Source organism: Undibacterium sp. KW1, assembly GCF_009937955.1.
Classification (GTDB): Bacteria; Pseudomonadota; Gammaproteobacteria; order Burkholderiales; family Burkholderiaceae_D; genus Undibacterium.
The window spans coordinates 57,672-980,417 of record NZ_AP018439.1; the positions used below are offsets into that span (position 1 = coordinate 57,672).

801 protein-coding genes, 6 tRNA genes, 1 other RNA gene, 18 pseudogenes, 1 CRISPR repeat array and 2 riboswitches (2 of these 829 running past the window's edge) are annotated in these 922,746 nt (G+C 50.9%); of the genes and pseudogenes, 488 read left to right on the forward strand and 338 right to left on the reverse strand.

What is annotated here, in order from left to right; translation table 11 throughout:
- Positions 1–122 carry the final stretch of a hypothetical protein gene (locus tag UNDKW_RS00295; protein ID WP_162057104.1) on the forward strand. It extends 1,117 nt beyond the left edge of the window, so 122 of the gene's 1,239 nt are visible here — the last part of the coding sequence; its start codon lies off the left edge, out of view; the stop codon is at positions 120–122.
- Between the two features lie 168 nt (positions 123–290).
- On the opposite strand, the gene UNDKW_RS00300 is transcribed toward UNDKW_RS00295, so the two are convergent.
- Positions 291–1,292, reverse strand: coding sequence for an iron-containing redox enzyme family protein (locus UNDKW_RS00300; protein WP_162057105.1), 1,002 nt, complete (start codon positions 1,290–1,292; stop codon positions 291–293).
- A gap of 59 nt (positions 1,293–1,351) precedes the next feature.
- Positions 1,352–1,543 carry a hypothetical protein gene (locus UNDKW_RS00305; protein WP_162057106.1) on the reverse strand — a complete coding sequence of 64 codons (192 nt, stop codon included), beginning with the start codon at positions 1,541–1,543 and terminating at the stop codon, positions 1,352–1,354.
- 1,124 nt (positions 1,544–2,667) lie between these two features.
- On the opposite strand from UNDKW_RS00305, the gene UNDKW_RS00310 reads away from it, so the two are divergent.
- Complete coding sequence (locus tag UNDKW_RS00310) at positions 2,668–2,910, forward strand: hypothetical protein (protein WP_162057107.1); 243 nt, start codon at positions 2,668–2,670, stop codon at positions 2,908–2,910.
- A gap of 190 nt (positions 2,911–3,100) precedes the next feature.
- Positions 3,101–4,606 (forward strand): FRG domain-containing protein, encoded by a 1,506-nt coding sequence (locus tag UNDKW_RS00315; RefSeq protein ID WP_162057108.1) that lies wholly within the window; start codon positions 3,101–3,103, stop codon positions 4,604–4,606.
- Between the two features lie 249 nt (positions 4,607–4,855).
- Here the strand turns inward: UNDKW_RS00315 and UNDKW_RS00320 are convergent, their stop codons facing one another.
- The 5 genes from UNDKW_RS00320 to UNDKW_RS00340 all read right to left on the reverse strand — a co-directional run bounded on the left by UNDKW_RS00320 (position 4,856) and on the right by UNDKW_RS00340 (position 9,234).
- Positions 4,856–5,065, reverse strand: a complete 210-nt coding sequence (locus UNDKW_RS00320) for a hypothetical protein (protein WP_162057109.1) — start codon at positions 5,063–5,065, stop codon at positions 4,856–4,858.
- Between the two features lie 426 nt (positions 5,066–5,491).
- Positions 5,492–7,312, reverse strand: coding sequence for a DEAD/DEAH box helicase (locus UNDKW_RS00325; RefSeq protein WP_162057110.1), 1,821 nt, complete (start codon positions 7,310–7,312; stop codon positions 5,492–5,494).
- Between the two features lie 386 nt (positions 7,313–7,698).
- Positions 7,699–7,947, reverse strand: a complete 249-nt coding sequence (locus tag UNDKW_RS00330; RefSeq protein ID WP_162057111.1) for a hypothetical protein — start codon at positions 7,945–7,947, stop codon at positions 7,699–7,701.
- Positions 7,948–8,534: 587 nt separating this feature from the next.
- A complete protein-coding gene (locus UNDKW_RS00335; RefSeq protein WP_162057112.1) occupies positions 8,535–8,831 on the reverse strand; it encodes a hypothetical protein in 297 nt (98 codons plus the stop codon).
- Between the two features lie 151 nt (positions 8,832–8,982).
- Entirely contained in the window at positions 8,983–9,234 is a 252-nt protein-coding gene (locus tag UNDKW_RS00340) for a hypothetical protein (protein WP_162057113.1), read from the reverse strand.
- Between the two features lie 684 nt (positions 9,235–9,918).
- Between UNDKW_RS00340 and UNDKW_RS00345 the strand changes: the two genes are divergently transcribed.
- A complete protein-coding gene (locus UNDKW_RS00345) occupies positions 9,919–11,553 on the forward strand; it encodes an ATP-dependent endonuclease (protein WP_162057114.1) in 1,635 nt (544 codons plus the stop codon).
- A 159-nt stretch (positions 11,554–11,712) separates the two neighbouring features.
- A complete protein-coding gene (locus tag UNDKW_RS00350; RefSeq protein ID WP_162057115.1) occupies positions 11,713–11,937 on the forward strand; it encodes a hypothetical protein in 225 nt (74 codons plus the stop codon).
- An 86-nt stretch (positions 11,938–12,023) separates the two neighbouring features.
- Here UNDKW_RS00350 and UNDKW_RS00355 read toward each other — a convergent pair whose 3' ends face one another.
- The 3 genes and pseudogenes from UNDKW_RS00355 to UNDKW_RS00365 form a co-directional block, all read right to left on the reverse strand.
- Positions 12,024–13,862 carry a hypothetical protein gene (locus UNDKW_RS00355; RefSeq protein ID WP_162057116.1) on the reverse strand — a complete coding sequence of 613 codons (1,839 nt, stop codon included), beginning with the start codon at positions 13,860–13,862 and terminating at the stop codon, positions 12,024–12,026.
- 91 nt (positions 13,863–13,953) lie between these two features.
- Positions 13,954–14,823 (reverse strand): annotated as a pseudogene (locus UNDKW_RS00360) (YifB family Mg chelatase-like AAA ATPase); the annotation flags it as partial.
- A 26-nt stretch (positions 14,824–14,849) separates the two neighbouring features.
- The gene (locus UNDKW_RS00365) at positions 14,850–15,092 is read right to left on the reverse strand and encodes an accessory factor UbiK family protein (RefSeq protein WP_162057118.1); all 243 of its coding nucleotides are present in this window, start codon (positions 15,090–15,092) and stop codon (positions 14,850–14,852) included.
- A 447-nt stretch (positions 15,093–15,539) separates the two neighbouring features.
- Between UNDKW_RS00365 and UNDKW_RS00370 the strand changes: the two genes are divergently transcribed.
- The 3 genes from UNDKW_RS00370 to UNDKW_RS00380 are packed head-to-tail and all read left to right on the forward strand — an operon-like array spanning position 15,540 to position 18,255.
- Positions 15,540–16,298, forward strand: coding sequence for a TorF family putative porin (locus UNDKW_RS00370; protein ID WP_162057119.1), 759 nt, complete (start codon positions 15,540–15,542; stop codon positions 16,296–16,298).
- Positions 16,299–16,312: 14 nt separating this feature from the next.
- On the forward strand, positions 16,313–16,651 hold the full coding sequence (locus UNDKW_RS00375; RefSeq protein ID WP_110254759.1) for a P-II family nitrogen regulator: 339 nt from the start codon (positions 16,313–16,315) through the stop codon (positions 16,649–16,651).
- A gap of 20 nt (positions 16,652–16,671) precedes the next feature.
- Entirely contained in the window at positions 16,672–18,255 is a 1,584-nt protein-coding gene (locus tag UNDKW_RS00380) for an ammonium transporter (RefSeq protein ID WP_162057120.1), read from the forward strand.
- Positions 18,256–18,549: 294 nt separating this feature from the next.
- Here the strand turns inward: UNDKW_RS00380 and UNDKW_RS00385 are convergent, their stop codons facing one another.
- From UNDKW_RS00385 to UNDKW_RS00395, 3 genes are all read right to left on the reverse strand, one after another.
- Entirely contained in the window at positions 18,550–19,830 is a 1,281-nt protein-coding gene (locus UNDKW_RS00385; RefSeq protein WP_162057121.1) for a tol-pal system YbgF family protein, read from the reverse strand.
- A 193-nt stretch (positions 19,831–20,023) separates the two neighbouring features.
- Complete coding sequence (locus UNDKW_RS00390) at positions 20,024–20,662, reverse strand: hypothetical protein (protein WP_162057122.1); 639 nt, start codon at positions 20,660–20,662, stop codon at positions 20,024–20,026.
- Positions 20,663–20,753: 91 nt separating this feature from the next.
- Positions 20,754–21,053 carry a DUF2288 domain-containing protein gene (locus UNDKW_RS00395; RefSeq protein WP_162057123.1) on the reverse strand — a complete coding sequence of 100 codons (300 nt, stop codon included), beginning with the start codon at positions 21,051–21,053 and terminating at the stop codon, positions 20,754–20,756.
- Between the two features lie 213 nt (positions 21,054–21,266).
- Between UNDKW_RS00395 and UNDKW_RS00400 the strand changes: the two genes are divergently transcribed.
- Positions 21,267–23,225: an EAL domain-containing protein gene (locus UNDKW_RS00400; protein WP_162057124.1), complete on the forward strand. Its 1,959-nt coding sequence runs from the start codon at positions 21,267–21,269 to the stop codon at positions 23,223–23,225.
- 40 nt (positions 23,226–23,265) lie between these two features.
- Here UNDKW_RS00400 and UNDKW_RS00405 read toward each other — a convergent pair whose 3' ends face one another.
- Complete coding sequence (locus UNDKW_RS00405; protein WP_197893061.1) at positions 23,266–23,967, reverse strand: transglutaminase-like cysteine peptidase; 702 nt, start codon at positions 23,965–23,967, stop codon at positions 23,266–23,268.
- 136 nt (positions 23,968–24,103) lie between these two features.
- Between UNDKW_RS00405 and ltaE the strand changes: the two genes are divergently transcribed.
- Complete coding sequence (gene ltaE / locus UNDKW_RS00410; RefSeq protein WP_162057125.1) at positions 24,104–25,150, forward strand: low-specificity L-threonine aldolase; 1,047 nt, start codon at positions 24,104–24,106, stop codon at positions 25,148–25,150.
- Here ltaE and UNDKW_RS00415 read toward each other — a convergent pair.
- From UNDKW_RS00415 to UNDKW_RS00425, 3 genes are all read right to left on the reverse strand, one after another.
- Entirely contained in the window at positions 25,143–26,150 is a 1,008-nt protein-coding gene (locus UNDKW_RS00415; protein WP_162057126.1) for a hypothetical protein, read from the reverse strand. The two genes, ltaE and UNDKW_RS00415, sit on opposite strands and share 8 nt — an antisense overlap.
- A 70-nt stretch (positions 26,151–26,220) precedes the next feature.
- The gene (locus UNDKW_RS00420; RefSeq protein ID WP_162057127.1) at positions 26,221–26,514 is read right to left on the reverse strand and encodes a hypothetical protein; all 294 of its coding nucleotides are present in this window, start codon (positions 26,512–26,514) and stop codon (positions 26,221–26,223) included.
- Between the two features lie 43 nt (positions 26,515–26,557).
- Positions 26,558–27,100 carry a hypothetical protein gene (locus UNDKW_RS00425; RefSeq protein ID WP_162057128.1) on the reverse strand — a complete coding sequence of 181 codons (543 nt, stop codon included), beginning with the start codon at positions 27,098–27,100 and terminating at the stop codon, positions 26,558–26,560.
- 188 nt (positions 27,101–27,288) lie between these two features.
- Here UNDKW_RS00425 and UNDKW_RS00430 point away from each other — a divergent pair, with 188 nt between their 5' ends.
- Positions 27,289–27,585 (forward strand): hypothetical protein, encoded by a 297-nt coding sequence (locus tag UNDKW_RS00430; protein WP_162057129.1) that lies wholly within the window; start codon positions 27,289–27,291, stop codon positions 27,583–27,585.
- Positions 27,576–28,808, forward strand: coding sequence for a sigma 54-interacting transcriptional regulator (locus UNDKW_RS00435; RefSeq protein WP_162057130.1), 1,233 nt, complete (start codon positions 27,576–27,578; stop codon positions 28,806–28,808). Before UNDKW_RS00430 ends, UNDKW_RS00435 begins: the two co-directional genes overlap by 10 nt.
- 95 nt (positions 28,809–28,903) lie before the next feature.
- Here UNDKW_RS00435 and UNDKW_RS00440 read toward each other — a convergent pair whose 3' ends face one another.
- From UNDKW_RS00440 to UNDKW_RS00450, 3 genes are all read right to left on the reverse strand, one after another.
- A complete protein-coding gene (locus UNDKW_RS00440) occupies positions 28,904–29,368 on the reverse strand; it encodes a hypothetical protein (protein WP_162057131.1) in 465 nt (154 codons plus the stop codon).
- 138 nt (positions 29,369–29,506) lie between these two features.
- Complete coding sequence (locus UNDKW_RS00445; RefSeq protein ID WP_162057132.1) at positions 29,507–31,738, reverse strand: serine/threonine-protein kinase; 2,232 nt, start codon at positions 31,736–31,738, stop codon at positions 29,507–29,509.
- Between the two features lie 246 nt (positions 31,739–31,984).
- Entirely contained in the window at positions 31,985–32,476 is a 492-nt protein-coding gene (locus tag UNDKW_RS00450; protein ID WP_370529154.1) for a YigZ family protein, read from the reverse strand.
- A 281-nt stretch (positions 32,477–32,757) separates the two neighbouring features.
- Here UNDKW_RS00450 and deoC point away from each other — a divergent pair, with 281 nt between their 5' ends.
- Genes deoC through deoD form a run of 3 tightly spaced genes read left to right on the forward strand, consistent with a single transcriptional unit; the run spans position 32,758 to position 35,607 of the window.
- Complete coding sequence (gene deoC / locus UNDKW_RS00455; RefSeq protein ID WP_162057133.1) at positions 32,758–33,540, forward strand: deoxyribose-phosphate aldolase; 783 nt, start codon at positions 32,758–32,760, stop codon at positions 33,538–33,540.
- A 1-nt stretch (position 33,541) separates the two neighbouring features.
- Positions 33,542–34,897: a thymidine phosphorylase gene (gene deoA / locus UNDKW_RS00460; RefSeq protein ID WP_162057134.1), complete on the forward strand. Its 1,356-nt coding sequence runs from the start codon at positions 33,542–33,544 to the stop codon at positions 34,895–34,897.
- The gene (deoD, locus tag UNDKW_RS00465; protein WP_162057135.1) at positions 34,894–35,607 is read left to right on the forward strand and encodes a purine-nucleoside phosphorylase; all 714 of its coding nucleotides are present in this window, start codon (positions 34,894–34,896) and stop codon (positions 35,605–35,607) included. Before deoA ends, deoD begins: the two co-directional genes overlap by 4 nt.
- Before the next feature lie 13 nt (positions 35,608–35,620).
- Here the strand turns inward: deoD and UNDKW_RS00470 are convergent, their stop codons facing one another.
- Both UNDKW_RS00470 and ettA read right to left on the reverse strand, forming a co-directional pair.
- Positions 35,621–36,031: a flagellar basal body-associated FliL family protein gene (locus UNDKW_RS00470; RefSeq protein WP_162057136.1), complete on the reverse strand. Its 411-nt coding sequence runs from the start codon at positions 36,029–36,031 to the stop codon at positions 35,621–35,623.
- Between the two features lie 203 nt (positions 36,032–36,234).
- Positions 36,235–37,902, reverse strand: coding sequence for an energy-dependent translational throttle protein EttA (ettA, locus tag UNDKW_RS00475; protein ID WP_162057137.1), 1,668 nt, complete (start codon positions 37,900–37,902; stop codon positions 36,235–36,237).
- A gap of 269 nt (positions 37,903–38,171) precedes the next feature.
- Here ettA and UNDKW_RS00480 point away from each other — a divergent pair, with 269 nt between their 5' ends.
- From UNDKW_RS00480 to UNDKW_RS00520, 9 genes are all read left to right on the forward strand, one after another.
- Complete coding sequence (locus tag UNDKW_RS00480) at positions 38,172–38,786, forward strand: OmpW family protein (RefSeq protein ID WP_162057138.1); 615 nt, start codon at positions 38,172–38,174, stop codon at positions 38,784–38,786.
- A gap of 256 nt (positions 38,787–39,042) precedes the next feature.
- Positions 39,043–40,290 carry an efflux RND transporter periplasmic adaptor subunit gene (locus UNDKW_RS00485; RefSeq protein WP_162057139.1) on the forward strand — a complete coding sequence of 416 codons (1,248 nt, stop codon included), beginning with the start codon at positions 39,043–39,045 and terminating at the stop codon, positions 40,288–40,290.
- Between the two features lie 38 nt (positions 40,291–40,328).
- A complete protein-coding gene (locus UNDKW_RS00490) occupies positions 40,329–40,991 on the forward strand; it encodes an ABC transporter ATP-binding protein (RefSeq protein ID WP_162057140.1) in 663 nt (220 codons plus the stop codon).
- 9 nt (positions 40,992–41,000) lie between these two features.
- Positions 41,001–42,236 (forward strand): ABC transporter permease, encoded by a 1,236-nt coding sequence (locus tag UNDKW_RS00495; RefSeq protein ID WP_162057141.1) that lies wholly within the window; start codon positions 41,001–41,003, stop codon positions 42,234–42,236.
- On the forward strand, positions 42,236–43,438 hold the full coding sequence (locus UNDKW_RS00500; protein WP_162057142.1) for an ABC transporter permease: 1,203 nt from the start codon (positions 42,236–42,238) through the stop codon (positions 43,436–43,438). Before UNDKW_RS00495 ends, UNDKW_RS00500 begins: the two co-directional genes overlap by 1 nt.
- 69 nt (positions 43,439–43,507) lie before the next feature.
- Positions 43,508–44,923, forward strand: coding sequence for a sigma-54 dependent transcriptional regulator (locus UNDKW_RS00505; protein WP_162057143.1), 1,416 nt, complete (start codon positions 43,508–43,510; stop codon positions 44,921–44,923).
- Positions 44,920–46,287, forward strand: coding sequence for a PAS domain-containing sensor histidine kinase (locus UNDKW_RS00510; protein WP_162057144.1), 1,368 nt, complete (start codon positions 44,920–44,922; stop codon positions 46,285–46,287). The genes UNDKW_RS00505 and UNDKW_RS00510 overlap by 4 nt, the downstream gene beginning before the upstream one ends.
- Positions 46,288–46,391: 104 nt before the next feature.
- Positions 46,392–46,901, forward strand: a complete 510-nt coding sequence (locus UNDKW_RS00515; RefSeq protein WP_162057145.1) for a DUF1993 family protein — start codon at positions 46,392–46,394, stop codon at positions 46,899–46,901.
- Between the two features lie 148 nt (positions 46,902–47,049).
- Positions 47,050–47,361 carry a TonB-dependent receptor gene (locus tag UNDKW_RS00520; RefSeq protein ID WP_162061701.1) on the forward strand — a complete coding sequence of 104 codons (312 nt, stop codon included), beginning with the start codon at positions 47,050–47,052 and terminating at the stop codon, positions 47,359–47,361.
- 43 nt (positions 47,362–47,404) lie between these two features.
- Here UNDKW_RS00520 and UNDKW_RS00525 read toward each other — a convergent pair whose 3' ends face one another.
- Positions 47,405–47,911, reverse strand: a complete 507-nt coding sequence (locus UNDKW_RS00525) for a RodZ family helix-turn-helix domain-containing protein (RefSeq protein WP_162039258.1) — start codon at positions 47,909–47,911, stop codon at positions 47,405–47,407.
- A 428-nt stretch (positions 47,912–48,339) separates the two neighbouring features.
- Between UNDKW_RS00525 and tagH the strand changes: the two genes are divergently transcribed.
- The 4 genes from tagH (at position 48,340) to UNDKW_RS00545 (ending at position 52,750) form a co-directional block, all read left to right on the forward strand.
- On the forward strand, positions 48,340–49,626 hold the full coding sequence (gene tagH / locus UNDKW_RS00530; RefSeq protein WP_162057146.1) for a type VI secretion system-associated FHA domain protein TagH: 1,287 nt from the start codon (positions 48,340–48,342) through the stop codon (positions 49,624–49,626).
- Positions 49,627–49,632: 6 nt separating this feature from the next.
- A complete protein-coding gene (locus UNDKW_RS00535) occupies positions 49,633–50,424 on the forward strand; it encodes a PP2C family serine/threonine-protein phosphatase (protein ID WP_162057147.1) in 792 nt (263 codons plus the stop codon).
- A gap of 79 nt (positions 50,425–50,503) precedes the next feature.
- Positions 50,504–52,228: a serine/threonine-protein kinase gene (locus tag UNDKW_RS00540; protein ID WP_232063181.1), complete on the forward strand. Its 1,725-nt coding sequence runs from the start codon at positions 50,504–50,506 to the stop codon at positions 52,226–52,228.
- 12 nt (positions 52,229–52,240) lie between these two features.
- Positions 52,241–52,750, forward strand: coding sequence for a TssQ family T6SS-associated lipoprotein (locus tag UNDKW_RS00545; RefSeq protein WP_162057149.1), 510 nt, complete (start codon positions 52,241–52,243; stop codon positions 52,748–52,750).
- A 65-nt stretch (positions 52,751–52,815) separates the two neighbouring features.
- On the opposite strand, the gene UNDKW_RS00550 is transcribed toward UNDKW_RS00545, so the two are convergent.
- Positions 52,816–54,027, reverse strand: coding sequence for a Xaa-Pro peptidase family protein (locus UNDKW_RS00550; protein WP_162057150.1), 1,212 nt, complete (start codon positions 54,025–54,027; stop codon positions 52,816–52,818).
- A 729-nt stretch (positions 54,028–54,756) separates the two neighbouring features.
- The gene (locus UNDKW_RS00555; protein WP_162057151.1) at positions 54,757–57,528 is read right to left on the reverse strand and encodes a TonB-dependent siderophore receptor; all 2,772 of its coding nucleotides are present in this window, start codon (positions 57,526–57,528) and stop codon (positions 54,757–54,759) included.
- Positions 57,529–57,956: 428 nt separating this feature from the next.
- Here UNDKW_RS00555 and UNDKW_RS00560 point away from each other — a divergent pair, with 428 nt between their 5' ends.
- Positions 57,957–58,871: a collagenase gene (locus UNDKW_RS00560; RefSeq protein WP_197893062.1), complete on the forward strand. Its 915-nt coding sequence runs from the start codon at positions 57,957–57,959 to the stop codon at positions 58,869–58,871.
- Positions 58,872–58,925: 54 nt separating this feature from the next.
- Here the strand turns inward: UNDKW_RS00560 and UNDKW_RS00565 are convergent, their stop codons facing one another.
- The 6 genes from UNDKW_RS00565 to UNDKW_RS00590 all read right to left on the reverse strand — a co-directional run bounded on the left by UNDKW_RS00565 (position 58,926) and on the right by UNDKW_RS00590 (position 64,000).
- Entirely contained in the window at positions 58,926–59,597 is a 672-nt protein-coding gene (locus tag UNDKW_RS00565; RefSeq protein WP_162057152.1) for a methylamine utilization protein, read from the reverse strand.
- 287 nt (positions 59,598–59,884) lie between these two features.
- Positions 59,885–60,334, reverse strand: coding sequence for a group 1 truncated hemoglobin (locus UNDKW_RS00570; protein ID WP_162057153.1), 450 nt, complete (start codon positions 60,332–60,334; stop codon positions 59,885–59,887).
- A gap of 33 nt (positions 60,335–60,367) precedes the next feature.
- Positions 60,368–61,216, reverse strand: a complete 849-nt coding sequence (locus UNDKW_RS00575; RefSeq protein ID WP_232063469.1) for a DUF3034 family protein — start codon at positions 61,214–61,216, stop codon at positions 60,368–60,370.
- A 171-nt stretch (positions 61,217–61,387) separates the two neighbouring features.
- Entirely contained in the window at positions 61,388–61,852 is a 465-nt protein-coding gene (locus UNDKW_RS00580; protein ID WP_162057154.1) for a group 1 truncated hemoglobin, read from the reverse strand.
- Positions 61,853–61,862: 10 nt separating this feature from the next.
- The gene (locus tag UNDKW_RS00585) at positions 61,863–62,699 is read right to left on the reverse strand and encodes a DUF3034 family protein (protein WP_232063470.1); all 837 of its coding nucleotides are present in this window, start codon (positions 62,697–62,699) and stop codon (positions 61,863–61,865) included.
- Between the two features lie 149 nt (positions 62,700–62,848).
- The gene (locus UNDKW_RS00590) at positions 62,849–64,000 is read right to left on the reverse strand and encodes a lipopolysaccharide assembly protein LapB (RefSeq protein WP_162057156.1); all 1,152 of its coding nucleotides are present in this window, start codon (positions 63,998–64,000) and stop codon (positions 62,849–62,851) included.
- A 314-nt stretch (positions 64,001–64,314) separates the two neighbouring features.
- On the opposite strand from UNDKW_RS00590, the gene UNDKW_RS00595 reads away from it, so the two are divergent.
- On the forward strand, positions 64,315–66,027 hold the full coding sequence (locus UNDKW_RS00595; RefSeq protein WP_162057157.1) for a sensor domain-containing diguanylate cyclase: 1,713 nt from the start codon (positions 64,315–64,317) through the stop codon (positions 66,025–66,027).
- Between the two features lie 10 nt (positions 66,028–66,037).
- Here the strand turns inward: UNDKW_RS00595 and UNDKW_RS00600 are convergent, their stop codons facing one another.
- Positions 66,038–68,440: an EAL domain-containing protein gene (locus tag UNDKW_RS00600; protein ID WP_162057158.1), complete on the reverse strand. Its 2,403-nt coding sequence runs from the start codon at positions 68,438–68,440 to the stop codon at positions 66,038–66,040.
- 56 nt (positions 68,441–68,496) lie between these two features.
- The gene (locus UNDKW_RS00605) at positions 68,497–69,114 is read right to left on the reverse strand and encodes a methylamine utilization protein (RefSeq protein WP_232063182.1); all 618 of its coding nucleotides are present in this window, start codon (positions 69,112–69,114) and stop codon (positions 68,497–68,499) included.
- Positions 69,115–69,421: 307 nt separating this feature from the next.
- On the opposite strand from UNDKW_RS00605, the gene UNDKW_RS00610 reads away from it, so the two are divergent.
- The gene (locus UNDKW_RS00610; RefSeq protein ID WP_162057159.1) at positions 69,422–70,471 is read left to right on the forward strand and encodes a GGDEF domain-containing protein; all 1,050 of its coding nucleotides are present in this window, start codon (positions 69,422–69,424) and stop codon (positions 70,469–70,471) included.
- 146 nt (positions 70,472–70,617) lie between these two features.
- On the opposite strand, the gene yedA is transcribed toward UNDKW_RS00610, so the two are convergent.
- Positions 70,618–71,502: a drug/metabolite exporter YedA gene (yedA, locus tag UNDKW_RS00615; protein ID WP_162057160.1), complete on the reverse strand. Its 885-nt coding sequence runs from the start codon at positions 71,500–71,502 to the stop codon at positions 70,618–70,620.
- A 125-nt stretch (positions 71,503–71,627) separates the two neighbouring features.
- Between yedA and UNDKW_RS00620 the strand changes: the two genes are divergently transcribed.
- The 5 genes from UNDKW_RS00620 (at position 71,628) to UNDKW_RS00640 (ending at position 76,113) form a co-directional block, all read left to right on the forward strand.
- Positions 71,628–72,074, forward strand: a complete 447-nt coding sequence (locus UNDKW_RS00620; protein WP_232063183.1) for an Lrp/AsnC family transcriptional regulator — start codon at positions 71,628–71,630, stop codon at positions 72,072–72,074.
- Between the two features lie 3 nt (positions 72,075–72,077).
- Positions 72,078–73,016: a LysR substrate-binding domain-containing protein gene (locus UNDKW_RS00625; protein WP_162057161.1), complete on the forward strand. Its 939-nt coding sequence runs from the start codon at positions 72,078–72,080 to the stop codon at positions 73,014–73,016.
- A complete protein-coding gene (locus UNDKW_RS00630; protein WP_162057162.1) occupies positions 72,983–74,098 on the forward strand; it encodes a sensor histidine kinase in 1,116 nt (371 codons plus the stop codon). The genes UNDKW_RS00625 and UNDKW_RS00630 overlap by 34 nt, the downstream gene beginning before the upstream one ends.
- Complete coding sequence (locus UNDKW_RS00635) at positions 74,095–74,793, forward strand: LytTR family DNA-binding domain-containing protein (RefSeq protein ID WP_162057163.1); 699 nt, start codon at positions 74,095–74,097, stop codon at positions 74,791–74,793. Before UNDKW_RS00630 ends, UNDKW_RS00635 begins: the two co-directional genes overlap by 4 nt.
- Before the next feature lie 120 nt (positions 74,794–74,913).
- Entirely contained in the window at positions 74,914–76,113 is a 1,200-nt protein-coding gene (locus UNDKW_RS00640) for an acyltransferase family protein (RefSeq protein WP_162057164.1), read from the forward strand.
- Here UNDKW_RS00640 and UNDKW_RS00645 read toward each other — a convergent pair.
- Entirely contained in the window at positions 76,083–76,565 is a 483-nt protein-coding gene (locus tag UNDKW_RS00645; protein ID WP_162057165.1) for a nuclear transport factor 2 family protein, read from the reverse strand. The genes UNDKW_RS00640 and UNDKW_RS00645 overlap by 31 nt on opposite strands.
- Positions 76,566–76,696: 131 nt before the next feature.
- Here UNDKW_RS00645 and UNDKW_RS00650 point away from each other — a divergent pair, with 131 nt between their 5' ends.
- The 16 genes and pseudogenes from UNDKW_RS00650 (at position 76,697) to UNDKW_RS00725 (ending at position 102,805) form a co-directional block, all read left to right on the forward strand.
- Positions 76,697–77,596 carry a LysR substrate-binding domain-containing protein gene (locus UNDKW_RS00650; RefSeq protein WP_162057166.1) on the forward strand — a complete coding sequence of 300 codons (900 nt, stop codon included), beginning with the start codon at positions 76,697–76,699 and terminating at the stop codon, positions 77,594–77,596.
- Positions 77,597–77,875: 279 nt separating this feature from the next.
- Positions 77,876–79,126 carry an ABC transporter substrate-binding protein gene (locus UNDKW_RS00655; RefSeq protein ID WP_162057167.1) on the forward strand — a complete coding sequence of 417 codons (1,251 nt, stop codon included), beginning with the start codon at positions 77,876–77,878 and terminating at the stop codon, positions 79,124–79,126.
- A 113-nt stretch (positions 79,127–79,239) separates the two neighbouring features.
- Positions 79,240–80,064, forward strand: coding sequence for a carbohydrate ABC transporter permease (locus tag UNDKW_RS00660; RefSeq protein ID WP_232063472.1), 825 nt, complete (start codon positions 79,240–79,242; stop codon positions 80,062–80,064).
- On the forward strand, positions 80,061–80,930 hold the full coding sequence (locus UNDKW_RS00665; RefSeq protein ID WP_162057169.1) for a carbohydrate ABC transporter permease: 870 nt from the start codon (positions 80,061–80,063) through the stop codon (positions 80,928–80,930). The genes UNDKW_RS00660 and UNDKW_RS00665 overlap by 4 nt, the downstream gene beginning before the upstream one ends.
- 31 nt (positions 80,931–80,961) lie before the next feature.
- Positions 80,962–82,023 (forward strand): ABC transporter ATP-binding protein, encoded by a 1,062-nt coding sequence (locus UNDKW_RS00670; protein WP_162057170.1) that lies wholly within the window; start codon positions 80,962–80,964, stop codon positions 82,021–82,023.
- Between the two features lie 76 nt (positions 82,024–82,099).
- On the forward strand, positions 82,100–83,128 hold the full coding sequence (locus tag UNDKW_RS00675) for a LacI family DNA-binding transcriptional regulator (protein ID WP_162061705.1): 1,029 nt from the start codon (positions 82,100–82,102) through the stop codon (positions 83,126–83,128).
- 610 nt (positions 83,129–83,738) lie between these two features.
- Positions 83,739–85,193, forward strand: a complete 1,455-nt coding sequence (locus UNDKW_RS00680) for a GH1 family beta-glucosidase (RefSeq protein ID WP_162057171.1) — start codon at positions 83,739–83,741, stop codon at positions 85,191–85,193.
- 362 nt (positions 85,194–85,555) lie between these two features.
- Complete coding sequence (locus UNDKW_RS00685) at positions 85,556–88,255, forward strand: TonB-dependent receptor (protein ID WP_162057172.1); 2,700 nt, start codon at positions 85,556–85,558, stop codon at positions 88,253–88,255.
- A gap of 76 nt (positions 88,256–88,331) precedes the next feature.
- Complete coding sequence (locus tag UNDKW_RS00690) at positions 88,332–89,162, forward strand: family 16 glycosylhydrolase (protein ID WP_162057173.1); 831 nt, start codon at positions 88,332–88,334, stop codon at positions 89,160–89,162.
- Between the two features lie 87 nt (positions 89,163–89,249).
- Positions 89,250–91,823: an exo 1,3/1,4-beta-D-glucan glucohydrolase gene (locus tag UNDKW_RS00695; RefSeq protein WP_232063184.1), complete on the forward strand. Its 2,574-nt coding sequence runs from the start codon at positions 89,250–89,252 to the stop codon at positions 91,821–91,823.
- Positions 91,820–92,821, forward strand: coding sequence for a glucokinase (locus tag UNDKW_RS00700; protein ID WP_162057174.1), 1,002 nt, complete (start codon positions 91,820–91,822; stop codon positions 92,819–92,821). Before UNDKW_RS00695 ends, UNDKW_RS00700 begins: the two co-directional genes overlap by 4 nt.
- Before the next feature lie 14 nt (positions 92,822–92,835).
- The gene (locus tag UNDKW_RS00705; protein ID WP_370529067.1) at positions 92,836–94,134 is read left to right on the forward strand and encodes a sugar MFS transporter; all 1,299 of its coding nucleotides are present in this window, start codon (positions 92,836–92,838) and stop codon (positions 94,132–94,134) included.
- Between the two features lie 574 nt (positions 94,135–94,708).
- Positions 94,709–98,212, forward strand: a pseudogene (locus tag UNDKW_RS00710) (indolepyruvate ferredoxin oxidoreductase family protein); the annotation flags it as partial.
- A gap of 164 nt (positions 98,213–98,376) precedes the next feature.
- A complete protein-coding gene (locus UNDKW_RS00715) occupies positions 98,377–98,757 on the forward strand; it encodes a hypothetical protein (RefSeq protein ID WP_232063185.1) in 381 nt (126 codons plus the stop codon).
- 196 nt (positions 98,758–98,953) lie between these two features.
- Positions 98,954–102,232 (forward strand): fused isobutyryl-CoA mutase/GTPase IcmF, encoded by a 3,279-nt coding sequence (icmF, locus tag UNDKW_RS00720; protein ID WP_162057177.1) that lies wholly within the window; start codon positions 98,954–98,956, stop codon positions 102,230–102,232.
- 378 nt (positions 102,233–102,610) lie between these two features.
- Positions 102,611–102,805, forward strand: a complete 195-nt coding sequence (locus tag UNDKW_RS00725; RefSeq protein WP_162057178.1) for a hypothetical protein — start codon at positions 102,611–102,613, stop codon at positions 102,803–102,805.
- A gap of 59 nt (positions 102,806–102,864) precedes the next feature.
- Here the strand turns inward: UNDKW_RS00725 and UNDKW_RS00730 are convergent, their stop codons facing one another.
- The 4 genes from UNDKW_RS00730 to UNDKW_RS00745 form a co-directional block, all read right to left on the reverse strand.
- Entirely contained in the window at positions 102,865–103,008 is a 144-nt protein-coding gene (locus UNDKW_RS00730) for a hypothetical protein (protein WP_162057047.1), read from the reverse strand.
- A 74-nt stretch (positions 103,009–103,082) separates the two neighbouring features.
- Positions 103,083–104,132: an MFS transporter gene (locus UNDKW_RS00735; RefSeq protein ID WP_162057179.1), complete on the reverse strand. Its 1,050-nt coding sequence runs from the start codon at positions 104,130–104,132 to the stop codon at positions 103,083–103,085.
- 526 nt (positions 104,133–104,658) lie between these two features.
- Positions 104,659–105,150: a DUF1868 domain-containing protein gene (locus tag UNDKW_RS00740; protein WP_162057180.1), complete on the reverse strand. Its 492-nt coding sequence runs from the start codon at positions 105,148–105,150 to the stop codon at positions 104,659–104,661.
- A 53-nt stretch (positions 105,151–105,203) separates the two neighbouring features.
- Positions 105,204–107,888: a TonB-dependent receptor gene (locus UNDKW_RS00745; protein WP_162057181.1), complete on the reverse strand. Its 2,685-nt coding sequence runs from the start codon at positions 107,886–107,888 to the stop codon at positions 105,204–105,206.
- A gap of 296 nt (positions 107,889–108,184) precedes the next feature.
- Here UNDKW_RS00745 and UNDKW_RS00750 point away from each other — a divergent pair, with 296 nt between their 5' ends.
- The 13 genes from UNDKW_RS00750 (at position 108,185) to UNDKW_RS00810 (ending at position 117,114) form a co-directional block, all read left to right on the forward strand.
- A complete protein-coding gene (locus tag UNDKW_RS00750; protein WP_162057182.1) occupies positions 108,185–109,246 on the forward strand; it encodes a LacI family DNA-binding transcriptional regulator in 1,062 nt (353 codons plus the stop codon).
- A 136-nt stretch (positions 109,247–109,382) separates the two neighbouring features.
- Positions 109,383–109,754 (forward strand): hypothetical protein, encoded by a 372-nt coding sequence (locus tag UNDKW_RS00755; protein ID WP_232063186.1) that lies wholly within the window; start codon positions 109,383–109,385, stop codon positions 109,752–109,754.
- 43 nt (positions 109,755–109,797) lie between these two features.
- The gene (locus UNDKW_RS00760) at positions 109,798–110,169 is read left to right on the forward strand and encodes a hypothetical protein (RefSeq protein ID WP_162057184.1); all 372 of its coding nucleotides are present in this window, start codon (positions 109,798–109,800) and stop codon (positions 110,167–110,169) included.
- Positions 110,170–110,234: 65 nt separating this feature from the next.
- Positions 110,235–110,729, forward strand: coding sequence for a nuclear transport factor 2 family protein (locus tag UNDKW_RS00765; RefSeq protein WP_162057185.1), 495 nt, complete (start codon positions 110,235–110,237; stop codon positions 110,727–110,729).
- Positions 110,730–110,744: 15 nt separating this feature from the next.
- Complete coding sequence (locus tag UNDKW_RS00770; RefSeq protein WP_162057186.1) at positions 110,745–111,041, forward strand: cupin domain-containing protein; 297 nt, start codon at positions 110,745–110,747, stop codon at positions 111,039–111,041.
- A gap of 96 nt (positions 111,042–111,137) precedes the next feature.
- Positions 111,138–111,611, forward strand: coding sequence for a VOC family protein (locus tag UNDKW_RS00775; protein ID WP_162057187.1), 474 nt, complete (start codon positions 111,138–111,140; stop codon positions 111,609–111,611).
- A gap of 165 nt (positions 111,612–111,776) precedes the next feature.
- The gene (locus UNDKW_RS00780; RefSeq protein WP_162057188.1) at positions 111,777–112,214 is read left to right on the forward strand and encodes a hypothetical protein; all 438 of its coding nucleotides are present in this window, start codon (positions 111,777–111,779) and stop codon (positions 112,212–112,214) included.
- A gap of 223 nt (positions 112,215–112,437) precedes the next feature.
- Entirely contained in the window at positions 112,438–112,899 is a 462-nt protein-coding gene (locus UNDKW_RS00785; RefSeq protein WP_197893063.1) for a DinB family protein, read from the forward strand.
- 34 nt (positions 112,900–112,933) lie between these two features.
- Positions 112,934–113,356, forward strand: a complete 423-nt coding sequence (locus tag UNDKW_RS00790; RefSeq protein ID WP_162057189.1) for a GNAT family N-acetyltransferase — start codon at positions 112,934–112,936, stop codon at positions 113,354–113,356.
- A 185-nt stretch (positions 113,357–113,541) separates the two neighbouring features.
- Complete coding sequence (locus UNDKW_RS00795) at positions 113,542–115,575, forward strand: PAS-domain containing protein (RefSeq protein WP_162057190.1); 2,034 nt, start codon at positions 113,542–113,544, stop codon at positions 115,573–115,575.
- Between the two features lie 74 nt (positions 115,576–115,649).
- Entirely contained in the window at positions 115,650–115,991 is a 342-nt protein-coding gene (locus UNDKW_RS00800) for a zinc ribbon domain-containing protein YjdM (protein WP_162057191.1), read from the forward strand.
- A gap of 46 nt (positions 115,992–116,037) precedes the next feature.
- A complete protein-coding gene (locus UNDKW_RS00805) occupies positions 116,038–116,676 on the forward strand; it encodes an SGNH/GDSL hydrolase family protein (protein WP_162057192.1) in 639 nt (212 codons plus the stop codon).
- 6 nt (positions 116,677–116,682) lie between these two features.
- Positions 116,683–117,114, forward strand: a complete 432-nt coding sequence (locus UNDKW_RS00810; RefSeq protein ID WP_162057193.1) for a nuclear transport factor 2 family protein — start codon at positions 116,683–116,685, stop codon at positions 117,112–117,114.
- A 73-nt stretch (positions 117,115–117,187) separates the two neighbouring features.
- Here UNDKW_RS00810 and UNDKW_RS00815 read toward each other — a convergent pair whose 3' ends face one another.
- The 6 genes from UNDKW_RS00815 to UNDKW_RS00840 all read right to left on the reverse strand — a co-directional run bounded on the left by UNDKW_RS00815 (position 117,188) and on the right by UNDKW_RS00840 (position 124,132).
- The gene (locus UNDKW_RS00815; RefSeq protein WP_162057194.1) at positions 117,188–119,110 is read right to left on the reverse strand and encodes a M64 family metallopeptidase; all 1,923 of its coding nucleotides are present in this window, start codon (positions 119,108–119,110) and stop codon (positions 117,188–117,190) included.
- Between the two features lie 253 nt (positions 119,111–119,363).
- A complete protein-coding gene (locus UNDKW_RS00820; RefSeq protein WP_370529155.1) occupies positions 119,364–120,776 on the reverse strand; it encodes a sulfite reductase subunit alpha in 1,413 nt (470 codons plus the stop codon).
- An 81-nt stretch (positions 120,777–120,857) separates the two neighbouring features.
- Complete coding sequence (locus UNDKW_RS00825) at positions 120,858–121,874, reverse strand: FAD:protein FMN transferase (RefSeq protein ID WP_162057195.1); 1,017 nt, start codon at positions 121,872–121,874, stop codon at positions 120,858–120,860.
- Between the two features lie 35 nt (positions 121,875–121,909).
- Positions 121,910–122,719 carry a DUF4198 domain-containing protein gene (locus UNDKW_RS00830; RefSeq protein WP_162057196.1) on the reverse strand — a complete coding sequence of 270 codons (810 nt, stop codon included), beginning with the start codon at positions 122,717–122,719 and terminating at the stop codon, positions 121,910–121,912.
- A 19-nt stretch (positions 122,720–122,738) separates the two neighbouring features.
- Positions 122,739–123,257, reverse strand: a complete 519-nt coding sequence (locus tag UNDKW_RS00835) for a DUF2271 domain-containing protein (RefSeq protein ID WP_162057197.1) — start codon at positions 123,255–123,257, stop codon at positions 122,739–122,741.
- Between the two features lie 218 nt (positions 123,258–123,475).
- The gene (locus UNDKW_RS00840; protein ID WP_232063188.1) at positions 123,476–124,132 is read right to left on the reverse strand and encodes a PepSY-associated TM helix domain-containing protein; all 657 of its coding nucleotides are present in this window, start codon (positions 124,130–124,132) and stop codon (positions 123,476–123,478) included.
- 172 nt (positions 124,133–124,304) lie between these two features.
- Here UNDKW_RS00840 and glmU point away from each other — a divergent pair, with 172 nt between their 5' ends.
- A complete protein-coding gene (gene glmU, locus UNDKW_RS00845; protein WP_162057198.1) occupies positions 124,305–125,663 on the forward strand; it encodes a bifunctional UDP-N-acetylglucosamine diphosphorylase/glucosamine-1-phosphate N-acetyltransferase GlmU in 1,359 nt (452 codons plus the stop codon).
- A 72-nt stretch (positions 125,664–125,735) separates the two neighbouring features.
- On the opposite strand, the gene UNDKW_RS00850 is transcribed toward glmU, so the two are convergent.
- Positions 125,736–126,470 (reverse strand): hypothetical protein, encoded by a 735-nt coding sequence (locus UNDKW_RS00850; RefSeq protein WP_162057199.1) that lies wholly within the window; start codon positions 126,468–126,470, stop codon positions 125,736–125,738.
- Between the two features lie 374 nt (positions 126,471–126,844).
- Between UNDKW_RS00850 and UNDKW_RS00855 the strand changes: the two genes are divergently transcribed.
- A complete protein-coding gene (locus UNDKW_RS00855; protein ID WP_162057200.1) occupies positions 126,845–127,894 on the forward strand; it encodes a porin in 1,050 nt (349 codons plus the stop codon).
- Positions 127,895–127,974: 80 nt separating this feature from the next.
- Here UNDKW_RS00855 and UNDKW_RS00860 read toward each other — a convergent pair whose 3' ends face one another.
- From UNDKW_RS00860 to UNDKW_RS00870, 3 genes are all read right to left on the reverse strand, one after another.
- Positions 127,975–128,793, reverse strand: coding sequence for an SDR family oxidoreductase (locus UNDKW_RS00860; protein ID WP_162057201.1), 819 nt, complete (start codon positions 128,791–128,793; stop codon positions 127,975–127,977).
- The gene (locus UNDKW_RS00865; RefSeq protein ID WP_162057202.1) at positions 128,790–129,545 is read right to left on the reverse strand and encodes a class II aldolase/adducin family protein; all 756 of its coding nucleotides are present in this window, start codon (positions 129,543–129,545) and stop codon (positions 128,790–128,792) included. The genes UNDKW_RS00860 and UNDKW_RS00865 overlap by 4 nt, the downstream gene beginning before the upstream one ends.
- A gap of 87 nt (positions 129,546–129,632) precedes the next feature.
- A complete protein-coding gene (locus UNDKW_RS00870; protein WP_162057203.1) occupies positions 129,633–130,223 on the reverse strand; it encodes an HD domain-containing protein in 591 nt (196 codons plus the stop codon).
- A gap of 127 nt (positions 130,224–130,350) precedes the next feature.
- Between UNDKW_RS00870 and UNDKW_RS00875 the strand changes: the two genes are divergently transcribed.
- The 3 genes from UNDKW_RS00875 to UNDKW_RS00885 all read left to right on the forward strand — a co-directional run bounded on the left by UNDKW_RS00875 (position 130,351) and on the right by UNDKW_RS00885 (position 132,803).
- The gene (locus UNDKW_RS00875; RefSeq protein WP_232063189.1) at positions 130,351–131,040 is read left to right on the forward strand and encodes a Crp/Fnr family transcriptional regulator; all 690 of its coding nucleotides are present in this window, start codon (positions 130,351–130,353) and stop codon (positions 131,038–131,040) included.
- An 80-nt stretch (positions 131,041–131,120) separates the two neighbouring features.
- A complete protein-coding gene (locus tag UNDKW_RS00880; RefSeq protein ID WP_162057204.1) occupies positions 131,121–131,945 on the forward strand; it encodes an ABC transporter substrate-binding protein in 825 nt (274 codons plus the stop codon).
- A gap of 90 nt (positions 131,946–132,035) precedes the next feature.
- Positions 132,036–132,803, forward strand: a complete 768-nt coding sequence (locus tag UNDKW_RS00885; protein WP_232063190.1) for an ABC transporter substrate-binding protein — start codon at positions 132,036–132,038, stop codon at positions 132,801–132,803.
- Positions 132,804–132,843: 40 nt separating this feature from the next.
- Here UNDKW_RS00885 and UNDKW_RS00890 read toward each other — a convergent pair whose 3' ends face one another.
- Positions 132,844–133,314 (reverse strand): Lrp/AsnC family transcriptional regulator, encoded by a 471-nt coding sequence (locus UNDKW_RS00890; RefSeq protein WP_162057205.1) that lies wholly within the window; start codon positions 133,312–133,314, stop codon positions 132,844–132,846.
- Positions 133,315–133,469: 155 nt separating this feature from the next.
- On the opposite strand from UNDKW_RS00890, the gene glmS reads away from it, so the two are divergent.
- On the forward strand, positions 133,470–135,287 hold the full coding sequence (gene glmS / locus UNDKW_RS00895) for a glutamine--fructose-6-phosphate transaminase (isomerizing) (protein WP_162057206.1): 1,818 nt from the start codon (positions 133,470–133,472) through the stop codon (positions 135,285–135,287).
- Positions 135,288–135,529: 242 nt separating this feature from the next.
- On the opposite strand, the gene UNDKW_RS00900 is transcribed toward glmS, so the two are convergent.
- From UNDKW_RS00900 to UNDKW_RS00925, 6 genes are all read right to left on the reverse strand, one after another.
- Complete coding sequence (locus UNDKW_RS00900) at positions 135,530–136,288, reverse strand: hypothetical protein (RefSeq protein WP_197893064.1); 759 nt, start codon at positions 136,286–136,288, stop codon at positions 135,530–135,532.
- 86 nt (positions 136,289–136,374) lie between these two features.
- The gene (locus UNDKW_RS00905; protein ID WP_162057208.1) at positions 136,375–138,129 is read right to left on the reverse strand and encodes an AAA family ATPase; all 1,755 of its coding nucleotides are present in this window, start codon (positions 138,127–138,129) and stop codon (positions 136,375–136,377) included.
- A gap of 1 nt (position 138,130) precedes the next feature.
- The gene (locus UNDKW_RS00910) at positions 138,131–140,101 is read right to left on the reverse strand and encodes a restriction endonuclease subunit S (protein WP_162057209.1); all 1,971 of its coding nucleotides are present in this window, start codon (positions 140,099–140,101) and stop codon (positions 138,131–138,133) included.
- On the reverse strand, positions 140,101–141,879 hold the full coding sequence (locus UNDKW_RS00915) for a type I restriction-modification system subunit M (RefSeq protein WP_162057210.1): 1,779 nt from the start codon (positions 141,877–141,879) through the stop codon (positions 140,101–140,103). The genes UNDKW_RS00910 and UNDKW_RS00915 overlap by 1 nt, the downstream gene beginning before the upstream one ends.
- 392 nt (positions 141,880–142,271) lie before the next feature.
- The gene (locus UNDKW_RS00920; protein ID WP_162057211.1) at positions 142,272–142,466 is read right to left on the reverse strand and encodes a helix-turn-helix domain-containing protein; all 195 of its coding nucleotides are present in this window, start codon (positions 142,464–142,466) and stop codon (positions 142,272–142,274) included.
- A 188-nt stretch (positions 142,467–142,654) separates the two neighbouring features.
- A complete protein-coding gene (locus UNDKW_RS00925) occupies positions 142,655–143,497 on the reverse strand; it encodes a hypothetical protein (protein ID WP_162057212.1) in 843 nt (280 codons plus the stop codon).
- Positions 143,498–143,609: 112 nt separating this feature from the next.
- Here UNDKW_RS00925 and UNDKW_RS00930 point away from each other — a divergent pair, with 112 nt between their 5' ends.
- The 5 genes from UNDKW_RS00930 (at position 143,610) to UNDKW_RS00950 (ending at position 150,378) form a co-directional block, all read left to right on the forward strand.
- Positions 143,610–143,885 carry a hypothetical protein gene (locus tag UNDKW_RS00930; RefSeq protein ID WP_162057213.1) on the forward strand — a complete coding sequence of 92 codons (276 nt, stop codon included), beginning with the start codon at positions 143,610–143,612 and terminating at the stop codon, positions 143,883–143,885.
- Between the two features lie 244 nt (positions 143,886–144,129).
- Positions 144,130–145,116, forward strand: coding sequence for a hypothetical protein (locus UNDKW_RS00935; protein WP_162057214.1), 987 nt, complete (start codon positions 144,130–144,132; stop codon positions 145,114–145,116).
- 12 nt (positions 145,117–145,128) lie between these two features.
- A complete protein-coding gene (locus tag UNDKW_RS00940; RefSeq protein ID WP_162057215.1) occupies positions 145,129–147,213 on the forward strand; it encodes a hypothetical protein in 2,085 nt (694 codons plus the stop codon).
- The gene (locus UNDKW_RS00945; RefSeq protein ID WP_162057216.1) at positions 147,210–148,670 is read left to right on the forward strand and encodes a hypothetical protein; all 1,461 of its coding nucleotides are present in this window, start codon (positions 147,210–147,212) and stop codon (positions 148,668–148,670) included. The genes UNDKW_RS00940 and UNDKW_RS00945 overlap by 4 nt, the downstream gene beginning before the upstream one ends.
- Positions 148,645–150,378 (forward strand): TnsD family Tn7-like transposition protein, encoded by a 1,734-nt coding sequence (locus UNDKW_RS00950; RefSeq protein WP_162057217.1) that lies wholly within the window; start codon positions 148,645–148,647, stop codon positions 150,376–150,378. The genes UNDKW_RS00945 and UNDKW_RS00950 overlap by 26 nt, the downstream gene beginning before the upstream one ends.
- A 310-nt stretch (positions 150,379–150,688) precedes the next feature.
- Here UNDKW_RS00950 and UNDKW_RS00955 read toward each other — a convergent pair whose 3' ends face one another.
- The 4 genes from UNDKW_RS00955 to UNDKW_RS00970 form a co-directional block, all read right to left on the reverse strand.
- Positions 150,689–151,741 (reverse strand): TniQ family protein, encoded by a 1,053-nt coding sequence (locus UNDKW_RS00955; RefSeq protein ID WP_162057218.1) that lies wholly within the window; start codon positions 151,739–151,741, stop codon positions 150,689–150,691.
- A 1,357-nt stretch (positions 151,742–153,098) separates the two neighbouring features.
- Positions 153,099–154,175: a hypothetical protein gene (locus UNDKW_RS00960; protein WP_162057219.1), complete on the reverse strand. Its 1,077-nt coding sequence runs from the start codon at positions 154,173–154,175 to the stop codon at positions 153,099–153,101.
- Entirely contained in the window at positions 154,168–155,271 is a 1,104-nt protein-coding gene (locus UNDKW_RS00965) for a class I SAM-dependent methyltransferase (protein ID WP_162057220.1), read from the reverse strand. The genes UNDKW_RS00960 and UNDKW_RS00965 overlap by 8 nt, the downstream gene beginning before the upstream one ends.
- 1 nt (position 155,272) lies before the next feature.
- Positions 155,273–156,403, reverse strand: a complete 1,131-nt coding sequence (locus tag UNDKW_RS00970; protein ID WP_162057221.1) for a JmjC domain-containing protein — start codon at positions 156,401–156,403, stop codon at positions 155,273–155,275.
- A gap of 131 nt (positions 156,404–156,534) precedes the next feature.
- Between UNDKW_RS00970 and UNDKW_RS00975 the strand changes: the two genes are divergently transcribed.
- From UNDKW_RS00975 to UNDKW_RS00990, 4 genes are read left to right on the forward strand one after another with little or no spacing between them, the layout of a single operon-like run.
- The gene (locus UNDKW_RS00975) at positions 156,535–157,185 is read left to right on the forward strand and encodes an SRPBCC domain-containing protein (protein WP_162057222.1); all 651 of its coding nucleotides are present in this window, start codon (positions 156,535–156,537) and stop codon (positions 157,183–157,185) included.
- A gap of 17 nt (positions 157,186–157,202) precedes the next feature.
- A complete protein-coding gene (locus UNDKW_RS00980) occupies positions 157,203–158,954 on the forward strand; it encodes a carbamoyltransferase C-terminal domain-containing protein (RefSeq protein ID WP_232063191.1) in 1,752 nt (583 codons plus the stop codon).
- Positions 158,955–158,959: 5 nt separating this feature from the next.
- Complete coding sequence (locus tag UNDKW_RS00985) at positions 158,960–161,092, forward strand: hypothetical protein (RefSeq protein WP_162057224.1); 2,133 nt, start codon at positions 158,960–158,962, stop codon at positions 161,090–161,092.
- Positions 161,093–161,127: 35 nt separating this feature from the next.
- Positions 161,128–163,989 carry a thiopeptide-type bacteriocin biosynthesis protein gene (locus tag UNDKW_RS00990; RefSeq protein ID WP_162057225.1) on the forward strand — a complete coding sequence of 954 codons (2,862 nt, stop codon included), beginning with the start codon at positions 161,128–161,130 and terminating at the stop codon, positions 163,987–163,989.
- A 67-nt stretch (positions 163,990–164,056) separates the two neighbouring features.
- Here UNDKW_RS00990 and UNDKW_RS31020 read toward each other — a convergent pair.
- From UNDKW_RS31020 to UNDKW_RS01005, 3 genes and pseudogenes are all read right to left on the reverse strand, one after another.
- A pseudogene (locus UNDKW_RS31020) lies at positions 164,057–164,209 on the reverse strand (patatin-like phospholipase family protein); the annotation flags it as partial.
- Positions 164,210–164,693: 484 nt separating this feature from the next.
- A complete protein-coding gene (locus UNDKW_RS01000) occupies positions 164,694–165,239 on the reverse strand; it encodes an IS630 family transposase (RefSeq protein WP_162061711.1) in 546 nt (181 codons plus the stop codon).
- On the reverse strand, positions 165,217–165,732 hold the full coding sequence (locus UNDKW_RS01005; protein WP_162057227.1) for a helix-turn-helix domain-containing protein: 516 nt from the start codon (positions 165,730–165,732) through the stop codon (positions 165,217–165,219). Before UNDKW_RS01005 ends, UNDKW_RS01000 begins: the two co-directional genes overlap by 23 nt.
- Before the next feature lie 478 nt (positions 165,733–166,210).
- Between UNDKW_RS01005 and UNDKW_RS01010 the strand changes: the two genes are divergently transcribed.
- A complete protein-coding gene (locus UNDKW_RS01010) occupies positions 166,211–166,552 on the forward strand; it encodes a YciI family protein (protein WP_162057228.1) in 342 nt (113 codons plus the stop codon).
- 159 nt (positions 166,553–166,711) lie between these two features.
- On the opposite strand, the gene UNDKW_RS01015 is transcribed toward UNDKW_RS01010, so the two are convergent.
- The gene (locus tag UNDKW_RS01015) at positions 166,712–168,613 is read right to left on the reverse strand and encodes a hypothetical protein (RefSeq protein ID WP_162057229.1); all 1,902 of its coding nucleotides are present in this window, start codon (positions 168,611–168,613) and stop codon (positions 166,712–166,714) included.
- 7 nt (positions 168,614–168,620) lie between these two features.
- The gene (locus tag UNDKW_RS01020) at positions 168,621–171,494 is read right to left on the reverse strand and encodes a hypothetical protein (RefSeq protein ID WP_162057230.1); all 2,874 of its coding nucleotides are present in this window, start codon (positions 171,492–171,494) and stop codon (positions 168,621–168,623) included.
- Between the two features lie 669 nt (positions 171,495–172,163).
- On the opposite strand from UNDKW_RS01020, the gene UNDKW_RS01025 reads away from it, so the two are divergent.
- Both UNDKW_RS01025 and tnpA read left to right on the forward strand, forming a co-directional pair.
- Entirely contained in the window at positions 172,164–174,362 is a 2,199-nt protein-coding gene (locus UNDKW_RS01025) for an OsmC domain/YcaO domain-containing protein (RefSeq protein WP_162057231.1), read from the forward strand.
- 192 nt (positions 174,363–174,554) lie between these two features.
- Positions 174,555–174,983: an IS200/IS605 family transposase gene (gene tnpA, locus UNDKW_RS01030; RefSeq protein WP_162057232.1), complete on the forward strand. Its 429-nt coding sequence runs from the start codon at positions 174,555–174,557 to the stop codon at positions 174,981–174,983.
- Between the two features lie 188 nt (positions 174,984–175,171).
- On the opposite strand, the gene UNDKW_RS01035 is transcribed toward tnpA, so the two are convergent.
- On the reverse strand, positions 175,172–178,285 hold the full coding sequence (locus UNDKW_RS01035) for an NACHT domain-containing protein (protein WP_162057233.1): 3,114 nt from the start codon (positions 178,283–178,285) through the stop codon (positions 175,172–175,174).
- Positions 178,286–178,762: 477 nt separating this feature from the next.
- Positions 178,763–179,514, reverse strand: a protein-coding gene (locus UNDKW_RS01040; RefSeq protein WP_370529156.1) for an IS5 family transposase whose coding sequence is annotated in 2 segments (ribosomal slippage) — positions 178,763–179,184 and positions 179,184–179,514 — 753 coding nt in all. Because the reading frame shifts where the segments join, the coding sequence is not laid out codon by codon here.
- Positions 179,515–179,625: 111 nt separating this feature from the next.
- Here UNDKW_RS01040 and UNDKW_RS01045 point away from each other — a divergent pair.
- Positions 179,626–180,249, forward strand: coding sequence for a hypothetical protein (locus UNDKW_RS01045; protein WP_162057234.1), 624 nt, complete (start codon positions 179,626–179,628; stop codon positions 180,247–180,249).
- A gap of 21 nt (positions 180,250–180,270) precedes the next feature.
- Here the strand turns inward: UNDKW_RS01045 and UNDKW_RS01050 are convergent, their stop codons facing one another.
- The 5 genes from UNDKW_RS01050 to UNDKW_RS01070 all read right to left on the reverse strand — a co-directional run bounded on the left by UNDKW_RS01050 (position 180,271) and on the right by UNDKW_RS01070 (position 184,933).
- Positions 180,271–180,876, reverse strand: coding sequence for a response regulator transcription factor (locus tag UNDKW_RS01050; protein ID WP_162057235.1), 606 nt, complete (start codon positions 180,874–180,876; stop codon positions 180,271–180,273).
- Complete coding sequence (locus UNDKW_RS01055; protein ID WP_162057236.1) at positions 180,873–181,958, reverse strand: sensor histidine kinase; 1,086 nt, start codon at positions 181,956–181,958, stop codon at positions 180,873–180,875. Before UNDKW_RS01055 ends, UNDKW_RS01050 begins: the two co-directional genes overlap by 4 nt.
- A gap of 123 nt (positions 181,959–182,081) precedes the next feature.
- Positions 182,082–182,501 (reverse strand): globin family protein, encoded by a 420-nt coding sequence (locus UNDKW_RS01060; RefSeq protein ID WP_162057237.1) that lies wholly within the window; start codon positions 182,499–182,501, stop codon positions 182,082–182,084.
- A 47-nt stretch (positions 182,502–182,548) separates the two neighbouring features.
- Positions 182,549–183,205: a GGDEF domain-containing protein gene (locus UNDKW_RS01065; protein WP_162057238.1), complete on the reverse strand. Its 657-nt coding sequence runs from the start codon at positions 183,203–183,205 to the stop codon at positions 182,549–182,551.
- A 363-nt stretch (positions 183,206–183,568) separates the two neighbouring features.
- On the reverse strand, positions 183,569–184,933 hold the full coding sequence (locus UNDKW_RS01070; RefSeq protein ID WP_162057239.1) for a PLP-dependent aminotransferase family protein: 1,365 nt from the start codon (positions 184,931–184,933) through the stop codon (positions 183,569–183,571).
- Between the two features lie 470 nt (positions 184,934–185,403).
- On the opposite strand from UNDKW_RS01070, the gene UNDKW_RS01075 reads away from it, so the two are divergent.
- Positions 185,404–185,922 (forward strand): globin domain-containing protein, encoded by a 519-nt coding sequence (locus UNDKW_RS01075; protein WP_162057240.1) that lies wholly within the window; start codon positions 185,404–185,406, stop codon positions 185,920–185,922.
- A gap of 31 nt (positions 185,923–185,953) precedes the next feature.
- On the opposite strand, the gene UNDKW_RS01080 is transcribed toward UNDKW_RS01075, so the two are convergent.
- From UNDKW_RS01080 to UNDKW_RS01090, 3 genes are read right to left on the reverse strand one after another with little or no spacing between them, the layout of a single operon-like run.
- Entirely contained in the window at positions 185,954–186,889 is a 936-nt protein-coding gene (locus UNDKW_RS01080; RefSeq protein WP_162057241.1) for a DKNYY domain-containing protein, read from the reverse strand.
- A complete protein-coding gene (locus UNDKW_RS30050) occupies positions 186,883–187,431 on the reverse strand; it encodes a hypothetical protein (RefSeq protein ID WP_197893065.1) in 549 nt (182 codons plus the stop codon). The genes UNDKW_RS01080 and UNDKW_RS30050 overlap by 7 nt, the downstream gene beginning before the upstream one ends.
- A gap of 57 nt (positions 187,432–187,488) precedes the next feature.
- The gene (locus UNDKW_RS01090) at positions 187,489–187,791 is read right to left on the reverse strand and encodes a hypothetical protein (protein WP_162057242.1); all 303 of its coding nucleotides are present in this window, start codon (positions 187,789–187,791) and stop codon (positions 187,489–187,491) included.
- Positions 187,792–188,181: 390 nt separating this feature from the next.
- Between UNDKW_RS01090 and UNDKW_RS01095 the strand changes: the two genes are divergently transcribed.
- A complete protein-coding gene (locus UNDKW_RS01095; RefSeq protein WP_162057243.1) occupies positions 188,182–190,197 on the forward strand; it encodes a hypothetical protein in 2,016 nt (671 codons plus the stop codon).
- A gap of 100 nt (positions 190,198–190,297) precedes the next feature.
- On the opposite strand, the gene UNDKW_RS01100 is transcribed toward UNDKW_RS01095, so the two are convergent.
- Complete coding sequence (locus UNDKW_RS01100) at positions 190,298–190,768, reverse strand: SH3 domain-containing protein (RefSeq protein WP_162057244.1); 471 nt, start codon at positions 190,766–190,768, stop codon at positions 190,298–190,300.
- A gap of 285 nt (positions 190,769–191,053) precedes the next feature.
- Here UNDKW_RS01100 and UNDKW_RS01105 point away from each other — a divergent pair, with 285 nt between their 5' ends.
- The gene (locus UNDKW_RS01105) at positions 191,054–191,695 is read left to right on the forward strand and encodes an ATP-binding cassette domain-containing protein (RefSeq protein WP_162057245.1); all 642 of its coding nucleotides are present in this window, start codon (positions 191,054–191,056) and stop codon (positions 191,693–191,695) included.
- 2 nt (positions 191,696–191,697) lie between these two features.
- On the opposite strand, the gene UNDKW_RS01110 is transcribed toward UNDKW_RS01105, so the two are convergent.
- Together UNDKW_RS01110 and UNDKW_RS01115 are read right to left on the reverse strand one after the other, a co-directional pair.
- Positions 191,698–192,132, reverse strand: coding sequence for a cupin domain-containing protein (locus UNDKW_RS01110; RefSeq protein WP_197893067.1), 435 nt, complete (start codon positions 192,130–192,132; stop codon positions 191,698–191,700).
- A 12-nt stretch (positions 192,133–192,144) separates the two neighbouring features.
- Positions 192,145–193,056: a LysR family transcriptional regulator gene (locus tag UNDKW_RS01115; protein ID WP_162057246.1), complete on the reverse strand. Its 912-nt coding sequence runs from the start codon at positions 193,054–193,056 to the stop codon at positions 192,145–192,147.
- Positions 193,057–193,197: 141 nt separating this feature from the next.
- On the opposite strand from UNDKW_RS01115, the gene UNDKW_RS01120 reads away from it, so the two are divergent.
- Together UNDKW_RS01120 and UNDKW_RS01125 are read left to right on the forward strand one after the other, a co-directional pair.
- Positions 193,198–193,737, forward strand: a complete 540-nt coding sequence (locus tag UNDKW_RS01120) for an ester cyclase (RefSeq protein ID WP_174247558.1) — start codon at positions 193,198–193,200, stop codon at positions 193,735–193,737.
- Between the two features lie 15 nt (positions 193,738–193,752).
- Positions 193,753–194,619 carry a polysaccharide deacetylase family protein gene (locus tag UNDKW_RS01125; protein ID WP_162057248.1) on the forward strand — a complete coding sequence of 289 codons (867 nt, stop codon included), beginning with the start codon at positions 193,753–193,755 and terminating at the stop codon, positions 194,617–194,619.
- An 86-nt stretch (positions 194,620–194,705) separates the two neighbouring features.
- On the opposite strand, the gene UNDKW_RS01130 is transcribed toward UNDKW_RS01125, so the two are convergent.
- Genes UNDKW_RS01130 through UNDKW_RS01140 form a run of 3 tightly spaced genes read right to left on the reverse strand, consistent with a single transcriptional unit; the run spans position 194,706 to position 196,594 of the window.
- Positions 194,706–195,464 (reverse strand): hypothetical protein, encoded by a 759-nt coding sequence (locus UNDKW_RS01130; protein ID WP_162057249.1) that lies wholly within the window; start codon positions 195,462–195,464, stop codon positions 194,706–194,708.
- Between the two features lie 17 nt (positions 195,465–195,481).
- Positions 195,482–196,102: a hypothetical protein gene (locus UNDKW_RS01135; protein WP_162057250.1), complete on the reverse strand. Its 621-nt coding sequence runs from the start codon at positions 196,100–196,102 to the stop codon at positions 195,482–195,484.
- 15 nt (positions 196,103–196,117) lie between these two features.
- Positions 196,118–196,594, reverse strand: coding sequence for a glycine zipper 2TM domain-containing protein (locus UNDKW_RS01140; RefSeq protein ID WP_162057251.1), 477 nt, complete (start codon positions 196,592–196,594; stop codon positions 196,118–196,120).
- A gap of 342 nt (positions 196,595–196,936) precedes the next feature.
- Here UNDKW_RS01140 and UNDKW_RS01145 point away from each other — a divergent pair, with 342 nt between their 5' ends.
- The gene (locus tag UNDKW_RS01145; RefSeq protein WP_162057252.1) at positions 196,937–198,208 is read left to right on the forward strand and encodes an O-acetylhomoserine aminocarboxypropyltransferase/cysteine synthase family protein; all 1,272 of its coding nucleotides are present in this window, start codon (positions 196,937–196,939) and stop codon (positions 198,206–198,208) included.
- 16 nt (positions 198,209–198,224) lie between these two features.
- Here UNDKW_RS01145 and UNDKW_RS01150 read toward each other — a convergent pair whose 3' ends face one another.
- Complete coding sequence (locus UNDKW_RS01150; RefSeq protein ID WP_162057253.1) at positions 198,225–200,552, reverse strand: ATP-binding protein; 2,328 nt, start codon at positions 200,550–200,552, stop codon at positions 198,225–198,227.
- A gap of 209 nt (positions 200,553–200,761) precedes the next feature.
- Between UNDKW_RS01150 and UNDKW_RS01155 the strand changes: the two genes are divergently transcribed.
- From UNDKW_RS01155 to UNDKW_RS01170, 4 genes are all read left to right on the forward strand, one after another.
- The gene (locus UNDKW_RS01155) at positions 200,762–201,238 is read left to right on the forward strand and encodes a rhodanese-like domain-containing protein (protein ID WP_162057254.1); all 477 of its coding nucleotides are present in this window, start codon (positions 200,762–200,764) and stop codon (positions 201,236–201,238) included.
- A gap of 66 nt (positions 201,239–201,304) precedes the next feature.
- A complete protein-coding gene (gene epsC, locus UNDKW_RS01160; RefSeq protein ID WP_162057255.1) occupies positions 201,305–202,261 on the forward strand; it encodes a serine O-acetyltransferase EpsC in 957 nt (318 codons plus the stop codon).
- A gap of 102 nt (positions 202,262–202,363) precedes the next feature.
- On the forward strand, positions 202,364–203,305 hold the full coding sequence (locus UNDKW_RS01165) for a family 2A encapsulin nanocompartment shell protein (protein WP_162057256.1): 942 nt from the start codon (positions 202,364–202,366) through the stop codon (positions 203,303–203,305).
- Positions 203,280–205,094: a family 2A encapsulin nanocompartment cargo protein cysteine desulfurase gene (locus tag UNDKW_RS01170; protein WP_162057257.1), complete on the forward strand. Its 1,815-nt coding sequence runs from the start codon at positions 203,280–203,282 to the stop codon at positions 205,092–205,094. Before UNDKW_RS01165 ends, UNDKW_RS01170 begins: the two co-directional genes overlap by 26 nt.
- A 72-nt stretch (positions 205,095–205,166) precedes the next feature.
- Here UNDKW_RS01170 and UNDKW_RS01175 read toward each other — a convergent pair whose 3' ends face one another.
- Positions 205,167–205,748 (reverse strand): TetR/AcrR family transcriptional regulator, encoded by a 582-nt coding sequence (locus tag UNDKW_RS01175; RefSeq protein WP_162057258.1) that lies wholly within the window; start codon positions 205,746–205,748, stop codon positions 205,167–205,169.
- A 76-nt stretch (positions 205,749–205,824) separates the two neighbouring features.
- Positions 205,825–205,971: a hypothetical protein gene (locus UNDKW_RS01180; protein WP_162057259.1), complete on the reverse strand. Its 147-nt coding sequence runs from the start codon at positions 205,969–205,971 to the stop codon at positions 205,825–205,827.
- On the opposite strand from UNDKW_RS01180, the gene UNDKW_RS01185 reads away from it, so the two are divergent.
- Together UNDKW_RS01185 and UNDKW_RS01190 are read left to right on the forward strand one after the other, a co-directional pair.
- Complete coding sequence (locus UNDKW_RS01185; protein WP_162057260.1) at positions 205,970–206,776, forward strand: alpha/beta fold hydrolase; 807 nt, start codon at positions 205,970–205,972, stop codon at positions 206,774–206,776. The two genes, UNDKW_RS01180 and UNDKW_RS01185, sit on opposite strands and share 2 nt — an antisense overlap.
- A complete protein-coding gene (locus tag UNDKW_RS01190; protein WP_162057261.1) occupies positions 206,773–208,170 on the forward strand; it encodes an MFS transporter in 1,398 nt (465 codons plus the stop codon). The genes UNDKW_RS01185 and UNDKW_RS01190 overlap by 4 nt, the downstream gene beginning before the upstream one ends.
- Before the next feature lie 15 nt (positions 208,171–208,185).
- On the opposite strand, the gene UNDKW_RS01195 is transcribed toward UNDKW_RS01190, so the two are convergent.
- The 7 genes from UNDKW_RS01195 to UNDKW_RS01225 form a co-directional block, all read right to left on the reverse strand.
- Entirely contained in the window at positions 208,186–208,818 is a 633-nt protein-coding gene (locus UNDKW_RS01195; protein ID WP_162057262.1) for a 2-hydroxychromene-2-carboxylate isomerase, read from the reverse strand.
- Positions 208,819–208,831: 13 nt separating this feature from the next.
- Positions 208,832–209,665, reverse strand: coding sequence for a CmcJ/NvfI family oxidoreductase (locus tag UNDKW_RS01200; protein ID WP_162061713.1), 834 nt, complete (start codon positions 209,663–209,665; stop codon positions 208,832–208,834).
- Positions 209,666–209,849: 184 nt separating this feature from the next.
- Positions 209,850–210,443 carry a DUF4291 domain-containing protein gene (locus tag UNDKW_RS01205; protein ID WP_162057263.1) on the reverse strand — a complete coding sequence of 198 codons (594 nt, stop codon included), beginning with the start codon at positions 210,441–210,443 and terminating at the stop codon, positions 209,850–209,852.
- A 3-nt stretch (positions 210,444–210,446) separates the two neighbouring features.
- Positions 210,447–211,001, reverse strand: a complete 555-nt coding sequence (locus tag UNDKW_RS01210) for an NADAR family protein (protein ID WP_162057264.1) — start codon at positions 210,999–211,001, stop codon at positions 210,447–210,449.
- Entirely contained in the window at positions 210,998–211,552 is a 555-nt protein-coding gene (locus UNDKW_RS01215; protein WP_162057265.1) for a dual specificity protein phosphatase family protein, read from the reverse strand. Before UNDKW_RS01215 ends, UNDKW_RS01210 begins: the two co-directional genes overlap by 4 nt.
- Entirely contained in the window at positions 211,542–212,096 is a 555-nt protein-coding gene (locus tag UNDKW_RS01220; protein ID WP_162057266.1) for an RNA 2'-phosphotransferase, read from the reverse strand. Before UNDKW_RS01220 ends, UNDKW_RS01215 begins: the two co-directional genes overlap by 11 nt.
- Before the next feature lie 27 nt (positions 212,097–212,123).
- Positions 212,124–212,981: a TIGR02452 family protein gene (locus tag UNDKW_RS01225; RefSeq protein ID WP_197893069.1), complete on the reverse strand. Its 858-nt coding sequence runs from the start codon at positions 212,979–212,981 to the stop codon at positions 212,124–212,126.
- A gap of 447 nt (positions 212,982–213,428) precedes the next feature.
- Between UNDKW_RS01225 and UNDKW_RS01230 the strand changes: the two genes are divergently transcribed.
- From UNDKW_RS01230 to UNDKW_RS01250, 5 genes are all read left to right on the forward strand, one after another.
- A complete protein-coding gene (locus UNDKW_RS01230; protein ID WP_162057267.1) occupies positions 213,429–214,292 on the forward strand; it encodes a cysteine hydrolase in 864 nt (287 codons plus the stop codon).
- 144 nt (positions 214,293–214,436) lie between these two features.
- Positions 214,437–215,627 (forward strand): nicotinate phosphoribosyltransferase, encoded by a 1,191-nt coding sequence (gene pncB / locus UNDKW_RS01235; protein WP_162057268.1) that lies wholly within the window; start codon positions 214,437–214,439, stop codon positions 215,625–215,627.
- Between the two features lie 18 nt (positions 215,628–215,645).
- Complete coding sequence (locus UNDKW_RS01240) at positions 215,646–217,349, forward strand: NAD+ synthase (RefSeq protein ID WP_162057269.1); 1,704 nt, start codon at positions 215,646–215,648, stop codon at positions 217,347–217,349.
- Between the two features lie 90 nt (positions 217,350–217,439).
- Positions 217,440–218,191 (forward strand): IS5 family transposase gene (locus tag UNDKW_RS01245; protein ID WP_370529157.1). Its coding sequence is split into 2 segments (ribosomal slippage): positions 217,440–217,770 and positions 217,770–218,191, totalling 753 coding nucleotides; the frame shifts between segments, so codons are not numbered across the junction.
- Between the two features lie 45 nt (positions 218,192–218,236).
- Positions 218,237–219,274 (forward strand): bifunctional nicotinamide-nucleotide adenylyltransferase/Nudix hydroxylase, encoded by a 1,038-nt coding sequence (locus UNDKW_RS01250; protein ID WP_232063192.1) that lies wholly within the window; start codon positions 218,237–218,239, stop codon positions 219,272–219,274.
- A gap of 50 nt (positions 219,275–219,324) precedes the next feature.
- On the opposite strand, the gene UNDKW_RS01255 is transcribed toward UNDKW_RS01250, so the two are convergent.
- The 6 genes from UNDKW_RS01255 to garD form a co-directional block, all read right to left on the reverse strand.
- Complete coding sequence (locus tag UNDKW_RS01255; protein ID WP_162057271.1) at positions 219,325–219,702, reverse strand: PepSY domain-containing protein; 378 nt, start codon at positions 219,700–219,702, stop codon at positions 219,325–219,327.
- Positions 219,703–219,736: 34 nt separating this feature from the next.
- Positions 219,737–221,086 carry an ATP-binding protein gene (locus tag UNDKW_RS01260; RefSeq protein ID WP_232063193.1) on the reverse strand — a complete coding sequence of 450 codons (1,350 nt, stop codon included), beginning with the start codon at positions 221,084–221,086 and terminating at the stop codon, positions 219,737–219,739.
- Complete coding sequence (locus UNDKW_RS01265; protein ID WP_162057272.1) at positions 221,083–221,754, reverse strand: response regulator; 672 nt, start codon at positions 221,752–221,754, stop codon at positions 221,083–221,085. Before UNDKW_RS01265 ends, UNDKW_RS01260 begins: the two co-directional genes overlap by 4 nt.
- Positions 221,755–221,789: 35 nt before the next feature.
- A complete protein-coding gene (locus UNDKW_RS01270) occupies positions 221,790–222,521 on the reverse strand; it encodes a cytochrome b/b6 domain-containing protein (protein ID WP_162057273.1) in 732 nt (243 codons plus the stop codon).
- Between the two features lie 607 nt (positions 222,522–223,128).
- Positions 223,129–223,953 (reverse strand): NAD(P)-dependent oxidoreductase, encoded by an 825-nt coding sequence (locus UNDKW_RS01275; RefSeq protein WP_162039382.1) that lies wholly within the window; start codon positions 223,951–223,953, stop codon positions 223,129–223,131.
- Positions 223,954–224,008: 55 nt separating this feature from the next.
- On the reverse strand, positions 224,009–225,586 hold the full coding sequence (gene garD, locus UNDKW_RS01280; RefSeq protein WP_162057274.1) for a galactarate dehydratase: 1,578 nt from the start codon (positions 225,584–225,586) through the stop codon (positions 224,009–224,011).
- 406 nt (positions 225,587–225,992) lie between these two features.
- On the opposite strand from garD, the gene UNDKW_RS01285 reads away from it, so the two are divergent.
- The 5 genes from UNDKW_RS01285 (at position 225,993) to UNDKW_RS01305 (ending at position 235,172) form a co-directional block, all read left to right on the forward strand.
- The gene (locus UNDKW_RS01285) at positions 225,993–226,691 is read left to right on the forward strand and encodes a FadR/GntR family transcriptional regulator (protein ID WP_174247623.1); all 699 of its coding nucleotides are present in this window, start codon (positions 225,993–225,995) and stop codon (positions 226,689–226,691) included.
- 265 nt (positions 226,692–226,956) lie between these two features.
- The gene (locus UNDKW_RS01290; RefSeq protein WP_162057276.1) at positions 226,957–229,650 is read left to right on the forward strand and encodes a TonB-dependent siderophore receptor; all 2,694 of its coding nucleotides are present in this window, start codon (positions 226,957–226,959) and stop codon (positions 229,648–229,650) included.
- Positions 229,651–229,732: 82 nt separating this feature from the next.
- Positions 229,733–230,554, forward strand: coding sequence for a rhamnogalacturonan acetylesterase (locus UNDKW_RS01295; RefSeq protein ID WP_232063194.1), 822 nt, complete (start codon positions 229,733–229,735; stop codon positions 230,552–230,554).
- Positions 230,554–233,277: a pectinesterase family protein gene (locus UNDKW_RS01300; protein ID WP_162057277.1), complete on the forward strand. Its 2,724-nt coding sequence runs from the start codon at positions 230,554–230,556 to the stop codon at positions 233,275–233,277. Before UNDKW_RS01295 ends, UNDKW_RS01300 begins: the two co-directional genes overlap by 1 nt.
- A gap of 26 nt (positions 233,278–233,303) precedes the next feature.
- Positions 233,304–235,172 carry a glycoside hydrolase family 28 protein gene (locus tag UNDKW_RS01305; protein WP_162057278.1) on the forward strand — a complete coding sequence of 623 codons (1,869 nt, stop codon included), beginning with the start codon at positions 233,304–233,306 and terminating at the stop codon, positions 235,170–235,172.
- Positions 235,173–235,284: 112 nt separating this feature from the next.
- Here UNDKW_RS01305 and UNDKW_RS01310 read toward each other — a convergent pair whose 3' ends face one another.
- The 7 genes from UNDKW_RS01310 to UNDKW_RS01340 all read right to left on the reverse strand — a co-directional run bounded on the left by UNDKW_RS01310 (position 235,285) and on the right by UNDKW_RS01340 (position 243,688).
- Positions 235,285–236,187: an SMP-30/gluconolactonase/LRE family protein gene (locus UNDKW_RS01310; protein WP_174247559.1), complete on the reverse strand. Its 903-nt coding sequence runs from the start codon at positions 236,185–236,187 to the stop codon at positions 235,285–235,287.
- 1 nt (position 236,188) lies between these two features.
- Positions 236,189–237,559 (reverse strand): MFS transporter, encoded by a 1,371-nt coding sequence (locus UNDKW_RS01315; RefSeq protein WP_162057279.1) that lies wholly within the window; start codon positions 237,557–237,559, stop codon positions 236,189–236,191.
- 126 nt (positions 237,560–237,685) lie between these two features.
- Positions 237,686–239,263, reverse strand: a complete 1,578-nt coding sequence (locus UNDKW_RS01320) for an aldehyde dehydrogenase (NADP(+)) (RefSeq protein ID WP_162057280.1) — start codon at positions 239,261–239,263, stop codon at positions 237,686–237,688.
- 24 nt (positions 239,264–239,287) lie between these two features.
- A complete protein-coding gene (kdgD, locus tag UNDKW_RS01325) occupies positions 239,288–240,199 on the reverse strand; it encodes a 5-dehydro-4-deoxyglucarate dehydratase (protein ID WP_162039395.1) in 912 nt (303 codons plus the stop codon).
- A gap of 174 nt (positions 240,200–240,373) precedes the next feature.
- The gene (locus tag UNDKW_RS01330; RefSeq protein WP_162057281.1) at positions 240,374–241,162 is read right to left on the reverse strand and encodes a FadR/GntR family transcriptional regulator; all 789 of its coding nucleotides are present in this window, start codon (positions 241,160–241,162) and stop codon (positions 240,374–240,376) included.
- 103 nt (positions 241,163–241,265) lie between these two features.
- A complete protein-coding gene (locus UNDKW_RS01335; RefSeq protein ID WP_162057282.1) occupies positions 241,266–242,567 on the reverse strand; it encodes a hypothetical protein in 1,302 nt (433 codons plus the stop codon).
- A 129-nt stretch (positions 242,568–242,696) separates the two neighbouring features.
- A protein-coding gene (locus UNDKW_RS01340) for an IS630 family transposase (protein WP_162057283.1) occupies positions 242,697–243,688 on the reverse strand; the annotation gives its coding sequence in 2 pieces (ribosomal slippage) (positions 242,697–243,226 and positions 243,226–243,688; 993 coding nt in all).
- Between the two features lie 260 nt (positions 243,689–243,948).
- Between UNDKW_RS01340 and UNDKW_RS01345 the strand changes: the two genes are divergently transcribed.
- Positions 243,949–244,524, forward strand: a complete 576-nt coding sequence (locus UNDKW_RS01345; protein ID WP_162057284.1) for a hypothetical protein — start codon at positions 243,949–243,951, stop codon at positions 244,522–244,524.
- Positions 244,525–244,588: 64 nt separating this feature from the next.
- Positions 244,589–245,599, forward strand: coding sequence for a DUF2804 domain-containing protein (locus UNDKW_RS01350; RefSeq protein ID WP_162057285.1), 1,011 nt, complete (start codon positions 244,589–244,591; stop codon positions 245,597–245,599).
- A 49-nt stretch (positions 245,600–245,648) separates the two neighbouring features.
- Here the strand turns inward: UNDKW_RS01350 and UNDKW_RS01355 are convergent, their stop codons facing one another.
- From UNDKW_RS01355 to UNDKW_RS01365, 3 genes are all read right to left on the reverse strand, one after another.
- Positions 245,649–247,001 carry a trypsin-like peptidase domain-containing protein gene (locus UNDKW_RS01355; RefSeq protein ID WP_162057286.1) on the reverse strand — a complete coding sequence of 451 codons (1,353 nt, stop codon included), beginning with the start codon at positions 246,999–247,001 and terminating at the stop codon, positions 245,649–245,651.
- A gap of 138 nt (positions 247,002–247,139) precedes the next feature.
- Entirely contained in the window at positions 247,140–247,544 is a 405-nt protein-coding gene (locus UNDKW_RS01360) for a hypothetical protein (protein WP_162057287.1), read from the reverse strand.
- Positions 247,541–248,971, reverse strand: a complete 1,431-nt coding sequence (locus UNDKW_RS01365) for an ammonium transporter (RefSeq protein WP_162057288.1) — start codon at positions 248,969–248,971, stop codon at positions 247,541–247,543. The genes UNDKW_RS01360 and UNDKW_RS01365 overlap by 4 nt, the downstream gene beginning before the upstream one ends.
- On the opposite strand from UNDKW_RS01365, the gene UNDKW_RS01370 reads away from it, so the two are divergent.
- Complete coding sequence (locus tag UNDKW_RS01370; RefSeq protein WP_162057048.1) at positions 248,892–249,077, forward strand: hypothetical protein; 186 nt, start codon at positions 248,892–248,894, stop codon at positions 249,075–249,077. The genes UNDKW_RS01365 and UNDKW_RS01370 overlap by 80 nt on opposite strands.
- A gap of 259 nt (positions 249,078–249,336) precedes the next feature.
- The gene (locus UNDKW_RS01375) at positions 249,337–249,840 is read left to right on the forward strand and encodes a YHS domain-containing (seleno)protein (protein ID WP_232063195.1); all 504 of its coding nucleotides are present in this window, start codon (positions 249,337–249,339) and stop codon (positions 249,838–249,840) included.
- A gap of 69 nt (positions 249,841–249,909) precedes the next feature.
- Here UNDKW_RS01375 and UNDKW_RS01380 read toward each other — a convergent pair whose 3' ends face one another.
- Positions 249,910–251,154: a nitronate monooxygenase gene (locus UNDKW_RS01380; RefSeq protein WP_162057289.1), complete on the reverse strand. Its 1,245-nt coding sequence runs from the start codon at positions 251,152–251,154 to the stop codon at positions 249,910–249,912.
- Between the two features lie 226 nt (positions 251,155–251,380).
- Positions 251,381–252,376, reverse strand: coding sequence for a 23S rRNA (adenine(1618)-N(6))-methyltransferase RlmF (gene rlmF / locus UNDKW_RS01385; protein ID WP_162057290.1), 996 nt, complete (start codon positions 252,374–252,376; stop codon positions 251,381–251,383).
- 250 nt (positions 252,377–252,626) lie between these two features.
- On the opposite strand from rlmF, the gene UNDKW_RS01390 reads away from it, so the two are divergent.
- Both UNDKW_RS01390 and UNDKW_RS01395 read left to right on the forward strand, forming a co-directional pair.
- The gene (locus UNDKW_RS01390; RefSeq protein WP_162057291.1) at positions 252,627–253,202 is read left to right on the forward strand and encodes a DUF3455 domain-containing protein; all 576 of its coding nucleotides are present in this window, start codon (positions 252,627–252,629) and stop codon (positions 253,200–253,202) included.
- Between the two features lie 92 nt (positions 253,203–253,294).
- The gene (locus tag UNDKW_RS01395; RefSeq protein WP_162057292.1) at positions 253,295–253,753 is read left to right on the forward strand and encodes an Lrp/AsnC family transcriptional regulator; all 459 of its coding nucleotides are present in this window, start codon (positions 253,295–253,297) and stop codon (positions 253,751–253,753) included.
- On the opposite strand, the gene UNDKW_RS01400 is transcribed toward UNDKW_RS01395, so the two are convergent.
- From UNDKW_RS01400 to UNDKW_RS01420, 5 genes are all read right to left on the reverse strand, one after another.
- Entirely contained in the window at positions 253,750–254,154 is a 405-nt protein-coding gene (locus UNDKW_RS01400) for a carboxymuconolactone decarboxylase family protein (RefSeq protein WP_162057293.1), read from the reverse strand. The two genes, UNDKW_RS01395 and UNDKW_RS01400, sit on opposite strands and share 4 nt — an antisense overlap.
- A 2-nt stretch (positions 254,155–254,156) precedes the next feature.
- On the reverse strand, positions 254,157–254,555 hold the full coding sequence (locus tag UNDKW_RS01405; protein ID WP_232063196.1) for a MerR family transcriptional regulator: 399 nt from the start codon (positions 254,553–254,555) through the stop codon (positions 254,157–254,159).
- A 61-nt stretch (positions 254,556–254,616) separates the two neighbouring features.
- Positions 254,617–256,038, reverse strand: coding sequence for an ABC transporter substrate-binding protein (locus UNDKW_RS01410; protein WP_162057294.1), 1,422 nt, complete (start codon positions 256,036–256,038; stop codon positions 254,617–254,619).
- Positions 256,039–256,141: 103 nt separating this feature from the next.
- On the reverse strand, positions 256,142–256,843 hold the full coding sequence (locus UNDKW_RS01415) for a response regulator (RefSeq protein WP_162057295.1): 702 nt from the start codon (positions 256,841–256,843) through the stop codon (positions 256,142–256,144).
- Between the two features lie 8 nt (positions 256,844–256,851).
- Entirely contained in the window at positions 256,852–258,354 is a 1,503-nt protein-coding gene (locus UNDKW_RS01420) for an ATP-binding protein (RefSeq protein ID WP_162057296.1), read from the reverse strand.
- A 530-nt stretch (positions 258,355–258,884) separates the two neighbouring features.
- Between UNDKW_RS01420 and UNDKW_RS01425 the strand changes: the two genes are divergently transcribed.
- Positions 258,885–260,492, forward strand: coding sequence for a cytochrome C (locus tag UNDKW_RS01425; protein ID WP_232063197.1), 1,608 nt, complete (start codon positions 258,885–258,887; stop codon positions 260,490–260,492).
- Positions 260,493–260,564: 72 nt separating this feature from the next.
- On the opposite strand, the gene UNDKW_RS01430 is transcribed toward UNDKW_RS01425, so the two are convergent.
- Positions 260,565–261,116, reverse strand: a complete 552-nt coding sequence (locus UNDKW_RS01430) for a thymidine kinase (protein ID WP_162039412.1) — start codon at positions 261,114–261,116, stop codon at positions 260,565–260,567.
- Between the two features lie 351 nt (positions 261,117–261,467).
- On the opposite strand from UNDKW_RS01430, the pseudogene UNDKW_RS01435 reads away from it, so the two are divergent.
- Together UNDKW_RS01435 and UNDKW_RS01440 are read left to right on the forward strand one after the other, a co-directional pair.
- A pseudogene (locus UNDKW_RS01435) lies at positions 261,468–261,949 on the forward strand (Hsp20 family protein).
- A gap of 296 nt (positions 261,950–262,245) precedes the next feature.
- Positions 262,246–263,523: a carbohydrate porin gene (locus tag UNDKW_RS01440; RefSeq protein WP_162057297.1), complete on the forward strand. Its 1,278-nt coding sequence runs from the start codon at positions 262,246–262,248 to the stop codon at positions 263,521–263,523.
- 4 nt (positions 263,524–263,527) lie between these two features.
- Here UNDKW_RS01440 and UNDKW_RS01445 read toward each other — a convergent pair whose 3' ends face one another.
- Together UNDKW_RS01445 and UNDKW_RS01450 are read right to left on the reverse strand one after the other, a co-directional pair.
- Positions 263,528–264,664: an alpha-hydroxy acid oxidase gene (locus UNDKW_RS01445; protein ID WP_162057298.1), complete on the reverse strand. Its 1,137-nt coding sequence runs from the start codon at positions 264,662–264,664 to the stop codon at positions 263,528–263,530.
- Positions 264,665–264,781: 117 nt separating this feature from the next.
- A complete protein-coding gene (locus UNDKW_RS01450; RefSeq protein ID WP_162057299.1) occupies positions 264,782–265,687 on the reverse strand; it encodes a LysR family transcriptional regulator in 906 nt (301 codons plus the stop codon).
- Between the two features lie 179 nt (positions 265,688–265,866).
- Here UNDKW_RS01450 and hmgA point away from each other — a divergent pair, with 179 nt between their 5' ends.
- Together hmgA and fahA are read left to right on the forward strand one after the other, a co-directional pair.
- A complete protein-coding gene (gene hmgA, locus UNDKW_RS01455; RefSeq protein ID WP_162057300.1) occupies positions 265,867–267,186 on the forward strand; it encodes a homogentisate 1,2-dioxygenase in 1,320 nt (439 codons plus the stop codon).
- Complete coding sequence (fahA, locus tag UNDKW_RS01460; protein WP_162057301.1) at positions 267,187–268,518, forward strand: fumarylacetoacetase; 1,332 nt, start codon at positions 267,187–267,189, stop codon at positions 268,516–268,518.
- Between the two features lie 97 nt (positions 268,519–268,615).
- On the opposite strand, the gene UNDKW_RS01465 is transcribed toward fahA, so the two are convergent.
- The 3 genes from UNDKW_RS01465 to UNDKW_RS01475 all read right to left on the reverse strand — a co-directional run bounded on the left by UNDKW_RS01465 (position 268,616) and on the right by UNDKW_RS01475 (position 271,002).
- Positions 268,616–269,353 (reverse strand): anti-sigma factor domain-containing protein, encoded by a 738-nt coding sequence (locus UNDKW_RS01465; RefSeq protein ID WP_162057302.1) that lies wholly within the window; start codon positions 269,351–269,353, stop codon positions 268,616–268,618.
- Positions 269,353–269,934 (reverse strand): sigma-70 family RNA polymerase sigma factor, encoded by a 582-nt coding sequence (locus UNDKW_RS01470; RefSeq protein ID WP_162057303.1) that lies wholly within the window; start codon positions 269,932–269,934, stop codon positions 269,353–269,355. Before UNDKW_RS01470 ends, UNDKW_RS01465 begins: the two co-directional genes overlap by 1 nt.
- Positions 269,935–270,033: 99 nt before the next feature.
- Entirely contained in the window at positions 270,034–271,002 is a 969-nt protein-coding gene (locus UNDKW_RS01475) for a LysR family transcriptional regulator (RefSeq protein WP_232063198.1), read from the reverse strand.
- Between the two features lie 209 nt (positions 271,003–271,211).
- Here UNDKW_RS01475 and UNDKW_RS01480 point away from each other — a divergent pair, with 209 nt between their 5' ends.
- From UNDKW_RS01480 to UNDKW_RS01510, 7 genes are all read left to right on the forward strand, one after another.
- Positions 271,212–273,506 (forward strand): TonB-dependent receptor, encoded by a 2,295-nt coding sequence (locus UNDKW_RS01480; protein ID WP_162057304.1) that lies wholly within the window; start codon positions 271,212–271,214, stop codon positions 273,504–273,506.
- Positions 273,507–273,531: 25 nt separating this feature from the next.
- Positions 273,532–274,404 carry an alpha/beta fold hydrolase gene (locus UNDKW_RS01485; protein ID WP_162057305.1) on the forward strand — a complete coding sequence of 291 codons (873 nt, stop codon included), beginning with the start codon at positions 273,532–273,534 and terminating at the stop codon, positions 274,402–274,404.
- Between the two features lie 101 nt (positions 274,405–274,505).
- Positions 274,506–275,705: a substrate-binding domain-containing protein gene (locus tag UNDKW_RS01490; RefSeq protein WP_162057306.1), complete on the forward strand. Its 1,200-nt coding sequence runs from the start codon at positions 274,506–274,508 to the stop codon at positions 275,703–275,705.
- Between the two features lie 2 nt (positions 275,706–275,707).
- A complete protein-coding gene (locus UNDKW_RS01495; RefSeq protein WP_232063199.1) occupies positions 275,708–276,505 on the forward strand; it encodes an ABC transporter ATP-binding protein in 798 nt (265 codons plus the stop codon).
- Complete coding sequence (locus UNDKW_RS01500) at positions 276,498–277,223, forward strand: ABC transporter ATP-binding protein (protein WP_162057308.1); 726 nt, start codon at positions 276,498–276,500, stop codon at positions 277,221–277,223. The genes UNDKW_RS01495 and UNDKW_RS01500 overlap by 8 nt, the downstream gene beginning before the upstream one ends.
- A gap of 16 nt (positions 277,224–277,239) precedes the next feature.
- The gene (locus UNDKW_RS01505) at positions 277,240–278,271 is read left to right on the forward strand and encodes a branched-chain amino acid ABC transporter permease (RefSeq protein WP_162057309.1); all 1,032 of its coding nucleotides are present in this window, start codon (positions 277,240–277,242) and stop codon (positions 278,269–278,271) included.
- 12 nt (positions 278,272–278,283) lie between these two features.
- Positions 278,284–279,348 carry a branched-chain amino acid ABC transporter permease gene (locus UNDKW_RS01510; RefSeq protein WP_162061721.1) on the forward strand — a complete coding sequence of 355 codons (1,065 nt, stop codon included), beginning with the start codon at positions 278,284–278,286 and terminating at the stop codon, positions 279,346–279,348.
- Positions 279,349–279,860: 512 nt separating this feature from the next.
- On the opposite strand, the gene UNDKW_RS01515 is transcribed toward UNDKW_RS01510, so the two are convergent.
- Complete coding sequence (locus UNDKW_RS01515; RefSeq protein ID WP_162057310.1) at positions 279,861–280,430, reverse strand: GNAT family N-acetyltransferase; 570 nt, start codon at positions 280,428–280,430, stop codon at positions 279,861–279,863.
- A 153-nt stretch (positions 280,431–280,583) separates the two neighbouring features.
- Between UNDKW_RS01515 and UNDKW_RS01520 the strand changes: the two genes are divergently transcribed.
- On the forward strand, positions 280,584–281,231 hold the full coding sequence (locus UNDKW_RS01520; protein ID WP_162057311.1) for a DUF4272 domain-containing protein: 648 nt from the start codon (positions 280,584–280,586) through the stop codon (positions 281,229–281,231).
- 23 nt (positions 281,232–281,254) lie between these two features.
- Here the strand turns inward: UNDKW_RS01520 and UNDKW_RS01525 are convergent, their stop codons facing one another.
- The gene (locus tag UNDKW_RS01525; RefSeq protein WP_162057312.1) at positions 281,255–282,217 is read right to left on the reverse strand and encodes a LysR family transcriptional regulator; all 963 of its coding nucleotides are present in this window, start codon (positions 282,215–282,217) and stop codon (positions 281,255–281,257) included.
- Between the two features lie 129 nt (positions 282,218–282,346).
- Here UNDKW_RS01525 and UNDKW_RS01530 point away from each other — a divergent pair, with 129 nt between their 5' ends.
- The 7 genes from UNDKW_RS01530 (at position 282,347) to UNDKW_RS01560 (ending at position 288,169) form a co-directional block, all read left to right on the forward strand.
- The gene (locus UNDKW_RS01530; protein ID WP_162057313.1) at positions 282,347–282,949 is read left to right on the forward strand and encodes an FMN-dependent NADH-azoreductase; all 603 of its coding nucleotides are present in this window, start codon (positions 282,347–282,349) and stop codon (positions 282,947–282,949) included.
- 142 nt (positions 282,950–283,091) lie between these two features.
- Entirely contained in the window at positions 283,092–283,994 is a 903-nt protein-coding gene (locus UNDKW_RS01535; RefSeq protein ID WP_162057314.1) for a pirin family protein, read from the forward strand.
- 305 nt (positions 283,995–284,299) lie between these two features.
- A complete protein-coding gene (locus UNDKW_RS01540; protein ID WP_162057315.1) occupies positions 284,300–284,716 on the forward strand; it encodes a DoxX family protein in 417 nt (138 codons plus the stop codon).
- Positions 284,717–284,898: 182 nt separating this feature from the next.
- A complete protein-coding gene (gene phnC, locus UNDKW_RS01545; protein ID WP_162057316.1) occupies positions 284,899–285,744 on the forward strand; it encodes a phosphonate ABC transporter ATP-binding protein in 846 nt (281 codons plus the stop codon).
- A 27-nt stretch (positions 285,745–285,771) separates the two neighbouring features.
- A complete protein-coding gene (phnD, locus tag UNDKW_RS01550) occupies positions 285,772–286,752 on the forward strand; it encodes a phosphonate ABC transporter substrate-binding protein (RefSeq protein ID WP_162057317.1) in 981 nt (326 codons plus the stop codon).
- A 40-nt stretch (positions 286,753–286,792) separates the two neighbouring features.
- Positions 286,793–287,566, forward strand: a complete 774-nt coding sequence (phnE, locus tag UNDKW_RS01555; protein ID WP_174244976.1) for a phosphonate ABC transporter, permease protein PhnE — start codon at positions 286,793–286,795, stop codon at positions 287,564–287,566.
- Positions 287,567–287,587: 21 nt separating this feature from the next.
- Positions 287,588–288,169 carry an HD domain-containing protein gene (locus tag UNDKW_RS01560; RefSeq protein ID WP_162057319.1) on the forward strand — a complete coding sequence of 194 codons (582 nt, stop codon included), beginning with the start codon at positions 287,588–287,590 and terminating at the stop codon, positions 288,167–288,169.
- A gap of 42 nt (positions 288,170–288,211) precedes the next feature.
- Here the strand turns inward: UNDKW_RS01560 and phnN are convergent, their stop codons facing one another.
- Together phnN and UNDKW_RS01570 are read right to left on the reverse strand one after the other, a co-directional pair.
- Positions 288,212–289,477 carry a phosphonate metabolism protein/1,5-bisphosphokinase (PRPP-forming) PhnN gene (gene phnN, locus UNDKW_RS01565; RefSeq protein ID WP_162057320.1) on the reverse strand — a complete coding sequence of 422 codons (1,266 nt, stop codon included), beginning with the start codon at positions 289,475–289,477 and terminating at the stop codon, positions 288,212–288,214.
- Complete coding sequence (locus tag UNDKW_RS01570; RefSeq protein ID WP_162057321.1) at positions 289,477–290,685, reverse strand: alpha-D-ribose 1-methylphosphonate 5-triphosphate diphosphatase; 1,209 nt, start codon at positions 290,683–290,685, stop codon at positions 289,477–289,479. Before UNDKW_RS01570 ends, phnN begins: the two co-directional genes overlap by 1 nt.
- Positions 290,686–290,803: 118 nt before the next feature.
- Between UNDKW_RS01570 and phnG the strand changes: the two genes are divergently transcribed.
- Genes phnG through UNDKW_RS01605 form a run of 7 tightly spaced genes read left to right on the forward strand, consistent with a single transcriptional unit; the run spans position 290,804 to position 296,637 of the window.
- Complete coding sequence (phnG, locus tag UNDKW_RS01575) at positions 290,804–291,271, forward strand: phosphonate C-P lyase system protein PhnG (RefSeq protein ID WP_162057322.1); 468 nt, start codon at positions 290,804–290,806, stop codon at positions 291,269–291,271.
- Positions 291,268–291,924 carry a phosphonate C-P lyase system protein PhnH gene (phnH, locus tag UNDKW_RS01580; protein ID WP_162057323.1) on the forward strand — a complete coding sequence of 219 codons (657 nt, stop codon included), beginning with the start codon at positions 291,268–291,270 and terminating at the stop codon, positions 291,922–291,924. Before phnG ends, phnH begins: the two co-directional genes overlap by 4 nt.
- On the forward strand, positions 291,915–293,066 hold the full coding sequence (locus UNDKW_RS01585) for a carbon-phosphorus lyase complex subunit PhnI (protein WP_162057324.1): 1,152 nt from the start codon (positions 291,915–291,917) through the stop codon (positions 293,064–293,066). The genes phnH and UNDKW_RS01585 overlap by 10 nt, the downstream gene beginning before the upstream one ends.
- A gap of 17 nt (positions 293,067–293,083) precedes the next feature.
- The gene (locus tag UNDKW_RS01590) at positions 293,084–293,977 is read left to right on the forward strand and encodes an alpha-D-ribose 1-methylphosphonate 5-phosphate C-P-lyase PhnJ (RefSeq protein WP_162057325.1); all 894 of its coding nucleotides are present in this window, start codon (positions 293,084–293,086) and stop codon (positions 293,975–293,977) included.
- Positions 293,974–294,768: a phosphonate C-P lyase system protein PhnK gene (phnK, locus tag UNDKW_RS01595; protein ID WP_197893072.1), complete on the forward strand. Its 795-nt coding sequence runs from the start codon at positions 293,974–293,976 to the stop codon at positions 294,766–294,768. The genes UNDKW_RS01590 and phnK overlap by 4 nt, the downstream gene beginning before the upstream one ends.
- A gap of 7 nt (positions 294,769–294,775) precedes the next feature.
- Positions 294,776–295,495, forward strand: coding sequence for a phosphonate C-P lyase system protein PhnL (gene phnL, locus UNDKW_RS01600; protein ID WP_162057326.1), 720 nt, complete (start codon positions 294,776–294,778; stop codon positions 295,493–295,495).
- A complete protein-coding gene (locus UNDKW_RS01605) occupies positions 295,495–296,637 on the forward strand; it encodes an alpha-D-ribose 1-methylphosphonate 5-triphosphate diphosphatase (RefSeq protein ID WP_232063200.1) in 1,143 nt (380 codons plus the stop codon). The genes phnL and UNDKW_RS01605 overlap by 1 nt, the downstream gene beginning before the upstream one ends.
- A 189-nt stretch (positions 296,638–296,826) precedes the next feature.
- Here UNDKW_RS01605 and ttcA read toward each other — a convergent pair whose 3' ends face one another.
- Genes ttcA through UNDKW_RS01620 form a run of 3 tightly spaced genes read right to left on the reverse strand, consistent with a single transcriptional unit; the run spans position 296,827 to position 298,995 of the window.
- Positions 296,827–297,756, reverse strand: a complete 930-nt coding sequence (gene ttcA, locus UNDKW_RS01610) for a tRNA 2-thiocytidine(32) synthetase TtcA (RefSeq protein ID WP_162061723.1) — start codon at positions 297,754–297,756, stop codon at positions 296,827–296,829.
- Positions 297,757–297,788: 32 nt separating this feature from the next.
- Positions 297,789–298,187: a dihydroneopterin aldolase gene (locus UNDKW_RS01615; RefSeq protein WP_162057328.1), complete on the reverse strand. Its 399-nt coding sequence runs from the start codon at positions 298,185–298,187 to the stop codon at positions 297,789–297,791.
- A 13-nt stretch (positions 298,188–298,200) separates the two neighbouring features.
- On the reverse strand, positions 298,201–298,995 hold the full coding sequence (locus tag UNDKW_RS01620; RefSeq protein ID WP_162057329.1) for an SDR family oxidoreductase: 795 nt from the start codon (positions 298,993–298,995) through the stop codon (positions 298,201–298,203).
- Between the two features lie 56 nt (positions 298,996–299,051).
- Here UNDKW_RS01620 and UNDKW_RS01625 point away from each other — a divergent pair, with 56 nt between their 5' ends.
- The 5 genes from UNDKW_RS01625 (at position 299,052) to UNDKW_RS01645 (ending at position 304,685) form a co-directional block, all read left to right on the forward strand.
- Positions 299,052–300,221 (forward strand): class I SAM-dependent methyltransferase, encoded by a 1,170-nt coding sequence (locus UNDKW_RS01625; protein ID WP_162057330.1) that lies wholly within the window; start codon positions 299,052–299,054, stop codon positions 300,219–300,221.
- A 62-nt stretch (positions 300,222–300,283) separates the two neighbouring features.
- Entirely contained in the window at positions 300,284–300,481 is a 198-nt protein-coding gene (locus UNDKW_RS01630; RefSeq protein WP_110254951.1) for a DUF2905 domain-containing protein, read from the forward strand.
- A 193-nt stretch (positions 300,482–300,674) separates the two neighbouring features.
- Positions 300,675–302,303, forward strand: coding sequence for a tetratricopeptide repeat-containing response regulator (locus UNDKW_RS01635; protein WP_162057331.1), 1,629 nt, complete (start codon positions 300,675–300,677; stop codon positions 302,301–302,303).
- Between the two features lie 69 nt (positions 302,304–302,372).
- Complete coding sequence (locus UNDKW_RS01640) at positions 302,373–303,929, forward strand: HDOD domain-containing protein (RefSeq protein WP_162057332.1); 1,557 nt, start codon at positions 302,373–302,375, stop codon at positions 303,927–303,929.
- A 102-nt stretch (positions 303,930–304,031) separates the two neighbouring features.
- Positions 304,032–304,685, forward strand: coding sequence for a LysE family transporter (locus UNDKW_RS01645; protein WP_162057333.1), 654 nt, complete (start codon positions 304,032–304,034; stop codon positions 304,683–304,685).
- Between the two features lie 50 nt (positions 304,686–304,735).
- Here the strand turns inward: UNDKW_RS01645 and UNDKW_RS01650 are convergent, their stop codons facing one another.
- Genes UNDKW_RS01650 through UNDKW_RS01660 form a run of 3 tightly spaced genes read right to left on the reverse strand, consistent with a single transcriptional unit; the run spans position 304,736 to position 306,534 of the window.
- Positions 304,736–305,539: a hypothetical protein gene (locus UNDKW_RS01650; protein WP_162039450.1), complete on the reverse strand. Its 804-nt coding sequence runs from the start codon at positions 305,537–305,539 to the stop codon at positions 304,736–304,738.
- 6 nt (positions 305,540–305,545) lie between these two features.
- A complete protein-coding gene (locus UNDKW_RS01655; protein ID WP_162057334.1) occupies positions 305,546–305,908 on the reverse strand; it encodes an arsenate reductase family protein in 363 nt (120 codons plus the stop codon).
- Positions 305,909–305,964: 56 nt separating this feature from the next.
- Positions 305,965–306,534 (reverse strand): TMEM165/GDT1 family protein, encoded by a 570-nt coding sequence (locus UNDKW_RS01660; RefSeq protein ID WP_162057335.1) that lies wholly within the window; start codon positions 306,532–306,534, stop codon positions 305,965–305,967.
- Between the two features lie 92 nt (positions 306,535–306,626).
- A riboswitch (yybP-ykoY riboswitch) is annotated at positions 306,627–306,751 on the reverse strand.
- A 127-nt stretch (positions 306,752–306,878) separates the two neighbouring features.
- Here UNDKW_RS01660 and UNDKW_RS01665 point away from each other — a divergent pair.
- Positions 306,879–307,628, forward strand: coding sequence for an MgtC/SapB family protein (locus UNDKW_RS01665; protein ID WP_162057336.1), 750 nt, complete (start codon positions 306,879–306,881; stop codon positions 307,626–307,628).
- Positions 307,629–307,665: 37 nt separating this feature from the next.
- Here UNDKW_RS01665 and UNDKW_RS01670 read toward each other — a convergent pair whose 3' ends face one another.
- Entirely contained in the window at positions 307,666–308,280 is a 615-nt protein-coding gene (locus UNDKW_RS01670; protein ID WP_162057337.1) for a TetR/AcrR family transcriptional regulator, read from the reverse strand.
- A gap of 277 nt (positions 308,281–308,557) precedes the next feature.
- Here UNDKW_RS01670 and UNDKW_RS01675 point away from each other — a divergent pair.
- The 21 genes from UNDKW_RS01675 (at position 308,558) to UNDKW_RS01775 (ending at position 328,803) form a co-directional block, all read left to right on the forward strand.
- Positions 308,558–308,643: transfer RNA gene (locus UNDKW_RS01675), tRNA-Tyr, on the forward strand.
- Positions 308,644–308,690: 47 nt separating this feature from the next.
- Positions 308,691–308,764: transfer RNA gene (locus UNDKW_RS01680), tRNA-Gly, on the forward strand.
- Positions 308,765–308,797: 33 nt separating this feature from the next.
- Positions 308,798–308,872, forward strand: a tRNA-Thr gene (locus UNDKW_RS01685).
- A gap of 78 nt (positions 308,873–308,950) precedes the next feature.
- On the forward strand, positions 308,951–310,141 hold the full coding sequence (gene tuf, locus UNDKW_RS01690; RefSeq protein ID WP_162039455.1) for an elongation factor Tu: 1,191 nt from the start codon (positions 308,951–308,953) through the stop codon (positions 310,139–310,141).
- A 69-nt stretch (positions 310,142–310,210) separates the two neighbouring features.
- Positions 310,211–310,286: transfer RNA gene (locus UNDKW_RS01695), tRNA-Trp, on the forward strand.
- A gap of 36 nt (positions 310,287–310,322) precedes the next feature.
- Complete coding sequence (gene secE / locus UNDKW_RS01700; protein WP_162039456.1) at positions 310,323–310,706, forward strand: preprotein translocase subunit SecE; 384 nt, start codon at positions 310,323–310,325, stop codon at positions 310,704–310,706.
- Positions 310,706–311,299 (forward strand): transcription termination/antitermination protein NusG, encoded by a 594-nt coding sequence (nusG, locus tag UNDKW_RS01705; RefSeq protein WP_162039457.1) that lies wholly within the window; start codon positions 310,706–310,708, stop codon positions 311,297–311,299. Before secE ends, nusG begins: the two co-directional genes overlap by 1 nt.
- Positions 311,300–311,467: 168 nt before the next feature.
- The gene (rplK, locus tag UNDKW_RS01710) at positions 311,468–311,899 is read left to right on the forward strand and encodes a 50S ribosomal protein L11 (RefSeq protein WP_110258378.1); all 432 of its coding nucleotides are present in this window, start codon (positions 311,468–311,470) and stop codon (positions 311,897–311,899) included.
- A complete protein-coding gene (gene rplA, locus UNDKW_RS01715) occupies positions 311,899–312,591 on the forward strand; it encodes a 50S ribosomal protein L1 (protein WP_162039458.1) in 693 nt (230 codons plus the stop codon). Before rplK ends, rplA begins: the two co-directional genes overlap by 1 nt.
- Positions 312,592–312,891: 300 nt before the next feature.
- A complete protein-coding gene (gene rplJ / locus UNDKW_RS01720) occupies positions 312,892–313,428 on the forward strand; it encodes a 50S ribosomal protein L10 (protein WP_162039459.1) in 537 nt (178 codons plus the stop codon).
- A 52-nt stretch (positions 313,429–313,480) separates the two neighbouring features.
- Complete coding sequence (rplL, locus tag UNDKW_RS01725; RefSeq protein WP_162039460.1) at positions 313,481–313,849, forward strand: 50S ribosomal protein L7/L12; 369 nt, start codon at positions 313,481–313,483, stop codon at positions 313,847–313,849.
- A 222-nt stretch (positions 313,850–314,071) separates the two neighbouring features.
- Entirely contained in the window at positions 314,072–318,178 is a 4,107-nt protein-coding gene (gene rpoB, locus UNDKW_RS01730; RefSeq protein WP_162057338.1) for a DNA-directed RNA polymerase subunit beta, read from the forward strand.
- A 223-nt stretch (positions 318,179–318,401) separates the two neighbouring features.
- A complete protein-coding gene (gene rpoC / locus UNDKW_RS01735) occupies positions 318,402–322,634 on the forward strand; it encodes a DNA-directed RNA polymerase subunit beta' (RefSeq protein WP_162057339.1) in 4,233 nt (1,410 codons plus the stop codon).
- A 135-nt stretch (positions 322,635–322,769) separates the two neighbouring features.
- Positions 322,770–323,579: a biotin--[acetyl-CoA-carboxylase] ligase gene (locus tag UNDKW_RS01740; protein WP_162057340.1), complete on the forward strand. Its 810-nt coding sequence runs from the start codon at positions 322,770–322,772 to the stop codon at positions 323,577–323,579.
- A gap of 44 nt (positions 323,580–323,623) precedes the next feature.
- Positions 323,624–324,418 (forward strand): type III pantothenate kinase, encoded by a 795-nt coding sequence (locus UNDKW_RS01745; RefSeq protein WP_162057341.1) that lies wholly within the window; start codon positions 323,624–323,626, stop codon positions 324,416–324,418.
- Between the two features lie 16 nt (positions 324,419–324,434).
- A complete protein-coding gene (locus UNDKW_RS01750) occupies positions 324,435–325,115 on the forward strand; it encodes an SPOR domain-containing protein (RefSeq protein WP_162039465.1) in 681 nt (226 codons plus the stop codon).
- 3 nt (positions 325,116–325,118) lie between these two features.
- The gene (locus UNDKW_RS01755) at positions 325,119–325,379 is read left to right on the forward strand and encodes a hypothetical protein (protein WP_162057342.1); all 261 of its coding nucleotides are present in this window, start codon (positions 325,119–325,121) and stop codon (positions 325,377–325,379) included.
- Positions 325,380–325,419: 40 nt separating this feature from the next.
- On the forward strand, positions 325,420–325,710 hold the full coding sequence (locus tag UNDKW_RS30055) for a hypothetical protein (protein WP_197893074.1): 291 nt from the start codon (positions 325,420–325,422) through the stop codon (positions 325,708–325,710).
- Between the two features lie 140 nt (positions 325,711–325,850).
- Positions 325,851–326,615: an IclR family transcriptional regulator gene (locus tag UNDKW_RS01765; protein ID WP_162057343.1), complete on the forward strand. Its 765-nt coding sequence runs from the start codon at positions 325,851–325,853 to the stop codon at positions 326,613–326,615.
- Positions 326,616–326,629: 14 nt separating this feature from the next.
- A complete protein-coding gene (gene hutG / locus UNDKW_RS01770; protein WP_162057344.1) occupies positions 326,630–327,445 on the forward strand; it encodes an N-formylglutamate deformylase in 816 nt (271 codons plus the stop codon).
- Positions 327,442–328,803 carry a formimidoylglutamate deiminase gene (locus UNDKW_RS01775; protein WP_162057345.1) on the forward strand — a complete coding sequence of 454 codons (1,362 nt, stop codon included), beginning with the start codon at positions 327,442–327,444 and terminating at the stop codon, positions 328,801–328,803. Before hutG ends, UNDKW_RS01775 begins: the two co-directional genes overlap by 4 nt.
- A gap of 76 nt (positions 328,804–328,879) precedes the next feature.
- Here the strand turns inward: UNDKW_RS01775 and UNDKW_RS01780 are convergent, their stop codons facing one another.
- Together UNDKW_RS01780 and UNDKW_RS01785 are read right to left on the reverse strand one after the other, a co-directional pair.
- On the reverse strand, positions 328,880–329,338 hold the full coding sequence (locus UNDKW_RS01780) for a DUF805 domain-containing protein (protein WP_162057346.1): 459 nt from the start codon (positions 329,336–329,338) through the stop codon (positions 328,880–328,882).
- A 67-nt stretch (positions 329,339–329,405) separates the two neighbouring features.
- Positions 329,406–330,461 carry a 3-deoxy-7-phosphoheptulonate synthase gene (locus UNDKW_RS01785; protein ID WP_162057347.1) on the reverse strand — a complete coding sequence of 352 codons (1,056 nt, stop codon included), beginning with the start codon at positions 330,459–330,461 and terminating at the stop codon, positions 329,406–329,408.
- Between the two features lie 200 nt (positions 330,462–330,661).
- Between UNDKW_RS01785 and UNDKW_RS01790 the strand changes: the two genes are divergently transcribed.
- The 3 genes from UNDKW_RS01790 to UNDKW_RS01800 all read left to right on the forward strand — a co-directional run bounded on the left by UNDKW_RS01790 (position 330,662) and on the right by UNDKW_RS01800 (position 333,350).
- Complete coding sequence (locus tag UNDKW_RS01790; protein ID WP_232063201.1) at positions 330,662–331,423, forward strand: phytanoyl-CoA dioxygenase family protein; 762 nt, start codon at positions 330,662–330,664, stop codon at positions 331,421–331,423.
- Between the two features lie 67 nt (positions 331,424–331,490).
- Positions 331,491–332,033, forward strand: coding sequence for a TlpA disulfide reductase family protein (locus UNDKW_RS01795; protein WP_162057348.1), 543 nt, complete (start codon positions 331,491–331,493; stop codon positions 332,031–332,033).
- 528 nt (positions 332,034–332,561) lie between these two features.
- The gene (locus UNDKW_RS01800) at positions 332,562–333,350 is read left to right on the forward strand and encodes an ABC transporter substrate-binding protein (RefSeq protein WP_162057349.1); all 789 of its coding nucleotides are present in this window, start codon (positions 332,562–332,564) and stop codon (positions 333,348–333,350) included.
- 3 nt (positions 333,351–333,353) lie between these two features.
- Here the strand turns inward: UNDKW_RS01800 and lysA are convergent, their stop codons facing one another.
- Positions 333,354–334,601, reverse strand: a complete 1,248-nt coding sequence (lysA, locus tag UNDKW_RS01805; RefSeq protein ID WP_162057350.1) for a diaminopimelate decarboxylase — start codon at positions 334,599–334,601, stop codon at positions 333,354–333,356.
- 145 nt (positions 334,602–334,746) lie between these two features.
- Here lysA and UNDKW_RS01810 point away from each other — a divergent pair, with 145 nt between their 5' ends.
- The 3 genes from UNDKW_RS01810 (at position 334,747) to UNDKW_RS01820 (ending at position 336,640) form a co-directional block, all read left to right on the forward strand.
- On the forward strand, positions 334,747–335,205 hold the full coding sequence (locus tag UNDKW_RS01810; RefSeq protein WP_162057351.1) for an Lrp/AsnC family transcriptional regulator: 459 nt from the start codon (positions 334,747–334,749) through the stop codon (positions 335,203–335,205).
- Between the two features lie 10 nt (positions 335,206–335,215).
- Positions 335,216–336,007, forward strand: a complete 792-nt coding sequence (locus UNDKW_RS01815) for a transporter (RefSeq protein ID WP_232063202.1) — start codon at positions 335,216–335,218, stop codon at positions 336,005–336,007.
- A gap of 111 nt (positions 336,008–336,118) precedes the next feature.
- Positions 336,119–336,640, forward strand: coding sequence for a TlpA disulfide reductase family protein (locus UNDKW_RS01820; RefSeq protein WP_162057352.1), 522 nt, complete (start codon positions 336,119–336,121; stop codon positions 336,638–336,640).
- Positions 336,641–336,664: 24 nt separating this feature from the next.
- On the opposite strand, the gene UNDKW_RS01825 is transcribed toward UNDKW_RS01820, so the two are convergent.
- Positions 336,665–337,201: an NADPH-dependent FMN reductase gene (locus tag UNDKW_RS01825; protein WP_197893078.1), complete on the reverse strand. Its 537-nt coding sequence runs from the start codon at positions 337,199–337,201 to the stop codon at positions 336,665–336,667.
- A 182-nt stretch (positions 337,202–337,383) separates the two neighbouring features.
- Between UNDKW_RS01825 and UNDKW_RS01830 the strand changes: the two genes are divergently transcribed.
- Positions 337,384–338,115 (forward strand): flagellar brake protein, encoded by a 732-nt coding sequence (locus tag UNDKW_RS01830; RefSeq protein WP_162057353.1) that lies wholly within the window; start codon positions 337,384–337,386, stop codon positions 338,113–338,115.
- Positions 338,116–338,158: 43 nt separating this feature from the next.
- On the opposite strand, the gene UNDKW_RS01835 is transcribed toward UNDKW_RS01830, so the two are convergent.
- Entirely contained in the window at positions 338,159–340,741 is a 2,583-nt protein-coding gene (locus UNDKW_RS01835) for a cation-translocating P-type ATPase (protein WP_162057354.1), read from the reverse strand.
- Between the two features lie 261 nt (positions 340,742–341,002).
- Between UNDKW_RS01835 and UNDKW_RS01840 the strand changes: the two genes are divergently transcribed.
- The 7 genes and pseudogenes from UNDKW_RS01840 to ampC all read left to right on the forward strand — a co-directional run bounded on the left by UNDKW_RS01840 (position 341,003) and on the right by ampC (position 350,932).
- Positions 341,003–341,857: a helix-turn-helix transcriptional regulator gene (locus UNDKW_RS01840; protein ID WP_162057355.1), complete on the forward strand. Its 855-nt coding sequence runs from the start codon at positions 341,003–341,005 to the stop codon at positions 341,855–341,857.
- Between the two features lie 97 nt (positions 341,858–341,954).
- Positions 341,955–343,132, forward strand: a pseudogene (locus tag UNDKW_RS01845) (ABC transporter ATP-binding protein).
- Positions 343,133–343,181: 49 nt separating this feature from the next.
- The gene (locus UNDKW_RS01850) at positions 343,182–345,071 is read left to right on the forward strand and encodes a hypothetical protein (RefSeq protein WP_162057356.1); all 1,890 of its coding nucleotides are present in this window, start codon (positions 343,182–343,184) and stop codon (positions 345,069–345,071) included.
- A gap of 100 nt (positions 345,072–345,171) precedes the next feature.
- Positions 345,172–345,567, forward strand: coding sequence for a BlaI/MecI/CopY family transcriptional regulator (locus UNDKW_RS01855; protein WP_162057357.1), 396 nt, complete (start codon positions 345,172–345,174; stop codon positions 345,565–345,567).
- Positions 345,564–347,402, forward strand: a complete 1,839-nt coding sequence (locus UNDKW_RS01860) for a M56 family metallopeptidase (RefSeq protein WP_232063203.1) — start codon at positions 345,564–345,566, stop codon at positions 347,400–347,402. The genes UNDKW_RS01855 and UNDKW_RS01860 overlap by 4 nt, the downstream gene beginning before the upstream one ends.
- A gap of 107 nt (positions 347,403–347,509) precedes the next feature.
- On the forward strand, positions 347,510–349,693 hold the full coding sequence (locus UNDKW_RS01865) for a TonB-dependent siderophore receptor (RefSeq protein WP_162057359.1): 2,184 nt from the start codon (positions 347,510–347,512) through the stop codon (positions 349,691–349,693).
- 78 nt (positions 349,694–349,771) lie between these two features.
- Positions 349,772–350,932 (forward strand): class C beta-lactamase, encoded by a 1,161-nt coding sequence (gene ampC, locus UNDKW_RS01870; protein ID WP_162057360.1) that lies wholly within the window; start codon positions 349,772–349,774, stop codon positions 350,930–350,932.
- Positions 350,933–351,087: 155 nt separating this feature from the next.
- Positions 351,088–354,551: direct repeats of the CRISPR family, unit length 36 nt; unit sequence GTTCCGGTCAGAGCACATATCCCAATCTGTTAGACT.
- 70 nt (positions 354,552–354,621) lie between these two features.
- On the opposite strand, the gene cas2 is transcribed toward ampC, so the two are convergent.
- Genes cas2 through cas9 form a run of 3 tightly spaced genes read right to left on the reverse strand, consistent with a single transcriptional unit; the run spans position 354,622 to position 358,955 of the window.
- On the reverse strand, positions 354,622–354,948 hold the full coding sequence (gene cas2 / locus UNDKW_RS01875; RefSeq protein ID WP_174247560.1) for a CRISPR-associated endonuclease Cas2: 327 nt from the start codon (positions 354,946–354,948) through the stop codon (positions 354,622–354,624).
- A 6-nt stretch (positions 354,949–354,954) separates the two neighbouring features.
- A complete protein-coding gene (gene cas1 / locus UNDKW_RS01880; protein WP_162057362.1) occupies positions 354,955–355,884 on the reverse strand; it encodes a type II CRISPR-associated endonuclease Cas1 in 930 nt (309 codons plus the stop codon).
- 5 nt (positions 355,885–355,889) lie between these two features.
- The gene (gene cas9, locus UNDKW_RS01885) at positions 355,890–358,955 is read right to left on the reverse strand and encodes a type II CRISPR RNA-guided endonuclease Cas9 (protein ID WP_162057363.1); all 3,066 of its coding nucleotides are present in this window, start codon (positions 358,953–358,955) and stop codon (positions 355,890–355,892) included.
- Between the two features lie 428 nt (positions 358,956–359,383).
- Here cas9 and UNDKW_RS01890 point away from each other — a divergent pair, with 428 nt between their 5' ends.
- Positions 359,384–360,073: a DUF3334 family protein gene (locus UNDKW_RS01890; protein WP_162057364.1), complete on the forward strand. Its 690-nt coding sequence runs from the start codon at positions 359,384–359,386 to the stop codon at positions 360,071–360,073.
- A 102-nt stretch (positions 360,074–360,175) separates the two neighbouring features.
- On the opposite strand, the gene UNDKW_RS01895 is transcribed toward UNDKW_RS01890, so the two are convergent.
- The 3 genes from UNDKW_RS01895 to UNDKW_RS01905 all read right to left on the reverse strand — a co-directional run bounded on the left by UNDKW_RS01895 (position 360,176) and on the right by UNDKW_RS01905 (position 363,460).
- The gene (locus tag UNDKW_RS01895) at positions 360,176–361,300 is read right to left on the reverse strand and encodes a beta-ketoacyl-ACP synthase III (RefSeq protein WP_162057365.1); all 1,125 of its coding nucleotides are present in this window, start codon (positions 361,298–361,300) and stop codon (positions 360,176–360,178) included.
- Positions 361,301–361,469: 169 nt separating this feature from the next.
- Positions 361,470–362,354: an S-formylglutathione hydrolase gene (fghA, locus tag UNDKW_RS01900; RefSeq protein ID WP_162057366.1), complete on the reverse strand. Its 885-nt coding sequence runs from the start codon at positions 362,352–362,354 to the stop codon at positions 361,470–361,472.
- The gene (locus UNDKW_RS01905) at positions 362,354–363,460 is read right to left on the reverse strand and encodes an S-(hydroxymethyl)glutathione dehydrogenase/class III alcohol dehydrogenase (protein WP_162057367.1); all 1,107 of its coding nucleotides are present in this window, start codon (positions 363,458–363,460) and stop codon (positions 362,354–362,356) included. Before UNDKW_RS01905 ends, fghA begins: the two co-directional genes overlap by 1 nt.
- Before the next feature lie 491 nt (positions 363,461–363,951).
- Here UNDKW_RS01905 and UNDKW_RS01910 point away from each other — a divergent pair, with 491 nt between their 5' ends.
- Positions 363,952–364,974, forward strand: a complete 1,023-nt coding sequence (locus UNDKW_RS01910) for a GlxA family transcriptional regulator (protein WP_232063205.1) — start codon at positions 363,952–363,954, stop codon at positions 364,972–364,974.
- Positions 364,975–365,000: 26 nt separating this feature from the next.
- Here the strand turns inward: UNDKW_RS01910 and UNDKW_RS01915 are convergent.
- The 3 genes and pseudogenes from UNDKW_RS01915 to UNDKW_RS01925 form a co-directional block, all read right to left on the reverse strand.
- A pseudogene (locus UNDKW_RS01915) lies at positions 365,001–365,629 on the reverse strand (YitT family protein).
- Positions 365,630–365,843: 214 nt separating this feature from the next.
- Positions 365,844–366,824, reverse strand: a complete 981-nt coding sequence (locus UNDKW_RS01920) for a tetratricopeptide repeat protein (protein ID WP_162057368.1) — start codon at positions 366,822–366,824, stop codon at positions 365,844–365,846.
- 108 nt (positions 366,825–366,932) lie between these two features.
- On the reverse strand, positions 366,933–368,966 hold the full coding sequence (locus UNDKW_RS01925) for a site-specific recombinase (protein WP_232063206.1): 2,034 nt from the start codon (positions 368,964–368,966) through the stop codon (positions 366,933–366,935).
- 225 nt (positions 368,967–369,191) lie between these two features.
- Between UNDKW_RS01925 and UNDKW_RS01930 the strand changes: the two are divergent.
- Positions 369,192–370,486, forward strand: a pseudogene (locus UNDKW_RS01930) (hemolysin family protein).
- A gap of 194 nt (positions 370,487–370,680) precedes the next feature.
- Positions 370,681–374,319: an EAL domain-containing protein gene (locus UNDKW_RS01935; protein ID WP_162057370.1), complete on the forward strand. Its 3,639-nt coding sequence runs from the start codon at positions 370,681–370,683 to the stop codon at positions 374,317–374,319.
- Positions 374,320–374,361: 42 nt separating this feature from the next.
- Here the strand turns inward: UNDKW_RS01935 and UNDKW_RS01940 are convergent, their stop codons facing one another.
- The 4 genes from UNDKW_RS01940 to UNDKW_RS01955 all read right to left on the reverse strand — a co-directional run bounded on the left by UNDKW_RS01940 (position 374,362) and on the right by UNDKW_RS01955 (position 377,437).
- Positions 374,362–375,471 carry a 6-phosphofructokinase gene (locus UNDKW_RS01940; protein ID WP_162057371.1) on the reverse strand — a complete coding sequence of 370 codons (1,110 nt, stop codon included), beginning with the start codon at positions 375,469–375,471 and terminating at the stop codon, positions 374,362–374,364.
- Between the two features lie 32 nt (positions 375,472–375,503).
- The gene (locus UNDKW_RS31025) at positions 375,504–375,671 is read right to left on the reverse strand and encodes a DUF4214 domain-containing protein (RefSeq protein WP_370529068.1); all 168 of its coding nucleotides are present in this window, start codon (positions 375,669–375,671) and stop codon (positions 375,504–375,506) included.
- A gap of 17 nt (positions 375,672–375,688) precedes the next feature.
- Positions 375,689–376,444 carry a DUF4214 domain-containing protein gene (locus UNDKW_RS01950; RefSeq protein ID WP_162057372.1) on the reverse strand — a complete coding sequence of 252 codons (756 nt, stop codon included), beginning with the start codon at positions 376,442–376,444 and terminating at the stop codon, positions 375,689–375,691.
- Between the two features lie 132 nt (positions 376,445–376,576).
- Positions 376,577–377,437 carry an MBL fold metallo-hydrolase gene (locus UNDKW_RS01955; RefSeq protein ID WP_162061729.1) on the reverse strand — a complete coding sequence of 287 codons (861 nt, stop codon included), beginning with the start codon at positions 377,435–377,437 and terminating at the stop codon, positions 376,577–376,579.
- A 161-nt stretch (positions 377,438–377,598) separates the two neighbouring features.
- On the opposite strand from UNDKW_RS01955, the gene UNDKW_RS01960 reads away from it, so the two are divergent.
- A complete protein-coding gene (locus tag UNDKW_RS01960; RefSeq protein ID WP_162057373.1) occupies positions 377,599–378,411 on the forward strand; it encodes a sulfite exporter TauE/SafE family protein in 813 nt (270 codons plus the stop codon).
- On the opposite strand, the gene UNDKW_RS01965 is transcribed toward UNDKW_RS01960, so the two are convergent.
- Positions 378,408–378,764: a helix-turn-helix transcriptional regulator gene (locus UNDKW_RS01965; protein WP_162039498.1), complete on the reverse strand. Its 357-nt coding sequence runs from the start codon at positions 378,762–378,764 to the stop codon at positions 378,408–378,410. The two genes, UNDKW_RS01960 and UNDKW_RS01965, sit on opposite strands and share 4 nt — an antisense overlap.
- 166 nt (positions 378,765–378,930) lie before the next feature.
- On the opposite strand from UNDKW_RS01965, the gene UNDKW_RS01970 reads away from it, so the two are divergent.
- From UNDKW_RS01970 to UNDKW_RS01980, 3 genes are read left to right on the forward strand one after another with little or no spacing between them, the layout of a single operon-like run.
- Positions 378,931–379,998: an efflux RND transporter periplasmic adaptor subunit gene (locus UNDKW_RS01970; protein ID WP_162057374.1), complete on the forward strand. Its 1,068-nt coding sequence runs from the start codon at positions 378,931–378,933 to the stop codon at positions 379,996–379,998.
- A gap of 9 nt (positions 379,999–380,007) precedes the next feature.
- Complete coding sequence (locus tag UNDKW_RS01975) at positions 380,008–383,214, forward strand: efflux RND transporter permease subunit (protein WP_162057375.1); 3,207 nt, start codon at positions 380,008–380,010, stop codon at positions 383,212–383,214.
- Complete coding sequence (locus UNDKW_RS01980) at positions 383,211–383,420, forward strand: DUF2892 domain-containing protein (protein WP_162057376.1); 210 nt, start codon at positions 383,211–383,213, stop codon at positions 383,418–383,420. Before UNDKW_RS01975 ends, UNDKW_RS01980 begins: the two co-directional genes overlap by 4 nt.
- 12 nt (positions 383,421–383,432) lie before the next feature.
- Here the strand turns inward: UNDKW_RS01980 and UNDKW_RS01985 are convergent, their stop codons facing one another.
- Both UNDKW_RS01985 and UNDKW_RS01990 read right to left on the reverse strand, forming a co-directional pair.
- A complete protein-coding gene (locus UNDKW_RS01985; RefSeq protein ID WP_162057377.1) occupies positions 383,433–383,741 on the reverse strand; it encodes a hypothetical protein in 309 nt (102 codons plus the stop codon).
- 127 nt (positions 383,742–383,868) lie between these two features.
- Positions 383,869–384,579, reverse strand: a complete 711-nt coding sequence (locus UNDKW_RS01990) for a queuosine precursor transporter (RefSeq protein WP_162057378.1) — start codon at positions 384,577–384,579, stop codon at positions 383,869–383,871.
- 237 nt (positions 384,580–384,816) lie between these two features.
- Between UNDKW_RS01990 and UNDKW_RS01995 the strand changes: the two genes are divergently transcribed.
- Positions 384,817–386,109: an HD-GYP domain-containing protein gene (locus tag UNDKW_RS01995; RefSeq protein WP_162057379.1), complete on the forward strand. Its 1,293-nt coding sequence runs from the start codon at positions 384,817–384,819 to the stop codon at positions 386,107–386,109.
- Between the two features lie 11 nt (positions 386,110–386,120).
- Here UNDKW_RS01995 and UNDKW_RS02000 read toward each other — a convergent pair whose 3' ends face one another.
- The gene (locus tag UNDKW_RS02000; RefSeq protein WP_370529069.1) at positions 386,121–386,774 is read right to left on the reverse strand and encodes a GntR family transcriptional regulator; all 654 of its coding nucleotides are present in this window, start codon (positions 386,772–386,774) and stop codon (positions 386,121–386,123) included.
- Between the two features lie 196 nt (positions 386,775–386,970).
- Here UNDKW_RS02000 and dctP point away from each other — a divergent pair, with 196 nt between their 5' ends.
- The 11 genes from dctP to UNDKW_RS02055 are packed head-to-tail and all read left to right on the forward strand — an operon-like array spanning position 386,971 to position 396,713.
- Complete coding sequence (gene dctP, locus UNDKW_RS02005) at positions 386,971–387,999, forward strand: TRAP transporter substrate-binding protein DctP (RefSeq protein WP_162057380.1); 1,029 nt, start codon at positions 386,971–386,973, stop codon at positions 387,997–387,999.
- Positions 387,996–388,559 carry a TRAP transporter small permease gene (locus tag UNDKW_RS02010; protein ID WP_162057381.1) on the forward strand — a complete coding sequence of 188 codons (564 nt, stop codon included), beginning with the start codon at positions 387,996–387,998 and terminating at the stop codon, positions 388,557–388,559. The genes dctP and UNDKW_RS02010 overlap by 4 nt, the downstream gene beginning before the upstream one ends.
- Positions 388,556–389,905 (forward strand): TRAP transporter large permease, encoded by a 1,350-nt coding sequence (locus UNDKW_RS02015; RefSeq protein ID WP_162057382.1) that lies wholly within the window; start codon positions 388,556–388,558, stop codon positions 389,903–389,905. Before UNDKW_RS02010 ends, UNDKW_RS02015 begins: the two co-directional genes overlap by 4 nt.
- Positions 389,905–391,569 (forward strand): malonate decarboxylase subunit alpha, encoded by a 1,665-nt coding sequence (gene mdcA / locus UNDKW_RS02020; RefSeq protein ID WP_162057383.1) that lies wholly within the window; start codon positions 389,905–389,907, stop codon positions 391,567–391,569. The genes UNDKW_RS02015 and mdcA overlap by 1 nt, the downstream gene beginning before the upstream one ends.
- 11 nt (positions 391,570–391,580) lie before the next feature.
- Positions 391,581–391,895, forward strand: a complete 315-nt coding sequence (gene mdcC, locus UNDKW_RS02025) for a malonate decarboxylase acyl carrier protein (protein ID WP_162057384.1) — start codon at positions 391,581–391,583, stop codon at positions 391,893–391,895.
- Positions 391,892–392,791, forward strand: coding sequence for a biotin-independent malonate decarboxylase subunit beta (locus UNDKW_RS02030; RefSeq protein ID WP_162057385.1), 900 nt, complete (start codon positions 391,892–391,894; stop codon positions 392,789–392,791). Before mdcC ends, UNDKW_RS02030 begins: the two co-directional genes overlap by 4 nt.
- Complete coding sequence (gene mdcE, locus UNDKW_RS02035; protein ID WP_162057386.1) at positions 392,784–393,497, forward strand: biotin-independent malonate decarboxylase subunit gamma; 714 nt, start codon at positions 392,784–392,786, stop codon at positions 393,495–393,497. The genes UNDKW_RS02030 and mdcE overlap by 8 nt, the downstream gene beginning before the upstream one ends.
- Before the next feature lie 3 nt (positions 393,498–393,500).
- A complete protein-coding gene (mdcG, locus tag UNDKW_RS02040; RefSeq protein WP_162057387.1) occupies positions 393,501–394,193 on the forward strand; it encodes a malonate decarboxylase holo-[acyl-carrier-protein] synthase in 693 nt (230 codons plus the stop codon).
- Positions 394,187–395,110, forward strand: coding sequence for a triphosphoribosyl-dephospho-CoA synthase MdcB (gene mdcB / locus UNDKW_RS02045; RefSeq protein WP_162057388.1), 924 nt, complete (start codon positions 394,187–394,189; stop codon positions 395,108–395,110). Before mdcG ends, mdcB begins: the two co-directional genes overlap by 7 nt.
- A complete protein-coding gene (locus tag UNDKW_RS02050) occupies positions 395,103–396,038 on the forward strand; it encodes an ACP S-malonyltransferase (protein WP_162057389.1) in 936 nt (311 codons plus the stop codon). The genes mdcB and UNDKW_RS02050 overlap by 8 nt, the downstream gene beginning before the upstream one ends.
- A gap of 42 nt (positions 396,039–396,080) precedes the next feature.
- Positions 396,081–396,713: a carboxymuconolactone decarboxylase family protein gene (locus UNDKW_RS02055; protein ID WP_232063207.1), complete on the forward strand. Its 633-nt coding sequence runs from the start codon at positions 396,081–396,083 to the stop codon at positions 396,711–396,713.
- A gap of 92 nt (positions 396,714–396,805) precedes the next feature.
- On the opposite strand, the gene infA (UNDKW_RS02060) is transcribed toward UNDKW_RS02055, so the two are convergent.
- Entirely contained in the window at positions 396,806–397,069 is a 264-nt protein-coding gene (infA, locus tag UNDKW_RS02060; protein ID WP_162039515.1) for a translation initiation factor IF-1, read from the reverse strand.
- A 571-nt stretch (positions 397,070–397,640) separates the two neighbouring features.
- On the opposite strand from infA (UNDKW_RS02060), the gene UNDKW_RS02065 reads away from it, so the two are divergent.
- On the forward strand, positions 397,641–398,279 hold the full coding sequence (locus UNDKW_RS02065; protein WP_162057390.1) for a c-type cytochrome: 639 nt from the start codon (positions 397,641–397,643) through the stop codon (positions 398,277–398,279).
- A gap of 10 nt (positions 398,280–398,289) precedes the next feature.
- Here the strand turns inward: UNDKW_RS02065 and UNDKW_RS02070 are convergent, their stop codons facing one another.
- Complete coding sequence (locus UNDKW_RS02070; RefSeq protein WP_162057391.1) at positions 398,290–399,162, reverse strand: alpha/beta hydrolase; 873 nt, start codon at positions 399,160–399,162, stop codon at positions 398,290–398,292.
- Between the two features lie 259 nt (positions 399,163–399,421).
- Between UNDKW_RS02070 and UNDKW_RS02075 the strand changes: the two genes are divergently transcribed.
- Positions 399,422–400,396 carry an MBL fold metallo-hydrolase gene (locus UNDKW_RS02075; RefSeq protein ID WP_162057392.1) on the forward strand — a complete coding sequence of 325 codons (975 nt, stop codon included), beginning with the start codon at positions 399,422–399,424 and terminating at the stop codon, positions 400,394–400,396.
- Positions 400,397–400,583: 187 nt separating this feature from the next.
- Here UNDKW_RS02075 and UNDKW_RS02080 read toward each other — a convergent pair whose 3' ends face one another.
- A complete protein-coding gene (locus tag UNDKW_RS02080) occupies positions 400,584–400,907 on the reverse strand; it encodes a ferritin-like protein (protein ID WP_232063208.1) in 324 nt (107 codons plus the stop codon).
- 442 nt (positions 400,908–401,349) lie between these two features.
- Between UNDKW_RS02080 and UNDKW_RS02085 the strand changes: the two genes are divergently transcribed.
- The 16 genes and pseudogenes from UNDKW_RS02085 (at position 401,350) to UNDKW_RS02155 (ending at position 422,992) form a co-directional block, all read left to right on the forward strand.
- Positions 401,350–403,191, forward strand: coding sequence for a DUF4214 domain-containing protein (locus UNDKW_RS02085; protein WP_162057393.1), 1,842 nt, complete (start codon positions 401,350–401,352; stop codon positions 403,189–403,191).
- A gap of 203 nt (positions 403,192–403,394) precedes the next feature.
- The gene (locus UNDKW_RS02090) at positions 403,395–404,873 is read left to right on the forward strand and encodes a serine hydrolase domain-containing protein (RefSeq protein WP_162057394.1); all 1,479 of its coding nucleotides are present in this window, start codon (positions 403,395–403,397) and stop codon (positions 404,871–404,873) included.
- Positions 404,874–405,291: 418 nt separating this feature from the next.
- The gene (locus tag UNDKW_RS02095; protein ID WP_162057395.1) at positions 405,292–405,714 is read left to right on the forward strand and encodes a hypothetical protein; all 423 of its coding nucleotides are present in this window, start codon (positions 405,292–405,294) and stop codon (positions 405,712–405,714) included.
- Between the two features lie 125 nt (positions 405,715–405,839).
- Positions 405,840–407,150, forward strand: a complete 1,311-nt coding sequence (locus UNDKW_RS02100) for a recombinase family protein (protein ID WP_232063209.1) — start codon at positions 405,840–405,842, stop codon at positions 407,148–407,150.
- A gap of 44 nt (positions 407,151–407,194) precedes the next feature.
- Positions 407,195–408,186, forward strand: a protein-coding gene (locus UNDKW_RS02105; protein ID WP_162057396.1) for an IS630 family transposase whose coding sequence is annotated in 2 segments (ribosomal slippage) — positions 407,195–407,657 and positions 407,657–408,186 — 993 coding nt in all. Because the reading frame shifts where the segments join, the coding sequence is not laid out codon by codon here.
- 25 nt (positions 408,187–408,211) lie between these two features.
- Positions 408,212–408,508: pseudogene (locus UNDKW_RS30230) on the forward strand (recombinase family protein); the annotation flags it as partial.
- Complete coding sequence (locus UNDKW_RS02110) at positions 408,505–409,392, forward strand: ParB/RepB/Spo0J family partition protein (protein WP_162057397.1); 888 nt, start codon at positions 408,505–408,507, stop codon at positions 409,390–409,392. The pseudogene UNDKW_RS30230 and the gene UNDKW_RS02110, both read left to right, overlap by 4 nt.
- On the forward strand, positions 409,389–410,273 hold the full coding sequence (locus UNDKW_RS02115) for a plasmid partitioning protein RepB C-terminal domain-containing protein (protein WP_162057398.1): 885 nt from the start codon (positions 409,389–409,391) through the stop codon (positions 410,271–410,273). The genes UNDKW_RS02110 and UNDKW_RS02115 overlap by 4 nt, the downstream gene beginning before the upstream one ends.
- A gap of 130 nt (positions 410,274–410,403) precedes the next feature.
- Complete coding sequence (locus UNDKW_RS02120; protein ID WP_162057399.1) at positions 410,404–411,060, forward strand: TnsA endonuclease N-terminal domain-containing protein; 657 nt, start codon at positions 410,404–410,406, stop codon at positions 411,058–411,060.
- Entirely contained in the window at positions 411,060–412,967 is a 1,908-nt protein-coding gene (locus tag UNDKW_RS02125) for a Mu transposase C-terminal domain-containing protein (protein ID WP_162057400.1), read from the forward strand. The genes UNDKW_RS02120 and UNDKW_RS02125 overlap by 1 nt, the downstream gene beginning before the upstream one ends.
- Positions 412,967–413,875 (forward strand): TniB family NTP-binding protein, encoded by a 909-nt coding sequence (locus UNDKW_RS02130; protein ID WP_162057401.1) that lies wholly within the window; start codon positions 412,967–412,969, stop codon positions 413,873–413,875. The genes UNDKW_RS02125 and UNDKW_RS02130 overlap by 1 nt, the downstream gene beginning before the upstream one ends.
- Positions 413,872–414,894 (forward strand): TniQ family protein, encoded by a 1,023-nt coding sequence (locus UNDKW_RS02135; RefSeq protein WP_162057402.1) that lies wholly within the window; start codon positions 413,872–413,874, stop codon positions 414,892–414,894. The genes UNDKW_RS02130 and UNDKW_RS02135 overlap by 4 nt, the downstream gene beginning before the upstream one ends.
- 567 nt (positions 414,895–415,461) lie before the next feature.
- Positions 415,462–416,400, forward strand: a complete 939-nt coding sequence (locus UNDKW_RS02140; RefSeq protein ID WP_162057403.1) for a DUF4007 family protein — start codon at positions 415,462–415,464, stop codon at positions 416,398–416,400.
- Positions 416,390–419,722, forward strand: coding sequence for an ATP-binding protein (locus UNDKW_RS02145; protein ID WP_162057404.1), 3,333 nt, complete (start codon positions 416,390–416,392; stop codon positions 419,720–419,722). The genes UNDKW_RS02140 and UNDKW_RS02145 overlap by 11 nt, the downstream gene beginning before the upstream one ends.
- On the forward strand, positions 419,715–420,557 hold the full coding sequence (locus tag UNDKW_RS02150; protein ID WP_162057405.1) for a phosphoadenosine phosphosulfate reductase family protein: 843 nt from the start codon (positions 419,715–419,717) through the stop codon (positions 420,555–420,557). The genes UNDKW_RS02145 and UNDKW_RS02150 overlap by 8 nt, the downstream gene beginning before the upstream one ends.
- Positions 420,558–420,580: 23 nt before the next feature.
- Positions 420,581–422,992, forward strand: a complete 2,412-nt coding sequence (locus UNDKW_RS02155; protein ID WP_162057406.1) for a DUF262 domain-containing protein — start codon at positions 420,581–420,583, stop codon at positions 422,990–422,992.
- A 620-nt stretch (positions 422,993–423,612) separates the two neighbouring features.
- On the opposite strand, the gene UNDKW_RS02160 is transcribed toward UNDKW_RS02155, so the two are convergent.
- The gene (locus UNDKW_RS02160; RefSeq protein ID WP_162057407.1) at positions 423,613–424,242 is read right to left on the reverse strand and encodes an HAD family hydrolase; all 630 of its coding nucleotides are present in this window, start codon (positions 424,240–424,242) and stop codon (positions 423,613–423,615) included.
- Between the two features lie 388 nt (positions 424,243–424,630).
- Positions 424,631–425,245: a hypothetical protein gene (locus tag UNDKW_RS02165; protein WP_162057408.1), complete on the reverse strand. Its 615-nt coding sequence runs from the start codon at positions 425,243–425,245 to the stop codon at positions 424,631–424,633.
- Between the two features lie 176 nt (positions 425,246–425,421).
- On the opposite strand from UNDKW_RS02165, the gene UNDKW_RS02170 reads away from it, so the two are divergent.
- A complete protein-coding gene (locus UNDKW_RS02170) occupies positions 425,422–425,775 on the forward strand; it encodes a helix-turn-helix domain-containing protein (protein WP_162057409.1) in 354 nt (117 codons plus the stop codon).
- A gap of 259 nt (positions 425,776–426,034) precedes the next feature.
- Entirely contained in the window at positions 426,035–426,727 is a 693-nt protein-coding gene (locus UNDKW_RS02175) for a hypothetical protein (protein ID WP_162057410.1), read from the forward strand.
- Between the two features lie 107 nt (positions 426,728–426,834).
- Here the strand turns inward: UNDKW_RS02175 and UNDKW_RS02180 are convergent, their stop codons facing one another.
- The 6 genes and pseudogenes from UNDKW_RS02180 to UNDKW_RS02205 form a co-directional block, all read right to left on the reverse strand.
- Positions 426,835–428,247 carry a hypothetical protein gene (locus tag UNDKW_RS02180; RefSeq protein WP_162057411.1) on the reverse strand — a complete coding sequence of 471 codons (1,413 nt, stop codon included), beginning with the start codon at positions 428,245–428,247 and terminating at the stop codon, positions 426,835–426,837.
- Positions 428,248–428,552: 305 nt separating this feature from the next.
- Entirely contained in the window at positions 428,553–429,557 is a 1,005-nt protein-coding gene (gene lipA, locus UNDKW_RS30060) for a lipoyl synthase (RefSeq protein ID WP_162061733.1), read from the reverse strand.
- Positions 429,558–429,584: 27 nt separating this feature from the next.
- Positions 429,585–430,340, reverse strand: a pseudogene (gene lipB / locus UNDKW_RS30065) (lipoyl(octanoyl) transferase LipB); the annotation flags it as partial.
- Between the two features lie 155 nt (positions 430,341–430,495).
- Complete coding sequence (locus UNDKW_RS02195) at positions 430,496–431,401, reverse strand: PhzF family phenazine biosynthesis protein (RefSeq protein ID WP_197893080.1); 906 nt, start codon at positions 431,399–431,401, stop codon at positions 430,496–430,498.
- A 76-nt stretch (positions 431,402–431,477) separates the two neighbouring features.
- Positions 431,478–432,032: a cysteine hydrolase family protein gene (locus UNDKW_RS02200; protein WP_162057412.1), complete on the reverse strand. Its 555-nt coding sequence runs from the start codon at positions 432,030–432,032 to the stop codon at positions 431,478–431,480.
- Positions 432,033–432,058: 26 nt separating this feature from the next.
- The gene (locus tag UNDKW_RS02205; RefSeq protein ID WP_162039532.1) at positions 432,059–432,376 is read right to left on the reverse strand and encodes a DUF2917 domain-containing protein; all 318 of its coding nucleotides are present in this window, start codon (positions 432,374–432,376) and stop codon (positions 432,059–432,061) included.
- 215 nt (positions 432,377–432,591) lie between these two features.
- Between UNDKW_RS02205 and gcvA the strand changes: the two genes are divergently transcribed.
- Positions 432,592–433,509, forward strand: a complete 918-nt coding sequence (gcvA, locus tag UNDKW_RS02210; RefSeq protein WP_162057413.1) for a transcriptional regulator GcvA — start codon at positions 432,592–432,594, stop codon at positions 433,507–433,509.
- A 41-nt stretch (positions 433,510–433,550) separates the two neighbouring features.
- Here the strand turns inward: gcvA and UNDKW_RS02215 are convergent, their stop codons facing one another.
- Positions 433,551–433,844 (reverse strand): DUF493 family protein, encoded by a 294-nt coding sequence (locus tag UNDKW_RS02215; RefSeq protein ID WP_162044411.1) that lies wholly within the window; start codon positions 433,842–433,844, stop codon positions 433,551–433,553.
- A gap of 92 nt (positions 433,845–433,936) precedes the next feature.
- Positions 433,937–434,602 carry a substrate binding domain-containing protein gene (locus UNDKW_RS02220; RefSeq protein ID WP_162057414.1) on the reverse strand — a complete coding sequence of 222 codons (666 nt, stop codon included), beginning with the start codon at positions 434,600–434,602 and terminating at the stop codon, positions 433,937–433,939.
- Here UNDKW_RS02220 and UNDKW_RS02225 point away from each other — a divergent pair.
- On the forward strand, positions 434,567–435,187 hold the full coding sequence (locus tag UNDKW_RS02225; RefSeq protein WP_162057415.1) for an NADPH-dependent F420 reductase: 621 nt from the start codon (positions 434,567–434,569) through the stop codon (positions 435,185–435,187). The genes UNDKW_RS02220 and UNDKW_RS02225 overlap by 36 nt on opposite strands.
- 138 nt (positions 435,188–435,325) lie before the next feature.
- Here UNDKW_RS02225 and UNDKW_RS02230 read toward each other — a convergent pair whose 3' ends face one another.
- The 10 genes from UNDKW_RS02230 to UNDKW_RS02275 form a co-directional block, all read right to left on the reverse strand.
- A complete protein-coding gene (locus UNDKW_RS02230; RefSeq protein ID WP_162057416.1) occupies positions 435,326–436,174 on the reverse strand; it encodes a D-amino acid aminotransferase in 849 nt (282 codons plus the stop codon).
- A 133-nt stretch (positions 436,175–436,307) separates the two neighbouring features.
- A complete protein-coding gene (locus UNDKW_RS02235) occupies positions 436,308–437,456 on the reverse strand; it encodes a D-alanyl-D-alanine carboxypeptidase family protein (RefSeq protein WP_162057417.1) in 1,149 nt (382 codons plus the stop codon).
- Between the two features lie 100 nt (positions 437,457–437,556).
- On the reverse strand, positions 437,557–438,195 hold the full coding sequence (locus UNDKW_RS02240; RefSeq protein WP_162057418.1) for an alpha/beta hydrolase: 639 nt from the start codon (positions 438,193–438,195) through the stop codon (positions 437,557–437,559).
- Positions 438,196–438,208: 13 nt separating this feature from the next.
- Complete coding sequence (locus UNDKW_RS02245) at positions 438,209–438,526, reverse strand: ferredoxin (protein WP_162039539.1); 318 nt, start codon at positions 438,524–438,526, stop codon at positions 438,209–438,211.
- An 87-nt stretch (positions 438,527–438,613) separates the two neighbouring features.
- A complete protein-coding gene (locus tag UNDKW_RS02250; RefSeq protein ID WP_162057419.1) occupies positions 438,614–439,789 on the reverse strand; it encodes a VanZ family protein in 1,176 nt (391 codons plus the stop codon).
- Positions 439,790–439,828: 39 nt separating this feature from the next.
- Positions 439,829–440,482 carry an ABC-type transport auxiliary lipoprotein family protein gene (locus UNDKW_RS02255; RefSeq protein WP_162057420.1) on the reverse strand — a complete coding sequence of 218 codons (654 nt, stop codon included), beginning with the start codon at positions 440,480–440,482 and terminating at the stop codon, positions 439,829–439,831.
- A 10-nt stretch (positions 440,483–440,492) separates the two neighbouring features.
- The gene (locus UNDKW_RS02260) at positions 440,493–441,434 is read right to left on the reverse strand and encodes an MlaD family protein (RefSeq protein ID WP_162057421.1); all 942 of its coding nucleotides are present in this window, start codon (positions 441,432–441,434) and stop codon (positions 440,493–440,495) included.
- A 3-nt stretch (positions 441,435–441,437) separates the two neighbouring features.
- Positions 441,438–442,229, reverse strand: coding sequence for an ABC transporter ATP-binding protein (locus UNDKW_RS02265; protein WP_162057422.1), 792 nt, complete (start codon positions 442,227–442,229; stop codon positions 441,438–441,440).
- Positions 442,229–443,353 (reverse strand): ABC transporter permease, encoded by a 1,125-nt coding sequence (locus UNDKW_RS02270; RefSeq protein WP_162057423.1) that lies wholly within the window; start codon positions 443,351–443,353, stop codon positions 442,229–442,231. The genes UNDKW_RS02265 and UNDKW_RS02270 overlap by 1 nt, the downstream gene beginning before the upstream one ends.
- Before the next feature lie 85 nt (positions 443,354–443,438).
- Positions 443,439–445,382: a phosphoethanolamine transferase gene (locus UNDKW_RS02275; protein WP_162057424.1), complete on the reverse strand. Its 1,944-nt coding sequence runs from the start codon at positions 445,380–445,382 to the stop codon at positions 443,439–443,441.
- A 519-nt stretch (positions 445,383–445,901) separates the two neighbouring features.
- Between UNDKW_RS02275 and rpsL the strand changes: the two genes are divergently transcribed.
- The 36 genes from rpsL (at position 445,902) to UNDKW_RS02455 (ending at position 468,396) form a co-directional block, all read left to right on the forward strand.
- Positions 445,902–446,285, forward strand: coding sequence for a 30S ribosomal protein S12 (rpsL, locus tag UNDKW_RS02280; RefSeq protein WP_110258019.1), 384 nt, complete (start codon positions 445,902–445,904; stop codon positions 446,283–446,285).
- 145 nt (positions 446,286–446,430) lie between these two features.
- Positions 446,431–446,901, forward strand: a complete 471-nt coding sequence (gene rpsG, locus UNDKW_RS02285) for a 30S ribosomal protein S7 (protein WP_162039546.1) — start codon at positions 446,431–446,433, stop codon at positions 446,899–446,901.
- A gap of 128 nt (positions 446,902–447,029) precedes the next feature.
- Positions 447,030–449,135: an elongation factor G gene (gene fusA, locus UNDKW_RS02290; protein WP_162039547.1), complete on the forward strand. Its 2,106-nt coding sequence runs from the start codon at positions 447,030–447,032 to the stop codon at positions 449,133–449,135.
- 78 nt (positions 449,136–449,213) lie between these two features.
- Positions 449,214–450,404, forward strand: coding sequence for an elongation factor Tu (tuf, locus tag UNDKW_RS02295; protein WP_162039455.1), 1,191 nt, complete (start codon positions 449,214–449,216; stop codon positions 450,402–450,404).
- 132 nt (positions 450,405–450,536) lie between these two features.
- On the forward strand, positions 450,537–450,854 hold the full coding sequence (rpsJ, locus tag UNDKW_RS02300) for a 30S ribosomal protein S10 (protein WP_110255911.1): 318 nt from the start codon (positions 450,537–450,539) through the stop codon (positions 450,852–450,854).
- A 223-nt stretch (positions 450,855–451,077) separates the two neighbouring features.
- Complete coding sequence (rplC, locus tag UNDKW_RS02305) at positions 451,078–451,734, forward strand: 50S ribosomal protein L3 (protein WP_162039548.1); 657 nt, start codon at positions 451,078–451,080, stop codon at positions 451,732–451,734.
- A 3-nt stretch (positions 451,735–451,737) separates the two neighbouring features.
- Positions 451,738–452,361: a 50S ribosomal protein L4 gene (gene rplD / locus UNDKW_RS02310; protein ID WP_162039549.1), complete on the forward strand. Its 624-nt coding sequence runs from the start codon at positions 451,738–451,740 to the stop codon at positions 452,359–452,361.
- Positions 452,358–452,672 (forward strand): 50S ribosomal protein L23, encoded by a 315-nt coding sequence (gene rplW, locus UNDKW_RS02315; RefSeq protein WP_110255914.1) that lies wholly within the window; start codon positions 452,358–452,360, stop codon positions 452,670–452,672. The genes rplD and rplW overlap by 4 nt, the downstream gene beginning before the upstream one ends.
- A 2-nt stretch (positions 452,673–452,674) precedes the next feature.
- Positions 452,675–453,502 (forward strand): 50S ribosomal protein L2, encoded by an 828-nt coding sequence (gene rplB, locus UNDKW_RS02320; protein ID WP_162057425.1) that lies wholly within the window; start codon positions 452,675–452,677, stop codon positions 453,500–453,502.
- 10 nt (positions 453,503–453,512) lie between these two features.
- The gene (gene rpsS / locus UNDKW_RS02325) at positions 453,513–453,788 is read left to right on the forward strand and encodes a 30S ribosomal protein S19 (RefSeq protein WP_110255916.1); all 276 of its coding nucleotides are present in this window, start codon (positions 453,513–453,515) and stop codon (positions 453,786–453,788) included.
- Between the two features lie 6 nt (positions 453,789–453,794).
- Positions 453,795–454,127, forward strand: a complete 333-nt coding sequence (gene rplV / locus UNDKW_RS02330) for a 50S ribosomal protein L22 (protein ID WP_174244915.1) — start codon at positions 453,795–453,797, stop codon at positions 454,125–454,127.
- A gap of 9 nt (positions 454,128–454,136) precedes the next feature.
- Positions 454,137–454,970, forward strand: coding sequence for a 30S ribosomal protein S3 (gene rpsC, locus UNDKW_RS02335; protein ID WP_162039551.1), 834 nt, complete (start codon positions 454,137–454,139; stop codon positions 454,968–454,970).
- Positions 454,971–454,972: 2 nt separating this feature from the next.
- On the forward strand, positions 454,973–455,392 hold the full coding sequence (gene rplP, locus UNDKW_RS02340; protein WP_162039552.1) for a 50S ribosomal protein L16: 420 nt from the start codon (positions 454,973–454,975) through the stop codon (positions 455,390–455,392).
- A 12-nt stretch (positions 455,393–455,404) separates the two neighbouring features.
- On the forward strand, positions 455,405–455,596 hold the full coding sequence (rpmC, locus tag UNDKW_RS02345) for a 50S ribosomal protein L29 (RefSeq protein ID WP_110255919.1): 192 nt from the start codon (positions 455,405–455,407) through the stop codon (positions 455,594–455,596).
- The gene (gene rpsQ, locus UNDKW_RS02350; RefSeq protein WP_162039553.1) at positions 455,596–455,868 is read left to right on the forward strand and encodes a 30S ribosomal protein S17; all 273 of its coding nucleotides are present in this window, start codon (positions 455,596–455,598) and stop codon (positions 455,866–455,868) included. Before rpmC ends, rpsQ begins: the two co-directional genes overlap by 1 nt.
- 239 nt (positions 455,869–456,107) lie before the next feature.
- Complete coding sequence (gene rplN / locus UNDKW_RS02355; protein WP_006464924.1) at positions 456,108–456,476, forward strand: 50S ribosomal protein L14; 369 nt, start codon at positions 456,108–456,110, stop codon at positions 456,474–456,476.
- A gap of 9 nt (positions 456,477–456,485) precedes the next feature.
- Positions 456,486–456,800: a 50S ribosomal protein L24 gene (rplX, locus tag UNDKW_RS02360; protein WP_162039554.1), complete on the forward strand. Its 315-nt coding sequence runs from the start codon at positions 456,486–456,488 to the stop codon at positions 456,798–456,800.
- A gap of 4 nt (positions 456,801–456,804) precedes the next feature.
- Positions 456,805–457,344 carry a 50S ribosomal protein L5 gene (rplE, locus tag UNDKW_RS02365; RefSeq protein WP_162039555.1) on the forward strand — a complete coding sequence of 180 codons (540 nt, stop codon included), beginning with the start codon at positions 456,805–456,807 and terminating at the stop codon, positions 457,342–457,344.
- 7 nt (positions 457,345–457,351) lie between these two features.
- Entirely contained in the window at positions 457,352–457,657 is a 306-nt protein-coding gene (gene rpsN / locus UNDKW_RS02370) for a 30S ribosomal protein S14 (protein ID WP_162039556.1), read from the forward strand.
- A gap of 14 nt (positions 457,658–457,671) precedes the next feature.
- Positions 457,672–458,067, forward strand: coding sequence for a 30S ribosomal protein S8 (gene rpsH / locus UNDKW_RS02375; protein WP_162039557.1), 396 nt, complete (start codon positions 457,672–457,674; stop codon positions 458,065–458,067).
- A 10-nt stretch (positions 458,068–458,077) separates the two neighbouring features.
- Positions 458,078–458,611 (forward strand): 50S ribosomal protein L6, encoded by a 534-nt coding sequence (gene rplF, locus UNDKW_RS02380; protein ID WP_162039558.1) that lies wholly within the window; start codon positions 458,078–458,080, stop codon positions 458,609–458,611.
- 12 nt (positions 458,612–458,623) lie between these two features.
- Complete coding sequence (gene rplR, locus UNDKW_RS02385; RefSeq protein ID WP_162039559.1) at positions 458,624–458,986, forward strand: 50S ribosomal protein L18; 363 nt, start codon at positions 458,624–458,626, stop codon at positions 458,984–458,986.
- Between the two features lie 12 nt (positions 458,987–458,998).
- On the forward strand, positions 458,999–459,517 hold the full coding sequence (gene rpsE, locus UNDKW_RS02390; protein ID WP_110255927.1) for a 30S ribosomal protein S5: 519 nt from the start codon (positions 458,999–459,001) through the stop codon (positions 459,515–459,517).
- Positions 459,518–459,527: 10 nt separating this feature from the next.
- Positions 459,528–459,707: a 50S ribosomal protein L30 gene (rpmD, locus tag UNDKW_RS02395; protein WP_162039560.1), complete on the forward strand. Its 180-nt coding sequence runs from the start codon at positions 459,528–459,530 to the stop codon at positions 459,705–459,707.
- Positions 459,708–459,735: 28 nt separating this feature from the next.
- A complete protein-coding gene (gene rplO / locus UNDKW_RS02400) occupies positions 459,736–460,167 on the forward strand; it encodes a 50S ribosomal protein L15 (RefSeq protein ID WP_162057426.1) in 432 nt (143 codons plus the stop codon).
- Between the two features lie 25 nt (positions 460,168–460,192).
- The gene (gene secY, locus UNDKW_RS02405) at positions 460,193–461,530 is read left to right on the forward strand and encodes a preprotein translocase subunit SecY (RefSeq protein ID WP_162039561.1); all 1,338 of its coding nucleotides are present in this window, start codon (positions 460,193–460,195) and stop codon (positions 461,528–461,530) included.
- A gap of 23 nt (positions 461,531–461,553) precedes the next feature.
- Positions 461,554–461,772: a translation initiation factor IF-1 gene (gene infA / locus UNDKW_RS02410; RefSeq protein WP_005663428.1), complete on the forward strand. Its 219-nt coding sequence runs from the start codon at positions 461,554–461,556 to the stop codon at positions 461,770–461,772.
- 33 nt (positions 461,773–461,805) lie between these two features.
- Positions 461,806–461,919, forward strand: a complete 114-nt coding sequence (gene rpmJ / locus UNDKW_RS02415; protein ID WP_014004415.1) for a 50S ribosomal protein L36 — start codon at positions 461,806–461,808, stop codon at positions 461,917–461,919.
- A gap of 27 nt (positions 461,920–461,946) precedes the next feature.
- Positions 461,947–462,312 carry a 30S ribosomal protein S13 gene (rpsM, locus tag UNDKW_RS02420; RefSeq protein WP_162039562.1) on the forward strand — a complete coding sequence of 122 codons (366 nt, stop codon included), beginning with the start codon at positions 461,947–461,949 and terminating at the stop codon, positions 462,310–462,312.
- 31 nt (positions 462,313–462,343) lie between these two features.
- Positions 462,344–462,748 (forward strand): 30S ribosomal protein S11, encoded by a 405-nt coding sequence (gene rpsK, locus UNDKW_RS02425; protein ID WP_110255932.1) that lies wholly within the window; start codon positions 462,344–462,346, stop codon positions 462,746–462,748.
- 245 nt (positions 462,749–462,993) lie between these two features.
- Entirely contained in the window at positions 462,994–463,617 is a 624-nt protein-coding gene (gene rpsD, locus UNDKW_RS02430; protein WP_162039563.1) for a 30S ribosomal protein S4, read from the forward strand.
- Between the two features lie 104 nt (positions 463,618–463,721).
- A complete protein-coding gene (rpoA, locus tag UNDKW_RS02435) occupies positions 463,722–464,699 on the forward strand; it encodes a DNA-directed RNA polymerase subunit alpha (RefSeq protein WP_110255934.1) in 978 nt (325 codons plus the stop codon).
- A 124-nt stretch (positions 464,700–464,823) separates the two neighbouring features.
- Positions 464,824–465,219: a 50S ribosomal protein L17 gene (gene rplQ, locus UNDKW_RS02440; RefSeq protein WP_162039564.1), complete on the forward strand. Its 396-nt coding sequence runs from the start codon at positions 464,824–464,826 to the stop codon at positions 465,217–465,219.
- Between the two features lie 262 nt (positions 465,220–465,481).
- On the forward strand, positions 465,482–465,811 hold the full coding sequence (gene cutA / locus UNDKW_RS02445) for a divalent-cation tolerance protein CutA (RefSeq protein WP_162039565.1): 330 nt from the start codon (positions 465,482–465,484) through the stop codon (positions 465,809–465,811).
- The gene (dsbD, locus tag UNDKW_RS02450; protein WP_232063210.1) at positions 465,808–467,658 is read left to right on the forward strand and encodes a protein-disulfide reductase DsbD; all 1,851 of its coding nucleotides are present in this window, start codon (positions 465,808–465,810) and stop codon (positions 467,656–467,658) included. The genes cutA and dsbD overlap by 4 nt, the downstream gene beginning before the upstream one ends.
- A gap of 99 nt (positions 467,659–467,757) precedes the next feature.
- Positions 467,758–468,396: a peroxiredoxin gene (locus UNDKW_RS02455; protein ID WP_110255938.1), complete on the forward strand. Its 639-nt coding sequence runs from the start codon at positions 467,758–467,760 to the stop codon at positions 468,394–468,396.
- Between the two features lie 84 nt (positions 468,397–468,480).
- Here the strand turns inward: UNDKW_RS02455 and sbcB are convergent, their stop codons facing one another.
- The 6 genes from sbcB to yihA form a co-directional block, all read right to left on the reverse strand.
- Positions 468,481–469,917 carry an exodeoxyribonuclease I gene (gene sbcB, locus UNDKW_RS02460; RefSeq protein ID WP_162057427.1) on the reverse strand — a complete coding sequence of 479 codons (1,437 nt, stop codon included), beginning with the start codon at positions 469,915–469,917 and terminating at the stop codon, positions 468,481–468,483.
- Positions 469,918–469,975: 58 nt separating this feature from the next.
- Positions 469,976–471,070, reverse strand: a complete 1,095-nt coding sequence (locus UNDKW_RS02465) for a magnesium transporter CorA family protein (protein ID WP_162057428.1) — start codon at positions 471,068–471,070, stop codon at positions 469,976–469,978.
- Positions 471,051–472,301 carry a sterol desaturase family protein gene (locus tag UNDKW_RS02470; RefSeq protein ID WP_162057429.1) on the reverse strand — a complete coding sequence of 417 codons (1,251 nt, stop codon included), beginning with the start codon at positions 472,299–472,301 and terminating at the stop codon, positions 471,051–471,053. The genes UNDKW_RS02465 and UNDKW_RS02470 overlap by 20 nt, the downstream gene beginning before the upstream one ends.
- A 10-nt stretch (positions 472,302–472,311) precedes the next feature.
- On the reverse strand, positions 472,312–472,992 hold the full coding sequence (locus UNDKW_RS02475) for a lysoplasmalogenase (RefSeq protein WP_162057430.1): 681 nt from the start codon (positions 472,990–472,992) through the stop codon (positions 472,312–472,314).
- Between the two features lie 5 nt (positions 472,993–472,997).
- Positions 472,998–474,023, reverse strand: coding sequence for a porphobilinogen synthase (hemB, locus tag UNDKW_RS02480; RefSeq protein WP_162039571.1), 1,026 nt, complete (start codon positions 474,021–474,023; stop codon positions 472,998–473,000).
- A gap of 188 nt (positions 474,024–474,211) precedes the next feature.
- Positions 474,212–474,985 carry a ribosome biogenesis GTP-binding protein YihA/YsxC gene (gene yihA / locus UNDKW_RS02485; RefSeq protein ID WP_162057431.1) on the reverse strand — a complete coding sequence of 258 codons (774 nt, stop codon included), beginning with the start codon at positions 474,983–474,985 and terminating at the stop codon, positions 474,212–474,214.
- A 217-nt stretch (positions 474,986–475,202) separates the two neighbouring features.
- Here yihA and UNDKW_RS02490 point away from each other — a divergent pair, with 217 nt between their 5' ends.
- The 6 genes from UNDKW_RS02490 to UNDKW_RS02515 all read left to right on the forward strand — a co-directional run bounded on the left by UNDKW_RS02490 (position 475,203) and on the right by UNDKW_RS02515 (position 482,029).
- Positions 475,203–475,901: a cytochrome c gene (locus tag UNDKW_RS02490; RefSeq protein ID WP_162039573.1), complete on the forward strand. Its 699-nt coding sequence runs from the start codon at positions 475,203–475,205 to the stop codon at positions 475,899–475,901.
- 236 nt (positions 475,902–476,137) lie between these two features.
- On the forward strand, positions 476,138–478,342 hold the full coding sequence (locus tag UNDKW_RS02495) for a cytochrome c biogenesis protein ResB (protein WP_162057432.1): 2,205 nt from the start codon (positions 476,138–476,140) through the stop codon (positions 478,340–478,342).
- Between the two features lie 51 nt (positions 478,343–478,393).
- Positions 478,394–479,542, forward strand: coding sequence for a c-type cytochrome biogenesis protein CcsB (ccsB, locus tag UNDKW_RS02500; RefSeq protein ID WP_370529072.1), 1,149 nt, complete (start codon positions 478,394–478,396; stop codon positions 479,540–479,542).
- Between the two features lie 109 nt (positions 479,543–479,651).
- The gene (gene msrP / locus UNDKW_RS02505) at positions 479,652–480,632 is read left to right on the forward strand and encodes a protein-methionine-sulfoxide reductase catalytic subunit MsrP (RefSeq protein WP_162057434.1); all 981 of its coding nucleotides are present in this window, start codon (positions 479,652–479,654) and stop codon (positions 480,630–480,632) included.
- A gap of 13 nt (positions 480,633–480,645) precedes the next feature.
- On the forward strand, positions 480,646–481,272 hold the full coding sequence (locus tag UNDKW_RS02510) for a sulfite oxidase heme-binding subunit YedZ (protein WP_162057435.1): 627 nt from the start codon (positions 480,646–480,648) through the stop codon (positions 481,270–481,272).
- 127 nt (positions 481,273–481,399) lie between these two features.
- Positions 481,400–482,029, forward strand: a complete 630-nt coding sequence (locus tag UNDKW_RS02515) for a 1-acyl-sn-glycerol-3-phosphate acyltransferase (RefSeq protein ID WP_162057436.1) — start codon at positions 481,400–481,402, stop codon at positions 482,027–482,029.
- On the opposite strand, the gene UNDKW_RS02520 is transcribed toward UNDKW_RS02515, so the two are convergent.
- Positions 482,020–482,145: a lipoprotein gene (locus tag UNDKW_RS02520; protein ID WP_162057437.1), complete on the reverse strand. Its 126-nt coding sequence runs from the start codon at positions 482,143–482,145 to the stop codon at positions 482,020–482,022. The two genes, UNDKW_RS02515 and UNDKW_RS02520, sit on opposite strands and share 10 nt — an antisense overlap.
- Positions 482,146–482,206: 61 nt before the next feature.
- Between UNDKW_RS02520 and cyaY the strand changes: the two genes are divergently transcribed.
- Positions 482,207–482,518, forward strand: a complete 312-nt coding sequence (gene cyaY, locus UNDKW_RS02525; protein ID WP_162039580.1) for an iron donor protein CyaY — start codon at positions 482,207–482,209, stop codon at positions 482,516–482,518.
- Positions 482,519–482,530: 12 nt separating this feature from the next.
- Here the strand turns inward: cyaY and UNDKW_RS02530 are convergent, their stop codons facing one another.
- Positions 482,531–484,693: a penicillin-binding protein 1A gene (locus tag UNDKW_RS02530; protein WP_162057438.1), complete on the reverse strand. Its 2,163-nt coding sequence runs from the start codon at positions 484,691–484,693 to the stop codon at positions 482,531–482,533.
- Positions 484,694–485,156: 463 nt separating this feature from the next.
- On the opposite strand from UNDKW_RS02530, the gene UNDKW_RS02535 reads away from it, so the two are divergent.
- The 13 genes and pseudogenes from UNDKW_RS02535 to UNDKW_RS02595 all read left to right on the forward strand — a co-directional run bounded on the left by UNDKW_RS02535 (position 485,157) and on the right by UNDKW_RS02595 (position 501,863).
- Positions 485,157–486,236 carry a pilus assembly protein PilM gene (locus UNDKW_RS02535; RefSeq protein ID WP_162057439.1) on the forward strand — a complete coding sequence of 360 codons (1,080 nt, stop codon included), beginning with the start codon at positions 485,157–485,159 and terminating at the stop codon, positions 486,234–486,236.
- On the forward strand, positions 486,236–486,907 hold the full coding sequence (locus UNDKW_RS02540) for a PilN domain-containing protein (protein ID WP_162057440.1): 672 nt from the start codon (positions 486,236–486,238) through the stop codon (positions 486,905–486,907). The genes UNDKW_RS02535 and UNDKW_RS02540 overlap by 1 nt, the downstream gene beginning before the upstream one ends.
- A gap of 37 nt (positions 486,908–486,944) precedes the next feature.
- Positions 486,945–487,598, forward strand: a complete 654-nt coding sequence (locus UNDKW_RS02545) for a type 4a pilus biogenesis protein PilO (protein WP_162039584.1) — start codon at positions 486,945–486,947, stop codon at positions 487,596–487,598.
- On the forward strand, positions 487,595–488,134 hold the full coding sequence (locus UNDKW_RS02550; protein ID WP_162057441.1) for a pilus assembly protein PilP: 540 nt from the start codon (positions 487,595–487,597) through the stop codon (positions 488,132–488,134). The genes UNDKW_RS02545 and UNDKW_RS02550 overlap by 4 nt, the downstream gene beginning before the upstream one ends.
- Positions 488,131–490,281, forward strand: a complete 2,151-nt coding sequence (pilQ, locus tag UNDKW_RS02555; protein WP_162057442.1) for a type IV pilus secretin PilQ family protein — start codon at positions 488,131–488,133, stop codon at positions 490,279–490,281. Before UNDKW_RS02550 ends, pilQ begins: the two co-directional genes overlap by 4 nt.
- A 73-nt stretch (positions 490,282–490,354) precedes the next feature.
- Complete coding sequence (locus UNDKW_RS02560; RefSeq protein ID WP_162057443.1) at positions 490,355–492,730, forward strand: hypothetical protein; 2,376 nt, start codon at positions 490,355–490,357, stop codon at positions 492,728–492,730.
- A gap of 146 nt (positions 492,731–492,876) precedes the next feature.
- Entirely contained in the window at positions 492,877–494,529 is a 1,653-nt protein-coding gene (gene aroKB, locus UNDKW_RS02565) for a bifunctional shikimate kinase/3-dehydroquinate synthase AroKB (RefSeq protein ID WP_162061736.1), read from the forward strand.
- A gap of 19 nt (positions 494,530–494,548) precedes the next feature.
- A complete protein-coding gene (locus tag UNDKW_RS02570) occupies positions 494,549–495,700 on the forward strand; it encodes a deoxyguanosinetriphosphate triphosphohydrolase (protein ID WP_162057444.1) in 1,152 nt (383 codons plus the stop codon).
- Between the two features lie 190 nt (positions 495,701–495,890).
- Positions 495,891–496,543 (forward strand): annotated as a pseudogene (locus UNDKW_RS02575) (DUF4197 domain-containing protein).
- Positions 496,544–496,965: 422 nt separating this feature from the next.
- Complete coding sequence (locus tag UNDKW_RS02580) at positions 496,966–498,123, forward strand: ABC transporter substrate-binding protein (RefSeq protein ID WP_162039590.1); 1,158 nt, start codon at positions 496,966–496,968, stop codon at positions 498,121–498,123.
- Positions 498,124–498,274: 151 nt separating this feature from the next.
- On the forward strand, positions 498,275–499,165 hold the full coding sequence (locus UNDKW_RS02585; protein WP_110256242.1) for a branched-chain amino acid ABC transporter permease: 891 nt from the start codon (positions 498,275–498,277) through the stop codon (positions 499,163–499,165).
- 9 nt (positions 499,166–499,174) lie between these two features.
- Positions 499,175–501,124, forward strand: a complete 1,950-nt coding sequence (locus UNDKW_RS02590) for an ATP-binding cassette domain-containing protein (RefSeq protein ID WP_162057445.1) — start codon at positions 499,175–499,177, stop codon at positions 501,122–501,124.
- 10 nt (positions 501,125–501,134) lie between these two features.
- Positions 501,135–501,863 (forward strand): ABC transporter ATP-binding protein, encoded by a 729-nt coding sequence (locus UNDKW_RS02595; protein WP_162039592.1) that lies wholly within the window; start codon positions 501,135–501,137, stop codon positions 501,861–501,863.
- A 566-nt stretch (positions 501,864–502,429) separates the two neighbouring features.
- Here the strand turns inward: UNDKW_RS02595 and UNDKW_RS02600 are convergent.
- From UNDKW_RS02600 to UNDKW_RS02635, 8 genes and pseudogenes are all read right to left on the reverse strand, one after another.
- Entirely contained in the window at positions 502,430–503,524 is a 1,095-nt protein-coding gene (locus tag UNDKW_RS02600; protein ID WP_162057446.1) for an enoyl-CoA hydratase/isomerase family protein, read from the reverse strand.
- Between the two features lie 674 nt (positions 503,525–504,198).
- A complete protein-coding gene (gene hpf / locus UNDKW_RS02605) occupies positions 504,199–504,546 on the reverse strand; it encodes a ribosome hibernation-promoting factor, HPF/YfiA family (protein WP_162057447.1) in 348 nt (115 codons plus the stop codon).
- A gap of 107 nt (positions 504,547–504,653) precedes the next feature.
- A pseudogene (locus UNDKW_RS02610) lies at positions 504,654–506,143 on the reverse strand (RNA polymerase factor sigma-54).
- An 11-nt stretch (positions 506,144–506,154) separates the two neighbouring features.
- Complete coding sequence (gene lptB, locus UNDKW_RS02615; RefSeq protein ID WP_162039597.1) at positions 506,155–506,910, reverse strand: LPS export ABC transporter ATP-binding protein; 756 nt, start codon at positions 506,908–506,910, stop codon at positions 506,155–506,157.
- Position 506,911: 1 nt separating this feature from the next.
- Complete coding sequence (locus tag UNDKW_RS02620) at positions 506,912–507,475, reverse strand: LptA/OstA family protein (RefSeq protein WP_162057449.1); 564 nt, start codon at positions 507,473–507,475, stop codon at positions 506,912–506,914.
- A 20-nt stretch (positions 507,476–507,495) separates the two neighbouring features.
- Positions 507,496–508,140 carry an LPS export ABC transporter periplasmic protein LptC gene (gene lptC, locus UNDKW_RS02625; protein WP_162057450.1) on the reverse strand — a complete coding sequence of 215 codons (645 nt, stop codon included), beginning with the start codon at positions 508,138–508,140 and terminating at the stop codon, positions 507,496–507,498.
- A complete protein-coding gene (locus tag UNDKW_RS02630; RefSeq protein WP_162057451.1) occupies positions 508,137–508,670 on the reverse strand; it encodes an HAD family hydrolase in 534 nt (177 codons plus the stop codon). Before UNDKW_RS02630 ends, lptC begins: the two co-directional genes overlap by 4 nt.
- Complete coding sequence (locus tag UNDKW_RS02635) at positions 508,670–509,710, reverse strand: SIS domain-containing protein (RefSeq protein WP_162057452.1); 1,041 nt, start codon at positions 509,708–509,710, stop codon at positions 508,670–508,672. The genes UNDKW_RS02630 and UNDKW_RS02635 overlap by 1 nt, the downstream gene beginning before the upstream one ends.
- A 113-nt stretch (positions 509,711–509,823) precedes the next feature.
- Between UNDKW_RS02635 and UNDKW_RS02640 the strand changes: the two are divergent.
- The 7 genes and pseudogenes from UNDKW_RS02640 (at position 509,824) to UNDKW_RS02670 (ending at position 516,304) form a co-directional block, all read left to right on the forward strand.
- Positions 509,824–511,805 (forward strand): annotated as a pseudogene (locus tag UNDKW_RS02640) (monovalent cation:proton antiporter-2 (CPA2) family protein).
- 32 nt (positions 511,806–511,837) lie between these two features.
- On the forward strand, positions 511,838–512,380 hold the full coding sequence (locus UNDKW_RS02645; RefSeq protein WP_162039603.1) for an adenine phosphoribosyltransferase: 543 nt from the start codon (positions 511,838–511,840) through the stop codon (positions 512,378–512,380).
- Positions 512,381–512,403: 23 nt separating this feature from the next.
- Complete coding sequence (locus UNDKW_RS02650) at positions 512,404–512,856, forward strand: GNAT family N-acetyltransferase (protein WP_162057453.1); 453 nt, start codon at positions 512,404–512,406, stop codon at positions 512,854–512,856.
- A gap of 130 nt (positions 512,857–512,986) precedes the next feature.
- A riboswitch (S-adenosyl-L-homocysteine riboswitch) is annotated at positions 512,987–513,061 on the forward strand.
- Positions 513,062–513,086: 25 nt separating this feature from the next.
- Positions 513,087–514,517: an adenosylhomocysteinase gene (gene ahcY, locus UNDKW_RS02655; protein ID WP_162057454.1), complete on the forward strand. Its 1,431-nt coding sequence runs from the start codon at positions 513,087–513,089 to the stop codon at positions 514,515–514,517.
- 109 nt (positions 514,518–514,626) lie between these two features.
- Positions 514,627–514,986 carry a phage holin family protein gene (locus UNDKW_RS02660; protein ID WP_162057455.1) on the forward strand — a complete coding sequence of 120 codons (360 nt, stop codon included), beginning with the start codon at positions 514,627–514,629 and terminating at the stop codon, positions 514,984–514,986.
- Positions 514,973–515,800 carry a methylenetetrahydrofolate reductase [NAD(P)H] gene (metF, locus tag UNDKW_RS02665; RefSeq protein ID WP_162057456.1) on the forward strand — a complete coding sequence of 276 codons (828 nt, stop codon included), beginning with the start codon at positions 514,973–514,975 and terminating at the stop codon, positions 515,798–515,800. The genes UNDKW_RS02660 and metF overlap by 14 nt, the downstream gene beginning before the upstream one ends.
- Before the next feature lie 48 nt (positions 515,801–515,848).
- Positions 515,849–516,304 carry a DUF3592 domain-containing protein gene (locus UNDKW_RS02670; RefSeq protein WP_162057457.1) on the forward strand — a complete coding sequence of 152 codons (456 nt, stop codon included), beginning with the start codon at positions 515,849–515,851 and terminating at the stop codon, positions 516,302–516,304.
- 46 nt (positions 516,305–516,350) lie between these two features.
- On the opposite strand, the gene UNDKW_RS02675 is transcribed toward UNDKW_RS02670, so the two are convergent.
- A complete protein-coding gene (locus tag UNDKW_RS02675) occupies positions 516,351–517,253 on the reverse strand; it encodes an AEC family transporter (protein ID WP_162057458.1) in 903 nt (300 codons plus the stop codon).
- Positions 517,254–517,479: 226 nt separating this feature from the next.
- Between UNDKW_RS02675 and UNDKW_RS02680 the strand changes: the two genes are divergently transcribed.
- On the forward strand, positions 517,480–518,262 hold the full coding sequence (locus tag UNDKW_RS02680; RefSeq protein WP_162057459.1) for an MBL fold metallo-hydrolase: 783 nt from the start codon (positions 517,480–517,482) through the stop codon (positions 518,260–518,262).
- Positions 518,263–518,268: 6 nt separating this feature from the next.
- Here the strand turns inward: UNDKW_RS02680 and UNDKW_RS02685 are convergent, their stop codons facing one another.
- Entirely contained in the window at positions 518,269–518,748 is a 480-nt protein-coding gene (locus tag UNDKW_RS02685) for an Lrp/AsnC family transcriptional regulator (protein WP_162057460.1), read from the reverse strand.
- A gap of 179 nt (positions 518,749–518,927) precedes the next feature.
- Between UNDKW_RS02685 and metC the strand changes: the two genes are divergently transcribed.
- Complete coding sequence (gene metC / locus UNDKW_RS02690) at positions 518,928–520,154, forward strand: cystathionine beta-lyase (RefSeq protein ID WP_162057461.1); 1,227 nt, start codon at positions 518,928–518,930, stop codon at positions 520,152–520,154.
- Between the two features lie 71 nt (positions 520,155–520,225).
- Here the strand turns inward: metC and UNDKW_RS02695 are convergent, their stop codons facing one another.
- Positions 520,226–520,729, reverse strand: a complete 504-nt coding sequence (locus UNDKW_RS02695) for a GIY-YIG nuclease family protein (protein ID WP_162057462.1) — start codon at positions 520,727–520,729, stop codon at positions 520,226–520,228.
- Between the two features lie 122 nt (positions 520,730–520,851).
- On the opposite strand from UNDKW_RS02695, the gene UNDKW_RS02700 reads away from it, so the two are divergent.
- Positions 520,852–521,100 (forward strand): hypothetical protein, encoded by a 249-nt coding sequence (locus tag UNDKW_RS02700; protein WP_162057463.1) that lies wholly within the window; start codon positions 520,852–520,854, stop codon positions 521,098–521,100.
- A 10-nt stretch (positions 521,101–521,110) separates the two neighbouring features.
- Here the strand turns inward: UNDKW_RS02700 and UNDKW_RS02705 are convergent, their stop codons facing one another.
- From UNDKW_RS02705 to UNDKW_RS02715, 3 genes are read right to left on the reverse strand one after another with little or no spacing between them, the layout of a single operon-like run.
- Positions 521,111–523,369 (reverse strand): penicillin-binding protein 1A, encoded by a 2,259-nt coding sequence (locus tag UNDKW_RS02705; RefSeq protein ID WP_162057464.1) that lies wholly within the window; start codon positions 523,367–523,369, stop codon positions 521,111–521,113.
- An 8-nt stretch (positions 523,370–523,377) separates the two neighbouring features.
- Positions 523,378–525,144 carry an ABC transporter ATP-binding protein gene (locus tag UNDKW_RS02710; protein WP_370529120.1) on the reverse strand — a complete coding sequence of 589 codons (1,767 nt, stop codon included), beginning with the start codon at positions 525,142–525,144 and terminating at the stop codon, positions 523,378–523,380.
- The gene (locus UNDKW_RS02715) at positions 525,134–526,885 is read right to left on the reverse strand and encodes an ABC transporter ATP-binding protein (RefSeq protein ID WP_162057465.1); all 1,752 of its coding nucleotides are present in this window, start codon (positions 526,883–526,885) and stop codon (positions 525,134–525,136) included. Before UNDKW_RS02715 ends, UNDKW_RS02710 begins: the two co-directional genes overlap by 11 nt.
- A gap of 146 nt (positions 526,886–527,031) precedes the next feature.
- Between UNDKW_RS02715 and UNDKW_RS02720 the strand changes: the two genes are divergently transcribed.
- From UNDKW_RS02720 to UNDKW_RS02735, 4 genes are all read left to right on the forward strand, one after another.
- Positions 527,032–529,293 carry a SpoIIE family protein phosphatase gene (locus tag UNDKW_RS02720; protein ID WP_162057466.1) on the forward strand — a complete coding sequence of 754 codons (2,262 nt, stop codon included), beginning with the start codon at positions 527,032–527,034 and terminating at the stop codon, positions 529,291–529,293.
- Between the two features lie 32 nt (positions 529,294–529,325).
- Positions 529,326–529,694: an STAS domain-containing protein gene (locus tag UNDKW_RS02725; protein WP_162057467.1), complete on the forward strand. Its 369-nt coding sequence runs from the start codon at positions 529,326–529,328 to the stop codon at positions 529,692–529,694.
- A gap of 561 nt (positions 529,695–530,255) precedes the next feature.
- A complete protein-coding gene (locus UNDKW_RS02730) occupies positions 530,256–531,143 on the forward strand; it encodes an amino acid ABC transporter substrate-binding protein (protein WP_162057468.1) in 888 nt (295 codons plus the stop codon).
- A 430-nt stretch (positions 531,144–531,573) separates the two neighbouring features.
- Positions 531,574–532,416: an amino acid ABC transporter substrate-binding protein gene (locus UNDKW_RS02735; RefSeq protein WP_232063214.1), complete on the forward strand. Its 843-nt coding sequence runs from the start codon at positions 531,574–531,576 to the stop codon at positions 532,414–532,416.
- Positions 532,417–532,503: 87 nt separating this feature from the next.
- On the opposite strand, the gene UNDKW_RS02740 is transcribed toward UNDKW_RS02735, so the two are convergent.
- From UNDKW_RS02740 to UNDKW_RS02750, 3 genes and pseudogenes are all read right to left on the reverse strand, one after another.
- Complete coding sequence (locus UNDKW_RS02740) at positions 532,504–534,615, reverse strand: prolyl oligopeptidase family protein (protein ID WP_162057470.1); 2,112 nt, start codon at positions 534,613–534,615, stop codon at positions 532,504–532,506.
- A 362-nt stretch (positions 534,616–534,977) separates the two neighbouring features.
- Positions 534,978–537,080 carry a HAMP domain-containing sensor histidine kinase gene (locus tag UNDKW_RS02745; RefSeq protein WP_232063215.1) on the reverse strand — a complete coding sequence of 701 codons (2,103 nt, stop codon included), beginning with the start codon at positions 537,078–537,080 and terminating at the stop codon, positions 534,978–534,980.
- Positions 537,058–537,797 (reverse strand): annotated as a pseudogene (locus tag UNDKW_RS02750) (response regulator transcription factor). Before UNDKW_RS02750 ends, UNDKW_RS02745 begins: the two are co-directional and overlap by 23 nt.
- Before the next feature lie 257 nt (positions 537,798–538,054).
- Here UNDKW_RS02750 and UNDKW_RS02755 point away from each other — a divergent pair.
- From UNDKW_RS02755 to UNDKW_RS02815, 14 genes are all read left to right on the forward strand, one after another.
- Complete coding sequence (locus UNDKW_RS02755) at positions 538,055–539,359, forward strand: SPFH domain-containing protein (protein ID WP_162057471.1); 1,305 nt, start codon at positions 538,055–538,057, stop codon at positions 539,357–539,359.
- 157 nt (positions 539,360–539,516) lie between these two features.
- The gene (locus UNDKW_RS02760) at positions 539,517–540,773 is read left to right on the forward strand and encodes a hypothetical protein (RefSeq protein WP_370529073.1); all 1,257 of its coding nucleotides are present in this window, start codon (positions 539,517–539,519) and stop codon (positions 540,771–540,773) included.
- Positions 540,774–540,885: 112 nt separating this feature from the next.
- The gene (locus UNDKW_RS02765; protein ID WP_162057472.1) at positions 540,886–541,380 is read left to right on the forward strand and encodes a hypothetical protein; all 495 of its coding nucleotides are present in this window, start codon (positions 540,886–540,888) and stop codon (positions 541,378–541,380) included.
- 366 nt (positions 541,381–541,746) lie between these two features.
- Positions 541,747–543,069 (forward strand): HlyD family secretion protein, encoded by a 1,323-nt coding sequence (locus tag UNDKW_RS02770; RefSeq protein ID WP_162057473.1) that lies wholly within the window; start codon positions 541,747–541,749, stop codon positions 543,067–543,069.
- A gap of 159 nt (positions 543,070–543,228) precedes the next feature.
- Positions 543,229–543,615 (forward strand): hypothetical protein, encoded by a 387-nt coding sequence (locus UNDKW_RS02775; protein ID WP_162057474.1) that lies wholly within the window; start codon positions 543,229–543,231, stop codon positions 543,613–543,615.
- 303 nt (positions 543,616–543,918) lie between these two features.
- A complete protein-coding gene (locus tag UNDKW_RS02780) occupies positions 543,919–545,022 on the forward strand; it encodes a hypothetical protein (RefSeq protein WP_162057475.1) in 1,104 nt (367 codons plus the stop codon).
- 225 nt (positions 545,023–545,247) lie between these two features.
- On the forward strand, positions 545,248–547,365 hold the full coding sequence (locus UNDKW_RS02785) for a peptidase domain-containing ABC transporter (RefSeq protein WP_162057476.1): 2,118 nt from the start codon (positions 545,248–545,250) through the stop codon (positions 547,363–547,365).
- A gap of 143 nt (positions 547,366–547,508) precedes the next feature.
- Positions 547,509–547,871 carry a hypothetical protein gene (locus UNDKW_RS02790; protein WP_162057477.1) on the forward strand — a complete coding sequence of 121 codons (363 nt, stop codon included), beginning with the start codon at positions 547,509–547,511 and terminating at the stop codon, positions 547,869–547,871.
- Positions 547,872–548,092: 221 nt separating this feature from the next.
- Positions 548,093–549,295 (forward strand): putative Na+/H+ antiporter, encoded by a 1,203-nt coding sequence (locus UNDKW_RS02795; protein ID WP_232063216.1) that lies wholly within the window; start codon positions 548,093–548,095, stop codon positions 549,293–549,295.
- Positions 549,296–549,415: 120 nt separating this feature from the next.
- Complete coding sequence (locus UNDKW_RS02800; protein WP_197893084.1) at positions 549,416–549,979, forward strand: hypothetical protein; 564 nt, start codon at positions 549,416–549,418, stop codon at positions 549,977–549,979.
- A gap of 51 nt (positions 549,980–550,030) precedes the next feature.
- Positions 550,031–550,591, forward strand: a complete 561-nt coding sequence (locus tag UNDKW_RS02805; protein ID WP_162057479.1) for an HD domain-containing protein — start codon at positions 550,031–550,033, stop codon at positions 550,589–550,591.
- 11 nt (positions 550,592–550,602) lie between these two features.
- A complete protein-coding gene (locus UNDKW_RS30800; RefSeq protein ID WP_255431530.1) occupies positions 550,603–550,725 on the forward strand; it encodes a hypothetical protein in 123 nt (40 codons plus the stop codon).
- Positions 550,726–550,849: 124 nt separating this feature from the next.
- Positions 550,850–551,392 (forward strand): cysteine hydrolase family protein, encoded by a 543-nt coding sequence (locus tag UNDKW_RS02810; RefSeq protein WP_162057480.1) that lies wholly within the window; start codon positions 550,850–550,852, stop codon positions 551,390–551,392.
- 184 nt (positions 551,393–551,576) lie between these two features.
- Positions 551,577–552,044 (forward strand): hypothetical protein, encoded by a 468-nt coding sequence (locus UNDKW_RS02815; RefSeq protein ID WP_162057481.1) that lies wholly within the window; start codon positions 551,577–551,579, stop codon positions 552,042–552,044.
- Positions 552,045–552,118: 74 nt separating this feature from the next.
- On the opposite strand, the gene creD is transcribed toward UNDKW_RS02815, so the two are convergent.
- The 4 genes from creD to cdd form a co-directional block, all read right to left on the reverse strand.
- Entirely contained in the window at positions 552,119–553,546 is a 1,428-nt protein-coding gene (creD, locus tag UNDKW_RS02820) for a cell envelope integrity protein CreD (protein WP_162057482.1), read from the reverse strand.
- A 242-nt stretch (positions 553,547–553,788) separates the two neighbouring features.
- The gene (gene creC / locus UNDKW_RS02825; protein WP_162057483.1) at positions 553,789–555,228 is read right to left on the reverse strand and encodes a two-component system sensor histidine kinase CreC; all 1,440 of its coding nucleotides are present in this window, start codon (positions 555,226–555,228) and stop codon (positions 553,789–553,791) included.
- Positions 555,225–555,947 carry a two-component system response regulator CreB gene (gene creB, locus UNDKW_RS02830; protein WP_162057484.1) on the reverse strand — a complete coding sequence of 241 codons (723 nt, stop codon included), beginning with the start codon at positions 555,945–555,947 and terminating at the stop codon, positions 555,225–555,227. Before creB ends, creC begins: the two co-directional genes overlap by 4 nt.
- Positions 555,948–556,031: 84 nt before the next feature.
- Entirely contained in the window at positions 556,032–556,433 is a 402-nt protein-coding gene (cdd, locus tag UNDKW_RS02835) for a cytidine deaminase (protein ID WP_162039640.1), read from the reverse strand.
- A 51-nt stretch (positions 556,434–556,484) separates the two neighbouring features.
- Here cdd and UNDKW_RS02840 point away from each other — a divergent pair, with 51 nt between their 5' ends.
- Complete coding sequence (locus UNDKW_RS02840; RefSeq protein ID WP_232063217.1) at positions 556,485–557,852, forward strand: diguanylate cyclase; 1,368 nt, start codon at positions 556,485–556,487, stop codon at positions 557,850–557,852.
- Positions 557,853–558,095: 243 nt separating this feature from the next.
- Positions 558,096–558,743 carry a DUF5610 domain-containing protein gene (locus UNDKW_RS02845; protein WP_162057486.1) on the forward strand — a complete coding sequence of 216 codons (648 nt, stop codon included), beginning with the start codon at positions 558,096–558,098 and terminating at the stop codon, positions 558,741–558,743.
- Positions 558,744–559,228: 485 nt separating this feature from the next.
- On the opposite strand, the gene UNDKW_RS02850 is transcribed toward UNDKW_RS02845, so the two are convergent.
- The 6 genes from UNDKW_RS02850 to UNDKW_RS02875 form a co-directional block, all read right to left on the reverse strand.
- The gene (locus tag UNDKW_RS02850; RefSeq protein WP_162057487.1) at positions 559,229–560,071 is read right to left on the reverse strand and encodes an isopenicillin N synthase family oxygenase; all 843 of its coding nucleotides are present in this window, start codon (positions 560,069–560,071) and stop codon (positions 559,229–559,231) included.
- Between the two features lie 10 nt (positions 560,072–560,081).
- Positions 560,082–561,080, reverse strand: a complete 999-nt coding sequence (locus tag UNDKW_RS02855) for a nucleoside hydrolase (RefSeq protein WP_162057488.1) — start codon at positions 561,078–561,080, stop codon at positions 560,082–560,084.
- A 384-nt stretch (positions 561,081–561,464) separates the two neighbouring features.
- The gene (locus tag UNDKW_RS02860; RefSeq protein ID WP_162039645.1) at positions 561,465–562,436 is read right to left on the reverse strand and encodes an ABC transporter permease; all 972 of its coding nucleotides are present in this window, start codon (positions 562,434–562,436) and stop codon (positions 561,465–561,467) included.
- Positions 562,433–563,515: an ABC transporter permease gene (locus UNDKW_RS02865; RefSeq protein WP_162057489.1), complete on the reverse strand. Its 1,083-nt coding sequence runs from the start codon at positions 563,513–563,515 to the stop codon at positions 562,433–562,435. Before UNDKW_RS02865 ends, UNDKW_RS02860 begins: the two co-directional genes overlap by 4 nt.
- Before the next feature lie 87 nt (positions 563,516–563,602).
- Positions 563,603–565,132: an ABC transporter ATP-binding protein gene (locus UNDKW_RS02870; RefSeq protein WP_162057490.1), complete on the reverse strand. Its 1,530-nt coding sequence runs from the start codon at positions 565,130–565,132 to the stop codon at positions 563,603–563,605.
- 125 nt (positions 565,133–565,257) lie between these two features.
- Complete coding sequence (locus UNDKW_RS02875; protein ID WP_162057491.1) at positions 565,258–566,262, reverse strand: BMP family protein; 1,005 nt, start codon at positions 566,260–566,262, stop codon at positions 565,258–565,260.
- Here UNDKW_RS02875 and UNDKW_RS02880 point away from each other — a divergent pair.
- Positions 566,261–566,557 carry a hypothetical protein gene (locus UNDKW_RS02880; protein ID WP_162057492.1) on the forward strand — a complete coding sequence of 99 codons (297 nt, stop codon included), beginning with the start codon at positions 566,261–566,263 and terminating at the stop codon, positions 566,555–566,557. The two genes, UNDKW_RS02875 and UNDKW_RS02880, sit on opposite strands and share 2 nt — an antisense overlap.
- 17 nt (positions 566,558–566,574) lie before the next feature.
- On the opposite strand, the gene rbsK is transcribed toward UNDKW_RS02880, so the two are convergent.
- Complete coding sequence (rbsK, locus tag UNDKW_RS02885) at positions 566,575–567,504, reverse strand: ribokinase (protein WP_162039649.1); 930 nt, start codon at positions 567,502–567,504, stop codon at positions 566,575–566,577.
- Between the two features lie 447 nt (positions 567,505–567,951).
- Entirely contained in the window at positions 567,952–568,320 is a 369-nt protein-coding gene (locus UNDKW_RS02890; RefSeq protein WP_162057493.1) for a hypothetical protein, read from the reverse strand.
- 215 nt (positions 568,321–568,535) lie between these two features.
- Between UNDKW_RS02890 and UNDKW_RS02895 the strand changes: the two genes are divergently transcribed.
- Together UNDKW_RS02895 and UNDKW_RS02900 are read left to right on the forward strand one after the other, a co-directional pair.
- On the forward strand, positions 568,536–569,228 hold the full coding sequence (locus tag UNDKW_RS02895) for an aspartate/glutamate racemase family protein (protein WP_162057494.1): 693 nt from the start codon (positions 568,536–568,538) through the stop codon (positions 569,226–569,228).
- 102 nt (positions 569,229–569,330) lie between these two features.
- Positions 569,331–569,561: a hypothetical protein gene (locus UNDKW_RS02900; protein ID WP_162057495.1), complete on the forward strand. Its 231-nt coding sequence runs from the start codon at positions 569,331–569,333 to the stop codon at positions 569,559–569,561.
- 53 nt (positions 569,562–569,614) lie between these two features.
- On the opposite strand, the gene UNDKW_RS02905 is transcribed toward UNDKW_RS02900, so the two are convergent.
- From UNDKW_RS02905 to UNDKW_RS02915, 3 genes are all read right to left on the reverse strand, one after another.
- Entirely contained in the window at positions 569,615–569,806 is a 192-nt protein-coding gene (locus UNDKW_RS02905; protein ID WP_162057496.1) for a Thivi_2564 family membrane protein, read from the reverse strand.
- 99 nt (positions 569,807–569,905) lie between these two features.
- Positions 569,906–570,229, reverse strand: coding sequence for a collagen-like protein (locus UNDKW_RS02910; protein WP_162057497.1), 324 nt, complete (start codon positions 570,227–570,229; stop codon positions 569,906–569,908).
- Positions 570,230–570,631: 402 nt separating this feature from the next.
- Positions 570,632–572,518, reverse strand: a complete 1,887-nt coding sequence (locus UNDKW_RS02915) for a hypothetical protein (RefSeq protein WP_162057498.1) — start codon at positions 572,516–572,518, stop codon at positions 570,632–570,634.
- A gap of 327 nt (positions 572,519–572,845) precedes the next feature.
- Between UNDKW_RS02915 and UNDKW_RS02920 the strand changes: the two genes are divergently transcribed.
- Together UNDKW_RS02920 and UNDKW_RS02925 are read left to right on the forward strand one after the other, a co-directional pair.
- Positions 572,846–573,937: a PfkB family carbohydrate kinase gene (locus tag UNDKW_RS02920; RefSeq protein ID WP_162057499.1), complete on the forward strand. Its 1,092-nt coding sequence runs from the start codon at positions 572,846–572,848 to the stop codon at positions 573,935–573,937.
- 52 nt (positions 573,938–573,989) lie between these two features.
- Complete coding sequence (locus UNDKW_RS02925; RefSeq protein ID WP_162057500.1) at positions 573,990–574,916, forward strand: pseudouridine-5'-phosphate glycosidase; 927 nt, start codon at positions 573,990–573,992, stop codon at positions 574,914–574,916.
- A gap of 128 nt (positions 574,917–575,044) precedes the next feature.
- On the opposite strand, the gene UNDKW_RS02930 is transcribed toward UNDKW_RS02925, so the two are convergent.
- The 4 genes from UNDKW_RS02930 to UNDKW_RS02945 all read right to left on the reverse strand — a co-directional run bounded on the left by UNDKW_RS02930 (position 575,045) and on the right by UNDKW_RS02945 (position 577,972).
- On the reverse strand, positions 575,045–575,953 hold the full coding sequence (locus UNDKW_RS02930; protein ID WP_162057501.1) for an aspartyl protease family protein: 909 nt from the start codon (positions 575,951–575,953) through the stop codon (positions 575,045–575,047).
- Between the two features lie 101 nt (positions 575,954–576,054).
- Positions 576,055–576,573, reverse strand: coding sequence for a hypothetical protein (locus tag UNDKW_RS02935; RefSeq protein WP_162057502.1), 519 nt, complete (start codon positions 576,571–576,573; stop codon positions 576,055–576,057).
- 83 nt (positions 576,574–576,656) lie between these two features.
- The gene (locus tag UNDKW_RS02940; protein ID WP_162057503.1) at positions 576,657–577,766 is read right to left on the reverse strand and encodes a patatin-like phospholipase family protein; all 1,110 of its coding nucleotides are present in this window, start codon (positions 577,764–577,766) and stop codon (positions 576,657–576,659) included.
- Positions 577,767–577,774: 8 nt separating this feature from the next.
- Positions 577,775–577,972, reverse strand: coding sequence for a hypothetical protein (locus UNDKW_RS02945; RefSeq protein WP_162057504.1), 198 nt, complete (start codon positions 577,970–577,972; stop codon positions 577,775–577,777).
- 257 nt (positions 577,973–578,229) lie between these two features.
- Here UNDKW_RS02945 and UNDKW_RS02950 point away from each other — a divergent pair, with 257 nt between their 5' ends.
- From UNDKW_RS02950 to UNDKW_RS02960, 3 genes are all read left to right on the forward strand, one after another.
- The gene (locus UNDKW_RS02950) at positions 578,230–581,535 is read left to right on the forward strand and encodes a hypothetical protein (protein ID WP_162057505.1); all 3,306 of its coding nucleotides are present in this window, start codon (positions 578,230–578,232) and stop codon (positions 581,533–581,535) included.
- A complete protein-coding gene (locus tag UNDKW_RS02955; RefSeq protein WP_162057506.1) occupies positions 581,532–583,190 on the forward strand; it encodes an SWIM zinc finger family protein in 1,659 nt (552 codons plus the stop codon). Before UNDKW_RS02950 ends, UNDKW_RS02955 begins: the two co-directional genes overlap by 4 nt.
- A 407-nt stretch (positions 583,191–583,597) precedes the next feature.
- A complete protein-coding gene (locus tag UNDKW_RS02960; protein ID WP_162057507.1) occupies positions 583,598–585,541 on the forward strand; it encodes a reverse transcriptase family protein in 1,944 nt (647 codons plus the stop codon).
- A 95-nt stretch (positions 585,542–585,636) separates the two neighbouring features.
- On the opposite strand, the gene UNDKW_RS02965 is transcribed toward UNDKW_RS02960, so the two are convergent.
- From UNDKW_RS02965 to UNDKW_RS02980, 4 genes are all read right to left on the reverse strand, one after another.
- Entirely contained in the window at positions 585,637–586,182 is a 546-nt protein-coding gene (locus UNDKW_RS02965; protein WP_162057508.1) for a transposase, read from the reverse strand.
- Between the two features lie 274 nt (positions 586,183–586,456).
- Positions 586,457–587,206 carry a tetratricopeptide repeat protein gene (locus UNDKW_RS02970; protein WP_162057509.1) on the reverse strand — a complete coding sequence of 250 codons (750 nt, stop codon included), beginning with the start codon at positions 587,204–587,206 and terminating at the stop codon, positions 586,457–586,459.
- Positions 587,207–587,456: 250 nt separating this feature from the next.
- On the reverse strand, positions 587,457–587,927 hold the full coding sequence (locus UNDKW_RS02975) for a cache domain-containing protein (RefSeq protein WP_162057510.1): 471 nt from the start codon (positions 587,925–587,927) through the stop codon (positions 587,457–587,459).
- A 248-nt stretch (positions 587,928–588,175) separates the two neighbouring features.
- A complete protein-coding gene (locus UNDKW_RS02980) occupies positions 588,176–588,940 on the reverse strand; it encodes a creatininase family protein (RefSeq protein WP_162057511.1) in 765 nt (254 codons plus the stop codon).
- A 498-nt stretch (positions 588,941–589,438) separates the two neighbouring features.
- On the opposite strand from UNDKW_RS02980, the gene UNDKW_RS02985 reads away from it, so the two are divergent.
- Complete coding sequence (locus UNDKW_RS02985) at positions 589,439–589,792, forward strand: DUF1428 domain-containing protein (protein WP_162057512.1); 354 nt, start codon at positions 589,439–589,441, stop codon at positions 589,790–589,792.
- A gap of 209 nt (positions 589,793–590,001) precedes the next feature.
- Here the strand turns inward: UNDKW_RS02985 and UNDKW_RS02990 are convergent, their stop codons facing one another.
- Together UNDKW_RS02990 and UNDKW_RS02995 are read right to left on the reverse strand one after the other, a co-directional pair.
- Complete coding sequence (locus tag UNDKW_RS02990) at positions 590,002–590,292, reverse strand: hypothetical protein (protein WP_162057513.1); 291 nt, start codon at positions 590,290–590,292, stop codon at positions 590,002–590,004.
- Between the two features lie 167 nt (positions 590,293–590,459).
- Entirely contained in the window at positions 590,460–591,392 is a 933-nt protein-coding gene (locus UNDKW_RS02995; protein ID WP_162057514.1) for a LysR family transcriptional regulator, read from the reverse strand.
- Positions 591,393–591,513: 121 nt separating this feature from the next.
- Between UNDKW_RS02995 and UNDKW_RS03000 the strand changes: the two genes are divergently transcribed.
- The 3 genes from UNDKW_RS03000 (at position 591,514) to UNDKW_RS03010 (ending at position 593,524) form a co-directional block, all read left to right on the forward strand.
- On the forward strand, positions 591,514–592,254 hold the full coding sequence (locus UNDKW_RS03000) for an SDR family oxidoreductase (RefSeq protein WP_162057515.1): 741 nt from the start codon (positions 591,514–591,516) through the stop codon (positions 592,252–592,254).
- A gap of 21 nt (positions 592,255–592,275) precedes the next feature.
- Entirely contained in the window at positions 592,276–592,488 is a 213-nt protein-coding gene (locus UNDKW_RS03005) for a tautomerase family protein (protein ID WP_162057516.1), read from the forward strand.
- A gap of 331 nt (positions 592,489–592,819) precedes the next feature.
- Positions 592,820–593,524 carry a glutamine amidotransferase gene (locus tag UNDKW_RS03010; protein ID WP_162057517.1) on the forward strand — a complete coding sequence of 235 codons (705 nt, stop codon included), beginning with the start codon at positions 592,820–592,822 and terminating at the stop codon, positions 593,522–593,524.
- Positions 593,525–593,570: 46 nt separating this feature from the next.
- Here UNDKW_RS03010 and UNDKW_RS03015 read toward each other — a convergent pair whose 3' ends face one another.
- Complete coding sequence (locus UNDKW_RS03015) at positions 593,571–594,461, reverse strand: LysR family transcriptional regulator (protein WP_162057518.1); 891 nt, start codon at positions 594,459–594,461, stop codon at positions 593,571–593,573.
- A 134-nt stretch (positions 594,462–594,595) separates the two neighbouring features.
- On the opposite strand from UNDKW_RS03015, the gene UNDKW_RS03020 reads away from it, so the two are divergent.
- Positions 594,596–595,459, forward strand: coding sequence for an MBL fold metallo-hydrolase (locus UNDKW_RS03020; protein WP_162057519.1), 864 nt, complete (start codon positions 594,596–594,598; stop codon positions 595,457–595,459).
- 83 nt (positions 595,460–595,542) lie between these two features.
- A complete protein-coding gene (locus UNDKW_RS03025; RefSeq protein WP_162057520.1) occupies positions 595,543–595,932 on the forward strand; it encodes a nuclear transport factor 2 family protein in 390 nt (129 codons plus the stop codon).
- Between the two features lie 6 nt (positions 595,933–595,938).
- Here UNDKW_RS03025 and UNDKW_RS03030 read toward each other — a convergent pair whose 3' ends face one another.
- Complete coding sequence (locus UNDKW_RS03030) at positions 595,939–596,805, reverse strand: LysR family transcriptional regulator (protein ID WP_162057521.1); 867 nt, start codon at positions 596,803–596,805, stop codon at positions 595,939–595,941.
- Between the two features lie 96 nt (positions 596,806–596,901).
- Between UNDKW_RS03030 and UNDKW_RS03035 the strand changes: the two genes are divergently transcribed.
- A complete protein-coding gene (locus tag UNDKW_RS03035) occupies positions 596,902–597,831 on the forward strand; it encodes a DMT family transporter (RefSeq protein ID WP_162057522.1) in 930 nt (309 codons plus the stop codon).
- Positions 597,832–597,886: 55 nt separating this feature from the next.
- Here UNDKW_RS03035 and UNDKW_RS03040 read toward each other — a convergent pair whose 3' ends face one another.
- Positions 597,887–598,615 carry a metallophosphoesterase gene (locus UNDKW_RS03040; protein ID WP_162057523.1) on the reverse strand — a complete coding sequence of 243 codons (729 nt, stop codon included), beginning with the start codon at positions 598,613–598,615 and terminating at the stop codon, positions 597,887–597,889.
- A 145-nt stretch (positions 598,616–598,760) separates the two neighbouring features.
- Between UNDKW_RS03040 and UNDKW_RS03045 the strand changes: the two genes are divergently transcribed.
- Both UNDKW_RS03045 and UNDKW_RS03050 read left to right on the forward strand, forming a co-directional pair.
- The gene (locus UNDKW_RS03045; protein WP_162057524.1) at positions 598,761–599,351 is read left to right on the forward strand and encodes a hypothetical protein; all 591 of its coding nucleotides are present in this window, start codon (positions 598,761–598,763) and stop codon (positions 599,349–599,351) included.
- A 239-nt stretch (positions 599,352–599,590) separates the two neighbouring features.
- Entirely contained in the window at positions 599,591–600,415 is an 825-nt protein-coding gene (locus tag UNDKW_RS03050) for a hypothetical protein (RefSeq protein WP_162057525.1), read from the forward strand.
- A 19-nt stretch (positions 600,416–600,434) separates the two neighbouring features.
- Here the strand turns inward: UNDKW_RS03050 and UNDKW_RS03055 are convergent, their stop codons facing one another.
- A complete protein-coding gene (locus UNDKW_RS03055; protein ID WP_232063220.1) occupies positions 600,435–602,429 on the reverse strand; it encodes a DUF6585 family protein in 1,995 nt (664 codons plus the stop codon).
- 279 nt (positions 602,430–602,708) lie between these two features.
- Between UNDKW_RS03055 and UNDKW_RS03060 the strand changes: the two genes are divergently transcribed.
- The 4 genes from UNDKW_RS03060 (at position 602,709) to UNDKW_RS03075 (ending at position 608,756) form a co-directional block, all read left to right on the forward strand.
- Complete coding sequence (locus UNDKW_RS03060; RefSeq protein ID WP_162057527.1) at positions 602,709–604,403, forward strand: serine hydrolase; 1,695 nt, start codon at positions 602,709–602,711, stop codon at positions 604,401–604,403.
- 281 nt (positions 604,404–604,684) lie between these two features.
- Positions 604,685–605,269: a metal-dependent hydrolase gene (locus UNDKW_RS03065; RefSeq protein WP_162057528.1), complete on the forward strand. Its 585-nt coding sequence runs from the start codon at positions 604,685–604,687 to the stop codon at positions 605,267–605,269.
- 333 nt (positions 605,270–605,602) lie between these two features.
- Complete coding sequence (locus tag UNDKW_RS30240; RefSeq protein ID WP_304941454.1) at positions 605,603–607,615, forward strand: glycosyl hydrolase family 18 protein; 2,013 nt, start codon at positions 605,603–605,605, stop codon at positions 607,613–607,615.
- A 100-nt stretch (positions 607,616–607,715) separates the two neighbouring features.
- Complete coding sequence (locus UNDKW_RS03075; protein ID WP_174247561.1) at positions 607,716–608,756, forward strand: cupin-like domain-containing protein; 1,041 nt, start codon at positions 607,716–607,718, stop codon at positions 608,754–608,756.
- A 112-nt stretch (positions 608,757–608,868) separates the two neighbouring features.
- Here the strand turns inward: UNDKW_RS03075 and UNDKW_RS30245 are convergent, their stop codons facing one another.
- From UNDKW_RS30245 to UNDKW_RS03090, 3 genes are all read right to left on the reverse strand, one after another.
- Positions 608,869–610,560: a chitinase gene (locus UNDKW_RS30245; protein WP_232063221.1), complete on the reverse strand. Its 1,692-nt coding sequence runs from the start codon at positions 610,558–610,560 to the stop codon at positions 608,869–608,871.
- 479 nt (positions 610,561–611,039) lie between these two features.
- The gene (locus UNDKW_RS03085; protein WP_162057529.1) at positions 611,040–611,774 is read right to left on the reverse strand and encodes an ABC transporter substrate-binding protein; all 735 of its coding nucleotides are present in this window, start codon (positions 611,772–611,774) and stop codon (positions 611,040–611,042) included.
- 609 nt (positions 611,775–612,383) lie between these two features.
- Positions 612,384–617,471 (reverse strand): NACHT domain-containing protein, encoded by a 5,088-nt coding sequence (locus UNDKW_RS03090; protein ID WP_162057530.1) that lies wholly within the window; start codon positions 617,469–617,471, stop codon positions 612,384–612,386.
- A gap of 504 nt (positions 617,472–617,975) precedes the next feature.
- On the opposite strand from UNDKW_RS03090, the gene UNDKW_RS03095 reads away from it, so the two are divergent.
- The 10 genes from UNDKW_RS03095 (at position 617,976) to UNDKW_RS30255 (ending at position 629,108) form a co-directional block, all read left to right on the forward strand.
- Positions 617,976–620,018, forward strand: a complete 2,043-nt coding sequence (locus UNDKW_RS03095; protein ID WP_162057531.1) for a hypothetical protein — start codon at positions 617,976–617,978, stop codon at positions 620,016–620,018.
- A gap of 596 nt (positions 620,019–620,614) precedes the next feature.
- Positions 620,615–620,851, forward strand: a complete 237-nt coding sequence (locus tag UNDKW_RS03100) for a helix-turn-helix domain-containing protein (RefSeq protein WP_370529074.1) — start codon at positions 620,615–620,617, stop codon at positions 620,849–620,851.
- Positions 620,852–621,178: 327 nt separating this feature from the next.
- On the forward strand, positions 621,179–622,219 hold the full coding sequence (recA, locus tag UNDKW_RS03105) for a recombinase RecA (protein WP_162039694.1): 1,041 nt from the start codon (positions 621,179–621,181) through the stop codon (positions 622,217–622,219).
- A 116-nt stretch (positions 622,220–622,335) separates the two neighbouring features.
- Positions 622,336–622,794: a recombination regulator RecX gene (recX, locus tag UNDKW_RS03110; protein WP_162057532.1), complete on the forward strand. Its 459-nt coding sequence runs from the start codon at positions 622,336–622,338 to the stop codon at positions 622,792–622,794.
- Positions 622,795–623,593: 799 nt separating this feature from the next.
- Positions 623,594–624,178: a DUF2889 domain-containing protein gene (locus UNDKW_RS03115; RefSeq protein WP_162057533.1), complete on the forward strand. Its 585-nt coding sequence runs from the start codon at positions 623,594–623,596 to the stop codon at positions 624,176–624,178.
- A gap of 31 nt (positions 624,179–624,209) precedes the next feature.
- Entirely contained in the window at positions 624,210–625,394 is a 1,185-nt protein-coding gene (gene sucC, locus UNDKW_RS03120) for an ADP-forming succinate--CoA ligase subunit beta (protein WP_255431543.1), read from the forward strand.
- A gap of 18 nt (positions 625,395–625,412) precedes the next feature.
- Positions 625,413–626,294, forward strand: coding sequence for a succinate--CoA ligase subunit alpha (gene sucD / locus UNDKW_RS03125; protein ID WP_110255493.1), 882 nt, complete (start codon positions 625,413–625,415; stop codon positions 626,292–626,294).
- Between the two features lie 456 nt (positions 626,295–626,750).
- Complete coding sequence (locus tag UNDKW_RS03130) at positions 626,751–627,494, forward strand: protein phosphatase 2C domain-containing protein (protein ID WP_162057534.1); 744 nt, start codon at positions 626,751–626,753, stop codon at positions 627,492–627,494.
- Positions 627,495–627,585: 91 nt separating this feature from the next.
- The gene (locus tag UNDKW_RS03135; RefSeq protein WP_162057535.1) at positions 627,586–628,194 is read left to right on the forward strand and encodes an FHA domain-containing protein; all 609 of its coding nucleotides are present in this window, start codon (positions 627,586–627,588) and stop codon (positions 628,192–628,194) included.
- Between the two features lie 452 nt (positions 628,195–628,646).
- A complete protein-coding gene (locus tag UNDKW_RS30255; protein WP_162057536.1) occupies positions 628,647–629,108 on the forward strand; it encodes a prepilin-type N-terminal cleavage/methylation domain-containing protein in 462 nt (153 codons plus the stop codon).
- Positions 629,109–630,359: 1,251 nt separating this feature from the next.
- Here the strand turns inward: UNDKW_RS30255 and UNDKW_RS30925 are convergent.
- Positions 630,360–630,821, reverse strand: coding sequence for a prepilin-type N-terminal cleavage/methylation domain-containing protein (locus tag UNDKW_RS30925; RefSeq protein ID WP_162057537.1), 462 nt, complete (start codon positions 630,819–630,821; stop codon positions 630,360–630,362).
- A gap of 197 nt (positions 630,822–631,018) precedes the next feature.
- Between UNDKW_RS30925 and UNDKW_RS03150 the strand changes: the two genes are divergently transcribed.
- Positions 631,019–633,493 carry a tetratricopeptide repeat protein gene (locus tag UNDKW_RS03150; protein WP_162057538.1) on the forward strand — a complete coding sequence of 825 codons (2,475 nt, stop codon included), beginning with the start codon at positions 631,019–631,021 and terminating at the stop codon, positions 633,491–633,493.
- 48 nt (positions 633,494–633,541) lie between these two features.
- Here UNDKW_RS03150 and ggt read toward each other — a convergent pair whose 3' ends face one another.
- The 7 genes from ggt to UNDKW_RS03185 form a co-directional block, all read right to left on the reverse strand.
- A complete protein-coding gene (gene ggt / locus UNDKW_RS03155; protein ID WP_162057539.1) occupies positions 633,542–635,287 on the reverse strand; it encodes a gamma-glutamyltransferase in 1,746 nt (581 codons plus the stop codon).
- Between the two features lie 136 nt (positions 635,288–635,423).
- On the reverse strand, positions 635,424–636,011 hold the full coding sequence (locus UNDKW_RS03160; RefSeq protein WP_162057540.1) for a 50S ribosomal protein L25/general stress protein Ctc: 588 nt from the start codon (positions 636,009–636,011) through the stop codon (positions 635,424–635,426).
- Between the two features lie 115 nt (positions 636,012–636,126).
- Entirely contained in the window at positions 636,127–637,089 is a 963-nt protein-coding gene (locus UNDKW_RS03165; protein ID WP_162039708.1) for a ribose-phosphate pyrophosphokinase, read from the reverse strand.
- Between the two features lie 122 nt (positions 637,090–637,211).
- Positions 637,212–637,288, reverse strand: a tRNA-Gln gene (locus tag UNDKW_RS03170).
- A gap of 32 nt (positions 637,289–637,320) precedes the next feature.
- Complete coding sequence (gene ispE / locus UNDKW_RS03175; protein ID WP_370529075.1) at positions 637,321–638,205, reverse strand: 4-(cytidine 5'-diphospho)-2-C-methyl-D-erythritol kinase; 885 nt, start codon at positions 638,203–638,205, stop codon at positions 637,321–637,323.
- Positions 638,205–638,828, reverse strand: coding sequence for a lipoprotein insertase outer membrane protein LolB (gene lolB, locus UNDKW_RS03180; protein WP_162057542.1), 624 nt, complete (start codon positions 638,826–638,828; stop codon positions 638,205–638,207). Before lolB ends, ispE begins: the two co-directional genes overlap by 1 nt.
- Positions 638,829–638,960: 132 nt before the next feature.
- Positions 638,961–640,778, reverse strand: a complete 1,818-nt coding sequence (locus UNDKW_RS03185; RefSeq protein WP_162057543.1) for a lipopolysaccharide assembly protein LapB — start codon at positions 640,776–640,778, stop codon at positions 638,961–638,963.
- Between the two features lie 164 nt (positions 640,779–640,942).
- Between UNDKW_RS03185 and mutM the strand changes: the two genes are divergently transcribed.
- From mutM to UNDKW_RS03215, 6 genes are all read left to right on the forward strand, one after another.
- Complete coding sequence (mutM, locus tag UNDKW_RS03190; RefSeq protein ID WP_162057544.1) at positions 640,943–641,764, forward strand: bifunctional DNA-formamidopyrimidine glycosylase/DNA-(apurinic or apyrimidinic site) lyase; 822 nt, start codon at positions 640,943–640,945, stop codon at positions 641,762–641,764.
- 102 nt (positions 641,765–641,866) lie between these two features.
- Positions 641,867–643,804 (forward strand): dynamin family protein, encoded by a 1,938-nt coding sequence (locus UNDKW_RS03195; RefSeq protein ID WP_174247562.1) that lies wholly within the window; start codon positions 641,867–641,869, stop codon positions 643,802–643,804.
- A gap of 4 nt (positions 643,805–643,808) precedes the next feature.
- A complete protein-coding gene (gene mutY, locus UNDKW_RS03200; protein WP_162057545.1) occupies positions 643,809–644,990 on the forward strand; it encodes an A/G-specific adenine glycosylase in 1,182 nt (393 codons plus the stop codon).
- Between the two features lie 58 nt (positions 644,991–645,048).
- On the forward strand, positions 645,049–646,524 hold the full coding sequence (locus UNDKW_RS03205) for an alpha/beta hydrolase (protein ID WP_162057546.1): 1,476 nt from the start codon (positions 645,049–645,051) through the stop codon (positions 646,522–646,524).
- The gene (locus UNDKW_RS03210; protein ID WP_162057547.1) at positions 646,521–647,351 is read left to right on the forward strand and encodes an ATP-binding cassette domain-containing protein; all 831 of its coding nucleotides are present in this window, start codon (positions 646,521–646,523) and stop codon (positions 647,349–647,351) included. The genes UNDKW_RS03205 and UNDKW_RS03210 overlap by 4 nt, the downstream gene beginning before the upstream one ends.
- On the forward strand, positions 647,351–648,514 hold the full coding sequence (locus UNDKW_RS03215; RefSeq protein ID WP_162057548.1) for an ABC transporter permease: 1,164 nt from the start codon (positions 647,351–647,353) through the stop codon (positions 648,512–648,514). Before UNDKW_RS03210 ends, UNDKW_RS03215 begins: the two co-directional genes overlap by 1 nt.
- Positions 648,515–648,631: 117 nt before the next feature.
- Here the strand turns inward: UNDKW_RS03215 and UNDKW_RS03220 are convergent, their stop codons facing one another.
- A complete protein-coding gene (locus tag UNDKW_RS03220) occupies positions 648,632–650,833 on the reverse strand; it encodes a DUF4214 domain-containing protein (protein WP_162057549.1) in 2,202 nt (733 codons plus the stop codon).
- A gap of 130 nt (positions 650,834–650,963) precedes the next feature.
- Here UNDKW_RS03220 and UNDKW_RS03225 point away from each other — a divergent pair, with 130 nt between their 5' ends.
- Both UNDKW_RS03225 and UNDKW_RS03230 read left to right on the forward strand, forming a co-directional pair.
- Positions 650,964–651,524 carry a DNA-3-methyladenine glycosylase I gene (locus tag UNDKW_RS03225; protein WP_162057550.1) on the forward strand — a complete coding sequence of 187 codons (561 nt, stop codon included), beginning with the start codon at positions 650,964–650,966 and terminating at the stop codon, positions 651,522–651,524.
- A 107-nt stretch (positions 651,525–651,631) separates the two neighbouring features.
- Positions 651,632–652,084 (forward strand): DUF4124 domain-containing protein, encoded by a 453-nt coding sequence (locus tag UNDKW_RS03230; protein ID WP_162057551.1) that lies wholly within the window; start codon positions 651,632–651,634, stop codon positions 652,082–652,084.
- Positions 652,085–652,153: 69 nt separating this feature from the next.
- On the opposite strand, the gene UNDKW_RS03235 is transcribed toward UNDKW_RS03230, so the two are convergent.
- From UNDKW_RS03235 to UNDKW_RS03250, 4 genes are all read right to left on the reverse strand, one after another.
- Entirely contained in the window at positions 652,154–653,035 is an 882-nt protein-coding gene (locus UNDKW_RS03235) for a proteasome-type protease (RefSeq protein WP_162057552.1), read from the reverse strand.
- Between the two features lie 164 nt (positions 653,036–653,199).
- On the reverse strand, positions 653,200–654,006 hold the full coding sequence (locus tag UNDKW_RS03240) for a transglutaminase family protein (RefSeq protein WP_162057553.1): 807 nt from the start codon (positions 654,004–654,006) through the stop codon (positions 653,200–653,202).
- A gap of 10 nt (positions 654,007–654,016) precedes the next feature.
- Positions 654,017–654,967, reverse strand: coding sequence for an alpha-E domain-containing protein (locus UNDKW_RS03245; RefSeq protein ID WP_162057554.1), 951 nt, complete (start codon positions 654,965–654,967; stop codon positions 654,017–654,019).
- A gap of 15 nt (positions 654,968–654,982) precedes the next feature.
- Entirely contained in the window at positions 654,983–656,422 is a 1,440-nt protein-coding gene (locus tag UNDKW_RS03250) for a circularly permuted type 2 ATP-grasp protein (RefSeq protein ID WP_162057555.1), read from the reverse strand.
- A 208-nt stretch (positions 656,423–656,630) separates the two neighbouring features.
- Here UNDKW_RS03250 and UNDKW_RS03255 point away from each other — a divergent pair, with 208 nt between their 5' ends.
- Entirely contained in the window at positions 656,631–657,047 is a 417-nt protein-coding gene (locus UNDKW_RS03255) for a hypothetical protein (protein ID WP_162057556.1), read from the forward strand.
- A 131-nt stretch (positions 657,048–657,178) separates the two neighbouring features.
- Here the strand turns inward: UNDKW_RS03255 and UNDKW_RS03260 are convergent, their stop codons facing one another.
- Positions 657,179–658,132, reverse strand: a complete 954-nt coding sequence (locus tag UNDKW_RS03260; RefSeq protein WP_162057557.1) for an IS30 family transposase — start codon at positions 658,130–658,132, stop codon at positions 657,179–657,181.
- Between the two features lie 102 nt (positions 658,133–658,234).
- Here UNDKW_RS03260 and UNDKW_RS03265 point away from each other — a divergent pair, with 102 nt between their 5' ends.
- Entirely contained in the window at positions 658,235–658,534 is a 300-nt protein-coding gene (locus tag UNDKW_RS03265) for a hypothetical protein (RefSeq protein WP_162057558.1), read from the forward strand.
- Positions 658,535–658,657: 123 nt separating this feature from the next.
- Here UNDKW_RS03265 and panB read toward each other — a convergent pair whose 3' ends face one another.
- On the reverse strand, positions 658,658–659,470 hold the full coding sequence (gene panB, locus UNDKW_RS03270; protein WP_162057559.1) for a 3-methyl-2-oxobutanoate hydroxymethyltransferase: 813 nt from the start codon (positions 659,468–659,470) through the stop codon (positions 658,658–658,660).
- 116 nt (positions 659,471–659,586) lie between these two features.
- Here panB and UNDKW_RS03275 point away from each other — a divergent pair, with 116 nt between their 5' ends.
- Positions 659,587–659,925, forward strand: a complete 339-nt coding sequence (locus UNDKW_RS03275; RefSeq protein ID WP_162057560.1) for a hypothetical protein — start codon at positions 659,587–659,589, stop codon at positions 659,923–659,925.
- A 13-nt stretch (positions 659,926–659,938) separates the two neighbouring features.
- Here the strand turns inward: UNDKW_RS03275 and UNDKW_RS03280 are convergent, their stop codons facing one another.
- The 6 genes from UNDKW_RS03280 to UNDKW_RS03305 are packed head-to-tail and all read right to left on the reverse strand — an operon-like array spanning position 659,939 to position 664,630.
- Positions 659,939–660,286 (reverse strand): DMT family protein, encoded by a 348-nt coding sequence (locus UNDKW_RS03280; RefSeq protein WP_162057561.1) that lies wholly within the window; start codon positions 660,284–660,286, stop codon positions 659,939–659,941.
- A 29-nt stretch (positions 660,287–660,315) separates the two neighbouring features.
- The gene (gene folK, locus UNDKW_RS03285; protein ID WP_162057562.1) at positions 660,316–660,813 is read right to left on the reverse strand and encodes a 2-amino-4-hydroxy-6-hydroxymethyldihydropteridine diphosphokinase; all 498 of its coding nucleotides are present in this window, start codon (positions 660,811–660,813) and stop codon (positions 660,316–660,318) included.
- The gene (pcnB, locus tag UNDKW_RS03290; protein WP_162057563.1) at positions 660,810–662,165 is read right to left on the reverse strand and encodes a polynucleotide adenylyltransferase PcnB; all 1,356 of its coding nucleotides are present in this window, start codon (positions 662,163–662,165) and stop codon (positions 660,810–660,812) included. Before pcnB ends, folK begins: the two co-directional genes overlap by 4 nt.
- Positions 662,162–662,851 (reverse strand): HAD family phosphatase, encoded by a 690-nt coding sequence (locus tag UNDKW_RS03295; protein WP_162057564.1) that lies wholly within the window; start codon positions 662,849–662,851, stop codon positions 662,162–662,164. Before UNDKW_RS03295 ends, pcnB begins: the two co-directional genes overlap by 4 nt.
- A 1-nt stretch (position 662,852) precedes the next feature.
- A complete protein-coding gene (gene hda / locus UNDKW_RS03300; RefSeq protein ID WP_162057565.1) occupies positions 662,853–663,548 on the reverse strand; it encodes a DnaA regulatory inactivator Hda in 696 nt (231 codons plus the stop codon).
- Positions 663,545–664,630 (reverse strand): AI-2E family transporter, encoded by a 1,086-nt coding sequence (locus UNDKW_RS03305; protein WP_162057566.1) that lies wholly within the window; start codon positions 664,628–664,630, stop codon positions 663,545–663,547. The genes hda and UNDKW_RS03305 overlap by 4 nt, the downstream gene beginning before the upstream one ends.
- Before the next feature lie 178 nt (positions 664,631–664,808).
- On the opposite strand from UNDKW_RS03305, the gene purM reads away from it, so the two are divergent.
- Positions 664,809–665,852 (forward strand): phosphoribosylformylglycinamidine cyclo-ligase, encoded by a 1,044-nt coding sequence (gene purM / locus UNDKW_RS03310; RefSeq protein ID WP_162057567.1) that lies wholly within the window; start codon positions 664,809–664,811, stop codon positions 665,850–665,852.
- Positions 665,853–666,248: 396 nt separating this feature from the next.
- On the opposite strand, the gene UNDKW_RS03315 is transcribed toward purM, so the two are convergent.
- Entirely contained in the window at positions 666,249–667,013 is a 765-nt protein-coding gene (locus UNDKW_RS03315; RefSeq protein ID WP_162057568.1) for an ABC transporter substrate-binding protein, read from the reverse strand.
- 464 nt (positions 667,014–667,477) lie between these two features.
- Here UNDKW_RS03315 and UNDKW_RS03320 point away from each other — a divergent pair, with 464 nt between their 5' ends.
- The 4 genes from UNDKW_RS03320 (at position 667,478) to UNDKW_RS03335 (ending at position 670,393) form a co-directional block, all read left to right on the forward strand.
- Positions 667,478–668,590, forward strand: coding sequence for an HAF repeat-containing protein (locus UNDKW_RS03320; protein ID WP_162057569.1), 1,113 nt, complete (start codon positions 667,478–667,480; stop codon positions 668,588–668,590).
- Between the two features lie 118 nt (positions 668,591–668,708).
- Positions 668,709–669,143 (forward strand): hypothetical protein, encoded by a 435-nt coding sequence (locus tag UNDKW_RS03325; RefSeq protein ID WP_162057570.1) that lies wholly within the window; start codon positions 668,709–668,711, stop codon positions 669,141–669,143.
- A 14-nt stretch (positions 669,144–669,157) separates the two neighbouring features.
- A complete protein-coding gene (locus UNDKW_RS03330) occupies positions 669,158–669,664 on the forward strand; it encodes a tetratricopeptide repeat protein (RefSeq protein WP_162057571.1) in 507 nt (168 codons plus the stop codon).
- A 54-nt stretch (positions 669,665–669,718) separates the two neighbouring features.
- Positions 669,719–670,393, forward strand: coding sequence for a hypothetical protein (locus tag UNDKW_RS03335; RefSeq protein ID WP_162057572.1), 675 nt, complete (start codon positions 669,719–669,721; stop codon positions 670,391–670,393).
- A 7-nt stretch (positions 670,394–670,400) separates the two neighbouring features.
- On the opposite strand, the gene UNDKW_RS03340 is transcribed toward UNDKW_RS03335, so the two are convergent.
- From UNDKW_RS03340 to ilvA, 9 genes are all read right to left on the reverse strand, one after another.
- Positions 670,401–671,369, reverse strand: coding sequence for a phosphotransferase family protein (locus tag UNDKW_RS03340; RefSeq protein ID WP_162057573.1), 969 nt, complete (start codon positions 671,367–671,369; stop codon positions 670,401–670,403).
- 137 nt (positions 671,370–671,506) lie between these two features.
- Complete coding sequence (locus UNDKW_RS03345) at positions 671,507–671,677, reverse strand: hypothetical protein (protein ID WP_162057574.1); 171 nt, start codon at positions 671,675–671,677, stop codon at positions 671,507–671,509.
- A 59-nt stretch (positions 671,678–671,736) separates the two neighbouring features.
- Positions 671,737–672,600 (reverse strand): RNase adapter RapZ, encoded by an 864-nt coding sequence (gene rapZ, locus UNDKW_RS03350; protein WP_162057575.1) that lies wholly within the window; start codon positions 672,598–672,600, stop codon positions 671,737–671,739.
- A gap of 136 nt (positions 672,601–672,736) precedes the next feature.
- On the reverse strand, positions 672,737–673,678 hold the full coding sequence (hprK, locus tag UNDKW_RS03355) for an HPr(Ser) kinase/phosphatase (RefSeq protein WP_162039741.1): 942 nt from the start codon (positions 673,676–673,678) through the stop codon (positions 672,737–672,739).
- Positions 673,679–673,781: 103 nt separating this feature from the next.
- A complete protein-coding gene (locus UNDKW_RS03360) occupies positions 673,782–674,255 on the reverse strand; it encodes a PTS sugar transporter subunit IIA (protein ID WP_162057576.1) in 474 nt (157 codons plus the stop codon).
- Between the two features lie 102 nt (positions 674,256–674,357).
- A complete protein-coding gene (locus UNDKW_RS03365) occupies positions 674,358–677,036 on the reverse strand; it encodes an EAL domain-containing protein (protein WP_162057577.1) in 2,679 nt (892 codons plus the stop codon).
- A 179-nt stretch (positions 677,037–677,215) separates the two neighbouring features.
- On the reverse strand, positions 677,216–677,809 hold the full coding sequence (locus UNDKW_RS03370) for a hypothetical protein (RefSeq protein WP_232063222.1): 594 nt from the start codon (positions 677,807–677,809) through the stop codon (positions 677,216–677,218).
- Positions 677,810–677,875: 66 nt separating this feature from the next.
- The gene (gene queF / locus UNDKW_RS03375) at positions 677,876–678,721 is read right to left on the reverse strand and encodes an NADPH-dependent 7-cyano-7-deazaguanine reductase QueF (RefSeq protein WP_162057578.1); all 846 of its coding nucleotides are present in this window, start codon (positions 678,719–678,721) and stop codon (positions 677,876–677,878) included.
- A gap of 40 nt (positions 678,722–678,761) precedes the next feature.
- A complete protein-coding gene (gene ilvA / locus UNDKW_RS03380; RefSeq protein ID WP_255431544.1) occupies positions 678,762–680,351 on the reverse strand; it encodes a threonine ammonia-lyase, biosynthetic in 1,590 nt (529 codons plus the stop codon).
- Between the two features lie 103 nt (positions 680,352–680,454).
- Between ilvA and UNDKW_RS03385 the strand changes: the two genes are divergently transcribed.
- The 8 genes from UNDKW_RS03385 (at position 680,455) to UNDKW_RS03420 (ending at position 690,004) form a co-directional block, all read left to right on the forward strand.
- On the forward strand, positions 680,455–680,946 hold the full coding sequence (locus UNDKW_RS03385; RefSeq protein WP_162057580.1) for a YqaA family protein: 492 nt from the start codon (positions 680,455–680,457) through the stop codon (positions 680,944–680,946).
- 6 nt (positions 680,947–680,952) lie between these two features.
- Positions 680,953–681,858: a metallophosphoesterase gene (locus UNDKW_RS03390; RefSeq protein WP_162057581.1), complete on the forward strand. Its 906-nt coding sequence runs from the start codon at positions 680,953–680,955 to the stop codon at positions 681,856–681,858.
- 191 nt (positions 681,859–682,049) lie between these two features.
- A complete protein-coding gene (locus tag UNDKW_RS03395) occupies positions 682,050–683,351 on the forward strand; it encodes an HAD family hydrolase (RefSeq protein WP_162057582.1) in 1,302 nt (433 codons plus the stop codon).
- Positions 683,352–683,587: 236 nt separating this feature from the next.
- Positions 683,588–683,929 (forward strand): hypothetical protein, encoded by a 342-nt coding sequence (locus tag UNDKW_RS03400; RefSeq protein WP_162057583.1) that lies wholly within the window; start codon positions 683,588–683,590, stop codon positions 683,927–683,929.
- Between the two features lie 359 nt (positions 683,930–684,288).
- A complete protein-coding gene (locus tag UNDKW_RS03405; protein ID WP_162057584.1) occupies positions 684,289–688,260 on the forward strand; it encodes an FAD/FMN-binding oxidoreductase in 3,972 nt (1,323 codons plus the stop codon).
- Positions 688,260–688,688, forward strand: coding sequence for an HIT family protein (locus tag UNDKW_RS03410; protein WP_162057585.1), 429 nt, complete (start codon positions 688,260–688,262; stop codon positions 688,686–688,688). The genes UNDKW_RS03405 and UNDKW_RS03410 overlap by 1 nt, the downstream gene beginning before the upstream one ends.
- Positions 688,685–689,104, forward strand: coding sequence for a gamma-butyrobetaine hydroxylase-like domain-containing protein (locus UNDKW_RS03415; RefSeq protein WP_162057586.1), 420 nt, complete (start codon positions 688,685–688,687; stop codon positions 689,102–689,104). Before UNDKW_RS03410 ends, UNDKW_RS03415 begins: the two co-directional genes overlap by 4 nt.
- A gap of 183 nt (positions 689,105–689,287) precedes the next feature.
- On the forward strand, positions 689,288–690,004 hold the full coding sequence (locus UNDKW_RS03420) for a hypothetical protein (protein ID WP_162057587.1): 717 nt from the start codon (positions 689,288–689,290) through the stop codon (positions 690,002–690,004).
- Between the two features lie 554 nt (positions 690,005–690,558).
- Here UNDKW_RS03420 and UNDKW_RS03425 read toward each other — a convergent pair.
- Together UNDKW_RS03425 and UNDKW_RS03430 are read right to left on the reverse strand one after the other, a co-directional pair.
- Positions 690,559–691,254 carry a hypothetical protein gene (locus UNDKW_RS03425; protein ID WP_162057588.1) on the reverse strand — a complete coding sequence of 232 codons (696 nt, stop codon included), beginning with the start codon at positions 691,252–691,254 and terminating at the stop codon, positions 690,559–690,561.
- A gap of 4 nt (positions 691,255–691,258) precedes the next feature.
- Positions 691,259–692,326 carry an NADP-dependent oxidoreductase gene (locus UNDKW_RS03430; protein WP_232063223.1) on the reverse strand — a complete coding sequence of 356 codons (1,068 nt, stop codon included), beginning with the start codon at positions 692,324–692,326 and terminating at the stop codon, positions 691,259–691,261.
- A gap of 96 nt (positions 692,327–692,422) precedes the next feature.
- On the opposite strand from UNDKW_RS03430, the gene UNDKW_RS03435 reads away from it, so the two are divergent.
- The 11 genes from UNDKW_RS03435 to pcp all read left to right on the forward strand — a co-directional run bounded on the left by UNDKW_RS03435 (position 692,423) and on the right by pcp (position 703,517).
- Positions 692,423–693,334 (forward strand): LysR family transcriptional regulator, encoded by a 912-nt coding sequence (locus tag UNDKW_RS03435; RefSeq protein ID WP_162057589.1) that lies wholly within the window; start codon positions 692,423–692,425, stop codon positions 693,332–693,334.
- A 143-nt stretch (positions 693,335–693,477) separates the two neighbouring features.
- A complete protein-coding gene (ubiE, locus tag UNDKW_RS03440; protein ID WP_162039755.1) occupies positions 693,478–694,212 on the forward strand; it encodes a bifunctional demethylmenaquinone methyltransferase/2-methoxy-6-polyprenyl-1,4-benzoquinol methylase UbiE in 735 nt (244 codons plus the stop codon).
- Positions 694,213–694,287: 75 nt separating this feature from the next.
- A complete protein-coding gene (locus tag UNDKW_RS03445; RefSeq protein WP_162057590.1) occupies positions 694,288–695,196 on the forward strand; it encodes a Tim44 domain-containing protein in 909 nt (302 codons plus the stop codon).
- Positions 695,197–695,449: 253 nt separating this feature from the next.
- Positions 695,450–696,031, forward strand: a complete 582-nt coding sequence (locus tag UNDKW_RS03450) for an SCP2 domain-containing protein (protein ID WP_162057591.1) — start codon at positions 695,450–695,452, stop codon at positions 696,029–696,031.
- Entirely contained in the window at positions 696,028–697,593 is a 1,566-nt protein-coding gene (ubiB, locus tag UNDKW_RS03455) for a ubiquinone biosynthesis regulatory protein kinase UbiB (protein WP_162057592.1), read from the forward strand. The genes UNDKW_RS03450 and ubiB overlap by 4 nt, the downstream gene beginning before the upstream one ends.
- Positions 697,594–697,614: 21 nt before the next feature.
- Positions 697,615–698,223, forward strand: coding sequence for a methyltransferase (locus tag UNDKW_RS03460; RefSeq protein ID WP_162057593.1), 609 nt, complete (start codon positions 697,615–697,617; stop codon positions 698,221–698,223).
- 272 nt (positions 698,224–698,495) lie between these two features.
- Positions 698,496–699,518 (forward strand): patatin-like phospholipase family protein, encoded by a 1,023-nt coding sequence (locus tag UNDKW_RS03465; protein ID WP_162057594.1) that lies wholly within the window; start codon positions 698,496–698,498, stop codon positions 699,516–699,518.
- A gap of 103 nt (positions 699,519–699,621) precedes the next feature.
- A complete protein-coding gene (gene pssA / locus UNDKW_RS03470; RefSeq protein WP_162057595.1) occupies positions 699,622–700,971 on the forward strand; it encodes a CDP-diacylglycerol--serine O-phosphatidyltransferase in 1,350 nt (449 codons plus the stop codon).
- Positions 700,972–701,128: 157 nt separating this feature from the next.
- Positions 701,129–701,863 (forward strand): DUF969 domain-containing protein, encoded by a 735-nt coding sequence (locus UNDKW_RS03475; protein WP_162057596.1) that lies wholly within the window; start codon positions 701,129–701,131, stop codon positions 701,861–701,863.
- The gene (locus UNDKW_RS03480; RefSeq protein WP_162057597.1) at positions 701,860–702,846 is read left to right on the forward strand and encodes a DUF979 domain-containing protein; all 987 of its coding nucleotides are present in this window, start codon (positions 701,860–701,862) and stop codon (positions 702,844–702,846) included. Before UNDKW_RS03475 ends, UNDKW_RS03480 begins: the two co-directional genes overlap by 4 nt.
- A gap of 17 nt (positions 702,847–702,863) precedes the next feature.
- Entirely contained in the window at positions 702,864–703,517 is a 654-nt protein-coding gene (pcp, locus tag UNDKW_RS03485) for a pyroglutamyl-peptidase I (protein ID WP_162057598.1), read from the forward strand.
- Between the two features lie 127 nt (positions 703,518–703,644).
- Here pcp and UNDKW_RS03490 read toward each other — a convergent pair whose 3' ends face one another.
- The 5 genes from UNDKW_RS03490 to UNDKW_RS03510 form a co-directional block, all read right to left on the reverse strand.
- Positions 703,645–703,968 (reverse strand): hypothetical protein, encoded by a 324-nt coding sequence (locus UNDKW_RS03490; RefSeq protein ID WP_162057599.1) that lies wholly within the window; start codon positions 703,966–703,968, stop codon positions 703,645–703,647.
- 219 nt (positions 703,969–704,187) lie between these two features.
- Positions 704,188–705,231 carry a YCF48-related protein gene (locus UNDKW_RS03495; protein WP_162057600.1) on the reverse strand — a complete coding sequence of 348 codons (1,044 nt, stop codon included), beginning with the start codon at positions 705,229–705,231 and terminating at the stop codon, positions 704,188–704,190.
- Between the two features lie 50 nt (positions 705,232–705,281).
- Positions 705,282–706,688, reverse strand: a complete 1,407-nt coding sequence (locus tag UNDKW_RS03500; protein ID WP_162057601.1) for a DUF4407 domain-containing protein — start codon at positions 706,686–706,688, stop codon at positions 705,282–705,284.
- 3 nt (positions 706,689–706,691) lie between these two features.
- Positions 706,692–707,462, reverse strand: a complete 771-nt coding sequence (locus UNDKW_RS03505; protein WP_162057602.1) for a LytTR family DNA-binding domain-containing protein — start codon at positions 707,460–707,462, stop codon at positions 706,692–706,694.
- Positions 707,455–708,708, reverse strand: a complete 1,254-nt coding sequence (locus tag UNDKW_RS03510; RefSeq protein WP_162057603.1) for a sensor histidine kinase — start codon at positions 708,706–708,708, stop codon at positions 707,455–707,457. Before UNDKW_RS03510 ends, UNDKW_RS03505 begins: the two co-directional genes overlap by 8 nt.
- A 214-nt stretch (positions 708,709–708,922) precedes the next feature.
- On the opposite strand from UNDKW_RS03510, the gene UNDKW_RS03515 reads away from it, so the two are divergent.
- Both UNDKW_RS03515 and UNDKW_RS03520 read left to right on the forward strand, forming a co-directional pair.
- Complete coding sequence (locus tag UNDKW_RS03515) at positions 708,923–709,537, forward strand: DUF4337 domain-containing protein (RefSeq protein WP_162057604.1); 615 nt, start codon at positions 708,923–708,925, stop codon at positions 709,535–709,537.
- Positions 709,538–709,750: 213 nt separating this feature from the next.
- The gene (locus tag UNDKW_RS03520; protein WP_162057605.1) at positions 709,751–710,368 is read left to right on the forward strand and encodes a hypothetical protein; all 618 of its coding nucleotides are present in this window, start codon (positions 709,751–709,753) and stop codon (positions 710,366–710,368) included.
- A gap of 47 nt (positions 710,369–710,415) precedes the next feature.
- On the opposite strand, the gene UNDKW_RS03525 is transcribed toward UNDKW_RS03520, so the two are convergent.
- The 4 genes from UNDKW_RS03525 to UNDKW_RS03540 form a co-directional block, all read right to left on the reverse strand.
- Positions 710,416–711,237 (reverse strand): ABC transporter substrate-binding protein, encoded by an 822-nt coding sequence (locus tag UNDKW_RS03525; protein ID WP_197893086.1) that lies wholly within the window; start codon positions 711,235–711,237, stop codon positions 710,416–710,418.
- Between the two features lie 194 nt (positions 711,238–711,431).
- Positions 711,432–712,823, reverse strand: coding sequence for an MBL fold metallo-hydrolase (locus tag UNDKW_RS03530; protein ID WP_162057606.1), 1,392 nt, complete (start codon positions 712,821–712,823; stop codon positions 711,432–711,434).
- A gap of 311 nt (positions 712,824–713,134) precedes the next feature.
- Positions 713,135–715,492, reverse strand: coding sequence for a DUF6600 domain-containing protein (locus UNDKW_RS03535; RefSeq protein WP_162057607.1), 2,358 nt, complete (start codon positions 715,490–715,492; stop codon positions 713,135–713,137).
- 127 nt (positions 715,493–715,619) lie between these two features.
- Positions 715,620–716,612: an alpha/beta fold hydrolase gene (locus UNDKW_RS03540; RefSeq protein ID WP_162057608.1), complete on the reverse strand. Its 993-nt coding sequence runs from the start codon at positions 716,610–716,612 to the stop codon at positions 715,620–715,622.
- A gap of 87 nt (positions 716,613–716,699) precedes the next feature.
- Between UNDKW_RS03540 and UNDKW_RS03545 the strand changes: the two genes are divergently transcribed.
- Positions 716,700–717,371 (forward strand): TetR/AcrR family transcriptional regulator, encoded by a 672-nt coding sequence (locus tag UNDKW_RS03545; protein ID WP_162057609.1) that lies wholly within the window; start codon positions 716,700–716,702, stop codon positions 717,369–717,371.
- A gap of 161 nt (positions 717,372–717,532) precedes the next feature.
- On the opposite strand, the gene UNDKW_RS03550 is transcribed toward UNDKW_RS03545, so the two are convergent.
- Positions 717,533–719,521, reverse strand: coding sequence for an OPT family oligopeptide transporter (locus UNDKW_RS03550; RefSeq protein WP_162057610.1), 1,989 nt, complete (start codon positions 719,519–719,521; stop codon positions 717,533–717,535).
- Positions 719,522–719,838: 317 nt separating this feature from the next.
- Between UNDKW_RS03550 and UNDKW_RS03555 the strand changes: the two genes are divergently transcribed.
- Positions 719,839–721,050, forward strand: coding sequence for a hypothetical protein (locus UNDKW_RS03555; RefSeq protein ID WP_162057611.1), 1,212 nt, complete (start codon positions 719,839–719,841; stop codon positions 721,048–721,050).
- On the opposite strand, the gene UNDKW_RS03560 is transcribed toward UNDKW_RS03555, so the two are convergent.
- Together UNDKW_RS03560 and UNDKW_RS03565 are read right to left on the reverse strand one after the other, a co-directional pair.
- Positions 721,047–721,733, reverse strand: coding sequence for a flavin reductase family protein (locus tag UNDKW_RS03560; RefSeq protein ID WP_162057612.1), 687 nt, complete (start codon positions 721,731–721,733; stop codon positions 721,047–721,049). The two genes, UNDKW_RS03555 and UNDKW_RS03560, sit on opposite strands and share 4 nt — an antisense overlap.
- 609 nt (positions 721,734–722,342) lie before the next feature.
- On the reverse strand, positions 722,343–722,792 hold the full coding sequence (locus tag UNDKW_RS03565; RefSeq protein WP_162057613.1) for an Lrp/AsnC family transcriptional regulator: 450 nt from the start codon (positions 722,790–722,792) through the stop codon (positions 722,343–722,345).
- Between the two features lie 134 nt (positions 722,793–722,926).
- On the opposite strand from UNDKW_RS03565, the gene UNDKW_RS03570 reads away from it, so the two are divergent.
- Positions 722,927–723,544, forward strand: a complete 618-nt coding sequence (locus tag UNDKW_RS03570) for a LysE family translocator (protein ID WP_162057614.1) — start codon at positions 722,927–722,929, stop codon at positions 723,542–723,544.
- A 31-nt stretch (positions 723,545–723,575) separates the two neighbouring features.
- Here the strand turns inward: UNDKW_RS03570 and UNDKW_RS03575 are convergent, their stop codons facing one another.
- Genes UNDKW_RS03575 through UNDKW_RS03585 form a run of 3 tightly spaced genes read right to left on the reverse strand, consistent with a single transcriptional unit; the run spans position 723,576 to position 726,334 of the window.
- On the reverse strand, positions 723,576–723,881 hold the full coding sequence (locus UNDKW_RS03575) for a putative quinol monooxygenase (protein ID WP_162057615.1): 306 nt from the start codon (positions 723,879–723,881) through the stop codon (positions 723,576–723,578).
- Positions 723,882–723,918: 37 nt separating this feature from the next.
- Positions 723,919–724,740, reverse strand: coding sequence for an AraC family transcriptional regulator (locus tag UNDKW_RS03580; protein ID WP_162057616.1), 822 nt, complete (start codon positions 724,738–724,740; stop codon positions 723,919–723,921).
- A gap of 19 nt (positions 724,741–724,759) precedes the next feature.
- Positions 724,760–726,334, reverse strand: a complete 1,575-nt coding sequence (locus UNDKW_RS03585) for a DUF4139 domain-containing protein (RefSeq protein WP_162057617.1) — start codon at positions 726,332–726,334, stop codon at positions 724,760–724,762.
- 160 nt (positions 726,335–726,494) lie between these two features.
- On the opposite strand from UNDKW_RS03585, the gene UNDKW_RS03590 reads away from it, so the two are divergent.
- A complete protein-coding gene (locus UNDKW_RS03590; protein WP_162057618.1) occupies positions 726,495–727,085 on the forward strand; it encodes a DUF938 domain-containing protein in 591 nt (196 codons plus the stop codon).
- 108 nt (positions 727,086–727,193) lie between these two features.
- On the opposite strand, the gene UNDKW_RS03595 is transcribed toward UNDKW_RS03590, so the two are convergent.
- From UNDKW_RS03595 to UNDKW_RS03610, 4 genes are all read right to left on the reverse strand, one after another.
- Positions 727,194–727,502 carry a single-stranded DNA-binding protein gene (locus tag UNDKW_RS03595; RefSeq protein WP_162057619.1) on the reverse strand — a complete coding sequence of 103 codons (309 nt, stop codon included), beginning with the start codon at positions 727,500–727,502 and terminating at the stop codon, positions 727,194–727,196.
- Positions 727,503–727,548: 46 nt separating this feature from the next.
- Positions 727,549–731,358: an SbcC/MukB-like Walker B domain-containing protein gene (locus UNDKW_RS03600; protein WP_162057620.1), complete on the reverse strand. Its 3,810-nt coding sequence runs from the start codon at positions 731,356–731,358 to the stop codon at positions 727,549–727,551.
- Positions 731,355–732,602 carry an exonuclease SbcCD subunit D C-terminal domain-containing protein gene (locus tag UNDKW_RS03605; protein ID WP_162057621.1) on the reverse strand — a complete coding sequence of 416 codons (1,248 nt, stop codon included), beginning with the start codon at positions 732,600–732,602 and terminating at the stop codon, positions 731,355–731,357. The genes UNDKW_RS03600 and UNDKW_RS03605 overlap by 4 nt, the downstream gene beginning before the upstream one ends.
- Positions 732,603–732,692: 90 nt before the next feature.
- A complete protein-coding gene (locus tag UNDKW_RS03610; protein WP_162057622.1) occupies positions 732,693–733,808 on the reverse strand; it encodes a GNAT family N-acetyltransferase in 1,116 nt (371 codons plus the stop codon).
- Positions 733,809–734,092: 284 nt separating this feature from the next.
- Here UNDKW_RS03610 and UNDKW_RS03615 point away from each other — a divergent pair, with 284 nt between their 5' ends.
- Positions 734,093–735,109, forward strand: coding sequence for a M20/M25/M40 family metallo-hydrolase (locus tag UNDKW_RS03615; RefSeq protein WP_162057623.1), 1,017 nt, complete (start codon positions 734,093–734,095; stop codon positions 735,107–735,109).
- A gap of 107 nt (positions 735,110–735,216) precedes the next feature.
- On the opposite strand, the gene UNDKW_RS03620 is transcribed toward UNDKW_RS03615, so the two are convergent.
- The gene (locus UNDKW_RS03620) at positions 735,217–735,897 is read right to left on the reverse strand and encodes a Bax inhibitor-1 family protein (RefSeq protein ID WP_162057624.1); all 681 of its coding nucleotides are present in this window, start codon (positions 735,895–735,897) and stop codon (positions 735,217–735,219) included.
- 444 nt (positions 735,898–736,341) lie between these two features.
- Between UNDKW_RS03620 and UNDKW_RS03625 the strand changes: the two genes are divergently transcribed.
- From UNDKW_RS03625 to UNDKW_RS03670, 10 genes are all read left to right on the forward strand, one after another.
- Positions 736,342–737,766, forward strand: coding sequence for a sodium:solute symporter family protein (locus UNDKW_RS03625; protein ID WP_162057625.1), 1,425 nt, complete (start codon positions 736,342–736,344; stop codon positions 737,764–737,766).
- An 80-nt stretch (positions 737,767–737,846) separates the two neighbouring features.
- The gene (locus tag UNDKW_RS03630; protein ID WP_162057626.1) at positions 737,847–738,170 is read left to right on the forward strand and encodes an FmdB family zinc ribbon protein; all 324 of its coding nucleotides are present in this window, start codon (positions 737,847–737,849) and stop codon (positions 738,168–738,170) included.
- A gap of 53 nt (positions 738,171–738,223) precedes the next feature.
- On the forward strand, positions 738,224–738,826 hold the full coding sequence (locus UNDKW_RS03635) for a DUF502 domain-containing protein (RefSeq protein WP_162057627.1): 603 nt from the start codon (positions 738,224–738,226) through the stop codon (positions 738,824–738,826).
- A 61-nt stretch (positions 738,827–738,887) separates the two neighbouring features.
- Complete coding sequence (gene aspS / locus UNDKW_RS03640; RefSeq protein ID WP_162057628.1) at positions 738,888–740,690, forward strand: aspartate--tRNA ligase; 1,803 nt, start codon at positions 738,888–738,890, stop codon at positions 740,688–740,690.
- A gap of 59 nt (positions 740,691–740,749) precedes the next feature.
- A complete protein-coding gene (locus tag UNDKW_RS03645; protein WP_370529076.1) occupies positions 740,750–741,538 on the forward strand; it encodes a CsgG/HfaB family protein in 789 nt (262 codons plus the stop codon).
- Positions 741,539–741,824: 286 nt separating this feature from the next.
- Positions 741,825–742,307: a cache domain-containing protein gene (locus tag UNDKW_RS03650; RefSeq protein ID WP_232063224.1), complete on the forward strand. Its 483-nt coding sequence runs from the start codon at positions 741,825–741,827 to the stop codon at positions 742,305–742,307.
- Between the two features lie 188 nt (positions 742,308–742,495).
- The gene (gene nudB, locus UNDKW_RS03655) at positions 742,496–742,945 is read left to right on the forward strand and encodes a dihydroneopterin triphosphate diphosphatase (protein ID WP_162057630.1); all 450 of its coding nucleotides are present in this window, start codon (positions 742,496–742,498) and stop codon (positions 742,943–742,945) included.
- A 19-nt stretch (positions 742,946–742,964) separates the two neighbouring features.
- Positions 742,965–743,780 (forward strand): endonuclease/exonuclease/phosphatase family protein, encoded by an 816-nt coding sequence (locus UNDKW_RS03660; RefSeq protein WP_162057631.1) that lies wholly within the window; start codon positions 742,965–742,967, stop codon positions 743,778–743,780.
- Positions 743,777–744,940 carry a phosphatidylserine/phosphatidylglycerophosphate/cardiolipin synthase family protein gene (locus tag UNDKW_RS03665; protein ID WP_162057632.1) on the forward strand — a complete coding sequence of 388 codons (1,164 nt, stop codon included), beginning with the start codon at positions 743,777–743,779 and terminating at the stop codon, positions 744,938–744,940. Before UNDKW_RS03660 ends, UNDKW_RS03665 begins: the two co-directional genes overlap by 4 nt.
- The gene (locus UNDKW_RS03670) at positions 744,937–745,737 is read left to right on the forward strand and encodes a DUF429 domain-containing protein (protein WP_162057633.1); all 801 of its coding nucleotides are present in this window, start codon (positions 744,937–744,939) and stop codon (positions 745,735–745,737) included. Before UNDKW_RS03665 ends, UNDKW_RS03670 begins: the two co-directional genes overlap by 4 nt.
- An 8-nt stretch (positions 745,738–745,745) precedes the next feature.
- Here UNDKW_RS03670 and UNDKW_RS03675 read toward each other — a convergent pair whose 3' ends face one another.
- The 5 genes from UNDKW_RS03675 to UNDKW_RS03695 form a co-directional block, all read right to left on the reverse strand.
- Complete coding sequence (locus tag UNDKW_RS03675) at positions 745,746–746,624, reverse strand: hypothetical protein (protein WP_162057634.1); 879 nt, start codon at positions 746,622–746,624, stop codon at positions 745,746–745,748.
- Between the two features lie 222 nt (positions 746,625–746,846).
- The gene (locus tag UNDKW_RS03680) at positions 746,847–747,620 is read right to left on the reverse strand and encodes a hypothetical protein (protein ID WP_162057635.1); all 774 of its coding nucleotides are present in this window, start codon (positions 747,618–747,620) and stop codon (positions 746,847–746,849) included.
- A gap of 31 nt (positions 747,621–747,651) precedes the next feature.
- Positions 747,652–748,419, reverse strand: coding sequence for a tRNA(His) guanylyltransferase Thg1 family protein (locus UNDKW_RS03685; RefSeq protein WP_162057636.1), 768 nt, complete (start codon positions 748,417–748,419; stop codon positions 747,652–747,654).
- Positions 748,416–748,856: an ATP-binding protein gene (locus UNDKW_RS03690; protein ID WP_162057637.1), complete on the reverse strand. Its 441-nt coding sequence runs from the start codon at positions 748,854–748,856 to the stop codon at positions 748,416–748,418. Before UNDKW_RS03690 ends, UNDKW_RS03685 begins: the two co-directional genes overlap by 4 nt.
- Positions 748,857–748,906: 50 nt before the next feature.
- Positions 748,907–749,545: a TetR/AcrR family transcriptional regulator gene (locus UNDKW_RS03695; RefSeq protein ID WP_162057638.1), complete on the reverse strand. Its 639-nt coding sequence runs from the start codon at positions 749,543–749,545 to the stop codon at positions 748,907–748,909.
- A gap of 275 nt (positions 749,546–749,820) precedes the next feature.
- On the opposite strand from UNDKW_RS03695, the pseudogene UNDKW_RS03700 reads away from it, so the two are divergent.
- The 7 genes and pseudogenes from UNDKW_RS03700 to UNDKW_RS03730 form a co-directional block, all read left to right on the forward strand.
- A pseudogene (locus UNDKW_RS03700) lies at positions 749,821–750,186 on the forward strand (RNA-binding S4 domain-containing protein); the annotation flags it as partial.
- Between the two features lie 444 nt (positions 750,187–750,630).
- Positions 750,631–751,233: a TetR/AcrR family transcriptional regulator gene (locus UNDKW_RS03705; RefSeq protein WP_162061746.1), complete on the forward strand. Its 603-nt coding sequence runs from the start codon at positions 750,631–750,633 to the stop codon at positions 751,231–751,233.
- Between the two features lie 81 nt (positions 751,234–751,314).
- Entirely contained in the window at positions 751,315–753,105 is a 1,791-nt protein-coding gene (locus UNDKW_RS03710) for an acyl-CoA dehydrogenase C-terminal domain-containing protein (protein WP_162057640.1), read from the forward strand.
- Positions 753,106–753,162: 57 nt separating this feature from the next.
- On the forward strand, positions 753,163–755,550 hold the full coding sequence (locus tag UNDKW_RS03715) for a 3-hydroxyacyl-CoA dehydrogenase/enoyl-CoA hydratase family protein (protein WP_162057641.1): 2,388 nt from the start codon (positions 753,163–753,165) through the stop codon (positions 755,548–755,550).
- A 180-nt stretch (positions 755,551–755,730) separates the two neighbouring features.
- A complete protein-coding gene (locus tag UNDKW_RS03720) occupies positions 755,731–756,927 on the forward strand; it encodes an acetyl-CoA C-acyltransferase (RefSeq protein ID WP_162057642.1) in 1,197 nt (398 codons plus the stop codon).
- An 85-nt stretch (positions 756,928–757,012) separates the two neighbouring features.
- Positions 757,013–757,885, forward strand: a complete 873-nt coding sequence (locus UNDKW_RS03725) for an alpha/beta fold hydrolase (RefSeq protein WP_162057643.1) — start codon at positions 757,013–757,015, stop codon at positions 757,883–757,885.
- A 29-nt stretch (positions 757,886–757,914) separates the two neighbouring features.
- The gene (locus UNDKW_RS03730) at positions 757,915–758,691 is read left to right on the forward strand and encodes an enoyl-CoA hydratase (RefSeq protein ID WP_162057644.1); all 777 of its coding nucleotides are present in this window, start codon (positions 757,915–757,917) and stop codon (positions 758,689–758,691) included.
- Between the two features lie 130 nt (positions 758,692–758,821).
- Here UNDKW_RS03730 and UNDKW_RS03735 read toward each other — a convergent pair.
- Positions 758,822–759,573 (reverse strand): IS5 family transposase gene (locus UNDKW_RS03735; RefSeq protein WP_370529077.1). Its coding sequence is split into 2 segments (ribosomal slippage): positions 758,822–759,243 and positions 759,243–759,573, totalling 753 coding nucleotides; the frame shifts between segments, so codons are not numbered across the junction.
- A gap of 135 nt (positions 759,574–759,708) precedes the next feature.
- On the opposite strand from UNDKW_RS03735, the gene UNDKW_RS03740 reads away from it, so the two are divergent.
- Positions 759,709–760,434 carry an ABC transporter substrate-binding protein gene (locus tag UNDKW_RS03740; RefSeq protein ID WP_162057645.1) on the forward strand — a complete coding sequence of 242 codons (726 nt, stop codon included), beginning with the start codon at positions 759,709–759,711 and terminating at the stop codon, positions 760,432–760,434.
- Between the two features lie 78 nt (positions 760,435–760,512).
- On the opposite strand, the gene oxlT is transcribed toward UNDKW_RS03740, so the two are convergent.
- Positions 760,513–761,793, reverse strand: coding sequence for an oxalate/formate MFS antiporter (oxlT, locus tag UNDKW_RS03745; protein ID WP_162057646.1), 1,281 nt, complete (start codon positions 761,791–761,793; stop codon positions 760,513–760,515).
- Between the two features lie 206 nt (positions 761,794–761,999).
- Here oxlT and UNDKW_RS31030 point away from each other — a divergent pair, with 206 nt between their 5' ends.
- The 4 genes from UNDKW_RS31030 to UNDKW_RS03760 all read left to right on the forward strand — a co-directional run bounded on the left by UNDKW_RS31030 (position 762,000) and on the right by UNDKW_RS03760 (position 765,406).
- Positions 762,000–762,368, forward strand: coding sequence for an Rv2993c-like domain-containing protein (locus UNDKW_RS31030; protein ID WP_370529078.1), 369 nt, complete (start codon positions 762,000–762,002; stop codon positions 762,366–762,368).
- On the forward strand, positions 762,344–762,787 hold the full coding sequence (locus tag UNDKW_RS31035) for a fumarylacetoacetate hydrolase family protein (protein WP_370529121.1): 444 nt from the start codon (positions 762,344–762,346) through the stop codon (positions 762,785–762,787). Before UNDKW_RS31030 ends, UNDKW_RS31035 begins: the two co-directional genes overlap by 25 nt.
- Positions 762,784–763,782 carry a 2-dehydropantoate 2-reductase gene (locus tag UNDKW_RS03755; protein WP_162057647.1) on the forward strand — a complete coding sequence of 333 codons (999 nt, stop codon included), beginning with the start codon at positions 762,784–762,786 and terminating at the stop codon, positions 763,780–763,782. The genes UNDKW_RS31035 and UNDKW_RS03755 overlap by 4 nt, the downstream gene beginning before the upstream one ends.
- A 100-nt stretch (positions 763,783–763,882) precedes the next feature.
- Positions 763,883–765,406: an acyl--CoA ligase gene (locus UNDKW_RS03760; protein WP_162057648.1), complete on the forward strand. Its 1,524-nt coding sequence runs from the start codon at positions 763,883–763,885 to the stop codon at positions 765,404–765,406.
- A 71-nt stretch (positions 765,407–765,477) separates the two neighbouring features.
- Here the strand turns inward: UNDKW_RS03760 and UNDKW_RS03765 are convergent, their stop codons facing one another.
- Positions 765,478–766,290, reverse strand: a complete 813-nt coding sequence (locus UNDKW_RS03765) for a phosphate/phosphite/phosphonate ABC transporter substrate-binding protein (RefSeq protein WP_162057649.1) — start codon at positions 766,288–766,290, stop codon at positions 765,478–765,480.
- A gap of 445 nt (positions 766,291–766,735) precedes the next feature.
- On the opposite strand from UNDKW_RS03765, the gene UNDKW_RS03770 reads away from it, so the two are divergent.
- Positions 766,736–767,626 (forward strand): dienelactone hydrolase family protein, encoded by an 891-nt coding sequence (locus UNDKW_RS03770; RefSeq protein ID WP_162057650.1) that lies wholly within the window; start codon positions 766,736–766,738, stop codon positions 767,624–767,626.
- A 4-nt stretch (positions 767,627–767,630) separates the two neighbouring features.
- Here UNDKW_RS03770 and UNDKW_RS03775 read toward each other — a convergent pair whose 3' ends face one another.
- From UNDKW_RS03775 to UNDKW_RS03790, 4 genes are read right to left on the reverse strand one after another with little or no spacing between them, the layout of a single operon-like run.
- On the reverse strand, positions 767,631–769,076 hold the full coding sequence (locus UNDKW_RS03775) for an efflux transporter outer membrane subunit (RefSeq protein ID WP_162057651.1): 1,446 nt from the start codon (positions 769,074–769,076) through the stop codon (positions 767,631–767,633).
- 8 nt (positions 769,077–769,084) lie between these two features.
- Positions 769,085–772,198, reverse strand: a complete 3,114-nt coding sequence (locus UNDKW_RS03780) for a multidrug efflux RND transporter permease subunit (RefSeq protein WP_162057652.1) — start codon at positions 772,196–772,198, stop codon at positions 769,085–769,087.
- Between the two features lie 4 nt (positions 772,199–772,202).
- Entirely contained in the window at positions 772,203–775,307 is a 3,105-nt protein-coding gene (locus UNDKW_RS03785) for an MdtB/MuxB family multidrug efflux RND transporter permease subunit (protein WP_162061747.1), read from the reverse strand.
- A gap of 33 nt (positions 775,308–775,340) precedes the next feature.
- The gene (locus tag UNDKW_RS03790; protein ID WP_162057653.1) at positions 775,341–776,687 is read right to left on the reverse strand and encodes an MdtA/MuxA family multidrug efflux RND transporter periplasmic adaptor subunit; all 1,347 of its coding nucleotides are present in this window, start codon (positions 776,685–776,687) and stop codon (positions 775,341–775,343) included.
- A 461-nt stretch (positions 776,688–777,148) separates the two neighbouring features.
- Here UNDKW_RS03790 and UNDKW_RS03795 point away from each other — a divergent pair, with 461 nt between their 5' ends.
- Entirely contained in the window at positions 777,149–777,517 is a 369-nt protein-coding gene (locus UNDKW_RS03795; RefSeq protein WP_232063226.1) for a hypothetical protein, read from the forward strand.
- Positions 777,518–777,599: 82 nt separating this feature from the next.
- Here the strand turns inward: UNDKW_RS03795 and UNDKW_RS03800 are convergent, their stop codons facing one another.
- Both UNDKW_RS03800 and UNDKW_RS03805 read right to left on the reverse strand, forming a co-directional pair.
- Entirely contained in the window at positions 777,600–779,171 is a 1,572-nt protein-coding gene (locus UNDKW_RS03800; protein ID WP_162057654.1) for an oleate hydratase, read from the reverse strand.
- A 112-nt stretch (positions 779,172–779,283) separates the two neighbouring features.
- Positions 779,284–779,625, reverse strand: a complete 342-nt coding sequence (locus tag UNDKW_RS03805; protein WP_162057655.1) for a four-helix bundle copper-binding protein — start codon at positions 779,623–779,625, stop codon at positions 779,284–779,286.
- A 258-nt stretch (positions 779,626–779,883) separates the two neighbouring features.
- Between UNDKW_RS03805 and UNDKW_RS03810 the strand changes: the two genes are divergently transcribed.
- The gene (locus UNDKW_RS03810; RefSeq protein ID WP_162057656.1) at positions 779,884–780,687 is read left to right on the forward strand and encodes a beta/gamma crystallin-related protein; all 804 of its coding nucleotides are present in this window, start codon (positions 779,884–779,886) and stop codon (positions 780,685–780,687) included.
- A gap of 268 nt (positions 780,688–780,955) precedes the next feature.
- Here UNDKW_RS03810 and UNDKW_RS31040 read toward each other — a convergent pair.
- The 3 genes and pseudogenes from UNDKW_RS31040 to UNDKW_RS31050 all read right to left on the reverse strand — a co-directional run bounded on the left by UNDKW_RS31040 (position 780,956) and on the right by UNDKW_RS31050 (position 789,732).
- Positions 780,956–785,054 (reverse strand): annotated as a pseudogene (locus UNDKW_RS31040) (GH36-type glycosyl hydrolase domain-containing protein).
- A gap of 56 nt (positions 785,055–785,110) precedes the next feature.
- Positions 785,111–787,297: a glucoamylase family protein gene (locus tag UNDKW_RS31045; protein ID WP_370529079.1), complete on the reverse strand. Its 2,187-nt coding sequence runs from the start codon at positions 787,295–787,297 to the stop codon at positions 785,111–785,113.
- An 8-nt stretch (positions 787,298–787,305) separates the two neighbouring features.
- Positions 787,306–789,732, reverse strand: coding sequence for a hypothetical protein (locus UNDKW_RS31050; protein ID WP_370529080.1), 2,427 nt, complete (start codon positions 789,730–789,732; stop codon positions 787,306–787,308).
- Positions 789,733–790,098: 366 nt separating this feature from the next.
- Here UNDKW_RS31050 and UNDKW_RS03820 point away from each other — a divergent pair, with 366 nt between their 5' ends.
- The 4 genes from UNDKW_RS03820 (at position 790,099) to UNDKW_RS03835 (ending at position 792,690) form a co-directional block, all read left to right on the forward strand.
- Positions 790,099–790,485, forward strand: a complete 387-nt coding sequence (locus UNDKW_RS03820) for a DUF4398 domain-containing protein (RefSeq protein ID WP_162057657.1) — start codon at positions 790,099–790,101, stop codon at positions 790,483–790,485.
- A 94-nt stretch (positions 790,486–790,579) separates the two neighbouring features.
- Positions 790,580–791,512 carry an OmpA family protein gene (locus tag UNDKW_RS03825; protein WP_162057658.1) on the forward strand — a complete coding sequence of 311 codons (933 nt, stop codon included), beginning with the start codon at positions 790,580–790,582 and terminating at the stop codon, positions 791,510–791,512.
- Positions 791,513–791,542: 30 nt separating this feature from the next.
- Positions 791,543–792,127 (forward strand): BON domain-containing protein, encoded by a 585-nt coding sequence (locus tag UNDKW_RS03830; protein ID WP_232063227.1) that lies wholly within the window; start codon positions 791,543–791,545, stop codon positions 792,125–792,127.
- A 371-nt stretch (positions 792,128–792,498) separates the two neighbouring features.
- Complete coding sequence (locus UNDKW_RS03835; protein WP_162039835.1) at positions 792,499–792,690, forward strand: hypothetical protein; 192 nt, start codon at positions 792,499–792,501, stop codon at positions 792,688–792,690.
- A 122-nt stretch (positions 792,691–792,812) separates the two neighbouring features.
- On the opposite strand, the gene cls is transcribed toward UNDKW_RS03835, so the two are convergent.
- The 7 genes from cls to UNDKW_RS31055 all read right to left on the reverse strand — a co-directional run bounded on the left by cls (position 792,813) and on the right by UNDKW_RS31055 (position 797,288).
- The gene (gene cls / locus UNDKW_RS03840; protein WP_162057659.1) at positions 792,813–794,186 is read right to left on the reverse strand and encodes a cardiolipin synthase; all 1,374 of its coding nucleotides are present in this window, start codon (positions 794,184–794,186) and stop codon (positions 792,813–792,815) included.
- Between the two features lie 64 nt (positions 794,187–794,250).
- Positions 794,251–795,306: an NAD(P)-dependent alcohol dehydrogenase gene (locus tag UNDKW_RS03845; RefSeq protein WP_162057660.1), complete on the reverse strand. Its 1,056-nt coding sequence runs from the start codon at positions 795,304–795,306 to the stop codon at positions 794,251–794,253.
- A 54-nt stretch (positions 795,307–795,360) separates the two neighbouring features.
- The gene (locus tag UNDKW_RS03850) at positions 795,361–795,687 is read right to left on the reverse strand and encodes a hypothetical protein (RefSeq protein ID WP_162039837.1); all 327 of its coding nucleotides are present in this window, start codon (positions 795,685–795,687) and stop codon (positions 795,361–795,363) included.
- A gap of 39 nt (positions 795,688–795,726) precedes the next feature.
- On the reverse strand, positions 795,727–795,879 hold the full coding sequence (locus tag UNDKW_RS03855; protein ID WP_162039838.1) for a DUF3309 family protein: 153 nt from the start codon (positions 795,877–795,879) through the stop codon (positions 795,727–795,729).
- 97 nt (positions 795,880–795,976) lie between these two features.
- Positions 795,977–796,297, reverse strand: a complete 321-nt coding sequence (locus tag UNDKW_RS03860; protein WP_162057661.1) for a hypothetical protein — start codon at positions 796,295–796,297, stop codon at positions 795,977–795,979.
- A gap of 44 nt (positions 796,298–796,341) precedes the next feature.
- Positions 796,342–796,827: a hypothetical protein gene (locus UNDKW_RS03865; protein ID WP_162057662.1), complete on the reverse strand. Its 486-nt coding sequence runs from the start codon at positions 796,825–796,827 to the stop codon at positions 796,342–796,344.
- A 50-nt stretch (positions 796,828–796,877) separates the two neighbouring features.
- Positions 796,878–797,288 (reverse strand): CsbD family protein, encoded by a 411-nt coding sequence (locus UNDKW_RS31055; RefSeq protein WP_370529081.1) that lies wholly within the window; start codon positions 797,286–797,288, stop codon positions 796,878–796,880.
- A gap of 81 nt (positions 797,289–797,369) precedes the next feature.
- Here UNDKW_RS31055 and UNDKW_RS03875 point away from each other — a divergent pair, with 81 nt between their 5' ends.
- Positions 797,370–797,912, forward strand: coding sequence for a hypothetical protein (locus UNDKW_RS03875; protein ID WP_162039841.1), 543 nt, complete (start codon positions 797,370–797,372; stop codon positions 797,910–797,912).
- A gap of 87 nt (positions 797,913–797,999) precedes the next feature.
- Positions 798,000–798,311 carry a BON domain-containing protein gene (locus UNDKW_RS03880; RefSeq protein ID WP_162039842.1) on the forward strand — a complete coding sequence of 104 codons (312 nt, stop codon included), beginning with the start codon at positions 798,000–798,002 and terminating at the stop codon, positions 798,309–798,311.
- Between the two features lie 117 nt (positions 798,312–798,428).
- Here the strand turns inward: UNDKW_RS03880 and UNDKW_RS03885 are convergent, their stop codons facing one another.
- The gene (locus tag UNDKW_RS03885) at positions 798,429–799,463 is read right to left on the reverse strand and encodes an OmpA family protein (RefSeq protein ID WP_162057663.1); all 1,035 of its coding nucleotides are present in this window, start codon (positions 799,461–799,463) and stop codon (positions 798,429–798,431) included.
- A gap of 275 nt (positions 799,464–799,738) precedes the next feature.
- On the opposite strand from UNDKW_RS03885, the gene UNDKW_RS03890 reads away from it, so the two are divergent.
- Complete coding sequence (locus tag UNDKW_RS03890; RefSeq protein WP_162057664.1) at positions 799,739–800,290, forward strand: sterol desaturase family protein; 552 nt, start codon at positions 799,739–799,741, stop codon at positions 800,288–800,290.
- A gap of 192 nt (positions 800,291–800,482) precedes the next feature.
- Here the strand turns inward: UNDKW_RS03890 and UNDKW_RS03895 are convergent, their stop codons facing one another.
- Positions 800,483–801,712, reverse strand: coding sequence for a Yip1 family protein (locus UNDKW_RS03895; RefSeq protein ID WP_162057665.1), 1,230 nt, complete (start codon positions 801,710–801,712; stop codon positions 800,483–800,485).
- A gap of 174 nt (positions 801,713–801,886) precedes the next feature.
- Positions 801,887–802,678: a DNA/RNA non-specific endonuclease gene (locus tag UNDKW_RS03900; protein ID WP_162057666.1), complete on the reverse strand. Its 792-nt coding sequence runs from the start codon at positions 802,676–802,678 to the stop codon at positions 801,887–801,889.
- 266 nt (positions 802,679–802,944) lie between these two features.
- On the opposite strand from UNDKW_RS03900, the gene UNDKW_RS03905 reads away from it, so the two are divergent.
- Positions 802,945–803,865, forward strand: coding sequence for a GNAT family N-acetyltransferase (locus UNDKW_RS03905; RefSeq protein WP_162057667.1), 921 nt, complete (start codon positions 802,945–802,947; stop codon positions 803,863–803,865).
- Between the two features lie 12 nt (positions 803,866–803,877).
- Here the strand turns inward: UNDKW_RS03905 and rtcR are convergent, their stop codons facing one another.
- The gene (gene rtcR, locus UNDKW_RS03910) at positions 803,878–805,488 is read right to left on the reverse strand and encodes an RNA repair transcriptional activator RtcR (RefSeq protein ID WP_162061749.1); all 1,611 of its coding nucleotides are present in this window, start codon (positions 805,486–805,488) and stop codon (positions 803,878–803,880) included.
- Positions 805,489–805,716: 228 nt separating this feature from the next.
- Here rtcR and UNDKW_RS03915 point away from each other — a divergent pair, with 228 nt between their 5' ends.
- From UNDKW_RS03915 to UNDKW_RS03950, 9 genes and pseudogenes are all read left to right on the forward strand, one after another.
- The gene (locus UNDKW_RS03915) at positions 805,717–807,282 is read left to right on the forward strand and encodes an RNA-binding protein (RefSeq protein ID WP_162057668.1); all 1,566 of its coding nucleotides are present in this window, start codon (positions 805,717–805,719) and stop codon (positions 807,280–807,282) included.
- A 680-nt stretch (positions 807,283–807,962) separates the two neighbouring features.
- Positions 807,963–808,337 carry a zinc-ribbon domain containing protein gene (locus UNDKW_RS03920; protein ID WP_162057669.1) on the forward strand — a complete coding sequence of 125 codons (375 nt, stop codon included), beginning with the start codon at positions 807,963–807,965 and terminating at the stop codon, positions 808,335–808,337.
- 569 nt (positions 808,338–808,906) lie between these two features.
- A complete protein-coding gene (locus tag UNDKW_RS03925) occupies positions 808,907–810,142 on the forward strand; it encodes an RtcB family protein (RefSeq protein ID WP_162057670.1) in 1,236 nt (411 codons plus the stop codon).
- A gap of 65 nt (positions 810,143–810,207) precedes the next feature.
- Complete coding sequence (gene rtcA, locus UNDKW_RS03930) at positions 810,208–811,233, forward strand: RNA 3'-terminal phosphate cyclase (RefSeq protein WP_197893088.1); 1,026 nt, start codon at positions 810,208–810,210, stop codon at positions 811,231–811,233.
- Between the two features lie 79 nt (positions 811,234–811,312).
- Positions 811,313–811,384 (forward strand) — tRNA-OTHER (locus UNDKW_RS03935).
- A 50-nt stretch (positions 811,385–811,434) separates the two neighbouring features.
- Positions 811,435–813,894 (forward strand): hypothetical protein, encoded by a 2,460-nt coding sequence (locus UNDKW_RS03940; RefSeq protein WP_162057671.1) that lies wholly within the window; start codon positions 811,435–811,437, stop codon positions 813,892–813,894.
- A gap of 539 nt (positions 813,895–814,433) precedes the next feature.
- Positions 814,434–815,641 (forward strand): annotated as a pseudogene (locus UNDKW_RS03945) (RtcB family protein).
- A gap of 10 nt (positions 815,642–815,651) precedes the next feature.
- The gene (locus UNDKW_RS29995; protein WP_174247565.1) at positions 815,652–815,819 is read left to right on the forward strand and encodes a hypothetical protein; all 168 of its coding nucleotides are present in this window, start codon (positions 815,652–815,654) and stop codon (positions 815,817–815,819) included.
- Between the two features lie 154 nt (positions 815,820–815,973).
- Positions 815,974–817,104, forward strand: a complete 1,131-nt coding sequence (locus tag UNDKW_RS03950; RefSeq protein ID WP_162057672.1) for a DUF1624 domain-containing protein — start codon at positions 815,974–815,976, stop codon at positions 817,102–817,104.
- Here the strand turns inward: UNDKW_RS03950 and UNDKW_RS03955 are convergent.
- On the reverse strand, positions 817,101–818,288 hold the full coding sequence (locus tag UNDKW_RS03955) for an MFS transporter (RefSeq protein ID WP_162057673.1): 1,188 nt from the start codon (positions 818,286–818,288) through the stop codon (positions 817,101–817,103). The two genes, UNDKW_RS03950 and UNDKW_RS03955, sit on opposite strands and share 4 nt — an antisense overlap.
- Before the next feature lie 129 nt (positions 818,289–818,417).
- Positions 818,418–820,115, reverse strand: a complete 1,698-nt coding sequence (locus tag UNDKW_RS03960; protein WP_162057674.1) for a thiamine pyrophosphate-binding protein — start codon at positions 820,113–820,115, stop codon at positions 818,418–818,420.
- A 124-nt stretch (positions 820,116–820,239) separates the two neighbouring features.
- Here UNDKW_RS03960 and rnpB point away from each other — a divergent pair.
- The 18 genes and pseudogenes from rnpB to UNDKW_RS04050 all read left to right on the forward strand — a co-directional run bounded on the left by rnpB (position 820,240) and on the right by UNDKW_RS04050 (position 842,609).
- Positions 820,240–820,590: RNase P RNA component class A (rnpB, locus tag UNDKW_RS03965), an RNA gene on the forward strand.
- Positions 820,591–820,781: 191 nt separating this feature from the next.
- Entirely contained in the window at positions 820,782–823,949 is a 3,168-nt protein-coding gene (locus tag UNDKW_RS03970; RefSeq protein ID WP_162057675.1) for an EAL domain-containing protein, read from the forward strand.
- A gap of 537 nt (positions 823,950–824,486) precedes the next feature.
- Entirely contained in the window at positions 824,487–824,915 is a 429-nt protein-coding gene (mraZ, locus tag UNDKW_RS03975) for a division/cell wall cluster transcriptional repressor MraZ (RefSeq protein WP_162057676.1), read from the forward strand.
- 9 nt (positions 824,916–824,924) lie between these two features.
- The gene (gene rsmH / locus UNDKW_RS03980; RefSeq protein ID WP_162057677.1) at positions 824,925–825,884 is read left to right on the forward strand and encodes a 16S rRNA (cytosine(1402)-N(4))-methyltransferase RsmH; all 960 of its coding nucleotides are present in this window, start codon (positions 824,925–824,927) and stop codon (positions 825,882–825,884) included.
- A complete protein-coding gene (gene ftsL, locus UNDKW_RS03985) occupies positions 825,881–826,156 on the forward strand; it encodes a cell division protein FtsL (protein ID WP_162039859.1) in 276 nt (91 codons plus the stop codon). Before rsmH ends, ftsL begins: the two co-directional genes overlap by 4 nt.
- The gene (locus UNDKW_RS03990) at positions 826,153–827,916 is read left to right on the forward strand and encodes a penicillin-binding protein 2 (protein WP_162057678.1); all 1,764 of its coding nucleotides are present in this window, start codon (positions 826,153–826,155) and stop codon (positions 827,914–827,916) included. The genes ftsL and UNDKW_RS03990 overlap by 4 nt, the downstream gene beginning before the upstream one ends.
- Positions 827,917–827,933: 17 nt before the next feature.
- Positions 827,934–829,460 carry a UDP-N-acetylmuramoyl-L-alanyl-D-glutamate--2,6-diaminopimelate ligase gene (locus UNDKW_RS03995; RefSeq protein ID WP_232063228.1) on the forward strand — a complete coding sequence of 509 codons (1,527 nt, stop codon included), beginning with the start codon at positions 827,934–827,936 and terminating at the stop codon, positions 829,458–829,460.
- Positions 829,460–830,878 carry a UDP-N-acetylmuramoyl-tripeptide--D-alanyl-D-alanine ligase gene (gene murF / locus UNDKW_RS04000; RefSeq protein ID WP_162057680.1) on the forward strand — a complete coding sequence of 473 codons (1,419 nt, stop codon included), beginning with the start codon at positions 829,460–829,462 and terminating at the stop codon, positions 830,876–830,878. Before UNDKW_RS03995 ends, murF begins: the two co-directional genes overlap by 1 nt.
- A 1-nt stretch (position 830,879) precedes the next feature.
- Positions 830,880–832,049, forward strand: a complete 1,170-nt coding sequence (mraY, locus tag UNDKW_RS04005) for a phospho-N-acetylmuramoyl-pentapeptide-transferase (protein WP_162039863.1) — start codon at positions 830,880–830,882, stop codon at positions 832,047–832,049.
- Between the two features lie 32 nt (positions 832,050–832,081).
- Positions 832,082–833,587, forward strand: a complete 1,506-nt coding sequence (gene murD / locus UNDKW_RS04010) for a UDP-N-acetylmuramoyl-L-alanine--D-glutamate ligase (protein ID WP_162057681.1) — start codon at positions 832,082–832,084, stop codon at positions 833,585–833,587.
- A gap of 83 nt (positions 833,588–833,670) precedes the next feature.
- Positions 833,671–834,803, forward strand: a pseudogene (gene ftsW / locus UNDKW_RS04015) (putative lipid II flippase FtsW).
- Complete coding sequence (murG, locus tag UNDKW_RS04020) at positions 834,800–835,891, forward strand: undecaprenyldiphospho-muramoylpentapeptide beta-N-acetylglucosaminyltransferase (protein ID WP_232063229.1); 1,092 nt, start codon at positions 834,800–834,802, stop codon at positions 835,889–835,891. The pseudogene ftsW and the gene murG overlap by 4 nt, the downstream one beginning before the upstream one ends.
- Positions 835,888–837,273 carry a UDP-N-acetylmuramate--L-alanine ligase gene (gene murC, locus UNDKW_RS04025; protein ID WP_162057682.1) on the forward strand — a complete coding sequence of 462 codons (1,386 nt, stop codon included), beginning with the start codon at positions 835,888–835,890 and terminating at the stop codon, positions 837,271–837,273. Before murG ends, murC begins: the two co-directional genes overlap by 4 nt.
- A gap of 27 nt (positions 837,274–837,300) precedes the next feature.
- Complete coding sequence (locus UNDKW_RS04030) at positions 837,301–838,263, forward strand: D-alanine--D-alanine ligase (protein ID WP_174247566.1); 963 nt, start codon at positions 837,301–837,303, stop codon at positions 838,261–838,263.
- 17 nt (positions 838,264–838,280) lie between these two features.
- Complete coding sequence (locus UNDKW_RS04035) at positions 838,281–839,072, forward strand: cell division protein FtsQ/DivIB (RefSeq protein WP_162057683.1); 792 nt, start codon at positions 838,281–838,283, stop codon at positions 839,070–839,072.
- Positions 839,069–840,301 (forward strand): cell division protein FtsA, encoded by a 1,233-nt coding sequence (gene ftsA / locus UNDKW_RS04040; protein ID WP_110255262.1) that lies wholly within the window; start codon positions 839,069–839,071, stop codon positions 840,299–840,301. The genes UNDKW_RS04035 and ftsA overlap by 4 nt, the downstream gene beginning before the upstream one ends.
- A 124-nt stretch (positions 840,302–840,425) precedes the next feature.
- Positions 840,426–841,625, forward strand: coding sequence for a cell division protein FtsZ (gene ftsZ / locus UNDKW_RS04045; protein WP_162057684.1), 1,200 nt, complete (start codon positions 840,426–840,428; stop codon positions 841,623–841,625).
- 477 nt (positions 841,626–842,102) lie between these two features.
- Positions 842,103–842,609 carry a peroxiredoxin gene (locus tag UNDKW_RS04050; protein WP_110255260.1) on the forward strand — a complete coding sequence of 169 codons (507 nt, stop codon included), beginning with the start codon at positions 842,103–842,105 and terminating at the stop codon, positions 842,607–842,609.
- A gap of 84 nt (positions 842,610–842,693) precedes the next feature.
- Here the strand turns inward: UNDKW_RS04050 and UNDKW_RS04055 are convergent, their stop codons facing one another.
- Complete coding sequence (locus tag UNDKW_RS04055; RefSeq protein WP_162057685.1) at positions 842,694–843,185, reverse strand: GNAT family N-acetyltransferase; 492 nt, start codon at positions 843,183–843,185, stop codon at positions 842,694–842,696.
- 70 nt (positions 843,186–843,255) lie between these two features.
- Between UNDKW_RS04055 and lpxC the strand changes: the two genes are divergently transcribed.
- The gene (gene lpxC, locus UNDKW_RS04060) at positions 843,256–844,191 is read left to right on the forward strand and encodes a UDP-3-O-acyl-N-acetylglucosamine deacetylase (RefSeq protein ID WP_162039870.1); all 936 of its coding nucleotides are present in this window, start codon (positions 843,256–843,258) and stop codon (positions 844,189–844,191) included.
- 36 nt (positions 844,192–844,227) lie between these two features.
- Here lpxC and UNDKW_RS04065 read toward each other — a convergent pair whose 3' ends face one another.
- Positions 844,228–844,731: a DciA family protein gene (locus UNDKW_RS04065; protein ID WP_162039871.1), complete on the reverse strand. Its 504-nt coding sequence runs from the start codon at positions 844,729–844,731 to the stop codon at positions 844,228–844,230.
- Positions 844,732–844,813: 82 nt separating this feature from the next.
- Between UNDKW_RS04065 and UNDKW_RS04070 the strand changes: the two genes are divergently transcribed.
- The 10 genes from UNDKW_RS04070 to UNDKW_RS04115 all read left to right on the forward strand — a co-directional run bounded on the left by UNDKW_RS04070 (position 844,814) and on the right by UNDKW_RS04115 (position 857,983).
- Complete coding sequence (locus tag UNDKW_RS04070) at positions 844,814–845,764, forward strand: M23 family metallopeptidase (RefSeq protein ID WP_162039872.1); 951 nt, start codon at positions 844,814–844,816, stop codon at positions 845,762–845,764.
- 232 nt (positions 845,765–845,996) lie between these two features.
- Complete coding sequence (secA, locus tag UNDKW_RS04075) at positions 845,997–848,756, forward strand: preprotein translocase subunit SecA (RefSeq protein WP_162057686.1); 2,760 nt, start codon at positions 845,997–845,999, stop codon at positions 848,754–848,756.
- A 197-nt stretch (positions 848,757–848,953) separates the two neighbouring features.
- Entirely contained in the window at positions 848,954–850,135 is a 1,182-nt protein-coding gene (locus UNDKW_RS04080) for an acyl-CoA dehydrogenase family protein (protein ID WP_162057687.1), read from the forward strand.
- A gap of 102 nt (positions 850,136–850,237) precedes the next feature.
- Complete coding sequence (argJ, locus tag UNDKW_RS04085; RefSeq protein ID WP_162057688.1) at positions 850,238–851,476, forward strand: bifunctional glutamate N-acetyltransferase/amino-acid acetyltransferase ArgJ; 1,239 nt, start codon at positions 850,238–850,240, stop codon at positions 851,474–851,476.
- A gap of 12 nt (positions 851,477–851,488) precedes the next feature.
- On the forward strand, positions 851,489–852,358 hold the full coding sequence (locus tag UNDKW_RS04090) for an ATP-binding protein (protein ID WP_162057689.1): 870 nt from the start codon (positions 851,489–851,491) through the stop codon (positions 852,356–852,358).
- Position 852,359: 1 nt separating this feature from the next.
- A complete protein-coding gene (locus UNDKW_RS04095; protein WP_232063230.1) occupies positions 852,360–852,782 on the forward strand; it encodes an NUDIX domain-containing protein in 423 nt (140 codons plus the stop codon).
- A gap of 524 nt (positions 852,783–853,306) precedes the next feature.
- Positions 853,307–854,419: an alanine racemase gene (gene alr, locus UNDKW_RS04100; protein WP_162057691.1), complete on the forward strand. Its 1,113-nt coding sequence runs from the start codon at positions 853,307–853,309 to the stop codon at positions 854,417–854,419.
- Between the two features lie 12 nt (positions 854,420–854,431).
- Positions 854,432–855,823 carry a D-amino acid dehydrogenase gene (locus UNDKW_RS04105; RefSeq protein ID WP_162057692.1) on the forward strand — a complete coding sequence of 464 codons (1,392 nt, stop codon included), beginning with the start codon at positions 854,432–854,434 and terminating at the stop codon, positions 855,821–855,823.
- Positions 855,820–856,383, forward strand: coding sequence for a hypothetical protein (locus UNDKW_RS04110; RefSeq protein ID WP_162057693.1), 564 nt, complete (start codon positions 855,820–855,822; stop codon positions 856,381–856,383). The genes UNDKW_RS04105 and UNDKW_RS04110 overlap by 4 nt, the downstream gene beginning before the upstream one ends.
- A 43-nt stretch (positions 856,384–856,426) precedes the next feature.
- Complete coding sequence (locus tag UNDKW_RS04115) at positions 856,427–857,983, forward strand: sigma-54-dependent transcriptional regulator (RefSeq protein ID WP_162057694.1); 1,557 nt, start codon at positions 856,427–856,429, stop codon at positions 857,981–857,983.
- 30 nt (positions 857,984–858,013) lie between these two features.
- Here UNDKW_RS04115 and UNDKW_RS04120 read toward each other — a convergent pair whose 3' ends face one another.
- The 7 genes from UNDKW_RS04120 to ispB form a co-directional block, all read right to left on the reverse strand.
- Positions 858,014–858,193: a DNA gyrase inhibitor YacG gene (locus UNDKW_RS04120; protein WP_162039882.1), complete on the reverse strand. Its 180-nt coding sequence runs from the start codon at positions 858,191–858,193 to the stop codon at positions 858,014–858,016.
- 2 nt (positions 858,194–858,195) lie between these two features.
- Entirely contained in the window at positions 858,196–858,951 is a 756-nt protein-coding gene (gene zapD / locus UNDKW_RS04125; RefSeq protein WP_162039883.1) for a cell division protein ZapD, read from the reverse strand.
- A gap of 174 nt (positions 858,952–859,125) precedes the next feature.
- Positions 859,126–859,752 carry a dephospho-CoA kinase gene (gene coaE, locus UNDKW_RS04130; protein ID WP_162057695.1) on the reverse strand — a complete coding sequence of 209 codons (627 nt, stop codon included), beginning with the start codon at positions 859,750–859,752 and terminating at the stop codon, positions 859,126–859,128.
- An 8-nt stretch (positions 859,753–859,760) separates the two neighbouring features.
- The gene (locus tag UNDKW_RS04135) at positions 859,761–860,585 is read right to left on the reverse strand and encodes an A24 family peptidase (RefSeq protein WP_370529082.1); all 825 of its coding nucleotides are present in this window, start codon (positions 860,583–860,585) and stop codon (positions 859,761–859,763) included.
- A 35-nt stretch (positions 860,586–860,620) separates the two neighbouring features.
- Entirely contained in the window at positions 860,621–861,856 is a 1,236-nt protein-coding gene (locus UNDKW_RS04140) for a type II secretion system F family protein (protein WP_162057697.1), read from the reverse strand.
- Positions 861,857–861,871: 15 nt separating this feature from the next.
- Positions 861,872–863,599 (reverse strand): type IV-A pilus assembly ATPase PilB, encoded by a 1,728-nt coding sequence (pilB, locus tag UNDKW_RS04145; RefSeq protein ID WP_162057698.1) that lies wholly within the window; start codon positions 863,597–863,599, stop codon positions 861,872–861,874.
- A 324-nt stretch (positions 863,600–863,923) separates the two neighbouring features.
- Positions 863,924–864,853: an octaprenyl diphosphate synthase gene (gene ispB / locus UNDKW_RS04150; protein WP_162061753.1), complete on the reverse strand. Its 930-nt coding sequence runs from the start codon at positions 864,851–864,853 to the stop codon at positions 863,924–863,926.
- Between the two features lie 314 nt (positions 864,854–865,167).
- Here ispB and rplU point away from each other — a divergent pair, with 314 nt between their 5' ends.
- The 4 genes from rplU (at position 865,168) to proB (ending at position 868,588) form a co-directional block, all read left to right on the forward strand.
- Positions 865,168–865,479, forward strand: a complete 312-nt coding sequence (rplU, locus tag UNDKW_RS04155) for a 50S ribosomal protein L21 (protein WP_162020347.1) — start codon at positions 865,168–865,170, stop codon at positions 865,477–865,479.
- A gap of 49 nt (positions 865,480–865,528) precedes the next feature.
- Entirely contained in the window at positions 865,529–865,798 is a 270-nt protein-coding gene (gene rpmA, locus UNDKW_RS04160; RefSeq protein ID WP_162039887.1) for a 50S ribosomal protein L27, read from the forward strand.
- Between the two features lie 253 nt (positions 865,799–866,051).
- Positions 866,052–867,164 (forward strand): GTPase ObgE, encoded by a 1,113-nt coding sequence (gene obgE / locus UNDKW_RS04165; RefSeq protein ID WP_162057699.1) that lies wholly within the window; start codon positions 866,052–866,054, stop codon positions 867,162–867,164.
- Between the two features lie 305 nt (positions 867,165–867,469).
- The gene (proB, locus tag UNDKW_RS04170) at positions 867,470–868,588 is read left to right on the forward strand and encodes a glutamate 5-kinase (RefSeq protein ID WP_162039889.1); all 1,119 of its coding nucleotides are present in this window, start codon (positions 867,470–867,472) and stop codon (positions 868,586–868,588) included.
- Between the two features lie 84 nt (positions 868,589–868,672).
- Here the strand turns inward: proB and UNDKW_RS04175 are convergent, their stop codons facing one another.
- Entirely contained in the window at positions 868,673–869,188 is a 516-nt protein-coding gene (locus tag UNDKW_RS04175; RefSeq protein ID WP_162057700.1) for a CNP1-like family protein, read from the reverse strand.
- A 3-nt stretch (positions 869,189–869,191) separates the two neighbouring features.
- A pseudogene (locus UNDKW_RS04180) lies at positions 869,192–869,781 on the reverse strand (RNA pyrophosphohydrolase).
- Positions 869,782–870,005: 224 nt separating this feature from the next.
- Here UNDKW_RS04180 and UNDKW_RS04185 point away from each other — a divergent pair.
- From UNDKW_RS04185 to UNDKW_RS04200, 4 genes are all read left to right on the forward strand, one after another.
- Positions 870,006–871,742 (forward strand): proline--tRNA ligase, encoded by a 1,737-nt coding sequence (locus UNDKW_RS04185; protein ID WP_162057701.1) that lies wholly within the window; start codon positions 870,006–870,008, stop codon positions 871,740–871,742.
- Positions 871,743–871,833: 91 nt separating this feature from the next.
- Entirely contained in the window at positions 871,834–872,448 is a 615-nt protein-coding gene (locus UNDKW_RS04190) for a lytic transglycosylase domain-containing protein (RefSeq protein WP_370529122.1), read from the forward strand.
- Between the two features lie 152 nt (positions 872,449–872,600).
- Entirely contained in the window at positions 872,601–873,296 is a 696-nt protein-coding gene (locus UNDKW_RS04195; protein ID WP_162057702.1) for a hypothetical protein, read from the forward strand.
- A gap of 191 nt (positions 873,297–873,487) precedes the next feature.
- Entirely contained in the window at positions 873,488–873,979 is a 492-nt protein-coding gene (locus UNDKW_RS04200) for a hypothetical protein (protein ID WP_162057703.1), read from the forward strand.
- Between the two features lie 112 nt (positions 873,980–874,091).
- Here UNDKW_RS04200 and UNDKW_RS04205 read toward each other — a convergent pair whose 3' ends face one another.
- From UNDKW_RS04205 to ffh, 3 genes are all read right to left on the reverse strand, one after another.
- A complete protein-coding gene (locus tag UNDKW_RS04205) occupies positions 874,092–874,883 on the reverse strand; it encodes a PDZ domain-containing protein (protein ID WP_162057704.1) in 792 nt (263 codons plus the stop codon).
- A 378-nt stretch (positions 874,884–875,261) separates the two neighbouring features.
- A complete protein-coding gene (locus UNDKW_RS04210) occupies positions 875,262–875,669 on the reverse strand; it encodes an SWIB/MDM2 domain-containing protein (protein WP_162057705.1) in 408 nt (135 codons plus the stop codon).
- A 260-nt stretch (positions 875,670–875,929) separates the two neighbouring features.
- The gene (gene ffh / locus UNDKW_RS04215) at positions 875,930–877,297 is read right to left on the reverse strand and encodes a signal recognition particle protein (protein WP_162057706.1); all 1,368 of its coding nucleotides are present in this window, start codon (positions 877,295–877,297) and stop codon (positions 875,930–875,932) included.
- A gap of 422 nt (positions 877,298–877,719) precedes the next feature.
- Here ffh and UNDKW_RS04220 point away from each other — a divergent pair, with 422 nt between their 5' ends.
- The 13 genes from UNDKW_RS04220 to UNDKW_RS04280 all read left to right on the forward strand — a co-directional run bounded on the left by UNDKW_RS04220 (position 877,720) and on the right by UNDKW_RS04280 (position 894,842).
- Positions 877,720–878,868, forward strand: coding sequence for an ABC transporter substrate-binding protein (locus UNDKW_RS04220; RefSeq protein ID WP_162057707.1), 1,149 nt, complete (start codon positions 877,720–877,722; stop codon positions 878,866–878,868).
- A 183-nt stretch (positions 878,869–879,051) separates the two neighbouring features.
- Complete coding sequence (locus tag UNDKW_RS04225) at positions 879,052–880,023, forward strand: ABC transporter substrate-binding protein (RefSeq protein ID WP_162057708.1); 972 nt, start codon at positions 879,052–879,054, stop codon at positions 880,021–880,023.
- Between the two features lie 92 nt (positions 880,024–880,115).
- A complete protein-coding gene (locus UNDKW_RS04230; protein WP_162057709.1) occupies positions 880,116–880,934 on the forward strand; it encodes an ABC transporter permease in 819 nt (272 codons plus the stop codon).
- Between the two features lies 1 nt (position 880,935).
- A complete protein-coding gene (locus UNDKW_RS04235) occupies positions 880,936–881,733 on the forward strand; it encodes an ABC transporter ATP-binding protein (RefSeq protein WP_162057710.1) in 798 nt (265 codons plus the stop codon).
- 92 nt (positions 881,734–881,825) lie between these two features.
- Positions 881,826–882,284, forward strand: coding sequence for a cache domain-containing protein (locus UNDKW_RS04240; protein ID WP_162039903.1), 459 nt, complete (start codon positions 881,826–881,828; stop codon positions 882,282–882,284).
- A 6-nt stretch (positions 882,285–882,290) separates the two neighbouring features.
- On the forward strand, positions 882,291–884,120 hold the full coding sequence (locus UNDKW_RS04245) for an ATP-binding protein (protein ID WP_162057711.1): 1,830 nt from the start codon (positions 882,291–882,293) through the stop codon (positions 884,118–884,120).
- A gap of 45 nt (positions 884,121–884,165) precedes the next feature.
- Positions 884,166–885,524, forward strand: coding sequence for a sigma-54-dependent transcriptional regulator (locus tag UNDKW_RS04250; protein ID WP_370529083.1), 1,359 nt, complete (start codon positions 884,166–884,168; stop codon positions 885,522–885,524).
- Between the two features lie 69 nt (positions 885,525–885,593).
- On the forward strand, positions 885,594–886,403 hold the full coding sequence (locus tag UNDKW_RS04255; protein WP_162039905.1) for an inner membrane protein YpjD: 810 nt from the start codon (positions 885,594–885,596) through the stop codon (positions 886,401–886,403).
- On the forward strand, positions 886,400–886,651 hold the full coding sequence (locus UNDKW_RS04260) for a PP0621 family protein (RefSeq protein WP_162057712.1): 252 nt from the start codon (positions 886,400–886,402) through the stop codon (positions 886,649–886,651). The genes UNDKW_RS04255 and UNDKW_RS04260 overlap by 4 nt, the downstream gene beginning before the upstream one ends.
- Positions 886,652–886,674: 23 nt before the next feature.
- Positions 886,675–888,435 carry a PAS domain-containing sensor histidine kinase gene (locus UNDKW_RS04265; RefSeq protein WP_162057713.1) on the forward strand — a complete coding sequence of 587 codons (1,761 nt, stop codon included), beginning with the start codon at positions 886,675–886,677 and terminating at the stop codon, positions 888,433–888,435.
- Entirely contained in the window at positions 888,432–889,886 is a 1,455-nt protein-coding gene (locus UNDKW_RS04270) for a sigma-54 dependent transcriptional regulator (protein ID WP_304941456.1), read from the forward strand. Before UNDKW_RS04265 ends, UNDKW_RS04270 begins: the two co-directional genes overlap by 4 nt.
- Before the next feature lie 791 nt (positions 889,887–890,677).
- Positions 890,678–893,593: a ribonucleoside-diphosphate reductase subunit alpha gene (locus tag UNDKW_RS04275; RefSeq protein ID WP_162057714.1), complete on the forward strand. Its 2,916-nt coding sequence runs from the start codon at positions 890,678–890,680 to the stop codon at positions 893,591–893,593.
- A gap of 79 nt (positions 893,594–893,672) precedes the next feature.
- On the forward strand, positions 893,673–894,842 hold the full coding sequence (locus UNDKW_RS04280; protein WP_162057715.1) for a ribonucleotide-diphosphate reductase subunit beta: 1,170 nt from the start codon (positions 893,673–893,675) through the stop codon (positions 894,840–894,842).
- Positions 894,843–895,504: 662 nt separating this feature from the next.
- Here UNDKW_RS04280 and UNDKW_RS31060 read toward each other — a convergent pair.
- On the reverse strand, positions 895,505–896,275 hold the full coding sequence (locus tag UNDKW_RS31060) for a hypothetical protein (protein WP_197893091.1): 771 nt from the start codon (positions 896,273–896,275) through the stop codon (positions 895,505–895,507).
- A gap of 280 nt (positions 896,276–896,555) precedes the next feature.
- Here UNDKW_RS31060 and UNDKW_RS04290 point away from each other — a divergent pair, with 280 nt between their 5' ends.
- Positions 896,556–897,080, forward strand: coding sequence for a YggT family protein (locus tag UNDKW_RS04290; RefSeq protein WP_162057717.1), 525 nt, complete (start codon positions 896,556–896,558; stop codon positions 897,078–897,080).
- A 158-nt stretch (positions 897,081–897,238) separates the two neighbouring features.
- On the opposite strand, the gene UNDKW_RS04295 is transcribed toward UNDKW_RS04290, so the two are convergent.
- Positions 897,239–898,249, reverse strand: a complete 1,011-nt coding sequence (locus UNDKW_RS04295) for a LacI family DNA-binding transcriptional regulator (protein ID WP_232063232.1) — start codon at positions 898,247–898,249, stop codon at positions 897,239–897,241.
- A gap of 124 nt (positions 898,250–898,373) precedes the next feature.
- Between UNDKW_RS04295 and UNDKW_RS04300 the strand changes: the two genes are divergently transcribed.
- A complete protein-coding gene (locus UNDKW_RS04300; protein ID WP_162057718.1) occupies positions 898,374–899,651 on the forward strand; it encodes an amidohydrolase family protein in 1,278 nt (425 codons plus the stop codon).
- A 70-nt stretch (positions 899,652–899,721) separates the two neighbouring features.
- Here UNDKW_RS04300 and hemL read toward each other — a convergent pair whose 3' ends face one another.
- Both hemL and UNDKW_RS04310 read right to left on the reverse strand, forming a co-directional pair.
- The gene (gene hemL, locus UNDKW_RS04305) at positions 899,722–901,002 is read right to left on the reverse strand and encodes a glutamate-1-semialdehyde 2,1-aminomutase (RefSeq protein ID WP_162057719.1); all 1,281 of its coding nucleotides are present in this window, start codon (positions 901,000–901,002) and stop codon (positions 899,722–899,724) included.
- Positions 901,003–901,100: 98 nt separating this feature from the next.
- Positions 901,101–901,934 (reverse strand): hydroxymethylpyrimidine/phosphomethylpyrimidine kinase, encoded by an 834-nt coding sequence (locus UNDKW_RS04310; RefSeq protein ID WP_162039913.1) that lies wholly within the window; start codon positions 901,932–901,934, stop codon positions 901,101–901,103.
- A 168-nt stretch (positions 901,935–902,102) separates the two neighbouring features.
- Here UNDKW_RS04310 and UNDKW_RS04315 point away from each other — a divergent pair, with 168 nt between their 5' ends.
- From UNDKW_RS04315 to UNDKW_RS04340, 6 genes are all read left to right on the forward strand, one after another.
- The gene (locus UNDKW_RS04315; protein WP_110255217.1) at positions 902,103–902,255 is read left to right on the forward strand and encodes a rubredoxin; all 153 of its coding nucleotides are present in this window, start codon (positions 902,103–902,105) and stop codon (positions 902,253–902,255) included.
- A 116-nt stretch (positions 902,256–902,371) separates the two neighbouring features.
- Entirely contained in the window at positions 902,372–902,764 is a 393-nt protein-coding gene (locus UNDKW_RS04320; RefSeq protein ID WP_110255216.1) for a PleD family two-component system response regulator, read from the forward strand.
- A 39-nt stretch (positions 902,765–902,803) separates the two neighbouring features.
- Entirely contained in the window at positions 902,804–903,169 is a 366-nt protein-coding gene (locus tag UNDKW_RS04325) for a response regulator transcription factor (protein WP_162039914.1), read from the forward strand.
- A gap of 65 nt (positions 903,170–903,234) precedes the next feature.
- Complete coding sequence (locus UNDKW_RS04330; RefSeq protein WP_232063233.1) at positions 903,235–903,819, forward strand: chemotaxis protein CheW; 585 nt, start codon at positions 903,235–903,237, stop codon at positions 903,817–903,819.
- Positions 903,820–903,877: 58 nt separating this feature from the next.
- Positions 903,878–906,214 carry a methyl-accepting chemotaxis protein gene (locus tag UNDKW_RS04335; RefSeq protein ID WP_162057720.1) on the forward strand — a complete coding sequence of 779 codons (2,337 nt, stop codon included), beginning with the start codon at positions 903,878–903,880 and terminating at the stop codon, positions 906,212–906,214.
- A gap of 90 nt (positions 906,215–906,304) precedes the next feature.
- The gene (locus UNDKW_RS04340; RefSeq protein ID WP_162057721.1) at positions 906,305–913,198 is read left to right on the forward strand and encodes an Hpt domain-containing protein; all 6,894 of its coding nucleotides are present in this window, start codon (positions 906,305–906,307) and stop codon (positions 913,196–913,198) included.
- A gap of 558 nt (positions 913,199–913,756) precedes the next feature.
- On the opposite strand, the gene UNDKW_RS04345 is transcribed toward UNDKW_RS04340, so the two are convergent.
- Positions 913,757–915,256, reverse strand: coding sequence for a deoxyribodipyrimidine photo-lyase (locus tag UNDKW_RS04345; RefSeq protein ID WP_162057722.1), 1,500 nt, complete (start codon positions 915,254–915,256; stop codon positions 913,757–913,759).
- A gap of 146 nt (positions 915,257–915,402) precedes the next feature.
- On the opposite strand from UNDKW_RS04345, the gene UNDKW_RS04350 reads away from it, so the two are divergent.
- The 6 genes from UNDKW_RS04350 to UNDKW_RS04375 all read left to right on the forward strand — a co-directional run bounded on the left by UNDKW_RS04350 (position 915,403) and on the right by UNDKW_RS04375 (position 920,091).
- Positions 915,403–916,020 (forward strand): YqgE/AlgH family protein, encoded by a 618-nt coding sequence (locus UNDKW_RS04350; RefSeq protein WP_232063396.1) that lies wholly within the window; start codon positions 915,403–915,405, stop codon positions 916,018–916,020.
- Complete coding sequence (gene ruvX, locus UNDKW_RS04355; protein WP_162057723.1) at positions 916,020–916,415, forward strand: Holliday junction resolvase RuvX; 396 nt, start codon at positions 916,020–916,022, stop codon at positions 916,413–916,415. Before UNDKW_RS04350 ends, ruvX begins: the two co-directional genes overlap by 1 nt.
- Positions 916,412–916,933 (forward strand): bifunctional pyr operon transcriptional regulator/uracil phosphoribosyltransferase PyrR, encoded by a 522-nt coding sequence (pyrR, locus tag UNDKW_RS04360; RefSeq protein ID WP_162057724.1) that lies wholly within the window; start codon positions 916,412–916,414, stop codon positions 916,931–916,933. Before ruvX ends, pyrR begins: the two co-directional genes overlap by 4 nt.
- Positions 916,926–917,897: an aspartate carbamoyltransferase catalytic subunit gene (locus UNDKW_RS04365; RefSeq protein WP_162057725.1), complete on the forward strand. Its 972-nt coding sequence runs from the start codon at positions 916,926–916,928 to the stop codon at positions 917,895–917,897. The genes pyrR and UNDKW_RS04365 overlap by 8 nt, the downstream gene beginning before the upstream one ends.
- Positions 917,898–917,904: 7 nt before the next feature.
- Entirely contained in the window at positions 917,905–919,191 is a 1,287-nt protein-coding gene (locus UNDKW_RS04370; protein ID WP_162057726.1) for a dihydroorotase, read from the forward strand.
- Positions 919,192–919,356: 165 nt separating this feature from the next.
- On the forward strand, positions 919,357–920,091 hold the full coding sequence (locus tag UNDKW_RS04375; RefSeq protein ID WP_162057727.1) for a 1-acyl-sn-glycerol-3-phosphate acyltransferase: 735 nt from the start codon (positions 919,357–919,359) through the stop codon (positions 920,089–920,091).
- Between the two features lie 3 nt (positions 920,092–920,094).
- Here the strand turns inward: UNDKW_RS04375 and UNDKW_RS04380 are convergent, their stop codons facing one another.
- The 3 genes in view from UNDKW_RS04380 to recN are tightly spaced (at most 14 nt apart) and all read right to left on the reverse strand, a layout consistent with a single transcriptional unit that may run on beyond the window.
- Positions 920,095–920,919, reverse strand: coding sequence for a symmetrical bis(5'-nucleosyl)-tetraphosphatase (locus UNDKW_RS04380; RefSeq protein ID WP_162057728.1), 825 nt, complete (start codon positions 920,917–920,919; stop codon positions 920,095–920,097).
- A 7-nt stretch (positions 920,920–920,926) separates the two neighbouring features.
- Positions 920,927–922,033 (reverse strand): ferrochelatase, encoded by a 1,107-nt coding sequence (gene hemH / locus UNDKW_RS04385; protein ID WP_162057729.1) that lies wholly within the window; start codon positions 922,031–922,033, stop codon positions 920,927–920,929.
- Between the two features lie 14 nt (positions 922,034–922,047).
- Positions 922,048–922,746 carry the 3' portion of a DNA repair protein RecN gene (gene recN, locus UNDKW_RS04390; RefSeq protein ID WP_162057730.1) on the reverse strand. Its footprint extends 948 nt past the window's final position, so 699 of the gene's 1,647 nt are visible here — the last part of the coding sequence; its start codon lies beyond the right edge, outside the window — the gene reads right to left on this strand; its stop codon occupies positions 922,048–922,050.

The window sequence follows — 922,746 nt, forward strand, 5'->3', positions numbered from 1 at the left end:
AGCGTGATATGCCTGGTTCCACAGAAACAGTCTTCCGTTATGTCTTCGCCAATCGAGATGATCCGAACCGTGAGTTGTACCTCACAGTTATGGCATTTGATGTGCCTACCTCACAAATATAAAAAAGGCCCTATGAAGTGGGTTATCCATCCTTTTCATTGGGACTCTGCGGCCACGTTTGCTATTGGAAAAATGTTACCCGTACGAATGAGATATACGTGGCAGTTGGCAACCAAATGGCAAATTTGCGAGTGGCTTGAAAGAGTGCTCGAACCCTATATTTACTTTACTCACAAGCAAAAATAATCGACTTTAGGCCGAGGTATGTAATTGGATATATCTTCGTAATACGCCAGAATATGATCATGATATTGGTCAAAAGAATGCTTCAAATCATGCATATAGTTTACTGCTTCATGAGCTACAGTCGTTGGAATTTCGTCAGTGTCCCTAACATACTCACTTAAAAGTGAAGTATGCCCTGCACTAATATCTGCCCGGAAATGCGTAATGAAAAGGTCAGCACTTTCCTTTGGAATTTCGTACAGTTCACAAATGGCGCGAAATTCAGTTTCTGCTTGATCTGCGTCTGCAGCCCTTGCTTCGAAAAGACTTGTGCAAGCTATATATGCCAACGAACTGTGACGACCTATTTCACACAGCATATTTGTTAATGAAATAGTCCCGATAGTTGGGTGTGCTGTTGCTAAATGTTCGTTCGGAACACCTATTTTCATTAGGGCCTGTTTAAAGATATGAGAATGATCGTGCTCTTCAGAAAGGTATCTCGCAAGGATCTTTTGTGCACGAGGATCCGATGCGTGGGCAATTGCTGTCGAAATATGTCGAGCAGCCGAGCCAACATAGTGAAATGATTCGATGAAGAGCCCAATTGCCACCGCTCTCGTGGTGGTACCAGAACTCAGTTTAGTAAATAGACGATGATATCCAATTTGGCGAGCCCACATTGTTGAAGTCGCCGAAATTTGCTCGATGAAATCACGTCCAGAAATATAGTTAGAAGGTTGAGATGAATTACTCAAAAGCTTCATTTCTTTAAATTGAGTTACTACCTCAAGAACCTCATTTATAGTTAAATTCTGAATATTGGCAATTTCGCCAATTGTTCTTCGACCGTCAAACATCGACTTTAGAGCCAATAGCTTTTTATAATTTTCAGGTGTAGTTTCAACAGAGAAATAATCTGTTCCAACTACTATAGTTAACGAGTCAGAATTTTCCGTTTTAATAAGCGTGCAATGACGAAGGCGAGGTTTGAAGTCGAAATCCATAGATATCTTTCATGAAAAGAGCCGACAAATAATGCCGGCTCTATAAAAGTAAAACTAGTTCATCCACACATCACAACGTCAACAACCTTAGAAGAAATACCCGGATTTTTATCTATACGGGTAACTTGTACTTTCAGCTTCTTGTCATCGGCAGTTCGGATGGTCGCGTGATAATCGTTTTCGATATCATCGACCTCAACTAAATTAACTTTGGTTCCGCGTTTTACCTGAATCTCGATATCATTTGCCATTTCGTTTTCGCCTTAAAAAGTTTCGAAAAAGGGGCTGGAGTGAGAAAGGTTGCACAAGATTATCCCCAATTAAGCTTGCAACTTTATTATGCATTAACTTGTGAGGTTATGCACCTGATAATTTACATTTCGACATCGCCCGTCTTAGGTTGACCATCAGCAATGACAGAATTGAAGTTCTTCCGCAACAGGTAAAAAAATGGTTTTTTGGATTTTCATCACGCAGCAGCTATTGGGGACTTCGATGCTTTCTTTGCCGAACGTCCATGGAGCGCAATGATTAAAAGGCCAGACGTATCTTTACACAAAAGATACGGGCGCTATGTAGGGACAACAACTGAAGACGTTATTGAATACCTGGAATCAAGTTTTTAAGCTTGCGTATTCAGACTGCATGGTTACCTTGCGAGGGAGATTCACTTGTGTTCTGCATTTGGTTTTTAATTGGAATTAAACCTATACCTAAATTTCATAAATAAATAAAAAGCCCTGCTCCTTGTCTTCAGTTCACCCAGCAAATGCAACAAATCAACCTGTCGCATCGCAATCAGATGTTGCACATTATTCTGACTCTGCCACCGCACCCAAACAATTCAACCAGGGACGCACCATAAATTTCCCGCCGAAAAGCGCATTGCCAGACAGATCGCTGACACTAAATTGCTGGATCGCCCTGACTGCTTGGAAGTGCAAGACAACATCCTGTTTCATTCCACCAATGTTGTTAAGTCCTAGACCGACAACTGCTTGTTAGCTAGGTGTCCCTTCACAGGTCATGTCATAGGTGGCCGGGTTTTCGGCAGGGAGGTCAGACAGCTCAAAGGAAGATTTTTCGATATGCTAAGTAGTTAAGTTATTTAAGCAACTATTTGATAATTATTAAAAAATCTATTTGTATGTATAATTAATTTCAGTTGGAAACGAGTATATTTATGCAAAAAGATAAATAGTTGGAGTAAATGAGTCTGACCAAAACTCTTATTTCTCGAAGTTGAAACGATGGAGCTGGAGTGCTACATCAATAAATAAAACCTTCGATTTAATTTCCCTATCAGTATCAGATTCACCTCACCAAATTTTAGAACCTCGACCAGTTTAACGCTGGCAATAACTATGGAGTAAATATGGCAAACACCAATGATACGATTCCTTTTTCAAATATTCGTGATGCCCTTACCAGCATTGAATCATTTAGAAGTGTCTATGCTAGTTCAATCCCGTCTGTAGAACATGCTAAGACGGTCGTCGATCGGCTTCGTGCGTTAGCGACTTCCGTATCACAGACCAATCCACATGCTGCAGCGTTATACGACAGTACGGCCACAGGAATCGAGCTATATATAGGATTAAAACCGCTGCCAGAATGACTTACGATTGAGGCATTTGAATGCCAAAAAATGGAGAATTGCCTCGTAATGAAGATTGCGACTAATAGATTGTGGATTACTACGCTCGTTCTGTCTAAATCGGGCCTTGATTTGGCAGGGTAAGTTGTATTGTTACTCACACAAACTACTAAACATCGTAGTAATTGTTTTTTGAAGGGAAAAGGCAAGGATGGAACGATACATCGTCAATAATGTGGAAGAAGCTGTCGAGATGGCCCTTCAGTTCAAAAAAGACGGGCAGTACGACTGGTTCCGGGGGCAATTACAGGCCAACTGGATGCCAGCAACTTCGATGGAGCGTGCCGTTCAGCGAGGCGAGCCGCAGGAGGTTATAACACAAAGGATCAGGCGCTTTGTGGGGTGGGCACAATCCGAGCCATCAGTCAGATACCTAGCCGACCCTGCCAATTGCGATCAGTTGATGGCAATACTTCAACACTATGGATTCCCAACCTGTTACGTCGATTTCAGCACCGAACCTGGAATTGCGGGCTTCTTTGCTTCTGATTGCAAGGATCCACCGGCCCCGGGGACCGTCTCTGCAATCTTTTGTTTAGATACGGCAGATTTACGTAGCTTCTACGATAAGTACATAACACCGCACACTAAGCAGGGACAACAAAAGTTAGAAATCGATCTTATTTCGGTAAACGTAGATAATTTGTGGCGACTCCAAGCTCAGGCTGGGCACTTTGTGTATACCAACCACAATTGGTACCATTTCTATGACCTAGATCGGATAGAATTTCCTTGGTCAGGTTATCCATCGTTCCCGCCGAAAAATTCAATCTATCCTGAGCACCAGAGTGCTTTAGAGCAGCTTCTAAACAACTATTTCGAAGACGAACGTCGTGCCTTAAACCATAAGCTATTTATACAAGAGCAAATCGAGCGAGCGTCGCTCGGTCAATCGATGGTCAAGCACTTATTTGTCAGATCGGATGGATATGACGCCGGAAAGTATGATACTCCACCTGGAGAGCTGCCGAGTTGGAGTGAAGAGGCTCTGAAACCTTGGTTCGAAACGCCTGCAGAAATTTTCTACGAGGTGGTGGGCATTCAACAAACCATTACCTTGCGAGACGGCCCCAACGTTCCTCCACCAAGCGCACAACTTGCTTATGGCATTTCTACTGCGATGCGCCAAGACACTTCACTTCGTCTGCGTGCAGTCCAATGGAAGTTACAGGGCTTACCGGAGGCCGTGGATCATGAACGGATTGAGAGGTTAGTGCGTGAAGCATGGAATGGCATGCGCCGACTTCCCTACACAGATGATGACATAGCCGCAGCCTTCGGCGCTCTACTTGAACTGTGCGCGCAGCCTGGCTGCCTGTCGTCGAGCGGGGCCGAAGTTCATCAGGCTTTCAAAAATTGGTGTGGCGACGCTATGGAGGTTGAATTTGGGGCAAGTGACACCGGTTCGCGAGGGTACTGTTCCGCGATGCGCTTGTATGGAGCGATTGACCCGGCCTGGGCTAAAGGGCTATCTTCGGGAGTAGTATTCAGCAATGCGAGAGCTGCATTTATGCTTTGTCATGAACCTAAGCGGATGATGGATTTCCCAGCCTTTGCCAGCCTATTCGGACGAGAACTGATACCTTCGCAGTTGGCTCGTGGAAGATCTTTGATTCATTTCAATCCTGCTAGACTGGATGCTTTTGGACTGCCTTGAATCAAAAATTGGTGGAAACTACAACATCTTCAGGTTGCTATTCAAATTGTAGCTTGAAGACCTATCAAAGCACTTAATTTGTGAAATAGGAGGTGCTCATCGGCTGCGCATGAAACAATTTTTTTGACAAGATATTGTTTCAAAGCCGTAGCCGGTGAGTTACAGCCCTCAACGTGATCCAGGAATTCAATGAGCGTAAAGACTTGATAAAATCCACGTAGGTTACGCTATCCAATCTGGTTTTCTAAATTATCTTCCCTCTCGCAATTTTGCTAGCCTGGCTTTCTCATGCCTCTTAACACTTTGATCCTCGTAGACTACGGCAACTTCTTTGCAGTAGTTATCAGTAGCGGTTTTACCTGTTGATTTACAAGATTTGAAAGCAGTTTCAAGCTGTTCAAAAGTCAGCTTTTCAACAGGCCCTTTTGCCGCTTCGCAACCTACGGTCAACAAAAACATAGTGCTTGCCAATAGTTGTCTCGATTAATGTGGATTGGATATGAAACCATGATTTTTAATTGCGAAAAGACAACTAATCTCTGGCAGCTCAAGACACGTTAAATAATAGTTTTGTCGGGCGCTTTTGACTACGAAGCTAGTAGCAACAACATGGTTATTTGTGCCCATCCCCTCGAAAAGGTCAAATTGTTGCAATCGCGCTACCAATGATCCTATACAACTAAGGGCACCATCTTTTGGAGCTCTGTAAGCTTCTGAATATCCCGCCCAATGATATTTTTCGCGCACGTTAGGCAGTAGTGATCCCAGCTTCGGCCGTTCCGCACCTTCAGGCGCACATCCCCTTTCTCTATCCGGTGCTTGGCGCTGGCTTGGCAATTGTGGGCCTTGCCTGCGGTATCTACCGCGACTTGCGTGATTAGCGATTTAATTGCCATTGAATACCTCGGTTATGGCGTTCGCGACGATGGTAGCAAAGCCTTGGTCTATCTGGTCTAGCTCAGTTCGTGAGAACTCATGCCGCTGACCGGTACCGTGACCAACGGTTACGTTAATCTGGCGGTCGATGGCCGCTTTCATTACGATGAGGTTACTCCGTCCCAAGCGGTTCCTGTCGAGTTCGCTGGTTTGCGGGTTGACTCCTCTTTCATTGAGGATTCGTGCAGCTTCGGTGCGCACGCGCATGTCGAGCCCGCCTCGCATCGCCTGGCGCTCGCGCGCTCTGGTGGTCGGTATCGGCTGCAAGGTCTGATACGCGGCCGCAAACTCGGCCGCAACCTGTTCCGCTGTATAGCCGAGCTCCTGAAACCGGCGGAGGGCGGCTATAACAGCGTCGTCCTGCAACAGGGGAATTTCTTCGAGCAAAACCTCGGACTGGCCGCGCACTTCCACGCCAGACGGATCGTGCGGAATGGGCTCGATTTCACGCTCGCCAGGGTGGTCGTTCGGATCGACGCCCTCCACAGGCAAGAGCTGGTCGAAATAGTCGCGGTCGGCTTCGCTGTAGGTTTGAAAATCTGTCCACCGGCTTGCGATGTTCGCCCCGGCGTGGAAGACCACGACGCCCTGGTTCATCACATGGCCGGGGGCATTTTGTACTATAACTCGCATGATGCGACCGACGAATTGGACGAAGGGCGACAGATTGCTAAAAATGCTGAATACGGCCGCGACCGAAAGGAACGGATGGTCGAATCCCTCGCCAAGCTTGCGCACCTGGACGATCACATCGAGCTGGTGGTTTTCAAGCCGTTGCATGACAGCTAGGTTGGCGGGGGCATTCTCTCGCGAATGCACGTAACCAGCCCGCAGGCCGCGTGCGTGGTAGGCCTCGACCACTTGCCGACAGTGTTCGTAGTTGAGGGCCGACGCTATGATTTTCAGGCGATTGTCCCCGGTTTCTGTACGTAGCCTATTTATCTCGCGGATAGATGCGTCCACGATGGTATTAAGCGTTTCGGCGGACGTAACTATGCTGCGGCGGAAATCTGCCTCTTCCTCGCCAAGCCGCCGCACCTCGTCGAGCCCGACCTCGATTTCCTGGCCATCGTCTCGACGCACATAGCGAAGCGTGCGCGGGTTCAGTTGCACGGCTTTGAGGCGCTTAACGTAGCCTTCCTGGATGGCACGGAAGATAGGGTAGGAGTACAGGACGCGCCCTTCCATGACCTGCCCGTCGGCCCGTATCGGCGTGGCACTGAAATTGACGATGCTCGCGGCCGGGAACTGTGCCTTGAGAACCATCCAGCTTTCGGCGACCCCGTGGTGTCCCTCGTCGAACAAAATCACATCGAAAAAGTCGGCGGGGAGGTCTTGCAACCAACGGTTTTCCTCGCCACCCTGGAGCTGTTGAATGTTGGTGATGACGACGTGTGCCTCCTCGAGGTCTGCCCGGTTGGTTGTGTTGCCTCGGATTTCGACGGGCTCCGGGTAGGGCGCTCCGGCCAGTACCGCGCATTTTTGGTAGAACATCCCGGAATTGGATGGGTCGAAGTCCTTGGCGAGTTGCTGGGCGATGGAAACGCCAGGCGCGACAACCAGCGCACGGCGCGCACGGAACGCGAAGGGAGCTATGGTGATACAACCCGATTTTCCGCATCCGACTGGAAGGACGATGGCGACCTCGCGCTCGGCATTGTCCCGCACTGTGGCGTATTCGCTCAAAGCGAGGTAAGCTTCGCGCTGCGGCGTGCGGATAAGTGGGTTGTTTTCGATGTGTGGCTGCCGATTCTGGAACGGGTTTGTCATGGATGCCTTATAAGTGGTTGTGGACTTGAAGCCTCGTATTCAGGCACTCACGTTGAACATTGCAATTCTAACGGCCGCTGGACGGGCTGAATGTTTGTAAGATACGCCGAATTCCATTCAATGCAAGTGTCCGGCATGGCGCACAGCAACGAAAAAGTTATGGACGCTTCGCGATAACTTTTACCTTTTAGAGGGGATGGACATAAAAAAACCAACATCTGGCGCAACGTGAATTTTGATCGTTCAATCTTCCTTTTTGAGACTTGATTTACTGGCACACCAAGTTTTTCGGCGACTTGTATCATCAACGATTCCTCGCACCCTAGAGTATCTTCGCTTTGAAATGATCACTACAGCCTGTTGGTAATTCCATTGATGTTGTTTTCTTATTTAAAATCCTGGTGTATTCTTGCAACAATTGCATCAAGCGATTCATCGACATTTTTGCGTACCACTTTATCTTGGAGAGTTTTATTCACTGCTGTTCGAAGAATTCCATTCAACGACGGAGCGTTAACCAGAATTTCCCAAAGGCCTTCAATCTGAAGATTTTCAATAACTGAGATAAAGTCAGCGTAGTCTTGATATGAAGGTACCTGACCACCTAATAACGCAAAAAAACGATGTTCGTCCATTTAAATTTCTCCGATTAAATGTCATATATTGATTTTATATACACGATGTACGTCGCGTTGCTATAACGCCCCATGAAAGTGGAGTCACCAGAACATATTGTTGTTTCAAACATTTCCTATAGGTATGGTTCCTAAACATTTTCGTTCAGCAAATATGCCAAAGCAAAGACCTAAATGCTCTCAATGTCAAAGCGGCTTCTTACTACGGTTGCGAAGGTGCTGCGCGGGCTTATCTTTAGCCTAAACTAATGAACAGACGTTAATTGAGAACGAGCGACTTTCACCGAATCGTGTACTAAGGTCATGAGATAGACTATATGTGCGCCACCTTTTACTAATCTGAACTCGATCATGAGCATCACGTAACTCTGCCCGAACAAGCCATGCGCATTTTTCTGACTCATTATCCACCATAGGCATATCTATTCGCTCCTTAAACACAACAAGAACCGGACCTCTATCTGGATGCGATTCGGCCCATGCTTGAATTGGTGCAAAAGTAAGGTTTCTTTTTGTTGTGCCATGTTTATAGAAAGCATGTGCCGCATTAACTAGCAAATAAAGTCCTTGTGACATAGTTTCCTCAATCAATCGTGATCATTGAGATGGTCAACAGCTGCAGCTATACGGGCGTCCATACCGTCTGGTACAAAGCGTGAATGAATACGCTCAACAAATCCAATTTCAGCCTTTTTAGACACAAGTACCAACGCCAAATCTAAGCCATCGGCTGTTACGATTAGCTTGCCATTCGGCGCACGTTCCGCTTTGAAGCCTGAAAACTCACACACTTGCTCAACAGCTTCAACAAGACCAGCCACATTTGGAGCATCGCAGGGATCAGCAGCATCCAGCCACTCATCAAAATCAAACGTTTTTTCCATTATTTTTCCCTTCACTTTGTCACGAACTCTAATAATTTCATATTGAGCTTACCGATTGCATGGAAATCACTCGTCTTCCCAGCTAAGACGAGTTGGGATGCATAATAGAACTCTTGTAGTTATTGCGGATTTTCATCGTTGTATTGGGCATTTAATCATTCCAATCGAGGCGCATGTACCATCCCTTGCGTGCGGTGTGTTGCCAAAGCGAAGAGCTGTATCGGCCGTCTCCACTATAAAACTTCACCTCTGCATTAAAGCCTTCCTTACTTGCTTCGATATGATACGAAGGGTTAAAATCGCTTTTTGGTAGCTTGTCGATGAGTTCTCCGTAGAGAGCGACCACACGGACTCGCAAGTCCTCACTAATAATTTCTGGTATTGGTATAAATTTCTTAGCCATTTCTATTTGTCCTAGGAGGCATTTAGATTAATTAGATCCGCCACTACCTGCAGGCGCCCGAAAAGGACCACCTACAGATTTAAATCTGGCCCGTTCATTCTGGGTTTCACTAGTGACTTCCCTACCGTTCCTTTCCGACGCAGCTTCCTGTTTACGTGCAATTCCCGCTATCGCCTAAGGCAGAGGCTGCTATTATTCAAATTATTATATCGATAAGATATAGTTACTTTAGATGAATTTTTGAAAACAATTGTTAATGCATATTTGTCATGTTGACGTTGCATTTCTCACTGGATAAAGTGACTTGGCAATATCGAACGCATCCAAGATTGGCATGCCATCTTGATGGTAAGCCCGCGGCACTCTGCATCAATCCGGTCTTTGCCAAAGGGCCAACCTATGGGGTGGTAAACATACTGTAAGTAATGGTGGAACATATTCAAACGGAAAAGGATCGTCTCACAAAGGCGATATCTATAAGAATACGAAAACCGGAAATAAATATGGGACGCATAAGTAGTAGCTTGGAAAAGCTGCAAATCTCTAAGCGAGGTGAGTATTGAAGATTTCTGACCGTTATTACATTACTGACAGTAAACATTCGATCGGTGGTGTTAAATTTTCAGTAGCTTAATTTTTGCCAGATCAAGAGAATTCAAAAATTAACCAGCTAATGAGAGACATATGGCTACGTCAACTATCGGGTCTAGAAAATTAACTTTAAGAAATTTCCGCTGCTTCGATTGGAATCATCCCGCAGAACTAATTTTTGATAACGGCTTTACAGCAATAGTTGGGCCGAACAATTCCGGAAAATCATCTGCACTCCGTGCTGTATATGAGTTGCGACCGCAGTTAGCGAGCATTGAGCAACTCTTCTCTGCCAATGCAAACTTCAATCCAAGTCTGGGCTATCTCGGTGCGGTAGACGCTTTTGAGCTTGCAAATGATAAAAATCAAACTAAATTTGAGTACGAATTAGATATTTCGATCTATGGGAATATGTTTATCGACAGTAGGTATATTGTTAATAAGATTGTCGTTGAATGTGACTTGGTTAGATCGACAAGTAAAGCAACCAAAATAGTCGCCACAAATATTTCTGGAAGTTCGATTGCCTTAAACTATGCTGAAATCGTCCAAGGTGGCGTATTTCTCGAAGGTAGTCTAATTAAGTACCCGACGAGTACTGAACTTTTCAGTTTTGCAGAAATATTTAGCTTTGCACGTGATTTGGGAGGTTCCAGATATTTTCCTGCATTTCGTAATGCAATAAATGAAGGTGCCGGCAACTATTACGACATACCTGTGGGGAATGCAATGGTTCAAGCTTGGAATCATTGGAAAGCTGGCCCATCAAAAAAAAGCCAAAGAGCTATCATGCAAGCCGAAGGTGAGATAGCTAGGTTGCTGAACTTCAAATCTCTGCAGATAAATGCTGATAATTCAGTTAAATCATTGAATGTGACTATTGATGGTATGCCACATAAACTTCATGAGATTGGCGCAGGAGTAGCACAGCTAATTATTGTTCTTGCTGCTGCCGTAGTTGCAAGTCCGAAGTATATTTTGATTGACGAACCTGAACTAAGCCTTCATCCAAGTTTGCAGTTAAATTTTCTTGCTACTCTTGCTTCATACGCGGAATTTGGTATTCTATTTTCTACCCATTCAATCGGCTTGGCCAGGAGCGCTGCTGAGCGGATTATGGTTACGCAAAAACTGCCTGATGGCGGCGCAACAATGGAACCACTAGGGGAACAAAGAATTAATTACTCAGAATGGTTAGGGGAACTGAGTTATTCAAGCCGACTGGCTTTGGGATGTGAGGGTCTTCTATTAGTTGAAGGTTCTACTGATGTTTTGTTTTTTCAGGAATTTCTCAGGAAGACAAAAAAAGATCATAAATATGTGGTCATGCAGTTGGGCGGCTCATCGCTCATAAACAGCAAGATCGCCCCGCATTTGACCGAGATTACCAGGTTAATTGACGCATCTAAAATATACATTTTTATTGATAGCGAAAAGAAAAGTGCAGATGAAGCACTGGCTAATGATCGACAGTTGTTTATTGAAGAGTGTGAGAAGGTTGGCGTTGTCGCAAGGGCATCGGAACGGCGAGCTACTGAAAATTATTTTGAGAAAAAAGGAATAGCTGCCGCGTTGGGAGATGAATATCAACCTCTTAGTGAATATCAATTACTTAAAGAATCTGTGAAACCTTGGAAGAAAGCTGATAATTGGAAAATTGCGCGGCACACTCAATTTTCAGATATTGAAACTACTGATTTAGGCAGATTCATAGCAAGCCTTCCTTAATAACTTTGAAGGTTAAATAATTGGTAGTGAATATCCTGACGCTGGCGGGAAAAATAATGACTAACGATTCAATTTTTCATAAAAGACGGCGCTTAATCATTTCATGTCAATTATTATCGTACCTTGTGGAATGACACAATATTTAGGAAGTTATTGATTATGAAAGTTCGTAAGGCTGCCAAGCGCCGTCAAAAGAAACGCATATTTAAACAGCCGCAGGCCATCAACTCAGAAGATGTGGCCGTGCGATACGCTGAAAAAATAGCGAAAGCAGCTGCATATGTTCAGGAAAGACTGCGTCAAACTTCTACAGCTAATGTTGGCAAAAAACTCCTTGTCAATGAACCAGAAAATGGCATCCTTGCTGGCTTCCGCCCCAAATAAAATGATGAGAACTGTGGACTAAAATCCGAGTTTCAGGAATATCGATTGGTAAGAAATCTTTGTTACAAGTATTGCGATTGCCAAAATTATTTAACAGATTTTGCTAGACGAACTGATGCTGGATCTTCTGGAATATTTACCCTCATCATTGAAAGTGCTCGTTTGACAAATCGTTCCTGAGGTTGCTTTTCTCCAGCTGCAGGTTTGTGAGGAACGGCAAAGGTTGTACCTTGACCAGAAAATGCAAAATTTCCGAATACGCCAGATGTGTAACGGAGTTCATCAAGGAGACGATTTACCCGTTCAAAAATGCTTTCTTGTCTTGCAAGTGTGAAAACTAGTCCTTTGAATGACTCTTCACCCGCACGTTCTTTTTCACCCTCTTTTCGAATTGTTCGTTGTCTTCGTTGAATTTCAAAAAAGTACACATGGCCGACAGGCGTGAGAATACGAGCAACCAATATCCCTCTAACTTTCCCTTTTTTTCTGTCCAGATAAAGCCAGTTCGGGTCCTTGATGTCACGCGAATCTAGCTCCTCCTGCGTGAATAATGCAAAGCCTGGAAGAAACGTAGGCAAAGGAACTTCAGAAAAGTTGCCATTTGGCTCCAGGTACTCAACTTTCCGTATAATGTCTGGGTGGTGTTTGTTCAAAAACTTCAGCATTTTCCATACATCTATGAGAGTCCCAAAGGACTCCATTGCGGTATTTGAACTAAAAGAGCCGTAACCTACACCCTTTCCGGTACCAGATTTTTCGTCACCAGAATATTTATCTGGTTCTGGTGCATCCGTACGGTTTTTCGGACCGTTGATATTAGTTGTTGATCGATAAATATCTTTTATAAATCTTGGCGTTCCAAGTAGTTCATATTCTGGGTCTTCAATATCAATGCTTGCGGATCCATGGTCAGGCATTTCAGAACTAGTGACGTTTACAATTTCAGCAGTCGGCATGATTTTACGAGGGTGAACCCCATCCCACGCACCACCATTTTTCAGAGCACCTGGTAATGGGCCGGTCTTGTTGGTATTTTCACGGTCCCTGTATACCGGCACCCCATCAGGCTCGCTCCCGCCTAATACGTGGAGTCCCAAAAATTTTTTTCTCCCTTCAAGCCAGATTCCACGTACCTTTAACCTCGCAGGACCCTTAAACCATGGACCAGCTTTAGCAAACACTCGATCGCTCCCCATAGTGCCTTGCCCTACCTCCAATTCTGCCCAGATTTGCTGGGATTGTCGCCGTGCATAACGGTCGTACTCCAAGTGAGCTAGCAATACCGCGTCTCCATTGACAGTCCGCTTTGCCATATTTATGGTCCATGTTCCTGGAATTGCTGGCTCCACTAGGGGGAGCAGTAGCTCTGGTTTAGCTTTTTCCCAAGCGTAGGTAGCAAGAACGCGCTGCACGTGTTTTGATCGGCCATAGCAGCGAGAGAAGAATTCAAGACAAGGTAAGAGAAGTCCTGCTGGGTCGTTACTGAATTTGAATTGGAGTAACTGGGTCTTATCATGACCATAAATTCCATGCAGATCGTAAGCACCATCTGGAATTAATTTTGGACGACCCTCTGCGACGTTTTCGGCAAGGGAATTGTAGCGCCAGCCATCAACGTTAAAATCAAGTTGGAAAGTTTCGACATTAAGTCTAATTTGGTACTGACAGATTCTTTTATGCCAGATAGTGCCAATTTTAAATTGAGCCAGTTCCGTAAGAGCTATTTTTTTATGAACAAAGTCACCAAGTTCATCATTGGGACCAAGAATACGGAAACACACTAGCACTTTAGGTTGATGGTCACCTTGCTTGCCTTTGATTAAAGCCACATACCACCAAGTTAAAAGGTGCTTTTCACTATGGTCTTTAAAGTCTACTTCAGTGATATGAGGTACCAAGGGGGTACGAACGACTTTTAATTTCATGCCACGATTCCTCCTGGCAATAAATATAACTTCTTGCAAGGATTTTGTCGCAGCTATTTTGCTAATGTCGCATTAATTTATGTATTTCACAACCTCCACCTACTAATGCAACCGCAGATGCTGTGTGATGCGGTGCCCTGTAGGGTCTCGCCTTCCATTTCTCTATGGAAAAACCGGAAGTCAGGGACTGCACTGCTGCGGATTCCAGTGCTTCCTGATCGGTCATGGTTGGCAAAATACCGGGGAAGCGGGCTGCCAGCATCGATTTGCCGGTGCCAGGCGGCCCCATCAGAAGTACCGAATGGGAGCCTGCTGCAGCTACTTCAAGTGCGCGTTTTGCCTGTAACTGGCCTTTGACTTCCGCAAAGTCAGCATATGTGGGGCGACTGGGTCTGGAGGCTGGCCGGTGACGCGCCAGTCTTTGTTCACCATCGACACCAGCGAAGTGAGCGCATACCTGTAGCAGCGAATCAGCGGGATAAATCGCAGCATCGCTGACCAGCGCCGCTTCATCGGCGTTCGCGCGTGGCAAAATAAAGGCGGGTTCCTGTGCCGAGTGCCACTGGCTTTTGCAGATCGCAAACGTCATTGCCAGTGCGCCGCGTATCGGCCGCAGTTCGCCTGACAGTGATAACTCTCCGGCAAACTCATATTGTTCCAGTGCATCTCCAGGGATTTGCCCGGATGCCGCCAGAATACCCAGCGCGATAGGCAAATCGAAGCGGCCAGATTCCTTAGGCAAATCAGCGGGCGCCAAATTCACTGTGATGCGCTTGTTCGGGAACTCAAAGCGGGCATTTTGCAGGGCGGCCCTGACCCTGTCCTTGGATTCCTTGACTTCGGTTTCGGGCAGGCCAACGATAGTGAAGGCGGGCAGGCCATTGGCCAGATGCACTTCCACAGTCACCTGTGGCGCATCCATGCCATTCAGGGCGCGGCTTTTGAGTACGGCTAAGGACATGCGGTCTGCGGTTTAGTTGTCTTTTTTTAGTCGGCTTTTGGTGGTGCTTCGAGCGCGGCCACGCGTGCCTCCAGGGCTTCGAGCTTGGCGCGCGTCTTGGCCAGCACTTGTGCCTGGATATCAAATTCTTCGCGCGTCACCAGGTCTAGCTTGGAAAAACCCTGGCTCATCATGGCCTTGACATTCTTTTCTATGTCCTTGGCTGGCGAGTTTTCGATTGCCTGGCTGATCTTGGCCTGCATGTCATTAAAGAAATTTTGCTTGTCCATTTTTATCCTCTATCTTGTAAATGCACATCTTTGGTGCAAATCATGCGTTGCCACTTTTTTGTGCGAATTTGTTCTTGCCCGCAATTGGTGCGTAAAGCTGTTTTTTTGCTTGCAAATTTACCTATGTGACAATGATAGCGCATCTTGCCCAAGCTGCTACTGGTATTGCAGCGCAATATAAAAATCAGGCTGGGCTCAGGGTTTATCGGGCTGTACGCATATTAATACACTCTGGGCGCCGTGCCTTGTCTCCAATTCAATGATGGGTTGATCCTGGTTGGCACGACTCCTGCTAACAGAGAAGGGAAATAAGAATTTAAGAGTTTGCCTGATGCAAGTAGTGGGTACGCAAATGGTCATAAGTGTCAATGCGTGCCGCTATGAGCTGAGCACAGATTCTGTCCAGGGTTCAATCTAATCAAATCTTAATCAATAGGGGGAAGCGCAATGAAAAAACTAGTAATCGCCGCTGCTGTAGTCACAACATTCTTTGGTGGTTTTGCCCAGGCAGAAGATGCCAAGCCAGAAGCTAAGCCAGACAATGAGGTCAGCTTCAATATTGGTGTGGTCAGCGAATACCGCTATCGTGCAATTGCGCAATCGCGTCTTGATCCTGCTTTGCAGGGAGGTGCAGATTACGTGCACAACCCCAGTGGCTTTTATGCTGGCACATGGTTATCTACGATTAAATGGACCAAGGATGCAGGCGGTGGTGGCGATCTTGAATGGGATATCTATGCCGGTAAAAAAGGCGAAATCACCAAGGATGTATCTTATGACGTCGGCGTCCTGACTTACATATACCCTTCCAATGGTCTGAACAAGGTAGCCGGTTTTGCTGATGCCAACACGACAGAAATCTACGGCCAGGTAGGCATGGGCCCAGCTTATATCAAGTATTCACACTCCGTCACTAACCTGTTCGGCTTTGTCGACAGCAAGAACAGTGGTTACCTGGACCTGGGTGCAAACATTGAGTTGCCTGAGGGTTATACGCTGGCCCTGCATGCTGGCCACCAAACAGTCAAGAACAATGGTGCCTATTCTTATTCCGATTGGAAAATCGGCGTGAATAAAGAGTTTTTTGGTGTGAATTTTGGTATCGCAGCGCTGGGTACGAATGCTGAGAAAAAACTGTATGTCACACCAGCAGGCAAGTTCACAGGCAAAACGACACTGGTATTGTCTGCAGTTAAAACATTCTAATATTCGAGGCGAGCATGAAACTGATTACCGCAATTATCAAGCCTTTTAAGCTGGATGAGGTCCGCGAGGCTTTATCTACCATAGGCGTACAAGGGATTACCGTGACCGAGGTGAAGGGCTTTGGTCGTCAGAAAGGTCACACCGAACTGTACCGTGGTGCCGAGTATGTAGTTGATTTCCTGCCCAAGACAAAAATTGAAGCTGCCGTGGATGATGCGATAGTTGATCGCGCCATCGAAGCAATAGAAACCGCAGCCCGTACTGGCAAGATCGGTGACGGTAAGATTTTTGTCTATGACTTGCAACAAGTTGTGCGTATCCGTACCGGTGAAACCGGTAACGACGCACTCTGATAGCTAACCAGGGAGTTCACATGAAAAAACTGTTGAAGAACATGCTGGCGGGGGCTGCTTTGCTGGTCACTGTCGGTTTCACCTCTGTCGCGTCGGCGCAGGATGCCTCGGCCAAAGCAGAACCTGCGGCAGCTTCTGCTGCCTCAGTTACTGCGTCGGCCAGCGCTTCTGCACCTGCAGCGGCTCCGGCTTCTGCTGCTGTGGTGGCGCCTGCTTCTGCCCCGGCAGCGGCGGCTGAACCTGCGGCAGCCAGTGCTGCCGCCGCACCTGCACCAACGCCAAATAAAGGCGACACTGCCTGGATGATGGTTGCCACCTTGCTGGTCATCCTGATGACCATACCTGGCCTGGCACTGTTCTATGGTGGCCTGGTCCGTTCCAAGAATATGCTGTCTATCCTGATGCAGGTCTTCATGATCTTCGCCGTGATTATTGTTCTGTGGTGCATCTATGGCTATTCGCTGGCATTTACTGAAGGTGGCAGGTTCATCGGTTCGTTTGACCGCCTGTTCCTGAAAGGTATCTGGGACCCGGCCAAGGCGGCGTTTGGTACGGCCGCGACATTCAGCAAAGGCGTAGTGATTCCTGAGTTTGCGTATGTGGCCTTCCAGGCGACCTTTGCAGCGATCACTTGCGGCCTGATCATCGGTGCTTTTGCAGAACGTGCAAAATTCACTGCTGTGTTGTTGTTCGTGGTCTTGTGGTTCACGTTCAGCTACCTGCCGATCGCTCACATGGTCTGGTTCTGGACTGGCCCTGACGCGATCAAGGATGCTGCAACCCTGGCGACAGAAACTGCCAAAGCTGGTTTCCTGTTCCAAAAAGGCGCGCTGGACTTCGCAGGTGGTACCGTCGTGCATATCAATGCTGCGGTCGCTGGTCTGGTTGGTGCTTACCTGATAGGCAAACGTGTAGGTTATGGTAAAGAATCCATGGCACCTCACTCCCTGACAATGACGATGATAGGTGCGTCGCTGTTGTGGGTGGGCTGGTTTGGTTTCAATGCCGGTTCCGCACTGGAAGCAGGCGATGTCGCAGCACTGGCTTTCATCAATACTTTGCTGGCAACGGCTGCCGCAACTGTGTCATGGGTATTTGGTGAGTGGATGTCCAAAGGCAAGCCTTCCATGCTGGGCGGCGCATCTGGTGCGGTAGCCGGTCTCGTCGCGATTACGCCAGCTTGCGGCTTCGTCGGCCCTATGGGTGCCCTGGTCATCGGCTTGCTGGCAGGTATTGTTTGCCTGTGGGGTGTCAATGGCCTCAAACGCCTGCTGGGTGCAGATGACTCCCTTGACGTCTTCGGTGTGCATGGCGTGGGCGGTATCCTGGGTGCCTTGTTGACCGGTGTGTTTGCTGCACCATCCCTCGGCGGTCAAGGTATATTCGACTATGTCACCAACAAAATGTCGGCTGATCCTTACGACATCTTCGGTCAGGTCATGACACAGGCGACTGCAGTTGGCACGACCATCATCTGGTCAGGTGTCGTGTCCTTCGTCGCTTACAAACTGGTTGATCTGGTAGTTGGCCTGCGTGTACCGGAAGATGAAGAACGTGAAGGTCTGGACATCACCAGCCATGGTGAGTCTGCTTACCACTCTTGATTCAGTTGTTGATTTGAACAACGCGATCTGAGTAACAAGTTTTGCCCAGCCTGTATCTGATCCTTCGATCAGGCTGGGGCAGTAAAGAGTATCCAAAGGTGTACCGTCAGTACCGTAATCAGAGCTTGCTGTACTGAACTTGACAGGCTGTTTTGCATAACGCAAAACAGCCTTTTTTTATCTGGCGGTGAGCCTAGATCTGAATATCTGCACAGGCACGGGTCAAAAAAATACGCCACCCGCAGGTGGCGTATTTCTTAACACGGTTTGTCAACTGAGGAGAGATTCACCAGCTTATTTTGCTTCAGGAGCAAATTTATTGGCAGGTACCAGCAGCCACAAACGTGCAAAGTCAGCAGAACCATCACGGCCTTGTACCGACTTCAGTGTTTCAACAGCCTTGTCGCGTTTGCCTGCTCTCAGGTAAGCCATGCCCAGATGCAGTTTTGCTTCATCAGGAGACTTCAAGCCACCTTTGGCGATACCCTGTTCCATCAATCCCAGGCCTTTGTCGTACTGGCCGTTAATGACGTAGTTATAACCAATATTGACCAGGCCGATACCGGTCTTGGCGTTTTTGGCAGCGGCTTCACCAGCATCGAGGCTCTTGATGTCGTCAGCGGCCTGTTTGTTGACGCGGTCGCGCAATTGTTTGTGCTTGGTCGCTTCCTTGCCGGTGCCCAGCACGTTCGCTGCATAGCCTGCTTCAATCGCGGTTTTGGCTTCGGCTGGCAAACCTGCCAGCAAGGCCAACTCTGCCATATCGACAAAATCCGTGGCATCTTCTAATTTGCCGTTCAGGAATTGCAGACGATAGTAGTCGAGCAACAAGCGGTCAGAAAAACCAGGTTTTTTCATCACGCGGTAAATCAGGTCTGTCCAGAATTCTGGTGTTGGGTACAGTGCAACCAGGCGTTCCAGCGCGACGGCATAGTTATCCCATTCCTTGAGCTGCTGATAAGCAAGAGCCAGCAACTTGAGGTTGTCAGAACTGGTATTACGTTGTGCTTTTTCATCAAATGCTATCTGGGCATTCAAGACTTTGACGACATTGGCAAAGTCGTTTTCCAGATAGTAGGAACGGGCGATCAGATAGACCATGACTTCATTGCCAGGTGCTTTCACCAGGAAACGATTACCCCATACCCTGGAATTAGCATATTTCTTTTCACCAAACAGGGTACTTGCCATGGCTTCCATCAAACGCTGTTTTTCTGGATCTTTCAGAAAATCAGTCGAAATCATATAGTCGAAGGAGCTCGCCATCAGCGTAGAGTCATTGATACTGGATGCAACCACGGCACGCAAACGGCTGATCGTAAACAGCTCGAAAGGCGTTTTCTTTTCCAGAGAGGCATCCATGGCATTAATTTTTTCCAATGCCTGAGGATATTGCTTGGCGGTCAGCAAGTCCTGGATTTCATTAAGTGGCTTGGCCATTTCCTGGCGCACGGTCTGTTGCTTCGCAGGATCAGCCGCTTCTTGTGCCTGAACGGCATTCACAGTCACGGGAGAGAAGCCAGAACCAAGTGCTGCCAGCATCATGGCGGCGAACAGGTAAGAAGTTTTTTTCATGAATGATCCAGATAAAAAATGAAAACTATTGCAATAATGTAAAAACATTGCGCAATAATCAGTCAAAACACATCAATAATACAAATGACAACAGGCGTAGTACCGGCCTTCATCCCTGCTTATGCCCTGGCCGTTCCATGCAAGCCCGTTTCACAGTACGGAATCCGGCATTATAGCCGAGCTCTTGCCAGCATTACCATTTGCAGCCTGTGTCCACAACGGCGCTCACTGCCAGCGGGATGACAGCCAGTATGCCTATGCCCGAATATGCCTTCAGGCACTCTTTCTTTTCTGCCCGTCTGGTGCCTTCACCCAGCCGCTTTTCCAGGCTGTCGCCGCGCCTGTGACTGGCCTGTATCTGTTCAATTTCTGTGGGCTTCATGGCCAGGGCCGACTTGCGCACAGACTCCAGGTTCAGACCCAGTCCCGTTGGACTATCGGGGCTGATACTCGTTTGAGGTGAGGGCTGGCTGACGGCGTCAGTTGCGATTTCTGCCGCTGGCTGCTCTGGGCGGGTCAGTGATCTGGCAGGTTTGTTCGTCGTGATGGGCCTGCTGGCCTCTTTTTTAGCGGGCTTTTCAGGTTTGGCAGACTCCTCCACAGGCTCGCTTGCCTTCGGAGGGACAGGCTTGGGGGCTATCGTCAATAATTGCAGGTACTGCATCAAGGGATGGCGCTCACCCGCCCTCGTAGTGGCGTGTTGATGACGCAGTAATTGCCAGAAAAGCAGGTGGGCAAGAACGACCAGCAAGATGGTCATTGCCGGAAAGCCCGGTTTGCTGATCCCATGATTTGCTGGTGAATGTGTAGTTGCCAGAGAAAATTGCATCATGCCTTTCCCAAACTATTCTGTTACGGTATCTCGACTCAGACAGCCCCTGCTTGTTAGAAGTTCATGTCAACACGCAATCTTACCGGCAGTGTCATTTTTGTCTTTCCTGCACCAGTATCCAGGGCTTGACGACCACGGTCCAGTGCTGTGCGTCCTGCTCCAGCCATGCCTGGGCCTGCTCATCGCTGACCTTGCCTATCTGGCCATGCTCAAGCAGGGCAGAGATCACATCTGCATGGTCTTCTGCCATGTGGAAGGCAACTTCGACCAGGTCCAGGCCGGGCTGGACCACCAGTACTGTGCCACCTGCAAAATGACGTAATAACTCACTCCAGGGGTAAGCTGCAGTTTCGAGATTGATCTTGCTACGTAAAATATCAGTATTGGACATGAAATTTAATTAAAATATATTGAGCCGGGGTGGTAAACAATGATCAAACAATGCTCCACATCCATAATTTTATGCAAATCCTGAAATAAAGCGGAAGAAATAAGCGGGAAGGGCTATTTTCTTGTTAAAGTCGCCATAAGCATGACTTATTAATATTTAGAAAATTGCAGACAGAAATGAGTTCCAGGGAATGAAAACACTCAAAGAGACCTTATGACGCTGAGACGCCAACTCCTTCTTGCCATATCCATCATCTTTTTTGCCGTGTTTCTTGGATTGCAAATCCTGTCTGTGCTGACGATGCGGGATTATTTGCAGCAGCAACTGGCCTCGCATGCCCAGGATGCTGCCACAGCCTTGTCACGTCCGCTCGAAGAAGCACTGGCCAAGAATGACCAGACGCTGGCAAATATCCAGATATCCACCCTGTTTGACCGCGGTTATTATAAAAAAATCGTGGTCCTTGATCCCGCAGGCAAAGTGCTGTTGCACAAGGAACTCAACGGGGGCAAAGACAATGTGCCAGCCTGGCTACCTGCCTTGTTTGACTTGCAGACCCCGCCGGGCGAGGCTTTCATTTCTTCTGGCTGGCGTCAGCTGGGCAAGGTTGTCGTGGTCAGCCACCCGGCTTATGCTTACGATTACCTGTGGCGCTCCATGCGGGAAATGGCTTTGTGGATGTTTGCCATGTACCTGGTGGTCTGGGGCCTGACTGTGGTCTTGCTGAGAATTATCCTGGGGCCGCTGGAAAAAATCGAAGAAGTCGCGATTGCCATACAGGCCAAGAATTTCCGCCGTATTGAAGTCGTGCCTCAGACTCGCGAGCTGCAGCGTGTAGTGGTCGCCATGAACCACATGACAGAGCGCATATCGAGCCTGCTTGATGAAGAAATCGCCAGGGCAGAAAATTTCAGGCGCGAAGCTTTCATCGACAAAGTCAGTGGTCTGGAAAACCGTCATGGTTTTGACTTGCGCTTCAATCATTTGCTGTCAGAAGAAGGGCGCTTTGAAACTGCCGTCATCTTTGTGCTGGAATTTGATGGCCTTAAAGAATACAACCACCAGCACGGCTATCAGCAAGGCGATATCCTGCTGGCCGATGTGGCGACGGTGGTCACAGAAGTCTTCAGCAAATATAGCAATATCCTCGGTCGCATAGGCGGTGCCTCAATGGCAGCGGTGTGTATCGATGTCGATCAAAAGACCATGCAGTTGCTGGTAGATGCACTTCAGTACCGCCTGAACCAGGTATTGCTGCGTGCCTCGCGCCAGGTCAGCCTGGCTGCCGGTGCGCTGGTGTTTGGCCCGGCGCAAACACGCGGCGACATTTTCTCCCGGGCAGACCTGGCAATAGAAGTCATGCGCCAGGCTGGTAATGGACAGATCAGCCTGACCCTTATGGAAGACAGTGAAGCCGTCATCGCCGGTTCACATGGCTGGCGTACCCTGATCCACAATGCCCTCGCAGACCACCGCTGGGTCTTGTTTGCCCAACCCGTCATGCGTTTGCAATTGCGCCAGCTTGTCCATCATGAAGTATTTTCGCGTTTGCTTGATACCCAGGGCAATCTGGTTCCGGCCAACCAGTTTTTACCCATGGCCTTGCGTCACCAGCTCATGCCCGAGATAGACCAGGCGGTAGTGACCCTGGTGATGGAGATGCTGCAAAAAAATCGCGGCACCTATAAAAATATCGCCATCAATGTGTCCCTGCAATCGATGGAGAGCAAAGAGTTCTGTGAATGGATGCAGGCGCGCCTCAAATATTCGCCAGAGCTGACGGCCTTGTTGTCAGTGGAGATCAGTGAATTTGCCTGCGCCAAAGACCATGCCGTGACCAGGAAATTTGTCAGTGTCTTGCGCGAATTAGGCGTGCGTTTTGGTGTCGATCATTTTGGCCTGGACCCGCATGCCCTGAACTTTATCCGCGAAGTACCGCCAGACTATATCAAGCTTGATGGCGGCCTGGTGCAGGAAGTTGCCACGAATGACAACAGCCATGCCCACTTGCGCGCTATCGTCAAATTCGCGCAATCCCTGGGTATACCCCTGATAGCCCAGAATGTGGAAAGCGAAGCATCGCTGCAATTACTGATTGCAGATCAGGTCGAATGCGGGCAGGGTTTTTATTTTGGCGCACCAGAAAAAATCGTTGTGGCTGAGGCAGGGTAAGCGGAGAGTATCGTCAGTGCCTACTGAAACTGAAAGCCGCTCACATGCGTTTTTCTTTTTCCATTTTTTCTATCAACTCCTTCCACAGGCGCACAGTCGATGCGCCGCCCTTGCGGGTATTGCCGCTGGCCAGCCACAGGTCATCATCATTAAAGCTATACACAGGCACCAGGTCATTGCGGGCAGAGCCCGGCTGTATCTCATCGACGAGATTGTCTAGTATCCAGGGTTCGGCGGCAGGCGTTGGATAGTAGGCCAGCACCATGTGCGTCTCACCTATGCGGGTCGCCCTGACATAGGTAATGCGCAGGCGTTCTGCCGGTATCCCCAGGTCTTTCAGTGTCATGTATTTGGCAATCGCATAGTCTTCACAATCACCACCCCAGGATGCGATAAATTCTACCGGGGTCGCCCAATAATCATTGACGCCCCAGTGTTCCTGATCACTGAAGTAGGGAACGCGGTTATAAAAATCATTCACCTGCCGCAAGACCGGCATTTCATATAGTCCATCGCTAGAGCGAGCGGCATTTTTGGCAAAGTCCTTGCCTGCAGTGGCTTTGATCCTGTTGATGGCGATCTGCATTTGTGTCAGCCGACGCGGCCCTTCAGCGCCAAAGCGTTTGTGCACATGCTCGATCAGGCCCAGCGAAAAATCCACCAAACCAGATACCACTGCCGGGCTTATTAGGCCCAGCAGTAAAAACAGGCTTGCAGCGATTTTCGCATCCTTACTGCGCATGGGTGATTGATCTGGTAAGCATGGACAAGGGCAACAGTGTAGCTGTTTCTAGTGCCGCAATACCCGGATTTGTGGCTTTAAAAATTGTCAGATGAAAATTGTTAGAATAGATCATCTCCCTCCACAAGGAAAAACCATGTCAGAAAGCCAGCAAAACTGGATAGATTTACGCAGTGACACCGTCACCCGACCTACTCCTGCCATGCGTGAACTCATGCATACTGCCGAACTCGGTGATGATGTGTATGGGGATGATCCCACAGTCAACCGCCTGCAAGACTATGCCGCCGACCTGTTTGGCTATGAAGCTGCTCTGTTCGCCCCATCCGGCACACAAAGCAATTTGCTGGCCCTGCTCGCACATTGCGCCCGCGGTGATGAATACATCGTCGGGCAAGAGGCGCACACTTATAAATACGAGGGCGGTGGTGCTGCCGTGCTGGGCAGCATACAACCACAGCCCCTGACCAACCAGGCAGACGGCAGCATTGCCCTGGACGATATTGCCAATGCCATCAAGCCAGACGATTTTCACTTTGCCCGCAGCCGTTTGCTGGCGCTGGAAAATACCATAGGCGGCAAGGTCCTGCCACCTGACTACCTACAAGCTGCCACCAGCCTCGCCCATGAGCGCGGCCTGGCTACCCATCTGGATGGCGCACGCATCTGCAATGCCATCGTCAAGCTGGGCATCAGCCCCAGGCAGGCGGTACAGGGTTTTGACAGTGTCTCGGTCTGTTTGTCCAAGGGTCTGGGCGCACCCATAGGTTCTGTGCTGTGTGGTAGCCACGACTTGATCGCTCAGGCCAAACGCTGGCGCAAGATGCTCGGTGGCGGCATGCGCCAGGCCGGCATGCTTGCTGCTGCCGGTTTGTATGCGCTGGAACATCATATTCCGCGCCTGGCAGAAGACCATGCCAATGCAGAACGCCTGGCAAATGGCTTGCGCCAGATCAGCGCCTTGCAAGTGCAGACGCCGCAAACCAATATCGTCTATGCCGACCTGCCCGCTACAGCCTGTGCCGGGCTGGCAGAACTCTTGCGCGAAAATGGCATCCTGGCCAGGGTCACACCGCACATGCGCATGGTCACCCATCTCGATGTCCCGGCTGCCGATATCGATAAAGTGCTGTCTGTATTCCAGACCTACTTCAGCAAGCATCCCGGCGTATCGTCTATCTGACATCCTGCATGGGGCTGTACAGGATGATGCGGCTGACATGCAGGCTGGTCTGGTTTTCGCATAGTCTTGCATGATCCACATAGGGCAGGCTACTTAGCCCCAGCCCCAGGTTGCTTTGCGGGTATTTGGCCTTGATGATGACATTGAACAGGCTCAGGCACTGGTGCAAATCACGCTGCCTTGGCTGTGAGAGATTTTCCAGGCTGAAGCTGACAGAGTTTCTCTCATGCGCCTGTCCCGGTTTCTGCTTTATCGATACCGGGAAAGAGACGCTGTTATTGTTTGCGGCATTGGTGATGGTTTGCAGCCAGCTACGGGTGGCTGCGTCATACACAATACGGCAACTCAGAATGTCGCCAGGTTTGACTGGCATGCTGGGACCGCCAAAGCAGGTTTGCGCAGTTGTTTGTTTGCTGCCAGCATGCACATACTGACCGCACACCCACCAGCCCGCATGATGTCCTGTGCCAATTGTTGGGCTATAGCTGAGTACTGCCTGCAAGCCACCATCCATGTTTTCAACATTATTGTCCTGACCAGGCCGCAGGCAGGGCCACAGATACGCATGTGCCTGCTCACTGCTCAGAAAAGGTACTTGCAACTGCGCCTGTACTGAAACCCAGTTATTGCCAGGGGCTGCGGTAATGCTCAGTTTGCTGTCTGGTACTGCCGGTTTCTCAAAACAGTCAGCACCTGGTTCTGCATGTAGTGCAGGTGACCCTGAGAAGAAGACTGCATCGCCTGCATGCAAGACCTGATGGTGATACATGATGGCGTAATGTTTGACGTAAAAGAAAAAACTGATGCGGTCATCTGCTGCCGCAAATGCCTTGGCTTCTGCCAGCGTCATGCATGACATGCGGCAGACTTCGAGATGATGGCTGTCTTCATCAAGTACTGCCATGCCGCCTATTCTTTGCCATTGCAGGCCGGGTTCTTCTGGCGCAAAAATAACCAGAGGATCAATGTCATCAGCGACGAGTAGTTTTTTTTCTGTCATCATGTCTATCCTGATTTTGTCAGCAGCCTGCATAATTTTTTATCGTGCTTTACCGCACGCATACAAAGCATCAACCCGCATTGCCATCACTTTTGCGGCGGTGATAATTCGGTTTTATGTTGTTGACCGTTGGCACTGATTTGTCCCGTTTGCGGCGGTCGAAGCCAGTTTTGGCACCAGAAAAAAGACTGCGAAAATTCTCTATCGCCGCAGCTTCTTCAGCCTCACTAGGTGTGTGTTCGCCAAACAAATTAGCCTGCAATCTCAGCATGGGCGGCAGACAATCCTGAAAAAGCGCAAAGTCTGCAACAGGATCAAGTTTCAATAGCATCTCTGCATTCACGAATTGCTGTGCGGGCTTCATACGTGACTCCTGGAAGAATATAGGCATGACTCGTTGCTCCGGATTATTTGTAAAACAGGGCATGCTGCAACATCCCCATGTCCAGCAGGTCCTGTGCAGTCTTGCCAGGCTTGACGGCAGGTTTGCGGGTTGGTGCAGACGGGGCTACTGGCTGTTCTTCAGCCATGGTTTCCACCTTCTTCTCGGGCTTCAGGCTGACCGTGGTGGACCATGGCGTATCTTTTGAGGCCCAGGTAGTCGCCCACAGGGCGTACGGCACTTCGAGCACTGAAGGTGCCGGTTCTGGCAAGGGGCGCAAACGCAAGTGGGTAGAAGTGTGCACAGCGGCAGACCAGGCAGCCTGCGGGTCTTGTGGGCGGGTCACTGGCAACTGAGTGACCGTACCTATGCTGGACCAGCCCCAGCTAAGCCTGGCGCGTTCTACATTTTTTTGTATCAGTACACCACGGGTTTCATTGTAATAAACATCGTCTGTCAGCAAGCGCATGGCAATATTGCGCGCCAGCCTGGCCTTCAAGGCCATTTTGCTGAGCAGCATGAATAACAGCAGGTTAAGGGCAATTAATAAAATTTCAGTGGTAAGCATGATGATCTCCTTCAGGGGGCAAGTACGTTCACTTGCGCAATGCATGCCTCTTTGCAAACGCCGTGCCAGCACTGTTTCCCTAGGGAGAAGGCATTTTTTTAGCCCAATTGACATGTAAAGCATACAAATTTACATTGGCGCTTTACACTAACGGTTTACACCCAAGTACAGAATCCGCAGTAAACACAATGACCGATACCGACTACACCCTGACCTCACCCCTGGCCAAACTGGCCGACAATGCCTCGGCCCTGCTGGGCCTGACCATCATCTGGCATCCAGACAGCCAGCGCATAGGTGAGCAGTTCATGGCCAGCAACCCTGACGGCCTGGTCGAAATCAACCGTTTCCTCCCGCTATTCCGCCATCCTGGCAAAGATGGTCTCCCGCTGGGTTATGGTGGTATCTCGCGTGAACCTGTGCGCATCAGTCGCGATGCTGGTGACAACATTCTCATCACCCCCCCGCCAGCCGTATGGTGGTAGAAGTGAATGGAGTAGAGATCAACGCAGCCGTGGCGCTCAGCCGTGAACAGGTAGAAAGAGGCGTCATTCTTTGCCTGGGCCGCGCCATCATCATCTGCCTGCACTGGATGCGCTGCCTGCCCAAGCACAATCCCGCGCTGGGTTTCATCGGTGTAGGCAGCGCCGCCATCGTCGCCCGCGACCAGATACGCCAGGTCGCCGGCACCGAGCTGCCCGTCCTGCTATTGGGTGAAACCGGCACAGGCAAAGAAATCGCCGCCCGCGCTATCCACGCTTACAGCAAGCGTGCCAATGCAGAACTGGTCAGTGTCAACATGGCAGCCCTGAATGAAGCCCTGGCCGCAGCTGACTTGTTCGGTGCCGTCAAAGGCGCCTACACAGGTGCACAAAACGCCCGCAAAGGTCTGTTTGCCGAGGCAGAAGGTGCAACACTCTTCCTCGATGAGATAGGCAATACCCCAGCCAGCATACAACCCATGCTCTTGCGCGTACTGGAGAGCGGCGATTACCGCCCGCTGGGTGCCCAGCAAGACCAAAAGTCCAGCGCCCGCCTGATCGCCGCGACCGACCAGGATTTATATAGCGAAGGCTTCAACCAGGCCCTGCTGCGCCGCCTCGAGAGCTTCATCATCCATCTGCCACCCCTGCGCACCCGCCGTGAAGATATAGGCGTATTGTTGCTGCACCTGCTCAGCAATAGCAAACTGCCAAATGAAATAGGCACCAGCCTGCCGGTGGCACTGGTCAGCGAATTTGCCAATTACGACTGGCCCGGCAATATCCGCCAGTTGTCCCACGTACTGCGCCGCACCCTGCTAGCCCTGCAACTCGGCGAAGTGCCGCAACTCGCCAGCCTGGTCAAAACCACCCACCATGCCCCATCCAGCGTGACACAGGCCAGCATCAGCACAGACAGTAAATTCCCTCAGCCAGCCAGCCCTCGCAAGAAATTGGCCGAACTCAGTGACGAAGATGTTTTGCGCGCGATGGAAAACAACGACTGGTATATACAGGGAGCCGCGCAAGAGCTGGGTGTCTCACGGCCATCGATGTACAAGCTGCTCGACAACCACAGCCAGATACGCCGCGCTGAACAGATACCCACAGAAGAAATTCGCCAGTCACTGGAAACCAGTGCTGGCGATGTAGAAGCCTGCGCCGCCTTATTGAAAACGCCTAGTGAGGCTTTGAGGCGGTATTTGAGGATAACAATACTTAACTGAATTCACTTTAAAGCTATTTCTTGGCAATGAAGACAAATTAATAAAGAAGTATTTAAATTATGGAAGCAATGAAAATCACATTGCTTCCACGTGTTTTAACCCCCACTGCCCGATTCAACATCAACTTCGGGGTCTGGTAAATAGAAGAATTCTGAGCTTATAACGTTGCCTGAAGAGTCTTTGAAATCAGCTGAAAATGAGATAGTAAATCCCCAAAAACCAATACTATCTGCACTCATGGTCATGGTTGCACCGTCAACAGGGCAAGCTGTAACTGATGTTCCAACGACGTTGGATTCACCATTAGGTTGCTTACCTTTGCAAATCGCGATAAATGCACTAGCTGTAACGGTAACTGTATCTTGAGGATTCGTTGGAGTACCAACAAAATTGAAAGTGACGGTATCGCCAACGCATAGGTAAGGACGACCTGTAGTAGTGTCTGTGGGAAGTACGGGGGAAAATTTCCCATGCGCTGAAACTGTGGCCCGGCTTTGCGGGATACCCTGATTAAAGTAGGTCGTGAAAGTGTAATTTACCGGAGGTTTTGGATCACTCATATTCTATCTTTCAAGTTGTTGGATGAAATGAATTATCATATGTGTACATGATATTCATGCTTGTAGTTTCAATAATTAGAGATGTCATATTATTGAAATTATTACTTCCGAAATTTGGTTAGCAATAACTGTTCCAACTTATTTTGATTGATTTACAGTTATTTTTACGTATCGTGCGTCACGTCTTAAATTGAGTAAGTCGGGTTCGGACTCCAGAGATTTAATTGAGTAACCAAATTCGATTGCTTTACTAATTGCTGCGAGTGCTTCATCTCTTTGACCTAAAAGTTCATAAGCGAGGCCAACTCGAAAATGAACATTGGCATCTTTGGGACCTAACTTTAGAGCGCGTTGCATGTATTCGTTTGCTTTTTCTTTGTCACCAACTCGAGCAGAATACAAGCCAAAGCGCGAAACAAGTACCACATCATTTGGAGATATTTGTAATCTTGGTAATAGCAGTTCAATAGCTTTACCATATGCTTTCTTCGCTTCGTTGGCACGACCAGGTATCCAAAGTAGGCTATCCCCAAGATTTGCCCATCCTAGGTATTTTGCTGGATTGCCTTTATTCGGTGTAACGGCTAGTTCAAAAGCTTCAGAAGCACCTAGATAGTCTCTTTTTTTGAATAGTGCAACTCCTAAACTTGAATACAAGAGAGCACTTGGCCTGATCAAAAGTCCTTGTTGTAAGACTTGCATTCCTTCATCATCTCTATTTTGCTTTACTAACGTGTTATTCAAGTTTGCATAGGCGAAAACAGTGTCAGGCTGAATTTTAATACTTAGCCTGAAAAAATTTTCAGCAAGTGAATAATTGCTCTTCTCAAAGTAAATGATGCCAAGTTCTTCCGCAAACATTCGCTCTTGGGGGAATCTCTCCAACCCACTCTTTGCATATCGAATGGCATCCTCATACTGCTTCATTTTCCTCAATGCTATGATGCGTCCAAAAGAGGCAAAGATATTGTCAGGATCAAGCTTCAGTGCTTTTTCATACTCTTCCAGGGCTTTATCATTCTTTCCCATTTGAGAATTAACTCTCGCAACAGCAATATGACTGATTGCAAGTTTGTCGTTTAATTTTAAGGCCTGCTGTGCGCTAGCATCGGCTTTTTGAAGTATCACCTCATCTTGTTTGTCACTATCATAGCGAGAAGTGTAGATGATAGATAATCCAGCAACAGCGCCAGCATGTTGAGGATTGCGCTTTAATATTGCTTCAAAATTTGCTTCTGCAACATCAAGACTGCCTGGTCTATCAAATTGTTTCAACGCCTCCACCCCTTGTTTCATAGCCAACGACTCTGAAAACGGCTTCAACGACATCTTGTCCATCTCAAGATAAGGCACAGCCTGCCAGGCCCCATATCCCAGCGCGATGAGGAAAGCCCCTGCAATAGCAAAGCGCTTTGGCTTGCTCAGCGACTTCCCGCCTTTACCAGAGACACTGCTGATCTTGTCCGCATCGCTTGCTGCTACAAGCACCGGCACACTAATCAACCCACGTAATTGCTCATGCACCTGCTGCATACTGCTCAGGCGTTTCTCAGTCTGTCTGGCCGTCATCACCAGCACCAGCTTGATCAGTTCTGGTTTGCATCCGGTTGGGAATTCCCAGGTGTCTGAGTTCGATTGCATGAGGGCGGCGGCCAGGGCCAGGCCGCTGGCGTTGGCGAAGGGGCGTTGGCCGGTCAGGGTTTCGTAGAGGATGACGCCGAGGGCATAGATGTCGCTTTGGGCGCTGGCCGGGCTGCCCATCATGCGTTCTGGTGCCATGTAGGCTATCGTGCCTTGCGGGTCGAGCTGGCTCATGGACGTGGTGGCTTGTGCATCGGTTTTTGATGCGAGGCCAAAGTCGAGTATGCGGACTTTGCCGTCGGGTTCGACCATGAGGTTCGATGGTTTCAGGTCGCCATGGATAAGGCCGCTGGCGTGGGCCTCTTGCATGGCTTCAGCGACCTGGCTGATGATGTTGATGGCTTGCTGTTCTGGCAGCGGCTGCTGTGCTTGTTGTGAGTTTTGCTGCAGCAATTGCTTGAGGGTCAGGCCGGGTACGAGTTCCATGACGATGGAGTGGCTATTGTCTTCATCTTCAATGGCAAAGATTTTGACGAAGGCGGGGTGCTTGAGCGACGCGGCCAGGCGGGCTTCCTTGAGCAGGCTACTGGTCTGGATTGCGCTTCCTGCACCTTCTGTGGCTTTGAGTTGTTTGATGGCGACAGGGCGGCAGAGTTTGCTGTCCCAGGCTTCATGGACTTGCCCAAAGCCGCCCTCACCAAGACGTTTTTTGAATTCGTAATGTCTGAGGCTGACGCTTACTTCCTCTACTCCAGTATTGTCGTTGCTAGCCAGATTGGTATTTTGCATGGGTTTCTTGCATGGTTATTATTTTTTGCCGCAATTGTTCGATGTGCAGCTATCTATCCATGCAAGATAGTTGCTAGTCGTAACAAGATGTAACGGCAATAATATAGCGAACTTTATTCCAAAACTGTGTAATCACAGTGACAAGCAAAGCTATTTTATATGTAAATGACATGTGAATTGACAGTAATTTACATGTAAAAACCTCGCTTGCACAGTCACTACGGGGCGGGAACGATGGGGTGGAAACTAAATAGTTGGTTCTGGCTTGATGATGCTGACTTGCCCTTTGAGCATTTCTATCAATTCAGCTTCAAAGCTGGCAGCGAGTTTTTGTTTAAGGCTGATGCTGATGGTGGCTGATTCGGTATAGGCCAGCCCGGTGACGCTGGCGGTGAATTTGTCGCACAGGCGGCGTACGTGGGATTCATCTGCATAGGCGCAGACGATGTCCCATTCAAGCATGTATTCAACTTCTGTCAGTTCTGCGAGCTTGAAGGCGTCAGAGATGGCCTGGCCATAAGCGCGGGTCAGGCCGCCTGCGCCGAGCTTGATGCCGCCCCAGTAGCGCACGACCACGGCCAGCACATTAGTCACGTCCTTGTGTACCAACACGTTGTACATGGGCTTGGCGGCGGTGCCTGATGGTTCGCCATCGTCATCCAGGCCAGAGTCGCCGCTGCAGATCAGCGCCCAGCAGACATGGACGGCATCCGGGTGTTGCGCCCGTATCTGTGCCAGTTGCTGGCGTGCCTCGGCTCGGCTGTTGAGGGGTAGAGCTGGCCCAGGAAACGGCTTTTCTTGATTTCAATTTCGGCAAAAGCGGGGGCGGCGAGCTGGTACATGGGGTGCTGGATGGGGCAAAACCGCTATTTTGGCGGCTAATTGGGTTTGGGTATACATAAACTGTAGCGCCAGGATACTGAGCATAGCCTTGATGTCTGATGTACATCAAGCAGTGGCATCCACATGCGCCTTATCTTTGACCATTCTTTAAACTTTGTTTTTACCGGAGCAAGAAAATGTCTTCCACCCCAGATACGGCTTTGAAGCAGGCAGCCAGCCGCGCTCTGCGCCTGATGGATCTGACCAGCCTGAATGAGGACGACACCAGGGAAAAGATCACCGCCTTGTGCAATGCTGCCAGCAGTGAGCAGGGGCAGGTCGCGGCGCTATGTATTTACCCGCGCTTTATCCCGCATGCAAAAAAAATGCTGCGTGAATTTGGCACGCCAGCGATCAAACTGGCGACGGTGGTTAATTTTCCGCATGGTGAGGCCGACGTGGATGTTGCCGTGGCCGAGACCAGGGCGGCCATTGCCTATGGTGCAGACGAGGTCGATCTGGTTTTCCCTTATGCCGCGCTGATGGCGGGCGACACCAGCACCGGGGCAGAGATGGTCAGGGCTTGCAAGGCAGCTTGCGGCGACAAGGTCTTGAAGGTCATCATAGAAAGTGGCGAGCTAAAGACGGATACCTTTATCCGCGCCGCCAGCCTGATAGCCATCACGGCAGGAGCAGACTTTATCAAGACTTCTACCGGCAAGGTGGCAGTGAATGCCACGCTGGCAGCGGCAGAAGCCATGCTGACCGTGATCAAGGAAACCGGTGGACTTTGTGGCTTCAAGGCCGCAGGCGGGGTACGGACGGTGGAGGAGGCCGCTGCCTACCTGGCATTGGCAGATGAGCTCATGGGCAAGGACTGGGTGAGCCCCGCTCATTTTCGCTTTGGTGCTTCCAGCCTCTTGGGCAATTTGCAGGCTTACCTGCGCGATGTACCGCCCCAAATCAAGTCAGGATACTGAGATGTTGCTGGCGCAAGAGCTGATACGCAAGAAGCGCGCAGGCCTGGCCCTGGATCAGGCAGAGATACAGGCGCTGGTAACCGGCATGGTTGATGGCAGCATAACAGACGCGCAGCTCGGGGCATTTTGCATGGCGACCTGTTTCCAGGGCATGACAGCGGCAGAGGGTGCTGCGCTGACGCTGGCCATGCGTGATTCTGGCAATGTCTTGCGCTGGGATGAGATGGATTTGCCCGGCCCGGTCGTGGACAAGCATTCCACAGGTGGCGTGGGAGACCTGGTGTCGCTGGTGCTGGCCCCGATGGTGGTGGCTTGCGGCGGCATCGTCCCCATGATCAGCGGGCGTGGGCTGGCTCATACTGGTGGTACGCAAGACAAGCTCGAAGCCATACCCGGTTATTGCACGACGCCTGATCTGGCGCGCTTCCGTCGTGTGGTCAGGGATTGCGGCATGGCCATCATAGGCCAGACTGCTGATCTGGCCCCGGCAGACAAGCGCCTGTATGCGATACGCGACGTGACAGCAACGGTAGATAGCCTGCCTTTGATTACGGCATCCATCCTGTCCAAGAAATTTGCTGCCGGGCTGGATGCGTTGGTCATGGATATCAAATGTGGCAATGGTGCTCAGACACCAGAGCTGGCGCAGGCGCAGGCATTGGCAAAAAACATCATAGACACTGCCAATGCGGCGGGCATGGCTTGCTCAGCCCTGATTACCGACATGAGCCAACCGCTGGCACCCAGCATAGGCAATGCGCTGGAAGTGACTGCCGCACTCAGTTATCTGCGTACCGACACCTGCCCACAGCGCCTGCATCAGACCGTATTGGCACTGGGCACAGAGATGCTGGTAGTGGCTGGTCTGGCAGAAAATGCACTGGAAGCCCAGGTGCGGCTGCTGGACGCCCTGCACAGCGGCAAGGCTGCGCAAGTGTTTGAAAAGTCTTGCGCAGCACTGGGTGCCCCACCTGATTTGCTGGCCAACCATGCACGCTATTTGCCTCAGGCCAAGCTGCGACAGCCGGTCTTCGCACCTGCGGGCATGTATCTCAACAGCATGGACACGCGGGCCATAGGCATGCTGGCCCTGCAATTGAGTACGACAGCTCATGGCAAACAAGATGCCAGTACGGGCTTGAGCCAGTTGGCAGAACTGGGCCAACGCATGGAGGCTGATACTCCCTTGGCCATGATCCATGCTGTTGATGAAGACAGTCTGTCTATGGCCAGCAAGCGTCTGCTCGCAGCTTGCACATTTGGCGAAACTGCCGCGCCGCGACCACAACAGATACGGCAGAGCATGCGCGGCGGCTTGCGCCTGCCTGCATACGCATTGACCACGGAAGCAATATGACTACTCCCCATATCAATGCCGCTCCCGGTGACTTTGCCGACATCGTGCTGATGCCCGGCGACCCCCTGCGTGCCAAGATGATTGCCGACCATTGGCTCAGCGACGCGCTGCTGGTCAATACCGTGCGCAATATGCTGGGCTATACCGGCCGGTACCGCGACAAGAAAATTTCTGTACTCGCACATGGCATGGGCATACCCTCCATCAGCATTTATGCAACTGAGCTGATACGCCACTATGGCGTCAGGCAGCTCATACGCCTGGGATCATGCGGTGCGTTGCGGGCAGACATGCAACTTGGTGATGTCATCGTCGCCATGGGCGCCAGTACTGACAGCAAGGTCAACCGCATGCGCTTCATGGACCATGATTTTGCGGCGCTTGCTGATTATGGTTTGCTCGCCAAGGCCGTGCAGACTGCGCATTGCCTGCAAAAGCCTGTCAGGGTGGGCAATGTATTTTCTGCCGACCTGTTTTACAGCGTGCAGCCGCAGCTTTTTGACATCATGGAAAAAATGCAGATACTGGCGGTGGAGATGGAGCTGGCAGGTTTATATTCAGTCGCCGCCGAACATGGTGTACAGGCACTGGGTTTGCTGACGGTGGCAGATCATTTGCGCAGTGGTACTGGCATGACGCCGGAACAAAGGCAAAACAGCTTTGGCGATATGGTCGAAATTGCGCTCGAAAGCTGTTGCACCTGCGATTGATGGCTGGCAAGCTCTACTGGATGACGAAGTTTTCAAAAAACACGTCAGTCACTCCATCGCGTTCTTTGAGGTCCAGGGTCTTGTTGACACCATTCTTGATTTCTTCCATCAACTGGTGCTTGCCGTCCAGGCTTTGCAATTGTTCGCCGTCCTTGCTACTGAGCAGCAGGATCAGGGTATGCCTGACCTTGGGCATGAATAATTTAATTTTGTCGCTGACTTCTGCGCTGGCGATTTGCAAGGCCATGCTGAGTTGCAGATAACGTTCTGTACTCGACAGATTGACTGTGAACGCCTCTAGCTTGGCAGTTGAACCGCCACCAGATGCACTGGCACTGCCACCAGAATTGGCCAGGGCCATGCCAGAAGACAGGCTGAGTGCGAGGCAAAGCAGGAATGGGTATAAATGTTTTTTCAGCATCATGTCTTAACTTCTGCAAGTATTTGCTCAGGAAAAATCCCTATTTTTCAATAGCTTACCGCAATGCAATAAAACATACTGTTAAACAACTTGAAGCCGTCAGGCAGATAGCTGAAGTAGTGTTTTTGCAATAAGCCTGTCTGAATAACAAACAGGCTTATGCAAATTACATACCGGGTGTTGGCCGGCCTTGGCCGTTTGACGGTTTATACGCTCAAAGGTTTGTAACGGATGCGTTTTGGTTTGGCACCTTCTTCACCCAGGCGTTTTTTCTTGTCGGCTTCATATTCCTGATAGTTGCCATCAAAGAAAGTAACTTGGGAATTGCCTTCAAATGCCAGGATGTGGGTAGCGATACGGTCAAGGAACCAGCGGTCATGTGAGATCACCATGACGCTGCCGGCAAATTCCAGCAAGGCATCTTCCAGCGCACGCAGGGTTTCCACGTCCAGATCATTCGATGGTTCATCGAGCAGCAAGACATTGCCGCCTTGTAGCAGGGTTTTGGCCAGATGCAAACGGCCACGTTCACCACCAGACAGGTTGCCCACGATCTTTTGCTGGTCACCGCCCTTGAAGTTGAAGCGGCCCAGGTAGGCGCGCGAAGGCATTTCAAAACGGCCTACTGTCAGGATGTCGGCACCATTTGCCACGTCTTCAAACACGGTCTTGGTATTGCCCAGGTCTTCACGTGATTGATCTACCAGCGAGATTTTGGCTGTCTGGCCCAGCACGACTTCACCGCTATCCGGTGTTTCCAGACCCTTGATCATCTTGAACAGGGTAGATTTACCGGCACCGTTGGGACCGATGATACCGACAATCGCACCAGGAGGGATTTTGAAGCTCAGGTTATCGATGAGCAGGCGATCACCAAAGGCTTTTGTGACGTTCTTGAATTCGATGACTTCATTACCCAGACGCTCGGCCACAGGGATGAAAATCTCCTGGGTTTCATTGCGCTTCTGGTATTCATGTTCGCTCATTTCATTGAAGCGGGCCAGACGTGCCTTGCTCTTGGCCTGACGCGCTTTGGGGTTCTGGCGTGACCATTCCAGTTCTTTTTGCAGGGCTTTCTGGCGTGCAGATTCTGTCGCTTCTTCCTGCTTCAGGCGGGCTTGTTTCTGGTCCAGCCAGGAAGAGTAATTGCCTTTCCAGGGGATACCATGGCCACGATCCAGTTCCAGTATCCACTCAGCCGCATTGTCAAGGAAGTAGCGGTCATGGGTAATCGCCACGACGGTGCCAGGGAAGCGCAACAGGAATTGTTCCAGCCAATCGACAGATTCAGCATCCAGATGGTTGGTTGGTTCATCAAGCAAGAGCATGTCAGGCTTGGACAGCAGCAAACGGCACAGGGCGACACGGCGTTTTTCACCACCGGACAGGACAGCTATCTTGGCATCCCAGGCGGGCAGGCGCAGCGCATCGGCAGCCATTTCCAGTTGCAGTTCTACGTTGTCACCGGCAGAGGCCGAGATGATGGCTTCCAGGCGTGCCTGCTCATTCGCTAGTGCATCAAAGTCAGCGTCTTCTTCAGCATAAGCGGCATACACTTCTTCGAGCTTGGCTTTGGCTTCAAATACTTCACCCAGGGCAGATTCGACGGCCTGGCGCACGGTCTGTTCTGGATCGAGTTGCGGTTCCTGCGGCAGGTAACCGATGTTCAGGTTGGGCATGGGCACTGCTTCACCCTGTATGTCCTTGTCTATGCCTGCCATGATTTTGAGCAGGGAAGACTTGCCTGAACCATTCAGACCCAGCACGCCTATCTTGGCGCCAGGGAAAAAGGACAGGGAAATATCTTTGAGGATTTGACGCTTGGGCGGCACGATTTTGCCGACGCGATTCATGGTATAGACGTAATTGGCCATTTTTCTTGATTTTTCATAGGGAATAAGAATGTTTGTAAGGATACCTCATGCAGACACAGGACGGAATATTTCGGCCAGTTTATGTAAGGCTGGCGGCTTGCCGTCGGGCACGGCTATTTTTGTGACGCCTGCTGAGAGTTGAAATGCGGCACATTTCATCGGGAAACGCATTTTATGGTGCCCTGCACCAAAGTTGATGTAGCTCAATCCCCTGTAAATAGTGTGGATTTACACTTTGTTCATCACTGTTGAGAAAAGAGGAAATGAAAATGAAAAAGCTTGTTATCGCACTCTCCCTGGCAGCTATCGGCCTCACTGCAAACCAGGCAATGGCTCAAGAACAGAGCCCATGGCAAGTGCGTGCCCGTGTCGTCAATATCGATCCAGCAAATGGTTCTGATCCTGTAGGCGGCGTCGGTGCTGCCGACCGCATCACTGTCAGCAGCAAGGAAATTCCTGAAGTCGATATCACTTATTTTTTCACGCCAAACTGGGCGGCAGAACTGATACTGACTTACCCGCAAAAACATGACGTTATGCTCGACGGTGCCATCATCGGTACTTTCAAGCATTTGCCACCGACACTGACTGCGCAATACCATTTTGCACCTGGTTCAAAAGTCAGCCCGTATGTTGGTGCAGGTGTCAATTACACCCGCATCTCTGATGTGAACCTGCTCAAGGGTACTGGTGGCCTCGACAGCAACAGTTTTGGTCTGGCCATACAGGCTGGTGTCGATTTCAAACTCGACAAAAACTGGTCCTTGAACCTGGATGTCAAGAAAGTGCAAATACGCAGCGATGTGACGATCAGCGGTGCCAAAGTCAGCGCCGTCAAAGTTGATCCTTGGCTGGTAGGCGTAGGCTTAGGCTATCGCTTCTAAGGCAGAATATTTGCCGATAATGATGTGATCCCCTTCCATGAAGGGGATTTTTATTTGGGCAAAAGATTTTCCCCGCCATCACTGTGCTAATTCGCACACCAGCGTTCGATGACGAACGATGTCGCTGCACTATTCTTTCCTTTTCTTGCTGTTGAAATCTTCCAAGTAGTTGATTTTAAATAGTTAAATCAAAATCCAAGAGGCAGGCACGGCGCTTGCAAACCTGATCTGTTAGTTAATTACATCAGGTTTCAACATGGATCAGGCTATCAGCCACGACACGCTCAAAAATCGCAGGCGCAAGACTATCTTGCTGCTGGCTGCTGCCGCTATTTCTGTCACTGGTGCGGCATGGGCCGTGAACCGGCTCATCAGCCCCGGTGTCAGCCTCGGTGAGATACGCGTGGGCGAGGTGCGCGTAGGGGCTATCGACAATACCATCAACGCGGCGGGCGTCGTCATCCCTGTTCATGAAGAACAACTATCCAGCCCTAACCAGTCGCGTATCAGCAAAGTCATTGCCAAGGCTGGCCAACAAGTACGCGCCGGTGAATTGCTGATGCTGCTGGATGACCATAGCATACGCCTGGCAATCGACAATTTGCGCGAGCAGGTTTCCAAGCAAGATGTAAAGGGTCAATTGCTGGCGATGGAGATGGAATCCAATCTCAAAAAAATTGCCAGTGAAATTGAATTGCTGGAACTGGATTTGCAGAGTAATAAAGTCAAACTCGCACGCTATCAAAAACTGGGTGCTATAGGCATTACCTCAGCCGTTGATTTGCAAGCGGCAGAACTGGCCGTCAAACGCAATGAAGTGCAATTGCGCCAGCATAAAGAGAGTTTGAACGATACCCGCCGCACCACACAAAGCAATGTAGAGGCTGCACGTCTGCAAAAGTCCATTTACCAGAAACAGATGGAAGCGCAGCAAAGATTGCTGGAACAAACTCAGGTCAAAGCCCCCTTTGATGGTTTGCTGACCTGGATGCTGGCAGACGAAGGTGCCAGCCTGAATACCGGGCAACTGATCGCCAAGGTGTCTGAATTGAATAATTTCAAGGTAGAAGCCACGGTCTCTGATTTTTATGCACGTTACCTCAGTCCCGGTCAAAAAGTGCGGGTTGAATACAGTGGGCAAATCATGCCCGGTGAAGTACAAACCATTTTGCCTGAGATTCAAAACGGCACTGTGAAACTTATCGTCGTACTGGACCAGGCAAACCACCCTTCACTGCGGCATAAACTGCGGGTAGAAGTGAATATCATCACAGAGCAAAAAGCGCGCAGCCTGATTGTTGAAAATGGGCCAGCCATCAGTGGCAAGGGCAGGCAGGATGTGTATGTACTGGAAGATGGCAAGGCAGTAAAACGCAGCGTGGAGATAGGCCTGGGTGACAGCAAGATGGTGGAAGTCTTGCAGGGCGCAAAAGCAGGAGAAAGGCTGGTGATTTCTGATATCAGCAGCCTCAAACACTTAAGCAGTTTCAGGGTGTCGCAATAAACCTCAAGCATAAAAATTGAATAAAAAAGGAAACGATCATGATCAAGCTGGAAAACGTCAGCAAAACCTATCAGACCGATAAAGTCGAAACCCTGGCTTTGCGCGACATTAATCTGCATGTCAAAAAGGGCGAGTTTGTTTCCATCATGGGCCCTAGCGGCTGCGGTAAAAGTACGCTGTTGAATTTGATCGGTCTGCTCGACAGACCTGGCAAAGGCAAAATTGCCGTCGATGGGGCTGAGATGAAGTCCTGGCGCGACAAGGAGCTGGCCAGCATGCGCAACCGTACCTTTGGTTTTATTTTTCAGAGCTTTCACCTGATCAATGATTTGCGTGTCATCGATAATGTGGAGCTGCCCTTGCTGTACCGTTCCTGTAGCGCCAAAGAACGTCGCCGTCTGGCAGAGGAAGCGCTGGCCAGGGTCGGCTTGTCGGCTCGCATGGACCACTATCCGAATCAATTGTCTGGCGGCCAGCAGCAGAGGGTGGCGATTGCCCGCGCCATGGTCGGTCGCCCCAGCATCTTGCTGGCAGATGAACCTACCGGAAATCTCGATAGCCAGATGGGGGCCGAGGTCATGGATATCCTGCTCAAGCTCAGTCATGAAGGTACTACGGTCGTCATGGTCACCCATGATGAGCGTCAGGCCAAACAGGGTGGCCGCATCGTGCGGGTATTTGACGGCCAACTGGTGGCTTAGGGGAATACCATGTTAAAGAACTATTTCCAGATTGCCTGCAAGGTGTATCTGCGGCGTAAATTATTTACCGCTATCAACCTGCTCTGCATAGTCTTGACCATGGTGGTTTTGCTGGTGGTGACGGCAATTCTGCAAGCCACGTTTTTTCCTACCGGTGTGGAAGGCAAGAGCGAGCGGTTTTTACAGATCGGCACGATTACTCAGGTCAGCAAGAACAACACCAGGCGCAGCCCGCTGGGCTACAAAGTCATTGATCAATATTTGCGCAAAATGAAGACGGTGGAAAAGGTGGCTGCGGTCACTGGCCCGGAATCTGTGTCTGTTTATCAAAAAGACAGTGTCAATGAAATCATGATGCGCCGTGCCGATGCAGAGTACTGGCAGATACTGGATTTCAAAATACTTTCTGGTCATGTGCCTACAGCGGAGGATGTCAGGCTGGGGCGCTTCGTCGCAGTCGTCAACGAGAGTACCGCGAAAAAAATATTTGGGAGTACAGCTGTCGTCGGTCAAAAAATCAACGCCGGTGGGCAGCAGTTTGAAATCATCGGTGTGGTGGAAGACGTTATACACATGAATGCTTTTGCAGACATCTGGGTACCCGTCACGACTTTTCCCTCCTCACAGTATCGTGAGCAATATTCAGGTAATTTCAATGCCATGTTGATGGGCAAGAGTGCAGCAGACCTGCCTCTGATCAGGGATGAACTTTTGCAGGTCGTCAAGCAAATCAATGCCGATGAACCAACTCACTGGGAACACACCTACATGTGGGCAGACAGCAAACTGGACTTTTTCGCCAGAGGTATATTGAACCGTGATGAAGTACCTGATTCAGGAGCCGTAAAGTTACTGGTTGGCGTGGTATTTTTCATGTTGCTATTCATGCTTTTGCCCGCTTTGAACCTGGTCAACCTGAACTCTGGCCGCATCATGGAAAGAGCTGCCGAGATAGGCGTGCGCAAAGCCTTTGGTGCCAGTAACCGTGAACTGGTCAAACAATTCGTCATGGAAAATATACTGCTCTGCCTGTTCGGTGCCTTGGTGGGATTGATATTCACCAAGCTGACCCTGGTCTGGCTCAGCAATGCAGACCTGATCCCTTATCTGAAAGTGGATTTGAGCTTTGCCGTGTTTGCTTATGGTTTTGTGATTGCCGTCGTGTTTGGCGTTTTGTCTGGCGTCATCCCGGCATGGAAAATGTCGCGCCTTGATCCCGTGCTTGCCCTGAAAGGAGCTGCATAATGTTTTTTCATATACTCAAGCCTATCTGGAAACGCAAGTTCAAGAATTTATTGCTGAGTCTGGAAATACTGCTGGCTTTTTGTGTTGTCTTTGGCCTGGCCTTGATGAGTGCCCGTTACTACCAGCTATATCATCTACCTACAGGCTTTGTCTATCAGGATGTGTGGTCAGTCAGGATGCTGAGCTCGGGAGAATTTGATAAAAAAAATGATCCCAACGTGACCGAAAATTTCCAGCGCAGCCTGTCGGCCCTGCCCGAGGTGGAACAGGTTGGCTTCATCAATTATTCACCCTATAGCAATTCTACCTGGCGCTCAGACTTGTTTTTACCTGACAATAAATCAGGTTTCAAGGTCAACTTGACGGACATGGCTGATGAAACGCCTGGGTTGCTGGGAATGAAATTGCTGGAGGGCCGCTGGTTTTCCAGTGAAGATGAAGGCAGGGCAGAAAAAGCCATCGTCATCAATAAAAAACTGGCCGACAGCATGTTCCCTGGCAAGAGCGCAGTGGGACAACTGGTGACCGATACTGAACCGGGATCAAAAGAAACCAAGTTCTTGCGTATCACCGGGGTATTTGAAGACTTCCGTAATAAAGGCGAATTCATGGCCCCGACCAATTTTGTCATCATGCGGTTTTCCCGGGCGGTAGGAGACGAGCGCATGGAGGTAGCCATGATCAAGGTAAAACCAGGTACCTCACGCGCCTTTGAAGAAAAACTGAACCAGCAATTGAAACTCATACGCAGTGACTGGGGCTACAGGATTTCACCCCTGGCTGAGATGCGTAAATCAAAGATGACCGAAGACACCATTCCACTGATGGTCATGGCAGTTATTGCAGTTTTCCTCCTCATCATGGTTGGTTTTGGCCTGTTTGGCGTGCTCTGGCAAAATACTACGCAACGTATCCCCGAGATAGGTTTGCGGCGTGCCATTGGTGCCAGTAGCAGGCATATCTATCAGCAAATCGTCACCGAGCAATTGTTGTTGAGTTCGATTGCCATCCTGGCTGGCATGGTGTTGCTGATACAACTGCCACTGACCGGCGTTTTGGGGGACGCGATCAACTGGACTGTATTCATCACTGCTACGGTCATTTCCATGGCGCTGATCTATGCGATTTCCACATTGTGTTCCCTGTACCCTGCATGGCGTGCCAGCAGGCTCAGCCCGACCGAGGCCTTGCACTATGAATAATATATGCTTGCCAAAGCTTAAAGCGTATAAGATAGGCAGCCTGTTTTCACTCATTGGTAATTGAAGGCCATGCCAGCAGCATTAGCAAATCAACGTATCCTGATCATAGATGACGACAACTCGGTGCTGGTGTCGCTGGCCTTGCTGCTGAAGCAAGCTGGCTATACCAGCATCAGTTGTGACGATGCGCAGCAGGCAATGCAGATACTGGCAACGCAAGAGATCAACCTGGTCTTGCAGGACATGAATTTTTCCCTGCAAACTACGGGGGAAGAAGGCCTGGCTTTATTGGCTGACATCAAGCGTCTGTATCCAGCTTTGCCAGTGTTGCTGATGACGGCCTGGGGTTCAATTGCGCTGGCGGTGCGCGGCGTCAAACTCGGGGCCGCAGATTTTTTTACCAAGCCCTGGGATAATACCCAACTGCAGGAACTGATACGCAGCACGCTGGAGATGGCACAAGTTGCCATGCCCGCTAATGCAGATCGCCAGGCGCTGGACAGGCAGTTTGATTTCAGCGACATCATAGGCGAGCATGCTGAATTGCTGAAGGTATTGGCGACCATAGGCCGGGTTGCCAAAACCAATGCCTCAGTCCTGATACTAGGTGAGAGTGGTACTGGCAAGGAACTCATCGCCGACGCGATACACCGCAACAGCCCGCGCGCTGGCAAAGCCATCGTCAAAGTGAACATGGGGGCAGTGACGACGAGCCTGTTTGAGAGCGAAATGTTTGGTCATGTCAGAGGTGCGTTCACGGATGCCAAAAGCGACCGTAAGGGTCACTTCGCCATGGCCAGCCAGGGCAGTTTATTTCTCGATGAAATCGGTGAACTGAACCGCAACGACCAGGTCAAGCTTTTGCGGGTATTGCAAAATCAAAGCTATCAGGTAGTCGGTGCCAGCAAGACCGAGCAGGCTGACGTGCGCATTATCTCGGCCACCAACCGCGAACTCGCCGAACTGGTTGCCAGCAATGAATTTCGTGAAGACCTGTATTACCGCCTGAACCTCATCACCATACGCTTGCCACCCTTGCGTGAACGCCGCAGTGATATCCCACTGCTGGCAAACCGCATGATGGCAGGCCTGGTGCATAGCTATGGCATGCAGCCAGTCATCCTTGCACCATCCGCACTGAACTGGCTGAGTAGCAGGGCATGGCCGGGCAATATACGCCAGCTCAGGCAATGTCTGGAGCGAACCCTGCTACTGGTGGGCAAGCCTGTTCTCGAGCAACATGATTTTCTGTTTGCCGAACAGCATGAAGAAGCACAAGGCCAGGGCATGAGTATGAGCATGGCTGGCATGACACTCGATCAGGTAGAAAAACTGATGATAGAAAAAGCCATGGAACAGCATAATGGCAATATCACCCGCGTCGCCAAGGCTTTGGGCCTGAGCAGATTTTCACTGTACCGCAGGCTGGAAAAACATCAGATCACTGTTACTGAGGATGATGATGGTAATGAGGTAAAGCAATGAGCCTGAAGCGGCGCTTGCTGGCTTATCTATTCATTATCCATGGTATTTTCCTGGGTCTGGCTTTCAGCTTTTACCTGAGCCAGCCCTTGCTCATCGTCTTTCTGGAACTGGGCCTGGCTTGTAGCCTGGCGCTGGGCATTCACCTCGTCAACAAGGTCTTGCAGCCACTGGATTTTGCCCAGCAATTTCATGATCTTTTGCAAGATGAGAATTATGCCAGCCGCATCAAACCGGACAGCAACAAGGAAATCAATGAGCTGGTCATGCTGTTCAACCGCATGCTCGAAGCCCTGTATAAAGAAAGGCTGGAACTCGGCGAGCAACGTGGCTTTCTGGACCGCTTGCTGGAAGCGACACCAACTGCAGTCATTGTATTTGATTTTGACGACAAGATCAGCCTGATGAATGCCAGTGCCCAGGGCTTGCTGGGTAGCAGGGATCTGGCGGGATGGAGCTTGCCGCAGTTGATGCTGGACAGTGATATTTCCAGCAATAGCGGGTTGCTGCAACAACTGCAACAGTTGCAAAACCTGTTGCCTGGTGAAAGTACCGTGTATGGTGATACCGAGGGCAGGCGCTATCGCTGCCAGAGAAACCAATTCACAGACCGTGGCTTCAAGCGCGATTTTTTATTGATCGACGAGATCACGGCAGAACTGGCCAGTTCAGAAAAAGCCACTTATGAAAAACTCATAAGGGTGCTGGCACATGAAGTCAATAATACGGTGGCAGCAACCGGGTCGGTACTCGAATCATTGCTGTTCTATAGCGGACAATTGCAGTCTGAGGATGCGCATGATTTTATTACTGCCATCACCGCTGTCAGGAAGCGTAATGGCAATCTTGGTGAATTCATAGAACGCTTTACCCGCGTCGTCAAAATGCCGGAACCTGAATTGAAGTCGCATGACCTGGCCGCCATGCTGGATGGTATTGTTTATCTGTACCGTCAGCAATGCAGCGAGCTGGGCATCAGTTTCAACTGGGTGGCACGTGAAGAACTGCCATTGCAAATGCTGGATGGACATTTGATGGAACAGGCTTTATTGAATATCGTCAAGAATGCGATTGAAGCTGTCGAATCATCGATCAGGCAGGGGCGGTATGAGTCTGGCTATGTCAGTCTCGAACTCAGGCGTGACCCCAATACCCAGAGCATACTGTTATCCATCAGGGATTCTGCCAATCTTTTATCGGATGTGCCACACGGACAATTGTTTACACCTTTCTTCACGACCAAGAAAGGTGGCCAGGGCATAGGACTGATGTTTGTGCGTGAGGTCTTGAACCGGCATGGCTATAGTCATAAACTCATGGCAAATGGCCAGGGTGAGACCAGTTTTGATATCTTTATCGATGGCTGATACAGGGAAAATTCAGGAAAATTCTAAGCTCATACGCAAATTTTCTATCCATCCTATAATGCAGCGCCATTCGGCGCATTCTGCCAACTATTTAGGAGATTTCCATGTCCATTTCCATGTACGCTGCCTCTGTTCCCGTGTTTAACCAGATGCTTGATAGCCTCAGCGATGTCCTGAAAAAAGCTGAAGCGCATGCGACAGCCAAGAATATCCCGGCAGAGAATTTCTTGCAGGCGCGTTTGTTCCCTGACATGCTGGCGTTGACACGTCAGGTACAGATCGCTGCTGACTTCGCCAAAGGTGTAACTGGCCGTCTGGCCCAGGCTGAATTGCCTGCCTACGAAGACAATGAGCAGACTTTTGCAGAGCTGCAAGAGCGTATCGCCAAGACCAAGGCTTTCATTGCCACGCTGGATGCATCCAAATTTGAAGGCAGCGAGACCCGCAACATCGTCTTGCGCCCAGGTACACCAAAAGAACAGACTTTCACTGGCCAGGTTTATTTGTTGAACTACGGCTTGCCGCAATTCTTTTTCCATGTGACGACGGCGTATGCCCTGTTCCGTCATAACGGTGTGGAAATTGGTAAAAAAGATTTTATGGGTTTGCGTTAATTTAATTTCGTAGGTTGAGTTTACCTCGTAGGTTGGGCCGGGCCTCGCTAGGCTACGGTTTACCAGCCCAACACTGTGCTTTTGATAAACGTATAAGTTATTTAAAAGCCGAGTGTTGGGCTGATACCCCGTAGCCCAACCTACACGAATTAAGCCGCCACCGCAAAACCCTGCACCGCCTTCAACCTCAAATGATAACTACAGCGCCGTCACCAATACTGCCAATTTTGATGAACAGGGCAAGCCTATCGCATCTGCCACCCAGGGTAACAAGGCTGACAAGCTGACATACAAATTGTCTGCCGCCTACCGAGCTTTTGATAATCTCCTGTTGCGTGCTTCGTATGGCACGGGTTTCAAGATGGCCAGCATGAGCGATATCACATCACCGCTGACGCACAGTGGCAATACCGGTGGTACTTATCCCTGCCCGGTTCGTATAACTTCTGATCAGAGTTGACTCATACCTGCCCCGCAGTCATTTGAAGAAAACCAGGGGAGGGTCAGTGCTGTAAATTGAAATAGGCATAAGCCAGCGCCGCTGCAATAAACAGGCAGATATAAATACCCAGTGCAGAACCCTGATTTTGCACTGGACTGCCTGGGCGGCGGGGCTTATCCGTCTTGCTTGCCGTCTGCCGTTTTTTATCCGTATCTGCCGCCATCAAGGCCAGGATAGGTCCGGGATCAAGTTTGACCAGCTTCGCATATGCGCGTGTGAAGCCTTTGACTATCGCCGCTTCTGGCAGGGCGGGATAGTCGTCTTTTTCCAGTGCTATGATTTGGCGGGGTGCCAGTTTCAACTGGGCCGCCACCTGTTCAACTGACCAGCCAAGTGCCGTGCGTCCGGCTGCCAGTTTGGCACCGGGTGAAGCTGCCAGTCTTTGTGCTTCAGCCTCGATCAAATCCGCAGCGATTGGTTGACCGAGCCGTGATTCAATCAATTCCTGATAATGAAACGTACCAGTGACTTCTGACAGAGCAGGCTGACTATGTTCAGAATCTTTCATTACCCTTGCCTCATATATAACAATCGTCCATATGTGCTGCCATTGCATAAATGGCAGCATACTATAACAGCAATAAAGAGCAGATCATGCTCAAGCTTGCACAGTGGTATTCATGCTGCTTGCCAAATTTGGAAACCGATATTTAATTGATATCAAGTGTCGTACTTTGTCGTAATGTATGCTGCAAACAGCAAAACTTGGCTCCGCCGAGTCGCCGATTTCATGATAATCGGGTAAGCTGCGAGTTCATGTTGACATGGCAAGATATTAACTTGGTGGTCTTTGCGGGAAATAATCATTTATTTGAGCATTAATGCCACCATTCTTGCCAGAATCAGCATAAAAAGCACTGTCGTAAGATTATCTCAAACTGCCTGTTCAGGATACTTATTTTATAGGCGATACAAAATGGTTTTGGAGTGCCACTAATGATTAAAATTGCCGTTGTTTCTTACAATAACGAAGCACCAGCCGATCCGGTTTCTGCTGTATTCGGCCCGGAACCAGCTACCATGGGGAGAAATGTAGAAAATTTCCTCGCACTGCCCGACCCCAAGCACTTCGTTTCACGTACCCAGGCCAATATCTGGAGTACCGGTAGCCGGCATTTCATCCATAACCTCAGTCTGGCCAATCCTGTTTCTATCAATGGCAAGGAAATAGTGGCAGAAACAGATGTGGAATTTCATGCCGGGGACCAAATACAGGTTGGCCTGTATGTATTGCGTGCCGACGCCGTAGACCTTGCCGCAGAGGAGCAAGCAAGCGAAGTTGCCAGTGAAACTTTGGCTCCGGCAGCACAGGTGCAGGCAGAAACTGCTCCTGAAGCTCAAAGCGATGAATTAAAAACAAATACCCAGGCTGAAGCACCGTCAGCCAGCCCGGCAGTGACACGTTTGTCCACCGGCAAAGAAGTGCCTGCGGCACAGCCCCCACAATTCCTGCTGCGTCCGGAAGTAGTCGCTTCCCAGGGAGATGCTGCTGGCACAGACAACAAATCCGTCGCCCAGGCTGAAACCGCAGTCGCTGATGCTCAGCCTGTCCAGGCTGGTGCGGCAAAGCCGGAAGTTGCCAAGGCTGCAAGTGCGCCAGCTACTGCTACCACTAATGCCACTGCTAATGCCAATGAGCTCATGCAAGCTTTCCTGCAGGGCGCCGGTTTGCAGCAATTGAACCTGGCTTCTGGCCTGACTGTGGAATTGATGGAAACCCTGGGCAAATTCATGGCGACTTCAGTACAGGGAGCGATGGAAGAGTTGTCCCAGCGCGCATTGCTCAAGCGGGAAGTGAAAGCAGAAGTAACCATGGTTGTCTTAAGGGAAAACAATCCCTTAAAATTTTTCCCTGACAGTAAAACCGTGCTGACCCAGATGTTGCGTAAAAAGATGCCGGGTTTCATGGCACCTGCTGAGGCGATGGAAGATGCTTTTTTTGACATACGTACTCACCAGATGGGGGTAGCTGCAGGTACCCGCGCAGTGACCGATGCCATTCTGAAAACCTTGCAGCCCAGCCATGTGGAAGCACAACTGGGAACACCTGGTCTGATGGACCAGATTAATCCAGGTCGTCGCAAAGCTGCCATGTGGGATCAGTTTAATGTCTTGTATGAAGGTATTGCATCCGGCAAGAAAGATGAGTTCCAGGCGATGTTTGGCAAGGAATTTTTGCTTGCCTATGAAAAAGAAGTAGAAAAAGCAGAGTCAAACCGCTAGTTTTCTGTGCATAAACCTAACCTTAAGCTTGCCATGCATCTGGATGCAGCACAATTTACTGCCATCGGTACCCGGAAAACCAATGAAGATGCACTGGCTTGGGCAAATGAAGATGAACTTGCCTGTTTTGTGCTGGCCGATGGCACGGGCGGCCATTCTGGTGGTGAAATTGCAGCCAGGCTGGCGATCGATGCGGTCATAGAGAAATTCGTACGCGAAGCCTCGTTCAGTGCCAGGGCCTTGCGCTCTTATCTGGACTGGGCGATCCTGAAAGTGGCACAAAGCAAGCGGGATAATCTGAGCCAGCGGCAGATGAGCACCACGATTGCTGCGGTGCTGATAGACCAGAGCAATCGCTGCGCCTTGTGGGCGCACATGGGGGACACCAGGATTTACCAGTTCCGCCAGGGCAGGATCAAGGCAGTGTCAAAAGACCATAGCCAGGCCCAGCGCCTGGTCGATGCAGGGATGGCAGATTATTCGCGGATACGCCAGCACCCTCATCGCAACCGGCTGTTTGCTGCCATCGGTGCCGAGGGCGACAGTGTCCCCGAAGTGACGGCAGATGCCCTAGAATTACGCCATGGTGATGCCTTTCTCATGTGCACTGATGGTTTTTGGGAATGGGTACTTGAGCATGAAATGGAATTTTGCCTGGCAACGACCAACAGTAGTGAGGCCTGGTTAAGTAAAATGAATGCCATTGCAGAAAAAAATATTAGTACGTCAAAGGCAATTAACAGGGATAATTTCTCGGCTTTTGCAATTTGTCTGCATGATGAGCAGGTAAAACGCTGAATTAACCCGAACCGGAAGCCGAAAATGTGGTCAACACATGGCTTCTGCTTCTAAAAAGAAACTAAGATCCGAGTCAGCCTTGAACACAGAAAAAGCACTCGCCGCTGCAGCACCAACTGCATTTCATGCAGGTACCGAGAATTGTCTCGCTGTCGGCACGCGGCTAAATGACTTTGAAATCACCGGTGTATTGGGTGAGGGTGGCTTTGGTATTGTGTATCTGGCTTTTGACCATTCCCTGCAGCGCACGGTAGCCATCAAGGAATACATGCCAGGTGCACTGGCAGGTCGCTCTGCCGATACCAGTGTGACCGTCAGGTCAGAGCGGCACAAGGCTACCTTTGAAGCCGGTTTGAAGAGTTTTATCAATGAAGCGCGCCTGCTGGCCCAATTTGACCACCCTTCGTTGGTCAAGGTGTACCGTTTCTGGGAAGAAAACAAGACCGCCTACATGGTCATGCGCCATTACGATGGTCATACCCTCAAGCAAATCGTCAATAAACGCCCCAAGCTGGTGACCGAAGCCTGGTTGCGGTTTATCTTCAAGCAGATACTGGAAGCGCTCGATACCCTGTACCGTTCCAAGATTTTGCACAGGGATATTTCACCTGACAATATCATCGTGCAAAAGAATGGCGTGGCTGTCTTGCTGGATTTTGGTTCTGCCCGCCAGATCATTGGTGACATGACGCAAGGCATGACGGTCATCCTCAAGCCCGGTTATGCACCGATAGAACAATATGCCGACGATGTAGAAATGCCCCAGGGCTCATGGACTGACATCTATGCCCTGGCTGCGGTCATGTATTTTGCGATCATGAAATCGCCGCCGCCGATATCAGTGGGCCGGGTCGTCAAGGATACCATGCTGCCCCTGCAGGATGGTGAGCATGCAGGTTTCAGTGCCAAGTTCCTCAAGGGCATAGACCATGCGCTGGCAATACAGCCGCAAGACCGTCCGCAAAGCATGGATGAATTCCGTCAGTTGCTGGGTATCAGCTCGTTTGCTTCTGTGCGCAAATCGCGCAAGGGCAGGGAAGAGCATGCTGCAGGCATGGCAGAGGGGCAGGATCATGTGCATGCCTTGCCCGTCAAAGATACTTCAGCCGTCAAAACACACAGGCCGGAAGCCAAAATTGCAGAAGGTGGGACGGCAGTGTCAGCAAAGTCCGGCAAGCTTTTAGTGCCCATGCTGGCGCTAGCCGCAGTATTGATCGTGGTGATTGCTTATCTTGCCAGTCGCCAGGGTGCTAACAAGCCCGGGCAAACCTTGCTTGCTGCTCCAAGCCCTGCTTCCACTGCTGCATCAGCAGCGCAGTCAGTGCCCACTCCAGTATCGTCGGCCGTAGCAGTGCCGCTTGAAAAAACTGCAACAGCGGCCAGCAATGCTGCGCCCGCACCTGCAAGTGTGGCAGAAGCTGCCGACAAACCAGATCCGGAAAAACTGGCATGGGACAAGCTCAAGGACGATAATACAGTGACGCCTGAGGCCTTGAACGCCTACTTGCAGCAATATCCGCAAGGCAAATTTACCGAGGCGGCGCAAGCACGCCTCAAAGAAGTCAAGGCAGCCAAGGCTGCGGCGGCCAGCAAACTTAACCTCAAGCTTGCCATCAAGCCCTGGGGCACGGTTTTTGTGGATGGCGTACAGCAGGGGGCCAGTCCGCCTCTCAAGCATTTGAGTCTGGCTGCAGGCAAGCATAAGATCAGAGTGACCAACCCTGGCTTCCCCGACTTCATTACCGAAGTTGAAGCCGGAAAAACCACGACTGCAACCATAGAACATGAGTTCACGAATAAGTAAAGTGTAAGAAAAATGAATAAATTAGCCCAAACGCTGTCTGTGGCTGGTCTGATGGTGGCATGTGTGCTTCTGCAGGGTTGCGAAACGGCGCCCAAGCAGGCTCCGGCTCCCAAGCCTGTCGTAAAGCCAAAAGAACCACCGCCGCCACCACCTCCTCCGCCTGTAGAGCCTGCAGTTCCTGCGCTGAGTCCGGACGTGCAGGCATTGAAAGATGGTACGGCCCTGTATGACGGTGGTGACTACAATGGCGCCATCAAAAAAATGGGTGGCAATGAAATCTGGAGCGGTCATAACAAGGATGTGCAACTGGGCGCCTTGAAAATCATGGCCTTCAGTTACTGCGTGACTTCCCGCACGCAATTGTGCCGCCAGCAATTTGACAAGGCCCTGAAGCTGGACCCCACTTTCAATTTGTCAGCCGCTGAAATTGGTCATCCCGTCTGGGGACCGGTATTCCTGAAATCCAGGAATGCCGTAAAGGCACCAGCCAAGAAAAAAGAAAGCACCGCCGTAAGCAAGTAAGTTAGTACTAAGTGAGCAGATAAGTGAGTAGATACTACCGGCATGGAAGATGCCGGTAGCAGATATCAATCGCGGCCAAACGGCGCATCAACTGCATGGCTTTGGCCCGTGAACCAGCGTGGCCCTTGTTCGGTCATGTAGAAATGGTCTTCCAGGCGTATGCCAAATTCGCCTTCTATGCAAATCATGGGTTCATTGCTGAAACACATGCCAGCCGCCAGCGGGCGCTGATTACCCTTGACCAGGTAAGTCCATTCATGAATATCCAGGCCTATGCCATGACCGGTACGGTGCGGCAGGCCGGGTAACTGGTAGTCAGGACCAAAACCGGCTGCTGCCAATACTTTTCTCGCTGCCGCATCGACCTGTTCGCAAGGCACACCTGGCTGTGCCGCATCAAATGCGGCTGCCTGCGCGGCTTTCTCCAGTTCCCAGATATCACGCTGGCGCTGACTGGGTTTGCCAAACACATAGCTGCGCGTGATGTCCGAGTTGTAGCCATGCAGCTTGCAACCGGTATCAATCAGTACCATGTCACCTTCGCGTAAAAACAGCTCGGCATCCGGGCCATGTGGCATGGCAGTCGCTTCACCAAAGCTGACAATACAAAATGTTGATGCGCTGCCGCCATAGGCGCGATGCGCCTGGTCAATAAAGCGGGCAACTTCAAAAGAAGAAATCCCTTCATGCAAGATCTTTGCTGCCTTCTTTTGCACTTCCAGCGTCAGGTTCTTGACCTGCTGCATGATGGCCAGTTCGGCTGCTGACTTATGCATGCGGCACTCTGCCGTGATGCTGCTGGCATTGATGATCTGTGCCAACGGCAAGGTGCGGCGCAGCCCGTCGAAAATAAAAAAGGCAGCATTTTCATCGAGTGCGATGGTGGTGCTTTTATAACCTGAATCTTGCAGGAATGTTTTGATCAGCAGGCAAGGATCATCTTCTTCTTGCCACAGGCGGATGTCAGCATCTGCGCCCAGAGTTTCGCGCAGTTTGGAATCTTCAAAACAGGGGCACACATAAGTCAGCTTAGCATCTGGCGTTAGTATTGCTGCCGTCAGGCGTTCACTCGGATACCAGCGCAGGCCAGTAAAATAATACAGGCTGCTGCCAGCCGGCAAGATCATGGCATCCACACCATTTTGCTGCATTAGCCTGGCCGCCTTTTCTACCCTGGCCTGACGCTCTGCCGCACTGATCGGGCTGACATCGCTGAAGTCTGTCTGGATGCTGGCTAATTCTAGGGCTGCTGTGGAACCGCCTATGCCTGATGTCATGCTGGTACTCCGGTGTGGGTGTTGATGGATGCGGGGGAGAATAGTATAAAGCGGGGGCTTGGGTCTTGATGGTTTGTGCTTGGGGTTTTGACGAAATCGGCATAGTGATGGAGCCTGTGGTGTAATCACTGATCGCTGATGCAATCTAATAAATTGCCACGATTCTCGATAGACCGTATCTTTAATGGCGTCATTCCAGCATGTTTTTGGCTGGAATCCAGTGGCGTTCGTTGCGTACTGTTAGGTATATTAATTTCAGATTCGTCGTGTTTTGCGCATTTGTTTTTTGGAATACGCTTACACGTAATTTACAATTGCCGGTCGGGGGTAGCCCGACAGCTACTCACTTTTCTTGCCGTCGCCAAGAAAAGTAAGCAAAAGAAGGCGACCCAGGCATAGCCGCCCCTAAAGGGGTTCCCGTTTGCGCAATACAAAAAATGGGAAGGCCCGAAACTCGCTTCGGCCTTGCCCCTAGGAACATGCGCTTGCAAGCGCATGTCGTTACGCAAGCACGCAGCAGTGCTCCCTACGCGGGCCGGCCGAAACCTCTGCTACACCTCAAACAGCGGCTCTTCTTTTTCCATTTTCTGCCTCGCAGCAAAGGCATCGACACATGGAAACTGCAAAAAGTCAAAAGCAAAGTCAAAGACAACCCCAAAAGTCAAGACCGGTTGATTTATCTTTCTGGAGCTTAATGCGGTTGCCTTTGATCTCTCCTTAGCCCTGCTCTTAAAACTTATGCTCAAACGACAATTTCAACACGCGACCACGCAAAGGCAATGGGCTGCCTGGGCGCATTTGCATGACAGTTTCGCGGTTGAAGGCGTTGAACAGGTTCATGGTCAGCAGTGTGTTTTTCCAGCCTTTGTAATTGAGCGAGAAATCTACTGTGGTGTCGGCAGCAACTTTGCACTGATCGACGGCGACGCCACGGTCTATACAACCTTGTTCAGTGTTGGCACTGTCGAGGTCGCCCCAGCTTAATGTGGTGCCGCTGGTGTAGTAGATGCGGGTGCCTGCGTTCCAGTCGCCGTTGGCCCAGCCGAGTTTGGCGATGGCGCGGATTTTTGGTACGCCGCGACGGCCTACATAGTTTTCGCTATAGTCATTGGTGAAGGAACTCCAGCTACGGTAATCAGTCTGGTAATTCATTTCCAGACCGGTACTGAGCTTGCCTGCGCTACCCAGATTCCATTTGCTGTTGACATCAACGTCGACACCAGCGACCTTGGTCTTGGTCAGATTCGCATATTGCGCACCAATGGTGGCGATAGGACCGATGGTGAAGCCCAGGGGTTTGCCTGCCAGCTCAGATGCGCGCTGGGCCAGCTCTATGTCCTGGGTCGTCATGACACCACGTTCTACCAGCCCGGCTTTTTTATCTTCATTGGCCAGGGTTTCATCGACGCCGAGTACTGAGATTTCATCGCGGCGCTTGATGTTGTAATAATCGATGGTGATGCTGGTGTCTTTGGTCGCTTGCAAGACCAGACCCAGGGTGAAGCTGTTGGATTTTTCTGGTTTCAAATCCTTGTTCGGCAAGACACGTGCCGGGAAACTGACCGAGCAACCCAGGTTGTAAGCAACGCTGGCATTGGCCTGATCAATGGAATTACCTTTTTTCAGGGCATCAGACATCTGTGTCGCCATGGCGTAGCGTTTTGGATCGAGGTAACCATTGTTGAACCAGGATGCGCCGCCATTGCCTGTCTCTGGCAAGCTCGGTGCGCGGAAACCTTCCGCTGCGGTACCGCGCAGCATCAGGAAATCCGTGGCTTTGTACGAGAGACCGAGTTTTGGAACTACCGCTGCTTCTGTCGTGCCGGATTTGTCTGCGCGCAGAGCGAAACTGCCTTCCAGCTGTTTGGTGAACGGTGCGTTCAATTCAGCAAATGCGGCACCGACATTGCGTGAGCCTTGTATGGAGACACCGCTGAATTGCACGATTTGTGCATTCAATACATTGTCGCTGCTGGCCTGTTCAAAAGTCTCATGACGCAGGTCGAAGCCAGTCGCCAGTTGCAGGGGGCCGCCGCCCAGGGCCATCAATTCACGTGAGGCCTTGAAGTCCAAAAAGGTTTGAGTAGAAGTGCCGTGCGAACCCATTTCCGGGAACATTTTGTCGAGTACTGCTTGCGAGTTTGTTGCGCCAAATTTATATTCTCCCTTCACGATGGCATCGTAGTAACCATAGCGGTCGCGGTACAGGTGCTGCTTCTGGGTTGCGGTAGAACTCATGCGTCCTATGGCACCGTCCCATTCCCAGCCCAGATGAGTGCCTTCCAGACCAACCAGAACACGGTATTGCTTCGCTTCACCCACGTTCTTGAACATCTCTGGATTATCGGCGAAGCGATAGTTCAAACCCACCGGGAAGGAGTAGGGATTGAAAGGGTGACCAACCGGTAATTGCGGGTCAGTAAAATACTGCATCTGCCCCTTGATGGAGTCATACCAGGTCAGCGGCACGCCGGTGATATTCGAGCGCGGGACCGAGGTATAGTAAGTACTCTTGGTGTTCGAGAAATTGACTTCGGCAAAACCGGTCAGGTTGTCACCCAGCTTTTTTCTGCCCATGCTGAAGAAGGCAATCCGGTCGGCTGCGGGATTCGCATCACTGTCTTTCCAGTAGTCATAACGGCACAGGCCACCTATGAGCAGTGACGGTGCACACCCCGGGGCTGCGGTCGTGAAGGATTTTCCAGCAAGACTGGCATCGGCATAATTGGCAGGGTAGCGCCCGGTATAGTTGCCGGGGTAAGAGCCGGTCGACAGGGAGGCGCGGTCCGGATTCATTTTCAGGTACCAGTCCGGCAGTTGTGGAAAGATGTCGCGGTCTTTGTAAGCACCACGATGATAGGCTTCCAGGTGACCAAAGACATTGTAGCCATCTTTCTTCATGTCGCCAGCACCTACTGTGATAGAGGCAGTCTGGGATTTGTTCAGCATGCTGTTGCGCAGTGATTGCTGGGCACTGGCATTCAGGGTCACGCCCTTGAAGTCTTTGCGAGTAATGATATTGATGACACCTGCAACAGCGTCAGAACCATAAATCGCCGAGGCACCATCCTTGAGGATTTCTATGCGTTCTATCGCATTCGCCGGTATCGCATCGATATTCACGAAGGTAGCCTGCAAACCATCAGCAAAACCATAGCTGGGCAGGCGGCGGCCATTCAGCAAGGTCAGCGTTGCAGACAAACCAAGATTGCGCAGCGATACACCCGATGCGCCACTGGCCCAGGAGTTGGCACCACCGAGGTCGCTGATGGCACTGCGGTCATTATTGCTAAGATTGTCGAGGATGTCCTTGACGGTATTGGCACCGCTGTCCATGATTTCCTGACGAGTCAGGACTTGCACCGGCGACGCAGTTTCGCTGTCCAGGCGTTTGATATTCGAACCGGTCACAACGACTTTTTGTACCGGTGCAGCATCTTGTGCATAGCTGCTTTGCAGTCCCATCAGCGCAATCGAAATGGCCAATGCGGATTTTTTCATAGTAGGTAGGTTTTTCAAAGTATGCTCCATAGTTTTGAGGTTGCCCTCTGTCTCACCATTCAATCCCTCGAATGAACAGCCATTTCCATTTCACTTTGCGTCTGCATGTGCATGGATATCTTCCGGGTCTGGTTCCCGCCTTTTTGTGACAGGGCTGGGCCAGCCTTCTCTTTATATGGTGCAAATTCACGCCTGGGTTTTTACCCTGCTTCGCTCTGCACGGCAGGGGTGTTTGTCATCAGCATGCCTTTGCCAGATCACCGCCAAAATCTGGAAAAAATAAGAAATCCAAATTCCGGCGGGACTCAAATGTACCAATATAAATATATTTAAGGTATATTTATAAAATATTTGCGGCGTATTTGCAACGCGCTGATATCAAGATGTAAGCTTGTTTTGCAGCAGAGAAATGAAAAAGGGAGACGGAGTTGAAATTCAGAAATAATGGGATGCTGTCCTTGCCTTTGCTGGCTCTGGGCCTGGTCGCTTGCAGCAGCAATCCGCAGCAGGCGCATAATTCACATGATCTTGCGCGTGACCAGGAAATACAAAAAGTACTGACGCATGTTCATCAGTGCAGCCCTACGCTGAGCCTGCGTTCACAGGCATTGACGCCGGAAGATGAACGCAAGTCTTGCGAGATGCTTGGCGCGCTTGAGCAACAGTTTCATGGCATCTTCGGTACCGCAGGCAAGCCGGTGAAGGATGACCATAATGGCAGCCTCAGAGCCAATATCTACCAGTCCAAGGAAGACTTCATCAAATACGCGACCCAGCATTTTGATATGCCGACCAATAACGGTGGCATGTATCTGGAAGGTTATCCTGAAAGACCGGGCAATCAGGCCGAGTTTGTCGCCAACCAGAAAAAAGATGGCAGTGTGCTCAATCTCGGCCATGAGTATGTGCATTACCTCGACGGTCGTTTCAATCTGTATGGTGACTTTTGCGCGAATTTGCACGACTCTCATGCGCCACCAGAAAACTGCGCCAAACCTGCACCAATGACACCTTATCTGGTGTGGTGGACTGAAGGCATTGCTGAGTATGTTTCCAGGGGCAAGGATAATCCGGCTGCCATCAAACTTGCTGCTGAAAAGACTTATGCATTGAGTCAGTTATTCGATACCGGCTATGAAAACAATAACGGTACTGCGCGCATATATAGCTGGGGTTATCTGGCCGTGCGCTTCATGATGGAAAAGCACAGGCCAGAGATAGAGCAGATGCTGGTATTCACACGCAGTGGTGACTACTCGCGCTATCAATCTCTGGTCAGATCATGGGGTACGGGCATGGATAAAGAGTTTGCAGCCTGGCTAGATAGTCTGGCTAAAGCGTAGTTGGAATGAGGCCGGACACTCGCGTCCGACTTCATTTTCTCAGGCAGCCATTACTCAGTAAGCAGCAGATTTCGATTTTCTTGGGACCGGCACAAAATCAAACTGCCATTTGACCGGGGTTGCCTGGTCATTGACTTTGACAGTCTGGCTCAGTGGCGGCTTGATGCTGCCCAGAATTGGATGCCAGGCCTTGATTTCGTAATTGCCATCTGGCAGTTTATCCAGCATGGCAGCGCCGTTCTGATCCGTCTTGACGAAGTAGGGTGTGTCCAGCACCAGCACATAGGCGCGCATCCAGTTATGCAGGAGGCAATAGACGATGACGATGCCGGGTTTGTCGAAGATCACAGGTGGTGGTACCACGCCGCGTTCATAAGTCTTGATTTCAAATTCCTTGGTCGCCGAGAAAGACTTCACATGATGTTCCATCTTGTCATAGTTGGGGAACTTGACTTGTGAGCCTGTGCGTATTGCCGTTACATACGGTGAGAACTGCATATCGTTTTGCGATATGATAGCCTCGGTTTTTTCTGAGGCTGGCAAGGGCGCGCCTACTGGTGTCGCATATACGACGACATCGCTCATGGCATTGCCATTTTTATCGACCGCCTGGAAATTCAGTTTTGCTGCATGTGCTACCATGGGTGAGCTTGCCACCAGTGTCAACGTCACCGTCAGCGCCAGAGCGAGCAAGCTGCGATACTTTTGCAAAAATAATAGCTTCATTTTTACCACCTTTAGATTAGAACTCATTTCATAAATATGAATGAGATGCGTTTGCCTCATAACACGGACCGGTAACACGTTGTGGTTGTCAATTGTGGCACTATTTTCAATAAATCCAATGTTGTCTGATACGTGTTATGAGGCAAACCCTTCGGGAACTGACGATTTGGGTGCATTGCTGCGTTGCGTCCTTTGCTAAGGCATGAGCCTTAGCTGCAGGCCACGCCTTGCACTGCATCCCAAATCGCCTTGTTCGCACTCATCCCTATTTATGAAATGAGTTCTACTTACTTGGACACGATGGGACGCTGCATGGGTGCCAGTTTGGCGATCAGCCTGTTTTGCACAGATGATGGTACATCATGTTTTTCCATGGCGATCTGCAAGTCTTCTGCCAGTGCATTGAAATGGGCATTCGTCACTTCCATGTCCTTGTGTACGTCTGCCATGCTGCGGCCACTGTATTTGCAAGGGCCACCGCTGAGTTCACAGAATTGTTCGGTCAGCAGGCTGGCCAGTCTTTCTGTATCTGTTTCCTTGAAAGCCTTATTGATGCGCGCATCATCGAGCACGATGGCAACGAAGGAATTGACGAAAGTACTGATGCCGGTTTTGCCACCCAGACTTTGATACAGGGCGTCATTGCCGGTTTGCGCATGGGCAGGCAGGCTGGCAAACAAACTGATAAACAAAGTGGAAGCGGCTATGGTTTTGCACAGGCGGGAGAGAATATTCATGATAGGTCTTTTTTATAGATAGTCAGTGGGCGCTCAGAATCCTGCTTGCAGGGACAAGTACCAGCCACGCTGATTTTTTGGATTGAAGATGGTGATGTCACCCAGTGTCGCGTAAGCCGCCGTGACAGACACATTCTTGGTTGGGAACCAGGCGACAAACACGTCGTAATAATCTTTTTCATTATCCACGCCCAGATTGCGCGGCTTCATGCGGTATTCAGCACCGACCGCCAGTTTGCGGTTGATCAGATAAGCAACTGAGGTTTCCAGCATGGGTTTATAGCTGTCTTTCTTGTCGCCACCAAAGCCCAGTATGCCCATCTGGTTGGCCTTGGTCATGCGCACCGTACCATTCAGCAGCAGGCTTTGTTCGAGCAGGATCTTGGTCGCAGAAAAATAGTAATCAACGCCGCTGTCATCCTTTGCACCGAGTTGCTTAACGTTAGTCACACCCAGTGCACCGAGACCACCTATGCCTTTGTTGCGCTTGTACATGGCACCAACGGCGATTTGTGGCATCCAGCTGTCCTGGTCATATACCGCATCACCGGCAACTTTGACTTTGACGCCCAAAATATCCTGTTTGATATTCAGCGCATTCAAAGGGGCCTGCGAGCCTGTGAATTCCTGGCTGGCGAGCGACAGCTCTACCCGGTCGGCAATGCCAACTGCAACGCCATAGGTTTTCAGGCTGTAGTCCTGAGTGTTGACCTGGGTATAGTGGGCATTGGCACCATAGCTGTCGCGCGTACCATAGCCTGTGATCAAGGCCCATGGCGTCAGACCGCCGCCGCCCGCACCTTCGAGCTGGCTGACACCGCCAGTAGCTGTCAGTTTGCCCATGTCCGGTTTCAGCATGTCCTGGGCCAGGCTGGCCTGCATGCAGAAAACGCTGCTGCCTGACAGGGCCAGGGCAACAAATTTATTCTTCATTTGCATCATATCTCCTCTTTATAAAGCGGCAATCTCGCACGAAAAACCGTGTATCTGCTCTTTGTACGAAGGCTACTGAAAATCAGATTCAGATTTAATGCAAAAAAAAAGATAAAAATATCAGGGTTGCGCCTTGGGGAAAACGATGTCGCGTTTCATCGGAGCCAGCAAGGCCATCAGGCGGTTTTGTGTGTTAGATGGAATGGCCAGTTTGTCCATGGCGATCTGTACATCTTCTGCCAGGGCATAAAATTGTGCAGCATTGATACCCAGACCCTGATGCACGGTTTTCATGTCATCTCCACTGTATTTGCAAGGGCCAGCACTGATGACACAAAATTGCTCTTTCAGTAATTGCGCCAGTCTGGGGATATTGGTTTCCTTGAAGCTGGCCTTGATGCGTTCATCCTGCAAAATGATGCCGACTGCTTCATCAACGATCTGACTGATACCGCTTTCACTACCCAGCGCCTGATACAGGGTTTGCGGTGTAGTCTGGGCCTGGACTGCAGAAGTGTTTGCCATTACTGCAAACAGCAAACAGGCAAGCGCGGGAATGGGTGGAATGGGTGATATGAATTTCATGCGCTTATCCTCAATTGCCGATTTGCAGTGACAGGTACCAGCCACGCTGGTTCTTCGGATTGAAAATGGTAATGTCACCCAGATGGGCATAGGCCAGTGTCAGTGAAACTGATTTGCTGGGAAACCAGGCCAGGAAGGCATCGTAGTAAGCCTTTTCATGATCGACCGCCAGATTTTGCGGTTTGCTGCGGTATTCGACGCCAGCGACTAGCTTGCGGTTGAGCAGGTAAGCAACCGACACTTCTGGCAATAACTGGTAATGGTTGCGCTTGTCGCCGCCAAACCCCAGCAAGCCCATCTGGTTGGCTTTGCTCAGACGTAAAGTGCCATTCAGTAGCAGGCTATGATCGAGTATCAGCTTGGTGGCCGACAGATAATAATCAATGCCGCTGTCATCCACCGCACCCAGTTGTTTGACGCTGGTGATACCCAGTGCCTCCAGACCTTTGACTGCATGATTGCGCTTATACATGGCGCCCAGGGCGACCTGGGGTTGCCAGGTGTCCTGATCCGTGACCAGGTCACCGGCTATTTTGAGTTTGATGCCGACGACATCCTGTTGCAGTTCGAGTTTGTCGAGAGGGGCCAGGCTGCCCGTAAATTTTTGTGTCGCCAGTGACATTTCCAGTTTGTCGGCAATACCGATAGCGACACCAGCAGTTTGCAGGCGATAGTCCTGGGTGCTGACCTGGGTGATATGGGCATTGACGCCATAGCTGTCTTCACTGCCATAACCGGTAATCGTCGCCCATGGTGTCAGACCACCACCGCCTGCGCCTTCCAGTTGTATCACGCCTCCGGTCGCCAGCAGTTTGCCTTTGTCGGGCATGGGCAGACCTTGCGCCATGGAGATACTGGCGCAAGCTGACAGAGTAAAGACGAGGAGGGATTTCAGGCGCAGCATGGTGACTATTCTCACGGCAGTTCGTGGTAATCCAGCCTGCGGCTGGAGCTGGCTTCATTTATACAAGCTAGTCAGGTGTTGCACAAGACCAATTAACGCTTTGCAACAAGTGTGTCAGGTTTATGAATTACGGCTTCTCTGGTCATGGCCTGGAGTCTGGCTTGCGCCTTTGCCTGCCCCAGCCTGGCCGCTTCCTGCAAATCAGCCTGCTCTTGCGCACCTTGCAGCATCGCCAGCTGGCTGAACAAATTGTAGGCCAGATGGTAGTCACGCCTGTCCAGGGCAACATCGGCAAGTACGCTGATGGTCAAGGCATAATTGCGTGAACCGGTCAGCCGGGATAGCTGCTCCAGGGCTTCATGCAGCATCTGGTCTGCGGCGTCGAGCGATCCCATCTTGCGTAAAGTGTCGCCTATTTGCATCAGGCAATTGCCTATGCTGGGTGCCCAGCCTGTGGGTTTGGCCAGTTGCAGTGCTTTTTGTAGCCATTCCAGTGCAGTTTCAAAATCATTTGCCTTGGTATAGCTATAACCTATATTGGCTGCAGTCAGGATGGCACGGCGAATCTGGCCAGAATCGAGACAGGCCTGATACGCCTTGCTCAGGTGGCTAACAGATTCGTCGAGCTGACCATTCAGGCCAGCATATAAACCAAGAAAATCATCCATCAGGGCGGCCAGGCCAGGGTGGATTTCTTTTGGGGTATTCCTCGAGGCAAAATAGCGGTCGAAATAGGATTTCGCCAATTTATCATCACGTAAAACCGCCACCCGGGCCAGGGCAGCGGCTGTACATTGCTTGCGCAAGACATCATCACCCTTGCTGGCTTCATCTATGGAGATGGCCATCTCTATGTCACATTCCACATGCTTGCCCTGGTCAGAGAAGATGAAACCCAGCATGCGATGGGCATCGCTGAGGGCGGCCGGGTCGAGATGCACGTCAGGGTGGCGCAGTATGGCCTGGATGATGGCTGCCGCGCTGTCGAGATCAGCATGCAGCCACTTTTCTTCTGCCCTGATCAACTGCAGGCGCAGATAGACCAGGGCTTTGTCGGTGTCCGTCCTGCAGGAGGTATTTAACAGTTTACTGACCTGTTCGCACAGGTTCAGGGCGCGGCTGCTGTCGCGCTGACGCAGGTGCCAGGCCAGTGTCAGTAATTCGTCGAGTTGTTCTTGCGTCACCGTTCCGGTCAAGCGCTGCTCTAACTGCGTAACTTCGCTATCGGTGGCGTATAAGTCCATGGTATGTTGGTTGCTCAAAAGAAATTTTTCATCAGAGTAACCGATTCATTTTATAAAAGAAATGGTAGAAATTTAAGCTGGCCTTTGTATTTCGTCTTGATCTGACCAGTCCATTTACCACAATACGCAAGATTTAATCTCTGTGTTGTCACATAAGTTGGTTTTAACAATTTTTAACGGTATATACTAAAGCCCCCTGATTTTTCTTCATGGTATTTTGCCGCTTTGGATAGCTAGAAGTAGCGGGGAAGTGCAGCACAGGATGCCGGACAGGAATTTCCGATCGCTTTTTTTGAGCCTGATTGAGCCCAAGTATGAGTCGTTCTTCTTTGCGTCGAGAATTGGTGATACCCATCATCGTCCTGGTGATAGGGGTGTCTGCCGCCATAGGATGGGTCTCCATGAAGGCCGGGACAGATGCCGTCTATACCCTGACGCAGCGCATACTTGGCGATATGGTCAACCGTATCAACCTGGCGACCGAAAAACACCTCGATGGCGCCCTGATTGCGCTGGAATCTGTCGCACCCAGTCCCAGCAATTTACCCAAAGAGCAGAATTTTTCTGCGGACATGAAAGCCCTGGAAGAAAAATTCTGGGCGGCCAGTGGCTTGTTCATGGATGTGAATAATTATGTGTACTTTGGCGGTAGCGACGGGCGTTTTGTCGGTGTTTACCGAATTTCCAGGGAAATGGTGCAATTGTTCTGGCGGGAACCCGATGGCGACAAGCGCACGGTGTATCGCGTCAGCCATGTCGGCGACCGTTCCAACGTCTTGCGTAGTGATGACTTCGATCCGCGTTTGCGCCCCTGGTACAAGATTGCCCAGACCTCGGAAAGACCGGTCTGGTCAAAAATCTACAATAATTTCTCTTTCCATTATCCGACTATCACACTGGCAAAATCGGTCTTTAACAAGAATCATGAGTTTGCCGGTGTCATGGCAACCGACCTGACGCTCAAGGAATTATCGAATTTCCTGCGTAAACTCGAGATCAGCAAGAACAGTGTCGCCTATATCGTCGATGCGGATGGTTATATTGTTGCCACGTCTGGCCAGGAACTGCCTGAGCGCACCGTGAATGGCGTGCCAGAACGCATGCGTGCCATCGATATGAAAACACCGCTGATCAGTGAGACTTTCCAAAGAGTCGGGAGCATGAAATTGCAGGCTACCCAGACACAATCGATGGAGCTCAGCAATGGCACCATTGATGTGGCGATTTCTCCACTGGGCAACAAGCAGGGCTTGAACTGGCTGACCGTGGTCGCCGTGCCCCGTGCTGATTTCATGAGCAGTATCAACCAGGGTTTCATGCAGAGTATGGTGATTGCCCTGGCCTGTGTGATCTTTGCTCTCACCATAGGCCTGACCATCGTCGAGCGCGTGATACGAGATATACGCAAGTTGACTTCTGCTGCTGAAAAATTTGGCAATGGCGAACCCATGCCCAGCCTGCAAATCCGTCGCACGGACGAGATAGGCGCACTGGCCCAGACTTTCATGGAGATGGAAAACAAGCTGCGCTATGACAAGCTGACCCAGGTGGCCAACCGTGAATCCCTGTTCACCCAGATCAATTACCTGCAAAAGCAGGCGCTGGAAAATCCTGGTGCCAGTGAAGGCTTTACCTTATTGTTCATAGACCTGGACCGCTTCAAATACATCAATGACAATCACGGCCATGATGCTGGCGACAAGGCCCTGGTTGTGATTGCTGCGCGTTTGCGCTCGGCTATCCGTGAGACGGATGAAGTGGCACGTTACGGCGGTGATGAATTCGTGTTGCTGCTGAAAGATACCAAGAGCTCTATCGATATCAACAATACCGTGGAAAAAATCTGCAATGTCGTCGAACAGCCAATTGCGCTCGAAGACATCGTTGTCAGTGTTGGTGTGTCGGTAGGCTGGGCCAGCTTCCCTGAGGATGGCAGTGATTATGTGCGACTCATCAAGATCGCCGACAGCCGCATGTATAACCGCAAGCGCGACCGCAAATCAGGCCAGTTCGTGCATCTGGCCTGATGGTTCTGATTCAGGCTTGACTCGCTGGCTGGTTTTGTTCCTGCCACTTGCCCAGCCAGGCGGGCATGTCAGTTGAAGGCATGGGTTTGCTGATGTAATAACCTTGAGCCTGGTCGCAGCCCAGCTCCTTCAGCAAATTCATGACTTCTATATTTTCCACACCCTCGGCCACTACACGCAAGCCCATATTGTGTCCCAGGTCTATGGTCGATTTGACGATCTTGGTGTCATCAATATCCTTCTCCATCTTGAGTACAAAAGATTTGTCTATCTTCAGTTCATGGACCGGCAGGCGCTTCAGGTAGGCCAGTGACGAATAACCCGTGCCAAAATCATCGATAGACAACTCAAAGCCCATGGCATGCAATTTGTCCAGCGTCTGGAAGGCCCGGACCGGGTCATCCATGATGGCACTCTCAGTGATTTCCAGGCAAAACGAGGCAGCTTTTACTTCATGGTTCTGCAACACCTGGGCAAATTTGCCTGGCAAATCCTGATCCAGCAAATCTCGGGTAGAAATATTGACCGAGATTTTCAGGTGTATGCCCTGCTGGGCCCAAAGGTGGCAGACCCGTGCTGCTTCATTCATGACCCAGTGCGTCAACTGGCGTATGAAGCCGGTTTGCTCGGCAAAGGGAATGAACTGATCGGGGAAGATAAAGCCACGCTCGGGATGTATCCAGCGTACCAGTGCTTCGACTGCAATCACCTGGCCATGGTCTAGACCAACCTTGGGTTGTACATATAAACGGAAGGCCTGCTGTTCCAGTGCTGCCCGCAATTCGCTGAGCAAAGACAGGCTTTGCTGGCTGGACTTGTCGATGTCGGGGGAATAAATGACTGCGCCACTATTGCCGAGTTTTGCCGCATACATGGCAACCTCAACCCGGCTCAGCAAACTTTGGGCATCCCCCGCATGTTCAGGAAAACCGGCGATGCCTATGCCGGCCCCCAGATCAACAGTCTGGTCTTCTATGGAGATAGGTTTTTCCAGTGAACGCAGGATGCGGTTCGCCAGCTCTAGTGCATCTTCCTTGGCGCTATTTGGCAACAGTATGGCAAATTCATCACCACCGAGGCGGGCGGGTTTGGTACCGCCAGCTCCAAGTTCTGCCGACAGGCGTATGGCAACCTGGTTCAGCAGGATATCGCCAAAGCGGTGTCCCATGACGTCATTCACATGCTTGAAACGGTCGAGGTCCATCATCAGCACATAGCAGGACTTTTCATGGGAACGTGCGCTGGCAATGGCTTCTTCCAGCATGTCGGTAAACAGTGCCCGGTTTGGCAGATTGGTCAGGGTGTCCCAGTAAGCCAGACGGCTGATTTCTTTTTCACGCTGGGCAATACCATCACGCATGGTCATGAAGGTGCGCGCCAGGTCGCCGATCTCGTCCTTTTGTTTGACGTCAATGGTGGCAGTGTAGTCACCGGCACCCAGGCTGCGCGCAGTTTCTGCCAGTTGCCGTACCGGCCCGGTAATGCGACGGGCCGTGATGGCGCTGATGATGCTGGCAACCACGGCAGCAAGTACCGTCAGTAGCAAGAGATTGCGCTGCAAGTCCTTATAAGGGGCGACTGCCTGGCTGATCGACAGTTGCAGCACGGCGATGGTATTAAACTGTTCGTTCTGTGCCAGTCTGAGTATGCGGGCGCTATACTGGTCGTCATCGATTTGCAGGGCAGGCAGATAATTGACCAGTTTGTCTGCAACAGGTAATTGCTGGGCCAGCTTGCCAGCGTTCTCATCATTGAGGCTGGACACATTCGCGAGCCAGCGCCCCTGTTTTTCAGAGGTCAGCAAACTGATTTGCATGCGCGATAATTCATGCATGTCGGTCACCAGGGCCTTGCCTATGGGGATGGCCATGACTACCCAACTGATGGTGACCGGTGCTTCGATAGGCACGACCACCATTTGATAAGGTTTGCCATCGACGATGGCCGTACTGGCAGCACTGCCGGTTTTTTCTGCGGTTTGTATCAGTGCGGCAACCGATTGCTGCAGGCTATTGCTTAATTCATTGTTTGCACCATTGCTGCGGCTGGTTTTGCTGGTTGCTGAAAAAGCCGTGATTTTCCTGTCCAACCCGACCAGCATGGTCAGGTCTGAACCTATGCGGTTGCCATGATTGGACAAGGTTGAGACGATGGTTTCAGTATCGTGCGTACCTATGGCTTCGCGAAAGGCATAATCCTTGGCGAGGACGATGGCGCCCTGTATGAGTTTTTGTGCATTCTGGTCCAGCAGGCGCAGCAGGAATTTTTCATTGATTTTCAGATTCTCTTCAACGGCGGTACGGGCGTTTCTGTCTATGGCATTACCAATAGCAAAAAAGGCCGCCAGTTGTACCGTCAACAGCAGGCCTATGAACAGAGCAACAACCCGGCTTTCCAAACTATGCAAACGCATGAACTTTCCTATTGGTGTGCGTGGGAAAAGTATTTCCTGCCAATCCAGTCTTGTAATTAACCAGCCTTGTAATTCAATTTTACCGTCAGGTTGGGGCCATTACTGTCGATTTGTATGTTTTGCTCTTGTACCTGTGCCGACGCTGGTTGTTTGGGATGCCAGGTCTTCAATACATATTTGCCGGCAGGGATGGTGGGCAGACGGGCAGTTCCGCTCGCATCGGTTTTGGCAAAATAGGGAGTATCGACGATCTGGATATAGGCAACCATCTGGTCGTGGATATTGCAGCCAACCACCACGGTACCGGCTTTGTCGAATATCACAGGTGCAGCAGGCTTGCCTGAATACAGCTTCAATTCAAAAGGCTTGGCTGGGGAAAACGAGTAAGCGTGATGCCTGACCGTGTCATTGTTGGGAAAGGAAACTGAAGTGCCGGTTTGTATCACAGTCACGAAGGGCATGAACTTCTTGTCTTTTTGCTGGATTTCAGCCGTAGCTGACTTGGTAATCTGTGGGCTGCCGGCAAGTTCTGCATAGACGACTGCATCCTGTACTGCCTGTCCGCTGCTGTCTGTCACCTGTATGGATGTGGCAGATGCTGCGCCAGCCATGACCAGGCTGCCTGCCATGCAGCCCAGCATGAGGATGCAGGATTTGGTACGCAGACGTTTCATGGCTACACCCCGGCAAAAAATGATTGAAATGAGTTTTGCTAATATTACTTTAGTTCGATAGTTGTATGGCTGCCTGCACTATTTGAAAATCGGATTCCACGCATTTTTCGTACAATTTTGTAAAAATATGTCTCTGCATGAATAGTTTGCAGAATATCAGGTAAAGCCAGCCCTGAATTGTTATACTATTGTATAAGGGCAATTTGCGCGCAGTGCTTGCGTGTGCTGGATTGCTGCTGGCGAGTTCGTACTGGTAATTAATGCAAGGATCGGCTGGAATCGGCAGGAAGATGCAGGAATACGGGGCATGGAATCAATCATTAAACACCTGGTAGAAATTACCGGGCATCGCGATCACGATTTACTGAATATTTCAGTAATTACTGCGCTGCGTCAATTGACCAACGCGGAATCGGCGCGGGTATTGGATGTGGTTTCTGTCGGCCAGCAAGTCTTTATCAAGCCGCATATCAGTATAGAAAATGACAATGTCGCGATTGCCGACGAAACCCAGGCGTCCCCTGCTTCCCATGATTCCATCGAGCTTTACCCTCACCTGAAAGAGGGGATTGCACAAAAACAGCAAGTCATAGAGCAAGTCATAGAAGGTGGCAAAATTATCTGGCTGCCAATCTGGATCAATGACAAATTGCATACTTGCCTGGAAATTTACAAGCCCGCCAATTACACCACGACGGCAATGGAAGTCGTCAACGGCATGCTGATTGTCTATCGCAATTTCCAGAATCTGCTTGATTATAGTGAGCGCGACTCATTGACAGGTTTACTGAACCGCAAGACTTTTGATGATAATTTTTCCAAGGTTTTGCGTAGCAGTGCTTTGCAGCAGCAGGCCAGCACAGAAGCTGAGCGTGCAGAAGAAGAACGCCGCAGCCATGAGCCTGAACGTCAGCACTGGCTGGCTGTGCTTGATATTGATCACTTTAAGCGCGTGAATGACCAGTTCGGGCATCTGTATGGTGATGAAGTGCTGATCCTCATCGCCAATCTCTTGCGCAGTTCTTTCCGCCCCTCAGACCGCCTGTTCCGTTTTGGTGGCGAAGAATTCGTTATCTTGCTGCGTTCGACTTCGCAGGAAGATGCCAATACCATTTTCGAACGTTTCCGCCAGAATGTGGAACAGCATTATTTCCCCCAGGTTGGCACGGTCACCATCAGCATAGGCTATGCCCGCATAGACCCATTTGAACCTGCCGTCGCCATTGTGGGCCGGGCTGACCAGGCGCTGTATTTCGCCAAGTCTAATGGCCGCAACCGCACGTGTTTTTATGATGAACTGGTGTCCAGCGGTGATTTGAAGACTGAAGTGTCCAACGATACCGCTGAATTCTTTTAAGACTGAGCCTGGCCTGGTCTTGTTTGACAGCTCAGTTGATGAATGAGTTGATTGATGAATTGATGAATTAATTAATAAAATGGCGCTGCAGTGTTGCAGCGCCATTATTTTTTGTGCGGGGCAGTTGTCAGGCAACGATCAATTTATCAACTGGCAGTCTGCTCTTTATGCTTGTGCGCGCTGGTCAGTACTATCACGCTGCCAAGAATGATGCTCATCGCCAGCATCTCGCGCATGGACAGGTGCTCGCCACCAAACACCACACCAAGACCTACTGCGATGACAGGATTGACGTAGGCATAACTTGCAGCCAGACCAGCCGGTACCTTGGACAGCAAATACATATAGGCAGTAAATGCCAGCAGTGATCCAGCCACCACCAGATAGGCCCAGGCAGCCACTGCATTGAAGGTGACTTCACCCGTCAGTTGCTCACCCTTACCCAGGCTGATGATGAACAGGAACAAGCCACCGACCAGCATTTCACTCGCAAAGCCCATGCCGCCTGCCGCCATCTTGAGTTTCTTTTGCGACAAAATCGAACCCACATCCCAGCATAATATTGCACCCAGCAAGAACAGTATGCCCAGAGGTTGTGCTGAGAACTGGCCGTCAGACGCCAGCAACAGGGCACCGGCAAAGCCGCAGAGTATGCCTGTCCATTCGCGGCGCTTGGGCCAGTCTCCAAACAGGCCTGATAAACCAGACAAGATCATCGGTGAGCAGGCAATGAAGACGGCAGTGAGGCCAGAAGACACGTATTGCTGCGCCACCGCCGTCAAACCAGTACCGCCACCCAGCATCAAAATGCCAACAATGCCGCCATCGCGCCATTCACGCAAACTAGGGTTGGGTGCACCGCGCCATTTTTGCCATGCATACAAAATAGCACCGGCTACCAGAAAGCGCGTCCCTATCATCATGAAAGGCGGGAAAGCCTTCAGAGCCACCTGTATGGCAAAGTAAGTGGAGCCCCAGACTATATAGACAGTGAGCAGGGCGAGTAAGACTTGACGTGGCAGATGGCGCATAGCTGATGGGGCATGGATTAAATTCAGGTAATCAGTGTATGTCAGTGAGTTTGAATTTTGAATGGATAATCAAAGGTAAATCAGGTACATTTCTTTTAATCTCAACGAAAAAGCAGGTTTTCCCCGTGAAAATAGAATTGGATATGATGGATGGCAAAATCCTCGAGATTTTGCAGGCCGATGCCAGGGTCACCATGGCCGAGATAGGCCGCCGCATACATTTAAGCCAGCCTGCCGTGACCGAAAGGGTTAAGCGCATGGAGGCCGCCAATGTCATCACAGGCTACCACGCCAGGGTCAATCCTGAGGCGCTGGGTTATGGCATTACGGCTTTTGTCCGCATTGCCAGCCGCGCAACCGATACGCCGGTACTAAAAATTGCCGAGCAAGTACCCGAAGTAGTTGAATGCCATGCCATTACCGGCGAAGATTGCGTGATCGTCAAAGTAGTCGCGCCATCCGTGCGCGAGCTGGAGCGCGTGATTACCAGTCTTGCGCGTTGCGGTGTGACTTCGACTTCCCTGATCCTGTCTTCATCGATAGAAAGACGGGCCATCAAGCCTGTGGAATAAAAAATGGAATTGCGCCAGCTACGTTATTTTGTCGCCATCGTTGATCACGGTTCACTGTCGCGCGCAGCGCGCGTGCTGCATATCGTGCAACCGGCGCTGACACAGCAATTGCAGCAACTTGAAGAAGAACTGGGTGCGACCCTGTTGCACAGGTCAGCGCAAGGCATGCAAGCCACTGATGCCGGCAAGATATTCTATGAACATGCGCTGGCGATTTTGAAGCAGGTCAGCGATGCCAGATCAGCCGTCGCCCAATCGACTGACAAACCCAGTGGCACAGTGGCACTCGGTATACCGCAAAGTGCTTCGGGCGCGCTGGCCTTCCCTTTATTGAAAGCCGTACGCACGGCTTACCCCGATATCGTGTTCCAGCTGACAGAAGAATTGACGGGCAACCTGACCGAGCAATTACGCTCAGGCCGTTTGAACCTGGCGATATTGTTTGATGATGGCCAACTGGGCGGCTTTACCAGCAAGCCGCTGGTCGAAGAGGAAATGATGTACATCACACGCACGGATTCTCAGTTTGCCTGTAAGCGCAAATCGATTACCCTGGCCCAGGCCTTGCAGGCGACCCTGATTCTGCCCAGCATACAACATGGCGTGCGCCCACGCATAGAACAGGTGGTCAGGGAGCAGGGTAAGCACATAGAGAATGTCATCGACATCACCTCGATAGCGATTTTAAAATCTGCGTTGATGGCTGATATGGGGGCGACCATCTTGCCCGTATCACCCATGCTGGCAGAAATCGAACGCGGCGAAATGCGTGCCTGCCCTATCAGCGATGTGCAACTGTCGCGTACCGTAACCCTCTGTGCTTCCAAGAATATCCCGCTGACGAATGCGGCCATGGCAGTAGAAAAACTGGTGCTGGAGCTGACCCGCGATTTGAGCATGAGTGGCAAATGGCTGGGCACCAGCAACCTGGTGGCGCAATAGTGGATGGGCTGGCGTATTGGAACAAGATCAAAAAACCAGTCTTCGTCGGCTGGTTTTTGTTCTGGCTATTGATGGTGGCGGTTGCCGTGCAGGACCACCTGAAAGGTGGCGGCAAACATATTTGGGAGCCAATCTTCTGGGAAAGCTCTTCTGCCCTCGTCGGCACACTGCTGCTCTTGCTGCAAAGGCGCAAGCTGACCGACAGGCATTTATTGCAGACACCAGCCAAATGGTTCTGGCAGCAAATCCTGCCCCTGCCTTTGTTCAGCACTGTATTTGTGGTGCTGGTATATAGCCTGCGGCATTCGGTGTATGCCTTGCTGGGACTCAGCTATCAGCATGATGGCTGGATCAAAGTCTATTTTTATGAGTGCAGCAAGATCTTCATGTTCTTTGGCATGTTCTATGTCGTGATTTTTGGCCTGCAAGCCTATGCTTCTTTGCTCGAAGAAAAAGAGAATGCAGAAAAATCCCAGGCGCTGTTACGTGATGCGCAATTGCACAGGCTGACGCAACAGATGCAGCCGCATTTCCTGTTCAATGTACTCAACACCATTTCATCACTGATGTACACCGATGTCAAACTGGCTGACACTGCGCTGAGTGAGATCGCCGCACTCTTGCGCGCCAGCATGGACCTGGGCCAACACAGCGAAACCAGCCTCGCAGATGAATTGAAACTGCTGCAAGCCTATGCAAAACTCATGAGCCTGCGCTTTATCGACAGGGTAGAGATCAACTGGGACATTGCTGACGATGTGCTAAGCAGTAAAGTACCGGTCATGAGCCTGCAAACCATACTGGAAAACAGTTTCAAGCATACTGTGGAAAAACGCAGCCAGCTTACTCACATAAAAATCAGCGCATATAAAGAGGCAGGGCAAGTCATCTTGCGCATCGAGGATGATGCAGGTCAATTGCAGGAGAACGGGCAAGGCTCAGGCGTGGGTATCAGTAATTTGCGCCAGCGACTGCAAGTCCTGTATCAGGATAAAGCCAGTCTGCAATTGACCGATCTGAGTCCATCAGGTGTCATGACCGAGCTGCGCCTGCCCATTGATGTCGGGAACATAGCTTCATGAAAATCCTTATCGTCGATGACGAAGCCTATGCCAGGGATAAGCTCAGACGTCTGGTAGCAGAGCATGTCGCAGATGCCGTCGTATCAGAAGCCAGGGATGGCAAAGAAGCGCTGGAATGCATACAAAAGCTACAGCCCGACCTGGTTTTCCTCGACATACAAATGCCCGAGATGGACGGCATTACCGTCGCCAGTCAATTGACAGCACCTGTCCCACGGATCGTTTTTGTCACTGCTTATGACCAGTTTGCCCTGCAGGCTTTTGATGCGAATGCAATAGATTATCTGCTCAAACCCTATGATGAGGCGAGGTTCCTGCGTGCACTGCAAAGAGTAAGCGAGCGCAGGAGCAGCGCAAGGAAAATCCAGGCAGAACAGCATTTGCTGCTGAGTGAAAAAGGCCGCGTCACCGTCATCAAACTGGCCGACATCATACGGCTGGAAGCTGCTGATAATTATGTGATGATCTTTACCAGCCAACAGCAGCATATGATGCGCCAGACCTTGTCGGGTTTGCAGGACAGGCTGGGGCAGGACTTTGTGCGTTGCCACCGCAGCCATATCGTCAGGCTGGACCAGATTACCCAGGTCTTGCCAGCGCAAAAGGGAGATGCTGAACTGCTGCTGCAAGATGGCCTGCGCTTGCCATGCAGCCGTCAGCACAGGGATGAGGTCGTGCAGGCACTTGCCAGCTAAGTCACTGTTGGGTTTCCATTTCACCCCTGCTCACATCCAGTCCGCCACATTTTTCTGGTGTGAATTTGATCATGCTTTTAGTATCGCGTCTGTGTTCATCTATGACCAGAAAAAAGAGCCATGTCAAATTCAAGCATAGCAGTGCCAGGTTTGCCTTCCCAGCGCTTATATTTTCTCGACTGGGTCAGGATCATCGCCTTCTTCCTGCTGATTCTGTACCACGTAGGCATGTACTATGTGGAGTGGGGCTGGCATGTCAAAAGCCCGCATGCCAGCAGCGCGATACAGCCGCTGATGATGCTGACCAACCCCTGGCGTCTGAGCCTGCTGTTTTTTATCTCTGGTGTGGCATCTGCCTTCATGCTGGAAAAAATCGCTACCGGCAAATTCCTGCGCAGCCGCAGCCTGCGTCTTTTGCTGCCGCTGATCTTTGGCATGTTCGTCGTGGTGCCGCCACAAGCTTATATGGAAGTGGTGGAGAAACTGGCCTATGCAGGCAGTTATGGCGAATTCATGCAGCTCTACCTGCATCACTATCGTGGCTTCAAGATAGAAGGCAAGGTATTGGATTTGCCTACCTGGAATCATCTGTGGTTTGTTGCCTACCTGTGGGTATATAGTGTGTTGCTGTGGTTCTGGCTGGCTTTCAAGCCTGCGTGGTTCCAGGCTGCCCGCAGCTGGCTGCAAAAGCAGATGAAAGGTTGGCGCATCCTGGTTTTGCCTGTTGCTTACCTGGCGCTGGTGCGCATGGGTTTGTTCAGTTCTTACCCGCCGAATAATGGCCTGGTGGCTGACTGGTATAACCATGCCTGCTATTTGTTTATCTTTACATTCGGTGCCCTGATTGCCAATTCCCAGGCATTCTGGCAAGAGCTTGCCAGAATGCGCTGGCTGGCTCTCAGAATAGCCGCATGTGGCTGGTTGTTCCTGATCATCTATTTCAGCTTTGAGTATGACGCTACACCGAAGTGGTTCATCATGCTACAGCGCGGCGTATGGGTTTGCATGGCCTGGTCAGCGATTATTGCAGCCTGCGGCTATGCGAAGCAGCATCTGAATTTCGATAGCCCGGCAAGGCGCTATCTGACGCAGGCAGTGTTTCCTGTGTATATCCTGCATCAGACTTATATCGTCATCATGGCGCATGGCATGAAACCGCTGGCCTTGCCTGCCCTGCCAGAAGGCATCTTGCTGGTGGCGCTGACAGCAGCGACCTGCTTCCTCAGTTACGAGATCATACGCCGGGTGTTTTTCCTGCGCCCACTGTTCGGACTTGATCTTGGTTTGGCTTACAGGCCAAGAGCACTGAGCCCGGGATGATCATCTGGCCTCCTGCCCTGGGGCCAGTGGAATAAACGCTGATCTGCGCTGATGCGCAGATCATTGATGCTGGCAAAACGTTTATGCATGAGGCCATTCTCCGCAAATTCCCAGTTCTCGTTGCCATAAGAACGCGTCCAGTTGCCTTCATGGTCGCAACCCTCGTAGGCGAAGCGTACGGCGATGCGGTTCTCGCTGAATGCCCATAATTCCTTGATGAGGCGGTATTCACGTTCTGCTGCCCATTTTCGCTGTAAAAATTCCCTGACTTGCTCGCGCCCCTGCGGGAATTCATGGCGGTTGCGCCAGATCGTATCCACCGTGTAAGCCAGCACCACCTTGTCCGGGTCGCGGGTATTCCAGCCATCTTCTGCCATACGTACTTTTTGTATTGCCGTCTCCAATGTGAAGGGGGGTAAGGGTGGGCGTGCAATTTCCAATGACTTATCCATTTTCATTCGTCCTTAAGTAAATATCGTGAGTTGAGTTATGAATACTCAAATTTACGCAATATCGTTTGTCTGAAGAATAGCCATGATTTACAATTAATTATTATAAATAGCGGAATAATCGCAGGAGTGCCATGGACAAACTGCATCTGATGACCGTATTTGTTGCCGTTGCCGAAGAAGAGGGCTTTGCCGCTGCCGCCCGTCGTCTGGCCATGTCGCCGCCTGCAGTGACCCGCGCTATCGCAGCGCTGGAGGCCAGGTTGGGCGTCAAGCTGCTCAATCGCAGCACCCGCTTTGTCAGGGTCACAGAAGCCGGTCAGCGTTATCTGGAAGATGCCCGTCGCATCATTGCCGATGTCGAGGCTGCCGATGAAGCCACGGCAGGTATCAATGCCGAACCGCGTGGTCATCTGGCTGTCACTGCTCCCGTCATGTTTGGCAAAATGTTTGTCATGCCCGGCATTGTTGAATATCTGCAGCGCTATCCGGCGATGGATGTGTCTGCGCTTTTCCTCGACCGTGTCGTCAATTTGCTGGAAGAAGGCATCGACGTCGGTGTGCGCATAGGTGAATTGCCAGATTCCAGCATGAAGGCAATACGGGTAGGGCAGATACGCCGTATATTGTGCGCCTCGCCCGCTTATCTGCAAACACATGGTACGCCAGCCAGTCCGCATGACTTAAGCGGGCATAGCATTATTGCCGCCACTGGCGTCACCCCCATGGTCGAATGGCGCTTTACCCATGCAGGCCAGAATATGGCGATCAAGGTCAAGCCACGCCTCACGGTCAGCAGCAATGATGCGGCCATAGAAGCCAGCCTCGCAGGCCTGGGCATCAGCCGCTTGCTGTCCTACCAGGTGGATGGGTATTTTGATGGTGGACAATTATGTCGCGTCATGCAGGCATACGAGACTGCTCCGCTTCCCGTGCATGTGGTACACAGGGAAGGCCGCTATGCAAATGCCAAGGTGAGAAGTTTTGTCGATCTCATCGTCGCACAGTTGCGTGCAGCCATGGTGCAGCATTGATTTCCTGGGGGAGACCTGCGATGAAAGCCAGTAGGGATGCTTACCCTGTTGTTTTTCATATTGACAATATGTTGACACTGGAAAACCCAGGGTGTTATATTTTGCCTGGATTTATGGGAACGTTTCCAATTGTATTCAGTCGATGTGACTGAGCATGATGAGAGGCGGGAATTTCCATGTATGCAGTAACAGATATAACGATAAAAAAGCAGAAGAAAGCAGAAAAATTGCAGACCACGATCTGCCATCTGCACCCGTGGAAACTTAGGCGGAGACAAAATGTATAAAACCAATAAACCGGTGCTTGCCCTGCTACTCGGTGGCCTGGGCGGCCTGGTAGCCGCGAGCATGTCTGCACATGCCGCAGGCCCCAAGGCTGAAGTCATGCACTGGTGGACATCCGGTGGTGAATCGGCGGCTGTCGCCAAATTTGCCGAAGCTTATCGCGCCGCTGGCGGTGTCTGGACAGATACTGCCATCGCCGGTGGTGACCAGGCGCGTTCCGTCGCCATCAACCGCATGGTCGGGGGCAACCCGCCCACTACGGCGCAATTCAATATTTCCAGGCAATTCCAGGATGTCGTCGAGCAAGACATGCTCAATAATGTCGATGATGTCGCCGCCAAAGAGAACTGGGACAAGACCCTGCCTGAGCCCATACGCAATGTCCTCAAAATCAAGGGGCATTATTATGCTGTACCGGTGAATATCCACATGCCAGCCTGGATATGGTATTCAAAATCCGCATTTAAAAAAGCAGGTATAGACAAAGAACCAGCCACGCCAGATGAGCTGTTTGCTGCTCTCGATAAACTCAAGGCAGCCGGACTGATACCGCTGGCCCATGGCGGTCAGGCCTGGCAAGAGACTATCGTCTTCATGGCCATGCTGGCCAATGTAGGTGGCAAGGATCTGTATCTGAGTGTGATGCGTGACCGTAATGTCACCGCTATGAATTCAGAAGCCTTTCGCAAAGTCTTGCTAAGCTTCAAGCGCTTGCGCTCTTACATTGATACCGCATCACCTGGCCGCAACTGGAATGACAGCACAGCCTTGCTCATCAAAGGCGCAGCGGGCATGCAAATCATGGGTGACTGGGCTTTGGGTGAATTTGTCGCGGCCAAACAAGTCGCTGGCCGCGAATATGGTTGCATGCCAGGCCTGGGACCAAAAGCACCTTATCTGATACAGGGCGATGCTTTTGTCTTTCCAAAAACTGCAAATCCAGAAACCATCAAGGCGCAAAAGCTGCTGGCCAGCATTGTGGTGGCACCTGGCCCTCAACTGGAATTCAATAAGCTCAAGGGTTCCATCCCCATACGCAATGATCTTGATGTGACACAGTTGAACCTGTGCGCGCAGACCGGGCTGGAAATCATGAAAGACAAAAGCCGACATGCAGGCATAGGTGAGATTTACCTGACGCCAGACCAGAATGGTGCCCTGACCGATGTGCTGACAGCTTATTGGAATACCAATATGGCGGTGGAAAAAGCACAAAAAAATATCATCGCAGCGTTGAAAAACTAAGTGCCATACTGATATCCTGCCAAGCACCCTCATACATGCCAACCACTTCACCCAGCGCCAGATACAAAGGCAAGCTGCATACCAGGCTCATCCCTCAAGCTGCCTTGCTGCCTATGAGCCTGACGGTGGTATTTGGCTACCTGGCGACCTTATTGTGGACATTGAAGATTTCATTGAGCAGCTCGCGTACTCTACCAGTCAATAATTTCGTTGGCCTCATTCAGTATGAGCGTCTGTTCGACAATGAGCGCTGGCTGTTGTCACTGAATAACCTGGCCATCTATGGCGTGCTGTTTATCCTTGCCTGCGTCATTATTGGTTTTTTGCTTGCCGTATTCATAGACCAGAATGTCACGGGTGAAGGTGTTTTGCGTACCATCTTCCTGTACCCTTACGCTATGTCATTCGTCGCCACCGGTCTGGTGTGGCAGTGGATGCTGACGCCTGGTGTGGGGATACAAGAAGGCATACGACAATTGGGGTTCAAGGATTTTCAGTTTAACTGGATAGTTGATCAGGACATGGTCATTTATACCGTTGTCATTGCCACCGTGTGGCAGGCTTCCGGCCTGGTCATGGCGATGCTGCTGGCGGGTTTGCGTGGCATAGATGACGATATCTGGAAAGCTGCGCGCATGGATGGCATCCCCACCTGGCGGGTGTACCTGTCCATCATCATCCCCATGCTGGCGCCCAGTTTTGCCACCGTATTCCTGTTGCTGGCAACGGCTGTCGTCAAACTCTTTGATGCGGTTGAAGCGATGACGCAGGGCGGCCCCGGCACTGCCAGCGAAGTACCGGCAAAATTCATCATGGACCATTTGTTTGGCCGCGCCAACCTGTCACTTGCATCTGCCGGTGCCATCATGATGCTGCTGCCCGTGCTGGCACTATTAATACCCTACGCGTATGCAAGAGCGCGCAAGGGCAAAAGATGAGGACAAATACAAAGCGCATATGGACACCGGCACGCATAGGCATCTATGCCTTCCTGCTGACTGCTGCGGCATTCTTTTTGCTGCCGCTGTATATCATGCTGGTGACTTCCTTCAAATCAATGGAAGAAATTCGCCTCGGTAATATCTTTGCCTTGCCCATGCACATGACGGTGGAACCATGGCGGCAAGCCTGGAGCACAGCCTGTACAGGCGTGGCCTGTGAAGGTATCAGTAGCGGTTTCTGGAATTCAGTGGCGATTACTTTACCCAGCACCTTGCTGGCGATTTTTCTGGGTGCGCTGAATGGTTACGCCTTGTCGTTCTGGCGGCCCCGTGGTTCACAACTCCTGTTTGCCATTTTGCTGGCGGGCGCTTTCATTCCTGTGCAAGTCATGATGTTTCCACTGGTGCGGGTACTGGCGGTCCTGAATATTTTCAGCACCCTGCCTGGGATAGTACTGGTGCATGTGATCTTTGGCATGCCCATCATGACCCTGCTGTTTCGCAATTACTATCTGGGCATACCGCAGGAACTGTTTCATGCCGCACGCATAGACGGCGGCGGATTTTTCCGCATCTTTGTGCAATTGATGCTGCCCATGTCCCTGCCCATGATAGTCGTAGCCGCCATCATGCAGGTCACCGGAGTATGGAACGATTACATTCTCGGCCTGGTGTTTGCGGGGCGGGAACATTTACCGATGACGGCACAATTGAATAACGTCATCAATACGACGACCGGTACCAGGATGTATAACGTCAATATGGCAGCTACCATATTGACCGCCTTGCTGCCACTGGCTATCTATTTCATTTCAGGCCGCTGGTTTGTGCGTGGTATTGCCGCTGGTGCGGTTAAAGGTTAGAGGTTAAAGATTAAAGGTTAAGGACGGGTGCATGGCATATGTAAGTCTCAAGAATCTGGGTGTACAGCTAGGCGAACAAAAGATCATCGAACAACTGGATCTTGAGGTGGACGAGGGTGAATTCCTGGTCTTGCTGGGGCCGTCTGGCTGCGGTAAATCGACCCTGTTGCACAGCATAGCCGGGTTGATTGATATTGCAGCAGGTAGTATAGAAATTGCAGGCAAGGATGTCAGCTATGCCGAACCCAGTGACAGGCAGATAGGCATGGTGTTTCAGTCCTATGCACTCTACCCGACCATGACGGTGGAAAAGAATATGTCCTTTGGCTTGCGCATTAATGGCGTCGCCAAACCAGAAATACAGGCACGCATCACAAAAGTAGCAGAGATGCTGCAATTGCAGCCCCTGCTACAGCGCAAGCCAACGCAGTTATCCGGTGGACAAAGGCAGAGGGTGGCGATAGGCCGTGCCCTGGTCAGGGAAGCCAGGGTGTTTTTGTTTGATGAGCCACTTTCAAACCTGGATGCCAAGTTGCGTACAGAATTGCGCCGCGAACTCAAGCTGTTGCATCAGAATCTCGGTTCTACCATGTTGTATGTGACACACGATCAGGTAGAAGCCATGACCCTGGCCAGCCGCATCGTCGTCATGCGGGCTGGCAAGATACAGCAACTGGGTACGCCGTCTGAAGTATATGAGCGACCGGCAAATCTGTTTGTAGCAGGGTTCCTGGGTGCGCCGGCCATGAACTTTATTGCTGGCAAACTCAATGAAAACAAGCAGTTTGGTCATGAAATGATCAAGCTGGATTTATCAGCTTATGAGTCTCAGGCAACATCGCCAGTGCAGGATGTGATTTTGGGCATCCGGCCAGAATATATGCAGGTGCAGACAGATGGCGCATACAGCGGCGAACTCAGTCTGCTTGAACCCATGGGTAATCATCAACTCTTATGGTTGACTATGGGTAAGCAGCAGTTGTGTTTGCTGGACCATGAAAACCGGCAATTCAAGCTGGGCGAGACAGTGCGCTTTGATATTCACACCGACAGGGTTTCCCTGTTCGATGCAAAAACAGAGTCACGTTTGTGATTGAGGAAGATAATTCACTATAGTCGGAGCAAATTTTTAATATACTGGCCGAATGATAAACATGGAAAAGAATCAAGTGGCGACTATCAAGGATGTTGCCCGCCTCGCGGGTGTAGGATTGGGCACGGCTTCACGCGTTGTCAGCGGTAAAGGATCGGTGTCTCTGAAGACACAGGAACGTGTGCGCAAAGCGATTGTTGAGCTGGATTTTCGACCCTCCCATGCCGCACGCAGTTTGCTGTCAGGCAATTCGCAGATGATAGGCGTGTATATCCCTGTGCTCAAGGGTACTTTCTACATGCCCATACTGCAGTCTATCGATACAGAATTGCGCCTGGCCGGTTTGCACATGGTGGTTGCGTTTGGCGTTGGTATAGGTGATGAACGACGGCAAGGTGTGGAAGGCATAGAATTTTTGATGGAACGTGGCTGCGATGGCCTCATCGTCATGAGCAATGTGCTGACGGATGAGGATTTTTCTATCCTCGGCCCAAAACGTGATCGTCTGGTGGTTTTGAATCATGATTCAAAAACCATCGCGGACCAGTGCTTTGCTGCTGACCATGTGCAAGGCGGTGTCATGGCTGCGCGCGCCCTGCTTGAATACAAGCATAAACATATCGCCGTCATCGCCGGCCCATCGACCGCGCCGGATAACGTGGAACGCATTAATGGTTTCCTTGGTGAACTCAGTCATGCCGGAATTGACACAGGCAAGATGTGGATAGCCGAGAGTGATTTTTCACCTGAAGGTGGCTGGAATTGTGCCAAGGAATTATTGGAATCAGGCCGTCCCTTCACCGCCCTGTTTTGCGCGAATGATGAAATGGCACTGGGAGCCTTGTCCTTCTTCCAGCAAGCTGGTATTTCCGTTCCGCATGATGTTTCTGTCATTGGTTACGATGACACCATGAGCGCTGCCTATGCCGCGCCGCCACTGACTTCCGTGCATATTCCATGGCGTGACGTTACTCTCAGTGCCTTGAATGAGTTATTGAACCGTTGCTATGGGCTGAGAAGACCGGTCACACGTGATTACCCGATCAAGGTGACCATGCGCGCATCGCTGGCGAAACCTGCGCAGCAACGGAGCAAGGCTGGCTGATGATCGTGATGATTATTTAAATTTGGGATTCAGACAAAGCAGCAGAAGAATTTGTTGAATGTGTTTGAATGTGCTTGAGTCTGTTTCAATTTATGGTGCGAGAGTTTGTTGTAGAAAAAGCGCAAAAAAGTGTAAAAAGAATGAATGGTTTTCTTGACTATTCATTTTTTTTATGAAATTATGGAAACCTTTCCATGTATCTAAAAGATGAATATTGTTTCATCCGTATCTGAATAACTGTGTCAAATATTTGTGAATGGTGGATGCTGAAATTCAGATAGTTTGTAGTCTATAGGATAGTAGAGTAGCAATGCGTTGGTGATTTAAGTTTGGACTGATGCTAAGCGCCCGTGGGGGCATGGCTACGGGATTCCATGGATGCTGCAGATGTCTGGCTAATGTTTACAAATAACCTGGGCTGCGGGGGAGTAATCAGTTCATTCATCATGATCCATGGAGCAGACAGCAGTTGGTGGGGACGCAGGACGAAGTTTGCAATAAGCGAGTATAAAAAATTCTGAGTAGCAAATACTCAAAATTTTTTAATCGCAATTGGAAACCTTTCCAAATAATTTTAATTTGAATCAACTTTAGATTGAGCAAGCAAAATATGAGCAAAAATCTTCTTCATGCAGTTCCGTCACTTGTTACGCAGTTGCAGCGCACAGATTTTAACAGCGATTTTTTATGGGGTACGGCAACCTCTGCCTATCAGATAGAAGGCGCAGCAGCGACAGATGGTCGCGTTCCATCTATCTGGGATAGTTTTTGTGAGCAAGCAGGGACCATACGTGATGGCAGCAGCGGAACGGTAGCCTCTGACCATTACCATCACTGGGCTGAAGACCTGGATATTGCTCAGAGCCTTGGCAGCAATGCTTACCGTTTCTCTATCTCCTGGCCACGCATATTTTCCGGGCCAGACAGCAAACCAAATCCTGAGGGGCTGGCATTTTATTCGCGTCTGGTTGATGGCATGCTGGAACGCGGCTTGCAACCCTGGGCTACCCTGTATCACTGGGATTTGCCACAATACTTGCAAGACCAGGGCGGCTGGGCATCACGCGATACCGTGCATGCCTTTGTTGAATTTGCCGATGTCATCACTGAACATCTGGGTGACAGGGTCAAACACTGGATCACCCACAATGAACCATGGTGCACGGCCATGCTGGGTCATGCTGACGGAATACATGCGCCAGGCATCAAGGACTTCAAGACAGCAATCCAGGTTTGTCATCATGTATTGCTGTCGCACGGCCTGGCAACACCCGTCATACGGGCCAATGTTGCGGATGCGAGAATAGGTCTGGCATTGAATCTGCATCCTATCTCTGCCGCCAGTGACAAGCCTGAGGATTTTGCGGCTGCCAGGCTGCATGATGGCTTGCGCAACCGCTGGTATCTCGATCCGCTGTATGGCCGGGGTTATCCTCAGGATGTCTGGCAGGCGTTGGGAGATTATGCCCCGGTAGTACAGGAAGGTGATCTGCAGGCCATGGCAGTTTCCACTGATTTTCTGGGCGTGAATTTTTACTTTCCAGAAATCATAGAACATGCACCCGGTGCTTCGCCATTGAACACGCGCCTGGTTGATGCAGTAGGGGTGGAACGCACGGCATTCGGCTGGGAGATCGCGCCAGAAGGCATGACCAGTTTGCTCAAGCGCATACAGGACGATTACCAGCCGCATGCCATGTACATCACCGAAAACGGCGCAACCTATGATGACCATCTTGATGAAGACGGCCAAGTCAGGGACGAATTGCGCCGCGATTATCTGATACGCCATCTGCTGGCTGTCAAAGAGGCAATACGCCTTGGTTGCCAGGTCAAAGGTTATTTCCTCTGGAGCTTGCTGGATAACTTCGAATGGGCAGAGGGCTGTTCGCGCCGTTTCGGCATCGTATATGTCGATTTCATCACGCAAAAACGCACGCCAAAACTGAGCGCGCATTGGTACCGCGACTTCTTGCTGGAAACAGAAAAAGCAAAAGACGCAACGACCACGGCAAAGACAGCAACTGTCGCAACGCAGCAAAGCCAGGAATCTTCAGCGGCATAGGTAAAAAAAGACAGATCAAAAGACAGACAAAAACACAGACAAAAACAAAAACACAGACGCGATCAATATGCCTGCCAGCGTGCAGGATAAAGCAGCCAGTATCCAAATTACATTTTCATTGACAAAAAGAAACGGGGGTAGTACTATGTTTTTTCGATAAAATTGGAAACCTTCCCATTGAAAATATTTGATTATTAATATTTCATCTTGGGTAATGCAGGACAGTGTTTTCAGCAGTACATGTGCATGGCGCAAAGACGCCAGCCAAAACAAAAATACCAGTAAGACGCGCATGCAAGATCATGTGCGGACCACGGCGACCGCAAGCGCACGCCGATAACTGAAAAAATATGGGAGACATGATGTTTCATCAAATAACCAAGCGTACCCTGATCAGCCTGGCTGTCGCCAGCGCCTGCGCGCAACTGACAACTTATGCATGGGCACAAGATCAGGAAGCCAGCAAAACGGTAGAAGCAGAAAGCAAAACCAAAGCAAAAAAATCAGATGCTGATAAATCTGAAGTACAGGAAGTCACCGTTACCGCCACCCGCCGCGCCACCTCATTATTGAAAACACCATTGGCAGTTACCGCCTTCAGCCAGGAAAAACTGAGCAAACAAGGCATTACCAACTTGTCTGGCATCTCTGGCGAATTGCCCAATGTGCAGATGGATGGCCAGGCCAATGACTCAGCAGTCAAGATCACTATACGCGGTATTACCGCCACCAACTTTACCGAGATTGGTGACCCATCCGCAGGTCTGCATATTGATGGCCTGTACTCTCCTCGCCCGCAAGGTGCGCAGGCTTTGATGTTTGACCTCGACCAGGTAGAAGTCTTGCGTGGTCCGCAAGGTACTTTGTTTGGCCGTAATTCGACTGCAGGCAGTATCAATATCATTCCCGCCAAGCCAGAGTTTGGCTCTACTTACGGTAGTGCCTCATTTGAAACCGGTAGCCTGAATCTTCGCAATCTCAATGTCATACAGAATATTGCCGTCGGTGACAATCTGGCCCTGCGTGCCACCCTGATGAAAGTCACCAGGGATAGCCCGTTTAACCAGATGCAGGATTTCTCGGAAGCGAATATCCCGGCCCTGGGCTGGAAGCCGGATGGTATACCTGACGTAACCCAGCGCTTCAACAGCAAGGTATCCAAGGCTGATGCTTACAATAACCAGAACCAGTGGGCAGGCCGCCTGGCAGCCAGGCTGAAAGTCAACAGTGACCTGGAATGGCAACTCGCGTATGAACATTTCCAGGATTCTGGTGCTGGCTACATAGGCATGCGAGACTGCGACCAGGCCGCTGGTACGCGTTGGGCATGTGTGCGTGGTCAATATGATGTGCTCATCAATGTGCCGGGCAAAGTGGATATGTCGATAGACACGGTGCGTTCCAAAGCGCTGTGGAACGTGAACAAGAACACCTCGCTGGAATATGGTTTTGTATATGCAAACCAAAGGCGTAGCCAGGTGCATGACGATGATGGTGGCGTCTCGCCCTACGATTTTGAAGTCACAGGCCGCAATCCTGTCGATGGCAACTGGTCGGTCTGGCCTATCTCGGATAACCTCACGCGTACCTTGAATTCCAAATACCTCTCGACCGTACATGAGCTGCAACTGAAGCAGAGCTTTGACAACTGGCAATATGTAGCTGGTGCATTCTGGATGCATGAAAAAAATGCCATCAACTTTGGGCAGGAGCAGATGCACTATGGCCCTAACAATATCCCCATCAGTCAGTTCTATGCCCAGCCTGACCGTCAGATAGATTCCAAAGCCCTGTTCGCGCAGGCAGACTGGAAATTTACTCCGGTCTGGACAGCTACGGTGGGCGCACGCTACACACGTGATACCAAGACCGATGTAGGCGGTATGAACTATGGCGGCAATAGCTGGGGCGGCCAAAGCTATGGCTACTACAATGGCCTGTTTGACTATGGCAAACCGGGCACTGACAGTTACCGTACACCAAACGGCAACCAGATCACGCCGCAAATGGGTACGCTGGGTGGTGCAGCAGCCTATTCAGGTTATGGTCCTGGTACCAATAATGACCATAGTGACAGCTGGAGCAAAGGCACTTACCGTCTTGGCCTGCAGGCACAACTGACACCAAGCGACATGGTGTATGCAGCTTTGGCCACCGGCTATAAATCCGGCGGCTTTGGTGACCGTACCAATAAGTGTGGCCAGACCACCTGTGTGTATGGTGACAATAAAAAAGAGCAGATCACCTATCTGACCTACAAGCCAGAGACCGTCACCAATTTTGAATTGGGATACAAAGGAAAATTGCTGGATAACCGTCTGGCCTTGTCTGTGGTTCTGTTCGCCATGCAGTATAAAGACATGCAGCAAACTGGCAGCAACTTCCTGGCGAAGGTCACTACGCCAGACAACCTGCCTTGTCCTTCATGGGCGCCAACTTGTGACGTGACTACTGCGTGGCAAACCGTCAACGTTGCCAAGGTCAATCTGTCGGGGATAGAAACCGAGTGGGATTATCGTCCATGGCCGGGTGCCAAACTCGGCGGCTTCTTCAGTTATCTTAAAAGCGTGATCCATGATTACGATTCTTATGATGATGGCTATGCCTGTGACCAGCGTGCAGAATTCGGCGCAGTTCCTTGCCCGGCAGTTTATCTGGGTACCGATGACAGATTGCGTGGTCGCCGTGCCTATAACCTCGAAGGCAATCAAATGCCGAATGCGCCCAAGTTCACCTTTGGCATGAATTTCTCGCAAGAGTTTGCGCTCGACAATGGTTATACGCTGACACCATGGATAGGCATGCGCTGGCAAGACAAAGTGTATTTTGATTTGCGCAATTTCGATAACGCCCATATCGGCCTGACACAAAAAGCCTATGCCAAGGGAGATCTGTCGCTGAAGCTGGTCGCGCCAAACGACAAATGGTTTGTCGAAGCCTATGTGCGAAATTTCACCGATGCCAAGGCCAAGACCAATGGCTGGAATGCAGGTGGTGGAAAAATGGGAGCGAGTTATATAGACCAGCGCTCTTTTGGTATCAAGGTAGGTGCAAGTTATTAAGCAATGAAGACCTGATGGATGCATGCATCATCCATCAGGTTTTTTGATTTTGCAATGAACAAAAACGGCAGACAGCATGAAAAAACAGATATCTTTGCCAGCATGTTTGACTTACCTGAGTTTATTGCTGCTCACCGCTTGTGGGGGCAGCAGCAATCTCGTGCAAACCCAAGTCGCGCCCAGTTTGCAGCACGGCTGGGAGCTGGTCTGGGCCGATGAATTTGCCGCTGACAAACTGGACTTGCAAAGCTGGCAGATAGAAACCGGCGGGCACGGCTGGGGTAATCATGAACTGGAAAACTACACAGCCCGCAAGGAAAATCTCAGGCTGGAAAATGGCATGCTGGTCATCGAGGCCAGGCAAGAAAAATTTGCTGGCAGTGATTACACCTCGGCACGCATCAAGACCTCTGGTTTGCACGAGTTCACTTATGGCCGTTTCGAAGCACGTATCAAGATACCCGCAGGCCAGGGTGTCTGGCCTGCATTCTGGCTGCTGGGTGCAGAGGCTAGCGCTGCTGGCTGGCCAGAGCGCGGCGAAATCGACATTATGGAAAACATAGGCAAGGAGCCTGCCACCAGCTATGCCACCCTGCATGGGCCGGGCTATTATGGCGCCACTGGTTTCGGAGGTTCAAAAAAACTCGCTCAGGGCAAACTGGCTGATGATTTTCACATTTATTCCGTCGAGTGGGACGCGATGCAGATACGCTGGTATCTCGATGGTCAGTTGTATCATCAGGCCAGCCCCGCGAACGTGCCGGGCAAGTGGGTATTCGACCACGGATTTTTCATCATCCTGAATCTCGCCATAGGTGGTGATTGGCCAGGCGCGCCAGACGCAAATACCAGATTCCCGCAACAGATGCTGGTAGATTATGTGCGCGTATATAAAAGAAAAACATGAACGTAAAAATTCGACGTATAAACCAAGTACCATCAATAAAGAGACAAAAGCGAATCAGCAGATTCCTTCCATAATAAAGAGCACACCATGATGAAATTGAAGCATAAGAGTATACAGATCAGTTCTGCCATCCTGCTGGCATATGGAGCAAGCCACGCCTTTGCGGCAGACACGGCAACCCAGTACGGACCGGGCAAGATGCCTGACAAGAATCTGGCAACGTGGCCGCAAGTCCAGAGCGTCATCCGCAAAGACCCGGCTATCGAGGCAAAGGTCGCGGCTATCGTCGCAGGCATGACACTGGAACAAAAAATAGGCCAGATGACGCAACCGGAAATCAAGGCTATTACACCGGATGATGTACGCCGCTATTACCTGGGCTCTGTCCTGAATGGCGGCGGCAGCTGGCCAGACCGCAATAACAAACATGGCACGGCGGCTGACTGGGTTGCCCTGGCAGATAAATATTATGAAGCTTCGATGGCGACTGACATGGCAGTCAAGGTGCCCGTGGTCTGGGGCATAGATGCGATACATGGCAATAGCAATGTGTATGGCGCGACCCTGTTCCCGCACAATATTGGCCTGGGTGCTGCGCATAACCCACAACTGGCGTCGCAGATATGTCGTTCCATGGGCAAGTCTGTGCGTGCCACCGGCATCGCCTGGGTGTTTGGCCCTACGCTGGCGGTAGTACGTGATGACAGATGGGGGCGCACTTATGAAAGTTTTTCTGAAGACGGTGCACTGGTGCGGCAGTATGCGGGTGAATATGTCAAAGGCTTACAGGGCTCCTTCATGGATGATGGCAATGTGATTGCCACTGCCAAGCATTTCATGGGCGATGGCGGCACTGACCAGGGCAAGGACAGGGGTGTGAATCTGTCCACCAATGCGCAAATGCTCAATACCCATGCGCAAGGTTACCTGACGGCCCTGGCAGCAGGCGCGCAAACCGTCATGGCATCCTACAATAGCTGGAACGATAAAGCCTCAGGCGCAGATTACGGCAAAATGCACGGTAGCAAAGCACTGCTGACAGACGTACTCAAAACAAAAATGGGTTTTGATGGTTTTATCGTCACTGACTGGAATGGCATAGCAGAAGTACCCGGCTGCCGCAATGACAGCTGCGCGCAAGCGATCAATGCCGGCATAGACATGGTCATGGTACCGGATGACTGGAAAGCCTTCATCAGCAACACCATTGCCCAGGTCAAGTCTGGCGAGATACCCATGAGCAGGATAGATGATGCAGTGACCCGCATCATCCGCGTCAAATTACGCACTGGTCTTTTCGGTAAAAAGCCTTCTGACAATACCTATGCAGGCAAGCAGGATGCCTTGCAAGACCGCGAGCTGGCCAGACAGGCCGTACGCGAATCTCTGGTCTTGTTGAAGAATGATGGCGCGACTTTGCCACTGGGACGCAACAAGAAAATCCTGGTGGTTGGCAAGACTGCGGACGATATCTCCAACCAGACTGGTGGCTGGTCATTGACCTGGCAGGGTACGGATAACAAGAATGCAGACTTCCCGAATGCTGATTCCATACTGACAGGCATCAAGGCAGCCGTAGGCGAAGCCAATGTTGAATTCAGTGCCGATGCCAAGGGTGTAGATGTCAGCCGCTTTGATGCCGTGATTGCCGTCATTGGCGAAACACCGTATGCAGAAATGTATGGTGACATAGGCCCCTCTGGTAATTTGCGTCATAGCAGCCGCTACCCGGAAGACCTGGCGGTGCTGCAGGCAGTGTCTGGCAAGGGCAAGCCGGTAGTGACCTTGTTTGTCTCTGGCCGCCCGCTGTATGTGAATGACCTGTTGAACCTGTCTGACAGCTTTGTCGCTGCCTGGTTGCCTGGTTCAGAAGGCAAGGGCGTGGCAGATGTCCTGTTCCGTGCGGCAGATGGCAAGGTCGCGCATGACTTCAAGGGCGCACTGTCATTCTCCTGGCCCAAATCTGTCTGTCAAGCCAGTTTGAATTTTGATGATGCGAATTACTCACCGTTGTTCAAGCTAGGTTATGGCCTCACCTATACCAGCAAGACAAAAGTTGGAAAGCTCGATAGTAAATACCCGTCCGGTGGTTGCGGCGTCACAAATGCCTACCCAGTTTTCAATCAGGCTGACCGTGCGACTTATCCTCTGTATGTTGTTAGTGGCAATGAGCAGCAGGCAGTGGGATCAGACCTGAACCGTGTATTGAATATGAAAGGCATCAGCGTACAAACCTCACAAGTGAATAGTCAACAAGATGCCAAGCTAATTAGCTGGAGTGGTGCAGCGCGCGTGGAAGCCCGTGCAGCGCAAGGCAAAGCCATACCTGCCTTCGCTACAAAAGATGGTGCATTGAGCTTTGACACTATCGTGGCTACTGCACCTGCAGGCACGGTCAGTTTGTCCATGCATTGTGGTAATCACTGCAGCGCAAGTGTGGATGTGACTGAAGCGTTCAAACGCCTGGCTGGCAAAAAAGAAAAACAGACAGTCAAAATTCCCTTGTCCTGTTTCACCGCCAAAGGTCTCAAGCTGACTAATGTGGATATTCCATTTTCCATCAGCAGTAATGCAGCTTTCAGTGCCGCCTTAACGAATATACAGATCGTTGGTGGCGCAGCCAAAGACGTCGATACCTTGAATTGCGCAGAACTGAAATGATGTCCGGTCAGAAGATCAACCCGATATACCCGCGCCTGCTGGCCGATATAGGCGGCACTAATGCCCGCTTTGCGCTGGAAACCGCAGAGCGTCAGTTTGATGCAGTCAGCGTGCTGGCTTGCGCTGACTATCCTGGTTTGCCTGATGCAATTAAAAGCTATCTCGCCAGCGACGCGGTCAGGCAGGTACAGATGAGGCATGAAGCACGGATAAGCCATGCAGCCATCGCTATCGCCAACCCCATTGATGGCGATAGCGTGCGCATGACCAATCATCACTGGAGTTTTTCCATCTCTGCGGTACGCGCGCAACTCGATTTCAGCAGCCTGCTGGTCATCAATGACTTCACTGCACTTGCAATGGCCTTGCCCTATCTCGATGCCAGCCAGTTGCAGAAAATTGGTGGTGGTGTGGAGATGCCGGGCGGCACAATAGGCTTGATCGGTGCTGGAACGGGGCTGGGTGTGTCCGGCATTATCCCCTCTGGCAATTCCTGGGCAGCTTTGTCAAGTGAAGGCGGGCACGCCAGCTTTGCACCAGCCAACCGTGAAGAAATGCGCATACTCGAATCGCTGTGGCAGCAATATGAACATGTCTCGGCAGAACGCCTGTTGTCAGGCAAGGGGCTGGAATTGATTTGTGCCGCTATTTCTGGCAAGACGATGGATGCCGCGGATATCACGCGCCGCGCACTTGATGGCAGTTGCGCAGATTGCCTGCGCACGGTTGAGCATTTCTGCGCCATCCTTGGCAGTATGGCAGGCAATGTCGCGCTCACACTTGGGGCGACTGGTGGCATGTATATAGGTGGTGGCATCGTCCCCAGGCTGGGGGCTTTGTTTGCCGTATCGGCATTTCGCCAGCGCTTTGAAGCCAAGGGGCGGCTCAGCAGTTTTCTGGCGCAGATACCGACTTATCTGATCACTGAAGAATATCCGGCTTTCCTCGGTGTATCAGCCATGTTGGCAGATCATCTTGGCAAGCAAGAAAAAATTTAATAAGGAGCTACATTTTGGAAACTTCATTACCGACAACCGCTGCCGTCACATCTGACGGCAATGCCAGAAGCCAGACCAGCTCTCTCGTCATTGTGACGATTTTGTTTTTCATGTGGGGTTTTTTGACCTCGCTCAATGATGTGCTGATTCCGCACTTGAAATCCATTTATACCCTCAGTTATGTACAAGCGACGCTGGTGCAGTTTTGCTTCTTTGGCGCCTACTTTATCGTGTCCTTGCCTGCCGGTATGCTGATAAAAAAAATCGGCTACCAGCATGGCGCAGTGACTGGCCTCGTCATTGCCGCTACTGGTTGCGCCATGTTCTACCCTGCATCCATGGGCAGTTATGCGCTGTTCCTGCTGGCGTTTTTTGTACTGGCATCTGGCATCACGATTTTGCAAGTCGCTGCCAATCCTTATGTCACAGTATTGGGGGAAGCAAAAACAGCCTCCAGCCGCCTGACCTTGACACAAGCTTTTAATTCCCTGGGCACGACGGTCGCACCTATTCTGGGAGGCATATTGATTTTGTCTGGTGCTGCACTGACAGCAGTAGAGATCAATCAACTGCCCGCTGCAGAACAAGTTACATATCGGGCCAGCGCCGGTGCCGCAGTGCAAATGCCCTACCTGATGCTGGCAGGTGCTTTGCTGTTGCTGGCAGTCTTGTTTGCTTTTGCCCGTCTGCCTAAAATTACACATGCGGAAGAAGCCGGTGCCGCAGATAGCAGCGCCAGGACATCGGTGCTTTCACACAGCCATTTGCTGATGGGGGCGATAGGTATATTTCTGTATGTAGGTGGTGAAGTCAGCATAGGCAGCTTCCTCATCAATTTTCTTGGTGAATCTGACGTTGGTGGTCTGACACCAGCCGTTGCGGCGCATTATGTGAGCTTCTACTGGGGCGGTGCCATGGTGGGGCGCTTTATCGGTTTTGCGGTCATGCGCAAGGTCAGCCCAGGCAAGACCCTGGCATTCAATTCTGCGGCTGCCATCATCCTGATCCTGACGGCGATCTACAGCCATGGCTCAATGGCCATGTGGGCGATACTGGCAGTTGGTTTGTGTAATTCCATCATGTTCCCTACCATCTTCAGCATGGCCCTGAACAAACTTGGGCCTTTGACGGGGCAGGGCTCAGGTATTTTGTGCATGGCAATAGTTGGTGGTGCGCTGGTACCTTTCCTGCAAGGCTATCTGGCTGACAGCATAGGTTTGCACACATCTTTCTATGTGCCTGCTGCCTGTTATACCTTCATCCTGTATTTCGGCATACGCTATGCCGGTATGTATTCAACGAAAGCAGACTAGTCACTTCTTCCTTACAGGGGAGATTCGGGAGCTTTTTGCTCCCGTTTTTTTATTTCCCTTGCGCTCAATGGGTATCATTTTTCATGATACCCCTATTTTAATTCCATATTTTCCACAAGCGCGTATTCGACCTACACTGTGAACACAGCAGATTTCAAAGGAAGTCGAAGAAGCGCTGCAGCGAAATTTCGAAAGCTTCTTTTGATGTCTCTTTGATCCGGATGAAAGAAAATGCAGGCATGGCCGTTGTATTTGACATAATCAAATGCGACAGGCGTAATGTCTTGACATCGAATTTTGTCCAGGATTCGAATAAAATGGTAGTTATCACTACCAACGCAACGAGAGCCTATCTCTGATACCTCGCTATAGGCTCCGAGCAAAATTGTGTCTTACCGGATACAACGCATGCTCTTTGCGATCTAAATCACAAATTTTGGAGCCGCCTTATGTCATCCGACACCACCATGGAGTCTGCTGGACTCTCGTCCCTGCCGTCCCCGTCGTCTTCTGCTAAAGAAGTTCACACCGAGCCTGTCCAGGATGCGCTCGAAGCCAGCCAGATCACCAGCCCCCGCAATTGAATGATGTGCAACTCGACGATAAATATACGTCGAACAGCGGCACGATCTTTTTGTCAGGCATACAAGCCCTGGTACGCCTGCCCATGATGCAGCGCCAGCGTGACCTGGCTGCAGGCTTGAACACAGCGGGATTTATTTCCGGTTATCGTGGTTCACCGCTGGGTGGTCTGGATGAAACATTGTGGAAAACCAAAAAACTGCTGGAACAAAACCATGTACAGTTCGTCCCTGGTGTCAATGAAGACCTGGCGGCAACGGCTGTCTGGGGCTCGCAAACAGTAGATCTGATAGGCCCGTCCAAATACGATGGTGTATTTGGCATGTGGTATGGCAAAGGCCCTGGCGTCGATCGTAGTGCTGACGTATTCAAGCACATGAACCATGCTGGCACATCCAAACACGGTGGTGTCTTGCTGGTGGCCGGTGATGACCATGGTGCGTATTCATCAACACTGCCGCACCAGTCCGACCATATTTTCTCTGCCTGCATGATACCCATGCTCTACCCCAGCAATGTGCAGGAATACCTGGACCTGGGCCTGCATGCCTGGGCCATGTCGCGTTTCTCTGGCTGTGCAGTTGGCTTCAAGGCACTGGCTGATACGGTAGAGTCGACTTCTTCCGTCGATGCCGACCCTTTCCGCCTGCAGATTAAAATACCGCAAGACTTTGTCATGCCTGAAGGTGGCCTGAACACCCGTTTGTCTCTGGATACCCTAGGCATACAGGCGCGCAAGCAGGAAGCCCTGATGCAGGATTACAAAATCTATGCAGCCCTGGCTTATGCACGTATCAATAAACTCAATCATGTCACCATAGACAGCCCGACTGCGCGTCTGGGCATCGTAGCCTCAGGCAAGTCTTACCTCGATGTGCTGGAAGCGCTGGAAGAACTGGGCATCGATGAGAAATTCGCTGCCGAGATAGGCATACGCCTGTTCAAGGTATCCATGCCCTGGCCGCTGGAGCCTGACGGTGTGCGTGAATTCGCCCAGGGTCTCGATGAAATCCTGGTGGTCGAAGAAAAACGCCAGATGGTCGAGTACCAGCTCAAGGAACAGCTGTACAACTGGCGCGATGATGTGCGCCCACGCGTCATCGGCAAGTTCGATGAAAAAGGCGAATGGGTACACCCGCGCGGCGAATGGCTGCTGACATCCAAGGCTGACTTTTCGGTGGCTCAGATTGCCCGCGTGATTTCGTCGCGCATTGCCCGCTTCCATACCAGCGACCTCATCAAGGCACGCCTGGCATTTTTGGAAGCCAAGGATGTGGTCCTCAGCAAGCAGGTCAATACACCGGCACGCCCCGCTTACTATTGCTCAGGCTGCCCGCACAATACCTCCACCAAGGTGCCGGAAGGCAGCCTGGCACTGGCTGGTATCGGTTGCCACGTCATGGCAACGGCGATTTACCCTGAATTCAATAAACTGACTACCCATATGGGCGGTGAAGGTGCGCCGTGGATAGGGCAGGCCGCATTCTCTACCTTGCCGCATGTATTCCAGAACCTTGGTGATGGCACTTATTTCCATTCCGGGTATCTGGCAATACGCGCAGCCGTTGCTGCCAAGGTCAATATCACGTACAAGATTCTGTATAACGATGCCGTGGCAATGACGGGTGGTCAACCTGTTGATGGCATCATCAGTGTACCGATGATGGCGCAACAGATGGCGGCAGAAGGCGTCAAGCGCATCGCCCTGGTGACTGAGGATTTGTCACGTTACACAGACCGATCCAACCTGCCCAGCTTTTTAACTCTGCATGACCGCAAGGACATGGATGCTGTACAACGCGAATTGCGCGAGATACCTGGCGCAACGGTGCTCATCTATGACCAGACCTGCGCCGCCGAAAAACGCCGTCGCCGCAAAAAAGGCGAATTCCCTGACCCTAATCAACGCATGTTCATCAATGAAGCTGTCTGCGAAGGCTGTGGCGACTGTGGCGTGCAATCCAACTGTACTTCCATCATGCCGGTGGAAACAGAATTTGGCCGCAAGCGCAGCATAGACCAGTCGTCCTGCAACAAGGATTATTCCTGCGTCAAGGGTTTCTGTCCCAGCTTTGTCACGGTAGAAGGCGGCAAGCTGGTCAAATCCAAGACTGGTACGGCAAAGACCGATGACTTCGGTGCACTGCCAGAGCCACAATTGCCTGCCTGTGAAAGCTCTTACAATATCCTGTTGAACGGCATAGGCGGCACCGGTGTCATCACGGTCGGTGCTTTGCTGGGCATGGCTGCGCATCTGGAAGGCAAGGGCGCATCGGTACTCGACATGACAGGCATGTCGCAAAAAAATGGCTCGGTGACTTCGCATATACGCATCGTCAACCAGGCGGGCAAATTGCGTGCACAACGTATTGCAACTGGTGAAGCAGACCTGATACTGGGCTGCGATATCCTCACCGCAGGCGCACATGACGCAATTTCCAAAATGCGCGCAGGCCGTACCCGCGCTGTCATCAATACCCATGAACAACCAACCGGCCCGTTTGCCAAGAACCCTGACTGGCAATTCCCGCTGGAATCCGTTGAGCACCTGATTTCTGAATCAGTTGGTGGCAATGTTGATTTCATCAATGCCACCAAACTGGCAACCGCATTGATGGGCGACTCCATCGCCACCAATTTGTTCATGCTGGGCTTTGCTTATCAGAAGGGCGCAATACCGGTATCTGAAACTGCCTTGCTGCGCGCGATAGAACTGAATGGTGTGGCGATCGAGGCCAACAAGAAAGCCTTCCTATGGGGCCGCCGTGCTGCTGTAGATTTTGCCCGCGTAGAAAAAATTGCCATCCCTGGTCAATCTGTCGTCATCCAGATGCCGCAAAGTCTGGATGCCCTCATCAATCGCCGCATTGCGGTATTGACGGATTACCAGAACGCCGCTTACGCCCAGCAATATGCGGACCTGGTCGACAAGGTCCGCAAGGCGGAATCTGCATTAAATGCAGGTAACAAGTTCAGCATGGCTGTCGCCAAGTACGCCTTCAAACTCATGGCCTACAAGGATGAGTATGAAGTCGCACGTTTGTATACCAATGGCGATTTCACAGCAAAACTGAAGCAACAGTTTGAGGGCGACTTCAGCCTGAAATTCAATCTGGCTCCCCCTATCTTCTCAAAGAAAGACGGACAGGGTCATCTGGTCAAGGCCCAATATGGCTCCTGGGTCTGGCAGGCATTCAAGCTGCTGGCCAAACTCAAGGGCTTGCGTGGTACGGCACTGGATATCTTTGGCCGCACAGAAGAACGCAAGGCCGAGCGCGCACTCATTGTTGAATACACTGCCTTGATGGAAAAGCTGGCTGCTGGTTTGAATGCGGACAACCTGGAGCAGGCCATCGCCCTGGCTAGCCTGCCTGAAAAGATACGCGGTTATGGCCATGTCAAAGAAAAGGCCATGCAGGCGTATCATGCAGAGAAAGCAGTTTTGCTGAACCCGCAAATACCTATAGTGATCAAGGAAGTGTCTCGCGTAGCCTGACCTGTGATGATGCAAGACTCACTTTATATAGGAGTGAGAGAAGTGAGTCTTGCAGTGCCTGTTGATTACTTGCTGCTGAATGTTTTGCTCAAAAACCGACCCCATCCTGGCGTAATTTTAATATGCTTAAAAAACTCTTTTTTGTATTGATTGCAGTAACTGGCTTGAGCGCTACTGTTGCTAATGCAGCGCCAGCATCAACTTTCCGTGTCTTTTTCCCCAGGCTGGCGCTGGCTGTAGAAGATGGGGAACGTGTCGCTGAGCTCAAACTGACACAAACCTGTGGAGAATTCTGGGGCCTGGCAGGCATACCCAAAGACTGGGGTGTAGAGATTGTCAGCCCCAGTTCTGGCACTGCCAGTTTGCATGCCAGTGCTGGTCATGGTGCTTCCAGCATATTTGATTTGCAAAAATGGAATGGGGTAGTACAAATATCAGGTACGCATGCCAGATGTAAGGACTTGAACGCAGTCATTACGACAGAGACGGTTGAGCGTCGCAAGGAATATTATTTTTCCGGACGTGAGTTGCAATTGCGCAAGTGACGGAGTGATAAATGTATGCATTGCCAATTCGTTAATATCAAGACTTATATGACAGCGATGAATTGTATGAAAAGCATGATCATAATTTTTAATTGACGTTTACGTTAACGTCATATAACTTAGCCTAACCCAAACATAGTGAGAATTTGCTAAATAGCAATATTCATTGTGATAAAACAAGACCGATGAGGAAGACATGACTGACCTGTCCGTTGCCCAGAACCTGACTGAATACAAACCTGCCAACAAAGTGCGCTTTGTTACCGCCGCTTCCCTGTTCGATGGCCATGATGCCTCGATCAATATCATGCGCCGCATTTTGATGGCGAATGGTGCAGAAGTGATCCATCTGGGCCATAACCGTTCGGTAGAAGAAATCGTCACTGCTGCTTTGCAGGAAGATGCCCAGGGTATTGCCATTTCCAGCTATCAGGGTGGCCATGTCGAATACTTCAAATACATGATAGACCTGCTCAAGCAACGCGGCGGTGCGCATATCAAGGTATTTGGCGGTGGCGGTGGTGTCATCGTGCCGGAAGAAATAGCCGATCTGCATGCCTATGGCGTGACCCGTATTTTCAGCCCTGAAGATGGCCAGCGTATGGGGCTGGTGGGTATGATTTTGTCGATGATACAGGCTTGCGACAGCGATCTGTCCGGCTATGCGCCAACGACGTTGGCAGTATTGCAGCAAGGCGATATCGCCGACAAGCACCGCCCGCTGGCACAATTGATTACCGCGCTGGAAAACGACAAGGTCGCGCCAGAATTGCGCACGCAATTGATGGATGCGGCCAAAGCCAGCAAGACACCAACCCTGGGTATCACGGGTACTGGTGGTGCCGGTAAATCTTCACTGACAGATGAACTGATACGCCGCATACGCCTGGATCAGGATGACCATCTGAACATCGCCCTGATCTCCATAGACCCGTCGCGCCGCAAATCTGGCGGTGCCTTGCTGGGTGACCGCATACGCATGAATGCGATCAACCCATGGAAGGGCAAGCTCAAGGTTTTCATGCGTTCACTGGCAACCCGTGAAGCAGGTTCCGAGATTTCACAAGCTCTGCCCGATGTGATTGCGGCCTGCAAGGTCGCCGGTTTTGACCTTGTCATCGTCGAGACTTCAGGCATAGGCCAGGGTGATGCTGCTATCGTGCCGCATGTCGATGTATCGATGTATGTCATGACACCAGAATTTGGTGCCGCATCACAGCTCGAAAAAATCGACATGCTGGATTTTGCCGATTTTGTCGCCATCAATAAGTTCGACCGCAAAGGTGCACAGGATGCCCTGCGCGATGTCGCCAAACAATACCAGCGCAACCGCGAATTGTGGACACAAAAGCCAGATGACATGCCAGTCTATGGCACGCAGGCTTCACGTTTCAATGACGATGGCGTGACTGCGCTGTACCAAGGCATCTTGCCAGTACTGGTGCAACGCGGTTTGCTGGCCAAGCCCAGCAAGCTGGCTGCCATCAATGTCAAATATTCCAGTGCCAAGAATGTCATCGTGCCACCGGCACGCAGCCGTTATCTGGCTGAGATTGCAGATACGGTACGTGCCTATCACAAGAATACCGGCAAGCAGGTCTTGATTGCTCGTGAACGCCAGCAACTGCAAGAAACCAAGCGCATGCTGTCAGCCGCAGGCAAGCCTGCTGATTTTGATGACTTGATCACTGATCGCGAAAACCGTCTCGATGGTGAATCCAAAAAACTCATCAGCATGTGGCCAGACATGCAGGCTGCCTATGCGGGTGATGAATATGTCGTCAAGATTCGCGACAAGGAAATCCGCACCCGCCTGGTACAGCGATCCCTCTCTGGCACAAAAATTCGCAAGGTGGCTTTGCCGCGCTTTGTCGATCACGGTGAAATCCTGCGCTGGCTGATGCTGGAAAATGTACCTGGCTCTTTCCCCTTCACAGCCGGTGTGTTCGCCTTCAAACGCGAAGGTGAAGACCCTACCCGCATGTTTGCCGGTGAGGGTGATCCTTTCCGTACCAACCGCCGCTTCAAGCTGGTGTCGCAAGGCATGGATGCCAAGCGCCTGTCGACTGCTTTTGACTCTGTGACTTTGTACGGGGCGGACCCGGCAATACGTCCTGATATCTATGGCAAAGTCGGCAATTCCGGCGTCTCGGTCGCGACGCTGGAAGACATGAAAGTTTTGTACGATGGCTTCGATCTGTGTGATCCGGCCACATCGGTGTCCATGACCATCAATGGTCCGGCACCGACGATACTTGCCTTCTTCATGAATACGGCCATCGACCAGCAGATGGAAAAATTCCGCGTCGATAACAAGCGCGAACCCACTGCCGATGAATCTGCCAAGATACGTGCCTGGGTATTGCAGAATGTGCGCGGCACGGTGCAGGCAGATATCCTCAAAGAAGACCAGGGACAGAACACCTGCATCTTCTCGACAGAATTCTCGCTGAAGGTCATGGGCGATATACAGGAATATTTCGTCCATCACCAAGTACGTAATTTCTATTCGGTCTCCATCTCCGGTTACCATATCGCAGAAGCTGGTGCGAACCCGATTTCTCAACTGGCGTTCACATTGTCGAACGGCTTCACCTTTGTTGAAGCCTATCTGGCACGCGGCATGCACATTGATGATTTTGCGGCCAACCTATCCTTCTTCTTCAGTAATGGCATGGACCCTGAATACACGGTACTGGGCCGCGTGGCACGCCGTATCTGGGCAGTGGCCATGCGTGACAAATATGGTGCGAATGACCGCAGCCAGAAACTGAAATACCATATCCAGACCAGTGGCCGTTCCCTGCATGCGCAAGAGATCGATTTCAACGACATCCGCACCACGCTGCAAGCCCTGATCGCGATCTACGACAACTGCAATAGCCTGCATACCAATGCCTATGATGAGGCAATCACGACGCCGACTGATGAATCTGTACGCCGCGCTTTGGCGATCCAGCTCATCATCAACCGTGAGTGGGGTCTGGCCAAGAATGAAAATCCTATCCAGGGCAGCTTCATCATCGAAGAACTGACTGACATGGTAGAAGAAGCCGTCATGCAGGAGTTTGAACGCATCGCAGAACGCGGTGGTGTACTCGGTGCCATGGAAACCGGCTATCAGCGCGGCAAGATACAAGAAGAATCCATGCACTATGAACACCTGAAACATGACGGCACTTTGCCCATCATCGGTGTGAATACCTTCCGCAATCCTAAAGCCAATGACACGCCGCAGAAGATAGAACTGGCGCGTTCTACTGAAGAAGAAAAGCAATCGCAATTGCAACGCCTGGCGGATTTCCATAGCCGTCATGCCGATGTGGCACCGAAGGCGCTGGCTGCCTTGCAGCAGGCGGCGATCAATAATGAGAATGTGTTTGCCAAACTCATGGACGCAGCCAGGGTTTGTTCACTGGGGCAGATTACGACGGCACTCTTTGAAGTAGGTGGACAATACCGGCGCAACATGTAGGAAGCTTCAAAAACCTTTTAATCGGGCGCATAGCTGCGTTGTAAATGCTCGCAATACCGACGTATTGCTGCGCTTTACGCCTTGCTCTGCATCCCGATGAAAAGGTTTTTCGAAGCTCCCTGATGACAGTCGGAAAAAACCGGACACCAATTGCGGACGCATTACTGCGTTGCAAATGCTCGTAATATCGACGTATTAATGTGCTTTGCGCTTTGTACTGTATCCCGCTGAATGAATTTCTCAGCGTGCCACGGATACGGTTTGCTGGCGACGCTGCGCGCGCCTGTGTAAAACTTGATGCCTATTTAATTTCTTGATGTCCCTCGAAGTTCAGAGAAATTTCATTCGCTTAAAATATGAAATTTTGAGGATTCCTATATGGACTTCGAATCAGTTTTCAAAACGAGGTTAGGATTATCTCTTGCAGAAACTACTTCAGTTGAGATCAAAGCATACTCATTTAATTTGTTTGAAAATGCTAAAAACCAAAATTCGAAATTTGGCATTGAGTTGATTGGGGCTGGCAGTTTTGATTCTGCTGACGCCGACTGGGCTTGTGATGAAGTTTGTTAGGGAGCCTGGCAACCGACAGCGTAGCAGAAGCTTTGCATGTACAAGACCGATTATAGAATCTAATTGAAACAAGGCAATATATTTTGATTTTGATTTTGATTTTGATTTTGATTTTGATTTTGATTTTGATTTTGATTTTGATTTTGATTTTGATTTTGATTTTGATTTGGATTTGGATTTGGATTTGGATTTGGATTTGACATTTTTTTTAAGTGTACTGAGATTTTCTAAATCATATCCACTTCCAAAGTTCGCTATATTGGGTCATAGACAATTCTTACTCGTTCGAGTGTCTAAATGAAAGTACTAGGACGAGCAGTCCTAAAGTAGAAAAGCCAGAGAGTGCTAAGAATACCGTTTCTCCACCATAATCTTTCCACAAAGTTCCTGCTACTGTACTACCAAAAATCCCACCCAGGCCGAAGGACGCAATGGCATATATTGCTTGTCCTTTCACGCTAGCTCTATCAGGAAACAGTGTCGAGATGTGAATTACTGCACTCGCGTGATACATTCCAAAAGTGAAGCTATGCAATAGCTGGGCAACGCCGAGAAGAAACAATGACGATGTAAAGTATCCAATGAGTAAATAACGGACTATCGCCGCCCCAAAACTAAATACGAGCATTTGCTTTAAAGTGAACGAGTTAAATAACTTAGGCATAAAGAATAGAACGACAATTTCGGCAATAACAGCTACCGAAAATAAGTACCCTATTGTCTGAGTTCCATAGCCGACGTCATGAAGAAGCAGCGAATAGTATGTTCCATAGGTACTATGTGCCGAAGCCATCAAAAAAGTAGCTCCAAGGAACAACATTATTTCAGGCCGAGTGAATGGGAATTGCAAAGAGAAAATACCCAAGGAGTTAAAAATGGGATCTTTAATCGAATATTTTGGATGATTTTCAGATAGATAGACGCAGAGAAGGCCGGTTATTTGAATAATGATCCACACGTACACCAAAATGTCTGCATCATAGATTTCCAGTAGCGCTCCCGCTAGCGTCACTGCGAGTAAATACCCGACAGAACCCCACAGCCGGATCCGCCCATAAAATTTTGGATCGCCATTCAAGCGCTTAATGGTCAGTGCGTCTAATAGTGGCGTTACTCCACTCCAGAAAAAACTTATCACAAACAAGATCAAGCTTATATACAAAAAGTCCAATTGATCAAGGAGCAGGATCAAACAGGACAAGCTTGCCAGGTAAGTAAAAAAGATGACTTTTTCTGCGCACTGGTACTTGTCAGCAAGCCATCCCCAAAAAAGGGGGTAATCGCTCTTGGACCAACGAATGATGAGATGGCGACTCCAATTTGCCATGGACTAAGACCACGTGCCTGCAAAAAAAGACCAAGAAATGGTAAAAAAAAGCCTATGAATAGCGAGGAAAAAAAATACGGGAAGGCAAGCTTGGTTCTCACTGCTGTATTTCCTCAAATCGTTTTCCCAAGCCTAAATACTATAGGCAATGCGCTCAATTTGTCATTTTGAGCGCAACCAGTGACTAAGCGCAGTTTTGCTATGTCACATCCAGTTTATAGTCGGTGCAATACTTCAAACGCAAACATATCGTTGAATCTGCAAAACTCCACCGATGGTATTTGAATATTGCGCCTTAACTCTGCCACTTTTTGCATGCAGTCCTTAGTTAATTTTTGCAATTGCTCTGCTTCGGTTGCAGATAAGTAGCGGTGAATATATCCTAAGGTGATATGGTACTTGTAACGCTCATGATCTTGATCACGAATCCCAGTTATTTCCGATAACTCATTTCTCATTAATCGCAAACGCTGCTCGGTTGTATGATTGGCTGGCCTTAGTGGGATATGGATAGTTCCTTCTATTTTTAAAGGGGGATATCATCTAGAATAAATTCAAATGGTGCGTAGTGCGTCTTTTTCCGACTCTTTAATAATTTGGTAGTCTCGCTAGTAATTTTGTTAATAGGTGTTGCTCTATCGAGACCATCGCGCCATCTGGGTGTGTTGCGGTCTTCGTCATTGACACCAACAAAAACGGTTATGTGGTAGCTTGACGGCGGCAGTAAGGCAATTTTTTCTTTAAAGGAATACTTCGGCACTTCTCTGTAGACATTCAATAAAGTGTCGAATCCTTGAAATCCGGCACCTTGCTGTTCAATATGCCCAACAAAGGTATTTCCGGCAAATGATCTGACCGAGCCATCGGCGTTAAATTTTCGGTTAACATCCTTTGGCATTCCGGCTTGCGAATCATTTGTGGGGCTATCCGACATATTCGCTAGGCCAGGAGCAGATTGCAAGCCAAGCGCTATGGAGCCAGTCGCTCCTAAAAATTTTCTGCGTGTCATTGATTTCATATATTCACTTAATGTTCTTTTCTATGTATCTGGGGATTGCGTTGAACTCAGGTTTACATTTTATAATTCAGTCCAAAAAGCACAGTTGGTGCATATTTGATGGCCGACTGCACATATTCCTGTGAATTACCATAGTTATCTTGAATACCGTTACCAGTGATATTCAGGACATTCAGTGACAAAGACAATTTTTTGTTAACGTCATAGCTAGTTTGCAGATCGATGCTATTGGTTGCTTGCTGATAGCGATTAGCATAGAAGCCTGTGGGTGTGAAATTCGGGAATCGATCATCCCAAAGTTTGCCAAGATGATTCCATGCCAGCTTCGCATGCACCCCACCTTTTTCGTAGAAAATAGCAATGTTCCAAATTTCCTTTGGCTGCTGCGGCAAGACATTCAATGCACGATTCGTACCATCACTCAAGGTTACCGGAAAGCTTGCACGGCTGAAGGTCGCATTTGCGCTAACACCAAAACCACTCAAAGAAGGTGACAGAAAATCGAGATCTTTGGAGAAACCTATTTCTATACCAGCCAGGTTTGCAACACTTGTTGCGTTTCGCGCCTTTGTTACCAGCACAGGAGTTGATGTCCCGTTAATAGAAATTGTCTGGACTTGGCCATAGGTAAAAATTTCATCGCGTATTTCTTTATAAAACGCTGCGACTGAGAAAATTCCGCGTTCTCCATCCAAATACCACTCGTGCCCAAGATCAAAATTATTAGATCGTCTAGGTTTCAGGTCTGGATTACCTTGAGAGAGGGTGTAAGTAGAACCATTGCTGACAAGTGCACCGCCATGCGTCGCAATTTGGTCAAAGCGTGGACGGCCTATTGTTTGAGATAATCCCAGGCGGAACTTGCTAGTTGTGGAAGTTTCAAAATTGCCTGTCAGCGAGGGCAGCAAATTTTGGTAGGATTGTTCAGAACTTGTTGGGGAAAACACACCGCCGACAGATTGAAATCCCGTCGAGCGAAAATCAGTGTGCTCAAATCGCAACCCACCAGCCAGCATAAATCGGTCTGTTCTATATTGACCTTGTATATAAGCTGCCGTGACATCTTCGCGGATACCATAGGTTCCACCATACTGCCCGGCAGTATCGACAGTAGCAGTAGCACCACCTTGATACTGGCTAAACAAAGTTCCAGCCTTATTTTGATCGATTATGATCAATGGCGAATTACAGTTCAATCCACAATTGCTCGCTCCACTGACTACATTAGAAAGGTTATAAGGCATTCCCGCGAACGTCGTACGTATTAGTGCAGTATTAGAATCTGTAGAAACCGCGCGCACACCAGTAGCAAAACCCCAGCCTCTACTCGCTTCTCCCATATTGAAGCGCAAGTTTGATTGCGCGTCGTACACATTCTCTGCGTAGTCTGACATGTTTTCGTTGCGATGGTAGACGAGCGCGTATTTCGATGCATCGCTGGCGTTTGCCACATTGACCGGACTGAAGCTAACCAATGGATTGCTCCAATCGTAGTTGTAGCTCTGATTGGTTTGTTGAAAGCGATCCCAGGTTTGCGGATTATTGACCGTTGAACGCGAGAGACTTCCACGAACATCTGCCACTAGTAGAGGAGATATCTCGTATTTGAGCTCCCCGTTTATTCCAAATAATGCTCTATCGAATTGCAATTGGCCAAGCTCTACAATTTGATTAACAGAACTGAGCGTACCGTTGGTTGGAGTTTGGTTTAACACAACAGAATTTCCATTCACAGTTGCAAGCTGCATATTGCGATTGGATGTTTCTTTTTGTTTAAAGAAATAGGTACTAACATGTCCGCTCAAAGCCCCTTCTGGCTCCCAATCTATGCGGGCTGTAAGGCCAATGCGGCTACGGCTATTGTCATAGTTGTACCAGCGCCGTTCCGTTGGTACGGCTACCCCGTTCCCCGAGTACGGTGTAGAACTCAGAGCTCCGGCATTGTTATACCAATTCAGTGCCCCTCCATGTTCTATTTGTGGGACATTGATATCTCTGCTCCAATAACTTCCCGTTATTAGCAGACCAAGATCGTTCGAGGATCCTAATCTCTTTGCCCAAACCGCTTGCGCTTCACCTACTGGTGTCTTACCCCCGTATTGTGAGCTCATCAAATTCGCCCCCAATTTTGCCGAGAAGTTGAATGTATTCTCGGGATAGCTCAGCCCGCTCGCCGTCAGCATGTTCACTACGCCTCCGATGGCCGCACCATCTGCCTCGGCTATGAAACTTTTGGTCACATCTATTCTGTTTACAAAATTCGAAGGAAAGAGCTCCATTAGCATCTGTCGACCGCCAACATCCGCACTCGCCAGACTGAATCCGTCTATCTGTGTCGCGTTGTAGTTAGCATTGAGTCCGCGGACAATAGCAAACCGTGGTTCTCCCTGGTATAACAATGTATTTACGCCGGTGACCCTTTTTAAGGCGTCACCTACATTGAAATCGGGTAACTTGCCAATGTCATCTGAAGCGGTTGTATCTATTGTCAGCACTGAGTCACGTTTGGCCGCAATGTTTCTTTTAATTGAAGATCTTATGCCAGTAATGCTCACGGTGCTGATATTCGCGTCCGTGGCTGTTTCAGTACGACTATCTGCATTATTGCCCTGGCTCGCTTCATTCTGGTTCTCTGCGTGCACGGCGATGTTCGTCAATAGAAGTATTGCAAGCGCTATTGGTTTCAGGCGGTAACTTGTCGCGTAGATTTGTTCTGTAGAGGAGGAAAAGCGCGTCATCATGTTCCTTGCATTTAAAAATATAGAGAATGTTTGTCGCTAGAGATAGCGGAGAAATTGCGAAACAAGTGTTTGGGTAAAATAAAGCCCACATTTCTTGGCAAATAATTCCTTAAAAAATAAAAATTAGAACGTTCTAATTTGCAGGAGTGTAAAGGCGAATTGTTACCAAAATATGACTTGCTAATGAATTTTGATGAAGCATGAGACTTTATAGTAATCTGATTTCGTCAAGTTGCTATGGACAACATGCTCTTTATGAAACAGAATCCTTCAACTAATTCTATTCAACGACTATGGTAAAAAGAACCGATCGACTCACCATCAAAGATGTTGCTCAATTAGCGGGTGTGAGTTTTCAAACAGTCTCGCTTGTAATTAATCACCCAGAAAAAGTGGCTGAAAAAACCTTAAGGCGGGTGCAGGAAGTTATTCAGTCTGTAAATTTTGTGCCAAGTATGGCTGCACGCTCTATGCGGCAAATCCGTACCAAGACTTTGGGCTGCATTTTTTTTTGTGAGCGCGCTTCTTACGATGACCGGACTTTCCAGATTCAAGATACGTATTGGAATAGCGTGGTTCAAATGCTCAGTAGAGTAGCGGATTCAAAGGGTTATACATTACTGCAGCGTCATCAATCAGGCGACGATGCTTCAATGTTGGCCGAGATTCGAGAAATGTTTAATTCCGGGCGGATAGATGCGATGATCGCAATCGTGGAGAATACGTCCCATCCCGTTTTACTTCAACTGCAAAAAGATGGCATACCTTTTATTGTCTTCGGAACGCATGACCCATCCTTCCCGAATGTGACTCAGTCCAACTACGAAGTGACAAAAAAAATTGTTAACCATCTTCATGCTGGAGGTTGCAAACGAATTGCCTTTATTTCTGGAGCACGTAACGGCAAGACGAACCAAGACGTCAATGAACGTATTAGCGGTTATAGAGATGCTATGCAAAAAATTGGTTTAAAGGTTGAAAGCAAATGGATGCTATCGGGAGATTGGTCATTTGCTAGCGGGCATTCTATAGCGCAGCAACTTTGTTCGAAGAAATTGAGGCCTGACGCTTTAATTTTTGCTAGTGATCGCATGGCTCTGGGCGCTTTAAAGGGCCTACATGATTTGGGAATAAAAATTCCTTCTGAAGTGAGCGTAGTAGGCTATGACAACATGCAATATGACGACTATTGCATTCCGCCGTTAACTAGCGTGCATTCTCCAATCTATGGTATGGCGCTATCTGCCATAGATATTTTGCTTAGAAAAATAGGAGAGTTGCCTCAACTTGACACTGATCAGATTGTGTTTGCTGCTGAAATTGTAGTGCGCGAAAGCACGCGCCCAATCCTCTAGAATCATTTAATACTGACAACAGATGGACTGATAAATAGTTAATCTCCATCCTTATGCGATCATGTTACGATCATCAGTCAAGTCCATATTATCGATAAATGATACGCCGATTTTTTGTCAATACCTTCGTTTGTCGATGAAGCCCCTGTGGTATACGTTTCCCAGCGTGGCCCAAATGCGACGTCGATTTTCCTGGGCCGACCGTCTTAGTACCCTCGGTCGGCGCGCCGCGTCGTTGCAGGAAGAGGACGCCTACGGAATTGGGATTGAATGGTTAGGTTCATACACCAAATTTGAAAACGGTGTCATTTGGCAACCAGAAACCAGGGCAATTGATATACCGTTGTCTTTTTCAGGTTCCGAATGGGAAACCTGTTTATCCAGGATTGAAATCCTTGTCAGCACTTATCTCAAGCATGAGGCGGCAGCTAAAGTCTTGTTAGCTAGTCGAGCTGTGGGTGTTGGTTTTGTTGACGGTGATTTATCGATTTTGTGGCAGCCGCAATAATGTTTACCAGCGAGAGCCAAATATTATCAACAACAAATAAAACATGCGACTCATAGAAGCCCGAGAACTCTTCGGGCTTTTTTTTGTTTTTTTTGCAGCGAGCTATTTATTGCTAGAATACCCATCTACATTTAATCTGGTCATGGCTGCGGTCTGCGGCTTTCAGGAGTATTTCATGCGTACCATCCTCTTTTTAACTTGCGTCTCTATTCTCGCTGCCTGTAACAAACCACCAGAACCCAAGGTCGAGCCCAGTGCTTCGGCTAATTTTCTTTCCGAGCAGAAAGCGCAGCTGGATAAGGCGAAAGAGGCGGCGCAGTTGATGCAGCAGAAGGCAGATGAACAAAGGACGATTGTTGAGGTCCAAACGGGTGGGGCTGCTGCCAAGCCTGCGAAGGGTGATGCGGGCAAGTAATACTATTGCGAGGCACTTCGCAGCAGGCTGGTAAGAAGTGTTTGTTTTTCCTATGGGAGTAATTCATGTTGATTTCTTTTCGTCGTCTTGCTTTGATTGCCTGTCTTGGCCTGCCATTACTTGCTCATGCGCAATTGCCTGTGCAGGCCAATCCTGATCATGAAGCCATGTTGTCCAGTGCGGATACGCGGCTGGCTGCGAATAAGCGGCTGGTGTATGACTTTTGGCGTGAGGTGTTTGAGGGCGGTCACATGGAGCTGGCAGACAAGTATCTGGCCGAATCCTATATGCAGCACAACCCCGGAGTGGGGAGCGGGCGTGCGGCATTTGTCGAGCTGTTCAGCAAATTCGTCAAACCCAAGGACATACAGGCCAGGGTCAAGGCACCGCTGGTAGCGATTACTGCAGAGGGAGATAAAGTGATTTTGAGCTTTGTCAGTACTGTGCCAGATACCAAAGATGCCAGCAAGAAATACACGACAACCTGGTTTGACATGTTCCGCATAGAAAACGGAAAAATTGCAGAGCACTGGGACCCGGCTTTAAAAGACAGTCATTGAAAGGTTTGCAGACAGATGTTGCATAAAAATTTGATTTCAGAGGCGGCATCTTTGCCAAGCGCCTGGCGTTCTACTATCCTGGGCAAGGTCGGCGGTGCGCAAGTCAAGGTCTTGCGTATGGATGAATGCGATTATCCTGACGAAACCCATGACTTCACAGAAGCTCTGCTGGTGCTGGATGGGCAAATGAATCTCGATATCCACGGCGAGATTGTCGCCGTCAAAGCGGGTGAGCTGTATCTGGTGCCTGCACATACTCCGCATGCCGTGGCAGCAGGAAGCAAGGGAACCCTGGTTATCATTGATCAATAGATGTTTATGCTGGAATTGATCAATAGATGTTTATGCTGGAATGAGTTTTGGCGGTAGCTTGTGCGCTTCATCCCCTTTTTAAGCGGAGGCAGCATCATGCAAAAAATCACCCCTTTCCTCTGGTTTGATCATCAGGCTGAAGAAGCCGTACAGTTTTACCTCGACATCTTCAAAGATGCAAAAATTCTCAGCATAGCCCATTATGGTGAAGGCGCACCCCTGCCCAAGGGGACAGTGCTGACCATCAAGTTCACCATGGCCGGGCAGGAATTTGTGGCACTCAATGGTGGCCCGCATTACAGCTTTACTCCGGCAATTTCTTTTGTCATCGATTGCGAGTCGCAGGAAGAAGTCGATTATTACTGGGCCAAATTATTGGCGGGTGGTGGCAAAGAAAGCCAGTGCGCCTGGCTCACCGACAAATATGGCATTTCCTGGCAGGTCGTGCCGAGGGCATTGATCAATTATCTCAATGATGCCGATCCTGCCAAGGCGCAAAGAGTCATGATGGCCATGTTCCAGATGAAGAAAATCATCATTGCCGACCTGGACAAAGCTTACGCAGGATGAGTTTGTAAAAAATGTAAATTTTGTAAATATTTCTACCTATATCCAAGTTTTGATTTTATTTATGTAAGATTGTCAGACTCCAATTTCAGCGTATGTATTGCTATGCATTGCTATGAATCGCTGATTGCCTGTCTATAAGCCACTTACATCCAAAGGTAAATAAAATTGAAACTACCAAAGCCATTGATTGCTGCGTCTTTTTTATTCGCCATGGCGGGGTTTGCCATGGCTGAGACCATCGTCGTGAATCCTTACGGTAAATACCTCGAAGGTGAGGATGTGGAAGTGGAAATGGCACAATTTGCTGGCAGAAATCCAGATGGTTTGTATGATATTTTGCTGAAGATGAAGGGCGCCGCGGCATTCAATGCCGGTATCGACGGCAAGACCATCAAGTACCGCGCAGTACATGGCGGTTCGGGTGTGGATTATCAGCTCAATGGCAAGACACGTATGTCGCTAAGGCAAAATTCAGGTGGTTCTGCTTCGACTTATCAAGTGTTCCTCGATGGCAGAACAATTTCCATCAATGAGGTAAAAACAAAATCGCAAGAAGTGCGCCCCCTGCATTTGCTGACTGCTTCGACGGAAGCGACGAAATAAGCTGCTCTAGCTATTTTAACCCTAAGCTTTATGATCAATGCCTGTCCAGACGACAGGCATTTTCTTTTGCCTGCTTCCGGTGACGACGTCCAGCATATAAATACATTAATAGCTAAAATAGCTGCAATCTGTGTGCTGTCATTTGGTGGCACATATCGTTCATTTACAGGTCACTGAGCGTTCACATAGCGTTGCATGAACGAGCATGTCTCACCGGAATCATATGCATACCAAAAAACTTTTACTGAATTTGTTTGAATACAAAGCCTGGGCTAATACCGACTTGTATCAGCTCATGGGAACTTTATCGCCAGGCGAACATGCGCGCGAGCTGCATGATGCAATAAGAATACTCAATCACATCTACGTAGTAGATCAGATTTTCATCGCCAATCTGCAAAGCGAGCAGCATGGCTTTACCGCCTTGAACACCAAAGAAACACCCACACTGGCTGATTTGCAGCATGGTGTGCAGCATGTTGACCGCTGGTATATAGACTATGTCGCAGCACAGCATGAAACCAGGTTTGCAGACGACATACGCTTTAGCTTTGTCGATGGCACCCCTGGCTGCATGTCACGTGGCGAGATGTTATTGCACGTAGCGACTCATGGTAATTATCACCGGGGGCAGTGGGCCGCATCTTGTTCCAGATTGGCAAACAACCGCCAAAAGATACGTTGACGGTATTTTTAAGCCGCCAGGCTGTGGGTAAGCCTTGATTGCAATACGGCTTGCCAGCGAAAAAGATGCTGCCGCATTGCAGGAAATCTACCGGCTCTGCATCATCGAAGCGACATGGCAAATCCGCCCGTCTGAGACGATTCCCGATTTTGTGGCGGTTTCCTGCGGTGAAACCATCTGGGTCGCGGTAGATAGCAGCGATCAGGTGCAGGCTTTGCTGGCGGTGCAGGAAGACCATTCCTATATCCACCATTTATATGTGCATCCCTTGGCACAGGGCCGGGGAGCAGAGCGGGCTTTATTGCAGCATTTGCAGACGCAACTGGCATGTCCATGGCAACTCAAATGTGTAGCAAGCAATCATGCTGCCATGGCATTTTACCGTCACCTGGGTTGGCGTGAACTGGAGGCAGGAACAGGAGAAGACGGTTCTTATTACTTGCTTCAATTTGTTTGACTATGTAGGATCGCGCATATATCACGGTGCATGTTGCCGGATAGCACGGTTGTGGCAGAAGCTGTTATTCTGTTGCCCGCAGGATTTGCAGCTTGTAGTCTGAGCGGGTTTGATGAATACTCGAATATGCGCCGTATTTCCTAAAAACACTGTTGGTACTGTTTTCAAATCAGTCAGGGACGCCTATGCCAGGCCAAGTGGAATTATCCAGAATTGCTCTATACCGCGCCATGGTAGAGCAAGCTTTGGATGCGTTGCTGGTCATGGAAGGTGGTGTTTTCATTGACTGCAATCCCAGTGCCGAGAAAATGTTTGGCTTTTCAAGAGAGCAATTACTTTCCAGTGCGCCTGTGGATTTATCTGCTGCCACACAATTTGACGGCCAGGATTCCCTGGTTGCCGCCAACCGTTACATCGAGCTTACCCTGGCGGGGCAGCCCCAGCGCTTTGAATGGGCTTCACGCCGGGCTGATGGTAATTTATTCACTTCTGAAGTAGCTTTAAACCTTCTTGAAGACCATGGCAGGCGATGCATTATTGCTGCGGTACGTGATATTTCTGAACGCAAGCAGGCCGAGCTGAAGGCGCGCAAGAAAAATGAAAAGCTGCGCGTTTTACTTGAAAATTTTCCCGGCGGCGTCTCCCTGATTGATGAAAATCTCAGGTTCGTCGCCTGGAATGAAGAATTATTGCGCATGCTGGATTTGCCCGCCGCGCTGTTCGAGGGCAGGCAGCCGCTAGTCAGCGAGATATTCGAGGCCAATATCAGGCGCGGGGAATATGGTGAATTCAGCAGTGCCAGCGATGAAGATAAGCTGGCCAAGCTCATGGCCATCATACAAAGTGACAAGCCCTATTTCTATGAGCGTATACGTTCTGATGGCAGCATCATTGAAGTGCGTGGTGTCCCGGTAGATGGTGGGGGCGTAGTTACGACTTGTCTCGACGTGACAGCCAAACGCCGTATAGAAATCGAATTCCACAAACAGTCATTATTCCTCAAGGCAGTGCTGGAACACATGCCTCAGGGCCTGAGCGTGTTTGATGAACAACTGAAACTGTATTTATGGAACCAGGGCTTCCTCGACGTGCTTGACTATCATCCTGATGCGATCTACGAGGGCGTGCCATTTGAAGATTTATTGCGCATCATGGCGACGCGTGGTGAGTATGGTGAAGGTGATATAGAAGAACTCATCAATACCCGCCTGAGCCTGGCAAGACAGTTTCAGGCCCACCAGTTTGAGCGCGTAAGGCCAAATGCCCACACCCATCTGGTGCAAGGCAGGCCCATTCATGAAAACGGCAAGCTGCAGGGCTTTGTCACCACTTATACCGATATTACTGAACTCAAAAAAGTACAGACCGCCTTGTCGAAAGCCAATGCGCTGCTGGAACAGAATATCACAGAGCGCACGACCGAACTGCGCCATACCCAGGATGATCTGATGCGCAGTGAGAAACTGGCTGCCATGGGGGCACTGGTAGCCAGTGTTGCACATGAACTTAATACACCTATCGGTAACAGCCTGCTGACTGCCAGTACCCTGCGTGCGAGAACCCGGGAGTTCGCCCAGAAAATAAGTGATGGCAATATCCGTCGCTCTGACCTCACAGCCTATCTCCAGACCGCGCAACATGCCAGTGAGCTCATCGAACATGGCTTGAACAATGCGGCTGACCTGGTGGCCAGTTTCAAGCAAGTGGCAGTAGATCAGGCCAGTTCCAAGCGCCGCCGTTTTCAGCTCAACAAGGTTTGCCATGATGTGATTGCCACCATGATGGCCAAGATACGCCAGGCGGGTCTGCAGATCAGTGTGGATATCCCTGAGCATATAGAGCTAGACAGCTTCCCAGGCCCACTGGACCAGGTGATCTGTAACCTGATTGACAATGCCATCCTGCATGCCTTTGAAGGCAAGCCTGATGGCCAGATCTGTATCAGTGCCACCATGCTCGGGCAGGACAGGGTAGAACTGCGTTTTGACGATAATGGTGTCGGCATACCTGCAGAAAACCTGGGCCGCGTATTTGATCCCTTCTTCACTACCAAGCTGGGGCAGGGCGGTACCGGGCTGGGCATGAATATCGTCTATAACATCGTCACCAGCCTGCTGGGAGGTGACATGCGCATAGAAAGTGAAGAGGGGGCAGGTACCAGTTTCATCATGCAAATCCCCCTGGTCGCAACTGTCAATGACACAGGGCCTGCTGACTAAGCTACTCGGGTATTGCCAGTTTCAGGCATGTGGTCGGCTATACTGTCTTTCTTTTTGCATCAAGAAAGTCCAGCATGTCTCAATTCCCAGCTTGCCCAGTCTGCTCCATGGAAAACACCTATCCTGACGGCGATAATTACATTTGTGCCGATTGCGCACATGAATGGCCTATGCAGGCTGCCGCTGTTGCTGACGACAGTGATGATCGCATAGTCAGGGATGCCAACGGTAACGTGCTGGCAGATGGCGATGCTGTCGTCCTCATCAAGGACCTTAAAGTCAAAGGCTCATCTACTACCCTGAAGATGGGCAGCAAGGTCAAAAGCATACGTCTGGTCAGCGGCGACCATGAAGTCGATTGTAAAATGGATGCAGGCAATTTCATGTTGAAAGCCTGTTACCTCAAAAAGGTCTGATCCAAGTCTGATCCAGGATTGAAGTAAGTCTGATAGGGAGCAATGCATGCGGCACATACTGGTCTATGGCGATTCCATGTCCTGGGGCTTGATCCCGACAACACGCAAGCGCCTGAATTTTGAAGAGCGCTGGCCTGGTGTGCTTGAGATAGCTTTGAATAGCGCCGACAAGCATGTGCGTGTGGTCGAAGATTGCCTGAATGGCCGCCGCACTGTCTGGGAAGACCCGTTCAAGCCAGGTCGCAATGGCTCGCAAGGTCTGGCGCAACGCATAGAGACCCTGACCCCCTTGTCGCTGGTAGTCGTCATGCTCGGTGTGAATGATTTCCAGTCCATGCATCAGAATAATGCCTGGTTGTCTGCGCAGGGCCTGGCCGTCATCATCAATACCATACGCCAGGCACCGGTAGAGCCGGGTATGCAAATCCCGCCCATACTCATCGTCGCACCACCCATGCCGTATGACCCCAAGGGCATGATAGCGCCCAAGTTTGTCGGTTGCGAAGAAAAGTGCGAAGGTCTGGCCGAAGCTTATAAAGAAGTAGCAGCCGCTGCAGGCTGCCATTTCTTTGATGCAGGCAGTGTCGTGACATGCAGCGAATATGATGGCGTGCACCTGGATGCAGACCAGCATCTTATCCTGGGCTGGGAACTGGTCGGTGTCGTTTCTTCTATCTTGAAATAGTCTGTGATGAACGCTGATTTGCATGCCATACAAAACCTGCTGGCAAGGTTTGCCAACAGCTTTGACCTCAAGGACTGGGATGCACTGTGCAACTGCCTCAGCGATACGATATATACGGATTACTCAGATTTACGCGGTACCCCACCAGAGCAGATGAGCAATCAGCGCTATGCAGAATTACGCCGCATCGCCCTGCAAGACTTGCAGACCCATCATCTGAGCGGCAATACTGAAATTGAATTGAACGATGCTGCTGCAAACGCAAAAGTCTCTAGCATTATTTTTCGCAAGAATAAAGACGGCCAGACCCTGCATACGCATTGCCTGTATCAATTTGGCTTGAGTAAATCCAGTGGGCAATGGCTGATCAATTCCATAGTCCAGAAAGTATTCTGGAGTGATGGCCAGACTGCGATACATGCCGGTATCGTCAAATAACAAAGCCACCCTTGAGGTGGCTTTGTTATCGCGCTAAAAGGCCAGATGTGTCTGGCCAAATGCAAGGTGCTGATCAGGCAAATTGTATCTGCCCATCGTAAATGCCTACGAGTGTAATCGCCGCAGAAATATCAGTGGCTGTCACAGCAGACGCAATCGCGATGCCATTCGTGATGGATGCCTCAGGCGTCAGGAAATTCAAGCCCCATTCTACGGCGAACTGATTGGCGACTTTGATTTTATTATCGAGCAAATTGACGACCCAGCCCCAGGTCGCGTCTCCTGTGAATGCGCGTGCACCGGCGAGTACGGCACTGACCATCGAGCCACGGCTCTGTATGCCGGTATCGAGTTCATTGAGCCAGTATTTGAGGCCCGCCGCATCTGCGCCGTCTGCCCTGCCCATGGCATTCTTGTAAATGATATTGATAAAATCAGTATTGCTGAGGCTGGCGCTGTAACCGGTCTGTGCCGGGTATTGTGCAGCCGCCAGGAAGAAGGCATCGCCTATCTGTTTGAAGCTCATGCCTCCCTTGAATTGGTTGATCCAGTAGTCGAGGCCATCCGCATCAGGTACGCGGTTGAAGTAGGCGACATACAATTCTTCCAGCGCCTTCAATTCTGTTGTCTTGATGGTATGCGCATTGTCATACACGGTGGTGTTGACGATATAGTCAGTGAACTGGATTTTTTCTACATTGTGGGCAGCCCAGTAAGCCGCATTCTGGTTACCCAGCAACATGGTGTTGTTGCCGATTTCCCAGACAAAATAACTGCCGCCACCTGTACCGAGTTTGGCACCGATGACCAGGGTATCGGTGCCCGCTCCGCCATCAATGTAGTCATAGCGCACAGACTGAGGTGCACTCAGGCCTATCGTATTATTGCTGCCATCAAACTGGTAAATAGTGTTATTGGCATTCAGGCTACTGCTGGCACCGCTGACATTGATGATGGTCTTATCCAGCGTGGTGGTTTCTGTTTGCTGCGTGGTGTTCAGGTTCTTGCGTATGTAGCCGGTATTGTCTATGGTCGTCAGGCTCAGGCTGGCACCAGCCTTATAGGCACCGGAACCATAGGCATCAAAGTAGAGCTTATCTGTGGTATTGACCGTGTTGCCAGCTATCTTCCAGGTATAAGCCAGCAAATTCGCATCTGGTACTGATGGTTGGTAAATGCCGGGTATGCTGGAATACAGATCGAGGTAATCGCCAATGGCGGCATAATATTTGAGGGCAAAGGCTTCTTTTTCAGGCGCGCTGAAGGCCACGCCCAGGTGATTCATTTTTGAATCCTGGGTTGCACGCCAGATACCAGTGCTGCGGTAATAGCCACCCTGATAAGTACCTACCACGCCAAGATCACCGTCCTGAAAACCCAGCCAGGCAGACCATGGTATGCGGCTCAGTGAATCGGTCACGTGCGGGCTGGCCAGGAAGCCGGGATCGGTCAGAGGGTAGTTGCTGGCATTTGCGGTATCGACATATTCGTCCTGCAAGCCAGCAAAGCTGTGGCCTATTTCATGCAGTACGACTTCGGCAGACGAAATATTCCCGGCAGATGCCCAGGCGATGGAACCGCCAGCACCGCCATATAATGCTGTATTGACCAGTACGACAACGAGTTCGTGCGCATCACTGGCGACTGCGCTGTTGACATAAGACGTTACCTTGGAAATGTCACCATACAGCAAACGCCCGTCACTGAGATGTTGGCTCGCATCAAAATAGGTATTGACGCTGATATTCTGGTTGGGCTGGTCCGTACCTGATTGCGCAGAGGCGACAAAAATGGCGCTCGCATTGAACAGGTTCTTGTATGGCGAGAATGGCGCATTCAGTTTGGCATTCGAATCACCCAGCATATTGTCGAGGAATTTTTGCGCATCTGCCAAAAACTTGGCGCGCTCGGCAGCCGTATAACCTTCAGCAACGAAGACGATATCAACGCGGTTTTTGCTGCTGCCGGTATTTAGTAAGGGGGTGACGTCTGCCATGATGGGTGAGCCTTGTAGATAGAAGCGCACTTTCCTGTGGGCCAGTTGATAATTGCTGCCTTGTCAGGATGTACTTGATAAATATATTAACAAAAAGGACCAACTGCTATCGTACAACAACGTGTATGTAGAAAGACATGTATTTCATGTAGGGAATTGCAACAAGTGTTGCAAAATTGAACGCGGGCATGGATGGTTCAATTTCTGGCATGGGCAGTCTGAAGAAACAAGTGAGCCCAGTCCTTCCCAGTCCTTAATAGACATCCCGTTTGTACAATCCCGCCTCAGCCATCTGCTCCAGTTTATCCAGACCCAGCATATTACTCAAGGTCTGGTGCACTTCTTCTGCCATGCCTTGCAGGCTGCCGCACACCAGAATGGCTGCGCCCTGTTCTACCCATGCCGCTATGTCTGCCTGTTGTTCTTGCAAGGCATGCTGTACGTAGCGACGCTCAGTCTGGTCGCGGGAAAAGCACAGGTTCAGTTTGTTAAGCACACCACAGGCTTGCCAGTCCTGTATTTCCTGTCGGTGGAAAAAATCATGCGCCACGTTTCTTTCACCAAAAAACAACCAGTTGCGTAAATGACCACGGGTAGCACGCGCCTTGATATGCGCACGCAAGCCTGCCAGTCCGGTACCGTTACCTATCAGTATCAGGGGATGGTCTTGTGATGGCATGTGGAAGTTACGGTTTTCACGTATGCGCAATTTGATGCTTTGTCCGATTTCTGCATGGGCGGTCAGCCAGCCCGAACCTATACCCAGACTGCCATCGGGGCGGTGCATTTGCCGCACCAGCAGTTCCAGTTTGCCATCGGCAGGCAGGGAGGAAATCGAATAGTCACGATGCGGCAGGACAGGGCGCTCATCAGTGGTATTGTCATTCGCTGTCTGGGGTGGATAGTCAGGGCCAATTTCTGCGATGTCACCGGCTTGCCAGATATGTTCACTGCCGTTGGTGTTTTGTGCCGGGATACAGGCGATGCGGTAAGCAGGCCCGCCGAGGCTGCCAGGATTGAGCAATTCTCTCTCGGTCAATATCCATTCCTGATAAGCCGGTTTGCTCCAGTCTGCCATTTCTGTATGGCCGCTGAGCAGACCCAGATAGTGCTGCCAGTGCCGCAAGGCTGCTTCATCTCCATTATCAACTTCTATCATGTCAAACAGGCTATGTGCGTGCTGGTGCTTGAGCCACAGATCTACCCTGTGCGCAAAAGCGCAGAATTGCTGATAATGCCTGTCACCGAGCGCCAGTACAGCGAAATGCAAATGCGATAAATCGATTTTCTGACTCATGGTCAGACGGGTAAAGGCCGCTGCATTGTCAGGCGCATCACCTTCACCGGTAGTGCTGAGTATGAATAAGATGCGGCTGGTCTTGTTTAAAGTCTCAGTTTTGATGGCAGCCAGGCTGCTGACTGCAACACTCATACCGGCATCCTGCAGATGCTGTGCAGTTTTGACGGCAATCTGTTCTGCAAAACCAGTCTGGCTTGCATACGCGATCAGGATGTTTTGTGCATGCGCCTGATTCAGTTCAGTACTAAATCCATGATGCTGCGTGGCCAGTTCATCTTTATGCCTGCGCAGGGTCTGCAGGCAAAAACTCAGATAGCTGATAGCGACCAGTGCAGTGCTGTATTGTTTTTGTGCAGGAGAAGGAATAAAAAAGCTGACCAGACACAGGAATGTCAGGGCCAGGCTGATACGCTTCATCCAGCTTAAAGAGGGCAGGCGCATACGCGATTAATCCAGCATGGCACGCAAGGCCCTGCTCATTTTTTCTTCAAAACCAGACGCGGTTCTTTGCAGGAACAGGGCCGCGATCTGATGTTGTTCGGCATAGTCCAGACCGGCAGCGCAACCCAGCACCGTCAGCGCAGTAGCCATCGCGTCTGCCACCATGCATTCAGGGTGCAAGACCGTGACCGAGGCCAGATCATTGTCTGCCGGATAACCCGTGCGCGGATCAAGCGTATGCGCATAGCGGCGGCCATCCTGTTCAAAATACTGACGGTAATCGCCAGAAGTCGCAATCGACAGGCCATGCAGGGCGACCAGATATTCCTTGTCCAGTTTTTTTGTATTTTCTGCAGGGCTCTCTATTCTGACCCACCACGGCGCCTGGTCTTTTTTCATGCCCAGTCCGCGTAACTCTCCACCGAGCTCTATCAGGTAACTGCTGATTTTATTCGCATCAAGATAGCGGGCAATCTGGTCCAGCGCAAAGCCTTTGGCAATTGAGGATAAGTCCAGCGCGACGCTGCTGGTGCCTGTGCCAGTCTGGCGTATGCGCTGGTTCAGATGATCCAGTTCCAGTGATTTCCAGTTGCCGCAGCTCAGGGCAAGGTCGATCTCGGTTCGTGAGGGGGCGTCTTCGCGTTTGCCCGCAGGGCCAAAGCCCCACAAATCAACCAGCTTGCCTGCGGTGATATCATAAGCCCCACCTGTTTGCCGGGACAGGTACAAACTGTAATCGACCAGCTTGAAAAATTCAGCTGGCAAAGATTGCCAGCTATTGGCCGCTGCGCGGTTGAACTCGCATAAATGTGAGGATGGGTCCCAGGTACTCATCTGCATGACAACCTGGTTCAGCTCCGCTTCTATACCCGCCTGCAATTCGTGCACATCGTGGGCTGGCAGGCAGAGTAGCTGCACAGTCCAGCTGGTGCCCATGCTCAGCCCACTGAGTGTATGGCTGATCGCATGGGCGGGCGGTACTTGTGGTTCCGCCACATCCAGCGGTATAAAAACACGACGCATATTGCTCAGTATTTGTTGCTAAGTATTGATAATGATTATTGAGGCAAGACTTCCAGTGTGGCTACATAGCTGGCTACCCTGGATTTGGCCGGAGCCTTGACTTGCTTGTCGTCCTTGATTTCTGCTTCCATCCAGTACATGCCTGCATTTGCCCAGGTCACGCTGAATTTGCCATCATTATCTGTCACAAAAGTTTTTTCATCGAGCTTCTGGCGGTAACGTACGCCACCAGCTATCAGGGTGACACTGACCTTGGCTGCCGGTTTGCCATCCAGGGTCAGGCGGAATTGTGCTGTTTCACCGGCGACCAGATCATTCGGGTGAGTGGCGCCACTCAATTCCAGGCCGCTGCCAGTGATTTCCATCGCTTTACCGCCGGGTTTGCCATTGGTGACGAAGGTTTCAACGCGACCACTGCGTTGTGTGACTTGCAGTTCTTCTGCATTGGCTGGCACTTCTTTGGCAAAAGTTTCTGCCGTACCGCGCCAGCGCTTGACCTTGCCTTCTTCTTTGTAACTGGCGAATAGGCCTTCATTCAACAAACCAATTTTATAGCTGCCAATCTGGCTGAGCTTGACATCGAAACTGCTGCGGTATTTGCCGGTATTGGCATTTTCCGGTTTCAGCGCAGTGCCGTCTGGTGCTGTGATAAACAGATTATCAAGCTTTAGCGCATTGTGATCAAACACAAACACATCGGTAGCAGCAGCTGCATCGACGGTCACCCATGGGGTATTGCCAGCCACCACAGTTGAGGATGGCACCAGGAAGGCGCGGTGCGCCTGCGCCGTGAATGCTGCGCAAGCCAGTGCAGAGAACAGAGCGATTTTTTTAAAATTTTTCATGATTATCCTTGAGCTAGTCTTATTTGATCGTCACAGCAATAGTTCCCAGCTCATGGCTACCCTGGGCTTTGAGGTTTTGCTCGCCTTTGGCTTGCCACTGGAACGGAACTTTAACCACTTCACGGCCACCGCCCTCACGCGCAGCTTCAACGATAAGCTGGTAGTCACCTGCTGGCAGTTTCGCCAATATACCCTTGTCACCGGCAAAACTCAGGGTTTGCTCACCGGTAGTACGGGTAGCTCCACTGACGCCTTCGACCGGCATTTGTAATTCACGGCCACTACGGCGCCACCACTGACGCAAATCCTTCAACCATTTCGTACCTTCATTGTCGCGCTTTTTCAAGTCATACCAGACCGACAGGTTGCCAGCAAATGTCTGGTCTGGTTTTTCCAGCCAGATCGCGACATAGGGCTTGTGATATTCAGCCACATTCAAACGTGGCACTTCGACTTTCAAAGTCAGGTCAGCCGCGACGGCATTTATAGCCGGGGCACCCAGCAGACTGGTGATGGCAAACGGGAGCAATTTACGCATGGATAGACAACCTTATTGAGAACAAAGTAAGAACAAAGAATGAACGGTTTTAAATAACTAGTGAACTGTAACAGTGAAAATCGGAGTGCCTGCCATGTGCGCGACGATCATGGCTGCGTTGCAAATACTCGCGATAGCCCCGCTATCGCTGTGTTTTGCATCTTGCCCTGATGCGCCGGGCACATGTCTTTCACTCTCGATTTCACTGTAACAGTCCACTAGTGGATAAACATCAGGGCAAGTATCAGAGGCAGCACAAGTCCAAACACCACCACCGGCCAGGTGCTCGGGCGTTTGCCTGCATGCATCTTCAACAGGAACAGGCCGGTCACACAAAAAATCAGGCAGACCACCGCAAAGGCATCGATAAACCAGTTCCATGCTGCGCCGGTATTGCGGCCTTTGTGCAGGTCATTGAAATAGGCGATCCAGCCACGGCTGGTCAGCTCATATTCCACTTCCCCATTGTCCAGTTCTATGCGCAACCAGGCATCGCCACCGGGTCGGGGCAAGCCTATATAGACTTCTTCCGGTGACCATTCCGGTGCCTGGTCACCCAGTTTTACTCCCATGTCTTGTGCCAGCCATTCACTGACATCGCTGGGGATGGCGGCGTCATCGGTATTTTTCAAAGCGTTCAACTGCGACAACAAGGCAAATGGCAGCTTGCCTTCTTTCTTGCTGACGACAGGATGCGCTTCTATCTGTGCAGAATGATTCAGGGTGATGCCTGTCGCCGCAAACAGGATCATCGCTATCAGGCACAGTGCAGAACTGATCCAGTGCCATTGATGCAAATGGCGCAACCAGAAAGCCCGGCTTTGTTGTTGCGATAAATTGTCCGTACTGGCTTGCATGAATTTATTCTTGTTCATTCTAAATGATAATTATTCTCAATTGTACATGGAGTCGTGTCGAAAAAGCAGTGGGAATTGTACATTTTTGTTTCCGCCTGACAGCGTGATAGGCATTTTGATAACTTTATTCCAAAGTCCACCCAGGCAGTGCGTGATAAACTTTTAGGGATATCAACTTATTTTCTTCATTATGAACGTCGTCATTCTTGCAGCTGGCATGGGCAAACGCATGCAATCTTCTTTGCCCAAAGTATTGCACACGCTGGCAGGCAAGCCTTTACTGAACCATGTGATCGCCACGGCGCGACAACTGCAGGCCAGCACTATCTGCGTGATCTATGGCCATGGCGGTGAACAAGTACCAACAACCGTTGCCGCTGAAGATTTGCGCTTTGCGCTGCAAGAACCACAGCTGGGTACCGGCCACGCTGTTGCCCAGGCTTTGCCTGTGCTGGATATCAATCAAGCTACCCTGGTCTTGTATGGCGATGTGCCACTGACAACGCCAGCCAGCCTGGCCCGCCTGATTGCGGTAGCCGGTAAAGACAAGCTCGGTATCCTGACCGTGGACATGGCTGATCCTACAGGTTTGGGCCGTATTGTCAGGGAAGACGGCATCATCAAGCGCATCGTCGAACAAAAAGATGCGAATGAGACTGAGCGCCAGATCACTGAAACCAATACCGGCATCATGTCCATACCAACTGCTCACCTGCAAAAATGGCTGGGTAATTTATCCAACAAGAATGCCCAGGGTGAATATTATCTGACCGACATCGTCGCCCAGGCAGTAGCTGATGGTGTGGAAGTTGTCTCGGCCCAGCCCGATGCTGTCTGGGAAACCTTGGGCGTCAACAGCAAGGTACAACTGGCCGAGCTGGAGCGCACACATCAAAAAAATATCGCTCTCAAATTACTGGAACAAGGCGTGGGGCTGTATGACCCGGCACGCATCGATGTACGTGGTAACCTGCAATGCGGGCGTGATGTGTCCATTGATGTAGGCTGCGTCTTTATCGGTGACGTGCAACTCGGAGATGGCGTCACGATAGGCCCGAACTGCGTCATCAATAATGCGCGCATTGCAGCAGGCAGCAGCATCAAGGCCTTCTGCCATATTGAAGATGCAGTAGTCGGTGCCAAATCACAGATAGGCCCTTATGCCCGCCTGCGCCCTGGTGCCGAGCTGGCAGAGGATGTGCACATCGGTAATTTTGTTGAAGTAAAAAATAGCCAGATCGCTGCACACAGCAAGGCCAATCACCTGGCTTATATTGGTGACGCCACCATAGGGAGCCGCGTCAATATAGGTGCCGGTACGATTACCTGCAATTATGACGGCGTGAACAAGTCTCGCACCATCATTGAGGATGATGCTTTCATCGGCAGTGATACACAACTGGTGGCACCAGTGCGGGTAGGCAAGGGCGCGACTTTGGGCGCAGGCACGACCCTGACCAAGGATGCACCGGAAGGCAAGCTCACCGTCTCACGCGCAAAGCAGATCACGATTGATGGCTGGCAGCGTCCAGTCAAAATCAAGAAATAGACACTCATGGTGTAGCGGTCTGCCATGTCAGTCATATCGGCTGGCCGCTACACAGTAATACACGTCAAAAAATCAGGACAATGTTTGCAATAACTGCGCAGCTTTCTGCGCTTGCGGCGCATTGTTTTTGACTATTTCGTTCAAGTATTTTTTTGCTTCATCTGCACGGTTTTTCTCTGCTGCCAGAGTCGCCGCACGCATCCACACCGCACCACGGAAATTCACATCAGTCTGGGCAAACTGCTGCGCATCGATAACATCTTTCAGCAATTGCTCACCCTTGTCGTGACGGTTCATTATTTTTGGAACGGCCAGATAAGTGCTGGCAGCGACGAAGCGCACTTCCAGTGCCACAGGCACGCTGCCATGCATGGCGGGGCTATTTTCCGCCAGTTGCAAAGCCTGTTCTACCATCGCTGTGCCATCTTCCAGTGCCATGGTTTTTTCGCCTTTGGCGAATTTGTCGAGTGAAGACTTGGCAGTTGCTGCACCGGCATAAGACATCAGCAAAGGATTGCCTGGTTCTTGTTTGAGCAAATTGCTGAAGGTATTTGCTGCTTGCTGGTTAGCTGTTCTGCTGGCATCTATTTCAGCCTGGGCCAGTGAATTGATGTAGTCCTGATTCAACCATGCAGTCACAGCATTGGCGACATATTGTTCCTGGCTGATGGCCGGTGTACTGACCAGTTGTTTGACGGCAGTTTTGAATTCAGTTTCCGAGAAAGCCATGGCATTGCTGGCAAGAGTGGCGATGCCAGCGGCAAGCAAAACGGTTTTGATGGTAGTTGTAGTAAAGAGGTTTTTCATGATGGACTCCAGTAAATTATTCAGTAAGTTAATAAGCTGTGTGCTTGTTTGTTTGAGTGTTGTTCGGTACGGCAATGTCAGATTAAGGGCTGGTCGCGCAAGTCACCACCGGTATGAGATCAGTGGCAGGAATCTGGTGTGAAGCCTGAAAAAACGGGCGTGAAATGAGTTCTGGAAAAACAGAAAATTTCTGTCTATGGTGTATGAGGGACTTGGCGTGCCCACAAGGATGCAATTTCACAACAGTATGATGCCGGTTTGATAAGTGAGCCTGGCATAGAAAGGCAACTGAAAGCTTGTACTCCTTAGCATGTGAACCGACCACATGACACGCATGTTGTCTGCAAAACAAAAATTTCTATAGGAGAACACCGATGAAGAAGTTACTCGGCGCGGCCACGCTGGCATGCATGGCAACTGCAGCGCATGCGCAAACCAGCGTCACTATCTATGGCCTTATTGATGCCAACATCACTTATAACAACAATGCTGACGCGAATAAAGGCAGCCAGTTCAAACTCAATAGCGGCGGCATGAACACCTCACGCTTTGGCTTGCGCGGCAGTGAAGACCTGGGTGGCGGTTTGAAAGCCATCATGCAACTCGAAGGTGGTGTCTTGCTCGATACCGGTGCGTCTGATGGTGACATCTTTGGCCGTCAGGCCAATGTTGGCCTGCAAGGTGATTTTGGCCGCATCGTCGCTGGCCGTTCATACAGCACCACCTATGATTTCATCCTGCCGTTCGACCCTATGGGTTATGCGCCGCAATATTCCTGGGCAACTTCCGCCGGTGCCACAGGCAACCGTAAAGACGGCATGCTGACTGGTGTATCCAATCTCTTGAAATACCAGTATGACGGCAAGGGTTACAAACTCGGTGCAACTTATGGCTTTGGTGAAGTGGCAGGCAATACCTCAGGCAATGCCAAATACATCGTTGCGGCCAGCGCGTTCGATGGCCCGTGGGCAGCTGTCATCACCTATGAGCAAAATAATAGTGCACCGATAGCCAACGGCACTTATGACCAGGCCAAGGTATTGCACCTGGGTGGGTCTTATGATTTTGGCCCTGCCAAAGTGTTTGCTGGCTACCGCAATTTCAAGAAAACCCTGGCAACAGGTGCTGCAGACCAACGCAGTGACACACTGTGGCTGGGTGCCAATTATGCAGTGGCACCTTCCTGGACTCTGACGGGCGTCTACTACTATCAGGACATCAAGAATGTCGCATCAGGTGCAGATGCTGATCCAGGCATGCTGGTGCTGCGCGCCAAGTATGCGATGTCTAAACGCACTGATATCTATATCGCCACAGGCTATGCCAAGGCCAGCAATAACAAGCTGACTGGCGTATCGCGTGATGATGCAGGTTTTGCATCGAACCAGACATCGGCGACAGTTGGTATCCAGCATCGCTTTTAATCGTATCGCGTGATGCTGTAAAAATCAAAAGCCCTGAGCTGCCAGATAGTTCAGGGCTTTTGTGTCTCGATATGACTGCTTCAATGTGGCCTGACTTCTTTCTTCAAAGCCGCCATCGCCATCTTCTCGACCAGACCAGGCGCGATCAGTTTCAGCCAGCGTCCCAGCTTGCCCTTGAAGCTCATGACGACGTCACGGTCACCACGTTCATAGCCACGTATGATCAGCGATGCACATTCTTCTATCGACATCGCATCATCTTCTTTCAAGCCACTCTTGCCTGCTGCTTCACCCGCCGCGTTATAACCGTGATAGCGTATCTGGGTAGCCACCACGCCAGGATATGCCACAGTCACCCTGACGCCAGCTTCTTTCAGTTCTGAACGCAAGCTCTCAAAAAAACCGCCCATGGCAAACTTGCTGGCACTGTACGCGGTGCGACCCGGTACACCGATCAGGCCTGCCAGGGAAGATACCGCAACGATAGTGCCGCGTGATTTTTTGAGATGGGGCAGGGCTGCATGGGTACACCAGACACTGCCCCAGAAATTGATGCGCATGAGCTCCTGGTACCAGCCCAGGTTATCCACTTCTTCCAGCAGGGCCTGGGCAGATTTACCCGCATTATTGATGAGCACATCGATACTACCAAACTGTTCCACTGCTGCTTCTATCAGATGGCGGCAATTGGCTTCCATGCCGACATCGGTTTTTACTACGTGTGACACAGCACCAAAAGCCTTGCATTCTGCAGCCACTTTCTTGAGTGCTTCTTCATTGCGCGCCGCCAGCACCAATGCCAGGCTGGGGCCATATTTTTTAGCCAGTTGACGCGCGATTTCTGCCCCTATTCCATCTGAACTGCCAGTAATGACAACGACCTTGTGCTTTGCCTTCATAGTTTGTAGCTTTCATCCGTTCGATCAAGTTTGCGTATCAGGGAGGGCCAGACAAAGGCACCACCCAAACCACCAGTCTGTACGCGCATGGCTTCTGCCACCCCTTTGACGATAAGCGGGTTCACATGTACCAGCTCACCCCCGGCCTGCGCTGCCAGCTGTATCTGGCAAGTTGCTTCAAAGGTATACATCGACAGGAAGGCATCGGCGATCGACTTGCCTGCTGTTAATAAGCCATGATTGCGCAACATCAGGAAGTTAGCCTGTCCCATGTCAGCTTGCAAGCGCGGCTTTTCATCTTCCCTGAATGCAACGCCCTCATAATCATGATAAGCCAGTGATGCCAGCACAAAAGTTGATTGCTGCGACAGCGGCAGCACGCCACATTTTTGTGCGCTGACCGCGACCCCTGCCCGTGTATGCGTATGCAAAACACATTGCACATCTTCACGCGCCGCATGTACGGCGCTATGGATGACAAAGCCAGCCGGGTTCACCGGAAACGGTGAATCAATCACCTTATTGCACTGCTGATCCACCTTCACCAGAGAGGACGCTGTGATTTCATCAAACATCAGGCCATAAGGGTTGATGAGGAAATGATGCTCAGGCCCAGGTATGCGTGCACTGATATGGGTGAACACCAGGTCGCTCCAGCCATACAGAGCGACAAGGCGATAACAGGCTGCCAGATCGACACGTAATTGCCATTCTGCTGCGCTGACCTGATCTTTGACTGAGGGGATATGCATATTGTCTCCAGTGTTGTTTTTTTGTGACTCGGGCTTACACAAAACCGCTCCCACTGCGTTGCGGCGATTTTGTGCAAGTCCTTGTGATTATTTGTCGTTGTTGCCGCTGATGGCCGCTTTGTAGATGGTATTGCGTGGCTGGCTGAACAGCTTGGTCAGCATGGGTTCAAATTCCACCAGCGGGAAAGTTTCTGCATGCGCATCGAAGGACGGGTTGTCGTACAAGGCGCAAAATTCTGCCGTGCGCTCGAAATGCGGGTGGCCACGGAATTGCTCGCGCATATCCCTGTCCATGCCTATGTGGTGGAAAAAGTAATTGCCCTGGAAGATCCCATGATGCTGCACCATCCACAAGTTTTCTTCGCTGACAAAAGGTTTCAGGATCGCTGCAGCAATATCGGGATGGTTAAAAGATCCCAAGGTATCGCCTATGTCGTGCAATAGCGCGCAACAGACATACTCATCATCACGACCATCCCGCAAGGCGCGCGTGGCGGTTTGCAATGAATGGGTAAAGCGGTCCACTGGGAAACCGCCATAGTCTCCCTCCAGCAAACGCAGATGTTGCATAACCCTGTCTGGCAAGCCCTGAACAAAATGCCGGAACTCGCCACTGATGATTTGCCAGTCTTCCTGGGTGCTGTCCTCCATACGGACAAATTGCGCGCGATGTTGCATTTGAATACTCCCTGAAGTAGACGTATACGTATAGACATAACAGCCATACCTTAAACGCAGTTTTTAACTCAAACTGTCAAATACTTTACAATTCAGCGCATCTATTCATGCAGGCAATTATTCTTTCATGGCATCACAAGCAAACCTGATGAGCATCTTGCTGGCCGACCCCTGGTTTGCCAGCCTGCCAGTGGCGGACCGCAAGACCATGTTAGCGTCTTGCGAACATTTGCGCTTGCGGCCCGGTGAAATGTTGTTTCGCCAGGGCGACCAGCCCAATGGCTTTTATGCCCTGCTCAGCGGTACGGTGAAGATGTCCACCCTAAGCGCTGAGGGGCGAGAGGCCATTCTCATCTTCCTCGATGCTGCCACCTGGTTTGGTGAAATCTCCCTGATCGATGGTGAGCCGCGTACCCATGACGCCACTGCACTCAGTGAGGTTGAGCTGCTGGTGCTGGAACCACCAGTTTTTAACATCCTGATGCAGCGCAATTCCTTTGCCACCGCAATCACCCGCATGCTGGCAAAGCGCATACGCCTGTTATATGGCATAGTTGAAGATGCTGGCCTGCGTTCAGTACGGGCCAGGGTGGCGCGTCGTTTGCTGTTGCTGGCTGAAGTAGCGAACCGGCAACAGGATGGTCATGCCCTGGTAACGGTTACCCAGGAGGCACTGGCCATGATGCTGGGTATGACGCGCCAGACCCTGTCCAAGGAATTGCAGTTTTTCAGGCAACATGATCTGATCAGGCTTGCCTATGGCAGCATAGAAATACTGTCAGAAAGCAGGCTAGCTGTATTATGTGACAAAGAGTGACTTTCTTGAGTGTAATCTTGCTTGCCGCAAAGCATTGTTATGCTCTATCGTGTACAGAATCGTGATCAAGGTGGGTCTTGATGAGTATGCTGACGAAGTGGCAAGTCTTGCGCGTAGTTCTGCTGTCCTTCCTGGGGCTTTCGCCTTTGCATGCCCGGGCTGCCTGTTCACGTGTGATCAATGCCCCCGTCACCGCACTTGGTTTCAGCGTCGTCGTCAACGGTGACAATATCAGCGGCATCTATCCCGAGATCTTCCGCAGTCTGTCTTCCAAAGAAACTTGCCAGTTCCTGTTTTCGGCAGTGCCGCGTGCCCGCCTTGAAGTATTGTTTGAGAACGGCCAGGCCGATATCCTGTTCCCAGCCATCCGCACAGCCAGGCGCGACGAGCTTGGTCATTTTGTTCCCCTGATTTACACACGGGCCACTCTGATATCCCTGCAATCCGCACGACCTGCCATACGTAGCCAGCAAGAATTGCTGGAACAAAAAAACCTCAAGGTTGTGGTCGTACGTGGCTTTGATTATGGCGAAGCTTATCAGGCTATCATTGCCGAGCTGCAAAAACAGGGCAGGCTCATCGTTGAGGCTGATACCGTATCTGCAGCCAGGGTATTGAAATCAGGCGTGGCTGATTTCTCCCTCATGGCACCGTATATTTTTGCCGGGGCAGTGCAGGGCGATACCAGGGTAGAAGACATCGCCGACAAACTCAGGTTTGACCCCCTGCCTGAACTGCCCTGGAGCGACAGCGGTATCTACCTGTCAAAGAAAAGCCTGAGCCAGGATGACCGCAATGCCCTGCAAGAAATGATGGAAAAGGCAGCCCGTTCAGGCATGGTCTGGAAAGGCTTTTCACGTTACTACAAACCCGAAGTGCTGAAAGAAGGCAATCGCCCGCGTTAGCGTTTTAGCCCAGGATCAGGATTATTGGAATCAAGAATATTCAGCGGACAGAGATTAATGGTTTTTCAGATAAACAGAACAATATTACGCATGAGCTTGTTTGCCGCCCTGGCGGTGTCCGCTGACCAGGGCTTTGCCGCCTGTACCCGTGTAATCACCGTACCTGTCGCCTCGACAGGGCGTAGCGTCATCATCAACGGTAAGCAAATTGAAGGCATATACCCCGACCTGTTGCGCAGCCTCATGGAAAAAGAGGCCTGCAAATTTTCCCTTAGCGCCGTACCCAGGGCCAGAATGGAACTGATGTTTGAAACCGGCAGGGCAGACCTGCTCATCCCCGCCAGCCGCACTCCCAAGCGCGATGAGCATGGCATCTTCATCCCAATGATCTATAACCGCGCCACCCTGATATCCTTAGACAGCAATCGCCCTGTCATCAGCTCGGCACAAGACCTGCTCGACAAAAAAGACTTGAAAGTTGCCCTGGTGCGTGGTTTTGATTATGGACCTGCTTACCAGGACCTGATCAAGGAGCTGAGCAGACAAAAACGCCTGTATCTTGATGCCGATCCACTGTCAGTCGCACGTTTGCTCAAAGCCGGGATTGCCGACATCACCATCATGGCTCCCTCCATACTTGCAGGTGCCATCATGGACGACGGACGCGTACAGGAGATGCTTGAAAAACTACGTTTCGAACCTATCCCCGAATTGCCATGGGGGATAGCGGTGCCTATATTTCCAAAAAATCTCTGGGTGCAGAAGATGCAGCGGCACTCAAGGACACACTGGAACAGGTCGCCAAGTCAGGCATGGTCTGGAAGGGTTTTCAACGTTATTACCCGGCGAATGTTTTGAAAGAAAGCATACGCCCACGCTGAACGGGCGTACTCAAAAACTATAACGCGATAGCTGTCTCAAACTTGCTGCGCAAGATAGAAAAAAAACTACGCACATTACGCACATTCGCATGTGTCGCAAACAGCCTGTGCGCCAGCGCATGATAGGCCGCCATGTCTGCCACCTGTATCACCAGCACAAAATCTGGCCCCTGCGACACGCGGTAACATTGCTGCACCGCCCCTTCCTGCGCCACCAGTTGCTCAAATTCCACCAGCTTCTCGGTTGCCTGATGATCGAGCGTGATTTCGACGATGGCAGTCAAGCCCGCCCCCAGCTTGCTGGCATCCAGCAACGCCACCTGGCGGCTGATGATGCCTTCATCCGTCAGCCGCTTGACGCGGCGCAGGCAGGTCGGTGCAGACGCATGCACCCGCAAGGCCAGCTCATGATTGGTCAGCGAGGCATCTTTTTGCAATTGCTGCAAAATACGTTTATCCAGTTCATCTAACTGATTAACAGTCAACATATGATTGATAATTCCAAATTTTCTTATATATTGAAATAATAGTTCAATTAGAAAATTGATGTTCTATAAATTTCAATAATATGTAAATTTTGAAAGAAAATATCAAGCCATCTGCTTTAGCATGAACACATATTCATTCTTTATCAGAGGTCACCATGTGCGGTATCGTCGGCGCAGTTGCTCAACGCAATATCACCCCCGTCTTGCTCGAAGGCTTAAAACGGCTTGAATACCGTGGCTATGACTCATGCGGCGTCGCACTGCATGTAGATGGTCACCTCCAGCGCTCACGCAGCACCTCCCGCGTGGCAGACCTGCAGGCACAGATAGACCAGTCCGGCCTCGCTGGTTTTACCGGCATCGCCCACACCCGCTGGGCCACCCACGGCGCACCGTCTTCATCCAATGCCCACCCGCATTTCTCGCGCGAGCGCATCGCCCTCGTGCACAATGGCATCATAGAAAACCATGAAGAACTGCGCGCAGAACTGACACAGGCTGGTTATGTGTTCGAGAGCCAGACCGACACCGAAGTCATCGCCCACTTGATAGACCACCTCTACAGCGGTGATTTGTTCGAGACCGTGCAAATCGCCATCAAGCGTCTGACAGGCGCATTTGCGATTGCCGTATTTTGCCGCGACGAACCACACCGCGTGGTTGGTGCACGCCAGGGTTCCCCATTGATCGTCGGCGTAGGCCAGGGCGAAAACTTCCTCGCATCAGACGCCATGGCAATCGCAGGCACCACAGACCAGATCATCTATCTCGAAGAAGGCGACGTGGTCGATCTGCAACTGCAAAAAGTATGGATAGTCGATAGCGAAGGCAAATCGGTGCAGCGCGAAGTGAAAACCGTACACGCCCACAGCGGCGCAGCAGAACTCGGCCCATACCGCCACTACATGCAAAAAGAAATCTTCGAGCAACCGCGTGCGATTGCCGATACGCTGGAAGGCGTCATCAGCATCATGCCCGAACTGTTTGGCGACGGTGCCTACAAAGTCTTCAAGCAGATAGACTCGGTATTGATACTCGCCTGCGGCACCAGCTATTACGCAGGCCTGACGGCCAAATACTGGATAGAAGCAATCGCCAAAATCCCCGTCAATGTAGAAATCGCCAGCGAATACCGCTACCGCGAAAGCGTGCCCAACCCCAATTCACTCGTCGTCACCATCTCGCAAAGTGGCGAGACAGCAGACACCCTGGCCGCACTAAAACATGCGCGCAGCCTGGGCATGCTGCACACTCTGACAGTCTGCAATGTCGCCACCAGCGCCATGGTGCGTGAATGCGCCTTGTCCTATATCACCCATGCCGGTGTCGAAGTGGGCGTCGCCTCCACCAAGGCTTTCACCACACAACTGGCAGCACTCTTCCTGCTGGCACTGTCCCTCGCCCAAAGCAAAGGCCGCCTTAGCGAAACTGACGAAGCAGAACACATACGCGCCCTGCGCCACCTGCCCGTCGCCATCAGCGCCGTGCTGGCACTCGAACCACAAATCATTTCCTGGGCAGAAGAATTCGCCCGCAAGGAAAACGCCCTCTTCCTCGGTCGCGGCCTGCATTACCCCATCGCCCTCGAAGGCGCATTAAAACTCAAAGAGATTTCCTACATCCACGCCGAAGCATATCCCGCAGGTGAACTCAAACACGGCCCCCTGGCCCTGGTCACCAAGGAAATGCCCGTCGTCACCGTCGCCCCCAACGACACCCTGATAGAAAAACTCAAGTCCAACATGCAAGAAGTCCGCGCCCGCGGCGGCGAACTCTACGTCTTCGCCGACGCCGACTCCCGCATCACCTCCAGCGAAGGCGTGCACGTCATCCGTCTGCCAGAACACTACGGCCAGCTGTCACCAATACTACACGTAGTGCCACTGCAATTGCTGGCCTATCACACCGCACTTGCGCGGGGGACGGACGTTGACAAGCCACGCAACCTTGCAAAAAGCGTGACTGTTGAATAAGGCAGGGCATTGAGTTATGACTAGAGCAAATAAAGTTGGTCGGGCCCGAATAAAGTTGGTCGGGTCGACCGTGCAAATTGTACATATTGATGGAATAAGCTCTTTGCTCGCTGAAGTATTGATTTCTCTGGATTATATTTTCCAGTTTCGTAATTAAATTTTACGTTACTCGGTTTTGTACTCTATAGGAATTAGTAGCTAACTCGAAATTTGAGGTTTGCATTTACAATCCAATGGCTTATTCATCCGAATAGCTTTGAAAGTTGCGGATCATTTAGGCGAACGCACCATTTGGCTACGGAAGATAGTTCAGCGCTTGGTTTTGTGAGTTCAGCAATCTCACGGGCTTCATTCTTGACGCGTTCTCGTGCAGCTGCAGAGTGTCTAGTCTGATCCAAAGCACGTCTATAGTTGTTGATATGTGTCATCATGCGTTGCCAAACTTTGCGTCGCTCTTCTGCTAAAGCCTGATGATCAGTAAGTTTTAAGCGATTAACAGTTCGACAGACACGAACAAAATCCCAGCGCGAGATACCAGGTGCTGGTACGGCCTTACCTTCTTCATCGAAAGCCAGCAGGGCTACATCATGGGCGTTAGTTGGATCAAGGAAATGCGGAATCTCATCGCCCTCACATTGCCGCGCGAACTTCGAGTATGGCGAACCGTACTGCAAAGGAAACCATGCCCCTTTTTTTCGGTTGGGCGCTGTACCTGCAATACGGAAATTCATATAGTCGAAGGCCAACCACCAGTAACCATCTCGTTCTGGACCTTTGATGTTGCGCGCAACTTTTTTAGGTCGAAAATGTTCCACGTCTAAATGGGAAGCGATATCCCGAGCCTCAGTAAACCAACATTTACCTTCAGAAAGCGCTAATAACCAAGGTTTGAGCTTACTCCAGTGAGCGCTGTGATCATCGATCATTTGATTGCGCTCTTTGATTTTACCTGACGCATCCAGCTTAGTCAGCTCTTTTACTAGCCTATCGGATTCGACCAACCATGCGCTCCAGTCGGCTTGCGTCCAACGTATGTTTGAGGGTAACTCTGCATCCGTCGGAAGCTTGTGGTCCAAGTCAATAAATATCATTTACCAGCACTCTCTCGCAAGATTTCGTCAATGATTGAATCGGCAATGGCATCTTGTTCCACTTGCTCTTGCCGAGTCAGTGTAGGTTTTCGGAAGCGCCGATGCTGTGCCATCTTACGCACAAAAAGAGCGTAGTCTGGGTCGCGAAAATCGGCATTCGAGAATCCTAGGTCGGCCAACTCGGCTGACAATCTACTGAGCTCAGCGTCATCTTCCAGTGTACGAGGAATCTTCACGAATAGTTCATTGCGCCTAAACAATCGGCGCTCAGTTTCGATATCCAGCGTCGATGAGAGCCCGAACAGCTCGCTTTTGAGTAAACCAGTCACCCCCATGCCTTGCGGGTGTTCATCTGGCATGTCCACCACCGTCCGCTGACCATCACGGCGTAGTATGTGCACCTGTTCGCGCTTTAGACTTCCCACCATCATCGGGTCGTGTGTGGTGATGAGAATTTGTGACTCGCCTTGTGCTAGTGTGGCACCATCCGATGCTAACACACCCTCAATATCATCGAAGTAGCGTAATTTCCAGATCGGGTTGAGATGCGTGTCCGGTTCGTCAAGTAAAAACAGGCAATGGTCTTCACGGGTGATGCGCATCAGACCCAACACAGTGAGCATTTGTAACTCACCTTCGGAAAGCTGAGTAAAACTCACTTTGCCTCCATGCTCGTCTCGTTTTTTGACGGTGATGCGCACTTCGTCGATCAGGTCGCCAATGTAGGCACCCTCGGCGTAACGGAAAAAACTGTCTGTGCCGCCGACTAGGTCGCCCAATTGTTTAAGCTTGTCCTGGCTCGGCACAAATAAGTATAGCTGCTTTTGTTTTTCGCTACGGCCACGGAAATCGATTTGCTTAGTGGCTTCTTGTTCAATTGGTGCCCAGGCCACTTGCCAAAGTTTGTCCAAGAATTCACTCACCACATTGCCACGCGCATACCAAAAGCGTGGATTACCCTCATTGAGGTCGTTCTCGTCGAATTTGCCGTTTTTTCGTTTTTCACGCAAACGATGCGGCTCTTTCAACACGAACAGAGCGGATTCTAGTGACTCGATATGCAGGTTTTTCAGTACCTTCTGAAATACTGGGTCATCTGATAATAAACACGCGAGCAGTACCAATTGGCTGTGTCCTCCACGGCAGTAGAACAAACGGCGAAGAGTGTCATCTCCAAATCGTTTGGAGCGGTTTTCGATGTCCGCGTGTAGCTTGGCTGCAGCATCTGCGTCAAACTCAGAATTGCGATACAGACTTGCCAATGCATTCCCACTCAGTTTTTCTGAGGCAGTAAATTCTTGCTGGCGGTTGAAGCGGCGCTGGTGCTCCTCAAACAGCGCTTCCATACGCTCGTTACGACCCGAGTAATAGGCAAAAATATGCGAAGGTAGTAGTTCGCGGTTTTTCAGTAAGTAACCCTGTGTCTCCGCCTTGCCATCCACCCATACATACGGGCGCTTTTGTCTGGTGGTATCGGCTACCAAGCGTACCTCATGGCCGCGAATGCTGTAAGTCAGTGCGAAATCGAAAGCCGCTTCGCGATCGAGATCAACATCACGAAAAATGGTAATCAGCGCCTCGATCAAATTCGACTTGCCAGTGCCATTTTGACCAATCAGGGCGTGACTTCGAATAGGTCTACGCAGAACATCTGTTGCGCTTTCTTTAGATACAGGTAAATACGACTCGAATGTGATGTCGAGTTCGTGCAGATTTCTGAAAGCATGGATGCGAACATGTTGCAACTGCATATCAGACGCTCACTGGGTTGGGTTGCTTTTCGCGCATTTCAGCCACTGCGGGCTCCAAAATCCAGCCTTGTTCCACCTCTGTTTTCAACTGCGCGTAAAACGCGTCGATTTCGCCGCCAAAGCGTTGCCATAGATCTTTGGCTGGCATTCCGCTGTTGTGTCGAACCAAAATGGTAGCTAGCGGGGCTTGGGCTTTGATATCCGGCGCTTTGCCCAAGTGTAGTGCGGCAATCAATTCGGTTTGCGGAGCTTTCATGGATTCCTCTTTTTGTTCGATGGCGATACCAGTGATGTTTGCAACCGAGGTATCGGCAAGCAATTTTCCAACCTCTTGCGCCTTTTTATGCGTATTCATTAGTACATCACAGAGTGCATTGATCTCTTTAATTCTTAAAAGGATACGTTTGATTTCGGCTTTTGGTGGCAAGGGGACTAGCACTGATTGGAGAATTTCGAGATTTATATTTTTTTGAGCTGTTGAAGGCGCAAACGCCAGTAGTCGCTCTCTCGCTGTCTTCATAAAAAGCAGAAAATACTCTACCTCGTCACGTATTTCGGACGCTGGTACAAATCCGACAATGCTATCTGGGAAGCACGCATCAAATCCAAGAATTGCCGCATCCGCTATGTTCGCTGCAATGGTTATACAAAGTGTACCCTTTGGCCAAAGTTTGCTTTGAGCCAACCCGATGTCACTGTATTTGGAATGATATTCGTTTATTACGTCATTCGCGCGTGCCACTTCACCAGTTTGCACGAGCGGATAGATGCCAGGGGTGAAAAGTTTTGGATCATTCCGAGGTCTGTGTTTTGACTTACCTCTTCCAAACAATCCAACCTCGGGGAATCGAGCCCAAGCCCAGCCACGTGGCAACTCAAATGGTACCTCGGTAAGATCAATCTCAGGAATCGGCTTTGGACGTTTCATTTCGCCTTTCAAAACCATTTCTTTATGTTCAAGTGCGATACGGTAGAGTAAATTACTTGCAGGTTCGTCATCGTCGCACTGTTCTGTTAAAAGACCTCGTACGGCCAAGTCCATCGTAAATTGACGGAGATCAATTACATCCTCCGGCGTATGAAACAGTCGCGTGAAGTTATCGGACAGGCGCGCCCAGCTGTTTTGTAGGTCAGGTGGATTGACGGCTCTGGCGATGGCTTGAAGTGTCGATTGACGAAGGTTGTTCTGCAGCTTGCGGCGTGCTTGCTGTTGAGCTTCCAACTTGTCGCATAAATTCATTATTTCATCGACCTTTGCGACAATTCGGGCTTGTTCCTTGGTAGGGGGAAGTCCAACAAATGTCGCAACGATTTTCTCTTTGGAGATATTAGGTTGAGCACCGCCAACACCTAATCCGATGAAATGCCTTTTCATTGCACGTAGCGTGATCAACAAGAAGCGATTGTTTAATCCTTCATACGGCGTGCATGCACACACTGCCTGGTTCGTTGTACTTTCGATGCCAGTAATCGAAGTTTGTCCAATATTTGCACCATACATTGCGATCAGAACATCGCCTGGTACATTCAAACGAAGTGAGCATTCTTTTATTGCAAGATCGGAGACAAATTCTTCAGACTTTGTAATGTAGTCTGACTTCAGCTCGCCAGATTTGAACCAGGGGATACGTCCGCCGTAATATAGCGAGTTGCTGCGTAATGGCGTTGAACCAGCTCCCCAGTCACCCAACTCTCCAAGTTCTGCCCAGACCCAGCCTATTGAAAGGGAATCTTCTTTCAATGGTCGGCGTCCGTTGATCTTTTTAGCTAACCAACCTCGTTTCTTTAAATTTCTGTTGGCAGCAGTCTGGCGCATACGCTCAAGCAAAATTTCTGCATGTTCATCTACAGCGGTTTGTTGAACAAGTTTGCCGGTCACTGCGAAGTACAAAACTAAGTCACGCAACTGTGCCATGCCTCCTGGTGCATTGGCAATATGCCCAAACTCCGCCAAAAACTGCTGCGCGTCCATCAAACGTTCTCACTTATGAAGTGATGCGCCAGTGCGGCAGCCAGTTCGCTTTTTAGTTGGTTTTCGGTTTCTTCTATTTCACCTAGAAGCTTTTTGTATTTCTCCAGCAGAAGGTCGGGGTCATGAATTTCTTCTTCCAGCACATTGGGGTTGTTGATGTCAAGATTATAGATCGCCCAGTAAATGCGATCGCCCGCTGCCTTGGCGTCACGCGCTTGCAGACGTAGAGAGCTAGCTTTGGTGCGTTGTTCGGCAATCTGAATGTCGATTTTCTCACGATGTTTGATGTCATTAGTGCCGGCTGTACTCTTGCGCAATTTCGTTACTTCGCTCTCCAATTCAGCGGCCTGGTCATTCAATTCCTTGGCTCGATGCCAGTGTGGGTGCGCTGAAGTATCGGCCTGCTTACGCTTGGCTTTGAAATCCACTTTCCAGGCAAATTCGTTTTCTACGCGGTCGGCAAAGTCGTTGGCTTCATCTCCCCACCATTCTTTCTCGGGCTTGAATTCTTCCAAGCGGATAGGTTTACTTTTGGAATAGCTCTTGTATCCCTTTGGATAAGCATGTTCGTAAAACCAAATCGTGTCGGTGTGAAAGTGCTCGCTGTCGTCTTCCAGCGTTGCACCCTTTGTGAAAAACAGCAGGTTGGTTTTAATAGTGGTGTAGGGCGCGAATACCCCTTTGGGTAAGCGGATGATGGTATGCAGCTTGCACTGTTGCATTAAGCGCTTTTTGATTTCTGCCTTGATGCCGTCACCAAAGAGAAATCCGTCTGGCAAGACAACTGCAGCACGTCCATCTTCCTCAAGTAACTTTACAATAAGCTGCATGAAGAGATCGGCAGTTTCCTTTGTTGGGTGGTGATAGCCAGCCCCCACACTGTCGTCTTCATAGCCGCCAAACGGTGGGTTGGTGACGATGCAGTGAACTCGCTGGTCGGCACGCCAATCGTTCCATCCCACGCTCAAGGTGTTGCTGCGCTTGATCTGACTGGGCACATCTATGCCGTGCAGCAGCAAGTTAGTGGTGCACAGCAGGTGCGGCAATTGTTTTTTTTCGATGCCGCCAATCAGGGTTTCGATAGCTCGTTTGTCTTCGGCGCTGGATTTTTTGCTCAACTGGTTACGGAAATGGTCGATCACTGCGGTCAAAAAGCCGCCAGTGCCGCAGGCAGGATCGAGCACGGTTTCGCGTTTGTCTAGACGCGGATTAACTCGATCCACCATAAACTGAGTAATCGCGCGTGGGGTGTAGAACTCACCCGCATTTCCGGCGCCGCGCAGGTCGTTGAGTAATTGTTCGTACACATCGCCCAACTGGGCACGCTCTTTAAAATCATCGAAGTGAATTGCTTCTTCAAGTTTTTCTATCACGGCCAGCAGTTGGGTGCCGGATTTCATGTAGTTATTGGCGTCTTCAAAAACGCTGCGAATCACAGCATGCTGCAAACTCTCGTTTGCATTAAGGTCTTTAAGCTGGGGAAACAGCTTATTGTTGACGAAATCTATGATGGCGTTAGGTCTTATTTGCGGGTGCTTTTTTCCGTCTTTGCTCGGCACGTAGGCTGCCCAGTTCCTCCAACGAAAGTCTTCGGGTAAAGGAGACATGTATTTCTTACCGTTGTCCTTGACGTCATCTTCCCACTCCCGTTCGCGTTGATCGAAAACTTTAAGGAATAGCATCCAGGTGAGCTGACCCAAGCGCTGGGCATCGCCGTCGACACCGTCATCCTTGCGCATGATGTCTTGTATGGACTTGATAGTGCTGCTGAGATTCATCGTTTCATTCGCTTATCTTTTGGCTTAACATATCATCAATCTTGTTTCAGTTATGGGCTACAACTGGGCACTTGTGCGAGTTTGAAATCGCACCCCACCGGTTGTGTCAGGCCAGTGCGGTCGTTAATTAAGAGGCCATGGCAACTGCTCTTGATAATAAACGAGGTATCCGGCACTTCGGCATCGTCCAAAGCGTCCTGAGTACCATTTCCAACTGAAAATTTGGCTTGTTTAGTCTCGAAACAATGACATTTGGTATATTAAGACTTGCATAGAACACAGAAGCTACATAATTTGGCCAACTCTTGGCGTCCTGAATGGCCGGTGTGAAGGGATTAATGCAGTTGTCGTCCTCGTTGCGCTCGTATTTGTTCATAGATGAGTTACTCACACTAAGCAAGGTCCTGTTTGTCTTCTGCACCGCCTGCTCGCACCCAGTCGTCCACTTCTGATAGCTTGAATTTCCATAATCTACCGATACGGTTCGCAGGTAGACCCTTATGCTCGCGCCAGCGATAGACGGTTTCCTTAACTACTCCCAGATGTTGGGCAACTTGTTCGGCAGTAACCCACGGTTCAGTGTTCATAGCATTCTTAAGGCGTTGGCGTTCAAAGTAGTCCAAAATCGTTGAAAGTCTAACAGAATTGAAGTTTGCTAGCCATAAAGAGTGGCCTATTAGCTATCAACTCCTGAATGGGGAATCCGTCAGAATGCTTTTAAGCAATAATTCGTAGTTTTCTAATAAATAATCAGCGTTTTCCAAATATTTTCGCATTACGGCTCGATTAGTCGAATTATTTCCGAAATTACTCCATCATAGGAGAGTTCTCGGCCAAGGACTTCTTGTTTTTGTAATACAGTTTTTGCCAAAGATTGAATAGTGTACAAATAGTGGCTGGAACTAAAATTTCCACAAAACCCCATACCCGTCATTGGTAAAAATGTTTGCTCGAAGTACTCCCCCAAGACCTGTGCAATACCATGTAGATAGAACCAAAAGCCCATGACTATTAGACAATCAGTTGCGTACAGATAAAAGCCAAAGGCTAGTCTATTTTGTAAGTCAGATTTATTGGCAAGACGAATGCAAATGGTTAATACGGCCAGGCCTTCCAGGCTTCCATGAGCCACTAAAGCTTTACATCGTTTCTTTATCCAGCGGGGATCTTGGATCGTTTGCGGAAAATGTAACATCCGCAGCAAAAGTTCGTCCCCTAGCTTTGTAGTGGTTCCAAGTAGTGTCCTGGCGGTCTCAGCTTCTGATTTATCTAATCGAAGGGCATTCCATAAAGGGCATTTAAAAATTGCCTCCGTACCAGGAACTCTTTCTTCAGCCAAATGCACCACGTTTGCTATGGGCTTGTGGTGACCATTTTTATAGTCGTTCCATCGCCGCAGAATGCCAACGACATCTCTGCCACCATCAGGTTCATCAATGACTGGTTCAATTAATTGTTGTACAGCACTAATAGATTCAACGTCCAGGCTCATTTTTAACGAATGGAACCAGAAAATTGTCGCCAACCTAGTCGGAATTTTGTACTTAGGAACCTTATCAAATTTCGCGTCAGTGGATGCGAAAATTTCAGACTTGACGTTTTTTGTCTTATAAATCATAGGTTTATCTTAGATTTTTTCGAAAATTAGACAAAAATAGGCTAAAAAACGTCTCATAGTCAAGACTCAAACCATGCCATACCATTGTGAAGATAACCGTACAGGACTTGACATGGCTAACCAAGAGATTGAATCGCAGAGAGCGCCGTGTGTTGCGGATGAGCTTTTACAAACTCTGTCCAACAGATATGGCTCAGTTTTGAGTTCGAAGGCATTGATCAAGGAGCTTGGTTACCCATCTGCTGCATCTTTTCATCAGGCGCTGGCACGTGGCACCGTTCCTGTGCCGATATTTAAGATCGAACATCGCCGAGGGAGCTTTGCTCTTTCCCTAGATGTTGCCACATGGCTGAGCCGTCAACGGGCACAGGCAATTACTTCAGAATAAATAAGAGTTATCCGGTCTGTGAGTACCAGGATCGGTGTTGATATTCCACAAGCGAAGGAGATGATCATGTAAACGCCACGCAAACAAAAAAGCCACCGGTTCCCGCCAGTGGCTGCTTTTGTACTGAGGGAAGCCCTCAAATTTTTGCTTTCACTATTAATGTACTCGTCCATCGATTACGAGTCAAGGGCTTCCTTTTCCATTTGAAAAAAATGCCGATTCATCCGGCAGGAAAGGAATACCCATGCGCAACGCTATGCATTTGACTTTACCGCGTCTTAAAGAAATATTGCGCCGACAAGATCCCCCTAGTTGGGGAAGTAACTACGACCCCGCCATACGAGCAACCCGAGAAGAGGCACCCGCACGAAGCCGTTTTGCGCAAGTCTGGCATGAAAGGTTAGGCCGGTACTGCCACGTCTTATCCAATGTTGAACAGAAGGCTCTGCTTCTTGCACTGTTCAATTCGTCGCTATTTGAGTTGCAGGAACAGCGAATACTCGCCTGCGAGCCCAGACCGCATCCACTTGCCAGCCACTCATTTGCCGCAGGCCTGATCCTGCCACCCCTGCGGGGCACAATTGATGTTTGCGAACGCCTGGACATGCTGGAACGTCACCTATGGATCTACGTTGACCATCCCGATGGTACTGGTCGGGTACCAGTACCTGCTCCTTTTGTTGGTGACCTCTTGCTCTGTCTGCAAGATCAGGATGGTCCTTATTGCGTGAACTGGACAATTAAGGGAACTGTAAACGAGTTTCACTTGCGCATAGCGGGCAATAAACCTGCCAAGTCAATTGAGAAGGAAATGGTCGCTGTACGGGCTCGTTACGCCATCGAAGAGCTGTACTACAGAGACGCTCATATCCCAACAGTTCAGATTGTTGACCGTGACATTCCAGAAATGTTCATCCAGAACATAAAGAGCTTTCTGTTGTTAAAACACCGGGCAGCAGATATGGATCAAGAGCTCTATAAAGAGATTTGTGAGCGGCTGCAGGCAAGCATTTTGACCAGCCAACCTCCTTTAGAAATTCTACTTTCAATCATGCATCGCCATGGCCTCACTTTAGAGATAGCCAAGGCTGCATTTTGCCGTGCACTTTGGCAGAGAGACGTCAGGGCCGAATTAATGGACGAGGTCATTCTTATTGACCGCCCGCTGAAATCAGAACGGCGTGATCCGCTCCAGGTATTTAGTACCTGGTTTGTACGTCAACGGCCTTAAGGGGGATATGTCATGCAAACTGGTGCTCAATTATTCTCCCCTGAAGGATTCGAAACACTTAGCAAGGATGTCGTGTATTACTTGTTGCGGAGCGATTCCGCAAGGGAACGCGTCGTGCTAGTCGAATTTAGCAAAATACCGACTTCAGCCAAAGCCCCCATCAAAACCGCTAGCCGTAAGCGAGGAGCCGCATTTGGTTTCCGGCCCGTCCTGCACTTTCTTTCACGTCGTTGCTTCGAACGAGGATTGGACGACGGCCTGATCATACTCTGTGACGAACAGCACGAGTTGCCCCCTTGGTTTTCGGGTATCTCGGTTGACGAGTTGCGAAAGTATGCGGAACCTCGCAAGAATCGTAAGACAAGTCATGAAGAACGCATCGATCGCACGCTAGCCCACTTGTGGCCTCTAGTGCAAAATTTGAATCAAATCCTGGCTGCTGAGTCTCCTGATGCGTTAATGAATGCTCATGCAAGAATGTGCAGTCCGAAGCAAAACGAAACTCGATTACGAACAGCCTTCTACGCTTATATCTGCTTCGGATTCAGTCGGTGGGCATTGCATTATGCTGTACAGCTCATCGGTCAATGGAAGCGCATGGGACGTGACAGGAAGTTTGGTCGGCCCTCACGTATTCGTGGTGCAAATCATGGATACAGTGCGAATGACGCAGAAATGATTCAACGGATGTTGGACGGATATCGCAAATTTGCTGGCCCCGGCCAGCACTTGAGCCGGATTTACCGTCGAACGCTTATTTCGGTGTTTGGTTGCGTCGTACAAACTGATCCAGCCGGACGCAAATCATTTATACATCCTATTGGTAGACCTTTTGCATCAATTGGGCAGTTTGTTTACCGCATTGCCCAAGAATTTCCACTTGAAATTCGCCAAGTATATAAATATGGGCATGCTAGGGTCAGGAACAGTCTGACGCATTCTCAAGGGCATTTTGCAGAAAGTGTCGGAAACCTGATGGAGCGGACCGAACAAGATGCTTATTACTGTAATCAGGTGGCCAGAGGTTATTTGCCAGGAAGTCATCTGCCACCATTGTGGGTTGTTCGTATTCGTTGCATAGGGTCTGGAATGCTCGTCGGAATTGGGTTTTCTGTTGGGGCTGAGACTGCCGCTGCCTACCGCATGGCTTTGTTTTGCGCTGCAATCGGGAAAGTCAAATTTTGCAGTCTATTCGGTGTAGATATTAAACCGGACGATTGGCCGAGTATCGGTATTTCGCCTCATATTATTAATGACCGGGGGCCTGGCAGTACTGCGAAAGCTGATTCTGCTGATCCAGAGCTAAAGCCCACCATCAAAGAGGCAGCGCCAAGCTATGCAGGGCAGTCAAAGGCTTCTGTGGAAACTACACATCCCAAGCAAGTTAAGCGGGAAGGAAAGCCGAGTTATCAAGAAACGAAGCTCTCCATTCCGCAAATTGCAGCACAGGAAATTTTGCGCACTATTGCCGACAACCACAGTATTGATGTGAGTGACCGCCTTAATTATGACGCGCTCAAAGAAGGTGTTTTCCCAACACCGGCTTCGCTTTGGCAGTACCTTGATCGTAAAGGGCGAAACCATGCCGTCACTCCCCATTTCGAAGATGCAGTCAGAGCATATTTAACTTCTATTGAGGTGAGCGTTAGAGACGATGCTGTGTATTTTATGGATGCACGTTTTGATTCAGATGCACTAAAGCATTCTGGGATCTTGCAAATGGCCCACGATCTTGGACGCTACAAACTGAAGGGATACATGCTAGATGTCTGCGTGCGTCATTTATGGATTGATCTGGGAACGCAGCTAATTGAGGTGGATGCCATGCTCAGCATCCGCGACGGGCAAGAACAATTATATATATCTGTTGTTGAGATTGAGCAGTTGCAACAAATAAGACGCGATGGAAGGTTGGAACTGAAGTCGCACCGTCTCGCCGCAAAATCTGAATATGAGGGGGAGTTTGAAACTCAAACTGGCAGGCCTTTTGAGCAAGCAGTGGATAAGCCTGGCCGGTCCCGACGTACTAAAGCGGCTTCTGTACAGGAGCGACAAGAGATCATGGCCTACCTTCGTGCTGCCGGAGGTGGTCGATGAATGAGCAATTTTCTAAGCATGAATGGTTGTATTGGTTTAACCGACTAAATACGGATGAAGCCATTTGGCGGGCAACTTATATGCCAGTTGCACCTGTTACCGAATTGCAATCTATGGGAGTCGAAGAAGCATGTAGAAGGCTTGAACATGCCTGGAAAGAAATATTTTTACCGGGGCCACAGCATATCCATATCCTGCGTAATTTTCTTGATCAAGCTGTTTATTTTTCCTCTTGCGCATACCCAACCATCAAGGACTATATCCGTCAGCGTAGTGGATATAGACGAGATCCATTGAGTGTACCGCCGATTCAATGTTTGACCGGATTGGCTGGAGTGAGTAAGTCATCTTTGATGAAAGCGTTCGCACGCATGTGCCAGCTCGATAACGGTGGCAAATTTGTCACCGAGGGGCATCAGTTGATCTTGCTGCCAGTAAGAAGACTAGGAATAGATGCTCAACCATCCGTGCAAGGCGTACTTAAAGAACTGTCGAATCCCATTGCGTTAGGTGGTAAGAGCATGTCAAATCTAAATGGATTGATGACGCACGTACGAGATTGGTTTTCCGCGACTGCCACTTGTACATTGGTCGCTGACGAGATGCAGTTTTTCACACAGAGTAGTACTGCTAGTACCAAATCTTCGCAACTCATCATGACCCTGGCAAATTTGGGCACTCCACTTATCTTTGTCGCGAACTATTCCCTGGTGAACAAGCTAATTCAGCGTCCCCAAGAAGAGAAGGACCGCTTACTGGCTTCCCCCATTGTGCTGCTTCCACCACAAGCAAATGACTCTTGGTGGGTAGATGTCATCAAGGAATACCTCGCTGTATCGTCAGAGTGCTTTAGGCTGGATGCATTTTCGCATGCGCAAGAACTACATCGCCTGACGGCAGGACTTTTCAGGGCATTACGGAATTTACTTCTTCAGGCATACCGGGAGGCGTTGCGGCGTGGGAAATCGTTCGTGACGATGGATGAAGTTAGATTAGCTTACCGGAGTAGAACTTTTAGCATTCATCGCAAGGACATTGAAGACCTCGCATCTCTGAACGTCTCAAATCTGATGGAAAAAACACGACCGGATTTAGCATGTGCTTTCAGCGAATTAATTAAATCTCCAACAAGTAGACCGGTTACAAAGATTACTTCTGATGGTGGTCGACTTCACTTGCTATCAAGCTTTAATGCATCAAGTGCTTTAGTCGAAAGCACTATGAGCGTTGAAGCGAAAGCCACACTGCACGATTTGCGCCAGGTGTCTCAACTGCCAGTAGAAAAGCGAATCAATGCAAAGGTATCTCGCTTGCCTAAACGTTCACCACTTTCAGCACAGTCATTGCTAGAGGGGGCGCAGCTACTTCGTGACACGCAGTCTAAACCGAAATCTTCATCAAAGACTACTGAGAAATCATTGGAGAAAGTCGATGGAAGCGATCAAAATACAAACTGACTTCCCTAATTTTACAGTTGGCCTTGACCCTTTGCCTGACGAAACGTTATTCAGTTGGTGTAGCCGTTTTCATCGCTTGGCAGCCAATGGCCAGGACAAGAATACTTGCTTGCAACTCTTTGGGGATACGCGCATTGGTTCTGCCCATGACTTTCCAGCTCGTATTGCGGTGCTGGTTACCAGGAGCCATGGTTGTCTGGGAACTGCTTCTGAAATCATTCGTGATCGGACGCTCCTACCATTTTACCTCCCGTTCAAATCGATTGAAGTGGGTAACGAGGCTGTGAGTGCTCTTTGTGGCCCAGGCATCGGGCATTTGAAGTTTCGGCTAGGATTATTAACGAGTGGGGTTGGAGCCGCACATCCTTTGAAAGCATGCCCACAATGTATCTGCAGTGATCTGGACAGACATGGGTGGGCGTATTGGAGGCGTAGCCACCAATTGCCCAGTGTTTGGCTCTGCCCAGAGCATCTTATTCCTTTAAGGGCCTCCAGCTTGAAACTGCTGCAAGTAGCGCGTTTTGCGTGGGTGCTTCCTACGCAGGCCAATTGCGCGCCGCTGGCGGGATTGGAAGATCGTAGGCTGTCGAAACATGAAACTGCCTGGCTGCTAAAGCTCAGTCAATTAAGCAATGAATTGCTGAACTGTCCGTCTGGAAGTTTTGCAGATCCGGTGCGCATTGCGGAAGTGTTCAGAATTCGCCTATGTAGTCTAGGTTTGACCTATGCAAGCGGACGTGTCCGGTGGCCAATAGTCCAAGTCTCGCTTGAAAAACTGGTTTCGAATTTGGCTTGCTTGCCCGCAATCAATCACGAGGCAGACCTCCATCTTCTGCGGACTCAGTTTCTGCGAATCTTATCTGGTCGTGGTATGACTCATCCACTGCGTTACCTGATCTGGATCTCGACCTGGTTTAATGATTTGTCTCATTTCAAAACTGAGTATGACAAATTGGCTGGTTATATCAATCATTGTGAAGATGAATTGCCTGCACCAAACAAGCCAATGCGCGGACCAACACGCGAGCAAATGGAGATTATTGCGATGTTGTGCACGGGCCAATTAAGTTTGTCTGCCGCAGCGCTACGAGCTGGCGTTGCTTACGCAACCATGGCTGCATGGGCTTCAAAAGAGTCATTTGAAGTGCTACGTCGCCCGAAGAAGCTGAGCGCTACATTATGGAATCAAGCTGTGGCTATGTTGCGTGCAGGTGCAGACAAATCAGATGTGGGTGGGCAATGCCAAGTCTCTGTGGTCACGGTCACACGAATACTTCGTACCGTGCCTGGCTTACAGGAGCACTGGCACAGCGTCAGATATAAGCAACGTGGTGACATCGCACGACGAGCCTGGAGCAACCTTCTGCCTTTACGTAAGTATATGGGTATCAAGGCACTAAGATGTCTGGAACCTTCTGCCTATGCGTGGCTATATCGTAATGACCGCGTTTGGCTTCAGGCATCACTTGCTGGGACGTGCAAAATTAAGATAACTAATCATGCAGCGAGACGAATAGAAAATGCTGACGAGCGAATGGCAGTATTTCTGAAAAAACTGACTTTGAGCCGAGAGTCAAGCACATCAGTATGGAGATTAGATGAACTTAAGCGAGCATTTCCTCGTATCGAAAAAGTAATTCGCTATCCAGAGCGATGGCCGCTTACAGTGAAGGCGTTGGCATTCGTATTAGTTGCGGAGCCCTTGTGATTACCTCAACGCTTGGTGCGTAAGGCAAAGAAGTTTCGCTTGATTTGACAGTAGCACCTCGCCATAGGTTACCCGGTTCGCTATAAGCCTATACGTATGCGCTACGAATTAACAACTGGGGCGTAAGACAAATTAAGCAAATGAAGTCCCTGCACTGACACGACATTTTGGCTCCAATTGCCTGGTGTGGTTCGAAAGTGAAGGGACTACGCATCAAAAATAATACATAAAGTCGGCAACGTCAATAAGATGTTTTCTGCGATGTACCATTAAGGTCTGGATGTGACGCGCCTACAAATTTGAATTCTATTTAAGGTCGAACCAGAAATTGTTGTAAATGGTGCCTGACAGCGTTTTCTACACTCGACACATTAACTCCAGATTTTCTACATGCATCATGCAAGGATGCACCTTCAAGAAATGCTGACAGTGCTTCATTCACATTCTCATTCGATGGCTGGATGTCCAGTTGAAGATTTGCGGCATCAAGAGCATGTAGGGCTTGTTCAGAAGAATCAAACAGGACTGATAAGATAGACGCATAAGCCAATGCAGGGTATGCGACATGCTTGTCAATACAAGCGCCATCAATTTTACGAACAAAGGTATTTGGAGATTTGTTGGCAACCTCAGGCATATGCCGACTTAGCCAACTGCTTGGAAAATGCTCGCGTATTAGATCGCTTACCACAGGACGCTTACCAATTTCACCAATACGCAGTCCTGCAGCACTGCATTTGACACGTATGACATTCGCCCATGCTTGAAGTCCGATCGGGTATGAGCGTTGCAACCACCCGAACATGATTTCCTGAAGACGCATTAGGGTTGCATTTTCTATTTCTTGCTTGATCGTCGCCAGCCTTGTCGGAACCGTGTCAATGGTTGACGGATGTCCTGGATTGTTGATGGCGAATTTTTGATTAGTCTTAGCCAATGGAGTGCGGTGATGCGGGCACCAGTCGATCCCTACTATCTGATGTGATCGCCTCCAATAGCTAAAGTGATGCTTATTAATATCGTTTTCGCAGCATTCCTGACACCACCTTATATGCCCTTGCAGACAATTCATAGCTCGATTTTTTTTAAGAAATAAGTCACTCCAACTCTCTAAAGAATTTCCTGTGGATTTTGAGATTGGATTTAACACTGGCAGAACAGAATGTTTCGATGAAAAATCACATTTGCTTTTACCGCATAGTTCAGCGATCAGCCACAGAAGTTGAGAGTCACGTTCATTTGTTTGGCGCTTAATTGTTTTAGCAGCTAAATCAAGCGAAGGAATTGCATTCATGCGTGCAAATCTGCCTAATATTCCCAGGGCAAATTCGTCTTGCATTGGTATCGGATGACTACGTGTCATGGCATGTCCCACAGGAATCCAATTCCCTTTTTTTGATCAGTAATTGATGAGCGACCAATTAGCTGGGTTTGATAAAAAGTATCTGTATCAGGTGCTTCGAAATTCACATGGATAATGTAAACACAGAAACTAAAAAGTTAACAGTCTATGCGTTGGTAAATGCCCACAAAATGAGCGAGATTTATGCTTGCCATATTCATGTACAACACAAGAGATGCATTGTGGCATTTGCAAATATTAATGTTTGAAATGGAACTGGATAGGGAAGGATAGGTGTTGCTGGCATCCTGTCAGTAATTGCATATCTACAGCTTATTGACGATAGCGTCTATAAGTACTATATTTCGTCCATAACGTTATAAGAAGGTTCCACAGCCGATGCGAGGAACCACCTGCCAGAAGGAAACTTTTGGTCTAGCCAGGTCTAGGTAAGAGGGATCGGACTGTAACAAGTAAAAGCCTCCGTTTGCGGAGGCTTTTACCTTTGTACATCTGGTTTGGACCTACTCTTGCGGGTGTAGGAACTCTGACAGCTGACTACAGTGAGCAAAGCGCTGCTGCGTAAGGCACACGTTGAGTGTTGGAGGGAAATTTTGTTTAGTTATTAATTGCAACGAGGGCCAATGGCACCTGATTGTACTTGTGTTATTTCCGACACAATATGCAGTAAGATCAAAGTCAAATTCATTTCTTAAAAGCATCGTTTTGAGAGTTCATCATCCCGTTTATCTTTAGATGAACTACATACCGCTCAAATTAATTTACGTATCAGGAAAATTTGATTACACTTTAGGGTAACGCAAGCATTTCGTCCCGTATCCGGTCAATAGAGTCGGCTCTTACCGTGGAGTGCTTGCGTTTTTTATTAGTCGTATTCGTTCCCTAGTAGAATTGGCCGTTCAGGCAATGAACTGTGAAACTCTGGTTAATAAATTGTGCACCCCGATATCTGTGGCTGCATGTTGCTCAAATAATTAAGGGCTAGTTAGATTTTTCAGGTAATCGAAATTGCTTATCAAGTCTCCCCTTAATAGTTGCGGGATGACGGCGATAAAGACTTGTTGTACCATCTTGGTCATAGAGTGTGAGTGAGTCTCCCCGCTCTCAAAATCCAGAAGAGATACGCATATGCACCAGTCACGGTCGGCTTGTAAAGGGCAAATAATGGCAGATTAGGCAGTGGCTAATCGCAGTTTCCGGATTGTTGAAAATCCTCTGAATCACATTCTTCATACCTTGATTGATGATACTTGCTAAAGGTATCATCGCAGGCATATTGATTTTCAAAGAAATTTGCCTCACTTTGCTCGATAATTTGCACCACCCGTTGCGATTTCAACAGACTACCTCGATTGGACTATTTTCTGGCAAATACGTAGAGTGCGAATTGATCTGGCATTTTGGTGATGGTTGCTAGAGACGAATGATTGTCAATACATTTAGAGCCATCAGGGAACGAAGCGCCAAAGGTACTCCTTTGTATGTCCGTAAAGCCGACAGACTTCAACATTCTTGACATCTGTTCAAAGTCATAAGCACTTTTATGGCCAAACGCCCGACTCAAGGCAGTTCCACCACCTAAATAAGTCATTACAAGATTGAGTTTGGAATCGCAACTGCGCCAATGCGGCCAAGCGTTATAAACAGCTTCAAAAAAGTCGTTATCGTTATCTACATATGCCTTGAGCCATGCTCGGGCGTCGGGAACGACGACTCTTATGAACCCGCCAGAAATCAGCGCGCGGTATGAATGTTCAAGAGTCGCTTTGGCCATGCTTTCTTCAAAATGTTCTAGAACATGTCCAATGTAGATTGACGTGACACAAGATTCGGTGAGCGGCCATTGCTTGGTAATATCGAATCGCTGTTGTGCGTCTCTTGTTAAATCGATAGCCGTCCATCCATGTGCTCTCATCTTACCTGCGCCAAGAATCAGACGAAGTTTTCCGCCGTTGTAATTTTCAAGTTCAATATGATCAATTTGACTAAATTGTTGTTTGCAGGAATCAAGCTTGCCTTGGGCTAAGCTTAGCGCACAACGCAAAATTTCGATCGTAGGCGTAGGATCTTCCAGTCCGTTGGCACTTAGCTGGGATTGTGATATGAACTGGTCAACCTGATCTAATAATTCACAAAGAGCGGAATGAAACGACAACTCTGATGAACTACCTTCTACCTTGGATTTCAGAATTCCGTTATTAAAAAGCGCTTCGACAAGTGAGGTAACGTCTGCGCCGACTTCGTTAGAAATCTTCTTGATCGAATCTGAAATTGGTCTGTGAGTCAGTAAGTTTTCAATAATCTTTATCGGATAGCGATATCCTGGGATAGCGACTCCAGTACCATTTTCCCCATAGATTCCCAACCCGTTATCGAGGATTTTAAAGGTGCAGGAATTGGATAGGAAGGCCGCATGCTCACAATTTTTATTCATATAAGCTTTTCTTTGCAATTATGACGATCCTTGTGTCAATCCACGAAACGTCCACAGTGTTTCTATTCTCTGACAGTCCGACGACGGCTAACTCCTTCAGTGCTATTGATGACGCTTTTGAGAATACTTCGAGACATTGATCACGTGAAGCAGCGCATCCGGGCCGATCCTCCAAGGTGCGGCGAATGCGAGTGCAATTGATTTCGATATCGGAAAATCCTACTGATTCCATAAGATCGCGCCACGATGGAAGCGTCTCTGCACCACCAAATCTCGCATCTAAGGTTTTTTCTATCTTTTCAAATAATTCTACTGATTCGACTCCACTCGGAGGAATGACGTCGACAATAGCAAGTACGCCATTTGATTGCAATACTTGAAATGCTTGTTCTAGTATAAACCTTGGCGAATATGCTTCATGAACAGCAAGCCGGCTTGCAACCAGATCGAAACTCCCTTTTTGAAAGGGGAGACTGTGAAAATCGCCAGAAACCAACTGAATATTTTTTCCATTTCCTGCAAATTTCAATGTGCTTTTGGCTTCCGACAGCACAACTGGATTACGATCAAACATTGTCATTCTGCCGACTCTTCCCAAGAGGGCTTGAGAAAGGCGACCGCCTCCACATCCGAGATCAATGCCATGATCAAATTGTTTAGTGCCCAAAAGCCGATTAAGTAATATCAAGTCCGGTGGGTCTTCATCCGAAAAAACGAATGGGAGATTCGGGATTCTTGGCGCAAAACGTCGCATTAAATCTAAAAAACCAGTGTCTTTGTCCATATCCCCAGAAAAAATCAACGCAGAGCCCCCCAACGGCATAGAAACTGAAACTTCCGCGGGAATATTCGCCCTGCAAATTATTGAACCGACGCATTCAAGTGGAGCGCTCCTTCGGCCGTCTGCCGAATGAAAACAAAGGACTCCTTCGATAACTATAAAGACGGTATGATCAAGAGAGTTCCCTGCTAAGAGTACAGCGCTTGATTGTAGAGAAATTGCGCTCAAACTGGTTGTAATCTCAGCTATTTGCAATTGGGAAAGACTAGCGAGGAAAGGAATATCCCCGAGTTTCTTGAAGGCAAAATTAGGCATTTTAATATTCACTTAATGTGAGCTGGACTACTCCTAGACGAACGAGTTCGGCTGCAAATTCTAGACACCTTTTTGAGCCGTCAAGTGGAAGTTCCTCAACCCTAAAGCGAGGCATCCCTATGATTTTCGTCCAGACTTGTCGCGTCTCCGTGTCAGTTTTAAGTATGCGATCATGAATTACCACTACAAAATCACCTTGAAAAACTCCCATCCATGGATATATATTTCCGCGCCATTCGAGTTCTGACGTGGTGGTAAGCTCTTTGGAGTGACTCAAGCTGTAGAGAAATTGACTCGGAACAGGAATTAATTGGCGTTGACGCCTGATAGCTTCAAGTGCATTGATCGTTGTAAGTAAATCTTCTCCAAAGCTTGCTTCAAGTAATGGATCACCCTCGAAATGAAGTTGCGAACCAAGATTAACTTTTGTGCTGGAAATGAAGGCTGCCAAGCCAGCAACTTCCGCTCGTGATGGTGCGATGAGCGCAATCGACAAATGAACGGATGGTGTGCGATTCGCATATGCTTTATGTGGAACTCCGCGAGGCAGAAAAAGCATCTCTCCCACAGCCAAGTTGATTTGTATGTTATCAATATTTGATTCGAGAACCGCATGTCGAGCGGTGTCGATCGACTTCACAAACGCACGTTGATGTTCAGCCATTAGTGTTGTTTCAAAAGGCACTGGCGAAACTCGTTCGAGAAGCGTCCATTTTTTTGTTCCAGATGTCTGAACCACGAGGACGTCGTGTTCGTCAAAATGAAGCGCGAAACCTGTACTGTTTGGCGGGGTAACGTATGCGTTGATTCGGACCTCGCAATGCAATTCTTTGCTCAATTTCCCCGCGAAAAGGGCGATGGACGGAACTCGGCGTTGCACACCATGTAAAACTAAGGTTTGTCCGGCACTAAATGCCTTAAACGCGTCTTCTGATCCCTGATCTAGGAGATCTGAAGGAAGCTCTGCCTGGCTTACTTTCTGCACAACTCCTAAGGGAAAGGGGGCGATCGTAAATAGATAGGTTTCAACCTCATCAAGCCCAAATTGAGGTACCACTAAGGTTTGGCCCGGCAGATGCAAGTGCGTCCCCTTTGTACTAGCGGAAGAAATAATCTCGAACAAAGTTTGCATTAAGGTTCACCATTTTGGTCTGTGTCAAAAAGAGAGCAAGTCGACCGAATAGGTCAATAAATATTGGTCAAATTGAAAAAAATGTTATAACCTAGTCTAGCAGTATAGATAACTTACCGGAGATTTTTGAAATGGTCAAAAAATCAGTTGCTAGCAATCAACGAACGCGAATTGTCTATGTCCCCGTGCCGCTGGCGGACGCAATGCGAATACTGTTGGAGGGGTCTTCGGTAGCCACATGGTTTGGCGCCTCACATGCAAATATTGATCCCAGAAAAGGGGGCAAGTATGAAGTCTATTGGCGTGAGGACAGTAAAGGTGACTCCACAAAGGGGTGTACCATTTCCCAACTGGATTCCAATTTCCTCGTAATAGAATGGAGAGGTCCGACTGAGCATGCGACGTTTCCTGGCATGGAAGCTCCAGGCTCAAGCCAAGTTGAATTTCGTTTGGAGACGGATGGTGACGCGACCACAATTTTGATTGATCATGTGGGAATTTCTACTCTTTCAGCGGAAGCTCAAGTTTACTACGATGAGCGTTGGAAAATTTGGTCGCACAATTTGGGTCTAGTTGGTGCAATAGCTGGCAAATTTAGGGCGGTGAACGATATAGCGCGCAAGATCGTATCTCAAACACCAAAAACTGGGAGTGCTCTGGTTTTCGTTCCTGAACCCGGAAAAGGGCTCCGTAAGCCTTTTGATTTTTCGGAAATTTCCTTAGATAGCGAAAAATTATTTGGGAATGTAACTGTGTTACGTAATCTTGTTGACCAGGCTTAGTCGGCCTAATCATATTGATGCTCATATTAGGTATCTCTTCATTTTTTCATGATTCCGCTGCTGCACTTTTTTTCGATGGGAAATTAGTTGCAGCAGCACAGGAAGAGCGATTTACCAGAATAAAGTTTGACGCACAATTTCCGTCAAATGCGATCCGGTTTTGTCTGGACACGCTAGGTGCTACTCCAAATGACTTAACGAGCATCGCTTATTTTGAAGATCCAAATGAAAAGTTGCATCGCGTCATGAGCGATAGTGCAAATGGCGGCCCATTGCTTCGCAATGCTTCGCGTCGTCGATACAGTTTTGGTGGACCCGCAGCATATATCCGGTCACGGTTAAAATACGACGGAGAAATTAGAGTTTTTCCTCACCACTCAAGTCATGCAGCGCACGCATTTGGTGCTTCCGGCTTTGAGAATTCTGCTGTCCTAATTGCCGATGCGGTTGGCGAGAAAACTACGACAGGAATATTTGAAGCTGGCAAATTCGGTCTTCGACAGATATTTGCTTCACCATACCCTCATTCCTTAGGGCTCTTTTACTCTGCAATAACGTCATTTCTTGGCTTTAATGTTAACTCAGATGAATATAAAGTAATGGGTCTCGCCGCATACGGTGACGCTAACGATGCCCGTATCATGAAGGCATTGCTCAAGTTTTTGCCTGACGTCGGTTTTGAGCTTAACCCAATCTTTTTCGATCAAAGTGGGCGTGGTTATAGCAAGGCGCTTTCGATATTACTTGACATTCCGCCTAGAAAACAAGATGACCCTGTTGAGAAAATTCACGCGGATATTGCCCGCTGCGCCCAAGAGTTGCTTGAGACCGCGCTACTCGATCTCGCACGGATGGCAGTTGATCAAACAGGGCAAAGTCGACTTTGTGTGGCTGGAGGAGTTGCTTTAAATTGCGTAGCTAATGCCAGAATACGCGATAGTGCGATTTTTGAGCATATATTTTGTCCACCAGGTGCAGGAGATTGTGGTTCTGCGATCGGAGCGGCCAGGTTGGCACATTTTGATTTGGCAGGATGTTGGCCCGCGCAAACCGAATTGAATCCATACCTTGGCCCGTCGTACAAGTCAGAAGATATTCAACGCTTTCTTCGTGAAATGAAAATTCCATTCCGGCAGTGTGGTGACGAAGAGCTTGCAATAGAAATTAGTGCTCGAATTGCACGAGGTGAAACTGTCGGATGGTTCCAAGGGCGAATGGAATTTGGTCCTCGATCATTAGGTGGGCGAAGCATTTTAGCTGATCCAAGAAACAGAAATATGCGCGATCATCTTAATTCCGTGATCAAAAAGCGCGAAGGATTTCGACCATTCGCTCCGATTTGCCTTCCAGGGGCCGCTAAAAAACTCTTCGAGCACAGTGTAGATCCTTATATGACTTTTGTGACAAAAGCTTTGTCACCAGAAAGAATTCCATCTGCAGTGCATGTTGACGGCAGTGCTCGAATACAAACAACGACTCTCGATACTCCTCCGCGTTTGTTAGCTTTACTTGAAAAATTCGAATTACTTACGGATGTTGGTTGTCTTCTAAACACTTCATTCAATATGTCGGACGAGCCTATCGTGTGTTCACCAAAGGATGCATTTAACTGCTTTCGAGAGAGTGGCCTGGATATTTTAGTGCTCGAAGACCTAATCGTAACCCGCGTCGCGTGTCCTCCTGAGATCGTTTCCTCTGGAGCGAAAAGACTTATCGAATACTCACGTGAGGTTCGACCATTCATTTCAGATACTTACTCGTTTAACTAGATGTCATGGATACCTCACGTAAAGACTTTATTCGGGAAGTCATATCAACCATAGGCCTCGATCATATCGAGCCGAGTTCTTTGCCAGCTCGATTAGTAGTTGATGCACTGACACGAGCTTCGGCTGGGACCAAGATCGAAAGCAATCTCCGCTCAGTGCCAATTAAGATCGGGCCGTGGACCATTGAGCGTTTCGAAAATGGATTCCGATGGTTGTTACCTGAAAACTTTACGGCAAATGATGAAATCCGCTTTCATTTGCGTGAATTGAGTTCTGAACGAGGAACTAGTCTCAGTTGTAGAGCAATTCTTGTAGGTGAGTCTGCCGCCGGCAGTTGGGGATTTTTTGGAAAAAACAACCTGTCTACCTTACTAGAAAAGCAATTGAACACCGCAACAGGATCATATACTGAAGTTGTCGATCTCACGTGCGTGAATGCGAATTGGAGGGGCAACTTGCTTCCGATAATTAGGGCGAGCATGACACTTGATCCCGACGTAATAGTTTTGTACTGTGGCAATAACGAGGCTCGGTGGTTATTGCCAACTTTGATTGACGACGCTCAGGCAACAGGAGATGGATCGTTCAACCTACGCTGGTCGTTTCTGACAGGAGACATAACTACAACCATATCATTAATAAGAAAGCATTACTTAGCAACGCTAGGTCCTCTTGTAATTGAAACCCTTGAAGTATGTAAGGCATTCGGAAAACCAATTCTGTTCGTTATTCCACCGTTTAATTTCCGAAATTGGACTCCCTTGGAGCGTACGCCGTGCGTTCTTCCAGCATCCCACCAGCAAACCTGGATCGACCATATTTCAAAATCGGAGCAAGCTGCTGCTGCGGGTGATTTTCACGACGCCCTCACTTATGCCAAGTTCGCTTTGGAGTTGGATGGTGGAACATGTCAACGGAGCCTCTTTGCTTATGCAAAAGCTCTCGAGCTTCTGGGGAACCAAAATGCGGACGTGATATACGGACAAGTTGCTTTTGCAGGGTTGGGGCCGTTTGTGCATGCAGTTCCGAGCTTTCCCCGTGAAGCAGCGACAGAATTGAAGAATATTTTGGAGTTGTTTGACGTGCCTTACGTTGACCTCCCTGCAATGTTTGATGCCGAAGAATTAGAAGAACCGTTGTTCTTAGATTACTGCCATTTATCGGCAAGCGGATTGCGAGTGGCGGTACAAAGCATCGCAAAAAAATTTAATGATCTCAAATTAAAAAAGGCGTATCCCACGTTCCCCATTCCTAAGACTGATTTCATGAATGGGCCTGGCGATGCTCACGAAGTTTCACTTGCGGCTATATGCGCCGCACTACACTCATACCAGAATGGACAACAAATCGCCACGGTTTCGTATTGGGTAAATGTTAGCCTCACTTCTTCTTCACTGATCCGCCCACTTTTGCAATTCTTGCTTGAGGTTATGTGTACGTTTCAGAGGGAATGGATCACCTTACCTCACTTGCGTTCAATCGGAATATGCGAGCGCACGTTACCCCAGCGTCACGCCATTTTCATTCTAAAATTCGTTTATCATGCACGATTCGATGTTGATCTCTGCTATATCTTATCTGAAGCTCTTGGCCATTCTGATCCCAACGTTATCGTAGAAGAGCAGGTGAAGAATCAGCTAGCAGACCGGGGAGGTAATTTGTGCCACTTGTTCTTTCTTGATAGGCGCAAAGGTTTCGCCCAAGCACAAAGGGAAATGTCTAGACGTGGTTGGGAACAAATTGGAAATGATTTTGTGGCTGTTGAATTAACTAGCCATGTTTCGTTTGCGTTTGGAACCTTCTTAGCGACTGAACTTCAACTTCGTATTTCTTCGCCACTACCGAGTGGTCGATGCGGCGGTGCTGTGTATCTGAACGGAATACTTGTAGGGGACTTTTCTTCATCGCGCGCGCATTCAAAGGTCAAGTTCATGATCCCTCCTGGTTCGATCAGTACAGGAATAAGTTTGCTTGAAATTAAATGGGATGCAATGGTCGGACCGCTTGATTTGGAGTCGGAAGACGAGCGTGTCGAATTTGTCGAAGAGTTTGGTCCATACCCGATCGCGGCGCTAATTCATGAGTTGCGATTCCTGGAGAAAACAAATCATTCAGATCCGCCCGCACGGTTTGAATAATGCGATATAGATCTCTATCGAAGGCGCAGATACGGGTGGCGGTCGAGCCACTTGCGACTTTGCATGACGCAGCATCAAAAAAATACTTGGCACCAGAATTGGCACGGCTATTGGCGATTGCAAGTTCATGTAGCGCATCTCTAGAAAAAGCCATAGCGAAGGCTATTGAGTCGCCCGTTGGACACGTAGAAACAGTAGAGTTATCCCAAACTATCTGGAAATATGCTTCGCGTGCCACCATGCGTCCCACTCCGTTTGGCATGCTTGCAGGCGCAGCATCTGTAGATATTGGCTGCTCTCAAAATATTGAAGACCAAGCGGGAGCTTTCAAGCTGGTTAAGCGTCTAGATCCAGTGCATCAATGGAATAGTAATGGAAGACTAGCGAAAGAAAATCCGAATGCATTCAAATGGGTGATAAATCCTTCTGCATATCGCATTGATGGTTTGCTTAGATGTCTGCATTTTTCGGATGAATATGGCATTTATGTCGAATCTGTGCAATGTACCGAATCGACCGCTAGAACTCTCTTGTCGCTCAATTTACCTCTCACCTTTTCCGAAATTGCCGAAAGGATAGAAGTGGTGAATCCAGGTCTATCCCACGCAGATGCTCTTGAAGTTTTGCGATCGCTCGCTCAACGAAGATTTCTCATCTCCTCGAATCAAGTCGCGGAAACAGATGTCTCTGAGGAGGATGGTCTTTCGTTAATTGAAGAAATGAGTGTTGATCATACGCAATTAGGCATATCTCAAGATGTGGTACACAGAGTTGGGCAAGCAATAGACATTCTCGGGCGCGTTGCAGCACCTACTCCAGATTCGCTGGAGAATTTTCGTAAGGGAATGGCTTCGCGATTTGGCGCACAGGAGATTCCACTTATGGAATTATTTGATCCTGAGATCGGGTTGACGATTGAGGGGAACGCGTCAAGTTTGTTAGGGGATTTTTTTTCTGGGAAGTTAGCCACAAAGGTTAGTGCGACGGAATGTAGGTCTCGTCAGGCTGAAGAGTTTTCAATTTTGCGCGCGCAATTTCTCGAAAAAATCATTTCAGAGGGAGGGAGTGATCCAATAGAGTTGAGTCTTGAGTTGTTTGAAGGACTCCCAATTCACGAAGAGGAACAATGGCCCGCATCTGTCTACGCTGTTTGCTTCATTGAAAGGGCGGCTAGAGGGGAAAAGATATGGCTGGAAACAGTGGCCGGACCTGACTCTACCCGCCTGTTGGCCAGGTTTGGCAAGGGCGATAAAGGTATCGCCGATATGATCCGGGAATTCTCAGACAAGAATTTTGTTAGCACTCCAAATGCCATGCATGCAGAACTTTTCTTTCCTCCATATTGTGACGGTACTCAAACCCTTTCTCGGATGAACCCTTTTCCAGCGCTAATCGCTTCCGACGGATATCCAGGTGACGTCGAATACATACCACTCGCCAACCTTACCGTTAGGATTGTGGGTGACACGATTGAATTGCGAGATGTCGTGAGCGGATGCCTAGTGATTCCACATGTCTCCCATCCAATTCAGTTAGATATTCCAGAGATTCCTGCGCATATTCGTTTCATCTCTAGGCTAGCGTCGAATTCTCGATTTCGGTCATTTCGTTGGCAGTGGGGGGAGAATGAGGCGAAAGATTTCATGCCACGAATCGAATATCAAAACGTGATACTAAGTCCGGCGCAATGGCGTTTTAGTGCTGACTCCATAGAAAGTTGTTCGATTTGTGATATTGCTGATTTTTTGCATCGTACGAGAGTTCCCCAGGTGTTTCGTTTGTGCGAAGCAGGCCAGCCAGACCTTGTTCTTTTCCGTGATTTGGAAATATGTATGAATATAATTCAGGCTGCTCTTAGACGACAAACGATTGTTATCTTGACCGAGTGCCCTGATTTTGCGGCTACAACGCTAAAACTTGGCAGTACTCAGCACGTTTACGAGGTTATTCTCCCATATGAGCGAACTGAAACGATTTCAAAACATCGTGAAGCGACCACAGGCCCTGGACCAGATTGCCTACCTAGTACGCAGCCTTCAAAAAATTTATTGCACGAACGCTGGAAGTCTTTCAATATCTACTGTTTAGAAAGCCTTACCGACAAATGCTTGCAGATCGTATTAGCGCCACTATTATTTTCGCTGATTTGTCGGCAATGGATAGAGCAGTGGCATTTTGTTCGTGAGGTAGATAAGGCGGGCGCACATATTCGGTTTCGTATATTGCCTAAGCTTGAAGCTGGCGTCGCTCAATGTGTCAATGATATGGTGATGGACTTGTTGGAGGATGCCACTAACTCGTCGAAAATACGTTCTTGGACCTCTACGCTGTATGTTAAGGAGTTTTCCCGATATGGCGGATACAGTGGCATTTCATATGTGATCCCCCTCTTCACGCTAGACTCAGAGTTAACACTAAAGTGGTTAGACTCGGTTGAGCTTAAAAGCGATAGCAGCAGAATCATTCGACATGCTCTTGTAACCTCTACATTATTAAGTGCTGGCGTCTCCATGGAAATGGCTTGCGACCGTTGTGATGGCCTTCAAAGCAGCATAACTTGTCCTGAACTTGATCATATGTCCATACGAATGTTAAGTGGCAAACTCTTCCGTATGGAACGTGCAAAACTCTTGGACTATGTGTCATGTCTTGGTGAGTTTGGGTTGCATGACAAATCAGCATTGAATTTTGGTCTCGATTCTCTTCGGAGACACTACGCACAAGCTCCCCGTCTTACAAATCAAGCGCTTTTCTCGTGCATTCACATGAGCGCAAACAGACTTTTTCGGTTTTCTCAGCGAATGCATGAGTGCGTGGCATACGATCTATGTAGGCGAATTTTGCTGACAAAGAAGATATTAGTGAACACACATTGCTCAATCGCGTTTCCCGAGTGAAAACCGCCGAACAGGAACTGATTATGCAAAAGTGTAAAATAGGAAGCGCCGAAAAAGCCACAAAATTTTGTGCACGCAGATGTGGCTCGAGTTCTTCGGCTCTAAGTCCCCACGCGAGCAGAACTGCAGCAATGGCACCTGCTGATGTGCCGTTGAATATATCGAAAGCGTAGTGTTTTTCTAGATCGAGGAGGGCACCAACTAGCGCCAATCCGCTAACTCCACCACCTTCTCACCTCGTTTCAATCTTTGCACGCTGCAACTTGAAATTTTTCTTGGTGACCATATAACTGTCATTGAGAGGGCTTCCCCTCTTACAACTCATTTGAAAAAAGAGGTTTAGTATGGCTCTCAAACCAGGTCCAAAACCAATTGCTAAATCAACAGGAAAGCCTGATCAACGTCGACGTGACAACAAAGGTACACCGGGGAATACTCCAGCTTTAAAACCAAGCAAGTCATCCAACCCGAACAAGTAACCCAACATTTATCGGGCGTCTATTCAGAGCACGGCACCATCCAAGTTAGGGTGGTGATGTCGCTCTGTTCGTTTGCTAGCTGAGTTGACCCTATCAGTTTGATCCACCTTCCACTTCCTGGCGAAGGCTGCCATGAGTTACTTCTTCCGAGATTCGCGCCTATAAAGTTGCGAGGGTTCTAAAGAATGAATCGGAGTCAAAACGGAACTGACTAAACATAGCGTCTTAAATAATACCGCATAGTCTGCGCAGAACGGGGTTGGCTTTTCGCCAGCGGTCGAAGCAGGTTTCGACTGTTTGGAGCACTTCGGATAGCGTTGCAAAGTATCGATTGTGTGTAGCGATGCGTCGCACGAGTTTCCAAACCCGCTCGATTGGCGCTAGTTGCGGACTGTACGGAGGCAAGAACAGCAATGTCAACACGGCTCGGTACTCGCGCAGCATCGGCGTCAGCATGGTGGCGTGGTGGTACCGGGCGTTGTCGAGCACAACCACCATGCGCTTGCCATGAGAGCGGTGCCGCAGTAGCTTCTTGAGAAAGTCCTTGAACGTCTCGGCATTGAACACGTTGCACATGGCGTGTACGAACTTGCCAGTGCTTAAACTCACAGCGCCAAAGCATGCCACGGACTTGCGTGTTGGAGCATGTCGCAAGATAGGATCCTTAACTTCGGGTGGTACCCACATACGCAGGCGCGACCCATGTTGTTGGAAGTGACATTCGTCGAGGCTCCAGAGTTCAATGTCCTTACGCCTTGCCAGGCGATGCAGTTTTTTTTACTATAGCGACCTTCACGGGGTCGGATTGCGCGACCTGGGGGCGCGGCCTACGCTGACGAAATCCCATCTTGCCAAACATCCTTTGGCATTGACGAACGCCCAACGTCACGCCATAACGCTTCTTAAGATGTTCACCGAGAACCTTGCCATCCCACAAATTTTGCTCAATGCCGAATTCACGAGGGGTTCGGCGCAAGTCACGAGCCAGCGATTTCCATTGCTTCTCGTCCAGACTTCGCGGACGACCTGGTCGTTCACCATCGCGCAAGCCATCAAATCCATGCAGCTCGAAGCGCTTGACCCAGCGCTGAACGGTTCGCACACCCTCTGCAAACAACTGAGCTACCTCACCACACGAATGACCACTTGCCACTAGCAATACGCCGTGTAAGCGATGGCCGTAGCGGGACTCGTCGGAACGTTCAATTTCTTGTTGAATCGCAAGACGCATGATTTCCGCATCTCTAATTTGCAACTTACGCATCGCTGTCTCCGTCAATGGGAACAGTGATATTCTAAACTAAAATGCGCCAATATTTAAGTCGCCATGTTTAGTTGAGGCGTTGAACATCTGATACTGCACTTAGCGTTTCGACCTTATAGGGCGCGTTGTTCGTACCAACCGTTACATTTTCCGTTTGTAGATAGCCTATTTGGAACCTGAATGCTCTGCTTCGTCTGAGACAACAAATTTTCTTTTATTTAGGCTTGAGAGTCAGCATATGTCAGGTTAAGAAATGATGACCCAGGTTTTGGCGTAATGCATATCAGAATGCCACGACCAACTTTATTTTCTGAGGTTCTATAGATATACATCCAAACAACACTCTCGACCAACTTTGCCTACTCATACGCCCTCTTATAAATCAAAGTCTTAACGATATTATCTCGACCAACTTTATTTGGTGCGATCAGTTACATTGCCATGATCACCAAGCACAAAATTCCTGGAGAAAAAGATCATGGCAAAGTACCTCATTTCATTCCCCAGTGCTGCAATGAAAGTGCCCGACAGTGAGATGGAGACGGTCGGGCGAGACGCCCATGCCGTGATACGCGAGGCAAAGGAAGCAGGCGTCTATGTTTTCGCCGGTGGCATTGATGAAACAGCGCCACCCGTTCTGGTGTCAGCCAATGGTACAGTCGCTGAGGGCGGCTACCCGTGGGCACCTCCACTCAATGGTGGATTCACGGTACTTGAGCTTCCATCAAGAGAAGAAGCCATCGCCTGGGCTGCGCGTCTCGCGAAAGCCTGTCGCTGTGAGCAGGAGCTGCGGGTATTTGGGTTTGATTCTGATTCGTGAGGCCGCTACACGGCTGTGCATCCTGCAAGTTCATAATCACATGGCCAGAATCGGTTATTCTTCAACCTGCAAAATCAGGCCACTACAGCTTTCGATCTGTTAAGCACAAGATGGATTATCTACAAGACCCCAAATTTTTGTCAAGATTCGGGCAGCTTGCTATATGGCTTTGATGACATAGCCTTTGATAACCGTATATGTGTCGCCTTTTTTTTGGGGAGCGCGAAATTTAAAGTAAAGCGCCGCTCCTTGAAATTGCAGCTGATTTAATTTGATAATGCTGTTGTTCTTATTTTCTCTAATTTGATAACCAAGCTCAGGTTTTGTTTGGTCAATCAGTTCGATCGCGGAAAACTCAATGACGCTTTGGTTGGCTTTTCCTTGAACGATAAACTCGTTGAATAATCCTTTGGCAAATATTTCGAAATGGCCATTGTCCAAAATGTTGGGAGCGAAGTAGAGTTGTTTTCGCGTATGGTCGGTGTCACCATTTTTATCTACTACCGTTCTGGTGTTCTTCAGGCTATGGTAAATAATCTTAATCTGATCATTAGTTGGCGATGCGTCTGCATCCGTCAACGACTTGTTGATAGGGTCGTCACCTGCTCTGTCGGCGAATTGCAATAAGATATTATGAAAACTTGCCTTGTAGTATTGATTATTTTTATCTTTAAGAATGTTTAATGAGGCTTGCACGATTTCATGCTTTGAATCTCGCACCTCATCTTGTCCAAAAATGGGTAACCAGTGAAACAGATGCGCCAGAAATTGTATGTAACGTTCATAATTCATTTTTGCTGCGACATTTTTCTCTATAGCTTTCTTATCGGTGGCGTTGTCCAACGCCGGGTCATAGGAAAAGTCTTGCTTCCATTTGGTGAGTTGCGTATCTGGTACTTTAAAAATTGGGTTGCGATTACATATTTCAGAAAATTGAAAATCAACAACTTTTTGCCGGTAATACTCTTTGTTCTGTGCAAGTTGCAAAGGCATCACTTTCATCTCGCCCAAGGCGATGAAAAACAGGATAAGTGCACGATCATTTTTAATGTAGTTCCAAATTGATGCGTCCCGGCCACTTAGGGTTCCGTTATTTGTGACGATGCGCATCAAGGCAGGTTTATCTTTTGAACCGGAAAGTGCTTGTAGACCAACCGCTCGAAACAGATGTTGATAGTCGGGATCGGCATACATTCTCACCAGCAAGCCAGCTAGACCACCTTCGAGGCCAGCAAAGCCCCTTCCCCAGGTAAAAATGGCAGAATCCCAAAGATTAATAGAGGCGCAGGAACCTTCATGTTTCAGCTCTTCCCATACGAGTCCCCTCACCTCATGTGTTCCAATATTCTGCGGTTTAAGGTCAGCACTAGGATAGCCTCCGTAGGAACTATGATTGTCGTGGCGGAATAGCCGTGTTTGCGTTTCGGGTGGGATGATACTATCTTTGGCTACCAAAAATTTGGCTCGGTTCCAGTGAACCAGCCACGGAGAGTCTGCTTTGAAAGAATTGTCACGCGCGTAGCGGAGATTCGCACCATCTCGCTCGTAACGTAAAATCAGCGTCAAGACGTTTGTCCATTTGGCGTTAGGGCCAACGACAGGAAGTCTCTCTGCAACTGTTTTCATTTTTTTTACTCTATCGATCCCCAACTTCAGCAAATTCTCAAGATGAGGGTAAATATCCTGGTCTGTCAAAGCATTCAATTCATAAGCCAGCAAGCCGTATAGGTTATCAATGTCAAAATTAGAAAACTTTCGTTGTATCTCAAGAGCTTTAAAGTAAAAGTTGATCCTGGATTCTGCTGAGTCATCCCGTATGCCTAATTGCGTCTGCAATTCCATAATGTTGGCGGTTGAGTCAATTTTTGCACGCGCTATTCGCACATTAACTTCGAGCTGGTGGCGCTGGTCGACCTTTTGCGCTTGCAAACTTGCGCGGTTTGGGACTGGTATAGGTCGATGTGCTTTTAATTTAGATGCATGTGGCATCACTGGCTGACTGGGTCTGGCTATGGGCACAGGTTCAGGTTGGTCGTGCGTTGGGATAGTTAAATTGCCCATACGGTGCTTACTTCATCCGGCCTGTTTTCGGGTCGTATTCAACGGCAACAGGTACAATCTGATCGGTAGGAACTATTTCTATCCATTGATCAAAAACATCAAAATAGGGCATGTCTGCTTCTGCACCGGGCTTGAAAGCGAAGCTATTTTGCAAAGGATAAAAGCCATGCTCAAATACTTTGTTAACTGGACGAGACGTTACTATATCGCGGTCGTCAATTACAACGGGGTTTCCAGCTTCGTCTAGTGCATCTGGCAGTTCTTTCTTGCCAAAAACCTGATTCGATTTTTGATACTCATATTTCTTGTTGAGTTTTTCAATGAGCTGGTCAATGGATTTTTCTATGGTCATCGGTTCATTGTTTTCGTCCAGCGTGTCTGTCGTTGCGTTGAGGCCATCAATGCCTTCGACATTCGCGCTTTTTAACCAGGCAAGCGCTTCTCTTTCTTTGCCGGGGCGTATAGGCATGACAGCTTTGACCCAGGGGGCATTTAAAAAGGCGTTACGCATATTATCCCCATCTAATTGCATGAGCCAGCCCAATGATGCGCCCAGAGGGGCGGGTGCCGAATCTTCGGTAATCAGATAGTTATCACGACGTTGCTCATTGCTCGACCAGTTGGCGAGATAGGCGGAATTGATATGGGTTTCGTTGCTGATATTTAGTGTGGTGCCGCTCATCTTGAGCGGTGAAGCGAAATGTGCTGTCCACGCTGCCTGCCCAGAGACGTCAATAGTAGCTGTGGACGGACTTTGCCTATTCAAAGCTGCGGTGCCCACAAACTGGCCATGATGGGCGGACGGTTTCCACCATTCCGGGGCCACAAAATAGAGCATCTTATCAATATCAAACAGCGAATTGATGTACTCGGACAAGTTGTGACGCAACGCCTGCTCTTCTGCGCCGTCGCCTCTGAGATAGTTATCTTCATTCATCAAGGACTTGATGAGGTTGCGGTAGATGATTATGCGTTCTTCTTCGCGCAGGTCTTCATTTTTCCTTGGTTTGATTTCTGAAGCCAGTTTAATGCGTTCTCGCACTTTCTTGATAAAATCTTCTTTCGCAGCGAGGCTACGCTCCTCTGTGGTCTTGTTAATCAATGCGTCATTATCAGTCTTGTTTCTCTGGATGGCGGCTTGTGACGGAATATATCGAATTGAACATTTGAATTTAAAGTCATAACTGCTATTGTCGTGAATGCCATTGTTGTTATGAATGTCTAATATGAACGCGAGTTCAGTAATGTGCTTTTCACCTGCAACAACGACAGCTGTTTTTTCTATTACCTTGAAATCCCAGGCAGGCCCGTTCAATAATTCCAGGTTCCATTGACTGACGATATAGTCTTGTTTAGGTGGGATGACAGGAATGACTTTTAAGAGATGTATCCCGTTTGGCAACTCTTCTAGTCTCCAGGGGTAATTAATTTCAATAGGAGCATCTATAAATTCAGGGAGAATTATTTTGTCTGGGTCAGGTATCTTGTTAACGCTTTCGTCACTCGCAATGTGGACAAGATTGGCTAATCCCAATTGTTTCCCTGGCTCATCTACAAAAGTTTCCCAACACAAATAGCTGCCTATATCTTGTACTTGTATTGCGATCTGTCGCATTTTCCGGCGCATCTCATAATTAATGAGTTGGGAGGTATTGTTGGTCAAAATATAGCGCTTGCTTTGCGTATCATTAGTTTCAATGACAGTCTTGAATGTGGTTTTATAAGCCTGTTTTAACTCCTGACTTATTTTTTCGCTTTGCTGGCGTGTACGTTTATGGGTGGCTTCACGGGCTTCTTCTTGCGATTGCGAGTAATCAAAATTTGAGCTGGCAGTGACCCCCAAATAGGAAGCCGTCACGCTCGCGCCAAATCTAACGTCTTGTTTATTATTTTCTCTGAGCAAATCACTCATTTCTTCATCGGATTTTTTCTCCAGTTCACTTTTTTGTAATGACTCGCTCACTAATTCAGACGATCGTTCTGTCAAAACGCGCTTGCTGGAAACTTCAATTAGTTCTGCTGTTGCGGCAGGGCTGAGCCATACGTGCTCTACGGGCGTGCCCAGGAAATTATCTAGTTCAAAAAAATACTGCCTGAACAAGTGGACTAAGCCTATGGGCGACAAACTGATGGCTTCTGCCTTTTCTTTGATGTTAAGCTCAGTGCTGTCAAAGAGCAGGTCGCCCAAAGAGTGGAAATTCAAATTGTCAAATGGCCCTGAATTGTTTTTTAAAAATAGGCTCTTGAGTGCGTCAAACTGCTTCTTTTCTTTTAAGTACAACAGCATGCCGGCGACCTTGGATTCATGCTCCAACATGCTTGAGAGTCGTTGCCGCTTAATTTCATTGTTGATATTCTGTTCGTCCTCAACAGATTGGTTAGCTGCGTTGATCACTTGATTGAGTACGCCATGTTCGTCAGCGCTGTTTAAGGTTTCTTTCAGCGCGTCGGCATGAATGAACTGGTCACATGAGTCAATAAATTTGTTTTCCAAATCACGCGCTTCGACATTTTCAAGCCGAGCAGCGAAGGCGCTGCTTAATGCCCTTAGAAGGAAGCTATTTTGGTTTACAGGGGCAATCGTCTGCTGTACGTTGCCGACGCTAATTTCTATCAAATCTTTGATATTGTTTTGTACAGGTCTGTTTCCCAAAAACGCAGCTGGGTTGCCTTCTTGTTGCAAGAACTTAAAACTGCCTTGAATTTGGTTTAATGCTTCATTGAGCGTGAAAGACTTTTCACGCGCCAGCAACCTGGCATGACGTTGTTCTTTTCTTTTTGATTTCCACCCCAACAGAGGTTGATAGACACCCAATAATTCACTCGCATAGGGCAGCACACCTATATATTTCGTCAAGTCGCTTAGTTTTTTGCCTGACATACCAACCCCTTATCTATAAAAAGAATGAGAAAACCATGCGCAGATGTGTTTAAGTAAGCTATAGATGTGATGAATAACGGATGAACAATGCACTTCAGGCTGAGAGCATGAGCTTTTTGCTTTGACTCTCATTTTTTGCGCCACCAATTCCTGCAGGAGAGGTGTTCTGAAAGCATCGCCACATCGCAAATCTTGCACAGTTGCGAGATTCAATTAAGTATCAATTATGTATCAATAAGTCTAGCATAATAATTAATATGCAACGGAATGGAAAGCAAATTTGACGACATCGGGAGATTAAATTTGTTGATACGTCATTGCTGGCAAGTAAGTTTTTCTGCAAATTCTCAGCGAATTTCCAAATTTTGCGTGATGCTGTCATTCAATGCTGCAACGATGATTTGTACGTAACCTGGTAATGGAATTTTTCCAAGCTGACTTAAAGCCGAAGCTGTCATGAATCTAAAGTTGCAGCACTGCTTAAAACACATCATCTGGATCTACAAAAATTGGAATTTGAAGGGTTGTCTGACCAGTTGACGCGCTCGGCAGGAAGTGAACGGTGCATCAGACTGACGGGGCAATTCAGCTAGCAAACGCACAGACCATGCTGGAAAAGATGGATAATAGCGCCTGTCTCGTTTTGAACACTATTTTGGAACTCCCCCCATGGAAATTAAGGTTAACTTTCTCGATAAGCTTCGTCTTGAAGCCAAGTTCGATGATTTTACGGTGGTGGCTGATCAGCCTATCCGTTATAAGGGGGATGGTTCTGCGCCTGGTCCTTTTGATTACTTTTTGGCTTCGTCGGCCTTGTGCGCGGCTTATTTTGTGAAGTTGTATTGCAATACCCGCAATATCCCTACTGAAAATATCCGGTTGTCGCAGAATAATATTGTTGATCCGGAAAACCGTTACGCGCAGATTTTCAAGATACAGGTGGAGTTGCCTGCGGATATTTCTGCCAAAGACCGTGAAGGTATCCTGCGTTCCATCGATCGTTGCACGGTCAAAAAAGTGGTGCAGGCGGGGCCGGAGTTTGTGATTGAAGAGGTCGAGAACCTCGATGCTGATGCGCAGGCTTTGTTGACCTTGAACCCTACTGCGGATGCTGCTACCTATATCCTGGGTAAGGATTTGCCGCTGGAGCAGACCATTGCGAATATGTCTGGCTTGCTGGCGGGGCTGGGTATCAAGATAGAGATTGCTTCGTGGCGCAATATTATTCCTCATGTGTGGTCGCTGCATATACGCGATGCTCATTCGCCCATGTGTTTTACCAATGGCAAGGGCGCGACCAAAGAGAGCGCGCTGGCATCAGCCCTGGGTGAGTATATCGAGCGTCTGAGTTGCAACCATTTTTATGCGGGTTCGTTCTGGGGTGAAGACATCGCCAATGCGGCCTTTGTGCATTACCCGGAAGAACGCTGGTTCAAGCCTGGCAAGAGGGATGCGCTGCCTAAAGATATTCTGGATGAGTATAGCCGGGAGATTTATGACCCTGAGGGTGAGCTGCGTGGCTCGCATCTTGTCGATACCAATTCCGGCAATGCAGAGCGTGGCATCTGCTCGCTGCCTTATGTGCGGCAGTCAGATGGCGAGCTCGTTTACTTCCCTTCCAATCTGATAGAAAACCTGTTCGCCAGTAATGGCATGAGTGCCGGTAATACACTGGCTGAAGCGCAGGTGCAATGTCTGTCTGAAATTTTTGAACGTGCCGTCAAGCGTGAAATTCTGGAAGGTGAAATCGCCTTGCCGGATGTGCCGCAAGAAGTGCTGGCGAAATATCCTGGCATTGTGGCGGGCATACAGGGTCTGGAAGAGCAGGGCTTCCCGGTGCTGGTGAAGGATGCATCGCTGGGTGGTCAATACCCTGTCATGTGCGTGACCCTGATGAACCCGCGCACGGGCGGTGTGTTTGCCTCTTTCGGCGCGCACCCCAGCCTGGAAGTGGCGCTGGAACGCAGCCTGACAGAATTACTGCAAGGCCGCAGCTTTGAAGGTTTGAATGATTTACCCCAGCCTACCTTTGTCAGCAATGCGGTGACTGAGCCAAATAATTTTGTTGAACACTTCATTGATTCCAGCGGCGTGGTGTCTTGGCGCTTCTTTAGTGCCAAGGCTGATTATGAATTTGTTGAATGGGACTTTTCTGGTCAGGGCGAAAATTCGAATGCGGATGAAGCAGCGACCCTGTTCGGCATACTCAAGGAGATGGGCAAGGAAGTTTACATGGCCGTGTATGATCATCTGGGTGCCACTGCCTGCCGTATCCTGGTGCCGGGTTATTCTGAAGTGTATCCGGTGGAAGACCTGATCTGGGATAACACCAACAAGGCCCTGCTGTTCCGCGAAGATGTGCTGAATTTGCATACGCTGGACGATGAGCAACTGGAAGACTTGCTGGAACGTCTGGAAAATAATGAGCTGGATGAGTACAGCGACATCGCTACCCTGATAGGCATAGAGTTTGACGAGAACACGGTCTGGGGCCAGCTCACGGTTGTTGAATTGAAGTTGCTGATCAATCTCGCCTTGCAGGACTTTGAAGAAGCAAAAGAGCTGGTCGAAACCTTCTTGCAATACAACGACAACACGGTTGATCGCGGTCTGTTTTATCAGGCCCTGAACGTGGTGCTGGAAGTGACGCTGGATGATGAGTTGGAGCTAGCTGATTATGTCGTCAACTTCCGCCGCATGTTTGGCAATGAACGTATGGATGCTGTGCTGGGTTCAGTCGATGGCAGCGTACGCTTCTATGGTTTAACACCAACCAGCATGAAACTCGAAGGGCTGGACAGGCATGCGCGCCTGATCGATAGTTACAAGAAACTGCATGCGGCGCGCAGCAAGGTGGTGTCTAATTAAGCTTATCATTTACGATTGAATTCACTTTGATGGAGGTTATTTTAATAAATAACTTTTATTAACACTTTAAAAACCACGTCCTATGGGCGTGGTCATCGCCTAACTGGCTTTGCCTGTTAGAGCGAAAGGAGCCTGCTCAAAGAAGTATCTTTCGTGATGTTGTCCGCACAACAATCAAGAAAGGAAGCGAAAATGAGCAGGTTTAAAAGAGCATCGCAAGTAATATGGCATTGTCAATACCATTTGGTATGGGTGCCCAAATATCGATACCGAATATTAAGCGGTCCAATTGGACGAGAAGTGCAAAAATGTTTGATGACCTATAGTCAGCAATTAGGTTGTGAGATAGTGGAACTGAACGTGCAAGTTGATCATGTGCATCTATTGGTGAAAGTGCCGCCAAAGTTATCGATATCGGAATTGATGGGTGTCCTGAAAGGGCGTACGGCAATAAGGTTGTTTAACGTATTTCCTCAAATGAGAAAGAAGCCCTATTGGGGGAATCATTTCTGGGCAAAAGGATATTGCGTAGACCCGGTAGGGCTGGATGTTGAAATGATCCGAAAGTACGTCAAATTCCAGGAGCAGGAAGAGGCACGACAGCAGCAACTACAACTTTAAGAAATAGATAGCGAGCCTTCTCAGAGGGCTCGCACGTGTGCTCCCCTCTGGGGAGCAAAAAGCAAAACCACGTTCTAAGAACGTGGTTCATTTACTAGCTACCAAGGTCAAAACATCTGATAGGTGTTGCCAGCCTGTCAGAGTATTTTGCTCACTGAGCAACTTTATTATCGTTAAATAGATACTTTTTACGTGGACAGCTCTCGAATTGCAGAAACAATTTGACCCCTCGCATGACCTTCTTCACAAAGGACATATGCATGATCTTGAACCGTTGGGTTAACTTGATATAAAGATGTTTTATGGTCAAATATCAATATATTTGCGGTACATAGCTGACTCAAAAAAGTCTCAAGCTTTGCACCACTGGCCAATGTTACATTTTGGTTTATGCGGTTTTGACTAAAAGTACCGAAGCTAAAGCCAACGCGCATTGCTTTTAAAACCCGTTTTAGATCGGATCTTATTCGTTCAATGCGACCTTCTTTTTTATCCGCACTGTGATTGATTGCTAAGTGCATCCCTTCATCTAAAGTACAATCGTCGTCAAACATTGATGAAGTAAAGTCACTTTCGCCGGACTTGGCAGAGCAATTAGTGAAACTAGATTTTTTGAATTTTGTAATTGAATCAGCTTTGCAAGAAAGTAATCGCTGATAGCCACTAAACTCGCAATCGACAAATTCCAGTCCACTAAAATCTATCTTATAAAAATTTCCTAATACGCATAATTGAGAAATTTTAGGCCCACCATGCAACATTTTTAGTAATGCTGCCGCAGAAGTTCCATCTTTTATTTTGTTGTACTCAAAAGCAAGTGCATGAAGCCCGTATATTGCCCTACTCTGCATTAAGCTAAAATTGGATGTTTCATTTTTAAAATGTGAGACATATTTTTTGAACATCGAATTTACTGAGTCAACATCTGCCTGTTGTTTCCAAAGCGCAGATGCAATGGCACCTTTGACTCCCGTTATATCGTTATAGTCAGTTCCTAAGATTTTAGTTAAGTGACCGACATCTTGAGAATTAATCTGACTTTCAATTTGGAATGCATTTATTCCTGCTTTAATTCTAATCAAGTTCACAAATTCTTCATGCGAAATATTAACTCTATCGTTGTTCAAACTGAATAATAAACATTTTAGATAACTTCCAACTGAGGTATGCTGCGATTTGCCACTCGCACCTCCAAGCATTACATCTATATATCTAATAAATTCTTCTAAGGGAGTGGAATTCTCTTCATCTATCACAACGTACTCTAGAAAATCGTAATAGTCATCTATTGAAATTTTTAGAGATTGTTTTTCTATTTCTCTACTCAGTAAACGCGCAAGTACATATTCAAAGGGATCAGTCAAATCCAAGCGTGCCGTGCTTTCAGACATATCATCGCTGCCGCTGTCGCTAGCAAATATTTGTGACAACACGCTCAATAAATATGGATTTACAAATCCAGAGGCTGGCTTTATTTTGTGTATTATTCTATTTATTGAAATCGCAACTTTCGCATCACCTTTGTTTAAGTATTTACCGACATCATCCGTTGTAAAACCTTTTAGGTTGAGAATGTCAACATTTTCCAAAGACTGAAAACGTTCTGCACCTACACTTCTTGATGTGAGAAAAACTTTGCAGGAATGTAATATTGAATCGAGTTGCTTAATCGAATCTATGAATCTATCCATGTCAAACATTCCCGCAAGTGCAGCTTCAATCTCATCAATTCCGTCGATCATCATTACAATAGAGCCGCAACTTAAACAGAGTTCGAAATTGGTTTCATTTATTGAATCTGCGCCCGATTGGTTGCGGCGATACTCACGATAAAGGTCTGTAATAGAATTGATGGAGTTACCTGAATAAGCATTTAATATATCGTGCTTGGTAACTAGCATTAGAAATTCTTGCTTTTGCTCAAATTTAGAATAGTGTTGTGCAAAATTTCGACATAAAGTTGTTTTCCCAATGCCACCTTCTCCAAGAATGACATTGATTGGCATGAGATTCGGTGAGTTTTCTACAGGTTCGATAAACGACATCAAATACTGCTTTGTGGTAAACGCTTCGCCTCCGTTGCGATAAACTGTTTGATCAATATATTGTTCTTCGTTAGAAAGAGTAGTATGCGAAGTTTTGCCTTTTACTATCCGATCAAAAATAAACTGCTTGATGGAATTTATGTAGACATTTTCATATCCTGCCTGAGTTAACATACTTTTATAAGCCGTAAGTCGTTGCTCTAAAACTAAATTTCTAGATACTAGACATACTTCAATACGCACTTTGGGGTTTTTTGATGATTTTAGAAAAATCCTAAGTGCTTCTGGCACACTTTGCGCTTTATATAAATAAATGATTACCCAAGCATGCCCTAGTTCTGGGTGAAAGTGAGCTTCATAAGCGGTTTTCGAGCCTTCAAAATTTTCAGTAACTATGTCTTTTTTTCCGAAAATTTCTCTACTAATATCTTTATAGTCGATAGTTTGTGCGCTTGAATTAATCTCTAGTTTTGAGGAAATCCTATTCGGCTCTAATTGTAGATAATCTGTAAAAAATTTTACTGCGTTTGTCACAGCGCGTATTTGGTCATCATCCGCCTTATTTACGCCGTCGTCGGATACTCCTTTGATAACAGCCCATGGCACGCCGAAGTCAGTACAGGCTAATGCGAAAGTGTAGGATTCCATGTCACCAGCTAAAGCATCTGGTACGCATTGAAGAATTTTTTGTTTGAAAACGCTATCATCAACAACTTTATCACCACAAGCGTACACACCTTCCTTGCTTGAAAAGTCAGCTTTATAGTTTCTAGCAAAGTGCGAGAGTTGAGCAAACAATGGATCCGGTGCCGATAAAGAACGAACTCTATGTTTCACAACACCATTTACAATTTTTTGATATTCGTAATCACTGGACATTTTGCATATCGCTACGTCTCCGATGCTTAATTCCGACTTCAAGCTAAAACAAATACCAATTTCAACGACATAAGTTGGTTTGACACTTTTTAATATGGACGTCAAGGCTAACCCGACAGACCCGAGTGTTTTGGTTCCCATATCGCGAATTTTACAAAGAACAGCTCTTTGACCGCAAAGAACTCCTCTTTCTAAAGTTGAGTGGCTTTCTATAGACATGGCCTCTAAAGCATCCATAGCTTTTCTCACAATTGAATACTCTGCTTCAGTTATGACTACAATTAAGATTTCTTCATTCATCTTCGCTTCCGTTACATAGCTTAGGTTAGACAAAATTTTTTGTGCATCGTCTTTTTTTTTGGTGCTATTGAATGCCATGTTTGTTGTCTTTATATATATGTTGAGCGACTACTGGATATTCTTTAACTCACGTTTTATCACAGCTATGAATCAATTCAGCTGTGGAGAAATTCCGAAGATTGTTGTAGCTTGATTTTTAGCGCAATGAAGTTGCGTGCCATTTTATTGTGCGCGCTGTGCGTGCCAAAAAGATATTCTTATATCATGCAGCTTTTAGAAGGAAATTTACCATAACTATTTAATAATAAAATGTAATAAATTGATAATTTCAATGCCTTCGTATTTCTCTAGCTTTAAATAATCTGTTGTAATTATGCTGTGATAGGACTTTCGAATCGTTGTTTGCAATGCACATAATTTCGAGAAAGAAATTTTGACCGCGATGCACTAAATAGAGAATTTAGTCATTTAAGATTGTTTTTCACAATTCTTATAATATTTAGTAAGAATTATCGCAAAACCTTATGTTGTTCTTCCTTAGGGCGTGTTGACATATCATTTTAGCCATTCAAAAGAAGCAACAATAGCGAAGAATGAGGCGAAGCGAGAAGCCAACTTATCATAGCGTGTTGCAATTCGTCTGAATTGTTTGATTCTCGCAAAAAAACGTTCGATTACATTGCGGTTGCGATACTGAAAAGCATCAATTTCTCTTGGCTCTTTCCGGTTCGATTTTGACGGGATCACAACCTTCGCATTTCTCTCTTGAATGCGCGCAATCAAAGCATTGGCATCATAAGCTTTGTCTGCCAGTACTGCTCCTGGCTGTAGGTCTTTGAGTAATGCCTCTGCTTGCGTCACATCATGACAATGACCCCCAGTAAGCAGGAAACGGGCTGCTTGCCCCAAGCCTTCCACACATACATGAATTTTAGTAGTCAATCCCCCGCGAGAACGGCCAAGAGCTTGCTCTCCTTTTTTTTGGCTGCGCCCGCTGCGTGTTGGTGTGCTCTCACCACTGTGCTATCAAGGTACACCTCTTCAAAATCAGCTTCTTCTCGCAACACAGAAAAAATACTTTGCCAACTATCTCGTTCAGACCACCGCGCAAAGCGCGTATAGACCGTGTTCCAGTAGCCAAACTCAACCGGCAAATCTCGCCACGGACTACCTGTGCGGGCTATCCACAACACTGCTTCAATAAACAGCCTGTCATTTCCACCAGCCCTGCCTCCGCCTCCTGTTCGTCCAGGCAACAGCCTCTCTATTCTTGCCCATTGATCGTCACGCAACAACATTCTCGACATCCTTGATTCGCCCAAATTCAAGGATGTAAACACATTTTCGGAAAAGTTAACAGCCCTCATGCAAAATAGATATGTCAACACGCCCAGGCTAATAAACTGAAAAGAAAAAATATGGGACCGACCAAGATCATGATCATCCGCCATGCAGAAAAGCCTGGCACTTATGGCGGCAGCGAATACGGCGGCATTAATTTGCTGGGGGCCAGCGATAACGAGTCCTTGATTACGCTGGGCTGGGAAAGAGCAGGTGGTATCGCCAGTTTGTTTAACCCTACCAATGGTCAGTTTCAGAATGCAGAACTGGCTGTGCCCAATTTCATATACGCGTCCAGTCCTGCGACTGCTGGTGGCAAGGAGCCTAGCCAGAGACCGTATCAGACTATCTCTGCACTGGCTGCCAGGTTGAACCTGACGCCAAATACTTCTTTCGACAAAGATCACTATAAACACAGCGATGGCATGGTCGCCAGTGTGTTGGCGCAATCGGGCACGGTGCTCATCTCCTGGCAGCATGAGGACATCTGGCAAGGGCCAGGTCAGGATTCGGTGCTGAACGAATTGCTCAAAAAGACAGGCACGGCCAACTTCTCGAATTTACCAACGCAGCCTTGGCCCGGATCCCGTTACGACATGGTGTTTGTGCTCGACAGGCCAAGTGGCGCGGGTGTGTTTACTGCTTTCACCCAGGTGCCGCAAATGCTGCTTGCGGGCGATAGTATTGCACCGTTTAAATAGCCTGGTTTGTTATGCAGCTTGTTACAGCCAGCCTGCGTCGCTGGCTATCCTGTAAGCTTCGCCGCGGTTCCTGACATGCATCTTGCTGATGGCATCTGACAGGTAATTGCGTACCGTACCTTCTGATAAATGGATTTGCCTGGCGATGTCGGCATTGCCTGCGCCTGAGCCCGCCAGGCGCAATACCTGGCGCTCGCGTTCTGACAAGGGGTCGTGAGGGCCGTTCCAGCCTTCCATGGCGAGTTCAGGCGCAATCACACGGCCACCTGCCTGCACCGTGCGTATCGCTGCTGCCAGGCAGTCTGAGGGGGAATCTTTGAGCATATAGCCGCGCACACCACTGGCGGTGGCGCGGCGCAAGTAACCGGCGCGGGCGAAGGCGGTCAGCATGATGACTTTGCAAGGCAGCTTTTGCTCAGCAATGCTGGCTGCCAGTTCCAGACCCGTCATGACCGGCATTTCTATATCTGTCAATAAGATGTCGGGGCATTCTTGCTGGCAGGCCTCGAGCGCCTGCTGGCCATTTTTTACCAGCGAGATGACTTGCATGTCAGGTTCAAAGCGCAACAGGGCAGCCAGTGCGCCGGATACCAGTGCATGGTCTTCGGCTATCATGATGCGTATCATGCCGTGCCTTTGAGAGGCAGTGAAATTGTTATACTCAGGCCATTTGCCTGATGGATATTGATGCTGCCTTGCAGAGCGTGTGTGCGCTCTGCCATGCCGCTTAAGCCGCAGCCTTTTCTGATGGCTCTGTTAGCCTGGACCGTGCCGTCATCCGCGATGGTGAGTCTGATATTTTTTGAATCCGACGACAGGGTGATCTTGCATTTGCTCGCCCTGGCATGACGGATAATATTGGTGACCGCTTCACGCAAAGCAAGTGCGATGACATTTTCCAATGACGGCGGTATGCTGCATTGTTCTATCAGGGCAGTCATGTTGACATTGGCTGCCTGCAAGGCTGTCTTTGCTGTAGCTAATTCCGCGTTCAAACTGCTCGTGCAGTTGTTACGAACTGTGCTACGAACTTCTCTCAGGATATTGCGTGCACTGTGCTCTATGGCTATCAATTCATGGGAACAGGCACCCAGATCAGTGTTGATCAGTTTGCGCGCCAGGTCAGCCTTCAATACGATTACGGACAAGGTATGGCCAAGCACATCATGGATATCGCGCGAAATTCTCTCGCGTTCAGCGAGACGTGCCTGGTTGGCGATCTCTTCGCGCTGCATGATTATTTGGTCGTCAGTGCGGCGATACTTTTCGAGCAGGATAGCTACGAGGGCAACCGGCAGGCAAAACAGCAATGCTGGCAAAAGAAATTCAGATGGTAATTCAAGGCTGGCATTTGCCATCAACAAAATTGCGTACACCATGGACAGGGCGGTGCAGGCAGCGCGGGTATTTTTCAACCGCTGGCACATACCCGCACCTAGCATGACAAATGCGGCGGCACCTGCATTGTAAGGTGCCCATATTATGCCTGTCATGGTGGCGGTGATAATGCAGGCAAACAGGCGCTTATCATTAACCTGCAAGCTGTATTCAAACAAGATGACAAAGCCAGCCAGTGTCGCAATGACCATCATCAGCTCAGTTGCAGATGGGATGGCGCTTGTATATTTCAATAAAAAGAAAGCAGGCAGGATCAGCCAGAAAAAGGCTGAAGATTTGCTCTTGTCGGCCATGACCCCAGTATCGTTCACCTCATTCTCCGCAAGCGGCAAAGACACCGCTTGAGCAGGACTATGATTGCTGCTTGCTTTAAATCCTGGGTTAACTTTGGCTGGCTTCACTTTGGCATTCCTTTTAAAGCAAATAAAACTGGCTCAGGCTGCGACGGTGGCGCGTGAGGCAGTGATCATGACATTGGCCATCACACCATATACGGTGGCCCAGGCATCCCTGGTTTCGCTGGTGAAGCGGTCGCCCAGGCCTTGTCCCAGTGTTTTCAGTAATGCAGCACCAACTGTCTGATAGTGTGATTCCTTGACACCGTAACCGTCATGGCGCACAGCCAGGCCCTGCAGTACCGGCACCAGATTATCCAGGTCATTGAGCTTGCCAACCGCAGCGCCTATCATCTGCATGAGTTTTTTACCTTGCTCTGTCATGTCACCGCGGAACATGGGTTTCAGTGATGGGTCGTCTGCAAACAGGTTTTGATAAAACAGGGCGGCAGCCTGCGGGGCTATCGTTGCCACTTGTTTCCACGAGTCTTGTACGAGTGTGACAGTGTGTTGATTCATTGTAATTCTCCGGTTGAAATGATAGTTTGGATTTGCTGAGAGTCTGTCTAGCCTGCCGTGGCAGCCTTGCTTTGGTACATCTGCAAGTCAGCAGCTTGCAGCCAGGCCTTGGGCGGGCCCTGGGATGTATTCACTTCAGCAAAACCAAGTGCAAATTCCAGTGGAATCGCTACCTGTTCTTGCGATAAATTTATTTGTAAGACAGGCGTTGCCTGTAACAGCTTATTGACAATATTCTGTGTTTCCTGCGCATTGGTGTGTGGCAAAATCACGGCGAATTCATCACCACCGAGACGCCCCAGTATGTCGGTGGAACGCAAATTGTTTTGCAGGTAAACAGCAACCAGTTTCAAGGCCTTGTCGCCCGCTTCATGGCCATAATTGTCATTGATCTGTTTAAAGCGGTTCATGTCCAGCACGACCAGTGTGGTTGGTACTGCATAACGTACCCATCTGTCCCAGGCTGTATTCAACTCTGCGATAAAACCACGGCGGTTTAATAGACCGGTCAATATGTCGGTGCGGTTTTCAATTTCCAGATCAGAAATAAAGCGCTTGAGGCGCGAAATTTCTTCCAGCAGTGCCGCACTATTTTTGCTGTCATCAGTATCGCAGCGTGCAAATTCTTTGTCATCGAAAACGGGTGTTGCACAATGCACTTGTGGTGCATGTTTTTTATAATTTAATCTTTGCGTAGCTTGCATACAATTTCTTTTCATAAGCGATGAATGATGACCTGGCTAGTGGACTGTAACAGTGAAATCGAGAGTGAAGGAAATGTGCCCGGCGCATCATGGCAGGCACTCCGATTTTCACTGTTACAGTTCACTAGTATTGGCTAATGGCCGGTTCATTGTTAGATACAAGGCTGTGCTTTCCGCATGAATACAAGAAATTTTCAGAAAGTACGGCGCGTTCAGGGATTCTTCAGTAGTGTCTGATCATGCCCTGGCATGGGAAGAAGTATGTGTCAGACAGTCTTTTTCGAATAGATACAAGCAGTGCTCTAATCGATAGGTACAAAATAAAAAAGCAGTTGATCTGAGTTTTTTTAAACTGCTTTACTCTTAATAAAAACCACGCAGATAAAAACAGAATGCCGTCAATGACTGGCGCAGCGAATCGGTCAGCGGTATCGACGTATTCACGCACACGCCATTCGAGACCAGGGCAATCTGCGGTGTATCGGCTTCGTCCAGCAAGGGCCAGTTGGCGCGGATTTGAGTCTGTATTTCTTCTGTGCTGATCTTGCCTGGCAGTGGCAGCCAGTAGCTATAGCCGCCGGGCATATCTGCGAGTTTGACGGTATTGCCCAACACCAGGCGCAGTATGGACAGGTACTCGCCGCTTCGTGATTTTAATTGCTGGCGGTATTTGCGCAAGTGTGGCACGTGGCTGCCCTGTGCCAGGAATTCTGCGAGCACAAGCTGCGATAATTCATTGACGCTGCTGGCGGATGCGCTTTTCAGATATTCGATACGTTCACGCCAGCTACCGGCGGCCAGCCAGCCTATGCGCAAGCCGGGTGCCAGGGTTTTGGAGCAAGAGTTGACGTAGATGACCTTGCCTTTGAGATCAAAGGATTTCAGTGTCAGTGGTCGTGCACCATCGTGCTGCAGGTCGCCATAGACATCATCTTCTATGATGGTGACGCCATGCTTTTCTGCCAGCCTCAAAAGATTACGCTTCACTGGCAAGGGCATCAGTGCGCCAGTAGGGAAATGGTAATTGGCGACCAGTAAAAAAACCTTGGGCGGGTCTTCACCTTCCAGTATCGCCTGCACCTCAGCCAGAAATTCTGGCGCATCCACGCTGCTGTGCACGGTCACCGGTGTCAGGGTGAAGGTTTCCAGCAGGCGGCTATACAAGACGCTGACGGGAGCCTGCACCAATACCTTGCTGCCAGCCTCGCTGGTTGCACGCAAGGCCAGTAACAGGGCCTCTGTCGCACCCTGCGTCACGATCAATTCATCTTCCTTGAGGAAGCAGCCATTTTCTGCACTGCGCTTGGCCAACTCCGCACGCAGACGCGGGTGGCCATAAGCCTGGGCATGACGGGTTGATAAAAAAGGATGGCGGCGTATCACGCTGCCCAACAGGCTTTGCCAGCGCCGCTCAGGGAAAAGGTCTTCTGCCGGGCCCCATTTGAGTACATTGGCAGACATGTTTTGCAAATCTGCCTGGGTATGCGGGGCAGTGGCTGTTGTTTCTTTTTTTGCTGGCGGTTTAACAAAATAACCAGCCTTGCCACGCGGTTCAACCAGCCCTTTTTCTTCCAGAGTGTGCAGGGCATTAGTCACAGTGGCGAGACTAAGCTGGTGTTGTTGCATGAGTTCACGCACGGAAGGCAGGCGTGCATTGGCCGCCAATTTTTTGCTTAATATCGCATCAGCCAAATCATCCGCCAATATTTGATACTTGTTCTTTGTCACAAAAAATCCTCAATTTTGCAAGAATTTACCAGGCTGCATGCTGATGTCCTAAGGGGAGGGCGGCAATGGAGTCTGATTGAGACTGAATGAGTTTGAATGAATCGCGCTGCAATATTGCCTACAATAGTTATAACATACCGGGTAGGGGATTACGTATCAAATAGTGGCTTTTGACGGGCATACTGAAGTATGTACTTGTGGACTGTAACAGTGGAATCGGAGTGCCTGCCATGTGCGCGACGATCATGGCTGCGTTGCAAATACTCGCGATAGCCCCGCTATCGCTGTGTTTTGCGTCTTGCCCTGATGAGTCGGGCACATGTCCTTCACTTTCGATTCCACTGTTACAGTCCACTAACCCGCTCTGGAGTGATGCTTTCTTCTATATCTGTGACGATAAGGGATATACTAAGCAGCAGGCCCATTTCAAATTCCGCAGCTTGTTATCCATAAAAGCAAGAACTCCAATAATGACTAAAGCACCAGCAGAAAAACCGGCAAAATCAACCCTGTCTTCCCGCGCACCAAATAAAGCCCAGCTTGCAGCGGCTGAGCAATGGTTGATGACGATTCAAGACGATATTGCGGGGCTCATCACGTCAGGTTGGGAGGTGGCAATTGCGGCTCCTGGTGACCTGGCCGTTGATTTTTACCGCAACCTGTTTGCCGCCGCGCCTGCAGTGATTGAATTATTTTCTGGTGACATGACAGAGCAACAGGGCCGCCTGACCCACACGCTGGAAGAAACCGTGGCGCTGGTGCATCAGCCTGAGCATCTGTTGCTGCTATTGCACGCATCCGGCGTGCGGCATCACCACTACCAGGTACAGCAGGCTTATTTTGGCGTGATGCGCAATGTCTTGATTGATACTCTGGCGACCCGCGGCGGTGCCGGGTTTACAACTGCACATCGCGTTGCCTGGGAAGGATTGTTTGATAACATGGCGACTGTCATGCAACATGGCATGGCCAGTGCTGCAAAAAATTAATTGCGAGCTATTGCCGCATGATCAGCTGTCTTTATGAGGCTGCCTTGATACGTTCGCCTGCATTGTATTGCCCGTTTTTATCTGTTGCATCGACCTTGCCATCGAAGCGTTCAAGCATGGCAAAGCTGGGCGCATCTGCAGCTTTGATCAATTTTCCATAATAGAAAACCTGGCGCGAAGTTTTTGCATATCCCATCGCCAGATACTGCAATGAGGCAGCATCTTCTTTACTGATGACATCGCCATGGTAATAGGCTTTAATGCCATCAAGCGCATAGCCTTGTTCTACCACTTTGAAGTTATCGTAGCTGACGCCTTTGAGGCTTCCGCCTATGGTAAAGCCATCGACGTAATAAATCTTTGTGCGGTCTTTGGCGTAGTGGGCATCAAGTGGTGTGAAGCTAAGTCCGTCACTGCCTGCAATTTCATTCTCTCGGTAATAGCCGCGCAATTTGTCTTTGGCGAAAAAGTGATCCAGCAGCACGAAACTGTCTATATCTTGCACTGGTACTACCTTGTCCTGCCTGAACAGATGTGATTTATCCCTGGCAAGATAGCCATCGCTCATCATGCGGAAACTGGCCGGGTCAGCATCCCGTATTTTTTTGATGACCGTGCGTTTGATGCTCCAGTATTCTTTGCTGTCGCGCTCGGTATCGCAAAAAAATACCATGGACTTGTCCTTGGCATAGTATTTACTCAGTATCTGAAAACTGGCACTGTCGCTGGCATCATTGCCGTTAAAAATCGGCGTGCCACGGTAATAGACATAATGCGCATCCTTGGCAAAATAGTCGTCTATGGGCGTGAAGTTGATGAGCGCATGCTGGCTGTCAATGACCACACCGTCGTAATGCCACTTGCCTTTCTTTTTGTAATAGGCGGATTCGTTACCGCAGCCAAACAGGAAAGAGATGATGCCCATGAGTATGACCCAGGGTGGATATTTTTTGAGTTGCCCTAGCATCTGCCTGAACCCGGATTCGTCATCTTGCTCAGATAGCTTGCGTACTTTGCCAGGCTGGCGAAACTGACGATGTCAGATGTATTTTCATTGACAACCGAAGCCTGCAATTGTGCATACACTGTGTCAGGATCAATCTGGCAGCGGTAGCGAAAAAACAGATTCGGTTGCTGGCCTGCAAAGTGCTGTGCCAGCTCTGCCGATGCATCTATCATGATACGGGGCTCCTGCCATTGCTGGGCCAGCACACCTATTGCCTTGATATGGCTTCCTGAGGATTCTATGACCCAGGTCGCCTTGCCACCGCTGATGGATGGCAAAAATTTTGCCATGCGGATTTGTTCGAGCAAGCCAGCCAGGCTGGTGTTGGCAGGGACGGCAATGTTTTCTGCATGCGACACGGTGTCGTCGCCCGCATGCACGCTGTCCCTGTCTATACGTATGAGCAGCATGGCGTGTTCTGTGTGCTTGCGCGACTTGTTACGCCAGCCATAGGCCAGACCCAGGACAGCGAGACATGTTACCCAGAATGCCCAGTCAGACATCGTTTTCTCCTTGTCTAATGAGTATTGATTGACGATGCCTGATCCCGGCAATATGCATCAGAAGGCTGCAGAGACGCCGTCAATGCGATCCAGGCGGATGACGATGCGGCTGGCCTGCTGGTTGCGGCCTATCACATATTTCTCTTCCAGGGCTGTGACCACCATGGCGACATTGGTGCCGCTGGCATGCACGGTAACACCCTTGTTTTTCTCTTTACTTTCCAGCAGGGTGGCACGGAGAGTGTCTTTTTCGCTGGCAGACGCCGGGTCGGCAGCGCCAGCACTGCCAGTAGCGATGACGGACGTAATCACCAGTGCCTGTATCAGGTGGGTCAGTTTCAGGCAGTTCAGTTTGATCATGATGTGTCTCTTTCTTGATTGGTTGATATAGCTTGAATGAAAGTCTGGCAAGTTTGCACCTGGCATGTCGTTAGTGATAGATACAAGTCCTGGTCTAGTGGATAGATACAAGTGAAATACAAGCCAACAAGGAAATTTTCTTTCATACCTCTTTTTCATGAAACTGCAAATCAGTTCGCCTGTGGCAAGCCTGACTTGCCAGAGAGAGTCTTTCACAGACTGGGGCAGAACTCAATATGCTTAATGTCATATAAAAAACTGACAAGCGACACTTACTTTATAAATGCAGGCTTGTGATGATGTTTGCCAGATTTGATATCTGTATCTTTGTTTTTTATTGCGACAGCGTGCATTTTCATGTGTTCATGTCGCTTCGTCAGGAGGAATAGCATGAAACTGCATCAAAAACTGAGCAGGGCACTGGCCTTTGGCTTTTGTCTGGCCATCACTTCGGTGACCATCGTCTCGCTGTCTGTACCGACGGCAAATGCGGCGACAACCCCGGCACGCATAGGTTTCTCCTCCAAAACCGTGGGTTATGAGGCCAGCAATGCGCGCAATGCCGGTTCCACAGAATATGCGCTCATTGAATTCATCACCGAGACCGGTGTGACAGACGCGTCGGTACCGATCACGGTGAGCAGCAGTAACCCATCACTGATGACAGTCAGCAAGCTCGCCGTCGCCAATGCCCTGGGCAATTATGTGCTGACCGTGCCGGCCAACGCACCATCAGGCAGCGCCACCGTTACGGCCAGCGCGACTGTGGCGGGTGTGGTGTATTCCCGTTCGCGGGTGTTTGTGATTACGGCGGCAGGTACAAGCATACAGCCTGTGAGCGGTTCGTCCACCATCACCAGGGCGACCACACCGACCATGAATGCCGACCAGTCTGCCTGTGCGGCCATCAATTACTATGATGTGGGCGTGGGCAAGACCTACACTGCCCTGGGCCAGCTACCCTGGAGCCAGTTGAAAGGCTGTGACACGGTCAGAATTTATGCCAAGCCTGGCAACCTGCCCTACCATGAAATGATCTTGATTTCAGCAGGTACCAATCTGGCACCAACTGCACCCGATAAATTCATGCGTGTGATCGGTGTGCCTGATTCTGTGACTGGTGCGCGCCCCATCATCGATGGTGCACCAGATGCCCAGGGCAAGCTGGCAACGCAACTGGAAACATTGCCAGGCCAGGCTGCCCGCACCCTGCAATATCATGACAATGCCAGCGCTACCCGGGTGCTGTACAAACTGGGCCTGGTCATGGTGGGGCCGCAGGCTGGCTACAACTACAATCATGGCCCTGCAGGTTATATCAGTATCGAAAACCTGGATATCCGCAATTCCGTGTATGGTAATTCTTTCTCTGATGCGCTGGGCAAGAAGACCGATAGCTATGCTGCTTTTGGCACCTGCCTGTTTGTCGAAGCTGCAGCACATCTGGTAGTGAAAAATAATGTCATGCACAATTGCGGCAACGGCCTGTTCATTAATTCCAAAAACGGTACGTTGGTGGAGTTGTCGCAAGATGTACTGATCGAGGCCAATACTTTCTACAACAACGGCAATGCACCTGTTGCCAATGTGACTAACGGCTACTCCGAACACAATAGCTATACTGAAGCACGCGATATCATTTTCCAGTACAACTATTTTGGTGACGTGCGCCCCGGTGCTTTTGGTGATTGTTTGAAAGACCGCTCATCTGGCCTGATTGTGCGTTACAACACTTTTGCGTCGAGCTGTGGTCTGCAACTGCACCTGATGGACTCTACCGGCGGCAACGCACTTATCTACGGTGAACCAAACTATGCATCGACCTATGTCTATGGCAATCTGTTTGATCTGACGCCAGGCAGCAATAACACCAACCTCGTCAATTATGGTGGTGACAGTGGCTTGACTGCAAACTACCGTCAGGGCACCCTGTTCTTCTACAATAATACGATGGTGGTAAGGGGAGACGCTACCCATGGCATTTATCCTGAGACACTGATGTTTAATCTGGGCATGCCCAATGCTGTTGCCGATGTCAGGAATAATCTGTTCTATGCACTGCCTGTCACAGCGGGGTCGCCAGGTAAAGTGCAAGCCATGGCACTGGGCAAGGGTACCGTCAATATGACGAATAACTGGGTCTCACCTAATGCTGCGCAGTATTGGGTAGGGCACCTGACAGGCGCAGTCGTGAACGGCTGGAACACCAATCTGGGTGGCAATAATAATCCGGTATTGGCGAACGTGGCACTGCATGATTATCGCCCGGCTCTTGGTTCACCCCTGATCAATGCGGGCAATGGATTGGGTAATCTCACATCCAGCTTGCTGCCAGTGGCACAACCTGGTGCGGTGATCTTGCGCAAGCAGGATGGCATGATAGACATTGGTGCGTTTGAATTTTGATGAGGCGATGATTCAGTCATCGTCGATATTGCAGATGTAAAAAAGCCCGCTGCTTGCATGACGATTAATGCAAGCAGCGGGCTTTTATCTTGCGCTTGTTCTATGAACAGGTCGTTACTGGATTGCCGCAATATGATCCAGGCGGCATCCATCCTTTCGCGCTTTGATATTGTATCTCCAGCCATTCGCCATGACAGCTTTGTACTGATGCTCCTGCCTCTGCAGGGATTTTTCCTGTCATCGCGCTCTGTGCCATCGGGCTGGCACGCAGGCTGACGCCTGTGCGTGCATTGATACCGGTCAGGGGCGCGTATACCCAGCCTTCTCCTTTGAAATATACTTCGCCGGCCACGCCGCTGACCTGGCGAACCCGCAGCCATTTTCCGGCAGAGCCTGTGATTTCCATTTGTGAATCACTGTCTTTGATGTTGGCCAACACCTTGTGTTCAGAACCCGGGCCGCTGCGGATATTGCTGCCACCGGCGTCAGGGTCAATGGAAAAAACTTTGAGCTTGCATGCAGTCACTTCAGGCTCGGCATGCGCCACATTGCTGTACAGCGCGCTGCTCATGAGCAGTAAACTGCAAAAACAGCAGGCGCTAGTTTTGGATAGGGAGAGTGGCGTATTCATAGTCACCGCAATTGGGTGTAAAGGTATTAAGTGGATGGAAAACCAGCGCGAAAAGTCTAGCATGCTTTACTCAAGGCCAGACAGGAATTGCAGCAGATAAGACAATTGAATTGGGTTCTTGCTCTTCAAAGAGTGAAACAGTAGGTAATCGCTGCTATGCCAGTGTTTTTATTGATGACAGTTTATACTATGCATCATCCCCCTTCAAAAATAGATGCCTGCGCAATGACTACTTCCACGACCCAGAAAAAAACTGTCCTGCAAGCCACTGATCTTACTTTTCAATATCCCGACCATTCTTTGTTCACCAACTGGTCGTATGATATACCCGCAGGTATTACGCTGGTGCTCGGTGGTGATGGCCGGGGCAAGACCAGTTTGCTGCAATTGCTGGCAGGTGAATTAACTGTGCAAAGCGGGCAATTGCAGATAGAGGATGTGGCCTTGTCTGCGCAGCCTGATGTATACCGCAGCCAGGTATTCTGGGTAGACCCGCGTACGGATGTTTATGATCAGATGCCTGTACCGGACTATTTCGCTCTCGTGCGCAAGGCATACCCCGGTTTTGATGATGCGGTATTGGCACAAGCCATAGAGGGTCTTGGTTTGACACCGCATATCAACAAGCAGATGTTCATGTTATCGACAGGCAGCAAGCGCAAGGCCTGGCTGGCGGCAGCTTTTGCTGCCGGTGCGACCATCAGTTTGTTGGATGATCCTTTTGCAGCACTGGACAAGTCATCGATAGAATTTATCACAGCCATGCTGAACCAGCTTGCCGCGGATGCAGCCAGGGCCTGGGTGCTGGCAATGTATGTGAGGCCGCAAGGCCTGGCCTTGTCTGGCGTGATAGATTTAGGTGACTGAGCTCAGTGCGCTGCATTCGGATAGCTCACAATAATGCTCAGGGCTTCTGCCCCCGTTTGTTTGATACCCACTACTGCGCCCTTGTATAAGTAGGCGGCCATGCCCGCTTTCAGGGGCGCAGTCTTGCCATCTGAGGTCACGCTGCCTGTGCCAGAGAGCACATAATAAACTTCGTCATGCGCGATAGGGTGCAAACCTATTTCTGCACCAGGGTGCAGTATGCGTTTCCTGAATTCCATGCTGCGCGGTGCAGGTGCTGCATCGCTGATGCGGTAAGCTGTGGACATGCCTATCGCTCCGTGGGGCGGTGGCTCATCGCGTTTGACTTCTTCCTCATTGATGATGCTCATGGCGGGGGCAGTATCCGCTGCTGCGGCCATGCATGTATTGCTGTTTGCCAGCAGCGTGCAGCAAAATGAGGTGAGTGTTATTTTCATTGATACCCCTGGCTATGTGTTTTGATTTCCTGCGCTGGCAAATTCTGCTACCAGCAAGTCTATGAACAGGCGTGTGCGTAGAGGCAAATAGTGGCGCGATGGATACATGACTTGTATCGGTGCGCTGATATCTGTCCACTCCGGTAAAACTTCAAGCAACTGGCCGCTTTTAAGGGCCGCTGCCATGTCCCAGCAAGAACGCCTGACCAGACCCAGACCTGCACATGCCCAGTCATGGGCCTGTTCGCCATTATCGGTCAGCCAGTTGCCGCGTACCCTGATTGTTTGTTCTTCGCCGGATGTGCTCGAATGAAAATGCCAGTCTGCGTGCATGGCTGACGATGGCTGCATGAGTATGCAATTGTGCTGCAACAAGTCGGCCGGTACATTGGGTTTGCCATGCCTGGCGAGATAGGCCGGGGCAGCGCAAACGATGCGCCTGTTGTCTGCCAGTGTGCGCGCAAGCAGGCGTGAGTCAGTATTGGCCCCTATCCTGATGGCGCAATCGAAACCGGATGCGACGAGATCAATGAGCTGGTCGCTGAGCGACAGTTGCACCTGCAGCCCGGGATACTGGCCTGCAAATTTTGCCAGTGCCGGGCCTATATAGTGTCTGCCCAGTGCAACCGGTGAAGATACCCTGAGCAGGCCACGCGGCTCAGTCTGGCCTTGGCCCAGTTCAGCTTCTGCATTGGCAACATCCAGCAAGATGGCCTGGCAGCGCTCGAAATATAGCGCCCCTTCTTCGGTCAGGCTCAGGTGGCGTGAACTGCGTTGCAGCAGGCGCGTGCCCAGGGCAGCTTCCAGCCGGCTCATGCGTTTGCTGCCTACGGCTGGTGAAAAGCCGAGTTCACGACCCGCAGCAGACAGGCTGCCACTCAGCACAGCCTGGACAAATAGTTTCATATCGGCCAGTTCTATCATGGACAAATACCTTATCTTTTCAAAATTGGAATAGATGCATTGATTATTAAGTCTATTTTCAATTAATTGGAATGGTAGCACAGTAGTGTCCAGGCGAATTTCGCTTTACAACTCATTTAACCAGTAATGAAAGGAAGTATCATGCATGCCAAATTTTTAGCAGGTCTTAGTCTATTATTAAGTATTGATGCTTATGCAAGCGCAGCTTATGCGCAAGACTACTTGCCAGTACCGCGTAACATCGTTGCCGACAAGTCCATCCCGGCTGCGCAGCAGCAAAACATGGCACTGGCGGCACGGCGTTACTATGCTTTCTGGAATACCGGTGACGGGCAGTTTGCACAAGCGGCGCTGGCAGATAATTTCATGGACAGGAATTTGCCAGCTGGCCGGCCACAAGGTCCTCAGGGCGCCTTGTTTGCCTCAAAAAATTTTCGTGCAGCCGTACCTGACCTGAAGCTGGATGTGGAAGAGATGATGCTGGTCGGTGACCGTGTCGTAGGTCGCCTGCATTTTACCGGTCACTTTAGCGGCAGCTTCCATGGCCAGCAAGGCGATGGCCGCAAGGTCGATTTCATCGCGACAGATATTTACCGCATAGCTGATGGCCGCATTGCCGAGAATTGGCATCTGGAAGATAACCTGACTTTGTTGCAGCAACTGGGCATCATCAAAAATTAATAGAGAGAGTTCACAATGACAAACAAAATCACTCTGCCTGATGGGCAGTTCTGGCCAGATGGCATACGTATGGTGGTCTCTGTTTCCATGCAGTTTGAAGCCGGTGCGCAATCAGAGCATCAGAATGGTTCACCTTTTCCTGCCATGGCAGATACCAGCCTGCCTGATTTGCCAGCCCGCACCTGGTTTGAATATGGTGCACGTGAAGGTATACCGCGCATGCTGGATCTGTGGGACAAATTCAAGATACCCGTGACTTCACATATGGTCGGGCAGGCGGTATTGCAAAGGCCGGAGCTTGCCAGGGAGATCGTGCAACGCGGTCATGAAGCGGCAGCGCATGGGCATAGCTGGACGCCGCACTGGACCATGACTGAGGCAGAAGAGCGCGCATCGTATATCGCCAATATCGCAGCGATAGAACAGGCGACTGGCACACGGCCTGTTGGTTTTAATGCCTTCTGGCTACGTGGCACGCCGCGCACCCTGGGGATATTGCAGTCACTGGGTTTTACTTATCACATTGATGATCTCAGTGCCGATGAACCGATGACGACCACAGTCAATGACCGCGCTTTTGCGATTGTGCCTTACACCTTGCGCAATAACGACATTGCTCGCTTTGGGGCTGAGGGGCCATTGACGGCGCAGGCTTTTGCTCAGGAGTTGCGTGATGAATTTGATCAGTTGTATATGGAGTCAGGATACAGGCGGCGCATGATGTCGGTCTCTCTGCATGACCGCATAGGTGGTACTCCGGCGCGTGTCAAAATGCTAGGGGAGTTTTTGCAGTATGCCCTGCAACATCCTGGCGTGGTCTTCATGCGCAAGGACAAAATAGCTGAGCTGGCACTGAGTATGCCGGATGTGCCTGTGAAGTAATTGAGGACCAGCTGGGAAGGGGCGATGCTGTGTGTAAAAAGCATCACCCCGTCAAAAGCTGTTGTGTGGCAGAGTCAATCTCTGGTTTATACACCGCCAAAAAAGCGTACCCATTTCGATACTTCATCGTCCGGGCCTACACTGCGCTCGGTGCAGATGTTTCTCCGGCCTGCGCCATTGTCTTTTAGCTCACCGGTATCGGTGATGTAATACGCAGTGCGATACCACTCTTCTTCATTCTTGAAGTTGGGTTTGTGGATGATCATGGTTTGTATCATGGTCGGCATGACTTTGCCTTCCTTGGTTTTGCAATTCCATTTGACTGCTGAGCCTGTGTCATCACCTTTGATGCCTACCACCTGGTTGCCGCTGAATTGCTGCCAGCGTATCTGGTAAGTCACATAGGGCAGTTTGCTGGCAACGGCCTTGAATTCAGGGTTATCTTTGTTCGCGGGCACGGTATCGACGACAACCAGCAAGATCTCGACATTGCGTTTGAAGGGCATCTTGCGGTAGTTCGGACTTTCCCTGACCCAGTATGAGACAAAATAATTGCCTGCCTTCGCTTCATAGACTTTGCGCAATGATTTATCCGTGAACAGCGCCTCGCGTGATTCCAGCACCAGTTTATAGCCAAGCTGTTCACCTCTGACATTGATGGCAGCGTAGGCAAATTCACGGTATTTCTTGTCAACTGCCATGCGGCTGTATATAGGGCTGTCGGCGCGCTGGGTGATGACATCGGCCTTCTGGTCCATACTCGGCAGATCGGTCCAGATTTGTGCTTGTGCTGCAGCACTGAGACCGCAAAGGGCAAGGCTGATTAACTGATGTGAAATTTTCATTCTGTATCTATCAAAAGCTAGTCGACTTTATGGCCTATGGTCAAAGAGAAATGCTGTAATTGATCAAGGAAGGCCTTGTTGGAAATATAGACACTGACGATGCTGCGTTCTGCATCATTGATCCAGAACTTGATATAACCTATGGCTTTCTGCTTGATAAACAGTTTGATCAGCACATGAAATATACCGGCGCCTATGGCAGCCCCCAGCACAGCCTGGCCTTGTGGCGTACCGGCTGAGCCGCCGACCATGAAGCCGGTGATCTGCGTCCCGCCTGGTTCGAACATCTCCCAGCGCAATAACTGGCTGGCTGCTACGGTTTTCCTGATTTTGCCGTCGATCAGGAAAATCGTATTGGTGTGGTAGTTGATCGCCATCGCATTGTCGCCACAGATGTCGATGCAGGATTCAGTAGTGACCTGTGACATGTCACGTATTGCTTTGATCATGTCCTGATGTGCCTGTTTGGCTTTGCGATAATTCGCATAAAAACTGTAAGGTATCCAGAGTAAAATCGGGAGCCCGAAGATATTACGCAGGTACTGCTCGTGAACGACACTTGCCAGCAGGTATAGCAAAACCCAGGCAATCAATAGTGTGCGTACATTCGGGCGTTTGAGCAAACTCAGTATGACCATGATTACTCCGCGGCTTTACAAGGGCAACACTTGCGCCATGTTTTGCGAATAGATGACCCGCACTGGCTGGCCTACGTAATAGTTGCGTCCCTGTTGTTCCTGGGTGACAGTGATCAGGCTGCCATTGCTGCGCAGGCGCACGACTATTTCCAGACCCGCTACGTTGACCACGGAGTTTTGTTCTGCGATGGAATTGCCGACTACGCCGCCAACCACGCCTCCCAATACGGTACTGACCTTCCTGCCGTTGCCCTTACCTATCTGGTTGCCCAGGGCGGCGCCTGTCACTGCACCAACGACCGCACCTGTAGCCCCGGTTTTCCCCTGCTTTTGTAGCGTGGTTCTGCGCAAGTCCTGAATATCGCCGACGTCGCCAGTCTGTTGATCCTGAAAGCCACCGGCCCTGACATTGCTGTATTCATTTTGCGCGGGAGTGGTGGTGCAAGCCGTAGCGGCAACAAGAAACAGTGCCAGCGGAATAAATTTTTTCATTTACAGAGTAGCCTCATGCAGAATTTACGGAAATATGACGGTGTTTTCCCAAGCTATTATAAATATCAAACTATAAATAATTCCCGATTTATATTGTAAGTTTGTATTTCAAATTCAAACTTAATGAAGTTTTTGATAATGTTTTTATTGTAATATCATTCAGCATTCCTGGATAGCGGGTGCAAGCTGCCGCATTGTTGTTACTTGCCAAAAATAGATCACAAGCTGGGCCCCAGCTTCATTTTCTTGATAAGCAAATTCGAAATGCTTCCTTGTTATTTAAAGGCAGTATTTTTATGATCGTTTTCATTATTAAACTCATTTCAATAAAGGGACATCTTGATGAAGCTGGAAACCATAGCAGTACATGGTGGTTACACACCTGATCCGACTACGCGCGCGGTTGCCGTGCCTATTTATCAGACCGTTGCCTATGCCTTTGATAATACCCAGCACGGTGCGGATCTGTTTGATCTCAAAGTACAGGGCAATATTTATTCACGCATCATGAATCCCACCAATGATGTGCTGGAAAAACGCGTGGCGGAGCTCGAAGGCGGTATTGCCGGTCTGGCCCTGGCTTCTGGCCAGGCGGCGATTACCTATGCGATACAAACCATTGCCGAGGCAGGTGACAATATCGTCTCTGCCTCTACACTGTATGGCGGAACCTATAATCTGTTCGCCCATACCCTGCCGCAGTTCGGCATAGAAACCCGTTTTGCTGATTACCGTGACCCTGAGTCCTTTGCCAAGTTGATCGATGCTAAAACCAAGGCAGTATTTGTAGAATCTATCGGCAATCCACTAGGCAATATTACGGATATCGAAGCCATCGCCAAAGTCGCCCACCAACATGGCGTTCCATTGATCGTCGATAACACCGTGCCTTCCCCATATTTGTTGCGCCCGATAGAATTTGGTGCAGATATCGTCGTGCATTCACTGACAAAATACCTCGGCGGGCATGGCAATTCCATAGGTGGCATCATCGTTGATTCTGGCAAATTCCCCTGGGCTGAGCACAAAGAAAGATTCAAACGCCTGAACGAGCCTGATGTCTCTTACCACGGCGTGGTATATACCGAAGCGTTGGGGCCTGCAGCGTATATAGGACGTGCCCGCGTCGTACCTTTACGTAATACTGGTGCTGCCTTGTCGCCCTTCAATGCCTTCCTGATCTTGCAGGGCATAGAAACCCTGGCCTTGCGCCTGGACAGGATTACCGACAACACCATCAAGATTGCCCATTACCTGGATAAGCATGCGAAGGTGAAGTGGGTGAATTATGCCGGCTTGCCTGAACACAAGGACCATGCGCTCGCGCAGAAATACCTGGGTGGTAAACCTTCTGGCATCCTGACTTTTGGTCTCGAAGGCGGGCGTGAAGCTGGTGGTCGCTTCCAGGACGCCCTGCAACTATTCACCCGTCTGGTGAATATAGGCGATGCCAAATCTCTGGCCTGTCATCCGGCCAGCACCACGCATCGTCAATTGAACCCTGAAGAGCTGGCAAAAGCCGGTGTCACTGAAGACACTGTGCGTTTGTCGATAGGCATAGAACACATTGATGACCTGATTGCTGATCTGGAGCAGGCACTGGCTGCAACCTAGCGGTCGGCCTTTCAGGCTAGCTTGCCTCAATGACGCTGGCGGCACTGGATGTGGTGCCTGCCAGCGGCAATTCAAAAAAGAATTGGCTGCCAACATCCACAGTGGAGGTGAAGCCTATGCTGCCCTCCATTTTTTCTATGATGGTTTTGCAAATATTCAAACCCAGGCCAGTGCCACCTTTTTTGCGGGTATTGGAACCATCGACCTGACTGAATTTCTGGAATATCTTGTTATGGAAATTGAGGGGTATGCCGCAGCCATGGTCGGTAACGATGACCTTGACTCTTTGTCTGGTCAAATTCATTTCCACCGTCACTTCTACTTCGCCCCCTTTGTGAGAGAACTTGATCGCGTTTGACAACAGATTGGCAAGTACCTGGCCAACGCGGTGACGATCGACATTGACCATCAATTCGGAATAAGCCTCATGCCATTTGATGCTGACATCATATTGATCGGCATACGACTTGTTGGCACTGATGGCATCCTGGATCATTGGGCCAATCTGGCTGAGCTGGAAATTGAATTCCATCTTGCCGGAGGCGATTTTTTCCAGGTCGAGAATATCATTGATCAAGTGCAGCAGGCGGTCACCATTGCGCATTGCAACGGTTATCAGTTCCTGGGCTTTATCCGGTACCTGGCCAGCAACGCCGGCGGCTACCAGGCGCAGCGAGCCATTGATCGATGTCAGTGGAGTACGCAGCTCATGGCTGACCATGGAGACGAACTCATTCATCATCATCTCCACCCGCTTGCGGTCAGCAATATCAAAGCTCATCGCATAAAACCCCGTGACTTGACCGGCATCGTCATAGGCAGGCACATACACAGACTGATAATAGTAGGTACGTCTATTTAATTTACCCTCGCCTTCAAAGCTGACACGTTCACCCGCCAATACTGCCTGCACATGAGGTGCATGGGCCTTGTAAAATTCATCGCCAACAACTTCACGCAAAGTGCGCCCCAACAGATACTCGGGCTTGATGCCAAATTCTGTCGTGACGAAAGCATTCACGAATAAATAGCGTTCTTGCCTGTCCATGAAAGTGATTATGCAGGGCAGGTTATCTGTAATGGCTTGCAAACGATTTTGTACAACGCGTTGCTCCTGCAAGGCATTTTCCAGTTGGCTGGCTTTCAGCTCAATTTCACGCGTGCGTTCAATCACGGTTGCTTCGAGATTTTGATTGCTGCGTTCGATCTTGGTCAGGTATTGTTCTTCTTTTTCCAGCATTCCCGCTATCGTGGTCGATAAAAGCTGGGCTTCATGAAAGCCGTGAACCACAACGGGGAAGAGCGGTTGCTCTGCCTGTGAATCGCGGTTTTGGGTACGTTGTTCCATGAAGGTACTGAGTTTAGTCAGCGATGAGGACATGAGCCTTGCCAACAGCGATGCCAGCAGTGCCAGCACGATGCATAGTATGGCGCCAGAAATCATGATTTCACGCTGCAGGTTATACAAACCAGCCATGGCAACATCCTTGGGCTGGCGCACCAGTATGCTCCATTGCAAGGCGGGGTAATTACGTGCCTGTCCACTCATGGTGTAGGCAGTCAGATATTTCTGCGGGCCTTCCCATACTTCTTCCGTCACGCCACTCTTACCCGAACGCGACAGCATCAGGCTGTTAGGAGATATCTTGCTCTCTTCCATCTTCAGCGGACCTAGCAAGACGGTGCCATCTTCCCGCGCCACCATGATTTCTGCCGCATATTGTTTGTCAGCGGGTGCCAGTATGTTTTGCACCAGATTGCGCGTCCAGCTCCAGCTCAGATGCACCCCCAGCACGCCACGCAACTTGCCTTCAGAATTGTAAACGGGGATGGAGACATCGACAAAACGCCAGGGGTCTATGCTGTAAGGCAGTAGCTTCTGCAACAACAGGGCAGGGTGGTAATCACCCGCATACAAGGCCTTCTTGCCTTCAATAAACCAGGGCCGCTTACTGACATCCTGCCCTTCCAGCATGCCCTTGGTAGATGCCAGCACTTTACCTTCAGGATCAGCCAAACCTATCCAGGCATAGTCAGAAAAGTTGTGTTGCAGGTGATCGAGGATGCGGCGTACATCCGCAGGATCTTTGCCGTCTTTGACTTCATTCAGTTGCGACAGCAGTTGCACATCGCTGACTGATTTTTGCATGACCTGGTCGAGTGAATCGCGCATTTGCCAGGCAACTTGCTGCAGTCTTTGCTCTGCTTCTTTCTGAGCATAGTTTTTGGCGAAGTGATCAACCAGCAGCAGGGCCGAGAGAATGGTACACAATACTACCGCACTCACCCCCAGCGTAAGCAGAGTCGCTAGCCTGGGATACGAGGTAGATTTAGCTGTAGCCATAGTAGCGATAAAGTAGAGGGATTCTAATATCATACGCCTAACAGACTGCATTGCCATATTGGCGCAATGCAGCAAATGCCAGCTTTATGGCAATAGCTACAGCATATTTGAATTTCGGATAATTAACTTCATTTTTATTCGTTTTCTGTCTTAGGTAATTTCTGTACATTCAATCTCTGTGACGAAAAACATGAATACAGAGAACGTGTATGACAGCTTCCCCACTTATTGAGTCCCCAACTGAACCTCTGACATTGACTGCTGCCCGCCAGCGCGCCAAAGACGCTGGCCTGCCATTTGCTGGCAGCGTTTCCCCGACGGATGCCTGGGATTTGCAGCAGCAAGGCCTGGCCGTGATCGTTGATGTGCGTAGTAATGAAGAACGCAAATTCGTCGGTCATTTACCAGACAGCCTGCATGTAGCCTGGGCGACAGGCACGGCACTCACGCGCAACCCGCGCTTTGTCAAAGAGCTCGAAGGCAAACTCAAGGACAAGCAGAGCGTGGTCTTGCTGCTTTGTCGCAGCGGTAAACGTTCGGCATTGGCAGCAGAAGCCGCCAGCAAGGCTGGTTTGCCAAACGTCTTCAATATAGAACAGGGTTTTGAGGGCGAGCTGGATGAGGCGCAGCAGCGTGGGCATAGTGGTGGCTGGCGCTTTCACAAGCTGCCCTGGGTGCAAGATTGAAGTAATAGAAGTAATAGAAGTAATAGAAGTAATTGCGGACTTAAGGACTTGAGAGGGCAGAGCATCATGGGACAAGCATTGCAACAGACTAAAGAGACACGCGCCTCACTGTTCGGCATAGAGCAGGTTGTCAGTGAGCTGGCGGTAGTACGCCATGCCTGGCGCCGTCGCCAGCAAAGATCAGCAGAGCCTGGCGGGCGTGAATTGCCTTCGCGTGATGCACTGGCAAAAATTCTTAATGACTTGCGCGGTGCGCTCTTTCCCATGCGTCTGGGGCCGCCTGAATTGCGGCAAGAGAGTGAAGATTTTTATGTAGGCCATACGCTCGATACGGTCCTGCATTCACTACTTGGGCAGGTCAGGCTGGAACTCAGCTATGCTTCGCGCTATCACGAAGAAGAGGGTCTGCATATCGATGACCGCGCTCTGACGATAGTGCGTGAATTTTCCCGCGCCTTGCCGGGCATACGTTCTTTGCTGGACAGTGATGTCATTTCGGCTTATCAAGGTGACCCGGCGGCGCGCACGGTCGATGAAGTCTTGCTGTGCTACCCCGGCATACTGGCGATGATACATCACCGTATCGCCCATCAACTATACCAGCTAGGCGTACCACTGCTGGCGCGTATTGTTGCCGAGATTGCGCATGGCCAGACCGGCATAGACATCCACCCCGGTGCCAGCATAGGTGCTGGCTTTTTCATCGATCATGGTACTGGCGTGGTGATAGGTGAGACTGCCGTCATCGGCCAGCGCGTGCGTATTTACCAGGCTGTCACGCTGGGAGCAAAACGCTTTCCCAGTGACGATGATGGCAAGCTGCAAAAAGGTTTGCCACGCCACCCCATCGTTGAAGATGATGTGGTGATCTATGCCGGTGCCACGGTACTGGGCCGCGTCACCATAGGCCGCGGCGCCATCGTTGGCGGCAATGTCTGGGTCACCAGCGATGTGGCGGCGGGCAGCCATGTCAGCCAGGCCAGCTTGCGGCACGAACAGCAAAATCCCGTTTCTCTGGTTTGAATAAGTGAGCTTCAAATAAACAGCCGTGAACTACATAACACGGCTGCTTATCCCCGCACGCCTGTTCATTTTTTTATGCACTGACTTTTATGGAGTGAAGCAATGACCGATGTAACTAGTGAAGTAACTACTGGCAATTTTGCGCTAGGTGATAATGCCGCCAGGCAGTTGGCGAATGCCACCAAGACCGTACCCCAGTTATCCACCATCTCGCCACGCTGGCTGGTGCATCTGCTGCAATGGCTGCCGGTAGAGGCAGGTATCTACCGCCTCAACAAGGTAAAAAATCCCAAGGATGTGCGTGTAGCCTGCTCGCAGCGCGATGAATCCGAATTGCCGCAAACCTTTGTCGATTATGACGAACAACCACGCGAGTATTTCCTTAATGCCGTCGCTACCGTGCTGGACGTGCATACCAGTATCTCTGATCTGTACAGTAGCCCGCATGACCAGATCAAGGAACAATTGCGCCTGACCGTAGAAACCATCAAGGAAAGGCAGGAAAGCGAACTCATCAATAATCCTGATTATGGTCTGCTGGCCAATGTGCATGATGATCAGCGTATTTCCACCCTGACCGGTGCACCTACACCGGATGACCTCGATGATTTGCTGACCAAGGTCTGGAAAGAGCCTGGCTTCTTCCTCGCCCACCCACTCGCAATTGCTGCCTTTGGCCGTGAATGCACACGCCGTGGCGTGCCACCACCAACAGTCAGCCTGTTCGGTTCGCAATTCCTGACCTGGCGCGGTGTGCCACTGGTGCCGTCTGACAAGTTGCCTATCGAAGATGGCAAAACAAAAATCATCCTGTTGCGCGTTGGTGAAAAACGTCAGGGTGTGGTTGGTTTGTTCCAGCCTGGCCTGGCGGGTGAACAAAGCCCTGGTTTGTCTGTGCGCTTCATGGGCATCAACCGCAATGCGATTGCCTCTTACCTCATCTCCCTGTACTGCTCGCTGGCCGTATTGACAGATGATGCCGTGGCTGTTCTGGATGACGTAGAGATCGGTAAATACCATGACTATCCTGACACCTACAAATAATACAACTTCGGCAAATTCAGGTTTGCCGGATGAAGCTTCACTGAACCGCATGGCATCAGAATTTTTTGCCCTCGTGCCAGGTGCGGCCCAAGCGGCTGCGCAATTTTTGCCGGGCTTTAGCAAGGGCAATACACCTGAAGCACCACCGTCGGCGCGTACGCCAGTCCACGATAGCAGCTCGGTGCAAAGCCAGCCTTCTGTCTCCGCCAGTGGCGTACCACAAAATGCTGGTAGCAGCATTGCGCCATCACGCCCGCAAGTGGGTGGTGTCAGTTCAAGCACGCCCTATTATTTTGTCGGGCATGAGCACGGCTATCCTGTTGCTGACAATAATCTTGACAGCCTGGCGGCGCAAGGAACAGGTACGGGCACTGGCAAACAGTCAGGCGCGAGTGCTTTCAACGTACCGGGGCAAGAGCAATTGCAACGCATACTGGGTGAGTTATATCCAGCCTCTGCGCCTGCACCGCAAGCCAGTGGCACTGCTGCGCAACCTGCGTATTATTTCCAGCAAGGCGAGCAAGACTACTGGGATCAGGCACCTCGAGCCGCTAATCCATCCTTGGCAGCACCCTTTGACATCAACGCCGTGCGCAGGGATTTCCCTATCCTGGCCGAGCGTGTCAATGGCAAGCAACTGGTGTGGTTTGATAATGCAGCCACCACGCACAAGCCTAAGTCGGTGATAGACCGCATCAGTTATTTCTATGAGCATGAAAACTCAAATATTCATAGAGCGGCGCATGAACTGGCAGCACGCGCCAGCGATGCTTATGAGTCTGCACGCAAAAAGGTAGCCAACTTTCTGGGCGCTGCCAGTGAGCAGGAAATCATCTTCGTGCGCGGTGCGACTGAAGGTATCAATCTGGTAGCGCAAACCTTTGGCAAGAAGTTCATAGGTGCGGGTGATGAGATCATCGTCTCTGAGCTTGAACATCATGCCAATATCGTGCCCTGGCAGCAACTGGCGGCTGAGAAAGGAGCTGTCATACGCGTCATTCCTGTGGATGACAGTGGCCAGGTCTTGCTTAATGAGTACCGCAAGCTCCTGAACAGCAAGACCCGTCTGGTGGCGGTAACGCAAGTGTCCAATGCCCTGGGTACCATCGCCCCTGTGCATGAGATTACTGCCCTGGCCCATGCTGCCGGTGCCCGCGTACTGATCGATGGGGCGCAAGCCGTGTCACATCTGCGCGTGAACGTGCAGGCGCTGGATGCTGACTTTTATGTCTTCTCGGGTCACAAAATATTTGGCCCGACAGGCATAGGCGTGGTGTATGGCAAGAAGGCCTTGCTGGAACAACTGCCACCCTGGCAGGGCGGCGGCAATATGATTGCAGATGTGACTTTCGAGCACACCCGTTATCAGCCAGCACCGGCACGCTTTGAAGCTGGCACGGGCAATATTGCCGATGCAGTTGGCCTGGGGGCCGCACTTGATTATGTCGAGCGCATAGGCCTGGAAAATATCGCCCTGTATGAACATGCCTTGCTGGAATATGCAACGCATGGGCTGAAGAGCATACCCGGTGTGCGCCTGGTCGGTACTGCGCATCAAAAAGCCAGTGTCGCGTCTTTTGTGCTGGCGGGATATGAAACGGCAGAAGTCGGCAAGGCACTCAATGAGGAGGGAATCGCAGTACGTTCCGGCCATCATTGCGCCCAACCAATTTTGCGCCGCTTTGGTCTGGAAGCAACGGTGCGGCCTTCGTTTGCTTTCTACAATACTTGTGAAGAGATAGACCGTTTGCTGGCTGTGGTACGCAGGCTGGCAAATAATCGCAAGTGAATTTACAAGTGAGGTAAATTAATTTAATGCATCTGCCCGTTAGAAATAACGGGCAGTTTTTTTACTTCATTATTATTTCTGTACTGCCTTCAACACAAACTCACTGGTGTCGCGCAATACTGCCTTGGCGTTCGCCGGTTTGTCCATCATGCGCGACAACAGCAGGCCACCTATCAGTGAAGACAAGACGCCATGCGCGGTAGCAGCATCATCCTTAACCCCTGAACGATGCAATTGTTTGCTGATGATAGCTAATAGCTGCTCAACCCCTTGCGCCATTACTTCCTTGCTGGCTGCTTCGCCGCGCGCGGCTTCTGCCCCGAGTGCCGCAATCGCGCAACCATGGCCCGGATGTTCACTATGCGCCCGGCTCAGGTAACTATGCACCAGGCTGGCGATGGCTTCTTCGTCGCTGACCAGTTCTGTCTTGCGCAGCAGTTCTGTACGTGTGCTTTCCAGCGCGGTACTGCAGGCTTCGGCAATCAGGGCTTCCTTGGATTCAAAGTGTTTGTAAAAACCGCCATGCGTGAGCCCGGCTTCTTTCATCAGGTCGGCCACGCCTATGCCATTGATGCCATGTTCACGATACAGGCGGGCAGCGGTTTCCACTATGCGCTCACGGGTTTGCGCGGCTTGTTCGCGGGTAGTTCTCATTTGCTCAATTCCTAAAAAATCTGCCAACCAGCGTTTTCATTTTAATACTGATTTTAATCAAGTTTGACATGAATCTCTATTTTAGATGATAATCAACATCCATTGGATTATATTCGTCATCTAATTTCGGGGGCAGCATGAATACATCAGCCAGAGCAACAAATAATGCAACAAATAATGCAACAAATAATCCAATAAATAATGCAACAAATAAGCCCATCATGGACATGATCTTGCAGGCATTCACCCGGCCGCAAAGGCAGGTAGAAACTGAAGATGATAAAAAGGCACTGGCGCAGGCGCGGCCCGTCACCATTCCTTATGCCGGGCTGGAGTTGCGTGCCTGGACCTGGGGACAGGGGCCGCAAGTCTTGCTTCTGCATGGCTGGGAAAGCCGCGCCAGCCACATGGCAGGCTTTGTCGCCCCTTTGCTGCGGGCAGGTTTTAGCGTGACGGCGCTGGATGCACCTGCACACGGTGCATCGCAAGGCGAAACGACCAATGTACTCGACTATGGCAAAGCCGTTGTCGCTGTGGCAAAACATCTGGGAACACTGACTGCCACGATCGCCCATTCAGTAGGCTCCGCCGCCAGCCTGTATGCGTTTGCGCAAGGCGTACAAGTCAAGGCTAGTGTGCATCTGTGCGGCCCGGCTTCGCTGACACGCGTATTCCAGCATGCAGCCAGGGCAGGTGGACTGGACGAAGCAACCAGGCAGCAGCTGGAAGACATGCTGGCAAGCAGCATAGGCGCACCGCTGTCGTCCATGGATTTGTCCCAATTGCAGCATGGCATGCGTCACCCCGCCCTGATCCTGCATGACCCTGAAGATAAAGAAATGCCCTATACAGAAAGCCAGGCCCTGGCTGCTGCCTGGCCGCAAGCCAGCCTGGTCGCAAGCGCAGGAACCGGACACAGGCGCATCTTGCGCACGCCAGAGATACATGCGGCAGCTGTCAGCTTCATCATTAACAAACTTGCCGCCGATATTGTTGAAAGAGTGGTAGGAGCCGGAGAAGCATCATGAAAAATATTAGCCCCTGGCCGACCTTTGCGCTGGCCAGCGTTGCTGTATTTCTGGTGTCGCTTGATGCCACCATAGGATTCGCTGTCTTCCCCGCATTGCGTCATGCCTTCCCCGATGTTCGGCCCAGTGAACTGTCCTGGGTGTTGAACGCCTATACCATCGTCTATGCTGCGTTACTGGTCCCCGCCGGTCGCCTGGCAGATTTATTGGGGCGCAAGCGTTTGTTCATACTTGGTGTGGGCGTGTTCACCCTGGCATCCGGTTTGTGCGGTGTGGCTGGCAGCACGGGTATGCTGATCTTTTTCCGTGTCTTGCAAGCTGTTGGTGCGGCCTTGCTGACGCCAACTTCTTTGGCACTGGTATTGCAGGCTTTTCCTATTGAGAAGCGTGCCATTGCTGTCAGTCTGTGGGGTGCGGTTGCTGCGCTGGCAGCGGCAGTCGGGCCTAGTGCAGGTGCGCTCATTATAGAAAGCATCAACTGGCAATGGGCATTTTTGATCAATGTGCCCATAGGTATTATTGCCATGATCAGGGCGGCGCTAAGCCTGTCAGAATCACGCAACCTGGAAACCGGCCATCGCTTTGACTGGCCAGGTGTATTTTTGCTCATCGCAGGCAGTGGCTTGCTGATACTCGGCATAGTCCAGTCCGACAACTGGGGCTGGCTGGCACCATCAACTCTTGCCACCATCAGCGCCGGCGTAGCGATACTTCTTGTTTTTATCTTTTGGGCCAAAGGCAAGCCACACGCAGCGGTGGATTTGAGTTTGTTCGAGGACAGGAATTACCGCTTTGTGAATGCCGCCACCCTGGTATTTGGGGCCGCGTTTACCGCCATGTTCCTGAGCTTCTTTTTATTCATGACGGCAATCTGGCATTATGGTCTGATCAAGGCCGGTTTTGGCATAACGCCCGGCCCTTTGATGGTCATGCCAGTGGCAATTATCTCTGGCCGCTACGTTGCCCGCTTTGGGCACAAACCTCTGCTGGTCTCAGGTGGATTGATCTATGCATTGAGCGGCTTATGGTTCTACCTGAACACCAGCCTGACTGCTGATTATCTTACGGTATGGTTGCCCGGCATGCTGCTCAGTGGCATAGGTGTAGGCCTGGTGTTGCCATCACTGTCAGGCGCAGCGGTGGCACGCCTGCCTGCCAAGCGTTTTGGCGTGGGTAGTGCGGTGAACCAGGCGGTACGCCAGTTTGGTTCGGCCCTCGGTGTGGCTTTTACGGTGACCATACTGGGTGGACAGGGACAGAATCTGCAGCAATTCCGCTATGTTTATCTTTTCCTGATTGCGGGTGGCGTGCTGACTGCCTTATTAAGTATGTTCATCAGGACGCAAGTCGTGCAGAAACCTCAGATACCAGCCGATGCAGCAGCAACAGCCTGATCCAGATAACCAGGCTCATGCATCGGGATAAATCAACAAATCCCGTGCATGGGCAAGCGCATCATCGAGCCTGTCATTTCCCCAGTACATCTGCCCGCCCACAAAAAAAGTGGGCGCACCAAAGATGCCCTTGCTCATGGCCAGTTCGGTTTGCTTGCGCAACTTCAATTTGTTTTCATCGCTCAGGGCTTGCGCGATGATTTCAGTTGCGGGCAAGCCCATGTCGTTCAGCACAGCAGCGACCACATCTTTGTTATCGATATCCCGGTCATGCGCAAAATTCATTTGCATGATGCGGCGACAATATTCTGCCATCCAGTCTTGCTCCGCACCCAGTACCGCGACCCTTAAGGGCAAGATCGCCGGGCGTGGGAAATTGCCGGGCTTTTTCCAGGGCAGGCCATACTTGCGGCATTGTCTTTCCATATCCAGCCAGACATAATCGCCTTTGGCTTTCTGCAATACAAAGGGCGATGTCTGCCATCCCAGAGCCTGGAATATGGGGCCAAGCAGGAAGGGCTGCCAGCGCACCCTGACACCTGCCCTGGCCGCATCCTGTTCTATGCGCATGACGCTCAGGTAGCTGTAATTGCTGCCAAACTCAAACCAGAAATCAATGACAGGCATGCTGCTTATCGGGATATCCATCGTGACCTCCTTTTCAAAATACCACCAGGCAGCGCAGCTCTATGCTTTCTCTTGGTGGTGCATCAAGCGGTGCATGCGGGTGATCAAATGCAGCATGTGGTGTAAAACGCGAAACGCCATTGAACTGGCTGTCATATTGCTTGAAGATCAGCGCCTCATGCGGCTGCATTTCGGCGAAATAAGACCAGCGATGCCTTGGTGAAAATCTGGACAAATAAATCTCACCCGTGCGGTTAGGGTATTTGACATCGCAAGCCAGCAGATGCGATTGCCTCACTGTGCGTGCATCACAAATGGCCAGTGGTGTATCGAGCACGGTGTTGTGGGTAGGGCGCCAGATATTGATGATGCAATAACGCCGTATCTGCGCCATCACTTCCAGATCCCGGATCACCAGGCCAAGGCGCTTTTGCCCTGACTGTTCAGTATAGTCATTATGTATGCGCCCATTGGCGGCGGCCAGACCGCTCTCTGCGCGCCTGCCAAATGACAACGTGGCTTGCCTGGTTTCGCGTCGCCTGACGAGGTGGTCAAAAACATAGGCCTGCTTGCCACCAGTAACAGCCAGCGCAAGTTCACGCGCTTCCTGATAATAGTCAGACCTGACTTCTTCATGATCCATGAAGTTTTTGACGGAAGTGGGCGCATCCCATAATTCAAAACCCTCGCGTTCAAGCTGCGGCTCCTGTTCAGCCTGACGTGCATCATGTATCGCAACTTCACGCAAATCGTAAGTGGCGTTTTCCCAAGGGATGCCAGCTGGTGGTTCAAAGGTATAACTGACAGGTCGCTGACCATCAGGCAAAACATAGCTCATGGGCGCCAGCACGTAACTGCTGCCAGGCATTGATACAGGTAGTGAAAATTCCCTTTGATGCTCAGTAAAGACATGCATATCGCCTCCCGCCATATCGTGACGAAGCCGCGCTTCCGGATGGTAAGTTCAGGGCTGTCGTCTATGGATATTTAAACGGATGCGAGGCTGATATTCAAACGAGATTTTTGCGTGATTCGCATGCTTGGTGTGCATGTCAAATGCAAGAACGATAAATGGATTCTGTTGGTATCAACAATTGTTCCGGTAGGTCAGCATGCGCGAATTGCTGCAACACAAACGGCGTGATATCGGTGATTTCCAGTATTTCTTTTTTGCCATAGCGCGTCAGCATTTCTCCGCGCAAACCTAATTGCAGCGCGCGCCGTGGCAGGCAGTTGCCCACAGGATCGTGATCAGGGTCCCACTGCAAACGCACGTCTGAGGTTTCTATCGCCTGCTTCCATATTTCTTGTGTGGGAAATTCTGAGGCGGCAAAAGATGATGGAATAGCCTGCGCTAAAATTTCATCAAAAAAACTGCGCTTGATGCGTATTGCCAGTACACGTACTTGCCCAGCTTTTTGTGCCCAGCCAGACCGAAACATCATCCATAAAAAATTGGGCTTGATCCAGCTCATGCGTGTATAGCTGTATGCACCGCCAAAGTATTGGTGCTTAACTGCAAAATCGGCAATGGCATCAGAATATGCCTGATAGACGATGATAGTATCTTCGTCAAATTGCGCCATGATGTGCTTGCCATTCTCTGGCCAGTGTTTTACTTGTGTTTTATAAGCTTCAAATTTCATTTTTTAATATTTGTGTTCAGACAGTAGTCTGCTTCTGACTTCCATCAACGCAAAACCCAGCAAATTCAAGCCTTGCCAAAGTTTTGGGTTATTGCTGTCAGGATGATCTTGCGCCAGACCTGTGCCCCAGATTCTATCCAGCGGGCTGGCTTCGACGATGATCTTGTCTGCGGTACTTAACAGGTATTGCTTCAGTTTTGGGTTTTGTGAAAATTTCGCATAGTTGCCTTCGACTACTATCTGGAAGCGTTGCTCTACCCATGTCGATTCATCATAATTCTTCACTTTCCTGCCCAGGCGCTTCACCATATCCGGGTCGCTGGCCGCCAGTATTTCTTTGAACACGATCTGGTCACGGAACAGCCTGGCCTTGCCAGCCATCATATAATGTTCAGCCGTAGGGTAAGTGATGCCATCGATCTGGAACGGCGCAACAAACCACTGACTGAAGCAGGCTTTATCTGGTTGTAAGCCGCGCTGCTTATGACCCCAGAAATGCAGATAGTTGAACTGCTTGCCCTCGTCTATCTGCTTTAATAATTCTTCTCGCGTATTCATATCTTTCCTGTACGGTCCGAATTGCTATCCACGGACCAGGCCAATACCCAGGCATGCTGTTCTGTAGTTTGCGGCGTCTCTGGCCAAAAGTTTTTCTTTTCCATCTGCTGCCATAATTGCGCCAGTTCCTGCAAGCCTGCCTTGCTGTCCTGGTGTTGCTCTGCCAGATAGCAGCCGATCACCGTGCCGGTGCGGCCTATGCCGCCAAAGCAATGCACATACACGGTATGCTGCTTTGCAAGTGCTTCGTGCAGTGCATGCAGGATTTCCTGCATCTGCCCTGGCGATGATGGAGTATGTCGGTCTGGGATGGCAAAGCGGCGATGTTGAGCCTGCATGCCGCGCTCTTCAGCCAGCTTTATCAACAGCGGTGCGTAAGGGGCCAGTTCATCTTCTTCTGTCAGGTCGATAAAATAATCAACGCCGCAATCGAGATATTGCCCCAGCCTTTGCGCTGCCGTGTTTGCATCCAGGGCACCCGGGTATTCGCCTGCCAGTAATTTTCCTGGTCTTACCCAGTAAGTATTCTTATGTGGTCGCTTAATTGTCATCACTCGTCCTGATCAAATATTTGGGTGGCACGCTATCACATAGCCACACGCCATTCGCCGATACAAAAAACTGGATACCGTCTTCCTGCATCTGTTTTGCCATGACTTGCAAGATAACCGGCGTACCATGCCGCGCACCAACTGTACGCGCTGTTGTCGTATTTGCCGACAGATGCACGTGATGACGCGAACCAGGGCGTAGCCCTTCCTCCATGATGGAAGCGATAAAACGGCTGGCCGTACCATGATACAAAACGTCTGGCGGTACTGTCACAGGCAAAGCCAGATCCACCGCTACCGAATGCCCCTGGTTTGCACGTATGCGCAAACCATCTTCACTGAGTGCAAAGCGTTGCTTGTCAGAAGTGCGCACCGCTTCATGCAAGTCTTCCAGCTTGAAACGCTTGCCATGCTTCGCGGCCTGGCTCATTAGTGTAGCTATTTCTGTCCAGCCTTGTGCATCCAGAGTGATGCCTATGGAGTCGGGCTGGTGGCGCAGTACATAGCTGAGAAATTTACTGAAGTTTTTATTGTTATTATTCATTTTATTTTTTTGATTTATTGTCGTAACTTATTTATTGTTCGTGAATGTGGTTTCGAAAGCCTGAAGACTTCCGGTGTTTTTCTTATCCAGTACAGCAAAGACAATCTTTTCAAACGCGCCATGAAAAATCGATCCAGGTGATAGGGCATTTAAGAAGCAAGCAGCGATTTTTTGCGGATCGTTGCCGAATACCCCGCAGCCCCAGGCGCCCAGTACCAGATGTCTATGTCCATGTTTAAGTGCCAATGCCAATACAAGATTGATCCTGTTGAGCATAATGCCAGCCGCTTCGCCGACACGCTCAGGTTCATTCATTTTTAATGCACCCAGATTGACGGCAGGTGCAGTGATGAAGGATGCGTTGTAGAAGTTATCCAACAAGGCATAATCCTCATCCCTGAATACAGGTACGTTTGGCGAATAAATCATGTCATCGCTATAGATGCAAGATTGTAAGGCGCGATTCTTTTCATACATGGCAGTCATTTGCGCAATGCAGGGATATAAACCAGATGATTTCGCCAGATTTTCTTCCTGCGCTTCTGAGCCACTCAAAAAGCCGCCACCTGGGTTTTTGGCAGATGCGAAATTCAGGCAAAGTGGGCTCACTCTATTTTCTGATGCCAGTCGACTGGCTGCTGTCAGGCAGCCTTCATTGGTGACGCTGATAGCAGTAGCAAATTTTTCACCAGACTTGAGTGCGCGCAACACTTGCTTTAATTCTTCAGGCGAGTAGTGGATGGATGCTTGCTTTGCGGCCGTCAAACTACCTTGTATGCTGACCTGATTGCCATGCTGGCTGATATAGTTGCCACGTTCTAGTATTGCCAGGGTTTCCTGGGCAATGTCGGCTCTTCGTTTTCTATTGATTACTGTAGTTTGCATTATTTTTCTCTATCTTATTGTTGTCAGTAAGAATATATGAATCCCGTATAAGTGAACTATAAACTATCTTATTGAAAAAAATCACCTAAGATAGTTTCATAAAATAACTAAGGATGAAGAAATGTTGTTTAATTGCAGAGTAAGGCTGCTTGAATGGCAGTAAAACTTAGATAAGTGGTGCTGAAAAGAAATTCAGCAGGTAATTTATTATGTATGCAGGTTTGTAGTCTTAGTATTTGCAACTAATTGTAATCGGTTACTTGAGAAGACCGGTACTTAGACAAACGCATGTTCCGTGCTAACTTATTGAAAATAAAAACTTATTTTTAACTATGAGCGCTATTTTTAGTGTTGATAAGGCGAGCAAAAAGAAAATGCGGATACTTAGTTGCAAAAAATAACTAAGTGACCTACAATAGAATCAGCCTCACAAGAAAAGGAAACATCATGAAACGCAATTTGCAAGTCCTCATCATTGATCCGCAAAATGATTTCTGTGATTTGCCGCCAGCTTATCTGGCAAGGGATGCGCATAGCGCAGAGTCATTATCGCCAGCCCTGCCTGTGCCTGGTGCCCATGCCGACATGTTGCGCGTGGCTGAACTTATCAATAAAGGCGCAGATGGCATCAGCGGTATCAGCATCACTCTGGACGCACATCATCGCTATGACATTGCCCATCCCACTTTCTGGATGACGGGGCAGGGCGCGGCAGTGGCTCCTTTCACCAGCATCTCGGCAGAGGCGGTACGCGCTGGCGAATATCAGCCACGCCAGCCAGAAGCTTTGCCACACGCGCTGGCCTACCTGGATGCGCTGGAAGCCGAAGGCCGTTATCAACTGATGATATGGCCGGTGCACTGCGAAATTGGCTCATGGGGGCAGAATGTGCATGCAGATGTGCGTGCAGCCTATAATGCCTGGGAAGAAAAACAACTGGGTGTGGTCAACAAGATCAACAAAGGCTCCAATCCGTGGACCGAGCATTATTCAGCGGTGAAGGCAGAAGTGCCAGATGCCACTGACCCTGACACGCAACTGAACCAGCAATTGATTACAGAACTCAGTAAGGCTGACCGCGTGTATATTACTGGTGAAGCAGGCAGCCATTGTGTGAAGGCGACCACTGAACATCTGGTAGAGAACTTCGCCGCAGCCGATTTGCACAAGCTGGTATTGGTGACCGATTGCATGAGCGCAGTCACAGGATTTGATGCACAGTTTGACGGCTTTGTGCGCGACATGGCCGCCAGGGGATTGCAGATTGCGAAGATGGCAGACGTATTGCCTGAGTTGCTGGCGAATGCATAGAGGCCGCAAAAGATAAATGAGTAGGGGGTGCTGTGCGCACCGTCCCTTTTGTCAAAAAATCGCGAGCTGATGGTTGTTTGTGGGTGCGTCAAGCAATGCTGCGCATGGCGCATCACTACTTAAGTGACACTAGAAAAGAAAAATATGAAACCCGTAGTTCAAAGTTTGCTGGAAACTGATTTATATAAATTCACCATGTGGCAAGCCTTGCTGCATAGCCATCCAAATACCCAGACTGAATATGCTTTCGTTTGCCGCAATTCCACGGCTTATCCGCTGGCAGAATTGAAGGAAGATGTTGAACGTGAAATCGATCATTTGTGCGCGCTTAATTTTACGGAAGATGAACTCGATTATTTGCGTTCCTTGCGCTTTATCAAAAGTGACTTCACTGATTTTTTAACGGTCTTTCATTTTCAGCGTAAATTCATCAAGGTCAGTACCGATGGCGACAGCTTGCAAATCGTGGCAACTGGCCCGCAAGTGCATGTCATGGGTTTTGAAATCTTTGTACTGCATATTGTCAATGAATTATATTTCCGCCGCTTGCAAACAGAGCAGACTCTGGTTGAGGGTAGAAACAGGCTGGCAGCCAAGATAGAACAAATCCGTGAATTTGGAAAAGAAGCACCTAGAGCTCACCCTTTTGAATTCTTTGATTTTGGTTTGCGCAGGCGCTTCTCTGGTGAATGGCATGATGAGGTCGTCGCCACGCTGGCGCGTGAAGTGCCGCAATTCTTCAAGGGCACATCGAATGTCTATCTGGCCAAGAAACACAAGCTGGTGCCCATAGGCACGATGGCGCATGAATACCTGCAGTCTTACCAGTCTTTTGGCGTGCGCCTGCGTGATTTCCAGAAAGCCGCACTGGAAGACTGGGTGCAGGAATACCTTGGTGACCTGGGTACAGCATTGACAGATGTGGTCGGCATGGATGCCTTCTTGTCTGACTTTGACCTGTACTTTGCCAAACTGTTTGATGGCCTGCGCCACGACTCTGGTGATCCTGTGGTCTGGGGCGAAAAGGCCCTGGCTCACTATGCGAAGTTACGCATAGATGCACATACCAAGCGTCTGGTGTTTTCTGATGGTCTGAATCTGGAAACTGCCTTCAGCCTGTACCGCCATTTTTCTGACCGCACCATGACAGGTTTTGGCATCGGCACGAATCTGACGAATGACACTGGTATCAAAGCCTTGAATATCGTTATGAAGCTCATGTCCTGCAACGGACAGCCAGTCGCAAAATTGTCTGATTCTGCTGGCAAGACCTTGTGTACTGATGAAACCTTCCTCGCTTACCTGCGTCAGGTTTTTCATCACCCTATTATTTAAATTCAGGACTTTTTCATCATGTTGAAACTGGCAGTTGCACAATTAAATTATATGGTCGGTGACTTTGCTGGCAATATTGCGGCGATCATCCAGCATATGCAAAAAGCTGCGGCAGCTAATGCTGACGTCGCAGTATTCAGCGAACTCTGTGTTTGTGGCTATTATCCCGGCGATTTGCTCGAAGACAGCGCCTTTTTATCGAAGGCTGAGCAGGCATTGGCTAGCATCATGCAGGCTTCCAGGGATTATCCTGATCTTGTAAGCGTGATCGGCACTGTGCGTCCAAACAAAGGGCAGGGCAAAGCTTTGCATAATGCTTTGCTGGCGATACGCAATGGTGAGATTGTAGCTGAATACTATAAACAATTGCTGCCGACTTATGGCATCTTTGATGAGCGCCGCCATTTTGAACCAGGACAGGAAGTTGCCAGCACACTGGATGTGGCAGGACACAAGCTTGGCTTCATGGTCTGTGAAGATGGCTGGAATGATGAAGAGCATGATTACCAGGTTAATCCTTTCAACGCACTGACAGTAGCCAAGGTCGATCTGATCATCAGCATCAATGCCAGCCCTTCAGATATAGGCAAGCGCCAGCAAAGACATGCGATGTTTGCCAAGGCCGCTGCGCATCATCAATTGCCTTTGCTGTATGTGAACCAGGTTGGTGGGCAAGATCAACTGGTGTTTGATGGCGCTTCTTTTGCGGTCACACCTGATGATGGCGTGACTTTTGAAGCAGCACGTTTTGAAGAAGATTTTCAGTTGCTGGGATTTGCAGACAAACAGTTTTCTGCGATTGATGGTACTGCATTGGCCAAACCGGATAGTGCGGGCTTGTCTGTGCCAGAATTTACCCGTCGTCAGATCGTCCTGGGCCTGCAAGACTATGCGCGCCGTTGTGGTTTCAAGCAGGTGGTGGTCGGTTCTTCAGGTGGTATTGATTCGGCATTGACGATTGCCCTGGCAGTGCAGGCACTGGGTGCAGAAAATGTGATCGCCATCACCATGCCATCTGCGTATTCAAGCACAGGTTCGGTGTCTGACTCTGTCAAATTATGCGACAACCTGCAAGTCAAATTGCATACGCATCCCATATTGAGTCTGGTGGAGCAATATGCCAAGGGTTTTGAAGATGCATTTGCATTACCCCTGCGTGGATTGACGCAAGAGAATTTGCAGGCCCGCATACGTGGCACCATACTCATGGAATACTCAAATGCCTTTGGCGCACTGTTGCTGACGACTGGTAACAAGAGCGAAATATCGGTTGGTTACTGTACCCTGTATGGCGACACCAATGGTGGCCTTGGCCTGATTGGGGACTTGTACAAGACAGAAGTGTATGCCTTGTCGCAACATGTCAACGATGCAGCCGGGCGCGAAATCATCCCGCAGGATGTATTGACCAAGCCACCGTCTGCGGAGCTTGCACCTGGCCAGCTTGATACAGACAGCCTGCCACCGTATGATGAGCTCGATGAAATGCTGAAATGGCATATAGAAGGCAAGCGCCTGCCAGCGCATGAGTTTGCCAAGGCCCAGGCCTTTGTGGAAAAATTGCAAAAGACAGAAGCTGGCCAGAAAAGCCTGAGCCGTATCATGGGCATGGTGGCGCGCAATGAATATAAGCGCCGCCAGGCGCCGCCCATCATCCGCGTGCGTGGCCGTGCTTTTGGTAGTGGACGCCAAATGCCGATTGCGGCAAAGTACAGCAATTAAGATTAGGGCGTGTTGACATATCTATTTTGCATGAGGGCTGTTAACTTTTCCGAAAATGTGTTTACATCCTTGAATTTGGGCGAATCAAGGATGTCGAGAATGTTGTTGCGTGACGATCAATGGGCAAGAATAGAGAGGCTGTTGCCTGGACGAACAGGAGGCGGAGGCAGGGCTGGTGGAAATGACAGGCTGTTTATTGACGCAGTGTTGTGGATAGCCCGCACAGGTAGTCCGTGGCGAGATTTGCCGGTTGAGTTTGGCTACTGGAACACGGTCTATACGCGCTTTGCGCGGTGGTCTGAACGAGATTGTTGGCAAAGTATTTTTTCTGTGTTGCGAGAAGAAGCTGATTTTGAAGAGGTGTACCTTGATAGCACAGTGGTGAGAGCACACCAACACGCAGCGGGCGCAGCCAAAAAAAAGGAGAGCAAGCTCTTGGCCGTTCTCGCGGGGGATTGACTACTAAAATTGATGTATGTGTGGAAGGCTTGGCGGAAGAAGCCCGTTTCCTGCTTACTGGGGGGCATTGTCATGATGTGACGCAAGCAGAGGCATTACTCAAAGACCTACAGCCAGGAGCAGTACTGGCAGACAAAGCTTATGATGCCAATGCTTTGATTGCGCGCATTCAAGAGAGAAATGCGAAGGTTGTGATCCCGTCAAAATCGAACCGGAAAGAGCCAAGAGAAATTGATGCTTTTCAGTATCGCAACCGCAATGTAATCGAACGTTTTTTTGCGAGAATCAAACAATTCAGACGAATTGCAACACGCTATGACAAGTTGGCTTCTCGCTTTGCCTCATTCTTCGCTATTGTTGCTTCTTTTGAATGGCTAAAATGATATGTCAACACGCCCTAATCAAAGTTATCTTTTATGAAGTCAGCCATGCAAATTGACGTTGCAGTATTGATAGGACGCTTTCAACCATTTCATAACGGCCACGCCACGCTCCTGCAACTGGCGCTGGAAACGGCAGAAGAAGTAGTCGTCATACTGGGTTCATCCTTCCATGCGCGCAGTACCAAGAACCCTTTCACCTGGCAAGAGCGGGCAGACATGATCAATGCGACGCTCACGTCCGCTGAGCGTGACAGGGTGTCGTATATTGCCGTGCGTGATTATTATGATGATGCACGCTGGGCGGCAGCAGTGCGTGGCAAGGTGGAAAGACACTTCCCTTATGCGAAGCGCATTGCCCTGATAGGTCACTTCAAGGACGCCTCCAGCTATTACCTGAACCGCTTCCCGCAATGGCAGTTGGTCGCTGCTGAACAATTACTGGCGATAGATGCCACTGTCATACGCAAGGTGTTGTTTGAGGCAGAAGATATGCGCGTATCACTTGATGTGATTGCCCATTACCTGCCACAGAGTGTGCGCCAGTACCTGAAGGCCTGGAGCATTTTGCCGCATTATGCTGTGCTGGTGAAAGAACATGCACAACTGCTGGCTTACCAGGAGGCATGGAAGGCAGCTCCCTATGCACCGACATTCGTGACTCTGGATGCCGTGGTCAAGGCGGCTGGTCATGTCTTGCTGGTGCAGCGCGGTGGGTTTCCGGGCAAGGGCTTGTGGGCACTGCCTGGCGGTTTCCTGGACCAGAATGAAAGACTGTTCCAGGGAGCGATACGCGAATTGTTTGAAGAAACCAATCTGGCGGTATTGGCATCCACGCTTGAGCATGCTTTGGTCGATGTCAAAGTGTTCGACCATCCAGGCCGCAGCCTACGTGGCCGCACGATTACCCATGCGCATTATTTTGATTTGCAGACTGATCACTTACCCGATATCCGTGCGGCGGATGATGCCGCGCAGGCAGCCTGGGTCGGCATAGACAAACTGGAAAACATGGAGGAGTTATTCTTTGATGATCACTTCCATATTCTTGACCAGTTTCTCAATTTGACCGCAAACGAGCACTGAGGCAACTCTTGAAAGCTTGCGATGAGACCCATCGCAAGCTGAATTTGCAATCAATGCTTTATCTTTACAATGTTTTGCCGTATCAGTCTTGCATTGCTGGGATCGAAATATGCTTCGACCAAATCCCCCTCCCGATTGCTACCATATATCTCGTAGCAACTTTCGTATGATATTTTTACTTTTTCAAACTGGTAGCCCCTATGTTTGGCAAGTAAAGCCATTTCATCCTGACTCAGCCATTCAGACTTGTTTGATGTCGTGCAACCCTTGTCAGTTTCCAGGTTCTTTGGACTAGACATTACTTTTTTAGAATTACTGTTTACTGGTTTTTTCACTTGTGGAGCGGGTGTATCCGCATTGTTTTGCGCATGTGAGAGAGTGACGAAAGCGCATGTTGCGAAAAAAAGAAATAGTCGGGCGTAATTCATTGCGCACTCCTGATTGTTGATATGAACGAGAGATTCAGTAATGTACAGGCATTGTCAGTGTCACTTTTAATCCCTCCAATTTTTCTGAACGTCCGGCTTGTAAGTCCATGTTATGAACCGCTGCTATTCTTTTTGCAATAGACCAACCAAGGCCACTGCCACTTTCTACATTACTTTGAATACGAAAAAATCGCTCTCCCAACCGGGAGATATCCTGATCCGAAAGACCATTTCCACTATCTTCAATCGTTAAGATATATTGACTATTGATGCAGCTCAATTGAATCAAAATTCGTGCAGCTTCTGGACAGTAGCGAATGGCATTGTCGATCAGGTTACGAACAAGTACACCCAGCAGAACTTCATTGCCATTGATAACGCAACTACAGTCCGCATCCAGTTCCAGACTTTGATGCTTGCTGACGGCTTTGTGGGCGATATCTGCAATTTGGCTGCGTATCATGACTGCTATGTCGAACTTCACAAATTCAGCTTCCGCGTTGCTTTCCAGTCGGGATAAAGTCAGTAATTGCTCAATCAAACGGGATGTTCTGTCGCAGGCCTCCAGCGTGCCTTTTAATGCATGCTGGCGTTTGGTTTCATCATGTTCTACCATCGCTACCTGGGCCTGGGTGCGCAGGGCGGCAAGTGGGGTGCGCAGTTCGTGGGCTGCGTCCGCCGTGAATCTTCTTTCTGACTCCATCAGGCCGGCGATGCGTTCCAGCAAGCCATTTAATGCTTCAATAACGGGCTGAGTTTCTTTGCTTGTTCCAACCATCTCAACCGGGTTAACTGCCGATGGTTGGCGCTGCTCAAGTACTTGGCCTAATTTGACCATAGGGCTCATACCTTGCCTCACGGCCAGCCATAGCGCTATTGCAAGCAAGGGAAGTGCAATGATGAACGGCAATACCAGGCTACGTAAAACTGCATACAGGATTGCAGTGCGCGCCTGTACCTCTTCTGCTACATAAACCTGCACATCTGCGTCAGCACCGATTGTGTAAAATACCCGCCACTGCTGGCTGCCAATTTGAATGCTTGTAAAGCCCTCTTTTAATTCCTTGGAAACGTCCAGGATAGGAGTTTCCGGCGCATTTGCAGAGCGCAAACCAAGTTGTCCTGAATGAAAAACCTGGTACATGACTTTAGGTGCATACTTGTGCAAACTATGCGTATCCTGAGATTCTCCATTCTCTACAATCTCGTGTATTTGATGTGTTGCCAGCAAGCTTGCAGCTTGTGCCAAATGACCATCCAGCACTTCGTCCAGCTCATGCTTGGCATCGAACCAGGTTATGCCAGTTGCCAGCAACCAGATGGATGCGACAGCTGTTAATGTCAGGATGAGTAATCGATTTTTCAGCGATGGGCGTGCGGTCATGATGATTGACTGCTCTTTGGTAGCATGTAGCCAACGCCACGTACCGTCAGTATTGATGCTGCACCGAGCTTTTTTCGCAAATTGTGTACATGGACCTCAATAGCATTGCTGTCTACCTCCTGTCCCCAACTGTACAAATGGTGCTCGATCTGCTCCCTTGAAAGCACACGATCAGCGTTGAGCATAAGGGTTTGCAGGAGATCAAACTCCCGCGTCGAAACTTCCACTGCGCTGCCGGCCTGTTTTACTGTTCGTGCTCCCGGATCCAGTAAAATATCTTGTGCTTCCAGATTTTCATTCGTCAGGCCATGGGCACGCCGGATCAGCGCACGCAACCTTGCTGCAAGCTCATTCAGATCAACTGGTTTAATGACATAATCATCGGCTCCCTGGTCCAGTCCGCGAATTTTATCTGGGATGGCATCACGTGCAGTCAATATTAATACCGGGCAACTGACCTCAGCCTTGCGTATGCTGGCAAGTACATCCAGTCCATCTTTGCGCGGTAATCCGAGGTCAAGTACTGCAGCGGTGTACACCTGGCTGCGCAATTCATGTTCTGCTGCTACACCATCCCGTACCCAATCGACCTGAAAGCCGAATTGGCGTAAGCCTGCCTGCAAACCGTCGCCAAGTAATGGGTCATCTTCTGCCAGCAATATGCGCATACGAATTCTCTATGGTCATGAAATTTTTTCCAGATTCAATCTCTATCACGGTCTTTATCTGAACGTTCTTTGCTCGACTGTGTCATTTCTGTGCCTGTTGCAGACCTTGCTGTATCCACCTGATAAATCCAGAATCCGAGTACCGCTAACATCAGTACGATGGCGACCGAACGCCAGGTAGTATGTATAGCTTGCTGTTGCTGACCCAGTTTACGGCCGCTGATCATGCTGCGTACCAGATTTTGACGATGTAAATAGCTCGTAAGTAAAACACCCGCAATGTGTACGCCAACTACTGTCAGCATAATATTGGCCGCTATTTCATGCGCTTCTTCCAGCCATTCGCCGCCCAATTCATTATAGTTGGCATAGCCGGATATTGTGACGATTAAGCCCAGACCTAACATTGCGATAATCGCCATGGCACCTGCTGGATTGTGCCCGGTGAAATGAGCTGGATGCCCGGATAGCATGCCACGTAAATAACGAATGACAGTTGTGGGTGAACGCACAAATTCAGAGAAGCGTGCATATTTGCTGCCGATAAATCCCCAGAGCAGACGAAAACAGATCAAGAATAACATGGTGTATCCCATGCTTATATGGAGCAAACGCAAGGAATCCACTTCTGCTGTCAGATAGGCACCTGTAAAACATAAGGCGATCAACCAGTGGGTCAGTCGCACAGGCGCATCCCATACCTGGATTTTCTTGGTGGAACTTTCGGCACAGCTAGTGTCACTTTTTGAAGTTAATATATCGCTCATTTTGATCTCCTCTAGGAATTCAGGGAATTCTCAAACTTACAAATCATGTATCTGCCACTCGCTGATGAAGAACCCATGCGAGAGACGGAGTGGTATGGAATTGCAGGACTCTCATCCAGGAAGTAATAATGAACTTTGATTCTTAAGATGAGCTTAAGCAGTTAATCTCCTTTGAGATTGGAGTCGGTGTGTAGGGCGTCTTGCATGCCGGACGTCAACTGCAAGAGCATTGAAGCTGGACAGTACAGCCAGGATTCAAATAGAGGCCACTTTATCGATGGACAGGCGCTGTCTATACGTTCTGAAATGTAATGCTCAAGGGAAATTCGATGGCTAATCTAGATGCGATAGTAAGATACGCTATCACCCATGCACATTATTTTGATTTGTAGAATGATCACCTACCTGATATCCGCACGGTGGATGATGCAGCCCAGGTAGCCTGGGTCAGCTTAGACAAGCTGGAAGGGGTGGTGGAATCATTCTTTGATAATCATTCTCATATTCTTTACCACTTCCTTGATCTGACTGCCGGTGAATGAAAAAAGGGCAGACAAGTAAACTTTGTCTGCCCTTTTGATTTCGCAACAGCTTCTTATCTTCTGGTTTAATCTTTGTATTGCGGGGTCGTCAGCAAAAAGCCGCCGCCCTGATAAATAGTAGTGATATCGTCTTTGGCCGGATACTCGCTGCTGTCTGGATACAGATGAGAAAAAACCGTAGAACTGTCTTTGGCTTTGTAACCCAGATGTGCAGCCTTTTTGTTGTCCCACCACTTGCCCGGATTTTCAGAAACACCAAAGGCAATAGTGTGACCCACGCGCTGTGCAAAAATAGAGCAGCGCAGCATTTCAACCAGATCATCGTAACTGAAATAAGTCACCAGCATACGGCGTGTCGTTGGCACAGGGAAGGATGAACCTATGCGTATGCAGACTGTTTCTATGCCAAACCTGTCATAGTAAAAACGGGATAAGGATTCACCAAAACATTTGCTGATGCCATACATGCCGTCAGGACGGGTAGGCATGTCAGCGTCTATATAATCTGTAGTACGGTAAAAGCCAACTGCATGGTTAGAGCTGGCAAATACCACGCGCTTGACATTGTGCTTGTGTACCGCCTCATAAATATTGTAAGTGCCCTGTATGTTTGCATGCATGATGGCTTCAAAATTGGCTTCAGTAGAAATACCGCCAAAATGCAGTACCACATCCACGCCTTCCATCAATGCAAGCACCGCAGCTTTGTCGGCCAGGTCACATTGGACGACTTCTTCGCCTTCACCAGCTGGGCCGAGATCGGCTATATCGCTGAGGCGCACGATATTGGCCCATGCCTTGATACGCTCGCGCAAGACCTTGCCCAGGCCACCGGCAGCACCGGTCAGCAAAATGCGGTTGAATGGTTTTTCAGTAATATTGGTGTTCATGGGATTCTTTCTCTTGTATTGAATTCTTGAAACGCGTTTCTGCTGAGATTATTGATCAGGTAATCGGCGCCGGGTTAAATAGCACCAGCGCATTATGCAATTTCCAGTGTTCGGCCCAGGTTTCCTTGCCACTGGCGACATCCAGCAACATCTGGAATAATTCCCAGCCAACATCGGCTATTGTGGCTTCGCCGCTGGCAATTTTGCCGGCATTGATATCCATAAGGTCATTCCAGCGTCTGGCCAGATCGTTCCTGGTGGCGACCTTGATGACGGGGACTGCGGCAAGACCATACGGCGTGCCGCGGCCCGTTGTGAATACATGCAAGTTCATGCCTGCAGCCAGTTGCAAGGTACCGCAGACAAAATCGCTGGCGGGCGTAGCAGCATAGATCAAGCCTTTTTGTGTGAGCTTGTCACCGGGTGACAAGACACCGGAAATAGTAGAGCTGCCAGACTTGACGATGGAACCCATGGCTTTCTCAACGATATTCGACAGCCCGCCTTTTTTATTACCCGGTGTGGTATTCGCGCTGCGATCGACGCCGCCACGTTTCAGGTAATCGTCATACCAGGCCATTTCCCTGATCATGGCGGCTGCTACTTCCGGGTTGGCAGCGCGCGAAGTCAACTGGTCTATGCCATCGCGCACTTCTGTCACTTCAGAAAACATGACCGTCGCACCGGCACGCACCAGCAAATCTGTCGCAAAGCCGACAGCCGGGTTGGCTGTCACGCCTGAGAAGGCATCGCTGCCACCACATTGCACCCCGACTACCAGCTCGGATGCGGGGCAAGGTTCACGGCGGCGCTTGTCCAGCTCGGCCAATTGTTTCTCTGCGGTGTTCATGATCGAGGCGATCATGGAGTTGAAGCCTACGTGCACCTGATCCTGCAGACACACCAGCGCCGGTTCTCCACTGCCTTCATCACCCTTCTTGATGGGAATACTGCCCTTGGGGAATAAACGTGTTGGTTGCAGTTTTTCACAACCCAGGCTGACCACCATGGCTTGTCCGCCAAAATTAGGGTTCAGGCTGATATTGCGTACCGTGCGTATGGGGATGTTGGCATTTGGTGCGTCAATCGCGACGCCGCAGCCATAAGTATGCTCCAGACCGACGACATCATCAACATTTGGATATTTCGGCAAGAGTTCTTCCTTGATGCGTTTCACAGCATGTTCAACCACACCGGATACACATTGCACTGTCGTCGTGATTGCCAGTATATTGCGCGTACCCACGCTGCCATCCGCATTCCTGTAACCCATGAAGGTATAGCCTTCCAGTGGTTCAGTATTCGGTGCGTGCACGGTAGCGATGGGCAAATCCACCAGTTCCCTGGCGGGGGGCATGTGTATCAATGACTCTTCTACCCAGCTACCCTGGGGGATGGTGCGCACCGCATAACCTATGGTGACGTTATAACGGGTGATGGCAGCACCCTCGGGAATATCCTGCAAGGCCAGCTTATGCCCCTGGGGAACATGCTCCAGCAAGCTCAAGCCACAGGGAAAGACCGTTGCCGCTGGCAAACCGCCATCATTGGCAACAATCGCTACATTGTCCTTGTCATGCATGCGTATGTATAACGGCGAGCTTAGCGGCAGGCTGGTGCTGGCTATCGTCATTTTGTATTCCCCCTTCTTTGCCACTTGTGGCTATCAATGCACAAAGAGATGAGCTGTTGTGCACAATTATTTTTATTGAAAAACCTGGTTTTCATCAAAGTGGTCATACCAGAAAGCAACTGGCATGAACATTTGCAAATATAGTTCTGGCCGCAGTGGTAATTTGCATCATTGCTCTCAAGAGACCGGCTTTCACTATGAAAATCCTCTATTTATACCGTCAGATTTTTCTTTTTCTACGGGAGGAAATGCAGAGTCCGCTATAATCCCTCTCGTATCATTTGTGGCGAGTATGCCACCAAATAAAAAATCTGGCTAGTCCACATTGCAAATTTGGTCTGACCACATTAGAATGGTCTGACCGAATTGCTTTTGTTAAGCTTTTCTACGGGTAGCAAACACCATGATGAAAAAAAATAGTTCACAGAACGAAGGGCTGACGCATGAGCCCAGGTTGTACCGCGTGGTAGCAGACAGGATCCAGGCCCTGATCGCTGAAGAAAATATAGCTGCCGGTGAGCGGTTGCCTTCTGAGCGCGATCTGGCAACCAAATTGAGTGTGAGCCGCGCATCTTTACGTGAAGCACTGATAGCGCTGGAACTCGGTGGTGTGATTGAAGTAAGAGGTGGCTCTGGCGTCTATGTCAGTGAGTTGCCTGAAGCCCAGGCGAATGTGCCTGAAGCCGGGCCAGGGCCGTTTGAAGTGCTGTCGGCACGTCGCCTGATAGAAGCAGAAGTGGCAGCAATTGCAGCAAGAGTAGCGACTGATTCTGCGGTAGATGAAATCTTGAAAGCCGTACTGGAAATGGAAAAGCATCATGCCAATTATTCCAGTAATGAAAATGCCGACAGGAATTTTCACCTGGCCATCGCCAGGGCAACCGGGAATAGTGCGCTGGTGGGTACGGTTGAATATCTGTGGAACCAGCGTGGCCGTTTATGGCATAAATTGAAGGAGCATTTTCAGACAGAAGACTTGCGCCAGGAAACGCTGACTGATCATAGAAATATTCTGGAGGCAATTGCCTCCCATGATCCGGCAGCAGCGCGCAAGGCGATGCGGGCGCATCTTGAAAGGGTAACCAGGACTTTCTCACGCGGCTGAATGCATGGCAGTACATAAATTGTGCATGGCAACGTAAAAGCGACACAAAAGCAAAAGAGCAGATAAGTCATCAAGCAAAGAAAACATTTGCGACTTTATTTGCGGTAATCGGGTTTTATTATTTTTGACCGGCTGTGACCCCGGTGGGGCGTTTTGCGCCCATCTTCGTCGCAGTGGCACAGAGTACGCGAGGTGCTCCAACTAGTGCTCCATGCCCAAAGAGGCATGGACGCGAGAATTCTATGAAAACTGGAGGAGACTGCAAATGAAACAAGATAAGAAATTCCAAAGGCCCATGTTTGTATTGTCATCGATAGCGCTGGCTGTGCTGACTATGGTCAATCAGGCTCAGGCGCAAGAAATGCAAAGGGTGGAAGTCACAGGTTCATCCATCAAACGCCTGGCATCAGAAGCATCATTGCCAGTCACTTTGGTGACCGGTGAAGAGTTGGAAAAACGTGGCATGACCACACTGGCAGATTTGATGATGTCATTGCCAGAATCGAGCTCACTGGCACCATCCAATGCTGGTTCTGGCACCAACATCAATCTGCGTGGCCTTGGCGTCAACCGCACTCTGGTCTTGCTGAATGGCCGCCGTCTGGCCAATGAAGCGATTGCCGACGGTTATGCAAATCTTGATGTGATCCCTATGAGCGCAATCGCCAGGGTAGAAATCCTGCGTGATGGTGCATCTTCCATCTATGGTTCTGATGCGATCGGCGGCGTGGTCAACTTCATTACCAAACGTACAGTGGTTGGCAATTCCGTCTCTGCGCAATATGTCAAACCACAAAAATCTGGTGGTGGCGATGAACAGCGCCTGAGCGCCACGGTTGGCGTCGGTGATTTGCAAAAAGATGGCTGGAATTTGTACGGCACAGTAGATGCGCACCGCCGCAGTCGCTTGCTGGCCTCAGATCGTGCCGAGCTGAGCACCACAGATATACTGACCAGCATAGGCCGTGCACCAACACTGGGTAGCGGCGGCTATGCCATGCCAGCGAACTTCACGACAGCGACCAACAAAACCGCTGCCAATCCCTACTATGCATCAGGCTGCCAGGGCCCATACAGCATACAGGGCGCCAAGAATACCTGTATCCTGAACGCAGCTTACTACGGCACAGCATTGTATGCTAACGAGCAGGTCACTTTCTATGCCAAGGGCACCAAGAAATTCAGCGATGACCACACCCTGACTATCGACTACATGCGCGGCCAGGAATACATCCTCGGTACAAAAAATCCAACGACCAGCCTGACAGCAAATGGTGTCGCAGCCCTGATACCATCGACCAGCAAATGGTATCCAGGTAACTCTGGCGGCGTACCTGCTGTAGCAGGTCTCAAAGGTGAGCCACTGACTGTTACCTGGAGCGTCGCCGACCTGGCAGAAGCCACCACCAAGGACGTACAAGTCAACCAGCGAATCAGCGTCAATGATGAAGGCCGTTTCGGTAACTGGGATTACAAGGCTGGTTTTGTCTATGGTCACAGCCAGCGTGATAACTACTACGAAACAGGTTATGTGAATGGACCTCGCTTGCTGACAGGCATAGCCAACGGCACGCTGAATCCTTTTGGTCTGCAGGATGCTGCAGGTAAGGCTTACCTCGCAAGTATCTCTGTAGATGGCGCATTGAATCGCCATTCCATCAGCACCTTCACAGGCATAGACCTGACTGCCTCCACTGAGTTGACTACACTCGCTGGCGGACCATTGACACTGGCTTTGGGTGCCGATGTGCATAGAGATACCACAGAAGATACCAAGACAGATATCACCTCTGTGGTCACTTACGCGGCTTCTGGCCCATCGCATGGCCAGGGCGCACGAAATGTCGCAGCGCTTTATGCCGAGATGGAAATCCCGGTCACCAAGGAATTGAATTTCAACGTAGCCGTGCGCGACGATCATTTCAGTGATTTTGGCAATACCATCAATCCCAAGGCCAGCTTCCGCTATCAGCCCATGAAGTCTCTGATGTTCCGTGGTTCTGCCAATACCGGTTTCCGTGCACCTACACTGTTCGACCGCTACGGTTATCGCGTACCTGGTGCAAATACCACGACAGCTGCAAAATGGGATGATCCCGTGCAATGCCCAGGTGGCACGCCTGGCGTAGCCGGAACAGGCAAAGCCTTGCCAGGTTTGGTCGCATCGACAGTATGTAATGTGGCATTGCCGCGTCAGACTGGCAGTAATCCTGACCTGAAGCCAGAAACATCCAAAGGCTTTACGCTAGGTGTTGCTGCAGAACCTTTGCAAAACCTGACCGTGTCTGCTGATTACTGGCATATAGAAATGAAAGACATGCTGGCTAATTTGCCTGAGCAAGTCTATTTCCTGAACCCGACCAAGTACGCTGACCTGTTCGTGCGTAATGCTGATGGCTCACTGGCTTACATCAAGAACATCACGATGAACCTGGGTGGCCAAAAAGCGTCCGGCATTGACCTGGCCCTGGCTTATTCCATTCCTAAAACTTCGTTGGGTAATTTCAAGTTTGAATTGAATGGCACTTACCTGACACAGTTCGACAACCAACTGGAAAAAGACAGCGCCTATGTTTCCAACGTAGGTCGTTTTGGTGTCGCCAGCAATGGTACGACCAGCAGCTTGCCTATCATTACTTTCCGCTGGAAACATACGCTGACCATGTCCTGGAATTCGGGTAACTGGGCTTCTCAACTGACGCAAAACTTTAACACTGGTTACCATGACCAGAACCTCGTCTCCCCAGAATACTTCAGGGATATCGAGCGTTACCAGGTCTGGAACTGGACTGCCAGTTACCGTGGTTTCAAGAATACCAACTTGTCATTCGGTATCACCAATCTGTTTGATGCCAAACCACCTGTCACCAATCACAGTGGTTATACCTATGGCTATTTGAGCAGTGCTGCCAGCCCGATAGGCCGTGCATTCAATGCGCGTGTGACTTATAACTTTTAAGCACTAACGTAGTAATGTAGTCATTTGACAGAGACAGGGTTTGTTCGCAGACCCTGTTTCTTTTAAGAACCCAGAAAATCCCATGAAACTTATACTCCGCACTATCGCCATGACTGCGATCAGCGCATTGGTGCTGTGCGCTTGCAGCCAGACACGGCTGGCTGCATCGCCAAGTCCTGCATTGTCCACCAAGCCTACGCGCATCATACTCGTGGGTGACTCTACCATGGCCCCCAAAAGTGGCTATGGTGATGCCTTGTGCGCGCGCTTCAAGCCTGAGGTGACTTGCCTTAACCTGGCAAAAGGCGGGCGCAGCTCTGGCAGTTACCGTGCCGAAGGTTCATGGGAAGTAGTGCAAAAGCTCATGGCAAGCAATACACAGTTCAGCCAGACCCTGGTACTGATACAGTTCGGCCACAATGACCAGCCCGGCAAGCCCGGTCGCTCTACCGATCTGGCGACAGAGTTCCCTGTCAATATGGCAGGCTATGTCAATGATGTGCAGGCAGCCGGCGCGCAAGCCGTGCTGGTGACGCCCTTGACCAGGCGCAGCTTCAAGGGTACGCAATTGCAAAATGATTTGCGGCCCTGGGCAGATGCCAGCATGAAAGTGGCTGCCGACAAACGTGTGCCGATGATAGATTTGAATGCCATCAGTTATAGCTCAGTACAGGCGATGGGCGAGGCTGAAGCCGATACGCTGGCCATGGCACCGCCACCAGCCGCATTGCCAGCAGAGACTGGTGACCTGGCAAAGACGGAAAGAGCCGGTGCGGCGAAATCTGCTTTTGACCGTACTCACCTGGGTAGCAAAGGCGCAGCACACTTCTCTGCCATGATGCTCAAGGAATTGCTGCTGGTAGCGCCGAATTTGCAAGCGCATGTGATTCCAGGGAACAGATGATGTGCAAGCGAGAAAAATCTTCTGCATTAGCTGTTGTCGCTGCACTGGCCTCATCAGGCATGTTATTTACCGACTCAGTGTTTGCGCAAGATAGCCGCCTGGTAAAAGAACCACAGACACCTGCAATCTGCAGCGTACTGACAGCGCAACTGGAGAGCGGTAAACAAAATGCTGTATCTGGTCGTGCACCGGATACACAAAGCCTGCAAGCCGCAATAGACGCCTGCCGCCCCGGCCAGGCAGTGCGCCTGAGCAGCCGTAATGGCAAGACCGCTTTTCTGTCCGGTGCCTTGCAATTGCGCAGCGGTGTTTCACTATTGCTTGATACCGGTGTGACTTTATATGCATCGACGCACCCGTTCGATTATGACCGTGGCACAGGCACCTGCGGTATCAATGATGACAAGGGCAAAGGTTGCAAACCTTTTATTACGATTGAACGCGCCAAAGGCAGCGGCATTTATGGCGAAGGTGTCATTGATGGCCAGGGTGGCGAACGTATTACCGGCAAGGAAGAAAGCTGGTGGCAGATCGCCCGGCGTGCGCAGAAAGAAAACAATCGCCAGAATGTGCCCAGACTCATAGAAGTCGCGCAGTCGAATGATTTTACCCTGCACAATATCACTTTGCGCAATTCACCCAATTTTCATGTCACGCTGAACCAGGTTGATGGCTTTACCGCCTGGGGTGTGCGCATCGATACGCCCGCCAATGCCAGAAATACCGATGGCATAGACCCTATCTCTTCGCGCAATATTACGATTGCCAATAGCTATATCCGTACCGGTGACGACAATGTCGCCATCAAGGCGGGTAACAACGGCCCGACAGAAAATATCACCATCCGCAATAACCATTTTTATTCAGGCCATGGCATGTCCATAGGCAGTGAAACCAATGGCGGTGTCAGCAATGTGCTGGTCGAAAATCTCAGCATGGACGGCACGACTTCAGGCTTGCGTATCAAGAGCGATGTCTCACGTGGTGGTTTGGTACAAAACATCAACTATCGCAATGTCTGTATACGCAATGTCAAGGCACCGATAGACTTTGATACCCATTACGGTAAAACTGCCACAGGTAATCTGGTGCCACAATACCGCAATATCAGTCTCGAGCATGTGCAGTCTTTAACACCAGGCAAGATCATTCTGCAAGGCTATGATGCAGAACATGTCATTGCACTCAAAATGAAGGATGTCAGCGTAGCAGACAAGAGCAGCAGCCAGTTTGAACATGTGCAACTGGAAGGCCGTGATAAAGTAGTTTTCAATGCAGTGGCTGCCAATCCTGGACAGTGCGAAAAGGCATTTGCTGCGTATCCAGAACCAAATAGTACAACTGATATTAGCAAGCGTCCGCAACTTGATGCGCACGCTGCCAAGAATTTTTCCTATAGCGAAGTCTTGAAATATGCAGGTTTTCCTGGTAAGGAACAAGTTGCACCATGGGACCCGCTGTCTGCCCCCATTGCCGCTGACCCGCAACTGGTGCCTGACTATATCGTTGATGCCAACGCCACACCAGATGGCATCAGGGCATTCAGGCAAGTGCAGGCCGCAGTTAATCAGGCTGCTGGTGATATAGAAAAATCGAAAGCAGGCAAGCAGCGCATTCACATCTACATCAAACCTGGTACTTACCGTGAACTGGTGTATGTGCCTGATACGACTATCCCCATCACCTTGTATGGCAGTGATGCCGCTACGACGCGCATCAGTGCCAATCTTGATGCAGCAACGACAGGCAGCACTTACAGTTCGCAATTTTCTGCACAGTTCGCGGGTGTACACAGTAACATCGTCGCCATGTACAACAGCATCAAAGACCGGCCAGCATTGGGGACTTTTGGCACTGCCGTATTGTGGGTCAAGAGTCCCGGCTTTCAGGCAAAAAACCTGACGATAGAAAATGCCTATAACAAGGATCAGGGCAATGCCCGCGCAGATTGCCAGCCAGGTAATTGCCCAGATGAAAACGGTATTTATGCACGCAGCCAGATGGTGCATCACCAGGCGCTGGCCGTCATGCTGGATGGTGCAGACAAGACGCATTTTGATGGTGTGCGCATGCTGGGCTTCCAGGACACCCTGTACATGAAGTCAGGCAAGGATGGCCAGACTGCCAGGCAGTTTTTCCAGCGCTCCTACATAGAAGGCGATGTCGATTTTATTTTTGGTGATGCCACGGCCTACTTTTTTGAAACTGAAATCAAATCCCTGGGCGACCGCAATTCCTCTTATGTCGGTGCCCCTAACACCAATGTGAAGTCGCGCTATGGCTTTGTGTTTGATCATTGCCGCTTCACCCATGACGGCAGCAGCAATGCCCTCGCTGGTAAATTCAGCCTGGCCCGCCAGTGGTTCCATAATGAGCGCTGCACACCGTATGCGCCTGTACCAATTTCGGGATATGACTGCCAGATAGGTGAGGTCGATGTTTTCAATTCACCGACAGGTACGATCAGGCGGCAAACGCTGGAAACGGTGGGCAAGATGGTCGTCATGAATTCTGTCATCGGTGCACATATCAATAAAAAGCAGCCCTGGTCAGACTGGAACAAAAAGGGTACCTTGCCTTACCGCCCTGCGCAATTTACCAGCGATGATTACTGGGCGAATCTACTGGCAGCAAAAATTGATCCTGTAAAGCAGATGGGATATGACGGGCCTTTTTCACCTGTGCGTATCTTCCTGGCAGAATTTAATAATACTGAAGAGTAAACCGGTAACAGCATAAGAGAGACGAGATGAAACACGAAAAAAATACAGTGGCAAGTCAGACGGCGCGCCGCAACTTTATCAAGACGATGTCCCTGGCTGCTGGCAGCAGCTTGCCAGCAAGCCGAGCGCTCGCCGCGAGCATGATAGAAGACCCCTGGCAAAAAGCCCAGGACATTGTCGATCGCCTCGCCAAGCCCCTCAAATTTCGCGCTGCTGATTACCGCATCACTGATTTTGGTGCCGTCACTTGTGAATTAAAGAAAGTCAAATCCTGGATCTCTTTTGAAGAGCAGGACAATTTATCTACACCGGTCGCCAATGCCAAAGATATTTATCCTGCGATCGCTCAGGCGATCAAAACTTGCCATGAAGCTGGCGGTGGCCGTGTGATCATCCCTGCCGGTAACTGGTATTGCGCAGGCCCCATCGTCTTGCTGTCGAATGTCAATGTGCATCTACAGAAAGGTGCGCACATCTATTTCAGCAATAATCCTGAAGACTATGCTAAATACGGCAGCTTTGATTGCGGGCCAAATGGCAAGCTGGTCATATCGCGCTGGCAGAGTAATGACTGCCTGAATTTCTCACCCATGGTATATGCCTATGGCCAGGATAATATTGCTCTGACGGGTGATGACTGGAGCAGCATACTCGACGGCCAAGGTGGTGTTCCCTTTGATGATAATGGTGATTGCTGGTGGACCTGGAAGGGCAAGCAAAAAACCATCAATTCTGTGGGGCAAAATACCACGCCAAATTACAAGCTAGGCAAGCGCTCAGAAAATACCGCAAATGACCTGAACGCGACCAGTCTGGAAAAAATCGCACCGCAACTCGATGAAAAACAAAGGCTGCGCATACAGGGTGACAATGATAAATGGCGTGCAGATGCGAATTATCTGCCATCCCTGTCCGAGGCAGGTGTGCCCTTGGGAAAACGTATCTTTGGTATGGGACATAATCTGCGTCCACCGATGATACAGTTTATCAGTTGCACGAATGTGCTGATGCAGGGCTACCAGGTTAACCATACCCCATTCTGGCAACACCATACTGTGCATTGCCGTAATGTGGTGATACGCAATGTCCTGGCGAAAAGCCATGGCCCCAACAGCGATGGCTTTGACCCCGAGGCCTGTGATCATGTACTGGTCGAGTCCTGCACATTTGATTCAGGTGATGACTGCATCGCCATCAAGGCCGGTAAAAATCTGGATACCCAGTATGGGCCATCACAAAATATCGTCATCCAGAATTGCACCATGCAAAGTGGCCATGGCGCGGTAACGCTGGGTAGTGAAATGGCGGGTGGCATACAGAATGTGTATGCGCAAAATCTCTTGTTCGAAAATATCAACTGGGCTACCAATCCGTTGAATACCGCGATACGCCTGAAGACGAATATGAACCGCGGTGGTTACCTCAAGAATTTCTTTGTACGCAATATCAACATACCGAATGGCGTGCAGACCAGCCCGTCTTTCTACACATCGCTGCCTGGCTCTCCAATTCAATCCAAGACAGTCGCCACCGCTGCCGGTGCGGTCATCACCTTTGATTGCGATTACGCACCGGTCAGTGACAATGTCAGGACCAGGCCCCCGGTGGTGACGAATGTGCATATCTCGAATGTCAAAGTGGGTAATGTCACGACCAAAAACGGCAAGTTCTCGTGCTTCCAGGCCATCGTTATCCTTGGCCCGGTCGCCTCAGACTATAACGGTGACGACAAGAATCCCATGATCTTCCCGGTCACCAATGTGACCATTAGCGACTGTCAGTTTGGTACGCCAGTGAATGCTGCAAGCCCATTGTATTTGTACAACGTCAAGGGCCTGGAGTTGAAGAATGTGCTGATAGGTGACAAGCTGCACAATGGCCAGCTCTCTGCATAACCGTTGCAAATAAGCCGAAAAAAAATGCGCATAAGAGATTAGTGGGCTATTACAGCCTATTAACTCTTATGCGCTCAAGTACCGCTGCGCTTTCAGGTGGTAAATTATGAAATCAGTTTGCGAATCTTGTTTCTGGCACACCTGCCACACCCGGCCTGACCAGCACCAGGCTGCCTGCCCATTGATCATGTTCTGCCTTGCCAGCACCTATGGAACTCACCAGTAAGGTACTCATGTCCGGCCCGCCAAAGGTGCACATGGCCGGTTTGTTCATGGGCAATGCTATGGTACGGTCAAGCTTGCCTGCAGGCGTGAAGCGCAGCAGGCAGGCACCATCGTTGCCGCATATCCAGTAGCAGCCATCGATATCCATGGCGGCACCGTCAGGGCGACCAGCCATGGGCTTCATGTCGGCAAAGACGCGCTTGTTATGTGGCATGCCATCTTCCATATCATAGTCAAATGCCCAGATCGTCTGGCTGGCAGGATGGGAATCCGACAAATACATGGTCTTGCCATCTGGTGACCAGGCCAGGCCATTCTGGGTCAGCAGATTACTGACGACAGGCTCAGACAGTCCTTGTGCTGTTGAATAGCGATAGAGATTGCCTATCGCTTTCGCCGCTGCCATGTCCATGAACATGGTGCCACTCCAGAAACGCCCCTGACGGTCACAGCGACCATCATTGAAACGCATGCCAGTTCCTGACTCCTTCAATTCTGCAGGCGCTGCGAGACGGGTCTGCAGGGCGCGGGAGCCTTCACCAAGATGCAGATTGAATAGGCCGCTCTCCATACCCGCAATAAAATCGCCATCCTGTTTCAGGGCGATGCAGGCGACCATTTCCGTGGTCAGCCAGGATGTCAAGCGGCCATTCCTGGCATCGAGTTTCCAGACGGTTTTTGCCGGGATATCGACCCAATACCAGGCCGCCTGCTCCGCATGCCACAGAGGGCTTTCACCGACGATGCAGTTCACGGCTGGTATCGACTCTATATGAGAAAATTCAGGCATCTTACAGGTCAGTGATTTCTTTATGGGTAGGCACCAGCGCCTTCATCATGCCCCATGCCAGCAGGTAGGCTACCGCGCAGAAAGTAAACATGATGGTGTAGCCAGTCTGTATCTGCCCCATTTTTCCGTAATAATCAAACAGCCAGCCGCCGGTTTTGGAGACCAGTACACCACCAAGGCCACCGGCCATGCCACCGATACCGACGATGGATGCCACCGATTTTTTCGGGAACATATCAGACACAGTGGTGAAGATATTTGCAGACCAGGCCTGGTGGGCAGAAGTGCCTACGCCTATCAGTAATACCGGCACCCAGAAGCCGAGATAACCAAATGGTTGCGCCAGCAAAACCACGAGCGGGAAAAGGGCAATCACGAACATGGCTTTCATGCGGCCATTATAGGCACTGTCGCCACGGCGCATGAAATAACTGGGGAAATAACCACCGCCTATGCTGCCTATCATGGTCATGCTGTACAACACTGCCAGTGGCACGACGATCTCGGTTTTTTGCATCTTGTACTGTGCTTCAAGATACTTGGGCAGCCAGAACAGGAAGAACCACCACACGCCGTCCGTCATGAATTTGCCGATGACAAAGGCCCAGGTCTGCTTATATGACAGCAGTTTGAACCAGGATACTTTTTTCCCCGCATCGCCAGGAGCACTTGCCTCTGCAGCTTGTGCATCACTGCTATTGATGTAGGCCAGTTCTGCTGCTGAAAGGTATTTTTGCTGTTCAGGTTTGTCATAGAACATCTGCCAGAAAATCATCCAGACAAAACCTATCGCGCCGATGATGATAAAGGCAGACTGCCAACCCCATTGCGCTGCAATCAGCGGTACAGTCAAAGGTGCCAGGATCGCACCGATATTGGCACCAGAATTAAAGATCCCGGTGGCGAAAGAGCGTTCATGCTTGGGGAAATATTCTGCCGTGGCCTTGATCGCTGCAGGGAAGTTACCGGCTTCACCTATTGCCAGCACTGCACGCGAAATCATGAAGCCTGCGACAGACACTGGAATCGCAGCGATGCCGAGTGCAGTCAGCGCACTGACCATGCCTTCGCCCAGCATGATGGAATAAGCATGCATGACCGCACCAACTGACCATACTGCAATGGCGACCAGATAAGCTTTCTTGGTGCCTATCTTGTCGATAAAACGTCCGGCGAACAGCATGGAGATGGCATAGACAAACTGGAACACCGCCGTGATATTGGCATAGTCAGTATTGGTCCAGCCAAATTCCTTGGATAAATCGGGTGCTAACAGACTGAGTACCTGGCGATCCAGGTAATTAACGGTGGTGGCAAAAAATAGCAGGGCACAAATAGTCCACCGGTATTTTCCTATAGCTTGCTGGCTCATGCGAGCGTCTCCTGATGATGATTTTTATTACCATGTCTGCACTTCTTTTGAGTGCTGTGTACATGAGCTCATTTTGCAAAACATTTACAAAACAGCCCGGGCGTGCCCAGGCTGATTCATCTTTCTTTAAGCGAGTGTCAGTTTCCCATCCATCATACGTGCAAGTTGCAAGGGATTGCTATCCTGCAGTGCCGTTGGCAACAAATCTGCCGGGAAGCCCTGATAGCACACCGGGCGCAAGAAGCGCTCGATCGCTGATGCACCAACTGAAGTGCTGCGGCTATCCGAGGTTGCCGGGAAAGGGCCGCCGTGTACCATCGCATGCGCGACTTCCACGCCAGTAGGGAAACCATTGAACAGGATGCGTCCTGCTTTTCTTTCCAGCACTGGCAATAGCTTCCTGGCCTGGACATGATCGTCAGCGACAGCATGTACGGTCGCTGTCAATTGACCTTCCAGTGATGAGGCGACCGCGATTACTTCATCAAAATCCTTGCACAGGATAGCAATGGAAGAAGGTCCAAAAATTTCTTCCTGCAAGGCTGGCGTGCTCAGGAAGGTGCTGCCTGAACATACAGACAGCATCGCTTGTGCTGCGCATGGAGATTCCGCCTGCTGACCTTTGGCCACCAATTGCAGTTGCGCTATGTCAGCAAGATGCGTAGTGCCTTTGACGTAGGCCTGGTGTATGCTCGGGGTCAGCATGGTCGCTGCATGTTTGTCTTCCAAAGCCCTGGCGGCATCTTGCAGGAATTGACGTGCTGTTGCGCTCTCTATGGCGATGACCAGCCCAGGGTTAGTGCAGAACTGACCAGCACCCAAGGCCAGAGAATCGACAAAATTCTTCGACAGTGTCGTGGTTTGTTCGCCCAGAGCATGATCCAGCAAGAATACCGGATTGATACTGCTCATCTCTGCATACACCGGGATAGGTTCTTTGCGCTGGCTGGCAGTTTTTACCAGTGCGAGACCGCCGGAGCGGGAGCCAGTGAAGCCCACCGCCTTGATAGCCGGGTGATCTACCAGTTGCTGGCCGACCTGGCTGCCAGCGCCTACCAGCATGGAGAATACGCCTTCATGCAAAGCGCAATCCGCGACGGCTCTTTGTATGACGCGGCCTACCAGTTCTGCCGTACCCAGGTGGGCATTGTGTGCCTTGACGACGACAGGGCAGCCAGCGGCCAGGGCAGATGCGGTATCGCCGCCAGCTACTGAAAACGCCAGCGGGAAATTACTGGCACCAAATACGGCAACCGGGCCCAGGGCGATTTTTTGCAGACGCAAATCCGGGCGTGGTGGTGCGCGTTCTGGCAAGGCGCTGTCTATGGTTGCGTCTAACCAGTGTCCATCACGTACTACCTTGGCAAACAGGCGCAATTGATTGACGGTACGGCCACGTTCACCTTCGAGGCGGGCGACAGGCAAGCCGGTTTCCTGTGCTGCACGTTCTATCAGTGCAGGGCCCAAATCCATGATACCTGCGGCGATCGCTTCCAGGAAGCGTGCCCGCAATTCCAGGCTGGTGGTGCGGTAGCTGTCAAACGCCTGTTCAGCCAGCTGGCAAGCCTGCTCAACTTCATCTTTTGTAGCGAAGCCAAAGACAGGCTCGATTTCCTGATTGGTCGATGGGTCTATGGCTTTGACATTGCCTGCCAGACCAAAAACCGCTTTTTTACCGATCAGCATTTGCCCGGTGATTTGCATTCTGTACTCCCTTTGCTTCTGAATTTATTGTGGACCTTGCGCCAAAATCAATTTGTGCAGCATGGCATCTTCTTCCTCTGTCAGGTCGGTCAGCGGTGCACGGACCGGGCCTGCGCTATGGCCAACCAGACGTGCGCCAGCTTTGACGATACTCACTGCATAACCGGCTTTGCGGTTACGGATTTCAAGGTAAGGCAGGAAAAACTGATCCAGCAGACGGTTTGTTGTAGCGTGATCATCTGCTGCAATGGCGTGGTAAAAGTCCATCGCCAGTTTTGGCATGAAGTTGAACACGGCAGAAGAATAAACCGGTGTACCCAGTGCCTTGTAAGCCGCTGCATAAACTTCTGCAGTAGGCAGACCACCGAGGTAACTGAAACGGTCGCCCATACGGCGCCAGATCGATACCATCAATTCGATATCGCCTATGCCGTCCTTGAAGCCGATCAGGTTAGGGCAGCGTGCTGCCAGTTTTTCCAGGGAATCAGCGGTCAGGCGGCAATTGCCGCGGTTATACACAACCACGCCAAATTTAACTGAAGCGCAGACTTCTTCTACGTGACGGATCAGGCCATCCTGGCTGGCTTCGGTCAGGTAATGTGGCAACAACAAAATGCCGTGCGCCCCCAGGCGTTCTGCTTCCTGTGCATAGGCAATGGCTTGGCGGGTAGGGCCACCGGCACCGGCCAGGATAGGCACTTTGCCACGGCAGGTATCAACGGCAGTCTTGATGATGTCGGAATATTCACCACCGGTCAGCGAGAAGAATTCACCCGTGCCACCGGCAGCAAACAAGGCGCTGGCGCCATAGGGGGCCAGCCACTCAAGGCGTTCTGCATAAGTCTTGGCATTGAAGTCGCCAGCGGCGTCAAAGTCAGTCAAAGGGAAAGACAGCAGGCCAGAGGACAGGATTTGTTTCAGTTCTTGAGGATGCATGGTAGCTCCGGAAATGGAAACCTGGATTCGTCATGACCAGGTTTGGTCGGGTTTTAAAAAGTAAGTGCGTAAGCTTATTTATTTCTTTAAGTCATACGTCATCGTACAACTTAAAATAAGAGAAGACAAGCACACTTTTAAAATTTTTGAATTTAAGCCTGGATCAAGGTGGGATCAGCTTGCAGGTGCCTCTATCCGCTGTTGCGCCTGTCTCAATCTTTCCCGGCTGTTGCTGAGGTGGGTACGCATGGCAGCGCGGGCGGCTTCCGGGTCTTTGCGCTGTATGGCGAGGTAAATATCCTCATGCTCGCGGTTCACCCTTTCGAGGTAGCTACTGCCACTGTTGTTATTTTGATTGGCATTCCCGGTACTGCCCTCCAGTGTCAGCATCGCAGATTTCAATCTGGCGCGCGGAATGATGGTGGTGCCAAGGTTGCTGAGGATATCAACAAAGTAACGGTTGCCGGTAGATTGCGCAATCAGCAGGTGAAAGCGCACATCGGCATTGACCGAGGCATTTTCTTCGGTCTTGTTGGCCAGGATATCTTCCAGCGCCTTGCCCAGCGCTATCGCCTGCTCTTCAGTACGGCGCGAAGCGGCCAGCCAGGCGGCCTCGGTTTCCAGGCTGATCCTGAGTTCCAGTATGTCCAGCACATCCCTGACGGTGACGATGGCTTCGCGCAACATGCCGGTGCTGGCAGCCTGGCTGGGCTCAAGGATGAAAGTGCCTATGCCATGCCGGGTTTGCACCAGCCCGGCAGCCTGCAGATGCGATATGGCTTCACGCACGACGGTGCGGCTGACATCATAAAGATTCATGATGGCAGATTCGGTAGGCAGCTTTTCACCCGGCTTCAGGATGCCATTCTTGATGTTATTGCTGATACTTTCTACCAGCCCCTGAGACAGGCTCTTATGCCGTCTTTTGGTAGGCAGAGCGTTGGCGTAGTCTTGAGTTTCCATGAACCGGCTATTGTTCTGATGAGTAATTGATTGTTATAGATTGATTCTAACTTAAAAAGCCCGCATAAAGTTGTATGACAACATATAAGGTCTTTTCCTGGTTTCATTGAGAAATAACATCAGCGATCAGCTCACTTTTCAATATCAGGCCTGATTGCCTGCCGCTACCCAGCAAGAATACGCCGCGCCCATTTGAATAAACAATGCTGCCATCAGCACGCATATCATAAGCCGCCACATTGGTCGCCAGCACAGTTTCATTGCCCTGACGATTACGGCTGACCAACTGCCACGAAACTGGTACCAATGAAGGCACGCCATTGACCATGGCCTCTTTTTTCAAGGCTTTTTCAGCGTCTATGCGTTTGCCCTTGAGGATGATTTCTTTTAAATCTGCATTCAAGGCCGGGCCGGATGCGCTGGTCAAAGGCTTGCGGCTATACATCATGGAGAAAAAATTCAGGTAATGAAACACCGCGCGCAATAAACGGAAAGGGAAAAACAAGGTATCCAGCAGCGCATTGCTGGTGTCGTATCTGGGTACTTCATAAGGACGACGAATGAAATGCAGATTACCTTGCGGGCAGACACGTGGGTGCAGGAAGTCATATTGTGGATCATCCAGCACTGGCGTGACAGCCCCATTTTTTATATCCAGCATCTGTATGCTGGCATTGCCATAGGCCAGGGTAACGCCACTTTGGTTGCGGGCGATGCCGGTAGATTGATACAGGATCTGTTTTTCTGCATCAGGTATCCAGCAGGGGCTGGTGTCCAGCGTATCGCCACCCGTCAGTTCACGGAATTCCTCACCTTCGCGATTGAGCATGACCAGGTTGGCGATGCCGGTTTTATTCATTGATGAAGCCAGCAGCTTGCCACTGCCCTGGTCCAGATGCATATCTGTCAACGCCAGGTTTTGCCTGTGCAGTATGCGCTTTTCGGTGCCAGTTTCCAGATCATAAGAAAACAGGCCGCCCATGCCTGCATCCTGCAAAAAATACAGGATGCGTCTCTGATCATCAAATTGCATGGCCGTTGCATTGATCTGCTCGCCCTCGCCATCAAACTGGCGCCATGCACCTGAGGCAGAAACTCCAAAGCTGGTGCCTTGTTTCCAGGCATGCCTTTCCCGATGTTTTTCCATCTTGTCCAGCATCTCTTGCACGTAAGGGCTATGCAATTGCCTGGTTTCACCATGGGCAGCACGGTAAAACAATTTGCCTTCCGAGATAAAGGCAACTGCCTGCGCACTTGCTGCACGGTCGAGCTGGCTTTGATGTGCCGCATCACGGCCAGCGGCGGGCAAGGGCTTTCCGTCCTGCGCGTGGTTGTTCTTTTGCATGACCTGATTCAGAAAATAAGCCAGGGCCAACAAGGCAATGACGATAATGAGTAAGTGCACTGAAGAATCTCCTGTCCTTGGCCGCCTGCGCGGGTCGCATTGCAGGCAAATGTGCCGACAATTACAAAAGCGATATTATGCATGCAAGTGACACCGATGATACTATTGAGCTTTACATAATTGATGACATCACCACAACTCCGCCTGCTTCCAACATGCCATGATGATGGATGGACGGCGTTGTGCGCTTTTGAGTTTATTGCGGGCAATTGTTTGCAATTCGGCGAGGTTGTTCGGGCAGAAGTTTGCCAACGCATGTCGCTTGAGCCAGGCCCAGAGATATTCGACAGGATTGAGGTCCGGCGCATACGGGGGCAGGAATGCGATTTGAATGTACCCATTGGTGCTGTCGAGGTATTCGCGCACCAGTTTCGATTTGTGCGCCCTGAGCCCATCGAGGATGATCAACAGCGGCTGCTTCAAATGCGCTTTGAGCGCCTTGAGAAACTCGACAATTTGCTCCTTCTTGATGCTACCCTCGTGGAAGCGGAACAAGTAGTTCTTCCTGGTCACACCTGCAATCACGGACAAATGTTTCCAGTTGAAATGAAACTGAATAATCGGCGTTTTCCCTTTGAGTGCCCAAGTACGCACACGGGTAGGCCGTTCGCTGATTCCGGACTCGTCGATGAATACAATCAGTCGATTCTCTCTCGAGGCTTTTTTTTGAGCGCAGGCCAGGTCTTTTTCTTGAACTCCTGTACAGCATCTTCGTTACGTTCGATGGCGCGACGCTCCGGCTTTTGGTTACTGAATCCCAGTGCGCCAAGAATGCGCCAAACGTGCACTTCACTGAACGACACTTCGAACTTTCTTTCAATAAGTAGACGCACGCGTTTAAGTGTCCACAACTCGGTGCCAAAACCATGTTCCGTCGGACTATCGAGAAGGCAGCGCCGCAACTCCCCTAATTCCATGGCATCAAGTTGTGCAGGCCGCCCCTTTCCACCTACTGCGCGCAGCGCGTCAAGCCCTCCTTCATCGAGTATGGCTTTCCAGGTATATACCGTGTTGCGTGCTACACCGACCACCAGCGCTACTTCGGCGCACCCTCTGCCTTGCAGCAGAAGCCGACCCGCCTTGACTCGTCGCTTTGCTCCATCTTCTATTTCTTTCGCCATCTCAAACCTCCAATACGGACATCATATTGGGATAACGAATGAAATCAAAAACGGTTGTCATGATTTACGTAAAAATCAATAATTCTGCTTTAGCACCTCATTAGTTCTCCATTTATAATCCATTGACACTCCACTGAGACTCCACCAACACTACAGATAAGCAGGCATGACATTTGTCACTGGCACATCCTGACACTTTGCTCTGATATTGCACGCTCTCTTTCGACATACTGGCAGCAATTCAACAAGGAGTGTCCATCATGTCTGCAATCAACGCTGCTGCATTTTCTTCCTACGCTGCCCGTGCCAAGGGGGGGGCGATGTTCTTTGCTGTCTTTGGCGCTGCCTGGATGGTGTTATGGAATCAGCGTGCCATGCAAGGCACAGGACTGGTTTATCTGCTCATCGGCATTGTGGGGTTGACGCTGGCTGGCCTCGCAGTCCAGCGTCACCAGCAATACAAGGCTTATGCCGACGACAATAGCCCGGCAGCACAAAGGGCAGGGCGTCTGTTCCATGTCATTAATGCAGCTCAGTGGGTCATCATCCTGGTCGGCGGAAATGTGCTGGCGAATATGAGCCTGACCGAGTGGGTCACACCATTCGCCATGTTGATCATTGGCCTGCATTTCCTGCCTTTGGCCAGCGTGTTCAAAGTGCCAGGTCATTTCTGGTTTGGGCTGGTGATGAGTGTGTTTGCCGTTACCTATCCATTTGTGTTTTCTCAAGGTGCGGCTGATCCTTATGGCTGCCTGGGTGCGGGCTTGCTGTTGTGGGGCTATGCCTGCTTGAAACTCATGGGTATCCCGGCAGCGCAGGATATGAAAGCAATTTGAAATAGACCCTCTAACTGCTTTGCTGCAGAATCGCTGGCGTACAAAAATATAAAATGGAGACACCATGCCAGCGAATTTCCTGCCGCCTGCACCTGCACAAGTCCTGCATCCTGATGGTCAGGTGCGATTTGGCAAATATGCTGGTGCACCAACAATCATAGACTGGACCAGTCTGGCCGCACCACACAGGCGCGGCAAGCTGTGGGAAACCTTGCACCACAAGCATTGGCATTATGTGGCGCTGGCAACAGAAGAAATATTCTGTGGCATCGCGATTGTTGATGTGGGCTGGACCAACACGGCCTTTGCCTATGTGTTCGACAGGCTGGCAGGCAAGCTTATTGCCAGTTATTCCCAGGATGGTCTGCCAGGTCTGACAGCAACACTGAATGCGCACCCAGCAGAATGTGCCAGTTCCGTCTTCCGGCTTCTAGGTAAGCGCATACGCTTTCAGCATCTGCCGGCCAGCGGGGGCTATGAACTGCAATTGCAATGCGGTTCATTCAGTATCAATGCCATGCTGGATGCCAAACCGGCTGCGCCGTCCTTGCTGGCAGTGGGTGAAGTGCTGGGCGGCACTGTACATGCAACCGTCAAATCTGCGGGCATGCCATTGAGTGGCGAAGTACGTGTGGGCAGCCGCAGTTTCAATTTGCAGAAAGGTGTAGGCAGCTATGATCACAGCAATGGGTTCCTGGCGCGTGAAACTGGCTGGCGCTGGGCCTCAGCACATGCGCTGGACATAGGTTTCAATTTGCAGGCCGGGTATTTTTCCAGTCACGAAAATGCGCTATGGCTGGATGGACAACTCATTTCTCTGGGTGCTGCGCAGTTCGACTTTGATCCCGGCCAGGCTATGGCTGACTGGCATATTTATACCGATGATGGTTTGCTTGACCTGCATTTTCATCCCGAAGGTTTTCGCGCAGAAAATAAAAACCTTATCATCGCCAGCAGCCGTTATCTGCAACCGATAGGTGTTTTCAGCGGCTGGGTAAGGGCAAGTCTGAATGCACCCAAGCGGCAGATAGAAAAACTGGTGGGTGTGACTGAAGACCACTTCTCCAAATGGTAATGAATGGTAATGACGTGGCGCTGGACTAAGTACTTAGACTAGCACCTATCTAAGTACCGGTACGCGCACAGGCCAGCCGCCCGCCACGGTCTGTATTGATGAGCATCTTCGCTTCTCCCAGTTGTTCTACCTGGGCAGATAAACTGATATCGCCAACAAAAGTCAGCGATCTTTCATTCAATGCGTAATTGCCGTAAAACCGTTTGCCATTCATGTTGCCACTGACTTGCGTATTCCTGCTAAAAGAGACTTCCATGCTAAAGCCGGTCTGCACATTCATGCAGGCCCAGCTACCCCACAGGCTGGCTGATGCAGGAGAGGGCTGAGACTGACTCTCTATGCTGCTCATGGTCAGCGCGCCCACTCCCTGGTTGCTGGCGCGGCGTGAAGACATGGTATTGATCCAGTCAGCGGGAACTGCAAAATTCAGGTTTTGCCCCAGTTTGTGCTGAAAGGTCATGATGCCTACCAGTTTGCCTGCATCATCAAACAAGCCGCCACCGCTTGACCCTGGGGAAATAGGGGCGGTAGTCTGAATCACCCTGCCACTGGCCAGAGTACGCAAGGAAGAAATAATGCCGTCGCTGATGGTCAGATCCAGCCCTTGTGGCGCACCTATGGCAAATACTTTTTGTCCTGTGCGCAAACTGTCTGTACTGCCCAGTACGACTGGTGGTGCGCTTGATCCAGGTACACCAAGGCGACACAAATCAAATTCCTCATCTGCCATGATGACTGTGGCGGGCAATACTTCCTTACCTATCTTGGCACGGTATTGCACGCCGCTGCGCACCACATGGCAATTCGTGATCAGCACTTGCGGTTCTATCATGACGCCGCTGCCTATCGCCACCTGCACGCCAGATGGAGAAAACACCGAGATCAGGGCAATGCTGGGTGAACGCAGGGCATAAATTTCTTCTGCGCTCTTGCCGCTATCGGAATTGCCAGGCACAGACACGAGCTGTTGTGCCGGTAGCCTGCTTGCCGCGACTGTTGGGCTGATTTCGCTAGTGGCAGAAATTTCTTTGAGTTTATTACGTGCTTCTTTTTGTTTGACCGACCACCATACCGCGACTGTGGCCAATAGCAAGGCAATCAATATTGCAGGCGCAAGCCAGTTTTTAGGCTTTTGCCCAGGCGTCATTGTTACTTCTGGCTTGCCCTGGTTTGCTGCGGCTTGAGCCTGCAGGTTTGTCTGCCTGGCCAGCCTGGCATCGTAACTGGCTCTTTTTTGTGGGTGTAGCAGCAGTTCAAAGGCTTCACGCAGGATGACTTTTTTATTCGGGTCATGCTGCCCTTCATGATCGAGTTCAGCCGTGGCACGCTGGTAGGCCGCACGTATCTGTTCTGGCGTGGCGTCCGCTTCAACAGCGAGAATGTCGTAGAGAGTTTTTTTCATTACCTGCCCAGAATGGATGGCTTGCATGTCTGTCAATGGGACAGCAAGCTTTTTCTGCAGGATTGTAACTGAATAAGGGCAGGCAACGGCGCTCAGCCGCGCACAATGCACGGCTTATCAATCTCACGCGATAACAATCTAACGCAAGCGACCTATATAGGTTTGATCGACCATGGCATTGTGATCAAGCACGGGCGTGGGTATCCTGGTCATATCCGGCATGCTGCTATCGTCCTGCTTGTTGTTGGGCTGTTTCCTGACTGCCATTCTGTTGAGTAAAGGAGTGGGGGGCGGTGGCGTGACGAACAAGCCATCTTCACCAAAATAAATCTCATCAAGCTTTTGGCAGATGTCGTGCAAATCAGGGTTGGGTAATTCCAGCGCCATGTCCAGTATGCTGCGGCAATAGCTGGGATTGACACGCATGTACTCTATGTCAGTGACGCGGCCATTTTGCCGCCGTAAAATCACGTGTAGTCTTGCCATGAGGGAGAAGGCAAGATTATCTGACATGGCATTCTGTATCAGGCTGCTGGTACTCATAAGATATGCTCCCCGTGAAGTTCAAGATCAAGTCCTTCTCTTTCCTGCTCATTGCTGACACGCAAACCGATGGTAACTTTGACTAACCATAGAATTACGGCAGTCACAGCGCCCGAATAAATCACAGTGACGATGACACCAAAGGCCTGGGTGGCAAGGCTGCCATCAGCGCCGCCTATGCTCTTCATTGCAAATACGCCAGTCAGCAGAGCACCAACGATGCCGCCTATGGCATGCACGCCAAATACATCCAGTGAATCATCATAGCCACCCATGGATTTGAGTGAAGTCGCACCCCAGTAACATGCCACTCCAGCCACTGCACCTATGACCAGTGCACCTGTCAGATCAACAAAGCCGGAGGCAGGCGTGATCGCCACCAAACCAGCGACAGCGCCAGAGACTATGCCCAGCACCGATGGTTTGCCACGGCGCAGCCATTCCACCAGCATCCAGGCCAGTGCCGACATCGCAGTCGCCACCTGAGTCACCAGCATCGCCAACCCGGCGCGGCCATCTGCTGCACCGGCAGAACCGGCATTGAAACCAAACCAGCCCACCCACAACAGCGATGCACCTATCGCAGTCAGCAATAAATTATGTGGTGGCATGGGTTCCTTGCCAAAACCCAGGCGTGGCCCGACGATCAAAGCAGCCACCAGGCCAGATACACCGGCATTGATATGCACGACAGTGCCACCGGCAAAATCCAGCACGCCACGCGCCGCCAGCCAGCCTGCCGGTTCCCACACCCAGTGCGCGACTGGCACATACACCAGCAAGGACCACAAGGTGATGAACAGCAGCAATGCAGAGAACTTCATGCGCTCGGCAAAGGCTCCGGTGATCAGGGCGGGGGTGATAATCGCGAACGTCATCTGGAACATCAGGAATACGCTTTCCGGTATCGTCGGTGCCAGTTGATGCACACTGAGCTGCCCGGCTTCTTTCAAGAAGCTCACGCCGTGCAGCATGAACCTGTCAATGCTGCCCAGATAAGGCGAACCTGCCGTGAATACCAGGCTGTAACCCAGCACCACCCACAAGACTGTGACGATGCAGGTAGTCGCCAGACTATGCGCCATCGTACCCAGGGCATTTTTCTTGCGCACCATGCCGGTATAGAACAGGGCCAGGCCGGGTATGGTCATCAGCAATACCAGTGCGGTCGAGGTCAGCATCCAGGCGGTGTCGCCAGCGCTGATCTTGTCGGCGGCTATCATGCCCGGCTTGGTCATGGCTGGTGGGGTGGCTGCAGTCACTACAGGTGCTATTGCGGCACTTGCTGCAGAACTGGCTGGCGCAGTTTCTTGTGCGTAGCAGGTGCCGCCATACAGGAAAAGGCTGATGGAGAAGAAAAATGAGAAGAAAAATGAGAGAAAAAGTGAGACAGGAAGCAAGAAGCTGGAGAGCACGCGTATTTTCATCAGGCTGGCCTTTTCAAAAACATCGTCAATGACACACAAGCATGTGCATTGCAGCATTTTTCATGCCAAGGCTGATACTAGTGATTTTGGCCTTGCTCGCAACTAATCAGGGAAAGAAATTGCTTGTGATACCAGTGCGGATACCTGCATGCACCAAAATGTAAGCAAATATTTCTGCATGGCATGAGTTTGCACGCAGAGAGTGCCAAATCAGAATCGGTGATAATTATTCCATTTTAAGGAATAATGAATTCAATATTATGATTATTCTTTGCTTTGATGAACTGAATTAAAGTGCCTGTCATTCGCCGCACATGAGCAAGGCGAATCTCAAATCCGCTTTCAACCATTTAAAGGAGCACGCCATGTCACTCACATCCATATCACGCACTTCCAGCAGCCTGGTCAGCAAAATCAAATTCATCTTCTTGTCAGCATTAGCCGCATTATCTCTGGCAGCAGTACCTGGCATCAGCGCCGCTGATACGGTCGCCAATAGCGTCATAGGTGCACGTGGCTACGATCTCACGACTTTTTTCACCAGTGAAAAACCTGCCCATGGCACCGGTCACCATATGGCGACCGTGGATGGTGTTGATTACCTGTTCACCAGTGAAGAAAACAAAAAGACTTTCCTGGCGAATCCTGAAAAATATTTGCCAGCCTTTGGTGGCTACTGCGCATATGGCGCTTCCATAGGCAAGAAATTTGTTGCCGACCCGGATGTGTATGACATCGTCGATAACAAACTCTACTTCAATCTTGATACCAAGATCCGCGCGATCTGGGCAAAGGACATTGCAGGCAATATCGATCTTGCAAAAACCAACTGGAAAACCATCGCCAGCAAAAAACCATCTGAACTCTGATTGCTTGTACATATAAAAACGCCGCTTTGCCCAAAGGCGAAAGCGGCGTTTTGTTTTCAGCTTGTCAGATCAGACCGGCAAGGCAATCTGGTGATCTACACTGAATTGATAATCGCGGAACACATGTTCAGCACTCAGCAATTCATAAGTACCATCCGGCAGCTTGCGGGTCGTGTCTTTCAGGCGGTAAGTCATTTGCCCACAAGTCCAGCAATTAAAGTTGCGCATATGGGTGCACAGGCAAGTCTTGTCCATGACAGAGACTTTCTTGGCATCAGGGTGGGCTGCCACTTCGCGGTTATACGAAGTGATGTAAGCGCAGTTACCATTGCCATCAAGCAGGTAACCATAGGATTCGCAACCAGGGCGTATGCCATCGCCTATGGCAGGCGTGTTCTTTAGCATGCGCATGGGGTAACCGGTAGGCGAGATATTATTGACTTCGATATCGCCTTCACTGGCCTTGAAGTATTCCTGCTTGACGTTGTCTGGAAGGCCGCATTCATGAGTAACCGTAAAGCGGGTTGCTACCTGCACCCCGGCAGCGCCGTTTTCCAAAAAGGATACGGCATCGCTGCCTGTGAAAATACCACCGGCGGCTATCAGCGGGATATCGAGGTTTTCTGCCTTCAGATACTGGACGATCTCAGTGATGATGGTTTGCAGGTCATATTCTGCCCAGTCCATACCAAAACCCAGATGGCCGCCAGCCAGTGGGCCTTCGACAATGACGTAATCCGGCAGGCGGTTCAGCCGGGAATTTTTGCGCAGGAATAATTGCAGCGCACGTACCGAAGAAACGATGATGCCCAGCTTGGCATCGCGGAAGCGCGGGTGATCGGCGATCAGGCCAAACGAGCCCAGGTGCAGACCAGCACTCATGGTAATGCCATCAATACCGGCATCGAGTGAAGACTCCAGGCGCACTTTCAGGGTTTCGCGTGGACCGTTCATGGTCAGCTTTTCCATACAATTGACAAAGATCATGCCCGAGCCCTGCTTGGCTTCCATGGTCTTGCCCACGTGCATACGGGTGGCTTCTGCCAGTTGATCAAGGTTGAACTTGATGTCAGTCTTGTCGGAATTGTTGATATTGTATTTGTAGAATTTGGTCTTTTCCTTGACAAAGCTGGTGTCAAAACGACGGTCAGAGACATCCTGCACCATGGCATCAGAGATATGGCCTATACCGCCCAGACGTGCAGCAACCAGGGCCAGTTCAGCAGTGGAAATATCGACGCCCATGCCACCGATCATGATAGGAACCAGCTCATCTTTGCCCAGCTTCAGGCGGAAATCATCTACACGTTTCATTGTTATCCTTGATACATTTTGCTCAAAAGTAAATCACGCGACGCTATATTCAGTACTCTCTCAATACCCTTAGTACTCTTACTCTACAGATACATATTGCATACTTCTTGTTATTTCTTGTTGATTCCGGGCTGCAAACCGGCAGACGAACGAGATTGTAAGCCAGGGCTAGCCGCTATAGCTAAGATTATATTCTGTAAGGGAGGCAAATACCCAGGCGCAGGCTTTATCTCTTGCTATTTGACCAACGTAATTTGGCCCAGGCAGCCTGTTGACTTGCATTCAGGAAAGTCCAGGCAACCAGACGGCTCTCTTTATTGCCCTGGCTCATGATAATGGTTTTTTCATCAAGCACCTTGACCTGCTTCAATGCCGCATGGATTGCAGGCAAATTGGCAGATTTTGATACCAGGGTAGAAAACCACAAGATTTTTGTGGGTATTGCCGCGCTTTCCACTATCATTTTCTTGATAAACGCCAGTTCCCCGCCTTCGCACCAGAGTTCTGCAGCCTGGCCACCAAAGTTCAACACGGGTACCGCCTGCTCTGCCTGGCCAGTTTGCTTCAGGTTTTCCCACTTGCGCTGGCTGCCAGCCCTTGCTTCTTCAGCAGAGGCGTGAAAAGGCGGGTTGCACAGGCTCACATCAAACCATTCATCATCGCCAACAATGCCATGGAACAGGGATAGCGCATTGGCCTGATGACGTAATTGTATCTGCTGGCCCAGGCCGGGATTGTGTTCAAGTATGGCCTGGGCATTAGCCAGCGAGGCCGGACTGATGTCGCTGGCACAGAATGACCAGCCATATTCGCTGGCACCAAGCAGGGGATAAATGCAACTGGCACCCGTACCAAGATCAAGGGCCAGTACCTGTTTGCCTTTGGGCACACGGCCCTGATTGCAGTCAGCCAGTAAATCAGCCAGATAATGCAGGTAGTCTGCCCGGCCCGGCACTGGAGGGCAAAGATACTCAGAGGGGATATCCCAGCCACGCACGCCATAGCTGCTGTGCAGAAGAGCCTTGTTGAGCAGTTTGACTGCCAGCGGGTCGGCAAAATTGATGCTGGTTTCGCCTGTTGGGGTACTGAGCAATACAGATTCCAGCGCGGGTTCTTCCTTGATCAGGGCAGCAAAATCATAGCGTCCCTGATGGCGGTTGCGTGCATGCAGTAACGAGCTGCCAGCGCGGTTTCTTGCATCCTTCTTGTTCTTGTTGCTCATCTGGCCTGATCCATCATCCTTGATGCCTGCTCATCTGCAGGCGAATCCCGCATTGTCCCACGAAGGCCCACAGCCTGCTGACCGAAAAAATTCAGGTCGCAGGCGGTTTTCGGCAATGCTGCTCATACTTTGTTCATACTTAAGTAGGGGGCTTGTTCACCTGACAAAGGATGTAAAATTCAGTAAGTGTTTTATTCGTTTTGAAACACCGTTGCTAAAATTTGGCGGCTCTAATTGAAAGGTATAAGAAATGAAGAAAATCGCTATCGCTGGCAGTATTGCTACTGCTGCCATCCTGTCAGCCTGCTCGACTGCGCCTGTTAAACACACAGCTGACCCAGTTGCACCTGCTGCCCAGGTCGTTAGCGTGCCAGCCAACCTCAAAGCACCTGCAGGTGAAGTACTGGCCTTCCAGATGGCAGCTACCGGCGTGCAGATTTATGATTGCCGCGCCAATAAATCCGGCCCTAAAAAGTTTGAATGGGTATTCCGCGCGCCAGAAGCTGAGCTATATGCCAGCCATGACCCTAGCAGCCCCAAACTGGGCAAGCATTATGAAGGCCCAACCTGGGAAGCCGCAGATGGCAGCAAAGTAATCGCTGAAGTAGTCGCCAAGAGCGACAGCGTCGATACCAATGCCATCCCATGGCTGTTGCTGAAAGCCAAGTCAAGTTCGGCGAATGGCACCTTTTCCAAAGTGACCAGCATACAGCGCGTGGTCACTGTTGGTGGCAAGGCACCTTTGACAGGTTGCTCGGATTTCCAGATAGGTGCAGAAAAACGCACACCTTATAAAGCCACCTATTATTTCTTCAAGGCAAATTAATTGCCACTTTGTTGTTTCTAATTGCTTCAGAGTAAGCAATTGATTTCCATATGGGTTCATAATAGGCTTCCCCATCATGAACCTCTATTGCGATGATACTGGACGGTTTTGATCTTGCCATTTTGCGCTATCTGCAAAAGAAAAGCCGCCATTCAGCCGAGCTGATAGGGGCAGATATAGGCCTGTCTGCCACTGCCGTGCAGCGCCGCATACGCAAGCTCAGGGATGAAGGCGTCATTCGTGCAGAGGTGGCGATAGTCAGCCCTCAGGCGGTTGGCTACCCTCTGACTGTCATGGTTGAGGTCGCTTTCAAAAAAGGCCTGGGCGATGTCATCGACAGCTTCAAGCAAGACATGCAGGCCCTGACCGAAGTACAGCAATGCTTTTACCTCGCAGGTGATTTTGACTTCATGCTCATCGTGCAAACCACGGACATGGCCGCCTATGAACGTTTCACCCGTGCCGTGCTGTTCGTCAATGAGAACGTCCTCAAATTCCGCACCACCGTGATCATGGATACCGTCAAGCAAAGTTACTGCCTGCCGATTTAAGATTCTGCATCCAGCGCAGCAAATACTTCTTTCGCCGCAAACAAGCCATTCAGCGCCGCAGGAAAACCGGCATATACCGCCATCTGCATGATCACTTCTGTCACTTCTTCGCGCGTGCAACCCACATTCAGGGCTGCCTGTATATGCACCTTGAGCTGAGGTATCGCATTCCCAAGCGCCGTCAATGCTGCAACCACGGCGATTTCGCGTGACTTCAAATCCAGTTGCGGGCGTGAGTAAATATCCCCGAAAGGGAATTCAATCAGATAGCGTGCAAAGTCGGGGGCAATATCTGCCAGCGCGGCGATGACTTTTTCTCCTGCGTCGCCATCGATTTCCCTGAGCTTTTCCCAACCGCGCTGATAGCGTTCATTGACGGATATATTGCTGTTTTGATGCATGATCAGACTTTCTTTTTCCGGCCAGCCTTATCAACTATCATTTTTTGATAAATCCGGATCTTGTCATCCAGGGCGCTGGCATTGGCTGCAAGCTCAGACATGGTGGTGGCCAGGCGCTGACGATGGAGCTCAAGCATAGTCAACCGCTGTTGCAGACTCATTTCACCATCTGCCCTGAGCTGCGCATACTCACGTATGTCCGCCAGTGGCATGCCGGTTTGTTTCAGGCGCAAGACAAACTCCAGCCACAGGACGTCCTGACTGTTGTAACGTCTATGGCCGTTGTCCGCCCGCTTGGCTGCTTGCAAGACCCCGGCTTTTTCATAGAAACGCAGGGTATGCGCAGACAAGCCGGTCAGGGCAGCCATCTCGCCTATGGAAATGAATAATTTTCTGGTCACGGTATGATCTTAGAACTTAGAGTGGACTCTAAGTCAAGCATACAGCAGTTACTGTCTCAGGTCATGCAGGTAGAAGCGCACGCCTGCTTCGCAAGTCGAAAGGATCGCGGCACAGCGACTGCAAATGCAGGCTGCTGTCATGAAAAATTCTGTGATGATCGCGGCACACCGTGATGCACAGATATTCTTCATCCAGGGTTTTGACGGCTTGTGCATAAGCGGCTGAACGGGCATCTGCATCAGCGATATGCCGGTATTCAGCTACCGTGGCATAAAAGCGTGTGTATGCTGCCTGTGCTTGTTGCTGCGGCGCCTGTTTTTGATAGACATCAACATATTCGTCGACATCATCAAAGTCCTGTATCCAGCCACGTGCAACGACATCAAATTCGCCGCGTGCAACATAGTCATAAACCTGCTCTGCATTTTTTGTCGGTATCAGTTCGCAATGTATGCCACAGGCTCGCAAAACGCTGATGGCAGCATCAAGTGCGACAGTCAGCGGCCCGCGTCCTGCCGCATACAGTATGCGCACTGCGGTATTGGCAAAATGCCCGGACCAGCGCAGGCGGAATTCTGCCAGCGTGAGCTCGCTGGCTTGCGCCTTAGGTACGGCCAGCACGTCCGCCGGAATAAAATCTGTGTGATACAGCGCCCCCAGTTTTTTCTGTGCCTCTTTTTGTACCAGTGTATGAAAATCCTTGCGCATAGCCAGTTCATCGAAGATACCTGCTGCATTCAGGATCAGCATGCCCGACCAGCGGTCACGCAGCCTGGTTGTATGCATGCCTGGCAGGGCATCCAGACGCAACTGATGCTTGCGTTCCAGCAAGGCAGCATTTGCCCTGCCATCTTGTATGGCAAGACAGACGTCATCAAACTTGTCATGGAGTTGTATGCTGATTTTTTCTGGCAGCTTGCGCAGACCTGAGTACGATGGATTGTGTGCCAGTTGTATTTCACGGTCACTGGCAGAGTACACCCGCATGGGGCCAGAGCCCATCATGAGATTGCCCTGGGTTTGCACACAAATCCCCATCGCCGGATGAGCAATGATTTCCAGCAAAGGGCAATACGGCTGCCTTAATTGTATAAAGACATGGCCTTGTGCATCATCTGCGTACAAGCCTGCCGGAATTTCACCCTCGCTGCATTCTGCCGCACCAACGATCAGTCCTCGTAATAGTCCGGCAAAGATGGATGTGGAACAAGGCCAGATGTGGCGCGCAAAGCTGTGTACCACATGTGAGGCCAGTAGTGGGCTGCCATCGTCGAAGAAGGTAGCGCCAATATCAAATGACCATTTGCTGTGGTCGGCAGAATACGTCCAGCTACTGGCCAGTTCAGCGACAGGCTGATCACCAGAACGGTTGATGCGTAACAGGGTCTGGTAGAGCAGTGAACTCAAGGGGTGGCATACGGCATCCGTCCTGAGCGGGTCGATGTGGAAGAGTTCTTTTAAGCTGGCTAGATGCAGAGTCATGTTTTAACGAAGGAAGCAGTCAAAACATTATTCTCGCTTTTCCATCATACGGGTAAGCGGCTTTTTGACGTGTATAAACGCCGCCTGGCCCCGTTTTTTTACACTAAGAAGGCAATTCGAAGCGATAACCTACGCCATACACAGAGTGCAGGCATTCATTGCCTGGCAGTTTTCCCTGTATCTTTTTGCGTATGTTCTTGATGTGCGTATCCACCGTCCTGTCATTGATGTCGCGCTGATCCTCATGGGCAAAGTCCAGCAATTGCTGGCGTGAAAACACCCGTTCAGGATGGCTGATGAATTCTGCCAGCAAGCGATATTCTACCGGCGTCAGGTTCAGAGGTTGGGCATCAACCAGTATGCGCAGTTGCTCTTTATCGATAGCAAAACGTGATTGTTCAGAAGCTGGCTGCCTAATCAGACCAGTCAGACCAGCCATGCTGCGGCGCAAATGTACCTTCACACGCGCGACGACCTCACGCGGGCTGAAGGGCTTGCACACATAGTCGTCAGCCCCGGTTTCCAGCCCCAGCAAACGATCTACCTCTTCCACCCTGGCAGTCAGCATGATGATGGGCACTTCGCTGAACTTGCGTACTTCATTGCAGATACTGATGCCATCCAGTTCTGGCAGCATCAGGTCCAGCAAAATCAGGTTGGGTGTGCACAGGCGCAGTTGTTCCAGTGCTAGCCTGCCATTCGCTTCATGACTGACCTGGTAGCCTGCCGCGAGCAAATAGTCTTTTAGCAGGGCCGCAATTTTCAAGTCATCTTCAACAATGAATATGTGGGCGCTATTGTCCATGTGATGATTTATGGTGTCTTGATAAAAGGCAATTGCATGAGAATTTTCACGCCACCCAATTGTGAAGCAGATGCACTGATACGTCCACCATGTGCATCAACGATGACCTTGCAAATCGCCAGGCCCAGGCCGCTGCCACCATTGGCGCGGTTGCGTGCACTGTCGGCCCGGTACAGGCGGTCAAATAACAGCGCATGGCTGGCATCCGGCACACCAGGCGCACTGTCTTCGATACTGAGTTCAAGCAAGGCGCCATTACGTGTCAAGGTGCACAGGATGACCCCGCCGCTATCGGTGTAGCGTATGCTGTTTTCCAGCAGGTTGCTGAGTACCTGGGTCAGGCGGCCACCATCGGCATTGATCCATGCTGGCATGTCGCCCAACTGGCTGTCGAGGTGCAGGCCAGCCTGCTGCATGCGCAGGCCAAAGCGTTGCAACAGGTCTGCCAGCATCGGGCGCAAGTCCATGGGCTGGAACTGGTAATGCAGCTCACCGGCATCGGCCAGGGTCAGTTGGCGTAAATCATCGACGAGCTTGTTGATGTGGCGTACTTCAGCATGCAGGGACTCCAGCGCGGCGGGCGTGATGTGCCGTACGCCGTCCATCAGTGCTTCCACTTCGCCCTGTATGACAGTCAGCGGGGTACGCAATTCATGCGAGATATCAGCCAGCATTTTGCTTCTTTGCGCCTCGTTTCTTTCCAGGTTTTGCGCCATGCTGTTGATGTCACGGGCGAGGTCGCCGAGTTCATCCTGGCTGATCATTTCTGCCCTGGCATCAAGCTGCCCCTTGGAAATTTTTGCCGTAACCTGATGCAGGGATTTTAATGGGCGCAATAAATGCCTGGCCAGCCACAGGGAAAATGCCAGCGATACCAGTATCAGTGTCAGCGCCAGCCATAAGGTATGACGTATTTGTACGCTGACAAAATCCATTGCGCTGGCGTTCGAGATTTGTCGCAGAGGGGCCAGCCGGAGCGTGCCTATACGCTCATTACCCAGCATGATGGGTACGATACTGCCACCGGGCGCATCGCCGGGGCCTATCAGGGCGATGCCATTCTTGTCTATCAGGGAAAGTCTTTGTCCAAAGCCCATCGGGTCTATCGGTGGCCTTTGCTCTGGCGGTGCATCGCGTGGTGGCCTGTCCTGGCCTCTTGGCGGAGGAGGAGGGCGTCTGTCATGTTGATCCTCAGCGCCGTCTCCACGCGGCCTTCTGGGTGGCGGCGGTGGCGCATCTTCATTTTGTGGGCGTGGCTGGCTGCGTATCTGATCCAGTAAATCACGCATGGGGCGGCGGTTGGCCTGGAAACGGTCAAAATTACCATACTGGCGATAATCTTCTGCCAGCAGATTGCTGAGTCTGGCCAGGTCTTGTTTTTCCAGGTCGCTGAGGTAGGCGATGAAACCACTTTTGAGGTTTTGACTGGTGACCCAGGCCAGCGTGCCTATGCTGATAATCACAATTGCCGTAATGGCCAAAGCGAGCTTGCGGGCGATGGTCAGACGCATACTTCAGGGCTCCCGGATTGTATAGAACTCATTTCATAAATAGGATGAGATGCGTTTGCCTCATAACGTGGGCTGGCAAGGCGGACGAGGCAGTCAATAGCTTTGCCTATTGACAACGAGTTCAACGCAGTCCAGCGCACGTTATGAGGCAAACCCTCCGGGAACTGACGATTTGGGCGCATTGCTGCGTTGTGCCGCTTGCTAAGGCGGACGCCTTAGCTGCACAGGGTACACACCTAAGGCCTTGCACTGCATCCCAAATCGTCTTGTTCGCACTCATCCTATTTATGAAATGAGTTCTAAAGTATTGATTTGCCATGGTGCCAGCCAATTATGGAGGAATCATGAAGTAAAGACGATACGCAACAAAAAAATATTTTTATAAAAACTATACAGATGGAATTTCAAAAAAACTGTTTTCTTCATTTTTTCTTCACATTCAGAAATCATCCTGTCCCCAGTCTCAGAACTTAGCGCAGAGGATGCCGGGCTTCTTGAGTAGAAAAATGGAAACTTCAAGGGGGCTAGAAATGAAATCACAAAGAGTATCGAATTTGCATGTTATGGCTGGTGGGCGTGCAAGAGTACAGATAGGTAGTGCCATGCTTGTGCTGGCAAGCCTGGCTGCCTGTGGTGGCGATGCAAGTACGGCAGGATCGACGAATAATGTTAATAGCGCGCAAGCAGCACCGCCGGTAAGCACGGCTGCACTCCTTGCACCGGCACCGGCTCCGGCTCCGGCAGACCCGCCTTCACTCGTGCCTATTGCCAATGGTGAGGGAGCTGCTCTGACAGTATCCACGACTGGCAGCATAGATAGAAACAATCCTTTCTTTAAAGCCTTTGGCAATGGCCGCAGTTGTGCCAGCTGCCATCAGGAAAGTCAGGGCTGGAGCATACGTCCTGATGACTTGCAACTGAGATTTACTGCCAGCAATGGCAATGACCCGGTGTTTGCCCTCATTGATGGAGCAAACTCGCCGACTGTCAAAGTGACTACGTTAGATCAAAAGCGTCAGGCTTATAACATGTTGCTGTCCAAGGGGCTCATCAGAGTGGGTTTGCCAATACCCGCTGATGCTGAATTTATACTGGATAAAGTAGATGACCCTTATGGGTACGCCAGCGCCAAAGAGGTATCGCTATTCCGTCGCCCTATGCCCACAACGAACCTGAAGTTCCTGAGTACCGTTATGTGGGATGGCCGCGAAACCTTCAGCGATGCCAGGTCCAGTCTGTGCATACGCAATACCCGGCCACTGCAGTGTTTTTCAACCACTGATTTCGATTTGCTGCATCAGTCAAATAGTGCAGTCACTGGGCATGCCCAGGCAGCACAGGGGCTGACAGCGGCAGAGCAGCGCAGCATCGTTGATTTTGAAAAAACGTTATTCACAGCACAGATCAGCAGTCTGGCAGCAGGTAATCTGACAGACATTGGCGCCAAAGGTGGCCCTGCAGAGCTGGCAAAGAATAATTTTTATTTTGGTATCAATGACCTTGATGGCGGTGACTATATAACGGGAGCACCATTCGACCGCAATGTCATGAACATGTTTGCCGCATGGCGCGGTCTTGACAGGCCCACCCCACCGAACCCACCAGCGCAGGGAAGGCCTCCTCAACCTCAGCAGCCACCACAGCCACCATCGGCGATCAATATCGCCAGGGCATCGATAGCCAGGGGCGAGCAGATTTTTAATAACAAGCCTTTCAACATCACAAGGGTTGCTGGCTTTAATGATGAATTGCGTGTTGGCTTGCAGCGCGCAACCTGCGCCAGTTGCCATAGTGTAGGCAATGTGGGGTCACATTCTGTGCCGCGCCTGTTCAACACCGGCGTATCAGATGCCAGCCTGCGCACACCAGATATGCCCTTATATACGCTGAGGAATAAACTGACCGGTGAGTTGGTGCAAACCACGGACCCCGGCAGCGCCATGAATACCGGAAAATGGAAAGATATAGGCCGCTTCAAGGTACCCAGCCTGCGCGCCATAGAAGCGCGTTCACCTTACTTCCATAATGGTGGCATGGTGGAGATTACGGATGTCGTGAAATTCTATGACAAGCGTTTCAATATAGGATTTACGCCGCAGGAAATTATTGATCTGGCGGAGTTTTTGAAAGTATTGTAAAACTGGTTTGGATTTTGTGAAAAGAGCAGGCTCAAGGGCCTGCTCTTTTGTTTCAGGGGCTGCGTATTATTGTTAGCCAGCGTAAAAACAGCGGCCGCATACATGTTGATAACGCTCGTTCCCACCGATATCAATTTGCTCGCCGGATTTCATGCGTCTGCCATTTTCATCAACGCGGATATTCATCGTGGCCTTCTTGCCGCAAGCGCAGATGTTTTTTAATTCTTCTATATCGTCTGCGAGCGCCAACAAATATGCCGAGCCGGTAAATGGCTCACCGAGAAAATCGCTGCGCAGACCATAGCAAATCACTGGCACACCGCGCACCTGTGCCAGTTGATGTAACTGGCGTACCTGATCAGCAGACAGAAATTGCGCTTCATCCACAAGCACGCAACTGACCTTGGGTGTTTCTGCCAGGAAATCAAAGTGGCTATCAAAAACTTCTGCCTGTCTTTGTGGACCCAGACGTGAAGTGACTTTACCCGCACCGTAACGGTTGTCTATGGCCGCAGTATAGAGAAGGACTTTTTGTCCCTGCTCTTCATAATTGTGTGCCACCTGCAAAAGTGCGGTGGATTTTCCGGCGTTCATTGCTGAGTATCTGAAGTAGAGCTTGGCCATGCCTGTTTCCTGTTGGTTCCTGGTGGACTGTTGTCAATCTTGTTGATGAAGACAGTCGATTTATTGTCAATTTTATTGAAGATGGGACTTCCGCAAAACCGCCCCAGCTGCGTTGCAGCTCCTAGCCGTACTAAAGTACTGTCTTTGTCGCTACGCCTTGCTGGGACAATTTTGCGTAAGTCCTAGAAGAAAAATTTTTTATAAAAAGCTCTTGAAACTCCTTGTACCAGTACCATTTTCTACTCAGCAGATGCTCAAATGCGAGGTCTGCCAAGGAAGTAAAAGCACTGTTTTTTTAAAAGAGTTTCTAAACATTTAATTTATATCGCTTCAATTTATAAGGATATTATCATGCGTAATTTTGACTTCGCCCCTCTGTACCGTTCCGCTATCGGTTTTGACCGTCTCGCACAATTGTTTGATGACGCACAACGTACAGAAAATGCACCCAGCTATCCCCCTATAATATTGAGTTGATTGCAGAAGATAAATATGCAATCACCATGGCTGTTGCCGGGTTCGATCGCAGTGAACTCGATATAGAAACCGAGCGCGATACCCTGAAAATTGTAGGCCGCCGTCAAAAGGCAGAAGGCACACGCAACTTCCTGCACCGTGGTATTGCCTCACGTGATTTTGAACACCGTTTCCGCCTCGCTGATCATGTCAAGGTTGTTAGTGCCCGCCTCGACAATGGCTTGCTGAATATCGAACTGGTGCGCGAAATTCCAGAAGCACACAAACCACGCCGCATCCTGATCGATGCCGAGAATCTGCAACTGGTAGAACAGCAGGCTCAGGTGCAAAACCAATTGCAACGTCAGGTTGCCTAAGCAATATCAAGCAATAAATTTGGTCCAAGCGTACACATGGGCCAGTCTCCAAAAATGAAGTAAAAAAGCATGGGCTTGCCCATGCTTTTTTACTATCTGCAACTTTTTAAAAAGTCTCAGCGAAAGTTTGCAAAATTTTTACAGGCAAGCCAGTAAATTTTGGGTAGAATGGTGCCCAAAATCAGGGACTTAGCGTAATTTGATCAGCAATAAAAGACCATACTTTTATGAACTGATCGTGACATCCGGCTTGGTGATGGCACCCTGATGCCTGAATAAATTTTATAGAGCTGCCTATGAGAAAGACCCTGAAGTCTGGCATTTTCTCGATGGGACTGCTGCTATGTCTGAACTGTGCCTTTCATATACCCGCTCATGCAGCGGAAGATGGCACCGACTTGAATCTGACTACCCTCACCGGCGACTGGAATGGTCGGCGCCAGGCCTGGCTGGACCAGGGTATCAGTCTGGATTTCACGCATCGTAGCGACATCGTGCACAATCAGAGTGGTGGCATTGCCACCGGCACTAAATGGCTATCGTATACCGATGCCAGGATACGCCTTGATCTGAACAAGCTGATGGGGTGGGACGGCTGGACCGCCTATACCCAATACCATAGCGAACTGGGTGGCAAACCGAATATACAGAAAATCGGCAGTTTGATCGGTGTCGATAATATCGAAGTCAAAACCAATACTGCCCAGTTTTCTGAGCTGTGGCTGGAAAAAAGCATGCTGGACGACAGGCTGGCTGTGCTGGTCGGCCTGTATGCGGTTGATTCCGAATTCTATGTAACTGAAAGCACTGGCGTCTTTTTACAACCTGCCATGGGCATGAATATTTCTTTCGGGCAGACTGGCAAGAATGGTCCACCTATCTACCCCATGGCATCCTTTGGCACGCGCCTGCGCTACAAGTCAGCGGATAAAAACAGCTATCTGCAAATTGCTTTACTCGATGGCGTGCCGGGTGACCCGGCCAATCCGCGTGGCAGCCACATCAAATTTGAGAAAGGCGATGGCATCCTGCTCATGGCCGAGGCTGGACATTATGGCGAAAAACCGGGTGGCGATGAAAAAGCCCTCAACAAAACTGCCGTAGGCGTGTGGCGTTACAGCGCTGGTTATGCTGATCTCAGCAGTCTTGATGCCAACGGCAAAGCTGTGCAGCGCAAAAATTTTGGCTGGTATGTTTTGACCGAGCGCACCCTGCTGCCCAAAGCCGGACATCCCGGCCAGGGTTTGCAAGGCTTTTTCCGTTTTGGTACGGCGCAAAAAGACATCAACCAGTCTGACTGGTCAGTGAATCTCGGTCTCAACTACGTCGGCCCTTTCGAGGGCAGGGGTGAAGATCAACTGGCGCTGGGCATGACCTATGCTCGCGCCAGTGAAAAATACCGCAAGCTCAACAAGGCTGACAATTTTGAATCCATACTGGAGGCGACTTACAAAATGCAAGTGCGGCCCTGGTTGATACTGCAACCTGTTGTGCAATGTGTCTTCAATCCAAATATGGATGCCAGGCTGAAAAATGTCTGGGTATTCAGCCTGAGGACAGAAATCGCATTTTGAGCTTTCATGGCAGGATGATATTCGATGCATTCACTTCGCGGATATCTTTGGTCCCAGTCAAGGCCATGCTGACATCCAGTTCTTTTTGCAGGATTTCCAGCATGGTCGTGACACCTGCCTCACCCATCGCACCCAGGCTATACAAAAAGGCGCGACCTATCATGCTGCCCTTGGCACCCAGGGCAGTGGCCTTGAGTATGTCTTGTCCTGTGCGTATGCCACCGTCAAACCAGACTTCGGTTTGATGACCCACCGCATCGACGATTGCTGGCAATGCCTGTATCGATGACATCGCGCCATCAAGCTGGCGGCCACCGTGGTTGCTGACGACGATGGCATCTGCACCGGCGGCTACCGCCAGTCTGGCATCTTCGACATCAAGTATGCCTTTGAGTATCAGTTTGCCACCCCATTCTTTCTTGATCCAGGCGACGTCATCCCAGCTCAGCGTGGGGTCGAACTGGCTGGCCGTCCATTGACTCAGCGTGACTATGCCATCGCCACCTTTGACGTGTCCAACCAGGTTGCCAAAAGTCTTGCGGCCAGTCAGGGCACGCAAGGCCCAGGCTGGTTTGGTGGCGAGGTCGATGACGTTTGCCAATGTCAGCTTGGGTGGAACCGACATGCCGTTTTTCAAATCTTTATGGCGCTGCCCCAAGATCTGCAAATCCAGTGTCAGCACCAGCGCTGAGCATTTGGCATTCTTTGCCCTTTGTATGAGTTCTTTGACAAAGCCACGGTCACGCATGACATACAGCTGGAACCAGAAAGGCTTGCTGGTGACGCTGGCCACGTCTTCTATTGAGCAGATACTCATGGTCGATAGTGTGAAGGGTATGCCGAATTTTTCTGCCGCTATTGCTCCCAGCATTTCACCATTGGCCCATTGCATGCCTGTCAGTCCGGTCGGTGCGATTGCTACGGGCATGGCTACTTCCTGGCCTATCATGGTAGTGCGGGTAGTACGGTGTTCTACATTGATGGCAACCCGTTGCCTCAATCTGATGGCTGCCAGATCGCTGGTATTGGCCTTGTATGTCGATTCTGTGTAAGAACCGCTGTCTGCATAATCATAAAAAGCTTTTGGGACGCGCTTTTTGGCGAGCAGGCGCAGATCTTCTACACAGGTAATGACGGGCATGGTTTACTCCGGCTGATTAATTATTTCTACAAGTGTAGGGGATAAGCTACATTGCGTGGCAGAAAAGCTTTCAGAGTTTACATGAAGGATTTTCAGCATTGCCCTTGTCACACAGCTTCACTCAAGAAATTGATCGGAAATAAGGCTGCGCATCCACTGATTGCCTGCATCCTGATTGTAGCGCCTGTGCCAGAACATATTGGTTTGCAAGGCAGGCAAGCGCAAGGGGGATTTGACATAGCGCAAGCCAAACGGTGCGGCTGCGCGCTCCGCCAGTTTCTGTGGCACGGTTACCAATAAATCATTGCAACTGATTATGTAGGGAACTGCAACGAAATGCGGCACGCGCAGATGGCTGACGGCGCTGATACCGGCTTTTTCCAGACTCTGGTTGACTTTGGCATAAGGATTTTCCCTCGATGCAACAATCAAGTGTCGCGCCGACAGAAAATCCTTCATCTCCAGCCTGTCTGCCGCCAGCGGATGGCTTTGCCGGAACATGCAGACATAGTTTTGCCTGAACAAACGGCGCTGATACCAGGCATCGGACAAATGATCAAAAGCGCCTATCGCCAGATCAACCCTGCCAGACTCCATTTCAGTCTTCAAATCGATATCACTGGCGCGCACGGTGGATAACTGTAATTGTGGTGCCAGGCTATGCAGGTGCTCTGCCAGGATAGGCATGAAATACACTTCACCGACATCGGTCATGGCAATTGTGAAATGGCGCTTGCTGCTGGCAGGGTCAAAACTCTCTTGCCGGTTCAGTGCCTGGGTGATGTGGGTCAGTGCCAGCGCCACAGGCTCGGCCAGTTGCTCTGCCAGCGCTGTGGGCTGCATACCTGTTGCCGTACGCACAAATAATTCATCATCAAAGCTGCGCCGCAGCCGTGCCAGGGCATTGCTGACTGCTGGCTGCGACAGGCCCAGCTTGCGGGCGACAGAAGATATCTGACGGTCTTGATAGACTTCCTGGAAGATCACCAGCAGGTTCAGGTCTATGTCTTTGGGTTCCAGCATAATGTTCCAGTCTTATTGTTCAGCGTCAGTGTCCAGCATCAGTGTCCAGTATTATTGTCCAGCATCATTGCGCAGTATTATTGATATTATGAATGTAGTACATTTTTGTATTTATATCGTAGAACGGGAAACTTTGCATTAAAGTGCAACTGTACAAAACTCACATTGCAGGAAACGCCATGAGCAAGCACGATGCAAGAGAAGTCCAACTTCATTACCAGACCGGTTTTGCGAATGAATTCGCGACAGAGGCATTGCCAGACGCCCTGCCCAAGAGCCAGAATTCCCCGCAGAAATGCGCCTATGGCCTGTATGCCGAGCAAATCTCGGGCACGGCCTTTACTGCCCCGCGTCATGCGAACCGCCGTTCCTGGGCATACCGCATACGCCCGGCTGCCATGCACCAACCCTTCCAGCAAGTCAGCAATGGCCGTATGACGAATGATTTCGGCGCGACGCCAACAACGCCAAATCAGTTGCGCTGGGATCCCATGCCCATGCCGACAGAAGCAATTGATTTTGTCGATGGATGGATGACCATGGCAGGCAACGGTTCGGCTGACGCCCAAACCGGCTGTGCTATCCATATTTACACAGCCAACTGCGACATGAAGACACGGTTCTTTTATGACGCGGATGCTGAACTGCTCATCATTCCCCAGCAAGGCCGCCTGCACATCCGCACAGAAATGGGTTTGCTTGATATAGAGCCGCAAGAAATCGCGGTGATACCGCGTGGTGTACGCTTCCAGGTGCACCTTCCTGATGGCGAAGCCCGTGGCTATGTCTGCGAAAACTTTGGTTCCATGTTGAAGTTGCCTGACCTTGGCGTCATCGGCTCCAATGGACTGGCCAATCCGCGTGATTTTCAAATTCCGGTTGCCTGGTATGAAGACAAGGAAGGTGATTTTGAATTGCTGGCCAAGTTCAGCGGTAATCTGTGGTCGGCAAAGATAGGCCATTCACCATTGGATGTGGTCGCCTGGCATGGCAATTTTGCGCCTTACAAATATGATTTACGTCACTTCAATACCATAGGCTCTATCAGCTACGATCATCCTGATCCATCTATCTTTTTGGTTTTGCAGGCAGCCAGTGATACGCCGGGTGTGGATACCATAGATTTCGTGATTTTCCCGCCACGCTGGCTGGCAGCAGAAAATACTTTCCGCCCACCCTGGTTCCACCGCAATATTGCCAGTGAATTCATGGGCCTTATCCATGGGCAGTATGATGCCAAATCTACCGGCTTCCGCCCCGGTGGTGCCAGCCTGCATAATTGTATGAGCGGCCATGGCCCGGACGCGCCGACTTTCGATAAGGCATCCGCAGCAGATACCAGCAAGCCACATAAAGTCGATGATACGATGGCATTCATGATAGAAACGCGTAATATCATCAAACCGACCCGCGCCGCCATGGAAGCGCCGCAATTGCAGGCAGACTATTACCAGTGCTGGCAAGGCATCAAGAAAAATTTTAATCCGGAGCAAAAATAAATGACGGTACAACTTAATGAAACCCATGATGCAGGCTTGCGCAGCTGGGTTGCTTCAGCCAATCAGGCTGGCACGGATTTCCCGTTGCAGAATTTGCCATACGGCGTGTTTCGTCGCCAGGGCAGCAACCAGACATTTCGCATCGGTATTGCGATTGGTGACCAGATACTTGATCTGGCAGCCGCCCATGCCGCCCATGCTTTTGCCGGTTATACCGAGTTGCAGGGTGGCCATTTCACCAATGCCGTCAATGCCAGCAACCTCAATGCCCTGATGGGCCTGGGCGCCCCGGTATGGTCCGCATTGCGCCTGGCCCTGTCACGCGTCTTGCGTGAAGGTGCAAGCCTGCAAGGTGCATTGCAAGCCTGCCTGCTGGCACAAAGCGCAGCAGAATTTGCCTTGCCTGCGCAGATTGGTGACTACACCGACTTTTATACATCCGTTCATCATGCGACCGCTGTTGGCAAATTGTTCCGCCCGGATAATCCTTTACTGCCGAATTACAAATGGGTGCCGATTGGTTACCATGGCCGCGCCTCATCTATCGGTGTATCAGGCCAGCAATTTCGCCGCCCGGTAGGCCAGACCAAACCGCCGACTTCTGAAACACCGGTGTTTGGCCCTGCCAAACGCATGGATTATGAAATGGAAATCGGTATCTTCGTCGGCCCCGGCAATGCGCTGGGCGATGTCATCAATATGGACAAGGCAGAGTCACATATCTTTGGCCTGTGCTTATTGAATGACTGGTCAGCGCGTGATGTACAGGCCTGGGAATACCAGCCGCTAGGCCCATTCCTTGCCAAAAATTTTGCTTCTACCATTTCCCCTTGGGTAGTGTCACTGGAAGCACTGGCACCCTACCGCCATGCCTGGACCCGCGATGCAGAAGACCCGCAACCCATGGCTTATCTGGATGCGCCAGACTTGCGTGACAGCGGTGCGTTTGATGTGCAGCTTGAAGTCTTGCTGCAGACGGAAAAAATGCGTGCAGCAGGCGCACCTGCCGAGCGTTTGTCCTTGTCGAATTTCCGCCATTCATACTGGACGATAGCGCAACTGATTACCCATCATACGGTCAACGGTTGCAACCTGAATCCTGGTGACTTGCTGGGCTCGGGTACGCAATCCGGTCCATTGGCAGATGAAGCTGGTTCCTTGCTGGAACTCACTGAAGGCGGCAAGAAAGCACTGACTTTCAGTAATGGCGAGCAGCGCATTTTTATGGAAGATGGTGACGCCATCATCATGCGCGGCTGGGCGCAAAAAGAGGGCTTTGCGCGGGTGGGCTTTGGCGAGGTTGTCGGGACATTGTTGCCAGCCAGGACGTAAATTTCCGATTGACTTTGACTTTCTGCAAGTAAAAAAAACGGGACTTTTCAGTCCCGTTTTTAAGCATGCCAATTTAGCCAGTCAATTGTGGTGTTAATTAAATCTGCACCCAGTTACCCTTGAATATAATCGGCCCAGACGGTTTCTCAGGATTACCCGATCCACCTTTGGGCTCCAGTGTCACTGCCAGCAAAGGTACGCTGTCTGCGGTCATGTCTTTAGGCATGGGCAGGGTGATGATGCCTTTGCCTGCCACCAGGCCCAGTGATTTGACCTTGCCGTCTTTACCCACAGCCCATAATTCCAGGCTCTTGTCAGCAGCGATGTTTTGCGCTGTCACCATGCGTATCTGTAACTGGCCGCGTTTGCTGTCGCCGGTAATCACTGCGATAGCCTGTGCCTTGTCATCCGACAAAGTGGCGACGTAATTGGTTTGCGGTGTTGCTTGCTGTTGATCCGCCTGTTTGCTCAGCAAGACAGATACCAGCACCACGGCGGCGGTGGTCGAGAACATGCCCAGGCCACGCCAGAATGCCAGGTCTTCGCGCAGTTTGCCCCAGTTGCGCCAGTAGGCAAATGGATCTTTGGTGGTGCTCAGGTTCAGGCGCTTTTCCAGTGCTGTCCAGACGGCTGCCGGTGCTGTGACGGCAGGTGCAAATTCGGCCATGGGAACCAGATACGCTTCCCATTTGCCTACCACCTGGCGCAGGGCCTCATCCTGTTTGAGCCAGGCTTCAAAGCGGCGGCGTGCGCCACCGCGCAGGGTGCCCAGCACATATTCAGAGGCCAGTTTTTCTTGCAGGGCCGGATTATTTTTTATCTGGTGCAAATTCATCATGCCTCCAGACGTGTGAGGCAGGTGCGCAATTTGTCGAGTCCGCGCCTGATCCAGGTTTTTACCGTGCCTATCGGCAGTTTCATGTGTTCTGCCACTTCGCTGTGTGACAGATCATGGAAAAATGCCATCGCCATTGCCTGCCTGTGCAAGCCTTCCAGACGTGACATGCAAGACGCCAGTGCTTTGGCATCCTGTGTCAATTCCAGCGTCTGTGCTGGTGTCGGTTCAGTGCTTTCCATGGCTTGCATGATTCCCATATCAAAATTATCAGCATCGATTTCTACGTCGTGATCAACACGACGCAGCAGATCGAAAGCGCGATTGCGCACTATCGTTGTCATCCAGGTCATTGGTGCTGCCAGACCGGCCTGATAACTGCCCGCGTTATTCCAGATGTTGACAAAACTCTCTTGTAAAACCTCTTCTGCCAACTCACGCTTAACTAATATACGCAGCGCGAAGCCAAACAGTTTCGCTGAAGTGGCGTCATATAGTAATTTAAATGCCTGAGCGTCTTTGCGGGCGACGGCGGCTAGCCAGTTTTGTAACTGGCTGGTATCCAGAGCGACAGTGGGCAATTGCTTATCCAATCTTGGCTGGCCCTATAAGTGATAAGGCTGACGTGGGTAGTGATGCGCTGATTTTAGTCGATTTCCAATTTGTACACAGTGCGTGTATCAGGATTTGTTGCTTTCCGTATGCATAAACAGGGAAGGGTGTTGCTCGGCATATTCACGCAAGAGATTCCAGACCACACGCACTCTTTGCAGGCGGTACAAGTCACTGGGTGCAGCCAGCCAGTAAGAACGCTCGGTAAAGAAACTGTCTTGCAAAACCGGTACCAGAGTACCGCTAGCCGGGATGGCATATGGCGGTGCCATGATCAGGCCCATGCCAGCCGCTGCCGCTTCGCATTGCGCCATCATGCCTGTACAGCATAAGCGCCTTTTGGGGGTAAAGCCCAGTTTGTCGAGGAAGTTGAGTTCATTGCTGGCCAGGCGGTCTTGTACATAATCGACAAATTCATGCTCAGCCAGGTCTGCTTCGCTGCGTATCGGCGGGTGACGAGCCAGATAATCAGGCGAGGCATACAGGTTCAGGCGAAAAGTTGCCAGACGGGTAAACACATAACGCCCGGTATTCGGCGGGTCCAGCATGACACCGAGGTCGGCCTCACGTGTTGCCAGGTTGGCGAAACGGGGTTGTACCAATAAATCCACGCTGAGTTCTGGGTGATCCTTCAGCAGATGCACCAGCAAGGGGGCAATCACCAGGGTACCAAACATTTCTGGCACGCCCAGGCGCACGACACCGTGGGCTGAGACACTGGCTGCACCTAACTGATCAGTCGCTGTCAGGGCGGCGCTCTCCATGGCTTCGGCATGGGGCAGCAGGGCATGTCCCATTTCGGTCAGCTCATAGCCTTCGCGGCTGCGGTCAAACAGGGTGGAGCCTAGCTGGCTCTCCAGCCTGTCTATGCGGCGCGCTACTGTCGTATGTTCCACGCCCAGGCGACGGGATGCACCAGACAGCGTGCCAGCGCGGGCAAGCTCCAGAAAGTAACGCAGGTCAGTCCATTCAGGCATGCTATTCATGCGCTCATTGTGCACCAATTGTGCGGCAAAGCACATACTGCAACAGCTCATTTGCCATTTCCGCTTTGCAAGAAACCAAGAAATGCGGGTTTTGCACAACAACTGGGCAGTTTTAATTGCTCAATCTTCACTCTGATGTGCATTTATGCACAAACGGTGGGCGTACATGCGCTTTCTGGGTTTTTTCTTTCCGTGCACACTGCCTGCCATGCGACATACAACAATGTATAAGGCGCACATAAAAAATACAGGAGACAGAAATGAACCAGAGCAAGAGAAAGCAGAAATTCTTACGTCGGTCCGCTGCAGCATTGTTGGTCGCATCAGGAACAGTTACAGGCAGTGGCATCAGCCAGGCTCAGACTACGACACCGCCAGCAACGACTGAAACAGCCAATGCCGAGCCGACGACGGTAGTCGTGACCGCCCGTCGACGCGAAGAATCCCTGCAAGACGTGCCAGTTTCTGTCACTGCTTTCTCTTCTGATCAGCTCTCCAAGACTGCAATCCCCGACATCGTCGGCCTGGTGCAAAGCTTGCCGAATACCACGATGAAAGCATCGCGTGCCACCAATTCCACGCTGACCGCCTTTATCCGTGGCGTTGGCCAGCAAGACCCGCTGGCTGGTTTTGAAGCTGGCGTCGGCATTTATCTCGATGATGTGTATATCGCCCGCCCACAGGGTGCAGTCGCTGATATCTATGATGTAGAACGTATAGAAGTTTTGCGTGGCCCTCAGGGTACTTTGTATGGCCGCAATACCATAGGTGGTGCCGTCAAATATGTGACACGAAAACTGCAGCCAGAAACCGATGTACGCCTGAAAGCAACAATAGGCACCTATGGCCAGACCGATGCCGTACTGACAGCTAGCACGCCGGTGTCAGATACCCTGCGGGTAGGGGCCAGCCTGGCAAAGTTCAAGCGCAATGGCTTTGGCAAGAACCTGCTGACCGGGGCAGAAAATTATGACAAGGACGTTGCTGCTGCCCGTCTCAGTGCAGAATTCACGCCTAATTCCAACCTGTTCATCCGCGTCTCGGCAGATACCAGCCAGGATGATTCCAGCCCCAAGAATGGCTACCGCCTGACCGTGGGCAATCTCAGCAAGGCACCGATACTTGACAATGTTTTTGATACCCGAGCCAATCTGACCTCGGCACTCGGCCATCTCCAGCAAGTCAAACAGACTGGCGCTTCTGCGCTGGTGGAATGGCAGATCAATAATGAGCTGACACTGAAATCGATTACTGCCAGCCGCCGCGATACTTCCTATGCACCTATCGATTTTGATTCTCTGCCGACAGTCGATCTGGAAGCACCTGCACTGTACAAGAACCGTCAGTTCAGCCAGGAATTGCAAATCAGCTATAGCGGCAAGACCATACAGGGTGTGGCCGGTGTGTATTACATAGACGCCAATGCCTATAATAAATTCGACACCCTGCTCAATGGTGCATTGCCACTGTCTGTGTATACCATGGGCGATGTTGATACCAAGGCCTGGGCTGTATTTGCCGATGGCAGCATGAATTTGTCAGACACGATCAGCGTATCAGCCGGTGGCCGTTATACCTCGGACACACGTCAGGCAGCAGTCTTGCGTCAGCTATATCTGGGTACCAAGGGTTCACCTGAAATGGGCAACCCCGGTGCAGTGCTGTTCCGCACAGACACCAATCTGACCAAGAGCGATCTGGACCGTACCGATACCAAGTTCACCCCGCGCCTGTCATTGAACTGGAAAGCCAATGCCAATAACAATGTGTATGCTTCCTGGTCGCAAGGCTTCAAGGGTGGTGGTTTTGATCCGCGCATGAATGTGGTTGGCACCAAGATCAGCCTGGCCAAGGCCAAAGGCGGTTACGAGCCGGAAGAAATCGAGACTGTGGAACTGGGCTTGAAGTCGCAATTCGACAAGGGCCGCATCATGACCAATGCTGCCCTGTTCTTCAGTAATTACAAGAATGTGCAGATACCCGGTTCCGTCGCGGTCGATACCGATGGTGACGGCAAGGATGATAACTTCGCCGGTGTGACCACCAATGCAGGCAAGGCCCGCATCAGGGGCTTTGAGCTGGAAGCAACTGCGCGTATTACCGATGCCTTCCGTCTGTCTGGCATGTTCAGTTATATCGATGCGAAATATACACAATTCATTGTCGCCGGTGTCGATGTCGCCAGCCAGAAGGTATTCCAGAATACACCGAAGCAATCAGCCAACCTGACTGCCAGCTATGACTGGCCGCTGAATATGATAGGCAGGAACGGTACCTTGTCACTGATCTCCAGTTATTCCTATCGCGGTGCGACGAATCAGTTCGAGACACCCAATGCCCTGCTGGATCAGGATGCCTATTCTCTGTGGGATGCCAGCCTGGTCTGGACCAGCACCGACAAGCGCCTGCGTGCTGGCCTGCATGGCAAGAACCTCAGCAATACCAAGTACAAGGTCGCTGGTTATTTGTTCCCAACCCTGGGCCTCGAAGGCAGCACGACCGCCTTCTATGGTAACCCAAGGACAGTCTCTGCTACAGTGGAATACCGTTTCTAGCCCGGTGACAGCGAGAGGAAATTGAGTGACTACTTTCACTGACATCAGCTTTACCAGTACCGATGGCCTGCAACTGTATGCGCGGGATTATGCCTCGCAGGGCGGGCAGGCCAAATGTGCAGTTATCTGCATCCACGGCCTGACCCGTAATTCTGGCGATTTTGAAGAACTGGCACCGTGGATAGCAGAACAGGGCAGGCGCGTGATTGCAGTCGATGTCAGGGGACGCGGGCGTTCACAGCATGACGCCGACCCTGAGCACTACAACACTGTCACCTACGCCAATGATGTCATCAAACTCGCCCGTGACCTGGGCATAGGCCGGGCGGTATTCATAGGCACCTCCATGGGTGGCCTCATCACTATGACGGTGGCAGCGCGCAAATTGAATTTGATTGCGGCTGCCGTCCTTAATGATGTTGGTCCTGCCTTGTCCGCCAAAGGCTTGGGCAGGATAGCCGGGTTTGCTGGCAAGACCGTGGAAGTGCAAAACTGGGATGAGGCCACACAATACATACGCCAGGTGAATGTGTCTGCTTTCCCTGACAACGGCATGGAAGAATGGGCCAAGTGGGCGAGGCGGGCTTTTGCTCAGAATATCGATGGCAAGCTCGTGCTGCAATATGATCCGAATATTGCCCGTCCCTTGCAAACCGGGCAGTTGAAAAGCAGATCCTGGGTCGCCAATTTCGCTTTCCGCCGTCTTGCCAGAAACCGGCCCACGTTGCTGATACGCGGTGATCTGTCAGACCTGGTCGAGCCTGAACAGCTCGCCTATATGCAAGATCTGGCACCCGACATGCAATATGCCGAAGTCAAAGGCGTGGGCCATGCACCCATGCTGATGGAAGCGCAGGCGCAAAAAGCCATCAGGGAATTTTTAGCCACAGTGGATTAGGCGATTTGCAGTATGCTTATGCGCACAGTCAAAAAAGAGCATGGAAAATGCCGCTGACAAAATGCATGCAGTTCCACAACGTAAAATTAGCAGGAGACAAAATGCAACAAAAAAACCGCTTTAAACTCGTCTGTCTGAGTCTGGCACTGAGCAGCGTATTCGCGTCAGCCAGCAGCCTGGCGCAGGATCTGAAAATTGCCCTGATCGCTGGCAAGACCGGCGCACTGGAAGCCTACGCCAAGGAAACCGAAACCGGCTTCATGATGGGTCTGGAATACCTGACTGGCGGCAAGATGGAAATCAATGGCCGCAAGATCAAGGTCATCGTCAAGGATGACCAGAGCAAGCCTGACCTGGGCCGCACTGCACTGGCCGAAGCCTTTGGTGATGACAAGGCTGATATAGCAGTCGGCACCAGTTCTTCCGGCTCTGCTATAGCAATGTTGCCAGTAGCTGAAGAATACAAAAAAATACTCATCGTTGAGCCCGCAGTGGCGGATGCGATTACCGGTGAAAAATGGAACCGCTACATCTTCCGTACCAGCCGTAATTCCATGCAGGATGGCCTGGCTGCTGCCAGCACCATCAAGTCCGGTGGCAGTATTGCCTTCCTGGCGCAGGATTATGCTTTTGGCCGTGATGGCGTGAAAGCAGCCAAGGATGCGTTGAGTGCAGTCGGTGCCAAGGCCAAGATAGTCCATGAAGAATATGCGGCACAAAACACGACCGACTTTACCGCAGCGGCTCAGCGCATTTTTGATGTGCTGAAAGACAAGCCGGAACCGCGAGTCTTGCAAATCATTTGGGCGGGTCCCAATCCCATGAACAAGTTGGCTGACATGAAGCCTGAACGCTTCGGCATTACTCTGGCTCCTGGTGGCAATATCCTGCCCGTCATGAAAAACTGGAAGACTTATGTAGGAACCCAGGGCACAATTTATTACTACTATGACTTCCCAAAAAACAAGATGAATGACTGGCTAGTGGCGGAGCATACCAAGCGTTTCAAAGCACCACCTGATTTCTTTACTGCAGGCGGTTTTGCTGCCGCCAGTGCCGTGTACGCAGCCATCAGCAAAGCCAAATCCACGGATACTGAAAAACTCATCACAGCCATGGAAGGCATGGAATTTGACACGCCTAAAGGCAAGATGAATTTCCGCAAGGAAGATCATCAGGCCATGCAGGCCATGTACCATTTCAAGATCAAGAAAGATCAAAAGAATGAATGGGATTTGCTGGAACTGGTCAGGGAAATCCCCTCCAGTGAGTTGCCAGTCCCTGTCAAGAACAAGCGCTGATGATGGCAGGCGAACAAATGAGTGGTGCACCGTCGTTATCAACGCGTGACCTCAGCATACGGTTTGGCGGCCATGTGGCCGTCAACCAGGTCACTGCAGACTTTTATCCCGGCACCCTGACTGTCATCGTGGGCCCTAACGGTGCGGGTAAAACCACTTACTTCAATTTGATGTCAGGTCAATTGCCAGCCAGCTCAGGCAGCGTACATTTGTTTGGTGTGGATATTACAGCCAAGGGTGCGGCTGAGCGTACGTGCAGGGGTATAGGCCGGGCTTTTCAACTGACCAATCTTTTCCCGAATTTGTCTGTCATGGAAAATGTCAGGCTGGCAGTGCAAAGCAGGGCGGGGCTGGGGTTGAATATTTTTTCTTTATGGTCATCCCATGCCAGCCTGTTGAAACGGGCAGAACATTATCTCGATAAGGTTGCGCTGGCTGACCGCAAGTCGGACAAAGTCGCTGCGCTGTCGCATGGCGATAAACGCAAACTTGAAGTCGCGATATTACTGGCACTGGAGCCAGAAGTCATGATGTTCGATGAACCCACCGCAGGCATGAGTGTCGATGAAGTGCCAGTGGTGCTTGACCTGATCCATCAGGTCAAGGCTGAACGCAAGAAAACCATTTTGCTGGTTGAGCACAAGATGGATGTCGTGCGTTCACTGGCTGACCGCATCATCGTCCTGCATAACGGTGCGCTGGTAGCAGACGGTGAACCTGTCAGCGTCATGGCGTCTGCCATTGTACAGGAGGCCTATCTGGGCGTTGCCCCTGAACCCACGGGAGAGCAGCATGTCTGAAGCCATACTGACACTGGCCGGTGTGCATACCCATATCGGTGAATACCACATTCTGCAAGGTGTGGACATGCAGGTGCCACGCGGTGGTCTCTCGGTTTTATTGGGCCGCAATGGCGCAGGCAAGACTACGACCCTGCGCACCATCATGGGCCTGTGGAAAGCCAGCCAGGGCAAGATACATTTCGATGGCCGCGATATCACTGCCATGGCAACGCCAGATATCGCCCAGCTAGGCATTGCCTATGTACCAGAAAGCATGGCGATATTTTCTGACTTGACGGTTAAAGAAAATCTGCTGCTGGCCGCCCGCAATGGCCCGCTCGATAATAATCGTGTTGAATGGATATGCGGTTTCTTCCCCGCTTTGAAAAAATTCTGGAACTACCCGGCAGGTAATTTATCTGGTGGCCAAAAGCAAATGGTGGCGATCGCCCGCGCCATCGTCGAACCACGCAAGCTGATTTTGGTTGATGAACCGACCAAAGGCCTGGCACCTGCCATCATCCTCAGCCTCATGGCTGCCTTTAATGAATTGAAAGCCAGTGACACCACCATCTTGCTGGTCGAGCAGAATTTCAATTTCGTGCGCAAGCTTGGGGATACAGTTGCCGTCATGGATGATGGCCGTGTTGTCCATACCGGTGGCATGCAGGCACTGGCAGATGACAATGATTTGCAACAGCATTTGCTGGGCCTGTCACTGGCCGCGCATCAATAAAGCAAGAGGAATAATAATGACAGATACTGTCCTGGATAATACTGCCAAGCCAGAAGTCGCCAGCCTGCTGACAGCACCACGTGATATCTGGCCGCTGGTACTCGTGCCAGCGCTGGCCTTGCTGATGCTGCCGCTGGTGGGCAGCTTTCCGACCTGGATCACCCTGACCGTTGCAGGCCTGGCCATGGGCATGATGATCTTTATCATGGCCAGTGGATTGACCCTGATCTTTGGTTTGATGGATGTATTGAATTTTGGTCACGGTGCTTTTGTGTCCGTTGGTGCTTTCGTTGCCACCTTGGTTTTATTGCCCATGCACGGCTGGATGGAGGCGGATTCATTGCTCATGAACCTGACAGCACTGGGCCTGGCTATACTGCTGGCGATGCTGGCAACCGGCTTGCTGGGCTGGGCTTTCGAGCGCGTCATCATCATGCCTGTGTATGGTCAGCATCTGAAACAAATCCTCATCACCATGGGCGGCATGATCGTTGCAGAACAGATGATCAATGTCATCTGGGGTGCAGAACAAATCCCGCTACCCTTGCCGACCAGCTTGCGCGGCTCCATTCTGCTTGGCGATGCCGCCATAGAAAAATACCGCCTGATTGCTGTCGTGGTTGGCTTGCTTGTATTCGTTGCGATGTTCCTGGTACTTAATCGCAGCAAACTGGGTTTACTGATACGTGCCGGGGTAGAAAATGGCGAGATGGTAGAGGCACTTGGTTACCGCATACGCCGCCTGTTCGTGCTGGTATTTGCTGCCGGTTCTGCGCTGGCTGGCCTCGGCGGTGTCATGTGGGGTTTGTATAAAGAAAGCCTGACCGCAGCCATGGGCGGTGACATCATGGTCATGGTGTTTATCGTCATCATCATCGGTGGACTGGGTTCTGTAGGTGGCTGCTTTATCGGTGCCTTGCTGATGGCGCTGGTCGCCAATTACGCCGGTTTCCTGGTGCCCAAGCTGGCGCTGGTGTCGAACATCTTGCTGATGATCGCCGTGCTGCTGTGGCGCCCGACTGGCTTATATACCGTGGTAAGGCGTTAAGACATGAATGCAATGAAACAAATCCTGTCGGATGATTTTCCGCGTAACCGCTGGCTGGGGCTGATCCTGGTGGTGATTTTTTTCGGACTGGCTTTTGCGCCCTTTATCACCAGCGGCGCACGGCCTTTGAATACTGCCGCCACCATCTGTGTCTACATCGTGTTGGTTGCTTCGTATGATTTGTTGCTGGGCTATACCGGCATAGTCTCATTTGCCCACACTATGTTTTTTGGTATAGGCGCATACGGTATAGGTCTGGCGCTGGCCAGTGGCACGCCATCATGGGGACTGGCTGCTGTCGGCTTGCTGGCAGCATTGCTGGTGACACTGGTGCTGGCCTTGATCGTTGGTCTGTTTGCCTTGCGTGTGCGGGCGATTTTCTACGCCATGATCACGCTGGCGGTGGCCTCATCCTTTGCTGTGCTGGCATCGCAATTGTCGGATTTTACCGGCGGCGAAGACGGCAAGACTTTCAGCGTGCCTGCTTTGCTGTCGCCTGCTTATCGCCTGTTCGAGAACGAGATATTTGGCCGTGTGGTGGATGGCAAGGTGATTACCTACTACATCGTATTCATAGGCTGCGCCCTGTTATTTCTGTTCTTGCTGCGCATCGTCAATTCCCCTTTTGGCCGGGTCTTGCAGGCCATACGCGAAAATGATTTCCGTGCCGAGGCACTGGGTTACCGTACCGTGTATTACCGCATCCTGGCGAATTGCATTGCCGCTCTGGTTGCGGCAATGGCGGGTGCCTTGATGGCCTTGTGGCTGCGCTATGTCGGGCCCAAGACCATGTTGAGTTTTGAAGTCATGACAGACATTTTATTGATCGTCGTGATAGGTGGCATGGGGACCATGTATGGGGCAGTGGTTGGTGCGACCTTGTTCATACTGGCGCAGAATTATTTGAAAAGTTTGATGGGCGTGGCATCGTCGTCTTTGGTTGATGTGCCGCTGCTGGCGAATGCCTTGCATCCGGATCGATGGATGTTGTGGTTGGGGGTATTGTTTGTGGTGTCGATTTATTTTTTCCCGGCGGGGATAGTGGGGAAATTGAGGGGTAGTGGGCTTAAAAATTGATTCCTTCCCCTTCAAGGGGAAGGTTAGGATGGGGATGGGGTTCTGTCGATAAACGGCAGTCATATATTCGTCGCTCCAGCGCAGGCTGGAGCCCAGTGGCGTTCGTTGCATACTTGAGCTTTTAATAAAGCGATTGTCCTTCGTGGATGCAAGCCGGGTCTCGGCCCGGCGGCCGAATCCCTTTCTTTGCTTCGCCAAAGAAAGGAATCAAAGAAAGGCGACCGCAGACTTGCCCTTCGGGTGCTTGCGCTACGCTCCAGCACAATTTGCGCATCACAAAAAATGGGAAAGCTTCGAAACTCGCTACGCTCAAACAACGAAGCTTTCTGATCCATTTTCTGTGACGCACAAATTGCAGCGTCCCAAGCGGTTGAAGGTCAAAAGCAACGACAACCCCAACGTCAAACCCAACAGCAACACCAACGATTCACGTAATTTTATCCCTTAGCTTTTTGCAAGCGGCAGGCCATCTGCGTACTCCCCATACAAAGCTGGCCTGCCGTCCTTGCAAATCAGCGGCTATCCTGTTTCGAAACGAACTCCCTGTCCAGCAAGGAATAGCATTTAAGATCAACATAACGCCCATGCTTGTATTCACATTCACGCAAGACACCTTCGAGCCGGAAACCCAGTTTTTCTATCAAGCGCCAGCTGGCAATATTCTCTGGCTCAACCATGGCTTGCAAGCGGTGCAGGCCGAGGTGTTCAAAGCAGTGAGTGATGATAACGTTCATACATTCAGGTATCACGGCCTTGCCCCAGTGGTCGGGCGAAAGCCAGAAGCCGGTTTCTGCGCAATGGTGTTCTTGTTCCCACTCATGCAGGCCGCAAGTGCCTATCAATTGTTCAGGGTCCTCTTTGCTGCATATACCCCACCACAGGCCTGAGCCGTCCAGCCAGACCTGTTCATACCAGTCCATTTGTTCCTGGCTTGATGCCAGGGTGTCATAGCTGATGCCATAATATTCAGTGACACGCGGGTCGGATAAACCACGAAAAATGGCTGGCATGTCGGTGGCGACGATGCGGCGTAGTTGGTAGCTGGCGGTCTGCAGGGCGGGGAAGGCTTTGGTTTCAGGCATATAAGCTTTGCAATAACAGGTAACAATCAGACATTCTAATGCCTGTAGATGCATGGAGTTACGCTGTTCTGTCACTCCTTAACAGAGCAAAATCTGGGATAATCCGTCTGCTCGTTATCAGCGAGTGAATTGATTAACAATATTGAAGAAATAATGAGCCCAGAGCAACGCAAAGAAGCTTCCGAACTGGAATTGCATAAACGTGGTATCCGCATCAATGTGCAATTGCATGTGATTGAGTCTGATGAAGAAGTGGAGCTGCGCACGCCTGAAGAATTGATGCAGCGCATGCTGGCCTTGTGGGCGGTGACTGCAGTAGCTACCGGTGGTGATGTTGCACACTATCGCTCGTATCTGGACGCGCATGGTCTGAAGGCCTGTTTGTCAGCGCAGGAAAACGCATTCCTGTTTGCGGATGACACCACTGAAGAATTACGTACTCAATTTCTGCAAAGGCAGGAAGCCCTGTATTTCCTGGCCTGGGCCGCAGGTTTGACAGACAAACTGGCGGTTCCTACGCAAGCTGCAAACCTGAAACAAATTCTGAAATTATTTCCGCATGCAATGGAAGCACCTGAACGTTTGCAGGCAGCCCTGAAGCCGCGCCGCAAGGGGCAGGTGCTGGACTGGTCTGATTTGTTATATCGCCTGCATTGGGCGGTTCGCCATGCACACATCACTGGCCGCGATGCACCAGGTAATCTGAATGCAGATGCGGTGCGCGAATGGCATCAGGCGGCCAACTGGCTATGTCAGTATGAAGAAGAAAATGACTGGGACAAGGTCAGTACCGAAACCTGAAGTAAGCGCCGTGAAAAAGATAGTCAGTAAGACTTGATGCTTATACGTCCAGTTTTGCAATCATTGACTTCTTCCAGCATCTTCTGGCAGCGCGGGCCAGAAAATTCAGCCTGCAGGGCGTCGAGAAAAACCCGGGTGCGTGCAGGCATCAGGCGGCGGCCAGGAAATACCGCCCAGACAGTGACTTCAGGCAGTTTCCAGTCTTCCAGCAAGGGTACCAGTTCACCCTTATGCACATGCTGACCGGCAAAGTGATCCGCCAGCATGGTGATGCCTTTGCCACGCACAGCAAGGCGCGTCAGCAGTTCTGGCGAGTTGGCACTGGCTCGGCCAGGGGGTATGCCTTCCCAGACTGCGCCATCTTTTTCCATGCGCCAGATCGAAGGTTCGCCATTGCGCGCCGTCAGGCGCAGGCAATCATGTTCCATTAGGGCCTCCGGTTCTGCTGGTGCACCATGCAATTTCAAGTAAGCAGGTGAGGCATACAGGCCTATGCTGAAGCGCACCAGTCCCCGTGCCGCAAGTGAAGCGTCATCGGGTAGGTCACCAACACGGATGGCCACATCAAAATTCTCTCCTATCAAATCCACCCGGCGTGGTGACAAATCCAGCTCCAGGTTGACGGAAGGGTATTTGCTGATGAAATCAGATAACAATTCACCCATCTGATGATTCGCAAAATCTCCAGGCATCGATACTTTCAGTCTGCCATTCGGCTCTGCCTGCCTGTGCTGGGTCAGGGCCAGCGTGGCATCTACTTCTTCCTGCACATGTTGTGCATGCAGTAAAACATTTTTCCCCAGGTCAGTCACCGTCAGCTTGCGCGTAGTGCGCAAGATCAGGCGCTCGCCTAGCTGGGCTTCAAGTGCAGATATACGGCGTGACAAGGTCGATTTGGGTACGCCCAGCTTCTCTGCCGCCTTGCTGAAGCTGCCTTCTTCAACTACGCGGGCAAATAGCAAAAGGTCATTGGCCTCCAGGGTCATGATCGCATCCTCATACTAATCCTCTATTTTCCTATTTTTGGAACAATGATATCCATTTTAATGCCTTCCGGAATATTTTTGGAACGATTAAAGTACGTCCATCAACTCTTTATCTGAAAGGAACACAAAATGAACATCCTGCAAATCAACTCCAGCGCCCGTGCCCAAGCTTCTCATTCCACGCAACTGGCAAACAGCCTGGTTGAGGCTTTACTGGAAACATCTTCTGGTGCCACTGTGAATGTACGTGACCTGGGTAGTAATCCTCACCCCATACTTGATGAAACAGCACTGCAAGCCCTGTTCACACCAGCAGACCAGCGCACGACAGAACAGCAAGCCCGCGTTGCCCTCGATGATGCGCTGATAGCAGAAATCCAGGCCGCAGACGTGGTCGTACTCGGCGCACCCATGTACAACTTTGGTATCTCTGCTCAATTGAAAAACTGGATAGATGCGATTTCCCGCGCCCAGGTGACTTTCCGTTATACCGCCAATGGCCCTGAAGGCCTGTTGACTGGTAAGAAAGTGTATGTGGTACTGACACGTGGTGGCCTGTATCGCAATACGCCAAACGACACGCAAATGCCTTACCTGAAAACCTTCTTTGGCTTCCTGGGTATGACCGATGTAGAGTTTGTCTATGCAGAAGGTCTGGCCATGGGCCCGGATGCAGAAAAAGCATCTCTGGCTTCAGCACACCAGCAAATTAATGATTTACTGCCTGCTTAATAATTTACCGGCAATTTATCAGGACTTATGCAAAATTGTCCCAACAAGGCGTCAGCGACGAAGACAGTACTTTAGTACGGCTAGGAGCTGCAACGCAGTTGGGGCGGTTTTGCGTAAGTCCTATTTACAAGGATTATGGATCATGGAAACGAAAGATGTAGTTGTACGCAACACAGTTCAACAGGCTGAAAGCGTGAACACTTCACGCACGGTAGAACAACTGGTCGCCGGGCAGCCTACTTCAGATGGTGCCGGTGTCAAGCTGACACGGGTATTGACGCAGCCACTGCAATATCGGCTGGACCCCTTCCTCATGCTGGATGCGTTCGGCAGTGATGAGGCAGGTGACTACATCGCCGGTTTCCCCAGCCATCCGCACCGTGGTTTTGAAACTGTTACTTATATGCTGGCTGGCCGCATGCGCCACCGCGACAGTGCCGGTAATGAAGGCTTGCTGCAAAACGGCGGTGTGCAATGGATGACGGCTGGTCGTGGTGTGATTCACTCAGAAATGCCGGAACAGGAAGAAGGCCGCATGGCAGGCTTCCAGTTATGGCTGAACCTGCCAGCAAAAGACAAGATGATCGCCCCCTGGTACCGCGATATCCAGAGCGACACCATTCCTGAATTGCTGACGGCAGCAGGTGTCAAGGTACGCATTATCGCCGGTAGTAGCCATGGCATTGCAGGAGCCGTGCAGCGTGAAGTGACTCAGCCGCTGTACCTGGATATACACATGCCAGCCGGTAGCACTTTTAGCCACAGCCTGCCTGCCAGTTTCAATGCCTTTGTGTATGTCTATGAAGGTGAAGTGCAGATAGGCGAGCGTGAAGTGCCGGTGCAACGCATGGCGATATTGAAAAAAACGCCGGATGCGGATGGGGTGGTGATTGATGCCAAAGTTGATAGCCGCTTGTTGTTGATTGCCGGTCAGCCCTTGGGGGAAACCATTGTTCAGTATGGGCCGTTTGTGATGAATAGTCAGGCGGAGATATTCAAGGCGATTAGCGATTTTCGCGAAGGCAAACTGGTGAGCGCTGATTGAGCTACTGCGCGACGCGATTTTGAGCCTGCGATGCTCGTCGTACTAAAGTACGACTGCGCGTCCGAATTTGAACTTCGTCAAACTAGCGCCGCTCGCTACGCTCACTCAGCACTCACGGGGCTATAGATATTTAGAGAACGAAAAATCAATTGTAGGTTGGGCTACGCCTTATCAGCCCAACACTCGGCCTCGAAGCAACGTATACGTTTATTAAACGCCCAGTGTTGGGCTGGTAAACCGTAGCCCAACCTACGAAGCCAGGCTCTCACTACCGATAATCAAAATCTACATGTAAGGAAAACAAAATGAAACAAGCAGAAACCATAGGACCCGTCTTCGGCTCCTTCATCGCCCGCGTCTTGATCGCCCTGATCTTCGTGGCATCCGGTGCCAGCAAGATATCCGGCTTTGAGCAAACTGTAGGCTACATCGCCAGCAAGGGCTTGCCTTTGCCAGCACTGGGTGCGATCGCTGCCATCGTGGTGGAACTGGGCGGCGGCCTCATGGTCATCGTCGGCTGGCGTGCACGCTGGGCTGCAACTGCGATGATCTTGTTCACATTGGCAGCGGCTTTCATCTTCCATAATTTCTGGGGAGTACCAGCAGATGCCGCGCAAAACCAGATGATACACTTCATGAAGAATATCTCCATGGCAGGTGGCCTGCTGTATATCCTGATACATGGCAGCGGTGGCTGGAATCTGGATGGGCGTAAAGCCTGATAGGGAATATCTTACTCAGCTTCAATAGTTAATATAGCGGATTTGTCTGACGGCAAATCCGCTGTTTTTTTGCGTGAGAATGTAGCCGTTTCATCGTCTTGTAATCTTGCCTTCATACGCCTGACATATTCTTGTCCAATACTCCCGTGGATTAGCTCAATTGTCCAGACGGGGTAAATGCGATGAAGATAGAAATCAACGGGATTTCCAAAACCTTTAAAGGCGGCTATCAGGCGCTGGATAATATTGCACTGACTTTTAAGTCTGGTGAAATGGTCGCGCTCATCGGTGCATCCGGTTCTGGCAAGTCGACTTTACTGCGTCATATCTCTGGCCTGATCACCGCCAATGCTGATAAGAATGATATACGCCTCGGTGAGCAAGTCTTGCAGGCGAATGGCGTGGTCGGCAAGCAGATACGTCATTTGCGTTCGCAAATCGGTTTTGTTTTCCAGCAATTCAATCTGGTCGGGCGTTTGCCTGTGCTGACCAATGTTCTCACCGGTGGCATCGCCCGCATCCCACTGTGGCGCAGTTGTTTCCGTATTTTTACTAAAGAAGAGAAAACCCTGGGGCTGGCCGCGCTGGCACGTGTGGGTATTGCCGAGCATGCCTATAAACGTGCATCTGCCTTGTCCGGCGGTCAGCAACAGCGTGCAGCGATTGCCCGCACCATAGTTCAACAAGCCAAGGTCATCCTGGCAGATGAGCCGATAGCCTCGCTGGACCCTGAATCTGCACGTCGTGTCATGCAGACCCTGGCTGATTTAAATCGCCAGGATGGTACGACCGTAGTGGTATCCCTGCACCAGGTTGATGTGGCTTTTCGTTTTTGCCCGCGCACTGTTGCGCTGTCGCGTGGCCGTGTCGTGTATGACGGCCCTTCCAGCGAACTGACAGTAGCCATGTTGCGGGACCTGTATGGTGCAGAGGCAGAAGAATTGCTCAATCCCGTATCAGTTAACACGGCAAGTGCTGCACCCGATACCGACGCACTCTCTTTACCCACTCTCGCGGCTGCCGCCTGAGTTTTTTTACCCTTCAGGAGTATTTCCATGTTTCGTCAATTCGTGCGCAGTCTGACCCTGGGCCTGGTGATGGCCGCAACTGCTAGTGCCGTTATGGCAGAAGATACAGTCAAGACTTTAAACTTTGGCATCATTTCTACCGAGTCATCACAAAACCTGAAGCAAGACTGGCAGCCAGTGCTGGATGATATGGGCAAAAAGCTGGGCATCAAGATCAATGCCTTTTTTGCTCCTGACTATGCGGGTGTGATCGAAGGCATGCGTTTCAATAAGGTGCAATTTGCCTGGGTGGGCAATAAATCGGCTATTGAAGCCGTTGATCGTGCCAATTCTGAAGTGTTTGCACAAACCGTGAATGCCGATGGCACTCTCGGTTACTACAGCATGATCAGTGTACACAAGGACAGCCCTTACCAGACAGTGGAAGATGTCTTGAAAAACGCCAAGAACCTCAATTTTGGTATCGGTGATCCAAACTCTACTTCCGGCTTCCTGGTACCCAGCTATTATGTTTTTGCGCAAAACAATGTAAATCCCAAGACAGCTTTCAAGACTGTTCGTGGCGCCAATCATGAAACCAATATTCTGGCCGTGGCCAACAAGCAGGTAGATGCAGCTGTCCATAGCTCCGACGTGCTTGACCGCATCAAGGCACGCCAGCCAGAAACAGCCAGTCAATTGCGCCAGATCTGGAAATCTCCTTTGATCGCTGCTGATCCCCTGGTATGGCGCAAGGATTTGCCTGCCGACATGAAAGCCAAAATCAAGGACTTCTTTATCAACTACGGCAAGACTGGCCCTGATGCAGCGCGTGAAAAAGCACAACTGGCCAAGCTGACTTTGGGTGGTTTCCAGGATTCCAGCAATGCGCAATTGAAGCCTATCCGTCAACTTGAATTGTTCAAGGAAAAAGTCAAGATAGAAGCAGACGTCGCCCTGAACGCAGAGGAAAAGAAAGCCAAGCTGGACGACATCAACCGCAAACTGAACGACATCGCCAAGTCTTGATAGCATGAACAGCACACCAACAGCCCGCCAACAAGTCGTCATGAATTTGCCGGAAGCACCCAAGCGTGATACCGGCAAATTACTGGTCTGGGGCATAGTCCTGGCGATACTTGCCATGTCGTGGAAGGGCGCTGACATGCGCCCGCTGGAATTACTGCGCGATAGCGGCAATATGCTGACCTATGCAGCCAGCTTTTTTCCTCCAGACTTCCATGAATGGCGCATCTATTTGCAAGAGCTGTTGGTGACTTTACAGATCGCTGCGTGGGGAACTGCCCTGGCGGTGGTCTGCTCCATCCCCCTGGGTTTGCTGAGTTCGTCGAATATTGCACCAGCCTGGGTCAGCCAGCCTGTCCGTCGCCTGATGGATGCCGCACGTGCCATCAACGAGATGGTGTTTGCCATGCTGTTCGTAGTGGCCGTTGGCCTTGGTCCTTTTGCCGGTGTGCTGGCCTTGTTCGTGCATACTACGGGCATCTTGTCCAAGTTGTTTTCTGAAGCGGTTGAGGCGATAGACCCACAGCCGGTAGAAGGTATACGTGCAACCGGTGCACATGCGCTGGAAGAGATAGTCTATGGCGTCTTGCCGCAGGTCATGCCGCTATGGGTGTCATTTGCCCTGTACCGTTTTGAATCAAATGTGCGCTCTGCTACTGTCGTTGGCATGGTCGGTGCCGGCGGCATAGGCGTGATCCTGTGGGAAGTTATACGCGCTTTCCAGTATGCGCAGACTTGCGCCGTTTTATTGATGATCGTGCTGACAGTCAGCATGATAGATGTGATTTCTTCCCGTCTCAGAAAAGTTTTTATCTGATATACAGTAGATGCAGCTGATATGCAAACACAAAATCGCCAAATCGTTCAGGGGATCAATCTCCCGCAAGTCATAGACTGGCTGCAAAACCGCGCTGGCGGTCTGTATGGCGGCGAAGCCATCACCCAACTGGAGCATGCCCTGCAATGCGCCAGCCTGGCCATGCAAGAAGGCGCAAGCGATGCCCTGGTTATTGCTGCGCTCTTGCATGATCTGGCACACATGGCGGATGATGAAACCGATGAGACTTTCCCGCATGGCGAGCTGGCAGCCTTGTTGCTGGCTGAGTTGTTTGACCGGGATGTGACTGAACCCATACGCATGCATGTCGATGCCAAGCGTTATCTGTGTGCCGCAGATCCCCTGTACTGGTCAGGTTTGTCACATGCATCACAACGCAGCCTGATCTGGCAGGGTGGCCCGTTCTCCGTGACGCAAGCGACTGAATTCATAGATCAGGACTATGCCGAAGACGCAGTCAGATTGCGTCAGTGGGATGACATGGCAAAAGTGGTCGGTGCCAAGACTGTGGATTTGCAAGTCTTCATCAGCATGATGGAAAAACTGAATTTGCAATTCACGAGACAGGCTGAAACTGTGTGAGGCGGTAGGTAATGCTGGTTGCACCAGCTTTCCGAAGCTGTACTACTCTTTAGCAAATATCTTTAACAGCTTTTGCCCGGCAATATGTATAGGCCCGCTGTTGTCTATGCAGATAATATCCTGGTCATCAGGCACAGCAAATTTCAACCCCCGGTCGAGGCGGTTCAACAAGGCTGCACCAGATTCACGCTGGCGTTTTTCCATACGCTGCCTGATTTGCTCAGGGTCAGCCATGACCCAGATGATGCGTGCATCGGGGAATAACTGGCGCAGTTGTGGCAGGTATTCACGCGAACCATTGACGATGACATCCTGGCCGCATTTGAGCTTGGCCTCGATATTCCTGCGTATGCCATAGCATAAGCCGTTGGCTTGCCACTGCATGCAAAAATGGCCGGCGGCAGCGGCTTGCCAGTAAGCTTCCTGGTTCAATACTTCATGTGCTTCGCTATCATGGGCAGGACGGGTGATTGCCCGCTGCGCAAATTCCAGTGCCGCATTGGTGGGCAGGTTGTCTTTGACCCAGTGCAGCAGGGTATCCTTGCCAGCGCCTGAAGGACCGACGACAAAATACAGGCGGCCAGTAGCAGGCAGGGATTTTTGCTGCACCCTGGCCTGGAAGGGGAAACGCATCCAGAAGTTCAAAGGTGCACCGGGCCGTTCTTCACGGAATATCGTCAGCGCATCAATATCGAGCGGTGTATTGTCCAGCAGGCGTGAGAACTGCTGTTCCGCTGCCTTACGCAAGGCATACTGCGCATCGGCATCCACCTCCAGCAAATCATCGCTGAGTGTCAGGTGGAAGTGATATTCTTCTTCAGTATATGGATAACCCCATTGCTGCAATAGTGCTTCCTGCCTCGCACTGAGACCGGCATGACGGCGCTTGGCCAGATAAGCTGCATCAGGGGCGCGGCGTAACAAGTCAAAGTAACTGACACAGCGCATGGCCAGGGCATTGATCTCGGCTTCATCGCCCTGTGGCCGCAGGGCCAGGAAGTTACCCATCATACGTATCTGCATTTCCCTGATACTGATGACGGGCTGCACCTGTGCAAAGGCGCTGGCCATCTGCATCAGGTCTGCTTCCTGGAAACCTTCAAGCAAGTTGAACGGCGCTTTCAGTGTCGCATGAAAACCATAGCGCCGTGCTTCACTGGTGAGCTGGCTGAGCAGGATATCTGGCAGACCATTGATATGTGATTGCGGTATTTTCCCCGCGTGCATGGGGTCGCGCCCCAGCCAGCTAGCACCGGCCTGCCACCATGGGCTATCTGGTGCTGGGGAAAAGTAGAGGGCATAGCGCATCAGGCGGCCAGTTCCAGGGTTTGCTGATATTGCAGGCGTTGTGGCTCGGCGCAAAATACCAGCTTGCCTGCGGCGATGGTGGCAATCAGGCGTGGACTGCCATCAGCCTGTTTTTCTATCATGATGAGATCAGCACGCTGGCCAGCGGCGATATTGCCTCTGTCATGCAAGCCCAGTACGTCGGCAGGGTTCAGTGACACCAGTTGCCAGGCTTGTGCCAGGCTGCAAACATCTTCCTGCTCCAGGCGGAAAGGCGCATGCAATAAGGCGGGATAATAATAATCAGATGCCAGCGTGTCACACAGGCCACGGCGCACCGCATCACTGGCTGACAGACCGCCGCAATGACTACCACCGAGCAATACATTCGGCGCACCCATGACAACATGGTTGCCAAGGGCTTTCGCTGCCTGCAAGGCTTCTTCTGTCTTGGGGAACTCGCTGACATCAACGCCGAGTTCCTGGAAGCGTTCCCTGTCCATGCGGGTTTCATCATCATGCGATGCCATGGCGATGCCGCGCTGGCGGCAGGCTGCAGCCAGCTGGCTGATCGCCTGCGCTACTTTGGGTGAGCGCGACTGCGCCTTGTGCAGACGTTCCAGAAAACCGGCAACATCGCAACGCGCACGCTCGGCGTAAGCCACCAGTTTTTCAGGAGACGCACTTTTTCTCAGGATGGATGGCAGATGTTCATTGAAGGCAAAGAAGGCGATCAGACCAGACTCTATCCAGTTCAGTGCATCATGCAAGCCATCCAGATGGTGGTTTTCAAAACGCAGATGTATCAGGTGATCGGCATGTACAAAGGATTTTTGAGTCGCTATCTGTTCTAATGTGGCCAGTGCTGCCTCACGTCCGCGCAAGCCACCTTCCCATGAAAAGGTCAGACCGTGGCAGGCTGTGGTAATACCATTGCTGATCAGTTGTCTGTCCGTATCAGCGAAGGCGATGTCGTAGGCAAAGCTGGTGGCTGGGCGCGGTTGTAATTGACGTTCAAAAGCATCACCATGAATATCAACCAGGCCGGGTAATATCAGCAAACCTGTGGCATCAAAAAACTGCTGTTTGTTATGGTGCTGGAAGTGTTTGCTGTCTGTGCTGGCAATGTGTAATCCGTGCAAATAGATGCTGTCTTCAGACCAATCAGCGTGACCGTTCTGGTCTCGTTGCAGATACTTGCCACCCTGTATTGCGATATGCGTTTCCATGCTGATCCCCTTGCTCGCGATGACAAATCATAAACCCGAAATATGACTGGAAATTGACAAGGAAATTCCAGGCCAGATGTCATCAAGACTTCATGTAAGCCTGCTGTAATGTGGGGCTATGAATGCTGACCAAACTCCCAACTCTGCCCAGCAAGAGCGTGCCCGCTGGATGTCCATACTGGCGAAAGCGCCTGCACCAGAACTGGCTGCCAGTGCGCGCAAGTTCGGTGAACTGCCTTCCTATTTATGGTTAAGAAAACCCGAGACCGGCCTGGCCATGGTACGCGCCAGAACCGGTGGCAGTGGAAGCCAGTTCAATCTCGGCGAGATGTCCGTGACGCGTTGTGCCTTGCGGCTGGCGACGGGTGAAACCGGTGTGGCGTATGTGGCTGGTCGCGATCAGCATCATGCAGAATGGGCAGCGATTTTTGATGCGCTGATGCAAGGTGAGCACAGGTCAGTGGTCGAAGAAAATATCATCAAGCCACTGGAGCTATTGTTGCAGCAGAAGCGTGAACAATTGCAGGCTGAAGCGCAAGCAACCAGAGTGGAATTCATGACCATGGTCAGAGGAGAAGATGCATGACATATTCACCGGACACTAGTGAGAAAACTATGTCATCCATGCAGCAACTTTTACCCGCATGGGAAGACACTGTACATGATGCGCAAACAGTTTTCCGCAGTTTGCTGAAAGCCTTGTCCGAGCCTGGCACTATCCAGCGTCTCAGGGTGAATCTGCAAGCGCCAGCACCTTTGCAGATGGCAACAGCTGCAGCTTGCCTGGCCCTGATGGATTATGAAACCACAGCCTGGCTGGCAGATGAACTCGATAATGATGCAGTGCGCACTTATTTGCGCTTTCATTGCGGCCTGCCACTGGTACATGAAAAATCCTCAGCGAATTTTGCAGTATTGGGCAGCTCATTGCAGCAACTGGATTTGCAGGGCTTTGCCCAGGGTAGCATGACTTACCCTGACAAGTCCGCGACTTTGTTGATACAGGTCGATGATCTGGAAAATGGCACTGAATACCAGCTCACAGGCCCCGGCATCAAGGACAAGCGCAGCATCTATATCAGCGGCTTGCCAACGGATTTTGTCAACAAATGGCAAGCCAATCATGCCGCTTTCCCACAAGGTGTAGATGTGATTTTTTGTAGTGGCGACGCGGTAGTCGGTTTGCCGCGCACCAGCAAGATTGCAGCAGTGCAGTCTGAGGAGTTACCATGTACGTAGCCGTCAAAGGTGGCGAAAAAGCCATTGCGCAGTCCTATGAAGCGCTGGCAAAAATGCGCCGTGGTGATACTGCTGTACCCGAACTCAGCATCACCCAGATACGCGAACAAATGTCGCTGGCCGTGGCCAGGGTCATGGGTGAAGCTTCGCTGTATGACAAAGACCTGGCAGCACTCGCCATCAAGCAAGCCAGTGGTGATTTGATAGAAGCCATCTTCCTGCTGCGCGCTTACCGCACAACCTTGCCGCGCCTGATGGCAACCGTGCCAGTGGATACCGCCAATATGCTGATACAAAGACGCATCTCGGCAACTTTCAAGGATGTGCCAGGTGGCCAGGTATTGGGGGCGACTTATGACTATACCCAGCGCCTGCTGGATTTTTCACTGGCGGCTGAAGCCATGGGCAATGGCGGTACTGAACCAATAGATCATGAGAATACAGAAGCAGAAGCCTGTCCGCGTGTACTCGACTTCTTGAATGCAGAGGGTCTGATCGAGCCTGAACTGATGCCTGAAGGTGACCCCGAGCCTTTTGACCTGACACGCGAACCGCTGCAATTCCCCGCCAGTCGCGCCCTGCGCCTGCAAAGCCTGGCACGTGGTGATGAGGGTTTCCTGCTGGCATTGGCCTATTCCACCCAGCGTGGTTATGCCCGCAACCATCCCTTTGCTGGCGAGATACGTTATGGCAAGGTCAATGTGCAAGTCGTGCCTGAAGAATTGGGTTTTGCCATAGACATAGGCGAGATTGACATCACCGAATGCCAGATGGTGAACCAATTCGTCGGTTCGCAAAACGAAGCACCGAAATTTACACGTGGTTATGGCCTGGGTTTTGGTCATTGCGAACGCAAGGCCATGGCCATGGGTGTGGTAGATCGCGCCTTACGCGCCAGCGAGCTGAAAGAAGAAATCACTGCACCAGCACAGATGGAAGAATTTGTGCTCTACCATGCTGACAATGTAGAAGCATCCGGTTTCTTGCAGCATCTGAAGCTGCCGCATTATGTGGATTTCCAGGCTGAACTCAGCCTCTTGCGTGGCATACGTGCCGCTATTGATGCCAAAGTTGCTGAAGCTGACAAGCTTGAAGCAGCAGATGAACAAGCCGCTGAAAAATCCGGCAGGAAGGCAGCGTGATGATGGAGATGGACACCATGGAAACTCAGGGATATCAAGAGACCGCAGAGCAAGCCGCGCCCGCCAGAGCGGAGCCTGAAGCTGGCTATAACTTTGCCTATCTCGATGAGCAAACCAAGCGCATGATCAGGCGTGCCATTTTGAAAGCTGTTGCCATACCTGGTTACCAGGTACCATTCGGCGGGCGTGAAATGCCCCTGCCTTATGGCTGGGGTACGGGTGGCATACAAGTCACTGCCGCCATCATAGGCCAGGATGATGTCTTGAAAGTCATAGATCAAGGATCTGACGATACTACCAATGCAGTCAATATCCGCCGCTTCTTCCGTCGTACCACAGGTGTGGCAACCACCGAAAAAACTACTGCGGCGACCGTCATACAAACCCGCCACCGTATCCCGGAAACCCCTTTGGCTGAAGGCCAGATCATGGTGTATCAGGTGCCTATCCCTGAACCCCTGCGCTGGCTGGAACCCAGCGAAACCGAGACACGCAAATACCATGCGATGGCTGACTATGGCCTCATGAGCGTCAAACTGTATGAAGATATCGCCAGGTTGGGCAAGATAGAAACTGCTTATGATTATCCCGTCATCGTCAACGAGCGCTATCTGATGCGTCCTTCACCGATCCCCAAGTTTGACAATCCCAAGATGGACAAGAATCCAGCCCTGCAATTGTTTGGTGCCGGTCGTGAAAAACGCATTTATGCCGTGCCGCCTTACACGCCTGTTAAGAGCCTGGATTTTGAAGATTATCCTTTCGAGATAGAACACTGGGATCACCGCTGCGCCATGTGCGATGCGAATGATAGTTTCCTTGATGAAGTCATCGTTGATGACCAGGGTTCACGCATGTTTGTCTGCAGCGATACTGATTATTGCCGCACCCGCAGGGAAGAGCAGGCATGAGCAATTTGAATACCGATAGCATGCAACCCCTGCTGCAAGCGCGCAATGTCAGCAAATTCTATGGTGGCAAGACGGCTTGTGAACAAGTCAACCTCAGCCTGTATCCGGGAGAAGTGCTGGGCATAGTCGGTGAATCCGGCTCTGGAAAATCCACGCTGTTGAATTGCCTGGCAGGTCAGTTGCAGCCAGAGCAGGGTGAAGTCTTGTTCAATACCCGCGATGAAGGCATGGTCGAGTTGTTCACCATCAGCGAGGCACGTCGCCGTTTGCTGGCACGCACAGACTGGGGCTTTGTCCACCAAAGTGCCAGGGATGGTCTGCGGGTAGAAGTCTCTGCCGGTGCCAACGTCGGTGAACGCCTGATGGCCGTTGGTGCCCGCCATTATGGCCAGATACGTGCCGAGGCGCAGGACTGGTTGCACAGGGTGGAAATTGATGCGGCGCGTATTGATGACTTGCCGCGCGATTTCTCGGGCGGCATGCAACAGCGCTTGCAAATCGCCCGTAACCTGGTGACCAAACCGCGCCTGATTTTTATGGATGAACCTACGGCCAGCCTTGACGTTTCCGTGCAGGCGCGCTTGCTGGATTTATTACGCCAACTGGTTTCGCAATTGCAGGTCGCCGCCGTCATTGTCACCCATGACCTGGCTGTGGCGCGTTTGCTTGCTCACCGCCTCATAGTCATGCGCCAGGGGCAGGTAGTTGAGGAGGGTTTGACTGATCAGGTGCTCGATGATCCGCAACATCCCTATACCCAGTTGCTGGTGTCATCCGTTTTGCAGGCTTGAGGAACACATGTTGAAACGTATCGTAGTTGACGGTCTTTCCAAGGACTTTACCTTGCATCTGCAAGGCGGGCAGGAAATGTCCATCCTGTCAAAAATAGACATGCAGGTAGATGCCGGTGAATGCGTGGTCATCCATGCGCCTTCAGGTGCAGGCAAGAGTACCCTGCTGCGCTGTCTGTATGCCAATTACCGTGCCAGCAGTGGCAGCGTGAATATCTGGCACAAGGGTGACTCGGACGAAGGCGGCTGGGTCGATGTGCAATCGGCACCTGCACAACAGGTGCTGGCAGTCAGGCATAGTACCCTGGGTTTCGTGACCCAGTTCCTGCGCGTGATACCCCGCATCAGCACTCTGGATCTGGTGGCAGAACCCTTGCTCATGCGCGGCGTGGAAAAACAGGCTGCTTATGAACAGGCAGAAGAATTATTGTCACGCCTGCGCATACCCAAACGTTTGTGGCAAATCCCGCCTGCGACTTTTTCTGGTGGTGAACAACAGCGCGTCAATATCGCCCGCACCATGATTTGCGATTACCCCATACTTTTGCTTGATGAACCTACCGCTTCACTGGATGAAGCTAATCGTGCCACTGTCATCGACATGATCAATGCCGCACGTGAACGCGGTGCTGCTGTCGTCGGCATCTTTCATGATGAAGTCGTGCGCCAGGCACTTGCAACCAGAATTTTCTCCATCCCCGCAGCAGTCTCTTTGGTGGCAGCATGATGAACAGAATAGAAAATGCACAAATTGTTTTGGCCGATGAAATCATCAACGGCTCCATGCTGGTAGAGCAGGGCAGGATAGCTGACCTGACAGAAGCCGCACGTGCTTCCAGCGTCACGGGTACTGATGATTGGCAGGGTGATTATCTCTTGCCCGGCATGGTAGAGCTGCATACCGACAATCTGGAAAAACACCTGATGCCACGCCCCAAGGTAGTCTGGCCCACGCTGCCTGCGATACTGGCGCATGATGCCCAGATCGCTGCATCCGGCATCACGACCGTGCTCGATGCAATTTCAGTTGGTGATATCGATTCAGACAGCCTGCGCAATGACAGCCTCGACTCATGTACCCAAGGTTTGCGCATGGCCGCAGACTCAGGCATCTTGCGTGCAGATCACTTCCTGCACATGCGCCTGGAGCTGGCAGAAGAAGGCTTGCTGGACATGTTCGCCCCTTATCTGCATGACGAACGTCTGAAGCTGGTTTCGCTCATGGACCATACCCCCGGCCAAAGACAATGGACAGACCTGACACATTACCGTGTCTATGTATCCGGCAAGCGCGGCTGGAGCGAAGAAAAAGTGGATTCCATGCTGGAGCGTTTGCTGCTCAGGCAAGTCGCCTACGCAGCATCCAATCGCCGCGCCATCGTCGCCAGTTGCCGTGAACTGGATGTGCCAGTTCCACTGGCTACGCATGACGATACAACGGTAGAACATGTGGCTGAAGGTGTCGATGATGGCGTGACGATATCTGAATTTCCCACCACCGTTGCTGCTGCCAGGGCTGCCCGTGAACAAGGCCTGGGCATCATCATGGGTGCACCGAATATGGTGCGTGGTGGCTCGCATTCCGGCAATGTATCGGCAGCAGAATTGGCCAGGCTGGATCTGCTGGATGTACTGTCTTCAGACTATGTGCCAGCAAGTCTCTTGCATGCAGCTTTTCTGTTGCAAAATGAAGGCTTTGGCTTGCCCAAGGCTGTGGCAACCGTCACGCGCAATCCGGCGCGCATGATAGGTCTGCATGACAGGGGAGAGATTGCCGTGGGCTTGCGGGCAGACTATATGCGTGTGCGCTTGGTGAGCGGTATTCCTGTAGTTATGGGTGTGTGGAAAGCGGGTAACAGAATTGCCTGAATCGATTAAAACCTAAGACCTCTCACCACAGAGGCACAGAGACAGGAAAGGCTTCTTGCAAGAAGCCTTCGTTTCGCAGGCGAACGGCGCGCCGTTCGAAGTCCCTGCTACACCACAGAGAACGACTCTGAGAAGCCAAGAGTAACTCTGTGTCCCGGTGTCTTACAGGATTCAGTTTTGAATAATAATTTAATCCTGATCCAGATGCAAAGAAATCACACCCGCAGCAGGCGTCGCACAAGGCTCATCATCAAAGGCGATATCACCATTCGGGTTTGCTTCGCCATCAACTTTCAAATCCATGAAATTGAACAGGTTCTTGTCCATCAGGTGTGAAGGTGCAACGGTGGACAGGGATGCAAAGATATTGTCGACGCGGCCAGGGAATTTCTTGTCCCATTCACGCATCAAACCCTTGATTTGTTTGCGTTGCAGATTCTCTTGTGAGCCGCATAAATCGCAGGGGATGATGGGGAAGTTTTTGACTTCGGCATAACGCTCAGTGTCGGACTCTTTGACATAAGCCAGCGGGCGGATGACGATGTGCTTGCCATCGTCAGACTGCAGCTTGGCTGGCATGCCCTTGAGTTTGCCACCGAAGAACATATTCAGGAAAAAAGTTTCCAGGATATCGTCACGATGATGGCCAAGTGCGATCTTGGTGGCACCCAGTTCATCGGCCACGCGGTACAAAATACCGCGGCGCAGGCGTGAGCACAGCGAGCAAGTCGTCTTGCCTTCCGGGATCAGGCGTTTGACTATGCTATAGGTATCCTGGTTTTCTATGTGATAGGGTATGCCCAGTTTTTCCAGATAGGCTGGCAGGATATGGTCAGGGAAGTTCGGTTGCTTCTGGTCGAGGTTAACCGCGACGATATCGAAATTGATGGGCGCACGTTCACGCAAGGTCATCAGTATATCCAGCAGGGCATAACTGTCTTTGCCGCCAGACAGGCACACCATGACCTTGTCGCCTTCTTCTATCATATTGAAATCACCTATTGCCTGGCCAACCAGACGGCATAAGCGCTTGTGCAGCTTATTGTTTTCGTAGGTGATTTTTTCCTGTGATTTGGCGGTAGTGGTGGCCGTGGCTTTTACTTCTGCCGGGGTGTCCATCAATGTTTCATTAAGAGCATGCATGATAATGTTCAGATTTCAGTTTTGATCTTGAATACTTCTACGCCTACGCCTTCGCAATCTGGATAGACATCCGGCTTCATGGTAGAGATGCGCACTGCGCGTACTTTAGGGTGCGCCAGCATGATAGTCGCGACATCATCACACAGGGTTTCCTGCAGGTGCACGTGGCCCTTGGAAATGCGGTCAGCTATTGACCCTCGCATGAAATCATAATCGACGACTTCTTCCAGTTGGTCATCCTTGGGCGTAGATAACGCCAGCGGGATATACAAGTCTACATTGAAGAGCACGCGTTGCTCGCCCTTTTTCTCGAACTCATGCACGCCGATGTTGATGGAGATTTCATAATTGCGCAAGAACAGGCGGCGGCAGTCTGAGAGCTGGGGGTGATGCAGGATGGATAACATGGTGGTCCCGGGATTAAGGTGAAATAGGGTGGTTTGCAGTCGCGAGGAACATGACATCGCGCTGCAAGGGGATAAGGTGCTGGCCGCCATCAACGAGGATGGTGGTACCTGTCATGGCAGGGCTGTCAGCCAGAAAACAGACGGTACGGGCAATATCTTCAGGCGTGCTGGACTTGCCCAGCGGCGTGACCTGGTGTGCTTGCTGGAAATCTGCCGTAGTCTGATGGCCAGATTCCATGGTGATGCCGGGCGCAACGCCAACTACCCGTACTTTAGGGGCCAGCGCCTGCGCCAGTGTCGTCGTCGCACATTGCAGTGCTGCCTTGGACAGGGTGTAAGACAAAAAGTCGGGGTTCAGGTTGTACAGCTTTTGATCCAGCAGGTTGATGACGCAAGTTTGTTCGCCATCTGCGGTTGCCGCATGCAGGGCTTGCGCCAGTATGATGGGCGCGGCCAGGTTGGCATGCATATGCCTGTCCAGGCTGGCGTGGCTGAAGCTGTGCACATCATCTTCTGCAAACAGCGAGGCATTGTTGACGATGCAATCTATCTTGCCCATGGCGGCTATCGCTGCGGGCAGCAAGGCATGCGTTGCTGTTTCATTTGCCAGGTCGGCCTGTAAGGCATGGGCACGGCGGCCCAGCGCCTGGATTTCCGTCACCAGGGCCTGCGCTTCTGTTGCTGAATTGCCATAATGGACAAGAATATCCCAGCCCTGCCGCGCCATATGCAGGGCGATATGCCGCCCTATGCGTTTGGCGGCACCGGTGATCAGTGCTGTGCGGTTTGTGTGGCTATTGCTGCTCATACGTCTCTCATGGAAATTCTTAACAAGGATTACTGTGTTTTCAATACAATGCGGCTATGCATAAATTATCTCTACCTGAGCCTGGCGATGATGCGCTGGCCGCTTCATCTGCCTTGCAACAACTGATTATCGACGACATCCATCTACATCAGGGCTGGATACCGTTTTCGCGCTACATGGAACTTGCGCTATATGCGCCTGACCTTGGCTATTACAGCGGTGGTGCCACAAAATTAGGCAAAGGCGGTGATTTTACAACCGCACCGGAAATGTCGCCGCTATTTGGAGCTACCCTGGCCAGGCTGGCAAGTCAGTTATTCAGTCAAACTGCCGCCGAAGTCATGGAGTTCGGCGCAGGCACGGGCAAGCTTGCCCTGGATTTTTTGTCGGAATGTCAATTGTCTGGAATCGCGATAGAGCGCTATTTTATCGTGGAATTGTCCGGCGAACTGCGTGCACGTCAGGAAGAATTGCTGAAAGGCTTTCCACAAGTACAATGGTTGCAAAAAATGCCAGACTCTTTTTCGGGCATTGTACTGGGGAATGAGGTACTGGATGCCATGCCTGTCGATCTTGTCATCAAGACGGCGGAAGGCTGGCATGAAGTTGGTGTGGCAGTGGTGGATGAAGACAGCGTGCCAAGACTGATATTCCGTGAACAGCCACAGGCTTGCAGTCCTGACAAGATTGCACAAATCCCTTATGCAGATGAATTGCCGGTCGGTTATCTGACTGAAGTCCATGCAATCGCCAGTGGTTTCATGCACAGCCTTGCTGCGATGTTGCTCACCAGCGGCAAGCCAGCGGCAGCGATACTGATAGATTATGGTTTCCCGGCTGCCGAGTATTATCACCCGCAGCGTCAGCAAGGCAGTCTGATGTGTCATTACCGCCATCATGCCCATCCTGATCCCTTTTATTTACCGGGTTTGCAGGACATCACCGCCCATGTCGATTTTACTGCCATGGCCAGGGCAGGCCTGGCTGCGGGACTGGACTTATTGAATTACGCCAGCCAGGCTGGTTTTTTGACAGCAGCTGGCATAGCCGATGTGCTGGCGCGCACCTCACCAGAACAAGTCATGGACTACCTGCCACAGGCCAATGCCCTGCAAAAGCTGGTGTCGCCAGCAGAAATGGGGGAGTTGTTCAAAGTGCTGGTCATGGGACATGGCGTGGAATTACCAGAAAATTTATTGCGCCTGGACCGCAGTCACCGCTTATGATGGCTGTCGAATTGATATAAATTATAGCCAATTGCTATTTGGCAATTAAACAGGAGCAGGCTTTGCTACGCTGGGTACTCACCATTTTTATCGCTGTCGTGGTTTTTTCCAGCCTCTTGCCCTGGCTGGAAAAACTGGGTATAGGTCGTTTGCCTGGTGATGTACGTTTTAAACTGTTTGGCCGCAATTTTTCCTTTCCCTTCGCTTCTACCATATTGATTTCCCTGTTTGTTCTTTTGTTGGCGCGGATATTCAAGTAAATGCGTTAAATATGTTAAAGCCTTGCAACATTGTTGCCGCATAGGGGTAAAGTTTCCATATTAATGCGCCGTCACTTTAATATAATGAAATGATCATGTAAGCCAATACAGGCTTAACGGGGTTTGCCGATCAAGGACGACAGGTCGGTATGCGCTGTAGCGAGGTCAACAATAAATTACGCTAAAGGTTGAAATGAGCGAACTCAGCGACATCAGGGCACTGCTCATCGAGCCGCATTCAGGTATGCGGGTCAGTTTGCACAATATGCTGAATCTGTGCGGTATCACCAAGATAGAGCACGGGCTTTCTGCCGGTATAGCCGTACGCACCATACAGTCCAAGGTGTTTGACCTGATCTTGTGCGAATATGACCTGGGTGTCGGCCAGGATGGCCAGCAACTGCTGGAAGACATGCGCCACCACAAGCTGGCACCTTTATCGACCATCTTCATCATGGTGACGGCAGAGCGCTCCTATGCCAAGGTTGTCAGCGCTGCTGAACTTGCGCCTTCTGACTACCTGCTCAAACCGTTTACTGCCGATATGCTGCTGGAGCGCGTTATCCGCGCCCTGGAAAAGCGCAAGGCCTTTGTCGACGTCTATAGCTTGATGGAACAGGGCTCCATTCCGGAAGCGATCATGGCCTGCCACCATGGTGAGCGTGATTATCCCAAATACGCGATAGATTTCATGCGCCTGCGTGCTGAATTGCATGTGATACAGGGAGAGGCGGCTGAGGCCGAAGAATTATATAAATATTTATTTGAATTAAAGGCCGTGGCCTGGGCGCGCCTGGGTCTGGCCAAGACCCTGTTCATGCAGGGTAAATACCAGGAAGCAGAAGATATCCTGAAAAATCTGGTAGCTGAAAATAATAAATATATGGACGCCTATGACTGGCTGGCCAAGACCCATGAAATGGTGGGTGAACTGCCAGAGGCCAAGGAAGTGCTGGATATGGCCGTCAGCGTTTCACCCCATGCCGTCAGGCGTTTGCGCAAGCTGGGCAAGATCGCCCTGGAAACCGGGGATATAGAAACGGCTGAGAATGTCCTTAAAAAAGTGGTCAGCAAGGCCAAGTTTTCTGAGTTCCGTGATCCCGAAGACCATATGAACCTGGTCGATGCCCTGGTCAAGAAGGGGGATACCGAACAGGCCAAATCCGTCATCCGTGATCTTGAAAAGAACATGGTAGGCATGAAGAAAACTGCAGCAGTGCGGGCAATTTCTGCTGCCATGGTGCATGCCAAGACGGGGGATGCCCGCTTGAGCGAGGAGCTTGACAATGCCGTGGCGGCATCGCGTGAAGATATCGGCCTTTCGACAGACGCCAAACTGGGTCTGGCCAAAAGCTGTCTTGAAAACAATCAGGAGGACAATGCTTCTGAAGTCATTCTTGACGTCATGAAAAACGCCAGCAATCAGCAAGTCATGAGCAAGGCCATGGGCGTGTTTGAAAGTGCAGGTAAAGGACATCTTGCCAAGGAGCTGGCGCAGCGCAGCCAGAAAGAAGTCATGGACCTGGTTGCCATGGGTGTGCAAAAAGCCAAACAGGGTGATTTCCGTGGCTCGGTAGAACTGATGGCAGCGGCGGCACGCAAGTCACCCGATAATCCGCAAGTGGTCTTGAATGCAGCACTGGCTGCCCTGAAATGCCTGGAGAACATGGGCTGGGATCACGCCACAGGTGAACTGGCGCGTAACCTCATCGAGTCGGCACGCCGACTCGATCCCATGAACCCACGCCTGAAAGCGATACGCGGTCTGTATGATGAATTGCAAAAAAAATACGGCATCAATGCTGCCCGCGTTGCAAGATAAGAAATCATCACTCCCGACAAATTGCTGAAATTGCTCAAATTGTCGGGATAGTAAATAGTTGCGGAGACCATGGCTATTCAACCTTCTGTACATCTGGATCAGCACGCCCCGGAATTGCCACGTGACCGGCTGATCAGGCAAGTCAATGAAGAAGGTAGTTTGCCGACTTTGGGTGTATCGATCACCAAGGTAGTTGAAATTACTTCATCCAGTGAAGACCCGGTCGCCAAGCTCGCGCATTTCGTGTTGGCCGATGTTGCACTGACGCAGAAAATACTGAGGCTGTCGAATACCATCCATTACCGCACCAGTTCAGGTGCGCCCGTCACGACTATTTCACGTGCAATCTTCCTGTTGGGCTTTAACAGTATCAAGACCAGTGCCATGGCGATGCTGCTGGTCGATTGCTTCAAGGATAAAAGCCATGCCAATAGCGTCAGGCGTGAACTGGTGCAGGCCTTGTGCGCCAGCATAGTCGGACGTGAGATGGCGGCTCGTGGGCGCTTCCAGGATGGTGAAGAGGCAGCTGTCGCTGCACTGTTCAAGAATGTAGGCAAGATCCTGGTGGCTTCTTACGACCATACCCTGTATAGCCGCATACAAGCCATGTTGCAGACCGGGCATACTACCTCACAGGAAGCTGCCTCCACATTGCTGGGGTGCAGCTATGAGCGCTTTGGCGAGATGGCCCTGCAAGAGTGGAAGATACCTGACACTATCGTGCAATCGCTGGTGCCTTTGCCAGGCGGTGAATTGAAGAAAGTGAATACCCGTGCTGAATGGTTGCGCCAGGTTGCCAGCTTCAGTGATGCGCTGGCATCGACCATCATGAGCTCGGGTGGTGTCAATCTCAGTGAGAAAGCCAAGCCGCTGTTACTGAAATTTGGCAAGGCGCTGGATTTTGACCAGGCCATACTGGATGACATGCTCATCAAGGTCGAAACTGAAACCCGCCAGCTCGCCCAGAGCATGGATATTGCCATGGGCGATATCCACATTGGGGAAACTGATGCGAATTCAACCAATGGCCTGCCGAATGAGCTTTTGCTGAAGAACTACGAAGCAGGCGAAATTCAGAATGATGAGCGTCACCCCAGTGGCAAGCCCAAGCAGGCCCGTGATCTCTTGCTGGCCGGGGTACAGGATGTGACGCAAATGCTGGCGTCTGACATCTTCAAGCTGAATGACCTTATCTTGCTGGTACTGGAAACCTTGTATGGCAGCATGGGTTTTCGTTTTGCTGCAGTCTGCCTGCGTGACCTGCAGACAGTGCGTTATGTGGCGCGACTGGCGATAGGCGAGAATTATCAGGAAAGGCAAAGAGGTTTTGCCTTCAGCGGCAAGCCAGACCAGAACCTGTTTCATCTGGCGATGAGCAATAATGTTGATCTGATGATCTCTGATGCATCGGTACCCAAGATACAAAACCTGTTGCCTGATTGGCACAAACAATTGCTGCCAGATGCACGCAGCTTCATCATCCTGCCTTTGGTGATACAGAAAAAACCACTGGGCCTGTTCTACGCAGACCGTAATGTGAACGCCGATGAAGGTGTACCGCCAGACGAGACTGCACTTATCAAAACCCTGAAGAGCCAGTTACTGGCTGCCATGATGCGTGGTTAGGCGCATGCATAATAAGCGCTAAGTGCTTGTACTGACTGCAAGGTTAAAGCCTTGGCGTTACAATGTCCTGACACCATTCATCATCTTAGCAGGACAAATCTCATGCACTTCACTACCTGGCTTACTTTCTTCTTTGCAGCCTGCGTTATCGCAGTATCTCCCGGCTCAGGCGCTGTCTTGTCGATGTCGCATGGCCTGAATTATGGCGTCAAAAAAGCCAGTGGCACCATCATGGGCTTACAGGCAGGTTTATTGTTGATACTGGCAATTGCCGGTGCTGGTGTTGGTTCTATCCTGATGGCTTCAGAGTTTGCTTTCAGCGTTGTCAAAACTATAGGTGCGCTCTACCTGATTTATCTGGGTATCAGTCAATGGCGTGCCAAAATTGATGTCCCTGCTGCGAATGAGGCCGGCGCTGATCAAGCCGGCACTACGCAGGTGCCAGCCATGTCCAGGCGCTTCTTGACGGGTTTCTTGACGAATGCGACCAATCCCAAGGGCATCATTTTCATGGTGGCGGTACTGCCCCAGTTTATTTCTCACGATGCGCCATTGTTGCCGCAGTTACTGATACTGGGGGCGACCATGTGCGCGATTGACCTGGTCGTCATGCATGGCTATGCATTTGCCGCATCCACGATGCAGCGTTATTTCCGCGACCCCAAATGGCTGAAGAGCCAGAACCGCTTTTTTGGCGGGATACTGATGGCGATAGGTACGGCCCTGTTCTTTGTCAAGCGTAGTCCTTCCAGTTAAAAAATCCCGCCAGTGATTGAATTCACGGCGGAATTTTCTTGTTCCGGTTTTCAAGCCAGAGGAATTTCCTGCTTCTTGGCCAGGGCATCAATATCTTGCCATATCGTCATTTGATTCAACAGACGGGTGGCAGGGTCCAGCATTGGGTTCAGGTTGAAAAAACGCTCCAGGGCCGTCTCATCAAAACTGCTGTGCTGGGAGAAATTGATCCTGCCATATTGCTTGCGGAACGCATGCAATAAATCCGACGGCGTGTCCTTGTGCCAGGATTGCATGAGACCTCCCACCATCAAGGCAGTATCAGTGGTTTGTTCCAGCGAGCGTGGGCTGCGTGAGCTGGCGACATCACGATAATCCAGCAGGCGCGGGAAATAAAACTTCTTGATCCATGCGGCAGGTATGCCGCCTTCACGCAAGAGTGCACCGCTACGCCACAACTTCCAGCTTTTTTCAGTCTCATCCCCGCTGACAAAGTGCGTGTCTGCGGCAAGCAGGCAGTCTTCGCCCAGCTCTATTTCCAGTATCACTGGCAGGCCTGCACCGGTCGCAATGTTTTCCAGCTCGGGCATTTGTGGTTTTTCGCCATGCTGGCTTTGCAGCGCGTTGACAAATTCACCCATCACTTGCTGGTGTTCATGATGCAGATTGCTGGTGGCCTTGCAGAATGCTGCGCAGGCGGCAAAGTAAGCCATCAATTCACCGACCATGATGCCGCGTGCGGGCTGGCTTTCTTCTTCCTGGAAGCCCTGGCGCGGCATATCTGCTGCCAGGCCCTGGCGCAGGATGGGATACAACTGGGTAGAGATACAACCAAATTTGACGTGGCTGCCGGCGGCAAGTTTAAATTCTGACATGGCGGCTCAGGCTTTCTTGAACAGGGAGAGGACGTGTTCCGGCGGACGTCCTATGGCCGCTTTGTTCTGGTAAGTCACTATTGGTCTTTGCAGCAGGTGCGGGTGGGCAGCGATGGCTGACAAGGCTGTTGCCACATCTGCAGTTGCCAGGTTCAGGTTGACATATTCAGGCTCGTTATTGCGTAGCATAACTTGCACATCGTCGGTGCCCAAAGCTGTAAGCAGACTTTGCAATTCACCAAAATTCAAAGGCGTTTTCTGGTAATCAATGACTTGCAAGGGTATTTGCGTTTCGTCTGCATGCGACTGTACCAGTGCCAGGGTTTCGCGTGATTTTGAGCAACGTGGATTGTGGTAAATCGTAATCATGTATCTATCATCATTCTATGGTCTTGCCGTGTCAACACGGCCATTTACATTTGCATTCAAAACTTGAATTCCATACCCAGTAAAACCAGCAGGCCCAGTATGGCAAAAACTGCCGCAGCACACCAGCGCACGTATTTGAAAGGGAAATTCGGTGCAGCAATCTTACCCAGAAATACTGCTGGTACGTCAGCAATCAACATGCCCAGGGTGGTCCCAGCGATGACCATGGTCAGGTCGGAATATTTTGCGGCCAGCGCAACTGTCGCCAACTGGGTTTTATCGCCAATTTCAGCGATGAAAAAAGTCACGCAGGTCAGCATGAAAACGCCGTACCGGCTTTCATTGATACCGCCATCATCCATCTCATCCGGTTTCAGCGTCCAGGCAGCAATGGCTAAAAAAGACAGGCCCAGCAGGTAGCGCATGACCGTGGCATCGATATGCGTGGCGACCAGTTGCCCTATCAAACCAGCAAGGGTGTGGTTGGCCAGCGTTGCGGCCAGTATACCCAGCACGATAGGGCCGGGCTTTTTATAGCGGGCAGCCAATAGCAGTGCGAGCAATTGTGTTTTGTCACCAATTTCACCAACGGTGACAGCGAGTGCAGAGACGAGGAAAGCTTCCATGAGAATAGGCGGGATGGGGCAATTTGTCCAATGACAGCCATGTCCCGCCCCATCCCTGGTCAGCGGAAACATAACTATCAAAGGTCTTGCCCAATACAATCAGTGCACTTATGTCATGCGACTGGCTGTATCAAACGCACCATGACCGGATGGTCAAGTATGTTGATGCGTTTTCCCCGGATTTAACCGGAGCAGGCTACTCCCCAATGAAAGAGAAACAGGATTATAACGCATAGCTGACACCAGGTCAGCTATTGCTTTGATTTGACGATGTTTTACTGGTCCGTCAGATACCTGCTTGCTACACTGACAGATATATAATTTAGCTCATTCGAGGCCAACTGATGACAGTATCTCTCTCCAGTTATTTCATGAGTTTCTGGTCCGCCTCTGAATTGCATGCCAATGTCATTATCTTCCTGAATCTGACTGGCGCCATGCTATTGGGTTTCGTGGTTGGCTATGAACGTTCTTATCATGGACGTGCCGCTGGCATGCGGACTTATGGCCTGGTGTGCATGGCGTCGGCTGCCCTGGTCGTGATTTCCGGCTACCCGGATTTCTGGTACGGTGCGCGTGCCGTTTATCCCGTCAATCTCGACCCTTCTCGCACCATACAAGGCATAGTCACCGGCATAGGTTTTCTCGGTGCGGGGGTCATCATGCGCGAAGGATTTACCATCAGCGGCCTGACGACGGCGGCATCTTTGTGGGCGTCGTCAGCCATAGGCGTGATGGTTGGTGTCGGCTTTTATGCTGCGGCAATCCTGCTGGCTTTTTTGTCGGCGGCCTGCATGATCTGGGTATCCAGGATTGAAGCCTGGCTGCCTTCCCGGCCAGCGGTGGCGATCACCATGCAATTCCGCCAGGGCTTTATTCCGCGTGAAGATGCCTTGCGCAAAATGGCCCTTGCACGAGGCTATGAAATTGCAACAGGGACCCTGAATATCAGTTGCAAGGAAGGTCGCTCTGAATGGCGTTTCGTTGCAGTCGGCCTGAGCCGCACACTGGCAACGCGCATCAGTGAGCTGTCACTTGAACTGGGGGCGTTTGAGGGACTGGAGTTTTACCAGATTGCTCACGCCAGGAACTAATTTTCCCGGAACCTTGGAACTTCAGGGTAGATGCTGGTTAAACAACCTGAATGCTTGGTTGTGCCTGCGTAGCGACAGGTACGCCCAGCATACCCTGCATGAAAATCTGCGTCACCAGTACGGCAAAGTCAGCATACGAGATTTTGTCGGCATCCTGGTGTGGCTTTAGCCAGGTAAAGGTCCAGTTGATCATGCCAAACAGGAGCATGGTGATGGCGCTGCGGTTTTGTGCTGTAGTGCGGTCCGGAAAGCTGCGTTGTATCGCGCCAGCAAACAATTCGACGATTTTTCTTTGCGCATCAAGTATCAGCTTGCGCTGCGGCTCTTCCAGGAATTTCACATCATTGAGCAAGGCGATATGACGGGTCTGTGAATGCTCATATTCCGCCAGGAAGGCCGCGATCAGCGTCGGCAAGTCATGATGACTCTCCGCCAGGCGTATCAGCACTTGTGTATAACGGTTCAGCAAATCAAACAAAATGGCTTCTTTGCTGGGGTAGTAGTGGTAGAGCCTGGCTTTTGAAGTGCCGCAGGTTTGCGCCAGTACACTCATGGAAGTGCCGGGGTAACTATGGTTGGCAAAGGCAGTCGCCGCTTTTTCCAGGATGTCGTCGCGTTGCAATTGATAATCGGATGCGAGGGTGCGGGCCATGGCTGAAGTGTTTGATGGGATGCCAACATCATACCTTGAGCCAGCCAGCAATGGCGATTGTAGGTAAGTTGCAACAAAGGCATGGCGGAAAAATCAGGCTGTCTCATCTGGGGACGGTTTTTTGCACTGAAAGTACGGCACATATCGTTTTAATAATAATCAATAAAATCAAGGGTTTGTCGAGATTTTTAACTCTTCATGCTTTTGTTTGAGCAAGAAATTCTCAAAAGGGTGTTGACAGTTGGGGCGAGTATCTCCATAATTCGGGGTTCCCTGCGGAGAGGTGGCCGAGTGGTTAATGGCAGCAGACTGTAAATCTGCCCTCTTACGAGTACGCTGGTTCGAATCCAGCCCTCTCCACCAGGTAAAGAATTGAATTAAGAAATATAGCGGCTGAAGTGGTGGCCTTTGCGGGTGTAGCTCAATGGTAGAGCTGAAGCCTTCCAAGCTTATGACGAGGGTTCGATTCCCTTCACCCGCTCCAGTTTTACTTGCGCGGGGTTTTGCGCAGCAAGCTGCCCTTGTAGCTCAGTGGTAGAGCACTCCCTTGGTAAGGGAGAGGCCACGTGTTCAATCCACGTCAAGGGCACCATGTTTAGTCTGGTGTTTTCAAGTCTGATTTGTCGGGCGCGTGCCTGAGCATTCTCATCAAAATCGTTAGGAGTCCAAAATGGCAAAAGGTAAGTTCGAGCGCACCAAGCCGCACGTCAACGTTGGTACAATTGGCCACGTAGATCACGGCAAAACCACACTGACAGCAGCGATTGCAACAGTCCTGTCGAAAAAATTCGGCGGCGAAGCTAAAGCATACGATCAGATCGATGCAGCACCAGAAGAAAAAGCGCGCGGTATTACAATCAATACAGCCCACGTTGAGTACGAAACAGCTGGCCGTCACTACGCCCACGTTGACTGCCCAGGCCATGCTGACTATGTTAAAAACATGATCACTGGCGCGGCTCAAATGGACGGCGCGATCCTGGTTTGCTCCGCAGCAGACGGCCCAATGCCACAAACTCGCGAACACATCCTGTTGGCCCGCCAAGTTGGCGTTCCATACATCATCGTATTCCTGAACAAATGCGACATGGTTGATGACGCTGAGTTGCTGGAACTGGTTGAAATGGAAGTGCGCGAATTGCTCTCCAAATACGAATTCCCAGGCGACGACCTGCCTATCATTCAAGGTTCCGCTAAACTGGCCCTCGAAGGCGACAAAGGTCCTCTGGGCGAAGAAGCCATCATGAAACTGGCTGACGCACTCGACTCCTACATCCCAACACCAGAACGCGCAGTTGACGGCGCCTTCCTGTTGCCAGTAGAAGACGTATTCTCCATCTCCGGTCGCGGTACAGTTGTTACCGGTCGTATCGAGCGCGGCATCATCAAAGTCGGCGAAGAGATCGAAATCGTTGGTATCAAAGACACAGTCAAGACTACATGTACTGGCGTTGAAATGTTCCGCAAACTGCTCGACCAAGGTCAAGCAGGCGACAACGTCGGCGTATTGCTGCGTGGTACCAAGCGTGAAGATATCCAACGTGGTCAAGTATTGTCCAAACCAGGTTCGATCAAGCCACATGCGCACTTCACAGGCGAGATCTATGTTCTGTCCAAAGATGAAGGTGGCCGTCATACTCCATTCTTCAACAACTACCGTCCACAGTTCTACTTCCGTACAACGGACGTAACTGGTTCGATCGAGTTGCCGAAAGACAAAGAAATGGTCATGCCAGGTGATAACGTATCTATCACTGTTAAATTGATCAACCCGATCGCGATGGAAGAAGGCTTGCGCTTCGCTATCCGTGAAGGTGGCCGTACAGTCGGTGCTGGCGTTGTTGCTAAAATCATCGAGTAATAAATAAGTAGTAAAATACAAGCATTGCCTGATTCGCTCAGGCAATGCTTGTAGCAAATGTCAAGATGTAGGGGTGTAGCTCAATTGGCAGAGCGTCGGTCTCCAAAACCGAAGGTCGCGGGTTCGATTCCCTCCGCCCCTGCCACCATCAAGGCCGCAGGCCACCGAAAGTAAATAAAGTATGTCTAATCATCCCGTTCAAACAGTTAGTACATCCAATGACAAGTACAAAGTCATTCTGGCGGTAGTGGCTGCAGTTGCCGGTGTTGCTGCTTTTTATATTCTCGCTGGACAGGCAACGTGGATACGTGCCATCGCTTTGGTAGTGGGTTTGTTGGTTGCTGTTGGATTTATCGCAACTTCTGAAATGGGTCGCGATTTCGTCAGCTTTGCAAAAGAAGCTGTGCGCGAAACTAAAAAAGTTGTCTGGCCTACCCGTAAAGAAGCGGGGCAGATCACAGCCGTCGTATTCGGCTTTGTTCTGGTGATGGCGATTTTCCTGTGGGGTACCGATCAGTTGATCGGATTTGTGTTGTATGACGTAATCCTCGGATGGAAAAAATAATGAGTGAGAACATTCAGGAAAACGAAGAAGGTACAGCGCCAACGGTGTCTGTGCCTAAAAGTGCTAAAAGATGGTACGCCGTGCATGCTTATTCCGGTATGGAAAAGAGCGTGCAACGTGCATTGGTGGAGCGTATAGAGCGCGCAGAGATGCAAGATAAATTCGGTCAGATTCTGGTTCCGACCGAAGAAGTGATAGAGCCAAAGAATGGCAAGAAAGTCGTCACTGAGCGTCGCTTGTTCCCCAGCTATGTATTCGTAGAGATGGAAATGACTGATGATACCTGGCATCTGGTGAAAAACACCAGCAAGGTAACCGGTTTTATCGGCGGAAAATCAAACAAGCCGTCTCCAATACCGCAACACGAAGTCGACAAGATCTTGCAGCAAATGCAGGATGGCGTAGAAAAACCAAGACCTAAGGTCTTGTACGAAGTGGGCGAGATAGTCCGCATCAAGGATGGTCCTTTCACTGACTTTAACGGTAATGTTGAAGAAGTCAATTATGAAAAGTCCAAGGTACGCGTGACAGTGACTATTTTCGGTCGCGCTACACCAGTAGAGCTGGAATTCTCCCAGGTCGAAAAGGTTTAACAGGATTCACGTTTGACCAGTACGTAACAAAGCAATTTGTTGAAACTGGTTAGAGCGTTGGCTGTAGTACTACAAGCGTAATACAGACAATTCTCGGCAGGCGGAGGAGCCTGCTGGTGTGAAAAGATACCGGCAGGCGCTACTACTCATTTTTTGAAGGAGCCAAACATGGCAAAGAAAATCATTGGTTTTATCAAGCTGCAAGTGCCAGCTGGTAAAGCAAACCCATCCCCACCTATCGGTCCAGCTCTGGGTCAACGTGGTCTGAATATCATGGAATTCTGCAAAGCGTTCAACGCGCAGACCCAAGGTATGGAACCAGGCATGCCTATCCCTGTCGTGATCACTGCATTTGCTGACAAGTCTTTCACATTCGTGATGAAGACTCCTCCAGCAACTTACATGATCAAAAAAGCAGCTGGCATCACTAAAGGTTCTTCCAAACCGCATACAGACAAAGTTGGCAAAATTACTCGCCAGCAAGCTGAAGAAATCGCGACAGTTAAACGCGCTGATTTGACAGCAGCTGATATGGACGCAGCAGTGCGTACTATCGCTGGTTCTGCTCGTTCCATGGGCATCACGGTGGAGGGTCTGTAATGGCTAAGTTAACTAAAAAAGCAAAATTGCTGGCAACGAAAGTTGACCGTCTGAAAGTGTATCCATTTGACAATGCTATCGCCTTGATCAAAGAATGCGCAACAGCAAAATTCAACGAATCCATCGACGTATCCGTACAACTGGGCGTTGATCCTAAGAAATCTGACCAGGTTGTTCGTGGCGCAGTGGTATTGCCAGCTGGTACAGGCAAGACAGTACGCGTAGCTGTATTTGCACAGGGTGCAAAAGCAGAAGAAGCGAAAGCTGCCGGTGCTGATATCGTAGGTATGGAAGACTTGGCTGAACGCGTTAAAGCTGGCGATATGCCATTTGACGTTGTTATCGCTTCTCCAGACACTATGCGTATCGTTGGTACCCTGGGTCAAGTTTTGGGTCCACGTGGCCTGATGCCTAATCCTAAAGTTGGTACAGTGACTCCTGACGTAGCTACTGCAGTTAAAAATGCAAAAGCTGGTCAAGTTCAATACCGTACAGACAAAGCAGGTATCATCCACACAACAATCGGCCGTAAGTCTTTTGCTGATGGTGACCTGAAGTCCAACCTGGTTGCACTGATCGATGCTTTGAACAAAGCAAAACCAGCATCCAGCAAAGGTGTTTATCTGCGTAAAGTATCCATCTCATCCACTATGGGTGCAGGTGTGCGCGTAGATCACGCCAATCTGGGCTAAGCAAGAATTAAGTCCCTGCATCCTTTGATGCAGGGCGCATCTTTGGGCTGGATGTTTTGAACAAACATCCAGAGTGTCAAAGACCGTTGGGCCAAGTGTGTAAGCGTAGTTTGCCAGACATGAGGTTAATATCTGAAGAGCAATCAACAGATCCCAACGCAGATGGTGTACCCGAACAAGTTTTGTAGTGATTACTGGTCCCCCAGTGAAACTCCTAACTTCGGACGCCGTGTTCGAAACGATATGAGGGAAGTACATCATTCCGGTGTATGGACTGAATATCATTAATGGAGGTTGACCGTGAGTCTCAATCTGAATGACAAAAAAGCCGTCGTCGCTGAAGTCTCTGCAAAAGTAGCAACTGCACAGACTATCGTCGTGGCCGAATATCGTGGCATCCAGGTCGGTCATTTGACGCAATTGCGTGCTAGCGCACGCGCTCAAGGCGTATACATGCGTGTGTTGAAAAACACATTGGCACGTCGCGCTGTTGAGGGAACTGCATTTGCAAGTCTCGCTTCTGAAATGACTGGTCCGTTGATTTATGCAATCTCGGAAGATGCTGTTGCTGCTGCTAAAGTTGTTCAAGACTTTGCAAAAAGCAATGACAAACTGGTTGTTAAAGCGGGTAACTATGCAGGCAAATCGCTGGATAAAGCTGGCGTTGTCGCATTGGCAAGCATTCCTAGCCGTGAAGTATTGTTGGCGCAAGTGGTTGGCATGATGCAGGCTCCTGTATCTGCTTTCGCACGTGCTCTGGCAGCCGTCGCAGCACAGAAAGAATCCGGTTCTCCTGCAGCACCAGTGGCTGAAGCCGCTGAAGCCGTAGCAGAATAAGATTGTTTCCGTCAAATACCGTATCAATGTAATTAATTAATTGGAGTTTCAAATGGCAATTAGCAAAGACGATATCCTGGAAGCCGTAGGCGCGATGTCCGTAATGGACCTGAACGACCTGGTAAAAGCTTTCGAAGAAAAATTTGGTGTTTCCGCAGCCGCAGTAGCAGGCCCAGCAGCAGCAGGTCCAGCAGCAGCAGTTGAAGAACAAACAGAATTCAACGTAATTCTGTCTGAAGTTGGCGCAAACAAAGTTGGCGTCATTAAAGCAGTTCGCGAAATCACTGGTCTGGGCTTGAAAGAAGCTAAAGACCTGGTTGATGGCGCACCAAAAGCAGTTAAAGAAGGCGTAGCTAAAGCTGATGCTGAAGCAGCTAAGAAAAAACTGGAAGAAGCAGGCGCGAAAGCAGACCTCAAGTAATTCAGGTATTATGGCAAATCTCCGGATTTGCCCAAGTCAAAGACAGGAATCCTCTTGGAAGAGAGGGTTCCTCTTTGGCTTCTTTGTCGTTCAGGGTTGTTTAGCTGTTTATTAAGACCGAGGGTTGAGACTTGAGGTTTTTTTGTCGCAGAGTTGCTATGTTTTATTTTTGTGACAAAAATCCTGAATTCTCTATCCTTCCTTGCCACTCACGGAGTGTCCATGCACTACTCATTTACTGAGAAGAAGCGTATTCGTAAATCTTTTGCGAAGCGCGCCAACGTCCACAACGTTCCGTTCTTGCTGGCGACTCAAATCGAGTCGTACCAGAGCTTCTTACAAGAAGACAGAACACCGCCAACTCGTAAAAACGAGGGCTTGCAGTCTGCCTTCACCTCGATTTTCCCTATTGTTTCGCACAATGGCTTCGCACGTCTTGAATTCCTGTCCTACGTTTTAGGCGATCCTGCGTTCGACGTCAAGGAATGTCAATTGCGTGGCCTGACTTATGCTTCGCCTTTGCGTGCAAAAGTCCGCCTGGTCATTCTGGACAAGGAATCACCAACCAAGCCGGTTGTCAAAGAAATGAAAGAACAGGAAGTCTACATGGGCGAATTGCCTTTGATGACGACCACTGGTTCTTTTGTTATCAACGGTACTGAGCGCGTTATCGTGTCCCAGTTGCACCGTTCCCCTGGCGTGTTCTTTGAACATGACCGCGGCAAGACACATTCTTCCGGTAAATTGCTGTTCTCGGCAAGGATTATTCCTTACCGTGGTTCATGGCTGGATTTCGAATTCGATCCTAAAGATATCCTGTTCTTCCGTATTGACCGTCGTCGCAAGATGCCAGTCACTATCCTGCTGCGCGCCATAGGCATGAGCAATGAACAGATCCTGGCTAACTTCTTTGTCTTCGATAATTTCAACCTGCACAGTGATGGTGCAGAAATGGAATTCGTTGCAGAACGTCTGCGTGGTGAAGTTGCCCGTTTTGACATCAGCGACAAATCCGGCAAAGTCATCGTTGCCAAGGACAAGCGTATCAATGCCAAGCATGTACGTGAAATCGAAGCCGGTGGCATCAAGCACATTTCCGTGCCTGAAGATTACCTGCTGGGTCGCGTCCTGGCCAAGAACATCGTTGATGCAGACACTGGTGAAGTTATCGCCAATGCCAATGATGAGCTGACCGAAGAATTGCTGGGTCGTTTGCGCGACGCCAAAGTCAATGATATCCAGACTTTGTACACCAATGACCTGGATCAGGGTGCTTACATTTCCCAGACTCTGCGTGCTGATGATACAGCTGACCAGATGGCTGCCCGCGTTGCCATCTACCGCATGATGCGTCCTGGCGAACCACCAACAGAAGATTCTGTTGAAGCCCTGTTCAATGGCTTGTTCTACAGCGAAGACCGTTACGATCTGTCCGCAGTCGGCCGCATGAAGTTCAACCGCCGTATCGGCCGTGATGAACTGACTGGCGCCATGACTTTGTCGAACGAAGACGTATTGGCCGTGATCAAGATTTTGGTTGAGCTGCGCAATGGCCGAGGCGAAGTCGATGATATCGATCACTTGGGTAACCGTCGCGTACGTTGCGTTGGTGAATTGGCTGAGAACCAGTTCCGTGCTGGTCTGGTACGTGTTGAACGTGCTGTCAAAGAGCGTCTGGGGCAGGCTGAAGCCGACAACCTGATGCCGCATGACCTGATCAACTCCAAGCCTATCTCTGCTGCGATCCGTGAGTTCTTCGGTTCTTCACAATTGTCCCAGTTTATGGATCAGACCAACCCATTGTCAGAAATCACGCACAAACGTCGTATTTCCGCCCTGGGACCTGGTGGTTTGACACGTGAGCGCGCTGGCTTTGAAGTCCGCGACGTTCATCCAACCCACTATGGCCGCGTCTGCCCGATTGAGACACCAGAGGGACCAAACATTGGTCTGATCAACTCGCTGGCTCTGTATGCGCGTCTGAACGAATACGGTTTCCTGGAAACACCATACCGTAAAGTGGTTGACAGCAAAATCACGTCCCAGATCGACTACCTGTCTGCGATTGAAGAAGGTCGTTACATCATCGCTCAGGCGAATGCGACGATCGACGGCGAAGGCAAACTGATCGATGAACTGGTCTCTGCCCGTGAAGCTGGCGAAACGATCCTGGTATCCCCAGAGCGTATCCAGTACATGGACGTGGCTACTGGTCAGGTGGTTTCTGTTGCGGCATCCCTGATCCCGTTCCTCGAACACGATGATGCGAACCGTGCGTTGATGGGTGCCAACATGCAACGTCAAGCCGTTCCTTGCTTGCGTCCAGAGAAAGCATTCGTTGGTACAGGTATCGAACGTACTGTGGCAGTTGACTCCGGTACAACCGTACAGGCACTGCGTGGCGGTAAGGTTGATTACATCGATGCAGGCCGTATCGTTATTCGTGTGAATGATGCTGAAGCACAGGCAGGTGAAGTCGGTGTGGATATCTACAACCTCATCAAATACACCCGTTCCAACCAGAACACCAATATCAACCAACGTCCTATCGTCAAAGTTGGCGATCTGGTTGCCAAAGGTGACGTATTGGCCGACGGCGCATCGACAGATCTGGGCGAATTGGCCCTGGGTCAGAACATGCTGGTCGCGTTCATGCCTTGGAATGGTTATAACTTCGAAGATTCGATCCTGATCTCTGAAAAAGTTGTGGCTGATGACCGTTATACCTCGATCCATATCGAAGAGTTGTCGGTTGTTGCCCGTGATACCAAACTGGGTGCGGAAGAAATCACACGTGATATTTCCAATCTGGCAGAAAACCAGCTGGCACGTCTGGATGAATCCGGAATCGTCTACATCGGTGCTGAAGTAACAGCCGGTGATACCCTGGTCGGTAAAGTGACACCAAAAGGTGAAACTCAACTGACACCAGAAGAAAAACTGCTGCGCGCCATTTTCGGTGAAAAAGCTTCTGACGTTAAAGATACATCCCTGCGCGTGCCTTCCGGCATGGTAGGTACAGTTATCGACGTACAAGTATTCACCCGCGAAGGCATACAACGCGACAAACGTGCGCAACAGATTATCGATGATGAATTGAAGCGTTATCGCCTCGATCTGAACGATCAGTTGCGTATTGTTGAAGGCGATGCATTTGAGCGTCTGGAACGTATGCTGGATGGCAAGATTGCTGACGGCGGCCCGGCCAAGCTGGCTAAAGGCACCAAGATCACCAGGGAATACCTGGCAAGCGTGGATAAATACCACTGGTTCGACATTCGCCTGGCATCTGATGAAGCAGCCAATGCACTGGTCGCGATGAAAGATTCCATCGCTGAAAAACGTCATCAGTTCGATCTGGCTTTTGAAGAAAAACGTACCAAGCTGACGCAAGGCGATGAATTGCCGCCAGGCGTACAAAAAATGGTCAAGGTTTACCTGGCTGTTAAACGTCGCCTGCAACCTGGTGACAAGATGGCGGGTCGTCACGGTAACAAGGGTGTGGTTTCCCGTATCGTGCCTATCGAAGACATGCCTTACATGGCTGACGGTACACCGGCAGACATCGTGTTGAACCCATTGGGTGTTCCATCACGTATGAACGTTGGTCAGGTTCTGGAAGTGCATTTGGGCTGGGCAGCTAAAGGCCTGGGCTTGCGCATAGGCGAAATGCTGAAAGCCAAAGCCAAGGTAGAAGAACTGCGTGAATTCCTGAAGAAGATTTATAACGAATCTGGCAAGAAGGAAGACATCGACAGTTTCTCCGATGCCGAGATCCTGGAATTGACGAACAACCTGAAAAATGGCGTGCCATTTGCTACACCAGTGTTTGACGGTGCGCATGAAAGCGAAATCCGCCGCATGCTGGATCTGGCCTTCCCTGACCATATCGCCGCACAACTGGGTATGACACCATCGAAAAACCAGGTCACCCTGTTTGATGGCCGTACCGGTGAAGCGTTCGAGCGTAAAGTCACACTGGGCTACATGCACGTACTGAAATTGCACCATCTGGTTGATGACAAGATGCACGCACGTTCGACCGGTCCTTACTCTCTGGTCACGCAACAACCTCTGGGCGGTAAAGCGCAGTTCGGTGGTCAGCGTTTCGGTGAGATGGAAGTCTGGGCACTGGAAGCATACGGCGCGTCTTACGTCTTGCAAGAGATGTTGACAGTCAAGTCAGATGACGTGAATGGCCGTACCAAAGTGTATGAAAACCTGGTCAAGGGCGATCACGTGATCGACGCCGGCATGCCAGAGTCCTTCAACGTTCTGGTCAAGGAAATCCGCTCTTTGGGTATCGATATCGATCTCGAACGTAGTTAAGAAGTTTAGTAATTGTGCAGTAAAGTCATCGCCCGGATAACGTCCGGGCGATGGCCGTTAAACCTGGCAAGCAGTTTGGAAGTAATGTCGTTCCCGGTATCAGCGGAACCTGTGTCGCAAGACCTGGCTCTCCCGCTCATGCGAACAGGGTAAAAGCGGCGAAGCTTCTGTTGCAGCACCATTGAGCCAACTAGCGTTTGCGCGCTTCACTGGAGTGATACACATGAAAGCTCTGCTCGATCTATTCAAGCAAGTCCAACCTAACGAACAATTCGACGCGATCAAGATTGGTCTGGCGTCTCCTGAAAAAATTCGTTCCTGGTCCTACGGCGAAGTTAAAAAGCCGGAAACCATCAACTATCGTACTTTCAAGCCAGAGCGTGATGGCCTGTTTTGCGCCAAGATTTTTGGTCCTATCAAGGATTACGAATGCCTGTGCGGCAAGTACAAACGCCTGAAACACCGTGGCGTGATCTGCGAAAAATGTGGCGTTGAAGTGACCCTGGCCAAAGTGCGTCGTGAGCGCATGGGCCATATCGAGCTGGCTTCCCCAACTGCGCATATCTGGTTCCTGAAATCCCTGCCATCCCGTCTGGGTATGGTATTGGACATGACTTTGCGCGATATCGAACGCGTTCTGTATTTTGAAGCATATGTCGTTACCGATCCAGGCATGACACCGCTGAAAAAATGCCAGATCATGTCTGAAGATGATTTCGCTGCCAAGTATGAAGAATACGGCGATGAATTCACTGCATTCATGGGTGCTGAAGGTATCCGTGAATTGCTGCGCTCCATCGACATCGACCGTGATGCAGAAACCCTGCGCACAGAGTTGAAAGAATCCAAATCTGAAGCCAAGATCAAGAAATACGCAAAACGTCTGAAAGTACTGGAAGCATTCCAGCGCTCAGGCATCAAGCCAGACTGGATGATCATGGAAGTGCTGCCGGTCCTGCCGCCAGAACTGCGTCCATTGGTCCCGCTGGATGGTGGCCGTTTCGCGACTTCCGATCTGAATGACCTGTATCGCCGCGTTATCAACCGTAACAACCGCCTGAAGCGTCTGATGGAATTGCGCGCTCCTGAAATCATCACACGCAATGAAAAGCGTATGTTGCAGGAAGCCGTCGATTCCCTGCTCGATAACGGCCGTCGCGGTAAGGCAATGACAGGCGCCAACAAGCGTCCTCTGAAATCCCTGGCAGAAATGATCAAGGGTAAGGGCGGTCGTTTCCGTCAAAACTTGCTGGGTAAGCGCGTCGATTACTCTGGCCGTTCCGTTATCGTGGTTGGTCCACAACTGAAATTGCATCAGTGCGGCTTGCCAAAATTGATGGCGCTGGAACTGTTCAAACCTTTCATTTTCAATAAACTGGAATTGATGGGTCTGGCAACGACCATCAAGGCAGCGAAAAAACTGGTAGAGATACAAGAACCAGTCGTATGGGATATCCTGGAAGAAGTTATCCGCGAACATCCTATCATGCTGAACCGTGCGCCTACGCTGCACCGTCTGGGTATCCAGGCCTTTGAGCCAGTCCTGATTGAAGGTAAAGCGATCCAGTTGCATCCACTCGTCTGCGCGGCTTTCAATGCCGACTTTGACGGTGACCAAATGGCGGTCCACGTTCCTCTGTCTATCGAAGCACAGATGGAAGCACGCACTTTGATGCTGGCATCCAACAATATTCTGTTCCCATCCAATGGTGAACCGTCTATCGTTCCTTCCCAGGATATCGTGTTGGGTCTGTACTACGCTTCCCGTGAAAAAATCAACGGCAAGGGCGAAGGCATGATGTTCCCTGACGTTTCAGAAGCGATCCGCGCCTGGGACAACAAGGAAGTCGAACTGAGCACACGTATCACAGTCCGTATTACTGAATACCCTAAGAACGCTGAAACTGGCGAATTCGTTAAAACCATCAAGCGTTATGAAACGACTGTTGGCCGTGCGATCTTGTCCGAGATTCTGCCTAAAGGTTTGCCATTCACCGTACTGAACCGTGCGCTGAAGAAAAAAGAAATTTCCAAACTCATCGATACCTCATTCCGCAAGTGCGGTCTGCGTGCAACGGTGGTGTTTGCTGATCAATTGATGCAAATGGGTTTCCGCCTGGCGACACGCGCCGGTATCTCCATCTGCATCGATGACATGTTGGTTCCACCGCAAAAAGTGACTTTGTTGGCAGCAGCAGAACACGAAGTCAAACAGATCGAACAGCAATATGCTTCCGGTCTGGTGACAGCGGGCGAGCGCTACAACAAAGTGGTCGATATCTGGGGCAAAACTGGTGATGAAGTCGGCAAGGCCATGATGGAACAACTCAAAGTTGAACCAGTCACACGCCGCGACGGCTCTGTCGGTACACAAGAATCTTTCAACGCCATTTACATGATGGCCGACTCCGGTGCGCGTGGTTCTGCAGCCCAGATTCGTCAGTTGGCAGGTATGCGTGGTCTGATGGCGAAACCGGATGGCTCGATTATCGAAACGCCGATCACCGCGAACTTCCGCGAAGGTCTGAACGTTTTGCAGTACTTTATTTCCACTCACGGTGCGCGTAAAGGTCTGGCCGATACGGCGTTGAAAACAGCTAACTCCGGTTACCTGACACGCCGTCTGGTTGACGTTACCCAGGATCTGGTCGTGGTTGAAGATGACTGCGGTACAGCCAATGGTTCGTCCATGAAGGCCATCGTTGAAGGCGGTGAAGTTAACGTGCCTTTGCGCGACCTGATTTTGGGCCGTGTTTGCGCCAACGACATCGTCAATCCTGAAACACAGGAAACACTGTACGAAGCTGGCACTCTGCTGGATGAAACATCGGTAGAACGCATCGAAGCCCTGGGCATCGATGAAGTCAAGGTACGTACACCACTGACATGTGACACACGTTACGGTCTGTGCGCAATGTGCTATGGCCGTGACCTGGGTCGTGGTTCTCTGGTCAATGCTGGTGAAGCAGTTGGTGTTATCGCTGCGCAGTCCATCGGTGAACCAGGTACACAGTTGACGATGCGTACCTTCCACATTGGTGGTGCGGCATCCCGTGCAGCGATTGCCTCTTCTGTTGAAGCCAAGTCCAACGGTACGATCCGCTTCACAGCGACCATGCGTTATGTCACTAACGGTAAAGGCGACCAGATCGTTATTTCCCGTTCTGGCGAAGTGCTGATTACTGATGACCACGGTCGTGAACGTGAACGTCATAAAGTACCTTACGGTGCAACCCTGATCGTTAAAGACGGTCTGGTCATCAAGGCTGGTACAGCATTGGCAACGTGGGATCCATTGACCCGTCCTATCATTACCGAATACACCGGTACGGTGAAATTCGAAAACGTCGAAGAAGGCGTGACTGTTGCCAAACAGGTTGATGAAGTGACAGGTCTGTCCACGCTGGTGGCGATCGATGCGAAACGCCGTGGTAGCGCAGCGGGTAAAACTCTGCGTCCACAAGTCAAGCTGTTGAATGAACAAGGCGAAGAAGTCAAGATCGCTGGTACAGAACACGCAGTAACGATCGGCTTCCAGGTGGGTGCGCTGATTACCGTCAAAGACGGTCAGCAAGTACACGTGGGTGAAGTTCTGGCGCGTATCCCGACAGAATCACAAAAAACCCGTGATATTACCGGTGGTCTGCCACGCGTTGCCGAGTTGTTCGAAGCCCGTTCACCAAAAGATGCCGGTATGCTGGCAGAGGTAACAGGTACGGTTGCGTTTGGTAAAGAAACCAAAGGTAAGCAACGTCTGGAAATCACAGACATGGATGGCGAGAAACACGAGTTCCTGATCACCAAGGACAAACAAGTCCTGGTGCATGACGGCCAAGTGGTGAACAAGGGTGAGATGATTGTTGACGGCCCAGCTGATCCACAAGACATCCTGCGTTTGTTGGGTATCGAAGCGCTGGCACGTTACATCGTTGATGAAGTTCAGGACGTGTACCGTTTGCAAGGCGTTAAGATCAATGACAAGCACATTGAAGTGATCGTGCGTCAGATGTTGCGCCGTGTTGTCGTGGTGAATCCAGGCGATGCCAACTACATCGTCGGTGAACAGGTAGAACGTTCTGAATTGCTCGATGAAAACGATCGCGTCATTGCTGCCAACGGTATTCCTGCAACGTATGAAAATATCTTGCTGGGTATTACCAAGGCATCCTTGTCCACCGATTCCTTCATCTCTGCGGCGTCCTTCCAGGAAACCACACGTGTTCTGACCGAAGCTGCGATCATGGGCAAAAAAGACGGTCTGCGTGGCTTGAAAGAAAACGTCATCGTTGGTCGATTGATACCTGCTGGTACAGGTCTGGCATTCCACCGAGCCCGCAAGTTGAAAGAAACCTGGGAAGCAGATGAACGCGTAGCCTTGCTGGAAGCAGAAAAAGCAGCATTTGCGCCGATACCAGAAGTAACAACAACTGATGTGGTGGATGGCGGCGAAGCATAAGCAATCACCGCAGCAATACAGCACTATCAAGATGTTGATGTAGTAAAGAACGGCACCTGTATAAGGTGCCGTTTTTTTTGGCCTGAACATTTGTTCATGCAGCAGTACAATACGGCTGCTAACCATAGACAGATTATGCAAGAGAATAAAAACCTGGAACTCAATGCTGCCGCCATAGAAAAACTCTGTGATGGCGCAGCCCGCGAAGTTGATATAGAAGTCGTCGCAGAAACCGGCTCCACCAATGCCGACCTGATGGCGCGCCTGTCTGCGGGCGCATCGACACCGGCGCGCCCGGTGCTGCGGGTAGCTGTGCATCAGACAGCAGGGCGCGGCAGGGCAGGTCGCCCATGGTTGACCGTGCCCGGTGGCATGCTGACTTTTTCCCTCGCCTGGCATTTGCCGCAAGCGCCATACAATTTGCTGGGCCTGCCGCTGGCGATAGGTGTTGCCCTGGCTGAGTGCCTGAATGCCCTGAACCAGAATGTACAATTGAAGTGGCCAAATGACCTCTTGCGCGATGGTAAAAAGCTCGCAGGCATCCTGCTCGAATCCGCTGCCGCCAGCGAAGGCGGTACCTGGATAGTTGCAGGCATAGGCCTGAACCTGCAAGTATCGGATGAGCTGGAGGCGCAAGTTGGCCGCGCCCTGGCAGACGCGCCCTGGCTGGCGCAGATGGACAGAAACCTGTTACTCGCGCAATTGCTGAACGCACTTGCCGCAGCATTGCAGCAATTTGGCGAGCAAGGTTTTTCCGCCTTTTTGCCTCGCTGGAATGCCTTGCATGCCTATGCCGGTCAAACCGTGCATATACTCGATAACGGCCAGGTTTTACATACAGGCAAAGCGCTAGGTGTCGATCTGCATGGCTGTCTGGTATTACAGACTGAACATGGTCAGGTCAATGTACTGGCAGGTGATGTGTCTTTACGGCCAGTAGCATGACAAAAATAGCCAGAAAAGAGTAGCAAGAAAAGAGTGAAACAGACATGAGTCAATTATTGATCGATGCAGGCAATACGCGCATCAAATGGGCGCTGGCAGATATCAACACTGTGCCAGCGGGATCGGTCTCAAGACCGGCACCAGCACCAGTGTGGCAACAGATCGCCTCCGTCAGCCATGCTGAACTGGACACTTTGAAAACCTGCTGGCAAGGCATGCGCTTCACACGCGCCCTGATTTCCAATGTCGCCGGTGCCAGCATCAAGGAAAAACTCACGGCCTTACTGCAAGAAGTGCAGCCAGGTTTGCCAATAGACTGGTTTGCTTCGCAAGAAGATATCGCCGGTCTGCATAATGGCTACCGCAATCCGGCGCAACTGGGTTGTGATCGCCTCGCCTCCATGATAGGTGCGCATTACCTGTTCCCGCAGCAAAGCCTGATTGTCGCCACTTGTGGAACTGCCACCACAGTCGATGCTGTCACTACAGATGGCGTATTCAAGGGCGGCATGATCTTGCCTGGCCTTAAACTGATGGCAGAATCGCTGGCACGCAATACCGCACAATTGCCCCAGGTGGCAGAATCAACAGAGATCGCCAAAGTCTTTGCCGATAATACCGACCAGGCCATCGTCAGTGGCTGCATCAGTGCTCAGGTCGGTGCGATAGTACGTGCCTTCAATACCCTGGAGCAGCAAGAGAAAAAGACCGTCAATTGCGTGATTTCTGGTGGTGCTGCCCCGTATTTATTGCATCATTTGGGCATTCCTTACCAATATGTAGATAATCTGGTCTTGACGGGGCTGTTTGTCGTGGCACAATCAAGCCCGGACCGATAACACTGACACTTTAACCATGCTGAGATTCTTTTTCTGGAGCCTGCTCGTACTGAATGCCTTCCTGCTGGCATTTAATCTCGGCTATCTGGGACACTGGTCCCTCGATACTCATGAGCCCGAGCGCCTGAAAAAACAGCATCACGCCGACCAGTTAAAGCTTCTGACTGCGGCCGAAGCAGTGTCGCCAAGTGAACCGGCATCAGAAAAGAAACCCGAAGTCATTGCCTGCCTGGAAGTCGGTAACTTCCAGCAAAGCGACATCCCAAGGATAGAAGAAAAATTAAAGTCCCTGGCAATGGGGGACCGCCAGTCCCGTATCAATGTCGTTGACGTCGCCACCCACATGGTCTTCATCCCTTCACAGGGTAGTAAAGAGGGCGCAGACAAAAAAGCTGGTGAGCTACGCCGCCTGGGCATCAATGATTTCTATATCGTGCAAGACCAGAGCAATCTGCGCTGGGGTATTTCGCTGGGCGTGTTCAAGACCGAAGAAGCAGCCAAACTGCATTTGAATAATCTCAGCAATAAAGGCGTGCGCTCTGCCCGTATAGGCCCGCGCACGGTCAGCACCAATAAATTTGCCTTCCAGTTCAGGGCCATGAGTGCGGAAGAAAAGAGCAAGTACGATGTCATCAAGGCAGAGTTCCCGGCACAGGAAAACCGCAATTGCCAGACAACGGCGTATAGCAGGAGTTAAGCCATGAGCAATCTGGAGATGATGACGATACTCTTTGTATGCACGGTATGTGCAATTAACCTCTATGTCAGTTACTGTGTTCTTCGGAGCGATTATTATGGGTCAGCGCAAAAGGCTTTCCAATTTTTCCTGATTTGGTTGCTACCTTTGTTGGGTAGTTTGTTTTGTTATACGCTAGCTAAACCAGATGTAAGCCATAAAATCAGCTTCAGGGACGATGTTCCTGAATATACTGGAGTTGGTTTGCATGGCCTGGATCATTGATGTTTTGTGCAACTGAGTCCTGACTATCGCTTCTTACATGATGAACGCACTCATCATTCTCGCCATAATCATTGTGATTGTCTTGCTGGCAATGAATGTGTATGTGACTTACTTGCTGGCAAGGAGTGATTTTTTTGAGCCTGCTCAAAAATATGCGCAATATGCCTTGATCTGGTTGCTCCCGGTTATCGGAGCTATTCTTTGCTATTTGTTTGTACAGCCAAGTTTAGGGCCTCCCAGCGGTCAATACATCAATCGTGAAAATGCCCCTGAGAATGATTTTATGGATTTTTCCCGTTCAAACAAAGATTATTTCAGTGGCCACGACTGATATTCGCCGGACCTACACTCGCGGAACAGTCACTGGCTAAAAATATTTTCAATCAATTCTCATTGAGTGAGAATTGATTGTTGATGTTTCTCAGTGTGTTGCTAGAATGAGTCTGATATTGTTCTTTTCCCCAAGCCACAATGCCAGCATCCAATAAGGATAGTATTGCTCAGAGTGAACGCGTTTTACAGGTTCTGGCCTGCATTGCCCGTCATGGCGATGCCTTGTCTGCGCGTGAACTTGTAGAGCAAACCGGCTTGCCACTGAGCACCTTATACCGTCAGCTTGCACCGCTCAAGAAATGGGGCCTGGTGCAGGAACATGCGCAGACGGGCTTATATGAACCTGGCCCGCTGGCAGTGCAACTGGCGCGTGGTTTTGACCAGCATTCCTGGCTGATGAGTGCAGCGCGCGATGAACTTGCCGATCTGGTGCAAAAGTCGGGTGAGAGCGTAGGTTTGCTGGCCTATGTCAATGGACAAGTGGTTTGCCTGGATATGCAAGAAAGCCAGCAAGCCCTGCGCTGTTCTTTTGCCAAAGGCCGTGCCAGCTCCAGCGTGCGTGGTGCGTCGGCCAAGGCTTTGCTGGCACATCTGCCGCCAGCCTTGCAAGACGAATTGCTGGCGCAGAATTTTCTGGAAAATGCACCAGTATCCGGCCAGTTACTGCAAGACTTGCAAACCCAGTTGCAAGGCATACGTGAACAGAGATATGCGACCAGTGAGAATGAAGTTGATCTTGGTATCTGGGGCGTCAGCGCACCTGTGTTTTCTGGCCGCCATAAACTTGAAGCCACCTTATCCCTGATGGCACCTGCCCAGCGCATACAGCAACGCAAGCACGAACTCATCAATATGACTTTGGCAGCAGCCGACAGACTGAGCCACAAACTACAATATCCATAAATCCCGGAGACACCATGACTGCTTTTCATTTTCAACAGGGCGGCCTGCCCCTACTGATTTCCATGCCACATGTGGGCACCAGCATACCGGATGACATCGCTGCCCAGATGCTGCCAGTTGCACAAGAAAAAGCCGATACTGACTGGCACTTGCGTGCACTCTACAATATGGCGGCAGAGCTCGGTGCATCCACCATCGCGGCGGAATATTCACGCTATGTGATAGACCTGAACCGTTCTTCAGATAATGCCAATCTGTATCCGGGGCAAGATACTACCGGCCTGTGTCCGGTTGACACCTTTGCCAAGCAGCCGCTATATGCGCCTGAGAATTTGCCGGCAGAAGCCGAGGTGCAGCGCCGCATCGCTACATACTGGCAACCCTATCACCAGCAATTGCAACAAGAGCTGGAACGCCTGTTAAGCCTGCATGGCAGCGTGGTTTTGTGGGACGCACATTCCATTGCCTCGCTGGTGCCGCGTTTTTTTGAAGGCAAATTACCAGACCTGAATTTTGGTACGGCTGACCAGAAATCCTGTGACATAGGTATGCAGAATGCATTGCAGGTATGCCTCAGAAATTCTGCCCATGCGCAAGCCTATACCCATATTTTCAATGGCCGTTTCAAGGGCGGTTTTATCACCCGCAATTACGGCCAGCCATCACGTCATATCCATGCAGTGCAACTGGAGATGAGCCAATGCATTTACATGAACGAAGCAGCGCCCTACGAATACCGGCCTGACCTGGCAGTCAAGGTGCAACCCCTGCTGAGGCAGTTGCTGCAAACCTGCCTGGACTGGAACAAAACACAAGGGAGCGCCGCATGAGTAGCCTGTTTGCCCATCACGCTTTGCTGCCCCAGGGCTGGACCAGCAATGTACGCCTGCACTGGAATGAGGGAGGTGATCTGAGTCTGGTTGAGCTGGATGCAGCTTTGCAGGCGCATGAAAGCCAGGCGCAGTTTGTCCTGCCCGGTATGAGCAATTTGCATTCGCACGCCTTCCAGCGCGCCATGGCGGGCATGACAGAAATGGCAGGCGAGGGCAAGGACAGTTTCTGGACCTGGCGTGACCTCATGTACCGTTATGCCCTGCATATCACGCCTGAGCAAATCCAGGCCATTGCGGCGCAATTGTATGCTGAATGCCTGCGTCATGGTTATACCGCAGTCTGTGAATTTCATTACCTGCATCGTGACCAGGATGGCAGTTTTTATGTGCGCCCAGCCGAGATGGCAGAGCGCGTTATCGCTGCTGCAGAACAGACTGGCATGGGCATCAGCATGCTGCCCGTGTTATACAGTTACGCCGATTTTGGTGAACAGGCTTTGCGCTACGACCAGCGCCGTTTCTCTACCAATGTGGCCGAGATCATGCAATTGATCGAAGCACTGGAAGGCAAGCGCAATGCCCAGGTCGAAGTTGGTGTCGCTCCGCATTCCCTGCGCGCTGCCAGTATCAGCCAGATACGTGAACTGGTAGCGGCACTGCCCGCCGCCCGTCCTATCCATATCCATATCGCTGAGCAGCAAAAAGAAGTCGATGCCTGTATTGCTTACTCAGGCAAACGCCCGGTAGAACTCTTGCTTGATAGTGAGCTTGTGAATGAGCGCTGGTGCCTGGTGCATGCGACTCATCTGAACAAGTCTGAAGTGCAGGGTATCGCGACCAGTGGCGCAGTGGCTGGCATTTGCACGACGACTGAAGGCAATCTCGGTGATGGTTTTTTTGATTTGCCAGATTACATCGCAGCTGGTGGTCGCTTTGGTGTAGGCAGTGACAGCCATGTATCACAAAGCCCGGTAGAAGAATTGCGCTGGCTGGAATATGGCCAGCGCCTACGCCTGCAGGGCCGCAATATTGCCAGCGTTGCAGGTCAGCGCAAGGTCGGTGATTTCTTGTATCAGGCAGCCCTGCAAGGTGGCGCCCAAGCAAGCGGACGCAAGCTTGGACAACTGACTACTGGCTATCGCGCCGATATGGTAGTACTTGATGACGCGCATCCGAATCTTGCAGGTATAGCTAGCACGGATGTGCTCAATACCTGGATCTTTGCAGGCAACGATAATCTGGTACGTGATGTATATGTTGGAGGTAAAAAAACAGTGGAAAACGGCCGTCACGTATTACAAACGGAAATCCGGGCGGCCTACACCAGTTGCATGCATCAATTACGGCAATTATAAACATCAGCAGCGGCCTGCATGAGTAAAGGTGTGGGACATAGAGAACTGCATTGATCGCAATCAGTTCCTTTGGCTCTCAAATTGGCGATGAAAAAGTGTGGGCCAGCAAATAACGTGTGCCGTAATAAATGATTAATGCGTAGTACAGGCTAGGTACAGCAACCCCAAATGCAGAAAGCGCGAGCAATGTTTTACCCGTTCCAGATTTTGGTGCCTGCTCACCGTAGTCATTCTCCCATCTTGGCCCGGAAAGAAAGCAGAGCAAAGGCAGGATAATCAAGGTGATCAGGGGAAATGAAAAAATCTTGATTGACCAAGATGGAAAATTCAAATCACGCAGGCGACTGGCAGACATGGGGTAAAAAAGTGCAGCAAAAGCCATACCCATTGCTGTGATGCACCAGTTAAGAGTAACCAGATCGATGACACCTGTCAGCGCTAATTTTTTGCAGAGTAATATTGTGCTTGCCGACCAGACAATGACGCTGAATGACATGGTGAGCAGATAGGTACCTGCGCCGGTTCTTTGTTTCATAGATATGGCTATGTGCCCAACAGAGAAGGGTGCAATTTTCAAGCTCTTGCACCCTACAAAAAATTACTTACTCATTGCGCAATCTCACTGCAGCATCCCGCAACATCTTCTCCGTCGTTTCCCAGTCCACACAGGCATCGGTCACTGAGCAACCGTATTTGAGTTGCGATAAATCGGCAGGAATAGGCTGGTTACCGGCAATGATATTGGATTCGATCATGACACCGACAATATCCTTGTTGCCGTTGGCGATCTGGTTGATGACATCGGCCATGACCAGCGGTTGCAATTCCGGTTTTTTATAGCTGTTGGCATGCGAGCAATCGACCACGATATTGGGTGGCAACTTCGCCTTGACCAGCGCTTGCTGGGCCATGGCGACAGATACAGTATCGTAATTAGGGCGATCACCACCACCGCGCAAGACCACGTGGCCATACTGATTGCCGCTGGTGCGCACGATAGAGACGCGGCCCTGACCATTCAAACCCAGGAAAGAATGCGGATGGGATGCCGACAAGATCGCATTGATGGCAATGCTGATATCGCCATCCGTACCATTTTTGAAACCCACAGGCGTAGACAGACCGGACGACATTTCGCGATGGGTCTGGGATTCTGTCGTGCGCGCACCGATCGCCGTCCAGGCAATCAGGTCACCCAGGTATTGTGGTGATATCGGGTCCAGCGCTTCAGTGCCGGTCGGCAGACCGAGTTCGCAGACATCCAGCAAAAATTGGCGGGCTTTTTCCATGCCCTCATCAACACGGAAAGAGTCATCCATGTACGGGTCATTGATGTAACCCTTCCAGCCTGTGGTCGTACGTGGTTTTTCAAAATACACGCGCATGACCAGCAACATCACATCCTTGACTTCTTCCTGCAGGGCTCTCAGGCGGCGCGCATAGTCGAGGCCAGCGACCGGGTCATGAATGGAGCAGGGGCCGACGACGACGAACAGGCGTTTGTCCTTGCGTTCCAGTATGTTGCGCAGGCTCTCGCGGCTTTGCTCGACAACATCGCCAGCCAGATCGCTCAAAGGCAGGCGGGCATGCAGTTCTTCAGGGGTGGGCATGTTCTCGAAAGAACTGACGTTGATGTTTTCCAGTATGGTGTGTGTCATGTTAAGTAAGGGGCTTTTGCGTTGAATTTGGCCTACATTATCACCGATTACTGGATTTTTAGAATTGCACGCTAATCACAATCACACATTATTTGATCTGATCTGTTCTGATCGCCTAAAGATAAACTCCCCTAAAATCAAGAGTGAGCCATTTTTACTGCGTCATGACGGATGCGTTTAATGGCATTTTTTCATTGAAAATGATGACCATGTTAAGTACCGCGCAACAACAAGAATTTGCCAGCCAGGGTTTACTGGTACTGCGGCAGCAGGCCAGTGCCGCTTACTGTGAAGAAGTGATTGCCTATTGCGAACAGCAACTGGCAGGGCAGGTGCAACCGATAGAGTATGAAGCTGATACCCGCTATCCCGGCGCACCTGCTTCACGCGAGGCTGAAGGCGGCCTGACTGCCAGGCGTTTATTGCAAGCCTACGCGCGTGATCCGCGTCTGGCGCAATGGGCAACCGGCCAGGCACTGTCAGAACCCTTATTGCAATTGCTGGGTAAGGGGGCAGTGCTGTCGCAGTCGCATCACAATTGCATCATGAGCAAGCAACCGCAGTACTCAACAGCCACAGGCTGGCACAGGGATAGCCGCTACTGGAATTTCCAGCGTGCAGAACTCATATCGTCGTGGTTGGCACTGCGCAATGAAACCGTAGAAAATGGCTGCCTGCTGGTGATACCTGGCTCCCATAAAATCGATATTGATGTTGCGCAACTCGATGAAGCCCAGTTCTTGCGTACTGACCTCGAACAAAACCAGGCTTTGCTGGCGCAGGCCCAACCTGTGCCTTTGCAGCAGGGTGATGTCTTGCTGTTCCATAGCAATCTCTTTCATGCTGCAGGCAAAAACCAGACTGCGGCGACCAAGTTTTCCATGGTATTCACGTACAGGTCTGCAGATAATCCGCCGCGGCCAGGTACCCGCTCTGCGGCTTATCCTGAAATTGCCTTATAAGCGCAGACGGCAATCTCAATCTGCACTATGCTGTAAGCTATCGCTCAGACAGAAGTGGAGTATTGCCATGCTCGGTATGTCAAAGTTGTTGGCTGTAACTGTGATTGTCGCGTCCAGCCTCAGTGCCCAATTTGCCCAGGCGGCCAGCAAGGAAGTGTTCCCTGCCCAGCCTGCTCTGGCTGGCACCACGCTGAACGGCAAGCCATACAAGCTTGACACCAGTAAAGGCGATATCATACTGGTGACCTTCTGGGCGACCTGGTGCCCAACCTGTCAGGCCGAGATGCCCACGTTTCGCAAGTTTTATGAAGCCAATAGAAAATCAGGCTTTGAACTGGTCACCGTCAGCATCGATGATGCAATGAGTGATATTGATGACTATGCCAAACAGGCAAAATGGCTGAGCAGGGACAATCAGGGCTTCCCGTCCCTGTGGCGCAATGCCCCGGATTACCAGGATAATTTCGGCAAGGTATTTGCCACGCCTACCGTTTTTTTGATAGGTCGCGATGGCAAGGTTATGGAATCATACAAAGGCGGCATCAAAGCTGCGCAATGGGCGCACATCAAGGCCATCATCCAAAAGAAGCCGGGCTCGACAAAAAGTTGACCAGCGTTTCAATATTTCACCTGGGATGCAGCCGTCCTTTGTAAGCATTTTATTTGCATTTATCGTAATAAAATCTAGTCAAACTTGCTGCATTGCCATAATGACGTTACTATCTGATAAGTTTCCTGAATTGGAAGCTAATTAGAACTCATTTCATAAATAGGATGAGTGCGAACAAGACGATTTGGGATGCAGTGCAAGGCGTGGTCCGCTGCTAAGGCTCCTGCCTTAGCGAGGGCCACAACGCCGCAATGCACCCAAATCGTCAGTTCCCGGAGGGTTTACCTCATAGCGCGTGCTGGACAGCGTTGGACTCGTTATCAATAGCACCGCTATTGACTGCCTCGTCCGCCTTGCCAGCCCACGCTATGAGGCAAACGCATCTCACCCTATTTATGAAATGAGTTCTAGTTGTACCGCTAGTCTGTTCTACTCTCCCACACAATCCCTGTCCCCAGGCGCATCGCCATGCATAAGTCTGGTCTGCTGCTGTTAGGGATTTGGCATGAAAGGTCCTGGTGAAGTCAAATGCGCTTGTGCAATCCTGTTCCAGCTTTGCGGCTCATGCCCCTGCTGACTTTATTTGCGCTGGTATTTGGCATCAGCATGCATGCAGCATGCGCCAAGGAAGTGGTGATGCTGACCGCCGACCCCATAGACCAGCGTGGTCAGCCTTTTCCCTTGAAGCTGGCAGAAAAACTGTTTGAGTTTATTGAGCGCGAAGGGGGCTTGCAGATACAGCAGCAGCGCAGCCCTTGGCCAAGGGCGTTGCAGGCTGCAGAAAATGGCGAGGGCGTCATATACGGCGTCACCAAAACCAAAGAGCGCGAAAAAATCTTCCATTTTTCCCTGCCCATACAATCGAAGTATATGTTCCTGGTGACCAGGAGTGATGCCCAGTTCCGCTTCAATACCATGGCTGATCTCAAGGGCAAGACCATAGGCATACCACGCGGCTTTAGCTATGGTGACCGTTTCGACGCAATGAAAGACAATCTCTTCAAGGTTGAGGTCGATAATTACGCACCCTTGTCACGTATCTATAAACTCTTGTTCCGGCGTATGGATGCGGGATTGTTTGGCTCTGTGAATAAAGACCCGCACTTTCTTGAAAACAGGTTACAGGCCTTGCGTGATGAAAATGAAGGCAGCACTTCACCTTTTGCCGATATACGTTTGACCGTCTTGCCCAAGCCACTGCTGATAGACACTATCCATTTTGCGGTAAGGGCAGACAAGGATGACGGCATCATCGACAAACTCAATGTCGCCATCCTCAAAGCCCGCAAGGCCGGGCTTCTGGAAGAACTGCGTTAGTTCTTAAATATTTTCCAGAGCAATCAATTCCTGCACAGTCTGACGACGGCGGATTTGTTTGATCTGCTCACCATCGACCAATATCTCAGGTATCAGCGGGCGGGAATTATAGTTAGATGACATGCTGGCACCGTAAGCACCGGCATCATGGAAGACGAACAGGTCACCAATCTCGCAAGCTGGCAAATCCTGGGTCGTAACCACACCACCATCTTCTTGGGTGAACACGTCACCAGATTCACATAAAGGCCCGGCTACTACAGTAGGGCGCAAGGGCGTAGTGCGCGCTGTGCCATCTGCCGCGTGGCAGCTAATGCGATGGAAGCTGCCATACATGGAAGGGCGCACCAGGTCATTGAAACCTGCATCAACCAGCGCAAAGAAATTGCTACCCACCTGTTTTTGCGCACGCAGTTCAGAAATCAATATGCCAGATTGCGCCACCAGGAAACGCCCAGGTTCTATTTCCATGCTGATTTTGTGACCCAGCAGGGTTTCAATTTCTTTCCTGGCCTTGTCCCAGATGTCAAAATAGTGCGCAGTATCGACCGCAGGCTCGTCACCACGGTAAGGGATGGACAAGCCACCACCGATGGAAATCGCCTGCAAGTCACGCTTGCAGATTTTGACCTGTTCTATCATTGCATCGCAAACGCTTTGCAAATGGTCATAATCAACGCCAGAACCGATATGCATGTGCAGACCTACCAGCGTCAAACCATATTGGTCAATGATGGCCAGCGCGTTTTGCAGCTCTTCATGCCAGATACCATGCTTGCTTTGTTCGCCACCAGTATTGGTCTTGCGGCTATGGCCGTGACCAAAGCCAGGGTTGATGCGCAACCATACGGCATGGCCAGGATGTGCCTGCCCCAGTTGCTCCAGCATCTGCGGTGAGCCGCAATTTACCGGGATATTCAATTCCACTACGCGTTTCAGGGTTGCGCGGTCCAGTAAATCCGCAGTGAACACGATAGGCGCATGGCCACCATGTTTAGCCTGGCTGGTATAACCTGCGGCTAAAGCACGCTCTACTTCACCGAGTGAGACAGAATCCACCATCACGCCTTCTTCACGCATCAGGCGCAGCAAATGGATATTGCTGGATGCCTTCTGGGCAAAGCGGATCACATCAAATTGACGCAAGCGGGCAATTTGAGCTCTTATAATAGTGGCATCGTAAGCCCAGCAAGGTGTGTCGAATTCCTTGGCAATATGGGCAAGCTGGCTGGCTGTGATAGTCGTTGTCATGGCAATTTTTCCGGGGCATCCTGAAGTTTGGTGTAAGCTTTACAGTAACTCTACTTTAACAAGTGCAATCCATGGTTTGAATGGGATTCCATAGGGATTTATTCATCCAGCCAAGGCTTTGATCGGAAATTGACGCAAAATGCTTATGAATCATAAACTCGACCAGTTTGATCAAAAAATCCTGCAATTATTGCAACAGGATGCGCGCATGTCGCATGCAGAGATAGGCCGCCAGGTACATCTGAGCCAGCCCGCAGTGTCCGAGCGCATCAAGCGCCTGGAAGCTGCCCAGGTGATACGTGCCTATCGTGCCGATATTAATCCCAAGGCACTCGGTTATCAAATTACTGCCATGATCAGGCTCTCAACGCAGCAGGGGCGGCCTTATGCCCAGTATGTCGCCAATTGTCCTGAAATTATCGATTGCTATACCGTGACTGGGGAAGATGGCGCCGTCATGCGTGTACTGGCGACCGATGTAGAACATTTACAGCGTATCATCAATGAATTGAATGCCTTTGGCTCTACCTCGACCGCAATCGTGCTGACTACCCATGTGGCAGGTAAAGCCATCAGCGCTCCAGCAATGCTGATTGCAGAATGAAAGGAAAACCATGTCCAGAATATCCCGCCTGAATTTAGCTGCATTGGCTGTACTGAGCTCCCTCACATGCATGAGTGCTCAGTTCGCCTATGCTGCCGATGAAGAGGTCGATGCGATAACGCCTTATCGTCCTTCGGTATCCAATTCTGCGCAACTGCCTGTCGCCGGGCAACTGGAACTGGAAATGGGTATCAACACCATCAAGACCGGGCCAGCCCAGCGCCAGAGCCTGCCTTATCTTTTCAAGCTGGCTTTTTCCAAGGAATGGGGAGTCTTGCTTGGTGGTGAGGCGCATATCATCAACGACGATGGTGCAGGCCAGCATGACCGCGGCTTTGGTGATACTTCGCTGACCATCAAGCGGGCGTTTGTCATCAGTGACGATACTGCTTTTGGCCTGGAGTTCGGCAATAAATTCCCCACGGCCAAAGATGCATTGGGATCTGGCAAGTCAGACTGGACTTTGAATGGCATCGCCAGCCAGGATCTGGGCAAAGTACACGCTGACCTGAACCTGAACATGACGCACCTGGGCTTTGCTGAAGATGCGACTTCACACTGGCAAAGTGGCTTGTCAGCGTCTTTCTCGACCGAAATTAATGAAAAAATGGGCCTCACTGCAGAATGGGCTGGCTGGCACCGCTCTGGCACCAAAAACCAGGGGCAGGCGCTGATCGCCCTGACCTATAGCCCCAACAAGCGGCTTACCTTTGATGCGGGCATGACCAAGGGCCTGACCAGCAATTCCCAGGACCGCTCCTGGTTTGCCGGTGTCGTCGTGCCGGTAGCCAGGCTTTGGTAAAGCCGCTATAGCTGTCGCTGTAGAAGTAGATGTCGCTGTGATAGCGCAAAACCTGATTGTGACTTAGGTCGTATAATAGGAGCCTGCTTTGTTTCTTGCTCTGGGAAAACCATGCTGGCACCTTCTTCACCACGTAAATTTGCCATATTTTCAGTCATCGCCGCAACGGCGCTGTTAGCCCTGGCTATCGCTTTTTTTATGACTTACAAGGCAAAAACACCTATGCCGGAGGTGAGTTTCACCAATCTCAAAGGTGAAAAAATATCGACCCAAAGCCTGCGCGGCAAGGTCGTCATGGTGAACTTCTGGGCTACCTCTTGCGCGACTTGCGTTGCCGAGATGCCCAAGATGATAGAGACTTACAATAAATATAATAAGCAAGGCCTGGAGTTTGTCGCCGTTGCGATGAGCTATGATGCACCGAATTATGTCATCAACTATGCTGAAAGCCGCAAGCTGCCTTTCCATGTGTCCCTCGACCCACAAGGCAAGCTGGCGCAATCCTTCGGCGATGTGAAACTGACGCCGACGACCTATGTCATCGACAAGCAGGGCAATATCCTCAAACGCTATGTTGGTGAGCCATCCTTCAGTGAGTTACACGCCTTGCTGGAACAGGCACTGGCGGTCTGATTACCTGCTCGCCTGATATTTTGTTCAGCTTTGCAGGGTTTGCCATTCAGCCCTGGCATTAGCGAGTGCTGCCTTTAGAATTTCTGCAATTTCAGGATGGCTGATCATGCCATCCTCATCCAGCCTGGCGCCGATGACCGGGACTTGTACCGACGCCGTTTCCAGTATCCTGGCTGACATCACACTCAATACTTCACGCAAGGCCGCATCTGCATGCCTGGCCCTGGGCGAGGCATTCAAGACCACCACAGGTTTATAGACAAATACATCGCTGCTGACGGTCCAGTCCAGGGCATTCTTGATGACGCCTGTCATGCCATGCGCATACTCCGGGCTGGCAATCAGTATGATATCGGCTGCGGCTATCTGTTCTTTCAAGCTCAGTACGCTGGCGGGTGGTGATAAATCCAGATCGGGGTTGAACAGAGGCAATGTTGCCATGCCTTCATAGACCTGGATGCTGATATCCGGCGGTGCCAGGCGGCTCAGGGCACGTATCAGCATGGCATTGAGCGAGGCAGCGCGCAGGCTGCCACAAATGGCCAGTATTCTCATTGGCATATTATTTTGAAAATGGATGTAATTGCAGGCATTATGCGACAAACGGGTGATGCCTGTCGTGGCCGTTCGGTGAGCAAAAAAAGCAACTGATGTGTCAAATCATGACACAAGCGATATTATTTTATTGACCAGTAGTAATAAGCAGTCTATTTTTCAAGAAAAATAAATAAAAAGGTAAATGGATGTCTGCATCATTTAGTAATGACGAAATAGAGGACAAATTTTTCCTGTTGGGACAGAGAGAAATTCTGGGCATTTTGAATGATCTTTCGCACAGGCGCGAACCGGTCACTGTCTATTTTAACGAGGGTCGCGAATTCATCGTGACCCTGATACTCTCAGCCAGGGATGATGGCCTGGTCTTTGATATCGGTGGCGATGCGCGCGCCAATAAACTGCTGGAAAAAGCCAGTTCCTGTGTTTTTCTGGCCAGGCCGGACGGCATACGCGTGCAGTTTACAGGGCTCAACCCCCAGCGTTTCAGTTGGGGCAACCAGGATGCCTTTTGGGTGCCAATACCGGCTCGTGTCGTGCGCATGCAGCGCCGCGAGTATTTTCGCAATGAATTGCCCATCGTCGATCCGCTCAAGGTCCGGCTATATGATGAAAAAGGCGAAACCCTGGCATACTGGCCCATCTTTGATTTGTGCGTGGGCGGGCTGAGCGTACAAGTGTCGGGCCCGCCTGAAGTCAAGGTTCAGGACCACATCGCCAAATTGCATATCGTGCTGGGCATACGCAATGTCGTGCGCTGCGAAGGCATAGTGCGTCACGTCACCCAGATAGAAAAAAGCAGGCAGGGCAAGTACCGCATAGGGATCAGTTTCCAGGGCCTGCCGCATGAGATGGATGTCGCCATACAGCGTCATATCAACCAGCTTGAATACGAGAGGCGCAAGTTGTTGCCAAAATAAACACCGCAAGCCTGAGTACTGCACCTGTGACAATGCTGCTTGTTCAGGCTTTCGTCTTGCTATTTGCAAATACCCTGAGTGCAGCCATCAGGCTGATGCACAGCAGCGCTGCAAGCAGGCTGATGGCCAGGTCAGTCAAGGGTAATCTGGCAAAATAAAACAGCCTGGCTAACCCAGGCAAAAGCAGCGCCAGAGATAGCACCGCCATGGCACCAGTCACCACCCACCACAACACTGGGTTGGGCAGACGCAGACTATGCAAAATATTGGCGGACAAACTGCGGTTGATAAAGATCAGACCGATATTGCCTGTCACCATGGCTGTGAATGCCATAGCCCTGGCCTGATTCACTTCCATTTGTTGTAGGGCGAGGTAATAAATCGTCAGTATGGTCAGCAATAATGCCGATCCTTGCAGCAAACCCTTGAACAAGGTTTTACGATTGAAAATTGTCGCCCCGGTGGCCCGCGGCGGCCTTTGCATGACATCGTTTTCTTCCACTTCGGCCTCAAATACCAGTGAACAGGTAGGGTCGATAATGAGTTGCAAAAACAAGATATGCACAGGCATCAACATGACGGGCCAGCCCAGCATGACGGGGATAACTGACATGCCAATCACAGGGATGTGAACGGCAACGATAAAACAAATGGTTTTCCTGAGGTTGTCAAATATCCTGCGGCCTGATTTGACGGCTGCCACGATAGAAGAGAACTCATCGTCCAGCAACACCAGGGCCGCAGATTCACGCGCCACATCCGTGCCCCGCTTGCCCATCGCTATTCCTATATTTGCAGCTTTCAGCGCCGGTGCATCGTTCACACCATCACCGGTCATGGCAACGACTTCTCCAGCGGCTTTGAAGGCATTCACCAGGCGCAATTTTTGTTCAGGCGCGACCCGGCAAAATATGGCAACGTCTGCTATGCGCTGCTGCAATTGCGCCTCATCCATCTCATTGAGTTCTGCGCCGGTGATTACGCCACCTGTCACTGGCAAGCCACACTGTGCCGCGATATTTTTTGCAGTTGCCGGGTAATCACCGGTAATCATCACGACCCGTATCCCGGCCGTCTGGCATTCATGGATGGCTGCCGGTACACCAGCACGTACCGGGTCTGCCATGGCAATCAGGCCAACCAGTTCAAAATCAAAATCATGCTGGATGTCGGGTAGTTCATCTTGCGTCGTGTTCTCGATGACGATAGGCGCATGGACAGCTTTGAATTTTGCTTTGGCGACACCGAGTACACGCAGCCCTTTTTCAGCCATCAGGTTGACTTGTTTCAACAATGCCTCTGCATCGGCTGGCGGCAAGTGACAAAGATCGGCAACTGCCTCGGGCGCGCCCTTGGTGGCAATGACATACTGTTCCTTGTCTTCTGACGCCCAGACTCTGGACATGGCCAGCAATTCCTTTGACAGGGGATACTCTTCAACCAGTCCCCAGCCTGCGTGCAAATGCTCAGTCCTGCTGAGCATGTTTATTCCTGCACCTTGAATGGCTACCTCCATCGGATCAAAAGGCTCACGGTGACTGGCCAGAATGGCGTACTCCAGCACCTCATGAAACTCTTCCGGTAATTCAGCTCTAGGTTGCTGGCAGTCAATGAGCTTATTTCCTGCGAATAATTGGACGACTTCCATTTTATTTTGCGTCAGTGTGCCGGTTTTATCCGTACAGAGCACCGTCGTTGCACCTAGCGTTTCTATGGCTGGTACTCTTCGCGTCAATACCTGTTGCCTGGCCATGCGCCATGCGCCTATACCCAGGAAGAGCGTTAATACGACAGGCAATTCTTCTGGTATCAGGGCCATCGCAAACGTAAGGCCTATCAACACCCCATCCAGCCAGAGCTGGCGGCTGTATCCATACCAGAGTGCCAATAGCACCGCCATGCCCAGGCTGGAGAGGGCGACATATTTGACGACCTTGCGGGTTTCCACTTGCACCCGCGTGGGTTCGATGTCGACTGATGACAAGGCTGCGCCTATCTTGCCTATGGCAGTCTGGCCACCCGTTGCCAGCACTTGCGCCAGTCCTTTACCTTGCACCACCAGACTGCCAGAAAAGACAAAAGGCGTATCTTCGCCACCAGCCTGCTCCATCGCCGCTGGTGAAACTTCCTGGGTCGTTTTGTTGACTGGAACAGATTCACCGGTCAGCAGGGATTCATCGACAGTCAAGTTCAGACAAGACAACAAGACCGCATCTGCAGCTATCCTGTCGCCTTCTGCCAGTACCAGCACATCGCCAGGAACCACTTCGCGGCCTGCGATGCGTATTTGTTGGCCATCCCTGATGACCAGCGCTCTTGGACTGGATAAATCACGCAAGGCCTCAAGTGCACGCTCAGTCTTGTGTTCCTGATAAAAGGTGATAGCGATGATGACAAACACAAAAGCCAGCAATACCAGCGCTTCATGCAAGTCGCCGAGTAACAGGTAAATGCTGCCGCAGGCGATCAGCAGCAAAAGCATAGGTTCGCTTAATACCGTCCAGGCAATTGCCCAGATATTGCGTGGCCTGGCTGATGGCAACTCATTGGTGCCGACAGCCTGCAGCCGCTCTTTTGCGATGGCAGAACTCAGTCCTGTGGTTGCTGTGAGCTCAGGTGTCGCCATGGATACGCCTGTCAGTGATAGTTAAGGGTTACAGCATTACAGAGATAAGCAGGCTGGTATATTGATCAATCTCAAGACTGTCGCAATGAATCAGAAAATAGTGTTTTCATCTCATTGCCAGTAACTTCAGCAATAGCTTGTTCAGTAAAAGCGCCTAAATCAAAATCATCATTCAGCAAAGTCAGGATAAGCTACAAGTTGTGCTTGTAATACCGTTTCAGGAATTTTATAACACTGCCCATACCAGACCGGCTTTTAATCATGTCTTTAGTGCTGCGAACTCTTTTTCAAAGCGAACTGCTGTCCATACGACATGGTGTGGCAAGACCTGCGCCTGATGATAGCAAGGAACTCGAGTGCGAGACCGCTGACCTGGTATTGCTGCCCATCGCTGGCGTGCTGGCCAAGCATGATGGCCCGAAACAGCATGTCATTGCGAATGCCAACCATGCGATTTTTCTGGGAACAGGCCAGCCTTACCGTATCACCCTCCCCGGTGATATAGGCGACGAGGCTCTGGTACTGGATTTTTCAAAGGAAGCACTCATGCAAATACTGGTCGATGCCGCAGGCGTGCAACAATTGTATGCCCCGGTATTGCGGCCGCATAGCCTGTTGCCACCAGCCAGCGTGCTGAGCCGCGAGCTTTTGTGGCGGCATTTGCATGAGCCAGTCATCGATACTCTGGCAGTACAGGAAATCAGTGTTTCAGTACTGACTGCCTCGGTGCAAGCGGCCTGTTTTGAGCGCCAGCAACTGGACCGTGCCAGACATACCCAGACACAACGCCGCAGGCGACAGCAGGTTGAAGCTGTCAAGGAACTGATCTCGCTGTATCCTCAGCAGGAGTGGACGCTTGATGAACTGGCCCGCCAGGTGCATGCCTCACCGTTTCACCTGTCCCGGGTATTCAGGGAAGAAGTCGGTTTGCCTGTTCACCGTTACCTGATACGTACCCGCCTGGCGGCCGCTCTCCGCGCCATGCGGGCAAGCTGTCATGACCTGACACAGATAGCCCATGCATGCGGTTTTGCCAGCCATAGCCATTTCACGTCCAGCTTCCGTTCGGTGTTCGGCATGACGCCCAGCGAATCCCGGCAACGCAGCATGATTTGAGTAAGGCGTGAGGGGCAAGATTTGAGCAAGATATTGGTAGCGCCAGGTAAGGCGGGCATTTAAGCTATGCTGGATAGTTAACTTCCGGTAAGCGCAGATGTCCCATTACTTTGATACCAGGACCAACCCCCGTCAGGCGTACCCGATACTGGCACTGCTTGTCATGCTGATGCTGGTTTTTCCTTTCGTTGCCATGCAATTTGGCAATGCCTGGGTGCGTATCGTGGATTTTGCCTTGCTGTATATCATGCTGGCGCTGGGCCTGAATATCGTCGTCGGTTTTGCCGGTTTGCTTGATCTTGGCTATGTCGCCTTCTATGCCATGGGTGCCTACATGACTGCCTTGCTGGCGTCACCGCACTTTGCCATCCTGCTGGAATCCGTGATCAATAATTTCCCCATACTCGGCCAGACACTGTTGTGGCTATACGGGCCGGAGATTGCTGCGCACGGCATACATTTGTCAGTATGGATCATCGTTCCGCTGGGGGCAGCACTGGCTGCAGTGCTGGGTGCATTACTCGGTGCGCCTACCCTCAAATTGCGCGGCGATTACCTGGCGGTCGTGACCTTGGGCTTTGGTGAAATTGTCCGTATCTTCATCATCAACCTGAACTCGCCCATCAACATCACCAATGGCCCCAAGGGCATCAACATGGTGGATCATATCCGCATCTTTGGCGTGTCACTGGGTGGTGAACCTGGCTCACAGGCGACCGTCTATTTTGCCGGCTTTTCCATGCCATCTGTGAATGCCTATTACTTTCTCTTCCTGGGACTTTGTGCCAGCATTATTTTCGTCACCGTGCGCCTGCATGATTCTCGCCTGGGGCGCGCCTTTGTCGCCATCCGTGAAGATGAAACTGCAGCCGTTGCCATGGGCATCAATACCCGCAATATCAAATTACTGGCGTTTGCCATGGGTGCCTCCTTTGGTGGCGTGGCAGGCGCCATGTTTGCTGCCTTCCAGGGCTATGTGTCACCAGAATCGTTTTCTCTGGGGGAATCGGTATCCATCCTGTCCATGGTGATACTGGGAGGCATAGGCCATATACCCGGCGTGATCCTGGGGCAGTGCTGCTGGTGTTATTGCCCGAATTACTGCGTTATCTGGTGCCACCCCTGCAGCAACAGCTATTCGGCCACATGCTGATAGAGCCCGAAGTCTTGCGGCAATTATTGCTGGGCCTGACCATGGTCATCGTCATGCTCAAGCGCCCGGCAGGTCTGTGGCCTGCGCCCAGACATGAAGACAAGATGATTCCTGTTGCCTGAAAAAGTGCTGATAAAATGTGCTCCATAATTCTGGGAAGGGAAAATGAAAATGACGATAGAAAAAATGCGCGTACAGGTTGAGCTGGCCTGCAATGATGAGGCGGATTTTGAAGAGACCATGACATTGCTCGATAGTCATATCGCCTCTCATCCCGAGAATGCAGAATATCTGCGCATGCGTATTGCCATGTTTGATGCAGCCTACGACCATATTTCTGCCTGGAAGGACAGAAAAGTGCTGGCGCTCTTGCAGCCTGAAGACCTGGATAACCAACTGGCGATACTGGCGCGTCAGCACAAGTCTGCATACTGGATTACCGATGAAGTCTTTGAAGAAAAGATGCAGGCGCTGTTTCCTGATGAAGGTGGCGACGAGGATGAAGATGACGACGGTAAAGAGTACGAGGACGAAGAAGTAAGCGAGGAGGGAGAAGTAAGCGAGCATGAAGACGATGAGGATACGGAAGATGAACCTGTCGATCCGGCCCTGCTTGCCGCCCGCGAGGCTTTGGAAAAAGAGGCAGCCAGTTACTCAGAGCAACTGGAGCAACAAGCCATGTATGGTTTTGTGCAACTGATGAAAGAGCATGCAACAGATGCAGGCAAGGCTGACAAGATACTGACTGCCTGGTCTGACGCAAATATTTGGAATCCGTGGTTGCGTTACAGTATGATTTTGCAGGCTCTGGCAGCACATCCTGACAAAGTTGAATTTAAAAAAGAGCGGGCCCGATTGCTGGTTGCTATTTGTGATGCGGTTGAAGAAGATAGTGCCAAGGCGCCTCCCGGCTTTTTCGAGCACATGATATTAGGCCGTATGCATGCTCATACAGTGTATGAGGCTATAAACGCTATCGATGAAATCGATAATCTCGAAGATGCCGATCTATTGACGCAAAAAGGCCATCTGCTGAAAGCGCTGGATAAATATCCTGCAGCAGCAGACGCCTACAGGCTCGCTGCCAAAGCCTATGAAGCTGCCCTGCAGAATAGTAACGAAGAAGAGCAGGAAGTACTGAATCATAGACTGCAAGAGGTTTTGCAGGAGGCTGACACCTGCCAAGGTGGGCGTGCCAGTATTCACGCAAGGCATTTTGCAGAGCTGGAAAATACCATGGCGCAATTGGGTCAATTGCCCGCAAACTTCAGGAACGAGGAAGTCGGCTTTCGCGATAGAGCAGAAGTCATGGCCAATCTCAAATCGGCACTAGGTGAGTGGCAAGAACACAGTACCAACACACCTGAAAAACCGAACGAACAGGAGATGCAGGAAATAAAATCCGTGGCTGCCAAAGTCGCAAACTCTACCGTAGGTTTGGTCAGTTGGGCGCATATCGACATCGCACCTATGGAAAAAGCTGCGTTCAAGGACGAAATGCATCCATGGCTCGATGAGATGCAACAAGCCATGGCGAAGACCGACATGCAGTTTTTGTCCTGGTTTCAAAATATGGCGAATGTACTTATCTTGAAACGTGAAGCCCCGGGCGCATGCTGGCTGGCACCCACACAGGAGTTTGCCTTGCTCATTGAGGCAGCAGGCAATGCGCGCCTGAAGCGCTGTGTAAGCTTGCTCAGCGATGGCAGTCTGCTGCTGACATCGGATGCGCGTAGCAGCTCGTATTACCTTAGCGGCCCCCGCGTGCACAGCTTTGCCCTGTTCAAATCTACACCTGTAACAGATATGCTGGCCTTGCATGAGGCCAGGTTACACGCCCATCTGGCTCGCCAGCCTGGTGTTGAAGTCAGGCTTATTACTGACCTGGCAGACATAGAAGAGTTTGAAAACCTGTTGCGCACCCATGCCCGCGAATTCCGTCTCGCCTATGGCATAACCGACCCCGAAATCCGTGGAATGAATGTGCAGTTCAATGATGTTTACGCACATGAATTAAAGCGGGAAGTGGCAGAAAGGCTCGCTGCATTGCAGGCAGGGTAAGCCAACAAGTTTATCCACATCACTTATCTAGAAAAAAAGTTCTAGACAAAAGTTTCTAGAACATTTATTCTGCATCCATTGTTAAATCCGGATGCTGAATATGTCTTCTGCTGTTGCAAAATCATCTATCCCCAAGCCCACGGCATCTGAGCTCAATTTGCTCAAGGTGCTGTGGCAGCATGGTCCCATGAGTGCCAAGCAATTGCATGAAACCATACAGGACGAGCGCCCCGACCTGGCCTATGCCACGGTCTTGCGTCACCTGCAAATCATGCACGGCAAGGGTATATTGACGCGGGATGAGAGCCAGCGCTCGCATGTGTATGCACCCTCGCAAGAGCAGGATTCGCTGCAAACCAATTTGCTCAAGGACATGATACAAAAAGTCTTTGCCGGTTCTGGCAAAGCGCTGGTGCTGGCTGCCTTGCGTGGCCATGTCACGGATAAAGAACGTGATGAAATCGAACAGATCATGCAGGATGAAAAAAAATCATGATGCCAGCTTCCACATACGCAGAATACACACTCGCTGAATTGCTGGGCTGGCCGCTGCTGCATTTTGTCTGGCAGGGTGCACTGATCGCCAGTATCTGCGCCATTTTGCTGGCTGTGACCCGCAATGCCCGTCCACAATTGCGGTATGCACTGGCTTGCACGGCAATGCTGGCTTGTTTGTTGTGGCCAGCGCTCGGCATAGTGCAGCAATGGCAAGAACCGCAAACCATCAACCTCGAAACAGCCATACAACTGGCCGGCAAAGCCAGCATTTCACTGGACCTTGTCTGGGTCAGGCAAAGCCTGCTTGCTGCACAGATAGAGGCCTGGTTGCCGCTGGTAGTCACCCTGTGGAGCATGGGTGTGCTATTGATGTTGATGCGCCTGGCACTGGGCTTGCTGTGGGTGTATCGCCTTGGCCAGCATGGCAATGATATTGCAGTCTTGACGCAGCAATGGCAGGCACGCACCAATCAATTGGCGTATCAATTTGCTATACGCCGCCAGGTGCAGGTGAAGTTCCAGAAAGACTTGTTAAGCCCGGTCACTTATGGCTGTATCAAGCCTGTCGTGGTCATGCCTGCGTCCTTGCTGACCGGCATGCCACCCGACATGATAGAAGCCTTGCTGGCACATGAACTGGCCCACATCAAGCGCTGGGATTATGTCGTCAACCTTTTGCAAAACCTGGTCTTGTCGCTGCTGTTTTATCATCCTGCAGTGTGGTGGATTTCCAAGCGCATCGATGCAGAAAGAGAACTGATTGCCGACGACATGGCAGCCGCGATGCTGGGCCAGACCCGCCCACTGGCGCGTGCCCTGCAAGTGCTGGATAAATTGCAGATCGCTGCAATGCCGCAAGCCGCGATGGCGGCCAGCGGTGGTGATTTGCTGTCACGCATCAAACGCCTGGTGCGCCCTGATTCACAACCCTGGCACTGGAAGATGGCCGCGCCCGTGCTCGGTATTGCTGCGGCACTGTTGCTGGTATTGCAAACCCAGGTGAATGCCACACCAGAATCATCAGAGCCCTCAGTGCCATCAGCCCCAGTTGCCGCCGCAAAAGCAGAACCGGTTACCCACATCAGCGCCTATGTCAAAACCAGTTCAGAACATGTACTGGTGGTGGATGAACAAAGTGGCAAAGTCTTGCTGGAAAAAAATGCCGACACTATCGTGCCCATCGCATCCATTAGCAAACTGATGACAGCCATGGTGACGCTGGATGCAAAACTGGATAAAGATGAAGCCATCACCATCAGCAAAGAAGACGTGGCAGGCTGGCATACCAACCAGGTCAAGCTGCAGCCAGGCACGGTGCTGTCACGCCAGACCCTGCTGGAGTTGGCGCTGATTCCTTCCAGCAATGCGGCTGCCAAGGCACTGGCCAGGACTTATCCTGGTGGCAAGCCCGCTTTTGTGGCAGCCTTGCAAAGCAAGACGGCCAGCCTGGGTTTGCAGGCTACCCATCTGGAAGAAGCGGCAGGCATCTCACCCAATAACCGCTCGAATGCCAGAGATATTGCACTGCTGGTCAAGGCCGCAGCCAGCTACCCGGAATTGCGCAAGCTCGCCAGCCGCAGTGAAGGCAGCTATACCGTCGCCGGCCTAAGCTATGACTACCAGAGCACCAACAGCCTGACGGCCAGCAAGGACTGGGACATCAGTATCTCAAAAACCGGTTACTCCAAAATCGCAGGCCGCTGCCTGACCATGCGTACTACCATCGCTGGCAAGCCCGTCATCATGGTCTTGCTGAATGCAAAAAACAGCGATGTACGTACTGATGACGTGATGCACATACGCACGGCGCTGGAAACTGCCAAGCCCGGCTAAACCACAGTCCCATTTACACACTGACTGTCCTGCGCCCTGAACCCTGAACGGCGCAAGGACCAGTCACACCCGTTACAACCCTTAATCTGTCGATGAAAGAAAACATCATGCTTTTTCAGCAGGCATCAACACGTCTATCTACCATAGCGCTCAGTGTTCTGGCACTGTTTGCCGGTAAGCAGGCGTTGGCACAACAACAGGCACAGCAAACACCGCAACAGGTAGAAATCAATGCAAAGTCACAACCCAATCGCGATCGTCAAGACGATGTCGGCATGCGCAGCATCTATGGCCGTGAAGACATAGAAAAATACGGGGATACCAATCTCAGCGAAGTCTTGAAACGCCTGCCCGGCATCAGTGTCACCGAGAGCAAGGGCAAGGGCGCAGAGATACGCATGCGCGGCCTCGGTAATGGTTACACCCAGATATTATTGAATGGACAGACCACGCCGGTAGGTTTCACCATAGATAGCATCGCCCCTGACTTGATAGAAAAAATAGAAGTCATGCGTGTCGCCAGCGCCGATGTCAGTGCCCAGAGTATTGCTGGAACGATCAATATCATCCTCAAGAAAAAAAGCAGCAACCAGGCGACAGAAATCAAAGCAAATGCCAGCCTGCAGGCCGGACGTTTGTCGGGCAACCTGTCATGGAGTTTGGGAAATCAGTTTGACGATAAACCTGAAATTTCTTATGTGCTGGCAGGTACCTTGGAGAGCAATGTCAATCAGCTCAATACCTTGGCGACGGAAAGCCAGTCTGAACGCGCGAGCATGCGTGATGCATGGGAAACGACAGCAGACAGACAACTGCAGCAAAGCCAGCAAAACCGTCGTGATGCTGCCAGCCTGTCGCCACGCCTGAACTGGAAAATCAATGCGCAAGACAGTCTGAGCTGGCAGGGCAATTTGACTCTCGCCAGGCAGGAGCAGACCAAGCAGGAAAAAGAAAATACCTATGTTGGTGACAGTACCGAGTTCCCGGATAACCACTCCATCTGGAGCGCCCACGTATTCACCTCGCGTAACGATCTGAGTTGGGAGCGACGCCTCGCCGACAGCGCCAGGCTGAGCATGAACCTGGGCTGGAACAGCCTGGACAGATCGACCAAATTTCATTTCTGGGGCAAGGACAATGCAGGGACATTAAAAATACATCGTTATGTCACAGGTGATGCCGATGAAAATGAATACCGCTTCAATGGCAAATACCTGGCACCGTATTCAGAATCACATGTGCTGAGTCTGGGCTGGGAAGCCAGTCGGGCATTGCGTCATGAAAACCGTAATGAGCAGGAATTCACTACACTGCCTGACAGCGCACACGACTACCAGGCCAGCTTGCAAAAACTGGCCGTTTATCTGCAGGATGAATGGACCATCAATAATGCCTGGTCAGCTTACCTGGGTTTGCGCATGGAGCGTATCAGCAGCAATAGCAAAGAAGCAGGTAATTTTGATTTTCAAAATAATGCCAGCATGCTCAGTCCTATACTGCAAAGCGTCTGGAAGCTCGACGCCCAAAGACAATGGCGCATGGCACTCAACCGCAGTTTCAAATTGCCTACCGTGGGTAATCTCGTACCACGCCTGTTCCGCATCGATAACAACAATACCCCGCTCAATTCAGATTTTCAGGGCAATCCCAACTTGCGGCCAGAACGCGCCTGGGGCATGGAGCTGGCTTATGAGCACTACCTGACTGAGAATAGCGTCATCAGCGCCAACACCTATTGGCGACGGATAGATGATGTCATGCTCGAGCAGACTACACAGATTGGCAGCACCTGGGTCAGCAGTCTCGCCAACAATGGTCGCGCCTGTATCCTTGGTCTGGAAATTGAGGCAAAACTGAACTTGCAGCAACTGGCGTCCAGCATGCCAGTGCTGGAGCTGCGCGCCACTTTCAACCGCAACTGGTCAAGGGTAGAACAAGTGCCCGGCCCTGATAACCATCTGGCACAACAGGCGGGTTTGATGGTCAGTGCTGGTGCCGACTACCAGATCAATCCCGCCTTGCGGGTGGGGGCAGATTACAGCTATCAGGCCGCAAATAATATTCGTGAATCAGCTTATCTGACAGGGCACAACAGCCCCAGACGTCATCTCGATATCTACCTGGCCTGGAAGCAAAACAAGCAAAGTCAGTTGCGTTTTTCAGTCAGTAATGTGCTGCAACAAGACAAGCTCGACAGCGGCATCTATACCAATGCAGTTTCACGCTGGACAGATATCAATCAACAACAGTCAGCGCGAACCTGGCGGCTGGTATGGGAAGTGAAGTTGTAATCCGGCCCGGCAGCATCTCTCCATTTTTAAAACATTGGCTGTTAAAACAACAGCTAAAAAAACTTTTAGGAAAATAAAATGAAATCAGTCGTCCTGCATTTCTATCAAATCAGCATCTTATTCATCGCAGCCATGTTCAGCCTGACAGCCACGAGCGCAGAAACTGACCAGCTCAAACGTGTCGTTGATGAGGCCATACTCCCGGTACAGGAGAAAAATGCCATCCCTGGCATGGCCGTCGGAATTTTCGTCAATGGCAAACAATATGTGTTCAACTACGGGCTCGCATCCAAAGCCGGGAATGTTCCCGTCACCGATAACACCTTGTTTGAGATAGGTTCCATCAGCAAAACCTTTATCGCCACCATGACCACGCTGGCACAGGGCAGAGGAAAACTGGCTTTGAACGACAAGGTCGCTGACCACATTGCCAGCCTCAAAGGCTCGCAGTTTGGCGAGACTAGCCTGCTGAGCCTGGCAACGCACACGACAGGCGGCTTGCCCCAGCAGGTTCCTGAGGAAGTGATCAGTGATGAGCAACTGATCACCTATCTCAAGAACTGGAAGGCAGATCATATCCAGGGCACATACCGCACTTACAGCAATATCAGCATAGGCCTGCTCGGTGTTATCGCAGCCCAGAGCCTGCAGCAGCCCTTTGCCACCATCATGCAGGAACAGATATTTCCCACTCTGGGCATGAATAATAGTTACATTGTTGTGCCAGAAAGAAAACGTGCAGACTATGCGCAAGGCTATAAAAAGGACGACACCCCGGTACGCATGAGCGAAGATGTTCTCTCGGCAGAAGCCTACGGCGTCAGAACCAGCGCCAGCGACCTTGTGCAATTCATCCGCGCTAATCTGGGTCAGATGGAACTCTCCCCCGAATTTGCAGCCGCTCTGAAGAACACCCACACCGGCTACTTCAAAGCGGGTGGCATGACCCAGAGTCTTGTCTGGGAACTTTATCCCTACCCGACAGATATTGCTGCCGTGATCACAGGCTCATCCCGACTCATGGCCTTTGACGCCACTCCGGTGACCAAAATCACACCACCGTTCACACCCGGTAAAAACGTCTTTATCCATAAAACCGGCGCCACCGGTGGCTTCGGTGCCTACATCGCCTTTGTACCAGCCAGTAACATGGGTATCGTCATCCTGGCCAACAAGAATTATCCAAATCAGACACGCATAGAGACTGCGCAAAAGATTTTGAGGCAGTTGGGCATGTAGATCATGCGTTATATCCGGAGTAAGGTGAAGCCCAAATAGTGAAATTTGAAAATGCCTTTCAAGTCCTGCGCCAGTTGTCTAAATAATTTGCTGGCGCGCGGCAGCTTTTGCTTGATCAGGTAAGCAGAATTTTGTATTGGGGCTTACGCCGCATAGTTCTTCTCGCAGCAAATATTCCAATCTGTTAGACTCCTATCCGCCTGCGGGTAGGGGGGATTAAAGTTCCGGTCAGAGCACATATCCCAATCTGTTAGACTTTCACGGGTCAGCGGCCACGCTTCGCGCAAGTTCCGGTCAGAGCACATATCCCAATCTGTTAGACTTAAGGTCGTTGTAGATTCCACCGACCCGCAGTTCCGGTCAGAGCACATATCCCAATCTGTTAGACTCAAAAACACGATCGACACAACCATTCGAGTGTTCCGGTCAGAGCACATATCCCAATCTGTTAGACTTTCCCTCTTGTCAGGTATAGCATTCAACCAGTTCCGGTCAGAGCACATATCCCAATCTGTTAGACTTATGAGCATGCGCATGAATGCCGACCCTCTGTTCCGGTCAGAGCACATATCCCAATCTGTTAGACTGCCTTGGACATGCGCGACAGCCTTATCTATGTTCCGGTCAGAGCACATATCCCAATCTGTTAGACTTCAAATGAGCGATGACATCAATGTGAGGCGGTTCCGGTCAGAGCACATATCCCAATCTGTTAGACTTACACCAGCGCTGGACGGCATGCAAACAGTGTTCCGGTCAGAGCACATATCCCAATCTGTTAGACTACAGTCGCTGATCACAAGCGCCCACATCGTGTTCCGGTCAGAGCACATATCCCAATCTGTTAGACTAGTCAAGGCTGGCATAAATAAGAAAGGATGGTTCCGGTCAGAGCACATATCCCAATCTGTTAGACTTCAATTTGCTCAGCGAAGAAACGGACCAGCGTTCCGGTCAGAGCACATATCCCAATCTGTTAGACTTCAGAACCAGAGCACAACATCCATTCAGAAGTTCCGGTCAGAGCACATATCCCAATCTGTTAGACTTTATAACCATTTGACGCGTGATTAAATCCTGTTCCGGTCAGAGCACATATCCCAATCTGTTAGACTCAGAACGCGCAGCCCGTTCAATCCGGTGAAGTTCCGGTCAGAGCACATATCCCAATCTGTTAGACTGAGACAAATGCTGGCATGAATTATCAATCAGTTCCGGTCAGAGCACATATCCCAATCTGTTAGACTAGAGGCAAGTTCGTCTGAATAGCCGGGATGGTTCCGGTCAGAGCACATATCCCAATCTGTTAGACTAGCGACGTTTTTGCCAAGCGTAGCGATGGAGTTCCGGTCAGAGCACATATCCCAATCTGTTAGACTGCCGTCCAATCGATCAGCCTCATTGAACAGTTCCGGTCAGAGCACATATCCCAATCTGTTAGACTGATTCTGCTTGTAACCTTCCCACATCTCAAGTTCCGGTCAGAGCACATATCCCAATCTGTTAGACTTCAGTGCTGCGGCATCGGCAGGCGATATTGGTTCCGGTCAGAGCACATATCCCAATCTGTTAGACTTTTGATCGTGAAGTTGTGGACACATTGATTGTTCCGGTCAGAGCACATATCCCAATCTGTTAGACTCACTTATATGTGCATGGAGAGCAGGGCATAGTTCCGGTCAGAGCACATATCCCAATCTGTTAGACTTCATCAAGTATCAATTCGCCAAATAGCTTAGTTCCGGTCAGAGCACATATCCCAATCTGTTAGACTCAAGATACTTTGCAAAGACGGCAACGAGTGGTTCCGGTCAGAGCACATATCCCAATCTGTTAGACTTGAGCGCCATCGTGATTTTGGACATATTCTGTTCCGGTCAGAGCACATATCCCAATCTGTTAGACTACCGCCGTCTATCGAGTCATTAATTGCGGTGTTCCGGTCAGAGCACATATCCCAATCTGTTAGACTAACATCATGGCGACCGTACGCTTAACCGAGTTCCGGTCAGAGCACATATCCCAATCTGTTAGACTGGAAGGCGAATACGCCAAGGCCGTCGACATGTTCCGGTCAGAGCACATATCCCAATCTGTTAGACTCGATCAACAGCAGAATCACCTTGTTGAGGTGTTCCGGTCAGAGCACATATCCCAATCTGTTAGACTTCAAATGAGCGATGACATCAATGTGAGGCGGTTCCGGTCAGAGCACATATCCCAATCTGTTAGACTGAGAGTTTCAAGGATGATTGCTTGCTGGTCGTTCCGGTCAGAGCACATATCCCAATCTGTTAGACTTACAGGGTTTCCGGCAACAGGTACAGCCTGGTTCCGGTCAGAGCACATATCCCAATCTGTTAGACTGAGCGCGTCATGTCTAAAAAACCCCTGATTGTTCCGGTCAGAGCACATATCCCAATCTGTTAGACTTTGCCCACATCACCACTGGCAGACCATACTGTTCCGGTCAGAGCACATATCCCAATCTGTTAGACTGGCATCAATCCACGCCTTATTAGCTATCGCGTTCCGGTCAGAGCACATATCCCAATCTGTTAGACTGCGGACGATACGTTGACAAAGATGGTAAGGTTCCGGTCAGAGCACATATCCCAATCTGTTAGACTTGCCAAGCTGAATCCTCGACCAAGCATGTTGTTCCGGTCAGAGCACATATCCCAATCTGTTAGACTCCCAGAACTTCCACGCCTCATCAATGACAAGTTCCGGTCAGAGCACATATCCCAATCTGTTAGACTGGCGTAACATTTGAGGTCAAGCCCAATGTAGTTCCGGTCAGAGCACATATCCCAATCTGTTAGACTACTCCATTGCCACCTGTGTATGTCATCCGGGTTCCGGTCAGAGCACATATCCCAATCTGTTAGACTCTATCTGTGCAATTTGATCGCGCAATTCCTGTTCCGGTCAGAGCACATATCCCAATCTGTTAGACTGATTCATCCCACGCGAAGAGGGTGATGTAGTTCCGGTCAGAGCACATATCCCAATCTGTTAGACTGCGCGTACACGTATCGCGGTACAGCCGCAGGTTCCGGTCAGAGCACATATCCCAATCTGTTAGACTGGACGACTCCAACAAAGAACCAGCAGCAGGGTTCCGGTCAGAGCACATATCCCAATCTGTTAGACTCATTTATCACTCACCTGATTGGATCAATCAGTTCCGGTCAGAGCACATATCCCAATCTGTTAGACTTACAAATTGGATGGTAGCCGAAAGCTGACTGTTCCGGTCAGAGCACATATCCCAATCTGTTAGACTATCAGACCTGATTTTTCCATTTAACGAGGAGTTCCGGTCAGAGCACATATCCCAATCTGTTAGACTATCATGCTTGTATATGCAAAACAATATAGGGTTCCGGTCAGAGCACATATCCCAATCTGTTAGACTGGACGGCATTATATTGCGCCTGCATCCTGAGTTCCGGTCAGAGCACATATCCCAATCTGTTAGACTACGGCGATGAGTCGTGGCGCGCTCAATGAGGTTCCGGTCAGAGCACATATCCCAATCTGTTAGACTAGTTGAGTCCACATACATACCGCCGCCGCAGTTCCGGTCAGAGCACATATCCCAATCTGTTAGACTAGAAATGCAATAAGCCCCTGATTATTCAGGGGTTTATTGTTTTTTGAGGCAAGAAAAATGGCTGAATTCATCAGAATAAATCGAATTGGTCGGGCATTTTTTTCGCTGCCTGCTTGGCTTTTCCGCGAAAAGTGATGATGCGCTCGTATTGTTTGTCAGTAAATTGTAGGATATTTACCTTGCCACCGCTAGGCAGTTTTTGTTCTACGCGCCTGCAATAAGTCTCCACTTGTGTCTGACTCGTGCAAAAGCGCATATACACAGAAAATTGTGACATTTCAAATCCCATGTCCAGCAAGGAATTGCGAAATTCTGTCGCTGCCTTGCGCTCGGCCTTCTCTATAACGGGTAGGTCAAACATCACTATCATCCACATGATGCGATATCCGCTGAGCATGGCATATTACTCATCAAGCAGGGATGCCGCGAGGTTCAGGGGAAGGCCGGGCAGGGGTAAATCCAGTTTTTCTTTTTCTCCAATAAATATCTGTGCCAGGGAAGTTGCCAATTTTTGGGTGCAAACAATGATGGGCGTGACGCCTGCGCTGGTTTGCATGTCGTCGTACATGGTGCGTACCAGTGCGCGCTTGGTTTCTGGCGTGATCATGTTTTCCCCCTGTTTTTGTAGTTGCCACACTTTTAAATCCACCATGGGACGAAAAGGTTCCATCAAGTCATCAACCAGGCGCATGGCATTGCCTTCGTTGCTGTGGTGTAATCCAAGTGTGGGATGTAGCCCTGCCGCAACAATGGCTCTTGCTGTTGTAGCACGCAACACGGTGTAGCCATAATTGAGCATGGCATTGAGTCCACCTGCTTGCTGGTCACGTCTGAAGCTATCACCAAAGAGTAAAGTCCAATATCTTCTGGCACCTTGGGCTTCAAAGTTATCAGGATCTCCTGAGCGCACTTTGCGCACCAGGGATGTCAGAGGAATTGTTGGTGCATTGGCAGCTTCCAGGGCTGCTGCCTGCTGCTGCAATTTGGACTTAACGATATCTGCCCATAAACGTTTGATCGTGGGTTGTGAAGCTGCAATTTGCGCGTCAAAGCGTTTGGCTTGTTGGTAATTGCCTTCTATGGGGAGTAGCATGCCTGCTGCATTGTGGTTGGCCGAGCATAGTACAAAAGGTGCGCAACGCTCGGCCAGGGCAATCAGGAGATTATTGGTATAACTCAGACCATGCGCATTGGCGATGACTGCCGCAATATCATCTAGCGGTACCTGGCCTAATTCTTTGCGCTCACCTTCTGTATCTTGCACCACCATAAAGCCACGTGATAGAAATAAATGCCGTCGGTCATCTGCTATTTCTACTATGCGGCCTATCATGGTAACTATCCCCTAAATCCAGGGTCACGAAGTTTGCCGGTTTCAGAAACTGTACAGCGTCTGCCTTTGGCCTTTTGAAGAGAACCAGGCATCTTTGATATATATGAAAATGAATTTTCCTTGTCTCTATTTCTGGCATCTACATTAGCTTCATTGTGCTCAGCAATAAATATTTGGCCGTTCTGTTTTATGTTTGCAATAACCATTGTTTTCAGCTTGCCATCTATCTCTAACCTTAGGTAGTCTTTGCTCATTATTCGCATTGCTAGCAATTTTCCAGATACAGTTAATTTGGGATCGCGAAGTTTTTCCCAGCCCTTTTTTTCTCCAAATTGACGAATAATTTGATACGCTTCAAAAGTCGTAATGACATCACCATTCCAGCGACCTTTGTCGTCTGCCCATATCTCCATGCAATAATTGCTGCCACCTACATACCCTTTATAGGGTTTTGATTGTCCATCTTCAGTGATGCCGTGACGATCATTTGCTTTAGCATCGCTAAACGCAATAACGCCGAGTTTGCGCACATCTAGTTCACGGCGTACCCCATCTTCGGATAAGACTCTGTGTTGGACCAAGCCATCTTTGCGCAATCCCCATGCGCTTGCTTCGTGCATGGCACCCTGGTAACCATGTTCGGGTTTGTAACTGACAACAATATTATTCAATGCACGTTCTACATGTTCACGATAACCGGGCCATGGCTCGTCGACCTTGTCCAGCAATCGCTTGCTTCCTGATTCCCATGCACGGTCACTGGAACTGGAAAATGTATTCAATGTTGATCTGTCGGTAATGCCGATCACGCAGGCGTCCAGTGCATGATGGCGATGGTCTTCACGGTTCTTTGTATCATCTCCTGAGAGTAATTTATTGAGTGAAAACTTACCGCGTAATAAGCCCGTTAACCGACCTGGGATCGCCCAGACTTGATTATGTGGACAGATACAAGTCAAATATTCTTTTGCTATCCGTGATAAATAAGCCGTATCATTCAATGCCCGTGGTAAGAAATCTTTTTCACCATCTAGCCATTGTTCCATTCCATCGATGGCAAAGCGTTTCTTCTTATTTGTCGGCATTAGGGCAGCACGCAACAAAATGGCTTCATAGTCATAACCAGCTTGTTGCACACGTCCAAAGGCTTCATATGGAGTTTGATTTCCTTTTGCACGATTTGCACGGGTTAAAGAGACGGTCTTGTTCGCCATGCTATCGTCGAGGGTACGTTTGAATGGCAAGATGTGCTCAATCTCAACGTCTCCACGCAGCAATCTGTCTATGCTGATTTGCTCGCCTGTGTATGGGCAACAGCGATCGGCGATGTTCTTTGGATTTAATTCCACCCACAATTGCATTTTCTGTGATAGTTCACGTCGCTTGTTTTTATCGAGATGTGATGCTTCAAGATTCAGTATTCGGCAAGCTTCCTTGACATGAATATCATTTAAATCTTGCTTTGTTTTTTGTTCGCGTTGAATTTCCAGCTTACGTTCACGGCTTAATTTTAATTCTCGCGCTACTTCAATAATGACTTGTGTTGGATGTCCATATTCCCGGATGAGCGTGTTGACAACCGCACGAACTTGATTCAGTCCAATATGCACAGTTGGATTTGCTATTTTCCCATAGCGCTCTTCATCATTGCGTGGATTGTTTTTTTCAAATGCCACATGGCGTCGCAATGGAATGCCGTAGTAAGGCAATTCCTCCATGATCTCGCCGGTTTGTTGCGCATGTGAGATTGCACTATGACTATCAAATTTTGCAGCGACCACTGCCTTGTCATAAGTAATCACATCGGACATCAATGCAGGTAAGATACGGCTCAGTGCTGTTTTTCCCAGTCGTCCAAATCCTTCTGGCAAACTGGCATTGGCAATTCTTTCTGCATGTTCTTCATCCACGCCGGTGTGGCCCTGTAGCCATGCAACAAGTTTGGCTTCGCTTGCCTCTTCTAATAATTGAGTCACTATGTCATCTTGCAATGCCGGTACAAAGTCATGCCATGCTGCGCCAAAGTGTTCAGGTTTTGAAAGCGCAACACTTGTTGCATTTCCTTTTAGCCGGTCGCGTTTGATGTCTTCCAAATTAAAGCTGGTGGTCCCAGGCAACTTGAGAGCCTTGACCATGGCAGTGAATGTCAGGTCACTCTTGGTCTCCATCAGATTGGCAAGTGTGTTGCGTTGCGCCATTGTCAGATTTTGTTCTTGTAAGCCTTCCGTTAAAATTCGCAAATGATTTAGTTCTTGATAGATACGGAATCGCTGCGTACTTGGTAATGCGAGGGGCGCTCGCGGTTCTTCGGGTATCAGAGTACAGCGGCCCGGCACTACTGGTTTCAAGGGGCGCTGATGCAGCAATATGTCTTTTAATTCCAGTCGTGCCGCCTCAGTAAAGAGTGCAGGATTAAATTTTTCTTGTGCTGACCATAAAGTATCAAATTCATGCTCTATCATTGCGCGGTCAGCGTAAAAATCGTATTTTTTGTCCTTTTGCGTTTTCCCTTGCAGCCGGGCACGTACGCTCTCCCCATTTTTTGAGCGTTTCGCCAACCATTCACCTAGTGTCCGGCAATTTTCTTCTTTCAGTTTCTCACGCAGCTCTTTGATGGCGCGCTTCAATGCACCACTATCATTGTCTTTTTTGTCGGTTTTGCGATTACTGAGAAACCCACGTCTTTGGTTTATATGAAACAGGGCCCGGGCAAACTCTTCACCACTTAATGCTGTGTCCAGACCTTGCGCACGTAACTCATAAGGATTGAGCTTTGTCAGTTCCAGACGTTGATCTTTGTCTTGAGGAAAAAAACCGAGAGAAATGAGTGCTGTCATCATGCGCGCTTTGCGCTTCAACAGCCGGTCACGACGACGGCGCATAGAGCGTGCGTCACGGCGAGTGACTGCGAGAGATGCGCCATCTTTTGGGTTCCTGCCGTCGGGGAAAATGCGGACGCCAGCTTTGATAATAGCGCAAGGATTTCCGTCTTTATTCAAACGAAACATTACCCATCCCAGTGAGGATGCACCTAAATCAAGGGCCAGTCTATATTGCATTTTCCAAAGCATGCCATGCTCCACGTATATTTTTGTTAATATGTTGACTTTACATTAATTCCACACTATTATTCAAGCATTATCAGATTGGGATATGTGCTCTGAACGCTAACAAGCTGAAAGATGCACCAAATGAAAAGGCCGCTATATGCGGCCTTTTGCTTTTGTAAGGGAGTAGACGCAAATGCCATCCTTGCTTTTTCATGCTTGCAAAATAGCAACAGTACGCAGATATACATTTGATGTATCGCCAGCGAAATCACCGCCATCGCATGAAACATGTGGACGGGGCGCTGGGGGTTCAGTATTCTTTCATTATTCGTATAGGCTTTCAGGGTTTGCTGCTACGGGATGGGATTCCGTTTTGTCGCTTTCTTGAAGATAGCCAGTCATTGCATGCATCTGCATTGATTTTCATGTAACAAATTCAGGAGTTGGTCATGGCCTCGGAAGAAAATGGTGTAGTGTACGGAACAGAAGATCTGTTGACGAGTTTGTGCAACTCGGTAATACGGGTGTTGAATGTCGCCACAAATAGCAAGGTGCATTATTCTGCCATGGTGCAGCGCATCACCAAGATAGGCTTGAAGCCGGATATAGGCTGCTTTGTGTTGTTTGATGGCGGCTTTTCCGGGTTGGTGGTGCTGAATTTTGATGGTGATACGGCGCTGGAAATCTACGAGAAATACATGCTTAACATGGGCATGCCCAAATCTGAGCTGGCAACTTCGTTCACTTCTGACGAGGTGGCAAATATCCTCGGTGAGTTGATGAACCAGATTGTTGGTGACTTCACTGGCAAGATACGCCGCGAGTTGCAGACCAATATCACCCAGAACCAGCCCAAGATGCTGGTGCTGACCAAGCAGGTCATGCTGAGTGTGGATACCCCGCTGGACAGGCCTGAATTGCGCCGTGTTTCTTTCTTCACCGAGAAAAACAATATCTTCTATCTTGAACTGGCGATAGACAGGACAGAGTTCATCAAGCTGCATGACTTTGAAGCGCATGAAGTGGCTGATCCTGATGCTTTGCTGGACTTTGAGCAGGCTTCGGAACAAAAGTCCTCTGCTCCCGCCGCGCCTGATGATGACGAAAACTCCGAATTGCTGAAGTCTCTGGGTATGTAATTTAAGTTTGTGATATCTCAGAGTTCAGTTTTGCCTGTCTGGAGCAGGCAAGCAAACGAAAGGCCGCACTTGCGGCCTTTTTGCTATTCAAGCGGGGGGGTATCAGGCCAGTTTTTTAACTACCACGCAGCCTATCGAATAACCCGCACCAAAAGAGCAGATCACGCCTACATTGCCAGCTTCGAGGTCGTCCTGGTATTTATGGAAGGCGATGATGGAGCCAGCGGACGAAGTATTGGCGTAAGTGTCCAAAATCGTTGGTGATTCTTCTGGCGTTGCATCGCGGCCCAAAATCATGCGGGCGATGAGCAGGTTCATGTTCAGGTTGGCCTGGTGCAGCCAGTAACGTTTGACGTCAGGGATGGCGATGTCGGCAGCCTGTACCGTGGAGGTAATGACGGCAGCTGCCATGGGGCAGACGTCCTTGAACACTTTGCGGCCTTGCTGGCGGAACAGTTTGTCTGGCTTGCCTATGCCGCTTTCATCGGCACGGTTCAAAAAGCCAAAGTTGTTGCGGATATTGTTCGAGAACTGGGTCTTGAGTTTCAGGCCAACGATTTCAAACTGGTGCTTCGATGTCGCCAGGTCGGCGCGTTCTACGATGATGGCAGTGCAGGCATCACCAAAGATAAAGTGGCTGTCACGGTCGCGCCAGTTCAGATGGCCGCTGGTAATTTCAGGGTTGACGACCAGTACCGCACGCGCCTGGCCGCTTTGGATGGCGGTGACGGCTGCCTGTATGCCAAAGGTGGCAGAAGAGCAGGCGACATTGATGTCATAGCCATAGCCATCTATGCCCAGGGCATTCTGGATTTCCACTGCCATGGCAGGGTAGCCACGTTGCATATTGCTGGCAGCGCAAATGACGGCGTCGATATCGGCAGCAGTGCGGCCTGCGCGTTCCAGCGCCTGGTTGGCGGCAGCGACTGCCATTTCACACATGATAGATGGTTCTTCATCACTGCGCTCAGGGATGCGTGGCACCATGCGGTTGATGTCGAGCACGCCTTCCTTGTTCATGACAAAGCGGGATTTGATGCCTGAGGCTTTTTCTATGAAGGCGACGCTGGATTCTTCCAGCGCGACTACTTCACCACTGGCGATGGAGGCGGCGTTTTGCGCATTGTGTTGCTGGACATAAGCATTGAAACTGGCGATCAGTTCTTCATTGGAAATAGACTGGGAAGGGGTGTACAAGCCGGTGCCGCTGATGACTACTTTGCTCATCTCTTGCTTTCTGGTTATGTCGTTCTGAATTATGCGCAAAAATGCGCGACGAAGTCGCTCGATTTTACACAATAAAGATGACAGTTAAACGAGAAACGCACAGAAATAGAGTGCTTATTCCAGTTTGGTGCGCCTGGAACAAGCAATCTTTAGTGCGGCAATGACAGGGTCAGGCAGTCAATTGCTGTTTGTGGTGCAGCAAATGATCTTCAATGAAGGTATTGATGAAGTAATAACCATGGTCATAGCCTTCATGGTAGCGCAGTGTCAGCGGCTGTTGCACGCTGGCGCAGGCTGTCTTGAAAGCTTCAGGGTGTAGTTGTTCGGCCAAAAATTTGTCGGCAAATCCCTGGTCTATCAAAATGCCTTTGGGGAAGGGCGGCTGGCTCTGCTTTTGCATGAGGGCGGTGGCGTCAAATTCGGCCCAGGCATTTTCATCAGTTCCCAGATATCCGGTGAAGGCTTTTTGTCCCCAGAGACACTGGCTCGGTGCGGCTATCGGGGCGAAGGCAGATACGCTAGTGAATAGGTCAGGATGGCGCAAGGCCAGTACCAGGGCACCGTGGCCACCCATGGAATGCCCCATGATGCCGACGCGTGTCTTGTCCATGGGCAAGCTAGCCAGCAGCATGGGCAGCAGTTCAGCGACGATATAGCTGTGCATGCGGTAGTGCTTGCTCCAGGGCGCTTGCGTAGCATCCAGGTAAAAACCGGCAGCCACACCAAAATCCCAGTTATCGCTGTCGCCGGGGATGTTGGCATTGCGCGGGCTGGTATCTGGTGTGATGAGGATAATGCCTTCGCGTGCGGCAATGGCTTGCGCACCCGCCTTGATCATGAAGGTTTCTTCTGTGCAGGTCAGGCCAGCCAGGTAAATAATGGCCGGGCAAGTCCCGCCTGCCATGGCCTGTGGTGGCAAATAGACTGAAAACCGCATGGGCAAGCCTATCTCGGCAGAGTCATGCTGATAAAAGCGCTGCACGCCGCCATGGCAGGCGTGCTGGCTCAGCAAAGTCACTTCTTCTGCGTCGTTGTTGGATTCGCGCTGCGACATCAGAACAACACCACTGAGCGTATCGATTCGCCGCTCTTCATGAGATCAAAGCCTTCATTGATGCGTTCCAGCGGCAGGCGGTGGGTGATCAGGTCATCGATATTGAGTTTGCCTTCCATATACCAATCGACGATTTTTGGTACGTCAGTGCGGCCACGTGCACCACCAAAAGCTGAGCCTTTCCATTCACGACCAGTGACAAGCTGGAAGGGGCGGGTAGAGATTTCTGCGCCAGCTTCAGCCACGCCGATGATGATGGATTTGCCCCAGCCCTTGTGGCAACACTCCAGCGCCTGACGCATGACCTTGGTATTGCCTATGCACTCGAAAGAATAATCAGCGCCACCATCCGTCAACTGGATGATGTGATCGACCACGTTTTCTACTTCGTTCGGGTTGATGAAATGGGTCATGCCAAACTGGCGCGCCATGCTTTCACGCGCCGGGTTCAGATCTACACCAATGATCTTGTCTGCACCAACCATTTTTGCAGCCTGTATGACATTGAGGCCTATGCCACCGAGGCCGAATACAACAACGTTGGCACCCGCTTCCACCTTCGCCGTGAAAACCACGGCACCAACGCCGGTAGTGACGCCACAACCGATATAGCAAATCTTGTCAAAGGGCGCGTCTTCACGCACCTTGGCAACGGCGATTTCCGGCACCACGATGTAATTGGAGAATGTCGATGTACCCATGTAATGGAACAGCGGTTTGCCATCGAGCGAAAAGCGCGATGTTGCATCCGGCATCAGGCCGCGGCCCTGGGTGGAGCGTATCGCCTGGCAGAGATTGGTTTTGCGCGACAGGCAGAATTTGCACTGGCGGCATTCTGGTGTGTATAGCGGGATCACATGATCACCTTTGCGCACACTGGTGACGCCGGGGCCGGTATCAACGATGACGCCTGCACCTTCATGGCCGAGGATGGCTGGGAACAGGCCTTCAGGATCAGCACCTGAGAGTGTGTAATAGTCGGTATGGCAAATGCCGGTGGCCTTGACTTCGATCAGCACCTCACCAGCTTGCGGACCTTGCAACTCAACTTCTTCTATCGTCAGTGGTGCTCCGGCTTTCCAGGCGATGGCGGCTTTGGTTTTCATGGCTGTCCTTTAAATGGTGGGTCTTGGTCTGACTCTAGAACTCATTTCATAAATAGGGTGAGATGCGTTTGTCTCATAACGTGGGCTGGCCAATGGTAAAACTTTGGACGAGGCAGTCAATAGCTTTGCCTATTGATAACGAGTCCAACGCAGTCCAGCGCGCGTTATGAGGCAAACCCTCCGGGAACTGACGATTTGGGCGCATTGCAGCGTGCAGTTTTGTTACCTCGCACTTGCAAAGGCGGACGCCTTAGCTGCACAGGGTACACACCTAAGGCCTTGCACTGCATCCCAAATCGTCTTGTTCGCACTCATCCTATTTATGAAATGAGTTCTAAAATAAGTTTGCTGATTGTGCTGTAAAGCGCAGTGAGTCTGTAATCTTTTTGCATGTCTGGCCGATTGTGCGCTAAGAATGGCTTAAAAAGACGGATCGTACTGTTTCGATTATGATGAGTGCTTTATTGAATATTATTGGGCCAGGGCTAATGATGAAGCCAATCAAAGCAGTGAAGCCAGGCATGGTCAAACGACCAACATTGGCACGCACAGTAGACATCGTGGTTTACCCCGGTTTCAAGGCACTGGAAGCGATAGGCCCTATGTCGGTATTTGAATATGCGAATATCCATTTGCAGCGTCAGGGCAAGCCTGCCGCCTATGATGTGAAGATTGCAGCGGCGCATTTGGGGCCTGTGCGTTCAGATACCCTGATGTGCCTGGAAGCCAGCAAGATCATCAATACCCTGGCCTTGCCGGATGACGCCATCATCGTCGGTTCGCGCCATATACAGCAGGCGCTGGCAGATAATCAGGCCATTATCGACTGGGTGGCAGAAGTGGCGACCAGGATCAAACGCCTGGCGGCACTATGTTCAGGCGCTTTTTTCCTGGCGCGCACAGGTTTGCTGGATGGCAAACATGCGACCACGCACTGGAGCGTCGCCCAGCAATTGCAAGATGACTTTGCTGCGGTGCAGGTAGATGCTGATGCGATTTTTATACGCAGCGGCAACCTGTGGACTTCGGCAGGTGTGACTGCAGGTATTGATCTGGCGCTGGCTTTTGTGGAAGATGATTGCGGTCATGAACTGGCACTCGAAGTTGCCAGCGACATGGTGGTGTACCTGAAACGTCCTGGCGGACAATCGCAATTCAGCACGCATCTGATGAGCCAAAAAACGGCACAAACCAATATCCGTGAATTGCAGCAGTGGATATTATCCAACCTGCACCAGCGTCTGCCAGTATCTCAACTGGCCAAGATGGCGGGCATGAGCTTGCGTAACTTCACTCGTCTGTTCCAGCAAGAAGTGGGTGTCAGCACGACAGAATTTATCGAGACAGCGCGCCTTGAATTTGCCCGGCAATTACTGGCAGATATGTCTGAGCAAACCCTGCCGGTGAAAACAATAGCGTCACGCTGTGGCTTTGGTAGTGACGACCAGTTGCGCAGGGTATTTCAAAAGCGTTTGCAGATGTCACCAACACAGTACCGTGCAGCGCTAAGTTGATTTTTTATGTATTACATCGCCAAACTTTACATTGCCATGTAACGCCCTGGCCTGTGGTTAAGGCTGATGGCCAGGTTCAACGCAAACGCACCAAGTACAGAAGCCAGCAAGGCCGTAGGCGTGACCACCGCCAGCGATGCCAGTACGATGATGAAATCGACCGCCATCTGCAATTTACCGGCCCGTATGCCGCGTTTTTCTTGCAGGTACAGGGCCAGGATATTGATGCCACCTAGGCTGGCCTGATGGCGGAACAAGACGATAAAACCCACGCCCATCATCAGGCCACCAGTCAGGGCAACATAAAAGGGAACCATGACAGTTATGGCTGTCAGATGCAGGAGCTTGGGATGCAGGCTGGAAAATACCGAGACCAGTGCCACCGCACAAAAGGTCTTCAAGGTAAACCGCCAGCCCATGCGTCGCCAGGCCAGCCAGTAAAACGGCAGGTTGATGAGGAAAAACACCATACCAAATGACCAGCCTGTCGTATAGTGCAGCAAGAACGCCAGGCCAGCAGTGCCCCCGTCAGCAAGCCCGCCTGATTGAATAGGGCGATACCCAGAGACACCAATAAAGTGCCAGTGATAATTGCCAGCACATCTTCCAGCAGGCTATGCGGGATAAAGCGTTTAGATGCTGTGGCGGTTTTCATGAAGGTGCAAAGTATGGGAATGAAAGGCAATTGTACGCCGCAGTTCCCAGCCCATCATCATACTTCAGTGTGCATTCCCGCTTTCATTGACCTTTGTCAAACCGCCTGCTTCAGTTTTGCAACAGGCAGATGCCAGTGGTGATTAAAAAGCATGACTTGCCGCGCCGGATAAGTCATGCTTTTTTTACTCAATGTGTCCTGGTATTTTTTGCATTCAGGCTTTCAAGGCCTTTAACTGTTCTTCTGCATCTGCACGCAGTTTTTTGCTCAAGGCTGGTTTGAAGCTCAGTGCTTTTTCAAAGTAAGAAATTGCCTTGGGCTTTTCATTCACGGCTTGCAGGCATTGTGCAAGGCGGTAATAGATGCCTGCATTGGTATCAAGTGTCTGGGCTTTTTCAAACCAGCTCAAGGCTTCTTTGTGCTTGCCCTGCTCCTGCAAGGAGCGGCCCATGCCAAATGCGCCCTGGTATTTGGCAGGAAAGCGTTGCTGCAGGTCGGTAAAAATGCGTTCGGCATCACTGTATTTCTTTTGCTGCACATAATTTGCACCTATGCTGTACAGTATGTTGCGCTGCATGTTGATGAGTGACTCAGTATTACCGGGAATGGCACTCAGGGCTGCTGTTTCTGCACTGGCAAATTTATCGTCTGCCAGGTCCACATTCGCCTGCAATAAATTGCCAGCAGCGTTATTCACTTTCGCGGTTTCTATGACCAGGTTTTGTGCCTTGCTTTTGCCACCACCAGCAATCGCCGGCGCCTGCAAATAAAATTGCAACAGTGAGCTGCGCGCGCTGTAATTTTTGGGGTCCAGTTCCACTGCCTTGATAAAGGCGTCGCGGATTTTGCCCGCGTAAGACATGGCGGCAAACATGCTGCCGGATGTGGCCTTGGTGCCTAAAACATTGCCCAGCATTTCATGGCACTCAGACAGTTGGGGATGGGCGCTAACACATTGCTCTACGTATTTCGCCGCTTCATCGAGTTTGTCGAGTTTGCCTTCGGCAAGTATCAATTCTGCTTTTACCAGCAAGGCATCGGCGTTATTGGCATCGGTGCTTAACTTGGCATTCGCGGCTCTTTCTGCTTCAGCATATTTCTTTGCCTTCATCAAGCCATCGTACTCATGGGCGCTGGCGGCTTGCATGGTGAGCAAGGTGATGGCACTGGCGAGCAGAGCAGGTACAAGTTTCATGGAAGACCCCCGAAAAGAATTGATCCCTCATTAACGCTGCGCCAGTCATTTGGTTGACTGGCGCAGCGAAGGGGCAAAACCACAGGGATCAAAAAGGACAGATCAGTCTCAGTCTTTCTTTTCCTTTTCCAGTTCCGTTTGTGTTTCTTCTGCTGTAGCGGCTTCCCTGGCCGGGAAGAAATAATCACGCGGATTTTCCTTGAAGCGTGTCCACAGCAAGACGGTCAGCAAACCACCCTGGCCAAAACTGACGCGGCGTGAACGCAAGGCCACCAGCATCGCCAGGCTGAAGCTGACACCGAGATTGACCATGCCTATGCACATGATGCCAAACAGCGAATAGGCCGCCACTTGCCAGTTCATGACATTGTCAAGGCCGACCAGGGCAAAGGCAAAATTGGCGCTGGCAAAGGTGATGTGGCGGATGTCTATCGGCAAGCCAAAGAAACTGCCCAACTGCCCTATCGTACCGAGCATGATGCCAAAGAAAAAATTCCCCGCTAGTGCGCCGAGATTATTACCTATGTAAGTGGTGACACGCAGCAAGCGCGCTTCACCCAGCAGGCTTCTCAGCCAACCTAGTTGACGCAAACGCTCAGGGATATTTCCATAGCTGGCCTTGTTATCGTAATAACCTGAAATCAGGCCAGACAAGAACAGGCAGACGCCGGCAATCGCCGCATGTGGCAAGGCCAGGCTGGCGAAAGGGTCGATATCATGTAGCAGATGCTGGGCTTTTTCTGGTGACACCAGATGTTTGCCCGTGATCGAGACCCAGGCCCAGGCAATCGCATACGCAGTAGGCATGGCCAGACCAATATTGCCGATAATGGCAATGAATTGTGAACGCAACACGCGCACAATGAGTTCTGCCAGTTCATCGAGTTTCTGTTTGCCGCCATCAATTGCCCGTGCCAGCAAGGCCGCAGTCATCGCCGGTTGCTTGGTGGCGATAGTGAAATGCAGTACGTGCACCAGCATGAAGCCGCCTGAATAATTCAGGCTGTACAGCACGGCATAGCCGAACGGCGCCAGTGCAAGGGTGCCGAACAAAATCTTGATCAGCGCCATGAAGCCGACGATGAAGCCAGCTCCCAGGGCAGAGCGCAACATGTCCAGCCATTCTGCGCGATTATTGGTTACATAATGCTCACCGCTTTTCCCGGCTCTTTCGGTTACTTGCAACGACAAGAGCTCGGTATTGCTTTGCATGAGATTGCGCAAGCTATGGTTGTGGTTTTCTGCGATAGACAATTCCTTGAACAGGGTAGTGCCTATTACTGCGGCATGGTCAGTGCTGCGGCTGTCGAGCATGTCCAGCAACTGGCGCAGTCGCGCTATGCTTTGCATCAATTGCAGCAGCAGGCGCGTCAGGCTGATCGATACGCCTTGCATGGCGGCAGTGCGGCGTATGCGGTTGGCGATGTCTTCGCATTGCGTCAGCAAGACTTCGATATGTTTGCTGTCTTCCCGTTCATGCGACTTGTCAGCCAGCCATTTTGTATAGCAAATCACATAGTCATTGATGGCGTCATTCTGGCGCAAGAAAGGCGACTCGAATTTTTCTATATCAGGATAATTGCGTACCAGTTCGGCTTCCAGGCCGATATTCGTAATACGGTAAGACAATACCTGCACGGCACTCAAGATTTCACATGTCAGGCCGGCATACGTAGTGCGCGGGGCGCGTGAGCGGAAACCTATGGCCTTGAGCAAATCCATCCAGGCCTGGTCGGTTACTGCATTTATCCAGATGTGGTCAGTTTTTTTATGAAACAACTGGCCAAACACATCCTTGATATAGGCGTCATTCACCAGCGGCGGCAAAAATTTATTCATTAATCTTTGCCTGGCCGCTGACCAGAAACCAATATTCTGGGTAATACCCACGTCTGTGAACAAATGTACCAGCTTACGCGTGGTCAATACCTGTACCAGATAACAGCGCAAGGCCTTGCGCCATGCAGGATTACTTTGCAGCACAAAGCACAGCGCACGCAGGTTGTCGGTAGCCCTTGCGGTATCTTGTGGGCGGGGTGGGCGTATCTCTGCAATCAGGTCACGCAAGTACTGGATATCGTTGAGTGCAGGATATTCGCCAAGGCGGATTTCAATTTCCGCTAAAACACTGTCTAAGCTCAAACCTTTCTCCTCAAAATGCCATGAACATAAGCTTGTAACGCAATTCACGGGTTTTGTCATGCAGCTAATAAAAGTGGAGAGCCTTCCATTAGCATACCTAAGTCCTTAAGAGGTGTGGCAAATTGCTGATTTTTCAAGAGCAGCACCAGATAAGCCATTGCATTTGCATGCAAAAAGAGGCAATTTAGTCTAAAGTGTCGGGGTGTTCATTAAAAAGGTTGAGCGTTGGATAATTTATTGTTGGTGCTGGCTGCCCTGTTACTGGTCTTGTTAAATGGCTTTTTCGTGGCAGCAGAATTCGGTCTGGTGAAGTTGCGTCAGACCAGGGTGCGCAGTATTGCAAAAACCTCAGGTTTGCGTGGCCGCCTCTTATTCACGGTGCATCAACACCTGGATACCTATTTATCCGCCTGTCAGCTTGGTATTACCCTGGCATCCCTGGGCTTGGGCTGGATAGGCGAACCTGCCTTTGCACGCCTGCTGCATCCCCTGTTTATTCTTGCTGGTATCACTTCAGAAGAACTGATACACGGTGTCTCTTTCTTTTTTGCATTCTTCGTTATTTCCTTCCTGCATATCGTGGTCGGTGAGCTTGCGCCCAAATCCATGGCGATACGCATGCCTGAGCGCGTCTCTTTGTGGACAGCGCCAGCTCTGTATGCATTTTACTGGGCCATGTACCCTGCCATCTGGACCCTGAACTTCAGTTCCAACAAGGTCTTGAAATGGATAGGCCTGAGTGCCGAACATGGGGGGATGCTCATTACTCACCTGAAGAACTCAAGCTCATCCTGCGCGGCAGCCACGGCGGCAAGAAAGAAACCCGCGATGAGTGGAGCATCATGGCCCAGGTGCTGGACTTTGGCGGCCTTGAGATTTCTGACCTCATGCGCCCCATCAATGAAGTCGTGGCCATGTACAAAGGCGTCAGCCTCGAAGAAAACATGCAGACTGCCGCGCGTAACCGCTTCAGCCGTTACCCTTATTTTGATGAGGATGAAGAAACCGTGCTGGGCATGCTTCACCTCAAAGACCTGTTCCTCGCGCAGCAGGCTGGCAAGCCGCTGGATGATTTGAGCAAGCATTTGCGCCAGGTTGAGTTTGTGCCCCCGACCATGCCTGCGCTGGAATTGTTCCGCCGCTTCCGCAAGGGCGCGCCGCACTTCGCCATCGTCGGCGTGCGTGGCAGCAAGCCCGTCGGCTTTTTGACACTGGATAATCTGCTGAGTGCCCTGGTTGGCCAGATACGCGATGAATTCCGCCAGAATGAAAATGACTGGACGACCCTGGACGATGGTACCCTGATAGGCAAGGGCAGCCTGCCCCTGTTCACACTGGGCAGCGCCCTTGGTTTTGATGTCGATAGCGATGAAGTTGAATCCATAGGCGGCCTGATCATGCACAAGCTTGGTGATTTGCCGGTGGAAGGGCAAAAAGTCGAATTTGACCGTTTTGATGCCGTCGTCAAGAAAATGAACGGGCCCCGTATCATTCTGGTAAGGATACATCCCAAATCCTGAGAACAGGGCATTTCAAGTTGTTGAGCCAATGGCACCACAATGTTGCCCGCTGTCAATAACTTGTTAATTCTCTTGTCATTGTTGTATTTTGACTATTAACCCCATTTCACCTGCTTGTCCTTCACGTTAGAATGATTACCCGTCAAAGTTGATTTCCTGTCTTAATTGTATTGGCTCACTGAGGCAAAAATGCAATGACATCGCACAACAGCTTATCCATCTACTCTCGTAGCTTTTGGCTTACGCTGTTGGTATTTGCCGTTTTTGGCGCAAGTTTTTTTTTGTACGTCGAGTCAGAAAGAGAAATTGATCGCGCTAATGAAACGCGTTTCAATTCCCATGGCTTGATGGAAGAATTGCGGCAGTCCTCGGATGATTTGACGCGTATGGTGCGCAGCTATGTCGCGACAGGCGATACAGCCTACAAAAAAAATTATTACCACGTACTGGCGGTACGAAATGGCAAGTCTTCCCGGCCGGCGATAGGCAAGCCGCTATACTGGGATCTGATGGCCACCCAGATAGTCGACAAGACTCCCAATGGTGGTGCCATCCAAGACTTTGCAGCAGGCAAGAAGATTGCCTTCTTTGATCTGTTGCGCCAGGCTGGCTTTTCTGAGCACGAATACAAGGTGCTTTTGCAGGCTAAGCAAGGTGCGGACAATTTGGTTCTGGTTGAACTTGATGTGATGCGGCAATTAGAAACTACTGGCCCTCGCTTTGATGAGATTCGGGATCGTCTGATACGGCAACTGCACGGCAAGGAATACATAGAAGCGAAGACCAGTATCATGAGTTTGATCGATACCGCGCATGATCTTATGGATGAAAGGACGCTGCGGCTGGTCAAGGAAGCAGAAGCCAATTCCATTCGCCTTCGCCTTGTCTTCATTTTGTTTGGTGTACTACTGCTTGGCCTTTTATGGCGTGCCTATCGCGCCTTGCATTACACGCTTGGGGCCTCACTCAATGACGTCCATGCAAGTCTTGTCAAGCTGGGAAGCGGTGATTTCAAGCAGGCAATCAGCTTTAATGCAGGCATGTCTGAAAGTATCATGGGATGGTTGTCGGTGACACAGTCTCGCCTGGCTCAGCTTGAAGACCAGAAGCTGATTGAAGCTGCAAAAAATCAGAGGATAAGCCAACTGTACAATGCCTTGAGCCAATGCAATCAAAGTATTTTGCGCATTACCAACGAGGAAGACTTGCTGCCTGGCATTTGTGCCGATGCAGTCGAAATTGGTGGTCTCAAAATGGCCTGGGTAGGTATTTTTGACGCGGATGCAAATGTGATCAGGCCAAGTGCCTCATACGGTGCCGGCATTGAATACCTTGAGAATCTGGAAATAGACATCTCTCCCTTCAACGAGGAAGATCTTGGGCCGAGCGCTCTTGCCTTTATCAACAGACGTCCCGAGTGGTGTCAACAATTCCAGTCTGATCCACGAACAAAAAAATGGCATGACCGTGGGCTTCAGTATGGCTGGAAATCGTCTGCTGCTCTTCCGCTTTTCATGAATAAAGCTGTAATAGGCACCCTCAACATCTACAGTGAGAACGAGAACGCATTTGACGATGTCGTGAAAGACTTGTTGATAGAGTTTTCCATTAATGTTAGCCACGTATTGAATCGGTTCAGGCTGGAGAAAGATCAGCGACATGCTCTGCTGATGGAGGAGTTGCGTAGTTATCTGCTTGAGCGGATTACCTTCCCTCAAAGACTGGATGAATTGTTGACCGAGGTTGTGCTCAAGATCGAAGCCTTGTTGCCAGGATGTATCTGCTCGATCTTGTTACTTGGCAATGAAGGGCGGTATATTAAAACCGGTGCTGCACCGAGCCTCCCTGATTTTTATGTAGACGCGATCAATGGGCTGGAAATTGGTCCTGGCATTGGTTCCTGTGGTAATGCAATGTTTACGGGCCAAAGAACGATTGCGCGAGATCTTTCTACTCACCCGTTCTGGGTGCAATTCTGGCCATTGGCAAATCAGGCTGGCCTAAAAGCCTGCTGGTCACAACCTATCCTATCTTCGGGTAAAAAGGTCATTGGTGCATTTGCGATTTACCACAAATTTCCGTCAGAGCCAGACGGTTTTTCCTTGAACCTGCTGGAGATGGCAGCACATCTGATCGCAATAGGTATTGAACGTAAGCAGTCAGAAGACAGCCTGCGCCAGTTGTCACAGGCGGTTGAACAAAGCTCCAACGCCATCGTAATTACAGACAGTCAGGTCAATATCGAATATGCTAATACCTGCTATTTAAGAAACGCGGGCAAGGAATTAGCCGAGGTGATAGGACGAAACCCGAGCATTATGCATTCTGGTAAGACTGCGCCGGAAGTGTATGAAGAAATGTGGCGACAACTACAGCGGGGTGAAAGCTGGAAAGGTGAACTCATTAACCTTTATGCGGATGGACAGGAACATACAGACCTCGCGCATATTTCACCGATCAGGAATGCGTCAGGGGTGGTCACGCATTTTCTCGCCATCCAGGAAGATATCAGCGATAAAAAGCGTACTGAAGAGCGAATTAAATATCTGGCGCACTACGATTCGTTAACTGGGTTGCCTAACCGCGCCCTGCTTGATGAGCTTGCACGATATGCGCTGAGCCTCGCGGATCGCAGTCATGATCCACTTGCCGTCATTTTCTTCGATCTTGACCACTTCAAGGATATTAATGATAGCCTCGGGCACAGTGTAGGTGACATTATGCTGGTCGAATTGTCAAAACGACTGGTCGCTGCCATGCGCGAGAATGACACCATCTCGCGCCTGGGTGGGGACGAATTTATTTTGCTATTGACGGGAGTGGACGAACATAAGGTCGAGCAAGTAGTGCAAAAACTCATGCGCGCGGTGAACGCGCCTTTCCGTATTGGCGAATATGATTTAAACGTAACTGCATCCATGGGCATCGCAATCTATCCTAACGATGGTCATGATTTAGAGACCTTGTCGCGCAATGCCGATGCTGCGATGTACAGGGCCAAGCGTGAGGGCCGTAATTCCTACCGCTTCTTTACCCAGGAAATGCAGGAGCGCTCGACCCGTCACCTGGAGCTGGTGAATGCCTTGCGGCAGGCGCTGGAGAAGCAGCAATTCCAGTTGCATTTCCAACCGCAACTCTCGATGCAAACCGGTCATGTGCTGGGTGCCGAGGCGTTGCTGCGCTGGCACCATCCTGTACTGGGGCATGTCTCGCCCGCGGAATTTATCCCGGTCGCAGAAGACAGCGGCTTGATTTTACCCATAGGTGAATGGGTCTTGCGTACAGCCGCAAAACAATGGAAGCAATGGCAGGCCAGTGGCTTGCCGGATTTACTGATTGCGGTAAACCTGTCAGCTGTCCAGTTCCGCCATCATGATTTGCCCGCGCTGGTGACACGCATATTGCAAGAGGCAGACATGCCGCCTGCATGCCTGGAACTGGAATTGACAGAAGGCGTGGCCATGCATGATCCGCAAGGGGCCATTGCCGTCATGAACAATCTGCATGAACGTGGCATACGCATGTCCATTGATGATTTTGGTACTGGCTATTCCTCACTCAGCTATCTGAAAAAATTCAAGGTCTATAAGCTCAAGATAGACCAGAGTTTTGTGCGCGATATCACCAGCGACCCGGAAGACCGGGCTATCGTCAGCGCCGTCATCAGCATGGCCAAGAGCCTGGGCCTGATGACCATAGCCGAAGGTGTGGAAACTGCAGAACAACTGGAATTTTTGCGGCAACAGCAATGTGAAGAAGTGCAGGGTTATTATTATTCACGTCCTTTGCCCGCAGATGAGTTTGCAGCGTTCTTCAGGAATAGTCTGACATAATTTGAATCATGACAAGCTGGTGTTGATTTGATCTTGACAGCTTTAGTCGCCAAAACAGATGCCTATGTCCCGGCCTGTCTGCAAAGTATCACTATCCATGGGCACGGCTTTCATGCGGCCAGCCACTTCTTCCAGTGCCACATAATTCACGTTGGGAAAAGCCAGTGCGACCATGATGCCAGAATGGCCTTCATCCAGGGCACGCACGGCAGCGGCACCAAAGCGCATGGCTGACAAGCGGTCGAAGGCAGTAGGGCTGCCGCCACGTAAAAGGTGGCCCAGGACGACGGCACGAGCTTCTTTTCCTGTCAGTTGCTGCAGCTCATGCGCCAGTTGCTCTCCCACCCCTCCCAGCCGCTCTACATAACCATTACCGGCCGTAGCCTGCACGAGGTGCTGGCCGCCGACAGGCAAAGCTCCTTCGGCTGCCAGTACGATGGAATAGTGGCGGCCATTTGCATCACGCTGGCGTATCATCGCTGCTATTTTTTGTATGTCATACGGTATTTCCGGTATGACGATCGCATGTGCGTTGGCAGCAATGCCAGCGTGCAGCGCTATCCAGCCGGCATAGCGTCCCATCACTTCTACCACCATGATGCGCTGGTGGCTTTCTGCAGTACTGTGCAGGCGATCTACGCATTCAGTCGCGAACGAGACGGCAGTGTCAAAGCCAAAAGTGGTAAAAGTCTTGTCAAGATCATTGTCTATGGTCTTGGGTACACCCACTACACGCAGGCCTTGCAGGTGCAGGGCATTGGCAATCGTCAGTGTGCCATCACCACCTATGCAGACCAGGGCATCAATATCCATTTTTTTCAGGTAATCATGGATATCTGCACTGCGGTCGATTTCGTGCACACTGCCATCAGGCATGGTAGTGGCAAAGCGCAGCGGGTTACCATGATTGGTGGTGCCCAGTATGGTGCCGCCCAGATGCCCTATCCCGCGTACCTGATCTACAGTCAGGCGGGTCACGCCGTTATGCGGGTAACGCTCAGGCAACAGGATGCCGTTGAATCCTTCACGTATGCCATAGCATTCCCAGCCGCGCTGGGCCGCAGCCAGTACTACTGAACGTATGACTGCATTCAAACCTGGTGCGTCGCCGCCACCTGTACTGATGGCGATGCGCTTGATACTTGCCGTCATGTTTAGCCTGTCAAAAAAAGGTTTTTCTGCAGTTAATTGTAGGGGATGTATTCAATCCCGTGTGAAATTTGTCCTATCACCTGGGCAGTGTTTTCTGTGCTTTCGCTGAAACTGGCCAAGATGTCCGGACGCGTTATGCCCGCAGAAATACGGCCATTCCAGTAATCAAAACCTGCCTGGTCAGGGGTGCGGTGCAACACATTGTTGTACAGCGCCGTCAGGAAGGTATTGTCAGAATATTGGCGCCATACATTTGCTTGAATTCAGCCGAATTGACGAAGCCTGCTGCCACATGATTGAGGTTTTCTGCACCCTTGTCGAGCTGGCCTATCCAGTAACCGAGGCCGGCCTTGTCAGGCGTACGGTTAAATGCTGCCTGGTACAGGCGATAAGCCTGGCCTGCGTTGCCATCCAGGTCCAGGGCGATCATCTTGTCCGGAAACTGTATTCTCTCTATATTGCTGAGCTTGCTGACCTGGCTGGTGATATTCATGCCCTTCTGAGTCACCGTCAGGGAAAAGTCATTGCCAGTTTTGTCGATGGAAAAAGCACTGGCAGAGACATTGGTGAAGAGTGTGTCAAAACCTGCGCCGCCGTCAAAATTGTCATTGCCCAGACCATACACAAAAGTCTCGTTGCCTGTCGTACCTGTCCAGTTATCATTGCCCATCAATAATTTACCGAGGCGCTGGTCAAGAGGCAGGTTCAGGTCTGAAGCCTGGATCTGATAATTGATGCCGGTAATGCTCAACTGATCCGTGCCATTCGCGCCCGTCGTCGTGAACGAAGTGATGGTGCCGCTGGTAGGCATGACGGTATTCGGGTCCTGATATACAAGATTGATGCCTGTCCATTCTATGGTGGTCGACAGGCCCTTGTAGTAACCGCCATTCGGGCCGGTAGAAATATTGCTGGAAGGTTCGGTCGTGTACGTGATGAGCATGCCACACTGGGTTACTTTGATACTCGCCATGTGTATCCTGTCAGGTATTGTGAAGAGAAATTCATGCAATATTTGTATTGCATAAGAATAAATACTCTACTTCAAAAAAATTGACATTAATGCATTGCAACAAATTGATACAGAATCATGGCGAAGTATGCTTCAAAGCCCGTTCACCGGGATTTTGAGGTAGTGGACACCATTCGATTCAGCCGCTGGCATTGCCCCTGCCCGTATGTTGACTTGTATGGCCGGGATCAGCAGGTAGGGCATTTCCAGTCCGGCATCCCGCTTGCCCCGCATTGCCACAAAATCTGCTTCAGCGATGCCGTCGCGCACATGGATATTGCTGGCCTTCTGGCTGGCGACTGTGGTTTGCGTACAGACTTCACGGCCCGCAGGTGGATAGTCGTGGCACAGGAACAGCCGGGTCTCGGGCGGGAAGGACAGGAGTTTTTGTATGGAGTGATATAACTGGCTGGCATCACCGCCAGGAAAATCACAACGTGCAGTTCCCACATCTGGCATGAACATGGTATCGCCAACAAAAATGGCATCACCAATAAGGTAGGCCACATCAGCCGCGGTGTGGCCGGGAACATACAGCGCCTGTGCAGCTAACTGGCCTATGGAGAATTTTGCATCTGCAGCAAACAGCACATCGAATTGCGTGCCATTGACAGGAAATTCCTGTTCAAGATTGAACAGGGTCTTGAAGGTCTTTTGTACTTGAGTGATTTTTTCGCCTATCGCAATCTGTCCGCCAGCCTTTTTTTTCAGGTACTGTGCCCCCGATAAATGATCGGCGTGGGCATGGGTCTCCAGCAGCCACTGCAGTTGCAAGTTATTAGTCGCCAGAAATGCCAGCACCTGATCGGCAGATTTTGTGGTGGTACGCCCTGACTTGGGTTCGTAATTCAGTACCGGGTCTATCACTGCTGCCTGGCCACCGGGCGCATCAAATACGATGTGGGTGGCAGTGCAGGTTTGCGTATCAAAGTAACTTTGTACTGTAGGGTTCATGATGAGCTCGCTCATGGCGAAGAGATGAGTTCTGGGATGATAGCAAAAATGCTGTTGAATTTGACATCTGATGTACTTGTGCAGGATCAAGCCTGGTTTCAGACTCGACGCGAGAACATGACAGGAATACACTAGCGGGTGTTTTTATCCAGACTTTCAATATGTTGATCTCTGCAGCAGAACTTGTCGTGGTGCTTATCGGTGCCCTGGTTGGCCTTATCATGGGCCTGACCGGGGCCGGTGGCGGCATACTGGCGGTGCCCGCGCTGGTGTATACCCAGGGCTTCAGCATGCAGCAGGCCATGCCTGTGGCCTTGCTGGCCGTCAGTAGCGCAGCCCTCATAGGCGCGATAGAAGGCCTCATGCGCAAGTTGGTGCGTTACCGTGCTGCCATCCTGATGGCAGTGGCTGGCAGCTTGCCTACCCTGCTTGGCGTGCAGGTCGCCCATCGGATGTCCCAGCAATGGCTGATGCTGGCGTTCGCCCTGATACTGGGTGTGGTGGCGGTGAGGTTGATAGTGCAATTGCGTTCGCCTGAATGTGATGATGCGCAGCGTGCCGCCATGGCGCGTATCAATGCCAGTACTGGCCGCTTTGAATGGTCATTCAAGACCGGTGCCGTGATCGCTGGCATAGGCGCAGTATCCGGTTTCATGACAGGCTTGCTGGGTGTGGGTGGTGGCTTTGTCATCGTCCCCATGCTCAGGCATTACACCAATGCCAGCATGCATGTGGCGGTGGCGACTTCACTGCTGGTCGTCAGCATAGTCGGTACGATGGGAGTAGGGTCTGCCTTGCTGAGTGGTACCCATTTGCCAGCTTTGCTGTCAGCCATGTTTGTTGCGACTACGGTAGGTGGCATGTTGCTGGCAAGACGCATCGCCTTGCAGTTGCCAGCAAAAAAAGTACAGATGATCTTCGTTGCTTTGCTCTTGTGTGTTGCAGCGAGCCTGGTTTATCGTGCTGTGGCCTAGTTGAGGTTGCGGCTGGCATTCGTCATGTTCGCACCATTCAGTATCGCTGCCTGTGATTCCAGTTGCCGTGCAACATTGCCGCAGACCAGGTCGCACAGTGCATAGATAGACTCATCAGCGATATGGTAATACACCGAAGTACCACGGCCTTCGCGAGCTACCAGGCCATGCTTGGCCAAGGTGGACAGGTGGCGTGAGACATTGGCCTGCGAGCAGGAGCAACGCTCGGCCAGTTCACCTACATTGTGTTCTTTTTCGCGCAGGCAATTCAGTATGCGCAAACGGGTAGGCTCAGCCAGCGCCGAAAAATAATGGGCAATCTGTATCAAAGCCTGATCAGATAATCCGTCCATGACAGTCAATGTGGTAGTGAGAATGTTTCTATCATACCCCGAGTTTGCAAGATTGGACACGCTTAATTTACTATTTGCGTAATTGCGCAAATAAGCATATTATGTTTTCGTTTAACACTTAATGAGCATCTGCAAAAACCTGCTAAATCGCTAAATCTATTAAACTATGGCCACCCAAAACTTCCGTTCGCATCATCTGAAGCAAGTAGTTACTGCTATTTTTGCACTATTTTTTCTGGCTGACGTCATGGCGGCTGAACTGGTGGTGGCAGAGGTTAGGGCTGGCAACACTGGCGGCATGATCACCGCCGATGGTGTGGTAGAAGCTGTCAGGCAGACGGTGATCGCCGCCCAGATATCAGGTGCCATTACAGAATTGCCGGCAAAAGCGGCTGGCAGCATGAAGGCCGGGCAAGTGCTGGCCCGTATCGATGGCCGCGCTGCCAGCCAGCAGGCCAATGCCAGCCAGGCCCAGGTTGAAGCGGCGCGGGCAGAACTGCAACTGGCCAGCAAAGACTTCGAGCGCCAAAAGCAGCTGTTTGCCCGGCAATACATCAGCCAGGCGCAACTCGACAGGGCAGAGGCCCAGTTCAAATCTTCCAGCGCTGCTGCCCATGCGCAAATTGCAGGGGCTGGCGCGGTACAGACGCAGGCGGGCTTCTATGCATTGACTGCCCCTTATGCTGGACGCATAGCTGATGTCTATGTCAGTCAGGGAGATATGGTCACACCGGGCAAAGCCCTGATGACAGTGTTTGACCCAGCCGCGTTGCGTGTGACGGCAAGCTTGCCGGAGGCAAGCATCGCTCGGCTGCTACAGGGCCAAACGGTCACGATAGAGATACCTGCTTTGCCAGCTGCGCAACGCATAGTCAGGCTTGATAAATTCACTGTCTTGCCAGTGACTGACGCCAGCACCCATACCGTGCAATTGCGCTTTGAGCTTCCCGCGATCAATAATATGAATGGGCTTGCACCCGGCATGTTTGCGCGTTTGCAATTGCCTGTTCATACACAGGACAAGGGCGATGCTGCCCGCCTGTATGTACCAGCCAGTGCCATCATCCGGCGGGCAGAATTGTGGGCTGTTTATGTCGTCGGTCCGCAGGGCAAGCCCCTGCTCAGGCAAATCAAGCCCGGCCCGCTTATGGGTAATGAGCAGGAGGTGCTCACAGGTGTCACAGCGGGTGAAAAAGTACTGCTCCACCCTTTGACGACAATGGCGGCACGCTGAGGACCGGCCATGAACACATTGGGACACTCTGGCCGCATCGCCCGGTTTTTTCAGACTGCACAAATCACACCCTTGCTGGCACTGGTCGCCTTTTTGCTTGGCATCTTTGCCATCTTCGTCACTCCCCGTGAAGAGGAACCGCAAATCAATGTGACCATGGCGAATGTGCTGATCCCTTTTCCGGGTGCCTCGGTCAGGCAGGTAGAACAGCAAGTGGCGATACCGGCAGAACAACTGCTGAGCCAGATCGCCAATGTAGAACATGTGACGTCGGTATCGCGCCCCGGCATGGCCATCATGACAGTGCAATTTCAGGTGGGAGTTCCACGTACGGAGGCACTGGTGCGCCTGTATGACCTGGTGCACAGCAAGCGCGACTGGTTGCCTGCCAGCCTGGGCGTGCAGGAAGCCATTGTCAAACCCAAAGGCATAGAGGATGTGCCCATCATCGCACTTACCTTATGGAGCAAGAATCCGCAAAGCGCAGCCTATGATCTGGAAAGGGTTGCCCATGGCATGGAGGCTGAACTCAAACGTGTCAAAGGCACGCGTGACATCAGCACTATTGGTGGCCCCGGACGCGCCATCAATATTGAACTCGACCCTGCCAGGCTGGCAGCGAATGGCCTGACCGTGGCAGATCTGCAAAGCAGCCTGCAAGCGGTCAACCTGGGTTTGCCTGCCGGTGAGCTGACGCGTGCTAACCATAGCATTGCCATTGATGCCGGCCCCTTCCTGCAGGATGCACGCGCTGTATCAGAGGTGGTGGTCGGTGTCAGGGCTGGCAAGCCTGTCTTCATGGAGGATGTGGCAAAAGTAAGCGATGGCGCTTTGCCAGCCAGCGCATATGTCTGGCATGGTCAGACGGGCAAAGGCGCGGCTGAATATCCGGCTGTCACCATCGCCATCAGCAAGCAGACTGGCCAGAATGCAGTCGCCGTTGCCGATGCTGTCAAACAGCGGGTAGCAGAATTGCGCAATACCCTGATACCCGCCGATGTGGAAGTCAGCATGACGCGCAATTACGGCCAGACTGCAGATGACAAGGCCAAAAAACTCATACAGAAATTATTGTTTGCTACCGCCTCGGTCGTGGCCCTGGTCTTCATTGCACTGGGGCGGCGCGAAGCAGCCATCGTTGGTACGGCCGTGATACTAACCCTGACAGTGACACTGTTTGCCTCCTGGGCCTGGGGTTTTACGCTGAACCGGGTATCCCTGTTCGCCCTGATTTTTTCCATAGGCATACTCGTCGATGATGCCATCGTCGTCGTTGAAAACATACACAGGCACCAGACACTGTTCCCGGATCAATCACTGACAGACATCATACCTGCTGCCGTCGATGAGGTCGGCGGCCCCACCATACTCGCGACCCTGACGGTGATTGCAGCGCTCCTGCCCATGGCTTTTGTCAGCGGCCTGATGGGGCCTTATATGAGCCCGATACCCATCAATGCCAGCATGGGCATGCTGTTGTCGCTGGCGATTGCCTTCATCGTCACACCTTGGCTGGCACGCATCTGGATGAAACCGGGCCATGGCAAGCACGAGAGCAAAGTGCAGAAAAAAATAGCTAACATTTTTGCCCGGATATTTAGGCCCTTCCTTGACGAACGTAAAGGAAGGGTGAATGGCTGGAAGCTGACGCTGGCTATCTTTGCATTGATCGCCATGTCCATTGTTTTGCCAGTGCTCGGTTGGGTGCAGTTGAAGATGCTGCCGTTTGATAACAAGTCAGAATTCCAGATCGTTGTCGATATGCCTGCGGGTAGCCCGGTAGAAAAAACAGCAGCAGTCTTGCGCGAACTCGGTGCCTATTTGTCGCAAGTGCCGGAGGTGGCTGACTACCAGGCCTACGCAGGAGCTGCCGCGCCCATCAATTTCAATGGCCTGGTGCGTCAATACTATTTACGTACAGGTGGTGAGGTCGGTGACTTGCAGGTGAACCTGGTTGACAAGCATCACCGCAGCGAGCAGAGCCATGCCATCGCCAGTCGCTTGCGTCCGGCACTCCAGCAAATTGGCCAGCGCTTTTCAGCCAATGTAAAAATAGTGGAAGTGCCACCTGGCCCGCCCGTGCAGGCAGCCATCGTCGCAGAAATTTATGGTCCAACAGAAGAAGGCCGGCAGCAGGTAGCGAAAGCAGTGCGTGCCGTTTTCAACAAGACCGGCGGTGTAGTCGATGTTGATGACAGCAGTATCGTCAATGCGCCACGCAAGGTCTTGCTGGTAGACCAGCGCAAGGCTGCAAGCCTGGGCATCAGCCAGGCTGCTATCGTCACTACCCTGCGTGCCGGTTTGCACGGTGACGCTGCGAGCTATCTGCATGATGAGAGCAGGTATGCGACTGCGATACAGCTACAATTGCCAGTCCGCGAACAAGGCAGTCTCGACAGTTTGCTGAACCTGAATGTCAGGTCAGCACAGGGCAAGCTGGTGCCCCTGCGTGAACTGGTGACTATCTCGGACACTGTGCGTGAACAGCCGGTGTTTCATAAGGACGGTCTGGCGGTTAATTATGTGACTGCCGACATGGCCGGTGCGACCGACAGCCCGCTGTACGGCATGTTTGCCATGCGCGGTGAACTGGCAAAAATCATTGCCCCCGATGGTGGCAAACTCCAGGAATTTTTTATCCAGGCCCCGTCTGATCCCTACCGTGGATACAGCCTGAAATGGGATGGTGAATGGCAGATCACGTATGAAACTTTTCGTGACATGGGCGCAGCTTATGCCGTGGGTCTGGTACTCATTTATCTGCTGGTTGTGGCGCAGTTTGGCTCTTACCTGACGCCCTTGATCATCATGGCACCGATACCGCTGACCATCATAGGCGTCATGCCTGGCCACGCTTTGCTGGGGGCACAATATACTGCGACGAGCATGATAGGCATGATTGCCCTGGCTGGCATCATCGTCAGGAATTCTATCTTGCTGGTGGATTTTATCCGGCTGCAATTGTCGGCTGGCATGGCATTCCGTGAGGCGGTTGTCAGTTCTGCCATCACCAGGGCGCAGCCGATAGTCCTGACAGGTTTTGCTGCCATGCTCGGTGCCTTCTTCATTCTCGACGATCCCATCTTCAATGGCCTGGCGATCTCGCTGATTTTCGGCATCCTGGTATCGACCCTGCTGACCCTCGTAGTGATACCGCTGTTGTATTACCGCGCTTATAAAAATCACCCTGATTTTCAACAAGGAGTTTCATCATGACTAGCTGGCAAATCGTTCGTATCGTTGCAGGTTGCTTTATTCTACTTAGCCTGGCGCTTGGCATGCCCGGTAGCCCCCTGTTTGTTGATCAATGGTGGCTGGCTTTCACCGCTTTTGTCGGAGCAAACCTGTTGCAGAGCGGCATCACTAAATGGTGCTTGATGGAAAGTATATTGCGCAAGCTGGGTGTGCGGGCGGGCAACTGAAAGATATTCTGCCTAACCCTTGATGAAAAAATTAATGCGTGAATGGGGCGACGCCAACAAGTCGCTCTGACGCCGCCCGGCGTTCTTGCGCCTGCCCTGCAATTTGCGGGTATTCAACAAGATAGCCTGCTGCTTTTCACGACGGTCTGCACTGCGCCGGTCGTCGGTCTGGCGACGATCAATTTCTGGCCAGGTGGCTTCTTCACCGGCACCTTTGCCATCTTGTAGTTGCCCCTGTGTAACAGGGCGGCGCTGCTGGCTGCTGGCGTGCGGCATTTCTGCGGCTTGCTCAAAGATGCGGAATACTTTTAAGGGGAACATGACATAAGTGCGAAAAATAAGGCTGTTCGCACTTAGAACGGTAAAATTGCCTAAAACTTTAGCAAGCCCGTTTTTGCAGGCTTGCCAAACTGGAAGATAATTTCAGATGGGGAATGTTTGCTGCCACTCACACCTTTAACTGGAATGGTGTGAAATTCGTATCCTTGTCATAGTAATCTTCATTTTCCTTGCGCTTGAGGAACGCGACTACCTTATAAGTCACCGGTGTCATGATGACTTCCCAGCTGGTTTTCAGCACATATTGCGCGACCATAACGGTGATCAACTGACTGTCTGACCAGATGCCATAAAAGGCAATCACATAAAACAGGCTGGAATCAACAAACTCGCCACATATCGTCGAGCCTATGGTGCGCATCCACAAATGCCGGCCTTCCATCGCGACTTTCATCTTGGCCAGCACATAGCTGTTCACAAAGCTGCCACACCAGAATGCTGTGACCGAACCCAGGATAATTCTTGGAGTATTACCAAATACTGCCGCCAGATGGGTCTGGTATTCGGTATTGAATGGGTCCGCTGCCGGTGTCAGCGCCAGCACAACCACCGACATGATGGCTGCAAACAGTACTGCACCAAAGCCTGCCCAGATCACGCGGCGGTCGCGTCCATAACCATAAACTTCGGTGAGCACATCGCCAAAAATATACGAGATAGGGAAAAACAAGACGCCAGCGCCAAACGTCACTGTACCCAGGACAGGCAAAGTCACCTGTGCAGCCTTGGCCGCGCCTATCAGGTTAGAGCACAATAAGACCGTGACAAAGGCTGCCATCACAAAATCGTAATATTTATAACTGCCAAGTGGTCGTGTCATGTGATTGATCCTGGAATATTGCTAGAGTTTTTCTATCCGCAAGCATGTCATGGGCATCAGGCATATTCGACATCCGGGGCAAGCTTGTCAACCTTGAATCAGATTTTTGTTGAAAAAAAACTTTGATTTGCGCAGACTCGTGCATGAACAGATCTGCAACAAAGTTCAGCGCCTTTTGCTGCGTTTTGCAAATCGGCATTTGCTACAATGAATCTATCTCAGTTTTAAAGTGTTTCCATGTGCGCAGCCCCAATCACCGTTGATGTTCCCGTTGAACAATTATGTATAGGCTTGTATGTGCATCTTGACATGTCCTGGCTTGAACATTCGTTCGCGCTCAATAGTTTCAAGATCAAGAGCCAGGATGAGATCACGGCGATCAGGCATCTGGGTCTGAAAACCATCAGGGTCAACCCGGCCAAATCAGATAACCGCCCTTTGCCACCGCCGCCCAAAACGGCGGAGGTGGCCGAGCCTGAAACGGTCATGACACCGAGCCCGGAAGAGCTGGCCTTGATAGCAGAAAAAAAATCGCGCGTAGAGAGGCTGATCAGGGAACGCAATGCCATCGCCCAGTGCGAAAAGCAATTGTTGAAGGCAGCCAGTACGCTCAAGAATATTACCCGTAACCTGTTTTCACGCCCACAGGAATCGGTACGCGAAGCTGAGCAACTGGTGCAGCAAATGCTGGATTCTTTACTCGTTGATAAAGACATTGCCATTCATCTCATGAATGACAAGATAGTCGGTGAAGAAGCCTATTATCATTCGCTCAATGTCGCCGTACTGACCATGATGCTGGCAAAGGAATTGGCCTTTTCCGAAGACGACATCCTGCAACTCGGCATGGGTTGCATGTTTCACGACATAGGCAAGATAGAAATTCCTGACCGCATCGTCAACAAGAGCTTTGCGCTGACCAAGGCTGAGCAAAACCTCTTGCAGATGCACAGCCATTATGGCCAGCAGATAGGCGAGAAACTGAACCTGCCAAAAGGCGTCATCGACATCATCGCGCAGCATCATGAAATGGCCGATGGCAGTGGTTATCCACAACAACTGAAGGCAGAACGCATTTCGCCGCTGGCACGCATCGTTGCCATCACCAATACCTATGACAACCTGTGCAATAAACCCAACCCGGCTGATTCCCTGAGTCCGTATGAAGCCATGTCCTATATGTTTGCCAACCAGCGCAAGCAATTCGACGCTGCAGCCCTGAACCTGTTCATACGCTGCATGGGGGTTTATCCGCCAGGTACCATCGTCAAACTCAGCGACGGCACCCTGGGCATGGTGGTGGCAGTCAATTCCGGCAAACCGCTGCGCCCCAGCGTATTGATCTATGACCCCAGTGTTCCCAAGTCCGAAGCCATCATCCTTGACCTGATACACGAGCCCATACTCGACATCACCGCCAGCCTCAAGCCCGGCCAGCTGGCACCGGAAGTGTATGACTACCTGAGTCCACGCAAGCGCATGACTTATTTCTTTGATACGCAAAAGGCAGAAAATCAGAAGCGCCCATAAATATACCGGGCTTAACTGGCTTGCCGCGGCAATGAGGCAATCAGATCGGCAAAGCGCTGCCCCTGTATCATGATATGACCGCGCAATAAATTTGCGGTCAGTTCTGCCTCACCCTGCAAGATCGCTTGTACTACCTGATCATGTTCATTATAGGAATTGGCAACACGGTCACGCACACGCAGTTGCAGGCGGCGGTAAGGGCGCAGGCGGCGGTGCAAATTCATTGCCTGCTTCTCCAGAAAATCATTGTGACTGCCGCGATAAATCAGGTAGTGAAACACTTCATTCTTGTAAAAATATTCGTCCGGGTCTTCGGCATCACGCGCCTCTTTGCAGGCTTCATGGGCAGTTTGTAAATCTGCCTGTTCCTGTTTCGACATGCGGCGTGCGGCCATGCGCCCGCACATGGCTTCAAACTCTGCCATCACCTCAAACATTTCCACCAGTTGCTGCGGGCTGATAGTCGCTACCTGGGCACCGCGCCGTGGCCGCATTTCTATGATGCCCATCGATGCCAGTTGTATTAATGCCTCACGTATCGGCGTGCGCGATACGCCAAAGCGCTCGGCCAGCTCGGTTTCATCGAGATGATGGCCAGGCTGCAGTTGTCCTGTTGCTATCAATTCTTCGATTTCTTCCCGCAGGCTTGCTGATCGGTTTTTCATTTTTCTTATGCATCTGAATAATTTGTAAGCCTAGTATATATTCAAGTTGACTTTGAATGCAAAATAGTCGATCTTGTATACAAGAATTTTAATAAAGCATACAAGGCAATGTTTTTCGCGGGATATGCAAAGATCATAGGCAGGGCAAAACCTTGTCAAAAAGAGATGTCTCATCTATAAAACCTTAGGAGCAATCATGTCGCAACAGAAGAGAAGAACAGTCTTGCAAGCTTTAAGTCTGGCACCGTTGGCGGCGGCATGGTCGCCATTGACTGCATGGGCACAAAATACAACGTTGAAAATTTCGCATCAATTTCCTGGCGGCACGCTGGAAGAAGGCGACTTTCGCGACCGCCTCTGTCGCATGTTTGCCGCAGAAGTACAAAAGCGCAGCAATGGCAGCCTGAAGTTTGAAATCTATCCCGGCTCTTCACTGATGAAGACCAATGCGCAATTTTCATCCATGCGCAAGGGCGCACTCGATTTGTCACTGGTACCTTTGTCGTATGCAGGTGGTGAAGTGCCAGAAGTAAATATAGGCCTCATGCCCGGCCTGGTGCCGTCGTATGAGGTCGGTGCCGCATGGAAGAATGCCGAAGTCGGCAAGGAACTCAATAAGCTCTTGCTGGACAAGGGCATCGTGGTGGTCAGCTGGATATGGCAGGCCGGTGGTGTGGCATCGCGTACCAAGGCGGTGGTTGATCCTGATGATGTCAAAGGCATGAAGATACGCGGCGGTTCGCGTGAAGTCGATCTGGTGTTGAAAGCCGCTGGTGCTGCCGTGGTATCGCTGCCGTCGAATGAAATTTATGCGGCAATGCAGACGGGGGCGATGGAAGCCGCCATGACTTCGTCGACTTCGCTGATCTCTTTCCGCCTCGAAGAGGTGTCCAAATTCCTGACCAGTGGCCGTGGTCAAAGTTACTGGTATATGTTTGAACCCTTGATGATGTCAAAAGCGATTTTTGACAAGCTGACCAAAGACCAGCAAAACACCATCATGACCGTGGGTGCTGAGCTCGAAGCTTTTGCCATCAAGGCTGCCAAGCAGGATGATATTGCCGTCGCCACTGTCTATGAAAAGAAAGGTGCCAAGGTCGTAGATCTGAATGCAGCCACCGTCAAGAAGTGGCAGGCAATCGCCCGCACCACGGCCTGGAAAGATTATGCCGACAAAAATGAAAACTGCGCCAAATTGCTGAAACTGGCGGAGAAACTATTATGAGCCATGGCTTTGAAATAGCAGCTCCTAAAGGGCCGCCTGTTCCAGACCATCCCTTCGTTGCGCGGATGGCAAAAGCACTGGAATGGGTGAACAAAGTTATCGTGCGCATCTCCATGTTTGCCATGTTGCTGACGGCCTTCATCCTCACTTATTCTGTCGTCACACGTTATCTGTTCAAGATACCGACAGACTGGCAGGATGAGGCTTCAGTCTTCATGCTGATAGGCGTGACCTTTTTTTCCGCAGCTTACGTGCAGTCTTATCGTGGTCACATAGGCATAGAGGTCTTGTCATCCATCTTGCCGCCAGCAGTCAACCGCTTCCGTCTGTTGCTGGTGGATATCATCAGTGCGACGTTTTGCCTGTTTTTTTCCTGGAAATCGTGGACGCTGTTTCATGAAGCCTGGGTCGATGGACAAACAACTTCTTCGACATTCGCACCGCCCTTGTGGATACCCTATGCCATGATGGCGGCTGGTATGACCCTGTTGTCACTGCAAATCCTGGTACAGATACTGGCTGCCGCCACCAATACAAGCAGCAAAGGGAGGACAGTATGAGTCCGCTTACCCTCGGCGTCTTATATGGCATTGTCACCCTGGTCGTGATGTTTTCCGGCATGCCGATCGCCTTTGCTTTGGGCGTAGTGGCCACCGGCTTCATGTACTTTTTCATGCCCGCTGCTTCACTCGATACCATTACCCAGAACGTCTATGAAGAAATGGCATCGATCACCTTGTTGTCGATACCGCTGTTCATTTTAAAAGGTGCAGCGATAGGCAAATCACCTGCCGGACGTGACCTTTACTCTGCCATCCATGCCTGGTTGCACAAGGTGCCTGGTGGTCTGGGTATCGCCAATGTCTTTGCCTGCGCAATGTTTGCTGCCATGGCTGGTTCTTCGCCTGCGACTTGCTCGGCCATCGGTTCTGCTGGTATCCCTGAAATGCGCAGGCGTGGTTATTCGCCCGGTTTTGCGGCAGGCATCATCGCTGCCGGTGGCACTCTGGGTATTTTGTTGCCGCCATCGATTACCATGATCCTGTATGCAGTTGCCGCTGAACAGTCTTTGGGGCGCTTGTTTTTGGCTGGAATAGGACCTGGCATTTTGCTGGTGATTTTATTCTCTGGCTATGCTGTCTACAGGGCTCGTCGTGAGTATGCGATTGCGTATAAGGCTTATGAACAGGGTGGTGTCAAATCAGCTTATCTGGAAGAAGAGCATTTCAGCTTGGCACAAAAAGTCGAGATGCTGCCACGTGTGTTGCCCTTCGTCATCCTGCTTATCGGTGTCATGGTGGCCTTGTATGGTGGTTATGCAACACCGTCTGAAACGGCAGGCCTCGGTGCCTTGCTGGCCATGGTGCTCATCGCTGTCGTGTATGGCGTCTGGCGACCAAAAGATATCTCGCCCTTCATCACCTCGACGATTAAAGAATCAACGATGCTGCTATTCATCATCGGCATGTCGCTGCTCTATTCTTATGTCATGAGTTACCTGCACATCAGCCAGTCGGCGGCGCAATGGGTGGTCGATCTGCACCTCAGTAAATGGATGTTGCTGACAGTGATCTTGCTGATGGTGGTGGTATTTGGTTTCTTCCTGCCACCGGTATCGATTATCCTGATGATGTGTCCCATCATCCTGCCGCCCTTGAAGGTAGCTGGTTTTGACCTGATCTGGTTTGGCGTGGTCATGACCATCGTCATGGAGATGGGCCTGATACATCCACCCGTGGGTTTGAATATTTTTGTCATCAAGAATATCGCGCCAGATATACCCTTGAAGGATATCGTCTGGGGTGTCATGCCTTTTCTGTTACTGATGCTGGTGGCGGTGATTTTATTATGCGTATTCCCGCACATCGCCACCGCATTTCCTGATGCCTTGATGGGAGCAAAATAATGACCGCAGCAGGTCGCTGGAATACCCTGCAAACCAACCGCCAGCAGCGCCTGCAAAGGGCAGCTGCAGTGTTGGGCAATGATTTGCAGGGCAAACTATTTCCGCAGCAGCGCATAGGCGACTGCCTGCATGCGGTACTGGAAACAGGCGACCGGGTTTGCCTGGAAGGGAATAACCAGAAGCAGGCAGATTTTTTGGCCAAGGCACTGACCAGACTGGATGCGGCACGCGTGCATGATTTGCACATGCTGCTGTCCGTGCTGGCCCTGCCTGAACATCTGGATGTATTTGACAAGGGCATTGCCAGCAAGCTGGATTTTTCTTTTTCGGGCCCGCAGGCAGCACGCCTGGCCAAACTTGCCTCGGCAGGCAAATTGAATATCGGTGCCATCCATACTTATCTGGAATTGTATGCGCGCTATTTCGTCGATCTGACACCGCGCGTGGCCCTGGTGGCTGCGCAGTCGGCAGACCGCGCAGGCAATTTATATACCGGCCCCAATACTGAAGACACACCGACGATAGTTGAAGCTACGGCATTCAAGTCCGGCATCGTGATTGCACAGGTCAATGAAATAGTCGATGTCTTGCCGCGTGTTGATATCCCGGCTGGCTGGGTAGATTTTGTCGTGCAGGCACCGACGCCGCATTACATAGAACCGCTGTTCACCCGTGACCCGGCCTTGATCTCCGAGATACAGGTCTTGATGGCGATGATGGCCATCAAGGGCATCTATGCAGAATATGAAGTCAAGCGTCTCAACCACGGCATAGGCTTTGATACTGCCGCCATAGAATTGCTCTTGCCCACCTATGCAGCATCTCTGGGGCTGAAAGGCAAGATCGCCAGCCACTGGGCGCTGAACCCGCATCCGGCCCTGATACCCGCGATAGAAGCGGGTTTTGTAGAATCCGTACATTCCTTTGGTTCTGAACTGGGTATGGAAGACTATATCCGTGCCCGGCCCGATGTCTTCTTTGTCGGTGCTGACGGTTCCATGCGTAGCAACCGCGCACTCTCGCAAGCTGCAGGGCATTATGCATGCGACATGTTCATAGGCTCCACCCTGCAAATCGATTTGCAGGGCAATTCATCGACTGCCACCCTGGGTCGCATTGCTGGGTTTGGTGGCGCGCCGAATATGGGTGCTGATGCACGTGGCCGTCGTCATGCCAGCCCGGCTTGGCTAAAAGCTGGCCGCGAAGCGCGTGCGGGCAGCAATCAGATACCACGTGGACAAAAACTGGTGGTGCAGATGGTCGAGACTTTTCGCGAACACATGCAACCCGCCTTTGTAGAAAAACTCGATGCATGGCAATTGGCTGAACAAGCGAAGATGGCGATACCACCAGTAATGATTTATGGTGATGATGTCACCCATATCCTGACTGAAGAAGGCATTGCCAATCTGCTCCTGTGCCGCAGTGAAGAGGAGCGCGAACAAGCGATACGCGGTGTCGCAGGTTACACACCAGTCGGACTGGCACGCGACAAACGCATGGTAGAGAACTTGCGTGACCGCGGCATTATCAAACGCGCAGAAGAGCTGGGCATAGACAAGCGCATGGCCACACGTGATTTGCTGGCCGCAAAGAATATGAAAGACCTGGTGCGCGCATCGGGTGGTTTATATCAACCGCCCAAGCGTTTCAGGAACTGGTAAGGATCTTCATCATGGAAACTTTGGTATTTCGTTTTGAGCAAGGGCAACGCAAGCTGGGATCTGCGGCGCAACTGGTAGGCGTGGTCAGCTCGGGTAATCTGGAAGTGCTGGTGCAGTCGCTGGATTTGCAGTCAGCCTGCGAGATAGAAATCAGCACGGCTGCCACTGGCTTTGGTGCGATCTGGCAAGCAGTCATGCGTGACTTTAACCAGCGCTGGCAACTGGCCGATTGCCGCATTGCCATCAACGACATGGGCGCTACTCCCGCCGTTGTCAGCCTGCGCATGGATCAGGCCATAGAAGCCTGTCTGGAGCAAGCCAAATGAGCAGCTATCTGGAAGCAACAGCCAGGCAAAGAGTGGCCGCATTGATCAGCGATTTCACAGAATTTCTGTCACCTGCAAAAGAATGGACCAGCCCGCATCTGCCGCAACTGAATGCACCGGTTTCATTTGATGACGGCGTCGTCATTGGTCGCGGCACTATCGATGGCAGGCAAGTCTATGTCGCCGCGCAGGAAGGCGGCTTCATGGGGGGCGCAGTGGGCGAAGTGCATGGAGCCAAGCTGGTGGGCCTCATGCGTGCTGCGGTCATCCACAAACCGCAAGCACTGGTGCTGCTGGCAGAGTCCGGCGGTGTGCGCCTGCACGAAGCCAATGCAGGCTTGATAGCCGTGTCAGAAGTCATGCGTGCCTTGCTGGCTGTGCGTGCGGCTGGCATACCCGTCATCGTCGTCATCGGCGGCAGCAATGGCTGCTTTGGTGGCATGGGCATCGCTTCACGCTGCGCGAATGTCATCATCATGTCAGAAGAAGCACGCCTCGCCATGTCCGGCCCTGAAGTCATAGAAACCGCCAACGGCGTAGAAGAGTTTGATTCACGCGACAGAGCGCTGGTGTGGCGCACCACAGGCGGCAAGCACCGTTACCTGCTCGGTGATTGCCAAATGCTGGTGGCCGATGATGATGCCGCATTCAAGGCAGCGATAGTGCAAGCCATGCAGGATAGCGCACAAAATGAAGTAGCTCTCAGTCTGGCTGCACTGGAAGAAGAGCAAAAAATGCTGACAGCACGCCTGCAAGATTTTGGTGGCATGACTGAACCCATGGACATCTGGGCTGCCATGGGTGTGGAACATCCTGAGGATATTGCCATGCTCGATACCCAGGCATTCTTGCAACTGAGCGCCAGCATCAGGCAGACGGAGCACCAACATGGATAGCATGCAATTGCTTGCACAATTATTCCCGCAAGGTCATGAAGTCACTATCGTTGATGATTTCATTGTTGGCACAGCCGCTATCGACGGACAGAGCATCAGCGTCATAGGCACCAGCGGCCACACACCCATAGGCGTGGAGATTGCGCTGGCACAGGCCAAGGCAGTGCTGGCGACGGTGCGTGATTATCCGCAAAGGCCGATATTGCTGCTGGTCGATACCCAGGGTCAGCGCCTGCGCCACAGAGATGAAATGCTGGGCATTAACAGCTATATGGCACATCTGGGTAAATGCCTGGAGTTGGCCAGACAGTCTGGCCACAAGATCATTGCCTTGGTCTATGACCAGGCTTTGTCCGGTGGCTTCATCACCAGTGGCATGATGGCCGATGCCTGTTATGCCTTGCCAGAAGCCACCATACGCGTCATGGGCTTGCCAGCGATGGCACGCATTACCAAAGTACCTGAAGAAAAGCTGACAGCGCTGGCATTGCATAATCCTGTATTCGCCCCCGGCCCTAAAAACTATGAACGCATGGGTGGGGTGCAGGCGATATGGGAAGGCGATCTGGCGCAGTGCTTGCGCGATGCCCTGTTACATGCAGATGGCAGTGACAGGCGCAGTCAACTCGGTCAGCAACGTGGTGGCCGCCGCAAGTCGCAGCAGGTGATAGAAGCTGTTCTATCTCAGGCGGCACAAGTACAATAAGGTATGGATAGTATCGCGCATTATCAAAGACATGATCTGGTCTGGCTTGCTGACGAAGCATGGCTGGCTGTCTTGCAGTCTTTTGGTGCGCCGGATCTGCTCAGACAATGGCAGCAAGAGGAATGGCCAGCGGTAGTCACACGCCGCCATCCTGATGCTGCAGACGATGAAGTCTGCATAGGTTTCCCGCTCCCACCTGTGAGTGGCAACAAGCCGCGCTTTGCCGCTAAAGTAAAGGCTGAGCATATCGCCATTCATCAGTCTGCCTTGTCCCTGCATACTGTCATCGCTGTTGTGCCGCATGCATGGCAGGCCGGCTTGCAAAGCCTGCATCAGCAAGCCCTGATGGCGGGTATCAAGCTACGTGTGTATGGCTCGGTCGCCATGCAGTTTTTGACAGGGCAAGATTACCTGAGTGCGACTTCAGATATCGACATCCTGTTCCGGCCTTATCATCGGGCGCAACTGCGTGCTGGGCTGGCCTTGCTGCAAGAGCAGCAGCAAACTCTGCCGATTGATGGGGAGATTGTATTTCCTGGCGAGGCAGCAGTTGCGTGGAAAGAATGGATACAGCCCGCCCATCCCGGGCAGGACTTTAATCAGCAGCGCGTCATGGTCAAAGACATGCATGGCGTCAGCCTGCGCACCCGGCAAAGCCTGCTTGATTTGTTGGCCGAGGGTGAATTGCCATGCTAGCGCAAGCGCATGTTCATACTGAACGGAGTTCAGTTCAGTCGCCGACAGCTTCACCTCAAAGAAAACATAGTGCGCAGCAAATCGCCATACTTGCAGTGCGCAGTCTGTATGCAGAACTGGTCTTGTATCCCAAACCTGGTCTGGTTTCCCTGCGTGACAATGGCAGTCATGTTGATATGGATGCTGCCTGCTTCATGCGCAGCCTGTTTTCTCTGCGCCATTATTTCAGAGACATTGCACTTGCTGGTGCCGCTGGTGCTGAATTCCACATACTAAAAAATTTAGGTATCGCAGCAGAACAGCGCATGTTGAAAGCGACCAGAGGCATCAATACGCATAGAGGTGCCATCTTTGCCCTGGGCATGCTCAGTGCAGCGGCAGGATATTGTTTGTCGCGTGACTGCGTATTGACGACGACAACTGTACGGCAGGCCCTCATCTCGCAATGGGGGCAGGCATTGGCAGTGCACAGTGCTCCAGAAGATACACAGCATCTGAGTCACGGCTTGCAGGCTGCAAAACGATATGCTGCCAGCGGTGCCAGGGAAGAGGCGGCCTTGTGTTTCCCTTCCATCTTTGAACTTGCACTGCCACGTTTGCAGCAAAGCCTGCAAGACGACCGCAGTCTGCATCTGGCACAAGTCGATTGCTTCTTTACTCTGATGACACATATCAGTGACACCAATCTCTATCATCGCGGCGGCATAGCAGGAATAGCTTATGCCAAAGATACGGCACAAAAATTTCTGGATCAGGGTGGCACAGCTAATCCGCAATGGTTGATCATTGCAGAAAACTGTCATCGAGAATTCGTCTCGCGCAGACTGTCGCCAGGAGGCGCAGCAGATATGCTGGCAGCAACTTGCTTTGTGCATCACTGCATGGAAAAATTTTCTGCAACAAGCATACATGAATAAGTTCGCCCTGCTATGTCCGGGGCAGGGCGCACAGTCTGCCGATATGTTTGCGTTGGCCAGGCAGGATGCAAAGGCGGCCAGTTTTGTGCAAGATGTGTTGAGCCATAAGATAGAACAACACACGCTCGCAGAAGCACTTTCATCACATGATCTGCTATTTAAAAACCGCTATGCCCAGCCTTTGATCGTCGCTTCTACACTGGCCAACTGGCTGGCGCTACGCGATAATTTACCCACGCCCGACCTAGTCGCCGGATACAGCATAGGTGAAATTTCTGCGCATGCAGTCAGTGGCAGCATGGATGTGCAAGCTGTCCTGCAACTCGCTACTACCCGTGCGGCTTTGATGCAAGCTTGCGCGCACACACTGCAAGGCATGCTGGCTGTATCTGGTGTCGCCATCACCGATATACAGCAATTCGTTGCCAGCCATGAGCTGCACGTCGCCATCATCACGGCTGACAACAAGGCCATCATCGCTGGTCTGGCAGACCAGATCAGCGCGGTCATTCCAGAAATTGCCAAGCTACCTGGACAGGATATTACATACACAGAAATAGCTGTGCATATCGCTTCGCATACTCCACTGATGCAGGCTGCTGTACCTGGCTTTGCGCAAGCGCTGAATGACACTCCCGTGCATGAAACTGCGATTCCTGTATTGGCAGGTTTCAACGCCGAAAAAGTCACGGAACCAGCGACCATACGCAGCAGCCTCCTGGCACAACTGACCCAGACCATACACTGGCATGCCTGTATGGATGCCATGGCTGAAAGCGGCATCAGCCATGCGCTGGAACTGGGCCCAGGCTCGGCCTTATCCAAAATGCTGCAGACCCGTCATCCACAAATAGCTTGCCGCTCCATCGCAGATTTCCGAAGCCTTGAAGGTATAGTCCATTGGGTGCAACGCCAGAGCGAGAGTTGATTTTCACTAGCCTAAACCAGAGCAACACATACAGGAGACATCATGAAACGTATTACACTGAGCAATATTCTCATTCCTATCGTACTCACCATGACCATCAACACCCTGGCCCAGGCTGCCGAACGCCTTCCCACGATACCTCCATCTCAATACACAGAAGAACAAAAGAAAGCGGCTGAAGAATTCCTGGCTACGCGCAAGGTGCCTGTCTTTGGACCCTTCGAGCCCTTGATGCACAGCCCGCAAGTCATGAGTCAGGCGCGTGCCATGGGTGATTATCTGCGTTATCAATCTGCACTAGGCACCACACTCAGTGAACTGGTGATATTGATCACCGCAAGAGAATGGTCGCAGGATTATGAATGGTATGTACATCATCCAATCGCTCTCAAGGCCGGCATCAAAGCAGAAGTGACCGCCGCGATTGCCGATGGCAGGCGCCCGACTGGCATGACAGACGATGAAGAAATCGTCTATGACTTTTCGATGGAATTACACAAGAACAAGCGCGTGTCCGACCGCACCTATGAACGTGCTGAGAAGCGTTTTGGTAAAAAGGGAATCGTGGATCTGACAGGCATCAATGCCTATTACACTTTGTTGGCCATGCAGATGAATGTGGCGCAATACCAGATACCCAAGGATGGCAAGAAGCTGGTGCGATTTCCTGAATAAATCAAGGGAACTTGAATTCAATATAAGAGGATAAAAAAATGGGGCCAATGCCCCATTTTTTATAACTACGGTATTTGCTACATCAACGGTAATCAATAACGACGACGCTGCTGACCACCACCTGATGGACCGCGTGTTTCAATATGGCGGAATGTGATTCTGCCCTTGCTCAAATCATAGGGCGACAATTCCAGCGTCACCTTGTCACCGGCCAGTATGCGTATGTGATGCTGACGCATCTTGCCGGACGTGTAAGCGATCAGTTTGTGGCCGTTTTCCAGGTTCACACGGAAACGTGAATCGGGCAGCACTTCTTCAACTTGACCATTCATTTCCAACAGTTCTTCTTTTGCCATGGTTTTATCATCTTTATAGTAGGTCGTGACACCTGTACACAGACTGCGTCACTGATGGCAGACGATCACATAATCATCTGCAAGGGATTACGGTGAACTCACTGTTGATCGTCTGGCGCCGTGAGACGAAAAGAGTGTGAGTGTTGAAAGAGGCTGTGCACAGATGGCTTTGCCATCACAGCTACACAGTACTTGGATAACAGCCAGAAGTATGCACTCAAGGCCAGTGAGGTAAAACTACAGCAGGTCTGTCGCAGACTGCATCAAACGCCAGCTTCAGCGCTCTTGTCAGAAAAACTTCGATTTATCGGGAGTAAGAATTCTCTTGCAATAGGATTATACCCTGAATGCCCTGTTTCCCTCGCGATTTGTCGATAAATTACCAGAAAGATTCAATAATTACCGCTATTTTAATGACAAATTGTCCTCTAATCCCGATTTGCTCTGCCATTGATGCAAATCAATTTCACATGTGTTTGTCATTTTCAACACAAACAGGCTTATAGAATATTTATATGGTGCTTGCCAGACCTGGCAAAGCCGCTCCCACTTCATGTCTCCGGAGGCAATGATGGCCTTTAGCATACGCTCAGTCTGCCACTTGTTTTTTGCATTATTCACCTTGTCGGTGATGGTACCGGCCTGGGCTCAGGTATCGCCGCTGGACGCACGCATGAAGAAAGTGCTGGCAGATAATGCAGCGACCAGTGCCTCGATCAACGCAGCAAAGAAAGTCACTTTCTTTTGCGAAGTCTGTCATGGTGTCAATGGCAGCAGCGTCAAGGGTGACGTACCTAACCTGGCAGGACAAAACTCCAGCTATCTTTTGACGCAGATAGATAAATTTTCACGCGGCCAGCGCCAGGAAAAATTCATGGAAGGCCTGATGAAGCTGTTGACCGAAGAAGAGCGCATCAATGTCGCCCTGTTCTATTCGAGCAAGGCAGTCGAGCCTGCAGGCAAAGAAACTTCATTGACCGGACAGGCGATTTATACTGCACGCTGCAGCATGTGTCATGCGGAACATGCACATGGCAATGAAACCACGCCAAGACTGGCAGGCCAGCAAATTGACTACCTCAAAAAATCCATCAAGCGCTATAGAGACAGAACAGGTGAACGCATCTATGAACCCATGAGCGCCAGCACCGCAGGCCTGAAAGAGGTTGAGATACAGGCACTGGCCGCTTATTTATCGAGTTTGAAATAAATATCCGGTTTTACAAACTCACTTGCTGCATGTATTCGCAATAGGCTTTTTGGACTTCGCTACGCCGCAACAACCCGGTGTGCCCTGCATCCTTGATGTACAACTGGCGCTTGGCTTTGGACGGAATTGCCTCATACACCTTTTGCCCAAGTTCTGCCGGGGTCTGCTTGTCTTTTTCTGCCGTCAATACCAGCGTTGGCCCCTGGTAGCGTGACATTGCCCTGATGTTATCTACCTGCTGTAAACTGTCTTGGATATTCACGCTGACAAATGGCTTGGCGTACCACGGCGTCGATAGCGACACCATATCCCTGACATTGCTGGCCGTGGTTTCCAGGACGATGCCATCAGGCTGGCGCTGCTCCGCAATAAAGCCAGTCGCAAAGCTGCCCATTGAATGCCCATGTACCACCAGCTTGCCTGTGGTGCTGGCACGCACGGTATCGTAAATTTTCAAGGCATCTTCCTGCAGGTTCTGTATGTCAGGCACGCCTGCTGTACGGCCATACCCGCGATAATCAAAGCTCACCAGGTTGACATTGCAGGCACCTATATTTTTCAACATGTAAGGCAAGGAGTCTTCAACATGTGAGAGGTTGCCACCAAAATACAGCACCGTGACTTTACTGCCTTCTTGCCGGAACGCGGCACCTTCCAGCCTGGTCTGGTCAGTGGCGATCACAGTTTCATCCCTGAGCTGTGCCGCCGGATTGATTTTCTGCATATCGTCCTGCGTCAATTTTTGTTTGAGCTTGTAACCCGTTGAACTATCCGGGCGTATGTATTGCTTGTCGGTGATATCGACATGCATGCATCCCGTCATCAGCGTACCTATACCAGCTACAAGCAGCGCAGAAAAAATATGCCGTTTGATGAGATGCATGTTGACTCCGTTAAATAATTGACTTGAATATTATCACGCTCAGACCTGCTCATTCCAGCTATGAAAATGGCTTTTTCAGCATTGTTCTTTTACCGCCTTGGCTACCAGCTTATGCACTTTCTCACTGTTAAGTAAGTTTGCGTAAATGGCAAAGATGATTTGCAATATGTATTATTGTTCTGATTTTTGCAAGGAAATAGAATCTCTTCCACCAACAAGGTATGAACAACAAATGGCGAATAGCCTGGAGGAAGAGAACATGATCAAGAACACTTTACACACACTGGCCCGCGCAGCTTTATATCTGTCCATCGCTGGTGCTTTTGGCATGAGCAGTAGCGCTGCTTATTCTGCTGCACCGATGGTAAGAACATCCGCCCCTGCGTATTACCGCACCATGCTGGGCGCATTTGAAGTGACAGCACTCAGTGACGGCACCGTCAAACTGCCGGTAGAAAAAATATTGATGGAGCCTGAGCAAAAAACCAAAGATGCGCTGGCAAAGTCATTTTTGCAGGCACCGCTGGAAACTTCAGTCAATGCTTATCTCGTCAATACTGGCAGCAAGCTGATACTGATTGACGCCGGTACCAGCAACCTGTTTGGCCCCAGCCTTGGCAAGCTGATTGCCAACCTCAAGGCATCAGGTTATGAGCCATCACAGATAGATGACATCTACCTCACCCATTTGCATCCCGACCATGTCGGTGGTTTGATAGTTAATGGTGCCATGGCTTTTGGTAACGCGATTATCCATGTACATCAGGCCGAGGCAGATTACTGGTTGAGCCAAAAAAACATGGAGCAGGCACCGGCAGATGCGAAGTCTTTTTTTGAAGGGGCGATGGCTTCGCTCAATCCCTATAAAGCAGCTAACAAGCTGCAAACATTTAGTGCTGATGGTGAATTATTGCCCGGCCTTACTGCGCACTCCACACAAGGGCACACCGCCGGTCACACCTCTTATCTGCTGGAAAGCAATGGTGAAAAAATGCTGGTAGTGGGTGACCTGATCCACGTCGCCTCCGTGCAACTCGACAAGCCTGAGGTGACAGTGACTTTTGACAGCCACGCCAAAGCGGCTTCAGCCACGCGTCAGAAAGTATTCACACAGGCAGCAAAAGATGGTGTCATCGTTGCCGCTTCACACATGCAGTTCCCTGGCATGGGACGATTGAAAAAAGCTGGCAATGGCTATCAATGGGTGCCAGTCAATTTCACCTTGATGCCGTAAATAATGAATGGCCTGCGCGGGCAGGCCATCATCCGATTATTTGCAATAGGCAAGGCTGACATTGGTGAGTGTTTAAACTGTAATTGGCAGTCTAAGCCCAGCTCTCCAGGGATGCCACGCACCAATCAGCCGCAAAGAATTCTGCACAGAAATCAAACGCCCCATCTCTTCTTTGGCATACCCAGTATCACCTCTTGCCAGTTACGCACCCACGGTACACCTCAGGCACCTGCGGCCCACCCAGCGAATAAGCCGCATACAGGTATTGCACCATCAGGCAATGCTCAATCTCGGCATCGATGGACAAGAGATAAGTCACATAATCACGCGGAGAAAATTCCAGGTTCAGCGGCGGCTTCTGGTTCTGTAATTGGGGTCCAGGCTGAGGGCTGATAGATTCAGTCGACAACAAATCCACCCCTCCCAGCAAACCCTTCTGAGTCCCCGTCACCGGTAAAGCCTTAGGCTGATGCATCGCACCAAGATGACGCCTGATCTGTGCAGCACGCATTTCCTTGTCCTTTTAAGGGTTGGGTATGCAAAGGCAAGCATCCTCAGAACGGCTGTGGATGGTTTGCTAGAGGATTGTTGATTAAAAATATGCAATTAAATTAATCTTAAGGCAATACTTAAATAGCATCAAGCGGCAGAGAGATTTTTTTAATGAAATGTGACATTGGCAGAAATAATGCGTTGTTATTCCAACACGTTAGTTTCAGAGTAAATGGCTTTACCCGTCGTTATTGCTTAAGCATTCATGCTTGATTTTGAAGATAAAAAATTATTGTATGCATTGATGCCTGTCGCTTTTTGTTTTCGCTCTGGAGGGAAACAATAATGGCTAGAGTCATATACTTTGCACTTGAAGTTTGAGAGAATCTGCGCGACTTTTTAATACTTGCAGTGCGTAGATATCAATCATTCTTACATCCTCACTTTCTAAGGCATCTTTCATGGCAACAGCTAGCGATATCCAAAACCTTTACATCGCTTATTTCAATCGCCCGGCGGATGTCGCGGGTCTGGCTTATTGGCAAACCACCTCATTTAGTCTTTTACAAATTGCGCAAAGCTTTTCTCAACAGGCTGAATATGCGAGGTCTTTCTCAGCTTATTCGACTAAACAAACAGTCAATACTTTGTATGGCAACCTGTTTAATCACGCTGCTGACTCTGCAGGTTTGGCATACTGGATCGCTCAGATTGATAGTGGCACAGTCAGTATTGGTGCTGCAGCGATTGCTATTCTGGGCGGTGCAACGGGTTCAGATTTGAGTACTATACAGGCAAAGAATACGGCTGCCACCGCATATACTGTATCGATGACAAACGATGCACAAGCGCAGGCTGCATACAGCCCCTCAAACGGATCGTTTATATTTGCCAAAACCTGGCTTGCCGCTGTGGTGGACACATCGACAGCAAATGCAGTGGTGAATGGTTTGTCTGCCACCATCAATAGTTATAAAGTGACAGGTGGTGACACGGTAAATTTGAGTGCAGGCGCACAGGCGGTCAACTTTTATAACACTACTGGCAGTGAAACTGCCGTGATTGGCGGCGTAAATCAATCAGTGAATCAGGTGACGCTGACGCCAGGTACATTAACAGTTAATACCTCGAATGCGAACACGGCAGGCTTGATGATCAATGGTGCAAATGCTACCGGCGGTGTACACATTAATCTTACAGATTCAGGGAAAGCTACTTTGTCTGCTGCTGCCTTGAATGGTGTGGATACCATCAACCTTTTTGCTGGTGCAGGCGAGGTACTTACTTTGAATCCAAATGCACCTTTGTCTATCAATCAAGCGGCTGCATCGGCAACATTGATTATCAACACTGCTCAAAAGGTGAAAGTAAATCAGGCATCAACGGCGGATATTACTCTGGGCGGGATTGCTCATTACACCGTCTCAGAAGGCACGACTGGGGCTATCATCGCCAATGGCACAGGAGGTTCGTTGACGGTGATTGGCGGCACCAGTAGCCATAGTATTACCAGTTCGGTCGCTACCACCATTTTTTCTACTTCTGCTACTGGCGGCTATCACGAGGACATCTTGGCCGGTACCGGAAACTTTACAGTGCTGGGTGTGGGATATCAAACGATGAACTTAATTGATGGCGGCTTGAACGGTTCATTGAATGTTACTACGGCAGGCAGTAATCTTGTTGGGTATTTTGAAGGAAGTAAAACGACGGGCGCTGTGACATTTACACTAGGTGGTACTGGTATGTGTAACATTTACACTAACTCTAACCATATAACAACGATCAATGGAGTTAATGGTGTAAATAATTTTGTTACTGCATCTGGTAATGGGGTTATGACTTATAACGCTGCTGCGACTGGTAATACTTTACTGTACTCCAATGGAACAAATTTCACGAGCATTAATTTATCTGCTACTGGTAACGGCAACGACGACATCCATTTAAATTATGGTGGCGACATAAGTCTCGGAAAGATCACTACCGGGCTGACCACAATAACAAACTTCAAGGCTTCAGGTGCAGACAATATACATTGGGGAGCATCAGCGACTTCGTTGAATACTATCAATATAGGTGCATCTGATTTTACAAGTTTGGCGGCGAATATCCAGTCTGGTGCAGGCACTTTGACGAGCAGCGATGGCAAAGCATTTATTGTAAACGTGGCGACTGGTGCTGCAGCTGGCACTTATCTTTACGAACACGTCAATTCGTCAAGCCTTGTAGCCAGCAATGACTTTATTGTCAAACTGGTTGGTGCGGGTGTGATAGTTGCCAGTGATCTGTTGGGCTATTAATTCTTGGGCACTCAGGCATCCTGCATCTTATTCGCAATCTATTTTATAAGACTTCAAGTGATATACAACTATTTCATATTGCTTGAGTCGAATGGCCTGGTGCTTGAGACTGAATTGAACAGATCACATTTGTTTTCTAAAGATATTCTCCTGATTACTGCTTACCTACCTCGGTTGCATATTTTTTTTGAAAGCAGATTTCAATGACAAAACTGATTGCTTCACTTTGCGTAGTCTGTAGTTTGATAGGAGCGACTGTCGCTACTAATACTGCAAATGCCAGTGACACGTCCGCAAAAGCCCAGCCCTCCGATTCAGAAATCAAACAGCAAATCGACCGCTACATAAAAAGTGAAATGCAAGAACGTCGCATCCCTGGCATGCAATTGGCCGTAGTCAGGGGTGGCAAGATTGTTTTGTTGAAGTCGTATGGGTTGGCTGAGATACCGAATGCGGTGGCTGTGAATGACCAGAATGTGTTTTCCATTAACTCTGCGACGAAGTCGTTTACTGGCGTTGCCATCATGCAGTTGGTGGAGGAGGGCAAGCTGGATTTGTCTGCGCCGGTGTCGCGTTATCTGGATGGTTTGCCGGTTGCCTGGCAGGCGGTGACTGTGCGGCAGTTGCTTACGCATACCTCGGGTATCCCTGACATTATCAGCAGCAAGATACCTTCGCTGGCGACGCCGCAAGAGGTGGATGCGGCTTGGGCTGCGATACAGACCTGGCCTATGGAGTTCAAGACGGGTGAACGCTACCGCTACAACCAGACCAATTATATTTTGCTGGGCAAGATCATCGATCGTCTGAGCGGTATGCCGTTTATAGCGTTTTTCCAGAAGCGGCAATTTGCCGTGGCGGGCATGCGCAGCGTGGGCTTTGGTGAGTCGCGTGATGTGATACCACACAAGGCGGTGTCGTACAGGTATGAGGAGCCGGGTGGCAGCCTCAAGCATGTTGCCGAGGTTTTCCCTCCCTTTATGCGCACGGGGGCGGGCATGAATAGCAGTGCCGAGGATGTGGCTAACTGGCTCATCGCGCTGCAACAGGGCAAGCTGATTTCTGCTGCGGGTTTAAAGCAGCTCTGGACGCCGGGTACTTTCAATAATGGGAAGCCGACTGTGTGGGCGCTGGGCTGGCCTGTGATGCGCCAGGGTGAGTACGCTGCGGTGGCTGGCGTGGGTGGTGCGCGTTCGGCGTTTTATGTATATCCCGGCCATGATCTTGCCATCGTCACGCTGACCAATCTGGCGGGTGCTGATCCGCAGGGGATGATCGATGATATCGCTGGCTTTTATTTGCCGGGTTTAAGAAAAGCGCATGGCGGCGCTTATGCCGCACATCTTTTGCGTGAGCAGATTGCGCAGGATGGTTATACGGGGCTGGCGGCGAAATTGAACAAGATCAAAATCAATAGAGGATTGCCTGACCCTTCTGAAGATGATTTCAATTCCTGGGGTTATCGTTTGCTGAGCAAGAAAATGGCTGATCAGGCGGTGACTGTGTTTGGTCTTGGGGTGCAGGTATATCCCAATAGTGCGAACCTGCATGACAGCCTGGCAGAGGTATATGAGTTCCAGGCGGACAAGGTGGCTGCTTTGAAGCATTACCGTTTGTCACTGGGGCTGGATGCGCAGAATACGCATGCGGCGGAGCGTATCGCGGCCTTGGGTGGGAAGTGAGTAAGATGGTTGTTTGAATTTCTTATAGATTAATTTGGGCTTTGTTAATTTCGTAGGTTGGGCTGGGCCTCGCCAGGCTACGCTTTATCAGCTCAATACTGTGCCTCAACCAGGGTATACGTTATTTAAATGCCGAGTGTTGGGCTGATGAAGCGTAGCCCAACCTACGCACAAAAAAACGGCTCATCATCCTGAAAATAATGAGCCGCTTTTTTGTTCTTTAATTCTTAAACTTTTACATCTGTGTAAATAATCAGCAGATATTGAGAAATAACGTTTAAACCAGGCAATATACTTCAGAAGTAAATGAGAAAAAAGTCAGCAATTAATGAGAATATTTAGCTGCATCTAAAATCCCTCTCAAAAAACTATTTACAATTCCCCTGTAGATGACATGCATGCTCCAGGGGAGGTGAACGTGAACAGTAAAATCTGTTTTGCTTGTGGCGAATTATTTCTGACCCGCCCCCAAAATCCCACACAAACATACTGTTCAAAAAAGGCTTGCCAGTTGAAGCGCCGCGGTGCTTGGCAAAAGCTCAAACTCCAGACAGATACTGACTACCGTGACAACCAGATGCGGGCTCAAAAAGCATGGATGAAGCGAAATCCTGACTATTGGCAGAAATATCGTGACACCCATCCATCAAATGCAGAAAAAGATCGTGTTCTACAGCCGCACACGAATAATACTGATGGAAACGATGAAATTGCAAAGATGGACGTGTCAACTTGCAGTAGTTGTCCCTCTGCGGGCATATATTTTTTGATGCCGTGCAGTAAGAAAAAGATTGCAAAGATGGATGTGTGGACTGTAGAACTCACACTGATAGGAACCTAAAACTGGGTCTCTTGATTGCAAAGAGATGACTCGTGCTAACGGCCTGATCTTTATGTTAATTTATTCTTTGCAATTGTGGATAACAAAAAGCAACGTAACTATCATCTCCTTGGGTGGAGCTAGCCATGTATTTGTCGCCAAAAAATGAATACAACCAATCCTTGGCAGATACTTCCCATTTCCGAGGAGCAGAATACGTTCGGATGTCGACTGAGCACCAACAGTATTCAACTGACAATCAACGTCAGCGCATCCTGGAATACGCCTCGCGACGACAGATAGAGATCGTCAAGACTTATGCAGATGAAGGTAAAAGTGGACTACGCATAGATGGACGGCATGCGCTCCAGCAATTGATTAAGGACGTAGAAAGCGGTGCGGCAGATTTCAATATCATACTGGTCTACGATGTCAGCCGCTGGGGACGTTTTCAAGATGCAGATGAAAGTGCGTATTACGAATACATTTGCAAGCGCGCCGGTATCCAAGTCGCATACTGCGCAGAGCAATTTGAAAATGACGGCTCTCCTGTCTCCACGATCGTGAAGGGTGTCAAGCGCGCAATGGCCGGAGAGTACAGTAGGGAATTATCCGCCAAAGTATTTGCCGGACAATGCCGGTTGATTGAACTCGGCTTCCGTCAGGGAGGCCCTGCAGGATACGGACTTAGACGAGTATTGATTGATCAATTTGGTCAAATTAAAACCGAACTAAAGCATGGCGAACAGAAGAGCTTGCAAACAGACCGCGTTATCCTGATGCCAGGCCCTGAGGCTGAGATTCTTCTGGTAAATCAGATTTATCAATGGTTCATTGAGGATGGCTTATATGAATCAGAAATCGCTAGTAGGCTCAATGCCATGCAAGTTGTCACTGACCTGAACCGTGCGTGGACCAGGTCTACCGTACATGAGGTATTGACGAATGAGAAATACATTGGCAATAACGTGTACAACCGCATCTCTTACAAATTGAAAAAGATGCGTGTGATCAATCAAAGCAACATGTGGATCAAGAAGGAAGGTGCTTTCCAGCCTATTGTTGCCTCAGAAGTATTTTTTACTGCCCAAGGTATATTACGTGCGCGCGCCAGAAAATATACCGACGAGGAATTAATAGAGCGTTTACGCTTACTCTATAAGAGTCGTGGTGTCTTGTCTGGTCTCATTATTGATGAAATGGAAGATATGCCTACCTCTTCTGTTTACGCCTATCGCTTTGGCAGCCTGATTCGTGCCTATCAAATGGTAGGTTTTACACCAGATCGTGACTATCAGTATCTGGAAGTGAACCGTTTCATCCGGCGCTTACATCCCGAAATTATTGTACAAACGGAAGCCAGGATTGCCGAATTGGGTGGGCAAATCAGTCGCGATCCCGGCACCGATTTGCTCCATATTATTGATTTTTACGTAAATCATGACAACCGTTTTTGATTTCATTCGTTATCCCAATATAATGTCCGTACTGGAGGTATGAGATGGCGAAAGAAATAGAAGATGGAGCAAAGCGACGAGTCAAGGCGGGTCGGCTTCTGCTGCAAGGCAAAGGGTGCGCCGAAGTAGCGCTGGTGGTCGGCGTAGCACGCAACACGGTATATACCTGGAAAGCCATACTCGATGAAGGAGGGCTTGACGCGCTGCGCGCAGTAGGTGGAAAGGGGCGGCCTGCACAACTTGATGCCATGGAATTAGGGGAGTTGCGGCGCTGCCTTCTCGATAGTCCGACGGAACATGGTTTTGGCACCGAGTTGTGGACACTTAAACGCGTGCGTCTACTTATTGAAAGAAAGTTCGAAGTGTCGTTCAGTGAAGTGCACGTTTGGCGCATTCTTGGCGCACTGGGATTCAGTAACCAAAAGCCGGAGCGTCGCGCCATCGAACGTAACGAAGATGCTGTACAGGAGTTCAAGAAAAAGACCTGGCCTGCGCTCAAAAAAAAGCCTCGAGAGAGAATCGACTGATTGTATTCATCGACGAGTCCGGAATCAGCGAACGGCCTACCCGTGTGCGTACTTGGGCACTCAAAGGGAAAACGCCGATTATTCAGTTTCATTTCAACTGGAAACATTTGTCCGTGATTGCAGGTGTGACCAGGAAGAACTACTTGTTCCGCTTCCACGAGGGTAGCATCAAGAAGGAGCAAATTGTCGAGTTTCTCAAGGCGCTCAAAGCGCATTTGAAGCAGCCGCTGTTGATCATCCTCGATGGGCTCAGGGCGCACAAATCGAAACTGGTGCGCGAATACCTCGACAGCACCAATGGGTACATTCAAATCGCATTCCTGCCCCCGTATGCGCCGGACCTCAATCCTGTCGAATATCTCTGGGCCTGGCTCAAGCGACATGCGTTGGCAAACTTCTGCCCGAACAACCTCGCCGAATTGCAAACAATTGCCCGCAATAAACTCAAAAGCGCACAACGCCGTCCATCCATCATCATGGCATGTTGGAAGCAGGCGGAGTTGTGGTGATGTCATCAATTATGTAAAGCTCAATAATAGCGAGTTCACTGTCTCTATTGTTCTGGCACGTTGCCAGCAAAGAGCATCGGGTCTTCATCGTTGGAAAATCAGGTTTGATACTGGCCTCTTACCAGATATTACGGTAGCAGTCAGGCTTAATCAAAACAATAACACTGCATTGGATTATTTTCTGTTGCCGAGGATAGATTTTGCAACGCATCATTTAAGTCTGGCAGATCAAAATTCTATCGAGTTCGACAGCTATCGCTTTGACACCCTGGACTATTTGTATGGGATGGCAGAAAGAGCGCGATTGCGGAGAGTCGCATGAGCGCCGCACCTGACGAGCTGCGCATGATACCGTTGGCATGTATAGATGTGCTAAACCCAAGGGAGCGCAATAGCCAAGTATTCAGTGAAATTGTCGAGAATATCCGGGCCATAGGATTGAAGAAACCCATCAAAGTCACACCACGCCCTGGTGGCGAAGGTGAACAACGGTATTTGTTGGTCTGTGGTGAAGGTCGGATGAAGGCATTTAGAGAGTTGGGCCAGACCCACATCCCGGCCCTTGTCGTCTCAGTCAGCGACGAAGATGCTTTGATTATGAGCCTCGCTGAAAATATCGCCCGCCGCCAATACCGACCTTTAGAGTTGCTGACGGCCATTGAAATGTTGCGAGACCGTGGCTATGACAAGAAGATGATCGCTTCCAAGACTGGTCTCACGATGGAAAGGGTCAACGGCATACTCGTGTTATTGGAGCGCGGTGAAGAGCGACTCCTGGTTGCAGTCGAAAAAGGGAAAATTCCACTGACTGCCGCCTTGGCCATTGTCAGTGGAAATCGTGACGATAAAGCCATACAGCAGGCATTGCAGGAGGCGTACGAGTCTGGGCAGTTGCGTGGCAAACAATTATTTGAAGCAAAACGCGTCATAGAAAGCCGCCAGACATTGGGCCGAACACTGGGCTGCAGTATGCCCCGAAAAAGGGCGAACGTAACGACCACAAGTCTAGTCAGAACCTACCAGAAAGAAGTCAGTCGACAACAATTGTTGGTGAAGAAAGCCACCACTGCCCAGCACCGTCTGTTGTTCGTCACCAATGCACTTCGTCAACTATTCTTGGATGAAAATTTTTCTAATCTCCTGCGTGCAGAAGGTATCGATACCTTGCCAGCTTATTTGGAACAAAGGATATGGGAGACGGTATGACAGAAACTATAGACTTAGGCTTTTGCATGGAACCGGTGTCTGTCCCCTGTGCCAATATTCTACCCTCCCGCTCATTACCTGAAAACTTAGCAACCTCCAGAAAATACATGCAGATTCGCTCTTCAATCAAAGAAATTGGATTGATTGAACCCTTGTCGATTACTCCGCTGATCAAAAAATCCACACAGCATATGCTACTGGACGGTCATATGCGTCTGACGGCTTTACGTGAATTGGGGTATGAAGAGGTGCTATGTCTGATTGCCAAAGACGATGAAAGCTATACCTACAATAGCAGAATTAACCGGCTTTCGACTATACAAGAACATTTCATGATCCGGCGTGCGATAGAGAGAGGTGTATCTGCGACCCGATTGGCAGAAGTACTGAGTATGGATTCAACGCAGATCTATAAAAAAATGACTTTGCTCAATGGAATATGTCCAGAAGCAGCAGAGCTGCTCAAGGACAGGCAGTTTTCTGCTGACGTGTCCAGAGTGCTACGTAAGATGAAACCAACGCGTCAAATAGAATGCGTTGAACTCATGACCTCGGCAAATAATGTAACTGTCTCCTATGCGGAAGCAATGCTGGTAGCTACGCCTGCAGAATTATTGGTGGATGGTAAGAAACCTGTGAAACTGGCTGGTGTATCGTCAGAACAGATGGGCAAGATGGAGCGTGAGATGACCAGCTTGCAGAGTCAGTATAAGGTTGTCGAACAAACCTACGGTCAAGATGTGCTAAACCTGGTTCTTGCTCGTGGTTACCTGGTTAAGTTATTGGATAATCCTGCAACTTGCCGCTATCTTGAAAAGAAATTTCCGGAAATTTTAGTGGAATTTAGAGCAGTTATCAAAATGGTGGCATTGGATCAATAATGCTTTTGAGTCCACCAGCCTCATTGATAAAAGTGGGTAGAAAACGCTGGGGATTAGCAATTCGTACAATTGTTGTGTTATAAATATCAAGGACTGGAGTTGTCGGGTACATATTTTCTGGGAGCATATAGTGGCACGCAAAATACCTAAAAATTATTTGTCCGTCACAGGGTGCTTTGCCAGTCAAAAAAATGACCAAATGGCTGGATTTGAGTCCATCCTGGAAAAGGAGTTTCTCCTGCTCCTTGATTTTGACGAATCCGTCGAGCGCTTTGAAGTCCAGGAAGTCACAATACCAGTGCCTGGCGTACCCAAGGGTTACACGCCAGATGTGCTGATTTATTACAAACCCAACCCTCTAACGGGCGAAATTCCAGCTCCACTACTTACTGAAGTGAAGCATACCGACGACTTGGAACGCAACCGCGAAAAATATAAAACCAAATTTGCACTTGCAGATGAGTATGCAAGTGAGCATGGATGGGAATTTCGAATAACAACGCAAGTCGATATTCGAACAAAGCGCCTTCAAAATATCAAATTCTTGAGGGAATATCGAAACATTCAGCCAGACGAGAATGATCGTCACCAACTCATCAGTATAGCTACTTCATATAACAGTGAATTCCGTCTCAAAGACATCCTGCAACGGCTTGCATCAAATGACGATGCTCAATTACACTGGCTCCCTGTCATATGGCACGCGATATTAAAAAAAGACTTAATTGCTGACTGGGATCAGTTGATTGACTACCACACCTTATTACGTCTATCTCCGGGGGCGTGATGCGAAAGCAAGAGCGTGCAGTACTGTGGATAAATAAAGGTGCATTGATTTCAAGTCATGGACGGGACTATGTGGTCTTGTCTCTTGCAGATGTGAATCTGGTTCTTGCCAAAGAAGTAGGCTCAGGCGAAAAGGTATTGCTTAAAATTGGGGACGTGGAACCACCCAGGGCGATAAAAAGTCGTGATGCTGAACCCATTGTTGAACGTGCTCTGTCAACAGTTTCAACGGCGGATTGGACAGTCGCCGAAGAGCGCAAGCGCTTGATTGAGCCGATGCTCAATAGAAACTACCGACGTAATGATGCTCTTGGTGTCCAGATTGCCAATGAGGCAGGCGTCAGCCTGGCGACAATTTACAGGTGGGTTTCGGCATATAGACATACTGAGTTGGTATCATCTTTGCTGCCGAACTATGCAGAGCGCGGCGGAAAAGGGAAAGCAAGGCTTTCCGCCGAAGTTGAGACCATCATCGCCAGGACGATTGACACTTTCTACGATGTAGAGCAAAAAAATACCATTGCGTCCACCATACAAGAAATCCGACGCCTTTGTTTCAATGCCAATTTGCCGTTACCTGCGGCCAATACGATACGCATTCGCCTGGGAAAAACCAATGGTCGTGAACGTGTCAAGAAACGGGAAGGCGACGCAAAGGCACACGATCAGTTCGATCCAATTAAGGGAACGATTCCTGACGCTGATTGGCCACTGTCATTGGTGCAAATTGACCACACCCTGTTACCCGTCATTATTGTTGACGACATTTACCGTAAGTCCATTCGCCGAGCCTGGATTACCTTAGCTATTGACGTCAATACTCGTGTTTGTCTAGGAATGCATTTATCATTGGATGCGCCGTCAGCAATGTCTGCAGGAATGTGCATATCCCATGCGATCTTAATGAAAGATAAATGGTTGAATCGTTTAGGTATTACGAGCACAGATTGGCCATGCTGGGGCACCATGGGAATCTTGCATATGGATAATGCAAGGGAATTTCGTGGTGATATGTTGAAATTCGCATGTAACGAGTACGACATAGATTTACATTTGCGGCCAGTAAAAAAGCCCCGTTATGGCGGGCATATTGAACGCCTCATGGGGACAGTTTCCGAGGGACTGAAAACACTCAAAGGTTCAACCTTCTCTGGCCCGGATGAAAAAGGCATTTACGATGCCGAAGGCAACGCTTGCATGACCTTCAGCGAATTGGAGAAGTGGTTGGTACTGTTTTTTGCCAGATATCACCGTAATATACATACTGGTATCGGTACAACGCCGTTGACCAAATGGCGCGAGGGGTTACTGGGAACTAAGGATAAACCAGGACGTGGTTATCCCGCGAGAAGGCTGGATGAGGAGAGCTTGCGTATACACTTCATGCCCTTCATTGAGCGGACAGTACAAAATTATGGCGTGTTGATCGACGATGTTCATTATTATCATGATGTACTTCGTCCCTGGATCAATGCTGAACACCCTGAGTTTGAAAAACATAAAAGAAAATTTCGGTTTCATCGAGACCCAAGAGACATTAGTACGCTATATTTTTTTGATGAGATTGCCCAAAGATTTTTCGCCATTCCTTACCGTGATGTCAGCCTTCCGCCAGCAAGTATTTGGGAACTACGAGAAGCACACAGAAAAGCAGACGAAAGAGGCATTGCTCGCGACAATGAAAAAGCAGTTTTTGCTTTGCTGACAGAACAGCGTGAATTGGAGAAAGACGCAGCTGAAAAAACAAAATCAGCCAGGCGCGCTGTTCAAAGATTGACCCAGCACGAATTGGTGAGACAGCAGAAGAAAGAAGATTTACCGACAGTTACCCAAACAGCACCTTCTGAATTTCCACCCGCAATTCGTGGCTACGATCCGGACGCTGTGAAACCTTTGGATGACGACTAATGTCGCAAGAGAATCCTTATCCGCATTTAAATGAGAATGCGCGGGCGCTAATCATGCAAAGTGATGAGCAACGTATTTATGCGATACGCAAAGGTTCATGGCTGGGATATGCCGGTGCCAAGCAGGTTTTAGCAAGGATGGAAGATTTGTTGGCGTATCCACGCATCACGCGCATGCCGAACATGCTTTTGGTGGCACCTTCGTACAACGGTAAGACATCTATTCTTGAACGATTCATGGAGTTGCATCAGTCTGATTTAGATCCAACAGGTGAAGTGACTATTTGTCCAGTAGTGATGGTTGACGCTCCGAGCAAACCTGACATCGCTGATTTTTACGCACGCATCCTGGATAAGTTGATGGCGCCGTACAAACCCACAGCATCTCCTTCAGAGAAGTACTCTCAGATCAAGCGACTCTTTCGCCAGATGGATGTACGCATGCTAATTATTGATGAGATCCACAATCTGATTGCTGGTAGCACCAATAAGCAAAGAGAGTTTCGTAATACCTTAAAGAGTATCGGCAATGAAACCAAGGTTGTCATGGTCGCCGCGGGCACAGAGGATGCTTACAATGCGTTTAATACCGATCCTCAAATGTCCAGTCGGTTCACACCAGAGGAATTACCACTTTGGAAAGCAAACAATGAATTTGGGGGCGTGCTCGCGACCCTGGAATTAAGGACACCGCTGAAGAAGCCCTCGAATCTGAAAGATCCGGCTGCGATGTTGTCTATCTATAATAGAAGTGAAGGAACACTGGGCGACGCTTGCGATCTGGTGAAGGAACTTGCGATTGATGCGATCCGTAAGAAGACGGAACAAATCACAATGGATAGCATAAATAGCCTACGCTGGGTGCCGCCATCTAAGCGCAAGCAGTATAAACGCCCAAATCCATCATGAAAGGAATCACTGAATCTTTATGGCCGATTCACTATAAGCCTCTGCCGGATGAATTGTTGTCTTGCTGGCTGGTGCGACTAGCTCACGGTCACGGCTTGAAGGTTCAGACTTTCTGTAATTTAATATTTGGCAATCAACGCCAAATCTGGAACAGGGACATGGACCGCCTGGCTCCCACGTGGCTAATTGACGAATTAAGCCAGCGAACTGCGACTCCACCAGAGACTACATGGAATACAACGCTACATTCTTATGAGGGACTGCTGTACCGAAAATTCAAAGCATCCGGCGCGCTGCAGTGGATACTTGCCCTCAAGGTATATCACCGCAAGCGGGAAGGATATGGGTTGCAATACTGTCCCACATGCCTGGCGGAAGACAGTATCCCGTACTATCGGAAGCGATGGCGAATCGCTTTTTATACAGTTTGCACTAAGCATCACACCATGATGTTGGACCGGTGTCCGCAATGTGCTGCTGGTGTAGCCTTTCACAGGCTTGACATTGCCAATGGGGATGCGATTGAGGCTGGTAGTCTGGCATTTTGCCATGAGTGCGGATTTGATCTCAGGGAAGCTTCTGCAGTAGAACCACTATCCTATGATAGTGATGCTACTGCCTTATTGTTAAACGCATGCAATGTGTTCGACCTAGATCAGGATTGTGATTACAAATGGGACCTGGGTCGATATTCTGTGTTACATCAATTGAGCATGATTTTAACTTCAAAATACCGGCATGTTTCTTTACGAAATTTTGTGCTAGATCAGTTAGGTTGCCGCGACATACCGTTAACTGCGGGACGAGTATCTTTTGAGATGCGCTCCATTGAAGAAAGACATCATCTGCTTCAGCTCGCCATGTGGTTGATGGTGTTGCCAGATGTGCGTTTGGAGCAGGCTTGGCGTACTGGTACGGTTAGATACAACGTTTTGTTGAAGGATTTTTCCGAACCACCTGACTGGTATAGTTTTGTAACAGCGCAATTTAAAAACTGGCGACGGCGATTTCAAAAATAGAACTTAACTATTCAGCAGCTGTGAGCATTTCTGAATGGTTGCATAGTGCACGGAATTCTAAATTTTCCGACATTAAATGGCTAAACATTGAGCAGAGGTATCCGCTCATTTTGGATAATTGTCTCCCTTTACGCGATGCTGCTAAACAATACATTGGATGGGCGCCTTTGAGTTCGGCATGGATGGCACTGGTCAGGGCGAGCATTTAATCGTCCATTAAAGGTTTGATGGCAGGCTTACCACTACGTTTTCAGGCGTGGTAGCTAACAAGTTTAACCGAGGGGCATTCACATTCTCTATGGAATTTATGAAAGCAATGAGCAAAGGCGCGATTCGACTAGGCTATTGATGGGAAACATTCACTGATGGCAACATCAAGACAGTTACGCACTTCATAAAGTACTTTACTTTAATGCTGTATATATGTACAGTAATTGTCGAGCGAAGAAAATGGTTTTTCCACGGCTATATTGGTGACAATTCGACGGAAAACCTAGCCTAGTGGCCATCAAACTGGTAGACTTCACCAGTCAACACCACTAATCAACTGGCGAAGGTCTCCAGCTCATGACTCTTATTCGTTTCCCTTCAGACATAAAGCCGATGTTTTCCGGGCATGAGACATTTCCGTTACGTCAGCTTTGGCTGCGTAAAGCGTTCTGCGAAGTTGAGCGTTACGGTAAATACGCCCCAAAAGGTGTGTTTTCTAATGACGATGCAATTGAGCGATTTGGCGTTGGTAAAAATATGGTTTCGTCAATCCGCCATTGGGCTCTCGCTTGTGATGTAATTCGCGAATGCAAAGATGTTGAAGGTTTTGAACCGGGCATTATTGGTAACTTGCTCTTCGGATCGCATGCATGCGATCCATATTTGGAACGCGACGCGACCATTTGGTTAGTGCATTGGTTGTTGGCGGGCCGAGCGAAGCGTTCAGCGACTTGGTATGTAGTATTTAATTACGTGCAAAGCCAATCGTTCCAACCAAAAGATATTGTGTCGCTAATTGACGAATATGCGACAGCGAATAAATCGGTGCGATCAGATACTACTCTTACGAGAGATGTAGAGGTCTGCTTGCGTTGCTATACCTCTGTTGCACTTACGAACGCAACCGAAGATAGCGCAGAGCCACTTCTATCTGACCTTGGATTATTATCAGCTAGCGGCAACACTTATCACTTCCATCGTGGGCCGCAGCATTCATTGCCTGATGGCGTATTTGCATTTGCATTGCTCGACTTTTGGAGGCGGTGGGAACAGGTCACGAATACGTCGCAAGCAACACTCTCATTCAATATGATTGCCCATGAATATGGGTCGCCGGGGCGTGTTTTCAAATTAGATGAAGACTCTGTAAGCGATAGGTTATCAAAAATTGCAGATATTACGCGCAACTACTTGGCATGGACAGATTCATCTGGAGTACGACAAGTCAGTCGTCTAGGAAGTGGGTCAATAGATGAGGCCATTACTAATACCTTGAGGAGTGCTTATGCCAGATAAGCTGTCAAAACACGTTGCGATCAATCGTCAATTTTTACGATCTGTTCGCGTAGATGCAGATTTTGGTCGGGCCGATGCCATGCAAGGCTATATTCTCCAGCCTTCGGCTCGAACGTTGCTGGAGACAACTGCGAAACATCTCATTAATACGCAACAACGCGCTTTTACCTGGACTGGTCCTTATGGCGGTGGAAAATCCTCACTCGCGCTAACGCTGGCGTCCCTCGCTGGTGGTGATGTTGCAATCCGCAAAGCGGCACGTCTTGTACTTGGCGGCGCAACTAACGACGGTGTACAGAAATTTTTTGGTGGAAAAACCCCTTGGGCAGTCCTTCCAGTTGTAGGAAAACGTGCATCAATTATTGATGAAATTGGCATCGTCATAGATAGCCATCTCCGTGGAACAAGAGGGAGAAAGCCTCAATCGGGTGGTAGGCGAGATGTTGTCATGGAACTTGTACGTGCCGCTGAGACACGTGACGACATTGGCGGCGTCCTGTTGGTGATTGATGAACTGGGGAAATTTCTTGAGTATGCCTCACAGACTGGTGAAGATATCGGTTTCTATCAACAGATAGCAGAAGCAGCAAGTCGATGTCGTGGTAATTTTGTTGTTATTGGTGTTTTACATCAGTCATTTGAACAATATGCTTCACGGCTAGGGCAGTCTGCACAACAGGAATGGGCAAAGGTCCAAGGCCGATATATTGATATTCCGCTGGTTGCTGGTTCTGACGAAGTAGTATCGCTAATTGGCCGAGCATTGCATGTTGAGTATAAACATCCTGCTTCAAAGAAAATCGCTGACCGTGTATCGAAGGTAATTCGAAGCCGTAGACCAAGCGCGGCTTCGAATATTGCAGAATTGCTCGATGCTTGCTGGCCGTTGCATCCGGTCACTGCTGCAATGCTCGGGCCTGCCTCCAAAAAGCGTTTTGGGCAGAATGAACGAAGCGTTTTTAGCTTTCTTGCATCAGCGGAACCACTTGGATTTACGGAGGTACTCGGAGGGCTGGATGTTAACCAGAATAGCTATTATTGGCCTTCTCAATTTTGGGACTATTTACGAACCAACTTTGAGCCTGCGATTCTTGCGTCTTCAGATGGACATCGTTGGGCCGCTGGTGCTGAGGCAGTAGAGCGTGCAGAAGCACGGTTTTCACTACTCCATGTCGCGCTCGTAAAGACCGTCGGTTTAATTGAATTATTGCGCAACGGTTCAGGGTTGGCGGCTGAGGACGATTTGTTGAAGATCTGTGTTGAGCAAGCCGCGTCAGGGCTGGTCAAGAACGCGCTTGCGGAGTTGGCATCGGCATCTATCCTAATTTTTAGGAAACACCTTAATGCTTGGGGAGTTTACGCTGGAAGCGATTTCGATATCGAGGCCGCCGTTAGAGACGCAGCGAGTCGGTTAGGGACACACGACTTTTCTAAGCTAGGCGATCTCGTTGACCTTGGGCCTGTAACAGCCCGTCGTCACTATTGGGTCACTGGGGCCATGCGTTGGTTTTCTCGATCTATCGTTCAGGAAAGCCAGGCACAGTCTTATATCAACAGCTATAAATCACATGGCAAACAATGTGGTGAATTTATCCTTGTTCTGTCCGATCAAAAAATAGATGCTCCAGCCCGCAACCGAGCTGCGAAAAAACTGTCTGCCCTTTCAGAAGGAAATGGGCTTTTGGTCGGAACTCCAACGAATGCGGATAGAATCGAGGAGTTGGTTGGGGAACTTGCTGCATTGGAATACGTGCGACAAAACAGCCAGAAATTGCATTCTGATAGCATCGCGATGAGAGAGATAACTGCGCGCTTGCAGGCGACCCGTTCTGCTTTGTCTGATGAATTGCGAGACGCATTCCATAACGCAGCATGGTACTACGAAGGTCATTCAAAAAAACATTTGGGTAGCGAAGGTTTATCGCGCCTTGCATCAGATGTCGCTGAAACGATCTACAGTAAATCCCCACACGTAAATAGCGAACTTGTTAATCGTAATTCACTTTCTACTAACGCAGTCAAAGCGCAGCGCGGGTTACTTCACGCAATGCTGTCGAAATCTAATCTTCAAAATCTGGGATACACGACTTTCTCAGCAGATGCAGGACTCCAGCATACGGTAGTACGAGCGCTTGGGTTGCATCGCGAAATAAAAGGTATTTGGCGTTTTGCCGAGCCAAATGGCACATCCAGTAGTGAATCGATGACCGAGGCGTGGGACGCAGCAAAAGCACTTGTCATAAATTCCGACAGAATCGTTGGCTTGTCAGAGCTTTACGAAGTTTGGATCGCTCCCCCTTTTGGCGTTAAATCGGGTTTACTGCCGATATTAGCGCTTGCATTTTTCATGGCACATCGTAACCAACTTGCGCTCTATGTTGAAGGTGTCTTTACTCCTGACGTTACTGAGGCTCATGTTGATGAGTGGTTGCAAGACCCTAAACGTATTGGCTGGCGTTGCGTTAGGATTGAGGCAACCGAGCGCAAGATGCTAGAAGCACTCTCTACTGCACTCAGCAAACGACTGGGGACTGCTGTAGCCGCTGACGCACTTGACTCCGCAAGAGCACTTGTGTCTTTGGTATTTCAATTGCCGCATTGGACAAGGCGAACCGACTGTATCTCAAATGATGCAAAGGGGGTCCGTAATCTTTTGTTGTATGCGTCCGACCCTCACAAAGTGTTATTTGCTGATCTGCCCTTAGTTCTCAATACCCGAAATCCAGCTGAGCTAGCAAAAAAGATTGCAGCGATTACTGGTGAATTAATAGAAGCATTCGATGCTCGCTTACGCGCAGTTGAGAGACGCCTTCTAAATGCACTTGATCATCAAGGAGAATTGAGTAAGTTAATATTGCGAGGCAAAACGGTGTCAGGCGTAGGTGCTGACTTAAAGCTTGATGCATTTGCCACTCGATTTACTGACTATGTGGGCTCAATTGAAGATATTGAAGGCTTACTAATGCTTGCATTAGGGAAGCCAAGTAAGGATTGGACTGACCGTGATATTGATGCAGGAGAGGTTCAGTTGCTGTCTTGGGCAATGGAGTTTAGAAGGTTGGAATCGCTGGCGGAGGTGCGCGGTCGACCAGCTACCAGACGCTCCATTGGCGTGGTATTTGGTTCAAAACGGACAGTCACTGGTACGTTCGATGTGTCCGAAAGCGACAGTCTTGCGATCCAGACCCTTGCTAACGAATTGCTTGGAAAATTGGCATCTGGTACTTTGAAGCGCGAAATATTTCTTGCTGCAATCGCTGAAGTTGGCGCAAACATTTTTGAAAATCTGAACAAGGAACGGGAAGGATCTGGCCATGAGTGAACATCATGTACTTGGTTTGTCAGGCGGAAAAGACAGTGCAGCATTGGCGATTTATATGCGCCAAAATTACCCGCATTTGAATATTAAATATTTTTTTACGGACACTGGAAAAGAACTACCCGAGGTCTATGATTTTTTAGCTAAGCTTGAAGGCTTTTTGGGTAAGAAGATCGAACGCCTTAATTCTCAGCGTGATTTTGATTTCTGGCTTAGACAGTATGGAAATTTTTTGCCAAGTCCGAATACACGTTGGTGTACTCGCCAGCTTAAGCTTTTGCCTTTCAAAAATTGGATTCGCCCTTGGCTTGATAATGGCGACAAAGTTTACAGTTATGTGGCTATTAGATCTGATGAGGATCATCGCGAAGGGCTAATATCTCAGCACGACAATCTTATAGTCAAGTTGCCTTTTCGTGAGCATGGTATTGATAAGCCAGGTGTCTACGATTTATTAGATTCCTCTGGCGTCGGCATGCCTAAATATTACGAATGGCGCTCTCGTAGCGGTTGTACCTTTTGCTTTTTTCAGCAGAAAATAGAATGGGCTAGACTTCGTGAAAGGCACCCCGATGAATTCGAAAAAGCGAAGGCATATGAGAAAACGGCTTTAGATAGCGGATCGCCTTTTACTTGGACTCAAGGCGAGTCATTAGTCGAATTGGAACAGCCAGAACGGCTAGCTGCTATTCACGCGGATTTTGAAATAAGAAAGCAACGTGAGTATGCCCGTATTAGAATAAATCCGCTGCGTCCACAAGTTAACCAACCTGTTGATATTGATGACCTCTACCTTGAAGATGAAGGCGGTGGTGCTTGTTTGATTTGCCATAAATAATAACATTTTTCAGAAAGCGCCAGATGGTTAACCCTGCACAGAAAATATTCGAGGCTGACTCCGAAAGCTTGTACGATTTTGTATCTAAAAATGGTCGTGGCCTTTACATCCCTCCGTACCAGCGAGACTACGCCTGGGACAAGGCAAATGTCGAACGATTGATTGATGACACTGTACAGGGATTGAATGCACTTTTGAAACGTCCTGATGAATCCATTACATTCATTGGAACCATCATAGCAATGAATGATGCAAAAAAATCTACGATTAGTCCTCTGGTGAAGAATCAAGTGTATGGCCAAGTGATGACGATAATAGATGGTCAACAACGGCTGACGACACTATTAATGTTGTGCTTGGCACTGTTATTGGAAATCGAAACGCAGTGGTCCAAATTAAAGAAATCGAAAATTACTGTAAGTGACGAAACTAAAGGGTGGATTGAGACCCGTGTTAACGACATGCGAGGTTTGCTGTCTCAGATGCTTGCAGAGAGACAAAATAATGGGGATCGTGAGTTTCGCTATTTCCCTAAAATGATACGAGCTTTTATTGATACTTGGTCTTACGAAGCTGATAAAGCCGTTTATAACTCCCCCATTGCCTGGCTCCTATTCGAATACGTGAAATTTCGGGAAGAAACTGATCCAAACTGGTCGGAATTTCCTAAAGTTTTGCAAAAGGCAGCGGAGGGTGCCGAAAATGAAGCCGAGCGCAAACACATTATTAAAATGATGAAGGTAATGCGTGCGAAATTTAAGGCGTTGCCGACGGACGATGAATTTCCAGACTTACTCAGCATTGCTCGTGACGTGAATAAGCAAGAGATGCTGTTCGGTGAAGAGTTTCCACAGGCAATGCGTGACGCTTTGCAATCAATACTGAGTAAACAATCCAATGGAATAATTGTTGACGATGCTGGTGAACTGGATTTGCAAGTTGATGATACAAAAACAAAGCAATGGTGGGAAGCTTCAACTGAACTTATTTCCCTGCTCTTTTTTTCAAAATTTGCGCTGGAACGAATTACGCTAGTTGTAGTTACAGCCACCACTGAAGATTTCGCCTTTGACGTGTTTGAAGCATTGAATACGACCGGTCAGCCACTTACGGCAATTGAGACTTTTACGCCGAAAGTAGTGCAGTCAGTTGGCCTTGTGGACTACAACTCTTCTGAAGAGAAGAAACAGATCGACAGCGCCTTTGCGTACCTAAAGAAAGCAACCAAGGCGGAAGATCGGCAAAAGCGATCTGCTGAACTACTAGTCGCTTTTTCTCTTGCTGAAAAAGGGGAAAAGCGCTCCAAGAATTTAGCGGATCAGCGAAGATTCATGCACGAAACTTTTGGTGCATGTACTTCACGTAAGGACCAGCAACAGTTTATCCGACACCTAGCTGATTTATCACGATTTTTTGACTCCACATGGGTAGATGGTTCTATAAGACCACAAGTAGGGACTATTAAATTGGATGATCTAGCTGCGCTTTGCATAAGATTCCTAGTTGATTTGGGGCATACAATCACTGCTCCATTACTTGCCCAGTACGCAGCAGCAGTTTTAGCTGCTACGGATGCGGAAGAACGAAATGCAGCTTTGTCAGAGTTGTCGAGCGTTGCACAAGCAGTAGTAGCGTTTGCCGTGTTTTGGCGTGCCTCAAGAACTACGACCGATGGTATCGACAAAGTTTTCCGCGATCTTATGAGTAAAGGAGCGACGAGCTATGGCCTTCGCCCGCTTGCGCGAGGTCTTCGTGGTGACACCGCTCTGCCAAAGGCAACAGTTATTCAAGCTGTGCTTGTCGCTCGACTAAAGGCGGATCGGGCCAGTGGCGGCGCGAGCATTGGTGATAAGAACGAATGGGTCGATAAAGTGATTGCGCAGCCACTGTATGACGTTAACATTACGTTAGCTCGCTTCGTTCTTCTAGTTGCGTTCCACGATGTTGTTGAAGGGAGCAATGGGCAACTAATCGCTGGCAAAATCGGGACGCACAATACTTTGAAGTTTGACGAATGGGTCGGCGACAAATATCTCACAGTCGAGCATATTGCACCACGTTCACGTGGAAAGGATTGGCCAGAGGATCTATACAGCGACGACCAGTTCGAACGGCTTGGCAATCTAACGCTACTTCCGTTGAATGCCAACCAATCCCTAAGCGCACGATCATGGCAACATAAACGATCACTCTATGGTGCCTTAGCGGCGAAGACTTCAAGTGAATCTGAAGCTATTGTCAATCAGATGAAAGCTGATGGTGTTGATGTGTCAAAAGTCGCTGGATCAATATACAGCGGTCAATTTCTACCTCATGTCCACGTACTCAGCAACATTCAAGGTGAATGGAATCTTGCAACCGTTGAAAATCGCGGACGAGAATTAGCTGAATTGACGTGGTTACGGCTTGCTCCTTGGCTAGGAATGATTAGTTGAATTGGGATCATAGTGTCCACTTGTTAAGTGGACACTTGTACACTATGGATGACGAAATCAATGCGTCTAGATGGTGCTGGCGTCACGCTTAATCTAACTTCAACGTAAGGGATCGCAACAGCACTGCTGCAATGGCAGGTTTGTCAAATTGCGTAGCGACGGCATTGTTGTGGCGAAAGAAGATCCTTCTCAAGTACGTTGATTTATGTGAAGGCAGGTAAAACGACCTAGCAATAGCTAGGTGACTTATTTTTTAAATTTGCACATTGCGTTACAGAATATAAAAACGAATGCTAAAGAATTAGAACAGTGTCTAAAGCCTGGATTAGTGTTTTTTCATAATCTAGTAGCTCTGTTTGAGCGATAAGCAACCAGTCAGTATCGACACAAATCGTTCGACATGTCCTGCAATCCAATTTAGACGCCGTTGTATTGTGCTGTCCCATTGATGACAGAACAGGGTAATCGGAAAGCCTGTATAGCGAATGATATATTTCATAGTTACTCATCAGAACATCAGATAGTCAATTAACGTATGCTGCAAAAATGAAATATAATGCCACGCTAATTTTCATTGACATCGATTCTCTACGTGTATTCCTCGGAAAGTTGGCTTACTCTTACTTTATGTTTGGTGGACTATTTATCCACCATTTTGCGAATTCCAGCAGATCGGAATGCAACGAAGACACATTTTTCAGTTCGACTCCGGTATTTGGAGTTCCATTTGGTTCCCTGGTGATGAGTGCCATGTGGATATCGGTTGGCACGCCACGGAAGTAAGGCAGATAGTCATCAACAAAGGCAACAGGTTTTAAGTTGCTGAGAGCCTTAGTTTTTGGACTGATGCCGGTATCGTTGTGCTCAGTCGCGATCACGTTGTCGATTGGAAATCCATGGTCACGGATATTCTTTAGCCTGGAGAGCCGGTAAGCCTCCTTCAGCGCGCTTACACAGACCAAGTCATAACCGGCTTCTTTGAGCAGGTGGCAAGCTTCTAGCGCACCTGGCAGCGCAGGGATAGTGGACCAGAATTCTTCGTCAAAGCACTGGCGAAACCGCTCCAGTTCGGTCCCAGTCAATCTCTGAACATCCCATCGATCTATAGGCCAGTAAGCAAGTGGATCTTTTATTGCTGGCAGGACTCCAAACGCCTTCTGCCAGGCCATCGCATAGGAAGCATGATAGTCTAGAAGCACACCATCAGCATCTAAGGCAATAATTCCTTTGGTCTTGTTAGCGTTGTTCATTGTAGATATGGATTGGTCGTGGAGATTGCTGGGCAGCCACCGCGAGACTGCTCAATGCGGCTCCCTGATTTTATCACCGAACAGAAGTACGGCCTCTTGCAGTGACGATAATAGATGATGTGTATGCTCCTGCCCGAGTTGTGAAACGGAGAACTGTATAAGCAGCTCCCCCAGGCCAATGGCAACGGCCTGGGCTGGTATACTTGGATTATTTGAAGCGAACTGAGTGACCGTTTCTAAACACTTTGTGCGCACCATAATTGCGCCATGCTGTAATTCTTGAACCGAATTCATAATTTCTTTAAGTCGTATCCTGGTCTTGAAAAACCATTGGATATGGTGATAGGTAAATTGTTTTCAGAGGGTGTGTGGCCACACGCCGGGCTCATCAGCCGTTGACGATGGCATTCAGTTTTGCACACCATTCTTTGGCAGTTCGCTCGCTCATGTAAAATTTAATCACTGGAGAGTTTTCGTCGGCGACTTCCAATATCAGCGCAAAGTCGCCCGTGCGCTGGACACGCTCAAACGACGGCATGCGCATATTTGTCGTACCAACTTGCCTTCCTGACCCCGATAACTCCATGCTTTCCTTGATATTCCATTCGTAGCGCCAGGCCAGCAAGTACGAGAGTTCATATATCTTGAAATCGCCGGTGCTGCTATTGCAAAAAGCCAGTTTCCGGTTTTGTTTGTCGAACACCAGGAATGCTGGACTGGGATAACCCAATAGATTTCCGGTGTTGAAATTCAGATTGGACTGCCGGTTGATGCTCTCCACCAGGTCTTTAGCTTTCTTATGAATTCCTGCCAGTAGTCGGATAGACAAAAAACAAATGACAACTGCCGCCAAGAAGAAAGTGAAAACGCCGCTTGTCCTGTTGTCGCGGAAAAGCAGCATGCCAAGTAGTGCACCGATAGCCCCTATCCCGGATAGTCCAGCAACTGGAATTGCAAATGTTCCAAGCAATGCAGTGACAGCCGATCTTATGATTCCTGCCATATGGTTTCCATTCACTTCAAATCTATTCAGTCGATACAAGAAGCTTTATTTGCTAAAAATGATCAAGTTAAAAAGCTAAAACATTCAATAATTGTGGTTTAACCACATTCAGTGATGTTACCAGAAAAGCCAAGAAATACCACTATCCATGTGGTTACAAGACATGGAATGTGGAAATGGTTACCGCGAGACAGGAAAATCAATTCGCCAAGCGAATCGGCACTGCTTTGGCCAAACAGCGGTTGAACAAAGGGTTAACGCAGGAACAAGTGGCAGAGCTTATCGGCGTGGAACAAGAAACGATTTCCAGATTTGAACGTGGAGCAACAATACCGCCATTGCTTCGCTTGATCGACTTGGCTGAACTCTTTAAGGTGCCACTGGATACTTTGGTGCGAGCAGGATCATCGCGCCCACTGGATCAGGCAATTGACATTGCCTCCTCACTAAATAGCCTCAACGAAGAGGACAGGGAATGGGTTCGCAATTGGACCGTAGATATGTGCAAAAAACTTTCCAGCGGTACTTAAATCTATTGTCCTTTGATGCCGACAATGAACAAGACCAGGTCGCGTCACATAAAGGAATGTTGAGTTCATTTTGCGGGATATAAAGGGAATGTTGAATAGTGTAGTGATCGTTGGAATCACGGACTGGCAAAAGTGGAAGAAAAAATACCTGAGGTAGGTCAAGATTAATTTTTTTGACTATCTGGCTAACCTGTGAGAATTAAAGCGACTTAACAGAATTATTGCTTGGCATTCTCATGTTTAACAAAGGCGATGCGCGATGTCTATATTATTTCGAATCTTTCAATGGTACGAATATCGGTATGGCCTGCTCCCAAAGATCATTGATTCATATTTGGCTGAGGGAAAAATTGAGGAAGCAAGTCAACTGAAGGCACAACTTGAATATCACAAGAAAAATCCCGCTCGCAGCCCAGCTGAAGCTGCAGCTGGCGCAATTAAAGTGCTCCATGAAATTCAGCGTGAGAAAATTTCAGATCCTACTCGAGGGGCACTAGGTTACGAAGACGCTGCAGAAATCGCAAGTGTCCTTGAGTATTCAACTCTCAACATGATGTCAGAAAACATGAAGAGGGACTTACAGCTTCAATTGAGAGTGCATACAGAACAGCGATTTTCTAATGTGGTCTTCGCATTTAATCAAATATCGAAAAATTTACGCGTTTTTCAGAATGAGCATGCTGCCATAAACTATTGTTCAACTCCTGACATTGAATGTGGAACATGGATTTTTTGGAATGAGTCAGGCGCACCGTTGGAGATCGATTTCCTTAAACGTGCAAAAAAGGGGATATTCGTAACAATTAAAGGGAAGTATCGATTGATTCCTTGCAGGCAACCACGATCAAGTTTAAGTAAAATGTTGCAGGAAGTAAAAACAATCCAAGGGCCCCCTCCATTAAATAACTTAACCCAGATTCGGATGCATCTTGATTACCGGGAAAACATCTGAGCTGGAATCCAATTTGATTTACCGAGTGATTGGAGAACTTGTTTTTCAAGATAAAACTGAGACATATGCTTGTCTTGCTTATTGTCTACATAAATGGCGATTTGTAATCAGGAATCGAAGACCCAATTGACGAGATCTGCAATATTGATTTCCTCTAACTCAGGGCGAGCAAGATAATCATTTGCCACGCACGACAATGTATCAAGAATTTCTTCGACATTTTCACCATTCGTCGCGTACAGCTTTGTGTGTAACGGAACAGACTCAACAATTGCTAGGCTGATGTGCTCAGTTTGATTCTTTATGGCGAAGACAGCGACCCGGCGAGGGCGTGAAATGTTTATGCCATTTTCAATAAATAATTTTGGGTCGATAACACCATCTTCATCGGACAGCATGAGGATAGGTACTGTCCAACCGTCTTCCTCGCTTTCCGTCAGCAGTTCAATATTCAACTGATTCAATTCAGAAAGCTGCACAATGACTGGCTTTAAAAAATTGGGGACTGGCCAGCGTTGTGATGGATCTCTATTAATGAGCACAGAAAAATCCACCGATCGGATTCTTTGTTCTGATCCTGGTTGACCAACTGCAGCCGCTTGAACAGGAGGCGCTGCACCAGCGTACTTATTGCCGGTGCCGTCAGCACCGACCAGCGTTTTATTCTTCCAGATGGATTTCTTTGTGAGGTCTGGAAAGCGTGGCTCCATGCGGATGGATTTTACCTTGCTTGCTAGATTATTTGATCCGTCGCGTTCTTCGAGACTTTGATTTTGTGATTCGCTCGCAGATTTGAGGGCGCGCTCTTTGGCGCTGCCAGAACCCGGTTTGCCAATCTCACGGTTGTCGGTACTCGTCTTGTGCTTCTCGTAGCGCAGTGATCTGAATGGAAATGCGTGAGAACAGGAGCGTAAGCTGTAGACTATGAATGTTGCACGGGCTGCATCTGCAAATGAAAGCCATTTGCCAGCTGCGATCAATGTCGTTGTTCCTTCAAAAGGAAATAAACCTTGGGGATAGATAGGTTGTCGCATGCCAGAACTGGCAAGCATGGAGATTCCTATCGTGAGTGCTGCTTGCCAAGCTGTGGCGTCCAGGTGTAAGCGTCCGATATCAGCTGCGGATGCCCCAGATATGTGTTCCGCAAGTTGCAATGATAAGCGTCCGTTAATTTTGTTCAGTGCGGCTTTGGTATATAGGCATGTTCGATTCAGCGGCGGCAGGAACAACGCAGTGATCAGATTGCTGGATGAGCCGAAATAAAATCGGATCAATTCCATGCAGGGAATGATCAATCGACGATTGCCTGGAAGATTGAGCATCACGCAGTAGGACTGGGTGCAATTCATGTGCCACGGGTGCTCAGACATCGGCAGTAGAAAGCCCTTGTCATCGAGATTTAACCCGGCTTTGATTAGATGCGCTGAATCCCTGTCAATATTGATGTCCTGAAATTCTTCCAGCTCATAGCCAGGCTGCGCTTTCAACTGACCATTTAGCCAAAGATCACCAATACGCAAAAGCGGTAAGGTGCCAATAGACAGCCAGACTTTCTTTTGAAACCTGGCAGGTGAAGTTGATTGAGGGGAGAGCTGAATTGCCAGATCGTCGGAAAAACGATCATCTAGGACTCTGGAAAGGTGAACCAGGACAGAAGGCTGTTTTCGGCGAAGTAAGCGGTTCGGGAAGCTTACTTCGCCGAACCAATCGATTCGCCAAATTTTTTCATCCTTGGGGAAGGCTGAAATTGTAGGTAAGTTATTGATATTTATAATGTTATTGCGAAAATGGTGGCTGTTACACTACTGATTTTTCTCACTAACTGTTAAACTTTCTCATTATCTTCTAACTTTTCACAATCTGTCCCCACCCCATGCGCCTGCTGATCTGCATGGTAGCTTGATCGCACCATTGCGCCAACGGCGGCATGGGCGAAGCCCATTTTGTAGGCTTCTTCTTCATACATCTTGAACACATCCGGGTGGACATAGCGGCGTACCGGCAAGTGGTGGCCACTTGGTGCCAGGTATTGGCCTATGGTCAGCATATCGACGTTGTGGGCGCGCATGTCGCGCATGACTTGCAGGACTTCTTCATCGGTTTCACCCAAGCCTACCATGATGCCGGATTTGGTTGGGGTGTTGGGATGTTGTTCCTTGAAGCGTTTCAGCAGGTTCAGGGAGTATTCATAATCAGAACCTGGGCGCGCTTCCTTGTACAAACGTGGCGCGGTTTCGAGGTTGTGGTTCATGACATCTGGTGGTGCCATGTTGAGAATTTCGAGCGCGCGGTCCATGCGGCCACGGAAATCCGGTGTCAGGATTTCTATGCGTGTCATCGGTGACAGTTCGCGCACGCGGGTAATGCATTCGGCAAAGTGGGCGGCACCGCCATCGCGCAAGTCGTCGCGATCTACTGAAGTGATAACGACGTAGCTGAGTTTCAGCGCAGCGATGGTCTTTGCGAGATTGGCTGGTTCATCAACATCGAGCGGGTCTGGGCGGCCATGGCCGACGTCGCAGAAGGGGCAGCGACGGGTGCATTTGTCGCCCATGATCATGAAGGTGGCCGTGCCTTTGCCAAAGCATTCGCCTATGTTGGGGCAGGAGGCTTCTTCGCAGACTGTCACCAGTTTGTTGGCGCGCAGGATGTCCTTGATTTCATAAAAGCGGGTCGTGGGCGAACCGGCCTTGACGCGTATCCAGTCTGGCTTGGGCAATCTTTCCATCGGCACGATCTTGATAGGGATGCGCGCAGTCTTGTTTGCCCCTTTTTGTTTCTCGGTGGGATCGTAAGCGGCGGTGGCGACGGGTGTGTTTTCGGTTGTCATGGTATGAAGCGATGTCGAAAAATCAGGGGCAGTCAAAAGATCTTGCAAATTCTGTGCGAGTGCATTCTGGACTTGGCTTAGCGGCACGGTCACGCCCAGGGTTTTCATGTCCACCGTGGCAAGGCCAGCATAGCCGCAGGGATTAATCCAGGAAAACGGTGTCAAATCCATATCTACATTCAGTGATACGCCATGATAGGTGCAGCCGTTGCCGCGCACTTTCAAGCCCAGCGCGGCGACCTTGGCGCCTTGCCATTGGCCGTCGCTGACATAGATGCCGGGCGCGCCTTCTTTGCGTTCACCAGTGAGATTATACGCTGCCAGGGTGTTGATGACTGCCTGTTCTATCTTGTTGACGAATTCGCGGGCGAATAATCTTGCCTTGGGATGGCTGCGGCGCAAGTCTATTAACAGGTAGATCACAACCTGGCCGGGGCCATGGTAGGTGACTTCGCCACCACGGTCTGTCTGCACAACGGGGATGTCATGGGCAGCCAGTACATGTGACTGGTCAGCGCCCAGGCCCAGGGTATACACGGGTGGGTGTTCGACGATCCAAAATTCATTTTGCGTATGCTCATCACGGGCGTCAGTAAACGCGCGCATGGCGTCGAAAGTGAGCTGATAGGGCTCAATGCCGCGATGGATGATGCGGGGGTGACGTTGGGGGCGAGGGCAGCTTGCATAGGCTGCTAGTGTAACATTTTGTGGGGGCGAGGTCTTTGCTTGTGTAAATGCTATGTTAGAGAGATAAGTGATAAGTTTATGGTGGGGGAGGGGGATTGAGGTTGGGACATAACGTAGGTTGGGCCGGGCCTCGCTAGGCTACGCTTCACCAGCCCAACAATCGGCCTATCAATGACGTATTCGTTTATTAAACGCCCAGTGTTGGGCTGATAAACCGAAGCCCAACCTACAAGTGGCGATTATGCCGCTCATTAAATTTGCACAGTCATCGTTTTTTCCACCCTGGCTCTGCCACCCACCATGAGACTGGGTATCTGCCCCTTTTGTATCTCCAGCTCGACCTTGATCAGGCTGGGGGAGGCGGGTTCCATGAGTACGCCTTGTTCTATCTGCAAGGTCGGGCCTTGGATGTTGTATTGGCTGTAGAGCAGGCAGGCCAGCGGTCCGGCGGCGGTGCCGGTGGCGGCTTCTTCGCCTATTCCGTAGCGTGGGGCAAACATGCGGGTGCTGGCGGCGTGGCTGTTGTTTTGTACGTCAAGCGTAAAGGGGTAAAAGCCGACGAGGTCCAGCTCTTCGCTGATAATGCCGATTTCTTCATGGTCGGGCTGGATATTGGCCAGGCATTCGCGGCCTATGATGGGGATGGCAAGGAAGGCATTGCCGGTATTGGCGATGGTAGGCAGGCGGTCGCGCAGCAGGTCATGTTCGGTCAGGCCCATGCTTTGCAATATACGGGCATATAAGCTGGCATAGTCGGCGCCGTTGCTGTCATCAGCAGAAATGCTTTGATAGCGCGGCGTGCTTTGTTGCATGAAGGCCAGCTCACCCTTGATGAGGATGTCCCGGTTACCGTCTATGGTTTGCTTGCTGCACAGGCCTTCGTGGACTTTGCCCAGTTCACGCAAGAGTGAGAATGTGGCAACCGTGGCATGGCCGCAATGGGCAATCTGGCGGTTTGGCGTAAAAAATTCCAGCTTGTAGGTGGCGCAGTCTGAACTGGAGACAAAGGCGGTTTCTGATAATCCTACTGCGCGGGCGATCTGCAGCTTTTGTTCTGTCGTGTAGCTATCGGCATTTAATACTACTCCAGCCGGGTTACCACCTTCATTTTCTTGGGTAAATGCGTGAACGATATGTACTTCTATCGGCTTGCCCATGACCATTCCTGAATTTATTGGAATGGTCATTATAGGTGGCTAGACCATGGATATGCCAGCCAGATTTCTGGAGCACTTATTTGGTATGCGCAGCAAGCACGTCAGAAGTATTTTTGACGACGCAAAATTCATTGTGCAGGCTGGCGAGGTGGATGCGGTGGATTTCTTCTGCTGATATCAGCTCACCATTGACACCAGGGCGGTCAAAAGTGGCGCAGGCATCGGCTATCAGTTCCACGCTAAAGCCGAGGTTGCCCGCCATGCGGGTGGTAGTCGATACGCAGTGGTCTGTGGTCAGACCAGCAATAACAAGTTGCTTGATGCCCTTGGCTTGCAACCAGGCTTCGAGCTCAGTGCCAATGAAGCCGCTGTTCACTTTCTTGGTGAAGATGGTTTCACCTGGCAACGGGCGTGCCAGGGCTTTGAATTCAAAGCCCTCTTGTCCAGCACGCAGGGGAGAATCTGGTTCTTGCGACTGATGCCGTACATGGATCACAGGCTGTTCTTGCTCACGCCAGTGTTGCAGCAGGGCAGCCATGTATTGCTCAGCTGCCGGATTATTGCGCTGCCCCCACTTGGGATGATCAAAGCCTTGCTGTACGTCAATCAAGATCAATGCAGTCTGTGCCATATTCGCCCCGGTGCTGCTTTTAATGTTCAGGCAAATGCCTGGCTCAATTTACGTGTCAGTTTTTGCAGGTAGCTGGTGCCAGCCATGGTTTTGACATTGATCACGCTGGATACGGCAGACAATTCGATAACACTGGCTTGATTCTCAGCTTCGATGACGACGAATTGATTAGCTGGTATGACCATGGATTCGCCAGTGCTGAGCCAGTAATCATCCACCTGGCCAGCAACTGTCAACCAAACGCGGCCGCATGCCACTTCAATTTTACGGGCATGTTCGGCTGTGCCAGACAATGTGCCACCGGCGGCGATCATATATGATGGGTTTGCGAAATTATTTGTCATTTCCTTACTCCTGGTATTTTATTGCTAAAGTGGCAATTCATTCTACTGTATAGAGAGTGATATTCACTTTGTTGCACTGCGATGAAAGCATTGTAGTCTTGCATCACAAGAAAATAAAACGAGTAATTTTTGAATACCTTGCTAAAATAATTCACAGTAAAACTGTAGTAAGCTTATAACAAATTCACCCTCAGCTGACATTCCGTTTACATACTATGGATTTTCGACGACTCCCCAATCTAGCTGCTCTGCGCGCGTTTGAAGCGGCGGCACGTCATCAGAATTTTTCCAAGGCTGCGCTAGAAATCCACCTGACCCATGGGGCGATCAGCCATCAGGTCAGGGCATTGGAAGAAGAGCTGGGCGTACCCCTGTTCATCCGCCATGGCAAACGCATCAGCATCACACCTGATGGTGAACAGTTTGCTGCCACTATCAGAAAAGCACTGATCGACCTCGGTGATGCTGCTGATTTGCTCAAGAAACGCAACAAGCAAAAGCGTCTGGGAATTACCTCGCTGCCTTCATTTGCAGCGCGCTGGTTGTCACCACGCCTGGGGCGCTTTATCGAACATCACCCTGATCTGGAAGTCAGCCTGCAGTCGAGTAATCACCTGGCTGATTACAATATGGAGTCGATAGATGTGGGCATACGCTTTGGTCTCGGTAATTACCCGGGCATGATCAGTGAATTATTGATGGGGGATTATTATTACCCTGTTGCCAGCCCGCATTATCATGGCGGGCAGTTGCCACAAACACCAGCCGAACTGGCCAGCATGCAGCTTTTGCGCTGCGATGGTGAGCCTTGGGAGCCGTGGTTTCGCGCAGCGGGCCTGGATAATGAGGAGCCAACAGGTGGCCTGGTATTCCAGGATTCATCAATGCTGGCACGTGCCGCCGTAGATGGCCAGGGAATAGCACTGGGCAGGCATATTATTGTGCAGCCGGATATCAAGGCGGGCTTGTTGCAGCGCCTGTTTAATATCGATATACCTTGTGAAGTTGCCTACTACCTGGTGTATCCACCAGAGGCGCTGGCCAAACCACAGGTCAAGGCATTCAGGGAATGGTTGCTGGCAGAAGTTGCCGAAGAGAAAAAGCAAATGGACATGTCAGGGGCGCTGACATAAGAGCTGTGCCTGACTGGCTGTGACCAGTCAGGCAAGATTGCTTACAGCACGAATTTCACCATAGGGTGAGACGACAGCGCGCGGTACAGATTATCCAGTTGCTCGCGGCTGGTGGCAAATACTGTCACCGTCACCGAGATATAGGCACCTTTGCTGGATGGGCGCATCTCTACCTTGCCTGCATGAAAGGTCGGGTCAAACGAAGTCACGACTTCCACCATGGTCTGGGTGAAATCATCGTGCATGGGTCCCATGACCTTGATGGGAAACTCACTAGGATATTCAATCAGACTTTCTTCGGGGGGATGGGTCTCATTTCCATAATGTTTCCAAATCTCAAAATAACTTAATGTCAGTATATGGGGTCTTGCTATTAAATTCCAATAGCATCGCTTGCTACCCGCATGTCGACATGCCAGCTTTTGCTTCAGGCATGAAAGGCTGCAAGCGATGCCAAAGGCACATGCAAAGACTCGGTCTGTGCCAGCTCTTCCAGCAAAAAATCCACGGTCGCCTTGACGCGGGGCGCGATCAGGGCGCGGTGTGGATATTGCAATACCATCTGTCTATTGCCTGCTTCATGAAAAGTGCCCAGCACAATCTTGAGCTTGTTGTCGCGCAAATAACGCCATGAATGATGAACTGCCACCTGGGCAATGCCCAGGCCCATGACGGCTGCCTGCACGGCAGATTCTGGAGCGGAAACTGTCAGGTCGGGCTCACGCGGGTAAGGGCGATTTATCTCGCCTTGTCTGAGCTTGAGGTTCCAGGTCGTCATTTTGCCATTCAAAAAACGCACGGCGATTTGCTTGTGATGATCCAGATCACTGATCTGTTGCGGCACGCCATATTGCTCCAGATAAGAGGGCGCAGCCGCCAGTACGGTGTACCGAGGGCAGACTGCGCGCGAAATGATGCTGGAATCTTCTATCATGCCACCGCGCAAGGCCAGGTCATAACCGTCACGCACCAGGTCTATGTGATGGTCATCAAAATCAATTGCCAGGCGCAAACCTGGGTGGCGCTGCCGCAATTTGGGCAGCAAGGGCAGCAGATAATGCTGACCAAAGGCTTTGCCAGCCTCGGCTATCAAGTGATCTTTGGTACACGTAAACCTGATAGTGATAAAAGCAAGGGGGCGCTGGCTGCAGTGCCAACGGCAAAGGCCAGCAGTTATGCAGATGCTGCCAGGGCTGCCGACCTGGTTTTCCTGGCTTTGCCATGGGATGGCTTATCTGAGAGCCTGGCACTGGCTGGTCCTGCCAATTTTGCTGGTAAAACCGTCATTGATGCTGTCAATCCACTACTGGATTTTGCTACAGGCTCGCCCAGGCTGGCGGTAGGCTTCAGTGATTCTGCCGGTGAACTGGTACAAAGACTGCTGCCGCAGGCGCGGGTGGTCAAGGCTTTTAATACCATCGTGTTTACGCATATGGTGCAGCCAACATTTTCAGATGGTCAGCCGGATATGTTTATTGCCGGGAATGATGCAGGGGCCAAACAGGAAGTGACAGCCATCCTGCGTGATTTTGGCTGGCGTGGGGCGATTGATATGGGTGACATTACGGCAGCACGTTTGATTGAGCCGCTGGCGATGTTGTGGATCAGCTATGCATTCCAGCGTCAGCATTGGACGCATGGGTTTAGTTTGTTGGGACAGGCGAAGGCCGTGGAGTAGGCTTTGATCGTAGGTTGGGCTACGGGGTATCAGCCCAACACTCGGTCTCTGCAAACGTAAACGTCATTCAAACGCCAAGTGTTGGGCTGGTAAACCGTAGCCCAACCTACGAAATTAATTAAATTCTCGGCATGATATTTAAGCCGCTTTGGCCGCCTGATAAGCCGCATACAACTGATGATAAACCGCGCCGGGTTTGCCATCGCCTATCACCGTGTCATCGAGCTTCACCACCGCCAGCACTTCCTTGGTGGCAGATGACAGCATGACTTCATCTGCCGCAAACACTTCTTCGCGGGTGATGCGGCGGGCTTCGAGCTTGATATTGTTGGCGGCACACAGTTCTTCGATGAGACCGTAGCGTATGCCTTCGAGTATCAGGTTATCTTTAGGCGGGCCCATGAGGACGCCATCCTTGACTATCCACACATTCGATGCCGATGCTTCGGTCAGGAAACCGTCGCGGAACTGTATGCTCTCTGTCACGCCGTTTTCGGCGGCGTTTTGTGCCGCCAGCACGTTACCCAGCAAGGAGATGGACTTGATCTCGCAACGCAGCCAGCGCTTGTCTTCCATGGAGACACAGGCTACCCCGTTTTCACGTGCTGCGGCTGTTGGCAGGACGATGGGGTTGGTCATGATGAAGACTGTAGGAGTGACTTCATCCTTGGGAAAGGCATGCGCACGCTTGGCTACGCCACGGGTCACTTGCAGATAGACCATCTGGTCGTCTGCATCATGGGCTGCCATGACCTTGGCGATCAGGGCCAGCCACTCTTCTTTGCTGTGCGGGTTGGTGATGCCTATGGCAGCGAGACTGCGGAACAGACGTGCCAGATGCTGGTCGGCACGGAACATCTTGCGACTATATACAGGGATGACTTCATATATACCATCACCAAAGATAAAGCCACGGTCGAGTACCGGGATTTTGGCTTCGGACAGGGGCGTCATTTCGCCATTGAGATAGACCAGGGCTTCGTTCATGATAGGCAGGGCAGACAAAAAAAGTGAGAGACTTATTCTTACATGGAAAGCCGTTTTCGCTTATGCAAATACGGCATACAGCCATAGCCAGGGTTTATGTGAGGACATCAACCCTGGTCAAGCCGCTCAATAATTACTTGAACATCAGGCGTATCGAATCCCAGGCACGGCCAAAGATGCTGGCCTGGTTGACTTGTTCCAGGGCAATCACTGGTACTTCGGCAACTGCTTTGCCATCGAGCATGACTTTCATGACGCCGACCTTGCTGTTTAATGCAACAGGGGCAACCAGCGGGTCCTTGCGTTCCAGTGCCGGTTTCAGTTTGGCGGCAGAGCCTTTTGGCAATGTGATATACAGCTCACGATCAAAACCTATCTTGACCTGAGGCTGCGTGCCTTTCCAGACTTCTGGCGTGGCAACAGCCTGGCCTTTGTCATACAGCTTCAGGGTTTCAAAGTTCAGGAAACCCCAATTCAACAGTTTCAAACTTTCCTGTGCACGTACTGAGTCACTTTCGGTGCCGATGACCACTGAGATCAGGCGGCGCTGGCCTGTGCCATTCGGGCGGTTGGCCGACGAGATCAGGCTATAGCCACCTCCAGTGGTATGACCGGTTTTCATGCCATCGACCGTAGGGTCTAGCATCAGCAGGCGGTTGCGGTTGGGCTGGGTGATCTTGTTATAGGTATAGCTCTTGGTAGAGTAATACGTCTTGTAGAACTCAGGGTGATCAATGATCAGGCGCGCTGCCAGCATCGACAGGTCTTGTGCCGTGGAGTAGTTGTCCTTGCTGGGCAAACCGTGCGGATTGGCAAAGCGGGTGGCTTTCAGGCCCATGCGCTCTGCTTCGCGGTTCATTTGCACGACAAAGGCTTCTTCACTACCGGCCACGGCTTCTGCCAGAGCAACGGCGGCATCATTGCCGGACTGTACGATCAGGCCATACAGCAATTCATTGATCGTGACTGGTTTGTTCGGTTCGATAAACATCTTGGAGCTGCTGCCATCGACTTTCCAGGCGCGGGTAGAGACATTGATGCTCTGGTTCAGGTCCAGCTTCTTGTCCTTGAGGGCAGAGAACACCAGGTAAGCCGTCATGATCTTGGTCAGCGAGGCTGGCTCTACGCTCATGGTAGGTTCTTGTGCGGCGATGACCTGGTTACTGGTGGCATCGAGCAAGAGCCAGGCTTTCGATGCAATGGTAGGTGAAGGCAGGGTTTGCGCGACTGCGGCTGACATGGTCAGCAGCGAAACGGCAATTGAGGCGAGGAATTTTTTCATTGATGAACTAGTAAAGCAAAGGGTGACAAAAAACGAATAGTAGTGGGTTCGCCAGATGCATGGTCAACTGTTGTCTGCATGAAATCTGGCGGTGACATCATCAGGTTTTATCCCACATGCTGATGATATGTTGTTTGATATGGTGCAGGCGACGATGGAAGAAATGGTCTGCGCCAGGTATGACGGTCATGGGTATGTCTTGCGGGCGCAGCCAGTCCAGCACCGCAGAAAGGGGGATGGTTTCATCCAGCTCGCCATGCACCAGGATAGTGTTGGCAGGTATCGCAGGCATATCCCATTTGCCAGCGGCTGCACCGACCAGTGCCAGGCGTTCTGCGGGTTTGCCATTTTCCTGCAAACGCTGTTGCAGGCGTGCCTGCACAAAAGTGCCAAAGGAAAAACCAGCCAGGGCCAGTGGCAGATCCGGGAAACGCACTCGCATGGCCGTCAATAATAATTCCATGTCGTCAGTTTCCCCCATGCCTGCATCATGTGTGCCTTCTGACTTGCCGACTCCACGAAAGTTCATGCGTACTGCGACATAACCCAGGGCAGTGAAGGCGCGCGCCAGGGTTTGCGCCACCTTGTTGTCCATGGTGCCGCCATATAGTGGATGCGGATGGGCGACCAGTGCCAGGCCTATCGGGGTGGCATGGGTTTCAGGATCAGGCAGGTCCAGCGCGCATTGCAAATTGCCAGCTGCGCCCTGGAGTGAAAAGTGTTCAGTCTGGGCATTCATGATAATTGGACCCTCAGACTTTCAAACGTTCGACGATACCGCCGCCTATCAGATCGACATCAATGATTTCATCAATATCGGATTGATCGACATAGGTGTACCAGGTTCCTTGCGGATAAACCACGAGGACAGGTCCATCGTCGCAACGGTCAAGGCAACCTGCCTTGTTGATGCGGATTTTGCCGTGACCATTCATGTCCAGCTGTTTGATACGGCGTTTGGCATGTTCCTGGGCGGCTTGCGCACCACGGTCAGCGCAGCAAGGGCGACCGTCTTCGCGCTGGTTCAGGCAAAAAAAGACGTGTTTTTGAAAATAAAGTGCTTCAGACATAAGATATCCAGCCTGCGGTTGATACCGCCACCGGTTGATGGCGCTTGTTGCCCGCTATGATACTGCAATTGTGCAGTCAGGGGACTTTTACACCGGACGCGGCTTGCGTAATAGCGCCCAGATCGCCAGAAATGGCCAGAACAAAGACAGGAATTGGGCTGCGCCATTGAAGTTCAAAAACTTGCCCTGTACCCAGGTTTGCATGGTGGCTGCAAAGTAGGGATTGTCAGAGACCAGGTTGATGACGATCAACGATATCGTCAGCATCAATAAGGCCAGTCGTTTCTGTACATGGGATGGCGCAAAGGAAAAACCATACAGCATGATAATGCTGATCAGCAAACCACCACGTGCACCCGGTGTCAGCCAGGCAAATGCATATTCAGGCTTGAACAATAGGGCGCTGGCCAGTGCCTTGATGGTCAATGCAGCCCCCAGCAACAAAACTGACAGGATGGTCTTGGGCGCGTGGCGGTTCAGCAGACTCAGGCAGATCAGCAGGGCACCGGTACAACTGCAGGCTGTGATAATGGTTTCTGACAGCAGGTATTCTTCTGCGCTGAGTTCGAAACCCTGCAGCAAAAACGCGCTGATATCAATATCCATGTCCATCATTTCGCTCAGGGTTTGCGAAATCACGGGCAAGATCTGGCCCAGGCCAAACAGATAGGCCTGGGGATAAATCTGCGCCATGGTCCACAGTCCCAGCACCAGTATTTCGCGGCTGGATTCCTTGTGCGTCCATTGCTTGCGCAGTAATTGCAGGCGGCCTTTTTCGAGTATCAATGGCGTCAGCAAGGCCCCCAATATTGCACCCAGCATGGCACCTGAGGTATTCGTCAAAAAATCCAGTAAAGAGGTAACCCGACTGGGCAAGAAGTTTTGCACTATTTCTGCCGTAGCCGATAACAGTGCACCGGCCAGTGTTGCCAGCAAGGCAGCCCACCAGCGCCTGACTAATGGGTAAAGCGCAAACACCACCAGCATGCCAAAGGGCATGTAGCCCACCACGTTGATGATGGCATCAAAGCCACCCCAGTAACGTGGCCATTGCTTGATCAGTTCAGGTAGCGCCGCCCAGCTATTGGTTTGCCAGCCGGTAAACGGATACCAGCTCGCATAGATGATCAGAAACAAATAGGCAACCAGGCTCACCCTGGCAAACGGCGAGCTGCGCAAGGTCTGCAGTTGTTCGCTGGCTTGCGGGTTGATGGACTCACCAGCTTGAGTGTCTGGTGGTGCCTGGCTGTGATCTGGCTGCATGCGCTTGGCTTTAAGGGGCAATAGGCTTGTATTGTCAGCTTATTTTAAAGGCAAGCTCATAATCCAGGCCTGGATGTCGTTGATGCTGGCATCGGCTGCCTCGCGCATCGCTCTGGCACCACCAGGCGCATCCGGCGTTGTTGCTGTGACTTTTTGCTGGAAGCTTTTCTGTGCTATCAGCTTGTGTCCCTTGATGACAGAAGCACGCAGACTGATCTGGGCGTTGCTCTGGCTGGTTGTCGTAAATATCTGGGAAAACTCATCGAGCTCCAGGCGTAATACCGGCAGGTTGGCGGCACCATCGGTATTTGCCAATACATCGGCACCTTGCGCCACCAGACCGGCTTTCAGTCTTTGCGCCAGCAATTGTGCGGGCGTCATGCTCCAGCGGTGCAGGGAATAAGCCTTGAGTTGCTGCACATTGTCATATTGCAGTCTGTATAACATGGCATTGCTGTCCAGCGCCGGTGCTATGTTGATTTCCGCAATGCTGATCTGGAATTTTGCAGGGCCGGGTTGGGCGGGGGCAATCGCGGCAAACGGGCCAAAATCATATTGCTGGGACTGTTGTACTAACGGTTTGCTGCTACACGCAGATAGCAAAGCCAGTAAGGACAGGGCAAATAAGGAAAATATGGTCGCGACAGTCTTGCTGAATTTACTGAAGTGGCAAAAAAATGCAGGGTAGCTCATGTGGATTCCTTTACTTGGGGGCGACAAAGCCAGGCTCGCCCGGGCCAGGTGCAGGGACGGGATTGCCAAACAAAAGGCTTTGCGGCCTTTCCTTGAGTGAATCCGACAGGCGGCCAAAAGAGCGCAGGCTGGCCTTGGCGTCGCCTGCCACGCTTTGTACCTTGGGCAGGGTATCCAGAGTCAGGCTGTTGCCTACATTGTCCATGACAAGATTGAATTTTGCCAGCGGGCCATCTTCGGCCTGCAGGCTGGTGGTCAGTTGATTCAGGTTGTTGCTGAGCTTGCCAACATTGCCAGACAAGTTGCGTACTTCAACCATGGTCAATTTGGCCTGGTCTGCCAGTTCAGGCAGACGCGCCAGCGTGGGTTCAAATTTGGCTGGCAACTGTTTCCATGCAGTAGCGGCCTGGCCCATGTTCTCTACCGCAGTCATCAGCGATTTTTGATTGGCCGGATCGAGCATGGTATTGAGCCTGCGCGTCAGTTCTTCTGCCTGGGCCAGGATAGCCTGGCCGCGTTTTTCCAGGTTTTGCATCATACCGGGGCGCATGGGTATGCGTGGTACCACGTCAGGCTTATGGTTGGCTACCAGTAACTGTTTGGATGTGCCTTCATCATCCAGTTGCACGAAAGCGATGCCGGTGACACCTTGGTAACCCAGCGTGGCATAGGTGGAGCTGGTGACCGGCGCATCGGGGATGATTTCCAGGCGCAGGATGATTTGCCCCGGATTATTATCATCAAAGTCGATATCCGTGACATTGCCGACCTTGATGCCCTTGTAGCGTACTGCTGCCTGCAAGTTCAGCCCTGACACTGCCGATGAGGTGACCACGTCATAAGGTATGCGCTTGATCTTGTCGCGTCCCAGCCAGATGGCCAATACGGTCGTGAGTGTCAGCAGGGCAATGGTGAAGAAACCTGCCATGAGCGCATGAGATCTGTTTTCCATAGCTTATATTTCCTGATGCGTTTGTGGTGGCAGTACTTCCATGGCGCGCTCGCCGCGTCCGCCAAGAAAGAAACTGCGTATGAATGGATGCTGGTAGGCCACGACTTCCCTCGGTGTTCCTATGGTAACAACATGTTTTTCTGCCAGCACGGCAATCCGGCTGGACAGGGCAAACAGGCTGTCAAGATCATGTGTCACCATGATGACGGTCAGGCGTAATTGCTGGTGCAGCGATAGTATCAGTTCGACAAAGCTGTCCGAGCGGTCAGGGTCCAGACCCGCTGTCGGTTCGTCTAAAAATAACAACTCCGGATCCAGTGCCAGGGCACGCGCGAGGGCGATGCGCTTGATCATGCCGCCTGACAGATCGGCGGGCATCTTGCTCGCATGTTCAAAGGCGATATCGACCATGTGCAGCTTCAGATAGACCAGGTCATTGATCAGGTCTTCCGGCAGTGTGCCCAGTTCACGCATGGGCTGGGCGACGTTGTCGAATACGCTCAGGGCAGAATACAGGGCACCATGCTGGAACAGCATGCCGGAGCGCTTGCGCAAATAATCGAGATGCCGCGCCTGCGGATCATGCAAGTCCTCACCAAATACCTTGATGCTGCCACGCGCTGGTGTTTCCAGTCCCAGCATCTGCCTCATCAGCACAGTCTTGCCAGAGCCTGAGCCACCGACGATAGACAGAATTTCGCCGCGCCTGACATTGAGCTCCAGTTGGTCATGCACTACGGCCCGGCCAAACTGGGTACGCAGATCGCGGATTTCTATGATGTTCTCGCCCGCCATCAGTAGCCTGCCTTGCTGAAGATGATGGCATAAATGGCATCGGCAATGATGACTACCGTGATTGCGACCACCACGGAACTGGTGGTGCCGCGTCCCAGACTCTCGGTATTTGGTTCTATGCGCAAACCGTAATGACAGGCGATCAGGGCGATCAGTATGCCAAAGGTAGCGCCTTTGGACAGGCCTATCCAGAAATTGATCAGCGGTACGACTTCCGGTAATTTATAGACAAAAAATTCAGGTGACATGCCCAGCAAAGCCTGGGCCGAGATCATGCCGCCGGTCAATGCCATGATATCTGTCCAGATCACCAGTAATGGCATGGCAATGGCCAGCGCCAGCACCTTGGGCATGATCAGGCGAAAACCATGTGGTATGCCCATGACGCGCATGGCGTCGAGTTCTTCCGTCACCCGCATGACACCCAGTTGCGCCGTAATGGCAGAGCCAGAACGTCCGGCCACCAGGATTGCTGCCAGCATGGGGCCGAGTTCGCGGATGATACTCATGCCGAGGATATTGACGATGTATAAGTCACCACCAAAAATGCGCAGTTGCTGGGCCGACAGATAAGACAGCACCACACCGATCAGAATGCCGACCAGGGCAGTGATGCCCAATGCCTGTGCACCTGTGTGATAAATATTGGCCGACAATTCTTTCCACGGGCCCTTGATGGGATGGCGGGCAAAGCGCAGCAAATCCAGCATGAGCTGGCCAAGCAGGGCAGTGAAGCTGTATAAATGCTGGAACAGGCCCAGCACTTTTGTGCCGAGCAGCATGGTGCGCGTCAGCCTTTGCTTGGGCGGGCGCGGTACCAGGATTTTGCTGACTTCTTCCAGTCGGGCAAACAAGCCTTCATGGGCGGGCAGAATCTTGACGTGTTCAGGTCTTTGCTTGCCCCAGGCCCGCCACAGCATTTGCGCACCTATGTGGTCCAGCGTGCTGACCTGGCTTAAATCCCAGCGTATGCCGGGCTGGCTGGCAGCCTTGTTCAACTGAGCGCTGATCTCCTGCATGGTGGCGGATGATGACAGGGCATGCACCAGCCATGCACCAGCGACGATGGCGGTGGGCTGTTGCTGATGATTTAATTGCAGGGTGGGCGGGATCTCGTGAGGCATATTCCGCAAGTGTAAGTGACAAAGTGTATTTACCGCAATCGAGCATCCTCGCATTCACCGGGTATAGTAATTTAATACCCGCCGCCTATTTTTCCTGTACTAATGGCGTTTTTTTATCCATGACTTCGCGGCAATCACCCTTGAGGGTGGAATTGTCATAATTGGTCCAGCCATAACTGTCGACATAACGGGTATGAGGTTTGAGCTGCTTGCTGAGTATGCTCCACTCCAGTTTTTCATCTGGATAACGGATATTGGCCATGTCCAGCAGACTGTGGAAAACGTTTTCTGTCGATAATTTTGCTTTCTGGTGCAGGCGCAACTGCACTATCTTGTCCGGGAAATGTTCTTGATAAGCATCTGAATACCACATGAATGCCGGAACATGGAATTCGTACTGGGTATTGTGACCATGGAAAGCCAGGTTGCAACTGCCGTCATACAAGGTCTGGCCATGGTCTGATATATAGAATAGTGAAGTGATTTGCGAACTGGTTTTCAGCTTCTGTATGACCTCTGACAGCATCCAGTCTGTATACAAGATGGAATTGTCATAACTGTTGTTCAGCGCCTGCTTGTTTTTCAGGTCGGTATAGGCAGGATTGACGACGCCATATAAAGAAGGTTTCCAGTTATCAAAAGACTGCGGATGGCGGTGGCTGTAATTCCAGTGATTGCCCAGAGTGTGCAAAACGATGAGTTTCTTCGGTGCGGCATCTCGCATGGCATTTGCCATGGGTTCCAGCAAGACCTGGTCAAGATTGGAGCTATTGGTAAAACCACCCAGGTTTAAAAACTGGGTGACATCAGCTTCTTTGGCGAAGACCGAGGTTGGCGTATCGAACTGGCCAAAGCTCATCTGGTTTGACAGCCAGTAAGTCTTGAATCCGGCTTCCTTGAAGGCGGTCAGGAATGACTTTTCAGAAAAACCTGCCTTCAGGCTTTGTGCCGCCGGTTTGCGCGAGACGATGATGGGTACCGACAAACGGGTGGCTGAGACTGCAGTCACCACGTCGCTGAAACTGACCAGATTGCTTTCTTTTTTCAGCAGGGGATTGGTGTCACGCTCATAACCATTCAGGCTCCAGCGGTCAAAGCGCGAAGACTCGCCTATCACCATGATAATGGTTTGTGGTGTTGCCGGGTTGCCATCCAGATGCGCCTGGAAGCGGAAAGCCCGGCTTTTCTCTGACAGTTTGGCCAGGTAATCACGCTCTACCCAAAAATCATTGCCGCGCAAGACCAGGCCAAATGGCCAGCTCCGTATATACGTCTCTTCGTCATAAGGGATTTTGGCCCAGTGTGGCAACGGGGGTAGGTTCTTTTTGAGGCTGGCATGCCAGCGCGTCAGCATGTCTGCAGAGGTACTGGCCGGGCTTGCTTCCGTCGCAGAAGCCGCCGACACAGATGCAGATGCACTGGCTTCTTCCTCTTCATCTTCGTCTTTTTCCTCATCTTCCGTTGAGGCTGAAGCTGGTGTTGCTGCTGCGCTACCACTGGCTTTGCTGGCACTGGCAGTAGTTGCTGCCTTGGCGACGCCTATCTGTTCACCATAAGTCCAGGTGGCAACGCCTAAGATAAAAAGCAGCAAAACTGCCCAGCGTGAACGGTGTGTCCAGTCCCAGTGCGTATGGTTTTTGGCAACGCTCAGCAGGCTCCACCACCAGGCGCTTACTGCAATCACCAGCAATAACAGTAGCCAGACTTTATTGCCGAGAAATTCCATTGCTTCCTTGGGGCTGGTCTCCACCATGATGCCCAGATGGTGGGTAGAGATGCCTTGTCCAAAATATAAGCGCAGGTAAACTTCAACAGGCACGGCAAAGAAGGCTGGCAGCAGCAGGTAGTGAAACCAGCGCGGTCTTTGCAGCAGGGACCAGAAACCCAGCCAGGACACCAGCTCCATTGCCAGCAGATGCCAGGGCTTTTCCACTGGCTGTCCTTGCAGCAAGGGGAAAAACGGCAGACATGAAATCAGCAGGTAGCTGAGAAGCAGGTACAGCGAGGCTGGACGAAACAGGACGGGCATTGTTATTTATATCTTGCGACAGGTTGGGCGGCTGCGCCGTACTAGCCTGGGTTTCAGTGGGGAGACCCGGATTTTGCGGCAAGCGGCAGTTTAAGGGCGTAAATAGTAAATGATTTACTTTGTATTGACTGTATATATGCCGCAGGAATGAGAGATTTAAGCATATTTTGCTTTTCAGTTAATTCCCGTTTTTTCTGCATGGCCCGGTAAACCTTGATTTTTTGCTGAAATTTTCTACTCTGAAAGGCTGCTTGCACACCCGCAAATCGAGCTAAGCGCTTGAATTGTAGAAATAAAAAGCGTTGACAGGCTTGTGCAAGGCGACATAAAATTGCGAGTTCTCGATTTTGGGTTTGCGTTTTCTATTGTTGGTTTGCCCGGTTTTGTCAGGCAGGCAATGCTTGAAAAGCAGGCAGCATATTGGGTGGGTCTGAGAATTCAGGCTAAAAATGATTTTAAGTTCCCGGGCAACCGTTTCCGGGTTTGTGTTTAACGTTGTATTTTGTTGGATTAAAAACGATGCCAACCATCAATCAACTGATTCGCCAACCACGTGTTTCTGCACGTGTGAAAAGCAAATCGCCGGCGCTGGAAAACAGCCCGCAAAAACGTGGCGTTTGCACCCGCGTTTATACGACAACTCCAAAAAAGCCTAACTCGGCTTTGCGTAAAGTTGCCAAAGTTCGCCTGACTAATGGTTTCGAAGTTATTTCGTACATTGGCGGTGAAGGCCATAACTTGCAAGAACATAGCGTGGTATTGCTGCGCGGTGGTCGTGTAAAGGATTTGCCAGGTGTTCGTTACCATATGGTTCGCGGTGCTTTGGATACTCAAGGCGTTAAAGACCGTAAGCAAGCTCGCTCCAAATATGGTGCTAAGCGCGCTAAGGCAGTTAAGAAGTAATTATCTCGTAATTTAATCTCCGTAAGCTATTACGGATCAGTGTCGGTTTGGAAATGAGCCGAGTAAGTGACCGGTTATGATGGCCTGTCGCGAGCGTGAAGCAAAATGTTGCTTTGTGCTCAACTGAAGATTGAAAGGAATTGAAATGCCACGTCGTCGTGAGGTCCCGAAGCGGGACGTACTGCCGGATCCAAAGTTCGGTAATGTAGAAGTAGCAAAATTTGTAAACGTATTGATGTTGTCCGGCAAGAAGTCTGTTGCTGAAGGCATCATCTACGGCGCATTTGACCACATCCAACAAAAATCTGGTAAAGATCCTTTGGAAGTGTTTGCGCTGGCAATCAACAACGCCAAGCCACTGGTTGAGGTTAAATCCCGCCGTGTTGGTGGCGCGAACTACCAGGTGCCTGTAGAAGTGCGTCCAGTTCGCCGTCTGGCTTTGTCTATGCGTTGGTTGCGTGAAGCCGCTAACAAGCGTAGCGAAAAATCCATGCCACAACGTTTGGGTGGTGAATTGCTGGAAGCCGCAGAAGGCCGCGGCGGCGCAATGAAGAAACGTGACGAAGTCCATCGTATGGCTGAAGCCAACAAGGCCTTCTCTCACTTCCGCTTCTAAGAGTAAGAGTAAGGAGCTGTTGTATGTCTTTAATGCAATGGCTCTGGCAAGTATTTTGAATCAGGCCGGGCGCGATTTTTGTAAAAAAATGCGCTCGGTTTTGTCCATTAAAAGATTTAGGATTAGCTATGGCCCGTAAGACCCCCATTGAGCGCTACCGCAATATCGGTATTTCCGCTCACATTGATGCCGGTAAAACAACAACGACAGAGCGCGTACTGTTTTACACAGGTGTAAACCACAAAATTGGTGAAGTGCATGATGGCGCGGCTACCATGGACTGGATGGAGCAAGAGCAGGAACGTGGTATCACCATTACTTCTGCTGCGACAACATGCTTCTGGAAGGGCATGGCGAACAACTTCCCTGAGCATCACATCAACATCATCGATACACCAGGCCACGTTGACTTCACGATTGAAGTTGAGCGTTCCATGCGTGTTCTCGATGGCGCCTGCATGGTTTACTGTGCAGTAGGTGGTGTTCAGCCTCAGTCTGAAACCGTATGGCGTCAAGCTAACAAGTACAAAGTCCCACGTCTGGCATTCGTCAACAAGATGGACCGTACTGGCGCGAACTTCTTCAAAGTGTACGATCAAATGCGTGCACGTCTGAAGGCTAACCCAGTTCCTCTGCAAGTACCTATCGGCGCTGAAGACCTGTTCGAAGGCGTTATCGATCTGGTCAAGATGAAAGCGATCATCTGGGATGCAGCATCTCAAGGTATGAAATTTGAATACCGTGATATCCCTGAAAACCTGTTGGCTGACGCACAAAAATGGCGTGAAAACATGGTTGAAGCAGCTGCTGAAGCCAGCGAAGAGCTGATGAACAAATACCTGGAAGATGGCGACCTGTCTGAAGCTGACATCAAGTCTGCTTTGCGTCAGCGTACTATCGCTTCTGAAATCGTTCCTATGATGTGCGGTACTGCATTTAAGAACAAGGGCGTACAGGCGATGCTGGATGCGGTTGTTGAATACCTGCCATCCCCATTGGATATTCCACCAGTTCCTGGTGTGAACGAAGATGACGAACCGGTTGTCCGTAAAGCTGAAGATACAGAGAAATTCTCTGCTCTGGCATTCAAAATCGCAACTGATCCATTCGTTGGTCAATTGTGCTTTATCCGTTGCTACTCCGGTACTTTGAATTCTGGCGACAGCGTTTTCAACTCTGTTAAAGGTAAAAAAGAGCGTATCGGCCGTCTGGTTCAAATGCACGCGAACCAACGTGAAGAAATCAAAGAAATGATGGCAGGTGATATCGCTGCGGTCGTTGGTCTGAAAGACACAACAACTGGTGATACCCTGTGTGACGAAAAAGCGATCGTTGTTCTGGAACGCATGGTGTTCCCAGAGCCAGTTATTTCTCAGGCTGTTGAACCAAAAACCAAGGCCGACCAGGAAAAAATGGGTCTGGCATTGAACCGTCTGGCTGCTGAAGATCCATCTTTCCGCGTACGTACTGACGAAGAATCTGGTCAAACAATTATCGCCGGTATGGGCGAGTTGCATCTGGATATTATCGTTGACCGTATGAAGCGTGAATTCAACGTTGAAGCGACTGTTGGTAAACCACAAGTTGCTTACCGTGAAACTATCCGCAAAACTTGCGAAGAAATCGAAGGTAAATTCGTTAAGCAATCCGGTGGTCGTGGTCAGTACGGTCACGTTGTTCTGAAGATCGAACCGCAAGAACCAGGTAAGGGCTTTGAATTCGTTGACGCGATCAAGGGCGGTACAGTTCCACGCGAATACATCCCTGCAGTTGAAAAAGGTGTTCGCGAAACACTGACTTCCGGTGTATTGGCTGGTTACCCGGTTGTTGACGTTAAAGTCACATTGTTCTTTGGTTCCTACCATGACGTTGACTCCAACGAAAACGCCTTCCGTATGGCGGGTTCGATGGCGTTCAAAGATGGCTGCCGTAAAGCAAGCCCAGTTATCCTGGAACCAATGATGGCTGTTGAAGTAGAAACACCTGAAGACTACGCTGGTACAGTCATGGGTGATCTGTCTTCACGTCGTGGTATGGTTCAAGGTATGGACGAAATCGCTGGCGGCGGTGGCAAGATCATCAAAGCTGAAGTGCCTTTGTCTGAGATGTTTGGTTACTCCACATCCCTGCGTTCTGCTACACAAGGTCGTGCAACATATTCCATGGAATTCAAGCACTACTCTGAAGCACCTAAGAACGTGATTGACGCTATCGTCACATCCAAAGCTAAGTAATAAAGAATCAAAGGCCTGCCCCATGCCGGGGTAGGTTTTCTATTGTTGATAAATCGTTCTTTTTGAAGGAAGAATAAAATGGCAAAAGGTAAGTTCGAGCGCACCAAGCCGCACGTCAACGTTGGTACAATTGGCCACGTAGATCACGGCAAAACCACACTGACAGCAGCGATTGCAACAGTATTGTCGAAAAAATTCGGCGGCGAAGCTAAAGCATACGACCAGATCGATGCAGCACCAGAAGAAAAAGCGCGCGGTATTACAATCAATACAGCCCACGTTGAGTACGAAACAGCTGGCCGTCACTACGCCCACGTTGACTGCCCAGGCCATGCTGACTATGTTAAAAACATGATCACTGGCGCGGCTCAAATGGACGGCGCGATCCTGGTTTGCTCCGCAGCAGACGGCCCAATGCCACAAACTCGCGAACACATCCTGTTGGCCCGCCAAGTTGGCGTTCCATACATCATCGTATTCCTGAACAAATGCGACATGGTTGATGACGCTGAGTTGCTGGAACTGGTTGAAATGGAAGTGCGCGAATTGCTCTCCAAATACGAATTCCCAGGCGACGACCTGCCTATCATTCAAGGTTCCGCTAAACTGGCCCTCGAAGGCGACAAAGGTCCTCTGGGCGAAGAAGCCATCATGAAACTGGCTGACGCACTCGACTCCTACATCCCAACACCAGAACGCGCAGTTGACGGCGCCTTCCTGTTGCCAGTAGAAGACGTATTCTCCATCTCCGGTCGCGGTACAGTTGTTACCGGTCGTATCGAGCGCGGCATCATCAAAGTCGGCGAAGAGATCGAAATCGTTGGTATCAAAGACACAGTCAAGACTACATGTACTGGCGTTGAAATGTTCCGCAAACTGCTCGACCAAGGTCAAGCAGGCGACAACGTCGGCGTATTGCTGCGTGGTACCAAGCGTGAAGATATCCAACGTGGTCAAGTATTGTCCAAGCCAGGTTCGATCAAGCCACATGCGCACTTCACAGGCGAGATCTATGTTCTGTCCAAAGATGAAGGTGGCCGTCATACTCCATTCTTCAACAACTACCGTCCACAGTTCTACTTCCGTACAACGGACGTAACTGGTTCGATCGAGTTGCCGAAAGACAAAGAAATGGTCATGCCAGGTGATAACGTATCTATCACTGTTAAATTGATCAACCCGATCGCGATGGAAGAAGGCTTGCGCTTCGCTATCCGTGAAGGTGGCCGTACAGTCGGTGCTGGCGTTGTTGCTAAAATCATCGAGTAATATCTGCCGTAATTTGTAGTATACTAGTTGGCTGTCGTATTGAATTTGATGCGGCAGCCAATTTAGTTTTCGCTCTTTATTAAATATGCCGGCGGCTTTGCCGTACCTGGCTCGCTCTTTATAGGAATGAACATGTCCACACAAAATCAAAAAATCCGTATCCGTCTGAAAGCTTTCGATTACAAACTGATCGATCAGTCCGCTCTGGAAATCGTAGAAACAGCCAAGCGCACTGGCGCTGTTGTTAAAGGCCCGGTTCCTCTGCCTACACGTATCCAGCGTTTCGATGTACTGCGTTCCCCACACGTGAACAAAACTTCCCGTGATCAATTTGAAATCCGTACTCACCAGCGCTTGATGGACATCGTTGACCCAACTGACAAAACAGTTGACGCGTTGATGAAGCTCGATCTGCCAGCTGGCGTTGACGTAGAAATCAAACTGCAATAATTCTTATTGATTTGAAAATACTGATGCAAATTAGTATTCTCAGAAAAATACTGAAAATTCGACATACCACAATTTTTCGAAAATTCAAATAAATTAGTCTTGTAAATAAAAAATTTGCGGGCTATAATCGAAGGCTTAGATGTAGGTCAGCTCCGGCTGGCCTATTCGTTTAAGTTTTTTAAACATCAGCCTCACCCAATCGTAGGTGAGAATGGAGAAAACAATGAGCTTGGGCCTAGTTGGTCGCAAGGTTGGCATGATGCGCATCTTTACAGATGACGGGGATTCAATACCTGTTACTGTTTTGGACGTATCCAACAACCGCGTGACGCAAGTCAAAACTCCTGAAACAGACGGTTACTCCGCTGTTCAGGTAACTTTCGGTCAGCGCCGTGCATCCCGTGTAACAAAAGCGGCTGCCGGTCACCTCGCAAAAGCAGGTGTTGAAGCTGGTACTGTATTAAAAGAATTCCGTATTGATGCTGCTAAAGCCTCTGAACTGAAGGCTGGCGATGTTGTGCCTGTCGGTTTGTTCGAAGCTGGTCAAAAAGTGGATGTGCAAGGCGTAACGATTGGTAAGGGCTATGCCGGTACCATCAAGCGTCACCACTTCGCTTCTGGTCGTGCTACTCACGGTAACTCCCGTTCGCATAATGTACCTGGTTCTATCGGTATGGCGCAGGATCCAGGTCGTGTATTCCCTGGTAAGCGCATGACTGGTCATCTGGGTGACGTAACTCGCACTGTGCAAAATCTGGAAATCGCTCGCGTAGATGCAGAGCGTCAGTTGTTGCTGGTGAAGGGTGCCGTGCCGGGTGCAAAAAATGGTCAGGTGATTGTATCTCCTGCTGTTAAAGTTAAAGCCAAGAAGGGAGCCTAATCCATGGAACTGAAGCTCCTAAACGAACAAGGTCAAGCAGCGTCTAATGTAGCCGCTCCTGATACTATCTTTGGTCGTGACTACAATGAAGCCTTGATCCATCAAGTCGTCGTTGCATTCCAAGCCAATGCTCGTAGCGGTAATCGCAAACAAAAAGATCGTGAAGAAGTCCATCACACAACCAAGAAACCTTGGCGTCAAAAAGGTACTGGTCGTGCACGTGCTGGTATGTCTTCTTCTCCATTGTGGCGTGGCGGTGGTCGTATATTCCCGAACACACCTGATGAGAATTTCTCTCACAAAGTTAACAAAAAGATGTATCGCGCAGGTATCTGCTCGATTCTGTCTCAGTTGGCTCGTGAGGGTCGTTTGAATGTGGTTGACGATGTTGCTGTTGACGCACCTAAGACAAAACTGTTGTCCGACAAACTGAAGGCAATGGGTTGCCTGGATTCCGTCCTGATCATCACTGACGAATTCAATGAAAACCTGATGTTGGCGGCGCGTAATCTGGCAAACGTACTGGTTGTTGAGCCACGTTATGCTGATCCAGTTTCTTTGGTGTTCTACAAGAAAGTGTTGATCACCAAGCCAGCACTGGCAAAGATTGAGGAGATGCTGGCATGAGCGCACAAGTCAAAATTAGCGAAGAACGCCTGATGAAGGTGTTGCTGGCTCCTGTTATTTCTGAAAAAGCAACGATGGTTGCTGAAAAGAATGAGCAAGTGGTTTTCCTGGTTATGCCAGATGCAACCAAGCCAGAAATCAAAGCTGCCGTCGAATTGCTGTTCAAAGTACAAGTTGAATCCGTACAAGTAGCAAATCGCCAAGGTAAACAAAAACGTACCGGTAAATTTAATGGCCGCCGCAATCATACAAGACGCGCTTTTGTATGCTTGAAGCCAGGTCAGGAAATTAACTTCACTGAGGGGGCATAAGCATGGCACTCGTTAAGATGAAGCCAACCTCACCAGGTCGTCGTGGTATGGTGAAGGTAGTGACAGAAGGCCTGTACAAAGGTCGTCCGTTCGCTGCTTTGTTGGAAAAGAAATCAAAAACTGCTGGCCGTAATAACAACGGTCACATCACTACCCGTCATATCGGAGGTGGTCACAAGCAGCATTACCGTATTGTTGACTTCAAACGCAACAAGGACGGTATTCCTGCAAAAGTAGAGCGTATTGAATACGATCCTAACCGTACAGCGCACATTGCTTTGTTGTGCTATGCGGACGGCGAACGTGCATACATCATCGCTCCTAAAGGTTTGACAGTTGGTGATCAGATAATGAACGGTTCGCAAGCACCGATCAAATCTGGTAACTGCCTGCCTATCCGTAATATCCCTGTTGGTACAACTATGCATTGCGTAGAAATGCTGCCAGGTAAAGGTGCTCAGATCGCACGTACAGCTGGTGCTGGCGTTGTGCTGATGGCACGCGAAGGTACTTACGCTCAGGTTCGTCTGCGCTCCGGTGAAGTTCGCCGCATTCATATCGAATGCCGTGCGACAGTCGGTGAAGTAGGCAACGGCGAGCATAACCTGCGCAAGATTGGTAAAGCTGGTGCAATGCGCTGGCGCGGTGTTCGTCCTACCGTTCGCGGTGTGGTCATGAACCCGATCGACCATCCTCACGGTGGTGGTGAAGGTAGAACAGCAGCCGGTCGTCATCCAGTATCGCCATGGGGTCAGCAAACCAAGGGTAAGAAGACACGTCGCAACAAGCGTACTACTTCGATGATCGTCTCACGCCGTGGCAAGAAATAAGGGATAAAACATGACACGTTCATTGAAAAAAGGGCCGTTCTGCGACGCCCATCTGGTGAAGAAAGTCGAAACCGCGCAAGCGACTAAAGACAAAAAGCCAATCAAGACCTGGTCCCGTCGTTCGACAATTATGCCGGACTTCATCGGTTTGACCATTGCGGTACATAACGGTAAGCAACACGTACCAGTTTATGTTTCCGAAAACATGGTTGGTCACAAGCTCGGCGAATTCGCGCTGACCCGTACGTTCAAGGGTCACGCTGCCGATAAAAAGGCTAAGAGATAAGGACCGATGATGGAAACTAAAGCAAATTTGCGCGGTGTGCGTCTGTCTGAGCAAAAAGGTCGCCTGGTGGCTGACCTGATTCGCGGTAAAAAAGTAGATCAGGCATTGAATATCCTGGCATTCAGCCCTAAAAAAGGTGCTGCGATCATCAAGAAAGTGTTGGAGTCTGCAATTGCAAACGCCGAACACAATGATGGCGCTGACATCGATGAGCTGAAAGTAAAGACTATCTATGTCGAAAAGGGTGCGATTCTGAAGCGCTTCACAGCACGCGCTAAGGGTCGTGGTGATCGTATCTCTAAACAATCCTGTCACATTTATGTGACCGTTGGTAACTAAGGAGTCACGATGGGACAGAAGATACATCCAACCGGTTTTCGTTTGGCAGTAACACGTAACTGGTCTTCCCGCTGGTATGCAGGCAATGGTAACTTTGCCTCCATGCTCGGCGAAGATCTGAAAGTACGTGAATACCTGAAGAAAAAACTGAAAAACGCGTCTGTAGGCCGCATCGTTATTGAGCGTCCTGCTAAAAATGCACGCATCACGATATACAGCTCCCGTCCAGGCGTTGTGATCGGTAAAAAAGGCGAAGACATTGAAGTATTGAAAGCTGACTTGTCGAAATTGATGGGCGTGCCTGTGCATGTCAACATCGAAGAGATCCGCAAGCCAGAAATCGATGCACAATTGATCGCTGATTCTATCGCTCAGCAACTGGAAAAACGCATCATGTTCCGCCGCGCCATGAAACGCGCGATGCAAAATGCAATGCGTTTGGGCGCTCAAGGTATCAAGATCATGTCTGGTGGTCGTTTGAACGGTATCGAGATCGCACGTAAAGAATGGTATCGCGAAGGCCGTGTGCCTCTGCATACTCTGCGTGCTGACATCGATTACGGCTTTGGCGAAGCATCCACAACTTACGGCATCATTGGTGTCAAAGTTTGGGTCTACAAAGGCGATCGTTTGGCAAATGGCGATGCGCCTGTTATCGAAGCGACACCGGAAGACGACAAAAAACGTCGTGGTCCACGTCGTGATGATGGCAAGCCAAACAGCCGTCCACGCGCCAAGCGTCCAGAAGGACAAACACCGACGACCGGCGCAGCAGCCCCGGCAGCCAAGCGCGTACGCGCCAAAGCTGACGCTGCAGCACCGGCTGAGAAAGCAGGAGAATAATCATGCTGCAACCAGCACGCAGAAAATATCGCAAGGAACAGAAAGGCCGTAACAAGGGTATCTCGCATACTCGTGGTACAGCAGTTTCCTTCGGTGAGTTTGGCTTGAAGGCAGTTGGTCGTGGTCGTATCACAGCGCGTCAGATTGAAGCAGCGCGTCGTGCAATGACACGTCACATCAAACGTGGTGGCCGTATCTGGATCCGCGTTTTCCCGGACAAGCCAATTTCCCAGAAACCAGCGGAAGTCCGTATGGGTAATGGTAAAGGTAATCCTGAGTACTACGTTGCCGAGATTCAACCAGGCAAAATGCTGTACGAAATGGATGGTGTCGATGAGACGCTGGCACGCGAAGCGTTCCGCTTGGCTGCAGCTAAATTGCCGCTGTTGACTACGTTCGTCGTCCGTCAAGTCGGCCAATAATAGGAGTTGTAAATGAAAGTATCTGAACTCCAAGGTAAGGATCAGGCGGCTTTGACTAAAGAACTGAATGAATTGTTGAAGGCCCAGTTCAGCCTGCGTATGCAAATCGCTACTCAGCAACTGACTAACACTTCTCAATTGAAGAAAGTTCGTCGTGACATCGCACGTGTGAAAACCGTCATGAACCAGAAGGATGCCAAATAATGAACGATCAAGTTAAAGTCGCACTGAAGCGCACATTGATTGGCAAGGTTGTTTCCGACAAGATGGACAAAACCGTAACAGTGGTTGTTGAACGTCACGTCAAGCATCCTTTGTATGGCAAGATCATCGTTCGTACTGCAAAGTACCATGCACACGATGAAGCAAACCAGGCAAAGGCTGGCGACACCGTTGAAATTCAAGAAGGTCGTCCTATCTCCAAGACTAAAGCTTGGACAGTGACACGTGTGGTTCAAGTCGCACAAGTAGTATAAATTTATTGCACAAAAAGTTTTTTGGTGTAATAATGATGGGCTGTCATTTGCAAAGTATGCGAGTGGCAGCCTAAATGTCTTTCATAACGCCCTCTTGTTGTGAAAGTGGTTAAAAAATCGTCCACCTAATCAGTTGGCTCGTGCATTGTAGGTTATGTAGGGGTTAGCTGGCGGGACCAAGACTGACTACAAATTTGCATTGTGCAAGTTGTGTGGATTAAGTTGGGAAAGAGAACATTATGATTCAAACAGAAAGCCGGCTGGAAGTGGCTGACAACACTGGTGCGCGCGAAGTTTTGTGCATTAAAGTGTTGGGCGGTTCCAAGCGTCGTTATGCGGGTATTGGTGACGTAATCAAAGTCACTGTTAAGTCTGCTGCTCCGCGCGGTCGTGTAAAAAAAGGTGAAATTTACAACGCCGTTGTCGTGAGGACAGCTAAGGGTGTTCGTCGTCAAGATGGCTCGTTGGTCAAATTTGATGGCAATGCTGCAGTATTGTTGAATGCAAAACTTGAGCCTATCGGTACTCGTATTTTCGGCCCAGTAACACGCGAATTGCGTACTGAGCGCTTCATGAAAATCGTGTCCCTGGCTCCAGAAGTGCTGTAAGGGGTCGTGATGAACAAAATTCGTAAAAACGACGAAGTCATCGTCTTGACGGGTAAAGACAAAGGTAAACGTGGTCAGGTGCAAGCATGCATCGATAGCGATTACGTTGTTGTTGCAGGTATTAACGTTGCTAAAAAAGCGGTTAAACCTAACCCAATGACTGGCGCAGTAGGTGGCATCGTGGATAAAGTGATGCCGATTCATGTGTCGAATGTTGCATTGTTTAATGCAGCGTCTGGCAAAGCAGACCGTGTAGGCTTCAAGGTAGTGGATGGCAAGAAAGTCCGTATCTACAAGTCGACTGGCGAAGTTGTGAAGGCATAACATCATGGCCCGTCTACAAGCAATATATAAAGATAAAATCGTTGGTGAACTGACTGAAAAGTACGCTTACAAGTCAGTCATGGAAGTTCCACGCATCTTGAAAATCACCCTGAACATGGGTTTGTCTGAAGCAATCGCAGACAAAAAGATTATTGAGCATGCAGTTGGCGACCTCACCAAGATCGCTGGTCAAAAACCAGTAGTTACCAAAGCTCGCAAAGCGATCGCTGGTTTTAAAATCCGTGAAGGCTACCCAATTGGTTGTATGGTAACTTTGCGTGGCGCTCAGATGTATGAATTCCTGGATCGTTTCATCACTGTGGCCCTGCCACGTGTACGTGACTTCCGTGGTGTTTCTGGTCGTGCGTTTGATGGTCGTGGTAACTACAACATCGGTGTCAAGGAACAGATCATTTTCCCTGAAATCGAATACGACAAGATCGACGCCTTGCGTGGTATGAACATCTCTATCACGACAACAGCAAAGACCGACGAAGAAGCGAAAGCACTCCTCGCCGCATTTAAATTTCCGTTCAGAAACTGAGGTCGCCATGGCAAAATTGGCACTGATTAATCGTGAGCAAAAGCGTGCAGATCTGGTGAAGAAATTCGCTGGCAAGCGCGCCGAATTGAAGGCCATCATTGATGACCAATCAAAAACTGAAGAAGAGCGTTATGTTGCTCGTCTGAAGTTGCAGGCTTTGCCACGTAATTCCAATCCGACCCGTCAGCGTAACCGCTGCACTTTGACAGGTCGCCCACGTGGCACATTCCGTAAATTCGGTTTGGGCCGTATTAAACTCCGTGAAGTCGCCATGCGTGGTGAAATCCCGGGTATGACTAAAGCCAGCTGGTAATAGGAGAATAAGCAATGAGTATGAGCGATCCTATCGCCGATATGCTGACCCGCATCCGTAACGCACAAGTTGTTCAAAAAACTGTCGTCGCGATGCCGTCTTCCAAAGTAAAGATCGCAATCGCGAACGTACTGAAAGACGAAGGTTACATTGAAGATTTCGCAGTTTCTGAAACTGCAGGTAAGTCCGAATTGAAAATCGGCTTGAAATATTACGCAGGACGTCCTGTGATTGAACGCTTGGAACGTGTATCACGTCCAGGTCTCCGTATTTACAAAGGTAAAGACGAGATCCCAAGTGTCATGAACGGTTTGGGAGTGGCGATCGTTTCCACACCAAAAGGCGTTATGACTGACCGCAAAGCGCGCGCAACCGGTGTCGGTGGCGAAGTGATTTGCTACGTCGCCTAAGGAGTGAAAGATGTCTCGAGTAGGTAAGATGCCAATCGCTTTGCCGGCAGGTGCTGAAGTCACCATTTCGACAGAGCAGATTACAATTAAAGGCCCACAGGGCGTGTTGTCTCAAGCCTTGAACGGCCTGGTGACAATTGCGAACGACAATGGCACTTTGAGTTTTTCCCCAGCTAATGATGGTCGTGAAGCCAATGCGATGAGCGGTACCCTGCGTGCCCTGGTCAACAATATGGTTAACGGCGTCACTAAAGGTTTCGAAAAGAAACTGAACTTGGTCGGCGTTGGTTACAAAGCGCAAGCACAAGGCGACAAATTGAATTTGTCTCTTGGTTTCTCGCACCCTGTTGTTCACGCAATGCCAGCTGGCGTTACATGCGCAACACCAACTCCAACTGAAATCCTGATCAAAGGGATTGATAAACAAAAAGTTGGTCAGGTTGCTGCTGAAGTTCGTGCATACCGCAGTCCAGAGCCTTATAAAGGCAAAGGCGTTCGCTATGCGGACGAAGTGGTTGTGATTAAAGAAACCAAGAAGAAGTAATAGGGGTTGACGATGGACAAGAAACAATCACGTCTGCGCCGCGCACGTCAAACCCGTGCCAAGATCGCAGAACTCAAAGTGAACCGCCTGGCCGTGCATCGCACAAACCTGCACATCTATGCAAACATCATTGGCCCAGACGCCAAAGTGTTGGCATCTGCCTCTACCGTAGAAGCAGAAGTACGTGCAGAGTTGGCTGGCAAGTCTGGTGCAGGCGGCAACGCTGCTGCAGCAAGCTTGATCGGCAAGCGTGTTGCAGAGAAGGCAATCAAAGCAGGGGTTACCGAAGTTGCGTTTGACCGCTCCGGTTTCCGTTACCACGGTCGCATCAAGGCGCTTGCAGAAGCTGCCCGTGAAGCTGGCTTGAAGTTCTAAGGAAAATTTGTCATGGCAAAAATGCAAGCAAAAACAGCAGCCGACAAGCCGGATGATGGCATGCGCGAAAAAATGATCGCGATCAACCGCGTGACCAAAGTGGTCAAGGGTGGTCGTATCATGGGTTTCGCAGCGCTGACAGTCGTAGGTGATGGCGATGGCCGTATCGGTATGGGCAAAGGGAAATCGAAAGAAGTTCCAGTTGCTGTACAAAAAGCGATGGAAGAAGCACGTCGCAAGATGATCAAAGTGACTTTGAAGAACGGTACTCTGCAGCACACCGTTACTGGCAAGCACGGCGCGTCTTCCGTCATGATTTCTCCAGCAAAAGAAGGTACTGGCGTTATCGCTGGTGGTCCAATGCGCGCGATTTTTGAAGTAATGGGTATTGTAAATGTCGTGGCGAAATCCAACGGCTCCACAAATCCTTACAACATGGTTCGTGCAACTTTGAATGGTTTGGCCAAGATGAGTACTCCATCTGAAATCGCTGCAAAGCGTGGCAAAACTGTTGAAGAAATTCTCGGTTAAGGAGCACCTCATGTCTAAGACAGTAAAAGTGCAATTGGTTAAAGGTTTGATCGGCACACGCCAGGATCACCGTGCAACTGTACGTGGCCTGGGTCTGCGTCGCGTCAATTCAGTTTCTGAATTGGAAGACACACCGGCAGTACGTGGCATGATCAATAAAGTCTCGTATCTTGTGAAGGTTGTATCGTAAGCCGTTTGGTTTGCGATCGGAGCAAATTATGGAATTGAATACAATCCAGCCAGCAGATGGCGCAAAACACTACAAACGTCGTGTTGGTCGCGGTATCGGCTCAGGCTTAGGTAAAACAGCGGGTCGCGGTCATAAAGGCCAAAAATCCCGTTCAGGCGGCTTTCATAAAGTCGGTTTTGAAGGCGGTCAGATGCCTCTGCAACGTCGTTTGCCAAAACGTGGTTTCAAATCACTGGCAACACCGTACAAAGCAGAAATTCGCCTGACAGATCTGGAAAACCTGCCAGTCACAGAGATCGACGTTTTGGCTTTGAAACAAGCCGGTGTCGTTTCTGAGCTCGCACGTGTAGTCCGTGTGATCTTGTCTGGTGCTATCACCAAGAAAGTTTCTTTGAACGGCTTGATCGTCACTAAAGGCGCTAAAGCTGCAATCGAAGCTGCTGGTGGCACAATCGCTTAATTCAAGCAGACAACCGGAGCATTAATTGGCAACATCTCCACAACAAGCTAAAAGTGCTGCAAGCGGGTTTCCCTGGGGGCGACTCTGGTTCTTGCTGGCGGCACTGGTTGTCTACAGGATTGGTGCACATGTTCCTGTACCGGGTATAGACGCCAAAGTGCTGGAAGACATGTTCAAACAGAACCAGGGTGGTTTGCTGGGTATGTTCAATATGTTCTCTGGTGGCGCGATGCAAAGATTCACTGTATTCGCCCTGGGTATCATGCCGTATATCTCTGCGTCGATCATCATGCAATTGATGTCGATAGTCTCTCCTCAGCTGGAAGCGCTCAAAAAAGAGGGCGAGTCCGGTCGTAGAAAGATTACGCAATTTACACGTTATGGCACTGTGGTTCTGGCCTTAATCGAAAGTTACTTTATTGCATTTGGTCTGGAAGGTCAGGCCGGTCTGGTACTTGATCCTGGCATGGCATTTCGTCTGACGACGGTATTGTCGCTGGTGACAGGCACCATGTTCCTGATGTGGTTAGGTGAGCAAATCACTGAGCGCGGTCTGGGAAATGGTATCTCCATCATCATTTTCGCCGGTATCGCAGCAGGTTTGCCTGGTGGTCTGAGTAATCTGTTTGAGCTGGTACGTACTGGTCAAATGGGTAACTTCGCTGCACTGGTTATCTGTGTTGTTGTACCTGCAGTAACGTTTGCGGTAGTGTATGTCGAGCGTGGTCAGCGCAAGATCCTGGTGAATTATGCAAAACGTCAGGTTGGTAACAAGATTTATGGTGGTCAAAGCAGTCATTTGCCACTGAAGCTGAATATGGCTGGTGTTATTCCTCCTATTTTTGCTTCGTCGATTATCTTGTTCCCGGCGACGATTACCAGCTGGTTTACCAAGGGTGCAGAGTCTTCTACAAGTGGTTTTATCACTTTCCTGAAGGATCTGGCAGCGTCGATGGCGCCTGGTGAACCTATACACGCTTTGTTGTATGCAATAGCGATCATTTTCTTCTGCTTTTTCTATACCGCCTTGGTATTCAATAGCAAGGAAACCGCAGATAACTTGAAGAAGAGTGGTGCTTTTGTTCCCGGGATACGTCCAGGTGATCAGACCGCACGCTATATCGACAAGATATTGATGCGTTTGACGCTGGCAGGTGCGATTTACATTACGCTGGTTTGTCTGTTGCCAGAATTTTTGATTGCGAAGTGGAAAGTACCATTTTATTTTGGCGGAACGTCTCTGCTGATTATCGTGGTGGTGACCATGGACTTTATGGCGCAGGTACAGAACTATGTGATGTCCCAGCAATATGAATCGCTTCTTCGTAAAGCAAATTTCAAGGGCGGGATTCCTTCAAGGTAATCACCCAGGGGACAGCAGATCGAATGGCAAAAGACGACGTTATACAGATGCAGGGCGAGATTCTTGAGAATCTTCCGAATGCAACATTTCGAGTTAAGTTGGAAAACGGGCATGTTGTACTTGGCCATATTTCCGGGAAGATGCGGATGAACTATATCCGTATCCTTCCAGGTGATAAGGTGACAGTGGAATTGACGCCTTATGATTTGAGCCGGGCGCGAATAGTGTTCCGTACCAAGTAAATTTAAAATGAACTAGAAGGAAAGAGGGCAAAAATGAAAGTTCTCGCATCAGTTAAGCGGATCTGCCGCAACTGCAAAATCATCAAGCGCAAGGGTGTTGTTCGTGTTATTTGCACAGAACCACGCCATAAGCAGCGCCAAGGTTAATTAACGTTATTGAACGAGGAATAACGAATGGCACGTATCGCAGGGGTTAATATCCCAAATCATCAGCATACCGTAATCGGCTTGACAGCCATCTATGGTATTGGCCGTCCACGCGCACAGAAAATCTGTGACGCAACAGGTGTTTTGACCAATAAAAAGGTTAAAGATCTGGATGACAACGAACTCGAGAAGCTTCGCGACGAAATCGGTAAATTTATCGTCGAAGGCGACTTGCGTCGTGAACTCTCCATGAACATCAAACGTTTGATGGACCTGGGTTGCTACCGTGGCCTGCGTCATCGTAAAGGTTTGCCTGTCCGTGGCCAACGCACACGTACAAATGCGCGTACTCGCAAGGGTCCACGTAAAGCAGCGCAATCTTTGAAGAAATAATCCAGGCTAGCCCGGATCCAAGGAAAACATTATGGCAAAAGCTCAAAATAACGCTGCAGCAGCACGTGCGCGTAAGAAAGTTAAAAAGAACGTTGCAGAAGGTATCGCTCACGTTCACGCTTCTTTCAACAACACCATCATCACGATCACTGATCGTCAAGGCAATGCGTTGTCTTGGGCAACTGCCGGTGGTGCTGGTTTTAAAGGCTCACGTAAATCTACTCCGTTTGCAGCGCAGGTTGCAGCAGAGGCAGCTGGTAAAGTGGCCGTTGAATGCGGTATCAAAAATCTGGAAGTTCGTATCAAAGGCCCAGGCCCAGGTCGCGAATCTTCAGTACGCGCTTTGAACAATCTGGGTATCAAGATCTCCCTGATTCAAGACGTTACTCCAGTCCCACATAACGGCTGCCGCCCTCCAAAGCGTCGTCGTATCTAAGCTGGAACACTAGGTCGCTTTAAGTTACCTGGTCAGGCAGAATTATTCTCTGCTGGCATTCTTGCGGAATCTCCGTTAGAATGCAGACCCGCCATTTCGTTGGCGGGTTTTGTGTTGTGGAAATTTTAGAGTAGCAATCATTTTAATCAAAGGCCCAGCCTTTGTTGTTAAGACCACCGTCTGGTTGCAGGCAGATCAGACTAGCGTAGTGTAGAAAACATTACGTCATTTACAAGGAAAATATCGTGGCACGTTATATCGGACCAAAAGCAAAACTTTCCCGTCGCGAAGGCACGGACCTGTTCTTGAAGAGCGCACGCCGCTCCCTGGACTCCAAATGCAAACTGGACGCAAAACCAGGTCAACATGGTCGCACTTCCGGTGCTCGTACCTCTGACTTCGGTAACCAATTGCGCGAAAAGCAAAAAGTTAAACGTATGTACGGCGTTTTGGAACGTCAGTTCCGCCGCTACTTCGCAGAAGCTGACCGTCAAAAAGGCAACACAGGCGAAACACTGTTGAAATTGCTGGAATCCCGTCTGGACAACGTTGCTTACCGTATGGGCTTCGGCTCCACACGCGCTGAAGCACGCCAACTGGTGAGCCACAAAGCATTCACAGTCAACGGTATCGTTGTTAACATCGCTTCTTACCAGGTTAAAGCTGGTGACGTAGTTGCTGTTCGTGAAAAAGCGAAAAAACAAGTTCGTATCGCTGAAGCGCTGTCCCTGGCAGAACAATCCGGCATGCCTTCATGGGTATCCGTAGATGCGAAAAAACTGGAAGGTACTTTCAAGTCCATGCCAGATCGTAGCGATATCGCTCACGATGTCAACGAATCCCTGATCGTTGAATTGTATTCTCGTTAATATTCAAGTTTCACCGCCTGCCTGTTTAGCGACAGGCAGGCTTTTTTCTTTAATGCCGTCAGCCTTATCGGTGTAACGAACCGAGGGTATTGAAAAGGACATTCATGCAAAACAATCTGTTAAAACCACGTATTATCGATGTGGAAATGTTGGGTGCCGGTCATGCTAAAGTCGTGATGGAACCGTTTGAACGTGGCTATGGCCACACACTGGGCAACGCCTTGCGTCGCGTACTGTTGTCCACTATGGTTGGTTATGCACCGACTGAAGTTGTGATCGCTGGTGTAGTTCATGAATACTCTTCCCTTGATGGCGTGCAAGAAGACGTAGTCGATATCCTGTTGAACTTGAAAGGTGTCGTCTTCAAGTTGCACAACCGTGATGAAGTCACACTGACATTGAAAAAAGATGGCGAAGGCGCTGTATTGGCTTCCGACATCGATCTGCCGCATGACGTAGAACTGATCAACCCAGATCACGTTATCGCCAATCTGACAGCCGGCGGTAAGCTGGACATGCAGATCAAGGTAGAAAAAGGCCGTGGCTATGTGCCAGGTAACGTTCGTCGTTTGTCTGAAGATGCGAACAAAACCATCGGTCGTATGATACTGGATGCGTCTTTCTCTCCAGTACGCCGTGTTTCTTACGCTGTGGAATCTGCCCGCGTTGAACAACGTACTGATCTGGATAAACTGGTCATCAATATTGAGACCAATGGCGTTATCTCTCCTGAAGAAGCAATCCGTCAATCTGCCCGCGTGCTGGTTGATCAATTGAATGTCTTTGCTGCCCTGGAAGGTACTGAAGCCGCTGCTGAAGCTCCATCCCGCGCACCTGCAGTTGATCCTGTCCTGTTGCGTCCAGTCGATGATCTGGAACTGACTGTACGTTCAGCCAACTGCCTGAAAGCAGAAAACATTTACTACATTGGTGATCTGATCCAGCGTAGCGAAAATGAACTGTTGAAGACACCAAATCTGGGTCGCAAGTCCTTGAACGAAATCAAGGAAGTTCTGGCTTCCCGTGGTTTGTCTTTGGGCATGAAACTGGAAAACTGGCCACCTGCTGGCCTGGAAAAATAATTTTGTCTGACGGGTGGGCTGAGACAGCCTGCCCGTTTTTTAAGCGTAGTAAAAATACTTACCGGCCCGCGATAAGTTTGTTTATCGATAGAAGAGCTGGCATTTAAATCTGAAAGGAAATACCATGCGTCACCGTCACGGCTTACGTAAGCTGAATCGTACTTCTTCCCACCGTCTGGCAATGCTGCGCAACATGACAGTATCCCTGCTGCGTCACGAAGCCATCAAAACAACTTTGCCAAAAGCCAAAGAACTGCGCCGTGTTATCGAGCCGATTCTGACTTTGGGTAAAACAGACACACTGGCTAACAAGCGTCTGGCTTTCAACCGTTTGCGCGACCGCGAAATGGTAGTCAAGCTGTTTGCTGAACTGGGCCCACGTTACGCAAATCGTAACGGCGGCTACCTGCGCATCCTGAAAATGGGTTTCCGCGTCGGCGACAATGCTCCTATGGCATACGTTGAACTGCTGGACCGTCCAGAAGGCGTAGATGCAGCTGATGCACCAGTTGCTGAGTAATTAAGGCATTTGGGTATCATGCCCAGACTGCTCAAAGCTTGAAAAAGCCGTTCAGTGTAAACTGAACGGCTTTTTGCTTATGAATGCGTGTTTTTGGCTATGCTTGAGGCCTGGCTCATAAGTACGCTAGAGAACGCGTTCAAGCAAGGCAGGTGCAGGTATTATTTTGCTATATGCTGTAATGCCCTTCACCTTACACCCGACTAAACATCATGCAGCTTTTATCAAGCGCAATGACGCTGCCAGCGAATAGGGAATAGCGATGGATGATGACAATCTGATCCTGGTATTAACTAATCTGCCAGACCGTGATATTGCCAAAAAACTAGCCGGCCAGGTCATTGCCGAAAAATTGGCCGCCTGCGTGAACATTTCTGCTGATATATTGTCCATCTACAACTGGGATGGTGAACAACAGGCGGATACTGAAGTGCAATTGATGATCAAGACCCGGCAAGCTTGCTATGCCAGGCTGGAAGCACTGATACTCGCCCAGCATCCCTATGATCTACCCGAAATAATAGCCATCCCCCTGGTGGCCGGATTACCGGCTTACTTTGACTGGGTGAGAAAAGAAACCGAAACGCCATGAATGCCTCAACACCACTGTTTTCTGCACCCATGCCAGCCAAATCACAGAACTTCCGGGTATCACAGCTATGGCGCTTGTGCGCCATGGTGTTTGCCATGCTGTTTGCATCCTTATTCTCACCCTTCGCCAGCGCAGAAGACTTCCTCGATCCTGAAGAGGCATTCAAGGTATCTGCCAAAATGGCAGAGCCAGGCATGACCGAGGTGACTTTTACGATAGCAGACGGTTATTACCTGTATCGTGAGCGTTTCAAATTCAGTTCAGATGATGCCAAGCTCGGCGATATCGTCATGCCGGCAGGCAAGGTCAAGTTTGATGAAACCTTTCAGAAGGAAGTCGAGACTTACCGCCATTCCCTGGTGGTGCGCGTACCCGTACAGGCCGCAGCAGATTTCACGCTGAAGATAGGCCGCCAGGGGTGTGCTGATGGCGGCCTGTGTTACCCACCGCTGGAAACGCCCGTTAAATTGCAAATTGCTGGCACAGTATCGACACCTGCAGCTGCATCTGCTGTGTCAAAAAGCGATTCAGAAATAGTCGCCAGCAAACCAGCAAGTGATGCCTCAGATGATGACAGCTCTGTCATCAGTAAAGCTCTCAAAGGTGGCAAGCTGCTGGTCATTTTGCCCCTGGCTTACATTTTCGGTCTTGGCCTGTCATTGACGCCTTGCGTATGGCCCATGGTGCCTATACTTTCCTTCATCATTGTTGGCGAAGGTGTCAGCGTTACCCGCGCTCGCGGCTTTCTCCTTTCCCTTGCCTACGTGTTGGGTACCACGGTCTTGTACACGGTATTTGGTGTCGCCGCGGCTCTCGCTGGTGAGAGTCTGGCTGCGGAATTGCAGAAACCCGCTGTACTGGGCACCTTCTCACTGTTCATCGTGATTTTCGCGTTGTCCATGTTTAACGTCTACCAACTGCAGATGCCTGCGGCATTGCAGACGAAATTGACGACCCTGTCAGAGGGCCAGACAAAAAATCGCAGGATAGGCAAACTGTTCGGTGTATTTGTCATGGGCGTGATTTCAGCACTCATCATAGGCCCATGCGTTACCGGGCCGCTGGCAGGCGCTTTGGTGTATATCAGCCAGACCAGGGATATCACCGTGGGTGGCTCAGCCATGTTCATGTTGTCCCTGGGCATGGGAACGCCATTATTGTTACTGGGTGTCTCAGCCGGAAGTTTGCTGCCAAAAGCCGGCGCATGGATGGAAAGTGTCAAGCGCTTCATTGGCGTATTGATGTTGGCCCTGGCTATCTGGATGGTCAGTCCCGTCATTCCCGTTGGTGTACAGATGCTGGCCTGGGCAGCCCTGTTAATCGGTTTCGGCGTATATCAGTTCATTTTTCAGCGCAGTGGTATCTTCAACAAGGCTGTGGCGGTAATCTGTTTCCTGATCGGCGCAACACAGTTGCTAGGTGTCGCAACTGGTGGCCGCGATGTGTTTTCACCAGTCGCGCATCTTTATGGCGGACCAGCAGAACATGTGAAATTCACCCGTATACACAGCATTGCCGAACTCGATGCTGCCGTGGCGCAATCCAAGGGCAAGACGGTCATGCTGGATTTCTATGCGGACTGGTGTGTCTCGTGTAAAGAGATGGAAAAACTGACCTTCCCTGAAGCCAAGGTCAAAGCCAGGCTCGACAATATGCTGCTGTTGCAAGCCGATGTCACGGCCAATAATGCCGATGACAAAGCCTTGCTGAAACGCTTTGGTCTGTTTGGCCCGCCAGGCATTATTTTCTTTGATGCCCAAGGCAAAGAAATTTCAGGCCAGCGGGTTATTGGTTATCAGAATGCAGATAAATTCCTGCAATCGCTGAATCGTGCGGAAGGCAAATAAAGTATATTCAAAGAATATATAAGCATGCAACTAAACTATCCTTGAGTAAGCAAGGTAGAGCGGCTATATTCGAGTTCTCATTTCTTTTTGGAGAAAAAAATGACTTTGCGTTTAGGCGATATCGCCCCAGATTTCGAGCAGGATTCTTCTATTGGCCCTTTGAAATTTCATGAGTGGGCAGGCAATTCCTGGGTAGTCTTGTTCTCCCACCCTGCTGACTTTACACCGGTCTGCACGACAGAGTTGGGCCTGACTGCAAAGCTCAAGCCAGAGTTTGACAAGCGCAATGTAAAAGCCATCGCCTTGTCAGTTGATGGCGCTGAATCTCATTTGCAATGGATCAAGGATATTGAAGACACGCAAAAGACTGTCGTCGGTTTTCCTATCGTTGCTGATGCTGACAAGAAAGTTGCAGCACTGTATGACATGATCCACCCTAACCAGTCTGAGACTGTCACGGTGCGTTCCTTGTTCGTCATCGATCCGAACAAAAAAGTCCGCCTCATCATCACTTACCCGCTGACTACAGGCCGTAATTTTGATGAAGTCTTGCGCGTCATTGATGCCCTGCAATTGACGGATGGCTATACAGTTGCGACACCAGGTAACTGGCGTGATGGTGATGATGTCATCATTCCTCTGTCTATCAAGGATGAAGAAGTCATCAAGCAAAAATATCCTAAAGGTTATACTGCTGCACGCCCGTATCTGCGAGTTACACCACAGCCAAATAAGTGAGCCAATAAGTAAGTCATGCCTTGCGCATAAACAAAAGCCACGATTGATTCGTGGCTTTTGTTTTTTCAGCGCGGCAAATAAAAACTATCGCGACGGCACTATCATTTCAGCATAGTCATACAAGGCACCCAAAATTTCTTCTGCCGCTTCGTCTGCCGATTCTGACAGAGTATCGATTTCATTGAAATACATCTCCACCGTCCTTGCATTGCCTGCACCATCGAGCAGACGTGCCGCCCGGTGTTCTTCCCAGCTTTCCTGCTCTTCCATGCTCAGGCTGTCATGGAAGTTGCGGGCGCGGTAGCGGAATAATAATTCAGCCAGGCGCGGGTCCTGGAAGCTGGTACTGGCCTTGGCGAGCTGCACGCCATTCATACGGCGTAAATCATTCAAGAGACGGCGGTCACCGGCACCGACAAAGCCACCGTACAAGTCTTCATCGACATCACTGGCGGCTGCCTCCGGGCGCGCATACACTTGTTCCCATATCGCCTTGGCAGCGTCAGGCAGGGAAGCAGCTTTTTCGGCGTGCTGCTGTACCAGAGCCATATCTATCTTCCAGTGTTCTGCCATGGATGCTGACAAGGTTTTTAAATTGCCAATGACGATGGGTGATTTGTTGATATGTATGCTTTTCACAGGCAGGCGCTGTATGCCTTCAGGCAAGGCATCGCTCTTGCTGAACATGCGTAGCTGTATCGTTTCTGCATCCAGGCCCGCCAGCTGTGTAGGATCATGCGACAGGTCCCAGGCGATGACTTCATTCTTGTTCTTGGGGTGCATGGCCAGCGGCCACATAACGGCCAGGCAACCACGCTCGGTAGGGAACATGCCGGAAATATGCAGGAAAGGTTTGTCCAGCACGGGCATGCCTATTTCAGCGGCGGCCTTGTCTTTCTTGTGCAAGGCAAAACAAAACTCGAACAGCTTGGGCTGACGCTCGCGTATCAGGCGCGCCAGTGCTATCGTGGCACGCACATCTGACAGGGCATCATGCGCAGCTTCATGTGCAATCCCATTCTCCTTGGTCAGGTGTTCAAGGCGGAAGCTGGGCTTGCCTTCATCATTCTTTGGCCAGTTGATACCATCCGGACGCAGGGCATAACAGGTTCGCACCATGTCCATGATGTCCCAGCGGCCACAATTGTTTTGCCATTCGCGCGCATACGGGTCGATCAGGTTGCGCCAGAACATGAAGCGGGTAATTTCATCATCGAAGCGTATGGTGTTATAGCCCACGCCTATGGTGCCGGTCTTGCCGAGTTCCTGTTCTATCTTTGCTGCAAACTCATGCTCGGGTATGCCGCGCTCCAGGCAGGTTTGTGGCGTGATATGAGTGATCAGGCAAGATTGCGGGTCAGGCAAAAAATCATTGGCAGGCTGGCAGTACAGCATGACAGGTTTGCCGATTTCATTGAGCTCGGCATCGGTGCGTATGGCAGCAAATTGCGCGGGTCTGTCGCGCCGGGCGACTGCACCAAAGGTTTCATAGTCATGCCAGAGAAAGGTATGTTCTTGCATTGGAAATTAAAATTAATTTGTTGAATTGGTCTTCTCAGACCGCATTTTATCCGGCATCTCAATCAAGGCGACGGCTGGCGCGGTCTTCGAGATAGCGCTGACTACGGAAATAAATCAGCAAGAACACGACAATGGCACCCATCGCCCCCATGGTGTACCAAAAACCCGAGGCATGCTTGAGCAGGGGCATGGCTTCAAAGTTCATACCAAAGATGCCGGTGATCAGAGTCAGTGGCATGAACAGGGCAGTGATGACGGTCAGGGTGCGCATGATTTCACTGGTCCTGTGTGCCATCGCTGCGAAGTGGATTTGCACTGCTGACTCCAGTGATGCTTCCAGGCGGCGTGCATGGTTCAGCACGCGACTGATATGCTCCATCACATCATTGGTGCGTACCAGCAGCAAGTCCTTGGCGCGGCTATTACCGTCATGGGTATCGACGATATGGTCGCGCAATTCCTGCATGGCATCGCGCTGCTCTTCACAGAGGTTATCGAGCTTGCGCAATTCTACCCGTGAATCGAGCAGGGCCAGCCAGTTGTTGAAGGGGCGGCGTGGGTCCAGCAAGGCGTGTTGCCAGCGGTCGAGTTGCTGGGTCAGTGGCTGGCGCAATTCCAGGTATTGATCAACCATGGCATTCAATAGCCTTAACATCAGTTCTTCTGGCGAGGCAGGCAGGCGGCTGCCATGGGTATTGTTTTCAGCTTTGGACTTGTAGTCCAGCAGGCGCTGCCGTGCGAGTTCCACCGTGCGGCTCTGTGCTGGGCGTACCGTGATCAGCACATTTTGCATGAGCAAAAAAGATACCGGTGTGGTGGCCAGTTTGTTCAAGGCAGCGGGTATCTTGCGCTTCACACCGTTCTTGCTGTCGCCATTGCTGTCTGTCAGTGTCAGCTTGCGGAATACCACCATCTCATAATCTTCTGTCGCATCAAAATACGATGGATGACTAAGGTTGGTGACGTCCTTGAGGTGCAAGTCATAAATCTGTATGCCCGTTATCGCTTCAATGCGGCTGCGCCAGGCATCGGAATCAACAATCACTTCTTCGTGACAGGTATCCAGCCATAAAAAACCGCCTGCCCTGACCAGAGCAGCCGGGGCTTCAGGGTTTTGGAATGTCTGCGTATCGTTAATGTGGAAGATGTCCATGCGTCTTTTGTCGTGAAAAAATAAGCCAGAGTCCACCCAGCGAAATCAGGCAGGTGGCAGTCAGCAATGCCTGCGCTGGCGTAGATAAAGCAAAGGAATAAAACCAACTGGCAGTAAACAAGTTCATTATCAGGATACACAGTATACGCACAGTCTCAGGCAGCAGATAAATACGACCTCTCTCCATCAACCCGCCTATGCACCACAGGCCCATGACCAGCCAGCTCACATAGATGGTGGCGTTCAGCGCATTGATGTTTTTATAGACCAGCAAAAAGTGAGTTGCTGCCTCCAGCAAGAGGATGAATTGGGCTATGCAATACCAGGTCGTGGCCTTGCTCATGGACGGGTCATAAGCTGGCCTGTGAATATCGAATGTTAAAGGTGCAGATTGTGCCATAAGGTCAGCAGGACGCCAGCCCGGAGGGCGTAACCAGATCTGCAATTTATCCCGCCACCGACGTGTATTCCATGCATCGCGCCAGACTTGCTCATACACTTCCAGATTAGCCCACAAAGGGTTCCAGCTACGCAAGGGCTTGCGCGTGCCATACACGATATCGACATGGTCGCGTTCTTCAATGAAGGTGCCAAACAAGCGGTCCCAGACAATGAGGATGCCACCAAAATTCTTGTCCAGATACATGTCATTGACAGCATGATGCACGCGGTGATTCGATGGCGACACAAACACGCGGTCAAACCAGCCCAGCTTGCCTATTTGCTCGGTATGCACCCAGAACTGGTACAGCAAATCGATGAGGGCAACTGCAATAAATACATCGAGTGGAAAGCCTATCAGCGCCATCGGTAAATAAAAAATCCAGCCAAACAAAGGCCCGGTACTGGTTTGTCGCAATGCCGTACTCAGATTGTATTGCTCGCTCTGGTGATGCACGACATGGGCTGCCCATAACAGATTGGTCTGGTGTCCCATTCTGTGCAACCAGTAGTATAAAAAATCGTAGAGCAGCAGCGCGGCGATCCATACCCAGACACTGTCTGATGGCAGGCTGAACAGTGACAGATACTTGAGCACCAGCGCATACATGCCTATGGAAAACAGTTTGGAAAACGCTCCTATGATCTGGCTCATGACACCGAGGCTCAGGCTATTGAGCGAATCATTCATGCGGTACAAATGACGCTGGCGTTTGCGCGCGACGAGAAACTCAAGAGCGATCAGGATGAAAAAAACCGGGCTGGCAAAGGTAATGATTTTTTCATGCATGATCCTGGCCTTATTCAGAAGGGGACGACGTGACCGAAGCTGCAATTAGCCATAGCGCCAGATAATAGCAGCTGAGGATGAGCAAGGGAGAATGTGCGATAGGCGAGTAGAAGCGGTTATACGCCAGCAGAGTGTCTGACAGCATGAAGCACAGACCACCAATCATGGCCAGACGGCCAGACATGCTGCGCAACAGCAAGCCACGGCTGATGGCTTGTGCTGTCATGCAAAGCAGCAGGCAAACGTAAACAACAACAGGTATTTGCAGGGCGGTGGGCAAGCCCGGCCAGAGTATCCATAGGTTGATGACGCCAAGGGCAGCGATACCAGCAAAAGCAAGTGGTTTGCTAGCAAAGCGGCTGTCACTGATGAGTGCTCGCAAGAAGCAGACGTGCGCCAGTAAAAAACTCAGCAGGCCACATAAAAAACCATGGCGAAATACTGTGCCAGGTAGCATCAGAAAGATGTCACCAATCAGCGAACAGATGATCCCAATCAGTATGGCAGTTTGATAGATGCGACTGATGACACGCTTATTTTGCCATGCAAAAAAGAAGATGGCGAGCGTCGTCAGTGGTTTGAAAACATAATGAAGATATTGCGCGCCGCTGATTTCTTTTCCCCATTCCGCACCGGCAATTGCCAGCGCAGCAAAAATGAAGATGAATGCAGCGCGCAACATCGCAGGCATGGTTATCAGCCAGTGTGCTTCAGCAGGCGCGCAACATCGCGTGCGAAATACGTCAGGACGCCATCAGCACCGGCACGCTTGAATGCCAGCATGGATTCCATCATGGTCTTATTATGATCGAGCCAGCCATTTTGCGCTGCTGCCTTGATCATCGCATATTCACCACTGACCTGATAGGCAAAGGTCGGCACCTTGAATTCATCCTTGACCCTGCGTACGATATCCAGATAAGGCATGCCAGGTTTGACCATGACCATGTCGGCACCTTCAGCGAGATCCAGTGCCACTTCGCGCAGCGCTTCATCGCTATTCGCTGGGTCCATCTGGTAACTGGCTTTATCGCTTTTGCCGAGGTTGGCGGCGGAGCCTACTGCTTCACGGAAAGGACCGTAAAAGGCTGACGCATATTTGGCTGAGTAAGCCATGATGCGGGTGTGGATGAAATTATTCGCTTCGAGTGCATGACGGATTGCACCTATGCGGCCATCCATCATATCGCTGGGAGCAACGATATCGACACCGGCCTCCGCCTGTACCAGTGCCTGGCGTACCAGCATGGCCGTGGTCTCATCATTGAGGACATAACCGTCAGCATTCAACAAACCATCCTGGCCGTGGCTGGTGTAGGGATCCAGTGCCACGTCGGTCAATATGCCGAGTTCCGGGAAGCGGCTTTTCAGTTCGCGTACGGCACGGGGTATCAGGCCCTTGGGATTGGTGGCTTCTATGCCATCCGGGGTTTTCAGGTGCGGGTTGATGGCAGGGAATAGCGCCAGCACCGGTATGCCCAGGGCGACGCAATCTTCTGCTACACCCATCAGCAAATCTATCGTTACTCTTTCCACGCCAGGCATGGATGAAACTTTTTCACTTTGATTGACGCCGTCGATGACAAAAACGGGGTAAATCAGGTCGGCAGCAGTGACCATGTTTTCACGCATCATTGCGCGGGAAAACGCATCTTTACGCATACGGCGCATACGTATTGCAGGGAAATGTGCCGAGGGATGAAGAGATTTATTAGATGACATAGGATGAGGTAATCAGATGAAAAGAATTTTATGCAGGTTAATGAAACTTTTTTTAAGTTGCAACATCTTAATGCACAGGTTGGATCAACTCCACGCCTACCGCTTCTCCTCCCTGAGCGGGCACCGTGCGTCCCTATTCGTAACGGTGTTATTACCCCGGCAAAAAGACTAACTTTGCCGGGGTTTTTTTATTCTGCTTCAGCCGACTTGTTTGCGCCTGCATCGGTTTCATCCGCCGCATTAATGGTATCAGCGCTATCAACGGTATCAACAGCATCAAGGGTATCAACGATGGGATCACGGTCCAGTCCCACCAGACGTTGCACGGCTGCATCGGCTTCTTCTATGCCTATGCGTTTCAGCGCAGAAAATAATTGCAGACTGAAAGGGAACAGCGGGCCTTCATCATCCACGTAACTGTCGAGTACCGCTTTGGCTTTGCGCAAAGCATCGGTACATTCGCTGCGATTGAGTTTATCTGCCTTGGTCAAAATGCAATGGATGGGGCGACCAGTTGGTGCAAACCATTCCAGCATCTGTATATCCAGGTCAGTGAATGGGCGGCGGGCGTCCATGATCAACACCAGGGCTGCCAGTTGCGTGCGTCTTTGTACATAAGCACCGAGCAACTGGTTCCAGTGTTGCTTGGCGGCACCTGGTACCTCGGCATAGCCATAGCCTGGCAAATCCACCAGCAGGGCGCGGATTTCATCGACCCTGGTTTCATCCTTGCGGTGCTGGCCCACATGGGCGCCACCTATGGAAAAATAATTAATATGTTGTGTGCGTCCCGGTGTTTTTGAGGCAAAACAGAGTTTTTTCTGATTACACAGGGTATTGATAGCGGTCGATTTGCCAGCGTTGGAGCGGCCAGCGAAAGCAATTTCCGGCACGTGGGTGCGCGGGAGATCGCGCAGATGATTCACCGTAGTGAAGAAGCGGGCTTGCCAGAGGATAGACATAGAGGAAAGGAATAATGGAAAAATGCAACATAAGGCAGTAAAAACGCCCGAAAGCTATTGTACAATAAGGGGTTAGGTCTTGGGCAGCGATTAAAACCATGTCCACATGCCAGTTTTGTACGTATTTCGTTGCAAAAAAGAGCCTTTTTACGTATCAACTCGCTGCAATATGTCGCCAATAGGGCAGATTTCTATTATTTAGTCTCAGGGTGTTTGAATGAACCGTGCTTTCTTATCGTTGTCTAAGTCCATCAGCGTCGCAGTCCTGGCGGTATCGTCTTTTGCCTCTTCGGTCCATGCTAATGAAGTAGCCAAGCCAGCCAAGGCCGACCCAGTCAAAGGCGAAGCACTGTATACCAATGGTGATGCAGCCCGCGGCATTACTGCCTGCGTATCCTGCCATGGCGCAGCCGGTAATTCCACCATTGCTGCCAACCCCAAGCTGTCTGCCCAGCATGAAGCTTACCTGGTCAAGCAATTGACAGATTTTACTGGTGATACACGGAAAAATGCCATCATGACCACCTTTGCCAAGGCCATGACAGCAGATGACATGAAAAACGTTGCTGCTTACCTGGCTACGCAAAAATCCAAACCAGGCACTGCAAAAAATAAAGACATCGTTGAACTGGGCAAGCAAATCTATCGCGGCGGTATTGCAGAGAAAAATGTTCCGGCCTGCGCTGGCTGTCATAGCCCGAATGGTGCTGGTATTCCTGCACAATTCCCGCGCATTGCAGGTCAACATCAGGACTACACGATTGCCCAACTGACAGGTTTCCAGAACGGTTCCCGCAAGGATGGTGCAAAAATCACCGGTGCCCGCCAAAATAGTGCGCAGATGATGACGATAGCCAAGAAAATGTCTGAAGACGAAATCAAGGCGGTTGCAGACTACGTCGCTGGTCTGAAGTAATACATCAGGTAAAGTATTTGAGGAGGGGGTGGCAATAGCCATCCCCTTTTTTCATGATGGATGCCCGTGTAATAGCTATTCACCTGTATTCAGCCAGATTTTAATGAAGCGTGTACTATTCGTTGCGCCCGGATATTGATATAAAACACTTCCTGGCAAGGATGTTTCTTTTAACATCTGCAGCAAGCATTTTGCGCAAGCATCATCTGTCATATCCCAAGCAATAAGCAGAGAGTATGGAAAACAAGATAGAAGGCGATCAGCCTGCAGATACTGGCGGCATACAGCTGCAAACCCGACGCGCCTGGCTGGCGGATGCGGTTGAATTACTGTCTTCCATGCGTTTTGCCATCAGCTTGTTGACACTGATCGCGATTGCCTCAGTGATAGGCACAGTGCTCAAGCAAAATGAGCCCATGCCTAATTATGTGAATCAGTTTGGCCCTTTCTGGTTTGAGATTTACAGCAAACTCAGCCTGTATGCCGTGTATTCAGCCTGGTGGTTCTTGCTCATCATGACTTTCCTGGTGATCTCGACTTCATTATGCGTGATACGCAATGCACCGAAGATGATCAAGGACATGCGTAGCTGGCGCGATAATGTGCGTGAACAATCCTTGCGTAATTTTCATCATCGTTCCGAGTGGCAAAGCAGCAATGGCCGGGGTAAGATGACTGAGCAGATACTGGCCCATCTGGCACGTATCGGTTACCGTTTCAAGCTGGTTGAAAAAGAAGGCGCAACCCTGATCGCCGCCAAACAGGGCGCGGCAAATAAATGGGGTTACATCTTTGCCCATAGTGCGATTGTCATCATTTGTGTGGGCGGTTTGCTGGATTCTGAATTGCCTATACGTTTCCAGCAATGGTTCATGGGCAAGGTGCCGTTTGAAGGGAGTGGCATTATTGCCAAAATACCTGAACAACACCGTTTGTCTCTCTCCAATCCTACCTTCCGTGGCAATACCATGATCCCTGAAGGGGCCAGCAGCAGCACGGCCATCTTGCCGCAGGCAAGTGGTGTGCTGGTGCAGGACTTGCCTTTCACCATCAAGCTGAAAAAATTCACGATCGATTTTTATTCCACCGGCATGCCCAAGCTGTTTGCAAGCGATGTGGAAGTCACTGACCATGATACTGGCAAATCCTTCTCGTCTACCATCAAGGTCAATGAGCCTTTGATTTATAAAGGTATTGCAGTCTATCAATCAAGCTTTGAAGATGGCGGCAGCCGTTTGCAGGTCAAGGCTTATCCCATGCTTGGGCCAGATGCCAGCACGCTTGCCATAACAGGTGAAGTGGGTGGCAGTACGGCCTTGAAGCCAGGTACCGGTAATGACTTTACGATAGAATGGTCTGGCTTCCGGCCATTTAATGTCGAGAACATGGCGCGTAATGGCAGTGACGTCAGGGCGGTGAATCCCAACCAGACCCTGAATGAAAAATTCACGGCTGACCTGGACAAGCACCTGGGCTCTGCCGCCAAGAATGCCAATAATAAAGATTTGAAGAATGTCGGCCCCAGCCTGCAATATAAATTGCGGGATAAAACTGGCCAGGCCAGGGAGTTTCATAACTACATGCAGCCCGTTGAGATCAATGGTGACTACATGATTTTGGCTGGCACGCGCGATTCGCCAGGCGAAGCCTTCCGCTATCTGCGTATTCCTGCTGATGATGAGGACAGTATCAAAGACTGGATGCGTTTGCGTGCAGCAGTACAAAATCCTGAAATGCGTGCCCAGGCTGTAACGCGCTTCGCCGAGAGTGCATTAAAAAGAAATCAATCCAGTGGTGCGCAAAAATCTGATTTGTGGGCAACTTCTGCGAAGATCAGTCTGGAGGCTTTCGCCGGGGATGATAAATTATCCGGCCTGAATGCCATTTCCAAATTGCTGGAAAAAGTCCCGCATGCAGAACAAGAGAAGGTCGCCGAAGGCTTTATCAAGGTCTTGAACGGCACCATGTGGGAGTTATGGATGGTGGCCCGTGAAAAAGAGGGTTTGCCTGCTTTTGAGCTGGATGAAAAACATGCCCGTTTCCTGCAACTGGCGATAGGTGCGTTGTCTGACGCTACTTTCTACGGTGCACCAGTCTATTTGCAACTCACCGGTTTTGATGAGGTCAAGGCGTCGGTATTGCAGGTCACGCGCTCACCGGGCAAGAATGTGGTGTATCTTGGCTGCCTGTTTCTGGTCATAGGCGTGTTTTCCATGTTCTATATCCGCGAGCGCCGTTTGTGGGTATGGATCAAGGATAATGACCAGGGTGCACATGCACTGATGGCGCTGAGTTCCCAACGCAAGACACTGGATTTTGAAAAAGAATTTGAGCAATTGAAATTGCATTTGCAGCAACTGAGTACGCAAGCCGGGCTGAAGAGTCAGGCAGCGCAGGCAGAACATGCAGCGCCTGCAGATACACCACGAAATGCAGAGTAATCGACTACACTATGAAGCAGGTGGCCTGATGGCCCAAGCATCCGGGGAAATATGATGGAAGCGACACAGAATTACACACCCTACCAGGGTTTCTTTAAACGACTGTCGATAGCGGACTGGTTATACGCCGTGGGCTTGTGCATGGCGTCCCTGTTTGCCTTCAGCCGGTTTGGTGCCTATATGGACGGCTATGAAAAAGCCATCGTCTTGCTGGCTGCGCCCACATTTGCCTGGCTGGGCTGGTACTGGAAACCTGTGCGGCCACTGCTGGTGATACTGGCTGTGCTGAGTCTGTTTGCCATACAGCTATACGGTGGTTCACTGGATATGGCGAACAAAAAATTCTTCCTCAAATACCTGTTGTCCAGCCAGTCTGCCATCTTGTGGATGAGCACTTTATTTTTCCTGTCCACCCTGTTTTACTGGGGCGGCCTGATCGCTCGCTCTGATTTTGGCGCTTCGGTCGGTACCGTATTGTGCTGGTCCGCAGTGGTCATGGGCTTCACCGGCATGCTGGTGCGCTGGTATGAGTCTTATCTGATCGGTGCCGATGTCGGTCATATCCCGGTCTCGAATCTGTATGAAGTATTCATTTTGTTTTCGATGATTACGGCGATGTTTTATTTGTATTATGAACAGCAATATCGTACCCGCCAGTTGGGGCCATTTGTCATGCTGGTCATCTCCGCCGCCGTCGGTTTCTTGCTGTGGTACACCGTCAGCCGTGAAGCTGCAGAGATCCAGCCACTGGTGCCTGCATTGCAAAGCTGGTGGATGAAAATACACGTACCCGCCAATTTCATCGGTTATGGTACTTTTGCCTTGGCAGCCATGGTGTCTGTTGCCTATTTGCTCAAATCCAAAGGCTATCTGACCGACCGTTTGCCAGCGCTGGAAGTGCTGGACGACATCATGTACAAGGCTATCGCAGTTGGCTTTGCCTTCTTCACAATTGCCACGATCCTTGGTGCCTTGTGGGCAGCCGAGGCCTGGGGCGGTTACTGGTCATGGGACCCGAAAGAAACCTGGGCACTGATCGTCTGGCTCAATTATGCTGCTTGGTTGCACATGCGCCTCATGAAAGGCTTGCGTGGTCAGGTCGCGGCCTGGTGGGCGCTGGTGGGTTTGTTAGTGACCACTTTTGCTTTCCTCGGCGTGAACATGTTCTTGTCCGGTCTGCACTCTTACGGCACGCTATAAATATTGAGATAATTTGTAAGGATCAGCAGGAAACTCCGACTCATGAGAAACTAGGGCGTAATAGCGATGTCAAACCGCTGTTGCGCCATACTCAACCACGGAGTCCCCCATGCTGATCAAACGTAGCCCTAATGGCATAGACTTGCCTTTCTCTTCAGAAATCACACCTCGTGCAGTGTTTGATGCGCGCCGTGATTTTATCCGCAAGATGGCACTGGGTTCCATCGCTGGCACAGCCCTGTTTGAAATGGCCAACCGCGCCGCTTTTGCCCAGAACCCTGGCGCGCAAAAGCTGGCCGCCAATCCGAATTCTGCCTATGCGCTGATGGAAAAGCATACCGCCTACAAGGACGCAACGACCTACAATAATTTCTATGAGTTCGGGACCGACAAGGCTGACCCGGCAGTGACTGCTCACACACTCAAGCCACGCCCCTGGTCTGTCAGCATAGAAGGTGAAGTCAAAAAGCCGATGACGCTGGACCTCGACAGCCTCATGAAACTGGCACCTATGGAAGAACGCATTTATCGCCTGCGTTGTGTTGAGGGCTGGTCCATGGTGATACCCTGGGCAGGTTATTCATTGTCCAACCTGATCAAAAAAGTTGAGCCTACGGGTAATGCCAAATATATAGAATTCGTCACACTCGATGACAAGAAGCAAATGCCAGGCTTGCGCAGCCCTGTGCTGCAATGGCCCTATGTAGAGGGTCTGCGCATGGATGAGGCAAATCATCCGCTGGCCTTGTTGACCTTTGGCATGTATGGCGAAGTCTTGCCTAATCAAAATGGTGCGCCGGTGCGTATGGTCTTGCCGTGGAAGTATGGTTTTAAATCCGCCAAGTCCATCGTCAAGATACGCTTCGTCAAGGAGCAGCCACGTACTGCCTGGAATATAGCGGCAGCCAATGAATATGGTTTTTATTCTAACGTGAACCCTGAGGTTGATCACCCGCGCTGGTCGCAGGCGACTGAGCGCCGTATTGGTGAAGATGGCCTGTTTTCACGCAAGCGCAAGACCCTGATGTTCAATGGTTATAGCGAAGTGGCGTCGCTGTATTCAGGCATGGACCTGAAAAAGTTTTTCTAGGATAGGCGCACCCATGTTGCTCACCAATAAGCAGGTCTCCCAGTTCAAGATAGTCTTGTTTGTCCTGGCCTTGTTGCCGTTTATCAGGCTGGTCAGTTTTGTATTCCTGGACAAGCTGGGCGCGAACCCGGTTGAATTTATCACCCGCAATACGGGTGACTGGACCCTGTATTTCCTGTGCATGACTTTGGCCGTGACACCTTTGCGCAAGCTCTTGCACATGCCGTGGTTAATCCGCTGCCGTCGCATGCTGGGCGTATATACCTTCTTTTATGCTTTCCTGCATTTCATGACTTTTCTGTGGTTCGACCATTTCTTTGATGTGGCCGAGATGTGGAAGGATGTCATCAAGCGCCCATTCATCACAGTCGGCTTTATTGCCTTTGTCTTGCTTATTCCCCTTGCCGTGACCAGCACCAATGGCATGATCAAACGCCTGGGTGGCAAGCGCTGGCAGTGGTTGCATAAGTTGATCTATTTGATCGCACCGCTGGGCGTACTTCACTATTTCTGGATGAAGGCTGGCAAGCATGACTTTTCGCAGCCGGTATTGTTTGGCCTTATCGTTGCCGCTCTGCTCATGATACGTCTTTGGTGGCGCTGGTTTGGCCGTGAGCCTGTGCTTGTGACGGGAGCCTGAGTCCTGCGTAATTTGTCCGCTTTACATGTTGCGGGCGCACATTGATCCTGTTTTACAGCGCATATTTCTTCGCGGCATAATCGCGTTTTTGAAGAATGCGGGCACAGACCCGCTCATTGCGTAAAACATGGAAGACTATTTACTCGAAAAGAAGACGGCTGCGACACTTACCCAGCGTGTCGCGGTCAGTACCCTGGGTTTGATAGGCTGGCGCGTACTGTACCGGCCCTTGCCGGGGCCGCGTGGTGTCATCATCGTTTATCCTCATACCTCAAACTGGGACTTTGTTGTCGGTGTTCTGGCCAAGCTGGCGATAGGTATGCCTTTTCACTTCATTGCCAAATCCTCTTTGTTTGAGGGATTGACTGGTGCCACCATAGGCCGTCTGGTGCGCTACCTCGGTGGCGAGCCAGTAGAGCGTGGCGTATCAAGCGGGACAATCGCCCGCCTGGCAGAAAAAATCAATCAATCCGACTGGTACTGGATGGCGATCACGCCTGAAGGAACACGCAGCCGGAAGCCGTATTGGCGCAGTGGTTTTTATCATATTGCCACCACGGCAAAAGTACCCTTAGGCTGTGCCCGCTTTGACTTTGCCAGGCGAGAAGTCACGCTGGTTGATTACCTGACACTGACAGGTGAGCAGGCACAGGATCTGGCCAGCATTGCCGCTGTATATCAAGGTGTGCAAGGCTGCCGCCCCGAGCAGGCTGGCCCCATCGCATTTCGCCCTGAGGATGGCAATGTTCAGGGCTGAGCTGGCGTGTTGTTTGTGCTGACAGGGGCAGGCTTGGTCGGCATGACCAAGGGGCCCTTCTGGCCGCAAGCCGTCAATAAAGACATGATGAAAAATAGGCTAATCAGTTTGCGCATCTTGTATTCCCTGAACACCGTATAGAATGGCGTTTTACTTATGAAGACGCTGGAGTGTAGCATGACTGAATCTGAATTCCTGGTACTGGCAGATACTTGCTTGCAGCAAGTTGAGGAATTATTCGAACTAGCCTTTGAAAACGATGAGTACGATGTCGAATGCAGCCGTAGCGGCAATGTGCTGACGGTGGAATTTATCGATACCAATTCAAAAATCATCGTCAATAGCCAGGCACCGATGCAGGAGATGTGGGTGGCGGCACGCAGTGGTGGTTTCCACTATAAGTATGACGGCCAGCACTGGCTCAATACCCGCGACGGGTCAGAATTGTTTGCAACCTTGTCCCGCGTGGCGCAAGAGCAAGGTCGCTAATTCACCGTTCCCTTATTCCTCGATAACACTGATAGGCGGAGCCAGGCTGCTGACACCTGAGCCTGGCGGATTTTCTGCATAATAATAGTCACCATCGACGGCGATGATACCCTTGGGTACCGGCCTTTCTTCGATAGGGAAATCCTTCAGGGTTTTTTGCATGTAACCTATCCAGATGGGCAGTGCAAGACCGCCGCCAGTTTCTTTATTGCCCAGGTTTCTGGGTTGATCAAAACCTATCCAGGCTATACCAACTACCTTGGACTGATAACCGGCAAACCAGGCATCGAAAGAATCATTGGTGGTACCAGTCTTGCCTGCAATGTCCGGGCGTTTCAAGACCAGAGCCTTGGTTGCCGTCCCCATTTTGACGACGTCGCGCATCATGCTATCCATCAGGAAGGCATTGCGCTCATCAATGACGCGATTGGCTTCATCGCCAGCCATGTCGGGCTTGGTTTGTACCAGCACCTGGCCATTGCTGTCGGTGATCTTGGAAATCAGGTAAGGATTAACCTTGTATCCACCATTGGCAAACACGGCATAAGCACCTGCCATTTGCAGAGGTGTCACCGCACCGGCGCCCAGGGCCAGCGTCAGGTAGGGCGGGTTTTTCTCAGGCAAAAAGCCAAAGCGATTGGTATATTCCTGCCCATATTTTGCGCCTATCTTGTGCAAGATGCGGATGGAAATCATGTTCTTGGACTTGGTCAGGCCGCGACGCATGGTCATCGGGCCTTCGTATTTGCCATCATAATTCTTTGGCTCCCAGGCCTGTCCACCGGTCTGCCCCGCGTCAAAGCTGATCGGTTCATCATTGATGATGGTCGACGGTGACAGGCCTTTTTCCAGCGAAGCAGAATAGATAAATGGCTTGAAGCTGGAGCCGGGTTGACGCCAGGCCTGGGTAACATGGTTGAATTTGTTGAGGTTATAGTCAAAACCACCGACCAGGGCGCGGATTGCTCCATCGGTGGTGTTTGCCGCAACAAAGGCCGATTGCACTTCAGGCATCTGGGTAATGCTCCAGCTCTTGCCTTCCAGCACCACGCGTATCACGGCACCGCGCTGTATGCGCTTGTTGGCCGGTGTTTTTACAGACAGGCCGCTGGCGGCGAAAGTCAGGCCGGTATCTTCGATACGGATTTCTTCGCCAGACGACAAGACTGCCCGTACCAGTTTGGGTGTCGCTTCCAGTACCATGGCGACTTGCAAGTCATCGCTGTCGGTATGTTCAGCCAGTTCTTTCTCTATGGCGTCTTCGGCTGCTTCCTTGCCTTCGGGTATGCTGATGATGGCTTCCGGGCCACGATAGCCATGACGTTTTTCGTAATCCATGACACCACGACGCAGGGACAGATAGGCCGTGTCCTGGTCACTCTTGGTAATCGTGGTGTAAACATTCAGGCCACGGGTATAGGTTTCTTCCTTGAATTGCTCATATACCAACTGACGCGCCATTTCTGCAACATATTCGGCGTGGATGCCAAATTCATTGCTATTGGTTTTGGTGATCAGTTCTTCATTTTTGGCTTGTTCGTATTGCGCCTCGGTGATGTAGCCAAGATTGCGCATCCTTTGCAAGATATATTGCTGCCTGACGGTTGCCCGCTTGGGATTGGCGACCGGGTTATAGGCGGAGGGTGCTTTTGGCAAGCCTGCCAGCATCGCCGCTTCAGCGATGGTCACATCCTTCAAGTCTTTGCCAAAATAGATTTGTGCGGCGGAAGAAAAGCCATAGGCACGCTGCCCCAGATAAATCTGGTTCATATAAATTTCCAGGATCTGGTCCTTGCTCAGATTCTGTTCTATCTTCCAGGCCAGCAGGATTTCATAAATTTTGCGCTTGAAGGTTTGCTCGCTGGACAGGAAGAAATTCCTGGCGACCTGCTGGGTAATGGTAGAGGCGCCCTGTTTGGCGCCGCCCGTCAGATTATGTACTGCCGCACGGGTGATGCCCTGGTAATCAACGCCGCCATGCTCATAGAAGCGGTCATCCTCGATAGCCAGCACGGCTTTTTTCATGATCTCAGGGATGTCCTTGAAGCGCACGACATTGCGTCGCTCTTCGCCAAATTCAGCAATCAGCATATTGTCAGCCGAGAACACCCGCAGTGGCATTTTAGGTTTGTAGCTGGTAATGGAATCCAGTTCTGGCAGGTTTGGATAAGCCATTGTAAGTGCAAAACCAATAATTAGTACTCCTGCTACAACTAATCCGAATAAAACCCCGCAGTTCCGAGTACAATGCGGGCGAAAAGCTTTCCAGCACTGCGCTTTTGTGGCTCAGGTTGATTGTCGGGTTCTTTGTTTTGCTCTGACATAGGGGCTAATTGTAAATAAGGCAGCGTACATTATAGCTGTCTTCGGTGAGCATTAGACTGTCAGCAGATAAGCGGATTTGTAAGCAAATTTTCAGAATATTCGGAATATACGTGGATATTTGGCAACGCATAAGGGTAGTGCTGCGCGGAAATTGCTTTACCAATGCCAGTCTTATTGCTAGGATTTCATGTAAGCTTGGATAATTGTCTTGTAAATAGCGGTTTTTAAAGGCAATTTACTTTTGGCAATATAATGTTTCGCACATGTAATTTTGTGTAAATTGAAATGATGATGTAATCGTGAGGGGATATTCTTGGCTTTAGATCTGGCTTCGTTGCTCGGCAGAAAAAATCCGCCACTATTTGGTCTGGATATCAGTTCTCTCGATATCAAGCTTGTTGAACTTTCGGAAGGAAGCAACAAGTCCTATCGACTTGAGCGCTATGCCTCAGAACCACTGCCCAAAGGCGCGGTGCTGGATGGCAATATCGAGAATATTGAACAAGTGACTGAGGCAGTCCGCAAACTCGTGAAGAAAAGCGGAACCTCGGCCAAAAACGTAGCAATGGCAATGCCGGCTTCTGCCGTCATTACAAAAAAAATTATACTCGGCGGTACCCTGACCGAACAGGCACTTGAAGTGCAGGTTGAATCAGAGGCTAGTCAGTACATACCTTTCTCCATGGATGAAGTCAGCCTGGATTTCTGTGTGCTGGGACCGGCGGCCAATGCGGAAGAAGATATAGAAGTGATGCTCGCTGCGTCCAGAAAAGAAAAAATTGAAGATCGCGTAGCCATCATACAGGCAGCGGGTTTGCAAGCCAAAGTCATGGATATTGAATCCTATGCTGCGCGTGCTGCAGTCTCACGTCTGGTCGATCAGCAGGCTAATGGCGGCAAGGACCAGATCTACGCAATTTTCCAGATAGGCTCCAAGCGAACTTATATTTTCATCATGCTTAATGGCGAAGTCATTTATGAGCGTGAACAGCAGTTTGGTGGCGCCCAGCTGACCCAGGATATCGTCAGGAATTATGGCCTTTCCATAGAAGAAGCGGAGCAGAAAAAGAAAAATGGTGATCTGCCCGACACCTATGAAATGGAATTGCTCGAACCTTTCCTGGAAAGTGCGGCGCTGGAAGTAACCCGTGCCATACAGTTCTTCTTCACTTCCACCCCTTTTACCCGGGTAGATCAGATTTATCTGTCTGGTGGTTGTGCGGTGATATCAGGTCTGGTCGATATTATTGCTGAGCGTACCAAGATTTCTACTGCAGTGGTCAGCCCGTTCAAGGGCATGGAACTAGGTTCGGGCGTCAATGAAAAAGCTTTGCGCAATGATGCTCCGGCTTACATGGTTGCCTGTGGTCTGGCATTACGGAGATTTGGCTGATGATCAAGATTAATCTCCTGCCGCACAGGGAAGAAAAGCGCAAACAGCTCAAGAGTGATTTTTATGGTCTGTTGTTACTGGCTGCGATAGCTGGTGCTCTGGTGGTTGTGGTGGTGAGTGCTTACTTTGGGCGTGAGCTGTCAATCCAGAATGATAAGAATGACTTTATCAAGAAAGAGATCGCCCAGCTTGATGAGCGCATCAAAGAAATCGCTACGCTAAGGCAGGAAATTGATGGTTTGAAAGCCCGCCAACAAGCCGTTGAGGATTTGCAGGGCGATCGTAATCAGCCTGTATATTTGCTTGATGAGCTGGTCAAGTTAACACCTGAAGGGGTTTACCTCAAGCAATTGAATCAGGATGGTCAGAAGGTTACTTTGGCTGGTTACGCACAATCTCAGGACAGGGTCGCTGAATTTATTCGTAACCTGGGCAATAAATCGGATTGGATGTTCAAGCCAGAACTGAATGACATTCACTCAACCGGTTTGGGGCAGGGCAGGGATGCCAAGAAAGTATTTGAGTTTAAGGTGAATGCAGGTATCAAGCGTCCGCGTGAACGGGAAGAGGCAGCTTCACAGGCCGCCGCCTCGGCCGCTACTGCTACGCCTGGTTCTGTTGCTCCTGCTGCGCCGGCTTCGTCAGCCGCCAGCGCAGCCAAAAAACCTTAGTGTGTGATTATTTATGCAATGCAACGGAAGATTGTAAATGGCGATTAATCTGAATGAAGTTGGCCAGTCTTTAAGCGCCCAATTTCAAGGCTTGAATGGACTGCACCCTGGCTTGTGGCCAGTTGCGCCCCGCATGGCGTCTGCTTTAGGCGTCTTGATTGTGGTGGTTGCACTGGGTTGGTATGTTCAATGGGATGGCCAGATGACGGCCATAGAAACAGGTCAGGCTGAAGAGGTCAAGCTTCGGGGCGAATACAAACAAAAGTTGCAGCAGGCGATTAACCTGGATGCCCTGAAAGAGCAACGCAAGCTGGTTCAGCAATATGTTGCCACCATGGAGAAGCAATTGCCTAGCCAGGCAGAAATGGCGGCTTTGCTGGCCGATATCAATCAGGCCGGTCAGGGACGTGGATTGGCGTTTGACTCTTTTGTACCAGGCTTGCCAGCAGTTAAAGATTATTATGCAGAGTTGCCGATTGCCATCAAGATTCAGGGCAATTATCACGACCTCGGACAATTTGTCGCGGACATCGCGAAATTGCCAAGGATTGTCACCTTGAATAATCTGAATATTACCCGCGCCACGGATGGCAATCTGACGCTTGACGTGACGGCCAAGACATTCCGCTATTTGAATAGGGACGAAGTTCTTGATCAGGCTGAGAAGAAGAAGAAGGAGCCTAAAAAATGAAGAACATCGTCATTAAGCCGACGCTTTGTTTGTTCCTGGCGCTTTCCTTATCTGCTTGCGGCGATAGCCAGGAAACAGAATTGCGTGCCTGGATGGCCGCAGAGAAAAGTCAGGCAAAAGCAGTGATTCCCAAAATCAGTCCCCCTAAGGTTTATGTTCCATTTGCCTACGGCGGAAAAGAAAGTATTGAGCCCTTTGATCCCGCCAAATTGCTTGCTGTGCTGGCACGCCTGAAAGCAGAATCAAGCAATGGCCTCAAACCTGACCTGACCAGACCAAGGGAAGCGCTGGAGTCGTTTCCCATGGATAGTCTGAAGATGGTGGGCACGATAGAAAAAAACAAGCTGGTTTATGCCCTCGTACAAGTAGACAAGACTGTGTATCAAGCCAAACTGGGATCTTATCTGGGCCAGAATTTTGGAATGATTACAAAAATTTCGGAGAATGAAATCGAAATCAAGGAAACAGTTCAGGATGCGGCGGGTGATTGGACTGAGCGGCAATCCAAGTTAGAGTTGCAGGAGGCAAAGAAATGAATGCGTTGATAAATACAAGTATAAGGGGCGCCAAATTGGTTAAATTTATTTTATTTGCGTTGCTTGGTTTTTGCAGTGCTGCTTTTGCGCAGACAAACTCGATAGAGTCACTGACAGCCAACCAGCAGGGTGCAAACATTATCGTCAAGATCACCTTGAAAAAACCATTGGAAAAACTTCCTTTGGGTTTTGCTATTGCCAACCCATCCCGTATCGCCATTGATTTCGCAGATGTCAGCAATAACACCGGCAAAACTACGTTCGATATGAACATGGGTGACTTGCGGGTGATTAACCTGATTGAAGCAACCGGACGTTCGCGCCTGATTTTTAATCTCAACAAATCCTTGAATTACGCAACTGCAATCGATGGTAATTCCCTCGTTGTTACGATTGATGCTTCTGGTGGTGTTGCAACGGCAGTTAATTCTCAGGGCTTGCCAGTTAATGTGCAACCAGCCGTTGTTGGAAAGCGCGTCTTGCGTGATATCGATTTTCGTCGTGGTGCCGCAGGTGAAGGCCGTGTAGTCATCGATTTGCCGCTGGACCAGGTTGCCGTCGATATTCGTCAGCAAGGACAAAAAATTGTTGTTGATTTCCTCAAGGTCAGTTTGCCAGAATCCCTGCGCCGTCGTCTCGACGTAGCCGATTATGGTTCTCCAGTGCAATTGATTACAACGACACCAAATGGTGAAAATGTCCGCATGGTGATTGAGCCTACCGGATTGTGGGAACATAGTGCTTACCAGAGCGATACCCAGTTTGTGGTTGAAGTCAAACCAATCAAGGAAGACCCCAACAAATTAACGCAAGGCACCCAGGGTTACCGTGGTGAACGCTTGTCTTTCAATTTCCAGAATATTGAAATCCGTGCGATTTTGCAGATCATTGCAGAGGTCAGCAGCCTCAATATTATTGCCAGTGATACAGTGAATGGAACGATCACCTTGCGCCTGAAAGACGTGCCATGGGATCAGGCACTCGATATCATCATGCAGTCCAAGGGGCTGGATATGCGCAAAAATGGTTCTGTGATCTGGATCGCGCCAAAAGAAGAGTTATTGACCAAAGAAAAACTTGAACTTGAGCAAAAAGCGCAGATTGCAGAACTGGAACCCGTAAAAACCGAATCTTTCCAGCTCAATTATCAAAAGGTTGAAGCATTTAAACAAGTTTTTGGTGTTGATGGTGCAAGTACAAACCGCATACTTTCCAAGCGTGGCAGCGCTGTGATTGAGCCACGTACCAATCAGCTGTTTGTTACCGATATTCCTTCCAAACTGGAAGAAGTGCGCAAGTTGATCGCTAAAACCGATATCGCTTCCAGGCAGGTATTGATAGAGGCACGTATAGTCGAAGCGGATGATAAATTCAGTAAAAATCTTGGTGCCAAATTGGGTTTTGCTGACTTGCGCGGTATCGCAGGCGGAAATGCCGGCTATCAGGTCGCTGGAAACCAGCGCGTAGCGCTGACTGGTAATTACCTTGGTGTCGGTGAGCAAACCCTGCAAGCAAAAATTACAGATCAAAGCTTTATTCCCAACACTCAATTTGTGAGCTTGCCTGCGGCTGGTATTAACGGTCTCAATCCTGGCAGTTTAGCTGTCAGTCTCTTTTCTTCTGCTGCGAATCGATTCCTGAATTTGGAATTGTCAGCACTGGAAGCCGATGGCAAAGGTAAAATAGTGTCAAGTCCGCGGGTTGTGACCGCCGATCAGTTGAAAGCATCGATAGAGCAAGGTACTGAATTGCCATATCAGGTTGCTACTTCAAGTGGCGCAACCTCCATTATTTTCCGTAAGGCTACATTGCGACTGGAAGTGACACCGCAAATCACGCCTGATGGGAATGTGATCCTGGATGTTGATGTACATAAAGACAGTGTTGGTCAGGAGACCAGAGCAGGGTTTGCAATTGACACCAAAGAGGTGAAAACCATTGTTCTGGTAGAAAATGGTGGCACGGTAGTCCTCGGTGGTATCTTCCAGCAAACTGAGCGTGATAGTGTGACAAAAGTACCGTTCTTTGGCGATCTTCCATTGTTTGGCAATTTGTTTAAAAGTACTGGCCGCACGAATGACAAAACTGAATTGCTGATTTTTATTACTCCCAAGATTGTTGCCGAGAAATTTAGCAACAAACAATAAAGAGTTCTGGGCTTGTGATGTGTGTCATCGAATGGCAACCGATTTTCTGAATTCGTAAAAATATAGGTGTTTCATGATGAAGTATATACGCGGTTTATTCGCACTGATCTTACTGATAGGCCTCACGGCCTGTGGCGGTGGCGGTGGCTCTGCTGGTAATACCAGTAATGGTGCCAAGGTGTTCACTACAGCACCTGAAAAGCTCACTTTGAGTCCCGGTGCTACGCAAACGTTTACCGTAGGCGGTGGTGTGCCTGGCTATTCTGCCAGCAGCAGCAATGGCGCTGCCATAGTAACGCTAAACGGTAGTACTCTTACTATCAAGGGCGGCGGCGGCGGTTCTGCTACAGTTACAGTCAAGGACGCTGCCGGTGTTGCAGTAACCATCGACGTCACGATAGGTTCAGGGCTGGATCTGTTCACCACTGCACCTGAAACGGTAACTGTTCCCGTAGGCGGACAGTCAGCTGAATACACCATAGGCGGCGGTAGCCTGGTCTATGAAGTGGCGTCCAGTGACAATTCCATTGCCAATGTGGTTTTCTCCGGCAATCGTTTCGTCATTGTTGGTTCGACGGGTGGTAAGGCAGACATCACTGTGCGTGACTCCATCGGTGGCAAGGTATTGATCAAAGTTACCGTAGGCTCGGTCGATGCACTGTTCTCTACCGCAGGTACTGATATCAACGTTGGTGTCAATGCAGCTGTTACTTATACAGTAGGCGGTGGTAATGGTCCTTACAGTGTGGGCAGCAGCAACACAGCAGTTGCAACAGCGAATATTTCTGGCAATAAACTGACTGTCACCGGTACTGGTGTAGGTACGGCCAACATTGTTCTCCGCGATGCGACTTCTGGTAATGTCACCATCAAGGTGACGGTAGGCTCAACAGCCGACCTGTTCACTTCTGCACCTGCAGTACTGACAGTTGGCATTGGTACGTCAAGCCCGACGTTTACTATTGGTGGTGGTAGTCAGGTCTATACGGTCACCAGTGGTAACACCCAGATCGCAGGCGTCGGTATTAATGGAAATAAATTTACCATCAGTGGTGTTTCTGCCGGTAAAACATCCGTCATCGTTAAAGATAGCCTGGGTCACAATGTAATAATTGACGTTACCATTGGTTCTGGTGCCGATTTCTATACGACTGCTCCTGGCGATATTACCCTGACTGCCAATGGCACTGGTACTTATGTCATGGGTGGCGGTAGCGCTCCTTACACGGCCACGAGCAGCAATACCTCGGTTGTTACTGCATCGGCTTCGGGAAATAATCTGACATTGACTGGTGTTGGATCGGGCAAGGCTGTAGTTATCTTGCGTGATGCAGCAGGCAAAACAATTTCAATTAATGTCACTTTGGGTTCAGGCAATGCCAACGCCATTTTCACAACGGCGCCTGGCGCAGTGACGATTGCGGTCGGTTCCAGCCCTGCTTATCAAATTGGTGGTGGTTCTGCACCATATTCGATCAGCAGTAGCAATACTGCGATTGCAACAGCTACTCTTAACGGTACTAACTTCACAATTACCGGTGTCGCGACTGGTTCTGCAAATATCATTGTAAAAGATTCAGCAGGTAACCCTGTCACAATTGTTGTCAGCGTTGGTACGGGTGCAACCGTGGCTTTATTCAGTACTGCACCTGCGGCAATTTCTCTGGCACCAGGTGCTGCACCGGTTTATGTCATAGGTGGTGGTACAGCGCCTTACTTCGCAACCAGCAGTGATGTACGTGTTGCGACGGCTGTAGTTACTGGTGGTACGGTGACAATTACGGCGGTTGCTGCGGGTAGTGCTACGGTGAGACTGGTTGATAGCGTTGGCGCCCCTATAAGTGTTGCGGTGACAGTTGTTACTGGTCAAAATGCGAACTTGTCTGTAACACCAATTGCACTTACTGGTAATGTAGGTGATACATTGTCCATCTCTATTACAGGTGGCAGTGCCCCTTACACGACAACATCCACTAACACAACAAACGTAGCTATTGTCAGTGGCGCAACTTTGAATAGTGCTGGAACTGTAACGGCTGCTTTGCTCAATGTTGGTCGTACTACTAATATTGTTGTGACGGATGCGCAAGGAACTGTGTTTACAGTGCCAGTTATAGTCAATGCATCATCAACTGCTTTGGGTTTGAATCCAGTTGACTGGAGCATCAATGAAACCAACAACAGTGTCATCGGATTGACCATCTCTGGCGGTGTGCTTCCGTTCCAGGTATTCACTAACAATACGCTGTTGAGCACTGTCACAGGTACAAATCCTGATCCTTTGAATCCACTCTCCTTCAACGGGCGTACCGTGAATGTGAGTTTGGGTACACAGGGTACACGTTGCGTGGCTGCTGATACACCAGTCATTATTACAGTCAAAGATGGTAATAATATATCCGTTTCCAGCACGATGAGAATCTTGAATCTGACCACTGGTGGCTGTTAATATCTGGTAATAGCAAGAAACACTGATAAACTTAGTTTATTTGCTTAGAACCGGAAATACTCTCCTGGGCGGTAAAACCTGGGAGAGGTCAGCAAAAGTAACAAGCCAGGTAAACAGTTTTGAAGAACATTTTTCTCGTAGGCCTGATGGGCTCCGGCAAAACCACGGTTGGCCGGGCCCTGGCAAAAAAACTCAATAAGCGTTTTATTGATTCTGATCACGAAATTGAGGCACGAACGGGTGTCTCAATTCCCGTGATTTTTGAGATTGAAGGCGAGGCTAGTTTTCGACAGCGGGAGGCGGATGTAATCCGTGACCTGACTGGGCAAGAAAATATAGTCCTGGCTACAGGTGGTGGTGCCGTGTTGAATGCAGAGAGCCGTCAATATCTGCATGAACGCGGCATTGTCATTTATTTGCGGGCAGGTATACACAGCATTCTGCAACGTACCCGTCACGACAAGAACCGTCCTCTTTTACGCACTGCAGACCCGCGCAAAAAACTCGAAGAGCTGGAATCCCAGCGAGCTCCCCTCTACCAGGAAGTTGCCCACATCAGCATTGAGACCGGCAGGCCCAATGTACAATTTTTGGTGCAAACCGTCCTGGACAAATTAGCGCAGGAAAAATTATTCGACATTCCTGAAGCCCTACTCAGCAATCACAAAACAACTATGTCAGCAGAAAGCACCGCCAGCAGCAGTAGTACCACCAACACCACGCTCCTGAATGTGGATCTGGGTGAACGCAGTTACCCCATTGCCATTGGTAGCTCCCTGCTATCTGACAGCCAGTTCCTGCAATCGAAAATCAAGGGCAAGAAAACTGTCATCGTCACCAATACTGTTGTCGCCCCTCTTTATCTTGCCACGCTGGAAGCTGCCTTGCGCGCCGCTGGCAAGGAAGTATTGTCGGTGGTATTGCCTGATGGCGAGGAACAAAAAAACTGGGCCAGCCTGATGCTGATTTTTGATGCGCTGCTCGAACATAAGTGTGACAGAAAAACCACCTTGCTGGCATTAGGCGGTGGCGTCATTGGTGACATGACAGGCTTTGCCGCCTCTGCTTATATGCGCGGTGTGCCTTTCGTACAAATCCCGACCACCTTGTTGTCCCAGGTGGATTCATCCGTAGGTGGCAAGACCGGTATCAACCACCCTCTGGGCAAGAACATGATAGGGGCGTTTTACCAGCCCGAGGCGGTGATTGCTGATATAGGCAGCCTGCAAAGCCTGCCCGACAATGAACTCTCCGCTGGCCTGGCCGAAGTCATCAAGCATGGTGCGATTATCGATCCCGTGTTCTTTGACTGGATAGAAACCAATATGCCAGCCCTGCGCGCCAAAGACCCCAAGGCACTGACGCATGCGATTTTGCGCTCCTGTGAAATCAAGGCAGATGTCGTGCGCCAGGACGAGCGCGAAGGCGGCTTGCGCGCCATCCTGAATTTTGGTCACACCTTTGGCCATGCCATAGAATCTGGCCTGGGCTATGGTAAGTGGCTGCATGGTGAAGCGGTAGGTTGTGGCATGGTTATGGCCGCCGATCTGTCCTGCCGCCTTGGATATATTGATTACGTCACCAGGACCCGTATCAAGCAGGTGGTGGAAGCGGCTGGCCTGCCAAGTGTCGCACCTGATCTGGGGGAAGACCGCTGGCTGGAACTCATGGAAGTCGATAAAAAAAATGAAGGCGGTAAAATCAAATTCATCCTCTTGAAACCTCTGGGCCAGGCGCACATTACCACGGTACCCAAAGAGATTTTGCTGGAAACCCTGCGTAGCTGCATCACCTGTTAGGTATCATCAATTAACAAACATGTTCACCGACGCCCACCTCGCTCCCTATGCTGCACAATCGGCCAGCTCGCGAGGGCGGCGTTACTCTGAAGAATCATCTTCCTCACGCAGCGAATACCAGCGTGACCGTGACCGTATTATTCATAGTACTGCCTTTCGCCGCCTCGAATACAAGACCCAGGTTTTCGTCAACCACGAAGGTGACCTGTTCCGCAATCGTCTGACACATAGCCTGGAAGTAGCCCAGATAGGCCGCTCGATAGCCCGCAACCTGCGCCTTAATGAAGATCTGGTCGAGGCAATTTCACTCGCGCATGATCTTGGTCATACTCCCTTTGGTCACGCAGGCCAGGATGCCCTGAATGCCTGCATGAAGCCCTTTGGCGGCTTTGAACATAATCTGCAAAGTCTGCGCGTGGTTGATGAGCTGGAAGAGCGCTATGGCGCTTTTGATGGCCTTAACCTCACGTATGAAACCCGCGAAGGCATACTCAAGCACTGCTCCATCACCAATGCCAGGTTGCTGGGTGATGTAGGGCAGCGCTTTATCGATAAAAAAAGGCCAACGCTGGAAGCACAGCTCACGAATCTGGCTGATTCCATCGCTTACAACAATCATGATATTGACGACGGCCTGCGCTCAGGTCTGCTACTGGAGTCGCAGATGCTGCAAGTTGATATCTACGCGCGCCACCGGGCGATTGTTGATGCCATCTATCCCGGCATCAGTGGCCGCCGTGGCATTGCAGAGACCATAAGGCGCATGATCAACACCCTCATCGTCGATTTGATACAGACCTCAGCAGAGAAAATCAGTGACTGCAAACCGGGCTCGGTCGACGATGTGCGTAGCATGGAAAGAATGATTGCCTTTTCAGACTCCATGTATAAAGAAGCTGAGACTCTGAAGCAATTCCTGTTTGACAACCTGTACCGCCATTACCAGGTCAACCGCATGACCTTCAAGGCCAGGCGCACCATCACCGGTTTATTTACAGCCCTGCATGCCCAGCCCAATTTGCTGCCGCCGGATTATCAACAAAGCCGGACCGGAAGTGAGGAGCAGGACCAGCATTTGCAAGCCCGTAAAATTGCTGACTACATCGCTGGCATGACAGACCGTTATGCCATACGCGAACACCGCCGTCTGTATATGGTGGATGAGCTTTAGGACGTCCTGGAACAAGGCTTCCCACTGCTGGAGTTTACAAATTTTCAGCGGCGAGTTTTGAAAGTGACATAATTTGTACTTTCAATATCAGGATATAGACGGTGCATTGTATAGAATACACATTCTTTATCAGGAGGAAACTATGCCATCCATTTCAGCTTCATTCGCCCGTCTGCTGCTCGCCAGCAGCATGCTCATTGCCACGGCTAGCGCACACGCCATCTCTTTTGCTGACCTCAGCAACCAGGATGCCAGCACAGGATTGAAAGCCGCACTCGACAAGGGCTCCGCTGCTGCAGTCGGCAAGCTTGGCGTCGAAGGTGGCTTCCTGAATAATGACAAGGTCAAGATACAACTGCCTTCCATCCTCGAAAAAGCCCGCCCGATTTTGCAGATGACAGGCAAGGGTCAGCAACTTGATGAACTGGTTGTCTCCATGAACCGCGCCGCAGAAGCTGCCGTACCCATGGCCAAGCCCCTGTTGGTGAATGCTGTCAAATCCATGACGCTGACGGATGCAAAAAATATCCTCACTGGGGGAGAAACTTCAGTTACAGATTTCTTCAGGGAAAAAACTTCTGCACCTTTAAATGAAAAATTTCTGCCCATGGTCAAGGGGTGACTGACAAGGCTGGCCTGTCGGCCAAATACAATGGCATCATGGGGCAAGCGCAAAAATTTGGCGCAGTGTCAAAGCAAGAGGCAACGGTGGAAGGCTATGTCACTCAAAAAGCCATGGACGCCTTGTTCCTGATGATCGCAGAAGAAGAAAAATCCATACGGCAGGATCCATTGGGTGCTGGCAGCAAGGCCATCAGCAAAGTATTCAGCCTGCTTAAATGAGCGGGCGTCAATAAACAGACATAAAAGTGTACATAAGCTGGCCGGACAAGGAGTTTGCCTGGTCAGTAATTCAGGTACAGGCAAAGTTTTTGCGGTTTTTTTTGTTGCAGTGTTGTCGTAAATTCCCACACCTGCGGCAGTTAAGGTGAAAATCTTTCATCGAAAGCTTGAAAGAGTTTCCCGCGGTCACAAATCATTTCCCCATTTTTGCACTACGAAGAAGCCGCAATCATTCTGAAAACCCACGCTGCGCAAGGGTTTGCGCCCTCTATGGGGAGCCCGCACCTGGAGGTAATGCGCAGTTTGCGTAGTTTTACTTAAGTAGAATGGAGCCTGAGATTTTTTCGATTTCCTGTTAATTTATAGCCGTAATTCATGAATTTAATTTTTTGAAGTACTCACATAAAAATCAGGAGACAAAGATGTCATATAAAGTCAAAACCCTAGTTGCGTCCATCGTTCTCGGCCTGGCCGCTGCCAGCAATGCAGCAGAGCCTATCAAGATCGGCGTTGCCGGTCCTTTCACTGGCGGTTCCGCCCCCATGGGTGTATCCATGCGTGATGGCGTCAAACTCGCCGTCAGTGAAATCAATGCCAAAGGTGGTGTGCTGGGCAGGCAGTTGCAACTGGTCGAGCGTGATGATGAAGCAAAAAATGAACGCGGCGTACAGGTAGCACAAGAGCTCATCAATAAAGAAAAAGTAGTCGCTACTGTAGGTTATATCAATACCGGTGTGGCACTGGCTTCCCAGCGTTTTTACCAGGAAGCAAAAATCCCTGTCCTCAACAATGTGGCGACAGGCAGTGTGGTGACCAAGCAATTTGTGGCACCTGAACACAAGGACAATTACATCTTCCGCACAGCAGCCAATGACACCATACAATCCGCCATGATTGTGGATGAAGCTGTCGTCAAAAATAAATTCACCAAGGTCGCCATCCTGGCTGACTCGACCAACTACGGTCAACTGGGTCGTGAAGATCTGGAAAAAACCCTGGGTGCCAAAGGCATCAAACCTGTCGCCGTAGAAAAATTCAATATCAAGGATGTCGACATGACACCTCAGTTGTTGAAGGCCAAACAGGGTGGTGCACAAGCCGTGCTGACTTACGGTATCGGCCCTGAGCTGGCCCAGATCGCCAACGGTATGGAAAAACTGGGCTGGAAAGTACCTATCATCGGCAGCTGGACTTTGTCCATGGGCAACTTCCTCGACAATGCCGGTAAAAACGGCGATGGCGCGACCATGCCGCAAACCTTCATCCAGGACCCTAATACGCCAAAACGCAAAGCCTTTATCGAAGCCTATCAAAAGGCTTACAAGGTAGACCGCATGCCTTCAGCCGTGTCTGCCGCACAGGGCTATGATTCCATTTACCTGCTGGCAGCGGCCATCAAGCAGGCCGGTGGTACGGACGGTGTCAAAGTGCGCGAAGCACTGGAAAACCTGAATGAAAAAGTCGAAGGCGTGATCACCACCTATAACAAGCCTTTTACGCATGATGATCATGAGGCCATCAAACCTGGCATGCCTGTCATGGGCCTGGCCAAAGGCGGCCAGATCGTCCAGGCTAAGTAAAAGACAGGGCATGACAACAGTCACTGCCCTCAATTAGCCCCGGGCTCAGCCATCCGCAAGTGGCTGGGCTTGTTATTCAGACAGACAACTCCCATGCTTCACCAATATCCCTTGGTGAGCCTGGCGGGTTGCCACTCCACGGGTGAAAAAAATGGAAATACTACTTCAGCTCGTCTTCAGCGGCATTGCCCTGGGGATGATTTATGCTGTCATCGCATTCGGCTATCAACTCACATTCGCGACTTCAGGCACACTCAATTTCGGTCAGGGTGAAGCCCTGATGCTGGGGGCCCTGGTAGGCCTGAGCGTGGTTGGCAATGTACATGGTGGCCCGTATATGAACTATTGGCTCATGATACCAATAGTACTGATCTTTGGCGGCCTGCAAGGCATGGTCGTTGAATGGATAGGCGTGCGCCCTGCCATCAAGATCAAGTCCGAATTTGGCTGGATCATGTCCACCATCGCACTCGCCATCATCTTTAAAAACGTCGCAGAAAATATCTGGGGCAAGGATGACCTGACTTTCCCGTCCCCCTTGTCTGCTGCACCTTTCCAGGTGTTTGGCGCAAATGTCCAGGCCATGCAGGTCGTGGTGGTCATCGGTGCGCTGGCGATGATGCTGGCGGTTGAATTCTTCAACCGCAAATCCATTTACGGCAAGGCCGTTGTCGCCACATCGAATGACAGGGATGCGGCTGGCCTCATGGGCATCAATACCAGCATGGTCATCACGTTCTCGTATGCGCTGTCATCTGCCACTGCTGCTTTTGCTGGTGTACTGGTAGCACCACTGACACTGACCGGTGCCACCATGGGCTCGGCACTGGGTTTGAAAGCCTTTGCCGTGGCGATTATTGGTGGCCTGACTTCTGGCGTAGGTGCTATCGTCGGCGGCCTGATTTTGGGGATTGCTGAAACCCTGACTGGCTTCTACATCTCCACCGGCTACAAGGAAGTGCCGGGCCTGGTCCTGTTGCTGCTGGTGCTGGCCGTCAAACCTGCCGGTTTGTTTGGCAAAGCTGCCATCAAGAAAGTGTGAGGCAGGAATATGAATAAGCAGACTTTAGTTTCTTCGGTACTTGGCATAGCCGCACTGGCGCTGATGCCATTGGTCGTACACAATCCTTACTACCTGCATCTGGCAGAGACCATACTGATCTACGCTATCCTCCTGTTTGGCCTGGACATCGTGGTTGGTTACACCGGCCAGGTGTCACTCGGCCATGCCGGTTTGTTTGGCATAGGCTCGTATACGACGGGCGTACTGGTGTTCAAGCTCGGCATGTCGGTATTTGTCGCCATCCCTTGCAGTATCGCTGTCACCGCCGTATTCGGTGCCTTACTGGCCCTGCCTGCCTTGCGCGTGACCGGGCCTTACCTCGCCATGGTGACACTGGCCTTTGGTACCATCATCCAGATCCTTATCAATGAAATGAGTTTTCTGACTGAAGGGCCGATGGGCATCAAACTGACCAAGCCAGTCATCTTTGGACAAAAGCTCGGTGAGGTAGGTTTTTTCTATGTTGTTGCCATCATGCTGGTGCTGTCCTTGATCGTGGTTCACCGTATCTTGCGCTCTCACTATGGCCGTGCTTTCCAGGCCTTGCGTGACAGCCCGATCGCATCTGACTGCATGGGTGTCTCTGTCTATAAGTACAAAGTGATTGCCTTCGTCATCAGTGCCGCACTGGCTGGCCTGGCAGGTAGCCTGTATGCGTATTCCGAAGAATATATTTCGCCGAATACCTACAACTTTGAACTGACCATCATGTTCCTGCTGGCCGTCATCATGGGGGGGCGCAAGACACGTACCGGCTCATTGCTGGGTGCATTGATAGTCGTCATGTTGCCATCGCTGCTGGCTGATATAGAACTGTTCCGCAAGATTGCAACCGTCGCTGCTGTGATCGCCGTGCTTGCCGGTGGTGCTGCCATCGCCAAGAAACGCAAAACTGTCAGGGAGCTCATGGTTCCCATCGGTGCGACAGTGGCTATGGCCCTGTTCTCTTACAAACTGGAAAACATTACCGACTGGCGTCTGACCATCTTTGGTCTGATGACCTTGTTCGTCGTGTATTACCTGCAGGATGGTATCGTCGGCTTCGTCAACAGTTTGCTGGGCAAGGGGCAGCAACACCTGGTCGTCAATATGGAAAGCGCAGAGAAAAATGCAGGCAACGCCATTGTCAATGCCAGCGATACCCGCGTTGGTGTCTTGCTGACCGGCCGGAAAATTCTCATGCAATTCGGTGGCCTGAAAGCGCTGAACCAGGTTGATCTGCAGATCAACAAAGGTACGGTGCATGGTTTGATCGGCCCTAACGGTTCCGGTAAAAGTACCATGATGAATGTGCTGACTGGCATCTACCAGCCTACCGATGGTGTGGTGGAGTTTGGTGGCAAAGTCATCTCGGGCAGTACGCCATCTGCCATTGCCTTGGGTGGGGTGGCACGTACTTTCCAGAACGTGCAATTGTTTGGGGAGATGACGGCAACAGAAAACATCCTGGTGGGCTTGCACAGCACCTTCCGCAGCAATGTGGGCGATGCCATGCTGCATACACCACGCTATCTGCGTGAAGAACGGTTGGCAAGAGCGCGTGCCGCCAGCATCCTGCAATTTGTCGGCCTGGCTGATCTCGCCAACGAAGAGGCGCGCAATCTGCCTTACGGCAAGCAACGCTTGCTCGAAATTGGTCGCGCACTCGGTCTCAATCCGCAACTGTTGCTGCTCGATGAACCTGCTGCTGGTTTGACAGCGCCCGACATCAAGGACCTGATCGCCATCATACGCAAGATACGTGAACATGGCATCACCATCATCCTCATTGAGCATCATATGGATGTGGTCATGTCGATTTGCGATACCGTGACTGTACTCGACTTTGGCCAGAAAATTGCAGAGGGCAAACCGGCAGCCGTACAGGCCGACCCCAAAGTGATAGAAGCTTATCTCGGTGGCAGCGTTGCTGATGCCCCTGAAGTTACCCCAGCCTGAGGAGAATGCAATGTTAACTATTTCAAATCTTCATGCAGCCTATGGCAAAGTCGAAGTCTTGCATGGTATTTCCATGGAAGTGCCCAAGGGTAAAGTCGTGACACTGATAGGTTCCAACGGTGCTGGCAAGACCACCACCATGCGTGCTATTTCCGGCATGTTGAAACCCAAGGAAGGCACTGTTACCCTGGCCGGTAAAGATGTTACTGGCCTTGATTCACACAAGATCGCCAGGGCCGGTCTTGCACATTCGCCAGAAGGCCGGCGCGTGTTTGCCACCATGTCGGTGACCGATAATCTCTTGCTCGGTGCCTTCCCGCGTTTCACCCGTAGCCGTCCGCGTGGTGACATAGAAAGTGATCTGCAAAAAGCCATGGAATTGTTCCCGCGCTTGAAAGAGCGCAAGAACCAGCTGGCTGGTACCCTGTCTGGCGGTGAACAGCAAATGCTGGCGATGGCGCGCGCGGTCATGCTCAATCCTGATGTGGTCTTGCTGGATGAACCCTCCATGGGCCTGGCACCTATCCTGGTCGATGAAGTTTTCCGTATCATCGTACGCCTGAAAGAGCAGGGCACGACCATGCTGCTGGTGGAGCAGTTTGCGGCGGCTGCCTTAGCCGTGGCTGACTATGGCTATGTACTGGAAAATGGCAGGATATCTGTGCATGGTCCGGCAGCCAGCTTGCAGAATGATCCGGCAGTCAAGGCGGCTTATCTGGGTGGTGGTGCGCAGCATTAAATCTGCTTCAAGGTCTTTATAAATGCATTTATGGAAATGGGGAGCTTGCTCCCCATTTCTTATTTTACTGTCGCAATGTGTTTAAGGGATTAAGGTACATACAAGCTGCGTTGTCTTCAATTCCAGCACAATTTTATTGACGTCATTCCTGCGTGTTTTTGGCAGGAATCCAGCGGCGTTCGTTGCCTACTGTTAGGTATATTAATTTCAAATTCGTAGTGCTTTACGTATCTGTTTTTAAATACATTTACACGCCATTTAAGATTGCCGGTCGGGGGTAGCCCGACAGCTACTCACTTTTCTTGTCTCGCCAAGAAAAGTAAGCCAAAGAAGGCGACCCAGGCGTAGTCGCCCCCTAAAGGGGGTTCCCGTTTGTGCAGTACAAAAAATGGGAAGGCCCGAAACTCGCTCCGCTCAAACAGCGGTCCTTCTGTTTCCATTTTCTGTACTGCACAAACGGCGTCTACACATGGGAACTGCGGAAAATCAAAAACAACGTCATCGCGACCTTCGTGCAAATTTCGTGAGCTACGATTGATCAAAGCTTTGATCGGTCATCCTTGCAATTACCCTTCTAAATACCGCAAAGGATGCGCATGAGCAGGCCATGCTTCTGCGAAGAAACCTGTCACTTGCTCTGTCGTTACTTCAGCTAATGTAGATGGTGACCAGCGTGGTGTATTGTCTTTATCTACCACCAGGGCACGTACACCTTCGAGCACTTCACCATGCTTGAAGCAATGGCGTACCATGTTTCTTTCCATGCGCAGGCAGGAGGACACTGTCATGTCTTTGCTGCGGCGTAGTTGTTCTAGCGTGACTGACATCAGCAATGGCGAACGTTTTTGCATGGTGGCCAGGGTTTGCTGGGCGAATTCGTTGTTGCTTTGTTGCAGTCGTTCACAGATGCTAGTGACGCTATTGCCTGTGAATATCTCGTTGATGGACGCATGTTGCGATGCCAGTTTACTGGTATCTGGTTTTGCCTGGTCAGCAAAAGCGGCAGAAAAATCGCGTATCGCCACGCGCAAATCAGTGGCTACGCTTTCACTGATTAAATTCATCATTGCCGGTATTTCTGCGGTGGGAATATAGACATCTGCCAGACCGGCATAAATGGCATCGGCAGCGGTGATGATTTCGCCTGTCAGTCCCAAATAAGTACCAATTTCACCCTTAGTGCGCGACAGGAAATAACCGCCACCTACGTCAGGGAACAGACCGATATTCACTTCCGGCATGGCCATCTTGGTACGCTCAGTGACGATGCGCAAACGGCAATCTTCCCCCGCCTGCGCGATACCCATGCCACCACCCATGACCACGCCATTCATCAGCGCGATATAGGGTTTTGGGTAGAAATGGATTAAATGATTTAAGGCATATTCCTCAGTAAAAAAATCTTCCAGCAGAGCAGAGTCACCCTTGGGTGTGGCAGTGCCCACATCATAGAAGAAACGGATATCACCACCCGCACAAAATGCTTTCTCGCTACTGCTATGGATAAACACTGCGCGCACGCTCAGATCATCCTGCCAGGCCAGTAAAGTCGTTGTCAGTGCTCTTACCATATCGAGAGACAGCGAGTTCAATGCTTTGGGCCTGTCGAGGGTGATGTAGCCTATATTGTTCTTGACGGAGGTAAGTACAAATTCGCTCATGGTAGTTGACTATGCAGGGTAGGGGATGAAGCGGCTATTTTAACTTTGTCAGGCGTGGGCGTCACGGGGTGTATATGTTTATGAGGAAATAGCGTAAGGGTCGCATGTTCGTTGCTGTTGGGTTTGGGTTTGAAGTTGTTTTTGACGTTTGGCAGTTCCCATGTGTCGACGCCGTTTGTGCAGTACAGAAAATGGAAAGAGAAAGGCCGATGTTTGAGCCGCAGGCGAGTTTTCGGACTTTCCCATTTTTTGTACTGCACAAACGGGAACCCCCTTTAGGGGGCGACGACGCCTGGGTCGCCTTTCTTTGAGTTCTTTCTTTGGTGACGCAAAGAAAGAATTTCGGCTGCCGGGCCGAAACCCGGCTTGTATCTACGAAGGGCAAACGTTTTAGTCAAAGTGCCACATGCAAAAAAAGCCACGGCATGCGACGAACGCCGCTGGATTCCAGCCAAAAGCACGCTGGAATGACGTTAATAAAAATGCCGTGAATCAACTAACTCGCAGCTTGTTAAGCGACGCATGTGACAAACAGCAATAAAAAGTAAATTATTTATTTGAAATTTGAAGCGTCACAAACCAGGCGCACAAGAAACCATTCGCCCAACAAAAAGGACGCCTTTAGCGTCCTTGTTTTGGATGTCCACAACCCTGTCAGGGTAAGGACTGGGGTCTTATGAAGCCGATGCCGGATCAGGTATGTGCTTGATGGCGTCGTGCTGATGGTTCTGGATCTTGTCTTTATGCTTGATGACCTGGCGATCAAGTTTATCTACCAGTGCATCAATGGCTGCATACAGATCATGTGCCAGACTTTCAACGTGGATATCTTTACCGCTGATATGCAAATTAATGTCAGCTTTGTGTCGTTTATCCTTTTCCCGGAGCTTGTCCACCGTCAGGATGACGGCGATATCAATGACCTGGTCGAAATGCCGCCTGATACGTTCTAGTTTGGTATGTACATATTCACGAATTGCAGGAGTTACTTCGACGTGATGTCCACTGATGGTGAGATTCATACTGTGCTCCTATAGTGATGTTGCTTGCTATTACGATACGCTCTCAGCATTTATTTGCCTTGAGCTAAATCATATATAGCAATTCAAACCGTGATTACAAGGACTGCTTACAAAGATTTACGCAAACTCACTGGGGGATTTTGAGGGCTTCACGGTATTTGGCAACTGTCCGTCGGGCAATTACCATGCCCTGTTCACCCAGCATGTCTGCAATTTTGCTATCAGAGAGTGGGCTTTTCTGGTCTTCTGCTCCTATCAACTGCTTGATGAGTGCACGTATCGCGGTGGAAGATGCTTCACCCCCTGTTTCCGTCGCGACATGGCTGCCGAAAAAGTACTTCAACTCAAACATGCCATGTGGGGTCAACATGTATTTTTGGGTTGTTACACGTGAGATAGTGCTCTCGTGTAATCCTAGTGTATCAGCAATTTCGCGCAAAACAAGGGGGCGCATTGCAACAGCACCGTGGGTGAAAAAATTGCGTTGCCTTTCGACTATCGCTTGTGCAACGCGCAATATAGTCTCAAAACGTTGCCGCATATTCTTGATCAGCCAGCGGGCTTCCTGCAATTGCGCGCCCATGCCAGCCTCGCCTCGGTTTTGCTTCATGATGTTGGCATACATGCTGCTTACCCGCAGCCTGGGCATGACATCCTGATTCAGCATGACTTGCCAGCCGTTACCGGATTTTCTGACGATCACATCAGGTACGACATAGTCAGATTCATCAGCAGCAAAGGCCAGGCCGGGGCGTGGTTTGCACAGGCGGATGACAGTTTGTGCATCGCGCAAATCTTCATCGTCGCAGTCGAAGATTTTCTTGAGTTTGGTGAAATCTCTTTGTGCAAATAAAGCGAGTTGCGTTTCAACAATTTGCAATGCCAGCCTGCGTGTGACGAAAGCAACTTTTGGTAAACGCCTGATTTGCAAGGCCAGGCATTCAGACGGGCTGCGCGCACCGACACCTGCCGGGTCAAAGCTTTGCAGCATGTTCAGCGCAAACGCCAGTTCTTCTGGTTCTACGCACAGTTCCAGTGGCAAACTGGCATGTATTTCATCTAATGTTTCGGTCAGGTAACCGTTATTGTCGAGCGCATCGATCATCAGCTCGACCAGGGCACGGTCACGCGGTTCGCGCAGGTTCAGGCGCATCTGCTCCAGCAAGTGTTCACGCAGGGTGATATGGGCTGCACCAAGCTGGGGGCGGCCATCTTCATCATCGCCAGACTTGCTGCCATGCTGCACATCATCAAAGCCCCAGTCTTCTTCGCTGGAGGTGGTGCTGTCATTGCTGATGACGGTTTCTGCATCAGCGGTAGCCGGTTCTGCTGACCTGTCACTGTCTTCTCTTGCTGCCGGTGCTTCCATGCCGGCATCGGCAGAAGTGCTGCTGGTATTGATGGCGCCGTCGGCAAGCAGGCGTACGGCGTGATCGAGTGGATCATCGACGCGTTCCAGCATGGGATTATCGGTCAGCAGCGTCTCCAGCTCCTGATGCAATTCCAAAGTGGATAACTGCAATAATCGTATCGATTGCTGCAATTGCGGCGTTAAGGCCAGATGTTGTGAGGTACGTAGTTGCAGGCTTTGTTTCATGATGATTCCCGTCACATCCGGAAGTGTTCTCCGAGATAAACGCGACGTACAGATTCATTTTGTATGATGTCGTCAGGCTTGCCGCTGGCAAGTACCGCGCCCTGGTTGATGATATAGGCGTGATCGCAAATGCCCAGGGTTTCGCGCACATTATGGTCGGTGATCAGCACACCGATGCCGCGCTCCTTGAGGAAGCGCACGATGCGCTGGATTTCAATGACGGCGATAGGGTCAACACCGGCAAAGGGTTCATCCAGCAAGACAAAGCGTGGATTGGTCGCCAGTGCACGGGCAATTTCGACGCGGCGGCGTTCGCCACCTGATAGTGACAATGCTTGGCTTTCACGTATTTTTTCTATCTGCAAGTCTGCCAGCAGAGCGTTGAGCCTTTGCTCAATTTTTTTTGCACCGAGATATTTGCCTTCACTGTCTTTTTGCAATTCGAGTACGGCACGGATATTGTCTTCTACCGTCAGCTTGCGAAATACCGAAGCTTCCTGCGGCAGGTAAGACAAACCCAGTACGGCGCGCTCGTGGATAGGCAGTTGCGAAATATTCACATCATCAATCGTGATATCCCCGGCGTCGGAAGGTACCAGGCCAACGATCATGTAAAACGAAGTGGTCTTGCCTGCGCCATTCGGCCCCAGCAAACCCACGACCTCGCCGCTTTTCAAGAGCAGTGAGACATCGCGCACCACCTGGCGCGCACCGTAGCGCTTTTGCAAGCCCTTGACAAGCAAGGTGCTGCTTGACTGTGCTGTCATCTTATTTAGCCTGCTTTTCTGGTTTTGGTTGCAAGGTGATGGTGATATTGCCTGAGCCATCTACATGCTGGCCACTGGTTGAATTCGTGCCAACAAATACGTCATTCTTGCTGTCGTAAGACAGGTATTCACCTTCCTGTTCCTGGGTGACGCGCTTGCCTTCGAGGTAGCGTACCTTGGCCTTGGAAATGAATTTGACGATTTCTGTACTCTGGTTGTATTCAGCACGGTCAGCTTCGCCATCTACCCACAGATCAGGGCCTCCATCGCGTTTCTGGCGGAAGGTGACTTTGCGGCCACTGCCACCTGTCAGAACGACAAACTGATCACCATTCGGTGCTTCGGTCACAACAGCACTCTCAGAAGTGACGGTGAGGGTACCGCGCACCAGGGACACGCCCTTGGATAATCTGCTGACGCTGGCTTTGCCATCGCTGATGCCGTAACCGGCTTTGATGATGGTCTCTTTATTACTGTCGGCTTTTTCTGCATTTGCAGAAACACAGGCCAGGCCCAGGCAGGCCAGGCTGATCAAGCGTGTGACGCTAAATGATGTTTTGATCATGTGCATATTCGCTTTCTTGCTTATTTATTCCCGGTTTTGGGGGCGGGTTCACGATTCTTGAGTTGAATGTAAACCTTGCTCAGCAATTCCAGGCCTTGGGTTGAATTATTGGCAATCATGCCAGTTGCAGTTGAGTGCAGTTTGCCGGTCGTAATTGAAACCGGTTTGTCGGTTTTAACGATGTCTTCGTCCGGCAAGAGCAAAAGATAATCAGACTCCACACGTACGAATTGTGAACTCAGGCCCTCAGGTCTCTCCATGCTGACATTGTCATGCAAGTGAACCTCATCATGCTCGCGCTTGGGTGTGGTCAGTGAAGATTTTTGCGATACAACTGCGAGTTCAGCACGCAGGTGCAGGGGAGGCCTGCCCTGATCAAAGCTGTTGATCTGCGGATGCTTGATTTCTATATTGTCAGTCCGCGGCAAATGCACCAGGCTGTCACCGGTGATATGGTAATTGGCCTTGCCATTGTTTGACAGCCGGATGAAATTGAATTTCTCGACATAGTAATCCGGTGCTGACCTGGCAGAAGTACGGCTCTGCTCATCATCGGCATGGCGACGTATGACTTCCATGACCCAGATGGTGCCCATGGTGATCACGCCCAGCAGGATCACGGCCAGCCAGATGCGGAAGCGGTCTATGGTCATTTGGGGTTTCATGTCAGATATGCTTGTAAAGCCTGTTCATATTTGCCCTGTGCACGCAGGATGAAGTCGCAGACTTCGCGCGCAGCACCCTGGCCGCCACTGGCTCTGGTGATGTACTGCACACGCTGTTGTACTTCAGCATGGGCATTCGGTACGCTGGCTGCAAAACCTACGCGTGTCAGTATCGGTAAATCAATCACGTCGTCACCGATAAAGCCGCAGTGTTCAGCAGGGATATCCAGCTTCGCCAGCAGTTCAAGAAATGCACTCTTCTTGTCATGGATACCCTGGCTGACATGGCTGATGCCAAGATCAGCAGCACGCTTGCTGACGATGGCCGATTGCCGCGCACTGATGATGGCCGTGATAATGCCGGCCTGCTGCAAGAGCTTGATGCCTTGCCCATCCAGCACATTAAAGCATTTCATCATTTCCCCGTCTGGCCCAAAGTACAGGCTGCCATCAGTCAGTATGCCATCGACATCAAAAATCATGAGCCGGACTTTGCTGGCTCTTTCTACAGAATCTACAGAATTATTCATCAGATCACCTTGGCCCTGGTCAGGTCATGGATATGCAAGGCACCCACCAGCTTGCCGCTGTCGTCAGCGACCAGCAACTGGTTGATGCGGTAAGTTTCCATGACTTCGACGGCTTCGACAGCCAATTGTTCCGGGCGTATGCGGCGTGGCGCGTGGTTCATGACATCGGCAATGCGCAACTGGGTAAAGTCGCGCGTGCCATCCATCAGGCGGCGCAAGTCACCATCGGTGAAGATACCCAGCACATGTTGCTGCTCATCCACCACGGCGGTCATCGCCATACCTTTTTTGGTAATTTCCAGCAGCGCAGTTTTCAGGCTGGTTTCTGGCCCAACCTGCGGAATGTCTTCGTTGGTGCGCATGACGTCTCTGACGTGTGTCAGCAGACGGCGACCAAGCGAGCCACCGGGATGGGAGCGGGCAAAGTCTTCTTCTCTAAAGCCGCGTGCATCCAGTACCGCTACCGCCAGTGCATCGCCCAGCGCCAGTGTAACCGTGGTGCTGGCAGTCGGTGCCAGGTTCAGCGGGCAGGCTTCCTTATCCACATGCAGGTTAAGGTGGATATCAGCCAGCTTGCCGAGGCTGGATTCCGGGTTGCCGGTCATGGCAATCAGCTTCACACCAAGGCGCTTGATAATGGGCAGGATGGACATCAGCTCAGACGCTTCGCCAGAATACGAGATCGCGATAAACACATCTTGCGAAGTCACCATCCCCAGATCGCCATGCGCAGCCTCAGCCGGATGGACAAAAAACGAGGGCGTACCTGTCGAGGCAAAGGTGGCCGAGATCTTGCGCGCAATATGGCCAGATTTACCTATGCCAGAAACCACGACCCTACCGTGGCATGCCAACAACATGCTGACCGCTTGTGCAAAGCCGTCGGCATCGCCATTACCCAGGCGTTTTTGCAGGGCAAGCAGGGCGTCAGACTCGATTTGCAGGGTTTCACAAGCCAGTTTCAGGGCGCGTTGTGCTGCTACAGCCGCATCTGTCGTGGGTTGTTGTGTAAAAGTTAAAGGTGCATTCAGTTCATTCATGCCAGAAGTATAAACGAAATCCGCAAAGCAAAAACTTTGCCAGTTGTAACGTAATGAATTATGTTTGCCCAAAAGCAGGATGACAAGGCGATAAATCGGCAATAATAGACGACATGACAGGACTGGACACCACACTTTTATTGCTGGCTGCTGCCGTATTGGGCGTGGTCGCATTCCGTATGTTGCAACTGCCGCCCATGCTGGGTTATCTGGTGGTTGGCATCTTCGTAGGCCCGCACGGTTTTGGCATGGCTGAAGACAGTGCCGTGACCCATGAACTGGCCGAATTTGGCGTGGTCTTCCTGATGTTTTCGATAGGGCTGGAGTTCTCGCTGTCCAAACTCATGGCCATGCGCAAGGTAGTATTTGGCCTGGGCATGGCGCAGGTACTGGTCACGATACTGACCAGCATGGTATTTGGCTGGGTCGCCAGCCGCTGGCTGCCTGGCATGTTCCAGATTAGTTGGGAAGCCTCATTCGCCCTTGGCGGTGCGCTGGCTATGTCTTCCACCGCCATCGTCTCCAAAATGCTGACGGAAAGGCTGGAGCTCGAAAGCCTGCATGGCAGGCAAATCATCAGCGTATTGCTGTTCCAGGATCTGGCCGTGGTACCGCTGCTGATCCTCGTGCCTGCGCTGGCATCCAAATCACCTGATCTTGGCAAAACCCTGGCACTGGCCAGTGGCAAGGCGGCGGCGGTGCTGGTATTGCTGCTGGTGGTCGGGCAAAAACTCATGCGCACCTGGTTTCATATCGTGGTCAAGCGGCGCTCGCAAGAGTTGTTCATGCTTAATCTCTTGTTCATTACGCTGGGCGCTGCCTGGCTGACAGAGAAAGCTGGTTTGTCGATGGCGCTGGGTGCTTTTGTCGCCGGCATGCTGATCTCGGAGACTGAATACCGCCATCAGGTGGAAGAGGACATCAAGCCCTTCCGCGACGTTTTGCTGGGGTTGTTCTTTATTACTGTCGGCATGCTGCTCAATGTGCGGCTGGTATATGAGCAATTCTGGCTGGTGCTGTTGTTGCTGACAGGGCCTGTCCTGTTGAAACTGGTATTGATCGCGGCGCTGGCCAGGGCATTTGGCAATTCCACCAGCGTTGCCTTGCGTACTGGTCTGGGTCTGGCGCAGGCCGGTGAATTCGGCTTCGTTTTGTTGAATCAGGCAGGTGGCTTGCAACTGGTAGACCCCATGCTGGTGCAATTGATTTTGGCGTCGATGGTGATTTCCATGCTGATCTCCCCTTCATCCTGTCCAAATCTGATGCTATCGTCATGAAGTTCTCTGCCAATGAATGGATGATGCAGTCGCTGGCACTGACCCAGATTGCGGCCCGCACCATGACCACCAGGAAGCATGTGATCATTGCCGGTTTTGGCCGTAGCGGTCAGAGTCTGGCGCGTATCCTGGCAGAAGAAAATATCGATTACCATGCCCTTGATCTTGACCCTGACCGCGTGCGGGAAGCGCAGACTGCCGGTGCCAATGTCTCGTATGGCGATGCGGCACGTCGTGAAAGCCTGCTGGCTGCGGGCGTCAACCGCGCCTCGGCATTGGTGGTGACTTACACCAGCACTGCATCCGCGCTCAAGGTTTTGCATTTCGTCAATGAGATGAACCCCAGCCTGCCTGTTATTGTGCGCAGTCATGATGATGTCGATCTTGATAAACTCAGGACCGCCGGGGCTACGGAAGTCGTACCAGAACTCATGGAAGGCAGCCTGATGCTGGCCTCGCATGCCCTGGTCATGCTGGGTGTACCCTTGCGCCGCGTGGTGCACCGGGTGCAGGCTGCCAGGGATGCACGCTATGAATCGCTGCGTGGCTTCTTCCACGGTGCCAGTGATGCTGCCGATAGCCCTGAGAACATGCAGATACGTCTGCATACCGTCATCCTGACAGAGCGTGCCAAGGCGATAGGCCAGCATTTGCCAGACTTGAAGCTCGAAGAGCTGGAAGTCGATATACATACTGTGCGCCGTGGCAAAGCCAGGCTGGCACAGCTCGAAGACATTGTTTTACAGAATGGCGACGTGGTTGTTGTCAGGGGAACTTCCGAAGCCGTCGCTAGAGCAGAGCAGCGGCTGTTAAAATAGCGGGTTATTTTAAAATTTGAAGGACATGCTTGATGTTAAATCCATCAGAGTACATTAAACAACATATACGCACGGTGGAAAACTGGCCACAAGCAGGCGTGATGTTCCGCGACATTACCCCCTTGTTGCAAAATCCTAAAGTATTCCGCGTACTCATTGATATGTTCGTACATCGCTACATGGATGAAAAGCTAGATGTCGTGGCTGGCCTGGATGCACGCGGCTTCATCATAGGCTCAGTAGTCGCCTATGAACTGAACCTGGGTTTCGTACCTATCCGCAAGAAAGGCAAGCTGCCTTTCCATACCGTATCGGAGCAATATGAGCTTGAATATGGCAGCGCGACAGTGGAATTGCATTCCGATGCCTGCAAAAAAGGTGACCGCGTCGTCCTCATCGATGACCTGATTGCCACTGGTGGCACCATGATGGCAGGCAAGAAATTGCTGGAGCGTCTGGGCGCAACGGTAGTTGAAGGTGCTGTCATCGTTGATCTGCCTGAACTCGGTGGTTCTAAAATTATCAAGGACAGTGGCTTACCCTTGTTCACAGTCTGTAATTTCGACGGACATTGACAGGCTGGCAGGTACTCACTCGCATGCATGAGTTTCACATCGGCGCAGCAGACCCGGCCTTGCCCGAGGCGGTGGTTTTGCTGGATGAGCTTTCCGAACGTCTGGCTGCAATCACCGGCAGTAGCGGACGCTCATCCTTTGACCCAGAAGATGTGCGCGTGCCAGGTGCCTTGTTTGTGCTGGCACGCAACGAAGATGGCAAGGCCGTGGGTTGCGGTGCTTTTCGTCCGATGGGCGAGGGGGCGGCTGAAGTCAAGCGCATGTACGCACAGGTATCGGGTGTGGGTCTTGCCGTATTGGCACATCTTGAAGCTGCCGCCAAAGAATTTGGTTACCTGAGGCTATGTCTGGAAACCCGCCTCATCAACCAGCGTGCAGTCACTTTCTATGAAAAACATGGCTACGCACGGATTCCAAATTTTGGTAAATATGCCGGACGGACAGAGGCTGTTTGCTTTGAGAAAATACTCAAGTAATCATATAAAAGACTCACGATTGCTTAAATGCCAAACCCCTGCAAAGGGGGGGGCATTTTTCTTTTTAGGACTTATTCGTTACAAATAGCAAGAAATCTGCACAAAGCCCAGAGCTGCGCTATACTTCAAATCTTCCAAGGAGCGTTGCGACGAAAACGTTAAGTTTTTGCCAGGCTTGGGATATCCATAACTGCGCTCACGTTACTTTTTTCACTAGAAAGGAGGGCGTGATGAACGCCGTCGTAGCAAATACATCCACTACCAATACTTCTCAAGATTTTTTCGTTGCTGACCTGAGTCTCGCTGATTGGGGCCGTAAAGAAATCCGTATTGCTGAAACAGAAATGCCGGGCCTGATGGCTATCCGTGAAGAGTTCGCCGCTAGCCAGCCATTGAAGGGTGCCCGTATCACCGGTTCCCTGCACATGACTATCCAGACTGCCGTGTTGATTGAAACACTGCTGGCCCTGGGTGCAGAAGTGCGCTGGGCATCTTGCAATATTTACTCCACGCAAGATCATGCTGCTGCAGCGATTGCTGCTGGCGGCACACCAGTGTTCGCTTTCAAAGGCGAAAACCTGGATGAGTACTGGGATTTCACCCACCGTATTTTCGAATGGAAAGACGGCGGCTATTCCAACATGATTCTTGATGATGGCGGCGACGCGACATTGTTGCTGCATCTGGGTACTCGTGCTGAAACAGATATTTCTGTCTTGGCCAACCCAGGTTCAGAAGAAGAAATCTGCCTGTTCAATGCGATCAAAAAACACCTGGCTATCGATGCTACCTGGTACTCCAAACGCCTGGCAGAAATCAAGGGCGTGACAGAAGAAACAACCACAGGCGTACATCGCCTGTACCAGATGCACAAAGATGGCAAACTGGCTTTCCCTGCCATCAACGTCAATGACTCCGTCACCAAGTCAAAATTCGACAACCTGTATGGCTGCCGTGAATCCCTGGTGGATGGCATCAAGCGTGCAACTGACGTCATGATCGCTGGCAAAGTTGCCGTTATCGCCGGTTACGGTGATGTAGGCAAGGGCTCTGCCCAAGCCATGCGTGCTTTGTCTGCACAGGTTTGGGTGACTGAAATCGATCCTATCTGCGCATTGCAGGCAGCGATGGAAGGCTACCGCGTTGTGACCATGGAATATGCTGCTGAACATGGCGATATTTTCGTGACGACGACAGGTAACTACCACGTCATCAGTCATGCTCACATGCTGAAGATGAAAGACCAGGCCATCGTTTGCAACATCGGTCACTTCGATAATGAAATCGACGTCGCCGCATTGAAGCAATACACTTGGGAAAACATCAAGCCACAAGTTGACCACGTGATTTTCCCTGACGGCAAACGCATCATCCTGCTGGCAGAAGGCCGCCTGGTGAACCTGGGTTGCGGTACAGGCCACCCATCCTATGTCATGAGTTCTTCTTTTGCTAACCAGACTATTGCGCAAATTGAATTGTTTGCCAATACAGCGAAATATCCAGTCGGCGTTTACACCTTGCCTAAACATCTGGATGAAAAAGTCGCGCGTCTGCAATTGAAAAAACTCAATGCACAACTGAGCGTGCTGACAGAAGAGCAGGCTGCCTATATAGGCGTGAATCAAAATGGCCCATACAAGCCAGATCACTACCGTTATTAATTAGCTGGTGCACTTGCGCGGGTATGCCATCAACAAGCCCGCGCAAGTCAGTGCAATGAAACCGTATCGTTCATCGATACGGTTTACCCACCTACAGACAGGAGCATGTATGCGTTTACTGGCAAGCTGGTTGATCAATGCTTTGGCCCTGCTGGCCATTCCTTACCTGATTTCGTCGGTACAGATAGACAGCTTTACTACCGCTCTGGTCGTGGCAGTTGTGCTGGGTCTGGTGAACACGGTTATCCGTCCCATAGTCTTGATACTGACTTTACCAGCAACGGTACTGAGTCTGGGTCTGTTCATTTTCGTCATTAATGGCCTGATGTTCTGGGCAGTGGCGAATATGGTCGATGGCTTCCACGTTACCGGCTTCTGGGCTGCAGTGGGTGGCGCATTGTTGTACAGCGTGATCTCCTGGGCACTCTCGACCTTATTGTTGCAAAATAAAAAAGATGAAGACGCCTAATTTCAGCATAGAATTTTTCCCGCCCAAGACGGCGGAAGGCACGGAAAAGCTGCGTGTCACACGGGCCAAACTGGCCGAACTTAATCCTAAATATTTCTCTGTCACTTTCGGTGCTGGCGGCACTACCCAGCAGGGTACGCTTGATACCGTGACCGAGATACGCCGCGAAGGCCATGATGCCGCACCGCATCTGTCCTGCGTGGGTGGTACGCGTGAATCGATACGGGCTATCCTGAATGAATTCAAGGCCAATGATATCCGCCGCCTGGTCGCCTTGCGCGGCGACTTGCCCAGTGGCTATGGCATGGGCGGTGAATTCCGTTATGCTAATGAACTGGTCGAATTTATCCGTGCCGAGACTGGCGACTGGTTCCATATTGAAGTGGCGGCCTATCCTGAAATGCATCCACAGGCACGTTCACCGCAAGACGATCTGAACAGCTTCGTGCGCAAGATGAATGCTGGTGCGAATGCTGCAATCACCCAGTATTTTTACAATGCTGATGCCTACTTCCGCTTTGTTGAGGAAGCACGCAAGGCGGGCGTGACTGCACCTATTGTCGCAGGCATCATGCCTATCACCAATAGCACGCAGTTACAGCGTTTCTCTGAAATGTGCGGCGCAGAAATCCCGCGCTGGATACGTTTGAAGCTCGCCAGTTATGGTGACGACACTGCGTCGATCAAGGCCTTTGGCCTTGATGTTGTGACCGCCATGTGCGAGCGACTGCTCGCAGGTGGTGCGCCGGGCCTGCATTTCTATTCTTTGAACCAGGCAGCAGCGACGACAGCAATCTGGCAGCGATTGATTTGATATAGCATCAGTCAGTGGCCTCCTTTAAGGGAATGGGCTTGTGAATGTATGAATTTTGATTCTTTTCCTCAAGTTGCCTGCCTGCTGCTTGCGCTGTTTGGTTTGCTTGCTCTGGCGTTGGCCATGCGTGACCTTTGGGGAGCATGGCAAAGCAGGTCATGGCCTGCGACCGAGGGGGAAATAGTACATTCCAAGGTACAGCGTTTTTCTCGACGCACAGGAAGTGAAGGTAATACCTGGACGTGGCGGATTCACTACGAATATGTCCTGAACGGAACCAGGCATAAAGGCTGGCGCGCATATTACGGTAGTGAACCAACGCTAGGTGTTGCCCGCAATATCGTGGCCAGGTTTCCTGCCGGAGCTGCAGTGAAAGTGTATTACTATCCAAAGCAGCCGGGCACTAGCGTGCTGATTCCCGGATTCAATCGTTATACCTACGGTGGCCTCATCCTGGCATTGTTGTTCTTTTCACTGATGGCGTGGCTGTGGCAATATCGTTAGCCACAGCTGGCAGTGCACAGAGTGCGTATCAATAACATAGGCATAGCTAGCGCAGACCCAGCCACAAACCCAAAGGTACAAACAGTAGGGCAGCGGCATTGCCGAGCAAGACGATAGACGCGACCTTGTCAGGCTCCTGTTTATATTGCTCTGCCACCATGAAACAAAATACTGCAGGTGGCAATGCCGCAAACAGATACATCTGGCCGCGCTGGGTTGGCGTCAGCGGCAAGATAAGTTCCAGTATCCCGGCCACCAGCAAACCTGCCAGCGGGCAGACGATGGCGCCTGCCATGCCTATGCGCCAGCTCGCGAAATTGATATCCAGCATGCGCACGCCCAGCGCAAACAACATGATGGGGATGCAGGCATCCCCCGTCATCTTCAAAGCCAGGAATAAGGTAGGCTGCAGAGGGATATGCAAAATGGCAAACAGCATGCCTGCCGCCATGGCCAGCATCATAGGGCTCAGCAAAAAGCGCCAGGGATTATCCTGATGATCGGGATGCCCATGCTGGATGATGCGTATGCCCACCGTGAAATACACAAGGTTGCAAGCCATGAACAGCGCCACTGCTGCCGACAGGCCGCTGGTACCAAAGGCCAGTGCTGCCAGTGGCAAACCCATATTGCCGCAATTGTTATACATCATCGGCGGCACAAAGCTGCGCACGTCGTAACCCAGCAGGCGCGCTACCGGCCAGGCCAGCAAACCTGAGCCCAGGGCAATCAGGGCACCGGCCAGTATCAGCCACAGGTTGTGGGCAACATCAAAGTCCTTGCCCGCCAGCGCAGTGAAAATCAGTAAGGGGCACAGCACATCCATGCTGATGCGGTTGACCGACACCATATCCGTCGCAGCAGCAGGACCCTTGCGCCGCGCATAGGCATAACCCAGTCCTATGATAATAAACACAGGAAGGATGATGGATAGTATGCGTTCTATCATGCGTGCGCTTGCCAGAAAAATGGAGAGACAGGTTTACTTCTGTTCACAAGAGTCTAGCCGCTTTGCCAGCTTTGTGCTGTGGTAGCAAACACAGATGACAAGATTTCATGTGAAGAGGATTAGCCAGCAGCCTTAGTTGCTCTTGATCCATTCTTGATCCACGTCAAGAGCCGTTTTGCCAGTTTTTCTACAATACCATTTCACATTTATGGCATGCGGGGCTCAATTGGCAATAGAACTTTTTAATGACGGCAAACACATCTGCGTAATGTTCAATGATCTGCTGGACGATACTGCAGACCACGCCGTCCAGGCCAATCAGTTCCTTGTCGTATCAGAAGGCGAGGGGGCGTTGATCGATCCTTCCGGCAACCTGACCTATAACGCATTGCTGATAAGCCTGCACAAATATCTGCCGAAGAAAGACCTCAAATACCTGTTCGCATCACACCAGGACCCTGACATCATAGGCGCGCTCGACAAGTGGCTAATGGGGACGAATTGTGATTTGTATGTGTCGAAATTATGGTCGCGCTTTGTACCGCATTTCTGTAACCTGAATCGCTCCGAAGGACGCATCGTCGGCATCCCCGATGAAGGCATGCCGGTGCGTTTGCGCGACACCATCATCCATGCCGTGCCTGCGCATTTCCTGCATGCTGAAGGCAATTTCCAGTTCTACGACAGCAAATCAAAAATCCTGTTTTCTGGTGACGTCGGTGCCTCCATGGTCGATGCGCATGACATAGAAACTGCGATCACGACCAGGGCGCAATTCCTTGATCATGTGCATACCATGAGCGGTTTTCACAAGCGCTATATGGTGTCGAACAAGGTCTGCCGCCTGTGGGCAAACATGGTCAGGACCATGGATGTGGATATGCTGGTGCCCCAGCATGGCAGGTATTTCAAAGGCCGCGAAGCAATCACCGCATTCCTGGACTGGATCGAAAACCTGCAATGCGGCATCGATTTGTTCACGCAGGAACATTACCGCTTCAGGGGCTGAGCAAGCTCAGCTTTTACCGCTTTTCAGTACTGCATAATTCAAGGGCAGGGCCGTGGTGTTCTTGATGACCTCCATCACAAAGCTGGAGCTGACATCCTGCAGGTCAGCTACCTTCACCAGCTTTTTATATACCTGATCAAAGCCTGCCATATCGGGCACATAGACTTTCAATAAGTAGTCGATGTCGCCACTCATGCGCAGGATTTCAACGATCTCAGGTATCGCCCCAACACCTGCAATAAAACGTTGCATCCACTTCTCATTATGCTGGGCCGCCTTCAGCGCCACCATGACCGTCAAACCGAGGTTCAGCTTCACTGGATCACACAGCGTGACCTGCTGCCTGATGACGCCATCCTCCTGCAGTTTTTGCACACGGCGCCAGCAGGGCGTGACGGACAAGTGCACGGCCTGGGCCAGATCGGCCAGTGCAATGGAGGCATCTTTCTGCAAGATATTCAGTATTTCTAGATCAATTTTGTCCATATTTTCTAGTTCATAGGAAATTTTCCTAAAAATAGCATAAATCCTTGAATAATTTGGTAAAAAATTCTTATTGGCTGTTGCTAGGATATGTCTTGTACCACCCTGAGGTGATCATGGTCTTTATCGATACGCATCAGGGTAGCAATCAGTTAATGCACAGAATGAACAAAGGAATCACCATGAATATCGTCGAGCCAGTATTACAAACCGCCACCCGCCTGACCCATGCCGGTCGCAAGGGCAAGGACCACGCGGCGTTTGTGAATCCTTCCATAGTGCGCGCTTCGACCATGCTGTTTCCTGATGTCGCCTCCCTCAAGAATGCCTGTGGCACACGCCGCGCCTATGGCCGTCACGGCAATGAAACCACACAGGCACTGGAACAGGCCCTGTGCGCGGCAGAAGGCGCTGCTGCCTGCATGCTGACACCGTCTGGCCTGTCAGCCGTTACCACCACTTTGCTCGCCCTGTTGCAGCCTGGCGACCATTTGCTGATGGTTGATACCGTATATGACCCTACCCGTCTGTTTTGCGATGGCATGCTCAAGCAGATGGGTGTCACCACGACTTATTACGACCCGCTGGTGGGCCGTGGCATTGCTGATCTCATGCAATTCAATACCAAGGTGATCTTTGTAGAGTCGCCAGGTTCTCTGACATTTGAAATACAGGACATTCCCGGCATTGCCGCTGCCGCCCATGCGCGTGGTGCGGTAGTTGTTTCTGACTCTACCTGGGCCACACCTATAGGCTGGGATTCGTTTGAGCTGGGTATCGATGTCTCCATCCATGCAGCCACCAAGTACATCGTCGGCCACTCTGATGCACTGATGGGGGCGATTTTGACAACGACAGCACTGGAAGAGCGTATCCGCAATACTTATCGCCAACTGGGTCTGACCATAGGCGCAGATGATGCCGCGCTGGCCTTGCGCGGTATGCGTACGCTGGCAGCACGCCTGGCTACACATAGAGAAAGTGCCCACGTCGTCGCACGCTGGTTGAAAGAGCAGCCAGAGGTGGCCGAGGTCTTGTACCCGCCCATGCCAGGCAGCCCTGGTCATGAATTGTGGAAGCGTGACTTCAAAGCAGAATATGCCTGCGGCCTGATGGGTGCAGTGTTCCGTGCTGACATCACAGAACAGCAAGTCGCTGCCTTGATAGACCGCACCCGCCTGTTTGGCATCGGTTTTAGCTGGGGTGGTTTTGAGAGCCTGATCTTGCCGACCAACCCGGCATCTTACCGCACTGTGAATGCCGCCAAATGGCAGGCACCTATGTTGCGCCTGCATGTGGGGCTGGAAGCAGTACAGGATTTACTGGCCGATCTTGATCAAGGCTTTGCCTCCTTGCGCAAGGGCCAGGAAACCGGGCGTGAGCGCAATTATCTGAAGGCGGTTGTGTAACTGAAATACAGAGCTGAAATATTAAGCTGAAATATTAAGCTGAAATACAGAGCTGAATACCGCTCACCAGTTCAGCTATTCACCCAGGCGATCGCTTTCTTGAGTATGCCTGAAGGTGGCGGGGTAAAGGCCTCCGCATTGCTGGTGCTGGGTTCGTCGGGTTCGAGGTGACGCATCATCGAGAGCGTGTGTTGCTGGCGTATCAGGCCCTGGCGGTTGATGGTGGCAATGATGTTGGCGATTTTACCGGCGGCGTCGTCGAGATCGAATTCATAGAATTCATCCCCACGTTTGCCGCGGCGCTCACGCTGGAACAGTTTCAGGATTTCATCAAGGGCCTGGCCGCAATCCTTGGTATGCAGTTCAAATGCGCATTCATACTGGCCGGGTATCAGTTGTTGCTGGTCACGGTTGAGTTCCATGGCTTTGGAGACACCAGAGCGGCGGGTAGCACCGATCTTGTACAGACCCTGGCGCAAGCCATCGTTTTGCAAAATGTAGATAGTACCTGGAGTGCCATGCATGAATTGTGGTTCGCGTGGCAAAGACCTTTGTGGGCGGTAGCTAGTAGTCATCTCTTAACCAGACATTTTGTAAAGGGATGCTGAGGAGTCTACAAAACTTGTCTGGTATTCAAGACAGGGAATAAAGGGGTGCTTTGCACTCTGTTTATAGCTTAGAAATTCGGAACAGAAGTTTGACACTGCTGATTTACCACCATCCTGTTTTGCTTCCCGCACAGGATTTCTTGCCCGCTGGAAGTTGCAGCGGGCTTTTTTTTCTCGCTGTTACCGGTATCTGGCCTATTTTTGACCTGCTTCTGATCCACTGTCATGCGCCTGTCATGTCCAGCCACTACCATGCGGCAGTCCTGAAAAGTTTTACCTCCAAAGGTCGGGATACTTGCCCGCAGAGTGATCTGCGGGCTTTTTCTTGGGGCTGGTGATCTATACGGGCTACTGTGCTGTTGTCGTCGCTGGCGCTGTTGCCGCCGGAGCATCGCCCATATCCAGTGTGCGTACCCCTGCACCGTTCAGGAATTCATTGAACATCCAGTCACCCTCGGCATTGCTGATGCCTTCAGGCACGGCACGCGCGGTTTCAGGCTTGCCAGCCAGCGCCACGCGCATGGTGTCTATCCAGATAGGCAGGGCCAGGGTAGAACCAAACTCGCGGCCGCCGAGGCTTTTGGGATCGTCATAACCCATCCAGGCCACAGCCACCACATTGCCTGCATAACCGGCAAACCAGCCATCGACCGCATCACTGGTGGTGCCGGTCTTGCCTGCCAGGTCACGACGCCCCAGTTTTGCGGTAGCGCTGGCACCGGTGCCGCTACGTACCACCTCACGCAACATCTGGTCCGTGATATAGGCATTGCGGGCGTCGATGACGCGTGACTCTTCCTGCGCCTTGGCAGGTGGCTTGTTTTCAAACAGCACGACACCCTTGCCATCCACCACCTTGCTGATCAGCCAGGGGTTGACCGAGTAGCCGCCATTGGCAAACACCGCATAGGCTGATGCCAGCTGCAAGGGCGTCACAGAACCGGTACCCAGGGCCATGGTCAGGTTGGCCTGGTGCTTGTCCTTGTCAAAACCAAAGCGTGGCAACCAGGCCTTGGCCTGTTCCACACCAATGGCTTTCAATATGCGCACCGACACCACGTTCTTGGATTGTGCCAGCGCCGTGCGCATGGTGATGGGGCCGTCATATTTACCGTCATCATTACGCGGGTCCCAGCGCAGATTGCTGTCCGATGTCTCTGATAGTTGCACGTCATTGATCAGGGTGCCAGGGTAAAAACCTTTTTCCAGCGCGGCTGAATAAATGAAGGGCTTGATGCTCGACCCAGGCTGACGCCAGGCACTGGTCACATGGTTGAATTTCTTGCGGTTGTAATCAAAACCGCCGACCATCGCACGGAAAGAGCCATCATCCGCATTCAGCGCCACATAAGAACCTTCGACTTCAGGTATCTGCGTAATCGCCCAGCGTTTTTTGGCATCCTGCATCACCCGTATGACCGAGCCTGGGCGTATCTTGATGCCAGCCTTGGCCTTGTCTGTCAGTGCCGTAGCAGCAAAGCGCAAGCCTTCACCAGTGATTTCTATGCTGTCGCCAGATTGCAGTTCGGCCTTGACGATCTTGCCGGAGGCCTGGGTCACCACCGCTGCCAATACCTTGTCATTGTCAGGATGCTTGCGCAAGATCTGGTCTATCGCATCGTCGCGTTCATCTTCATCTGCTGGCAAGTCTATATGGGCTTCAGGGCCGTCATAACCATGGCGCTGGTCATAAGCCATGATGTTGCGGCGTACGGCTTCATAAGCGGCATCCTGCTCGGCCTTGTTGATGGTGGTATAGACCCTGATACCTTTGGTATAGGTATCTTCCTTGTATTGCGCATAGATACTCTGGCGCACCATCTCGGCCACGTAGTCAGCATGGGCATCAAATTGCTGGCCTTTGATGACCTTGATGTCTTCCTTGGCGGCGGCTTCCATCTGGGCTTCGGTGATGAAACCATTCCTGACCATGCTCTTCAAGACCAGTAACTGTCTTTGCTTGGTTTTTTCAAAATTCACGGCGGGGTTATGCCGCACCGGGTTTTGCGGTACACCTGCCAGCATGGCGGCTTCTGCCAGCGTCAGTTGATCAAGTGATTTGCCAAAGTAGGTTTTTGCGGCACTGGAAAAACCATGGCTGCGTTTGCCCAGGAAAATCTGGTTCATGTACAGTTCCAGAATCTGGTCTTTAGTCAGTGCGTCTTCGATGCGGTAAGTCAGCAAAATTTCTTTCATTTTGCGTTCTACTGATTTTTCATTGGTCAGGAAGAAGTTGCGTGCCACCTGCATGGTGATGGTGGATGCACCCTGATGAAAACCGCCGCGCAAGTCCGCCAAAATGGCGCGACCGGCGCCGATGAAGGAGATACCGCCATGTTCATAAAAGCGCGCATCTTCTATCGACAGTAGCGCATTTTTCATGACCGCCGGGATTTGCTTGATCGGTACAAAGTCGCGGTGTTCTTCACCAAATTCACCTATCAGGGCATTGTCGGCGGTGTAGATGCGCAGCGGGATTTTTGGGCGGTAATCGGTCACCGCTTCCAGCGTAGGCAAACCCGGGGCCACCACAAAAAATATAAAGGCCAGACCCGCCAGTAACAGGGTGGTACAGAGGCTGATGCCGAACACTATCCACTTCTTCATGCTATTCCTTATTCTTCCAGGGTTTGCAGCAAATACAGGCGCTGGTATATGCCCTGATCGACCTGCATTAATTCTTGATGATTACCTTGCTCAGCCAGCTTGCCGTGGTTCAGCACGATGATGCTGTCGGCGTCACGTATGGTAGATAATCTGTGGGCAATCGCGATGATACTGACCTTGCCGCGCAATTCTGTCAGCGCGGTTTGTACTACCTGTTCGGTTTCACTGTCGATATGCGAAGTCGCTTCATCCAGGAACAGGATGCGCGGCTTGCCAGCCAGCGCGCGGGCAATTGCCAATAATTGTTTTTGCCCGGTAGAGAGCCGCGCACCACCTTCACCCAGTGGTGTGTCGTAGCCATTTTCCAGTTGCAAAATAAAATCATGGACATGTGCAGCCTTAGCCGCAGCGATGATGTCTGCCTCGCTGATGTCACGCCCCATGGCGATATTTTCTCGCGCATTGGCTGCCAGTAAAAATGGTTCTTGCGGCACCAGCCCCACCTTTTCGCGGAAGTGCGCATCCGTGATGTTGGCCAGCGGCTGAGCATCGACTTCCATGCGGCCAGACTGTGGCGTATAAAATCGTAGCAAGAGACTCAGCAGGGTAGATTTGCCACTGCCGGTATGGCCGACGATGCCATAAAAACTACCCGCCGGGATATCCAGGCTAAAGTCATGCAAGACTGGTCGCGCCGGGTCATAACCAAAATTGACTTTGTCCAGCGTCAGATGGCCGTCAGTAATGCGCGCATCGCTGCTGGCCTGTACATGCTGGTGTTCATTGAGCAGTGTGTTGACACGCGCGGCAGAAACCACGGCTTGCTGTATCTGGCCGAACTGCAGGGTGATCTGTATCAGCGGCTCCACGACGCGGGCGATGTAGCTGACAAAGGCGTACAGCACACCTATCTCCACACCAGAAAAACTGCGCTGGCTGAAAGTGAAAATCACTACCACCAGCAAGATCGAATTCATCAGGTCAAGTGCAGGGCGCAGCAGCCAGGCATTGGCGCGCAATTCATCCAGTCTGGCGGCGTAATGCAATTGATTGGTTTTGGCAAAGCGCTCACCAAAGCGGCGCTCGGCATTGCTGGCTTGCAACGTGCTCATGCCATTGATGCTCTCTGCGACCTGGGCATTGATTTCACTGCGCAACTGGCGCGCCTTGCTGACAGCTGGCGCGCTCCAGCGCTGGTAAAACCAGACGATGATAATGACCGCCGGTATCAGCATCAGAACAATCAACATCAAACGCCATTCCAGCAAGGCCATCGCAGTCAGTGCGCCTAGGACGACGATAGAACTGTCGAGCATGACGAACAGCACCTGCACATACAGGTTCTTGACAGACTCAGTGTCATTCGTCACGCGGCTGACCAGTTGTCCGGTAATCGCCTTGTCAAAGAAAGCCATGGGCAGGCGCAGGACATGTCCATACACCTGTTCACGCAAGCGCCGCACTGAACGCATGGCCACACCAGCCAGCCGTGTCAGTTGCAAATAGCGCAGCCAGGTTGCGCCCCAGCCTGTCAGTACATAAGCTGCCAGCAGGGCTATGACCATGCCCATGTCCATCTGGTGCGGCAACAGGTAACGGTCTATGAAAGCCTTGCCCAGAAACGGGCCAACAGCTTCCAGGGCGGCGGCGATCATTAAAAAGAAGATGCCCAGCCAGACATGGCGTTTTTCATCGCGGGCTGCGTGCAGCAGCAAATGCACTGCCTGTTTTTTTTCCGACATGGCAGCGGGTAATTTTTTCGTATCAGGCTGCATCCAGGCTTGCTTCCAATTGTTGATAACGCCATTGCGTTGCATACCAGCCATTCATATCCAGCAAGGTCTGGTGATTGCCTTGCTCTATGATTTTTCCTTCTCGCAATACCAGGATGTGATTGGCTTCCAGTACCGCACTCAGACGGTGGCTGACGATGACGGCACTGCGTTCAGGATGTTCTTGTCGCAACTCTGCCAGATGTTGCAGGATATGCGTTTCGGTTTGCGTATCGACTGCTGACAGGGCATCGTCCAGCAATAATAAAGGGCTGGCCGTCAGCAAGGCTCGGGCGATGGCTACGCGCTGTTTCTGGCCGCCAGACAGGGTGACGCCACGCTCGCCCACCAGCGTGTCATAGCCATGCGGGAAGCGCTGTATATCATCATCCACTGACGCCAGTTGTGCGGCCTTCATGATCTCGGCACGGCTGGCAGCAGGATTACTGAGCGAGATATTGTCAGCAATCGATGCCGAGAATAAAAACGGTTCCTGCGCTACCCAGTTGATGGACAGGCGCAAGGCTTGCAATTTATAGTCTGCCAGCGCATGCCCACCCCAGGCCACCTGGCCTTGTTCAGCCTCGATCTGGCGCAGCAGCAGGCGCACCACGCTGGATTTGCCTGAGCCGGTAGGGCCGACTATGCCCAGGGTTTGTCCCGGCGCAATACGCAGGCTGATGTCCTGCAAGGCTGGCCTGGTCTGGCCAGGATAAGCAAAGCTGACATTTTCTACAACCAGATCACCGGCAGGTGGCGTATCCAGCTTGCCCTCATCATTGACGCTGAGTTCCTGCGTCAATACCGGTTCCAGCCGTGCCCAGGCGGCCTTGCCGCGTTCCAGCAGTGACAAGACCCAGCCAGCAGCAAACATGGGCCAGATCAATTGGCCCAGATACATGGAAAAGCTCGTCAAGGCACCGATGCTCATTTCACCATGCCAGACCAGGTAACCACCGACACCCAGCGTCAGCGCACCAGCTGCAGTCAGACTTAGGCCCACTGCCGGTTCATAGGCTGCCTCCCAGCGTTGCGCATTCAGGCTGGCCGCTGCAGCGTTTTCTGCCAGTTCGGCGAACTGCGCGGCGCTGCGCTGTTCCAGGCCCAGGGCTCGCAGGGTGCGCACTCCTGATAAGGTTTCCTGCACCTGATCATTGAGTTTGCTGAAACGGTCGAGAGAATCGCGTGAAGCATCCTGTATATGATGGGTAATATGCTTGAAGGCCCAGGCCATGAAAGGGAAGGGCAGCAGGGCCGCCAGTGCCAGCCGCCAGTCCACACCCAGCAGCATCATGCCTATCACCAGGGCAAAGGTCATGCTGCCATCAAAACCGGCGAGAGCGGCTTCACCTGCGGCCAGTTCTATGGCATCTGCATCATTGGTGCCCAGCGCCATCAGGTCGCCGGTTCTTTGTTGCTGGAAAAAGCGCGAACCCTGCACACTCAGACGCTCATACAAACGGGTACGCAATTGCATGCCCAGTTGATAAGAAGCGGTAAACAATTGCGTGCGCCAACCCACCCGCAGGAAATAGATAGCCAGGCCCATGCCCAGCAACCAGGACAGTTCCCACATCAGGGCTGTGTTGTCAAAACGTCCCGCCACCATGCCATCGATAATCATGCCGACACGGCGTGGTATCAAGACCGTCATGACGGCAACGGCAAACAGCATCAGGCCAGCACTGATGTACTGGCGCCAGTGCTGGCGGATAAATTGTGCTAGAAGCTGGTACAGACTCATGGAAGGTTCAGACCAGTAAGACAGGAAATGGTTGCATGCATCAAATGCAAGTCCTCGATTGATGGCAAAGCAGGAAATGATACAGTATCCTCAGACTTTGGCCTCCATGCTGCGCATCCCGGCAGACTTTCGTATAGACATTCAGTGTGACTAAATACAGTGTGATTAAATTAAGAGCATTCCAGTTCACCAGTATTACTTACCGCCTGGTTTTTGCCTGCCTGATGGCGGCGGTAGTGATTTATGGTGGTTCTTACTACCAGATGCGTTCCTTGTTGCAGCAAGTCATGACGGGCTGGGTTAAGCAGATAGCAATGTCCAAACTCGATGCCATTGCGGCAAAACACCAATCCAGCCTGCACTTGCTAGCTGAGCAAGCCAGCCGCCTGGTGCAAACGGATGAGCGCCTTTATCTTGCCGATCAGAATGGTCTTACAGTAATTTTGCCGGTCTCTCCTTATGTCAGCAAAATTGCTATCTCTTCCGACATTAAAGCTAAGGATCAAAGCTTTGGCTGGCAAGTTGACACTAAAGGACAGTCCTGGCAAAGCATAGCGAGTGATGATGAATTGTTGAAATCCTGCAGTGTTGTTAATGGCCAGCATTACTGGTCCAGGCACATCCGCACTCAGGAGCTGGTTTTTTGCACTGGATGGTTTATGCATGGGCAAGCAACACAAAGCATTGCCATCCTGATCAATATGCAACCCCTGTTGCAAGATCTGCAAAGCAATTTACACCTGATTGATGAGGTCGATCATAGTGTGCAAGGTCATCCTTATGTAAAAAACCAGTTGACGGGCAATTTCATGCTGAGGTCTGAATTTATTCCCCAAGATATATCGACCCGGTCTGCGGAGGGTGCTGGAGAGGGTGGTAGCATACATTTCAAGCGGCAACTGCAGGATATGCCGCTGGTGTATGGCTTCTATTTCCCTGAAGCAGAGTTCCAGGCTTATCTTGGTAAATATTTCATGATAATGATTTTTTCCATGGGCAAGGACATGCTGCTGATGTGCATCGCCATTGCCCTGGTATCACGGCAGACTACCAGGTCCTTGCGCAGTCTCAGCAAAAGCACGGAAGAAATTGCCCAGGGCAATCTGGATACTGAACTCACCAAAATCCCCAGGAGCGATGAGGTAGGGCGGCTCTCACGTTCATTCCGGCGCATGCGTGATTCTCTGAAGTTGCACATACTGGAATTGCAGGAAGCTACAGCGGCCAGACAGCGTATGGAAAGTGAACTCGCCATCGCCGCCCAGATACAGCAAGCCATGTTACCCAGCGCAGAAGCTGCCATCGATCCGCGCTACAGCGTGAGCACTTTACTGCAACCGGCCAGGGTAGTTGGCGGTGACCTGTATGATTTTTTCCATGTGGCAGATGAGCGTATCTGCATGGTGATAGGTGATGTCGCCAACAAGGGGGTGCCAGCTGCCCTGTTCATGGCGCGTACCCTGAGCCTGATGCGTACACTGGCACACCAGAGCAGTTCACCGGCGGCCTTGTTGTTTGCCGTGAACCGCGAACTGGCGCACAACAATCCTGAATGCCGTTTTGTCACCATGTTCTTTGCCATGTTGGACCTGAAGACCGGCCTGCTGCAGTATGCCAGTGCGGGGCATGATGCACCGCTGCTGTTCCGCGATGGTCAGGTCAGCAAACTGGTGCTGGAAACCGGGCCGGCATTGGGGCTGGAAGAGGAGGCCAGTTTCCCGCAGTTTGAAATTCGCCTGCTTGCTCATGACATTGTTGTCATGTACACCGACGGCATCACCGAAGCCAGGAACCTGGACAATGAAGAATTCTCAGAAGCCCGATTACAGACTACAATTACCCGGCAGGCACCGGCATTTGCAGCAGATATTATCCGTTGCGTGACACTGGCGCATCAGCAGTTCATAGCGCAAGCCCCGCAGTTTGACGACTTGACATTACTAAGCATGCAATTTCATCCTCAAGCCAAACGACGCAAACCAGCTTTTGCTGACTGGCAGATCAGCCTTAATGGTCAGCCCCTGGTCTATGATCAGGTCAGGCCCTGCCTGGCAGGTTTGCTGCAGGCACAGCAGGTGAGCGAGGACGTGGTTGATGACTTACAGTTGATTACTGAAGAAGTATTGGTGAATGTACTCACACATGGTGCAACTGATAAGGACCCGGCATCCATACGGCTGGACGTGCATTTGCAGGAGTCTGCAGTGGTACTCGACGTGACTGATAATTCTCATGCCTATAATCCCCTGCATGGCGTCAATGAACCTGACCTGGAAGTGGATTTTGCCGACCGCCCCGAAGGTGGCCTTGGCCTGTATCTGGTGAGTGCCCTGGCAGACCAGATTGAATACCACTATGCGCACGGACAGAATAATTTGCACATACGTAAATTTCTCGTCAAACCCTGAGCACCTGCACTACAAATAACAAAGGACAAACAGTGTTAGAAATTTCCATCGATGAAACGCAATTGCCAACAGCCACCATAGATCTGTCAGGCAGTCTCGATTCCAGCACTGCAGCTGATCTGGAACAGTTTTTTGCCAGCAGTGTCAGCGAAGAAGTCAAGGTATTGGTCATGCGTATGCAAGACTTGAACTTCATTTCCAGTGAAGGTTTGCGGGTGCTGGCCAAGATACGCAAAACCATGCGCAGTCATGGTGGCACAACTTATTTTGTCAATCTCAGCCGCCAGGTGCAAAAAGTATTTGAAATCGTCCGTGCCGCACCTCTGAATGAAATTTTCACCAGTACTGCCGAACTTGACGCTTACCTGGCCGAGATGCAACGCAAGGCTGTTGATGACTAGTGGCAGCTTATACCTGCTATGCCTGGCTCCACGCTGCCGCGTTTGAGGCTGGTGATTTGTTTGATGAAACCTGAAAACCAGAGTTTTCATGATCATTTTGTATCTGAAGTATCTAAACTGTACTTAATATTTTTTCTATATCGTCAGCTCACTAGTGGACTGTAACAGTGGAATCGAGTGTGAAAGACATGCGCCCGGCGCATCAGGGCAAGACAAAGGTGGAACAAATGAGCACAGCGATAGCGGGGCTATCGCGAGTATTTGCAACGCAGCCATGATCGTCGCGCGCATGGCAGGCACTCCGATTTTCACTGCTACAGTTCACTAGAGGTTTACTTCTCCCTCCAGACGCTCAGTCCGCTATATAATCCGCCCCCTCACTGTTGAAACCCCCACGCTTGTTGCAAAATATCCCGGGCTGAATTGCATAGCCCCGCTGTATTACCTATACTCAGGCAATAGCTGCTCATAGTAGTTATATGCTGCCTGAACATCTTTGCAACATCTTCCACTGACATGTCTCGATAAATTTTGTCTTTTTTAAGAGCATAAGGAAACCATATGAAATTGCGCTGTATTCTTCAGGCTGGCGTTTTTGCGTCTGCTGCTATTCTTTCCCAGTTGTCCTCTGCTGACACACTGGACCGTATCAAAAAAAGCCAGACCGTCAATATCGCGTATCGCGAGTCTGCCCTGCCTTTCTCTTATTTGTCAGAGAGCAAGGCACCAGTCGGCTACACCATAGACATTTGCAAAAAAATGGTTGATGCGCTTAAAAAAGAATTGAAATTGCCACAACTGAAAATCAATTTTTTGCCTGTCACGGCAGATAACCGCATCGAGGCCATGACATCCGGCAAGGCAGATATGGAATGTGGTTCAACCAGCAATACTGCCGACCGCAGGAAAGTAGTTGATTTTACGATACCGCATTTCTTTTCTACCCTGCGCATGATGGTCAAAACCAGTTCAGGCATCAAGAACTGGACAGATTTGAAGGGCAAGAAAGTCGTCTTCACCAAAGGTACTTCTACTGACAAATTCATACTCGAGCGTGATAAGGTACGCGCCCTGAACATGAAGCTGGTAGAAGGTAAAGACCACAGCGATTCTTTTAACATGCTGGAAACCAACCAGGTCGATGCCTTTGCCCAGGATGAAGCTCTCCTGTTTGGCCTGAAAGCCAAGGCCAAGGACCCATCCAAACTGACCATCGTTGGTGACCCGCTGGCTTCTGAAGCCTATGCAATCATGCTGCCCAAAGGTGATGCCGCATTCAAGAAATTCATTGATGCTGAAATGGCACGCCAGATGACCGACGGAGAAATCACCAAGCTGCACGAAAAATGGTTCACCAAACCGATACAGCCCAACAATATGAACCTGGCCTGGCCCATGGGTGCACTGTTGAAGGAAACCATACGTTTTCCTTCAGATAAAGTGAATTAAGCTGCTTATTGCTTATTGCTTATTGCTTATTGCTTATTGCTTATTTTGCTACCTCTATTTTGTGCTCACCAACCCGGGATATTTGCCCGGGTTTTTGATTGATATTGCTCAAATGCGTGAGCGTAATCAGGCGTAGAATTATGACATTAAGCAAAATGCATAAATTTTCGATTGTTGTTGTGTAGAAATATTCCTATAATTCTCGCCTGCGGTGTTTTTTGTCGCAACTGATATCGGGTTCACTTTGGTCTGGCAAGTATCGCGCAGTATTTATCCTTCAGCGCGACAGCATCTGACAATGCTATTGAAGTAGCATCGCTCCTTCACTGCCTAAATCAGTTCTTTATCATCCCCACTACTCCAACCGGGTCAAGGAAGTCGCATGAAATTTCGTCGCTTTATCAAAGCAAGTTTAATTCTTTCAAGTTGTATGCTGGCACAGTTATCCTCTGCAGCCGATACACTTGAGCGTATCAAAAAAACCAATACGATCAACATCGCATTCAGGGAAACCTCACTCCCGTTCTCTTATCTGTCAGAGAATAAAACACCTATCGGTTACTCGATTGATATCTGCGCCAAATTTGTGGATGCGATCAAAAAAGAATTAAAACTACCTCAGTTGAAGATCAATTACATCCCTGTTACTTCAGATACGCGCATGGAGGCGATGACTTCAGGCAAGGCAGATATTGAGTGTGGTTCTACCTCCAATAATGCAGAACGACGTACTAAAGTAAACTACACGCTGCCACATTTTTTCGCCACGATACGCATGATGGTCTTTGCTGATTCCAGCATCAAGAACTGGCAGGATCTGAAAGATAAAAAAGTAGTCGTGACCAAGGGCACTTCCACAGATAAATATTTGCTGGAAAGGGATAAAGTGCGCTCCCTGAATATGAAGATGGTCGAGAGCAAAGATCATATTGAATCTGTCAGCATGCTGGAAAACAAGCAAGTCGATGCATTTGCCCAGCATGATGCAATCCTGGCTGGTTTCAAGGCCAGGTCCAAGCTACGCGATAAACTCGTCATCGTTGGTGACCCGCTGTCTTCAGAAGCCTATGCAATGATGCTGCCCAAGGGCGATGCCTCTTTCAAGAAGCTCATTGATATGGAAATGGTGCGCATGATGACAGATGGTGAGCTGACCAGACTCTATGAGAAATGGTTTACAAAACCGGTGCAACCGAATGGTGTTAACCTGGCCCTACCCATGAACGTCCTGTTGCGTGAAACCATACGCTTCCCGTCGGATAAAGTCGATTAAGCGAAAAAAAAGCAGCCGCACTGGCTGCTTTTTTCATCGTACCTGACTTAATTAATTGATTGGTTAATTGATTAATTAATTAATTAATTAATGCACTTGCACCGCATCATTGTCACGCTTGAGCATATTCCACAAGAAGGTATAAGTGATCGCACTCATGTCAGCACGCTGGGCATTGTTGGCTGCACCACCGTGGCCGCCTTCTATGTTTTCGTAATACCAGACATTCTTGTGACCCTGATCCATCATTTTGGCAGCCATCTTGCGTGCATGGCCAGGATGTACACGGTCATCACGGGTAGAAGTGATGAACAGCACATTAGGATAAGTCACACCTGCCTTGACGTTCTGGTAAGGTGAATATTTGGAGATGTAATCCCACTCGGCAGGCACATCAGGATTACCATATTCACCCATCCATGAGGCACCGGCCAGCAACTGGTTAAAGCGACGCATGTCCAGCAAGGGTACCTGGCTGACCACCGCATTGAACAGATCAGGACGCTGAGTCAGGGCGACACCAGCCAGCAGGCCGCCATTACTGCCACCCATTGCACCCAGGTGTTTAGGGCTGGTGATCTTGCTGGCTATCAGGTCTTCTGCTACGGCAGCAAAGTCATCATAGGCACGCTGACGGTTTTCTTTCAGCGCCAGTTGATGCCAGCGCGGGCCAAACTCGCCACCGCCACGGATATTCGCAACGACATACACGCCGCCCTTATCTAGCCAGCTCTTGCCCAGGCCGCCAGAATAAGAAGGTGTCATGGAAATCTGGAAGCCGCCATAGCCATACAGTAGGGTAGGATTATTGCCATCGAACTTCATATCCTTGCGGCGCACGATAAAGTAAGGCACCTTGGTACCATCTTTGGATGTCGTGAACTTTTGCACCGTTTCATAGGCGCTGGCGTCAAAGAAGCTTGGTGCGGATTTCAGCAATTCACGTTTGTCATTACCGGCATGGGCCATCATGTACACGCTGGGTGTCAGGTAATCAGAATAGCTGATCAGGTAATCGTCAGAATTCTCTGCATCTATGCCACTCACACCAACTGCACCCAGGGTAGGCAGGCTCACTTGACGGGAAGACCATTTGTTGCCGTCAAACTTCCATTCTTTCAGGCTGCTCTTGACGTTATCAAGGGTTTGCAGCAACAAGTAATTTTTTGTGACAGTGGCACCAGTAAATGAGGTCGTGTCGCTAGGCTCGAACAAGACCGTGAACTCGCGGTTGCCCTTCATGAACGCATCAAAATCGATGGCCAGCACACTGCCGGATGCATAAGTCTTGCCGCCGACACTCCAAGCTTCACGTGGCGTGATGATGGCTTGCTTGTCAAAGAAACTCACATTGCTCTTGGCGGGGATTTCGAGCTTGCTCAGCTTGTCGCCTTCTTTCAGATATTGCTCTGACGTGTAGAAGGTGATCTGACGGCTCACCAATTCCCTGTGTATGCCTTTATGGTCACTGGAATTGGCACCCACGGCCATATCGGTTTTCTGGCCTTCAAACAGGGTCTTGGCCGCAGATAATTCTGTACCGCGTTTCCATTCCTTGACGACGCGTGCATAGCCAGAATCTGTCAGTGTGCCAGCACCAAAGTCGGTGGCGACAAACAGGGTGTCCTTATTGACCCAGTCCAGGTTCATTTTTGCTTCTGGCAGGCTGAATCCACCTTTGACAAAGGATTTGCTGGCAAGGTCAAATTCACGGGTGACAACCGCATCGGCGCCACCGCGCGATAACTCGATCAGGCAGCGGTCATACACAGGTTCGCGGCAGACACTGGCCTTGTAAACCCAGTTTTCATTTTCTGCTTTTGCCAGTGCATCAACGTCGAGTACCACTTCCCATTTAGGCTGGGCTTTCTTGTATTCTTCCAGCGTGGTTTTACGCCATACACCACGCGGATGTTCTGCATCCATCCAGAAGTTATAGACAGCATCACCCATTTTGCGTATGCCGGGGATGCGGTCCTTGGAATCGAGCACGACTTGCAAATCGGCTTTCAGCTTGGCAAAACCTGCATCGTTGTCGAGCTTGCTGCGGGTCACTTTGTTCTGGTCCTTGACCCAGCTCAGGGCCTTGTCACCGGTGACGTCTTCCAGCCACTGGTGTTTGTCTTCTGCCTGGGCCAGCGCCAGGCTGCTTGCACCTACCATGCACAGCGCGGCGATCAGTTTCAATTGTGGTTTCATTGCTTTCCTTATTGTTGGACAGGCGGTCTCAGCCTGGTATTTTTCTCACAGTCGGCTCTTGGCTATATAGACAGCCAGTAATTAGCCAATAATTGAGCCCGTGAGCAGGCGTTCGGTTCAGCGCGCCCGTCAAGGATTCTAAAGCCATGCTTTCCGATAGTGCGATGTGATTTATGTGATGATACAAAACTAAGTTTTGCTTTTTGGATAAAAACTGTTGAAGTCGTCGGATTGATGTATTTTTAATAATTTATTGAAAATAATATAGACTGGTGCATCGCTTGATTTGCCATGCCCCAGCTACGTCATCCCGCCATGTTCCTGGCCGGAATCCAGTGACCTATTTTTGTCTCTCTACAGATTTACGGATTTCCTCGTTGCAAAGTGAGGACAAAACTCACACCCTGATCCACATTCTGCACATTGATAGTCCCGCCCATCTTCGCCATATAAGTCTTTGCCACAAACAGACCCTGGCCACGGTTGCCATTCGCGCCCGAGTCATGTTGGTCCGATACGCCGTACTCAAAAATCTTGTCGATCAAATCTTCGGCAATATGCGGGCCATCATTGTGGATAGTAATAGTCACGGCAGTTTCACTATCTTGTAACCTGATGCTAATAGAACTATCAGTCTTGCGATAACGCTGGGCATTGCGCAGGACATGGGTAACCACATCTTCAAGTGAATATTCATCGGCCTTGACCATGATGACTTCATCCGGCCCCTGATAGACGACATCCGGTATGTCCACCATAGGCGCATTGTCGGCCACGTTTTTCAGGAACAGGGTGATGTCAATTTCACTGACCTGCAAGACAGTGGACTGAAATGCTTCGCTCGGCGAAGCACTGCCATACAACACACGTATGGCCTGCTGCATGCGGCTGATGTAGCGGTTGCTCTGGTTATCTGCCGTGCCATGCAGGGCCATCAAAGACTGTAGCGGTGACATGATTTCATGGCCGACTGCATGCCACATCTCTTTTTCTTGTTCAGTGCGTATGGTTTCGCGTTCCACGTCTTCCTTTACGCGGCGCAGCAAATCATGCAGGCAACTGGCCAGCACGCCGAGTTCATCCGGGCTGCGCAAATCGCTGATATCGAATTGCTCAAGCTCACCCGCACCCTTCATGGTCTTCGATAGCGACACGGCACGTTTGGTCAGCAAAGTGATGCGTCTGATGATACTGACCTCGATCAATAGCCAGGCCAGCGTCAGCGCCAGCAACATCGCACCGACAAACCAGGACACCCGGCTGGCAACCACGCTGAGGCTCTTGCTGACACTGCGCACATCTCCCTTCAGCAAGACTTCATAATTCGCCAGCGGCGTGCTGATGGTTTCGCGGCTTTCTAGCGGGACATCATATTCATCGACAGGCAGGCGGCGTATCAGGCGGGTGATGATATTCCAGGATTCATCACTTTGTTCAACGATACCGGTCAGGTTGATCAGGTCATCCTTGCTGTCTTTACTGTCTTGAGCGTCGCGTTTGCGTATGCGCAGAGTTTCGCCAGGCAAGAGATTGTCTTGTAAATCCTTGAGGGAGAATGGGGTTGCCGTCGGCGTGCTCTTGCTGTCGAGCAGCGCAGTGTCAGACTCAGGTGGCAGCACGGCGATGCTGACTTCCATCTTGTCCAGGTCCTGTGGTGGCCAGACCGGGCGTTTTTTTTCGAACAGGGCTTCCTGCAGCACAGGTATGGGCAGGCGCAGCGAGAAGAAAGTATTTTTCTGGCAGTCAGCATCATTGTCGTCCTGGTCTGCCTGGTTGCAGATCGCCTGTTGCCAGGCCCAGCCACGGAAGTCTTTTACCGGGCGGGCATTCGGTTTATTGGCTTCGCTTTCATTAAAGCCAGTCCAGCGCCCGCGCACGCCCTGGTTTTGTCTCGCTGGCGCTATCTCTTCTTCAAACGGTGCTATCCAGCGATACGTCTGGCCGCGCAGGCTGACGCTGACTTTCAGCCTGTGTGCCTGGGTCAGGCTTTCATTGCCGCGCTTGTGTGACACCAACTGGCTGCTGTTGAAGTTACCTGCTATATAAATAAAGCCGCCAGCCCAGGGGTTATTGCCTATGCCGCTGCAGAGTGCGCCTTCATTACCATATTGCACCAGGCAACCAGACATGGCGATGGCTTGCTGTACCTTGTTCTGGTCATCAAAATCAATCGCAGAATACGGCAGCAACAGCGGGCGCAGGGATGCGCGCTTGGCGTCTGCTGGGGGATTCAGCAAGGCCAGTTGCCCGGCAGGGTGGCGCAGGGTGGCGGATATCTGCAAACGGGTTTTATTGAAATTGCTTTGGTAATTGTTATAGCTGAGCTGTTTTTCCTGTTGCAGGACAGACAGCGCCAGGCCCACGGTCGCCAGCGCCAGCAAAAGAAAAACGCCACGGAATAAAATCCGCAGCCGGTAAGTCGCCAGCAAGAACTTGCCCATCTCAGCTTCTGCCCGCGTCGTCATCCACCCATCTGAAACCGCGCATGGGGACGTTTTCTATGCATTCAAAGTCGGCATCAATTTCACGAAAGGCATCGCGTATCGTCGATACATGCTTGCGTATATTGTCGCGGTTGCGCCCGCTCTTGACGACTTCATACAGGTCTTCATACGACACCACCTGGCCACGGCGGGCAAACACAGGGCGGCCAGTATGCGTTGCGCCGTCAGTGGCAGGTTGATGCGCTGGCCGCGCCAGATAGGGGTGCGCTGGCGTAAGGGGTCCATGCTGAGCTGGTCGGCAGCGGGGCTTTTGGCGGCTTCTTTATAGGCTGCACTCTGGCTCTCTTTATGTTGCTTGCGTTCCTTGACCGAGCGCAGCATTTCCAGAAAGGTTTCGATGAAATCAGCTTCTTCAAAGGTGGCTTTTTGCAGGTAATCCCAGGCATCCAGCGCTTTCATGATGCTGCGGTAAATCGTGGCAGGCATGGCCGACACCACCAGTACTGGCGTTGCATGCTGCTTGTTGATGGCGTTGATGATGGCAACCCCGGCGTGGCGCTCGCGCCCCAGTTCTATATCGAGCACCACCAGGTCATAGTTTTCGCGTGCGATGGCGGCTTCTGCATCATCACGGCTGAACCACTGGTCTATCTGTATGCCTGGTTTTGCTGCTTCTATCCAGGTTTTTAACTGATTGCTGGTGGGCAGATCGTCTTCGATGACAGCTACTTTGACCACTGTTTTCTCCTGCAATGTATTCAATATCCGCAGTATCCACGCTTTCGCCGTAAATGTCATAAAGCCGCTGTGAGTTTTTCTTCACACGCGGCAAGGCTTATTCCAGACCTGGAATAAATAGCTTGCCACAGTGATATTTCTGCCCCTGCCCCAGCATTGTATGTTCCGCAGGCTGCGGCGCATGATGTGTCTCAGGGAAGCAGGGCAAACGCCACTGCACGAAACCCTGAAAAAACCACCATCATTGGAGAGCTATCATGTCTGACCGTATCAAATCCCTGGTACAAGCCGTAAGATCCACTCTGTCTTCCGTTTTCAGCAAAAGCGCAACGGGAATCAAAGCCGGGGCCAGGGTCACAACAGAATCAGGCATGTTCAGCAAAGTCACTTTCAAGCGCCTGGTAGTGCTCAGCCTGGTAGGTGGTGCCGTGTATGCGATCAGCACTCATCCACCGATCAAACATATCCCGCGTGGTGACGTGGGTGTGCGTATCAATCAGTTGACCGGTCATGCTGACCAGGTGCGTGACGGTGCCCTGATTGTCGTACCCGGCTTGCATGAGTTGCGCCTGTTCAGCCTGCAAGACCAGTTATATAAACCCACACGCAGCAGCCGTGCCGATGGCGAAGCACCGTTCCAGTCGGTAGAAGGTTTGTCACTCGGTGTAGACCTGAGCATACGTTATGCCGTTGACCCGACCAAGCTGACCAATATGTCCATCAGCCTGCCAGAGAACATCAATACCGACATCGTTGAGCCAGCAGTGCAGGGCGTGATTTACAAGGCATTCACCTTGTATACAGTACGCGAGATATTTTCCAGCAAACGTGCAGAAATCCAGAAGCAGATAGAAGCTGAGTTAAAACCCAGGCTGGCGGCTGACGGCATCATCCTGCGCAGCGTCATGATGGGCAAGGTGGATTTGCCTGCCGACTATAAGCGCGGCATGGAAAAACTGCTGGCCGAAGAACTGGAAAGCGAAAAAATGCGCTATACCCTGGAACTGAAAGACAAGCAGGTCAAGCAAACCGCGCTGGAAGCTGACGCCGACAAGATCAAGCGCGAGAAAGCCGCTGAGGCAGCAGGCAATGAACAAATCATCGCCGCCAAAGCGCAAGAAGAAGCCATGAAGCATGTCCTGCCTTTCAAGGAAAAACAGATAGAACAACGCAAGTTTGAAGCCGAAGCAGAAAAAATGGCCCGCATCAAAACGTCAGAAGGTACGGCACAAGCCCGCGTCATCGAAGCACAAGGTGAAGCCGACTCCCGCCGCAAACTGGCCGATGCTGAAGCCTACAGGCAAGACCTGGTAGGCAAGGTCGCCAGCGTGCAGATGGAGAGAGAGGGTGCCCTGCTGAGCAAGCATCCCTTGTTGATACAGAAAACCATGGCCGACAAATTGTCAGACAAGATCTCGGTCATCATCGCGCCACCACCAACAGATGGCAGTTTCATTGGTGCGACCTTGCTGGGCAGTGGCAAGAACAACAGGCAAGGCATGCAAAAAGTAGCTACCGAGGCTGAAACAGAAACCACTAACGAAAACAAAGAGAGCCAATAATCATGTTTGCTACCTTAGCTGCTGTCGCCGTGCTCGCTGTCGTCACACAAGACCAGGCACAATTGCGCGCTGCCCCAAGGACGGCGCACAACAACAGGCCGTACTCTGGCAGGGCGACAGCCTGGAAATCCGTGGTGAAAAACTCGACTACCTGCAAGTGTATGACCACAGGCGCGAACGCGCTGGCTATATCAAGGCATCGCAAGTGCGCCTGGTCTCCATGCAGCCTGATGATGCACCCGATGCTTTCGCCGTTATCCGCTTCCTGCGCGACACACCGGGTGCAGAATCCCTGGGCATCAGCTATACCGCGGCTTATTTGAAAGCCGCACCAGCTAGTGCCATCGGTGCAGAAGCCTTTGATGCGCTTGGCAGCATGGCAGAGCGCCTGGCCAGGCGCGCATCGAGCAAACAGCCCAAGCAAAATGAAGCCACCATCGCCGCCCACCTGGAAGTGGTTGCCAACTACGGCATCAACATCAAAGGCTATGAACGCGAAGGCCGTATGCAACTCTGTTATGACGGTGAAGCCTTTCGCCGCGTGCTGGCCATGAATGCCACACCCGACCAAAAAGCCCGCGCTGCCCTGGCAGTAACCAGGCAGGATTGCATAGACCCCACCATGCGCCCGACCGAGCGCTATGCCCTGGACCAGTGGCGTGCCGACGTACTCGACAAGGTCAACACCACCAGCCTGCCCGAGTACCTGAAAAACCGCATGCGCATGCGCAAGGCCAGCGTCTGGTCCAGCATCGCCTTCCAGCGCGCCCGCAAAGGCGAAAAGGTGGATGACGCCGCCAATCGCGCATTGACAGAACTGGCCGCAGTCAATAAGGAAGAATTCGCCGATGAAGATGTATATACCTATGCCGACGCCGGTGTACGGGTAGGCACAACCCGCTGGGCGGCTGAACCCGCCATCATCACCAAGCCTGGCCTGAACATCGTCACCGCTCCAGGCCAGCCGGGTGAAACCTGCGTCATGCTGACGGATGCCAAGCATGACATCAAAACCCCGCTGGCTAAGCGCTGCACCTATAGCGTGGTATGGGCCGCATCTGCCCGCGCCAATGCACAAAACACTGCACTGACCCTGGCAGTACAACCCATGGAAAACTGGCGTGAACTCTGGTTATTCCACCAGACCAGCCAGGGCTGGATCATCGACATCCTGCCCCCTGCCAATAGTGACCCTGATCTTGGCTATGCAGAATTCGCAGGCTGGGTACCGGGCACCAACAAGATGCTGGTAGCACGCGAAGCCAAGGTCGAAGGCCGCTTTAAAAAGAGCTTTGAAGTCGTCAGCATGGACAGCCTGCAAGTTGAAAACGGTGCCGACAAGCCAGGTTCTTTGAGTGTGTTCTACAAGTGGCAAGACCCGGCATGGAAGAGGCAGACCATCAGTTTGAGGTGAGGTATTTGTAGTGAGCGCGGTGGCAGTAATCAGTCGTAGTAATCATTAATAGTAATGCAGGCTTTTATTCAAACGATACTTATACATTTCTATCATCACCAGGAGTTTTTCCATGAATTTCAAATTAGCGTCCGTCGTGCTGTTGTTCGCCAACAGCATCGCTTTTGCACAGGATGTGTCTCCCAAGATGCAATTGCCTGACTGGGCAAACAAGCAGCTTGATGGCTTGTCCAAACAAGAATCTATCGAGGTCAATAGCCGCATCAATCCCTTTGTCTGGCGTGGTGATTTCCTCGGTACTGGCAAGGGTGACCTGGCGGTTCTGGTCAAAGATAGCAAGAGTAATAAAGAAGGTATCGTCTTTTTGTCACATGGCAAAGCCAAGCCCGTCATCGTTGGTGCAGGCCATGCGACAGGCAACGGTGGTGATGACTTTTCCTGGCTGGAACTTTGGTATGTCGAAGATAAAGGCGCACAGCCGCATAGCTACCATGCCAAGTCCGTTAAATTACAGAGCGATGGCATCGTCGTTGCGAAAGAAGGCTCAGCCAGCGGCTTGATTTATTTGAAGTCGGGTAAAGCAGTCTGGCAGCAGCAAGGGGACTGATTTTTGCACATGCGCGTAAATGGGACAGGATTTAAAACGAATGCCTGGACATCAGAACGATGTCCAGGCGCTGGATGACAGCTTTTTGATGTCCTGGTCGCTTTACATGGGCAAGGAGCGATCAGCGTTGTTCAGGATAAGCGGTTTCAAGCGCCCGCACACGCGGCGCGCCATCCTAGCAGAAAAATATTAAATAGTCTTTAAGCATGCTTAAAATATATTTTTAACTTTGTTTGACATTTCCCGACGGTTTTCATTTATGCTGATTAATCAATGCACGGGAGCTAAGTGCTTTTTTGAAATATTGCCGTAAATAAACGAAGATGTCATTAAAATCGCAACAGTTTGTAGTAAATGGGGTGAGTGGTGAGTAAGTCCAGCCCCCTGTTTCGCCCTGAAGTCACAGCAGCATTAGGTAGTCAATGGATGGGTTCCATCCGCCTGGCACAGCCGCTTTCCGCTTCATTGATTGCGATTGTTGCCCTGGTCATTGCCGCGGTGTTGATTGCTTACATTACTTTTGGCAGCATCACCAAAAAAGCCCGCGTCACTGGTATTACTGTACCTGTCGGCGGCCAGCTCAGCGTGGCTGCACCCAATGCCGGTATTTTGCTGACTACCCACGTCAAGGAAGGTGAACAAGTCAAAGCCGGGCAAATCCTGTTCACCCTGAGTACAGAGCGCCAGAACAGCCAGGGCGAAATTACCGCCCTGGTCGCCCAGCAACTTGCCAGCCGTGCCGACAGCATGGCCGCAGAACAAAGACTGCGCCAAAGCCAGTACCAGGAAAAAAAGCAGGCTCTGCAACAAAGGCTGGCGAACCTGGCCCAGGAACAGACTCAGTTGGAACAAGAACTGTTGCTTGCCCAGCGCCGTCAGCAACTGGCGCAGCAAAGTGTCGCCAAGTATGAAACCCTGCAAGGTAATGGCTACGTCTCTGCTGCCCAGACCCAGCAAAAGCAGGAAGACTTGCTCGACATCAGCACCCGCCTGAGTACTTTGCAGCGTAGTAAAACCCAGCTGCAGGCTAACCAGATCGCCCTGCAATCAGAACTCGATACCTTATCGAATAGCCTGGCAACAGACCTGACACAAATAGAAAGAGCCAAAGCCAGCCTCAAGCAAGAAGCCGCAGAAAATGCCAACCGCCAGGCCGTGCAAATCACTGCAACACAGGCAGGTACGGTAAGTGCCTTGACCAACCCGCCAGGGCAAGCCATCAATGCAGGACAAGTGCTGGCCAGCCTGATACCGGTTAATGCCAAGGTGGCTGATACTAGCAAAGCAGATGCGCTGGAGGCACATCTGTATGTACCCAGCCGCACAGCAGGTTTTATCCAGCCAGGGCAAGAGGTGTTGATACGCTATGCAGCTTTTCCTTACCAAAAATTTGGACTGCACACCGCCACGGTTATTGATGTCAGCCGCACCCCATTTGCCCCGGCAGAATTGCCAGCGCATCTGGCAAGCACGATACTGAGTAATGCCCAGCAAGCCATCAATGGTTTCAACACCAACGAAGCGCTGTACCGAATCAAGGTCAGGTTGCACGAGCAAAGCATCAATGCCTACGGACAGGCACAAATGCTCAAACCAGGCATGACGCTGGAGGCTGATGTGATACAGGATAAACGCAGGATTTGGGAATGGGTGCTGGAGCCTGTGCTTGCAATGAACCAACGCGCCTAGAAGCAGAGACAAAGAATTTAGAATTCGATGCTGAGCCTGTCAGGAAAACCCAACAGACTCAGCCCGAAATACCGTTCAAGGTGGTCTAGACCTTGGACGGAGCAGTAAAGCCATGCCATGAGGCATGGTTCACTTAACCATGTATAGGAGTAACACAAAATGCGTTTGATTACAAATGAAGAATTGTTGGTTGTGGCTGGTGGTGACGGAGAAGTATTGGGAACGGTGGCAATAAATGCTCCAGGGAACTGTCCAGCGGGCTATGTTGGAATTACTTTGACAAGTCAGACAACAACAGTTTCTGGTCTTGGTATAACAGTTGCTGGCTCATTGACTGGCCCAGTGCCTGGCGTTACTGTAACAGGGCAAGCTCCTTCAGCCACTGTAGCAACAACAGTTACTCAAGCATGCTTCCCCGAAATTGTTAAGTCGAACACAAATTCTCAAGACAATGGCTTCGGCTCATATGATGGCTGGTTGAGTGGGAATAAAGCAGTCATGGAGCAGAATGGTTTGAGTCCAGAAGACCTTGAATCGGCCTTTTAACTAATATAAAAATATAAGAGTAGAAGAGTATGTTCTTCTGCTCTTAGCTTTATTTAAATAGGTATCTATTAGATATATATTAAATTGTCTATGGTAATTCGAATAATATCGGAAGAGTATCAAGACGAATAATCAAAGATTATGTGTTAAAAAATCTGTAGAAAGTGCAAAAAAATGTTTTTGCGACGAATAGTTTTAAGGATGGTAAATTTTTTTTTCGGCATGTGCCTTACTTTGCTGTATTTTCATACGGAATGCGTAAGTGCAGAAAAATTAGGATCTGATAAGTTTACTAAATCTAGTTTGAAAATTTTATTGGATGAGAATGTATATACCGAAATAGAAATTTTTTCCCCGCTCTCTAAACCCAGAGGGATTGTAGTTGTTGTGCCAGGTACTGGCGGCCTATCTGACATGTATTTCGGTGAAGAAATCGCAAAAAAAAATTACTCCCCTGACAGCAAGGGAGGGTTAACAGAAAAACTCATAGGCTCAGGATATACAGCCGTTTTTTATAACCAACGGGGTTATTCGACTCTAAGTAAATGTATTACAGGCGATAGTTTATATTTAAGATCTGCATCATTCGTGTCTCGTTGCGTAGATCCTGAAATTCGAAAAACAGTAACATTTTCAAAAATTACTGCAGATACCGAAAAAATTTTTAAGGCATTGAATCAGGTGGTTGAAACGCAGGGAGTCCCTCAACTTGTACTGGCATTTTCAGAGGGTATCTATCATGTAAATTCACTTATTGAAAACAAAGAAATTGATCCTGTTGGTGTTGTTGCCGTTGGCGGCCCACTTGAGTCTATTTCCTATGTCATGAAATTTCAGCTCGGCTTTGAATTTTATCTAAATCTAATTGAAAAGGCGTTTTTGCATTGCGATTCTGACGTTTTGAATGTTAATCAAATCATTAATTGTAGTGACTCATCAGCATATACTGGGATTCAGAACTCGTTAATTACAGCAATGGGAGGTCAAACTATTTCAAAAAAAGATTTACCTGCTCGACAGGAGTTTTTTAAAAAATTTGTACATGATGCATTCGATAAGTATTTAAAGATATCTGAAACAGAATACGTCAATGGCAGTTTTCTTCAATTCGTCCTTCCAAAGAACTGGTCTGCCGCATACTATACCGAAGCATTTTCTTCGAAAAAAAGTTCAGTTGAAAGATTGAGAAAATTTCCTCATAAGGTGATTTATATGTTCGGATCTTTAGATCATCTGGTCCCAATACATTCGGATGGAATTTGTGTGTTAGACGGTCTTGTTGCCAGCAGAACCTGCCAAATCGAGGTTGTAGCAGGTGTAGGACATGGCTTGGAGGATAAAAGTATGTTACCAACGAATGAAGCACTGAATAAAATAATAGCGGCATTAAATTCAGTCAATAAGTAACACGAATGAGAGCATTCAAGTTATCCCCATGAATTTTCTGTTTTAAAAGCCAGTGTTCATCAACCAAAACTTCTCAGAATAGTCACAAATTTATTTGAAAGTACTATTTTGAACATCCAAGGACGAGGAGCGAGCATTACGTTTCCACTTAAAGTATGGGTGTGAGAATTTTGAGTTTATGACTTCAAAAAATATTTTCAGTTCACTATTTTAAGCTTTTTAGTCATGACCCCCGTCCTCCAAACCGAATCCAGCGAATGCGGCCTGGCCTGTCTCGCTATGGTCGCCAGCCATTTTGGCTATCACACTGACCTTGCAGATCTGCGCCGTCAGTTCTCCATCAGCCTCAAAGGTGCAACGCTGGCGCAACTGATGCGTCATGCGTCTTCCATGCAATTGAACAGCCGTCCGCTGCGTCTTGAGTTGGATGAGCTCGATCAACTGGCCTTGCCCTGCATACTGCACTGGAACTTGAATCACTTCGTCGTGCTCAAAGCCGTGCGCAAGGACTGGCGTGGCAAGGTCACTTTGATTCTGCTCGACCCGGCAGTCGGAGAAAGACGTGTTGCGCTGGAGGAAGCGTCCAGTCACTTTACCGGTGTAGCACTGGAGCTGGCACCCAGTCCCTCATTCAAACCCAAGGAAGAAAAAAAACAAGTTGCCCTGCGTGATTTGACTGGCCATATCGTCGGCCTGCGTTCTGCGATCGTCAAGGTATTGGCGCTGGCTTTGGCGCTGGAGATATTTGCCATCTGCGCACCGCTGTTCAATCAGTTCGTCATTGATGAAGTCATCGTCAGTGGTGATAAAGAATTATTGGTCGTGCTGGTGTTTGGTTTTGCGCTGTTGATGATCACCCAGAATGCCATCGGTCTCGCGCGTAGCTGGTTTCTGATGCGCTGGAGCATGGATATCAGTCTGCAATGGTCGGCGCGTGTATTTGCCCATCTGGTGCGTTTGCCGGTTTCTTATTTTGAAAAGCGTCATCTTGGTGATGTGGTGTCACGCTTTGGTTCCATAGGGTCTATACAGAGCACTCTGACTTCCATGTTCGTCGAGAGCGCACTCGATGGCCTGATGGCCGTGCTGGCCCTGGTCATGATGCTGGTGTATAGCATCAAGCTCAGTATGCTGGTATTGGGTGCTGTGGCTCTGTATGCGGGTTTGCGCTGGGCCTTCTATCAACCTTTCCGTGAAGCATCACAAGAGAGGCTGATCCTGTCGTCCAAAGAGAGTTCCCACTTCCTGGAAACCATGCGTGCCGTCACGCCCCTGAAACTGTTTGGCCGTGAGACAGAAAGACTGTCGCGCTGGCAAAATCTGAAGATCGATGTACAAAACCGTGATATCAAGACGCAAAAGCTGTCGATTATCTTCAAGGTCAGCAATACCCTGATCTTTGGCATACAGGGACTGGCACTGTTTTATATCGGTGCTGGCCAGGTCATGCAAAATACCTTGACTGTCGGTATGCTGATGGCTTTCTCCAGCTATGCCGGAACTTTTACTGGCCGTATCTCCAGCCTCATTGATGTGTTCATCAGTTACCGCATGCTGAGCCTGCATAGCGAAAGGCTGGCAGACATCGTGCTGGAAGAGGCCGAGGCAGAAACTGCCATCGAAACCGATATCTCGCGCATCAAGGCTGTTATTACCCTCAAGAACATCAAGTTCCGTTATGCCGAGGGTGAACCCTGGGTGTTGAGTGATGTGAACCTGACCATACCTGCTGGGCAAAGCATCGCCCTGGTTGGCCCCAGTGGTTGTGGCAAGACGACATTGTGCAAGATCATTCTGGGTTTGTTGAAGCCAACTGAAGGTGAAGTGCTGATCGATGATATCCCCATCACCCAGCTAGGCATCAAAACTTACCGCCAACTGGTGGGCACTGTCATGCAGGAAGATGTCTTGTTGGCCGGTTCCATCATGGACAATATCGCTTTCTTCGACAGCCATTGTGATCAACAGAGAGTAGAAGAATGTGCGAAGCTCGCAGCCATTCATGAAGAGATCAGCAAGATGCCCATGGGTTATCAAACCCTGGTAGGTGATATGGGCAGCAGCTTGTCTGGCGGGCAAAAGCAGCGTGTGTTGCTGGCGCGTGCCTTGTACAAACAACCCAAGGTATTGGCACTCGATGAAGCGACGAGCCATCTGGATGTGAACAATGAACACAAGGTCAACCAGGCGCTAGGTAATTTGCAACTGACACGCATCATGGTGGCGCACAGGCCAGAGACCATCAATGCGGCTGAGCGGGTGGTTTCCATTCAGGACGGGGCTGTGGTGGAGGTCAGGGCGGCTGTTGTGAAAGAAGATGGGGCGGGTTTGAAGCTGGCCTGATCAGTCAATTTTTATAGACATCTGGCGGACACAATTGGTGTTCCAAATATGCTTCTTGTCTGTGATAACAAATTTGGCTGATTGAATACTATAAGGAACAAGCAAATGACGACAGAAAAAAGAGCATTTTTGAAACCAGCAAAATGGCTGTGTATGTTGCGCTATTGGCCAATGTCTCAGTGCTTCTATTTTTTATGATGCATGGTATCCGCGATGGTGCACCAATGTGGAGTTTCTGGGTGCCGCTCGCGGCTTTTATCATGCTTGAAGCCTATACCGTCTTTGAAGAATACAAAAAATCAAATGCAATGACGATGAAGATTAACCTAAGGGCACAGTGGACAGGCGTCGTATTCTTTTTCCTTGCCCAGTTCTTGATCATGACCAGGAACTGGGCTGAATATAAATTGAGTATGGCAGATGCATTTATCTTGTGTGCCCTGGTTGGCTGTATCAAGGATAGTATTTTGCAGGCGATGGCAATGCAAAGATTTTCCGGCTTATGATGGCTTGGCTGACTGCCGTACTCTTCGGTATTTGTGAGTCGCAAAATATGACGATCTTGAACCTCGTCTAATACAAAATGGCAAGGCTTTTATCGGTCTCTGCCACTCCGGTTTAGCTCGTAAGGACGCTCACGCTCGTGTAAGATATGGTTCTGTATTGACGCGGGAACGAGCATGATGAACCTGATAGAAACCCTGGGGCAGTGATTTTTGGCCTGGCCTTGTTACATACTTTCAGCGCCAAGTTTTTTGAAGTGCTGGCGCACCGCAGCGTCAGGCATGCTGGCCTGTTTCACCTGCTGGGTGAAGTCGAAGTTGTGTTTGGCTTCTGGGCTTTTGTGCTCATCGTCGTCATGGCGCTGGTGTCTGGTGGGGATGCTGCCGTGGCCTATGCCGAGTCGCGTCAATATACCGAACCCCTGTTTGTCTTTGTTGTCATGGTGGTCGCTGCGTCGCGCCCTGTGCTGGAGATCGTTGGCCGTGTGCTCAAGGTGCTGGCGCGTTTCACACCTGTGCCTGATGCGCTCGCGATGGTGTGGTTTGGCCTGGCAGTCGTACCTTTGCTGGGCTCATTGATTACCGAGCCAGCGGCGATGACCCTGGCTGCCCTGATGCTGGCGCCAAGAATCTTTAGACAGGGCATGCCAGAGTGGCTCAAGTATGCTGCGCTGGGTGTGCTGTTCGTCAATGTCTCCGTAGGTGGTACGCTGACTTCTTTCGCTGCGCCGCCGGTGTTGATGGTGGCCTCTGCCTGGCAATGGGATAGCGCTTTCATGCTGGCCACTTTTGGCTGGAAGGCTGCTGTTGCCGTGTTGTTCAATGCCAGCGTGATTACACTGCTTTTGCGCAAGCATATACCAGCGCAGAGTTCAGCAGACAGTACGCAAGTGCAGGCAGTGCCACTGATCGTTAGCCTGGTACATCTGGCTTTTCTGGCGGGCGTTGTCCTGTTTGCTCATCACCCTGTATTCTTTCTCGGCCTGTTCCTGTTCTTCATGGGCTATACCCAGGCGTATGAACGCCATCAAAGCCCTTTGATCTTGAAAGAGGGTTTGCTGGTTGGTTTCTTTCTCGCTGGCCTGGTAGTGCTGGGTGGCATGCAGCAATGGTGGTTGCAACCCATCGTCTCCAGCCTGCAACCGCATACCCTGTTTTTTGCAGCGCTCGGTCTGACGGCGATTACCGATAATGCGGCACTGACTTATTTGGGTTCATTGATCGTAGGCCTCAGTGAACAGGCAAAATACCTGCTGGTCGCCGGTGCAGTTGCTGGTGGCGGGCTGACAGTTATCGCCAACGCCCCCAATCCTGCAGGCGCGGCTTTATTGCGGCGTGGCTTCAATGATGAATCGATAGGCGCTGTTGGTTTACTGCTGGGTGCCCTGCCGCCAACGCTGGTGGCGGCATTGATGTTCTTGCTTTGATGTGGAATGTTAAGCGGAATGTGAAACGGAATGTGATGCGCATCAGGGTCTGCTGCTGTTGCTGCTGTTGGCACATTTCAAAAAAACAGATTTGAACTATACTGTATCAAGCGCTACTGCATGGACTTGCTTGCCTTGCCCTTGTCAGGGCGCGCTCCTTTCCTGCTCAATTGGGACGAATTTGCCAACGGCTATTTCAGCAAGATAAAAAAAACCGGTGTCGTCAAAAGCATGAAGGATTTTTACTGGGACATACGCCCCAAGCCAGAGTACGGCACCATAGAACTGCGCGTCTGCGATACCCCGCTGAATGTGGTGAGAGCCGCCGCCCTGGCCGCCTATCTGCTGGAAAGACGCGAAGCCGCGCCAGGAGAAGACGACTATCTTGTCTATAACTATAACCGCTTCCAGGCCTGCCGCTTTGGCTTTGACGGCGTCACCGTACATTCCAAGACCTATCAAAACAGCATCTTGCGCGAAGACATACTCGCTACTCTCAACAGGCTCAAACCTCACGCAGAAACTCTCGATGCACAAGCAGCACTGACACACCTGGGTGAAGTGGCCCGCACCGGCAACGACGCTCAATACCTGCGCCAGCAATACCACGAAAGCGGCAGCCCCGAAGGCATGGTACATTCCGCGATACACATGTTCCGCGACCGCAGGCGCCGTACCAGGTGAGTAGCTATGTGAGAGATATCTGTGGTCAGTGATCAATATGAAGGGAAAAAAATGAATAACTGGACGCCGGACATTTACGAAAAAGCCTGGTCGTTTTCTTCGCGCCAGCATAGCGGGCAAACCTATGGTGGCAAGGTCGAAGGTGAGCGTATTGAATACATCAACCACATCGCCAGTGTCGCGATGGAAGTGATCTGGGCTTTGCAGAGCAATACCACTGCCGATGGTGCGCTTGCCGTGCAATGTGCCTTGCTGCATGACACCATAGAAGACACCAGCGCCAGCTATGAATTATTGCAGCAGGAATTTGGTCTGGCCGTGGCCGATGGTGTGCAGGCTCTTTCCAAAAACACGGCTCTGCCGACCAAGGCAGAGCAAATGCGCGACAGCCTGGACCGCATACGCCAGCAACCGGCAGAGATATGGATGGTCAAGATGGCTGACCGTATCACCAATCTGTATCACCCGCCGCATTACTGGAATAATGAAAAGATACTCGCGTATCGCGATGAGGCCCAGCTCATTCATGATGAATTGCTGACTGCAGATTTTGGCCTGGCACAGCGCCTGCAGGTAAAGATCAATGCCTATCCGCAGTTCCTGAAGAAATGATTTTGCTGTACTTGACTATTGCTTTCGCAGAAACTACACTCGTTCGCATGACATTTCAATTGACCACCACAACAGTCTCTACCATCACCACGACTACCACAGGTAGTAGCGGGGTAGGCTGGCGTCTGGTCTGATCAAGTCATCACAGGTAGTGAAGAGCTACCTGAAACAGCAAACCCCGCCAGCGATGAGCGGGGTTTTTTCTTGCCTGTACGCGGGCAATTTATCCACGCAGAAATGCGCAAAGGAGTCTGAAAGATGGTGCAACAATCATATGTAAATCCGGCCGTGCTGGTCATAGATATGCAGGTAGGCCTGTTCCATGGTGGGCGCATTATCCATGCAGCAGAGCAGGTGCTGGACAATGTCAAGCGCGTGCTGGTCAAGGCACATGCCGCCAGTGTGCCGGTATTTGCCGTGCGCCACACTGGTCCGCAGGGTTCACCGATAGAAGCTGGCAGTGCCAACTGGCAATTCATGCCTGAGTTGGGTATCGACATGGACAGGGATACCGTATTTGAAAAGACCAGGCCCAGTTGCTTTGCAGGGACGGATTTATTGCAGCAATTGCGCGCAAAAGGCATACAGGAACTGATCATTTGCGGGCTTAAAACCCAGTACTGCATAGACAGCAATTGCCGCGCTGCCAGCGAGCTGGGTTTCAAGGTGATGCTCGCGGAAGATGCACATAGTTGCAATGACACCGAATTGCTGCCTGCCAGCACCATCATCGCCCACCATAACGCGACCCTGAATGGTCTGTTTGTCAGCCTGATCAAGACTGAGGATTTGCGTTTTTAATCCTGCCAGGCAAGAAGGCCGCCAGCCGCATGCATTCTAGGACGGCGGCCAGCGGCTGGTGATCAGTGCTGATTGAAATTGCAAAAACTTCAATTCAGACTAGAATGCTTGTGAGCTGACTGCTTATACCTGGTCTGGTGAATACGGTTGAACCGCATTTCAAATCCTGAACACGGAGGCAAGAATGAAATTACTGCGATTTTATATCGAAGTGGGCGGAGAGGAATTTGATGCCGACGGCTTTGCCCTAGCCGCAGATAACAAGGGGCTTGATGGTGCAGTCTCGCGCATCAGTAACAATAGCAAAACACTCAAGCGCTGGGGCGAAGATGCGCAGGTGACGATTCATTTGGCAGGGCCAGCGCCGCCAGACAGCAATGGCGGGGTCAGGCAATGGTGTACCGGCCTGCTGGAATGTGCCAGCGAATCAGAAACAAACTTGCCTGCGTGGCTGGCAGAAGAAGCGCAACTGCTGGATTTTTTGGAGCAGGTCAAATACAAATTACCTGCTGTTGCCGACTATTGTGATGGTGAGTACTTCATCTTGCTCAGGCTTGTTTATGCCACTTCAGGCGCAGGCCTGCATTATTCAGAAACCCTGGTGCGCAGCCTGGCCGAGATCAATGGCGGGCTGACGATAGATCACGCATAAAAAAACAGAACCTTGCCCGCAAATTTGAAGCTGACAAGGTTCTGGTTCTTATACTTACCGGGCTAATTTATTGATCAGGCATGATCAAACGCTCTGTCTGTAGCAGGCTTGCCGAGATTGTACCAATCGACCTTGCGGGTCGCCAGCATGATGCCGGACAAGACAGCAAACAGCAGCAGGCTACCCATCATCATGGCATTGTTTTCTGAACTCAGCAGACCAAACAGGATGCCGTACAAGACCGTCAATGCCACGCCAAAACCCAGGCCGCGCTTCCAGTTATGCAGCACATTGGCCAAGTAAGTACCAATGAGCAAAATACAGGCGGCACTGGCTGTCAGGTAGGCCAGCACAAAGCTGATCTTCTCTGACAGGCTGACCAGCAGCAAGAAGAAAATCACCAGCGCCAAACCCACCAGGGTGTATTGCACAGGGTGGATAGGCAGTTGCTTCAAGACCTCAAACAAAAAGAAAGCGGCAAAGGTCAGGGCGACAAACATCAAACCATATTTGACGGCGCGGTCAGCCTGCGTATAGATGTTGACGGGTTCGATGTAAGAGACACTGAAGATGTCAATAGGAGAAGCAGATGAAGTGGGGCTGCCATCTTCATTCAGGTTTGTACCACTCGCTACTTTGACTGCGTTCCCGACATTTTCGAGTCGCGTCATTTGTTGCTGCGCATTGCTAGACAAGGATGAGATATTCCAGTTGGCACTGACACTCTTGTCTGTATTAATCCTGCCTTTTGGTGATGGCAAGAAGCGACCACCATACTGCACATGTGGCCAGTTCGAAGTCAGTGTCACCTGGTTATTTTTTGCCAGTGGTGCAAAGCTCAGTTTTTCTATGCCATCCACATCCAGGTCTATCTTGAATTTGACTTGTTTTGCGCTAGCCAGGTTGACACCATCCAACCCTGCATGGATGCCGCGCTGAAAAGAACTAAGCTTGCTGCCTTGCTTGAACTCTATGCTTTGCTCATCCCACATTAATTTAGGGAAATTTCTCAGACCACGGGTGTCACTGAGTCCCATGGCAATATAGGGCTTTTCTGTCAGGGTGATGATGGCCTTCGGATTATCCTTCTGCACCATGTTCGACAATTCAGGCAGCATGAAGTCACCCGTAATTTTATGGTGCCCGGTATATACCAGCACTTTATGGATGCCGCGATAGCGCTGGTCAGTATCGATATTGCCTATGACCTGCATTTCATTCGGGTAGATGTAATGTTTTTTATTGGCAGATAACTGGCGGCGCGTGGTTCTATTGAGTGTTGCATCAAAACTCTCATCTTCCCAGGTTTCGGTATAAGGCACGACCAGCACGGGGCCGACGATGACCTGCTCGCTGACAGAATCCGCCGTGATACTGCGCACCGCCTCTTCGCGGTAATGCATACGCTCCCAGATCGTGGCTTGTATCATGCCCAGCGGCACATACAGCAAAATGGCCAGCAGGCCGACGATGGCGATTTTGAATAACAGACTTCTTTGCATGACAGGCTCCGGTAATGGCGAAGCTTGTAATGTAAAAAAGGAATGTGCGGGGATGATGTGGTTTGTGTGAAGTGGTAAGGTTTTGCTTTTAAGTTTTTCCTCTTTGAAAAGGAGAGGTAAAGCCGATTCGTAGGTTGGGCTAGGCCTTACCAGCCCAACACTGGGCCTGAACAAACGTACACATTATTTAAACGCAGAGTGTTGGGCTGGTGAAGCGTAGCCCAACCTACGTTATACGGTATTTACACTCCCAAGCGCAAGATAGCCACTACTCCACCATCAACCTGATTGCTCACGCTGATACTCCCACCATGCAACAACGCCACTTCCCGCACAAATGGCAAACCCAGGCCCGTGCTTTTGGCTGCATGTGGGCGGGGCAGGGAATAGAAGCGGTCAAAGATTTTATCGAGGGCGTAGTCAGGTATGCCTGGTCCCTGGTCGCTGATGCTGATTTGCAGGGATGGCGTTCCGTCTGTATTGTTGACCAGGCTGGATTGCATTTTGATCGTGCTGCCCGCTGGAGCAAAGGCAATCGCATTGTCGAGCAAGTTACCCAGTGCCTGGCGCATTAGCAATTCATCGCCGCTGATGCTGGTGATGGCGGCGTCCATGTCTTGCTGCAATTGCATGGACTTGGCTAATAATCCGGGTTGTGCATCTTCAGTCACCAGTGCCAGCAGGCGCGGGATGTTGACGGCTTGCACGTGGTCCAGGCTCTGTTGTTTTTCCAGTTTAATCAGCGCCAGCAATTTGTCGATGAGCTGCCGCTGGCGGGAATTTTGTTCGAGGATGTTGTTGAGGAAATGCTGTCTGTCAGCGACGGGCATGTCTTCGCGCATGAGTTCGGCAGAGCCTTGTATCGAAGCGATGGGGCTCTTCAACTCATGTGCCATGGTGTGCATGAGTTGTTCTACATATTGCTTGCCTTCGAGCTTGTCGCGCATGGCTTCAAGGGCGCGGCCCAGGCTGCCGATTTCATTATTACCCAGTTCCGGCAGGCTGGTTTTTTCGCCATTTTCTACGCTGCTGGCATAGGTTTGCAGCTTGCGCAAAGTACGGTTCAGCCACCATGAAAACCCGAGACCTATCAACAGAGAGCCCAGCCACAGCCAGGCGCTGCGTTGCAGTATCTTGCGCTGGCTGCGCCAGATAAACGGGTTGATGGTGGAGATGGGTTTGGCCACCGTCAGCGAGCCTATGATGCGGCCATGGTCGAGGACGGGTGCTGCCACATGCATGACGCTGCTGCCTTCATCTTCCGACTTGCTACGGGTGCTGCGGGCACCGTATTTGCCCTGTAGGGTGCGGTTGACATCATTCCAGCGTGAGTAATCCTGACCCACGTCTTTGCCATCGCTGTCAAAAATGACGATGCCTTTGATGTCGGTGATATAGATGCGGTAATCGAGACTGGTCTTGCGTATACCGCTGATGTTGGCGTCGATGCTGCGTTGCGCATAGTTTTGCAGGCGCTTCATCAAATCACTATCGGCGACCTTGCCTGCTGCCACATCTTCGGCCACCAGGGTGGCCAGCATTTGGGCGGTGTCGATGAGGGTGTCTTCCAGCGTGGCGCGCACGCCGGGTTTGATTTCTTCGACTACTACATTCAGTATCAGCCAGGCACTCAGGCCCAGTATCAGGAAATAACCCAGCAGTATGCGCAGGCCTATTTTCATGCAGGTGACCAGCTATAACCCATACCGCGGTGGGTGATTATGCCTTCATCATTTGCTTCGCCATCATCTGCCGTGCCTGTATTGTTAAGCCGGGTTTGGCGCAGTTTGGCTCGCAGGCATTTGACGTGGGCATCGACGGTGCGGTCCAGCGTGTCGGGCGCGTTGGTCCAGACGATGTCCATGAGTTGCGCGCGTGAAAACAGATGGCCGGGGCTTTCCATCATCGTTTTGAGCAACAGGTATTCATAACGCGTCAGACTCAATGTCTGGCCATAAGCGGTGATGCGGGCTTCTTGCGGTTTCAATTCAAAACGTGCTGGCGCTATATCTGCTGCGGTTTGCACCTTGCCTTGCTGACGCCGCAAAATGGCGCGTATGCGGGCTACCACTTCGCGTGGTGAAAAGGGTTTGCTGACATAATCATCCGCACCGATTTCCAGGCCGACGATGCGGTCTATTTCATCATTGCGTGCGGTCAAGAACAGCACGGGCGTATCCGAGAACTGGCGCAACTGGCGGCAGACATCAAAGCCGCTGATGTCGGGCAAGCCAATGTCAAGCACGATCAGTGCGGGTGGCGTGGTCGTTGTGCGCAAGAGTTCCAGCGCTTGCTGGCCCAGGCTCAGGTGTTGTGGGATAAAGCCGTCAGTCTTGAGGGCGTAGGCCAGGGTGTCGGCGATGCTGACTTCATCTTCGATGATCAGTATGGATTTGCTCATGCAGGAGATGACAGAGGTGTTGAAGACAGGGATGTTGAAAATCCCGCACAGCGATGTTGGCATGCCATGCGGGATGGTGAAAACTTATTCCGGTTTCAGGTAAAACGCATCCGGCAACTGATCACCCGCTGTGGTGGTCTTGACATCACCTTTGAGATTCGTCAACAGCACTGGCAATTCCGGGCCACCCAGTTCGATGATGACCTGGCGGCAGGCACCGCAAGGCGCGATAGGGCCCTCGGTATCACCTGTTACAGCAATGGCAGCAAAGTCGCCAGGGCGATAGCCGGCAGCAATGGCAGAAAACAGGGCAGTGCGTTCTGCACAGTTGCACAAACCATAAGAGGCATTTTCTACATTACAGCCGTGGAAAGTCTTGCCATCCTTGGTCAAAACGGCAGCGCCGACCTTGAATTTGGAATAAGGCGCATAAGCGGATTCACGGGCTGTATTGGCAGCTTGCAATAGTTCACTTTTGTTAAACATGTTCGTCTTTCGTTGGTATAGGCGACATTGTATTATCAAAACATGTCAAATATGGTGAATCAGCTTAAATCCTCCGCTTCCGGCCATATCGGGCAGGGTGGGCAAACTCAGTCTGGCTTCAGGCAAAAATTGCAGGAAATAGCATGGTTGATCTTCGCCGCTGGCCTCTACTATCTGGCGGCGCGCACCGGCATGCAATTGTTTTCCTTGAAACCCAGCAATATCACCCTGCTGTGGCTGGCGTCTGGCATAGGCATGGTGATGGCCATGCGTCATGGCTTGCTGGCTTTTCCCTTCATTCTGGCAGCCAGTTTTTTTGCAAATTATCCCGGCATGGTCGAGGCGCACAAGAATTCGCCTGCACTATATACACTGATCTCTGCCATGGCTGATGGCCTGGCGAGCATTGTTGCCATGCTCATGATGCGTTTGTCCTTGCCGCAAGGTTTGCGTCAATCTACTGATTTGTTGCATTTTGGCATCAAAGTCTGTCTGATACCGACCATGCTCAGCAGTCTCATCCTGAGCCTGAATTTGTCTGTGGGCGGTTACATCCATTGGGACGAAGCGGGTAATTTCTTTCGCATGCTGGTGCTGGCTGATAGCCTGGGTATCTTGCTGATTTATCCCCTCTACCAGGCCTGGCGTGACGACCATCAATTGCACAGTAATGAAGTGCAGCGGCTGGTATTAACCGGCCTCGGCATAGGGGTGCTGCTATACCTGGCATTTCGCGGGCACCCGGGGTTTATCTATTTCGTTTTGCCCGTGCTTTTGCTGCTGGCTTTTTATGTCAGCCTCAAGCTCATGACGCTGGCGCTGACTGCCAGCATGGTTGCCATTATCGCTATTACCGGGCAACAGTTAGGCCCTTTCCAAAGCAGCAATCTGGTCGAGGCGAATTTCATGCTGGTGTGCTTTGTGTGCACGACCACCTTTACGATACTGGCGGTCGCCCTGCATAATCGTCAATTGCTGACAATAGAGGCCGCCAGGCAGGAATGGCAAAAAGCCGCGGAAGTGGATGAACTGACCAAGCTGATCAATCGCGCCACCTTTTTACCCATGCTGGCAGAAGAACATCAACGCGCCAAGCGCATAAAACGGTCTTATGCCCTGGCCTTGCTGGATATTGATCACTTTAAAAAGGTCAATGACTTATACGGGCACCAGGCAGGTGATGAAGTAATCGCTCATTTTGCCAGTCTGATGCAAGCCAATACTCGTGGCATAGACAAGGCTGCCCGCCTTGGTGGGGATGAGTTTGCCGTGCTTTTTCCTGAGTCTGATGCCATGGATGCCGCTGCCGCCATGGAAAGATTGCGCCTGCGCCTGGAAAAAAGCCCGGTCACCGTGGCAGGTATTGATATTTATGTCACCGCCAGCATAGGCATTACAGAATATCAGGGGGAGATGTGACTCCGGACATGGTGCGCACACGTGCTGATCAGCTACTTTATGCAGCAAAACATGCAGGCAGAAACCGCATCATGTTTGATGCCGTTACCGACGAGGCGGCATGATATTTCAATGCATAATTATTATGTAAAAAATTTAATGGCGGTAATAATCATCTGATTTTGCCATTGCATTTTTGCCTTCCATGCTCCATAACGATAGTACAGGACTAAACATCCACCACTATTATCAGGGAGCAATACGATGAGTATAGGCATATCCAGACAAGATCTTTACGTGCGCACTTATCAGACTGCGCAAACCAAAGCGCCCAAGACGGACGAGCCAACGGCAGACACGAATGCCACCACATCTGACAGCACCAGCGTTAATCTGGACGTCAGCAAGAATGATACCGTGGTGTATTCCGACCCGCGCCTGAATAAAACAGCCGCACCTGACCTGCAGGCTCTGCTGGAAGAATCCAATCGCAAGGCGCAGGACATCATCAATCTGATCAAACCACTGGTAGAGCAGCAGGGGCTGGAATTGTCCAAGGTGGTCAGTGGCCAGCAAAAAATCTCGGCCAGCCCGGAAGCCATCAAGGCAGCGCAGGCAGCCGTGGCTGATGGTGGCGAGTTCAGCGTACAAAAAACTGCTGAACGCATACTCAGCTTTGCCAAGGCAGCCATTGGCGATGATCCGGCCAAGCTCGATAAAATCACTAAAGCGGTCGAGCAGGGTTTTAAAGAAGCATCAGACATACTGGGTGGTACTTTGCCGGACATCAGCAAGCAAACCCTGGAAGCCATACGGACAGAATTTGCACGCTGGAAATCGGATGGCATACCCTCAGGCGATACCGTGAGTCTGGCAAAACCAGCGACAACATCGACTCAGAAAGCTGCTTGAGCTGAATCCTGGTATATCTGGTAGGGTGCGCCGTGCGCACCATCTTCGCTTACTGATGTGTTTTACAAGCGGTGCGCACGGCGCACCCTACAAAATACTGCGGCCCTGAGCATGTTAATGCTGTGCCGCCTCTGATTACATATACAAAAAATTAAACGCAAACTCTGAAATCCGTCATGCCGGACTTGATCCGGCATACAGCGGCGTTGTCTGCAAACGTATCTGGCTCTTCAAAGGCAGTCTGTAAAATCACAGATCTTCTGCGTGCACGGGTGACGCAAGCGATAAGGCGAACGGCGCTGTATGCCGGATCGAGTCTGGCATGACGACTGGGAGACTAATTGCTGACGACGGATATTGCCGTGCATTGAGCGCACGTCAAAAAATATCAAGCGACTTGGCTTAATATACAAAAAGCCCGCAACAGTTTCCTGTTACGGGCTTTTCACTTGCAGCTGGCCTTGTAAAACCAAACTGCAAAAACCTTACTTCTTCACACCCAGTTCACGCAAACGCTCTTGCAGATAACTGCCAGAGGTATGACGCTCGGACAGCACCACATCTGCACGTGGATGCAAGAACAGTGGCAGCGAGATGCGGGATTTTTTCGCTTCTTCACCGGTAGGGTTCAGTACGCGGTGGATAGTCGATGGATAGTAGCCTGCAGAAGCTTCATCCAGCATGTCGCCGATGTTGACGATCAGCATGCCAAAGTCGCAGGGCACGTCATGCCATGCGTTGTCCTTGCCTTGTACCTGCAAGCCAGCCTGGGTCGCTGCAGGCAGCAAGGTCAGCAGGTTGATGTCGCCATGGGCAGCGGCGCGTACTGCGTCCGGCTCTTCATCACCACGCAGCGGTGGGTAATGCAGAACGCGCAGCAGGGTCAGGTCGCTGTCGGTGATCATGTCTGACAGGGGCATGGAATACTTGGCCTTGACCTCAGCAGGTGAATGATCTTCTACCCATTGCAACAACTCCGCTGCCAGCTTGGCACCATCGTCATAATATTTGCGTGCAGCATCCGACACTTCAGACGGATAACGGCCTGTAGGATAGATATGATAAAACTCTTTCAGGTCACGCTTGGTCTGACCCTTGGCAGTCTCGGAAATGCTGGGCGAAAAATAGCCATCCATTTTCTCGCGGTCAAAGTCATACTTGTTCTTCGCATCGGTCTGGAAGAAGTCATACCATTCCTTGTAGATGGTTTCCAGCGTGCTTTGCGACAGCGGATGATTGGTCAAGACACCAAAGCCGGTACGATGCAGGCTTTCAGTGAATTTTTTCGCAGCATCGGGTGCGCGATAATCAACTGGTTCTATGAACATGATGGCCTCCTTATTTCGACAATGGAGCTTGCAACCAGTCAGAAGACAGTGTTGCATCGATCAATTGTTTACATGCCTCTGCATCGACCTTCATACAAACGCGTGTTTCTGGTTTGCTGGCTTCCCAACCTGCCTGCGGATAAGGGATAGGCAGTTTTGCCATCATGGTCTGGCCATTGCCTATGCCTTCTTTGGCGACGCGTACGCGGCCAGAGTTGGTTTCGAAAATCTGTGGTGCCACCAGCCAGACAAATGCCAGTACATCATGGCCATAGCAGGCATGACCCAGGTCTGGGCGTATGCTTTGGTAGAAGTTGGCGTAGAAGTTGACTGCGTGTGACAGGGTATCCATCGCCACGTGCTTGTGTTTTTCTGCCAGAGCGGCAAAGAAAGTCGAAGGCAAGACCACGCGGTGAGTCACGTCCAGACCAACCATGGTCAAATCCCAGCCTGCCGTAAAGACCAGGTCAGCTGCATCAGGATCATTCCAGACATTGGCTTCTGCCACTGGTGAGACATTGCCTGGTTCATCAACGGTACCTGCCATCAGCACGACCTGCTTCAGCAGTTTTGGCAGTTGTGGTTCCATCTTCAGGGCCAGACCCAGGTTACCCAGTGGGCCAACCGCAACCAGGGTGATTTCACCTGGATGCTGGCGTGCCATCTTGACGATGAATTCTGCGGCGCTTTCTACTTCTGCCTTGCCACCGACTTCAATACGGCTGTTCAGGTTACCCAAACCGTCAGCACCGTGGATGAAGTCAGGCGGCGTACCGGCAGCCTTGGCAAAAGGTACGGGCACACCCTGGGCGACAGGGATATTGCGGCCAGCAATGCGCGTCAGGTACAAGGCATTGATGGTCGCCTGTTCAACATAGACATTACCGAAGGTCGTTGTAATGCCGACCATCTCGATATCAGGATGCGCCAGCGCGAAATACAAGGCCATTGCATCATCGACGCCTGGATCCGTATCAAAGATGACTTTATGTTTTGCTGTTGTTGACATGTGTATGCTCTCCAAAATTACACCGGCTGGCCATTGGGCAGAACCCAGTCGCGATGTGAATTGTTGCAGTTGACCCGGTTCAAGGAGGTCGAAATTGTGTTTTAAAACCTTAGACCGAAAAGCTAACCACAGAGGCACTGAGGGGGCACAGAGAAAGGCGAGTGAGTAGCCGAAGTGTTAGTGTTGTTGTAGGTTGGGCTACGCTTCATCAGCCCAACACTCGGCGTTTCAATAACGTATGCGTTTATCGCAGGTTGAGTGTTGGGCTGGTAAACCGTAGCCCAACCTACGAATAAGGCAACACTTCGGCTCTTCACTCGCTTTTCTCTGTGCCCCTCTGTGCCCCCTCTGTGTCTCTGTGTTGAAAGGTCTTAATTCAATAAATCAACGTGACTTCACAAACGGCTGACCAATCGCTTTCGGGGCGACGGACTTTGCCATCAAGCCTGCCAACACGATCACGGTCACGACGTAAGGTATCATTTGTATCAGAGAGCCCGGTACCTTGCCTATGCCAGGGAAGACTACGCCTTCGATCTGGACTTGCAGGGCGGCGAAGAAACCGAACATCAGGCAGCCCAGGGCTGTGTGCAGCGGACGCCAGTTACCGAATACCAGTGCAGTCAAAGCCAGGTAACCATTACCGGCAGACATGTCACGCAGGAAGAAGCCGCTTTGTACGATGGACAGATAAGCACCAGAGAAAGAGCACAGCACACCGGCACACAGCATAGCCATGAAACGGGTGCGTTCTACATTAATGCCAGCGGCATCTGCTGCATGCGGGTTTTCACCAACGGCACGCAGGCGCAGGCCAAAGCGGGTGTGGTACAAGACCCAGTGTACGACAGGGATCAGGGCAAAGGCCAGATACACCAGGGCGCTATGTCCACCAATGAGCTTGGTATAAAACCAGCCCAGGAATGGAATGCCAGCGACAGCGGCTGAACCTGGCAAGACAATATCAAACAGGCGTGCTTCACCCAGGTCAGGCGTGCGGCCACCTTGCTGGAAGAAATACTGGGCGATCACAAAGGTCAAACCACTGAGGGCGATATTGAGAGCAATACCGGCAACGAGCTGGTTACCCTTTTGCGTGATACTGACAAAGCCTTGCAGCAGGGCGATGGCGACAGAAATACCGACACCCGCCATGATGCCCAGCCAGGGGTTCTTGGTTACAAAAGCCACGGCGGCAGAGACAAAGGCTGCGGCCAGCATCTTGCCTTCCAGTGCCAGATCAACCACACCGCTGCGTTCTGCAAACAGGCCAGCCATGGCAGCAAACATCAATACCGGCGCATTGCGTATGGTCGATACCAGGATGCTGGAAAATTGAAAATCATCAAACATCATTTTTCCTTACGCTTGAGCAGGGCAGACAGGGCAGGGGCATACAGGTTTTCCATGGCACCGCAGAACAGGATGATCAAACCCTGGATAAAGATAAAGGTCTCTGGCGGGATATTGGCTTTTTCCAGCGACAGATCAAAACCACCCTGTATCAGCGCACCAAACAGGATGGATGACAGCAGGATGCCGACAGGGTGCTGACGCCCCATCAGGGCAATTGCGATACCGATAAAACCGGCACCGGCAGGGAAGTTCAGATTCAGGTAGTGGGTAGATCCCATGACAGAATTGACAGCCGCCAGGCCAGCCAGCGCACCGGAGATCATCATCGTCACGATAATCGTTTTGCTGATGGAGATACCGGCGTAATGCGCCGCATGCTGGTTCAGGCCGGTCGCGCGCAACTGGTAACCCCAGGTGGTGCGCCAGACGACAATGCCATAAATCACCAGCGCCACCAGTGCCAGTACAAAGCTGATGTTCAAAGGTGTTTCACCCAGCACAGGCAAGATGCCATTCAGCTTGGGCAACCACGACGCATCGGCAAACACGCGGCTGGCAGTATTTTGCTGGCCTGCCGGGATGAGGAAGCTGACAATCACATAATTCATCAAGCTGGCAGCGATGAAGTTGAACATGATGGTGGTCACTACCACGTGGCTGCCACGCCTGGCTTGCAGATAACCCGGCAGATACGCCCACGCCGCACCAAAGACAGCAGCACCCAGCATCGCCAGTGGAATCAGCAGCCAGCCCGGCAGGGACGAATCCAGCCACAGCAAGACCAGGGTCAGACCCAGGCCGCCCACATACATTTGGCCTTCGCTACCTATATTGAATAAACCGGCCTGCATGGCCACCGACACCGACAAGCCAGTGAAGATAAAGGTCGCTGCATAAAACAGGGTGTAACCCAGACCTTCAGGGTTCAGCACTGCTGCGTTGATCAAAATGCCCAGGGATTCAACCGGGCTTTCACCGAGCAGATAAATCACACCCGCCGCGACCAGTAAGGCGGAGAACAGGTTTAACAGCGGCAGGGCAAATGCGGTGGCCCAGCGTGGGAGGTCGGCTTGATTCATCTTGGTTTGGTCGCTTGTCTGTGCTTATCTGTATTTGCTTTGTTTCTTATTGTGCCTGCTAAGGCTCAAACTAATTTGTCGCCTGCATCAATGCGTATGTATGCCACCCATGAGGCAGCCTATCTCGGTCGCATCAAATTCTTCGGCTTTTAATTCACCAGTGATGGCACCACCAGAGATGACCAGGATACGGTCAGCCAGGGCACGCACTTCTTCCAGTTCTACCGATACCAGCAAAATAGCAATGTCAGCATCACGCATTGCCAGCAGGCGGGTATGCAGGCTTTCTATCGTGCCTATATCCACGCCACGGGTAGGCTGGCCGACCAGCATCAGTTTGGGATTGGAGGCAATCTCGCGCGCCATCACCACCTTTTGCTGGTTACCGCCAGACAGCAGAGCGATACGCAAATGCGGGTCAGCCGGGCGCACATCAAACTTGGCCAGCAAGTCTGTGCAATTTTTCAAAATGCTCTTGTAGTCCAGCAAACCAAAGGTCTTGCCCAGTTTTTTCTGGTAACCCAGGAAGCTGTTCATCATGACCGAGAAATTTTTGACAACGGCATCACGCAAACGGTCTTCCGGCACGTGGGCAATGCCAAGGTCGCGGAAAGTCGCTGGCAAGCCATCGGCATCCTTGCGGCCAGCAAAGGGCAAGTCCTTGCCCTGCATTTGCAGCTTGCCACTGGTGGGCAGGCGCATGCCGCTTAAAATTTCCAGCAATTCACTCTGGCCATTGCCAGAGACACCGGCAATCGCGACGATCTCACCGGCGCGGATATTGAAACTGACATTCTTCAACAGGCTGACTTTTTGCGAGTTCACCAGGTTCAGGTCCTTGACCTCCAGCACTGTCTCGCCCGGCGCATAGGCAGCACGTGGCAAGTGGGTGACGATAGGGCGGCCCACCATCATCTCGGCCATTTGCGCCGTCGTGGTGTCTTTGGTCGCGACTGAGCCGATGACAGCTCCACCGCGCATGACGGTGACCTGGTCGGTAATCTCTTGTATCTCTTGCAGCTTATGGGTGATCAGGATGATGGTCTTGCCCTGTTCCTTGAACAGGCGCAACACTTCAAACAGCGAAGCTGTCTCTTGCACTGTCAGCACGGCAGTCGGTTCATCAAGGATCAGGATATTGGCGCTGCGGTAAATCTGCTTGAGGATTTCCACCCTTTGCTGCACGCCGACAGACAAATCCTGTATCGTCGCCAGCGGATCCACATCGAGGGAATAGCGCTGGCAAATTTCGCGCAATTTTGCTTCAACTTCATGGCGCTTGGGTTTCAGGCGAAAGCCGCCTTCGGTACCCAGCATGACATTGTCAAGCACCGTCATGTTCTCGACGAGCATGAAATGCTGATGCACCATGCCTATGCCCAGGTTGATCGCTTCCTGGCTGTTGCGTATGTGCTGTTCTGCGCCATTGATGAGCAGCTTGCCGCTGTCGGCGCGGTAATAACCATACAGTATGCTCATCAGCGTGGACTTGCCTGCGCCGTTTTCACCTATCACACCGTGGATGGAACCCGGCGCAATGGAAAAGCTCACATCACGGTTGGCCTGTACTGCACCAAAACGTTTGGAGATCTGCTGAAATTCGACTGCTGGCTGCATACTTGAGCGTTTCTTTAAATGGCGGTGTGCAAGGTCTTAAACATCAATCAGGGCGCATCGTATCCATCTCAGACACTCGCGCCCCCTGTCTACAAATAACAAATCTGGTCAATGGCTACCCGGTATCAGACCGGGCACTTATTGCCTTCACGGAAATCAACCACCTTGACCTTGCCATTGATAATGTCTTGCTTGGCCGCGTTGACACGTTTTTCCATATCAGCGCTGACGACGCTGCGGTTATCTTTGTCCAGTGCCCAATCGACGCCGCCTTCTTTCAGGCCCTTGAACTGGGTACCGCTTTTCCAGTTGCCATTTTTTAACTGCATGAAACTGTCATAGATGGCCTGATCCACGCGCTTGACCATGGATGTCAGCATGCTGCCCGGGTGCATGTAGTTCTGGTTGGAATCAACACCAATACCGAGCTTGCCTTTTTCTTTTACCGCTTGCAAAGTACCCATGCCACTACCACCGGCTGCCGCAAAAATCACATCAACGCCGCGTTCAAACTGCGCGCGTGCCAGCTCGCCACCCTTGGCCGGGTCATTCCAGGCTGCCGTGGTCGTACCGACCATGTTCTGTACCACTTCTATCTTGGCTTCGGTCGCTTTTGCACCTTGCGCATAGCCGCAGGCAAAATTGCGTATCAGCGGGATATCCATGCCGCCTACGAAACCAACTTTTTTGGATTTGCTGGCAATCGCTGCTGCCACACCCACCAGGTAAGAACCTTCCTGTTCCTTGAACAGGACGGAGCTGACGTTATCGCCCGTGGCAATACCGTCTATCAGCACAAACTTGGTTTTTGGGAATTCCTTGGCAATATTTTGTACAGCAGTCGCCTGGCCAAAGCCGATGGCCGCGATCAGATCCACATTTTTGCGGGCCAGATTGCGCAAGACTTGCTCAGTCTGGGTGTCGCTGGCGACTTGCACTTCCAGGTAATTCAGTTTGGTTTCTTTCTTGAAACGCTCAGCACCTTCGGATGCAGACTGGTTGAAGGACTTGTCAAACTTGCCGCCTGCGTCATAGATCACTGCAAATTTAAGGTCTGCAGCATAAGCACTGGCCGCGCCGCCGACAGCCATCAGGGTCGCCAGGGACAGGCAGATTTGCTTGAGTTTCATGAAATTTCCTTCATCAGATGTCGTTGTGCTGTTGTGCTCACGAAGAGCATGCAGCGCCCAAATTAAAAACCATGTTTTCTGCTGCCACAGCCTGGGATTTGTAAAAAATCAAGCCAGTCTTGAAAGCCAGTGCAAGCCTAACATGGTGCAGACATTTCGTTTCAGCCACGCGGGCGAAATTTTATCAAAAACAGTGTTCGAGCTGGTGGCCGGGCATGATTTGCTGCCGCTGCCCAATTTTGGTGCCGTTTTTGGCGGCGACCTGGTCGTAATACGTAATTTTTTAGCCTTTTAGCTTCGTCTCTTAGCTTATCAAGCAGCTTTCCTGACCGCCATGAAGTCCAGCACTTGCTGGCGCTGCGGTATGGATGTCTGTGCACCCAGCTTGGTGACAGTCAGTGCTGCCGTGTATTGCGCTTCACGGCTGGCATCAATGACGCTGAGCCCGTTTGCCAGGCCAACCGCAAAGGCGCCGACAAAAGTGTCGCCAGCAGCAGTGGTATCCACCACATCAACCTTGACTGCCGGGATGAACTGGCTGCCTGTGCTTTCAGTGATCAATGCGCCGTGCTCACCCATGGTCAGCAAGACTGTGCCCGTACCACGTTGCAAGATTTGTTCCGAGGCTGCTTTGGCGCTGGCCTGATCGACAACCGTTACACCACTCAATTGCGAAGCTTCAGTTTCATTCAGGATCAGGTAATCAACCTGGGCCAGCAATGCATCGCTCAGGTCTTGTGCCGGGGCCGGGTTCAAAATCACTTTAACACCTTGGGCGCGGGCGATTTCTATCGCGCGGGTAACAGTAGGAAGTGGGGTTTCGAGCTGGCAAACCAGCAATTGCGCACCAGCGATGGTGGCAGTGGCTGCCTCAACCTGGGCCGGGGTCAGTGTCGCATTGGCGCCTGCCGCCAGGACGATGCTATTGTCACCGCCATCTTCTACCAGGATGCCTGCGACACCTGTAGCAACACCCGCTACCCGTGCCAGGTGGCTCAGGTCTATGCCTTCGGCAGCCAGGCAATCATGCGAAAAACTGCCAAAACCATCATCGCCTACTGCGCCGATAAAACTGACCTGCGCGCCCTGGCGGGCAGCGGCTACCGCCTGGTTGGCCCCTTTGCCACCGGGAATCTGACAAAATTCGTGACCATGCAGGGTTTCGCCCAGTGCCGGCATGCGCGGCGTGCGAAAAACCAGATCCATATTGACACTGCCGACTACAGTGATGCGTGGCTTCATGATGCTTGTTCTCGGTAAAAAGTTGTCGCGCAATCGTTTGCGCAATCGATTTCGTATTTAACTATGGAGCCTGTTTAACGTCAAGCGCAATCTGATTTTTTGGTCAAAATTTGTGCAAAATCGCGGCGGGCAGGCAACCATTTTATGAATATTGTTTTCAGTCTGTTTTGCTGGCATCTTCAGCGTAGGAATTTGTTGCATTGCATCAGATCATCGCGCAATGATAAATATCATTATTGCCAGAGAATTTCATCTAATTTGCCAGCGCGGGCTGATTGTGGGGCTGTCGCGGGTGGATGTCAAATTTGGTTAGCCGTGGAGGCAGGGGCTGGGCGCAGGCGTAAATCTGGGTTTGTGCTTCAGGCTTGATCTCAACACCAACAAGCTTTTCACTTTCCAAATAAATCGATTCAGCCAAGGGATACGTCGAAAATTGTGATAAATGGCTCACTTTTGCTCAAGTGCGTCCAACCTGGCTTGTATTATCTTTACCCGTTCCGGATAGCGATCTCCATCGATGCGGCCAAGAATTCGTTTTAATTGCATTGCATCGTAGTTGGCAAAATTGGGTGCCGATAATTTCTCTCGTTCTTCTTTTGCTTTTCCCCGTGGTGAAGTCAAAGCCCCATTCGTGTGACATTCGTCCGTCTCGGCGTATAGTTTCTTCACCCCGAATAGGAAGATAACAATTCCAATCACCACGAAGCCCAGGGCTTCCCATTGACGCCAAGAGTTGGGTTCTGCATGCAAAAAAATAGGTATACACCCAGGCATGTCATCAGTGGACCCAACAGCCACCCGGGCAATTTTTCCCAAGGCAAAAACATGCAGAGCTCTTTCTTAAAGTCCTCGATGATGGTATTGAGTATAGCAAATGCAAATTAAACATTGAACGAAAAAACCTGCGTGCCATTTGGCTAATCTGTGCATAAGCATAAAAAACAATCAAGGTTTTCATTGGCCCACCTTGTACTTTCGCCCATAAACCCGATTTAATCCCCCAATCTATATCAAAACGGGAGAGTTCAACCATGACAGCTCACATAGGCATAGTAGGCTGTTCCGCCGCAGGGGCGGCGCTTTGTTACCGCACCATCTGCGAAGAAGGGGCGGCCTTGATGGGCCCGCATGCCCATCCAGAAGTCAGCATGCATACACCTTCGCTGGCCTTGTACGTGGAATGTCTTGAGCGAGATGACAGGCAAGGCGTGGCTGATCTGATGCTGGTTTCGGCACGCAAACTGGCCGGGGCAGGGGCGGATTTTTTGATATGTCCTGACAATACGATACACCTGGCCTTTGATCTGGTACAGGCGGCTTCGCCCTTGCCCTGGTTGCACATTGCTGAAGAAGTCGCGGCTACTGCGGTGCAGCGCGGCTATCGCCGGGTAGGTATTACAGGAACAGACTGGCTCATGGGCAGTGAAGTTTATCCTGCCGTCTTGCGCAACAAGGGCCTGGATTTTGTCTTGCCAAATGCAAAAGACCGGGCGCGTTTGAACGGCATCATCATGGATGAACTGGTGTGTGGCATCATCAAGCCAGAGAGTGTGGGAGAATTTCTCACTATCATAGACAGACTCAAAGACGCTGGCTGCGATGCGGTAATACTGGGTTGCACAGAATTGCCATTGATCGTTAATGACGACAATTCCAGTCTGCCCACTTTGGACTCCACCCGCCTGCTGGCGCGGGCAGCTTTGCGAAGAGCAATTGCCAGATAGCGGGAAGCAAGACGGCGCTTGCTCAGCCAGCACGCAAGCTCTCAACTGCCGTTTTCCTGGCACTGTTAGAATCGCAGTCCCACGACTTGCATCAACAAATTCATGAGCAACGACACAGGTAATAAATTTCTATCTTTATGCCGGGCAGCCTATAAGCGCCAAGGCATGCGCATATTCTGCGCTGCGGCCATGATCGCGGTGGCTGCCTCTTACCGCAGCAAGCAGTTTGATGTGGATATCATGCTCAAATTGCTGGCGGTCACTGCGGGCTTTTTTCTGGTGGCAGTGGCGATTGAATGGCAGCGCGCGCGAGTCGCACAAAAAAAGGAATAGCAAGAGCAGGGCATGCAATAGCGACTACATGCCAGCACAACGATCGATGAAATCTACCAGCGTAACTGCGGCATATGGATGCCAGGCACTATACCAAAGGCAGACAGCACGATCACGATCAGCAAGACGATGAACAGCACGCGCACCACTTGTGCTACTGGTGCAGGCAAGGGCAGGAAACCAACCAGCCACCAGATCAGACCGAACACAACAAGGTAGATAATAAGATTGACGAGCTGAACCATGATTTACCTTTTAAAAAAACAGCGATGAAGTGACAAGCATAGGTACATCACTGACTCGTGAAACACGCGAAAATGGTGAACATATGCTTGCCTGTGGATTTACTTCTGTGGCAAGACGACGATAGTGTCACCTGGTTTGCCAGGTTCGCCAGTTTTACCTTTTTGACCGTCATAGCCTGGTGCACCTTTTTCACCTGTTGCGCCTTGCATGCCATCGGCGCCCGCAGGGCCTGTGGCTCCTACAGAGGCAGGTGTGCCTGTTGCGCCCGTGGCACCGGTAGCGCCAGTCGCTCCGGGTGCACCGGCAGGGCCGGGTACAGCCACTGGAACTGCAACCGGCACGGCAACTTGTGCAGGTTGACGGTCACAGGCACTGGTCGCCATTACGCCAGCGAGTGTCAAAATCAGGATGGAAATTTTCATGGGGTAGCCTTGGTTGATTAAATATCGGAACTTCATTAGCTTCAAGAGCGAAGCTGACATCCATCTGCATGCAGGCAGCGCCAGCACAGATATCGCAATGCTCACACAGCATGCGCGCAATAAAGCTGCCCATCCGTACGCTGACGAACATACCGGGCTGTTTATTTGACCTATATTGGCGATACCGGTAATACAAAGTGAAGTACAAAACTCTGATTAGCTGCACCGTAAAAGCAATTGCTGTGGCTGGCGGGGATGAAATGGATCCAAGAAATAGCTCAAAGAAGAGAAAAACCGCAGACCTGTAAAGTCTGCGGTTTTTTTTTGTAATGACGATTGCTAATGACGATTGCTAATGACGATTGCTAATGACGATTGCTAATGACTGTTGGCTTAGTCAGCTTACTTGGTTTTTGCCTTCACCTGCGTTTTTGGCAAGGGGTTCAGCTCATTCCAGATATGACTGACAGTCACGGTATTACTCGTGTGGCAGCTAAAGCAATTGGTACCGCCTGCCCAGTTGATGTTCGAGCCCTGATGCACGGTTTCCATCGTGGTATTGGCCAGTCTGCTGGTACCGACCTGGTTGATGGCCGTGGCTGGTGGTTTGTCTGAATCAGGTGCGCGGCCACCCGTGGTCCAGGTTGAACCTATCATCAGGTAATTCTTGCGTACATCGCCTGGTGCCAGTTGTGAAATGACGCTATTGTTGATCGACAACAAGTCAGTATTGGATTCAGGCGGGGTGATGACAGGGCCAGCATGGGTAGGGTCAGCCTGGCGTGGATTCTGGTCGGCTGCCGCGCCCCAGGGTTTCCAGCGTATGGTGTCATTCGGTTTGACTACGCAAGGCTTGGTCGTGTCGGTGCAAGTGATGCTATTGCCGGAAGCCTTGTACAGGGCCTGGTTGAAAGGGCCTGTTGCGCCATCCTGGCTGAACAGCCATTTACCCTTGGTGTTTTGCGGCACCAGTTTCTCTGCGCCGTTCACATCTATGTATTTGTATTCGGCATTTGGCGTATTGTCCATGTGCTCAAAGGTTGCCCAGATCAACTCAGGATTGCCTTTTGCGCTGCCGACCACATGCGCACCGACCAGTGCCAGTTTGGTTTTTTTGTTTTTGACTGCGCCCGGTTTCAGCGATGCTGGCTGGTTGATGCTGACATCTGGTATTTCAGCATCGATGATGATGAATTTCTTTTTGGTTGCTTCATCAAAACCTGTCGTTTCTATCCATGCCAGCTTGACTTCAACAGCCAGCGCTTCTGGGGCTGCCAGGTCACGCAGTCCGGCTTTCTTGGCATAGGCAACCACGTCGGCCAATTCTTGTGCAGTGGTTGGATACATCAGGTTTGCCGGTGCATTCGGTTTTCTCTGCGTCAGGAAGTAGGCGAACAAATCATTCGCGGCTATCGAGTAATACACCAGCGAACCATTTTGTGCGACCAGCACATTGCTGCCACCTGCCTGGCCTATGGTCATATCGACTTCATTACCTGCTGCATCCAGATAAATCAGGCCACCCTTGGCATCCCGCTTGAAGCTTTGCACGATATTGCTGTCGGTACTTGCCGCGGTCAGCAAGGCAGTTTGCTTTTTGGGCAGGCGCGCACGCAGGTTGGCAGCCAGATCAGTTTCTATCTGCTTGCCACCCTTGGCCAACAGGATGACCTTGCCAGTTGCACCTACTTCAGCATGATCTATTTCTACCGTTTTACCAGCCTTGTTGAGCGTGGTTGCCTTGCCACTCGGTGCCAGCTTGGGCGGCAAGACTTCAAACAATTTGCCTGACTTGTCAAATGCCACAGGCAGATTATTCGGCCCCAGTTGCCGCAGCAAAGGGCTGAAGTTCATTGCCTGCCTGGTCAGTTGTGGTATGAAGTTGCGCGCTCCATTGGCGGCTGGTGATACCCCATAGAAAGCTGAAGAAGAGAAGATATGATCGCCACCAGAGAGCCCTTTGGGTGTGGGTGAAGTCAGCCATAAAAACATCTGGTGTGACCATTGATAAAAACTGCATGCCGACGCATCAGCAAAATTCACGCTGTCGGCAGCTTTGACCAGGCCACCGTTGGTAACACCGGCGGGCTCAAACCATTGCGCGAATGGAATTGGCGCCGGCCCACCGGGATTAGCCGGGGTAGAGGTAGTGCAGGTCGGCTTGGCATCCGGCGGCAGGATTTGTGCTTGTGCCAGCGGACACAGGCAAGCCGTAGCCAGTAAAGAAATGCAGGTAGTCAGTTTCACTGCGTGGGCAGGCTTGCGCTGCTTGCGGTCAGACGTGTTCATGGTTTCCCTTTCGTTGGTTTTGTTTTGATGTGTCGGTAGTGTCGGTAGTGATGCGGATTTATCCGGGTACTACCGTAACTTTCAGTGTTGGCTGGGCTGCTGCTGCCCGTTCTCATTCGCACCCTTCATCTGCATTCGAAAGATTATCATTTTTTTATTTAAAATTATAAAAAAGATTAGACTTTATGTTAATTATTGTCATTTTCTGGCCTGCTCTGCGCAACCCAAGCTTGTCGCCGGCATTCAGGTTTAAATTTAAAAACATTTGTCTCATGTTGAAAACAATTGTTTATAATGTGAAGAAATCCCAAACCGTCAGGCAAGAACATGACAGCAACACCATCCAAAAAAGAACAGCTCTACCAGCTCATCGCTGCCCAACCTTTTATCTCGCAGCAAGAGCTGGCAGACCAGCTAGGTTTGTCACGTTCTGCCGTGGCTGGGCATATCGCCGCGCTGATACGAGACAAGCGCTTGCTGGGCCGGGCCTATGTCTTGCCAGACCAGCGACCAGTCGTATGCATAGGCGGGGCAAATATAGACCGCAAATTGCGTACCCTGGGGCCGGTGCAGATGGGTACCTCGAACCCGGTCAGCCAGCATGAAGCTTTTGGCGGTGTCGCCCGCAATATTGCCGAGAACCTGGCACGCCTGGGCATGCCAACACGCCTGTTGTGCGCGGTGGGTGACGATGCCGCCGGGCGTAGCATGCTCGATCATGCGCAATCCGTAGGCATAGATGTCAAAGCCTGTCTGCAGGCGGCTGGAGTGCATAGCGGCAGCTATACTGCCTTGCTCAATGATGAGGGCGACATGGTGCTGGCATTGGCCCACATGGAATGCTGCGATGCCCTGACACCGGATTACCTGCACAGTCGCCAGACCCAGCGCGGCCACGCCGCTTTCACCATCATCGACTTGAATTTACCGACAGATAGCATAGGCTTGTTATTACAAGAAGCGCATCAACAGGCGATGCCGCTGATGGCGGTTGCTGTGTCTGAACCCAAGATGGCACGCCTGCCGCAGGATTTGCATGGCTTGCGCCTGCTGTTATTGAACCAGGGCGAATTCGCAGCTGCTGTCGGACATGGCATTCAAAGCCAGGCAGAACTGGAAGCAGCCTGCAAACAATTGCAGCAGCGTGGCGTGCAGGACATCATCGTCACCAAGGGCGTGGCAGGCGTAACTTTTACTGGCAGCAGTGGCATGCAGCACATGCCTGCGCCATCAGCCAGTGTGCGCGATGCCACAGGTGCGGGCGATGCCTTTGCCGCAGGCGTAGCCTGGTCTTTGTGTAGCCAGCCAGACGATCTGCGCCTGGCCTGTGAATATGGTTTGAAGCTGGCGAAACTGACGCTGGAAAGCGATGCGACAGTGGCGGCAACGATCAGCCCGACTATTTTTGAAGAAGCTTAATAAATAACAATAAATACGCGACTTATCCTGTATTTCTAAAAAAGGAAACATCATGCAATCTTATCTGGTCTTATCCGACGAAGTCCGTGCTGCCCGCCTGGCGGCCAAGCCTGTGGTGGCACTCGAATCCACCATCATTTCACATGGCATGCCTTATCCACAAAATGTGCAGACTGCACGTGAACTGGAACAAATCATCCGCGATGGCGGCGCCGTGCCAGCCACCATCGCCATCATGAATGGCAAAATCCATATAGGCTTGAATGACGAAGAACTGGAGCTGCTGGGCAATTCGCCCGACGCCATGAAAGTCAGCCGCCGCGACCTGGCTTATGCACTGACCAATAACAAACTCGGTGCAACGACAGTAGCCGCCACCATGATCTGCGCCGCGCTGGCAGGCATAGAAGTGTTTGTCACCGGCGGCATAGGCGGCGTACATCGCGGTGCTGAAACCAGTTTCGATATTTCTGCTGATTTGCAAGAGCTGGCCCGCACCTCGGTTGCCGTGGTTTGTGCCGGTGCCAAATCCATACTCGACATAGGCCTGACGCTGGAATATCTTGAGACCCATGGCGTGCCAGTCGTTAGCGTAGGCCAGCCAGCCTTCCCGGCTTTCTTTACCGCCGACAGCGGTTACAAGGCAGACTTCCAGCTCGACACGGCAGAACAACAGGCAGAATTCATCCACGCCAAATGGAACCTGGGATTAAACGGCGGTATCGTCATTGCCAATCCGGTGCCGGTAGAATCAGCCATGCCCAAGGAAGAGATAGAATCCATCACCCAAAAAGCACTGCAACTGGCAGATGAGATGGACATCACCGGCAAGGCCATCACACCTTTCCTGCTGAACCGCATCAAACAAATGACAGAAGGCCGCAGCCTGGAAACCAATATTGCGCTGGTCAAAAACAATGCAGTCGTCGGCACGCAATTGGCGCTGGCCTTGCATCACTTGCGCAAGCGTACGGTGTAAAATTTTATAGTGTGCGCCGTGCGCACCATGTCAATTCCTGGTAATGGCTGCAGTCCTGAAGCTTGTGCTGCGTCGATGATGTTGACATGATGTGGGCAGGGGGCCAGCTTGTTTTAAAAAACGGGGCTTCATTGCCCTGTCGTACAAGCCAGCCCTATCTGTTCATCGAGTCGCTTGTTGATCGTGATGCTGCAAAAACGCAATATGCTCATGCCTATCAGGGCTTTTTCATCCGGCTTGTCGCCGTGCTTGATGGTCTTTAACAGCACGACTTCCGGCAGGGTGAATTTTGCACCGCCAAAATCCAGCCTGGTGGGGCTAGTGTCTTTCTGTCCCTTGCCGCAGCCCGCAACACCGCGCACTACACAATCGTCTTCTGTTAAGGGACGACCCAGGTAGGCCGCTTCAAACTTACTGCTGCCTGCGCCCGTGTCTATCATGCCCCAGACGGCGTCTTTGCCCTCTGCCGCGATCTGGGTAAACAGTTTGTTTTTCTTGAACCAGTAGGCCGTGCTGGTCTTATCCAGAGTGAAGGGGCTATTGGCGGGATTGACTGTCCAGCGTTTCTGGCTGAAGTCCAGTTTGATGGGCTTGTCGAAAACCAGCTGGGGAGAAATCATGCCTGCCACGCCTAACTTGGCGAGATCAGGATTGTCGGGGATGATGACCACCGTTTTCAAGTCTATATTCTGACCAGCCAGGGTCGCCTGCAAGACAGGTTGCATCTTGATGGGGACAGGGGTGCCCGCATGGTCTTTACCTGTGGCGACCACGGGTAGCCTGGCAGGGTCCAGGCCCAGCAGGCTGGCGGTGCTTTCGGTGATGACCTGGTTGCTGGAACCGGTATCGACCATCATCTTGATCGTCTTGTCGGCGACCTGTAATTCAACCGTGAAAAATGAAGCACGTTCATCCCAGTTCAAGGGAATGTTCAAGACCTTGTCCAGTGGTTCTGCGGCGGTGGCGGGCAGGCTGGCGAGTGCAGCGAAGATGGCAGAGCAGGCAAGCAAACTGAAAGAGGCTGGAAACAGCTTCATGGTGTGGTCCCCTGGAAAAAGTATGAGCCTGCTTTGACTTCAGGGGATCAGAAAGGTTCAGTGGCACTTGATCATGAATGCCGCCACAACCGGCGGCAGTGTCAGCTATTATCAAACTGCGGGTATTTGGCTCCTTCAAGCATGTCTGCTACTGAGCAATTCACGCCAGGCAATTTGTGCCAGCTTGGCTCGCCCTTGCTGGTTTGCATCATGTTTGCCCAGTGCAGGGTCGTGTTATCAGACGAGGTTGCCATCTGCATCTGGAATACCCATTGCTCTTCGAGTTTGCTCATGTGACCAAAACCGGTCACGGTACCCTGAAAGCGCTTGCTGCCAATAAAGCTGATTTGCACCTGGCCATTCGCTGTCACTGTACCCACCATGCTGCGCTGTTGCGGTGATTGCGTCCTGCCGCTGGATTCTGGATCAAACATCAGGGCCGACGATACGCCCCAAAAATAACCGTTCTTATAGCCAGAGATATGCCAGACAGTCTGGTCACCCGTCCAGCTCAATACATTGTCGCTGCTTGAAAACTGCAATGCTGGCAGGTCAGGGTAAGTGACATACCAGTAGGTATCCGCCAGAAAATCCCAGGTAGTGCGATTGCTTGCAGACATGCTTGACTCCTTTGTTTGGTTGGAGACAAATTAAGAAACTGTTGTGGGCAATATGCCAGGGTAAATCATTTAAAACAGCTTGCTTACTCTTCCTGCGGCAACTCATGAATCACCAGCCCCGCATGGGGTGGTAAAGGTTTTTGCCACGACTTGTGGCGCAAGGCGCGTTTGCAGTCGTGGATACCGGCGGCCCAGCGGGCTTCCATGGTAGCCATGCTGAAATCGACATCCTTGAAATAATTGTCGTCCGGCAGTGCCTTCATGATCAGGTGGACGACGTTGATGGTATGGTCGCAGCCCATTTCCATCAGCGGCTTCAACTCTTCTTTTTTACGTTCTGATGCTGGCAGATGTTCAGTCAGTGTGCGTATGGCGCGCTGCAGGTCTTGTATGCGCTGGTAGATCAGCAACTGCTCTGCCGAACGGCTTGCATACTGTATGCTTTTATAGCGCGTCATGGCCGCAGAGATCGATTCTGGACGGGTCTCTGACGGGTCCCACAGATCAATCATGAAGCACAGCGCATCTGCTTTTCTTTCTTCATCCAGAAAGACATCAAGCGGTGTATTGGAATACACACCACCGTCCCAATAGGCACGATCGCCTATCTTGACTGGCGCAAAACCGGGTGGCAGGGCGCCGCTGGCCATGATGTGTTCAGGCCCCAGACGACCACGCTTGCTGTCAAACACCACGCCCTGGCCGCTGTCGATATCCACTGCGCAAATGCTGACGCGTATCGGGCCATCGTTGAGGTAATCAAAATCCACATATTTTTCCAGCGTGGCCTTGAGGGGGGATGTGTCGTAAAAACCTGCTTCTTCTATAGGTACCCTGGCATTGATATCCCAGGCTGCACCAAAGCGCGGCTTGAAAAAACCATTGACACCCTGAGTGATGGCGTTAAGAGTATTGAGGTTATTGGTCAGGTTCATCCATGGTGAGAAGGTCGGCCAGAAGCTGCCACGGCTGACGGCGTCGGGTGCCAGGCTGTCCCAGAAAGCACGGAGTTGGGTGAGACGCGTTTCAGGTGGGTTACCGGCAATCAGCGCACTGTTGATGGCACCTATGGAGGTACCTATGATCCAGTCCAGTGGCGTGTGTGCCTCATACAATTGCTGGTACACGCCTGCCTGATAGGCACCCAGGGCACCGCCACCCTGCAAAATCAATACGGTATCTTGATGACTCATGTGCGGTTTCAGATGAATCCGCCGAGTTGCACCAGCTTGTGCTCCTCGCCATCATGGGTGACCGAAATCAGATCAACCTGGAAAGGGGCATTCAATTCATGGCGCAAATGTGCGCCCTGGCTGACGGCAGCCATAAAATCATCTCCCGCTTCTGTGGATTTGACGATTTCTTTTTGTTCATTGCGGCTGATCAGGCGGTAGTGCATAAGTTCCTCGCGGAAAGAATAAAGTGAGTCTGGAATAATTCTGAAATGATGCCAGGATGAGGCTTGCCGGGCTATTCTAGCACGCAGTTTTTGATGGCATGTGACAGCATGTAAAAAGCAAAAAACCATCTTTTGTAGCTAAACGTAAGTGTGCATGTTCAGAAAAATAAACGATGTCATAATGCTTCGCTTTATGATGCCGGAAAAGCGGATTGATACTTGCGGTTCCGGCAGGTGACATTTTCCGGAGCATGGCTATGCAAGGCATGATTAAAATGGTGAAGCTGGTTCGCACATCGCCCACAGAGCGGCATTGCGAAATCGAGTTGTCACAGGCACCGCAGGGTGAGGGTGCGACCCCCTTATATCTGGTGAATGTGCGTGAAGGTCATCCTGATGCTGAATGGCAGGAAAGCACGAGGACCCCTTTCCCTGTCGCCCTGGGTCAGGCGCAAGTTTTGTATGCCCAGGTGTTAGCCAGCAAGCTCGAACAGGGTTTCGTGGATACATCTGTACCTCCATCCATTCCAGTTACTCCAGCAGCACAGGACCAGGTCAAGGCTGATGCCATGCAATGGGGCCACTCGTCGCAAACCCTGGTGCAAAAAATCAGTAAACCAGCCTCTGTATCCGGACAAGAAAAAATCCTGCTTGATCGCCTGCCGCCGCGCGCCTGGTCTGGTATGTCCAGGGCAGAGCGTACCCGCACTGTCTGGCGCATAGGCGAGCGCCGCCTGTCTGCCGCCGTGCCACGCCTGGTAGAACTATTGGGCAGCGCCGATGCCATGCTTGATTATTGCGTCGCCTATGCCATAGGGCGTTGCGGTGATGCCGGTGCCAAACAGGCCATGCATGAGCTGAGCCAGCGTTCCAAAGACGCGCATGTCAACCACATGGCGCGGCAAGCTTGGCTGGCATTGGCGACACCAGAAGAAGCACAGCAGTTTGCCCAGGATATGATCACGCAATGGCCAATAGAGCTGCTTGCGGCCTGGCAAAAGGCGCAGCAGGCAAGGGACTTGCAAAAAGGCATGGATGAAGTCCTGCTGGCCTTGCTGTCTGCCAAGTCATGGGGTGCTTGGCGTCATGATGACTGGCTGGAGCAACTGGACATGATAGACCAGGCAGGCATTTCTTCACTGGCGCGGCATTTGCTGTTGCAGCAGTTGCGCAACCTGCCAGTGAATCTGCTGGTGTTCCGCGCCTTCCGCCATTTGTACAAAACTGCAGAATTCCGCGCCGATGCAGAACTGTTCGGCATCCTGCATCAGCGCTTTGAAAAAGCCTGGCCTTTGTTTTTGCTCAGTTCCAATACCAGCTATGTATATCTGGAAAGACGTTACGTCAGTTATGCCGACGAAGTCAAAAAAACGAATACCCGGGTCGCCTATTCCAGCCTGACCCGTGATTACCTGCGCCGCCGCACCTGGCGCACATTGCGCCGCCTGGGCGAGCTGGAAAGTGCCGATTTCACCAGCATGGCAACGGGAGTATTGCTGGCCTGCGATGATGCCCATGCTGACAAGGCACACATACAAAGACTGGTTAACTGGAATTACCAAAGCCGTTCTTACACGACAGAACTGCGCTTTCTTTCACCCTATGCCAGCTGGATGGTATTCAACCAGCTTGTGCACCAGCATGATAGCGACGTCAAGACCAGCCGTACCGCACTCAAATGGTGGATACCCGCAACGACAGATAATCTCGATTATCCACCGCGCACGAAACGGCAGGAAGCTTTCCCAAAACTATGGGATGCCGTACCAGAAAAATTGCTCTATCTGATGCAACACAGCCAGTGCCTGGGCGTACATGTATTTGCTGCCCGTGCCCTGGTGGATAACCAGGCTTACTGCCAACAATTGAGTGTGGAGCAGTTGCAGGGCTTGCTGCAAAGCGCCTATCTGCCGACCAAAGAATTTGCTTTTACCATCGTCAAGCAACGTTTTGCACAGCAAACGCCAGACCTTAACTGGCTGATGATTTTGCTGGCAACGGATTATCAGCCTGCTGCTGATTTTGCGCTGGGCTTTATCCGCAAGACGCCAGAGCTGTATGCGCAAGACGCTGGCCTGATCGTGGCGATGATCACCAGCCCGTCACAAGGCGTGCGCGAAACTTGCCGTTTGCTGGCGCATGCTACAACTGCTGCGACACGGCTGCTAATCTTGAGCCGCCTGTCCATCTGGGCAAGGCAGACCACCATGGCGGCAAACCAGATCGACACTTTGCGGGATGACTTGCAATGGCTGATCCAGCATGTGCTGGCAGAACAAGTCGCGCAATTGCCAGACCAGGATATTGCCTTCTGGTGTGATCTGCTGCAGTCAACGAACTTCTGGCAACAGGCGCTGGCGACCGATATCTTGCTGGCCCACCCGGCTGGCATCGCCCATGTTTCGCCGCTGACACTACGTGATTTATTGCAGGACGCTGATCCCGGCAGGCAAAGCCTGGGCAGCCGTTTGTTTGCGGCCTTGCCCGCCGACGTATTGCGCCAGCAGCCTGATCTGGTCGCGACCCTCGCAACAGCGCTGGATGCGCGTGTGCGGGCGGCCATGACACCGGTGATTACCCAGCTCGCTACAGATGCGACTTTTTCTGGAAAATTGCTGGCACACTTTATCGACGTCATCTTCCGTAGCGATAATACTGATGGTGAAGAGAGCGTACATGCCGACATCATCAACTGGTGCAGTGGCCCTTTGCTCACAGCAATAATGGCGCAGCCTGCGGATATGCAATGGCGTTTGTTGCAGGCCCGCAGCAAGGGGGCGCAAGAATTGGGTGCCATGCTGTTGATACAGGCAAGCGGCACATTGGCTGCCAGCCTCAGCGTCCTGCAATGGGCCTTGCTGGGCAGGCACGCCGTCTTGCAAGTGCGGCTGCGTGCCCAGCATTACTTCAACCAGCATGTGCCTGAAGTGCGCGCCAGCCTCAACGATGCACTGCGCATACTCGATACCCGCTGGCCAGAAACCCGCTCTTTTGCGGCTGACTATTTTGCCCGCAATATCAGTGCTGACGAATGGTCGCTGGCCCAGTTGCTGGCTTTATGTGACCATCAGCAAGCTGCCATACAAAGACTGGGCAGGCAATTGATTACCCGCCATTTCCGTATGGAAGACGCCGCCGAATATGTATTGAGCCTCGCCCAGCATCCATCAGCCAACATGCAATTATTTGTCAGCCAGTGGCTGGAGCAAAGTGTGCAGGCATATGATGATATGCAGGCAGCACTTCATCATCTTCAGCAACTGCGCCCTTATTTTCTCAGTGTGCTGTCACATGTGAACAAGGCGCGCACGGTCAAGAACCGCGTGATCCGTTTCCTGCAGGATCAGGGTTTGCTGTCTGAAGCACATGCGCAATTTGTCGCACAGATTTTCACGCGTCAGGTATTGACCGTAGCGATACAGGACAAGGCGCAATACATTCTGGGCCTGACGCAATTGCAGGCAGCGTATCCGGCACTGGCTGAATCAGCCGACTGGCCCATGCAGCTCGTTGCTCCACGCCTGCATCAAGATATAGCCACCATTTCTGCGGAGTCTGTATGAAGTTTGAATACCGCTATTTTGGCAATAGCCAGGTGAATGACAGCGCCACTGCCACCAGCTTGCAGTTCGCGCCTGACACTTTGCGCACACCCACGTATTTTTCCGCCACCCTGCAACCCACGCTGGCGCTGGCTTACCGCGAAGCGATCAGTGCCATGCATGATGTGGTGGTGTCTGATCTGCGCACCCAGCCCAAGGACAGGACGGCTTACTTCGCCTGGCTGGCAGAGAATGAGGCCAGCCTGCTGGCAGATTTCATGGCACAGGAAAAAGAGCTGCGCGAAAAGATCACGCCGCTCCGTGCAGAACTGACCAAGGTGCAGAATCAAAAATATAGCCTCATGCAACCTTTCTACAAGGCGCAGCGCGAATACTTTGATTACCTGTACAAAGAAAACCGCGACATGTGGATCGTCCTTGACCCTGTCATCACCGTGCATCCCGACAAGGTGTTCTTTGAATGCTTCAGCCGTGATGAATCAACTTATGCCAGCCTGAGTTGTCGCCACAGTGTATTCAAACATCTGGGTGAATTTGCCTGCGGTACTACGAATATTGATTATTCGTCTGCGCTGTATGAAGAGTTCCAAAAGATACGCGCCTATAAAGAAACCCGTTTTGAAATCCAGGCCGATGGCTTCCAGGTGCAAACCGGTCATGACGAGCAATACCATGAGGCCAAGATAGACTTGCCAGACAGCTGGATGCGCGGTTTTTTGCAAGTCAGCACTGCTATGTCCATGCCTGCCCACAAGCTCGATTTGCACCCCATGGATGTGCATAGCATCTGCCACATCCTGCGCCGCAAGACTGAGCGGGTAGGGCCGCGCTCGATACGCTTCATCCTTGAGCCGGGTAAGCCCATCACCATGCTGTTTGAGCCATGGGGTATCAAGCTGGTATGTCAGCGTTCTGTCTTTACCGGCAAAGAGGCCGCAGAGGTCAGGATATGGGGCCGCCGTCGCTTGCTGACACTGGAACGCCTGATCGCAGTCGCCGACAAGTTCAGCGTCATGCTCATGGGAACAGGTTTGCCCAGCTTCTGGATCGCCCATCTGCCTGACATGGATTACACCCTGGGCTTATCTGGCTGGACAGCCAATGACTGGTCACGCGCCGGGCAATTTGATTTGCTGGCACCGCGCCTTGATGTTGATGACACGACGGCACAAGCCGTGGCACATGCCTTGTCTTCGCAATGGTCAGCCAGCACCGCCAGCCTGGCGCAGCAATTGCAACTCGACAGCAAACTCGTGGCATCTGCCTTGACCGGCCTCATGCAGGCAGGCCGCGTCGTCTATGACGCGGTGGATCAGCTAGCCCGCTGGCGCGACCTGGTGCGCGAACCCATCAATGTTGCCAGCCTGCGCTTTGCCAGTGAACGTGAAGCGCTGGCCGCACAACTCGTGCATAAAAACCTTTTGCTTGATTTGCAGTCTGCCCGCGTCGCCGGTGGTGGCATCGAATGGAAAGCCAGTGTCAGCGCGAGTATCACGAATACCAAGAAACTCAGCAAGACCATGATCAGGCTGGACAACGATGACAGGCTGGTCGAAGGCAATTGCAGTTGCGATTACTACGTGCGCAACCGTATGTTCCGTGGGCCTTGTGAACATATGCTGGCTATCAGGCAAGTAGCCAATAGCAAGCAGTGATGACAAGCAGTGAGAGACCCAGCATTACAAGTTTTTACATCGTAGTTATTTACAGGAGGTGAGCAGGACATTAGAATAGATTTTGGCAGGAAGGCTCTTGCAATCCGGATGGTGTATCGCCATCCATGTTTTTTGCTTAGCTATGCATCACTGAGTTTCTCTTCACTGTGCCGGAAACGACTACCGGCGTGATGACGATGTGGATTCCGTGAACCCCATCACGCCGGTAGTCGTTTCCGGCGTCGAGTGGAGCCTCTCAGTCTGAAGGCTCTTCGATGAGCTTCCTGCCGCTTTCCCTTCTTTTGTCTGGCTCACCGTTTTTGATTTATTTGGAAAACGTGAATTCTTTTGTCGCTCTTTGATATTTGCTGATACCAGCGCGCCAAAAGAAAACAGAGACCAGCGTCATGACACAACAACAGCAAGCATCTGTACAAAACGCATCTGACAAACCCCTGTCACAGATGACACGCGATGAATTGTATGCCCACCTGCGCACGACCACCAAAGATGCCGTGGTCTTGCAAGAGATGCGCCGCCTTGGCTTCTGGCCTGCCGATAGTGGCAAGCCATCGGTGACCGACGAACTCATCACACGCGAAGCTGCACTCAGTAAAGAATTAAATGACTTGACGGCCCAGTTACGCCGCGTGCAAGACCCCAAGGCAGCCCTGCGCGACATGCGCAAGCAACGCATGGCAGCAGCAAAAGAAAAGCGCGAACTGACCAAACAAAAACATGCGCAATTGCGCCACGCCAGGGCACTGGCATGGCAAGAAAAACGCCAGAACGACATAGGCTATCTGGGCGACGGCGTTTCCACTGGCTTGAATTACACCAGCACCAATACCGAAAAGCTGGCGCGTTATCAATTGCCCGCGCTGCAAAAGTCGCTGGACCTCGCAACGGCGATGGGCATACCACTGGCCGAATTGCGCTTCATGAGTTTCCAGCGCAAGGTCAGCCAGGTCAGTCACTACCAACGATTCGCCATTCCCAAAAAGACTGGTGGTCAGCGTTTTATTTCTGCCCCCATGCCGCGCCTCAAGCGTTGCCAGTACTGGGTGCTGGATCACATCCTCGCCAAAGTACCTTGCCATCCTGCTGCCCATGGTTTTTTGCCGCAACATTCCATACTCAGCAATGCCTTGCCGCACGTGGGGCAGGCCGTAGTCATCAACCTTGATTTGAAAGACTTCTTCCCCAGCATAGAATATCCACGCGTCAAAGGTGTTTTCAAATCACTGGGTTATGGCGACCAGATTGCGACCCTGCTGGGCCTGCTGTGTACTGAACAGGCAACAGAAGAAGTGCGTGTTGATACGCAAACATATTTTGTCGCTGGCGAAAAACGCAGCCTGCCACAAGGTGCGCCATCCAGCCCGATGATCACGAACATCTTGTGCCATACCTTGGACAAGCGCCTGCATGCGGCAGCGACCAAGCTGGGTTTTGTATATACCCGTTACGCCGATGATCTGACGTTTTCCAGCAAGCAAAAAGAACGCCCACCGGTCGGCAAACTCCTGTGGCGCGTCAAACAGATCATCGCCGATGAAGGCTTTACCCTGCATCCCGACAAGCAGCACATCATGCGTCACAGCCAAAAGCAGGAGGTCACCGGCATCGTCGTCAACCACAGCCCGACGATCGATGCCAAGACCCTGCACCGCTTCCGCGCCACCTTGCACCAGGTAGAAAAAAATGGTCCGGCTGGTTATCACTGGAATGGCAATACCGATGTCTTGTCAGCACTGGAAGGCTATGCCCGCTATGTCTGCATGGTCAATCCTGTAAAAGGTAAACCATGGCTGCAACGCATTAAGGCTTTGCGAGCGCAATATGCAGAGCAGTCAGCAACCCCGCAGTCAGCATTACGTCCGGTAAGGCCTACGCTACGCCAGCAAGTCGCCAGCGGCAAGACACCGCAAAGAGCAAACGGCCAGGACTGGTGGCAAGTACAGCAAGCCGCTGCCCCCGTGCTGGAGCAAACTGCGCAGCAAGTGGCGGAAGAGAAGAAGGCTGTAAAACAAGCTGCGAAGGAAGAAAAGAAAGCTGCGGCAGCACCCAAAGCCTGGCAATTTGATAGCGCAAACAATAATGGCAATCAGGCAGCCAACGCGGCAAACCAATATACTGCGGCAGAAAAAAACAAACTCAGCAAGCGCCTCTATGGCACGCTGGGCCGCGTCTTTCAGGTTCTTTTGTGCACTATATTTTCAGCCAGCCTGCATAGCCTATATCCGCTGACATTTGGCATCGCATTGGTTTCCTTGAGCCTGATCACTGGCCGCAGCAGCCTGGTGTGGGTCATGGTGATGCTGGCTTTGAGTGTGGTTTTGTTGAGTTGAGTAGCCCGGTAGGGTGCGCCGTGCGCACCGTCTTTGAATAACAGCAATCGTATTTTTCAACGATGGTGCGCACGGCGCACCCTACTATCGGTGATTTATTCACCAAAATCATGATACTCATTCATTGATGTGCTAATTCCCCACTCTGGTGACAATATTCCTTCTTTGACGTAGCGATGAAATGTGGAGTAAGACCAATCCCCTGCGCGTTTAACCAAATCATGCTTGACTGGATTCCAGTGAATGTAATCAACATGTCTGGCGAAATCTTCGTCATCCCGGATTTGATGTTCCCAGAAACGACGTTGCCATATTCCGGATTCTCTTCTTGATGTACGGGACGAAGATAATTCTTCTACACCGAAATTCTTAGCGCACGCTTGCGTTACCAGTCGTTTGATCATAGACCAGCGCATGGAGAAATCTGCATCGTCTTGAGGTAAAGTCCAGATGCAATGCAAATGATCGGGCAGTAATACCCAGGCATCAATCTCGAAAGGATGTGAAATGCGGGTTTGTTGTATCGCTGCGCGCAATGATAGCCGTATCGCAGGCTTGGTCAATATTGGTCTTCGGTGGAGGCTGGTTAAAGTAAAAAAATAACTTGCGCCTTTAATTCGCGACCGTCGATAGTTGGGCATAAAAATATACGCTTAGAGTTCGCCATCTTGTAGGGTGCGCCGTGCGCACCGTCTTTGAATAACAGCAATCGTATTTTTAAGAGTGGTGCGCACGGCGCACCCTACGAAATTACACATATCGCGAATATTTTACGCTAACGTATTGATTGCTTTTCATTGAGTGTGAGCGTAATTTAATAATATCCAGTAGGGTGTGCCATGCGCACCATTTTTTTGATCAACAGCAATCGTATTTTTCAACGATGGTGCGCACGGCGCACCCTACATAGACCCATCACTTGCGGCCAGCAAAAGCACTATTGAGGCGCTTGACCAGATCACGGTTCATGGCTTTGGTATCGCTATTCCAGTGCCGCATGTTTTGCTGGATTTCTGCGTATTGCGCATCGGCGATACTTTGCTCACCTGCCTGCAAGGCCCAGAGGGCATATTCAACGCGCGTCTCCATGCTGCCAAAACGGGCTACCGCATCAGCAAAGGTGGTGCCTGCTTCTTGCTGGCGGCTGGCTGCTACATAGGCCCTGCCAAGCAACAGGGCTTGCTGTTCTGGCCTGTGATTGGGCTGGTCTTTGCTTACTGCCAGTAGCAAAGTGATGGCCTCTTCAGCCTGACCATGCAAGATCTTTGCTTCGGCGGCATTCATGCGGATGACCGCGTCACTGGCAAAAGGCCCTTGCAGGCAGATATCATATTGTTGCACTGCCTTGGCAGTATCACCGGCATCCAGATAGGCATTTGCCAGGCGCATCTGGTTTTGTGCTGTTGGCACCAGATCAAAGGCCTGCTGTGCTTCACGCAGCTCGCGGCCAGGGTTCAGGCTTTTGGCGGCGGCAATCACGGTCTTGCGCATGCCGCGCTCCAGGCGCGATTCTGGCAAAAATACTGCAAAGAAATACACCGCGCTACCCAGCAAGGGAAACATGAATAAAATCATCAGCCAGTACATTTCGCGTTTGTTGCGCATGGCGTGCACCGCAAAAAACAGGGCGATGAGAAAATGAAAACCTGCTCCGATATATGGCATAAAAATAAGTGGTAAAAATAGAGGGCAAATGCATCCTGTACATCTGGAAGTATCCAGCTAATGTGTGCAGATCAGGATGCAACAGGGAGGTAAAACAGTCTAAAACAGCCTAAAAAACAGCGTAGCGAGACTGCCAGCTATCATTTTACCATCAGACGAAAGAGGGGGAGCTTGATTCCTGCTGGCCGTGTTCAAACGATCACGGCCAGTCAGCGTGGGGGGCAAAAATGCAGGTCAGCCTGGGTCAGATTTATTTATAGATGCCGCAAGCAAAATAAATCTCATCTACCCGTTCTACATAAGTACTTTTTTGCTCCAGCGCCTTGGTTACAGGGTTTGGCCATTTGTAATCGACCCAGCCTTTGCCCTCTTTGCTGGCTGCCACTTCATTGATTTTTTTGACGAAGAAAACACCATCGCCATCACGCAATTCACCCAGGGGTTTGCCTAGCAATTTGGGGTTGCCACCATGGGCGAGGGTGACACCGCCAGGTTTGACCGTACCGGCAAACACATACAAATCCTTGTAAATGAACTGCCCCTTGGGGTCATTCACCGCGGCATAGGTTTTTTCAGGACCATTCGCTTTGTAGTAGGTAACGACCTTTTTGATCATGTCGATTGCTTCTTGTGCAGTCGCATGGTCGGCGGCAAATGCGCTACCCTGGGCAAGCAATGACAGGGATAAAGCGACAAGGATGTTTTTGAAAAATTGTCTCATGATGTCTCCGGTATGTGTTTTTATGGCGTGGCCAAATGCCTGACCGTAACGAGCAACGGCGAATCCAGAGTAGGCTTTGCAGGCTGGTTTGGCAATACAAAGACCACACTTTTTCTTTCAGCATCGGGCTACAAGAAAACAATACCAGATTTCCATGTGGAAATGTTGATGTTTTTTTCAGCAGCTTTGTGAATCAATGTGACGGCTATCCGTGGCTATCAGTGGCTATCAATGTGTATGATTGGCGATCACACAGGTTTTTGTTCAGCACTAAACAGCTTGATGTCACTCAATAACCCAGCTACCGCAGTATCGATGATCTGCTGCCCCAGTTCTATCGTCGCCAGGCTGGAGTCGGCACCGATGCGGCCATCCGGGAAACGGGCGCGGTAATCGAGGGCATCAAGGATGGGGCCAGTCGGCGGAATTTTTGGTGTCAGCTCTACCTGACGCACCTGCTCAGGGTAAGCAGCGTAGGTGACCGCGATTTCTGAGGGAGTCGCATGCGAGCCATGGCCAACCGGGAACATCTCATGGCATAGCGGCGCAACGCCAGGCAAATCCCACCAGTTCCTGAGTTTCAAGGTCAGCGGGCAAGCCTTGTTGTTGTACGAATAATGCGAATAAATTTGCGAGAAAGCCGCCTCAATGGTGGCGATATTGCCACCGTGGCCGTTCAAAAAATAAATGTGGTCGAAGCCATGGCGCGCCAGCGACAAGACCCAGTCTTCAATCGCCGCCATGAAGGTTGAAGGGCGCAGCGAAATCGTCCCGGCAAAGCCCAGGTGATGCTGCGCCATGCCGATGTTGAAGGTGGGTGCCAGCATCATGGCCTGGCCGTTTTGCTGGGCGATTTTTTCGGTGGCAGTGGCGATGATCTCTGGACACATCCAGTCAGTCCCCAGCAAACCCATGGGGCCGTGTTGCTCATTCGAGCCTATGGGGATAATGACGGTTTTGGACGTGTTCAAAAAAGCCGTGATTTCGGGCCAGGTGGAGTAGGCGAGACGCATGGGGTTACTTTCAAATCGGGGTGGGCTGTGTAGTGCTGATTCGCCCGCTGTGGGTTAGCTACGGACGACAAAATTCGCAGCCATCATCTTGCCGCAAATTTTGAAAATCGCCAAATTTTTTTATCTCACACGTCATCGCATGGATTGCGATGGATGGAGGGGTAAGGGAATCAGGAATCAGGTTAAGGGAATCAAGTTAAGGGAATCAGGAATCAGCCGGGCTAGAACTGGATTAAATTCATGTACATTCAAAATCAATCCTGGATTAAATCGATTTATATCCAGAACTAATCGTGGATGAAATTGAGGCATGGTCAAGGAAAATCAAACAGGGCATGCGCACTGCATGGTGACAAAAAATACTTAACATCAGGCCAAATCTTTGCACTAGAATTCAAGCACAGCGACAAATACGGTTGCTTTTTTTGATGCTTTGGATAGTTCAAAAATCCATCAGCTTCATCCTTCATTTATCTTTGCCAGACCAGGAGTTTCAGCATGAGCTACGTTGACGGATTTGTACTCGCAGTGCCCAATGCCAACCGGGAAGCCTATCGCCTGTATTCGGAAAAAACCTCGCCGGTGTTCAAGGAATACGGCGTGCTCAGCATTGTCGAATGCTGGGGCGATGATGTGCCACCCGGCAAGCTGACTTCTTTCCCCCTGGCCGTGCAATGCAAGGAAGATGAAACCGTGGTCTTTTCCTGGATGACCTGGCCATCAAAAGAAGCGCGCAATACCGGATGGGAAAAAGCCATGCAGGACCCGCGCCTGAACCAGGAAGCCAATCCCATGCCCTGCGATGGAAAACGCATGATTTATGGTGGCTTTGAGGTGATGGTGGAGTTGTGATTTGTTGACGAGTGCCGGATGAAAAATTGTCGGGCGTAGTGGCGTAGGTTGGGCTGCGGGTTATCAGCCCAACACTCGGCCTCAGCCATCGTATACGTCATTTGAAAGCCCAGTGTTGGGCTGATAACCCGTAGCCCAACCTACGAGTTAGCGAGATCCAACCCAACTTACAACGCGTAGTCTGGCGAGGCGTAGCCCAACCTACAACGCTACACATCAATGAACAGGTAATCACCAAAGCTATCCTTCAGTGCGACAGCTCTTGCCATCAATGATTTGAGACCTGTATTTTCACTTGATGGGAGCTTTTTGTATGCGATGTATCGTTCGATTAAACCGCAGATGTCAGCGCTGAAATAATGAACAAATAATTGCGTGCCTTCCTGTTGAAGCAGGATGTCATAATGCGCTTCGTAGCAACTGAAATTCAGGTAAATATAATCACCAATACTCGCCATTCCAACCCAGTGTACAGCGTTGTAGGTTGGGCTACGCTTCATCAGCCCAACACTCGGCCTCGGCCATCTTATACGTCATTTGAAGGCCCAGTGTTGGGCTGATAACCCGTAGCCCAACCTACATATCTGCATTTCTGATAGTGTTAATTGCTCTGCACCGTAATCAACATCAGCAGTCCTGCTCCACAAGACTGGTAAACGAATTTTCATCAGCTTATTTCTCCTTTGGTTGTCACAGGCAAGACCCCAAACTTCTGTTCATACAAACCCACCAGCCAATCCACAAACACCCGCACGCGTGGTGATAGCTGGCGGCGGTAGGGGTACAGCGCCGTAACCGGCAAGGGTGGGCTCTGCCAGTCTGCCAGCACTTCTACCAGACGGCCATCGCGCAAGGCGTCGGCGATGTGGAAGCGCGGCAGTTGTATCAGGCCGCAGCCAGCAAGGGCGCAGGTCACATAGTTCTCGGCATCATTGACTGTCATCCAGCCGCCGACGTCAAATTCCTTCACCCGGCCGTCGATATTGAGCACGATGGGATAGTCTATCGCGGTCGTGCTGGAAAAGAACCTGACGGCCTGGTGCAACATCAAATCATCCGGGTGATGTGGTGTGCCAAATCTGGCCAGATAGGCAGGGCTCGCGCATAGTACTTGCGGCATCAGTGCCAGTCGGCGTGCTACCAGAGTTGAATCTCGTGGGTTGCCGCCGCGTATCACGCAATCAACACCTTCGCGCACCAGATCGACCAGGCGGTCACCACTGCTGACCACCAGGTCTATGCCGGGGTAGCGCTCACGAAACTCATGTATGCGTGGCAGCACCACTTGCGTCGCATGGGTGCCATGCATATCGACCCGCAAGACCCCACGCGGATTGGCGGCCACATGGCGCATCGATGCCTCGGCATCATCAAGTTCACTGATGATATGCACGCAACGCTCATAAAAAGCCTGGCCGTCCAGCGTGGTGCGCACCTGGCGCGTGGTGCGCTCGAGCAGACGAGTGCCCAGGCGTGTTTCCAGCTGCTTGATGGCATGGGTGGCGCTGGCCCGGGGGATGTCCAGCATATCCGCTGCCCGGCTGAAACTGCCGGTTTCAACGATGCGGGTAAACAGTTGCAGGGTGTCCAGTTTGTCCATGATTGTTGAGCTGTGTTGAATTATGTTCTGAGTTTATCAGTATTTATCTTGCTGGGTTGAATGCTTAAAGTGTGAACCAGACAGACGCATCAGTCTGTGCAATCTGGATTAAGGAAAAAACATGAACAATGAAATAACAAAAACCGCCATCGTCACCGGTGGTTCACGCGGCATAGGGCAGGCCATCTCCCTGCGCCTGGCGGCAGATGGTTTTGCTGTCGTCGTCAATTACGCAGGCAATGTGAGCAAGGCGCAGGAAACTATCGGCGCCATACAGGCGGCAGGGGGCAAGGCTATCGCCGTGCAGGGCGATGTCAGCAAGCCTGAAGATGTGGCGCAATTGTTTACCACCGCCAAAGAAGTGTTTGGCCGCATAGATGTGGTCGTCAACAGTGCTGGCAGCATGACGATGACCACCATCAACACCAGCAATGTTGATGCCTTTGACAAACTCATCGCCATCAATTTGCGCGGCACTTTCCTGGTACTGGCACAGGCGGCGCAGCATGTAGAAAAGGGCGGGCGCATCATCGCACTATCGACCAGCGTGATCGCCAAATCCTTTCCTGCCTATGGCCCCTATATCGCCAGCAAGGCAGGAGTAGAAGGTTTGGTGCATGTGCTGGCCAATGAATTGCGTGGACGCGATATCACCGTCAATGCGATTGCCCCAGGGCCGGTAGGCACTGAGATGTTCTTTCAAGGCAAAACGGAAGAGCAGGTCAGTAACATCGCCAGGATGAATCCCATGGAACGCATAGGCACGCCAGCAGAAATTGCATCAGCGGTTGCCTTCCTGGCTGGCCCTGATGGTGTATGGGTCAATTCACAAGTATTACGTGTCAACGGCGGTTTCGCCTAATTTATTTTAAAGGAAATAATCATGCCATTTGCCAATTTCAAATTCCCTGAAGGCATCATCGATGCTGCCCGTAAAGAAGAAATCATTCACCGTACCACCACCATGTTTGTCGAATATTTCGGCGAAGGCGTGCGCCCCTATACCATGGTGCTGGTCGAAGAAGTGACCGATGGTGGCTGGGGCAGGGCGGACGAGACCCTGACCCTGGAAAAGATGGGGATGAAGGGGAAGTAACTCTTAGGTTAAGTTTCTTGTAGGTTGGGCCGGGCCTCGCTAGGCTACGGGTTATCAGCCCAACACTCGGCCTCAATCAACGTATGCGTCAATTAAACGCCCAGTGTTGGGCTGGTAAACCGTAGCCCAACCTACAATGCTAGAAAGGCCCGGCCCAGCCTACAAATTTCCAATCATCAGCCTCATCAATATGACACGGCGCGTTTTGAAATTAGCAAATTCAAGACTATATTGTTTATTGGAATCGCGTTGATTTGTCCGCGCAAATGTCCACAGTGCAAGTTGCAACATACTCGGGACCATGCAAGCAAAGCCATATTGAGGAGCCCCCATGAAAACTGCCCTGATCATCCACCACGTCGCTTTTGAAGATGCGGGCAGTTTTCTTGCCCTGCTGAAAGAGCAGGATTTCAACATTCAGGAAGTTAACGCCTGTACCCAGGGCTGGGCTGCGCTAGACCCGCTGGCGGCCGATGTGTGCATCGTGCTGGGCGGCCCTATCGGTGCCTACGAAGATGACAATTATCCCTTCTTGTTGCAAGAGGTGTATTTCCTGCAGCAACGCCTGCATGCAGACTTGCCCACGCTGGGCATCTGCCTGGGGGCGCAAATCATGGCGCGTGCGCTGGGGGGCAATGTTTATCCGGCGGCTGCCAAAGAGATAGGCTGGTTTCCGCTGAAGATGACAAACGAGGGCAAGGACACGCCAGTGCGGCATTTTGATGCAAGGCATTGCAATATGTTCCACTGGCATGGCGATACCTTCGATTTGCCGCAGGGCGCACAATTGCTGGCATCGAGCGAGGCTTGCCACAACCAGGCATATAGCTGGGGCAAACATGGTCTGGCATTCCAGTGCCACCCGGAGGTCACGGCATCAGGGCTGGAAGCCTGGTATGTCGGGCATGCCTATGAAATGGCACATGAGAAATTATCGATAGCGCAGATGCGCCAGCAGGCCGCTGCGCATGCGCTGGACCTCGCACATCAGGCACGTTTGTTCTTTACTGAATGGCTGAGAGTATGCGGAGTGTAATGCTGATTTCAAAGACGGCATGGAACCAGGGCCTGTAGGCATTTACTCACCATGGCTGGCTGGCAAATTCTTCCACCAAAAAATCCAGCAAGGCCCGCACCGCAGGCGACAAGTGGCGACGTGAAGGGAAGAGGGCATAAATAGTCATGGGCGGTGCCGTCCACTCCGGCAAGATGATTTGCAAATCACCCTTGTCCAGATGATCACCCATCAGGTAAGTCGGCAACAGGGCGATGCCGGAGCCGGCCAACACCGCCTGCAACAACACCGTCGCATCATTGGCACTGAAGTGGCTGGCGATATCGGTTTGCACATGCTCATCCCCACGCACAAAGCGCCAGGTATTGCGGCCATAATTGGCATGGCTTAAACAGCGATGGGCAGGCAAGTCCTGCGGGTGTTGTGGCACACCCGCCTGCTGCACATAAGACGGCGCGGCGACCAGCACAGAGTCACAGATCGCAAGTGGCCGCGCGATCAACAAAGGATCAGGCTCGCTGCTGATACGTATCGCCAGGTCTATGCGCGCCTCAACCAGGTTGACGGTGCCATCACCGACATGCAGGTCTATTTTCAGCAATGGATGTTGCGCCAGGAACTTGCTGATGACACGCGCCAGATGACCAAAGGCAAACGAGGTACTGCAAGTCAGCCGCAATTGCCCGCGCAATTCTGCATCATCGCTGCGGGTTTCTTCTTCTATATTTTCCATCAACGCCAGCATTTGCTGGCTGCGGCGCAGGCATTGTTCACCCGCATCCGTCAACGTCACGCTACGCGTGGTTCTTTGCAGCAGGCGGGCATTCAGCCAACTTTCCAGCTCACTCACATAACGCGTCACCATGGCACGCGACATGTCCAGCTTGTCTGCCGTGGCGCTGAAGCTGCCACTGGTCGCCACCTCGCAAAACACCCGCATCGCTGTCAGTCTGTCCATGATCTATCTGCCATTTGCTCGAATATTGAAACAGTTATGTGCATTTTAGCTGGTTTATCTGGCTAAAAAATGAAATTAAACTGCAAGCACTGAATCAATACAGATTCAAAACCCCTTAAAATCTGGAGCCCACCATGCTGCGCACTACCATCCTGGCCACCACCCTCGCTGTCACTTTTGCCTCTGCCGAGGCAGCAACACCCTTGCAAGTCAAAGTCTATAACGCTGACGGCAATAGCTTTAATGTCAACTCCACCCTGGTCTATGGCGAAAAAGAAGCCATGGTCATTGATGCCGGTTTCACCCGTGCAGATGCCTTGCGCATCGCTGCCAATGTGCTTGATAGCGGCAAGCAACTGAAAACCATACTCGTCAGCCAGGCTGATCCTGATTATTACTTTGGCGTAGAAACCCTCAAAGAAATCTTCCCGCAAGCCGATGTTGTCGCCACACCCGCCGTGCTGGAAAAACTGACAGCCAAAGTTGCAGGTAAGGTCGCTTTCTGGGGCCCAAAGATGGGCGCGAATGCACCGCGCACACCAGTCCTGCCAAAAGCCTTGAGCGGCAATAGTCTGACCGTGGATGGCCAAGTGGTCGAGCTGCGTGGCAACCAAGGTTTGCTGGCACACCGCCCTTACTTCTGGATCCCTTCCATCAAAGCCATCGTCGGCAACATAGGCGTATTTGGTAACCTGCATGTATGGACAGCAGATACCCAGACCGTGGCAGAACGTAGCGCCTGGGTCGCACAACTGGATGAAATGGCTGCCTTGCAACCAAATACTGTCGTGCCCGGCCACATGAAATCTGGCACCGCCGTTGATATCAGCGCCATCACTTATACCAAGGCTTATTTGCTGTCGTTTGAGAAAAATGCAGCTGCGACCAAGACCGGAGCAGAGCTGATTGATGCCATGAAAAAAGCCTATCCTGATGCGCCACCAGGTTTGTCTCTGGATATTGGTGCGAAGGTGAATAAAGGTGAGATGAAGTGGTAAGTCTGGTTCAGTCAATTCACTAGAACGTTATCAAACATGGCGAACATTGTTCGCCATGTTGCTACCTGCGAAGCGTAAAAAATATGAGCAACCTCGATATCATCAAGAGTACATACGAAGGTAAGACCTCGGAAGAAAACGGCAAGAACCTCCAACACTATCTGGCGACAGACGCCAGTTGGACCGAGGCGAAAGGTTTTCCCTATGCCGGAACTTATATTGGCTTCGCCGACATACAAAAGAATGTCTTCTACCGTCTCGCCACAGAATGGCTGGACTACAAATTCACCGTAGAAGATTACGTCGCCAGCAGCGACAAGGTCGTAGCTTATGGCACTTATAGCGGTACGCATAAGGCGAGCCAAAAATCTTTCACAGCCAGAGTCGCCCATCTATGGCAATTAAAGGATGAAAAGATCATCCGCTTTGAGCAGTTTGTGGATAGCCACAGCGTTATTGTTGCAATGACCTAGGTCGCGCTACACCCCACGCCGCTCACTCAACCCCTGCATAATCTCATTCGCCAGACACTCCGCCGCAGGCGAATTATTTTTGCGGCCCTTGATCAACACAATGTCCAGCGGCGCTATTGGTTTCAATCCTTCCGCTTTCCCCAGCCGTACCAGATGTGCTGGGACGCTGCATTCGGCCAGTGCGGCGATCGCCAGGCCTGCTTCTACCATCGCGAGTATGCCTAGCAGGCTGGGGCTGCTGTAGGTGGAGTAATACGGCAGATTGCTTTTTTCCAGCGCTGCCAGGGTATGGGCGCGGGCGACGCAGCCTTTGTCGTACAGGGCGACTGGTAGTGGGCTTTTCTTCCAGACGGCGTGTTTTTCTGCGCCTACCCAGACCATGGGTTCACGGCGTATGAAGGCACCGTCGAGGCCTTCATCGCGGGTGACGAAGGCCAGGTCGATGGCACCTTTCTTAAGTAGAGGTCTAAGTAGCAGGCTTTGCAGGCACACCAGCTCTATTTCTACGCCAGTAAATCTCTTGGAAAACCGCTCCAGCACAGCGGGCAGTAGCGAGGATACATAATCATCCGGTGAACCCAGCACCACCTTGCCCACCACTTGTTGTGTACGTAATGCATTCAGTGCCGCCTGCTCAGTCTGCAATAACTGGCGTGCATAGGGCAACAGGGTTTCACCTGCGAGCGTCAGGGCGATGCGCCGGGTATGCCGTTCAAACAGGGGTTGGCCCAGACTGGTCTCAAGCTTGCTGATCTGCATGCTGACTGCGGCCTGTGACCTGTGCACTGCTTCTGCCGCGCTGACAAAGCTCAGGCGTTCGGCGGCCAGCACAAAGGTGCGCAACTGGCTGAGGTTGAGTTCAGATAAATTCATGATTCAGTTATTCGAAAGTATGACTTCAATTTAATCAGCTTGTCTGATGCATGGACAAAATTCATGATAGCGCAATAATCAATCAGAGAGCAAAACATGCCTGCGCCATCAGCCGCCATTCCTTACAACCGCAAGGCCACACTGGCGTACATCGCCGCCATGCTGATGCTGGCAACGCTGGGGATTTTTATTCATGAAGCTGGTCTGGATGCGGTGACGACGGTATTCTTCCGCTGCCTGTTTGCCGCCATCGCGCTGGCACTGTATTGCGCTTACAAAGGCATGTTTGTCGCTACCAATTTCTCACGCAAGAACCTGGGGCTGGCAGTATTTGGCGGTGTGCTCATGGTGGTGAACTGGGTGACCTTTTTTGCAGCGATACAGCGCATAGGCATCTCGGTCACCACGATTGTTTTTCATGTGCAGCCGTTTATCGTCCTGCTGTTGGGAGCAGTGCTGTTCCGTGAAAAAATCGCCACCAATAAACTGGCCTGGATATGCCTGGGCTTTGCCGGACTGGTGCTGGCCTGTGGCTTGCAAGTGAGTGGAATACAGCTGAGTGGGCAAATAAATAAGCAATACCTGACAGGTTTGCTGCTGACACTGACAGGTGCCTGCGCCTACGCCGGTGTGACCCTGACCACCCGCGCCATGCGCAATATGCCAGCACATCTGATTGCACTGATACACTGCCTGGTGGGCATGGTCTTGCTGGCCGGTTTGGTCACTATCCCGGTTGATGGCATCAGGATGCAGCAATGGGCATGGCTGGTAGGGCTGGGCCTGATGCCTACCGCGCTGGCCTATGTCTTGATCTATGGCGCATTACCCAAAATGCCTACGACGGCAATTGCGGTGCTGACCTTTATCTATCCGGCGACGGCGCTAGGTGTGGATTATCTTGTGTATGGGCAACACATTAGTCTGCTGCAAATGGCGGGACTGATGCTGATCGTGCTGGCCAGCCTGGGTGTGAACTTGAACTGGTCGTGGTATGCAGTCAGGCAGAGGCTGGCAGCTTTGTGACACCCAGGGTTTGTTCAATTCACCTGCTTATCTACGTCTATTTACTTAGGTCTGCTTATCTACGTCTATGCAGCGTCGCCCAGGGCACTTCATGATCATGCTTGCCCGCGACTATGACGTTACCGTCTATGTCCGATACTCCACACAAACCCACTCCCTGTGCTTTGAAACCCAGGCGTTCCTGATGTTCGCTGTAGTCGATGCGGTCGTGATGATGACCGTGGAAGCTGCGGCTCACGCGCATGCTGCGGGCCAGTTCATCGATGGTGGCAAAGCCGTGCGGGTGGGCACTGGGGGCTTCATGCGTGACCAGGATGTCGGCACGCTGGCTGGCGAGGTAGTTGTAGTCGGTAGGGAAGATGGAACTGTAATGCTTGCGCGGCAAGCCATCACGCCAGCGGTTTTCTTTACCTGCTTTCTGCGTATATTCTCTTTGCGTCTGGAATTTCTTTGGCCCCGGCGGCATCCAGATATGACCCCTGAACACACCACCCAGACCGGCGATGCGGTAACCGGCAACATCAACTATGCGCCCATGCAGGTTGCGGCCAGCCAGGGCTGAGCCAAACAGGTGGTCGTAGTCGGCATCGGTATCTGTGTCATGGTTGCCGTGGATATACCAGACTTCAGTCAGATCAACGATGGCTGCCAGCTCGATTTCCAGCGGCTGGCGAGCTTGCAAATCTCCGAGGAAGATGATGGCGGCAGGGCGTTTGTCCAGCACCGCATCAATCACATGCTGGAAATTACCGTGGGTGTCGCCGCAAAAAAAAATAGCTTGCATAAAAGTGCATTTAAAATAGTGGCGAATCGAAGACAGCGCCGCAAGAGTTCAGATGCAAAGAATATACCTGAGAAACAAATTCAAATAAGATACAGGTAACAAATATATTTTTGAAATTCCACATTCGTGTTTAGGTAAATCAATTATGTCACTATGGAAATGGATCGTTGCCGCAATCATCCTGTTCTTTGCTGTACAACACTGGCGTAATCGTCCTTTGCCAGTGCCACCAGGCAGTATCGCGCCGAATGACCCTGTACAAACCTCAGGCTCTGGCAAGGCTTACGATCAAAATAATTACAAGCTGACTGCGCTGGCAGACTTTACGGTAGAGGCACGCGTCTTGTCGAAGCAGACTTATTCATCTGACCGCGAAGCCGAGCTGGCCCCGGTAGATCTGGCGCTGGGATGGGGTTCCATGTCTGATACGGCGGTGCTTGATCAGTTGTCGATAGGCCAGAGCAACCGTTTTTATTTCTATCGCTGGGAAAAAGAGCCACCAAGGCCACCTGCAGAAATCGCCACCCACAGCGCGAACATGCATTTGATACCCACCACGCCCGCGCTGGAAAAAATCATGAAAGATGTGCGCGTCGGCCAGGTCGTCAAGATACGCGGCCAACTGGTTGAGGCCAAAGCTGCCGATGGCTGGCACTGGCGTTCATCCCTGACCCGTGATGACACCGGCGCAGGTGCCTGCGAATTGATCAGGGTAGAAGCGATTGAGGTGAAGTGAGCCTGAGATAAATTGATAATGAGTAATAAATTTACAAATTAGTTCTGCCAGGCAGTGCCCTGAGGATAAAAATCCAGTACTTTGTCCAAAAATATAGCACCATGTATCAAAAGTGAGGACACTTTGAAAATTGTTGTGTCTGTTTCTCCCCAAATTTTGCTGCGTGGGATGCAGGTACAGGCTGCCCGGTGGGATGCATTACCCCGCCCCGGCAGCATAATCATTCAAGGAAATGTTACATGCCCTCAGTTTCTGTTTTCACTCCCGCCAGATATGTCGCCACGCTGATGCTCACGCTGCTCATGATGTCCGCACATAGTAGCCAGGCACAAACGCAGGCCAGCTTATCTGCAAGTATGCCTGCAAGTGCACCTGCCAGTACGCCCGCAAGCTCATCCGCAAGCGCGGCTGAAGCTGCAGCAGAAGAATTTCAAAGTGTAGAAGTCAAAGCCGTCAGGGACCCCGCCATCATGCCGTATAAGGTGGCGTATGAGCTGATGTCCAAAGTACGGGCGGCAAGCAAAGACAAGGTGCAGATACAGATACGCATCACCTCGGCAAAAACTCACGCACCGGTACCCAACCTCAGTATCTACCTTGACGGCAAGAGTACCCACCAGCAGCTCGACATTTCAGCAACCGGTTTTGTCAACGTACCGCTGGACCAGGCCGCCTATGCCGATGGTGCCGAGTTTGTGACCAACCAGAAAAAAGGCTCGATGGAAGTTCATGTCCTCCTGCTACCCAAACTGCCGCAAGATGTCTTCAAATATGCCGACATCAGTGAAAGCATAGAGGCTGCACAAATGGCCATCAACGAACTGGTACCCTGGTATTTTCGCCTGTTCATGCCCTCGGTCAATAGCATAGGTATTTGCTATGCAGGACAAAACCAGACTGTGCTGGTCAAAGGCAGTGAAGAACAGCAATTGCCCGCTAACAGTGACGCGACCGACCCTCTCAAAAACAAAGTCCATTGCGCCCGCTTTGCAGCCAAGGATGTTGCCAAAGAAAAGGGTAACCTCATCATGCCGGCAACTGGCTGGCAGGCGATTTATATGTGAAGCCTGGTGCAAGCCACAATCATGTTTTTTGCGGAACCCGGATACCGATCAAAGCTGGATTGATTTTGGACATGGGTACCGCACTTTCCATGGCGATGGCAACAGCGACATACGCTGGCGTGGTGGTGCTAACCTGGTCTATGACATCCTGTATGGCAAGGGCATAGGCGATGGGCCATTCATCAGGACTGGCGCAAAATCTTTCTATCGTGGGTTGCAAGGCAGGCCAAAAATTCTTGAGGTAATTGAGCGGTGTGTCTGACGCCGGAAAGCCACTGGGCAAGCGTGGCTTGCCAAATTCTGCACTGCCCATGGTGTTGCTCACATGCTTGAAGAGTGCGTGCAGGTCGGGCCTGTCTTGCAGTTTTGCGCCATTGCTTTCGGCTGCGCCACATATCATTGACCAGACTGAATACTGGCTTTCTGCCAATGGACGGTTGATGGCATCGCCCATAAAGTAGCTTGTGCCATCTTCGCATTCCACCTTGATGATTGCCGCATTTCCAGATGGCGTGCCATGCATTTGAGCCCGTGCGCTCATCTGGCAGGAAAAACCAGCCAGCGCACCCAGCATGCTCAACAGCGATTCTATGTGCACGCCCTTGTCATTTTTCATGGCTTCCATCAGGCGCTTGAGAATTTCTCTACCACCCAGTCTGGCACCGATCAAGGGCTCGGTTTTCCGGCGCTCGCTGATGGCTGCCAGCAGGGAATCTGCTACAGCATCAGTCGTGGTGGCAGCGCTGTGGGTTTGCATCTGGTCAGCTTGCACAGGGGATGCTGCTTGCGGAAATGGCCGCCTGGTCGTTGGATTGAAATACATGTTCAGCAGAGGGATCAGGGCGCAAAAATTTGCCAGTGCGGACAAGTTCAGGCTTAACAAGCTTCTTTTCATTGTCCTGTCACGGATGATCAACGTTGTGCTGTACAGAACATGCTTCACCTCTATGCTGCCGATATCGTTTGCATTGATCACCTTGTTTGCAGTCATGAGCTGGGTCTTGCGTACTTTTAAGGCAGAAAAATCCAGGCTTGCGCCTTGTTCATATTTTTCCAATAAATGTGGAAAAAGGATTTTTTCCTGCAATTGACGCAGGCGGGTCAGCAGTTCACCCATATTAGCGATATTGTTGGGGATGATCAGTTCAGTGCTGCGGGAGCTACGGTTTTTTAAAATCAGGCAATCATTGAGTCGCCCGGAAAAAAGCGCCGCCATGCTGGTGCTGTTACGTGCGTGATTCTCATAAATGCTGAGCTCCGTCGAGAAGCTGATCAATCCGGCCTCCAGAGGGCCCTGTACGGTCAGGCCTTTTTCATAAACATGTACTTGGTAGTTGAACTGACTGACAATCAAGAGCAGCGAAGGTGTGAGAAGGAGAATGCCGAGCAAAAAAACCGGCCAGGACGCAATGGTCCAGCCCATCGCGAGTGGCAAATAAGAGAAAATCAGGAGCAAGTAATGCAATTTCTGCAGCGACCAGTTTTTCTGGTAGCTGGCGACCAGAGGCCCCAATGCGGCAGCTGTGAATTCGTCGGCAAATTTTTTCTTGCGTGCATGTGCAACTTGAGTCATGCGCAACAGCAGATACAAAAGCAGGATAAGAAATGGCATCCACAAGGCATTGCCGATGAGGTAATCGATCAACCTGATGCGGTAGCCAGGCAAGGGTGTGGGCAGCATGCCGTTTTGCTGCAGCTCTTTGATACGCTCTGGCGACAAGGGGTAATAGTCAGTCGGACTGCCCTTGACGCCCATGACAAATCCTTCATCTGTAATGTTATATGGGAGTAAAAACACGTCAGTGCGCAAGCGCCTGCCCAGATATAAGACTTCGCCATCATTCCCGCGTGCGCTGGTATTTGCCACCCAGTCGATTTCATAATTTGAGTTGACGACACTGGCCTGTGCATTGGCACCGTATAAACAAAATAAAACAAATAAGCAGATGGGCAGTAAACGAAAAATTGGAAGAACGGCAGGTCGCAAGGGGATTTCCTGAAAAAGGGCAGACAAGGGCAGATAAGGGTAGGTGCAGGTACTGCTGTAAAAGCTGATCAGGCATCAGTATGCCATTGAGCGGCCACACTTGCCAGGCGACCCAGCGGCAGTTTTGTCAGAAAGCAGCTCTGGAATTGTTCTTTTTTTACTTGTCTTGTTGTAATATGAGCAGCATTTTGCTGGGCAATGTTGTCATGCAGTGACAGGGTCGGGCAGGTGCATCGCGCATCTTTGCATAATGCACGTACATATTTTTTTGCCAATGGCATGCAAAATATACATAAAGGAATGTTCATGAAGATATCTTCAACCCTGCTCGCAGTATGCAGTCTCCTCATTCTGGGGCCAGTCGCTGCGGCAGAAGACTTCGCTGCAGCCGCGCAAAAAGTCGCCAGCGCCCGCATCAGCAGTGCCGCGATTCCTGGCTTGGTGGTCGTTACCGTAAATGGCCAGGAGCAAAAAATACAGGGCTTTGGCCTGGTCACCAATGGTACCGATGGCAAAAAACAGTCTCACCTGCCCGATGCCAATACCGTTTTTGAAATCGGCTCAGTCAGCAAAACCTTCACTGCCTTATTGCTGGCAGACATGCACGCGCGTGGCGTGCTCAAGCTTGATGATACTGTGGCAGCGCTGCTACCTGCCTACACCATACCGCAATATCAGGGCCGTGCCATCACCCTGCTGGATCTGGCTACTCAGACTTCAGCTTTGCCACGGATGCCTGCGAATCTCTTGCCCAGGCAGGCGGACAACCCTTATGCAGATTACTCAGAGAATAATCTGCGCGATTTTTTGCGCAGCTATCAACTGACACGTGCGCCAGGCGCAAAGTATGAATATTCCAACCTCGGCTTTGGCTTGCTGGGCCAGACATTGTCTGCGCGAGCTGGCAAGTCTTATGCAGAGCTGGTGCAGGAGCGCATTGCCAAGCCGCTGGGAATGGCAGATACCGGCATCGCCCTGACTGCCAACATGCAAAACAATCTGGCAATTGGTCATGATGCTCAAGGCAAGACTGTCGCCAACTGGGACATGCCCACACTCGCAGGTGCAGGGGCCTTGCGTTCCAGCGCACAAGACATGCTGCGCTATTTGCAGGCACACATGCATGGTGCCAATGTCAAAGTACCGGCAGGTTTGCAGCTGGTACAACAGCCACAACGTACTACCGGCATGCCGGGTTTGCAGATCGCTTTGGCCTGGCATGTGCAAAGTGTGCGCGGTCAGACTGTGGTCTGGCATAACGGCATGACGGGCGGTTATGCATCCTTCATCGGTTTTACGGCAGATGGCCAGCGTGGTGTCGTGGTGCTGGCCAATGCCAGCGTCAATGTTGATGACATAGGCATGGCAGCTTTGCTGCCCGCAGCGCCTGCTGCCGATGTCGGCAATACAGCCACCGACAAGCTCAGCGCGAAACAACTGGCAGAATACTCAGGGCGCTATCAGCTTGCCCCTGGTGCCATCCTTAACATCAGCGCCGGGCCAGATGGCCTGTTGGCGCAATTGACAGGGCAGCCACAGGCGCCAGTATTCCCGCGCAAGAAAGATGAATTTTTTTATAAAGTGGTTGAAGCCAGCCTGCAATTTGAGCGTGATGCCAATGGCAAGATACAGTCAGTGACCCTGCACCAGAACGGCCATGCCTCGCCCGCACCGCGCATAGGCGAGGCTGCTCCAGAAGCGGCTTCAAACGCAAGCAGGCGTACAGAAATAAGCCTGCCTGCTGAACAGCTTAAACAATATGTCGGCAGCTATACTCTGGCACCCGGCTTCAAACTCATCATCAGCGAACAGTCAGGCCAGCTATTTGCGCAGGCCACAGGCCAGGGCAGCAATGCTATCTTTGCCGAGGCAAAAGACAAATTCTTTTTAAAGGTCGTCGATGCCCAACTGAGCTTCCAGCGCCAGGCCGATGGCAAGATCAGCGGTCTGGTACTGCATCAAAATGGCCGCAATATGCCGGGGCCGCGTGATGCGGATTAGTCCGCTTCACAGCTTGCCCCACGCTTAGCGGATAGTCGAATACAGCAGCCTGAGTGGCGAATGTAAGTTTGCCACTTTGTGACCAACAGATAATCGCTTTTATCAGTCTCATATCCGTCAGACTTTGCAACTACCAGTTGCCTATGCAGCCGCTGTCCAAACTATCCGGGCTGAAAGTTATCCATAGTCTTTCAGCCACTTCACACCCACCGCACACACACTTCACACTGCAAGACTAAGCTGGCGCATCTTTATTAGCTGCCACTTGGCTACCTTCACCGATGTCTTCTTTGCTGGCTCATGTCGCTGCTGGCCTGACGCTGTATTTTTGCCGCAGGGATCAGCGGCCACGGCTGCATGTCAATATGGCTCTGCCGGTCTTGCTGGCGATTGCTCCTGATTTTGATTATTTTGGTATCTGGTTTTTTCATCTGCGCTATGAACAGCGCTTCACGCATTCGCTGCTGTTTTGCCTGATGACAGGCGCAGTTGCTTGTTACCTTGTTCGCCGCGTCGGACGGCAATCGCCTGCCATGCCGGGTTTCTGGATATTGCTGTTGGCGGCATGCTCACATCTCTTGCTTGATATGCTGGTAGGACGGGCTCTGCCTTTGTTGTGGCCGTTTGTAACAACTGAGTTTTCCCTGCCCCTGGTGTTGCTGCCAGGGGCCTCACATACCGGGCTGGTCAGTTATGCTTTCTGGCGCAACCTGATCATGGAAGCGTGCCTGCTCTTGCCCATGCTGGCGGCCATGGTGATGCTGGTGCGACGCGTACCTGTGCGGAGCTACATGCCAGAAATCCTGCTGGTACTGGCGATGTGGTCAGGCCTGGTCTTTGCCGGAGGGCGGCTTGTAACTATCTGATAGTTTACGCCAGCATCATGGACAATTTTTTAACCTATACCTTGTTTTTAGTGGTAATACCACTTTAATTAATTGTAAGTATTGGTATTGTTATGGTATCTGAATTGTTTAACCTGTTTTTATCCTTACGCCCCACAGTTTTTACTTTCCAAAGCCCGATGTGCTGAATTGGACTCTTACTTTGTAACAATATTTTGTTTCAAAAAAAACCACTTGACCGCCTGATATTTAAGCAACATCGTTGCTTCAGTTTCTGCTCAAAATGAAACAGGAACGACGAAAGTGACCCCACAAAACCGGGGCATTTATCTATCAACAGTTCAGGGGAATAGGATGAGACATAGAACTGGAATTCGCATTAATCACCTCATGCTCAGTCTGGTCGGCGGTATGCTGGCAGCCTGCGGCGGAGGAAGTAACACCAGCAGTTTGACAGACACACCGAAGGCCGGTGCGCACATGGCGATGCCGCCAGCAGAGGTGCCCAGCAGTTGTGCAGTCTGGAGCAGCACTCAGGTTTATACCCAGGGTAATTGCGTTACCTATCAGGGCGTAACCTATAAAGCCAAGTGGTGGACGCAGGGGAATGTGCCAGGCACAGAACAGTGGGGACCATGGGAAGTAAGCACGGTCACGCCAACACCGACCCCAACTCCGACACCTACGCCGACGCCTACTCCGACGCCAACGCCGACGCCCACTCCTACGCCTACATCAGGGTGTGCGCCTTATGTGGCAGGAACCAGTTATCTGGCAGGCAGTGTCGTCAGCAATGCCGGTGGCTATTATCGCTGCGATGTCGCGGGTTGGTGTTCTACCGGTGCTTCTGCTTATGAGCCCGGTGTAGGTTGGGCCTGGACCAGCGCCTGGACTGCGGTGACTGTCAGTGCCTGCCCAACGCCAACACCAACGCCAACGCCAACGCCAACGCCAACGCCAACACCAACACCAACACCAACACCAACACCAACACCAACACCAACACCAACACCAACACCAACACCAACACCAACACCAACACCAACACCAACACCAACACCAACACCAGTCGGTGGCCGCGAAGTTGGCTCCTACTTTGCACAATGGGGTGTGTATGGCCGCGGCTATGAAGTGGCAGATATCCACACCACGCAGACACCAGTCAATGGCGTCCAGACCAGCATCGCTGATCAACTGACCTTCATTAACTACGCCTTTGGCAATGTGTATGCAAAAAATGGCGGCTATGAATGCGATATGGTGACCAAGGCAGAGACCGGCAATAACGTGCCGGCACCAGCAGATGCGGGTACCGGTGGTGATGCCTTTGCCGATTACCAGCGTCAGCCAGCACGCACCGTCGATGGCAAAACCATACCCTGGGACGCCAAGCTCACCGGCAATTTTGCGCAACTGAAATTGTTGAAGGCCGCGCATCCGAACCTGAAAGTCTTTATCTCACTCGGTGGCTGGACCTGGTCGAAGTTCTTCTCTGCCGCAGCGAAGACGGATGCCCTGCGCAAGCAACTCGCGAAGTCTTGCGTCAAGCAATTCATCGCAGGTGATTTGCCGGTGCAGGATGGCCGCGGTGGTCCTGGTGCAGCCAAAGGTGTGTTTGATGGTATCGACATCGACTGGGAATACCCAGGCGGTGGCGGGCAGCCGTATAACACTTTTGATGCTGTCAACGACAAACATAACTTCACTTTGTTGATGGCAGAATTCCGTGCGCAACTCGATGCGCAAGGGGCTCTCGACAACAAGCGTTATGCGCTGACTGCAGCGATAGGCGCGGGCACTGAAAAAATCGCCCAGACCGAGCCTGCCTTGTATAGCCAGTACATGGATTGGGTGAATGTCATGACCTATGACTTCCATGGCGGTTGGGAAAACACCACCAACTTCCATTCACCGCTGTACCATGACCCTGCAGACCCATCCACGGGTGTGCTGGCCAAGTACAATAGTGATGATGCGATCCAGGCTTTGGTCACCGCTGGCATGCCACGCAATAAGATCTTGCTGGGCATTCCATTCTACGGGCGTGGCTGGAAAGGCGTCAGTGCCGGGCCAAATGGAAACGGCCTGTACCAGGCAACTGGTGGGCCAGCGCCGGCTACTTATGAAGCAGGGATAGAAGACTACAAGGTCTTGAAAAACAAGACCGGTACGCGCACCCTGCATCCGGTGACCAAGCAACTGATGTTGTTGACCAATAATGGCGAATGGTGGAGTTATGATGACCCTGCTGTCATTGCCATTAAAATGAAGTATGTGCGTGACCAGAACCTGCGTGGCGCATTTACCTGGGAGCTTGATGGCGATGCCAGCGGTACCCTGGGTAGCGAAGTCTGGAAAGGGCGATAAGCCTGATTAGTGGAATGGTATAGTCCATTAATAGTGTAGGGCTGCGGGTGTGATGAACAATACCATCACATCCGCAGTTTTTTCAGCGAGAGGAAAGTACATGAATGCACAACTTGGTTTGCATGCGCCAATAAAGCAAACAGCCCAGCCCATGAGCGATGAATGGCGTCGCTGGATCGCAGAAAATTTGCTGCTCGGCGCGCACCCGGCAACCCTGGAAAATGTCTTGCAAAAAAATTCTTTCAGCCTGCACACAGCACGACTGGAAATCAGTGCAGCTTTATCCAGTCCCTATTTTCAAGGCGTGCAAAGGCTCAAGAACCGACTCGACAAGCGTGACTGGGTATTGGCCATCTCGGCCAAACTCGATCAGATAGAACCGATGACGCTGGAGCGCAAACAGCAGTTATCCGGTGAACAGTTTTTGCATGACTATTACCAGCAAAACCGCCCCGTCATCATTACCGGCATGCTGGACGATTGTCCGGCGCGCAGCCGCTGGAACCTGGCCTGGTTCAGCGAACATTTTGCCGAGCGTCAGGTGGAAGTGCAATTTGGCCGCAATAGCGACGCCAATTATGAAATGAACAGCATCGCCCACAAACGCCAGATGTGCTTTGGTGAGTATGTCGATCTGGTAGAAAAAAATGGTCATAGCAATGACATGTACATGACCGCGAATAATGATTCCAGCAACCGTAAAGCACTTAATGAACTGTGGGAAGACGTGCCTTCATTGCCAGAGTATCTGAAGACCGATCAGGGCAAGCAGGGTTTTTTCTGGTTTGGCCCGGCGGGCACGATTACGCCTTTCCACCATGACCTGACCAATAATTTCATGATGCAGATCATGGGACGCAAGCGCGTGAAACTCATCGCGCCATGCCACCTCGCCAAACTGCAAAATGAACGCCATTGCTTTACGCCAGTCGATGGCCGCAACATCGACCTGACACGCTTCCCTCAGATGCGGGATGTGCCTGTGCTGGAATGTGTATTGGAGCCGGGCGAGATATTATTCCTGCCTGTGGGATGGTGGCATTTTGTAGAATCACTGGATATTTCTGTCACCATCGCTGCGACAAATTTTCGCTGGGATAATGACTTCTTCAGTAATTACCCGGCCAATCACGACTTTTGATCAACAGTCTTTCATCATAAGAAAACTGCGCTTGCGGCGTATGCCGGAGCGCTTTTTTTTGTATCGGTTATCCATGCCTTGCCTGTCATCTGACAGGCAAGGCATTTCTACATCAAGGCAAGGTTTTCAAGACAGCCTTGGTCGGCGCCGAGAAGTTGTAGCCGTCATGTTTATCCCAGTTGATAGACCAGGTCATGACCCCTCTGAAGCCAGGGTAAGCCTGTTTGGGGACGATGGTGCCGCAGTTCAGCAACTTGGTTAAACAGTTCAGCGCATTGCTGACATCTGCTGACGTGGTAAAGCCGGAATTGGCTGAACTACGGCCAGACGGCACACCAAAAGCAACCTGGTCAGGACGCAAGCCGGCAAAGCTATTACCGCCATAGGTAAAGCCCTCGATCAGCATTTTTGCCGTGCCCACCAGTTGGTCTGCCGAGCCTGCCCTGAGTGGTGCAGACTGGTAAGGTGTGTAGATATCGCCATTGTTGTAATACTGTGGGTGCAGGATAGTCAGTTCATCGCGCAGCGCATTGATGATGGGGATATACGCACCCCAGATTGAGCCGTAAGAAGTGAAGCCACCTTCCACATATACCCATTCCGGTGCCATCGACAGGTAGAAGTTTGCCCCGACTTTGGCTTTCAGTTTTTTGACAGCGACCGGCAGATAAGTCTGGATAGCGGCACCCTGCGCCACGCCGTTTTCAAGATCAAGATCAATACCATCAAAACCATATTTACTGATGATGCCGTACAGGCTGTTGGCAAAGTTGGTTGCCTCTGCATCAGAGCCTACCGAGACTGAGCCATTCTGGCCGCCCAGTGATAGCACGACTTTTTTGCCTTGCGCCTGCTTGGTCTTGATGTCTGCAATAAATTGCGCTTCGCTACCCGCACCTGGGTCCAGCGTAAAGCTCACATTGCCACCGCCTGCATTGTCACCGAACGAAACGACGATCACATCCCAGTCATTGCTGACTTGCGCGATAGGATAGGTATTTCCGCTCGGGTTCGTAAAGTTGTGCCAGTAACCGACCAGTGCATGCTTGGCCAGGCCAGGGACGGGCGTGGGAGTCGGAGTTGGTGTGGGCGTGGGCGTCGGCGTTGGTGTCGGGGTAGGCGTTGGTGTTGGGGTAGGCGTCGGCGTTGGTGTCGGCGTGGGTGTTGGGGTAGGTGTCGGCGTAGGGCAGGCACTTGATGTGACTGAGGTCCACGCACTTGTCCAGGCCCAGCCTACACCAGGCTCATAAGCCGATGCACCGGTTGAACACCAGCCCGCTACATCGCAACGATAAAAGCCACCCGCATTGCTGACCACTTTTCCAGCGGCGTATTGGGTGCCAGCGACGTATGGAGAGCAGCTTGGTGTTGGTGTCGGAGTTGGAGTTGGTGTGGGGGTAGGCGTAGGTGTCGGGGTTGGTGTCGGCGTTGGGGTTGGTGTAGGAGTCGGCGTTGGTGTTGGAGTAGGGGTAGGCGTGGCATCACAAGCCCCTTTGCCTGTCCAGGGTTTACCGCTTCCAGACGCGCCGCTATTGGTCGCGGGGTTTTCATTTTGCGTCCACCAGTTTGCCACATAATTATTGCCACCTGTACTGACCAGGGCACCGCCGTTGTAGGCCGTTGCTGCATCCCAGGCCGCATAGCATGCTGTAGAAGCCACTGCTGGCGGAGCCTGTGGCGGCGTGTTTGCCTGCCCATTGCCTGCTGCACTGCCACTGCCACCACCGCATGCAACCAGCAAGCTACCGCTCGTCGCACACACCAGCATGTTTTGAATCAGGTTTCTTAAAGTTGTATTTTCCACTGCCGTCTCCCCCGTGATTTTGTGAATTCAGAAAATGTGTTTATTCCCCCAGATACATTCTTGATACGCTTGCCCTTGCTGCAGACAAGCGCTCAGGATTCAAGCATGTAGGCCTTGAATTTGGACGTCAACTGGTTTTGTTTTTATCTTGCCACTTAGATACCACTTAATTGACAGGCAACAAGATGCAATGGAAATAAGAATCAGGTAAACAGTATGTGCCTGGCTTTGACTGTTCCTTGATCAGACCAGCCCTGACAGTTTGCAACAGTGGTATTAGCGCTTTTTTATCAGCATGGATGATTGCTGATGGGACGATGTTGAATACAGGTACAGCACCAGCTTGCGCAGGCGCTGGAACGGGCCTGTGACCTGTTATCTATTGGGTGGCTGGGACTGGGTGCTGCCCTGATGTGGTGAGCCAGATGTGCTGGACAATCAGGCTGGATTGCCAGTCTCAGAGCTGCACAGGTACAGGCTCACTCCTGGTACTTTTCAAATAATTTCGTCAATGTACCCTGGCGCTCAAGCAAGGTGATTGCCGCCCTGATCTTCTTCGCATCTTCCACTGCCAGGGTTTTTGACAGTATCATGTAAAGCTCATCTTTCAGCATCACCTTGGGTAGCAGTCTGATCTGGCCTTCCAACCCTGCCTGCCGTATTTCTGCAGCGATGCCGGGCGAGCGGTGGCAATAAAAGCGGCCCCTGCGCGCAAGCAATTTGTTCAGGTTGGATCTGGATGAGACTGCGCTGGAATCGACTTGCAAGCCACCGAGATTCTTCAAGCGTTCATTGATGGCATAGTTATGCATGGATAGGATAATGCCATCCTTGCCAAGCTTGCGTATGTCATCCCAGCTTGATACCTGTATGTCGTCGTCGGCGCGCACCGCCAGCAGGTAATTGACAGAAATAATAGGCGTATCGATGTAGTCGTAGAGCAGGGCGCGTTCTTTGGTATGCAGCACGCCGCAAATCGCATCAACAGGCCCGGCCATGATCCTGACCAGCGGCAGCCATTTCTGGTCGCCGACAAATTTAATGCCGGGCTCCACTGCCTCTATGGCCCGCATGATGTCAATACATATACCGCCAACAGCAGGTTTGCCGTCTTGTACTATAGCGATGAATTTGGGGGCAGACGCTTCTTGCGCGGCTGTCCTGATCAGGCTTTGCGCACTGGCAGGCCCGGCAAAAAATAACAGGGAGGCCATGAGCAGTAGAAAGCACCCTGCGCTTTTAATACTCAATGCGAAGCAAGCCAGGTATCGCCTCAATTCATTGCCTCCGTTTTTATATTTATTAGCGTCGCATCTCGGTTCGATTTTAGCCAGAGACAAGCTTGCGAGCGCTTTTCATTATTGTACGCCAGCGTATGCGCGATGTCGCTGTGATTCAAGAGAACAGGATTTCATCTGCCACACCAATAGCACCTGAACTGCTCTGCTGTGTAACACAGGACCAAAACAGGGCAGGCCAGCGTTCAGTGCCTCTGGATTGCGCATATCCCCTGGGAAACGCCATTCCCACCACATTGTCCCCGTTTGCTTTGCGAACCAGGCCGCTTACTTCTCTGTGCCATATGGATTTTCTGCAGAAAAATGTTGCATGTAAAGATACATCATTATTTTTTCTTGATCATGCAAAATGGTAAAGCTGAATTAAATCAATTCATTACTTTAAAAATTCAGACAGGACTTGGTTGTTCATGACTTCTGCGCATCATTGATTGATGTTGACTGGTATTGATCACTCGCGCTCAGCTTGGCAAAGTTAGTGCCGGGAACAACATCAAACATTTTCTGTTCCCCCGCTTTTGCTGATCAAGATAATTCATCATTCATTTCTTCAGGGCTGAGCTGCCAGACTACAGGCCAGTTGTTTTCATCCATGGCACTCCATTTCAAATAGCGCCATGCGTTTCCGCTTACATGCAATAAGACGTTGGTAGTGGGAATCCAGGCAGCGGCACCACCGTCGATGATCGTACTGACGCGTAGTGTTTGCCCAGTGACTGCATCCCACAGGCGCACGGTGTTGTCGTCTGACGCCGAGAGCACGCTATGCCCATCAGGTGAAAACATGTAAGACCTCACCCAGTCCGCATGTCCAGCAAATTCCTTTAGCAGTGTGCCGGTGGCGGTCTCCCACAGGCGTAGGGTATTGTCGTTTGAAACCGAAAGCACGCTATGCCCATCAGGTGAAAACGCGCAGGACGTTACCGTATCCGCACGTCCAACGAATTCCCTAAGCATTGTGCCGGTGGCGGTCTCCCACAGACGCAGGGTGTTGTCGTTTGAAACCGAGAGCACGCTATGCCCATCAGGCGAAAACGCGCAAGATATCACCCAATCCGTATGTCCAGCAAACTCCTTTAGCAGCCTGCCGGTGGTGGTTTCCCACAGGCGCATCGAGTTGTCGTCTGAAGCCGAGAGCACGCTATGTCCATCAGGCGAAAACACACAGGACCTCACCGTATCCGAATGTCCCACAAACATCCGTAGCAGCGCGCCGGTGGCGGTCTCCCACAGGCGCAGGGTATTGTCGTCTGAAGCCGAGAGCACGCTATGTCCATCAGGCGAAAACACACAGGACCTCACCGTATCCGCATGTCCCACAAACTCCCGCAGCAGTGTGCCGGTGGCGGTCTCCCACAGGCGCAGGGTCTTGTCGGTTGACGCCGAAAGCAGGCGATGCCCATCTGGAGAAAACACACAGGATCTCACCCAATCCCCATGTCCCACAAATTCCCGTAGCAGTCTGCCGGTGGCTGTCTCCCACAGGCGCAGGGTATTGTCGTCTGACGCCGAAAGCACGCTATGCCCATCAGGCGAAAACGCGTGGAACATCACCCAATCCGTATGTCCAACAAACTCCGTTAGCAGCGTGCCGGTAGCTGTCTCCCACAGGCGCACGGTTTTGTCGTCTGACGCCGAGAGCACGCTATGCCCATCAGGCGAAAACACACAGGACCTCACCCAATCCGTATGTCCAACAAACCCCCGTAGCAGCGTGCCGGTGGCGGTCTCCCACAGGAGGAGGGTCTTATCGTCTGACGCCGAGAGCACGCTATGCCCATCAGGCGAAAACACACAGGACCTCACCCAATCCGTATGTCCAACAAACTCCCGTAGCAACGTGCCGGTGGCTGTCTCCCACAGGCGCACAGTCTTGTCGTTTGACGCCGAGAGCAGGCTACGTCCATCAGGGGAAAACGCGCAGGATGTTACCGTATCCGCACGTCCAGCGAATTCCCTAAGCAGCGTGCCGGTGGCTGTCTCCCACAGGCGCAGGGTCTTGTCGTCTGACGCCGAGAGCAGGCTATGCCCATCAGGTGAAAACGCGCAGGACGTTACCGCATTCGCATGTCCAACAAACTCCCTAAGCAGCTTACCAGTGGTGGTCTCCCACAGACGCAGGGTATTGTCGTCTGAAGCCGAGAGCAGGCTACGACCGTCAGGCGAAAACGCGCATGACGTCACCGTACCCGCATGCCCCACAAACTCCCGTAGCAGCATGCCAGTGGCGGTCTCCCACAGGCGCATGGTGTTGTCATGTGAAGCCGAGAGCAGGCAATGTCCGTCAGGCGAAAACGCGCAGGACGTTACCGTACCCGCATGTCCAGCAAACTCCTGTAGCAGCGTGCCGGTGGCGGTTTCCCACAGGCGCAGGGTGTTGTCGTCTGAAGCCGAGAGCACGCTATGCCCATCAGGCGAAAACGCGCAAGACGTTACCCCAGACGTATGTCCATGTAACCAGGCTAATTTTCTTTGGGCTTTCATATGATGCCCGGGCGGTACCCAAGCCGCCCTGATTCCTGACGCCACCTGTGGCCGCATCTGACTACCATCTACCGCTGCTTCAACCCAGCTGCTATCCGCCAATTCACAATGCAGCAACTCTGCCTGCTCGCAACTACTGTGATCAAACACGGCAGCGCGCAAATCGACGTTCCAGAACTTGGCGCGTCGCAAATTGCCGTGGCTGAAGTTGCAGCCTGCCAGATTCAGACGACGATGTGTCTGGCTGCCAGGCAGGGGCTCTTCACTACGACTACCAAAGCGCCAGTCGCTCAGGTCTGCGCCCTGCAGGTCCATGCCATCCAGGCGCGGTACGGGCCAGCCTGAAGTGTGGGCTCGCAAGCCGTAGGCCAATTGCAGTTCACTAGCCAGCGCCAGGTAAGGGCTACGCCATGCTGCCAGTGTTTGCAAGGGGCCTGGCCCGCCAACATCCGGGTCCCATTCAGCCAATAGCTGCCCCAGAAAGTCCAGTGTTTCGTCACTGACCATGGGCAGGCGCCAGTCCTCGCGCGCATTAACGCTGTGACTGCGCAGCGCCTGTAACAAATACTCTGCCAGGAAGAATTCTTGCAAGGATGTATGGGCGAATTCAAAGCGACTCTCTTTGCCCTCCACATCGACACGCTTCAGGAAGGTGGAATTGCGTAAATCTTCCTGCAATAGATCACGTGGCTTGGTTTGAAAGTCTTCATGCGGGCCTTGTTGCGCCAGCCACTGACCCAGCCAGCTTTCCAGTTGTCTGGCTGTGATGCCTTTGAGTTTGTTGCGCCAAAAATGTGCTGCCAATGCACTCGCCAACGACAGCTTGTCTTCTGGTTGAAAACTCTGTTTCTCTTTGTCGCGGATCAGCCATTGTTTGGCTACTTCACGGTATAAGGTGGCACCCGTGACACGCTTGCCCTGAGCGCGCCACTGTTCCAGCATGGGCACAAAGTCGGCCACCAGTTTTAATGTGAAGGGCCGGCCGGCCAGCTCACGCAGGTTGTGCACCGCCTCAATCTGCGCCATCAACTGCTCAATATTGTTACTGGGAAATACCGCCGTCATATAGCTGCGTATCTGCTGCTCTGTCAGCGGTTGTAATAGCAGGGCACGGTATTGGCTTTGATTTTGGCTCCCCCGGTGTTCTCCGGTCAAGTGATTGTCTTGCTCAGACAGTGAGCGAAAAAACTGGGTGCGACAGCTCAGCAGCACACGTGGCGGTTTGCTCTGTTTTTTGGTTTTTTGCCGCTCACGTGCCTCGGGCAGCACACGCAACAAATTGGCTGTAAAACTCAGGCCTTGCTTGTCACCTATGCGCGACAGCACTTCATCAAGTCCATCAAAAATCACCAGTGCACCACTATCTATGCTGTCCACGACATCTTCATAAGTGGGCAGTACTCCATCGGTTTGCAAATAACCGTTACGCAAGCAGTCGCTGATGGTTTCTTGCAGTGTTGGTACTTTGCCTGGGTGTTGCGCACTCGCAGCCAGCAAAGTGTCCACTTTGCGCAAGTCAAAATACAGTGCGGCTGGACTATCGATGTTCAGTCTGCGCTGCTGCTGCAGGTGGGCCGTCACACGCTGTAGTGTGGTGGTTTTACCCATGCCGTATTCACCAAGCAGGGCATAAATGGGGCGTTCTTCTGGCTCATTTAACCAGGTCAGGATGTCATCAAATGCCACGACCTTTCTGGGGTCATTTTCTTGGCCTTCGTGGTGACCTGCAGCTCCCAAAGCATGCAATTCTGCACGATAACCATACTGGCCACTTACCAATGGCTTGCCGTCATCAATGACGTCGAGATGGGCGCGTTCAAGACACTGACGACGCAAAGCCAGTGCGGCAAGCTTGTCGGTGGCGACGTTTGTTGCTGAATGTGGGCGTTCTGCATCTTCGGCAATGTCACCATACAGTTGCCCGTCACCGAGCATGGCCTTGATCACCATCGCTGCATTGGCTGCTGCAAGTTTTTGCTTGTTCTCTTTACCTTCAACTTTATTGCCATCGGCAAAGTCGCATATGGCTTTAACAACTATCCAGTCCACCGTTGTATCGTCGAGCGCTTTGGCTACGCCAGCGGCTTCCATTTCGCCACCGACGATGCCCGCTGGCCCTGCTATGGCTTTCAGTTTTTCGCGATAGTCGTAGTTGTCCACCAGTTTTTCGCCGGTCAGCATGCCGCCAAATTCCAGTGTGGGCCAATCAGGTTTGCTGTGATCATGTTTATTGCGAATATCAAGAGTTTCAAGCGTGCGCACCAGGCGACGTGAGGCGGGAGGGCGGTCACCGGCCAACGTGAAGCTGCCATTTTTGTTGATGCGTGTTGCCTCATAGTCCACGATGAATTTGGAAACCAGCACGTCCCCCACTTTTTGCTTTTGCTCGTCAACACCAAAGGCAATGCCGACGCTGATAATGGCTGCGGGCTTGTAGGCCTGATGCAAATCACTGGCAGTGCGTTGCGACTCTCTATTACCCTGGCGGCTATGGTAGTGAAGCACGCGCACATTGCCATGTTGCCCCAACTCATCGACGCTGACCGCTTGACCGGAGTGGTGTTTGTTGGCGACGGGCGGCGTGCTGTCGCCCGCCCAGAAGGTCTTGCGCACGGCGGCAAACTCGTTCTCGTTGTAGGTGATCAGCGCTACCACAGGGGCTTCGCCAACAGGCATGCCGGTCTGGCCTATGATGAGGCGGTTTTCTGGTATGGCGCTCAGCCCCTCCAGTTCTGCAATGGCAGTTGGTGGCGGGCCAGTGAACCACAGTCTGCGGTTGGCCGTGCCCTGGTCTTTGGCACCCACATAGGTAAAATCCAGTGACATGCCTTGCGCCTGTGCAGCGTCGGTAACGGTGCGCAACAGCTTGGACAGCTGTGCACTGGCACCCTTGGTTTCGGCCATGGGGAACAGCGTCGTATGCAGGGTTTTGACCACGACTGAGCCTTCATCATCCAGGCTTTGCAAGAGTTTGTCGATCAGTTCCCGTGCAGCCGGACTGAGCTTGTCTTGCAGGCGGCGCACCACATTATTGGCCTGCGCACGGCTTAATTTGCGTAGATTGGCTGACGAGCTTGCCTGATCTGCCAAGCCTTCGTGAGCGGTGGAGGATGATTTCCGGGTTGCCATGATGCGCCTTTGGTTGATGTTGCTCAGTGGGGACGCTTAATCTTAGAACTATCCAACTCATTAATCAAGAAGTATTGGTAGCATTGGGTTGTATTGATAAATAATTGCATATTAGATAATTTATGAAATTGCATCTTGATGCTAATGATGTTATCTATAAGCCAACAGGAGAGATGTGCGCCAAAAAAATAGTCAGTAGTATTTCGGTATGAAAGAGGCGCATTGGTGCGGGCAGCAAGAGCAAATTGATATATGCCGTTGTCGTAAGGGATGTAGATGCTCGTGGTAGTCAAGTCCTTCCTGAATCGTTTCACGGAAAAGAGGTACCTTATTAATACGATTCTGGGGTTACAGGTGTGAACTATGGATTTTGTATCGCATATCTTTATCCAGCGATATCATGATAAGTATGAATTGCAATTTTACTGACAGTATGGGGTGCAAATGGTTGGCAGGTTTTATGTACACGCGCCCAGCACCTGAAAAATTCTAACGGAAAATAATATGACAATGAACAGTTCTGCACCTGCCACTGGGGTAGTGGATGGCACGGTGGATATGGTGCTGGGCATGCTGAGCCAGTATGCAGTAAGCCTTGATACGAAAAATTTCACGGCTAGCCTGTATGCAGAATCGCTGTTGTACATGATTTATTGGTTCCATCGCCTGCGTGATCCCATCCGCAAGAATGGGATCGAAGATTGCGTAGCCAGATACCTGGACGTAGCCAGTCAATCGGCAGTAGTGAAAGCCTTATTGTCGGATCAGACGCTGAAAGCTCAGGCAAAACAACGCATTGATCAGGGCGTCATGGTTCGCAAAACGGTTGATGTGCTTGTCATGCGCGATGGGCAGAATGGCAGGGAATTCCTGGCTCTGGACAGAACAGTATTTCCTGAGGGCATCACTCTGCCAGGTGGCTTGCTGCAAGATGAAGATGAACAAAACGAAATTGGAATTCCAGCCAATATTTTTGCAGCACTCCGGGTAACCGGCAGCAAAGTGTTCGGATCTGCAGCGCCAGAATATGGGATTGCAGAAGCAGGTGGACGCAAATACTATTTTGTGCGGAGCAAGGCAGAAAGCAAAGCCAAAAACGAAGCCCGCATCTACATGGACAGAACCGTTACTCACGGATATCGCGACCATCTCAAAGAAATTGCTGTTCCATCTGACCCTCGTCACATCGTCGATACGATCGGATTTCTCGTAGAAATTTCCGACACCGAAGACGTTCATGGCAGGTGGCTGCCTGAGAGCGTGATGACGACACCGTATGCGAAAGAAGGCTCCTTTGCCTTTGGTCATCACAAACAAATTGCCGCTGCGCTGCTTGCGAAAAATTTTACAAAAACGCAGGGTATTTCCCATCACGAATGGATACGGGAGTGGGTCAGGAACCCGGTGGACTTATACCGCGGATTGCGGGCACGGTTTGAGTCGCATGACAACAATCTGGACACCCCAGTTCTGGAGTTGCTGCCAGTGGTCGACTATTTCCGCAGCCAGATGACACTTCCGGCGATGGACGAGAAGTGCCGTGATAATGCCGCACTTTCTTTTATGCGTGAGCAGTTGCTGCATAAATTCCATCACGTCACCATACAGAATGGTGCGATGTGCCCGTATGCGCCAACCTTGCGCATCCTGTTTGAAGCGGTCGGCTTCTTTGACGTCGCATGCCGCACCGACAAAAACCTGAGTACCCATTTTCAAAAGAAATATTGGTACCGTTATGAAGAGCTGATGCGCCGGATTCCTGAAGTCATCATCATCCCGACTTTCGACAATATTTCTGCGACTGACCTCATGAAGATAAGGGGCACGCCAGTGTATTTTATCGGCGTATCTACCGAGCCTGTGTATGTCGATGAGTTCTGGCAATCTCCGCTCGAATTCCTGATTCATGATCTGAACCATGCCTGGAAGATGATGGACATGGACGACAGATTTTTCAAGCATAGGCCTGAAGTCAGCAGGGATGAGTTGATCAGTAAATCCAATGCCTTTATCCGTGAGTACTTCCCGACGATCGCCATACAAAAAACGGACACGGAAGAGCAAAAGGAAATGAAAAAACTCAAGAAAATTTTGCTGTTTGAAGTCGGGCATGAAGACGCCAGACCACTATTGCCAGCGATCGTCAGCGAAGCGCTGCTGGAAGATGAGGGTTATGAATTCCCGGACATTGTCGTCCGTTATGATGAAGACGGCAAACAGGCTTATCTGGAACAACGCACCATACCCGGCATCACAGCGCTCTCTTACGTCAGGCATAAACTGCAGCACGGCTTCTTTGACCAGACTGATTCGCAGAATATACAAATCGTCTCGCCCAAGTATCGCAGCGTGGAATGGATAGTCAAGGCAACAGAAGAATTGCTGACTGAGATGCAGGCAACAATCCCACCCGCCGTGCAAGCAGAAGGTTTGACAGAATACCTGACCCGTCAGGCTTGCTCCAGGGGACCGACTATTCTTCATGCACCGGAAAACCTGGACCCGGCTGTAGAAGAATATGGAGATGGAACGGTGTCAAAGGAATAGGTGTTGTCGTTCACAGATAGTGCCAGCGCTCGGACTTGCACTACCTGTGGTTTTCAGAGATTTTTAGGACAAGGCAGGTGTTATTGTCCCTTGATCACAATGAGCACCGCCTACTTGCCAGGATACCCAGCACCACTTGATGTTGATTGGCGTTGACTACTCGCGCTCAACTTGGCGAGGTCGATGCCGGGAACAATATCAAGCATTTGCTGTTCCCCGTTTTACTGATTAAGATCATTTATCATTCACCATTTGCATGATGATCTGCGCGTGCCATCACCCCTTCGACGTACTGTCGCAACACTTCTATTTCGGTTACGCTGGTTGCCATATTTTCCTCAAACTAGAGCACAACACCGAACCCGGTCATTGCCAAAGCCCGCACATAGCGAGCAGATGGAATGCACGGGAAAGATGCAGCAGTACTGCCAGTGAACCTTGTATTTCTTTTTCTATCTGCGTTTGATGACTTACGCCTGTTTGTTGATTTGCACTGAAAATTGCCCCACTTTGCTGGATAAATTGCATCTAAAATTGACCCATGTTTAGCACACAATCCTACTTATCTTGATGAGTCGGGAGCAGGAGTGATTGACGTGGCATTACATGGTATTATTCGACGCTGGCACATTCGTGACCAGATTCCATTACGTGAGATCGCCAGACGACTGGGCATCTCTCGCAACACTGTCCGGCGCTATCTGCGCTCTGAAGTCAGAGAGCCAGCCTATGCGGATCGGCAAACAACAAGCGCCATCGATAAATATGCATTACAGCTTTCAAGCTGGCTTAAAACCGAAGCGGGTAAAATCGTAAGCAGCGACGAAGCTTAAAGCAGCTTCATCTCGATCTGAAAGAACTGGGATTTGAGGGGCCGTATGAGCGGGTGGCCGCCTTCGCCAGGAAGTGGAAGGTGGATCAAACTGACAGGGTCAATTCAGCTAGCAAACGCACAGTTAAGTGAAAAAAGTTCAGACTTGAATGAAAATCGACAATGGTTATTGTGCGATTGCTAATGTCCGGCTGTAGAATCCCTCATGCAACAATCTATGCAAAAAGTCGCTTGCATAAATCACTGTTTTTTTATACAGTACTGCAAATCGCAGGAAATTAAGCCTGTATTCCTTTTTCCACCCGCCGCTTATTGAATGAAAGAATGTATGGACGATAAGAAACCAGAAAATGCCTCAGAAAAAGCAAAGGCACTTGCAGCAGCGCTGGCACAGATAGAAAAGCAATTTGGTAAAGGTTCGGTCATGCGTATGGCCGACGGTGAAGTGGTGGAAGAGGTGCAGGTTGTTTCTACTGGTTCTCTGGGCCTGGATATCGCGCTCGGCGTTGGTGGCTTGCCACGTGGCCGTGTCGTTGAGATTTATGGCCCTGAATCTTCTGGTAAAACCACATTGACGCTGCAAGCGATTGCTGAAATGCAAAAGCTGGGTGGTACTTGTGCGTTTATCGATGCTGAGCATGCTTTGGACGTTGGTTACGCTCAAAAACTGGGTGTGAATCTGTCTGATTTGCTGATTTCCCAGCCTGATACCGGCGAGCAAGCGCTGGAAATTACTGATGCGCTGGTGCGTTCTGGTAGTGTCGATCTGGTGGTTATTGACTCAGTTGCGGCCCTGACGCCACGTGCAGAGATTGAAGGCGACATGGGTGATTCTTTGCCTGGTTTGCAAGCGCGTCTGATGTCTCAGGCTTTGCGTAAGCTGACTGGCAGTATCAAGCGTACCAATACTCTGGTAATCTTTATTAACCAGATCCGTATGAAGATTGGTGTCATGTTTGGTAGCCCAGAAACGACAACTGGCGGTAATGCGCTGAAGTTTTATGCTTCCGTACGTCTGGATATCCGCCGCACTGGCTCTATCAAGTCTGGTGATGAAGTGGTGGGGAATGAAACCAAGGTCAAGGTAGTCAAGAATAAGGTGGCACCACCATTCAAGGAAGCGCACTTTGACATCATGTATGGCGAAGGTACTTCCCGCGAAGGCGAGATTCTGGATCTGGCAGCCGATGCCAAGATCATAGAAAAAGCTGGTGCCTGGTATAGCTATAACGGTGAGCGTATCGGCCAGGGTAAGGACAATGCACGTACTTATTTGAAAGAACGTCCTGAGCTGTCGTTTGAAATTGAAAACAAGGTGCGAGAACATCTGGGCGTGCCTTTGTTGTCAGCAGTAGCGACTGCTGAGTAAGTTATAGCACTGAGTTGAAGCGCTGAGTTTTAGCGTTAAACTGCAACACTGTCAGTACCATAAGTTTTGTATCATGCCGGTTGGTAGCTGCCAACCGGCATTTTTGCTTTTAAAGTATGAAAAAACCTGCCATTAGCCTTAAAGCGCGAGCCTTGCGTTATTTATCCATGCGGGAACATAGTCGCATGGAGCTGGAGCGTAAACTGGCACGCTATGCGGAAGAGGGCGATGACGTAGCTGCCGTGCTGGATTTTCTGGAAGCGGCCAAGTATTTGTCTGGCGAGCGGTTTTCTGAATCGCTGGTGAACCGGCGGCAGGCGAGGTTTGGCAATAACCGTATCCTGGCGGAACTGCAAAGCCATGGCCTGGATGCGCAGGATATAGAAAACGTCAAGGAGGACTTGAAAGAATCTGAGGTAGAGAGGGCGGTTCAGGTCTTGCACAGGAAATTCCGGCATGCGCCGCAAGATCATCAGGAAAAAATGAAGCAGGCGGCGTTTTTGCAGCAGAGGGGTTTTTCCAGCAGGGCGACACAGGCGGCGATGCGGGTGTTGCGGGATGAGGATGATGAATAGTATTCACAATTCAACATACTCACAATATCAATAATATCGCCCCAGCGTAAGCTGAGGTTCAGCGGCGTTTGTTCACCTTGGTTGCGGATCAATTATTTGTATAAACTCAAAAATCCTGAATAAGACCCGTGCAGATTCGGCTGTAAAGGTATTAACACGATGGATTCCTGCCTGCGCAGGAATGACGAAGTGGAGGACATTTTTATTATTGAAGCCGGGACATTGATTGAAGCCCAGACATTGGGTTGATAAGCCGCAACTTGGTGAGTCCAATTCGATCTGCGAAAACTTGGCTTTAAGCAGTCCGATACTCGGCACGGAAACTACGCATACGTTTATAAACGCCCAGTGTTGGGTTGATGGAGCTTGCTCTGGCGAGGCTCCGCATTAAGCTGCAGAGGTGATAAGAAACGGATAAAAGCAGCCTGATGAACCCAGTCCTTGTCTGTAAAGTAAAACTTCGGCCTGGATTTTGAAATAACAGGCATTGGTTTGCGGCATAAATAAGCACACCTTTCAATTGGATACAGGTATTGCAAGAACAGACATTTACCTGATAATCACCCGGTTTTCTTCTGCCAAACCACAAAAAACTTAATTTTCTGCTTAGATTTCTGCATAAGCATACTCAGAAAACTGCTTAAATTGTAGTCATATGATGAGTTCCCGGCTGGTCTGTGCTAAACTCTGCTGGTTTTTTTGCAGGGCCGCAGGAGCGGCTGTTATCGTAGAAGCTGCGGTAACGACACGCAATTGTGGCTATTTATTCAGTATTTTGGTTTAGCCGCCAGCAGGCATGATGCCCTTATCTTCGTCAATCAAGCGACGCGCCCTGAAGCATACGCGTACTATCCAGATCGAAGCGTTCGCGCGCGATGATGGATTGTGGGATCTTGACGCCCGTATCACTGACTATAAGCCTCGCGATATCACCCTCGCATCCGGCGTGCGCCCGAATGGCAGCGCGCTGCATGACCTCAGCCTGCGCATTACCATTGATTTGCAATTGACCATCGTTGATGTGGAAGCGTCTTCGGATGCCGTACCTTATCCGGGTTATTGCGAAGTCATTACTCCAGATTATAAAAAACTCATCGGTTTGAATTTGTTAAGACAGTTCCGCCAGGGCGTGAAAGAGCGCATGGCTGGCGTGCATGGCTGCACCCATCTGACGGAAATGGCGCAAATTCTGCCTACGGCTGCTGTCCAGGCTTTTGCCGGGGACGTGATCGATACGCGCGACGGTGCGACTGATTACGGCCAGCAGGCGCAACAACCTTTTCAACTTGATCGCTGTCACGCCCTTCGTACTGACGGGCCGGCGGTTGTTCAATATTACCCGCGTTGGGCAAAAGCATCACCTGACGTGAAATCACCCAGCTAGTTTGTTTGTTTAATTATTTATACCTCAGTGTCTGAAGGGAAGTCGTATGAAAATTCATGAGTATCAGGGTAAAGAAATCCTCCGCAAATTCGGAGTGACAGTACCACGCGGTATTCCATGCCTGTCTGTTGACGAAGCTGTCAAAGCGGCTGAAACGCTGGGCGGACCAGTCTGGGTTGTCAAAGCACAGATACACGCCGGTGGCCGTGGCAAGGGTGGTGGCGTGAAAGTCGCTAAATCCCTGGAACAAGTGCGTGAATACGCTGACGCGATTCTGGGCATGCAACTGGTCACGCATCAGACCAGTGCTGAAGGTCAAAAGGTTCGTCGCCTGTTGATCGAAGAAGGCGCAGATATCAAAAAAGAACTGTATGTCAGTATGGTCACTGACCGTATCAGCCAGCGCGTGGTCTTGATGGCCTCCAGCGAAGGCGGTATGGATATTGAAGAAGTGGCAGAAAAACATCCAGAACTGATCCACAACCTGGCAATCGACCCGACCAATGGTCTGCAAGATGCTGAAGCTGACGACATTTCCCGTAAAATCGGTGTGCCTGAAGGCTCTATCGCTGATGCGCGCGTACAGTTGCAAGGTTTGTACAAGGCCTTCATGGAAACTGACTGTTCCCTGGCTGAGATCAATCCTTTGATCCTGACTGGCTCAGGCAAAGTCATCGCACTTGACGCGAAATTCAATTTCGACTCCAACTCTTTGTTCCGCCAACCAGAAATCGTTGCTTACCGCGATCTGGATGAAGAAGACCCAGCTGAAATCGAAGCTTCCAAATTTGACCTGGCTTACATCTCCCTCGACGGCAATATCGGCTGCCTGGTGAACGGTGCTGGTCTGGCGATGGCAACGATGGATACCATCAAACTGTTTGGCGGTGAACCAGCCAACTTCCTCGACGTAGGTGGTGGCGCGACAGCAGAAAAAGTCACTGAAGCCTTCAAGATCATGTTGAAAAACCCAGGCCTGAAAGCCATCCTGGTCAACATTTTCGGCGGGATCATGCGTTGTGACGTGATCGCTGAAGGCGTGATCACTGCATCCAAAGCTGTGTCCCTGAAAGTGCCACTGGTTGTGCGCATGAAGGGTACTAACGAAGATATCGGCAAGAAGATGCTGGCTGACTCTGGCCTGCCTATCATCTCGGCAGACACGATGGAAGAAGCAGCACAGAAGGTTGTTGCAGCTGCTGCAGCTCAAGCTTAATAATCGCAAGGAACAGATATGTCCATCCTGATCAATAAAGACACTAAAGTCATCACCCAAGGTATCACTGGCAAAACTGGCCAGTTCCATACTCGCATGTGCCGCGATTACGCGAACGGTAAAAACTGTTTCGTCGCTGGCGTGAACCCGAAAAAAGCTGGCGAAGATTTCGAAGGCATCCCGATTTTTGCTAACGTATCTGAAGCGAAAGCAGCTACTGGCGCGACCGTTTCCGTGATCTATGTTCCACCAGCAGGTGCAGCCGCTGCCATCTGGGAAGCTGTTGAAGCTGACCTGGACCTGGCAATTTGCATCACTGAAGGCATCCCTGTCCGTGACATGATGATGTTGAAAGACCGTATGGCTAAAGCCGGCAGCAAAACAAAATTGCTCGGCCCTAACTGCCCAGGTCTGATCACACCAGACGAAATCAAGATCGGTATCATGCCAGGTCATATCCACCGTAAAGGTCGTATCGGCGTGGTTTCCCGCTCTGGTACTCTGACTTATGAAGCCGTGGGTCAATTGACGGCATTGGGTCTGGGTCAGTCTTCTGCTGTTGGTATTGGTGGTGATCCTATCAATGGTCTGAAACACATCGACATCATGAAGATGTTCAATGATGATCCAGATACTGACGCTGTCATCATGATCGGTGAAATCGGTGGTCCTGATGAAGCGAATGCTTCTTACTGGGTACGCGACAACATGAAGAAGCCGGTTGTTGGCTTCATCGCCGGTGTGACTGCGCCTCCGGGTAAACGCATGGGCCATGCTGGCGCGCTGATCTCTGGCGGTGCTGATACTGCACAAGCCAAGCTCGACATCATGGAAGAATGCGGGATCAAGGCCACTAAAAACCCGTCAGAAATGGCGCGTTTGTTGAAAGCCATGCTGTAAGCTGGCAGCGGTAAATAAGCTTTAGATGAAAAAGAGTCGCAAATTTTGCGACTCTTTTTTATTTATGGCGGCCTTTGTTATGGATATCCGTGCAAATAGATTTCCTTAATGTTAAGCTTCAATATCTGCGGCAAATCACTATTAAATTGAGTATGTCTTGTTTAGCTGATTATCTGGCGTTGTGTCGATAATGATTGAGGTGCAAGCGAAAGAATAATTCTGCAAAAGTAAGGAGAGGATATACGCAAGGTTTCAAGCGGCTTCCTGCCATCGACGGTACTTGATGGTACTTGATTGTATTAATTTATTTAAGCCGCTGCATCCAGGTGCCTGGGTTTGCTGAACAGGTTTGTAAGACCAGGAGAATGTTTGCGAATGTCCTGATTAAAATAATTCTAAAATATTATCTGTTTCATATAAATTTATTCACCTCAGGATGTATCCCGACATTTATTGATGCCATACCAGCGTGTACTAGAATTTGCAGCCCTGTCTGATACGGGCTTGGTCAGGTCGCATAACGAAGATGCTATCGTCGTTTGTGCAGACTATGGCTGCGCAGTCCTGGCCGATGGCATGGGGGGATATAACGCGGGCGAAGTCGCCAGCGCCATGACCGCTCAAATCATTGCTGAATATTTGTGTAGCAAGATGGATGCCATCTGGTTCCCGTCCATGGGGCCAAGGCCGCTGGCGATGGCACGCTGGATGAATGAGTCCATCGAGCTGGCCAACCGTAATGTATTGTATACAGCACTGACCAATCCAGAATGTGCAGGCATGGGTACTACCGTGGTGGTGGCATGCTGTTTGCAAGACAAGCTTTTGCTGGCCCACGTCGGTGATTCGCGCGCCTATCGTTATCGCGCAGGCGTGCTGACGCGCCTGACTCAGGATCATTCGGTATTGCAGGAACAGATCAATGCAGGCCTGGTGACTGAAGAAGAGGCGCGTTATTCTTCTATTAAGAATCTGATCACCAGGGCAGTGGGTACTCTGGAAGAAGTGCATACGGAGTTGCATACACACCATACTGAAGATGAAGATTTGTATTTGATGTGTTCGGATGGATTGACCGATATGCTAGGGCATGATGAAATCCAATCCTTGATCCGGCAGCACGCGTCTGAGCTTCAGCCTTGTGCCGAAGCGCTGATTGATGCCGCCAAGGACAGGGGGGGTTGGATAATATTTCTGTAGTCCTGTTCAGGCTGGTCGGTGAAGAAAACAAGTCCTGGTTAAAAAGAACATTTACCCGGTAGGTCGGGGATTATGAATTGATGAGAGATTTATGGCGAAAATTATCGTCACCTTTAATGGTTTGGTTCAGCAAGAAATCACTATCAGCAAATCACGCCTCACAGTAGGCCGGCGCCCCAGTAACGATATCGTCATTGATCACCTGACTGTCAGCGGTCAGCATGCGGCGATTGATACTTCTTCGAGCGGCTCTTTCGTACTTGACCTTGGCAGCACTAATGGCACTATGGTCAATGCCCAGCCAATCAAAAAACATTTATTGCAGCATGATGATGTTATTGATATTGGCAAATATAAATTGCGCTTCCAGGTAGAGGAATCAGGCAAGCAGACTTTTGTGCCTGAGCCAGGCCAGGTGCAAGCGGCCGCAGTTGAAAAGCCAAGAGCAAAGATCAAAGTCATGAGTGGCGCTAATGCAGGCAAGGAGCTCAACCTCGTCAAGGCCGTTACTACCATAGGCAGCCCTGGCACCCAGGTCATTGCCATTACCCAGCAGGGAAGGGAATATGTCATAGCCCAGGTCGAGGGTAATGCTGCTGCGACCGTCAATACCCAGTCCATCAAGGACAAACCACACACCCTCAAGCATGCCGACATGATAGAGCTGGCAGGGACAAAAATGGCAGTGATTTTTTATTAATCACCTATTGCTCACTTGCCCCTGCCCAGGTTAATAGGGCAGGGATAGTCTCAAACTGCTACATACCATGATTGCGATAAATTCTTCCTGCCTTCTCGTGAAGAGTGCTGTTCGCAGCCGTATATTATCTATGCGCCATGTTGTTGTCATGACTCGCACGGACGAGTGGAGCAACGCAAGAAAATTTTCAAAATTGTATCAAGCATTGAAACATTTTTTTACATCACTGACAGACTTGTCAGTCGTCTTTGTCATCTGGCACAAACATTGACAAATATTTGCATTGATGAAAAAGCAACTATTGACGCAATTCGTCACTAGTTGATCAATGGCCCATGAAATCGCCGATTTCCGCATAAGAAAATGCAGAGTTACGCAGTAAACAAAAACTGGCACGGTGATTGCTACATGTGAAGCGTAGTTCCTGATTTCAACTTTTCCTGGAGTTTATAATGAAAGCTATACCTAAACAGCTGCAACGCGGCTTTACACTGATTGAATTGATGATTGTTGTGGCAATTATCGGTATCCTGGCAGCGATTGCTATTCCTCAGTATTCTGATTACACATCCCGTACCAAGGCAGCTGGTGCAATGGCTGAATTGGACAGCTTGAAATCTGCAATGGCAATTTGCTACCAAAATGAAGGTTCTTTTGCTAACTGCACTACAATGGGCTCTAACGCCATTCCAATCGTTGTTACATCCAAATTTTTGACTGGCGCTGCTCCTACAACTGCAGGCGGTACAATCACTCAAGCTGCAACTGGTGCAACACTGAATGATGGTACAGCATTGTCCGTTATTTTGACTCCTTCTACTCAATCTAACCAAGCAAATATGTTGTGGCCAAATACTGGTACAATCTGCAACCCAACACGCGGTTTGAAACCAGGCCAAGGCGGTTGCCCATAATTTAGGGAAGCGGAAAAGTCACTCACTTTGTTTGAAGTGAGTGGTTTTCAAGCTAGACTAAAAAAAAGCTGTGATCCCATTATGGGGACACAGCTTTTTCGCTTTAGACAACTCATTTTCATTTCTATGCTATTCATCAACAAGTGAATGTTTTAGTGCGCCTACTCACCAAAACTATCTTCACGCTGAAGGTTTTCGCCTTGGTCAAAGAGTGAGGCATCTCACAAAAATGACGAGTCCGGCATTCGCATAAAAATCAAGATTGAAACATTTGGTTTGGTGCTACGCGGTTCGGCATTGCTGCATGCGTTCAAGAGTGTTGCAAACGGTCAATCGCGTCAGACCGAATTGTTGGTGGTCAGTAAGCAAAGTTTGCCATTCGTGTTTAAATTGGGCTCGACACGTGTCTACGGAGAGCTTATTTTCGGCGTATATAATCCGGCAAAATCGGGGTAATGATGAAATAGATAGGCAGCAAAATTTGCCAGAAGTTCACATGAACAAGTCTGTTGCTCGTTAGCTCGCGAAATTTCTACATCCGCTAAATTGGGTTCCATTAAACATTGTGCGCAAAATCTGAGAAGGTAAGCGATTCAGATTTTTGCCTGCCAAATAGTTGAACTGGCAGATAATCTATGCCTGCATTGCCATGCAGAGTGTCAGCCAAGAATAGGGCGTCTGCATGCCAGAGTCGGTACTAAAATAACAATGTGAAGAGGTTGGTACAACGTAGGTGGCGACGCAGGGAATCAATGCCATTATCGTGAATTTGCAGAATGTGAAATTGCGGGCTTTTGAGAGGCGGATTATGGTGCTTGCAAAAAGACATGGGGCTTCAGCTGACATATTGTCGTGAACACAAAATAATCTTAGGCGCATCTTTAGAGTGAAACAACTGGTATATGTGACTGCAAAGAAGCTTGAGGGCAAATTCCTGAGCATAGCTTCATTCAGCCTTTACACATAAGCCGTCGTGATGGTAGTCAAGTCTGTTGTCCTGCATAAGCCTGTAAGCTTTGCTCCAGATAACTGGTCACTTGAGATGAATCTGGCCGCAAGGGATGGGATATCGACTGGATGATGCCCGTTACAGCAACCAGTGATATTTAGCCAAAAGTGTAGTAGCTTCACGATGATGTCAAAAGGGACAATTAACCGTTAGCTACTTTTATCTAATTGACGAATGTGACACAAAATGCCTGATTGATGGGATTTGCTTTTCGACAAATCATTCGTGGCAATCACGTCAAATCAGCATGCTCCCTGACCAGGTTTCAGACCACGCAAGGGATCGCAAATTGTGCCGGAATTAGTCCAGAGCATATTTGCCTGGCCGGACGCTGTTGAGGGCGTAAGTATGATGCTCAGGGCAGTACCACTGGAAGTTGTTGCTCCTGTCGTGGCCTGTGTGATGACGCCGGTTCCAGATATGTTGGGTGGGGTACCTGTCAAAAATTTGGAAGTGATGACGATGGGAATAGAATTAGAGCCCATCGTGATGCAGTTTGTCCAGGCCAATTCATTTTGATAGCAGATGGACATTTCTTTTTTCAGGCTATTGAGTTCGGAGATCGCACCAGCCGCCCTGGTTCGCGATACGTAGTCTGAATATTGGGGGATGGCAATAGCGGCCAGAATACCTATGATCGCGACAACTATCATCAATTCTATAAGGGTGAAGCCGCGCTGTAGTTGTTGGAGATGACGTCGCATTTTTGCTCCTTGTTGGCAAGCATCGTTGTGGATAAGGCATACGAGCAAATTTTATGCCAATTGACCTAAGCTCTTTAATTATTGCTATGCTAGAAGCAGTGAGGTGAAGGCGCAAGTTGTTGGCGCTATCTTGCTATTAGGATTTACAATCCTTCACCTTGTTGCATGGAATGAAGATCAATAGTAAAGGTCAATGAATGCTGAATTGGTTAAAGAAGCAATTTTCTTCGGTTGGTAATGGCGTGACTGCAATGGACGCCAAACCGCAAGTTCCTGATGTCACCGCAGCGCCCGTGGCGACAACTGCCAGCCCTGCTGACCTGGCCTTACAGAGTTATCAGGAGGGCAAACTGGAAGAAGCTTTAGCCTATTACCAACAAGCGTTGTTGGATCACCCTGAAGATGCAAATTTGTATAACAGGCTGGGCGATGTTTTTTATGATCAACAAAACTATCTGAAAGCTGAAGCGCAATACCGCCGGGCCTTGGAGTTAAAGCCAGAAGCGCCGGAAATTTTACTCAATCTTGGCCTGACGCTGGATGCGCTTGGGCAGTTTCACAATGCGCTGGCCTGCTATGAGCGAGTCATTCAGCAGCAGCCGGCAAACCATCTCGCCTGCTTCAATCTTGCCGTTACCTTGACTTCACTAGGTAGGGTTGATGAAGCACGTCTGGCCTATGAAAAAGTACTGGAATTGAAACCCGGATTCAGTCATGCACATTTCAATCTGGCCACTTTGTTGCAGCAACTTGATTTGATTGAACAGGCAACAGAACATTATCAGCTCACCATTGCTGCAGATCCCCAGTATTTTGCGGCTTACTGCAACCTGGGTGTCATTTATCAATCTAAAGGCATGCTCGCTGAGGCGATGGAGCAATATCGCCAGGCTCTGCGTATCTATCCGCAACATATGCAGACTCAGCATAATATGGGGTTGGTGGCCATCCAATTGCGGCAATTTGAAGTGGCTGTTTCACATTTCCAGCAAGCTTTGAGTTTGCAGCCTGATTTTGCCGAGGCGATGATCAGCCTTGGTGATGTATCCAAGGCACAAAACCGTTTGGATGATGCAGAAGCCTGGTATCGACGTGCGATGGCGGCACAACCTGGCTTGTCAGGTGTTTACTGCAACCTTGGTGTCATGTTGCATGAGCGCAAACAGTATCTCGAAGCAATTGCCGTTTACCAGCAAGGCATCGCCAATGATGCCTTGTCTGTCATGCTGTACAACAACCTCGGCAATACCTATAGCATGCTTAATCGCTACACAGAAGCAGAAGAGTGTTATTCAAAAGCCCTGCAATTGGGCAGTGATGTGACCGAGACTTATACCAATATGGCAGGCTTGCTGGCCGGGCAGGGCAAGATGGAAGAGGCTGAAAATACTTACAGGCAAGCCGTCAAACTTGATCCTGCTTATGCCCAGGCTTACAGCAATTTGTTGTTCATGCTCAATTATGAGCCTGACCGCAGTGCCGAAGCCATATTTGAGGCTTACCAGGAATATGAAAAACGCTATGCAAAACGATATCAAAATGAAATCTTGCATTTTGATAATGACAAAAGTCGTCATCGACGGCTAAAAATTGGCTATGTATCGCCAGATTTTTGCCGTCATCCTGTGCAATATTTCCTCGAGCCATTATTGAGTCACCATGACAAATCCTTGTTCGATATCTATGCCTATGCACAGCTCAGTGTTGCTGATGCAGTGACGGCGCGTTATCAGACTTATGCTGACCACTGGATAGAAACTGGGGGCATGACAGATGTGGAACTTGTGCAAAGAATACGCGAGGACGGAATCGATATCCTGGTTGACCTGGCTGGCCACACTGCCAATAACCGTCTTTCTGTCTTTGCACGTAAAGCTGCGCCTGTGCAGATGTCCTGGCTGGGTTATGGCTATACCACTGGCCTGACCGCGATTGATTACTTTCTCACCGACGAAACCAGCGCACCAGCAGGGAGTGAGCACTTGTTCGCTGAAAAACCTTGGCGCTTGCAGACACCCTGCTACGCGTACCGGCCTGCTCCCGGCATGGGGGAGGTCAGTACTTTGCCTGCCTTGAGCAATGGTCATATCAGAATAGGGACACTGACGAGGTCAATCCGTGTAAATCACAAAACCATACGGGTATGGGCAGAGATCCTTAAGCGGCTGGCCAATGCCGTGCTAGTGGTGGATAGTGCAAATTATCAGGATGCCAATTTGCGTCTGGCATTGATAGACAAATTTGCTGCGCATGGCATACAGGCTTCGCGCCTTGATATTGGCTTCCATTCCCCACCTTGGGACACGCTCAGGGCGTTGGATATAGGCCTGGACTGCTTCCCTCACAATTCTGGTACTACCTTGTTTGAAACCCTGTATATGGGCGTGCCCTATGTGACGTTGGCGGGAAGGCCCAGCCTTGGGCGTTTGGGCAGTTGCATACTCGAAGGTCTGGGACGGCCTGAGTGGATAGCACATACAGAAGAGGAGTATATAGACAAGGTCGTTGCGCTGGCAGGCAATCTGGAGCAATTGGCTAGTATAAGAGCTGGCTTGCGCGGAGAAATGCAGGGTAGCGCCCTCATGGACGAACCAGGCTTTACCCGCAAGGTCGAAGTCGCTTATCGCGCAATGTGGGGGCAATGGTGTGAAACGCCAGCTTCTTCCCTCTGATACGGCACTTTGCCTGCTTGCTGCTTAGGCAGGGCGGGCCATTAAAACTCAAAACCCCAGCGCAGCACCATCCGGATTGCGCGGGTCTGAATACCCGGCAAAGCCTTGTGGGACTATCTGTATGGTCTGGGTCTTACCTAGAGTGGCAGCGGGGCGCAATACCTGGCCTTTTTGCTCCAGCAGGCGCAGCGTGTCCATGCTGATGCCTTTTTCAAAGCGCAACTGGTCTGGCATCCATTGTTGGTGTATGCGCGGCGAGATGGTGGCTTCGGCCACGTTCATGTCATGGTCAATGACATTCAATATGGTTTGCAGTGTCGTCGTGATAATGCGGCTGCCACCTGGGCTGCCGGTGACCAGGAAGGGTTTGCCGTCCTTGAGTACTATCGTCGGCGACATCGAGCTTAAAGGCCGCTTCCATCCCTGTACAGCGTTGGCATCACCACCCAGCAAGCCAAAGGCATTTGGTACGCCTGCCTTGACCGAGAAATCATCCATCTCATTATTCAGGACGATGCCGGTTCCCGTGGCAACGATGCCGCTGCCAAAGTTCAGGTTCAGGGTGTAAGTGGTGGCGACGATGTTGCCGAATTTGTCGGCCACGCTGTAATGCGTGGTCTGGTCGCTTTCGTAGGGCAGGGGCTTGCCGGGTTTGATTTCGGCAGAAGGCGTGGCGCGGTCTGGCTGTATTTTCTTGACCAGTTCATCCGCATAAGCGCGTGAAGTCAGGCCCTTGAGCGGCACCTTGTAATAATCAGGGTCACCCAAAAATTCTGAGCGGTCAGCATAGGCCAGTTTCATGACTTCGCTGAGCTGATGCAGGGTCTGTGCACTGTTGGCACCTTGCTCTTTCAGGGGATAGTGTTCCAGCATGTTCAGCATTTGTATGATGTGTACACCGCCAGAACTGGGTGGCGGCATCGAAACCACCTCATAGCCACGATAATTACCACGCACGGGTATGCGCTCCACTGCCTTGTAATTCTTCAGGTCACTGGCCGAGATCAGGCCTTCATGCTGCTGCATTTCAGCGACGATTTTTTTTGCGACCACACCTTCATAAAATGCAGCCGGGCCTTGCTCGGCAATCAGACGCAGCGATTGTGCCAGGTCTTTTTGCAGCAAGCGCTCTCCAGCCAGCATGGGCTTGCCATCCTTGAAAAAGATCGCACGGCTGGCTGACCATTTGCCGAGCTGATTTTTGCTGGAGTCGATGAGTTCAGCCAGATGCGGGCTGATCTCAAAGCCCTGCTCAGCCAGGCGTATCGCCGGGGCGATGACATCCTTCCATTTCATGCTGCCATATTTGCGCAAGGCCAGGTCCATGCCTGCCACCGTGCCGGGTATGCCAACTGCCAGATGGCTATACAGGGATTTGCCGGAGATGACATTGCCCTTGGCATCCAGGTACATGTCACGGCTGGCTTTTTCTGGAGCCAGTTCACGAAAATCCAGCGCGACATCCTTGCCAGATTTGCTGTCATGAATAATCATGAAGCCGCCACCACCAATATTGCCTGCGTTTGGTAGCACCACAGCCAGCGCGAAACCGACTGCCACTGCAGCATCCACCGCATTGCCACCACGCTTGAGGATATCGAGGCCAACCTGGCTTGCCAGCGCCTGTTCAGTCGCCACCATGCCAGACTGTGCATACACCGGGCTGATGATAGGGTAGCTGGTATCGTATTTGATGCCTGCAGCCAGTTGCGCCTGGCTGGCGGGGCTGACTACGGCGAAACACAGGGGGACGAGCACGCTCAGATATAACTTGCGGGAGGAAGGCGAGGGCATGCGTATGACTCCAGAAATCATTGATAGCAGAAATAGTAATACCAATTCCCGTATTTCGCATAAACAAAGTTTCGCGCGAGCCCAAATAAAAAAAGCCGCCCGAAGGCGGCTTTCATCTAATCTGCATCAATGCAAATTATTTTGCTTCAGCTTCTGCAGAAGTTGCGCCAGCTGGCACAACAGCGATAGCAACAGTAGCGTCACCACCGTGTACAACAGCTGTCACGCCTTTTGGCAATGTCAGTTGAGATACGTGGATGGATTGACCGGCTTCCAGTTTGGACAGGTCAACTTCAACGAATTCTGGCAGATCTGCTGGCAAGCAGGAAACGTCCAGTTCAACAGCAACGTGGCTGATCACTGCAGAAGACAGTTTCACAGCTGGGGATACGTCAGCGTTGACGAAATGCAGAGGCACTTTAACGTGGATTTTTTGGTTAGGATCTACGCGTTGGAAATCAGCGTGCAAAACCAGTTGTTTGTAGGCGTGGACCTGGAAGTCGCGCAACAATACTTTTTCTGATTTGCCATCTACTTCCAGGTCCAGAATGGAAGAGTGGAATGCTTCTTTTTTCAATGCATGGTACAGCGCATTGTGATCCAGAGTGATGGATACTGGGGCTTCTGTACCACCGTAGATGATGCCAGGTGTTTGGCCAGCATTGCGCAGGCGGCGGCTCGCTCCGGTCCCCTGTTCTTTGCGTGCAAATGCGATTACTTTCATGGTGTTACTCCAAAAAATGCAAACCGTTTATGCGGTTTTGCGGTGTTGAACCCCCGCGACCAGGGGTCCAGAAAATAGCCCTGCCATCATGGAGATGGCAGGGCCGGAAAATAGTTTAGTCCGTGAACAGGGAAATGACCGACTCGCCCTTGGTGATGCGGCGGAAAGTCTCTGCCAGCAGGCTGTCGCAAGACAATTGACGTATCTTGGAGCAGGCACGGGCAGCTTCTGTCAGCGGGATAGTGTCTGTCACGACCAGTTCATCCAATGGCGATTGCGAAATACGTTGTATCGCAGGGCCGGACAAGACTGGGTGAGTACAGTAAGCCAATACTTTCTTGGCACCACGTTCCTTCAATACTTCAGCGGCTTTGGTCAGTGTACCGGCAGTATCGACCATGTCATCCATGATGACGCAGTTACGGCCTTCAACTTCACCAATGATGTTCATGACTTCAGAGACATTCGCTTTAGGACGGCGTTTGTCGATGATGGCCAGGTCACAACCCAGGCGTTTTGCCAAGGCACGGGCACGTACCACGCCGCCCACGTCAGGAGACACTACCAGCAGGTCTTCGTAATTCTTGGCGACCAGGTCACCCAGCAAAATTGGTGAGGCGTAAATATTATCAACAGGGATATCAAAGAAACCCTGGATTTGATCAGCATGCAAGTCCATGATCAGCACGCGATCTACACCGGCTTCTTCCAGCATGTTGGCAACCACCTTGGCAGAGATCGCCACGCGCGCAGAGCGGGGGCGACGATCCTGACGGGCATAACCAAAATAAGGGATGGCAGCAGTGATACGACCGGCAGAAGCACGTTTCAGTGCATCAACCATCAACATGATTTCCATCAGGTTGTCGTTGGTGGGTGCACAAGTGGATTGCAGAACGAATACATCTTTACCGCGCACGTTTTCGTTGATCTCGACCATGACTTCGCCGTCAGAGAATTTGGAAACATCTGCCTTGCCGAGGGGGATGCCGAGTTGTTTGGCAACACCGGCAGCCAGTGCAGGATTGGCGTTGCCAGTGAAAACCATCATGTTGTCATTTGCGCGCGCATTTGCCATGGCTGGGACCTATCGGCTGAGATTTTGTGGGTCTGGCTTATTTTGCATGGGTTTTATACAAAAATGGCCGCTGATAAAACTGAAAAAGCCGCCGCACAATCTATGCGGCGGCTTTAATTTAATGGCAGGGGAAGAAGGATTCGAACCTTCGCATGCCGGAATCAAAATCCGGTGCCTTAACCAGCTTGGCGACTCCCCTACACAACCGTTTGCCTGTTTCCAAGTTCGCCGCTATTTTAGCGTTAAACTGGCTTCAAGCCAAATATTTTTCGATCCCAATTTCTGCGCCATCGGGTGGCTACTCAGTGCTTTTGCTTTCCATGATGTCCAGCGATCTGGCACTTGCTTTAACACTGTGTCTGCTGCCGTCTCGTCGGCAAAGGCACAAAAAACACAAGCTCCTGATCCTGTCATCTTTGCATCGCCGTATTGTGAGAGCCATTGTATGGCTGCATCAACTTGCGGAAACAATGCGCAGGCAACTGTTTGCAGATCGTTTTTCCAATTATGTTTTGCATCACTGGAAAAGTCCGCTATTCTGACGGGATTTGTGCCCCTTGTCAACTCCTTTGCCGAAAAAATTGCAGGCGTGGGGACTTGTACGCCCGGTTCCAGCACCACAAACCAGACGTCCGGTGTGTGCAAAACCTGCAATTCTTCCCCGACTCCCTCTGCGAAGGCATTTGTCCCGAACAGAAAGAAGGGGACATCAGCACCCAGTTGCAGGGCCAGTTTCGTCAACTCATCGCGCTGTACGCCGGTTTGCCATAAATGATTGAGTGCCAGCAGGGTAGTGGCTGCGTCGGATGAGCCGCCACCCAGGCCTCCACCCATGGGCAGGTTCTTGCGTAGTGTCAGATTGGCACCCAATTTACTGCCGGTATGGCTCTGCAATAATCTTGCTGCACGCACGATCAGGTCACTGTCCGCAGGGACGCCCTCTATCTCATTAGTTCTGCATATCTGGCCATCGGCGCGCACTTCGACATCCAGGTAATCGCAACGGTCAATCAGCTGGAAGGCGGTTTGCAGCAAGTGATAACCATCTGCCCGGCGGCCTGTCACATGTAAAAACAGATTGAGCTTGGCGGGGGCCGGGCAATTGTCCAGTCGCATTATTTCCATTCATTCACCACAATGCGGATAGAAACATCGCCAGCCTGCTCGGTATATCTTTGCAAGTCTATGCGTTTCGGGAAGCTCGGTTGTTCATGCCAGCTGACATAGCGCAGTTTCCAGCCCTGGGTATTGACGGTCTGGTCTTCTGCTTTCACCGCGACCAATTGCTTGCCGTCGATGGCGACAAAGCCTTGCAGCCAGTCGCGCAAACCTGCGACTGGCAAAGACCAGCCCAGGGTATCTTGCAATAACTGATCAAGGTCGCTGGCAGTGCGCGGGGCCTTGCCGTTTAGCTCCAGTGTTGCCCCCTGCGCATTCTGCGTGATGCGCGCCATGATCTGGTCGAGTTGTGACAGCAGGGTGATGCGTATGCCTTGAGCATCCTGCTCCCATTCAAAGCCACCGGGCAGGCTTTGCGGCTTGTCCGCCTGCTGGTACTGGATGGATATCTTGCCGCTGATTTGTATCTGCTGCTGATATTGCCGGGTGCTGGCAGTTGCGGTACTGACTACAGTTGCCGCCGGTGCTTGCGTCTGGCTGTTCAGGCTGGCACAGCCAGTGCTGAATAAGGTGCAAAAAAGAGCTGAAGCGAGCAGGCTAAATCGGGTATTTGATGGCATGTTTGCTGTGTTGGTTGTGCGTATGTTCGGGTACAAATGACAAGGCGGACATTGTCTGTCCGCCGCTGTGCTGCCATATCAGAACTCAGATGTACTCAGATGTATAAACCATGAGTTCCCATAGTTTTCATATCAAGGTTTGACTTTCAATCTTTCCAGCGTGGATTTCAGGGTCTGGTTTTCCGGGTCTTTTTTCAGGGCATCGCGCCAGATTTTTTTTGCATCATCTTTCTGTCCCATGGTCCACAAGACTTCACCCAGATGCACTCCTATCTCGGCATCAGGGCGCATCTGATAGGCGCGGCGCAGGGCTTGTTCTGCTTCGTCATACTTGGCCAGCCTGAACTTGACCCAGCCCAGGCTATCGAGGATGAAAGGATCATCCGGTGCCAGCTGGTTGGCTTTTTCTATCAGAGTATTGGCTTCGTCCAGTTGCACATTGCGGTCAGCAAAAGAGTAACCCAGAGCATTGTAGGCATGCTGGCTGGTGGGTGCCAGTTCTATGACCTTACGCAATGAGGCTTCCATGCTGCTGATGTCTTTTTGTGACTCGGCCAGCATGGCAAAGTCATACAGCAAGTCAGGATTATTCGGCGTCTGCTTAATGCCTTGTTCCAGCACTGCCCTGGCCTGATCCGGCAGGTTTGCGTCACGCAATAGCTGCGCTTCGGTCTGTATCAGCTGGATTTGCTCGGTTTCATTACTGGTCTTGATTTGCTGTATGAAGGCGCGTGCTTCCAGCAGCCTGCCCTCCTTGGCCAGCAAGAAGCCACGGCGTATCTGTACATTGAACCAGGCAGGATTGCGGCCATCATAAGAATCCACCTGCGCCAGCCAGTCTTGCGCGGCTTTGTAATCCTTGCGCTCAGCCGCTATGCGCGAGAGATTGACCAGGGCTGTGGTCGGGTCGCGCTCTTCGCCGGTCTTACCTTCGAGTGACTGCAGATAACGCAGAAAATAAGCCTCGGCTTTTTGCGGCTGGTTACGCTCCATCGCCAGTACACCCAGGGTGTAGATGGCACTGATATCATCAGGTTTGTCGCGTGCGATGATTTCAAATTCGCGGTTGGCCTGATCCAGCTGTTTCAGGTCTATCAGTATGCTGGCATAGGCCAGGCGCACGTCGCGGGCACTGGGGTTTTTTACCAGGAAAGCCGATAAGGCCTTGGCAGCATCTTCTTGTGAAGATGCCTGGGCAACGGTGAGCACCGCCAGTTGAGAATCTGGCCTGGCTTTCAGTACTTGTTGTGCCTCACTGACGGCGAGCTTGTTGTCACCCTTGACATAGGCACCTTGTGCCAGTGCCATGTGGGCATCAGGACTGTCTTTATATGGTTGCAGCAGGGTGGTCAGTGTATTGTATGCACCATTCTTGTCCCGGGCACGCGACAACAGCCGCTGCACCTGCAACATCATCACGCCCAGTTGTTTGGGATCAGATGACTTCAGTTTTTCGGTATAGACAGACTGGATTTCAGCGAGATTATTATTCATCACCATGAAGCCCAGGTAATACTGGGTAGCTTCATTTGAGTTCGGTGCCAGTTCGCGCCACAGGCGCACAGCCTGCAGCGCTTCGCCTGATTGTTTGGCGGCCAGCGCGATTTCTGCCGCCCGTTTGGCTATACGCGGATCGCGGGTTTGTTCTGCCACCGAGTACAGGATGACATAGGCGCTTTGCCAACTGCCACGCTGGAAGGCGATCTCTGCGGTGACGATCTTGTAGAATAATTCCTCGGTCAGCTTGACTTCAGGCAAGGGGTCTTCATAGACCGGTGCACTGGCTACGCCGTTCAGGGTTTTTTCTGCAGACAGGGCTGCCTGTGCCGCATCGCTGACATGATGCGTGTCCTCAGCAGCTGTGCCTTGTTTGCCTACGCTGGCACATCCGCTGATCAGTGCTGCACTTAATAATAGTGCGGCAGGCCGCCACAGCGTGGTAGCCGACATGGATGATATTGCGGATACAATAGGGTTAAATATAAGAGTAGGCAGTGTTTTCAAAACGAATCCGGATTTGACGTTGATGACTGATTTTACGCTGAAGCAGCGCAACTGTGGGTTTCACTGCGTATATACACTGTGTCAGATTGTAATGGTAAAAGTTCCCTCCCATGCCAGAATTACCTGAAGTAGAAGTGACCCGCCGTGGCGTAGAGCCGCACCTGACTGGCAAGCAGGTCACCGACGTCATCATGCGCCGTGCTGGCTTGCGCTGGCCTTTTCCCACCAACTTGCCTGCCTTGCTGATGGGCAGGCGTATTCTGGCGACCGGGCGCAGGGGCAAGTACCTGTTATTGCATTTTGAGCATGGCACCCTGCTCATCCATTTGGGTATGTCTGGGCATTTGCGCGTGCTGGATAAAAATCTACCCCCGGCAAAGCATGATCATATTGATATTGTCGTAGGCGAGTTTGCCTTGCGCATGACAGACCCACGCCGTTTTGGCGCTGTGCTTTGGCATGATGCGGCCGATGGTGATCTGGAAGAGCATTTGCTGATACGCCAGTTGGGCGTAGAGCCGCTGGAAGCCGGATTTAATCCAGAATTATTATATAAATTAACAAGAAACCGTAGTGCCCCCATCAAGCAAGTCTTGCTGGCCGGGGATATTGTGGTCGGTGTTGGTAATATTTATGCATCAGAAAGCCTGTTCCGGGCGGGCATCAATCCTAAAACTCAGGCTGGACGCATCAGCCTTAAGCGCTATACTTTACTGGAAGCGGCCATACGGGCGACCTTGGCGGCAGCGATTGAGGCAGGTGGCAGCACTCTTAAAGATTTCATGGGCGTGGATGGGCAAAGCGGGTATTTTCAGCAATCTTACTTTGTGTATGACCGCACTGGCGAACCCTGCCGCGTTTGCGGCGAAGCCGTCAGACAGATAAAACAAGGACAACGCAGCAGCTTTTATTGTGCAAAATGTCAGAAATAAACCCACAAATCTGGCTGAAATGTAAGCAAAATTCGATTTACGCGTATTTTTTTAACGCTTCCATATATACTTGGAATATCAAAAAAGTTAACTGAGGGGAACATGAGCAATCTGGTTCAGAAATTCCAGGAGTACAGCGACTGGCGCAAAGGAGTGGTCAAAGCGCTGGAGCAGTACCGGTCATGGATACATGGATCGGATATGGCCGATGCCGCCAGTGATCAGCGTATTGCACGTCTGATGGAGCGTCTGGTTGACGACAAACTGTCCATCGCCTTTGTTGCTGAATTTTCACGCGGCAAGTCCGAACTGATCAATGCCATCTTCTTTGCAGACTATGGCCAGCGTATATTGCCGTCATCTGCCGGTCGCACCACCATGTGCCCTACCGAGCTTTTGTATGACGACACCATCCCGCCCTGCATACGCCTGCTGCCTATAGAAACCCGTGCCGAAGCGCAATCGACCAGTGAATACAAGGGCCAAAGCCATGTATGGACGGTCTTGCCGCTGAACATCAGCTCTGGCGACGGCATGCTGGAAGCCTTCAAGCAAGTCAGCCTGACCAAGAAGGTCAGCATAGACGTGGCCAAACAATATGGCCTGTTTGATGAAAACGACCCCGATGCACCGCTGGAAGTCGATGAAGATGGCCTGGTAGAGATTTCCCAATGGCGTCATGCCATTATCAACTTCCCTCATCCTTTGTTGAAGGAAGGCCTGATCATCGTCGATACGCCTGGCCTGAATGCGATTGGTACCGAGCCTGAACTGACACTGAACCTGATACCGAATGCGCATGCAGTCTTGTTCATCCTTGCCGCCGACACTGGTGTGACCAAGAGCGATATCGATGTCTGGCGCAATAATATCGGCAATGGCCCTGGCCGCATGGTCGTCCTGAACAAGATAGACAGCATGTGGGATGAGTTGCGTACGCCTGAAGAAGTCGAAGCGCAGATCGTCCGCCAGGTCAGCACGGTTGCGCATACGCTGGGGCTGGAAGAAAAGCAGATTTTCCCTATCTCTGCACAAAAAGGCCTGGTTGCCAAAATCAATAAAGATGCGCCTTTGCTGGCCAGGAGCCGCCTGCCTACGCTGGAATATGCTTTGTCCAAGGAATTGATACCGGCCAAGCAAAACATCATCCGCGCCCAGATGACTTCAGAAATCAATGAAATCATCCATGCGCAACAGGCCGTTATTTCTGCCCGCAGCCGCAGCATGGTTGAGCAGATGATGGAATTGAAGAGCCTGCGCGGCAAGAATATGAACGTCATCGAACACATGATGAAGCGTATCGATGCCGAGAAAAAAGAATTCGACGCCAGCCTCTTGCGCATGCAGGGCACGCGCTCGGTGTTTACCCGTTTATCGACTGAGGTATATACCAGCCTGGGCATGGACATCTTGCGCGAAGAAATCCGCAAATCACGGGAAGCCATGGAGAAGAGCAAGTTCTCGGTAGGCCTGCGTGATTCGGTCAAGCAGTTCTTTTCTCAGGTTAAACTGAACCTGCAGACATCGAATAAAAAGACCGATGAGATTTCGGAAATGATGACGGTCATGTACCGCAAGTTTTCGACTGAACATGGTCTGGCCTTGTCGTCACCCATGTCATTCTCTCTGGATAAATACATCAAGGAAGTCGAAGCGATTGAAGGCGTGTATCAAAAGCAGTTCAGCACAGCCACTTTGCTGACCACACCGCAAGTTGTGTTGATGCACAAGTTCTTTGATTCTGTCGCTGCCCGCGTCAAGCAAAGCTTTTTGCAAGCCAACCGCGATGTCGAAGCCTGGCAAAAAGTCGTCATGGCACCGCTGGAAGCACAGATACGTGAGCATAAAGGGCAGTTGAAAAACCGCATGCAATCGATACAGCGCATCCATGTGGCAACCGACAGCCTGGAAGACAAGATATCGTCGTTTGAAAGCTTGCAGGCCGATATCGATGCGCAGAAAAAAGCGCTGACCGATCTCGAAGATACCCTGCGGGCCGCATTGACTGCAGAACTGACGACGCTCAGGGTGGCTGCCTGAAATAATGAAGTCTACAGCATCACGCAGCAAGGCTGACCCCGCGGGTCAGCCTGCCTCATCCCCGCGATTTGCCCCATACGTCGATCCCAGTTTTTCTGCAGCGCTCATCACCTGGCAAAAACAGCATGGCCGCCACGGCTTGCCCTGGCAGCGAAGCCATGAGGCTTATCGCGTCTGGCTGTCTGAAATCATGCTGCAGCAAACGCAGGTCACGGCAGTTATACCGTATTACAAACGCTTCCTGGAAACTTTTCCTACCGTGTTTGACCTGGCCGCCGCACCGGCCGGACAAGTCATGGAACACTGGGCCGGCCTTGGTTATTATACCCGCGCCCGTAACCTGCATCAGTGCGCCAAACAGGTGGTGGATAAATACCTGGGCAAGTTCCCGGCTGACCCTGCCTTGTTGCAAGAATTGCCAGGCATAGGCCGCTCAACGGCCGCTGCGATCACGGCATTTTCTTATGGCACGGTGGCCGCAATTCTGGATGGCAACGTCAAGCGGGTATTTGCCCGTGTGTTTGGCATAGATGGTTATCCCGGCACTAAACCCGTTGAAGACAATATGTGGCTGCGCGCCCAGGCTTTATTGCCCGCGCAAGACATAGGCGCTTATACGCAGGGCCTGATGGACCTGGGGGCTACGGTATGTACGCGCAGCAGCCCTAAATGCACGCTATGCCCTTTCCAGACACGCTGCGTGGCTTATGCGCAAGGCAGGACCGCAGAGCTGCCGGTACGCAAACCTAAAAAGGCGCAAAAAGAAAAACAGGCCATCATGCTGCTGGTGCAGGATGGTCCAGAAGTCTTGCTGGAGCGCAGGCCACCCACCGGCATCTGGGGTGGTTTGCTGTCGCTGCCAGAGCTGGCAGGCATGCAAGAATATAGCGGCGAGGATGATGCCTTTTCTGTCGATGCGCAAATGGCGACTGTGCGTGAGCGCGCCAGCCGTTTTGGTGACATCGCCAGCTTTCAGGTCTTGCCGGTTTTTGCCCATGTATTCACTCACTTCAAATTACATATCCTGCCAGTGCATGTACAACTCAAAAAACGTCACCTGCAAGTTGCAGAGGGCGAGCATGGCTGGCATCCGCTGAGTGAAGCAGTGCAACTGGGTTTGCCTGCACCTATCAAGACTTTGCTGACTAATCTTGGCACGCAAACTCAACTGCCATTTACTGATTGAGTAATTCCGCTTAGACTCCTGAAGTTGCTATTCAAGTAAGCAGTTTCAGGAGACCACTTTGAACAAAAGATTCATGCAGAGGCTCATGTCTGGCCTGGCGCTATGCAGTGCGGTGACTGCACATGCCAATGCCGCAGCCACTACTTCACCCACCAAGGCTTGCCGCCTGCCAGAATTTCCGCAAGAAGTGCAATGCGGTCAGGTGCAAAGACCCTTGAACCCGGCGCAACCGCAAGGCAAGCAGATCGATATCCACTATGTTGTGATCCCTTCGCAGGACAGGAATAAATTGCCGGATGCCGTCTTCCTGCTTGCTGGTGGCCCAGGCCAAAGTGCCATCAGCGTCGCCAGTTGGGCGACTACCCTGATGGCACGCCTGAACCGTCGCCGTGATCTGGTGTTTGTTGATCAGCGTGGCACCGGCCGCAGTGCGCCGCTGGAATGTCCTGAACTCGAAAAAGCCGAAGAAGTTTTATCGCCGGAACAAAGAGTCAAAGTCACCGACGACTGCATGCGCCAGTTGCAAACCTTGCCTTATGGCGAGCTGCAATACTTTGGCACCAGCATTGCCATGCAGGATCTGGAGGCGGTACGCCTGAAGCAAGGCTATGGCCGTATCAATGTCGTCGGTGCTTCATATGGCACGCGTGCCGGGCTTGAATACCTGCGCCAGTTCCCGCAATCCGTGCGCCGCATCGTGCTCGATGGCGTGGTACCACCCAGCATGCGCCTGGCCAGTGCCGATGCACAAAAAGCGCTGGATGCCTTGTTCAGGGATTGCAACAAAGAAGCCGCCTGCAATGCCAGCTACCCTGACCTGGAGAACCGCTGGAAAAAACTGCTGGCCAGCCAGCCGCAAAAAATCAGTATCACGCACCCACGCATGGGTACACCCATAAAGACCGAGATGACGCGTGACAGTTTGTTGGGCCTGGTCCATAAAACTCTGTACAGCCCCAATTCTTTATCCGCTTTACCCTATGCGCTGACGCAGGCGGAACAGGGCAATTATGCGCCGCTGGTGACCATGACAGGTGCTACCAATTTGCCTGGCCCCGGTGGTATTTCTTACGGCATGCATTTCTCGGTCTGGTGCGGTGAAGCTTTCGCACAGTCGGCAAGTTTGCCTGCCAATGATGATTTTGAAAAACTCGTGGCTGATCAATACACCCAGACTTGCAAAAAATGGCCGCGTAGCGAAATACCCGCAGACTTTTTCAAGGTGCCCGCCTCAGCTTCGCCCGCCCTGTTGCTCAGCGGTGGCCTTGATCCCGTCACGCCCACCAGGTATGGTGATGAAGTTGCCAAGGCGCTGGGCCCGAATGCCCGTCATGTCGTCATAGAAAATACTGGTCACGGTTTGTTGGCCCAAGGCTGCATACGCGATGTAGTACACCGTTTTTTAAATGCCAAAGAAGACAGCGAAGCCGTCAAGGTCGATACCACCTGCGTGCGCCAGATACCACGTGCGCTGGCCTGGCAGGCACCGGTGCCGCCCGCTGCCAGCAAAGCGGGCAAGGAGGCCAAGCCATGATTATCGTCAATGACTTGCACAAAGAATTTGTGCGCCTCGGCAAATCCTCAGGCAATGCTTTTGTCAATGCTGCACGCAGCCTGGGCTTGATGAAAAAAACCAGTGAAGTGGTGAAGGCTGTTGATGGCGTCAGCTTCAGCGCCAGCGATGGCTGCATTACCGGTTTGCTGGGTGCAAATGGCGCAGGCAAAACCACCACGCTGCGCATGATCGCCGCACTCTTGCAATCCGATGAAGGACAGATCATGGTCGATGGCACAGCTGTCAAGGCCGGTACTTCATCGACGCAGTCACACATGGGGGTTTTGTCAGATGCCCGTGGCCTCTATCCGCGCCTGACCGCAAGGGAAAATATCCATTACTATGGCCTGCTGCATGGCATGGACACTGCCCATGCAGAACAGCGCACCAGGCAGTTGTCGCAATGGCTGGATATGGACAAATTGCTGGACCGCCGCACCGATGGTTTCAGCCAGGGTGAACGTATGAAAACCGCGCTCGCAAGAGCTCTGGTGCATGATCCCAAGAACATCATTCTGGATGAACCCACCAACGGTCTGGACGTCGTCGCTACCCGCGCGCTGCGGGAATTTTTGCGCTTCCTGCGCTCGCCAGAAGGTGGTGGCAAGTGCATCATCTTTTCCACTCACATCATGCAAGAGGTAGAGCGCCTGTGCGACCAGGTTGTCATCGTTGCCCAGGGCAAGGACGTGGCGCATGGCACGGTAGAAGAATTGCTGGCGCAATCCGGTGAAGATAATTTTGAAGATGCCTTCGTCAAACTGGCATTCCTGCATCCGCAAAAATCCCTGACAGGAGTGAATTGATGAAAGCCACTTTAGCAATCCTGCGCAAGGAATTGCGTGATGCCTTGCGTGACCGCCGCACCCTGATGGTAGCCCTGATCAGCTCATTGCTGGGCGTGCCACTGATGCTGCTGATTTTTTCGGTCGTGCTGACCCAGGTTGAATCGCAGGAAGAAAAACGTACCGTCCTCGTCAAAGGTATAGAACATGCACATGGCCTGGAAAATTTCATCCTGCGTCAGGGTTATCAAATCAAGACCGCGCCTGATGATTATGCGGCCAAATCGCAAAGCAAGGAACTTGACCAGCCCGTCTTGCTGATCCCCGATGACTTTGATGAGAAGCTGGCATCAGGTGGCAGGGGTGTTCTGGAAATAGCCTTTGATACCTCAAACCGCCAGGCAGAATTTGGTGTACGTCCCCTGCGCCGTTTGCTGGATGGCTATTCGCAGGAACTGGCTACATTGGGGCTGGCCATGCGTGGCGTGTCGCTGGAATTACTGCAGCGCCTGGACATACGCGAACGTCACATCAAAAAACCGGAAGAACGCAAGGCCACCATCACCACCATGCTGCCCATGATGGTCTTGATGGCCATCGTCCTTGGTGGCATGTATGCCGCGATTGATACGACTGCTGGTGAACGCGAACGCGGTTCGCTCGAGCCATTGATGATGAACCCAGTCAGTGGCTGGCAACTGACTATAGGCAAATGGGGCGCGGTCGCGATTGTTGGTATGGGCGTGGTGGTGCTGACCATCTTCAGCTTCTTTCCTTCGCAATGGCTGATCCATAATGAAACCCTGCGTGCTGAATTCCAGTTCAATTTCAAGGATGCCATGGGCTTCTTACTGGTCTTGCTGCCGCTGGCCGCCAGCGTCGCCGCGATACAGATTGCTATTTCACTGGACTGCAAAAGCTATAAAGAAGCCCAGGTACGCAACCAGATGGTGACCATGTTTATCCCCTTTGTATCTCTGGTACCTATCCTGTTCCCTGGCCGCGAGCCTTCCTGGTTCCAGTGGGTGCCGGTGCTGTCACAAAACCAGATGATGAACCAGGTGTTGAAAGGTGAAACCCTGAGTGTCGTCGCAGTTGGCATCGCCTTTCTGGTGTGTGCCCTGATGAGCCTGGTCAGCCTGGCGTATATCTCACAAAAAATGCGCAGGGTGGTGATGCATTAAAACTGGCAGATCAGGTGACTGATCAAAGTTTCTGTTCATTCAGCAGGTCACACAGCCGACAACAAAAAAGCGCACAATGTGCGCTTTTTTGTTGTTCACTTCGTTTACTTCATTTGCTTACCTGGCTTGCATATTCGCCGATTTGAGCAATTTGATATTGCGCCATGGCTGCATGCTCTTGTCGCGGATAGGTGAACCTTCCAGCGGTGGTGGTGCAGGGCTGAAGCCTGCGGCTGGGCAGGACCCTGTGCTGGCATAGGTCAGCGCAGCAGACAGGCGTGATTCGCTTTGATTGCCCAGATCATGATTCAAGTCATCAGATACTTTGCACAAGGGTGAGAAACCATTCGTGAAGTCGCCCTGACCTGCTGCATTGACGCCAGCAAACTGAATCGCAAAGTAGGCTGTCTTGCAGTTATTGGTCTGGACGAAGCCATAAGGCTTGCCGCAGGTAGTATCACCAATCAAAATGACTTGCATGAAAGGTTTCAGACCATTGATGATGGATTCGCTGGCTGAGCAGGTACCACTGCCAGTCAGGATGAACACCCTTGGCAGGTTCAGTTGCGGCAAGAGACGGTTGTTGGTGTCCGTGTCATAGAAGTAAGAGACATTATCTGCTGTCAGGTCGGTATGCTTGTCGTTGAACTGCAATTGTTCAAACACTTTGTTAACAACCTTGGAACCGGCAATCATGGTCGATAATTCATTGGCGATATACAGGTAGCCACCGCCGTTGTAGCGCAGATCAAGTACCAGGTCATCAACACGTGCATTCTGGAACTTGCGCATCGCGGTTACCAAAGGTGCCTCTGCCGTGCGGATGTGATCTGTGAAGACCATATAGCCTATCTTCTTACCATTCACGTTCAGTATCTGGTCTAGCAGTACGGGGGCTGTTGTGACGGTGGTGGATGTCATGCTCACCAGGCGGCTGCTTGCTGCATTGGTATCCTGCACCCTGAAGCTATGGGTTTCGGTTTTAGATGGAAACAGGGCATCGTATTGTGCATTGCTCAACGAGCCGCCCAGGTCCGTGCTGTCAACACTGACCAGTGTCGTGCCGCGCTTCAACTGCGCAATGTCAGCGGGAGAGCCAGGTTGAACGTAGCGCACACGTATCTTGCTGCCTTCACGCACCAGGCTATAGCCATAACTGACATCTTCACCAGACTGGAAATAATCATCTATGCTGCCCTGTGCATCAGTGAAGCTGAACCTGTCCTTGGATTTGACAATCAGTGCGTCAAAGTAACTGGCGGGTGTGCTGTAGTTGGCGGCAGGTACATTGACGATATCGCGATACCACAGATAGACATCATCAAGGTGGGCGCGTACCCAGCTCTTTTCGCCATTCGGTGTACAGATATTCGCCAGGCTGTCGGGTGAACCATAGATGCCTGTCGTACCCGGGGCGATCAGTGAAGAGTTAATCGGGTTACCACTGACACCGATGAGGTCACGGGCAGCCGAGGTGGAGGTGCTGGTGACTGCGGCGGCAATCGCCATGGTCTTGGTGATATTGTCTTCCAGAGTCAGATAGCTCAGGCCCTGTTGTACCGCAAAATAATTGGCGATATCAAGTTTGTTGTTCAGCAGACTGGTGACCCAGCCCCAGGTGGCGTCATTTGCGTATTCGCGGGCCGATACCAGGATAGCCCTGACCATGCTGCCCTTGGGCGTGCCGTTTTTGAGCTGACTGGACCAGTAATCGATTTCTGCCGCATTTGGTGCAGTAGTGCCAGTGCGACCCAGCACATTTTTATAAATGATGCGGATGAAGTCGTCATTGCTCATGCCGCTGGAATACCCGGTCAGAGCAGGAGACTGTAGTGCAACCAGATAAAAACTTTCAGCAATTTGCGCTTCGGTCATGCCTGCCTGTACCTGGTCTATCCAGTAAGCCAGGCCATCAGCATCGGGCACGCGGTTAAAGAAGGCCACGTACAGGTCGATCAGATTGTTCAGACTGGTGACTGAAAGTGCTGCAGCCTTGTCGCCTATGCGCAGATTGACGCGAAAATCACTGAATTGCAGGGTCGTCGTCGTTACAGGTGCAGTGACAGGTGCCGTACCGCCGAGGGTATCGACAATCACATAAGTGGACCCTTGCCTTGTAATGGTATAGTTTTGGCGCTTACCAGTGAAGCTCAGGATATCGGCAGCGGTTGCTGCTTGTATGACTGGTGCCGGTGACAATGGTGGCACGGCGGCTGCCTGTTTGGCATCCTGGTTACTGCCACCACCACAGGCAGCGAGGATCAGGCTCACTGCTGACAAGGCGAACAGGTTTTTACCGCTGGACTTAAAACGCAACATGGTGATTCCACTATCTGATGACGAACGTCGATTCTAGAATAAATAGGTAGAATGTCAATTCGAATTGAAAAATTTTGTTAAAAACTTGCTTGCCCCCACATCATATATTACTCCACATGGTTTTGTACGTATGAAAACACGCTGCAATTGGGCTAACCCCTCTAACCCCCTGTACCTGCACTATCATGATCATGAATGGGGTGTGCCCTGTCATGATGAAGTGCGCCTGTTTGAAATGCTCAATCTTGAGGGCGCACAAGCCGGTCTCAGTTGGGAAACCATACTCAACAAGCGCGAAAATTATCGCCTGGCCTTTGATAACTGGGATGCCAAAAAAATCGCTGCCTATGATGATGAAAAAGTCGCCTCACTGCTGGCTAATGCCGGCATCGTCAGGAACCGTTTAAAAGTCGCTGCTGCGATTACCAATGCCAAGGCTTACCTGCGTTTGTGTGAAGAGCAAGGCAGCCTGGATGCTTATCTGTGGGCCTTTGTGAATGGCAAGCCCATCGTCAATAGCGGTGAACGTATTATTACGACAGAATTGTCGGACCGTATTTCCAAGGATCTGCTCAAGCGTGGCTTCAAATTTGTTGGCTCGACGATTATCTATGCGTATATGCAGGCAATAGGCATGGTGAATGACCATGCTGCTGATTGCGCCTGGCGCAAGACCAAAGGCAAGAAGTAAATTCTGATAAAAGAGTATCCAGTTTTGCGAGCGCTTGCCGGACGGGAGGTATTTGTGCCCTGGTACAAGCTCTGGTATCGTTCGTCATCAATTGAAAGTGTCAAAAAATGAAGCAAGCTATTCTTAAACCAGTCTTGTTCGCAACTTGCCTGAGTCTGATGATTACCGTCACCGCCAATGCAGAAATCTATAAGTGGGTTGATGCAAATGGCAAGACCCATTATTCCGAGAAAAAGGATGATGCGGGCAAAGCCAAAGTTGAAGAGGTAAAAGTCAATGCCGGTGAAGGTAAGGCTTCTGCCGCACCGAGCTGGCAAGAACAGGAAATAGAGTTTCGCAAACGGCAGGCAGAGAAGCAGGCAAAGCAAGCCAAAGAACCAGTGCTGAAGCCTAAAGAACCGTCGCCTTTTGTTCCCGGTAACGAGCCTGAAACCAATGAATCACGTTGTGCGATGGCTAAAGCGATTTTGAGTGGCAAGCTGGTTCATACTAACAATAACAAGACTGACGCAAACGACAAGGCAATTGCCGAGAGAGACGTGAGTACCTATTGTCGCTAGGGATTTATTCAAATAAGAACACAAAAAGCCCATGCAACTGGGTTTTCAGTTTTTGGTATGCAATAATACTTATGCCTGCCTGGTATTATTCGGCTGCTGCGCCAATGACTGTAAAGGTGATGGTGTCGTCGTCGCAATATCCCGCAACTCCGGCGGCACGGCAACCCTTACAGGCTTGCTGTGCATATTGGTGGCTGACAAGACATTGCCCTGAACTTCCGGGCTGGCATTCCAGACTGGGTCAGCGATACTTTCAAAGACAGACTTCAACTGCTGGCCCCAGGTATTTCGTATCATCTGGAAATACTGGTTCTTTTCATCTATCGTGACGAAATGGGTGACGGCCAGTTTATTGTTTTCATATACCAGCAAATCCAGCGGCAAACCAACAGACACGTTAGAACGCAGGGTAGAGTCCATCGAGATCAACGCGCACTTGGCTGCCTCGTCAAGCGGGGTCGCCGGGGTGACCACGCGATCGACAATGGGTTTGCCATACTTGGCTTCACCAATCTGGAAATAGGTATTTTCATTATGTGATTCGATGAAATTACCAGCAGAATAAATCTGGAACAGACGGCAACGCTCCCCCTTGATCTGGCCACCAAAGATCAGGCTGACGTTAAAGTCTATGCCAAACTCAGACAAGGATTTTGCATCGCGATGATATACCGTGCGCACGGCTTCACCCAGTATGCGGGCAGCCTCATACATATTCGCTGCAGTCCAGATACTGTTGCCATTGGCATCCACATGGTCAGACACCAGTTGACGTATGGATTGTGAAATCGACAAGTTACCAGCTGTCATCAGCACCATGGTGCGGTCGCCAGGGTTTTCAAACACCGACATCTTGCGGAAGGTGCCTACCTGATCAACACCTGCATTGGTGCGTGAGTCGGAGAGAAACACCAGCCCGGCGTCCAGGCGCATGCCAATACAGTAAGTCATAGTGCAGAGTTTTGATCCATAGAAACTAGAATTCTACCCGAAACCGGAGCATTGAAATACGCTTGTCACATTTGTATGCAATGCCTGTAACAATTGAACAGGGCCCAAATCATGGACACATTCGTGGACACGTTCATGGTCGTATGCATGAACGTATTCATACTTTATCGCGGCGTTACCTGCACCGTTACACTCAGGGTTTCCAGCCCGCCGCCACGGCGCACGCCGCGTACCGGCGCTGCTGAATCATAATCACGCCCTATAGCCAGGCGGCAATAGGAATCTGTCATCAAAACGGCATGCGTGGCATCCACGCTGACCCAGCCACTATAGTCGGCGTCTTCTACCCACACATCGACCCAGGCATGGCTGTCGGCATGACCAGTGGATTCCGGGTCAATATAACCAGAAACGTAGCGTGCCGGTATGCCACGGGCATGGCAGCAGGCCAGCATGATGTGGGCATGGTCCTGGCAGACGCCTCGGCCCAGCAACAGGGCATCGCTGGCACTGGTTGTGACGATGGTTGCACCAGTCTGGTACTCGACTGCACCACGAATGTGCGACGCCAGATTAAGCAGTGCAGCCGTGCTGGTCTTGCCGCTATCAGGCAAGTGCTTCTGCGCAAAGTCCATGATGACCGGCACGGGTTCTGTCAGCCTCGTAGGGACGGTAAATACCAATGGCGAAAAGGTGTCAGAGTCGGTGATGCGGCCTTGATAAGGTGTTGTCAGTTCGACTATTCCTTCGGCGATGATGGCAAGCTCGTGGTGCTGACCCGTAATGGTCAGGGTATGTGCCTGATTGCCATAGGCGTCGATATAGGCATGCCTTTGTCCGGAACTCTTGATCTGCCATGAAATCGCATGCTGGTGCAGCTCGGCACGCGGTGTCAGGCGCAATTGCTGTATGGTGTAGGTCACCGGGGCCGAATAACGGTAGATGGTCTCGTGACGTATAAAAAGTTGCATGATATTTTTCTCAAGCCGCCAGCGGCACCAGGAAATCGCGGCTGACGCGGTTACCCAGATCGAAAATATTTTCCAGGAAACGCGTCAGATTGTCATGCAAACCTTCTGCCAATATCTCTTCGATGCGGGCAAATTGCAATTCTGCATGCAGCTTACCAGCAAAACGCTCGGTGTCGGCAGACACATCATTACGCACTTCCTTGAGGTTGGCGACTACCTCATCCATGCAGGCCAGCAGTGAACGCGGCATGTCACCACGCAGCATCAGCAATTCTGCCACCCGCTCTGGCGTAATGACATCGCGATACACCTTGCGGTAAATTTCAAAACCGGAGACTGAACGCAGCAGCGCTGCCCAGTAATAGAAATCCCTTTGCAGGCTGTCATTGCCGCGCCCGCTTTCCTTGGCACCATGGAACTTCACATCCAGTATCCTTGCGGTATTGTCGGCGCGCTCTATGAAGGTACCCAGGCGTATGAAATGCACCGCCTCATCCTTGAGCATGGTGCCCAGCGTTACGCCACGTGACAGATGCGAGCGGTATTTGACCCATTCAAAAAACTGGCTGGGGTCGTTTTCCAGTATCGTGTCTGACAATCTTTCCTGCATGTCCAGCCAGGTGGCGTTCTGGGTTTCCCATACCTCGGTTGTCAGTGTGCCGCGTACTGCGCGGGCATTTTCACGCGCTTCCTTCAGGCAGGAGGCTATCGAGGATGGGTTCATCGGGTCCCTGACCATGAAGTCCAGCACATCCTTTTTCGTCAGCAAACCGTATTGATGGTCAAAGGCAGACTGCAATTCAGAGATGCCCAGCATGGCACGCCAGCCACGCTCAGCATCCTCAGCAGACTGTGGCAACATCGAAGTCTGGATATTCACATCCAGCATACGGGCAGTATTTTCTGCGCGCTCGGTATAGCGCGCCATCCAGAACAAATGATCAGCGGTACGGCTCAGCATGGTATTTCTCCTGATTTAATTTTCTAATATCCAGGTATCTTTGGTTCCGCCACCCTGTGAAGAATTCACCACCAGCGAACCTTCCTGCAAGGCCACCCGCGTCAAGCCGCCAGGCACCATGGAGATGGTTTTGCCAGACAAAACAAAGGGGCGCAAATCTATATGGCGCGGGGCGATGCCGCTTTCAACAAAGGTAGGGCAGGCTGACAATGCCAGCGTAGGCTGGGCGATATAACCATCAGGCTTGGCCAGCAAGCGCTGACGAAAATCTTCTATCTGTGCCTTGGTTGAAGCCGGGCCCACCAGCATGCCGTAACCACCGGCACCATGTACTTCCTTGACCACCAGATCGCCCAGATTTGCCAGGGTATAAGACAGGTCATCTGGTTTGCGGCACTGGTAAGTTGGCACGTTATTCAGGATCGGTTCTTCCGTCAGGTAAAACCTGACCATGTCCGGCACGAATGGGTAGATCGATTTATCATCCGCGACGCCCGTGCCTATCGCATTCGCCAGCGTTACGCGTCCAGCACGATACACCGACAGCAAGCCCGGCACACCCAGAGAAGAATCAGGCCGGAAAGCCAGCGGATCAAGAAAATCATCATCAATACGGCGGTAAATCACATCCACCCGTTTTGGCCCACGCGTGGTGCGCATGAAGACCGCATTGTCATTGACAAACAAGTCCTTGCCTTCTACCAGCTCAACACCCATCTGCTGAGCCAGGAAGGCATGTTCGAAATAAGCCGAGTTATACATGCCCGGCGTCATGACTACCACTGTAGGGTTATCCACCCCCATGGGCGCGACTGAACGCAGGTTATCCAGCAACATGTCAGGATAATGATCAACCGGCGCAATCTTGTTACGTGCAAACAGCTCAGGAAAAAGCCGCATCATCATCTTGCGGTCTTCCAGCATGTAAGACACACCAGACGGCACCCGCAAATTGTCTTCCAGTACGTAGAATTCACCCTCGCCAGCCCGCACAATATCCACACCCGCAATATGGGCATAAATATCAGAAGCGACTGAAATACCCTGCATTTCAGGCCGATATTGGGCATTTTTATAGATTTGCTCGGCAGGGATGATGCCCGCCTTGATGATATTCTGGTCGTGATAAATATCATGGATAAACATGTTCAGCGCCTGCACCCGTTGCGCCAGGCCCTTTTGCAACTGCGCCCACTCACCCGCATGGATAATGCGCGGGATGATGTCAAACGGGATCAACCGCTCAGTACCCGCATCGTCGCCATACACCGCAAAGGTAATGCCCACCCTCCGAAAACTCAGGTCAGCCTCGGCCCGCTTGCGTTTCAATCTCTCGGCAGGCTGCTGTGCCAGCCAGTTGCAAAACTCACGGTAATGTTCCCGCGTCAATTCTCCGCCCGCGCCACCATTTACAGCGGCATCGTAGGCATGCATTTCATTGAAAAACTTGGCCATGTTCTAGTCTCGTGGTTACGGTTCCAATACAGCATATCAAGAAACGTGCCAGATAACACTGTGGCTAACCGTAGCGTGGTTTTTTTGTTGCGATCAAGCGGTGACGTTTGCATGTGTCTTGCTTTCGCACGCTGGTAAGCTGGTTTAGCTGACAATAGTACAATACTTATTTTTATCATGGTTCAACCTATATACTGGGACAACAAACATGGGAACATACATTAGCGTAAGAGGCTGGATCGCATGTCATGAAGAGAGTGTTCCTCAAATCAAGGCAGTCATTTCATCTTTCATTGTCAGAGCAGAGGACTACGGATTTGACGCTGAGCTTGCCGAAATGTATAACCAGGGATGGGTGATTCCAGATACGCATATCAATTGGACGCATTATATTTTTTACGGTGCGGATATTCGCATTCAGCGTCTCGGCTACATACGAGATCAATTAAAAACGCTGTCGAAAGAAATAAAATATTCAGAAGACGAGATAAGTATCAATCTGACAGGGATATTTCACGCAGACCATGAAGATGGGACTGAGAGCTATGTCTGGAAATTAGCTGATGGTGAGTTTCATGAGGAAAAACAAATAATTGCACTGTCGCTTTATGGCGATCCTAGTTGAAAGAACGGAGATATTTACCTGTCCAGATATTTCATCGCGACTACAAATACTGAGCTCAATTAAGAAAATCATATTCAAATTCTTGCGTCTTTAAATAATAGGCGGATTCAAGCTCGAAGTGCAACCCTGTGTTAGTGCGATTGTATCTGAGCCATAAAAACTTCGTGCGGTGTTTTGTAGCCAAGACATTTTCTAGGTCGATGATTCAAGTAGTCCATAGCGTCAGTCATGTCTTGCGTTGTGATAGATTCAAAACACATTTTCTTCGGAAAAAACTGCCGTATTAAACCATTCATGTTTTCGTTAGCGCCGCGCTCCCAAGAGCAATAAGGATGGGCAAAGAAATACTGCACATTGAGGCTCTGAGCAATACGTTCATGCTGAGCAAATTCCTTACCATTGTCGGTCGTCAACGTATGCACTAATTCAGAAAAAGGCGCTAGCAAAGAGATAATGGTATCCGTCACCGCCTCAGCAGTTTTGCGGGTCACTTTTTCTAGCAAGGTGTAGCGCGATTTGCGCTCATTGAGCGTGACCAGCGCTTGCTGGTGATTCGCGCCGACAACAAGATCACCCTCCCAGTCTCCATAGCGCTTGAGCGTGTCCACAATCGCTGGGCGCTCTTCAATCGAAATCTGGTTGGGTATGGTGCCGCGTCGTTCACGATTTCCATAGCGCTTCTTGCGTATCTTCTGGCAGCGCAAGGTTTTGTGTAACGTGCCACCTCGTTGCTTGTCCGCATAGATTCGCCAATAAATGCTTTCGTGACTCACTCCAGGAAGAGCATTGGCACGGAGATAGCCGCTGATCTGTTCCGGGCTCCAATACGCTCTCAACCTGTCTTCTGCAAATGCCCATGTCTCAGCGGAAATAGTCACACCATTCTTTCTGGCTTGCTTGTCGAGACTGCGTTGTTGAGCCTGTTTTGGGCGGTATCCACGACCGCCACTATTGCGTTTGATCTCTCGACTGATCGTCGATCTGCTACGCCCCATCACCTCTGCTATCTCACTTTGCCTATGTCCTGCCTTCTTCAGTATATAAATCTGGTATCGTTCTTCTTGGGTAAGATGTGTGTATGTCATTTCGGGCAACTTTGACTTGGAGGTCTGGAAGTTCGGATGCTACCGCATCTTCCCATTTAAACCAATTTAGCTTCTGTTGCACTTCTTATTTGAACTCGCGATATGACTAATCAAAAGTGCCTTGATTTTATTAAATGGTTTGATGATGTGTTAAATGAGAAACCTGCAATGCTAGGCTCAGTTTCGGACATTTCAGCAATGTTTTATGTCGTGGATAACATAAAGCATATATTGTTGTTTGATGAGAGATTGCCGCAGCAATTGTCCTGGAATGAATTTCTGGTTGATAGAAAATTAGTTCAAGATATGAAGCCAATCCCGGTTGAAGAGAATTGGGATCTTGAAAGCTTCGTTAAACTAAGACATCAATATTTGAAATGGATAGAAGATTGGCGTGCTTAAAGTCGGTAAATATAGTGTACATGCCTGATGCATATTGCTGACCAGAGTACTGGTCGATACGATAGATAGCTTTGGCAGCCAGATTTCTAATCAGGCTGCCAAAGCCAAAACGGCAAACCAGATTCAGAAGCTATGCTCCAGCGCAGGGAAAGATTGATCTTTCACTGCCGCCACATACGCCTGTACCGCCGCATCAATACTGGTCTGGCCTTCCATGAAGTTTTTCACGAAGCGGGCTTTGCGGCCAGGGAACACGCCCAGCAGGTCGTGCATGACGAGTACCTGGCCTGAGCAATCGACGCCTGCGCCTATGCCTATGGTGGGGATGTGCAGGGAATCGGTGACTTCCTTGCCGAGGCTGGCGGGTATCGCTTCCAGCACCAGCAGGGTGGCACCGGCTTCCTGCACTGCCAGCGCTTCGGCTTTCAGCAGGTTGGCTGATGCATCAGTCTTGCCCTGCACCTTGTAGCCGCCTAGCTGATGCACGGATTGCGGCGTCAGGCCCAGATGGGCGCAGACAGGTATCGCGCGTTCGGTCAGGAACTTGATGGTCGGTGCCAGCCAGTGGCCGCCTTCGAGCTTGACCATCTGTGCGCCCGCCTGCATCAGTTGCACGGCGCTGTTGAAAGCGGCTTCCGGTGTCGCATACGTGCCAAAGGGCATGTCGGCCACGACCAGTGCCTTCTGGTTACCGCGTGCTACTGCCGCAGTGTGATAGGCCACGTCTTGCAGTGTCACTGGCAGAGTGGAGTCATGTCCCTGGCAAACCATGCCGAGGGAATCACCGATGAGCAAAATCTCGACGCCGCAACGGTCCATCAGGGAGGCAAAACTGGCATCGTAGGCGGTGAGCATGGTGATTTTTTCACCTTTCTCACGTAGTGCGATCAAGCCAGGAATGCTTACTGCTTTACGGTCTTGCAAATATTCAGCCATTCTTTTTCTCCAGAGGTGATGCTGTCATTTGGTTTTTTTTGACAGCGATTTTGTCTCCACCTACATCCTCAAATTTATTTTTTGTATTCTTTATTGTGCTTGCTTCTTGAATTCTATTGCTGTTGATCGACCAGGCCGGGTGTCGTCCCGGCGGCCGAAATACTTTCTTTGCTTCGCCAAAGAAAGTATTCAAAGAAAGGCGGCCGCAGACTCGCTCCCTGCGGGAGTACCCATTTATGCAGCGCAAAAAATGGGAAATGTCCGCAACTCGCTTTGCTCAAACATCGGCCATTTCTTATCCATTTTCTGCGCTACACAAATGGCTTCGTCCCAAGCGGATGAAGGTCAAAAACAACAGCAGCGTCAAAATCAACTACAAATTCAAAAGCAACTACAAATTCAAAAGCAACATCAAAATCAGAACATGGATTGATTTGCCATTTGTCCAGTTTTGATCAACTTATTGTTTTAACTTCTAAAGATGAAATAAACTGCGCCCACTAAACACAAGCCCGCCCATACATAATCAAGCTTGAATGGCTGGCCCATATAAAACATGGCAAAGGGTACGAAGACGATCAGGGTCAGGGCTTCCTGTAATATCTTCAGCTGTGCCAGGCTGTACGCAGTGTAGCCTATTCTGTTGGCGGGCACTTGCAGCAGGTATTCGAACAGGGCGATGCCCCAACTGATGAAGGCGGCTACCCACCAGGCTTTGCTGGACAGGCTTTTCAGATGGCCATACCAGGCTACCGTCATGAAGACGTTGGAGAGTATCAGCAAGCCTGTGGTTTGCACAATGATGGGAATTTGCATGGGGCCTCGCTTATCGCCTGGTCAGGTGCTCAGGTAATGGGTAATTCTTGTATACGTTGCTCAGCTACCGCAGCGACATAGTCTTGTGCGCGGCCTTTGCCGGGAATGCTGATATCGGCAGACAGTTGCAGCAGAGGCAGCAGCACAAAAGCGCGTTCTGTCATGCGTGGATGGGGGACTTGCAGGTCGGCGGTATTTATTTCTTCATCGCCATACAAGAGCAAATCCAGGTCCAGGGTGCGCGGTGCATTGCGGTAGGGGCGCTCGCGGCCGTGCGCGAGTTCTATGGCTTGCAGGTGTTGCAGCAAGTCGGCGGCACTCAGGCTGGTGGTGAGTTCTGCGACTGCATTGACGTAATCGTCACCGCTAGAATCGATGGGCGCACTGCCAAACAGGGCAGAGCGCGCCACGAGTGTGGTGTCTGGCAATTGTGCCAGCGCATCTATGGCTTTGCTGACGCTGGCCCTGGCATCACCAAGATTGGCACCTATGCCTATGAAAACCTGCAAATTCACTTGCACGCTCATTCGGCTGCTGCGGCTGCCTTGCGTGGGGCGCGGCGGCGGGGTTTGCGTTTTTTGGGGCCAGCTTCAGCTGCTTTGGGTTTTGTGTTTATCAGGCGGTCACGTTCTACGCTGTCGCCTTCCATGAAATCTGTCCACCATTCACCGATTTCTTCATCGATTTCACCGGAGGCGCAACGCAGCAGCAAGAAGTCATAACCAGCGCGCAGGCGCGGGTGCTCCAGCATCTTGTACGGGGTCTTGCCTACGCGCTTGTCAAAACGTGGCTGCATGGCCCAGATATCGCGCATGTCCGAGCCTATCTTGCGCTGTATTGCCAGGGCGTCAGTCTGGGTGTTCAATACATCATCGGCAGCGAGGTGCAGGGCAGGGATGGGGAATTCACCGGCAGCTTTATAGGCTTCCCATTTCTCGACGACTTGATGCCACAGCAAGGAGGCAAACAAGAAGCCCGGTGAAACGCCTTTGCCCTGTTGCACGCGTTCATCAGTATTGGCCAGCGCCAGGGTGACGAATTTTTCTCCCAAGGGTTGTTCCAGTACAACGTCAAGCAGGGGCATCAGGCCATGGTGCAGGCCTTCTTTGCGCAGTTGCTGCAGGCAGGCCATGGCATGGCCGCTGGTCAGCAGCTTAAGAGTTTCATCAAAGACGCGGGCGGCAGGCACATTGTTGATTAGCGGTGCCATCACGGCGATAGGGGCGCGGGTGGATGCATCAATCGTGAAGTTCAGTTTTGCAGCAAAGCGTACCACGCGCAACATTCGCACAGGGTCTTCCCGGTAGCGGGCTTCTGGCACGCCGATGATGCGCAGGGTTTTCTTTTTGATGTCTTTCATGCCGCCGTGATAGTCGAGCACGATCTGGGATGCCGGGTCGTAGTACATGGCATTGACAGTGAAGTCGCGGCGGGCGGCATCTTCATATTGTTCGCCAAAGGTATTGTCACGCAGCACGCGGCCATGCTCATCCTTGGGCGCGCCATCAGTGGCAGACCCACGGAAGGTAGTCACTTCCAGCAAGTCTTGCCCAAACATGACGTGCACGATCTGGAAGCGGCGGCCTATGATAAAGGCGCGACGGAACAAACGCTTGACCTGTTCAGGCGTGGCATTGGTGGCAATGTCAAAGTCCTTGGGTTTGACACCAGTCAACAAGTCGCGCACAGCACCACCCACGACGAAGGCCTTGAAGCCATTTTCTTGCAGGGTCTGGGTGATGCGTATGGCATTCGCGGACACCAGTTGCGGGTCTATGCCGTGGTCTTTATGACTCAGCACAGTGGGCTTTTGGTTGGCGCTGGCGGCATCGCTCTTGTTTTTTACGCCCAGTATTTTGCGAATAAATTTCTTGATCATTGCTTGTCAAACAGGTGAAGTTGAGGCCAACCTTTTGCCAGTGCATGGGCACTTAATTTGGCATTGGGATTGGTTGCGACAGGATGGCTGACGCGTTCCAGCAGCGGTATATCGTTTTGCGAATCGCTGTAAAAATAACTATGGTGAAAGTCGCTGAGTTGCTTTAATGGTGTAACTTCCTGCTTCGCCAGCCAGTTTTCCAGATGGGTGATCTTGCCTGGGCCAGAGCTGGGCACGCCCAGTAGTTTGCCGGTGATATTACCAGTGGCATCCAGCTCAGGCTCTGCCGCCATCAAGTGTTGCACACCCAGTGCCCTGGCGATGGGCGCAGTGACAAAGCGGTTGGTGGCGGTGATGATGGCGATCAGGTCATCCTGATCCTGATGTTTCTTGATCAGGTCATAAGCCGCAGGCAACAGGGCTGGCTGTATGACTTCCTGCATGAATTGCTGATGCAAGTCATCCAGTTTGGTACGCGGGAATTGTGCCAGTGTACCAAGCGCAAATTCCAGATACTCGACCGGGTCCAGTGTGCCAGCCTGGTATTGTGCAAAAAACTCTGCATTGCGGCGGGCAAATTCGTCAGCATCAACGGCACCGACGCGACACAGGAACTGGCCCCATTCAAAATCAGAATCGATGGGGATCAGGGTGTGGTCAAGATCAAATAAGGCGATATTACGCATGCTATTCTGTCATGTTGTCAGGGTCCTGCTGTTGCTGCAGCATCAGTTCGCGCAACAGTGGCAGGGTGATGGGACGCTTGGTGACCAGGGAATAATGGTCCAGCTGGTCCAGGATATTGCTCAGCGTACTCATGTCGCGGCGGTAATGGGTAATCAGATAGGGTAACACGCCGGGGGATATCTGTATGCCGCGCGCCTGGGCCGCTTTTTCCAGTGCGGCTATCTTGTCTTCGTCAGTCAGACCATGCACCTGGTAGATCAGGCCCCAGCCAAAGCGGGTGCGCAAGTCGTCACGTACATTCAAAATCATCGGCGGGCGGTTACCTGCGCCAATCAAAAAACCACCACGTGCACGTGCTTCATTGAACAGATTGAAGGCGGCAATCTGGTTCAGCGGCGACAATTGGTCGCAATCGTCAAGCAGGTAGAGGCTGACACCCTCAGTAAAGTCAAAGGCAGATTCTGGCGCATCAGCCGGGATATAGCGTGCCGTGTCATCTGCTGCCAGTGCATGCAGCAAATGCGTCTTGCCAGCCCCAGGCTCACCCCAGATATACACAGAGCGCTCGCCGTACTGACTGGTAATGCGCTGGTCAAACATGCCCAGCAATTGCGCCAGCTCAGCATTTTGCCCCACCACAAAGGTGGCGAGGGACGGCAACTTTTGCGCGTCCAGGTCGAGTAATAATTGCCTCATGTCTGGCTATAAAAAGGACTGTTCAGGTAAGACGTGCGTATGTGCTTGACAGCGACCGAGATCACGGCTGATGCTGGCAGGGCAATTAAAATGCCGATGAAGCCAAACAGTTGCCCGAATGCCATCAAGGCAAAAATCACGGTCAGCGGGTGCAGGCCTATGCGTTCGCCGACCAGGCGCGGCGTCAGGTAAAACGATTCTAGCATCTGTCCTATGCCATAGATGATGGCGACTGACATCAGGCCGCTAAAACCATCAAATTGCAGGATAGCACCTATCAGCGCCAGTACCAGCCCCAGGCCATAACCAAGATAGGGGATGAATACCAGAAAGCCGGTAATGATGCCGACCGGCAAAGCCAGGTCAAAACGGGCGATGCTGAGTGCGACCGAGTAATACACCGCCAGTACGATCATCACCAGGATCTGGCCGCGCAGGTATTGCGCGAGGATATCATCAACTTCTTCTACCGCATTGGCCACGCTTTTGACAAAACGACGCGGGATGAAATGGCTCAGGCGTTTGATCAGTGAATGCCAGTCCATCAGCAGGTAAAACAGTACGATGGGGATCAGCAGCAGATTGGCAACCATGCCCAGCACAGCAGTGCCGCCGACACGGATGGAATTCAGTACCGCCTTGCCGATCACGTCACCGCTATTGGCCATCTGTTCGGTCAGCAAGGCTTTGATGCCGGTGCTGTCCAGACGCACCTTGATACCAAATTCTGACAGCATGGGCGTCAGCATTTCATCAAGCTTGTTGAAGAAGCTGGGTATCTGGTCTTGTAATTGTGGCACTTCTTTTTGCAATATCGGTATCATGATCAAGACCATGGCCAGCGCGGCGGCGATCAATATCACAATGACCAGGGTCGCCGCAACCGAGCGCGGCAGGCCAAATTTCTTGATACGCAGGGCACACAGCTTGTCGACCCAGGGCGTCAGCACATAAGACAATATGCTGGCGACGATAAAAGGCATCAGCACCGGCCCCAGCAGCGACAGCAAGCTCAGTAGCGCAATTGCCACGGCCAGCCACAGCATGGATTGTTTTTGCTCCGACGTAAAAGAAAATGGCATGTTTTTGGCTAAATAGTAGTCAAGATGATAGTTAAAATATTAATGAATTTACTGCCTGGCCCAAAATACAGCGTATTTGCGGTCAATATACGCGGTCAATTTGTTAAAATAGCGGTTTTGCCGGACTTTTCTGGCAATTTCTCTATTTTACCGCCTCCTGCCCCTATTGCCGAATATCATGAGCACTTCTACCCCTGTTTCTCTCTCTTACGCCGACGCTGGTGTCGATATGGTTGCCGGCGATGCGCTGGTTGATGCCATCAAACCCTTTGCCAAGCGCACCATGCGCGAAGGTGTCATGGCGGGCATAGGCGGTTTTGGCGCCATGTTTGAAGTCAGCAAAAAGTACAAGGAACCGGTACTGGTTTCCGGCACTGACGGCGTGGGCACCAAGCTGAAACTGGCTTTCCACCTCAACAAGCATGACACCGTTGGTATCGACCTGGTCGCCATGAGTGTCAATGACATCCTGGTGCAAGGCGCCGAGCCGCTGTTCTTCCTCGATTATTTTGCCTGCGGCAAGCTTGATGTTGCCACGGCAACTGATGTCATCAAGGGCGTGGCCTTTGGTTGCGAACAGGCTGGTTGCGCCCTGATTGGTGGCGAAACTGCTGAAATGCCATCCATGTATCCGGACGGCGAATACGACTTGGCTGGTTTTGCCGTCGGTGCGGTAGAAAAATCCAAGATCATTGATGGCAGCAAGATACAACCGGGTGACGTCATCCTCGGCCTGGCATCTTCCGGCATCCACTCCAATGGCTTCTCGCTGGTGCGCAAGATCATCGAAGTTGCCAAGCCAGACCTGAATGCGGACTTCCATGGCCGCAGCCTGGGTGACGCCTTGATGGCACCCACCCGCATCTACGTCAAACCTCTGCTGGCCCTGATGGAATCAATGGAAGTCAAAGGCATGGCCCACATCACTGGTGGCGGCCTGGTAGAAAACGTCCCGCGTGTACTGGGTGACAAACTGACCGCTGTCCTGCATAAAGACGCATGGACACTGCCACCCCTGTTCACCTGGTTGCAACAACACGGCGGCGTCGCGGACGCAGAAATGCACCGCGTATTCAACTGCGGCATAGGCATGGTCGTCATCGTTGCTGCTGAACTGGCTGATGCAGCGATTGCACAACTGACTGCGGCTGGTGAATCCGTCTACAAGATCGGTGAAATCCGTGCGCGTGAAGGTGATGAGCATCAGACTATTGTGGTGTGATGGCTTGATTGCTAGTTAGTATTGATTACGGGACCGTCAAGGTCCCGTTTTTGTTTCGGTTACAGGTTGGCGCAGTCATGTTGTGTTTGAAAACAAGCACAGGCAATTACGCCGTATTCATCGTAATTTTTAGTCGTCCGTGAGCAGGGTGCGCCGTGTGCACCATTTTTATTGGTAAGCTGGCACCTTCACCAATCTGCTGCGACGCTGGCATGTTGAGACCAGACATAGTCAGATCAATCATATCCTTGCTTGTTAAAACAGCTTCGTGCGCAGATGGCTGACTGTTAGAATTTGCAAGCAGCCCGGGCATGCTTTAGCGAGGCGTTACCGGCGAATTAATGAGCTTTGCTGTCCGGGCTTGCAACTATATTTTGACCTTGCTTGTGTATAGCTTTAGCGTGCAGCAGGCAGTGTTACACCGGGCAGCCATTTTTTGTAAATGCGTTCAAAGCTGCCGTCGGCCTTCATATCATCGAGTGTTTTTTGCCAACGGATGGCGATGCTATCTGGTGTGTCACGCGAAAAGGCGATATATTGAACTGCCTGAGTAATTGTGGAACCAGTCACTATGTCATTGGCATTGATGCCCGCTGCCGACAAGGTATCAGCAAGTGTCACATCGTCAAGAGCCATCAAGGGTGCCCGTCCTGCCACCAGCATGCGCACGGCATCAACTGGAGTCGGCACAGAATTGATATTGTTAAACCCCATACCGCGCAGCATTTGCTGCAAATACCATTCTCGCGGAATCAGGATGCGCTCTGCAAGCCTGGCTTGTTCCAGAGTATCAAAACGCTGACCATCGCGGCGCGTATAGAAATGGGCTGTGGTTGCCGAAACTGGTCCCACCCATTTGAATAATTTTTCGCGCTCGGGGGTGCGTGTAGTGACGAATAATCCTACGTTAGGCGTGGTGGTTGCATAGGCATAGCCTCTTGCCCAGGGCACGACTTCGATAGGTGCCCTTATGCCAAGGCGGTTCATGATCTCTTCAACCACTTCTGTGCCAAGGCCAGCTGGCTTCCCTTTTTGCGAGAAGGTGACAGGCGGATATTCCTCGGTGTAGAACCTGAGTTGCGTTTCTTCTGCCGTCGTTTCCAGCGTTACCAGCATGCAGAGCAGCAATGTGGCCAGGGTACGAACTGGCTGAAAAGACATGATCTACTCCTCTTGGTATGTCTGGTTTCAATATACGCAGGCAGTAAATGGAAGTCAATCCTGAGGGCAGGGACGTGCAAACTAGCATGACTTGTTAATTTCATCAGACCACTGGTCAAGTTGTCGGACTATGACTGCTTTGCCGGGAGTTGAACAACGAATTAAAACTATTTGTCTAAAGTAAAGCGAGGCATCTCACTCAGCATTTTTCAGCTCCGGTCAGTGTTGCAGCAATCGTCTTTAGCCACGTTAGCTGACGAGTGATACACCTTCGTGCGATTGCGCGTTTTAATCGTATTGCAGGCCTGCATAGACCTGACTATATTCGCGAGATTTCAAACAAACATCTAAAGCAAGAAATTGATGACGGCGAATAATAATCATTTATCTTTATTGCCAAATAATAATCCTGTATATTCGTTAGCAAATTTCCCGCACGACCTCTCTCCAGAAAGGATACTTGTATGCACCCTGCATTGCGTAGTTCTTTGTTTCTGCTGGCTTTGATCGGTGGCCAGGCTGTTGCCTCGACGAGTCATTCTTTGGGTATAGAGCGCAAGCAGTATGGCGAGTCGATTGCCTATGACATGAATGCAGCGGGGCAGGTCGCTGCCGTCATCAAGGAAAAAGACGGAACGCCTCACGCCGTGTTCTTTGAAAAGGGTAAGCTCGTCAAGCTGGAGTTGCCGGGCGAAACCGAGAGCGAAGCCAAACGCATCAATGACAAGGGTGAGATCGTCGGTTCTTCAAAAAAAGGGGAAATATGGCGCGCATTCATTCGCACCCGCGATCATGGCACCCAGGACCTGGGTACCCTGGGTGGCCCAAATAGTTATGGTGCTGCACTCAATCAGACTGGCCAGGCTGCCGGGTTTTCTGATACACCTGAGCGTGACTGGCATGCCTTTCTGTACACCCCTGGTGAACCGCTGAAAGACCTGGGCACGTTGGGTGGCAGGGTCAGTTATGCGAGCGGCATCAACAACCAGGGACAGGTGGTTGGTTCTTCCATGATCACCGATGGCACGCGCCGCGCATTCCTCTATGATGCTGCTAGCGGTATGAGGGACCTGGGCACTTTGGGTGGCCGCACCAGTTCAGCAACGGCTATCAACGATCATGGCATCGTCGTAGGCGCATCAGAAATGAAAGACCGCCGCTGGCATGCCTTCATGCACGATGGTAAGCAAATGATAGACCTCGGTGCAAAAATCGGCTTTGGCGACAGCTTTGCCACCGGCATCAATAACGAAGGCCATGTCGTTGGCGTAGTTGATACTGCAGACCTGCGCCTGTCCTTTGTCTGGCGCGACAATAAAATGACGCTGCACGCGGCCGGTAAAAGCCTGTACCTGACCAATGCCATCAACGATGGTGGCCAGGTCATAGGCGCAAGTTATGACCGTGGCCTTTATGCTGCCACTATGCCTTCCAATGCGACTCCCTTCGTTGATCGTGGCGGCGATAAAATCCTGGGCTTTAATGTCGTCATGTTATTGCTGGCACTGACCATCGCCATCTTCCGCAAGCGCCTCAAGGGTTTGTTTTTTGAGAAAAAACTGTTTTTTGGGGCTTGAATTGGCGGCAGGAAGATAGAGTTTGTCTGCCTGAAATAAGCAAAGCAGGTAAGCAATATGGGTGCGAATAGCAAGGACTGTTCGCGCTTTGAAATCCTGAATTTATCAAAAGCAGTAAATGTCCCTTATCCAGATTGCGTACCAGTCACCTGTGAATGGATGGCTGGCGCTGACACTCACTCTTGATGGCAAGACCATTGAGATTGATGCTTCAGATGTTCCCAATAATCCTGTTGAGAAACTTGCTGCCGCTATTCAAAGCGCGGCGAGTGGCCTTGATGCGTCCGTTTGGTGGAACCTTGAGCCAGCCGGATACTTCATGTACTTTGAGCGAGTTTTGGCAGAGGTGCGGCTGAGGATAGAATATGCTGGTGACGGCAAGCGCAGCCATGCGAAAGAAGTCGCTATCATTCAGGGAAGCAATGCCCAGATATTGAAACCCTTCTGGCGATTCCTGCGCGAGTTTCAATCACATTCTTATGTTGAACCGCACTGGCCTGATGTGGATTATGGGCGCATCCAGCAGATCAAATTTTTATTGGAAGGTAATTGAACGTGCCTCACATCATGAATAGGCCGGACGATCATTGGGAAGAAAGACTGGCAGCTCTGTGGGCAGAATTTGACGCGACAGAAGCACAAACCTTCATCGCCCGCGTGGATGCACTGGCTGCAGAGTTGCCACCCGATGCCGCCATAGGTCTATTTGAACGCGGCGGCGCACGCGATACTTGCGGTTTTACTGAACTGGCGATTCCCCTATATAAAGCTGCCCTCGAAAATGGCCTGACAGGTTTGCGACGCAGGCGGGCGAATATACAAATGGCCAGCTCCATCCGTCACCTGGGTGATCCGCAAACTGCGGCTGACTTGTTGTTTGCAGAAATGCAGCAAGGCAGCGATGAACTGGATGGTGCAGTGCGCGGCTTTCTGGCCCTGGCGCTGGCTGATCTGGGGTGCGAACGCGAAGCGCTTGCGCTGGGTTTGACTGCGCTGGCAGCATATTTGCCGCGCTACAATCAGTCACTGGCACGGTATGCTCAGGGTCTGATAAAAAGTAGCGATACTGTGTGACGCCAGATTTCCTCGTTCAATTTTTAGATGCACACTATTCCAAATTCTGAAAACATGTTTTCTTTTATTTCCTACAAAAAAGATATAGCCCATATTCAATTCCACAAGGATGAATGGGAATTGCATCAAGATGCTGGGAATGACAAATTCTGGTACACCGAACAGCGTGACCCGGTCAGGATGCGACTTTTTGATAACGCACCTGACTGGCCATTTGATCTGAGGGATGAAAAAGCAGCACAGGCTTTCTTTGAGGCGCAATCACAGAGCTTTAATGGGGCAATGATAGAGCTGACGGTAGAGAATATTGCCGGTCTGGAGTGCCTGGTCGGCGTGTTCAAATACAAATCTCCTGTGCCTAAGCATTTGGGTATGTACTACGTGGGCATAGTCTGGATTCCATTTGAAAAATTCATGTTTCAGATTAACTTCGAGTCCTTGGAAACAGGAACCACAGGTGCACGCGAAGCAGCGGTTGCCTTGATAACGCAGCGCGAACCCGCTGCAGTGGCTGAAGAACCCGTAATGCTCAATTCTGTTGAAGAGTTGTTCGCAAATATAAGAAAGAATCCAGTCCGCGTCTTGCCTTCAGATGATAAAAAGTATGACGCCACGTTTGTAGAACACCCGTTGAGCAAAGTCCGCAGCTTACTTGAGCACTTCCGCCATCGTGCGCAAATTGACACGCGCCTGCTGAAACAAAAGCCTTATCGCAAGACCACAGTTTGATTAGTTCTTACAGCGGAAACATCTGAGCAGCAACCTGTTCCCAGCTATTGCGCGGCCCATCAGCAGGAACTTGCTGCATGCAGAACGTGACATCGCAATCTGGCCTGATCAGCATATACGCAGTCAGTTGACGTTGCAGTTCTGCTGCGCTGATATCTGTCATTCCACCATAAGACTGCAATAGCGCCTGCAGCAGCAAGGGATTGCCTTGTGCCATGAAGATCATCGGTGTCAGGATTTCGAGGCGGTCACTGTTGCCTACAATGGCATCGCCAAAATCCAGCAGGCCTGTGAGCCGCCATTGACCCTGTTCCTGCTTTGCCATCAGGTTCCATGGATGGATATCCATATGGATAAATCGCAAATCACCTGCTTTGGCAAAGCCTCCGGCGGCCTCGATATAGGGCATGACTTGCGTCAGCAGTGTTTCCGGCATTTTCCTGCGCTGGTGCCTGGCCATGCAATCAGTAATCAGGTTCTGTATATAGTTTGGCCAATCGACCTTGATGGCGATATCCGTATCAAACTTCACACTGCCTAGCTCACGCACAAGCTGGCCAGTCTGCAGCATGATGGATCGCTTTTGTTCGATATCCAGCGATGGCCAGATGTCCGCAAGCAAAGTGCCTTGCAAGCGGCTGAAGATCACAAATACCCAGTGATCGATTTCACCGCTGGCGATGAGCCTGGGTGTCTGCAATGACAGCTTGCCTTCCAGCAGAGGTGCCACCAGAATTTCTTTGTCACCCTGACGCCGCCAGTTCGGTGGCACGAGTTTGACTATCACGCCCTCACCCAATCCAAACAAGGCATTCGCACCCAGGGGGATTTTCTCCCAAGGTTCAGCAGGCAGGTCGAATGCCTGTTGAAGGTACTTCAACACAGGCATCCAGGCTGTTAAAGGCGTATTAGCTATGAAGTCGTTACAGGCAGGATTGTCGAGATTTTGTGGCAGGCAATTGAGGATAGTGTTCATTGAACTTCATGCGAAGAAAGCGATTAGTAGTGAAGATACTGGTGCGAGTCGCATGGGGCGAACATGCCTGCATCCGCCAGCAATATAGCCTGCATACACGTCTTATGCAATTTTAAGAAATCCTTTACCATGGGTTCTTACTCGATGAGCACATAAGATGGGCCTTTGCCACGTTGTGCGGAGAATTCATAAGAGAAATCATCAGGAAGGCGATCAATTTTCAGTGACAGGCTATCGCCCAAATTTGCAAGAATCAGCTCTTTATCTACACTCGGTGGGAAAAAGACTGTTATCTGTTTAGCTGCCAATTTAAATCCTTGTTTCAGCAATTATTGGAGTTAAGGGGCAGCACATTGCCAAGCTGTTCTTAACTCAACCGCCTATGCCTGACCAGCACCTGTTCCTGCGCCTTGAAATGTGCAGCGAGTTTTTCCACCATATACACTGAGCGATGCTGGCCGCCGGTGCAGCCTATGGCGACTGTCAGGTAGCTGCGGTTGTCGCGTTTGAAGGCTGGCAGCCATTTGGTGATGAATTGCTCGATGTCGGCAAACATGTCATCGACCATCGGTTGTTCTTTGAGGAACTGGATCACGGGTTCATCGCGGCCTGTCAGCGGGCGCATGATGGGGTCGTAATGCGGATTGGGCAGCATGCGGACGTCGAAGACAAAGTCGGCATCCAGCGGCACACCTATCTTGAAGGCGAAGGATTCAAACATCAGCGTCAGCGGGGTGTGGCCGATTTCGATGACGTCCTTGACCCAGGCGCGCAGCTTGTTGGCGCTGAGGTCGCTGGTGTCGATGACGTGGGCAACCAGTTGTATGCCTGAAAGGATTTCGCGTTCTTCCTGTATGCATTCGGTCAGGCTGAGTCTGTCGCCGGGTTCTTTGTCCAGACCAAGCCGGTGTGACAGCGGGTGGCTGCGGCGGGTTTCTGAAAAACGGGCGACCAGGGATTCTGTACTGGCTGTCAGGAACAGGACTTTGACGTCGTGGCCTTCGGTGCGCAGTGCCTTGATTGAATCTGGCAGGCTGGTTAGCAAGTTCGCGCTGCGGCTGTCGATGGCGATGGCGGCGCTGGGTATGCCTTCTTTGGTCAGGGTATTGACCAGGTCAGCCAGTAAACTGGGTGGCAGGTTATCGACGCAATAGTAGCCTGCATCTTCAACCACATTCAGGGCTACCGATTTGCCGGAGCCGGAGATACCAGAGATAAGCAGGATTTCCATAGCGGATATCGTAGTAGGTAATTAGAAGCTGTTTTAAAATTAAGATGGCTAGGCGTCGCCGACGCAGGCAGTACTTTCGTACCGGGTATAACATTAAGGAGGTGCAACAACGCCAGGTTAATTTTACAACAGCCTCTTAGTCGCCGTTTTCCATGGCGCGGCGTTGCCGTTCCATGAAATCTTCCAGCGTATTAATACCACGTAATTGCAGGATGGTATTGCGCACAGCTGCTTCCAGGAGAACTGCGATATTGCGGCCTGCAGCAACCGGGATCACGACTTTTCTGATGGGCAGGCCCAGTACTTCCTCCGTCTGCGAATCGATAGGCAGGCGCTCGTAATTTTCTTCCAGGGTGCTGCGTCTCACCAGATGCACGATGAGTTTCAAACGCATCTTGCGGCGTACTGCGGTTTCACCAAAGATGGTCTTGATATCGAGCAGGCCCAGGCCGCGCACTTCGAGCAGGTTTTGCAGCAGCTCGTGGCAACGGCCTTCTATCATATTCGGTGCGATGCGCGAAAATTCGACGGCATCATCCGCCACCAGGCCATGGCTGCGTGAAATCAGTTCCAGCCCCAACTCACTCTTGCCGAGGCCGGATTCACCGGTGATGAGAACACCTACGCCCAGCACGTCCATGAAAACGCCATGCATGGTGATTTTTTGCGCGAGTTTTTTCGACAGATAGACACGCAAATAATCAATGACTTGAGCGGAAGGGTAGGGTGTAGAAAACAGCGGGATATTATTGTCGTCGCAAGTCGTCAGAAATGCCGGTGGCGATTCCAGACCTTGTGCCACGATCAGGGCAGGTGGTGCACCAGCCACCAGTTCACGCATGAGGTTATTGCGCGAGGCATTTGACAGGCGGTTGTAATACGAGAGTTCCTGATGCCCCAGCACCTGTATGCGGCCAGGGTGGATCAGGTTCAAATGCCCGACCTGGTCGGCAGACGATGCAGCGTCGCCCGTGATTTGCTTGTCGGCACCAGAGAAACCGGCAAACCAGCCCAGTTGCATGGTGTCGCGGTTATCGTCGTAGATTTTTTGTACCGTGAGTTCTGTCAATGATGGCATGGCTATATGTGCTGACTCTGACGATGTGATACTGGGTGACTGGGAGGGATAGATTGACGAGTCTGGCAGCCATGCGCATGCATGGCATACTCAGACATGAAAATCAGGCATTGCCTGGCAAATTCGGACGCCATGCCATGATTTTTTCATATATCGCGGCAGCGCTGGCTTCAGTATTGAGGCTGTCGCGGAAAGTTTCGTTCGACAGCATTTCTGCCACTTCAGACAAGATTTCCAGATGCTGTTGAGTGACATTGTCAGGCATGAGCAAGAAAATCAGCAGGCTGACCGGCTGGCTGTCTGGTGATTCAAAAGGAATCGCTTCCCTGAGCCTGACCAGGGCCGCAATCGGTGCCTTCAGACCCTTGATGCGGCCATGCGGGATGGCCACGCCATGGCCCAGCCCGGTAGAGCCCAGGCGTTCGCGGGCAAACAGGTTATCAGAGACAACCGAGCGCGCTATGCTGCAATTATTTTCGAATAACAGCCCGGCCTGTTCAAATGCTCTTTTTTTGCTGGAGACTTCCAGATCCAGGAGTACGTTGTTCAGAGGCAGGATTTTTGCAATATTCGTCATGGTGCAAGATCGTTTTACAGCGAAATGGTGCGATGCACAAAATTAGGTTTTGACAAATTATAGGCTTCTTTTGGCTGATATGCGCAAAACCTGACAACACTTTTAACGAACGTTGTCTCTCAGTAATTTTTCAAATTTATCAACAGGCAGGGGTTGACTAAAATAAAAACCCTGCATCTCCTGACAGCCAGAGTCAGCCAGGAAGAACATCTGGTCGGCTTTTTCCACCCCTTCGGCAGTAACGCTCATGCCCAGCGCATTGGCCATGGCGATAATGGCATGCGTCAGGACAACGGAATCAGGGTTGCCCGGGATATCGCGGATGAAAGAGCGGTCTATCTTGAGATTGTCAATAGGGAAACGTTGCAAATAAGATAGTGAAGAAAAGCCTGTACCAAAATCGTCCAGGGAAATGCTGATACCCAGTTTTTTGATCGCGTCAAAGACCGGCAGCAGCAAGTCTATGTCACCCATCAGCAAGCCTTCGGTAATCTCAAGTTGCAGGGCCGTTGGCGGCAAACCGATTTCTTGCAGGATTTGCTCTATATATTTAGGCAGGCCAGGGTCCTGGAATTGCTTGGGCGAGATATTCACGCTGATGACCATGTCCGGCGCATATTGCTCACGCCATAACTGGGTTTGCAGACAGGCCTGGCGCAAGATCCAGCGGCCCAGCGGCAAAATGAGGCCAATTTCTTCTGAGATGGGGATAAATTCGTTAGGTGGCACCAGGCCCACATCCGGCATTTGCCAGCGTATCAGGGCTTCTGCACCGACGATGCGCGAGGTACAGAGACAGATTTTTGGCTGGTAATACACGAGGAATTCATTGTCGGTCAGGGCGCGGCGCAGATTGGTTTCCAGCGCATAACGGTGCTGGGCACGGACATTGAGTTCAGTCGTGAAAAACTGGTAATTATTACGACCAGATTCCTTGGCATGGTACATGGCAGAATCGGCACAACGCATGAGTGTGGGGCCATCTTCACCGTCATGTGGATAAACCGCAATGCCTATGGAGGTACCCAGGTGATATTCATTGCCATCAATCACGAAAGGATCGCGCATGCGGGCCAGGACGCGCTCAGCCAGGTCCTTGAGTTGTATTGCATCTTCAAAGGCTTCAGCAACGATGACGAACTCATCACCACCAAGGCGGGCCAGCATGTCGGTCGTGCGTATGCAGGAACTCAGGCGCGAAGATACATCACGCAAAAGTGTATCGCCAGCCGCATGACCAGCGGTGTCATTGACGTTCTTGAACCTGTCGAGGTCAAGGAAGAGCAGGGCCAGGCGGTGCTGGGTGCGCTTGGCACCCGCCAGTGCCTTGACCAGGCGCTGGTTCAGTTGGTGGCGGTTCGGCAAACCAGTCAGGGCATCGTAAGAGGCCATGAAATGCAATTGCCTTTGCGTCTCGCGCACTTCTGTCGTGTCAGTGAATGAGATCAGTACGGCAGATACCGAGGCACTGCTTTTTTTGTTAATGGGCAGCACGTTGACGAGAAGCCAGACTACAGAGCCGTCGCGCAGTTCTACCCCCATCGACAAATTCAGGATAGGGGTTTTGCTGCGGAACACGACAGAGGCCGGATCATCACCCATGCGTATCGATTGTCCCTCGTCACCGAGTATGTTCTTGAAGTAGCGATGGCGCCTGCCTACGGTGGTGATGTCTTCTATCTTCAGGATGCGCTGGGCGCTGGGGTTGCAGGTCAGGATCTGGCCATTCGGGCCTATCACCATGATGCCTTCACTGAGATTGGTCACCACGGAGCGATAGCGTTCTTCGCTTTCCTCCAGGCTTTGTTCCATGTTCTTTTTGTCGATGGCCAGACCAATGAGGTCACAGGCATCCATCATCATGGCCTGCTCATCTTCATTTGGGCTATGTACCATCTGGTGATACACATCGACCGTGCCCAGCAGGGTGTTGAAAGCCGTCGTAATAGGCAAGGACCAGCATGAACGCAAACCATAACGCAGAGCCGGTTCACGCAAATTCTTCCATAGCGGGCTGACAGCAATATCCTGGACTATCGTGGTGCGCTGGTAATAAATCGCCGCCGAGGCCGAACCCGAGCTGGTATCAACAGGTACATTGCCAAGCAAGGCGCAAAAACCGTCAGGCAGCGAAGGGCCAGCGCCAAAACTCAGTTGCTGGCTGCTGGCGTCATACAAGGTGATGGCGCACAAAGCGCCATTGTCGAGCAAGCGCTCCATGCGATCACAGACGTCTTCGAGAATATCTGTCAAAGGTTTGTCGAGCGCGATCATCTCGAGAATTTCTTTCTCGTGATGCAGGGCTTCATGGACGCGGCTGGATTTGTAGCGGATTTGATCGATCAGGGGCAGGGCGGTGACGGTGGCGCTGGAACGGGAGCTGCTGCGGGGAGTGATTTCTCGCGCCGTCAGCAAGATGGCGGTTTGTTCATTGAAACTGAATTGCGTGCCCCGGACTTCTATATCTAGCAATTGACCATCAAGCCGTATGCACTGACAGGTATGTTTGCTTTGCGCTCCATCCTGCCTTAGTTTTTGCAATATGGTTTTGGCACCCTCATGATGCCGTCCATGCAGGAAGGCTTCGGGCTTCAGGCCTATCAACTGCTGTGGGTCTCCGGCATGCATGAGTTCTGCACCTGCCGGATTGGCATACACGAGGTTGTCGTCGATCAGCACATACATCGCATCCGGGTTATGTTCCAGCAAGGCCAGATGCCAGTCTTGACTGGCGACAGGCTCGCGTGTACTAGTACTTGAAAACGGGACCGGAATTATCACGACGACAATCTATAAAACGAATAAGTCTGGCTACTTTACATCAAGCAAGTTCTGAGGACAATGATGGTAATTAGCTAGCATATTAAAAACACATTATGCTGCGGCAGGCGAATAAAACACCTTCTTGCAAAATTGTACTTCCCTGGCCGGATTTTATTTCAAACACTTGTTTCAAGCGCTTATTTCAAGTCTATCCGGACAAACATGAACAACACATCGCCATTACCCTTGTTCTTGGAAAAGCGCGGGACATAAGTCGCCATCAGCTTGGTATTGCGTGTGCCTATCGAGGCCACGGGCAATACAGCAGGGAAGGGAAAACCGCCAAAGTAATCGGTACGGCTGATCAGCACGCCAGTCAGTCCGCCACCAACTTCGACCTTGTCACCCAGGGGTTTCATCCACTGGTAGGCATAGCCAGCCATGGGTTGGGGTTTGAAGTGCGAATCCGAGATCATCATGGCATACAGGGATTCTTCATTATCTTCCTTGGTGCGTATGGTTTTGCTAAAGCCCAGTCCCCAGGTATTTTCATTCAGCTCTGCAATTCTTTCCCTGGTATAAGTATTGCGGCCATGGTGAGTATGACCAGCCAGCATCAGTGACAAGTCGCCTTCATCCAGGATTTTATTGGCTTTGGCTTTTGCGCTATCCCACCAGCCCATGTCTTCCTGGGCAGGGGCGCTAGCTGTTTGCGCCTGGGATGCTGCGCACAGCATGAAACTGGACGCGCACAAGGCAGCGCGCAAGGAGAAATATTTGAATTTCAACATAATATTGCTTACAAATGGATACAAAAAATGGGTGTAAGAGGGATGCAGCCATGCACATTGCTGCGCTTACTGGCGTGCATTCCGGCGATTGTCCGGGCCCTGGCCCGTACTGAAATTGCTGCGCCATGGATTGATGTCCAGCCCGCCGCGACGGGTATACCGCGCATAAACTGACAACTTCTGCGGTTTGCAGTGGCGCATGATGTCCACAAAGATGCGTTCCACACATTGCTCGTGGAATTCATTGTGGTCACGGAAGCCTATCAAATACTGCAACAGGCTTTCCTGGTTGATTTGCGGGCCTACATAATGGATTTGCACGCTACCCCAGTCTGGCTGGCCAGTGACCAGGCAGTTGGACTTCAGCAAATGCGAGATCAGGGTTTCTTCTACTGGCGACTCGTCAACATTGGCGGTCAGCAGCAATGGGTTGGGGGTATAGCTATCGACTTCAATGTCCAGTCTGTCGAGCAACTGGCCTTGCAGTTCGTGCATGGCGAGTTTGTCGAACTGGTCTGGCGTGGTCAGCTTGACCTGCACTGCTGCGCCAAAACCAGCAGACAAATCTGCCTGCAATAGACTGATCAAAGCATCAGTACCTGCGAGGCGAGTCTGGTTAAACGAATTCAGATAAAGCTTGAAAGACTTCGATTCTATAATGTTCGGTGAATCTGCCGGTACCGTAATAGCAGCGATTGCCACCTGTGGTTTGCCACGCATGTTCAGCCACGAGATTTCATAGGCATTCCAGATATCCACACCAAAGAAAGGCAGGCTGCTGCCCAGGCCTATTTCTTCCCTTTTTCCGCTGCGGGAGATAGGGAATAGCAGGCTGGCATCATATTCGGACTTGTAGGTCGCGGGTTTACCCAGTAAAGAATGCTCAGGCGTATTTGGTGCGGAATCTGTCATGGTATGTGTATTACTTATTTACTTAATTCGAGGGGCTGCATCAGCCCAAAAATAATTGATAAACGGGATTCTTGCTTTCATCCCAGTAACGGTAACCCAGGGTTGCCAAAAATTCGCGGAAAGCCTTCATTTCTTTCTTTGGAACCTGTAAACCAACTAAAGTTCTGCCGTAATCTGCGCCATGGTTACGATAATGGAACAAACTGATATTCCAGTTTGGTGCCATGCTGTTCAGGAAACGACCCAAAGCGCCTGGGCGTTCAGGGAATTCAAAGCGGTACAGTAATTCATCCCTGGCCAGGCTGCTCTTGCCACCCACCAGATGGCGGATATGCAGTTTCGCCAGCTCATCATGCGTCAAATCCAGGGTAGGGAAGCCGTGCTTCTCAAAATTCTTGGCAATTTTGCCAGATTCCAGCTTGTCGTGTACTTGTATGCCCACAAAAATATGGGCAATCTTTTCATCACTGATGCGGTAATTGAATTCTGTGACATTGCGTGCACCCACCAGTTCACAAAAACGGCGGAAGCTGCCGCGCTCTTCTGGTATGGTCACGGCAAACACAGCTTCACGCGCTTCACCGACTTCGGCACGCTCAGCGACAAAGCGCAGCCGGTCAAAATTCATGTTGGCGCCGCAGGCGATGGTGACCAGGGCTTCATTCTTCAGCGGTTTCTTGTCGGCCTTGGCGCGTTCTATATAAGCTTTACAACCAGCTACTGCCAATGCACCAGCAGGTTCCAAAATGCTGCGGGTATCCTGGAACACGTCCTTGATGGCGGCGCAAACGGCGTCGGTATCCACCGTAATCACTTCATCAACATACAGCTTGGCCAGGCGGAAGGTTTCTTCACCTACCAGCTTGACGGCGGTGCCGTCAGAGAACAGACCTACATCATTCAAAGTCACGCGCTTGCCAGCTTTGAGGCTGCGCGCCATCGCGTCAGAATCTGTCGTTTGCACACCGATGATCTTGATATCAGGGCGCACTGCCTTGACGTAAGCTGCCACGCCAGAAATCAGGCCACCGCCGCCAATCGCGACGAAGATTGCATGGATAGGCTCGGCATGCTGGCGCAAAATCTCCATGCCCACCGTGCCCTGGCCAGCGATAACGTCAGGGTCATCGAAGGGGTGGACAAAGGTCAGCTTGCGTTTCTTTTCCAGTTCCAGCGCATGGCCGTAAGCATCGGTATAAGAATCACCAAACAGGACGATTTCAACCAGGTCACCACCATGAGTACGTACAGCATCTATCTTGACCGGTGGCGTGGTGGTTGGCATGACGATGACTGCCTTACAGCCTTTTTTGCTGGCACTCAGGGCCACGCCTTGGGCATGGTTACCGGCAGAGGCGCAGATGACGCCGCGTTTGAGTTGTGCTGGCGTGAGGTGGGCAATCTTGTTATAAGCACCGCGCAGCTTGAAGCTGAACACGCTTTGCATGTCTTCGCGTTTGAAATAAATTCGGTTATCCATGCGAGCCGACAGGCTGGTAGCGTATTCCAGCGGGGTTTCAAATGCGACGTCATAGACGCGCGCTGTCAGGATCTTCTTCAGATAATCGGTGCTCATGGATGTCTTATTGTTAGTTAAAAATGGCTTATTTGGGCCTGATCTAAAGCTAATTCAGGTCTAAATACTTACTTGTTGCTTACTTTTTGATTACTTGCTGATTTGAAATTGCAGCCGCCATTATAATGTAAGCCTTTTACAACCATATCAAACCACGATGATAGAAGCTGCAGTCCATTGGTTATTAAGCGTCCTGGCAGTGCCTGAAGTCGGTTTGAGTTCGGTATTTATTGTCAGCTTTATTTCGGCCACGCTCTTGCCTTTAGGTTCGGAGCCGGCCGTATTTGCCGTCATCAAGGCCAACCCGGCGATTTTCTGGCAAGTGATCATTGTCGCCACCATAGGCAATACCCTGGGCGGGGTGGTTGATTACGGTATGGGTTATGCCGCCAAGCAGGCCTTTGACCGTGAGCGTGAAAGCTATTGGTACCGCTGGCTACAGCATTTTGGTGCCAAGACCATGCTGCTGGCCTGGCTGCCCGGCATAGGTGACCCCATCTGCACTCTGGCAGGCTGGTTGCGCCTGCCTTTCTGGCCCAGCGTGTTTTATATGGCCGTGGGTAAGTTTCTGCGTTATATCGTCATTACCTGGTTATTGTTGAAGGTGCCAGAGGGTTACTGGACCAAAATCGCCAACTTCATCTTCTGATCAGGCATGGGCAGGGGTAAATACTATGGCTGGTGGCGGCGTGCGGGTGAGGGGCTGGAAGCCGCTTTCTATCAAGAAAACTGGGCAGCACGCATTGCCTATGCCTTGAAACTGCAAGGCGGCTTGCACATCGACAGGCGTAATTTTTACCTGCCCTTGCCTGCGGGCTTTCACTGCAAGCTGGCCTTCATTTCAGATTTGCATGCAGGCCCGCTGACAGATGTGCGTTTGCTGGAACAGGCATTTGCCGCCATTGCTGATTTTGCACCGGATGTCATTCTGTTTGGTGGCGACTTCGTCTCGCTGCATGCCAGACATATCCGGCATCTGATGAAGCCTCTGGCTTTGCTTAATCCCGCTACTCCCAAGTTTGCCGTCATGGGTAATCATGATTTGTGGCTGGATGATGTGCATATCGCAAATTGCCTCACGGAGGCAGGTGTCCAGGTCCTGGTCAATCAAAACAAACGCTTGCCCGCTCCCTTTGATGCAATTTCGATTTGCGGCCTGGATGAACCCGGCGTCGGCATGCCTGACGCAGACCAGACTTTTGCCGGGGCAAGCGACGTGCGCGTGTTGCTCATGCATTCGCCGCTGGGTCTCAAGCTCTTGGCTGGACATGATTTCCAACTTGCTTTTTGCGGCCATACCCATGGCGGGCAAATCGCCACGCCGGGTGGCAGGCCACTGGTTTTGCCGCCCGGCTCAGGTGAGCGTCGTTATGCAAGGGGTTTGTTTGCCTTGCCAGACGGTCGGCAATTGCTGACCAGCCAGGGCATAGGCATGAGTGATGTGCCCATACGCCTGTTTGCCCCTTCCGAAGTGCACTTATGTCATCTGTATTCGGCGCTGGATGCAGTAGAACAGAATGGCAGTCCGCCCATGCCATCAGACCTGGTAGTTAATGTATAGACAAATTTGCTTAAAAATTTTGTGCCTATTGCAGGGATGTCACAATGTTTGACTATAATGCTTGCCGGAAAGTAGTCAAAAAAAGCAGTATTCGCACGATCACACTATGCAAGTTCTGTACGCTTAAACAAGTTTTTAATAAAGATACATGCCCGGCATGTGGCATGTCATGCGCTCATTGAGGAAATCAAATGCAAGATACTAAACAAACCCGTCAACAGCCACGCCGTGGCTTTTTGCAAGGTCTGGTTGCCACTGCGGCAGGCGTAAGCCTGGCTGCCCCTGCACTGGCTAAACCGGCCGCAGCTTCGCCAGCAGTATTCCTCGATGCCGCCAAATGGTCACCGCGCAACCGTGACCTGGTAGCGGCTTTGATCGCCAAGCATGGCAATACCAGCAAAAGCTATTCTGCCAAGCGCAAGCCTTACGCCGTGTTTGACTGGGACAACACCAGTATCATGAATGACTGCGAAGAAGCGCTGCTGATGTACCAGATCAATCATCTGGCATTCAACCTGAGCCCGCAAGAATTCTCTGCGACTATCCGTCAAAATGTACCAGCAGGTAACTTCACTGCTGACTACAAGAATGCCGCAGGCAAGGTTTTGGATCTGGAAAGCATTTGTACCGATCTCGACAGTGATTACGCCTATCTGCATGCCAACTACAAAGGCATGGCAGGTAGCCGCAGCCTCGAAGAAATCGTTGAAACTGCACAGTTCCAGGATTTCCGCGCCAAGCTCTACTTCCTGTATGAAGCCGTTAATGACACGCATGGCGTGAACGTTGGTTATCCATGGGTGATCTATTTCTTTGCCAATATGACGGTAGGCGAAGTCAGTGCACTGGCAGAAGCATCGAATGACGCCAACCTCGGCATGAGCCTGACCAAGACCAAGTACACCAGCCCTTCATCTCTGCCTGGTGTGGCCGGTGTCATCACGACTGCCCACTTCCATGGCATACGCCTTTGTACAGAAGTCGCGACACTGATGAACACTTTCCGTCAAAACGGTTTTGACGTGTATGTCAGCACCGCCTCGCTGGAAGATGTGGTTGCCGTATTCGCGACCAATCCAAAATATGGCTATCATGTGCAACGTGAAAACGTCCTGGGCCTGCGCCTGGAACAAAATGGCGACGTCTATAAAAACGCCTACCGCAAAGACTGGCCTTTGAACTGGGGCCCGGGCAAAACCGTCGTCATCAAACGTGAACTGGTTGCCAAAAAAGGCTACGGTCCGGTATTTGTCGCTGGTGACAGTGATGGTGACTACGACATGCTGCGCGATTTCAAAGAAACAGAAATCGGCCTGGTCGTGAACCGCCTCAAAAAAGGCAAGATCGGTGAATTGTCCAAGGCCGCTGCTGATGCTGCCAAAGAAGCCCATCCGCGCTTCCTGCTGCAAGGCCGTCAGGAATCCACAGGTAACTGGTTGCCAGTGGAAACAACACTGAAACTGGGCAAGACTGCGCCTGCTTTGCTGGGTTGATTTTTTCTACTTGAGAAACGGGCAGCTGAGGCTGCCCGTTTTTTTATTTCAAATATTGCTTAATTATAAATTCCTTTGTTTTTGGTGATGCTCAGAGTAGTATGTAATTAATCAAATAAAAACTTCTTAGATAATGAAATCAAAAACAAGCAGAGGTTTCTGTAATACAAACTTGGCGTTGCAATAAAAAATTGAAAGAATCACCTGTAAACAGGTTAACAAAGTGAGAAACGGAAATGTGGTCAACAATATGTGGGGTTGTCATTTTTGTTATTGTTCTTAAAATTGTAATTAATGAAATTAATCGACGTGCCCGAAAAAAATTCGATTCATTATCGCCAGATGAGCAAGCAATTGAATTGCAAAAACAGTATGAGGCCAAACAGCACTATTTATACGGCTCTATAAATGAAAAATTAGTATGTCAGCATTGCCAGGTGCAAGGAAAAATAAGGGTTAAAAGGGTAGTTATTTCAAATGAATCATTGACTGGGAATATAGTTAAAGTGAAAACTGTTCACAAAGCAGATGCGACACAAATGCATTGTGAAAATTGCAGGGTAACTTGGAACGTTTAGGAAGAACGAAAATCATATTGTTTTAGAAAAACTCAAATTTATTTTGTTTTGTATTTGTGCGTCTCTTCCCTCTACGTTCTCCACTCTCTCCCAAAATGACTGCTTGCTGTACGCGGTCAGGTGTAAAATACGACAAACGATGTAAATCAAATTTGCCCGCCTGACTTTTGTGCAACGATAATCGTGATGATTTTGCAATTTAGCCACTTTTTTGATGATTTTGTGGGGTTTTGCCAAATTCCATTCGGAAAATTGCCACAATCACCATTCATTACCGTATAAACTTCAAGGCTGTTGGCGCGTGGTGCATCGCAATAAGTTAGAATGGACTTTTATATATCCGTCCAACCACGTCACTGATGAATGCTCCAGCCCAGATACAGGCCTTGCTCGCAGATGCACCCCAAGGCGCCACACCGACCCGCGTGCGGGAAATTCCCTATAACTATACGTCGTTCTCTGACCGCGAAATCGTCATACGCCTGTTAGGCGAAGACGCCTGGCAATTGCTTGATCAATTGCGCGGCAAACGCCAGACCGGGCGATCTGCGCGCATGCTGTACGAAGTGCTGGGTGATATCTGGGTCGTGCAGCGTAATCCCTATCTGCAAGACGATATGCTGGACAACCCCAAGCGTCGTCAGGATTTGATTGATGCCTTGAATCACAGGCTGGCTGAAGTCGAGAAGCGCCGCCTGAGTACCGTCAACGATGATGCAGAACGAAGCAATAGCGTAGAGACGCTGGTGCTGGCTGCACGCAAGGCAGTGGCGGCGTTTTCCAAGGATTTTCGCGATACCTATGATTTGCGCAAGAAGGCCAACAGGCTGCTGGCGCGCTTCACTGCAAAAGACAATATCAAGTTCGATGGCCTGAGCCGCGTATCCCATGTCACTGATGCAACCGATTGGCGCGTGGAATACCCCTTTGTCGTGCTGACGCCAGACACCGAAGATGAAATGGCGGGCCTCGTCAAGAGCTGTATAGAACTGGGCCTGACCATTATCCCGCGTGGCGGTGGCACGGGTTATACCGGCGGCGCGATACCGCTGACGCCTTTGTCGGCGGTTATCAATACAGAGAAACTGGAACAACTGGGCGCAGTCGAAATGACGCGCCTGCCGGGCGTTGATCGCGATTATGCGGTTATCTATTCCGGTGCTGGTGTCGTCACCAAGCGCGTCTCGGATGCGGCTGAAAAAGCAGGCTTTGTGTTTGCCGTAGATCCAACCTCTGCCGAAGCCTCATGCATAGGCGGCAACGTCGCCATGAATGCGGGCGGCAAGAAGGCGGTATTGTGGGGCACAGCGCTCGATAACCTGGCTTCGTGGCGCATGGTAGATCCTAACGGTGACTGGCTGGAAGTAACCAGGCTTGAGCATAATCTCGGCAAAATCCACGACGTGGAAGTAGCCAAGTTCAAGCTGGAATGGACACACCCTGGCGAGAAGCAACCGTTCAAGACCGAGCAGCTTGATATCAAGGGCCGCGTATTCCGCAAAGAAGGCCTCGGCAAGGATGTGACTGACAAGTTCCTCGCGGGTTTGCCAGGTGTGCAAAAAGAAGGCTGCGATGGTTTGATTACATCGGCTCGCTGGATCTTGCATAAAATGCCCAAGTTTGCCCGCACCGTCTGCCTGGAATTCTTTGGCCAGGCGCGCGATGCCATACCGAGCATCGTTGAAATCAAGGATTACCTCGATAACGAAACCCGCAAGGGCGGCGCTATTCTGGCGGGTCTGGAACATCTGGATGAGCGCTATCTGCGTGCTGTCGGCTATACGACCAAATCCAAGCGTGGCGTCTTGCCCAAGATGGCGCTGTTCGGTGACATCGTTGGCGATGATGAAAACACCGTGGCCCAGGCCGCGTCTGAAGTCATACGCATTGCCAATACCCGCGTCGGTGAGGGCTTTGTGGCCGTCAGCCCTGAGGCACGCAAAAAATTCTGGCTGGACCGCGCCAAGACAGCGGCGATTTCCAAACACACCAATGCCTTCAAGATCAATGAAGACGTGGTGATTCCCCTGAACCGCATGGGTGAATACACCGATGGCATAGAGCGCATCAACATAGAATTATCGATACAAAACAAGCTGGCTTTGCTCGATGCCTTGAAGGGCTTTTTCGCCAGGCGCAATCTGCCGCTGGGCAAGAGCGAAGATGCTGCTGGTGATGACATCCCCGCATCTGAATTGCTGGAAGACCGCGTCAATGAAGCGAATGCACTTCTGCAGGCAGCAGAAGCACGCTGGACTTATCTGCTGAATAATCTCGACAAGCCACTCAGTGCAGCCAAAGCAGAATTATTTGAGCTTGGTCTGGACAAGCTGGAATTTGTCTTTGATGAAAGACTGCAACAGCAGCCTGATGTGACGGTATTTTCCATCGTCCAGGACAGGACAGTGCGGGTATCCTGGAAGACAGAAATCCGTGCACACCTGCGCCAGATTTTCAGTGGTTCTGCCTTCAAGCTGATATTGGATGAATGCGTGGCCGTGCACAAGAAAGTATTGCGCAGCCGCGTCTTCGTCGCCTTGCACATGCATGCAGGTGATGGCAATGTGCATACCAACTTGCCAGTCAATTCTGATGATTATGAAATGCTGCAAGTGGCACATCATGCCGTTGCCCGCATCATGGTACTGGCCCGTTCATTGAATGGTGTTATCTCGGGCGAGCATGGCATAGGCATCACCAAGCTGGAATTCTTGACTGAAGATGAAATCAAGGATTTCCGTTCGTATAAATTGCGCATCGATCCTGAAGGCCGCTTCAACAAGGGCAAACTGCTGAACCTGCCAGACTTTGCTGCCGACTTGCGCAATGCCTACACGCCTTCGTTTGGCCTGATGGGGCATGAGTCGCTGATCATGCAGCAAAGTGATATCGGTGCGATCGCCAATAGCGTCAAGGACTGCCTGCGCTGCGGCAAGTGCAAACCTGTCTGTGCCACCCATGTGCCACGCGCCAATTTACTATATTCGCCACGTAACAAAATCCTGGCAACCTCGCTGCTGGTTGAAGCCTTTTTGTATGAAGAGCAGACCCGTCGTGGTATCTCGATCAAGCACTGGGAAGAATTTGAAGACGTGGCCGACCACTGTACGGTCTGCCATAAATGCGTGACGCCCTGTCCGGTCGATATCGACTTTGGTGATGTGTCGATGAATATGCGCAATCTCTTGCGCAAGATGGACAAGAAGTCGTTCAACCCCGGCACGGCATCCGCCATGTTCTTCTTGAATGCCAAAGACCCGGCCACCATCAAGGCGGCGCGCCAGGTGATTTTTGGCTGGGGTGTGGCGGCGCAGCGCCTCGGTAATACCGTATTGAAAAAGCTTGCTAAGAAACAAACCAAGGCACCACCAGCGAGCCTGGGCAAGCCTGTCATACGCGAGCAGGTGATTCACTTCATCAACAAGAAAATGCCAGGCAACCTGCCCAAAAAAACCGCGCGTGCCTTGCTGGATATTGAAGATGACAAGATGGTCCCCATCATCCGCAATCCGCAAACCACGACAGCAGATACTGAAGCCGTGTTTTACTTCCCCGGCTGTGGTTCGGAAAGGCTGTTCTCACAAGTCGGCCTGGCAACCCAGGCAATGCTGTGGAATGTCGGCGTGCAAACCGTGCTGCCACCAGGTTATCTGTGCTGCGGTTACCCACAACGCAGTGCCGGCCAGTTCGACAAGGCCGAGAAGATGATCACCGACAACCGCGTGTTGTTCCACCGCATGGCGAATACCCTGAACTATCTGGATATCAAGACCGTGGTCGTTTCTTGCGGCACCTGTTATGACCAGATACAGGGCTATGAATTCGACAAGATATTCCCTGGCTGCCGCATCATCGACATCCATGAATTCTTGCTGGAAAAAGATGTCAAGCTGGCGGCAGTGAATGGCACGCGTTATATGTATCACGACCCCTGCCATACACCGATGAAATTGCAAGACCCGCTGAAAACGGTCAATGCGCTGATCACTACGGTCGATGACGTCAAGATAGAAAAGAATGACCGCTGCTGTGGCGAGGCTGGTACGCTGGCCGTATCGCGCCCAGATATCTCTACCCAGATACGCTTCCGCAAGGAAGAAGAAATGAACAAGGGTGCAGATAAACTGCGTGCCGACGGCTTTACGGGCGACGTCAAAATCCTGACATCCTGCCCGGCCTGTTTGCAAGGTTTGACACGCTATGATGAAGACTCTGGCACCACAGCAGACTACATCGTCGTCGAAATGGCCAAGCATATCCTTGGGCCAAACTGGATGCCTGAATACGTCGCCAAAGCCAATAACGGTGGTATAGAAAGGGTGCTGGTGTAATGAGCATTGTTTGTGAGTTATGTGATGCCAGTGCTGGCGATATCCTCGTCAGCACGGACCAGTTACGCGTCATCTTGGTGGACGATGTAAATTACCCCGGCTTTTGCCGCGTCATCTGGAATGCGCATGTGAAAGAAATGACTGATTTGTCCGAGGCAGACAGGAACACTTTCACGCAAGCCGTCTGGAAGGTGGAAGCGGCTATACGGGCAGTCATGCAGCCGCACAAGATGAATGTCGCCAGTCTCGGCAATATGGTGCCGCATCTTCACTGGCATCTGATACCGCGATATACCGATGATGCGCATTTCCCTAACCCTATATGGGCGGCCGTACGCAGCGATGCGCCTGATCAGTCTGCACTGGACGTACGTCGCAACTTGTTGCCGCAATTAAGGCAAACCATTATGTCGAATTTCGCATCATGAGCATAGGTAATCCACAACCCACTTCCCTGAATGCCCGCACGCAATCGCGGGTGCTGGAAGTCGCTTTTGATGATGGCAAGGAGTTTTCTTTGCCGTTTGAATTATTGCGCGTGTCTTCGCCTTCTGCCGAAGTGCGTGGTCATGGACCGGGTCAGGAAACACTGCAAACTGGCAAACGCGATGTTGGCATTGTGGGCATAGAGCCAGTCGGTAATTATGCGATCAAGCCCATCTTTTCTGACCAGCATAGCTCTGGGATTTTTACCTGGGATTATTTGTATTGGCTGGGTGAAAACCAGGCGCAGGTCTGGCAGGAGTATCTGGAGAAATTGCAGGCGGCAGGGTTTGCGGGGGATACTGGGCGGGATGCGCCCATGCTGCCCAAGTCTGGCGGCAGTTGCGGCACCAAGCATTAATACATAGTCGCTCCTGCAAGTTGTGCAGCATGCTTTGTCCTTCGTTGAAAAAATGCATGTTTACCGCCGCAGTTGATGCCACTGATGTGTGCTCATGCTGTCTGCGTCAGGCACAAGGCAGGAGCTTCGCTTTTCACTATTACAGTGAACTAACGTTCGAGATGAAAATTTACTCTTTCAAGTATGATGCCGCAACCCCCTACTGACGCCGCCCTGCGGGCATTGCTTGACGACTGTCCGGTACTAAAACTTATCTTGCTGGACAGAGACTATGGAAAGCCTTGCCCTGCAGATCGCTGGGCGGTCAAAGCAGCAATTGATCATCTGCTAAAGCCAGCGCATGAAGGCATGGTGCTCGACCTGGACGTGCTGGAGCGTGAAGACGGGGCCGCTGATGATGTTTTGTTGATCGGGGTTGTTGAACTTGAAAAGTCACTCCCCAAGCTGATTGAACTGCTCAAGAGTTTGAGTGTACCCGCCGGTGCCATCCTGGTACATGATGGCAGTACGGAAAACCTTATGCCAGACTTGCCAGCCAAGGAAACCTTGGTGCGGCAAATGACAGATGACATGATACAAATGCTCTTGTCGGAATGCATGGCATGTGTGCCTTCAGACTGGCAGGCAGGAAAACTGACGATACAGTGTGACGGCGACTGGCTTGGTTATCAATTAAAGAATGCCCTGTCTCCGAATGCTGCGATTATCTCTGGTCCTCTCAGAGATTTGTGCGAAGAAATTGCCGTGCTCATGTGGAAAAATGGAAATCAATGGCGTGAAGCTGTCTTGCAATACGAAGGCAAAGACTTCACCATCAAATTCAGTTATGGTGAGCCATTGCATCCAATTCCGCGCACTCCTGTTGCGGCACAGGCAAAGCCCTGGTGGAAGTTCTGGTGATGCATTGAAATGCTGAGTGTATCTACACCTTTGGCAGCAGTTGTGACACCGAGGACTACGCCATAGCCGTATCTTTGTAGGGGCTGCCTCCGCCGCGAACAGCCGTCCAGCAAGAATTTCATCTGTAACCAAGCCATATCGCCGAATGTAGGTTGGGCTATGCTTCACCAGCCCAACACTCGGCCTACGATCAACGTATTCTTAAAAAACGACGCGATATTTCTTAGTTCGTTTTTTAACTACGTGCATACCTTATTTAAAATTGCAGGCCGGTGGTAGACCGGCGGCTACATACCTTTTTGCTTCGCCAAAAAGGTATGCCAAAAAGGCGACCCAGGCGTCGTCGCCCCCTGAAGGGGGTTCCCGTTTGTGCAGTGCAAAAAATGGGAAATGCCCGAAACTCGCTGCGCTCAAACACGGGCATTTCTTAATCCATTTTCTGTACAGCACAAACGGCGTCAACACATGGGAACTGCTGAAAGTCAAAAGCAACCCAACTTCAAAACCGACGCTAATATGTGCGCTGGTGAGTGATGCGTGTCCAGCTTGTCAGCTTACTCCAAATCCGCCTTATCAAGATAAATCGTCCCCTTAACAGCAGCCCGCTTATCCACCTTAGCCTGTAGGACCTGCAAAAACTCCGCATCACTCACTGCCTGCAATCCCGTCTTCTTCACCACCACGTCAGCCATCGCCACAGCCGCAGGCACGCTGATTGCCAGCAAATGATCAAAGTCAGGTCTGCTGTCAATTTCTTTCAATAGGAATCGTTGCGTGCCACTACCAATCTGATGATAAACAGCCTGTTTGTTCTCGCGCATTTCTGGTGATAGCTGACGGAAAATCAGGGTCTTTTCTACGACTATCGGCACATCCTTGTACTCGGTTTTACCACCCTGTTCAAAATGCCCAAGCACGATATTGGCCTTGAACTGCTTCAGCTGCGACTTGCTGTCTGCGGCCAGTCTGGCGATCTCGAATTGTTCTGGTTCCATGGTCCACAAGACCAGTTTTTGTTCCAGCCTGGCTTTGATGGCAGCATCCAGCTTTTGATCAAGGCAGCGTATTTGCAAGACGACCTGGTAATCATGCGGTGCATGGAACATGGGCAGGTGAGAGACATACATGCCTGCGCTGTTGCCGAACAGGAGCATGCCGTGGACGCCCCAGGTAGGGCCGTGTTTGTTTTCTGCATGGGTGCTGAAGATGAAGCAAAAGCTGAGCAGGATGAAAGATAAATAGCGTTTCATGTGCTTATACCTTCACCAGCAATTTGCCGCGATGCTCGCCTGTGAATAATGAATTCAATGCCTTCGGTAATTGTTCAAAGCCGTCGATGATGGTTTCTTCAAATACCAGTTCACCTGCCTTGACCCAGGGCGCGACGATGGCCAGCATTTCATCCATGCGGTGCAGGTAATCGCGGGCCAGTATGCCTTGTATGGTGGCGCGCTGGTAGAGCATGTGTTGCAGCAGGCGCGGGCCCATTTCTGGCACGTCGAGGCCGCCGTTGTATTGGCTGATCTGGCCGCAGATGATGATGCGGGCGCGGCGTTTGATGATGGGGACGATGGCATCGGTGACCATGCCGCCTACATTGTCGAAATACACATCGACACCACCAGTGAGTTTTAGTATCTCCTGGCTCAGTGATTCGTCATTGCTGAAGGTTTTGTAATCAAGCGCCCAGTCAGCACCCAGCTTGTCTTTCAGCCACGCGCATTTTTCTGCACCACCGGCGATGCCCAATACTTTTGCGCCATGGCGTTTGGCGAATTGCACTACCAGTGAGCCAACTGCACCGGCGGCGCCGGATACCACCACCACTTCACCCGCATGTGGCTTGCCTGCTTCGGTCAGGCCAAACCAGGCGGTGCGGCCTGGCATGCCGAGTACGCCCAGCGCGGTGCTGACAGGTGCAATGGTGGGGTCTATCTTGGTCAGAGCGCTGACATGCACGCGCGCATGGCTTTGCCAGCCCGTCATGCCAAATACCCAGTCACCGGCCTTCAGGCTGGTGGCATTTGATGCCAGCACCTGGCCGACTACGCCAGCAGCTTGCACGGTATTGAGCGGGTGCGGTTCCGGGTTATAGGTGGGTTTGGACGACTGGTTGATACGCATGTAAGGATCTACGCTGATGTAGCGGGCGGCTATCAATACTTCATTGCGATCCAGCGAGGTATCGAGGGGCTGGCTGCGCAATTCATAGTGTTCATCGCTGACTATACCTGTGGGATGGCGGGTGTATATCCATTGTTGGTGTATCAGGTTTTCAATGCTGGTCATGGCGGGATCAAGATTAGTAAGAGATGCTGACATAGTAGGTTTGTTAAAATGTCTCGTAAAGCAATATAAATTCACTTTTAATGTCCAAATTGGAAATTTAAACGAGAGGCCTAAAGAAGCCTAAATAAGATGAACCTCATAGACCTCAAAATCTTTGCCTGTGTGGCAAGACAGCCATCGCTGGGAGCAGCAGCACAGGAGCTGCACCTGACTCCTTCTGCCATTTCCAAGGCCTTGCGCAGGCTGGAGGGTGACCTGGATACGGTGTTGTTTGACCGTTCTGCCAAGCAGCTTAGCCTGAATGCCAGTGGCCAGCGCATGCTGGACTTTGCCCGCAATATGCTGTCCATGGCTGACCAGGCCAGGGCCGATGTGCGGGGTGATGATGCCAGCATCAGTTGCCGCGTGGCAGGCCCGGCCATACTGCTGTGGCGGCATGCCGAGCAACTGGCGCAAGCCATGGCAGCTTACCCGGCGGCAGACATGCATTTGCTGAGCATGTATGAAGAAGATGCCCTGGCTGCATTGGCCAGGGGGGAGGTTAGCCACGCCCTGGTCACCGGCGAAGTCTTGCATGGCCGCACTGCCCATTGGTCGGCAGACTGGGCCAGTGTTTCTCTGGGCACGCTGAGGCTGCAATTGCTGGCGGGCAAACAGCATCCCTTGCTGGGCGGTGCTGCCAGCCAGCAAGGACAGAATTTCACCAGTACCCAGGTGCTGGCCCATGATTTTGTCAGCCCTGCACGCTCCTTGCTTTGCGGCAAGCAACGTGGCAAGCACTCTGATGGCTGGCGTGATGACCAGTTCCCGCGCCGCATCGCCTACTGGATAGATGATTTGCAATTGCTGCTGGCCATGGTCAGGTCGGGCAAGGCCCTGGCCTACCTGCCTGATTTTGCCCTCGACGATGCTGATCTGGTGCGATTTGAAGTGACGGACTGCGGTTTTCAGTGCATGGAAGAAGTCCATCTGGTCTGGAATACCAGGAATGCAGCGCAGTGGCAGCAAGCTGTGGTCAGGACGCTGACAGGGGAAAACTGATTTTTTTGCATAGTGTGCAGAAACTTGCAGTGATTGAGATACAATCCGTTACATAAGAAGCTGAATGTCAGGCAGTGGAAATTTCTACAGGCGTCAGAAAACCGTGATAATTCAGCATTCTTGAAGAAAACAGGGCAGATAACATGAGCAATACCACCCATTTTGGTTACACCACCGTAGAAGAAGATCAAAAAGTCCATAAGGTCGCCGAGGTTTTTCATTCCGTCGCCGCCAAATATGATGTCATGAATGACATGATGTCGGCTGGCTTGCACAGGGTATGGAAGATATTCACGGTCGCCCAGGCTGGTGTGCGCCCTGGCTTCAAGGTGCTGGATATTGCGGGTGGTACGGGTGATTTGACCAAGGAATTCGTGCGTCAGGCGGGCAAGACCGGTGAGGTCTGGCATACCGATATTAATGAATCCATGCTCAGGGTAGGGCGTGACCGCCTCTTGAATAAGGGCCTGATCACCCCCACCTTGTTATGCGACGCAGAAAAATTACCCTTCCAGGATAATTACTTTGACAGAGTGACCGTGGCGTTTGGTTTGCGCAATATGACACACAAGGATCAGGCACTGGCAGAAATGCAGCGTGTACTGAAACCAGGTGGCAAATTGCTGGTGCTGGAATTTTCCAAAGTACCAGAAATCCTGCAAAAACCTTATGACCTGTATTCGTTCAAGGTCTTGCCCTGGATGGGGCAAAAGATAGCTGGAGATGCAGACAGCTACAAGTACCTGGCTGAATCGATACGTATGCATCCCGATCAGGAAACCCTGAAGGGCATGATGGAAACAGCAGGTCTGGAAAGTGTGCAATATTTTAATTTGACGGCAGGTGTGGCCGCTTTACACACCGGTATCAAGTTGTAAGCGCAGTTGTGATGTAAAAAGTCTGGAAAAAGCAGTCTGAAGTAATAAAACCTTGAAACAAACAGGAGTCGAATGATGAAAAAGTTTCTGATCGCCATGCTGGTCGTAGCAAGTACGATGGCAATGACAGTCTCTGACGCAGAAGCCAAGCGTCTTGGTGGTGGCGGCTCTATAGGTCGTCAATCCAATAATGTAACGCGTCAGGCTACGCCGCCGTCTCCATCTAACGCGGCCAAACCGGCTGCCGCACCTGCACCTGCTGCCGGAGCACCAGCAGTGACACCGCCAAAACCAGGTATCCCGTGGAAGGGTATTGCCGGTGGTTTGATTGGTGGTGCCTTGCTGGGCGCAGCCTTGTCGCATTTTGGCCTGGGTGGTGCAGCTGCCAGCATGCTGGGTAGCTTGCTGACCTTTGCCCTGATCGGTTTTGCGATTTTCTTCGTGATCCGCTTGTTCCGTAACAAGAATGGTCAAAGCACGGGCAATAGTTTTAATCAGCCAGCGTTTGCCGGCGCAGCGCCACTTTCGCCTGTGACACCGCAGCCTATGGCTTTCCAAAACAATGCCCCGGCTTCTTCAGGTGGCAATGCTGACACCAATGCCACCTGGACTATTCCGGCTGACTTTGATGTACCAGGCTTCCTGCGTAATGCAAAAAGCTATTTCATCCGCCTGCAGGCGGCTTGGGACAAGGCTGACATCAATGATCTGCGTGAATTCACGACGGCAGAAATGTATGCTGAACTGAAACTGCAAATTCAGGAACGCGGTGCATCTTCCAATGTCACTGATGTCGTGACCTTGAATGCAGATATGCTGGGCGTAGAAACCGTAGGCGCTGATTATCTGGCAAGTATCAAATTCACCGGCATGATCAAGGAAGCTGCCAATGCACCGGCAGAAGCCTTCAATGAAGTATGGAACTTGTCCAAGCCAGTCAATGGTCAGGGTGGTTGGGTATTGGCCGGTATCCAACAAATGTAATGACGGACTCACGCAAAACCGCTCCAGCGGCCTTACAGCGCCTAGCCGTACAATTGTACTGTCGTCGGCGCTGCAAGATTGCTGGAACAATTTTGCGAGAGTCCTAAAGTTTTGATGCTGCGCAGCGATGCTCGTTGCGATAAGCTGTTAAACTGGAAGCCGCCCCGCAAATGCTGGGCGGTTTTTTATTTGCACGATATATCTGGTTGCCATTTCTAGTTGGCCGGTGTTTTGCAACAGTCCTGATTTGAACATGATCCCCTCCGCACCTTTTGTAACTTTTATCAATCATCTGCTGGCGCAAGAAAGCTGGGCTAAAAACAAGCTCTTGCCGCATGCCGGTAAAATTGCCTGTATAGACTTGCAAACCATGCAGTTGCGCCTCAAAGTTGCGCCAGATGGCTTGCTGGAAAACGCCGCCGCCGACGAGTTGGCGCAAGTCACCATCTACGTCAAACTCAGCGATTTGCCGCTGATCGCGCAAAACCGTGACCGTGCCTTTTCTTATGTCAAAATAGAAGGCGATGCAGACTTTGCCAATACCATTTCCAACCTTAGCCAGAACCTGCGCTGGGAAGCAGAAGAAGATTTGAGCAAGCTGTTTGGTGATGTCGCGGCAGTACGCATGGTTGGCTTTGCCAAATCCCTGCATAAGACTGCTCTGGAAACCCATCAAAAAATCCAGGAAAACCTGGCTGAATATTTTTTAGAAGAAAACCCCATGCTGGTCCGGCCTCAGGCCGTGCAGGGCTTTAGTACCGAAGTCAACAAGACGCGGGATGATGTCGAGCGTCTTATCAAGCGCATCGAAAAACTGGAAAGGATGCGCGGATGATATTGAAGTTTCTCAGACTGGCGAAAATCATACGTATCGCCATCAAATATGGCATCGATGAAATTGCGATTTCCGGTCTGTCCGTGCCACGTACGGCACGTCTGATTGATACCATCATATTCTGGCGCGACATCTCTGCACCGCGTGGAGAACGCCTGCGCAAGGCGCTGGAAGAGCTGGGCCCCATCTTCGTCAAGTTTGGCCAGGTATTATCAACCCGGCGTGACCTCATGCCGCCGGACATCGCCGATGAACTGACACACCTGCAAGACCGCGTGCCCTCGTTCGACCCCGACCTGGCGATAGCCCAAATCAAGAAATCCCTGGGCTCACATCCTGATCAGTTATTCGCCAGTTTTGAGCGTGTGCCAGTGGCTTCTGCGTCTATCGCTCAGGTGCATTTTGCCACTTTGAAGGATGGCCGTGAAGTTGCCGTCAAGGTGCTGCGCCCTGGCATGAAAGAAGCCATTGATGATGACGTGGCCCTCATGCAGATTGCTGCGGGCTGGCTGGAAGCACTGTGGGCAGATGGCAAACGTCTCAAGGCCAAAGAAGTCGTGGCCGAGTTTGACAAATATCTGCATGACGAACTAGACCTCATGCGTGAAGCTGCCAATGGCAGCCAGTTACGCCGCAATTTTGCTGATTCGGATTTGTTGCTGGTACCAGAGATGCATTGGGATTATTGCTCGTCTTCGGTCATCGTCATGGAGCGTATGCAGGGCATACCTATTTCGCAGTTGGATAAATTGCGCGAAGCTGGTGTCGATTTGCAAAAGCTGTCACGCGATGGCGTGACCATTTTCTTTACCCAGGTGTTTCGCGATGGTTTCTTCCATGCCGATATGCACCCCGGTAATATCCTGGTATCGACCGCGCCAGCGACACTTGGCCGTTATATCGCGCTGGATTTTGGTATCGTCGGTACGCTCAATGATTTCGACAAGGATTATCTGTCGCAAAACTTTCTGGCTTTCTTCCAGCGTGACTACAAGCGTGTGGCCGAGGCGCATATAGAATCCGGCTGGGCGCCGAAAGAGACGCGTGTCGATGAGCTTGAGGCAGCAGTGCGCGCCTGTTGTGAGCCCATTTTTGATCGGCCATTGAAAGACATTTCTTTCGGCCAGGTATTGCTGCGCCTGTTCCAGACTTCACGCCGTTTCAATGTAGAAGTACAACCGCAACTGGTGCTGCTGCAAAAAACCCTGCTCAATATCGAAGGCCTGGGCCGTCAGCTGGATCCTGACCTGGACTTGTGGAAAACTGCCAAACCGTATCTGGAGCGCTGGATGAGCGAGCAGGTAGGCTGGCGTGGCCTGCTGGACAAACTCAAGGCTGAGGGGCCACGTTACAGCCATATCTTCCCGCAATTGCCGCGCCTTGCACATCAGGCCCTGACACGCGCTGCCGAACCCCGGCATAGCGATGAGATGTTGATGGCGCTGTTGTCAGAGCAAAGACGCACCAACCGCCTGCTGCGCACCATCGTGTATTTTGGTGCGGGCTTGTTTTCTGGTGTGGTGGTGGCGCAATTGCTGCTGCATTTTTATTTCAAAATCTGACGCATCAATTCATACAGAAGCATGGCTGATTTCATAAACCGCGACCCGCGCAATCCGCAATTCTGGGACGAGCGTTTTGAAAAAAACTTCATCCCTTGGGATAAGGGCAATGCGCCCGCTGAATTGCAGGTTTTTATGCAGGCTGCGTCGCAGTCCATGAATACGCTGATTCCGGGGTGTGGCAATGGTTATGAAGCAGCCTTCCTGGCCCAAGCAGGCTGGCCTGTTGTCGCCATCGATTTTTCTCCTGCTGCCGTGCGCAGCGCGCAGGCAGCGATAGGCGAGTGGGGCAAACATGTTATCGAGGCCGATTTTTTCGCCTACACTCCAGCGCAGCCGCTGGACCTGATTTATGAGCGTGCCTTCTTTTGCGCATTACCTCCCGCGATGCGGGCAGATATCGTCAAACGCTGGGCTGCACTTTTACCCAAAGGCGCTTTGCTGGCAGGGTATTTTTTCTTTGATGATGCGCCAGAAGCCTCGCTCAAGGGGCCGCCGTTTACCATACATAGCGCCGCATTTCGTGAATTGATGTCGCCGTATTTTAGCTTGCTGGAAGAGCAGGCTGTCAGTGACTCCATCCCCGTGTTTGCAGGTAAGGAGCGGTGGCAGGTGTGGCGCAGGTTGTAGGCTTGTAGGTTGGGCTACGGTTTTCCAGCCCAACACTGTGCCTCTGTAAACGTATACCTTATTTAAACGCCGAGTGTTGCTTGGTGAATGACCTTGAAAAAACGTCTATGTTATTTACTCGCCCAGTGTTGGGCTGGTAAACCATAGCCCAACCTACAGATATTCCACAGGCACACCCCTTGCTTGCCATTCCCTCACACTGACCACGTCATAAGCCGGTCACCTCTATGCTTCACTCTCCCTCATGGCATCTGCCTCTTGAAAGGGAATCAATGAATAAAACAGTCACACTGGCATTGCAGGGCGGTGGGTCACACGGCGCACTGACCTGGGGCGTATTGGATCGCTTGCTCGAAGATGGACGTGTCAGCATAGAGGCGATCAGTGGTGCCAGTGCCGGTGCCATGAATGCCGTAGCGCTGGCGCATGGTTATCTTGATGGCGGGGCAGATGGTGCCAGGCAGGCGCTGAAAAAATTCTGGGATAGCGTCGCCAGCAGTTCTCCGTTCAGCGCGCCTCTGGATGAGCATGCACTGACGGCGGATATCGCAGCGCAATCTGAACTGCCAGCTGCCATGAAACATTTGTTTGCCTGGACACGTTTCTTTTCACCCAGCCAGCTCAACCCCTTCGACATCAACCCTTTGCGCGACATTCTGGCGGCGCAGATAGATTTCCAGCGATTGCGCGAACAACCGGGCATAGAACTTTTTATTGCCACTACGCAAGTCAGCACGGGCACGCTGAAGCTGTTCCGCAACCGCCAGATGAGCCTGGATGTCTTGCTGGCGTCTGCCTGTTTGCCTATGGTGCACAGGGCAGTGGAGATAGAAGGTGAGGCATACTGGGATGGCGGCCTGACTGCCAACCCGCCTTTATTCCCGCTGGTACACAAATGCGCTGCCCGCGACATTATTGCCATCCTGCTGCATGCCCAGCCAAGGGCGCAAGTGCCGACTTCTTCCAATGAAATCTGGCAGCGCCTGACCGAGATGGGTTTCAGTTCTACCTTCCATACTGAATTGCAGGGCTTGCTGCTGGCCAAGCGGGAAGCAGACCGTGGCTGGCTGACCTGGGGCAGGCTGGAACGCCGCCTGCGCAAGCTCAATCTGCATGTGATTGCCGCACCTGAACTCATGAGCCAGTTGAGCAGCCATAGCAAATTGAATGCACAGGCGACATTTTTGCATAGCCTGCATGCAGAAGGGCGGGCCAGGGCGCAAGTCTGGCTGGATCAGCATTTTGAACAACTGGGGCAACAATCCAGCTTCAGGATGGCGCATCTGTTTCGTTAACTTCTGTGAATACCTCGCTTGTATTTCCTTAGCGGGTTTTTTGTATCTGGCTATGGACTAGTGTTACCATCATTAGGTTTTCACTGGTATTCATTAGACAGACATGCGCCTATTCAAGTCCGCTTCCGACCTTACGCATCTAAATGGCATTCCCCTGCAGGCAGATGACGTCTATACCCTACATACCGCAGCAGATTACCGCAGCACCTTGCTGAGCAGAATTGCCCAGGCAAAACACAGGATTTATTTATGCAGCCTGTATCTGCAAAATGATGAAGCAGGGGCTGAGATATTGCAGGCTCTCTATGATGCCAAGAAGGCCCGGCCTGAGCTTGATATCGCTGTGCTGGTAGATTGGCACCGGGCACAAAGGGGCTTGATCGGTGCCGCAAAAAGTGGCGGCAATGCCGCCTGGTATCAAGAGATCAGCAAGGCTCATGCCTACACCGTGCCACTGTATGGCATACCCGTGCAGACGCGTGAACTGTTTGGCGTGCTGCACCTCAAAGGCTTTGTCATTGACGATGAAGTCATCTACAGCGGTGCCAGCCTGAACAATGTGTATTTGCACAAGCAGGATAAATACCGCCATGACCGCTATCTGTTGATCCACAATAAAGTGCTGGCCAACAGCATGGTGCAATTTATCCGCGAGCATTTGTTATCCGCTGCCGCCGTGCACCGGCTGGATATGCCCGAGATACCCGCTACCCGCAGCATACGCCGTGAAATCAAGCAATTCAGGAGCAAGCTGAAAAGCGCGCGCTATGACTGCAATGTAGTGGAACAAGAACACGACAGGCATGGCCTGAGCGTGACGCCGCTGGTGGGCGTGGGTAAAAACAATCCCCTGAATAAAGTCATTTGCCAGTTGCTGGCCGCCAGCAAGACGCAGATCACGATCTGCACGCCTTATTTTAATTTCCCGCTGGCTGTCACGCGTGAAATCAATCGCGCGCTCAAGCGCGGCGTGCGCATCTGTATCATCGTTGGCGACAAGACTGCCAATGACTTCTTTATCCCACCTGAAGAACCTTTCAAGGTCATTGCTGCCTTGCCTTATCTGTATGAGGTTAACTTGCGCCGCTTTGCCAAATCCCATCAGGCAGAAATCACCAGCCAGCAATTGCAACTGCGCCTGTGGAAGGACGACGACAATACCTATCACCTGAAAGGCATGTGGATAGACCAGGATTATGCCCTTATGACAGGCAATAATCTCAACCCGCGCGCCTTCCGCCTTGACCTGGAAAATGCCTTGCTGATTCATGATCCACAACATGAATTGCAGCAGCAAAGACAGGATGAGCTGAGCAGCATCATGGAGAAGACGACTGTCATTTCACATTACCGTGAACTGGAAAAAAATACGGATTATCCTGATCCCGTGCGCAAGTTGCTGGGGCGGCTCAGTGGCACGCGGCTGGACAGGTTGGCGTACAGGGTTTTGTAAAGAAATTTATTTCAAGATACGCCGGGTTCTTTTATTCTCTTTGTTCCCCTCTGTGACATCTCTGTGTCTCCGTGCCTCTGTGTTGAGAGGTCTTAGCTGTTTTTATCAAGGGAATATGTTCGGCCAGAAACTATAGAAAAACAAAACAGGAGACCGCATGAACCTGGCATTACTACTGCCACTGATAGGCATACCTCTGGTCGTCATCGGCTTTGCGTTGCGCTTCAATCCCTTGCTCGTTGTTACCGTCGCCGGCCTCGGTACAGGCTTTGCCGTCGGCATGGATTTCATGAGCCTGCTGGAAACCTTTGGTGAAAAATTCCTCAATAGCAGGCAACTCACCAGTTCATTATTGATACTACCCATCATCGGCTTGCTGGAGCACTATGGCCTGCGTGAACGCGCCCAGCAATGGGTGGCGAGCATACGCAGCGCAACGACGGGCCGCATCCTCATGCTGTACTTTGTCGTACGTGAAGCCAGCGCCGCCATGGGTTTGCTGAGTCTGGGCGGACAGGCGCAAACTGTGCGGCCTTTGCTGTCACCAATGGCTGAAGGTGCCGCTAGCAATTTGCATGGCGACTTGCCACCTGTAATACGCGACCGCATCGCTGCCCACGCCGCTGCCTGTGATAATGTCGCCCTGTTCTTTGGCGAAGATATCTTTATTGCCTTTGGTGCAGTATTGCTGATGACGGCCTTTTTGAAGGAAAATGGTATCAATGGTATTGAGCCGCTGGCGATAGGTATCTGGGGCATACCAACGGCATTGTGTGCCTTGCTCATACACCTGTTCCGCCTGTCGCGGCTGGACGCCAGCATTGCCAAAGACATTGCGGCCTGGCAGAAGATTAATCAAGCAGACCAGGCAAATGCGGTGGTGAACGCATGAACAGCCTGGTCAGCATTAATCTGGTTCTTTACCTCATCGGCATCGTCGTCATGCTGGTGGCTTATATGACGCTGCGCGATACCAGCAACCCGCGACGCTTCACGACGGCCTTGTTCTGGTTCCTGTTCGGCTCCAGCTTTTTGTTTGGCGACCTCATGCTGGCCACGCTGGGCAAGCCGCTGACTTACCGCATTGTTGGCATCACGGTCTTGTTGATGGCGGTGCTGGCAGGAGCGAATTTACTGGGTATGGGCAAGCACGTGGATCATGACAGGCCAGCGCGCCTGCACATTGCCAGCAAACTGGGTAACCGCATCTTTATCCCGGCGCTGACGATACCCATCGTTACTGTCATTTTGACAGTGGTGGTGAAAGACTTTCAGATTGGTAGTTGGTTTTTGCTGGACCAAAAGAATTTGACCCTGACTGCGCTATGCATAGCCTGTATCTGCGCTCTGGGCCTTGCTTGCCTATACACCCGTGGCACGCCGCTACAAGCCGTGCGCGAGTCGCGTCGCCTGATAGATGTCATAGGCTGGGCGTTGATTTTGCCGCAAATGCTGGCCATGCTGGGTGGTGTGTTTGTTGCTGCCAAAACCGGGCAAGCTATACAGGACATCGTCAAACTTTTCATCAACCCTGACAGCCGCCTGACCCTGATCATCATGTATTGCACAGGCATGGCCTTGTTCACCATGATCATGGGCAATGCTTTTGCGGCTTTCCCCGTCATGACTGCCGGTATCGCCTTGCCATTCCTGATCAACCAGCACCATGCCAATCCGGCCGCGCTGGTGGCGATAGGCATGTTCTCTGGCTATTGCGGCACCCTGATGACACCGATGGCCGCTAACTTCAATATCGTGCCTGCGGCCTTATTGGAGTTGCAAGATAAGTATCAAGTGATTAAAGTGCAGATACCGACAGCCCTGCTGGTGCTGACCTGCAATATCCTGTTAATACATTTCTTTGTCTTTCCCTGAGTGGCCTGGAGGCTGGCATGAAACGCATTTTACTGACTGGATTTGATCCCTTTGGCGGCGAGCAAAGCAATCCCTCCTGGGAAGTGGTGCGCAGGCTGGATGGCTTGCTCATCGGTGACAATCACCAGATCGTCAGCGCCCGCCTGCCTTGCGAATTTACGAATTCCCTGCAGATACTGGAAGCCGCACTCAGGCAGCATCATCCCGCGATTGTGATAGGCCTGGGCCAGGCTGGTGGACGTGCCGACATCAGCCTGGAACGTATCGCCATCAATATTGATGATGCCCGCATACCTGATAACGTAGGCGTGCAACCCGTCGATGTGCCTGTGGTAGAGGGCGGCCCCGCTGCCTATTTCACCAGCCTGCCTATCAAGGCCATAGCGCAGGAACTGCATTTGAGTGGCATACCCGCCTCGATTTCACAGACCGCTGGCACCTTTGTCTGCAACCATGTGTTTTATGGTCTCATGCATCTGGCAAGCAAGGCAGACAGTGGCATACAAAGAGCTGGCTTTATCCACATCCCCTATCTGCCTGAGCAGGCCGTGGCCCATGCTGGAGCCGCCAGCATGCCGCTGGAAATGCTAAAGACAGCGATACTGAAAGTGCTTGAGAGTGTATTGAAGACCGACAAGGATTTGCGTATTGCCGGCGGGGCGACTCATTAGGCGGGAAGGTTCACTCGAAGTTACAACTGCGTTGCAGCTTCGCGCTTGATAGCCTGATACTAATTGAAGATGGTGATGCTGTCGGTGTGCTGATGGTGGTGCCAATGCTGATACCGACAGCCATAGCTTAACGCAGCTTCGGCATATCAGACTGCTTGCCCTGCAAGCCTTCTGCTTCCAGATTCTTGTCTGCTTCACTATCAACGCACACTTGGGTGTCATTGACGGCTTTGTTTTTGGACTTGGCCGTGGAGTCGCTCTTGTCTGCGGGCAAGTTTTTCTCTACCTTTTTGACCAGCACTTCAGCTGCAGGTGCGTACGGGCGGAAGTAGGAAATCAATTGGGCGTCCAGGTTGGATACTGCCAAAGGTGCGGCACTGGCGATCAGCATCGTGCCCAGCATGCAACTGGCTATGCCCAGTTTGACCAGTAAATTCAGTCTCGTTTTCATTTTTATCCCTTTTTACGACGGCGCAGCTGTTTCAGAGTGACAGTCTGGCAAGACTCTGTGCAAAGAACATGCCAGCACCTAAAACAAGTGAGAATTCAAATTTCAGGGGCCATACGTGTTGCAAATCAGGCAGCAAAGTGTCCGCTTGTGTATAGATGGGCGGACACTGCGGACACTGCGGACACTTTCCTCAGACTTTTCAGTCAGGCCTGTGATCGATCATTTTAGACCATCATTGAACTTCATGAGCAAACCTTTTGGCCCTACTGCCCAGCCGTTTTTGGCATTTGCAAAAGCTACTGTATTGACTGGCGTTTTATCCAGCACCTTCCAGGTTTTGCCTGCATCATGTGAGATGCCTGAACCTGCCAGGCCTGCTGCAACATAGGTCTTTGCTGCGCCCGGTACGGTGGCTATCACAGACAAAAAGCCCTGCGGTAATACCTGGGCTGGCTGCCAGGTCTGGCCGCCGTCCTCAGTACGTGCACCGTTGAGGCTGTTGAGTTGCGGGAGTTTGTAATCACCGCCTACTGCCATGCCATTTTTTTCATCCAGAAACGCTACCGAGAACGCACCTTTGCTGGCAGCTGCGGCAGGCAGGGGCAGGGTGGCTGCTGACCAGCTTATGCCGCCATCTGCGCTGGCATAAGCCCGCGCCTGGCTGGCACCGCCAGTGACTATCCATGCATGCTGGCTACCATAAGTGGCCACACAGGTGCCGCTGGCAGCAAATGCGCCTTCATTGGGGAGGGCGGTTAGACCGGGGTGTTTGTTTTCTTGCCAGTTCAGGCCGCCGTCTGCCGTTATCAGTATCTGGAATTGGCCATCGACCGGGTCGCCAAACAAGATGCCCTGTTTGGGGCTGGAAAAAGAGATCGCATCCCAAAAGCCTGTCTTCGCTTCATTGGTTTTGAGCAATTGCCAACTGCTGCCGCCATCCCTGGTTTCATACAGACGCGACAGGGTACCCGGCCCGGCGCTCATGATAATAGCGTGCCTGGCATCAAAGGCATGGATGTCACGAAAATCCAGGCCTTCTGCACCTGCTACCTCCATCACTTGCCAGCGTTCACCATCGGTAGTGCGCAACACCGTGGCCTTGGCACCGCTGGCCCATGCAATCTTGGAGCTGACGACAGACAGGCCACGTAATTCAACTTCAGTGCCACTGGTTTGTGGGACCCAGGCGTCGCCAGCACAGGCAACATTAGCGATATTGAATACACTGAACAGGATTACGCAGCCAATACGAGCAAGTTTCATGAGGATATGAACCAGGAATAATCGTGATGCTATTGTAATCCTTACATTCCTTATTTATGCACTAGCAAGCGTATAAAATTCGCATTCATGGTGTTCAGGGTTTCTTGCAATAAAGACCGCAAGCCTGATGGGACATTGCCTGAGTTAAGCTCAGCCTGTTGCTCCAGTTGCCGCATCTGCCTGATGGTCGCCAGTGCAGCCGCACTGATACCGTCGTCGGCTTGCAGGGCGGCACGTTCACCCTTGAGTGCAGTCATCTCGCGCAATTGCCCGACTTCAATTTGCTCTCGGCGCAAAGTGAACTTGCTGTTGATGTCAAACTTCAGCAAGTGTTCATCGGCATTCAATCGTGCATCGACATCGGTATGGCTGGTGAACTTGACGATGATGGCGACCAGCTCTATTGTCAAAAACCACAGCAGCCACCAAATGAACTGCAGGCGCCTGTGCATATCGTTTTGCAGCATGTCCCAGGTTGCCGCAAAGTCAGCCGCAAAACCTGCATGGGATGCTGCCTGTATATGTTCAGTCTGGGTTTTTTCCAGTACTTGCGCATCGGCCCTGGCTTTGCTGGCGATGGCATTGACCTCATGACGTTCTTCTGCGACTTGCGCTTTCTCTGCCAGCTTCTCTTTGCGCCAGGCAATCAGGGTCGTGTTGATGTCTTGCTCTTGTCGCAGGCATCTGGCTTTGGCCGCATTGATGCGGTTTTGTGCCGCGCTGATTTTTTGTTCTAGCAAGACAGCCTGTTCAGGCAAAGCGACAGTCAGGGCTTTGCGCCAGTTGGCGATCTGCGCATTGGCGCGGCGCTCCCCTATTTTTGCCTGCTCACGCAGGGTCTGTAATTGCTGGCGCATCTCTGCCACTTGCGGTGGTTCGCTGTGCAGCTTGTCTTCTGCTTTTTGCAGCTTGTCATCCAGCGCTGCCACATCCTGTTGAAGCGCAGGCAAACCGGTTGCCAGTTGCGCGCTTTGCAGGTTTTGTATCAGGCGCGTGCGTTCCAGTTCGCCGGTTTTCACCGTAATCTCGGCACGGTTGCTATCGACAAAAAAAGGATAGACCATGGTGATCGCAGACAGCAAGGCCAGCAGGCTGCGCCAGAACAGGCCCATGCTCTTTGCCCGCCAACTCGCATCTGATTGTATCGACATGATCATCTGCCGCTCCAGGCACCACTGGAATACCGCCCACAAACAACCGGCAACGATGGCACCGGTGCTGCTGACATTCACCATGCTGGCCAGCATGTGCGCCATGCCATAACCAGCAAACAGGGCAAAGAAAATCACTAGCGCACCTATACCAAAATACTTGTGGCGGCCACGTGCATACAGGTAATTGCCATTGCTGTCCTGCGCATCCAGCACTTTGAGACTGACTGCTGCTGACAGAGCTAACAAGGACTTGGCTGCGTGTACCAGTGCTTGCACAAAAGTATGTTCATTGAGATTGCGCATGCTTTACATATTCCTGAACAAGACCATGAAGGGCTGGCTGACGCTCAGCGTCTCCGGCCTGGTCTTGAGTTTGACCAGACCCTTGCCACTATCGTCGCGGCTGATCGAGGCAATCGCCCTCAGGTTGACGATGGTGGAGCGGTGTATCTGTTTGAACATGCTGTTGTCCAGCACTTGCAGCAAATCGCGTATGGGTTTGCGCAGCAGCGATTCACCCTCAGCCGTCATGACCACGGTGTATTTGCTGTCTGCCTGGAAGTAGGCAATATCATCGACCATGATGAGCCGGGTTTCATTGCCGACGCTGGCGGTGATCCACACCAGCGGCGCAGGTTTGGGCATGTCCGCCGGACCACCGCTGAGCTGGCGTACCAGGGTGCTGATAGCCTGCAAATCAGCCGTGCCGGTCAGCGCACGCATCTGCAGGCGCTTGACGGTAGCGAGCAGCCTGTCCTGGGTAATTGGCTTCAACAGATAATCGACCGCACCTTTTTCAAAGGCATCAATCGCATACTGGTTATAGGCAGTGACGAACACGATCTGGCTTTGCGGGCTGACCTCGGTCATGGCAGCGGCTACTTCCAGTCCGCTCAAACCTGGCATGCGTATATCAAGGAACACTACATCTGGTTGATGCATGGCAATGGCTTCCAGCGCACTGCCGCCATCGTCACAGGCAGCGGCGATTTCCAGCTCTGGCCAGGCCAGGCTCAGTTGCTGCAACAGGGCTTCGCGTAACAGACTTTCATCTTCGGCGACAACGCACTTAGGCATCTTGTTCTCCCTTGGCAGTTACAACAGGTACGGTGATGGTCGCAGCAACCCCGCTGGGGAAATTACCGACCAGTACAAAACTTGCCGCATTGCCATGCGCCAGGCGCAGGCGCTCACGCACATTCTTCAAGCCTATGCCGGTACCGCCAATTTCTGTGCCCAGGCCATTGCCGTCATCAGCCACAGTAACGGCGACATTGCCTTCATGCTGCCTGGCGATGATCCAGATAGTGCCGCCGCCGGTCTTGGGTTCCAGGCCGTGCTTGATGGCGTTTTCTACCAGGGTTTGCAACATCATCATGGGGAAGGGCAGGGCTTTCAATTCTGTTGGTACCTGGATTTGTATATTCAGGCGTGTGCCCATGCGTATCTTCATGATATCGAGATAGGCGATGGATCGTTCCAGTTCTTCGCCTATGCTTGATGCTGTATCTTCGGTGCGTGGCAATGAATGGCGCAGGTAGGTAATCAGATTGCCCAGCATCTGGTCAGCCGCCGCTGGATCAGCGCGTGTCAATAATTGCGCACTGGCCAGAGTGTTGTACAGGAAGTGTGGTTCTACCTGGGCATGCAGCAAATTGAGTTTGGCGACCGTCAATTCTTTTTCCGTCACAGATTGCGCTGCACTGGCTTTTTCCTTGCGCCTGCGTTCTGCAATGCGGCGGGTAATGGCGCGGGTGATGGCTTCTGCATTTTCCAGGTTGGTACCATTATCAACGAGGAAAAAATCTGTCCAGGCCGGGCGCTCAGGTTCGCAAATCAGGGTCAGGCTGCCTATGCCATCGCCGGGAGTGATGGTGGCGAGAATCTGGTTGCGTTTGGTCGTCAAGAAATCAAGAACCTTCAATTCATCAATGAAGTTAGCCTGGTAGGGGTCTATGCGCTTGATCTTGGCGCGTATTTGCAGGCTGTCCCTGGCGCTCTCGGTATCTTCTGCGCCTGGCAATTCGCGGATGGCGGCATCGACCAGTTCAAAAGCTTCGCTGGCCTCCAGCGGGATTTCGATCTGGCGGCGCTGGCGGTTGGCCAGCGTGTTGGTATCTACCTTGCTGGCAATCAGACGTACCCGGCGCACATGCGAGAAGCTGATCCCCATGACCAAGGCCACGAGACTGAAAGGGATGAGAATAAACTCACCTGGCAAGTGGTTTCTGAAAATGCCATTCACGATCAAGATCGTGGTGAACATGATCAGCAATCCCCAGCCAAAACTGGAGCGTAAGATAAACCAGATAGTCGTGAACATTGTTATTTCCTTCTTATTTGCGATTGCTGCCAAGAATAATTGCCTGCGCGGCTTTCGTCTCGCATTTTCCGACGAAAGCAAAAAAAAACTGACGAGCCCAAGATTTTGGGGCATGGATGCCCTGCGGTATTGAAGGCGTATTGAATTTCAGTAAATTTTTCTGAACTTGGTGCGACAATGCTGTTTTGATGTATTTTTAAACATAGGAGCATATATGGACATCGATCCCCTGGAAACCGTAGAGCAATTAACAGAGCAACAGGAAGATGCCAAACAAGACAAGGCAAGCAACCAATTGAATATCTGGGTTGCCATTACTGTCGCTTTGCTGGCGACTTTCATGGGTATATGCAAGGTCAAAGATGACAATATCGTCCAGGCCATGCAGCAATCACAGGCCAACAAGATAGATCACTGGGCGTTTTACCAGGCGCGCAATATGCGGGAAGAACTGGCCAAATCGACTGAACTGCAACTGCGCCTGGCATCCAAAAATGTACCTGCTGACCAGAAGGCAGAGTATCAGGCCGCCATCGATAGCTATGCAAAACTGGCCAAAGAGCAGCACGACAAAAAAGAAGAACTGAAAAAGCAGGCCGAGCAAGACCAGGTCGATTACGATAACGCCAATTACAAGGACGACCAGTTCGACTTGTCAGATGCCTTGCTGGCGATTGCCATCTCCTTGTTGGCAGTCACTGCGCTGACCAAACAGCGCTGGCTGTATTTCGTGACCCTGGCTCCTACCGGTTTTGGTGTGCTGATGGGCCTGGCAGGTTTGATGGGCTGGCATATACATCCAACGGCACTGGTGGCTTTGTTGTCTTGAGATAATAGGTAATTACAGAAATACGGTAGTAACGAAGACATAAATCCGTGTTTGGATAATTGAATTTATGCTATCTTATTTGGCGGTTGCCGGGTTGGGCGAAAATTCTTTTGAGCGAAAGATTTGATAAATTCGCTGTCAAACTCGCTATCAAATTTTCTGTTAAATTTTTCTTTAGCTCACCGACCCTCTAACCCAGCACAAAGGTTTTATATGGATATCAAACTGAACTTCATCAACCGGTCGAATGACACGAATAATTCCAGTGTCGTGATTTTTCAAAAAAACCTTGCGACCAATTTTGATGAGACTGCCGTAGCATGGAAGGTCATAGAAAATTGCGGCGTTGGTGATAATCACCCTTTTGCATATCCAATAAGTTCTCAAGTGAGTGCAAGTGATTCATGGGGTAATTACACGCCCCAACTCGCTGCGCAAAATGGAAATTTGTTTCATGTTGCTTTGAGTAACTCTGGCACACAATTATCACTGGCTGGCGATGCGGGCAATCCGGCGCAGATACATGTAGCAAATGAATTGACCAAAGGAGCTATCAATGCGTCGATTTACAAGGATGGTTCTTTGCTGGCGACTCACACATCCATCGCACCAGCGCAAAAAGCCGCTTTTGAGTTCAAACCTGTCATCTGGATAGGCGTTGCCTCAGAGGTGGCCCAGGGGCAGGTCATGAATTCTGCAATCATCTCCAATATCAATACCGAACTGTCTTTGCTTGGTATTGCCGAGGCCGATATCGTCATGACAGGCGGCGGCCCCGGTGCCAATTCCACACCTTTTGCTTTTCATTTTGAAAATATACGCTACGCCTGAAACCACGCCGGCAAAACCTGACATGTCTTGATGCACTCAGGTTTGACTCAGGGCTTGCCGGGCGGATCAAGCCGTATTACTGCCATCGGTGGTGGCTCATTCGGCAGCCACTTCTGATGGATGCGGGCGAAGTGGCCTTCCTTCTTCAGCCAGCGCAAGGCATCTTCCCAGACCTTGATCGTGGCTGGTGAGGTGGAGGTGGAGAATGCCAGGTACAGTTCCAGACTGTCGAGAACTTTGACCTTCTCCACATCATCTGCAGTGTGACCAATCTCCTTGAGTACCGATGACACCACCAGGCTGCCTTCCACCCATAAATCGAAACGTTTGGCCAGCAACATATTCGCAATGATTTGCGGTGTCGGTGCCTGCTCTATATTTTGAAAGCCCTTCTTGCGCGCGGTATCTGCGAAGATGCTGGAACGATAGGCGCCTACCTTGAGTTTTTGTATTTCATCGCCCATGCTATGCAGACGAGCGGCATTGCCTTTGCGGGTATATAAAGATGTGGTTGAGACCGCAATCGGACCTAGCAAGACCATGAGTTTTTCGCGCTCTTCAGAACGTCCAACCGTGAACAACAGGGTATTGGGTTCTTCCAGCAAGGCCTTGTAGCCGCGTGCCCAGGGTACGACTTGTATGGGTTGGCTGTTGCCTATGTGTGCCTGCATGGCTTGCACGACCTCAACAGCCATGCCCTCTGCCTTGTTACCACTGCCAAAGCTGATGGGGGGCCAGTCTTCGGTGAAAATCTGCAGGTCTTGCGCCATTGCAGGCATCATAAAACCGGGCAATGCCAGTATGCCAAGCAGCAGGATGTTAAGCAGGTGCGAATAAGCCTTGCAGGTGGAGAGATTTTTCCGGCGCATCTTGAACCATTATCTTGTTGTGCAAAATGCAATTAGCATTTGCGGACTGCGATGATAGTGTCTTGCGTGTGTATTGCATTACCGAAATTTACAACAATTGCTGCCCTGAAGATAGCTGTACACAAAAACTGTGTCGCTTATGACGCATGCCGACACAGTTTTCTACAAATGGAATTTGAGTTTTTGGCGGGTTTTCAGTTTTTTTTAGCCGCTGGTTTTTCTGTCATTCTCAATTCCAATGCTTTTTTAAATTCTGTGAAACTACCGCTGCGGCCATGTACGCCAACCAATTGCTGTACTTGCAGCTGATGTTGTGTGATCAGGCTGTCCAGCTCCAGGCCGACATCAAACACCGGTGGGATGGGGCCGATTTCAGGCAGGTAAAACAGGTCACCCTGAAACAGCGTCTGGGTGCTTTTGTCATAAGCTATCAGCATGTCAGATGCATGGCTGCTGGCGATGGGATAAATGTGTATGCTGCGGCCACCGAGGTCAATATCAAACACGCTGGCGACTTCCTGCACCTTGCTGGCGACCAGTTGGCCCAGTTGCCTTTCGATGGCCAGGCGTCCATCCTTTCCCGCGAGGATGTGCATGCCATCCTGTATGTAAGACGGCGCACCGGCTATGTGGTCGCGGTGGCTATGTGACAGTACCAGGTAGGCCAGCTTGCGGCCAGGAGCAGTCTGTTCTATCAATGCCCTGACTTTGGCTGCTTCTGCTGCACTGACAGGCGCATCATAGATTGCCACGCTATGCTTTCCGACCGAGAAAGCCGTGTGATAGCCAGACTCACTACCATCAACCCGGTAAGTGCCAGGTGCTATCATGGTGGCGCGCAGTGCTCCCTTGTCCTGTTTTTCTATATACGTTGCTGGCAGCGCAAAGCTGTGGGCATCAACATGCTCTCTCACTGCCGCACTGATCTTCCATTGCAGTACCAGCCGCCCACCGTTTTTTACTGTGATCTGCCGGGGCTGCCTGAAATTTTGCATACTGTTGTAATCGGCGTATTCATAAGTGGAGGCCGCGGTTTTTGCACTCAATACCTGGCCGCTGCTGCGCTCTATGATCATGCTGGCAGGGCGGCCTGCGACATCATTGAAATTCACTTGCTGGTAATTTTTATTTTCAGCACCTGGTAAATCGATGGGCATGCGCATGCTGCCAAGTTCCAGCAGGAGTACCGGGCTCAGGTATAGCAGGTCGGCATATTCATTGCGTGCCTCAGCTGCATTCTCGCGCTCTATCTCAATGCCTTGCCGCCATTGCAGCAAATCCACCGCTGCCGCACCGTCTTTGTCGCCAGTCGTCAGAAATTGAAAGCGTATATTGCCTGGCCAAACAGATTCACTGATGGTGCGAAACTTCCCATCTTTTTGTAGTATTACTTGCTGCTTGAGTTTGATTTCTTGTTGTGCATTTTGTGGTGTCGCAGCCTGGTGTAATGCAAAACGCACGCCCCGCATCTCCAGAGTGATTGCACAAGCAGAGGGCATGTCTTGCGCCATGATGCGGCTGGCAGAAAACAAAATACAGATACCGGTAGCAGCCAGTATCAGCCGCAAGTTATGTGATGCATGCATGGTCGTCTCTCTTTATTGGGTGAAGGTAGTGGAACTGTCAGCCTTGATATGGCACACAGCTTTGGGTAAGAGACGGCGGGGCTGGTTCAAAAAATCCAAACCTCGGCAGCATGCTTTCGTCACATCACAGTAAAGCGTGAGACGGTAAGGAAGGAAATACAGGCATGAGAATGAAAAGGGGAAAGGCTGCGATTGCCACATCCGCCGCGAGACATGCGTGTCAGCTCAAGCTGCTTTAGAAAACGCGACGAAAAAAACCAGCCTGTAATCCCTGTGACAGGGCAGGCTGGTTTTTTGCGGGGCATTAGGTTCTAGCGTTCGCTTAAACCACGCATCTTCGCATTGCGTGCATCATCCTTTTCTTTTGCCGGTTCAGCCCTTGGTGCTGGAGCAGGCGCGGGTGCCGGGGCAGCCCGTGGCGCTGGAGCCGGGGCTGCTGCTGGAGCGGGAGCAGGCATATGCACTATCGCTGGGGCCGGTGCCTGTCTCTGTTCCATTCTTGGCTCCATCCTCTGTTCCATGCGTGGGGCCTGCTGTGGTGCAGGCTGTATCATGGGTTGCGGAGCCTGTCTTTCTACCGGCCTTTCCACAGGCCGCTCTACCGGTGCGACTGGCACTGGTCTCTCCCTGACTCGTTCAACCGGTCTTTCATTGCCGCGGTCTATACGCTCTGGCTGGCGTTCCACACGTATTTCCTGTGCTGGATTATTATTGATGCCATTACCATATCTGGATGACCTGTCATTGTTTTCAGCTGGTCTGTTTTGGTTCACAGGATTGGGGCTGCCCATGATCGCATTATTGACCGGGGCATTCGCAGCAGGCGAGCGCACAGGTGGATTACTGATAACATTGACCGGCGGTGCCACATTCGGTGCAGCATTATTGTTTGGTTGCACATTCACTGTTGCCGCTGGTGGATTAGCTGATGGATTATTCAGTTGCGGACGCTGATAGACATTGTTGCCCTGGTTGACGTTGTTAGGTGCACCATTGCCATAGATGCGGGGCGCGTTACCCTGTGTCTCCGGGCTGCGGTTCATATTGCCCATGCCCTGATTGGCCGGGTTATTCGCAGGGGCAAGACTATTGCCGTTGGCAGGTGGCGTATTGACCGCATTTGAAATAATGCCCGACACAGTATTTGGCTGTGCATTCGGTGTTACGACTGCATTATTTTGCCCGCGTGGGTAGCCATTGATTTCTGCCGGGCGGTTCACTGGCCTGGCTTCATTCGGATTCAGGTTGGTGATTGTGCCCACGCGGTCATTGCGTGCTGGTGGCATGTCCAGATTTCTTTGCCTGAATTGTTCCGCGTTACGCAAGTTGCCCTGGCGTGCTTCGCCAAAACGGTTATTACTGACCGGCGTGATATTCGGTGCCTCAGTGACTACTACCGGGGCCTGGCGGTTTTGTACTGCTGCGACAGGGTTTCTGGAGACGGGCAATACATGCTCACCGCGTACAAAGGTGTTGGTGGGTACGATGGTCACGGCATTACGCACACCCTGGTTCACAAAGCGGGCATTCGTGATCGTGCTGTTGACCACCATGTTTTGATTCAGGCGTTGTATGTACTGGTTACTATGGGCGTAACCTGGCTTATAGACTTCACCAGGCCCCAGCGGGAACCAGGCAACCGAAGGATGTGAACCCGGTTTGGAACCATAATAATTATTGATGTAAGTGTTGCCGCCGACAAAAGCCACCAGAGCCGGTGCATATACCGGACGGATATGATGCTGGCGTGGTCCGGGCACCCAGGCCCAGCGTGTGCCTACATAAGCCCAGCGGCCATAGTGATAGGGTGCAAATCCCCATGGGGCACGATCTACCCAAGTCCAGCCCCAGGGGGCAACCCAGACCCAGCTACCATCGCGGTACGGCGCCCAGGTCGCGCTGACCTGGCGCGGGTACCAGACTGCGCCATAATCGCTGGTGGTTTCCCATGAACCATATTGATCAAGCTGTTCATAGCCTATGACTTCACGCGAGACATAACGCACGGTCTCTACATTCTCTTCTGCACGGTCACGGTCAGCAGCCCATAAATCAAAAGTATCGGGCGGCGGTACATAGCCTATCATCGTGTGCTGCAGGTTGCTGCCAGAAAAACGCGATTGTTCACCTTGTCTGATGGTGACGGTATCACGCTCGCCACGGGCAACAGCGGTACCACGCCTGACCAGTACAGTGGTGGTATTGTCGTCGTTAACATTGATGCGGTATTCACCTGGCTCTTGCAGCGAGAACACCAGGTTGGGTGTGCGTATGTCAAAATTTTCGCGGTTGCTGAGTTCGCGCACGCGTATCACCATGCTGCCCTGATTCAGGTCGATTTGCGTGTTGTCGTCATCCAGCAGGCTGAAACTCATGCGTGTGTTTTCTGCCAGGCGCAAGGCATTTGGCCCCACATGCATTTCTGCCCTGCCCGCATAGGGCACCTGAAGGCTGTCGCCGGTAGAGATGGGGCGGTTTTGCACCAGTGAGCTCCAGCTATTGCTGCCCGCATCGGCAAAACTGACATTGCCGTAGGAGTAACTGACCCTGGCGACGCGGCCTGGCGGCTCATCCTGAGCCTGGGCCGAGCCTAAATAAAACAGGCCCGCCACTGCCAGGGCGGCAATTTTCATTAAAGGCTTGTTGTGCGTACGAGTATGTGCTGACATGAATTTCTTCCTGCGCGGTAAGATAGGCTGAGCAAATCTGCTCCATATACCCCTTAACGCACGAACAGTGGTTTTGGATGTCAGGCAATTTCACATTGTTTGAAATTTTTGCTGTGCGTTGCACAAGTTAATACAAGGTTGAGCCATGATTGAGGGGGATTGTGCTCAGCCATTGTTGTCCAAGTGCCAGTAATTCTTTGTTAAACTCTGTTTGCAAAGAGAAATGTCCCCAGTCTATTTCTGCATAACTTTTGTTACCGGCCAGCCGCTGGTAGCAATCCAGTGTCAATTGCGGATTGACCATCTTGTCACGTTTCTGGTTGATGACCAGCACAGGCACATCAGTATTGGCTTCTAGCGGTATCACAAAAGGTGTCGCCAGCATGCTGGCGAAATAGCGCGCCGTCACTGTACGCAGAGTCAGCGGATCAGCCTGCCATCTGGCGTAAAAGCCCAGAGCCAGGTCGCGTTCATCGACCATGTTTTCAAAACGTGCGAGCGGGCGGTAGGGCAGGCGCATGCGAGGTACGATTTTTGCCAGCAGGCTACCCATTGCCTTGCACATCCTGGCAAGACCGGGGAGTTTTGCCAGGCCTGCAAAGCGGGTAAATGCGAGGCCAGTGACCGGGTCGCCAAAATCATACAGATTCAGGCAAACCGCCGCGACTGGCGGCCTGCCCTGTTTTGCCAGCACGGCAGCGGCGGCGTACGTCAGGCCACCACCTATGCTGCCGCCGCAAAGGTAGAGCGGGCCGCTAAACTCTGTTCTGGCCCAGTTTGCTACATCGACGATGTTCTGCACGGCTTCTGCCACGGTAAAGTCGCCCATCGCGCCGCCAGAGCGCCCCTGGCCTTTCTGGTCAGGCACGATGACGGTATAACCCTGCTCATAAAAAGCCAGTGCCAGGCCAACAAACAAACCGCCGTATCCACCGCCACCGTGATTCAATATCAGCACAGGGGCAGCTTTATCCTGTTGCTGGTACAGGTCTATATGCAACTCCACCCCCGTAGATTGCAGATGGCGTGTTTGCACCACGGTCAGCACGCGTGCCAGCAGAGCTGGGTCGTGATAGCAGTGCCAGTAAGTCTGGCTGTGGCGTGCCTGATTCATATTCATGCTGCGATAGTCCGGTCAATGTGTGTAGGACTATAATATGAATAATTATTCATATTGTCTATTCGCATTCGGAGGCTGCTTACTGCCATGTCTAAATCACGTAGTCAGCCTCTCACCCGGCCTAATAACCGGCCTAATAACCGGCCTATAACCCAGCCTTTAAAACAGCCTTCCCAGCAGCGTTCCAAGGTTACCGTGCAGGCTATCCTGGAAGCAGCTATTCACATTTTTGATGAATATGGCTATGCCGCTGGCACGACTTCACGTATCGCCAGCCGCGCCGGGGTCTCGATTGGTTCACTCTACCAATACTTTCCTAACAAGGATTCGATATTGACGGCATTGGCCGAGCAGCATCTGGCCGAGGGACTGGCTCTCAGCATGCGCCTGCTTGAGACCCTGCGCACGACCACACAAGCGCTGGAGCCGGTATTGCATGACATCGTCGGCCACATGATTGCCTTGCATGAGCACAATCCCGGCTTGCACAGGTTGTTATATGAAGAAGGCTTGCTGCCCGCACAATTGCGGCAGACTGCGAAACAGGCAGAACAGTTTTTGATAGAAGAGGTGGCACGTTGCCTGAGTTTGCGAGCTGACGTTGCAGCAGTTGCTGACCGCCAGATGCAGGCTTATTTTGTCGTGCATGCGATTGAGCATTTCACGCACAGGCTGGTAATAGACCAGGCACCGGTGGAGTTTCAGTTGCGGGGGAAGAGCGAACTGGTCGGTATGCTGCAAAGGTATTTGCAGGCGTAGACCTGGAAGGGGCCTAGGTTGGGCGAAGCTTCGTAGGTTGGGCTACGCTTTACCAGCCCAACACTGGGCTTCTGCAAACGTATACGTTATTTAAACGCCGAGTGTTGGGCTGGTACCCCGCAGCCCAACCTACAAACGCAGCCCAACCTACAAACGTACAACTACATCATCACATTAATAATGGCATTACCTATCCCCAGGATAGCCGCACCCGAGATCAACCCTGCACTGATAGCCTCGCAACCCTCTACCCAGAAAGTATGGCCTTTCGTGCCTTTTTCAGCATTTCTTTTGCCCATGTACCAGAATATCAAGGCACCCAGCCACATGGCGAAGCAGGATTCTGGTGGCAAGACTACGCCCAGTCCTATGGATACTGAAGACAGCGGCAAGCGGCCACGGGTGATGACATTGGTCACTTCAATGAACACTGCGCACAGGCCCGCTACCGCCATGGCGATGATGGCAGAAGTCGGCAAGCCACTGACGCCCTTGGCAATGATCTCGGCCACACCCTTCCACTGCAAGGCAGACGGGAAGGCGAATTGCTCACTGACGATAGTCGCCGTGCTGCGCAAGCCATTCGCATCTGGTGGCAAGAACAACAGGAAGAACAGCGGCACGCAAGCCAGTGCACCAGAGACAATACCAATGATATGGCCAATGACCTGGTGACGCGGTTTGCCACCCAGCATATAACCAGGTTTGATATCCGACAGCAATGAAGACGCATTGAAGGCGATGTCTGCTGTCATACCGGCTGGTAAAAGGTTATTGGCCGGATTGCTGCGGTCTATTGCACCCATGCTGAATTGCGTGATCTTGGCCAGCGCACCGATAGGTGCCCAGGAAGTCAGCGCCATCGCATTGATACAGATGATGGTCAGCACAAAAATCAGCGGGAAAGCGATCAGCGCCATGATGTAAGGCACGCCAAACAGGGTATTCACCAGCCAGGCAGCAAGTGCACACAGGATAGGTACACCTACATAAGAAATCCACAGCGGTACTTCAATATCCTTCAAAGGATCGGGTCCGGACTCTTTTTCTTTCTTGCCGCCGCCAGTCATGGATTTGAAGGCCGCCTTGAACAGCTCAGGTTTGGCCAGCAAACCAACCATGGAGCCCACCACCATCATCGTCACTGCCCACCACAGGCCCCACTGGTTGACAATCTCGGTACGGGAAATGGCGACTACCGTGCCATTTGGCAAAGTGCGCGCAGCGATATCGCCGTTTTGTATCATCCACGGCGCAAGGATCACAAAGTTGATGAAAGCACCCAGCATGACGCTGCTGGCAACCCGTATGCCCATCAGGCCACCAACGCCAAACATCGCAACGTCCAGATTCAGGCGCAGGCCGAGTTGACGTATATCGGTACCCATGATCTTGGGTATCCACCACTGGAACTTCATGGCTGCCGTGTAGTAATAAGTATCCAGGCGCTCAGGCAGGTTCCAGGCTTCTGTCATGCCTGCCCATTTGTCCATGCGCAAAATCTTGAACTGTATCAGCCGCATCCAGCCATCGCTGACGATGATCTGGTACAAACCGGCAAACAAACTGGTATAACCGAGCAGCTTGGCCTTGTAGATGCCGCCGCCTGCACCGTCGGTGTAGAGCGAGTCAAGTACCACGCCACAGGCGCGGCCTTCTGGAAAGGGCAATTGGTCTTCATTGACAAAGCGGCGCTTCAGCGGGAATGCGACCAGCACACCGATCAGCGCGACCACCACGACCCAGATCAGCATCTGCCACCAGGGGATGATCTTGCCGGTGATCAGCATATACGCCGCCAGGCTGGAAATCATGGGGTTGACCATGTAGCCAGCAGCAGTGGCGACCGATTGCGTGAGGTTGTTTTCCAGTATGCTGTAGTCGGCAGTCACGCCCATGCTATGCAAGATCTTGAAAATCGCAAACGACAAAATCACTGAAGTCAGGCCTACACCAATACCGATACCGGTCTTGGCACCGATATACAATGCCGTGGCGGCCAGTATGCCACCCAGCAAGAAACCTGTCAGGGCAGAGCGCAGGGTGAGCTGTGCCATGTCCTTGCGGTAGATGTTGTCAAACCACCATTGATCCTTCTGTCGTCGTGTCCAGGTGCGTATCTGTTCATCATCCAGCTGTTGCAGAGCCATGTATCCTCCATTTTTATTAAGGACTGACGCAAAACCACCCCGACTGCACAGCAAAGACTGGCAGCAACAATTTTGCGTAAGCCCTGATTGTGATCTGCTGCCTTGTGGGCTGCGCATCTATCCTCAGTGTCACGCCATGGCTCAATTTTTGTAAGGATGAGCTCAGGCGGTAGCGCAATATAGTGTTAGCTGAAGATCATGTCAATTTTTGTGCACTGCGCTGATGACATCAGCCTGAACTTGAACAAGCCACAGGCGTCCAACAGCAGTAAAATGCTGGCAACAATATTTCTATAAATACATGCGGAGAACATTTCATGGAACTCAATCAGGTGGCAGAAGCCTATGTCAAACTCGTCCTGGCAGTTGGTCAGCATGATCCCGGCTATGTCGATGCCTATTACGGCCCTGCAGAATGGCAGGCAGCATCGCAAAAACTGCCCCTGGCAGACTTGTTGCAGCAGGCAGAAGAACTGACAGCACAGGCGCAAGCCCTGCCAGCAGCAGTGGCCGGCCAAGAGCTGCGCCAGGATTTTTTACGCCTGCATGTAGCCGCCGTGCGCACCTACATTGCTCATCTGGCAGGTCATAAACTGTCTTTCGATGATGAATCGCAAGCCTTGTACGATGCCCGGTCACCTGAACTGAGCCCGGCAGATTTCGACCCCATCCTGGCTGAACTGAGTCAGCTACTGCCGGGTGAAGGTGATTTGAATACCCGCCTCAGCACTTATGCAAAGCAGTTTGAAATCCCGCAAGACAAGCTTGATGTCGTGTTCAAGGCTGCCATCAACGAATCCCGCGCCCGCACCAGGAAATACATCAGCCTGCCGGAAGAAGAAAATTTTGAGATTGAATATGTCAAGGACCAGGTCTGGAGTGCCTACAACTGGTACAAGGGCAATAGCTATAGCCTGATACAGGTCAATACCGACCTCCCCATGTTCATCAGCCGCGCCATTGACCTGGCAAGCCATGAGGGCTACCCTGGCCATCATGTCTTTAATCTGCTCATAGAAAAACACCTGGTCAATGACAATGCCTGGGTCGAGTACAGCGTTTATCCCCTGTATTCACCGATGTCCTTCTTGGCCGAGGGCAGTGCCAACTACGGCATAGAAGTCGCCTTTCCGCATGCAGAGCGCATGGCATTTGAAAAAGAAACCCTGTTCCCGCTGGCAGGCATAGACCCGGCCAAGGTCGAACATTACTACCAGGTGCAGGCCGTCCTGCAAAAGCTGACTTACGCTGGCAATATGGTCGCCAAGCTATATCTCGATGGTGAAGTCGACACGGAAGCCGCCGTCGCCATGCTGATGAAATACGCCTTGTCTGACGAAGCCAGATCACGGCAACGCCTGCGCTTCATGGAAAAGCATAGGTCTTACGTCATCAACTACAACCTTGGCCAGGATATGACCAAGGCCTATGTAGAAAAACTTGCTAAACCGGGCGATGAGCAAAGCCGCTGGCAAGTCTTTGCCGAGCTGTTGTCCAAGCCCAGGACAGCATCGATGATGAAGGTTTAAGACTCTGACAATGCAGGTATTTGACGGGCCTTATCGACATCCGGACTGCGGTAAGCTTTTTCCGGTATCGTCGATAGGGTAGATGCATGTACCTGCTGATTATCCAGTCCATAGAATTTCTGGAAGCTCATGATCAGCGGCTGCCATTTGTCCGGGTCTATCCGGTCAGGATTGCCATCCAGCAGTAGCGACGCATCCACATGCAGGCGTTGTATGCGCAACTCGAAAGTCAGTATGCCACCCTTGAGCATGGTTTCGTCTTCGGCTATGCCATGCATGGCAGCGACGGTGCATTCCTGTTGCACCAGGCATTCCTGCACCCGTGCGGCGGCCACGGTTTCTGATTTTTGTGGCGTCAGTCCTGCCAGCTCAAATTTGTTTCTCTCCAGCCGGTAACCGCGTGCTGCCTTCCAGGGGGACATGGCATCCGAGCCTGTCGTCAGCGCCAGCTTGTTGACTGCGGCTACTTCACTGACTGAGGCCAGATTGAGTACGCACTGACCATTTCTTTTCAAATTGCGGGCGGTTTGTGAACTCGACCCCACACCTATGAGGGCACGCCAGCCCAGCCAGAAAATGGATGAGATAGGGGCCAGGTTAAAACTGCCATCTTCATTGACGGTGCTGATCAGGATGACGGGGGTGCCGAAATAGAGTATGGCGGATTCGCTGCTGATGTGCATGGTGGCCTCGCATGTTGATTGTTCGATGTTTGATTCGATGGACGGAGTATGCTGGGTGTTAATTGTTTGGGCTGGCTGGAAACGGACGGGGGATTTTTTACGATCAGCTTGAGGGTTTGCAGATATTAACCAAGTTAACGGTTCGTCGTGAAACAGCAATTTTAAATACTTCATTCCAGCGTGGGGTTAGCTGGAATCCACCGGGCTGGCGCTCCAGTGGCGTTCTTAGCCTGTCGTGAAGTGTATAAACTTCTGAATCTTGGTATTTTGGGCGATTTGATTTTCAAATGCCTGCACACGTAATTTAAGATTACCGGCCGGTGGTAGACCGGCAGCTACCCACCTTTTTTTCTCGCCAAAAAAGGTGGGCCAAAAAGGCGACCCAGGCATAGCCGCCCCTACGGGGTTCCCGTTTGCGCAGTACAAAAAATGGGAAGATCCGAGACTCGCTACGCTCAGACAGCGGCTCTTCTTAATCCATTTTCTGTACAGCACAAACGGCGGCTACACATGGGAACTTCGAACGTCAAAAACAACGGCAACCCCAGAGTCAAAACCAACAGCAACGTCAATACAACCAGCGTCACTCTTGCTATCAGTTCACATCATTCATTTACCCTCCACCGGCATCAAAGCCCGCAAAGGTATAGGCGCCGACATGATGATGGAAGTACGCGTCTCACCATAATGATTGATATTCCCGACAAAGCTTTCCAGATGCCGCAAGTCTCTGGTCGCAACGCGTAAAAGAAAAGAATTCTGTCCTGTCACATGCAGGCATTCCAGCACTTCAGGTAAAGATTTGAGAAGAGTAATGAGGCTGGCTTTTTGTGGCTGCGGCACGGTGATACCAATCACGGCCTGCACTTGCAGGCCCAGGGCTTCTGCATTCAACTCTGCGCGGTAGGCTTTGATGATACCCGCTTCTTCAAGGCGCTTGACTCTCTCAGAGGTGGCGGGCAGTGACAGGCCGGTTTCATCGGCGAGTGCCTTCAGGGAGATGCGGGCGTCGCGTTGCAGGGCGGCCAGGATTTTCCAGGCTTTGGCGTCGATATCCATGATATTTAAGTCCAGATGAGGATGCGCAAGAATTATGAAGGCAATGTAGCAGTTTTACCTGAAGTTTTCCATGTTATTCCCGAACTCAAATCTTCATACTGGAGCCATCTCGTATTTGATCTGGGGGAGTATTCATGGAATGGAGTCTGTTTTTAAAGGCAATGCTGATAGGCCTGTCGATTGCCGCACCGGTCGGCCCCATAGGCTTGATGTGCATACAGCGTACGCTGGCATATGGCATGCGCACCGGTTTTGTCAGTGGCATGGGTGCGGCATGTGCTGATGCGGTGTATGGTGCGATAGGGGCATTTGGCATGGTGGCCATCACCGATTATTTTGTGTCGCTGAGTACACCATTGGCAATAGCGGGGGCCGCCTTCCTGGCATGGATGGGTGGCAAACTGCTATTGAGCAAAGCGCAACTTGTGGGCCAGGATGTCGCAAACAAGCAGACTGTGATCAACACATTTTTATCCATCTTCATGCTGACCATCACCAACCCGATGACCATAGTCTCTTTCATTGCGGTGTTTGCCAGCATCGCGGGCCCGGTTGCCGTGCATCCTTCTGCCGCGGCTTTCATGGTCGCAGGCGTATTTTCAGGATCAGCCTTGTGGTGGTTGATCTTGAGTAGTGGAGTAGCATTGATACGCAAGAAAATCAGCACCACAACAATGATGCTGATTAACCGCGCTGGTGGGTGTTTATTGCTCGGGTTCGCGGCATGGCAAATACTGAGTTTGCGTACCTGAGCGAGATACCCGGCGCTGAACGATAATTGCGCTAAGCCTTCATGCTTGTATGAGCAAGGGTATCGCAGAAAGTGATCACTGGTGGATTTTCCAATAAAGCTTCCATGCGTTGCAATGCTGCCGTAACAGGTTCAGATTGCAGATGTACATCGCAGGCAGCCTGGTCGCGGTATAACTCATACACTATGAAATTATTCGGTTGATCCTGCTGCTGATGTACTGCATAAAAAATATTGCCCGCTTCATCTTGTGTTGATGCGACCAGTCTTTTCAGTATGGTTTTAACTTCGCCTCTTGCGGCAGTTTTCGCTTGCAGTTGAGCCAATAATAACAACATGTTTTACTCCGTAATGTTCAGGAACAGTCAGTTTATTTTAAAGGCTCAGACTGGCATTGTAAAAATGCGTCTTCGTGCGTGCCAGCTTCAGGTATGGCTCGGGGCTGCTGCCAGTGAGCTTTTTAAAGTCATGGATGAAATGCGCCTGGTCATAATAACCGTGATCCAGTGCAGTGACCGCAGCATTACTTGCATCGCTTAACATCAGGCTGCGCACGGCATGCTGGAAGCGGCTCATGCATTTCACCGTGTTGGCAGTCTGCCCGCTGACAGCCAGGAAGCGGCGTTCAAACTGGCGCCTCCCGATGTGAAAATGATCGGCCAACTCTTGTATGCTGATGTCTGCATATCGTCGATAGAGCAGAGGCATGGCTTGTTCTATCAATGCATCTGCTGCTGCCAGGCGTAGTTGCCCGAGCAGGAAGGCATTGATCAATTTCAGTTTTTCTTGCAGCGTATCCGCAGATGACAATTGACTGCATAAGCCTCTTGCCGCCTGACCCCAGATGTCTTCTGCTGTCACGGTCTGGTCAGCCAGCTCACGCATGGGGATGTCGGTAAAGCGCGGTAACATACCTATCTTGAAACGCACTGCGATAAAGCCAATATCTGCCGCAGCAAAAAGAGCAAGCTTCTGCTGGCGCATGCACAGCAAATGACTGGGAGCCAGTTTTTCCAGCTTATCTGTGACGCTATTACGAGACTGAAATGGCGAACCATAATGAAAATACAGCTCCGCCCCTGTGCCAGGTAATAGTTCTGGCAAGGCGATGATTTCATCCGCCTCATTCTCCCAGCCCCAGATGCGATCAATGTAAGGATGCAACTGCGCTACAGGTTGCGCCTGAAATTTTTTCATTATGATTTGAGAGCTGACATTAACGCAAACCATTCACCATCGCATCCTTGGGATAGCTGATCGTATAGTCAGCCCTGAGCTTCAATTTCTTGCCTGCTTCCAGCGGCAATTGCCAGGCGATGATGCCGGGTTGTTTGTTCCAGCTGTTTTGTGTGGCTTCAGGCGTAAACTTCGTCTCGACCTTGATGTCTTCATGGCGCGCCACCGGCGAGGCTTCCAATACCTGCAATGTGACCGCGGTTTTGTGATTGTTTTCTATGACATAGGAGTTGGTATATTTCTTTTCTATGCGGCTGTTGATGAAACCCTTGTTCGCATCATCACGCTGCTCTGGTTCCACCTCCACCCTGACCATATTGTCACGGCCAAAGAAGAGCTCCAGTTTTTCCTGGCTGCCAAAAGCCAGTTGGCTTTGGCCGATAAAATCATTGTCGCGGTATAACTGCAGATTACCGCTTGGCCATGAACCAGCAGGGCGGGCAGCATTGGCCAGCAGATAAGCCTGGGCTTCCTGTTTGGGTTGCACGCGAACCAGCACTTGTGCATCAATGATCTGGCTAGCCAACACAAAACCGGTTTTCTGACCATCGCTGTTCAGGCTGATTTTGCCTGGTACCTGGAATTCTGCCGCATATTCACTCTGGAATACGCTGACATCAAAACTGGGCATCTCGGCTCCTCTATAATCACCTGGAGCGGCAACCGCCATTGCTACTGGAGCAGGCGGTGCCATCATCATAGGCTGCACGCGGTGCGTTTCTTTAGGCAAGGGCGGGATGATGCTCAGCGTCCACGGTGAAGGTGGATACAGCTGGCTGGACTGGTTGGGCTGTGAAGTCGATAGCTTCAGGTTGATACCATTCCAGTCTTCACCACTATTCTGCGCAACCTGGGCATGGCGTTCCAACTTCACCTGTGATTTGGCGGTGTCCAGATAGGCGCGATATACTGGTGTCCAGCCCGCCTGGCTTAAACGATAAGACAGCTTCACTTCACCTTCGTTTTGCGCCGCCAGGCGTATCTGCACACTGCGTACTTGTGGGTTGGACTGGAATTGCCTGCGTTGTTCCGCCAGCAGGGGCGTCAGTTGCAAGTCGAGATCATTCAAACGTTTTTGTGCAGACAGACGGCGTTGCAAGGAATCTTGCCCGGTGCGGCGTAATTGTTCTGCGGTAGTGACCAGCGCTGTATTGCCGTTCTGCTTTTCATTGCCAAAGCTTTTCAGATAGCCTATCACCAGTTCTTGCGCTTCACTCTCCGCACTGATGCTGGCTTTTTGCTCCTGCAACTCACGTATGCGCAAATCCAGGCTGGTGTTGGCACATTCCGGCGCACGCGCCCTGTCCACCGTTTGCACACTGACGTCACCTACTTGTATGCCAGCATCGGCCTGCACTTTCAGGGAGTCAACATCAAAGCGGGCGGACAGACAATTGAGTTTGAGTTCCCTGGCACCCGCCGCTACCCTGGCCAGCCTTTCTACATTGGCACCACCGGGATAGACCAGCACATTGCTGATTTTTGAATTTGCAGGATTTTGTGCCAGTGCAAGTTGTGGCAGCAAGGCGGCGAGCATGATCAATTTCTTTTGCATGGTAATCCTGTCATTGGGAGTTGCACAGATTGCAGATTTTGTAAGTATCGCACTAAACTTGCAACAAGCGCATGACAAAATCAGCAGATTGTAGAGTGACCAGTTTCCGCGTAGAGTAGCGCCACGATGAAAGACCCATGTCTGTCAAGAAAGCTTACCCATGAACAAACCCTATTCCGCCGCCTGTGAAAGAAACAGCGGCCCCATACTGCAAGCCATCACTCCCTTGCTGACCCGTAGTCACAGCCTGCTGGAAATCGGCAGTGGCACAGGCCAGCATGCCGTGACGTTCGCGCGGCAATTAGCGCACCTGCAATGGCAAACCAGTGACAGGGCGGAATATCATCCCGGCATACTGGCCTGGCTGGACGAGGCAGCGCTGCCAAATGTGCTGCCACCGCTGGAACTGAATATAGGAAAAAGCCCCTGGCCGCAAAAACAGTTTGATGCCGTCTTTACCGCCAATACCTGCCACATCATGGCATGGGAAGAAGTGCAATTGATGTTTGCCGGTGTTGCCAACATGCTCAACAATGGCGGACTTTTTTTAATCTACGGCCCCTTCAATTATGCAGGCCAGTTCACCAGCGAAAGCAACCAGCAGTTTGATGCCTCGCTCAGGCAACAGGCTGCGCACATGGGCATACGCGACATTGAAAAGGTCATTGCACTGGCGAATCAGCATGACATGCAACTGCAGCAAGACATCCCCATGCCTGCCAATAATCGTTTGCTGGTACTGATGAAGTAGCTGCGGGCTTGTAGAAATATCGGCGGTAGGGTGCACCGTGCGCACCATTTCTGGAAATTAAATTTTGCTGTATCGGTGCGCACGGCGCACCCTACTGCGTAGCAAGGATTATTCAGCCGTATTCAAATGCGCGGTGATCACCGCATGCGCAATCAAATCCAGCGCCGGCCTGGCCTTACCCTGTTTGTCTGTCCACACCTTCGGTGTCAGCGCTCCCGACAATGACAGGCTGTCACCATCACCCAGGCTCAGCAAGGTATTACGCGTTGCATCGTTAAAAGCAATGACATTGCAGATGATGAAGTCACCGTCATCTGTTGCGGCACGTACCTTGCAGGTGACATAGACAGAACCATTTTGTCCTGAGCGTTCTTCAACCTGGCCGTAAATGCGTCCTGCGATGAGTGCGTCTATCATAAGTTCTTTCTTTAACAGTTGATATTAATTGCGGTAGTAGTACGACTCAGGCAACCTGTACCAGGCTGCTTCCGCCCGATACTCTTTGTACTTGTATCCTTGTCGATATTCTCTCCGTCATCTCCTGCACATGCGAAATCACACCCACCTTGCGGCCTTGCGCTTGCAGGCTGTCGAGGGCATCCATGGCGATGCGCAGGGTATCTGCATCGAGGCTGCCGAAGCCTTCGTCGATGAACAGGGATTCAACCCTGATGCGGTTGCTCGACAGCGATGCCAGGCCCAGCGCCAGCGCCAGCGATACCAGGAAAGATTCGCCGCCGGACAGCGAATGCACTGAGCGCTGTTCATCGCCCATGTCCTGGTCGATGACCATCAAGGCCAGCGTGTCTGCCACGCGTTGCAGGCGGTAGCGGCGTGAGAGCTGGTGCAGGTGCTGGTTGGCATAGGCGAGCAAGACGTCTAGCGTGATTTGCTGGGCATAGTTACGGAATTTCTTGCCGTCTGCTGCACCTATCAATTCATTCATCTGTGCCCAAAGGCGGGTCTGGCTTTCTTGCTCCTGCATGGTCGCGATCAGGCTCTTGGCTTGCTGGTGGCGTGCTTCATCCTGCGCCATCGTGAGTTGATGGCGGCTGTATTCTTGCTGTGCCTGTTGGCGTTTCTCACTGATATTGCTGAACACGGATTGCAGATGTTCGCTCTCGCCTATATCAATTGGCGCAGTCTCACTTTCTTGTTCAGTCTCATCATGCATGGGTTCTGCCTTAGTAAAACTGAGTGGAGTGGGACGTTGTAGCAAGTGCTGTTGCCTTTGCTGGCTGCGTTCACGCAATATGGTTGTGGCTTGCTGGACTGCATTATTGATGGCTTGCATGGCCTGGCGTTCTGCATCAATCCACGCATGTGGATGTGCCAGCAATTCACGCAAGTGCGCCTCGTCCAGGTTTTCTATAGTGGCTTGCTGCTGAGTTATCCAGTCCTGCAGTTTTTCAGTTGCGACGTGCAGTTCCTGGCTTTGCTGGGCGATGCGTTTATTGATTTGTTCTTGCGCTTCATGCAGGCGTGCCAGTTGCTGGCGTATCTCATCATGCGCTTGCAGTTGGGTTTGCAGTACTGCTTTTGCCCGATTGATGCTCAGTGTGAATTGCGTTTCTACCTCGCTGACGGCGCGCCCCTGGAATAATTCCTGTCGTTTGGCCTGCTGCCGTTTTAATGCAGTATCTGCATCCAGGTAGCGTTTGTTGTCGCTGGAAAACTGTTCTTCCAGTTGCTGGGATTGTGTTTGCAGTTTGTCGATTTCCAGCTGTAGCTTTGCCAGTTGTTCAGTACTCTGGCTGGATGCAAGTTGATGGCTCTGCCATTGCTGTACATGGATTGCACACTGGTTCTGGAATTCCAGTGGCGCTGCATGCCAGTTGTCTTGCCAACTGTTGCCTTCATCTGATTGTGCGACAAATGCCGGTGCCAATTGGGCCAGGGCGTCGTCCAGTCTTTGACTGGCATCCTGTTCTTTTTCTGTTGCCTGCGTCAGTGCAGTGCTGAATTTTTCAAGAGCATGGGTCAGTGCTGTGTGGCTGTCTCTATGTTCTTGCAAGGTGCGGCGTACTTTTTCTGTAGTGGCAAATGCCTCATCCCTGATCTTTGTTGCCTGTTGATAGGCTTGCTCGGTTTTAAGCAATTGCTGAACTTGTTCTTGCAAGCCAGTTTGTTGCTGGCTTAACCAGGTACTGGCTTGTTCATTCTCGATTTTCGCATTCTGCAATTCAGCGGCGATGCTATGCGCTTGCCAGGTGCTTGCTACGATTTTTTCCTGTTGCTGCAATACCGCCAGATCTTGTTGCAATTGTTTTTGCTGTTGTTGATATTGCCTGTGCTCAGCCGTTGCGGTTGCCAGTAACTGGCGCTGGTCTTGCTCAACTTGCTGGCAATGTTTGAGTTCGTTCTCCAGTTGCACCAGCAAGGCATGCAATTGCAGGTTGCCGGTTTTGTAGGGATGTTCAGTCGCTCCGCAGACTGGGCAGGCTTGCTCATCTTGCAGAGCATCACGCAGGCTTTCTACATTGGCGTTGCAGGCGGCCTGGGTCAGTTGCAGGCTTTTTTGTGCCTGTTCTTTTGCAGCAATCAGGCTGGGTAATTGAGCATTGATCTGGGCAATGGTTTTATCCGTAGCCAGCATGCTTGAATGACTGGCTTGCTGCAGGTTATCCAAAACCTGTTTGCGTTGTGCCTGTTCATGCATTTGCTTGTGCAAGTCAATAGCATTACTTAACAGTTCGCGCCTTTGATCAAGTGCCAGTCTTTGTGCCTGCATGCTGGGCAAGTCGAACTGTGCCAGTTTTGCTGCAGCTTGTTCGCGTAAATTTTCAGTAGTTATCCAGCTTTGTTCGCTCGCCTGGAGTTGCAGAGCGCGTTCTGCCAATAATTGTTCTTGCGTGTCTTTTTGTTTTTGTAGATTAAGTATGTTTTGTTGCTGGTAGTCCGCATCTTTTTTGGCAGTTGCTGCCTGCTTCAATAATAATTCCCATGCTGTCCAGTTATCGGCCAGGCTTTGCAAGCCCGCGTGTTGGGTCAGCCATATTTGCAGGTCTTGCTGCTTTTTGTGCAGTTGTGCCAGGTCAGCTTGTTTGTTCTTGTGTTGCTGCCTTGCAGTTGCCAGCGCCTGTTCTGCCTGCACTTTTGTTTGTTGTGCAGCCAGCCAGTTACTACGCAAAATATTCAGGCTGCTGTCGAGTGCCTTGGTGGCATCCAGCATAGGCGTTGCTTCTTGCAGCGCATGTTCGGCTTGCTGCAATGCTTGCTGTGCTTGCGTCAGGGCCAGATGTTTTTCTTGTGCGCTGAGTGTGCTTGTCTGTATGTTGTTATGCGCTGTGGCAATGTCTGCCTGGCCCTGGTTGATTGTCTGTTGCAGGCGGTCGAGTTCTGTCAGCAATGGGCGCGCAGTTTGTATGCTTTCTACTTGTTGTAGATAAGCGGCTCTTGTTGCGGCGGCTGTTTTTTCCTGTTCGTGAATTTGCAATTGCTGCTGTGCCTGCTGTTCGCCTTGTAGCAATTTGCCGTCATCGGCATGCCAGCGCAAATGTGTTTGCACCTCTGCGAGTTGGGCGTCCAGTTGTTCCAACCGGGTTTTGCTGAGACCCAGGTCTGTCTCTAATTGTGTGCGTTCTTCTGCGCTCAGAGGTTTGTTGTCTGCCAGGCGCACATGAAAGCGTTCCAGCGCTTCGCGTTCCAGTTTGGCGCGGGCAAAGGCGCGTTGTGAAATCTGGCCATAAATATCGCTGCCGGTCAGGGTTTCCAGCAATTCGCCACGGTCATTGTCATCGGCTTTTAAAAAGCTGGAAAACTCGTTTTGTGCCAGCAACACTGCGCGGGTGAATTGTTCAAACTTTAGACCAAGGCGCTTGATGATTTCTTCCTTGACCTCGGTTTTCTTGCCACCTATGGGTTGCAATTGCGGTAACTGGTGCAGCGACATGGTTGTGGGCTGCAAGATGCCGGTGGCTTTATTGCGCGAGCGGCGCACGCTCCAGCGTGAGCGATAGGCATTGCCGTCGGTGCCGACAAAATCCACTTCGGCATAACCTTCGCCAGTGCCGCGCCTGAGCAGGTTGCCGGTATCTTGCTGGGTCACCGCATCTGCACCATCGGGCAGTTTTGTCGTGCCTGCCTTGATCAGCCTTGGCGTGTTTTCATAGAGGGCCATGCACAGGGCATCCAGCAAGGTACTTTTACCTGCACCGGTGGGGCCACTGATGGCGAACAGGCCGGCAGACTGCAAAGGCTCTTGCGTGAAATCGACCGCAAATTCACCAGCGAGAGAAGCCAGGTTTTTACCGCGTATGGCGAGTATCTTCATGGCGTGTCCTCACCATGCAAGAGTTCGCCAAAAGCCTGCAGCATGTCGTCCGGAGCATCTTGCTGGTATTTACCGTGATACAGGCGGCGGAAAATATCTTCTGGTTGCAAGCGGTCAAGCGTATCCTGCGTTGCCTGTTCGTCGCTAGTCTCATCCTGCGCTTTGCCTGGGTAGTGCGTATCTATCTTCAGCAAGCGCAAGGGCTTGCCCTCGATATAGCTTTCTATGCGGGCACGCAGGCCAGGTTCTGGTGCTTCCAGCTTGACCCGGACTTCCAGATAGGGATCATATTGCCGCCCTTTGCTCGCATCAGTGATGCTGGCGAGTTCAAGACCATCGAGCGCATCCAGCACAGTGGGAAGAGCTGCGGCCTGTTTGGGGATGCGCAAGAGTTGAATCGTCCGTGGTACGTACAGTGGTGTCACCTGAGTGAGTTTGTCGCCCTCAATATCCACACACAAAACCTGATGCTGATAATCTACTTCAGAAAATGACAGGGGCAGGGGGCTGCCGCAATAGCGCAGGTGTTCTTGCTTGCCGACTCTTTGCGCCAGATGCAAATGACCCAGTGCCGCATAAGTGATGTCATTGCCAAACATGCTGGCGGACAAAGCCTCGGTACCACCGATGACAATGCGGCGTTCAGAGTCTTCTGATATTTCGCCACCTACCATATGGCAATGCCCCATAGCGATGACGGCCTGACCAGGCTGGCGCAGGCTGAGTGCATGTGCCGTCACATCCTTGTATAACTGGGCGATGCCTGCCATGTAGGGATCGCTGGCATTTTCTACTCTTGGCACATCGCCGGGCCGCAAGAAGGGCACCGCCAGGCACCAGGCGACAATTTCATCATTCTGCCGTAATGGCAAGACCATGGCGGCTACATCGATGCTGCCATCACTCAGGCGTGGCACCATGCCTATGACGCTGATGTCCATGCCATCCAAGAGCGGGCCAGGTGCTTCCAGCCTGCCCGGTGAGTCATGGTTGCCAGCGATGATGACAATATCCAGTTTAGGCAGGCGTGCCTTGGCTTGCTGCAAGAAGCGGTAAAACTGTTTTTGTGAACTTGCAGACGGATTGGCGTTGTCGAACACATCACCGGCGATCAGCAAAGCATCTGCCTGTTGCTGTTCCAGCGCAGTGATGAGCCAGTCGAGGAAGTGCTGGTGTTCCAGGCCGCGTTCGGCGCTGTGCAGGGTTTGGCCCAGGTGCCAGTCTGAGGTGTGGATGAAGCGCAAGAGTTTTCCTTAGCCTATGCAAATACAGATGGCAGGGTATGCCGACACAGGCAAGTGTAGCCGTTTTTTATCTGGTGATGTAAGAGGGAATCAGGCTTTTGTCCTGCGTGACTTGCGCATCTTCAGGATGGTGCTGCCCAGTGTCCTGCGCCAGGCCTGGTTTTTTACACACTGATATTCAACATACTCTGTGACGGCTGGTCCCCAGCGGGTTTTCGATACATCTTCGCCCACCGACAAATTGACGCGCTTGAAGTCCTGCGCGAATGACCATTGTATGATTTCTGCGAGCAAAGTCGTCATGACACTGTAGCGGGCAAACTTCAGGTCATAGCCTGAATAGTAGAGATACAGTTCTTCACCCATGGCAAATGCCAGGCGCATGGCAACCACGCGGCCATCAAGTTCCAGACTGAACAGGCGCATGCGCTGGCCAAAATCATTGTTCAGCAGTGCGTCCATGAAGGCCCGGTGTCTGGGGGCAGCAAAATAGTCGGGGTGTTCCACCGTATTGATGGCACCTGCGCGGGCCGCATGCAGGGCATAAAATTCTTGCAGCCTGGGCTTGATTTCTTCGCTGCCTTGCCAGACTTGCAGCTTCAGGCTCAGGTTGTCACGCGCCAGGGAGTTATAGCAGTGGCGCAGGGATTCCTTGATATTGCGTTTGAGCCCGGATTTAAAACTAGCCCAGTTCTCGTTCAGATGCAGGATGTAGTTGGGGATATCCCGCGCTTCCAGCGGGTGCACTGCCGCATTGCTGGCCAAAAATCGCGCCGCATGTTGTCTGGTGTGGATAACCTGGAACTCGGTCAGGCCAAAGGTTTCATGGCGTGACAGGTCTTCCCATTGCTGCAAGATGGTTTCAGTGTAAGTGGGCAAGGCCAGCGGCACACGTATCTCGGTCAGGTTGGGGTCTGAACCAAAGGGGCGCACATAGCGGTAGATGAACAGGCTGTGCAGGCCAACATGGGTATTTGTCAGCGGCATCACCGCAACCAGTTGCCCTTGTTCATGCAGGGTACAGATCGCCAGTTCATCTTTGTGATACCAGGATGTATCCGAAAAAACCTGCCACCAGGCGTGGTTCCAGTCATAAGTCTGAAACGGCAACAACTGCGGCACTTGTGTTTCCAGCAGCCGCCATGAAGCCGCCAGGGCTTCAAATTCTGCATCTGTGTTGACAACAAGTTTTGTGAGGTTAGACATCGATGGATAAATCTTGTGCTTCGTAAGCTGGCTATAAAATGATATCAGGAGATTGTTAAAAACTTTGTCGCGATAAGCTCAGGTGGGGGTTTATGCCATGTAATGCCAGTAATTGCAAGCTTGCAACCATGTTTGGTGCGATTTTGGAACATGAATGCCATAGGTTCATGGTGTTTTATGTAAGTAGAACTTATATTGATGTCCACTTGTCTTAGTAAAAGATTTAGCTGTAACGATCCAGCATTCGCCAATACCACTCTCATCACACCTCAGGTTAATGATTCATGTCAAAAATTCGTCAAGCGCTTAGAAGTTTGTTACCCAGTCTGTTGTCAGTATTTGCCATCGGTCTCGCACATTGGCCTGTGCAGGCAGCTGATTCCGCAGTTCTGACTGCGCAGGCCATGATCGACGTCAATAAACTCGCCAGCGAAGAAATGGCAGGCCGTGCGACAGACAGCAAGGGCAGCGCACTGGCACGTGAGTACATCATCAGCCGCCTGCAGCAATTGGGGCTGACACCATGCAAGGATGATTTTGTGCATGAGTTTGAATTCCAGACCCGCCAGGGTAGCAGCCGCAAAGGCAAAAATATCATTGCCTGCAGTCCCGGCAGTATGAGCGGGCATGCGAGCGCGCCTGTGCTGGCGATTACGGCACATTATGATCATCTTGGCGAGAAAGGCGGCAAGATTTACCACGGTGCTGACGATAATGCCTCTGGCGTGGCTGCGGTGCTGGCGATTGCTGCTGCCATGAAAGATAATCCGTCTCAGCATGACCTCATGGTCATCCTGTTTGATGCAGAAGAGATGGGGCTCAGTGGTTCACGTGCTTTTGCGGCCAAGCCTGTCATGGATATGGCGCGCATAGGCATGAACATGAACTTCGATATGATAGCCCGTGGTGACAAGGGTGAGCTATATGCCAGCGGAGCCTACCATACACCCGCACTCAAAAATTTGCTGGCCAGCCTCGACGGCACGCAAGGCGTGAAGCTCAAATTTGGTCATGACAGGCCAGAGCAGGGGCAGGATGACTGGACCAAGCAATCAGATCACCTGCCTTTCTTCCTGGCAGGAGTGCCGCATATCTATTTTGGTGTCGAAGACCATGCCGACTACCACCAGCCTACCGATACGGCAGACAAGATCAATCCACAGTTCTATCTTGGTGCGGTGGATTTGCTGACCAAAGCCAGTTACCTGTTGGACCAGGCCATGTTGACCACAGATTTCAGGAACAAGAGCAAAGACTTGCAGGCTGCGGGTGTGGCGGGGGCAAATAAAGGCGGGAAGTAAGCAAGGAAGGGGACGACTGCATTCCAGCCTGCAGGGATGCAGGCTGGAATGAATGCAACTACTGAATACTAAAACTACTTGGTGCTGAATAAATACCTGATCCCTGCTTAGTCACGCAGGCTCATGACGATGCGCAATACATACCAGAACATCAGGGCAACAGAAGCAAACAGCTCCAGCGCAGCGCCGACATAGCGGTCTTCAGGGTAGTGGTGAATGACGTTGGAAGCGTCATACAGGATCGCTGCACCGGCAAAGGCGACCATGCCTACGCAAAAGAACAGGCCAAGCTGGAAACCAAAGATCATGCCGCAGGCGATCAGGATCAGGGCAACCAGGCCACCCCATTTCAAGACGCTGCCAAGGAAAGAAAAGTCCTTGCGCGACACATAGGCAATACCGACCAGGCCGACAGTTGCCAGAATGGTGACCAGGCCAGCATTGGCAATGGCACCAGGCGCAACCTTGTTAGCGATGGACAGGATGGGGATAAAGATAATCGCCTCAGCCACGATGTAAGCGCCCAACGCTGCATATTGCAGGGGCAGGCTTTCTACCGTGTGTGCGGCACGCGATGCCAGCCAGCCTATCAGCATGAATGCACCAAGGATCAGGAACCAAGGCAGGTGGCGCATGGCTTGTGCCATGACATCGGCGATGCCGGATTTGAATAAAATGACTTCAAGCGCAGTGAACGCCAGAATTGCGCCACCGAGATGATTAAAGGTCTTGCTGATAAAACGCTCACGCGCTGGTCCGTAACCTTGGTGGGTGCTTGCCAGTTCCATGGATGTTCCTATCGTAGAAGTATTGCATGGGCCTGGAGCTGCCCTGCAAGGTGGATAACAGTGATCATTGTTGATTGATATTAAACCTGCAAGCTTTGCAAGTTGTGAAAGATTCTATATGAATAAACAGCGATCAAGAAATCCATGTTTCAAAGTGTTTCAAATCATTGCTAGTGTAACAACTATTTAATTTCCCTTAAAATTTCTCTTTGGAAATGAATTTTCCTGACTTATTTTGCTTGCATCTGCAGCGATTTCCCCACTTATCAGTACATTTCGATACATAAGCCAAATTCGCGTGTTTTTTAAGCAAATAAGCGCAAAACTTCACAGAAGCGGCTTGTCCCCCATCAAACTTCGTGTAATTTGCGTCTATTATTACGTCTATAATGCCCGCAGCAAAAAAAAGCGGGTTTTTTATTGACATCATTGCACGTTTTCCCCATGAATACACTCATCTGGTTTGTCATCCTGTACTGGGTCATCTCTGTTGGCATCGGCCTTTATGCTGCCCGTTATGTCAACAACTCCAAGGACTATGCAGTCGCTGGCCGTTCCCTGCCCATGTATGTGGTGACCGCCACTGTATTTGCCACCTGGTTTGGCTCGGAAACGGTGTTGGGCATTTCATCAACCTTCGTCAAGGAGGGCTTGCGAGGTGTGGTGGCTGATCCTTTTGGTTCTTCGCTGTGCCTGATCTTTGTTGGCCTGTTCTTTGCGCGCCCGCTGTACCGCATGAACTTGCTGACCATAGGTGATTATTACCGCAATAAATTTGGCCGTACGGCTGAAGTGCTGGTGACCCTGTGTATCGTCGTTTCTTATCTCGGTTGGGTAGCAGCACAGATCAAGGCCCTGGGCCTGGTGTTCAGTGTGGTATCTGGTGGTTATATTACCAACGAGTGGGGTATGATCATCGGTGCAGGCAGCGTGCTGATCTATACATTGATGGGCGGCATGTGGTCGGTGGCGATCACTGACTTTTTGCAAATGATCATCATCGTGATTGGCATGTTGTATATAGGCTGGGAAGTCTCAGGCATGGTTGGTGGTGCCAAAGTCGTTATTGAGCATGCGGCCAATGCAGGCAAGCTGGAATTCTGGCCCCAACCTACGGCCAAGGAGTCGCTCTGGTTCTTTGCCGCCTGGATCACCATGATGCTGGGCTCGATACCGCAGCAAGACGTATTCCAGCGCGTGGCTTCATCCAAGAATGAAAAAATTGCCGGCAACGCATCGGTACTCGGTGGTGTCTTGTATTTCTGCTTCGCCTTTATCCCCATGTTCCTGGCGTATTCAGCAACCCTGATCGACCCCAAGATGGTCGAAAGCCTGATCGACAAAGACTCGCAACTGATTTTGCCTACCCTGATCATGACCAAGGTGCCCATGCTGGCCCAGGTCATGTTCTTTGGTGCTCTGCTGTCAGCGATCAAGAGCTGCGCCAGTGCTACTCTGCTGGCACCTTCCGTGACCTTCTCAGAAAACATCCTGAAACCCTTTTTCCCCAAGCAAAGTGACAAGCAATTCCTGTTCATGATGCGTGCGGTGGTGCTGGTGTTTACGGCAATTATTACTGTTTTTGCCATGAATACGGCTTCCAGCATCTACAAGATGGTAGAAAATGCATACAAGGTCACTTTGGTCGCGGCCTTTGTACCCCTGGCTTTTGGCTTGTACTGGAAACGCGCCACCACCCAGGGCGGCCTGGCTTCCATCATTCTTGGTATTACATCCTGGGTGAGCATGGAAATCGTGGCACCAGAAGGATTGTGGCCGCCGCAACTGGTGGGCGTGCTCATGAGCCTGACAGGCATGGTATTGGGTTCTTTACTGCCGCAATTCATCCGCAAGAAGGCGCTTGTTTAAGTCTGGCATGACGCAATGCGCAAATTCTGATCAAAAACCTTTATAATTCAGGGTTTTATCAGTTTTTTTAGGGCTACGCCATGCCGATTTATGCTTACCGCTGTGAAGAATGCGGGTTTGCCAAGGATGTATTGCAAAAGATTTCTGACGAGCCGCTCAGTGTCTGTCCGACCTGCGGCAAGTCTTCCTTCCGCAAGCAGGTAACTGCTGCCGGCTTCCAGCTCAAGGGTTCAGGCTGGTATGTGACTGATTTCCGCAATGGCTCTGGCGGTGGCGCCGCTGCACCAACAGCACCAGTCGCTGAAGGCGGTGCAGCAACTTCGACAAGCCCTGCTCCGGCAGCAACGCCAGCGGCTGAGTCAAGTGCGCCAGCCCCTGCCAGCGATACTGGCAAGGCTGCCTGATTTGTCTTTTATCCCTTATTATTGCCGTTCCATTCACAAAGCAGACGATTACCATGCGTAAATACTTTATTACTGGCTTGCTGATTTTAGTACCTCTGGCGATCACGCTATGGGTGCTGCACGCCATTATCAGTACCATGGACCAATCCCTGTTATTGTTGCCAGTGGAATGGCGTCCAGAAAAACTGGTCGGTTTCAAGGTGCTGGGCATAGGCACGATTTTGACTTTGCTCATCGTCTTTGTGACAGGCTTGCTGGCACAAAACTTTATTGGCAATTATGTCATCAAAGCCTGGGAAGGCCTGTTACAGCGCATTCCTATCGTCAGTTCCATCTATTCCAGCGTGAAGCAGGTATCCGATACCCTGTTCTCATCGTCCGGCAATGCCTTCCGCAAAGCCGTGCTGATTGAATATCCGCGCCGTGATTGCTGGACCATAGGTTTCCTGACCGGCGTACCAGGTGGTGATGTGGTTAATCACCTTAAAGGCGAATTTGTCAGCGTGTATGTGCCGACTACGCCGAATCCGACTTCCGGCTTTTTCCTGATGTTGCCCAAGGATCAGGCCATAGAACTGGACATGAGTGTCGATGCCGCACTCAAGTATATTGTTTCCATGGGCGTGGTGGCTCCCGAGCATCTCCCCACCAAATAAATGATGTGGTTATCCACTGCATCAAATCATTTTTAATTTTGAATACAGACAGGTAAGAAATATGTCCATGCGTACCCAATACTGCGGCCTCACTACTGAGGAATTACTCGGCCAAACCGTCAGCCTGTGTGGCTGGGTGCACCGTCGTCGCGATCACGGCGGCGTGATCTTCATCGACTTGCGCGACCGCGAAGGTCTGGTGCAGGTAGTTTGCGATCCTGACCGTGCTGATGTGTTCAAGGCTGCAGAATCTGTACGTAATGAATTCTGCCTGCGCATTACTGGCCTGGTACGTAGCCGTCCAGAAGGTACTGGCAACAGCAATCTGAAATCCGGCAAGATCGAAGTGCTGGCGCATGAAGTGGAAGTCTTGAATCCTTCCGTTACGCCTCCATTCCAGCTCGATGATGACAACCTGTCTGAAACCACACGCCTGACCCACCGCGTGCTGGACCTGCGTCGTCCGCAAATGCAAAACAACCTGCGCCTGCGTTACAAGGTAGCGATGGAAGTGCGCAAGTTCCTCGATGCAAATGGCTTTATCGATATCGAAACACCGATGCTGACCAAGTCCACGCCTGAAGGCGCTCGCGACTACCTGGTACCATCCCGTGTCAACGCCGGCAACTTCTTTGCCTTGCCACAATCCCCGCAATTGTTCAAACAATTGCTGATGGTGGCTAACTTTGATCGTTACTACCAGATCACCAAATGCTTCCGCGATGAAGACTTGCGCGCTGACCGCCAGCCAGAATTTACCCAGATCGATTGCGAAACTTCTTTCATGAATGAGCAAGAGATTCGCGACATGTTTGAAGGCATGATACGTCTGGTATTCAAGAACACGCTGGACATCGACCTGCCAAATCCTTTCCCTGTCATGGACTTCGCAGAAGCCATGGGCCTGTATGGTTCCGACAAACCAGACATGCGCGTCAAACTGCAATTCACAGAATTGACAGATGTGATGAAGGATGTTGACTTCAAAGTATTCGCCGGTGCTGCCAATATGGCCAATGGCCGTGTCGTTGGCTTGCGTGTACCAGGTGGCGCCAACATGCCACGTTCTGAAATTGATGCATACACACAATTCGTCGGTATCTACGGCGCCAAAGGTCTGGCATACATCAAGGTCAATGAAAAAGCACAAGGCCGTGATGGTCTGCAATCTCCTATCGTCAAGAACATCCACGACGCTGCCTTGGCGCAAGTTCTGGAACGCACAGGCGTACAAGATGGCGACCTGATTTTCTTCGGTGCTGATAAAGCCAAAGTCGTCAATGACGCCATCGGCGCATTGCGCGTGAAGATAGGTCACAGCGAATTCGGCAAAGCCAATGGCTTGTTTGAAGATGTGTGGAAACCATTGTGGGTCATCGACTTCCCTATGTTTGAACATGATGAAGAAAACGACCGCTGGACCGCGACCCATCATCCATTCACGGCACCAAAAGACGGCCATGAAGATTTGATGGAAACTGACCCAGGCAAGTGTATCGCCAAAGCCTACGACATGGTCCTGAACGGTTGGGAACTCGGTGGTGGTTCTGTCCGTATCCACCGTGCTGATGTACAAAGCAAAGTATTCCGTGCCTTGAAGATCGATGATGCAGAAGCACAACTGAAGTTCGGCTTCTTGCTGGATGCCCTGCAATACGGCGCGCCTCCACACGGTGGTCTGGCATTTGGTCTGGATCGTATCGTCACCATGATGACAGGTGCAGAATCCATCCGTGACGTCATCGCTTTCCCGAAAACCCAGCGTGCCCAATGTCTGTTGACACAAGCACCGTCTGAAGTCGACGAAAAGCAGTTGCGTGAACTGCACATCCGTTTGCGTGCAGCAGAGCCAAAACTCGCGTAATTCTTGATCTCTAAAGCGGATGTACGAATGAAACTGAAAACAATGAAAAGAGTATGCAAGTGAATAACAAGACAGCCTTATTTTTATTGTTGAGCAGCAGTTTGTTACTCGCCGCTTGTGGAGAAAAGAAAACCGAGCTGGGCGAAGGTTCTTCTGAAGTGACAGGCGCTGCCGGTCCTGCTGGTGCCAAGGGCGCCAGCAAGACTCTGGTGAAATGCGATGCGCCGGTGGCGACCCTGTCACTGGTCGAGAACCCGAATGGCTATACCGTGAGCAGTCAGTACAACCTGCCGTCTTCACCCGTGCCTTTGATACGATTGCTGGCACAACAAAGCGGTTGCTTCCGCGTGGTGGATCGTTCGTCTGGTTTGAAGGCCGTGATACAGGAGCAGGAGCTCAAGGACCAGGGCATCATCCGTAAAAATTCTACGGTGTCCAAGGGCAAAGGCTATGAAGCGCAATACACGATTACCCCTAGCCTGACTTTTTCTGAAAGCAAGGCAGGTGGCGGTATTGGTGCCATCATGGGCATGATCCCTATCCTCAGGAATTTTACTGGCTATGCCGAGAAGGTCAGCTTCAAGGAAGCACAGGTAGTTTTATTGTTGACCGATAATGAAACCACCGAGCAACTGGCAGCGGCAACCGGTTCAGCCAAGACGACAGATCTGGGCATGGGTGGCCTCAGCTTTGGTGCTGCGGGTGGTGGCTTTGGCGCAGGCTGGAGTAATACCAATGAAGCCAAGGTCATCGTTGCTGCCTTCCTGGATGCGCACAATAAGCTGGTGCCGCAAGTCCGGCAGTTGCAGGAAAAAGAAATGCCGCCAGCAGTGCCGGTGAAAAAGTAAGTCTTCATTTGCGTTGTTATTTACTCGATCTGAAAAGGCCTGCTTTGCAGGCTTTTTTGCATTTTGCTGCATCGCATGAATTGTTGAAAGTTGACTAGTGTGCTGGCAGCGAGCCGATTAATTTGCTTTTCTTTGTTGTGGATCTATGGCGATGCAATAAAAATCCTTCAATGTAAACTCTTGTTTCCTTTAACAGCATAGCCAAAAAAAGCTGCTATAAAGAAACAAGTAGACCACATTGTGGTACTTGCACCGATGGTAAGTATTTACTTATAAGGGGATTAAGATGGGACGTTTTTCAGCAAAACTATTGCCAGCAATAATCGGTATGCTTGTATGTGCACCGTTCGCACAAGCAGCAGGTGAGCATGGAACTGAAGCCGAGGCGCAGGACATGGTCAAAAAAGCAGTTGCCCTGGTCAAATCAGCCGGGGCAGAAAAAGCCTACAAAGTCTTCACTGATCATCCCGATGGTGCATTCAAGGAAAAAGACTTATATGTCTTCGTGTATGACTTTGAAGGCAATTGCCTGGCGCAGGGGGCGAATGCAAAAATGGTCGGCAAAAACCTCATGAGCATGAAAGATGTGGATGGCAATGCCTTCATCAAAGGCATGATAGACCTGGTGAAAACCTCGTCCAAGGGCTGGTATGGTCCCTATAAGTTCAATAATCCAGCGACACAAAGCTATGAACTTAAACGCTCTTACTGCGAACGTGGAGCCGGGGACAGCATGGTCTGTGTAGGAACTTACTTCGAGAAGAAATAAGCCATACCGGGCAATCAGGAAAATATACTTCCGGCCAGCGTTGCCATGTTGTGGTGACGCTCATTGACGGCATTCTGTTGAGCTTATTGCTCAAGGAATGCCGTTTTACTTTACTGTATCAAATATGGATGCGTCAAAGGGGTTAGAATGGTGGTTTTGAAAACTCCGGATCACCTGTTCGGCCTGGCATGTCAACTTATAAAATCCCTGAATCTGTACTGGTAGTTATTTACACCGCTGCACTGGATGTACTCTTGCTGGAGCGTGCTGACAAGCCCGGGTTCTGGCAATCTGTCACAGGGTCGAAAGATGCCATCGACGAAGCCTGGCAAAGCACCGCCATCCGGGAAGTGGCAGAAGAAACTGGCATAGATGCCCTGCAACATGACTTGCAGGATTGGGGTTTGACCAATATATATGAGATCTACCCGGTATGGCGTCATCGCTATGCCCCAGGCGTGACAAAAAATACCGAGCATGTGTTTGGCCTGTGTGTCAGCCCTGATGTTGTGGTCAGGCTGGCCCCGCGAGAACACTTGCAAGATCTATGGTTGCCCTGGCAGGAGGCAGCGGACAAGTGTTTTTCCGCATCGAATGCCGAAGCCATATTGCAACTACCGAAGCTGATGAAGGTTTAACAAGCTAAAGGGAAGCACCATGAAGCTGCGCATTGCCACCTACAATATTCACAAGGGCGTCAGTGCATTTGGCCGCAAGGCACGCATCCATGGCATCAAGGAAGCGATAGACTTGCTTGATGCAGACCTGGTTTTTTTGCAGGAAGTGCAGGGGCAACATGACCTGCATGCAGAAAACCACACACTATGGCCGCAAGAGAGCCAGCATGATTTTCTGGCCGGGCAATCCCATGAAGCAGTGTATGGCATGAATGCGGTGTATGAACATGGCCATCATGGTAATGCCTTGCTGAGCCGTTATCCGATTGCCTCGTTTGTCAATCACGATGTCTCTGACCATGCCTATGAGCAACGCGGCATACTGCATGCCATCGTGCTGGTGGATCAGGTTCAGGTACATTGCTTCGTCATCCACCTCGGCTTGTTTGCCGCCAGCCGACGCCGCCAGATACAGGCGCTGATACACACCATCAAGCGAGACCTTCCAGCCGATGCTCCGCTGGTGATCGCAGGTGATTTCAATGACTGGAGCCAGCGTCTGAGCCAGACCCTGTATCAGGAGCTGGGGGTGATTGAAGCCTTTGATGTCGATGCCCAGCATACTGCATCCCGTTTTTCACTGAAGAATATGCGTAGCATGTTGAGCACAAAAAATGGTCGCCATGCCCGTACTTTCCCTGCAGGCCTGCCCTGGTTGTGTCTGGACCGCGTGTATCTGCGTGGCTTCAGGGTAGAAGAGGCGCAAGTCATGAAAGGGGCACCCTGGTCGACTTTGTCTGATCATGTACCCATCACGGCCAGCCTGGAGTTGCTGGGACAGACTAAAAGCCCATGAGCAAACTGCATTTCATAGAAGGGAATGACGTTGAGCTCCTGCACAGTGGCGCACAGTTTTTCCCCGCCCTGATCCAGGCGATCAATCAGGCACAACATGAAGTCTATCTTGAGTCGTATATCTTCGCTGCTGACCAGACAGCACAAGCCGTGCAGGCGGCGCTGGTGCAGGCAGTGGCGCGTGGCGTGCAGGTCAGGGTGGTCATAGACTGGATAGGCAGTGACCGCCAGGCGGCACTGGCACTCACGCAAGGCTTTAATGAACAGGGAGTAGCCTGCCGCTGTTTTAATCCCTGGTTCAAGCGCGGCCTGGCACGCACCCATAGAAAAATCTGTGTGGTTGACAGGCAGCTTGCCATCGTTGGTGGCTTGAATATCATCGATGACAATATTGCCGACGACGGCTCTGGTATTACCCTGCCTTATCCGCGCTGGGACTTTGCCGTTACAGTCACCGGTCCCCTTGTTGCCTATATCCATCTCGAAGTGGAGTCACAATGGCGCAAACTGGGCAAACTGGGTTTGCGTACCCGTCTGGAATTGATGAAGCACTTGCGTGCCGATGCCAAGGTCGCAGGCAAGCAAATCACCGCAGCGGCGCTGGTGGTGCGTGACAATCTGCGTAACCGCGCCACCATACAACGCGCCTACCTGCAGGCGTTGGGCATGGCAAGGTCACGAGCGATCCTGGTGACGCCTTACTTTGCCCCTGGCAGAAAATTCCGCCGTGCCCTGGTGTCTGCCGCCACCCGTGGCGTCGATGTGGTGCTACTGCTAGGCGTTGGTCAGTTCGCGTTGCAGGACGCGGTATCTCAATCTTTTTACCCCAAATTGCTGGCGGCAGGTGTGCGCATCGTCGAATACCGCAAGACGCAACTGCACGCCAAAGTCGGTGTCATTGATGAAGACTGGGCGACGGTAGGCTCCAGCAATTTTGATGGCCTCAGCCTGTTCGTCAATCATGAGGCGAATGTCGTTATCCGCGACAAAACCTTTGCCGCCAGCCTCGCGCATGAGCTGGAGCTGGGCATTGCCGATGGGACGGAAATCCTTGCTGAAGATGTGCACAAAAAAGCCTGGTACAAGCGGGCCTGGTATGGCACAGCTTATCTGATCTATCGCGGCCTCATGCGCATCGTCACCTTTGGGCATTACGGATGAAATTGCATGGCGTGGATTTCACCTCGGCACCATCGCGCCGTAAAGGCATTACGATCGCCAGCGGCCAGATGCAAGACGGTGTACTGCGCCTGGAATCCTTGCAAACACTGAGTGACTTCACTGTTTTTGATAACTGGCTCATGCAGGGTGGCCCCTGGCTGGCAGGTTTTGACTTGCCATTTTCGCTGCCGCGCGAACTGGTAGAGCATCTGCGCTGGCCAGCCAATTGGCCAGATTTGATGCGCCATCTGCAAACACAGACACGTGCTGAATTACGCCTGCAATTCAAGGCATTCTGCGATGCCCGCCCAAGCGGTAATAAATTTGCCCACAGGGCGACCGACATCCCAGCAGGCTCTTCACCCTCGATGAAATGGGTGAACCCACCCGTCGCCTATATGCTGCACGCAGGAGCCCCGCGTTTGCTGGATGCCGGTGTTAGTATCCCCGGCATGTATGAAGGCGACCCGCAACGCATCGCCCTCGAAGCTTACCCCGGCATGGTGGCACGCAGTATCACAAAAGCCTCGTATAAAAGCGATGACAAGAGCAAGCAAACACCAGAACGTCAGCAAGCACGCGAACTTATTGTCACCGCTTTGGAAGCGGGAAACACACCGTGGAAAATCAAGCTGGACTTCGGCTGCTACAAAACAAAACTCATAGCAGACGGCAGCGCTGATTTGCTTGATGCCGTGCTGTGTATGCTACTGGCTGCCTGGGCCTGGCAGAGACGGGATCAGAATTATGGCTTGCCAGAATTTGATGTGCTGGAAGGCTGGATAGTTGGGGCTTGAATCATTCTCTATTTCCTCGTTCTTAATTCCAAAAAATACGAAGCAAAACCATACACAAGGCTTGCATACACCGCCAGTCTGGTATCAAAAACGGCCAGCGCAAGTGCACCGCAGACGCAGCCTGCAGCACGGTATAAAGAATCTTCACCCCGTATTTTGGCCTGAAGTGCAGATGCCATTGCCGCTACAGCCAGTATGACAGCGCTGTATGTACACCAGTCGAGAAAATGTCCCGGATTGATATCAAAGACAGATGCTGCAAATGCTTCTTCGGTAAAACTTCCCTGTTTATATAAAAAGTTGAATAAACTGGAGAAATTAAAATTCAGGGGCGGCAGTGAAATCACATAATTTGTTGAGCAAATGATGAGCAGGGCCAGCGCAGCTTTGAATAATGAAAATAAGCCCCAGACGCTGGGTTGTTTGCTCATCCATGCCAGACTGACAGGGTAGTTGTTTTGATTTGCTGGTGAGAACAGGTTTTTCAAGCTCATGAACATGCCCAGGCTGGTGAGTAGCATGAATACAAGATATACGAGGTTTTGCGTTGAATGCCGAGCATCCTGAAACCAGGGCTGCGCATACAACATGCCTAGTATCAGAGCAGTGATTGCGGCAACTATAAATCCTGCGTATTTGCTTTTTTGTGGCTTGCGCACCAGCACCGCCCAGATATGCAGCGAAGGTGTACACAATGTATAGGAACCCAGCAATAAGAACAGCATGAACAGGAACTGCATGCTAAATGCACCCAGACTCAGCCCCTGGCCATAAAGACATGTAGTCACAGCCGCAAGTAACCAGGTAAGCGGCGCAAACATGGGGGCCAGCAAATAGGCTTGAAAGGGGATTTGCCGCGCACTGTCATCGTGGTGATCATTCGGCATCTGTTATTCGCCATTGCATTAGATACATACAAGATATGTCCACTTGCTATAATTCATAGAGCGCAAGGCATTTACTGATGTCTTGAGTGTTGTTTTGTGGAGTATTACTCTTAGTGATGCTTCTAATTTATATAGCTATTCACTTAAGCTCAACATAGGCTGCGGAACCACGGCTTACCAGAATTCGATGTGCTTGAATGTGAAACCCGAAGCTCAGTTTGTTTATTCGCCTGTGCAGCTCTCATCAGAGATTTTCAGGTGTTCTAGTTTCACCAGCTGAATTTCGGTACAGCGAAAAATAGTCGAATGGCCAAAAAAGTCATTTAGTTTCACTTCAAAATACTCCCGTTGGCCCACTCTTTTCCTGCTGACGGACATCGCTGGCGGGATTGTTTCTTGTAACTCTGTGACTTGTAGATTCGCATTTTTCAAAATAAAGCTAGCGGACCATCGCGCAATCAGTTTACGTTCAAATCTTTCCTCGTCGAGATAGTCGCACACGAACTGTTCCAGCAGCATAGAAAATTCTGCGAAGTATGTTCCTATGTGCGGGTTGTATTGTTTTATGGGAAATTCTGTAAAACTACAATCGGATAAATTTGGAGAATAGCCCAATATATCTTGCAATAAATCGCCACCTTGAATGAACGTAACTCCTTCAATACCATTTGGAAACGGTATTGGATGATTGACTTCTTTCCCTATAAAATTGCCTGCCTCAAGTACTTCTATGACTTTCTCCATTTCCTTGGATTTATCTACATAAAAGTTTGTTCCCACCACAAAACTCACCAAAGAACCATGTTTCTGAAAGCGTTGAATATCTTCAAGTATGCCTTGCTTTACCTCCAGCGGAGCATTTGAGAAGAAGCTCGCCTGACCAGTTTTCGCGATGCACTCTTCACATAAAGATATTAAGTTGCACAATATGGCTTCACCTCTTTCCCATAAATCTAGCCAGTAGTTCATCTGCTCTTGATAGGATTCTTGAGTCATTTTTTTTCCTGATAAATTTGATGATGCAAGATCAAGTACTTTGGCTGCTTATAAGATGCCACAAGAATTCACTATATTCGTCCCCTTGCGGCAATTCATAGTCTGTCTTCAAGACTTTTCTTGTGCTGATGACTTCTTTAATTTCTTTAGGGTTAAAGCCAATTTTTTCTTCTTCGACCATATACAAACCAGTACCGCGCTTTTGCCATAGTGGCAGAGTCTTGAAATTGATCTCCCTGCTGTGCAGCAAAGCTTCTTTTTCAGCCAGTGACTTGCCTTCTATGAAGCTGGTGGTCTCGTTTTGCGATTTACCTTCTTTCCTGAGCTGCCAGTAGCAATGCGCATTCAAGGCATTTCTGTTGGCATCTTCATTGCGCCAGCGAAAATAATCAACGACCAGATTCTGAGTGGGTAGCTGGCAGATGCGACAATCGAAGGCAGCAATTTGGCCCAGCATGAGGCTGAATTTGGCAGAGGCTTCACCCGCCAACAGGGAATTGTATTTTCTTAATTTGCGGCCAAAGGCATTGATATGCAGGTCAAACAGCAAGGAAATTTCATCGCTCTGGTTATAGGCATAGATAACTTTGAAGCCGCAATTCATCAGGTGCTTGCAGGTTTCTACCATCAGGTCACGAAACCTGATGTCAAACGGTGCTTCAAACGCGCACGTTTCTTTGGTCAGGCGGGTAAAGCTGCGGCCATCAATGCGGGCAATCATATACGTTCCGGTGGGGACGTAATCATCATGCGCTGTTTCATAGCCGCGCATGAGTTTTTCCAGTTCATCAAACTTCATTTTTTCCAATCAGTGGCAGTCAATTTACCATCTATAAAATCGACGTAATACAAGCGATCAAAACCCTCATCATAATCAGGGATTTCCAGTTTTCTGTGCGTATCCAGTATGCCGACCTTTGGCACCAGGTCTTTGCCTTGCCGCTGGCTATTCCATGCCAGCGCTCTATCGAGATCAGTCTTGAAGTAATACGCAGTCACCGGCCATTGTCTGGCCTTGATCTGTTCCAGATAGCTAGCCCGGATTTCTCTTGTTGGATTGGTGTTGTCAATGAGAAAGGGCATGCTGGTGTCAAAACAAAAATCCAGCAGGCGTTGCTGACGGTTTTTGGTTTTCAGCAAGTCATTGCTGATACGAAGGTGGCTATTGAAGAAATGTTCTTTGTAAAAAGAGGATTTGCCGCTGGCCTGTAATCCTATGAAGATGATGGCTTCCATTTGTGTGCATGCGAGTCTGTTTGGCCTGCATTGTGACACAGGCCAGCGCTTCAGCCCACCCGCGTGGCTGCCTTGATGCCGTCGGTGATAAAGCGCAGCAAGTACGGTGCTGCCAGATCCGCCTGCCGTGCCGGGCATAAACCATCAGACAGTCGTTCTATGCGGGTATCAACGACATGGTGTAGCAGGGCACCAAGGGCGAACTGATAGCTCCAGTAGACACTGTCAGCGGGGGCGTGGGGCAGGGCATCATGCAGGGCAGCGATGAATTCGCGTGCCATGGGGTCGTAGAATTCTCTCGTGATGCGGTCACTGGCTTCGTGCTGGTCAATCACACCGCGCATGACCATGCGCGAAAAGTTTGCGCCTTCGGCTTTTTCATTGAGTTTTAATACTGGCAGCACAAAAGCGGCGATGATGGCTTCCAGCGTGGTGCCAGGTGCACTATGTGTGCGTGCATGGCGCAAGCCGTTCAGGCGCTCTGCGATATAACCGCTGTGATGTTCATAGATGGCGTGATACAACTCATTCTTTGCGCCAAAGTAATAGCCTATCAGGGCGATGGGTACACCAGCTTCGTGGGCAATGTCGCGTATGGACACGCCTTCATAACTTTGCGCTGCAAAGCATTTCTCTGCAGCAATGAGAATGGCGCGCTTTTTTCCACTTAGTTCTTCAACAGAGCTCATGAGCTGATCCGACCAAATTGGCAAGTATGCGAATGCATTTAAAATAATGCAAAACTTTGCCGAATTGTACGGTCGTTCAGTTTATTGTCTATGCGCACTGCAACATAGCTCAACTTAATGACGGGCTTTGTTGTATGCACAAACATTGGGCGAAAATGCCTTGTATTTGACTGACAGCTGCCATAAATTGCATCAAAATAGAATGAACGTATTTTTTAGGGCCATACTGCTTGGTAATTGGCCCGGACAACTGGTAAATAAAAGCGACAACCTTCATGAGTGAAACCACCCGTATCGATAAATGGCTATGGGCAGCCAGATTTTTTAAAACCCGCAGCCTGGCCACCAATGCCATAGAGCTGGGCCGCGCCCTGCAAAACGGGCAGCGCGTCAAACCTGCACATAATGTCAAAGTCGGCGACCTGATCGAGGTGCAACAGGCTGAGCAGGTATGGCAGGTCAGGGTTTTGCGCATACTGGAAACCCGTGGCTCGGCCACCATCGCCCAGACCATGTATGAAGAAACCGCAGAGAGCGCAGCAAAACGCGCGAAGGCAGCAGAAGACAGAAAGTATTTCCGGGAACCAACTGCCACCATGGCAGGCAGACCCACCAAGCGCGACAGGCGACAACTGGACCAGACGCATAATCAGGAATTATTCAGTAATGAGTCAGGACTAAGCAAAAAACAAAAAAAGAAAGGCAGGAGGCAAAGTACTTAGGACTTACGCAAAATTGTCCCAGCAAGGCTATCGCGGATAGGAAACCTCCCTTGCAGGGGAGGTTCGTTACGTTGGCAGACAACATGTTGTCTGAAACCCCAACTCCACCGCAGCGACGAAGACAGTACTTTAGTACGGCTAGGAGCTGCAACGCAGCTGGGGCGGTTTTGCGTAGGTCCTTATAATAGATACTCTCCTCTAAAGACGGAATCTGGTTTGACTTTTCATGCGCTGTGCATAATAGTACGAGCGTTCGATAAATTCATTTGTTTGCATCACTTTTTGCTTCATTTAATGGTCAATACGGGCAGACATGAATCTTTTCAACACAATCAATGTAATATGAATATGACATCAAAATTCATGCGCAAGGGGGAACTGACCCGCGCCGCCATTCTGGACGTAGCCCTGGATGCTGCCAGCCGTGATGGTATCGAGGGGCTGACCATAGGTTTGCTGGCTGACAAGATGAACATGAGCAAGTCTGGCGTGTTCGCCCATTTCGGTTCGCGTGAAGATTTACAGATCGAAGTGCTGAAGTTGTACCACCATCATTTCGAGCAAGAGGTGTTCTATCCAAGCATGAAAGAAGAACGTGGCCTGCCGCGTTTGCAATCCATGTTTGCCTTATGGGTCAAGCGCGTTACGGTAGAGATTGCATCTGGCTGTATCTATATCAGCGGAGCAGCCGAATACGATGACAGGGCTGGGCCTATCAGGGATGAGCTGGTTGGTATGGTCCACGCGTGGCAGGGTGCCTTGCACCGCGCCGCAGCACAGGCGATACAACTGGGCCATTTGCGTGATGATGTCGAGCCTGAACAGATTGTGTATGAGATGTATGGCCTCATATTAGCCCTGCACCATGATGCGAGATTCTTGCGCAAACCGGGTAGCGTGGGCCGTGCCGAAGTCGGATTTGAACGAATGATCGAGTATTACGCGCCGGTGCAGGTCACAGCCTGAATTTAGCAGGATTTAAGAGACACCGTCGCAAACAATTTGTATCCACATTTACCGTTTTAACTTTGCCGTCAGGAGAAAATCATGGGTCAATATATCGCTCCATTGCGTGATATGCAGTTCGTGTTGCATGAGCTGTTGAATGTAGAAGAAGAATTGAAACAGCTGCCCAAGCACGCTGATGTTGATGGCGACATCATCAACCAGATTTTGGAAGAAGGCGGCAAATTCACTTCCAATGTATTGTTTCCACTGAACCACTCCGGTGATCGCGAAGGCTGCCACCACGACAAGACCAACCACACCGTCACAACACCAAAAGGCTTTAAAGAAGCCTACAAGCAATACGTGGAAGCTGGCTGGCCTGCATTGTCTTGCGACCCGGAATTCGGCGGCCAGGGCTTGCCACTGGTGGTCAACAATTCTTTCTATGAAATGTTGAATTCATCGAACCAGGCCTGGTCCATGTATCCGGGTTTGTCCCATGGTGCCTATGAATGTATCCATGAGCATGGCACGCCAGAACAAAAATCCCTGTACCTGCCCAAGTTGATCTCTGGCGACTGGACTGGCACCATGTGCCTGACCGAGCCACATTGCGGTACTGACCTGGGCATGCTGCGTTCCAAAGCAGAACCGCAGGCTGACGGCAGCTACAAAATCACAGGCGCAAAGATTTTCATCTCTGCCGGTGAACACGATATGTCAGAAAACATCGTCCATCTGGTACTGGCACGTTTGCCAGGCGCACCAGAAGGTTCGAAAGGTATTTCCCTGTTCATCGTTCCTAAATATCTGCCAAATGCAGATGGCAGCAATGGTGCACGCAATCCTATTTTCTGCGGCGCGATTGAAGAAAAAATGGGTATCCACGGCAATTCTACTTGCCAGATGAACCTGGATGGTGCGACTGGCTGGTTGATTGGTGGTCCGCACAAGGGTTTGAATGCGATGTTCGTATTCATGAATGCTGCACGTCTGGGCGTGGGCATGCAAGGCTTGGGTCTGACAGAAGTGGCTTACCAAAATGCCCTGGTCTATGCAAAAGACCGTATCCAGATGCGCAGCCTGTCTGGCCCTAAGGCACCGGATAAGCCAGCTGACCCTATCATTGTCCACGCTGACGTACGCCGCATGCTGTTCACAGCAAAAGCCTACGCAGAAGGTGCACGCGCATTCTGCTCCTACGTTGCCCTGCAACTGGATAAAGAACTGAATCATCCTGATGAACAAGTCCGTAAAGACTGCGCTGACGAAGTCGCCTTGCTGACACCAGTCATCAAAGCTTTCATCACGGACAATGCATGGACAGCAACGTCCGAGTGCTTGCAAGTTTACGGTGGCCACGGTTTCATCGCTGAATGGGGCATGGAGCAATATGTACGCGATGCCCGCATCAACATGATTTATGAAGGCACAAATACAGTACAGTCCCTGGACTTGCTGGGCCGTAAAATCCTGATGGATAATGGTGCAAAACTGCGCAAATTCGGTGCCAAGGTACAAGCTTTTGTTGAAGCCAATGGCACTAACGAAGCACTGGCAGAATTCGTTACTCCACTGGCTGAGCTGGGCGACAAAGTCACCAAGCTGACCATGGAAATCGGCATGAAAGCCTTCCAGAATCCGGATGAAGTCGGCGCTGCTGCCGTGCCTTATCTGCGCGTAGTCGGTCACCTGGTCTACAGCTATTTCTTTGCACAAATGGCAAAAATCGCTCTTGAAAAACAAGATTCTGGCGACAAGTTCTATGTCTCCAAACTGGCAACAGTGCGTTTCTACTTTGCCCGCCTGTATCCGGAAACAGCGATGCTGATCCGCCAGGCACGTTCTGGTTCTGCCAATTTGCTGGCACTCGAAGCTGATTTGTTCTAATCAAACATGCGCCCCTTCCCATGTACATGGGAAGGGGCGTTCTACCTGAGGTTAAAAATGACCAATTTCATCGTTAAAAAAGTCGCCGTTCTTGGCGCTGGCGTGATGGGTGCGCAAATTGCTGCTCACTGTATCAATGCAAAGATACCTGTAGTCCTGTTTGATCTGCCAGCCAAGGAAGGCCCAAAAAACGGCATCGTCCTGCGCGCTATCGAGAACCTGAAAAAGTTGAATCCTGCGCCACTGGGCAACAAGGATGACGCCGCTTTGATCGAAGTCGCCAATTACGAAGACAATCTCGACGTGCTGGCCGGTTGCGACCTGATCATTGAAGCCATTGCAGAACGCATGGACTGGAAACATGATCTGTACAAAAAGGTGTCTCCGCACATTGCACCAAATGCGATTTTCGCATCCAACACTTCCGGCCTGTCCATCACAGCCCTGTCTGACGGCTTTGATGCAGAACTGAAAGCCCGTTTCTGCGGCGTGCATTTCTTCAACCCACCGCGCTATATGCACTTGGTGGAATTGATTCCTACCGTTGCAACCCGTCCAGAAATCATCGACCAGCTCGAAGGCTTCCTGACGACATCCCTGGGTAAAGGCGTAGTGCGCGCCAAAGACACACCTAACTTCATCGCCAACCGCGTCGGTATCTTCGGCATGCTGGCAACGATTTATGAAGCAGAAAAATTTGGTCTGACCGTCGATGTCGTCGATGACCTGACAGGCAAAAAACTGGGCCGTGCTTCTTCCGGTACTTTCCGTACTGCTGACGTGGTTGGTCTCGATACCATGGGCCATGTCATCAAGACCATGCAAGACAATCTGTCTGATGATCCTTTCTTCGCTGTCTATAAAACACCTGAAGTGCTGGCCAAACTGGTCGCTGCAGGTGCTTTGGGTCAAAAATCCGGTGCCGGTTTCTACAAAAAAGTCGGCAAGGACATCCAGCGTCTGGACTTCGCGACAGCACAATATGTGACTGGCGGCGCCAAGGCTGACGACGTCGTCGCCCGCATGCTGAAAGAAAAAGACCCGGTCAAGAAAATGAAAACCCTGCGTGAATCGACCAATGTACAGGCACAGTTCCTGTGGGCGATTTTCCGTGATGCCTTCCATTACATCGCTGTGCATGGCGCAACGATAGCCGACAATGCACGCGACATCGACTTTGCGATGCGCTGGGGCTTTGGCTGGAATGTAGGCCCGTTTGAAACATGGCAGGCATCTGGCTGGCAAGAAGTGGCAGGCTGGGTCAAGGAAGATATCGACGCAGGCAAGGCACTGTGCAATGCACCGCTGCCAGCCTGGGTATTTGATGGCCGCACCGGTGTTCATACCGCCGAAGGCTCATGGTCATCAGCCAGTGCTAGCTACTCACCACGTTCCACTCTCGCAGTGTACGATCGCCAGGCCTTCCGTGCACCAGTACTGGGTACAGGCGCGGCAACAGGTGCAAATGCCGGCACGACTTTCTTTGAAGATGAATCCGTCCGTATCTGGCATCAGAATGACGACGTACTGGTCCTGTCACTGAAAACCAAGATGCATGTGATTGGCCCAGGCGTCATCGAAGGCATGGAAAAAGCCATCGCTGAAGCCGAGAAAAACTTCAAGGGTCTGGTCATCTGGAGTGCAGATGCGGCTGACGGCGGTGCCTTCTCTGCGGGTGCTGACTTGCAAGCCATGCTGCCTTTATTCATGTCCGGTGGTGTCAAGGCAATCGAGCCAGCAATCTCCCGCCTGCAAGATGCACATCAGGCTTTGAAATATGCCAATATCCCTGTAGTTGCTGCCGTATCCGGTCTGGCACTCGGTGGTGGTTGCGAATTGATGATGCACGCAGCAAAACGCGTGGCATCCATCGAGTCTTACATCGGTCTGGTAGAAGTGGGCGTAGGCCTGGTTCCTGGCGGTGGTGGTTTGAAAGAAGCAGCAGTACGTGCAGCGGCAGATGCCAAAGGCACAGATTTGCTGCAGTTCCTGAAAAATTACTTCACCAACGCAGCCACAGCCGCCGTCTCCAAATCTGCGCTGGAAGCACAGAAGATGGGTTATTTGTCTGCGGATGACGTGATCGTCTTCAACCCTTACGAATTGCTGCACGTTGCCAAGGTCGAAGCACGCGCCATGTTTGATGCCGGTTACCGCGCACCACTGCGCAAGCTGGTGCCAGTCACTGGCCGTCATGGTATTGCCACGATCGCTGCCCAACTGATCAATATGCGTGATGGTGGCTTCATCTCTGCACATGACTTCAAACTCGGCAAAATGATTGCCGAAGTGGTTTGCGGCGGTGACATCGATAATGGCAGCCTGGTCAGCGAGCAATGGCTGCTCGACATGGAGCGCAAAGCGTTTATGGAATTGCTGAATCATCCAAAAACACAAGAGCGCATTATGGGCATGATGCAAACTGGCAAGCCAGTCCGTAACTAAATAGAAAAGCTTACAGACCAAAAACCTTTGGACACAGAGACACGGAGACACAGAGATGGCACAGAGAACACCCTGTTGTTTTGATTTTCTCCGTTTTTCCTCTGTGTCTCTGTGCCTCTGTGGTGAGGGGTTTTTGAAGAGTAAGCCTGAGCTGACCTTAACGAATTGAGGTAATCAAAAATGACTAAACAACTCCAAGACGCCTACATCGTCTCTGCTACCCGTACCCCGATCGGCAAATCTGGTCGCGGCATGTTCCGTAACACCCGCCCTGATGACTTGCTGGTGCGCGTACTGCAATCTGCTTTTGCGCAAGTGCCTAATCTTGATCCTAAACTGGCTGAAGATGCCATCATTGGTTGTTCTTTCCCTGAAGGCGCACAAGGCCTGAACCTGGCACGTATGGGTATCTTGCTGGCAGGTTTGCCTAACACTATCGGTGGCGTCACCATTAACCGTTATTGCGCATCCGGCATCACTGCTGTTGCGATGGCGGCAGACCGCATCCGTGTTGGCCAGGCTGACGTGATGATCGCCGGTGGTGTCGAATCCATGTCCATGGTGCCTATGATGGGTAGCAACCCATCAATGAACATGGCTATCCTGAAAGATGAAAACGTAGGCATGGCCTACGGCATGGGTCTGACAGCAGAAAAAGTAGCCCAGCAATGGAAAGTATCCCGTGAAGCACAGGATGCATTTGCCCTGCAGTCGCACCAACGTGCCATCGCCGCGCAAAACGCTGGCTACTTTGATGCTGAGACTACTTCTGTCGATATCATCGACCGTGTGCCTAACCTGGCAACTGGCGAAATCGAACTGAAAACCCGTACCGTCAGCCGTGACGAAGGCGCACGTCCAGATACTTCCATCGAAGGCCTGGCAAAACTGAAACCTGTGTTCGCCGCCAAAGGCAGCGTCACTGCAGGTAACAGCTCACAAACTTCCGACGGCGCTGGTGCCCTGATCCTGGTCAGCGAAAAAATCCTGAAAGAATTCAACCTGACACCACTGGCACGTTTCGCTTCTTTTGCAGTACGCGGCGTACCACCAGAAATCATGGGCATAGGTCCTAAAGAAGCCATCCCGGCAGCATGCCGTGCCGCTGGCATCACGCAAGACCAGATCGACTGGTTTGAATTGAATGAAGCTTTTGCTGCACAATCCCTGGCCGTGGTACAAGATCTGGGCCTGGACCCAGCCAAGGTCAACCCTATGGGCGGCGCGATTGCCCTCGGCCACCCACTGGGTGCAACTGGTGCGATCCGTTCTGCAACGACGATACATGCACTACATCGCAACAACCTGAAATACGGCATGGTCACCATGTGCGTAGGTACAGGTATGGGCGCAGCAGGTATTTTTGAACGCATGTAAGCTGCTTGCCTGAACAAAAAATGAACCGCGCAGACTGTATTTTCTGCGCGGTTTTTTTTAAGGAGCCGAGTTTGAAGGAGATGTGATGGAGACGGTACAAATTATTACTGCAGATGGCACTGCGCTGACAGCTAAAAAATTCACACCCACAGGCGCAATAAAATCAGTCGTCGTCATGCCGGCTGCCATGGGTGTGAAACAAAATTTCTACGAGCCTTTCGCTGAGTTTTTGGCGGAGAATGGCATAGCTGTTTTGAGTTTTGATTACCGCGGCATGGGCGAATCCATACCTGAGCAATATCGTAATTCATTACGTGGCTTTGATGCCGACATCCTGGTCTGGGCAGAGCGTGATTACAATGCCGCCCTCAAGACTGCCAAGGAATGGCAAACGGATGTACCTCTGCTCATCGTCGGCCACTCGCTTGGCGGGCAACTGCCTGGCCTGGTACCAGACAACCATCTCATTGATGGCATGCTGACAGTCGGTTGCGGTAGTGGCTACTGGCGCGATAATTCACCGCAATTGAAACGCTTTGTCTGGCTCATGTGGTATTTCCTCGTGCCTTTGTATACCCGTATCTGGGGTTATTTCCCCGGTAAAAAAATGCGCAAGGTCGGTGATTTGCCCAAGGGGGTGATTTATCAATGGTCACGCTGGTGCCGCAGCCCTGAATATTTTGTGAAAAAAGATGGTAGCCCCATGCAAACCGGTCACCATAAAATCCACAAGCCCATATTGTGCATGAGCTTTACTGACGATGAAATGATGAGCCGCCGCAGCATAGACAGCATGCATGACTACTACAGCAATGCCAGGGTTGAACGCCGTTATATCAATCCCAAAGACGTTGATGCCAGACGCATAGGACATTTTGGCTTTTTCCGCCCACAGTTCCGCAACACACTTTGGCAGCAAGCCTTACAATGGCTGACTACTGCACCACAATCTACCTGATCAATACCTGACATTAAGAGACAACAATAATGGATATCCTGACCCACAAAGAAAATGGTATTTTGACGATCAACTTCAATCGTCCAGAAAAGAAAAACGCCATCACCCAGGCCATGTACCAGGCCATGGCAGACGCACTGCGCGATGCAGAAACAGACGTGGCCGTACGCGCCATCCTCATCACCGGCAAGCCAGAAATTTTCACCGCCGGCAATGATCTTGAAGACTTCATGAAAAACGCCCGCAGCCTGGCCGAGCCAGACGCCGTGCCACCGGTCTATCAATTCATGCAAGCCTTGAATGAATCAGGCAAGCCAGTAATAGCCGCAGTCTCCGGCGCCGCTGTCGGCATAGGCACCACGCTGCTCATGCATTGCGACATGATTTACCTGGCTGATAATGCCAAATTGTCCATGCCATTCACCCAGCTTGGCCTGTGCCCTGAATTTGCCTCCAGCATGATATTCCAGCAAATCGTTGGCTATCAACGCGCCGCAGAGAAACTGATGCTCGGCGAAGCCTTCAGCGCTGCCGAAGCCTTTGAAATCGGCTTTGTCAATAAAGTCCTGCCTCTGGAAGAACTGCTGCCTTACGCCCAGCAACAGGCCGCCAAACTCGTGGCATTACCAGCTGCATCCATACGTGCCACCAAGCGTCTGATGAAAGGCAGCCAGCCAGCTGCCATCAGCACCAAGATGACAGAAGAAAACAAGTACTTCTCAGCGATGTTGAATGCACCCGAAGCGAAAGAAGCGTTCATGGCTTTTTTCCAAAAGAGGAAGCCAGACTTTAGTCAGTTCAATTAAACGATAGTCGGTCTCAAATTTTGCTGACCGATTGCCTGCCGCAAAAGTCAGATTGCCAAATGTCGGAAAAGCCTGCTTGAAAGCCAGGCTTTTTGTATTTCAATATGGATGATATAAATGATGTGACATATCATTTTAGCCATTCAAAAGAAGCAACAATAGCGAAGAATGAGGCGAAGCGAGAAGCCAACTTATCATAGCGTGTTGCAATTCGTCTGAATTGTTTGATTCTCGCAAAAAAACGTTCGATTACATTGCGGTTGCGATACTGAAAAGCATCAATTTCTCTTGGCTCTTTCCGGTTCGATTTTGACGGGATCACAACCTTCGCATTTCTCTCTTGAATGCGCGCAATCAAAGCATTGGCATCATAAGCTTTGTCTGCCAGTACTGCTCCTGGCTGTAGGTCTTTGAGTAATGCCTCTGCTTGCGTCACATCATGACAATGACCCCCAGTAAGCAGGAAACGGGCTGCTTGCCCCAAGCCTTCCACACATACATGAATTTTAGTAGTCAATCCCCCGCGAGAACGGCCAAGAGCTTGCTCTCCTTTTTTTTGGCTGCGCCCGCTGCGTGTTGGTGTGCTCTCACCACTGTGCTATCAAGGTACACCTCTTCAAAATCAGCTTCTTCTCGCAACACAGAAAAAATACTTTGCCAACAATCTCGTTCAGACCACCGCGCAAAGCGCGTATAGACCGTGTTCCAGTAGCCAAACTCAACCGGCAAATCTCGCCACGGACTACCTGTGCGGGCTATCCACAACACTGCTTCAATAAACAGCCTGTCATTTCCACCAGCCCTGCCTCCGCCTCCTGTTCGTCCAGGCAACAGCCTCTCTATTCTTGCCCATTGATCGTCACGCAACAACATTCTCGACATCCTTGATTCGCCCAAATTCAAGGATGTAAACACATTTTCGGAAAAGTTAACAGCCCTCATGCAAAATAGATATGTCAACACGCCCTAGTTTTATGCTGAAGCCATGGAATTTGTTTGTAGTTGGGGATTTTAGCCATGCAGCGTAGAACTTTATTGCAACTTGCCTGCTTGTCGGGTTTATTGCCAAGCCTTGCCTTGTCACAAGACAGCAAGCTGTTGCAAATTTCCACGTTGATAGAAAAAGACCCGGCCACAAAGATAGCAGAGAGAATCATGGAGATTGCTTACCGCAAGCTGGGCATGAGCATGAATATCCACTATCTGCCAGGTGAACGTTCTTTGCGCAGTGCCAATAATGGTGAAATGGATGCCGAGCTGTACCGCAAGCTGGGCATGGACAGGGATTATCCCAACCTGGTCATTGTTCCAGTTCCTTTATTGACGTATGAAATTGTTATCTTTACTAATGGCACCAATTTTGTTGTCAGCGGCTGGGAGAGCCTGCGGCCTTATACGATAGGCTTTGTCAAAGGCATCAAGATCATTGAACAAAACACGACAGGGATGAAGCTGGAATCAGCTCCCACAGTGCGCCAGGCATTTCAAAAGATGCTGCTGGGGCGCTCTGATATTGTCGTATCCAACCGCATCTCTGGCCAGGCTGTGCTGGATGAGATGAAGCAGACAGATATCACCGTGCTCACGCCTCCTCTGGCGACTTTCCCGGTATTTCATTACCTTAACAAGAAACATGCAGCGCTGGTACCTGCCTTGACTGAGGTTTTACAGAAGATGCAAAAGGACAAGACCATTGAGGGCATACAACATGCTGTACTCGCAGAGATACAGCGTGGGAATTAGGCAGGATGATAGTGTCTTTCAGATTAAAAAAACGCAGTAAAGAAAACTTTGCTGCGTTTTTTCAGTAATGATGCAGGTTCACTGCAAATTACGCATGCGGGCACGCATAGGCTTGAGTACGGCCAGCGCCATGATGGCGGCCAGAGCATTCAAACCTGCGGCGATGTAGAACACTTCGTGCCAGCCTTTATAGGCTTCTACTACATATACAGACAGTGGCACCAGCAGCGATGCCGTACCCTTGGCGGTGTAGAGTAGTCCAGCATTGGTTGCGGCAAATTTACTGCCAAAGGTGTCGCCGCAAGTGGAAGGGAAGAGGCTGTAGATTTCACCCCAGCCAAAAAATACCAGGCCAGTCAGCAAGACGAAAAGGACAGGGTCTTTACCAAAAATGCTCAGCGCCAGTATGCCTACCGCTTCCATGGAAAAGGCAATGAACATGGTGTTTTCACGACCGATATTATCGGATACCCAGCCAAAGAAAGGGCGGGTGACGCCGTTGAAAATACGGTCCAGTGACAGGGCAAAGGTCAGGGCAGGCAAGGTGAAGCCTATCAGTGATACAGGAATTTCAGCAATTTTGAAATCCTTGGCAATAGGAGCCAGTTGTGCTGTCGCAACCAGGCCGCCAGCAGCCATCATGACGAACATCAAATACATGACCCAGAACACTGGTGTCTTGATCATTTGCTTCCAGGTGAAATCTACCTTGGTCTGGCTGACACGTGCTGCTGGTGCTGCGGTAGTCGGAGCAGTCTTTGGCGTGCTCAACAAGAAGGACAGCAAGAATACCACCAAGCCCTGGCCCAGACCAAAATACAGGAAGGCTGATTCATAGCCACTGTTCTTGATCATGGCTGAAATAGGGATGATGGTCAGCGCCGACCCCATGCCAAATCCGGCGGCGGTCAGGCCCGCTGCCAGCCCACGGCGGTCAGGGAACCATTTGAGCGCATTGCCCACGCAGGTGCCATATACAGCACCAGCGCCAATACCGCCGATTGCTGCAGCGAGATACAGTATCGTCAGGGAATCAGCATAGGAGTTCATGATCCAGGCCACGCCTATCAGCAAACCACCGACCATCACGACAGGGCGGGGACCGAATTTATCAACCAGGTAGCCTTCTACCGGCACCAGCCAGGTTTCTGTCAGCACAAAGATGAAAAATGCAACCTGTATGGCTTTGCGGCCCCAATGGTATTTTTGATCGAGGGGATCAACAAACAAGGTCCAGCCGTATTGCAGATTGGCGATCATCGCCATGCAGATGATGCCTAGCAATAATTGCAGCCAGCGGTACTGCGAGGCGGTTGCTACCAGAGGTAGTTCTGGCTTGAGGGATATTTCCGGAGCCATGCGCCTGTCCTTTAATCAGAATCTGAGAGGTGAATAGAAGCAATGCTGGGTCACACTGGAGATACAGAATCATATGCAAAAAATTTTGTCGAATTTGCTAGCCGATTCGACTAGATTATCATAAGACATTTAAAGCTATTTGATAAAAATACCTTTAGCATATGCTTATTTGTTAAGAATTCAAATTCGCTCCCTACCTTATTGATATGACACATTGGTTACGCTTTGAACATGAAAATCAGTCTGGCTTTGGTAGCCTTGAAGCTGGCATCATCACCGTCTGCGAAGGAGATTTATTTACGAATCCCATACCCACAGGACAGACACTGGCACTGAGTGAAGTGCGTCTGCTCACACCCAGCCAGGCTTCAAAAATGATAGGTCTGTGGAATAATTATCACGAGCTGGCAGACAAACAGGGCCAGGCCATTCCTGACGAGCCTTTGTACTTCATCAAGACTTCCAACTCCTACCTGCCGCACGATGGCATCATCAAACGCCCCCCGCATATGAAGGCAAAATCCTGTACGAAGGTGAACTCGGCATCGTCATCGGCAAGACTTGCTGCAACGTGAGTGAGGAGGTGGCCTCTGCCAGTATTTTCGGCTACACCTGTGTCAATGATGTGACAGCATTGGAATTATTGCAACGTGATGCCAGCTTCGCTCAGTGGTGCAGGGCCAAGAGTTGCGACAGCTTTGGTGTGTTCGGGCCTGTGATTGCTACCGGGCTGGACGCACAAACGTTGACGGTCAAGACATTGTTAAACGGCAAGGAGCGGCAAAATTATTCCTGCCGCGATATGATCTTTACCCCGGCACAGATCGTCAGCATGATTTCACGCGAGATGACATTATTTGCGGGCGATGTCATTGCCTGTGGTACTTCGACAGGCGCAGGCCCCCTGCGTAGCGGCCAGGTGGTAGAAGTTGTGATAGATGGCATAGGCAGTTTGCGCAATAGTTTTGACAGTCTTGAGGATAAAAATATATGAAGATAGCGGTAGTGGGTGCAGGTGCGATTGGCGGCTACCTGGCAGTAAAACTTGCGCAGGCTGGGCATAAGGTCAGTGTGGTGATACGCGGTGCCAACTTGCAGGCCGTGCGTGAAAACGGCATGAAACTGATCATGGATGATGGCAGCGAACATGTGGCAAATATCTTCGCTACTGACCGTATTGCCGATTTGCCGGTGCAGGATGTCGTCATCCTTGGCATGAAGGCGCATCAGGTTGCGGCAGTGGCTGCCGACATACCTGCCTTGCTGGGTCCAGAATCCATCGTCGTGACAGCGCAGAACGGTGTGCCCTGGTGGTATTTCCAAAAACATGGCGGTGACTACGAAGGGCGCAGGGTAGAAGCAGTTGATCCTGGTGGTGTGGTAACTGCCCACATAGACATCGACAAAGTCATAGGCTGCATCATTTACCCTGCTTGTGAAATCATTGCGCCTGGCGTCATCAAGCATATAGAAGGCAACCGTTTTTCACTCGGTGAAATTGATGGCAGCGATACGCCACGCATACTTGAGCTGGCGGATGCTTTGCGTGTAGCTGGTTTCAAGGCCCCGATCTCGTCCGACATCCGTTCAGAAATCTGGCTCAAGCTCTGGGGTAACCTGAGCTTCAACCCTATCAGTGCATTGACACATGCGACACTGGTAGATATCTGCGAATTTGCACCTGTACGTGAACTGGTCGCGCGCATGATGCGTGAAGGCCAGGCGATAGGCGAAAAGCTGGGTGTGAATTTCAAGGTCAGCATAGACAAGCGTATCGCCGGTGCCGCCGCTGTCGGCAAACACAAGACTTCCATGTTGCAGGATATTGAAGCTGGCCGCTCCATAGAACTTGAGGCGCTGGTCGGTACCGTCATAGAAATGGGCAGGATCACTGAAACGCCTACGCCAAATATAGAAGCAGTGTATGCATTGACTGCGCTGCTGGCACGTACAGTGCAGGAACAAAATGGCAAACTGCGTATTCAATAGTTAATAAGCAGTAGTCAGTAAGCAAAAGAAATAAACAGAAGAAGTCAGCGACTGAACTGTACTGCATCAAAGGATTTACTTTTTATCTTAGAAAGCAATCATGCAAAGATTTTCTACACTCGTCGAACTACTCGCCGTCGGCGCTGACGATGCCATCGCATTGCAGGCACCTGATGCCAAACCCCTGACCTACCGTGGCCTGCGCGCCAACCAGCAAAAGACCCTGGCTGCGCTGAACAGCTTTGGCATAGGCCGCCAGGACAGGGTTGCCATTGTCCTGCCGAATGGCCCGGAAATGGCCAGCGCCTTTGTCAGCATCGCTGCTGCCGCCACTGCTGCACCGCTGAACCCTGCTTACCGTGCTGACGAATTTGAATTTTATCTGTCTGACCTCAAGGCAAAAGCGCTGGTGGTAGAGAAGGGCAGTACTTCACCTGCTCTGGCCATCGCCGACAAGCTGAAGATACAGGTACTGGAACTGACACCCTGTGAAGAAGGCGCGGGTGCATTCACACTGACCCAGGTCAACCCTCAGCCTGCCAGTGCATCCTTTACACCTGGCCCCGCTGCGCCTGAAGATATAGGCTTGATCCTGCATACCTCAGGCACTACCTCACGCCCCAAGATCGTGCCACTGTCGAACATCAACATCTGCGCCTCTGGCTGCAACGTGCGTGACAACCTGCAATTGACTGCGGCTGACCGTGGCCTCAATATCATGCCGCTGTTCCATATCCACGGCCTGATCGCGGGTTTGCTGGCACCCTTGTCTGCTGGTAGCAGCATCTTTTGCACACCAGGTTTTAATGCCCTCAAATTCTTTGGCTGGATGACTGAGGCCAAGCCTACCTGGTATACCGCCGTACCGACCATGCACCAGACCATCGTTGCGCGGGCAGCACAAAATCATGAGGTGATTGCGGCCAATCCTTTGCGCTTCATACGCTCCTCTTCATCATCCATGCCACCACAAGTGATCAGCGAGCTTGAAGCTGCTTTCAAAACGCCTTTGATTGAAGCCTATGGCATGACTGAGGCAGCACACCAGATGGCCAGTAACCCGTTGCCACCTGCCAGGCGCATACCTGGTTCAGTCGGCATTGCCGCCGGCCCTGAAGTCGCCATCATGGATACAGAAGGCAATTTGCTGGAACGTGGCCTGACAGGTGAAATCGTTATCCGTGGCCCGAATGTGACGGCAGGCTATGAGAATAATCCCAAAGCCAACGCAGAAGCCTACACCAATGGCTGGTTCCGTACCGGTGACCAGGGCATCATGGATGTGGATGGTTATCTCAGCATCACTGGCCGCCTGAAGGAAATCATCAGCCGTGGCGGTGAAAAAATTTCTCCGCGTGAGGTTGATGAAATCCTCATGGATCATCCTGCGGTACAACAGGTCGTCACCTTTGGCATCCCCCACGAAAAGCTGGGTGAAGAAGTAGGCGCTGCCGTGGTACTGCGTGAAGGCACAAGCGCCACAGAAAAAGAATTGCGTGAATTTGCCGCCGTGCGTCTGGCGGATTTCAAGATACCGCGTAAGATTTTATTTCTGGAAGAAATACCCAAGGGCGCGACCGGAAAATTGCAGCGCATAGGTCTGGCGGCCAAGCTGGGTCTGTAAAAAGTAGTTTGGATGCACAAGCAAAAGGGGCGCAGATCTGATCTGCGCCCCTTTTGCTTGCGTCCATTTATTTACAGGCCAAGTCGTTTGGTGGCATCTGCCATCACGGCACTGTCCCAAGGTACAAAGCCTTTCATGTTGATGCCTTTTAAGGCTGCTTTACCAGCATCATTTTCACTAAGCTTGAGCAACAGGTTTTGTACTTTTTCACGCTGCTCATTCGTCAATCTTCTTGATGCCAGGAATTGCTTGATAGGGACAGGTTTGGTTTCGCCTATCACACGGCCACCTTTGGCAACCCAGTCTTTGATGACTGCACCAGATGCTGTTACGCCAGCTTCAACAAAGCCATTCTCCACCATGAAGGGCACAGCATCCTGGAAACGGGTAGCGCTAAAACGTGAAGCCGGGTCACGAAAGCCCAGTTCAGTCAGGTTGGCGATGAACATGACAGTCGTGATGGATTCCAACGATGGCACCCCAATTTTTTTGTCGCGCAGGTCAGCAATGGTTTTTACTGCAGAATCTCTCTTGATGAACACACGGGCACGATAGTCAGTATAGTCTTTGGCGCTGACCAGACCGACATACTTGCCGCTCTTGACTGCGCGCAGGCCTATATGGGCAGTGTGAATGAATACCAGGTCATAACGCTCAGCATCCAGACCTGCTTCAAAATTGCTGTATCTGTTCACAGCCTGCACCTTGACCACATGCTTGAGTTCTTTCTCCAGCAAATCCACCAGCGGCTTATAACGTTCAGAGATGGGGCTGCCATCCTGATAGGTCACACCTTCATTGACCGCGAGTACCCAATCCTGCGCACTGCTTGCCTGTGCCGTGAGGGTAAAAGAAATCAGGAGAAAAACACGTAGGGAAAGCATGGATGAAATCCAAAAAAGATGATTGAAAGCAAGTAATTGCTAGTATTGAAATTGAATTGAATAAACGCGCAACTTTTCCTGGAATTTCGGCAGAAGATCAAAGATTACCGAAATGATCTCAAGCATTTGAATTGGCGAGAGTTTTCTTGAGAAAGAAATGGAGTGCGGTTTCACCGCCGGCTGTATTTGCCGATGACAGGTGTTCTGCAGTTTAAAGTTTGATCTTGGTGTTGTGTGAGTTCACTTGGCATATTGCTAAAAATGAGCTCGAAGTGGCTATACAATATGCGGCAATGGAAAAGATGCCAATGCGTCGATGTGAAATCAGTAATATGATGAAAAGGCTTTAGCGACTGCCAACATAGTCACGTCAGGCTCTGACTGCCATGCCAGTTGCCCCTATTCAAGTAAGCCCGACAAAATTAATATCACTCAGGAGAATGAGATGGTCCGTCAAACCTCAGATGATTTCAAGCCAGAAGTATTGCAACTGTTTGACCAGTATGTCCATGGACAAATCGACAGGCGCGGTTTTCTGCAGTCAGCCAGTAAGTTTGCCGTAGGTGCGGTAACAGCAGAGGTATTGCTCCAGCAGTTAAGTCCCAATTTTGCCCAAGCACAACAAGTGCCCAAGACGGATGCGCGCATACAGGCGCGCTATGTTGAATATCCTTCGCCACAGGGTTATGGCACTTTGCGCGCGTATCTTGTCACGCCAACAGATGCGAAAGGCAAATTGCCTACGGTGCTGGTCGTGCATGAAAACCGTGGCCTGAACCCGCACATAGAAGACATCGCCCGCCGTCTGGCACTGGAAGGCTTTGTCGCCTTTGCGCCAGATGCTTTGGCACCCTTGGGCGGTTACCCCGGTGATGAAGAAAAAGCCCGCGAACTCTTCCCCAAACTTGATCAGACCAGGACACGTGCTGATTTTATAGAGGCCGCAGCTATCCTGAAAAAACTGCCAGAAGGGAATGGCAAGGTTGGTGTCGTTGGTTTTTGCTATGGCGGTAGTATTTCCAATTTCCTCGCGACCAGAATTCCCGATCTTGCTGGTGCTGTCCCTTTCTATGGTGGACAACCAACAGAGGAGGATGCCGCAAAAATCAAAGCCCCTCTACTCATCCATTACGCCGGGGTCGATGAACGTGTCAATGCCGGATGGCCAAAGTATGAGACTGCACTGAATAAGGCTGGTGTCAAATACCAGGCTTTTGTTTATGCGGGTGCCCAGCATGGTTTTAATAATGACACAACGCCACGTTATGACCAGGCTGCTGCAACGCTGGCATGGCAGCGCACTCTTGATTTTCTTAAGACCAATTTAAGAGCCTGACGTATCATTTTTGCCAGCGACCACCGATATTTTTCAACAAGATATTAGTAGCTGCAAGCTGGCGGTTGCGTATTGACAGCAAATTGGATTCGCTCGACAAGGCAGCATTCTGTGATGTGACTACATTCAGGTAACTGACGGTACCTGCCTTGTATTGTTCCTGCGTGATTTCAAGGTTGCGCTGGGCGGCTTGCAAGGCTTCTGTCTGCCATTGCAACTCTGCATCCAGCTGTCCCAGCACGACCAGATTGTCTTCCACTTCCTGCAATGAAGTCAGTACCGTCTGGCGATAAGTGGAGGCGGCGATATCTGCTGTTGCGCGAGCCTGGTCACTGGCCAACTGACGTGCACCGCCATCAAAAACAGACAGCAATAGCGAAGGCCCCAGCGACCAGACCAGGTTAGGCGCATCGATTAATTTACTCAGGGAAGAACTGCGGTAACCCGCATTGGCCGACAAGCTGATGTCAGGGAAGAAAGCTGCATCCTTGATGCCTATCTGGGCATAAGCCGCTACCAGCTTGCGTTCAGCCGCAGCGATATCTGGTCGGCGTTCCAGCAAGGTTGCCGGGATCAGCACTGGCACGGCTGGCGCTGCTGGCAAGGTAGCCGTATTGTTGATATTCAGGGCTGCCGGCGTTACGCCCAGCAGCACGGCAATCGCATGTTCGAGTTGCGCTCTTTGTGCCACGGCGTCTTTCAATTGCACCTGGCCGGTCGTCACTTGTATTTTGGCTTGCAAGACATCGCTTTGCCCAGCGACACCGGCCTTGTACCTGGCCTCGGTCAATTCCAGGCTGCGTTGATTGGAGGCTGTGGTTCTTTGCAATATGGCTTGCTGGGCCTCGGCCACGCGCATGGCAAAATAGGTTTGTGCGAGTGTCGCCTGGGCAGACAGGCGTGCAGCATCATAGTCATCACGGCTGGCTTGCAGGCTGGCGTTTGCCACGTCGGTGGCTTTCGACAACCTGCCCCATAAATCAATTTCCCACGAAGTATCGACGGCCAGTGAATAACTATTGCTGGTAGTGCGGCCATTCTGGCCTGAACCAGGGTTGCCACTGCGCGTGCCGCCCGCATTCAGTGATACCGTTGGCCACAATGCAGACTGACTGGCTTTGAATACCGCCTTGGCGTTGGCGATCTGGGCGGCGGCTGATTTCAGGTTCTCATTCCCCAGCAATAGCTTTTGTTGCAGTTCATTGAGTACAGGATCATTGAACATTTCCCACCAGGATTCTGACACTACAGCGTCTGAACTGGCGCGTGTGGCTTGCGCTGATTTCCAGTAGCTGGCTTCCTTGAATTCTGCGGTCAGCGGGACAGTGGCCGGAGGTGGTGCCTTGGTCTGTGCGCAGGCAGATAATAACAGTACCAATGTCAGCACAGCCAAGCGAGGAACAGATGAGCTTGGAAAAGATACAGGACGCAAGTTAATATTTTTTTTCATAATCGCTCTCATGCAGTATCCAAAGCGCCAGCGCTCGCTACTGCTTTTACTGGTTTTTTCTTGCGACGTAATCTGTCCATGCAGACAAACACGACAGGCGTGGTATACAAAGTCAGCAACTGGCTTAACAACAGGCCGCCGACAATGGCTATGCCCAGCGGTTGGCGCAACTCAGCACCATCACCTGTGCCCAGTGCCAGTGGCACGGCACCAAAGATGGCTGCCAGGGTAGTCATCAGGATAGGGCGCAGGCGCAGCAGGCTGGCGCGGTAAATTGCCGCACCGGCAGTCACGCTGCTGCCACGGCTGTTTGCCGCATGTTGTGCAGAAATCGCAAAATCGATCATCATGATGGCATTCTTCTTGACGATGCCTATCAGCAGTACCACACCGATCAGGGCGATGATGGAAAAATCAGTCTTGAACAACATCAGCGCCAGCAAGGCACCGATGCCTGCCGAGGGAAGAGTTGAGAGTATGGTCAGCGGATGGATCAGGCTTTCATACAGCATGCCCAGCACCAGGTAGATAGTGATAATGGCGGCCAGCACCAGTAGAGGCTGACTGCTCAAGGAGGACTGGAAAGCCTGCGCCGTACCCTGGAAGCTGCCATGCACGGATATCGGTACCCCCAGTTTGGCGATGGTGTCATTGATCGCATCCACCGCCTGCGACAATGCGACATCCGGTGCCAGGTTGAAGCTGATGGTGCTGGCTGGTGAACCGCTCTGGTGATTGACAGCCAGAGGTGTATTGGTGGTCTCTACCTTTGCCACGCTGGCCAGGGGTATGCGCACACCTTTGGAGGTAGTGACATACAGGCTCTTCAAACTCTCGGGGCTTTGCAGATAAGCAGGTGCCAGTTCCATCACCACGCGGTATTGATTCAGCGGGTTATAGATGACACCTATCTGGCGCTGCCCAAAGGCATCGTTGAGTGTGCTGTCGATGGCGCTGACGGTCAAACCCAGCCTGGCTACTGCATCGCGGTCTATCACCAGTGAAGTTTGTATGCCCTTGTCTTGCTGGTCGCTGTTCAGATCAGCCAGTTCAGGCAGTTGCGACAAGGCCTTGCGTATGCGTGGTTCCCAGGTGCGCAGGTCGGTCAGGTCATCTGCCTGCAAGGCATATTGCCAGGCGGCGTTACTTTGCCGGCCACCAATGCGTATATCCTGTACCGGCGACAAAAACAGATTGGCCCCCGGCAAATGGGCGAGCTTGCCGCGCAGGCGGTTGATGACCTGGTCCACACTCTCTTCACGCTCAGTCCTGGGCTTGAGTGAGATAAACATGTTCGCGCTATTGCGCTGGCCACCACCGGTAAAGCCTGTCGCATTGGCCACCGCAGGGTCGGCCAGCACAATTTTGCTGAAGGCATTGAGTTTCTCTTGCATTGAGGTGAAAGAGCTGGCCTGGTCAGCCTGTACGCCACCCATCATCAAGCCTGTATCCTGTTGCGGGAAAAATCCTTTGGAGATGGTGATGTACAGCGACACATTCAGGGCAATCACGCCAGCCAGTACAAGCAAGGTCAAGGGCTGATGCCGCAAGGTCCAGCGCAGGCTGCGGCGGTAACCACGCATCAGGCCACGCTGGAAGCGGGAAAGTGCGCGTGAGAATTTACCCGGTGCCTTGGTTTTTTCCACAGGCCGCAACAGGGCCGCTGCCATCATGGGCGTGGTGGTCAGAGATACCAGCATGGATACCAGGATGGAGACCGACAACACCACCGCAAACTCACGGAACAAGCGCCCGACTATGCCACCCATCGCCAGGATGGGGATGAAGGCGGCAATCAATGACAGGCTGATGGAGACGACTGTAAAGCCAATTTCGCGCGCACCCTGCAAAGCCGCTTCCATCGGTGTCTTGCCGCGTTCTATATGCCGCGAAATATTTTCCAGCACGACGATCGCATCATCCACTACAAAACCGGTTGCCACCGTCATGGCCATGAGCGAGAGATTGTCTATGCTGTAACCGAGCAAATACATGACGCCGAAAGTGCCAGCCAGTGAAACCGGCACCGCCACCGCAGGCAACAAGGCAGCACGGAAATTGCGTAAGAACGCGAACACCACGACGATGACCAGGCCAAAGGCAATCGCCAGTGTACGCTGCACTTCAGTGATGGACGCGCGTATGGTTGGCGTCCTGTCCATGACGACATTCACATCAATGGCCGGTGCGATGGAAGCGCGCAATTGCGGCAGCAAGGCGCGGATGGTATCGACAGTCTTGATGATGTTGGCACCAGGTGCCTTGTTCAGTATCAGCAGGATCGCTGGTGTACCGTTCGCCATGCCGTAATTGCGCACGTCCTGTACGCTATCGACCACTTCAGCGACGTCGCGCAGGCGCAGTGCCGCACCATTGGCATAGCTGATGATCAGCGGTGCATATTGCTCAGCTTTATAAGACTGATCATTGGCGCTGAGCTGCCAGTAATGCTGCTGGTCTTCGACCGAACCCTTGGGGCGGTTGGCATTGCTGGCTACCACCGTGGCGCGCACATTTTCCAGTGAAATACCATTCGCTGCCAGCTTGTTGGGATCTACCTCTATGCGCACTGCTGGCAATGCACCGCCACCTATGGTGACCTGGCCTATGCCATCGACCTGGGACAGGCGCTGTGCCAGTACGGTAGAGGCGGCATCATACATCTGGCCGCGTGTCAGTGTCTTGGATGTCAATGCGATGATCATCACTGGCGCATCTGCAGGGTTGACTTTGCGGTAAGTCGGGTTACTGGGCATGCCGGACGGCAGCATGGCGCGCGCGGCATTGATGCCAGCCTGCACATCGCGTGCTGCGCCATCAATGTCCCGGCTCATGTCGAACTGCAGCGTAATGCGCGAACTTCCCAATGATGAAGAGGAGGTGATCTCATTTACCCCGGCAATGCTGCCAAGCGCACGTTCCAGCGGTGTCGCGACTGTGGCTGCCATGGTATCCGGGCTGGCACCCGGCAGTGAGGCATTGACCGAGATGGTAGGAAACTCGACCTGCGGCAACGGCGCGATAGGCAGCAAAAAGTACGCGATGACACCCGCCAGCGCCACACCCAAGGTAATGAGTGCAGTGCCGACCGGGCGTTCTATGAAGGGGCGGGAAAGATTCATCTGCTCACGCCGCAGGTTCTGTTGCAGTTTCTGAATCTGGCTTGCGGGTAAACCTGCTGGCCAGCGCCGTGAAACCAAGATAAATCACTGGCGTTGTGAACAGCGTCAGCAACTGGCTGACGATCAGCCCACCGACCATGACCACACCCAGAGGGTGACGCAATTCACTGCCCACGCCAGAACCCAGCATCAGTGGCAGCGCACCCAGCAAGGCTGCCATGGTCGTCATCAAAATAGGGCGGAAGCGCAGCAGGCAAGCCTTGTGGATGGCTTCGCGCGGGTTCAGGCCTTCTTCACGCTGTGCATACAGTGCAAAATCGATCATCATGATGGCGTTCTTCTTGACGATACCGATCAGCAACACAATACCGATGATGGCGATGATACCCAGGTCCAGCCTGAATACCAGCAAGGCCAGCAAGGCTCCCAGGCCTGCCGAGGGCAAGGTCGAAAGTATGGTCAGTGGGTGTATATAGCTTTCATACAAAACACCCAGCACGATATACATGGTGACTATCGCAGCCAGTATCAGCAAGAGTGTGCTGGACAAGGATGCCTGGAAAGCCAGTGCAGCACCCTGGAAGCTGGTTTCCACGCTGATGGGCAAATGCAAGGCGGCTTCTTCTGCCTTTATCGCATTGACAGCATCACCCAGTGCCGCACCCTGGGCAAGGTTGAAGGAAATCGTCGCGGCAGGGAATTGCGCCGCATGGTTGACTGCCAGTGGTGCTATCCTTTCCACCACTCTGGCGACAGAAGACAGCGGCACCTGTACGCCATTCGTACCCGGTACATACAGGTTATTCAGCGCATCCATACCCACTTTATATTGTGGTGCTACTTCGAGCACCACGCGGTACTGGTTACTTTGGGTAAAAATCGTCGAGATCAGGCGCTGGCCAAAGGCGTTGTAGAGCGAGTTGTCTATCGCTGCGACACTGACGCCAAAGCGGCCTGCGGCATCCCTGTCTATATCTACATAGGCTTGCAGGCCCAGCTCTTGCTGGTCACTGGCGACATCGGCCAGTTGCGGCAGCTTGCGCAAGCGTTCGAGCAGGGCAGAGGTAGCGCGTGACAGTTCAGCAATATCGGGTGAACTCAGCATGAACTGGTACTGCGTTTTGGCTATCCTGTCTTCTATGGTCAGGTCCTGCACTGCCTGCATATAGATGGCGATGCCCGGCACCTTGCGCGTCAGCTCAGTCAGGCGTCTGGCAATCTGGGTAGCAGAGATCACGCGTACATTCAGCGGTTTCAGCACGATCAGCATGCGGCCTGCATTCAGGGTGGCATTTGCGCCATCCACGCCGATGAAAGATGACACACTTTCCACCGCCGGATCAGTCAGGATAACGCTGGCTAGCTCTTGCTGGTGTTCAGCCATGGCAGCGAATGAAGTAGATTGCGCTGCCTCGGTAATGGCCTGTATCTGACCGGTGTCCTGGACAGGAAAGAAACCCTTGGGGACAAAGATGTACAGCAAACCAGTCAGAGCCAGTGTCGCCACAAACACCAGCATGGTGGTTTTTTGCCTGTCCAATACCCACGTCAGCATGCGGCCATAGCCTGCAATGGTCTGGTCAAACATGCGGCCCACGGCACGCTTGACGGGGCCAAAGTCTTCTTCTTTTTCATGATGCAAAAGACGGGCGCACATCATGGGTGTCAGGGTCAGGGACACAAAGGCAGAAATCAATATCGAGACAGCCAGCGTAATCGCAAATTCATGAAACAGGCGGCCCACCACGTCGCCCATGAACAGCAGTGGTATCAATACTGCAATCAGGGAAACGGTGAGAGAAATGATGGTGAAGCCGATTTGCTGCGATCCCTTCAAAGCTGCTGCCATCGGCGATTCGCCTTCTTCGACATAACGGGCGATGTTTTCTATCATGACAATCGCATCATCAACCACAAAGCCCGTTGATATGACGAGCGCCATCAGCGTCAGGTTATTCAGGGAAAAACCTATCATGTACATGACACCAAACGTGCCTATCAGCGACAAGGGAACGGCAACACTGGGGATGATGGTAGCTGGCACACTGCGCAAGAAAACGAAGATCACGAATACCACCAGGCCTATGGCCAGCAGCAATTCGATTTCCACATCATCGACAGAAGCGCGTATGGTAGTGGTTCTGTCACTCAGTACCCGCACATCGACAGAGCCAGGCATGGCAGCCTGCAGACTGGGCAGCAAGGCCTTCACACGATCTACTGTCTGTATCACATTCGCGCCAGGCTGGCGCTGTACATTGAGAATAACAGCCGGGGCCTTGTCTGCCCATGCTGCCAGGCGCATGTTCTCGGCATCATCGACCATCGTGGCAACATCACGCAGGCGTATGGGGTTGCCGTTCTTGTAGGCGAAGATCAGGTTGGCATATTCTGCCGCGCTTTTCATCTGATCATTCGCATCAATCGTCGAGGCGCGCAGCGGGCCATCAAAGCTGCCCTTGGCCTGGTTGACATTGGCGCTGCCTATGGCAGTGCGCAAATCATCCAGTGAGAGGCCAAGATTGGCCAGTGCTGTAGGGTTGGCCTGTATCCTGACAGCAGGCCTGCGCCCGCCCGCAATACTGACCAGGCCGACGCCACGCACTTGCGAGATTTTTTGTGCCAGACGGCTCTCGACCAGATCATGTATGCGTATCACTGGCAGCGTGGTCGATGAAACCGCGATCGTCAATACCGGCGCATCCGCAGGGTTGACCTTGCTATATACCGGTGGCATCGGCAAATCACTGGGCAACAGATTACTGCCTGCATTGATGGCGGCCTGCACTTCTTGCTCGGCAACGTCGAGCGACAAGCTCAACTCGAACCGCAGGGTGATCACAGAGGCACCACCAGAACTGGTCGATGACATTTGCGCCAGGCCCGGCATTTGTCCAAACTGGCGTTCCAGCGGTGCCGTGACCGACGAGGTCATGACATCCGGGCTGGCACCCGGATAAAGCGTGGTCACCTGTATAGTGGGGTAATCAACTTCCGGCAAGGCCGCGATAGGTAACAGGCGGTAAGCCAGCAAACCGGCCAGCAAAATCGCCAGCATCATCAGCGAAGTTGCGACCGGTCTTTCAATAAACAGACGTGAGGGGTTCAGGGTAGCCATGGTTTGATGATGAGCTGATCGCCCTTATTTCCTGATTTCTGCTGCGGAGGAAGGGGCGGGAGCTGATGCCGCTGCTGGCGCTGAAGCAGGTACCGGTGCCGACGCAGACCCGGAAGCAGAAGCGCCGCCTCCCTTGCGTCGTTTGCCACCACCGCCGCGAGGTTCATCACCGCCGCCAGGCCTGGCTGATGCCGCGATGACTTCCACCTTGCCGCCATCGCGCAAACGGTCTGCGCCATCGGTCACCAATTGGTCACCTGGCCTGAGTTCAGCCTTGACGGCCACCCAGTCACCATCGGTGGCCAGTGTAGTGACAGGCTTCAACGTAACTACACCTCCTTCACCGACGACATACACAAAATTGCCTACCGTGCCGCGCTGTACCGAGGCAACGGGCACCGCCAGCGCATCTTTCATGGTATCGAGTTGCAGGCGTACATTCACAAACTGGTTGGGGAACAGACCATTGTCCTTGTTCGGGAACAGGGCCTTGACCTTGATTGTGCCTGTCGTCAAATCTATGCCGTTATCGGTATTGGCGACACTGCCTTCTGCCAGGATATTTTTTTGCTCCCTGTCCCATGCTTCTACCCGCAAAGGCACATCATTCTTCATTTGCTGGCGTAATTTATCGAGGCGTACATCGGGTATCGCAAATACGATGGCAACCGGCTGGGTTTGCGTAATTGATACCAGGCCATTGGTGTCCGAGCTATGCACGATATTGCCGAGGTCAGCCTGTTTCAAGCCAGCCAGGCCAGAGATGGGGGCGATTACGCGGGTATAACTCAACTGCAGTTTGGCATTATCTACTGAGGCCTGGTCAGACAGGATGGTTCCGTGCAGTTGCTGCACCAGCGCTTCTTGCGTATCCATTTGCTGCTTGGGGGCGGCCTGTTTTTCGACGAGCTCGCGATAGCGTTGCAAATCCAGTTCTGCATTTTTCAACTGCGCCTGGTCACGCGCCAGGGTACCCTGAGCCAGTGACAAGGCAATTTGAAAAGGCTTGGGATCTATCTGTGCCAGCAACTGCCCGGCCTGCACAGGCTGGCCTTCCTTGAAATAAATCGCCTTGAGTTCGCCATCTGCCTTGGTGCGCACAACAGCGGTGTTGGCGGCAGCAATATTGCCTATCGCCGTGACGATGAGGCGTATGTCACGCTTTTGCGCAGGCACGACGGACACTGGCTGCACCCTGTTGCCTGCATCACGTCCACCGCCTCGCTTACCTGAATTTCCTGAGGGGGCATTGCTTGCATCTGCTGGTGAACTGGCATTTGTGCGGTGGTAATACCACCAGCCACCTGCCGCTACTGCAATAAGGATCAATACGGCAACAGCCGTTTTCCAATTGACGATTCTTGATGTCATCTTCATGCCTTCACACTGTCGGTACTGAAACGAATAGCAAATTAATTGGTATCCAGGTGTATCTTGCAGAGAATTTTTCGCGCCTGGTACTGATGAAAAAAGTGATAGCGCAGAACAGGTGTTTGCAGCAGGAGCAATATTGCAGGAACGGTGAGGCCATCTCAATAATTGCCTATACATACAGCAATGTCAACGATAGTCTGGCCTGGGGGATTCATACAGATGCACATGCAATCCCGCAAGAAACTGAACAGCGCGTCACCCGCAAATCTTGATCATTCTCTCAAGAAATAAGTTCTAGTTGAAACTATACTATCGGAAAACAGGGATTCAATTCAAGGCGGAATTCAATTCGTTACGAAACTGAGAGAATACGTTACTTGCGCGGGCATGCATTAGGTTAATAATATTTCGAGGTAGCAGGTAAGCGTTTGCTTATTATCAGTTTTAAGGATGCATGCGTGGAAAACACGATATTTTCAGAATTGAAGTTTTGGCTCATGATGATAGCTTCGATAGTCATGCCTTTCGGCATTTACAGCTACCTCATATTGAAAAAAGCCATCTCAAAAAAAACTACCCTGATATTTGGATTTGCCCTGGTTGCCATTGCAGGCATGGATGTGTATTTTCTCAAGGTACTCTCAGCTGCTGCAAAACTGTCGCCCTCACTGGCCGACGATACGATATTCGTTTCCGAGATTTCACTGGCGCTGTATCTCGTGCCTGCCATGTTTGGCGGCATTGGGGTCAATATCATTTCCCATGTGCTGATCCAGCATCTGGATGAGGCGAACCAGCGCTTCAAGAAAGAACATCCAGAATCATGAACTTTTCGGCTGTTGAAGGATTTTTTTTCGATACAATACAGCCCCACGATGGGACTGCATTGTTATTGCGATTGACAGCTACTTACTTAAAAGCTTTGATCAGGGCTTCAAATTGCGTTCCCATGGACTTGTCATGGGCCGTGACTGGTGGCACTTCACGGTTTACACCCAGTAATTGATACACTGCCATTTGCGCAGCACGCACTGAATATTCCACCGTAAAGACCACATCGTCCGGCACTTCGACAAACTGGCTGATGAAGGCAAAGTTTTTTGTACCTGGCGGCACAGGCAAAGGACGGTCGCCAACTGAGCGGGGCATGAACATGCTGGTGATGTAAGGCATGCGGCAAGGGATGCAATTGGCATTATCAAAGACTTCGACATCAAAGCGCAGGTGGCCCAGCAATTCTTGCAGAATTTCTGCACCACTGCATTCGCTCATGGGTTTCGCCACATAATCGCCGATGCGGTCAGGGTAGAGCGCATAACCCCAGAATACCTGAACATCAGCTGGCTGATCAATGAAGTGCGGCTGGTGTGCCAGCACGATGGACATCAGCCAGTTGGAATCCTTGAAAGTCACCAGTCCGCCCGTACCGGCTTCGTTGCCGCTGAATTTTTGCATCAGGTCAAAGAAGCGCGGATCCTTGACCGTGACCGTGAACGATTCCCACCAGGACTGGGCGATGCAGTTATTAAAGGCGGCAGGATTACCCATGTCAGGCCTTTCAGTCGCAAGCTGTTCCCACAGGCGCCAGCCGCAACTATCCATTTTGCTGCGCTTTTCCGGCGCACTGCTCATTGAGCCCAGGCTGGACGCGTCCGTCATGGAACCGTTTTGCAGGAAAACCAGATCACCATCAGCAACCGTGATGCTTTCTGCCACGCCGTCACGCAGACATTCGAGACCAGTAACCTGGAACTGCTCATTGATCACAGTATGTGTCAGTTTTTGCACCTGGCAATTCGTGATGAATTGCACTCCATTTTGTTTCAGCCAGGTTTGCAGTGGTAATGCCAGCGAATCATATTGGTTGTAGATAGTGCGTTTCACACCAGCCAGAGTTTCTATGCGCGAAAATTCCATCATGAATCTGTGCAGATAGCGTTTGAACTCGACAGCGCTGTGCCATGGCTGGAAAGCAAACGTGGTCGCCCACATGAACCAGAATTCTGTCTCAAAGAAAGAAGGCGACAGCCAGTCAGTAATGGTACTGTTGCCCATCTCTGCCTCATCTGCCTGGCTCAGCTTGAGCAATTCCATGCGGTCTTGCATGGAGAAACCCATAGATGATACCGGCACCTTGGCGCGGCGCTTGTCTACCAGCCGGGCTTTGGAGTTGGACTTGTAATGTTCGTTGAATTCGACCGTTTCTTCAAATACCGATCTTCCAGGATTGTGCAGTGAAGGGATGGATTTGAACAAATCCCAGGTGCATTCGTAATTGTCGGTCGTCAGCATGCGGCCACCGCGCAGGGAATAACCCTGATCAGGATTGCCCGCGCCGTCAAGGCTGCCACCGAGTAAGGACGTAGCCTCGTAGATGGCAATATTGCTGCCCTGAACTTTTCCGTCGCGTATCATAAACGCGGCAGCTGCCAGTGAACCTATGCCAGCACCGATCAAATATGCTTTTATATTACTTGTCATGAATTTCCTTGATGTATTGGGTCAGCTTGTGTAGTGTGATATATGCTCGCACGCGGACCACAGCATGGTTTGCGCTATCACAAAAAAGATGGAATTTGTGCTGGCCAGAGCCTTACATTTCACTGCAGCTATCTGCGCAGGTGCGGCAGGCTTGTGCACATTCGCGCATCATGCCGTCGGCGTCTGCGTGGGCTTCGCAGAAAGTGGCGCAAGACAGGCAAATCTCTGCGCATTCTTTGGCCAGATGCATATGATGAGGTGAACGGCGTGCCATGAAGTCTGCATGCACCAGGCAAATCTGTGCACAGTCGAGCAGGCTGACCAGATGCAATACTTCACTATGGTGGCTGTCGCCATGCATGACATGGGCTGCCGTTGCAGTACAAACCCGATGACATGCCAGGCAATTGGCAAGACATTGTTCCATTTTCTCATTTAGGGGCGAGAGTTTCATGCGGGGTCTCCTGGATAAAGGATTAGGCTTTGCTTGAAACATTTATACGCTGCATTGATGAAATTGAATGTGCGCTGACGTACATGGCGCTATATTGAAGAGTTGGCGATCCCGTCCGGGAATGACTTGTCGGGCGGAATGATTATGTGTGCCAGCGTACAGACCGTATTATTGGAATCAGTGATGCTGTATTCCATGCTGCCCCGGTATGGAAATATCTGCCCTGGCTTTGTCCTGATTTCAACCTTGGAGTAAAAAATGAAACAACAATTAAAATTCATCGTTGGTATATCCAGCCTATTGCTGGTCGCCCATGCCAGTGCGCAAATTGTATTCTATGAAGGCGAGGGCTTCCGCGGCCGCACCTTCAGCGCCAACGGACCACAAAATAATTTCCGCAACAGCGGCTTTAATGACCTGGCTTCATCCGTAGTTGTCACTAATGGCCGCTGGGAAGTCTGTGACGATGCTAATTTCGGTGGCCGCTGCATGATACTGAGCCGTGGCAGTTACGATACCCTTGCGGGCATGGGCATGAATAACCGCATCTCTTCCGTTCGCCCTATCAGCAACAGGCGTCGTTACGATAATGAGATGGAAGCGCCCCTGAGTTCACCTAATTATGACTATCGCCGTCGTCCAAACGAAGGCGTGTATGACGCTCCTGTGACTTCAGTGCGGGCCGTAGTAGGTCCGCCTAATGAACGTTGCTGGATAGAACGCCAGCAAGTACAGTCTGAGCGCAGTGAACCGAATGTAGGTGGCGCGATTGCTGGCGCACTGATAGGTGGCATACTAGGTCACCAGGTAGGTGGCGGCACCGGGCGTGACCTGGCAACGGCTGGCGGCGCTGTCGCTGGTGGTGCACTGGGTGCCAATGCGGGACGCAGTAATGGTGGTACTTATGAACGCGATGTACGCCGTTGCCAGACTGTGGCCAGCACCAAGCCTGAATACTGGGATGTGACTTATAACTATCGCGGTACTGAGCATCATGTGCAGATGAGCTCTCCTCCAGGACCTACCATTGCCGTGAACAGGAATGGTGAACCAAGGCAGTAATTGAATTGAACAAGTAGCTTGATCAGAAAAAAGCCAGATGTTGAAAAACATCTGGCTTTTTTCTCGTGGCCAGGTACTACGCAAATGCACTGGCAAGCCTGCCTGAAAATAAACCCGTCCTTGTGGACGGGGTTTAAGTGCACTGGTTTTGACCCGGCACACTAACGAAGGCCATAAACAAGAACCATAAATCGGGACCATAAATCGGGACCATGAATCGGGACCATGAACTACTGTCATTAAGTCCAGAACTCAGGCACAGGTTGTCTTACTCGTGGGCAGGCTGGACATAATTAAGCTCGACCACATGTTCTCGCTGGTCATCCATCAGCGGGATGAGCAAATTCCCCATGGCGATATCGTCAATGAACAGCAGGCTTTGCCCATACGCCACATCCCTGAGTTTGACCGTGATCTGATAAGTGCTGCTCAGATGCTGATAGCGCAGGCTGAATTGGCTCCATCCCGGAGGTACGCATGGCGTCAGGCTCAGGTGCCTGCCTTCACGTCTTAATCCCAGCAATGATTCCATCATGAAGGTATACATCCAGCCCGCCGAACCTGTATACCAGCTCCAGCCGCCGCGGCCTGTATGCGGCTCTACTGCATAGACGTCGGCACAGATGACATAGGGTTCTACCTTATAGCGGGCGATTGCATCGGCTGTATTGCCATGATGTATGGGGTTGATGATATTGAATGCCTCCCAGGCCCGGGCGGCATCGCCCATCCTGGCAAATGCCATGCCAGTCCAGATCGCGGCATGTGTGTATTGCCCGCCATTCTCACGTACTCCCGGTACATATCCACGGATATAGCCGGGATTCTGTCCAGAACAATCAAAGGCAGGGTCAAGTAATTGTATGATCTGCTTGTCGCGCCGTATCAGGCGCTGGTCCAGAGCCTTCATCGCCAGCGTAGCCCTTTGCGGGTTTGCCGCCGCAGACAGTATGGCCCAGCTTTGGGAAATCGAATCTATCTGGCACTCAGCATTTTGTGCCGACCCCAGTGTTCCACCGTCATCAAAATAAGCTCGCCTGTACCAGGCACCATCCCAGGCATGTTCATCAATATTTTTTGATAACTGACGGGCCTGCTCCAGGCATTTGCTTGAAAATGCGCTGTCTTGACGCAACAGTGCAATAGCAGAAAATTTTGTCAAAACCTGATGCAGGAAGAAAGCCAGCCACACGCTTTCCCCTTTGCCCAGATGGCCTACCTTGTCCATGCCATCGTTCCAGTCGCAAGAGCCTATCAGGGGCAGGCCATGGCTGCCAAACCGCAAACCGTGCTCGATAGCCTTCACACAATGCTCATACAAGCTGCCAGCTGCTGCGGATCTGGCAGGCAAGTCATAGTAAGAGTCTTCTTCCTGATTCACTGCGCGCCCTTCCAGGTAATGCAGTTTTTCATCAAGTATGCCCAGGTCACCGCTGCTGTTGACGTAGCGTGCGACGGCCAAGGGCAGCCAGAGATAATCATCAGAGCAATGGGTACGCACACCGCGGCCAACGGGAGGGTGCCACCAGTGCTGTACATCACCTTCGAAGAATTGGTGGCTTGCAGACAAGAGTATCTGTTCGCGCGCCAGCGTTTGTCCGGTATGCACCAGCGCCATGCTATCCTGCAACTGGTCACGGAAACCAAAAGCCCCCCCGACTGGTAATAACCGCTGCGTGCCCACAGGCGGCAGGCGATGGTCTGGTACAGCAGCCAGCCGTTGGCCAGTAAATTCAAATCCTGGTCGGGCGTTGTAACCTGCACTGTGTCCAGCGTATTGCGCCAGTATGCATGCACCTTGCTCAACGCCAGGTCGGCGGCAGCAATTCCCCGGTGCTGCTGTATGAATTGGGTGACGTTACCGTTTTCTGCAATTACCGAGCCCAGCACAAATACCATGCGTTTTTCCTGTCCCGGGTTGAGTTCAAATTCCTGTTGCAAGGCCGTACAGGGATCAAGTCCGGCACCAGTTTTGCCGGACAGGCGCTGTCTGTCCATTGCAGCCGGATTGCGCAGGCTGCCGTTGCGGCCGATGAACTCATTGCGATCACCGCTGACACTGCGGCCACTACCATCGAGATCAAAGAAAGCCCTGCGCGCAGGAAATTCTGTATTGTAAGGATTACGCGCAATTACGCAGCCACTGGCAGCATCAATTTCTGTTGCGATATGCATCAGAGACTTGGGCCGCAAGTCACCCAATACCCATTCCACATAGCCAGTGACCGACAATTTTCTTAGCTCGTCAGATTCATTGGTGATGCGCAGTACCGAGTATTTGACTGCTGTATCAATGCTGACAAACACAGTCAGCTCAGTAAGTATGCCCTGTTCTTCATGGGTGAATACACTGTAGCCAAAGCCATGCCGGGTGACGTAATCGCCGCTGCCACGGCAGGGCAGGGCGGTGGGGACCAGTACTCCCCGGTATCTTCATCGCGTATATAAAAGGCTTCACCGCTACTATCGCAGACAGGATCATTATTCCATGGAGTGAGGCGGAATTCATGGGCATTTTCGGCCCAGGTATAGGCTTGCCCGCTTTCTGAAATGACACTGCCAAAATGCGGATTGGCCAGTACATTAACCCAGGGGGCTGGGGTTACCTGTCCTTCCCGTGTGGTGATGACATATTCACGGCCATCTTCAGAAAAACCTCCCAGGCCATTGAAATTTTGCAATTTCCCTGGTACTTGACTCAACCTGCTGTCTGTCTGTGACTGATATCCGCCCCGTTGATGAACAGTCTTGCCTGGCAGTAGTTTTGGGGCGCGCAACTCCACCAGATCGCGCCGGTTTAATTGTTCAAGCAGACTGCCACGATGATCATTGAGTATCACCCTGGCGACGGCCTGGAACAAGGTCTTGTCTTCCGGTGATATCTGTTCTGCCATCCTGACAAAGATACCCCCAGGGCGCTCTGTCGCATGGGTGCCGATGACTGAGGAAATCATGCCCATGATTTGCTCCTGCAGGGCCTGGCGGTAGGTGGCGTGGTCTTCGTTCCAGATCACCAGATCAACGGCCAGCCCTTTGGAGCGCCAGTAGGCATGTGCCTGCACTAATTGCCTGACCAGTTCTATGTGATCCTGGTGGTTGATCTGTAGCAGCACGATGGGCAAGTCACCGGATATTGCATAACCCCACAAGCCAGATTGCCCGCGGTGATTGCGGCTCAGTATGCTGGCATCGGCACGCAGGAGTGGATTCATATAGATGACAGAATTTGCCAGACGCCCGTACAGTTGCGCATCGGTTTCACTGATATTCAGCTGGCGCAATACTACCTGGCTATGTGTCCAGGATAGTTCGATGACGCGATCAGCCAGGTGCTTGTCCTGGTATTTGTCGATGAGCGCGATGCAAAGTTCACGGTTTTCTGCCACGCCAGTGACGACATCCAGCGTGACTGCCTGTTCCGGCTCCAGTGTGATCTGATAACGGATGGCAACGACAGGGTCAAGTACCGAACCCTGGCTGTCAGACAAGCGGCTGACACGCATCGCAGCCGGGGCTTCCAAAGTGTTGCCACGGCCTATGAATTTTGCCCTGTCGGTTTCATACGAGGCACTGTCCAGACTGGCCCCGTGCAAGGCCATCAGGTGGAACATGCTGGGTATCTTTTCATCGACTGAGCGTGGGCGGCGACTGCACAAGATTGCATGCTGTGCATCCAGGATTTCTGTCTCTACAAACAGCTTGCTGAATGCCGGATGCATGGCATCTGCGGCTGCCGGTGCCAGCACCACTTCTGCATAGCTGGTGAAGTCTATGGTACGGCGGTGACGTGAACGATTGACAATACGGGTGCGACGTAGCTCTATGTCATCCTCTGGCGAAACCACGATCTCGGTATGCATGTCGAGATTGTTGTCACTGCGGCGGAATTCTGCCCTGCCTTCAGAGAAAATGACTTCATAGGAAGGCGAATTGACCAGGCATGGCTGGAATGCCGTGGACCAGTAACGGCCGTTGCTGACATCGCGCACATAACAGAAAGTACCCCAGTGATCCCTGGTGCTGTCTTCATTCCAGCGGGTGATGGCCAGATCATTCCAGCGGCTATAACTGCCACCAACGCTACTGATCATCACGTGATAGCGCCCATTCGACAGCAATTGCACTTCTGGCGTGCGGGTATTGACATGATGTAAGACGCGTAAAGGAATTTCCTGACCGCTGCTGGCACTGCGTATGTCTGCCAGTTCGGTAGTATTGGAATACACTGCACTGGCCTTGGGGATGCGCTCATGCAGCAATGACATGGTGGCCTGGAACAAAGGGTCGGACGCGAAGCGTTTTTGCAAAGGCTGCTCAAGCAGCAGATAGGCCAGGGACAAGAATCCCATGCCCTGATGATGGACCATGAAAGAGCGTATCAATGCATGTGTTTGCCCGCGTGGCAAACGTGCCGGGGTATAGTCTATCGCTTCGAAATAACCATATACCCCTCGAAGCCCAGTGCCGACAATTGTTCCAGATTGCTGCAGGCTTGCTCCGGGGCGACCATCAGTGCCATCATGGAAGCATAGGGTGCGATCACCAGGTCATCACCCAGTCCACGCTTGAAGCCAAGGCCAGGGACACCAAAGGCACGGTATTGATAATTCAGATGCGCATCGAAAGTATTGTAGCCGGACTCTGAAATGCCCCAGGCCACACCGCGCTGTTGACCATACTCGATCTGGCGCTGGACGACCGAGCGATAAGTCTGATCCAGCAAGGTGTTCTGGAAATTTGGCATGACCAGCAAGGGCATCAGGTACTCAAACATCGAGCCACTCCAGGATAGCAGGATCGGCTCTCCTCCGGCTATCGTCAGTTGGCGTCCCAGTGCGAACCAGCTTTCCTGCGGGATTTTGCCCTGGGCGATGGCGACGAAAGTCGCCAGCCTGGCCTCTGAGGCCAGCAGGTCATAGCTGGCGTTGTCACGCCTGCGCTCGTTGACGTTATAGCCTATGGTCAGTAAATGTGTGCTGGCGTCATAGAGGAAATCATATTCCATCCTGGCGAATTCCATGGTTTGCTGTGCCAGCTGCTCAATTTGCAGGACGCGTTCGTTCGCGCGCTTTCGGGCTGTCACCAGCAAGCGTGCCAATTCCGTATTATGGTTTTCTACCTGTGCTGCCTGATCAAGCGGGATACCGCCCTCGGTAGGCGAGACATAATCCAGGCCCAGTTGCGTCAGTTCGCGCAGGCTGGGGACGCTATCAAGCAGCGGAAATGCATGTATCCACCGGGTAGGGTCGGGCAGGCTCAGCCATGGTGCCAGATAGAGCAATTCTTCCAATTGCGTTCTGATTTGTCTGCTCAGGGCGCTCGCCCAGATATGGCTGGCATTGTCCCCAGTCACGGTTACGCTGGACAGGTAAGCATCTGCCTGATGTGTCAGGCGATTCAGACAGTCATAGATGACGATCAGGGATCTGGGTACGCCCAGGCAAAGCACGTCGAGGTTAGTTTCAAATTCAGCCAGTCTGTTCGCTATGCCCGTACTCACGGAGTTGCGCAATAGCAGATAGGTATCATGCAAACCACAAAACAGTCGTGGCTGGCAAATCGGGGCGTCAATCAATTCTGTCAGCCCTGGCCGCAAAGTCAGCAGATGACCAGCGAGATTGCCACTATCTACCGTTGATATATACAGAGGTTGCAAGGGTTGTAGCGTCCTGGTGTCATACCAGTTATAGAAATGGTCCTGATAGCGTTCCAGCCTTGTCAGGCTGGCATAGGTATTTTGTGTGCGTTGCAAGAGCTGGCCTGCGGGAATATAGCCAAAGTCATAGGCAGCCAGATTGGCCAGTAGAGACAAACCTATATTGGTTGGCGAAGTGCGGTGTGCCACCACACCCACAGGCTGGAACTGCACATTGTCAGGTGGCAGCCAGTTATCTTCAGGGCCGACATAGGTTTCAAAAAACAGCCAGGTCTTGCGCGCCGTGGTTTGCAGGAATTCAAGCTGTGTTGCGCTCAAACGGGATTCACGCCTTTGTTTGGCCTTGCTTATCTGGTACGCGATGCAGGGAGAGAGAAACCACAACAACAAAATTGGGGCTGCTGCCAGCAGGGCGGCAGAATTCAGCCGCTGCAGGAGCATGACAACCATGATGGAAAATACCGGCGCTATCCACATGCTGCGCACATTATTCCAAAGACTGTTCTTGTGCTGATGGTTGCTGATCGTCGATGGATTCCATTCCAGCAAGCGTCGGTGTGAAACCAGTATGCGCCATTGTGTGCGCAGGATGGCATCCAGATTGATCCATGCCTCATAAGGCAAAAAAATCAGGCTCAGCGATGCATGAGTGACATGCTGGATGCTGGCGCGCAGCAATGATTGCAAATGCTGGCGAAAGAATACATCGTCCGGTTTTTTAATCGAATTCCATAAAAATGCACTGACAGCCGGAATCAGTAAAAAACCGAGGGCGGCTGCAGTCCAGAACCACGGATGTGCAAAGCAAGTCCATGCTATCAGTAAAAATGCGCTCAGCGCCAGTGGTACCATGCTGCGGCGCAGATTATCGAATAACTTCCAGTGTGACAGACGTGACAATGTATTGCTGTGCAGGCTCGAAACTCCGCTGGCTTCATCCCTGATGCCTGGCACTTTGCTTTTTAGCCACGAGGCAATCTGCCAGTCCCCCTTATCCAGCGATGGCGCCGCCGCATGTCAGCCAGATAACTGGACGGATATTCTTCATACAATTGCACATCACTTAACAGACCAGCACGTGCATAGCATCCTTCCAGCAAATCATGGCTGAGTATGCGGTTTTCAGGCATGCGGTTTTTAAGGGCGTGCTCAAATATGGCGATATCATAAATACCCTTGCCTATGAATGAGCCTTCATCAAATACATCCTGGTAGACATCAGATACGCTGCGTGTGTAAGGATCTATGCCTGCTTCGCCTCCGCATAACAATTCATAGAATGAGGCATTGCTGGATGGCAGGGCGACTGCCACGCGCGGCTGTAAAATGCCGTAGCCTTCAGTCACTCTCTGCAGCTTCTCGTCATAGTACGGCCGGTTCAATGGATGTGCCATGGTGGCAATGAATTTGCGGGCGGCATCACGGGGTAATTCCGTGTCCGTGTCTAGTGTAATGACATATCTGACGTGCTCCAGGCCAAGAGTATTGCCAATGATGTGTGTGAATTCTTGCTTGCCTGATCCAAGTACATAGGCATTCAAGGCACCAAGTTTGCCGCGCTTGCGCTCATAAGCCATCCAGGTTTTTTCTTGTGCATTCCACACCCTTGGCCTGTGCATGACCAGAAAATAATCGCCATCAGGGCGCGGATATTTCTCATTCAATGCTTCGATGTTATGGGTGATATGGAGTAATAATGTTTCGTCTTCCGGCAGGTGTTCCTGGCTGGCATCGACAAAATCAGTCAACAGACAAAAACGCAGATTGGCGTCGCTGTTTGCCAGAAACCGCACTTCCATGGCCTCGCACAGGGCATCGATATTTTGCGTGTTGAAGAGCATCGTTGGTACTACGACCAGTGCGCTTGATTCCAGAGGTATCCCCAGCGAATAATCCATGCGCGGCAAAGGGTGGGGCAGGGCAATGCAGGTGGCCAGCCAGTTCACCATCGACAAGGCAAACTGGCTGCTGGCGATTAGACTGACGACGATAAAGCATGTCAGCAAGTAAGGGTTCACTGCAGTATGCCTGAGCTGCTGCAGGAATAAGCCAGTGCTCAGCAGGCTTATAATGAGGATGCTGCCCAGATACAGACTCAGGGCGGATTCACGTGCTGCCCGTTTGATGGCTTCAGGTAAACTGTGTTGCATGGCTGTTGATCGTTCCAGCTCTGCCCGGCCTTTGCCTATCAGGAAATAACCGATATGCGCATTGCGCGCAGTTTGACCATGTTTGATGGCAGCCTCGCGCGCAAAGCGCAGTGCATTATGTGCCACATCTGCTTCAGAGAAACTGCTGTGCCTGGCAATTTTTTCGACAGCATGCCGGTACAGATCTCGTGTGGCAAAATCCATGCAACCATAAATACCGGATGGATCATCACGCAGGCAACGATCTACGACACTCATGTTTTCCACAAATTCGCGCCAGTCCATCGATGTCAGCAAGCGCAGACTGCCTATGCTGTTGCTGATGGAAATCTGATCAGCGACCTGTTGCTGTGAATCCAGCTGCACCAGGTGTTCTATGGTTTGCCCGGTCTCTGCCAGGCGTTGCGAAAGCCAGTTCAGAGGCAGTGCCAGGGCAGGCCCCTGACCTTGCAGGCGCCTGATCATCTCTGCCACGAAAGAACTGTCCAGGGGCGGCCCTGAACGCGACATGTCGGCCACCAGCAAGATCAGGTTGCTCGGGTCTTTCTCTGCAGTCTCGGTCATCGCATCAGCCCATTTGGCAGCCAGATTGCGATGATTATGTGCCGTGGTCAGATTGGTGGCGACACGGCGCAGGTTCTCTAACAGCGCCAGCCTGATCATGATGGGTATGGCCCACAGCTCCCCCAGCTTCAATACTGATACCAGCTGATATGCATTGATGAAGCGGCTCAGGTTTTCGGGATCAACCCTGCCGTCGCCATGGGAAATGGTTTCCAGTGCAATGTCATACACGCGCGGGCGACCCGCCGAACTACCCCGCAGTAGCCGTGGCAACTCTTTACTGTAATTTTTTGGCAAATGCCGTTTAGCGGTGCGTATCTGTTCTTCTATCAGGTAATAGTTATCCAGGAGCCAGGCAGCAGCAGGCGTCACCGGCCTGCCGTCTTTGATGGCTTCGGTCAGCAAGGTACAGGCATTCATGATCACATCATGATTGTCAGCCAACCGTGACAAGAGCTGGTCCTGTCCAAAAACAGAACTCAGCTTGTGGCTGTTCGCCAGTATGCGTCCATGCTGCTCCATTTGCAGAGCGCTGTAGAGGTCGGCACGTAAAGGCAGTTCTGCCCCAGTCTGTGCAGTCTGTGCAACATAGGTGCGCAAGCGCAGCTGACTGTATTTCAGGACATTCTTTAGCTGATGCAGGCTGGATGACAGCATATCTTTGGCTGATTTCAAATCGCACACTTCTTTCTTTTTTGGGGATTTGTCAGTGACCGTAGTGAGCGGTCGTCGCTGCCACACCTTCGACCATCTTTGCAAGATGAATTTTCCAGACGCAAAAACGATGGCATGACCTATGAGAGCAGCTGTGCTCTGATAGTAAAACATCAGCATCTGTGTGTAAGTTCGTTAGCGTACATACGCGCTTGACGCATTCCTCTGACAGTGATCTTTAGCAGGCATTGTTGCGCGCATTCAATACCGGTTTTTCAGTGTGCGGCAACGAACAGACCAAGGTTTAGGGTGGGCTGTATAAAGACGGCGAAGATCACAAAAAATGTGGCTTGCGAGAGTAAAGATACTTATCTACCGGAGAAAAAAATGAACAATAAATTGAAAACAGGTCTTTTGACCGCCTGCAGTGTAAGCGTATTAATGGTGACTGCTTGCGCCAGCAGCATGAAAACGCCAGCGACGGCAGAAGTCGCAGTCTCTAAAGAAGCAGTCGATAACGCAGCGGTAGCTGGTGGAAGTGAATTTGCTCCAGCTGAGATGAGTTCTGCGCGCCAAAAACTCGCATTGGCAAACAAGGCCATGCAAGATAAAGATTATAAGCTGGCAAATGACCTGGCTACTCAGGCTCAGGCTGATGCCAAGCTGGCGCAGGCCAAAGCTAATTCTGCAAAGGCGGAAAAAGCTGCTAATGCACTGCAAGACGATATCCGTGTTTTGCGTGAAGAGCTGCAACGCGCCAATAGCAAGCAATAAATAACGAGCAACAAGAGCAATAAGAACATGCATTTGCAAAACATTGTCAGTAACTCTTCCATAGAGTCTGCATATACATCTTTAAGGAAAAATCATGAATAAGAAAATCTTCGCACCAGTCATGTTGATGACAGCGATGGTGTTGTCAGCATGTAGTACTGTTCCAAAAACTACCAGCTTGCTGGACCAGACCCGCATGGATTATCAGGCGGCACAAAATAATCCAAATGTACAGACTCTGGCACCTTTGGAAATGCGTCAGGCCGATGTGGCAATGAATGATGCCAATAATGCTGCCAAAGACAACGAGAGCTCAGAAAAAATTGACAGGTTGGCTTATCTCGCCAAACAGAAAATAGGCATTGCGCAAGAACTCGCAAAACAAAAACAGGCAGAAGCAGCGGTTGCCGATGCAGCAAAAGCCCGCGACCAGATCCGTCTGGAGCAACGCACCAATGAAGCAGACAAGGCAAAAATGCAGGCAGATCAGGCCAAGGTACAAGCTGATCAGGCAAGATTGGCTGCGCAAGTAGCCCAGGGCGAAGCAAGCGAAGCCCAGCGCAGAGCACAGGAAGAGCAGGCAAAAGCACTGGAAATGCAAAACCGTAATGCAGCCCTTGAATCACAACTGGCAGATTTGCAAGCCAAGACGACGGTACGAGGTATCGTGATTACCCTGGGGGATGTGTTGTTTGGTGTGGATCAGTCAAAATTGAACCCGGACGGTATGCGCACCGTACAAAAACTGGCGACGGTCTTGCAAAACAATATGCAAAGAACAGTGCTGGTTGAAGGGCATACTGACAATACAGGCTCACATGCACATAACCAGGATCTGTCAGAACGTCGTGCCAATGCTGTGCGTAGTGCCCTGGTGTTGATGGGTGTATCACGTGACCGTATTGAAACCAAGGGCTACGGCGAAACCTTCCCTGTAGCTGAAAATAATACAGCGCAAAATCGCCAGTTCAATCGTCGCGTAGAGATCATTTTATCCGATGCCAACGGCAAGATCCTGCCGCGCTAATTACCAGACTCAAAAAGGAAAGGAATAATCATGAGCTACCTAATGTCTACCACATTGCGTACCAAATATATCTTGCCCGTGCTATCTGCTTCTTTGCTGATATTGGCGGGTTGCAATAAAGCGCCAGATGGTGCCGCACCAAATGCGTCCACGACTATTGGCGTGGAAATTGATGATTCTGTCATCACGACTAAAGTCAAAACTGCGATGATGTCTGACGATATCATCAAGGGTGCCGACGTCAAAATTGAAACCCGCAAGGGTGAAGTCTTGCTGAGTGGCTTTGCCGACAACCAGGCGCAAATCGACCACAGTGCTGCTGTAGCAATGGCGGTCGAAGGCGTCAAGAAAGTCGATAATAAACTCGTCCTGAAAGAAGGCAAACAAACTGTCGGTAACAAGATCGACGATAGTGTTATCACTGCTGGCATAAAGACAGCGATGCTGCAGGATGCCCAAATGAAAAGCATGGATGTCGCCGTCGTTACCCGCAAAGGAGAGGTGCAACTGAGCGGTTTTGTTGATAGCGAGTTGCAGGCAACGCATGCAATAGAAGTGGCGAAAAGTGTCTCTGGCGTGCAAAGCGTGATCAATAACCTCAAGGTTAAAAACTAGAACTCATTTCATAAATAGGGATGAGTGCGAACAAGGCGATTTGGGATGCAGTGCAAGGCGTGACGCGCAGCTAAGGCGTCCGCCTTCGCAAGCGTAAGGAAGCAAACTGCACGCAGCAATGCGCCCAAATCGTTAGTTCACTAAGGGTTTGCCTCATGACGTGTACCAGATAACATAGAATTTATTTTTGATGATGCAAGCATTAACTGCCGTGTCCGCATTGCCATTTCGCGTTATGAGGCAAACGCACCTCATTCATATTTATGAAATGAGTTCTAGTCACTAAAGCTGATACGCATTGGCCGCATCTTGCTTCCCCGCATTATTTATGGATGTGGGGAAGTATTGGTTTATCTAATTGAGAAAATATCATGACAAATGAATTGAATGAAAAGCGGGTGCCTGTTAAACCTGAACCAGAAGAAAAAAAGAAAATCATACAGAAGAAGGAAGATGATCTCGATGAGGCACTGGATGAAGGTTTTCCGGCCAGTGACCCGGTGGCCATTTCAATCACACCACAGAAAGTGGTCAAGATCCCCGGATCTGACGCGAAAAAATAATTCTTGTTAAGATTAATGCTGGCAGGAGTGAGCTCTCATTGAGCCCGCTCTTGCTTGCTGGTGATAAAGGATAGTAACTGCCTTTGTTGATGTGCAAGAGCTGTCTGCAAAGTATCAGGTTTTCACAACCAGTATTCAAGCCGTCTGGCCAGCCATTCTTTTAGTTTGATCATTGCCGGACGTTGTTGCCAGGTTTCCAGCGTGACCTCGGTAGACAGGCGCAAGTCTTCTTTGAAGGCGTTCTCCATCGCTATTGCAAACTCGGTATCAATGACGACTACATTGACTTCCTTATTGTGTAAAAAACTGCGGGTATCAATATTGGTGGAACCCACGGTTGACCAGACCTGGTCAATGACGGCGGTTTTTGCATGCAATACAGAAGTATTCAGTTGATACACTTTGATACCGCCAGCCAGCATTTCATCATAAAAAGATTGACCAGCGTGAAACACCAGGCCACTGTCAGTCACTCCAGGCATGATGATTTTCACGTCCACACCACGTTTGGCTGCAGCGATCAAGGCTTTTAAGATTTGTGCATCCGGTACAAAATAGGCTGACGTTATATGGATACTATTCCTGGCTTCCTGTATCGCCAGTAAATAGGCTTTGTAGATGGCCGGGTTACTTTCTGGTTCACTGGCAAGTACCCTGACCATTTTATTGCCCTGGTTTTTTAAGGCCGGGAAATACAGCCTGTCAGCAGGCGGTTTGTCGTCGACATTGATCCATGTTTCAAGGAATATCCATTGCAGTGCAGCCACTGCTGGTCCGGTGATCTGTATGTGGGTATCGCGCCAGCCAATCTTGTCAGGATTTTTTGATTTTGATCGGAATAAAGAGCTGTTCGCATAGCTGGCGCTGATATTGACGCCTCCTGTGAAGGCGACTTCACCATCGACGATCAGTATTTTCCTGTGGTCGCGCCGGTTGGGCGACCATGGGCCCTGTAGTTTCGTCGGATTGACCGGATTGAACTCCATCAGATGTATGCCGGCTGCTTTCATATTATCGAAAAAAAATTGCGGCGTACCTATGGTGCCAACACTGTCATAGATGATATTAACCTCTACCCCAGCTTGTTGTTTCTCTATGAGCAGCCTGGCGAATTCCAGGCCCAGTTCATCCTGGTCAAAGATATAGGTTTCCAGGTGTATATGGTCTTTTGCCTGTCTGATGGCGGTCATCATTGCATTCATGGTTTGTGGACCATCAAATAGCAAAGTAACCTGGTTGCCAGCAATGAGCGGGCTACCGGTAACAGCTTCTTCCAGCGCTGCCAGGGCTTGCATATTGGCCAGGCCAGCGCCAGAAGTTTTCCACCGCTGCCGCATCAGTGCCTGGGCTTTCGATGTGCTTAGCTCGCCCTTGCCATTATTGATGGTGGGTTTGGCTGATGTAGTTTTTTGTGGCTGGTCAAGGACAGGCTCCAGATAATTGACTTCTGGCAGTGAACTGCAGCCATTGAGCATAACAAGGATGGCTATGCTCATAGAACTCATCAATAAATGAGATGGCAATCTTTGGTGAGCGGCCACGTAGTGTCCTTTGAGAGAGTCAGGTTGTGATAGCAACTTTCAATACGCCGTCGCGCTGATTGGCAAACAAGTCATAGGCTTGCTCTATGTCATCGAGTTTAAAGCGATGGGTCACCATGGCATCAAGCTTGACGCGTCCTGATTTGACAACATTCATCAGACGGCGCATACGCTCCTTGCCGCCCGGACATAAGGTGGTAATGATTTTGTGATCACCCAGGCCCGCAGCAAAGGCATCCAATGGCAAGCTTAACTTGCTCGAATAGACACCCAGGCTTGATAATCTTCCGCCAGGTTTTAATGCTCGCAAGCAACTTTCGAAAGTCATTTGTGTACCCAGGGCTTCAATCGCCACATCCACACCACGGCCATGGGTCAGGCGCATGATTTCTGTTAATGGGTCAGTTTTGGTATAGTCAATTGTGATATCTGCTCCCAGCGTCCTCGCCATGTCGAGACGACTGGCCACACCATCGACTGCAATAATCAGACTGGCCCCGCGCAATTTGGCACCTGCAGTTGCACACAGACCTATCGGCCCCTGAGCGAAGATGACGACCGTGTCACCGATCTTGATGTCGCCACTTTCTGCTCCACCAAACCCTGTGCTCATGATATCCGGGCACATCAGCACCTGTTCATCGGTCAAACCATCTGGTATTACTTCCAGATTGCTCATCGCATATGGCACCAACAGGTATTCTGCCTGGCAGCCGTCGATAGTATTGCCAAAGCGCCAGCCGCCTGCAGGTTTACCACCGCATTGCGAATGCTGACCATCGAGACAGGAATAACATTGCCCGCACGGTGAGATCGCACCAACTATGACACGTTGACCCAGCTCATAGCCAGTCACGCCAGCACCCAGTGCAGCTACCACACCAACCGGTTCATGTCCTATGGTTAAACCGGGCTTAACTGGATATTCACCTTTTAGTATGTGGATATCAGTACCGCAAATAGTGGTCGTGGTGATCTTGATGAGTGCTTCACCGGGGCCAGGTACAGGTATGGGTTTTTCTTCTATCGCGATCTTACCAGGGCGCAGATAGACTGCTGCTTTCATCGTCGGCATTGCTTTTCCTTATCAGAATGGACCTCATCTCCTTAAATGAAATGAGTTTTCTTTTCAGCGCGGACGTATGCCCGATTTTCTATAGGCGTCAGCAATATCCTGCTGCATGACTGATTTAGCTTCACGCAGGCAGGTGCTTTGCTGACTGCGCTCTGCACGTTTACATTCAGCTACTGACAACTGATAAACAGCTTCTGCCTCCTTTTTCAATGTCTTGAAATAAGCCATGGGCGTCATTTCTTCCTGGTACCAGCGCTCCGGGTCTCCGCGCTGGGCAATGGCTGTAGAGTCAGTATCCACGGCTAGTGCCGGGCCAGACATCGCGCAAGTAATCATTGCAAAAAGAATGCCTTTCGCAAGCTGTATTGTTTTCGTTTTCATGATAACTCCTCAAAGTAAAAATGACGGTTCTGATCAACTCTATAAACGACCAGTCAGCAATAAAATAATGAGAATAATCACAATCAGGCCAGTGACACCGCTGGGCCCATAACCCCAGGAACGACTGTGCGGCCAGGTCGGAAACAGGCCGATCAGGGCAAGGATAAGGATGACGAGTAGTATAGTGCTCATTGTTTAGCCCATAGGATTGGTATAGCCAATACAGCATTCAGTGCCATGGGAGGATCAAGTGGTTTCCCCGGTTGACGCTGATTGCTGCAATCAGGAATTATTCATCCCTGAGTTGCGCTTTAAAATAGTGGCAGGAATTGACAAAGGCATCACGTAGCTGCTCGGTCGTGGTGATCATGCTTTCCCAACTGCTTTCACTGGCAGATTTGATTTCATCCAGCTTTTCACTTAAATGCTGTGCCTGGATATGTAGTTTTTCCATCTCCTTTGCATAATGCGATCGCATCACTTCTTTTGAGGCAGTAATTCTTTCTTCCATGTCTGTCATGCCGAAATTGAGTTCATCCAGCTGTGCCTTGATGCTGGCTATGTATGCATCACGTTTGGCATCACGTTTGGCATCATGTTTGGCCATCATGGTATTTCTCCCTCAAGGATGCGTTCTTATCTACCAAACATGACTCAAATATTGGCATATTCGCCATGTTGAGCCTTCCATGCTTCGAGTCTTTGCTGGTCGCTGGTGTTGGTTGTCGTCAAAAACTTGCTGTTGGATTCGAGTTCTGTTTCCAGTTGCTCAAACTTTTGACTGGTAATGCCCCAGCCCAGCAAGGCTCCGATGACAGCGCCGCAAACAATTCCTATTCCCGCACCTGTTAGAGCAGCTGCCATAGGTTGGGTTACCAACAAGCCGAGTCCGGGGATAAAGAACGGCGAGATCAGCACTGCAAGCGTTGCATTGATCATTCCAAGCACACATCCAACCGCCATACCTATGCCCGTACCAGCGCTGATGCTGGAATGAGAATCCATCTGTTCCATGATTTGTCCCTTGAAATCGCTGCGTCGCGCATAAAGATGTTTCGGCAGATTGTGTGCAGTCTGCCCTGCTGATTTACCTTCTAGGCTTCTCATGTTCAGTGTTTGCGAGTCATTGGCTGTGATCATAATGTCTGCTCCTCTGGTAATTAGTGGTTCATGGAAGACCAGGCCAGTTCTTATGGGCGGGTAATTTTCTTGGTGGCTTTATCTATGGCCTCATGGGCATCCCCAAGGATTTGCTGTGCTTTGCCTACAACCTGTTTTTGAATTCCTTTTATTTCCTGCTCCTTGCTGCCTAGGATTTTTCCTGTGCCTTCCTGTACTTTGCCCGCGATGTTGTTAGCGGCGCCTTTAATCTGGTCTTTGTTCATGATTTTTCCTGGTAAGGTTAATAAATGCTTTTTTGAGAAAAACTTGCTCTGATGATGCATGACAAATTTATGCCTTTCCGCCAACCTCATCTGTGCGCTGGCACACTCTAAAAAGAAAATCGTGAAAAAAAGACGCTTGCCGGGTAAAGAAATATTTCTTGGGCAATGTTCGATACCGAACAGATATGTGATCTGACTGATATCAAAATAAGGCATCGGACTTTTCCGACGTTGCAATTGTTGATTGCAGATAGCCTATCTGTTTAATGTTTAAAACTCACACCTAAGAGGGAATATATGAATAAAAAAATCGCCATGATGCTGTTTTGCACAGCCACCCTGAGCAGCGCCGCCAGCTTTGCTGCAGATGAAAAATCAACTGCCTATACAGGCGCGAAAGAGGCTGCAAGTACCGAGTTCAAACTCGCCAAAAGTAAATGTGACGCGATTACCGGCAATCCCAAAGATGTTTGCCTGGCCGAAGCAAAGGCTGCCCGCGTACATGCTGAAGCAAATGCCAAGGCAGAATATAAAAATACGGTAGCCGCACGCACAAGCGCAAGAAAAGACATCGCTGATGCTGACTATGACGTAGAAAAAGCCAAGTGCGGAAGCATGAGCGGAAATGACAAGGATGTCTGCATCAAGCAGGCCAAGTCCAATAAGGTTGCCGCCGTATCAAATGCCAAAGCAGACAAAAAAGTCATCGATGCCCGCGTGGATGCCAATGACGATAAGGTCAACGCAGAGTACAAGGTCGCCATAGAAAAATGTGATGCCTTGTCGGGCCAGGGTAAAGACAATTGTGTCGCAGCAGCAAAATCAAAGTTTGGCAAGTAAACCGGCTTAACCCCAAAGCCGTGCCGTTGCAATGCGTATCAGCCGGCTTGGTGTTCACTTAATGTAATTAATCTCTGAAAGATAAAAATGAAAATCGCTCAACGCATGATGGCTATGGTATTCGTCGGTTCCATGTTGGTAATCGCTGGCTGCGCTTCCACATCGACAAAAGAAGGAACGGGAGAATATGTTGATGACTCCGTCATCACAACCAAGGTCAAGGCAGAAATTTTCAATGAGCCAACATTGAAATCCATGGAAATCAATGTTGAAACATTCAAAGGCGTTGTGCAGCTTAGCGGCTTCGTGACTTCCAGTGCCAATATTGAAAAAGCTGTGTCTGTTGCACGCAATGTCAAGGGCGTGCGCTCCGTGAAAAATGACATGCGCTTGAAATAAGCCGGTCTTCGCATGGGAAAACGCTGTCAATGCAGATTGACAGCGTTTTCTTTTGCCGGAATAACAAAAGACGGGAGCCATGGCTCCCGTCTTGCATAAGTATGTTACCTGTTTGTTTTACTTGATGCGCTGTTCAACGGTAAATTGCTCGATTTCCACGCGACGGTTGGGTTCCAGGCAAGCGATCAGGTCGCTACGTTTCTTGTTATTGCACACGACCACAGGATTGCTTTCGCCTTTGCCTATGGCGTTCAGTCTTTGTCCATCAATGCCCTTATTGTTCAGATAGGTCTTGACAGAATTCGCGCGTTTTTCCGACAGGTTCAAATTGTATTTGTCTGAACCTATGCGATCTGCGTAGCCGGTAATCACCACCTGGTTGATTTGTGGATTGGCATTCAGTGCTGCGGCGATGTCATCAAGTTTTGGCTGCGGAGTACTTAGTACCGCACTGTTAAAAGCAAACAATTCCGTCGCAGACAGGGTTATTTTTTGATAGACCGGTGGCGGTGGTGCGACTGGTGCAGGTGGTGGTGGAGCTTGCACGACGACAGGTTCTGGAGGTGGTGCTGGTGCATAACTTACAGGTCTGGCTGCAACCCTGGGCTTGTCAAAGGCATAGTTGAGACCAAATGACAGATGAGAATTGCTGGCCTGACTAAAGCCAAAGTCATTATTGTGCAGGTAGCCATGCACTTTGCGCCATTCGACCTGGGCAGACCATTGATCGTTGAGGGAAAATTGTGCGCCCAGACCTGCGCTGGCTGCCGGTGCCGTACTGTCGCCTGCCTTCAGGCCACCATTGCTTCTGTCGCGGTTGGCAGCGATACCCACGACCAGGTAAGGGCGGAATGCTTCACGAGAAAACAGATACAGCAGATCAACTCCGAGCGCATTTTGTTGATAGCGTTTGCCATCGTCAGTGGCGCGCGTGTAGTTGGTATTGATTTGCGCATCCCAGTTTTCTGACAGAGGCTTGCCGAGGCGCAGGCCCACGCCATAGCCGCGGTTACCCGCACCGAAAGTTTCATCTGTTTCAGCAGCATGGACGCTGCCACCTATATACCAGGAAGGATTGTAGTCTTCGGCCATTGCTGTGCTTGCGCAAAACAGGCAGGCCAGGGCTGCAGGAATTGTTTTTAGATTGTTCATGAATACTCTTTCCAATTAAAAAAGATGGGGGGCGAAATGATTTGTGCAAAAAAAAACGGGATTTCACTTTATTAGTAAATCCTGCATGCGAGATTAGAGAGAATGCCGACTTTCATCGGTGCGCTGACGCACAAATGTGGTTTTTTTAGCAGTTGAATAGCTAAGGAATTGGCGTAGCGAGCTGTTGCCTATGTGTGTCATCGCACTGAGTAGACCGAAGTTTTGGCCCATGATAGTGGAGTATTGAAAATTGAATTCAACCGAACAGGATCTACATGGCATTTTTTTCTCTGGAACACAGTAAGGCCGCTTACCTGACCGATTTTATTTTGTATGGCATTGCAGTAACTTGCTTATTGATTTTTTTGACCTTGAGCACTCCTTTGCGCAAGTTGGCTGAGGTAGTCATATTTGTGCTTGTCGGCTTGTTTGCATCCACTTTTATAGAATACTTCCTGCACCGGTTCATACTCCACGGCCTGCAGCCATTCAAACGGTGGCATGCGTTGCATCATGCCCGTCCTTCTGCACTAATTGGAACGCCGACTATTCTGAGTCTGACTTTGATCGTTATTTTGGTTTTCACTCCCGCCATACTTTTGGGAAATTTGTTACGGGCCTGCGCGCTGACTTTGGGTCTGACAGGGGGATATTTGTTTTATACGATTACCCATCACGCTACCCACCATTGGAAAGCAAATCATTCTTGGTTAAAGGAAAGGAAAATCTGGCATGCACGTCACCATCATGTGGACGCTCGCCCTGTGTGTTTTGGTGTGAGCACCGGTTTCTGGGATGAGGTTTTTTGCAGTAACGGAAGGAAATGAAAGGGGGAAACTGCGAGGCTGGTAAATCTGCGGTTGCGCAGTGAAAATCAACTGCTGCAGTCATGACTACAGCAGTATTTGATAGTCAGGACATCAAGCTATATCAGCCATCAACCCATTGCCTCATGTGAGCATGGTTGTTGCTATTTGAAGCAATCGTCTGCAGACCGCTTGTTGCTACTACTGACTGCATTATTGCTTGACACCTTCATTCTTCATCGCTTCGAGTTTGTCGTAACCGACAGCTGCCGAGGCAGTCTTGATGGTCGCCATATCGACATTATCGCCATGTGCCTCTACCAGGAAGCGGCCAGCGATGAGCAGGCTGTATTCGCCCGATGGGCCGTCTTTCTGGAATCTTTCATGGGTGGGGCGGCCATTGACCTTGCCCATTTTTTCATAGCCAGTATCGGTTTCCTTGTCTTGTTCCATCATGCCCCAGGCAAACATGGCACCAAACATTTTGCTGCCGCCAGTGTCAGTGATCGTCATTCTGATCTGATGATTGTTTTCATCACCGTAGCGGGCTTCTGCCTTGGAAACCTTGAATTCGCCCATGGCAGATTTTTCACCTTCCAGGCTATTGCGTTTCAAACCGCCTATGGCTTCCGGGAACAGGGCTTTCAGCTTGTCTTTATCGACCACTTCTGCCTGGTTGCCAGCACCCAGTGCAACGCCTATTGCTTCAGTTGCGGCTTTCATTTCAGCCTGGGGGTCACCAGATTTTTTAGCAGCCTCCATCTTTTTGTTGGCCTCTTCCATTTTCTGACCCATTTTTTCCAGCTCACCGAGCGCGCCGCTGTTGGCGGCAGAATTGCGCGAGGCATGCATGCTGGCGGCACCATACATGCCGCTGCCACCAATTGCGCCGATGACCATGCTGAATACAACCATCATCACAACGGAACAGACAACAGATACGGCGGTGTAAGCGCCTGCTTTTTCCTGGGGAGCTTTCATCAGCACAGGAAGGCCCAGGTAAAGCAGGTAAATGCCATACGCGCCGGCCAGAATGCCAAGCATGCTCAGAGATGGCAAGAGCGAGAGTATGCCTGCCAGCCATGCAGGTGTGAAAGAATAGGCCGCCACCTTCAGGGCCTGTGCAGGATTTTTCTCTGCACCAAATTGAGGTGCCAGGGCATCGATGATCAGCGATATCAGATAAACACCGATCAAGGCGAATACAAAGCTCATCACCATCGCTGTGATGCCGGTGAGGATGGGCAGTCTTATATTACCCAGCAGGGGGACGCTGAACCCGATAATGCTCATGCCTATAAAACTGGAAACAGCAGGGATGGCAGCCAGAGGGGCGACGTAGTTCTTGAAGATGTCTGCCGTGCTGGTGGTTTCAGCAGCGATGACGGGCCATTCTGTTTTTGGCGTCAGGGTGATATTTTTCGCGCGTTCTACGAGATTCATGGGTTTTTCCTTTAATAAAGGGCAGGGCCGGTATCTGCGACCCAAAACAGGAAAACTGAAGAAAACAGGCTACTTATCTTTTCACTAAGCGACAAAGTTTATTACAGTTTTTTGCAAGTAGGACAAAATAAAGCGCTTTTCTGCTGTTTTCCATACTATGAATCTCAAGACTTGCTAGCTATCATCATTTCCCGCCAGTGGCAGGAACTGTATCCCGGTTTTATTGACCAAGTCCTTGTAGCTTATGGGTTTGCTGGCATGTGCCTCGTCTGTATTTTCTACCCAGTATGCCCAGGCGCGACCGATCGCCGGGTCATAGACCAGTTTGAACAGGTGTCTGGGCACCCAAATCTTATTGTTTCCAATTGTCGCTGGACGTGAGTCGTAAACCGGGCCGGTAATCACATACACATCACCCGATGCCCGCAGCACATACTGGCGTGTGGCTTTTTCTATGGCAGCCCAGGTCTTGCGGTTGTTCACTGGCGCCTGTGGCACCATATTCGCCAGCGAAAAGCTCTGCGCCATGGCGGTGCTGTCTGCCATGTCGGCAGCCGGTGCCATATGCCCACGGTCATAGCCAGAACCCTTGTAGTCATCCAGTTCGGCCCTTTCTGCACGGGGTAGCCTGGCGTCGGCATAGAACTGGTCACTTCGTACATTTTCCCTGGCCTTGTAGATGATCTGGCGATTCAATCTTTCAGCGACATAGATGGGCGTGTGACTCTTGCCTGAATGCATGACTGCAAATGCCGAGAAACACAGGGCGCGCGGGCGCATGTTGCCAGAGACAGGCAGAGCTGGAACGTACCCCTTGGCAAAGAACTGGCGGCATCCGGCAAATTCCCCTGTGGCCTGGCCGGGGAAATTAAAAACAGCATTATCCAGAAAAGAAAGATCAACAAAGGAGAGGCTGATAACAGCAAAAACGAGCAGTGGACTAAGCTTGGCGAGTTTTTTTAGCATGTATATGAAGGCGGGTGCCGGACGGGGGATTTCCTGAGCGAAGCAGATTGATTGTCTGGCAAGTCCAGAGACAGGTAAATTGAGTAAAATGCAAAAGGGCTGGATTCTATATGATTTTCCTCGGGGTATCTTGTTGCTCAGTGAATCGCCTGATTTTCAAGCGGAAATGTGTCGTAACAAATAGAGACTATTTTGACAATAAAATACTTGCCTATTTGATCCACTTGGCTGACTATGCCGCAGATCAAAAAATACTGCCAAACCTGATGTTTTCTACTGCTACCCTGACCGCCGCCAGAAATAAACTGCTCAAGCTTGAAGCGAGCTGGGTATTGTCAGGCTTGCTTTTGCTGGAAGTCATGCTGTACTGCCTTGATGAATTCACCGGGCCGCACAGCTTCTATGCTCCTTTTTATGTCTTCCCGGTGGCCTTTAGTGCCGCCTTGCTGTCGCAACGCATGGCTGTTTTCTTTGTTGTCCTGTCCAGTCTGGCGAGGGCGCAGGTATTCAGCCAGTTTTTCCAGGCGGGCAGTTTGCTGTTGCTGGCATTTGATATAGTCCAGAGCATGTTGTTGTACGGGGCGATTGCGGTACTGGTGATGACAGTCAAGAGCATGCATCAACGCCTGCTCAGATATGCTGAATATTTGCGTGCCAATGTCAGGCTCATGCGCCAGCAAAGGCGCAACCGTGCCAGCATACGCCGGGCCCTGCCTGATGATGCTGATGGCATAGTGCGCCTGGCAGTCAGCGGTGCGCAAAACGGTGATCTCTCAGAAGATATTTCAAATGCCGTATTGCAGCGCACGCTGGCTACGGCTTTCAGGCAAGGCATCGTCGAGGGCCAGACCGTCAGGCATACCTGGGCTGGCGGCCAGCAAAAAGTGCCAGTCGAATTCTGGGTTTCCATCATCAATGGCCGTATGGCCGGTTTCTTCATGTTGTACGGTGTTGATAACCAGCAGGGTTCAGAACGCGAGTTGCATGCCATGGTGGTGGCAGACGAATACCGTGGCCTGGGCATAGGTGCCGCCATGACCGATTTCTTTTGCATGCATTTTAAAAACCGCCGTCTGTTCGCCGCCTGCAAGACAGGGTCAAACATGATGAAGATGCTGAGCCGCAGGGGCTTCAACCAGTTTTGCACGGCAGAAAACGGCTACGTCATCATAGAGCGGCACAACTGAAACTTGTGTCTGTCATCCATTCTTGTGCAGGGTATCCCACTGCAAGCCAAACTTGTTCAGATATTTCTTGAGCCTGTCTGCATCATTCGGGTTGGCTTTGTTGCTGCGTGACGCGGCAAACAATTTGCGGCCAGCTTCCGACATATTTTTAGAGCGCAGACATATTGCCAGCACGGCCCGCAATTGCACCGCATCGAATAAATCCAGTTGCGCAAGCTGTTCTGCATCCAGATAGTCATGCAAATCCAGTTCACGCGTGTCTCTGCCATCGTCATGTGCATGCGACCACAGGCGTTGCAGGCGTTTGATTTCTTCACCTGCATTCTGGTCATTGATGCGCCCGGCGTCAGCCAGCGTGGCCATGCGCGTGACGGAGGCAGACAAATCGCGGAAGTTACCTGCCCACACCGCCTGGGCCGAAGTGGCAAATTCCATATAACTGTCTTTCGCCTCTTTATTGAAGCGTACCATCTGCCCGTTCTCGGCGCTGTATTGCGATAGCAGATAATCGATATTCGGCGCAATGTCTTCTACCCGCCCACTCAGGCCAGGCAATTCATATGACCATAGATTGATACGCGCATATAAATCTTCACGGAAACGGCCTGCCGCCACTTCTTTGCCCAGATCGCGGTTGGTACCCGCCACTAGTTGAAAATCACTTTGCACTTCATGGTCGCCACCAACCGGGAAGAAACGTTTTTCTTCTACCGCCTTAAGCAGCATGGCTTGTTCATCCAGGCCCAGCTCACCAATTTCATCAAGAAACAGCAAGCCCTTGTGGGCTGTTCTCAGCAAACCGGGGCGGTCAGACATCGCGCCGGTGAATGAGCCCTTGATATGACCAAACAGGGTAGAGCCCGCACCGTCACCACGCAGTGTGGCACAGTTGACTTCGACAAACTTGCCTTCCAGTCTGTGCCTGGCTTTTTTCAATTCAAAGACACGTCGCGCCAGGAAAGATTTTCCTGCACCAGTAGGCCCCATCAGCAGGATGGCTGCCTTGGACTTGATGGCCACGCGTTCTATTTCATCAATCATGGTATTGAAGCGCGCATTGCGGGTGGCAATGCCAGACTTCAGAAATGCTACACCTTCCTCCTGCTCACGGCTAAAACGCTGGGCGATCTGGTCATAGCGTGACAGGTCCAGGTCAATGATGGTCATCTCACCAAAATTGCCCTTGGTCTGCCGCCGTGGCGGCGAAGTCTGCAAGAGCTTGCCTGGCAGGTAGCTGGCTTCTGTCATCAGGAACAGGCAGATTTGCGCGACGTGAGTGCCAGTGGTGATGTGCACCCAGTATTCTTCTTTGTCGGTATCGAAGGGATAAGACCTGGCAAAGTCAAATAGGCAGCCATACACATCTTCAAAATCCCAGGGATCCTGTATTGCTAACTGATGTGAACGTACTTTCGTTTCTGGCGAGGTATCGGCGATGTCCTTTTCCAACTGCGCGAGCAAGAGCTCATGTTGACCGCTGTACAGCAAATCAATGCGGTCTATGACGATATCTTCATGCTGGGTCAAAGCAACCGTAGGTCGCCATTTTTCCCAGCGACCGCTACCGCGACCGCTATCAAGTTGGGTGCCTATAAAACCGATGACGACTTTTTTCTTCTTAATCATTTTGGATAAATATTTATCTATTTGGATAATTGTATAGGAAATTTATCTTGCGAGCTGTTTTCGCGAATTTCCGTTTATTTTTGTATTTTTCTATTTAAATCAATAGTTTAGTGTTCAATTTTAATCCCTGCGACAAACCTGGCACGCCCATTGCAATAGAGATAGTCAAGAGCAAGCAAATATGCAGATCTTGATCAGATAAGAATAAAGAAAAAAGGAAATGAAATGGTTAATACACAATTGTTCCAGAGTTTAAAAAACTCACTGACAAACAAATTTTTGCCAGTAACAGATACTACAAATTTTTCCGGCGCTGCAGCCTACAAGTTCACCGCCGAACACAAGCTGGCGCAATACGCTGCCACTGGTTGTCTGAACGCGACTTACTACGCCAGTGCAGAAGCACAACTGGCAACAGTGCTGGATTTGACCAAAGAGGTGACACCTCTGTTTGTAGCGCAAACTGCGATCTACTGCCGTGAACGTGGCTATATGAAAGACATGCCGGCCTTGCTGGTAGCAGCACTGACCATGCGTAATGCAGTCGAGTTGCCGCGTACTTTCAAGCGTGTGATGAACAATGGCAAGATGTTGCGTAACTTTGTGCAGATACTGCGTTCAGGTGCGATAGGCCGTAAGTCACTGGGTTCACGTCCTAAAAAACTGGTACAGGCATGGTTGAATACTGCCAGCGAAAAAGAATTACTGGCAGCAGCAGTAGGTACTACACCGTCACTGGCAGATGTCGTGAAGATGGTTCACCCGAAACCTGCGGAAGCATGGCGCGAAGCCTTCTTCGCCTGGTTGATAGGCAAGCCATACAAGGCCGAATCCTTGCCACCTATAGTGGCAGCGTTTGAAGCATACAAGAAAGACCGCAGCCTGGCCTTGCCGGATGTGCCTTTCCAGATGCTGACAGCGATGAACTTGACGACAGAAGACTGGGCGCAAATCGCCCGTCAGGCTGGCTGGCAGATGTTGCGTATGAACTTGAACACCTTTGGCCGTCATGGTGTATATGCCTTGCCAGGGATGGTGGACTTGATTGCCGCCAAATTGAGTAATGCAGAGGCAATTGCCAAAGCCAAGGTGTTTCCTTACCAGTTGATGGCGGCATACAAGGCAGCGAATGAAGAAGTACCGTTGCCGATCAAGAATGCGCTGCAAGATGCGATGGAAATCGCCTTGAGCAATGTGCCAGAAATATTTGGCAAAGTCGTGGTGTGTGCTGACGTGTCTGGTTCCATGTCGTCTGCCGTCACAGGCTACCGTGGCTCGGCAACGACCGCAGTACGTTGCATAGACATCGCTGCCCTGGTAGCTGCTGCCATGTTGCGCAAGAATCCATCGACCCTGGTCTTGCCGTTTGAAGAGCAGGTCGTGAAATGTGATTTGAACCCACGTGACAGCGTAATGACCAATGCGCAAAAGCTGGCAGCGATAGGTGGTGGTGGCACCAATTGCAGTGCACCACTGGTGCAGTTGAATAAACAGAAAGCGCAAGCTGACCTGGTGATCTTTGTCTCTGACAATGAATCATGGATGGATGCAAGCCGTGGCCGCTCTACTGCCACCATGACGGAATGGAATGTGTTTAAACAACGCAATCCACAAGCCAAACTGGTGTGCATAGACATTGCACCTTATGGCACGACACAGGCAGCAGAAAGAGATGATATTTTGAATGTAGGTGGTTTTTCTGATGCCGTATTTAAAATCATCGCTGCCTTTGCTGCCGGTCAGCTAGGTGCAGAGCACTGGGTAGGTGAAGTAAAGGCAATTGATATTTAGAGAACCGCTGGCGGGGCAAAATGCAGTAGATGTGTAGTAAATGCCTCGCCAGTCCAGGTAGTAAAAGTTTTTGAACGCAGCATGAATGTAAATGTGATTACATCTGAAAACTGTAAAATCACCTTTAAGCCTTGTCATGCCGTGCTTCAAAGACCATGTGAGTGTGGTCCTGAGTTTGAAATGCAGTACGAATGCGCGGGCGATTACATCCAAAAAATTCGCAAGCAATCCTTGTCGTACAGTATTTCTCAATACCGCAATCAGATGTCGCAGTACAGGTTTTGGATATGGCATGAATGCTGATGTGATTACACTTGTAACGTAATATCACCCTCTGTTCTTGTCATGCCATATTCAATAAATATCATTGTTGTTGTGTTTTGAATGCCATATGAATGCTTATGTGACTACATGGGGTGTTCACATGAATGATTTGTCATATGGCGACTCAAGATTTTGCAAAGGTTTTGAACTGGGCTGGAATGCCGATGTGACTACATCTTGCCAAGATATCCGTCACATTAAATACTTGTTTTACCCAGGTTCAATCAGGTTTTACCCGAATGCCATCAGGATTACATAGACTATATTGGTGCGACTCCAATCTGTTTCATTCCGCAAGGGTGAAGCAGAAATCCTGGTAACACTTGTCGGGGTTTTATTTTTAAAGTACGGACGTGATGAAAAGCGGAAAACAAAGACGGGCAGAAATCATGGAAAAGCGGCGCGCGCGCATACCCGCGAAAGAAAGTTTTGATGTCTATGCGATGCCTGCACCCGTTGGAGCAGTCATGGCTAATTGTGAGGCATTAAGTCACAATAAGAATGCTATTTTCCTGCCCTTGTTTTATGTGGACTACGCCTTCAACTGTCGTGATTGCGGATGCGCACAGATATGGACAGGCAAGCAGCAAAAGTGGTGGTACGAGATTATGCAAGGCAATATCAATAGTGTAGCTATTCGATGTCGCCCTTGCAGGAAGATAGAGCAGCAAAGAAAGAAGCAAGCCAGGGACACGCATTTGAGCGGCCTGGCAACAAAGCACAAACAATAGAGTTTTCAGGCGAATGCCAGTGAACGTGCAACGGTCCTAAGGTGGTTAACAGATTCAGTATGGTCTGGTGTAGCCTGGGTACTGACTCTGACAAGAGTCTCCCGGCCGTCGGTTTCACAAACCCTTGTCGCCGCAAGTAATAGGAAGTAATAGGAAATAAGAGGAAATGAAAGAGTTTGTGCAGTAAGTAAAAGTTTAGGCGAATGCTGGTGAAATTACATCACTTTTAATGAGGCTGTCGCGGGTTCGAAGCCCGTCACGAAATCTCGGTTTCGTGTAGCTCAGTTGGTAGAGCACCTGTGGGTGACCACATACATTTCACCGAATATTGTCGCCACCCCAAGATGGCAACTTGTAAAGTAAGAGAAGCAAAGCAACGGTTAATTGTCGTTTAGCTGTTGCAGTAAAAAAGTTTAGGCGAATGCTGATGAAACTACATCGCTACGAACGAAGAGGTCGTGGGTTCGATTCCCGCCATGGCGTAATCTGGCGCCGTGTAGCTCAGTGGTAGAGCGCTTGTTTCATCACCCCCTCGTCGCCACCAAAGATTTAATAATAAAGAGAAAAATATGAAGCACGAAGATTACGATGTAATACAGTACAAAGATGGTCGTCCTATCAAAATGTGGACCAAAGGTGTTCCTGTTGAAGAAGAAGCCAAGCAGCAATTGGCGAATACCTCCCGTTTGCCTTTCATCTACAAACATATTGCCGTGATGCCAGACGTGCATCTTGGTAAGGGTTCCACTATCGGTAGCGTGATACCTACCCTGGGTGCGGTGATCCCGGCGGCTGTAGGTGTGGATATCGGTTGTGGGATGATGGCCGCCAAGACCACCCTGTTCGCCCATGATCTGCCAGATAACCTTGGCCCTTTGCGTACTGCCATAGAAAAAGCCATACCGCATGGTATGTCGCCTAAGACGCGGGGTTTCAAGGGCCGCGATAAAGGTTCATGGGAAAACCCGCCACCATCCGTAGATGCGGCTTGGGCGCAGTTGAAAGACGGTTTTGATGAAATCTGTTTGAAAACCAGACTTTTAAAAAATACGAATAACTACCTTCACCTGGGAACCCTGGGTACAGGTAACCATTTTGTTGAGATATGTCTGGATGAAGCCAATGCCGTATGGTTCATGCTGCACTCCGGTTCACGAGGTGTAGGTAATGCAATCGGTAGCCATTTCATTGAATTGGCCAAGCAGGATATGCGTACTCATTTCATTAATTTGCCAGATCAGGACTTGTCTTACCTGCCAGAAGGAACCGAGCATTACAAGGACTATATTCAGGCCGTGGGTTGGGCGCAGAAATTTGCGCGTTTGAACCGTGAAGTGATGATGCAGAATTTGATTGCTGCTGTACGTACAGTGATCAGCAAACCGTTCGAGACTCACGTTGAAGCGGTAAACTGCCACCATAACTATGTGCAGAAAGAACATCACTTCGGTAAGGATGTATTGGTAACCCGTAAAGGTGCAGTATCTGCGCGTGCCGGTGAGTTGGGGATCATTCCTGGTTCCATGGGAGCAAAAAGCTTCATTGTGCGTGGTAAAGGGAATCAAGAAAGTTTCCATAGCTGCAGCCACGGTGCAGGCCGTACCATGAGCCGTACCGCAGCCAAGAAGCTATATACCGTTGCTGATCAGATCGCTGCAACCGAAGGTGTGGAATGCCGTAAAGATGCCGATGTGATTGATGAAATCCCTATGGCATATAAAGATATCGACGCTGTGATGCTGGCTCAATCTGCCCTGGTGGATGTTGTGCATGTATTGAAGCAGGTAGTGTGCGTTAAGGGTTGATTTTGCGAGTTCAAGACCTCTGTAATCAGAGGTCTTGAACTTGATTTGAATTGAAAATAAAAATAATGAATAAGAAAATGATAGAGCTGGATGGCTCTTTGGGTGAAGGTGGTGGACAGATTTTGCGCACGTCTTTGAGCCTGTCCATGATTACCGGTCAGCCGTTTCGCATCATCAATATCCGTGCTGGCCGTGCCAAGCCGGGTTTGTTGCGCCAGCATCTGGTGGCAGTGCAGTCTGCTGCGGCTGTCAGCGGTGCGCAGGTGACTGGCGCTGAGCTGGGTTCAACCACGCTGGAATTCATTCCATCGGGTATCTATGGCGGCACGTACCAGTTCGCCATTGGCAGTGCAGGTAGTTGTACCCTGGTGTTGCAAACACTGATACCAGCTTTGCTGTATGCCGATAAACCATCGACCATCAAGATTACTGGCGGCACGCACAATGACATGGCACCACCTGCACAGTTCTTGCAAAAGGCTTATGGCCGGGTATTGCAGCAGATGGGTGCAGATGTCAGCTTTGAATTGAAGCGTTATGGTTTTGTGCCTGCAGGTGGTGGCGAAATCATCGCCCAGGTACAGCCATGCAGGCAGTTAAAAAAAATCGACCTGCTGGAACGTGGCGAAAGAATCAAAGGCTACGCCGAAAGCTTTGTCGCTGGTGTACCTGTCGATGTCGCCAAACGTGAGCTTGAATGCGTAGGCACTGGCATGGGCTGGTCTGCCGATCAATTGCTGGTGCGTGGACTGAGCAATGACCAGGGGCCAGGCAATGTACTGCTGATTACGCTGGAACACGAGCAGGTCACCGAAGTGTTTTGTGGTTTTGGTGAAAAAGCCGTCAAGGCAGAAAATGTCGCCAAACGTACTGTGCAGGAATTGCGTGAGTATGCTGCATCCGGTGCAGCCTTGGGCGAACACTTGGCAGACCAGGTGATGTTGCCATTTGCTTTGGCGGGCGGTGGTAGTTTTACGTGCAGCGTCGTTTCGCAACATGCAAAGACCAATGCAGACGTGATCGCCAGATTCTTGCCAATTCATACTGAATTTTCAGCAGACGCTCAAAGATTTGTGTGCTCGATAAAATGAAGCTTATAGAATAAAGATTCTTTGTGCAAAAATGCACAGTATGCTGACTTGAAGTCAGTCATTTTTGTATTTCAACTGCTCCGGGGAAGTTCTGCGGCAGGAACGCTCGGCTGGTACCGAGAAGGCGCTGGTTCGAATCCAGCCTCCGGATCCCAATTTGCTAAAAAGCAATAGGCCTCTTCACTCACCTGGCTGAGTATCATGACCATCGAAAATAACAAAGACGTGTCAAAAGAAAGTAGCGAAAATATGGACGGTATATCACTCGCGTATCCATATGCGCAAATTGCCAAAGCGATTCAGGCGCAAGTTACGCACCGTGAACCAGATATACGCGAAAATGCCGGCACCAAGATACATCGCTGGACCAGTGTGATTCAAAACATGTTAGCCGGCGTTTTGACACCTGGATCAAGAACACCATTATCGAACGTGCCTGCCTGGGTAACTCTTGATGTCATAACGGGTGGTTTTGCAACTGGCAATTTTAAAGCTGGTGGAGAATTACATGATTATGAAAAAGTCTTGCTTGCTGAAATGGGTGAAGAATTTCAAGGCATCAATACATCAGAAGCTCGACAAACTCTCAATACCTATTTCATTTCAGAGATTGGATTCAAAAAACTGCAGCAGGCCCTTAATTCTGGAACATATGAAATAGATGTTCCAGAATCAGGAGCGTTATTGGTATTGACCTGGCTTGCCGAACGAGGGCATTTCGAACAGGTTGAGACTTTGTTGAGTGTGATCGCACCTTGGTTTGACAGGTTAAGGTTTTATCCTGACCTGAGTTCCCGGACTGCTGCCCGGCGAGGCAGGAAAACAGTGCATGTTCGTGATGTTGCATATACACGCCAGATATTGGGAAGCATTGAATCAGATATTGGTATTCGGATTCAACGGGAAACGATTGCTATCTGGAACCCAGCTTATGACAGGATGTTGGGTTTGTTTTTCGAAACGCTGGAAGGTGATATGCCATGCATTGCGCTTGACGCCAGTGGATCGTGGGTGAATAAAGAAACCCGTAAATTCAACGTAAGTGGTGGATGGCCATGCAAAAAATATCCGGATGACTGGACGGGGCGTGCGCGTCAATTTCTTGACGAAGAAAATGAGTTGCGTAAAGTTTACAAATTGAGTTCGCGACCCTACCGGAAGGATGATAGTTATTTTCAGTTGCGATCATATCTGGAAATTTGTGTGCGCTCCCCCGCTGACTTGAATGGTCGTGACGTAGGGCGAATCAGATTGATATTGGCACGCGCTCTTACCAAGCGAGGTATTCCTTCGTCCAAAAAACACGCAGAATTACGTCAATTGCAGGAGCAACAAATACGTATTCCTGATTTCAAGGTATTTGCAAAATTGTTGGATGAACGATTGCAGGAGCATTCACCTGATTACGGTATTGAAGATACGCAGGCAGTTTTACAACCCGTTAGCAAAGATGAGGCAGTGCGCTGGAATGTAGCATCTGAAAGCCGCATACCCAAGAGCTTGATGCAAAAAATTAAGCTCGGCAGTGAAGCACTGGTGGAAGACTTACTGAAGTACCGCATTATCGCTTCGGGGGAAGTATTTGCACAAGTGTTACCGCAGATGGCGGAGCAAACTATAGCTTCAGGATTTGACAATCTGGAGGCCAGACGCCTTTATGCCTCGGTTTACATGGCGTTTCGTCGCAGGCGGTCATTACTATTGCTAAACCTGGAAAAGCAGGTACAGTTGGAGGAGTTACCCTGGGTTAAGGCAATGCTGCCGTTTAATCGAAAACATGAGCAAAGCAATTTGGCGAATCGGCAGATTCTTTTGGATTCAGTGCGTTTGAACTTTACAACTTTTCCTCAAGCACTTTTACCAAATAAATTACTGAAAGAATTCTCGGCTTTTGCTAAAGAAGCTGATCTGAAACTGCCTTTAGTTGAAGAGGTCGCAGCGGATATCTTCATGGGGCAGTTTTCGGCCAAGTTTTTGGAAGCAGCCAAACTTGCTGCTGGTCATTTGCAAGGCAGTTTATATGAGCGGTATTACGATATTGATTATGCCCGTGTAATGGCTATAGAAGATACCGAAAAAAATGGAAAGGAAAATAGTAAATACAAAATTATCCATAGAGCAGATAAATTTGCAGAGCTTTGCGCGCACATGTCTGGTCAGTCAAATAGTCGAAGTACAGCAGCAAATGGAACGATCATTGAGTGGCAGCAAATTATTACTACGCAAAACCTCGCTTCCCTTTGTCTGCACATTGATGGAGGAGCGCTGTTGACTGAGGATTATTTCAACATGGCGAAAAAATGCTATATCTTCTTGTGCAATTGTCTGAGCAAGAAGCGCTCGGGATGGCATGACGGTTTGATCAAAGTGAAAAATTCTGCCTATGCCTGGCGTCAGATGATCTTTTTCATGTCGCAACTCTCTGAACACAGAGTCGCTGAATTTTTGGAATGGACAGAAACTCACTTGCATCTTCAAAATAAAAACCTGAAACAGGCAATTCAACCTGCCATGATTGGTCTGCAAGTAGCTGCAAAAGGTAAGCGACTCGACCGTGAAATGTGCGTGTCCACAGGTGCGCAACGTTTCCTTGGATGGTCAACGCACCAGCATTGGCTACTGGCTGGTTTGGAGATTGATTCCAAAGATCGTGTGTCATAGCAAGCATGTTCAGTCTTTTAAGACTGAACATAATGCTGTCATAAATGATTAAGGTATTTTTATAATTTCTATTGACACAGTAATTTAATCTCGTGCAGAATCGAGTCTCTTCGATATGCAGCAATTTAAAAATTCTCTGCAATTCGATTTTTTCATCAACACCCAATTCAAGAAAGGAACGGCCATGCCACGGAATACGGCTAATAACAATCAGAACAATATTTAGCCCCGTGCACGACGCTCGGGGTTGAGGCAAATCGCCAACCCGAGCCGGTCGTTTTTTTGAAAGCCCCGGTGAGGAAACTCGTCGGGGTTTTTTACTTTTCAAAACGCTGATTTTTTGTTGGAACGCCAGAACTTGCATTGCCTTGCGCGGTGCGAGCAGGGTCGGTGTTCGTCAAAAAAATACGCAGCCTTATTTGCGAAGAATTATTTGCAAAGAAAAGCAGCCAGATATGTCTCATGTCAGCAGCACGATTTGCTGACTCGGTGAGAACAACTGACTGAAAAAACACCGGCATGACAAGAAGGAAAATTGTATGCCTATAGCTCAAAGTTTGCACAAGGCCAAAGTGCCTGTGCATATATTTACCGATGATATTGATCACACTGCCATACAGCAGTTGCTCAATATCGCTAATTTAAACATCGTCCATTCCCACGTTGCCGCTATGCCTGATGTGCATGCGGGTGTGGGGCTACGGTAGGCAGCGTAATACCTACCCGTGCCGCCATCATCCCTGGTGCTGTGGGTGTCGATATAGGTTGTGGCATGAATGCCGTGCGCACGACTTTGACTGCCAGCCAGTTGCCAGACAACCTGGCGAAACTGCGCAGTGCTCTGGAAGCCGAGATACCCGTCGGTTTTCGCCAGCATGCATGGAACAGGATGCGTGGTTCTGCCCTGGTCAGGGTGGGCAAGCCCTTGAATGACAGGCTGGACAAGATCGTTGCCAAGCACAGAAGCATCATGAAAATGCTGCCGAAGTTTTACCAGACCTGGATATGCCAGTTGGGTACTCTGGGTGGTGGTAATCATTTCATTGAAGTGTGTATCGATGAAGAACAGCGTGTCTGGATCATGTTGCATTCTGGTTCGCGCGGTGTGGGCAGTGTCATCGGCAAGCATTTTATCTGGGCTGCCAGAAAAGAAATGTGGCGGCACCAGATACATTTGCCGGACAAGGACTTGTCTTATTTTACTGAAGGCTCGGAATTGTTTGATGACTATGTCGAAGCGGTGCAGTGGGCGCAAGATTATGCGCTGGCTAACCGCAGTGAAATGATGCGCAGGGCGCTTGCTGTACTGGAAAAAGAAGTTACCAGCTTCAAGCTCGATGGCGAGGCCATCAATTGCCATCACAATTATGTGTCGCAAGAAACCCATAATAATGAAAACCTGTTCATTACCCGCAAGGGAGCGATTTCTGCCCGCATGGGTGAGATGGGGATTATTCCTGGTAGCATGGGGGCACGTAGTTATATCGTCAGGGGCAAGGGTAATCCTGAATCATTCTGCTCCTGCTCTCACGGGGCAGGGCGCAGGATGAGCCGGGGTGAAGCCAGGGAAACCTTTGACGCAGATGATCTGGCAGCCCAGACTCAGGGTATAGAATGTCGCAAGGATAAGGGCGTAGTCGATGAAATTCCGGCAGCGTATAAGGATATCGATGCAGTCATGTCGCACCAGCATGACCTGGTTGAAATCGTGCATACCTTGCGCCAGGTTGTTTGCGTAAAAGGATAGAGGATAAGAGATGAAGATCAATATCAAATTACCTAAACCGCGTAACCCGCTGGCTGTGCTGGTCAAACAGCGCAATGCCGGTGTCCATGGCGCACTCAATCCCAAGCGTACTGAGCGCAGGCAAGAGAAGCAACGCCTGCAACGACTCAAAGGCGGGCGACTCAAGGATGAAGAGTAAGCACGGAAATTGTTTTAATCCAGGCGCTCATTTGGCAACAAATGGGCGCTTTTTTATTTCCCGGGCTTGAAATGCTTTGCTGCCAGCAGCGGGTGCTGGATAGAATTGCTGCATTAAAATAAAAACTGCGCCTGGTCGCAGACGGGGATACACCATGATGCGGCAAAACCGGTTACAAGCCATAGACCTTTTGCGTGGTCTGGTCATCGTGCTGATGGCACTTGATCATACCCGCGACTTTTTTGCGGTTACTCCCTTTGACCCGCTGGATTTGGAAAGAGGTTCTGCGGGCTGGTTCTGGACGCGCTGGATTACGCATTTATGCGCGCCCATCTTTGTGACCTTGGCTGGCATGTCAGCCTTCTTGCGGGCGCAGCAGCGTGATAAAAAAGATATGACGCGCTATCTGCTAAGCCGTGGTGCATTGCTGGTTTTGCTGGAATGCACCTGGGTCAGCTTTAGCTGGCAATTTGGTTTTAATGTGTTCATCTTGCAGGTGATCTGGGCGATTGGCATGGCGATGATGGCGCTGGGCTTGCTGATCTGGCTGCCGCGCTGGGCGATTGCCCTGATTGCTGCGGTATTGATATTGCCGCACAATTTGCTCGATGGCATGCATGCCAAAGGCAGCCATGTTTTGTTCATGGCCTGGCACCAGGGTGGTTTTTATCCCCTGACTGATAAACTGGGTATCGTCTTTGCCTACCCACTCATGCCATGGATAGGTTTGATGGCTGCCGGTTATGCATTGGGGCCAGTGATGCTGTGGGAAGCTGGCAAGCGTCAGCGTTTTCTGTTATCAGCAGCGACTATCCTACTTGTGAGTTTCTTGATTTTGCGCAGTGGCAATTATTATGGTGACCCTGATTTCTGGTCGGCACAAGGCAAGGGCTGGTTCCATGACTTCATGTCTTTCGTCAAGGTGCATAAATATCCGCCTTCCTTGTTATACCTGTGCATCACGCTCAGCATAGGCTTGGGGACGCTGGCCTTGATGGACAGGTATGTGAAAAAGCCTTTGCCATTGCTGATGCTGTTTGGCAAAACACCGATGTTCTTTTATCTGGTGCACATTGCACTGATCCATGCGCTGGGCTGGATTTATATGCAGTTGCGTTACGGCGAGATCGTTGATTTCCGCAAGCCAGAGGCGACGCCAGCGTATGAGGCTTCACTCCTGGTTTGCTATCTGGCCTGGTTGTTTGCCCTGGCTGTGATGTGGGGACTGACCAAACTGTGGCTGGCGCGCAAGCTGCAAGCAGCAGCTACATCAGGCACGGCCTAAGGCAGTACTTTTTGTTTTCTGGTCGATGGATGCAATATAAGTCCCAGTAAGCTGATGCTCGCAAAAATAGCACCGGCATAAAAAGTAAAAGCAGATCCAAATTCCTGCCACAGCAAGCCTGCGACGACGCTGGCCAGCAGCAGGCTGACGCCACTGGCGAGATTGAAAAAACCAAAGGCCGTGCCACGCAAATCTGCCGGGGCACTGGCGGCCACCATGCTGGACAATAAGCCCTGGGTCATGCCCATGTGTATGCCCCATAAGGCGATACCAGTTGCCAGCCCATACCATTGCTGGCTATAACCGAGTACTACATCCGACGCCACCAGCACCAGCAAGCCCCAGGCCAGCAACTGAGGGTGAGACACCCGGTCAGACAGTTTGCCAAAAGGATAGGCTGTTGCCGCATACACCAGGTTCATGGCGACCATGATGAGGGGTACATAAGCCACGGGTATCTGCATTTGCTGGGCGCGCAGTATCAAAAACGCTTCGCTGAAGCGTGCCAGGGTAAATATGCTGCCCAGTGCGACCACCCACCAGTAAGCCGCGCCCATGCGTCCCAGATTGTGCATGCTGACGGGGTTGCCTGGTCTCTGTGCAATTTTGTTGTCCGGCTCTTTTACGCCAACGAAGAGCAAGGCCATTGCAGCCAGACCGGGAATGACAGCCAGCCAGAATATGCGCCGGTAGTCATTCATCCATAGCAGCATCAGTGCAGTCGCCAGCAAGGGGCCAACCACGGCACCTATGGTATCGAGCGATTGTCGCAAACCGAAAGCCGCACCGCGTATTTCTGCCGGGGTGATGTCGGTGATCAGAGCGTCACGCGGTGCGCCGCGTATGCCTTTACCTATCCTGTCCATCATGCGGGCTGTCAACAGCATGCCCATGCCCTGGGCAATGGCAAACAGGGGTTTGGTGAAGGCACTCATACCATAGCCAAACACGGCCAGGGCCTTGCGCTTGCCCAGGCGGTCACTCAGTGCACCTGAAAACACCTTGACGATAAGAGTGGTTGATTCGGCGATGCCATCGATCAGGCCAACGGCAAACACGCTGATGCCCAGCGTGCCGACCATGAACATGGGCAGCAGGCTATGTATCATCTCAGAAGAAATATCCATGAGCATGCTGACAAAGCCGAGTACCCAGATACTTTTAGGCAGTGAAGGTTTGCTCATGTAGGCAGCTTCCCGTAGAGGTAATATTGGGAGTGTGCCTTAATTTGTGGATAGTGGGAATGCTGTCTTGCTTGTTACAGCGCAAACCAGCTTCGGGAAAGCCGAAGCCGGGTTAAGTAAGCTCAAACCTTATTTACCTGCATCTTGCGCAATCTTGCGCAAGGTTTCCAGCGTTGCACCAGGCGTGATCAGGTTACCGTCATAACGCAGTTCTATCAGGGCGGGCAGATTGTGCTGGCGGCTGTGTGCCAATGCTCTTTCCAGTGCGGGGGCAAATTCTGCCGTAGTGTTGACAACTTCACCACTGCCACCAAAGGCGCGGGCCAGTGCGGCAAAATCTGGATTGTGCAATTCTGTGCCAGAGACACGCGCCGGGAATTCTCTTTCCTGATGCATGCGTATCGTGCCATACATGCCGTTATTGAAGACGATGATGACCACGCCTGCCTTGTATTGCACCGCAGTTGCCAGTTCCTGGCCATTCATGAGGTATTCACCATCGCCGGCAAAGGTGATGACAGTGCGTTGTGGGTCTATGATCTTGGCAGCAATACCAGACGGTACGCTGTAGCCCATGGCACCGGATGTTGGCGCCAGTTGTGTGCGCATGCCACCATAAGGGAAGTAACGGTGCGCCCAGGTGGCGTAATTGCCTGCGCCATTGGTGATGATGGTGTCTTTGGGTGCCAGGCGTTTGATATCCTGCACCACTTGCCACAGGTTCAACGGGGCATTTTCTTTGGCAAAAATTGCCGGTTCGGTTTGCCAGGCCAGCAAGTCGGCCTTGGCTTCGTTGACTGTTGCCTTCCATTTGGTGGCGGCATCCAGGCCTTCCATCTCGGCCAGTGCTTCGGCAATTTCCTTCATGCCGCTATTGATCATGAGGTCAGCCTGATAGACACGGCCCAGTTCCAGTGCGTCACTGTGGATGTGTACCAGTTTTTGTTTTGGCACGGGTGCTTCCAGCACGCTATAACCACCGGTGGTCATTTCACCCAGGCGCGGGCCTATCGCGATAATCAGGTCGGCATCTTTGAGTCTTTGCGCCAGCTTGGGGTTGATGCCTATGCCCACATCGCCTATATAGTTCGGATGGGCATTGTCCATCAAATCCTGGAAACGGAAGGCGCAAGCCACCGGCAGGTGGTTACTGGTGGCGAATTCGCTGATGTGCTGGCAGGCTGCCTGGTCCCAGCCGCTGCCACCGAGCAACAGCACAGGGCGTTGTGACACAGCCAGCATATTGCGTAGTTGCGCCAGTTGCTGTGGCGATGCTGATGCCTGTACGGGTGTGTAGTGGCGGGTATCGGCTACTTCGGCGACCTGGGCCAGCATGTCTTCTGGCAATGCCAGCACGACCGGGCCAGGACGGCCGCTGGTGGCGACCTGGAAGGCGCGGGCGATATATTCAGGCACGCGGTCAGCGCGGTCTATCTGCGCTACCCATTTCGCCATCTGACCAAACATGCGGCGGTAATCTATCTCCTGGAAGGCTTCGCGTTCTACAAAATCATTGCCTACCTGGCCTATGAACAAGATCATCGGTGTTGAATCCTGATAAGCGGTATGCACGCCGATAGAGGCGTTGGTGGCACCCGGCCCACGCGTAACAAAACAAATACCGGGTTTGCCTGTCATCTTGCCATAGGCATCTGCCATGAAGGCTGCGCCGCCTTCCTGGCGGTTGATGATGAAGCGTATGGGGCTGTCATGCAGGGCGTCAAGCACTGGCAAATAACTTTCGCCAGGTACACCAAAGATGGTATCGACACCGTGGACTTGCAGTGCATCCACAATCAACTGGCCGCCAGAACGTGATTTCAGCATGATAGACAATGATAAAAAAGTAAAAGCAGTACGCTACCAGAAAGCCGGCTTAATTTGCATCGTAAATGAGGGTTAGGAACTGAATTATCGCTGAGTGGGGTACGAGTGAGGTACAATAGCGCCCGAAGCAGGCCAGACAATCGCTGGTTGCCTTGAGCAATCAAGGTGACGGGAGGAAGGTCCGGACTCCATAGAGCAGGGTGACGGCTAACGGCCGTACGTTGAAAGCCCGGGCGCAAGCCTTGGTATAAGACGAGGAATAGGGCCACAGAGACGAGCGTATTAAGTTACGGTGAAACGCGGTAACCTCCACCCGGAGCAATTTCAAATAGGCACGCGTTGATGTGGCTCGCGGAGCGTGCGGGTAGAAAGCTTGAGCGGCGGAGCAATTCGTCGCCTAGAGGAATGATTGTCATAGCAGATGGTAGTAATGCCTATGCCGTAACAAAATCCGGCCTATCGGCCTGCTTCAATTTATTGTTTATCTTGTATTTCCCATCGGGCAGGTATCTCGCCACCGCACAATACGCCGCAGTCTGTTCAAGATTGTCGCCATCAAGCATCATTCCTTGCAAGCAAGTCCTTGTTCTCAAAATAGCAGTGGTACACTGGTGCGATAAGTTCTACTAGTTCTACTGACGCTGTATCTACAAAATTGCAAAACGCATGGAGACTGGCGGTCTAAAGAAAGAACGCGATGTGCCCATACTGGCATTCGCCATTTGCATCTGCCTGATTGCAGTCGCAATCATAGGGCAGAGCTGGTGGTCTATAGCCCAGGATAAGGCGCTGACCATCAATGCGGCACAGGAACATAATTTCCTGGCGGTGCGCATGCTGGAAGAGCATGTCAGTGAAGTCATGCGTGGTGCCGTGCGGGTGACGACGGTGGCCAGTGAAGAAGTTCTCTCGGAAACCAGGGTATCGGCAAACGAATCCCGGCAGCTGCAACAAATCCTGGCCATGCAGAGGCAGGAATCTGAATCCATCCATGCACTCTCCGTATTTGATGCACAAGGACTATGGCTGGCGTCCAGCCAGATGGGCGCTGGCGCACCTGAAAAAGTCGAAGAGCAGCGCCATATAAAATTCTTGCTTGAACATCCCGAAGAGAGCAAGGTAGTATTGGGCGACGCTTATCAGTTGCCGCAGAGCGGTCAGTGGATTCTGCCTCTTATTAAGAACTTCTTTGACAAGAGCGGCAAACGTGCGGGTTTGATACAGGCTGACATCCAGCTACGCTATCTCTATGATTTTTATGAGCGCATTGCCCTGGGCAGTGGCGCCAGCATTGTCCTCTACGATGAATCGGGCAGGAAGCTGGCCGCCGCCGGACTCAAAGACCGTGATTACTCCAGGCCGGCGCTGAAGAATTTTATCCGCGACAAGTCGTCAGAAGGTGCCTTGCGGGATGTTGATGAAGAAGGCAAGGCCTGGCTCATCAGTTATAGAAAGATCAGCGATCTTCCTTTGATACTGGTGTATGCGCGCGAAAGCAGCGTCATCCTGACTGACTGGAATGCCAGAGTCACACAAAAGATCATGGTAACAGCGGTGACGGCGGGTTTCATTTTTCTGCTGGCATCGCTGTTGCTGTGGCAGATACGCCATTTGCGCGACTCCAGAAACCGTCTGGAGGCTAGTGAGAGCCGTTATCGGTTGATTTATCAGGGCGCACAGGATGCCATCCTGCTCATCAGCCGTGACTATATCTATGTTGATTGCAATCCGGCTGCCGTTGCCTTCTTTGGCGTCAATACTCCAGAAGAAGTGATAGGGCGCAAGGTTGGCAGTTTTTCACCCAGCGTCCAGTCCGTGGCCGGGTATGCGACCCAGGATAAGGATGTGCTGGTCGCCACTCTGATAGACCAGGCTTTTAAAGGCGAGTCGCAGCGCTTTGAGTGGGTGACCGTCAGAAATGATCAGATACAGCACACAGAAATTTCATTGAGCAGGGTTGAGGTTGATGGCGAAATGCTCTTGTTTTGCGTGGAACGCGATATCAATGCGCGCAAATACAGCGAGTTATTGATCGCCGGACAAAACCGTCTGCTGAAACTGATAGGCGGCGAAGAAGAGCTGACGTCGATACTCGAAGCAGTCAGCCAGTTTGTTGAAAAACTCTGCCCTCACTGGCGCTGCGGCATACAACTGCTGGCTGACGACAGGCGTAGTTTTGCCCATGCGACCGGCAGCCGTTTTCCAGAAGTCTTGCTGGCACAGATACCTGGCATGAGTTTGAGTCATGGCAGCGGTATCTGGTCTGAAAGTGCATTGACCATGGAGCCAGTCTGGCTGCGTGAGTTTTTGCAGGCACCTGCGATGCAGTTCGTGAACGACGTGGAAACCCTGGCCGAATTTTCTTCTTGTGCAGCCTGGCCCATCTTTGGCAAGAATGGTCAGTTGCTCGGCAGTTTCAGCCTGTTCTCGTATAGCCGTGAACCCCTGAGTGAAAAAGACCTGGGCCTGGTCAGGGTGACGGTGGATATTGCCGGTATTGCCATAGAAGGCCGCCGTTCAGAAAAGAAAATCATGCAGCTCGCCCATTATGATGAGCTGACGGGTTTGCCCAATCGCTTCCTGTACAACCAGCATCTGGCGCGTTCACTGGCGATTGCCGAGCGTAACCGCAGCCAGTTGGCCGTGCTATTCCTCGATCTTGACCGTTTTAAGAATATCAACGACACCTTTGGTCATGATGAGGGGGACAATGTCTTGCGTACCATCGCGCACAGCTTCCGGCAATGCCTGCGTGAATCTGACATTATTGCTCGTATAGGCGGGGACGAATTCATCCTCCTGATCGACCAGTTCAATGAGGCGCGCGACCTTGGTGATGTGGCTGACAAGCTCTTGTATGCTGCTGCCCAGCCTTTCGAGATAGATGGACAGGAATGCCAGCTCAGCGCCAGCATAGGCATAGCCACCTTTCCTGCTGACGGCAGAGATGCCCAGACCCTGCTCAAAAATGCCGACATTGCCATGTACAAGGCAAAAAACAAGGGCAAGGATAATTACCAGTTCTATGCTTCGGAAATGAATACCCATACCGTGGAGAGGCTGGCCTTTGAGGCACGCCTGCGCAAGGCGCTGGAAAGGCGTGAGTTTGTCGTGCATTACCAGCCCAAACTCGATGTCAAAACCGAGCGCATCGTCGGTGCCGAGGCACTGGTACGCTGGAACCATCCGGAACGTGGGGTATTGTCTCCTGTCGAATTCATCGGCCTGGCGGAAGAAGCTGGCCTGATCTCCCGCCTGGGTATGCTGGTACTCGACATTGCCTGCCGCGATATTTTAAGTTTCCGCAATGTAGATAAGGATTTTGGCCGGGTAGCCATCAACTTGTCTGGCGCACAGTTCAACGATGCCCACATGCTGGAAGAAGTCAAAAGCGTGGTCGATTTCTGGCGCGTGCCTTCCAACTCCATTGAGTTTGAGATTACAGAAAGCATGGTCATGCATAACCGTGAGCAGGCCATCCTGCTCATGGATGGCCTCAAAGAAGCCGGGTTTACCCTTTCCATAGACGATTTTGGTACGGGTTACTCGTCCCTCGCTTACCTCAAACGCTTCCCTGTCGACAGCGTCAAGGTAGACCGTTCCTTCATCAAGGACATCCCTGACGACCCGAATGACACCGCCATTGTGCTGGCCATCGTCGCCATGGCCCATACCCTGGGCATCAAGGTCATTGCTGAGGGCGTAGATTCAGCCATACAGCTGGAAACCTTGCGTGATTGCAAATGTGATGAATTCCAGGGTTTCTATTTCAGCAAAGCCGTGCCTGACAAGGAATTTTTGCAATTATTGCAGCGTCAAAGAAGGGAAACTTAATAACTATACATCGTCAGCCTGCTCACCGGGCATGCAGTGCTGGATTAGCTCACTAATTCAACTGCTTTTGGCGTGAAAACCTGCGCATGCAGGCCAGTTTTCAGCGATAATCTGCCCCCTTGATCATCATCCTAAGCCCAGCAAAGTTTATTAATTGTCACTTCAGCGGCTAAAAAGCGGCGATCTCCTCTTTCCTGCAGGCATTTTCCCAAAGTAGCTCATCCCAAAACGCAACAGTCTGGGATAAACACATGGTTATATGTAAGGAGCTACTTTCACTATGTAGTGTAAGTACCTAATTTATCAGGATAAATTCCGCAGATTCCTCAGGGCTTCACCTCAACTGTTGGCGCTAAGTCATTGACTTCATTAGAAATTTTCCCAATTTACCCCGCAAATACGCTTGACCACGCTCAAGTCATCCTCTAAAGTGGGCAATAGTGTGAAAAAGTGTAATTTTGTGGCATAGAATTCCTAATTTCGCTTACATTCCATCCGTGGCCAGATAGACAGATTTTCAGGAAAAAAGGTAATAGCGTGTTTCAGGGGGCGTCCTCACTCAATCTCGATGCAAAAGGCAGGATGTCTATCCCCGCCCGGCACCGTGACGCGCTCAATGTTCAATGCGAAGGCCGGATTACCCTGACCCGCCACCCGGATGGTTGTCTCCTGCTCTTCCCGCGTCCCACCTGGGAGTCCCACCGTGAACAAATCGCTGCCTGGCCCATACAAGCACGCGACTGGAAACGTATTTTTCTTGGCAATGCCTTTGATGTTGATATGGATGGCGCTGGCCGCATCCTGGTTGCGCCTGAACTGCGCAATGCTGTTGGCATGCAGCGCGATGTCATGCTGCTCGGCATGGGCAGCCATTTTGAGATTTGGGATGCTGCCAAGCTGGCAGAAAACGAGGCAAAAGCCATCGCTGGCGGCGCTCCTGATGTATTAAACAGTTTTTCTTTCTGATCGCGGGCAATGAGTATTCAGCAAGCGGCAGATTTTACGCACCAGACAGTGCTGTTGCATGAGGCTGTAGATGCCCTCGGCATCGCAGGCGAACGTGCCAGCGGGATTTATATCGATGGCACCTTTGGCCGTGGTGGGCATAGCCGCCTGCTCTTGTCGCAACTGGGCAGCAATGGCCGCCTGATTGCTTTTGACAAAGATACCCAGGCGATTGCCAGTGCAAAAGAAATTCAGGATTCGCGTTTTCATATCGTGCATGACAGTTTTGCAAGCATTGCTGAAGCCTTGCCTGAGCTTGGTGTCAGCAAGGTCGATGGCATCCTGATGGATTTGGGCATCTCATCGCCGCAAGTGGATGATGCCAGCCGGGGTTTCAGCTTCCGGTCGGATGGTCCGCTCGACATGCGCATGGATACCACGCGTGGCATTTCTGCAGCCGAATGGCTGGCAACTGCCGAAGAAGAACAAATTACGGAGGTTATAAAAAATTATGGGGAAGAACGGTTTGCTTTTCAGATTGCAAAGGCGATTGTTGCTCGCAGGAAGACAGACGCCATTCGTGGAACACGACAGCTCGCAGAAATCGTCGCACACGCCGTCAAAACTCGCGAGAAGGGTAAAGACCCGGCAACTCGCACCTTTCAGGCTATACGGATTTTCATCAATCAGGAGCTTGAAGATCTCGAAATAGGTCTGGCGGCAGCTTATCAGGCATTGGCTCCTTACGGGCGCATGTCGGTCATCAGTTTCCATTCACTCGAAGACCGTATCGTGAAGCAGTTCTTTGCTTCCAAGGTCAAGGTGGAGCAGCCTGACCGCCGTTTGCCCATACGCCATATCGATTTGCCGCGACCGCAGATGCGCCTGTTGAACCGTATCAAGCCTTCCGAGGCTGAGGTCAGTGCCAATCCGCGTTCGCGTTCAGCAATTTTGCGGGTAGCAGAGCGTCTGCCAGAGGTGGCTGCATGAGTACCCGCTGGAATATTATCCTGGCCGCGGCATTGATTGCCTGTGCCCTGTCATTGATTAATGCGCAGTATCAGGCACGTCGCCTGTTTATAGAGCTGGAGCGGGAGCAAAGTTTAAGCAAACAATACGAATTGCAATGGACGCAACTGAAACTCGATCAATCCACCTACGGCAAGCATGCGCGCATAGAAGCAACGGCAGCGCGTGAATTGAACATGGTTGCTGTGACCCCTGAACGCACGCAGTACCTCAAAGCAGTGGAGGCAAAATGAGCAGATCAGCAAGTACATCCCGTACCGCCGCTGCACGCGGCGTTGCCTTTTCTTCCAGCCCTTTACTGGATGTGAAGCTGCCTGCCTGGCGTTCACGCTTCATCCTGTTTTTATTGTTTGCAGCTTTTATCGCCCTGATCGCCAAAGCACTGTATCTGCAAGGATTTACCAAGGACTTTTTGCAGAAGGAAGGGGCCAATCGTTATGCCCGCACGCTGGAATTGCCCGCGACCCGCGGCAAGATCACTGACCGCAATGGCCAGGTGCTGGCTTCCTCCGTGCCTGTCAAAGCCATCTGGGCGATTCCTGACGATGTGCTGGTAGCGCCCAAGGAAAAATTGCAGCAACTGGCCAAATTGCTCGACATGACTGAAGCAGAATTGCGCAAGAAGCTCGATTCTGACCGTCAGTTTGTCTATCTGAAACGTCAGGTAGAACCTGCCATATCAGACCAGATAGTGGCTCTGGCCATACCCGGCATAGAAACCCGCAAAGAATACAAACGCTTTTATCCAGAAGGCGAAGTCATGGCCCATGTGGTTGGCTTCACCAATGTGGAAGATATAGGACAAGAAGGTATAGAGCTGGCATCGGAAAAAAACCTGGCAGGTAAGACCGGGAGTCGCCGTGTCATCAAAGACAGACTGGGCCATATCGTTGAAGACATACAAGCCGTGCGCGAACCGCATGATGGCAAGGATCTGACGCTGTCCATCGACAGCAAGATTCAATACATTGCGTTTACGCATTTGAAAGAAGCACTGGAAAAACACAAGGCCAAGGCTGGCGGTGCGGTAGTGCTTGATGTACAAACCGGCGAAGTGCTGGCACTGGTGAACTTGCCTACTTATAACCCGAATGATCGTTCTGCGCTGACTGGTGCGCAATTACGCAACCGTGTCATGACCGATACTTTTGAGCCAGGTTCGACCATGAAGCCTGTGACCGTCGCCCTGGCGCTGGAAACCGGCCGGGTCACGCCAGATACCGTATTTCAGACGGCACCTGGTGTCATGGCTATCGGCCCTGCACTGATACACGATGCGCATAAACAGGGCTCTCTCACAGTTGCGCAAGTCATACAAAAATCTTCGAATATAGGCACGGCGAAAATGGCCTTGCAAATGCGGCCGCAAGAGATGTGGGAAATGTTCACTACCCTGGGCTTTGGCCAGCAACCCAAATTCGGTTTCCCAGGTGCAGTTGCCGGGCGTTTGCGTAATTACAAAAACTGGCGTCCTATTGAGCAAGCCACCATGAGCTATGGCCATGGTATTTCGGTATCGCTGATACAGATGGCACGTTCCTATATGATTTTTGCCAGGAATGGCGACATGATCCCGCTGACTTTCCAAAAGTCTGATGAAATGCCGCATGGTTCACGCGTGATTTCTGAAAAAACGTCAAAACAAGTACGTCAGATGATGGAAACGGTGACCGAGCCTGGTGGTACTGCTCCACAAGCGCGTATTGCTGGTTACCGTGTCGCAGGCAAAACAGGTACTGCCCACAAGCTTGAGGGTGGCCGTTACGTGAATAAATATCTGCTTGATTTCATTGGTTTTGCGCCCGTTTCAAATCCGCGTGTGATTGTTGCGGTAATGGTAGATGAACCAACTGCTGGCGGGCACTTTGCGGGCCCTGTCGCCGCACCGGTGTTTGCAGCGATTATGTCGAATGTCTTGCGTTCACTGAATGTGCAGCCAGACTCTTCCGTCACCAGCATTATTCCTGAAGAAGGTGTGCAGGAAAGCATGTAATGACACAGAAAAATACAATGATAATAGCAATACTGGACTGGCTGAAGCAGCATGCGCCGAATGCGCAATTGCGTTCAGATTCCCGCTCCATACAAACAGGGGATGTCTTCTTCGCCTTGCGCACCCCTCTTACGGATGGCCGTGCGCATATTGCCCATGCAATTGCCAATGGCGCAGTTGCAGTGGTGTATGAAGCAAATGAATTTAGCTGGGATGATGCTGTCAATGCTCCTGGTGCACTCAAAGTCCCGCATCTACCGGTAGATAACTTGCAAGACGTAGTTGGTCATGTCGCCCATGCCTGGTATGGTGAGCCAGATAAAGACTGGTTCAATGTGGCCGTTACCGGCACCAATGGCAAGACTTCATGCACACAATGGATAGCCAAGGCGCTTTCACTGAGCGGCACACCTGCGGCTGTCATCGGCACGCTGGGCATAGGCCAGTATCGCAATGGCATACTGGGGCAACTGGCAGAGACTGGTTACACCACGCCCGACGCCATAGGCTTGCAGCAAAAACTGTCCGACTTGCAGCGCGATGGCGCACAGGCACTGGCGATAGAAGCTTCTTCCATAGGCCTGGACCAGGGCCGTTTGAACGGTCTGCATTTTGATGTGGCCGTGCTGACGAATCTGACGCGTGATCATCTTGATTACCATGGCGACATGCAGAGCTACACCGCCGCCAAAACAAAGCTGTTTGACTGGCAAGGTCTGGGTAGCGCTGTCATCAACCTGGATGATGCCTATGGCCTGGAACTGGTCAAACATCTGCAAGCCAGTCAGCCAGCTACCAAGCTGCTGGGCTACAGTCTTGAAAAGGAACTCGTATCGGGCATAGATGCCCTGGTCGCCAGCAATCTGAAAACCAGCCATGCAGGCACGAGCTTCCATCTCGAATCTCCATTTGGCGTGGCGCAGATCAAGACCCAGCTCATAGGCAAATTCAATGTCAGCAATATCCTGGCGGTACTCGCCGTGTTGCTGAGCAAGGGCATCGCTCTGAACAAGGCCGTGGGCATCATAGAAAAACTGACACCGGTCCCTGGCCGCATGCAATTGCTGGGTACTGCCGGTCATGTCATGGTCGTTATTGATTATGCGCACACGCCAGATGCGCTCGAAAAAACCCTGGAAGCCTTGCAGCAAGTGGCGCAAGAAAGAGCAGGGGCTTTGTGGTGCGTGTTTGGTTGCGGCGGTGACCGTGATCCTGGCAAGCGCCCGCAAATGGGCAAGATTGCTGAGCTGGCGCAACATGTTGTTGTCACCAGTGACAATCCGCGCAGTGAAAATCCATCGCAGATCATAGAAGACATTCTCAAAGGCATGACGGGCACGCCGCAAGTAATCGAAGACCGCGCCAATGCAATCCTGTATGCGATCAAGCATGCAGATCATCATGATGTAGTTTTGCTGGCTGGCAAAGGCCATGAAACCTATCAGGATATTAATGGCAAGAAATGGCCATTCTCCGATGAAGAGCATGCCGCACTCTCACTTGCTACTGTCGCAACCAGCGGTAATACGAAGAGGGGAAGCTGATGGAATTCACTCTTCAGGAATTACAGGCTGCCATGCCTGCGGCGAAACTGGCTGGTGATGCCGGTGTCGTCACCCGCATCACTGGTCTGACCACTGACAGCCGCAAAGTTGGCGTTGGCGATCTGTTCGTTGCCCTGCGCGGTGAAAACTTTGATGCCCATGATTTCTTGCCGCAAGTCGCGGCCGCCGGTGCAGCAGCAGTGATCGCTGAACGCCTGCCTGCAGATTTCAGCCTGCCAGCCTTGCAGGTGGCAGACAGCAAACTGGCGCTGGTAAAAGTAGGGCGCTTCTGGCGTCAGAAGTTTGAGCTGCCCGTCATTGGTGTGACTGGCAGCAACGGCAAGACCACCGTCAAGGAAATGATTTCTTCTATCCTGGCAGCAGCCTTTGGTGCAGATGGCCGTCTGGCGACTGCAGGTAATTTGAACAATGAAATCGGCGTGCCCCTGACCATCATGCAATTGCATGCCGGACATAAGGCCGCCGTCATAGAAATGGGCATGAACCATCCTGGCGAAATCGCCTTGCTGGCTTCTGCCGCGATGCCTACCGTGGCACTGGTCAACAATGCACAGCGCGAACATCAGGAATTCATGCAAAACGTGGAAGCAGTGGCGCGCGAAAATGGTGTGGCGATACAGTGCCTGCCAGATGATGGCGTGGCTGTATTCCCTGCTAACGATACTTATACCGCTTTATGGCAATCCTTTGCGTCTGAACGCGGTCAGCGTAAAACCCTGACTTTTGGTCTGACACCTGATGCTGATGTGCATGCGACTTACCTGCCCAGCGTGTTTGGTAGTGACCTGCAAATCAAGCTGGCTGGCCAGGTCCTGTCAGTGCGCCTGAACGCAGCAGGCCAGCACAATGTCTTGAATGCACTCGCCGCTGCAGCTTGCTGCCATGCGACCGGCGTCAGCAAAGAAGCCATTGTTGCCGGCCTGGAGAATTTCGCTCCCGTGAATGGTCGCCTGCAACGCAAGCAAGCACATTGCGGCGCAACCGTGATTGATGACAGTTATAACGCCAACCCTGATTCAGTACGTGCTGCGATCGATGTGCTGGCACAAATCGGTGGTGATACTGCGCTGGTACTCGGTGACATGGGCGAGGTTGGTGAAAACGGCGCGCAATTCCATCATGAAATTGGCGAGTATGCGCAGCAGCGTGGCGTCAAAAAACTGTTCTTGCTGGGTGAACTGGTTGCCCATGCAGCACAGGGCTATGGTGCGGGTGCCCAGCATTTTGCCAGCGTAGAAAACCTGTGCCAGAACCTTGATGCACAAACTGCGGTTGACACGATAGTGCTGGTCAAAGGCTCGCGTTTCATGAAGATGGAAAGAGTCGTTGCGCATCTTTTGGCAGCAGACGATAAAGAAAAAAATACATTACAACAAAAAATAATAGGGAATCACTAGTATGTTGCTCTGGTTGGCTGAAATGTTAAAGCAGGATATAGGCTGGCTGCGCGTCTTTGGGTTTATTACCTTCCGCGCAGTTTTTGCCACGATGACGGCCATCTCCATCGGTATTTTTGCTGGTCCAGCGGTTATCCGCATGCTGACCAGGCTCAAGGTAGGCCAGGCTGTGCGCAGCTATGGTATGGAAACACATTTGGTTAAATCCGGTACGCCTACCATGGGGGGCGTACTGGTCTTGATTTCGATTGGCATCTCCACTTTATTGTGGGGTGATTTGAGCAACCGTTTTATCTGGGTAGTCATGATAGTCACCCTCGGTTATGGTGCAGTAGGTTGGGTTGATGATTACCGCAAGGTGGTTTACAAAGACCCTGAAGGCATGCGCTCCAGGGAAAAATATTTCTGGCAATCGCTGATAGGTTTGATCGCTGCTTTTTATCTGGCGTTTTCAGTCTCTGCACCAAGCAATTCAAAAGTGCTGGAATTGTTTATCGCCTGGGTACAGTCCGGTTTCAATATGGATTTGCCGCCCAAGGCAGATTTGATCGTGCCTTTCTTTAAAACTGTCAGCTATCCCCTCGGCGTCTGGGGTTTTATCGCATTGACTTACTGCGTCATCGTCGGTACCAGCAATGCCGTGAATTTTACTGATGGACTGGATGGTCTGGCCATCATGCCTACCATCATGGTCGGTTCTGCCCTGGGTCTGTTTGCTTACCTGACGGGTAATGTCGGTTATGCCAAATATCTGTTGATACCGCATATACCAGGCGCTGGTGAATTGCTGATTTTCTGTGGTGCGATGGCCGGGGCTGGTCTGGCTTTTCTCTGGTTCAATGCTCACCCCGCACAAGTATTCATGGGTGACGTCGGTGCACTCGCTTTAGGTGGCGCACTGGGTACGGTGGCAGTCATCGTCAGGCAAGAAATTGTGCTGTTCATCATGGGTGGCATTTTTGTGGCGGAGACTTTGTCCGTCATGCTGCAAGTCAGTTATTTCAAATACACCAAAAGAAAATATGGCGAAGGTCGCCGTCTGTTGTTGATGGCACCTCTGCATCACCATTTTGAGAAAAAAGGCTGGAAAGAAACCCAGGTTGTCGTGCGTTTCTGGATCATCACCATGTTGCTGGTGCTGATAGGTTTGTCTTCACTGAAGTTACGTTAAATAAGTTACGTTAAAAGATAGATATAGAGTTTATGGATTTTTCAGGTAAACATGTACTGGTTCTGGGCCTGGGTGAAACCGGGCTGGCGATGGCGCAATGGCTGTTACGCGCCGGTGCGCGCCTGCGTGTTGCCGATACACGTGAAGTACCGGACAGGTTGCCGCAATTGCAGGCATTGTCAGATCAGGTGGAATTTATTGGCGGTGCTTTCACCCCAGCCTTGCTCGATGATGTTGAGTTGATGGCAGTCAGCCCCGGTTTGTCACCTCTGCGTGAATTGCAGGAATTGTTGCCTGCTGCGGCTGAAAAAAATATCCCGGTCTGGGGCGAGATAGAGTTGTTTGCCCAGGCTCTGCTAGCTTTGAAGGCTGAGCGCGAATACCAGCCTAAAGTCATCGCCATCACTGGCACCAATGGCAAAACCACGGTCACCAGCCTGGTTGGTTTGCTGGTAGAACGCGCCGGTTTGACAGTTAAAGTTGCAGGCAATATCAGCCCGGCTGTACTTGATGTGCTGCGTGAATGTCTGGAGCAAGACAGCCTGCCTCAAGTCTGGGTGCTGGAATTGTCCAGCTTCCAGTTGCATACCACACATAGCCTGCAAGCTGATGTGGCAACGGTCTTGAATATCACCCAGGACCATCTGGACTGGCATGGCAGCCTGCAAGCGTATTGCGCTGACAAGGCAAAGATTTTTGGCGAACAGACTTTGCAGGTTTTGAACCGTGATGATGCACTTGTCATGTCCATGGCCAAGCCGCATGGCAATGCAGTCAGCTTTGGTGTCGATGCACCCAAACACCTGGCGGACATGGGTTTGCTGAATGAGCATGGCATGGGCTGGCTGGCGGTAGCAAATCCGGCAGAAGACGCACCTGTTGTCACAAATAGCCGCCGCAAGAAAAAAGAAGTCGAAGAAATGCCTGTCATCGTCAGCCGCCTGATGCCGACAGATGCTTTGCAAATCCGTGGTCAGCATAATGCCGCGAATGCTCTGGCTGCCCTGGCTTTGTGCCGTGGTATAGGTTTGTCATTTGCACCTTTACTGCATGGCTTGCGTGATTACAAAGGTGAGCCGCACAGGGTAGAGCAGGTTGCCAGTATAGCGGGTGTCGACTATATCGATGACAGCAAAGGCACCAATGTCGGTGCCACAGTCGCGGCCTTGAAGGGACTGGGTCAGCAATCCGATGCATTACACAAGCGGATTATTTTGATTGCTGGCGGCGAAGGCAAGGGGCAGGATTTTTCTCCTCTGGCTGATCCGGTCGAGCGCTATACCAAGGCGGTTATCCTGCTAGGTAAAGCCAAAGAAGAATTGCAGCAGGCTCTGGCAGTGACTGCTGTGCCGCTGCACGATGTCGCCACATTGGAAATGGCAGTGCAGGCCGCTGCTGAACTGGCTGCAGATGGCGACATCGTTTTGCTTTCACCGGCTTGCGCCAGCCTGGACATGTTCCGTAATTATGCCCACCGCGCCCAGGTGTTTGTGGACGCTGTGCGTGAAGTCGCTTTGGCACGCGGGGAGGTTTGCTGATGCGTCAGCTCTTGCTCCCATTGCAAAGATGGTCCCCGTTTGGCGCACCGCCAGCGAGTACCAATCTGGTTAGCCGGTCCAAGATGATGGACTATGACCAGCCTTTGGTGTGGGTGACAATTATCCTGATGCTGTTCGGCATGGTCATGGTGTATTCGGCTTCGATCTCTTTGCCTGATTCACCCAAGTATGCCAATTACAAAAATTCGCATTTCCTGATACGTCAGGCGATCTTTGTCGTGGTGGCCCTGATCGCAGGTGCATTGGTATTCCGTATCCCGATCGCGACCTGGCAAAAATATGCGCCTTATTTATTCGTGGCGACCCTGGTCTTGCTGGTAGCCGTATTGATACCGGGTCTGGGCAAAGGCGTCAATGGTGCCAAACGCTGGTTGTCTTTCAAAGTCTTGAATTTGCAACCTTCTGAATTGATGAAGCTGTTCATGGTCTTGTATGCCGCCGACTATACCGTGCGCAAACAGGAATACATGCACAAACTGACCAAGGGTTTCGTCCCCATGCTGGCAGCGGTTGGCATCGTGGGTTTGCTGTTATTGCTGGAACCTGACCTGGGTGCTTTTGGCGTCATCGTTTGTATCGCCATGGGCATCCTGTTTTTGGGGGTATCAACGGCGTCTGGTTCGGTGGCATTGCCGCTACCCTGATCGGTATCTTTACTGCGGTTATCTTGATATCGCCATGGCGGCGTGAACGTATTTTTGCCTACCTTAGCCCATTTGACGAAGATCATGCGCTGGGCAAGGCCTACCAGTTGACACATTCGCTGATTGCTTTTGGCCGTGGTGAATTATTTGGCGTAGGCCTCGGTGCCAGCGTACAAAAACTGCATTACCTGCCAGAAGCACACACAGATTTTTTGCTGGCTGTCATCGGAGAAGAGCTGGGATTCGTTGGTGTCATGGCGGTGGTGCTTTTATTTTATTGGTTGCTGAAACGCGCTTTCGAAATCGGCCGGCAAGCGATAGCGCTGGATCAGACCTTTGCAGGTTTGCTGGCCAAGGGCATAGGTATCTGGATAGGTGTGCAGGCGTTTATTAATATGGGGGTTAACCTGGGCTTGTTGCCGACCAAAGGTTTGACCCTGCCTTTGATGAGTTATGGTGGTTCTGGTGTCATGATTAATTGTGTGGGTCTGGCGATTTTGTTGCGTGTCGATTATGAAAACCGCGTATTGATGCGTGGAGGCCGCGCATGAGCCAGGCCATACAAAAAATGCCAAAAAAATTGCTGATCATGGCAGCAGGCACAGGTGGGCATATCTTCCCTGGTCTGGCGATAGCCGACATCATGCGCGAACGCGGCTGGCAAGTCAGCTGGCTGGGCACGCAGATAGGCATGGAAGGGCAGATCGTACCCAAGCACAATATCGCCATGGACAATATTGATTTCTCTGGCTTGCGTGGCAAGGGTTTATCGCATACGGTCAGCGGTGCTTTTAAACTGGTCAAGAGTTTCTTTAGCTGCTTTAGCATCATCGGTCGCCGCCAGCCAGATGTGGTATTGGGCATGGGTGGTTATGTGACCGTGCCTGGTGGCATCATGGCAGCCTTGCGCGGCAAGCCAGTTGTGTTGATGAATGCGGATGCTGCCTTGCTGCTGTCGAATAAGGCTTTGCGTCCTTTCGCCAGTAAATTACTGTTTGGTCTGCCATCGGCAACAGTAACAGCGGATCAGAAAACAACTGTTATTGGCAACCCCATACGCAAAGAAATTTGCGAATTGCCAGCGCCAGCGACACGTTATGCAGAACGCACTGGCCCTTTGCGCATACTGGTCGTCGGTGGCAGCCTGGGTGCCAAAGTATTGAATGATGCTGTGCCGCAGGCGGTGGCCTTGCTGCCAGAAGCCCAGCGCCCAATGATTACGCATCAGTCTGGCAAACAGCACATAGATGCCTTGCGCCAGAGTTATGCGCAGGCAGGCGTGCAGGCTGAAGTGCTGGATTTTATCGACGACATGCCGCGCCGCTATGCCGAGGCTGATCTGGTGATTTGCCGTGCCGGTGCTATTACCGTGTCAGAACTGACTGCGGCAGGTGTGGCCAGCATACTCGTGCCTTTCATGGCGTCGAGTACTTCACACCAAAAAGAAAACGCCATCTGGATGGCAGGCCAAACAGCCGCCATCCATTTGCCACAAACTGAATTAAGCACAGCCTTGCTGGCAGAGAAATTAAAAGTACTGGACAGAGCGCAATGCCTGGCGATGGCCGAAACAGCCTACGCCCTGGGGCAGCGCGAAGCCAGTGCCAACATCGCCCATATTCTGGAATCATTAGCATGAAACACAAAGTCAAACACATTCATTTCGTCGGCATAGGCGGCTCGGGCATGAGCGGTATCGCCGAAGTCTTGCTGAACCTCGGCTACACCATTTCCGGTTCCGACCTCGGTAGCAATGCTGCTTCAAAACGACTGGCGCAGCTGGGTGCCAATGTCATGCTGGGTCATGCAGCAGAAAATATTGTCGGCGCAGATGCCGTTGTGACATCGACGGCAGTCAAGGGTGATAACCCTGAAGTTGTCGCCGCCCGCGCCAAACATATTCCCATCGTGCCACGCGCCATGATGCTGGCAGAACTGATGCGTTTGAAAAGTGGTATCGCTATTGCCGGTACCCATGGTAAAACGACGACGACCAGCCTGGTTGCCAGTGTATTGGCACAAGGTGGTCTCGACCCGACTTTCGTCATCGGCGGTTTGCTCAATAGTGCTGGTGCCAATGCCAAACTGGGTAGCGGCGACTTCATCGTGGCAGAAGCCGATGAATCTGATGCTTCTTTCCTCAATCTCTTGCCAGTGATTGAAGTCATCACCAATATCGATGCCGACCATATGGAAACCTATGGTCATGACTTCGCCCGCCTGAAACAGGCTTTCATCGAATTTACCCAGCGCCTGCCATTCTATGGTGTGGCAGTCTTGTGCCTGGATGATGCAAATGTGCGTGAAATCATGCCTTTCGTCTCCAAACCCATCGTCACCTATGGTTTCCATGCAGATGCCGATGTACGTGCAGTCGATGCCACCGCCGCCAATGGCAAGATGCATTTCACGGTAGTGCAAGATGGCTATGAGAATATGCAGGTTAGCCTGAACCAGCCTGGCATGCACAATGTACAAAATGCTTGCGCCGCGATAGCGATTGCACGTGAAGTCGGTGTCAGTGACGAGGCAACGCAAAAAGCTCTCTCCGAATTCAATGGTGTAGGCCGTCGCTTTACCCGTTATGGTGAAATCGCCTTGGCCAATGGTGGCACTTTCGCCCTGGTGGATGACTATGGTCATCACCCTGTGGAAATGGCTGCTACTTTGGCGGCAGCGCGTGGCGCTTATCCAGGCCGCAGGCTGGTGCTGGCTTTCCAGCCGCACCGTTATACCCGTACCCGCGATCTGTTTGAAGATTTCGTCCGTGTGATTTCTGATGCAGATGCAGTGGTGCTGGCAGAAGTCTATGCCGCAGGTGAAGCGCCGATACTGGCGGCGGATGGCCGCTCCCTGTCGCGCGCCCTGCGCGTCATGGGCAAGGTAGAGCCGGTATTTGTCGAAGATATGCAAGAAATGCCCGACAGTATTTTGCGGGTATTGAAAGACGGCGATGTAGTCATCGTCATGGGGGCAGGTTCCATCAATGCTGTGCCGGCAAAACTGGCGCAGTCAGTGTAAATGTAGAAAACAAGTGATCAGATCATCATGAGCGAATTGAATTTGAAATCTCTGGGCAAAGTAGGCGTGCTGTTTGGCGGGCGTTCGGCTGAACGTGAAATCTCCCTGATGTCCGGTACTGGCGTATTGCAAGCCTTGAAAAGCAAAGGCATAGATGCCCATGGTTTTGACACGGCAGAACGCAGCATTGCCGAACTGGCCGCAGAAAAATTTGACCGTGTTTTCATTGCCCTGCATGGCCGCTATGGTGAAGATGGCAGCCTGCAAGGTGTACTGGAACAATTGAATATTCCTTACACCGGCAGTGGCGTGATGGCATCGGCAATCGCCATGGACAAGATTTTTACCAAGCGCATCTGGCAAACCTATGGCCTGAGCACTCCTGCTTATGCCGTATTGACAGCTCAGACTGAATTGCGCCGTGTGCCGGATGAGCTGGGTTTGCCACTCATCATCAAGCCGCCACATGAGGGCTCTACAATAGGTATTACCAAGGTCGTTGGTTATTCAGACATGCAGGAAGCTTATGCTTTGGCAGCCCAGTTTGATGAAGTCGTGCTGGCAGAAGAATTTGTCGAAGGCCGCGAACTGACAGTGGCGATACTCGGCAAGGGTGAGCTGGCGTATGCCTTGCCGATCACCGAAATCGTTGCACCTGATGGTAACTACGATTACCAGAACAAGTATTTTACTGACGACACGCAATACATTTGCCCGGCACTGCTGGAGCAGGATCTGACGGATGCCATCCGCAAAATGGCTGTCGATGCTTACCGCGCACTGGATTGTGAAGGCTGGGCCAGGGTTGATGTCTTGTTGCGCAAGTCGGATAACAAACCGTTCTTGCTGGAGATCAATACTTCTCCAGGCATGACCGGGCATTCGCTGGTACCCATGGCAGCCAAGGCAGTAGGCATCAGTTATGAAGACTTGTGTGTAGAAATTTTGAAGACAGCAAGCTTGAAAATTAAATCTGAAACAGAAAAGTAAACGAGTAAGAGTAAAAAATGTGGCATGACAGCAAGCTGATGAACAATACCGCGAATGCCCTGTTTGGGCTGGTACTGTTCATCCTGGTGTTGTCAGGCGTCTGGTGGGTAATACAAAGGCCATTTTTTACTTTGCGCGTGATACGGGTGGAAGCGAGTAGTGCGGTTGATAGTGCTGGTTTACGGCATGTGAATACGCTGACGATCAGGAGCACGGCTTTACCCAAGATCAGGGGTAATTTTTTTACTGCAAATCTGGATGCGGTAAGAACAGCTTTTGAAGCAGTACCCTGGGTGCGCAAGGCCAGCGTACAAAGAGAATGGCCGAACAAACTCATCGTCACCCTGGAAGAACATGTGGCGCTGGGTACCTGGGGTGAAAACGGGCAATTGATTTCTGCCAAGGGCGATGTGTTCACCGCCAACCTGGCAGAGGCCGAGGACGATGCAGATCTGGTGGCCCTGAGTGGACCGGATGGTAGTGAAAAAGAAGTGCTGGCGCAGTATCTGGAATTTAAAAACTGGTTTGCCAGGATCAGTCTGGCACCGGATGAAGTGAATTACTCCAGTCGTTATGCCTGGAGTCTGAAGTTGAATAATGGCATGCAGGTGCAATTGGGCAGAGTGCAGGATGCAACAACGCTCAAGAGCAGGGTGGATAAACTGATGACAGTCTATCCGCAACTGCTGGCCAGTTTGCAGGACAGTATTGAAAGTGTGGACATGCGTTATCCGAATGGCCTGGCGCTCAAATCGAGTCATAGCAATATCGGATCAAAAAAGCAAACAAAAGCAAGTGGAAAGACATGACAAAAGACGCTAAAAATCTGATCGTTGGTCTCGATATCGGCACCTCAAAAATTGTGGCGGTCGTGGCAGAAGTCATGCCTGACGGCAGGCATGAAGTCATCGGCCTGGGCCAGCATGAATCCAAGGGGCTGAAAAAAGGCGTCGTCGTTAATATCGAGGCGACCGTCGAATCCATACAGCGCGCTTTGGAAGAAGCCGAGTTGATGGCAGACTGCAAGATACGCAATGTATATACCGGTATTGCCGGCAGCCATATCCGCAGCTTTAATTCCAGCGGCATGGTGGCGATCAAGGATAAAGAAGTCACCGCAGCTGACGTTTCGCGTGTGATAGAAACTGCCAAGGCCGTCAATATTCCGACTGACCAGCAATTGCTGCATACCTTACCGCAAGAATTTATTGTCGATAGCCAGGACGATGTGCGCGAACCTATAGGCATGAGCGGCATACGTCTTGAAGTCAAAGTGCATATTGTTACCGGTGCCGTTTCTGCGGTGCAGAACATCGTCAAGTGTGTGCGCCGTTGCGGTCTTGAAGTATCTGACCTGATCCTGCAACCTATGGCCTCGGCTGAAGCAGTGCTGACCAAGGATGAAAAAGAGCTGGGCGTAGTGCTCATCGATATCGGTGGCGGCACCACTGACGTTGCAGTATTCAGCGAAGGTGCGATACGACACACTGCAGTGATACCAATAGCCGGTGATCAGATCACCAATGATATCGCCATGGCCTTGCGCACGCCGACCTCGGAAGCAGAAGAAATCAAGGTGCGTTTTGGGGTCGCTAAACAGGTATTGGCTGATCCGTCCGACACACTGGAAGTGCCTGGTCTTGGTGACCGCGGCCCGCGCTCCTTGTCGCGCCAGGCTTTGGCGGCAGTGATAGAGCCGCGCGTTGAAGAATTGTTTGCGTTGGTGCACCAGGTGGTGCGTGAATCCGGCTATGAAGATGTGCTCTCATCCGGCATCGTTTTGACAGGCGGTTCTGCTGCCATGCCGGGCATGGTCGAGATGGCAGAAGACATCTTTTTGAAGCCGACCAGATTAGGCATGCCAGCGTATAGCGGGCAGTTGGCAGATGTCGTGCGCAGCCTGCGTTATGCCACAGTTTTGGGGTTGTTGTTGGAAGCGAAGAAGCAGTATTTGCGCGGTCATCTGGTCACTCGGCAAGAAGGTTCAGCCAAAGCGGTCTGGCAACGCATGAAAGAGTGGTTTTTAGGGAATTTTTAGCTTGTATTTTGTATCTAATTTGGTGTAGTCATTTTATAATAGTTCGATATACAGTTATTAGTCGCTAGTCGTCACATCCCGGTGATGCCTAGCGACTGATAACTGCCTACCTGGAGGAGTCATGATGGAGTTCGATATGGTTGATAACGCCACACAAGGCACCGTGATCAAGGTTGTCGGCGTAGGTGGCGCAGGCGGCAATGCGGTTCAGCACATGATCAACAAAGGCGTGTCCGGCGTTGAGTTCATTGCAGCAAACACAGATGCGCAAGCACTGTTGCAGTCTAAAGCAAACAATGTGATACAGATCGGCGAGACTGGTCTGGGCGCCGGCATGAAACCGGAAGTCGGCCGCAAGCTGGCAGAAGATTCCCGTGCCCGCATCGAAGACGCATTGCGCGGCGCGCACATGGTATTTATCGCCGCAGGTATGGGTGGCGGTACTGGTACTGGTGCTGCTCCCGTAGTTGCGCAAGTCGCCAAAGAATTGGGTGCACTGACCGTGGCCGTAGTATCGAAGCCATTTTCATACGAAGGTCAGAAATGCATGGACATCGCCGACGAAGGTCTGGAAACCTTGTCCCAGCACGTCGATTCTCTGATCATCATTCTCAACGAAAAACTCGAAGAGATTTATGAAGACGACAGCATGATCGAATGGCTGCAACATGCAGATGATGTCTTGAACAATGCCGTCGCCGGTATTGCCGAGATCATCAATGTGCCTGGCCATATCAACGTCGATTTCAATGACGTGAAAACCATCATGGGCGAACAAGGCAAGGCCATGATGGGTACGGCAACAGCTTCTGGTGTTGATCGCGCACGCATCGCCGCTGAGCAGGCTGTGGCATCTCCACTGCTGGATGGCATTGATTTGTCCGGCGCCCGCGGTGTGTTGGTGAACGTTACAGCCAGCCGTGGTCTGAAAGGTAAAGAGATCAAGGAAGTCATGTCCACCGTGCGCGCCTTTGCTGCACCGGACGCATCGATTGCCCAGGGTATCGCTTACGACGACAACATGGGTGACGATATCCGTGTGACGGTAGTTGCAACTGGCCTGGGCCGTGGCAAGAAAAATATTCAGCTGGTGCAAACACCTATGCTGCGTACCGGTACGCACAATGAAACCGTGATGGCCAGCCCGGTCATGACTTCTGCCACCATCAGCACTGGTGCTGCAACTGGTTCCGCAGGTTTTGATGGCTTGAGCAAACCTGCAGTATGGCGCCGTGAATCTGCGTCAGAAACAGTACGTGCCCTGGAAAAAAATGGCATGGAAACTTACGATATCCCAGCTTTCCTGCGCAAACAGGCTGACTGATTTATCTGGTTTTTCTGCAGAACGCCAGCTTCGAGAGAGGCTGGCGTTTTTTTTGTAGGACCGGAAAGCTCACCACAGAGGGAGGAAAGTCTGCTTGCAAGCAGACTTCGTTCCGCAGGCGCGCGGCATGCCGCACGAATTCCCTGCTACACCACAGAGAAAGACAAGAGGAAAGCGTCATATTTTCAATTGCTTTCGATAGGTAGTGCATCGTGACTCTTTCACAAAACTAATCAGTTAATAGTTACTGGACTATGTAAAAGAGTTTTTGAATTCCCCTGTTTTTCCTCTGTGTCTTTGTGCCTTTGTGTTGAGAGGTCTTAAGCCTTACTCTTTTAACTTCTGCAAGAAAATTCTAGCTCAGGCATACTTGCGTCCTTCACTGTCGGTGTTGATATGGCTCAAACTTCCTGCTTTTGGTGGAGGCGGCATACAGCAAGGCATTGAATATCCGAATACTTATCTAGGGAGCATAAAATGACAATCAAGATTGGCGATACTCTGCCTGAAGGCAGCCTGGCAGAATTTATTGAAGTGGAATCAGAAGGATGTTCACTCGGACCAAATACTTTCAAAGTCGCAGACCTGACCAAAGGTAAAACCATTGCGATTTTTGGTCTGCCTGGCGCATACACGCCAACTTGCTCAGCCAAGCATGTGCCTGGCTATGTTGCACTGGCAGCAGATTTGAAAGCCAAGGGCGTTGATGAAATCTGGTGTATCTCCGTCAATGACGCATTCGTCATGGGCGCATGGGGCCGTGATCAAAAATCCACTGGCATCGTCCGCATGATGGCAGACGGCAATGCAGATTTCAGCAAAGCGCTGGGCCTGGATGCAGATTTCAGCAAATTTGGCATGGGCACACGTTCCCAGCGTTATTCTTTGCTGGCTGTTGACGGTGTCGTCAAACAACTGAATATCGAAGAAGGCGGCAAGTTTGAAGTGTCGAACGCAGAAACGCTGTTGGCACAATTGGGCTAATCAGGTTTTCTGATTCGCATCAAGAAAGGCGCTCAGTGCTCACTGACTGCACTGAGCGCCTTTTTTATTGCATGCATGTCTGCTTTAGTCTAGTGACTTGCTCATGATGTGCGACTGCATGCCATAACCCTGAGCAGCATAAAAATCCATGGCATTGCGGTTGAAGTCGAATACTTCCAGCCTGACCTCTACTGCCTCGTGCTCGCGTGCCCAGTTCGTTGCGCCATCCATCAATAATTTCCCTATCCCCCGTTTCTGATGATTATCAGATACTACGATCGTGCCTATGCGGCAAATACGGCGTCGGTACAAGAAGGGAATCGTGGTGTTTTCATGCCAGCTCATGGTGATGAAACCCAGAACCTGTTCAGCGTCGCAGGCCAGCAAGGCGCAACCGGCAGGATTTTCAAACGTGCCATGCCAGAACTGGCGGTCAAGTTCGCGATTTGTTTTGTGTACGAAAACCTTGGGAGCAGCGGCGTTGTGCTGGGCATTGATCTGGTCGCTGAGCTCACACATGGCTTCGAGATCTGCGGCTGAGGCACGGCGAATTTGAATTGTTGTTTTTGTATTCATTTTTAAGAAGAGTAGCGGGTAATTTCCGTGCGTCCGCATGGTAAATTGCCCGAAACGCTATAATAGCGCGATGTTAAAGCAAAGAACCATCAAACAAACAGTGAAAACCGTTGGTGTCGGTCTGCATTCTGGTACCAAGGTTGAACTCGTCATGCGCCCGGCACCTGTGGATACCGGCATTATTTTTACGCGCACAGACTTGATCCCACCCGTGGTATTACCCGCCCAGGCGCTGGCCGTGGGCGATACCCGCATGGCATCGACCTTGTCGAATGAGCATGGCAAGGTATCAACGGTAGAGCATTTGTTGTCTGCCTGTGCAGGCCTGGGTCTGGACAATCTGTACATCGATGTCAGTGCCGAAGAAATTCCTATCATGGATGGTTCTGCTTCATCTTTCGTCTATTTATTGCAGCAGGCGGGTATGCAGGAGCAGGATGCTGCGAAGAAATTTATCCGTGTATTAAAGCCGGTAGAAATTCGCGAAGGTACGGGCAAGTCCGAGAAATGGGCGAGGCTGGAGCCTTTCAATGGTTTCAAGCTGCATTTCTTTATAGAATTCAATCATCCTGCAGTCGATGGCACGGTACAAACCGCCGTGGTTGATTTTGCCAGCGCTACTTTTGTGCAGGATGTTGCCAGGGCGCGAACCTTTGGTTTCATGCAGGATGTGGAAATGCTCAGGGGCATAGGCCTGGCCCGTGGTGGCTCCATGGAAAACGCGATAGTCATGGACGAATACCGTATCCTGAATTCAGATGGTTTGCGCTTTGATGATGAATTTGTCCGCCATAAAATCCTTGATGCCATAGGTGATTTATACCTGATCGGCCATCCCTTCCTCGCCAGCTATACTGCCCACAAGTCTGGCCATGGCTTGAACAATCAGTTATTGCGCGCCTTGTTGGCCCAGCCGGATGCCTATGAAATTGTCAGCTTTGATGATCTCGACATGGCACCTCCTACTTACGCCACGCAAGTGGACAGGGAGTGGGCACTCGCTTAAAGCTACGGCGCTGAGCCCATGTGCAGCCAGCTGAAATCAGCTTCCAGAGCGATGGCGCTGTATCAGGCGGCTCAGCGCTGCCCGCAAATCTGCATTTTGCGGTGTGTCTTCCAGAGCGTGTTCCAGTTGCCCGAGCGCCTGCAAGGCCTTGCCTGAAAATGCTATTTGCTTAACAGCAACAGGTTTCTCTACGACGCGCCTGACTTGTACTTTGATCCTGATTGCGTTAATCTGCCATCCCCGTTCTTGCAAAAATGCTTGCAGTTTCGGGCATTGCTGTTTCAATTTGGTCGCCAGTGCGGCATTCGGCGCTGATAGCGTCAACTGTCCCTCCGTTACTTGCATGACCTCACAAGAGGCAAATATCGGCGGCAGTATCAGTCCACAGTCTTTTTGCAGCTTCAGATTGCGCTGCACTGTGGGCAGTAGTTGTGAGATTTTCTCGTTGCTGCGCAAAAAGTCAGCGGCTTCGCTGGCACCAGGCACTTTGCGACCGCGTTTAATGTTAATCGGATAGGTAGGGCGTGAGAATGTTGACATGCGCAATACCTTACCACAAACAGGGCAGGCCAGCTCTCACAAGGAGCACCAGGCCGCCTTTCGTTTTCAGAGGAGCATATTGATGCAAATCATTTTGATGCACTCCCGCTTTACCCAGGCAAAGTCAGTGACTTTGTCTTCCCGTCACGTCATCCTTGCTACTTTTGCATTCCTGTTGGTCATCACTTGTTGCGCTGCCCTGATGGCGGCCCTGACCCTGAAGCTGGCCAGCGCTGACTTGCCAGTCTTGCGCGACCTGGTTCCGGTCGCTGCCGCAAGTGATGCTGGCAATAAAGACAAGTTCATGAAAGAAAACCTCGCTGCGATGGCGGCCAAGCTCGGTGAAATGCAGGCGCAACTGATACGTCTCGATGCACTCGGTGAGCGGGTGCAGGGCCTGGCCGGTGTCAAGCCGGAAGAATTCAACTTCAAGGAATTGCCGGGCCGTGGCGGCCCTGAGGTTACTACACAGCCCGCCAAGGAATTGAATATGGCAGAATTCCAGGCAGCACTGGCTGCGATGTCGGTAGATATAGAACACCGCTCGGATTATATGAATGTAGTTGAAACCAAGCTCATGGGTTTCAAGGTGCAATCCAAGCTCCTGCCAACCATACAACCTGTTAATGTTGCTTACAATGCATCTGGTTTTGGCTGGCGGCTTGACCCCTTTTCTGGCCGCAGTGCCTTTCATGAGGGCATCGATTTCTCAGGACCTACCGGTACCCACATCGTTGCAGCAGCTGGTGGTGTCGTGGTTGCGGCAGAATATCATCCACAATTTGGCAATATGGTGGAAATTGATCATGGTGGCGAAATCATGACCCGTTATGCCCACTCTTCCAAAATCCACGTTAAGCTGGGTGATATCGTCAAACGTGGCCAGCATATTGCAGACATTGGTTCTACCGGCCGTTCCACAGGTGCACATTTGCACTTTGAAGTACATGTCAAAGGCGTACCACAAAATCCCCACAAATTCTTATCTGCCGGGGCTAATCAGGCCAATCTTTCTGCATTGAATCAAAAATAACTTGAGATTGCCGATTCAGCCTCCAACTGCCATTTCATGTCTGGGAATTGTTTGCCGGGTACGCGCCCAGTAATTGCCAAATAATCCATTTTACTGCCCAACAGGCAGGGAAATTGCGCAATTACTGGTTAATTGAGTGTCACATGGTAAAATCACAGGTTATCCTAATGTTGTTGTCAAATTAAGCACTATTTCAACAATTTTTTTAAGAATTTAACTTTCCGTTCATAGCATGTCATTCCTGACCAAGATATTCGGCAGCCGCAATCAGCGGCTTTTGAAGCAATACCAAAAGACGGTGCGTGAGATCAACGCATTGGAACCCAAGCTGGAAGCCTTGTCGGACGAGGCTTTGCAAGCCAAGACTGCCGAGTTCAAAGCACGTGTTGCGAACGGAGAGTCACTCGATGCCATACTCGTCGAAGCTTTTGCTGTCTGCCGTGAGGCCAGCAAGCGCGTCCTGAAAATGCGTCATTTTGACGTGCAGATGATAGGCGGCATGGTTTTGCATTACGGCAAAATCGCTGAAATGGGCACGGGCGAGGGTAAAACCCTGATGGCGACCCTGCCAATCTACCTGAATGCCTTGTCTGGCAAGGGCGTGCACGTTGTTACCGTCAATGATTATCTGGCGCAGCGCGATGCCGAATGGATGGGGCGCCTGTATGGCTGGCTGGGACTGACTACCGGTATCAACCTGTCGCAGCTTGATCATGATGCCAAGCAGGCAGCCTATGCTTCTGACATTACCTATGGCACGAATAACGAATACGGCTTCGATTACCTGCGCGATAACATGGTCTATGAAGCCAAGGACCGTGTACAGCGCAGCCTGAATTTTGCCGTTGTCGATGAAGTTGATTCCATCCTCATTGATGAGGCCCGTACGCCATTGATCATTTCCGGCCAGGCTGAAAATCATACGGAGCTGTACTACAAAATCAATGAAGTACCCAAGCTGCTGACCCTGCAAATCGGTGAAGAAACACCTGATGGCAAGGGCAAGATAGAAGTGCCAGGTGACTACACCAAGGACGAGAAAGCTCATCAGGTCTTGCTGACTGAAGCCGGTCATGACAAGGTGGAACGCATACTCACGCAAATGGGTTTGCTGCCTGAAGGTGCATCTGTGTATGATGCCGCCAATATTACCCTGATCCATCATTTGTACGCCGCCCTGCGTGCACATGCCCTGTATTTCAAGGACCAGCACTATGTCGTGCAGAACGATGAAATCGTCATCGTTGATGAATTCACCGGCCGTATGATGACAGGCCGTCGCTGGTCTGATGGTTTGCACCAGGCGGTAGAAGCCAAAGAAGGTGTACGCATCCAGAACGAGAACCAGACGCTGGCATCGATCACTTTCCAGAACTACTTCCGTATGTACACCAAACTGTCAGGTATGACAGGTACGGCTGATACAGAGGCTTATGAATTCCAGGAAATCTACGGTCTCGAAACCGTGGTTATTCCACCTAACCGTCCTTCGCAACGCAAGGACAGGCAAGACCAGGTCTATAAGTCTGCGCATGAAAAATACAATGCCATGCTCATCGACATCAAGGATTGTTATGAGCGTGGTCAGCCAGTACTGGTAGGTACGACTTCGATTGAAAATTCTGAACTCCTGTCCGGCATACTGGACAAGGCCGGTTTGCCACACAATGTACTGAACGCCAAGCAGCATGCGCGTGAAGCGGAAATCATTGCCCAGGCCGGTCGTCCAAAAGCCATCACCATCGCTACCAATATGGCGGGTCGTGGTACGGATATCGTACTAGGTGGTAACGTCGCCAAACAGGTGCAAATGATAGAAGCGAATGCAGCTTTGTCTGATGCAGACAAAGAGATGCAATCGCAAAAGCTGCGTGACGAATGGCAGTCTCTGCATGAGACAGTGGTCAATGCTGGTGGCTTGCACATCGTTGGTACTGAACGCCATGAATCCCGTCGCGTGGATAATCAATTGCGTGGCCGTTCTGGCCGACAGGGCGATCCGGGTTCTTCCCGTTTTTACTTGTCACTCGACGATACACTGTTGCGTATTTTTGCCGGTGACCGCGTCCGTGCCATCATGGACAGGCTCAAAATGCCTGAAGGTGAACCTATAGAAGCAGGTATCGTTTCCCGCTCCATAGAGTCGGCACAACGCAAAGTCGAAGCACGTAACTTTGATATCCGCAAGCAATTGCTGGAGTACGATGACGTCGCCAATGACCAGCGTAAAGTGATTTACCAGCAACGTAATGAATTGCTGGAAGCGCAGGACATGGCAGAGTTGATCTCCTCCCTGCGTCATGGCATGTTTGAAGACATCGTACGTGAATATGTACCGGCAGAATCAGTCGAAGAACAGTGGAATATCCCGGGTCTCGAAGCAGTCTTGCGTGATGAATGGGCGCTTGATTTGCCGCTGTCGCAAATGCTCAAGGATGATGCCAATATCACCGATGAAGATATTCTTGAACGTGTGCAAAAAGCGGCCAATGATGTTTATGAAGCCAAGATATCCATCGTCGGCAAAGAATCTTTTGCCGGTTTCGAGCGCAATGTCATGCTGCAAAGCATAGATACACACTGGCGTGAACATCTGGCTGCACTCGATCATTTGCGCCAGGGTATCCATCTGCGCGGTTACGCACAGAAAAATCCTAAACAGGAATACAAGCGCGAAGCGTTTGAACTGTTTGGCCAGATGCTCGAAGCGATCAAGAACGAAGTGGTCAGGACTGTGGTCACTGTGCGTATACAATCCCGTGAAGAGATTGATGCTGCAGAAGAAAGACTGGCACAGTCGCAGATTGAAAACGTCCATTACCAGCACGCTGATTTTGATGCAGATGCAACGCCTGAAGAAATGCTGGCCCCGGTTGCTGATTTTGGTACTGACCAGCCAGAAATCAATTACGCCCTGAAAGTAGGCCGTAACGACCCTTGCCCTTGCGGCAGCGGTAAGAAGTTCAAGCAATGTCATGGCAAGCTTGCCTGATCATTGAGTAGTACAAAAACAAAAGGCGACCACTGGTCGCCTTTTGTTTTTTCGTCGTCCAGTGTCAATTTAGCGAATCCTGATGCCCTCACTTGACGCAAGCAAATCCCGGAGTTAAAGTGAACGAGCGTGCTTATTTGAGCATTCATTCTATATTCTGGCATCTCAACTTGTGATGACCAGACCTGAGGGGGCTTATGGACTTGAACTTTAACGATGCAGAGCTAGGTTTTCGTCAACTGGTCCGTCATTTCCTGCAAACTTCATTACCTCAGGCCATCAGCCAAAAAGTGCATCATGGCATAGCACTCGAAAAAAGCGATTACCAGCACTGGCAGAAGATATTGCACGCCCAGGGCTGGGGCGCCTCATCCTGGCCTGCTGCTCATGGCGGCACTGGCTGGTCTGCCGTGCAGCGCTATATATTTGAAGAAGAATGCGCCGCAGCTGGTGCGCCAAGGCTGCCACCTTTTGGCATCAAGATGGTGGCACCCGTCATCATGGAATTTGGCTCGCATGAGCAACAGCAGAGATTTTTGCCTAACATATTGACTGCCGATGAATGGTGGTGCCAGGGGTATTCGGAGCCGGGCTCCGGCTCTGACCTCGCTTCCGTCAAGACCACGGCTGAACGCAGGCGTGACAGCGAAGGCGAATACTATGTAGTCAATGGTCAAAAGACCTGGACTACACTGGCCCACTATGCCGACTGGATATTTTGCCTGGTCCGTACAGACCGCGAAGCCAAGGCACAGCGCGGTATTTCATTTTTACTCATCGACATGAAATCCCCTGGCGTCACCGTCAGGCCCATCATCACCATGGACGGTGCACATGAAGTCAATGAAGTCTGGTTTGATGATGTCAAAGTGCCAGCTGCCAACCTGGTGGGTGAAGAAAACAAGGGCTGGACTTATGCCAAGTTTTTGCTGGGGCATGAGCGCACCAATATCGCGGGTATAGGCATTGCCAAGCGTGAACTGGCCAGACTGAAAAGAGTGGCCGCTCGTGAATTCAAGAACGGCAAACCGCTTATGGAGGATGCTGCTTTTGCCATGCGTCTGGCGCAGGTAGAGATAGACTTGATGGCGCTGGAAATGACCAATCTGCACGTCTTGTCGGCAGAAGAGCAAAGCCATGCGCCGGGGCCGGAAGCATCGATACTGAAGATCAAGGGTACGGAAATACAACAGGCCATCACTGAATTGCTGGTGCAGGCCGTAGGGGAGCAGGCCTTGCCCCTGCGTGATCGCCAGGATACCAGCGAGCTGGCAAGCCCGCTTGCCATTAATTACCTGAATATGCGCAAGCTATCCATCTATGGTGGCTCAAATGAAATACAAAAAAATATCATTGCTCAAATGATCATGGGGCTGTAAGGGCTACGCCCGTCCTGCGTGAAATTTCCTCAGCGCAAACATGCTTCGCAGTGCAACAAAATGCCCTACAATGTCGGCTTGATTTCAACGCAAGGAAAAACCATGGCCGTTAATTCCCCCATCCCTGTGGCTGCAGATTTGAAACCGGTAGCCGGCATACGCCTGGGTTATGCCGAGGCTGGCATACGCAAGCCCAATCGCAAAGACGTACTGGTCATGGAACTGGCTCCTACGGCGACCGTCTCCGGCGTATTTACGACCAACCGCTTTTGCGCGGCTCCCGTGCAGGTCTGCAAGGCCCATCTGGAAGGCTTGCACATGGCATCCAGCCCTATCCGCGCGCTGGTCGTGAACACTGGCAATGCCAATGCTGGTACCGGTGATGCTGGTCTGGCAGCGGCGAATGCGACTTGCTCTGCCCTGGCAGAATTGCTGGGTTGTGAGGCTTCTCAAATCCTGCCATTTTCTACTGGCGTGATTCTCGAACAGTTGCCGGTCGATAGGCTGGTCGCCGGTTTACCAGCAGCCATAGCAAACCTGACAGCGGATAACTGGTTTAATGCCGCTACCGCCATCATGACTACCGATACCCAGCCCAAGGCGGCATCGGCAACTGTGGAAATCAACGGTAAAACCGTGACCATGACAGGCATCAGCAAAGGCGCGGGCATGATCAAGCCAAATATGGCGACCATGCTGGGTTATCTGGCGATAGATGCCAAGGTTGCGCAAAATGTGCTGGATCACATGGTCAAACAAGCGGCTGACAAGTCTTTCAATTGCATCACCATCGATGGTGACACTTCCACCAATGATTCCTTCATGCTCATCGCTACCGGTGCTGGTGAAGTAGAAGTCAATGATGTAGAGACACCAGAATATGTAGCACTGGCAGAAGCCGTGACTGCGCTGTCGCAAAAACTTGCCCACATGATTATCCGTGATGGCGAAGGTGCAACCAAGTTCATGACGATTGCAGTCGAAGAAGGCCGTGATGTAGAAGAGTGCCGCAAGATCGCTTACTCCATCGCCCATTCTCCATTGGTCAAAACCGCTTTCTTTGCCTCTGACCCTAACCTGGGCCGTATCCTGGCAGCTATTGGCTATGCCGGTGTGAATGACCTGGATGTAGGCAAGCTGAACCTCTATCTGGATGATGTCTGGGTCGCCAAGAATGGTGGTCGTAATCCTGAGTACCGTGAAGAAGATGGCCAGCGCATCATGAAGCAGAGTGAGATCACGATACGTGTCAAACTCGCGCGCGGCGATGCGGCAGCGACAGTCTGGACTTGCGACTTGTCGCATGATTATGTCTCTATCAACGCTGACTATCGCTCCTGATCTGGACAGACAATGACGCAGCTTGATCAATTTCTCTTGCGTGCCGAGCATTTGCTGAGCAGGCTGGAAAACATATTGCCAGCCAGCACACCAGCACCTGACTGGAATCTGGGCTTTGCCTATCGTTGGCGCAAACGCGGTGGCCAGGGTTGTTTACAAGTCGTGCGTCATGCCTCGACCATAGTGCTGGATGACTTGCGCAATGTCGCCGCACAAAAAGCTCAGATAGAACAAAACACCAGGCAATTCGTCCATGGCAAACCAGCCAATAATGTCTTGCTGACAGGTGCGCGCGGCACAGGCAAATCATCCTTGATCAAGGCTTGCCTGAACCAGTTTTCTGACCAGGGTTTGCGCCTCATCGAAGTTGATAAGGCTGACCTGGCTGACCTGCCGGATATCGTCGATCTGATCGCCGAGCGCCCCGAGCGTTTCATCGTCTTTTGTGATGACCTGTCCTTTGAAGAAGGCGAGGCTGGTTACAAGGCCTTGAAGGTGGCGCTGGATGGCAGTATTTCTGCCCAGTCTGATAATGTGCTGATCTACGCTACTTCAAACCGCCGCCATCTCTTGCCTGAGAAAATGTCAGACAATGCCAGCTATAAATATAGCGATGATGGTGACTTGCATCCGGGTGAAACGGTAGAAGAAAAAATCTCCTTGTCCGAACGCTTTGGCCTCTGGGTATCTTTCTATCCTTTCAAGCAGGATGATTACCTCGATATTGTCGCCTATTGGCTGGGCAGCATGGGCTGTACCTCTCCTCAGATAGAAGAAGCACGTGGCGATGCCCTGCGCTGGGCTTTGCAACGCGGTTCGCGTTCTGGCCGCGTGGCCTGGCAATTTGCCCGCGACTATGCGGGCAAGCTGGCGGAGTCTTGAGATGACAGCAAAACCTGTGGATGTCGCTGTCGGCATCCTGATGAAAGCCAATGGCGATGTCTTGTTGGGACAACGTCCCGCTGGCAAACCGTATGAAGGTTATTGGGAATTCCCGGGCGGCAAGGTTGAGCCTGATGAATCCATACTCGATGCACTCAAGCGCGAATTTGTTGAAGAGCTGGGCATACAGGTGTTGACTGCCGAACCCTGGTGCGGCGTAGAGCATATCTATCCGCATGCCCATGTCAGGCTGCATTTCTATATCAGCCGTGAATGGCAGGGCGAACCGCAAAGTCTGGAAGGGCAAGCCTTTGCCTGGCAGGGCAGTGTAGAGCTCACGCCTTTATTGCCAGCCACCATACCCCTGCTGGAATGGCTGGATTTGCTGCGCAAGGACGAGGCCAGTCTGGCTGCTGCAGCTTGAGCAATTAAATAATTAGCTTGAATCTTGCAGCCAGTGCGCTGGCTTGCGACACCACTTCCCTCCCATCACTTTGAAGAAAATCAGCGCTGATATTTATTTGTTCGCTCTGTCCCTTTTTCAATCCTGCTTCCTTCCGCTTTATTGCTCCCTGTCTATACTTGGTATCGAGTACTTCCTGCCTCTTGTCATCAAACTGTCTTTTTATGACAAACAATCCGTAGTATCACTTATTGTCGGATACTTTTTGGGCTGAGATTATCTGTGCTTTATTTTATTAGCTATATGTATTGAAAACAATACAGTGTATTTAAAATAGTACAGTGTGCGACTTTCAGTACGCAATAGAGTATGTTCTCTAGTGCGTAAAGTAGAGGAAAAGCAGCAACTGTATTAAATTCAATACAGATTTTTTGGCGAATCCAAAATAAATTTTCTAAGTCCTTGAATTTTTTCAATAAAATTTTGTGGCACGACGATTGCTATGACTAGTCGCAGTTTCCTTATATGCGATGGAGTGGTGAAATATGAAGCAAGTTGCTGGAATAGCAGGTGCAGTACTTCGTATTGACTTACAGGCAATACGTTATAACTATCGTCTGTTGCGCGGTTTATTGGGCGTGGCGAAATGTGGTGCCGCAGTCAAGGCGGATGCTTATGGTGTGGGCGCGGTGCAAGTCGTACAGGCGCTGTATACAGAAGGTTGCCGGGATTTTTTTGTCGCCCATTTGCAAGAGGCGATCATTATTCGTGAATATTTGCCTGCGGATGCAGCCATCTATGTCATGCATGGCTCACCCGTTGGGCATGAGGCGGAATTATTGGAATATAACTGCACACCAGTCTTGAACAGCCTGCCGCAAATGCTGGCCTGGCGTGCATTGGCGCAAAAAGAACAGCGCCGCCTGCCAGCCATCGTCCAGGTTGATACCGGCATGGCCAGGATGGGCTTGTCAGCCGCCGAGGTGCAGCAATGGCAAGCCGATGCCAGCCTCAGCGAGGGCATAGACCTGCAATACATCATGAGCCATCTGGTCAGTGCAGAAGACCAGGCCAACCCGGTTAATCAGCAGCAGTTGCAAGCCTTTAATGCCTTGCGTACCCAAATCCCGGCTTGCCAGGGTTTGCCAGCCAGCCTGGCCAATTCTTCCGGCATCTTCCTGGGTAAGGACTTTCATTTCGACATGGCCCGTCCTGGCGCTGCCTTGTATGGTGTTGCCCCTGTCGCAGGCCAGGCCAACCCCCTGCGTGCCGTTGCCCACCTGCAAGGCCGCATCATACAAACCCGTGAAATCCTGGCTGACACCGGTGTTGGCTATGGTTCGACCTGGCGCAGCAGCCAGACCACCCGCATAGCCACCGTCGGTGTCGGTTATGCCGATGGCTGGATGCGCAGCCTCAGCAATCGTGGTGTTGCCCATATTGCTGGCCAGGCCGTACCCATGGTTGGCAATGTATCGATGGACACGATTACCCTGGATGTTACTGCAGTCCCTGCAGAGCATCTGCAACCCGGCTCCATGGTAGACCTGATCTCTGCTGACAATACAGTAGATCAGGTGGCAGCACGTGCCAACACCATAGGCTATGAAATCCTGACCAGTCTGGGAGGCCGCTATGAGCGTACCTATAGCAATTAAGCCTCTACATGTATGGCCGCTTGCCTGAACAAGCAGCCAGACCAAGCAAAGTACACAACAGACAAACAGATTAATCCATCAGTGAGCCAGCAGCAGGCCGGGAGAAATAAAATGAAAATAGTTATATTGGGTGCAGGTGTTATCGGTACAGCGTCAGCGTATTACCTTGCCAAGGCAGGCCATGAAGTCACCGTGATTGAGCGCCAGCCTGCAGCAGGTCTGGAAACCAGTTATGCCAATGCAGGCGAAGTCTCTCCAGGTTATTCTGCCCCATGGGCAGGCCCTGGCGTTCCTTTGAAAGCAATCAAATGGCTGATGATGCAGCATAGCCCGCTGGCGATACGCCCCAGCTTTGACCCGACCATGTGGCGCTGGGTCACGCAAATGCTGATGAACTGCACCAGCAAACGCTATGAAATCAATAAGGGCCGCATGTTGCGCATGGCTGAATACAGCCGCGATGTCTTGCAACAATTGCGCAGCGATACCGGTATCAGCTACGACGAACGTACCCAGGGTACGCTGCAACTGTTCCGCAACCAGCAGCAACTTGACGGTGCAGAGGCCGATATCGCCATCCTCAAACGTTACGATGTGCCTTATGAAAAACTGGACAAGGCCGGTTGCCTGAAAGTGGAACCCGCACTGGTCAATGTGCAGGATAAATTTGTCGGTGCCTTGCGTTTGCCAGGGGATGAAACCGGCGACTGCTTCAAGTTCACACAGAGCCTGTCCACATTTGCGCAAGAACTGGGTGCCCAGTTCAAGTACGGCGTCAGCATACAAAGACTGGTCAAGAGCGGCGATACCATCACTTCTGTCATCACCTCCGAAGGTGAGATCAAGGCAGACTGTTTCGTATTGGCACTTGGCAGTTATTCCCCGATTCTCTTGAAAGAATTGGGCATCAAGATTCCTGTTTACCCTATCAAGGGCTATTCAATCACCGTTCCGATTACCGACGCACAAAAAGCGCCGGAATCGACGGTCATGGATGAGACCTATAAAGTCGCAATTACCCGCCTGGGCGACCGCATACGTGTCGGTGGCACTGCCGAAATCACCGGCTATAACCTTGACCTGCGTGCAGACCGCCGTGCCACCCTGGAGCATTCAGTGACTGATCTGTTCCCTGGTGGTGGCGACGTCAGCAAAGCCGAATTCTGGACTGGCCTGCGTCCCATGACGCCGGACGGCACCCCTGTCATTGGCCCTACGCCTTACCGCAACCTGTACCTGAACACTGGTCATGGCACGCTGGGCTGGACCATGGCTTGTGGTTCTGGCCAGTTCATTGCTGACGTGGTTTCTGGCAAGCGCCCGGCTATTTCTACTGAAGGTTTATTCATGGACCGTTACGGCAGCGTCAACAGTCCAATTTTTATACACAAGGAGTTGGCATGAATGCAATTGAAGAGTTATTGTCATCAACCCAGGTCTTTTCTGATGCCAACCTGAATGCGCGGTTTTTTACCGCAATAGAGTTGCTGGCACAAATCATGATGGTCATGCCGCGTACCGCGAATATCACCGCGCTGGCACAGGCAACAGGCAAGACACCGCGCCTGATACGCTCGATACTGGCCGTACTGAGCAAGGATGCCCTGGTCAGTCGCGATAGCAAAGAGAAGGATGCCTGGCACTGCCGTGACTGCAATGGCATCATCACCCTGGCAGATGTTTACCGCAGCTTCGTCAATGCAGAAGAGCGCGCTGCTGCCAAGGCCATCGAAAAAGCGGTGCAGGGAGAAGAGACAGAAGTGCCACAGGAAAGACGCAATACCCGTACTTCCAGCCAGCAAAGTGTCGATCTGCTGATGATGCAAGTTAAAATGACGCTCAATCGTGCAGTCTTGCAGCAACTGGAGCAATTTGATCTGGGCCGTTTGCGTGGCCTGGCATCGAACAGCGCTTTCCGTCGCCAGCATGCCCGCCCACGTGGGTATATCCCGGAACCGTATTAATCATACTTGATCAGACTTTCATCGTTTCATCACAAAGCAACGCATGCGCATCAATATCCAGTTCAAGGACAGAGTAGGTATTGCCCACGAAATACTGGCGGTATTGGCGCGTCGCGGGCTCAATGTGGTGGCGGTTGAAGTTGATCCACCCAACATCTATATCGACAGCCCTGAACTGCTGGAATTCATGCTGCCCTCATTGCAGGCTGACTGCCAGTCTGTGCGTGGGGTCGGTGAAATCAAGGTACTGGATGTTTTGCCCGGCATACGCAGGCGTCTCAATCTCGACACCATGATGGCCGTCATGGAAGACCCGGTCCTGGCGATCGATGCCAGCGGCCATATCGTGATTGCCAATGTCGCCGCTGCCACGGCGACCCGCATGAGCGAGTCCAGCCTGTGCCAGCGCAGCCTGAACCAGGTGCTTGACGATACAGGCATACAGGAAGAGCTGGTCAATTGTGGTTTCCGCCTGCCCAGCCGCGAAGTCAGCCTCAACGGCGAGCCTTATTTCATGGATGTGACGCCGGTATCAGAGCCCCAGGGCCTTGATATTACCCATGGCCGCTCGGTAGGTGCGGTGCTGACTTTTCACGCACCTACCCGCATAGGTGGTCGCCTGCATGCCCTGCAGCATTCTGAAGGCAGTGGCTTTCATTTCATCATCGGTGAATCAGAGCAGATACGCATCCTGAAAACCAAGGCGGCAAGAGTGGCAGTGGTTGATGCGCCCTTGCTGATCACGGGCGAGACCGGCACCGGGAAAGAATTGCTGGCCCAGGCTTGCCACGGTGTCAGTGGCCGCAGCAATGCAGCTTTTTTGGAGCTGAATTGCGCAGCCTTGCCAGAAAGCCTGGCCGAGAGCGAATTATTTGGCTATATGTCCGGTGCCTTCACCGGTGCCCAGCGAGGCGGCAAGCCTGGCCTGTTTGAAATGGCGGATGGGGGTACGGTCTTTCTCGATGAGATAGGCGAGATGTCGCTGTACCTGCAAGCCAAGCTACTGCGCTTCCTGAATGACGGCAAGTTCCGCCGCATAGGCAGTGATAAAGAGGTCAAGGTGAATGTGCGCATCATCAGCGCCACCCACAGGAACTTGCGCAAGATGGTGCAGGAGGGTAGTTTTCGTGAAGACCTGTTCTACCGCCTGAATGTCTTGCATCTGGAAATGCCAGCCCTGCGTGAGCGTCCTGACGATATCCTGCCATTGGCCAGGCATTTCATAGAGCGCGCCTGCACCCAGGCGCAAAAACCGGTATGCCGTTTGAATTCATCTGCCTGTGCAGCTCTGGTATCCAATCACTGGCCAGGCAATGTCAGGCAATTGCAGAATGTGGTGTTTCGCGCGATTACCATGTCAGACCAGCGGGTATTGGATGCAGCTGACCTCGATTGGGCCGAAGGCAGTATCACGGCTGAAGTGGTGAAGAGCGATGCCACCGAGAGCTGGGAGTTGTCGGTGAACGCCTTTGAGCGCAGTTTGCTGGAAAACCTGTATCCGCAATATCCATCCAGCCGCAAACTGGCGACACGGCTGGCGACTTCACATTCCATGATTGCCACCAAGCTGCGTAAATACGGTATCCCGCAAAAACGTTAGGCTTTTTGCTTAACTGGCTGAATAAGCAGCTTATTCAGCCAGTTCTTCCGGGTCTTCAGGTAAATTGACTGCAGGTATCGTGTACTTCTCTTCAGCCCAGGCACCCAGGTCGATTTGCTTGCAGCGTTCAGAGCAAAAAGGACGCCAGCGGTTCGCTTCTTTCCATTCCACCTTGGTTTTGCAGGTGGGACAATCAACAAAAGTAGCCATGTTCAGAAATTACAGAGAGTCAGGTCAAACGGGATATCGTTTTCGTAGGCCTTGGGCTTCATGTCGCCATCCTGTGACATAAAACGTATCCACAACATATATTTATTCGCAGAGATTTCAGGTATAGCCCCAAGTTCCTGCAGGACATTGACGCGCAATAACTGGTAAACCTTGCCTTGCAGCATCTGTTGGTAACTGCCAGCCTGGGCAATGACTTTCGATGTAGAGCCAGATTCGCGCAACAGGCGCAAGACCACATTGATGGCATCAAACAGCGGGGCGATAGGGGCAAACCAGGTGCTGATGTCGGCAAAGCGTTTTTCTGCCGAATTTTTTTGCCAGGCATGGTAGCTGGGCAAGTCAAATTCACAGGCACCGCCCGGGATGATGGTGCGGCCACGTATGCTCATCAGCCATTCATTGTCGCGTATGTTCTGGCCGGTCTTGCCTGTACTGGCAACCAGGGCACTGCTGGCACGATCAACGTCATCCAGTACCTTGTCCAGCATTTCTGCCTGTACATTAGGATTGGACTTGAAACTGATGAGTGTGTGTCTTTGTCTTTCGAGTTCTTGCAAGAGATCGGATTTGAGGTCTGCGCGACCAGCGACTTCCAACATTTCAAAAATGGTGGCAAGGGCGACGTGATGCTGCATGGGGTCAGACTGATGTAAGAAAAACGTGAATTTTTCGTATAAGTCTTCCAGCCGCAATAACGTGCGAATACGCTCGTTAAAAGGGTATTCGTAAACAATCAAAATAGTTTCCCTGTCAAAATTTGGTGCTCATCAAAGCTGCACATGATTCTGAACCATACTGTGTGAAATTACAAACACCGCGTGCAGATTTCCATTATTTTTTTTGTAGGAAAATGTTGTATGTACTGACAATATTCGCTTGCTGATACCGGTGTTTGCATACAGGGACAGTCTCTAATGCTTATTTTTTGCCAGCCCCAGATATAGCTCATGCAGACGTAAAACTTCTTCACTTATATTTTTAAGGTCGCCATTGTTGACAATGACATCGTCAGCGGCAGCCAGCCTGGCTTGTCTGCTGGCCTGGTTGCGCATGATGGCCACTACCTGTTCACGGCTTAACTGGTTGCGTGACATGACGCGCTTGATCTGTGTCTCTTCATCGCAATCAACGACCAGGATGCGATCTACGCGCTGTTTCCAGTTACCTGACTCGACCAGCAGCGGCACCACGAAAATACGGTAGTCACCCTTGGCTTGTGCTGCTGCACGCTCTGTTTCTGTACGTATAAGCGGATGCAATATGGCTTCGAGCTTCAGTTTTTGCGCCGTATCGGCAAACACCAGTTGCCGTATACCAGCCCTGTCCATTGCACCATCTGCGGTAATAAATGCATCGCCAAATTGCGCGCGTATGGCGGGGATAGCCAGACCGCCAGGCGTCGTCAGTTGATGGGCGATCAGGTCGGTATCAATGAGTGCCGCGCCCAGTTCACCCAACATATTGGCGACAGTGGTTTTTCCACTGCCTATACCGCCTGTCAGGCCTAGTGAAAAAACAGGCGCGGAATTGCCAACCATGCCAGCCATCACAAGGTGCTCAGATAGAAATCGACAATTTGTCGGCCCCAGATCAGTGCTATCAAACCTGCGCCAGTCAGGTAGGGGCCAAAGGGTATTTCTGTTTCCCAGCCAAATTTCTTGGAGATAATTTGTCCTATACCTATGACCGAGCCTACCAGGGTCGATAATAAAATAGTAACTGGCAACATGCTCCAGCCCATCCAGGCACCAAAGGCTGCCAGTAACTTGAGATCACCGTAGCCAAAGCCAGGTCTGCCACGCAGTTTTTCATAAATCCAGTTGATTGACCATAGTGACATGTAGCCAATGGCGGCTCCCAGTACTGCGTCTTTCAAAGTAGCGAAGCCGCCGTAGGCATTCAGCAGCAGGCCCAGCCACATCAAACTCAGGGTCAGGTCATCCAGCAGCAACTTATGGTCTATGTCGATGAAGGTCATGGCGATCAGAAACCAGACAAAGACCACCGCACTCATGCCCACCACGCCGCTGCCAAAATGCCAGATCATGCCAGCAGTGAGCAGGCCCGTCAGGGCTTCTATCAGGGGATAGCGTACGGAAATTTTTGCTTTGCAGCCCGTGCATTTGCCACCAATGACGAGGTAGCTGATGATGGGTATATTTTCCAGTTCCCTGATCTTGTGCCCGCAATGCGGGCAGGCAGAGCGAGGCAGCATCAGGTCAAACCTGTCCTGGTGCGGCAATGGCTCCTGCCTTTGCTCTGCGACAAAATTATCCACTTCACGCAGATACATTTTAGGCAGGCGATAAATCACCACGTTCAAAAAACTGCCTATCAGTAGCCCCAATAGCCCGAAGGCTATTGTGGACAAACCATGCTGCGGACCTGCAAATAAAAACGTCTCAATCATCCTGCGACCGAACCCATTTTGAAGATAGGCAAGTACATGGCAACCACCAGGCCACCAATGACCACACCCAGAATCACCATGATGATAGGTTCCATCAGGCTCGACAGGGCAGCAACGGCTTCATCGACTTCATCTTCATAAAAGTCTGCGACTTTGCCCAGCATTTGATCAAGCGCACCGGATTCTTCACCAATTGCCACCATTTGCGTGACCATGGAAGGAAATACATTGGCGTTCTGCATGGCAACTGTCAGGCTGGTACCAGTGCTGACTTCGGTTTGAATTTTGATGGTTGCGTCAAGATAGACGGCATTACCGGCAGCGCCACCAACGGAATCCAGGGATTCAACCAAAGGCACACCAGCGGCAAACATGGTGGCCAGCGTGCGCGTCCAGCGTGCTATGGTTGCTTTTTTTATCACGTCACCAAAAATCGGTGCCTGTAACAGCGCTCTGTCCATGAACTGTTGCACCTTCAGGGAGCGACGCCATGCCTGGAAAAAGAAGTAGATACTGCCAAACAGTCCGCCAAAGATGATGTACCAGTATTTGACGAAATTGTCCGAGATGTTCATGACGATCAGGGTAGGTGCTGGCAATTCTGCACCAAAGCTGCTGAAAGCCTGCTTAAACGCTGGCACCACCCAGATCATGATAACCGCGGTTACGATGAAAGCGATGCCCAGAATGGCGATAGGGTAAGTCAGCGCTGACTTGATCTTGGCCTTGATGGCCATGGTTTTTTCTTTGTAGATGGCCAGACGGGTCAGCAAATCTTCCAGAATACCGGCTTGCTCACCTGCACCCACGAGATTGCAGAACAGCGGGTCAAAATATAAAGGGAACTTGCGGAAAGCTGCGTTCAGGCTGGTGCCGGTTTCAACGTCACCACGGATGTCCTGCAGTAATTTCGAGACCGAAGGGTTGCTGTGGCCTTTGGATACAATATCAAAAGACTGCAGTAGCGGTACGCCTGCCTTCATCATCGTTGCCAGTTGACGGGTAAACAGAGTGATGTCTTTATCAGTAATCGCCTTACCGGAGGTGTAATTCTTCTTTTTTAACTTGGTAACCAGGATACCTTGTCTGCGCAGGGTGGCATTGACGATGGCTTCACCACCAGCGCGCGTTTCGCCCCTGACGACCTTGCCAAACTTGTCCTTGCCTTCCCAGGCATATAGCTGCTCTTTGGGTTGCCCTGATTTTGCTGATTTTGCCAGATTGGTTGCCATATAAATTTTCTCTTATTACTCGTTGGTACATCCGAGGACTTCCTCGAGGCTGGTCAGTCCCTGTCTGACTTTCATTAATCCGGATTGTCGCAAATTCCTGATGCCTTCGCGCTGCGCCTGTTCTTCAATATCAAGAGCGCTGGCGCTGGCCAGAATCAGGCGTTCTATCGATTCCGAGATAGGCATTAACTGGTAGATACCGACACGACCTTTGTAACCGCCGCCGTTGCAACGTTCACAGCCTACCGGGCCATACGGTTTCCATGTGCCATCTAGATCATCATCCTTGAAGCCGGCTGCCAGCAAGACTTCATCCAGAATATCAACAGGCTTTTTACAGGTGCATAAACGGCGTGCCAGCCTTTGCGCCGTAATCAGAATGACAGAGGAAGCAATATTGAACGGTGCCACACCCATGTTCATCAGACGGGTCAGGGTGGCCGGTGCATCATTCGTATGCAAGGTAGAAAATACCATGTGACCAGTTTGCGCAGCCTTGATCGCAATATCGGCAGTTTCCAGGTCGCGAATCTCACCCACCATGATGACGTCGGGATCCTGACGCAAGAATGATTTCAGGGCAGCCGCAAAGGTCAGGCCCGCCTTGTCATTGACGTTAACCTGGTTAACCCCCGGCAAGTTGATCTCCGCCGGATCTTCGGCAGTAGAGATATTAATGCCAGGTTTATTAATAACATTGAGACAGGTGTACAGAGAAACGGTTTTACCCGAACCTGTAGGTCCTGTCACCAGCACCATGCCGTAGGGGCGTTGAATCGCATCCAGCAGGATAGCTTTGTGGTCGGGGTCGTAGCCTAGAGCATCAATACCCATCTGCGCCTGGGAGCCGTCCAGAATACGCATAACGATCTTTTCACCGAACAGGGTGGGCAGAGTACTGACACGAAAGTCGATGGATTTGCTGGCAGATAACTGCAATTTCATCCGGCCATCTTGCGGAATACGTTTTTCCGAAATGTCGAGTTTGGAGATAACCTTGATACGGGAAGACAGTTTGTCCTTGATGGCCAGTGGCGGCTGCGCTATTTCACGGAGCTCGCCATCCACCCGGAAGCGTATGCGGTAAAATTTTTCAAAGGGTTCGAAATGCAAGTCTGATGCGCCAAGATTAATGGCATCAACCAGCATTTTTTGCAGGAATTTTACGACCGGTGCATCATCAATTTCAGCGGTCTGCGCCTCGGCAACAGCTGCACCCAGATCCTCTTCCTTGAATTCCAGATCAAACTCATCTCCTCCAATTTCATTCAGGCTTTGCTCGGAAGATTTACCCAGCTTATCCAGCAATTTAACCAGAGCATCGTGCTGCACGATGATAATGTCTATGCCCAGACCGGTCTGGAACTTGACCTGATCGAGGGCGGAGTTGTTGGTTGGGTCAGAGATCGCCAAGGATATTTTATTGCCTTTTTTGGCAATAGCAATCAGGCGCTGTGATTGCATGAGTTTTTGATCGACCAGTTTTTCCGGGATCAGGGACTCATTGATCAGTGATAAATCCAGCAAGGGATAGCCAAAGGCATCCGAACAGAAGGTGGCAAGGTCGCGCGCGCTAACCGTGCCGCTCTGCGTCAGGGCATCAATAAAACCGGTTTTGTCTGTCTGCGCTTTTTTACTGACAGTTTCAACCTGGGCTGCAGTCAATAAATTGGCCTGCGTCAACGCTCTTGCCAAGCCAGAGCTTGGCATCTGGGATGCTGAATTTGGTAAGACTGCGGACATAGGATCTTTTGAGTAAAATTTGCCAATACAATCAGTTGCCTTAGGATAATGCAACTAAGCCTGTTATTTGTAAAGTCGTTCCCCGGCTTACAGACGGGGGAGTGGGCAAAAAATGCAGCCTTGCCACAACTGCATCAAGTTTTAAATCTATCTGCTAATGACGACAAAGATTTGCAGCTTCTTTACTCTGTATAGAATGTTTTCCGGCAAATTGCCACGCCGGATTTATCAGTCTTTTGTTTCCGGTGTACCGCATGGATTTTAAGCAGGGATGTGACCCTGCTCAATTTTGTAACAATCTGTTAAATCCACGAATTTGCCGATTTAATGATTTCTTCCAACCGCGAAGGCACAAAGCTTGATCATGGCCTGTTTATACCGATTGTCTGGCCAGGTTGAGATGGCTGTTGCGGCACGCTCAGCAGCTTTCACAGCTTCATTTTGCGTATATGCGAGAGCACCTGATTGCGTAATTGCAGCCAGTATGGCATCAAATTTGGATTCGTCACCGTTTTCTATGCAAGCGCGTACCAGCTCGCGCTCTTCTGCCGAGCCATTTTTCATCAGGTAGATCAAAGGCAGGGTAGGCTTGCCTTCGCGCAAGTCATCGCCCACGTTCTTGCCTATATCCTCGGCATTGCCAGAATAATCAAGAACGTCATCAATCAGTTGAAAAGCAGTCCCCAAAGACCGGCCATATTCGCCTGCAGCTTCGATTTCCGTCTGATTGGCACCCGCAATGAGGGCGCCAATTTCCGCTGCCGCCTCAAACAGTTTGGCTGTTTTTGAGCGTATCACCTGCAGGTAACGTTCTTCAGTTACGTCAGGGTCGTGCATATTCAACAACTGCAAGACCTCACCTTCGGCGATGACATTCGTCGCATCCGCCAGGATTTGCATGATTTGCATGCTATTGATGGACACCATCATCTGGAAGGCACGTGAATATAAAAAGTCGCCTACCAATACCGATGCGGCATTGCCAAACAAGGCATTGGCGGTCTTGCGGCCACGGCGCATGGATGACTCATCCACCACGTCATCATGCAACAAGGTGGCTGTGTGTATGAATTCGACAATGGCGGCCAGTTCATGATGATGCTTGCCTTGATATTGAAAGGCATTGGCCACCAGCAAGACCAGTACCGGGCGTATGCGCTTGCCACCGGCGCTGATAATGTATTCGGCGATCTGGTTGACCAGGGCAACTTCAGAATGCAATTTGTTGCGGATTACCTGATTTACTTCGCCCATATCGGCGGCGATCAGTTCAGTGATAGGGTTTTGGTTGTTTGTGGCAGACAAGGGGGAACCTGCATAAAAATCCGGGATGACCGCGATTATACGATGCAGTGCTGCTTATTTGCTTGAATTGCACCAGTTCTCTTGCGCTTAGTCCATTTTCCAGCAGCCAATTGCCCGTTTACTATGGCTTTGCTGAAAAAATATGCAAATAGTCTTTGACGCATTTCACGGGATTATGTACAATTTGGGGTTTTCCCGACTTCCCGGATGTATTTTTGTCTGGCGGGGAGAAAATCCCTAATTTTTATTTGATGAGGTTTCACATGTACGCGGTCATAAAAACCGGTGGCAAACAATATAAAGTTGTCGCTGGTGAAAAACTTAAAGTAGAACAGATACCTGCAGACATTGGCTCCGAAATCACCATTGATCAAGTGCTCGCATTGGGCGCTGGCGAGACCATTAAATTTGGTGCTCCATTGGTCGCAGGTGCTACGGTGCTGGCTAAGGTTGTAGATCACGGTCGTCACGACAAAGTGCGCATTTTCAAAATGCGTCGTCGTAAGCACTATCAGAAACGTCAAGGCCATCGCCAAAACTACACTGAATTGCAAATCGTTTCTATCAACGGCTAATCCGTAGATCAGTAATCAATCTACCTGTAATCTGTAAGGAGCTAATAAAATGGCACACAAAAAAGGCGGCGGCACCACGCGCAACGGTCGTGACTCAGAATCGAAACGCCTTGGCGTTAAAGTTTACGGCGGCCAAACTATCAATGCTGGCGGCATCATCATTCGTCAACGCGGCACACGCGTACACGCTGGTGAAAACGTAGGCATGGGCAAAGACCACACTCTGTTCGCCCTGGTTAATGGCAAAGTACAATTCGCGATCAAAGGTGCCAACAAGCACCAGTACGCAATTGTTGTTGCAGACACAGCAGCAGCGTAATGCATTGAAGTAATTCAAAGCAGGGCGCAAGCCAGTATGATAAAAAGGCTCTGCCATCGGTAGGGCCTTTTTAGTTGGATCAATCTCCGATTCAGCTCATTGCGGCAATCCCTTACCCGCAAGCTCACCTCTCCGTTAGCAACACCCTGCATGGGCAGTTTGATGCTAGCCCTTTTAATTTGAAGAAATCCTGTATAAATTTATTGTTCCATCAGGTTACAAAAATTTATACAAGCTTTTTTAGGTGGTAAAAATGAAATTTATTGATGAAGCCCGTATCGAAGTAATCGCCGGTGATGGCGGTAATGGTGTGGCGTCTTTTTGTCGCGAAAAGTTCCGCCCTTTCGGCGGTCCCGATGGTGGTGATGGTGGCCGTGGCGGCAGTATCTGGGCCGTAGCCGACCGTAATATCAACACTCTGGTCGATTATCGCTATTCCAAACTGCATAAAGCCAAGGACGGTGAAAATGGTCGTGGTGCAGACTGCTATGGCAAAGGCGCGGAAGACATACGCCTGCGCATGCCGGTCGGCACTCTGATCTGTGACAGGAATACCGATGAAGTCATCGCTGACCTGACCGAACATGGCCAGGAGGTGGAACTGGTCAAAGGTGGTGAAGGTGGCTGGGGTAATATCCATTTCAAAACTTCTACCAACCGCGCACCACGTCAGCGCTCTGATGGTAAAGAAGGGGAGCGTCGCGAATTGCGCCTGGAATTGAAAGTACTGGCTGACGTAGGTCTCCTGGGTTTGCCAAATGCCGGTAAATCGACTTTCATTACTGCAGTATCGAATGCCCGCCCGAAAATTGCTGATTATCCTTTCACGACCCTGCATCCTAATCTGGGTATGGTTCGTGTCAGCCATGAAAAAAGCTTTGTTATCGCCGATATTCCTGGTCTGATCGAAGGCGCTGCTGATGGTGCAGGTCTGGGCATACAGTTCCTCAAGCATTTGCAACGCACAGGCTTGCTCTTGCACATTGTTGATCTGGCACCGTTCGATGAAGCCGTCGACCCTGTTAAAGAAGCCAAGGCCCTCATCAAGGAATTGCGTAAATACGATGAAAGCCTGTATGAGAAGCCACGCTGGCTGGTACTCAACAAGCTCGATGTGCTGACCGAAGATGAGCGCAAGAAAAAGGTCAAAGATTTTATCAAGCGCTTTGCCTGGAAAGGCCCGGTCTTTGAAATCTCCGCCTTGAATCGCGAGGGTTGTGAAGAACTGGTCACCGAGATCTATAAATATCTGGAAGAAAAGCGTACGCATGAACAGCGTTCGCAAGAAACCACAATGAAAGAAGAAGCGCAGGGTATCTTGTCCATTGACCCAGATGATCCGCGTTTTAAAGTAATTGAAGACTAAAAGAAAACCTGGTGAAAACCAGGTTTTTTTACGTCCGCTACCAACTACCCATTCCAACTACTCATTAATTGATCACCAGTTCTTGTTCATCAAGCACACCGTCTCCCTGAGGGATGGAAAATGAATGACTATTTTGATATCTAAACAATTTCTTTTTAATAATGAAAATCTCATAAAAAGTAGAATATAGCTTTTAATTGTGAATTAAATTTAGATTGCAACGATAGTATCCATATAAAGTATAATTTTGATTTGTTTGCCGCTTTCATGTGGCAACCTCGCCAAATCATATCCGTATTCATTTTATGCAATCTGTCATTCAGCAAGCAAAGCGCCTGATCATCAAAGTAGGTTCGTCTCTGGTCACCAATGATGGCAAGGGCCTGGACAAGCAAGCCATCGCCAGGTGGGCTGCCCAGATCGCTGGCCTGCGTGCCATGGGCAAGGAAGTCGTGCTGGTCAGTTCTGGTGCCATTGCCGAAGGCCGGCAGCGCCTGGGTTTTGAAAAACGGCCAACCGCCATCCATGAATTGCAGGCTTGTGCTGCGGTAGGCCAGATGGGTCTGGCGCAAATTTACGAAAGCAGCTTTCGTGAACACCAGCTAGGCACGGCACAAATCTTGTTGACGCATGCCGACCTGGCCGACCGTGAACGCTACCTGAATGCGCGTTCCACCCTGTTTACCTTGCTGCGTCTGGGCATCGTTCCCATCATCAATGAAAATGACACTGTGGTCACGGATGAAATCAAGTTTGGTGACAATGACACCCTGGGAGCCCTGGTTGCCAATCTGATCGAAGCCGACGCCTTGATCATCCTGACTGACCAAAAAGGCCTGTATACTGCTGACCCACGCAAAGACCCGGATGCCACTTTTGTCCATGAAGCCAGGGCAGGTGATTTGGCTCTGGAAGCCATGGCTGGTGGTGCAGGATCAAGTCTGGGCAGTGGTGGCATGCTGACCAAGATACTCGCAGCAAAACGCGGCGCACGTTCTGGTGCCCATACCGTTATCGCCTGGGGGCGTGAAGACAATGTCTTGCTGCGCCTGGCGCAAGGTGAGGCCATAGGGACACAATTGATTTCACAAATGGCGCCAGTGGCAGCGCGCAAGCAATGGATGATGGATCATCTGCAAACCCTGGGCCAGGTCGTGCTGGATGCAGGTGCAGTGCAAAAACTGACGCGTGAAGGCAAGTCCTTGTTACCCATAGGCGTGCTGGATGTGCGCGGTGAATTTAGCCGTGGCGCTGTAGTCACGCTTTGTGATGAAGCGGGTGCACCGGTGGCCAGGGGGCTGATTAATTATTCAAGTGCTGATGCACGCCGTATCAAGCGCCATGCTTCTTCTGAAATTGCATCCATACTTGGCTTTGTTGAAGAGTCTGAGCTGATACACCGCGACAATCTGGTTTTGTTGTAAATAGAATATAAAACCGGGCAAAAAAAGGGGCTGGATCTGAATTGATCCGGCCCCATTTTTTGTACATCTTGCCAAGGAATCAGATTAGTAATACGAAGATTTCTTACCTCGCAATTTATCCAGCAAGACATTGGCCTTGCCAGCGATGGTTTTACCCTCGCAAAAATACTCGGAGAACAAGGTGGCATGCTGCTTGTTGGCACCGGTATTGGAGATCATGTCCCATTGATTGCGGCGGGAACGTGACCACGTACCATCAGGACGGCCAAAGGCATACAGTTTGACTTCATACGTCTGGCAACGCAGGCCTTCATAACTGATGTTTTTAGCGCCGCCTGCGCTGGTGGCAACCAGGCTGTAGCGTATGGTGCCATCTGCTGCTACGGTCAGTGATTTGGTATCAATCGCGAAAGACTGGCTCGGACTCTTGTAGAAATTTAAGAGATTTTCAGCCTTCGGTGCCTCTGGCAATTGCAGGGCGACTTCGCGCCACTCCTTGTCTTCTTCCTCTTCATCTGCAGCAAAAACCTGGCTGACAGGCAGCAAGGCCAGACCGATGATGGCGAGATGGTGGAGATAGCGTAGTTTTTTATTTAACATAAATTATTTGGATTCTTCCGGCTCGGTTTTCTTGCAATCCTGATTTTTTTGCGCCTGCTGCGTTTGTTGCGACTGTTGCTGATTGCGCAAATAGCGGCTGCGGTTGGAGTTGGGGTGCTCAGTGCGGTGCACATAGCGCGACAATTCCTGCAAAGCCAATTGATAGACACCGCGCTTGAATTCAATCACCACGTCCAGCGGTACCCAATAGTCGTGCCAGCGCCAGGCATCGAATTCAGGATGCGTGCTGGCACGCAGATTGACATCGCAATCGCGGCCTATCATGCGCAACAAAAACCAGATCTGTTTTTGCCCGCGATAATGCCCGCGAATTTCACGCTTGATAAAATGATCCGGCACTTCATAGCGCAGCCAGTCACGGGTACGCCCTATGACTTTGACGTGCTCAGGTAGCAAGCCGGTTTCTTCTTCGAGTTCGCGGAACATGGCCTGCTCCGGAGACTCACCATATTTAATGCCACCCTGGGGAAATTGCCAGGAATGCTCGCGCACCCTTTTCCCCACCAGACTTCATTGTTGGCGTTTAGCAAAATTATGCCAACGTTAGGGCGAAAGCCTTCACGATCCAGCATGTTCAACCTCAAAACTTTCTGTGGCTAAACGGCTTGCTCCTGCAATAGATAGCGTAGAGAGCGTTTGTTTCGTCGAAAAATCCCGCTTTTTTGAGCGGACAGCCCCCATGGAGGCGAACAAATCGCAGTTTCCTTCATCAAATGTGCAAAGAGTGGGCGCATTAGCCAGCTAATCCTTTAAAATTGAGTTGATTATAACCCTCCATTTAAAAAGAATCACTGTCATGCGTGCTACACGATTTTTTATTTCCACACTGAAAGAAGCTCCTGCCGATGCCGAGATCGTCAGCCATAAACTGATGATGCGGGCGGGCATGATTAAACGCCTCGGTTCCGGCATCTATAACTACATGCCCATGGGCTTGCGCATCATCCGCAAAGTAGAAAATATTGTTCGTGAGGAAATGAATCGTGCTGGTGCGATAGAAATGCTGATGCCAGTAGTGCAACCTGCAGAACTCTGGCAAGAAACTGGCCGCTGGGACAAGATGGGGCCAGAGCTCATGCGCGTCAAAGACCGTCATGGCCGTGATTACATTATCCAGCCTACTTCTGAAGAGGCGATTACTGACGTCGTCCGTACAGAAATCCGTTCCTATCGCCAGTTGCCTGTGAATTTTTATCACATCCAGACCAAGTTCCGCGACGAACGCCGTCCTCGTTTTGGTCTCATGCGTGGCCGTGAATTTACCATGAAGGATGCCTATTCCTTTGACCGCGATGTCGAAGGCATGCAAAAGTCTTATGAAATCATGTATGACGCCTACACCCGTATCTTCCAGCGCTTTGGCCTGGAATTCCGTGCGGTAGCGGCCGACAATGGCGCTATCGGCGGTTCTGGCTCCCATGAATTCCACGTCATTGCTGACACTGGTGAAGACGCGCTGGTGTATTGTCCTACTTCTGATTACGCTGCCAATATGGAAGCGGCAGAAGCCTTGCCTACGCAAACCAGCCGCCCAGCCGCTACTGCTGCGCTGACCAAGACGGCCACGCCTGGCAAAGCCAAGTGTGAAGATGTCGCGCAATTGCTGGGTATTCCGCTGGAAACCACGGTCAAGTCCATCGTGCTGGCAGTTGATGCGGAAAAAGACAGTGGCAAGCCAGCACAAATCTGGTTGCTGCTGTTGCGTGGCGATCATGAACTCAATGAAGTCAAGGCTGGCAAGATCGCCAGCATGGCCAATTACCGCTTTGCGACAGAGGCTGAAATTGTCGAGCATTTTGGCACCAAACCAGGCTACCTTGGTCCTATCGGTACACAAAAACCAGTCAATATCGTCGCTGACAGAACCGTCGCCAACATGGCTGACTTTGTCTGTGGCGCGAATGAAGCAGATTTTCACTTCACCGGTGCCAACTGGGGCCGTGATTTACCTGAGCCAGCAGTGGCTGACTTGCGCAATGTCGTCGCTGGTGATCCATCACCAGATGGCAAGGGTGTACTGGCCATACAGCGCGGCATCGAAGTGGGACACGTATTCCAGCTCGGCACCCGCTATTCTGACGATATGAAAGCGACTTTCCTTGATGAAAACGGCAAGCCACAATTACTGCAAATGGGTTGTTACGGCATAGGCGTTACCCGCATCCTGGGCGCAGCGATAGAACAGAATTTCGATGACAAGGGCATCATCTGGCCGACGGCGATTGCACCGTTTGAAGTCGTTATCTGTCCTATGGGCATGGACCGCAGCGAAGCCGTCAAAACCGAGACCGAATCCCTGTACAACGCCCTGCTGGCAGCGGGCGTCGACGTCATACTGGATGACCGTGGCGAACGTCCAGGTGCCATGTTTGCTGACTGGGAACTGATAGGTGTGCCACACCGCGTTGTTATCGGTGACCGTGGCCTCAAGGAAGGCAGGCTCGAATACCTGGGTCGCCGTGATACCGAAGCCAGCAATGTGCCTGTGGCCGAGATGCTGGCCTTTATCCAGGCCAAGCTTGCAGGTAAATAAGTAGCAGGATGAAGTATTTTTTCTTGCGCTTTTGCGTCTGGTGCAAAGGAAGATGTAGCGGTAAGTTTGATCTGCAAGTCATGCAAATCATCTGTGCAGGGTGGAAGCAATCCCCCTGCCTCTGGCAATCTGCCTGTTGGCTTTTTCTGCTTTACCGGCGCAAGCCGGTAATCAAAAAGAAGAAGCCATGGCAGATTCTGTGCGCCTTGCACTGGCCAAAGCTGTGTCTGACTCCACGCCACCTAAACCCACGTTTGCCAATATCGAAGAACGTATCAAATACCTCAACTGGCAAGGCGAAATGGCTACCCGCCTGAAGAGGCGCATACCCGATTTGCAGACCCGCAAGGAATTGCTGGATGCCATCTGGTATGAATCAAAGCGTGCGGGTCTGGACGTTGCCATGGTCATGGGTTTGATACAGGTAGAATCCGCCTTCCGCAAATACGCGACTTCGGTCGTTGGTGCGCGTGGCTATATGCAAGTCATGCCCTTTTGGTCGCGCGTGATTGGCGATGGCGATGCGAAAAAACTGTTTCAGATGCAAACCAATCTGCGCTATGGCTGTTCGATTTTGCGCCTGTACATCGATATGGAAAAAGGCGATCTTTACCTCGCACTGGGTCGCTACAACGGTAGCCGTGGCCGTCCTGAATATCCCAAGGCAGTGCTATCCAACTGGAAAAACTGGGAATTTACCAGCTGATTCATTTGCTGGATAAAATCGGCATCACTCTCCAGGTAGCAATTGACGCTACCCCTGGTCTTGTAAAACTATGCTTTGAATAAATGACGGGTCAAGTATGACCGGGCGTTCCAGAATGCCCGGTCATACTCAGGATTACACCAAGACCCGACATGCAGGCACTCTTTTATCATGAAGAATTTGGCAGTACAGACTGGCGCAAGTTATTGCGTTCTCGCTGGCAATTGCTGCTTGTTGTATTGTCGGTTCATCTCTTGTTAATTCTTTTGTGGCCCAGCATCGTCAGACATAAAAATGAAGTGGGCACGCCGCTGGCTTTTGTGGTCCGCATGCTGGAAGCACCCATACAGAGCAAACCAGAACAGACTGCGCCTGTGATCAAACCAGCGATATCACCCAGTCAATTGCCCGTGCCAAATAACCCCCGCAACCTGGTCGTGCCAACCAGCCCCGTTACGCCTGCTGCCAGCGATGCAGGCACAGGTATCACTGTCGCGCCTGTTCCAGCAGCGAATACAGAAGTCAGCGCACCGACATTAACCGGCGATAGCCCCGTCGTCATCCAGCGCGACATCAGCAAAGTCATCAAACAGGTAGAGCGTGAAATGCCTAACCGTATCCTGACCAATATCAAGCCAGAAAAATCATCGATGGTGCAATTTGGTATCAATGTCGCTGCCGCTGCGCGTCCGCGTGGCACCAGCTATCAGAACATCATCATGCCAGATGGCACCGCCATGACCAAGGTGACGACACCAGGTGGTACGTATTGTGTGATAGGTGCAAAACCGGGGGCAGATATCACCAGGGCACCCGGCATACGGACTGTCAGTTGCGGTAGTTATTGAGGCGAGGACAGGCTCATGCTGGTAGCTTCTTATCACCTGCCTGTTCAACGCAGTCAGTGGCAAATACTACTTGGCGTACTGCTGTTACACACGTGCTTGTATATGCAATGGCCACAGTTGAAGGCGCCGCATAAAGAAGAGATAACGCAGGCAAATAGTGACAGTCTGATTTTTTTAAGCAGCCTGAGCAAGTGAAACTGCCGACACCTTCACCAGCCAGGCAGGATGTGCCAGTGGCATCCCGCCAAAGCAGCGTCATGTTATCTCCGCGACAGAACTCTGCGATCAATGACCAGGCAAGGGCTGTCAGCGACAAACAGCAATCGATGCCGCCAATCGAAAAAGAGTCAGCGAGCCTTGAAGCTGACAGGTCTGTTGTTGGCAAGTTGCTTAACCGTGATACACGTGATATTTTCAACGGACTGAAAAAAGATTTCCAGTACCGTGATCAGGTCAGTGCCAAACCTGCGCGTGCGGCGATGGAGAAATTTGGTACTGCTGTTCAGGCCTCTTCTACCGTCATACGTGAAAGCTACAAGCATGAAGTACATATACTAGGTGACGGGCGACCAGTCTCGAAAGTGATTACGCCATTCGGGACTTATTGCATCTTGCATCGCAAACCAGGCGAAATCATTGGTAATGAGCTGCCTACCGTACCTGTGACCTGTGGAAATTTGTAAACCGGAGGCTGAATAGCGAGGAGTAGTTTTCTATTTCTGGTTAGATGAAATGACCCCAGACGTTTGCACGTCTGAGGAATGCTTTCAATTTGTGAAATGCGTCTGCAAGTACTCAGGTTGGAACCAAATTAATGCCGATGAGGCGCTCAGTACCATTGCGTATGATTTTCAGCGTGAACTTGCCCTGAGGAGGGGAAACTGCCTGCAAGAGCTCATACGCATGTTTGCTGTTGATGACCGTGGCGCCATTGATTTCGATGATGACATCGCCAGGTAAAACATTCGCTATAAAAGCGGGCGATTCTTCCCGCACGATGTCAATGATAGCCCCGGTGTTGCGTTCCAGGTTTTTTCTGAGTTCAGGTGTCAAGTCCAGCGCGACCACACCCACACGCGGTTTTCTTGTCGATTTGACGAAGTAAACGGCGGCTTGGTTATAGCGTTGCTGTTCCGTCGTCAAAGGGACGACAGTCGTACCATAGGTAGTGCTGGTGCCTGAGTAATTAGCACTGCCGCCGGTGCCATTGACCGTTCCTGATGAATAGGTGGTTTTGTTGTTGGGCAAGAAAAGTGGTGTCGTAATCGTTCTTGTGCCGGCAAACTTGGACGAGAACAGCGCCATGACAGCGCCGTTTTGCTGCGCCTGTTCAATCATGCCGCGCTCAGATTCCTTTTCTCCGTTGAAGGAGGACTGACCAATCACGATATAGCCTTTGGAGCGGGCTATTCTGACATCCCTTGTCAGATCGTCTGATGCAAAAATCTTGGGCGCCTCATTCGGTGACAGCGTCTGTACATCCGGCAGTGTTTTCGCGTCTGCATAAGATTTATAGAATTTCTGGTAACCGCTGGCACAACCGGACAGAATTACAGCAAGGGTGAGAATGAGGATGCGACATTGCATAAAAAGAGCTCCATTGTTATTAAGGACTGCTGTCTCTACAACATGCGAGCCGGGCAATGAGCGCTACAGCCGATAATGCCAGCCGAAGAGCCGGTCTGGTGTTTCAAGCTGGACCGTTTATCTTTTTTGTTCGCAAGAAGCACCGCAGGGAGAAGAATTCTATCAATTAATCTTTACCCTTACCATAAGGTGTCGATGGATATTTTGTCTGTGTGATTTGGAGGATGATGCAGATGCGGTGGGTTTTTCAGGAGTAGAGTGCATTAAAGATCTGTAAAAACAAAAATGCCCGCGCGATGCGGGCATTTTTGTTTGGGATGGGACTGACTGCTTCCCTTTAAGTTTCCCAAAGCAACTGCGGAAACCTGTTCCTGAAAATCAGGACAGATGGCCGGAAATGAGTTTAGTCATTTCAAACATGGACACTTGTTTCTTGCCACCGAAAACGGCTTTTAACTTGTCATCCGCGTTGATGTTGCGTTTGTTTGCTTCGTCTTGCAGTTTGTGCTTCTTGATGTATTCCCATACTTTTTTAGTGACTTCAGTACGAGGAATCGCTGCTGCACCGATGACTGCTGCCAGAACTGGAGAGATAGTCATAGGTTTCATGAACGCTGCATTTGGCTTGCGAGCTGCTGCTGGCTTGGCGGCTGCTGCTTTTTTAGGAGCGGCTGCTTTTGCTGCAGGTTTCGCTGCTGCTGCCTTTGGAGCGGCTGCTTTTGCTGCTGGTTTAGCCGCTGCTTTGGCTGCCGGTTTTGCTGCTGGTTTCTTTGGTGCTGTTGCCATAAATAGCCTCCTTCACAAATTTCGTGGACGGAGCTTTGATCGTTTTGAAAAGCTCCTGCATTGCGTCACTTCACGCATCGCTAATAGTGGTGCGGTTTTTACAGGGATGCAAGTGTTTTTTGCGGGTTTTTAGTGAAAAAGTGCAGGAATTTGCCTGTCGTTGGATTTAAGCCTAAAAAAATGCCGGATTAGCGCCGTTTTGGCTGCTATCCGGCATTTTTTTCATAGAGGGAAATGCGAACAGAAATACTGAGAAAAACTCAGCGTTTACCGGGCATCATACCCTTCATGCCGCGCAACATCTTCATCATGCCGCCACCGCGTAATTTCTTCATCATGGACTGCATTTGCTCAAACTGGGCCAGCATGCGGTTGACTTCCTGTATCTGTACGCCGGCACCTGCAGCGATACGGCGCTTGCGCGAAGCCTTGATCAATTCCGGCTTGGACCTTTCTTGCGGTGTCATGGAATTGATCATGCCTTCCATGCGGCGTACCTGTTTTTCTGCCTGATCCATATTCGCGCCGCTGGCTGCCTGTTGCATTTGCGCTGGCAACTTGTCCATCAGGTTGGCCAGGCCGCCCATATTCTTCATCTGCGAAATCTGCATCTTGAAGTCATTCATGTCGAACTTGCCGCCATCCTTGATCTTGTGCGCCAGGTCCTGTGCGGCTGCCACGTCCATGCCTTTTTGGGCAGATTCCACCAGCGCCAGGATGTCACCCATGCCCAAAATGCGGTTGGCCATGCGGGTGGCATCAAACGATTCCAGGCCATCGAGTTTTTCAGCAACACCAACAAATTTGATTGGTTTCCCAGTGATATGGCGTACCGACAGCGCAGCACCACCACGCGCGTCGCCATCAAGCTTGGTCAGCACCACGCCTGTCAAAGGCAGGGCATCGTTAAAGGCCTTGGCAGTATTGACGGCATCCTGACCCAGCATGGCATCGACCACGAACAGGGTTTCTATCGGTTTGACGGCGGCATGGACTGCAGCAATCTCTTGCATCATCGCTTCATCTATACCCAGACGACCTGCAGTATCGATGATCAGCACATCGTGATAATGCTTTTTGGCGTAGTCAAGTGCAGCCAGGGCGATATCAACCGGCTTGTCAGTAGGCAGGGAGGGGAAAAAGTCTGCACCAACCTGCGCTGTCACCGTCTGCAACTGGCCTATCGCGGCAGGACGGTACACGTCGGCAGAAACGGTTAATACCTTTTTCTTTTTTTGCTCTTTCAGATATTTGGCCAGCTTACCGACCGTCGTGGTTTTACCGGCACCCTGTAAACCTGCCATCAGGATGATTGCCGGTGGCTGGCAGTTAAAACTTAGTTGGGATGCTTCTTCACCCAGGTCGGCACCCATCAGGGCTGCCAGTTCTTTTTGTACCACGCCAACCAGGGCCTGACCTGGTGTCAGGGAAGAAATGACTTCTTCTCCCATGGCTTTTTCTTTGACGCGGGCGATCAGTTCACGTACTGCTGGCAGGGCAACGTCTGCCTCCAGCAAGGCCATGCGTACTTCACGCAACATGTCGGCGGTATTGGATTCAGTCAGACGGGCTTCGCCGCGCATGGTCTTGACGACTTTGGCTAGGCGCTGGGTAAGGTTATCGAGCATGTTGGCTTAGGAGATATTAAGAAAAATTCAATATGGCGGCGCTTGCTACAGTCTGCAATTAGTCTGCAGGTTAAGTAGTAGCGGATAAAACAGGCATTTTACCTGAACCCGTGGTTGAGCCCGGCATTTCGCCTATTTCGCCAGAAGTGCATAGTAGATGCTGTCGAAATTCCGAAAATCCAGAATTATTTCAAATGTCTGTGCGGATTTTCAGACGCATGAGGGATACTACTGATATATTTTATTCAAAAAATCAGTTAAAACCGGCGTGCGGGCCTTCATTCGTGCTTGGTATGAAGTCTGCTAATAAGAGTGCTATTCCAGAGCTTGTTACAAAATCAAGATGGCTGCACATTCTTTGCAATGTCAGCCAGGTTTTGTCGCCAGTTCAAAAATAGACGCTCAATAATCTGGAGACAATCATGAGACGACTTCATCGTGCCTGGCGCCTGTCACGCATATTTACCCTGTGCACCCTGATTGCTTCGTCCGGCTACAGCCTGGCAGAGGAAGGTGTCACTGACAGTAGCATATTAATAGGACAAACCGTAGGCCTGACCGGGCAGATTGCCGGGCCGGTCAAAGAAATGAATGCAGGCGCTGCCGCTTATTTCAACCAGATCAACAAGAATGGCGGCGTGCATGGCCGCAAGATAGAGCTACACATTGTCGATGACAAGTTTGATCCCGTGATTGCCGCTGCCAATGCCGAGACACTGATCAAGAAAGACCATGTCTTTGCCTTGTTCCAGTCGCGCGGCACGCCGCATACCCAGGCTATCCTTCCTATACTGGCGTCCAGCAAGGTGCCGCTGGTGGCACCGAGTACCGGTGCGGCAGTGTTCCATAATCCGGTTAACCGCTATGTATTCAATGTCAGGGCCAGGTATCAGGATGAAGTAAAAAAGGCTGTTGAGCAGTTTTCTACCATAGGCCTCAAAGATATCGCCATCGTGCATGTCGATGATACTTTCGGCGGCGATGGGCTGATCGGTTTTACCAATGCGATGGACAGCTTCAAACTCAAGCCATCCCTGATCAGTAAATATGACAGGGCAAAACCTGACGTACCCAAGGCAATTGATGAAGTAACCAAGTCAACCGCCAAGGCAGTGATCATCGTCGGTTCTGCCACTACCGTGGCAGAACTGATCCGTGGTTTGCGTGCCAAAGGCAGCACCGTACAAATCATGACACTGTCAAATAATGCTTCGCAGTCCTTCATTGATTCCCTCGGGCCGGTGGCAACTGGCGTGATGGTGTCACAGATTATGCCTGCTCCCCATCTGGTATCTTCTACTCTGGGGCAAGAATTCAAGACCATTGCCAAAGACAATGGTGTGGCACCATCTTATGCGGCAATGGAAGGCTTCGTCTCTGCCAAGTTGCTGGTAGAAGGTTTGAAGCGGGCGGGCAAGGGCCTGACGCGGGAAGGTCTGATACGCGCGCTGGAATCCATGCACAAGGTTGATCTGGGTGGTGTCACAGTCACTTATAGTGACCACGACCACAGCGGCAGTGAGTTTGTTGATCTGACGATGATAGGGCGGGATGGCAAGTTCTTGCGCTAATGTATATCTCAGTGCGAAAACACGGAATGCGTAGTAGTGATAATCCGGGTTTTCGCATCGCGTTTGCAAAAACTCATATGAAAACTTGAATGAAATCAGTTGTTTACTAAAATTCTCGTGCTGGCACAATATCTGCTAATCAGTACGCGTAGGAAAAATCAAATCAAAACCCAGGAGACAAAGATGTTCAAAAAGATTTTGCTTGCCAGCCTTATTACTTCCGGATTATTTGCCAGTGCTGCCCAGGCCCAGGAGGTTGTCAGGCTGGGTAACCTGAAATTCGCTCATTACGGTGCGGTATCCTATATCAAGGAAATCGCTCCCAAGTGTGGCATCAAGGTAGAAGAGCGTGTGTTCGCCAAGGGTCTTGATGCCATGCAGGCCGTCATCGCAGGTGAGCTGGATGTAGGGGCTGTATCTTCAGAAGCAGTGATTTCTGCCCGTGCCAGTGGTACACCTATTTATCTGGTGGCAGGTTTCGCCAAGGGTGGTGCCCGTCTGGTTGGACGTGCAGACCTGGGCATGAAGACTGTCAAAGATTTAAAAGGTAAAAAAGTTGGCGTGACCCGTGGCGGTATCCAGGACATCTTGCTGGCAGCCGAACTGGCACAAAATGGCCTGACTTATTCTGATCAACCAGGTAAGGATGTGCAAATCATTTATCTCGGTTTTCCTGATCTGAACCAGGCTCTGCTGGGCAAGAATGTTGACGCGATCATGCAGTCCGAGCCATATTCTTCCCAGGCCATCAACAAGGGTTTTGGCAATGAAATCATCAAGCCTTACGATACCCCGATAGGCGAACCGATCCGTACCATGGTCATGACAGAGAAGTTTTATAAAGAACGTCGCCCGGTTGCAGAAAAATTCATGCGCTGCTTTGTTGAAGCGACCAAGACCTTTATCGACAATAAGGAACTGGCTGAAAAATATGTGCGTGAAAACATGTTCAAGGGTCAGGTCAGCCATGAAGATTTTGTCAATGCCATAGAAAACTCACCTTACTCTTATGATGTGACGGCAGAACACATACAGATCACCACTGATCTTATGCAAAAATATGGCGTGGGTAAAATGGCCAAGCCACCAGTCGCCAAGGATTGGGTAAAAACCGATCTTCTGGAACAAGCCAAGAAGAGCCTGAACATAAAATAGGCATCAAGCATGTCTTTAGTTTGAGCAAAGGGTGAGCACGCTCTTTTTAGCCGTCAGCTCACCCCCGCCCCACAATTCTTGAAGGAAAAATCATGAAATTCAAATGGCGTGAAATTGGCGCGGGGCTGATTGTGCCCGTTATTCTGATTGCGATCTGGCATGTGGTGACCAACATGGGATGGGTCAATGCCCAGGTCTTGCCTACGCCTATGGCGGTGGTAAAAAAATGGATAGAGTATGCGTCCCCTTATGAAGCCAGGGACGTGGCGACGACGAGCTGGCTGGCCTGGGCTTTTTCTGGCGAATTGATACGCGACACCATGGGCAGTATGTACCGCGTGCTGGTCGGTTTTGTGGTCGGCGCAGGTCTGGCGCTGCCACTCGGGCTGGCGATGGGTTCGAGCCAAAGGATGTATGCATGGATGAATCCCCTGATTCAGGTTTTGCGCCCCATACCACCGATAGCCTATATCCCGTTATCGATACTGTGGTTTGGTCTGGGTAATCCACCAGCCATCTTCCTGATCGCGATCGGCGCGTTTTTCCCTGTACTGATGAACACCATCGCCGGTGTGCGTCATGTCGATGGTATCTACATCAGGGCCGCCCGCAATCTGGGGGCCAGCCAGACCACCATGTTTGTGCGCGTCATGTTGCCAGCGGCTGTACCTTATATCTTGTCCGGTGTACGTATTGGTATAGGTACTGCTTTTATCGTGGTCATCGTCTCGGAAATGATTGCCGTGAACAATGGCCTGGGTTTTCGCATACTGGAGGCGCGTGAGTATTTTTGGTCTGACAAGATTATTGCAGGCATGATCAGCATAGGTTTGCTGGGTTTGGCAATTGATCTGGCGATGAATAAATTGAATAACTATTTGCTGCGCTGGCACCGTGGATTGGAGAACTGAGATGAATTCTACTCATATCAAAATTGAAGGCGTGAATAAAATCTTCAAAACGGCTGACAAAGAAGTTGTGGCTTTGCGTGACATTAATCTGGAGATACCTGAAGGCCAGTTTGTCTGTCTGCTGGGGCCTTCTGGTTGTGGCAAGTCAACTCTGCTGAACGCGGTTGCGGGGTTTTCACTACCGACTTCCGGCAATATTATTGCAAACGGGCAGAAGGTCAGTTCTCCAGGTCCAGACCGTGGCATGGTATTCCAGGAATATGCATTGTTTCCCTGGATGACGGTGGAGCAGAACATCGCCTTTGGTCTGGAAATCAAGGGCATGGCCAAGACTGAGATACAGCAGCGTGTCGCCAGCCTGCTGGGTATGCTGGGTCTGAGTGATTTCAAGGCACGCTTTCCCAAGGATTTGTCTGGCGGTATGCGTCAGCGCGTTGCAATTGCCCGTGTATTGGCGCTGGATTCGCCTATCATGTTAATGGATGAACCCTTCGGTGCGCTGGATGCCCTGACGCGCCGCAACTTGCAGGATGAGTTGCTGCGCATCTGGTCAGAACTGAAGAAAACCATCATCTTCGTGACCCATAGTATAGAAGAGGCAATTTACCTGGCTGACCGTATCGTTGTCATGACTTACCGGCCAGGAACGGTCAAAAAAGACCTGATTGTTGAACTGCCACGTTCGCGCGATCCTTCTGATCCTGGCTTCAATGCCTTGAAGCGTGAACTCGGTCAGTTGGTCATGGAAGAGCAGCAAAGACATCACAATGATGAATTGAAGATGGCGGCAGTAGATTAAGCAGCAAGCTGGAGACAGGAAGTAAGGAGTAAAAAGTTAGAAGTTAGAAGTAGGAACGCGGACGCGCCCATAAAAACATAAGGAGAGACATCATGCTTAAATTCGTACGAATGGTAGTAGCGGGATTGGTTTTCTTGTTGGGCGCGTCCAGTCATGCGCAAAATGCCCATGGCACGGCACCTGAGGCTGTCGCCATGGTGCAAAAAGTCATTGCCAGTATCAAGGCGAATGGCAGGGACAAGACTTTTGCTGATGTTAATAATCTGCAAGGGCCTTTCCGTGACCGCGACCTGTATGTCACCATTAATGATATGAATGGCAAGAACCTGGCCCATGGTGCAAATGCCAAGATGCAGGGCAAGGACTTAATGGATTTAAAAGATGCCGATGGCAAGCTGTTCGTACGTGAACGTATGGAGCTCGCCAAAACCAAGGGCAAGGGCTGGCAGGACTATAAGTTTGTCAATCCTGTCTCTAAACAGATAGAACAAAAATCCATGTACTTTGAAAAGTATGAAGACATCGTTATCAACTGTGGTATCTATAAGTAAGAGCTTGTGACAGCGCCGCCTGTTGACAGTGCCCGTCACCGGCGCCTGATCTTTATTTGTGTGGCGGCGGTCAGTATTGTGCTGGTGGTCGCCAGTTATTTTGTGGCGGCCAGCATTGCCAGGGACAATAGCCGTCAGGCCGGTGATAGGCAGTTGCAGATTATTGCGCTGGATATTGAGTCTGTACTTGAGCGCTACGAAACCCTGCCTTTTGCGATTTCTTATCTGCCGATGACGGCAGAGGCTTTGTTGCACAAGGAAGATGGCAAGCTGACGCAGGCGCTGAACCTGAGTTTGCAGGAGCTGGCTGAGCAAGCCAAGGTTGCCGCCATCTATCTCATGGATGTGCAGGGTAATACCATCGCCGCCAGTAACTGGAATACTGAGCAAACTTATCTGGGCCAGAACTTTGCTTTCAGGCCCTATTTTTCTGAGGCCTTAAAGCAGGTCAAGCCCGGTCATTTTTATGCGATAGGCAATACCACCAATATTCCTGGCTATTTTATTTCCCAGCCCGTCTATCCACCCGGCAGCAAGCGTGGCAGCCAGGCACCGATAGGCGTGATCGCCGTCAAGATCATCCTCAACGAATTTGAGCAAGCCTGGGGCAGTAGTGAAGAACCCATTGCACTCAGCGACAGGCATGGCGTCGTGTTTTTAAGTAATCGCGCCTCCTGGAAATACCATAGCCTGCAAAGCCTGTCGCCTGCAGTGCAGCAGGATTTAAAGGCGACTTTGCAATACGGTGGCAAGCATATAGAAGCCATTGCCCAATTGCCGCTGAAGGAAAAGAAAGGCTATGACGACTATCTGCAAAGACCGATAGGTCGTTTGAACTGGCAGTTAATGTTATTCCCGGAGCAAGGCAAAGTCACGCGTGCGGGTTTGCAATCTGCGCTGGTGGTGGCTTTGATACTCGGTATAGCACTTGCCTTTGCTGCCGTATTTGACCAGCGCCGCCGGAGGCTGGAAGAGGGACGGCTGGCGCAACGTGCTCTCAAGAAAGCAGCAGATGAACTGGAGCTGCATATCGCCGAGCGCACCCGGCAATTGACGCAGGCGAATGCAGAACTTGAAAGCCGCTACCTGACACTCAAGCAGACTGAAAACCTGCTGCGCTCTACTCAGAATGAAATGGTGCAGGCTGGCAAACTGGCCATGCTGGGCCAGATGGCCACCGGCATCACCCATGAATTGAACCAGCCACTGACCGCAATACGCGCTTTTGCCGATAACGCCATCACTTTCATGAACCGTGGCAAGGCTGAGCAGGCTTTGGCGAATCTGGTGCATATCAGCCACGCCAGCGAACGCATGGGCAGCATCATTGCCCAGCTCAAGGGTTTTGCCCGGAAGAGCCCTAACGCGATTGCCGAAGTCGATGTGCAGACAGCCATTCAGTCCGCGGTCAGTTTGTTGCGCAGCGAAACTGACAGGCGCGGTGTCAAATTGAGTGTGCATGTAGATGAACCCGCCCGGGTACTTGGTGATACCGTCAGGATAGAGCAAGTCCTGATCAACCTGATACGCAATGCACTGGACGCGGTAGAAAACAGCCCGGTCAGGGAAGTCGATGTCAGACTCAGTAACGCGCAGGGCACGGCAAGAATCACGATCGCCGACACCGGTACCGGCATACCCGATCATGTGGCCGGTCATTTGTTTGAGCCATTTTTCACCACCAAGGAAATTGGCCAGGGATTGGGGCTGGGACTGGCGATTTCGTCTTCCATCGTGCAGGCCATGAATGGCAGCCTGGTGGCTGATAACCGCCCGGATGGCGGTGCTGAATTCACAGTCTGTATCCCGCTGGCTGATCAGGCGAGTACAAGTTAGTACCGCTGATCGCGTATGACTGTATACATAGTGTAAGGAAACAGTATGACTCAAATGCTCGCTATATTAATAGAGGATGAGCAGGCAGTGCGCTTGGCGACGACCCAGACGCTGGAGCTCGGTGGTTTTGAAGTGCAGGCCTGCGCCAGTGCTGAACTGGCCGATGCCTATATCAAGGCAGACTATGCTGGCATTGTCGTCACCGATGTGCGCTTGCCCGGCAAGTCTGGCCTCGACGTGCTGGAAAAAGTACGCGGCATCGATGCCGAACTGCCCGTCATCATCATCACCGGCCATGGCGATGTCAGTATGGCGGTAGAAGCTATGCGCCACGGTGCTTATGATTTTTTGGAAAAACCATTTGCGGCGGAGCGCCTGCTCGATGCCTGCCTGCGTGCCCAGGAAAAGCGGCGGCTGGTCATGGAAAACCGCAAGCTCAAATTATCCTGGTTGAATCATGCGGCCACACCAGACTTGATAGGCCAAAGTCCGCAAATAGAAAAAGTCAGGAAATTCATACAAAGCATAGGCCCGACACAGGTTGATGTATTGATCAACGGCGCGACCGGCTCCGGCAAGGAAGTGGTGGCGCGACAATTGCATCTGGCCAGTGGCTGCAAAGGCGAGTTTGTCGCCATCAATTGCGGTGCCTTGCCAGAGTCTGTCTTTGAGAGCGAAATCTTTGGTCATGAAGCTGGTGCTTTCACCAGCGCGCAGAAACGACGTATAGGCAAACTGGAGTACGCGCAAGGTGGTACGGTATTTCTTGATGAAATTGAAAGTATGCCACTGAACCTGCAAATCAAATTGCTCAGGGTCTTGCAAGAGCGCAGCCTTGAAAGACTGGGCGGCAATCAATCTATTGCACTGGATTGCCGCATCATCGCGGCTACCAAAACAGACTTGCTGAAACTGAGCATGCAAGGGCAGTTCCGTGAAGACTTGTATTACCGCCTCAGTGTCGTCACCATGCATTTGCCCAAACTGAATGACAGGCGGGAAGATATTCCCTTGTTGCTCTCGTATTTTGTACAGAGAGCCTCCCTGCGTTATCAGAAGCAGGTGCCGGCCTGGTCTGCCGCACAAATGCAATTATGGATGCAGGCAGACTGGCAGGGTAATGTACGTGAGTTGCGCAATTTCGCCGATCAACTGGTGCTGGGTGTGGCTGAATTTGCCGATCTGCCTGCGCCGCAAATTGGCCAGGTCCAGATAGCGACTGCTTGCAGCCTGCCGGAAAAGCTGGATGTGTATGAAGCCAGCCTGATCCAGGCTGCACTGGATAAGAGCGCCAACAACGTGGCCGCCGCCGCTGAAGCACTGGGCATCCCCAAGAAAACCCTGTACGACAAGATAAAAAAATATCAAAAAACCTTGTCATCAATCAATCCGGTGGCAAGTTAGGGGGTACTTGCGGAAGTCGCTGAACATGCATAATCCGACTTTTCATGCGACTTGGTGTAAACTTGTCCCATGCAAATCTATCTATCATTCCTTGCCGCTGCTTTATATATATTGAGCATAGTCCTGCCCGGGCGCTGGCTGACGCTGTCAAATGCCGTCAGTGCACTGGCCTGGCTGACACATGGCATGGCTTTGTGGCTGACGATTTTCCCTGATCACGCGCTCAGGGTGGGCTTTGCCGTCATGTTGTCCGCCGCGCTATGGGTATCCGTGTTTGTCTGCTGGCTGGAAAATCGCAACGCCTCCCTTGATGGCTTGCGCTTGTTACTGATGCCCAATGCCGCGTTGATGGCTGTCTTGCCCAGTTTTTTTCCAGGCAGCCTGATTGCCCTGGCTGGCAAGACTGCCATGTTTCCCTGGCATGTCGTGGTCGCCATGCTGGCCTATAGCACGCTGACGATAGCGGCCTTTCATGCGGTCGTCATGACAGTACAAGACAAGCATCTGCATCAATTGCGTGCGGTAAAAAATGTGGAATGGCTCAATACCCTGATAGACAGGCTGCCTGCCTTGCTGACCATGGAAAAAATACTGTTCCGTTTTGTCCTGTTTGGTTTTGTTTTGCTCACACTCACAGTCTTGTCAGGTGTGATATTTTCAGAGCAGGTTTTGGGCGTAGCTTTTAAATGGGATCACAAGACCCTGCTGTCTCTCCTGTCCTGGCTCTTGTTTGCCATTTTGCTGACAGGACGTTACTGGCGTGGCTGGCGTGGTAAAACTGTCTTGAGTTTCACGCTCTCAGGATTTATCACCTTGCTGCTGGCTTATGTAGGCAGCCGTTTTGTGCTGGAAGTCTTGTTACACAGGAGCCTGTCATGAGGTTACTGTTCTGGCTGGGGCTGGTGATGCTGGTGATTCTGGCCCTGAAGAAAAAAATACAGCCCCCTGCTGCCGGATCTGGCAATCCTGAACAACCGCTGGAGCCAGGAAATGCCGGTTCACAGCATGCCGGATCGGCTGAGACCATGGTTTGCTGCGCCCATTGCCAGATTTATTTACCCGCATCAGAAGCCGTGCAGCGCGCCGGACAGGTTTACTGCAGCCAAGAACATGCTGATCTTGCATGAGCTTGCCAGCCGACAGGACGTCAATGTCTGAAGCATACCACGACGTGTCCGAACCTTCGCATTCGTTCTGGCGCTCGCTGCAAACGCTGAATGCCTCGCGCATCGTGGTGGCTGGCAGCTTGCTGATCTTGCTGAGTTTGCGCAGTGGCAAAGATATCTGGACCAGCGAGCCCTTATTCGGGCGTGACATAGGCCTGATCTATCTGTCGGTGGCGATAGGCTTTGTGGTGCTCAAGCAATTGTATCCCCGCCGTTTCATGTGGCAACTGACAACCCAGATACTGCTCGACATCATCATCATTTCCATCATGTACTTGGCTGGCGGGGGGAATAAAAGTGGCTTGGGGATTCTGTTTTTGTTCCCACTGGCAGGTGCCGCCATATTGAGCCCCCTGGTCTGGTCATTTTTCTTTGCTTCCGTTGTCGTACTTTTCTTGTTGGGCGAGAGCTTATACCGCTATTTGCAATTGGAAGACGGCACATTGTTGTCGCAGGCTGGTCTGTTTGGGGCCGCTTATTTCGCAGTTGTGTCCGTGGTCAATCGGCTGGCACATAACCTGATTAATCAGGAGCAACTGGCGGTGCAGCGCGGCAATGCGCTGGCCATACAGCAATCCATCAACCAATTGGTGATTTCAGATATGGGTGATGGTATTCTGGTTCTGGATCATGATGGTTGTATATTTGAAATTAATCCGGCAGCTACCCGCATGCTGAGTGGTAATCTGAGCAAAGAAATGATAGGCATAGAATTGGCGAGTATCTCAGCTTTACGCCCGATTGTTGAAGCCCTTAGCAATATGCAAGCTCGCCCTGCTTTGCCGGACCGTCGTAAAGAAGAAATCTCCTTTGTATCAATACGATGTTATCTCGACGATCCCAAGCCGGAACTCGGGGAAATAGCAGCCGATACCGCGACGAGGGAGCGCTTCGAGCGCGAGCGCCCACATTTTGTGACGCACCTTAAGTTGCGCTTTGTTGCCATCAAAGCGGTTAACGTAGGTGGTTTCAGGGAGCGCAATGGCGGTTATACGATTATTTTCATGCAGGATGTGTCTGATATAGAAAATCAGGCGCAGCAACTGAAGCTGGCATCAATGGGGCGCCTTACCGCAAGTATCGCTCATGAAGTGCGTAATCCCCTGTCGTCGATTTCTTATGCAGCCTCGTTGCTAAATGAAGACCTTGGGCATCCCGGACAGGAAAACAAGCAGGCAAAGCGTTTGCTGAAGATTGTTGATGACAATGTAGCACGCCTGAACCAGCTCATAGAAGATATCCTGAAGCTCTCACGCAAGGCGCAATCGGATGTGGAACCATATCTGGTGATGGACCAGATTGAAGAAATGGTCAGGGATTTTATAGAAACACGTAACTTGCCCACTGATTTTATTGCGGTATTGAAAAACGAAAACTTCCTCGTCAACTTTGACCCCAGTCATTTGCGCGAAGTCGTCTTGAATCTTTTGTCGAATGCCATACGTTACGCCAGTGGGCAAACAGCCAGTATCAAACTGTTTGCCTGTATTAACAGTAGTGGCCGACAAGAGTTGCATATACAAGATGATGGACCGGCGATTCCGTATGAAGTGAGGTCGCACTTGTTTGAGCCGTTTTACACTACTTCACGTATGGGCACTGGTCTGGGCTTGTATATGGCAAGGGAGTTGTGTTTGAATAACCATGCCTTGCTTGACTATGAATACCGGGTTGAAGAAAACGAAGCAGGCAAGACAGAGCCCAGTGGGCGTTTTGTAATTAATTTCTCTGGATACAGTGCATGAGTATGATGGAAGCTGCGGCCTGTCCCCGCATCCTGGTAGTGGATGATGAGGCGCACCTGCGTGAGTTGCTGGAGATTACCCTGATCAAAATGGGGCTGGATGTCGATAGCGCAGAAACCCTGGCACTGGCCCGCGCTCACCTGAGCAAGCGTAGCTATGCACTGGTACTGACCGATATGCGTCTGCCTGACGGATCGGGCATGGAACTGGTACAGGAGGTAAATAGCCTCTATAAGAGCACACCTATTGCCGTGATCACCGCTTTTGGCAGTGCTGACAATGCCGTGGTTGCCTTGAAGGCCGGTGCTTTCGACTATGTTTCCAAGCCAGTGGCGCTTGACCAGTTGCGCAAGCTCGTCAGGTCGGCCCTGCAAACCAATGAGGTTCAAAAAGTACAACTGGCGACTCCGGAAAAACTGAATGTCCCCGCCAATTCTTTCATGATAGGCCAGTCGCAAGGCATGCAAGAGGTCAGGGCGCAGATCAGCCGCCTTGCACGCAGCATGGCACCGGTCATTATTACTGGCGAATCTGGTAGCGGCAAGGAGTTGGCGGCGCGCGAAATACACAGCAGCAGCGCCAGGGCCGACAAGCCTTTTATCGCCGTCAATTGCGGGGCAATTCCCGAGACCTTGATGGAAGCTGAATTCTTTGGTTACAGAAAAGGTGCATTTACTGGTGCCGCTGATGACAGGGATGGTTTTTTTCAGGCTGCCAACGGTGGCACCCTGATGCTTGATGAAGTGGCTGACCTGCCTTTGCCCATGCAAGTCAAGTTACTGCGTGCCATACAGGAAAGGCGCGTGCGCAAGGTTGGTGCCACGGTCGAAGAGGCAGTTGATGTGCGCATTATCAGTGCGACCCACCAGAACCTGGCGATCTGTGTAGAAGAGGGGCGCTTCCGGCAAGACCTGTATTACCGCCTGAATGTCATTGAATTGCACTTGCCACCTCTGCGCGAAAGACTGGAGGATATAGTCGAGCTGTCGCGCAATATCCTCAAGAAACTGACAGGTAATGATGTTGATATGTCAGTAGAGGCAATTGACGCGTTGATCAGTTATGACTTTCCCGGCAATGTGCGTGAGCTGGAAAACATATTGGAGCGTGCAGTTGCCTTTGCCAATGATGGCTGCATAGAGGTTAGCGACCTGGCCTTGCGCGGAACCAGGAAGTTGCCTGAACTGCCGATAGCACAGCCCGTCCCGACCGCTGTTGTCAATAATCATAGCGATATTGTTCCTGAATTACCCGCTGTTACCGCGCTGGATGTATTCTCTGCTCCAAGTTTGCCTTGCTCGCTGCCCGACTATCTCGAAAGCGTAGAGCGCGAAATGATACGCCGTGCCCTGCAGCAGACCCGTAACAACCGTACCCAGGCGGCAGAATTGCTGGGCGTCAGTTTCCGTCAACTGCGTTACCAGATACAAAAACTGAAGATCCAGGAGTAAATTATTTAGTGGTCTCTTTTAGTCGTGTCTTTTAGTTGCATCTGTTGATGATGGCGATTCTGGTCGCATGCGTCCGGCCAATTGCCTGCTTGTAGTGTGATTGCTGCAAGACCACTATCAGTCTCACTTTCTTGATTCCATTGCCACACCCATTTTGGGAATCATTTGCCAGGTAATACCAGGCTCCGCTACTAGTGAACTGTAACAGCGAAAATCGGAGTGCTTGCCATGCGCGCGGCGATCATGGCTGCGTTGCAAATACTCGCGATAGCCCCGCTATCGCTGTGTTTTGCGTCTTGCCCTGATGCGCCGGGCGCATGTCTTTCACTCTCGATTCCACTGTTACAGTCCACTAGCATGAAATTAAATGTTAGTGCCCGCTCGCAGCGGCACTAACGCATTTCTGTGCTTTGCGAAAGTCAACACCTCGTACACATATTTACAGAAAAAATAATTCAATTAATTAAATAAAAAGCGGTTGCATATCGTCTGAGGCGGCACTAGAATTAGGGCAAATAAAAACTAGCGCACTAGATGTAGTGGTTTTCAGGATTTGTTTGTTTTCTTGCCTTGCTTCAATTTCCCTCACGTTTTGCAATTGAATTAGTGTCTGATGTAAACAAAATAAACCGGATTTGGCGAATGTCGCTTAGTCCGGCTGTTAGCTCTGCTGCACCTTATCTGCTTTTTGTTTAGTCGCTTAGTCATTTGACTGTTTAACCCATGACCTGCAAAGCTTTTGTTTTCCTTGAGCTTTGCAGGCAAAAAATAACACTGCATCCGGAGGATCAATGCACTCTTCTATTGAAATATCCACTTCGTCCAAGCCAGAACTGGAATCGGTTTTGAATGTAGCAGCGACACCTGCTGCAAACAATCTGAATAGTTATAGCGAATATCGCATCATTCGCCGTAATGGTTCCGTGGTTGGTTTCGAGCCATCCAAAATCGCCATCGCCATGACCAAGGCGTTTCTGGCTGTGAATGGTGGGCATGGTGCAGAGTCCGCCAGAATCCGTGAACTGGTAGAACAACTGACAGCCAGCGTGGTTGCTGCTCTGCTGCGCCGCCAGCCAGCCGGTGGCACTTTCCATATAGAAGATGTGCAGGACCAGGTTGAACTGGCGCTGATGCGCTCAGGCGAGCATGATGTTGCCCGCTCTTATGTTTTGTACCGCGCCAAACGCATGGAAGAACGCCGCCGCGTCAATGATGCGCCTGGCCATGCAGAAGCCGCTGTGTCGCAATTGCACGTCATCGTTGACGGCCAGTCCCGTCCACTGGACGTGGCAGAAGTACGCAAGATGATTGCCGCTGCCTGCCTGGGGCTCGACAAGCTGGCTGATCCGGATGCCATCCTGGCTGAGACTTTGAAGAACCTGTACGACGGCGTGCCGGTAGAAGAATTGTACAAATCCGCCATCCTGGCTGCCCGCGCGCTGATGGAAAAAGAACCTGCTTACAGCCAGGTCACTGCACGTCTGCTCTTGCATACAGTCCGTAAAGAAGTGTTTGGCAAAGAAGTGGCGCAACAGGATGCCGCAGCAGAATACCTCGATTACTTTCCCAAGTTCATCAAGAAGGGTATAGAGGCCGATTTGCTGGATGCCAAGCTGGGCCAGTTCGACTTGAAGAAACTGGCAAATGCCCTGGTTGCTGACCGTGATCTGCAATTTGGTTATATTGGTCTGCAAACTTTGTATGACCGTTACTTCCTGCACGTACGCGGTACCCGCATAGAAATGCCTCAGGCTTTCTACATGCGTGTCGCGATGGGCTTGTCCCTGAATGAAATTGATCGCGAATCCCGCGCCATAGAATTTTACAATCTGCTGTCCAGCTTTGACTTCATGAGCTCGACACCGACCCTGTTCAATTCTGGTACACAACGCTCACAGCTGTCCTCCTGCTACCTGACCACAGTTGCCGATGACCTTGATGGCATCTATGAAGCCATCAAGGAAAACGCCCTGCTGGCAAAATATGCCGGTGGCCTCGGTAATGACTGGACACCAGTACGTTCGCTCGGCGCACATATTAAAGGCACCAATGGCAAATCCCAGGGTGTTGTGCCTTTCCTCAAAGTTGTCAATGACACGGCAGTCGCTGTTAACCAGGGCGGTAAACGCAAAGGCGCAGTGTGCGCCTACCTGGAAACCTGGCACATGGATATCGAAGAATTCCTCGACCTGCGCAAAAACACAGGCGATGATCGCCGCCGTACGCATGACATGAATACCTCGAACTGGATTCCTGACCTGTTCATGAAGCGCGTCATGGAAAAAGGCGACTGGACTTTGTTCTCCCCATCCGATGTACCTGATCTGCATGATAAATTTGGTAAGGCTTTCGAACAGGCTTATGTCGCCTATGAAGCAAAAGCAGCCAAGGGCGAACTGACTCTGTCCAAAAAAATCCCGGCGCTGGACCTGTGGCGCAAGATGCTGTCCATGCTGTTTGAAACTGGTCATCCATGGATCACCTTTAAAGATCCTTGCAATATCCGCTCGCCACAACAGCACGTAGGCGTGGTCCATAGTTCCAATTTGTGTACAGAAATTACCCTGAACACCAACGACAGTGAGATCGCGGTATGTAATCTCGGTTCGGTCAACATGCCTGCCCACATGAAAGACGGCAAGCTGGATCACATTAAATTACAAAAAACTGTGCGTACAGCGATGCGTATGCTGGATAACGTCATCGACATCAACTACTATGCAGTGAAGAAGGCGCGCGATTCCAATCTGCGTCACCGCCCTGTCGGTATGGGCATCATGGGTTTCCAGGATTGCCTGCACATGATGCGTATCCCTTATGCATCGATGGATGCTGTACAGTTCGCTGATACTTCCATGGAAGCCGTCTGCTATTACGCTTATTGGGCATCGACGGAACTGGCTGAGGAACGTGGTCGTTACAGTTCTTACCCTGGCTCTTTGTGGGACCGTGGCATCCTGCCGCAAGATTCCCTGAAGATGCTGGCCGAAGAACGCGGTGGTTATCTGGAAGCTGACTTCTCGGAAACCATGGACTGGTACCCACTGCGTGACCGCATCAAGAAATTTGGCATGCGCAATTCCAATTGCGTGGCGATTGCGCCGACTGCAACAATTTCTAACATTATTGGCGTGGCCGCCTGTATCGAACCGACTTACCAAAACCTGTATGTGAAGTCGAATTTGTCAGGCGAGTTTACCGAGATCAATGAACACTTGGTGCGCGATCTGAAAGAGCGCGGCATGTGGGATGAAGTCATGATCGCTGACCTGAAATACTTTGACGGCAGCCTGGCCCGTATCGACCGCATCCCGGAAGATTTGCGTGCTTTGTATGCAACTGCATTTGAAATTAGCCCATCCTGGCTGGTTGAGGCAGCTGCGCGTCGTCAAAAGTGGATAGATCAGGCACAGTCCCTGAACATCTATATGGCAGGCGCATCCGGCAAGAAACTGGATGAGACTTACAAGCTGGCCTGGTTGCGTGGTTTGAAAACCACTTACTACCTGCGCACCATAGGCGCAACACACACTGAAAAATCCACCAGTAAAACCGGTGCATTGAATGCGGTGGCAGTGGACGGTAATGGTGGTGGTTATGCTGCAGCACCTGCTGGCATCAGTGCTGCAGCACAGGAAACGGATGGTCCGGCCTGCATGTTGCGTCCTGGTGATGCCGGTTTCGAAGAATGTGAAGCCTGCCAATAAGACATACAAGTTTGCAGGGAGCAGCATGACTGCTTCCTGTCGTAAGAATAAGCTGTTACAAAAAGTAAGGAAATAAATAATGTTATCTTGGGATGATGAAGTCAAGCCGGCAGCTCCGGCACCACGTCAGGTCACTGGCCAGGATTTGCAGCCTCGTCTGCAGACTCAGGAGGTTGCCCTCAACCCTGCGCTGGTCAGCAAGCCAGTGCCGGTCGCTGCAGAAGATGTGGCCCGCCGCGTGAATGCTGCCGACAAGCGCATCATCAACGGTACGACCGACGTCAATCAACTGGTTCCCTTCAAATATAAATGGGCCTGGGATAAATATCTGGCAGGTTGCGCCAATCACTGGATGCCGCAAGAGATCAATATGCAACGTGATATTGAACTCTGGAAAGACCCAAATGGTCTGACAGAAGATGAGCGCCGTTTGGTAAAACGTAACCTTGGTTTTTTTGTGACCGCCGATTCTCTGGCTGCCAACAATATCGTACTCGGCACCTACCGCCATATCACGGCGCCGGAATGCCGCCAGTACCTGCTGCGCCAGGCATTTGAAGAAGCTATCCATACTCACGCTTATCAATACATCGTTGAATCGCTGGGCCTGGATGAAGCAGAAATCTTCAATGCCTACAATGAAGTCGATTCCATCCGCGACAAAGATCAGTTCCTGATTCCTTTCATTGACGTGCTGACCAATCCTGAATTCAAGACCGGCACCACCGAGGCAGACCAGACTTTGCTCAAGTCTGTGATCGTATTTGCCTGCTTGATGGAAGGCCTGTTTTTCTATGTCGGCTTCACGCAAATTCTGGCGCTTGGCCGTCAAAATAAAATGATGGGCGCGGCTGAACAATATCAATACATCTTGCGCGATGAATCGATGCACTGCAATTTCGGGATCGATTTAATCAATACAATTAAGATGGAAAATCCACATTTGTGGACGCCAGCATTTCGCGATGAAATTAAATCGTTGTTTTTGCGTGCTGTGGAGTTGGAATATCGTTACGCAGAGGATACAATGCCGCGTGGAGTGCTCGGTTTGAATGCGCCTATGTTTAAAGGTTATTTACGCTTCATCGCAAATCGCCGCGCACAACAAATCGGTCTTGAAACGCTGTTCCCTCAGGAAGAAAATCCTTTCCCTTGGATGAGTGAAATGATAGACCTGAAAAAAGAGCGCAACTTTTTTGAGACACGTGTGATTGAGTATCAAACTGGCGGAGCCCTCAACTGGGAATAAGCTGAACAAGCGATCGCCAGAATCCAGGTCAGGGATTGCTGATCAAGTAGTGCGGGTAGTTTGATTGAAGTTTTGATGTGATGTTGAATTTGGGGAGGGAGACCCCAGATGGCAAACACAGACACAAAGAAATCATCAAATCAGAAAAACGCCGCAAGCTGACAGCGTCCCTCAGGATTGCTCAGATTTGCACAAGATGTAAAACGCGAGAGGCCTCACCAAACTGAATGGACAGTCATAGACAACATTGTTTTGAACTGTTAGTGCCGCAATACCTGGCTACACTGGGTATTGTGGCTATTGGTTTTTGTATTTCGCAAAAGAATACCGGCGTCTGCAATTAATGCAGGCGTTTTTGGGTTTGCCGCCAGGCGAGGAGCCGGCGTGGAACCTGTTTATGATCTGTAGCGAGCGGTCGTCAGCGGGGTAAAGAGCAGCGCAAAAAGCGGAATGTACTCAAGTACATGAGCATTTTGAGCAGCGCATGAGCCCCGATCACGTCCGCGCAGTAAGATCATAAGCAGGTTCTAAAGCAAACCAGGATGGCTGAAGTGCCCCATCAATAGAGGGGATGGAGCAGTTCGGCCGGTGCAGAATTCATTAGCGCAAACAGCGATCATGTTTGTGCCGATGAATAATCCGCTTGAAGGGATCGAGCGGATTTAATTTTTATCTGATTTTTTCCATCTCAATCGAAGGAGAAACAAAATGGCAACAGCACCACAACCGTCCCCGGACGAACCAGCAGCAGCGAAGAAGCCTGCTGCAAAAAAAGCAGCTGCTAAAACAGCAAAACCAGCTGCAAAAAAAGCAGCCGCCAAGCCAGCAGCTAAAGCTGCAGCAAAACCGGCAGCCAAGGCAGCAGCTAAACCTGCAGCAGCTAAAAAAGCAGCCGCCAAGCCAGCAGCTAAAGCTGCAGCAAAACCAGCAGCCAAGGCAACTAAGGCCGCAGCTAAACCAGCAGCTAAAGCAACTAAAGCAGCAGCTAAGCCAGCGGCTAAAGCAGCGAAACCAGCAGCCAAGGCAGCTAAGCCAGTAGCGAAAAAAGCAGCGGCCAAGCCAGCAGCAAAAGCGACTAAGGCAGCAGCTAAACCAGCAGCAAAAGCTACCAAGGCAGCGGCTAAACCAGCAGCTAAAAAAGCAGCAGCTAAGCCAGCAGCGAAAAAAGCAGCGGCCAAGCCAGCAGCAAAAGCGACTAAGGCAGCAGCTAAACCAGCAGCCAAGGCAGCCAAGCCAGTAGCGAAGAAAGCAGCAGCTAAGCCAGCAGCAAAAGCGACTAAGGCAGCAGCTAAGCCAGCGGCGAAAAAAGCAGCAGCTAAACCAGCAGCCAAAGCGACTAAGGCAGCAGCTAAGCCAGCAGCTAAAGCAACCAAGGCAGCAGCTAAACCAGCAGCAAAAAAAGCGGCAGCTAAACCAGCAGCCAAAGCAGCCAAGCCAGCAGCAAAAGCTGCAGCTAAGCCAGCAGCCGCTAAACCAGCCGCAGCGAAGCCAGCAGCAAAAAAAGCGGCGGCTAAGCCAGCCGCTAAAAAGGCCGCTCCAGCAAAACCAGCGACACCTGATGCAAAAACAGTTGTAAGTCCAAATGCAGCATGGCCTTTCCCAACTGGTAATCGCCCAGCATAATCTTTGATATGCTTGGTGGCCTGGTTTTATTCAGGCACAATACCCACTGTCTGATTCGTCATGCAGTGGGTTTTTTTTTAAGGATGTGCCGTGTTATTGAATAATTTAATTTATGTCATCAAAGCCGTCACAGGTGTATTTGCCGGCTTTTTATTACTGCGTTTCTGGATGCAGGCACAACGCATACGGCCACCTGCCTCGCTGGCGCAGGCTATTTTTAAATTGACTGACTGGCTGGTACATCCTATCCGCCGCGTGATTCCCGGTTTTGCGGGCTATGACTGGGCAACACTGATAGGTGCCTTGCTGGTTGCTCTGGCGACGGCGGGCTTTATCGTATGGCTGGTATTACCTGTATTCATGGTTGAACAGGTTTTCATCATGGCAGGCATCATGATGGCGCAATGGATCATTTACGAGATCATGGCCTTGCTGCTGCTGGAGGTATTGTTTAGCTGGGTCAACCCAAGCGCGCCTTTCGCGCCTTTTGTGCGGGCCTTGAACGAGCCCTTTCTGAAACCAGTGAGGAAACTCATCCCTGCCATCGGCGGCCTGGATTTTTCCCCGATGATTATTTTGATCTTGTTGCAGGTCTTGATTAACTCTATCTCCTGAGTCTGGAGAAATAAATTCCAAGGATGAAGTTCTAAAAAACAGCTACCAGTAACCAGGTTCCAAAAACCTGGTTACTGAACCTTGATTTTAGGTACCTTGTTTAGACGCCTGATTTCAGACACTTATTTGGATACTTATTGGGATATTTATTTAGATACTCACTCAGCGCTGGATACGCTGGCAGTGGATTGCCGTATCACCAGTTGCGACTTCAGCATTTCCCGCCTCAATGGCGCCTCAGGATCAACAATACGGTTGACCAGTATCTGTGCTGTCAGATTACCGATGGCCTGCTTGGGCTGGGCTATCGTCGTCAATGGCGGCGTACTGAACGAGGCCAAGGCAATATCATCGTAACCGATGACAGACAAGGCTTCCGGTATTTTGATGCCGGCTTCATTGGCGGCGCGTATACCACCTATCGCCATCAAATCATTGCTGGCAAAAATCGCTGTAGGCCTTTGTGGTAAGGCGAGCAATTGCTGGAAAGCGTTAAAGCCACCCTGGCTGGTAAAGTCAGCATGGATCAGGTATTCGTTGTTGAATTCCAGACCTGCTTCCTGTAAGGCACGGCGGTAGCCGGTGACACGGTCACCACTGGGCAGCAAAATGTCTGGGCCAGCAACGCAGGCAATGTGCTTATGGCCCAGCCCTATCAGATAACGGGTTGCTTCATAACCACCCTGTTCATGGTCAGCTTCAATAAAGTCAGCCACCACACCCGACACTTCTCTATCCACCAATACCTTGGGTATGCCTTCGTCTGCCAGCAATTGTGTCAGTTCTTCATCTGAACCAGAAGACACCAGGATCAGGCCATCGATACGTTTTTCCATCAGCACGCGGATGTAGGCCGCCTGCTTCTTTGGATCATCGTAGGAATTGCACAGGATAATGTTATAGCCCAGCTTGAATGAAGCGTCTTCTATCCCTTGTATGATTTCGGCAAAATAGGGATTGGAATTATTCGGTATCATCATACCCAGGGTATGGGTGCGGTCGTTCTTGAGGCTGCGGGCAACAGCGCTGGGGATGTAGCGCAATTCCTGGATCACGGCCAGCACACGTTCGCGTGCATCTTCGCTGACGACACGGGTATTATTGATGACGTGAGAAACCGTGGTCGTTGAAACCCGGGCTTTCTCTGCGACTTGCTTCATTGTTGCCATAAGATTCCTGCCTTTCTGTGCCAAGATTATGACGCAGGATGAGGTTCATGGCGCATATTTTCTGTAATAACTATGTACTAATCCATTTGCTAATCGATGCACTAATCATAGAGAGAGATTTCTGATGAACGATCTTGTCATACGCAATGCCAGTTTGCCAGATGGTCGCAAGGGTATTGATATCGCCATCCAGGGTGGCCGCATCAGCGCCGTTGATGTGGCTTTGCCCGTCAGCGCGGCAGAAGAAATCAATGCTAATGGTAATCTGGTGACACCGCCATTTGTCGATGCCCATTTCCACATGGATGCGGTGCTCAGCTATGGTTTGCCACGGGTTAACCAGTCTGGCACTTTGCTCGAAGGCATAGCCTTGTGGGGTGAACTGAAACCCATGCTGACACAAGAAGCGCTGGTCGAGCGCGCCATGCGTTATTGCGACTGGGCAGTGGGACGGGGTTTGCTGGCAGTGCGCTCGCATGTCGATGTCTGCGATGACCGTTTGCTGGCGGTGGAGGCCTTGCTGGAAGTGAAACACCGCGTTGCCCCTTATCTGGATTTGCAACTGGTGGCCTTTCCGCAAGACGGTATCTTGCGCAGCGCAACAGCTATGGATAATCTCAAGCGTTCTATCGCCATGGGTGTCGATGTGGTCGGCGGCATACCGCATTTTGAGCGCACCATGGCCGATGGTGCAGAATCGGTACGGCTGCTGTGTGAATTCGCCGCCGACAAAGGCCTGCGCGTGGATATGCATTGCGATGAGTCGGACGATCCCTTGTCGCGCCATATAGAAACCCTGGCGTATCACACCCACAGACTGGGCATGCAGGGCAGGGTAGCAGGTTCTCATCTGACCTCCATGCATTCCATGGACAATTACTATGTCAGTAAATTATTACCATTGATACGTGAAGCAGGCGTGGCTGCCATCGCCAATCCCCTGATTAATATTACTTTGCAAGGCCGCCACGATACTTATCCCAAGCGCCGTGGTATGACCCGCGTGCCCGAGATGCTGGCTGCGGGTATAGAAGTCGCCTTCGGCCACGACTGTGTGATGGACCCCTGGTATAGCCTGGGCTCTGGTGACATGCTTGAAGTCGCGCAGATGGGCCTGCATGTGGCGCAGATGACAGGGCAGGATGCGATGCGCCAGTGCTTCCAGGCAGTGACCGCCGCGCCTGCACGCATATTGGGCCTGGAGGGATACGGACTGGAAGTGGGGTGCAATGCCGATCTGGTAATACTTGATGCCAGCGACCCAGTGGAGGCAATACGCTTGCGCGCCACCCGCACCCACGTGCTGCGCCGCGGCAAAATCATCAGCCAGACGCCAGTGCCACATGCGAATTTGAATTTGCCAGGACGGCCAGGGCAGGTGGATTTCAGGTCAAAAAACTGAAGCTACTAATATAGGGAGCTAAAGCACAGATACAGGCAGCGTGCCACTGCACGCTGCCTTACTATATAGATCAGAGTTGTGCGAAAGCTTTTTCAGCCGCAGCAATCGTATCGGCAATGATGGCATCATCATGTTGCGCAGACACAAAGCCCGCTTCAAAAGCAGATGGCGCCAGATAAACGCCCTGGTCCAGCATCAGGTGGAAGAAACGGTTGAATCTTTCCTTGTCGCTGGCCATCATGGCAGTATAAGAACCTGGTACTTCATTTGCAAAATACAGGCCAAACATACCACCAACGGCATCTGCGCAGAAGGTGACTCCAGCAGCTTTGGCAGCAGCACTCAGGCCATCCACCAGCTTGCGGGTTTGCGCTGTCAGGTTTTCATAAAAGCCTGCCTGCTGGATAATTTTCAGGGTGGTCATGCCCGCTGCCACGGCAACCGGGTTTCCTGACAAAGTGCCAGCCTGATAGACGCCACCCAAAGGTGCCATGTGCGCCATCAAATCAGCGCGGCCACCAAAGGCGGCGACTGGCAAACCACCACCGATGACCTTGCCCAGGCAAGTCAAGTCTGCCTGTACGCCATACAATGCCTGCGCACCTTGCAGGCCTACGCGGAAGCCGCACATCACTTCATCAAAAATCAAAACGCTGCCATGTGCAGTACACAGCTTGCGCATAGTGTCGATGAATTCTTGCGTGGCGCGTATCAGGTTCATGTTGCCGGCCACCGGTTCAACGATCACGCAAGCAATCTGATCGCCTATGGATTTGAACACTTCTTCCAGCTGCTCGCAATTATTATACTCAAGCACCAGAGTGTGTTTGCTGAAATCCTCAGGCACGCCGGCAGAAGTCGGGTTGCCAAAGGTCAGTAAGCCACTGCCAGCCTTGACCAGCAAGGAGTCAGCATGACCGTGGTAGCAACCTTCAAACTTGATGATCTTGTCGCGTTTGGTGGCGCCGCGTGCCAGGCGCAAGGCACTCATGGTGGCTTCGGTGCCGCTGGATACCAGGCGTACCTGTTCTATACTGGGCACGAGTTTGCAGATTTCTTCTGCCATCTCGATTTCACCTTCAGTCGGTGCGCCAAAGCTCAGGCCGCGGGCGGCTGCTTCCTGTACTGCGCTGATGACTTCGGGATGGGCATGGCCAACGATGGCCGGTCCCCATGAGCCTATGTAATCGATATAGCGTTTGTCTTCTGCATCCCAAAAATAAGGGCCGGCTGCGCGCGTGATGAAACGCGGCGTACCACCGACGGAGCGAAAGGCGCGTACAGGAGAATTGACGCCACCAGGCGTGGTCTTTTGGGCACGGGCAAACAGGATGTCGTTTTTATCGGTCATGATGGAGCTTCAATAAGTGATAATGCAAAGAGGAAGTCTGTAAATAAAGACGTATATATTAGTTGGTGCAGTATTGACTGATGATTATTAGCTGAAGATCAACTGGCTTCCCTGGCCCAGAAATAACGGTCAGGTATCAACCTGCCCATGCCCAGTCTTTGTGCGTGACTCAGGGCTGCATGGGTAAATTCCTGGGCTTCCAGCACGGCCTCGGGTATTTCCAGTCCATTTGCCAGCAAGGCGGCAATCGCGGCGGACAGGGTAGAGCCAGCACCAGCATGTGAGCCCGGCAAGCGTTGCCAGCTATCGCGTCTGACCACGCCGGATTCATTATATAAAGTGTTAACCACCTCGCCGGTTTCACCCGCTGTGCCCGTGACTAATATATACTCGCAGCCTGATTCGATCAGCGTCATGGTGTCGGCTGCCAGGTCTTCCGCTTCTGCCTCCGCATCGGCTTCGGTGTTTTCTTTCCAGGTTTCAGCCAGGCGGGAAAGTTCTACGGCAGAGATCATCAGCAGGCTGGCTTGCGGGATCAATAGTTCTCGGATTGCCAATACCAGGTCTTCTGCTTCCGGCCCTTGTTCTGCCAGTGCGGCATTGAAGGGATCGAGTACCAGGGGCAGCTCCGGATAGTCTGAGACAATTTCGGCAATGACGGTGACATTCTCGACGCTGCCAGTCTGGCCGACTTTAAAAGCCAGCACGGGCATGTCTTCCAGCACGGTGCGGGCCTGTTCATCGACTAAATCTCCATCGAGTGGATGTAAATCATCGATTTGCGACGTATCACCAGTTAAAATGGCGGTGATGACAGGCAGTCCATGACAGCCCATGGCTGCAAACGATGCCAGATCGGCATGGATACCGGTGGCAGCAACAGGATCTGAGGCGCCAAAGCTAAGTATTAGTGGAGAAATTTGGTTTTGCACGTTGGGTAGATTAATATAGCTGACTTCGTGAGGACTTATTTACTCGCGCAAATGCCATTAGTAACACATTGCAAACAGAATATTTGCAGCAGTTTCAATATTTTACTTGATTGAAGGGTTTTAGTCGTGACTGATACGGTAACGGAAAAGGGTGGTTTCAAGGCGTGGATGTGCTTGATTTGCGGTTGGGTATATGATGAAGAGCAAGGCTCCCCTGAAGACGGAATTCCGGCTGGCACCAAATGGGAAGATGTACCCATGAACTGGACCTGTCCTGAGTGCGGTGCGCGTAAAGAAGACTTCGAAATGGTGGCAATCTGATCGATTTATCGATTTTGATGTTGCTTAATATGTTTATTCAAGGAAAAAAAGCGCAAATGTGCGATTTTTTGTTACAGTGATATGTAACCTTAATACTGCCGGGAAGAGATGATTTTATGTCAACGTTGACAGGCAACGAGAACTTGAAAATCATGGTGATTGACGATAGCAGCACCATACGCCGTTCGGCCGAGATTTTTCTTGGTCAGGCCGGATACAAAATAGTGTTGGCAGAAGATGGCTTTGATGCACTCGCCAAGATTAACGATTCTCATCCAGACCTGATTTTTTGCGATATCCTCATGCCTAGGCTGGACGGATATCAAACTTGCGCTTTGATTAAAAAAAGCGCGAAATTCCGGGATACACCGGTAATTATGTTGTCTTCTAAGGACGGTTTATTTGACCGTGCCCGTGGCGCAATGGTCGGCTCTGATGAGTACCTGACCAAGCCTTTTACAAAGGACAGTCTGCTGAAAACGGTAAAGAATTACACTTCGGCGACCTAGATTTATATAGTTAAGTTAGTTAATGTGAGGTAAAACAAGATGGCCATTCAAAAAATTCTGGTAGTAGACGATTCTCCAACAGAACGCTATTTCCTGACCGATGTATTGGTGAAAAATGGTTTTTCAGTATCAACGGCTGAAAATGGCGAAGAAGCCCTGACAAAAATCAAGGCAGACAAACCGCAGCTGATCTTGATGGACGTGGTCATGCCTGGACAAAATGGTTTCCAGATTACCCGTGCAATCGCTAAAGATCCTGATACGCAAGATGTACCTGTGATTATCTGCACCAGCAAAAATCAGGAAACTGACCGTATCTGGGGTTTGCGTCAGGGCGCCCGCGATTATCTGGTAAAGCCAATTGACCCGGCAGAATTGCTGGCGAAAATTTCGGCCCTCGGTTAATCCGCACAGACAAGTATTAAAGTATTAATTCTTGCATCAACAATAAGATATCTTCGGATTGCCTCATGAATCAGACTGTGCGTGAAACTGCTGCAGCAAATCTGGACGTTGTCAAACCTGAAAAGGGCGTGCGACGTACCCGTTTGCGTGAATTTCAGGCGCAGCTGGTTGAACGCATGCAAGCTGCCCAGCGTGGCGGCTATACGAAACTCAGCCAGCTGGGCATTATGATAGGACAGGGACGTTATCTCCTGGATTTGCGAGAATCCGGCGAGATCGTCACTGCGGGCACCCTGACGCGGGTGCCTTTGACACGCGACTGGTATATAGGCTTATCCAATATCCGTGGTAATTTGACGGGTGTCGTCGATTTGCCCCGTTTCCAGGGCATGGACAACACCAAGCTTGATACCCAGTGCCGGATTGTTGCCTTTGCTCCCGGCATGGCATTCAACAGCGGTTTGTTGGTATCCCAGGTTCTGGGTTTGCGTACGGTTTCAGAAATGGAAGAAATCCCTTTTGAAGACAATCAGTTAGAGAGCAAGGCCTGGTTGAGGAAAAAGTACAGGGATAAGGATGGCAACATCTGGTTTGAGCTTAGTCTGGCCACATTGGTACAAGACCAGGATTTTTTGCAAATAGGTATTTAAGTCGGTATGTGCACTGTAGCAATACCGACAGCTTTTCAATCGTTTAGGAGACTTAGTAATGGCATTTAATCTACCGTTCTTGTCCAAAGATAAAGAAAATCCGGAAATTGACGGAGCAGAAGTTGCGGCAAGGTCGTTCGGGAATGCTGATTCGATTGAAATTGAAGAAGCAAGCAACGTCAAAATGCTGACTCCAGAGCAGGAGGCGGCTACTGCCACGCCTGCGGTAGCAGAAACTGCTACTAAAGTTGAGTCGTATGGTGATGCCACTTTCATTGGTGACCCGCTGGAAAAGGGCAGCGGTATACGCCTGCCTATTATCGGCGGCATGTCGGTTCGTCGTCAGACCAACTTCTTGCTCTACACCATGGGATTCTTCCTGTTGCTGGGCGGTGTCTCGGTATATCTTAACTCTGAGCAATCAACGCTGCTGTCCACACAGGCACAGATCGCTGGTGAGGCGCTGATGCACTCCCAGCGTATCGGTAAAGCGGCACCGAATGCGATTCAGGGTAACGTTGAGGCGTTTAAACAGCTCAAGGATAGCCGTAGCGAATTGAATGCTGACCTGAGTGTTTTGTTGAATGGTGGACCATACCAGGGCCGTTCAGTCAAACGTGCTGACTCTTCGCTGGAACCTGTCGTTAAAGAAGCGCAAAAGGCATGGAATAACTCCAACAAGGCTGCGGAAACGATCCTGAACCGTCAAAAAGAATTGACGGGTTTCGGTCAGACTCTGCAAAAAATGAATGCCTTGTCCCCAATCCTGCTGGAATTGACGGAGCAAATCTCTACCCTGAAAGTACAGGGCGGTGGTTCAGCGCGTGAAATTAATGCTGCCGGTCAGCTGGTCATGTTGACGCAGCGTCTGGGTCGTAGTGCGAATGAATTCCTGACTTCCGAGGGTGTTAATCCTGAAACGGCGTTCTTGCTGGGTAAGGATACGAATACTTTCCGTGATCTGGTCGATGGCTTCCTGAAAGGTAGTGATGTATTGCGCCTGACAGCGACCAAGGATGCAGATACACGCGACAAATTGACCGAACTGCAAAAAACCTTCTCTGAATACCAGGTATGGGTTTCCAGCATTCTGGGCAATCTGCAAAACTTTATCGCTGCAAAACAATCTGAACAGTTGGTCTTTAACGAGAACGAAGATCTGAAGTCCAAATTGTCCAAATTGCAGAAAACCTATACGACTGAGCAGGATGGTACCAGTATCTACTTCTACGCCATGCTGGGTTCCGCGTTCTTCGCGTTGCTGGCTGCGGTAGGCGTGGGTTTCGTTCAGTTGCAGGAAAGCCGTAACCGCGCTAAAGAAGCGAATGATCGTCGTCTTGAAGCTGCGGCACAAATGATGCAAGCGCAGAAACAGGAGGAAGAAGCGAAAGCTGCTAACGATCAGAACCAGGCCGCGATTTTGCGACTGATGAATGAATTGCAAGAGGTTGCGGATGGTGACTTGACGGTACAAGCGACGGTTTCTGAAGATATCACGGGCGCGATTGCCGACTCGGTTAACTACACGGTGGAAGAGTTGCGTGGTCTGGTAGGTCGTGTTACGGCAACTGCAGAACAGGTTACTTCAGCATCGACACAAGCGCAGAATATTTCCAGCGATTTGTTGACGGCGTCTGAACAACAATCACGCGAGATTTCTGATGCGGGTCAGGTGGTTCTGACAATGGCGGCTGAGATTACCGACGTTTCCCGTTCTGCGAATGAATCAGCCGAGGTTGCGCGTCAATCGGTTGCGGCGGCAGAGCAAGGTGCCCATGCGGTGGAAAACGCCATCAAGGGTATGAATGAGATTCGCGAACAAATCCAGGAAACCTCCAAACGTATTAAACGTCTGGGTGAGTCTTCACAAGAGATTGGTGAGATCACTGAACTGATTTCCGACATTACCGAACAAACCAACGTTCTGGCGCTGAATGCGGCGATTCAGGCGGCGTCTGCGGGTGAAGCAGGTCGAGGCTTCTCGGTGGTTGCGGAAGAGGTTCAGCGTCTGGCGGAACGTTCAGCTGAAGCGACTAAACAGATTGGTGCGCTGGTTCGTACGATTCAAACGGATACCCATGACGCGGTTGCCGCGATGGAAAAATCCACCCAGGGTGTGGTTGAGGGAGCAAAACTGTCAGATGCGGCCGGTACGGCGCTGTCTGAAATCCGTAGCGTTTCCAACCGTCTCGCGGAACTGATTCAAGGTATCTCGCTGGCGACGGAACAACAAGCTACCTCAGCCAACGGCGTTGCACAAAATATTCAACACATTTTGACCATCACCGAGCAAACGCAGCATGGTACGCAGCAAACTGCGGTTTCCATTAAGGAATTGTCCATGCTCGCGGAAGAACTCAAGAACTCTGTGTCACGGTTCCGGGTTGCCGCCTGATTCCCCAGCCCTGGTTGTACTAGCTGCAACCCTATCATATTTGCACGGCAATGGACTGCGGTCCATTGCCCTTGAGTTTGCGGAGTACGCATGACATCCGATTTTTCAAAATCGCCAGATCTTCCACAGGAGCAGTTCGACATCGGGCCGCTATCCTGGGTGATGGGAGAAGTGCGGGAAGCAATCACGAATGCTGGCAAGATGCTGACGGACGCACTTGGCCAGGACACTGAAACCCGCCCTACCTCCTTATTACATGCAAAAAGCTATCTGCACCAGGCTCATGGTGCCTTGCAGATTGTTGATATCGATGGCGTATCCATCGTTACAGAAACCATAGAAGAATTGCTTGAACGCCTGCAAGGCGGCCAGCTTGAAATGACACAGGCAAATGTCGAAGTCATCGTCGATGCCTTCCATGCCGTCTTGCGCTATCTGGAAGACTTGCTGTCTGGCTCGCTGCATCAGCCAGTACGTCTGTTTCCATATTACCGCGCATTGCTGGAACTCAAGGGGGCCGAGAGAATACATCCGGCTGACCTGTTTTTCCCGTCGCTGTCAGCCAAAGAGCAGATACCTGAACTGGCCGTCAGCAGCAAGGCTGTGGCGATCAGCTATACCGGCCTGCGCCAGCGCTTTGAAAAGCTCTTGCTGACCGTTCTGACCAGCAAGGATAAAGAGCAGCAGCGTACAGCCACGCAATCCATGCATGACATGATTGCAGAAATTGAAAGCGGCCAGACCAATTCGCAAGCCAAGGCTTTCTGGGTCGTTATGCGCGCTTTTGTCGAGGCCGTGGGTCATGGTGCCATCGATAACCAGCAATACGTCAAACAGATATTTGGCCGCATCAATCTGCAAATCCGCCGTTTGGTAGAAGGTGTCAGCACCATCCCTGAGCGCCTGTTGCGCGACGCCCTGTTTTTCCTGGCCCAGGTTGAAAATCCTTCTCCTTTTGTCACCAGGGTACGCAAGGCTTACCAGCTTGATGACAAAGTACCGGTCGATTACGACAAAAAGAATTATGGTCAGATCACGGCAGGTGCACTGACTGCGGCAAAAGAACAATTGTCCGCAGTCAAAAATCTGTGGGGCAGGATAGCCAACGGCGAAACTGGCCTGGCAGAAAAGTTTTCCCAGAAGATGACAGACCTCGCCGATACCGGCGCCGGTCTGAATGCTCCCGCGCTGGCAAAGCTCTTGCGCGAACTGAACGGTATTGCCCGCAGTGTCGCGCATTCGCCAGATGGCAGCAAGCTCGGCATAGAGCTGGCAACCAGCCTGCTGTTTGTTGAGCATGCACTCGATCATGTAACACGCCTGCCTGCCAATTTTGCCGAACGTGCAGAAGAAATTACCACCCGTTTGCTGTCCGTAGTCTCAGGTGAAACACCCCAGACACAGGCGAGCTGGATGGGGGAGATTTCCCGCGAAGCGCAGCAGCGTCAGACCATGGGCGTACTGGTTGCCGAAATGCAGTCCAGTCTGCGTCATATAGAAAAAGTACTGGATGAGTACTTCCGCAATCCTGCCGACAAAGAAATACTGAAACCTATAGACGGTAACCTGCACCAGATCGGTGGCGCCCTCGCCATGCTGGATCAGGATGACGCCATGCTGGCAGTCGATTATACCCGTCAGAAAATCAGCAGTTTTAATGCCGATGCTGGCGATGCTGCTGAGCAGGCAGCCGCCCATGAAAACGTCGCGCAAAACATAGGCGCATTGTCTTTCTTTATCGAGACCCTGCAGTCCCAGCCGGATACCGCGAAAAAGAAATTCAGCTTCGACCAGGAAGCTGGATTATTCCGCTCCAATTTGCTGGAAGCGCAAGCAAGCAAGGAATTGCTGCCTAGTGCAGACATCCATCTGCCTGGTGATGAAGCACATGGACAGGAACCCAAGGTCGCCATATTGCAGACTGCCGAGCAGGAACTCGCCCAGCAGCAGCAGGAATCTGCCCGCCTCGCCGCATCCCTGGCTGCCGCGCCGGAAGACGCAGGCCTGCAGGCACAATTGAAGAGCTCGCTGGAATCTGAACGTTCCGTGGCTATCTTGCTGGACGATACTGCTGCTTCTGAACGTGCCAAATCTGCTATCGCCCTGCTGGCGCAGGCTGATACCGTATCTGGTTCCGGTGCCCTGCAGGAAATAGTCACGACACCTGCAGAAGTAGTAGCAACAAGCGCACCCGCCCAGGATATTCCTGAAGGTGACGATGCCATTGATGCTGAACTGCTGGAAATCTTCCTCATGGAAGCTGATGAGGTGTTGGCATTTGTCCAGACGACCTTGCCACTGTCCAGAAAAGACACCAGCAACCAGGAATACCTGACCAGTTTGCGCCGTTCTTTCCACACTCTCAAAGGCAGTGGCCGCATGGTCGGCCTGACGGTGTTTGGTGAGGCCGCCTGGAGCATAGAGCAGGTCATGAACCTGTGGCTGTCCGATTCCCGTAACGGTGACGACAATCTGTACGCACTGCTGGAACGTACCGCCAGCGAAATGCTTGTTTGGGTAGAGGAGCTGAAACAACACGGCGTGTCCTCACGCACCGGCAAAGCGATCATCGCTGCCGCAGAACGTGTCAAGGCTGGTGGCGATTATCAGGATATCCCTGAAGTCGTTGCCGCGCCGGTAGTTGAACATCAGGCTGAGCCTGAGCCGCTTGCTGTTGCACCTGTCATTGAAGAAGTGCAAGCCCTTGCAGTACCAGAGGTCGGAGAAACAGCAGAGACCGACATACTGGCTGTACCTGCTCTCGAAGAAATCGCTGCAGAAGCAAGCGTTCCTGCGACGGAGCATGCTCCAGTTGAGCTCGATGCGTTTGAATTCACGCCAGTAGAGCTGGTCAATGCCGAATCACCAGTAGTGGCGGAATTGGCAAAATTGGCAGAAGTGCCGGTAGTCGCTGAACATGCAGAACTGACAGAGCCTGTCGCTGACCTGCTTGCAGAAGCAGCGCCAGAAATTGCCAGCTTGCCTGAGCTGACACTGGATGCGCCAGCTATTGCAGAAGAAGTGGCCTTGCCTGAAACCAGCCTACCTCTGGAGCTCGCGCTGGAAGTTGCCGTCGCCGCAGAAGATATGCCAGTGCCGGAAGCAGAAGAACTGGTCGCTGACTTGCCGCTGGAAGCAGTACATGAAGAAATTCAGGCAGTTGCAGTGCCAGCAGAAGATGCCGTGCTGGAAATCCTGACTGAGGCTGCACCCGACACAACGACAGATACCGCTGCATTGGAATTGCCAGAGGTCATGGAACTGACCGCTTTGCCAGAAGCAGATTTGCCTGCTGTTGAGCCAAATTCTGAGCCAGTTTCTGTAGAGTCTGTTGACAGCCTATTGCCCGAGCTTGTTGCAGACGAATTGCCTGAAGCGGTCTTGCCTGCTGAGACCATCGCAAGTGAAGAAATCGCAAAAGCACCTGAAGTGGCTGAAATCGCTACCGCGAAAATCATCGACTTCCCTGATTTGTCAGCACCGGCACCTAGCGTGGATGACAATATCAAGCGCATAGGTGATATAGAAATCAGCCTGCCGCTGTATTCCATCTACATGGCAGAGACCGATGAAATCGTCCGCTTCCTGGTGCAGGATTTTGCTGAATGGAGACATGAGCCGCACCGTCATGTTTCTACACACGCTATTCACGCCAGCCACTCTCTCGCAGGCAGCTCGGCAACAGTAGGCCTGAAGCCTTTGCAAGAACTGGCACATAGCCTGGAATTCGTTCTGCAAAGACTGGAACGACATCCTGTCGTGTTGCTGGATGCAGAATACGATGTGCTGGACCGTTCCCTCGATTCGGCCAAACGCATGTTGCAGAAGTTTGCCTTGTCAGAAATGGCAGCGCCTGCACCTGAAGAAATCCGTCAGCTTGACCATTTGTTGCAAGTCGTCATCGAGCGTTCCAACGCTGGTGCAGATGAAGAATTCATCACTTCCACCAATGAAAAACTTGACCCGGTTTCTCTGGCTGAAGAGCCGCATGCGCTTGACCTGGTCGCCGCAGACGCACCAAGTATCGATGCGCAGGGTGCGCCGTTCACGCTGGAAAGCCTGCCTGAGCACGAAGCGGTTGAATTGCCTGAGCTGCATGAACTGGCTGCTGCGCCGGCAGAAGAAGTGCCAGCCGACATTCCTGTTGTCAGCGAAACCTTGCCTGAACCAGAGTTCAGCCTGGAACATGCGGAAGTACTGGAAGCCTTGCCTGTTCCTGAAGAGCAACTGCTTGCAGATTTGCCGATGGAAGCAGAGATCGTTGTGGCAGAGGCACTGCCAGAGCCAGACGCACCGGTAGAAACCATCGCTGACCGTATGGGCGCCATCATGTCGGATGCCCTGGATGATATACATCCGGTGGAAACGCATGTAGAAGCGGCTGAATTTGCCGCAACTCCTGCGCCTGAACCTCTGGTTGAGCTTGTATCTGAACCGGCGCCTGTGGTGGAGCCTGCAGTTGCAGAACCTGAAATCGCCGACACTGTGGCAGCATCTGTTGTTACGCCAGCCGCCCAGCCTGCGGCAGCAGAATATGCGGCCCCAGCTGATGGTACAGTGCAGATCCGTGATGATCTGGATATGGACTTGTTACCTGTCTTCATAGAAGAAGGTAATGACTTGCTGCCTATGGTTGGTCAGTTGCTGCGCACCTGGCAGGAAAAACCGGACGACATGGCAGCACCACAAGCCATTGCCCGTATCATGCATACCATCAAGGGTAGTGCACGTATGGCCGGTGCCATGGCCCTGGGTCAACACATCCATGACATGGAATCTCGCATCGAAACACTGATGCATGGCGGTAGTGCAGTTCGTGCATCCCTGCTGGATGACTTGCTGGCTCGTCACGACCACAGCATGCACATGTTTGATCGCCTGTTGCACCCAGAAGCGCACGTAGCACCTGCACAGCCTGAAGCAGCATTGACTGCCGCACAGGAACTGGATCAGTTCCAGGAACAAATGGCAGCAACCAATACGGATGCGCCAGTCGTGATCAATGAACTGGTCAACCTGACACCTGTCGTGCCGCTCATGACCCGCGCCATCCCGGCCAGGGAAGTGGCTGCACCGGTTGCCGTGGCAGCCAATACGCCAGCGACACTGGTGCGTGTGCGTGCCGATATACTTGACCGTCTGGTTAACCAGGCCGGTGAAGTTTCCATCTCGCGTTCACGTCTGGAAAATGAAGTCAGCACCTTGCGCTCATCCCTCAGCGAATTGACAGAGAACGTCAACCGTTTGCGCGACCAGTTGCGTGAAGTCGAGATTCAGGCAGAAACCCAGATCACCTCACGCATGGCACTCTCTGGTGACCGTGAATTTGATCCGCTGGAGTTTGACCGCTTCACCCGCCTGCAAGAACTGACACGTATGATGGCCGAAAGCGTCAGCGACGTCGCCACCGTGCAAACCAACTTGACCCGTACCATTGACGGCGCATCGAATGACTTGCTGGTACAGGCGCGTTTGACTCGTGACCTGCAACAGGATTTGATGCGTGTGCGCATGATTCCTTTCGCCAGTATTTCCGAGCGTCTGTATCGTGTGACCCGTCAGACTTCCAAAGAAGTCGATAAGCGCGTGAATCTGGATATCCGCGGTGCAACGGTAGAGATGGATAGGGGCGTTCTGGAAAAAATGGCAGGGCCTTTCGAACATTTGCTGCGTAATGCGATTGTCCACGGCATAGAAAGCCGTGAGCACAGGCGTAATCATGGCAAAGAAGAAACTGGTGAATTGCTGATTGAAATCCGTCAGGAAGGTAATGAAGTTGTGATCCGCTTCAGCGATGACGGCCAGGGCCTGAACCTCACCCGCATCCGCGAAAAAGCGCTGTCCGTTGGTCTCATCACCAGCGAAGATCATCCTGGTGAGCTGGAAACAGCCAATATGATTTTCGAACCTGGCTTCTCGACAGCGACGGAAATTACTGAACTCGCCGGTCGTGGCGTCGGTATGGACGTAGTCCGTTCCGAAGCAGCTTCGCTGGGTGGCCGTGTTGAAGTTATCAGCAATGAAGGCAAGGGTGCTGAATTCACGATTCGCCTGCCTTTGACACTGGCTGTCACGCAGGTAGTATTGCTGAGTTCTGGTGGCCGTACTTTTGCCGTACCTTCCGTTCTGGTCGAGCAAGTACAGCAACTGAAATCCAATGCCCTGGCCAATGCCTATAACGAAGGCGCAGTCATGTGGCAAGGTCAGCGCGTGACCTTGTACTACCTGTCTTCCATGCTGGGTCAGGACGATGCCACACCGATGACACAACAATACAGCCCGCTGCTGATCATGAAGAGCGGTGGCGAGCGTGTTGCAATTCACGTCGATGACGTTCTGGGTAACCGCGAGGTGGTTGTTAAAAACATCGGCCCGCAACTGGCACGTATGACAGGTATCGCTGGCGCGACCGTACTCGGTTCCGGTGAAATCGTTCTGATCCTGAACCCGGTACCGCTGGCACAACGTATGGAACATGAACATGCTCGCCTGCAGCAACTGGGTACAGAAGCCACGCCTGAAATGGGCGCGGTTGCCAACCTGCACAGCGCAACGGAAGTGGCAGTCGCCAAGGCCGAACCTGTACAGGGCCTGCGTACCCAGCATACCGTCATGGTGGTCGATGACTCCCTGACCGTACGCCGCGTGACCCAGCGTTTGCTGACACGTGAGGGTTACCAGGTCATCCTGGCAAAAGACGGTATTGATGCGCTGGAGCAGTTGCAGTCAGTCACGCCAGACGTCATGCTGGTCGATATCGAAATGCCGCGTATGGATGGCTTCGATCTGACCCGTAACGTCCGCAGCGATTCACGTACCAGCCATATCCCTATCATCATGATTACTTCGCGTACTGCGGATAAACATAGGAACTATGCGAAAGAACTCGGTGTGAATGAGTACTTTGGTAAGCCGTATCGTGAGGATGATTTGTTGGGGGCGATTATGGGCTTCCTGGGTAAAGACGCGGCTGTGATTGTGTAAGCAGGCTGTAAATTTTAGATAGTCAAAAAAGCAGAGAGTGATCTCTGCTTTTTTGTTTTAACGATTAGTCTTTGATGGATCCCAAAGAATGTCATGCATGCCGAATTGCCGTGAACTAAAAGTCGTCATTCCACCGGGCTGGCGCTCCAGCGTGCTTTTAGCTGGAATTCACCGGGCTGGCGCTCCATTGGCGTTTGCAGCATGCCGTACACTGATTTACTGGTGTACATTTTGAATACCTGTACTCGTTGATTACGATTGCAGGCCGGTGGTAGACCGGCGGCTACTTACCTTTTTGCTTCGCCAAAAAGGTAAGCCAAAAAGGCGACCCAGGCGTAGCCGCCCCTCCGGGGTTCCCGTTTGTGCGGTACAAAAAATGGGAAGGCCCGAAACTCGCTTCGCTCAGACAGCGGTCCTTCTTAATCCATTTTCTGTACCGCACAAACGGCGTCTACACATGGGAACTGCAAAATTCAAAACCAACGTCAAAACCAACGGCAACGTCAAAACCACATCAACACATTGCTATCAGCGCCGGCTCATCATACCTTCAGTCCTTCACTCATCCTCATCATGCGTAGCCACCTTCTTCACCACCGCATACCGCGTCAAAGTCTGCTTGCGCGCCACATCATGCTCAACCAGCGGAAACGGATAATCCCTGCCTATCTTGACCCCAGCCTGCTCCAGTAACAGCGGTGCAGCCTTCCACGGCGCGTGGATGCTGCGCTTGTCCAGTTTCGCCAGTTGTGGCAGGTAGCGTTTGATGAACTTGCCTTCGGTGTCAAATTTTTCTGACTGGGTGATGGGATTGAAAATGCGGAAATAGGGCTGGGCGTCGCAGCCGGAGGAGGATGCCCATTGCCAGCCGCCGTTGTTGGCGGAGAGGTCGAAGTCGTTCAGGTGTTCGGCGAAATAGGCTTCGCCGCGGCGCCAGTCTATGCCCAGGTCTTTGATGAGAAAGCAGGCGGTGACCATGCGCAGGCGGTTGTGCATGTAGCCGGTCTGGTTTAGTTGCAGCATGGCGGCATCGACCAGGGGGTAGCCGGTGCGGCCTTCACACCAGGCGGCGAAGTGGGCGTCAGCTTGCGGGCCGGTTTCCCACTGTATGGCATCGTAATCTGGTTTGAAGGAACGGCTTGCCACATGCGGGTGGTGATGCAAGATCATGAAATAAAAGTCGCGCCAGACCAGTTCAGACAACCAGATTTCTGCACCGCAATTCGCAGAGATGCGCATTTGCCGTACGGCTTCCTGCACCAGTTGCCGTATCGATATCGTACCAAAGCGCAAATGGACTGACAGATACGACGGCCCCTTGACCGCCGGAAAATCACGCGACTGCTCATATAGCTTCATACGGCCCACAAAATCTTCCAGCAAAGCCTTTGCACCCGACATGCCTGCGGCAACAGGCATGCGGCGCTCAGTTGCCAATGCAAAGCCCATTTCGGCCAGCGTCGGTATGGTTTGCGCTGAGATGCTGCTTAGCTTGTGCGCATATTTTTCTATAGGGTAAGAGCGCGAATAAAAGTCGCTTCCTTCTGCATGGAATTTTTTCAGCCAGGCATTTTTGTAGGGAGTGAAAACAGAGAAGGGCGCATTCGCCAGCGACAAGACTTCGGCCTTTTCAAAAATAACCTGATCTTTAAAACTCAGAAATGCACAATTTTGTTTTAATAATTCTTGCCTCACAGACTCATCACGGGTCGCAGCCTGTGGTTCGTAATCATGATTGGTGAACACGGCATCCACACCAAGCTCGGCCACCAGTTGCGGTATGGCTGTTTCTGCATGGGCATAACGCACCAGCAAGCCACTGCCCATCTGCTGTAATTCTTGATCCAGTTCAAGAATACTTTCATGAATAAAGGCAACGCGCCTGTCATTTTCTGGCAAATTGTCTAATATTGTTTTATCGAAGATAAAAGCGCAGCAGACCTCATCACTTTGCCGCAGGGCATGGTATAGGGCAGCATGGTCAAAATTACGCAGGTCGCGGCGGAACCAGACCAGCGAACGAGGGTAATGGGCTTTATGGGCTTTATTTTCTTGCATGATCTGTTTGATAGTGTGGTCAAAACGCTTGTGGCACCTTAGCACACATCGAAAATACACGCTAAAAATGCTAAAATGTGACTATGGCGAAGCAAACAAAATCACTACATACCAATCTGCACGACGATGCAACACAGTCGGCCCCGATGACTTCCAGACATAAATTTCAGGTGAAAAGCGAAGACGATAACAATTTGGAATTGAATTTAACCAATCATTTCCTGATTGCAATGCCATCCATGATGGACCCCGTCTTTGGCGGCACGGTGATTTATCTATGCGAGCACAGCCCGCGTGGTGCCATGGGCATGGTCATCAACCGCCCCATAGAGCTGACCGTGGCTGGCCTGTTTGACCGCATAGACCTGAAGCTGGAAATCATTCCTGATTCCCACCCCATAGGCAAACGTCCCGTCATCTTTGGCGGGCCGGTGCAAGATGACCGTGGCTTTGTCTTACATACCCCTGTTGGCGCTTATTCATCTTCGCTCAAGGTCACAGACGAGATCGCTTTCACCACCTCACGCGATGTGCTGGAAGCCGTGGCAGCCGGTGACGGGCCAGAACAAGTCCTGATCAGCGTCGGTTATGCCGGCTGGGGGGCTGGCCAGCTGGAGCAAGAGATACTGGCCAATGGCTGGCTGACAGTCGCTGCTGATGCACGCATCCTGTTCGATTTACCGCTGGAAGAACGTTTTGCCGCCGCCATCAAATTGCTGGGGATAGACCCATTGATGCTGGCAGCCGAAGCGGGGCATGCCTGATGGCTGCAAGCGAAGGTACGGTACTCGCCTTTGATTTTGGTTTAAAGCGCATAGGCGTTGCCGTTGGCAATACCTTTTTACGCCAGGCTGAAGCACTCAGCATCATCCACGCCCCTACCAATGACGGCAAATTTGCCGACATCACCAAGCTCATAGAAAAATGGCAGCCTGTGCTGTGCGTGGTAGGTTTGCCCATGCACCCCGATGGTGCCGATAATGAAATGACACAGCGCTGCAAGCGCTTTGCGAATCAGCTCAATGGCCGCTTCAACCTGCCTGCCGTGCTGGTCGATGAACGCTATTCTTCTGCCGTACTCTCAGGCTCGCGTGGCGAGTTCATCGACGACGATGCGGCTGCCCTTATTCTGCAACAATATTTTGATGAAACGCCATGACTACCACGACGATTAATGCTGCCCAGCTTGATGCAGAAACCCTGTATCAGCAGCTACTGGAGCAAATCAGGCCACATGCGCTGGCACAAGACAAATTGGCCATCGTTGGCATTTACTCCGGCGGTGCCTGGATAGCGGAGCGCCTGGTGCAAGACCTGGGCTTACCGAATAAAGCAGGTCGTATTGATGTGTCTTTTTACCGCGACGACTATGCCGCCAAAGGCCTGCATGCCGAAGTCAAACCTACGCAAATTCCTTTCGATGTCGATGGTGCACAAATCATTCTGGTAGATGATGTGTTATATACAGGCCGCACCACCCGTGCCGCCATCAATGAATTATTTGATTATGGCCGTCCGGCCCGCATCATGCTGGCTACCCTGGTAGATCGCGGTGGCCGCGAATTGCCGGTGGCTGCTGATTTTGTAGCCCATACCGCCTCATTTGAACCCGCCGTCTCTGTCAATCTGCAACGTGCAGTTGATGGCACTTTCAGCATCTCTGTCGATCATGCATAATCCCCAGCTCAATAAACACGGTGAACTCCAGCATTTGCTGACGATAGACGGCTTGCCAAAAGCCATCGTCAACCATATTCTCGATACCGCATCTTCCTTCGTCAGCGTCAGCGACAGGGAAGTTAAAAAAGTGCCGCTGATGCGTGGCAAAAGTGTCTTCAATCTGTTCTTTGAAAACTCTACCCGCACACGCACGACGTTCGAGATTGCCTCCAAGCGCTTGTCGGCAGATGTCATCAATCTCAATATCGCCGCTTCCAGTACCAGCAAGGGTGAATCCCTGCTCGACACCATCGACAATCTGGCCGCCATGCATGCCGACATGTTTGTCGTGCGTCATGCCACTTCAGGCGCACCTTTCCTGATCGCCAAGCATCTGAACGACACCAAACAGCACCATGTACACGTGGTAAATGCCGGTGATGGCCGCCATGCTCACCCCACCCAGGGTTTGCTGGACATGTACACCATACGCCACTACAAAAAAGACTTCACCAATCTGACAGTCGCCATTGTCGGTGACGTCTTGCATAGTCGAGTCGCCCGTTCTGATATCCATGCATTGACCATGCTGGGTGTGCCGGAAGTACGTGTGATAGGCCCACGTACCCTGTTGCCCGGTGGTCTGGAACAAATGGGTGTGCGAGTGTTCAATAACATGGATGAAGGTCTCAAAGGTGTCGATGTCATCATCATGCTGCGCTTGCAAAATGAACGCATGAGCGGTGCCTTGCTGCCTTCTGCACAAGAATATTTCAAGAGCTATGGCCTGACACCTGAACGTCTGGCCTTGGCAAAATCAGACGCCATCGTCATGCATCCCGGCCCCATGAACCGTGGTGTGGAAATTGATTCTGCCGTGGCCGATGGCCCGCAGGCAGTGATACTGCCGCAAGTGACTTTTGGTATCGCCGTGCGCATGGCTGTCATGAGCATCGTTGCAGGCAACAGCGGCGGGGCATGAGGAGAATATGAAGATACATATCAAAAATGGCCGCGTGATTGACCCGGCAAGTGCTAGCGATGCAGTACATGACGTGTTTATTGCTGCAGGCAAGATCGTCGCTATAGGTCAGGCACCTGCCGACTTTGTCGCCAATAAAACTGTTGATGCAACAGGTTTGATCGTTGCCCCTGGTCTGGTCGATCTGAGTGCCCGCCTGCGTGAGCCTGGTTTTGAATACAAGGCCACGCTGGAATCTGAATTACAGGCCGCCATGCGCGGCGGCGTCACCAGTCTGGTGTGCCCGCCAGATACTGACCCTGTGCTTGATGAATCAGGCCTGGTAGAAATGCTCAAGCAAAGAGCGCGCATGCAAAACAAGGCCCACGTTTATCCGCTAGGGGCGTTGACTGTCGGTCTGAAGGGCGAATCCCTGACCGAGATGGCTGAGTTGACTCAGGCTGGCTGCATAGGTTTTTCACAGGCTGAAGAAACCATCGCCAATACCAATACCCTGCAGAGGGCTTTGGATTACGCTGCCACCTTTGGTTTCACCGTCTGGCTGCGTCCGCAAGATGCCTACATAGGCCAGGGCGGTGTCGCCCACAGCGGCCCGCTGGCTTCACGCCTGGGTTTGTCTGGCGTGCCTGTCATGGCCGAGACGATAGCCCTGCATACCCTGTTTGAACTCATGCGTGCCACTGGCGCCAAAGTGCATCTGTGTCGCATCTCTTCTGCCGCAGGTCTTGAGTTGATACGCAAGGCCAAGAAAGAGGGCTTGCCGCTCACCTGTGACGTTGGTGCTCACCATGTGCATCTGACGGACGCTGATATTGGTTACTTCGATTCCAACGCCCGCCTGACCCCGCCTTTACGCAGCCAGCGTGACCGCGATGCCATTTCTGCGGCATTGAAAGACGGCACCATCGATGCGATATGCTCAGACCATACACCGGTCGACGATGATGAAAAATTGCTGCCCTTTGCTGAGGCCTCACCCGGTGCCACCGGCCTGGAATTATTGTTGTCACTGGCGCTGAAATGGGCAGAAGACAGCCGTGGTGACGTCAGCTTGATGCTGGCACTGTCCAAGATCAGCCAGCATGCCGCCAGAGTAGCAGGTGTGCCCGCCGGACAAATCGCCGTAGGCCAGGCAGCCGATATCTGTATCTTTGATCCTGTCACACGCTGGAAGGTAGAAGCCAAAGCCCTCGCCAGCCAGGGCAAGCACACGCCTTTCCTGGGTTATGAATTGCCAGGCGTGGTCAAGGCCACGATAGTGTCAGGGCATATTGCGTTTGATGCGCTTCATTGAATCTGATTCGATTCAATCAGCTAAATCAGTGATTTTTTTGAGACTGATGTAGTCGCGTTATTGGGTAATAAAATGATTTTCTGGGAGTATGGTTCACCGTACTCCCGTTTGTTTTATTGCGATTTGAATTTTTATCTTAGCCTTTGTGGGCATGGGCGTTTGGGCATGATCGTTTGGCATTTTTTCCGGATATTTCTCCATCTTACGGCAGGTCTGCTGACTTGTGCATTGATTTTTCCGTTTTCTTCTGATGCCAGGCGTGACTATCTGGTACGCCGCTGGTCGGTAAAATTACTGGCCATCTGTACTGTGGATGTGGCTTTCAAGGATAAAAGCGAGGGGGCTGTGAATCCGTCGGCGATGATCGTTTCCAACCATGTGTCATGGCTGGATATTTTTGTCATCAATACCCTGCATCCTTGCCACTTCGTCGCCAAGTCTGACATCCGCAACTGGCCTTTGCTGGGCTGGTTATGTGAAAAGGCTGGTACAATTTTTCTGGTGCGCGGCAGGCAGCGCGACGTGCGCCGTATTTACGAAGGCCTGGTACATCAGATAGAAGCAGGCAAGCGCATTGCTTTTTTTCCCGAGGGTACGACGGCAGCGCAAGGTAATCTATTATCCTTTCATGCCAACCTGTTTGAAGCGGCAATAGAAGCACATGTACCTGTGCAACCCTTTGTTGTGCGCTATCTTGATGCGCAGGGGCAGCTTCACCCTGCCGCTGATTTTATTGGTGACATGACTTTTGCAGAAAGCATGCGCATCATCCTGCTGGCACCGCGCATGACGGCAGAACTGGTACGCTTGCCTGCGATTCCTACCGAAGGTGCGCACCGCAGGGAAGTGGCGCAAGTGGCGCGTGCAGCGGTGATGAAAGAACTGGGAATAAGCGAGTAAGGCTTAACCCGGTTTTTGTTGCTGCGGACAATCTATCTGTACGACTTGCCTGTCTTCCAGCGCAACGGCAGTCAGTTTACCACCCCAGACGCAGCCGGTATCCAGGCTGATCAGATTGTCACGCAAGATCAGGCCCAGGGTGGACCAGTGACCAAATACCAGCGTGTTTTTTTCACTGGCACGTGACAGATCAAACCAGGGGGCAAAGCCTTGCGGTGCGCTTTCCAGGCCATCCTTGCTGTCAAAGTCCATGACGCCATCTGCACTGCAAAAACGCATGCGTGTCAGTGCGTTGATGATGCAGCGTAATCTGTCATAGCCTTGCAGATCATCCTGCCATTGTGCCGGGGTATTGCCATACATATTGCGTAATAAATCCAGCCAGTGTTTACCGCGTAGCTGTGTTTCAACTTCATGCGCCAGTTTCATGGTTTGCTTTGCTGACCATTGTGGGAAGATGCCTGCATGTATCAATAAGTGCTGGTGCTGTGAAATCGCCATGGGCCGGTGTCTCAACCAGTCGAGCAATTCTTCACGGTCTGGTGCTTGCAGGATGTCGTCGAGGGTATCGCTGCGACTTGCTTTGCGTATGCCATTGGCGACAGCCAGCAAATGCAGGTCATGGTTGCCGAGTACGGATTCTGCCCGGCCAGCGATTTGCAAATCGCGTATCAGGCGCAGGCTGGCCAGCGATTTGGGACCACGGTTAACGAGGTCACCTGCAAACAAATATTGCGCATCTGGTTCGGTCTGCTCTATTTTTTTGAGCAGGCTTTGCAACTGGTCGGCACAGCCTTGTATATCGCCGATAAAATAAGTTATTGCCATTGCTGCCTCAGGGTTCTCCACCGAGGCGTTTCGCTTCTGCGCGGCTGATCAGGGCTTGTTGCTTTTGTTGTTCACGCACGCTGGCGGTGATCATGGTAGGCCAGCCTATCAGATGTTGCTCTGCAATTTCAGCCAGGCCGCGCATCCACGCCGGTGATTCATTCAGGCAGGGGATGTAATTGAATTCCTTGCCACCTGCTTTGAGAAAATCGGTCTTCACTTCCATGGCGATTTCTTCCAGAGTTTCCAGGCAGTCAGCGATAAAGCCGGGGCAAATCACGTCTATGCGTTTAACGCCCTCTTTGGCCAGCTTTGCCACGGTGGGTGCCGTGTAAGGTTGCAGCCATTCTGCCCGGCCCAGGCGTGACTGGAAGGTGACTACGTAATCATCCTTGCCCAGCCCCAGTTTTTCTGCGAGCAGCCTTGCGGTTTTATAACATTCGCAATGGTAGGCATCGCCACGCAATAAAAAGGCTTTGGGCAAACCATGGAAACTCATGACCAGTTTGTCCGGGCGACCATGGCTTTGCCAGTGATCCATGACCGACACGCGCAAAGCCTGTATATAACCATCATGGTCATGATAATTCTTGACGAAGCGCAGTTCAGGCATGTTCCTGACTTGCTGGTAATGCTGAACGACAGCGTCAAAATTGGAAGCAGTCGTCGTGGCAGAATATTGTGGATAGGCTGGCAGTATCAATATGCGTTCACAGCCTTCTTCTTTTAGTTTTTGCAAGACATCAGGGATGGATGGCGAGCCATACCGCATGGCATAGGCAACCTGCACTTCATGCCCACGTTCACCCAGATAGCCTTTCAATAACGCTGCCTGTTTTTGCGTATGTATTTTCAGTGGTGAACCATCCTTGGTCCAGACCGAGGCGTATTTCTTTGCTGACTGACCAGAACGGAAGGGCAGGATAATCCCATGCAAGATCATCCACCAGATCGGGCGCGGCACTTCAACCACGCGCCTGTCCCATAAAAATTGTTTGAGATAACGGCGAACTGCCGACGTTGTCGGTGCATCTGGTGTGCCCAGGTTGATCAGCACCACGGCTGTCTTGGCGATTTTGCCGTGTGAATATTCAGGTTCTTTAAGGAAGCGCATGATGTATTTTTTTCTTAAGATGCCAATAATTCTCTGGCGTGTTTGCGCGTAGTCGCCGTAATTTCTATGCCGCCCAGCATGCGGGCGATTTCTTCCACTCTTTGTTTATTATCGAGTGCTTCTATCTGTGAAACGGTTTTGCCATTCTGGTTGGCCTTGCTGACCTGGAAGTGCTGGTTTGCCTGGCTGGCTACTTGCGGCAGATGCGTAACGCACAAGACTTGCCGGTCCTGGCCAAGTCGTTTCAGCAAGCGCCCAACCACTTCAGCCACGCCACCACCTATGCCACTATCCACTTCATCAAATATGAGGGTAGGAGTGGCAGTAGCGCAAGAGGTGATGACAGAAATCGCCAGTGATATACGCGCCAGCTCACCACCAGATGCCACCTTGGCCAGCGGCCTTGCCTGCACACCGGCATGGCCTGCCACCAGGAACTCCACCTGTTCCAGGCCATAGGCGGCAGGTTCCACAGGATTGAGTGCAACAGAGAAACTGCCGCCACTCATGCTCAGGTCTTGCATTGCGGTAGTGACTGCCGCGCCCAGATCCGTGGCAACTTTTTGTCTGGCCTTGCTGAGTTTTTGTGCTGTTTGTAGGTAAGCCAGCCTGGCTTTTTCTTCCTGTGCTTTCAGGGCGTCCATGTCAGTCGCATTGGATAGCTGTGCCAACTGGGCTGATAGCGTGGCAAATTCTTCGTGCAATTTTTCAGG

Bases quoted from the DNA above. Each gene is read 5' to 3' on its own strand.
- UNDKW_RS02805 (WP_162057479.1), top strand. From the start codon at position 550,031: ATGAATAACTGGACGCCGGACATTTACGAAAAAGCCTGGTCGTTTTCT.
- UNDKW_RS01820 (WP_162057352.1), top strand. From the start codon at position 336,119: ATGCTGGCACCTTCTTCACCACGTAAATTTGCCATATTTTCAGTCATC.
- rplQ (WP_162039564.1), top strand. From the start codon at position 464,824: ATGCGTCACCGTCACGGCTTACGTAAGCTGAATCGTACTTCTTCCCAC.
- UNDKW_RS01255 (WP_162057271.1), bottom strand. From the start codon at position 219,702: ATGAATTACGCCCGACTATTTCTTTTTTTCGCAACATGCGCTTTCGTC.
- UNDKW_RS02100 (WP_232063209.1), top strand. From the start codon at position 405,840: ATGTATTTGTCGCCAAAAAATGAATACAACCAATCCTTGGCAGATACT.
- UNDKW_RS03425 (WP_162057588.1), bottom strand. From the start codon at position 691,254: ATGAAACGCTATTTATCTTTCATCCTGCTCAGCTTTTGCTTCATCTTC.
- UNDKW_RS01060 (WP_162057237.1), bottom strand. From the start codon at position 182,501: ATGAATCAACACACTGTCACACTCGTACAAGACTCGTGGAAACAAGTG.
- UNDKW_RS01050 (WP_162057235.1), bottom strand. From the start codon at position 180,876: ATGATACGCATCATGATAGCCGAAGACCATGCACTGGTATCCGGCGCA.
- UNDKW_RS02855 (WP_162057488.1), bottom strand. From the start codon at position 561,080: ATGTCAACAACAGCAAAACATAAAGTCATCTTTGATACGGATCCAGGC.
- UNDKW_RS03360 (WP_162057576.1), bottom strand. From the start codon at position 674,255: ATGACGAATATTGCAAAAATCCTGCCTCTGAACAACGTACTCCTGGAT.
- pilB (WP_162057698.1), bottom strand. From the start codon at position 863,599: ATGTCCGCAGTCTTACCAAATTCAGCATCCCAGATGCCAAGCTCTGGC.
- rplA (WP_162039458.1), top strand. From the start codon at position 311,899: ATGGCTAAGTTAACTAAAAAAGCAAAATTGCTGGCAACGAAAGTTGAC.
- UNDKW_RS04030 (WP_174247566.1), top strand. From the start codon at position 837,301: ATGAGCGAATTGAATTTGAAATCTCTGGGCAAAGTAGGCGTGCTGTTT.
- UNDKW_RS01540 (WP_162057315.1), top strand. From the start codon at position 284,300: ATGAAACAAGCAGAAACCATAGGACCCGTCTTCGGCTCCTTCATCGCC.
- rpsE (WP_110255927.1), top strand. From the start codon at position 458,999: ATGGCAAAAATGCAAGCAAAAACAGCAGCCGACAAGCCGGATGATGGC.
- UNDKW_RS04070 (WP_162039872.1), top strand. From the start codon at position 844,814: ATGCAAATCATTTTGATGCACTCCCGCTTTACCCAGGCAAAGTCAGTG.
- UNDKW_RS02495 (WP_162057432.1), top strand. From the start codon at position 476,138: ATGGAAAACAAGATAGAAGGCGATCAGCCTGCAGATACTGGCGGCATA.
- fusA (WP_162039547.1), top strand. From the start codon at position 447,030: ATGGCCCGTAAGACCCCCATTGAGCGCTACCGCAATATCGGTATTTCC.
- rplR (WP_162039559.1), top strand. From the start codon at position 458,624: ATGGACAAGAAACAATCACGTCTGCGCCGCGCACGTCAAACCCGTGCC.
- UNDKW_RS01225 (WP_197893069.1), bottom strand. From the start codon at position 212,981: ATGCAAACTACAGTAATCAATAGAAAACGAAGAGCCGACATTGCCCAG.
- rpsL (WP_110258019.1), top strand. From the start codon at position 445,902: ATGCCAACCATCAATCAACTGATTCGCCAACCACGTGTTTCTGCACGT.
- UNDKW_RS03220 (WP_162057549.1), bottom strand. From the start codon at position 650,833: ATGTTGCGTTTTAAGTCCAGCGGTAAAAACCTGTTCGCCTTGTCAGCA.
- UNDKW_RS03545 (WP_162057609.1), top strand. From the start codon at position 716,700: ATGTCTAAATCACGTAGTCAGCCTCTCACCCGGCCTAATAACCGGCCT.
- mdcC (WP_162057384.1), top strand. From the start codon at position 391,581: ATGGAAACTTTGGTATTTCGTTTTGAGCAAGGGCAACGCAAGCTGGGA.
- UNDKW_RS02960 (WP_162057507.1), top strand. From the start codon at position 583,598: ATGACACAACAACAGCAAGCATCTGTACAAAACGCATCTGACAAACCC.
- UNDKW_RS02810 (WP_162057480.1), top strand. From the start codon at position 550,850: ATGGTGCAACAATCATATGTAAATCCGGCCGTGCTGGTCATAGATATG.
- UNDKW_RS02090 (WP_162057394.1), top strand. From the start codon at position 403,395: ATGACAAAACTGATTGCTTCACTTTGCGTAGTCTGTAGTTTGATAGGA.
- UNDKW_RS02735 (WP_232063214.1), top strand. From the start codon at position 531,574: ATGCTGGCACAGTTATCCTCTGCAGCCGATACACTTGAGCGTATCAAA.
- cls (WP_162057659.1), bottom strand. From the start codon at position 794,186: ATGAGCATAGCCATCCTTGTTATGCTCAATGGCTGCAGTTCACTGCCA.
- UNDKW_RS02055 (WP_232063207.1), top strand. From the start codon at position 396,081: ATGAAACGTATTACACTGAGCAATATTCTCATTCCTATCGTACTCACC.
- UNDKW_RS03730 (WP_162057644.1), top strand. From the start codon at position 757,915: ATGGATATCCTGACCCACAAAGAAAATGGTATTTTGACGATCAACTTC.
- UNDKW_RS02715 (WP_162057465.1), bottom strand. From the start codon at position 526,885: ATGAGTCTGTACCAGCTTCTAGCACAATTTATCCGCCAGCACTGGCGC.
- UNDKW_RS03925 (WP_162057670.1), top strand. From the start codon at position 808,907: ATGAAGCACGAAGATTACGATGTAATACAGTACAAAGATGGTCGTCCT.
- UNDKW_RS00505 (WP_162057143.1), top strand. From the start codon at position 43,508: ATGCCAGCAGCATTAGCAAATCAACGTATCCTGATCATAGATGACGAC.
- UNDKW_RS03595 (WP_162057619.1), bottom strand. From the start codon at position 727,502: ATGATAGACGCACTCATCGCAGGACGCATTTACGGCCAGGTTGAAGAA.
- UNDKW_RS00885 (WP_232063190.1), top strand. From the start codon at position 132,036: ATGAGCTTGTTTGCCGCCCTGGCGGTGTCCGCTGACCAGGGCTTTGCC.
- UNDKW_RS01230 (WP_162057267.1), top strand. From the start codon at position 213,429: ATGAAACGCAATTTGCAAGTCCTCATCATTGATCCGCAAAATGATTTC.
- yedA (WP_162057160.1), bottom strand. From the start codon at position 71,502: ATGCGCCATCTGCCACGTCAAGTCTTACTCGCCCTGCTCACTGTCTAT.
- UNDKW_RS04340 (WP_162057721.1), top strand. From the start codon at position 906,305: ATGACATCCGATTTTTCAAAATCGCCAGATCTTCCACAGGAGCAGTTC.
- UNDKW_RS01445 (WP_162057298.1), bottom strand. From the start codon at position 264,664: ATGCCCGTCATTACCTGTGTAGAAGATCTGCGCCTGCTCGCCAAAAAG.
- UNDKW_RS02595 (WP_162039592.1), top strand. From the start codon at position 501,135: ATGTTAACTATTTCAAATCTTCATGCAGCCTATGGCAAAGTCGAAGTC.
- UNDKW_RS02710 (WP_370529120.1), bottom strand. From the start codon at position 525,144: ATGCAGCCTGATACGAAAAAATTACCCGCTGCCATGTCGGAAAAAAAA.
- UNDKW_RS02730 (WP_162057468.1), top strand. From the start codon at position 530,256: ATGAAATTGCGCTGTATTCTTCAGGCTGGCGTTTTTGCGTCTGCTGCT.
- UNDKW_RS03490 (WP_162057599.1), bottom strand. From the start codon at position 703,968: ATGAAAACGAGACTGAATTTACTGGTCAAACTGGGCATAGCCAGTTGC.
- UNDKW_RS01320 (WP_162057280.1), bottom strand. From the start codon at position 239,263: ATGCAAATCACCGGGCAAATGCTGATCGGTAAAAAAGCGGTTTTTGGT.
- UNDKW_RS03305 (WP_162057566.1), bottom strand. From the start codon at position 664,630: ATGCCATTTTCTTTTACGTCGGAGCAAAAACAATCCATGCTGTGGCTG.
- UNDKW_RS04250 (WP_370529083.1), top strand. From the start codon at position 884,166: ATGACTCAAATGCTCGCTATATTAATAGAGGATGAGCAGGCAGTGCGC.
- UNDKW_RS01345 (WP_162057284.1), top strand. From the start codon at position 243,949: ATGTCTGCAATCAACGCTGCTGCATTTTCTTCCTACGCTGCCCGTGCC.
- tuf (WP_162039455.1), top strand. From the start codon at position 308,951: ATGGCAAAAGGTAAGTTCGAGCGCACCAAGCCGCACGTCAACGTTGGT.
- UNDKW_RS02900 (WP_162057495.1), top strand. From the start codon at position 569,331: ATGAGCAACGACACAGGTAATAAATTTCTATCTTTATGCCGGGCAGCC.
- UNDKW_RS03650 (WP_232063224.1), top strand. From the start codon at position 741,825: ATGGGACGTTTTTCAGCAAAACTATTGCCAGCAATAATCGGTATGCTT.
- UNDKW_RS00350 (WP_162057115.1), top strand. From the start codon at position 11,713: ATGAAAGTTCGTAAGGCTGCCAAGCGCCGTCAAAAGAAACGCATATTT.
- UNDKW_RS00980 (WP_232063191.1), top strand. From the start codon at position 157,203: ATGCTCATATTAGGTATCTCTTCATTTTTTCATGATTCCGCTGCTGCA.
- UNDKW_RS01025 (WP_162057231.1), top strand. From the start codon at position 172,164: ATGGAAATTAAGGTTAACTTTCTCGATAAGCTTCGTCTTGAAGCCAAG.
- UNDKW_RS03330 (WP_162057571.1), top strand. From the start codon at position 669,158: ATGAATAGGCCGGACGATCATTGGGAAGAAAGACTGGCAGCTCTGTGG.
- UNDKW_RS02650 (WP_162057453.1), top strand. From the start codon at position 512,404: ATGCATGAGTTTCACATCGGCGCAGCAGACCCGGCCTTGCCCGAGGCG.
- phnG (WP_162057322.1), top strand. From the start codon at position 290,804: ATGAATGCTGACCAAACTCCCAACTCTGCCCAGCAAGAGCGTGCCCGC.
- UNDKW_RS00755 (WP_232063186.1), top strand. From the start codon at position 109,383: ATGAAGCCCCTGTGGTATACGTTTCCCAGCGTGGCCCAAATGCGACGT.
- UNDKW_RS00680 (WP_162057171.1), top strand. From the start codon at position 83,739: ATGAGCAAAAATCTTCTTCATGCAGTTCCGTCACTTGTTACGCAGTTG.
- UNDKW_RS01300 (WP_162057277.1), top strand. From the start codon at position 230,554: ATGTGCAAGCGAGAAAAATCTTCTGCATTAGCTGTTGTCGCTGCACTG.
- UNDKW_RS04255 (WP_162039905.1), top strand. From the start codon at position 885,594: ATGCAAATCTATCTATCATTCCTTGCCGCTGCTTTATATATATTGAGC.
- rplW (WP_110255914.1), top strand. From the start codon at position 452,358: ATGAGCGCACAAGTCAAAATTAGCGAAGAACGCCTGATGAAGGTGTTG.
- UNDKW_RS04110 (WP_162057693.1), top strand. From the start codon at position 855,820: ATGAATGCAATTGAAGAGTTATTGTCATCAACCCAGGTCTTTTCTGAT.
- UNDKW_RS02620 (WP_162057449.1), bottom strand. From the start codon at position 507,475: ATGATCAAAACATCATTTAGCGTCACACGCTTGATCAGCCTGGCCTGC.
- UNDKW_RS02920 (WP_162057499.1), top strand. From the start codon at position 572,846: ATGACAGCAACACCATCCAAAAAAGAACAGCTCTACCAGCTCATCGCT.
- UNDKW_RS01465 (WP_162057302.1), bottom strand. From the start codon at position 269,353: ATGAATTTGCACCAGATAAAAAATAATCCGGCCCTGCAAGAAAAACTG.
- UNDKW_RS00335 (WP_162057112.1), bottom strand. From the start codon at position 8,831: ATGGAAAAAACGTTTGATTTTGATGAGTGGCTGGATGCTGCTGATCCC.
- UNDKW_RS01605 (WP_232063200.1), top strand. From the start codon at position 295,495: ATGAACAGAATAGAAAATGCACAAATTGTTTTGGCCGATGAAATCATC.
- rpmC (WP_110255919.1), top strand. From the start codon at position 455,405: ATGAAAGTATCTGAACTCCAAGGTAAGGATCAGGCGGCTTTGACTAAA.
- UNDKW_RS01075 (WP_162057240.1), top strand. From the start codon at position 185,404: ATGACTAAAGCACCAGCAGAAAAACCGGCAAAATCAACCCTGTCTTCC.
- UNDKW_RS02225 (WP_162057415.1), top strand. From the start codon at position 434,567: ATGCTGACCAAAGGCTTTGCCAGCCTCGGCTATCAAGTGATCTTTGGT.
- hemL (WP_162057719.1), bottom strand. From the start codon at position 901,002: ATGACCGATAAAAACGACATCCTGTTTGCCCGTGCCCAAAAGACCACG.
- UNDKW_RS02660 (WP_162057455.1), top strand. From the start codon at position 514,627: ATGCGTTTACTGGCAAGCTGGTTGATCAATGCTTTGGCCCTGCTGGCC.
- UNDKW_RS01410 (WP_162057294.1), bottom strand. From the start codon at position 256,038: ATGACTCTGCATCTAGCCAGCTTAAAAGAACTCTTCCACATCGACCCG.
- UNDKW_RS03620 (WP_162057624.1), bottom strand. From the start codon at position 735,897: ATGGAACTGGCAAGCACCCACCAAGGTTACGGACCAGCGCGTGAGCGT.
- rplD (WP_162039549.1), top strand. From the start codon at position 451,738: ATGGAACTGAAGCTCCTAAACGAACAAGGTCAAGCAGCGTCTAATGTA.
- UNDKW_RS03630 (WP_162057626.1), top strand. From the start codon at position 737,847: ATGCCGATTTATGCTTACCGCTGTGAAGAATGCGGGTTTGCCAAGGAT.
- UNDKW_RS00700 (WP_162057174.1), top strand. From the start codon at position 91,820: ATGATGTCCGGTCAGAAGATCAACCCGATATACCCGCGCCTGCTGGCC.
- creB (WP_162057484.1), bottom strand. From the start codon at position 555,947: ATGAGCAAATCCATACTGATCATCGAAGATGAAGTCAGCATCGCCGAC.
- UNDKW_RS04335 (WP_162057720.1), top strand. From the start codon at position 903,878: ATGGCATTTAATCTACCGTTCTTGTCCAAAGATAAAGAAAATCCGGAA.
- UNDKW_RS01125 (WP_162057248.1), top strand. From the start codon at position 193,753: ATGACAAACAAAATCACTCTGCCTGATGGGCAGTTCTGGCCAGATGGC.
- UNDKW_RS00770 (WP_162057186.1), top strand. From the start codon at position 110,745: ATGTTGCATAAAAATTTGATTTCAGAGGCGGCATCTTTGCCAAGCGCC.
- UNDKW_RS01980 (WP_162057376.1), top strand. From the start codon at position 383,211: ATGACTAGCTGGCAAATCGTTCGTATCGTTGCAGGTTGCTTTATTCTA.
- UNDKW_RS03510 (WP_162057603.1), bottom strand. From the start codon at position 708,708: ATGTTCACGACTATCTGGTTTATCTTACGCTCCAGTTTTGGCTGGGGA.
- UNDKW_RS00385 (WP_162057121.1), bottom strand. From the start codon at position 19,830: ATGAAAAAAACTTCTTACCTGTTCGCCGCCATGATGCTGGCAGCACTT.
- UNDKW_RS00805 (WP_162057192.1), top strand. From the start codon at position 116,038: ATGCGGCACATACTGGTCTATGGCGATTCCATGTCCTGGGGCTTGATC.
- ttcA (WP_162061723.1), bottom strand. From the start codon at position 297,756: ATGGACACCCCGGCAGAAGTAAAAGCCACGGCCACCACTACCGCCAAA.
- ettA (WP_162057137.1), bottom strand. From the start codon at position 37,902: ATGGCCAATTACGTCTATACCATGAATCGCGTCGGCAAAATCGTGCCG.
- rplE (WP_162039555.1), top strand. From the start codon at position 456,805: ATGGCCCGTCTACAAGCAATATATAAAGATAAAATCGTTGGTGAACTG.
- UNDKW_RS02470 (WP_162057429.1), bottom strand. From the start codon at position 472,301: ATGCATGAAAAAATCATTACCTTTGCCAGCCCGGTTTTTTTCATCCTG.
- UNDKW_RS00355 (WP_162057116.1), bottom strand. From the start codon at position 13,862: ATGAAATTAAAAGTCGTTCGTACCCCCTTGGTACCTCATATCACTGAA.
- UNDKW_RS03095 (WP_162057531.1), top strand. From the start codon at position 617,976: ATGACAATGAACAGTTCTGCACCTGCCACTGGGGTAGTGGATGGCACG.
- UNDKW_RS01100 (WP_162057244.1), bottom strand. From the start codon at position 190,768: ATGAGCAGCGCGCTGTACAGCAATGTGGCGCATGCCGAGCCTGAAGTG.
- rplV (WP_174244915.1), top strand. From the start codon at position 453,795: ATGATGGAAACTAAAGCAAATTTGCGCGGTGTGCGTCTGTCTGAGCAA.
- hutG (WP_162057344.1), top strand. From the start codon at position 326,630: ATGACTGCTTTTCATTTTCAACAGGGCGGCCTGCCCCTACTGATTTCC.
- UNDKW_RS00555 (WP_162057151.1), bottom strand. From the start codon at position 57,528: ATGAAAAAATCCGCATTGGCCATTTCGATTGCGCTGATGGGACTGCAA.
- UNDKW_RS00515 (WP_162057145.1), top strand. From the start codon at position 46,392: ATGTCCATTTCCATGTACGCTGCCTCTGTTCCCGTGTTTAACCAGATG.
- phnE (WP_174244976.1), top strand. From the start codon at position 286,793: ATGAATTTGCCGGAAGCACCCAAGCGTGATACCGGCAAATTACTGGTC.
- nusG (WP_162039457.1), top strand. From the start codon at position 310,706: ATGAGTGAGAACATTCAGGAAAACGAAGAAGGTACAGCGCCAACGGTG.
- UNDKW_RS01935 (WP_162057370.1), top strand. From the start codon at position 370,681: ATGACATCGCACAACAGCTTATCCATCTACTCTCGTAGCTTTTGGCTT.
- UNDKW_RS03570 (WP_162057614.1), top strand. From the start codon at position 722,927: ATGGAATGGAGTCTGTTTTTAAAGGCAATGCTGATAGGCCTGTCGATT.
- UNDKW_RS04320 (WP_110255216.1), top strand. From the start codon at position 902,372: ATGTCAACGTTGACAGGCAACGAGAACTTGAAAATCATGGTGATTGAC.
- UNDKW_RS03695 (WP_162057638.1), bottom strand. From the start codon at position 749,545: ATGAGCTCTGTTGAAGAACTAAGTGGAAAAAAGCGCGCCATTCTCATT.
- UNDKW_RS00785 (WP_197893063.1), top strand. From the start codon at position 112,438: ATGCATACCAAAAAACTTTTACTGAATTTGTTTGAATACAAAGCCTGG.
- UNDKW_RS03940 (WP_162057671.1), top strand. From the start codon at position 811,435: ATGACCATCGAAAATAACAAAGACGTGTCAAAAGAAAGTAGCGAAAAT.
- UNDKW_RS00965 (WP_162057220.1), bottom strand. From the start codon at position 155,271: ATGCCTAATTTTGCCTTCAAGAAACTCGGGGATATTCCTTTCCTCGCT.
- UNDKW_RS03955 (WP_162057673.1), bottom strand. From the start codon at position 818,288: ATGAGCAAACCTTCACTGCCTAAAAGTATCTGGGTACTCGGCTTTGTC.
- pcp (WP_162057598.1), top strand. From the start codon at position 702,864: ATGAAACGCATTTTACTGACTGGATTTGATCCCTTTGGCGGCGAGCAA.
- UNDKW_RS01220 (WP_162057266.1), bottom strand. From the start codon at position 212,096: ATGAATAATAACAATAAAAACTTCAGTAAATTTCTCAGCTATGTACTG.
- UNDKW_RS00650 (WP_162057166.1), top strand. From the start codon at position 76,697: ATGGACAAACTGCATCTGATGACCGTATTTGTTGCCGTTGCCGAAGAA.
- UNDKW_RS00725 (WP_162057178.1), top strand. From the start codon at position 102,611: ATGGACTTCGAATCAGTTTTCAAAACGAGGTTAGGATTATCTCTTGCA.
- UNDKW_RS01745 (WP_162057341.1), top strand. From the start codon at position 323,624: ATGAGTCAATTATTGATCGATGCAGGCAATACGCGCATCAAATGGGCG.
- UNDKW_RS01995 (WP_162057379.1), top strand. From the start codon at position 384,817: ATGTGCGCAGCCCCAATCACCGTTGATGTTCCCGTTGAACAATTATGT.
- UNDKW_RS03435 (WP_162057589.1), top strand. From the start codon at position 692,423: ATGAACCTCATAGACCTCAAAATCTTTGCCTGTGTGGCAAGACAGCCA.
- UNDKW_RS02870 (WP_162057490.1), bottom strand. From the start codon at position 565,132: ATGCAGCCAGCAGTCGAATTTCAGCAGATCTCCAAACGTTTTGGTGCA.
- UNDKW_RS02205 (WP_162039532.1), bottom strand. From the start codon at position 432,376: ATGACAAATAATTTCGCAAACCCATCATATATGATCGCCGCCGGTGGC.
- UNDKW_RS02895 (WP_162057494.1), top strand. From the start codon at position 568,536: ATGACAGCTCACATAGGCATAGTAGGCTGTTCCGCCGCAGGGGCGGCG.
- UNDKW_RS03340 (WP_162057573.1), bottom strand. From the start codon at position 671,369: ATGAACACTATCCTCAATTGCCTGCCACAAAATCTCGACAATCCTGCC.
- UNDKW_RS01950 (WP_162057372.1), bottom strand. From the start codon at position 376,444: ATGGCGAGTATCAAAGTAACCCAGTGTGGCATGCTCATCACGTACACG.
- UNDKW_RS03075 (WP_174247561.1), top strand. From the start codon at position 607,716: ATGAATGCACAACTTGGTTTGCATGCGCCAATAAAGCAAACAGCCCAG.
- UNDKW_RS03430 (WP_232063223.1), bottom strand. From the start codon at position 692,326: ATGTCAGCATCTCTTACTAATCTTGATCCCGCCATGACCAGCATTGAA.
- UNDKW_RS04350 (WP_232063396.1), top strand. From the start codon at position 915,403: ATGACTTCCAGACATAAATTTCAGGTGAAAAGCGAAGACGATAACAAT.
- UNDKW_RS00365 (WP_162057118.1), bottom strand. From the start codon at position 15,092: ATGGACAAGCAAAATTTCTTTAATGACATGCAGGCCAAGATCAGCCAG.
- UNDKW_RS01800 (WP_162057349.1), top strand. From the start codon at position 332,562: ATGCGCTTGTGCAATCCTGTTCCAGCTTTGCGGCTCATGCCCCTGCTG.
- UNDKW_RS01375 (WP_232063195.1), top strand. From the start codon at position 249,337: ATGTCACTCACATCCATATCACGCACTTCCAGCAGCCTGGTCAGCAAA.
- UNDKW_RS03465 (WP_162057594.1), top strand. From the start codon at position 698,496: ATGAATAAAACAGTCACACTGGCATTGCAGGGCGGTGGGTCACACGGC.
- UNDKW_RS01650 (WP_162039450.1), bottom strand. From the start codon at position 305,539: ATGTCAGAATTTAAACTTGCCGCCGGCAGCCACGTCAAATTTGGTTGT.
- UNDKW_RS04055 (WP_162057685.1), bottom strand. From the start codon at position 843,185: ATGAATACAAAAACAACAATTCAAATTCGCCGTGCCTCAGCCGCAGAT.
- UNDKW_RS01035 (WP_162057233.1), bottom strand. From the start codon at position 178,285: ATGGCATTCAATAGCACCAAAAAAAAAGACGATGCACAAAAAATTTTG.
- UNDKW_RS00865 (WP_162057202.1), bottom strand. From the start codon at position 129,545: ATGCATATCCCCTCAGTCAAAGATCAGGTCAGCGCAGCAGAATGGCAA.
- UNDKW_RS01895 (WP_162057365.1), bottom strand. From the start codon at position 361,300: ATGAGCAAAGTAGTCATCAGCGGCACCGGCTTGTACACCCCTTCCCAG.
- UNDKW_RS00435 (WP_162057130.1), top strand. From the start codon at position 27,576: ATGGTGGTAGAAGTGAATGGAGTAGAGATCAACGCAGCCGTGGCGCTC.
- UNDKW_RS03210 (WP_162057547.1), top strand. From the start codon at position 646,521: ATGATTATCGTCAATGACTTGCACAAAGAATTTGTGCGCCTCGGCAAA.
- UNDKW_RS01835 (WP_162057354.1), bottom strand. From the start codon at position 340,741: ATGGCGACACCTGAGCTCACAGCAACCACAGGACTGAGTTCTGCCATC.
- UNDKW_RS04090 (WP_162057689.1), top strand. From the start codon at position 851,489: ATGACGCAGCTTGATCAATTTCTCTTGCGTGCCGAGCATTTGCTGAGC.
- UNDKW_RS02965 (WP_162057508.1), bottom strand. From the start codon at position 586,182: ATGCCCAACTATCGACGGTCGCGAATTAAAGGCGCAAGTTATTTTTTT.
- rpmJ (WP_014004415.1), top strand. From the start codon at position 461,806: ATGAAAGTTCTCGCATCAGTTAAGCGGATCTGCCGCAACTGCAAAATC.
- UNDKW_RS04080 (WP_162057687.1), top strand. From the start codon at position 848,954: ATGGACTTGAACTTTAACGATGCAGAGCTAGGTTTTCGTCAACTGGTC.
- UNDKW_RS00575 (WP_232063469.1), bottom strand. From the start codon at position 61,216: ATGCAGGCCAGCCTGGCCCAGGACATGCTGAAACCGGACATGGGCAAA.
- dsbD (WP_232063210.1), top strand. From the start codon at position 465,808: ATGAATGCCTCAACACCACTGTTTTCTGCACCCATGCCAGCCAAATCA.
- UNDKW_RS00600 (WP_162057158.1), bottom strand. From the start codon at position 68,440: ATGCGTTTGCATAGTTTGGAAAGCCGGGTTGTTGCTCTGTTCATAGGC.
- pssA (WP_162057595.1), top strand. From the start codon at position 699,622: ATGCGCCTATTCAAGTCCGCTTCCGACCTTACGCATCTAAATGGCATT.
- UNDKW_RS00300 (WP_162057105.1), bottom strand. From the start codon at position 1,292: ATGGATTTCGACTTCAAACCTCGCCTTCGTCATTGCACGCTTATTAAA.
- ubiE (WP_162039755.1), top strand. From the start codon at position 693,478: ATGAGCAATACCACCCATTTTGGTTACACCACCGTAGAAGAAGATCAA.
- UNDKW_RS01080 (WP_162057241.1), bottom strand. From the start codon at position 186,889: ATGCTAGGGCAACTCAAAAAATATCCACCCTGGGTCATACTCATGGGC.
- UNDKW_RS02015 (WP_162057382.1), top strand. From the start codon at position 388,556: ATGAGTCCGCTTACCCTCGGCGTCTTATATGGCATTGTCACCCTGGTC.
- UNDKW_RS04235 (WP_162057710.1), top strand. From the start codon at position 880,936: ATGAATTCTACTCATATCAAAATTGAAGGCGTGAATAAAATCTTCAAA.
- UNDKW_RS00500 (WP_162057142.1), top strand. From the start codon at position 42,236: ATGTTTTTTCATATACTCAAGCCTATCTGGAAACGCAAGTTCAAGAAT.
- UNDKW_RS00825 (WP_162057195.1), bottom strand. From the start codon at position 121,874: ATGCGTCGTGTTTTTATACCGCTGGATGTGGCGGAACCACAAGTACCG.
- UNDKW_RS03385 (WP_162057580.1), top strand. From the start codon at position 680,455: ATGATAGAAGCTGCAGTCCATTGGTTATTAAGCGTCCTGGCAGTGCCT.
- UNDKW_RS01825 (WP_197893078.1), bottom strand. From the start codon at position 337,201: ATGCCAATGAGAATACTGGCCATTTGTGGCAGCCTGCGCGCTGCCTCG.
- UNDKW_RS04035 (WP_162057683.1), top strand. From the start codon at position 838,281: ATGTGGCATGACAGCAAGCTGATGAACAATACCGCGAATGCCCTGTTT.
- lolB (WP_162057542.1), bottom strand. From the start codon at position 638,828: ATGCCATCAAATACCCGATTTAGCCTGCTCGCTTCAGCTCTTTTTTGC.
- UNDKW_RS01975 (WP_162057375.1), top strand. From the start codon at position 380,008: ATGAACACATTGGGACACTCTGGCCGCATCGCCCGGTTTTTTCAGACT.
- UNDKW_RS00815 (WP_162057194.1), bottom strand. From the start codon at position 119,110: ATGGCAGACGTCACCCCCTTACTAAATACCGGCAGCAGCAAAAACCGC.
- UNDKW_RS03520 (WP_162057605.1), top strand. From the start codon at position 709,751: ATGGATATCAAACTGAACTTCATCAACCGGTCGAATGACACGAATAAT.
- UNDKW_RS03450 (WP_162057591.1), top strand. From the start codon at position 695,450: ATGATCCCCTCCGCACCTTTTGTAACTTTTATCAATCATCTGCTGGCG.
- UNDKW_RS03780 (WP_162057652.1), bottom strand. From the start codon at position 772,198: ATGAATCTTTCCCGCCCCTTCATAGAACGCCCGGTCGGCACTGCACTC.
- UNDKW_RS03320 (WP_162057569.1), top strand. From the start codon at position 667,478: ATGCACCCTGCATTGCGTAGTTCTTTGTTTCTGCTGGCTTTGATCGGT.
- UNDKW_RS03765 (WP_162057649.1), bottom strand. From the start codon at position 766,290: ATGCTTTCCCTACGTGTTTTTCTCCTGATTTCTTTTACCCTCACGGCA.
- gcvA (WP_162057413.1), top strand. From the start codon at position 432,592: ATGGATTTTCGACGACTCCCCAATCTAGCTGCTCTGCGCGCGTTTGAA.
- aspS (WP_162057628.1), top strand. From the start codon at position 738,888: ATGTCCATGCGTACCCAATACTGCGGCCTCACTACTGAGGAATTACTC.
- UNDKW_RS00860 (WP_162057201.1), bottom strand. From the start codon at position 128,793: ATGAAGGCAAAGCACAAGGTCGTTGTCATTACTGGCAGTTCAGATGGA.
- UNDKW_RS00390 (WP_162057122.1), bottom strand. From the start codon at position 20,662: ATGATGCAATTTTCTCTGGCAACTACACATTCACCAGCAAATCATGGG.
- UNDKW_RS03560 (WP_162057612.1), bottom strand. From the start codon at position 721,733: ATGCACATCAGCAGCGAATCCGCCATACTCTATTTCGGCACCCCCGTC.
- obgE (WP_162057699.1), top strand. From the start codon at position 866,052: ATGAAATTTATTGATGAAGCCCGTATCGAAGTAATCGCCGGTGATGGC.
- UNDKW_RS01500 (WP_162057308.1), top strand. From the start codon at position 276,498: ATGTCTGAAGCCATACTGACACTGGCCGGTGTGCATACCCATATCGGT.
- UNDKW_RS02860 (WP_162039645.1), bottom strand. From the start codon at position 562,436: ATGATGTTTGATGATTTTCAATTTTCCAGCATCCTGGTATCGACCATA.
- UNDKW_RS01640 (WP_162057332.1), top strand. From the start codon at position 302,373: ATGGCTATTCAACCTTCTGTACATCTGGATCAGCACGCCCCGGAATTG.
- UNDKW_RS30050 (WP_197893065.1), bottom strand. From the start codon at position 187,431: ATGTCTGACTGGGCATTCTGGGTAACATGTCTCGCTGTCCTGGGTCTG.
- UNDKW_RS03855 (WP_162039838.1), bottom strand. From the start codon at position 795,879: ATGAGCACTATACTACTCGTCATCCTTATCCTTGCCCTGATCGGCCTG.
- UNDKW_RS03195 (WP_174247562.1), top strand. From the start codon at position 641,867: ATGAGCAATCTGGTTCAGAAATTCCAGGAGTACAGCGACTGGCGCAAA.
- UNDKW_RS00595 (WP_162057157.1), top strand. From the start codon at position 64,315: ATGAGTCGTTCTTCTTTGCGTCGAGAATTGGTGATACCCATCATCGTC.
- lipA (WP_162061733.1), bottom strand. From the start codon at position 429,557: ATGACAACCGAAAACACACCCGTCGCCACCGCCGCTTACGATCCCACC.
- UNDKW_RS00735 (WP_162057179.1), bottom strand. From the start codon at position 104,132: ATGGCAAATTGGAGTCGCCATCTCATCATTCGTTGGTCCAAGAGCGAT.
- creC (WP_162057483.1), bottom strand. From the start codon at position 555,228: ATGAAAATAGGCCTGCGCATACTGCTGGGTTATTTCCTGATACTGGGC.
- UNDKW_RS03405 (WP_162057584.1), top strand. From the start codon at position 684,289: ATGAATGCTCCAGCCCAGATACAGGCCTTGCTCGCAGATGCACCCCAA.
- UNDKW_RS02635 (WP_162057452.1), bottom strand. From the start codon at position 509,710: ATGAATGAACTGAATGCACCTTTAACTTTTACACAACAACCCACGACA.
- UNDKW_RS00765 (WP_162057185.1), top strand. From the start codon at position 110,235: ATGTTGATTTCTTTTCGTCGTCTTGCTTTGATTGCCTGTCTTGGCCTG.
- UNDKW_RS00910 (WP_162057209.1), bottom strand. From the start codon at position 140,101: ATGGACGCGCAGCAGTTTTTGGCGGAGTTTGGGCATATTGCCAATGCA.
- UNDKW_RS04260 (WP_162057712.1), top strand. From the start codon at position 886,400: ATGAGGTTACTGTTCTGGCTGGGGCTGGTGATGCTGGTGATTCTGGCC.
- UNDKW_RS00880 (WP_162057204.1), top strand. From the start codon at position 131,121: ATGAGTATGCTGACGAAGTGGCAAGTCTTGCGCGTAGTTCTGCTGTCC.
- UNDKW_RS03680 (WP_162057635.1), bottom strand. From the start codon at position 747,620: ATGACTCAAGAATCCTATCAAGAGCAGATGAACTACTGGCTAGATTTA.
- UNDKW_RS00925 (WP_162057212.1), bottom strand. From the start codon at position 143,497: ATGATTTATAAGACAAAAAACGTCAAGTCTGAAATTTTCGCATCCACT.
- UNDKW_RS01305 (WP_162057278.1), top strand. From the start codon at position 233,304: ATGAAACACGAAAAAAATACAGTGGCAAGTCAGACGGCGCGCCGCAAC.
- UNDKW_RS01270 (WP_162057273.1), bottom strand. From the start codon at position 222,521: ATGAGCGATATATTAACTTCAAAAAGTGACACTAGCTGTGCCGAAAGT.
- cas2 (WP_174247560.1), bottom strand. From the start codon at position 354,948: ATGCTCAGCGGATATCGCATCATGTGGATGATAGTGATGTTTGACCTA.
- UNDKW_RS01910 (WP_232063205.1), top strand. From the start codon at position 363,952: ATGAAGCCAATCAAAGCAGTGAAGCCAGGCATGGTCAAACGACCAACA.
- UNDKW_RS02845 (WP_162057486.1), top strand. From the start codon at position 558,096: ATGAGTATAGGCATATCCAGACAAGATCTTTACGTGCGCACTTATCAG.
- UNDKW_RS02165 (WP_162057408.1), bottom strand. From the start codon at position 425,245: ATGGCAGGAATCATAAGATCGGCTGTCACTGCATTGCTTGGAACATTT.
- ccsB (WP_370529072.1), top strand. From the start codon at position 478,394: ATGATGGAAGCGACACAGAATTACACACCCTACCAGGGTTTCTTTAAA.
- UNDKW_RS02910 (WP_162057497.1), bottom strand. From the start codon at position 570,229: ATGAAAATTTCCATCCTGATTTTGACACTCGCTGGCGTAATGGCGACC.
- UNDKW_RS01960 (WP_162057373.1), top strand. From the start codon at position 377,599: ATGTTGATCTCTGCAGCAGAACTTGTCGTGGTGCTTATCGGTGCCCTG.
- UNDKW_RS02915 (WP_162057498.1), bottom strand. From the start codon at position 572,518: ATGAACACGTCTGACCGCAAGCAGCGCAAGCCTGCCCACGCAGTGAAA.
- UNDKW_RS01120 (WP_174247558.1), top strand. From the start codon at position 193,198: ATGCATGCCAAATTTTTAGCAGGTCTTAGTCTATTATTAAGTATTGAT.
- UNDKW_RS00950 (WP_162057217.1), top strand. From the start codon at position 148,645: ATGGAAGCGATCAAAATACAAACTGACTTCCCTAATTTTACAGTTGGC.
- UNDKW_RS00740 (WP_162057180.1), bottom strand. From the start codon at position 105,150: ATGAAATCAATGACACGCAGAAAATTTTTAGGAGCGACTGGCTCCATA.
- UNDKW_RS31055 (WP_370529081.1), bottom strand. From the start codon at position 797,288: ATGCCTTATTTTGATATCAGTCAGATCACATATCTGTTCGGTATCGAA.
- UNDKW_RS00630 (WP_162057162.1), top strand. From the start codon at position 72,983: ATGGCTGGGCACCAGCAACCTGGTGGCGCAATAGTGGATGGGCTGGCG.
- UNDKW_RS01135 (WP_162057250.1), bottom strand. From the start codon at position 196,102: ATGGTCATACTGAGTTTGCTCAAACGCCCGAATGTACGCACACTATTG.
- hmgA (WP_162057300.1), top strand. From the start codon at position 265,867: ATGAGCAAGCACGATGCAAGAGAAGTCCAACTTCATTACCAGACCGGT.
- UNDKW_RS03805 (WP_162057655.1), bottom strand. From the start codon at position 779,625: ATGAAACTCTCGCCCCTAAATGAGAAAATGGAACAATGTCTTGCCAAT.
- UNDKW_RS01860 (WP_232063203.1), top strand. From the start codon at position 345,564: ATGATGCCAGCTTCCACATACGCAGAATACACACTCGCTGAATTGCTG.
- UNDKW_RS00625 (WP_162057161.1), top strand. From the start codon at position 72,078: ATGGAATTGCGCCAGCTACGTTATTTTGTCGCCATCGTTGATCACGGT.
- UNDKW_RS02995 (WP_162057514.1), bottom strand. From the start codon at position 591,392: ATGGACAAACTGGACACCCTGCAACTGTTTACCCGCATCGTTGAAACC.
- UNDKW_RS03515 (WP_162057604.1), top strand. From the start codon at position 708,923: ATGGACATCGATCCCCTGGAAACCGTAGAGCAATTAACAGAGCAACAG.
- UNDKW_RS03970 (WP_162057675.1), top strand. From the start codon at position 820,782: ATGGAGACTGGCGGTCTAAAGAAAGAACGCGATGTGCCCATACTGGCA.
- recA (WP_162039694.1), top strand. From the start codon at position 621,179: ATGGACGATAAGAAACCAGAAAATGCCTCAGAAAAAGCAAAGGCACTT.
- infA (WP_005663428.1), top strand. From the start codon at position 461,554: ATGGCAAAAGACGACGTTATACAGATGCAGGGCGAGATTCTTGAGAAT.
- pilQ (WP_162057442.1), top strand. From the start codon at position 488,131: ATGAATGCGTTGATAAATACAAGTATAAGGGGCGCCAAATTGGTTAAA.
- rplK (WP_110258378.1), top strand. From the start codon at position 311,468: ATGGCAAAGAAAATCATTGGTTTTATCAAGCTGCAAGTGCCAGCTGGT.
- rpsK (WP_110255932.1), top strand. From the start codon at position 462,344: ATGGCAAAAGCTCAAAATAACGCTGCAGCAGCACGTGCGCGTAAGAAA.
- UNDKW_RS00490 (WP_162057140.1), top strand. From the start codon at position 40,329: ATGATCAAGCTGGAAAACGTCAGCAAAACCTATCAGACCGATAAAGTC.
- UNDKW_RS00775 (WP_162057187.1), top strand. From the start codon at position 111,138: ATGCAAAAAATCACCCCTTTCCTCTGGTTTGATCATCAGGCTGAAGAA.
- ampC (WP_162057360.1), top strand. From the start codon at position 349,772: ATGAAATCAGTCGTCCTGCATTTCTATCAAATCAGCATCTTATTCATC.
- UNDKW_RS01790 (WP_232063201.1), top strand. From the start codon at position 330,662: ATGATGACCATGTTAAGTACCGCGCAACAACAAGAATTTGCCAGCCAG.
- UNDKW_RS03600 (WP_162057620.1), bottom strand. From the start codon at position 731,358: ATGAAGATACTCGCCATACGCGGTAAAAACCTGGCTTCTCTCGCTGGT.
- UNDKW_RS00470 (WP_162057136.1), bottom strand. From the start codon at position 36,031: ATGATGCTGAAAAAACATTTATACCCATTCCTGCTTTGCCTCGCACTC.
- UNDKW_RS01990 (WP_162057378.1), bottom strand. From the start codon at position 384,579: ATGACACGACCACTTGGCAGTTATAAATATTACGATTTTGTGATGGCA.
- cutA (WP_162039565.1), top strand. From the start codon at position 465,482: ATGGATGATGACAATCTGATCCTGGTATTAACTAATCTGCCAGACCGT.
- lptC (WP_162057450.1), bottom strand. From the start codon at position 508,140: ATGAAACCCCAAATGACCATAGACCGCTTCCGCATCTGGCTGGCCGTG.
- rpmA (WP_162039887.1), top strand. From the start codon at position 865,529: ATGGCACACAAAAAAGGCGGCGGCACCACGCGCAACGGTCGTGACTCA.
- UNDKW_RS01175 (WP_162057258.1), bottom strand. From the start codon at position 205,748: ATGAGAACTACCCGCGAACAAGCCGCGCAAACCCGTGAGCGCATAGTG.
- UNDKW_RS00875 (WP_232063189.1), top strand. From the start codon at position 130,351: ATGGCATCACAAGCAAACCTGATGAGCATCTTGCTGGCCGACCCCTGG.
- UNDKW_RS01955 (WP_162061729.1), bottom strand. From the start codon at position 377,437: ATGAACCCTACAGTACAAAGTTACTTTGATACGCAAACCTGCACTGCC.
- UNDKW_RS02520 (WP_162057437.1), bottom strand. From the start codon at position 482,145: ATGCGCAAACTGATTAGCCTATTTTTCATCATGTCTTTATTGACGGCT.
- UNDKW_RS00325 (WP_162057110.1), bottom strand. From the start codon at position 7,312: ATGACAAACCCGTTCCAGAATCGGCAGCCACACATCGAAAACAACCCA.
- cyaY (WP_162039580.1), top strand. From the start codon at position 482,207: ATGACTGAATCTGAATTCCTGGTACTGGCAGATACTTGCTTGCAGCAA.
- UNDKW_RS01065 (WP_162057238.1), bottom strand. From the start codon at position 183,205: ATGCAAGCTACGCAAAGATTAAATTATAAAAAACATGCACCACAAGTG.
- mdcG (WP_162057387.1), top strand. From the start codon at position 393,501: ATGGATAGTATCGCGCATTATCAAAGACATGATCTGGTCTGGCTTGCT.
- UNDKW_RS01590 (WP_162057325.1), top strand. From the start codon at position 293,084: ATGGAAACTCAGGGATATCAAGAGACCGCAGAGCAAGCCGCGCCCGCC.
- UNDKW_RS03005 (WP_162057516.1), top strand. From the start codon at position 592,276: ATGCCATTTGCCAATTTCAAATTCCCTGAAGGCATCATCGATGCTGCC.
- UNDKW_RS01415 (WP_162057295.1), bottom strand. From the start codon at position 256,843: ATGGACAATAGCGCCCACATATTCATTGTTGAAGATGACTTGAAAATT.
- UNDKW_RS00945 (WP_162057216.1), top strand. From the start codon at position 147,210: ATGAATGAGCAATTTTCTAAGCATGAATGGTTGTATTGGTTTAACCGA.
- dctP (WP_162057380.1), top strand. From the start codon at position 386,971: ATGTCGCAACAGAAGAGAAGAACAGTCTTGCAAGCTTTAAGTCTGGCA.
- UNDKW_RS00685 (WP_162057172.1), top strand. From the start codon at position 85,556: ATGTTTCATCAAATAACCAAGCGTACCCTGATCAGCCTGGCTGTCGCC.
- UNDKW_RS01585 (WP_162057324.1), top strand. From the start codon at position 291,915: ATGTACGTAGCCGTCAAAGGTGGCGAAAAAGCCATTGCGCAGTCCTAT.
- cdd (WP_162039640.1), bottom strand. From the start codon at position 556,433: ATGTTTAACAAAAGTGAACTATTGCAAGCTGCCAATACAGCCCGTGAA.
- UNDKW_RS02975 (WP_162057510.1), bottom strand. From the start codon at position 587,927: ATGAGACAATTTTTCAAAAACATCCTTGTCGCTTTATCCCTGTCATTG.
- deoC (WP_162057133.1), top strand. From the start codon at position 32,758: ATGTCTTCCACCCCAGATACGGCTTTGAAGCAGGCAGCCAGCCGCGCT.
- UNDKW_RS01560 (WP_162057319.1), top strand. From the start codon at position 287,588: ATGCAAACACAAAATCGCCAAATCGTTCAGGGGATCAATCTCCCGCAA.
- UNDKW_RS01855 (WP_162057357.1), top strand. From the start codon at position 345,172: ATGTCTTCTGCTGTTGCAAAATCATCTATCCCCAAGCCCACGGCATCT.
- UNDKW_RS03090 (WP_162057530.1), bottom strand. From the start codon at position 617,471: ATGGCAACCCGGAAATCATCCTCCACCGCTCACGAAGGCTTGGCAGAT.
- UNDKW_RS01740 (WP_162057340.1), top strand. From the start codon at position 322,770: ATGCAAGAGAATAAAAACCTGGAACTCAATGCTGCCGCCATAGAAAAA.
- UNDKW_RS02585 (WP_110256242.1), top strand. From the start codon at position 498,275: ATGGAAATACTACTTCAGCTCGTCTTCAGCGGCATTGCCCTGGGGATG.
- UNDKW_RS01010 (WP_162057228.1), top strand. From the start codon at position 166,211: ATGGCAAAGTACCTCATTTCATTCCCCAGTGCTGCAATGAAAGTGCCC.
- UNDKW_RS04175 (WP_162057700.1), bottom strand. From the start codon at position 869,188: ATGTTAAATAAAAAACTACGCTATCTCCACCATCTCGCCATCATCGGT.
- secA (WP_162057686.1), top strand. From the start codon at position 845,997: ATGTCATTCCTGACCAAGATATTCGGCAGCCGCAATCAGCGGCTTTTG.
- rpoA (WP_110255934.1), top strand. From the start codon at position 463,722: ATGCAAAACAATCTGTTAAAACCACGTATTATCGATGTGGAAATGTTG.
- UNDKW_RS02230 (WP_162057416.1), bottom strand. From the start codon at position 436,174: ATGAACGAAGCCCTGGTCTATCTCAATGGCGAAATGACGCCCCTGTCC.
- UNDKW_RS03060 (WP_162057527.1), top strand. From the start codon at position 602,709: ATGAAGATATCTTCAACCCTGCTCGCAGTATGCAGTCTCCTCATTCTG.
- UNDKW_RS02145 (WP_162057404.1), top strand. From the start codon at position 416,390: ATGCCAGATAAGCTGTCAAAACACGTTGCGATCAATCGTCAATTTTTA.
- UNDKW_RS04115 (WP_162057694.1), top strand. From the start codon at position 856,427: ATGCGCATCAATATCCAGTTCAAGGACAGAGTAGGTATTGCCCACGAA.
- UNDKW_RS02115 (WP_162057398.1), top strand. From the start codon at position 409,389: ATGACAGAAACTATAGACTTAGGCTTTTGCATGGAACCGGTGTCTGTC.
- UNDKW_RS00605 (WP_232063182.1), bottom strand. From the start codon at position 69,114: ATGAAACGTCTGCGTACCAAATCCTGCATCCTCATGCTGGGCTGCATG.
- UNDKW_RS00320 (WP_162057109.1), bottom strand. From the start codon at position 5,065: ATGTTTTTGTTGACCGTAGGTTGCGAAGCGGCAAAAGGGCCTGTTGAA.
- UNDKW_RS01210 (WP_162057264.1), bottom strand. From the start codon at position 211,001: ATGAATACGCGAGAAGAATTATTAAAGCAGATAGACGAGGGCAAGCAG.
- murC (WP_162057682.1), top strand. From the start codon at position 835,888: ATGAAACACAAAGTCAAACACATTCATTTCGTCGGCATAGGCGGCTCG.
- UNDKW_RS01490 (WP_162057306.1), top strand. From the start codon at position 274,506: ATGCAACAAAAAAACCGCTTTAAACTCGTCTGTCTGAGTCTGGCACTG.
- UNDKW_RS03415 (WP_162057586.1), top strand. From the start codon at position 688,685: ATGAGCATAGGTAATCCACAACCCACTTCCCTGAATGCCCGCACGCAA.
- UNDKW_RS00570 (WP_162057153.1), bottom strand. From the start codon at position 60,334: ATGAATATTCTCTCCCGCCTGTGCAAAACCATAGCCGCTTCCACTTTG.
- UNDKW_RS04330 (WP_232063233.1), top strand. From the start codon at position 903,235: ATGAATCAGACTGTGCGTGAAACTGCTGCAGCAAATCTGGACGTTGTC.
- UNDKW_RS03130 (WP_162057534.1), top strand. From the start codon at position 626,751: ATGCCATACCAGCGTGTACTAGAATTTGCAGCCCTGTCTGATACGGGC.
- UNDKW_RS02140 (WP_162057403.1), top strand. From the start codon at position 415,462: ATGACTCTTATTCGTTTCCCTTCAGACATAAAGCCGATGTTTTCCGGG.
- UNDKW_RS03530 (WP_162057606.1), bottom strand. From the start codon at position 712,823: ATGCATGCATCACATAACTTGCGGCTGATACTGGCTGCTACCGGTATC.
- murG (WP_232063229.1), top strand. From the start codon at position 834,800: ATGAGCCAGGCCATACAAAAAATGCCAAAAAAATTGCTGATCATGGCA.
- UNDKW_RS02970 (WP_162057509.1), bottom strand. From the start codon at position 587,206: ATGCCATATATCGGAGCAGGTTTTCATTTTCTCATCGCCCTGTTTTTT.
- UNDKW_RS02740 (WP_162057470.1), bottom strand. From the start codon at position 534,615: ATGAAACCACAATTGAAACTGATCGCCGCGCTGTGCATGGTAGGTGCA.
- UNDKW_RS01285 (WP_174247623.1), top strand. From the start codon at position 225,993: ATGAAAAAAAATAGTTCACAGAACGAAGGGCTGACGCATGAGCCCAGG.
- UNDKW_RS02175 (WP_162057410.1), top strand. From the start codon at position 426,035: ATGTCTATATTATTTCGAATCTTTCAATGGTACGAATATCGGTATGGC.
- UNDKW_RS01315 (WP_162057279.1), bottom strand. From the start codon at position 237,559: ATGAGCCAGCAAGCTATAGGAAAATACCGGTGGACTATTTGTGCCCTG.
- UNDKW_RS03995 (WP_232063228.1), top strand. From the start codon at position 827,934: ATGATAATAGCAATACTGGACTGGCTGAAGCAGCATGCGCCGAATGCG.
- UNDKW_RS03860 (WP_162057661.1), bottom strand. From the start codon at position 796,297: ATGATGGCCAAACATGATGCCAAACGTGATGCCAAACGTGATGCATAC.
- UNDKW_RS02985 (WP_162057512.1), top strand. From the start codon at position 589,439: ATGAGCTACGTTGACGGATTTGTACTCGCAGTGCCCAATGCCAACCGG.
- UNDKW_RS01275 (WP_162039382.1), bottom strand. From the start codon at position 223,953: ATGAACACCAATATTACTGAAAAACCATTCAACCGCATTTTGCTGACC.
- UNDKW_RS01830 (WP_162057353.1), top strand. From the start codon at position 337,384: ATGTCTGCATCATTTAGTAATGACGAAATAGAGGACAAATTTTTCCTG.
- UNDKW_RS00655 (WP_162057167.1), top strand. From the start codon at position 77,876: ATGTATAAAACCAATAAACCGGTGCTTGCCCTGCTACTCGGTGGCCTG.
- UNDKW_RS00660 (WP_232063472.1), top strand. From the start codon at position 79,240: ATGAGCCTGACGGTGGTATTTGGCTACCTGGCGACCTTATTGTGGACA.
- proB (WP_162039889.1), top strand. From the start codon at position 867,470: ATGCAATCTGTCATTCAGCAAGCAAAGCGCCTGATCATCAAAGTAGGT.
- UNDKW_RS01755 (WP_162057342.1), top strand. From the start codon at position 325,119: ATGAGCAATCTGGAGATGATGACGATACTCTTTGTATGCACGGTATGT.
- queF (WP_162057578.1), bottom strand. From the start codon at position 678,721: ATGACAGATTCCGCACCAAATACGCCTGAGCATTCTTTACTGGGTAAA.
- UNDKW_RS03770 (WP_162057650.1), top strand. From the start codon at position 766,736: ATGGTCCGTCAAACCTCAGATGATTTCAAGCCAGAAGTATTGCAACTG.
- UNDKW_RS03505 (WP_162057602.1), bottom strand. From the start codon at position 707,462: ATGCCTAAGTGCGTTGTCGCCGAAGATGAAAGTCTGTTACGCGAAGCC.
- UNDKW_RS00420 (WP_162057127.1), bottom strand. From the start codon at position 26,514: ATGAAGCCCGCACAGCAATTCGTGAATGCAGAGATGCTATTGAAACTT.
- UNDKW_RS00430 (WP_162057129.1), top strand. From the start codon at position 27,289: ATGACCGATACCGACTACACCCTGACCTCACCCCTGGCCAAACTGGCC.
- UNDKW_RS00760 (WP_162057184.1), top strand. From the start codon at position 109,798: ATGCGACTCATAGAAGCCCGAGAACTCTTCGGGCTTTTTTTTGTTTTT.
- UNDKW_RS01110 (WP_197893067.1), bottom strand. From the start codon at position 192,132: ATGAAAATAACACTCACCTCATTTTGCTGCACGCTGCTGGCAAACAGC.
- UNDKW_RS03660 (WP_162057631.1), top strand. From the start codon at position 742,965: ATGAAGCTGCGCATTGCCACCTACAATATTCACAAGGGCGTCAGTGCA.
- UNDKW_RS04220 (WP_162057707.1), top strand. From the start codon at position 877,720: ATGAGACGACTTCATCGTGCCTGGCGCCTGTCACGCATATTTACCCTG.
- UNDKW_RS03535 (WP_162057607.1), bottom strand. From the start codon at position 715,492: ATGTCAGCACATACTCGTACGCACAACAAGCCTTTAATGAAAATTGCC.
- phnK (WP_197893072.1), top strand. From the start codon at position 293,974: ATGAGCAATTTGAATACCGATAGCATGCAACCCCTGCTGCAAGCGCGC.
- murD (WP_162057681.1), top strand. From the start codon at position 832,082: ATGGATTTTTCAGGTAAACATGTACTGGTTCTGGGCCTGGGTGAAACC.
- UNDKW_RS02275 (WP_162057424.1), bottom strand. From the start codon at position 445,382: ATGCCCGTCCTGTTTCGTCCAGCCTCGCTGTACCTGCTTCTCAGCTAC.
- UNDKW_RS00835 (WP_162057197.1), bottom strand. From the start codon at position 123,257: ATGCGTAAATTGCTCCCGTTTGCCATCACCAGTCTGCTGGGTGCCCCG.
- UNDKW_RS03800 (WP_162057654.1), bottom strand. From the start codon at position 779,171: ATGACAAGTAATATAAAAGCATATTTGATCGGTGCTGGCATAGGTTCA.
- UNDKW_RS01940 (WP_162057371.1), bottom strand. From the start codon at position 375,471: ATGACGGCAAGTATCAAGCGCATCGCCATCAGTACAGGTGGCGGCGAC.
- UNDKW_RS03230 (WP_162057551.1), top strand. From the start codon at position 651,632: ATGAAGCAAGCTATTCTTAAACCAGTCTTGTTCGCAACTTGCCTGAGT.
- UNDKW_RS03390 (WP_162057581.1), top strand. From the start codon at position 680,953: ATGGGCAGGGGTAAATACTATGGCTGGTGGCGGCGTGCGGGTGAGGGG.
- UNDKW_RS03615 (WP_162057623.1), top strand. From the start codon at position 734,093: ATGTCAAAAATTCGTCAAGCGCTTAGAAGTTTGTTACCCAGTCTGTTG.
- UNDKW_RS03135 (WP_162057535.1), top strand. From the start codon at position 627,586: ATGGCGAAAATTATCGTCACCTTTAATGGTTTGGTTCAGCAAGAAATC.
- UNDKW_RS01360 (WP_162057287.1), bottom strand. From the start codon at position 247,544: ATGAGTACCAGCAGCCTGATACAGAATGCCATGTCAGATAATCTTGCC.
- rplN (WP_006464924.1), top strand. From the start codon at position 456,108: ATGATTCAAACAGAAAGCCGGCTGGAAGTGGCTGACAACACTGGTGCG.
- UNDKW_RS01475 (WP_232063198.1), bottom strand. From the start codon at position 271,002: ATGAGCTGTTGCAGTATGTGCTTTGCCGCACAATTGGTGCACAATGAG.
- UNDKW_RS01890 (WP_162057364.1), top strand. From the start codon at position 359,384: ATGGCCTCGGAAGAAAATGGTGTAGTGTACGGAACAGAAGATCTGTTG.
- UNDKW_RS01850 (WP_162057356.1), top strand. From the start codon at position 343,182: ATGACGATAGAAAAAATGCGCGTACAGGTTGAGCTGGCCTGCAATGAT.
- UNDKW_RS01190 (WP_162057261.1), top strand. From the start codon at position 206,773: ATGAAAAATATTAGCCCCTGGCCGACCTTTGCGCTGGCCAGCGTTGCT.
- UNDKW_RS00610 (WP_162057159.1), top strand. From the start codon at position 69,422: ATGGAATCAATCATTAAACACCTGGTAGAAATTACCGGGCATCGCGAT.
- UNDKW_RS02455 (WP_110255938.1), top strand. From the start codon at position 467,758: ATGACTTTGCGTTTAGGCGATATCGCCCCAGATTTCGAGCAGGATTCT.
- UNDKW_RS02685 (WP_162057460.1), bottom strand. From the start codon at position 518,748: ATGGACAAAATTGATCTAGAAATACTGAATATCTTGCAGAAAGATGCC.
- UNDKW_RS03335 (WP_162057572.1), top strand. From the start codon at position 669,719: ATGTTTTCTTTTATTTCCTACAAAAAAGATATAGCCCATATTCAATTC.
- UNDKW_RS03990 (WP_162057678.1), top strand. From the start codon at position 826,153: ATGAGCAGATCAGCAAGTACATCCCGTACCGCCGCTGCACGCGGCGTT.
- UNDKW_RS02745 (WP_232063215.1), bottom strand. From the start codon at position 537,080: ATGACGACGCGGGCAGAAGCTGAGATGGGCAAGTTCTTGCTGGCGACT.
- UNDKW_RS01105 (WP_162057245.1), top strand. From the start codon at position 191,054: ATGACTACTTCCACGACCCAGAAAAAAACTGTCCTGCAAGCCACTGAT.
- rpsQ (WP_162039553.1), top strand. From the start codon at position 455,596: ATGAACGATCAAGTTAAAGTCGCACTGAAGCGCACATTGATTGGCAAG.
- UNDKW_RS03685 (WP_162057636.1), bottom strand. From the start codon at position 748,419: ATGAAGTTTGATGAACTGGAAAAACTCATGCGCGGCTATGAAACAGCG.
- UNDKW_RS00855 (WP_162057200.1), top strand. From the start codon at position 126,845: ATGAAGAAGTTACTCGGCGCGGCCACGCTGGCATGCATGGCAACTGCA.
- UNDKW_RS03635 (WP_162057627.1), top strand. From the start codon at position 738,224: ATGCGTAAATACTTTATTACTGGCTTGCTGATTTTAGTACCTCTGGCG.
- UNDKW_RS00960 (WP_162057219.1), bottom strand. From the start codon at position 154,175: ATGAATAAAAATTGTGAGCATGCGGCCTTCCTATCCAATTCCTGCACC.
- ftsL (WP_162039859.1), top strand. From the start codon at position 825,881: ATGAGTACCCGCTGGAATATTATCCTGGCCGCGGCATTGATTGCCTGT.
- UNDKW_RS04275 (WP_162057714.1), top strand. From the start codon at position 890,678: ATGCACTCTTCTATTGAAATATCCACTTCGTCCAAGCCAGAACTGGAA.
- UNDKW_RS00930 (WP_162057213.1), top strand. From the start codon at position 143,610: ATGGCTAACCAAGAGATTGAATCGCAGAGAGCGCCGTGTGTTGCGGAT.
- UNDKW_RS01205 (WP_162057263.1), bottom strand. From the start codon at position 210,443: ATGAAATTTGAAGCTTATAAAACACAAGTAAAACACTGGCCAGAGAAT.
- UNDKW_RS01775 (WP_162057345.1), top strand. From the start codon at position 327,442: ATGAGTAGCCTGTTTGCCCATCACGCTTTGCTGCCCCAGGGCTGGACC.
- UNDKW_RS00750 (WP_162057182.1), top strand. From the start codon at position 108,185: ATGGTAAAAAGAACCGATCGACTCACCATCAAAGATGTTGCTCAATTA.
- UNDKW_RS04095 (WP_232063230.1), top strand. From the start codon at position 852,360: ATGACAGCAAAACCTGTGGATGTCGCTGTCGGCATCCTGATGAAAGCC.
- UNDKW_RS01265 (WP_162057272.1), bottom strand. From the start codon at position 221,754: ATGCGCATATTGCTGGCAGAAGATGACCCATTACTTGGCGACGGTTTG.
- UNDKW_RS03265 (WP_162057558.1), top strand. From the start codon at position 658,235: ATGACTAATCAAAAGTGCCTTGATTTTATTAAATGGTTTGATGATGTG.
- UNDKW_RS03725 (WP_162057643.1), top strand. From the start codon at position 757,013: ATGGAGACGGTACAAATTATTACTGCAGATGGCACTGCGCTGACAGCT.
- UNDKW_RS04050 (WP_110255260.1), top strand. From the start codon at position 842,103: ATGACAATCAAGATTGGCGATACTCTGCCTGAAGGCAGCCTGGCAGAA.
- UNDKW_RS00580 (WP_162057154.1), bottom strand. From the start codon at position 61,852: ATGAAATTCATATCACCCATTCCACCCATTCCCGCGCTTGCCTGTTTG.
- UNDKW_RS03475 (WP_162057596.1), top strand. From the start codon at position 701,129: ATGAACCTGGCATTACTACTGCCACTGATAGGCATACCTCTGGTCGTC.
- ftsZ (WP_162057684.1), top strand. From the start codon at position 840,426: ATGGAGTTCGATATGGTTGATAACGCCACACAAGGCACCGTGATCAAG.
- deoD (WP_162057135.1), top strand. From the start codon at position 34,894: ATGACTACTCCCCATATCAATGCCGCTCCCGGTGACTTTGCCGACATC.
- UNDKW_RS03255 (WP_162057556.1), top strand. From the start codon at position 656,631: ATGGGAACATACATTAGCGTAAGAGGCTGGATCGCATGTCATGAAGAG.
- UNDKW_RS03420 (WP_162057587.1), top strand. From the start codon at position 689,288: ATGATGCCGCAACCCCCTACTGACGCCGCCCTGCGGGCATTGCTTGAC.
- UNDKW_RS03260 (WP_162057557.1), bottom strand. From the start codon at position 658,132: ATGACATACACACATCTTACCCAAGAAGAACGATACCAGATTTATATA.
- UNDKW_RS02705 (WP_162057464.1), bottom strand. From the start codon at position 523,369: ATGAAGAAGTGGATAGTGTTCGGCATCAGCCTCTGTACCACCCTGTTA.
- UNDKW_RS02955 (WP_162057506.1), top strand. From the start codon at position 581,532: ATGAAGTTTGAATACCGCTATTTTGGCAATAGCCAGGTGAATGACAGC.
- UNDKW_RS03835 (WP_162039835.1), top strand. From the start codon at position 792,499: ATGACAAATGAATTGAATGAAAAGCGGGTGCCTGTTAAACCTGAACCA.
- cas9 (WP_162057363.1), bottom strand. From the start codon at position 358,955: ATGCTTTGGAAAATGCAATATAGACTGGCCCTTGATTTAGGTGCATCC.
- UNDKW_RS03315 (WP_162057568.1), bottom strand. From the start codon at position 667,013: ATGTCTTTTCAGCCAGTTCGTACCCTGGCCACATTGCTGCTCTGCATG.
- UNDKW_RS01095 (WP_162057243.1), top strand. From the start codon at position 188,182: ATGAAACTGCATCAAAAACTGAGCAGGGCACTGGCCTTTGGCTTTTGT.
- UNDKW_RS01430 (WP_162039412.1), bottom strand. From the start codon at position 261,116: ATGGCCAAGCTCTACTTCAGATACTCAGCAATGAACGCCGGAAAATCC.
- UNDKW_RS01185 (WP_162057260.1), top strand. From the start codon at position 205,970: ATGGACATGATCTTGCAGGCATTCACCCGGCCGCAAAGGCAGGTAGAA.
- glmU (WP_162057198.1), top strand. From the start codon at position 124,305: ATGAACGTCGTCATTCTTGCAGCTGGCATGGGCAAACGCATGCAATCT.
- icmF (WP_162057177.1), top strand. From the start codon at position 98,954: ATGACTGACCTGTCCGTTGCCCAGAACCTGACTGAATACAAACCTGCC.
- mdcB (WP_162057388.1), top strand. From the start codon at position 394,187: ATGCTAGCGCAAGCGCATGTTCATACTGAACGGAGTTCAGTTCAGTCG.
- UNDKW_RS04240 (WP_162039903.1), top strand. From the start codon at position 881,826: ATGCTTAAATTCGTACGAATGGTAGTAGCGGGATTGGTTTTCTTGTTG.
- UNDKW_RS04370 (WP_162057726.1), top strand. From the start codon at position 917,905: ATGAAGATACATATCAAAAATGGCCGCGTGATTGACCCGGCAAGTGCT.
- UNDKW_RS01620 (WP_162057329.1), bottom strand. From the start codon at position 298,995: ATGAGCAGCAATAGCCACACAAACCGCACAGCACTGATCACCGGTGCC.
- UNDKW_RS00695 (WP_232063184.1), top strand. From the start codon at position 89,250: ATGATGAAATTGAAGCATAAGAGTATACAGATCAGTTCTGCCATCCTG.
- UNDKW_RS03010 (WP_162057517.1), top strand. From the start codon at position 592,820: ATGAAAACTGCCCTGATCATCCACCACGTCGCTTTTGAAGATGCGGGC.
- UNDKW_RS01365 (WP_162057288.1), bottom strand. From the start codon at position 248,971: ATGAAAATACGCGTGCTCTCCAGCTTCTTGCTTCCTGTCTCACTTTTT.
- UNDKW_RS03915 (WP_162057668.1), top strand. From the start codon at position 805,717: ATGGTTAATACACAATTGTTCCAGAGTTTAAAAAACTCACTGACAAAC.
- phnH (WP_162057323.1), top strand. From the start codon at position 291,268: ATGACATATTCACCGGACACTAGTGAGAAAACTATGTCATCCATGCAG.
- UNDKW_RS04325 (WP_162039914.1), top strand. From the start codon at position 902,804: ATGGCCATTCAAAAAATTCTGGTAGTAGACGATTCTCCAACAGAACGC.
- UNDKW_RS03790 (WP_162057653.1), bottom strand. From the start codon at position 776,687: ATGACATCAAGAATCGTCAATTGGAAAACGGCTGTTGCCGTATTGATC.
- rpoC (WP_162057339.1), top strand. From the start codon at position 318,402: ATGAAAGCTCTGCTCGATCTATTCAAGCAAGTCCAACCTAACGAACAA.
- sbcB (WP_162057427.1), bottom strand. From the start codon at position 469,917: ATGCAAGAACATACCTTTCTCTGGCATGACTATGAAACCTTTGGTGCA.
- UNDKW_RS01140 (WP_162057251.1), bottom strand. From the start codon at position 196,594: ATGAAAAAATTTATTCCGCTGGCACTGTTTCTTGTTGCCGCTACGGCT.
- fahA (WP_162057301.1), top strand. From the start codon at position 267,187: ATGACGGTACAACTTAATGAAACCCATGATGCAGGCTTGCGCAGCTGG.
- UNDKW_RS00870 (WP_162057203.1), bottom strand. From the start codon at position 130,223: ATGCAACATCGCGCGCAATTTGTCCGTATGGAGGACAGCACCCAGGAA.
- UNDKW_RS02110 (WP_162057397.1), top strand. From the start codon at position 408,505: ATGAGCGCCGCACCTGACGAGCTGCGCATGATACCGTTGGCATGTATA.
- UNDKW_RS00905 (WP_162057208.1), bottom strand. From the start codon at position 138,129: ATGCAGTTGCAACATGTTCGCATCCATGCTTTCAGAAATCTGCACGAA.
- hemB (WP_162039571.1), bottom strand. From the start codon at position 474,023: ATGTCATCTAATAAATCTCTTCATCCCTCGGCACATTTCCCTGCAATA.
- UNDKW_RS01510 (WP_162061721.1), top strand. From the start codon at position 278,284: ATGAAACAAATCCTGTCGGATGATTTTCCGCGTAACCGCTGGCTGGGG.
- UNDKW_RS00550 (WP_162057150.1), bottom strand. From the start codon at position 54,027: ATGACATCAGGCATAGGCGGTTCCACAGCAGCCCTAGAATTAGCCAGC.
- rpsM (WP_162039562.1), top strand. From the start codon at position 461,947: ATGGCACGTATCGCAGGGGTTAATATCCCAAATCATCAGCATACCGTA.
- UNDKW_RS00985 (WP_162057224.1), top strand. From the start codon at position 158,960: ATGGATACCTCACGTAAAGACTTTATTCGGGAAGTCATATCAACCATA.
- UNDKW_RS03865 (WP_162057662.1), bottom strand. From the start codon at position 796,827: ATGATCACAGCCAATGACTCGCAAACACTGAACATGAGAAGCCTAGAA.
- UNDKW_RS00525 (WP_162039258.1), bottom strand. From the start codon at position 47,911: ATGAAAGATTCTGAACATAGTCAGCCTGCTCTGTCAGAAGTCACTGGT.
- garD (WP_162057274.1), bottom strand. From the start codon at position 225,586: ATGACGATAGCCAGCACCAGCCTGCCGCTAAGCTCGCCGTTATACATA.
- UNDKW_RS03030 (WP_162057521.1), bottom strand. From the start codon at position 596,805: ATGAATTTATCTGAACTCAACCTCAGCCAGTTGCGCACCTTTGTGCTG.
- hemH (WP_162057729.1), bottom strand. From the start codon at position 922,033: ATGCGCTTCCTTAAAGAACCTGAATATTCACACGGCAAAATCGCCAAG.
- glmS (WP_162057206.1), top strand. From the start codon at position 133,470: ATGTGCGGTATCGTCGGCGCAGTTGCTCAACGCAATATCACCCCCGTC.
- UNDKW_RS00850 (WP_162057199.1), bottom strand. From the start codon at position 126,470: ATGAAAAACCTCTTTACTACAACTACCATCAAAACCGTTTTGCTTGCC.
- UNDKW_RS04270 (WP_304941456.1), top strand. From the start codon at position 888,432: ATGAGTATGATGGAAGCTGCGGCCTGTCCCCGCATCCTGGTAGTGGAT.
- UNDKW_RS02135 (WP_162057402.1), top strand. From the start codon at position 413,872: ATGAAAGGAATCACTGAATCTTTATGGCCGATTCACTATAAGCCTCTG.
- UNDKW_RS03460 (WP_162057593.1), top strand. From the start codon at position 697,615: ATGGCTGATTTCATAAACCGCGACCCGCGCAATCCGCAATTCTGGGAC.
- sucD (WP_110255493.1), top strand. From the start codon at position 625,413: ATGTCCATCCTGATCAATAAAGACACTAAAGTCATCACCCAAGGTATC.
- UNDKW_RS01920 (WP_162057368.1), bottom strand. From the start codon at position 366,824: ATGAAACTTGTACCTGCTCTGCTCGCCAGTGCCATCACCTTGCTCACC.
- rpsN (WP_162039556.1), top strand. From the start codon at position 457,352: ATGGCAAAATTGGCACTGATTAATCGTGAGCAAAAGCGTGCAGATCTG.
- pcnB (WP_162057563.1), bottom strand. From the start codon at position 662,165: ATGATCAAGAAATTTATTCGCAAAATACTGGGCGTAAAAAACAAGAGC.
- UNDKW_RS00425 (WP_162057128.1), bottom strand. From the start codon at position 27,100: ATGCTTACCACTGAAATTTTATTAATTGCCCTTAACCTGCTGTTATTC.
- UNDKW_RS03215 (WP_162057548.1), top strand. From the start codon at position 647,351: ATGAAAGCCACTTTAGCAATCCTGCGCAAGGAATTGCGTGATGCCTTG.
- hda (WP_162057565.1), bottom strand. From the start codon at position 663,548: ATGAGGCAATTATTACTCGACCTGGACGCGCAAAAGTTGCCGTCCCTC.
- UNDKW_RS01180 (WP_162057259.1), bottom strand. From the start codon at position 205,971: ATGATGGGCTTATTTGTTGCATTATTTATTGGATTATTTGTTGCATTA.
- UNDKW_RS04105 (WP_162057692.1), top strand. From the start codon at position 854,432: ATGGCCGCTTGCCTGAACAAGCAGCCAGACCAAGCAAAGTACACAACA.
- UNDKW_RS03525 (WP_197893086.1), bottom strand. From the start codon at position 711,237: ATGCGCCGGAAAAATCTCTCCACCTGCAAGGCTTATTCGCACCTGCTT.
- UNDKW_RS03720 (WP_162057642.1), top strand. From the start codon at position 755,731: ATGACTAAACAACTCCAAGACGCCTACATCGTCTCTGCTACCCGTACC.
- UNDKW_RS03395 (WP_162057582.1), top strand. From the start codon at position 682,050: ATGCAAGATACTAAACAAACCCGTCAACAGCCACGCCGTGGCTTTTTG.
- UNDKW_RS04120 (WP_162039882.1), bottom strand. From the start codon at position 858,193: ATGGCTACTTTTGTTGATTGTCCCACCTGCAAAACCAAGGTGGAATGG.
- UNDKW_RS01750 (WP_162039465.1), top strand. From the start codon at position 324,435: ATGCTGAGATTCTTTTTCTGGAGCCTGCTCGTACTGAATGCCTTCCTG.
- UNDKW_RS29995 (WP_174247565.1), top strand. From the start codon at position 815,652: ATGAAGATCAATATCAAATTACCTAAACCGCGTAACCCGCTGGCTGTG.
- UNDKW_RS02695 (WP_162057462.1), bottom strand. From the start codon at position 520,729: ATGACTACTAGCTACCGCCCACAAAGGTCTTTGCCACGCGAACCACAA.
- UNDKW_RS03495 (WP_162057600.1), bottom strand. From the start codon at position 705,231: ATGAAACTTGCTCGTATTGGCTGCGTAATCCTGTTCAGTGTATTCAAT.
- UNDKW_RS03950 (WP_162057672.1), top strand. From the start codon at position 815,974: ATGATGCGGCAAAACCGGTTACAAGCCATAGACCTTTTGCGTGGTCTG.
- UNDKW_RS02130 (WP_162057401.1), top strand. From the start codon at position 412,967: ATGTCGCAAGAGAATCCTTATCCGCATTTAAATGAGAATGCGCGGGCG.
- UNDKW_RS00340 (WP_162057113.1), bottom strand. From the start codon at position 9,234: ATGGCTAAGAAATTTATACCAATACCAGAAATTATTAGTGAGGACTTG.
- UNDKW_RS04265 (WP_162057713.1), top strand. From the start codon at position 886,675: ATGTCTGAAGCATACCACGACGTGTCCGAACCTTCGCATTCGTTCTGG.
- UNDKW_RS01090 (WP_162057242.1), bottom strand. From the start codon at position 187,791: ATGATCAAACTGAACTGCCTGAAACTGACCCACCTGATACAGGCACTG.
- UNDKW_RS03590 (WP_162057618.1), top strand. From the start codon at position 726,495: ATGAACAAACCCTATTCCGCCGCCTGTGAAAGAAACAGCGGCCCCATA.
- UNDKW_RS03820 (WP_162057657.1), top strand. From the start codon at position 790,099: ATGAACAATAAATTGAAAACAGGTCTTTTGACCGCCTGCAGTGTAAGC.
- UNDKW_RS02240 (WP_162057418.1), bottom strand. From the start codon at position 438,195: ATGAATGCCCAGACTGAACACTTTTCACTCCAGGGCGCAGCTGGCAAT.
- UNDKW_RS01150 (WP_162057253.1), bottom strand. From the start codon at position 200,552: ATGGCTACAGCTAAATCTACCTCGTATCCCAGGCTAGCGACTCTGCTT.
- UNDKW_RS03020 (WP_162057519.1), top strand. From the start codon at position 594,596: ATGCTGCGCACTACCATCCTGGCCACCACCCTCGCTGTCACTTTTGCC.
- UNDKW_RS01170 (WP_162057257.1), top strand. From the start codon at position 203,280: ATGACTATCCTGACACCTACAAATAATACAACTTCGGCAAATTCAGGT.
- UNDKW_RS00935 (WP_162057214.1), top strand. From the start codon at position 144,130: ATGCGCAACGCTATGCATTTGACTTTACCGCGTCTTAAAGAAATATTG.
- UNDKW_RS30240 (WP_304941454.1), top strand. From the start codon at position 605,603: ATGAGACATAGAACTGGAATTCGCATTAATCACCTCATGCTCAGTCTG.
- UNDKW_RS03295 (WP_162057564.1), bottom strand. From the start codon at position 662,851: ATGCGTAATATCGCCTTATTTGATCTTGACCACACCCTGATCCCCATC.
- UNDKW_RS04375 (WP_162057727.1), top strand. From the start codon at position 919,357: ATGATCGTTTGGCATTTTTTCCGGATATTTCTCCATCTTACGGCAGGT.
- UNDKW_RS00745 (WP_162057181.1), bottom strand. From the start codon at position 107,888: ATGACGCGCTTTTCCTCCTCTACAGAACAAATCTACGCGACAAGTTAC.
- UNDKW_RS01615 (WP_162057328.1), bottom strand. From the start codon at position 298,187: ATGTTATCCATCCTGCATCACCCCCAGCTCTCAGACTGCCGCCGCCTG.
- ltaE (WP_162057125.1), top strand. From the start codon at position 24,104: ATGTCAGAAAGCCAGCAAAACTGGATAGATTTACGCAGTGACACCGTC.
- UNDKW_RS02155 (WP_162057406.1), top strand. From the start codon at position 420,581: ATGGTTAACCCTGCACAGAAAATATTCGAGGCTGACTCCGAAAGCTTG.
- alr (WP_162057691.1), top strand. From the start codon at position 853,307: ATGAAGCAAGTTGCTGGAATAGCAGGTGCAGTACTTCGTATTGACTTA.
- UNDKW_RS01215 (WP_162057265.1), bottom strand. From the start codon at position 211,552: ATGACAATTAAGCGACCACATAAGAATACTTACTGGGTAAGACCAGGA.
- UNDKW_RS02235 (WP_162057417.1), bottom strand. From the start codon at position 437,456: ATGAAAAAATTCCTCGCCTCAATTGCCGTTTCGCTGCTGACCATGTCA.
- UNDKW_RS01525 (WP_162057312.1), bottom strand. From the start codon at position 282,217: ATGACCCTGGAGGCCAATGACCTTTTGCTATTTGCCCGCGTAGTTGAA.
- UNDKW_RS02755 (WP_162057471.1), top strand. From the start codon at position 538,055: ATGTCTGACCGTATCAAATCCCTGGTACAAGCCGTAAGATCCACTCTG.
- UNDKW_RS00975 (WP_162057222.1), top strand. From the start codon at position 156,535: ATGGTCAAAAAATCAGTTGCTAGCAATCAACGAACGCGAATTGTCTAT.
- lptB (WP_162039597.1), bottom strand. From the start codon at position 506,910: ATGACAGCACAGTCAAGCAGCACCTTGCTTGTCAAGGGCTTGCAAAAG.
- UNDKW_RS01495 (WP_232063199.1), top strand. From the start codon at position 275,708: ATGGCAGGCGAACAAATGAGTGGTGCACCGTCGTTATCAACGCGTGAC.
- UNDKW_RS03710 (WP_162057640.1), top strand. From the start codon at position 751,315: ATGGGTCAATATATCGCTCCATTGCGTGATATGCAGTTCGTGTTGCAT.
- UNDKW_RS02160 (WP_162057407.1), bottom strand. From the start codon at position 424,242: ATGAACAACGCTAACAAGACCAAAGGAATTATTGCCTTAGATGCTGAT.
- tagH (WP_162057146.1), top strand. From the start codon at position 48,340: ATGATTAAAATTGCCGTTGTTTCTTACAATAACGAAGCACCAGCCGAT.
- epsC (WP_162057255.1), top strand. From the start codon at position 201,305: ATGGGACAAGCATTGCAACAGACTAAAGAGACACGCGCCTCACTGTTC.
- UNDKW_RS03250 (WP_162057555.1), bottom strand. From the start codon at position 656,422: ATGGCCAAGTTTTTCAATGAAATGCATGCCTACGATGCCGCTGTAAAT.
- hpf (WP_162057447.1), bottom strand. From the start codon at position 504,546: ATGAATCTCACCATCAGTGGACATCACGTCGAAGTAACTCCTGCAATT.
- UNDKW_RS03665 (WP_162057632.1), top strand. From the start codon at position 743,777: ATGAGCAAACTGCATTTCATAGAAGGGAATGACGTTGAGCTCCTGCAC.
- UNDKW_RS01390 (WP_162057291.1), top strand. From the start codon at position 252,627: ATGAAGAAAATCGCTATCGCTGGCAGTATTGCTACTGCTGCCATCCTG.
- UNDKW_RS02150 (WP_162057405.1), top strand. From the start codon at position 419,715: ATGAGTGAACATCATGTACTTGGTTTGTCAGGCGGAAAAGACAGTGCA.
- UNDKW_RS04195 (WP_162057702.1), top strand. From the start codon at position 872,601: ATGCAGGCACTCTTTTATCATGAAGAATTTGGCAGTACAGACTGGCGC.
- UNDKW_RS04210 (WP_162057705.1), bottom strand. From the start codon at position 875,669: ATGGCAACAGCACCAAAGAAACCAGCAGCAAAACCGGCAGCCAAAGCA.
- UNDKW_RS04230 (WP_162057709.1), top strand. From the start codon at position 880,116: ATGAAATTCAAATGGCGTGAAATTGGCGCGGGGCTGATTGTGCCCGTT.
- rbsK (WP_162039649.1), bottom strand. From the start codon at position 567,504: ATGAAGCCACGCATCACTGTAGTCGGCAGTGTCAATATGGATCTGGTT.
- argJ (WP_162057688.1), top strand. From the start codon at position 850,238: ATGGCCGTTAATTCCCCCATCCCTGTGGCTGCAGATTTGAAACCGGTA.
- rsmH (WP_162057677.1), top strand. From the start codon at position 824,925: ATGAGTATTCAGCAAGCGGCAGATTTTACGCACCAGACAGTGCTGTTG.
- UNDKW_RS01425 (WP_232063197.1), top strand. From the start codon at position 258,885: ATGAAATCACAAAGAGTATCGAATTTGCATGTTATGGCTGGTGGGCGT.
- UNDKW_RS01785 (WP_162057347.1), bottom strand. From the start codon at position 330,461: ATGACACACACCATACTGGAAAACATCAACGTCAGTTCTTTCGAGAAC.
- UNDKW_RS00495 (WP_162057141.1), top strand. From the start codon at position 41,001: ATGTTAAAGAACTATTTCCAGATTGCCTGCAAGGTGTATCTGCGGCGT.
- UNDKW_RS03160 (WP_162057540.1), bottom strand. From the start codon at position 636,011: ATGAAAGTAATCGCATTTGCACGCAAAGAACAGGGGACCGGAGCGAGC.
- purM (WP_162057567.1), top strand. From the start codon at position 664,809: ATGAGCACTTCTACCCCTGTTTCTCTCTCTTACGCCGACGCTGGTGTC.
- UNDKW_RS02200 (WP_162057412.1), bottom strand. From the start codon at position 432,032: ATGGCACAGACTGCATTGATCTTGATTGACGTACAGCAAGGCTTTGAT.
- UNDKW_RS00915 (WP_162057210.1), bottom strand. From the start codon at position 141,879: ATGAATCTCAGCAGCACTATCAAGTCCATACAAGACATCATGCGCAAG.
- rplC (WP_162039548.1), top strand. From the start codon at position 451,078: ATGAGCTTGGGCCTAGTTGGTCGCAAGGTTGGCATGATGCGCATCTTT.
- UNDKW_RS00485 (WP_162057139.1), top strand. From the start codon at position 39,043: ATGGATCAGGCTATCAGCCACGACACGCTCAAAAATCGCAGGCGCAAG.
- rpsJ (WP_110255911.1), top strand. From the start codon at position 450,537: ATGTCCACACAAAATCAAAAAATCCGTATCCGTCTGAAAGCTTTCGAT.
- UNDKW_RS01350 (WP_162057285.1), top strand. From the start codon at position 244,589: ATGCCAGCGAATTTCCTGCCGCCTGCACCTGCACAAGTCCTGCATCCT.
- cas1 (WP_162057362.1), bottom strand. From the start codon at position 355,884: ATGATAGGCCGCATAGTAGAAATAGCAGATGACCGACGGCATTTATTT.
- murF (WP_162057680.1), top strand. From the start codon at position 829,460: ATGGAATTCACTCTTCAGGAATTACAGGCTGCCATGCCTGCGGCGAAA.
- UNDKW_RS00445 (WP_162057132.1), bottom strand. From the start codon at position 31,738: ATGCAAAATACCAATCTGGCTAGCAACGACAATACTGGAGTAGAGGAA.
- mutM (WP_162057544.1), top strand. From the start codon at position 640,943: ATGCCAGAATTACCTGAAGTAGAAGTGACCCGCCGTGGCGTAGAGCCG.
- UNDKW_RS01400 (WP_162057293.1), bottom strand. From the start codon at position 254,154: ATGCATCAAAACAGCAATATATCCGTCAATGAACGCTATCAGCGCGGT.
- phnC (WP_162057316.1), top strand. From the start codon at position 284,899: ATGAAGATAGAAATCAACGGGATTTCCAAAACCTTTAAAGGCGGCTAT.
- UNDKW_RS02560 (WP_162057443.1), top strand. From the start codon at position 490,355: ATGATGAAGTATATACGCGGTTTATTCGCACTGATCTTACTGATAGGC.
- UNDKW_RS02600 (WP_162057446.1), bottom strand. From the start codon at position 503,524: ATGAGCGAATTTGTACTTACCTCCGTCAAGAACAATATAGGCTACATC.
- UNDKW_RS02540 (WP_162057440.1), top strand. From the start codon at position 486,236: ATGATCAAGATTAATCTCCTGCCGCACAGGGAAGAAAAGCGCAAACAG.
- UNDKW_RS31030 (WP_370529078.1), top strand. From the start codon at position 762,000: ATGACACATTGGTTACGCTTTGAACATGAAAATCAGTCTGGCTTTGGT.
- UNDKW_RS01290 (WP_162057276.1), top strand. From the start codon at position 226,957: ATGAAACAAGATAAGAAATTCCAAAGGCCCATGTTTGTATTGTCATCG.
- UNDKW_RS01480 (WP_162057304.1), top strand. From the start codon at position 271,212: ATGAACCAGAGCAAGAGAAAGCAGAAATTCTTACGTCGGTCCGCTGCA.
- UNDKW_RS02570 (WP_162057444.1), top strand. From the start codon at position 494,549: ATGTTCACCGACGCCCACCTCGCTCCCTATGCTGCACAATCGGCCAGC.
- UNDKW_RS02550 (WP_162057441.1), top strand. From the start codon at position 487,595: ATGAAGAACATCGTCATTAAGCCGACGCTTTGTTTGTTCCTGGCGCTT.
- UNDKW_RS00510 (WP_162057144.1), top strand. From the start codon at position 44,920: ATGAGCCTGAAGCGGCGCTTGCTGGCTTATCTATTCATTATCCATGGT.
- rpsS (WP_110255916.1), top strand. From the start codon at position 453,513: ATGACACGTTCATTGAAAAAAGGGCCGTTCTGCGACGCCCATCTGGTG.
- UNDKW_RS01645 (WP_162057333.1), top strand. From the start codon at position 304,032: ATGCACTTCACTACCTGGCTTACTTTCTTCTTTGCAGCCTGCGTTATC.
- UNDKW_RS03500 (WP_162057601.1), bottom strand. From the start codon at position 706,688: ATGCGCAATCTCAATGAACATACTTTTGTGCAAGCACTGGTACACGCA.
- UNDKW_RS30055 (WP_197893074.1), top strand. From the start codon at position 325,420: ATGAACGCACTCATCATTCTCGCCATAATCATTGTGATTGTCTTGCTG.
- pncB (WP_162057268.1), top strand. From the start codon at position 214,437: ATGAAACCCGTAGTTCAAAGTTTGCTGGAAACTGATTTATATAAATTC.
- rpsG (WP_162039546.1), top strand. From the start codon at position 446,431: ATGCCACGTCGTCGTGAGGTCCCGAAGCGGGACGTACTGCCGGATCCA.
- UNDKW_RS03850 (WP_162039837.1), bottom strand. From the start codon at position 795,687: ATGAAAACGAAAACAATACAGCTTGCGAAAGGCATTCTTTTTGCAATG.
- mutY (WP_162057545.1), top strand. From the start codon at position 643,809: ATGAAGTCTACAGCATCACGCAGCAAGGCTGACCCCGCGGGTCAGCCT.
- UNDKW_RS03905 (WP_162057667.1), top strand. From the start codon at position 802,945: ATGTTTTCTACTGCTACCCTGACCGCCGCCAGAAATAAACTGCTCAAG.
- UNDKW_RS03825 (WP_162057658.1), top strand. From the start codon at position 790,580: ATGAATAAGAAAATCTTCGCACCAGTCATGTTGATGACAGCGATGGTG.
- UNDKW_RS00440 (WP_162057131.1), bottom strand. From the start codon at position 29,368: ATGAGTGATCCAAAACCTCCGGTAAATTACACTTTCACGACCTACTTT.
- UNDKW_RS01970 (WP_162057374.1), top strand. From the start codon at position 378,931: ATGGCCACCCAAAACTTCCGTTCGCATCATCTGAAGCAAGTAGTTACT.
- recX (WP_162057532.1), top strand. From the start codon at position 622,336: ATGAAAAAACCTGCCATTAGCCTTAAAGCGCGAGCCTTGCGTTATTTA.
- ispB (WP_162061753.1), bottom strand. From the start codon at position 864,853: ATGGGCGAAGTAAATCAGGTAATCCGCAACAAATTGCATTCTGAAGTT.
- UNDKW_RS02170 (WP_162057409.1), top strand. From the start codon at position 425,422: ATGGTTACCGCGAGACAGGAAAATCAATTCGCCAAGCGAATCGGCACT.
- UNDKW_RS03115 (WP_162057533.1), top strand. From the start codon at position 623,594: ATGCCCTTATCTTCGTCAATCAAGCGACGCGCCCTGAAGCATACGCGT.
- UNDKW_RS00330 (WP_162057111.1), bottom strand. From the start codon at position 7,947: ATGGACGAACATCGTTTTTTTGCGTTATTAGGTGGTCAGGTACCTTCA.
- phnL (WP_162057326.1), top strand. From the start codon at position 294,776: ATGTTGAAACGTATCGTAGTTGACGGTCTTTCCAAGGACTTTACCTTG.
- mdcE (WP_162057386.1), top strand. From the start codon at position 392,784: ATGGATAGCATGCAATTGCTTGCACAATTATTCCCGCAAGGTCATGAA.
- UNDKW_RS02980 (WP_162057511.1), bottom strand. From the start codon at position 588,940: ATGCGTCTCGCCTACTCCACCTGGCCCGAAATCACGGCTTTTTTGAAC.
- UNDKW_RS02645 (WP_162039603.1), top strand. From the start codon at position 511,838: ATGTTAAATCCATCAGAGTACATTAAACAACATATACGCACGGTGGAA.
- UNDKW_RS01665 (WP_162057336.1), top strand. From the start codon at position 306,879: ATGACAGTATCTCTCTCCAGTTATTTCATGAGTTTCTGGTCCGCCTCT.
- metC (WP_162057461.1), top strand. From the start codon at position 518,928: ATGAATATCGTCGAGCCAGTATTACAAACCGCCACCCGCCTGACCCAT.
- UNDKW_RS02270 (WP_162057423.1), bottom strand. From the start codon at position 443,353: ATGCCTCACGAGATCCCGCCCACCCTGCAATTAAATCATCAGCAACAG.
- UNDKW_RS02070 (WP_162057391.1), bottom strand. From the start codon at position 399,162: ATGCATCTCATCAAACGGCATATTTTTTCTGCGCTGCTTGTAGCTGGT.
- UNDKW_RS01815 (WP_232063202.1), top strand. From the start codon at position 335,216: ATGTCCAGAATATCCCGCCTGAATTTAGCTGCATTGGCTGTACTGAGC.
- pyrR (WP_162057724.1), top strand. From the start codon at position 916,412: ATGACTACCACGACGATTAATGCTGCCCAGCTTGATGCAGAAACCCTG.
- secE (WP_162039456.1), top strand. From the start codon at position 310,323: ATGTCTAATCATCCCGTTCAAACAGTTAGTACATCCAATGACAAGTAC.
- UNDKW_RS00830 (WP_162057196.1), bottom strand. From the start codon at position 122,719: ATGAAAAATTTTAAAAAAATCGCTCTGTTCTCTGCACTGGCTTGCGCA.
- phnD (WP_162057317.1), top strand. From the start codon at position 285,772: ATGTTTCGTCAATTCGTGCGCAGTCTGACCCTGGGCCTGGTGATGGCC.
- hprK (WP_162039741.1), bottom strand. From the start codon at position 673,678: ATGCCATCATTGACAGAACTCACGGTACAAAAAATCTACGACGATAAC.
- UNDKW_RS02790 (WP_162057477.1), top strand. From the start codon at position 547,509: ATGGCTGTGTATGTTGCGCTATTGGCCAATGTCTCAGTGCTTCTATTT.
- UNDKW_RS03015 (WP_162057518.1), bottom strand. From the start codon at position 594,461: ATGGACAGACTGACAGCGATGCGGGTGTTTTGCGAGGTGGCGACCAGT.
- UNDKW_RS03225 (WP_162057550.1), top strand. From the start codon at position 650,964: ATGAAAACACGCTGCAATTGGGCTAACCCCTCTAACCCCCTGTACCTG.
- UNDKW_RS02250 (WP_162057419.1), bottom strand. From the start codon at position 439,789: ATGCAGCCAGATCACAGCCAGGCACCACCAGACACTCAAGCTGGTGAG.
- UNDKW_RS02050 (WP_162057389.1), top strand. From the start codon at position 395,103: ATGAATAAGTTCGCCCTGCTATGTCCGGGGCAGGGCGCACAGTCTGCC.
- UNDKW_RS00810 (WP_162057193.1), top strand. From the start codon at position 116,683: ATGAACGCTGATTTGCATGCCATACAAAACCTGCTGGCAAGGTTTGCC.
- UNDKW_RS00585 (WP_232063470.1), bottom strand. From the start codon at position 62,699: ATGGCGCAAGGTCTGCCCATGCCCGACAAAGGCAAACTGCTGGCGACC.
- rpmD (WP_162039560.1), top strand. From the start codon at position 459,528: ATGTCTAAGACAGTAAAAGTGCAATTGGTTAAAGGTTTGATCGGCACA.
- UNDKW_RS00375 (WP_110254759.1), top strand. From the start codon at position 16,313: ATGAAACTGATTACCGCAATTATCAAGCCTTTTAAGCTGGATGAGGTC.
- rtcA (WP_197893088.1), top strand. From the start codon at position 810,208: ATGAATAAGAAAATGATAGAGCTGGATGGCTCTTTGGGTGAAGGTGGT.
- UNDKW_RS03555 (WP_162057611.1), top strand. From the start codon at position 719,839: ATGGAACTCAATCAGGTGGCAGAAGCCTATGTCAAACTCGTCCTGGCA.
- rplU (WP_162020347.1), top strand. From the start codon at position 865,168: ATGTACGCGGTCATAAAAACCGGTGGCAAACAATATAAAGTTGTCGCT.
- UNDKW_RS02260 (WP_162057421.1), bottom strand. From the start codon at position 441,434: ATGGAAAACAGATCTCATGCGCTCATGGCAGGTTTCTTCACCATTGCC.
- UNDKW_RS02990 (WP_162057513.1), bottom strand. From the start codon at position 590,292: ATGAAGCGTAGCCCAACCTACAACGCTGTACACTGGGTTGGAATGGCG.
- UNDKW_RS01505 (WP_162057309.1), top strand. From the start codon at position 277,240: ATGACAGATACTGTCCTGGATAATACTGCCAAGCCAGAAGTCGCCAGC.
- UNDKW_RS00670 (WP_162057170.1), top strand. From the start codon at position 80,962: ATGGCATATGTAAGTCTCAAGAATCTGGGTGTACAGCTAGGCGAACAA.
- UNDKW_RS03045 (WP_162057524.1), top strand. From the start codon at position 598,761: ATGTCACTATGGAAATGGATCGTTGCCGCAATCATCCTGTTCTTTGCT.
- nudB (WP_162057630.1), top strand. From the start codon at position 742,496: ATGTCAACTTATAAAATCCCTGAATCTGTACTGGTAGTTATTTACACC.
- deoA (WP_162057134.1), top strand. From the start codon at position 33,542: ATGTTGCTGGCGCAAGAGCTGATACGCAAGAAGCGCGCAGGCCTGGCC.
- UNDKW_RS01985 (WP_162057377.1), bottom strand. From the start codon at position 383,741: ATGTTCCCCTTAAAAGTATTCCGCATCTTTGAGCAAGCCGCAGAAATG.
- UNDKW_RS03325 (WP_162057570.1), top strand. From the start codon at position 668,709: ATGTCCCTTATCCAGATTGCGTACCAGTCACCTGTGAATGGATGGCTG.
- UNDKW_RS00565 (WP_162057152.1), bottom strand. From the start codon at position 59,597: ATGAAGCTATTATTTTTGCAAAAGTATCGCAGCTTGCTCGCTCTGGCG.
- UNDKW_RS30255 (WP_162057536.1), top strand. From the start codon at position 628,647: ATGAAAGCTATACCTAAACAGCTGCAACGCGGCTTTACACTGATTGAA.
- UNDKW_RS02510 (WP_162057435.1), top strand. From the start codon at position 480,646: ATGTTGCTCACCAATAAGCAGGTCTCCCAGTTCAAGATAGTCTTGTTT.
- UNDKW_RS03185 (WP_162057543.1), bottom strand. From the start codon at position 640,778: ATGTCGGCTACCACGCTGTGGCGGCCTGCCGCACTATTATTAAGTGCA.
- UNDKW_RS03890 (WP_162057664.1), top strand. From the start codon at position 799,739: ATGGCATTTTTTTCTCTGGAACACAGTAAGGCCGCTTACCTGACCGAT.
- UNDKW_RS03240 (WP_162057553.1), bottom strand. From the start codon at position 654,006: ATGCAACTTTTTATACGTCACGAGACCATCTACCGTTATTCGGCCCCG.
- UNDKW_RS02875 (WP_162057491.1), bottom strand. From the start codon at position 566,262: ATGAAACTCAAGCAAATCTGCCTGTCCCTGGCGACCCTGATGGCTGTC.
- UNDKW_RS03540 (WP_162057608.1), bottom strand. From the start codon at position 716,612: ATGAATATGAATCAGGCACGCCACAGCCAGACTTACTGGCACTGCTAT.
- UNDKW_RS01780 (WP_162057346.1), bottom strand. From the start codon at position 329,338: ATGAAACAAAGAACCGGCGCAGGTACCTATCTGCTCACCATGTCATTC.
- UNDKW_RS03585 (WP_162057617.1), bottom strand. From the start codon at position 726,334: ATGCAAAAGAAATTGATCATGCTCGCCGCCTTGCTGCCACAACTTGCA.
- UNDKW_RS03830 (WP_232063227.1), top strand. From the start codon at position 791,543: ATGAGCTACCTAATGTCTACCACATTGCGTACCAAATATATCTTGCCC.
- UNDKW_RS01370 (WP_162057048.1), top strand. From the start codon at position 248,892: ATGGAGAAGAAAAATGAGAAGAAAAATGAGAGAAAAAGTGAGACAGGA.
- UNDKW_RS04345 (WP_162057722.1), bottom strand. From the start codon at position 915,256: ATGCAAGAAAATAAAGCCCATAAAGCCCATTACCCTCGTTCGCTGGTC.
- UNDKW_RS03670 (WP_162057633.1), top strand. From the start codon at position 744,937: ATGAAATTGCATGGCGTGGATTTCACCTCGGCACCATCGCGCCGTAAA.
- rpoB (WP_162057338.1), top strand. From the start codon at position 314,072: ATGCACTACTCATTTACTGAGAAGAAGCGTATTCGTAAATCTTTTGCG.
- UNDKW_RS02255 (WP_162057420.1), bottom strand. From the start codon at position 440,482: ATGAGCTACCCTGCATTTTTTTGCCACTTCAGTAAATTCAGCAAGACT.
- UNDKW_RS01670 (WP_162057337.1), bottom strand. From the start codon at position 308,280: ATGGCCCGCACCCTCGCATCCGATTATCAATTGCAACGCGACGACATC.
- UNDKW_RS02865 (WP_162057489.1), bottom strand. From the start codon at position 563,515: ATGAATCAAGCCGACCTCCCACGCTGGGCCACCGCATTTGCCCTGCCG.
- UNDKW_RS03025 (WP_162057520.1), top strand. From the start codon at position 595,543: ATGAGCAACCTCGATATCATCAAGAGTACATACGAAGGTAAGACCTCG.
- yihA (WP_162057431.1), bottom strand. From the start codon at position 474,985: ATGTCTATCCTCTGGCAAGCCCGCTTCTTCACTACGGTGAATCATCTG.
- UNDKW_RS01355 (WP_162057286.1), bottom strand. From the start codon at position 247,001: ATGAAAAAAACTCTCTACGACATTCTCGCTGTTGAAGCGGACGCCACG.
- ispE (WP_370529075.1), bottom strand. From the start codon at position 638,205: ATGCGACTGGACAATTGCCCGGCCCCCGCCAAGCTCAATCTGTTTTTA.
- UNDKW_RS03885 (WP_162057663.1), bottom strand. From the start codon at position 799,463: ATGAACAATCTAAAAACAATTCCTGCAGCCCTGGCCTGCCTGTTTTGC.
- UNDKW_RS01310 (WP_174247559.1), bottom strand. From the start codon at position 236,187: ATGCCTGAATTTTCTCATATAGAGTCGATACCAGCCGTGAACTGCATC.
- UNDKW_RS03580 (WP_162057616.1), bottom strand. From the start codon at position 724,740: ATGAAAAAATTTCAGGCGCAACCTGTAGCGCAGTTGCATCCTTACATT.
- UNDKW_RS01200 (WP_162061713.1), bottom strand. From the start codon at position 209,665: ATGCCTGGCAGCAGTTACGTGCTGGCGCCCATGAGCTATGTTTTGCCT.
- ggt (WP_162057539.1), bottom strand. From the start codon at position 635,287: ATGCCCTCGCCTTCCTCCCGCAAGTTATATCTGAGCGTGCTCGTCCCC.
- coaE (WP_162057695.1), bottom strand. From the start codon at position 859,752: ATGGTTGGCAATTCCGCGCCTGTTTTTTCACTAGGCCTGACAGGCGGT.
- creD (WP_162057482.1), bottom strand. From the start codon at position 553,546: ATGCAAAGAAGTCTGTTATTCAAAATCGCCATCGTCGGCCTGCTGGCC.
- UNDKW_RS02265 (WP_162057422.1), bottom strand. From the start codon at position 442,229: ATGGCGGGCGAGAACATCATAGAAATCCGCGATCTGCGTACCCAGTTT.
- UNDKW_RS02950 (WP_162057505.1), top strand. From the start codon at position 578,230: ATGCAAGGCATGATTAAAATGGTGAAGCTGGTTCGCACATCGCCCACA.
- UNDKW_RS01250 (WP_232063192.1), top strand. From the start codon at position 218,237: ATGCAAATTGACGTTGCAGTATTGATAGGACGCTTTCAACCATTTCAT.
- aroKB (WP_162061736.1), top strand. From the start codon at position 492,877: ATGGGCTCCGGCAAAACCACGGTTGGCCGGGCCCTGGCAAAAAAACTC.
- UNDKW_RS03165 (WP_162039708.1), bottom strand. From the start codon at position 637,089: ATGGCAAATGCGCGCGCAAATGACAACATGATGGTTTTCACTGGCAAC.
- UNDKW_RS02515 (WP_162057436.1), top strand. From the start codon at position 481,400: ATGGAAGACTATTTACTCGAAAAGAAGACGGCTGCGACACTTACCCAG.
- UNDKW_RS01295 (WP_232063194.1), top strand. From the start codon at position 229,733: ATGAAACTTATACTCCGCACTATCGCCATGACTGCGATCAGCGCATTG.
- UNDKW_RS02245 (WP_162039539.1), bottom strand. From the start codon at position 438,526: ATGTCTGAAGCACTTTATTTTCAAAAACACGTCTTTTTTTGCCTGAAC.
- UNDKW_RS03410 (WP_162057585.1), top strand. From the start codon at position 688,260: ATGAGCATTGTTTGTGAGTTATGTGATGCCAGTGCTGGCGATATCCTC.
- UNDKW_RS02930 (WP_162057501.1), bottom strand. From the start codon at position 575,953: ATGAAGCTGTTTCCAGCCTCTTTCAGTTTGCTTGCCTGCTCTGCCATC.
- UNDKW_RS02785 (WP_162057476.1), top strand. From the start codon at position 545,248: ATGACCCCCGTCCTCCAAACCGAATCCAGCGAATGCGGCCTGGCCTGT.
- UNDKW_RS02925 (WP_162057500.1), top strand. From the start codon at position 573,990: ATGCAATCTTATCTGGTCTTATCCGACGAAGTCCGTGCTGCCCGCCTG.
- UNDKW_RS01965 (WP_162039498.1), bottom strand. From the start codon at position 378,764: ATGGACGGATTATCTGATCAGGCTTTGATACAGATTGCCCATTATTTT.
- UNDKW_RS02800 (WP_197893084.1), top strand. From the start codon at position 549,416: ATGGACTTGCTTGCCTTGCCCTTGTCAGGGCGCGCTCCTTTCCTGCTC.
- UNDKW_RS02465 (WP_162057428.1), bottom strand. From the start codon at position 471,070: ATGGACATCTTCCACATTAACGATACGCAGACATTCCAAAACCCTGAA.
- rapZ (WP_162057575.1), bottom strand. From the start codon at position 672,600: ATGGAAATCCTGCTTATCTCTGGTATCTCCGGCTCCGGCAAATCGGTA.
- UNDKW_RS00395 (WP_162057123.1), bottom strand. From the start codon at position 21,053: ATGTCCAATACTGATATTTTACGTAGCAAGATCAATCTCGAAACTGCA.
- UNDKW_RS01130 (WP_162057249.1), bottom strand. From the start codon at position 195,464: ATGAAAATTTCACATCAGTTAATCAGCCTTGCCCTTTGCGGTCTCAGT.
- UNDKW_RS01840 (WP_162057355.1), top strand. From the start codon at position 341,003: ATGTCTTTAGTGCTGCGAACTCTTTTTCAAAGCGAACTGCTGTCCATA.
- UNDKW_RS03550 (WP_162057610.1), bottom strand. From the start codon at position 719,521: ATGGCTCTGCAACAGCTGGATGATGAACAGATACGCACCTGGACACGA.
- UNDKW_RS03760 (WP_162057648.1), top strand. From the start codon at position 763,883: ATGCAAAGATTTTCTACACTCGTCGAACTACTCGCCGTCGGCGCTGAC.
- UNDKW_RS00370 (WP_162057119.1), top strand. From the start codon at position 15,540: ATGAAAAAACTAGTAATCGCCGCTGCTGTAGTCACAACATTCTTTGGT.
- UNDKW_RS01570 (WP_162057321.1), bottom strand. From the start codon at position 290,685: ATGGAAACGCATATCGCAATACAGGGTGGCAAGTATCTGCAACGAGAC.
- UNDKW_RS03715 (WP_162057641.1), top strand. From the start codon at position 753,163: ATGACCAATTTCATCGTTAAAAAAGTCGCCGTTCTTGGCGCTGGCGTG.
- UNDKW_RS03085 (WP_162057529.1), bottom strand. From the start codon at position 611,774: ATGGCCTCCCTGTTATTTTTTGCCGGGCCTGCCAGTGCGCAAAGCCTG.
- UNDKW_RS00970 (WP_162057221.1), bottom strand. From the start codon at position 156,403: ATGCAAACTTTGTTCGAGATTATTTCTTCCGCTAGTACAAAGGGGACG.
- UNDKW_RS03675 (WP_162057634.1), bottom strand. From the start codon at position 746,624: ATGCCGAATGATCACCACGATGACAGTGCGCGGCAAATCCCCTTTCAA.
- UNDKW_RS03280 (WP_162057561.1), bottom strand. From the start codon at position 660,286: ATGCAAATTCCCATCATTGTGCAAACCACAGGCTTGCTGATACTCTCC.
- UNDKW_RS02580 (WP_162039590.1), top strand. From the start codon at position 496,966: ATGTCATATAAAGTCAAAACCCTAGTTGCGTCCATCGTTCTCGGCCTG.
- UNDKW_RS02000 (WP_370529069.1), bottom strand. From the start codon at position 386,774: ATGAAAAACCGATCAGCAAGCCTGCGGGAAGAAATCGAAGAATTGATA.
- UNDKW_RS02475 (WP_162057430.1), bottom strand. From the start codon at position 472,992: ATGCCTGCGATGTTGCGCGCTGCATTCATCTTCATTTTTGCTGCGCTG.
- UNDKW_RS02905 (WP_162057496.1), bottom strand. From the start codon at position 569,806: ATGGTTCAGCTCGTCAATCTTATTATCTACCTTGTTGTGTTCGGTCTG.
- UNDKW_RS03775 (WP_162057651.1), bottom strand. From the start codon at position 769,076: ATGAAAAAAAATATTAACTTGCGTCCTGTATCTTTTCCAAGCTCATCT.
- UNDKW_RS03740 (WP_162057645.1), top strand. From the start codon at position 759,709: ATGCAGCGTAGAACTTTATTGCAACTTGCCTGCTTGTCGGGTTTATTG.
- UNDKW_RS01005 (WP_162057227.1), bottom strand. From the start codon at position 165,732: ATGCGTAAGTTGCAAATTAGAGATGCGGAAATCATGCGTCTTGCGATT.
- UNDKW_RS04315 (WP_110255217.1), top strand. From the start codon at position 902,103: ATGTGCTTGATTTGCGGTTGGGTATATGATGAAGAGCAAGGCTCCCCT.
- UNDKW_RS00800 (WP_162057191.1), top strand. From the start codon at position 115,650: ATGTCTCAATTCCCAGCTTGCCCAGTCTGCTCCATGGAAAACACCTAT.
- ftsA (WP_110255262.1), top strand. From the start codon at position 839,069: ATGACAAAAGACGCTAAAAATCTGATCGTTGGTCTCGATATCGGCACC.
- UNDKW_RS03245 (WP_162057554.1), bottom strand. From the start codon at position 654,967: ATGCTGAGCCGTACCGCTGATCATTTGTTCTGGATGGCGCGCTATACC.
- UNDKW_RS03040 (WP_162057523.1), bottom strand. From the start codon at position 598,615: ATGCAAGCTATTTTTTTTTGCGGCGACACCCACGGTAATTTCCAGCAT.
- UNDKW_RS02490 (WP_162039573.1), top strand. From the start codon at position 475,203: ATGAACCGTGCTTTCTTATCGTTGTCTAAGTCCATCAGCGTCGCAGTC.
- ffh (WP_162057706.1), bottom strand. From the start codon at position 877,297: ATGCTCGATAACCTTACCCAGCGCCTAGCCAAAGTCGTCAAGACCATG.
- tuf (WP_162039455.1), top strand. From the start codon at position 449,214: ATGGCAAAAGGTAAGTTCGAGCGCACCAAGCCGCACGTCAACGTTGGT.
- tnpA (WP_162057232.1), top strand. From the start codon at position 174,555: ATGAGCAGGTTTAAAAGAGCATCGCAAGTAATATGGCATTGTCAATAC.
- UNDKW_RS03705 (WP_162061746.1), top strand. From the start codon at position 750,631: ATGCGCAAGGGGGAACTGACCCGCGCCGCCATTCTGGACGTAGCCCTG.
- ubiB (WP_162057592.1), top strand. From the start codon at position 696,028: ATGATATTGAAGTTTCTCAGACTGGCGAAAATCATACGTATCGCCATC.
- UNDKW_RS00690 (WP_162057173.1), top strand. From the start codon at position 88,332: ATGAAAAAACAGATATCTTTGCCAGCATGTTTGACTTACCTGAGTTTA.
- UNDKW_RS03575 (WP_162057615.1), bottom strand. From the start codon at position 723,881: ATGTTGTTATTATTGGCTCAACTGCAAGCGAAAACTGCCGCAAGAGGC.
- UNDKW_RS03810 (WP_162057656.1), top strand. From the start codon at position 779,884: ATGAAACAACAATTAAAATTCATCGTTGGTATATCCAGCCTATTGCTG.
- UNDKW_RS02125 (WP_162057400.1), top strand. From the start codon at position 411,060: ATGCGAAAGCAAGAGCGTGCAGTACTGTGGATAAATAAAGGTGCATTG.
- UNDKW_RS03900 (WP_162057666.1), bottom strand. From the start codon at position 802,678: ATGCTAAAAAAACTCGCCAAGCTTAGTCCACTGCTCGTTTTTGCTGTT.
- UNDKW_RS01450 (WP_162057299.1), bottom strand. From the start codon at position 265,687: ATGCTGGAACCCAAAGACATAGACCTGAACCTGCTGGTGATCTTCCAG.
- UNDKW_RS01240 (WP_162057269.1), top strand. From the start codon at position 215,646: ATGTTGAAACTGGCAGTTGCACAATTAAATTATATGGTCGGTGACTTT.
- UNDKW_RS04205 (WP_162057704.1), bottom strand. From the start codon at position 874,883: ATGCAATGTCGCATCCTCATTCTCACCCTTGCTGTAATTCTGTCCGGT.
- UNDKW_RS02815 (WP_162057481.1), top strand. From the start codon at position 551,577: ATGAAATTACTGCGATTTTATATCGAAGTGGGCGGAGAGGAATTTGAT.
- metF (WP_162057456.1), top strand. From the start codon at position 514,973: ATGAAGACGCCTAATTTCAGCATAGAATTTTTCCCGCCCAAGACGGCG.
- UNDKW_RS01765 (WP_162057343.1), top strand. From the start codon at position 325,851: ATGCCAGCATCCAATAAGGATAGTATTGCTCAGAGTGAACGCGTTTTA.
- UNDKW_RS03065 (WP_162057528.1), top strand. From the start codon at position 604,685: ATGTCTTCTTTGCTGGCTCATGTCGCTGCTGGCCTGACGCTGTATTTT.
- UNDKW_RS02195 (WP_197893080.1), bottom strand. From the start codon at position 431,401: ATGGGCAAGCCGATAGAAGTACATATCGTTCACGCATTTACCCAAGAA.
- UNDKW_RS00305 (WP_162057106.1), bottom strand. From the start codon at position 1,543: ATGGCAAATGATATCGAGATTCAGGTAAAACGCGGAACCAAAGTTAAT.
- rpsC (WP_162039551.1), top strand. From the start codon at position 454,137: ATGGGACAGAAGATACATCCAACCGGTTTTCGTTTGGCAGTAACACGT.
- UNDKW_RS01015 (WP_162057229.1), bottom strand. From the start codon at position 168,613: ATGGGCAATTTAACTATCCCAACGCACGACCAACCTGAACCTGTGCCC.
- UNDKW_RS02030 (WP_162057385.1), top strand. From the start codon at position 391,892: ATGAGCAGCTATCTGGAAGCAACAGCCAGGCAAAGAGTGGCCGCATTG.
- UNDKW_RS01905 (WP_162057367.1), bottom strand. From the start codon at position 363,460: ATGAAAACCAAAGCCGCCATCGCCTGGAAAGCCGGAGCACCACTGACG.
- UNDKW_RS00480 (WP_162057138.1), top strand. From the start codon at position 38,172: ATGAAAAAGCTTGTTATCGCACTCTCCCTGGCAGCTATCGGCCTCACT.
- UNDKW_RS03610 (WP_162057622.1), bottom strand. From the start codon at position 733,808: ATGTCTAACCTCACAAAACTTGTTGTCAACACAGATGCAGAATTTGAA.
- infA (WP_162039515.1), bottom strand. From the start codon at position 397,069: ATGGCAAAAGAAGAACTGTTGGAAATGAATGGTCAAGTTGAAGAAGTG.
- UNDKW_RS02775 (WP_162057474.1), top strand. From the start codon at position 543,229: ATGCGTTTGATTACAAATGAAGAATTGTTGGTTGTGGCTGGTGGTGAC.
- UNDKW_RS03050 (WP_162057525.1), top strand. From the start codon at position 599,591: ATGCCCTCAGTTTCTGTTTTCACTCCCGCCAGATATGTCGCCACGCTG.
- UNDKW_RS02880 (WP_162057492.1), top strand. From the start codon at position 566,261: ATGAAATTTCCTTCATCAGATGTCGTTGTGCTGTTGTGCTCACGAAGA.
- ahcY (WP_162057454.1), top strand. From the start codon at position 513,087: ATGAACGCCGTCGTAGCAAATACATCCACTACCAATACTTCTCAAGAT.
- rplL (WP_162039460.1), top strand. From the start codon at position 313,481: ATGGCAATTAGCAAAGACGATATCCTGGAAGCCGTAGGCGCGATGTCC.
- UNDKW_RS01155 (WP_162057254.1), top strand. From the start codon at position 200,762: ATGACAGCTTCCCCACTTATTGAGTCCCCAACTGAACCTCTGACATTG.
- UNDKW_RS04295 (WP_232063232.1), bottom strand. From the start codon at position 898,249: ATGGCAACAATGAAGCAAGTCGCAGAGAAAGCCCGGGTTTCAACGACC.
- UNDKW_RS03400 (WP_162057583.1), top strand. From the start codon at position 683,588: ATGTGGTCAACAATATGTGGGGTTGTCATTTTTGTTATTGTTCTTAAA.
- UNDKW_RS00345 (WP_162057114.1), top strand. From the start codon at position 9,919: ATGGCTACGTCAACTATCGGGTCTAGAAAATTAACTTTAAGAAATTTC.
- UNDKW_RS03875 (WP_162039841.1), top strand. From the start codon at position 797,370: ATGAATAAAAAAATCGCCATGATGCTGTTTTGCACAGCCACCCTGAGC.
- UNDKW_RS01165 (WP_162057256.1), top strand. From the start codon at position 202,364: ATGACCGATGTAACTAGTGAAGTAACTACTGGCAATTTTGCGCTAGGT.
- rplP (WP_162039552.1), top strand. From the start codon at position 454,973: ATGCTGCAACCAGCACGCAGAAAATATCGCAAGGAACAGAAAGGCCGT.
- UNDKW_RS00590 (WP_162057156.1), bottom strand. From the start codon at position 64,000: ATGGACTTATACGCCACCGATAGCGAAGTTACGCAGTTAGAGCAGCGC.
- UNDKW_RS01145 (WP_162057252.1), top strand. From the start codon at position 196,937: ATGAAGCTGGAAACCATAGCAGTACATGGTGGTTACACACCTGATCCG.
- rplB (WP_162057425.1), top strand. From the start codon at position 452,675: ATGGCACTCGTTAAGATGAAGCCAACCTCACCAGGTCGTCGTGGTATG.
- oxlT (WP_162057646.1), bottom strand. From the start codon at position 761,793: ATGGCTCCGGAAATATCCCTCAAGCCAGAACTACCTCTGGTAGCAACC.
- UNDKW_RS02075 (WP_162057392.1), top strand. From the start codon at position 399,422: ATGATCAAGAACACTTTACACACACTGGCCCGCGCAGCTTTATATCTG.
- lpxC (WP_162039870.1), top strand. From the start codon at position 843,256: ATGTTAAAGCAAAGAACCATCAAACAAACAGTGAAAACCGTTGGTGTC.
- UNDKW_RS01440 (WP_162057297.1), top strand. From the start codon at position 262,246: ATGAGAAAGACCCTGAAGTCTGGCATTTTCTCGATGGGACTGCTGCTA.
- UNDKW_RS01195 (WP_162057262.1), bottom strand. From the start codon at position 208,818: ATGGATATCCCGATAAGCAGCATGCCTGTCATTGATTTCTGGTTTGAG.
- UNDKW_RS00415 (WP_162057126.1), bottom strand. From the start codon at position 26,150: ATGACAGAAAAAAAACTACTCGTCGCTGATGACATTGATCCTCTGGTT.
- UNDKW_RS04300 (WP_162057718.1), top strand. From the start codon at position 898,374: ATGAACGATCTTGTCATACGCAATGCCAGTTTGCCAGATGGTCGCAAG.
- UNDKW_RS01625 (WP_162057330.1), top strand. From the start codon at position 299,052: ATGCATAAATTATCTCTACCTGAGCCTGGCGATGATGCGCTGGCCGCT.
- UNDKW_RS01530 (WP_162057313.1), top strand. From the start codon at position 282,347: ATGAACATCCTGCAAATCAACTCCAGCGCCCGTGCCCAAGCTTCTCAT.
- UNDKW_RS02530 (WP_162057438.1), bottom strand. From the start codon at position 484,693: ATGGCTTATCCAAACCTGCCAGAACTGGATTCCATTACCAGCTACAAA.
- UNDKW_RS02840 (WP_232063217.1), top strand. From the start codon at position 556,485: ATGGTGAATCAGCTTAAATCCTCCGCTTCCGGCCATATCGGGCAGGGT.
- panB (WP_162057559.1), bottom strand. From the start codon at position 659,470: ATGGCTGAATATTTGCAAGACCGTAAAGCAGTAAGCATTCCTGGCTTG.
- fghA (WP_162057366.1), bottom strand. From the start codon at position 362,354: ATGTCGCAGCGCGAATCCAACAACGACGCAGAAGAAGTGACTTTGCTG.
- UNDKW_RS02545 (WP_162039584.1), top strand. From the start codon at position 486,945: ATGGCGATTAATCTGAATGAAGTTGGCCAGTCTTTAAGCGCCCAATTT.
- UNDKW_RS00405 (WP_197893061.1), bottom strand. From the start codon at position 23,967: ATGCGCAGTAAGGATGCGAAAATCGCTGCAAGCCTGTTTTTACTGCTG.
- mraY (WP_162039863.1), top strand. From the start codon at position 830,880: ATGTTGCTCTGGTTGGCTGAAATGTTAAAGCAGGATATAGGCTGGCTG.
- UNDKW_RS03480 (WP_162057597.1), top strand. From the start codon at position 701,860: ATGAACAGCCTGGTCAGCATTAATCTGGTTCTTTACCTCATCGGCATC.
- UNDKW_RS00665 (WP_162057169.1), top strand. From the start codon at position 80,061: ATGAGGACAAATACAAAGCGCATATGGACACCGGCACGCATAGGCATC.
- UNDKW_RS03235 (WP_162057552.1), bottom strand. From the start codon at position 653,035: ATGACTTACTGTATTGGCATGCGCCTGGACGCCGGGCTGGTGTTTCTC.
- rlmF (WP_162057290.1), bottom strand. From the start codon at position 252,376: ATGAGCAACAAGAACAAGAAGGATGCAAGAAACCGCGCTGGCAGCTCG.
- UNDKW_RS00920 (WP_162057211.1), bottom strand. From the start codon at position 142,466: ATGAACACTGAACCGTGGGTTACTGCCGAACAAGTTGCCCAACATCTG.
- UNDKW_RS03565 (WP_162057613.1), bottom strand. From the start codon at position 722,792: ATGGATATCGACGCCAAAGCCTGGAAAATCCTGGCCGCCCTGCAACGC.
- UNDKW_RS02080 (WP_232063208.1), bottom strand. From the start codon at position 400,907: ATGCGTGCTGCACAGATCAGGCGTCATCTTGGTGCGATGCATCAGCCT.
- UNDKW_RS03445 (WP_162057590.1), top strand. From the start codon at position 694,288: ATGAAAAAGTTTCTGATCGCCATGCTGGTCGTAGCAAGTACGATGGCA.
- UNDKW_RS01655 (WP_162057334.1), bottom strand. From the start codon at position 305,908: ATGATTACGATTTACCACAATCCACGTTGCTCAAAATCACGCGAAACC.
- UNDKW_RS03370 (WP_232063222.1), bottom strand. From the start codon at position 677,809: ATGTTGAAATTCAAATATTTCTCCTTGCGCGCTGCCTTGTGCGCGTCC.
- UNDKW_RS02670 (WP_162057457.1), top strand. From the start codon at position 515,849: ATGAATTTTGATTCTTTTCCTCAAGTTGCCTGCCTGCTGCTTGCGCTG.
- UNDKW_RS00955 (WP_162057218.1), bottom strand. From the start codon at position 151,741: ATGACACGTAGTCATCCGATACCAATGCAAGACGAATTTGCCCTGGGA.
- rplX (WP_162039554.1), top strand. From the start codon at position 456,486: ATGAACAAAATTCGTAAAAACGACGAAGTCATCGTCTTGACGGGTAAA.
- UNDKW_RS04140 (WP_162057697.1), bottom strand. From the start codon at position 861,856: ATGGCAACCAATCTGGCAAAATCAGCAAAATCAGGGCAACCCAAAGAG.
- UNDKW_RS00730 (WP_162057047.1), bottom strand. From the start codon at position 103,008: ATGTCAAATCCAAATCCAAATCCAAATCCAAATCCAAATCAAAATCAA.
- UNDKW_RS04185 (WP_162057701.1), top strand. From the start codon at position 870,006: ATGCGTGCTACACGATTTTTTATTTCCACACTGAAAGAAGCTCCTGCC.
- UNDKW_RS02085 (WP_162057393.1), top strand. From the start codon at position 401,350: ATGGCAACAGCTAGCGATATCCAAAACCTTTACATCGCTTATTTCAAT.
- UNDKW_RS02945 (WP_162057504.1), bottom strand. From the start codon at position 577,972: ATGCACTACCGCCTGATCAGCCGCAATGAACAAAAAGAAATCGTCAAA.
- UNDKW_RS00890 (WP_162057205.1), bottom strand. From the start codon at position 133,314: ATGTTGACTGTTAATCAGTTAGATGAACTGGATAAACGTATTTTGCAG.
- UNDKW_RS01795 (WP_162057348.1), top strand. From the start codon at position 331,491: ATGCTCGGTATGTCAAAGTTGTTGGCTGTAACTGTGATTGTCGCGTCC.
- UNDKW_RS01330 (WP_162057281.1), bottom strand. From the start codon at position 241,162: ATGGAAACTCAAGACTACGCCAACGCTCTGCCTACCAAAAGACGGCAT.
- UNDKW_RS02010 (WP_162057381.1), top strand. From the start codon at position 387,996: ATGAGCCATGGCTTTGAAATAGCAGCTCCTAAAGGGCCGCCTGTTCCA.
- UNDKW_RS01395 (WP_162057292.1), top strand. From the start codon at position 253,295: ATGATACTGGACGGTTTTGATCTTGCCATTTTGCGCTATCTGCAAAAG.
- UNDKW_RS01865 (WP_162057359.1), top strand. From the start codon at position 347,510: ATGCTTTTTCAGCAGGCATCAACACGTCTATCTACCATAGCGCTCAGT.
- UNDKW_RS02675 (WP_162057458.1), bottom strand. From the start codon at position 517,253: ATGATAGAACGCATACTATCCATCATCCTTCCTGTGTTTATTATCATA.
- UNDKW_RS03000 (WP_162057515.1), top strand. From the start codon at position 591,514: ATGAACAATGAAATAACAAAAACCGCCATCGTCACCGGTGGTTCACGC.
- rpsH (WP_162039557.1), top strand. From the start codon at position 457,672: ATGAGTATGAGCGATCCTATCGCCGATATGCTGACCCGCATCCGTAAC.
- UNDKW_RS02940 (WP_162057503.1), bottom strand. From the start codon at position 577,766: ATGAGTCATCAAGATACCGTATTGATTTTGCAGGGTGGCGGTGCCCTG.
- UNDKW_RS00795 (WP_162057190.1), top strand. From the start codon at position 113,542: ATGCCAGGCCAAGTGGAATTATCCAGAATTGCTCTATACCGCGCCATG.
- msrP (WP_162057434.1), top strand. From the start codon at position 479,652: ATGCTGATCAAACGTAGCCCTAATGGCATAGACTTGCCTTTCTCTTCA.
- UNDKW_RS03150 (WP_162057538.1), top strand. From the start codon at position 631,019: ATGCTGAATTGGTTAAAGAAGCAATTTTCTTCGGTTGGTAATGGCGTG.
- UNDKW_RS03895 (WP_162057665.1), bottom strand. From the start codon at position 801,712: ATGAATCTCGTAGAACGCGCGAAAAATATCACCCTGACGCCAAAAACA.
- UNDKW_RS00635 (WP_162057163.1), top strand. From the start codon at position 74,095: ATGAAAATCCTTATCGTCGATGACGAAGCCTATGCCAGGGATAAGCTC.
- phnN (WP_162057320.1), bottom strand. From the start codon at position 289,477: ATGCGCTATGCCCTCTACTTTTCCCCAGCACCAGATAGCCCATGGTGG.
- UNDKW_RS00380 (WP_162057120.1), top strand. From the start codon at position 16,672: ATGAAAAAACTGTTGAAGAACATGCTGGCGGGGGCTGCTTTGCTGGTC.
- UNDKW_RS04280 (WP_162057715.1), top strand. From the start codon at position 893,673: ATGTTATCTTGGGATGATGAAGTCAAGCCGGCAGCTCCGGCACCACGT.
- UNDKW_RS01115 (WP_162057246.1), bottom strand. From the start codon at position 193,056: ATGATAGAACTGGCCGATATGAAACTATTTGTCCAGGCTGTGCTGAGT.
- UNDKW_RS01520 (WP_162057311.1), top strand. From the start codon at position 280,584: ATGAGCCCAGAGCAACGCAAAGAAGCTTCCGAACTGGAATTGCATAAA.
- UNDKW_RS00310 (WP_162057107.1), top strand. From the start codon at position 2,668: ATGGCAAACACCAATGATACGATTCCTTTTTCAAATATTCGTGATGCC.
- UNDKW_RS04380 (WP_162057728.1), bottom strand. From the start codon at position 920,919: ATGGCAATAACTTATTTTATCGGCGATATACAAGGCTGTGCCGACCAG.
- ruvX (WP_162057723.1), top strand. From the start codon at position 916,020: ATGGCTGCAAGCGAAGGTACGGTACTCGCCTTTGATTTTGGTTTAAAG.
- kdgD (WP_162039395.1), bottom strand. From the start codon at position 240,199: ATGCATCCTCAAGAACTGAAACAAATCCTGTCCTCTGGCCTGCTGTCT.
- UNDKW_RS02630 (WP_162057451.1), bottom strand. From the start codon at position 508,670: ATGAATAATTCTGTAGATTCTGTAGAAAGAGCCAGCAAAGTCCGGCTC.
- rplF (WP_162039558.1), top strand. From the start codon at position 458,078: ATGTCTCGAGTAGGTAAGATGCCAATCGCTTTGCCGGCAGGTGCTGAA.
- UNDKW_RS01045 (WP_162057234.1), top strand. From the start codon at position 179,626: ATGGGACCGACCAAGATCATGATCATCCGCCATGCAGAAAAGCCTGGC.
- UNDKW_RS03690 (WP_162057637.1), bottom strand. From the start codon at position 748,856: ATGGAAGCCATCATCTTCATAGGATTACAGGCCAGCGGCAAATCCTCT.
- lysA (WP_162057350.1), bottom strand. From the start codon at position 334,601: ATGACAACGACTATCACAGCCAGCCAGCTTGCCCATATTGCCAAGGAA.
- UNDKW_RS03625 (WP_162057625.1), top strand. From the start codon at position 736,342: ATGAATACACTCATCTGGTTTGTCATCCTGTACTGGGTCATCTCTGTT.
- UNDKW_RS00545 (WP_162057149.1), top strand. From the start codon at position 52,241: ATGAATAAATTAGCCCAAACGCTGTCTGTGGCTGGTCTGATGGTGGCA.
- mdcA (WP_162057383.1), top strand. From the start codon at position 389,905: ATGACCGCAGCAGGTCGCTGGAATACCCTGCAAACCAACCGCCAGCAG.
- UNDKW_RS01535 (WP_162057314.1), top strand. From the start codon at position 283,092: ATGGAAACGAAAGATGTAGTTGTACGCAACACAGTTCAACAGGCTGAA.
- rplO (WP_162057426.1), top strand. From the start codon at position 459,736: ATGGAATTGAATACAATCCAGCCAGCAGATGGCGCAAAACACTACAAA.
- UNDKW_RS01420 (WP_162057296.1), bottom strand. From the start codon at position 258,354: ATGCGTCTGACCATCGCCCGCAAGCTCGCTTTGGCCATTACGGCAATT.
- UNDKW_RS00940 (WP_162057215.1), top strand. From the start codon at position 145,129: ATGCAAACTGGTGCTCAATTATTCTCCCCTGAAGGATTCGAAACACTT.
- folK (WP_162057562.1), bottom strand. From the start codon at position 660,813: ATGAGCGTGCAAGTGAATTTGCAGGTTTTCATAGGCATAGGTGCCAAT.
- UNDKW_RS00640 (WP_162057164.1), top strand. From the start codon at position 74,914: ATGTCAAATTCAAGCATAGCAGTGCCAGGTTTGCCTTCCCAGCGCTTA.
- UNDKW_RS00315 (WP_162057108.1), top strand. From the start codon at position 3,101: ATGGAACGATACATCGTCAATAATGTGGAAGAAGCTGTCGAGATGGCC.
- UNDKW_RS03960 (WP_162057674.1), bottom strand. From the start codon at position 820,115: ATGCTGAAATCACGTTCTGGCGGCCAGTTGATTGTGGATGCACTGCAA.
- UNDKW_RS03845 (WP_162057660.1), bottom strand. From the start codon at position 795,306: ATGCCGACGATGAAAGCAGCAGTCTATCTGCGCCCTGGTAAGATCGCG.
- UNDKW_RS00840 (WP_232063188.1), bottom strand. From the start codon at position 124,132: ATGAACAAGAATAAATTCATGCAAGCCAGTACGGACAATTTATCGCAA.
- UNDKW_RS01635 (WP_162057331.1), top strand. From the start codon at position 300,675: ATGAGCGAACTCAGCGACATCAGGGCACTGCTCATCGAGCCGCATTCA.
- UNDKW_RS00400 (WP_162057124.1), top strand. From the start codon at position 21,267: ATGACGCTGAGACGCCAACTCCTTCTTGCCATATCCATCATCTTTTTT.
- UNDKW_RS02765 (WP_162057472.1), top strand. From the start codon at position 540,886: ATGAATTTCAAATTAGCGTCCGTCGTGCTGTTGTTCGCCAACAGCATC.
- UNDKW_RS00645 (WP_162057165.1), bottom strand. From the start codon at position 76,565: ATGGATAAGTCATTGGAAATTGCACGCCCACCCTTACCCCCCTTCACA.
- UNDKW_RS04225 (WP_162057708.1), top strand. From the start codon at position 879,052: ATGTTCAAAAAGATTTTGCTTGCCAGCCTTATTACTTCCGGATTATTT.
- UNDKW_RS02065 (WP_162057390.1), top strand. From the start codon at position 397,641: ATGGCCTTTAGCATACGCTCAGTCTGCCACTTGTTTTTTGCATTATTC.
- UNDKW_RS02850 (WP_162057487.1), bottom strand. From the start codon at position 560,071: ATGTTCATAGAACCAGTTGATTATCGCGCACCCGATGCTGCGAAAAAA.
- UNDKW_RS02590 (WP_162057445.1), top strand. From the start codon at position 499,175: ATGAATAAGCAGACTTTAGTTTCTTCGGTACTTGGCATAGCCGCACTG.
- UNDKW_RS03880 (WP_162039842.1), top strand. From the start codon at position 798,000: ATGAAAATCGCTCAACGCATGATGGCTATGGTATTCGTCGGTTCCATG.
- UNDKW_RS01660 (WP_162057335.1), bottom strand. From the start codon at position 306,534: ATGGAAGCTTTCCTCGTCTCTGCACTCGCTGTCACCGTTGGTGAAATT.
- UNDKW_RS01810 (WP_162057351.1), top strand. From the start codon at position 334,747: ATGAATCATAAACTCGACCAGTTTGATCAAAAAATCCTGCAATTATTG.
- UNDKW_RS01020 (WP_162057230.1), bottom strand. From the start codon at position 171,494: ATGTCAGGCAAAAAACTAAGCGACTTGACGAAATATATAGGTGTGCTG.
- UNDKW_RS03920 (WP_162057669.1), top strand. From the start codon at position 807,963: ATGAAAAGCGGAAAACAAAGACGGGCAGAAATCATGGAAAAGCGGCGC.
- UNDKW_RS04065 (WP_162039871.1), bottom strand. From the start codon at position 844,731: ATGTCAACATTCTCACGCCCTACCTATCCGATTAACATTAAACGCGGT.
- UNDKW_RS01380 (WP_162057289.1), bottom strand. From the start codon at position 251,154: ATGAAACGTGTAGATGATTTCCGCCTGAAGCTGGGCAAAGATGAGCTG.
- UNDKW_RS02935 (WP_162057502.1), bottom strand. From the start codon at position 576,573: ATGTCTGCAAGCAATCGCACTACCTGGGATTTTCTGGCGGATACCTAC.
- UNDKW_RS30925 (WP_162057537.1), bottom strand. From the start codon at position 630,821: ATGCGACGTCATCTCCAACAACTACAGCGCGGCTTCACCCTTATAGAA.
- UNDKW_RS01260 (WP_232063193.1), bottom strand. From the start codon at position 221,086: ATGACCGCACGCCCATCGCTGAAAAATCGATTACTCATCCTGACATTA.
- UNDKW_RS04365 (WP_162057725.1), top strand. From the start codon at position 916,926: ATGCATAATCCCCAGCTCAATAAACACGGTGAACTCCAGCATTTGCTG.
- UNDKW_RS01515 (WP_162057310.1), bottom strand. From the start codon at position 280,430: ATGCCTGAAACCAAAGCCTTCCCCGCCCTGCAGACCGCCAGCTACCAA.
- UNDKW_RS03035 (WP_162057522.1), top strand. From the start codon at position 596,902: ATGCCTGCGCCATCAGCCGCCATTCCTTACAACCGCAAGGCCACACTG.
- UNDKW_RS03755 (WP_162057647.1), top strand. From the start codon at position 762,784: ATGAAGATAGCGGTAGTGGGTGCAGGTGCGATTGGCGGCTACCTGGCA.